The following is a 922,746-nucleotide window of genomic DNA, read 5'->3' on the forward strand; positions in this document are numbered from 1 at the left end:
CCCTCGCGCTGATCGCGGACGCGGCCCACATGGCGACCGACGCGGTGGGCCTGGGCATGTCGCTGTTCGCCATCCACTTCGCCGCCCGCCCGCCGAGCACCCGGCGCACCTTCGGCTACGCCCGCGCCGAGATCCTCGCCGCCCTGGCCAACTGCCTGCTGCTGCTCGGCGTCGGCGGTTACGTGCTCTACGAGGCGATCGAGCGGTTCGTCACGCCCGCGGACACCGCGGGCGGCGCGATGGCCGTGTTCGGCCTGGTCGGCCTGGTCGCGAACACCGTCTCGCTGGCCCTGCTGATGCACGGGCGCAAGGAGAGCCTGAACGTGCGCGGCGCCTTCCTGGAGGTGGCCGCGGACGCGCTGGGCTCGGTGGCGGTGCTGGTCTCCGCGGCCGTGATCCTGGCCACGGGCTGGCGGGCCGCCGACCCGGTCGCCTCGCTGGTCATCGGGGTGATGATCGTGCCGAGGACGCTGAAGCTGCTGCGGGAGACGCTGGACGTGCTGCTGGAGGCGGCCCCGGAGGGCGTCGACATGGCGGAGGTGCGGGCGCACGTCCTCGCGCTGGAGGGCGTGGAGGACGTCCACGACCTGCACGCGTGGACCATCACCTCCGGTATGCCGGTGCTGTCCGCGCACGTCGTGGTCAGCTCGGAGGTACTGAACGCCATCGGCCACGAGAAGATGCTGCACGAGCTGCAGGGCTGCCTCGGCGACCACTTCGACGTGGAGCACTGCACCTTCCAGCTGGAGCCCGGCGGGCACGCGGAGCACGAGGCGCGGCTGTGCCACTGACCCCGCGCACCGCTGTTCGGCACCCCCGCGCGGTTCCCCGCCGCGGGCCCGGGGCACGATGATCCCCCGGGCCCCGCCTCCGGTGCCGCGCCCCGGGCGGGACGTGCTCACGTGCCGGGAGGTGCCGGGAGCGCCGGATCCGTACGGCAGACTTGGGGCGCGAGCACCGAGGCGAAGGATGGGTATGCCGATCACACCTGACACCGCGACGCACAGTTCGTCGAACGGCACCGCAGAAGCGATCTTGCTGGAACTGGTCGACGAGAAGGGTGCGACGGTCGGCACCGCGGAGAAGCTGGCGGCCCACCAGGCGCCGGGACAGCTGCACCGGGCGTTCTCCGTGTTCCTCTTCGACGAACGGGGCCGGCTGCTGCTCCAGCGGCGCGCGCTCGGCAAGTACCACTCCCCCGGTGTGTGGTCCAACACCTGCTGCGGCCACCCCTACCCCGGCGAGGCGCCCTTCGCGGCGGCGGCCCGGCGGACGCACGAGGAGCTGGGCGTCTCGCCCTCGCTGCTGGGCGAGGCGGGCACGGTCCGCTACAACCACCCGGACCCGGCCTCGGGCCTGGTCGAGCAGGAGTACAACCACCTGTTCGTCGGCCTGGTCCAGGCGGCGCTCGCGCCGGACCCGGAGGAGGTCGCCTCGACCGCGTTCGTGACGGCGGCCGAGCTGGCGGAGCGGCACGCCCGGGACCCGTTCTCGGCGTGGTTCATGACCGTGCTGGACGCGGCGCGTCCGGCGATCAGGGAGCTGACGGGCCCGTCCGCGGGCTGGTAGCCGCGGCGGCCCCGGCCCTTGCGGCCCCGGCCCCGCGGACCTACGAAACGGCCGCGGGTTCGAGCGGCAGGGCGGCCCAGATCACCTTGCCACCGCTCGCCGTGTGCTCCACGTCGATCACTCCGCCGGCCTCCCGGGCCACCTCCCGCACCAGGAGCAGCCCCCGGCCGCCGGTCCGGCCGTGGTCGGCCTCCAGGGCGGTCGGGCGGTAGGGGTGGTCGTCCTCCACCGACACCCGTACCCACTCGGCGCCGACGGCCACCTCCACCGCGAGCACCGGCGACAGCAGCGCGGCGTGCCTGACCACGTTCGTGACCAGCTCGGACACGATCAGCAGCAGTCCGTGCACCAGGTCGTCGCAGAGCGGTGCGCCCTGGCGCAGCAGCAGGTCCCGTACGGCGTGCCGCGCCTGCGGGACCGACGCGTCCACGGCGGCCGCGGTGAACCGCCAGACGCCCTCGTACGGCAGTGGATCGGGCGGGCGTCCGGCGCCCCGCGACGGGCGCGCACCGTCCCCGCACCCGTGGTCGTCCCTCGTCCGGTCGCCGTCCTCGCGCTCGATTGTCACCACGCGTCAAGTGTTGGTAACGACCCGCTGCGCTTCGGATGACTGAACAGAAGTCGGCTGTTATCGAACGCTTCTGACCGCCGGCGTGTGACACGGGCGATGGGGGGACCGTTCCTGTCCCCCGCGCGCCGGTTCCCGAACCCTTCGCGCGGTCACGGTGCGGTGCGCGGGCGCTTCCGCGATCATGCCGACGGCCCGGTGCCCCGGCGGCTTCCGCGACGAACCCGGCGGGCGCGGACACAGCCCCCTGCCCCGGCGCCGGGAGCCGACGGCACCGCCGTCCCGCCCCGAAGGGCCCGCCGGTACCATCCGGCGCATGGAACCCCAGGTGTCGCACCAGGTCGCCGACTCCGTCGCCACCGTGCTCATCTCCCACCCGGCCAAGCGCAACGCGATGACCGCCGCGATGTGGCGCGCCCTGCCGCCGCTGCTGGACGGACTGGCCGCCGATCCCCGGGTGCGCGCGCTCGTGCTGACCGGCGAGGGCGGCACCTTCTGCGCGGGCGCGGACATCTCCACGCTGCGGGGGTCGCCCGCCGAGGCGCAGGAGCTGGCGGTGGCGGCCGAGGAGGCCCTCGCCGCGTTCCCCAAGCCGGCCCTCGCGGTCGTGCGCGGCCACTGCGTGGGCGGCGGTGCCCAGCTCGCGGCGGCCTGCGACCTGCGGCTGGCGCAGGAGGGCGCGCTGTTCGGGGTGACGCCCGCGAAGCTCGGCATCGTGTATCCCGCGTCCTCGACCCGCCGGCTGGTGGCGCTGGTGGGGCCGGCGACCGCCAAGCACCTGCTGTTCTCGGGCGAGTTCATCGACGCGGAGCGCGCCCTGCGCACCGGGCTCGTGGACGAGGTGCTGCCGGAGGGGGAACTGGGCGAACGGGTCGCGGAGCTGACCCGGACCCTGGTGTCCCGCTCGCAGCTCACCCAGGCCGCGGCGAAGGAGTTCGCGGACGGCCGCACCGACCGGGACGCCCACTGGGCGCGGCAGGCGCGCGGCAGCGACGACGCCGCGGAGGGCGTCGCCGCGTTCCTGGAGCGCAGGCCGCCCCGCTTCGCCTGGAGCGTGCCCGCGCCGGACTGAACCGCCGGCGGCGGCGAACGGGACGGGCGGCGCCCGCCCTCCCCGCCCCGGCGGCCCGCCGGGGCGGCCGCCCTGATCCCCGGTCGTCGGTGTCACCTGCCACAATTGCCGCGCAACCTCAGTGAGAAGGCGGTACGGGATCGTGACGACACCCCTCGTAGGGTCCATCGAAGGCAGGATCGCCGGGGAGCTCGGCGTACGGGAGCGGCAGGTGAAGGCCGCGGTGGAGCTGCTCGACGGCGGTTCGACGGTGCCCTTCATCGCCCGCTACCGCAAGGAAGCCACCGAGATGCTCGACGACGCGCAGCTGCGCACGATCGAGGAGCGGCTGCGCTACCTGCGGGAGCTGGAGGAGCGGCGCACGGCGGTCCTGGAGTCGGTGCGCGAGCAGGGCAGGCTCACCGAGGAGCTGGAGGCCCGCATCCGCGGCGCCGAGACCAAGGCGCGGCTGGAGGACGTCTACCTGCCGTTCAAGCCCAAGCGGCGCACCAAGGCGCAGATCGCGCGCGAGGCGGGCCTGGAGCCGCTCGCCGAGGGCCTGCTCGCCGACCCGGCGACCGAGCCGCTGGCGGCCGCCGCCGCGTTCGTGGACGCCGGCAAGGGCGTCACCGACCCGCAGGCCGCGCTGGAGGGCGCCCGGGCGATCCTGGCCGAGCGGTTCGCCGAGGACGCCGACCTGATCGGCGAGCTGCGCGAACGCATGTGGGTGCGCGGCCGGCTGGTGGCGAAGGTCCGCGAGGGCAAGGAGGAGGCGGGCGCGAAGTTCGCCGACTACTTCGACTTCACCGAGCCGTTCACCGAACTGCCCTCGCACCGCGTCCTGGCGATGCTGCGCGGTGAGAAAGAGGAGGTCCTCGACCTCGTCCTGGAGCCGGAGGAGCCCACCCAGGGCCCCTCCTCGTACGAGGGGATCGTCGCTTCGAGGTTCGCCGTCGCCGACCGGGGGCGGCCCGCCGACAAGTGGCTGGCGGACACGGTCCGCTGGGCCTGGCGCACCCGGATCCTGGTCCGCCTCGGCATCGACCTCAGGCTGCGGCTGCGCACGGCCGCCGAGGACGCGGCCGTGCAGGTGTTCGCCGCCAACCTGCGGGACCTGCTGCTGGCCGCGCCGGCCGGCACCCGCGCGACGCTCGGTCTGGACCCCGGCTTCCGCACGGGCGTGAAGGTCGCCGTCGTCGACGCGACGGGCAAGGCCGTCGCCACCGACGTGATCCACCCGCACGTCCCGGCCAACCGGTGGGACGAGGCGATCGCCAGGCTGGCCCGGCTGGCCGAGGAGCACGCGGTCGAGCTGGTCGCCATCGGCAACGGCACCGCGTCCCGGGAGACCGACAAGCTCGCCGGTGAACTCCTCGCCAGGCACCCCGAGCTGAAGCTCACCAAGGTCATGGTGTCCGAGGCCGGCGCCTCGGTGTACTCGGCGTCGCAGTACGCCTCGCAGGAACTGCCCGGCATGGACGTGTCGCTGCGCGGCGCGGTCTCCATCGCCCGCCGGCTGCAGGACCCGCTGGCCGAACTGGTGAAGATCGACCCGAAGTCGATCGGCGTCGGCCAGTACCAGCACGACCTGTCGGAGGTGAAGCTCTCCCGCTCGCTGGACGCGGTGGTGGAGGACTGCGTCAACGGCGTCGGCGTGGACGTCAACACCGCCTCCGTGCCGCTGCTCTCGCGGGTGTCCGGCATTTCCGCCTCGCTCGCCGAGAACATCGTCGCGCACCGGGACGCCAACGGGCCGTTCACGTCCCGCTCCGAGCTGAAGAAGGTGCCGCGGCTCGGCCCGAAGGCGTACGAGCAGTGCGCGGGCTTCCTGCGCATCCGGGGCGGATCCGACCCGCTGGACGCCTCCAGCGTGCACCCCGAGGCGTACCCGGTGGTGCGGCGCATGGTGAAGACGACGGGGCAGCAGGTCGCCTCCCTCATCGGCAACACCGGCGTGCTGCGCTCGCTGCGGCCGGCGGACTTCGTGGACGACACGTTCGGTCTGCCGACCGTCACCGACATCCTGAAGGAGCTGGAGAAGCCGGGGCGCGACCCGCGGCCCGCGTTCCGGACGGCCACCTTCAAGGAGGGGGTGGAGAAGCTCTCCGACCTGTCCGCCGGGATGGTGCTGGAGGGCGTGGTGACGAACGTGGCCGCCTTCGGCGCGTTCGTGGACGTCGGTGTCCACCAGGACGGCCTGGTGCACGTCTCCGCGATGTCGAAGACGTTCGTGAAGGACCCGCGGGACGTGGTGAAGCCCGGCGACATCGTCAAGGTGAAGGTCCTCGACGTGGACGTCCCGCGCAAGCGGATCGCGCTGACGCTGCGGCTGGACGACGAGGCCGCCGCGCGGGGGGCGGACGGGGGCCGGCCGCAGCGGGGCGGCGGGGCCCGGCCGCCCCAGCAGCGGCAGGGGCAGCGGCAGGGCCGTACCGACCGGGGCGGTGACCGGGGCGGGCGGCAGGCTCCGCCGCCGGCCGGCGGTGCGATGGCCGACGCGCTGCGGCGGGCGGGGCTGCTCGATCCGAAGAACGGGCGGCGGGCCTGAGCACCGGGGCTCCGCCCCCTGCGCCCGCCCGGCGCGCCTCACGGGGCCGTCTCCCGCGCCCCGTGAGACGCGCCGGAGGGTGCGGGGCCCAGGGCCTGTGGTCCCGATCCCGCCGGGCTCGCGGGCCCCGGTGCCCGATCGGGCCCGATCCGGCCCGATCCGGACGGAAGGCCCTAGCGTTCGGCCACCGTGCCCGCCGCCACCTCCAGGCGGCGGGTCACCCGGACCGCGTCGAGCATGCGGCGGTCGTGGGTGACCAGCAGGAGGGTGCCCTCGTAGGAGTCGAGGGCCGACTCCAGCTGCTCGATGGCGGGCAGGTCGAGGTGGTTGGTCGGTTCGTCGAGGACCAGGAGGTTGACGCCCCTGCCCTGGAGCAGGGCGAGGGCCGCGCGGGTGCGTTCGCCCGGGGAGAGGCCCCCGGCCGGGCGCAGCACGTGGCCGGACTTCAGGCCGAACTTGGCGAGCAGGGTGCGCACCTCGGCCGGCTCGGTGCCGGGGACGGCCGCGGCGAAGGCGTCGAGCAGCGACTCGGTCCCGTGGAAGAGCCGGCGGGCCTGGTCGACCTCGCCGACCAGCACGCCCGAGCCGAGCGCGGCGTGGCCCGAGTCCAGCGGCACGCGGCCTAGCAGGGCGCCGAGCAGGGTGGACTTGCCGGCTCCGTTGGCTCCGGTGACCGCGATCCGGTCCGCCCAGTCGACCTGCAGGGACACCGGGCCGAAGGTGAAGCCGCCGCGCCGGACCTCGGCGTCCCTGAGGGTCGCCACGACCGCGCCCGAACGCGGCGCGGCGGCGATCTCCATGCGCAGTTCCCACTCCTTGCGGGGCTCCTCGACCACGTCCAGGCGCTCGATCATGCGCTGGGTCTGCCGGGCCTTGGCGGCCTGCTTCTCGCTGGCCTCGCTGCGGAACTTGCGGCCGATCTTGTCGTTGTCGTCGCCCGCCCTGCGCCGGGCGTTCTTCACGCCCTTGTCCATCCAGGCCCGCTGCGTCCGGGCGCGGTCCTGGAGGGCGGCCCGTTTGTCGGCGTACTCGTCGTAGTCCTCGCGGGCGTGCCGGCGGGCGACCTCTCGCTCCTCCAGGTAGGCCGCGTAGCCGCCGCCGTAGAGGTTGATCCGCTGCTGGGCGAGGTCGAGTTCGAGGACCTTGGTGACCGTGCGGGTGAGGAACTCGCGGTCGTGGCTGACGACGACGGTGCCCGCGCGCAGACCGGTGACGAAGCGCTCCAGGCGTTCCAGGCCGTCGAGGTCGAGGTCGTTGGTGGGCTCGTCGAGCAGGAAGACGTCGTAGCGGGACAGCAGGAGGGAGGCGAGGCCGGCGCGGGCCGCCTGGCCGCCGGACAGGGAGGTCATCGGCTGGTCGAGGCCGACGGCCAGGCCGAGGGAGTCGGCGACCTCCTCGGCGCGCTCCTCCAGGTCGGCGCCGCCCAGGTGCAACCAGCGCTCCAGGCTGCCGGCGTAGGCGTCGTCGGCGCCGGGCGCGCCGTCGACCAGCGCCTGCGTGGCCTCGTCCATGGCCCGCTGGGCCCCGGCGACGCCGGTGCGGCGGGCCAGGAACTCCCGGACGCTCTCCCCGGGCCTGCGCTCGGGCTCCTGCGGGAGGTGGCCGACGGCCGCGGTCGGCGGGGAGAGCCTGAGGTCGCCCTGCTCGGGCGGGGCCAGTCCGGCGAGCAGGCGCAGCAGGGTGGACTTGCCCGCGCCGTTGGCACCGACCAGCCCGATCACGTCGCCGGGCGCGACGACGAGGTCGAGTCCGGAGAAGAGGGAGCGGTCGCCGTGCCCGGCGGCGAGGTTCTTGGCGACGAGGGTGGCAGTCATCAGGGGCCGATCCTAATGCGCCGTGCGGCCACCGCTCAGCGGGGTTTCCCGGCCCGGGCCGCCGCGACGGGGCCGCCGCGGTGCCGGGCCCGCGGGCCGTGCGAACGGCGGACACGGCGGTGGGGCAGGCCTTATCGTCCCTGGCGTGGAGCGCGGGTCGAGTGACGAAGTGGTCGTGGTCGGGAGCGGGATCGCCGGGCTGACGACGGCGGTGCTGCTGGCCGAGTCCGGGCGGCGGACGCGGGTGTGGGCGCGGGAGCCCGCCGGGCGCACGGCCTCGGCGGTCGCCGGCGCCCTGTGGTGGCCGTACCGGATCGGCCCCGAGCCCCTGGTCGGTGCGTGGGCGCTGGACACCCTCGGGGTGTACGAGGAACTGGCGGACCGCCCCGGGGAGACGGGGGTGCGTCTGGTCGACGGCGTGCACCGCGGGGCGCGGCTGGACGAGCTGGGCGCGTGGGCGGGCCGGGTGCCGGGGCTGCGGGCGGTGGCCGACGGCCTGGCGGCGCGGCTGCCGCTGATCGACATGCCGGTGCACCTGGCCTGGCTGCGGGAGCGCTTCGCGCGGGCGGGCGGCACGGTCGAGGAGCGGGAGGTGACGGACCTGGCGGCGGTGCCCGCCGCCGTCGTGGTCAACTGCACCGGTCTGGGGGCGCGTTCGCTGGTGCCGGATCCGGCCGTGCGCCCCGTGCGGGGGCAGCTGGTCGTGGTGGAGAATCCGGGGATCACGACCTGGTACACCTCCGTCGACCATGTCCCGGACGCCTCCACGTACTTCTTCCCGCAGCCGGGCGGACTGCTCCTCGGCGGCACGGCGGAGGAGGACGCCTGGTCCCGGGAGCCGGACCCGGCCACGGCCGCGGAGATCGTCGCCCGCTGCGCGGCCGTCCGCCCGGAGATCGCCGGTGCCCGGGTGCTGGCCCACCGGGTGGGGCTGCGGCCCGTCCGGGACGCGGTGCGGCTGGAACGCCGGTCCCTGCCGGACGGGCGGACCCTGGTGCACAACTACGGCCACGGCGGCGCCGGGGTCACGGTGGCCTGGGGCTGCGCCCGGGAGGCGGCCCTGCTGGCGAGCGCGGCGGCGTGAGCCGGCGGGCCGTGTTCCCGGGTGGCCGGGCGGCCGGCTCGCGGGTCGCGGCCGGGCCGTGTGCGGGGGACCTCCCGGCGTGCGGGCCGGCGTGCGCGGACGGTGCTCCCGCCGGCGTGCCCGCCGACCGCCGCGCAGGAGGGGGCCGCCGACGCACCGCCGGCACCCGTGACGGCCGGATGGCGGTCGTGTGACAGCGGGGGCCGTGGACGGCCCGCGGGTCGCGGGGGCTCAATAGGCTTCGCACGTGTTTCCCGAACGGACGCACCCTCCCCACGACTTGGAGCTGACGTGCACCGCAGAATCCTCGCACCGGGCGCACTCGCGGCGGCCTCCCTCCTGCTGGCGGTTCCGGCATCGGCCGCGAGCCGCTCCCCCGGCGCGCCGGGCATCGGCGACCCCTACTACCCGTACTACGGCAACGGCGGCTACGACGTCTCCCACTACGACCTGAGGCTGCAGTACCAGCCGCGGACCGACGCGCTGGAGGGCACGGCGACCATCTCGGCGCGGACCACGCAGGACCTGTCCGGCTTCGACCTGGACTTCCTGCTGGACGTGAGCGAGGTGCGGGTCAACGGCGCCCGGGCGGCCTTCACGGCGTCCGGCGAGCACGAGCTGGTGGTCACCCCCAAGGCGCCGCTGGCCGCGGGCACGCCGATCACCGTCGTCGTCCGCTACAGCGGGGTGCCGTCGACGAAGAGCGCGTACGGGTTCACCACCTGGCACCGCACGCCCGACGGCGCGGTGGCCGCCGACGAGCCCGAGGCCGCCTGGTGGTGGTTCCCGAGCAACGACCACCCCAGCGACAAGGCCACCTACGACGTGTCGGTGGCCGTGCCCGACGGCACCCGGGCCATCTCCAACGGCACCCTGCAGTCGACCAGTTCGAAACTGGGGTGGACGCGCTACACCTGGCGGCAGAACAAGCCGCAGGCCACCTACCTGGCCACCCTGGCGCTCGGCAGGTTCGACCTCACCACGAGCACCTCCGAGGGCGGGGTGCCGGTCGTCAACGCCTACAGCGAGGACCTCGGCGACGACGAGGGGGCCGCGCGGGCGAGCCTGGAGCGCACCGGGGAGATCGTGGACTGGCTGAGCGGCTACTTCGGGCCGTACCCGTTCGCCTCGGCCGGCGGGTACGTGCCGAACACCACCACCGGGTACGCGCTGGAGACGCAGACCCGCGTCTTCTACAGCCCGAAGCAGTTCGCCAACGGCTCCAACACCTCGGTGGTCGTGCACGAGCTGGCCCACCAGTGGTACGGCGACGACGTGTCGCTGAAGGGCTGGAAGGACATCTGGCTCAACGAGGGCTTCGCGCGGTACGCGCAGTGGCTGTGGTCCGAGCACGAGGGCGAGGGCACGGCGCAGGAACTCGCCGACTACGTGTACGCCTCGCACCCGGCCGACGACCCCTTCTGGACGGTCGCGCCCGGTGACCCGGGCCCGGACCACCAGTTCGACACCCCCGTCTACGACCGGGGGGCGCTCGCCGTCCAGGCGCTGCGCAACGAGATCGGCGACGACGCGTTCTTCGCACTGCTGAAGGGCTGGCCGAAGGAGCACGCGTACGGCAACGCCTCGGTGGCCGACTTCCAGCGGTACGCCGAGCAGGTCTCCGGCACGCCGCTGGCCGCGCTGTTCGACACCTGGCTGTTCCGGCCGTCGAAGCCGGCCGCGCCCGCGGCGCGCGCGGCGTCCGTCGCGCAGCCGGCCGCGCCCGGGACCGCCGTCGCGCAACCGCGGTCGTGGAAGGGGATCGAGGCGACGAACGGCGTGCACGGGCGCTGATGCCCCGGGGCGGCCGTCACCGGCCGGGCCCGGCCGGCCGCCCGAGGAGGTCGTGCCGGCCCACCGCGTCCGCGCGGGTGGCCGGGACGGTGCAGGCGCGGGCCCGGCGACGGCGCCGCGGCGGGCGCACCGCCCGGCGGGGCGGTCGTGAGGGCCGGGGAAGCGCTCTGCGGCACCGCAGCCCGGTGCCACTGCCCGTGGCACCGGGCTGCGGTGCCGCTCCGCCCTACCGCGGCAGCCCCGTCGGCTCCTGGCCGGCGGCCCGGGACACCCGGCGGCGCACGCCGAACCAGCCGGCGAGCAGGAGGACGGCGATCACCGGGATGAGCAGCAGGGTCTTGCGGCCGACCTCGGCGTCGTTGCCCATCATGCCGAGGCAGACCAGCAGGAAGGCGATCGTGGCGATCTCCGCGACCGGGCTGAACCGCAGCCGGAAGGGGGGCCGGGTGACCAGGCCGGCGCGGGCGCGGCGGACGAAGACCAGGTGGCAGATCATGATGATCACCCAGGTGCTGATGATGCCGAGGGAGGCGACGTTCAGCACGATCTCGAAGGCCTGGCTGGGCACCAGGTAGTTCAGGCCGACGCCGAGCACGCAGACCGCGCAGGTCAGCAGGATGCCGCCGTAGGGGACCTGGCTGCGGTTCATGCGGGCGGTGAACCTGGGCGCGGAGCCCGCCGTGGCCATGGAGCGCAGGATGCGGCCGGTGGAGTACAGGCCGGAGTTCAGCGAGGACATGGCGGCGGTCAGCACGACCAGGTTCATCACGTCACCGGCCGCCGGGACGCCGATCTTCGACAGGACCGTCACGAAGGGGCTCTCGTCGGCGGAGTACACCGAGCCGGGCAGCAGCAGGGCGAGCAGCACGACGGAGCCGACGTAGAACAGGCCCACCCGCCACATGATCGAGTTCACCGCGCGCGGGACGACCTTCTCCGGTTCGGCGGTCTCGCCCGCGGCCACCCCGACCAGTTCCAGGGCGGCGTAGGCGAAGATCACGCCCTGCATTACGAGGACCACCGGCATCACGCCGTGCGGGAGGAGGCCGCCGTGGTCGGTGATGACGCCCGGGCCCGGCTTCCGGCCGTCCACGTCGTGCTGGGTGGCGAGCAGGAAGACGCCGATGAGCATGAAGCCGACGAGGGTGACGACCTTGATGATCGCGAACCAGAACTCCATCTCGCCGAAGATCTTCACCGAGATCAGGTTCACGGCGAGGACCACCGCGAGGGCGACCAGCGCGAGCACCCACTGCGGGATGGAGGTGAACGTGCTCCAGTAGTGCGCGTAGAGCGCGATCGCGGTGATGTCGGCGATGCCGGTGGTCGACCAGTTCAGGAAGTACATCCAGCCGGCGACGTAGGCGCCCTTCTCGCCGAGGAACTCGCGCGCGTAGGACACGAAGGAGCCGGAGGACGGGCGGTACAGCACCAGCTCGCCGAGGGCGCGGACCACGAAGAAGGCGAAGACTCCGCAGACCAGGTAGGCCAGGGCGAGTGCCGGGCCCGCGCTGTGCAGGCGGCCGCCGGCGCCCAGGAACAGGCCGGTGCCGATGGCGCCGCCGATGGCGATCATGTTGACGTGGCGGGCCTTGAGGTCCTTGCTGTAGCCGGCGTCGCCCGCGTCCGCGGGCGTCCGGGCCGCCTGGTCGGGGGCGGCGGCCTGTGCCGATTCCACGGCGTCCTTGCTCACGGGCGGTCCACTTCCTGGTGCGCCCGGACCGGGTGGGCCCGGGGTTCGTGCAGGTGACGGCCCGCACCGGCCCTGGTGAGCCGCGGTACAGACCAAAGCAGCAGTTTCCCAGAGCGGACGACCGGCATGCGGTGGCCTAGGTCACAGAGCGGTACTTCTCACATCTCCTCCCCGGGTTTCACACCTTTGGTGAGACAGCGATACTGCTGCGCATGACGACCGAGGCCGAGGAGCCGACCCTCACCATCGACGAGCTGGCCGCGCGGTCCGGCGTCTCCGTGCGCACGGTCCGCTTCTACAGCACCCGCGGCCTGCTCCCGCCGCCGCGGATCGGCCCGCGCCGGGTGGGGCGCTACGGCCGTGCGCACCTGGCGCGGCTGGAGCTGATCGAGGAGCTGCAGCTCCAGGGCATGACGCTGGCCGCGATCGAGCGGTACCTGCGCCGGCTGCCGCCGGACCTGAGCGCGCAGGACCTCGCCGTGCACCGGGCCGTCGTGTCCTCGTGGGCCCCGGAGGCGGTGGAGACGGTGCCGCGGGAGGAGCTGGGGCGGCGGGCCGGTCGGGCGCTGTCCGACGAGGACGTGCGCCGGCTGGTGGCGATGGACGTGGTCGCCCCCGCCGCGGACGCGCAGGACGCCTACCGCGTCGACTCCGGGCTGCTGCGGCTCGGCGTGGAACTGCTCGACGTCCCGCTGTCCCAGGAGGTGGTCCTGGCGGCCCGCGCCTCGCTCATCGAGCACTCGCGCGCCGCGGCGCGGGAGCTGTCGCGGCTGCTGCGGGACGCGGTCGCCGAACGGGACGCGCAGGACGTGCGCTCCCTGTCCGCGCACGTGCAGCCCCTGGTGGTGCAGGCCCTGCTGACGACCTTCCAGCGGTCGCTGAAGCGGGAGGTGCGGGAGTGGCTGGCGGAGGCGGAGCAGGAGCACACCCGGGAAGAACGGCCTCCCCGGGGTGCGCCCCGCGCGTGAGGCGGTGTCTCAGCGCCCGTCGGTGAAGGTCTCCCCCTTGGCGGCCTTCTCCACGAGCAGCGCGGGCGGGGTGAACCGCTCGCCGTAGCGCTCGGCGAGCTCGCGCGCGCGTGCCACGAAGCCGGGCAGGCCTCCCTCGTAGCCGTTGACGTACTGCAGCACACCGCCGGTCCAGCCGGGGAAGCCGATGCCGAGGACGGAGCCGATGTTGGCGTCGGCCACGGAGGTCAGGACGCCCTCCTCGAGGAGGCGCACGGTGTCCAGCGCCTCGGAGAAGAGCATCCGCTCCTGCATGTCCCGGAACGGGATCTCGTGGCCGGGCCGGGTGAAGTGCTCGCGCAGCCCCGGCCACAGCCCGGCCCGCCGGCCGTCCTCCGTGTAGTCGTAGAAGCCGGCCCCGCCGCTGCGGCCGGTGCGGCCGAACTCGTCGACCAGGCGGTCGACGACCGCCTCGGCCGGGTGCGCGGTCCAGGTGCCGCCCGCCTCCTCCACGGCCCGCTTCGCCTCGCTGCGGATCCTGCGCGGCAGGGTGAGGGTCAGCTCGTCCATGAGGGAGAGCACCTTGGCCGGGTAGCCGGCCTGGGCGGCGGCCTGCTCCACGGAGGCGGGCTCGATGCCCTCGCCGACCATGGCGACGCCCTCGTTGATGAAGTGGCCGATCACCCGGGAGGTGAAGAACCCGCGCGAGTCGTTGACGACGATCGGCGTCTTGTTGATCTGGCGGACCAGGTCGAAGGCGCGCGCGAGGGCCTCGTCGCCGGTCCGGCCGCCCTTGACGATCTCGACCAGGGGCATCTTGTCGACGGGCGAGAAGAAGTGCAGCCCGATGAAGTCGTCCTGGCGCTCCACGCCCTCGGCGAGCGCGGTGATGGGCAGGGTGGAGGTGTTGGAGCACAGCAGCGCGTCGGGGGCGACGACGTGCTGGACCTCCTGGAACACCTTGTGCTTGAGCGCGATGTCCTCGAAGACGGCCTCGATGACCGCGTCGCAGCCCGCGAGGTCGCCCGCCTCGGCCGTCGGGGTGATCCGGGCGAGCAGCGCGTCGGCCTTCTCCCGGGTGGTGCGGCCCTTGGCGACGGCCTTGGCGCACAGCTGCTCGGAGTAGCCCTTGCCCCTGGCGGCCGCCTCCAAGGAGACGTCCTTCAGGACGACGTCGATGCCCGCGCGGGCGCACGCGTAGGCGATGCCGGCGCCCATCATGCCCGCGCCGAGGACGGCGGCCCGGCGGACCCGGCGGGGCTCGACGCCCGCGGGCCGGCCGGCGCCGGAGTTGACGGCCTGGAGGTCGAAGAAGAACGCCTGGATCATGTTCTTCGCGGTCTGCCCGGCGGCCAGTTCCACGAAGTAGCGGGCCTCGATGACCTGGGCGGTCTCGAAGTCCACCTGGGCGCCCTCGACGGCGGCGGCGAGGATGTTGCGCGGCGCCGGGTAGGGGGCGCCGCCGGTCTGCTTGCGCAGGTTGGCCGGGAACGCGGGCAGGTTGGCGGCGAACTTCGGGGTCGACGGCGTACCGCCGGGGATCCGGTAGCCGGGCCGGTCCCAGGGCTGCTGCGACTCGGGGTGGGCGTCGATGAAGGCGCGGGCCTTGGCGACCAGTTCCTGCGGGGTGTCGGCGACCTCGTCCACCAGGCCGTTGTCCAGGGCGCGCCGGGGGCTGTACTGGGTGCCCTGCAGGAGCACCTTCAGCAGCGCGTCGGTGATGCCGAGCAGGCGGACGGTGCGCACGACCCCGCCGCCGCCGGGGAGCAGGCCGAGGGTGACCTCGGGGCAGCCGATCCTGGAGCCCGGCGCATCGAGGGCGATCCGGTGGTGGCAGGCGAGGGCCAGTTCGTACCCGCCGCCGAGGGCCGCGCCGTTGAGGGCGGCGACGACCGGCTTGCCGAGGGTCTCGATGCGGCGCAGGTGGCGCTTGAGGACGAGGCCGCCCTCGAACAGCTCCTGCGCGGTCTCGGGGGTGACCCGGATCAGGTCGCGCAGGTCCCCGCCGGCGAAGAAGGTCTTCTTCGCCGAGGTGAGGATGACGCCGCGGATCGCGTCCCGCTCGGCCTCCAGGCGGTCGGTGACCACGGCGAGGGAGTCGCGGAACGCCTGGTTCATGGTGTTCGCGGACTGGTCCGGGTCGTCCAGGACGAGGGTGACGACACCGGTGTCGTCCTGCTCCCAGCGGATGGCGGTGCTTTCGGTCATGACGGTCGTCTCCGTTGAGGTGTCGTGATTCCGCGGGGAGGTCAGATGCGCTCGACGACGGTGGCGATGCCCATGCCGCCGCCGACGCACAGGGTGGCCAGTCCGTACCGCTTGTCCTGGCGTTCCAGTTCGTCCACCAGGGTGCCGAGGATCATCGCCCCGGTGGCGCCCAGCGGGTGGCCGAGGGCGATGGCGCCGCCGTTGACGTTGACCTTGTCCAGGCTGAGGCCCATGTCCTTGACGAAGCGCAGCACGACCGCGGCGAACGCCTCGTTGATCTCGACGAGGTCGATGTCGCCGATGTCCAGCCCGGCCCTGGCCAGGGCCTTGCGGGTGGCGGGGGCGGGGCCGGTGAGCATGATGGTCGGCTCGGAGCCGGAGACGGCGGCGGAGACGATCCGGGCGCGCGGGGTGAGGCCGTAGCGCTCGCCGACCTCCGCGGAGCCGATCGCGACCAGGGAGGCGCCGTCCACGATGCCGGAGGAGTTGCCCGCGTGGTGGACGTGGTCGATCCTCTCCACCCAGTGGTACTTCTGGAGCGCGACCGCGTCGAAGCCGCCCAGTTCGCCGATGTCCGCGAACGACGGCTTGAGCGAGGCGAGGGAGTCGGCGGTGGTGCCGGGGCGCGGGTGTTCGTCGTGGTCGAGGACCACGAGGCCGTTGCGGTCCCTGACGGGGACGACCGAGCGGTCGAAGCGGCCCTCCTTCCAGGCGGTGGCGGCGCGCTCCTGGGACAGGGCTGCGTACTCGTCCACGTCGCGGCGGGAGAAGCCCTCGAGGGTGGCGATGAGGTCGGCGCCGATGCCCTGCGGCACGAAGTTCACCGCGAGGTTCGTCATCGGGTCGTTGAACCAGGCGCCGCCGTCGGAGGCCATCGGGACGCGGGACATGGACTCCACGCCGCCGGCGAGGACGAGGTCCTCGAAGCCGGAGCGGACCTTGGCGGCGGCCATGTTCACGGCCTCCAGGCCGGAGGCACAGAAGCGGTTCTCCTGGACGCCCGCGACCGTGTCCGGCAGCCCGGCCGCGATCGCGGCGATCCGGGCGATGTCGGAGCCCTGGTCGCCGACCGGGCCGACGACGCCCAGCACGATGTCGTCGATCGCGGCCGGGTCGAGGTCCGGGAAGCGGCTCCGGATCTCGTGGATGAGGCCGACGACCAGGTCGATGGGTTTCGTGCCGTGCAGGGCGCCGTTCGCCTTGCCACGGCCGCGCGGGGTGCGGATCGCGTCGTACACGTACGCTTCGGTGCTCACTGGCGTGCCTTTCGGGAGGGTGGGCCGGGCGGCGGGCGGGGTCAGACGCCGTCCGTGCCGGGGGCGTCGTTCGCGAGTTCGGGCAGGCCCCACTCCCGTGCCACCGCCCCGGCGCCGGCGCCCGGCAGGGCGGGGCCGGTGCGGACGGCGGTGGGGGTGGCGGAGAAGCGGGGGGCGGGGGCCGGTTGGGTGATGCCGGCGTGGTCGGTGAAGGTGCCGCGGGCGGCCAGGTGCGGGTGGTGCGGGGCCTCCCCGAGGGACAGCACGGGGGCCACGCAGGCGTCGGAGCCGTCGAAGACGGCCGTCCAGTGCGCGCGGGTGCGGGACCTGAAGCGGGCGGCGACCCGCTCGCGCAGCTCGCCCCAGCGGGCGGGGTCGGTGCGGGCGGCCCCGGCCGGGTCGTCCAGGCCTAGCAGGCGCAGGAACTCCTCGTAGAAGCGCTCCTCCAGGGCGCCGACCGCCATGTACCGGCCGTCGGCGGTCCCGTAGGTGCCGTAGTACGGGCAGCCGCCGTCCAGGAGGTTGGCGCCGCGCCGGTCCTGCCAGCCGCCGGCGGCCAGCATGCCGTGGATCATCGCGGACAGGTGCGCCGTGCCGTCGACGACGGCGGCGTCCACGACCTGGCCGGTGCCGGTGGCGCGGGCGTGGTGCAGGGCGGCGAGGACGCCGACGACCAGGTAGAGGGAGCCGCCCGCGTAGTCGCCGAGCAGGTTGGCGGGGACGGCCGGGGGCCCGTCCGGGGGGCCGATCATGCCGAGGGTGCCGGTGAGGGCGATGTAGGCCACGTCGTGGCCGGCGCGGCCGGCCAGGGGGCCGTCCTGTCCCCAGCCGGTCATCCGGCCGTAGACCAGGCGGGGGTTGCGGGCGTGGCAGGCCTCGGGGCCGATGCCGAGGCGCTCGGCGACGCCGGGGCGGTAGCCCTCGATCAGGACGTCGGCGCGCGCGGCGAGGGCCAGCACGCGCGCGGGGCCGTCCGGGGCCTTGAGGTCGACGACGACCGAGCGCTTGTTGCGGTTCGTCACGTCGTACGCCGGATCGATCGCCAGGCCGGGGCCGCCCGGGCGGTCCACCCGGACCACGTCGGCGCCCAGGTCGGCCAGGAGCATGGCGGCGAACGGGCCCGGCCCGATGCCGGCCAGCTCCACCACGCGCACGCCGCGGAGCGGCCCCTGCCCCGGCGTCGCTGCCGTCGTCATGCCGTGCTCCCCACGCGTGTGACACAACTGATGTAACACCGGTGATGCTAGGAAGGTGGCCCACCGGACACAAGACCTGGACGAGCAAGCGCTCAGCCAAATGCCCGCCGACGCCACGCTCCCGGCCCGGCCGTCCGGCTCCACGCTCCTCACGCTAGCCTCGGCCACCGACAGCGGCGCGGGCTGCACGACCAAGGGGTGTCATGAGCAGGCTGAAGAGGACCGACCGTCCGTACGACCTCGTGCTCTTCGGGGCCACCGGCTTCGTCGGCACGCTGACGGCGCGGTACCTCGCCGCGCACGCGCCCGAGGGCCTGCGCTGGGCGGTCGCCGGACGCGACGGGGAGGCGCTGGAGCGGCTGCGCGGGCGTCTGCCCGGCGGCTCGGACCCCGGCGTGCTGCGGGCCGACGCGGGCGACCCGGCCACCCTGCGCGCCCTCGCGGAGCGGGCGCGCGTGGTGGCCACGACCGTGGGCCCGTACCTGGCCCACGGCGAGGGACTCGTCGCCGCGTGCGCGGACACGGGGACCGACTACCTCGACCTCACCGGTGAGCCGGAGTTCGTGGACCTGATGTACGTCCGGCACGACGCCCGCGCGCGGGAGACCGGCGCCCGCCTGGTGCACGCGTGCGGATTCGACTCCGTCCCGCACGACCTGGGCGTGTACTTCACGGTCCGGCAGCTTCCGGAGGGCGTGCCGCTGACCGTGGACGGGTTCGTGACCGCCGACGCGGCCTTCTCCGGCGGCACGCTGGCCTCGGCGCTCAACCAGTTCGCGCGCGGGCGGCGGATGCTGGCCGCGGCCCGCGAGCGCGGCCGGCACGAGCCGCGGCTGCCGGGCCGCCGGGTGGCCGCGCCGACGGGCGCGCCCCGGTTCGCCGGGGAGGTCGGCGCGTGGGCGTTGCCGCTGCCGACCATCGATCCGCAGGTCGTGCGCCGCTCGGCGCGCTCCCTCCAGCGGTACGGTCCCGACTTCCGCTACCGGCACTACGCGGCGGTCCGGCACCTCCCGGTCGCCCTGGGCGGCGTCGCCGCCGCCGGCGGCATCGCGGCCGCCGCCCAGTTCCCGCCCGTCCGGCGCTGGCTGTCGGACCGGCTGCGGCCCGGGGACGGGCCGAGCGCGCAGCGGCGGGCGAAGAGCTGGTTCAGGGTGCGCTTCGTGGGCGAGGGCGGCGGGCGGCGCGTCCTCACGGAGGTCGCGGGCGGCGACCCGGGCTACGACGAGACGGCGAAGATGCTCGCCGAGGCGGCCCTGTGCCTGGCCCTCGACGACACGCCGCCGACGGCCGGCCAGGTCACCACGGCCACGGCGATGGGCGACGCGCTGACCGAGCGCCTGCGCGCGGCGGGCATCACCTTCCGGGTCGCGGCCCGCGGATAGCCGCGGCCGTCCCGCCGGGACGCCGGGACCAGCGGTTCCGGCCGCGGCGCTACAGCCGCCATCCCCACAGGGTGTAGAGCATCCCGCCGGTCCAGGCGAGCCCCGCCGCGACGGCGAGGACCAGCGCGGCCGTCACGGCGCGCTCGGCGGGCTGGTCGGGACGGGTCACGGGCTTGGCGGCACGGTGCGTCGTCATACGGGCCGCCTTCCCGGTGGGGCGGCGAACGCACCTGTCCGTGTGCACGCGGGCGCCGCGCCCGGCCGGAGCCCGCCCTCACCCCGCCGCGGCCACCGCCTCCCGCAGGGCCCGCCGGCACAGGGCGTCCGCCCTGCGGGTGGTCTCCGGCAGCCGGTGGGCGGGGGTGAGCGCCAGCGTGTGCGCCACCGCGTTGCCCAGGCTCACGCGGTGGCCCACGGAGACGAACACCGGCTTGACGGCGTCCCGGGTGCGCAGGGCACGCCCGACCTCCTCGGCGCCCGCGAGGAGCGGCGCCGCGCTGCCCCGGGCGGGGGCGGGCTCGTCGTACCCGAAGGTGAAGGGGTTCTTGGCGACGCCGATGGTGGGCAGGCCGGTGAGCACTCCCAGGTGGCTGGCGAGGCCGAAGCGGCGCGGGTGGGCGAGGCCGTAGCCGTCGCAGACGACCAGGCCCGGCGGGCACGGCAGGGCGTCGAGGGCGGCGCGGACGGCCGGGACCTCGCGGAACGCGAGCAGGCCTGGCACGTAGGGGAACGGGATGCGGCCCACGGCCGTCGTCTCGGCGACGACCTCCAGGGTCGCCGCGTCCAGGACGACGGCCGCCGCGGCCACGAGGTCGCGCTCGTCGTCGTAGGCGACGTCCACGCCGGTGACGCGGCCCGTGCCGGGCGGCGGCCCGGGCTCGTCGCGGACCACCCGCCCGCGCAGTTCGTCCTGGGCCGCGCGGGCCTCTTCCTCGGTCGCGGGCCAGCCCGCGGGCACCTCTGCGGTCGTCATGGTGGCCACGACTGTACGGCCCCGGCGGGGTCCCGGCGATCGCGGCGCGTCCCCTCACCGGCGGGCCGGGGCCCGGCGCGCCGGCCGCGCGGGTCAGCCCTTCCCGGAGTCCAGCGCGCGCTGCAGCTGTTCCTTGTTCATGTGCGAACGGCCGTCGATGCCGCGCTGCCTGGCCTCGTTGTACAGCTGGTCGTAGGTGGGCCCCTTGGAGCCGGTGCGGTCGCCCGACCGGTGGCCGCCGCGCCTGCCGGACGACATGTCCTGGGTGGAGCTGCGGCTCGCGGTCCTCGACTCGCCGGAGCGGGCGCGCTCCTTGTTCACCGTCCGCGCCGCGATCTCCTTGGCGCGTCCGGCGCTCTCGCCCCGCTGCTCCGCGCTCTCCTTGATGTGCTCGTACTGGCGTTCGCGCTTGGAGCTGGAACCGGCCGGCATGATCGCTCCCTTCCCTGGTCCTCGGGCAGGGGACGGGTACCCGGCTTCCGGATTCCTACGTCAGCGGCCCCGCCGGGGCGCCCGGCGCGGTCCGGGCGCATGAAGACGGTGACCGAGGTCACTAGTTCCCGGTGTGCACGGATCGGCCGATCGCTTCGTCTCTTCCAGTGCCAGGGCGCACGCCCGGAAGTCCGTCCAGCCGTCACGAGGGAGCAAGGCGTTGTCCACCGTCATCGAGCAGCCCGTGGAGGCGCGCCTCGTCGCCGCCGCACCGCGCATGCCGAGCATTCCCGCCACGCTGCGCTACGAGCGGAGCGATCCCTTCGCCGTCCGCATGACCTTCCCCGCCCCGGCCACCCTGGAGGGCGTCGAGGTGTGCTGGACGTTCTCCCGCGAGCTGCTCGCCGCCGGGATGGAGGGGCCCGAGGGGCACGGGGACGTCCGCGTGCGGCCGTACGGCTACGACCGCACGGTGCTGGAGTTCCACGCCCCCGAGGGCACGGCGGTCGTGCACGTGCGCTCGGGGGAGGTACGGCGGTTCCTGGAGGCGACGGGCGAACTGGTGCCCGTCGGCCTGGAGCACCTGCAGCTGGACCTCGACCACCACCTGGCCGAACTGATGCGGGACGCCTGCTGATACTCCTGCGCGCCGGACGGAAACCGCTTTGACAGCCCCCCGGCCCGCTCCTACGGTGGACAGCGGTCCTGTTGCCGCCGATGGGAGAAGGACGTTGCTCGTCTGAGGTCCCCGAGACACCGCGTTCACACCGCACAGGTGTGCGTGGCGTACGACCTCGGCGTCCGAGCCGTCCTCCCGGCACAGCCCTTCTTCCGTGCCCCCGGCCCCTCACGGCCCGGACCCTCGGTGTTCCGCCTCGCGGTGTCTCCCCGTGCCCGCCCGACCGCACGCACCCACCGCGAGGCCCGAATGCCTTCCTCCGTCACCTGCACGTCCCTGTCCTTCGCCTGGCCCGACGGCACGTCCGTCCTCGACGGCCTGGACACCGCCTTCCCGCCCGGCCGGACCGGGCTCGTGGGCGTCAACGGCTCCGGGAAGTCCACCCTGCTGAAACTGCTCGCCGGCGACCTCACCCCGTCCGGCGGCACCGTCAAGGTGACCGGCGAGGTCGGCCACCTGCCGCAGAACGTCACGCTCGACACCGCGCTCCGGGTCGACCAGGCCCTCGGCATCGCCGAGCGGCGGGCCGCCCTGCACGCCATCGAGGCGGGCGACGTCGCCGAGGAGCACTTCGAGGCGGTCGGCGACGACTGGGACGTCGAGGAGCGCGCCCTGGTCACCCTCGGCGAACTCGGCCTCGGCCGCATCGGCCTGGACCGCACCGTCGGTGAGGTGTCCGGCGGCGAGTCGGTGCTGCTGCGCCTGGCCGCACTGCTGCTGCGCCGCCCGGACGTCCTGCTGCTGGACGAACCCACCAACAACCTCGACCTGTACGCGCGCCGCCGGCTGTACGCGGCCGTCACCGCCTGGCCGGGCGTGCTCGTCGTGGTCAGCCACGACCGTGAACTGCTGGACCTGGTCGACCAGGTCGCGGAGCTGCGCTCCGGTGAGGTCACCTGGTACGGCGGCAACTTCTCCGCCTACGAGGAGGCGCTCGCCGTGGAACGGGAGGCGGCCGGGCGGACGGTGCGCGCGGCGGAGGCCGACGTGCGCAAGCAGAAGCGCGAACTGGCCGACGCCCAGGTGAAACTGGCCCGCCGCAAGCGGTACGGGCAGAAGATGTACGACTCCAAGCGCGAACCGAAGATCGTCATGGGGGCGCGCAAGCGCGCCGCGCAGGAGTCCGCCGGCAAGCACCGCATCCTGCACGAGGAGCGGCTCGCCGAGGCCAGGGAGCGCCTGGACGAGGCGGCCGAGGCCGTGCGGGACGACGACGAGATCCGCGTCGAGCTGCCCGGCACCGCCGTGCCGCCCGGCCGCCGGGTCCTCACCCTGGAGGACCTGGAGACGGCGTACGGGGCGCGCGTCGAGGGCGTCCTCGACCTGCGCGGCCCGGAGCGGGTCGCGCTCGTCGGCCGCAACGGTGCCGGCAAGACGACGCTGCTGCGGACCCTCGCCGGGGAACTGGAGCCGGTGGCCGGGGAAGCGGACGTGCACGTCCCGCTGCGGTTCCTGCCCCAGCGGCTGGACGTCCTCGACGACGCCCTGACGGTGGCCGAGAACGTGGCCCGGTTCGCGCCGGACGCCACCCACAACCGCGTCCGGGCGCGGCTGGCCCGCTTCCTGTTCCGGGGCGCGCGGGCCGACCAGCGCGCGGGCACGCTGTCCGGCGGTGAGCGCTTCCGGGCCTGCCTGGCCGCGCTGATGCTCGCCGAACCCGCCCCCCAGCTGCTCCTGCTGGACGAGCCGACCAACAACCTCGACATGGCCAGCGTCCGGCAGCTGACCACGGCCCTGGGGTCCTACGGGGGCGCGCTGTTCGTCGCCGGTCACGACCTGCCGTTCCTGGAGTCCGTCGGCATCACGCGCTGGCTGCTGATCGAGGACGGGCGGCTGCGGGAGACCTCGGCGGAGGAGGTGGGCGCGGCCGGATGAATCCCGGCGGGGGCCACCGGCCGGACCGCGGGGCCCGGCGGGGTTCCGTCCCCGCCGGGGCGTCCTGCATGATGGCGGCTGCGGCGCCGCGCGACCGGCGCGCAGCCGCACCGCCGGCCCCCGTCCCCCGGTGGCCCCGGGCCCCGTCCCGGACCACGGCCCGTGCTCCCCGATCAGCGGCCCTTTACGACACCCTTAACCTACGGTTACGTAACCTACGGGTACGTAGCCTACGATTACGTAGGTTCCCGGCACCGCCCGCCGGGCCGTCCCCCTGCACATCCCTGTTCGCCGTCCCCCTGGAGTTCACGTGACGATCACCTCCCCCCACCCCGGCAGCACGTCCGTCTGGACCGACGCCCGTCTGTTGTACGCACTGGAGGAAGTGGTCGAGAACGAACTGAACCGGCACCTGAAGGTCGCCAAGGACTGGATGCCGCACGAGTACGTGCCCTGGAGCGACGGCCGCAACTTCCCCGGCCAGTTCGAGGACGGCGAGGCCTGGGACAAGGAGCAGTCCCCGGTGACGGACATCGGCCGCACCGCCCTGGTGGTCAACCTGCTGACGGAGGACAACCTCCCCAGCTACCACCACGAGATCGCCTCGCTCTTCGGCCGCGACGGCGCCTGGGGCACCTGGGTGCACCGCTGGACGGCCGAGGAGGGCCGGCACGGCATCGTGCTGCGCGACTACCTGCTCACCTCGCGCGCGGTCGACCCGGACAAGCTGGAGCAGTTCCGCATGGCGCACATGAGCGAGGGCTTCGAGTCCGACAACCGGCACTCGATGCTGCACTCCGTCGCCTACGTCGCCTTCCAGGAACTGGCGACCCGGATCTCGCACCGCAACACCGGCCACCAGTCCGGCGACCCGGTCTGCGACCGCATGCTGACGCGCATCGCGACCGACGAGAACCTGCACATGGTCTTCTACCGCAACCTGCTGAAGGCCGCCTTCGACCTCGCCCCCGACCCGACCATGCGGGCGGTCCGGGACGTCGTGGTCGACTTCCGCATGCCCGGCCACGGCATCCCCGGCTTCGAGCGGGCCGCCGCGCAGATGGCGATCGGCGAGGTCTACAACCTGCGCATCCACCACGACGACGTCCTCCAGCCGGTGCTGCGCTTCCTGAAGGTCATGGAGATCGACGGCCTCGGCCCCGAGGGGCGCCGGGCGCAGGAGGAACTCGGCCTGTTCATGGGCGGTCTGGACGCGGAGGCCGCCAAGTTCGACGAGCGCCTCGCGGCCCGCAAGGCGCGGATGGCGGCGCGGGCCGCGGGCTGAGGCCCGCCCGGGCGGCCGGCCGGGTCTCAGCGGGCGGTGCGGCGCAGCGCGAGGCGTTCCTTCTCGGACAGGCCGCCCCAGACGCCGAAGCGTTCGTCGTGGGCGAGCGCGTACTCCAGACAGGCGGGGCGCATCTCGCACATGCCGCAGATGCGCTTCGCCTCGCGCACCGAACTGCCGGGCTCGGGAAAGAAGAATTCGGCCCCGGTCTGCGCGCACAGGGCCTGCTGCTGCCAGGTGGGATCGGCCGGGGTCATCGTGTCCAAGTGCATGGGCAGGATCGTGCCGCCCGGTGGAAAACGTTCGATCAACGCCGGATCAACGGCCCCGTGACACACCTCCGGCCGCCCCGATGATGCGCCGCCGGGACGCGTCCGCGCACGGCGGCGCGCGGGGCCGGGCCAAAGGTGTCCCCGCGTCCGTCCGGGCGGCGCCGGGACGGACGCGGTGTTCGGCGGGACGGTGCCGCCGGCCGGCGTGGACGACTCCCCGCCGCAGGACGGCCTGGACGCGGGGCGATCCGTAGATCCCGCCCGATCACCCGCGGACCTGACGCCGGTCGGCTCGACGTCCTGGCGGCGCCGCTCGCACGGCTCCTTCTCTGCCCGGCGGCATCGGTAGCAGGTGGAGGAGGGGATGTGCAGTTCCCGGAGCGCGGGTTCGACCTCCAGGTGCGGGTGCTCGGCGAAGGGCGTCGTCACCTGGGCCGGGTTGGATCGAGCCGTGCGGCGAAAAGGACCGAGGTCGTCCGCAGGATTTCGTTCGGCGGTTTGAGCTGGGCGTTTTCCTTGCGCAGCACGGTCAGCTCGGCACGTTCGCCGCTGGTGAGCAGGTCGTCGCGCTCGCCGGCGTCGGCCGCGGCCTCGGCCTCGGCCTGGCGGATCCAGCCGCGCAGGGCCTCGTGCGGACACCGAGTTCCTCGGCCATGCGGCGGATCACAGGCTCCGGCTCCGCGGCGCGGTGCATCCGCACCGCGCGCTCACGCGACTCCAGCGGGTACCTGCCGGGGCGGGAACCGTCAGGGCTCCACTCGTGAGTCCCATCCGGCCCGCTGTCATCATTCCCCGCATCTCGGGGGACCTCGTAAACCATTTCGGATCGACGGAAGACCGCGATGCACCCGGCAACCCGCTCCCAAGCTTCGATCATCCCGGCTGTGACCTGCTTGCCGCACGCCACGGCCACGTCTGGAGGCGGCCCCCGGCCGACGCCGGAGCGGGCCGCGGGTCACCTCCGTCATGCTGTGACGTCCACACGGCTTCGTCGTGCGGGATACTGGGAACTCAAGCAACAGGAAACCCAGGGGTGAGGGCGTGGGCGGTTCAAGGGAGGCAGAGGCACTGAGGGCATCGCCAACCCCGTCCACGGACGCTCTGCTCGTACGCCCGCTGGCGAACCGGCCAGGCTGGCAAGCGTGCGGCGAGATCAATTTGATCACGCGCCAGGCCTGGGAACAGACGCTGCACCAACTCGCCCTGAGCGACGAAGAGGCGTGCCACTTGGAACTTTCCGCGGTCACCTTCGTGGACGTCGCTGGTGTCTCGGCTCTAGCGGTGGCCGCTCAGGGCCTCCCCGAGGGACGACGCATCGTGCTCGAACAGCCGCCTGCCGCCCTGCGGCGCGTGCTGGACATGTTCTGGCCAGACCTGCCCACCGTCGAGGTGATCGTGTGATGACTGCCCCGACCACTGAACCGTTCGTTCATCCCGCCTTGTTCTACCGGGGCGAGGAGGAGTACCTGCACGGCACGGTGCCCTTCATCCGTGATGGTCTGAGGGGCGGAGAGCCGGTGGCGGTGGCCGTGCCCGGACCGAACCTGGAACTCCTCAAGACGGCCCTGGGCGAGGACGCCGCAGACGTCCGTTTCCTCGACATGACCGAGGCGGGGCGCAACCCCGGACGGATCATCCCCAAAGTGCTGCGCGCTTTCGCCGACGCGCACCGCCGGACGCGCGTGCGGATCATCGGCGAACCGATCTGGGCCGGCCGCAGCAGCGTGGAATACCCGGCGTGCGTCCAGCACGAAGCGCTGATCAACCCGGCATTCCAGGGCAGGGACGTCACCATCCTCTGCCCGTACGACGCCGACCGCCTCAGCGAACAGGTGCTCACCGACGCGTACGCGACCCATCCCGTCGTCATCTCCGGCGGCCGGGAGCGGCCCAGCCCTGTCTACGCCCCCGAGCATGTGATCGCCCGCTACAACCAACCCCTGGTACACGCGACCGAGGCCGAAGAACTCGGCTTCGATGCCGACGCCCTGCCGGGCGCCCGGCACTACGCGGTCGAGCAGGCCGCGCGGTTGGGTCTGTCCGGTATCCGCCTGGAGGACTTGGCCCTGATCGTGGCCGAGCTCACCACCAACAGCATCGTGCACGGCGGCGGGTCGGGCACCGTGCGGATATGGGCCGACGACGGCCACGTGGTGTGCGAGGTCCTCGACCGTGGACACCTGAGCGATTCGCTCGCCGGCCGTCGCCCGCCCGCACCGGGCCAGCTGGGCGGCCGGGGTCTGTTGCTGGTGCACTACCTCGCTGACCTCGTACACATCCACACCGGCCCCGACGGTACGGCCATCCGCTGTTACATCGGCCGCTGCTGATCCTGCTCAGCGGCTCGTGGCCGCCCCGTGCAGGCCGGCCACGAGCCGCTCCGGGACGCCGGCGGCCCGGCCACGCCGGGACAGCGTGGTGACCTGCACGGATACGATGCCGGCCCGTCGGGTCAGGCCACAGTCGGCGCGCTTTCCGTGGTGACGCGCCCCGGTGCGGGTCCGGTGGCGGGACGGATCGCGCACTTGCCGGGTCCCGTGGCCGTCATCGCCCGTCCGGCGGTGCGGCGGCCCAGCGGATCGTGGTGCGCCGGGCCGCCGCACCGCCGGGATCAGCGGTTGTCTTCGCTGGCAGCTATGGACCGGTGAGAGGCGTGCTCAGGCTGGGAGCGTGATGCCGCGGAAATCGGTGGTGTTCCGGTTCGGTGGCAGGGACAGATGTGCGGTGATCCGCTTTCCCGTTTCGCGGAGTGCGACGACGACTCTGTCGCTGACCGTGTACACCAGGTGCAGTCCGTGACCGCCGATGCGGCGCGGATCGGCATTCTTGGCCGCCGGCTTTTCGGTGGAGCTGTCCCACACGGTGATCGTCAACTCGTCGTCGGACAGCTGCAGGGTCATGCCGCAGGGGCCCGGAGCGTGCCGGATGGCGTTGGTGACCAGCTCACTGGTGGCGAGTTCGGCGTCGACGGCCAAGGCGGTCGGCACTGCCGTGCGGCCGGTTCGCGGGGTGTGGCCGAGGAAGGCGCGCAAGGCCTGGCGGGCGTCTGCGGCGCGCGCTGCGCCATCCCCCCAGATAGCGCCGTAGCGCAGCGGGGTGCCCTCATCCGTACCCTGTGCATCGGCCGTCTGCTTCTTCAGCGGGATGACCATACGGTGCTCTTTCGTCGCGTTCACTGCTCTTCGGTGTTTTTGCCCCTCCGTTCTGTCGCCTACCCGGTTGCCCACTACACACACCGTGGACGCTTGCGGTATCGCCATCTGACGGCACGCTCCGTGGATCAGGGCCGGGTAGCGGTGTCGTTGTCGGGGCGGTGGGAGAGGACCTGGTCGGAACCGACGATGCGCGGGACGGGCAGGACATGAGCGGGGACCGCGACGAGGACGGTGTCGGCCTGGGCTGCGTGGCCGAGATCACGGGCGGCGATCAGGGCACTGATGCCGCTGGAGTCGCGGAATTCCGTGTCGGCCAGGTCCGGGACGAGGCGTTGTCCTGGCGGGAGTGGGACCGTGGCGAGCAGGCCCGGCAGTTCGATGGCGCTGGAGTGGTCGAGTGCGCCGATGATCTCCGGAACGGGACCGGCCATGGTGTCCCGGGCGGCGATCTTCAGCGGACTCATCCGGTGTTTTGAGTCCTCAGGCCGGGGCGGGGGCGCCGAGGACGAGCAGGGCGGTGTCGTCGTCGAGGCCGTCGCCGAAGTCGTCCAGCAGGCCGGTCAGGGCCTGGACGAGGGCATGCGGGGACTTGCCGGCGTGGGCGGTGGTGAAGGCGCGCAGGGCCTCGTCCCCGTACAAGGTGGTGCGGTCCTTGCCGGTGCGGGCTTCGGTGAGGCCGTCGGTGTAGAGCAGGAGGGTGTCGCCGGGGGCGAGGACGGTGGTGGCGGTGGCGAAACGCGCGGCGGGCAGAATGCCGACGAGGAAGCCACCAGGGGTGGGCAGGAAGTCGGCTGTGCCGTCGGCCCGCAGTATGAGCGCCGGGGGGTGGCCGCCCGCAGCGAGCCGGACGGTGACCTGACCGGTGACCGGGTCGGGGTCGAGGGTGCCGAAGATGACGGTGCAGTAGCGCGGATCGCCGCTGCCGGTGTAACGCTCGTGGAGCACCGTGTTGAGGGTGGACAGGGCTGCGACGGGGTCGGGGTCGTGCAGAGCTGCGGCGCGCAGGGTGTAGCGGGTCAGGGAGGTGACGGCGGCGGCTTGGGGGCCCTTGCCGCACACGTCGCCGAGAAAGAAGGCGAAGCGCTTGCCGTCGAGGGGGAAGAGGTCGTAGAAGTCGCCACCGAGCTGGTCGGGGGAGGCGGTGCGGTAGTGGGCGGCTGCTTCCACTCCGGGCACGTGGGGCAGGATGGCGGGCAGTAGTGACTGCTGGAGCACGGCCAGAGTGTCCTGCAGCCGGGCGCGGTCGGCCTCCGCCTGCTTGCGCGCTTCCTCGGCGCCTTTCCGGGCTCGCAAAAGCTCCTGCTCGTAGGCGCGACGGTCCCGGGCGTCGAAGACGGTGGTGCGGATCAGCAGCGGCTCGCCGGCACCACTGCGTTTCACGACGGAGGAAACCAGCACCGGCATCCGTGCACCGCCGGCCTGTTTGATCTCCAGGGCGATGCCGCCGATCTTGCCCTGCATCTGCAGCAGCGGCGCGAAGTGCGTCTCGTAATAGAGCTTGCCCCCGATGGTCAGCAGGTCGGCGAACCGCATCCGGCCCACCACCGCCTCCCGCTCCAGCCGGAGCCAGTCCAGGAGTGTGGTGTTGATCTTCGCGATGGTGCCGTCCATGAGTGTGGACAGGTATCCGCACGGCGCGCTCTCGTACAGTTCTTCGGCGCTGTCCTCCAACAGGGCGGCGAATGCCGCGTTCGCTGTTTTCCCGTCGCTCGTGCCGTGCGGGTCGGGCTGCTGCCCGGTTCGGCACATCAGCGCAGGTCCTCCAGGAAGTCGGTGATCGCTTCGTTGGTAGCTTCGGGCGCGGACAGATGCGGGCAGTGCCCGGTGGCATCGAGGGTGACCAGCCTCGAGCCGGGGATCGCCTGGTGGACGAAGGCCCCGACCTCACGGGGGGCGATGACGTCCTGGGTGCACTCCAGCACCAGTGTCGGCACCCTCACGGATTTCAAGTCGTCCCTCGAGTCCGACAGGAACGTGGTCCGGGCGAAGACACGCGCCATGTCCGGGTCGGTGGCACAGAAGCTGTTCGTCAGCTCCTCACCGAGTTCGGGCCTCTCCATGTTGCCCATGATCACCGGTGCCATCGCCGCCGACCAGCCCAGGTAGTTCGACTCCAGCGACGCCAGCAGCTCGTCGATGTCCTCCGCACTGAACCCGCCTCGGTAACCGTCGTCGTCGATGTACCGCGGGGACGGAGCGACCATCACCAACGCCCCGATGCGCTTCGGGGCCATATCGGCGGCCAGCACCCCGATCATCGCACTGACCGAGTGCCCCACGAACACCGCGTCGCGCAGATCGAGCGCCTCGCACACCTCCACCACGTCCCGGGCATAACCGTCCAGGGAGGCGTAACGCTCCTCCGAGAAAGCGGACGGCTCAGCGCGGCCCGAGCCCACGTAGTCGAACAGCACCACCCGGTAGTCCTCGACCAGAGCCGGCACCGTCAGCCGCCACATGTTCTGATCACAGCCGAACCCGTGAGCCAGCACCACCGTCCGCCCCTGCGGGTTCCCGGTGACGGTGACGTTGTTCCTGCGATCGATATCCATGCCCACCACTCTCCCAGGCTCCGCCCGCCGGTCCAACACGGCCCCTCAAGCACCCCCGTCCTGCGCAGCTTCTCCACATCCAGGCCGGGACGCCGCAAACGGAGGCCTGTCAACCGAGTGACACAAGCCCGACCCCGTCGGGGATCTCAGGGTTTCGCAGTGCGCCGGCGCGATCGGTGGGCATGCTCGGAGCTGTTTCACAGGCCGATGTGATCGCCGAGGGGCCCTCACCCGTGATCTTGGACACTCGGGGTAGTGGGTCTTGAGGATGTGGGAGACGGACGTGTGGTGGTCATGAAGCACTGCTCCGCCGGGTTCAAGGCGGAGGCGGTCGCACTGTACGAGCCGCGGCCGGAAGCGACGGTCGAGCAGGTCGCCGCGGGCCTGGGAATCGACGTGGAGACGCTGTGGAACTGGATCCGGGCGGCCGGCTCCGGCCGCTCGCGGGGCCGCCGTCCGACCACCCCGTCTTCAGCCCCGGTAGTGCCGTCGGCGCTGGAAGCCGAGGTCACCGCCCGCGCCAGGAGAGCGCCGAGCTGAATGTGGGCAAGCACGGAAGTGCGTACCTGGTGGCCGCAGTACGACGTGCAGGCCCGGCACGGCGGACGGAAACGGCTGCGGCGCCCGGGACGCGGGGCTGTCGATTTCGTTTGTACCGTGTTCCACCTGGCCGAACAGCCGGAGCAGGCGCTGGTGATCTCTTCAGACGACCGGCAACCGGCCATGTGAGCTCTGTCAACTACTCGTGCTGCGTGGCTTCGCGCCTCCCTTGTGGTGAGCCGGTCGAGTGTGTGCCGCACCGGTGGCCGGGGCGCGGCCCGCCCCGTGTCGTGGTGCCGGGCGGGTTTCCTCGGCCCGGTGGCCGACCGGGGCCGGGCTTGGACGGTTTCGGCGCACCGGCCGGGGCCTTGGCCCAAGTCCCCTCAGCCACTACAAACGCCAGGCCAGACCCCATGCCTGGGATTGCAGTACTAGGCGGACGCGCGGCGTACCAGGGTCGTGGGCAGGACGACGCTGGCGGCGGGCGCCGTCGTGGCCGCGTTGCGGGCCCGGCCGGCCAGGTCGCGCAGCAGGAGACGGGCCATCAGCCGGCCCATCTCCTCTATGCCCTGGCGGACCGTGGTCAGGGGCGGGTCGGCCTGCTCGGTGACCGGCACCATGTCGTCGAAGCCGATCACGGCCACGTCCTCGGGCACGCGCCGTCCGTGCGCGCGCAGCGCGCGCAGCGCGCCGAGCGCGGTGAGGTCGTTGGCGGCGAAGACCGCGTCCACGTCCGGGCAGCGGCCGAGCAGGGCGTGCATGGCGTGTTCGCCGCCGTCCGGCGTGAAGTCGCTCTCCACGACGAGCCGGGGGTCGGTGTCGCCCATCACGTCCCGGTAGCCGTCGAGCCGGTCCGCCGCCGAGGTCTGGTCCAGCGGGCCGGTGATGTGCGCGATCCGGGTCCGGCCGAGGCCCACCAGGTGGCGTACGGCCTCCCGCGCCCCGCCCCGGTTGTCGCTGTCGACGTACAGGGGGGTGCGGGTGCCGTCGCCCCAGTCGGGCCGGCCGCCGAACACGGTGGGCACGCCCGCCTCCTGGATGAGCCCGGGCAGCGGGTCGTCGAGGTGCAGGGAGAAGACGAGCGCGCCGTCGACGTGGCCCCCGGCCAGATAGCGGGCCACGCGGGCGTGGTCGTCGCGGCCCTCGGTCAGCAGCAGCACGAGCTGGTTGTCGTGGGCGGTCAGCTCCTTGCTGATGCCGCGCAGCTGGAGCGCGAAGAAGGGGTCGGCGAAGACCCGGGTCTCGGGTTCGGCGATGACGACCGCGATCGCGTCGTGGCGCCGGGTGACGAGGCTGCGCGCGGCCTGGTTGGGGACGTACCCCAGTTCCTCCACCGCCTGTCTGACCCGGGCGACGAGGGTCTCCCTGACTCCGTCCCCGCCGTTGACGACCCGGGACGCGGTGGCCCGGGACACCCCGGCCCGCGCGGCCACGGCCTCCAGCGTGGGACGCGACACTGCCTCGGTCACTTCGGGACTCCTCCTGGGGGGCTGCGGCCAGGATAACCGTGGCGGCCCGCGCGCCTCAGGAAGTCCGCGGGTCCGCGGGCACGGCCCGGCTGCGCCGCCGGCGCCCCGACCGCACCCCGAGGAGCCGCACCCCCGCCGGGCCGGCGGAGCCGGTGCGCCACGGCCCCGCGGAGGACCGCGGCGAGGAGGACCGCGACCGCCGACCCGGCCGGGCGCCGGCCGGTCTCACGGCTCCAGCAGGACCTTGATCGCGCCGTCCTGCTTGCGCTGGAACATCTCGTACGCGCGCGGCGCCTCGGCGAGCGGCAGCCGGTGCGTGGCGAAGTCCTCGACGCCGAGCGGGTCCTCCTCGGTGAGGTAGGGCATGATCTCGTCGCTCCACCGGCGGACGTTGGCCTGCCCCATCCGCAGCTGGATCTGCTTGTCGAACAGGGTGAGCATCGGCATCGGGTCGGCCATGCCGCCGTAGACGCCGCTGAGGGAGATCGTGCCGCCGCGCCGGACCAGCTCGATGGCCGTGTACAGGGCGGCGAGCCGGTCGATGCTGAAGCGTTCGGCGAACGGCGCGCTGAGCTGGCGGGGCATGATCGAGGTGGCCTGCTGGGCGAGCTTGGCGACGGCGCTGCCGTGCGCCTCGGTGCCCACGGCGTCGATCACGGAGTCCGGGCCCCGGCCGCCGGTCGCGTCACGGATCGCGTTGACGAGCGCCTTGTCGTCGTCGAAGGCCCTCAGGTCGTAGGTGCGCACACCGCGCCGGTTCGCCCGGGCCAGCCGCTCGGGCACCAGGTCGATGCCGAAGACCTGCTCGACGCCGCGGGCCAGGGCGACCCGGCAGGCCATCTCGCCGATCGGCCCGAGACCGAGCACGGCGAGGCTGCCGCCGGGCGGGACGGCGGCGTACTCCACGGCCTGCCAGGCGGTGGGCAGGACGTCGGACAGGTAGACGAAGCGGTCGTCCGGCGGCCCCTCGGGGACCTTGATCGGACCGAACTGCGCCTGCGGCACCCGCAGGTACTGCGCCTGGGCGCCGGGCACCGCGCCGTACAGGCGGGTGTAGCCGAACAGGGCGGCGCCCATGTGCTCACCGGTGACCTGGGTGGTCTCGCACTGGGTGGGCAGACCGGCGGAGCACATGAAGCAGTGCCCGCAGGCGATCTGGAACGGCACCACGACCCGGTCGCCCGGCCGCAGGTTCGTCACCTCGGAGCCGACCTCCTCGACGATGCCCATCGGCTCGTGGCCGAGGATGTCACCCGGCGTCATGAACGGCGTGAGCACCTCGTACAGGTGGAGGTCCGAGCCGCACAGGCCGGTGGACGTGATGCGGATGACGGCGTCGGTGGGCTCCTCGATCCGCGGGTCGGGGACGTCCTCCACCCGCACGTCGCGCTTGCCCTGCCAGGTGACTGCCTTCATGAATCGCGCTCCCTTGGTCGCGTGCGCGCCGTTCGCCCCTGGCGCGTCCGGTTTGCGGTGGCGCCCGGGTACCCGCCCGCGCCCGCGCCGAACCGGCCGGCGCCCACGACGGGCCCGCGCCGCGCCGCGGGCGCCCGCGCGGCCCTCCGGCCGGGTGGCGGGGGCCGGGCCGGACCCCCGCCCCGGTGGGCCGTTCGGCCCCGTCCGGAGACGATCACCGTGCACGGGTACGTCCTCGACGGCGCGGGCGAGCCGCCGCCCGCCGCACGCGTGGAGCTGTGGGGTCCGGCCCCGGACGGCACGGTCCCGCGAGTGGACGGCTCCCTCCGGCGCACCCGGCCACGGGCGGCCGTCTGGGCCGCAACGGCGTGGAGTCCACCGGCTGGGGACGCTGCCGGACGGACGCGAACGGGCACTGGTGCGCCCGCACTCCGCGGCCCGGGGCGCGCGGCCGCAGTGCCCCCTGCCTGAGCGCGTGCGTGTTCGCGCGCGGTCTGCTCACGCACCTGTTCACCCGTGTCCGCCTGCCGGGCGACGCGGCGGCGCTCGCCGTCGGCCCGTTGCTCGTCCGGGCGGGCGAGCGGCGCGGCACACTGCGCCGGGAGGACCCCGCGACCCCGCCCGCGCACCCGCGGGAGATCGCGGACGCGGTGCCCGGCGCCACGCTCGTGGAGCTGCCCGGCGCCTCCCACCCGGCGCCCGCCGGGCGCCCGCGGGCGCGGCCGTCCGGAAAACCGGAGCGGAATGTCCGGTCGGCGGCGTTCGCGCCGGATCTTCTCATCCGCCTTTCACCGATGCCTCATACGGTGGGGGCATGACGCAGGTGACTCCTCCCGGGTGGTACCCCGACCCCGGGCAGACGAATGACGGTCCGCCCGCCGAGCGCTGGTGGGACGGCACGGCCTGGACGGACCGGACCCGCCCCGCCGGCTCGGCCGCCGCGTGGGGTCCCCCGGCACAGCCGGCGCCCCCGCCGTACGCGGCACCCCCGGCGTACGCGGCACAGCCGGCGCCCCCGCCGTACGCGGCGTTCCCGGGCCATCCGGGGTATCCCGCGCAGCCGCCGGCCGCGCCCCGGCGCGGTCTGCGCACGGGCATAGCCGTCGCGGCGGCGGCCGCGGTCCTGGCGTGCATCGTGGTCGGCGCGTACGCGCTGTCGAAGGACGACGGCGGCAGCGGCGACCGCGCCGGTTCGCAGCAGGGCCCGGGCTGGCGGAGCGGCGGCCAGGAGGGATCCGGCGGCCTGCCCGGCGGGCCGGGGGGCTCCGGCGGTTCCGGTGCACCGGACGGGTCCGGCGGTCCGGACGGGTCGCCGGCGCCGGGGCGGTCCGCGGCGCCGAAGGTCGAGGGCGGCGGGAGGGTGCCGGACCCGGTCAACGGGATCAGCCTGCCCGTGCCGGACGGCTGGACGGGACAGTCACTCGGCGTCGGCGCGCAGGTGACCGCCGACGACAGCTACAAGTGCCCCGGCGACACCTCGCAGACCTGCACCCCGGGCGGCGCGTACTCGGCGCCGGCCGCGGCGCTGGGCACCAAGGGCGGCACGGCCGAGGCGGTCGCGAAGGCGGACATCGCGGCCAACGCCAAGGAGTCCTACGGCGGCGCCACCTACGGCGGCATCACCTCGCACCGGGTGCTGGCCGCCGAGACGGTGACGGTGGCCGGGCAGAAGGGCTACCTGGTGCGCTGGAAGGCGGTCACCGGCAAGGGCGCCGACGGCTACGTCGAGTCGGTCGCGTTCCCCGCGCCGAACGACGCCGGGCAGATGGTCGTGGTGCGCTTCGGCGTGGACGTCGGGCAGGAGGTGTCCGTCATCGACCGGATCCTCAAGGGCATCAAGGTCTCGTCCGGCGGCGGCAGCGGCCAGGACGTCTGACGCGGACCGGCCGGGCGGGGCGCCCCTCCGCTCAAGGGGAGCCCCGCCCGGCCGGGGTGCGCGCCGCCCCCGTCCCCACGGTGCGGCGCGGACAGGCCACCGTTCAGTCATCCCGTGAACGGCGGCCTGGGTCTCATGCCAGGCCCAGTGCGGGCAGCACCGCGGCCTCCACGAAGCGCTCCAGGTAGCCGGAGTCGGCGTACCGGCCGCACAGCACCGGCCGGAAGCGCAGGACGCCGAACAGCATCGCCGGGATGTACTCGAGCGCGGGATGGCCGGCCGGCACCTCCCCCCGCGCGACGCCCCGCTCCAGCATCTCCTGGAGCGCGGCGATCTCGGGCAGCACGAGTGCCTCGCGCAGCGCCTGCGCCAGTTCGTGGTCGTCCGTGACCGCGTGCCCGAGCGCCTGCAGCAGCCGGGTGTCCTTGCCGGACCAGTCACCCGCGGCCCGCGCGGCCTGGCGCAGGTCCTCGGCGAGGGAGCCGGTGTCGATGCCCGCGAAGCGCACCCGGCGGTTGGCGCGCAGTGCCGCCGCGACGAACTGGGGCTTGGTCTTCCACTGCCGGTAGAGCGTGGACTTGCTGCACCGGGTGCTGGCGGCGACGCCCTCCATGGTCACGGAGTCGTAGCCGCACTCACGGATCTGTTCCAGCACGGCGTCGAAGAACTCCCGCTCACGCTCGGGCGTGATCTTGGAGCGGCGCGAGGCGGCGACCGTCTCCGGTCCGTCCGCGGCCTGCGACGTCATGCGTGGTTCTCCTCACTCGTGCGTACGGCCCGCCCCGGCACGCTCCCCGGCGGGGCGCCGCGGGACCGGCTGCCCGGCGTGTCCGTCGATCGATACGCCAGTGTACCGGTACCCAACCGTATCGGTACACTGGCGTATCGATACGCAGAAGTATCGCTGAGTTCCGGACCCCGGTCCGGGTCCCGGCACGTACCACCCACGCACCACTGCCAGCGAAGGGGCCGGGGGATGAATGCCCGAACCGAGCCTGTAGAAACCGAGCCGGACGCGATGACGGCGCGCCCGCCCCTCCTGCGCGAGTTCCTGCTCGTCGCGGGGCTCTTCCTCGTCTACAAGCTCGGGCGGCAGCTGGCCGGCGGACGCAACCCCGGAGCCTTCCGCAACGCGCGGCGCGTGTGGCACTTCGAACGGGCCGCGCACCTGCCCCGCGAGACGGCCGTGCAGTCCGCGCTGCTGCACGGCGACGCCCTCGCACACCTGGCGAACACCTATTACGCGGTGGTCCACTTCCCGGCCACGGTCGCCTTCCTGGTCTGGCTGTACGTGCGGCGGCCCGCCCACTACGTGTGGGCCCGCCGGGTGCTGGCCGCGGTGACCGGCGCGGCCCTGGTGCTGCCGTTCACGTTCCCGCTGGCCCCGCCGCGGATGCTGGCCGGCACCGGTCTGGTGGACACCGCCCGCCTCTACGGCCCCTCCGTGTACGGCCCGCCCGCCGGCGACCACCTGTCCAACCAGTTCGCGGCGATGCCGTCGCTGCACTTCGGCTGGGCGCTGATGGTGGCGACCGGCCTCGTCGCGGCCACCCGGTCGCGGTGGCGGTGGCTGTGGCTGCTGCACCCGCTGCTCACCCTGCTGGTGATCGTGGGCACGGCCAACCACTACTGGCTCGACGCGCTGGTGGCGACGGCCATGCTCGGCGTCGCGCTCGCGGTCGTCCACCCGCCGCGCCGCGCCGCCACCACGGCGGCACGCGGCACCCGGCGGCCGGCCCCGCGCGAGGGCGTCCTGGTCGGAGCGGGCCGGTGAACGCCGCCGAGCTGGTCGCCGTCGGCCTGTCGCTGGTCTCGGCCGTCGCCTACGCCGCGGCCGCCGTCGCCCAGGAACGCCTCGCCTCCCGCACCTCCGGCGCGGGCCTGGTGCGGCTGCTCGGCACCGGTGCCTGGTGGTCGGCGGTCGGGCTGAACGCGGCCGCCGCCCTGCTGCACGTCGTGGCCCTGAAGTACGGCCCGCTGACCGTCGTGCAGCCGCTGGGCGCGCTCACCCTCGTCGCGGCCGTGCCGCTCGGGGCGCGGGCGGCCGGGCGGCGGGTCAGCGCGGCGGAGTGGCACGGGACGGCCCTGACGCTGCTCGGCCTCGGGGCGCTGCTGGCCGCCGCGTCGGGTCCGGCGCCCGAGCGGGTGCTGAGCCTGACCGGAGCGCTGGCGGTGGCCGGCGCGACCGCCGCCGTGATCGGCCTGCTGGCCCGGCCCGGCGCCCGGCCGGGCCTGCGGCACGCGACGGCCTCCGGGTTCGCCTCGGGCGTCGCCTCCGCCCTCACCCAGACGGTGACGGTGGCGGTCACGGGCCGCACGGGGCCGGTGCCGGGCGTCGAGGTGGTCGTGGTCGCCGTGCTCGTCGCCGCGTTCGCCGCCGGCGGGCTGCTGCTGGCGCAGACGGCCTACCGCGGCGGTCTCGGCGCCCCGCTGGCCGTGGTCACCCTGGCCAATCCGGTGGCCGCCGCGGCCATCGGCCTCACCCTGCTCGGACAGGGCCTGCGGGGCGGGGCCGGCGGGGTGCTGCTGGCGCTGGGCGGGGCGGGCCTCGCCGCCCGGGGCGTGGTCCTGCTGACCCGCGCCGCCGCCCCGGCCGCGCCCGGGGACGAGGAGCACCCGGTGGCCGCGGTGCTGGCACTGGAGCCGGACACGGCCACGGCGGAACCGGTCCTGGTGCCGCGCCGGCCGGAGCAGCCGGGACACCTCAGCGCGCTCTAGCGGGGGCCCGGCGCGGCGGCGGCCGGCGCGCGCGGGACGTGCCGCGTGCGCCGGCCGCCGTGGCCGTGCCCGTGGGCCGGGTGGGCTCAGCCCAGGCCCCGCGAGTCCTGCTTGAGGGCGGTGTCGACGGTCAGGGCCGTCGCCACGACGAGGCTCAGCAGCGGCTCGGGCAGCTGGTAGTGGATCTGCAGGACGTAGTTGTCCGCGGTCGTGAAGAGCGTCTTGGCGAGGCCCTCCCAGGTCTTGGTGATCCGGGCGACCTCGTTGTCCGCGTGGTCGGTGATCGAGAAGTTCCACGCCCGCCAGTTCTCCGCCCTGATCGCGCCGACCTTCTGGCCGTTCACGTTCATCGCGAAGTTGATCTTCCCGATCATGTTCTGCTGGACGATCTCACCGACCGGGGAGCCGTCCGGGCGGGTCACGACCACCCGGGACTTGAATATCTTCGCGGGCCGGGTCAGCACCAGCTGCGGCTGCCCGTGGGCGTCGCGGATCTCCAGCCTGTGGGTCATGAACTGGTCGATGCTGGAGACGAGGCGCAGGATCTTCTTCAGCGCGTTCTGCCCGACCTCGGTGACCGAGCCGATCTCACGCCCGTTCTGATCCATGACCTTGTACTCGTTGGTCAGTTCGATCAGCTTGGCCTTCTGGTTCACGACCAGGACCGGCTCGGTGAAGAGGGTGCCCCCGCCCGGGCCGCCGGCCGCGACGCCGGCCTGCTGCCGCACCTGGCGCTGCACCTTGGCGTCGGCGCCCTGCTGCTGGGGGATCTGCACGGCGGCCGGCGGCGGCGGAGCCTGTACGGCGGCCTGCTGGGCCGGGTTGGTGTGGTCGGTCCACTGCGCGCCGTCCCAGTAGCGGAGCGTCTGGGCCGCCCCGTGCGGATCGGGGTACCAGCCTGCAGGAGTGTTCGATTGCGTGGTCACCGGGGCACACTATCCTGCCATGGCCGGTACCTGACCAGTCCGCACGGAGCGGTTCTCACCGCGCGTTCACCGCGTGGCGATGGCCGGGTCGCTCACACCGGGGAGCCCGTTCTCGACGTGGCCGGCGAAGCCGCGCAGGAACGCCGGGTCGGTGTCCGAGGTGACCGTGAGGTCGTACCAGCGCCTGCTGGCCGCGAGGCGGACGGTGTGCCGCACGGTGGCCCCGGGCCGTACGGTGACGGTGACCGGGCCGCCGCCGTAGCCGTCGGCCAGCTTCAGCCGCGCCGTCGCCGGGCCCCCGTTGGTGAGGACGAGTTCGACGTCGTCGCCGGTGTACCGGGCGGTGACCTCCGGACCGGCGGTCCCGCCGCGGCCCTTGAACAGGCGCAGGAAGCCGTTCGGGCCGTGCACGGCGAGGTCGTGGGAGCCGTTCGAGTGGCGGGCGTCCCAGGTGTCGGAGAGCGTCCTGCCGGCCTGCGTGGTGTAGGTCCAGGGACCGTCGGCACGGTTGCCGGAGGTGACGAGGAAGGCCGCGCCCGCCCGTGCGCCGGAGGCGAAGGTGAGCGTGAGCGTCCCGGCCGCGGCGTCCGCCGAACCGTCCACCACCGGCGCGTACTTCAGGGGGCGGGTGGGCCGGCTGCCGCGCTCCTGCACGGGCAGGGCCGGGTGCGCGGGCGGGGTGGGCACGTAGTCGGGGTGACGGTCGCGGTCCGGCGGCCGGTAGCCGGCCGTGGACGGCAGCGCGACCGGCGCGGTGTCCTTGCGGGAGAAGTCGAAGGCGCCGGTCAGGTCGCCGCAGACCGCCCGGCGCCAGGGCGAGATGTTGGGTTCCACGACGCCGAAGCGGCGCTCGATGAAGCGGATGACCGAGGTGTGGTCGAAGGTCTCGGAGCAGACGTACCCGCCCCTGCTCCACGGGGAGACGACGAGCATGGGGACCCGCTGTCCGAGCCCGTAGGGGCCGGCGACGTGGCCGCCGTCGCCCGTGAAGAGGTCGGGCCCGGGGTCCGCCGTCGACCTGCCCTGTGCGGCGGAGGCCGGCGGGAAGGGCGGGATCACGTGGTCGAAGAAGCCGTCGTTCTCGTCGTAGGTGAGGAAGAGGGCGGTCCGGCCCCACACCGCGGGGTTGGAGGTGAGCGCGTCCAGGACCTGGGAGATGTACCAGGCGCCGTAGTTGGCGGGCCAGTTGGGGTGCTCGGTGAAGGCCTCGGGGGCGACGATCCAGGAGACCTGCGGCAGCGCGCCCGCCTCGACGTCGGCCCTGAGCCGGTCGAAGAGTCCCTCGCCGGCGCGGGCGTCGGTGCCGGTGCGGGCCTTGTCGTACAGCGGGTCACCGGGCCGGGCGGTGCGGTACTGGTCGAAGTAGAGCAGCGAGTTGTCGCCGTAGTTGCCGCGGTAGGCGTCGTTGATCCAGCCCCAGCCGCCGTCCGCGTCCAGGCCGTCGCCGACGTCCTGGTAGACCTTCCAGGAGACGCCGGCCCGCTCCAGGCGCTCGGGGTAGGTCGTCCAGGAGTAGCCGGCCTCGTCGTTGCCGAGGACCGGACCGCCGCCCTTGCCGTCGTTGCCGGTGTACCCCGTCCACAGGTAGTAGCGGTTGGGGTCGGTGGAGCCGATGAACGAGCAGTGGTAGGCGTCGCAGACGGTGAAGGCGTCGGCGAGCGCGTAGTGGAACGGGATGTCCTCGCGGGTCAGGTACGCCATCGTCGTCGACGACTTGGCGGGCACCCAGGAGTCGTACCGGCCGCCGTTGAAGGCGGCGTGCCCGTCGTTCCAGCCGTGCGGGAGGTCCTGGACGAAGGCGAGGCCCAGGTCGTCGGCGTCCGGCCGGAAGGGCAGGACGTCCCTCGTGCCGTCGGACTGCTTCCAGACGGACCTGCCGTTCTGCGTGACCGCACGCGGGTCGCCGAAGCCGCGGACGCCTCGGAGTGAACCGAAGTAGTGGTCGAACGAACGGTTCTCCTGCATGAGGACGACGATGTGCTCGACGTCCTCGACCGATCCGGTGCGGTGGTGGGCGGGCAGGGCGGCCGCGCGCTGGATGCTGCTGGACAGCGCCGTGAACGCGGTCGTGGCGCCCGCGAGCTGGAGGAAACGCCGCCGGTTGACTTCGGGCATGGGTGAGGGACCTCTCCTGTGACGTGCGCGGCCCTCGTCAGTTGACGGGATCTGCGCGCAGCGAGTGTTCCAAGAGCAGCGAACGTCGGGGAAGGGTGAGGTGGCGCCCGCGTGAAACCCGGCGGTCCGTGAGGTGCCCGCGGCCACCGGCGGGGCCTCCCGGGGCCGCCGGCGGCCCGCGGCCGTTCCCGGCGCACCGGGGCGGGGCGGCCCGGTGCCCGGCGTGTCCGGGGACGGACACGGATGTCCTCGTCGCCCTCCGCGAGGTGGCGGACGCGGAAGGGGCGCGGATCGGGGTTCGGTGTTCGAGGTGCGCCCGGTCGGACCGGCCGGACCGGCCGGGGTGTGGCGGCACGGCCGGCGACCGCCGCCCGGCGGCTCCCGGCCGCCGGCCGTGTCCGGCTCCCGCGGGGCGGGCGCCGCGGTGCGCACCCACAGCGCGCCGAGCGTGCGGGCCCCGTCGTGGACGTCTTCGCCGGGCCCGCGCAGGTCTCGGTCCAGTGCCGGGAGCGCGCCGGGACGGTCACCGCGGAGGGCTGCACCGACGACGTCCGGTCCCGCCCGGCCGACGGCTCGTGGCTGACCGGCGTCTGCTTCCGGGGCCCGGCCCGGCTGCCGGACGTGCCCACCTGCTGAGGACGGGTCGCGGGGGAACGGACGGCCGTGCCGTCCGTTCCCCCGCGACCGTGCGGTGGGCGCCCCCGGGCCGGCCGGCGGGCGCCGCGGTCACGACGTCTGGTAGGCCTCCACCTCGCTGAACTGCGCGGCGGGCCAGGCGGTGTTGGCCGTGACGGTGAGCCGCAGGTAGCGCAGGCTGGTGCCGGCGGGCAGGGTCACGGTGGCCGTGTTGCCGGTGGCCGGGTCGAAGCGGTAGCCCTGCGCGCCGGCCACCGTGGAGTAGGTGGAGCCGTTGGTGCTGCCGAGCACCGCGACGGTCTGGGTGCGGGCCCCCCAGGCCGAGGACGGCGGCAGCTTCAGCACCACCCGCCGCACCCCGTAGGAGGACCCGAGGTCGACCGTCCAGGACTGCGGGAAGGCGTTGTTGGCGGACTCCCAGTAGGTGTTCGCATCGCCGTCGTCCGCCTTGCCGGGCGTGTAGACGTCCTGCGAGCCGGTCGCGGTGGCCGGGCGGCCCTTGGCGAGGTTGCGGTTCGGGTCGGGTTCGGGGTTGCTCTGGCCGGGCTGCGGCCAGCTGGAGCAGTCCGACCAGGTGCTGGACCAGCCGGAGTTGCCGCCGCCGTCGGTCAGGGAGAAGGAGCCGGCCGGGTAGGGGCAGTTGTAGACGCCGGCGGCACCGACGCCGGTGGCGGTGACGTTGCGGAAGGCGGCCGAGCCCTGCGTCTCGGCCTGGACCACCACCGTCCCGGTGTTCTTCACGGTGGCGCCGGTCACGTTGACGTTCCGCACCGGGTTGCCCTGGCCGCCGCCGGAGACGAACTCGAAGGCGCTGTAGGGGCTGTCGGTGATCGTGGTGTTGGTGATGTTGACGGTCGCGTTGATGGCGCTGTCGTAGGAGTCGACGCGCAGGGCGCCCATCGGGTGGTTCCAGTTGGGGTTCACGGCACCGGTGCGCACCAGCGTGTTGCCGTCGACCGTGATGGTGCCGGCCAGCGGGGAGAAGGGATCCATGAACTTCTGGTTGGAGATCGCGATGCCGCTGCCGAGGGCGTTGGTGTCGGAGACCAGGTTGTTCCTCACCGCGATGTCGGTGCCGCCGTAGATGGCGATGCCGTTGGCGAGGTTGGGCTGCGAGATCGTGTTGTTCTCGAAGCTGGAGTCGGTGTCCGGGGCGTACAGCGACCACATGGCGAGGGAGTCGTCGCCCTGGTTGCGCAGGAAGTTGTTGCGGACCCGGACGCCCTTGGCGGTGCCGTTGAGGTTGAGGCCGTCGGCGGTGGTGTCGAGGATGCGGTTGTCCTCCACGACCAGGTTGTCGTTCGTGCCCGTCAGCCAGAGCCCGCACTTGAGGTGCTGGATCCACATGCCGGAGACGGAGGAGTTCGCGCCGAGGGAGCCGTTGACGAAGTTGTCCGGGCTGGAGTCGACGCGTTCGGTGACCTCCCCGATGACCGCGAAGTCCTTGATGTGGACGTTCCCGGAGGAGCTGGACTGGTCGATGAAGCGGGAGGTGTGCACGACCGAGTACCAGCTGCCCGCACCCTGCAGCGTGACGTTCTGGACGCCGCTCAGGGAGGAGGTGAGCCTGTAGTCGCCCGGCGGGATCCAGACCGTCCCGCCCTGCGCGGCGGCGATGGCGTCCCGGAAGGCCTGGGTGGAGTCGCCGTTGCCGCCGGGGTCGGCGCCCTTGGAGACGACGGACACCGAACCGGCGGGCTGGGTGGCCGCCGCCCCGACCTGTTCGAAGTCGGCGACGTCGACGGTGACCTGGGTGCCGGTGGACTCGACGGCGACCTTGTCGCCCGCCTGCACGTTCTGGCCGAGCAGCAGGCGGGCGTTGTCGTAGAAGTGGTGGGTCCTGGCGCCGGCGATCCAGCCGGTGTCGACGTAGCTGTACTTGCTGGTCACCGGGATCGTCCTGGCGATCCTGGTGCCGTTGACGTACACGTTCAGCGAGCCGGACTGGCCGTCCGGGACGCTGTAGGCGATGTTCACCGCGTTGGAGGCGCGCGGCACGGTGAACTCCACCCGCTGCCCGGAGCCGAGCCGGACGGCCTGCCGGCCGGAGGCCTCCGAGGCGAGGGTGCCCTGCGTGTAGTCGGGGCCGATCCTGGTGCCGGTGGTGCTCGCCGACTCCGCCTCCACCGAGGTGAAGGGGAGCGTGGCGCCCGCGGCCGCGTGGGCGGCGGGGGCCACGGCGACGAGCGTGCCGGCGGCGAGGGCGACGATCGCCCCGATCGCCGGCATGCGCCTGGCGTGCCTGACGGTGCTGCTGTGCATGTGCTGATCCCTTCGTGGGGGGGGTGCGGGGGATAGCAGGAGGTGCGGGTGTGCGGCTACGGCTCAGACGCGCAGCCAGGCCGCCGTGTCCTGCGGCAGCCGGCCCCCGGCGTCCAGCGGGCCGCTGCTGAGCAGGAGTCGGGAGTGCGCGGGCAGGTCGGCGGGCGTGGCGCCGAGGTTCACCACGCACAGCGTGCCCGGCGCGCGGGAGAAGGCGAGGACGCCGTCGGGGGCGGGCAGCCAGGCCAGGGGGCCGTCGCCGAAGACCGGGCGGGCGGCGATGGCCTCGCGGTACAGGGAGAGCATGGAGTGCGGGTCGTCCTGCTGGCGGTCGACCGCGTACGACGCCCAGCCGGCCGGCTGCGGCAGCCAGGGCTCCTCGCGCGAGCCGAACCCGGCGTACGGCGCGTCGGCCCGCCACGGCAGCGGCACCCGGCAGCCGTCCCGGCCCGGGTCGGTGCCGCCCGAGCGGAAGTGCATCGGGTCCTGTACGCGGTCGGCCGGGATGTCCGCCTCCGGCAGTCCCAGCTCCTCGCCCTGGTAGAGGTAGACCGAGCCCGGCAGGGCCAGGGACAGCAGGGCGGCGGCGCGGGCCCGGCGGGTGCCCAGGTCCAGGTCGGCCGGGGTGCCGAAGGCCTTGGTGGCGAAGTCGAAGGCGGTGTCCTCGCGGCCGTAGCGGGTGACCGTGCGCGTCACGTCGTGGTTGCACAGCACCCAGGTGGCGGGCGCGCCGACCGGGGCGTGCTCGGCGAGGGTCGTGTCGATCGAGCTCCGCAGCCGCGCGGCGTCCCAGGGGCAGGACAGGAAGGAGAAGTTGAAGGCGGTGTGCAGTTCGTCGGGGCGCAGGTAGCGGGCGAAGCGCTCGGCGTCGGGGAGCCAGACCTCGCCGACGAACACCGCGTCGTAGTCGTCTGCCACGGCCCGCCAGGAGCGGTAGACGTCGTGGAGTTCGTCGCGGTCGACGAAGGGGTGCGGCTGCGGGCGCGCGGCGAGGTCGGGCAGGTCCGGGTCCTTGGCGAGCAGGGCGGCGGAGTCGATGCGGACGCCGGCCACCCCCCGTTCGAACCAGAAGCGCAGGATGTCCTCGTGTTCCTGGCGGACCGCCGGGTGGGCCCAGTTGAGGTCGGGCTGTTCGGGGGTGAACAGGTGCAGGTACCAGTCGCCGTCGGGCAGCCTCGTCCACACCGGCTCGGTGGAGCCGACGAACTGCGAGGGCCAGTCGTTGGGCGGCAGTTCGCCCTTCTCACCGCGTCCGGGACGGAAGTGGAACAGCTCCCGCTCCGGGCTGCCGGGCCCCGCCGCGAGGGCGGCGCGGAACCAGGGGTGCTGGTCGGAGACGTGGTTGGGCACGATGTCGACAATCGTGCGGATGCCCAGCTCGCGCGCCTCGGCGATGAGCTTCTCCGCCTCGGCGAGGGTGCCGAAGGCCGGGTCGATGGCGCGGTAGTCGGCGACGTCGTAGCCGCCGTCCTTCAGGGGCGACAGGTACCAGGGGTTGAACCACAGGGCGTCGACGCCGAGCCCGGCCAGGTACGGCAGCCGGGCGCGGACTCCGGCGAGGTCTCCGGTGCCGTCGCCGTCGCCGTCCGCGAAGCTGCGCACGTACACCTGGTAGATGACGGCGGAGCGCCACCAGTCGGCGTCCGGTGCGGGGATGGGCTGTCCCACGGTGCGTACCTCTCTGTGTCGGGGTGTGCGGGCCGGTCAGCCCTTGGTGCTGCCCGCGCTGATCCCGGCGATGATGTGCCGCTGGAAGACGAGGAACAGCACCACCATCGGGATGCTGGCGATCACCATCGCGGCGATGAGCACGGTGAGCTGGATGTTCTGCGACAGCTGGACCAGGGCGACGCTGATCGGCTGCTTGCCGGTGTCGGAGAAGACCATCAGCGGCCACAGGAAGTCCTGCCAGACGGCGACCAGCGCGAAGATCGACACGACGCCGAGGACCGGCCGGGACATGGGCAGGACGACCGACCACAGGACGCGCAGCTTGCCGGCGCCGTCGATCCCGGCGGCCTCCAGCACGTCGCGCGGCAGCTGGTCGAAGAAGCGCTTGAGCAGGTAGAGGTTGAAGGCGTTGGCGACCGCCGGCAGCCAGATGGCGAGGGGGTCGTTGAGCAGGCTGGTGTGGATCAGGGGCAGGTCGGCGACCGTGAGGTACTTGGGCACGACGAGCGCCTGGGCCGGGACCATGAGGGTGGCCAGGATGCCGCCCAGGACCACCTTGCCGAAGGCGGGCCGCAGCTTGGACAGGGCGTAGGCGGCGGCCGTGCAGAACACCAGCTGGAACGCCCAGGCACCGGCCGCCTGCACCAGGGTGTTCCCCAGGTGCTGCGGCAGCTGCATCAGCTCCCAGGCGTCGGTGTACCCGCTCAGGTGCCAGTGCTCCGGCACGAGGGTGGGCGGGGTCCGGGCGACCTCGTCCGGGGACTTCGCCGCGCCGGTCACCATCCAGTAGACCGGGAAGAGGAAGGCGAGCGCGAAGAGGACGGTGACGGCCGCGAACACGGTCCAGTAGACGGCCCTGCCGCGCGGACGGGCGAGTGCCGCCGGGGAGACCAGGGTGCGGACGGCGCTGCTCATGCGTCCCCCTCGGAGCGGGTGAACCGCAGGTAGAGGGCGGAGAAGGCGCCGAGCAGGACGAGCAGCAGCACGCTGAGCGCGCAGGCTCCGCCGAAGTCGTTGTAGAGGAAGGCGTACTTGTAGATGAGGTAGAGGACGGTGACCGTGGCGTTCTCGGGGCCGCCGCCGGTGATGACGAACGGTTCGGTGAACACCTGCATCGTGGCGATGACCTGGAGGAGCATCAGCATTAGGATCACGAAGCGGGTCTGCGGGACCGTGACGTGCCGGACGCGCTGCAGGATGCCTGCGCCGTCGAGTTCGGCGGCCTCGTACAGCTCGCCGGGGATGGACTGCAGGGCGGCCAGGTAGATGAGGACGGTGCCGCCCATGTTGGCCCAGGTGGCCACGATCACCAGGGAGACCAGCGCGGTGTCGGCGCCGTTGGACCAGTTCGAGGTGGGCAGGTGCAGGAAGCGCAGCGCCTCGTTGGCCAGCCCGGCCCCGGGGTCGTAGAACCACTTCCACAGCAGGGCGCTGACCACCGGTGGGATCATCACCGGCAGGTAGACCACGACCCGGAAGAAGGCCTTGGCGTGCCGCAGCTCGTTGAGGACGAGGGCGAGCAGGAAGGGGACGGCGAAGCCGATGAGCAGGGCCAGCAGGGTGAAGGTGAGGGTGTTGCGCCAGGCCGCCGCGAACTCGGGGTCGTGCAGGACGCGGGTGAAGTTGGCGGTGCCGACCCACTCGGGTTTCGATCCGGGCGTGTACTTCTGGAAGGCGATGACGACCGCGCGGATCGCCGGGTACCAGGAGAACAGGGCGAAGCAGACCAGGCCGCCGAGGAGGAACCCGTAGGCGTGCACCTGGTCGAGCAGGCGGCGCCGCCTGCGGTCCCCCGCCGCGGGCGGCAGCGGGCCCGGGCGGACGGCGGCCCGGGCCGCGGGCCGCCGTTCAGCCGTCTTGGTCATGGCGGTCAGCTCCGGGCCAGGATGCCGTCGATCTTGCCGGACGCGTCCTTGAGGAGCTGGTCGATGTCGGCGTCCTCCTTGGTGAGGACGGCGGAGACGGCGCCGTCCAGGACGGAGTAGATCTGCTGGGCGTTGGGCGGCTCGATCTTCATCGTCAGCTTCTGGTTGCCGTCGAGGAAGGCCTGGTAGTTCTCCACCGGCACGTTGGCGTTGGCCTTCTTGACCTGCTGGTCCCTGGCGTCGGCGGCGCCGGTGAACAGGCGCGGCTCGGGCAGGCCCACGGGCGCGTCGTTCTTCTTGGCGCGGGCGTAGTCACCGAGGAAGCCCTCGCCGGGGGTCAGGAACATGTGGTCGAGCCACTTCAGGCCGGCGCGGATCTGGGCCGGGGTGTCCCGCTTGTTGAACATGTAGCCGTCGCCGCCGATGAGGGTGCCCCTGCCGCCGGGCATGGGGGCGAGCGCGAGGTCCTTGTAGTTGCCGCCCTTCTCCTTGACCAGGATCGGGATGTTGTCGGGGGCGGCGAGGTACATGCCGAGCTTGCCCGAACCCATCATCTGCTGCGCGTCGTTGATGATGAGGAGCTGCTTGCTGCCCATCGAGTCGTCCGCCCAGCGCATGTCGTGCAGGTTCTGCAGGACGGCGCGGCCCTCGGGGGTGTCGACGGTGGCCTTCCTGCCGTCGGCGCTGACGACGTCGCCGCCCTGCGAGTACAGCTCGGCGGTGAAGTGCCAGCCGCCCTGGTTCTGGGCGCTGTAGTCGGCGTACCCGACGGTGCCGCCGCCGAGCGCGGCGATCCTCCTGGCGTCGGCGCGGACCTCCTCCCAGGTGGTGGGGGGCTTGTCGGGGTCGAGGCCGGCCTTCGCGAAGAGCTTGCGGTTGTAGACCAGTCCCATGGAGTATCCGGTGCGCGGTACGCCGTAGACCTTGCCGTCCACGGTGTAGATGTCCCGCAGCTGCTTCTGGATGCTGCCGTAGCTCTTGAGTTCCTTGAGGTACGGGGTGAGGTCGGCCGCCTGGTGGATGTCGACGACGTGCCGGGCGTCGGTGAAGTACGTGTAGAAGACGTCCTCCATCTGGCCGCCGGCGAGTTTGGCGTCGAAGGTCTTGGGGTCCTGGCAGGGGAAGGCGTCGTGCGCGACGACGTCGACGTCCGGGTGCTGCTTCTCGAAGGAGGCGACGTCCTGCTCGAAGAACCGGCGGTCGACCTTGGCGCTCTGGGGCGGCTCGCAGTTGACGGTGATGCGGGTCTTGCCGCCCGCCGCGTCGTCGTCGCCCGATCCGCAGGCGGACGCGGCGAGGGCGAGGGAGGAACAGATGCTGATCGCGACGAAGGTGCGGCGGACGCCGGTGCTACTCATCGGTGGACCCCTCAAGGCAGGAGCTGTGGGCGCCGCACACTCAAGCACCGACGACACCGGCCCGCAAGATGTCACGCAGAATCTGTAATTATTTGACAGTCAGCCGAATCTTTCCGAAGTCAGTCGCGCGGGACTTGCGCGGTGGAGCCGCGCACCACCAGCTCGGGCTCGAACAGGAGTTCCTCGGCGGGTACGGCGGTGCCACCGATCTGCGCGTTCAGCAGTTCCACGGCCGCGCGGCCCATGGCCTCGATGGGCTGGCGGACGGTGGTCAGCGGGGGTTCGGTGCAGTTCATGAAGGCCGAGTCGTCGTAGCCGACCACGGAGATCCGCCCGGGGACGTCGCAGCCCTTGCGGCGGGCGGCCCGCACGGCACCGAGGGCCAGGGGGTCGCTGGCGCAGATGATGCCGGTGACGCCCCGGTCGATGAGGCGGGCGGCGGCCGCGTGACCGCCCTCGATGGAGAAGATGGCGCGGGCGACGAAGTCGTCCGGCAGGTCGCCGGCGATGGCGCGCGCGGCGGCCAGTTTGCGCGCCGAGGGGATGTGGTCGCCGGGACCGAGGAGCAGGCCGATGCGCTGGTGGCCCAGGGAGGCCAGGTGCCGCCAGGCCTGCTCGACGGCGACGGCGTCGTCGCAGGACACGCCCGGGAAGCCGAGGTGTTCTATGGCCGCGTTGACCAGGACGACGGGGATGTTGCGCTCGGCGAGCAGGCGGTAGTGGTCGTGCGGGGCGTCCGCCTGCGCGTACAGGCCGCCGGCGAAGACGACGCCGGAGACCTGCTGCTGGAGCAGCAGTTCGACGTAGTCCGCCTCCGACACCCCGCCCTTGGTCTGCGTGCACAGCACCGGGGTGAGTCCGTGCTGGGCCAGCGCGCCGCCGATGACCTCGGCGAAGGCCGGGAAGATGGGGTTCTGCAGCTCGGGCAGGACCAGGCCGACGAGCCGGGCGCGTTCGCCGCGCAACTGGGTGGGCCGCTCGTAGCCGAGCACGTCGAGGGCCGTCAGCACCGCCTGCCGGGTGGCGTCCGAGACGCCGGGCTTGCCGTTGAGCACCCGGCTGACGGTGGCCTCGCTGACCCCGACCTTCTTCGCCACATCCGCAAGTCGTCGCGTCATGGGCGCAAGGGTAGCGCAAGCCATGCAAGCTTTTTGCGTAATCGTGGCGCGGGACGTCCCGGACCGGAGCGGGAGGACGTCCGGCCCGGCCCCGTCGGCGACCTGAACGCCGGCGGGGCCGGGTCAGTCCTCGGGGAGCGGGACGACCGTCAGGTGGGAGCCCGTGCCGCGGGGCCGGCGCGCCCGGCGGGCGGCGGTGGAGGGGCGGGCGTCGCGCAGGACCATCGTCAGGCGCGTGCAGCCGATCTCCTGGAGGGTCGGCGGCGTCTCGTCGACGATGCGGCACTCGGTGGGGCCCCGGCGCGGGTCGGGGTGGACCAGCAGGCGCACGGCGCCGTCGAGCCGCGTCGCGGCCTCGCCGACGGCGCGGATCCAGTGCGGTAGCCCCTGCCGGTAGGCCGCCTCCATGAGCGGGTCCTGCGCGACGTCCCGGCGGACCGCCTGGAGCTCGCGGTCGTGGCCGTGGCTCTCCACCGCCGCCTTCAGGTGGGCCAGCATCGGCAGGCACCAGCCCGCCTCGTGGTCGCCGAGGACCGTGCCGGCGTCGGGGTGGAACAGGACGAACCGCAGGAAGTTGTCCCCGGGCATGGCCGTCGAATGAGGGCGCACGCCCCGGAAAAGTGTCTCGAACGCGCCGTTGGCCATGACCACGTTCCAGCGGTGGTCGACGACCAGGGACGGGAAGGCGACGGCCTCGACCAGCGCGGCACAGTCCTGGAGGTACGCCTGGACCTCGCAGCTCTCGGGGACGGGCCGCGGCGCCGGCCACGGCCCTCCTGCCTGTCGTGCCATCGGGAGGTCACCCCTCTTGCCTCTGCGCCTTCACGCGGCGATGCGATCCTGCTGCTCCGACGAGAGCCGTGTCAACTATCGTGGCATTCCGTGCCGGTGGGCGGCCGGAACACGCCACAGTTGTGGCGACGCCTGGAAGTGGGTTCGAAGCACCGGTTACGCTCCGGGAGTTCACGGCGACCGTTTGTGGGGGCACGGACGCAACCGGAGCCCCCGAGAGACGTAGGAGTGCTGTCGGTGACGGATGGCTACGAGGATCCGGGCGCCGCGGCGACCGCCCAGCTGCCGGCCGTCGTCGCCCGCGTCACCGCGCTCGCCGACCGGCTCGGCGTGCCGCACGCCGAGGTCTTCGACACCGGACGGCTCTCCGTCGGCTGCGGCGTCCCGGAACCGGTGGTCAAGGCCCTGCTGAGCGGGCGGCCGGCGGGCGAGCCGGACGTGCAGGCCCGTTTCCTGCAACGCCTGGACCTGCTGCGGCGCACCCGGCTGAAGCCGGGCGGCCGCAGGTACACGCAGCAGGAGATAGCCGACGGCGCGGGCATGTCCCGGCAGCAGGCCGGCGCCCTCATCAACGGCGACCGGCGCCCCACCATGGAGCACTGCGACGCCCTGCAGCGGTTCTTCCGCGTGCACGCCGGGTTCCTGACGGCGGAGGACCCCGAGGCACTGGCCGGGGCCCTGCAGCGCACCGAGCAGGAGCTGCTGCAGAAGCTCGCCGACCGGGAGCGGGCGGCGGCCGAGGCGGCCGACGACCCGCTGGAGCGGCTGTTGCAGGACCACGGGGTGCGCGGGATCGCCTGGCGGGCCGCCCAGCTGCCCACCGACCAGCACCGGGACAAGGTCGCCGAATGGCTCGACATGCTCCTGGAGAGCGTCAAGCGGCCCGAGTCGTGAGCCGGGGGAGGACCGTGGGCATCGGCAGGGCCATGCGCCGTCTGTGCGCCGAGCTGGCCGGTGAGCTGACGCTGCCGGCACCGGCCGAGCCGCACGAGCTGTACCACGCGCTGTGCGCGGCGATGAGCCGCCGCCGCGGCCGCCCGGTGCTCTTCCGCACGGCCGTCTTCCCCCCGGTACGGCCAGCGGGATGTGGCTGGACATGGCCGACCGCGACCTGGTCGTCGTGGAGGAGCGCACCGCGCCCGACCACCAGCTGGTGATCCTGGGCCACGAGCTGTGGCACATGCAGGCCGACCACGCGGGCCACCACGTCGACGGGGTCGGGGTCGCCGCACGGCTGCTGGGCGACGACACCGACCGGGCCGTGCTGCAGGACGTGCTGCACCGGGTCGCCACGCGCACCCGCTTCGACCGGGGCGAGGAACGCGAGGCCGAGGCCTTCGGACTGCTCCTCGCCACCAAGTGCCGCGCCTGGCTGTCCGGCTCGGCCGTGCGGACCCAGACCCGCCGCGACGGCGTGGCGGGCCGCATCGAGGCCTCCCTCGGCTATCCGGGTCCGCAGGGCTGAGCCGTCCGCCCCGCGCCGCCCCACCGGACGGCCCGCGGGAGGGCCGGGCACGGTGGGGCGGCCACCCGGCCGCGCCGGCCGGCGACCGCGCACGGGGTGCGGGAGGAGGGGGCGGGAGGAGGGGGCGGGAAGTCCCTCCCGCGGTCCTCCTCCCGCGCGCGGGCAGGCGCCGGGTGGGTCCCGCGCGCGTTCCGCCCCCGGCGTTGTCAGTGGCGGGCGGCAAGCTGGGGGCGTGCGCCGCACGAGCGGGCGGTGCGCGGCGCCGCAGCGCGCGACGAGTGACGCCGAAACCGGGGAGAGCCGACCGATGCCCACCGCCGTACCGACCGACCGTGAACGCACCGCCGTGCAGGCCTACCTGCGGTTGCTGCACACCGTGCGCGCCGCCTTCGACGGGCCGCCGGGCGCCGGCCGGCCGCCCCTCGTGCCGCCCTCCGTGCTCGCCGAGGCCGAACGGGCGCTGGCGCGGGCGGGCTTCACGGGCAACGAGGAGGAGTTCTTCCGGCTGCTGGGCGCGTGGTGCCCGGCCCGGTGAGCGGGGCGCGCGGTGTCCGTCCCGCACGCCCGTTCAGGAGTGCGGGACGGACACCGCGGTCAGCACCAGGGAGTCCGCGACCAGCCAGCGGCCCTCGAACCCGGTCAGGCGCACGCCGCCCACCAGCGGACCGGGGACGAGGAGCCGGGCGTGGAAGCCGCCCCGGGCGGCGGAGCCGGGGGCGGGCCAAAGGTCGATGTCGGCCTCGGAGAAGTCGAGCCAGGCGCGGGTGAGGGGGAACCACGCCTTGTACACGGACTCCTTCGCGCTGAACAGCAGCCGGTCCCAGTGGACTTCGGGCCGGACGGCGCACAGCTCGCGGTGCCGGGCCTGCTCGGCGGGCACCGCGACGCTGTCGAAGACGCCGTCCGGGAGGGGGCCGTGCGGTTCGGCGTCGATCCCGAGGGAGGCCAGGTCGGCGGCGCGGACGAGGGCCGCGGCGCGGTAGCCCTCGCAGTGGGTCATGCTGCCGGCTATGCCGTCCGGCCAGCGCGGCGCACCGCGCTGACCGGGGAGCACGGGCTGCGGAGGCACGCCGAGCTTCTCCATGGCGCGCCGGGCGCAGATCCGTACGGCGGCGAACTCCCGGCGCCGCTTGTCCACCGCGCGCTCGACGAGCCGCTCCTCCTCCGGGTACAGCGCGGTGACCCGGTCCTCCTGGTCACCGAACGCCTCCACGGCTACCACCGACTCCGGGAGCAGTTCCTCGATCACCGGGTCCGACCTCCATCGGCAGGATGCGGCGCAGTTGTCCGGGGGGTCCCGGGCGCTTGCGCCATTCGCGGGGGTATCCCACGGACACCTCTTCGAAGCGGACGCCCTCGTGCCAGGTGGTCCGCGGGATGTGCAGATGACCGTAGACCATGGTCCGCACGCGGAAGCGGCGGTGCCAGTCGGCGGTCAGCCCGGTGCCGCACCACATGGCGAACTCCGGGTGCCACAGCACACTGGTGGGGTGCCGGTCCAGCGGATAGTGGCCGGCGAGGACGGTCGGCAGGTCGGCGGGCAGTTCGGCCAGCCGGCGCTCGGTCTCGGCGACGCGGGCGCGGCACCAGTCCTCGCGGGTGGGGTAGGGGTCCGGGTGGAGCAGGTACTCGTCGTTGCAGACGATGCCGGTGCTCTCCGCGTAGGCGAGGCCCTCCTCCTTGGTGGTGCAGCCGGCCGGCAGGAAGGAGTAGTCGTACAGCAGGAAGAGCGGGGCGACGGCGACCGGCCCGCCGGGGCCGTCCCACACCGGGTACGGGTCCTCGGGCGTGGTCACGCCCAGTTCCCGGCACAGCGCGACGAGGTGCTCGTAGCGGGCGACGCCGCGCAGGGTGACCGGGTCGCTGGGATGGGTCCACAGCTCGTGGTTGCCGGGCGCCCACAGGACCTTGCGGAAGCGGCCCGCGAGGGTGGCCAGGGCCCAGCGGATGTCGGCGACGGTCTCGGCGACGTCCCCGGCCACGATGAGCCAGTCGTCGTCCGAGCGCGGGCGCATCCCCTCGACGAGGGCACGGTTCTCGGCATAGCCGATGTGCAGGTCACTGATGGCCAGCAGCTGTCCGGCCCCGGCCGTCGACTCCACCGCGTACCCCTTTCCGATCATCCGGTCGGCACCAAGAGAACACATACACCGGGCGGGAGCAAGGATTTCTCCGGCCAGGAGGGGGGCTGGACAGCGACTCGAGGAGGGCTGGACAGCGGCTGGACGACTCGGGGGACCGGTAACACGCGCGTTGCACGCGTGACCCTTCGAAAGCCGTATGATCGCCCCGACGCCAACACCCTCACCCCCCTCGCACAGGGCCGTTTGGCCTCCCTTCCTTCCTCCTGCCCGGGCCCGGGCCGCCGCGTCCTGCCCGAAAACCCCGAAAGGCGGCCTGCATGCCCTCTCGCGTACGCGTCTGGCTCAACCGCACGTACGCGGAGAACGTGTTCTTCATGGATCAGCTGCGGAGAAATCCCAGCGACCGCGCGGTGGAGATCCACGCCACCCACGGCGACCCCGACTCCCCCGTGCTGGCGGCGGCCGACACCGCCGACCTGGAGCCGGAGGGCCTGTCCCCGGCCGCGTACGTGGAGTACGCCCTCGACCAGTGCGCCCGGCGCGGCATCGACGTGTTCGTGCCCCGGCTGGGCCAGGCCGCGATCGTGGCGCACCGCGCCGAGTTCGAGGCGGTGGGCACGGCGCTGCTGGCGCCGACCCCGCAGGCGGTGGCCGTCTTCGAGGACAAGGCGATCGCGTACGAGGCGGTCGCCTCGGTCGGCGTGCCGGTGCCGCCGTGGTGGCGGGTGCGCACGGCGGACCAACTCCTCGCTGCTGTCGATGAGTTGGAGACGGCCGGGTACCGGGCGTGCTTCAAGCCGGCCGCCGGCGCGGGCGGGGTCGGCTTCCGCGTGATCACGCGCGCCCCCTTCTCCCTCGCGCACCTCGGCGGTTTTCCGGGGCCCCAGGTCCAGTTGGACCTGGTCGTCGAGGCGCTGCGGCGGGCCGAGGAGCCGGTGGACTGGCTGGTGATGCCGCGCCTGGAGCAGCCGGAGGTGTCCGTGGACTGCCTGACCGGGCCGGACAACCGGATCCGGCTCGCCGTGGGGCGCACGAAGAACGGCCGCCGCCGGGGTTTCACGCTGCACGAGCGGTGGCTGGAGCCGGCCCGGCTGATCGCGGAGGGCTTCGGGCTGCACTACCTGTCCAACGTCCAGTTCCGCATGTTCGGCGACCGGCCCGTGCTGCTGGACGTCAACACGCGGCCCGCCGGGGGGCTGCACCAGCTGTCGCTCTGCGGGGTCAACGCCCCTTGGGCGGCCGTGCAGTTGGCACTCGGCGAGGACCCGGGGACGATCGAGCCGCCGTTCCTCGGGCAGGACTACACGGTGGTGTCGGGACTCCGCCCGCTGCGGCCCGGGACGCCCGTGCGGCAGGGCGTGGAGGAGGCGGCCGACGTCCTGCTGCCGGCCGTGCCCACGCCCGTGGGGTCCGCCGAGCCGGCCGGGACGGTCCAGGCGCTGCCGCTGTAGGCGGTGCGCCGGCCGCGGGCCGTCCGCGACCGCCCGGCGAGGCCGCGCACCGGTGGCCGCCCGCGCCCCTTCCCGGGCGCGGGCGGCCACCGGTATGAACCAATTCCCCCGTTCTCCTTGACAGGCGGATTGGTCCATACCAAATTCGTTGGCGCACCTTCGCTCGTCCCTGCACTCCCCACCGCCCCCGCATCCCCAGGGAGATCGCGTGCGTCACATCCCCGGGCGTCCCAGACGCCGGCTTCTCGCCCTGCTCGGCTCCGCCGCCCTCGCGCTCGGTGGGGCCGTCGCGCTGCCGGGCACCGCCCAGGCGGCCAACATCCTCACCAATCCCGGCTTCGAGTCCGGCGGCCTGTCCCCCTGGACCTGTACGGGCGACCTCGGCTCGGTCGTCTCCTCCCCCGTGCACGGCGGCTCCAAGGCGCTGCAGGGCGCGGTGTCCTCCAGCGACAACGCGCAGTGCACCCAGACGGTCGCGGTCCAGCCGAACACGACGTACCGCCTCAGCGGCTGGGTCCGCGGCTCGTACGTGTACCTCGGCGTGAACGGCGGCAACTCCACCTGGACGACGTCGACTTCGGCGTACAGCCAGCTCAGTGTCTCCTTCACCACCGGCGCCTCGCAGACCAGCGCCGCCCTCTACGTCCACGGCTGGTACGGGCAGGGCACGTACTACGCCGACGACATCAGCCTGGACGGTCCGGGCGGCGGGGACGGCGGGGACACCCAGGCGCCGACCGCGCCCGGCGGGCTCGCCTCGACCGGCAAGTCCTCCTCCAGCGTGTCGCTGAAGTGGAACGCGGCCACGGACAACGTGGGCGTGACGGCGTACGACGTCTACAGCGGTTCCAACCAGGTGCTCAGCGCCTCCGGGACGACCGCGACGGTCAGCGGTCTCGCGCCGAGCACGTCGTACACCTTCAGCGTGAAGGCGCGCGACGCGGCCGGCAACAGCTCCGCCGCCTCCAACTCCGTGACCGTCACGACGGACGCGGGCACCGGCGGCGGCACCGGCTTCCAGCAGGCGGCGCCGTACCTGTACGAGGGCTGGGGCGATCCGCCCAACCCGTCCACGGTGATGAGCGCGACCGGCATCAAGTGGTTCACGATGGCGTTCGTGCTGGACTCCGGCGGCTGCACGCCCGCCTGGGACGGCAGCCGGCCGCTGACCGGCGGCGCCGACCAGAGCGCCATCAACCAGATCCGCTCGGCGGGCGGTGACGTCGTCCCGTCGTTCGGCGGCTGGCAGGGCAGCAAGCTCGGCGCCAACTGCTCCTCCGCGAGCGCGCTGGCCGGCGCCCTGCAGAAGGTGATCGACGCCTACTCGCTCAAGGCGATCGACATGGACATCGAGAACACGGACGAGTTCGAGAACGAGGCCGTGCAGGCGAAGATCCTCACCGCGCTGAAGACGGTCAAGGCCAACAACCCCGGCCTGAGGACCATCGTCACCTTCGGCACCTCCACCACCGGGCCGACCTACTACGGCAACCGGCTCATCGAGCAGGCCCAGTCGCTGAACTCCGGCATCGACGTCTTCACGATCATGCCGTTCGACTTCGGCGGCGGTTCCGACATGTACGGCAGCACCGTCGGCGCGGCCGAGGGGCTGAAGGCGAAGCTGAAGTCCACGTTCGGCTGGGACGACGCGACCGCCTACTCCCACATCGGCATCTCCGGCATGAACGGCCTGTCCGACCAGCAGGAGAACACCACTCCGGCGATCTGGACCCAGATCCGCGACTGGGCCAACTCGCACCACATCGCCCGGCTCGCCTTCTGGGCGGCCAACCGCGACCGGCCGTGCGCCGGCGGCGGCGTGGTGAGCAACTGCTCCGGCATCAGCCAGAACAACTGGCAGTTCACCTCGATCACGGCCGGCTTCACGGGCTGAGTCCCGCCGCGCGCCGCGACCGGCGTGGGGTGCCCCCACCGGGCGCCCCCACGCCCGCGCCGGTTCCCGCGGACCGGCGCGGCCCGCCGGGCACCGCTCCCCGGCACCGCCCTCCTGGCACCGCTTCTCCGGCCCGGCCGCCCGCCGCCCGCCCCATCGGGGCACGGCGGGCGGGCGGGCCGTGCGTTCACCGGAGGTAGGCGAGCCCGGGATGGACCGCGGTGTACGCCTCGACCAGCCGGCGGGCCACGGTCACGGAGTCGACGAGCGGATGCAGCGCGAACGCCTTCACCGCGGTCGCCCGGGAGCCCGACCCGGCCGCCGACAGCACCTCCCGCTCCACCGCCTTCACCGCGCACACCAGACCGGCGGCGTGGCCGGGCAGCGGGTCGGCCGCCACGGGGTGGGCGCCGTTCGCGTCGACCGTGCAGGGCACCTCGACGACCGCCTCGGGGTCCAGCACCGCCAGGGTGGAGCGGTTGCGGACGTTGAGGATCAGCGTGGTGCGCTCGTCGCGGGCGACGGCCCGCATCAGGGCCAGCGCGACCTTCTCGTAGCCGCCGGAGAGGTCGTCGGCCTCCCGCTCGCCGGCGCCCGCCGTCCGGCGGTTCTCCGACATGTACGTGGCCTCGCGTTCGGCGCGGGTGCGGTTCCACAGTGCGAGGGCCGGGGCGCCGGGGCGGCCGGCCCGCTCGTAGAAGCCGGTCTGCTGGTCGAGGAGGAAGGCGCCGCGGGTCTTCCCGGCCTCCCGGTAGGCGCGGACGGTCTCCCGGTTGAAGTAGTAGTAGTGCAGGTACTCGTTGGGGACGGCGCCCAGGGAGCGCAGCCAGTCGGCGCCGAAGAGCCTGCCCTCCTCGAAGGAGCCGAGCAGCGCGGGGTCGGCGAGCAGCCGCGGGAGTTCGTCGCGTCCGGCGACGCGCAGGCCGCGGACCCAGCCGAGGTGGTTGAGGCCGACGTAGTCCACGTGGGCCTCGGCGGGGTCGGCACCGAGCACGCGGGCGATGCGGCGGCCGAGCCCGACCGGTGAGTCGCAGATGCCGATGACGCGGTCGCCCAGGTGCCGGGACATCGCCTCGGTGACCAGGCCGGCCGGGTTGGTGAAGTTGATGACCCAGGCGTTGGGGGCGAGGCGGGCCACCCGCCGGGCGATGTCCACGGCGACGGGGACGGTGCGCAGGCCGTAGGCGATGCCGCCCGCACCGACCGTCTCCTGGCCGAGGACGCCTTCGGCGAGCGCCACCCGCTCGTCGTCGGCGCGCCCCCGCAGCCCGCCGACGCGGATCGCGGAGAAGACGAACGCGGCACCGCGCAGCGCCTCGTCGAGGTCGGTGGTGGCGGTGACCTCGGGCGCGTCCGGGACCCCGGCCGCCTGCTCGGCCAGGACGCGGGTCACCGCGCGCAGGCGCCCGGCGTCCAGGTCGTGCAGCACGACCCGGGTCACGCGGCCCTCGCCGTGGTCCGAGAGCAGTGCCCCGTACACGAGCGGCACCCGGAACCCGCCGCCGCCCAGAATCGTCAGCTTCACGCCCGTCCCCTTCCCGCGGCCACGGCCCGCACGGCCACGACCCGCACACCCGGCGCCACGACCGGGCCCGGCCGGCACCCCGGCCACGGCCCGGCCGGCGCGCCGACCGACCTCGGCCGGTGTCCGGCCGGGCTCGACTATGGCACGCCCCGCGCGATGACCGGGGCACCCCTGCCCGCCGCGCCCACGCCCACGACAGCGACAGCGACAGCGACAGCGACAGCGACAGCGACAGCCGATGCCGGCGACGTGGTGCTCCCGGGGGACCCCGGTGGGCGGACCGCCGCCCCGGTCGGCGGCCTCCCCGGCCGGGACCCGCCGTGGTCCCCCGGGAAGGCCCGGCGCGCCCGGCGCGGGGGCGCCCCCACGGGGCACGGTCCGTCCCATACCCGGCTTCATCGGGTGAACTCCCCCGGTCCGGCGGGACTTTCCCTGTTTCAACTCTTGACGACCGGTGGGCCGGAGAGCACATTGGCCGCACCTTGAGAGCGCTCTCATGGACACCCGTGCAGAACCCGTACCCGAGAGGGACCCCCATGAGTGAAACCTCCGGCATGTCGCCCGTGGGCGGCAGACGGCGGCGGCGTTCCGTCCGCAAGGCCTTCGTCGCCGTCCTCGGCACGCTGGGCCTGGCGGCGGTCGTCGCGACCGCCGGCACCGCACCCGCCAACGCCTCCGCCCCCACGCCCCCGTCCGGCTGGACCCAGGTCTTCCTGGACGACTTCAACGGTGCGGCCGGCTCCGGCGTCAACACCGCCAACTGGCAGTACGACACCGGGACCTCGTACCCCGGCGGGGCGGCCGGCTGGGGCACCGGCGAGGTCGAGACGATGACCTCCAGCACCAGCAACGTCGCGCTCGACGGCAACGGCAACCTGCAGATCACGCCGCGCCGTGACGCGTCGGGCCACTGGACCTCCGGCCGCATCGAGACCACCCGCACCGACTTCCAGCCCCCGGCCGGCGGCAAGCTGCGGGTGCAGGCCCGCATCCAGCTGCCGAACGTCACCGGCGCGGCGGCCAAGGGCTACTGGCCCGCGTTCTGGATGCTGGGCGCGCCGTTCCGCGGCAACTACTGGAACTGGCCGAGCATCGGCGAGCTGGACATCATGGAGAACGTCCAGGGCCTGAACACCGACTGGTCCACCATGCACTGCGGCACCGGCTCCGGCGGCCCCTGCAACGAGACCACCGGCATCGGCAACAACACGCCGTGCACCGGCACCACCTGCCAGGCCGGCTTCCACACCTACTCGATGGAGTGGGACCGCTCCACCAGCCCCGAGGAGATCCGCTTCTACCTCGACGGCGTCAACTTCCACACGGTGCGGGCCAACCAGGTCGACGCGACCACCTGGGCCAACGCCACCAACCACGGCTACTTCCTCATCCTCAACGTGGCCATGGGCGGCGGCTTCCCGGGCGCCTACGGCGGCGGTCCGGACGGCGGCACCGACCCGAACCACCCGATGACCGTGGACTACGTGCAGGTGCTGCAGTCCGGCGGGGGCACCACCACTCCCCCGCCGACCGGCAACCGGGACGCCTACAGCGCGATCCAGGCCGAGTCCAACGACAGCCAGTCCGGCGTGATCACCGAGGCCACCACGGACTCCGGCGGCGGGCAGGACATCGGCTCGATCGCCAACGGCGACTGGGCGCTGTACAAGGGCGTCGACTTCGGTTCCACGCCCGCCAACCAGTTCGTCGCCCGGGTGGCCAGCGGGGCCGCGTCGGGGGTGAGCGGACTGGTCGAGGTGCGCCTGGACAGCCGCGGCAACGCGCCGATCGGCAGCTTCGCGCTGTCGAACACCGGCGGCTGGCAGTCCTGGCGGACGGTGCCGGCGAACATCGGCTCCGTGACCGGCACGCACGACGTCTACCTGACGTTCACGAGCGGTCAGCCGGCCGACTTCGTGAACGTGAACTGGTTCGACTTCGGTCACTGAACCGCGGGACCGGGCCGCTCCTGACGCAGGTCGGCCCGGAACACCACCGGCGTCTGGCCGGTGTGCAGCTGGAAGAACTTGGAGAAGTTGGCCGCGTCGGGGAAGCCCACGGCCGCCCCGACGCGGCCGATCGGCATGTCCGTGTGCGCGAGGAGGCGCTTGGCCTCCAGGACCACGCGCTTGTCGATGAATCCCTTCGGCGTCCCGCCGGTGGCCGCGCGCACCGCGCGCACGAGGGTGCGGCGGGAGTAGCCGAGCGCGTCGGCGTAGGCGCTGACGCTGTGGTTGGTGGCGAAGCCCTTCTCGACGGCGTCCCTGAAGCGGGTGAAGGTGCTGTCCGACTGGCGCCGGGAGACCTCGGCCGAGCTGGCCGCGAGGTGCGCGAGGCGCAGCAGGCAGGCGGTGAGCGTGTGCCGCAGGACGGCCGTGTGCAGGCCCAGCGGGAGGGTGGCGGTGTCCTCGTACTCGCGGTGCAGCTGCGCCAGGGCCGCCTGGAGCGCGGCGAGCCGGTCCGGGCCGGGGTGCAGCAGGGGCGGCAGGTCGTAGCGGTACAGGCCGGTGGCCTCGACGGTGACACGGGGCAGGAAGCCGGGCTGCATGGTCAGGACGGTTCCGCGGTACTCGCTCGTGCGGGAGAACCGGTGGACCTGCCCGGGCCGGATCCACAGCAGGTCGCCGGCCGCGGCCTCGTACTCGGCGAAGTCGATCATGTGTCGCACGGGACCATGCGTGAAGAGCATGACCACGTGGAAGTCGATGCGGTGGACGCGGTGCAGCGGAGCGCCGGAGTGCCAGACGCGGCCGGTCCCCATGGGGCCGATCTGCATGCCGACGCCACCGACGGCCAGCTCGGCCGGGAAGGGGAAGGTCCTGATCTCGTCACCGTCACTTTGGTGCGTTCTGTCCGCCATGTCCTTCTCGTGCCGTTCCTGTCGCGCGATCGCTGTCCCAGATTCACCACAGGCTGACACACCTCGACCTTCCACCGGAAAAGTCAGACTTTTAAGTTTGAACGCGTACCGCCAGCACTCCCGCAGCGAACGAGGACTTCTTGAACATGAGCACGCAGACAGCCGACGGCTTCGAGTGGACCGACCTCGACCGGCGTGCCGTGGACACCGCCCGGATCCTGGCCGCCGACGCGGTGCAGAAGGTCGGCAACGGCCACCCGGGCACCGCGATGGCCCTGGCGCCCGCCGCGTACACGATCTTCCAGAAGGTGATGCGGCACGACCCGGCCGACCCGGAGTGGGCCGGCCGTGACCGTTTCGTGCTGTCCCCCGGCCACACCTCGCTGACCCTCTACACGCAGCTGTACCTCGCCGGGTACGAGCTGGAGCTGGACGACCTCAGGGCGTTCCGCACGCACGGCTCGAAGACCCCCGGCCATCCCGAGTACGGCCACACCGCGGGCGTGGAGACCACCACGGGCCCGCTCGGCCAGGGCGTCGCGAACGCCGTGGGCATGGCGATGGCGGCCCGTTACGAGCGCGGCCTGTTCGACCCCGGGGCGCCCGCGGGCACCTCCCCCTTCGACCACACCGTCTGGGCGATCGTCTCCGACGGCGACCTGCAGGAGGGCGTCTCCGCCGAGGCCTCCTCGCTGGCCGGTCACCAGAGGCTCGGCAACCTGGTCTTCCTCTACGACGACAACCACATCTCCATCGAGGGCGACACCGCGACCGCCTTCTCCGAGGACGTGCTGAAGCGGTACGAGGCCTACGGCTGGCACACCCAGCGCGTCGAGCCCACCGCCGACGGCGACATCGACGCGGCGGCGCTGTACGCGGCGCTGCGGGCGGCGCGGGAGGAGACCGGGCGGCCCTCCATCATCGCGATGCGCACGATCATCGCCTGGCCCGCCCCCAACGCGCGGAACACCGAGGCCGCCCACGGCTCGGCGCTGGGCGAGGAGGAGGTCGCGGCCACCAAGCGCCTCCTCGGCTTCGACCCGGAGAGGACCTTCGAGGTCTCCGAGGAGGTCCTGGCCCACACCCGCCGGGCCCTGGACCGCGGTGCCGAGGCGCACGCCGCCTGGGACAAGCGGATCGCCGAGTGGCGCTCGGCCGACCCGGAGCGGGCCCGCCTCTTCGACCGGATCAGCAAGGGCGAGCTGCCCGAGGGCTGGCAGGACGCCCTGCCGGTCTTCGAGGAGGGCAAGTCCTTCGCCACCCGTGCCGCCTCCGGCAAGGTGCTGCAGGCGCTCGGCGCGGTGATCCCGGAGCTGTGGGGCGGTTCGGCCGACCTCGCCGGCTCCAACAACACGACCATCGACAAGGACAGCTCGTTCCTGCCCGCGGGCAACCCGCTGCCGGAGGCGGACCCGTACGGCCGTACCGTGCACTTCGGCATCCGCGAGTTCTCGATGGCCGCGGAGATGAACGGCATCGCCCTGCACGGCAACACGCGCGTCTACGGCGGCACCTTCCTGGTGTTCTCCGACTACATGCGCAACGCGGTGCGCATGTCGGCGCTGATGCAGCTGCCGGTGACGTACGTGTGGACGCACGACTCCATCGGCCTGGGCGAGGACGGCCCCACCCACCAGCCGGTCGAGCACCTGGCCTCGCTGCGCGCCATCCCCGGCCTGAACGTCGTCCGCCCGGCGGACGCCAACGAGACCGCGACCGCCTGGGCCGAGATCCTGAGGAGGCACGCCACCGACCCGGCCCCGCACGGGCTCGCGCTCACCCGCCAGGGCGTGCCGGTGTACGCGCCGGACGAGAACGCGGCCAAGGGCGGCTACGTCCTGCGCGAGTCCTCGACCGGGACCCCGGAGGTGATCCTCATCGCGACCGGCTCCGAGGTGCAGCTGGCCGTCGCCGCGCGGGAGCGGCTGGAGGCCGGGGGGACCGGCACGCGGGTGGTGTCGATGCCGTGCGTGGAGTGGTTCGAGCAGCAGCCGCGCGCCTACCGCGAGAGCGTGCTGCCGCCGGCCGTGCGGGCCCGGGTCGCCGTCGAGGCCGGCATCGGCCTGACCTGGCACCGGTTCGTGGGCGACGCGGGACGGATCGTCTCCCTCGAACACTTCGGCGCCTCCGCCGACGCGAAGGTCCTGTTCGCCGAATTCGGCTTCACCCCCGACAACGTCGCCGCCGCCGCCCGCGAATCGCTGGCCGCCGCGCGCGCCTGATCCCGCCGTGACGAGAAGGATGAGCACTGTGACCGAAGCAACCGCCACCCCGGGAGCCCTCGAGCGCCTCGCCGACGAGGGGGTCTCGATCTGGCTCGACGACCTGTCGCGCAAGCGGATCGCCTCCGGCGGCCTGGCCGCCGCGGTGTCCGGCGGCGGCGTCGTCGGCGTCACCACCAACCCGTCGATCTTCCAGGCCGCCATCGGCTCCGGTGAGGGCTACGAGGAGCAGCTCGCCGACCTGGCCGTACGGGGCGTCACCGTGGAGGAGGCGGTACGGATGATGACGACCGCCGACGTCCGGGACGCCGCCGACGTCCTGCGCCCGGTCTTCGACGCCACCGGCGGCCGGGACGGCCGCGTCTCCATCGAGGTGGACCCCCGGCTCGCGCACGACGAGAGGGCGACCGTCGCCGAGGCCAGGCAGCTGGCCTGGCTGGTGGACCGCCCCAACGTGATGATCAAGATCCCGGCCACCGAGGCGGGTCTCCCGGCGATCACCGAGGTCATCGGCCTCGGCATCAGCGTCAACGTCACGCTGATCTTCTCCCTGGAGCGCTACCGGGCCGTCATGGACGCCTACCTCTCGGGCCTGGAGAAGGCCGGGGAGCGGGGCCTGGACCTGTCGGAGATCCACTCCGTGGCGTCGTTCTTCGTGTCCCGCGTGGACACCGAGATCGACAAGCGGCTGGACGCCCTGGGCACCGACGGGGCCGGGGCGCTGCGCGGCAGGGCCGCCCTCGCCAACGCGCGCCTGGCCTACCAGGCGTACGAGGAGGTGTTCGGCTCCGCCGACGGCTCGACGCCGTCCTCCGACCGCTGGAGCGCGCTGGAGAACGCGGGCGCCAACAAGCAGCGTCCGCTGTGGGCGTCCACCGGCGTGAAGGACCCGGCCTACCCGGACACGATGTACGTCACCGAACTGGTCGCGCCGAACACGGTCAACACCATGCCGGAGGCCACGCTGGAGGCCACCGCCGACCACGGCGAGATCACCGGCAACACCGTCGCCGGCACCTACGAGCAGGCCCGCGCCGACATCGACGCGCTCGAGGAGCTCGGGATCTCCTACGACGACGTCGTCCGGCGGCTGGAGGACGAGGGCGTCGCCAAGTTCGAGGCGGCCTGGCAGGACCTGCTGGACGCCGTCACCAAGTCCCTGGACAGCAAGGGAGCTGACGCGTAATGACGACCAAGGATGCGCGGCCCGGGAAGCCCGGCGCCGAGGCGGCCACCGCGGAGGACCGCGTCCCGGCCGGCCCGGCCGAGGACTGGCTGAACCCGCTGCGCGACGCCCGCGACCGCCGGCTGCCCCGCATCGCCGGGCCGTCCGGCCTGGTCATCTTCGGGGTGACCGGCGACCTGTCCCGCAAGAAGCTGATGCCGGCCGTGTACGACCTGGCCAACCGCGGTCTGCTGCCGCCGGGCTTCTCCCTGGTGGGCTTCGCCCGCCGCGACTGGGAGGACCAGGACTTCGCGCAGGTCGTGCACGACGCCGTGCGCGAACACTCCCGGACCCCGTTCCGCGAGGAGGTCTGGCAGCAGCTCGCCGAGGGCATGCGGTTCGTCCCCGGCGACTTCGACGACGACACCGCGTTCAAGCAGCTGCGCGGGGCCGTCGAGGAGCTGGACGCCTCCCGGGGCACCGGCGGCAACTTCGCGTTCTACCTGTCGGTGCCGCCGAAGTTCTTCCCGAAGGTCGTGCAGCAGCTGAAGAAGCACGGCCTGGCCAAGGCGCCGCAGGGGGCCTGGCGGCGCGCGGTCATCGAGAAGCCGTTCGGCCACGACCTGGCCAGCGCCCGCGAGCTGAACAGGATCGTGCACGACGTGTTCGAGCCCGATCAGGTCTTCCGCATCGACCACTACCTCGGCAAGGAGACGGTCCAGAACATCCTGGCGCTGCGCTTCGCCAACCAGATGTACGAGCCGATCTGGAACCGGTCCTACGTCGACCACGTGCAGATCACCATGGCCGAGGACATCGGCATCGGCGGCCGGGCCGGCTACTACGACGGCATCGGCGCCGCCCGCGACGTCATCCAGAACCACCTGCTGCAGCTGATGGCGCTCACCGCCATGGAGGAGCCCATCGCGTTCGACGCGGAGGCGCTGCTCACCGAGAAGCTGAAGGTGCTCAAGTCGGTCTGCCTGCCGGACGACTTCGGCAGGCACACCGTGCGCGGGCAGTACGCGGCCGGCTGGCAGGGCGGCGAGAAGGTCGTCGGCTACCTCGAAGAGGACGGCATCGACCCGAAGTCCAAGACCGACACCTACGCGGCCGTCAAGCTGGAGGTCGACAACCGCCGCTGGGCGGGCGTGCCGTTCTACCTGCGCACCGGCAAGCGGCTGGGCCGCCGCGTCACCGAGATCGCGGTGGTCTTCAAGCGGGCGCCGCACTCCCCGTTCGACTCCACCGCCACCGAGGAGCTGGGCTCGAACGCGATCGTCGTCCGCGTCCAGCCCGACGAGGGCATGACCGTCCGCTTCGGCTCCAAGGTGCCGGGCACCTCGATGGAGATCCGGGACGTGTCGATGGACTTCGCCTACGGCGAGTCCTTCACGGAGTCCAGCCCCGAGGCGTACGAACGGCTGATCCTGGACGTGCTGCTCGGCGACGCGAACCTGTTCCCCCGCCACCAGGAAGTGGAGGAGTCCTGGAAGATCCTCGACCCGATCGAGGAGTACTGGGCGGCGCACGGCACGCCGGCGCAGTACGCGTCGGGCAGCTGGGGACCGGCGGAAGCGGACGAGATGCTCGCACGAGACGGACGGAGCTGGCGCAGGCCATGAAGATCGACCTGACGGACACCACGGCAAGCAAGATCAACAAGGCGTTGGTGCAGGGCCGGCGGGCCATCGGCACCCCGGCCGTGGGCATGGTCCTGACGATGGTCATCGTCACGGACGAGGAGAACGCCTACGACTCGATCCGGGCCGCCGAGGAGGCCTCGCACGAGCACCCCTCGCGGACCCTGGTGGTCATCAAGCGGCACGCCCGCACCCTGCGCGACCGCACCGCCTCCCGCCTCGACGCCGAGGTGCGGGTGGGCTCGGAGGCCGGCACCGGCGAGACGGTCGTGCTGCGCACCTACGGCGAGGTGTCCGACCACGCCGACTCGGTGGTGCTGCCGCTGCTGCTGCCGGACGCCCCGGTGGTGGTCTGGTGGCCGGTGGACGCGCCCGAGCATCCCGCGAAGGACCCGCTGGGCGCGCTGGCGCAGCGCCGGATCACCGACCTGTACGCCGTCGAGCGGCCGCTGGAGGTCCTGGAGGCCCGGATGCGCAACTACGCGCCCGGCGACACCGACCTGGCCTGGACCCGGCTGACGCCGTGGCGGTCGATGCTGGCCGCGGCCCTGGACCAGGCCCGGGAGAAGGTGGCGTCGGCGGCCGTGGAGGCCGAGGCCGACAACCCCAGCGCCGAACTCCTCGCGCGCTGGCTCGAGGCCCGGCTGGGCGTCCCGGTGGACCGGGTGGTCAGCCCCGGCCCGGTGGTCACGGCCGTGCGGCTGGGCACCGGCAAGGGCGAGATCGTCATCGACCGCCCCGAGGGCCCGCTCGCCACGCTGTCCCTGCCGGGCCAGCCGCCGCGCACCCTGGCCCTGAAGGTGCGCGCCACCTCCGAACTCATCGCCGAGGAACTGCGCCGCCTCGACGCCGACGAGATGTACGCCATCGCCCTGCAGGGCGAGGCCGCCAAGGAGAACGCCTGACATGTCCGAGTCCCAGACGCACCGGCTCACCCGCAGGCCCGAATGGGCCGCGCTCACCGACCACCGCGCCCAGGGCGAGCCGTCCCTGCGCGAGCTGTTCGCGGCGGACCCCTCGCGCGCCGAGCGGTACGTCGTCGAGGTCGGTGACCTGCGCATCGACTACAGCAAGAACCTGATCACCGACGAGACCCTGGCCCTGCTCCGCGAACTCGCCACCGCCACCGGTGTGTTCGAGCTGCGGGACGCCATGTTCCGCGGTGAGAGGATCAACATCACCGAGCAGCGGGCCGTGCTGCACACCGCGCTGCGCGCCCCGCGCGACGCGGTGGTCGAGGTCGACGGCGAGAACGTCGTCCCCGGCGTGCACGCCGTGCTGGACAAGATGGCCGGCTTCGCCGAGCGGGTCCGCTCCGGCGAGTGGACCGGCCACACCGGCAAGCGGATCCGCAACGTCGTCAACATCGGCATCGGCGGCTCCGACCTGGGCCCGGCGATGGCGTACGAGGCGCTGCGCGCCTACACCGCCCGGGACCTGACGTTCCGGTTCGTGTCCAACGTGGACGGCGCCGACCTGCACGAGGCCACCCGCGACCTGGATCCCGCCGAGACGCTGTTCATCGTGGCGTCCAAGACGTTCACCACGATCGAGACGATCACCAACGCCACCTCGGCCCGCTCCTGGCTGCTGCGCGCGCTGGGCGGTGACGAGAAGGCGGTCGCCCGGCACTTCGTGGCCCTGTCCACGAACGCGGAGAAGGTCACGGAGTTCGGCATCGACCCGGACAACATGTTCGAGTTCTGGGACTGGGTCGGCGGCCGGTACTCGTACGACTCCGCGATCGGCCTGTCCCTGATGATCGCCATCGGCCCGGACCGGTTCCGGGAGATGCTCGACGGCTTCCACCTGGTCGACGAGCACTTCCGCACCGCGCCCGCCGAGGCCAACGCCCCGCTGATCCTCGGTCTGCTGGGCGTCTGGTACGGCAACTTCCACGACGCCCAGTCGCACGCCGTGCTCCCCTACAGCCACTACCTGTCGAAGTTCACCGCCTACCTGCAGCAGCTGGACATGGAGTCCAACGGCAAGTCGGTGGACCGGGACGGCAACGCCGTGGACTGGCAGACCGGACCCGTCGTGTGGGGCACGCCGGGCACCAACGGGCAGCACGCCTACTACCAGCTGATCCACCAGGGCACCAAGCTGATCCCGGCGGACTTCATCGGCTTCGCCCGGCCCGTCGGCGAGCTGAGCGAGGAGCTGAAGGCCCAGCACGACCTGCTGATGGCGAACTTCTTCGCCCAGACCCAGGCCCTCGCCTTCGGCAAGACGGCCGAGGAGGTCCGCGCGGAGGGCGTGCCCGCCGAGCAGGTGCCGCACCGCACCTTCCGGGGCAACCACCCCACCACGACCGTCCTGGCGGGGGAACTCACCCCGTCCGTGCTCGGCCAGCTGGTCGCCCTCTACGAGCACAAGGTGTTCGTCCAGGGTGCGGTCTGGAACATCGACTCCTTCGACCAGTGGGGCGTGGAACTGGGGAAGGTCCTCGCCAAGCGCGTCGAACCGGCCCTGACCCAGGGCGCGGACGTGCCCGGTCTGGACCCGTCCACCACGGCCCTCGTCGCCGCCTACCGCTCGCTCAAGAACGCCCAGGGAGAAGTGAACTGACATGCAGCTCGGCCTCATCGGTCTCGGCAGGATGGGCGGCAACATGCGCGAGCGGATCCGCCGCGCCGGCCACACCGTCATCGGCTACGACCGCAATCCCGAACTCTCCGACGTCAAGGACCTCGCCGAACTGGTCGAGAAGCTCGACGCGCCCCGCCACGTCTGGGTGATGGTGCCGGCCGGCACCGCCACCCAGACCGTCATCGACGAACTGAAGGACCTGCTCTCCCCCGGCGACACCGTCGTCGACGGCGGCAACTCCCGCTGGACGGACGACGAGAAGCACGCCGCGGAACTCGGCGTCAAGGGCATCGGCTTCGTCGACGCGGGCGTCTCCGGCGGGGTGTGGGGCCTGGAGAACGGCTACGCGCTCATGGTCGGCGGCGACGAGGAGCACGTCGAGCGGCTGAAGCCGGTCTTCGACGCGCTCAAGCCCGAGGGCCCCTACGGCTACGTCCACGCGGGCCGGGTCGGCGCCGGGCACTTCTCCAAGATGGTCCACAACGGCATCGAGTACGCCATGATGCAGGCCTACGCCGAGGGCTGGGAGCTGCTGGAGTCGGTGTCCTCGGTGGACAACGTCCGCGAGGTGTTCCGCTCCTGGCAGGAGGGCACGGTCATCCGCTCCTGGCTGCTGGACCTGGCCGTGAACGCCCTGGACGACGACGAGCACCTCGACCGGCTGCGCGGCTACGCCGAGGACTCCGGCGAGGGCCGCTGGACCGTCGAGGCCGCCATCGACAACGCGGTCCCGCTGCCGGCGATCACCGCGTCGCTGTTCGCCCGGTTCGCCTCCCGGCAGGAGGACTCGCCGCAGATGAAGATGATCGCCGCGCTGCGCAACCAGTTCGGCGGCCACGCCGTCGAGTCGGCGAAGAAGGGCTGACGCACCGTGGGGGACCTCCTTCTGGTCCGCCACGGTGAGACGGAGTGGAGCAGGTCGGGCAGGCACACCGGCTTTACCGACCTGCCTCTCACCCCGCACGGCGAGGAACAGGCCAAGTCCCTCGCCCCCCTCCTCACCGGACGGACCTTCTCGCTCGTCCTCGCCAGCCCGCTCTCCCGCGCCGCGCGCACCGCCGCGCTCGCGGGCGTGAGCGGGGTGAGGACCGACCCGGACCTGCACGAGTGGGACTACGGGGCGTACGAGGGCGTCACCACCGACGACATCCACACGGACCGCCCCGGCTGGGACCTGTGGACCGACGGTGTGCCGCCCGGCCGCGAGGGCTTCCCCGGGGAGTCGCCCGAACAGGTGGGCGCCCGCGCCGACCGGGTGCTGTCCCGCGTCGGCCCGGCGCTGGCCGACGGTGACGTGCTGCTGGTGGCGCACTCGCACTTCCTGCGGGTCCTCACCGCGCGCCACCTGGGTCTGCCGCCCGCCGAGGGGCGCCTGTTCCGCATCGACACGGGCACGCTCAACCGCCTGTCGACCGAGCACGGCCGCCCGGTCGTCGCGGAGTGGAACGCCAAGCCGTAGAGCTCGGAAGGCAGTTGGCACCCGCGGCGACGCCGGGTCGGATGTCCCCGATGGGGATCAGCGATCCGACGCCGGCCGAGTCGCGGGTGTGACGGGCCTTCCCGCGCGGTGACCCGGCGGTGTGACCGGGACCGTCAGCCGTCCGTGGGGTCCTTCCGGACGGCCGCGTCCAGCAGGGGGCCGAGTTCGCGTACCGCGGTGCGCAGGGGGCGCACGTCCTGCTCGGCCCGGGACAGCAGGATCGCCCCCTCCAGGGTGCTGATCATCAGCGTGGCGAGCGCGTCGGCCCGGGCCGCGGGGACGCCCATGCCGGTCAGGGCCCCGGCCACCGGGGCCCGCCAGGCCGTGAACGCGGCGGCGGCCGCCTCGCGGGTGGAGGTGCCCGCCGAGGCGCAGTCCACGGTCGCGGCGGCGACCGGGCAGCCCGCGGCGAAGCCGTCCGTCCCGTACTCCTCGGTCCACTGCGCGGCCATCGCCGCGAACAGGCCGCTGGGCGTCGGTTCGGCCGGTCCCGCCAGGAAGCGGGCGACGCGCCTGCCCGCGTACCGGCCCGCCCAGGCGACGGCCTCGTTGACCAGTTGCTCCTTGCCGCCCGGGAAGTAGTGCTGGAGCGAGCCGCGCGGCGCCCCGGCGTGGGCGGCGACGTCCCGCATGCCGGTCGCGGTGACCCCCTCGCGCCGGATGAGCTGGGCCGCGCTGAAGACCATCCGCTCGCGCGGTCCGCGCCGCGACTGCGTCATGTCCGACCTCCGATCACCCGCCCGCCACTCTATGACCGGCGTCATGAGCGGGGCTACTATGACAACCGTCATAGTCGATCCGTCGAGGAAGGGCGGCCCCCGTGCGCGTCGGTTTCATCGGTCTCGGGGTGATGGGCCGGCCCATGGCGCTGCGGCTCGCGGCCGCCGGCACGCCCCTGGTGGTGTGGAACCGGACCCGGGAACGCGCCGGGCCGCTGCGCGCGGCCGGCGCCGAGGTCGCGGCGGACGCCGGCGAGGTGTTCGCACGGGCCGGGACGGTCCTGCTGATGCTCGCCGACGAGAGGGCCCTCGACACGGTCCTCGGCCGCGGCACCCCCGCCTTCGCGGCCCGGGTCGCCGGACGGATCGTCGTCCACATGGGCACCACCTCCCCGGAGCACTCGCAGGACCTGGCCGCCGAGGTCCGCGCGGCGGGCGGCCGGTACGTCGAGGCGCCCGTCTCCGGGTCGCGCGTTCCGGCGGAGCAGGGGCAGCTGGTGGCCATGCTGGCCGGCGAGGAGTCCGCCGTCGCGGCCGTACGGCCGCTGCTGGCGCCGCTGTGCCGGGAGACCTTCGTGTGCGGGGCGGCGCCGAACGCCCTGCTGATGAAGCTGTCCGTGAACCTCTTCCTGATCACGCTGGTGACCGGGCTGACGGAGGCGTTCCACTTCGCCGAGCGGCAGGGCCTGGACCAGCAGCTGTTCCTGGACGTGCTGGACGCGGGCCCCATGGCCAGCGCGGTCTCCCGGATGAAGGCGCCGAAGCTGCGCGAGCGGGACTTCGCGGTGCAGGCCGCCGCCCGTGACGTCCTGAAGAACAACCGGCTCATCGCCGGGGCGGCCCGCGGGGCGCACCTGGCCTCGCCGTTGCTCGACGTCTGCCACGCCCTGTTCGAGGAGACGGTGGCACAGGGGCACGGCGGCGAGGACATGGTGGCGGTGCTGCGGGCGATCGAGGCGCGCACCGCCGGGACGCCGTGAGCCGGTGCCGCGGGGGCTACTTCTTCGGGATGCCGTACGCCCGCTCGACGCGCAGCCGGACCACCAGGCGGCGGTCGCGGACCATGGCGGCCCGGTAGTCGTCCCAGTCCGCGTGCTCGCCGATGACGTCCCGGTACAGCCGGACCAGCTCCTCCACGGTGTCGTCGTGCGGGTCCCGGGCGACCGGCGACAGCTCCGCCGTGCCCTCGGCGACCGTGTACGCCCAGCGGTCGGCGCTGGTGACGTGGTAGGACGCGCGGGGGTCGCGGCGCAGGTTGCGGGTCTTGGCGCGGTCGTCGGTGACCGAGATCCGGATGATCCGCCCGTCGGGGTCGTAGGCGTGGCTGACGTTCGACACCTGGGGGCGGCCGTCGCTCCTGAGGGTGACCAGCACCCCGCCGTGCCCCTCGGAGAGCAGTTCGAGCAGCGCGTCCTGCGCCGGGTCCTGAGTCATACCAGGGTCAACCGGCCGGCCCCGGGGCGCATTCCCGGCGACGGGGGCGGCGGAACCCGTCCGCACCCCGCCGCCCGTCCGCACCCCGCGGCCCGTCCGCACCCCGCACGGGTGTCCGCGGCGGGCCGGCGGACGGCTCCCCCGGCCGCCCCGGCGCGGCGTCGCGTCGATCACACGCACCCCCCGTACGCGGGTCCCCCGGGGTGTTCCTGCGCGACGATGAGGCCGGGGGCCGCCGTGCCGCCCCCGCGTACGACGCGACCGGAGGAGAGCGATGGCACAGCTGCGACAGGAAGTCGACCCGGGCGAGGCCGGACTGGATCCGAAGGCGCTGGACCGCCTCGACCGGCACTTCGCCCACCACGTCGACGAGGGGCGCCTGCCCGGCTACCTGGTGGCGGTGGCCCGCGGCGGCCGCGTCGCCCACCTGAGCACGTACGGCCGGCGCGACGTCGCGGCCGGCCTGCCGGTCGAGGCGGACACCCTGTGGCGGATCTACTCCATGACCAAGCCCGTCACCGCGGTCGCGGTGCTGCTGCTGGTGGAGGAGGGCCGGCTCTCCCTCGACGACCCCCTCGAACGCCACCTGCCCGCGTTCGCCGACCCCCGTGTCTACGAGGGCGGTTCGGGCGCCGGGGTGCGCACCCGGCCGGCCCGCGGCCCGATCCTGATCCGGCACCTGCTCACCCACACGGCCGGCCTGACCTTCGGCTTCTACCACAAGCACCCCGTCGACGCGCTCTACCGCGAGGCCGGCCTGGAGTTCTCGGTGCCGCCGGGCAAGGACCTCGCCGAGACCATCGAGGTGTACGCGCGGCAGCCGCTGCAGTTCGAGCCGGGCACGCAGTGGAACTACTCGGTCGCCGCCAACGTGCTGGGCCGCGTGATCGAGGTGGTCTCCGGGCAGCCGCTGGACGCCTTCTTCGCCGAGCGGATCTTCCGCCCGCTCGGCATGACCGACACCGGCTTCCACGTCGGTGCCGACCAGGCGGAGCGGCTGGCCGAGCTGTACGGCGAGACGGAGGACGGCGGCATCACGCCGGTCCCGGGTCTGCCGGTGCGCGGCCGGCCGCGGTTCCTGTCCGGCAGCGGTGGCCTCGTCTCCTCGGCCCACGACTACCAGCGCTTCATGGACATGCTGCGCCGGGGCGGTGAGCTGGACGGCACCCGTCTGCTGTCGCCCGCCGCGGTCGCGCTGATGACCCGCAACCACCTGCCCGGCGGCGCCGACCTGCGTTCCTTCGGAGCCCCGGCGCACCAGGAGCGCGGCAACGAGGGCCTGGGCTTCGGCTTCAACGTCTCCGTGGTGATCGACCCCGCCCGCACCCCGGCCCCGTCCGCCGCGGGCACCTACGGCTGGACCGGCGTCGCGACCACCGCCTTCTGGGTCGACCCGGGCCACGACCTGACCGTGCAGTTCATGACCCAGGTCCGGCCGAAGACGCTGAAGGTCTTCCCCGAACTGCGGCGCCTGGTCCACGAGGCACGGGTGGCGTGACCGACCGCCGCCGGCCGGGGCACGGGGCGGCCTTCCCCGCACCGGGCCGGTCCCCGGACGCGGGGCGCCGGCCGGCGCCCGGGGGTGGCGGCCGGTCACGAGCCGTGCGCGACGGCGTCCAGGTGGGGCAGGTGGTGGTCCATCCGCTCCCGCTTGGTCCGCAGGTAGGTGATGTTGCTCTCGCACGGCTCGATCAGCAGCGGCACCTGCTCGGCGACCCGGATGCCGTGCTGCGCCAACGCCTCCCGCTTGCGGGGGTTGTTGGACATCAGCCGGACCGAGCGCACCCCGAGGTCGTGCAGGATCCGGGCGGCGGCGCCGTAGTCGCGGGCGTCCACGGGCAGTCCGAGCGCGAGGTTCGCCTCCACGGTGTCCAGTCCCTCCGCCTGCAGGGCCATCGCGCGCAGCTTGGCGAGCAGGCCTATGCCCCGGCCCTCGTGCCCCCTCAAGTAGACGACGACCCCGCTGCCTTCGGCGGCGACCGCACGCAGCGCGGACGCGAGCTGGTCCCCGCACTCGCAGTGCCTCGAGCCGAACGCGTCGCCGGTCAGGCACTCCGAGTGCAGCCGCGTCAGCACGTTCTCGGCGGCCAGGTCGCCGTGGACCAGGGCCACTTGCTCGTCACCGCGGTCGTGGTCCAGGTAGCCGATCGCCCGGAATTGGCCGTACACGGTGGGCAACGGGGTGTTCACGACGCGTTCCACGCCCGGACGCCGCGGGGACGTCCCGCCGAGGACACCGATGTTTTCTGTCATGATCTGATCCCTAAGCAGAGACGGAGGGCCGGGGGAAGATGAATGGTTCGGGTGCGCGTGCGGCGGCCCGCACGGTGATGCCGGCGGACACCACGGAAGACGTACGGACCCGGGCGGCGGACGGTTCAGCACGGATCGCCGTCCTTCCCGTCGGAAGCTTCGAACAGCACGGCCCGTACCTGCCGCTGGCGACCGACACGCTCGTGGCCTCGGCCGTGGCGCGGGAGATCGCCGCCGCCCACCCGGTGCGGCTCCTTCCCCCGGTGACGGTCTCCTGCTCGCACGAGCACGCGGCCTGGCCGGGAACCGTGAGCATCTCCTCCGTGACCCTGCACGCGGTGGTCCGGGACATCGCCGCCTCGCTGCGCCGCTCGGGCGCCGACGCGCTCGTCGTGGTGAACGGGCACGGCGGGAACTACGTCCTCGGCAACGTCGTCCAGGAGGCGTCCGCGCGCGGCGAGCGGATGGCGCTGTTCCCGGCCGCGGAGGACTGGGAGACGGCCAGGGAACGGGCGGGAGTGGTCACCCCGCTGCTCACCGACATGCACGCGGGGGAAATCGAGACATCCATTCTGCTGCACGCCCATCCCGAATTCGTCCGCCCTGGTTACGAGTCCGCCGATTTCACCGCGGACGACCGCCGTCATCTGCTCACCGTGGGAATGTCCGCCTACACCGAATCCGGCGTCATCGGCCGTCCCTCCCTGGGATCGGCGGAAAAGGGCCGGAAATTGCTGGCGAGCCTGGCGGAGTCCTTCGGGACGTACGCGCAACTGCTGGTGCCGGGGGAAGGGCGCGACGGGCGCGGATAGCGCACGTCGGGGTGCTCGCGACCGGGGGCGTCGCGCACGGCGGCGTCGTCGCCGGGACGTTCGTGCACCGGGTGCTCCGCCGCGGCGGCCGCGGCCCGCGGCCCGGTGCCCCGGCGGGCGACCAGGACGACGGCGCCCGGCAGGCTCGCCACCAGGCTCAGCACGCCGTACACGACGGCCACCGCCACCCCGTGGTCCGCGCCGAGCCCCGCCGCGCCGAACGCCCAGGCCGTGACGCCCTCCCGCGGGCCGAAGCCGCCGACGTTCAGCGGCAGGCCCATGGCGGCGAGGGCGAGGACCGCGAGCGGCAGCAGCACCGGCACGGAGGCGGCGGAGCCGGCGACCCGGGCGGCCACGGCGAACATCACGAGGTGGCCGGCCAGCACGACGGCGGAGGACAGCGCGACGCCCGGCCCGCCGCGCCGGGACAGCAGCCCCTCGCGCGCCTCGCCGAGGGCGGCGCGCACGGCGTCGCCGCGCCGGGAGGGGGCCCGGTTCATGCGGACGGCGAAGGCGACGGCGAGCGCGCCCGCCAGCGCCAGGGCCGCCGGCGGGGCGAGGGCGCGGGCGTCGGCGCGGACCGGGGAGGGCAGCGTCAGCAGCACCACCGCGCCGGACACGGCCAGCGCCACCTGTCCGGCGACCCGTTCCAGGACGACCGCTTTCACCCCGCGCCGCAGGTCGCCGGCGCCGCGTCCGTGCCGGACCGCCCGGTGCACGTCGCCCAGCACCCCGCCCGGCAGGGCCGCGTTGAGGAACAGCGCCCGGTAGTAGTCGGCCACCGCGGACCCCAGCGGCAGCCGGATCCGCAGCCCCCGGGCCACCAACTGCCAGCGCCACGCGCTGAACACGGTGGTGACGGCGCCGATGCCCAGTGCCTCCAGCACCGTCACGCCGTCGATCCGCCGCAGCCCGTCGAGGAGGACACCGGTGCCGAGCCGCCACAGGAGCGCGGCGAGGACGGCCGCGCCGACGGCGGTGCCGAAGTGGGTGCGGACCGTGCAGGAGCCGAACCGGGAGAACAGGGTGCGGGGGACGCCGTGGCGGGTGGGCGGAGGCGTGGGCGCGGGTGGGGGCACGGCTTCCGGGGCGGGTGGTCGACGCGCCCGCGGAGCGCCGGTGCCGGCGCCGGCACCGGCACCGGCGCTCCGCGGGCGCGCGCCCGTCGTGCCCGGGGCGGCCGTCGTGCCCGGGGCGGCCGGGCAGGGGTGGGCGCCCGTTCCCGCCGCGCCGGGCACCGGCTCGGCGTCCGCCGTGCGGGGTTCCGCCCCCGCACCCACCGCCCGCCCGCTCATGACGCGCCGCCCGCCGGCCGGGGCAGCGCCAGCAGGTCGCTGTGGTGGACGACGACCTCCAGCGCACCTGCCCCGCAGGCGGCCAGCCGGTCCCGGAGGTAGCGGTCGGCGCGGGCGCGCAGCCCGGACCGCTGCTCGACGGCCGCGCCGACCCAGCCGCGCAGCCACTGGGCGGTCAGTGCGGACTGCCCGGAGCCGAGCCGCCACGGGCTCGGCCCCACCCGTACCGTCGCGCCGTGCGCCGCGAACGCCTCGCGGGCCACCGTGACCGCGTCCGGCCCGAGCAGGCCGTCGCGCCGCTGGTGGGCGTTGAACGCCTCGGTGATCTCGGCGTCCAGCGGGTGGGCGGGGGTGAGGTCCACGCGACCGGCGACGGACAGCGTGAGCAGCGCCGGGCAGGTGGCGCCGGCACAGGCGGCGGCCAGGGACTCGACCTCCCCCCGGGTGAGGACGTCCAGCAGGGCCGAGGCGGTGACCAGGTGGGCACCCGTCAGGGCGTCCGGGGTGAGGAGGCCGACCTCGCCGTGCCGCGTCTCGACCGTGACCCCGCTGCCGTCGGCGGCGCGGCGCGCGGCGGACACGGCGGCGAAGCGCAGCAGACGGGGGTCGCGGTCGTGCAGGACCCAGTGCTGGGCGCCGTCCAGGCGGGGCGCGAGCCAGCGGCCCATGGAGCCGGTGCCGCAGCCCAGGTCGTGCACGACCAGTGCGCCCGCCCGGCGCGGAAGCCGGGCGATCCGCTCGCGCAGCGGGACCAGCAGTTCCCGGGCCCGGGCGGCCGAGTCGGCCCCTTCGCGCAGCCGCAGCCACTCGGGCGCGTACCGCGGCGGCTCGGGCTCGCCGCCGTCCCGCAGCCGCGCGCTCGCCCGTGCGCCGGATCCGGCGACGGGACCGGCACCCGCGATCACCCGCGGCCGGTCGTCCCGCGGCGGACCGGCAGCCGCCGGCGGCCCCTGCTCCCCGCCACCGGGCAACCGCACGGCCGCCCGCGCACCGGCACCGGCATCAGGACCCGCGCCCGGTGGCTCGTCCCCCGGTGGACCGGTCCGCGCCGGAAGTCCCCCGCCCGCCGTCCCGGTGTCCGTCATGCCGCCCTCCTGGGGGGCTGGGGAAGCCGGCCGAGGACCGCGGCCAGGCTGCGGGCGGTCGTCGCCCAGCCGTCGAGGGCCGCGCGGCGGGCGCGGGCGGCGGCCTTGAGGCGGTGGCGCACGTCGGCCTCGCCGAACCAGCCGCGCAGTTCGGCGGCGAGCGCGGCCGGGTCCTCCGGCGGCACGAGGATGCCGGGCACGCCGCCGTCGGGGGCGCGGCCGACCGCCTCGGGCAGGCCGCCGACATCGGTCGCCAGGACGGGGATGCCGCGGGCGAGGGCCTCGGTGACCGCCATGCCGTAGGTCTCGGCGCAGGAGGTGAGGACCATCAGGTCGGCGGCGGCGTAGTCGGCTTCGAGGTCGGCGCCGGAACGGGGGCCGGCCAGACGCAGGCGGTCGGCGAGGCCGTGGCGCGCGATCAGGTCCCGCAGACGGGTGACGTACCCGGGGTCGTGGCCGAGTCCGCCGACCAGGGCGCAGGTCCACGGCAGGTCCCGTACCGCCGCGAGCGCCTCCACCAGCCGGTGCTGGCCCTTGCGCGGGGTGACCGCGGCGACGCACAGCAGGTGGGAGACGCCGTCGGTGCCGGGGGCGAGGGGCGCGATGTCGGCGCCGGGGGCCGCGACGTGCACCCGCCGCGGGGGGAGGCCGTGGTGGGAGACGAGCCGGCGGACCGCCCAGTCGCTGGTGGCGATCACCGCGGGCGCCGCCCGCAGCACCTGCCTCTCCCGGGCGTCCAGTTCGGCGGCCACGGCCACGGCCGCGTCCAGGCCCGTCTCGTCGCCGAGCGGCAGGTGCACCAGGACCGCGAGCCGCAGCCGTCCGGCCTCGGGGACGACGACCTCGGGCACGCCGCAGGCCACCAGCCCGTCGAGGAGGACGACGGTGCCGTCCGGCAGGCCGCGCAGGGTGCGGGCGAGGCCGTCGCGGTCGGTGCGGCCGGGGCGCGGCCAGGCACCGGGCACGGCGTGCCGCACGACCTGCCAGCCGAAGCCGGGCAGGTCCAGGCAGACCCGGCGGTCGTAGGCGTTGCCGCCGCTGGGGGCGGCCGGGTCGTCGACGCCGCCCGGCATGACGAAGTGCACGGTGCGCAGGGACGCGGGGGCCGCTCCTGCGGTCCTGACGGTTCCGGCGGTCTCGACGGCCTCGGTGGCCCCGGCGGATCCGGCTTCCCCGGCGTGCGCGGAGGCGGCGGGCCGCGCGGACGCGTAACCGAGCCGCGCCTCCTCACCGGCCGCCTTCTCCGCGGCCTTGCCGGTCACAGCGCACGCTCGTAGCTCGCCCAGGCGATGTGCGACTCGTGCAGGGTGACGGTGAGGCCGGCCAGCCCCCTGGCGCCCTCGCCCAGCGCCCCCTCGTGGACGCGTTCGGCGAGCCGGTCGGCGATGACCTTGGCCAAGAACTCGGTGGAGGTGTTGGTGCCGGCGAACTCGGGCTCCTCGTCGAGGTTGCGGTAGTTCAACGCGGCGACGACGGCGCCCAGTTCCCGGGTGGCCAGGCCGATGTCGACGACGATGTTGTCCTCGTCCAGCTGCTCGCGGCGGAAGGTGGCGTCCACCAGGAACGTGGCGCCGTGCAGGCGCTGCGCGGGCCCGAACACCTCGCCGCGGAAACTGTGGGCGATCATGATGTGATCGCGGACGGTGATGCTGAACAACGGACGACCCTCCAGGTGCGGCGCCTCTGGTGCCCCCCGCGGTCTCCTGCCGGGGGTTGCCGGGTAGTACGGCTGCCCGCTTCCCCGCGTTCAGCCCTCTCCCGCCTTTTTCTCAGGTCAGGTCCCTGCGCCGTACCGGATGCGGTGGCACAGGGCCGGGAGCCGCCCCGAGGCGAGCTCCGGCATCAGTGCGGGCAGCTCCTCGAAGGCGCTCTCCCCGGTGACCAGGGCGTCCAGCGCGGGGTTGGCGAGCAGGTCGAGGGCGAGGGCCATCCGCTCGGCGTAGCCCCGGCCGGCGCGGGCGGCCGGGGAGACGGTGCCGACCTGGCTGCCGCGCACGGTGAGCCGGCGCGAGTGGAAGGCCTCGCCGAGGGGCAGGGCGACGCGCCGGTCGCCGTACCAGCTCAGTTCGATCACCGTGCCCTCGGCGGCGAGCAGTTCCAGGGAGCGGGTCAGGCCCTCCTCGCTCGCGCTGGCGTGGACGACGAGGTCGCAGTCACCGAGGGCGTCCCCGGGCGTGGCGAAGTCGACGCCGAGGGCCCCGGCGGTCGCCCGGCGGGCCGGGTCGGTGTCGACCAGTTGCAGCCGGACGCCGGGGAAGCGGGCGAGCAGCGCGGCCACCGAGCAGCCGACCATGCCGCCGCCGACCACGGCGATCCGGTCGCCGATGAGGGGCGCCGCGTCCCACAGGGCGTTCACCGCGGTCTCCACGGTCCCGGCGAGCACGGCCCGCTCGGCGGGCACCCGCTCCGGCACGACCGTCACGGCGGCGGCCGGGACGACGTACCGGCTCTGGTGCGGGTACAGGCAGAACACCGTGCGTCCGGCCAGCTCCTCGGGTCCCTCCTCGACGGTGCCGACGTTGAGGTAGCCGTACTTGACCGGCCCCGGGAAGTCGCCCTCCTGGAACGGCGCCCGCATCACGGCGTGCTGGCTCGCGGGCACCCGGCCGCGGAAGACCAGCGTCTCGGTGCCGCGGCTGACCCCGGAGAAGAGGGTGCGGACCAGGACCTCGTCCCCGGTCGGCGCCGGGAGGGTGACGTCGCGGATCTCACCCTCTCCCGGTGAGCGCAGCCAGAACGCGCGGGCCGAGTGGTTCATCGACGTCCTCCTGAACGATCGGGAAGTGGTTCACGTACCGAGGGTGCACAGGCCGCGCACAGTACGCGGCGTTGATCGACTCTGTCACTCGGCCGGAGGATGCGCGGTGGCCCTGAACAACACGTACGACGCGAGGCTGCAGCAGGAGACCGCCGTGGGAGCGGGCGCGCAGGTCCTGCTGCTGGCGCTGCTCGGCCGGGTGACCGGCATGGGGCCGGCCGGCTGGCTGACGGGGCTCGTCTTCGCGTGCGCCACCTGGGCGGTCCTCTCCCGGGCCGTGCACCGCTCCCGGCTGCGCTCCTTCGGCCCCGCGAACCGGGTCACGCTGGGCCGGGCGACCCTGGTCGGCGGGGTGACCGCGCTGGTCGCGGACTCCTTCCTGAACAGCCCCCCGGTCACGCTGCTGGTCGCCCTGACCGCCGTCGCCCTGGTCCTGGACGGCGTGGACGGCAGGGTCGCCCGCCGCACCGGCACCGCCAGCGCGCTCGGCGCCCGCTTCGACATGGAGGTGGACGCGTTCCTGATCCTGGTGCTGAGCGTGTACGTGTCCACGCGGCTCGGCCCGTGGGTGCTGCTGATCGGCGGCATGCGGTACGCGTTCGTCGCCGCGGCCCGCCTCGCCCCCTGGCTGAACGCCCCCCTGCCCCCGTCCTTCGCCCGCAAGACGGTCGCCGCGCTCCAGGGCGTCTGCCTGCTGCTGGCGGGCGCCCGGCTGCTGCCGTCCGCCGTCGACCTCGCAGTGGTCCTGCTGGCCCTGGCCTCGCTGGTGTGGTCCTTCGGCCGGGACGTGTTGTGGCTGCGACGGAACGCACGCACGCACGCGCAGGAGGCACCGGCGGAGCACCACCTGTTGGAACCGGCGGCGGGCTGAGGGGGTTACGGCGAATCCCGTCGTGCGGCGCCTCGTTGAACCTATGGTGACGCCACGACGAGACAGCCTCTCCCCCACCTCGTCCCGACCGGTACCTGCTGGTGCGGCTGCATCAAGAAGGTCGGGGCCGGCTCCTTCTTCGCCCCCGGCCACGACAAGGTGGCGGAGGCCGCGCTGCTCGCCGTCGAACACGGTTCGTCCGTCGCCCAGTTGCTACACGCCCACGGATACGGTCCCGGGCACTCGGTGAGGGCGCGAGCGGTGTCCGGGGGCGTGTGGCGGCGGTGCCCCTCGTGCACCTGCGTCGGCGCACCGACGAGCATCGCGAACCACGCGCGCAAGGAGCATCCCCGCGGCGTCGACGAGCAGGCCCCGGGCGCGGCACGATGACCGGCGCGACCGTTACCCCTTTCGGGTCCGGCCCCGACCGCAGTGGCCGCCGAACGGCCCGGCAGATGTTCTGCCGGAAGGAGGGGCCGGACGGCATCTGACACGCTCGGGGCCCGATGCAGTACGTGCACCGGGCCCCGACGGTCGTCCGTCCACCGGCTCAGTGTCCGGCGGCCATCCGCACGAAGTCGGTCCAGGCGTCGGAACCGAAGGACAACCGGGCCGCTGCGGGCCGCTTGGAATCCCGGACGAGAACCGCCTCGGCTATCGCGGCGACCTCTACGCACTCCCCACCGTTGCCCGTGCTGTAGCTGCTCGTGGTCCAAGCAGGTTCGGGCGCAGTCTCCTTGTCGTGCCGCACGCTCATGCCTCTCCCATCAGTCTCTCGACGAACGCCGCCGATTCGCTCGGTGACAGCGCCTGTGATCGGAGAATGCCATAGCGCGCTTCGAGCGTGCGTACATACGTGGCGTCGGTGTAGAGGCGGCTGTGATCTTGTACTTCCACGTACGCAAGGCGCTGTCCCCTGTCAGTGTCGATGAGTGTGAAGGGGCCGCCCAGGGCGGCGTTGTCCTGATGCGTGATCGGCATGACCTGCACCTCCACGTTCCTGGACTGGCCTACGACCAGGATCCGTTCCAGCGTCTCGCGCATGACTTTCGGCCCGCCGATCGGTCTGCGCAGAACCGCCTCCTCGATCACGAAGCTCATGAGCGGGGCGGGGCGTCGACTGAAAATTTCCTGCCTCGCCATACGAGCTTCGAGGCGCTGGTCAATGACCTCGTCGTCCAGTAGAGGCCGCTGCATGTGGAAGACCGCTCGTGCGTAGTCCTCTGTCTGCAACAGACCCGGCACGGCGTAGACCGCGTACAAGTTCAGCGCTGCCGCCTTGACCTCCAACCGGGCCATGTCCCGGAAGAACGCCGGATACTGGGCCCGGGCCACCTCCTCCTTCAGCGCCGTCAGCAGGCCGCCGGCCCCCAGCACCTCGTCCGCCTTCTCGATGAACCGGGTCTGCGGGATCCGCCTCCCCTGCTCGATGGAGGCCACCGTGTCCGCCGAGTAGCCGAGCCGCTTGCCGAACTCGGCCCGCTCCAGGCCCGCCCGCACCCGCAGCAGCTTCAACTGGCGCCCGAACGCGGTCACCACCCCCGTCCCCGGCTCGTCCTCCGGTCGCTGCTGCCGCTGCGCCCTCTCCTCGTCCCTCACGCCCACCGCCTTACCGCCTCTCCCCCGCGTACCGCCACGTACAGTGCCCGCGACCGCTCCGTACGAAGGGCCGGAGTCAGCGCGTCGTCGCTGGTCACGCTACGCCACGAGGCGCCACCGTGAGTGCATGACCGCAACACAACCACCCCCCACGACCCACCGGTTCGCGATGCGCTTCAGCTCGACCCCGCGCGGCGCCCGCCTGGCCCGGCGGCTGTGCGAGGACCGGCTCGACACCTGGGGCGTCCCCTACGGCAGCGACGCGCACGACACCGTCACCCTCGTCGCGGCCGAGCTGTGCGCCAACGCCGTGCGGCACGGGCACGTCGCGGGCCGGGACTTCCACGTCCTGCTCACCGCGGACCCGGCCACCGCGACCGTCCGCATCGAAGTCAGCGACACCCGCGGTGAACGCCTCCCCCGCATCCCCCTCGCCGCGCCGGAGGACGGCCCCGACGGTTCCGGGGACGGCGGGCGCGGCCTGCTGCTGGTCGAGGCGCTGGCCGACCGCTGGGGCTGCACGGCGCGCGCCGCGGGCGGGCCGGGCAAGACCGTCTGGGCCGAGTGCGGAGTGCCCCGCCTGGCCTGACGGCGCGGGTCCCCGCGTTCCGGCTGGACGCACCGGACCCGTACCGGCGAAGCGGATCCCCCGCCCCAGCGGAGATCGCTCCGGACGCCCGATGGGGGGCGGGGCGGGTCCATCGGCCGTAGCGCGCCGCACCCCCGCGTCACCGGTGCCGGGCGGCCCGGGACGGGCCGCGCGGAGCGCGGTGGTGACGCGGGGGTGCGGACGCGGCTACGACCGCCGCCTGCGGGACGTCGTGCGGCGGCCGGCTACCCCTTCTGCTCCACCTTCACCCAGTCGACCTCCGCCTGCACCGCGCCCGACGCGATCTTGTCCACGCTGGACTGGGGCAGGCCCCAGTAGGGGCTGGTGACCTTGTTCCAGCCGGCCGGGTAGGCGCCGCCCAGGGCGAGGTTGAGGATGACGTACTGGTTGTGGTCGTAGACCCACTTGCCGCGGGTGGATTCCAGGACGTTGCGGGTCGTCTCCTGGACCAGGCGGTCGTCGACGTAGAAGCGCATCGCCGTCGGGGTCCATTCGACCGCGTAGGTGTGCCACTGGTCGGCCGTGCCGCCGTTCGCGTAGGTCTGGCGGGCGCCGATGTTGCCGTCGGCGGAGTAGCCGGGGCCGTGCAGGGCCGAGCTGGTCCAGTCGCCGTAGCCGATGTTCTCCATGATGTCGGTCTCGCCGGAGGCCGGCCAGGACACGGACGGGTCGTCGACGTTGCTGCCGAGCATCCAGAAGGCGGGCCAGAAGCCGTCGCCGACGGGCAGCTTCATGCGGGCGCTGACCTTGCCGTAGGTGAAGTCGAAGTGGGTGTTGGTGTCGATGCGGCCGGAGGTGAAGTCGTAGGTGCCGCCGCCCGCCTTGGTGCAGCCCTTGCAGTACTTCGCCTTCAGGAGCAGGCTGCCGTTCTGGGTGCGGATGTTGTCCGTCGAGTCGACGTAGGCCTGGGACTCGCCGTTGACCGGACCCATCTCGGTGCCGGTGCGCACCACGCGCCACTTGGAGCGGTCGAGGCTCGCGGCGGTGAAGTCGTCGAAGAACGTGGTCCGGTAGGTGCCGGTGGGATCGGCGGGGAGCGCGGGGTAGGCGGCGGATGCGCTGCCGCCGGTGCCCCAGACCTGGAACTCGTAGAGCGAGTAGCCGAACTGGGCGGTGGCGGGGGCCGGGTTGTAGAAGGAGCGGCGCTCCTTGCCGAGCATGCGGACGTAACGGCCGGTGGCCGGCGAGGGCAGTTTGACGGTGTCGTGCAGGCCTGCGGCGTCGCCGGGGGCCTTGACGTCGGCGCGACGGGCGGCGATGTCGGCCGCCGAGGGCTCGTACACCGTGCGCCAGGTGCGGTTGTCGTCCGACACCTGCAACAGGTAGTCGACCGCGTACGCCGACTCCCAGTACAGGTCGACCGTGTCGATGGTGGACTGGGCGCCGAGGTCCACCGACACCCACCGGTCCGTGTTCCAGTCGCTGGACCAGCGGCTGCTGTCGCCCTTGAGGTCGGCGGGCCAGCCCCCGTCCGTGAGGAACGCCGGTGAGTGGCCGGCGTCCTGGTAGTAGTTGGTGTACGCGGGGTGGTTCAGGGCCAGGTTGGTGCGGGCCGTCGAGGCGGGTGCCGGTTCGCCGCCGTAGACCTTGAAGTTCCACAGCGAGTAGCCGTAGGGCGTGGCGCGTTCGAGGCCGCGCAGGCGGACGTAGCGGCCCGTGACCTCCTGCGGGTAGGTGTGCGCGGTGACGGAGCCGCCGGTGCCGGCGGTCTCGGTGTAGAAGGGCGTCCAGTCGGTGCCGTTCTTCGAGACCTCCAGTACGTAGCGCTTGCCGTAGGCGGCCTCCCAGTCCAGGGTGACCCGGTCGATGCGCAGGGTGCTGCCGAGGTCGACGCGGATCCAGGCGTCGTCGGCGAAGTTGCTGGACCAGCGGGTGGAGGCGTTGCCGTCGAAGGCCAGGCCGGGCGCGCTGCCGGCGTTCTCGCTGCCGGAGGCGGTGACGCCGGCCGGGTTCAGGGCGTAGGCGGCGGCCGCGCGGTCGGTGTCCCAGGTGGCGGCCGTGGCGGCGGAGGCGCGGGGGGCGATGAGGGCGGGTCCCGCGGTCAGCAGGGCCGCGGCGGCGACGGCGGACAGGAGGGTGCGGGGGACGCGGGAGGTACGGGAGGTGCGGGAGGTGTGGGGAGTGCGGGATGGCATGCGGCTCTCCTCGTGGGGTGGATGCGTGATGCATACATGACAGCCGATGGTGCGGACAGTGCTGGTGGTGCGGGCAGTGCCGGTGGTGCGGGCAGTGCCGGTGGTGCGGGCAGTGCCGTCGGTGCGGGCAGTGCCGGTGGTGCGGGCAGTGCCGTCGGTGCGGGCCGGCGGGCGTGGGGGTGCCCGTCGGTGGTCCCGGTGGTGCGGGCGGGCGGGGGCCCGCCGGTGGTGCGGGCCGGTGGGCGCGGGTTCCCGTCCCCGCGCCCACCGGCCGTCCGGGCCGGGCTCAGGCGGCCCGGCGCGCCTGGCCGCGGTGGCCGCGGACGATGTCCGCGTACCGGTGTCCGCTGCCCTTGATGGTGCGCACCTGGGTGCGGTAGTCCACGTGGACCAGGCCGAACCGCTTGGCGTAGCCGTACGCCCACTCGAAGTTGTCCAGCAGCGACCAGGCGAAGTAGCCGGCCAGCGGGGCCCCCTTGCGGGCCGCCGAGGCGCAGGCGGCGAGGTGCCGCTCCAGGTAGTCCTGGCGCTCGGGGTCGTCCACGGTGCCGTCGGGGCCGACCTCGTCCGGGAAGGCGGAGCCGTTCTCGGTGACGTAGATCTTCCGGGCGCCGTACTCCTCGGTGAGGCGCAGCAGCAGCGTCTCGATGCCGCTCGCGTCGATCTCCCAGTCCATGCCGGTGCGCGGGACGTCCGGGCGGCGCACGGAACGGGCGTAGGGGGCGGGACCCTCGGGGTCGTCGGCGACGTAGGCGGGGAAGTAGTAGTTCAGGCCGAGCCAGTCCAGCGGGGCCGCGATGGTCTCCAGGTCCCCGGGCTGCTCGGGCAGTTCGACGCCGTAGGTCTCGACCATGTCGGCCGGGAAGCCGCGGCCGTGCACCGGGTCGAGCCACCAGCGGTTGACGTGGCCGTCGTGGCGGCGCGCCGCCTCCTGGTCCTCGGGGCGGTCGGTGGCCGCGTACACGGTGGACAGGTTGTTGACGATGCCGACCTGGGCGTCGGGGACGGCGGCGCGGATCGCCCGGGTGGCCAGGCCGTGGCCGAGGAGCAGGTGGTAGGAGGCCCGCACGGCGGCGGTGAGGTCGGTCCAGCCGGGGGCCATGGTGCCCTCCAGGTGGCCGATCCAGGCCGAGCAGGACGGCTCGTTGAGGGTCGCCCAGAGCTTGACGCGGTCACCGAGGCGGGCGGCGACGGTGGAGGCGTACTCGGCGAAGGCCAGGGCGGTCTCGCGCTGCGGCCAGCCGCCGCGGTCCTGCAGTGCCTGCGGCAGGTCCCAGTGGTACAGCGTGACGGACGGGGTGATGCCGGCCTCCAGCAGGGCGTCGACCACTTCGTCGTAGAAGGCCAGGCCCTTGGGGTTCACCGGGCCGTCGCCGCCGGGGATCACCCGTGGCCAGGCCACGGACATCCGGTAGGCGTTGACGCCGAGCTCGCGCATCAGGCCGATGTCCTCGCGCCAGCGGTGGTAGTGGTCGCAGGCGGTGTCGCCGTTGTCGCCGTTGTCGATCTTCCCCGGGGTGTGCGAGAAGGTGTCCCAGATCGACGGGGCTCTGCCGTCCTCGGCGACGGCCCCCTCGATCTGGTAGGCCGCTGTGGCCGTACCCCACAGGAAGTCGTGCGGGAGGGCGGTGAGGTCGATGCGTTCGGACACGGAAGTCCCTTCGGAAGACGAGGTGTTGGTCACTTGACGGCGCCCGCCGTCAGACCGGCGACGAGGTAGCGCTGCAGCAGCAGGAACCCGGCGACCACGGGCACGCTGACGACCAGTGAGGCGGCCATGATCTGGTTCCAGTAGACGTCGTTGAGGGTGGAGTAGCCCTGGAGGCCGACGGCGAGGGTGCGGGTGGCGTCGTTGGTCATGACGGACGCGAAGAGGACTTCTCCCCAGGCGGTCATGAAGGCGTAGACGGCGACCGCGACGATGCCGGGCACCGCGGCCGGCACGACGATCCTCAGGAGCGCGCCGAGCGGACCGCAGCCGTCCACCATCGCCGCCTCGTCCAGGTCGCGCGGCACCGAGTCGAAGTACCCGATCAGCATCCAGATCGAGAACGGCAGGGAGAAGGTCAGGTACGTCAGGATCAGCCCGCCGCGGGAGCCGAACAGGGCGATGCCGGTGGCGTTGCCGATGTTGACGTACAGGAGGAACAGCGGGAGCAGGAAGAGGATGCCGGGGAACATCTGGGTGGACAGCACGGTCACCGTGAACACGCGCTTGCCGCGGAATTCGTAGCGGCTGACGGCGTAGGCCGCGAACACCGCGATGACGACCGAGCAGACGGTCGCCGCACCGGCCACGATCAGCGAGTTCGCGAAGTACTTGGCGAGCGGGACCGTCGACCAGATGTCGATGTACGGGCGGACGGTCAGCCCGCTGGGCAGCCAGCGGAACTTGCCGGTGACGTCCGCGAGGGGCTTCAGCGAGCTGGAGACCATCACGTACACCGGGAGCACCACGAAGGCGGTGAGCAGGGTCAGGAAGATCCGCCGCGACCAGACGAAGGAACGCGGCGCCGCCATGGGCGAGGTGGGGCTAGACATCGGTGGTCCTCCGTCCGCGCGAGGTGGCCAGGAGGTATCCGCCCGTCACGACGAGCAGGAACAGCAGCAGCAGGACGGACATGGCCGAGCCGGTGCCGAAGTTCCAGGTGACGAAGGAGGCCTGGTAGATGTGCACCGAGATCAGGTCGGCGGCCTCGGGGGCGGACCTGCCGAACAGGACGTACGGCGTGTTGAAGTCGTTGAACGTCCACAGGAACAGCACCAGCACCAGCACCTGGTTGACCGGGCGCAGCGACGGCAGGGTGATGCGGCGGATCTGCTGCCAGACGCCGGCGCCGTCGAGGGCGGCGGCCTCGTACAGCTCGCCCGGGATGTTCTGCAGGCCGGCCGTCACGATGAGGAAGGCGAACGGCCAGCCCTTCCAGACCGACACCGTCAGCAGGGCGTAGAAGCTGTTGTCGCCGATGAGCCAGAAGGACGGCTTGTCGGTGAGGTGCAGCTGGTCGTGCAGGACGTGGTTCACCAGGCCGTTGTCGTGCTGGAACATGAACACCCAGGTGATGACGGCCGCGTAGACGGGCAGCGCGTACGGCACCAGGAACAGGGCGCGCAGCAGGCCGCGGCCCCGGAAGGTGCCCTGCATGAAGACGGCGGCGGCGGTGCCGATCAGCCAGCACAGTCCCACCGACAGCAGGGTGAAGCCGACGGTGACGAAGAACGAGTGCAGCAGGGCCTGGCCGACCGGGGCGTCGAAGTCGACCGACACCTTGTAGTTGCCGAGGCCGGACCAGGGGGCGCTGCCCCAGTCGCGGATGTAGAACTGGGTGAGCTCCTTGAAGCTCATCACGATGCCGATGACCATCGGCACGAGGTGGACGAGGAGTTCGAGGACCAGGGCGGGCAGGAGCAGCAGGTACGGCAGTGAGATGCGGCGGATCCGCCCGGTGCGGCGCGGGCCGCGCGCCGCACCGGGGGAGCTCTCACGCACCGGCTCCGTGAGGGCGGTGGTGGTCGTGGTCATTGCGCTCAGGCCGCCGGCATCTGCTGCTGGGCCTTCTCCAGCTTGGCCTTGACCGAGTCCGTGGTCACGGCGCGACCGGCGGCGGCGTCGGCGAACAGGTCCTTGACGGCCGTGCCGACCGCCGTCTCGAACTGCGACTCGGAGGAGACCTGCGGCAGCGGGGCGGCGCTGGTGGCGAGGGTCTGCTTGAGCACCGCGGTGCTCGGGGCGTTGAACGCCGCGTCGCCCTGGGCGCCCTTGACCGGCGGGATGGAGGTGTAGGCCTTGTTGAGGATCGTCTGCTCGGCGTCGCTGGTCATGAACTTCACGAACTTCGTGGCGCCGTCGAGGTTGTGGCTGTTCTTGAAGACGGCGATGTTGATGCCCGCGACCATCGAGTTGGTCTGCGCGCCGGTGCCCGGGGTGCCGGACTGGACGGGCACGGGGGCGATGCCGTAGGCGTCCTCGCTCAGGCCCTGGGCCTTGAGGTTGGCGGCGGCGGACTGCCACAGCAGCATGGCCTGCTTGCCCTTGGCGAAGTCGCTGACGGACTGGTTCTGCGCGTACTCGGCGTCACCGGTCGGGATGACCTTGTCCTTGGCCATCAGGTCGACGTACTGCTTGACCGCGTCGACGATCTTGGGGTTGGTGAAGTCGGGCTTGCCGTCGGCGGTGAAGAAGTCGGCGCCGTGCTGCTTGGCGAAGACGAAGACGTGGTGGATGTTCTCCGACACGTTCGCGCCCTCGGCGCCGAGCACCGTCTTGCCCTTCGCCTTGATCTTCTTGCCGTCGGCGACCAGCTCGTCCCAGGTGGCCGGGGGCTTGGTGATGCCGGCGTCGGCGAAGATCTGCTTGTTGTAGTACAGGGCGTACGCCATCGAGTACAGCGGGACGGCGGCCGGGTCCTTGTCGGTGACGCCGGTCGAGCCGAGGGCGGATTCGACGAAGCGGTCCCTGCCGCCGATCTTGTCGAAGTTCTTCGCGTCCCAGGGCAGCAGGGCCCCGGTGGCCTGCAGGGAGGCGCTCCAGGTGTTGCCGATGTTCAGCACGTCGGGGCCCTGGCCCGAGGTGGTCGCGGTGAGGATGCGGTTGAGCAGGTCCGACCAGGGCACGACCTCCAGCTTGACCTTGATGCCGGTCTGCTTCTGGAACTTGTCGAGCTCGGGCTGGAGGACCTTCTTGTCCACGGCGATGCTGGCGCCCTGGTTGGAGGCCCAGTAGGTGAGCGTCTTCGGCGAGTCGTTGGACCCTCCGCCGTTCGACGATCCGCCTCCGCAGGCCGTGGCCGCGAGGGCGAGAGACATGGTGACGGCGCCTACGGCCGCGGCTCGGATGCTGCGCATGGCTCCTGGGGTCCCTTTCCGGGAGTGGACAACCCCGAGGGCTGCTCGCGGCCGCCGACACCCCGTGCGGCGCCCCGAGCCCCTCATGGCTTAATTTAGGACGTGAGTTAAACCTCAAGAGAAGCGCTCGTCAAGGGATCGGGCAACGACGGCCGGCCCGCGGGCCCGAAAACTGCGCGAAACAGGGAGGCCAGGTGGCAGGGCTGAGCGGCCGTACGGTGCGTGACCTGCGGCGGGAGAGTCGGAGCGCCGTTCTGCAACGGTTGTATTTCGACGGTCCCATGAGCAGGTACGCGCTGGGTCCGGCGACCGGGTTGAGTTCGGGGTCCATCAGCAACGTCGTGGCCGAGCTGCTGGCCGACGGTCTGCTGGAGGAGGCGGGCGTCGTCGGCTCGGACGCCGGCCGGCCGCGCCGGCTGCTGCGGGTGCGGCCGGGCAGCGGGCGGCTGATCGGGGTCGACGTCGGCGAGACCCGGGTGCGGGTGGAGCTGTTCGACCTGGGCCTGACGGAACTCGCGCGCACGGACAGGCCGCTGGGGCCGCGCGGCTACGACGTCGACGCCGTCGTGGGCCACGTCCACGAGGGCATCGCCGAGGTGCTGCGCGTGGCCGAGGGGGCCCCCGGCGAACTGCTCGGCGTCGGTGTCGGCGTCCCCGGCATCATCGAGGACGCCGGGGAGGAGGGCGCGGTCGTCCACGGGCAGACCATCGGCTGGGACGCGGTCCCGCTGGAGCGCATGCTCCGGCTGGCCGGCCAGCTCCCCGCGGAGGTGCCGTACCTGATCGACAACGGCGCCAAGACGCTGGGGCAGGCCGAGATGTGGTTCGGCGCGGGACGCGGCGCCCGCAACGCCGTGGTGGTCCTCTTCGGTTCCGGCGTCGGCGCCTGCGTGGTCACCGAGGAGGCCGGCCAGGGACGGGCGGTGGAGTGGGGGCACCTGACGGTACGGGTCGGCGGGCGCCGGTGCCGGTGCGGGGCGCGGGGCTGCCTGGAGGCGTACGCGGGCGCGGAGGCGCTGGTGGCGCGCTGGCGGGAGGCGGGCGGACGCTCCTCGGCCGGCGCCGGCGAGGAGAGGGCGCTGACCGACCTGCTGGCGGCGGCCCGCCCGGACACCGGCGCGGAGCCCGATCCGGTGGCGGTGGCGGTGCTCGCCGAGACCGCCGAGTACCTGGGCGCGGGACTGTCCGACCTGATCAACCTCTTCCAGCCCGAACGGGTCCTGATCGGCGGCTGGGCGGGCCTGCAGCTCGGCGGCGCCTTCCTGGACGAGGTGCGCGCCCACGCCTTCGCGCGGGCGCTGCGCTTCCCCGCGGGCCGCAGCCGCATCGAACTGGGCCACCTCGGCCCGGACGCGGTCACCGTGGGCGCGGCGGTCCTGCCCCTGGCCGCGTTCTTCACGCAGGGCGGCCGGCGACCCCGCCCCGCGCCCCGGGTGGTGGCGGCACCGACCTGGCGGGCGGGGCTGGAGGGGCGGCTGGTCTGAGGCGCGCCCGGGAGGGGGCGGCGGGGCCGGCGGCCCGGTGCCCGCCCTCACGCCGAGTCGCGTTCCACCAGTTCCGGGTCGAACACGACGGCCGTGGGCTCGGTGCGGACACCGCGGACGTGCTCGTCCAGCAGGCGTGCCATGTCGGCCGCCATGGCCTCCACCGGCTGCCGGACCGTGGTGAGCGGGGGACGGCAGGTGGCGGCGACGGTGGAGTCGTCGAAGCCGACGACCGCCACGTCCCCGGGGATCCGGCGGTTCCGCTCGCGCAGCACCTGGCAGGCGCCCTGCGCCATGAGGTCGTTGGCGGCGAACACCCCGTCCAGGTCCGGGTGGTCGGCGAGCAGGTCGGTCATCGCGGCGATCCCGCTGTCGAGGGTGAAGCCGCCCTCGGCGACGGGGACGTGGGGGTGTCCGTGCCGGGCGAGGGTGTCCCGGAAGCCGGCCAGCCGCTCCTGGCTGGCGGGGACGGCCAGGGGGCCGCAGATCGTGGCGACCCGGCGGCAGCCCCGGGCGAGGAGGTGTTCGGCCGCGAGCCGGCCGCCGTCCCGGTGGGCCAGGTCCACGTAGCTGAGCGGTACCGGCCGGAAGGGGCGGGCGAAGAGGACCGCGGGCAGTCCCGCTTCGGCGAGCAGCGCGGGCAGCGGGTCGTCCGCGTGGCTGGAGACCACCAGCGCGCCGTCGGCCCGTCCCTGGCGCAGGTAGGCCAGCACTTCCCGGCGGGCTCCGGCCGACTCGGCGAACATCAGCACCGGGTGCACGGAGCGCGGCCGCAGGAAGCCGACCACTCCGGCGACCACCCGCCCGAAGAAGGGGTCCGCGAACACCCGGGCGGCGAAGGCGTCCTGGGCCTCCTGCGAGGAGGCGCCGGCGCCGGAGACCACCAGGGCCACCGTCCCGGTGCGCCGGGTGACGAGCGAGCGGGCGGCCCGGTTCGGCGCGTACCCGGTGCGTTCGATGGCGCGCCGCACCACCTCCTGGATCGCCGGGTCCACGTTGCGCACGCCGTTGACCACCCGGGACACGGTCGCCCGGGAGACACCGGCCTCACGGGCGACGTCCTCCAGCGTCGGGACCTGTCTGCTCATGCCCGCACCCTAACGGCCGCCCGGCCCAGGGCATAGAGCGCTCTCCCGGCACCGCCCCCTCACCACCGGGACGGCCCGGCCGGCGCGGGCCCGCTCGCGCCCCGGCCGCGACGCCGCCTCCCCCGGGGCCCGCACCCCTCGGGCCCCGCCCCCGCCGGTCCACGACCCCTCCCTCCCCGCCGTGGCCGGCGGGCGCCCGTTCACGGCCCGGACCGCCCACCGCCGCCCCGCCCACCGCCGCCCCGCCCGCTCACGACCGCCTCCCTCTCCCCCGCCGTGGCCGGCGCCCCCTCGTCACCCCGCTTCCGCCCCCGCCCCCACCACGACCTCCAGCGCCAGCGGCAGGTCGCCCGCCGATCCGCCGGCCAGCACGCGGCAGGGTCCGGGCTCCGTCCGCCAGGTGCCCGCCGCCGTGTCCCAGTGGCGCAGGCTCCGGGCCGGGACGCACACCCGCGCGGTCACCGCCTCGCCGGGCCGGGCGCGCACCGCCGCGTAGCCGGCGAGCCACCGCACGGGGCGCTCCACGGCCGATCCGGGGCGGGCCAGGTAGACCTGGACGACCTCCCGGCCCGCCCGGGCCCCGGTGTTGCGCACCCGGACGCGGACCGTGAAGTCCTCCCCCGCGGCCGGTTCCGCCGGACCGGTGATCTCCTCGTACGCCCAGGTGGTGTAGCCCAGTCCGTGACCGAACCACCAGGCGGGCGTGCGCCCCTCGCGCAGCCAGGCGCGGTGCCCGACGTGCAGTCCCTCGTCGTAGGCGAGGCGGCCGCCGACCGGATGGGTGCGGGTGACGGGCGCGTCGGCGAGGGCGGCCGGCCAGGTGGCGGGCAGCCGGCCGCCCGGCTCGGTCCGGCCGAGCAGGACGTCGGCCAGTCCGCCGCCCGCCTCCTGCCCGGGGAACCAGGCCAGCAGTACGGCACCGGCCTCGTCCTGCCAGGGCAGTTCGACCGGACCTCCGCTGTTGACGACGGCCACCGTGCGCGGGTTGGCCCGGGCCACGGCCCGCACCAGCTCGTCCTGGCCGGGGCCGAGCGCGAGGTGCGTGCGGTCGTGGCCCTCGGACCCGTACGTCGACGCTCATCCGTTCGGTCTCGGCGTCGTTGGCCACGTAGTGCTTGGCCGCGGCGGCGACGCCGTGCGCCTGGATGCCGCGGACGAGGGCGGCCCCGATGCGGCCGGTCAGCTCGGGGTCCTCGGAGAGGCACTCGAAGTGCCGCCCGGCGAGCGGGCTGCGGTGCAGGTTGAGGTTGGGCGCGAGGACGACGTCCACGCCCTTGCGCCGCGCCTCGAGGGCGAGGAGGCCGCCGAGTTCCTCGACCAGGTCCTCGTCCCAGGTCGCGGCGAGCGCGGAGGCCGAGGGCATCAGGACGGCGGTGTGCCGCTCGTCCCACGACTGTCCGCGCACGCCGGCCGCCCCGTCCGACAGCACCAGCGCCCTGAGTCCCACGGCGGGTTCGGCCTGCGTGCGCCAGGTGGTGGCGCCGGTGAGCAGCCGGACCCGGGCCCGCAGGGTCAGCTTGTCGGTCAACCGGGCGAGTTCGTCCTCGTCGGCCGTCCCGGGCCACTCACCGGCCATGTCCCCCACCTCTCCGTCGTACTGGTGTCGCGTCGGCTGTGGACGCCGAACTCGTGGAGCGGGTAGCCGTAGCCGGTGCCGCGCGGTGCCGCTGACGCGCACGTGGCGTCCGGTGCCGGTGACGGTCCGCGCCGCGCCGCGCGCCTCAGGGGAGCCGGTAGTCGGTGCCGAGGGCCGCTCCGGCCTCCGGGTGGGTCTGGTCGTAGCCGCGGGCGTCGCACTGCAGGCCGCCGACGACGCAGTGGCCGACCAGCGCCTTGAGCGTGGCGTCGTCCCAGGCGTTGAAGAAGTCGTAGTGGAAGGAGTGGCCCGTCCCGCTGGCCAGGTGGACCCGCGACATGTCGCCGTTGACCGGGAAGGCCATCTTGAACTCGATCATGGGCAGGGCGACCGGGTGGCCGGCGGGGCACATGGTGTCGTTGGTGCCGGGCTTGACCACGGGGTAGGCCATGTGGCTCTGGTGGTCCGGTGTGTCGAGGTACTTGCCGTCCCAGCAACTGGGTGCCTGGAAGCGGATGTCGAGCTGGACGTCGGCCCGGCTCGGGCGGCTCGCGGGGAAGTCGGTGTTGAAGTAGCTGTCGCCGCACTCCCAGCCCTCGACGAAGCCCGGGTGGCGGCGGAACCCGTCGGCGCTCTGCATCGGGTCGCCCACGACGAACCGCAGGCCCTTGGGGAAGGGGCGCACGCTGGTGTAGTCGGTGACGCCGGACTTGTGGGAGATGGTCTGCGCGCCCACCGGCAGCACCGGCTCGTCGCCGTTGTACAGGGTGGGCATCCAGTAGGCGGACAGGTCGCCGGGCGCCTTGCAGGTCGTGCCGCCGGCGCCCAGCGAGGCCGTGGTGCTGCCCGCGTTGGTGGTGGTGTTGCCCATGAAGGTGTGGTCGTGGGACTTGCCGGGCTGCTGCGGGAGGACGATCGGGTCGTCCGGCTTCGTGTGGCTGACCGAGCAGTTGGCCTGGAACTCGTGGAAGTAGCGGTGCGGCGGGTTCTGTGTCGACGGGGTGACCCCGGTGACCGGCGGGTTGGCGGGGATGTAGCCGTCGCCGTCGGGGTCCTCGGGCGAGGAGGCGGTCGACACCGCCATGATGTGGCCCGCCATGGCGTGGCCGACCGGGGCCGGGCGGCCGGTGGTGGACGACTGCGCCACGCCCGCCAGGCCGAGCGAGGTCAACAGGAGGGCGCCCGTGACCAGTGCGCCCGACAGGGCCTTCGATCTCCGTGACATGCGTGTCTCCTCAGGACGTGGGGGCGGGAGAACCGGCGGAGCCGAGGAAGCGCGGGGAGGGTCCCGGAAAGCGGGAGAGCGCTCTCCCGTCATGGAGTGTTGGGGCGGCGGGGGAAGGTGTCAAGGGATGCGGCGCGCAGGACCGCCCGTCCCTCCCGCTCACTTCTCGAAGCCACACCGTGTCATTTGTCGGCCTCGTACCGCGAGTTCGACGAATTTCGGTCATCACTCTTGACGTGCCGTTCACAGCGATGAAACATCCATCCGCAAGAGAGCGCTCCCACCCCCCCACACCGTTCACTTCCTGAACCAGGAGAGCTGCGCATGCCCTCTTCCTCCCCTTCCGTCGGCCGCAGGGCCGTCCTCGGCGCCGCGGCCGCCGCCGCCCCGGTGCTGGCGGGTCTGAGCACCCCGGCCCAGGCCGCCACCCGGACCCGCACCCGGGCCGGCAAGCGCCCGAACGCTCTGCCCGGCGGGGGTGACCTGGGGCCGAACGTCATCGTCTTCGACCCCTCCACGCCCGGCATCCAGACCAAGCTGGACGAGGTCTTCCACCGGCAGGAGTCGGCGCAGTTCGGCACCGACCGCTACGCCCTGCTGTTCAAGCCCGGCACCTACAACGGCCTGAACGCACAGCTCGGCTTCTACACCTCCATCGCGGGTCTCGGCCTGTCCCCCGACGACACGACGATCAACGGCGACGTGACGGTCGACGCGGGCTGGTTCAACGGCAACGCCACGCAGAACTTCTGGCGCTCGGCGGAGAACCTGGCCCTGGTTCCGGTGAACGGCACGAACCGGTGGGCGGTGGCCCAGGCGGCCCCCTTCCGCCGCATGCACGTGCGCGGTGGCCTGAACCTGGCGCCGGCCGGCTACGGCTGGGCGAGTGGCGGCTACATCGCGGACAGCCGCATCGACGGCCAGGTCGGACCGTACTCCCAGCAGCAGTGGTACACCCGTGACAGCGTGATCGGCAGCTGGCTCAACGGCGTGTGGAACATGGTGTTCTCCGGCGTCCAGGGCGCCCCGGCGCAGAGCTTCCCCAACCCGCCGTACACGACGCTGGACACCACGCCCATCTCCCGCGAGAAGCCGTTCCTGTACCTCAACGGCAGCGAGTTCCGGGTCTTCCTGCCGGAGAAGCGCACCGGCGCCCGGGGCGTGAGCTGGGGCAGCGGCACGCCGCGGGGCACCTCCCTGCCGCTGTCGCAGTTCTACGTCGCCAAGCCCGGCGTCAGCGCCGCGACCCTGAACCAGGCGCTCGCGCAGGGACTGCACCTCCTGCTGACCCCCGGCATCTACCACGTGGACCAGCCGATCCAGGTGAACCGGGCCGGCACCGTGGTGCTGGGCCTCGGGTTCGCGACGATCATCCCGGACAACGGGGTCACCGCGCTGAGGGTGGCCGACGTGGACGGCGTCCGGCTCGCCGGCTTCCTGCTCGACGCCGGGGCGGTCAACTCGCCGTCCCTGCTGGAGGTCGGCCCCACGGGTGCCTCGGCTGACCACTCCGCCAACCCGACCACCGTGCAGGACGTGTTCGTCCGCGTCGGCGGCGCCGGGGCCGGCAGGACCACCGCCGGCATGATCATCAACAGCAGGAACACCATCATCGACCACACCTGGGTGTGGCGTGCCGACCACGGCACGGGGGTCGGCTGGGAGACGAACCGCGCCGACTACGGCGTGATCGTCAACGGCGACGACGTGCTCGCGACCGGCCTGTTCGTGGAGCACTTCAACAAGTACGACGTGCAGTGGTACGGGCAGCGGGGCCGCACGATCTTCTTCCAGAACGAGAAGGCCTACGACGCCCCCAACCAGGCCGCGATCCAGAACGGCTCGGTCAAGGGCTACGCCGCCTACAAGGTCGGCGACAACGTCACCGCGCACGAGGGCTGGGGCCTGGGCAGCTACTGCAACTACAACGCCGATCCGACCATCGTGCAGCACAACGGCTTCGCCGCGCCGCAGCGGGCGGGCGTGAAGTTCCACAGCCTGCTGGTCATCTCGCTCGGCGGCAAGGGCCAGTACGAGCACGTGATCAACGAGACGGGTGCCGCGACGTCGGGCACCTCGACGACACCGTCGACCGTGGTGTCGTACCCCTGATCCACCCCCCACGGGATCCGCGTCCCGCACCGGGAACGGTGCGGGATGCGGACCGGCCGGCGGCCGTGGTCACCGGGCGGGCGCCGGCACCGGTGCCGGCGCGTAGCCGGCGGGGCGGACCGTGAAGGTGCCGCGGCCCCGGGTGCGGCTGCGCAGCCGGGTCGCGTGACCGAAGAGCCCGGCCAGCGGCACGGTGGCGGTCAGCACCGACTCGCCGGCGCGGCCGGCCGAGCCGGTGACCCGGCCGCGCCGGGCCGCCAGGTCGCCGAGGACGGCGCCGACCGCGTCCTCGGGCACCGTGACCGCGACCTCGGCGACCGGTTCCAGCAGCACCATCGCGCAGGAACGCAGGGCCGCGCGGGGCCCGAGCCGGCCGGCGGTGCGGAACGCCGTGTCGGAGGAGTCCCTCACGTGCGCGGAGCCGTCGCTCAGCGTGACCCGCAGCCCGGTCACCGGGTGACCGCCCGGCGGCCCTTCGGTCAGGGCGTCCCGGCAGCCCGCCTCCACCGCGCGCACGTACTCCTGCGGCACCCGTCCGCCGCCGACGGTGGACCGGAACACGAAGCCGGTGGCGCCCGGTTCGCCCCCGAGCGGTTCCACGTCGAGGACGACGTGGGCGAACTGGCCGGTCCCGCCGTCCTGTTTGACGTGCCGGTGGACGAAACCGCGCACCCCCCGCCCGACGGTCCCCCGCAGCGCGACCACGGGCCGGCCCACGGTGAGGTGAGGTCCGCCCTCCCGGCGGATCCTCTCCACCGCGACCTCCAGGTGCGGTTCGCCCCGCCCGGCCAGCACGGTCTGCCCGGTCTCGGCGTCGGTGCGCACCACCAGCGAGGGGTCCTCCTCCGCCAGCCGCGCCGGCGCCGCCGCCAGCCGTCCGAAGTCCGCGGCGCGGCGTGCCCCGACGGCCACGGACACCACCGGCTCGGCGGCCACGGGCGGTTCCAGCAGCAGCGGGGGCGCAGAGGCCGGAACAGAAAGCGGCGGATGGGAGCGGAAGCACGGAAGGGGGGTGAACGACCGTTAACGCGACAGCCACTTGGCACCACGAGACGCCGGGGCAATTTCCGGACATTCCCGTGACGCAGATCACACCTTCACAGACCCCTTTCGGCGCCTAATGCACGGGAACCGCGAACACACGCCGACCGAACCCGCGCGAGACCGGAAATTGGCTGGAAGGATTCGCTCTTTCCGGCCGCCGGGGAATGCCCCGCGAGGGCGCCCGCCCACGTCCCGCGCCTGCCCGGCCCGGGAGGCAGGGGGTACGGGGACCGCCGGCGGACGCGCGTGGAGGGCGGCCGGTGGCCGGGAAAGCGACGTCGTTCCGGGCCGCTTCCGGGGTGCCGTCCGGACGGGGAGAAATGGTGTGGGGTGGCCGGTGGACATCGCCATACCGGGGCGCCCGACCTAATCTGTTGCGCGAGCAGCGTGAATGGACGCGTTCAAGCGGATGGATTGGACTCGGTTGGACACACGAAACAGGCGCGGGACGGGGTTCGCCGCGCCACGCCGGGACAAGACGCTTCCAGCCGCCGCCCTGATACTGATCGCGGGCACCCTCTTCTCCCGCGTGGGCGACTCACTCGCCTCGCTGGGCCTGGTGCTGGACGCGGCCGACCGGCACGTCGGCTGGGGCGTGACGGAGGTCTTCCTCGCGGAGCTCGTGCCCACGGTCGTCGCCGCGCCCGTCATCGGCACGGTGGTGGACCGGCTCAGTGGGCGGAAGGTGTGCCTGGGGGCCCTGGTGGCGCAGGCGCTGTGCCTCGGCACCGCCACGGCGGTGCCGGGATTCCACCTGAGGGTTGCGCTGATCGCCCTGTCGGGGCTGGCCGGGGTGGCGTCGGTGGCCGCCGGCTTCAAGATGCTGCCCGTCGTGGCCGGCGAGGAGCACACGGGCCGGGCCAACAGCCTGCTCACGGCGGGGCTGTCGGCGGCCGGTCTGGTCGGGCCGCCGCTGGCGGGCTTCCTGCACTCGGCCCGGGGCACCTCGCTGCTGCTCGGCGCCGACGCCGCCTCCTTCCTCGTGCTGGCCTGGTGCACGGCCCGCGCGGTGCCGCGCAGCACGGACGTGGCGATCGGCCGCAAGCCGGCGTCGAGGCTGTCGGACGGCTACCGGGCCCTGCGGCACGCGCCGGTCGTGGGCCCCCTGCTGCCCGCGCTGGCGGCGGCGATGCTGGCGACCAGCATCGAGGGCGTGGCGGGCGTCTTCTACCTGCGCCACGTGGCGAGCGGCAACGACACGGTGTTCGGTCTGTTCCTGGCGACCTGGGCGCTGGGCTCGGTCCCGGGCGCGCTGCTCGCCGGCCGCGCGAGCTGGTCCGGCCGGCACACCGCGCTGATCCTGGGCGGGGTCCTGGGCATCTCGCTCGGTCTGCTGCTGGTCGGCCTGATCCCGGTGGCGGCGGCGGTCTTCCCGCTGTTCCTGCTCGGCGGCTTCGGCAACGGCGCGTGCAACGTGGGGCTGCGCAACGCGGTGCACACCCAGGTGCCCGCCGAGGTGCACGGCAGCGCGTGGGCCTGCTTCCAGGCACTGTCGCGCTCCTGCGTCGGCCTCGGGTACCTGCTCGGCACCCCCAACGACCTGGTCTCCAGCCAGGACCAGGTGATCGTCTCCGGGGCGATCCCGCTGGCGGCCGTGGCCTGGGCCGTGCTGGCCGGCCTGCGCCGCAGGCAGCCGGCGCTGACGGAGGCCTCCGGGTGACCGGCCGCGCGGCGGGCCCGGCCCGCCGCGCACGGGCCCGCGCCCGGTGGCGCACCTTGTGCCCAAACGAAAGAAACCCCTGGTCATCAGGGGTTTCCGTGAGTGTCCGAGGGGGGACTTGAACCCCCACGCCCGATAAAGGGCACTAGCACCTCAAGCTAGCGCGTCTGCCATTCCGCCACCCGGACCGGTGTGCGTCGCCCGGCGGGGTGCTCCCCGCGGCGACAGGGACCACAATACCAAGGTTTCGGAGTGCGTTTCACCTGCTTATCCGCCCGGAGGCCGGGGGCGCCGCGCCCCCGGCGCGTTCAGGGGCAGCGGACGACGTGGCCCGCGTACGACAGGTTGCCGCCGAAGCCGAACAGCAGCACCGGGTCGCCCCCGCCGAGCGCCCCCTGTTCGACCAGCTTGGAGAAGGCGAGGGGGATGCTGGCGGCGGAGGTGTTGCCGGACTCGACGACGTCGCGGGCGACGACGGCGTTGACGGCGCCGAGCTTGTGGGCCAGCGGCTCGATGATGCGCAGGTTGGCCTGGTGCAGGACCACCCCGGCGAGTTCCTCCGGGGTCACCCCGGACTTCTCGCAGGCGCGGCGGGCGATGGCGGGCAGCTGGGTGGTGGCCCAGCGGTAGACGCTCTGCCCCTCCTGGGCGAACCGCGGCGGTGTGCCCTCGATCCGCACGGCGTGCCCCATCTCCGGCACCGACCCCCACAGCACCGGCCCGATCCCGGCCGGCTCGCCCGGCGCGCAGGCCTCGACCACGACGGCCCCGGCCCCGTCGCCCACCAGGACGCACGTGGTGCGGTCGCTCCAGTCGGTGACGTCGGACATCTTGTCCGCGCCGATGACCAGGGCACGGGTGGCCGCGCCGGCCCGGACGGCGTGGTCGGCGGTGGCCAGGGCGTGCGGGAAGCCGGCGCAGACCACGTTGACGTCCATCGCGGCCGGCCGCGGGACGCCGAGCCGGGCCGCGACCCGCGCGGCGGTGTTCGGTGAGCGGTCGATCGCGGTGGACGTCGCGACGAGGACCAGGTCGATGTCGTGCGGGGCGAGCCCGGCCGCGGCGAGGGCCTTGGCGGCGGCGTGCGCGGCCAGTTCGTCCACCGGCTCCCCGGGGCCGGCGATGTGCCGGGTGCGGATGCCGACCCGGCTGCGGATCCACGCGTCACTGGTGTCGACCATGCCCGCCAGGTCGTCGTTGGTGAGCACCCTGGCGGGCTGGTAGTGACCGATGGCGGCGATGCGCGAGCCGTGCATGCGGGGGTCCCCTCGTTGCCGTGGGTAGCGGGATCCACCAGTGTGGCCAGTGACCGGCGGGTACGACGTCAGGTGAAGCCACAGGAATCGGGCAGGGGAGTTGTCGGCTTCCCTCAGGCCGCCGCACGGCCGCCCGCCGGCGCCGGCCGTGCGGGACAATAGTGGTGCCACGGTCACCCCGCCGCACGCCGGCCCGGTGACCCTCGGCGCTCTTTGCACGAAGGGCCGTTTCGGCCACCAGCGCGTACGGAACCGGGGCTGATCAGGACATGGGACGAGTGACGGAACGGCGCAGGGTCCTCCGCATCCGGGACGGGGCGGTCTCCGCCCGGCCGGACACCCTCGTCGCGGAGGAACCCCTGGAGATCCGCCTCAACGGCAAGCCCCTGGCCGTCACGATGCGCACCCCGGGCGACGACTTCGCGCTGGCGGCCGGGTTCCTGGTGAGCGAGGGCGTCCTGGCCACCGCGTCCGACCTGCGGAACATCGTCTACTGCGCCGGGGCGATCGCCGACGGTTCGAACACCTACAACGTGGTCGACGTGACGACCGCCCCCGACGTCAGGCTGCCGGACTTCACGCTGGAGCGGAACGTCTACACGACCTCCTCGTGCGGGCTGTGCGGCAAGGCCAGTCTGGACGCGGTGCGCACGACCGCCCGCTGGCCGATCGCCGACGCTCCCCCGGTCCGGGTGAGCACCTCCCTGCTGGCGGCCCTTCCGGACCGGCTGCGCGCGGCCCAGCGGGTGTTCGACCGGACGGGGGGCCTGCACGCGGCCGCCCTGTTCTCCGAGGACGGGGACCTGCTGGACGTGCGGGAGGACGTGGGCCGGCACAACGCGGTCGACAAGCTGGTGGGCCGCGCCCTGCAGAACGGGGATCTGCCGCTGTCGCGGGCGGTGCTGCTGGTGTCGGGCCGGGCCTCGTTCGAGCTGGCGCAGAAGGCGGTGATGGCGGGCATCCCGCTGCTGGCGGCGGTGTCCGCGCCGTCGTCGCTGGCGGTGGACCTGGCCGCCGAGACCGGGCTGACCCTGGTGGGCTTCCTGCGGGGCGATTCGATGAACGTGTACGCGGGCCAGGACCGGATCGCCCTGCCGGCCGCGGCCGCCCGGGACTGACCGGCCGCCCGGGACCGACCGGCTCCCCGCGGCACGGTGCGGACGGGGGCGGCGCGCAGGCCCACCCGCCGGTCCGGCCCGGCACGGCGGGTCCGCGCCGGAGGACGCCGCGCAGGCCCACCGGGCCGTCCGGACGCGGACCGGCCGCGGCGAAGCCGTGCCGCGCCCCGGGCGGCCGGGCGGCGTTTCTCGTCCCGCACGCTCCTTGTGGGGCACCACGGCCCGCAACTACCTTCTAGGCAGCGCATGTTGGACATGGGATGTCCGGATGTCCGCACGCCCGCCGACGAAGGGCAGGTCGCACCATGCCGTCAGGTCCCCGCGCCCGTCCCGCACGCGCTCCCGCGCTCGCCCTCATGACGGCGGCGCTGCTGCTCGCGCCGCTCACCTCCGCCCACCCGGCACACGCCCGGCCGTCGTCCCCCGCTGCGGTGTTCGAGCAGCAGGTCCTCTTCGAGGCCGCCCGGGACCCCGGCTACGCCTGCTTCCGCATCCCGGCGGTCGTGCGGACGGCGGCCGGCACGCTGCTGGCGTTCGCCGAGGGGCGGGTCCTCAACTGCGGGGACGCGGCCGACATCGACATCGTGCTGAAGCGGTCCACCGACGGCGGCCGCACCTGGGGCCCGCTGCGGGTGGTCACCGAGGGCGCCGGCGACACCCACGGCAACCCGGCACCGGTCGTCGACCGGGACACCGGCCGGATCTGGCTCGCGGAGACGTACAACACGGGCCGCACGGACGGCGCCGGCTGCTCCGTGCCCTGCGACCGCACCCCGCACCTGCAGGTCAGCGACGACGACGGTCTGACCTGGTCCGCGCCGCGCGACCTGAGTCCGGAGATCCTGCCCGCCGACTGGAACTCCTGGTACGCGACCGGCCCGGTGCACGGCCTCCAGCTCACCCGCGGCCGGTACGCCGGACGCCTGGTCCTCGGCGTCAACACCGAGACGTGGAACGGCAGCCGGGTCAGTGCCAACCACGCCGCGCTGGTCGTCAGCGACGACCACGGCGGCCACTGGCGGGTCGGCGCCACCGACACCTGGCCGGTCGCCGCCGACGGCACCTTCCGGCAGAAGCCCTCCGAACTCGCGCTCGCCGAGCGGGCGGACGGCTCGCTCCTGGTCAGCGGCCGGGAGCAGGACGGCACCGACCTCGGCCACCGCACGCAGGCCGTCAGCCGGGACGGCGGCGGCCGCTTCACCGCGCCCTTCCGCGCCCTGCCCGGCCTCTACGCCCCGCAGGTGCAGGGGTCGCTGCTGCGGCTGGGCGGCCGGCTCCTGCTCGCCTGCCCCGCCGACCCCGACCGGCGCCGCACGATGATGATCCGCTCCTCCTACGACGGTGGCCGCACCTGGGACGGCGTGGACCGCGGCACGGTCGTCACCGCGGACTGGTCCGGCTACTCCGACCTGGTGCGGGCGGGCCGCGGCACGGTGGGCCTGCTGTACGAGGGCGGGGCCGTCGACGCCCGCGACGAGATCCGCTTCGCCCGCTTCACCGAGGGCTGGCTCGCCCCGCGCCGCCGTCCCGGCCCGGTCACCGCGGACCGCGCCCCGCACGGCCGCCCGGCCTCGGTCCTCGGCGGCGCGCGGGAGACGGACGGCACCGTGGGCGGGGCCCTGGAGTTCGACGGCGCCGACGACGCCGTACGGCTGCCGTACCGACCGGGCCTGCCGCTCGGGACGAAGGACTTCACCGTGTCGCTGTGGTTCCGGTACACGGCCGCGTCCGGGGAGCAGCCGCTGCTGTGGATGGGGGGCGTCGGCAGCAGCCAGCCGCAGGTGTGGCTGCGGGGCGAGCCGGCGGACCACCGCCTCCGGGCGCTCGTCACCGCGCGGGAGGGGGCGGGCCCCGCGCGCACCGCGAGCGTCCGCTCGGCCGCCGCGTACGACGACGGCCGGTGGCACCGCGCGGTGCTCCGCCGGGACGGCGGCAGCCTGTCGCTGTCCGTCGACGGCACGCGGACCGCCGTCGACGGGGTGCCGGGCTCCGTCAGCCGGAACTCGCCCTTCGGGGTGCACATCGGTCAGCGGGTGGACGGCCGGGCCTCCTTCACCGGCGCGATCGACGAGGTGCGCGTGTGGGACCGGGTCCTGACCGACGGGGAGCTGGCCGACCCGGCGGTGCAGCGGTCACCGCAGGGCTCGGTCCTGTGGCTGCCCCTGGACCGCGTGCGCGGCTGACGTGCCGGCCGTCCCCCGCGGGTCGCGGGCCCGCCGCCTGGCGATGACCGCGCACACCATCAGCTGCATCTGGTGGAACAGCATCAGCGGCAGGACGGCCAGCGAGGCGTGGGCGCCGAACAGGACGCTCGCCATCGGCAGCCCGGAGGCGAGGGACTTCTTCGACCCGGCGAACTGGATCGCGATCCGGTCCTCCCGCCCGAAGCCGAGCGCCCTGCCGCCGTACCAGGTCAGCACGAGCATGACGGCCAGCAGGACGGCCTCGACGGCGAGCAGCGCCGCCAGCCGCGGAGGGCTGACCCGGTGCCAGACGCCCCGGGTCACGCCCTCGCTGAACGCGGTGTAGACGACCAGCAGGATCGAGCCGCGGTCGACGAGGCCGAGGACCTTACTGTGCCGGGTGACGAAGCCGCCGATCCAGCGGCGGGTCACCTGCCCGGCGAGGAACGGCACCAGCAGCTGCAGCACGATCTTCACCAGCGAGTCGGCGGAGAACCCGCCGCCGCCGAGCAGCACCGCCGCCAGCAGCGGGGTGAGGACGATGCCGGTGAGGGAGGAGAAGGAGCCGGCGCAGATCGCGGCGGGCACGTTGCCGCGGGCGATGGAGGTGAACGCGATCGACGACTGGATGGTGGACGGCACCAGGGTCAGGAAGAGCAGGCCCTGGTACAGCGGCTGGGTCAGCAGCACCGGCACCAGACCGCGCGCGGCCAGGCCGAGCAGCGGGAAGACGGCGAAGGTGCAGATCAGCACGGTGAGGTGGAGCCGCCAGTGCCGGAGGCCGTCCAGGGCCTCACGGGTGGACAGCCGGGCGCCGTACAGCAGGAACAGGAAGGCGATCGCGGCCGTGGAGGCGCCCGAGGCCGCGGCCGCGCCGGTGCCCCGGGCCGGCAGCAGCGCCGCGAGCCCGACCGTCCCGAGCAGCAGCAGGACGTACGGGTCGATGGGCAGCCATCTCGGCGGGCGCGGGTGTGTCACGGTGCTCGGTGCTCCTCTTGCCGGTCGTCGCCCTTCGCCGGACGCGTGCGGGCCCGCGGGCCCCTTCCATCCTGCTCCCGCGCCCGCCGATCGGGAATCCGGCACACCACTCTGACTGTGATCGTGTACCGCGATGACCGGCGGCTAGGCTGGCGTGCGTGTACGACCCGTCGCAATTGCGCACGTTCCTGGCGGTGGCGCAGACACTGAGCTTCACACAGGCCGCCCGGCGGCTGGGCCTGCGCCAGTCGACGGTCAGCCAGCACGTGCGCCGGCTGGAGGACGCCACCGGCCGGCAGCTGTTCGCACGGGACACCCACTCCGTGGAGCTGACCGAGGACGGCGAGGTCATGCTGGGCTTCGCCCGCCGGCTGCTGGAGGTGCACGAGCGGGCCGCGGCGTTCTTCGCCGGCACCCGGGTGCGGGGCCGGCTGCGGTTCGGGGCCTCGGAGGACGTCGTCCTCACCCGGCTGCCGGAGATCCTGGAGGGGTTCCGCCACGACCACCCCGAGGTCGATCTGGAACTGACGGTGGAGCTGTCGGGCACCCTGCACGAGCGGCTGGCCGCCGGGAAGCTGGACCTGGTGCTGGCCAAGCGGCGCCCGGAGGACCGGCGCGGCGAGCTGGTGTGGCAGGACGACCTGGTGTGGATCGGCGCCGAACGGCTCCGCCTGGACCCCGACCGGCCGGTGCCGCTGATCGTGTACCCGCCGCCCGGCATCACCCGGGCCCGCGCGCTGGAGGCGCTGGAGGACCAGGGGCGGCAGTGGCGCATCGTGTGCACCAGCGGCAGCCTCAACGGGCTGGTCGCCGCCGCGCGTGCCGGGCTGGGCGTGATGGCCCACTCCCGGCGGCTGATGCCGCCCGGTCTGTTCCGGGTGGGGGACCGGGCGGGCCTGCCGGACCTGGGCAAGATCGACTTCGTCCTCGTGCACGGCCGGCGGCGGGGCACGGCGGAGGACGCCGCGAACGCCCTGGCGGCGGCGGTCCTGGCGGGCGGTGGGCGCCTGCGCCACCGGGGCGCCTGAGGGACCCGGCCCCCGCGGGGCGCGCGGCGCCCCCGCCGTCCCGGCTCAGCGCCGCCCGGGGTACGCGCTGGGGGTGGCGGTCCTCGGCACGGTCCTGACCTCCCGGATGACCGGCACGCTCTCCCGGCCGGCGGCCCACACGCTGGCCGGCGGCGGCGCGACGGCACTGCGCGGCGGCGTCGCCGAGCACACCCCGCGCGTGGCGTTCGCCTCGGGTCTGAACGGCGCGTTGGTGAGCGCGGGCCTCGCGGGGATCGCCGCGGGCGCCCTGGTGCTGGTGCGCACGCCCCGGCCGCCGGCGGGGACGCCGGCCGGGGCGGCGCCGCGGGAGGCGGCGGTGAGCCCGCACGGCTGACGCGCGCACGACGGCGAGGGCGGCCCCGGAGCACCGGTGGGGCCGCCCTCGGCCGTCGCGGAGGCCGAGCCCGTCCGGACGGGGGCGGGCCCGGCCCCCGTCCGGACGGGCTCGGCGTGCGGGGCCCGGTCCGCGCGCCGTGACCGGGAGGTACAGATTCGGTGGAGATTGAGGCCCCGGGGCTTATCGACCCGTCAGTATTGTGTCCGTCCCTTCCCCATGTGCGGGTATTTTCCGGCCGGGGCCGGAGAGGTACGCCGGGTTTGCCCGGCTTCCCTTCTCCTCCCGCCGGGCCAACGGGTGGGGTAGCTTTCACGGCGCTGTGCGGAGCATCACGGCCGTGGACGACGAGCTAGGAGCGGGGATTGCGCGAGTTCACCAACCCTCCGCCGGCGTCGGCGCCGCCGGCCGGCGGTCTGGCCGACGCCGTCTTCGAGCACGCCCGCACGGACCCGGCGCGCGTCGCCCTCGCCCGCAAGGACGAGTCCGGGCAGTGGCGGGACGTGACCTCGGCCGAGTTCCGCGACGAGGTGCTCGCCCTGGCGAAGGGGCTGCTGGCCCGGGGCGTCCGGTTCGGCGACCGGGTCGCGATCATGTCCCGCACCCGCTACGAGTGGACCCTGTTCGACTTCGCGCTGTGGGCGATCGGCGCCCAGGTGGTGCCGGTCTACCCGACGTCCTCGGCCGAACAGTGCTTCTGGATGCTGTACGACGCCGAGGTGTCCGCGGCCGTCGTGGAGCACGAGGACCACGCGATGACGATCGCCACCGTCATCGACCGGCTGCCGCGGCTGCACCAGCTCTGGCAGCTGGACGCGGGCTGCGTGCGGGAGCTGTACGACGCCGGGGCGCACCTGGACGACGAGACGGTGCACCGGCACCGGGTGGCGGTCACCCCGGAGTCGGTGGCGACGGTCATCTACACCTCGGGGACCACCGGCCGCCCGAAGGGCTGTGTGCTCTCGCACGGGAACTTCATGGTCGAGGCGGACACCGTCGTCGAGCACTGGGATCCGGTGTTCCGCTCCAGGAGGGGCGAGGACGCCTCCACGCTGCTGTTCCTGCCGCTGGCGCACGTGTTCGGGCGGATGGTGGAGGTCGCCTCGATCCGCGGCCGGGTCCGCCTCGGGCACCAGCCGCAGCTGAACGCCGCCGCCCTGCTGCCCGACCTGCAGGCGTTCCGGCCGACGTTCATCCTCGCGGTGCCGTACATCTTCGAGAAGGTGTTCAACGCCTCCCGCCGCAAGGCGGAGAAGGAGGGCAGGGCCGGGCCGTTCGAGAAGGCCGTCGAGGTCGCGGTGAAGTACGCGGAGGCGCTGGAGGCCAAGGCCTGGGGCACCGGACCGGGCCCGTCGGCGGGCCTGCGCATGCAGCACCAGGTGTTCGACAAGCTCGTCTACGCCAAGGTACGGGCCGCGATGGGCGGCCGGATCCGCAACGCGATGTCCGGCGGCTCGGGCATGGACCGCAGGCTGGGGCTGTTCTTCGCCGGGGCCGGCGTGCAGGTGTACGAGGGGTACGGCCTGACGGAGTCGACCGCCGCCGCCACCGCCAACCCGCCCGAGCGCACCCGGTACGGCACCGTCGGCCGGCCCATCCCCGGGGTGACCGTGCACATCGCGGACGACGGGGAGATCTGGCTGCGCGGCGGCAACGTCTTCCAGGGCTACCTGAACAACCCGAAGGCCACCGACGAGGCCCTGCACGACGGCTGGCTCGCCACCGGCGACCTCGGTTCCCTCGACGAGGACGGCTACCTGACCATCACCGGCCGCAAGAAGGAGATCCTGGTGACCTCCGGCGGCAAGAGCGTCTCCCCCGGCGTGCTGGAGGAGCGGGTCCGCGACCACCCGCTGGTCAACCAGTGCATCGTCGTCGGCAACGACCGCCCCTACATCGCCGCCCTGGTCACCCTGGACCAGGAGGCCGTGGAGCACTGGCTGCAGATGCGCGACAAGCCCCGGATGAGCCCGGCCCGGCTGGTGCGCAACCCGGACCTGGAGGCGGAGGTGCGGCGGGCGGTCGTGGCCGCCAACACCCTGGTCTCCCAGGCCGAGTCGATCCGCACCTTCCGCATCCTGGCGCAGCCGTTCACCGAGGAGCACGGCCTGCTGACGCCGTCGCTGAAACTGAAGCGGAAAGCGATCGAGAAGGCGTACGGCAAAGAGGTCGAGGCCCTCTACCAGGCCTGACGGGAGAACCGGCCGGTGCGCCGTGCGGAGCGCCGGCCGGTTCTCCCGGCGTGGACCGTACGGTCAGGAATGCATCGCGGCCCGTGATCGTTGACGATGGGAGTACCACCTGTCGACAACCGAAGGATCAAGAAGCTCGTGAGCAGCAAGGTCCCCCCGATCATCCTCAACAACGGCGTCGAGATGCCCCAGCTGGGCTTCGGCGTCTGGCAGGTACCGGACGACGAGGCCGAGCGGGCCGTCGCCACGGCGCTCGAGGCCGGGTACCGCAGCATCGACACAGCGGCGATCTACGGCAACGAAGAGGGCACCGGCAAGGCCATCGCCGCCTCCGGCCTGCCTCGCGAGGACGTCTTCGTCGCCACCAAGCTCTGGAACAGCGACCAGGGGTACGACGCCACGCTGCGCGCGTTCGACACGTCGCTGCGGAAGCTGGGGCTCGACTACGTCGACCTGTACCTGATCCACTGGCCGCTGCCGTCCCGCGACACCTACATCGACACCTACAAGGCGTTCGAGAAGCTGCACGCCGACGGCCGCGTCCGGGCGATCGGCGTGTCCAACTTCCTCCCCGAGCACCTGCGCCGGCTGGCCGCCGAGACGTCGGTCGTCCCGGCGGTCAACCAGATCGAGCTGCACCCGCACCTGCAGCAGGGCGAGTCGCGCGCCTTCCACGCGGAGCGGGGCGTCGCCACCGAGGCCTGGTCGCCGCTCGGCCAGGGCAAGGGCCTGCTGGAGGTGCCGGCGATCGTCGCCATCGCGCAGAAGCACGACCGCACCCCGGCGCAGGTGGTGCTGCGCTGGCACGTCCAGCTCGGCAACGTGGTGATCCCGAAGTCCGTGACGCCCTCGCGGATCAGGGAGAACATCGCGGTGTTCGACTTCAGCCTGGACGACGAGGACCTCGCGGCGATCAACGCGCTGAACGAGGACCGGCGGATCGGACCGGATCCGGCCACTTTCGACGTGGCCTGACCCCCGCGCCCACGGCCGCCCGCCCCGCCGCACCGCGGGGCGGGCGGCCGTGTCCGTGTCCCCGTCTGCCGTCGTGGTCCTCGTGGTGGTCGTGCGCCCTGGTGGTCAGCCTCTCGTCCGGACGCGCACAGCGTGCGGCGGCGCACCGGACGCGGGCCGGCGGTGTTTCCGGTACCGCAGAGAACGGAGGCGGAGGGCGGGGGCGGCAAGTCCGGCGGGGCGGGCGGGCACGGGAGCGGCCGGGCACCGGTGACGGTCGGTGCCCGGACGTTTCCGGTGCCCGGACGCACGCTCCGCCGGGACCGGGCCCGCGGTGCGGCCCCGGTTCCGGCGGACGTTCACCGCGCCGCTGCTACGGCAGCGGCGGGTAGGCGTTCTGCATCAGCTGCTGGAACTGGGCGGAGAACCAGTGCCCGGCCAGCGGGGAGTTCGGCAACGCGCCCGTGGGGTTGTTGCCGTTGCGGGCGTTGCCCCCGTAGGTGGGGTCGCACATGCGGTCGAAGCCCTTGCCCTCGTCGTTGGAGACGGCGGAGCTGGCTCCGTCGGACTCCCCCGGCGGCTTGACCCACACGTAGGCGTCGATCCCGGCGGCCGGTGCGGCGGTCGGCCGTTCACCGAGGCCCGCGCCGCTCTGGTTGCACCAGTTGCCGGCGTGGATGCGCCGGTCGACGCGGCCGCCGTTGACGTAGTTGTCGACCGAGGTCAGCGGGCCCGGGCCGGTGGGCCGGGCGGAGCCGCCCCAGCCGTTGCGGGAGGTGTCGATCAGCATGCCGAGCCCGGAGTTGAAGCCGGCCGCGACCAGCTTGTCGCGCAGCCCCTGGGCGAAGGACTGCTCGTCCACGTACTGGTTCCAGTCCACCCACTTGGACTGGCGCACGGTCTGCCCGTTGACGGAGTCGGTGACCTTGAAGTTCGGCTCCTTGGTGGGGCTGTAGTTGGCGGTGTTGACGACGAAGCCGGTCACGTCGTTCACGCTCGCGCCGTTGCTCGTGGCGGTCCTGTAGAACTCCTGCACCGAGGGGCCGAGGTTGCTGTCCCAGCCGAGCCAGCCGTGGTGGCCGGCGTCGATGTAGTTGTAGACGTTCGGGATGGCGCCCAGCTTGTCCAGGGCGTAGCCGACGCCCTTCTCGTAGTTGCCGTTGGCCTTCATGGTGGTGCAGGCGTCGGTGGTGGTGTTGGTACCGCCGGCGTTGGTGACGAGGTTGGGCAGCGAGTCGGGTTCGATGACGGTGGCGATCCGCAGGCCCGCGTACTTGGCGTCGGCCAGGATCGAGGCGATCGGGTCGATGTACTGGGTCTTGTACTTGTCGATGTCGTTGGGCCCGAGTTCGCCGTTGGAGGCGAGGGCGGCGCAGTCGCGGCCGGGGAGGTCGTAGATGACCAGCTGGACGACCAGGTTGCCGGTGCCCTTCTGCTTCAGGGCCTCGTCCAGGTGGGCGCGCAGCCCCATGCCCCCGTTCACGCCGTTGATGGCGGCGATCCGGTCGAGCCAGACGGCGGTGGGCTGGTTGGCGACGCGGCTGCCGCCCGGCTCGGCGGCGGCCAGGGCCGACCACTCCGGGTTCACGTACACCTTGGACCCGCTGTAGGGGTTGTCGACGCGGGTGCCCGTGCCGCCGCCGGTGTCGCCCCCGGTGCCGCCCGTGCCCCCACCGGTGTCGCCCCCGGTGCCGCCCGTGCCGCCGCCGGTGTCCCCACCCGTGCCGCCGCCCGTGCCGCCGGCGTCGACGTTGCAGGTGACGCCGTCGAGCGTGAACGTGGTGGGGACGGCGTTGGTGCCGGTGTAGGTGCCGTTGAAGCCGAAGCTGACGGTGCCGCCGGTGGCGAGCGAGCCGTTGTAGCTCTCGTTGGCGGCGGTGACGGCGGTGCCGCTCTGGCTGAGTTTCGCGCTCCAGCCGCTGGTGACCTTCTGGCTGCCGGTGTACGACCACTTCAGCGACCAACTGGGCTTTGCAGCAGCGTTGTTGGTGATGGTCACGGCGGCGGTGAAGCCGGTGTCCCACTGGCTCTGGATCTTGTAGTCGACGGTGCAGGGCACGGCGGCGAGGCCGGTGGCGGAGCCGGCCGGCATGGCGGCGAACGCCGTCCCGGTGGCTCCGGCGAGGAGCCCGAGGGCCACCAGCAGCGTTGTCTTGGTACGACTCATGGGTGCGGGTTTCCTTCTTCCGAGGGTGCGGGGATCACGGGTTGAGGGCGCGCAGGTGGTCGCGCAGCCCGACGCCGTACGCGGTGGGTGTGCCGTCGTAGGCGGAGATCAGGGACGGCCCGGAGGAGCAGTCCCAGGTGTTCCAGGTCCAGCCGAGGTACGACAGGTTCCGGTCGTCGAACCACTGCATGACCCGGTCGGTGAACCCGTGCGAGCAGGTGTTCTCGCCGACCTCTCCGGCCACCAGCGGCACCTGGGCCGCGACCGGGGCGAGGGTGGAGTTCCAGCAGCTCTCGCTCGCGCAGGTGTTGAAGTTGTAGACGTGGTACGCGGCGGCGAGATTGCCCGCCGGGTCGGCCGGCCGGTACGCCGGCCACTGGCTCAGGTCGTTGGAGTACGCGAGACCGCCGGCCATGATGACGTTCTTCGCGCCGGCGCCGCGGACGGCGTCGACCAGGTCCTGCATGCCGGCGACCTCGTAGGGGATGCCGGGGCAGGTGCCGCCGTCCCGCCAGCACGTCCAGGCGTCCGTGGCGCTGGAGACCGCCCGGTCCGGATACGGCTCGTTGAACAGGTCGAACACGGCCGCCTGGTCGCCCTTGAAGGTGTCGGCCACCGACGCCCAGAAGGACGGGGCGTACTGCGCGTCGGGCATCGGCTTCTGGCAGGTGGCGTGCACGTCGGAGCAGCCGGCCGAGTTGCCGGTGTACTGGCCGTAGGACCAGTGCATCTCCAGGACCGGTGTCATGCCGTGCGCCTCGACGCGGGCCACCAGTTCCTTGACGGCGTTGACGTAGTTCGCGCCGCCGTACTCGGGTTTGACGTTGGACAGTCCCAGCCAGCACTCCTCGTTGAGCGGGATGCGGACGGCGTTGGCCTTCCAGTCGGCGATCGCCTTCACGGCGGCGTCGTCCACCGGGCCGTCCCAGATGCCGTAGCCCTGGACGCACATGAACTCGCCGCCGGAGCGGTTCACGCCCAGCAGGCGGCGGGTCCTGCCGGCGGCGTCCACGAGCCTGGTGCCCGAGACGTGCAGGGCGGGCGCCGTGCCGCTCGACGGCGGGGGGCCGGTGGGCGGGGGGTCGGTCGGGGGAGGTGTCGTCGGGTCCGGGTCCACGTTGCACGCCGTGCCGTTGAGCCTGAAGGCCGCCGGTGCGGTGTTGGCGCCGGACCAGGAGGCGAGGAAGCCGGCGCTGACGCTCGCGCCGGAGCCGAGCGCGCCGTTCCAGCTCTCGCCGGCGGCGGTCACGGTGGTGCCGGACTGGGACCACTTGGCGTTCCAGCCCCGGGTGACCTTCTGACCGCCCGCGAAGTCGAAGGTGAGTTTCCAACTGCTCAGCGCGGCCTGGTTGTTCGTGATGCGGACGGAGCTCTGGAAGCCGCCGTCCCACTGGCCGGTGACGGAGTAGTCCACCGTGCACGCGGGCGTGGCTCCCTCGGCCGCGACGACCGGGACGACCACGCTCCCGAGGAGCGCGACCGCACCGGCGACGGCCAAGAGCACTGGACGCGGGGGGTGTCGCATGAGCGACTCCTTGCAGCTTGGCGCGTCCGCCACGGACGCGTCGACTGATGGAACCGCTCCCACTGGTGCGTTGGAAGGTAGCGCCAAGTCACGTGATTGCAAAGGGGAGTTGCGAAAATTTCCGCGACCGGGACCGTCGAATCTTTTCGATTCTCCGCGGACCTTGACCGCTCACAGGCCCGCCCTCACCATGGGAGCGCTCCCACTGGTTCAAGCCTTGACCTCCCCCCGAGCCGCAGCCGCAAGGAGGAACCAGCACCATGGATCCCGGACGCAGACGCAGAGCCGCGCGACGGTGGTGGACAGCCGCCCTGGCCGCGCTCGCCCTGCCCCTGACGACGCTCGCCACCGGTACCACCGCCGCGCACGCGGCGGCCGTGCAGTGCAGCGTCGACTACAAGACCAACGACTGGGGATCGGGCTTCACCGCCGACCTCACCCTCACCAACCGCGGCACGAGCGCGATCGACGGCTGGACCCTGACCTACGGCTACACGGGCAGCCAGAAGCTGACCGGCGGCTGGAACGGCAGCTGGTCGCAGTCCGGCCAGAACATCACCGTGCGCAACGCCTCGTACAACGGCACGATCGCCGCCGGAGCCGCGGTCTCCACCGGCGCGCAGTTCACCTACAGCGGCACCAACACGGCCCCCGCCTCCTTCGCGGTCAACGGCACGACCTGCGCCGGCGCGCACCAGCCGCCGGTCACCGTGCTGACCAGCCCCGGTGCGGGCGCGGTCTACACGCAGGGCGACGCGGTGCCGCTCGCGGCGACCGCGGCGGCGGCCGACAGCGCGACGATCGCCAAGGTGGAGTTCTACGACGACACCACGCTGCTCGGCACCGACACGAGCGCGCCGTACGCGCTCTCCGCCACTGGTTTGACCGTGGGCAGTCATTCTCTGGTGGCGAAGGCGTACGACAGTCTGGGCGCCTCCGCCGAATCGGTCCCGGTCGGCATCACGGTGGCCTCGGGGCCGGCGGTGGTGGCCTCGCCGGCCCAGCTCGGCGTCCAGCAGGGCAAGAGCGGGACGTTCGACGTGAAGCTGTCGACGCAGCCGAGCGCGAACGTGACCGTGAGCGTGGCGCGCACGGGCGGGAACACGGGCCTGTCGGTCACCGGCGGCGCGTCGCTCACCTTCACGCCGTCCACCTGGAACACGGCGCAGAAGGTGACCGTCACGGCCGACTCCTCCGGCACCGGCAGCGCCACCTTCACCGCATCGGCGACGGGCTACGGCAAGGCGACGGTCACGGTGACGGAGCTGGCCGGGTCGAAGGCGTACGACGCCCGCTTCCTGGACCTCTACGGCAGGATCACCAACCCGGCGAACGGCTACTTCTCCCCCGAGGGCATCCCGTACCACTCGGTGGAGACGCTGATCGTCGAGGCCCCGGACCACGGCCACGAGACCACGTCGGAGGCGTACAGCTACCTGCTGTGGCTGCAGGCGATGTACGGCAAGGTCACCGGCGACTGGTCCAAGTTCAACGGCGCCTGGGACATCATGGAGAAGTACATGATCCCCACCCACGCCGACCAGCCGACCAACTCCTTCTACAACGCATCCAAGCCGGCGACCTACGCCCCGGAGCTGGACACGCCCAACGAGTACCCGGCGAAGCTCGACTCCTCGGTGCCGGTGGGGACGGACCCGATCGCCGGTGAGCTGAAGAGCGCGTACGGCACGGACGACGTCTACGGCATGCACTGGATCCAGGACGTCGACAACGTCTACGGCTACGGCGACGAGCCCGGCAAGTGCGAGGCGGGCCCGGCGGCCACCGGTCCGTCGTACCTCAACACCTTCCAGCGCGGCGCGCAGGAGTCGGTGTGGGAGACCGTTCCGCAGCCGACCTGCGACGCGTTCAAGTACGGCGGCACCAACGGCTACCTGGATCTGTTCACCGGCGACTCCTCGTACGCCAGGCAGTGGAAGTACACGGACGCCCCGGACGCCGACGCGCGTGCGGTGCAGGCCGCGTACTGGGCGGACGTGTGGGCCAAGGCGCAGGGCAAGAGCGGTGACGTCTCGGCGACGGTCGCCAAGGCGGCCAAGATGGGCGACTACCTGCGCTACGCGATGTACGACAAGTACTTCAAGAAGGTCGGTGCCTGTGTGGGGCCGTCGTCCTGCGCGGCCGGCACCGGCAAGGACGCCTCGCACTACCTGCTGTCCTGGTACTACGCCTGGGGCGGCGCGAACGACACCAGCGCCGGCTGGGCGTGGCGCATCGGCTCCAGCCATGTCCACGGCGGCTACCAGAACCCGCTGGCCGCGTACGCGCTCAGCTCCACCGCCGACCTGAAGCCGAAGTCGGCCACGGGCGCGGCCGACTGGGGCAAGTCGCTGCAGCGGCAGCTGGAGTTCTACCAGTGGCTGCAGTCGTCGGAAGGCGGCATCGCGGGCGGCGCGACCAACAGCTGGCAGGGCCGGTACGCCACCCCGCCGGCCGGCACGGCCACGTTCTACGGCATGTACTACGACCCGCAGCCGGTCTACCACGACCCGCCGTCGAACCAGTGGTTCGGCTTCCAGGCCTGGTCCATGGAGCGGGTCGCCGAGTACTACCAGCAGACCGGGAACGCCCAGGCGAAGGCGGTCCTGGACAAGTGGGTGAAGTGGGCGCTGTCCAAGACCACGGTCAACCCGGACGGCACCTTCCGCATCCCCTCCACCCTCCAGTGGTCGGGCCAGCCCGACACCTGGAACGCGTCGAGCCCCGGCTCCAACAACGGGCTGCACGTGACGGTGGCCGACTACACCGACGACGTCGGTGTGGCGGCCGCCTACGCCAAGACGCTGAGCTACTACGCCGCCAGGTCCGGTGACGCGACGGCGAAGGCGACGGCGAAGGCGCTGCTGGACGGCATGTGGGACAACCACCAGGACAGCCTGGGCATCGCCGTCCCGGAGACCCGCAGCGACTACAGCCGGTTCAACGACAGCCTGTACGTGCCGAGCGGCTGGAGCGGGAAGATGCCCAACGGCGACGCGATCACCTCGACGTCGACGTTCTCCTCGATCCGGTCCTTCTACAAGAACGACCCGGCCTGGTCGAAGATCGAGGCCTACCTCAAGGGCGGCGCCGCGCCCGTGTTCACGTACCACCGGTTCTGGGCCGAGGCGGACATCGCCCTGGCCATGGGCTCGTACGCGGAGCTGCTCGAATAGTCCCCGCTGACGCTCCGCGTACGGGATCCCGTCACAGGACGACGGGGTCACCGGGCCGGGCGGTCCCCACCCGCACGGGGGGACCGCCCGGTCCGCCTGACCTTCAGGCCGTACCGGATCCGCTTCACCCGCCCATGGGCGAGCCCGCCCTCGGATGCCGGCGATGGGATGGCGGCGACGGCCTGCCGCGCTCGGGAAGAGGTTGGACCCGGCACGCGCGATCGGGTCGGGGGCGTCGAACGCGGCAGACGGTTCCGCGGGCCTGCGCGAGGCCTTCACTTCGGAGGTGCCTTGCCGATCGAGCGTGGTGGCGGCGTGGGCCCCCCATCGCGGGTCAGTGGGAACCTCTTCCCGTTCCCCGTCCGCGAACGGCCCGTCACGCGGTGGAGCGGGGCTCGGAGCTGCGGGCCCCTTCATGGTCCGGCTCCGGTGTCGGCTCCTTCTTCCTCCCGGCGGCGGGCAAGGTGATCAGCAGCACGACTGCTGCGACGAGTGCGATGAGCATGATCCAGACCGCGCCGACGTGCATGGCGTGGATGAACGCATGATCGGCAGCCCGCGCAAGAGCGGGCCGGTGGATGGTGGTGGCGACGTGGCGGGCCTGTTCCGCGGAAACCCGGGCGCCGTCCCGCAGCGCCTCCGGGACATCGTTCAGCGAGGGTTCGATCGCGCCTCGATACGCGATCGACATGATCGTGCCGCCCACCGCAATCCCGATCACACTGCCGGCCTGCCGCGCCGTGTTGGTGACGGCCGACCCGGCACCGGACCGTTCCAGCGGCAGGCTGCTGAGCAGTGCTCCGGTCACCGGGGCCATCACCATGCCGACGGAAAGGCCCTGTGCCAACAGCAGGATCTCGATCCGGACGAGTGGGGTGTGCAGATCGAGAAGTCCGACCGCGCCCATGGTGAACGCCGCCACAGTGAGCGCCGGCACGGCGACAGGGCGCAGCGACCACCGGCGAACCAGATGTGCGCCCAGGGGCGCCCCTACGATAGCGCCGACCGCGGTCGGAACATTGGCCAAGCCGGCCTTCATCGGCGAGAAGCCCAGTGCACCCTGCATGTAGAACGCGTTGTAGAAAGTGACGGCGGCCACGGAGAAGAACAGCAACGCCATGGACGCGTTTCCACCACCGAACATCCGCTGGGCAAGCAGCCGGGGATCGAAACTCGGTTCCTTTTTTCTCAATTCGACGAGCACGAAAGCGGCCAGCAGGACAAGCCCGACCGCGATCGGCGCCCAGACGTCCCAACGACTCCAGGCGTCCACCTGCCCCGCGCGAATCAGGCCGTAGGTCAACGCCGCGAGTCCGCTGATCGACAGCAATATCCCAGCCGGATCCAGCGGCCGCACGGTGGGGCTGCGGAAACCGGGGACCACCAGGACGATCCCAGCCAGTGCCAGCACGGTGATCGGGACGTTGACGAGAAAGACCGAACCCCACCAGAAATGGCTGAGCAGGAGTCCCGCCAACACCGGGCCCGCCGCCATTCCGACACCGGTGGACGTCGAGGAGATGGCGATTGCGGTTGCCCGCCCGGGGCCGGTGAAGGTCCACAGCAGGATGGCGAAGTTGGCAGGCATGATCAGTGCGGCGCCGACTCCCATCGCGGCCCGGGCGGCAATCAGCTGGCCTGCATCGCCTGCGTACGCCGCCCAGACCGAGGCCCCGGCGAAGATCACCAAGCCAATTGCGAGCACGTTCCGGTGGCCGAAGCCGTCACCCAGTGCGCCGGCGGTGAACATCAAGGTGGCGAAGACCAGGGTGTATGCACCTGTGGCCCATTGCAGCTCGGCCGGGCCGGCACCCAGTCCACGGACCGGGTCGGCAAGGGTCTCCAGGGTAATGCTGAGGACGGTGTTGTCCAGCCAGATCAACAGCGAACACACCATAAGAACGGCAAGAATCAACTGCTGCCTGAACTTCGACAGCGTCGGAGGCGCGGTCATGAACACCTTCGGATATCGATCGACGAGAACCCGGACGAACATAAGCAAGCTCCACGACACTGTCAAGTTTAGAAATTTTCGCCAAGGCTGTTGCGGCCAATCGAACCATATGCCTCTGCCGGATTTGCGGACTGAATATTTTTGTGCCTCCGGCGGATTTTCGAGTTGAAGAATTTCACCTCCGTCGGGGATTGCAACTGAGCGAATCCTCTGCCTCCGGCGAGCTTCTTCAGCGGTGCCGCTCCGGGGTGAGGATGGCCTTGGCGATTGACGTCATGCGGTTCGGACTGCAGCGGGATCCGCTGCACGTTCACTCCGTGCCGGCGGTGCTTGTGGGAGTGGTCCGCGCGTGAGCCACCGACCCGGTCGACGGTGGTGACGAAGACCCCGCCGGGCCGCGGCACCCGGGCGCACTCGGCGAGGACGGCGCGCACGTCGGCGGGGCCGGGCAGCAGGTGCGGCGGCCGGGTGCCGGTGACCGCGTCGAAGGCGGCGCCGACGAGGGGCAGCCGGCGGCCGTCGGCCCGCAGCACCACGCCGGGCAGCCGGGCCGCGGCCGTCCGCGCCATGGCGGGGTCGGCGCCCGTCACCCGCGGGCCGGGCGGCGGCCAGGCGGCGGGTGACGAGGCCGGTGCCGCAGGCGAGGCCGAGGAGACGGGCCGCGCCGCCGGACAGCAGTCCGAGGACGGCGCCGGCGGCGGCCTCGGCGCGCGGCTCGCCGCCGCGGGAGGCCGTCGCAGGCGCCGGCGCTTCCTCGTCGTGGTCGGGCACGCCCCTCAGTGTGCTCCGTGGCCCGGGGCGATGTCCTCCACCCTGCGGGCGAGCCCGAAGTCCTTGGCGGTGACGGCGCCGCCCGCGCTGTGGGTGTGCACGCCGAGCGAGACGGTGCGGTACCCGAGGGTGAGGTCGGAGTGGTGGTCCAGCTCGTCCTGGATGCGGGCGATGTGCACGACCAGGGCCGTGGCCGCGAAGTGCGAGTCGAGCCGGTAGGAGCGGGTGAGGCGGTTCCCGTCCAGGGACCAGCCGGGCAGCTCGGCGAGCCGGTCCTCGATCTCCTCCTGCGACAGCGGTGCGACGGCCATGGTGGTCTCCTTTCGTGGCGGCCCGGGCGCGGGCCGGGCGGGCGGACCCGGGGAGGATCCACCGGGGCGGGGGTGCGGACGGGCCAAGTGAGGCGTGGTCGGTGTGGTGGGTGCGTGGCCGGCGTCGTGCGTGGCGGATGGGTGGCGGGCGCCCGGCCGGCCTGCCACGGCCGGGCGCCCGGGCGTTAGGCCCGTTCGGACGGCCGTGGCCGGGGAGCCCGGCCGGGCTCCTCGGCTACGGTCGTCCGTATGACCATTGTCGCGACCGGTCCCTCATCCGCCGCCGCCGACAGGGCCGGCAGGGGCATCGGCCCGCTGCTGCGCGCCTGGCGGGAACGGCGCCGGGTCTCCCAGCTGGAGCTGGCACTGCGCGCCGACTCCTCCGCCCGGCACATCAGCTTCATCGAGACCGGTCGGTCCCGGCCCAGCGAGGAGATGGTGCTGCGGTTGGCCGAGCACCTCGACGTGCCGGTGCGCGAACGCAACGCCCTGCTGCTGGCGGCCGGTTACGCGCCGCGGTACCCGGAGACAGCGCTGGACAACCCGGCGCTGGACGCGCTGCGCGACGGCATGGAACGGCTCATCCAGGGCTACGAGCCCTACCCGGCGCTGGTGGTCGACGGCACGTACACCGTGCTCGCGGCCAACCGTGGCATCGGCATGCTGCTGGAGGGCGTACCGGAGTCGCTGCTGACACCCGCGCCGAACGCGATGCGGCTCACTCTGCACCCGCAGGGCCTCGCGCCGCGCATCCGCAACCTGCGCGAGTGGCGCGGGCACCTGCTGGCGCAGATGGAACGGCAGATCGCGCTGCAGCGCTCGGACGGCCTGCGCGCCCTGTACGAGGAGGTGGCGGGCTACCCGGTGCCCGAGGACGCGGCCGGTACCGGACCCGCCGAACCGGCCGGGCGTGTACCGTACTTCGCCCTGCCGCTGCGGATCGAGCACGCGGGCCGGACGCTGTCGTTCGTGTCGTCCATCGCGACCTTCAACACGCCCATGGACATCACGGTCGCCGAACTCGCCATCGAGACGTTCCTGCCCGCGGACCCGGCGACCGTCAAGTACCTGCACACGCTCGTCGGCTGAGCGGGCCCGCCGGAGGGGGGTTTCCCCGGGCGCCTGTGCGCAGCGGCGCGGCGTGGCAGACTGCTCGCGTACTCGGCGCGGGTGGGGAGGGCGTGGCATGAGTGAGCGGCGGGCTGCGCCCACCGTGGGCCAGGTGGTGCTCGGCAAGCGGTTGCAGGAGCTGCGGGAGGCGGCCGGCCTCAGCCGTGAGGAGGCCGCCCGGGTACTGCGGGTGGCCCCGGCGACCGTGCGGCGGATGGAGACGGCCGACGTCGCGCTGAAGATTCCCTACGTGCAGGTGTTGCTGGAGGCCTACGGGGTGGTCGAGGAGGAGGCGGCCGCGTTCGTGCGGCTGGCCGAGGAGGCGAACCGGCCGGGCTGGTGGCAGCGGTACCACGACGTGCTGCCGGACTGGTTCAGCATGTACGTGAGTCTGGAGGGCGCGGCCCGCATCATCCGCTCCTACGAGCCGCACTTCGTGCCCGGCCTGCTGCAGACCGAGGCGTACGCGCGCGCGGTGATGGAGGCCGGGACGATCGGCCACACCGGCCCGGAGGCCGTGGAGCGGCACGTGTCGCTGCGCATGGAGCGGCAGCGGCTGCTGGAGGCGGACGATCCGCCCCACCTGTGGGTGATCATGGACGAGACGGTGCTGCGGCGTCCGGTGAGCGCGCACCCCGGGGTGATGCGCGACCAGTTGGACCGGCTGCTGGAGTACGCCGTGCGGGACCGGGTCACCCTGCAGCTCGCCGAGTTCGCGGCCGGTCCGCACCCGGGGACGTACGCGCCGTTCACGCTGTTCCGGTTCGCCGAACCCGAGCTGCCGGACATGGTGTTCACCGAGTACCTGACCGGCGCGCTGTACCTGGACTCGCGGCGGGAGGTCGCCGCGCACCTGGAGGTGCTGGACCACATGACGGCGCGGGCGGCCTCCGTACAGCGCACCGAGAAGCTCCTGCGGGAGTACCGCGAGAGCCTCTGACGGCAGGGGGCGCCCCCGCCGGCCCGTGCCCGCGCGGGTGCCCGGCGGCGGTGATGCCGCGTCCCGGCGGGGACGCGGCATCCGGAGCGGTGCGGGCCTCAGGCCAGCTCGGCCGTCAGCGTGATGGTCGTACCGGCCAGGGCCTGGCTGACCGGGCAGTTCTTCTTGGCGTCCTCGGCAGCGGCGCGGAAGGCGTCCGCGTCCAGGCCGGGCACCTCACCGCGGACGGTGAGGTGGATGCCGGTGATGCCCTCACCGGGCTGGAAGGTGACGTCGGCCCTGGTCTCCAGGCGGGTGGGCGGGGTGCCGGCGCCGGCCAGGCCGTGCGAGAGGGCCATGGAGAAGCAGCTGGAGTGGGCGGCGGCGATCAGCTCCTCCGGGCTGGTCCTGCCGTTCGCCTGCTCGGCGCGCGACGGCCACGACACCGGCTGCTCGCCGATGCCGGAGGAGTCGAAGGTGACGACGCCGCTGCCGTCGAGCAGGGCGCCTTCCCAGACGGTGTGCGCGGTGCGCGTGGTTGCCACGGCTGTTCCTTTCACATGAGGGTCCGGGTTGCCGGATTCCGTGTCCCATCCGATCACATCCCGCCGTGCTCCACCCCGAAGACCGCGCCGCCCGGGGTGAACGGCGGGTGACCGCCCGGGGCCGGCCGGCGCGGGGCGCCCGGGTTCAGGCGGCCCGCTCCTGCTCGGCCGCCGTGCCGAGCGGCACCTGCGGTCCGTCCGCCTCGCGCAGCCAGCGGCGCAGCACCCGGTGGACGTGCTCGGCGCCGGCGATCTCCTCACCCGGCCCGGCCGGGGCGGACAGGGTCAGCGGGGAGAGCAGGAAGGGGCGGGACTGGGCGCCGCCGAGCCCGCCGTGGGAGCCGATCTGCTCCTCGAAGGCCAGGACTTCGCCGTCGGCGGGCTCGTAGGCGGAGTTCACCATGATGTCGGCGGTGTGCGGGAAGGAGTGGGTGCGGCGGACGGCGTCGGCGGCGCCGGGCCCGAAGCGGGCCAGCGGGCCGGGGTCGTCGTCCAGGTCGGCCAGCGGGATCTCGGTGCCGTAGGGGCCGAGCACCACGCCGCCGTGCTCCTCGCTGCGCACCAGCAGGAAGCCGATGCCGGGGTGGTTGGCGAGGGTGGTCAGCAGCGCGGGGTGGCGGGCGTCGATCTCCTCCTTGGTCATGCGGTGCGGCACGTCCGGGAAGGAGACCAGGCCGAGGTTGCCGGAGGCCAGCACGACGGGTTCGGAGCGGGGGCCGGGGCGGCGCAGCGCGCCTGCCTCCTCGGGCCGGCGCAGCGCCGCCCGGACGGCGGCGCGGGCCTCGGCGCCGCTGCGGGTGCGTTCGGCGCGGCGGGGCACGGGCAGTCCGCAGCCGGCCCGGACGAGGTCGGCGAGGGTGAGGCCGTAGCGGGCGCGGAAGGTCTCGCCGGGGCTCTGGCCGTGGTCCGACAGGACGACGATCCGGTAGGGCCGCGGGGCGTGTTCGGCGGCCTTCTCGATGAGCGCGAGGGCCCGGTCGAGGCGGTGCAGCACCTTCGCGGCGTCCCGGCTGCGCGGCCCGGAGTGGTGGGCGACCTCGTCGTAGGCGACCAGGTCGGCGTAGACGGCGGTGCGGCCGGCGAACATGTCGCCCATCACCGCGGCGACGACGACGTCCCGTTCGACGACGGTGGCGAAGGCGCGGACGAAGGGGTAGAGGCCGCCGCGGCTCACCCGCGGGCGCTGCCGGCAAACGCGGGCGCGGGTGGACTGGCCCATCTCCCGACCGACCTCGGCGGCGAAGGACAGGGCGGTGCGCACCGCGTTGGCGGGATCGGAGAAGTAGGCGAAGTAGCCGGCGCGGGAACGGTTCTCCCGGCCGCGGCGGCGGATCGCTATGGACAGCACGAGGGCCTGTTCGCCGGCGCCGCCGCTGAACAGGTTGCCGCGGCTGGCGCCGTCGGCGGTGAGCAGTCCGCCGTCGCCCGTGCGCGCCGTGGCGCGCCGCTGCAGCTCGGCGGCGCTCGTCGGGCGGTTGCACACCATCACCTCGCCCCGGTCCTTCTCGTACCAGCGGAACGCCGGCACGTCGAAGGTGCTGCCGTGCAGGATGCCGAGCTGGCTGGCGCCGGTCTGGCTGGACCAGTCGGTGCGCCAGGGGGTGAGCCGGTGGGTGGCCCCGGCCGGGTCCCGCGGGCCGTCGCCCGCCGCCAGCCAGCGGGCGGCGGTCGGCATGAGGCCCCTGCGGACGGCGTCGGTGAGGACGTCGTGGCCGACGCCGTCGAGCTGGACGAGGACCAGCCCGGGCGTGTCCCGGCAGGGCCGGCCGGACCGGCGGCGGTCGGCGAGGCGGGACAGGCGGCGCCGGTAGGCGTCGTCGTCGCGCACGGCGAGCGCGGCGCCGGTGGCCGAGGCGACGGCGGACATCGCGGCGGCCACGATGACGGCGGTCTCCGGGGCGACCTCGGGGCTGCCGGAGGGGTTGATGCGCAGGGCGAGCAGCAGCAGGGAGCCGTTGAGGAAGAAGACCAGCAGGCCGAGGACGAGTGCGGGCACGAGCAGCAGCAGCCGGACCAGGAGCGGCCACACCACGGCGGACAGGACGCCGAAGGCGCCGGCGCCGCACGCCGCGGTGACGGCGATCCGGGTGGCGCTGTCGCCGTCGGGCGACTGGAGCTGGAAGTCGGGCAGGATCCCGGCGAGGACGAGCAGGGTGACGGTGCAGACGGCCCACACCGCGACGATCCGCCCGACCTGGCTGACGCCCCTGCGCCATGGCACGCCCCGCACGCCCCGCACACCTCGCGTTCCGGCCCGCTCGACGACCTCGGGGCCAGGCTCCACCTTGTCACACGGGCCGGCCAGCCCCGGCGGGCGGCGTCCGCCCCCCTTAGGGGTCAGCGCCCGTCGTACCCCGCCGTCGGCATCGACAGCCTGCGGTGCACGCGTGCCTTCATCTGTGCGTCGTACGCCGGTTCGGCCCGTCCCACCGTCTCCACGCGCACCCCGCGCCGCGCGCACTCGGCGGTGAACTCCTCCACCGAGGACAGGGCGCGCTCCAGTACGCGCCGGCTGGGGGCGACGAAGACGTCGACGCCGGGCCGGACGCCGTCCCACAGCGCGCAGTGGTCGAAGCGGAGCCCACCGACGAGGAGTTCGCGCGCGACCACGTAACCGCGCTCGGCCGCCCAGCGCGCGCACATCGCGTGCTGGCTGCGGGAGTCGACGAGGAAGGGGTCGGCCTCCAGCTCCTCCAGAGGTGTCAGGCTCGCGATGGCGGTGACCCGTACCGGCGCGCACCCGCCCGAGGCGCCCCGCAATTGTCCCATGGCGTCCCCCTCACCTCCGGGTTTCGCCGCCGACCCTACTCCTGCCCGTAGGCTTCGGGGGAGTCGCACGAAGGAGGGGAAGAGGTGCCGGTGGAGATCACCTGGTGGGGCCATGCCACCTGCACGATCGAGGATTCGAACACACGCGTGCTCACCGATCCCCTGTTCGCCCGCCGGCTCGCCCACCTGCGTCGCCGCCGGGGTCCGGTGCCGCCCGCCGAGGCCCGCCGCGCGGACGTCGTACTGGTCTCCCACCTGCACGCCGACCACCTCCACCTGCCTTCGCTGGCCGCCCTGGCCCCGGGCACGCGCCTGCTCGTGCCCCGGGGCGCACCACGGGCGGTACCGGGGCTGCGCCGGCTTCGGCAACTGCCCCTGACCGAGGTGGCCGCGGGCGACGAGGTGCGGATCGGGGAGCTGCTGGTACGGGTGGTGCCGGCACAGCACGACGGGCGGCGGTTGCCCGTCGGACCGCACCGCTCCCCCGCCCTCGGGTACGTCGTCGAGGGCGGTGCGCGGACCTACTTCGCCGGGGACACGGGGCTGTTCGACGCCATGGCCGAGGAGGTCGGGCCCGTCGACGTGGCACTGCTGCCGGTGGGCGGCTGGGGGCCGTACCTCGGAGAGGGGCACCTGGACGCGGGGCGGGCGGCCCGGGCGCTGGCCCGGCTGGCGCCGCGCATGGCGGTGCCGGTGCACTACGGCACGTACTGGCCGATCGGTATGGACGCCGTGCGTCCGCACGAGTTCCACGCGCCCGGCGACGAGTTCGTGCGGCTGGCGGCCTCGGCCGCGCCGCGGGTGGCGGTGCACAGGCTCGGGCACGGGCAGAGCGCCCGGCTGGAGGTCGCGCGGTGAGGTGGCTGCCGGCCGCGGTCACGCTCGCGGCCGTGTCGACGCGGGACGTGCTGCCGGGCCCCGGCCAGCAGGCCCTCGGCTACCCGTCGCTGTTCCTGCTGGTCCTGGTCGGGGCGCTGGTGCCGGTCGTGCCGACGGGCGCGCTGGTGAGTTCGGCGGCGGTGGTGGCGTTCCACCGGGCGACGCCGTTCTCGCTGGCGCTGGTGTTCGTGACGGCGTCGCTGGCGGCCTTCCTCGGGGACGCGGCGCTGTACTGGCTGGGCCGGCGCGGGATGCGGTCGAGGAACGGCTCGCGCTGGCTGGAGGCGATACGGTCGCGGGCCCCGGAGGAACGGCTCGCGCAGGCGCAGGGGAAGCTGGCCGAGCACGGGGTGGCCGTGCTGGTGCTGTCGCGGCTGGTCCCGGCGGGCCGGATACCGGTGATGCTGGCCTGTCTGATGGCGAAGTGGCCGTTGCGGCGCTTCAGCCGGGGCAACCTGCCGGCCTGCCTGGCGTGGGCGGCGACGTACCAGGTGATCGGCATTCTGGGGGGCTCGCTGTTCAAGGAGCCCTGGGAGGGCGTGGTGGCGGCGGTCGCGCTGACGGTGGTGGTCAGCGGGGCGCCGGGAGTGGTGCGGCGGGTGCGGGAGGCCGCGCGGTAGGGCGCCGCCGGGGCGGTGCGGCGTCCCGGGACGGCGGCGCGGAGCGGTGCGGCGTCCCGGGGTGGGCCGGTCGCCGCGGCGTGCGCCCCGTACGGGCCGGCGGCCGGCCGCGTGCGCGCCGGCGCGTACGCGTCGGGCACCGGCACACCGTGCGCCCCGGGGACGGGGGACACCGCGTCGCGCCGCGTGCCGCCGCCCTGCCCTCCCGCTCACTCCAGTACGCGCGATCCCCCCACCGGCAGGTCCCACAGGTCCTCCCGGTCCAGCCCCGCCCCGTCCCAGGCCGCCCGGACCCGCGTGAGCGGTTCGAGGACCGGCTCCGCCGAGAGGACGAACGTGCCCCAGTGCATGGGGGCCATGCGGCGCGCCCCCAGGTCGACGGCGGCCCGGACGGCCTCCTCCGGGTCGCAGTGGACGTCGCTGAGCCACCACCGGGGGTCGTAGGCGCCGATGGGCATGAGCGTCAGGTCGATGCCGGGGTAACGGCGGCCGATGCGGGAGAACCAGTGGCCGTAGCCGGTGTCGCCGGCGAAGTGGACGCGCTGCTCGTCGGCGTCGGTCAGGACCCAGCCGCCCCACAGGCTGCGGCAGGTGTCGGTGAGGGTGCGCTTGGACCAGTGGTGGGAGGGCACGAAGTCGAAGCGGACGCCGGACAGTTCGGCCGCCTCCCACCAGTCCAGCTCGGTGACGCGGGTGAACCGGCGCCGCCGGAACCAGGGGCCGAGTCCGGCGGGGACGAACACCGGGGTCTCGCGCGGGAGCCGGCGCAGGGTGGGGGCGTCCAGGTGGTCGTAGTGGTTGTGGCTGACGACGACCGCGTCGACGCGCGGCAGTGCCTCCCAGGCGACGCCGACGGGGGTGACGCGGGCCGGGGTGCCCAGGATGCGACGGGACCAGACGGGGTCGGTGAGGACGGTCAGCCCGCCGATCCGCACGACCCAACTGGCGTGTCCCGCCCAGGTGACGGCGACGGTGCGGGCGTCGGTGCGGGGCAGCGGGCCGGGCCGGTACGGCAGCCGCGGGATGTCGGCGAGGCCTTCGGGGCCGGGGCGCACGGCGCCCTCGCGGGCGAAGCGGGCGAGGGCCCTGAGTCCGGGCAGGGGCGCGGTGAGCCGGTCGCGGAAGGTCCGCGGCCACACCCGGTGTTCGCCGAGCGGGCGGGGCCCGGCCAGCGGCGGGTGCGGTGGCGCGGGGGAGGCGTCCGGAGCCGGGTCCGGGGCCGCGGGGAGGCCGGCGGCGCCGTCCGGCGCGGTCGTGGCGCCGGCGGGAGCCGCTGTCGTCGCACCCGTCGGGGCCGTGGCGGCCGCTGTCGTCGCGGTCGTGACTCCGGTGACCGCCGTCGCCGCCGTGGCGCTGCTCGCCGCGGTCGCGCCGGTCGCGCCGGTCGTGCCGGTCGTGCCGGTCGTGCCGGTCGTGGACGCGGGTTCGTCCGTCTGCTGCGTCATCGAGGGAACTCCCATCGCCGAGCGTCGTCGCGGAGATCGCCGAAGACCGACCCCAGGGCGTTCAACGCGCGTTGCACGTGTGGCAGTTCCAACGGTGAGGGCGCGGTGAGGGATTGCGTGCGCTCCTCCTCCGTTTCCCCCAGCAGGGACCCCGTGGCGAGCCGCACGCGCAGCGCCCCGAGGTCGTCGCCGAAGCGGTGTCCGCCGGGCGCGGGCACGCCGAGCCGGGCGGTGAGGAAGTCCTCCAGTTCCTGCGCGTCGCCGACACCGTGCCCGGCGAGCGCTTCGCGCAGCGGGCCGAGGTCGGCGTACAGGTGGCGGCCGGCCTGCGGCGGCCGGGCGAGCGCGCCGGCGGTGAGGACCGCCGTGTGCGCGGCGGCGGCCAGGCACGCGTGCAGGCGCACGGCCGCCGCGCGGCGCTCGGTGACGGGCCGCGGCTCGCCGAGCGCGTACCCGGCCGCGGCGGCGACCGGCGCGGCGAGCCGCGCGTCGAGCGCGGTCAGGACGTCGAGCACGCGCGCGTGCAGCCCCTCGCCCGCCGCGCCGGACGGGAAGCGGGCGACGGCGGCGGGCCAGCCGGCCGGCAGCAGGGCGCCGGCCAGGTCGGTGACGACGGTGACCCGGTCCGGCAGCATCTCGGCGGGGCTGAGCAGGACGGTCGCGTGCGGGTCGTGCAGGGTGTCGCGCCAGGTCTCGTCGCTGATCAGGTGCAGGCCCTCGGCGGCGGCCGCTTCGACGGTCTCGTGCAGCAGTTCGGGCGGGGCGACGGTGGCGGTGGGGTCGTCGGCGACGGACAGCACCAGCAGCCGGGGGTCGCCGCCCTCGGCGCGGACCCGGCGGACGGTCTCCAGCAGGGCGTACGGGTCGGGGACGCCGCCGCTCTCGGCGGGCGTCGGCACGTGGAAGACGGGTCTGCCGAGCAGGCGTGCGTAGGGCGCCCACCAGGCGGCGCAGGGGCGCGGGACGAGGACGTCGCCGCCGTCCCCGGCGAGTGCGGCGGTCAGCGCGACCAGCAGTACGGGGGCGCCGGGGGCGGCGGCCACCCGGTCGGGGGCGCAGGACAGTCCGCGCCGGGACCAGTAGCCGCAGGCCGCCTCCAGCAGGGCGCGGGCGCCGCCGACGGGCGGGGCTTCGGCGCGGTGCGCCGCGGCGGCGAGGCGGGCGGCGAGGGCGGGCAGGACGGGCAGGCCGTCACCGGGCAGGGGCGGTCCGAAGCGGACGGGACCGTGGCCCTCGGGGTCCGTCCGCCGCATGTCCGCCTCCGCGCAGTCCTGGTGCCGTCCGTGGTGCCGTCCGCCGTTCCCGTCCGGGCCGTGCCGGCCTCGCCGGCTGCTCCCGCGGTGCCGGCCGCAGCGCCGGTGGTGCGCGGTGCGCACGGCGCCGGCGCTGCCGCGGTCGTCCGCTGTGCCGCTCCCGCAGGGCTGTGTACCCGCTCGGCCGCCCTCCATGGCCGTGGCCGAAGTCGCCGGGACCACGGGCCGTCCCGGTGCCGGGCGTCAGCCGTCCGCGCAGCGCCCGCGGCCGTGCAGCCGGTACAGGGCGCCCCCGCAGGCGGCCGCGACGAGCGCGCCGCCGGCGGCCAGGGCCGGTACGGAGTCGCCGAGGGCGCCCCCCTGCCCGGCCTCGACGCCGTGCTGCACGCCGGCCGGGGCGCACCCGGCGGGTTCGCGCGGCTCCCGGCAGGCGGCGTGCCCGCCCGCGGGGTCCTCGGTGCAGGCCCGTCCGGCGCCGCACTCCTGCCCGGCACCGTGGCACTGCCCGGGCTCGCGGCACTGCGCGCCGCCACCGGAGCAGGTCGCGCCGTCCCGGCACCCCGCGGTCCCGCCGGGGCACGCCTGCCCCGGCGGGCACCGGCCGTCCCCCTCGCCACTCCCGCACGCCGCGCTCCCCTGCTCGCACTCCCGCCCCGGGGCGTCCCCGTGCCCGGTTCCCGCCCCTGCGCCTGCGCCTGCGCCTGCGCCTGCGCCTGCACCGGCATCCGGCACCGTGTCCTTGCCCGGCACCGTGTCCTCCCCGGGCGCCGTCCGCTCCGCGGGCATCTCGTCGTCGCCCGGCACCGGTCCGTCCCCCGGCACCAGCGCCTCACCCTGCTCCTGCTCCTGCTCCTGCTCCTGCTCCTGCTCCTGCCCACACGGCTGTCCCGGGGCGCACGGTTCCCCGGTTCCACCGCGTGCGGAGGCGTACGTCACGCCCCCCGGCTCCCCCGGCCCACCGGGGGCGGGGACCCGGGCGGCGGCACCCCGGGCGGCGGCCTCCCCCACGGCGGGTTCCAGGGCGGGCCCCCCGGAGACAGAGGTCCCGGTGGGGGCACCCGCCGACGCCGCGGGTGCGGCCAGGGCGAGTGCGGCGCCGGCCAGGGCCGCGACGGACAGGGCGCGGACGGTGCGGTACGGGGGACGGGCACGGGCGGTGCGGCGCATGGGGCGGACTCCTCGGCGAGGCGGCGGCGCCGGGCGGCGGACGCCCGGGCGGGGTGCGGCTACGGGACACGGCGATCGTGCCCCCGGTGCCATCACAGCCCGGTGGGCGCCGTGCCGCGCGCGGCCGGACCCCATTCGCGGGACGCGAACGGCCCAACGGGTGATCTCCGCCCGCACGGGGCGCGGACCCGTGACGGGCACCGGCGGCGGGGCTTCCCCCTCCGTCCGGTGGCCCGGGGCGGTACCGGACGGATCCACCGTTCCCGCCGTCGCCCGCGCGGCTCCCGCGGGTGCGGCACCCGGCTCCGCGCTCGCGAGGGTGAAGGTGCGGGAGTTCCTGCCGGGCCGGGTGCGGCAGGGGGCAGGAGGTGCGGCGGGGGACGGACGGCGGACAGGTCGCGGAACGGGGCTTTTCCGGCGCGGAATCCCGTGTCGGCACCCGGTCCCCGGGTACGCGATGCGGATCGTCAACCATGTGGAGGGAGACATGCAGCGAGGCAGTGACCGGCTGAGCGTCCACCGGGACGACGAGATGAAGCACGAGCTGCAGGGCCTGCTCAGGTCCGGGCGCCCGACGCACGCCGAGGAGTGGAACGACCCGGAACCGGCCGCCGACGACGACCCGGAGGTCTGGAGCGATCCGGTGGCTCCCGGACAGGTGGGCGCGTCACTGGAGACGGTGCGGCTGGCGCTGGCGCGGAACCTGAACCGGCACGCCTTTCCCGCGGACGCGGGTGAGCTGGCCCGGGCGCTGCGCCGGAACAACGCGCCCGGCAGGCTGATCGACGCGGTGGCCGCGCTGCCGCGTTCCGAACGGTACGAGAACCTGCAGCAGGCGGCCGAGGCGCTGGTGGGCAACGGGTGAACGACGGCCGGGCGGCCGGGACCCCGTGCGCGGCGGTCCCGGGTGCGCGTGCGGCCGTGGACGCCGGCCGCAGGGGCCCGGGCCCGTGGGACGGCGCGTCCGCGGCTTCCCCGAGCCGCTGCCGCCCGACGGCCCGGGCCCGTCGGCGCGTCGGCCCGCCGACCGGGTGAGGCCGCTGCCGCGCTGCCCGGCGGCGGCCCGGACACACGAGCGGCGCGTCGGGGTCGGGCAGGTCGCCGGACGTGCCGGGAAGAAGCTGGAAGAGGAACTGCAAGAGGAAGGTGAGGAACCATGCGGATCGCGTTCCTGGTGGCGCCCGAGGGTGTCGAGCAGGTCGAACTGACCGAGCCGTGGAAGGCGGCCTCCGACGCCGGGCACGAACCGGTGCTGGTGTCGACCGGTTCCGGGAAGATCCAGGCGTTCAACCATCTCGACAAGGCGGACACCTTTCCCGTGGACGAGGTCGTGGGTGAGGCGTCGGCCGACGCGTTCGGCGGGCTCGTGCTGCCCGGCGGGGTGGCCAACCCGGACTTCCTGCGGATGGACGAGGGGGCCGTCGGGTTCGTGAAGGGCTTCTTCGACCGGGGCCGGCCGGTCGCCGCGATCTGCCACGCCCCGTGGACGCTGGTGGAGGCGGACGTCGTGCGCGGCCGGGTGCTGACCTCGTGGCCGAGCCTGCGCACGGACATCGAGAACGCGGGCGGCACCTGGGTGGACGAGCAGGTGAAGATCTGCGACCACGGGTCCAACAAGCTGGTCACCAGCCGCAAGCCGGACGACCTGAAGGCGTTCTGCGAGGCGTTCCTGCACGTGTTCGCCGGCGAGGCCGGCTGAGGGCCCCGGCTCGGGGGTGCCCGGCCGGTGGCGCTCCGCCACCGGGGCCGGCCCGCCGTGCGGCGGGCCGGCCCCGGTGCGTCACGGGTGGGGTTGCGGTGTGTCGCGGGGGCCCCGGAGGCCGACTCAGGTGCCGGACGTCTCCGGGGTCGCCGCGTCGCCGCTGCCGCGCTCACGGGCGCCCTCGCGGGTGCGGGCCGCGCTGACCAGGCGGCGCGGGTTGCGGCGCAGGAACTCGCCCTCCAGCTGCGCCATGCGCTCGTTGTGGGCCCGCAGCGCGTCGTTCGAGCCGTACAGCAGGGTGTCGTGGCGTGTGCGGTGGATCGTCTCCAGCTCCTTCATGAGCTGCTGGTCGTCCAGTCGGCTGGGGTCGACTCCGGTCATCGTGGTGCCCCGCTCGTCGTGTTCGTTCATACGGCCCGGGTACCCCGCCGGCCCCCGCTGTCCCCCGCCCCGTCCGCGGGGGCCCCGGGCGGGACCGGGCGGGCCAGGACGGCTAGCGTGCCCGCTCCACCCGGCGTTCGTCCCAGACGGGGGTCGGGGTCTCGCGGACCCGGCCGTCCGCGGCGAAGACCAGGTAGCGGTCGAAGGAGCGGGCGAACCAACGGTCGTGGGTGACCGCGAGGACCGTGCCCTCGTAGGCCTCCAGGCCCTCCTGGAGGGCCTCGGCGGACTCCAGGTCGAGGTTGTCGGTCGGCTCGTCCAGCAGCAGCGCCGTCGACCCCGCCAGTTCCAGCAGCAGGATCTGGAAGCGGGCCTGCTGGCCGCCGGAGAGCCGGTCGAAGGACTGCTCGGCCTGGGCCGTCAGCTCGTAGCGGCGCAGCCGGGACATGGCCGCTCCCCGGTCCTGGGCGTGCTCCTTCCACAGGATGTCCAGCAGGGTGCGGCCCCGCAGCTCGGGGTGGGCGTGGGTCTGCGCGAAGTGACCGGGCACGACCCGCGCGCCCAGCCTGAACCGCCCCGTGTGCGCCACCTCCTGGCCCGCGAGCAGCCGCAGGAAGTGCGACTTGCCGGAGCCGTTGGAGCCGAGGACGGCGACCCGTTCGCCGTAGAAGACCTCCAGGTCGAAGGGTTTCATCAGGCCGGTCAGCTCCAGCTGCTCACAGGTGAGGGCCCGGACTCCGGTCCGGCCGCCCTTCAGGCGCATGGTGATGTCCTGCTCGCGCGGCGGCTCGGGCGGCGGCCCGGCCTCCTCGAACTTGCGCAGCCGGGTCTGCGCCGCCTGGTAGCGGGAGGCCATCTCGTGGCTGACCGCGGCGGCCTGGCGCAGGTTCACCACCAGCTTCTTCAGCTGGGCGTGCTTCTCGTCCCAGCGGCGGCGCAACTCCTCGAAGCGGGCGAAGCGTTCGCGGCGGGCCTCGTGGTAGGTGGCGAAGCCGCCGCCGTGCACCCAGGCGTCGGCGCCGGCCGGGCCGGGCTCCACGGAGACGATCTTCTCGGCGGCGCGGGCGAGGAGTTCGCGGTCGTGGGAGACGAACAGGACCGTCTTGCGGGTCTGCGCCAGCTGCTCCTCCAGCCACCGCTTGCCTGGCACGTCGAGGTAGTTGTCCGGCTCGTCGAGCAGCAGCACCTCGTCGGTGCCGCGCAGCAGCGCCTCCAGCACCAGGCGCTTCTGCTCGCCGCCGGAGAGGGTGCGCACCTGCCGCCACTGGGCGCGCTCGTAGGGGACACCGAGCGCGGCGGTGGTGCACATGTCCCACAGCGTCTCGGCCTCGTAGCCGCGTGCCTCGGCCCAGTCGGCGAGGGCCTGCGCGTACCGCAGCTGGGCGGCCTCGTCGTCCACGGTCATGATCCCGTGCTCGGCCTCGTCCACGGCCTTCGCCGCCTCCCGGATGCGGGGCGGGGCGACGGAGACGAGGAGGTCGCGCACGGTCGTGCCGTCCCGTACGGAGCCGACGAACTGGCGCATCACGCCGAGGCCGCCGCTGACGGTGACCGTGCCGCCGTGCGGCTTCAGCTCGCCGGAGACCAGCCGCAGCAGGGTCGTCTTGCCCGCGCCGTTGGGGCCGACCAGGGCCACGACGGCGCCCTCGCCGACCCGGAAGGACACGTCGCCGAGCAGCGTCCTCCCGTCGGGGAGGTGGTACTCGAGGTGCGCGGCTTCCAGATGTCCCATGGGGAGGCATTGTGCGGGCCGCACCGAAGAAGCCGCAAACGCTTATCCGACGGTTCGCGCGCCGTCGCCCCCTGCCGGGAGGGGCGCCGCCCGGGCGTCCGGCGGGGCACGCGGTCGCCCCGCCGGGTCCGGCGGTTCTCCCGCCGGACCGCCCTTCCCCGTCGGCACGGCCGTGGCGCCGGCCCGGGCCGGTGCCGTGAAGCCGCCGGCCGGGGAGCCTCCGGGACGGCCACGCCGGTGTTCGCCGACGGGCGGGCCGGGCGCGGGCCGGGCGCGGGCCGGGGTGGAGGCGTACACGGGGCGCAAGGAACGGCCGCTTCAGGGTAACCGCACGCCATGAGCCCTGACGTCGACCTGACCGCTGTCCCGAAGAACGGCCGGCACGCCCTGCGGGGGCTGCTCGACCTCGACTCCCGGCTCTTCGAGAGGGCCGCCGAGTGGCACTGGCCCGGCGCCGAACGGGTGCTGCCGAGGCTGAGCCGCGGCGCGAACCACGGCGTGCTGTGGTTCGCGGCGGCGGCGGCGATCGCGGCGAGCCGCACCCCGCGGGCCCGGCGGGCCGCCACCCGGGGCGTCGCCTCGCTGGGCGTGGCCTCCCTGGCCATCAACACGCTCGGCAAGCGGTCGGTGCGCCGGGCCCGGCCGCTGCTGGACCCCGTGCCGCTGGCGCGGCGGCTGAAGCGGCAGCCGATCACCACGTCCTTCCCGTCGGGGCACGCCGCGTCGGCGGCCGCCTTCGCGACCGGGGTGGCCCTGGAGTCGCCGGGGTGGGGCGCGGCGGTGGCGCCGGTGGCGTTCTCCGTGGCGGTGTCCCGCGTCTACACGGGCGTGCACTTCCCGAGCGACGTGCTGGCCGGGGCGGCGCTGGGCGCGGGCGCCGCGTTCGCCGTGCGGGGCCTGGTGCCGACCCGCGCCCAGGTGACGCCGCCGGCCCGGCCCAGGACCGCGGCACCGGCCCTGCCGGAGGGCGAGGGCCTGGTGGTCGTCGCCAACCGGGCCTCCGGCACCTCCGACCGGGTGCGCGTGCTGCAGGAGGCGCTGCCGGGGGCCGAGACGGTCCTGTGCGAGCCGCAGGAGGTGCAGGAGGAACTGGAGAAGGCGGCGGCGCGGGCGCGGGTGCTCGGGGTGTGCGGGGGCGACGGGACGGTGAACGCGGCGGCCGCGGCGGCGTTCCGGCACGGTCTGCCGCTCGCGGTGCTGCCCGGCGGCACGCTCAACCACTTCGCGTACGACCTGAGCGTGGAGAACGAGCGCAAGCTCGCCGACGCCGTCCGGGAGGGCCAGGCGGTGCGGGTGGACATCGGCCGGTTCGTCGCCGGCGACCGCGAGGGCATCTTCCTGAACACGCTGAGCCTGGGCGTCTACCCCGAGCTGGTGCGGGTGCGGGAGCACTGGTCGCCCCGGATCGGGGGCTGGCCGGCCGGGGTGCTCGCGGCGCTGCAGGTGCTGCGCGCCGACCGGCACCCGCTGGAGGTGGAGCTGGGCGGCGAGCGCCGCCCGCTGTGGATGCTGTTCGTCGGCAACGGCGTCTACCACCGGATGGGGCTCGCGCCCGGCCGGCGGACAGACCTGGCGGACGGGCTGCTGGACGTGCGGGTCGTGCACGGCGGCCGCAGGCCCGCGCTGCGGCTGCTGGCCGCCGCGGCGGCGGGTCCGCTCACCCGTTCCCCGGGGCACGCGGCGGTCCAGCTGAACCGGCTGCGGCTCACCGGGGTCGCCCCGGGGACGCCCCTGGCGTACGACGGGGAGGTCACCGAGGTGGGCGGCGACGTGCTGCTGGAGAAGCTGCCCGAGGCCCTGACGGTGTACCGGCCGCTGTCCTGAGGGTCCCGCCCCCGCTCCCGCCCCACCCCCGCTCCGTCCACATGACGGGACGGGGGTCTCATCATGTGGCATGCGCGCGTACCGTGGAACGCACCGCGGGGCGGGGTCGCCGACCCCGCCCCGGGTACGACGAGGAGGGGCACAGCCATGCCGAAGACGCGGGAGACGGCCGTCTACACCCACGGGCACCACGAGTCGGTGCTGCGTTCGCACACCTGGCGGACCGCCGCCAACTCCGCGGCCTACCTGCTCGGTTCGCTCAAGCCGCACATGCGGATCCTGGACATCGGCTGCGGCCCGGGCACCATCACCGCCGACCTGGCGGAACTGGTCCCCGACGGCCACGTCACGGGGGTCGACCACGCGCCGGGGATCCTGGAGCGGGCCCGGGCCACCGCCGCCGGGCGGGGCCTGGCCAACGTGGACTTCGCGGTCGCGGACGTCCACGCCCTGGACTACCCGGACGACACCTTCTGCGTGGTCCACGCCCACCAGGTGCTCCAGCACGTCGGCGACCCGGTGCAGGCGCTGCGCGAGATGCGCCGGGTGACCAGGCCCGGCGGGTTCGTCGCCGTGCGCGACGCGGACTACGCGGCGATGACCTGGTACCCGGAGTCACCCGGCCTGGACGACTGGCTGGACCTGTACGAGCGGGTCGCCCGCGCCAACGGCGGCGAACCCGACGCCGGGCGCCGGCTGAAGGCGTGGGCGCTGGCCGCCGGGCTGCGCGACGTCACGGCCACCTCCAGCACCTGGACCTTCGCCACGCCCGAGGAGCGGGCCTGGTGGAGCGGGCTGTGGGCGGAGCGGACCCTGGCCCCGGCGTACGCCGACCGCGCCACCGGAAGCGCTCACGCGACCGCCGGGCGGCTGGAGGCGGTGTCGCGGGCGTGGCGGGAGTGGGGCGGGCGCGAGGACGGCTGGTTCACGGTCCTGCACGGCGAGATCCTGTGCCGCAAGGAGGCCTGACGGACCGGTTCCGTCCCGCGGGCCGTGGAACCGGGCCCGGGCACCGTCCCGCGGGAGTGCCCGGGCCGGTGCCGCTCAGTCCCGGGGCAGCAGCGGCCCCAGCGGTCCGAGGTCCAGGTTCAGGTCCTCGGGCCGCAGCCCGTAGCGGTCCCGCAGCTCGGCCATCCGGTCCTCCAGGAGCATCAGGGTGAGCCCGATCCGCTCCTCCTGCTCCTCGGTCAGGTCGCCGGTGTCGAAGCGGCGCACCGCCTGCCGTTCCATGAGCTGGCGCAACAGCTCCACCACGGTCAGGACGAGTTTCACCAGGTCCCGCTCCACCGTGTCGGGTTCCAGGTCGAGCCGGTTGCGGGCGGTCATGCGGACTCCTCCACGGGCGGCCGGGCGGCGGGCAGCACCTCGAAGGGCGAGGGAACCTGTTCGTTCACCGAGCTGATCAGGGCGTTCAGGTCGATGCGGACGAGGTCGACGTCCGCGATCCGCAGGGTGATGTCACCGGTGATGACGACCCCGCCGGCCAGCAGCCGGTCGAGCAGGTCGACCAGCGCGACCTCGCGGCGTTCGACGACGGTCACTGCTCCTCCCCGGTGAACGAGTAGGCGGCCCACGGCCCCGTCAGCTCCACGCGGAGCCCGGGCACCTCGTCCTTCGTCCGGTCCACCAGCTCCACGAACTCCTCGGAGTCCGCGCGCCGCACCAGATAGGCGGCGTTGAGCACGTTGCGGCCCGGGGCCCGGGACAGCGCGGAGTTCTGCGGGGGGTGCATCCGGGAGTCCTCGGCGCGCTCCGCGAGCCGCTCGTGCAGGCTCTGCGCGAACGCCTCGGCCCGCTGCCACTTCTCCTCGTTCGCGTGCGTGTCCTGCCGCCTGCGGCGCAGGTAGTCCCGGCCGCTGGCGGGCTTCGCCGGGGGGGCGGGCTCGGCCGGCTCGCTCTCCACGTACACCTTCACCCCCCACTCCACCCGGCCCTCCAGCCGGTCCAGGATGCGGCGGAAGTCGTCCTCGCGCTCCTCGATCATCGCGCGGACCCCGCTGTCGTCCCGGAAGACGGTCGCGAGCCGCAGCGGCAGCGGCGTGGTGACGGTGGTGAGCGCGTCGATGACGCCCTGGTGGGCGCGGGCGGTCGCGGAGAGCCAGTCCAGGTCCTCCAGGTGGGAGCGCAGCGCATCCTCGCAGAAGTCGCCCTCCGGAACCTGGCTGACGACCGCGACCAGCCCGTGGTGGTGCAGCAGTCCCGGCGGGGCACCGCCGACACCGGTCAGCTCGGCCTGCAGGGGCGCGCCGGGCGGACGGCACACGGCGTAGACGTACCGCAGTCCGGTCACGGAGCCTCCCTCGGCACGCGGCCCGATTCCAGTTCCTCCAGGCGCGCCAGGCGTTCGCGCAGTTCGGCGTTCTCCCGGGCCAGTTCGTCCCGGCGTGCCCCGGAGGACAGCGCCGGGTCGGTCTCCCACCAGTCGATCCCCATCTCCTTGGCCTTGTCGACCGAGGCGACGATCAGCCGGAGCTTGATCGTGAGCAGTTCGATGTCGAGCAGGTTGATCCTGATGTCACCCGCGATGACGACACCCTTGTCGAGCACGCGCTCCAGGATGTCGGCGAGGTTGGCCCCTCCGCCCTGTCCGTAGGGCTCGGGGAACCGGCCGGCCGTCGTCATCGACGGCTCCCTCGCTCGGCGTACTCGGGCTCCTCTTCCTCCTCGTACTCCACCTCTTCCTCGTCCTCGTCCTCGTCAGCGGGCGCCTCGGCGTCCGCCGCGTCCTCGTACTCCTCGTCCTCTTCCTCCTCGGGCACCTCGGCGTCCTCGTCGTCCTCGGCGTCCGCCACGTCCTCGGCGTACGGACCCTCCTCGGCGTCCTCTTCCCCGTCCTCGGCGTCCTCGTCCTCGTACGCGGTGTCCTCGTACTCGGCGTCCTCGTCCTCGCCGGCCTCCTCGTCGGCCTCCGCCTCGGGAGCCCCGTCCTCGTCCTCGCCGGCCTCCTCGTCGGTGACGTCCTCGCCGGACGCCTCCTCGTCGGAGGCCCCGGACCGCGAGTCCTCGGCGTCGGAGTCCCGGGCGTCCTGCGCCTGCTGCTCCTCTTCCTCGGCGACCGCGTCCTCGTGGCTGCGCACGACCTCGCCGTCGCGGATCTCACCGCGCCAGCCGTCCTGGGCCTCGCCCTTGAGGCTGATGAAGCGGGCGAAGTTCTTCAGGTCCAGCCTGGCCCGGCGGCCCTGGGCGCGCCAGATGTTGCCGGTCTTCTCGAAGAGGCCGCTCGGGTAGTACTCCATGACCAGCAGGACGCGGGTGAGGTTTTCCCCGAGCGGGTGGAAGGTGATGACGCCCTTGGTGGTGCCCTTGGCGCCCTCCGACGTCCACTGGATGCGGTGGTCGGGCAGCTGCTCGGTGGTGTGGGCCTTCCAGCTGCGGTTGGACCAGAAGACCTTCGCCTGCCAGTCGGAGGTGGTGTCGTCGGCGCGGTTCGCGCTCTTGACGCCCTTGGCGAAGGTGCTGAAGTCCTGGTACTGGGTCCACTGGTCGTAGGCCGTGCGCAGCGGCACGCCGACGTCGATGGACTCCATGATGACGGTGGGCTTGTTGCCCCCTCCGCCCTTTCTCCTGCCCTTCCCACCGCCGCCGAGATTCTTCACCGCGCCCATGACGTTCTCCTTGACGCGCGAGGCCCCGAGTTCCACTGCGGTGCGCAGCGGGCCCTTGCCCTCGGCGAGCTTGCGGCCGCCGTCGAGGGCAAGCTTGGCGAAGCCCGGGCTGTTGCCCTCGGCGATGTCGTTGAGCCTGCTCGTGGTCTGGCCGAGCTTGCGGCCCAGGCCCGCCAGCACGCGCTGGGCCTGGGCTGACAGGTATTCCTGCGCCTCCGACTTCAGGCGGTCGGCGGCCTCACTGTGGGCGAGATCGGTCAACGGGTTGTCCTTGGCCTTGTCCCTGGCCGCCCCGACGGTCTCGGTCATCGGTCATCGCCGCCCTTCGGCAGCTGGGAGCGGGCGCCGCCGGCCGCGGCGGTCTTCTTCGCGGCCGTCTTGCGGCCCGCGTCGGTCCTCTTGGCCGCCGTCTTCTTCGCCGGGGCCTTGGCCTGCGCGGCCTTCTTGGCGGGGGCGTCCTTCGACGGCGCCTTCTTGGCCGCCTTCCTGCGCGGCGGCCCCTCCTGCCGGGCCCCGCCGTCGTCGCCCTCCTGCTCCACCTTGTCACGGTCGCCGGAGTCGCGCTCGGCCGCGTCCCGGCCGTCGGAGCCTGCGCGGGCGTCCTCGTCGTCGCGCTGCTCGTCCCGGTCGTCCTGCTCGTCGGAGCCGGTGCCGGGCACCACCCCGGAGAGCTGGTCGCGCACCTGGGCGGTCCGGCCCTGCAGCCGGTCGGCGAGCGCGGTCATCTGCCGCTCGACCATGGCCCCGGAAGCGGCCTTGCCGACGCCCCGCAGGTCCTGACGGAGCTGGTCCCCGATCTCCTTGAACTGCGGATTGTCACGCAGCTGCTGGCTCACCAGTTCGGCGACTCCCCGGGGGCTCAGGTTGAGCTTCTTGCCGGCCACGAGGGAGCCGACGGCGAGCGCCATCTTCAGTTTCTTCGTACGTCCCAGAAAGTACCCGGCCCCTATGGCGAGGCCCAGTCCCGTGCGGTTCATCGTGTCGTCCCGTCGCCAGTGTTCGTGCCGGAGCGCAGGGCGGTCTCCAGCCGGTCGAGGAGTTCGTCCTCGCGCCGGTCGAACTCCTCCTCGGTGATCTCGCCCGCCTCGAGCTGCTCTTCGAGCCGGGCGAGATCGGCCCGTACGGTGGCGGGGTCGTAGTAGATCCGCTCCGCCTCCTGGAGCACCTGCCTGATCGCCCACGCGCCTCCGCGCACCGGTGCGAAGGGCAGCAGCAGCACCTCGCCGATCAGTCCCATGGTGTTCTCCCTTCCGTCGGGGTCCGTACGGGCCCGGACCGCTATTGCGCGCCGAAGCCCGCGCCGGCCGCGCTGCCCGCGGGCTCGGCGGGGCCGGGCTCCACGAAGCTGTACGGGGGCAGCGGGCCGTTCACCCGCAGCTCCAGGTGGGCGTGGCTCCTGCGGACCTCCTCGACGGCGGCGATGAAGTCCCCGGCCGAGTCGCGGGCCACCAGGAACGACACGTTGAGCAGCCAGCCGGTGGACTGCGGGCCCACGCTGGTCGCGGCGGCGGCCGGCTCCAGCAGGCCCTGCACCTCGGTGGCGTCCTCCCCCTCCTTGGCCTGCACGGCGGCGGCGACCATCTCACCGAGGCGGATCTTGTCCTCGTAACTCCCGCCGCCCGCCTTGCGGTTGGCCTCGGCGAGGGAGCGCAGCTCCGCGTTCTCGGCCATCACGCGGTGCAGGACGGCCTCCTCGACGTGGCTGGCCTTGACGTTGTACTCGACCTTGCCGTCCAGCTCGCGCAGCCGCTCCTGGTAGTGGGCGGAGCGCTCGGTGAGCACCTGGGTGACGGCGTCGTCGTCGGGGGCGACGCTGCCGAACCGCATGGGCAGCACGCAGCCGCCCGTGCCGGCCTCGGCGAGCACATTCTGGTGGGCGAGCAGGTCCCTGCGCTTGGGGCGCAGGTCCTCCGGGGCGTCACTGACCACGGCGGCCAGGTCGCCGGCCGTGAGGACGCGCACCGCCAGCGGCGGCTCGCCCACGCCGGTCGTGCCCTCGGGCAGCGCCGGGTGCGACCGGGCGGTGATCCCGTAGACGTACGTGCTCACTCCTGCTCCTCCTTCCGGCGGGCCGTGGTCTTGCGGGCGCGCGGCCGGGGTTCGGCCTCACCCTCGTCGCGGGCCTGCTTGAAGGCGTCGGATATGGTCTGGGCGGCGCCGGACAGCGCGCCCTTGGACTTGCCGCGGGCACCGGACTCGGTGACCTCGCCGACGATCTCGGGCAGGCCGGGGCTCTTGTTCGGGCCCGACTCCAGGTCGAGGCGGTTGCACGCCTCGGCGAAGCGCAGGTACGTGTCGACGCTGGCGACCACGACCCGGACGTCGATCTTCAGGATCTCGATGCCGACCAGGGAGACGCGCACGAACGCGTCGATCACCAGGCCGCGGTCGAGGACCAGTTCCAAAACGTCGTAGAGGCCGCTGCTGCCGCCTCCGCCGCCGGTCTGCTGTGCCGGTACTACGGTCATGCCGGCCCATCCTCCTCGTAAGTCGTCGATTGCGCGGTGTGCGCGGGAACGCGGTGCGCGGGCGAGCGGCCTAGTGGCCGCCCCGGCGCGCGTCGGCCCGCCCCCGCTCGTAACGGCGGACACGCCGGTAGCCGGTCAGCTCCCCCTCCGGGTCGAGCTCGACCTGGTAGCTCCCCATCAGGCTCATGGTGTCCGGCACCCTCTCCAGTTCGAGGACCTCCACCTCCAGTGACCACCCGTCCTCGGTCTGCTCGAAGGAGGACACCGATTCGGGGGTGAGGCCGGTGAGCTCGGCGAGCTGGGCGCGCGCCTGGCGCAGCACCTCCATGGGGCTCGGCCGGCGGCGGCGCGCCGCGTGCTGCCGTGTGTCGTCCTGCGTCTCCTGCGCTTCCTGCGAATCCTGGGGTTCTTGTGAACTCTGTGACTGAGATGTGTTCTTTGTGTTCGACATGGCCACCTCTCATTGCGGGTGACCGCTAACCCCTTGGCCAAACCTTCACGGGCCCGTGACCGGGCGGGCCCGCATCACCGCAGGTCAGCGCAGGCGCACCAGGCGGCGGCGGGCAGGTGCCAGGGCACGGCCCCGGGTCGGCAGGTCCCGCCAGGGGTCCGCGCGGGCCTGCTCGACGGCGTCGGCGAGGCTCCAGCGGCGGGCGTCGACGCCGGGATCCTCCACCTGCTCCCAGGTCAGGGGCACCGCGACGGGGGCGCCGGGCAGGGCGCGGACGCTGTAGGGGGCGACGGCCGTCTGCGCGTAGCCGTTGCGCTGCACGTCGAGGTACAGGCGGTCGCCGCGTTCGCTCCTGCGGGCCGCGGTGGTGAGCAGGTCCGGCTGCCCGGCCGCGGCGAACCCGGCGACCTCGTGGGCGAATCGCCGCACCTCGTCGAAGTCGTGGCGCCCGTCCAGCGGGACCACGAGGTGCAGTCCGCGCGAGCCGGTGGTCATGGGCGCCGCGGGCAGGCCCAGCTCGTCCAGCAGCTCGTGGAGCAGGCGGGCGGCCCGGCGGACGGCCGCGAAGTCGTCCTCGGCGGGGTCGAGGTCGAAGACCAGCCGGTCGGGGTGGTCGAGCCCGCCGGCCCGGTCGGTGCGGGAGAGCCAGCGGTGCAGGGTCAGGCAGGCCTGGTCGGCGAGGTACAGGAGGGTGGCGGTGTCGTCGCACACCACGTGCGTCACCGTGCCGCCCTCCTTGGTGACCTCGACCCGGTGGACCCAGTCCGGACAGTGCCCGGGGGCGTTCTTCTGCATGAAGCGGGGCCCGTCGATGCCGTCCGGGTGGCGCTCCAGCATCAACGGGCGGCCCCGCAGCTGCGGCAGCAGTTGCGGGGCCACGCTCGCGTAGTAGTCGGCGAGGTCGCCCTTGGTGTACTCCTCCGTCCGCCCGCCGCCCGGGAAGAGCACCTTCCCGGGCCGGTGGACCTCCACGGTGCGGCGGCCCGCCCGCAGGGTCCGCACCCCTTCGCCGTGATCCCGGCTCATCGCACGACCACCTCCTCGACCGGCAGCTTCACCGCCGCCGCGATGCCCGCGGCGTCGGTGCCGGCCGCGTGCAACTGCTCGTCGGGCGCGGCCGAGCCCGGCATCGTGCGCACCGCGAGCCGCACCGGGCGGGGCACGGGCCGGCCGTCAGTGCCGCCGACGGTCAGCACCAGCCGGTCGTAGCCGAGGGCGCCGGCGCCGCCCTCGGGGTCGGTGTAGTGGACGACGCCCCCGTCGAGGTCGACCCGGTCCGCCTCGCCCAGCACCAGCCGCACCCCGCGCAGGGTGCCGGGCGGCGGGACGGTGACCCGGCGGGGCTCCAGCACTCCGGCGGCCACCCGGGGCAGCAGCGGCAGGCACGGGAAGTAGCCGCTCGGGTCGAGCAGCGTCAGGTCGGCACGGCCCCGGACCAGCCGGGCCAGTGCACGGGCAGCCCGGTGACCGGCGAACCCTGCGCCGACGATCACGACGCGAGGTCGACTCACGGTGCGCCTCCGGCGGTGTGGCCCGTCCCAGGCCTTCCGCGTAACCAGGGCCGGGGCGCCCAAACGCCGCGGACGTCACCCGGACGCCCCGGGGGCCCGCGTTTCGGCCGGTCGGCCCGGGGTTACCCGGCCCGGGTCCCAGCAGGAACCAACCGTTCCCGTTCCCGATCCCGACCGAACCGGTCGCGCGGAGGTGCACCCATGCCCGAATTCGGTTACTTCCTGTCGTGCGAGGAATTCGGCCCCGCCGAACTCGTCGAACAGGCCCGCATGGCCGAACAGGCCGGCTTCCAGGCCCTGTGGATCTCCGACCACTACCACCCGTGGAACGACGCGCAGGGCCAGAGCCCGTTCGTCTGGTCGGTGATCGGCGCGCTGTCCGAAGCGGTGTCGCTGCCCATCGAGACGGCGGTGACCTGTCCGACCGTGCGGATGCACCCGGCGGTGGTGGCGCAGGCCGCGGCGACCGCAGCGGTGATGACCGAGGGCCGCTTCCGGCTCGGCGTGGGCACCGGCGAGGCGCTGAACGAGCACATCCTCGGCGACCCGTGGCCGCCGCTGCACGTGCGCCTGGAGATGCTGGAGGAGGCGGTCCAGGTGATGCGCCGGCTGTTCACCGGCGAGGAGGTCAACCACCACGGCACGCACTACACCGTGGAGAACGCCCGTCTCTACACCGTCCCCGACGAGCCCGTCCCGATCGACGTCTCCGGCTTCGGCCCGAAGGCGACCTCGCTCGCCGCGCGGGTGGGCGACGGCTACATCACGATGATGCCGGACGAGGAGATGGTCACCCAGTACCGCAAGGGCGGCGGCGGGGCCAAACCGGTCAGCGGCGGCACGAAGGTCTGCTACGGACCCGACCGCGAGGAGTGCGTCCGCACGGTGCACAGGCTCTGGTACAACGAGCTGCTGCCCGGTGAGATGGGCCAGGTACTTCCCTCGCCGCGCCACTTCGAGCAGTTGTCCGAGCTGGTCACCGAGGACATGGTGCGGGAGAAGACGGTGTGCGGCGACGACGTGGACGAGCACGTAGCGGCACTGAGGGCGTTCGCCGACGCCGGCTTCGACCGGGTGTACGTCAACCAGATCGGGCCCGATCAGCGCGGCTTCTTCGACTTCTACCGGACGAAGGTGCTGCCCCGACTGCGGGAGGGAGGCTGAGGGACGGACCGGCCCCGACCGGCAGGACGCTCCGGCCACGTGATCCGTGGCCGGGGCGTCCTGCCGGTCGGGGGTCAGGCCCGGTGGTGGGGGCCGTCCGGGTCGGCGACGGGGTGGGCCGGGTCGTCATGGGGCATCGGAGGGTAGGGCAGGCCGAGGCCGCTGGGCGGGCCGGCCGGCATCGTGCCGCCGACGACGTGGCCGGTGGAGTGCTCCGGGCGAGTGTGGCGGGTGTGGTGGGTGCCGTGCTTCGGGCGGGCGGCGCCGCGCAGCACGTAGGCGAGGACGCCCAGGACGGCGGCGGTGACCAGCGCGGCCGCCCAGTCGGGCAACCCGGCCGCCAGGCCCAGGCCCAGGGCGAGGGCGAGGGCGGCACCCGCGTACAGGGCGACGGCGCCCGAGGAGGCGTAGAGCATGGCCGTGCGGCGCTGTTTGCGGGTCTGCTCGCGCAGCTCCTCGCGCACCGTCTCACGTGCCACCTGTGCCAGCTCTTCGACAAGGTGCTTGTCCAGGTGTTCCAGGTGATCCAAACGGTCCATGGACCCCGGGTACCCGGGGTGCACGAGGCGTAACGGCGCCGGCCCCGGGACCGGGGTCTGGGCCGGTCCGGCCGTCCCAACTAGGCTCGTGCACATGGAGATTCTGGGCGCCTCACTGCGCATCTGTGTCGACGACCTCGAAGCCGCGGTCCCCTTCTACGAGCGTCTGGCGGGCGTCGGGGCGCTCCGCTTCGCCCGCGGCGGCGTCCAGGTCGCCGCGGTCGGCTCCTTCCTGCTGATGAGCGGCCCCGAGTCCGAACTGGAGGTGCTGCGCCGGGTGTCGGCGACGATCGCGGTGAAGGACGTGGAGGAGGCCCACCGGCTGCTGGCCGACCTGGGCGCCCGGATCGTGGCGGGGCCGGTGCCGACCCCGGCGGGCCGCAGCCTGCTCGCGATGCACCCGGACGGCTCGGTCTTCGAGTACGTCGACCAGACGGGCTGAGCCGGGCGGCGCTCGACGCGGTCAGCCGGTCGTCCGGGGCGGCCGGCCGGCCGGGCGCATCTCGGCGGTCAGCGCCCACCGTTCGTGGTCCCGCCAGGCCCCGTCGACGTGGAGCATCGCGGGCGAGAAGCCCTCCAGGCGGAAGCCGGCGCCGCGGGCCAGCGCGATGGAGGCGGCGTTGCCGGGCTGCACGTTGATCTCCAGCCGGTGCAGTCCCAGCGGTCCGAAGGCGTGGTTGATCACCAGGTCCAGGCCCTCGCGCATCAGCCCCCGCCCGGCCGCGTGGGCGAAGGCGCCGTAGCCGAGCGCGCCGCACTGGAAGCCGCCCCGGACGATGTTGTTGATGTTGATGAACCCGGCGATGGCTCCGTCGTGCTTCTCGCACACCAGGAACCCGGCCCTGGCCGGGTCCTCGATCAGCGGGCGGGCGTAGGCGGCGTAGCCCTCCTCGGTGTCGGGCGGGAACAGCCACGGCCGGTGCAGGTCCCTGCTCTGTCTGGCCCGGGCGGTGAACTCGGCGGCGTCGTCCGGGGTGAAGGAGCGGATGCCCACCCGGGGGCCCTCGGCGAGGTAGCGGGGTGCGGTGTGCGGCATCCGGCCAGACTACGCGGCACGGCCCGGCGCCCCGGCACGCACCCCGGCGCGGTGGCGCCGGTCAGCGCAGCGCGGGTTCGTCCAGCGTCAGCGTGCCGGCGCCGGCGTCCAGTTCCGCCGCGACCCCGAAGGGAACGGTCGGCGCGCCCGCCCCGTGCCCGAAGCCGAACGCCTCGACGACGGGGACCCCGAGGCCGCCGAGCCGGTCGACGAAGACCGCCCGCAGCGCCTCGTACGGGCCGCACCCGCTCCAGGAGCCGAGCCCGATCCCGGCGACGCCGTCGAGCCAGCCGGAACGCAGCAGCTGGGTCAGCATCCGGTCGATCCGGTACGGCTGCTCGCCCACGTCCTCGACGAGCAGCAGCCCGCCGCGGGCACCGGGACGGGCGGAGGGGGTGCCGAGGTCACTGGCGAGCAGGCTCAGGCAGCCACCGAGGGTGATCCCGCGGGCCCGCCCGGGTGCCAGGGCCGGGCCCGCCGCGGTCAGGGTGCGGACGGTCTCCGGCGCGAAGAGGGTGGCCCTCAGGTGCTCCTGGGCCCGGGCGTTCTTGAGGAGGTCGACGCCGGCGGCGGCCGGTCCGTGCAGCGTGACCAGGCCGAGGCGGGTGGCGAACGCCTGGTGCAGGGCGGTGATGTCGCTGAAGCCGACGAACACCTTCGGTCCGGCCTCGCGCATCGCGTCCCAGTCGAGCAGGTCGGCCATGCGCTGGGCGCCGTAGCCGCCGCGGGCGCACAGCACCGCGTCCACGGACGGGTCGCACCAGGCCCGCTGCAGGTCGGCGGCACGGTCGGCGTCGCGGCCCGCGAGGTAGCCCAACTCGCCGTGCCGGTCCAGTACGTGCGGCGCGGGCACCGGGTCGAGGTCCCAGCCGCGCAGCACGTCGAGCCCCGCCTGCAGCCGCTCCTCGGGCACCGGCCCGCTGGGGGCGACGACGGCGACCCGGGCGCCGGGGGCCAGCCGGCGGGGCCGGAGGAGTTCCTTCATGCGGTGTCCTTCGTGCGGTGTCCTTCGTGTGGTGTCCCGTCGCGGCCTGCCGCGCGCGGTCTTCCTCGCGGTGCCGTCCTCGTGGTGCTCCTCTCCCCGGGCCGCCTTCACGGGGTCAGCTTCACCTCCGGCACCCCGGGCGTCGGGTCCAGTCCGAACACCTGGGCGTACAGGGACAGTTCCGCCTCCAGGGCGCGCACCAGGGTCTCGGCCCGCCGGAAACCGTGCCCCTCCCCCGCGAAGACCAGGTAGGCGTGGGGCACGCCCCGGCCCTCGATCCGGGCGAGGAAGCGCTCGCACTGGGCGGGCGGGCAGATGACGTCGTCCAGGCCCTGGAGCAGCAGGAACGGCACGGTGAGCCCGTCGGCGTGCGCGGTGGGCGAGCGCTCGGTGTACCGGTCCGGCACCTCGGCGAGCGGACCGACCAGCGACTCCAGGTAGCGGGACTCGAAGTCGTGGGTCTCCCCCGGCCCCCAGGTGGCGAGGTCGAGGACGGGGTAGACGATCGTGCCGCAGGCGTAGGCGTCGGTCGTGGTCAGGGAGGCGGCGGCGGTCCAGCCGCCCGCGCTGCCGCCCCGGATCGCCAGCCGGTCCCGGTCGGCGGTGCCCTCGTCGGCGAGGGCGAGCGCGACGGCCGCGCAGTCCTCGACGTCGACCACGCCCCACTGCTCGCGCAGCCGCTCCCGGTAGGCCCGCCCGTACCCGGTGGAGCCGCCGTAGTTGACCTGGGCGACGCCGATGCCGCGCGAGGTGAAGTAGGCGATGGCGAGGTCCAGCACGAGCGGCGCCCTGCTGGTGGGTCCGCCGTGCGCCCAGATGACGTACGGCGGCAGCTCCCCTTCCGGGGCGGCGCGGCCGGGGTGGTGCGGCGGGTAGACGTGGGCGTGCACCTCGCGGCCGGCGGGGCCGGTGAAGGTGCGGACCTGCGGCTCGGGGTAGTGGGCGGGGTCGACGGGGTCCCGGTGCCGGGCGCCGATCACCCGGGCCCGTCCGCTCCTGACGTCGAGCTCGACGATCTCGTGGGCGCTGCGCGGGCCGGCGCCGACCGCGACGACCCGTTCGCCGAGGGCGGCGAGGGCGGGCGCGAACTCGGTCCACGGCCCGGCCGTGTCGACCACCTCGCCGGACTCCGGGTCCATCACCCCGAGCACGGCCGGACCGCTGCCGTGCACGACCGCGATCAGCCCGTTGTCCAGCGGCGCGAACCAGCGCAGGCCGAGCTTCCACAGCGGTCCCGCGAACTCCTCCTCGCGCGGGCACAGCGCGGTGCCGTCCCGGTACAGGTTCCACCAGCCGTCGCGGTCGCTCGCGTACAGCAGACGGCCGTCCGGTGACCAGTCGGCCTGTGCCACGGCCTCGTCCGTCCCGCCGGCGACCGTGCGGACCGCGTGCAGGGTGCCGTCGCCGCCGATCTCGGCGACCAGCAGTTCGGTGCCCTCCCACGGCATGCGCGGATGGTCCCAGGCGAGCCAGGCGGCGCGCCGGCCGTCGGGCGAGACGCGGGCTCCGGTGACGAACCGGTGCCGGTCGTCGGTGAGTTCGCGCACGGCGGCGCGGTCCTCGGCGGCCGAACCGTCCAGCGGTACGGCGGCCAGGACGCGCCGGACGTCACCGGGGCCGTCGCCGGTGAACTCCTCCAGGACGCACCACACCTCGCCGCGCTCGAGGTCCACCCGTGGTTCCGCCCAGCGCAGCCCGCCGCCCACCGCGGACAGCGGGGTCAGCGGGCGCGGTTCGCCGCCGGGCTCGTAGCGGTACAGCCGCTGGTCGGCGAAGTGCGCGAAGACCACCAGCGGCCGGCCCCCGCGCACCACCCCGGTCCAGGGCCGGCCACCGTACTCGATGACCCGGCTGCGCACGTTCCACGGCGCCGGCAGCACCGGCTCCTCCCGGCCGTCGGCGTGGCGGCGCACCAGCGCGCGCCGGCCGCCCTCGGCGGGCCGGGGCTCGGTCCACCAAACCTCGTCCCCGACGAACTCCACCCATTCCGGCTGCCCCTCGTGCGCGGCGGCGAGCGCCGCGTCGATGGGCGAGGGCCAGGAACCGTACGCCGACCTCTGCACCTCGTCCTCCTCCATCGCCTAGGCCGTCCGCAGGAAGCGGTCGAGGACACGGACCCCGAAGTGCAGCGCGTCGACGGGGACGCGCTCGTCGACGCCGTGGAACAGCGCCTGGTAGTCGTAGCCCTCGGGGAGCCTGAGCGGGGCGAAGCCGTAGCCGGTGATGCCCAGCCGGGAGAACTGCTTGGCGTCCGTGCCGCCGGACATGCAGTACGGCACCACGTGTCCCTCGGGCGCGAACGCCTCGACGGCGGCCCGCATCCGGGCGTACGTCGGCGTGTCCAGGGGCGCCTGGAGGGCGACCTCGCGGTGCAGGTACTCCCAGTCGACGTCCGGACCGGTGAGTTCGTCGAGGGTGGCGCGGAACTCGTCCTCGGTGCCCGACAGATGGCGTCCGTCCACGAAGGCGACGGCCTCTCCCGGCACGACGTTCACCTTGTAACCGGCTTCCAGCACGGTCGGGTTGGCGCTGTTGCGGACGGTCGCCGCGACCAGGTCGGCGGCCGGGCCCAGCTTGTCCAGCAGCCGGTTGACGTCCGTGAGGTCGGCCTCGATGCCGTAGAGGGCGGCGAGTTCGGTGAGGGCGGCCCGCACGGTGGGGGTGAGCCGGAGCGGCCAGGCGTGTTCGCCGATGCGGGTGACGGCGGCGGCCAGGCGGGTCACCGCGTTCTCCCGGTTCACCTTGGAGCCGTGACCGGCCCGGCCGCGCGCGGTGAGCTTCAGCCAGCCGGTGCCGCGCTCCCCGGCGGCGATGGGGTAGATCCGCCGGCCGGCGCCGTCGTGGAAGGTGAAGGCGCCGGACTCGCCGATGGCCTCGGTGCAGCCCTCGAACAGGTGGGGGTGCCGGTCGGCGAGGAAGCCGGAGCCGTCCTCGGCGCTGGCCTCCTCGTCGGCGGTGAAGGCGATGACGAGGTCGCGGCGGGGCCGCACCCCCTGCCGGGCCCAGGCCCGGACGACGGCGAGGATCATCGCGTCCATGTTCTTCATGTCGACGGCGCCGCGCCCCCACACGACGCCGTCGCGGACCTCGCCCGAGAGGGGGTGCACGCTCCAGTCGGCGGCCTCGGCCGGCACGACGTCGAGGTGGCCGTGGACGAGCAGCGCGTCGGCGGCCGGGTCGGTGCCCTCGATCCGGGCGACGACGTTGGCCCGCCCGGGTGTCCGCTCCAGCAGCCGGGGCTGCAGGCCCGCTCCGGCCAGCCGTTCGGCCGCGTACTCGGCGGCCGGGCGCTCCCGGCAGTCCCCGCCGCCCCGGTTGGTGGTGTCGATCCGGATCAGGTCCGAGGTGAACGCGACGACCTCGTCCAGGGCCTGCTCGTCAGCCATACTGCTCCTCCACCGCGGCCGAGGCGATCGTGGTGACCGCCTTGAAGGTACGGATGCCCTCGTACATGGTGCCGCTGGTGTACGCCACCTTGCGCTCTCCGGTGCGGGCGACGCCCGGCACGACGGTGGCGGCCAGCGCCAGGTGCTCGGCGTCGAACTCCACCGCGACCGTGAACGGGCCGTCCGCCGCGGGTTCGTGGCGGACCGCCAGTCCGGTGGCCTCCTTGGCGGCGGCGCGGATGTCGGCGGCGGTGCGGGCCGGGGTGCGGCACACCGCCGCGTAGCGCGACACGTGGTCCTTGACGGCGACCTTCAGCGCCCCGGGCGCGTATCCGAGCGCGTCCTCGCAGGCCACGTCGTCCCCGGTGACGAGGACCACGGGGACGCCGTACTCGGCCACCACGTGCGCGTTCAGCAGCCCCTCGCTGGCGCGGACGTCGTTCAGCCACACCCCGGTGATCTGGTTGGCGAGGTAGGTGTGGGCGAGGACGCCCTCCGTGCCGGCGCCCGCGTGGTAGCCGACGAACGCGATGCCGTCCACGTCGCCGTGCTGCACGCCCTCCACCATGGACAGCGCCTTGTGCCGGCCGGTGAGCATCTCGATCCGCTCGTCCAGGTGCTCCAGCAGGAGGTTGCGCATGGTCCAGTGGGCCTCGTTGACGAGCACCTGGTCGGCTCCGCCGTCGAAGAAGCCCAGGGCGGCGGCGTTCACGTCCGAGGTGAACAGGGCCCGGCACCGCTCCCACTGCGGCGTCCCCGGCAGTACGTCGGCCGGCCAGGTGACGCCGGTGGCTCCCTCCATGTCCGCGCTGATGAGGATCTTCATGCCGGGCACGTTACGCGGTGCGCGCGGCGGCGGCTACGGCACGGACACGCGCCGCCGCACCGGCGCCCCGCCCGCTCCGGCCGCGCTACCCGGCCGCGAGGACGAACCAGCGGGCCGGGAGGTCGATGCGGGTGCCGTCCGTGAGGTGCTCGGTCTGTGGCAGGGTGGTGTCGCCGCTGGCCAGGGTCTTCAGGCCGGCCCCGGCCAGCAGCTTCGGTATCTCCTCGTCGTCGGCGTCGGCGGGCTTGAGACCGTGCTCGAACACACGGCGCAGCTTGGGCCCCGGGCCGTTCGGGCCGGAGGCGGCGCGCCGCAGCACCTCGCGGGAGCCGGAGGTGAGTTCCACGACGAACGCGCGTCCCCCGGTGCCCGTGATCGCGGCGATCGCGGCGGCCACCGCGGGGCGTGCGGCCGGTTCGCTCTGGTGGATGACGGCGCGCATGTACACGTTGCTGTCGCCGAGCCGGGTGTGCAGCGCGCGTACCGCGCCGGTGTCGGTGAGGTCGAGCTGCTGGAACTCGACGGGGTCACCGGCCGCGGCGCGGCGGGCGTGCTCTATGGCGGCCTGTGAGAGGTCGACGCCGACGGCGCGCGCGAACCGGGTGGCGAGGTAGCGGGTCTGGGTGCCGTTGCCGCAGCCGAGGTCGACGATGGTGCGCGCGGTGTCCACGTACGGCAGGAACAGTTCACTGTGCGGTGCGGCGGTCAGCGAGGGATCGGCGTCCCAGATCGCCTCGCCCCGGGTGTCGGGGGTCTCCCGCCAGTAACTCTCCCACGCGCTGCGGTAGGTGTCCGAGACGTTCATGCGATCTCCCCACGGGTCGGTTGCGTGATCGGGATATCGCGACCGCCGGGAGTTCGGCAAGGGGCGGGCGCCCGCCCTCACCGGTGCGCGGCCGTCCGGCCGGGCGGGGGCGCACCTGGGACCGCGGGCGTCCGCGGGGTCAGCGGACGGCGCGGGCCGGGGAGAGGGACTGCTCGAACCACACGGTCTTGTGGTGCCCGGTGGTGGTGGCGCCCCACTCGCGGGCCAGGCGGGTGACCACGCGCAGGCCGCGGCCCGCCTCGTCGTACGGGCCGGTGCCGAGCAGGGCGGGCAGGGCGGGCTCGTCGTCCGTGACCTCGAACAGCAGGGCGTCGGCGCGGATCAGGCGCAGGCCGATGTGGTGCCCGCCGCCGTGCCGGACGGCGTTGGTGACGACCTCGCTGACGAGGAGCCGCGCGTTCTCCACCGCCTCGGGCAGGCCCCACCGCTCCAGCTGCTCGCGGACGGACCGGCGGGCCCGGGCCACCTCGCGCGGGTCGGCGTCGAACCGCCACTCGGCGACGTGATCGCCGGGGATGCCGTTGAGCCGGGCCATGAGCAGGGCGACGTCGTCCTTGCGGCCGCCGCGGGTGTTGAGGGCGCGGATGATGGTGTCGCAGGCGTCGTCCATCGAGGCGGCCGGGTGCGCGGCGGACTCGCAGAGCGCGGCGAGGCCCTCGCCGATGTCGGAGCCGCGCACCTCCACCAGACCGTCGGTGCACAGCACGAGCCGGTCGCCGGGCGAGACGGGGATGACGGTGGACTCGAACGGGACGCCGCCGACGCCGACGGGTGCGCCGGTCGGCAGGTCGACCAGTTCGCTGCGGCCGTCCTCGGCCCGGACCAGGACGGGCGGGATGTGCCCGGCGTGGCGAGGCGGAGTTCGCCGCGGATCGGGTCGTAGACGGCGTACAGGCAGGTGGCGAGGTAGTTCTCGCCCAGCCGCCGGGCCAGGTCGTCCAGGTTGCGCAGGAGCTGGGCGGGCGGGGTCTCCATGGCGGCCATGGTCTGCACGGCGGTGCGCAACTGGCCCATCATGGCGGCCGAGTTCAGGCCGTGGCCCATGACGTCGCCGACGACGAGGGCGGTGCGGGAACCGGGCAGCTTGATGGTGTCGAACCAGTCGCCGCCGATCCGGCCGAGCCGGGTGCCGGGCAGGTAGCGGGTCGCCACGTCGCACCCGGCCATGCGCGGGACGACCTGCGGGAGCATGCTGTCCTGGAGGGTGTCGGCGACGTTCTCCTGGTAGGTGTACATGCGGGCGTTGTCGAGCACGAGGCCCGCGCGGGCGGCGAGTTCGGCGCCGGTGGTGCGGTCCATGTCGTCGAACTGCGGCCGGTCGGGGCGGCGCATGAGCACCATGAAGCCGAGGACGACGTTGCGGGCCTTGAGCGGCACGATCAGCAGGGACCGGCCGTTGATGAGGGGCCGCAGGTCGCGCTTCTCGAACTCGCCGGAGATGTCGTTGCCCATCTCCTCGGTGACCCTCGGGATGAGGACCGGCTCGCCCGTGACCATGCACCGGTAGAACGGGGTGTGCTCGGGGAAGGCGAAGGCCTCGCCGACGGGCACGGTGTCGTCCCAGCGGCCGGGTTCGTCGTTGTGCTCGACCCAGACGCGGTGCATGACGGTGCTGGCGTCCGGCGGACCGTCGGGGAACCCCTCGCCGGCCAGGACGGCGGCGCGCAGGTGGGTGCCGGCGAAGTCCGCGAAGCGGGGCACGGCGGCGCTGGTGACCTCGCGGATGGTCTCGCCGAGGTCGAGGGAGGTGCCGATGCCGGAGCTGACCTCGTTGAGGAACTCCAGCCGCTCGCGCGCGGCGGCGTACTCCAGGTCCTGTTCGGCACCCGCGGGCACCACGGCCGCCGTCCGCTGCCGGGGCAGGAAGGACTCGGGCAGCGGGCGTCCGGCGCGGCGCGGCACGCCCCAGTACGGGGTGACGGGCACCTGGGCGAACTGGCTGAACTCCAGCACCGGATAGCCCAGTTCCAGGATCTGGGAGACGATGCGGCCGCTGAGTCCGGGGCCCATGTTGGGCAGGATCTCGGGCAGCCGCCGTTCGAGTTCCTCGGAGGCGGGCAGTTCGGTGTGGCGGGCGAAGCCGGGCGAGATGCGCTCGGCGGTCTCGTCGTCACAGCCGCGCTCCTGCCGGAGGCTGGTGGCGTCGGCGGCGAGCACGAGCATCCGGGAGGGGCCGGGCCCGACCAGCGGGTAGGCCCACCACAGCACGTCCAGGCGCGGGGCGCCGGCCTCCGGCGCGGGCCGGGCGTTCCCGGGGACGGTCACGCGGGCGCGGCCCGCGGTCGGGTAGGCGGTCCGGCCGCCCAGGGATGCCTCCAGGTCGGGGCCGAGCCCGTCGTGGGCGTCATAGGCGGCGTAGGCGTCCGGCGCGACCTCGCCGGCGAGGTCGTCGGGGAGTGCGCCGGAGACCGGGAGCAGGTCCACGGCGGGGTGCCCGACGGCCTCCTCCTTGCCGATGCCGAACAAGCGGCGTGCGCCGCTGCTCCAGTGGGACACCAGGCCGTCGCGGTCGACGACCACCACGGCCAGCGGAATCCGGCCCGCCGCGGCGTCGCAGGCGCCGCGGCCGGGAGGTGCGTCCCGCTCGCTGCCACGGTCCATGGCCCAGGCCCTCTCTCCCCACGGCTGTTCGCAAACGATCTGTGCCGCCGTCACTACGGTACGGCGGCGGCCGGTCGCGATGTGTGGCAATCCTGGAAATGGCTCCACCGGATCGCACCGGCGCGCAACCCAGCGCGCCGGTGCGCCCCCGGTCAGTCCTCGTGGCCGAGCTGCAGGTCGCGCTCGGTGCGTCCGCCGCCCGCGACCTGCAGAACGGTGGCGACCGGCGGGTAGCCCGCGGCGATGACGGTGTACTCGCCGGAGGAGAGGTCCACGAAGCGGAACGCCCCGTCCGCTGCGGTGGTGAGGGTGTCCACGACGTTGCCGGCGGCGTCGAGCAGGGTGACGCGGGCGTCCTCCACGGGACGGCCCCCGCTCGCCCGGACGGTGCCCTTCAGCACGGCGCCGCCGGCCAGTTCGACGTCCTGCCGGGTCTCGCGGGAGGCCTGGACGGTGACGGGGAGCGCGGCGGGGCGGAAGGCGGGGGCGCTGGCGGCGAGGGTGTACTCGCCGGCGACCAGTTCGGTGATGACGTAGCCGCCCTCGCGCCCGCTGCGGGTGGAGGCGACGACCTCGCCGTGCACGTTGGTGAGGGTGACGGCGGCGTCCCGGACGGGGGTGCCGTCGGCGGTCAGCACGCTGCCCGCGAGGCGTCCGGCGCCGCCGAGGACGACGTCGAGTTCGACGGGGCGCTCGCCGACGGTGACGGAGACGGCCTGCGGCTGGTGGCCGGCGGCGGCGGCGATGAGGACGTAGGAGCCGGAGCCGGGGGTCGCGAGCGCGTAGCGCCCGTCGTCGCCGCTGGCGCCGCGTCCGATCTGCTGTCCGGCGACGTCGATGAGGGTGAGCGCCGCGCGGGGCACCACGGTGCCGTCGGGGTGCTGGACCGTGCCGCACACGGCGATGCCGGCGGCGTGTGCCGTGCGCGCCCGCGGGATGGCGGCGCTCGGCGGCGCGCTCTCCCGTCCGGCAGCGGGGGCGTTGTGGGGCGCTGCGCTGTTCAACAGGGGGGTCTCCTTGAGGAAGAGGGCGATGAGCAGGCCGAGGACGAGGACCGGGACGAGGTAGAGGAAGATGCGGGGCATGGCGTCGGCGTAGGCGCGGATGTAGGCGTCGCGCAGGGCCGGTGGCAGCGCGTGCACGACCTGTGGGGTGAGCGACTCGGGGTCGGGCAGCCGGACGCCCGTGTGCGGCGGGACCCGCGCGCGCAGGGCGTCGTTGAGGCGGCCGGCGAAGAGGGTGCCGAAGACGGCGGCGCCGACGCTGCCGCCGATCTGCCGGAAGTAGTTGTTGGCGCTGGTGGCGGTGCCGAGGTCGGCGGGGCGCACGGAGTTCTGCACGGCGAGGATCAGGACGGGCATGACCAGGCCGATGCCGGCGCCGAGGACGGCCATCCAGACGCTGTAGTGCAGCCGGGGCGTGTCGGTCCGCAGCCGGGACAGCAGCCACATGCCGGTGGCGGCGAGGGCGCCGCCGAGCACGGGGTAGGCCTTGTAGCGGCCGGTGCGGCTGATGAGCTGGCCGCTGGCGATCGAGGCGACGACGATGCCGGCCATCATGGGCAGCATCAGCAGCCCGGACTCGGTGGCGCTGGCCCCGTCGACCATCTGCAGGAAGGTCGGCAGGTAGCTGGCGGCGCCGAACAGGGCGACGCCGATCACCAGGCCGACCAGGCCGGAGACGGTGAAGACGGAGTCGCGGAACAGCCGCAGCGGGATGACGGGTTCGGCGGCGAAGCGCTCGGCGACCAGGAAGAGCGCGGTGGCGGTGACGGTTCCCGCGCCGAGGCCGAGGATCTGCCGCGAGTCCCAGGCGTACTCGGTGCCGCCCCAGCTGGTCAGCAGCACCAGGCAGGTGGAGGCGGCGGCGAGCAGCACCGCCCCGGGGACGTCGAGGCGGGCGCGGGACGCGGGCCTGGGCAGTTTCAGCACCGCGGTGACGACGGCGAGGGTGACCAGGCCGAAGGGGACGTTGATGTAGAAGCACCAGCGCCAGGAGAGGTGGTCGGTGAAGTAGCCGCCGAGGAGGGGGCCGGCGACGGAGGCCAGGCCGAAGGCGGCACCGATCAGACCCATGTAACGGCCGCGCCGCCGGGGAGGCACGATGTCGGCGATGATCGCCTGGACGCCGATGACGAGGCCGCCGGCGCCGGCGCCCTGGACCGCGCGGAAGGCGATCAGCTGGTCCATGCTCTGCGCGCGTCCGGCCAGTCCGGAGCCGGCGACGAAGACCACGATGGCGAACTGGAAGACGCCCTTGCGGCCGAAGAGGTCGCCGAGCTTGCCGTACAGCGGCAGGCCGACGGTGGAGGTGAGCAGGTAGGCGGTGATCGCCCAGGACATCTTGTCCAGGCCGTGCAGTTCGCCGACGATCTTCGGCAGCGCGGTGGCGACGATCATCTGCTCCAGCGCGGCCAGGAGCAGGGCGAGCATGAGTCCGACGAAGACCAGCCGGACGCGGCGCGCGTCCGGCTCGGCCGGGCCGGCCGAGCCGGCCGGTGGCGCGGGCTTCCCGGGTGGTGCCGTGACCGGCTCGTCCCGCACCAGAGTCGTCCCGCCCACGTGCCGCTCCCCTCGTCGCACCCGTCACACAAGTCCCGCGCAAGGCGTCAACTGTGAACAGGTACGGCGAGTTACGGCACGATCCCGGTCCGAACCGGAATCCACCCGAACCGGTGAAGGGGCACGACGTGCGCGCAACACCCCTTCACCAGCCGGGAGTTGGGCTGTGGAACGGGTTCCTCCCGGGGACCGTCGCGGCTACTCCTCGACGCGTGCGGCGAGGTTGGCGAGGACCGCGTCGTAGATCCGGCCAAGGCCCTTGGGGGCGAAGGTCTTCTCGAAGAAGCCGCCGATGCCGCCGGCGCCCTTCCAGGTGGTGGTGACCACGACGCGGGACTTCCCCTCGCCGGCCGGGGTGACGCGCCAGGTGGTGACCATGGAGGAGTTGCGGTCCTTCTCGACCAGCTCGCCCTCGGTGGGCTCGCTCACCTCCAGGAGGCAGTCGCGCACCCGCTTGCTGGTGGCCTGGAGCTTCCAGTGGACGAGGGTGCCCCCGCCGTCGCCGCCCTCGCGCACCTCGTACTCGCTGAAGTGCTCGGGCAGCAGCTCGCGCCGCGTGCCGCGGTAGTCGGCGAGGGCGTCGAACACCTTCTCCGCGTCCGCCGCGACGACCCGCTCCGTAGTGGCCTCGACCTGCGCCATTGCGTTCCTCCAGGACCTCGTTGCTCGGGCTTGGGACAAGCCAACCACCCCGGCCTCCACCCGCCCAAATCGGGGTCCGCACGATCATGGGAACACATGTTCTATTGTGTGGGAAGTGCTACTGAGGAGGCGTCATGCGCTGGGAGAACCTCACCGCCGGGTCCGGAGCGTCCGGGGAGCCCGAGGGCCACGGCCGGGCCCCCGACGCCGCGCTGTTCGGCGCGGACGCCGTCACCACCCGCACCTTCGACACGCCGGAGTTCCGCGGGACCACCTTCCACGAGGTGCGGGCCCGTTCGGTCCTGAACCGGGTGCCGGGCGCCTCGCGCCTGCCGTTCGAGTGGACGGTGAACCCCTACCGGGGCTGCTCGCACGCGTGCGTGTACTGCTTCGCGCGCAGGACGCACAGCTACCTGGACCTCGACACGGGGCTCGACTTCGACACCCAGATCGTGGTCAAGGTGAACGCGCCCGAGCTGCTGCGCCGCCAGCTGGCCTCCGCACGCTGGCAGGGCGAGCACGTGGCGGTGGGCACCAACGTCGACTGCTACCAGCGCGCCGAGGACCGCTACCGGCTGATGCCGGGCATCGTCTCGGCCCTCACCGAGCGCGCGAACCCGTTCTCGATCCTCACCAAGGGCACCCTGATCCTGCGCGACCTGGACCTGCTGACCCGGGCGGCGCGGGCGACGGAGGTGGGCATCTCGGTCTCCGTCGGCTTCACGGACCCCGCGCTGTGGCGCACGGTGGAGCCCGGCGCGCCGGCGCCCGAGCACCGCCTGGACGTCGTGCGCACCCTCGTCCGGCACGGCATCGGCTGCGGGGTGCTGATGGCGCCGGTCATCCCGTTCCTGAGCGACGACCCGGCCCAGCTGCGGGCCACGGTGCGGGCGATCGCCGCGGCCGGGGCCACCTCGGTGACACCGCTGGCACTGCACCTGCGGCCGGGCGCCCGGGAGTGGTTCACGGCCTGGCTGGGCCGGCACCACCCGCACCTGGTGCGCCGCTACGAGCGGCTGTACGCGGAGGGCGCCTACGCGCCCAGGTGGTACCAGCGCCGGATCACCCGTCAGGTGCACGAGCTGGCACGGGAATACGGCATCGGGCCCACGCGCGCGGGCCCGGCCCGCCGGATCCGGCCGGTGACGCCGGATCCCCCGGCCCGGCCCGGGCCGCCCCGGCTCACCCCCGTCTGAGCGCGTTCGGGGGCATCCCCCGGCCCGATCGGGTCACGTACGACCGGAACGGGTTCCGCGGGCCCCCGTTGCCGGGACGATGCGGCGAGAACCGCGGCCCTCGCGGTTCTCGCCGCATCGTCCCGGGAGGACAGATGAGAACACGCGCAGCCGTGCTGTGCGCGGCCGCCGCCGTGGTGGCGGGATCGCTCGCGGCCGTCCCCGCGCGGGCCGCCGGCCCCGCCCCCGTGCCGCGGCTCGCCTGGAAGGAGTGCGGCACCGACGACCACCCGGCGCTGCAGTGCGCGTCCCTCAAGGTGCCGCTGGACCACACCCGCCCGTCCGGGCGGCACATCACGCTCGCCCTGTCCCGCGTCCCGCACACCGCGAAGACCTCCCAGGGGCCGTTGCTGGTCAACCCCGGCGGCCCGGGCGGCAGCGGGCTGGCGCTGGCCGGGTTCGTGGCCGCCGCGCTGCCCCGGAGCGTGGCGGCCCAGTACGACGTGATCGGGTTCGACCCGCGCGGGGTCGGCAGGAGCACGCCCGCGCTGGACTGCGCGCCGGGGCACTTCCGGCCGGTGCGTCCGGACACCGTGCCGGCCACGCCCGCGCTGGAACGGGCGGACCTGGAGCGCGCGCGGGCGTTCGCCGCGGCCTGCGGGCGCGCGTACGCGGACGTCCTGCCGCACGTCGACACGGTGGACGCGGCCCGGGACATGGACGCGATCCGGCAGGCCCTCGGCGCCCGGCGGATCAACTACCTCGGCTACTCCTACGGCACCTACCTCGGCGCGGTGTACGCGAAGCTGTTCCCCGAGCGGGTGCGCCGCCTGGTGCTGGACTCGGTCGTGAACCCGGAGGGCGTCTGGTACGACGACAACCTCGGCCAGGACCTGGCCTTCGGCGACCGGCACCGCGCGCTGATGGCGTGGATCGCGTCCCACGACTCCGCGTACGGGCTCGGCCGGGACCCCCAGCGGGTCGAGGCGCAGTGGTACGCGATGCGGGCGGCCCTGGCGAAGCGGCCGGCCGCGGGCAGGGTGGGCGCCGCCGAGCTGGAGGACACCTTCATGCCCGGCGGCTACTACAACGGCTACTGGCCCCACCTCGCCGAGGCGTTCGCGGCCTACGTCCGCGACCGGGACCCCGGGCCGCTGGTGAAGGCGTACGAGCGCTTCGGGGCCGTGGACGCCTCGGGCGACAACGGCTACAGCGTCTACACGGCGGTGCAGTGCCGCGACGCCGCCTGGCCGCGCGCCTGGTCGCGCTGGCGGCGGGACACCTGGGTGGTGCACGCGAAGGCGCCCTTCGCGTCCTGGAACAACGCCTGGTACAACGCGCCGTGCGCCTTCTGGCCCACCGGCGCCCTGCCACCGGTGGACATCGCCAACGACGCACTGCCGCCGGCGCTGCTCTTCCAGGCGACCGAGGACGCGGCGACCCCGTACGCCGGCGGCGTGACGGTCCACCGCCTGCTGGCCGGCTCCGGCCTGGTGGTCGAGGAGGGCGGGGGCAACCACGGCGTCACCCTGAGCGGCAACGCCTGCCTGGACCGGTACCTGACGGCCTACCTCACCACCGGCGAGGTGCCGCGCGGACACGGCACGGCCGACGCGGTGTGCCCGAAGTCCCCCGACCCCGGGCCGCTGACCGCCAAGTCCGCCGGGACGTCGCGGTCCGGCGCCGCCCTCCACGACCTGCTGGGCTTCCGCGGCTGACCCGGCGCCCCGGCCGGCAAACGGGGGGCGGCCCCGGCCCCCGGCCGGCAATCGGGGGGCGGCCCCGGCCCCCGGCCGGCAAACGGGGGGCGGCCCCGGCCCCCGGCCGCCTACAGTGCCGTCATGGAGCACCCGCCGCCCCGCATCCGTCCGATGGCCCTCGCCGACTGCGACCGTGTCTCCGGGATCCGGGTCCGGGGCTGGCAGCACGCGTACCGCGGCCTCATGCCGCAGGCGTACCTCGACGGGCTCAGCGCCGCGGCGGACGCCGGGCGGCGGCGGGCGCGGTTCGGGCAGGGGGACGGCCCGGCGGGGGACCTGGTCGCCGAGCGGGGCGGCGAGGTCGTCGGCTGGGCGGCGTACGGGCCGTACCGGGACGGTGCCGCGCGCACCGGGGACGCCGAGCTGTACGCGCTCTACGTCGATCCCGCGCGCCTCGGCGAGGGGATCGGCCGGGCCCTGCTGGCGGCGGCGGACGCCCGGTGCGCGTGGTCCCCCCGCATGCGGCTGTGGGTGGTGGGGGACAACGTCCGCGCCCGGCGGTTCTACGAGAGCGCCGGGTTCCGGGCGGACGGCGCCGAGGAGGCCTTCGAGGTGGACGGCGTGCCCGTGACCGAGGTGCGGTACGCCAGGGACACGGGCCGCTGACGGGTCGTCAGCCGGACTGCTGCTGGGGGATCCGCGCCAGCGCGCGCACGGCCGCCTGCGCCAGGGCCGGATGGGCGAGGGCCTCGTTCAGCACGCGCCGGGCCCGGGGGTCGCCGAGCGCACCCAGGCCCTCCACGCAGGCCAGGGCGACCCGGCGGTAGGGGTCGTGCGGGCGCAGCCGCCGCTCCAGGGTGGTGATCAGGGCGGGCACGGCCTCGGGGGCGCGCAGGGCGACCAGGAGGCGTACCGGGTGCAGGGCGTAGGCGACGCGCAGTTCGTTGGTGGCGAGGGCGGCCGCGGCGCGGGCCGTGCGCGGGTCGCCGAGGCGGGCGAGGGCGTGGGCGGCGGCGGCGCAGCGGGGCGGGTCGCGGTGGTTGAGCAGCAGGACCAGGGACTCGAAGGCGCGCCGGTCGCCGGCGACGCCCAGCCGGAACGCGGCCAGTTCCCGGGCCCACAGGGGCTGTCCGGGCGCGACGAGCACCTCGGCCAGTTCGTCGTGGTCCTCCGTCGCCACCAGCCGTTCGTAGCCCGCGCCGCCCTGCGACTCCTGCCGCAGGCGCTCGGTGAGCGACCGCCACTCCTCGTTCACGGGGACCAGCGTAGGCGGGCGGGGACGGCCGGGGGAGCTACATCACAAAGTCCGGGGGCTGGCGCGCTCGTTACCCGCCGGTTAAGCTCAGACGAGCGGGTTACCCACTCGCGTGTCCGCTGACGACGGTTTGGTGACGCAGCCGTCGTGGGCGCTGGTCGGTTCGGTACATCGGTACCGCAGTACGGCCCGGCCCCGGGACAGGGCCGGCCGGAATCCGCCGTTCGCGGGCGTGTGCGCGCCCGTACCCACGGCACCGGGCGTGTGCGCTCGCAGCCCGGCAACACCCGCACCCCTTCCCGCTCCGGCGCGCGCCTTCGGGCGCACCCGGCGCGTTCCTCGTCGTCACCCTCATTCCTGGAGTCCCGCGATGGCCGCTCCCCTGTCCGACACCCCTCCGTCCCCCCTCAAGACGATCGCCGTCGTCGGCCTGGGCACCATGGGCACCGGCATCGCCGAGGTCCTCGCCAAGGCCGGCCGCGAGGTGATCGGCATCGACACCAGCGCGGCCCAGGCCGCGAAGGCCGTCGCCGCCCTGGAGTCCGCCACCGCCCGTGCCGTGGAGCGCGGCCGGCTGACCGGGCGGGAGCGCGCCGGCGCCCTGGCCCGCTTCCGCACGGCCACCGACCTGGCGGCGGCCGCCGACGCCGACCTCGTCATCGAGGTGGTCCCGGAGTCGTACGAGCTCAAGCAGCGGGTCTTCCGCGAACTGGACGGCGTCGTCCGCCCCGGGACCGTCCTCGCCACCGGCACCAACGCCCTGTCGGTGACCCGGCTGGCCGCCGGTTCCGCCCACCCCGAACGCGTGCTGGGCCTGCACTTCTTCAACCCGGCGCCGGCCATGAAGCTGGTCGAGGTGGTCTCGTCCGTACTGACCGCGCCCCAGGCCGTCGCCGCGGTCACGGACCTCGCCCTCGAACTGGGCAAGGAGCCGGTCGCGGTCGGCGACCGGCCCGGATTCGTCGCCGACGGGCTGCTGTTCGGCTACCTCAACCAGGCCGCCGCGATGTACGAGGCCAAGTACGCCTCCCGGGAGGACATCGACGCGGCGATGCGCCTCGGCTGTGGCCTGCCGATGGGCCCGCTCGCGCTGCTGGACCTGATCGGCGTCGACACCGCGCGCACCGTCCTGGAGGCCCTGTACGCCGAGTCCCGCGACCGCCTGCACGCGCCCGCCCCGATCCTGCGGCAGCTGAGCGAGGCGGGCCTGACCGGCCGCAAGTCCGGGCGCGGCTTCTACACCTACGAGGCACCGGGCAGCGCCGCGGTCGTGGCCGACGCCCTGACCCCCGCCTCCACCGGCCCCGGGGGCCCCGGCCGTCCCGTGCGCTCCGTGGGCGTCGCCGGCTCGGGCACCATGGCCTCGGGCATCGCCGAGGTGTTCGCCAAGGCCGGGTACGAGGTGGTCCTCGCCGCCCGCAGCGAGGACAAGGCCCGGGCCGCCAGGGCCCGCGTCGGCGCGTCGCTCGCGCGCTCGGTCGACAGGGGCCGGCTGACCGCCGAGGCCGCCGCGGGGACCCTGGACCGGATCACCCCGGCCGGCTCCTACGACGCGTTCGCCGGCGTCGACCTGGCCGTCGAGGCGGTCGCCGAGGACCTGGAGGTCAAGCGGCAGCTGTTCGCGACGCTGGACGAGGTCTGCAAGCCGGGCGCGGTCCTGGCCACCACGACCTCCTCGCTGCCGGTCGTCGCCTGCGCCCGGGCCACCTCGCGCCCGCAGGACGTGATCGGCATGCACTTCTTCAACCCGGCCCCGGCGATGAAGCTGGTCGAGGTCGTGCGCACGGTGCTGACCGGCGACGACGTCCACGCCACCGCCCGCGGGGTCTGCCGCACCATCGGCAAGCACGCGGTCGACTGCGGCGACCGGGCCGGGTTCATCGTGAACGCGCTGCTGTTCCCGTACCTCAACAACGCCGTCAAGATGGTCCAGGAGCACTACGCCTCCCCGGACGACATCGACGCGGCGATGAAGCTGGGCGGCGGCTATCCGATGGGCCCCTTCGAACTACTGGACGTGGTCGGCCTGGACGTCTCACTGGCCATCGAGAAGGTGCTGCACCGCGAGTTCCGGGACCCGGGGCTCGCCCCGGCCCCGCTGCTGGAGCACCTGGTGGCCGCGGGCTGCCTCGGCCGCAAGACGGGCCGCGGCTTCCGCGAGCACGCCCGCCGCTGAGGGCGCCGGCGACCGGTCCCACGCGGCGCCGGACCGGGGCGGACTGCTGGACCCGGGCGGGCGCCCCCCGCCCGGCCCGGCGCCGCCCCGCCCCCGGGGGGCGGCGGATGCTCCGGACCTGCGCACCGAGCTGCGCACATGCAGTACGTTCGGGGCATGCCCCAGTCCGCCAAGTCCTCCCGTACCCCAGCCACGCCCGACGCGCCGGAGAGCGCCGCAGGCGGCCGCGCCGCCGCCCAGCGGCTGAAAATGCGCCGGGAGCTGGCCGCCGCCGCGATGGAACTCTTCGCGACGAAGGGGTACGAGGCGACCACCGTCGACGAGATCGCGGCCGCCGCCGGGGTCGCCCGCCGGACCTTCTTCCGCCACTTCCGCTCCAAGGAGGAGGCGATCTTCCCGGACCACGACGACACGCTGATCCGTGCCGAGGCGGTCCTCAACGCCGCCCCCGCGCACGAGCACCCGCTCGACACCGTGTGCCGCGGCATCAAGGAAGTCATGAGGATGTACGCCGCCCGGCCGGAGATCTCGGTCGCCCGCTACAAGCTCACGCGCGAGGTCCCCACCCTGCGCGAGGCCGAGATCGCGTCCGTGGCCCGCTACGAGCGCCTGTTCACCCGTTACCTCCTCGGCCACTTCGACGAGCGCGCGCACGCCGACGACGCCAACGACGACCCGCTGCTGGCCGAGGTCGCCGCCTCCGCCGTCGTCACCGCCCACAACCACGTGCTGCGGCGCTGGCTGCGGGCCGACGGCCAGGGCGACGTGGAGGCACAGCTCGACCACGCCTTCGCCATCGTCCGCCGGACCTTCGGCACCGGCATCGGCGCCGGGCGCGGCCCGGCCGCGCAGCCGGCCGCCGGCGCCCCGGCGGCGGTGTCCGCGCACGGGGAGGTGCTGGTGACCGTGGCGCGCACGGACGCCCCGCTGCACGAGGTCATGCGGACCATCGAGAAGGCCCTGAAGGAGCGCTGAGCGCCCGCCCGACCTGTGACGACGGCCACCCGCCCGGGTGGCCGTTCTGGCATGTCAGGGGCTGTTTGCTGGGGGATTTCCGCGGCCGCTCGATCGATCATCGCTCATTTGTTGCGTAAAGATTTCATCTGAGATGAACTTCTGGCACTCAGTGCCTTGTCACCTGACACGCGGTGTCATACGTTGAAGGTGTCCGGGCGGCCGGAGCGCGGCGACCTCTCGCGCGACGGCTGTCCCCGCGGGCCCCGGCCCGTGCGCCCGGACGCCTGCGTCACAGGCAACCTCCCGCGCCGACCCGGCGCTGCCGAAGCACCACCCCGCCGAACCGACGGCACCCCGCACCCACCCCAGCAGCACCGACGCATACCCCCAGCGCCCCTCCCTCAGGGCGCACACCGCCGGAGGCACCACCGTGACCATGAAGGACATCCTGGCCGCGATCCAGTCGCCCGACTCCACGCCGGCCGACTTCGCCGCCCTGCCGCTGCCCGAGTCCTACCGCGCGATCACCGTGCACAAGGACGAGACGGAGATGTTCGCGGGCCTGCACACCCGCGACAAGGACCCCCGCAAGTCGATCCACCTGGACGAGGTCCCGGTGCCCGAACTGGGCCCGGGCGAGGCGCTGGTGGCCGTCATGGCCTCCTCGGTCAACTACAACACGGTGTGGACCTCGATCTTCGAGCCGCTGTCCACGTTCGGGTTCCTGGAGCGCTACGGCAAGGTCTCGGAGCTGACCAGGCGCCACGACCTGCCGTACCACGTCATCGGTTCCGACCTCGCGGGCGTCGTCCTGCGCACCGGGCCGGGCGTCAACGCCTGGAAGCCCGGTGACGAGGTGGTCGCGCACTGCCTGTCCGTCGAACTGGAGTCCTCCGACGGCCACAACGACACCATGCTCGACCCCGAACAGCGCATCTGGGGCTTCGAGACCAACTTCGGCGGCCTCGCCGAAGTCGCGCTCGTGAAGTCCAACCAGCTCATGCCCAAGCCGGACCACCTGAGCTGGGAGGAGGCCGCCGCCCCGGGCCTGGTCAACTCCACCGCCTACCGCCAGCTCGTCTCCCGCAACGGCGCCCAGATGAAGCAGGGCGACAACGTGCTGATCTGGGGCGCGAGCGGCGGGCTGGGCAGCTACGCCACCCAGTTCGCGCTCGCCGGCGGCGCCACACCCATCTGCGTGGTCTCCAGCGAGCAGAAGGCCGAGATCTGCCGGAGGATGGGCGCCGAGCTGATCATCGACCGCACCGCCGAGGACTACAAGTTCTGGAAGGACGGCAGCACCCAGGACCCCCGCGAGTGGAAGCGCTTCGGCAAGCGCATCCGCGAGCTCACCGGCGGCGAGGACGTCGACATCGTCTTCGAGCACCCCGGCCGCGAGACCTTCGGCGCCTCCGTCTACGTCACCCGCAAGGGCGGCACCATCGTCACCTGCGCGTCCACCTCGGGCTACCACCACGAGTACGACAACCGCTACCTGTGGATGTCCCTCAAGCGCATCATCGGCTCGCACTTCGCCAACTACCGCGAGGCCTGGGAGGCCAACCGCCTCATCGCCAAGGGGCGGATCCACCCGACCCTGTCGAAGGTCTACTCCCTGGAGGAGACCGGCCAGGCCGCCCACGACGTGCACCGCAACCTGCACCAGGGCAAGGTCGGCGTCCTGTGCCTCGCCCCCGAGGAGGGCCTGGGCGTGCGCGACCAGGAGATGCGCGCCCGGCACGTCGACGCCATCAACCGCTTCCGGAACACCTGAGGGCCTCAGATGACAGAGCGCCAGAAGGACCGGCCGTGGCTCATGCGCACCTACGCCGGCCACTCCACGGCGGAGGCGTCCAACGAGCTGTACCGCCGCAACCTCGCCAAGGGCCAGACCGGCCTGTCGGTCGCGTTCGACCTTCCGACGCAGACCGGCTACGACCCCGACCACGTCCTCGCCCGCGGCGAGGTCGGCCGGGTCGGCGTCCCCGTCTCGCACCTCGGTGACATGCGCCGGCTGTTCCAGGACATCCCCCTGGAACGGATGAACACCTCGATGACGATCAACGCCACCGCCATGTGGCTGCTGGCGCTCTACCAGGTCGTCGCGGAGGAGCAGGGCGCGGACGTCACCCGGCTCCAGGGCACGACCCAGAACGACATCGTCAAGGAGTACCTGTCCCGGGGCACCCACGTGTTCCCGCCGGGGCCCTCGCTCCGGCTGACGACGGACATGATCGCGTACACGGTCTCCCACCTCCCGAAGTGGAACCCGATCAACATCTGCAGCTACCACCTGCAGGAGGCCGGGGCCACGCCGGTGCAGGAGATCGCGTACGCGATGTCCACCGCCATCGCCGTCCTCGACGCCGTCCGCGACGGCGGCCAGGTGCCCGAGGAGCGCATGGGCGACGTGGTGGCCCGCATCTCCTTCTTCGTGAACGCCGGCGTCCGCTTCGTCGAGGAGATGTGCAAGATGCGCGCCTTCGGCCGCATCTGGGACCGGATCACCCGGGAGCGGTACGGCATCGAGGACCCCGGGCAGCGCCGCTTCCGCTACGGCGTCCAGGTCAACTCGCTCGGCCTGACCGAGGCCCAGCCGGAGAACAACGTCCAGCGGATCGTGCTGGAGATGCTGGCCGTGACCCTCTCCAAGGACGCGCGCGCACGTGCCGTGCAGCTGCCGGCCTGGAACGAGGCGCTGGGCCTGCCCCGCCCCTGGGACCAGCAGTGGTCGCTGCGCATCCAGCAGGTGCTCGCCTACGAGAGCGACCTGCTGGAGTACGAGGACATCTTCGAGGGCTCGAAGGTGATCGAGGCGAAGGTGGACCAGCTGGTCGCGGACTGCTCCGCGGAGATCGACCGCATCCAGGAGATGGGCGGGGCGATGGCCGCGGTCGAGTCCGGCTACCTCAAGGCGCGGCTGGTCGCCTCGCACGCCGAACGGCGGGCGCGGATCGAGTCCGGCCAGGAGAGGATCGTCGGCGTGAACATCTTCGAGGGGACCGAGCCGAACCCCCTCACGGCCGACCTGGACACCGCGATCCAGACCGTGGACCCGGCGGTCGAGGCCCAGGTCGTCGAGGCGCTGCGGCACTGGCGGGAGACCCGCTACCAGCCGCCCTTCAACCACCCGCGCCCGTGCAAGGCGCTGGAGCGGCTGAAGGAGGCCGCCAGGGGCACCGACAACCTGATGGAGGTCACGCTGGAGTGCGCCCGGGCGGGGGTCACGACCGGCGAGTGGGCGGGCGCCCTGCGCGAGGTGTTCGGCGAGTACCGGGCGCCCACCGGGGTCTCCTCCGCGCCGGTGGCCGTCACCGCCGGGGCCGGCTCGGCGCTGGCCGGGGTCCGGGCCGCGGTGGACGCCACCGCACGCGAGCTGGGCGTGGGCAAGCTGCGCTTCCTGGTCGGCAAGCCGGGCCTGGACGGGCACTCCAACGGTGCCGAGCAGATCGCCGTCCGCGCCCGCGACGCCGGCTTCGAGGTGGTCTACCCGGGCATCCGGCTCACCCCGGAGCAGATCGTGGACGCGGCCCTGGCCGAGGACGTGCACGCGGTCGGCCTGTCCGTCCTCTCCGGCTCGCACGCCCGGCTGGTGCCGGACGTGCTGGAGCGGCTGCGTGTGGCGGGCGCCACAGACATTCCGGTGATCGCCGGTGGCATCATCCCAGGCGGTGACGCCGAGGAGCTGCGGGCCGCCGGAGTGGCCGCGGTCTTCACCCCGAAGGACTTCGACATCACCGGCATCATCGGCCGCATCGTGGACGAGATCCGGAAAGCGAACAAGCTCGACCCCCTGGAGGTCCCCGCATGACCGCCCACCCGCCCGCCGCCACCGCCGGGAGCGGCTCCGCCGCACGCCCCGCCGACCGCCTCCGTCCGCGCCGCTCCTGCCTGGCGGTCCCGGGAAGCAACCCGCGCTTCCTGGAGAAGGCCCAGGGTCTGCCCGCCGACCAGGTCTTCCTCGACCTGGAGGACGCCTGCGCGCCGCTCGCCAAGCCCGAGGCGCGGCACACCATCGTCAAGTTCCTCAACGAGGGCGACTGGACGGGCAAGACGCGCGTGGTCCGGGTCAACGACTGGACGACCGAGTGGACGTACCGCGACGTCGTCACGGTGGTCGAGGGCGCCGGCCCCCGCCTCGACTGCATCATGCTGCCCAAGGTGCAGGACGCCCAGCAGGTGGTCGCCCTGGACCTGCTGCTGACGCAGATCGAGAAGACCATGGGCTTCGAGGTCGGCCGCATCGGCATCGAGGCGCAGATCGAGAACGCGCGGGGACTGAACAACGTCAACGCCATCGCGCAGGCCTCGCCGCGCCTGGAGACGATCGTCTTCGGCCCGGCCGACTTCATGGCGTCGATCAACATGAAGTCGCTCGTCGTGGGCGAGCAGCCGCCCGGCTACCCGGCGGACGCCTACCACTACATCCTGATGAAGATCCTGATGGCCGCCCGCGCCAACGACCTCCAGGCGATCGACGGCCCCTACCTGCAGATCCGCAACGTCGACGGCTTCCGCGAGGTCGCCGGCCGGGCCGCCGCGCTCGGCTTCGACGGCAAGTGGGTGCTGCACCCGGGTCAGGTCGACGCCGCGAACGAGGTCTTCTCGCCCTCCCAGGAGGACTACGACCACGCCGAGCTGATCCTGGACGCGTACGAGTACTACACGTCCGAGGCGGGCGGCAGGAAGGGCTCCGCGATGCTCGGCGACGAGATGATCGACGAGGCCAGCCGCAAGATGGCCCTGGTCATCGCGGGCAAGGGGCGCGCCGCCGGCATGCGGCGCACCAGCACGTTCGAGATTCCGGAGGCGTGAGATGCGGTTCGGGCGCACCTACGAGGAGTTCGAGGTCGGGGCGGTCTACAAGCACTGGCCCGGCAAGACGGTCACCGAGTACGACGACCACCTGTTCTGCCTGCTGACCATGAACCACCACCCGCTCCACATGGACGCCAACTACGCGGAGAGGACGACGGACTTCGGCAGGAACGTCGTCGTGGGCAACTACGTCTACTCCCTGCTGCTCGGCATGTCCGTGCCGGACGTGTCCGGCAAGGCGATCGCCAACCTGGAGGTCGAGTCGCTCAGGCACGTGGCGCCGACCTTCCACGGCGACACGATCTACGGCGAGACGACCGTGCTGGACAAGCGGCCGTCGAAGTCGAGGGACGACCGCGGCATCGTCCACGTCGAGACCAGGGGCCACAAGCAGGACGGCACCCTGGTGTGCGTCTTCCGCCGCAAGGTGATGGTGCCCACCGGGACGTACGTCAAGGAGCGCGGCGGCGAACAGCCCGGCCGCCCGGAGCCGAAGCAGGAGAAGTGAGATGGCCCGCCTGGCCCAGACCGCCGGTCTGACCGACGTCCAGCAGGAGATCCTCTCCACCGTCCGCGACTTCGTGGACAAGGAGATCATCCCGGTCGCCACCGGGCTGGAGCACCGCGACGAGTACCCGCAGCAGATCGTGGACGGCCTGAGGGAACTCGGCCTGTTCGGTCTGACGATCCCCGAGGAGTACGGGGGCCTGGGCGAGTCGCTGCTGACCTACGCCCTGTGCGTGGAGGAGATCGCCCGCGGCTGGATGTCGGTGTCCGGCATCATCAACACCCACTTCATCGTCGCGTACATGCTCAAGCAGCACGGCACGCAGGAGCAGAAGGACCACTTCCTGCCGCGCATGGCGGCCGGCGACGTCCGGGGCGCCTTCTCGATGTCGGAGCCCGGTCTGGGCTCCGACGTGTCGGCGATCACGTCCAAGGCGGTCCGGGACGGCGACGAGTACGTCCTGAACGGCCAGAAGATGTGGCTGACGAACGGCGGCACGTCCTCGCTCGTGGCCGTCCTGGTGCGCAGTGACGAAGGACACCCCGAGGGCACGGCGCCCCACAGGTCGATGACGACCTTCCTGGTGGAGAAGGAACCCGGCTTCGGCGAGGTGCGCCCCGGCCTCACCGTCCCCGGAAAGATCGACAAGATGGGCTACAAGGGCGTCGACACCACCGAGCTGATCATGGACGGTCTGCGGGTGCCGGCCGACCGGGTGCTCGGCGGCGTCACCGGCCGGGGTTTCTACCAGATGATGGACGGCGTGGAGGTCGGCCGGGTCAACGTGGCCGCACGCGGCTGCGGCGTCGCCCAGCGCGCCTTCGAGCTGGGCGTCCGGTACGCCCAGCAGCGCCACACCTTCGGCAGGCCGATCGCGCAGCACCAGGCCATCCAGTTCAAACTGGCCGAAATGGCCACCAAGGTGGAGGCCGCGCATGCCATGATGGTGAACGCGGCTCGCAAAAAGGATTCCGGCGAACGAAACGACCTCGAGGCCGGCATGGCCAAGTACCTCGCCTCCGAGTACTGCAAGGAGGTCGTGGAGGACGCCTTCCGGATCCACGGCGGCTACGGCTTCTCCAAGGAGTACGAGATCGAGCGCCTCTACCGGGAGGCCCCGATGCTGCTCATCGGTGAAGGCACCGCCGAGATCCAGAAAATGATCATCGGACGCAGGTTGCTCGAAGAGTATCGATTCCAGGGCTGATCATCCGGGTAAGGGGTGTTTTCTTCGAGTCGAAAATCACACCCCGTCGATCCTCTTCAGCCGCCGACTCGGCTTCCTCGCTTGCCCAGTTGCGGCCCGCGACCGGTACGATTCCGGGAAAGCCGCCGTCCCCCGTCATTGCGCGGCATCATCCGCTACGAAGGTCATCCATGCCCCACAGCCAAACCTCTGCACCTCGCGACCGCCAGGTCGGCGTACGCCTCGCGCGCGGAGCATCGCCGTGGCTCCTCCCGACCGTCGCCACCGCAGCCCTCAGCCTGGTCCGCGCCCGCCGCTCGGGTGCCGCCAGGGCCGTCGCCGTGCCAGCCACCGCGCTCGCGGCGGGCATGCTGTGGTTCTTCCGCGACCCCGAGCGCGAGATCGCCCCGGGCCGGGTCATCTCGCCGGCCGACGGTGTGGTGCAGAGCATCATGCCCTGGAAAGACGGGCGTACACGTGTCGCCATCTTCATGAGCCCGCTCAACGTCCACGTCAACCGCGCCCCGCTGGCGGGCACCGTGACGTCCGTGGAGCACATCCCCGGTGGCTTCGTTCCCGCCTTCAACAAGGAGAGCGAGAACAACGAGCGCGTAGTCTGGCATTTCGACACCGAACTCGGCGACATCGAGATGATCCAGATCGCCGGCGCGGTGGCCCGCCGCATCGTGCCCTACCTCCCCGAGGGCACGAAGGTCGAGCAGGGCGACCGAATCGGTCTGATCCGCTTCGGCTCGCGTGTCGACCTCTACCTGCCCGAGGGCGTGGAGGTCGCGGTCGAGGTCGGACAGAAGACCGTGGCTGGGGTGACTCGCATTGACCGTGATTGATCCGGAGACACAGACGGGCTGGGTGCCCGAGGCGGACGAGGTGGACGAGGAGGAGGAGATGCCCCTCTCCCTCCGCCTGTCGATAGCCGACACCCTCACGCTCGGCAACGCCACGTGCGGCTTCATGGCGGTGTACTTCACCACCACCGGCATCCTGATCCCGCACCTGACGGGCAACGACGAGTCCGCGGGCATGGCCCGCCACAGCGCGGCCACCGCGGTCATCCTGATGCTGTGCGCGGCCGTCTTCGACCTGTTCGACGGACTGGTGGCCCGCAAGCTGCGCTCGTCGCCGATGGGCGCGGAGCTGGACAACCTCTCCGACCTGATCAGCTTCGGGCTGGCACCGGCGTACTTCGTGCTCGTCTACGGCATGGTCGCGGACGACGCGCACCAGCGGGTGGCCGCGCTCGGGGCGATCGTGGTGCTCCTGGCCGTCGTGCTGCGCCTGGCGCGCTTCTCGTGCGTGACGATGAAGGACGGCGTGTTCCAGGGCATGCCGTCGCCGTTCGGCGCGCTGACGGTGGTCTCGATCGTCCTGCTGGAGCTGCCGTTCGTGGCGACCCTGCTGGCGATCCTCGGCACGGCCTGGCTGATGGTGAGCCGGGTGGAGTACCCCAAGCCGCGGGGCCGCCTGGCGGGTGCGATGCTCTCCTGGATCGTGCTGTCGATGGGCCTGCTGGCCGCCTGGGCCTTCGAGGCCCCGAGCGGACAGCTGCTCCTGCAGACGGGCTGCGCGCTGCAGCTGGTCATGGGCGCGGTCATTCCGCTGTTCGCCACCGCGCGCAGGGTGAACAACTTCCGTGACAACCGGCGGGAGGCGCGCGCGGCGCAGCTGCCGTAGCGGTGGCCGTCGAGTGTGGTGAAGGGCCCCGGACCGGTTCGGTCCGGGGCCCTTCACCGTGTGCGCGGGACGTCCTCGGCCGCACCGGAGGCTCAGCCGAGGACGTCCCGCGCGACGCGGGCGGCGACCCGTTCGAGGAGCGGCCCGGCATCCGCGATGCACCGGGCGACGTCCGGCTCGACGGACGTCAGCGGGTACGCCCGGGAGATCCCCGCCCGCAGCAGCGCCTCCGCCGGCAGCGCGAGCCGCCCGCACACCGCGACGGTCTCCTTCCCGGCCGCCCGGGCCGCGGCGGCCACTCCCGCCGGGGCCTTTCCGTGCAGCGTCTGCTCGTCCAGCGACCCCTCCCCGGTGATCACCAGGGTGGCCCGCCCCAGCGCCGGCGCGAAGCCGAGGACGTCCAGCACGACCTCGATGCCGGCCCGGAAGCGGGCGCCGAGCAGCAGCGCGCCGTAGCCGGCACCGCCGGCCGCGCCCGCGCCCGGCGCCGCCGCGCGGCCGGCGGCCCGCGGCACCCCCCCGGCCTCCAGCACCCGCACGAAGCGGCCGAGCGCCGCGTCCAGGAACCGCACGTCGTCCGGCGAGGCCCCCTTCTGCGGGCCGTACACCGCGGGCGCGCCCCTCGGCCCGGTCAGCGGGTTGTCGACGTCACTGGCGAGCACCAGCTCCACCGAGGACAGGCGCGGGTCCAGCCCGGACAGGTCCGCGCGGGCCAGGGCGGCGAGCCCGCCGCCGCCCGGCGCCACCGGCTGCCCGTCCCGGTCCAGGAACCGCGCGCCCAGCGCCGAGAGCATCCCGGCGCCGCCGTCCGTCGTGGCACTGCCGCCCACGCCGAACACGACCGTCCGCGCGCCGGCGTCCAGCGCGGCCCGCAGCAGCTCCCCGGAACCGTACGTCGATGCGGTCAGCGGCGCGAGGACGCCGGCCGGCAGCCGCCGCAGGCCGCTCGCCTCGGCCATCTCCACCACCGCGGTGCCGCCGCGCAGCGCGAACGCGGCCGTGACCTGCCGGCCCAGCGGCCCGGCGACCCGGACCTCGCGCCGCTCGAAACCGGCGGCGACCGCCGCGTCCACGGTCCCGTCGCCGCCGTCGGCCACGGGCAGTGCCTCGACCGGCAGGTCCGGCACGACCCGGCGCAGTCCCGCCGTCACCCGCTCGGCGACCTGCACGGCCGTCAGCGAGCCCTTGAACTTGTCCGCGGCGATGAGCACCCGACGGGGCTCGCCCGCTGCTGCGTCCGCCATCTCGCCTCCCCCTCGCTCTCCGGCTCCGCGCGCCGGGGTCGGTCGCGCCGCCGTGATCCTGGCCGCGGGCCGCCCCCGCCGCCGCGCACCGGCCGCACGCGCACCGCGCCCGGCGTGGCGGCCGGCACGCGTCATGACCCGGCCATGCCTGGATACCCTTCCGGGATGACCACGACGCCAGACTTCGCCACGTACATCGCGAGCCTCCCCCGCGTCCTCTCCGCCGCCGCCACGCTCTTCCGGGACGCCGAGGGGCGGGTGCTGCTCGTCGAGCCGAACTACCGCGAGGGGTGGGCCCTGCCGGGCGGCACGATCGAGTCGGACGACGGCGAGACGCCGCGCCAGGGGGCACGCCGCGAGACCCTGGAGGAGACCGGCCTGGACCGGGAGCCGGGCCGGCTGCTGGCGGTGGACTGGGCACACGGCACGGGGCGGCCGCCGCTGGTGGCGTACCTGTACGACGGCGGTGTCCTCACGGAGGCCGAGCTCGGCTCCATCCGCCTGCAGGAGGAGGAGCTGCTGTCCTGGCGGCTGGTGCCCCGCGAGGAGGTCACCGCCCACCTGCCCGGCGCCCTCGGCCGACGGGTGCTGGCCGCCCTGGACGTGCTGGCGGACGGCTCGGGCACGGTGGAGCTGGAGAACGGCCACCGGGCGGCCGTGCCGGAGCGGTAGCGGCGGACACCGCCGCGGACGGGCGCCGGTCCGGCCGACGGCCGGGGCCTTGCGTTCGGATCGGGCCGGACCCCGCGAGCCCGGCGGGATCCGAACGCAAGGTCCCGGAACGGGAGGCCCTAGAACAGGGCGGTGCCCCGCTCGAAGTCCAGCAGGCGCTGCTTGCGCTCCAGGCCGCCGCCGTAACCGGTGAGGCTGCCGTCGGAGCCGATCACCCGGTGGCAGGGGACGACGATGCCGATGGGGTTGCGGCCGTTGGCGAGGCCGACCGCGCGGGAGGCCCCGGGGCGGCCGAGGGCCGCGGCGAGCGCGCCGTAGCTGCGGGTCTCCCCGTACGGGATCTTCGTCAGCTGCTCCCAGACGGCGCGCTGGAACGGCGTTCCGTGCAGGCCGAGCGGGAGGGTGAACTCCTTCAGCTCGCCGGCGAAGTAGGCCGTGAGCTGCTCCTGCGCCTCGGCGAAGACGCGGAGCGCGGCGATGCGTGACCCGAAGGTCTCCTCGCCGGGGCGGTGCCGCTGTGCGGCCATGTACAGGCCGCACAGCGCGCCGTCGCCGTCGGCGACGAGGGTGAGTGGCCCGTAGGGGCTGTCGACCACGGTGTGCTGTTTCACGGACATGTGCGGGATTTCCTTACGCGGGAAGGACGTTGATCGGGTGGTTGTCGGTCGCCCACAGATACTGCACGGCGTACGCCCGCCAGGGCCGCCAGGCCTCGGCGCGGGCGGTGAGCGCGGCCGGGGTGGCGGGCAGGCCCAGGGCCCGGGCGGCGCGCCGGACGCCGAGGTCGGTGGGCAGGAAGGCGTCGGGGTCGCCGAGGGCGCGCTGCGCGATGACGTCGGCCGTCCAGGGGCCGAAGCCGGGCAGGGCGAGCAGCCGGGCGCGGGTCTCGGCCCAGTCGGCCTCGACGCCCAGGCGCAGGGTGCCGTCGGCGAGGTGCCGGACCAGGGTGGTCAGGGTGGTGCGCCGGGCGCGGGGCATCGCCAGGGTGCCGGGGTCGACCGCGGCCAGCGCCCCGGGCGTCGGGAACAGGTGGGTCAGGCCGCCCTCGGGGTCGTCCAGGGGCTTGCCGTGGGCGGCGACCAGGCGGGCCGCGTGGGTGCGGGCGGCGGCGGTGGAGACCTGCTGTCCGAGCACGGCGCGGACGGCGAACTCGGCCTCGTCGACCGTGCGCGGCACCCGGCGGCCCGGGGCGCGGTCCACCAGGGGTGCCAGCAGCGGGTCCGCGCGCAGCCGGTCGTCGACGGCGACCGGGTCGGCGTCCAGGTCCAGCAGACGCCGGCACCGGTTGATCGCCACGGTGAGGTCCCGCAGGTCCCCGAGGGTCAGGCGGCAGTCGATGTGGCCGGGCCGCGGGGCGAGCGCGACGATCCCGTGTCCGTACGGCAGCCGCAGCGTGCGCCGGTAGGCGCCGTCGCGCCACTCCTCCACGCCGGGCACGGCCGTGGCGGCCAGGTGGCCGAAGAGGTTGCCGGGGTTCAGCGGGGCGCGGAAGGGCAGCCGCAGCGCGAGGGTTCCCGGGGTGCCCGCCGGGCCGCCGTGCGGGACCCGGGCGCGCAGCTCGCCCGGGGTGAGGGCGTAGACCTCGCGGACGGTGTCGTTGAAGGTGCGCACGGAGGAGAACCCGGCCGCGAAGGCGACCTCCGCCATCGGCAGCGGGGTGGTCTCGATGAGCAGGCGCGCGGTCTGCGCGCGCTGGGCGCGGGCCAGCGCGAGGGGACCCGCGCCCAATTCGGCGAGGAGCTGGCGTTCGACCTGCCGGGCGCTGTAGCCGAGCCGGGCGGCGAGTCCGGGCACGCCCTCGCGGTCCACGACGCCGTCGGCGATCAGCCGCATGGCGCGGGCCACCAGGTCGGCGCGCCGGTTCCACTCCGGGGAGCCGGGACCGGTGTCGGGACGGCAGCGCTTGCAGGCCCGGAAGCCGGCCGCCTGGCAGGCGGCGGCACTGGGGTGGAACGTCATGTTCTCCGCCTTGGGCGGCACGGCCGGGCAGCTGGGCCGGCAATAGACACCGGTGGTGAGGACGGCGGTGAAGAACCACCCGTCGAACCGCGCGTCCCTGGACCGCACGGCCCGCACGCAGTGCTCCCGGTCGAGGTGCGTCGCTGTCTGCATGCGTCCAGGATCGGTCACCGCCGGTACCCGGCGCTGGCGAATATCCGACATGTACCTGAAGGCGGGCCGGGTCCCGCCCCCGGGCGGGACGACCCGCGCGCCGCGGGAGCCGCTTGCACCTTGTCTCTTCGGGTGCAGCGGGGGAATGTGGGGTGTCCCGCCCGTACCAGTACCCCGAGGTTCTTGAGAGTGATGTGCCCGTGACCCCTCCCGGCGGCCCCGGCGACGACCGCGCGATGGGATCGGGCGACGGTCCGGAGGCCGTCGCGCTGGAGATCGCCGACGCCGTGGAGAGCCTGTCGAACCTGTGGTCGCTGGCCGCTCAGGGGGCGGCCCTGCGGCTGTCCCCGCACCAGCTGCGGGCCCTGCGGACGCTGGAGGCGGCGCCCGGGACGAACCTGACGGCACTGGCCGAGCGGCTCGACATCGGGCTGCCCACCGCCAGCCGCCTGTGCGACCGGCTGGAGGCGGCCGGCCTGCTGGAGCGCGCGCTGCACCCGCAGCGGCGGCGCGAGGTGCGGCTGAGCCTCACCGTCCACGGGCGCCGGGTGCTGGACGACGTGGCGGCGCGGCGCGCGCAGGCCCTGGCGGTCGTCCTGGCCGCCATGGACCCGGTGGAGCGGTCGGCGCTGAGCCGTGGCATGAAGTCCTTCCTCGCCGTCCGGGACGGGGCGCCGGCACCGCCGGGCGGGCCGGGGACGTCCTAGCGGCCACGCCCGCCGCCGCGGTCAGCGGCCGTGCCAGTCCAGGCACATCACCAGGGCGTCGTCGTCCGGCGCGGGTTCGCCGCGGTGGCCGGACAGCTCCCGCAGGACGGCGCGCGGGACCTCGGCGGCCGGCAGCAGGCGCGTGGACTGGATGGCCCGGGCCAGGGCGTCGTCGCCGTAGGCCTCCCCCTTCGGCGAGGCGACCGCGTGCACCCCGTCGCTGACGAGGACGAGCCGGTCGCCCGGTTCGACCTGGAACTCCTGGGCCACGTAGTCGGTCTCCTCGAACATGCCCAGCGGCAGCTGCGCCTCGAAGGTGACGTGCTCGACCGCGCCGTCGCGCAGCCGCAGCAGCTGCGGGGAGCCGGCGTCCACGACCTTGGCCCGCCCCGTGGCCAGCTCGAAGTCGAACATCAGCACCGACAGGTAGCAGCGTCCCCGGTAGTGGGCGTACACCGCCTGGTCCGCCAGGGCGGCCTGGTCCTCGATGGGGATGCCGGCCCGCCGCGCGTTGCGCAGCGCGTTGATGGCCAGGTTCGTCAGCAAGGAGGCCTCTATGCCCTCGCCCATGCCGTTGGTGACGTACAGCAGGAGGCGGTCGGCGGTGGCCGACCAGTCGAAGTTGTCGCCGAAGATCGCGTACGCCGGCTCCAGCTGCGCGCCCAGCTCGTACTCGGGCCGGGCGCAGGAGCGGCCCGGCAGCAGCTGCCACTGCATCTCGGCCGCCAGGGTGAGCCGGTCCTTGCGGCGGGCCTGCAGGTAGACGTCGGTGTCGCGCTCGGCGACGATCACCTCGTGGCCCAGCACCTGCGCGATCTCACCGAGTTCGTCGAGGAGACCCGGCGCGCCATCCTCCTCGCGCAGGGTCACCGACAGCACGCCGAGCCGGTCCCCGCGCACGCTGACCGGCAGGTGCGCGCGGACGCAGCCGTCCCGGACGGCCTCGACGAACGGCTGCTGGGCGCCGAAGGCGCGGCCCTCGGGGCTGTTGTGCACCGACACCGGCTCCGCCGTGTGCGGCAGCTCCGACACCGGCTGCAGCACCGCCAGGCTGTAGTCGGCCAGGAACAGCTCCACGGCCCGTGCCGCGTACTGCTCGGTCAGTACGCGGCGGACGGCGTCCAGCAGCTCGTGCGGTGCCGCCGTACGCAGGGCGCGTTCAGCGGCCACAAATCTGTTCATGATGATGGATACACCAATCCTTCGGGGGATGTCGTCGAGTCTCGCTCATATGACGAGGTGTGCCTGGTCCGGCCGCGCGCCGGCCGTCGAAGTCATCCATGGCCGCTGCAGGTGGCTAGTACGCTGGCGGGTGTTCCAGTACCTGCGAGAGTATGACGGTGACTGTCTTCCGCCCCCGCCCAGAGCCCGCCGAGGTCGCCCGCGTGACGTCGACGGCCGCGGAGCTGCTGGAAGTGCTGTGGGGCCGGGCCTCGACCGCGCCCGCCTCCGCCTCCCAGTTGCGCGTGCTGCTGGTCCTCGAGCACCAGGGCGGTATCAACCTGCGCACCCTCGCCGACGCCCTCGCCTCCACGCCCCCCTCCACCAGCCGGCTGTGCGACCGGCTGGTGGCCGCGGGCTTCGTCGAGCGCGTGGTCAGCCCGGCCGACCGGCGCGAGGTGCGGCTGCACCTCAGCGGCCGGGGCAGGGCCTTCCTGGCCGACCTGCGCGTACGCCGCGAGGAGGAGCTACAGGCGGTGCTGGCCCTGATGCCGGTGGCCAAGCGGGCCGCGCTGCTGGAGGGACTCGAGGCGTTCTGCGCCGCGGCACTGAGGATGGACGGCGACGCCCGGCCTCCCGGCGACCGGACCGCCTGACCACCGGCCCACGCCGTCCGGCTTCCCGGCGCTGCGGGGCGTGGGTGGCCGGCGCACGCAGCGGCCCCCGCCCACCGGAACATTCCAGACCCTCCCGCAGTTCGACATGGCCACCCTGTTGCCTCGCGATCATAGTTGTCAAACAACAACTATTCCCCCGGTCCCACGGGTGCCCGCTTACCCCGGGCCCGCCCCGACGGGCGGCGGGCGGGCCCCGGCTTCACGGGTCACGCCCCGGACGGGGGCCCGGTGGACGGCGCGGCGCCGGGCGCGGGTGCCGGGCGGGGAGGTGCCGGGGCCGGCCGCGGCGGCGGTACGGACGCGGCCGCCGTCAGCCGGCGTGGCGGGCGTCAGCCGGCGTGGCGGGCGTCAGCCGGCGTGGCGGGCGTCAGCCGGCGTGGCGGGCGTCAGCCGGCGTGGCGGGCGTCAGCCGGCGTGGCGGGCGTCAGCCGGCGTGGCGGGCGTCAGCCGGCGTGGCGGGCGAACGCCTCGTACGCCCGGTCGTCGAAGAGGACGAACCGCACCTCCTCGACGGCCGCCGGTGTGCCGCGCACGGTCTCGACCGCGATGCGCGCCGCGTCGTCCAGCGGCCACCGGTACACGCCGGTGGAGATCGCCGGGAACGCGACCGTCCGGGCCCCCAGCTCGTCGGCCAGGCGCAGCGACTCCCGGTAGCAGGAGGCGAGCAGCGCCTCGCCTCCGCCGCCGGCCCGCCAGACCGGGCCGACCGTGTGGATGACCCAGCGCGCGTCCAGCTCGCCCGCGGTGGTGGCGACCGCCCGGCCGGTGGGCAGGCCCCCGCCGTACCGGGAGGCACGCAGCCTGCGGCACTCCTCCAGGATGGCCGGGCCGCCGCGGCGGTGGATCGCGCCGTCCACGCCCGAGCCGCCCAGGAGCGAGGAGTTGGCCGCGTTGACGATCGCGTCGGCGCTCTGCCGGGTGATGTCGCCCCGTACGAGGGTGAGCGTGGTCATGTCCGGCGCAGCCTCCTCCACACGGCCTTGGCCGCGTTGTGCCCCGACATGCCGTGCACGCCGGGGCCCGGCGGGGTGGCCGAGGAGCAGAGGAAGACGGCCGGGTGCGGGGTGTGGTACGGGAACAGGGACGGCTTGGGACGCAGCAGGAGCTGGAGTCCGGAGGCCGCGCCGCAGGCGATGTCGCCGCCGACGTAGTTGGCGTTGCCCGCGGCCAGTTCCGCCGGGCCGGTGACGGCGCGGGCCAGGACGCGGTCGCGGAAGCCGGGGGCGTACCGCTCCAGCTGGCGCTCCATGGCGTCGGTGAGGTCGCCGTCCCAGTTGGCCGGTACGTGCCCGTACGCCCAGAAGACGTGCTTGCCCTCGGGGGCGCGGCCGGGGTCGGCCACGCTGGGCTGCACGGTGATCAGGAACGGCCTGTCGGGCGCGCGGCCCTCGCGGGACGCGGCGCGCAGGGCGGTGCCGATCTCGGCGCGGCTCGCGCCGATCTGGACGGTGCCGGCGGCCCGGGCCTCGGGGGCGGTCCACGGGACCGGGCCGTCCAGGGCGTAATCGATCTTGAAGACGCTGGGGCCGTAGCGGTAGTCCGCGTAGTGGCGGCCGAGGCCGGCGATGCGGGCGAGGGCGGTGGGCGAGGTGTCGAAGACGTACGCGCGCGCGGGCGGCAGGTCGTCCAGCCGCTTGACCTCGTAGTCGGTGTGGACGGCGCCGCCGAGGTCCGCCAGGTAGGCGGCGAGGGCGTCGGAGATCGCCTGGGAGCCGCCCCGGGCCACCGGCCAGCCGCGGGCGTGCGCGGCCAGCGCGAAGACCAGGCCGACGGCACCGGTGGCCAGGCCGCCCAGCGGGGCCATCACGTGGGCGACCAGCCCGGCGAAGAGCGTCTTGAAGCGCTCGTCGTGGAAGCGGCGCATCAGCACGGTGGACGGCGGCAGCCCGGCCAGCCCGAACCGGGCGAGGGTGACCGGGTCGCGGGGCAGAGCGGTCAGCGGCAGGGACATGAAGTCCCGCACGAGGGTGTCCCACCGGCGCAGGAACGGCTCGACCAGCCTGCGGTAGGCGCCCGCGTCGCGCGGCCCGAAGGACGCGGCCGTCTCGGCGACGGACCGGGCCAGCACGGCCGCGGTGCCGTCCGGGAACGGGTGGGCCATGGGCAGTTCGGCGTGCAGCCATTCGAGGCCGTAGCGGTCGAGCGGGAGCGCCCGGAACGCGGGTGAGTTGATGCCGAGGGGGTGGGCGGCCGAGCACGGGTCGTGCCGGAAGCCGGGGAGGGTCAGCTCCGCGGTGCGGGCGCCGCCGCCGACGGTGGCCCGCGCCTCGAACACGGCGACGGAGAAACCCCGGCGGGCCAGCTCCACGGCGGCGGTCAGTCCGTTCGGCCCCGCACCCACCACGACAGCATCGAGCATCGACGGCACCTTCGGACCCCTTCGTCAGCCGATGGCCACTGGGAAAGCAGGATATGACGGGCGACCGGCCCTGTCCGGGCCGGGTGGCTCAGGCTCCCGTGCGCAGCAGCTCCACCGTCCGGCGGGCGGTGGCGGCGTCCCGCGCGGCGGTGAACGGCAACGCGTTGTCCCCGCTCACGCGGAACGGCTCGCCGGTGAGCGTGAGGTGGGCGCCGCCCGCCTCCTCCACCAGGAGCAGGCCCGCCGCGTGGTCCCAGGCCGCCTCCCAGGTGAACGCGACGGCGTCCAGCTCGCCCCGGGCCACGGCCAGGTACTCCAGGCCCGCCGAGCCGCAGGGCCGCGGGGCGACGCCGTCGGTCCACAGGGCGCGCAGGGCGCGCTTCTGCCCGTCCGTGGTGAAGTCGGGGTGGGAGGTGGCGACGGTGAGGTCCCGGCCGGGTGCGGGCGGGCCGGCGAACAGCCGCTCGCCGTCGAGGAGGGCGCCCCGGCCGCGGACGGCCGTGGCGAACCGGTCGCGCGCGGGTGCGTAGGTCCAGGAGGCCAGCACGGTGCCCCGGTGGGCGAGCGCGACTAGGGTGCAGAAGCCGTCGTCGCCGTGCACGAACTGCCGGGTGCCGTCCACCGGGTCGACGATCCAGACCGGCGCGTCGCCCCGGATCGCCCCGTACGTCGCCGGGCTGGCGTGCACCGCCTCCTCGCCGACCACGGCCGAGCCGGGCAGCAGGGCGCCCAGGGCGTCGGTGAGCTGGCGCTCGGCCAGCCGGTCGGCGTCCGTCACCAGGTCGTGCGGTCCGCTCTTGCGGTCCACCTCGTGCGCGGCCAGGCGGCGGAAGCGGGGCAGGATCTCGGTCGCGGCCGCCTTGCGGACCGCCTCCTCCACGTCGGCCGAGTGCCGGGTGAGAAACTCCTCGATGGTTTCCGTGTCGTCGATCATGCCTCCATGAGACCACGCGCCGCCGACAATCCCCGCCCGGCCGGTGCACGCCGGGTGGAATCGGGACGAAGAGGGGGCGCCCGGCCCGCGGTGTCAGCGCCCGACCGCGTACCCCTGCATCCCGCGCGGGTTCGCGGCGGCCGACAGGACGCCGGTGCGCGGATCCCGGGCGACCGCGCACAGGCGGCCCTCCGACCAGGCGGGGCCCACGGTGACGTCGTGGCCGCGACGGCGCAGCTCCGCGACGGCGCCGGGGTCGGTGCGGGACTCCACGGTCACGGCGCCGGGGCGGCGGCCGCGCGGGTGGAAGGAGCTGGGGAAGCTGTCGTTGTGCCAGTTCGGGGCGTCGATGGCGCCCTGGAGGTCGAGGCCGCCGCGGACCGGCGGGCGCAGGGCGGCGGCGAGGAAGAAGTGCAGTTGCCACTGGTCCTGCTGGTCGCCGCCGGGGGTGCCGAACGCCAGGACCGGCACCCCCTCGCGCAGGGCCAGGGACGGGGTGAGGGTGGTGCGGGGGCGGCGGCCGGGCGTGAGCGTGTTCGGCAGGCCCTCCTCCAGCCAGGCCATCTGCAGCCGGGTGCCGAGCGGGAAGCCCAGCTCCGGTACGACCGGGTTGGACTGCAGCCAGCCGCCGCTGGGCGTGGCCGCGACCATGTTGCCCCAGCGGTCGACGACGTCGAGGTGGCAGGTGTCGCCGCGGGTCGTGCCGTCGGCGCCCACCCGGGGTTCGGCGGGGCCCGGCCCGTCGGCGGGGAACCGGGCCGCGGTCGGCTCGCCCGCGCCCATCGGGTCGAAGCCGCCGCCGTGGCCGGCCGGCGTGCGCGCGTGCGCCCGCGCGGGCAGGCGCGGGGGGCGGCCGCCGGGGCTGCCGGGGCGCAGCTCGTAGGAGGCCTCCGCGCCCACGAGGGTCCGCCGCTCGGCGTTGTAGGCGTCCGACAGCAGTTCGGCGAGCGGCACCTCGGCGGCGTCCCCGTACCAGGCCTCGCGGTCGGCCATGGCGAGCTTGCAGCCCTCGATCAGCAGGTGGAGGTGGTCGGCGGTGCCGGGGGCGGGCAGTTCGGGCGGGAGCAGGGCGAGCTGCTGGAGGAGGGCCGGGCCCTGGCTCCAGGGTCCGGCCTTGCACACGGTCCAGCCGTTCCAGTCGTACGTCACCGGTGCCTCGTAGGACGCCGACCAGCCGGCCAGGTCGGCCTCGGTGAGCGTGCCGGTGTGCCGTTCGCCGCTGGTGTCGAGCGTGGGGCGCCGGGACTGCCGTACCAGGGCCTCGGCGATGAAGCCGCGGCGCCACACCTCGCGGGCGGCGTCGATCCGCGTCTCCCGGTCACCGCCCCGGGCGGTCCCGGCCAGCACCCGCTTCCAGGTGGCCGCGAGCGCGGGGTTGCGCAGCAGTTCGCCGGGCCGGGGCGGCCTGCCGCCCGGCAGGTACACCTCCGCCGAGGAGGTCCACTCGGTCGTGAACAGCTTCCGCACGCTCCGCACGGCCGCGCCCACGTCCTCCACGGGCGCGTGTCCGTGCTCGGCGTAGCCGATGGCGTACTTCAGGACGTCGTCCAGGGGTTTGGTGCCGTGGTCGCGCAGGAGCAGCAGCCAGGCGTCGAAGGCGCCCGGCACGGCGGCGGCCAGCGGCCCCGTGCCGGGGACGAGGTCCAGGCCGAGCCCGCGGTAGTGGGCGGCGGTGGCACCGGCCGGGGCGACGCCCTGCCCGCACAGCACCCGCACCCCGCCGCCGGACGGGGCGAACAGCACCGGGACCTCGCCGGCGGGGCCGTTCAGGTGCGGCTCGACCACGTGCAGCACGAACGCGCCGGCGACGGCGGCGTCGAAGGCGTTGCCGCCGTCCTCCAGGACCGCCATCGCGGACTGGGAGGCGAGCCAGTGGGTGGAGGACACCATGCCGAAGGTGCCCTGCAGGGTGGGGCGGGTGGTGAACATACGGCCTGTCACCTCGCTGTCTACGTGCGCCGGCCCGGACGGCGGGCGCTCAGGACGGGTCCCGGGGAGGATCCGGGGAGTTCGCGCCAGGGATCCCCTCGTCCCGCTCCCCCGGAAGGCTATCGACCGCCCTGCGCCCCGTTGCCGGCCGAATTCGGCCAGGCCGTCCGCGCCCTCGCCGCGGGGGCCGGCCCGCGGCTGCCGGGCCCGCCTCCGGGCGGCCTCACCGTGACCACCGGTGTGGGCGCACGGCCGGTGCGCACGGCCGGTGCCCCGCTGCCCGGTGCGGTCGGTCTCCCCGCGGTTCTCCCGTCTCCCGCGGGCGGGTCACCCCCGCGGGCACGCGGCGGTGACCCGCCGGTACGGACCCGCGCCGGCGACGCGCCGCTCCCACCGGTCGCCGCCGCCGCGCTCCCGGACCGCCGCCGGTGGCCGCATCCGCGAACGCCGGCGGCGGTCCGCGCGCCGCGCCGTCGCGGGGCCCCGCCCCGGCAAGCGGGGACGGGGCACCCAGGAGTGCTGCGCGGTGTTCCGGCTCCTCGGCGTCCGGCTGCGGACGCCGCGCAGTAATCCGTTTGGCGGGCCACCGCGGCCACTGCTACGTTTCCGCAGACCGTGCGAGAGAACGAGGAGGTGGTACCCGTGGACGCAGTACCGACACGGGTGCTCCCCTCCGGGGTCACGGTCGGGCGATAGGTCGTCCGGGAGCGCCGCCCGAGCGCACTCCCGAAAGGCACGATCATGCGCTTCACTTCCGCACGGCGCCTCGACGACGGTGTCCTCGAACACGAATTCACCCTCGGTGGGATCCCCGGCATCCTGTGGACGCCCGCGTCCACGTCCGGACCGGTGCCGCTGGTCCTGCTCGGCCACCCCGGCGGACTGGACAAGATGTACCCCCGGCTGGCGGGGCGGGCCCGGCACTGCGCGGCGGAGGGCTTCGCCGCCGCCACCATCGAGCTCCCCGGGAGCGGTGAACGGCCCCGCCGGGCCGCCGCCGAACAGGCCCGTGCCGACCTGCGCCGGTCGCTGGCGGCCGGCGAGCCGGTCGACGACGAAATCATCGACGCCCTCATCCTGCCGCTCGTGGAAAAGGCGGTCCCGGAGTGGCGGACCGCCCTGGACGCCCTCCTTTCGCTGCCCGGGATCGGCGGCCCGGTCGGGTACTCGGGGGGAGTGATCTCCATCGGGATCCGGCTGGCGGTGGTCGAGCCGCGCATCTCGGCCGCCGTCCTGTTCGCCGGGAGTTTCGTACCCCGCGCCCTATTCGAGGAGGCCCGCCGGGTCACCATTCCGCTGCACGTCCTGCTGCAGTGGGACGACGAGGGAAACGACCGGCAGGCAGCCCTGGACCTGTTCGACGCCTTCGGCACCGAGGAGAAGAGCCTGCACGCCAACCTCGGCGGGCACACCGGCGTCCCGCGGTTCGCGGGGGACGCCGCGGCCCGGTTCCTCACCCGGCACTTGAAATGAAGCCGGGCCGCCGGGCCGCCGGTGAGCCGCGCTGACCAGGATGCCGCTCGTCGGGGAAGGCCCCGGCGCTCCTTCGCCGCTCGGCACGGGGACCGTCGAGTCGTCGGTCGCGGAGGGCGGGTACCGGCTCGGCGGCCCCGGAGGCACCGTCACGCTCAACGCCACTCGGCGAGGTCCACCGAACGGGAGCAGTGGGGGGCGGTGCCGTCCCGGCCGACGCGCTCTTCCTCGCCGGTCAGGGACGGAAGGGCGCACCGGACCGGTCGCCCCTCCCCCGGGCCGGTCCTCCGGCACTCCCGGGCCGCGTCCCCGCCCGTGACGCGACCGGCCGTCCCGGCCCCCGCCCGGGTGCCGGGCCGGCGTCACGGGCGGATCCGGTGGTCCCCGACGGGTCGCGGACGCGCGGGCACGGGGTGGTCTAAGCGGTGGGCCCCGCAGTGCTCGGACCCGGACTCGGGCCTGGGCCCTGACCCGGACCCGGCCCCGGACCCGGGTCAGGCGCGGGTGCTCGTCCCGGCCGGCCGGGCGGCCCGGTCGCCGGGCGCGGGTCCGCGCGCCTCGTGCCGGTCGAGGAGCGCGACGACGAGGTGGTGGGGAAGGGTCAGCGCCGCGAGGACGGCCACCCCGGCGGCGGCCAGGGCGTGACGGTGCGGCTCGCCCAGGCGGGCCGCGGCGACGGAGGCGGCCAGGACCACGGCGGTGGGGAGGGCCGCCCGGCGGTGGAAGCGGCGCAGGGGCGGACCCAGGTGCCCGGCGCACAGGGCGGGGCGGTTGGCCGGGTCGGCCAGGAGCAGGCGTGCGATGTGCCGCACGGAGTGCCAGGCGGCGAAATAGGCGGCGAACGCCACCAAGGGGTGGACCGTCCAGAACAGGACGGCCAGCAGGAGCAGTTCGGCGGCGTCGTGGTGGCGGCGGTGGCGCAGCAGCAGGGCACACGCGGTCACCGCGGCGGCGGCCGTCAAGGCGGTCGCCGCCGCGGTGACCGGGGCGGCCAGCAGCCAGGGGGCCCCGGGGGTCAGGGCGGCGACGAGGCCCCGCACGGCGTGCGGGTGCCGTGCCAGCGGCAGCACCGTGACGACCGCGCCGTAGGCGAGCGCGCACAGTGCCGGGCCCGGTGGGCGGGTGCCTCCCGCGCGCAGGGCGTTCGCGTGCGTCTCCCCGCGGCCGAAGTGCAGCGCCGACAGGGCCAGGAACGCGCACAGCGCGGGGGCCGGGGCCCACAGGGCGCAGGCGAAGGCGGCTGCGGCGGCACCGGCGTAGGCCAGCAGGAGGAGGGCCTGCCGGCCGCGGTCCGCCGCGTGCGCCCGGCACCAGGCGGGGACCAGGTGGTCGACGGCACCGTGGGGCACCCCGGCCGCGAGGCCGGCGGCGAAGACCGTGGACGCGTGGTCGTCCCACAGGGCCGGGCGGACGCACTGCACGGCGAGGACGCACAGGACCGCCGCGACGGAGACGCGCCCCGCCCAGCGGAGGGGGCGCCCGGCCGCCCGGCCGCCCTGCGGGAGGGGACGCATGGGCGTGTCAGGACCTCGGGTGCCCGTTGCCGTCGGACACCCGCACGGGTGCCGGGTGGGCGCCGTGCCCGGTCAGGGCCGCGGCCACCGGCGGCCACGCGTCGGCCTGCTTGACCGAGGAGATCCACACCTCCTCGGGGTGGGTCTCGGTTCCGGAGCGCACGTCTTCGGCGGTACGCATCTTCGCCACCTTGTGGATCATGGCACCGAAAGCGACCTTGGCGGTGACGTCGGCGGCGCAGAGGCCGAGCTGGGTGACGAGCGCCCAGGCGACCAGGTGGGAACCGGCCCCCACGGACTGCTGGATCAGGTAGATCAGCGGATAGGCGCCGAAGACGGAGAACTGCATGATCGTCGCCCGCCTGAGGGTGGCGAAGGTGCCGGGGGGCAGCTCCCCGGCGCTGTCCAGGACGGCCTTGCCCAGCGCGGCGTAGAGGACGAGGAAGAACACCGTGCTGACGGCGGCCCACACGACCAGCCACAGCACACGGTTGCCCGCGTCGAGGACCTCCGCGCCGAGGAAGCCGGTCACGATCATCAAGAAGGCCGAGGCGACGGCCACGGCGCGGAGGGCGAACAGCTTCTTGCCGGCGACCGCGCACACGGCCAGCAGCTCCACCGCGAGCAGGGGGACGGTCACGCTCCAGTCGGCGTACCGCAGTCCGCCGGCGAAGGCGGAGGTGCCGGTGGGCACGTACCGGCCACCGCGCAGGGTGAAGGAGGTCTGCCAGCTGACGAACAGCGCGACGTAGGCCAGGAAGGCGACGGCCTGGAGAAGGGCGCTGGCGATGCCGGCGCCCCGGTAGCGGGGGGAGACGTCGTTGCGGGTGGAGAGCGCGTAGACGAACCCCGAGAGGAGGGCGAAGGCAGCCGCCGCCAGGGCGTACTGGATCATGTTGTACTCGCCGACCGTGTAGGTCAGGGTCCCGGTGAACTCCCCCCTCCCCGGGGGAGCGGCCAGTGCGTTGGTGGGCAGCACGGAAGCCTCCTGGCGCCATGGCGCGTCCGGCCCCACCGGCGGGAGGGGGCCACTGCTCCGACGTTAAGCGGCGGCCCGTGACCGCGGCGACTTCACGGAACCGTTCGGGGGACACGGCGCGGGCCGCCCGCACCGGACCGCGGGACTCCCCGGCCCCACGCCGCCGCGCGGTGGAGGCCGGGGGGTGTCTGCGCGGGACCGGCGACCCGGTTCGCACCGCGGCGGACGGCTGCGGTTCCCGCCCCCGGGGCGGGAGCACCGCGGCCACCTGCGCTGTCGTCCCGGTCGGCGGGGAACGGGGAGCGCGCGGAAGCGGGTGGACCCGCTGTGCCGGCAGACCGGCCTGTCCCGCGAGACCCTCGTCGAGCGGACGGCCGACCCGTTCCGGGGCCGGTACGGCCTCACGGACGGCGCGGTGACCGGGCAGGAGCCGGCGCGCGCAGGAGCTGGCCCGCGCCAGGTTCGGCTCCCCCGCCCGGACGGCCCGGGTGCCCTGACGGCCGTGCGCACCGCACGCCCCGACCGGGCACGGGGGGACGTGCGGCACGGTGCCGGTGGGCCCGGGTCACCGGCCGGGGACGCAGCGGGCTGCCCCTTCCCCCGCACAGGGAGTCGTGTGACACTGTCGTCCCCGCCCTCCCCCGCGGACCCCTTCCGTACCCCCCTCTCCCCCGAGAAGTGCGCCGTGCGTTCCCTTCCTCTGCCGCTCGCCCTCACCGCGCGTCTGACCCCGGTCGCCGTGCTGGCCTGCGCCGGCTGGATGCTGTCGTCGGGCCCGGCCGCGCCGTCGTCCGCCGCCGGCCACCCGCCCGGGTCGAGCACGCCCGCCCGCCCGGACTCCGCGCCCTCCTCCCCCGCCGCGGAGCCCAAGACCTACACCACCGCGCCCGCGCCCTGCGCGAGCGTGCCCGCGGCGGCGGTCAAGTCCTTGGTACCGGGGGCGAGGACGGCGGGCAAGGAGATCCCCTCGACGGACACCGAGCTGCGCCGCACCTGCTCCTGGAACGCGCTCAAGGGCTACGACTACCGCTGGCTCGACGTCTCCTTCGAGGTCACCGCCTCCGACCGGCAGGCGGCGAAGGAGTACGAGCAGACGGTCACCGGCAAGAGCGGCGGAGGGACCGTCCCGGGGCTCGGGGACAGCGCCTACTCGGTCGTGAACCTCACCACCGAGGACGGGCAGCAGACCCGCGAGGGCACGGTCGTGGCCCGCGTCTCCAACGCCCTGGTGGTCGTCACCTACAACGGCAGCGACTTCGAGACGAAGAGGGCGCCGGGCACGGACGAGGTCAACAAGGGCGCCATCCGGGCCGCCAGGGCCGCGGTGGCCGCGCTGCGGGACGGCCGGTCCGGCTGACCGCCCGGCCGGGCCGCGGGCCGCACCGCGGCGGTCCGCCGGCTCCCGGCCGGGAGCGTCGGCGCCGGGCAGGGCGCCGGCGGGGTGCCGGGGCCCACCGCCCGGCCGTGGCCGTGGAGAGGGCGACGGGGCGGCCGGACGGGCCTGGGTCAGACGTCGACGGCCGGGATGACCTCGGCGCCGTAGGCGTCGATGGTGGCTTCCTGGGCGTCGTGCATGTCGTACACCGCGAACTGGTCGACGCCCAGTTCGCGCAGGGCGGTCAGCTTCTCGATGTGCCGTTCGGCCGGTCCGACGACGCAGAACCGGTCGACGATCTCGTCGGGCACGAACCGGGTGTCGGGGTTGCCGCTGCGTCCGTGGTGGGCGTAGTCGTAGCCCTGGCGGGCCTTGACGTAGGCGGTGAGTTCGCCGGGGATCCGCGCGGAGTGCTCGCCGTACCGGGCGACCAGGTCGGCGACGTGGTTGCCGACCATGCCGCCGAACCAGCGGCACTGCTCGCGGGCGTGGGCGAGCGCCCCGGGCGAGTCGTCCTCGGTGACGTAGGCGGGGGCGGCCACGCAGACGGTGACCTCGGACGGGTCCCGGCCGGCGGCGACGGCCGCGTCCTTGACGGCCTTCACCATGTACTCGGTCAGGTACGGGTCGGCCAGCTGGAGGATGAACCCGTCGGCCTCCTCACCGGCCGTCTTCAGCGCCTTCGGCCCGTACGCGGCCATCCAGACGGGCAGTTCGGCGCCCGGGGCGATCCACGGGAACCTGATCACCGTGCCGCCGAGGTCGGCCTCCTCGCCCCGGCCGAGGGCGCGGATGACCTTCATCGCCTCGCTGATCCGCGCGAGGGTGTGGGGTCTGCGGCCCGCGACGCGCATCGCGGAGTCGCCGCGGCCGATGCCGCACACCGTGCGGTTTCCGAACATGTCGTTCAGGGTGGCGAAGGCGGAGGCGGTGACCTCCCAGGTGCGGGTGCCCGGGTTGGTGACCATCGAGCCGACCTTGAGCCTGGTGGTGTGGGCGAGGATCTGGCTGTAGATCACGAACGGCTCCTGCCACAGCACGGCGGAGTCGAAGGTCCAGCCGTACGTGAAGCCGTTGCGCTCGGCGCGCTTCATCAGGCTGACGACACGGGAGGCCGGCGGGTCGGTCTGCAGGACGAGTCCGAAGTCCATGGGCGCCCCTCCTAGGCGAGGTACTGGCAGGTGGAGCGCGGGGTGAAGACGCCGTGCCCGGCGCGTCCGGTGTACCGCCGCCGGTCGACGACGGTCTCGCCGCGCGAGAGGACCGTCTCGACCCGGCCGGTGACCCGCTTGCCCTCGTACGCCGAGTAGTCGACGTTCATGTGGTGGGTCCCGGCGGACATGACCTGCTCGGCGTGCGGGTCGTAGATCACGACGTCGGCGTCGGCGCCGGGGGCGATGGTGCCCTTCTTCGGGTACAGGCCGAACATGCGGGCCGGGGCGGCACAGGCGATCTCGATCCAGCGGCGGCGGGAGATGTGTCCGTCGACGACGGCCTGGTGCAGCAGGTCCATGCGGTTCTCGACGCCCGGCACGCCGTTGGGGATCCTGGAGAAGTCGCCGCGGCCCAGTTCCTTCTGGCCCGCGAAGCAGAAGGGGCAGTGGTCGGTGGAGACCACCTGGAGGTCGTCGGTGCGCAGGCCCCTCCACAGGGCCGCCTGGTGCTCGCGCGGCCTGAGCGGGGTGCTGCACACGTACTTCGCGCCCTCGAAACCGGGTTCGGCGAGGTTGTCGGCGGACAGGAACAGGTACTGCGGGCAGGTCTCGCCGAAGACGTGCAGCCCCTCGTCGCGGGCCCGCGTCAGCTCGGCCACCGCCTCCGCGGCCGAGACGTGCACGACGTACAGCGGGGCCCCGGCGACCTGGGCGAGCCGGATGGCGCGGTGGGTGGCCTCGGCCTCCAGCAGGGCCTTGCGGACCTCGCCGTGGTGGCGGGGGGCGCTCTCGCCGCGGGCGAGTGCCTGCTCGACCAGGACGTCGATGGCGATGCCGTTCTCGGCGTGCATCATGATCAGCCCGCCGTTGCCGGCGGCGCGCTGCATGGCCCGCAGGATCTGCCCGTCGTCGGAGTAGAAGACCCCCGGGTAGGCCATGAACTGCTTGAACGAGGTCACGCCCTCCTCGACCAGCAGGTCCATCTCCTTGAGCGTCTCCGCGTTGACGTCGGAGACGATCATGTGGAAGGCGTAGTCGATCGCGCAGTTGCCCTCGGCCTTGGCGTGCCAGGCGTCCAGGCCCTCGCGCAGGGTGCGGCCGGCGCTCTGGACGGCGAAGTCCACGATCGTGGTGGTGCCGCCCCAGGCGGCGGCCCGGGTGCCGGTCTCGAAGGTGTCGGCGGCGCGGGTGCCGCCGAACGGCATCTCCATGTGCGTGTGGGCGTCGACGCCGCCCGGGATGACGTACTTCCCGGTGGCGTCGACGACCCGGTCGGCGGTGAACGCCCCGGCGGCGGGTGTGCCGGAGGCGGCGAGGGCGGCGATGCGGCCGTCCTCGACCAGGACGTCGGCGTGGATCTCGTCGGACGCGGTGACGACGAGGCCGCCGCGGATGACGGTACGGCTGCTCATGGTCCCTCTCTCCCAGGATGAACGGTCCGGCCGGGGTGCCGTCAGCGGCCTGTACGCCCCCGGGGCCCGGTCGCGGTGGAACCGCCGGCGGCCTGGGACCGGCCGCGGTCGCCGGTGGGGCCGGCCGTGCGGGAGGAACGGCCGTGGTGGCCGTTGCGCGCGGCCCGCACGGTGTTGCTGCGCCGGTGGGCGGTGGCGAGCAGCAGGGCGGTGCCTCCGGCCCCGGTGCCGGAGGCCGTGAAGAACGCCCGGGCGCCCGGAACGCCGCTCGACTGGTCGATGGGCCGGGTGGGTTCGGTGGGTTCGACCACCGGCCGGTTGAGGTGGGGGGCCGGGGAGCGGATGATCCGGCCGGCCTGCCCGGTGACCGCCCCGGTCGCCCCGGGCAGCGCGTGCGCGGTCGTGGCGGCGGGGAGACCGCCGAGGGAGCCGGGGTGCGTGCGGCGCCGCGCGCCCCGGACGTACCGGCCCTCGCCGTGGGCGGCCTCCGGCGGGTCGCCGTGGTGGAGGGCGGGCCGGCCGGGCGGGACGCGGCGGTGGCGGGCGCGGAGGCCGTTCACGGCCGCACCAGCCCTTCGTAGGCGTCGGGGCGGCGGTCGCGGTAGAAGGCCCACTGCTGCCGCACGTCCTCGATGAGGCCGAAGTCGAGCTCGCGGACGAGGAGTTCCTCCGCCCTGTCGCTCGCGACGTCCCCGACGAACCGTCCGCGCGGGTCGACGAAGTAGCTCGTGCCGTAGAAGTCGTTGTCCCCGTACTCCTCCCGTCCCACCCGGTTGATGGCGGCGACGAAGTACTCGTTGGCGACGGCCGCGGCGGGCTGTTCCAGCTGCCACAGGTGGGCGGACAGGCCGCGGTGGGTGGCGGAGGGGTTGTAGACCAGCTGGGCGCCGTTGAGGCCCAGTTGGCGCCAGCCCTCCGGGAAGTGGCGGTCGTAGCAGATGTAGACGCCGACCTTGCCCACGGCGGTGTCGAAGACGGGCCAGCCCAGGTTGCCGGGTTTGAAGTAGTACTTCTCCCAGAAGCCCCTGACCTGCGGGATGTGGTGCTTGCGGTACTTGCCGAGGTAGGTGCCGTCGGCGTCGATCACGGCGGCGGTGTTGTAGTAGAAGCCGGACTGCTCGACCTCGAAGACCGGTACGACGACGACCATGCCGGTCTCGCGGGCGAGGTCCCGCATCCTGCGCACGGTCGGCCCGTCCGGCACCGGTTCGGCCCAGCGGTAGTGCTCCGGCTCCTGCACCTGGCAGAAGTAGGGGGCGTTGAAGACCTCCTGGAACCCGATGACCTGCGCACCCCGCCGGGCCGCCTCACGGGCGTGCTCCTCGTGCTTCGCCACCATGGACCCGCTGTCGCCGGTCCAGGTGGCCTGGACCAGTGCGGCACGTACGACGTTGGCCATGAGCTGCTCCTTCGACGCGACGTCCGAGCGCTACGTCCGCGCAAACGGCCCGTAGAGGGACGAAAGTAGGCCCCGTGGGGGCCCTTGCCAAGACCATCGCCGGCAACCCGCGGAGCCGATCGCGTTTCGCACCCCTTAGGAGGAGCGGCGGACCGGACCCGGGAGGGGCCGGTCAGGGCGTGAGGCCGGCGACGCGCAGGGCGTGCACCAGGTCCCGGTGGCGCTCCCCGGAGACGTTGCGGGCGGCCCCTCCAGCAGGAGCGGGACGATCCGGTGCGGGTCGGCCGCGGCGCTGCGCGCGGCCTCCTGCGGGGTGCCGCCGCGGACGCAGGCGTCCAGCAGGGCCCGCAGCCCGCGCGCCCGGCCCCGCGCGTCCAGCTCCAGCACGGCGGCGCCGATCTCCTGGGGCGCGGCCGGGCCACCCCCTGCCACAGCACCTGCCGCCCGTCCCCGGTCCTCCCGGCGGCCGTCAGCACGTCGGCCGTCGTGCCGCGGGCGGCCGCTCCCGCGAACCGGGCGCTCCCCCGGGGTGCGGTGCCCGGCGGGCGCGCCGCCCTGGTCCAGGCGCGCCAGGAGGCCGTCCGGGTGGTTCGCGAACTCCCCGGCACGGCCGGGGAGTTCGCGAACCACGATCACCGCCGACTCCCGCCCGACCGCCAGCACTCCGGTCCGTGGCGACACCAGCCGTGTCACGGGCCTGCCGCGTACGGTTTTCGGCAGGGTCCGGAGGACGCACCACACGCTCCCGGCTCCCGCACACGCCGGTGACCGCCCGCAGGCGCGTCAGACGGGCACCGGCGCGCACCGCGTCACCAGTTCGTCCATGGACAGCCCGAGCGCCCCGGCGAGCGCGGCCACCGTGAAGAAGGCGGGCGTCGGCGCACGGCCGGTCTCGATCTTGCGGAGGGTCTCGGCCGAAACGCCCGCCGCGGCCGCGATCTCGGTCATGCTCCGGCCGCCGCGCGCCTCGCGCAGCAGCCGCCCGAGCCGTTCACCGCGTTCGTGCTCTTCGGGGGTGAGGGGGGTGCGCACCATGCTACCCATTCTAATACCGGTATAGTAATTGGCGCGATGCGACTGGGGACGGCCCCGCCGATCGACGCGGTGCACGCGGCGCCGAACCGGACGACCGGGCCGCCGACCCGGCGACCGGCTTCACCGTGGGCCGCCCGCGCCCGCGGACCTGCGCCTGCCCGGCACCGCCCGGCGGGCCCCCGCGGACGGGACCGGGGCGGCGGCCGCCGGCAACCGTATCGGTCCCGTCCGCCGCCCCGGGGCGCACACGCCCCCGTAATGGATCGCGCCGTCGTTGCATGGGGGACCCGCTCCCGGGATACCCGGCCGCTCCGCACGTCGTCTGCGAAGGAAACGAAACGATGACCAGCGGTTACATAGGCCCGGAGGATCCCTTCGGGGAGTTTTTCGCCCGCTTCTTCGGCGGAGCCCGGGGCGGCGCGGCCGGCGGAGCCCCCCGGCACATCGACATCGGCCGCCTGCTCAGCCAGCCGGCCCGGGAGCTGGTCAGGGGAGCCGCCCAGTACGCCGCCGAGCACGGCAGCCGGGACCTGGACACCCAGCACCTGCTGCGCGCGGCCCTGTCCGCCGAACCCACCCGGAGCCTGCTCAGCCGGGCGGGCGCGGACCCGGACTCCCTCGCGACGGAGATCGACGGCCGCGCGGGCCCCGTCCAGCAGCCGCCGGGCCAGGTGCCGGCGCCCACCTCGCTGTCGCTCACCCCGGCCGTCAAGCGCGCCCTGCTGGACGCGCACGAGCTGGCACGGGCGAGCGGCACCGGGTACATCGGTCCGGAGCACGTGCTGAGCGCGCTGGCGTCGAACCCGGACTCGGCGGCCGGCCACATCCTGAACGCGGCCCGGTTCCGGGCGGACGGCCTGCCGTCCGAGGCCCCGGAGACCGCCCAGACGCGCACGGAGCGGCAGCGGCCGACCTCCACGCCGACCCTGGACAAGTACGGCCGTGACCTGACCGAGCTCGCCCGGCAGGGCCGGGTGGACCCGGTGATCGGCCGTGAGGAGGAGATCGAGCAGACCATCGAGGTGCTGTCGCGGCGCGGGAAGAACAACCCGGTGCTGATCGGTGACGCGGGCGTCGGCAAGACGGCGGTCGTCGAGGGACTCGCGCAGCGGATCGCCGACGGGGACGTGCCGGACGTGCTGGCCGGGCGCAGGGTCGTCGCCCTGGACCTGACCGGGGTCGTGGCGGGCACCCGGTACCGGGGTGACTTCGAGGAGCGGCTGAACACCATCGTGGAGGAAGTCCGCGCGCACTCGGACCGGCTGGTCGTCTTCATCGACGAGCTGCACACCGTCGTGGGTGCCGGCGGGGGCGGCGAGGGCGGCACGATGGACGCGGGCAACATCCTCAAGCCCGCGCTGGCCCGGGGCGAGCTGCACATCGTGGGCGCGACCACCCTGGAGGAGTACCGGCGCGTCGAGAAGGACGCGGCGCTGGCCCGCCGGTTCCAGCCGGTCCTGGTGCCCGAGCCGACCGCCGGGGACACGATCGAGATCCTGCGTGGGCTGCGCGACCGGTACGAGGCCCACCACCAGGTCCGCTACACCGACGAGGCGCTGGTGGCCGCCGTGGAGCTGTCCGACCGCTACCTCACCGACCGGCGGCTGCCGGACAAGGCGATCGACCTGATCGACCAGGCGGGCGCGCGGGTGCGGCTGGGCGCCGGGACGAAGGGCACCGACGTCCGCGCGATGGAGCGCGAGGTGGAGCAGCTGGTCCGGGACAAGGACCAGGCGGTCGCCGACGAGAGTTACGAGCAGGCCACCCGGCTGCGCGACCGGATCGGCGAACTGAAGCGGCGCATCGCGGAGGCGAGCGGGGACGGCCGGGCCGACGAGGGGCAGAACCTGGAGGTCACGGCGGAGGCCGTCGCCGGGGTGGTGTCCCGGCTGACCGGCATCCCGGTCAGCCGGCTCACCCAGGAGGAGAGGGAGCGGCTGCTCGGTCTGGAGGAGCACCTGCACCGGCGGGTGGTCGGGCAGGAGGAAGCGGTCGCCGTGGTCGCCGAGGCGGTCCTGCGCTCGCGGGCCGGGCTCGCCAGTCCCGACCGGCCCATCGGCAGCTTCCTGTTCCTGGGGCCGACCGGCGTCGGCAAGACCGAGCTGGCCCGGGCGCTCGCCGAGGCCCTGTTCGGCAGCGAGGACCGCATGGTCCGCCTCGACATGAGCGAGTACCAGGAACGGCACACCGTCTCCCGGCTGGTCGGCGCGCCGCCCGGGTACGTCGGTCACGAGGAGGCCGGTCAGCTCACCGAGGTGGTGCGCAGGCACCCGTACTCGCTGCTCCTGCTGGACGAGGTGGAGAAGGCGCACCCGGACGTGTTCAACGTCCTCCTGCAGGTGCTGGACGACGGCCGGCTCACCGACTCCCAGGGCCGTACGGTCGACTTCGCCAACACGGTCATCGTGATGACCAGCAACCTCGGCTCGGAGGCCATCACCCGGCGCGGGGCCGGGATCGGGTTCGGGCCGGGCGGCGCCCGGGCCGACGAGGAGGCGCGGCGCGAGCAGGTCCTCAGGCCGCTGCGGGAGCACTTCCGGCCGGAGTTCCTGAACCGGATCGACGAGATCGTCGTGTTCCGGCAGTTGACGGGTGAACAACTGCGGCGGATCACCAACCTGTTGCTGGAGCGCACCCGGCGGCTGCTGGACGGGCAGGGCGCCGCGGTGGAGTTCACCGACGCGGCCGTGGACTGGCTCGCCGAGCGCGGCCACCAGCCGGAGTACGGCGCCCGTCCGCTGCGCCGCACCATCCAGCGGGAGGTGGACAACCGGCTGTCGCGGCTGCTGCTGGACGGCCGGATCACCGAGGGCGGCCGGGTGACGGTGGACGTGCGGGACGGGCGGCTGGACTTCCGCACGCGGGGCGCGCAGGCCGCGGAGGGTCCGGCCGGCCCGCAGGAACTGCGGGAAGCCCGGCCGCCCGGCCCGGAGTTGTAGGGAGCACGCCGCTACGGCGCCGGGTCCACCACCATCGCCGAGCCGCCGCCGCGCCGCACCTTCTCCGCGGCGGCCAGCCACCTGCCGCCGGGCAGCCGCTGGACGCCGGTGGCCGCGCCGATCTCGGGATTCGGCGTGAAGCTGTGCCCGATGGCCTCCAGCCGGCCCCGCAGGGGGCTGTCGTACAGGCCCGGTTCGAGTTCCGTCGCGGCCGCGTTGCGCTGGCTGGCCCGGGGTGCGGCGATCGCGTCGACCAGCGGCAGGTGCCGGTCCAGGAAGCCGGTCAGCGTCTGCAGCACGGTGGTCACGATGGTCGCGCCGCCGGGTGAACCGAGCGCCACCACCGGCTTGCCGTGCCGGTCGAGGACGATCGTCGGGGAGATGGACGAGCGCGGGCGCTTGCCGGGCCCGGGCAGGTTGGGGTCGTGCACGGCCGGGTTGGCCGGGGCGAAGGAGAAGTCGGTCAGCTCGTTGTTGAGCAGGAAGCCCCGGCCGGGGACGGTGATGCCGCTGCCGCCGGTCTGCTCGATGGTGAGCGTGTAGGCGACGACGTTGCCCCACTTGTCGGCCACCGTCAGGTGGGTGGTGTTCTCCCCCTCGTACGTCGTCGGGGCCGCCGTGCCACCGGTGCCGCAGGAGGCCGCCGGGTGCCGCGGGTCGCCGGGCGCGAGGGGGCTGGTGAGGACCGCGTCGTCCTTGATCAGGCAGGCGCGCGAGTCGGCGTATCCCTGTGAGAGCAGCTGCCGGGTCGGCACGTCCTCGAAGGCGGGGTCGCCCACCCAGCGCCCGCGGTCGGCGAAGGCGATGCGGCTCGCCTCGATGTAGTGGTGCAGGTACTGCACCTCGCTCGCCCTGGAGAGGTCGGTGTCCTCCAGGATGTTGAGGGCCTCGCCGACCGTGGTGCCGCCCGAGGAGGAGGGCGCGATGGAGTACACGCCCAGGCCGCGGTACGAGGTCTTCGTGGGCCTCTGGAGCTTGGCACGGTAGACGGCCAGGTCCTTGGCGGACAGTTCGCCGGGCCGGGCGTTCCACCCCGAGTCCCGGTCCACCGGGGGCTTGTCGACCGTGGCGACGATGTCCCGGCCGAGGTCGCCGCGGTAGACCGCGCCGACGCCCTTCCTGGCCAGCTCCTCGTAGGTGCGGGCCAGGTCGGGGTTCTTGAAGGTGGAGCCGACCACGGGGAGCCTGCCGTCCGGCAGGAACAGCTTCGCGGTGTCGGGGAAGTAGCGGAACCGGGCCTCGTTGGACGCGGTCTGCGCGCGGAAGGTGTCGTCCACGGTGAAACCGTCGCGGGCGATCCGTTCGGCCGGCTTCAGGAGCGTGCCGAGCCTCCTGCTGCCCCACTCGTCGAGCGCCGTCTGCCAGGTGGCGGGGGTGCCCGGGGTGCCGACGCCCAGTCCGCTGCTGACCGCGTCCGCGAAGGCGAGCGGCTTGCCGTCCTCCACGAACAGGTTGGAGTGCGCGGTGAGCGGGGCGGTCTCGCGGCCGTCGATGGTGTGCACCGTACGGGTCCCGGCGTCGTAGTAGACGAAGTAGCCGCCTCCGCCGATGCCGGAGGAGTAGGGCTCGGTGACGCCGAGCGCGGCGGCGGTGGCGACGGCCGCGTCGACCGCGTTGCCGCCCTTCCTGAGCACCTCGATGCCGGCGGCCGAGGCGTCCGCGTCGACGCTGGCCACGGCACCGCCGTAGCCGACGGCCACCGGGGCCTTCGCGACCGCCGGACCCGCGGGGCCCGAGGGACCGGTGGCGGCCGGTGGCGCCGCCGCCCCCACCGACACCACGGCGGCCGAGACCGCCAGAGCGGCCAGTTTCCGCGTCCCGGGGCGCCCCATCCGTACCTCCCGTCGAAACCGTCCGCGCAGCGTAGCCGGATTGCCCGGTTCCCGGCAGTACGCCTCGGGCACCCGCCACAGGAACGTCACACACCGAACATCGGTACGTACGGTTCCCCCTCGGCCCGCTAGCATGCGCGGCCATGAACGACGACGTGCGCAACATCGTCCTGGGCGTCATGGCGACCGGCGTCAGCGCGAGCCTGGGCTGGCTGGCCCGCACCTGCCTGTGGCGCCGGAGGCTGCGGCGCAAGCAGGCGTTCTTCGGGCTGCCGGACCACTCCGAGTCGCTGCTGGTGGTCAACCGCAACGTGGGCGGGCCGGAACTGGCGGTGATGCGGCACGACGTGTTCGCCCTGCTGGAGCTGTCCGCCCTCATCAAGGACTGCCACGCGCACGTCCAGGTCGTGGCGCACGACGCCGCCCGGCAGGGATTCGGCGAGCGCACGGAGTTCTGCCTCGGCGGACCGGCCTCGAACCGCCGGATGGCGGCCCATCTGTCCTCCCTGCTGCCGGGCGTCCGGGTGAACGTCGACGCGGAGGGCGGCCCGGACATAGGCGCCCTCCGCGTCGGCGGGCGGGACTACCGCATGGAGGGCGGCCGCAGCGAGTACGTGCTGCTGGCGCGGCTCACCGCGGGTGAGCCGCGCCAGGCCCGCCCGGTGTTCCTGTTCTGCGGGCAGCGCGCGATCACCAACCAGGCCGCGACCCGCTACCTGGCCCGCGAGCACGAGCGGCTGGCCCGGAAGTACCGCGGCGGCTCCTTCGTGCTGCTGCTGCGGGTGGTCAACTCGCAGGCGTACGGCCCGGACGTGGTGGAGCTGGTCGCGGACGTGACGGGACCGGCACGGACACCGGCACCGGAGGCGACCTCCGCCGGTGCCCCGTGAGGGCCCGTGCGGCGAGCACAACCCGTCCGGCGCGCAGCTGACCTCCTCCCCGCCGTCGGACGACCCGTGGTGCGTGTCGGTCCCGCTGCGCGAGCAGTGATCTCCGGCTGCCGCCGGACGAGCCTGGCCCGTGTGAACTGCCGCTCCCCCAAGGGCTTCGGGGCCATGGGAGGGGTCCCCACCCGGCAGCAGCGCCCCGGGCCCGGCCGCGGCGGACGCCACGGCCCCGGCCCCGGGACTGCGCTGCTCACGGCGGGACACCCGGCCGGCGCACCACGAGAGCAGCGTGCACATCCCGATGCGGATCGGCGCGATCACCATCACCACGGGGATGAACGGCACAGCGTAGTCGAGGTTCGACACGATGAGCTCCCCCGTATGGAGGGACCCCGCGCGGGCGGGGAGGAACGCGGGCGAGGACGGCCGACGGGGCCCGGACGTCAGTCCCCGGCGACCTGCGCGTACAGCTGTGACAGCTCGGGGGCGCCGCTCACGGCCCACTCCCGGCCGGACACGACGACCTCCACCTCGCGGCCGGACGCGAGGCGTACGACGGGTTCGCCGTCGGAGCGGATCCGCCAGGCGGCGCCGGCGACGGTGCGCACGACGACCGTGCCCAGGTAGAGCCCGGCGTCGTTGCCCAGCCGGGGCAGCGTCTCCGCGTCGTCGCGCCAGCGCGGGACCAGCTGGTCCAGGGCCTCCAGGGAGGCCGGTGTGTCGTCCAGGCGGACGCCCGACCGGGCCGCCTGGGAGCGCAGCAGTTCGCACTCCGACAGCAGCGCGGCGATCCCCTCCGGGTCCGCGGGGAGCGCCGCGGCACCGCTCTTCTTCCGCCGGTGGCCCGGGAACGGGATGTTCATGGGACCAGCCTGGCATCACACGTCGAGGTCGACCACCACCGGCGCGTGATCGGAGGCTCCCTTGCCCTTGCGCTCCTCGCGGTCGACGTAGGCGTCCCCGACCGCCTCGGCGAAGGACGCGTTGCCGTACACCAGGTCGATGCGCATCCCGCGGTTCTTCGGGAAACCGAGCTGCCGGTAGTCCCAGTAGGTGAAGGGGTGGTCGTACTTCAGGGGCCGCGGGACGACGTCGGACAGGCCCGTCCCGCGCAGGGCGGCGAGGGCGGCGCGCTCGGCGGGGGTGACGTGGGTGGAGCCCTCGAAGGCGGCCGCGTCGAAGACGTCGTCGTCCGTCGGCGCCACGTTGTAGTCGCCCAGCACGGCGAACGGGCGGCTGCCGGCCGCGTCGGCCGCGACGGCGGCCCGGAGCGCCTCGAACCACTGGAGCTTGTAGGCGTAGTGCGGGTGGCCGACCTCGCGGCCGTTGGGGACGTACACCGACCAGACGCGGACCGGGCCGCAGGTCGCCGCCACGGCGCGCGGCTCGGTCACGCCCTCGTAGCCCGGGTCGCCGGGCAGGCCCCTGGCCACGTCCTCGATGCCGACGCGGGAGAGCACCGCCACGCCGTTCCACCGGCCGGTCGCGTGGGCCGCCGCCTCGTAGCCCGCTGCGCGCAGCTGGTCGAACGGGAACTGCTCCTCGGCGACCTTCGCCTCCTGGAGGCAGAGCACGTCCGTGCCGCTGCTCTCCAGCCAGGCGAGCAGCCTCGGAAGGCGGGCGGTGATCGAGTTCACGTTCCAGGTCGCGATGCGCATGTCCCTCAACCTACCCGGCGGGTCCGACAGCCCGCCCCGCTCACAGGTCCGCGGAGGCACCCGGGGCGAGCCGCAGGTGCTCGGCTCCGCCCAGGGCGCCGATCTGCCGGTCGTAGACCGGGCGGGCGAGGTCGGTGAGCAGGGCGTCGTGGACGTCGTAGGCGCGCTGCGGCCGCACTTCGCGGACGTAGTCGATGACCTCGGAGATCTTGTTCCAGGGGGCCATCACCGGGAGCATCAGGGTCTCCACCGGGCGTTCGGGGACCGTGAGGGCGTCGCCGGGGTGGAAGAGCTTGCCGCCGTCGACGAGGTAGCCGACGTTGGTGACGCGCGGGATGTCCGGGTGGATCACCGCGTGGAGTTCGCCGTGGACCTCGACGTCGAAGCCGGCGGCGGTGAAGGTGTCGCCGTGGCCGACGGTGTGCACGCGGCCCGGGAAGGCCGCCGCCAGTTGCTCGGCGACCGACCCCAGCGTCCAGACCGCGGCGGCCGGGTCCGCCTCCAGGGCGGCGCGCAGCCGGCCCTCGTCGAAGTGGTCCGGGTGCTCGTGCGTGACCAGGATCGCCTCCGCGCCGAGCGCGGCGTCCCGCTCGCTGAAGCCTCCCGGGTCGATGACCAGGGTCCGGCCGTCCTTCTCCAGACGGACGCAGGCGTGGGACTTCTTCGTGAGCTTCATGTCTCCCCATCCTGCCCGGCGGGTGTGCCGGGCACGGCAGGCCCGGGTGTCATTCGGCGGGTGTGGTCTCCTCGCGGATGACCCGCTGGGCCACCCCGAAGGCGCTGTTCGCGGCCGGCACGCCGCAGTGGACGGCGGTCTGCAGCAGTACCTCCCTGATCTCGTCCGGGGTCAGGCCGTTGCGCAGGGCCGCGCGCGTGTGGGAGGCCAGCTCCTCCAGGTGGCCGCCGGCGACCAGCGCGGTGAGCGCGACGCAGCTGCGGGTGCGCCGGTCCAGGCCGGGCCGGGCCCAGATCTCGCCCCAGGCGTACCGGGTGAGGAAGTCCTGGAAGTCGCCGGAGAAGTCGTCGGCCTGTGCCAGCGTCCGGTCCACGTGCGCGTCGCCCAGCACCTCCCGGCGGATCTTCAGCCCGGTCTCGTACCGGTCGGCCGGGGCGGCCGGCTGCGGGGGCGCGGCCACGGGGGCGATCTCGGCGATCGGCACGACCTGCGGCGGCACGACGGCGGCCGGACCGACCGGCGCGGCCGGCAGGGCGGTCTGGCCGGTGTCGTAGGGCTGCTGCCAGGCGGTGGAGAAGTGGCGCACCAGCAGGTCGGTGACGGCGGCGGGCTGTTCGACCGGCACCAGGTGGGAGGCGCCGGGGACGACCGCGAGGCGGGCGTCCGGGATGCCCGCGACCAGGGTGCGGGCCTCGGCCGGGCCGGTGACCTGGTCGTCGGAGCCGACCAGCACGAGGGTGGGCACGCCGACCCGGCCCAGTTCGGGCCGCACGTCGAATCCGGCCAGGGCCTCGCAGGCGGCGATGTAGCAGCCCGGGTCGGTGGTGCGGACCATCTGCACGGCCCACTCGGTGATCGCGGGCTGTGCGGCGGCGAAACCGCCGGTGAACCAGCGGTCCGGCGCGGTCCGGGCGATGGGGTCGAGCCCGTTCGTCCGGACGACCACCCCGCGCTGGCGGAACTCGTCGGCGGTGCCGAACCGGGGCGAGGCGGCGACCAGCGCGAGGGAGGCGACCCGGTCGGGGTGGCGCAGGGCCAGTTCGATGCCGACCGCGCCGCCCAGCGCGCACCCGGCGTAGCCGAAGCGGTGCACGCCGAGCGCGTTGAGGGTGGCCAGCAGCCGGGCGGCCAGGTCGCCGACCGAACCGGCCGGGTGGGCGGGGGCGCCGCCGTGGCCGGGCAGGTCGAACCGGAAGACCCGCCACTGCTTGGTGAGCTCCGGGACCTGCCGGTCCCACATGTGCCAGGTGGTACCGAGGGAGGGACCCAGGATCAGAACCGGGGCCTCCTCCGGCCCGTCAAAGCGGTATTGCAGGGTGTTCGGTGGTGTCTCGCTCACCCGTCCGACCCTCTCATGTCTCACGGAATCCCACATGGCCGGGTCGAACCTAGCGGCTCCCGCTCCTCCCGCCGCACCGGGCCGTGACCGGGCGGGCAGCGCCCCCCGCCCCGGCCGCCGGGGAGTGTCCCCCTTCCGTCCTGCGTCACGGTCGCGGCGCCGCGCGTGGCGGGGCCCCGTGAGCCGGTCCGCGCGGCGGTGAAGCCGCTCGACCGCGCGGGCTCCCCCGCCCCCGTACCGAATTCTCCGGCGGCGCGGGCGGCGGGTCCCGCCGGCGCAACCACACGCCACTCCTGCCGGCTCACTTCGATTTCCGGATATCCCCGGGGGATTTATTTATACTGTCCGCTCGAAGCGGGGCCGCGGTACGGGCAGCGCGTGGTGCGGCGCCCGTGCGCGAACCCGTGCGCGCCTCGTTCCGGTCTGCGGCAGAACCCCTTTTCCGCAATGACGGGATCCGGTGTACCGGCGGTCCGGGCACCGGCACGACCCCCGTGACCCGACAGCAGCGCCGCAATCGCCGGGGCAATTCAGCGGTAACCGGCCGGGAATGAGGGCACTGCGCCGCCCTGCTCGCGATTCCCCGGCGATTCCCCCGCCGCCCCTAGTGTGTCCCGCGTGCCGAGTCGGATTCTTCCCGCCGCGGTACCGGGCGCATCCCGGCTGCTGCGCTCCTGCTGATGACGGTGGGCCGGGGCGCGCACCCGCGCACGCCGTGTCCCGCGCGTGCCGGACGCCCTCGCCGGCCCACACCACGACTGCCACGACCGTGAAGGAAGGAACGCCTTGACCGAGACAATGAACGGCCTGCCCACCGAACAGGTCATCGACGTCCTGACCGAGGAACTGCACAACCTCGCCCCGGCCGAACGGGAGGCCAAGGCGGTGCAGCTGCTGTCGGTCCTGGGCCGGTCCAAGGCCGCCGCGGCCTCCGCGGCCCGGCCCCCCGCCGAGCCCGGCGACACCCGCAGGGCCCCCCTGCTCATCTGCGACTGGGCCACCGACCTCGGCCTGGACGGCACCACCCAGCAGCTCGGCATCGACGTCGCCCCCGGCCCCACCCGGGTGTCGAAGACCGCCGACGCCACCGGCCACTCCCTGCTCTCCAGCGGCCACGTCGGCGCCGACATCCTGCACGTGCCCGCCGGCAGCGGCTTCGCCCCGCACACCCACCCCGGCGACCACCTGCTGTTCGTCCTGGCCGGCACCGGCACCATCGCCGTCGCCGGCGAGATCGTGGAAACCCGCCCCGGACAGGTCTACATGGTGGAAGGCGCCATCACCCACGCGGTGGGCGCGGTGACCGACCACATGATCCTCTCCGTGGGCGCACCCCACCGCCACCTGGACAGCCCCGAACGCCAGGAACTCACCGCCTACACCGCCCTGCTGGGCGACCTGGGCCACATCACCTGCCGCCTCTGCGACATCCAGGCCTCCAGCGGCGAGGAACTGGCCGCCAAGGGCTGTCCCCACTCCCCGCACCGGTTCGGGTGAACCACGACGACGCGGCCCCCCACCGGCACGGGTCCCACCCGCGCGGCCGGCGGGACGGCCGCGTCGTGCTCGAACCGTCCGCCCGGCGCGGGCGCGGCCCTCGCCCCGGGCGGTGACGCCGCCCCCGTCCCGGCGGTGTCGCGCACCGGCTGCTCCCCGCCGATGCGGAACCCGCGGTACCCGGCCGGCAGCGGCAGCCGCCCCCGCCGGTACCGGCCGGGTGCCGCGGGCCACCACTTCGGGCCTCCCCGCCCGGCACCTCCCCCGGCGCCCGCCCACCGGCCCGCGCCACCGGCGCCGGGAGGCGGCGACCGGCGCCGACGGGGTGCGCGCGTTGCCGGCCGCGAGTGCCGGGCCGTCCGCTCCCGGCCTCGGCCGGCACCGCCCGCACCCCGTCCGCCACTGCCGACTCGCCGAACGGCTGACCCCTGGGGAGACCACGTCATGCAGTTCTTCCTCCTCGGCCCCCTGGAAGCCACCTCCAACGGGCGGCAGCTGCCGCTGGGGGGCACCAAGCAGCGCCTCGCCCTCGCACTGCTCCTGCTGCGCCACAACTCGCTGGTCCCGGTCGGGCAGCTGACGGACGCGTTGTGGCCGGGTGACGTGCCCGTGTCGGCGCGCAAGATGCTGCACAACGCGGTGTCCGGACTGCGCAAGTCCCTCTCCGGGGACGCGGACGAGGACCCCCCGCTGCTGCTCACCCGCTCGCCCGGCTACCTGTTGCGCGTTGCGCCCGGGGCCATCGACCTCGTCCGCTTCCAGGACCTGGCGGCGCAGGGCCAGGCGGCGCTGGCCGCGGGCCGCTGGGACCAGGCGGCGCGGTCCCTGCGCGGGGCCCTGGACATCTGGCGCGGACCGCTCCTGTCCGACCTGGCCGAGCAGACGGCCGACTGGCCGGAGGTCAGCGCCGCGCGCAGCGCCTGGCTGACCGCCCTGGAGGGCCGCCTCGAGGCGGACATCCACCTCGGGCGCCAGGGCGAGGTGCTCAGCGAGCTGGAGGTGCTCGTCGAACAGGAACCGCTGCGGGAACGCCTGTGCGGGCAGCTCATGCGCGTGCTCTACCAGCGGGGCCGGCAGGCCGATGCGCTCGGTGTCTACAGCCGCACCCGCAACGCCCTGGTCGAGCAGCTGGGCCTGGACCCCAGCCCCGAACTGCAGGAGCTGGAGCGGGCGATCCTCAACCACGACGTCTCCCTCGCCGGGGCTCCCCCGCTCGCCGCGCACACGCGGGGCACGCCCGCGGGGCCGCCGGCCGTGGCCGGCCGCCGGACGGGGCGGGGCGGCACGGGACCGGGATCCGGCGAAGGCGGTGTGCTGGAGGAACTGCGGCAGGTGAGCACCGTGCTGGTGGCTGCGGGCCCCGCCCCGTACCTGACCGCGGGGCCGGAGGACCTGCACGCCGTGCGCGACCACGTCGGCGGGATCGTCCGCGAGGAGGCGCAGTTCCACCAGGCGCGGGTGGCCGAGGCGGAGGGGGCCGCGGACGAGGCGGTCGGGGCGTTGCTCGCACGGGCGAGGGAGTCCTGGCGGAACACGACCGGGTGCGCGGGGTCACCGGTCTGGATGGCCGCCGCGGATCCGGCGGCGGGCGAATCGGGGCCGTGGCGCGCGCTTCGGCTGGCGCACGCCATCAGCGGCAGGCTGACCGCCGAGCCCGGCTGCCGCGCGGCCGACGGCCGGTGGCTGCCGTTCGAGGTGCGCGTCGTCGTCGTCACCGGCGCGGCCATCACCCGCCAGGGTGATGCGGCGTCCTCCTGGGCCCGCCCGTCCGAAGACCTGGTCCGGCTCTGCCTGCGGTTGCTGGAGGACCGCGGGGCGGGTCCCCTGCGGGTCTGCCCGACCACCGCCGAGGCCGTGCGGTTGCTGGACCGTCCGGACCACCTGCCGTTCGTCGGCCGCGATCACGAACTCTGCGCCCTCGACTTCGCGCTGGAGAGCACGCTGGTGCACCGCCAGCCGCACCTGCTGACCGTCTTCGGCGACGCGGGAACCGGACGTACCCGGCTGCTCGACGAGTGGATGCGCCGGTGCCGGGAGTCCCGGACGGCCGGCCCGCCGGTCACCTTCCTGGTGGGGCGCACGTCTTCGGCGATCGGCGGCGGCCGTTCGGCGGCGCTGGCCGAACTGGTGCGTGCCGCGGCGGACATCGATGTCACCGATCCGCCGCCCCTGGCGACCGCCCGGCTGGCCGGCATGGTGGACGGGGTCGTGGACGAGCGCCGGGCACCGTGGATGCTCGCCCACCTCAGCGCCCTGCTGGACACGGACACCGCCGACGCGTCCGTCCCGGCGGACGCCTTCGACGCGTGGGCCCAGTTCTTCGAGTCGCTGGCCGCGCAGGACCCGCTGGTACTGGTCCTGGAGAACCTCCAGTGGAGCGACGACACCGTCCTCGACTTCCTCAACCACCTCCTGGAGCGTTCCAGCGGTGTACCGCTGCTCGTGGTCGCCAGCGCCAGGCCGGACCTGCTGGACCGGCGCGCCGCCTGGGGCGGCGGCAAGCTCCGCAGCACGTCGCTGTGCCTGCGCCCGCTGGAGGACGCCGATGCGGCACGGGTCATGTGGGACGCCTACAGGTCCGCGCGGGTCTCCGACGGCCGCTTCCTGCCCGAACACTGCCCGGACGCCCTCGTGCCGGTCGCCGGTGCGCTCGGCGGCAACCCGCTGTTCGCGATCGAGTACGGCAGGCTGCTCAGCGAATCGGGATGGCCGGAATCGGGGCTCCTGCCGGACGCGATGCCGTACTCGATGCGCTCCCGGCTGGAGACCATGCTCGACCTGCTGCCGCCACAGGCGCGTGCCGTGCTGTACGACGCGGCGCTGTGCGGGGAGTGGATCACCGAGAGCAGGCTCGCCGTGCTGGCCGGCGGTGACCGGCACCGCGCGGTCGGCCGGTGGCTGCGCCTGCTGGTCCAACGCGGGATCATGTGCTCCTCCCGGCACCCCGGCGAAGGGCAGGACGCCCCGTACGCCTTCGCCCACCACCGGTTGCGCGAGGTCGCGCTGTCCCGCGTGCCCGAGGCGGTGCGCAAGCGCAAGGCGGAACTGATCCGCGCCACCTGCGCTCCCCGTCCCCGGTCCGGCGTCGAGCCGGGCGGCAGGGTCCGTGACACCCCGCCTCCCCACGGCCTCCCCGCCGCGGGCTTCCCGCCGGCGCCGCCGGCCGAGTGCGGCAGGGGGCCCCGTCTGACGGTGGTGCCGGCCGGGGCCGCTCGGCTGACCGCCCGGCCCGCGGCCGCTTCCCCCGGTGGGTCCGGCTCCACCAGCGCCCACGCCGGCCCGGAGGACGGACGCGGCCCCGGCACGGCCGGGCCCGCCGGGCCGCCCGGCGCCCCGGCGGCGCCCCGCTCCCCCGCGGCGGTCCGTCCCCTCCCCGCGGGGCGGACGGAAAGAGCCTGGATGGAGAAATGCACCCCCGCCTCATTGCCTGGTAATCGGCCGGCGCCGACCAGCGGAAACGGGCCCGGGAACGGTGCGCGAACCGCGGAAATCACCGTGCCGGGCGTGGCACACAATTACCCTCTTCGCACCCGAGTTACCCGGCAATTGCAGCCGGAATACTTCTGCCTGTTGTTCCCTGCTGCAGCGAATCGCTAACGTCGTTCGATGTCGCTCGCCCGGAGCAGACATCAGCGGACCACGTCCACCCGCCAACTCCCTTACTCCGGTCCCAGCAACGCCTGCGGATCCGCGGAGCCGATTCAAGCCCGGCACAGAAACGGAAATGGGTAAATGCCGCTCTTCGATTCCCCTTCCCCGCCCCGGCGCATCACCGTGCCCGACGACGCGCGCGCCGCAGCCGCACTGTCCCGGCTCGTCGAGGAGGACCGTGACGTCTTCACCCCCGACGTCGACGACCGGCTGCTCGACGTCATCGCCCGCGCCAACGACCCCCGCGACGCCTTCGAGTTGCGCGACCTGTGGCTCGGACGGGTCGAGTACGAGCTCGGCGACGACGCGCTGCGCCCGGAGCTGGCCGAGCTCTGGCGGCGTTCGCGGCCCCGGCGCCGGGTCACCCCCGAGGAGGCGCTCACCTCCCGCTCCACGGTCCGGTTCGTGAAGGAACTGTTCAACTGGTTCTTCCGCGACGACCTCTACGGCGAGCTGGCCGGCGATCGCCAACTGGTGCTGTCCAGCGGCTCCGTCGACGAGGAGCACTGGGGACTGCCCGCGGTCCTGAAGGACTGCGTGCGCTTCGCGCTCGACCGGGACTGGTACGGCTACTCCGACTCACGCGGCCGGATTCCCGCCCGCCAGGCCGTCGCCGCCTACGAGAACGCGCTGATGGAACGCGACGTCTACGACGAGCGGAACGTCGCGATCACGCTGGGCGGCACCTTCACGGTCAGCACCCTCGCCGACTTCCTGCTCACCGGCAGGTCCGCCTCGGCCGAGCCGGTGCTCTGCGGCATCCCCAACTACCCGCCGCTGGTGGAGGCCGTGGCCCGTCGCAACGAGGTCCGGATGGTCCCGATGCCCAGCGCCGCCGGGAAGGTCTCGCTCGAACCGCTGATCCGCGCCCTCACCCCCAACACCCCGATGGTGCTGATCCAGACCGCGATCAATCCCACGGGCGCCCTGGTCGACGAGGACGAACTGGCCCGGCTGATCCACGCCGCGGGCCCGAACACCACCGTCATGCTCGACGAGTGCCACGAGTGGCTCGGTCCGCACCGCCCCCGCTCGGCCGCCCGGGCCGCCCGCAACGTCGTCCGGGTGTCGAGCCTCTCGAAGAACTGGTCCGCGCCGGGCATGAAGGTCGGCTGGCTGCTCGCCGACCGTGAGTTCATCGACGAGTACTACGAGCACGCGTCGACGATGTTCGGCGGTCCGCCGTCGTTCCTCTACACCGTCATAGAGGTGCTCGCGCGGATGGAACGCTGGCTGGTCGCCGGTCTGGACCGGCCCGGCGCGGCGGAGGTCGCGGAGTTCGAGCCGTCCTACGGGATCGGGGCCGACCGGCTGCGCGCCGCCTACGCGAGCTACGTGCAGGAGCGCCTGCAGCGGCAGGACGCGCTGGCCACGCTGCGCGCCGCCGCCTGTCACCGGTTGTCCCACGTGGCGGAGGTGACCGTGCCCGCCTACTCGATCAACGCCGCGGTGCGCTTCCCCGGGTGGGACGACAGCTACCGCTGTTTCCGCGACCTGCTGCGCGAGACCGGCGTGTCGACCTACCCGGGAATCCTGAACTTCTGCTTCTCCGGGGGCGTGGTGCGGATGACCACGGCCCGGCCCTGGGACGACCTCGTGGAAGCCGGCGACCGCCTGACCAACGCCCTGCTCGGGGCGAAGGCGGGCCGGGCCTGAGCCACCCTGGCCCACGTCGGGCGCGCACCTGCCCGGCACGTCACCGGCACGGCGTCCGCGTCCGGCCCCGGTGCGGGCCGGGCGCCCGCCCACGGACCAACGCCGCGGGAGCACAGCCGTACGGCCGCGGGTCCGCGCGGTCGGAGCGGTGCCGGCGGGAAAGGGACCGGGGAGGGCGGGTTCAACCCGGTGCAGGCCGACGCCCGCTCCTCGGGTCCGCCCGCCGGCGTCCGCGCGTACGCCGGCCCGGACGGCGCCGCCCAACCGCCTTCCCCCTGCCGGGGACCCGCGGCAGTGCTCCGCCGCGGTGGCCCGCGCACTCGCACCGGACGGCGAGCGCGCGCCCGGCCCCTGCTCCGGTCTCCGGTTCGGCCCCTGCTCGGACCTCTACGAGCAGTCGCACTTCCCGCACTGGAACCGCACCACGCGCAGGAGGGCCGGCGTCCGTCGCCGGCCCTCCTCCGCGTGCCCCCGGCGGCTCGCCCCCGTACGGTGACGCGCCCCCGGCTCCGAGCGGGCCGGGGGCGCGTCACCGTGCCGGGCGGGGGGCCGGGCCGACCCCCGGCCGCCTCAGGACAGCAGCAGCCGGGGGCGGTGGACGTCGAGCCACACCGCGAGGTTCAGGCTGCGCTCCAGCCCGCTCCGCACGGCCGGGCCCGTCCCCTGGCCCACGGCCTCCTCCAGCCAGGGCCTGCTGACCAGGTCGAACACCGGGTGGTCCGGCTCGGTGAGCAGCTCCTTGGCCTGGTGCCGCAGCACGGCCAGGTACCCGGGGTCCTGGATGGACGGGTACGCGCTCTTGACCCGGTCGGCGACGGACGCGGGCAGCACGTCCCGGACCGCCGCGCGCAGCAGGCTCTTCTCCCGGCCGTCGAAGCTCTTCATGGCCCACGGCGTGTTGTGGACGTACTCCACCAGCCGGTGGTCGCAGAACGGTACGCGCACCTCCAGTCCGACGGCCATGCTCAGCCGGTCCTTGCGGTCCAGCAGCATGCGCGTGAACCTGGTGATGCCGAGGTGCGAGGTGATCCGCCGGGTGCGGGCCTCCGCGTCGTCCCCGGGCAGGTGCTCCACCTCGGCCACCGCGTCGGCGTAGCGGTCCGCGACGTAGCCGGGCAGGTCCAGTGCGTCGAGCAGCTCGGGGCGCAGGACGGAGCCGTCCCGGCCCTGACTGCCCGCGGGCACCCCGTTCGCCGGCGACATCCACGGGAAGGTGCCCGCCCGCTGCGCCTCCAGGGAGTGGTACCAGTGGTAGCCGCCGAACACCTCGTCGGCGCTCTCGCCGGACAGCGCCACCGTCGAGTGCCTGCGGACCGCCTGGAACAGCCGGTAGAGCGAGACGTCCGTGTCCCCGGTGCCGGCCGGGACGTCCCGCGCGGCGATCACCGCGCGGCGGACGGCCGGATCGACGAGCGAACCCGCGTCGAGCACGACGTCCGAGTGCACGGTGCCCAGGTGCTCGACCATTTCCCGCACGTAGGGCGCATCCGGTGTGGGGCGCGCCGGATCCGGCACGAAGTTCTCGTTCTGCCCGGCGAAGTCGACGGCGAAGCTGTGCGCCTTCTTGCCTTCGGCGGCCAGGTGCCGCGCGGACAGCGCGGTGACCGCGCTGGAGTCCAGTCCGCCGGAGAGCATCAGGCACAGCGGCACATCGGCGACCAGTTGCCGGGACACGATGTCCTCCAGCATCTCGCGCACGCGGGCGACGGTGGTCTTCAGGTCGTCGGTGTGCTCCTTCGAGGCCAGCGCCCAGTAGACGTGCTCGCGCACGCCGTCGGCGTCGACCGTGGCCACGGTGCCGGGCCTGACCTCGCGCATGCCCGCCCACACCGCGTGCCCGGGCGTCTTGACGAAGCCGAAGAGCTCGCGCAGCCCGTCCAGGTCGACGGTCCGGGTGGCCAGCGGGTTCGCCAGCAGCGCCTTGGGCTCCGAGCCGAACAGCACTCCGTCCGCCGTGGGCTGGTAGTACAGCGGCTTGACGCCCATCCGGTCGCGGATCATCACCAGCTTCGCCGAGCGGGCGTCCCAGACCGCGAAGGCGTACATGCCGTTGAGCCGGTCGGCGACGGCCTCGCCCCATTCCAGGTAGCCGCGCAGCACCACCTCGGTGTCACCGGCGGAGCGGAAGACGTGCCCCCGGCGGCGCAGTTCCTCCCGCAGCTCGCGGTAGTTGTAGACCTCGCCGCTGTAGACCAGGGCCAGGCTGCCGGAGGGGGTGTCCAGCGTCATCGGCTGGACGCCGCCGTCGAGGTCGATGACCGCCAGCCGGCGGTGGCCGAGCGCGGCGCGCCCGCGCGGGTCGGTCCACGTGCCGGCCGAGTCCGGGCCGCGGCAGCACATGGTCTCGGTCATCGAGTCCAGGACGTGGTTCTCCCGGTGCAGGTCGCGGTCGAAGGCGACCCATCCAGCGATGCCACACATTCGGTTGTCTCCTCGGGGATGCGGAACGGAGCCCGGACGGTCCGGGACGGGTCACCGGCCGGACGGTGACGCGGCGCTCAGCGCGTGGCGGATGCGGCGCAGGCTGCTCGGGCGGCCCAGCAACGCCAGCGTCTCGTACAGCGGGGGCGCGACCGGGTGGCCGGTGAGGGCGACCCGCAGCACGGCGAGGGCCGGACGGGCGTTCGCACCCAGCCCGTCCCTGAGGCGGAGGCGTATCGACTCCCTCGTCCAGTCCTCCAGGTCCGCCAGGAGGTCCGCGGCGACGCGCAGCGCGCCGTGGTCCGGCGCCGCCGCCGAACCGTCCGGGCCCGCGCGGACACGGAACCGTCGGGGAGGAACGGGAACGCGAGGGTCCCGGCGGCCTCGGCCAGTGTTTTCGCGGCGTCCTGCACCAGGGGAACGGCCCGGGCCGGCAGATCCCGCTGCGCCGCGGTCGGTTCCGGCGGCAGCGCTCCGGTGCGGATCACGTGCGGCACCAGCCGCGCGACGTACTCGGCGGTGCTCGGCCGGCGCAGGCGCGCGGCGTTGACCGCGGTGATGCGGGCCGTGTCCAACCGGACCGGGCGCGCCCGGCTCCGGCTGACGTCTGGCAGTACTGGGCCATGCCCCTGGCCGCGTCCGTGTCCTCGAGGCGGAGCACGAACTGGCCCCCGCGGTGCCGGGCCAGCGCCCAGTCGACCACGGCGGCACGGACCAGCCCGATGCTCGGCGGCCCGATCGGTGAGGGGGTGGAAGTGGTGCGTACGGTCGCGGTGGTCTCCGCGGGCGTGGTCTGGGGGAGGGGCATCACGGTTTCGGTGTCCTGTTCTTCACGTGCCTGCGTCCCGCGCATGCAACCGCCCCGCCCTGCGAAACCGGATTCCTCTTTGTTCCGCGGTTGCACCGCACGTCCGCTTCTCTGCGACAAGGTAGCAGCGCGGCGTACGGCGGGTACCGCGCCGCGGTAACGGGCACGCCATTGACGGGTAATGCGGGCCGTGACCGCCGCGTTGGGAAAACCGCACCGGGACGGGTGTTTTCCCGCAGGGGAGGAGCGGTCCGGTTCCGTTTTCCCTTTGCACGGGTCCTCCTCGCCCGGAAGGCGGGGACCGGCCGTCTTCCGGGCGACTCCGGATTACCGGGCGATTCCCACGGATTACCCGAGCCATTCCGGCCCGTGGCCGGCACGTGGCGCGGAATGACCCGTCGAGGGAGCGGCGGTCCGCGCCCGCCGTGGACCGCGCGGTGCTCCCGGGTTCCCGCCGCCGCGGCACGGTGCCCGGTGGTGCCCGCGGGGCCGCGACGGGGCCGCCGCCGGTGTCCGGCGCGTACGGCTCCGCCCCGGCGGCGGGCCGTCCGGCACGGGCCGGTGCGGGGCAGCCGGCGGTGCGCCCGGTACGAGGGCGCCGTGCCACGGGGGTTCCTCCGGGCACCGGCGGTGCGGTGCCGGTCCCGGGCGACCGGTGGACGGGGACCGCCCGAGGTGGCGGGGTCCGCCGGTGCGGGCCGCTCCGGCGGCCCCGCCGCGGGGGCGGGCCGGCGACCGGCGGCCCGGGGCGGGACGACGCGGTGCCGTCCCGGCGGGAGCGGTCGGCGGCCACGGCCTCCCCGCCGGTAATTGCGGGGTAATTGCGCGGTCAGGCGGAACAGTTGCCACGGGAATGGCCCCGCAGTTACCGCACCGGCTGCCCGGCCGCGTTAAGTTCGTAGCGCAGTGGCGATCCTTCCCCGGAAGGACGTGGGCGACGACCGATCCCGTGAGGCGAGCGGGAATGCGGCCCCGCACCGGTGGCGCATCTACACAAGACGGGTGAGACATGGAAAACGGCCTTGCGCTGACCGAGAGCGCGGTACTCGACCACCTGCACACGCTCCTGTGCAACTTGCTGTTGATGGACTCCGTTCCGGCCGACTACGACCTCATGGCCAGCGGCGTCCTCAACTCCTCCATGTTTCTCGAACTCTTCGTCGAGTTGGAGAGGCAGTTCGACATCCGCATCACCGGTGCCGACGTGAACCAGGAGAACTTCCGCACCCTGGAGTCGATCGCCCGGTTCGTCCGCGCGAAGCGAGCGGAAGCCTGACATGCGTGCGGAATTCACCCTCACCGGCTGCACGCCGGCCGATCACGCCGAGATCTGCGCCCTCGAGGAGAACCTGTGGGCCGGCGGACCGGAGGGCAACCAGGCGTACCTGGAGTGGAAGTACCACGCCAATCCCCACCTCGACGACCGCTACACGGTGATCGCCCGCACCCCGCCGGCCGAAGGCGGTGAACTGATCGGCGTGGTGGGGGTGTTCGGCTCTCCCTGGGAAAGGGACGGGCAGCGGTTCACGCTGCCCTGCCTGACCGACACGATCGTCACGGCCGAGTACCGCAACAGCCCGCTCTTCCACGAAATGGTCGACGAGGTGCTGTCCCGGCTGCGTCGCGACGGCGTCCCGTGGCTGCTCGACTTCGGGGACCAGGGCACCGTGCCGGCGATGCTGATCCGCGGCTGGCGGCAGGTCGGCGTCTGGGGGCAGTCCGTGGTGACGCGGCCCCCGGGCACCGGGCACCGGGGTCCGTGGGACGAACTGCCCGTCACGCGCGGCCCGCGCTCCGGCCTGCCGGTCACCGCGGCCTGCCGCCCGGACCTTTGGGCCATGACGGAAGTCGTGCGCGAGGTGCCCGCCGACGGCCGTGTCCGCGTCGCGCGCGACAGCACCTACTTCGGCTGGCGCGCCTCGAACCCGCTGGCGAAGTACTACTACCTCGTCGCGCGTTCGCAGGAGGGGGGCGCGGAGGGCTACCTCGTCGCCCACCGCTCCGGAGTGGACAGCGACGAGGGACCGACGCCCACCACGGTCGTCGAGTGCGAGGCCCGCACCGAGGAGGTCTACGCCGACCTCGTCCAGATCGCCCACGAGTCCCTGCCCGGCACCCGCGTGCTCATGTGGACGCGGGACCTGGCGGAAGCGGGAGCCAAGGTCCTCGCCGACCTGGGCGCCGAGTTCGTCGAGCCGACCGGGCGGCCCACCCGTGACCGGCCGCTGCCCAGCCTCCTGATCCGTGGGACCGGTGCGGAGCCGGTCGCGGCCGGCCTCTCGGACCTGGACAGGCTCGACGTCTGGGACTTCCGCGGCGTCTCCGGCCGGGGCTGGCGCTAGGCACCGCCGTTCACCACGCCACCACGCGGTCCGGGTGGGACCGGGTACCGCTCCGCAGGACGAAGAGAAGGGATTGTCGTGACCGGCCACCGAGCAGGTGAGTTTCCAGGCGCCACCCTCGTGGGGGAACGCCGTGAGTTGGAGGCGTCCTCCGTGGTGGAGCTGATCCGCCGATGGGCCGAGACCACGCCGGACGCGGTGGCGCTCGAATGCGGGGACACCACGACCACCTTCCGGCAGCTGTGGCGGCGCAGCATGTCCCTCGCCGCCGCGCTGCGCGAGATGGACGTGCAGCCGGGCGAGGTCATCGGCGTCGTCGCCCGCCGCAACGCGGAGACGGTCGCGGCGATGATCGCGGTCATGGCCGTCCGCGCGGCCTACGCACCGATCGACCCGACCAATCCCATCGGGCGCGTGCGGCTCATCCTCGACCAGGTCCGGCCCCGCTTCATGCTGTGGGACGGCACGGGCGGCGTCGAGTGCGCCTCCGGCTTCCCCACGGTGGACACCTCCGGCGTGCCGGACCTGCCCGCGGACTCCCCCGCCCCGGTCACGGGCGACCCGCTCCACGACGACCTGGCCTACGTGGTGTTCACCTCGGGCTCCACGGGGATGCCCAAGGGCGTGCTGGTGGAGCACCGTTCCCTGGTCAACCACATCGGCTGGGCGGCGACCCACATCCTGCCGGACGCCGGCGGCGCCGCCTGCCCGCTGTTCGCCAGCATGAGTTTCGACCTCGCGCTCACCACGCTGTGGGTGCCCCTGGCGCACGGCCGCACGATCGTCATGTTCGAGAACTCGTGGGACTACGCGAGCCTGTACGCCCCCCGGACCCGGCCCTACGACTTCGTGAAGGCCACGCCCAGCCACTTCCGGCTGTTCGAGCGCATGCTCGAACCGGACTACCGGTCCACGGCCAGGCGGCTGATGATCGGCGGCGAGCCGCTGGAGCCCATCATGCTCAAGCGGATGGGCGACCGGCTGGACGGCGTGCAGATCGTCAACCACTACGGGCCGACCGAGACGACGATCGGCTGCTGCGCCTACCGCTTCGCGGTGCGGGACATGCCCGACCTGCCCACGGTCCCCATCGGCAGCCCGGCCTGGAACACCGCGGCCTACGTGGTGGACGACAACGGCGGGCCGGTGGGCGTGGGCGGACAGGGTGAGCTGGTCATCAGCGGATTCGGCATCGCCCGCGGCTACCTCGACGGCGACGGGGGCCGCTTCCTCGACGACCCCGCGTTCGGCGGACGCGCCTACCGCACCGGCGACATCGTCGAGGTGCTGCCCGGTGGCGTGCTGCTGCACCTCAGGCGCGAGGACAGCCAGATGAAGGTGAACGGCCACCGGTTCGAAATGGCCGAACTGAACCGCCACGCCCTGTCGTTGCCGCGCGTCGCCGACGTCGCGTTCGATATCGTCCGCGGCGGCACCCTGGACGTGGTGGAGGCCTTCGTGGTCTTCGACGACCGGTCCGCGGAGGCGCCGCCCTCGGAACGGGAGATCCGCTCCCGGCTGTCCGCGCTGCTGCCCAGGGAGCTGGTGCCCAAGCGGGTCCACGTCGTACCCGAGATCAAGGTCGACGCCAACGGCAAGCGTGACATCCGCTCGACCCGGACGCTGGTCGAGGCGACGGCGGGCCGCGCCGGCGGCTGACGGTCCGGTGAGGACGAGAAGCGGCGGGAGCGACCGCCGCGGAAGGAGAACACGATGAGGAGCGCTTCCTCGCGCATCGACCCGCCGGACCGCGCCCGCGACGTGATCGTGCTGGGCGTGACGGCCAGCGACGCGCACTCGGTGGCCAACCAGCTGATCGCGCACCACCTGCGCAGCGAGGGGTACACCGTGGTCAACCTCGGTGCCTGCACGCCGGTCGAGGAGTTCGCCCGGGCCGTGCGCGAGCACCCCGGCACACTCGCGGTGGTCATCGGCAGTCTCAACGGGCACGCCTACGACGACCTGCGTGACCTGCCCGCCGCCCGCGCCACCGGGGAGCTCGCCTGCCCGGTGATCCTCGGCGGCAACCTGTCGGTGGGGAGCCGGAAGGACCCGCGTGCCCTGGAGCGGCTGCACCGGCTCGGCGTGGACCACATCCTGTCCGAGATGGGCGAGCTGGTCCCGCTGCTGCGCGACCTGGCCCGGCAGGCCGCGCAGTCCCGGCTGCCCCGCGCCGTGTAGGCCCGGACATGAACGGTTCCGTCCAGACCCGCCCCGGCTTGGAGCCGGACCTGCCCTCCCCGGCCGACGTCGTGCGCTTCGTCCGCGCACGCGGCACGCCGACCGTCCGCGACGTGCTCGCCCGTTCGGTCAGGAACGCGGTGGTGGCCATCCAGCCCCGCTGCGGAGTCGGCGGGCACGCGGAGATGCTGCAACTGCTGCGTGACCTCGAAACCGGTGCGGGGCCGGACGTCCTGTCCATCACCATCGATTCGCACACCCGGCTCAACCGCTTCGACCACGCCCTGCGCATGGTCAACACCGACCCGGGCGGGCTCAACGGCTATCCGCTGGTCTCGCACGGGTGGCGACGCGGCCGCGAGCTGGTCGAGTCGGTCTCCGTGCCGGTGGAGATCCGGCACGGCTCCCCGGACGCGCGCACGCTGTTCAAGGTCGCGGTCGCCGCCGGCGCGACCTCCTTCGAGGGCGGCGGGATCTCCTACAACATCCCCTACTGCAAGGACGTGCCCCTGGCGCACTCGCTGGCCTGCTGGCGCGAGGTCGACGCGATGACCGGCGACCTGCACCGCGCCGGGCTGACCCTGGACCGCGAACTGTTCGGCACGCTCACCGCGGTACTGGTGCCCCCGTCGATCAGTCTGGCCGTCGGCGTCATCGAGGCCGTCCTCGCCACCGCCGAGGGCGTGCGCTGCGTGTCCCTGTCCTACCCCCAGGGCGGGCACCTCGCGCAGGACGTCGCCGCACTGCGCGCGATCCCCGTGCTGGCGCGGCGCTACCTCCCCGCCGACGTCGAGGTCTACCCGGTACTGCACGAGTTCATGGGCGTGTTCCCCACCCGCCGGCAGAACGCCGAGCAACTGATCTTCTACGGCGCGCTCACCGCCAGGCTGGGCGGCGCGGCGAAGCTCATCACCAAGACGCACCAGGAGGCGCTGGGCATCCCCGACGCCGGGGCCAACATCGCCGGCATGCGCCTGGCCGCCGTGGCCAACTCGCCCCTGCTGGACTTCATCACCGTCGACACCGAGCACGTCGAGAGGGAACTGGAATGGCTGCTCGAGGAGGTCGACGACATCGTCGCCCCGATACTCGGCTCCGCCGACCCGGCCCGTGCCGTCGTCGCGGCCTTCGCCGACGGCACGCTCGACATCCCCTTCAGCGCCAGCAGGTACGCCCGTGGTGACGTGCTGCCCTGCCGCGACGCCTCCGGCGCCATCCGCTACGCCGTGCCCGGCGCGCTGCCGCTGTCCCGCGCCGCGGTGGACCGGCACCGCAGGTGCCTCGACCTCGCCTCGGGCCCCCAGAGCATGCAGACCCTCGTCGATCGCGTCACGCGCGACATCAACCACTTCCTCCACCTCTTCGGCGAGATCGGGTCCTGAGCCCGGCGTGCAGGGGCGTTCCCCGGCGTGCGCCCGCACCGTGCCGTGCCGCCCGCGGGGCGGGGGCGGCCGGTGTGGCCGGCGAGGGGCCGTCCGGCGCGGCGGCCGCCCCACGTCCTCCCCGGCCGCACCCGGGCGAGGGGGAGCGGTCGGCCGCCGTGCGCCGGGCAGTACCGGGTATACGGTCCCCCGCCGGTCCGGACGGACCGGCACCTGACGGTCACGGAGGGGACGGATGTTGCAGCGGTCCGGGACGACGGATGCGCAGGTCGGTTTCGACTCGAGCGGGGGCGGACGGGACCGCGCGGCCGACCGCAAGCAGCGGCTGCGAAGGCGGCTGGAACGGCTCATCGGCATCGCGGCGACCGAGGGCAACCGGCTCGTGCCGCTGCGCAACGGTGACGCGATCTTCCCGGCCATGCTGGACGCCATCCGTTCGGCCCGGCACACCGTCGACATGATGACCTTCGTCTACTGGCGGGGGGATGTCGCGCACGAGTTCGCCGCGGCCCTCGCCGAGCGGGCCAGGGCCGGGCTGCGGGTCCGGCTGCTCCTCGACGGGTTCGGCGCCATGGAGATCGAGCAGAGCCTCCTCGACGCCATGGACGAAGCGGGGGTGCAGGTCGCCTGGTTCCGCAAGCCCACCCGCCTGTCCCCGCTGAAGCAGAACCACCGCTGCCACCGCAAGGCCCTCGTCGTCGACGAGAGCGTCGCCTTCACGGGCGGAGTGGGCATCGCGCGGGAGTGGTGCGGCGACGCCCGCGGGCCGGACGAGTGGCGCGACACGCACGTGCGGATCGAGGGACCCGCCGTGGACGGCATAGCGGCGGCCTTCGCACAGAACTGGGCCGAGTGCCACGACACCCTCTACGACGACCGGGACCGCTTCGCGGAGCACCGGCAACCGGGCCGCGCCACGGTGCAGGTCGTCCGCGGCTCGGCCAGTTTCGGCTGGCAGGACATGCAGACCCTCATCAGGGTGGTGCTGACCTCCGTGGAGGAGCGGCTCCGGCTCTCCACGGCCTACTTCGCCCCGGACGACTACTTCGTCGACCTGCTCGCGGCCACCGCCCGGCGCGGTGTCCAGGTGCAGATCCTGCTGCCCGGCCCGTACACCGACCAGCGCGCGTGCCTGCTGGCCGGACGCCGGGTGTACCAGAGGCTGCTGGACGCGGGCGTGGAGATCCACGAGTACCAGCCCACCATGCTGCACACGAAGATCATGACCATCGACGGAGTGGCCTCCCTGATCGGGTCCACGAACTTCAACAGACGGTCGATGGAACACGACGAGGAGGTGATGCTGGCCGTGCTGGACGAGGAGTTCACCGCCGGCCTGGACCGGGACTTCGAGGCGGACCTGAAGCGCAGCGAGCCGATCGACGCCCGGCGCTGGCGGCACCGGTCCCTGGTCCAGCGCGCCTGCGAGCTGTCGGTCGTCCCCATCCGCAGGTTCCTGTAGGCACCCGGACACCGCCACCGCCACCGCTCACCCGGCGTACCCGGTGCCGGGGCCGACCCGGGCCGGGAAGCTCCGTGCGGCTCCCTCCAGTTCCTCCGCCCCAGGGCATCGGCCCCGTGCACGCGGGCGGTGAAGCCGTACCCCGGCTGGCGCCCCGTCAGCCCGGTGGAGCCGTAGGTCCCCGGTTCGCCGGGGCGCTCGCGGACTCCGAACCCCTCCTCGTCGACCGTCGGCGCCCGCCGGCGCGTTCCCCGCTCCACGCCCGCCAGTCCGCCGGCCGCCGCCCGGCGGCGCGGTCGGCCCGCGCGGGCTGGCCGAAGCGGGCTGCGGCCGCGGGACCGGAGGGCACCCGGGGACGCAGGGCACCGGTCACCCGCCGTCCAGGGCGCCGAGACCGGTCAGCGCGCCCACCGGATCCGGGCCCGGGGTGCCCCGGGGCCACCAGTCGTCCCGGCCCGGCTCCGACTCGTAGGCGTACCACAGGCCGTCGCGGCCCAGGCGGAGCTGGACGTGGCCGTCCGGGTGGGTGAGGCGGTTGCGCCGGGGGCGGAACGCCGGGAAGCCGGCGGCGAGCAGCAGCGGGCGCGCCCGGTCGAAGCGGCCGGCCGGCGGGTCCCACGGTTCCTCCAGGACATCCAGTCCCCCTATGCCCCCCTGCCGCCAGGCGGCGACCGCGCGGGCCAGCTCGGCCGGGGTGCGGCCGGCGGCCGCGGCGAGCGCGGCGTACAGCGCGCGCGTGGCGGCGGTCAGCCCAGAGCCGGGGCGGGCCGCGGCGAGGCGTACCGCGTCCTGCCACAGGGTCAGTCCGCCGACCGGGTCGCGGCCGGTGGTGAGCAGCGCGTGCGCGCGGGCGGCGGCGTCGGTCGCGAGCTGGTCCAGCGCGAAGGGGTCCGGTCCGCCGGGTGCCGCCGGGTACACCGGGGGCTGTCCGGGGTGCGGCGGCGCGGGCAGCGGCGGGGGCGGGGGCGGGAGCCGGCGCGGGGCGAGGGCTTCGGCTGCGCGTACGCCCGGCAGGGACTGCGGTTGCCGCTCCCGGGCGGCGCGGGCCGCGCGGGCGGCGCTGCGGCGGGAGAGCGCGTCGAGGAGGTCCCTCTCACCACGGCCGCGCAGCAAAAGCAGCACGAAGGGGTCGGCGTCGAGCAGACGGGCCGTCTGGTAGCAGAGGGCGGCGGCGTGTTTGCAGGGGTGGCCGGAGTCGGGGCAGTTGCAGCGGGGGGCGAGGTCGCCGGGGCCGGGCAGCAGCGGCACGCCGCAGTCGGCGAGGGACTGCGGCAGTTCCTTGTCGAGCAGCGCTGCGATGTGCCCCGTCCGGCCGGCCGCCGCGTCCAGGAACCGCTCCCAGTCCGCGTCCTCCAGCGTGCGCAGGCGCACCTGCACCCGGTACGGGCGCGGGCGGCTCCCGCGCACGTACGCCAGCACCAGTCCCGGGGTCACCGTGATCGCGTCCACGTGTCCCTGGTCCGCGTAACCACGCCCCCGGGCCAGCCGCCCGGCGTCCAGCGCCCCCCGCTCCAACGCGTCCACCCAGGCGTTGCCCCACCAGCTCCCGGCGAACGCCGCCCCCTCCTGAGCCCCGTCCCGCGCCGCGAACGCCGGGAAGGTGCGGCGCAGTTCGCCGTCGCGGTGGGGGGTGGCCATGGTGGCGGGGACCTGCGGGGGCGCGGGGGCCGGTTCGGGTGTCTCGGGGTGCGGCCTCGCGGGGTCGGCGGCGCCGGCCGGGGGCTCCGGTGCGCGGGCCGGATCGTGCGGCTCACTGCGGTCGGCGGCCCGCGGGCGTGCCGGAGGGCCGGGCGCGCGGTCCGGGTCCGGGACGGTGCGCCCGGCGGTGCCGCCCAGGGTGCCGGTGCCGTCCGGCTCCTCGGGGTCGTCCGCCCGGGAGGGCATGCGGAAGGCGCTCGTCAGGAAGCTCCGCACCTCCCGGGCCGTCCTCGCGCGGACGGTCCGGGGTTCCGCGTCCGGGTGGGGGGAGGCGGCGGACCGCCCCGGTGCGCGCGTTCCGTCCCGGCGGCCTGCTTCCGCCGCCTCGGCCCGCAGCGCCTCCCGGCGGGCGGCCCGGAGCGCTTCCCTGGCCACGTCGGCCGGGCGCCCCGCAGGCCGTGCGGCGGACGCGGCGGGCGGCTCCCCGCGGTCACCCGGTTCACCGTTCCCGTCCGCGGCACCGGCACCGGCACCGGCACCGGCACCGGCACCGGCACCGGCACCGGCACCGATGGTGGTGGCGCGTTCACCGGAGCCGCCGGTCCCGCCGTCCCCGGCCCCGTCGTCCTCGGCCCGGCGGCCGGGGGCGGCCGACCGGAGGGCCGCCCGGACGGCGTCCGCAGGCCTGCGCGTCCCCACGGCGGCGGTCGTCCCCGCGGCACGGTCGGAGGCCGGCTCCCCCGCGGCCCCCGCGCCCTTCGCGCTCTCCGCGGCCCCGTCCCGCTCGACGGCGCACGCCGGCTCTGTCCCGTTCCAGCCGGTCCCCTGCCGTCCGTTTCCTTGCCGTCCGTTTCCTTGCCGTCCGTTTCCTTGCCGTCCGGTCCCCTGCCGTCCGGCCGCCTCCCGCCCGGTCTCCTCCTTCCGCTCCGCCTCCGCCCGCTCGCGAGCCTCGCGCAGGGCGCGGCGGGCGGCGTCGCCGGGGCGGGGGACGGGGGACGGGACGGGGGACGTCACGGGGTCCTCCGCAGGGAGACGAGGTCGGACAGTTCGCGGTGCGTCAGTTCGGTGAGGGCCGCCTCGCCGGAGCCGAGGACGGCGTCGGCCAGGGCTCGCTTGGCGGTGAGCATCCCGGCGATGCGGTCCTCGACCGTGCCCTCGGTGAGCAGGCGGTGGACCTGGACGGGCTGGGTCTGGCCGATGCGGTAGGCGCGGTCGGTGGCCTGTTCCTCCACGGCCGGGTTCCACCAGCGGTCGAAGTGGACGACGTGGCCGGCGCGGGTCAGGTTCAGGCCCGTGCCGGCCGCCTTCAGGGACAGCACGAGGACGGGCGTCCGCCCGGCCTGGAAGCGGTCGACCATGTGCTCGCGCTCCGCCACCGGCGTGCCGCCGTGCAGCAGGTCCACGGGGACCGCGCGGGCGGACAGGTGGGCGGTGATGAGGCGGGCCATGCCGACGTACTGCGTGAAGACCAGCGCCGAGCCGTCCTCGGCGAGCACGGTGTCCAGCAGCTCGTCGAGCAGGGCGAGTTTTCCCGAGCGGGCGGCGAGGCGGTCGTCGGCCACCGTCTCCTTCAGGTACAGCGCCGGGTGGTCGCAGATCTGCTTCAGGGCGCCGAGCAGCTTCAGCACGAGGCCGCGGCGGCCGATGCCCTCGGCGCTCCCGATGGCGAGCAGCGACTCGCGCACCACCGCCTCGTACAGCGCGGCCTGTTCCCGGGTGAGCGGGACGGGGTGGTCCGTCTCGGTCTTGGGGGGCAGTTCGGGGACGATGCCGGGGTCCGACTTCCTGCGGCGCAGCAGGAAGGGCCGGACGAGACGGGCGAGGCGCTCCGCGGCCTCCCGGTCCTCGCCGCCCTCCACCGCGCGCGCGTGCCGGGCGCGGAACGACTTCAGGGGGCCGAGGAGTCCGGGGGTGGTCCAGTCGAGCAGGGCCCACAGCTCGGAGAGGTTGTTCTCCACCGGGGTGCCGGTGAGGGCCACGCGCGCGGGGGCCGGGACGGTGCGCAGCGCCCTGGCGGTCGCGGAGTACGGGTTCTTCAGGTGCTGGGCCTCGTCGGCGACGACCATCCCCCAGGGCCGCTCGGCCAGGTGCGCGGCGGCGGAGCGCATCGTGCCGTACGTGGTGAGGACGAAACCGGCGTCGAGGCCGTCCAGGTCGCGCTCGGGGCCGTGGAAGCGGCGCACGGGGACGCCGGGCGCGAACCGGGTGATCTCCCGCTGCCAGTTGCCCAGCAGGGACGCGGGGCAGACCACGAGGGTGGGTTCGGTGCGGGCCCGCTTCAGGTGCAGGGCGATCAGGGTGACGGTCTTGCCGAGGCCCATGTCGTCGGCGAGGCAGCCGCCGAGGCCGAGGGAGGTCATGAGGTCGAGCCAGGCCAGGCCCCGCAACTGGTAGTCGCGCAGGGTGGCGTGCAGGGCGGGGGGCGGCTCGGCCGGGCGCGGACCGGCGGCGAGCCGGTCGCGCAGGGCGGCCAGCGCGCCGGCGGGCACCGCCTCGACGGTCTCGCCGTCGACCTCGGCGGTGCCGGTGAGGGCGACGGACAGCGCGTCGACGGGGTCGAGCAGGCCCAGGTCGCGCTTGCGGGCCTTGCGCACGAGGGCCGGGTCGACCAGGACCCAGCGGTCGCGGAGCCGGACGACCGGCCGGTGGGCCTCGGCGAGCGCGTCCATCTCCGCTTCACCGAGCGGGTCCCCGCCGAGCGCCAGCTGCCAGTGGAACCGGAGCAGTTCCCCGCTCTCGAAGAAGCCGGTGCCGTCGGTGGCCGAGCCGGGCGCGGGCCGCACCACGGCGGTGGCGGTGAGGTCGCGGGCGAGGTCGCGGGGCCAGTGCACGGCGACCCCGGCGGCGGCGAGCCGGCCGGCCGCCGCGCCGAGCAGCTCGCCCACCTCCTCCTCGGACAGGGCGAGGACGTCGGGCACCTCCTGCTCGGCGAGCCGGTCCAGCGGCGGCCACACCCGCGCCGCGCGCCGCACCGCGAGGGCGGCGTCCACGCGCGCACGGGGCCCGAAGGCCACGTCGGCCTCCCCCGCCCACAGGGCCGCCGCGTCGGCGATCAGGGTGGGGTCGGCGAGGCTGTGCACCTGCACGACCGCCGCCCCCGCGGCACGCGCGCCGTCGGCGGCGCCCGCGTCGAAGACGTCGTACGCGGACAGGTCCAGGCGCAGGGAGATCCGTACGCCCGCGTCCATGCTGGCGGCGACCTCGGCCGCCCAGTCGTGGGCGCCGGGCAGGGCCTGGGGTTCGCGGGCGGCGAAGGGCCGGCCCGAGGTGTGGGGTGCGGCGGGGGTGCGGGGCAGGGTGTCGGCGACGGCGTCCAGGAAGGAGCGGACCAGGGCCTCGGGCTCGGGCAGGCGGACGGGGCCGGGGCCCGGGAGCGGGACCGCGTGGCCCTCCGGGGGCAGCGCCGCGGCGACCGCGCGCAGGTGGGCGATGTCGTCGGGTTCCAGCGGGCCGGCGCGCCAGGCGTCGTGGCCGCCCGGGGTCAGGCCGGGCAGCAGGCGACCGCGGGCGACCAGCCGCAGCGCGTGCAGGGCGGCGGCGCCCCAGCAGGCCGTGGCCGGATGGGCGGCCGGGTCGCGGCGGGCGCGGACCAGCAGCGGCAGGGCCTCGGCGAGCGGCAGGGTGCGGGCGGGCACCTGCCGGCGGCGCACGCCCGCACCCCGGCGCCGCACGACGGTCAGCTCCCCGGTGTCGCCGTGGGCGGGCAGGGGGCCGCCGTCGGGGTCCCAGAAGGCGATGCGGCCCTCGCGCGGGAGGGGCGCGGGGAGGTAGACGGACGCGAGGCGCACCGGGACCGGGTCCCCGGTGCGCGGGGAACCTCCCGTGCGCGCGGTCTCCGCGACCGTGCCGCCGTGCATGCGTCCTGCCACCTCCCGCCCGTGTGCCGGATCGGACGCCTCCGACTCTACGGGCGGGGTCCGACAACCGGCTCCGGCGACCGCCGGGGCGGGTGCGGGCGGCCGGGCCGGGAGGCGGTCACGGGACCGTGCGGGAGACGACGTACACCATCGGGTACCGCGGGTCGGACGTGTTCACGACGACGTCCTGGGTGGGCGCCGGGTTCTTCTGCCGGCGGGTGAGGCCCGACCAGGGGCCGGGGCCGGTGAAGCGCCAGCCGGAGACCTCGCGGTCGCGGGCGCCGATGGTGATGCGGTCCTCGCCGAGCGCGTCCCGGCGCAGGCCCATGGTGCCGAGGAAGGCGTCCAGGCCCGCGTTGTTGGTGCGGAACTGCACGTACAGGCGGCTGGTCTTCCAGTTGTTGGTCTCCGTAGTAGGCCAGGGAGTCGGCGGGGTGCGGGACCGCCACCTGGTAGAGGCGGCGCTGCACCTTCGACGGCCAGCCCGCCGTCAGGCCGGTCGCCGAGTACTTCTCCTCCCTGTCCTTGCCGCTGCTGCGGCTCTGGTCGGCGGAGATCACCAGGTAGCCGGCGGGCACGCCGATGAGCAGCACGATGATCAGCAGGGTGAGCGCCCGGCGCCGGGCCCTGTGGCGCGGGTCCTCGCGCGTCCGGGGCGGTTCGTCCGGGGGCGCGGCCTGGCGGGGCAGCGGCGCGGTCATGCGGTGTCCCGGTCGCGGCGGGCCTGGGTGTACCGCTCGTAGCGCTCGTGGCGCTCCACCCGGCGGCGCTTGGCCCGCCGGAACCGCCGGGCGACCAGCCGGGCCAGGTCGGCCGCGCCCACCATGCCGGCCTCGGGGCCGAGCTGGGCGCGGGTGATGCGGGCCTCGGGGCGGTAGCCGCGGCCGGTGAGGTGGCGTTTGAAGGCGTCCCGGGCGGGGCCGATGAGCAGGTCGTCCGCGGCCGAGACGCCGCCGCCGACGACGAAGCAGGACGGGTCGAGGGCGGCGGCGAGGTTGGCGATGCCGACGCCGAGCCACTGGCCGATGTCCTGGAGCAGTTCGATGCACATGGCGTCGCCCTCGCGCGCCAGCTCGGTGATCATCGGGCCGCTGATGTCGGCGATGTTGCCCTTGACGTGCTCGATGATCCCGTAGGCCACCGGTGAATCGGCCGCGGCCAGCTCCCTGGCCTCGCGGACGAGTGCGTTGCCGGAGCTGTACTGCTCCCAGCAGCCGCGGTTGCCGCACGGGCAGCGGTGGCCGCCGGGGACGACCTGCATGTGGCCGAACTCGCCCGCGACGCCGTACTTGCCCCGCTTGACCTGGCCGTCCTCCAGGATGGCGCCGCCGATGCCGGTGCCGAGCGTGATCATGACGAGGTGGTCCTCGCCGCGGCCGGCGCCGAAGCGCCACTCCGCCCAGGCGGCGGTGTTGGCGTCGTTGTCCACCAGGACGGGCACCGCGAGGCGGCCGGCGATGCGGTCGCGCAGCGGTTCGTTGCGCCAGGACAGGTGGGGCGCGAACAGGACGCGGTTGCGGTCGGCGTCCACCCAGCCGGCCGCGCCGATGCCGACCGCGTGCACGTCGTGCCGGTCGGACAGGTCCAGGACCAGCTCGACGATGGTGTCCTCGACGACCTTGGGGCTCTTGGACTTGTCCGGGGTCTCCGTGCGGAGCTTCTCCAGGATGTTGCCGTCGGCGTCCACGACGCCCGCCATGACCTTGGTGCCGCCGATGTCGATCCCCACCGTGGGCACGCGGGGTGCGGTCAGGTGGGAGCGGCGCTCGCGCGTGCCGACAGTGCGCAGGACCGGGGCTCGGCGGGAGCCGATGGGGGCGGTGAGGTCGCGGTAGGTGCTCATCGTTGGTCGATTCTGCCGCACGCCCGCACCCGGTGCTGCGCGGGGGAGCGCGGGGGGTGCGCGCCCGGCGCCGGGCGCGGGACCGTCCGCACGGGCCGCGCCCGCGCCGGTCCGGTGCGCACCGGACCGGCGCGGGCGCACCGGTCGGGGCCGCCGCGGCGGGCGCCCGTTCACTTCCGCTGGAGTTCGTGGACCAGCGCGTCCAGGTCGGCGCCGCCCGCCATCTGCTTGGTCAGCTCGTCCAGGGTGATGTCGTCGCGTGTGTAGCTGCCCACCATGGTGCCGCGGCGGAGCAGGACGAAGCGATCGCCCACCAAGTAGGCGTGATGCGGGTTGTGGGTGATCAGCACTACGCCCAGGCCCTTGTCCCGTGCCGCTGCCACATATTTGAGGACGACACCGGACTGCTTGACCCCCAGTGCGGCCGTCGGCTCGTCCAGGACGAGGACCTTGGCGCCGAAGTGGACCGCCCGCGCGATGGCGACGCACTGGCGCTCGCCGCCCGAGAGGGTGCCGATGGGCTGGTCGACGTCGCGCAGGTCGATGCCCATGCGGAGCAGTTCCTCACGGGTGGTGCGGCGCATGAGGTCGACGTCCATGCGCTTGAAGGGGCCGGTGCCCTTGCGGGGCTCGGAGCCGAGGAAGAAGTTGCGCCAGACCGGCATGAGCGGGACGACCGCCAGGTCCTGGTAGACCGTGGCGATGCCGCGGTCCAGGGCCTCGCGCGGGGAGGCCAGGCGGGTTTCCTCGCCCTCGACGCGCAGGGTGCCGCCGTCGTGCTGGTGCAGGCCGGCGATCGTCTTGATCAGCGTGGACTTGCCGGCGCCGTTGTCGCCCAGCACGCAGGTGATCTCCCCGGCGTGCACCTCCAGGGAGACGCCCTCCAGGGCGCGGACGTTGCCGTAGCGCTTGCTGACGCCGGTCAGTTCGACCAGCGCCGTGCGTTCTGCCGTCCCGGTCACTTCGTGGCCTCCGCACGCTTGCGGACCCAGGCGTTGAGCAGGGTCGCGAGGAGCAGCATCGCTCCGAGGAAGAACTTGAACCAGTCGGGGTTCCACTCGGCGAAGACGATGCCCTTGCTGGTCATGCCGAACAGCAGCGCGCCGACGGCCGAGCCGATCGCGCTGCCGTGGCCGCCGGTGATCAGGCAGCCGCCGATGACGGCCGCGATGATGTAGATCAGCTCGTTGCCGACGCCCTCGCCGGACTGGACGGCGTCGAAGGAGAAGAGCAGGTGCTGGCCGGAGATCCAGGCGCCGAGGGCGACGCCCATGTAGAGGCCGATCTTGGTCCGGGCGACCGGGACGCCGACCGCGCGGGCGGCGTCCTGGTTGCCGCCGACCGCGAAGATCCAGTTGCCGACGCGGGTGCGCAGCAGGATCCAGGAGGCGACGGCGACCAGCGCCAGCCACCACAGGACGGTGATCTTGAGGTCGACGCCGCCGGCGGTGAGGGTCGAGGCGAAGACGGCGTGGGCGCTCGGGAAGCCCTCCATGTCGCCGATGGTCTTGGTGGAGACCGTGCCGTCGATGAGCTTGGTGAAGCCGAGGTTCATGCCGGTCAGCATCAGGAAGGTGCCCAGCGTGATGATGAAGCTGGGCAGCCCGGTGCGGGTGAGCATGAAGCCGTTGAACGCGCCGACGGCCAGGGTGACCAGGAGGGACACGCCGACGCCGACCCAGGTGTTGGCGGTCAGCTGGTAGCTGAACATCGAGGAGATCAGCGCCGAGGAGGTCACCATGACGCCGGCCGACAGGTCGAACTCGCCGCCGATCATCAGCAGGGCGACGGGCACGGCCATGATGCCGATGGTCGAGGAGGCGTACAGGACCGTGCTGAGGCTGGCGGGGCGCAGGAAGCCGTCGGCGACGACGGCGAAGAAGACGAAGACGGCGAGCGCGCCGACGACGGAGCCGAGCTCCGGGCGGGACAGCAGGGTGCGCAGCGCAGAGGTCCGCAGCAGTCTGTCGTCGGTGGCCGCGCTCATCGGGTGCCCCGCTCGGTGTACTCGGCCAGCGCGGCGGCCTGGTCCTTGGTGATGATCTGCGGGCCGGTGAGCACGGGCCGGCCGCCGCCGAGCACGTCGCCGTTGTACTTGTACAGCCACAGCAGGTCGACGGCCTGGTAGCCCTGGAGGTACGGCTGCTGGTCGACGGCGAAGCCGAGGGTGCCGTCCTCCAGTTCGGCGGCGACCTTGGCGTTGAGGTCGAAGGTGTCGATCTCGGCCTTGCTGCCGGCGTCGGTCTTCGCCTTGACGGCGGTGTCGGCGTAGGGGGCGCCGAGGGTGACGACGGCGTCGACGCCCTTGTCGGCCTGGAGCTTGGCCTCCACGGCGGACTGCACGTCGGGCATGTTGGTGCCGTTGACGTAGAGCTTGCGCACCGTGCCGTGGAAGGTCTTGGCGACGCCGTCGCAGCGCTGCTCGTGGCCGACGTTGCCCTGCTCGTGCAGGACGCACAGGACCTTCTTCCGGCCCCGCTCGTTCAGCTCGTCGCCGACGGCCTCGCCGGCGACGGTCTCGTCCTGGCCGATGTGGGTGAGGGCGCCGAAGGCCTTGGACTCCTCGGAGCCGGAGTTCACGGTGACCACCGGGATGCCGGCCTTCTCGGCGCGGGCGACGGCGGCCTTGAGGGCGTCGGGCTTGGCGAGGGTGACGATGATCCCGTCGACCTTCTTGTCGACCGCGGCGTCCACCAGCTGGGCCTGCTGCTGGGCCTCGTCGTCGTGCGAGTACAGGAAGTTGATGTTGTCCTTCACGGCGGCCTGCTTGGCGCCGCTCTGCACGATGTCCCAGAAGGTGTCGCCGTCTCCCGAGTGGGTGATCATCGCGAAGGTCCAGCGGGGCGTGTTCACCGCCGCCCTGCCCTGGGCGGCGGCGGCCTTGCGGGCGTCCTCCGCCCGCTTGCCGCCGGTGCTGCTGCATCCGGCCAATGACAGGGACGTCACGGAGAGTGCCCCCGCCACCGCTATGCCTACCCAGGTCCGAAACCGTGCCACGAGGCCGTGCCCTTCTTGCCGTGTCCTGATTCCTGCGTGCGCGAGGGGCCGGTGATCGGCTCAGCGGCCCCAAACGCTCCAGTATCGAACACCGGGGCAGCCGTGACCAGGCCGGGGAACCTTCGGAAGCGGCCTTGTCCGGACATTGCGACGAACCGGGGTGCTCTTCAGGGCCGCACGAGGAGCTGGAACTCGAAGGAGTAGCGGGCCGGGCGGTAGGTGTGGTCGCCGAACTCGACCGCGCGCCCGGTGTCGTCGTAGGTGGTGCGCCGCATGGTGAGCAGCGGTGCGCCCTCGGCCTCGGTGAGCCGTTCGGCCTCGGCGGCCGTGGCGCCGCGCGCGCCGATGGTCTGGCGGGCGCTGTGCAGAGTGATCCCGGCCGAACGCATCAGCCGGTACAGGCCGGTGACCTCCAGCCGGCCGGTCCCCAGGTCGAGCAGGCCGTGCGGCAGGTGGTTGACCAGGTACGCCATCGGTTCGCCGTGCGCGAGGCGCAGGCGTTCGACGCGGTGGACGTCGCTGCCCTCGGGGACGCCGAGCGCGGCGGCGACCTCACCGGGGGCGGGGACGACGGTGTTGACCAGGACCTTGCTCGCCGGGCGCTGGCCGGCCGCCTCCAGGTCGTCGTAGAGGCTGCTCAGCTCCAGCGGGCGCTTGACCTGGCTGTGCACGACCTGGGTGCCGACGCCCCGGCGGCGGACCAGGAGGCCCTTGTCGACGAGGGACTGGATGGCCTGGCGGACGGTGGGCCGGGACAGCCCCAGGCGGGCGGCCAGCTCGATCTCGTTGCCCAGCAGGCTGCCGGGGGTGAGGCCGCCGTGCTCGATGGCGGCCTCCAACTGCTGGGAGAGCTGGAAGTAGAGCGGAACCGGTGAGCTGCGGTCCACACGGAGGTCGAGTGACACGGTCGGGTCCACGTCTGGTTTCGGCACGGGCCCGAGCGTAACCCCGCCCCTGGTCGGCGGGAAGTCGTGTAGTCCGATTGTCAGGACATATGCATTGACAGGGTGGGCGGTCGGCCCCCACTTTGTTCCCATGCGCATCGGGGTCATCGGTACGGGCCGCATCGGCACCATTCATGCGAACACGCTGAGCCGCCACCGGGAGGTCGGATCGCTGATCCTCACGGACACGGAACCGGCGCGGGCGCAGGCGCTGGCGCACCGGCTGGGCGAGACGGCCGCGCCGGGGGTGGACGAGATCTTCACGTGGGGCGTGGACGCGGTGGTGATCACCACCGCCACGGCCGCGCACGCCGAGCTGATCGGCCGGGCGGCCCGCTCGGGCCTGCCCGTCTTCTGCGAGAAGCCGATCGCCCTGGACCTGCCGGGCACGCTGGCCGCGCTCGCCGAGGTGGAGGCGGCGGGCACGGTGCTGCAGATGGGCTTCCAGCGGCGCTTCGACGCGGGCTACGCGGGCGCGCGGGAGGCGGTGCACTCGGGGCGGCTCGGCCGGCTGCACACCGTGCGGGCGACCACCTCCGACCGGTCCCCTCCCCCGCCGGAGTGGCTGCCGCTGTCCGGCGGGCTGTTCCGGGACACGCTGATCCACGACGTCGACGCGGTGCGCTGGGTGACGGGGCGCGAGGTGACGGACGTCTACGCGGCCGGGTCGGACGCGGGGCCGGCGATGTTCCGGGAGGCCGGGGACGTGGACACCGGCGCGGCCCTGCTCACGCTGGACGACGGCACGCTGGCCACGGCGACGGCGACCCGGCTCAACGGGGCGGGTTACGACGTGCGGATGGAGCTGGCCGGGGAGCGGGACACGGTCGTGGTGGGCCTGGACGACCGCACGCCCGTCGCGTCCACGGAGCCGACCGGGCCGCCGCCCGCCGACAAGCCGTGGACCGGGTTCCTGGAGCGGTTCGGGCCCGCCTACGAGGCCGAGCTGTGCGCGTTCGTCGAGGTGGTGCTCGGGCGGCGGGCCAACCCGTGCGACGGCCACGAGGCCCTGCAGGCGCTGCGGATCGCCGAGGCCTGCGAGGTCTCCCGGCGGGAGCGCCGGCCGGTGCGACCGGCGGAGATCCCGGACCGGGCACGGCCGTCGCACGGCTGACGGCCCGCGGCGGGACGCGGATCGCCCCGCGGCCCGGTGTGGGGGCGGGCCGCGGGGCGGGGGCGCGCGAAGGCGCTTCTCGCGCCGGCTGCCGGCCGCGCACCGGCCGGCCGCCGGCTACCGGCTCAGCAGCCGAAGTCGACCAGGCCGAACGTCACGTAGTGGTCGCCGGTGTAGTAGTCCTCCCGGTACTCCTCGCCGGTGACGATGCGCCGGGCACCGCGCGTGGAGGAACCGGGGGTGATCACCGTGTACTCGTGGTAGTAGCCGCTCGACCGCGAGGGCAGGACGCCCTCCCGGTTCTGGAAGACCACCCCGTCCTGCGAGTACGGGAAGGGGCCGCCCTTGTCGATCAGCCTCAGGGTGTCGTGGGCCTGTGAGGGCAGGTCGCCGTAGCAGACGCTGCCGACGGACGCGGCTGCGGCGTCCGCCGTCGACGCGGAGACGGTGCCGCCCACGAGGACGGCGGACAGGAGGGCGGCTGCGGCGCCGACCCGAGTGGCGCGTGGGGGGAATCTCATGACCCCATGATGATGCGCGTAGACGATGGCATGTCAATGACAAGGCCGTGGATTTTCCCGCCGGTTCCGGTGGGTTTCCGGGAAGTTGGCCTGCCGCCCGGCGCCTCCACACGGCCCTCACACCGCCCGGGCGTTCCGGGGAGTTCGCAGGACCCGTACTCGGGGCCGCCCAGCAGGCCGTAGGACGGGAGGGAGACGCCCGTGCCGGTGACGCGGCCGGCGGTGCGGCGGAAACGGGTGGGGGCACGCCGTCGGCGGACGGCCGGCGCCGATGACGACGGGGAAGGCCGGCAGGTGCAGGGTGTCCAGGAGCCGGTGGTCGATCAGCGAACGGACCGGGGCGCCGCTGCCGTGGATCGGCAGTTCCCCTCCGTGCGCTCCTTCAGGGCCGTGACCCCCTCGGCGAGGTCACCGCTCAGCACCTGGCGCCGGACCAGGACGGGTTGCGCAGGGCGGCGGGGGCGAGGTGCTTCGGCAGGCCGTTGGGCCGGGAGGCGGCCGGGTCGGCCGGATCGGTCACCTCCGGCCAGTGGGCGGCGAAGATGTCGTACGTACGGCGGCCGGGCAGGAACCCGCCCGCGCCCGGGACTCATCGGTTCAGCCGGCGTGCGTCGAGAAGAGCCCGCCGGCCGGGCCCTGCTTGTCGCCGCCCTGCGCCTTCTTCAGGGCGTTGGCGAGGCCCTCGATGGTGAGGGACTGCAGGATGACCCGTCCGTTGCCCTCCAGGGTGGCCAGGGACAGGCCCTCACCACCGAAGACGGCGTTCATGACGCCCTGGCGGTTGAGGCCGCCGACGCGCTGGACGCCGTACTGGATGCCCTCCTCGAAGGCGACCACGCAGCCGGTGTCGACCTCGATGCGGCCGCCGAAGTCCGCCGGGTTCAGGTCGATGAAGTTGCCGGCCCCGGCGATGATCACCGTGCCCCGCCCGGTGAACTTCTCCAGGACGAACCCCTCGCCGCCGCTCATGCCGGCACGGCCGCCCTGGAAGGCGATGCCGAAGTCGACGGTGGACTCGGCGGCCACGAAGGCGTCCTTCTCGGCGAACCACGCGCGCGCGCCGTCCAGTTCCAGGGCGCGCATCTCACCGGGGAGCACGCCCGCGAAACCGACCGTGCCCTCGCCGCCCTGGGAGGTGAAGTACTGGAAGGCCAGCGACTCACCGGCCAGCATGCGCTGGCCGACCTGCATGGCGGTGCCCATGGCCTGGCGGAGCATGCCGCCCATGCCGCCGCCCTGGCCGCCCTGTCGGCGGTCGCCGTCCGACGGGCCGGACAGACGGGTCTCCATGGTCACGTTCGCCGTCTTGAACAGGAACTTCCCCGCTTCGCAGTACACGGTCTGGCCGGGGTTCAGGTTGACGACCGCCATCTGCATGGCGTTGCCGACGATCTCTTGCTGAAGGGTCACGCCGGGAGAACGCGGGAAGGGGAGCGGAGAGTTCCCCGGGGCGGGACGGGGCGGGACGCGGTGCGGGGCCCGGCGGGGACTTCCGGGTCAGGGGCTCAGCCGCCCAGGTCCCGGTGGCGGGCGGCCAGGCGGGCCGCGCCCTCCTGGGTCAGGCCGCCGAACAGGCGCAGGCGGGAGATGCCCCCGTCGGGGTAGACGTCCACGCGCGCGTGGGTACCGACGGCCGGGGCCGGGAGCACGAAGCGGTGGTTGGTGTCGGGCTGGAGACGGGTGCGGGCCAGGGCCTCCCGCCAGTCGCCGTCCTCCCCGTCGCGCACGGACACCGACGCCCAGCCGGCACTGTTGCCCTTCAGGTACGCCGTGTCGATCTCGATCGCGCGGATCCGGGCCCGGCCGGCCAGCCGGTAGCGGATCCAGTCGTTGCCCCGGTCGCGGCGGCGGCGCGTCTCCCAGCCGTCGTCCATCCTGTGGGAGCGGCCCGGCCGGATGGTGTTGGCGGCCGGCGAGTAGAAGAGGTCGGAGGCGTCCTCGACCCGGCCTCCGTTCTCCAGGGCGACCACGTCGAACGTGCCCAGGGCCGCCAGCCAGGCCGGGTCGGGCACGACCTCGCCGTGCACGCGCAGGCGGGCGATGCCGCCGTCGGGGTACTGGTTGACGCGCAGGTGCGTGAAGCGCCGCTCGACGCGGACGGTGAAGCCGTTCGCCGCGTGGCCGCCGACCGGCGTGCGGGGCACCAGGGTCGTCCACCTCACGCCGTCGCCCTGCAACTCCTCCGGGGAGGGGGAGCCCGGCACCGACGCGGCCTCGACGGAGACCGCCTGCGGGTGGTTGCCGCGGAAGTGGGCCGTGTCGACGACGACGCCGCGGACCACGCCCGGCGCGCCGAGGCGGACCAGGGCCCAGTCGTGGTCGTCGGCCGCCGGCCAGGGGTGCTCGGCGCCGGTGCCGCGCCGGCGGCGGGTCTCCCAGCCGTCCATGACCTTGCCCTTGTGCCCGAAGTGCCCGGGGTCGAACTCGGCGCGCCCGGGCAGCAGCAGGTTCTCCCGCTGGGCGAAGAACTCGTCGTTGGCGGCGATCACACCGGCGCCGAGCCGCCGGTCGGCGAGGTCGGCGTAGTGGGTGAAGGGGAAGTCGGCGGTGCGGTGGTCGGCGTACGGGTCACCGCCTTCGTAGGGGTTCGCGCCGCCGGTGAACGTCGGTGTCGCCGTCACGGTGACCAGGGGTTCCTTCCGGGAGTCGGCCGGTGCGGGTGCGGGGCGGCTCACCGCGGGCGGGTGAGCAGCGTGCCCTTCGGTTCGGTGAACCCGCCGTCCCCGGCGATGCGCTCGCCGCGCAGCCAGGTGGACTTGACGACGCCGTACAGGGTCCGGCCGGCGTACGCGGTGACGCGGTTGCGGTGCTGGAGGCCGGCCGGGTCGACGGTGAAGGTCTCGTCGGGGGCGAGGACGGCGAAGTCGGCGTCGCGGCCGGCCTCGATGGCGCCCTTGCGGCCGAGGCCGGCCAGGGCGGCCGTGCGCGCCGACATCCAGCGGACCACGTCCTCCAGGCCGTGACCGCGCCTGCGGGCCTCGGTCCACACGGCGGACAGGCTCAGCTGGAGGCCGGAGATGCCGCCCCAGGCGGTGGCGAAGTCGCCGGTCTTCAGGTCGGCCGTGGAGGGCGAGTGGTCGGTGACCACGCAGTCGATGGTGCCGTCGGCCAGGGCCCGCCACAGCAGGTCCTGGTTGGCGGCCTCGCGGATGGGCGGGCAGCACTTGAACTCGCTGGCGCCGTCCGGCACTTCCTCGGCGGTCAGGGTGAGGTAGTGCGGGCAGGTCTCCACGGTGACGCGGACGCCCTCGGCGCGGGCGGCCGCGATCAGCGGGAGCGCGTCGCTGGAGGACAGGTGCAGGATGTGCACGCGCGCGCCGAGGCGCCCGGCCTCCGCGACGAGGGCGGCGACGGCCGTGTCCTCGGCGCTGCGGGGGCGGGAGGCGAGGAAGTCGGCGTACCGGGGGCCGCCCCGCTGCGGGGCGGCGGCCAGGTAGTGCGGGTCCTCGGCGTGCACGATCAGCAGGCCGCCGAAGCCGGTGGTCCCGGACAGGGTCCGGGCGAGCTGCGCCCGGTCCAGGTGCGGGAACTCCTCCACGCCCGACGGCGACAGGAACGCCTTGAAGCCGAAGACCCCGGCGTCGTGCAGCGGGCGCAGGTGCTCGGTGTTGTCGGGCAGGGCTCCGCCCCAGAAGCCGACGTCGACGTGGACCCTGCCCGCGGCGGCCTCCCGCTTGGTCCGCAGGTTGCCGACCGTGGTGGTCGGGGGCAGCGAGTTGAGCGGCATGTCGATCAGGGTGGTGATGCCGCCGGCCGCCGCCGCGCGCGTGGCGGTCCAGAACCCCTCCCACTCGGTGCGGCCGGGATCGTTGACGTGCACGTGGGTGTCGACCAGGCCGGGCAGCAGCACGTGGTCGCCGACGTCCTCCAGCCGGGCCGTGGCGGGGACCGCCGCGTCGTACGGCAGGACGGCCGTGATCGTCCCGGCGGAGACGGCGACCGTGGCGGCCCGCGTCCCTCGGGGGGTGACGACGCGCGTCGAGCGCAGCACCAGTTCGGCGTCGGACACCCGGGCCCCTCTCCACCGCCGTTCACGCCCGTGAAAGGGTGTTTACACCCCCGTAACGGACTTCAACGTTCTGTTGAAGGAGTCTTCACTCCCGCCCCCCTGCCGTCAAGGGGCACACTTCCGGACGGCACCTCCGGCAGCCCCTCTAGGGGTTTCCATAAGGCGGGACAAGGGTTCCGGCAGGCAGAATGCACTTTCGCACCCACAGGGAGCCGACCGGCCGCCGGGTAGGCTTCTGACCTTCCCGCCAGCCCCGAAAGGAACGCGCCGTGCCGACGTCCAGCGCCAGCACCACCGACTCCGCCAGGTCCTCCGCCGGCGGGGTCCAGTCCCTGGAGCGCGCCTTCGACCTGCTGGAGCGGATGGCGGACGCGGGCGGCGAGGTCGGCCTGAGCGAGTTGTCCGCGAGCAGCGGACTGCCGCTGCCGACCATCCACCGGCTGATGCGCACGCTGGTGGCCTGCGGCTACGTACGCCAGCAGGCGAACCGCCGGTACGCGCTCGGCCCCCGGCTGATCCGGCTCGGCGAGTCCGCGTCCCGGCTGCTCGGCACCTGGGCCCGCCCCCACCTCGCCCGGCTGGTCGAGGAGACCGGCGAGACGGCGAACATGGCGCTGCTGGACGGCGACGAGGTCGTGTACGTGGCCCAGGTGCCGTCCAAGCACTCGATGCGCATGTTCACCGAGGTCGGCCGGCGGGTGCTGCCGCACTCCACCGGGGTGGGCAAGGCACTGCTGGCGGGCGTGCCCGACGACGAGGTGCGTGCGCTGCTCTCCCGGACCGGGATGCCGGCCGCGACGGAGAAGACGATCACCACGCCGGACGGGTTCCTGGCCGCGCTGGAGGAAGTGCGCCGGCTGGGGTACGCGCTGGACGACAGCGAGCAGGAGATCGGCGTGCGCTGCCTCGCGGTCGGCGTCCCCGGCTCGCCCAGCGCCGCCGCGATCTCCATCTCGGGCCCGGCGGGCCGGGTCACCGAGGCGGCCACGGAGCAGATCGTGCCGGTGCTCCAGCAGGTGGCCCTGGACCTGTCCCGGACGCTGGCGAGTTCGGGGGCCTGAGGACGGCGGGCACCGCACCTGCCGGCACCTCCGGGGTGCGTCCGGGCGTACCCGCCGGGGTCCCCGGGGGCGCGCCCTCACTCCCCCGCCCCCGGCACTCCCCCGCCCCCGCCCGCCGTCCGCCGTCCGCGCCGTGCACTCCCCCGGCGCGCCGGAGCGGTGGCCGGGTGCCGGACCGCCGGACCGCCGGACCGCCGGACCGCCGGACCGCCGGACCGCCGGTCGGTGAACGCCGCCGCGTGCGGGGCGCCACGGGGCGGCCGAAAACCGGCCCGGGAAACCCCGCCGCCGGCCTCCCGGTCGGGTATGCAGGAGCCATGACGGACAACCAGGACGATCGGGGCCGCGCAGCGGGTGTCGCCGGGCTGCTGCTCGCCGCGGGCGGCGGACGGCGGCTCGGCGGGCGGCCCAAGGCACTGCTGGAGCACCGGGGCCGGCCGCTCGTGGAGCACGCGGCCGGGGTGCTGCGCGCGGCGGGCTGCGACCGGATCCACGTGGTCCTCGGCGCCCGCGCGGCCGACGTGCGGGCGCGGGCCGAACTGACCGGCTGCGCGCTCGTGGACAACCCGGACTGGGCCCGGGGCATGGGTTCCTCGCTGCGCGCGGGACTCGGCTCGCTGGCCGGTACGGGTGCGCGGGCCGCACTGGTCTCGCTGGTCGACCAGCCGGGGATCGGGGCCGGGGCGGTGGCCCGGGTGCTCGGCGCGTTCGAGGACGAGGAGACGCTGGCGTCGGCCGCGTACGACGGTGTGCGCGGGCATCCCGTCCTTCTCGGCGCGGCCCACTGGCCGGGCGTCGCGGCGGCCGCCACCGGCGACCGGGGCGCCCGGTCCTACCTGGCGGAGCACGCGGCGGCGGTCCGCCTCGTGGAGTGCGCGGACGTGGCCGAGCCGTACGACATCGACACCGAGGCCGACCTGGGCCGCCTCGAGGGAACGGGGCCGCGCTGAGCACCGCCCCGCCCCTCCCGGCGAACCGCGGCACCGGCACCGGCACCGGCACCGGCACCGGCACCGGCACGTCATTGAAGCTCCACGATGAGGAAACTACTATCCACCAACCAGAAGCACCGGTCCGCGCACCCGGCGCGGCCCGTCCTGCCCGTGCCCCGGGCATCCGGTGCCACCGCTGAAGGAAGTGACAGCTCATGGCCGCACCAGCGCCGTCCCCGCTGGCCGTCGTCGACGCCGAGCCCCTGCCCCGGCAGGAGGAGGTCCTCACCGGCGCGGCGCTCGCCTTCGTCGCCGAGCTGCACCGGCGGTTCACCCCGCGCCGTGACGAACTCCTCGCCCGCCGGGCCGGGCGCCGCGCCGAGATCGCCCGCACCTGCACGCTCGACTTCCTCCCGGAGACGGCCGCCGTCCGCGCGGACGACTCCTGGCGGGTCGCCCCGGCCCCGGCCGCGCTGAACGACCGGCGGGTCGAGATCACCGGCCCCACCGACCGCAGGATGACCGTCAACGCGCTCAACTCGGGCGCGCGGGTCTGGCTCGCCGACTTCGAGGACGCCTCCGCGCCCACCTGGAGGAACGTGGTCCTCGGCCAGCTCAACCTGATCGACGCCCACACGCGTTCCATCGACTTCACGGACGAGCGCACCGGCAAGTCGTACGCACTGCGCCCGGACGAGGAGCTGGCGACCGTCGTCGTGCGCCCGCGCGGCTGGCACCTGAACGAGCGTCACCTGGCCGACGCCGACGGCACCCCGGTGCCGGGCGCGCTGGTGGACTTCGGCCTGTACTTCTTCCACAACGCCCGGCGTCTGCTGAAGCTCGGCAAGGGCCCGTACTTCTACCTGCCCAAGACCGAGTCGTACCTCGAAGCCCGCCTGTGGAACGACGTGTTCGTCTTCGCGCAGGACCACGCCGACATCCCGCGGGGCACCGTCCGCGCCACCGTGCTGATCGAGACGATCACCGCGGCCTACGAGATGGAGGAGATCCTCTACGAACTGCGCGACCACGCCTCGGGGCTGAACGCGGGACGCTGGGACTACCTGTTCTCCATCGTGAAGAACTTCCGTGACGGCGGGCCGAGGTTCGTCCTGCCGGACCGCAACGCGGTGACGATGACCGCCCCGTTCATGCGGGCGTACACCGAGCTCCTCGTGCGCACCTGCCACAAGCGCGGGGCGCACGCGATCGGCGGCATGGCGGCGTTCATCCCGTCCCGCGGCGACGCCGAGGTCAACGAGGCGGCCTTCGAGAAGGTCCGCGCCGACAAGGACCGCGAGGCGGACGACGGTTTCGACGGCTCCTGGGTCGCCCATCCCGACCTGGTGCCGATCGCCATGGAGTCCTTCGACCGGGTCCTCGGCGACAAGCCGCACCAGAAGGACCGGCTCCGCGAGGACGTGCACGTCACGGCGGCCGACCTGATCGCCGTCGACTCCCTCGACGCCAGGCCGACGTACGACGGGCTCGTCAACGCCGTCCGGGTCGGCATCCGCTACATCGAGGCCTGGCTGCGCGGGCAGGGCGCGGTCGCCATCTTCAACCTGATGGAGGACGCGGCCACCGCGGAGATCTCCCGTTCGCAGATCTGGCAGTGGATCAACGCGGGCGTGGAGTTCGACAACGGAGAGAAGGCCACGCCCGGGCTGGCCCGCGCGATCGCCGCCGAGGAGCTCGCCGCCGTCCGCGGGGAGATCGGCGAGGAGGCCTTCGCCGCGGGCCACTGGCAGGAGGCGCACGACCTGCTGCTCCAGGTGGCCCTGGACGAGGACTACACCGACTTCCTCACCCTGCCGGCGTACGAGCGGCTGGCCGGCTGAGGCCCGGCCGGTCCGCGTGGTCCGGGGCCACGCCCGGGGCCACGCGGTCGCGTACGGCGCGCTCGACCGCCGCGGGCCCGGGGAGGCCCTGCTCGCGGCGGTGCCGCACCACCTCGTCGTCCGCGCGCACCGCGCGGACGACGCCGGTGCCGGGCTTGGGGGACGGCTCCGCCGGGGCCGCCCCGAAGGCGGCGGGCGGTTCCCGCGCCGGCCGGGCGGCGCGCGGCAGCCGGCGGTACCGCGTGCGGTACCCGGTCCGCACGCGCCGCGCGGGGGTGCCCCCGGACGTCATCCCGGGTGCACCGGCCGCTCCCGTGCGGCGGCCGGCTCGCCGTGCAGGTCCGGGACCCGCTTGAGCCAGTTCGGCCGGCCCTGCTGGGTCCTCGCCGCCCGCCGGGCCTCCTCGGCGGCGAGCTCGTCCCCGGTGGGGAAGTCCGTGGGCAGCCAGGCCGCGGAGGCCCGCACGCGCGCGTGGAGGTAGGCGACGTAGGCCGCGCGGAGGTCGTCGGGCGCGGCGAAGCCCGGTTCGCCGGTCAGCCAGGCGTCGGGCACCTCGGCGACGATCTCCCGCAGCAGGTCCGCCGTCACCCGGGGCGCCAGTTCGGCGTCCGCCGCCCGCACGTCGGGCGCGTACCGGCCGAGCGCGTGGTGCCGGAAGTCGTACGCCTTCCCGGGCGCGGAGGTGTCCCAGCGGTGGTGGAAGACCAGCGCCGCGCCGTGGTCGATCAGCCACAGATGGGCGGGGACGGTCCCGGACGTCGGCCAGATCATCAGGTTGGAGCTGTGCACGGTGCGGTCGACGTTGGCCGTGAGCGCGTCCAGCCAGACGATCCGGCCGGCCTCCAGCGGGTCGACGCGGAACGTCTCGGCGGCCTCGGGCGTGAAGTCCCGCGCGCCCGGCAGGAGGTCCATGCCGAGGTTGCGGCCCGCGCTGGCGCCGTGCAGCTCGCGCACCTCCTGGTGCGGCTCGTCCGCGGCGACGGCCGGGTCGAAGTGGACGAGGACCAGCTCGGGGAAGCGCAGGCCGAGCGCACGGGCGAGTTCGCCGACGATCACCTCGGCGACCAGCGCCTTGGTGCCCTGCGCGGAGCCGGTGAACTTCACGACGTAGGTGCCGAGGTCGTCGGCCTCGACCACCGCGGGCACGGAGCCGCCGGAGTGCAGGGGTGCGACGTAGCGGGTCGCGGTGACCTCTCTCAGCATTTCTGAAGGCCACCTTCCGTCGTCACCTTGCAAGCGATGGCCCATCCCGGAGACATACGACAGTGGAACCGGGCGTCATCGGCCCCGGGGAGAATCCGGGGGGTCCCGGCCGGCATGCGGATCCTCCCGTCTCCCCAGCAGTCCGTCGACGGCCGTCCGCCCCTTGCTCCCGGCCTCCGGCACGAAGTGAACATAGTAACCGAGGGTGACCGCCGGGAGGAGGCCCCGAGCCACCGCGCCGACGTCACCGCGCCCCCGGACTCCGGCATCACCGATGCACGGGCAGGCCCGCAGCACGTGGAACCGCCCCGGGGCAGGGGTGTGCCGCCGCGTCGCGTCCGGGCAGCGGTACCGGGACCGGTACCCCTCCAAGGCACGAACAGCGGCAACCGGGACGCGGCGGCGTCGCCGGAACATGGTCCGGTGCGTCCGCAGCCCCGACTCACGCATTCGGTGTGGAGTCGGCCCGGGATGTGCTCGCTGCCGCGATCATCGCGTGCAGCGCGCCCCGGCTCCAGCCCGGCCCGGCCACGGGCTCTCCCGGGGGCGTCCACGACGAGTTCGGCGCGGTGGTGGTCGGCCGTGGCACGGCGGGACCGGGCGGGCCGCCTCCCCGGTGGCTCAGCCGACCGCGTACACGTCCTCCACGTACCGCCCGTCCGCCACGAGGGCGTCGAGCCACTGCTCGGCCGCCGCGTCGTCGGCGCCGGGAGTGCGTTCCCGGTACAGGGTACGGAAGGCGTCGCGTACGCCGGGCGCCATCCGGGCACCGTCCCCGCAGACGTACACCCGGGCGCCCCCGGTCAGCAGTGCCCAGACCTCGTCGGCCTCGGCGGCGATGCGATGCTGCACGAAGACGGCCCCGTTCTCCGGCGCGGCGCTGAAGGCGGGGCGCAGCGAGACGGCGCCGGCGGCCTCGGCGGCGCGCAGTTCCCCGGCGTGCAGGAAATCGGCGTCGGGGGCGTCGCAGCCGAAGTAAAGCAGCGCCGGAGGGAGTTGGGCGCCGACGCGGCGGGCTGCCACGCGGTCGGCGACGGCGCCGCGGAACGGGGCGAGTCCCGTGCCCGCGGCGACCAGCACGGCCGGCGCCGAGCCGTCGACCCGGAACGCCTCACGGCAGGGCTGGACGCGGGCGTACACGGTGTCGCCGGGGCGCAGGGAGGCGAGATGGCCGGAGCCCGTGCCGCGGTAACGACCCCTGCCCGAACGTGCGGGGGCGTCGAGCACCGAGACCATGAGGTCCGCGTGGCGTGCGTCGCCCGCCGGTGCGGAGGAGATCGAGTAGTGGCGGAGGCGCAACGGGGTCAGCAGGTCGAGCAGGAGCGGCCAGTCGAGGGCGCCGCACAGGGCGGGGTGATCCTCGGCGAGCTCCAGCAGGGTGCGCGGGTCGTCGCCGGGCAGGGCGGCGCGCTCGGGCGGGCAGGGGTTGGCGGCGGCGAGGAGGGCCCGCTGCGCGGCCGTCGGCCGCTGCTGCAACTCGACGTGGTGGGTCAGGAACTGCCGTACCGTGAGCGGGCGGTCCGGGGCGAGGCCGTCGCGGCGTGGGCGGATGGCCCGGATGTCCAGGACGGTGCCGGCGTCGAGGCCGAACGCGGCGACGGCGCGGTCCACCAGGTCCGGGGCGTTGGCGGGGAGCACGGTCAGATGGTCGGCGGTGCGGTAGGTGACGCCCTCGGGCAGGGCGATGCGCAGGAACCGCTTGGTGCGGGGATGGCCGGGTGCGGTGAGGTCGTGGGCCTCGGTGACCGTCATCGGGACCAGGCCGTGCCGCTCGGCGAGGGCGTCGAGCGGGCCGCCGGTCAGGATGCGGACCTCGTAGGCGGGGGCGGGTTCCTCCGGTGTGCCGGGTCCGGCGTCCGGGTCGCCGTACTCACGGAGCAGCGCGGTGCGCAGTCGGTCCGTGAACTCCCGTACGGTGCCGATGAGATCGCCGGAGGCGTCGGCGGCAGCGCGGTCGGTCAGCCGGGTGGCGCCCAGTTCGGCGAGGCGGGCGTCGACGCGGGTGGGCACCTGCTGGTAGGTGGCGGCCCAGGTGCGGTCGCCGACGCCGAGGACAGCGTAGGTCACGCCGGTCAGGTCGGGGGCGCCGTCGAGCCACGCGGTGAAGGCACCGGCGTCGTCGGTGGGGCGGCCGTTGTACGAGGCGGCGGTGATGACGACGGGCCGGTCCGTGGGCAGTCCGGCGGCGTACGCGTCCAGGGCGGCGACCTCGGTGGCGCAGCCGACGGCGACGGCCTCGTCGGCGAGCTGGGCGGCGAAGTCCCGGCAGGTGCCGTAGTTGCTGCCGTGCAGGAAGAGGGCGCGGGTGCCGGGGCGGACCCGGGCCGGGAGGCTCCGTGGAGCGGGGCGGTCGGCGGCGGGTGCGGTGCCGCTGCCGGGCAGCGGGGCGTGCACGCGGTCGGCGGGGGTGCGCGGGGTGAGCGTGAGGGTGAAGCCCTCGGGCTTGAGGGTGAGGGTCTCCTTCACGGTGAGCCGGTAACCGGCGTGGTCGTGCAGCCGGTAGCGGTGGACCAGCATCGCGAGCAGCATGGTCGCCTCGTGCAGCGCGAACTGCCGTCCGATGCACGCGCGTTCACCGGTACCGAACGGCTTGAAGGCGTGCACCGGGCGGGCCGCCTCGGCCTCGGGGGCGAACCGCTCGGGGTCGAACAGCTCCGGGTTGTCCCCCCAGACGGGCTGGCGGTGCAGCATCGGGGTGAGCACGGTGACGGCCTGTCCTGCGCGCAGCGGGATCCGGCCGCCCAGCAGGGTGTCCTCGCGGGCGTGCCGGCTGAAGGCGGCGGCCGTCGGCCACAGCCGGAGCGTCTCGTTGAGCACCTGGCGGGTGTGGGAGAGCCGGCCGACGTCGTCGTACGTCGGTTCCGGGTCCGGCGTGTCCCCCCACAGGGCGTCGGTCTCGCGCTGCACGAGCCGCAGGACGGCCGGGTGCTTGGCGAGGTGGTACAGGGCGAAGGACATGGCGCCGGAGGTGGTCTCGTGACCGGCGATGAGGAACGTGATGACCTGGTTGCGGATGTTGGCCGCGTCCAGGGGGGTGCCGTCGACGGGGTGCGGGGCGCTGAGCATCAGCCCCAGCAGGTCCTCGGCGCCGCCCTGGTCGGTGCCGACGCGGGCGGCGACCACGTCGTCGACGACGCCCGCCAGGTGGTCGGCGTCCCGCCGGAAGGCCGCGTCGGCCGCCGCGTGGTCCTCGCCGGGCGTGCGGGCGAGCCGGGTCATGCTCCACTCCAGGCAACGGGTCATCGACTGCACGAAGGGGTGGGGTTCGAGCCGTTCGAAGGAACCGAAGTCGTAGTCGAACCCGGCGAGCCCGATGGTGTCGAGGGTCATCCGGGTCATGTCCTCGGGGACGTCGACGGGCTGTCCGGTGTGTGCCGCCCGGTCCCAGGAGTCGATGAGCCGGCGGGCCACCTTCAGCATCACGGGATGGTAGGTGCGCATCGAACCGAGCGCGAAGGCGGGCATCAGGATGTCGTGCGCCTTGGTCCAGTTGGGTTCGTCGTCGTACGCCGTGAACAGGCCGTCGGCGGCGAACTCCCGCACGTTCTCCAACGCGGGCCCGATGTGCTTGGCGAACCGCTCCTCGTCGGCCAGGTCGGCGACCAGGTCCGCGTCGGCGACGAACATCGTGTCCCGGCCGTGCAGCCGGCGCACCAGCACCGGCCCGTGGGCCCGCATCAGCTCCATCACCTGCTGGATGGGGGCGCGGCCGGGACCGGTGGCGGTGATGTCGACGACGGGGACGCCGGACGGGGCACCGGCCGGCTCGGGGTGCGGTGCGGTGGGGGGCATGGTGCGGCAACTTCCTCTCGCGGAAGCGGACGTGACGCTTCCAGGGTGGTCGACCCGCGAGCTGCGCCGGCGCCGCGGCACTACACGATCGTGCAGTGGAAAGCGGGCGGCGGGGCTTGCGCAGGGCGGTGACCGGATCCGGGCCGCCGCCGGCGCACAACCGTGCAGGGCACCGGCGCCCGCTCCGCCGAGTTGCCATTGACCTGCTCCGTCCTCTTGGATGGCGACCGGCCGGCGGACCGGGGGCGGGATGGAAGCGGAACGGACGGACGCGGTGGTGTGGCGCAACCGCGCGTTGACCCTGTTCGACCGGGTGTCGGTACCGGTGGCGGTGTGCGACGTGTACGGGCGCGTGGTGCTGGCCAACCCGGCGATGGCCGCGGAGTGCGGTACGACGCCGGGCCGGCTGCGCGGCCGGGAGATGCTGGAGCTGTTCCGGCCGCAGGAGGCCGATCAGGTGGAGCGGATCGCCGAGGCGCTGCGGCTGCGGCACCGCTCCCGCTACCAGGTGTCGGTGTGCTGGCGGGCGCCCGGCGGGGCCGAGCGGTACGGGGAACTGACCGCGGACCCGGTGAGCGACAGCGTGGAGGAGACACCGGCGCTGCTGGTGATGCTGCGCGTGCGGGGCGAGTGTCCCGCACCGCGGCCGGAGGCCGGACCGGTGCGGGTCAGCGCGGTGGAGGGGCGGGTGCTGGCCCTGCTGGCCGGGGGTGCCACCACCGCCCGTGCCGCCCGGGAACTCGGCCTCAGCCGGGACGGCGTGACCTACCACCTGCGCCGGCTGTCGGCGCGGTGGGGCGCGGCCGGCCGCACGGAACTGGTCGCCCGCGCCTACGCGTGCGGGGTACTCGTCCCCGGGGTGTGGCCGCCGGAGGCGCGAGCGGCGGAGGCGGAGTAGCCGACGGGTACGGCGGTTCCCACCGGAGGTCCACCGGTCCGCCCTTCCTCCGGCTTCCCGGGACGCACGATCAGCCGGCCGTTCGTACCGGGGGCAGCGCCGGACGGCTCCGCCGGCGACCGAAGGCGCGTCGTCGAACCGGTGCGGGACCACCTCGTGCGGGCGGCCCCGGGCGCCGCCCCGGACCCGTCACGAACCGGCGGTGGACAGTCGGCTCCGGTGTCCCGGGGCGCGGCGGCAGCACCCGCCGGGCGCGGCCGCCGACCAGCACGCAGGTGATCGCGGCGAACAGCGCCTCACCAGGCGTGCCCTCGGACACTGCCACCTTGCCGGGTCGTGGTGTTCGACGGCGGGGCGGGGTGGGATGGCGTTCGGTTCCGGACCGGGCTCGGGCCGCGGCGGTGCGGCCGGCGACCGCGGTGATCCGCCCCCGGGTGGCGGAGCGGCCGTCTCCGCTCGGCAGTCGTGTGCGGGGCGTCGTCAACTTGGGTGACACGGCGAACACGGTCCGGGGGAAGGACCGGCACGAGGAGTGCGGGACGCCGGTGCCGGAGGTGGGCGGGGAGCCTTCCCTCGCGGTGTCTCAGCCCGTTGCCAGCAGTATGCCGACGCCGTGGGCGAGAGTGGCCCCGGCGGTCTTCGCGTCACCCAGGTACCCGGCGACCATGGCGCCGTCCCGCAGGGCCACGAGCGTGTCTGCGGCCTTTGCCGGGTCGGCCACCGCGAGCTCCCGGCAGGCGTCCTGCAGCACGTCGCGGAACCAGGCCCTGTGGCGCAGTACGGCTTGGTGCACACCGCTGTGCGGGTCCGGGTACTCGGCCGCGGCGTTGATGAAGGGGCAACCCCGGAAGCCGGCGGAGCACAGCTCCTGCCCGATGCCTGCGGCGACCGTGCGCAGGAAGTCCGCAGGAGAGCCGATTTCGGCGCGCACCGCTTCGACCCGGTCGCGGATCTGCTGGTCGGTCGCGGTCAGGTACGCCTGAACCAGGTCGTCCTTGCCCTGGAAGTGCCGGTAGAAGGTGCCCCGCGCGATCTCCGCCTCGTCCATGACCCGGTCCACGCCCACCGCCCGGATCCCTTCGGTGTAGAACAGCCGGGAGGCCGTGTTCAGCAGCCGCGTCCGAGCCGCGGACGGGCGTCTCACCGGGCGGGTCCGGGTCGTTGTCATGAAAACAGTATAGAACCTTCTGTTTACCTGCCGCTGGTGCGCGGACCACCCGCATTCCGGCGCACCCGTCGGCACCGACACAGGAGGGTGCACACACCGGCCGGTGCGACGGTGTTTCCGTCGCCCTCCGTTTCCGACGGGCCTGCACGACAACAGCGTCCGCACGCCATCCGTGGGCGCCTCCACGGGGCCGGAGGGCTTCCTTGCCCCACGGGCCACCGGTGGCCGCCAGAGCCAGTGCCTGGACGTCGATGGCGCGCTCCTGCTCGGGGTCCGGCAGGGAGGACCGTGGTGATCGGAGGGGGCGCCTCGACGCCCGACGGCCTTCGACGCCTGCCCGGCTCGATCACGGTACGGTCGACGGCGGCTGTGCGCACGAGGGCTCGGGCTACTGGGTCCCGGCGGCGCCTCGGTTTGCCCCGGCGGTCCGTCCGACGGGGCGGACGACCGCCCGAGGGCCGTTGGGATGCGCGGTGCGGGGGGAGCCGCCCGCCCCTGTGGTGCCGACACGCGCGTGGGCGGGCCGTGAAGTGCGGGGAGGGGGTCAGGGGCGTCCGCCGGACTGGTGCGCGACCCAGGCGAGGACGTAGTCGGCCACCTCCTCCCAGCCCTCCTGGCCGACGGTGAAGTGCGAACGTCCCGGGAACTCCCGGTAGTCGGTGATCGCGGGTGACGTGCGGTAAAGGCGCCAGTTGGCCTTGTTGACCCTCGTCGGCACGACGTGGTCCGCTCCGCCCGCGACGAGCAGGAGAGGTGCGCGTCGCGGGTTGCGGAAGTCGACCCTGGTGGCCGCCCGCGGGGAGAAGTTGGCGAATGCCCCCTGGAAGAGCACGCGGGCCGACCCCGGCACCTGGTAGCGCTCGTACACCGCTGCGGATTCGCTCTCGCCGAGCGTGTTGGTGAAGGCGTAATGGAACTGGCGGGGGGTCAGGGCGACGGCCTTGCTCCGGTTCGCGGGATTGTCGAGCACCGGCCAGGACGACCTGAGTGTGGACCACGGGAGGGGCAGCACACCCTTGACCGGAGCCGAGTCGATGGCTACGCCGGCGCTGCCGAGGCCCCGGTCCAGCAGCACCTGGGTGATCGCGCCGCCGAACGAGTGCCCGATGATCACGGGAGCCGCGTCGAGGTTGCGGACGATCTCTTCGAAGTGACCGATCACTTCTTCCAGGCCCACTCCCGCCACCCGGGAGGGATCGCGCCGGATGTCGGCCACCGTGCCTTCCAGACCGGGCCATGCGGGAGCGAGTACCCCGTACCCCCGTTCCTGGAAGTACCGGGTCCACCCCTCCCAGCTGAGGGGAGTCATCCACAGACCGTGGATGAAGACGACGGTGCCGGCGGGGCGTTCGGATGCTGCGGGCATGAGGAGCCTCTGATTTCTGGATAGAACGTTCTTTCTATCGGAAAACTAGCACCCCGCGCACGGAGGCACAACGCCAAGCGCGGAGGGGCGGCCCGCGGCGGCCGTTCGCGAGCTGCGGCGCGGCGGCGTTCGGCGAACGTCGGCACCTCCGGCACACCACCCACCCGCAGCACCCGGCATCGGAGGTTTCCCCGGCCGGCCCGGACGGGGCCCACCCCCGCGCCGCCGGCAAACGCACCCCCGCGGCCGGACATGGACCAGTGCCCGTCCGGCCGCCGACGAAAGGCCCCCCGGCGGACCGGTTGCCCCACCGACCGGCCTCTGCTACGGTCATCAGTAGATGGAACGTTCTATCCAGTTAGGTTGTGCCGATGACGCTGACAGCGACAGGGCCGGTGCGGTCGTGCTGATCCACGGATCCCGGGCGATCCCGCACGGCCGGGGCTCACCGGCCGGATCGAAGAACAGGGGCAGCGCCACCGCGCAAGGACCGGCTCAATTGCCCACGGTTCCATCAGCACCCTCGCCGGCGACCCTTCGGCTGCTTCCTGCCGGAACCACCGATCCCGGGCCGGGCGCGCGTGCTCGTCCAAGAGTTTTCTGCTCAGTTCGACCCCCGCGCGACCGCGGAAATCGATTTCTGCGACCGGCGCGGGACTCCCCCGTTATCCGGTGCCGGCGAGGCCGGTCCCATCTCCGCCGTCCCCGGCGGGCAAGTCCGGTCAGCGCCTGCTCCGCAGGTTTCGTGCCGGGTCGGGGGCCCCAAGTCACCGGGCGGACGGCATCCCCTGCCGAATCAGCCGCTCCCGTGCCGCAGACATCCTGCGGCATCCACCACTCTCCAGGAGAACCACGGTGTTCAAACGACGCTCCGCATACGTCACCGCTTTCGGCACAGCCGGCATCGCTCTTGCAGCCTGCCTGGCCACCAGTGCTTCAGCCGCGCCCGACCACGGGATACGGAACACCCCCAAGCCGACCGTCGTCCTCGTCCACGGCGCCTGGTCCGACTCCGCAAGCTGGAGCCGTGTCGTCAAGCGCCTGCAGGCGGACGGTTACCCCGTCACCGCACCGGCCACTCCGCTGCGCGGCCTGAAGGAGGACGCGACCTACCTGGCCGACTACCTGAAGACCGTTCGCGGCCCGATCATCCTCGTCGGGCATTCCTACGGCGGCGCCGTCATCACTGACGCCGCAACCGACGACCCGCAGGTGAAGGGACTCGTGTACATTGCCGCTTTCGCCCCCGACAAGGGTGAAAGCGCCGCCGGCCTGGAAGCCCGCTTCCCGGGCAGCCACCTCAGCGACAACCCCGAGGCCCCGGTTCCTACCGCCCTCAACGCCGTTCCCTTCACCAGGGCCGACGGAAGCACCGGGACCGATCTGTACATCAAGCCCGACAAGTACCGCGACGTGTTCCTCAGCGACCGGCTCAGTGGTCGCACGGCTGCCGAGCTCGCTGCCACCCAGCGCCCCGTCACCGCGCAAGCGCTCGGCGAGCCGTCCGGGACGCCCGCTTGGAAGACCATTCCCTCCTGGTACCTGGTCGCTCGCAACGATCACGCCATCCCGGCCACAGCCGAGCGGTTCATGGCGGCGCGCGCTCACGCCCGCACCACCGAGGTCGACGCCCCGCACGCCGCCCAGCTGACCGACCCCCAGGCCGTCACGCACCTCATCGAGGAGGCGGCGACCGCCAAGTAACGGATGTCCGACCGCAGGCCTCCGCCGTCACCGTCGTGAGCGGAGACCTGCGTCCGTCCTGCAGGGCTCCGGCGTGTCCACGTGGTTGAGCTGACCCCGGTTCCGGGGGTCCCTGAAGCCGGGCCCGTGATCCTGGCCGGAGGAGAACCACGAGCAGTGCCAGCGCCGCGCAAGCACCCGGGCGAGCTCCGTGAGCGGGCCGTTGCGCGAGGTCCGCGCCACCGGTCGTCCGGTCGCGCATGTCGCGAAGGACCTGGGCGTCCACGGAGAGGCCCCGCCCGGCTGGGTCCGCCAGGCCGGGGCGGACGCCGGCGAACGTGACGACCGGCTGACCACCGCCCACCTGGCCGCGGCAGTGCCCCGCCGGTTGTGTACGAGGATGTCGAGCACCGTCCCGTTCTGGCCGCGGCCCGCCACAGGTACTCCTGCTCACCGTCGATCTTGGTGAAGACCTCGTTCGGATGCCACTCGTTCCCGGGCCGGGGCCGGCGTCCACCGCAGCCTTGCGGACCCACGTCCGCACCGCCCCGGCAGCACCGGTGCCCGGCTTCACGGCGACCGCTTTCATCGCCGCCCACTCGGTTGGGTGAGTGGACCCAGCCGCGCGACCATGCGTGCTGAGCGGTCGCGAGGCTCGGCAGGGCAGGAGGACGGACGAGCCGCGACCCGGTCCTCTCAGGGAATCGATCCCCATCGGGCCCGGAGCAGTTCAGCCCGCGTGCACGGCGTGATCCAGGCATGCCTGACCGGACGACTCCCCGCCCCTGCCGACCTGGCCACAGCGCCACCGCCCCCACTTCGCCTTGACTCGCCCCGGCCCCATTGCTCCGTCGGTTGACGATGCCGCCCGATCTGGCGCTCACCACCTATTGCGGCGGAGCGGTCCACGGGGCGCTGGCGTGGAGTAGCCGGGTGCCGAACACCGTCACGGCCGTCAACAAGGCACCGGCCATGAGGACAGAAGCCGCAGGATCCACGGACAGGGCGGCCACAGCGCCGGTCGCAGCCCCGAGGAACATGGCAAGAGTGGAGGCGACCCGGCGTCCCGCCCGGCTGTCGGATCCCCCGGCGAGCCGGCCGTCGGCGGACAGACCGGTGATGGTCAGGGTGAGTACGGTGGTCGTCAGGTCGGGCACGGCAAGTCGCCGGGCGGCCGCGTTCTGGGTGCCCATGGCAACGCCGAGCAGAATGATGAGCACATAACGGCTGATGCCCCCCAGGGGACGGTCCGCGGCCTGCAACCACCCGTAGGCACCGAGGACGAGAAGCGCCTCGATCAAAGTCGCACGCCACAACAGGCGTCCGCGGTGGTGTGGTTGCAGATGACCCAGGCGGCCGCCGACCAGGGCGCCCACGGCAAAGGAGATCAGCGCCAGGATGGAGGGCGCAAGGGAGAAGCCGGGGGCTCCAGCGGCAGCGAAAGCGATGAACACGACGTTACCTGTCATGTTGGCCACAAAAACGTGGCCGAGGAAGAGGTAGCTGAACGCGTCGATGACACCGGTGACCACCGTCAGGACGAGCAGCGCAGGCGGCAACGGACCATGACGGCCCGACCCGGCCGGCTTTGTCAGGGCCCAGGCTTCCCGCAGGTGGCGCATGGCGTTTCCTTACACGTGTCAAGGAGATGATCCGCTCCTCCCAGTGTGTGGCACCCTGCAAGCCCCGTCCAAGATATGGATCCGGCTCCAGCAATCTGTTTCACCGATTGATCAAATGGTGTTGGACTGTGTCGAGGAAGGTGTTCACCGCGGGTGAGGTCCCGCGGATGTCGTACGCCAGGGTGACGGGCTGCACAGCCAGTGGGTCCGTCAGACGCAGCACACGCGCACCGTTCGGAACCTCCGCGGTCGCGGAGAGCGGTACCACCGCGACTCCCACGTCTCGGGCGGCGAGACGAACCATGTCTTGAACTTGGGCGACCTCGATGCTTCCGTCGAGACGGGCTCCGGCGCGGCTGAAGGCCGCCTCGACGTGTTGCCGCAGACCACTGCCACGGCGGAACTGAATCAGGTGGTCGTCGCCGGGCAGTTCGTCGAGGCTCACCTCCGCGTTGCCGGCCAGGAGGTGGTCAGCCGAGACGACGACTACCAGCGGGTCCTGTCCGAGCAGGCGGTGTCCCAGCGTGGGTGGCAGTTCTTCGGGCTGCCACCCCACCACGGCGACGTCGAGGGAGCCGGTGGCCACCTGCTCGACGAGCTGTGAACTGCTGTCGTTGACCACTTGCAGCTCGATGTCGGGGTAGGCCCGATGGAAGTCGTCCAAGACGGCGACCATGTCGATCACGGCCGCCATGGTTTGGATGACGCCCAGGCGAAGACGTCCCCGACGCAGGCCGACAAGGGCGCGGACCTGCGCGACCGCCTCATCGGCGTCTGCCAGAACACGCTCGGCCAGGGGAACCATCAGTCGGCCGGCCTCCGTCAGGCGCACTGTCCGGCTCGTGCGGGCGAAAAGAGCGGTTCCCAACTCCGCTTCGAGCCGGGCGATCTGCTGGCTCAACGCCGACTGCGCGACGAAGCAGCGCCGAGCCGCGCGGGTAAAGCTGTGGGTGTCCGCCACCGCCAGGAAGTACCTCAGATGCCGTAGCTCCATCGTTCCCATCACCCTGATCCGCCAACTGCCTCGGCCACGTCGAGCGTAGGCCGAAGCGGGTGAGGAACGCTGACGGTGGTGCCGCGCGGGCCGGACAGCAGGCCGGCGTCGTTCGGAGGATCCGTTCGATCCGCCGGTCTAGGTGGCGGACGCGGCTGCGGAGTTCGCGGGGCCGGGACGGGAGCGGGCGCGGCCACGAAACCTTCTCGCACGTACGGCCCGAGGTGCTGGGATCGAACAAGGAGGCGGTAGCCCACGCCACGCTCCCCGAAGCCGCGGACGCCGCGGAGACGGTCGCCTCCGTCGTCACCCGGCCGCCCCGCGCGGCCGTCGGCGAGGTCGTCCCGTGGCCGGACGGCAGCGTGGAGTAGCGACAACGGGCCCTGCGGTGCCCCTCCGCACGACGGCCGAGGCATCCGCCGAGATCCGGCACCACCACATCCTGGCACGCCCTCGGCCACCCGCCCCCAACGACGTGACGGTGCCGTGCGCACCCGCCGGGACGGGCCGTCGGCCGGAGGGCGGCCCGGGGTTGGTTCCAGGCCGTTGAGACGGTCCTCCCGCACAGGCGGACCGCACCGCAGGAGCCACACGAGCACACCCGAGGACCGGGGACCGGGACCGCCTCCGCCCCGCCGGGCACCGAACCGGGCGACCCCGTTCGGGCATCCACCCACATGCCGGCCGCACGGGGCAGGTGTGTTCTTGGCGTTCCGGTTTCAGCGGAACAGGGATAAGCAAAGAAAACAAGGGAACCCCATCGCCCCGCCTCAGATCCAGAGATAGGTGAGAAAGAGGTAAGCGCAATGGTGCGCACAAGAGCGCGGGCGGTCTGTTACTGGCGAATTCATTGCACACGCGTTGCGTGCTGTTTGGTGTGACACCTCGTCAGGGTCTGAAATAATTCCCTTCGACAGGCATCGTTTTGCACGTGTGACGAAGTGTTGACGAATGATGGGCAAGGGGGCCAGAACTGCATGTACTTGCAGTGCGGGTCCCATCGACTCACACGTGCAGGCGTGACGGATGCAACGATGCAGCGAGTCGGATCCGGTGAGCGCCGGGGAACTGGAGAGGGGTGCGGACGCTCGACGGATCACCCGAAATCTGTCCGCATCTCAAAGGTGGCGCATTTTACGCTGTCGCGAGCGCGGATCGGCGGCACGCAGGGGCGTCGGCGCGGAGGGAAGTGCCCGTGCGGACAAGGCTGCGCGGCGTTGCGCATCCCACGGGGAGGACGTCATTACGGGTGCGTGTCCGGAAACCGACGAGTGCCGCCGTGACGGGACACCGTTCACGGACGAGGCGGCCGGGCCCCGTCCGGCCTCCGGCTGTTGAGTACACGAAGGAGCAGGTATGGTGCTTTTCGGTCGTGGCGAGGAGTTAGGCGACATGTCCGCTCTGGCGGAAGCCGCGCTGCGGGGGAGGGGGCAGGCCGTGTTCCTCGGCGGCCCATCGGGAGTCAGCGGAACCGCCTTCCTCGATGCGCTCGACGAGGCGCACGCCTCGTCGTTCCGGGTGCTGCGGGTCACCGGTCATCCTGACGAGGCCGTCCTGTCCTTCGCGGCCGCCGAGCGGTTGGTCGCTCCGGTTTACGACAGGGTCGAGGAACTACCCGCGCCGCAACGCACGGCACTGCGGGTCGTCTTCGGTCTCGAAGAGGGCTCCGTGGACCCCCTCCTCCTGTACATGGGGGTGACGAGGGCCCTGCAAGCGGCGGCGGGACACACCCCGCTCATGATCCTCGTCGACGACTTCCACCTGCTCGACCAGGAATCGGCACGGGTCATCTCCTTCTTGTCCCGGCGGATCGACACAGCGGCGATTCTCCTGGTGTGCGCCGGCGCCGACGGACACGAGCGGCACGCGGGCCGGATCGAAGGGGAGCGGCCGACCCTGCCGCCACTCGGTGGGACCGCCCGCCTCGAGCTCCGGGAAGAGCGGAAACCCGCGTGCGCGACCAAGATGAAGAAACGTTTCGTCGGGACGTCCAGAGGAATCCCCGCGCTGCTGCGCCGTGCTGCGAGCGGGTCGACGCCCGGCCAGCTCGCCGGACGGGCTCCCCTGCCCGGGGGCCCCGCCTTTCCGGACGTGCCGACCGGCACCGCAGCGCTCGGCAAGGACGGCGCCGAACCGCCCCGGACCTCCGGGGCGCCCGACCGGAGTGCCGGACACGGCCCGGTGCCGGCTTCCGGTCACGTGTCCTCCACCGGCCCGCATCCTGCTTCCCGGGCCGCGCTGCCCGCCTTCGACGGGTTCTCCGCCGCGATGGCCGACGGGGACTTCCGAAGGTCCGAAGCCGCCGTCGAAACGATCGAAACGGCGGAACGGTCCCTCGCCCTGGGCGACACCGACCGCTGCGCGGACCTCCTTCGAAGGGCCGAACCGCTCCCATCGGCCGAACAGCGGGAGCGGTACCTCAGGCTCCAGGCCGTCCACACACTGCTGACCCGTTCCCCCTCCGGCGCGGTCGGGCAGTTGCTGGCGGCGGCACGCACGGCGAAGGACGCGGCGTTCGCGCGCGACACGCTCAACATCGCGATCGCCGCGGCCTGGCTGGCGGGGAACCCGTCCCGGCTCGCGGAGGTGAGGGACGCCGGGGCGCAGCCGCGCGGCCTTCCGTACCTGCAGCCGGACGCCGACTCCACCGAGGGGTTGGTGCTGCTGCGGATCCTGGCCGGACCGTGGGATCCCGCCGACCGGGTCGGCGCAGGAGCGACCGGGGCGGACCGGGCAACCGGCCAGGAGGCCGCGCGCGTTCCGCTGCCCGGGTTCCCCATGCTGCCGGACTCCGGACTGACGGACGATCCCGAGCGACACCTGGCGTACTACACCGGTCTGCTGCGGCGTGCCGTGGACGGCGGCGAGTGGGGGTCCGTGCCGGTGGCCGCGTACTGGACGGCCTGTCTGGAAGCATGGCTGGGACGGTGGACCGAAGCGATGGAGCACGCCCGTCTGGGACTGTCGAGCGCGGAACGTACCCGGCAGGACGTCCTCACCGGTCATCTGCGGAGCCTGCTCGCCCGGTTGCACGGCATCCTGGGCGACGTGGCGGCCTGTACCGCCGAGGCCGAGGCGTGCCTGAGGGAGTCGGCCACCTGCGTCCAGGACTCCGTCCGGCTGATGGCACGGGGCGCCCTGGTCTTCGCGGCCCTGAGCGAGGGACGGCTGGAGGACGCGCCCGGGCTGCTGCCGCTGTCCGCCACCGATGTCGGCGAATCGGTGTCGGGCGGCCGCGGCTCGCTCGTCGTGTCGGACCTGATCGAAGCGGCCTGCCGCACGTTCGAGGTGCTCCGGGCCGCGGAGTTGCTGGCCGTGTGGAAACGGTGCGGTCCCGAGGCCCGCGCCCGTGGGACCGAGTTCCTCGTGTTGCGTTGCGAGGCGCTGCTGGAGGAGGACCCCGACGGCATGGAACGGAGGTTCCGCGAGGCGCTGGCGCTTCCGTACCCCAACGAGTTCGAGCGGGGCCGGACGCGGCTGCTGTTCGGCGAACGGCTCAGGAGAGCCCGGCGGCCGCGGTCGGCGCGCGAGGAACTGGTGGCCGCCGTGGACGCCTTCCGGTCGGTCGGCGCACCGCTGTGGGTCGACCGCGCCCAGCGTGAACTGGACGCCTGCGCCGTACGCCCGTCCCCGGCGGAGGAGGGGTGGCAGGCGCTCACCGTGCAGGAGCGGCAGGTGCTGCAGCTCGCCGGGCTGGGGATGACGAACCGTCAGATAGCCCAGAAGCTGTTCATCAGCCCGCGTACGGTCGGCTACCACCTCTACAAGGCGTTCCCGAAACTGCACATCCGGTCACGCCGGCAGATCGGCGCGGTGGTACCGGCGAGCTCCGGCCCCTGAGGAGGGCGGCCGGAGCCCGTCCGCTCCGGCCGGCCGCGGAACTCGGGACCGCGGACCGGTGCGGCGGCGGAGCGATGCCCGCCGCCGGGGCGTCCGACGGGGGGCGGGAGCCGCGCCGCCCCTCGGTCCCACGTCACTTCACGCCGACCACCATGTACTCGGGTCCGTCGAGGTGGGACACCGATGCCTCCCGGAAGCCCGCGTCCGTCATCCACGAGGTGCACTCCGCACCGGTGTAGCCCAGTCCGCCGACCGACACCAGCGACACGTTCAGGCTCATGATCAAGCCCGTGGTGTTCACGCGGCGCTCGTCGTCGATGAGGGACTCGTACACCAGCAGCCGGCCCCCTTCGGGCAGCGCGTCGTACGCCTTGGAGATCAGCATCCGCTTGGTGTCGAGGTCCCAGTCGTGGAGCACGTGGCCCATGACGACGACGTCACCCGCGGGCAGCGGGTCCGTGAAGAAGTCGCCGGTGACCAGGTGGGCCCGGTCCGCGATGCCGGCGGCCCCCACGTGACCCGCGAACCGGTCGCCGACCTGGGGCCGGTCGAAGCCGGTGCCCCGCAGGTGCGGGTGGGCGCGGAGCACGTGGGCGAGGAAGGCACCCTCCGAGCAGCCCACGTCGACCACCTCGCGCACCCCGGACCAGTCGAAGGCGTCGGTGAGGGCCAGGTGGGCGCCCATGCTGTAGCCGGTCATCGACCGCACGAAGCCGGTGACCTGGTCGGGCGTGGCGAAGGCTTCGCCGAACGTGTCGTCATCGGCGCCGACCGGCAGCATGCGCGCGCCCGGAGCGGTGCCGGCGGCTCGGCCGGTCGCCGCCTGGGCGAGCGCCTGGTCGTAGTTGAGGCGTTCGCCGGTCCGCAGGCAGTCGCTGAGCAGAGTGCGGGACGGATAGACGGAGTTCAGGTAGAGCAGGTATCCGGAGATGTCCGAGACCGGGTCGTCCGGGTTCAGGTACGCGGCGGACAGGGCGGACGTCCGGTAGACGCCCTCCTCCCGTTCGAGCAGACCCACGGACACCAGCACGTCGAAGAAGTCGCGTGCGCCGCGGCCCTTGAGCGACAGGGCGGCGGACAGCTCCTCGGCCGTGGCGGGACGGCGCACGAGCTCCGTGAACACGCCCAGTTCCACGGCGCTGAGCACGACCTTCGACGTCCAGAACGCCGTGGCGATCTTGATGATCTCGTGCGGTGACTGCTGGACGGGGCTGGCTTCGTTCATGTTTCCTCTCTTCGCACACACGATGGGCGGGGAATCCTCGTCATGCCTCGTCGGCCGGCAGCCTCACGATGTCCACGTGTTTGCGCTCCCCGCTGCCGGCGAACTCCCCGGCCCGCACCTCGCGCACGCGGACGGGCAGTTCGCCGGCGACGAGGAGGGTGAGCTCCTCGGCCAGGCGCTCCGTGTCGAGTTCGGCGTACCCGGCGGGCAGGACGCGCAGTTCCAGTAGTTCGTCTCCGTACAGGGCGAGTTGGAATCGTGCGACGGGACGCGTACGCACGACGCGGGAGAACTCGCCGCCTGAGACGGTCCGCCCGCTCGGCAGGGTCACGCCGGAGGTCTCGCGGCCTTCGATCAGGCGAAGCACCGGAAACGGGGACCCGCATCCGCAGGGCTCGGGGTCGAGGGCGCCGACGTCCCCGGTGCGGTAGCGCAACAACGGCATCGCCCTGTTGACCAGGTTGCTGACGACCAGTTCGCCCCTCTCGCCGAGCGGTCGCGGAACTCCCTCCGCGTCGACGACCTCGACCCAGAGCCGCTCCGCCTCGATGTGGTAGGCATCCTGGGCGCACTGCGCGGCGATGGTGCCGAATTCACGCATGCCATAGCTGTCCGTGACGGGTGCGCCGTAAGCCTGCGCCAGGGTCTCGCGGGCTCCGGGCAGCAGCCGCTCGCCGAACGTCATGACCGCACGAGGGGTGATGGAACGCCCCGTGGCGGCCAGCGCCGTTGCGAGGCGCAGGCAGGACGAGGGGTGGCCGAAGACGATGTCGGGTGCGTAGGCGGAGGCCCTGACCGCGAGGTCACCGTCCTCGGGGCCCGGAGGCGCGGTCGTACCGAACTCCGCCATGCGGGCGAGTCCGAATCCGGGCGCCACGTATTCGAACCAACCGCCTTGCAACCATCCTTGGTAGGGCATCAAGAGCTTGTAGTGGAGGCGGTCGGTGAAGCGCACGGCCATGCGCACGCGGGCCGCGTAGGTGTGAACGAGGTGGTCCTCGTCCACGACGAAGCGCAGCGGTATGCCGGAGGTGCCGGACGTCGAGGCGACCCTGCACCTGTCCGGCTGCAGGGTGCCGCTGAGCAGGCCGTCCGGGTCCTTGCGGACCGTCTCCTTGTCGAGCAGGGGCAGGGCGCGCAGCGTGCCCAGCGGATCCGCGACCCGGTTCCGGGCGATGAGGGCACGGTAGTGCGGCACGTGCTCGCCCGCGTGGCGCAGGGCCTCCTCGAGCCGTGCACGGCGGAACGCTTCCAAGCCGGCCGGGGTGTACTCCGCCGCGCAGGAGCGCTTGTACTCCTCGTGGATGCGCGGGAAGAGAATGCCCTGGTACGTGTTCTCCTCAAGGACCGTCTCGTACCTCTCACGCAACTGCTTCGGGGTGAACTGCTGAATGGGCCCCACGGGTTGGTCCTTCCTGCACCGACGGAGTCCGGGGGCGGTGCCGACGTGCGGCACCGCCCCCGGACCGCTGCGATCAGATGTCGCCCAGCGTGTTGATCTCCTTGATCTCCGACATTCCCGTCACCTCCCTTCCGGTGGGACCGCCGGCCCGACGATGCGGCCGGTACGGGGCGTGCCGCGGCCGTCCTCCCCGGCGAACGGGTGGGCACGGCCGGAAGCACGCGGCGTGCAGGACGGTGGGTGTTCACGCCGGCCCCTGGGGTCCGGCCCGTCCTGGCGACCCACTCACCATGCGAGATGCCGGGAGCGACGCGCATCCGTCGGCCGATCAGTCTTTCCGGACGGGACGGGCGGTCCCCCTTCAGTCGCCGCCCGTCGCAGGAACGACCGATCCCGCAACGGATGCGCGTCGCTCCCGGCCTCTCGCAGACTGGCGCCCTTGTCGCACGGTCCGGCTGGGGATTCCGCGGCGCCCGTCCGGCGCACGGCGGGAGGCGGAGGACCGGCACCGAGAAGGGAGCGCTCAAGTGGCTGGAGAGTTCGTCGCCGAAGTCGAGCAGACCCGGGAACAGGGCACGGACGCCGCCGACGTCCCGCTGCTCTTCGGGACGGTACGGGGCACCGGGACCGTCGCGGAGGCGCTCGTCCACGCCGAGCGCACCGCGCGCCGACTGCCGGACGTCGCCGTCACGGCCTTGGCGCCGCACGCCGGGGCCACCGTGCTGACCATCCGCGACGGTCTCGGCGGGGTGCCCGTCCGGGTCGAGGTCCGCCCCCTCGCGGACGAGCCCGCCCGCACCCTGGAACCGCTCGTTCCCGCCGCCCCGGGGTGGCAGGCGTCCGTACTGGCCCCGCCCGGCGAGTCCCACCGGGCGCGCGCACTGCTCGACGCCCTGCACCACCACGCCGACGTGTACAGCGAGGCCGAAGCCGACGCGCTGTGGCGGTCCATGCCCCTGCTGCGGCGGTTCGCCGACGATGACGGGACAGCGCCGTTCTCGGACTGGGCCCTGATCTTCCGCGACCACTACGTGGAGAACAGCGTGGGCTTCCTGCTGGCCGCCGAACGCGCCGGCGTCCAGAGCCGGTGGATCTACGCGCTGGCCAAGGGCGACCGCACCGCCAACCGCCACCGCGTGCACGCCTGGTTCGTGCACCGCGGTTACCGCAGTGCGGTGCTGGACAACTCGGTGGTCGACGGAACGTGCTCGCCCGCCGAGGCGGCCGCCGCCCACCGCACCGCCACGGACGTGGACGACTTCATCCGCCGCGCGCACCGCGACGGCCGGCGCGTCCTGGTCGTCGACGACGGTGGTTTGCTGGCGCAGGGAACGAGCGGGCGCCGCATGGTGAGCGAGCCGGTGGACGCCGCCCTGGAGCTGACCGTCAGCGGGCTGAAACGCATCTCGGCGGCACCGGCGGTCGACCTTCCGGTGTTCAACCTGGCCAGGTCCGAGGTCAAGAGCGTCATCGCGTACAACGAAATAGCCGACTCCTGCCTGCGCCGGGTCCGCGCGATCGTCCCGAACCAGAAGTTCGTCGGCCGGCGCGTACTGGTCACCGGTTACGGCACCCTCGGCGCCCGGCTCGCCCAGCAGCTCCGGGCCACCGGCTGCCGGGTGACGGTCGTGGACAGCGATCCGCTCATGCTCGTGCAGGCGGCCGAGCACGGCTTCGACACCCGCCGCACGGTGGCCCGAGCGCTCCGGGACACCAGGCCCTTCCTCATCGTCTCCAGCGCCGGCGAACCCGTGCTGCACGAGGACGATCTCGGTCTGCTCCCCGACGGGCTCCTCCTGGCCGGCTTCGCCACCAAGGACTTCAGCCTGCTGCACACCGGCCGGGCGGGCGCCCCGGCACAGCCCGTCCCAGGACTCGGGGTGCGTTACGGCCTCCCGAACGGACGCCACGTCCTGATGCTCGGTGACGGACGCTCCCTGAACCTCTTCGAGTACGAGGGCATACCCAACCGCGGCTACGACGCCTACCGGGCCGCGACCCTGATCGCCGCCCGCGAACTGTGCGGCAACCACGCGGCGTACGCCCCCGGGGTGCACGTCGAACCCGTCAACGAGGCCGTGCGCCGCGCCGGCCTGCTGGACGCCTACTACGACCTCTACCTACAGGACGACTCCAGTACCGACCCGGCGCCGGCCGGCGGGACGGCGGCACAGCGGGACGGCGGCGCGGCGTGAACGGTGAGGCCGCCGCACACGTGTGCGTCGTGGGGTACGGCACGGTCGGAACCCTGCACACCCGGCTGCTCACCGGCCTCGGCCACCGGGTCGACGTGGTGGAACGCGACCCGGCCGTCACACCGCCGGCCGGGGTGCGACGGTGGCGGACGGTCGAGGACGTGCCCGCGGACGGCGTCGACGTGTGGCTGGTGTGCACTCCCACCGAGGACCACCTGCGCACCCTGGCGCGCGTGCTCGCCGTCGATCCCGCGGCCCGTGTCGTGCTGGAGAAGCCGGCCTGCCGCACGAGCGAGATCGACCGGATGACGGCCCTCCTGGCGGCCCACCCGGGGCTGCGGATCGCGGTGATGGACCAGTACCGCCACTCGGCCGTCATCAAGCGGCTGACAGCCCTCCTGCGAGTCCTGGCCCCCGGTGAGCCCGTCCGCCGCATCCGGGTGGCGTTCAGCAAGGACCGGCGCCTGGACGTGCGCCGAGGCCGGTTCGTCGACCGCGACCACGGGGTCTTCGGGTACGAGTGGCACCACATGCTGGCCGTCCTCGGCAGCCTGCTGCCGCCCGCCCACTACGACGCCTACATGATCCGGCCGCCCGCTCCCGGCGAGCTGCGCTGCGTTTTCGACGACCAGTTCGTCATCTCGGCCGCCGTGGAGGAGAGCTGGGCCGGCCCGGTCCGGGTGGAGATGTTCTCCACCGTGGTGGGCGACCCCGCCGCCGACGGGGCGGACCTGCGGGCACCCGCGTGGACGGCGGGCCACCCGCTGGCCCACGGGGGCCGCCAGCGGCTCGTGCGGGTGGAAACGGACAGCGCCCATGTCACCGTCGAACTCGAACCCGTCGGGCGGGGGGCCGACGGCCCCCTGCCCCGCAACGTCCACCGCATCACCGCACGGACCGCGGCCGGCCGGGTCGAGCGCAGCCACGTCACCGAGTTCCTGATGAGCGACGCACTCCGGCGTCTCGTGGAGCAGTTGTGCAGTGGCCGGGCGGACGCCCCCGACCTGCGTTCCCTGCACCGCATCGCCCTGCTCAGCTCGTGCGCCCTGCGGGGCGGACAGCTGTCGGAGGTCGTCGGCCCGCCGACCGCCTGACCCCTTCCCGCCGACCGCGCGCCGGAGCGGAGCCACCGCCCCGCACGGTCAGCCAACCACCGGAGACCCCATGACCACCGTGTGCTTCGTCGTCCCCCAGGACGAGTTCCAGCGACTCTTCCTCCAGCAGCCCGTCGACGTCCTCAACGCCGCCGCAGTCCTGGAGGCGGAGGGTTTCGACGTCCGCCTCTGGGACCGCCGGTTGGCGTCCCTGCCCCCGGCGGGGGTGGTCCCCGACCTGGCCGTGCTGGTCACGGCCGTCGCCGACCGCGCCCAGTGCTACCCCCTGGACCTCGCGCCCAGCCGCGACGCCGTACGGGAGATGCGCGCCCAGTGGCCGGGGACCCCGGTCGTCGCCTGCGGTCCGCACGGCACGCACCTTCCCGAGGTCACCCTTCGCGACCTGGGCGTCGACCACGTGGCGCGCGGCGAGAACGACTCCGCGGCGGTGCAGGCGGTGCGCGACATCGTCTCGGGCCGCGCCCTCACCCCCGTGCTGCCGATGGCGGGCACCTACCCCGACCTGGACACCGACGCCTGGCCGCTGCCCGCCTACCACCTCGTCGACAGCGGCGACTACACCGCCGAGGTGGTCGTCGAGGGACGTGCCCGCCGCGGACCGGCCGGACTCGTCCTCGGGGTGCGCGGCTGCAGTTACGGATGCACCTTCTGCCACCTTCCGTTCGGCACCCGCATGCGTCCCCGCGCCGTCTCCCGCACGATGCGGGAGATCACCGCGCTGCGCGACCGCGGGATGGACTCCCTCTTCTTCCTCGACTACGTCTTCGGCCTGCATCCCACCTACTACGACGACCTGTGCCGTGAGATGACCGGCACCGGCGTCCGCTGGACCGGCCAGACCCGCGCCGAGGTGGTCCTGCGCAGCGACGTCACGCGCTGGGCGCAGGCGGGCTGCACCGGCATGTGGCTCGGTGCCGAGTCGCCCGGTGTCGCGGACGCCGGGGTCGGCAAGCGCGTGTCGGTGGAGAAGGTCACCGCCGCGGTGCGAAAGCTCGGCGACGCCGGCATCACCCCGCTCGCCTTCGTGCTCCTCGGTCTCCCCGACGACCCCGCGTGCCAGGCGGACCGCCTGGTCGACTGGGCGGCCGGCCTCCCCGCGCTGTTCGGGCTCAACCAGCTCGTCCTGCGCCCCGGCACACGCCTGTACGACGACCTCGCCGCCCGCTACACGGGCGGGGCCGCACCGGCCCACTGGACCCAGGTGGAGGACGTCACACGGCGCTACCGCAGCGCCTACCCGGCCGACCTCGACGACCAGTGGGAGCGGCTGATGCGCCTGCCCAACTACCTGGGCAACGCCATGGCGACCGCCTGACGCGATGGACCCCACCCGCCCGGCGGGGCGCCGCGCGGCCCCGCGGAGGACCGGCGTGACGACCCGCACCGCCCGGCGCCTGCGCGAGGTCCTGCGGCAGGAGTTCCACGGACTGCCCGGAGCCTACTGGTGGTTGTGGACCAGTACCCTGATCAACCGCCTGGGATCCTTCGTCGCCACCTTCCTCGCGCTCCACATCACCGTGGACCTGGGACGTTCTGCGTCCTTCGCGGGGTTGGTCGGCGCCCTGTACGGTCTCGGCGGCACGGCCGCGTCCGTGGTCGCCGGGGTGGCGACCGACCGCCTGGGGCGCCGTCCGACCATCCTGGTGGCCCAATCGGCCACGGCGGCGGCGGTGGTGTGGCTGGCACTCGCCCGGGACGCTGCCGCCGTCGCCGTCTGCGCCTGTCTGTGCGGCTTCTTCGTGAACGCCTCGCGCCCGGCCCTCCAGGCGATGATGATCGACATCGTGCCGCCGCGGGACCGGGTCAGGGCCTACACCCTCAACTACTGGGCCACCAACGTCGGACTCGGTCTGTCGGCAAGTGCCGCCGGCGCCGTCGCCCACCACGGCTACGCCTTCCTCTTCTACGGCCAGGCCGCCGCCATGGTGCTGTGCGCGGCCGTGGTCTTCGCCAAGCTGCCCGAGTCCCGCCCCGAGGAGGACGGGGGAAACGCACCGCGGCGTCCGTCCCCGCCCGGGCCGCGCGCCCTACCGGGGTCTCCCTCGGCACGGTTCTGGGGGACCGCCCGTTCATGGTGCTGGCCGTCCTCAACCTGCTGCTGGCCACCGTCTTCCAACTGGCTTACGTCGGATTGCCCCTCACGTTGGAGCGGCACGGCGGAAGCAGCGCCTACGGTCTCGCCATCGGCCTCAACAGCCTGCTCGTCGTGGTGCTGCAACTGCCGCTGACCCGTCTCACCGCCGGTTGGGGCCCCGTGCTGCCGGGCGCCGCACTGCTGGCGGGAGTCGGCTTCGGTCTCTACTCGGTCGCTCACTCGCCCGTGCCGCTGCTGCTGGCCACCTGTGTCTGGACACTCGGCGAGATCGTCGGTTCGCCCGCCCAGGTGGACCTGGTGATCCGCCTGTCGCCCACCCACGGCCGTGGCCGTTACCAGGGGATCAACAACCTGTCCTTCACGCTCGCGGCACTGGCGTCCCCCCTCGTGAGCGGCTGGTTCCTGGACGCCTTCGGCCCCACGGCCCTGTGGACGTCCGCTGCGGCCTGCGGCGCGTGCGTCGCCCTCGGCTACCGCCTCCTGCAGCGCCGCACGGGGAACGCGGCGGCGCGGGGGAACTGAGGGGGCCGGGAGGGCGGCGGCCTTCCGCGCCGGCACGAGCCGGCGCCGGGGACCACCGGTGCGGACGGACGGCCGGAGGCGTCACAGGCCGGATGGATCCTGACGGCCTCGGGACACTTCGCGTCGGCCGGACGGCGGGACGGTCCCCTGGTCGACGGGGCCGGGAGGGGGCGTTCGCAGGGAGCGCGTCGTTCCGGCCGACGTGACAGCGCCCCTGCGTCGCGCACCGGCGATCGGATCCTCGGTCCGGGGCCAGGTCGCCGGCGCTGCCGGTCGGCCCGCCACAGCCCGATCACAGGGTCGCGGCCCCGTTCTCACACCGGGGGGAAGCGGCCGGCGTCCGCGGTCGCGTCCGTCCTGCGAGCGAGCTTCTGCGCCTCCTCCAGGGTGTGGGCCGCCCGAAGGGGGGAGAACGTCAGCCAGAACGAGACGACGAGGTAGGAGAGCCCCACGACCCACAGGGCGGTACCGGGGGACAGGGCGTCGGCCAGGGCGCCTCCGACGACCGCGCCCAGGGGCAGTGTGCCCAGGGCCACCAGCCGGTAGCTCGCGGTCACCGCTCCGATCCGGTGCTCCGGCGGAATGGTCTGCCGCAGGCTCACGGCGAAGACGTTGAACAGTGCCACGCCGAAGCCGTTCACCATCATGGCGACGGACGCGAGCACGGCGACGTACACGCCGCCGTGGCTGACGACCGGTACGAGCAGCAGGCCGAGCGCGGCCAGTACCGCCCCCAGGGCCAGCACACCGCCGACGGCCCACCGCCTGGTGAGCCCGTTGGCGCAGAGGGAGCCGATCAGGGCACCCACGCTGCCGATACCGGTGATCACGCCCACGGTGGTGCCGCTCATGCCGAGTCCGCGGACGGCGAACACCAGGAAGACGGTGAGGAACGCCTTCTCGTGCAGGTTCGACAGCCCGGCCTGGACGCACAGGTCACGGACGGGGCGCAGCGACCAGGTGTAGCGGAGCCCGGAGCCGATCGCCTTCAGTGCCGGTTCACGAGGTTCCTCGGGGGCCTTGACACCCCGCAGCAGCAGACCGCCGACCGCCGCTCCGGCCGAGCACGCGGCGGCCACCGTCAGGGCGGGCGACAGCCCCAGACGGCCCACGAGGAAGCCTGCCGCGGCCGGACCGGCGAGGGTGCTGATCGAGTACGTCGCCTGATGCAGACCGTTGGCCGCGGCGATGGAGCCCACCGGCAGGATCCTGGGCAGGGTGGACTGGTAGGCGACCTCGTAGAAGACGGTGGCGACACCGATGACGGCGGCAACGACGACGAGTTGGCCGAAAGCCAGTCCGTCGGCCGCCTGGAAGGCACCCAGTCCCGCCAGTGCCGCGCCCTGGACGAGGCTGGCGGTGACGAGGGTGCGGCGCGGCGGATACCTGTCGACCAGGAAACCGGCGATCAGCGAGAGCGCCACCACGGGGACGAACTGCACCGCCGAGACGAGTCCCACTCCGGTGCCGTCGGCGTGGACGTACGTGACCGCGATCAGCGGTAGGAGAAAACTGGTCAGCTGTCCACCGAAATGCGCCGAGGTTTCCCCCAGCCAGATGTTGCGGAAATCCTTGCTCTCCGCAAGCAGCATTCGGGCACTCGTATTGGATATGGCCACTCAAACCCCTAATCGAACCGTATGTGAAGAAAATCCGGAAACACTAGCACGGAGTGACCGGTTCCATTGTCTTAAGGCGCGATGTCGCCGGTTCCCTCTATTTTCAACAACAGGGCCCGAGGAACGTACAACCATTCCGGATTGGTCGGCGAGGGGATCGACGCACCCTCCCCCGGAGGAAATGTACAGGCTCACCCGGGAGCGGTACGCTTCAGACGGTGTGGGCCTGCAAACCATGTGCCGCGGGTGAGAAGCCCAACATCGCCCCTGGCTCTTCGGCGGGTTTTCCCGCCCACCTGCCCCTCGGCCGGGCGCCGACCGTCTTCATCCGTTCCGCGCCTGCACGAGGAGTCGGGCACGATCACCACGGTGGACGGAAGTCATCGCCGGCGACACCGCACGGCCGGTCGGCGACCCGCGCCACGTGGGACGCGAGCGGCTCCTGAACGGTGACGCGGAGCGGAACGGCGCCGGGGCGGAGAAGGTCCGGCGCACGCCCTCAAGGAGTACGCGGTCTTCCGCCGGCGTCTCCTCCACCACGGCGGCGACGCCCACCGCGGTCCCGCCCCCGTCAGGCCGTCTCGTCCCGCTCGCGGGGCCGGACACGCCTACCCGGCCACGCCCTGTCCGACGGCCGGCAGGAGCCCTGCAGACGTGACCTCCCGGTCCGCAGACCCGCCGCCGGCCGACCGGACCGCTCCGAACCGGGGTTCCGTCCGGTGCTGTGACCGGTCCGCCCGACCGACGGTCCGGCTCCCGTCACAGAGGAGTGACGCGGCTCAGGTCCCACTCCTCGTCGCCCATGCCGCCCCCCGCCTCCGCCCGCACCTCGTCGGCGAGGGATTGGTCCGCCACCGCGTCGCGCCGCAGCCCGGCGGTCGTCGTGGCCGGCAGTGGGACGACGGCCGCCCACAGCGGGTGCAGCGAAGCCCCCCGGTGCACCTTCGCCTTCAGGGCGGAGGGCCCGAGGTGGAGTGCCGTCATGCCGTTGCGTTCCATGTGGTGCAGCGGTTCGTAGTACACGGCGTTGAAGTATTCGAAGGCGTTCCGCACCCGCGCGTAGTCGAAGCCGGCCACCCGGGCGTAGAACGTGTCCCGCCAGGCGAAGCACAGGCTGGCGCCGACCAGTTCCCCCTTCTCGTCGAGACAGCGGAACACCGTGCCCAGGTCGTCCAGACAGCGCGCCTGGACCGTCAGGAACGTGTGGATCTCCGCCGGGACGAGGGAAGCGTTGTAGCGGTCCATGGTCTGGCCGACCAATGGCGCGAATTCGTCGACGCACGCGGAGAGCGAGGCCGTCTCCACGCGCAGCCCGGAGTCCACGAAGCGCCGGATCTCGTATTCGCGCTTGCGTACGTGGCGGCCGAGCAGGCGGCGGTAGGACTCGAAGGTACCGCCGTCGTTGTGCACCACGGCCTCGGCGGCCCGCAACTGTGCCCGCACATCGAACCGGCCCGCGAGCAGCCGCAGGCTGTCGGTGGTGAGGAAGTCGAAGAGCAGCGCGTCGCAGCCCAGCAGAGCGGCCCTCTCGGCGGCACCGGCGACCAGCGCGTCGAGCCCCTCCCCCGCCCTTCCGGGATCCTTCGGCAACAGGAACTCGTTGTGGTATCCGGTACGGGTACCGAATCTGAGCACGGTGCTGCCCTCGGCCACGTCCGGCAGGGGCGGGGCGTTCTCGGACGGGAAGTCGTAGAACGGCGTCCCGGCGAGGAGTTCGCCCTCGTCCTCGACCGCGAGGTATCCGGCGGTGGCGAACTCGGGCCGCTCCTGGCCACGCAGCCAGGCGTGGCTCTGGTAGAAACAACTGCTCGGCACCAACGCGTCCCAGGCGTCCCGGTCGATGTCGTCGATCGATTCGAAGTGCTTCACATCAGGCATGTGCGCTTCTTCCCCTTGCTCACAGCAGCCGGTCGTCGGTGCTGTCGGTGTTCAGCCCGCTCACCACGAACCGGCCGTACTCGGCCCCGAACGCCTCCGTCCGGCCCGGTTGCGTTCGCGGACCGCCTCCCCGCCCGCCGCCAGCGGCCGGTCCCCCCTTCGAAGACGCTGTGCGGAGTGAGGCCGGGCACCGCGCGCCAGCCCGGCCCGGAAGGTGCCGGGACCGAGGCGGATCGTTCGGACGATCCGGCTGACGCCCGGTTCGACGGGTGGTGGAGGGCCAGGTTGAAATAGTCGGCCACGGTGGGCACCGGGTAGCCGGAACCAGCCATCTGCGCGGGCGCTGTCCGTTCGGCCGGGCACGAGGTGTACTGGGACGGGTCGGGCCGTCCTCAGGCCGTGGCCGACGGGCCGGTGACTTCGTTCCGAGGGAAGCGGGCGGTCGTCTGAGCGCGGTGGCGGCAGGGCCGGAAGTACGCCGAGAGTGCGCCGAGGACCGGCGGCAAGCGCCGGGCTGGGCCCGCGGAGCGGAACCCCTTCATGGCGCGTTCGCTTTGCCGCGCCGGTTGGTGCGAGTCCCCCGCCCGGCCGGTCGTCCGGGTACTCCGACCGCCGGTGCTCCACCGGCCGCGTCGATTCGCGGTGGGCGACGCCACGGCTGTGGGGCCTGTCGGTGACCAGCTTCCGCGGCACTCGGCACCGCTCCCCCACCGGCTCGGCCAGGAACCGCCTGGCGGCCCGGACGTCTCGCTGCCCGCTTCGGACGAGGGGTGCGGGGCATCGCCGCCCCGGCCGGCCGCCCGCCCGCAGGTGCCGCCGCCCACCGCTGACCGTGTCGGGGGGAGGCGGTGGCGGAGCCGCGCCCGGTGAGCGACGATCCCGGCCGGAGCCGGGACCCCCGTACGACCGCGAACGGCGCCCCTCCCGGCGGCCGAGGACTCGACAGCCATCCCAGGTACTCCACACGTCAACCAAATTGGCAACGCCTGCGGGCAGCCTTCCACCGGGGTACGGCCTGATGGCGGGCCGCACCGCAGGACCAACTCCCCAACGTGTCGGCCGTTTCCCGCACCTCGAATTGGTTGATGTGTCACATAAATGCTTCCTAGAGTGTGCGGAGCGAGGGCTTGGCACGCATCGCCGGCGTCGTCGCAGCCGCTTCACGATTCCCTACGGAGAAAGAGGCTCCATGTCCGACAACGAGAAGTTCATCAGGGACGCCTACCAGGTGGCCGAGGCTCAGGACATCCCCGGGTGGATCGCCCGTTTCACCGAGAACGGCACCTTCACGGACGAGTCGGTCGGCGTCACCTACCGCGGCCAGGACATCGGCCGACCGGTGGAGGACTACGCCAGGGCCTTCCCCGACATGCACCGGGAACTGTACGACGTCTACGTGCGGGGCGACGTCGTCGTCGTGGAGCTGTCCCTCAACGGAACGCACAACGGGCCCCTGACGACACCCATGGGCGTCATCGCCCCCACCGGCAGGACCGTCAAGGTGCCCTGCTGTGACGTGTTCCGGATGCGCGACGGCAGGATCGAGTCGTTCAACTGCTACCCCTCCGGCACGGTCCTCTTCGGACAACTGGGCGTGCTGAACAACCTGGAGGCCGCGGTCACCCCGTGATCGCCCTGTGGTGTGATCGCCTCGCGCGCGTGCACGGCAACGCGGCCGGCCGGTCCGGGCGACGGCACCGGCGCCCCGGTCGACACGGTGGTCGAGAGGTCTCTGCGCCCGGGCACCCGGGAGAGCTGACGCAGGTCGTGCCACCGGAGCCGGTGGACGCCGTCCCGGAGGGAACGGGCACGCGGGGACGGTGGAGGCGTCACCCCCTCATAAGGTGGCCCCATGGATGAAGCACCCCGCTGGCTGACCCCGGTCGAGGAAAGAGCATGGCGCGGCATGCTGCGGATGCACGATCTGCTGGTCAACCGGACCGGCCGGAGCCTGCAGAGCGAGTTCGGACTGTCCGCGGCCGACTACTCCGTGCTGGCCGAGCTGACCCGCGCGCCCGACGACCGGCTGCGCATCCTGGAGCTCGCCAAGGTGCTCGGGTGGGAGAAGAGCAGGGTGTCGCACCACCTCGCGCGCATGGTGAAGCGCGGTGTCATCGCCCGTGAGGAGTGCGCCGACGACGGACGCGGGGCGTACGTGACGGTCACCCCGGCCGGCCGTGCGGCCCTGGAGGCCGCGGCGCCGCAGCACGTCGAGGACATCCGGCACCTCTTCCTGGACCACCTCTCCCCCGGCCAGATCGCACTGCTGGCGGAAATCACCGATTCGGTCATCGAAAAGATCACCACCAGCCGGTGAAGCACCGGCCGCCGTTCCTTCCGGGGCGAATCGGCCGTGACCGCGGAAACGGCCGGATCCCGGCGCACTCGTCGGACAACGGGTCGTCGACCCGGGCGATGGAACGTGCGCACTCGTCCGTCCGCAAAGGAGAGGATTCTCCGGCGAGTTGCCCTCGGCCACGTCCTGGGGCAGCCTCGTCACATGATTGAGGTGCACATACTGACAGCGGACGACTGGTTCCGGTGGCGCGAGATGCGACTGGCATCCCTCGCCGAAGCCCCCTACGCCTTCAAGTCCAAGCTCGCGGACTGGCAGGGCGACCGCGACCAGGAGGACCGGTGGCGTGCGCGGTTAGGCGGGCCCGGCTCATGCAGCCTCCTCGCCGAGCTCGACGGGGAATCAGCCGGCATAGCCGCCGGTATTCCCGGGCCACGCAGCGGCGTGGTGGAGCTGGTCTCCATGTGGGTACGCAGAGAAGCACGAGGTCACGGCGTGGGCGACCGGCTGGTCCGGGCCCTGGAACAGTGGGCCGTGCAACAACAGGCTCATACCCTGCAACTCTCGGTCGTGCCAGGCAACGTGCATGCCCTTGCACTGTACCGGCGGCACGACTTCGAGGACACTGGACAGCCCGGCGGCCCACTGCCCGACGGCGGGACGGAAGTCGTCCTGGCGAAGCAGCTCCCCACGCTCTGAGCCGACCGCTCGGCCACCGCCCTAAGAGGTTGTCTCCTTTGGTAAGTCTGCGGTAGCAGATGAGGCTGCAGGCGATGGCGGTGAAGGCCATGAAGTGCTCGGCCTTGCGTTCGTAGCGGCGGTGCAAACGGCGGCAGCCGCCCAGCCAGGACATCGTGCGCTCGATCGTCCAGCGATGCCGGCCCAGGCGTGTGGAGGACTCGATGCCCTTGCGGGCGATGCGGCGCCGGATGCCGCGCTTGCGGAGCCATCGGCGCAGGTGGTCGTAGTCGTAGCCCTTGTCGGCGTGCAGCTTGGCGGGACGTCGTCCGCGCGGGCCGCGGCCGGAGCGGGTCGGCGGAATGCCGCGCACGAGCGGCTCAAGTGCCTGGCCGTTGTGCAGGTTGGCGCCGGAGATCCCGATCGAGAGGGGTAAACCGGTCCGCTCGGTGATCAAGTGGATCCGCGAGCCTTCCTTGCCCCGGTCCACAGGATTCGGACCTGTCAGCTCCCCCTTTCAGGCCCGCATGTTCACCGGGTCGATCGCACACCGCGACCAGTCCAGGACTCCGCGCGCACCCAGTTCGTCAAGGATGAGGCGGTGCAGCTTTGCCCGGACCCGGGCGGCACTCCACTCCGTGAAGCGCCGGTGTGCGGTGGGCCCCGACGGGCCGAAAACCGGTCGGCGTACAGCCGCCGGGGCTTGTGGCGGGGGCGTCCCCGCAGACCCCGGATCGATGGGACGGCGTCCAGCAGTGGCAGGAGCTGGGTGGCGTCGTGTCGGTTGCCGCCGGTGAGCGTGACGGCGAGCGGGGTTTCCGTGGCGGTCGACGATCAGGTGGTGCTTGGAGCCGGGGCGGGCGCGGTCGACGGGTGAGGGGCCGACGTGATCCCCCCTTTGAGGGCCCGGATGTGCGAGCCGTCCACGGCGCAGTCGTCCAGGTCCAGCAGGTCGGCGCGGCGCAGTTCATCGAGCAGGGTGGCGTGCAGGCGGGGCCAGACTTCCGGCCCCGGTCCACTCCCGCAGCCGCCGCCAGGCCATCACCCCGGAGCAGCCGACCGTCTCCGCGGGGACGTCACGCCAGGCGACGCCCGTGCGCAGCACGTACAGGACGCCGGCGAGTGCCGTCCGGTCGGGAACACGCAACCGTCCCCGACAGCGGCGGCGCCGCTCGGGAGCGGGCGGCAGCAGCGGAGCCACCCGCTCCCACAGATCGTCAGGAACAAGATCAACACGCACCCGGGACAGCCTGCCGACCAAGATCGTCGAGCACGAGACCCGCAGCTCAACTCATTCTGAAACGATCAGTAAGGCGTGCAGGGGCGGCAACGCACCCGGCGAACCGTCCCCGCACGGTCCGTTTTGCCGCACACGACAGGGCGGAGGATGACGCGGTCGGCAGCGCGGACAAGCATGTCGGTTCGGACACGGTTTTCGCCCGGACCACCGTTGGCCCCCGCACGCTCCTCGGTGAGATAGAGAACTTTTTCCAACCTCATGTTCGCGCTGGTCAGCGGACTGTCGACGGTTGAATACACCGGTCGACAGCGAGGCCTTGACCAGCGGGTCCGTAGTCGGTCACGGCGCTTCGTGTGCTCCGCCGGGCGTGGTCGGTAGTGCTGCTGGCCAGGTTGGAAGAGGCTCAGGGATCAGGTAGCCAGCTTTCCAAGCTTGTCCAACAGGGATTCACGCAGCAATTTTATCTCGTTACCGAAGGCGATCAAATCAAAGCCTTCGGCAGCATACTGAGCTGCGAGGTCCATGTCATAGGCGAATATACCCGCTTGTTTGCCGTGAGAGCGGGCCGCTTTAAGGGTCCGAGCGCGGGCCTCGTCCATGGCCGCACCGGTCATGCGGCCGGGTTGTCCGAGGGCACTAGCGAGGTCTCCCATGCCGATGAACAGGGCATCGATCCCTTCAACGGCCGCGATTTCGTCGACCCGCGCCACGGCTTCAGCTGATTCGATCTGGACAATGCAGACGGTGCGCCGATTAGCATCACGCAGGTAGCCGTCCACATCGGTGAAGTAACCGGACGCCCGCACGGGATTGACTCCGCGGCTGCCTTCTGGCGGGAAACGGGACGCGGCGGCGGCAGCCGCAGCAGCAGCCGCGTCATCGACCTTGGGAATCATCACGCCGGCGGCGCCCATGTCCAAAGCGTGTTCGATCAAGTGGTGATCGAGGTACGGCACCCGGACCAGGGGGCTGCATCCTGAGCCGGAAAGCGCTTGGAGCATGTGCAGGGCATCGGTCTTGGTCATGGGTGATGCCTCCATGTCCAGGACAACCCAGTCCAGCGGCACGATGCCGCACAATTCCGCAATCATGCTGTTGCCAGTGAGGAGAAAGATGCCCAGTCGGGGACCGGAGCGCTCGGGCTCCGGATCCGTCAAACGGCGAACTGGGTGTATCAGGGGATGAGCGGCGGGGGTTGTCAAACCATCGCTCCTTCGGTGGTGGAACGGAGGGGTGCGGGCGGAGGGGATGCGGAAGAGAGCGCGAGCAACTGGTTCCACAGGTTTGTCGGGATGGACAGGTCGACGGGTTCAGGGCGCGGGTTCGCCCGGCCGGGGAGTCGCGGAGGTGGTTCGCCCGGAACGGTGCCGAGGTCGCGCAAATGCTCTTCCAAGCGATGCACCGCTGCTCCAAGCGTTGCGGTGGAGTTGCCCAGGGCGTCGGCTGGGAAGGCGATGAACAATCCGCCGTTGCCTGGGAGTCGCGGGTCGGCGGCGTGTCCGGCGCCCGCCACGACACCCGCCAGGACCTCTGTGAAGGCGGCCCAGGCGTGCCCCTTGTGCCCCGCGGCCGGGAGCAGGGCGGCACGGGCCGGTGTGGTGTAGAGCAGCCGCGGATCGGTCGCCGCGCGCCCCTGGCGGTCGATGAGCACTCCCGGAGGTACGGCCTGCCCCGAGAGCAGGGCGGCTCTGACGGTTCCTTCCGACACCGCGCTGGTACTCATGTCGACAATCACGGGCGGACCGGGTGGTGCGGGGCAGCCGAAGACCACGGGGTTGGTCCCCCACACCCCGGCAGTCCCACCGGTCGGGGCCACCTTGCGACCGGCACCCGAATAATTGACGAAGCCGATGAGGACCAGGTTCGCCGCGGCGACACCGCGGGCGAGGCCCGACAGTCGCCCCAGATGTCCTGCGTCGCGAAGTCCCACCACGGCGGGTCTGTCCGCGCCCGCACTGGTCAGCAGGGCCTCCAGCCGCCGCCGTACGACGGCTCCCGGAGCCCGTCGACCGTCCAGGAGGTGACTACCGGGACCAGTGCTCCGGGTCATGGGAACGGCCGTGGGCACAAGGTGGCCGGCCTCGACAGCAGCGACGTACTCGGGAATGCGCAGCAGGCCGTGCGAAGGGGCCCCGGCGATCTCCGCCTCCATCAAGTCTCCGACGGTGTCCGAGGCGGCGCGCCGAGGGAAGCCAACCCTTTTGAGGGCCGCGCCGGCGACGGCTGCCGCCTCCTTCAGGGTCACCCGCACCATGTCCCGATCGACGGAAACGCGCGCGCGAACCACCCTCGGGGAAGTGGCGACCGCACCTGGCGGAAGGTCGGACGCCTCGTACTCGGTAATGCGATCGACGACCTCCTCCAACGTCAGGGGATTCGTGTCCACCAGACGGATCGCGGGGACGGACGCAAGCTCCTCGTCCAGATGTGCCCAGGTCAGTCGCTCGTCGGCCTCCTGCACCTTGGTATCGGCGCGGATGCGTACCGCGAGCTGGGCGGGAGCGGCGCGCAACCCGTAGAAGACCCACTCGGTGGTGGGATCGGCGAGCAGGTCCGCGAACCGCTCGAGGTTGCGCCCCGGAAGCATGACTCCGCTGATGACGACCACCCGGGCGCCCCAGGCGCGGTAGGAGTCCAAGCAGGTTCGCAGGTTGCGGTCGAGCACCTCGTACAAGCGCTCACCGGCCTGCCAGGGATGGATGTCAGCCACGGCGTCGGTGTCGATCAGTGCCGCCGGTACTCGGTAACGCCGCACCAGACGGCGCCCAGTCTCCGTCTTGCCCGCGCCAGGGGCTCCGGTCAGGACGACGATGCGGGTTCGTCGTGGTGCAGGTGTGCTGTTCATCGGCATCACACCCTGGGTGACACGTAGGCGACCGTATCAGTGGGCCGGCCACTGTGGATGCACGGTGCGGTCGCGGTGACACGGCGCAGACCGAGCACCTCTCCCTGACCCCAGGAAGCGACCTCGTCAACTGCCTCTTCAGTGGGCTCCAGCGGTACGACGGCCGCCGAACGAGTGGCCAGCACGTCACGGACCGTCGCACGGTCGGCGATCCTGACCCGACGGGCGGCGAGAGCGAGCGAGCGGCGTAGGTACCCGATGCCGACCTCGCCCAGTGCGGCGGGCAGTACGGAGGCCAGGTCCGGCAGCAACCGCGGCCGGAACACCGCCTCCTCTCGGGTGTCGGCGCGGACCACCACGACTCGGATCGCATCGTCCGCATCGCGGCGCGGCTGCAGGTACACCCGCAGGGGTACGCCCTGACGGCGCCAGCGTCGGTGGAGCCGTCCCGTTTCCCGGCGGTCGCCGACGTGCAACTCACACCGAATGTTGCGCTGTCCCAGCGCGGTCACGAGGGCTTCGGCATCCGCACGGTCCTGGCCTGTACCGCCGGCGAGTGTGAGGGCGACTTGGACGGGCGCGAGGTCCGGGTGGATCAGGAGTTCGCCGTGGGCGTCCATGCCGAGCACCAGATGCGTGAGCACAAGGCGGCGGGTGAGGGCCCCCGTCACATGGTGGGTGAAGTGGCGGCCGCGGCTGTCGCGGTGAGCGATCCCGTAAGGCCGGGAAAACCGTGTCCCCTGGTCGTAGACGCATCCCACCTGCACTGTTGAGCCGTGTGGCAGCGGGGTGTCGGCGCCGACGGTGACGTTTGCGACGCTGGTGTTGTTGGTCCACGGCGGCCGTGTCGACCACAGCGCGGGTACGTGCATGGCGGAGCACAGCCGACGGGCCATGGTCACGGCGTTTGTGAACCCGCGGGCAGCGGTGCCGCTGTCGGGAAAGCAGGACTGGAACTCGTACACGTCGCCGGACTCCGCCGACCGGAAGACGCTGCCACCGGCTCGCGCCGGACGGAAGTAGCGCGCTCGGCGGTAGACGTGCAGGGGGAGGTCGCTGCGCTGGCGTACGGTCTGGGCCCAGTGGGTGTAGACCGCGGCCTCGCCGGTGGGACTGAGCACCGCCTTCCGGTGCCCCGCCGCCCAGTCGGCGTCGTCGCCTGCGTACAGCAGGGGCGCCCCCGGCAGCACCTGCCGGGTGGGGTCCAGGATGGGGGCGGGAAGCAGGTGGGGATAGTCGTACTCGCGGTACCCCTCCGCCTCGTAGATGTCACGCGCCAGGACGTCCAGGCGCCGGATCAGCCCCATGCCAAAGGGCAGCATGATCATGGCGCCGGGGGCCGCGATCGCCCCCGCGTCCAGTACCTCCGCCTCCTTGAGTCGACGGCCGAACAGTCCCAGATCGAAGTGCGCACCGGCATCCAGGGCCTCGGCCAGGGGTGTGACTGCGGCCCCGTCGCGCGAGGGCCTCCAGGGCAAGTGGTGAGGCGCGGGCGCGGGCGGCCGCGGAAGGGGTTCTTCCTCGCGCGGCAGCACCGACCAAGGATCAACGTCGTTCATGAGTGCTCCCGGCCGTAGCCGCGGCTCCGAGCTCGGAGACGCACAGTCGGAACTTTCCGGTCGGCGACTCCGGCATGCGCTGCAGCGTCTCGAACTCCACCGTGAAGGGGTATCCGGTGTGGTGGTGAATGCGTTCGACAAGTTCGGCGGTCGTCCGCGTGCGCAGTCCGCGGGGCGTGTACACCTTGACCTGCAGTCGCTCAGGTTCCCGTTGCACTACCTGGAACCAGTGAATTTCCGGGAAACGCATGAATAGGTAGGAGAACAGGTAGGCGTCGATGTGGCTGCCGGTGGGTGTCACAATCAAATCCTGCAGGCGGCCTGCGACCGAGGTCATCGCAGGATACGGCAGCCGCGTCCCGGCCGTCCGCGGCAATGGGGCCGCCAGATCACTGGTCTCATAGCGCAGCAGCGGCATGGACCGGTTGTTGAGGGTGGTCACCACGACGCGCCCGGTTTCGCCGTCGCGGCAGGGCCGGCCCTCATCATCGAGGAATTCCACGAACACGTTCTCGGACTGAATGAGCATCGGGCCGCCCCCGGGCTGCTCATGAGCGACGATGTTGGTCTCCCGCATGCCGTACTTGTCGTACACCTCGCACCCCAGGGCCCGACCAATGGTTTCGCGCAGGGCGGGCGGCAGCGGTTCCGAGGTTCCCTGGACCGCACGCAGGCCTGGGATGTGCAACGAGCGCCGCTCCGCCTCCTTGGCGATCAGATGCATGGCGTTCGAGTAAGTGCTGATCAGAACGGGCCGGAAGCGCACGAGCCGGTCGAGCACCGCGGTGATCAGCTCCGGCGACAGGTGGAAGGTGTTGAATTCCCGGCGGTTGGTCAAAAGGTTCTCGACCCTGTCCAGGAGCTGTTTGAACGACCAGTAAATTTCCGATCCCCACAGCAGGGCGAAGGGGTCTCCAAGCTGCCAGTCACTGCACCATTCGTAGGTCCGTAGCTGGTGCGCGCGCATCCACATGCGAAAATCGGCGTCCTGCTGGAACTGGGCACGACGACCGGTGGAGCCGGATGAGTAGTTCGTCTGCAGCGTCGCGCGGTCGGCTTCGGAGGACAACAGGTTGTCCTGTTCCCGGATGAGGACGTCACGACTGAGCAGGGGCAGGCGGCGCAGGTCTTCGAAGGAATCCAGATCTCGTATGCCGTGCTGGTCCATGACGCGCCGGTAGTAGGGCACTGTGCGGTAGGCGTGGCGGACGGTCGCTCGAAGCTTGTCGAACTGCAGTTCTTCGATCTCCTGCGGGGACCTTTCCTGGTTGGCGCGCAGCCACTCCAGACGCTCACGGACCGAGGAACGGCCACGCAGCCGCTGTTCTTGCCAGTACAGCGAACCGGCGGCGCGGCGAGGTATGGGCATGGCTCGGTGACCTTTCAGTGGTGGTGATACCGCCGGTATCGGTCGAGGGGGAGCGCAGAGGTCTCCTCCTGCTCGCCGGTCGGCAGGACACGCCTGATCCAGGCGGCACGACGATCAACGAAGTCTTTCTCGAGCCGCCCGGCGAACCAGGCCGCCAGTACCGCGGAGTGACTGAACGACGAGGCAGGATCCTCGATGTCGAGGTTGTCGTCCCAGTCGTAGAAAACTACGGTGCGCCCGTCGTGAACGGCGGTGCTGATCTCGTGCAGCACCTGGTCGGGCACCAAGTGCTCAAGGACGTAGAGGTAGGAAGGCAGGTAGATGAGGTACCGGGCCGTCACCAGGTCGACTGCGCGTCCGCCGTAGGACAGTGTGGAGGCGCTGTAGACGAAGCCGGGACCACGATGAGTTTCGGGCGGGCGCTTGTGCGCCGGCCGCCGCAGCATCGGGATGTCCGTGGCTCCGTCGACGATTTTCAGCGCCTGCCAGCAGCTTTCCACGGATGATGCGGTGACGTCCGGCAACCCCGGTACCGGAATGTGCCAGCTGGGATCGTGGTGGAACGGATTGAGGGTGACGAACCGTCGCATGGTGGCCGGCGCGGCGAGGGCGGTGTCCACCCGTAGCGCATCGCGAGCCTGCGTACCTTCTCCCTCAGCCCGGCTTGTGGCGATCAGCCTGCCGCGTGGGCGGCGGGGGCCGGCGGCGAGGTCGGGCATGCTGCTCACCAGTGGGCGGCGTCGGCCCAGCCGGCCACCCGCGCGGCGATTTCCTCAGCGGGCATTCCGCTCCCGTGGGCGTTGAGTTCCACCCAGTTCACCGAGGCGTCCTGTCCCACCTGAAGCGGCACAGCGCCCAGCGGGGTCGATGACCGGCAGTACTGTTCCAACGTCCCCAGCAGGTGTCCGCCCGATGCGCCGCCCACAGCCACGGCGCGTACCGTCTCGTGCCGCCGATAGACGTCCAGACCCCAGGCGCGATAGGTGAGACGCCATTGCGGTCGCTCCTGCCGGTAGGCATTGCGACGTTCCCAGTCCACCAGTCGAATCCCGCTGTCATGAGCGGCCTTGCGAAGAGCGGAGGGCAAGTTGGCGAACGGTACGACCACGACCGCTGCGCCCATACCGGCATAGACGGGCAGTTCGTCGGCGCGTGGCAGGTCGGTGAGGTAGACCACCAGACCGTCCGCGGTGGGGGCGGTGAGTGCGGCGGCCAAGCGGTCGGCCACACCCCATCGGCCTTCTTCCCGGACCTGGGCAAGCGGACCGGCGGCGACCGCGCCCCCGGGGGCCACGGCGCAGGCGGCAGTACGGTCCGGATGACCCTCGACGCTGCGTTGCAACGGCTCCAGCCAGTCGGCGTGGGTTTCGAAGGACCACCGGTATCCCAGATCCTCCTTCTCCAGCATCAGGGTGCTCATGTTGTGGATGTCCAAGGGGGCTTCGAGCGCCTCGTTCTCCACGGTGAAACCGTGGGCGCGCAGGAACGCTTCACGGCGAGGGTTGTTGCTCAGCAGCCGGACGGAGGACACGCCCAAGTGTCGCAGGATCGCCGCGACAGGCTCATAGGAGCGGGCATCCACCGGTGCGTCCAGGCGCGCATAGACCGCCTGCGTGTCGAGGTTCTCCTGCTGCCGCATGGCGTAGATGGCGAAGTGGGAGGCGATGCCGAGGCCGCGAGCGTCCTGGTCAACGCCGTAGAGGAGCAATCCCCGGCCGTGGCGGGCGAAACTCTTCATCGCCTCTTCCAGCTGATAGCCGCAGTCGCACTGAGCGGAACGCAGCACATGGCCGAAGACACAGGCGGACTCGATCCGCAAAGGCATTGGTTCGGTGCCGTGCAGGTCACCGGTATAGGCGGCGATCCAACGATCGCCCGCGAAGTCGAAGTGCCACAGGACGAAGGGCGTCTCACCGTTCTCCCACCGCAGGGGCAGGTAAGCCGGGCCGTCCGGGGCGGGTACGCGCAGTTCTGCTTCCGTTGTCGTCATCGGACCAGTGCACCTTCCGCGGCGGACTGGCCCGGCAGGAACGTAATGTCCTCGTCGTTCCGGACCAACGTCATGCGGGTGTGGGAGTCGATGGGGTGGTGGGGCACACCGAACGCGAGGAACTCCAGCGGGTTGTCATCCAGGGGGCCCTGGACACCGTGCGGGTAGGCTGCCGGGACATAGACGGAGTCCCCCGTCCTGAGAGCGTAGTCGACACCGTCGATGTGCAGCCCGCCATTGCCGTTGAGCACGTACAGCAGGTGGGCCCCTTCATGGATGTGGAGCGGGAACTTGCTGCCGGGATTCATGATGATCCGGTCGACGCCGATCGAGAGACCCGACAGGATGGAAGCCCCGGCGCCGGCCACGCCGGTGATGTCCTTCAGTCGCACGCCGGCGTCGTCGTACATGGCGCGTTCCACCGACTCCAGCACATTCTTTATGTGTTCTTCCTGCTGGAAGACCTTGCTCATGATCAGCTCCTTGGGGATTGACGGGGAGGGTCCGGTAAAGGGGTGTCTCAGGGGCGTCCGGCGAGGACGCGCAGGTAGACGAAGCGTCCGGAGCGGTAGAGGTTCGCGGAATCTCCTCCGACCCGCTGGCGGTAGAAGCGGCGGTACATCCGCCTCACCGGCCCTTCGGGCAGGGCGGACAGCAGCGCGTCGACATGCCGGGGCAGCTGGTCGAGGGAGCGGAGGACGCCGTCGGTGATGTCCTGCCGCTCCAGCACCCGCAGTCCGGCCGCCTCCACTTGTGCGTCGAGTTCCTCGACCCGGTCCGCCGGCCATTCATCGGCGAGGACCACTAGTCCGCCCGGACGCAGCACGCGACGGGCTTCGTCCCAGAACGACTGGGGACGGGTGAGGCAGTGCGTCGTCTCGACCGTGAGCACACGGTCGAAGCGCCTGTCCGGAAAGGGCAGTCGGCAGGCGTCCGCGCAGACGAAGGACACCGGTGCCCTCCGGTGCACGTGGGTGCAGAACTCCACGCTGCGCAGCGAGAAGTCCACCGCAGTGACGGACCGGACCGGGTAACCGTCGGCGACCAGGGCGGCTCCGCCGCCGCGGCCGCATCCCACCTCCAGTACTTCAGCGCCCGTCATGGGTACTTCGCCGATCGCCCGACGGTACAGTCCTGCGGCGAGGGATCGGATACGGCGCTCCGGTGCCTGATCGTCGCTCATGGGACTCCGCGTTCCGGCGTAACCCATGTTCATGAAGGCGAGCCAGTCGTCCGGGTGCAGCACGGTCAACAGGTCGTACTTTGCCCGGTAGAGCCGGCCGGGACGGAAGGCACTGGCGGTGGCATGACATGCCTGTGCGGACGGCGCGGGCAAGTGGTCGACCCGGCGGCCAATGTACTCGGCGGCTTCGCACCAGCGATCCTGCGCGGGGGTTTCAAACCACGTCAGGTAGTCGAGGAGATGCAGGACCTGCTCCGGCGCCAGAGCTCCACTCATTACTCCTCCTAAAGGCTGTCCCGTGACTCTGGAGACGGCTTGCCAGTGTCCGGTTCAACCCGCTTGGCCGGAATCCCGTCGAGATCGCGAGTCGGGGTGAAACCGGACAAGTCGATCCGGCCGTGGTGACCTGCCAGCCGTGCCCCGAGTTACGGGACAACGCTTAGCGTCGGTGGGCACGGTCGGCGGAGTCGACGACCCCCTCCAAACCCGACAACCGATAGTGACTCACGTAATTGACTAGAGAGTCAAGGCTTGCGGTCACTAGAAGTTGTTCCGTGACTCATCGAACACCGCAGCGAATCATCTCCACCAGTCCAATTTGTCCAATTACATCCCTATTCACGACTTCGATGCATTCCCCCGAACGGGACGAAGCATGCCTTGACGGACAGCAGTGGGGGTTGCGGACGACCTTCAGCCACCTTCTTTTATTTTTCCAATACAAGGAGCCAATCGGACTTTCCTTTCATTCAACCCGCGGCGCCGCAGGTTCAAAGGAAGGGCTCGTGCAGTGTATAGTCAACTCAACTTGACTCACTTGTCACAACGCTGCGATGGTGCAACCGCCCGCTACTGAGAATGTGACTGCGAACAGAGGGGATGGCGGTATGAGCACCTCGCACGGCATGGCGCCGACGTTGGGCGGCCCAACCACTGCCGTCGTGGTACCCCGCCCGGTCACGGGAACCCGTATCGCCGTGGTCTCGCCCGCGGACCAGTCGATGATCACCACTCCGCGACGTTTCCGCAGTGGTCTGAGCTGGCTGCGCAGTCAGGGATTCAGGCCTGAGGTCATGCCGGCCGCCGCGGTGAGCGACCGCCGACCGGGACCAGCGGAGCGAGCGGCCGACCTGATGGCCGCAATCGAGGACCCGGACATCCCGCTGGCCCTGGCAACCATGGGGGGCAACGCGGCGGTGAGCCTCCTGCCGCACCTGGATGCCCGGTCGCTGGCGGACCGGCCCACCGTCCTGCAGGGGGGCTCGGACATCACAACCTTGTTGTGGTGGGCACACCATGCGACTGAAGTCCCCATGTATTACGGCCCGATGTTGTGCATGGGACTGGCCGAGGAACCGATGCCGTTCGCGGAAGCACGCGACGGGCTCCTCGCCGCCTGGTCCGGCAGTCCGCTGCACTGTGCGCCGGCGAGTCGGTGGACGGAGGAACTGCTGCCGATCGACGCCCCTTGGGACTCCCCCGCTCAGGATCAGCACCGGCCGTCCACCGGACCGGTGCGCTGGCGCACCCTGCGCCCGGGAATCGCCCGGGGGACCCTCCTTGCCGGTTGTCTTGAGGTCCTGGTCTGGTACGTCAGGTCCCTGCCTGCGTGGTCACTGCTGCACCGCGGTGACGTGGTGCTCGCCCTGGACATCGCACTGCCCGGCGCACGGTGGAGCGAGTCCCAGCTCGGTGGGCCCGCGGGCGTCGACACTCTGTTGCACGCCTTCGGGCAGAGCGGGGGATGGGACAGGGTGACCGGACTCCTCGTCGGACGCCCCCGGGGCTACCTGGCACACGAACGTGCCGAGCTGTATCGCGTTCTGCTGACCCACGTGCCCCCCGGGGTACCAGTCATCGCCGACGCGGATCTGGGTCACACCGAACCGACCTTGACCCTGCCCCTCGGCGCACGGGCCGAACTCGATACTTCGGTGCCGCACCTGGAAATCCGGCCCTGAACACCCACCCCCACACGCCTTGTCGCACCTCAACCCAGCGAGGATCAGGTTCACCATGGATGAAAAGCTCAAGCGGATCCGGCACAGCGCGGCACACATCATGGCGCAGGCCGTACGAGAGAGATTCGCGCCGGAAGGTCCGGTCCACCTGGCCATTGGACCTGCCACGGGGACCGGATTCCACTACGACTTCGAGCTTCCCCGGTCAGCCACCACCGAGGATCTGGGGTGGATCGAGGAGCGGATGCGCCAGATCATCGCTGAAGGGCTGCCGTTCGTCCGGCGTGAGCTGTCCGAACAAGAAGCGCGCCAACTCTTCGCGGACGAACCCTACAAAATCGAAATCATCGACGGCATCGTAAAGGGCACACTCGACGAGCACGGTCTGCCGGCGCAGGACAACACTGCCCCGACCCTGACCACCTACCGCCACGGCGACTTCGAGGACCTGTGTGCCGGCCCGCACGTCGACCGTACGAGCGACATCGACCCGCACGCGATCAAGGTGACGTCCGTCGCCGGTGCCTACTGGCGGGGGGACGAGACTCGCCCCATGTTGCAGCGCATCTCCGGCACCGCCTGGGAGACTGCGGAGGAGCTCGATGTCCACATGTGGCGACTGTCCGAGGCCGAAAAACGCGATCACCGCAAGCTCGGGCGGGAATTGGACCTGTTCATGATGCATCGGACCGCACCCGGCATGCCGTACTGGCTGCCGGACGGTCTGCGGGTCTACAACCGGCTGCTGGGCTTCTGGCGCGAGGAACACGACCGGCGCGACTACCAGGAGATCAGCAGCCCGCTGGTCAATGAGAAGAGCCTGTGGGAGACCTCGGGGCACTGGCAGCACTACGTCGACAACATGTTTGTGATACCCACCGACGAGCATTCCACGTACGGCGTGAAGCCGATGAACTGTCCGAATGCCATGGTGGTGTTCAACCGGCGCACGACGTCCTACCGTGACTTGCCCATCAGGTTGTCGGACTGCGATGTGCTGCATCGTAACGAGCGCTCCGGCACATTGCAGGGCCTGCTCCGCGTCCAGGCCTTCCGGCAGGACGATGCGCACATCTTCCTGCCGGAAGAGGAAATCGGTCAGGAGTACGCGCGCATCTTCGAGATCGCGGATCTCTTTTACAACACCTTCGGCCTGACCTACCGGCTCCGGCTGGGCACGCGGCCCGACGGCTACGTCGGGGACCTGGCGACCTGGAACCGCGCCGAATCCGTACTGCGCGAGGTCCTCGACCACCACGCCGGTCCCGCAGGGTACGAAGTCGCCGAGAAGGACGGCGCCTTTTACGGACCGAAGATCGACATCCTGATGGAGGACGCCCTCGGCCGTGAGTGGCAGATGGGCACCATCCAGCTCGACTTCCAGCTTCCCCGACGCTTCGGCTGCACCTATGTGGACAGGGACGGGCAGGACCGTACCCCCGTGGTCATCCACCGGGTGATCTACGGCTCCATGGAGCGGTTCATCGGCATCCTGCTGGAGCACACCGGCGGCGCTCTGCCGCCGTGGCTTGCACCGCGCCAGGCGGCGATCATCCCTGTCGGTGAGGACTTCGAGAGCCACGCTGCGGAACTGCGCGAACAGCTGGGGGAGCTGGGCCTGCGTGCGGAGATCCTGCACGCGGGACGCGGCAGCATCGCGGCGCGGGCTCACACGGCGCGCACGGCGAAGATTCCCTACGTCTTCGTTCTGGGCCGCAGGGAAGCCGAATCCGGCTCGCTCGGCGTGCGGCTGCGAGAAGGCGGACAAATCCCCGCCCAGCCCCGTGTCGAACTCTTCGAGCGGTTGAGCACCGCCCTGCGGCGGCGTGACATCTCCACCGAACTCGCTTTCGCGGATCTCTTGCCCGCCGGCTCCTGAGAGCCGCCGGCCGATGCGGGACGGACGCGACCGAGACATATCCCCACTCAAGGACGGCACTGATGCCCACGCTTCGGGATCGACATACCCTTGGCATATCCGTACGCCACCTTGTGATCACCCCCGACGGTCGGCTGAACACGCGCGACTCGGAAGCGAAGTCCGGCCCCGCACCGGCCGCACTGCCCCGGCACCTCGGCTGGATCGAACACGGGTCCGGCGACGGTCCCCAGTTCGTATGGACCAGCGCCGGATCCACTGCCCTCAACCTCGCCGAGCAGTGGATCCGGCGAGCCAGCACGGACCGCTTGTGGGGGGACGAGGTGGTAACCCCGTCTCTCTACCCTTGGCAGGACGGCTCACCGCTGCAAACGCTGGCCGGCACCTTCGCTGATCGTTTGTATTTCACCGACGGCGCACGACGCCAGGTCCTACGGTGGAACGCGGACCCGGGGCTGTTCTCCGTACTGTCCGGCCGCCATGTGCCCGCCTCCAGGCTCCCGCTTAGGCTCTGGGAAACCTGCCGCTGCTTCCGCCTGAATCAAAGCGGGGAGCGCAAGGGCGTGCGCCGCATGGACGAGTTCACCCTTCATGACCACCACGCCATTTGCAGCGACGAACAGTCGGCGCTGCTGGAGTACGAGCGTTTGGTGATGGCCCAACTCGACTTGATCGGTGACTGGACGGATCAGGCAGAACTGGTTTTCACCCTCACCGAGGATGCCCTCGACGCCCGCACGGACTTCCTGGCCCGCCTGAGCGAGAGGACCGGACGGCCGCTGAATGTGGAGGTGCTCTCCAGGCGACGGCACTACTGGGACATGAAACACAAAATAGTCACTCGTTCCGGTTACTCAACCTTCAACACGCAGTTCGACACGGACAACGCTCGGCGCTTCGGCCTGACCACGGGCAGCGCGCACGGTCCGCGTACCTATCCAGTCGTCCTGCACACGTCGCTGTCCTCGCCCGAGCGGCTGCTGCTGGTCGCCGCGGCACAAGCCTCCGGCAGCACCCCGGCCAGGTTCCCGCTGTGGTTCGCTCCCGTGCAATTGCGGCTCATGCCCGTCAACCACGATTCGGTCGCCGAGGCAGTCGCCCTGGCACGTCGGCTCAGCGCGGCCGGGGTCAGGACTGACGTCGACGACCGCAACCACACCATCAGTTGGAAGGTGCGCAAGGCGGCCGAAGAGTGGACCCACTTCGTCGCCGTCATCGGCCCCCGCGAGGCGGCCGGGGGACCTCTTGCCGTGCGTGACCGGGACGGCACAACGCAGACGTGGCACGAGCGGGAACTGCTGGAGCAGATCACGAAGGAGCACGGTGCGTCCCCTGTGCGCATGGGTGAAGTGCGGTTGTCCCGACGTGCCACTTCCTGATCACCCCTGCCGAGACGCCTCGACTTCCCGATCTTCCGATAACGACCGAGTCTGGTGAGGAATAGACGTGAGCACGCCTGGAAACGGCCTTCCCGCCTTGGCTTACCTGGGGTTGAGCTCGGGCAGCGGCAAAAGTGTCCTGTCTTACGCGACCCTGCGCGCGCTGCACGACCGAGGCGTACGCGCCGCCCCTTTCAAAGCGGTTTCCGTACTGGAGCGGCATGAGGACGAGACGGCGGTGCATCAACACTGCCGGGCCGCCCGGGTCCGGTACCACAGCGACATGAACCCACTCGTTCTCCATCTGACCGACGAGCACACCGGGCTTCTTCGCCTGCACGGCGACCCGCTCGGCACGGTGCGGCGCCTGGGCAGCGACACCGTCTGGCTGCCGGACCTCTCGACGGAGTCCCGCCAGGTGGCCACCACGGAGATCCAGGACGCGGCCCGCCGGGTCGCCCGGTCGTGCGACTTCACCGTCGTCGAGGGATCCGGCGGAGTAGCCGACGTCCCCGAGGATGTGGCCAACACGACGGCGGTGGAGGTCCTCGAAGCCGGAGTGGTGGTCGCCGCGAACGCGCAGCGTACCGGACACGCGGCAGGACTGGCCGGCATCGCCAACGTGCTGGGCCCGCGGATCCGGCTTCTGGGATGCGTACTGACGAACATTCCCGATGCATTCGCCGGCCCGGAGATCCTGCACCCGGTGACCGGCCCGGGCTTCCCGCGCGGCCTGGGCTTCCTGCCACACGTGCGTGCCTGGCAAACGGAGCCGGGATCGGAGGACGCCCTGCGCATCCTAGCGGCACAGGCTGCGGGCGCCGTCGATGCCGTGCTGGCCTCCTGTGCGGACAGCGCCCCGACGATGGATGGAGTCGGTCCGCGATGAGACGCGTCATCGCCTTCGACGGACACGACGCGTGCGGCAAGACGACTCTCGGCCGCGCGGTGGCCGAGGCATTGGGAGCAGCTTTCACCAGCCCCTACCCGCCCGGGAGCGGCGCACGGTTGGTGCGACTGTGGCGGCAGGGCCGGCACTCGGAACTGGCGGAACTGGCCGTCGACCTGCTCCGGGGCTTTGAGGAGGCTCACGCTGAGAATGCGGTGGTGGTCTGTGACCGTCACACTGTGTCCGCCATGGCGTTGCTGCCCGACGCCTATCACGATCGTCTGAAGTTGCCCGATGTGACGGTGGTGTGCTCCGCGGATCTGCCTGATGTCATTGCCCGGGAGGCCGCACGTGGTCAGGCACTGCGTCCGGAGGAACTGCCCGAGCAACGTTTGTTGTTGGAACGCTACCGTCATCTGGCGGAGCGGCACCGCTTGTACACGGCGGACTCGTCGACATGGTCGGTGAGCGAACTGACCGAGCAGGTGCTGCTCCTCCTCGATGCCACATCGGGACGCGCCGCTGCAGGCCGTCAGATCCCATGAGCGGGCGGGGCCGGCCGCTCCACCTTGAGCAGCCGGCCTCGGCCGCGGCTAGACCAAAGCCTTCTTTCCGCTGACCAGCCCCACGATGTCACGCACTGTGGCGAAATGGTCGAAGGACAGCTCCTCGTCCTCGAAGGTGACGTCGAAAACCTCCTCCAGCCGGAGAGTGAGCTCCACGCCGCTGAGCGAGTCGAGGCCGTGGTCGGCGAGCAGGTCACCGTCGTCGAAATCTGCGGGCACTCCGATGAGCTCCTCCACCTGGGCGCGCACGATCGTGCTTATCTCTCGGTTGTCCATGAATTTTCTCCGTTCGAGGATGAGGCGGTACCAAACCCTCCTGGGTGCCGGATGCACTTTCGACCGCCTCGAGTGAAACCGGCCGACTACGCTTCCGGGCGAAGCACCACCTTGATAATGACAGATCCTATTGACTGATTGTGAATCTCGAGTCAAACTTAGTCAACTGAGTAGTCGTTGCACCCTGTCTCACAGAAGGTTCCGACATTGGACACCTCACGGAACGGTCCACTTGACTATGATGTGGACTGGCGATGGAAGATGAACATCGCAGATCACTTCGACTTTCGCGCGGCACAGCAGTGCGTACGCCAGGTCATCGCCCGCCACCCGGAGCCGGTGCGCACGCTCGCCGACATCGGGTGCGGAGACGGCACACGCACTCTCGACCTGCTGCGCGGGCTGGGGCAACAACCCCGACGTGTTCTGTGGGTGGACCCCTCGCGCGTCGCACTGGATTCACTGCGCGCCAACACCACCGACCTGAGTGGGGAGCAGGTCTACTCCCCCAGCCGGATGCAGGAGCTCACTTCGGCGACCGTCGGCCAGTTCGACTGCGTACTCAGTCTTCACAGTCTGTACGGCACGCCGCACGAACTGCACCGGTGCAACGAGCACCTGCTTGACCTGCTGTCACCTGTCGGCATCCTGGTCATCGAACTGTCCAGCAGCGAGTCGCTGCTGCACCGGCTCCAACGCGAGGTTTGGCGTGCCACCCACGGCACCGAACTGCCGACCGGGCGCAGCGGGGAGGTCGCCGACTCGTTGCGCCGCCACGGCGCAGTTTTCAGCGAGACCCGGGTGGTGGAGCGACTGCGAGTACCCCTGTCGGCCCGCGCGAACCACTACGACGAGCTCACCGACCCAGAGCGGGCTTTCCTGGAGTGGTTCAACAAGGGCAAGCCGCTCGACTCCAGCACGGGCGATGCTTTGCTGCACGCGGTACTCAACTCCGCCACCATGGACGAGGACGGCCTCGGCCTGGACTCGGACGTAACCATTCTGGCCTGCCGCAAGCCGTAGCCGCTCCTCCCCTGCCGCCGGCCCTGCTCCTACCTGCTCCATTTGCCTGCCCCAGGAGTTTTTTCTCGCTTTCCATGACTTGTTGAACAGATGAAATCACGTACCCCCTCTCAAGGTGGTGCGCAATTTCGCATATCCGAATCAATAAATTTCGAAGCGGAAAAAAAATCCATCCGGACTTGCGTAGCGGATTACTCCGCTGATAAATTTGGTTTCGCAAGAGGGAAACCCCTCCCCAGTAAAATCAAAGGAGTGATTACCTATGGAGAACAACATGTTCGAGGTCGTCGACATCGAGGCGATCTCCGACGAGGCGCTGGACGACGTTCTGGGTGGCTTCGCGCCCATCGTTCCGGCTCTCAACTGCGGCTGATCCGACGGATCAGGTGTAACTGCAGTACCCGTACGGGCCGCTCTTGCGGCCCGTACGGGCAATGCACCGGGCCACGTTCCCCCCGCCCACCCCTCCTCCGTGCCCCTTTTTGCGGAAGTTGTGAAAGTCGTGAAACCCGCGCGAACGGATACCGACGCATCCACCGACCAGATTCCCGCCCGGTTCTCACTGTCCTTCGCTCAGGAGCAGGAACTGCGGTACCTGCGATCCGGCCGACGGGCGGTGGCCAGTTTGCAGGCATCCTTCCGTATCGACGGCCCGCTGGACGTGATGCACCTGCGTGACGCGCTGCACGCCGTGGTGATCCGTCATGATGCGCTGCGCCTCCGGGTGAGCGAGGCGGAAAAGGAGCCCGAACAGTGGCTGGCACCACCCCCGCCCCCTGAGGGGATACTGACCTGCACCCTGGTCAAAGCACGCTCCGAGGAGCAGTTCGCCGTCTACGCGAGTCGGCTTCGGGCACGTTCCCTCTCGACTCCGTGGCATCTGTCCCGGGAACTTCCCTTCCGGTTCCAGTTGCTCCGCTACACTCCGCAACTTCACGCCCTCCTCGTCGACTTCCCACGGCTGACCAGTGACGGCCAGAGTCGTAAGGTCTTCACACAGGATCTCTGGCGAGCCTACGCAGCCCACAGCGGCGAGCGGCCGGGTGCCGCGCCAGAACCAGTCGGCGATCTGTCACGAACGATCTCTGATCAGCGCACTCGTTCCATCACACGCTCACGCACGGTCAATCGGACCTATTGGGAACGCAAGTTGGCGGTGATCCGGGAACACGAGGGTCACCGGGGTCGGGAGGAATCCTCGAAGTCCGGCGTTTCGGGCGGGCCTGCCGAGCCGCAAACGGTTGCGCTTACGAATAAAATTCAGTTGATGGGCGACCACCTCGCGGATGTGCGGCAACACTGCCGTCAGCACCGGTGTTCACCATTCCAATGGATCGTTTCACGGTTCGCGCATGAAATATTCCGGAGCGAGCGCCGCCGGTACCTGGAAATTTCTGTCCCCATCGACACCCGTGCCCCCCGGGACAGCATTCTCATGGGCAAGTTCGCCATGGCCCTGCCTCTGCTCCTGGAGCGGGCGGACGACCCCGACACGATCCTCCAGCATCTGAAGGCCGAAATCATGCAGACGATGCGTCACCGTCACGTCTCGGACGCCGACATGCGCGCAGCGCGCGCAGGGCTCCCCGCCGACGGCACAGAACGCCGCCGCGGGACCGTGGCTGTACGGTCCGCCCAGTACGACGACGAGGAAGCCTTCCCTGTGACAGGGACCTTGCACGTCACCCGTGCGGCTTTCACGCCGGCGGTCACGTACTTCAGCGATGGCATCGACCTGGCTATCGAGGAATCGCCCGACCGGCTTTCCCTGGTTCTGCACTTCGACTCCCGCCAGTACTCAAAGCGCGACGCCGACACCTTCGCCGCGAACCTCGCCCTCGGCACCCGGTCCTGCCGCGACCACCCCGGCGGGGGGCAACTGTGACATCGACCGACACCGGGCCTGCCGGGGAACCGGCTCCCCGTTCACGTTTTCGCCGCCAGGCTTTGGCAGCCAGAGGAGCCTCCCGCGAGCTGGGCCCGGTCCTGCAGACCGGTCGGCTCCTGCACCGTCCTGCTGGCCCGGCCCCCGGGGAGTCCGTGCCCAGGAGTCGATCCCTCCGTCCCAACTTCACACGCCCAGCGCGCGTTCCCGTGCGCCTGCAGGCCCAGGTCAGTGATTGCGGCGCCGCGTGCCTCGCCATGGTGTTCGCCTTGCACGGGAAGAATGTGCCGCTCGCGGATCTGCGGGCGGCGACTGCCACCGGTCGCGACGGCGTCTCCGCACGCCGTCTGCTGCAGGTGGCACGGACGTACGGTTTCCACGGCCGAGGGCTGCGCGTCCCGCTGCAGCGCATCGCGGATCTGTCGGCCGGCACGATCCTTTTCTGGAACTTCGATCACTTCGTGGTGCTGGAAAGCGTGCGCGGACGCTGGGTGCACCTGGTCGACCCCCAGCACGGGCGCCGCCGTGTGTCACTGGAGACCTTCGGCGAGTCCTTCACCGGCGTCGCTCTGCAGATCGTGCCGCCGCTGCCCGACGTGGCGGGGCGTGCGGCCCGGACACGACGCTCCTCCGTCTCCGACACCCCCTGGCGATACCTGCGCTTGTTCCTGCCCCGTACTCGACGCTGGACGTCGTTCGCACTGTGCTCGCTGCTGCTGCTCGGCTTCAATCTGGCAACCCCGCTGGCCACCAAATACGTGGTGGAGCGGGTTTCACCGGGACGGTCGCTCCAGGGCGCGGGGTACATCGGCTTCGGTCTGCTGATGTTGACCGGGCTGTTCTTCGTCCTGTACACCATACGTTTCCTGTCTTTCCTGTTGATCCAGACCAAGGTGGACGAACGGGTCACTCTCGGCATTCTCGACCGCTTGTTCACGCTGCCGTATGAATTTTTCGCCAGTCGTAGTCCCGGAGATCTGCAGCAACGAATCCGTACCAGTTCCGCAGTTCGGCAGGTTTTGTCGGTGTCCGCGTTCACCAGCGTCTTTGACGGTGTGCTGATCCTGTCGTACATGACCTTGCTCTTGCTGGCCGACCGGTTGCTCGCCTTGCTGGTCATCTCGGTGGCTCTCGCGCAGGTGGCGATTTTGGTGCTGTCCTGGAGGCGGCAGGCCCACGCAAGCGTCGATGCGCTCGAGGCCCAGTCGCGTGCCGAAGCAGAACTCGCGGAACTGCTCGAAGGCATGCCGACGCTGAAGTCGGCCGGTGTCGAGGAGGTGGCGGGACAGCGCTGGAGCCACCTGCTGACCCAGGAGCTCAACACACGACTGCACAGCCGGCGGCAGTTGGCCCTTTCCTCGGGACTCAGCGCCGCGCTGCAAGTGGCCGCCCCCCTGCTCGTCTTGACGGTGGGATCAGTACGCATCTCCCACGGGGAGATGTCCCAAGGCGAGGTACTGGCATTCGGTGTACTCGCGATGGGCCTGCTGGTCCCGCTGTCCAATCTGGTGCAGGTGTGCTTGCAGGTTTCCGGCCTGGGCGCATCGCTCGCCCGCCTCGGCGACATCATGGAAGCGCAGCAGGAACGCACGGGGAACAGGCCTCTGCCGTCCGTCTCGGGCGAACTCGCTGTCGACCAGGTGTCCTTCGCCTACCAGGGGGGGCACCCGGTGCTGCACGAGGTGTCCTTCACAGTGCCGCGCGGGGGATTCACCGTGCTGCTGGGCGCTTCTGGTTCCGGCAAGAGCTCCTGCGCCCTGCTCCTGGCCGGTCTGCACACACCGACTTCGGGACGGGTGCTGGTAGACGGGCACGATCTCGCCACGGTCGACACCATGGCCTACCGCCGTTCCATCTCCTTCGTCACGCAGGACGCCCGGCTTTTCACCGGAACGATCCGGGAGAACATCGCCTGGGGCGCACCCGACGTCACTGAGGAGGCGGTGGTGGAAGCAGCCAAAACCGCTGGCATCCACGCCGACGTGACCGCGATGCCCATGGGGTACGACACTCTTCTCACATCAGGCGGCAGAGGTTTGTCCGGCGGCCAGCGGCAGCGTGTGATTCTCGCTCGTGCTCTCGTGCGCCAGCCTCGTCTGCTCATTCTCGACGAAGCGACCAGCGCCCTTGACCCGATGGCCGAGCAAGCCGTCTTCCAGCGGTTGACAGCCCTGGACTGCACGCTGGTGGTCGTCGCCCACCGCCTGACCGCGGTCCAGGACGCCGACCAGGTGATCGTTCTGGAGCGGGGCCGGGTGGTGCAACAGGGCCGGCACGACGAACTGCTCACCGTGGAAGGTCCCTATCGTGCCCTGGTGAACCAATGATCACGAGGGTGATGGCCATCGCTGCGGTCCGGCCGCAAAGGCCCGCCAGCAGGAGTCTAGGAACTCGAGAGAGGCAATGACCGCATCCACTACGTCCGGCCAGTTCGTCGGCCCTCCCGGTGACCTGGTGTCCCTGCTCGACGCCGCTGCCGCACGACACGGCGGCCGACCGGCTCTGCGCGCCACGGACGCCTCCTTCACCTGGGCAGAGCTGTCCCGCGCCACTCAAGGAACGGCGGACGCGCTCACCGCACTCGGCGCGGCCCCCGGTGTTCGGATCCTGCTGGCTCTTCCGGCCGGCGCGGCCTTCGTCCGCACTCTGTTCGGCGCCCTGCGCACCGGCGCAACAGTCATTCCGACGCACGGTGCGATCAGCGTGTACGAGGCACAGTGGTTGCTCACAGATGCCCGTCCCGCCCTGGTGGTCACCGACCGGGTTGACATCGGGGCGGCAGCCACGGTTGCCGGTATCACCTCGGTGACGTCCGACGAGGTGGCCGGAGCCTGCCCAGTGGGCGCCGCACCCAGGTCCCCCCGCCCGCCCGTCACCCCGGACAGCATCGCGCTGCTGCTCTACACCTCCGGCTCGACCGGGCGCCCCAAAGGCATCGTCTGCCCGCATCGAGCCATGGCCTTCGCCGTGCATGCGATCGTGGGCCGACTGGGTTACGGCTCCCGGGACGTGGTGTGGAACCGCCTGCCGCTGTCCTTCGACTACGGCCTCTACCAAGTATTTCTGTGCGCCGCGGCCGGAGCGGAACTCGTCCTGCCGGCCGCGGAGGCCTCTGCGCGTGAACTCGCGCTGGTGCGTGAGGCCGGGGCAACGGTCGTACCTGTCGTTCCCACTCTGGCCGGACTGCTGAGCAGACTGGCGGCACGGGACCCGCGCCCGACCTCTGTACGCCTGGTCACCAATACCGGTGCTGCACTGGTCGGTGCAGACGCACACCGGCTCCGTACCGCGTTCCCGGGTACCGCGTTGGTGTGCATGTACGGCATGAGCGAATGCAAGCGCATCACTGTCGCCGAACCCGACGAGGACCTGCAGCACCCCGGCACGGTGGGCAGAGCACTGCCGGGCACGCGGCTGTTTGTCGTCGATGATCGAGGGGTCCGGCTCCCCCCAGGCAGGACGGGCGAGATCGTCTCGGCCGGGCCGCACGTCATGGCCGGGTACTGGGAAGCGCCACAAGAAACGGCACGCCGTTTCCGGACGGCGCCGGACGGCTGCGGGAACGCTGTCTTCACCGGGGACCGCGGTTATCTCGACGAGGCTGGGCGCCTGTACTTCGTCGGCCGCGCCGACGACCTCTTCAAGCGCCGGGGATGGCGCGTGAGCACCCAGGAGCTGGAGGCCGCGATGCTGGACGTCCCAGGGGTGAGGGCCTCGGCTGCCGTGCCGCCGGCCGAGGACGGTGTTCTCACCGTCTGGGCAGTTACGAAACGCCCGGCTCGTGAGGTACTACAGGCCCTGGCCGATCGGCTCGGCCCTGCTCGGACCCCTGACCGCTGCCTGGTGGTGGAGTCGCTGCCCCAGACCTCCAACGGCAAGGTGGACAAAGCCGCTCTCCGTGCCTCGCTCAAGGATGTGCCATGAACGTCCCGGCCCCACACCGTTCCCCCGTCCGAACGGGGCCGACGACCGTCGATGACGCGCTGCTGACAGACCTGGCACACCGCTTCGGCACTCCTGCGTACGTCTACGACCTGGCCGCTGTGCGCCATGCCGCGACGGCGCTGGTGGCCGATCTTCCCGTGGGATCGGACCTGCTGTACTCGGTCAAGGCCAACCCCCATCCGCGAGTGGTCGCCGAGCTCGTCTCGCTCGGTCTGGCGTGCGAGATCAGTTCCACCGGCGAACTCCGCGCCGCCCTGGACGCGGGCTGTGCACCGGATCGTCTGCTCTACACGGGGCCGGGCAAGACCCCGGGGGAACTGCGGACCGCAGTGGAATCGGGAGTGACGTTTTTCTCCGTCGAGTCCCCAGGGGACCGTGACCGGCTCGCCGAAGCCTGCGCGGCGACCGGCAGGAACGCCGACTACCTGGTGCGCCTGCACGGGCCGCGTGGCAGCCGGCGCGGTGGGCTGCGCATGACCGGCCGTCCGAGTGCCTTCGGCACGGATGTGACGGCTGTGGACGAATTGTCACAGATGTTCCGGCCCACCGGCCGGATCCGGCCCGTTGGGACCCATACCTTTTCGGCGACCAACCTCGTGACGCCGGACGCCTTGCTGGAGGAACTGCAACAAGCGATCACCGTCACGGCACACGCGGCGAACCGTGCCGGATTCACCCCTCAGACAGTGGACCTGGGCGGCGGCTTCCCCGCCCCGTTCGCCTCCCCGGGCCCGTTGCCCCGCCACCCACTGCTGGCATCGGGTCTCACAGTCACCCTGGACCAGCATGTTCCCGGCTGGCGGGAAGGGCGGCCCCGCCTCCTCTTCGAATCGGGTCGCTATCTGACAGCCACCGCAGGCACTCTGCTGACCACCGTCATCGACGTCAAACGGTCGGGAGGCCGAACCTTCGTGGTCGTGGACGCGGGCGTCAACGCACTGGGCGGCATGTCGGGACTGGGCCGGCTCAGGGCTCCGGCCGCCCAGTTGCGGCCACTGGGTCCGGCCGGCACCACGCCCGCCCCTGTCGAGCCGGCCACCGACGAGGCGGTGACCGTGGTGGGCCCCCTGTGCACGCCCCTCGACGTGCTCAGCACTTCAGCCGCGCTGAACGGCGTTCAATCGGGGCAGCTACTGGCCGTACCCAACACCGGCGCCTACGGCCTCACCGCCAGCCTCCTCGGCTTTCTCAGCCACCCCGCCCCCACCGAAATCGTGCTGGACGACGGTCACCTGGTGTCGGCCCGCCGCCTGGAAATGTGCCCCAGAGAGACGAGTTTCGATGTCTGACAGCCACCCCCCCGACAGCGCCACCCGACTGGCCCAGGTGGTGGACGCGCTCGCCCAGCACGCGGCCGAAGTGGACCGTGAGGCGGCCTTCCCCGTGAAGAGCCTGGAAGTGCTGCGCCGCACCGGTTATCTCGGTTACCTGGTGCCGGAAGCCTATGGTGGCATGGGGGGTGACCTGGCCGGACTGGTGACGACTGCCCAAGCGATGGCGGGCGGCTGCCTGTCGACGGCGATGATCTGGGCAATGCACTGCCAGCAGGTCGATGCCCTGGTACGGCACGGCACCCCACGGCTGCGGGCCGAGGTCCTGCCCCGCGTCGCTGCAGGCGACGTCTATCTGGCGTCCGTCACCACGCAGGCCGCTACCGGTGGTGACCTGCTTACCGCGGACGAAGCGCTGCTGGACAGCGACTCCGCGGGTGAAACGGTTCTACTGGACCGCACCGCCCCCGTGGTCACCGGCGGGGCCCACGCCGAGGGTTTCCTCATCACGATGAGAGCCTCCGAGGACGCCGCCGAGCATGCCGTGTCCCTGGTCTACGCCGACCGGGCGGATCTGGAGGTCGTCTCCACCGGCCGGTGGAACCCACTGGGAATGCGGGGTACTCACAGCGGGCCACTGCACCTGCGCGGGCCGGTACGCCGTGATGACGTTCTCGGGACACCGGGTCGCTTCCGTGCCATAGCAGCCGACAGCACGGTACCCGTGGGACACATCGCCTGGAGTGCCTGCTGGCTCGGTGCGGCACGCACGGTCTTCTCCGGTCTCCTGCGCCACATCAGCAGGGATCCACGTCAAGACACCTCCTCCCCCCTACTGCGCGAACGCCTGGCGCGGGTACGACTGGACCTGGAGCTCGTCAGTGCCTGCCTCGGCACGGTCCGGCAGGAGATCGAAACCATCCGCGCGTCCGGTGGTTCTCCGGACTCGCCGGCCGTGCGCATCCACCTCAACACCCTCAAACTCGCCGCATCCGAGCTCTCGTTCACCGCCGTGGACCGAATGATGCAACTGGCCGGCCTGTCCCTGGGCTACAGCGCCGATTCCCCGCTCCCGCTGGAACGGGCCTTCCGGGACCTACGCTCGGCCGCGCTGAACTACTCCAATGACCGTCTGTGGACCGCAAACGGCGCGTTGACCCTCTTGGACCGTTCGGTCCGCCTGTTGTGACGTCCCGAACCACCAGCCGATATCCGCATGACCAGGGAGAGAACATGACCACACCCTCTGTGGTGCGCCCGGACTCCTCATCGCAGCCACTGGAGCAGCCGATGCCTCCCGGCGCGGACCCCGATGTCTGGAACGTGCTGGTGATGGTGGCACAACTTCAGGGTTGCGACCACAAACCCGACGAACGGGCCGATCTGCTCACCCGTCCCGGCTTCGACCACGGACGCCTTGTGGAGCAGGCCATGCGACACAAGCTCATCGCGGCTCTGGCCGACTTCGTCACCCGGCACGGACTGCAGGAGGCCGTTCCCGCCCGGTTGCGCTATCCGCTGCTGACCTTCCTGCACGCCAATCAGCACCGGTCCACAGTGCTCACGAAGGAAGCCCTACGGGTATCCAGTGCCCTGGAACAGGCCGGGATCCGGGCGGCGTGGACCAAAGGCGTAGTGGCCCGTTGGTCCTTGTACGGTGGTAGTGACGCCCGCGTCTTCAATGACATCGACCTCATGATCGCGCCCGAGGACCGCTCCGCGCTGCAAACGGCACTGATTGAGATCGGATACGTGCCCGACAGCCGCTGGGACCATGCCACCGGGAGCCTGGTTCCCCGTTCCCGCGGCGAACTGCGCGTGTACCAGCTCTCACCCGACCACCTGCCTCACTTCCATTTGCCGGGACCCGACGCCCTGGTGCCCTTCATAGCCCTCGATGTGGCCAACAGCCTCACCTGGCACAGCAGTGACTGGCAGGTACCGATGGATGAGGTGCTGGATGCCAGACGTGTGCTGCCCATCGACGACGACCGTCACCTTCCCGCACTGTCCGCGGAACACGCCTTCCTCTTCACCTGCCTGCATCTCTTCCGCGAGGGGTGGCTGGACCGGTTCACCCGCGACAGTGGCCTTGCCCTGTCCCAGTTCGCCGAGGTCCTCAGGGAGTGGAGCCGTATGCCGGTTCCGGACCGGGAAGCGGTCAGAGCGACCATCACCGCACACGGCCTGGCCAAGCCGATCGCCTGGGTGACAGGGCACACCGACGCGCTGTTCACCAGCCGCATCACCGAGGGCCTCGGCCTCGTCGACCACGCCGACGAGGCATGGCTGTCCTCCGCGATGCGCGCCGACGGCCGCCCCTTGCGCTGGTCGGGCGACATGTGTGCCTATCTGCGGAGCTCGGTGACCGCGCGGGACACTGGCGGGGCCGGTCGCTCGCGTCCTTCCTCGCGGGAAGGATGACGACCGGCACCTCACGGCATGGGCGTCGGACGGTGTCCCGTAACTGCTGGTCATGGGTGACAGCGACGCCCCCCGTCACCCGCTCGACCACCACGCCGACCCGTCCCGGGGTCCACAGGTCGGCCCCAAAACCATGGGCCCGGGCCTCCCGCTCCAACACGGTCCGGACCGTCTCGACCTGGGCGTCACCCAACGGGGGCGGACCACGGGTGGCCGCACGACGACGCAGAGCCCAAGCACCACCCTTCTCCCGCACTCGCCGCCACCACCGCACGCTCTCGGCACAGACCCCCACCGCCCGCGCGATCTCCGCATTCGAGGCGCCCCCCTCAAACAACTCGACCGCCCGCACACGACGCGCCTCCGCCAACTGCGGCCGCGGCAAAGGAGGAAAAAGGAGGAATAGGGGAACCAGCCACAGAGGACGAAGATCGATAAGCCCCCCGACGCTCTCCCTCCCACCAGGCCACCACGCCTACCGAACTTACGAAAAGATCAATAGGGCCAGCTCAGGATACGGAATCTGACCGGAACGCTATGGGTGGCCACCGGCAGCCCCATGCGCACCCCCCAGGGCTCCGGCAAAGTCGCTGGCAGCCCTGTGACGTGGGGTTTTTCGGGTGAGTGAGGTGCGCGGGCGCGTTCGGGTCCGGTTGGATGGAGGTTCCCACGCCTCCTGTCCGACCAGGGAACAACGCCCGCGCCATGCCATCGTCCCGCATCTGTGCACCTGTTCGCACGTCCGTCCCGGATCACGAGCTCCTTGTTGATCTGCTCGGCCGGATGCCCGATCCGCGTCGGCGGCGCGGGGTCCGTCATCCGGTGGGCGCTCTGATCGCGGTCGCGGTGTGCGCGGTCATGGCCGGGGCACGCGGTTTCACGGCTGTCGGGGAGTGGGCCCGGGACGCGGGGGCGGTGGCCATGGCGCGGCTGGGTCTGGAGCGGGGTTCGGTGGACGAGTCGACGCTGCGTCGCCTGTTCGCGCGACTGGACGCGGACCGTCTCGATGCCGTCCTGGGGGCCTGGGCCGCGACGCGGACCGCGCTGGTCGCGGGCCGGCGGGTGATCGCGATCGACGGCAAGACCGTGAGGGGCGCACGCAGTGGTGGTGTCTGGGCCCCGCACCTGGTCGCCGCGCTCGCGCACGGGTCGGGGCGGTACTCGGCCAGGTGGCCGTGAGCGAGAAGAGCAACGAGATCCCTGCGGCCCGGGAGCTGCTGGAGATCCTCGATCTGGGCGGAGCGGTGGTCACGATGGACGCGCTGCACACCCAGCACGACACCGCGACGCTGGTGATCGGGGCCCGCGCCGATTACGTCTTGACGGTGAAGACCAACCAGAAGTCGTTGTACGCGCAGCTCAAGGCGCTGCCCTGGGCCCGGGTACCCGCCGCCACCAGGACGGGGCGCGGGCACGGGCGCCGCGCCACCCGCACGATCGAGGTCGCCGATGTTCCCGCCCGGATCACCTTCACCGGGGCCGCGCAAGTCGCGCAGCTGCGGCGCACCGTCACCAGGAAGGGCAGGCGGACGGTCGAGATCGTCTACCTGATCACCAGCGCGGACGCCCGCACCGCACCCCCGGAAGTCCTGGCCACACGGGTGCAGTCACACTGGGAGATCGAGGACCGCCTGCACTGGGTCCGCGACGTCACCTTCGACGAGGACCGCTCCCAGGTCCGCACCGGCAACGCACCCCGCGTCATGGCCGGCCTCCGCAACACCGCGATCACTGAGGTTTTTCAGAGTGGCCAGTGGATGGGTAACGGGGCCGGTGCCCGCAGCACACAAGACTCCCGTGCCGTTGAGGGAGGTGTTCGACGTCTCAACTCATCAGCGTGGGAGCCTCGTTGGTTCCCTATCCTGCCGCACTCGACCTGCCTCACGCTCTGGTCGAGTGGGTGACCATGCTCATCGTCACCCGTGAGGGTGGCCGCCGCTGCAAACTCGCGCCGCACCGGCGTGCTCTCGTCGCTCTGGCCTACCTCCGGCGGCACGACACGCTCGCGCAGATCGCCGCGGGCTTCGGCATATCCGTCGGCACCACCCACGCCCACGTCACCAGCGTCGTGCGGCACCTGGCGGACAAGGCGCCAGGACTGCGGAAGGTGCTGCGGGAGACGGATCCCGACCACGTCCTCGTAGACGGCACCCCGGCCGAGTGCGACCGGGTCGGCGACGGACGGGCCGACCACTCGTCCAAGCACAAGCGGCACGGTGTGAACGTGCAGGTCGTCACCGATCCCGCCGGCGAGGTCCTGCGGTTCTCACCGACATTGCCGGGCCGGACCCACGACCTGACGGCCGCCCGCACCCACAAGATCATCCGGATCTGCGAACGCCAGGGCGTCCCAGTCCTCGCCGACATGGCCTACACCGGTGCCGGAGACCGGGCCACCACCGCGAAGCGCCGCCCGCCCAACGGCGAACCCACCCCCACCGGGCGAACGGTCAACCGGGCCCCGTCCGCCGCCCGGGCACCCGTCGAACGCGGAGTCGCCCGCCTGAAGTCCTGGCGGATCTTCCGCAGAGCCCGCCGCAGCCCCCACCGCCTGACCGTCATCGCCAAAGCCGTCCTCACCCTGGAGAGACAACGCTGAAAACGCTCGCCGATTCGGTCATCGAAAAGATCACCACCAGCCGGTGAAGCCCCGGCCGCCGTTGCCCGCGGAACGAATCGGCCGTGACCGCGGAAACGGCCGGACCCCGGCATAGCGGGGTCGGATGCACTTCACCCCGGTCAAGCCACTCGTCGGCGGTCCCTGCCGACACGCCCTTCACCTCGCGGCCGTCTCCGCGCGTCCGAACGGGGTCACGGCCGCCGCGCCGGAACGGGGCGTGCGGCGCCTCCGGCGTTCCGGCCGTGCAGGAGCGCCCATGTCGCAGGCGGTCGCTGCACCGCGGGCGCGACCGTCGACGCCGCCCCGAAAGCCGGCCGCACCGCCCGGCTCCCACGGACCGGGGCCGCCGCGCACCGCTGGAAACCCGACAGCGGCACGAGCAAGGACACGTCCTCGCGGCGCGAGCACCGAGTGTCCGACGCCCCGGGGGAACTCCACGGATCGACCGGCCCCCGCACCGTACGCCCCGGACCCCGGGGCGCCGTTGAGGGACCGGCTCGCCCCGGTGATCCTGCGCTTCGGCTGGGGAAGGTGCCCAGCCGGCGTCTCCGTCAACGATGAAGCGGGCCACCGTGCGACGGCTTCGCGCAGCTCGGCTTCCCGGACGGAGGAACGGCCGATCCGCGTCCTCTGTTCCCGGACGGGACCCCGTGGGAAACCCTACGGGTGTCGCGCGGTCCAGGTCGGTGGAACCGGAACGGACGGACCGCCCGGTGCCGTCATTCGGGAAGGACCGCCGTGGGATAGCGGTCGAGCGCGGCCTGCACCGAGGCGGCCGGCACGGAGAGCGAGTCGACCATCAGGTAACCGCCGACCGGGCACCGTACGACGGTGACGTTCGGGTCCTCTTCCACCACGGTGTGTTCGCTGCGCAGGGCGGCGCCGAGGGGGAAGCCGTAGAAGACGCGCGCCAGGTCGCCGTCCCCGGCGTCCGCGCCCCTCCGGCGGGACAGTTCCCGTTCGGCGTCGGCGGTGAGGTCCTCCGCCAGGCGCACGGACGCCGGTGAGGCGAGGGCGGGCACGGCGTTCACCCGCCGGGCCGTATCCCGCACCTCCGGGGCCAGCAGCCACCGCACGGCCGCGTGCCGCAGTTCCGGCACGTCCTCCTCCGTCAACGCGGCGAGGAGGACCGCCGCGTCCACCACGTCCCGGCCGCGCAGCGGCTGCTGGAAGAGTTCCTCGGCGATGAGCAGAACATGCGCTGCAACCGGATTGTCCGGTACGCCGGCCCGTAGAGGAACGGTTGCCGAGTCGCCGACGAAGGCGGCCGTCAGAAACTCCACCGCGTACACGTGGTCGAGGTCCGATTCCGGGGACGGCCAGTTCAGGGCGACCCCCCAGTGCCGCCGACCACCGCTCACGATCATGCTCACCCGGGCCTCGTCCACGGGCCGGGCCGCAGCGATGGCGGCCACGGCCGACCACAGTTCGTCCTCGTCCGGCATCAGCAGATCGACGTCCCTGCTGCTGCGCAGCACGTCCGTCGGGTAGTGGGCCTGCACGGCGGCGCCCTTGAGGACTTCGGCCCGGCCGGCCCCCCGCGCCAGGGCGGTGATCCGGTCGTGCTCCCGCTGCCGTGCCCGCTCGATGCCGAGCATCGCCTCGCCGAGCTCGCCCAGCCGGTGCCCCTCGGCCGCGGCGAGCGAGCACACGGTGCCGGCCAGCCGGTGCTCGCGCCGGGCGGCCTTCTCCAGCACGAGACCCAACCGGACGTCCGCGGCCACGCCGATGACCTCGCGGACGGTCCGCAGCGACAACTCCATGTACACCTCACCAAAGAGACGGGGCGAAAGGGCACGCACCCGGTGAACTCCGTTCCGCGCTGCCCCGGGCCGACGAATTCCGGGCATCGTAGCCCGGCGGCGCGAGCGTTCCGGAGCGGTATGCGGATTACGGAAAACCCGGGGTTCGGGGCCCGGGGATTTCGAGGAGGGGGTGCGGACCGGGGTGCGGATTACGGAAAGACCCGTTGCTCCTCCCGAAAGAGCGACCTACAGTCCTGATCGTCCCTCACCTCCAATCGAAGGAGAAACCACGATGAATCACTCCTCCCTCCTGCGTCCGCGCCTCGACAAGGTGAAGCCGCAGAGCCGTTGATGACGGCCTGACCCGGAATGCCGCCGCCTGTGCGCGGCGGCATTCCCTTGTCTGGACTTATTGGAAAGGCGTGTTTCGTGTACGAGTTCAAGACGATTGACGGGCCGGTGCCGGTCCTCGCGCTCATCGACGAAAGGCTGAGCACGACGACCGTCTGCCTGGCCTCCAAGTACGGCTCGCGCGACGATCCCCCGGGGGAATGCGGCCTCGCCCACGTACTGGAACACGTCCTGATGTCGGCTCCCGTGGGAGCCGTCCCCTCGTTCAGTGAACACGTGGAGCGGCTCGGGGGCCACGCCAATGCGGAGACCGGTCTGGACCGGATGCTGTTCTACGCACAGGTGCACGCCGACGACGCCGGGGAAATCACCGGCCTGCTGCACCACGCGGTTCTCCGGCCCCGCTGGGACCAGGAGACCCTGTCGAGGGAGAAGCCGGCCGTCCTCCAGGAGCTGTCGGCGGCCGCCGCCGATCCCAGTGACGTCGTCCAGGACGCCTTCCTGGCGCACGTCTTCCCGGACCATCCCCTCGGGCGGCCGGTGGGCGGCCTCCGTGAGGACGTCGAGCGGTTCGACGTGGGATCGCTGGCCGAGGGGCACGCGCGACGGTTGCTGACCGCCCCCTTGTCGCTCATCGTGGTCGGTCCCTCCGTGCCGGCCTCCGCCGATCCCGTGACCGCCGGCATCGACCCGCGGACGCTGACGCGCCTGGGCACCGCCACCCGCGATCCGCACGCGCTGCCCGCGCTGCCCGCGCCGGAAGGGGCGCGCTGGCCGGACACGTTCGCCTGGGTCTGCGTCGGTGCCCGGTCGGTGGGCAACCACGACCCGCGCCGGCCGCACTTCAACGTCCTGGCGCAGTTGCTCGGTTCCAGCCCGTCGTCCGTGCTCTACCGCCGTCTGCGCGGCGAAGCCGGTCTCGCCTACGCCTTCCAGTCGTGGAACCGCGGATACGGGGAGACGGGGGCCTGGCGCGTGCTGGCCGGCGTGGAACCCGGCAACGGGGAAGCGGCCATCGACGTGATCCGCACGGCGCTCGAGGAGATCGCCGCGGAGGGGCCCGGGCCGGACGACCTGGCCGCGGCGCGGCGGCAGGCGCAGATGCGCATCCTCACCTCCGTCGACACCCCACTGGAGTGCGCCCGTTTCCTCGCGATGCGCAGCGGCGGTCCGGCCGGCTGGTCGCCGGCGGCGGAGGTCGACGCGCTCGCCGGGGTGAACGCCGGTGATCTGCGTGAAGCCGCCCGGCACGTGCTGCGCGGCCTGCGTGCCGTGGTCCGGCCGGAGGCACGGTGAGCGCCGTACAGGAGTACCTCCGGCAGGCGGCGGACGCCGGCCTCGTCGGCGAGGCCACGGGGCTGTGCTTCGTCGCCGACCGGTACGACGACCCGTTCACGGGGCGCAAGCAGGTGCTGGTCGAGTACTGCGACCCGCGGCTTCCCGCGTCCGCCGACGCCCTGGAGGCACTGGTGCGTGCGCTGCACGGCCGCGGCCCCGCGGCGGACGCGGTGCTGCTGCGGGTCGTGGGCGATCGGCGACTGCCACCGCCGTGGCGACCGCGGCTGACCTACGTGCGTCATCGGCGCCGGTCCCGGCCCGCGCCGGCTGCCGGGGGCGGTCCGGCCGTACGACCGGCGACCTCGGCCGACGACGCCCGGGTGCACGACTGGCTGGTCCAGGCGTTCCGCAACGCCTACCCCGGCCAGGACGTCGACCCGCACCACGCCGGCGTCGCGGACATCATGGCCAGCCCTGGCCGGCGCTCGTTCATCGCCGAGGTCGACGGCGTGCCGGTGGGACACGGCACGGTCCTGGTGGACGAGCGGGACGCGGTCACCGGTGAGGAGTTCGCGGAACTCGTGGACACCCTCGTGGACGACCCGCGGCACCGGCGGGCGGCGACCGCAGCGCTCGTCGCCGCCATCGCGGAGGCCACCGGGGGGCGCGCCCTGTGCGGGCACGTGGTGCACCCCTACGAACCCCAAGGCGCGCGGCACGCCGAAGGAGTGCTGCGCGCTCTGACATCGGGTGACTGGTCCGTCGACCACTGCTTCTGGGAGAGGCCGTGGTGAGGCGGGCGCAACACGATCCGATCCCCCGGCGTGCCCGCGGGCGCGCACCTGGCAGGAGGCCATGATGGACGCCATCGTGATCGAGGACGTCAGCCGGACGTACACCGACCGGCGCGGTCGCGGGAACCGGGAGGTGACGGCCCTCACCGGGGTCAGCCTGCGCGTCCCGGCCGGCGAGGTGCACGGACTGCTCGGTCCCAACGGGGCGGGCAAGACGACCCTGTGCCGCATCCTCACCACCACCCTGGAGCCCACCACGGGGCAGGCGTGGGTGCTGGGGCGGCACGTGACGCACGACTCGCGGGCCGTCCGGCGCAGCATCGGACTGGTCTTCGGTGGCGAGCGCGGGCTGTACGGGCGACTCAGCGCGCGGGAGAACCTGTGGTTCTGGGGCGCCATGTACGGCCTGCGGCGCGCCCGGCTGCGGGCCCGTGCCGAGGAAATGCTGTCCCGGGTGGGTCTGGCGGACCGCGCGGACGCCCGGGTCGACACGCTGTCCCGCGGCATGAAACAGCGGTTGCACCTGGCCCGGGGCCTCGTCGGCGACCCCCGGGTGCTGATCCTGGACGAACCCACCGTGGGCATGGACCCGGTGGCGGCCCTCGATTTCCGCACGCTCCTCGGCGAGTTGAAGGAGGAGGGCCGCACCGTCCTGCTGACCACGCACGACATGGCCGAGGCCGAGGCGGTGTGCGACCGGGTCTCCCTCATCGACCGCGGACGGCTGATGATGACCGAGGACACCGACGCCGTCGGCCGGCTGCTGTCCCGTTACGAACGCGTCGTGGCCGACGACGTGCCGGGGGAACTCATTCCGCGCATCAGGGCACTTGAGGGCGTCGTCGCCGTACAGCACGACGAGGGGCACCTCAGGGTGGAGACGGAACGGCCCTCGGCCACCTCGTGCGTGCTGGGGGTGCTGGCGGAGGGCGGAGTCCACCGGGTGAGCACGGCGCGACCGGGGCTGGAGGAGGTCTACCTCCACCTGGTGGGCCGGCGGGGGATGGCGGTGACCTGATGCGCCTCTTCCTGGCCGCGCTGCGCCTCCAGCTGCGGTTGGCGCCGGGTTCACCGGGCACGCTGCAGGTGTGGGTCACGGCCCCCTTGTTCACCGCGGTCTTCCTGTCCACGGCCGAGTACGCGGGTCGCCACGATCTGAGTGCCTACGCCGTCGTCGCGCCGACCCTGATGGGACAGTGGTCGCTGGCTCTGGGCGTCGCCGGAGAAGTGATCACCGAGGAACGCAGTCAGGGGACCCTGGAGGCGGTGATCGCCACACCGGGCCGGCTGTCGGTGGTGGTGCTGGCCCGGATCTTCGCCGTCAGTCTGCTCGGCGTCACGGCCATGGCCGAGGCGTGGCTGGTCGCGGGTCTCGGTTTCGGCCGCTGGATCGCCGTCCCCCATCCCGTCGTGCTCGTCCTCGCACTGCTGGCGAACGCCCTGGCCATGGCCGGCACCGCCAGCATCCTGTCGTCCCTGTTCGTCCTGATGCCCTCCGCGCGCATCGTGCAGAACACGCTCACCTACCCCCTGTACCTGCTCAGCGGCGTCCTGGTGCCGCTGTCGACCCTGCCCTTGTGGGTCCGGCCCGTGGGGCACGCGGTGTTCCTGAGCTGGAGCGCCGGCCTGCTGCGGTCCGCGCTGAGCGCCGGGGCCGTGGCGCACCCGTCCGCGCGTGTCGCCGTCGTCGCTGCCCTCGGAGTGTCCGGCCACGCGGTCGGGGCCCTGCTGTTGTCCCGGGTTCTGCGCCGCGTGCGCAGGCTCGGCACCGTCAACCACACCTGAGAGTCGACGTGAATCCGTCTCCGGTCCATCTCGTGCGGTACGGCTTCCTCAACGCCGTAGCCGACTTCAAGGCCACGTACACCTGGAAGAGCTGGCTGTTCGGCTGGCTGGGCCGCATGCTGGCCCAGGTGGTCTTCTTCACCGGTCTGGGCGGGGTGCTCGGCCAGCCCGGTGGCGTCCGCTTCCTGGCGCTCGGCAACGCGCTGATGACCTGCGTGGTCGACACCATGGCCGTGGTGGCGACGACCAGTGGTGAACGCCGTGCCGGCACGCTGTCGCTCCTGGTGGCCAGCCCGGCCGACCCGTTCTGGGTGTTCGCCGGGCGCAGTCTGCACTGGCCGGTCAGCGGGACCGCCACCGCGCTGGTGGCCCTGTTGGGCCTGGGACCCCTCTTCGGCGTCACCTGGCACCCGTCACAGATCCCGCCGGTCGTGCTGCTGACCGCCCTGACGGCGCTGGGCACGTACTGCGTGGGCCTGTTCCTCGCCGCCGTGGTGGTCAGCGTGCCGCGCCTGCGCAACGTCGTCTCCAATTGCGCGTACCTCGCGATGATGGCCTTCTGCGGCGTCCAGGTACCGGTCGGTTTCTGGCCGTCGGGACTGGAGGCCCTGGCTCGGGCGGTGCCGCTGACCCACACGCTGCACGCCCTGAGGGCGGTCGCCGACGGCCGCCCGGCCGCCGACGTGCTGCATCCCGCACTGCTCGCGCTGCTGGCCGGCGCGAGCTGGCTGGGGGCCGCAGCGCTCGCCCTGCACTGGCTGGTCGCGGTGCCCGCCCGCCGGGCGGGCACCCTCGACCTCAGCCGGTGACGCCGTGTCACCCGCCTCGTTCAGCGCGGGCGCCGGACAGGGGTGCAGCCGCACGGCCCGTCCGCCGCGGGGCGCTGCTCCCGCAGACACGCGGCGAGCACGGTGGTCGCCTCGTCGACGAGGGTGAAGTACCGCGCGGACATGCCGGGCGCCGGTTCCAGGCCGAGGTCGAGCACCGGGTGGGCGCGCCCGGTACGCCCGCAGGTCAGGTCGCAGGTGCTCAGGGTCACCCGGAGGTGCGGGGATATGTTCCCGACCGCTGCGAGCACCGCCCGGCACAGGGCGGCACGGACGGCCGCGTACTCCCGCGGGCCGCGCGGCAGGACACCGACGCGGCGCCAGGCCGGCGCCAGGTCCCGGCCGGAGTAGTCGTGGCCCTGACAGCTGTCGTAGGTGACGATCCGCCAGTCACCGCCGGTGAGCGTGTCGACCAGCGGCCACACGCCCTCCTCGATGGCGGCGCGCCACTGGGGGTGCCCGGGATCCACGTCGTCGGCCTCGTGGATGCCCGGCCGACCGGCCGTGTTGATGTTCCCCTCCGCGCTGCTGAGCAGCCGTGCCGTGCGGCGCGGCGCGCCGGGCCTGTTCCACCGGGCCAGGAATTCCCCGACGTCGGGCATGACGTTCGGGGAACGAGGCGTGCGGCGCAGCGTGCGGCACGGGTGGGGCGGCAGGCCGCCCCACCCGGTGATCTCTTCCCGGGCAGTCGACAAAGGAGCCTCCGGACACTGGATCGGTGATGATCGGGGGAACCCCATCAGAAATACCGTGAATACGGCCCGTCTTCCACACCGCACTGCCCTGTTGTACGCATTCACGCAGCGCTCCGGACCGGCTCTGAAATCCCTCCGTTCGGATATCCGCAATTTTTTGGCCCCGGGACACGGGCCTGCGCCATGCTGCAAGCACCCGCCGTGTCCGCGGCGGATTGCCGGATCCTCGTCCTCCGTGCCGGAAGGAGCCCTGGCCGTGGCCGGACAGTACGACCTTGCAGTTGTGGGACTCGGTTACGCCGGACTGCCGCTGGTGGTCGCGGCCGCCCGCAGCGGCATGCGGGTCGCCGGTTTCGACCTCGACACCGCACGCGTGGCCGCACTGGCCCGCGGCAGCAGTTACGTGGACGACGTCCCGGACGAGGAGATCACGAAGGCGCTGGCCGCCGGGTTCACTCCCACGACCGACCCACGGGTCCTGGCCGAAGCACGGGCGATCACCATCTGCGTGCCGACACCGCTGCGCGACGGCCTCCCCGACCTGCGTGCCGTCGTGGACTCCACCGAACTGATCGCGCCCCGACTGCGCCCGGGAGCCCTGGTGGTACTGGAGTCCACCACCTACCCGGGCACCACGACCGACCTGCTGCTGCCGATCCTCGCCCGGGCGGGCGGGAAGGTCGGCGAGGACTTCCTGCTGGCCTTCTCCCCGGAGCGGGTCGATCCGGGCAACCCCGCGTTCGGGCTGCACAACACGCCGAAGGTGGTGGGCGGCGTCACCGACCGCTGCACCGCCGCCGCCACCGCCCTGTACCAGCGCCTGGTGCAGAAGGTGGTGCCGGTGAGCACCCCGGCGGCGGCCGAACTCACGAAGCTGCTGGAGAACACCTACCGGCAGGTCAACATCGCCCTCGCCAACGAATTCGCGGTGCACTGCCATCGCCTGGGGGTGGACGTCTGGGAGGTCGTGGCCGCCGCCGGCACCAAGCCGTTCGGCTTCCAGTCCTTTCGTCCCGGTCCCGGAGTGGGCGGCCACTGCATCCCCGTGGACCCCGGCTACCTGGCGTTCAGCGGCCGGGCGACCGGGCTGCCGCTGCGCCTGACGGAAGTGGCGCAGGAGATCAACGACCGGATGCCGACGTACGTCGTCGACCGGGTGACCCGCCTGCTCAACGACCGGGCACGCAGCGTGCGCGGCACACGGATCCTGCTGCTGGGGGCGACCTACAAGCCCGACATCGCCGACGGTCGCGGCTCGCCGGCCGTACCCGTGGCCGAACTGCTGCTCGCACTCGGCGCGGACGTGCGCTTCCACGACCCGTACGTGCGGACCCTGCGGCTGGGCGCACGGCGGCTGACGGCCGCCCCCTCACTACGGGAAGCGGTCCGCGACGCCGAACTCACGGTGCTGCTGCAGCCCCACGCCCACTACGACCTGCCCGCCCTGGCGGACAGCGCACGCCTGCTGTTCGACACCAGCGGCCGCGCCGTCGGGGAACGGGTGGTCCACCTCTGATCCGTTCCGGCGCCACCGCGCATTCCCCGGTCGGCCCGCGCCCGCAAGGAACGACGCGGTCGGCCCTTCGGCCTGTCCGGAACAAGCGGTGCGGAATTCGGAAATCATCGCCACGGAATTCCATTGATTCCCGCACGGCCGCGCTGATAATTTTTTCGACAGGGAAACGAATGATTCCCGCCGACAAAAGAAAGAGGTACACCATGCCCGAGAAGAACGAGATTTCCTTCGATGCCTTCGTCGACGCCGTCAAGTCCTACGACTTGGAGTCGGTGAGCGCCAAGGACACGGCCCACTCGTCGGCGGTGTCCGTGAAGCCGTGGGAACACGTCGCCGAGCAGACCGGCGAAGCCGTCTGACGCGTTCCACCGCACCGGCGGGCGGCCCGGCTCCGGCCGGCCGCCCGTCGGCCCCGGGCGCGTCGGGACCGCCCCGGTCCGACCCGATCCCGGCGGAACCCCCTCGTCCACGGCCGCCGAACAGGCAGGTGGCTCCGCATCCGACCGTCCGGCACTGTGAGGTGGCCCGTCATGCTCAACGCATCCTCCTGGACGCTCCGTCCGGATCACGAAGTGCGAACCGACGTGCTGATCCTCGGCGGCGGCCTCGCCGGACTGGCCGCGGGTTCCGTGCTGGGTGACGACGCCGTCGTGATCGAGGCGCAGGACCGCCCCGGTGGACTGGTCCGCACCGAGCGCATCGGCGACTACTGGTTCGACCACGTCATCCACCTGCTCTACTTCAGTCATCCGGACGTCGAAGCCCGCGTCACGGACCTGCTCGGCGACGTGCTCCGCCCCTGCCCGCCGGTCGCCTGGGTGGAGACCGCCGAGGGGGCCGCCCGGTTCCCCCTCCAGCTGAACCTGTCGGGTCTGCCCGCCGACGTGCGCGCCGCGTGCATCGACGACATGCGCGCCGCGCACGCGGAGCCACGGCGCGCGGAAACCTACGAGGACGTGCTGCTCGGGGCGTTCGGCCGCACCCTGTGCGAGTTGTTCTTCTTCCCGTACAACCGCAAGCAGTGGCGGCGTCCGCTCAGCAGCCTGTCGGCCGACGGTTTCCACTGGAACCTCACCCGGCCCAGCATCGCGGATGTGGAAGCCGGGGCGAACTCGGCGCGGACGGTGTCGGGTTACAACGCCCGCGGCTGGTACCCGAGGCCCGCCGGCCACGGCACGCGCGGCATGGAGGTGCTGTCCCGGGCGCTGGCCGGGCAGGTGGCGGACCTGCGGCTGGGGCACACGGTCATCGCCGTCGACCCCGGGGCGCGGACCGTGCGGACCCGCTCCCGCGAGGGCATCACCGACTTCCGCTACACCCGCGACTGCGTCTCGACGCTGCCCCTGCCCACCACGGTCGGCCTGTGCCGGCAGGCACCGGCCGACCTCGTGGAACGGTGCCGGGCCCTGCCGCGCAACCGCGTCCGCTCGGTCGCCCTCGCGGTCCACGGCCCCCGCCCGGAGCACACCGGCCACTGGCGGTACTACACGCGCGAAGACGTGCCCTTCACCCGTCTCGTCTTCATGACGGAGTTCGACCCCGCCATGGCCCCGCCCGACGGCTGGGGCCTGCTGGCCGAGGTGGTCGAGCCCTCCGAGGACCCGCCGGGCAGCGACAGCGAGCTGATCGAGCAGGTGGTGCGGGGCGTCGGCGCGGTGGGCCTGCTGACCCCGGACAGCCGGGTCGTGGCCTCGCGCGTGCTCACCTGCGACCCCGCCTACGTCGTCTTCACCGACGCCGGCCGCGCGACCGCCGCCGAAGCCGCGCGGTTCCTCACCTCCCGCGGGCTGACCCTCCTGGGCCGGTACGGCACCTGGGAGTACTCCTCCATGTCCCAGGTCATGCAGGAAGCGTTCGCCTGGGCGGCGGACCGGTCGGCCCTGCGGGCGACATGAACCGAACAGCAGACAGGGAGACCCCCGTGCCCAGCCCCACCGACCACTGCTTCCTCGCCCTGGAAGGCGTCGACGGATCCGGCAAGACGACCACCGCCCGGCTCATCGCCGAATACGTGCGGTCCCAGGGACACCCGCTGTCCCGCATCGGCCAGCACTCCTGGCTCGACCCGCAGGCCGCCCGCCTCATCATCGACGTCCGTGAGAACCGGCCGCACCGGCACACCCGTCAGGACATCACCGACGCGTACTTCCGCGACAAGCGACTGCAGGCCGAGTCGGTCGGCGACCTGCTGCGCCACCGCAGCGTCCTGTCGGACCGGTACGTCTTCAGCGACGCGGCCTACCTGGAGGTGCTCTACGGCATCCCGGCCCGCGAGACCCTCGACCGGCACCACGCCCACGGCACGCTCCTGCCCGACCTGATCATCTATCTGGACGTACCGGTCGACACCGCGGCCGACCGTGTCGTCGCACGCGGCAAGAGCATGCGGCACTACGAGAACAGCTACACCCTCGACAAGGTGAGCCGGGTCTACCGCTCCCTGCTGCTGGATGACCCGCCGCCCTACCTGCCGCCCGTCCACGTCTTCCACAACACCGCCGGCGCCCACGAGGACAGCCGCCTCCTCGACCTCTTCGGCGCGGTCGGCCGGCGGTTCGCACCCCGCCGCAAGCTGGCGGAGGCCTCGTGAACCGCCTCGACGTCGTCATCCCCTGCCACAACAGCGCGCACTGCGTGGGCCGTCAGCTGGCGGCCCTCGGCCGCCAGCGCACGGCGGTCGACTGGGGCCTCGTCATCGTCGACGACGGATCCGACGACGACCTCGCCGCGGTGGTGAGCGCCCACGCATCACGGTTGCCGGACGTACGCATCATCAACCGGCCCCGACGCGGCGGGACGGGCGCCGCCCGCAACACCGGCGCCCGGGCCGCCACCGCGGAGGGACTGCTGTTCCTGGACGCCGACGACGAGATCGCCGACGGCTACCTCGACGCGATGGCCGCGGCACTCGCGGAAGCGGACCTGGTCACCGCCCGGATCGACTACCAGCGCCTCAATCCGCCCACGGTGCTGCGCCGCACCCCCGCGGACCAGCTGTGCGACGTACTGACCGTCAGCCTGTTCAAGGCCCACGTCCTCGGCGGCCTCATGGGCATGTCCCGCGAACTCTTCGACCGGCTCGGCGGCTTCGACGAGAGCCTGCCCGCACTCGCCGACGTCGACATCTCCTGGCGCGCGCAGCTCGCCGGGCACACGATCGGCGTCGCCGACACGGTCGTGTCGGTCAGCGTGCGCGGCACCCACCGCGGCCGGCTGCGCCGCGGCCGGTTCCAGGGCCGCGACGCGGTGGCCCTGCGGGCGAAGCACGCCCCCTACGGGGCCCGGCCCCTGGGCTGGGCGGCTCACCTGGCGGACTGGCTGGCCCTGCCCGCGCAGGTGGCACGCGCCGGACGCCCGGCGGCCCTGTCCGCCCTGGTGTGGGAGCTCGGCTGGCAGACCGGCGTACTGGGCGCCCTCCTCGCCGGCGCCTCCCGCGTACCCGTGCCGTCCGTACCGGAGACGTCATGATCCAGCTGTCCCGGGGACTCAACCCGCACGAGACCGCCGTGGCCGAACCCGTCGGGTCCGGCGAGGCCCCCTTCTCGCTCCTGCACGGCAGCCCGTCCTACATCAACGTCCTGGACGCGCTGGGCGCCTGGGAGGCGGTCGGTGCGCTGCGGCGGCACACCGGCACCGCGGCCTGCGCCTCGTTCAAGCACACCTCCCCGGCGGGCATCGCGCTCGGGCTCCCCTTCGCACCGGGCGACGCCGGTTTCCACGACGCCGGGCCCCTGCCGACGGACTCCCTCGGCCGGGCGGTGGTCCGGGCCCGGCACACCGCGCCGAAGTGTTCCTACGGCGATTTCGTCGCGGTGTCGGAGCCGGTCACGGCGCAGACGCACCTGTTCGGCAACGCCATCGGCGTCATCGCCCCGGACTTCTCCCCCGAGGCGCTGGCGGAGCTGTCCCGCTTCAACGGCGGCCGGTTCATCGTGCTGCGCGGCACCCCGGCCGGAACGCGGCCGACCGGGAACGGGCCCGCCCGGGAGGTGCTGGAGACGGCGGGACTCCGGCTGACGCGCTCGGTGGCGCCGCTGCCCGGATTCGCGGGAGGCCTGCGGACCGAATGCGGCCCGCCCGGCCGGCCGGACGACCTCGCCGTGGCGGTGACGGCGGTCAGGCACGCGCAGTCCAACGCCATGGCCTTCGTGGTGGACGGCACCACGATCGGCCTGGGCATGGGCCAGCAGAACCGCTTGGACTGCACCCGCCTCGCCGCCGCCCGGGCCCGCACCTGGCAGCGCCGCCACCATCCGGACGTGCTCGGCCTGCGGTTCCGGGAGGACGTGGGGGCGGCGGAACGCGCGGTGTGGCGCGCGCGCCTCGCCGAGGGCGACCTGACGGCCTCGGTCCGTACGCGGTTCGCCGAAGTCCTGCTCGACGCCGCGGACGCCGACCTGGCACCCGACTGGAGCCGGACCCCACCGCTCACCGGGGTGACCCTGGCCGCCGACAACCACTTCCCGTTCGTCGAGGTCGTCGAACTCGCGGCCCGCCTGGGCGTCACCCAGCTGGTCACGCCCAGCGGGTCGACCGACGCGGTCGCCCTGCGCGACGCCTGCGAGCGGCACGGGATGAGCTGGGTCGTGACCGGTGAACGCTTCTTCCGGCACTGAGGACGGGGCCGCACGGCCGTGGCGCCTGCCGGGCTGGCGGGCCCGGACGGCCGCGGTCGTCGATGCGCACCTGGCCGCGGGGGGCCTGCGGCGCACCGGACCCGTCGAGGACGTCAAACGATGGACGCTGTCGGCGGTGGTGCGCTGCACGACCACGGGCGGCGTCGTGTTCCACAAGCAGTCCCTGCCGTCCCTGGCGCACGAGGGCCGGGTGCTGTCCGCGCTGGCACGGCAGCGGCCCGGGCTCGTGCCCGAGGTCGTCGCTCCCGCGCCGTCCCACCAGGGCTGGTGCACCCGTGAGGTGCGCCTGCGGCCGGGAACGGACCTTCCGCACGCCGCACGCGGCCTGGCCCTGGCCGAACTCGGCGTGGTGCAGCGCGACTGGCTGGGCCGGACGGCCGAACTCGCCTCCCTGGGCTGCTGGTCGCGTACCCCGGACGCCCTGGCCCAGTGGGTGCCGCTCGCGCTGCGCGACGACCTGTTCGGCCCCGGCTCCGGTCTGCCGGACGCGCTGTCCGCACAGGAGCAGCGGCGGCTGGCCGACGCGTGCGCCCGGCTGCCCGCACTGTGCGCCGCGCTTGCCGGGGCCCCGCCCGGCGGCACCCTCGTGCACGGTGACCTCCATCCGGGCAACTGGGGCGTGGCGCGCGCGACCGGCCGGACGGTGCTGCTGGACTGGGCGGAGGCCAGCATCGGCCATCCGTTCCTGGACGTGGCGCCGGCCTTGAGGAGCTGCCCCGATCCCGCCGCCGGATCCCGCGCGCTCGACCGGTACTTCGCGAGCTGGTCGCCGTTGCTCTCCCGTGCGGAGTGCCATGAGGTGTGGCGGATCGCCGAGCCGGTCGCCGTGTTCAACCAGATCGTCACCTACGCGCGCCTCTTCGACGAGACGGAGCCGGAGGAGCGGGCGGGCTGGGCACCGCGGCTGCTGTGGTGGGCGAGAAGGCTCCCGCGGACCGTCGGAACCGACGCACCCCCTTGACACTCCCCCGCCCGCAACACCGTCCTCGACGGTCATTTCCCCCGTCCCACCACGAAGGAGACGCTGACATGTGGTCCCCCACTGCGACGGCCGCGCCCGTCCTCGTCACCGGCGGCGCCGGCTTCATCGGCAGCCGCCTCGTGCGATCGCTCGCCGCCGCGGGTCACCGCGTCCGGGTCCTGGACGACCTGACGACAGGACGGCCGGAGTCGGTCGAGAAGGTCCGCGGGGTCACCCTCGTGCGGGGCAGCGTGCTGGACGCGGACACGGTGGCCGAGGCCGCCCGCGGCACCGGGCTCGTCCTGCACCTCGCCGGCGTCGTCGGCATGCGGCTCGCCGCGGCACAGGCCGGACACGCCCATGCCGTGGGGCGGCAGGGGACCGCGAACGTCCTGGCCCGCTCCGGTGACGCCCCCGTCGTCCTGGTGTCCAGCTCCGCCGTCTACGGGCTCAGCGACAGCTCCGCCGACCTGCGCGAGGACGTGCCCGTGGACCGGTCCGTCCCGGTCGCGTACGACGGCGGGGCCCCGGGGTACGCGACCGGCAAGTGGGAAATGGAGCGACTGGGGCTGCAGGCCGCCCACCGGCGGCCCGTGCTGGTGGTGCGGCCCTTCAACGTCGTCGGGCCGGGGCAGCTCGGCCGCTACGGCATGGTCCTGCCGACCTTCTTCCGGCAGGCCACGGCCGGGGTGCCGCTGACCGTCCACGGAGACGGCACGCAGCGCCGCTGCTTCACCGACGTCGACCAGTTCACCCGCCGGCTGCTCGACCTCGTCGCCCGCGACGCCGCGTGGCGTCCCGCCGGGAACGTCTTCAACATCGGCTCCACCACCGAGACGTCCATCGGGGACCTGGCCCGCCTGGTCCTCGACGCCACCGGCAGCACGGCCGGGGTCGTCCACGTGCCCTACGAGTCGGTCTTCCCGGGCCGCACCGACGTGACCGGACGTGTGCCCCGGCTGGACCGGCTGACGGAAGCGGTCGGGCCGACCGACTGGCTCCCGGCCGCCTCACTGGTCCGCAAGACGGCGGAGGCGTGGGGGGTCGGCCCGCTGACCGCCGCGCGGTGACGTGCGGGTTCACGCAAGAAGAACCGTAATTCGTTGACGCGTGTTCGCGATCACGAGAATCTTCCACAGACATGCAACACGGAGGAGCTGCACCATGGAACTGCAGTTGCCGGCTCCCGGGGAAACCATATTGGCCATGCTCAAACTCCCCGGAGAAATGTGCAATATCAACTGCCATTACTGCTACGAGCGGCGCAAGCCCTATCCCAACGCCCTGATGCTGACGCCCGAGGTGCTGCGGAAATTCCTCGCCCTGTGCGGCGGAAGGCCGCTGGCGATCGAACTGCACGGTGGCGAGCCCCTCCTGGTCGGCCGTCGCAGAATGGGCCACCTCTTCGCCGAACTGCGGCGGTACGAAGGTCCGGTGACCGTCTCGATGCAGACCAACGGCATCCTCCTCGACAACGCCTGGCTCGACTTCTTCGACAGGGAATGGCCGGACATCGAGATCGGGATCAGCCTGGACGGCGACGAGCGGGGCAACGCGCACCGCGTCGACTTCAGGGACCGTCCCACCTATCCCAAGGTCGTCAGGGCACTCGACCTGATGGCGGCCCGGGGACGCGATGTCGGCGTGATCGCCGTGGTCACCCGCCACATCCTCGGCCGCGCCGCGGACGTGCTGGACTCGCTCAGCGCGTTCGAGGCCGTGAAGGTGATCAAACTCTCCGGCTGCCTCGACTTCAACGTGAAGACCAAGGACTACCGGACCGCCAACCACAAGTCGCTGCAGATCCTCAATCCCGACGGCGTCGGCATGCCCGGCTGGGCGACGACCCCCGACGAGTACGCCGACTTCCTGATCGAGGCGTTCGAGCACTGGTCGACGACCCGCTCCTACGGTGCCTACGTGCTGGAACCGTTCTTCAGCATCATCCGGTCCCTGTCCGGACTGCCCACCAGCTACACGAGCTTCAGCGACCGCAAGGAACCCTTCGTGGTGACGCTCTACCCCGATGGACGCATCGGCAGCTCCGACGAGCTGAGCATGCCCGGCGCCCTGCTCGGCTCCGTGGACACCGCGACCGGGATGGACGAGTTGCTCACCCTGGACAGCAATCCGGGGCTGCGTACCGACCTGTCCGCCCTGCTTGCCAAGTGCGCGGGCTGCTCGCACGTGGCGTCCTGCCGCGGCGGCGCCCTCCCCGACCGGCTCCGCTTCGAGGGGACCGGCTTCGAGGAGGAGTACTGCGACCACCGACGCAAGGTCATCGACCACGTTGCCGCGGCGCTGCCGGCCGCGGCCTGAGAGGGGAAGACCGATGTTCCTCCTCCCCGTCATCGACGAGGACGAAACCGAGAACCGCTTCTGGAACGCCTCCCTCGACGGCCGTGCCATCCACTCCTTCCTGCTGTGGGTCGAACCGCACAGCAACGCCTGGGCCCGCCGCGCGGACACCCCGGGCGGTGGGGCGGCGGGCGTTCCCGACGGGGGCACGCCCGACGCCCTCGGCCGCGCCCTCGTCGGGATGGCCGGCGACCCGGCCGTCGGACTCGCCCCCGAATCGGCGTCCGCCGCACTGCTGCCGTTGGACGACGGTCCCCGGGTCGCCGTCCTCGACTGCGCGGCCGAGGACGGCGTCCTGCGGCTCCGGCCGTCCGGACCCGACGGCCGCGAGGCGGTCACCGACGCCGCACGGGTGCTGCGCGGCGTCGGCCTCCGCTACGTCATCGACCTCGCCGTCGGGGCGATCGTGCTCGGTGACGTGTCCGGGACGGCAGCACTCGCCGGCGTGTGCGACGTGGCCCGGCTGAGCGTGCCGGAGCCGGATGCGGACCCGGTGGCGCTCGCCGAGGAGCTGCTGCGCGAGGGCGCCCGGTCCTGGATGGCCCAGTGGCTGCGCACCGAGGAGACCGTGGGCGTCCGCTCCGCCCCGCTGCCCGGGACCGACCGGGACTGGCTCTCCGGCATCCTGGCCGACTGCTTCGCCTTCCAGCTCCACGACCGGCTCGCGGCCCGGCGGCCGCAGGGCACGGCCGCGCACTCCGCCCGGCGCGGCCAGGAGATCTACGACCGGCTCCGCGCCGTACGGGACGAACTGCCCGGCCGCGTCGGCGCGACGGTCGGCATGGGCATCGTCGCCGAACTCGTCGCGACCTCCTACCCCTGCTGGAACCGGCGGCAGTTCGCCGTGAAGTCCCCCTTCGACTACATCCGTGAGATCAGGCCGTTGACGGACGCCGAGAAGACGGAGCACCTGACGCGGTGGGCCACCCCCCTCGCCGTACGCTGACCGCCCCGCTTCGGAAAGACTGGGAAACCATCATGATCGATACCGACACGCCCACCGGAGTGCTGCAGGCCGACATCACCGCGCGGCTGGTGGCGCACCGCTCCGGACGCGCGCGCACGCTCCTCACCACGCTGCGGAGCCTCGCGCCGGCCGCGGACCTCGGCGGCGTGGACGGCACCGTGGACGCCTTCGACAACGCCGTCCTGCACCACGCCTTCCAGCAGGCGCGGATCGCCGCGCGCACCCGTGACGCGGGCCGGGCCCGGCTGGCGGTGCAGCTGTGGCAGAACCGGGCGGCTCTGCGCGCCCGGGCCGTACCCACCGCGGTCGGGCCGGTCATGGTGGTGCGGGCCGCGGACTGCGACGCCGTGGACGACGACCGTCTGGGCAGCCAGATGTACCTGCTGGGCACGCCGGCCGATGAGGACGCGGCGCGAAGGGAGCGGATCGCACGGACCCTGAACGAGGCCGTGGACGCCGCGCTCGCGGTCGGCAGCGAGGTGCTGCGCTCCTCCACCGCCGTCGTGATCTGGACCGAGGCCGTACCGCTCGGCGCGACCTGCCGCAGCTACACGTTCGACTTCCTGCCCGGCACCGTCGTCCTGAACTGGACCGAGGAGCCGTTGCGCCTGGGCGAGACCCTCGTGCACGAGGCGACGCACTCCTGGCTGAACGAGTCCCTGCAGTCGGAGGGCGTCGTCTTCGAGGAGGGCGGCCCCCGCTTCCACTCACCGTGGAAGAACGAGGACCGTCCGGTGTTCGGCATCGTGCACGCGGCTCTCGCCTTCGCGAACGTCATCCACTACCTCGCGCGCATCCAGCCGGCACCCGACGACACCTCCCACCTCGCCGCCGTCCTGCGCCGGCGTCTGGAGGTGGAGCTCGAGTCCCTGGAGACCGGCCGCGCCTCGGCCCTGGAGTGCTTCGGCCACGTGCGCAGCGACCGTCTCCGCGCCTACCTGCGGGCCGCCGTCGCCGACGCGCGGCGCGCCGTCTGAGCGGCGGCCGCGGTGCCTGGCCCGCCCTACCGTCACTCGGGTGCCGTTCCCGATCTCAGCGCCGGCGAACTGCGCGAGCCCGTGCGGGCGCTGCTCGCCGATCCCGCGGCCGTCGTGCGGGACTTCCGTTGCGAACCGATCCGCTACGACAGCTGGAGCAGGGCGAGCGAGGGGCTGTACGTGGTGCGCGGCACCGCCTCGTCCGGAGGCCGCGCGGCCGTGTGGGAACTCGTGCTCAAGCAGGTCGGGTACCACCCCTGGACGCCCGGCCGGGAGGATCTGGCACGTCAGATCGATGACGGGGGAGACGGCCCGGCGGACTGGTCCTACTGGCGTCGCGAGGCCCTGGCCCTGGCCTCGCCGCTGCTGGGTGCCGCCGGCGGCCGTTTCGCCGCCGTGCGGTGCCTGGGGACCGTCCCCCTGCCTGGGGACCGGCTCCGCCTGTGGCTGGAGCGCGTCGGAGGAACGCCCGGTGAGGCGTGGACGGCCGGCGACCTGCTCGACACGGCCGAGTGCCTCGGCGGGTTCCACGCCCGCTCACTGCGGTCACGACCCGCGCACCGGCCGTGGTGGTGCCGGCCGTTCGTGGAACAGGCCGCTCTGCAGGGGCGGTTCGCCCTGATCGAGCGGGTCGCGGAGGCATCCAGGAGCGTCGATCCCGCGGTGCGCCGGCTCTTCCCGCCGACGACCGTCGCGGCGCTGCGGGAGCTGTCACGCCGTCACGACGGGGCCGTACGGACCCTGCGGTCGCTGCCGGCGGGCCTGGTGCACCGGGACCTGACGCCCCGGAACCTGTTCCGGAGCGGGATGCGCACGACGGCGATCGACTGGGGGCAGGTGGGCCTGGGACCGGCCGGTGAAGACCTGGCCACCCTCGTGCTGTCGTCGGCGGTCGCCGCGGACCTGGGGCCCGAGGACACGTCCGCCCTGGCTGCCGCGGCCACCGCCCGCCACCGCGCGGGGATGGCGGCGGAGGGCGCGCCGTGCGATCCGCAGGCCGTCACCCTCGCCTTCCGTCTCGTGGCGGCCTACCACTTCGGGCTCCCCCTGGTCCGGGTCGCCGATCGGCTGCTCGCCCGGGACCGGACGTCCCGGAACGAGGCGGCCGACGCCCCGGACACTCGGCGGCGCGTGGCCGTCATGACGGCCCTGCTGGAGGACGCCCAGCCGGATCTGCGGGCCGCGAAAGGGAGGTGAAGGTGCCGCAGGATCAGGCGGTGTGCGTCGGACGCATCCCCGTCATGGACAGGCCGCCGCGCTCCACCCGTAGCCGGTACCAGCCGCCGCGTCCCACGACCTCGGGCAGCTCGCAGCCGTGGGCCGCCGCCATGTGCACCAGGACGGCGGGGATGGCGTCACCGTGGGAGCAGGCGACCACGTGACCGCCCCGGTGGCGGGCCGCGATCTCCACCAGGGCACCGGTGACGCGGCCGGCCGCCCAGGCGCCGCCGAGCGACGGGCCGATCGGTTCGAAGACCCCCCGGGTCCATGCGGCGGGCTCGGCGAACCCCCGGGCCTCGCGCAGGCGCTGCTCCTCCAGCACCGGTGTCCCGTTGACCGCCGCCAGCGGGGCGACGGACTGGCGGCAGCGCAGTGCGGGGCTGCTGTACACGGCGTCGACTCCGGCGCCGAACACCTCGCCCAGGACCGCGGCCTGGCGCGTCCCCCTCTCGCTGAGCGGACGCAGATCGTCGTCACCGCTCCACGTCTCGCGGGGTGAGGAGGCGCAATGGGGAACCAGGTCCAGCACGATGGTGCACGAATCAGTGAACATGGCGCGCATCATGCCCAAGCCGGTCGGGACTTTCCAGCAATCAGCGGTTATCCGCAAAACCGTTGACCACGGCGATCCGGTGCACCCAGCCTGAACGCAGGAAAGAGCGCGGGGCGGAAACGTTCCGCAAGCTACGGAGTCGGTATGGAATTGGTCGACGCAACCTCTCGGGGAATCGCCCGGGAATTCCTCGTGCACGGTGCCCCGTACCTGTGGCCGGGCCTGCCCGAGATCGCCGGTATGGCACCGGAGCGCATCGCGGCGCTGCCTGCCCTGCCCTACGGCGACCCGGTGTTCAGCGCCCGCCTGCTACGGGAGCAGACCGACACCACGACGACGGACTCCTCTCGTCCTCCCCTCGTCATCGAGCGTCAACTCGCTTGGCTGAAGGCGGCACTGCCGGACTGGCGGGCCGGCCGCGTACACCACCCGCTGTGCGGGCCGGGGCACTACACGGCCGCCCTGCGCCGCCACGGCATGACCTCCTACGTCGGCGTCGACATGAGCCCCGCCGTCGTGGCACACGCCCGGCGCAGTTTCGCCGGGCAGGACGACGTCGACTTCCTGCGGGGAGACGCGTCGGACACGGCCCTGCTGCCGGCGGGCCGCACCTGCGACACCCTGCTGCTCACCTATGACGCGGCCAATTTCTTCCCGCCGCGGGCACGGCAGTCCCTCCTCGGCCCACTCGTGCGGCAGCTGCGTCCGGGCGGCACCGCGGTCCTGGACCTGCGCCTCGCCGAGGACGGCACCGCCGGGTTCGACGAGGGGCGCCGAGTGCACCACCGGCCTCGCGGATCGGTCTTCCGGGACGGTCCCCACCTGCTGCTCAGCGAGGCGTTCGCGGCCGGCGGCGGCGCGCTGCTGGGGCACCGGATCATCGCGGTGGGCGACGGGCCCGACCCCGGACCGCCCGAGGTCTTCCACTCCGTGCTGCACGTGCCGACCGCCGAACAGCTCACCGCCCAGCTCGCCGCCGTGGGGCTCGACGTGTGCGTGCGGGGCAGGCCGTTCGCCGATTCGGCCGACCCGAACCTCGCCCGGCACCTCGTCGTGGCACGCAAACGGCGCACCACCCCCCGCTCCCCCGAACGGAGACAGCCATGAAGATCACGTTCCTGGGGCACGCCGGTGCGCTGGTGGAGGCCGACGGCGTGAAACTGGTCTGCGATCCGTGGTTCTCCACCGGCGGAGCCTTCCTGTCGGGCTGGCACCAGCTCCCCGACAACAGTCCGTACGCGCCGCTCACGCGCGGCGCGACCCACGTGTACGTCTCGCACGACCACCAGGACCACTTCGACGCCGAGGTGCTGAACGCGCTCGACCCGTCCGTCACCCTCTTGATGCCCGCCTACCCGCTGCCGAGCTGGAAGCGGCTCATCGGCGCGTTGCGCGGTCCGGCCCCGGTCCTGCTGGGAGACCGGGAGGTCTTCCGGGCCGGCCCCCTGCGATTGCGCCTGCTCCACTCCCCCACCCCCCGGCACCAGGACTCGGCCCTGGTCATCGAGGACACCTCGACCGGCGAGGTCGTGGTCAACCTCAACGACTGCCAGGTCGACCGCGACCAGCTGCTCGCCATCCGCCGGCTCCACCCGCGCATCGACGTCGTCATGGCCCAGTTCTCGGGCGCGACGTGGTTCCCCTTCGCCTATTCCTTCCCCGAGCGGGACCGGGTGGAGGCCGCGAAGCGCAAGAAGGTCAATTCCATGCGCCGCTGGACCCGCTACATGCGGGCCCTCGATCCGCGCCGCGCCGTCGCGTTCGCCGGCCCGCCCGCCCTGCTCGACCCGGAACTCGCCGGGCACTTCTTCGCCGAGTCCTCCGTGTTCACCACCCCGCCGGAACTGCTGGCCTGGCTGCGGCACGAGCACCCGGACCTCGCCGAGCGCACGGTGGCTCCGCTGCCGGGCGACGAACTCGATGTCTTCACGGGTGTCTCCCGGCCGAATCCGAAGATCCGGGAGGAGTTCGACTGGGCGGACCTGCCGGCCTACACGGCGGACTACGCCCGCAGGCGGGCTCCCGCCATCGCCGAGGTGCTCGCGGCCCGTCCGGAGCCGCGAAGCAGCCTCTACGACGATTTCGCCGCCCACTTCGCCGCGCTGTTCGCGGCGGGCGGGAGCCTGTGCCGCGCCGTCGACGCCGTCGTCGCCTTCGACGTGCGCGGCCGCGGCGGAGGGTTCTGGCTCGTCGACTTTCGTTCCCTGCGGGTCCGGGAGGGGAGCGGGCCGGAGACGGACCCGCACGACTACCGGTTCACCCTGTCGTCCCGGTTCCTGCCGGACATCCTCAACGGTGACACGAGCTGGGAGGAGTTCTTCTTCTCCTTCCGCTTCCAGGCCTGGCGGCCCGGCATCGCGGCCTACAACGAGGAACTCATGTCGGTGCTGCGCTGCAGTTCGCCCGGGGACCTGGCCGCGTACCTCGACCAGTCGGCACCCGACCGCGCCCGCGAACCCGGCACCTTCCGGCTGGGGACCGCCACGGGGACCTACCTGGTCCCCGATGCCTGCCCCCACCTGGGCGCGCGGCTCGGACCACAGGACTACGACCCGGAACTGCAATCGATCGTCTGCCCGCAGCACGGCTGGCGCTTCGCCCTCCCCGGCGGCGCCTGTTCCAACGGCCGGGCGCGGCTCGACGTCACGCCGGTGGACACGGCCCCGGACACCGTGCAAGGGGCTCCCCGGCACCCCTCAGAGAGGCAGGAACAGAAGTGATCGACTTCGCGGCCATGGAACGGCAGCTGCACGCGGCGCACGAGCCCTGTTTGCGCGCCGACCCGTTCCCGCACTACGTCTGGGACGGGCTCCTCCCGCCGGCGGCGCTGCGCGCCGCCGCGGACGCCTTCCCGGACACCTCCGCGATGACGGCCAAGCCGGGCATTGCCCGGTGGCACTCCCAGGACCGCACCCTGGCGGGTCCCGCCCTGCGGGACCTGTGCGCGGCACTGCTCGGTGACGACCTCGCGGCGTTCCTGGCCAGGGTGACGGGAGTCGCCGGCCTGCGCACGGAGCCGGACGGGGACTGGGGCAGCTACCGGCTCGCGGGCCACGGCGCCGTCCACCATGCCCACGTCGGCTCCAACCGCCATCCGGACACCGGCCGCCTGCGCCGGTACTCGCTGTTCACCTACCTCACCGAAGGCTGGGGCCCCGGGGACGGCGGGTGGCTGGAACTGGGCGAGCCGGTGGCCAGACGGCCGGCGACGAGGATCCTGCCCGCGTTCAACCGCAGTGTCCTCATCGAAACGACGGCCCGTTCCCTGCACGGTGTCTCCGCCGTGCTGGCGCCGGCTCCCGTCACCCGCAAGACCGTCACCGTGCACTTCTGGACCGATCCCGCTCAGGACGCGGCCGCGTGAGGGGAGGCGCACGGTGAAGCACCGCCGCCTGGGCCGCAGCGGTCTGCACGTCAGCGAGCTGGCCTACGGGAACTGGATCACCCACGGCGGGCAGATCGATGCCGACGAGGCCGTCGCCTGCATCCGCACCGCGCTGGAATGCGGCATCACCAGTTTCGACACGGCGGACGGTTACGCGTTCGGCGCGGGTGAGGAGATCCTCGGCCGTGCTCTCGCGGGCGAGCGCCGTTCCAGCGTCGAGATCTTCACCAAGGTGTACTGGCCGGTCGGTCCCGGACCGAACGACCGGGGGCTGTCGCGCAAGCACATCCTGGAGACGATCGAGGTTTCGCTGCGCCGGCTGGGCACGGACTACGTCGACCTGTACCAAGCCCACCGTTTCGACCACGGCACCCCGTTGGAAGAGACGATGACCGCCTTCGCCGACGTCGTCCGCTCGGGCAAGGCCCTCTACATCGGCGTCTCGGAGTGGCGGGCGGAGGAGATCCGCGCCGCGCAGGCCCTCGCCCGTGAGCTGCGGGTGCCGCTGGTGTCCAACCAGTGCCGCTACTCGGCCCTGCACCGCGTGGTGGAGGCCGAGGTGATTCCGGCCTGCCGCGACCTGGGACTGAGCCAGCTCGCGTTCTCCCCCTGGCCCAGGGGGTCCTCACGGGCAAGTACGTGCCGGGCCGGCCACCGCCGCCCGGGTCGCGCGCCACGGACACCAAGGGGTTCGGGGGGCACTTCATGGAGAAGGTGCTGCGCCAGGACGTCCTCGGCCGGGTACGGGACCTGCTGCCCCTGGCCGACCAGGCCGGTGTCCCCCTGCCCGTCCTGGCCCTGTCCTGGGTCCTGCGCGAACCGAACGTGGCGAGCGCGGTGATCGGGGCCAGCAGACCCGAACAGATCACCGCCAACGCCGTCGCCTGCGACGTCACCCTGGACGACGATCTGAAGTCTGCCATCGACGCCGTCCTCGCCCCCGTGGTGCTCAAGGACCCGGCCCTCACCAGCAGCCCGAAGGAGCGCTGAGCCGAGCGCCCGTCCTTTCCGTCCCACGGCCGGGGGCCCTCCGCAGCAGGAGCGGCCCCCTCGGCCGTGGGACGGACGCGTCGTCGGCCGCCGCCCCGCCCCGCGGGCGCCGGGGGGGGCGAGGGAGGGATCCGATCCCGCCTCGCCGCACCAGTGCGGCGGCAAGCCGAGCGGAACGCCCTGCTCCGGCAGGAACCCCAGCAACTGCCGCGCGCCCTCCCACGGCCGCCGCGAGAGGGCAACGGGCCCGCACCGTCTGGGTGTCCCCCTATCCCGCCATGCGGGATAGGGGGTCCCGTTCCTCGGTCAGGTGCGCCCGGGACCGTGCTGGGGAGGGGGAAGCCGAAGGGACCGGGCGGACGGGTCCGGCGGTGGCGACGACCGAGGTCATCAGCGCCGGCGGGAGACCGTGCGCGGCCGCCCCCGCCGACTGTCCGGGCCGGGCCGGGCAGTCGGCGGGTACGGACGCGGTACGGGTGCCCGGCTTGCCCGCGCCCGTTCCCGGGACGCAGACCCCCGCACCCTTCATCCCCACTGCAACCCAACACCTTGTTGTATTCCCTAGTCATGAAACGGTTTCAGCCGTCCTCAACACATCTCTCGATGGTTGATTTTGTACCTTTACTTGCCCACCTGCCCCTTTTGGGGAAAGTTCGTTATCAAGGCATAGCACCCCATGGATGCTATTTCATCCCCCGGCATGCTGACGTTGACCAGCTCAGTCAAGTCATGTCAGCATCTTGTTGAAACGCTGTTGAGTCATAAATTGAATTTCATTCGAAAGCTGTACCCGTCGACCTCAGATGGGGGACACTCTCGAAGAGGGAAGCAAAACGATGTACCCCATCAGCCTTTCGGTCGCAGACGCAGGATCCGCACGTCAGCTCCACGTAATATTTTTACACCCATCCCCCAAGCCGAACATGACGAAAATCAAAGTTGGTCAAGTTCGAACCAAAAATCCACACGAAGGGATGTGGCACACCCCTTCGTTGGCGAGCAGACCCGCCACCCGCACCGCGACTGGTTGTCCGGTTGTGATTTCGGCCGTTCTGACGGTGTACGACCGGGCTTTTGACCGAAGTCGCCCTTCACGGTCAAGGACCGCGGGCGCTTCCCGGGGCGTCGACGCCGCCCGTCGCGCAACATGGCCGATCACACCAAATAGGGGAATTTCATGCACACTCCAATGAATCCCGCATCCCTGGGCCGTGAGGGCGTTCGGACGGCTGGGAGTGAGCAGGGCCGCGTACCACGCAGGACGAGCCTCGAGGACCGGCTCGCCGCCGCGATGCCGCTGGACGAACGCCAGCGGAGGCTCGTCGCGCTGCTTCTGGCCGGACACACGGACGCCAGTGCTGCCGGCCGGCTCGGCGTCAGCCCCCGTACGGTGACGAACATCCTGCGCTCGCTCATGGACCGGCTCGGCGTGGACAACCGCTTCCAGTTAGGGGTGGCCCTCGGCAGCCGCATGCGCATCCCCGACCGGGCGGACCGGCGGGGTGCGGGGGGCAGGCGTCCCGGCCACGGGCTGGTGCGTGACAGCGGATAGGGCTGCGCTTCCCGGTACGGGCAGCCGGCCGTCCCCGACCCTGATCCCGGGCACGGGCCGTGCACCTTGGGCCAGGCGTAGTCGATGGCCTCGGGCGTGCTCGCCCGCGGGCGACCGGGCTGCGCCGCCCGAGGAGGGAGTGGCGCCGGACGGTGTGGGGGCGGTGCAACCGGCGGAAGGGGTCCGTGCGGACCCGCGCTCGGTGCCCCAGGGCCCCAGGGCCCGTCGGGCCCTGGGGCCCTTCGTCTGCAGGTCGCGTCGAACGGCCCGGCGGGCACTGTCGCGTGGCTGACCGGTGGGCTGGTTTTCCGGTGGATCAGGCTGGGAGGGGTCGTTCGCGAGGGGGCGCCGCCGCCGTACAGCGGGTGCGGGGGCACTGCCGGTGCCGCCGAGGCACCCGTGGCCAAGGCCCGGCGGTCGTCCAGCCGGTACAGCGAATTCCGGCGTGGAACGCTGTGGTACGTCATGTGGCGCGGTCCGGGACAGCGGCGCGCGTGCGGTGCATCAGGGCGCGAACACCGCCGACCGCGCGTTCGGCACGACTTCGCTCCTTGCGGACAGTCAGCCCGGAAGTGAACGCGGCGCAGCACCGGGTGCGGAACCCGGGAGGAGCGCCGCGCCGCTGGCCGGAGCGGCTTCGCGCGCCGACGTCGTCCTCCGGCCCGGTGGAAAGGGCTGCGGGCGGAAGGGGACCGGGCGTGACTCGGCAGGGGCGCTCTGGCGTCCGTTCAACGGGTGCGCGGACCTCACTGCGGGTCCGGCCGGCCCGGCCTAGGTCCACGCTGGCCCCGCCGTTCCCTGCGGGACGGGGCCTCGGATTCCTGTTGGTCCTGCGCCGGCCGCCGTCCTGCGGCGAGGACGTCCGGCTCCCGGACCCGTGCCGGGCCGACGCGGTGGGCGGGGCCCATCGAGAACGTGTCCGTTCGTTCCGCGGGCGCGACGCCGGGTCCGCGGTCAGCGCTCGGTGCCCTTTCACACGACCTGAACGAGTCGCTCGACACTCGCCCGGACCCAGGCTCGCCGGTCCTCGCGGTTTGAGGGACGTGCGCCCAGCATGGCCAGCGCCACCACCATGTCCAGCAGGTCGGCGGCGGGGACGAGCGGGTTCACGCGGCGCCGGGCCTGCTCCGCCACCACCGCGTCGCACTTGCGCCGTTGGGAGTCCACGACCGCGGCGGGTGGTGCCGCGTCCCCCCGCTCCAGTTCGAACCACGAGGTCAGGCGCACAACCGCCGGGTTCCGGCTGACATAGTCGTACAGAGCCTCCGCGTACCCCGGAAGGTCGTCCGCGGAGAAGGGCACCGCGTCCACGGCCCGGGTCACCAGCTCATCGTGCACGGTGTCGAAAAGCTGCTCCTTACTGCCGAAATAGGTGTACAAAAGGCCTTTGCCGCATCCAGCCCGCGCCACGATCCGGTCGACCCGGGCACCGGAGATACCGTGTTCGGAAAACTCCGCCGCAGCAGCTGCGATGATGCATCTCTTGGTTTCTTCGACGCTACGGGCCACGAGGCCAGATTAGCGAACGACGGCGCGATCCCCTCTACCAGGACAGGTCGGCCCCCGCCACACCGTCCTCGGCGTCGGTGGACAGGCTCAACGAGCGCCAGCGCGCGTCGTTCTCGTCACGGGCCCTGGCCGCGGCACTCGCATAGGCGACCGCGTCGCTTCCCAGGAGGAGCCGCAGAGGCGGCTCCTCCAGTCCCGCGACGCTGACGATGGCCCGCGCGGCCTTGGCCGGGTCACCGGGTTCCCGTCCGCTGTTGGCGCCCAGCGCATCGGCGACGGCGCCCACGGTCGCCTGGTACTCGGGCCGAATCCGGCCGACCACGCGCGAGGAACCGTTGTAGTCGGTGCGGAGTCCGCCGGGTTCCACGATGGTGACCCTGATCCCGAATGGCGCCACTTCATTGGCCAGGGCTTCGGACATCCCCTCCACGGCCCATTTCATCGCCTGGTGGACGCCGAATCCCGGCGCGCCGACCCGCCCCCCGACGGAACCGATCTGGATGATGTGCCCGGAGCCCTGCCCGCGCAGCAGCGGGACCGCCGCGCGGGACACGCTGAGCGTGCCGTACAGGATGGTGTCGACCTGGCTGCGGAAGTCCTCGTCGGTCACGTCCTCGATGGGCGCGATGCTCCCGTACCCGGCGTTGTTCACGACCACATCGACCCGGCCGAAGTGCTCGACCGCAGTGCGCAGGGCACTCGCGGCAGCACCCGGCTCCGTGACGTCGAGCCGGACGGGGAGCACACGGTCGCCGCCGACGGCGACCAGGTCCTCGACCTGCTCGGGTCGCCGGGCGGTGGCGACCACGGAGTCACCGACGGCGAGGGCGGCCTCGACGAGACGGCGCCCGAGCCCCCGGGAGGTGCCGGTGATGAACCAAGTACGTGCCAACGTGACCACTCTTCCCTCTATGACTGACTGGTCAGTCAGCGTACCAGGCGATATGATGATTAAGTTTGTGACCTTTTTTGCACTCCTCGGACCTGTCCGCGCCTGGAGAGAAGGACGTGAACTCGACCTGGGCTCGCCGCAGCAGCGAGCGCTGCTGGCACTGCTCCTCCTGAGGGAAGGGAGGCCGGCGGGGACCGACGCGATACTTCACGCCCTGTGGGGTGAAGAGGCGCCACGAGGCGCTCGCGGAACCGTCCGCACCTACGTCTACCGGCTGCGCGCGGTTCTCGGAGACACGGCCTCCATCGAGTCGGCCGGCGGCGGCTACCGGCTGGACGTGCACGGAGGAGCCGTCGATCTCGGCGAGTTCCAACGCCTCCTCCGCCAAGCTCGTCAAGCCCAGCGTGACGGTGACCACCACACTGCGGCAGTCTGTCTGCGCGAGGCGCTCAACCACTGGCGGGATCAGCCACTGTCGGACGTGCGGGGCTTCTTCGTCGACGACGAACGCCGACGGCTGGAGGAGCTGCGCATGGTCGCGCTGGAGGAGTTGTTCGCCGCCGAACTAGACCGCGGAGGGCGGGCGGAACTCGCGGTGGAGCTGGCTGCGGCGATTTCCGAGCAGCCGCTGCGCGAAGGCCTGCGAGAGCAGCTGATGCTGGCGCTGTACCGGGCGGGGCGCCAGGCCGAGGCGCTCGCGGTGTACCAGGAGGCCCGCCTGATCCTGCGTGAACAACTCGGTGTCGATCCGGGTCCCGGGCTGCGTCACCTGCACGAACGCATCCTCAGCGCGGATCCGACGCTTACCGCCTCCTACGACTTCCGTCCGGTGGCGGTCCCGGCGCAGCTTCCGCCGGACCCACCCGTTTTCACCGGTCGGCAGATGGAGATCGCCGAGCTGACAGCCGCGTTGAGCGATCGTTCGCGCTCTTCTGCGGCCGGAATCACCGGCCTGGGCGGGACGGGGAAAACAGCGCTCGCCGTCCATGTCGCCCACGTGGTGGGTGGCGGTTTTCCCGACGGCCAGTTCTTCGCGGATCTCGGTGGCCATGACGATCCCGTCGCGCCGGTGGAGGTGCTCGGCCGGTTCCTGCGCGCGCTCGGCGTGGTCGATCCCCCGCCGTCCCTCGACGAGAGGGCCGCGATGTGGCGGACCCTGAGCGCGGGCCGACGCATGCTGGTCGTACTCGATGACGCCGTCGATGCCGCGCAGGTAAGGCCCCTGATGCCGGCCACCACCGGGTGCGCCGTACTGGTGACCAGCTGGCGCCGCATCGTCGACCTGCCGGTCCACTGGCACCGGCTGGACGTGCTGCGGCCAGAGGACGCCCTGCACCTGCTCGCGGCCATCGCCGGCCCCGAGCGCGTCCTCAACGAGCGGGAAGCGTCCGTTCAGCTGGTCGCCGCCTGCTCGCACCAGCCGCTGTCGGTGCACGTCGCAGCTGCCCGGCTCGCAGCCCGTCCCCTGTGGACGATCGGGCAGATCCTCGCGCAACTGGAAGACGACCTGCGCCAGCCGGTGGTGATGCACGAGGACTGCAAGATCGTCGACAAGCCGTTCCGCGATGCCCAGGCCCGGATGGACGACCTGCACCGGACCGCGTTCCACCTCGCCGCCGTGCCCGATTGCGCCCGTCTCTCACCCGCTGCGGCAGCCGCACTCCTGGACCTGCCGGTGGAGCGCGCGAAAGCGGTCATGGAAACGCTGGTCGACGCACACGTCGTGGAATCCGGCCCCGACGGTTACCACTACCACGGGCTGGTGAAGGCGTTCGCCCGACGGCAGGCACTGCACGCTCCTGGGGCCGAGCGGTGCCAGCAGGCGCTGCACCGGTTGCTGCGCCACTACCTCAGCCGCGACCCGGCCGTGTCCGGCCAGGACATCCGCGCAGTCCTGAACCAGATAGCGGAGGCGCCCGTCGTAAGCGCCGGTCTGCCGTCGGCGCCGTTGCCGCAGAAGCCGGCCCCATGACGTCGACATGACGTCGACACGGCGTCGACCTCGGTTCGATGCACTGGGTGCATGCACAGTTCGCCGATACAGGATCTTTTGGCAGCCGGGCTGACCGGACCGGTCTTCCGGCCGGGGGATGACGGGTACGCCCGGGAGTGCGCTCCCTACAACCTGGCCGTCGCCCACCGTCCAGCCGTCGTGGTAGGAGCCGCGACCGCGGCTGACGTCCAAGCGGCGGTTCGCTTCGCAGCGGCGCGGTCGCTGCCCGTGGCGGTCATGTCCACCGGGCACCAGGCGATCGTCCCGGCCGACGGGGCAGTACTCGTCACCACACACAGGATGTCCGAGGTCACCGTCGATGCCCACGCACGCGTCGCCCGCGTGGAGGCAGGCGTCCGCTGGCAGCAGGTCGTCGATGCGGCAGCCCCCTACGGTCTGGCCCCCCTCAACGGTTCATCACCGCTGGTGGGTGTGGTCGGCCACACCCTCGGCGGCGGTTTGAGCCCGACCATGGGCCGCATGCACGGGTGGGCGGCCGATCACGTCACCGCCATCGACGTCGTCACCGCCGACGGTGAACTGCGCCGTGCCGACGCCACCGTCGAAACCGATCTGTTCTGGGCCCTGCGAGGTGGTAAGAGCAACTTCGGCGTGGTCACGGCGATGGAGTTCCGTCTGTTCCCCGCGCAGACGCTATGGGCGGGCGGGCTGTTCTTCGCCGGAGAGCACGCGGCCGAGGTTCTGCACGCGTACAGCCGTTTCACCGCAACCGTGCCCGACGCCCTGACGTCGTCCGTGGCCCTGCTGCGCCTGCCGCCCCTGCCGGGTGTCCCGGATTTCCTCGCCGACCGCTTCGCCGTGCACATCCGCATCTCCCACCTCGGCACGGCAGAGGAGGGCGCCGAGCTCGTTGCGCCACTGCGCGCGGCCGCCCCCGTGCTGCTCGACACCCTCGGCGACATGCCCTACGACTCCTTCGCCCAGATCCACGCCGATCCCGTCGATCCGGCGCCTTTCCTGGAGCGCACTGCGATGCTGCGGTCGCTCGCCCCGGACACCGTGGAGGAGATCCTCGCCGTGGCAGGCCCGGCTGCCGACTGCCCGGTGCAGTTCGTGGAGCTGCGCCACCTCGGGGGGGCGCTGGGCCATCCCGCTGACAACGCAGTCGGCAACCGCGACGCCCTGTTTGCCCTGTGGGTGGTGGCTGTCGGCATGCCGGCCGACCTTGGCCGGCAGAACGCCTTCGCCGACGCGTTCCTGGGCAGCATGCGGCCGTGGGCGACCGGAGGCCGCTACCTCAACTTCATGGCCACCCACGACACCGCCGACGACGATGTCCGCACCGCCTACGCCGAGAAGGACTACCGGCGGCTGCGCTCCATCAAGAGGCAGTACGACCCGACGAACCTGTTCCGCCTCAATCACAACATCCGACCCGAAGAGGAACCCGTGACCGACGACAAGCTGCAGAACCTGCTCGACCAGGCCGCGATCACCGACGCCCTCCACCGCTACACCGCGGGACTCGACCACGGCGACGCCGACCTCCTCTCCTCGTCCCTCACCGAGGGCGCCGTGGTGGACCTCACTCCCGCCACCGCCAAGATCGGCCTGGAATTCCCCGTGCTGACGCCGCGCGACATGGTCGTGGGGGCCTTGATCCCCGCGGTCGGCCCCCTGGACACCAGTCACACCATCAGCAACGTACGCACCACTGTCAACGGTGACGCCGCGACCCTGAAGTGCTACGCGATGGCACAACACTTCCTGCCCGGGGAAGGCCCCAAGCCCGACAGGACCCGGCAGGCGCTGATGATGAACCGGTACGACGCCGACCTGGTCCGGGACGGCGAGCAGTGGCGGATCAGCCGGCTCACCATCGACAGTGCCTGGTTCTCCGGAGATCCCAGCGTGCTGGTGCCCGCCGAGTGACCGCCGCAGGCGGGAGCTCCTTCGCCAGCGGAACTGTCACGTTGGCCGGCCGAATGGGATGATCGTCGGGTTGGTCGGGCTGGGAGGGGCCGTCCGCGGGGGGGCGCATCACCGTCGTGCAAGGGGCACCGGCACCCGGCCGAAGCAGTGGAACGAGGCCCTTCATCAAGACCGGCGGACAGCTGAAGCAGCCGTGGCGGGCCGCCGGCCAGGCATTTCCCCGCAGGCCGAGAAGAAGACGCGTCCGGTGCCCCGGGTCGTCGTCAAGGACAAGCTCCGCAAGGACAAGCTCCGCTCCCACGGCGCCGTCCACCGTGAGGTCCGAGTTCGCGGATGGGGTCGGCGACCTTCTGCGAACCGCGCCCGCCGGACGGCACCATCCGGAACGGACCGGATCGCACCCCCGGTGTCGTCGGCCGGGCCAGCGCCTCAAGCGGTGCCCGCAGCAGTACGACTCCAAGCCGACGGTGCAGATCACGCAGTGCCTTCGGCGCCGGACCGGCCCGCCGCCACGGTGACCGTACGGGTGATGACCACCACCGGGGCCGACAGGACATGATGAAACGGCGGCGGAGCCCCTTGTGAACAAGCCGTCCTGGACGACCGCCGGTACCGACGAGCCCCGTTGCTCCACGCCGGGGCCCCTCGGCGACCTTGCGTGACCCGCGAAAACGCTGACTGCCCGGCCTCGGGTAAAGGCCCCCTCACCCTCGCCCTCACCGACGTGGCAGTGCCGCTCACACCCGTCGACCATGCCGAACCGGCCGTGGCGTCCGGGTCCGGTCTTCGGCCGGCCGGGCCACGGAGCCGGAGCGCGAGGGGTTCGGGGCCCGGGCGGCCCATGGGGGTCGGACTGAACCGTCCAGCGGCACGAAACCGTGTACAGCACGGAGCTCCTACCCGGAGCGGATGTTTCATGACCTGGGGAAGTGCAATGAGGAAGAATCCGCGAAACGCCCTGTTCGTGGCCGGTACCGCGCTACTGGTACTCACGTCCGTCACGGCCTGCGGCGGTCCGACGGAGGCGAAGGGGACCGCGGCCACCCAGCAGTCGTCGGCGACCGCGGCGTCAGGCGGTCCGTCGGCGCCGACGGTGACGACATCGGCGGGCTCGGTGTCGGTGCGCACCGACACCACGCTCGGCGCGGTCGTCGTTGACGGCAGGGGCATGACCGCTTATGTGTTCGCCAAGGACACCACGCCTGGCACGTCGAGCTGCGAGGGCGCCTGCGCGGCCCAGTGGCCGCCGGTTCCTGCGACCGGCGCCCGAGCCGCGAAGGGCCTCGACCCGGAGTTGCTCGGCTCCCTCACCCGGGCCGACGGTTCCAAGCAACTCACGCTTGCCGGCAAGCCGTTGTATTACTACGCCAAGGACACCAAGCCCGGTGACACCAACGGCCAGGGCGTCAAGGGGACCTGGTACGCCTCCGCGCCGGACGGTTGGAAGGCCGGTGTAAAGCGCCCGGCCCTCGGGGTGCTCAATGACCCGAAGCTGGGGAAGGTCCTGCAGGACAAGGACGGCCGGACGCTGTACCTGTTCACCAAGGATCGGCCGTGGCCGATGAAAACCGCTTGCGACGCGGCCTGCTTGCAGAAGTGGACTCCCACCGCGCCGGTCACCGCCGCGGATGCGAAGGCGGCCGGCCTCGACCCCGAATCGCTGTTCACCTTCACCACACCGAACGGCACGCGGCAGGAAGCGTTCAACTGCTGGCCCGCCTACACCTTCAAGGGCGACAGTCAGCCCGGCGACACCAACGGCCAGAACGTGGGCGGTGTCTGGTTCGCCGTCAAGCAGGACATCACGATCGACCGCGGAAGGACCGTACCTGCTGCGAAAGAATGATTTCTTTCGGTTTCCCGATCGCTGGCAAGCCGTAAGGGTGCGGTTCGTGGCCGGCCTCGGTCCGTTGTTCGGCCGGGCCCGTTTCCGGCCCCACGACGCTATGCTCCCCGGGAACATGCCGGGGAAGCACGGGCCGGCCGTCGTGGCCCCTCGTTCGACGGATCGCCACCGGTTCCGACCGCCCGTGCGAGTGGCGCCAGCGGCGCCTCCTCCCCGTCGGATCCACCGGGATTCGTGGAGCCACCGGACAGCGGACGCCGCACTCCCACCGCGTCCGTCACGGCATCGCACGCCGTGGACCGCTGACTGACATCGCCCGGAGCGAGGAGGACCGCCGACGGAGGGCGCCGGCTTCCGCGGACCGGACGGCCGTGGCGTCAGCCCGCCGCGGAAACGACCGAGCGCTGGTCGGCCGCCGCCGGTGGGTACCACGTCCACCGGCCCCTCTCCCCGGCGCCCCGCTCACGGACCCCTACGGCGCGCTGGTGGCACGGTCGATGGCGGAGCCCACCGGCACCACTCGTTCCACCGCACCCACCACCTCGCCGCGGACCCGTGCCCACCGCGACAGCGACGCCGTCCGCCGCCATGCGGCATCCGCCGTCCCCGGGCCCCCGTGCGGTCGGTCACCGGTCACGGACCAGGCGGCCTCACGTCACAGCCGGGGCAGTCGTGTCCGACGAGTCCGTTCACGGTCGTTTCCGGCGAGAAGGGAATCGGCCGCACCTTCCACGGGCCGGCCGCTCGGTCCGCAGTCGACTTCGACGCGCCGGCCTCCTGATCCCAAGACCGCCACCCGTCCGGCAGGACCGCCGAGCCCTCCGGTCGGCAGTGTCCAGGGGTCGAACGCGCTGCCGTGAGGGCAGCAGCCGTGCCGGAATGAATCCGTCTCCGAGCGGCCCGCATGCTCACAGAACTGTCCGAAAACCGACCCACTGCCCCCGACCTGCCACCCTGCGCTTCATAAGCATTCGGCCAAGGAACCCGCAAGGGGTGAACTACCCGCCCCTCCGACCCCGTGCTTCACACGGAGACAATCCTTCGCTACGCGGCACCGCACGCCCGGCTTCATGCCACTTTCGGGCTCGAACCGCGCCACAGGCCCGCTCGGGTTCCAAGTCGGCACGGGAGGCAGTCAAGTACAGAGGGAAGAACAGGTGCGAACCGACGAGGACGTCATCGTCAAGACGCCGGTGTCCTCTTCGGTGATCAACCGGAAAGCGGTGTCGCATCTCAACCACAGGAGCAAGAGCCGTTTTCATCGAGGACAGAACAGCGGGTGGCCGATGAGCATTGCACAGCGTTTCCTCCTGGACATTCCGGATCCGTGGCAGCGGATCGACCCGTGCAGTGCTGAACTGGCCGGGCTCCGTGCGCGGATCCTGGCCTCGACGGAGGATGCACGTGAGAAGGAGCGGATCGACAACATGTTCCGCCAGGGGCGCGAGGTGATACGAGGTGCACGCCGCCACGAGGCACTGCTGACGGCGGGCACGGCAACGCTGCACACCGGGGGCCTCTTCATGGCGTACGGCATGGTCATTCCCCTCACCACGCCCGGGGGCCAGGGCTGCGCGCCGCCCGTGCCGTCCGTGCCGCTGAGCGTCCCCCCGGCCGCCGGCGCGCCCCCGGAGGACCGGGTCGTCACCACGGCGAACGTGCCCCGCGTGGGGGAGGTGACACGAGTCATCGGCACTGAGGTGACGCGGCTGACCGGGGACACCGACGTCGCGCTGCTGACCATGCACACCATGATGCCGGTGCCCGGTACCACCGGGGACTTCCTCGTGGTCAGCCTCGCCAGCCCCAACCTGCCGCTGAAGAAAGAGGTCCACGACCTCTTCGACGCCATCACCAGCACATTCCGCTTCGTGACGGATGCCGGTGCTCACATCACCGCAAGCGGCGCCGCCCTGGTCGCCGCGGCGGCGGACACCGCAGGGACGGCACCCCCGGACCAGTGCGGGCGGTCAACTGCGGTCGCGGTTCGCTGAGCAGGACGGTGTCGACTGCGACCAGCGCGTGGCAGCCGGGAGGCAGGTGGGCGTTGTCCGCGGATCCCGGTGGCGGGCGGGACACCGGCGAGGCCGGCCGTTCGCGCCCTTCCGCGCGGGAAGGACGACGACCGGCCCCGTGCGGCACGGGCGCGCAGCCGGTCATGGAGGTCCCTTTCGGGCCCTGCGGGCGCAACGAAGGAGACACCCGCCACCCGGTCGGCCGCCGCCGCACCGGATGGCACCATTGTCAAAGCAAGTGACCAAATGATTACTCGTCCTTCTACGACCACAAGCTTGATGTAGTCTTTACAAGTCACAGGGAACCTTCCCGGGGTCACAACTGGCCGTACGGTCGAGACAGGGACAGATATGACGAAGCCGGAAAAATTGGGTTCTCGTATCCGCCGGTTGCGGCTTTCAGCTGGGTTGCCGCAAAGCGCCTTGGCCGGGGACAACTTGTCGACAAGTTACATTTCCCTGCTGGAAGCGGGCAAGCGCACACCGTCGGATGAAGTTCTGCGACAGCTGGCGGAAAGACTCGGCTGCCGTTTGGAGGAGCTGCTCGGCGAGCCGCAGAAGACCGACACCACGCTTCTGGAGATCGAGCTCCGGTATGCGGAGATGACCCTGCACAACGGCGATCACGAATCGTCTCTCGCCGCCTTCACACAGGTGCAGAACCAGATTTCCGTCACGGAGAACCGCATGCTCTGGTTCGCGGCCGAGCTGGGCATCGCCCGCTCCCTGGAGCACGCGGGACGACTGGAGGAGGCCGTAGCCCGCTTCGAGTTCCTGCGCTCCCAGGCGTCGCAGGACAACCGGGACGCGGTACCTCAACTGTCGGTCGTCATGGCACTGTGCCGCTGCTACCGCGAACTCGGTGACCTCTCGCGCGCCATTGAGGTCGCCGAGGCGACGATCGAAAGCCTCGACGCCCTCAAGCTGCCGCCCACGGTGGCCAGTCTGGAGTTGCTGTCCACGCTGGTCGGCGTCTACACCGAACGCGGTGACCTGCACCGCGCCCACTTCCTGGCCTCCCAGGCCATTTCGCAGGCGGGAGTGATCAGCGACCGCAAAGCCCTGGGGGCCGCCTACTGGAACGCCAGCGTGGTCCTGCTCCGCAAAGGACAGTCCGCCGAGGCCCTCTCCATGATCACCAAGGCCGTGGCCATCTACTCCGAGGGGGAGGACGAACGGGCCCTGGCGCGCGTACGCAACGCTTACGCCGGCGTTCTGCTGCATTCCGACACTCCGGATCCGGACGCCGCCATCAAACTCCTGGAACAGAGTGCCGCGTCCCTCTCCGCCATCGGCACCGACATCGACCTCGCCTACACTCAGACGGCCCTGGCGCGCGCCGAGCTGTTCCTGGGCCACGCGCAGCGTGCGGTGGAGCACGCCCAGCGGGCCTTGGACCTGCTCGGGTCCGGGCACCGGCTGGAGAGTGCCCGTGCGTACATCGTGATGGCGGCCGCCCACCTCAAGCAGAACGACAGGGCCGCGGCGCGACACGCCTACGAACGCGGTGCCTTGATGCTGGAGGCCTCCGAGGCCCGGCGGCAGGCGGCCTTCGCCTGGTCCGAACTGGCCGAAGTCTTCGAGCAGGACGGCGAGAGCGACCGGGCCGTGTGGGCCTATCGCGAAGGCATGCGCTGCATGGGGCACCGCAAGGGACTGTTCAGCGAAACCGAAAGAGAACGGTCCTCCTCCCAACGGACCGTCCAGTAGGGCCAGTAGGGCTTGGTCAGGCTGGGTCGCCGTGGGCGTGTCGCGCTGGCGAACGGGACAGGTGCGCCCGTCGCACCGGTCGCCGTCCCCGCGCGGCCGGCACATCGGCCTGGACCGGTGGCCGGGTTCGCAGCGGGTCAGCGCGGCAGCGGACATCCACCTGCGGGAAGACCGCGCACCGCACCATCGCAGTGCGGCCGCCCCGGGAGGTCCTGGCCTGCGGCGGCGCCACGGAACCCCGGACTCATCGTCGAGGGCGAGCCAGCCTCCACGGAGCTTGCCCGGAAGGCCACGCTCCCCCGCAAGGAGGGCGCCCCCCACCTTGGTCCGCTCAGCGACCGCGTCGTTCCGCTCCGTGGCGCGCCGGACCGGCGGCCGACGGAGCCGGCCGCCGCGTACCGGCGGTTTCCACACACTCCGGATCGTGTGGACCGGACCACGGCGGACGGCCGGCCATCGACTCCGAGGACGCCGCGAGTTCAACCCCAGCGGGTGTGTCGAACCCTTCCTCGCGTACCCGTCATGGACGACGTGCCGGCGGCCCCGGCCCTTCGGGGCTGCGGAGCTCCTCAGCAGCACAAAGGGATCTCCTTCCCGCTACTGCCATCGCCAGAGCTCCTTCCTGCCAGCACCAGGACGCGGGCGTGCGGCACCAGTTGATGCGCCGGAATCGCTCCGACAACCCCCAGGAACGAGAACAGAAGAAGGAATGCCACGACAGAACGGGGCAGGGGAGCGAAGCGGTTCACTTTTTCTCCTACAAACATGTGGTCACTGCTGTCGCCGTCACCGTTGCTTCCACCGGGATCGATACACGGGTGAATGGCACCTGTTGGTGCACCGGAGGCGCTCCGACAACTCCGAGGAAGAGAACGGAACGAGGGGGACCACACAAGGGGGCGGACAGCTGATGCGCTTCAAGCCTCTCCCTTGAAGCTTTGGTTCACGCATCAACTAAATCGAACGCATAATGCCAATTCCTGGCCGGGTTTGTCAACGACCGATGAACCGACACATTGCCTGTTATGTCCCTATTTTCAACACAAGGACAGGTGATTCGCCCGGCTCCTCATCAAACATCCGGAGTGGTCGGCGTCAAAATTTTTCCGAGTGTATTGAACGGCCCGGTCTTCACCCAGGAGTGACATCGGCAGGGGGGACCGGACCACCGACCGCTCGGGGCACGGGAACAAACCGCGGCGATGCCCGACACGCGCCGGCGCCGACTGCCGCACGCGCTCCCTCCCGCTCCCGGCAGCATGTTCCCGCTTCTCCCACATGCCGCTGCCGCACGGCCGGAACAGCCGCTCGATGCGGTCCCGCACGGAAGCGGGGGTGCCTACTCCTCGCAGTGATCCGTGCGCACCGACCTGCTGGAAGCGCCACCAGCCTCCGTGCCCCCGTCGCCCGGCGGGTGCCCGGTGCGACGTGACCGGGCGAGCGGTCACCGACCGCAGCGATCGCGGGGGTCATCGACGTACCGGCGGGCGGGGCGCCGAAGGCCAGTGGCCTACGGACAGTCCGAGGCACCGGCCTTGGTCCGCAGACTGCTGAGGGCGTAGTGCTGGCGGGACTTGACGGTGCCGGCGGGCACACCGAGGAGCTGTGCCGTCTCCTGCACCGTCCTGCCGCACAGATAGGTGTGCAGGAGCACCTCCCGGTGCTGGTGGGAGAGCTGCCGCAGCAGTTTGGTCACCTCGAGCGAGGCGAGCACGGCTCCGGAGTGATCGGGCAGGGACACATCACGTTCGTCGGCGCCGACGGTCTCGTGACGGGACGCGGCGCTGCGCAGGCGGTCGACGACGAGGTTGCGGGTCACCGTGAGGAGCCAGCCCCGCACCGAGCCCTCGGTGCCGTAGAGCCGCTCCGAGTGCGACCATGCGCGGATGAGCGCTTCCTGCACGATGTCCTCCGCCATGTGGCGGTCGTTCAGCAGCTTTCCGGCGTAGGCGAGCAGTGCCTTGGCGTGGTCGGACACCAGCGTGTGCAGCAACTGGTTCCGGCGTGCGGTTGACGGGGCGTCCGCGGCAGCGGTTGTGTTCATGTTCCACTTCCTGAAGGGGAAGCCGTCGCGTCTCCGCCCTCTCCGGACCCCGATCGGTCCCGACGGCTCGACATGCCGACACGGCTTGGTGCGCAGGAGGTGGAAACGCGGCTCCTGGTGGAGCGGCGCGCGGCGAGCGTAGGCAGCGCCCGCGTCCGGAACGCTGACGTTTCACTGACGCCCGGACGAACCGGCGGGCCCGCACCGTTCGCGGCCCGTCGTCGGAATGCTGCGTCAGCCCTCGAAGGACTGCCCGCCGATGGCGGATGCGGCGATCCCCTGCAGCTTGTGCCGGACGTCCACGGCGTACGGATGGCCGATCTCCTCCAGGATGCCGAGCGCCTCGAGCCAGGCCAGCGCCGCCCGCACGTCATCGGGGGTCGCGCGGTGGGTGTCGCCGATGTGCACCAGGGTGTCGGCTTCCAGGTAGCGGTCGCGGATCGTCCGGTACAGCTCGAGCGCACGCTGGTAGCACGTGAGTGCTCGACCGTGGTTGCCCAGGTGGTGATGGGCGTAGCCGAGGCTGTCCCACACGGCGGCCTCACCGTTGCGGTCACCGATCTCCTGGTGGACGAGGAGCGCTTGACCGCACTGTTCCAAAGCGGAGTCGTACTCGCCCATCAGGATGTACGTCCAGCCGAGCTCATTGGCCGTGCTCGCCTCGCCGCTGCGCCGTGCCGCCGCGCGGTAGAGGGCACTCGCGTGCGCGTAGTGGTCGAGGGCCACGTCGTAAAGCCGACGCTGGTTGGCGAGAAAAGCGAGGTAGCGGTGGGTTTTGCCCTGACTGGCCTGGTCGCCGATCTCGCCGAACAGCTCCAGCGCGCGCGACAGGTGCGCTTCCGCCTCGTCCCACCGCTCGAGGCGACCGCTGACGAAGCCGAGCGCCCGGTGCGAATGCGCCTGTCCGCGTATGTCGCCCAGGCGCTGGGCCGCGCCCATGGCCGTCGCCTGCGCGCCCTCCTGCTCCTGCCAACGGCCGTTGCGGTCGAGGTGCGACTCCAGTATCGAGGCCAGCTGCCAGCTGTGCTCGCCGCTGCCGTGCCGGGCGTCCTGCTCGATCGCGGCGAGCAGGACGGATCCGTTGGTTTCCAGCCAGTCGGCCGCACTCGCCTGGTCGGTGAATCGCTGCGCGGTCACGCCGGCCGCGGGGGACGGCAGTTCGATGCGCTCCCGGCTGGGCGCGAGGGTGCTGTCCGCCGCGTGCGCGCTGTGCAGGTAGTGGTCGAGCAATCGACGCCGGGCCGTGCCCAGGTCCTGCGTCGTGTCCTGTGCCCGACTCAGTTCGGTGCCGTAGGTACGCAGCAGTTCGTGACAGCTGAAGCGGCTCGGGACGGTTTCGGAGATCAAGTTGGCATGCATCAGCTCGGCGAGCAGCGGCCGCACCTGACCGGCGCGCTGCCCGGCGAGGCTGGCGACGGCCGCGAGTGAGCAGTCGGGCCCCGGATGCAGTGCCAGAAGGCGGAACACGCGGGCGGCTTCGGGGCTGAGGAGCTGGTAGGACCAGGAGAATGCGCTCCGTGCGTCCGCGGCCGGGGCTTCCACGGCGAAAGCGTCGAGGCTGTCCCCGCTCTCACCCAGTTCGGACGCGATGGAGGCGAGCGGGAACGTCGGGTTCATCACCACTCGCGCGCTGACGAGGGCCAGCGCCAGGGGAAGGCGTCCGCAGGAGGCGACGATCTGCGCGGCCGCACCGGGTTCGTTGGCGACCCGTTCGGGGCCGAGCCGACGGGACAGGAACTGCAACGCCTCCCCCTCGCTGAGCAGGTCCAGCGTCACCGGGTGCGCGCCCTCTCCGGCCACCAGTCCGTAGAGCTGGCTGCGGCTGGTGACGATGACCAGGCAGCCGGACGCACCGGGCAACAGGGGGCGGACCTGCTCGGTGTCGCGCGCGTTGTCCAGCACGATCAGCACGCGCCGCTCGGCCAGCAGGCTGCGGTACAGCGCTGCCTGCGCGTCCAGCCCCGCCGGAATGCCGTGCGCAGGCACGCCGAAGGCGTCGAGGAAGGTCCGTATCGCTTCGACCGGGCTCATGACCGAGCCGGTGGGGTGGAAGCCGCGCAGGTTCACGTAGAGCTGTCCGTCGGGGAACCGGTCAGCGACGCCATGCGCCCAGTGCACCGCCAGGGTGGTCTTGCCGACGCCGGCCATGCCACCGATCACGCCGATCGTGGCTGTCGATCCACGTGCGCCGGCGGCGGGCAGCAGCTCCCGCAGACGTGCCAGTTCGCTGTGACGGCCGGTGAAGGCGGGCAGGTCCACGGGGAGCTGGGCGGGGCGCACCGTGGCGGCGGTGTCGGAGCGCGGCTCCGCAGGCCCCGTCGGCCCTGCCTCGCCGTCGTCCGGGACGGGCGGTTCCGCGCCTCCGAGGCGCGTCGAGGCGTGGGAAGCGTGGGCGTGGGCCAGTACACGCTGCTGGGCAGCCTGCAGTTCGGGACCCGGTTGCACTCCGAGCTCGTCCGCCAGACGCGTGCGCACGGCCCGGTGGACGTCCAGGGCCTCGGCCTGGTGCCCGGTTGCCGCCAGCACCAGGATCAGTCTGGCCTGCAGCGCCTCGTCCAACGGATGCTGCGCGGCAGCCTGCCGGAGGGTCACCAGCACCCGTGCGCCGAGGCACGGACCCGCCTTCAGCGCCAGCTCGGCCGCTTCCTTGACGACGACCAGGTGCTCGAGGTCCAGGGCGGTGAAGACCGGATGGGCCCTCACCTCGGCCGCGATCCCTATGGCCGCGGGACCCCGCCAGAGGGCCAGTGCCTCTATCAACAACTCCGTGGCCGCCGTCGGCCGGCCGGCTTCGGCCGCCTGCTGCGCCTGTTGCCGCAGGTTGCGGAAGCGCAGCAGGTCGAGGCAGTCGGGGTCCGTTTCGAGGCGGTAGCCACCCGAACCACGGATGAGGTACTGCGACTCGCCTCCTGCCAGGAGACCGGGTTCGAGCAGGCGACGCAGTGCTCCGATGTGCCGCTGGACGACGTTGACGGCGGTGTCCGGCGGGTTCTGCCCCCACAGGGCGTCGACTATTTCGTGGACGGCGACCGGGTGCCCGGCCTGGGTCAGGAGCAAAGCGAGCAGACCCCGTCGCATGGGGGGCCCCAGTGTCAGCTCCGTGTCACCGCGCCAGGCCCTGACCGGCCCGAGCACGGCAAAACGTGTACTCATGGGTACCTCCTGGCTGGTTTCGGAGGCAGGGTGCGCGACGCGGCACCCTCCCGCGGGAAGGGACGGACGGCCGCGCCCGTGACCGTCGGCTCACCGGAGACGTCGGGGACGGGCCGTCCCGCCGCAAGGGGTCGGGCTGCCGGGGACGCCGATCGTCGCGCACCTCGGGGTGGTGCGCCGGCACGGAGGGCGCCTCGCCCGTCGGGCGGGCCGGGACGGCCGTGGGGGTTGCTGCGGCCGTCCAAGCGGATGCGGCCGGAGAAGAGCATCCGTCCGGACGCCCCCGGACCACGACCCTCTGTCACCGGCATGCCCTGCACCCCTCCTTCGGCCCGTCGGCTCAGGTGGGCCCACGGATATTTACTGCTCTGCGACTCGAATGTGACACGCCCCCGCTTCGCGATTCGGGAGCAGCAGAACCATGCTTTCGGATAATGATATGGGAAATCGTCCAGCACCCAGTACGGGACGAGGAAGCGGCGGAACCGTCCCGCACCCGCGGACCGGGGCACTGCGTGACGGTGACCCCGGTCCAGTGGATCCGAGGCCGTGGCCGCCACGCCTTCCCCACCAGGGGCCGCGGACCGGACGATCGTCCTTCCCCGGCCGTGCGCTCGGGAGTGCGGCTTCCCGCTCGCGGACCGTGCACCGGGGTCGGTCCACCGGCGTGGACCGCTGCTCCCGGAAGCACCGCCACAGGGCCGTACCGCACGGCGAGCGGGATCGGTGACAGAGCGTGTTCGGCCGCGTTCGCGCACCGCCGCCGTTCCGCCCGCGACTGCGGGACCCGCCCGTACCACCGCGACGGCCCGCGCGTTGCGACGGCCCTTCAGCGCAGCGGGGAAAGGCCGCCGGTGAGGCCGTTGGCCGCCTTGCGGGTCCCGTGCACCGCCACGGCGGCGGCTTCCAGCCTGGCGGTGGGGGTCCCGGCCACCGGCGAGGTGAGCTCTTCGTGGCTGTTGGTCGTCTGCGCCACGGCGGGGAACCCGCACCGGCCGAGGCCGCGTTCGACCGCGCGGGCACCGATCCGGCTCAGTTCCTCCCGGTCCGCGCGCAGGACGGGGAGGCCCGTCGTACAGGTCCCCGTGTGCCGCAGGCCGTCGGCTGGTGCGGGTCTGGCGAGGGCCGGGCCGACGGGGGCCGGCGCGAGCATCGTGGATGCGCTGGAGGTGATGCCGACCGGGAGCGCGGGCAGCGTGGCCACGTTCGAACGGGACTGACCCACCGCGACCGTGGGAGCGCAGGCCGGTCGGCTCTCCGTCCTGCTGGAGCCGTGCCGGACGGCGGCCCGGGAACACCCGGACCTCGCCGGGACGGTCCACGCCTTCGCGGAGCGCGGATCCTCGCTCACCGGCACCGGCTCCCTGCACGTCCACCCCGACACGGTGAGGTACCGGCCGGATCGCTGGCAGGAGCTGACGGGCCGGGACGTGCGGACCCGGGCCGGGCCGAGCACCAGCGTGGTCGCGCCGGCTCTGCCCCTCCCCCGCCCCTGGGGTCGTCCGTTCCGCGCCGGGCCGGACACCGCGCCGGTGAAGTACGTGGAGCCGATCCGCGGTGGCCGCCTCCTCCGGGCTCCGCCCGGTGCCCGGCGGACAGGCTGTCGATCACCCGTGTGCATCGTCGGTCACGGGCCGTGTCCCCGCACAACCGCCCGGCGCACCGCGGCCCCACTCACCGGCGCCCCCTCCCGCGTCGTCCCCGTCCGCCCGGCCGCCGGCGACCGTCGCGGAGAACCGGCTGCCGGCACACGACGCGGGCCGGGTGCGCCCGGGCCGTACGTCACACCGACCGGCACACGGTGGGGAGAACCGGCCGGAGCACGCACGGCGTGGCGGTGTGACGCTCTCCCGCGTCGTCCGCGAGCCTCCAGCCGCACGGCGGTGTCCGCCACCGCTCCCGGTGGCCCCGTACCGACTTCACGCAGTGGCGACCAGGATCCGGTCCAGCCAGGGCAACTCCACGGTGCCGTCGCGGTGCACTTCGCACCGCCAGTGGGCGCCCGGCACATCGCCGACGACCAACGCCAGCCACGAGCTGCCGCGCGCACTGCACAACCGGGCCACCTCGACCCGTTCCGACTGCGGCGCCGACGCCGGTACGGCGACCACACCGCTGAGCCGGTGCCGTTGCGCCGCGGCGAGGACCGGCGCGTCGAACACCGGCCGCTGCGGACCGATCACCTGCGCCAGCTCGCTGCTGTGCCGGAATTGCTCGACCCGGTCCGGCACCCCGGCCGGCCGCGCCCCGAGCACCGCCGTCCGCAGGTCGGGGTGGTAGGTGGTGATCTCGGTGAGCAGCGCGGCGAGCACCTCGTCCGCCATGGGGCGATCACCACCGAGCGCCACCACGCTGTCGCAGTAGCTGAGGTCGACGAAGGTCTGCCGGTCCGCGGAGCCGCCGATACGTACCGGCCGGCAGTCCGCATCGGCCGGATCGGGCGGGTGACCGGTCCACCGGGGACGCGACCAGCCGTGCTCACCGTCCACCTGCCACGGTGACGGCGGTGGCAGGTCCGGCACGGGCAGCACGCGCACGCTGTCCGAGGTCAGGTCTGCCGCAACGGGACCGGCCGCCGTGGCCGGCATCGCTCTGACGGCCTCGGTCAGCGCGGCACGCACCGCGCCCGGACCCGTGGTGTCGCCGTGCCACTGCCGCGCCAGCCGCCGCCGCGTCCCGCGCGCACGACGGCGACGGCCCGGCGCGGTGACGCGGTGACCCAGCGCATTGAACGCACGGCCGAAACGCCTGGTCAGCCGTCCCGCCTGACGCCTCAGCAGGATCAGCAACGTCAGCACGAGCAGCAGCACACCGCCGATGACCGCGAGCACGATCGGAATCCTGACGCCACCGGTGGGCGTGCCCGGGGACGTGCCGTTGTCCCGGGCCGATGCCACGAACGGGCCGGACGCACCGTCCGGCAGGCGCATGATCCATCCCGGATCGAGCGTCTGGTCCGGGCTGGTGAGCACACCGCCGTCGGACTGCGCACGCCCCTTGTTGAGCGTGAAGATCTCCTGCGAGCGCGCCGGGTCACCCAGGGTGCGCTGTGCGATCTCGGGCAGCGTGTCGGCGACACCGCCGTTCTGCGCGGGTGACCGCACCACGTACACCTTGATCAGGCCGCTGTCATCGGCGTGCGCCGTGCTCACGGCCGGGCCGGTCGTCAGCGCGAACACGGCGAGCAGAGCCACCAGGAGTCCGCCGAGGACTCTGGGTGGGCCGGCAGTCCGGCCGGCGGACGGCAACGTCATCGGGATCGCCTCCAAGGTCTTCCGGCTCCCGACGGAAGCCGCACCGCACACACGTAACAAGTCGCCGGATGGTTCAGTCGGCCGCGGTGAACCATTTGTCGCGTCACCCCGTGTCCATGGCAGCGCGCATCGCGGCGCCACCCTCGCCCTGCCCCAGGGCGCGGCACCCAGCACATGTCTCAGTGAGGACGCACATGCCCGACTTCGCCGTCAACAGCGACACCACCGCCCAGACCTCCAGCGCCCTGCTCAACGACTTCTCGCAGTTGCAGGACAAGCTCACCGAGGTTCGCGGCAAGATCCAGAACCTGCTCAGCGACGGCTACCGCACGCCCGCCGCGCAGCAGCGCTTTCAGCCCTTCTTCGACGAGTTCGCCAAGGGATTCGACCAGGTCAACCAGTCACTGCAGGGAATCGGCCAGTACGTCAAGAGCGTCGGTGACGCCTTCGACAACACCGACAGCCAGCTGGGCTCCTCCCTGCCGTCGGCCTGACCGCCCCGTCATTCGCATGCGGACGCACGGCGCGTATCGGCGCCGTGCGTCCCGGCCGTTCGGAGAAAACCGTGCGTTTCACCATCAACCTGCTCGATCCGGGCTCACCGGGTGCGACGCCGGTGACCGTCGAGACCGAGCCCACCCTGCCGGTCGCCGCGCTCGCGGACGAACTCGCGCGGGTCCGCGGCCTGCCGTCGGACACCCCGCTGTTCCACGGCACGACCCGGCTCGACCCTTCCCTGACCCTCACCGCCGCCGGCCTGCGCGAGGGCATCTCGATCAGCATCGGCGCGCCCGGCCCGGACGGCGCCGAACCGGCCGGCGTGGTGGAGGTCCGCATCGTCGGCGGCGCCGGTGCGGGAACCATCCACCGGCTGCTGGTCGGCGAGTACGACCTCGGATCGTGGTCGGGCTGCCGGCTGCGGCTCCCCGGCCCCGGCCCGGAGGTGGCCGCCCGGGTGCGCGTCACCGCCCGCGGGGCGGTGCTGGTGACCGCCTGCTCGCCCGGCGTGAAGCTCGGCGACGAGGAACTCGACCCGGCGGCCGACGCGCCCACGCCGTGGCTGCTGGGCAGCCAGCTGTCGGTGGGCGCGGCACTGGTGGAGATCGCCCCGGTGACCCGGCCACGCGCGTCGATCACCCTCAGCGAGGACGGCTTCGGCCGGGAGTTCAACCGCCCGCCCCGCTTCGTGCCGCCCACCGCCCAGTCCCGGTTCCGACTGCCGTCCCGGCCCGGCGACGCACCCCAAGCCCCGGTGTCGCTGATCACGGTGCTGCTGGTGCCGGTGGTCGCCGCCATCGTCACGGTGCTGGTCAGCGGCAACTGGAAACTGATCTTCCTCGGCCTGCTGTCCCCGCTGGGCGCGCTGCTGACCCGATCGGGCAGCCGCCGCCGCTCCCTGCGGGAGCACGAGCGCCGCGTGCAGGCCTACGAGGAGGCGATGACGCGCATCGGCACCGACGTCGACGCGGCGTTGCGCACCGAACAGCACGCACGCCGGCTGGCCCACCCCGACCCGGCCGCGTTGCAGGCCACCGCGACCACGCCGTCGGACCGGCTGTGGGAACGGCGCTGGCGCGACCAGGACTTCCTGGAACTGCGCATCGGTACCGGTGCGATCCCGTCCATGGTGCAGGTGGAAGATCCCGACCAGGACGAGAACCGCCGCACCACCGTGCCGCTGCTGTCCGAGGTGCCGGCCACGGTGCCGGTCCGCGCCGCGGGCGTAGTCGGTCTCGTCGGCGACATCGGGCACGCGAAGTGGCTGGTGGCCGAAGCCGCCGTCCTGCACAGTCCGGTGGACCTGTGCGTCTTCGTGCTCAGCAGCGCACCGGCGCCACAGAGCGAGGCGGCCTGGGGCTGGACCCGCTGGCTGCCGCACACCCAGCCGCAGGGCGGGGACACGTACGCCCTGATCGGCAACTCCACCCAGTCCACGGCCCGGCGCGTGGCCGAGCTGAGCGCACTGGTCGCCGCCCGCACCGCCGCCAAGGCGGCCTCCGGTGAGGAGAGCGCCGGGGCACCGGACGTGCTGGTGGTGCTGGACGGCGCCCGCAAGCTGCGCGCCCTGCCCGGCGTGGTCGGCCTGCTGCGCGAAGGCCCCGCCGTGGGCGTGTACGTCATCTGCGTCGACACCGACCCCCGGCTGCTGCCGGAGGAGTGCCGCGCGCTGATCACCGCCGAGGGGCCGACGCTGCGACTGCGCGTGCAGAACCGGCCCGACGTCGCCGGCCTGCGGCCCGACCTGCCTTCGCCCTCCTGGTACGACCACGTGGCACGGGGGTTGGCCGCGTTGCGGGCCGGCGGGGACGACGAGGACTCCGTGCTGCCCAGCTCCGCGCGGCTGCTGGACCTGATGGCGCTGGAGCCGCCGGACCCGGACGCGGTGCGCAGCCGCTGGATCGCCCAGCCCCGCAGCACCCGCGCGCTGCTCGGCGTCGGACTGGACGGCGACTTCGCGGTGGACATCGTGCGCGACGGGCCGCACGCGCTGATCGCCGGCACCACCGGTTCGGGCAAGTCCGAACTGCTGCAGACCCTGGTGGCCTCGCTGGCCGTGGTGAACCGACCGGACGAGATGACCTTCGTGCTCGTCGACTACAAGGGCGGCAGCGCCTTCGCCGAGTGCGCCGACCTGCCGCACACCGTGGGCCTGGTCACCGACCTGGACACGCACCTGGTGACACGCGCGCTGGTCTCGCTCGGCGCCGAACTGCGCCGCCGCGAGCACCAACTGGCCGCCGCCGGAGCCAAGGACATCGAGGACTACACCGACCGCCGCCGGCGCGACCCGTCCCTGGCCCCGCTGCCGCGGCTGATGATCGTGGTCGACGAGTTCGCGTCCATGATCCGCGAACTGCCGGACTTCGTGCCCGGCCTGGTCAACATCGCACAGCGGGGCCGGTCCCTGGGCATCCACATGGTGCTGGCGACCCAGCGGCCGTCCGGTGCGGTGACCGCGGACATCCGCGCCAACACCAACCTGCGGATCGCACTGCGCACGACCGACACCGGCGAAAGCCGCGACATCATCGACGCGCCGGACGCCGGCGAGCTGTCACCGCGCACACCCGGCCGTGCCTACGCCCGGCTCAGCGCGTCCGCCCTGCTGCCGTTCCAGTCCGGCCGGATCGGTGGCCGCAGGCCCGGCGCGAACACCCCGGCCCGCCCGTCCGCGGTGCGGCTGACCGAGGTCGACTGGACCGAAATCGGCGAGCCGGTCGCCCGCACCGTGCCGGTCGCCGGCGGCAACGACGGCACGGACACGGTCACGGACATCGCCGTGCTGGTCGGCGCGGTCTCGGAGGCGGCACGGGCAGCGGGCATCCCGCGCCAGCCCAGCCCGTCCCTGCCGCCGCTGCCGGAGATCCTGACGCTGCGCGAGGTACCGGCCCCACCGGCCAAGGACGCCGGTCTGCCCGCGGTGTCCTGGGGCATCATCGACCTGCCGACGCAGCAGGCGCAGGTGCCGCTGGTGCTGGACCTGGACCGCGCCGGGCACCTGCACATCGCCGGCGCCAGCCGCAGCGGCCGCTCGCAGGCGCTGCGCACGCTCGCCGTCGCGCTGGCGTCCGCGCACAGCTCGGCGGACCTGCACCTGTACGCCGTCGACTGCGGCAACGGCGCGCTGCGCGTGCTGTCCGGCCTGCCGCACTGCGGGGCCGTGGTGGACCACCGCAGCCCGGAACGGCTGGGCCGGCTGTTGGACCGGCTCGGCGAGGAACTGCGCGTGCGGCAGGGCCTGCTGGGCAGCAGCGGCGTCGCCGACCTCGCCGAGCTGCGGGAGCGCAGCGCACCCGGCGACCGCCCGGCGCACATCGTGGTGCTGGTGGACCGGTTCGAGGTCTACGACCGCGATTTCGCCAGCTTCGACAACGGCAGCTACCTGGACCGCTTCCTCGCGCTGCTGCGCGACGGTGCGAGCGTGGGCATCCACATCGTGCTCACCGGTGACCGCGTGCTGGGTTCCAGCCGGTACGCCTCCACCACCGAGGACAAGATCGTGCTGCGGCTCAACGACGCCGCCGACTGGTCCATGCTCGGCATCCGCGTCAAGGACGTGCCCGACGGCATGCCCCCCGGCCGCGCCCTGCGCGCCGCCGACGGCGTGGAGGTGCAGGTCGCGGTCGTGCCCACCGGGGCGACCCCGCCGGACACCTCCGGTTCGGGCCAGGCCGCGGCCATTTCCGGGATCGCCGCGCAGCTGATCGCCCGCAACGCCGGTGTGGATCCGCACCGGCGGCCGTACCGGCTGCTGGCACTGCCCGACGAGATCGGCTACGCCGCCGCCGTGGCGGCCGCGGGTCCGCGCCCGCACCCGATGTGGGCGCTGGTCGGCGTCGGCGGCGACGAAGTCGTCGGCATCGGCACCGACCTCGGCCAGACCTCCACGTTCATGATCGCCGGGGCGCCGCGCAGCGGTCGCAGCACCGCGCTGCTGACCATGGCGCGGTCGCTGCTGGAGGGTGGTTCGGGCGTCCTCGTGCTGGCCCCGCGCCGCTCACCGCTGCGGGACCTGGCGGGCGTGCCGGGTGTGGCCGCCGTGCTCACCGACCCCGACGTGCCGACGGCGGAGTTCCGCGAGGCGTTGCGCGCGGTGGTGCAGCCCACCGGCGTGGTGCTGATCGACGACGCGGAACTGCTGCTCCAGGCCGAGATCACCGCCGACTTGGCGGCCCTGGCACGTGGCGCTGCGGGTGAGGGCTGGGCTGTGGTGGCCGCCGGCAATGCCGATGCGCTGTCCACCGCGATCGGTGGCTGGGCCGCGCAGATCCGGCGCAACCGCACCGGCCTGATCATCGCGCCGCAGGCGGTCACCGAGGGCGAGGCCATCGGTGTCCGGCTGCCCCGCGGCGTGCTGGGCCAGCAGCCCGCGCCCGGCCGGGCCTACCTGCACCTGGGCGACAACCGGTTGGTCGCCGTGCAGGTCCCCCACACCACCACCGACAACTGACCGGGAGGCTCTCGTGGCACGGCGCCATACCAGCGGCTTCGACATCCTCGGATTCGATTTCGACCCGACACCCGGGGATCCCGATCTCATCCTCAACCAGATCGTCCCCACCTACACCTCGCTCGGCGACGACGCCCAGAGCGCGTTCGACGCCCTGCGCGGCAACGCGATGCAGGGCGGCACCGGCAAGACCATGGACGCGCTGCGCGAAGTGATCGGCGGCAAGTACCCGCCGAAGCTCCAGCAGACCGCGGACTCCTTCCACGCCGCCGCACAGGCGTACCGCACGTACGCCCGGTCGCTGTCGGACGCGCAGAGTCAGCTGGACCGCGCCATGGACCAGGCGCTGCCGGTGGCGGGCACGGCCGTGCAGACGGTGCCGCCCCCACCGGCGAACGCCACGTCGGAGCAGTTGAGCGCAGCCAGGTCGCAGCAGCAGGACGTCGACCAGGCGAACGCCGAACTGACGGCGGCCAAGCGGCTGGCGCAGGACGCCAAGGACATGCGGGACCAGGCCGGGACGTCCTTCGGCAAGAACCTCGCGGACGTCTCCACGGTGCCGCCGCGCAGCTCCTTCCAGAAGTTCCTCGACTTCTTCGAGCACAACCCCCTGATCCAGATCATCATCGACGTGGCCATCGCCGTCGTGACGGTGTTCTTCCCCATCGTGGGGCTGGTCCTGGGCGCGGTCGCGTTCCTGGGCTCAACAGTGCTCGGCACCCTGGCCACCGGTCACTTCGACGTCGGGACGTTCCTGGTCGGCCTGGCCGGACTGGCCACCGGCGGTCTGGGCGCGGCGGCGAAGTTCCTGCCGGCCGTCGCCAAGGCCGCCGAGGCCGGCAACGCCGCCGCCCGGGGTCTGCCGCTGGTCGGCAGTTTCTTCCGCAACGACCCCAAACCGATCGTGCAGGGACTCGGTGCGCTGACCAAGAAGGGGCTGAAGGACTTCGGCAAGTCCTTCGGCCTGGAGTTCGGCAAGGGGGTCGCGGGCGGCTTCGCCAGCACCGGCATCAACGACGTGGCCGAGCACAAGCAGTTCACCGGCATCCAGGCGGCGCAGATCTTCTCCGGCGCTGCGGCCGGTGGTGTGATCGCCGGCGGGGTCAAAGTCGCCGACAAGCAGATATTCAAGGGGCCGCACATCCTTCCGGGTGAGAAGGAACCGCCGGCCGTGGGCGTCACCCCGCCCGATGACGGCGGCCCGGTCATCCACCCGGCGCCCACGGGCGGTGGCGAACCGGGCAGGCTGAGCCCCGGATCGCCCGACACCCGCCCGGACGGCGCGGCGGACCCGGCGGCCGTGGCCGCCGGCAACGGCCACCCCGTCATCACGGTCACCCCGCCGGAGGGGTCGACGCTGAGGCCACCGACCGGGGGCGGCGAACCGGGCAGGCTCCAGCCGGGGTCCGCGGACACCCGGCCCGACGGAGAGGCCGACGCCGGGGCCTTCGGAGCGCAACAGAAGCACACGCCTCCGCCCCCCACGGACACCTCCTCCACGGCCTCGGTCGGCGGGGACGTTCCCCACCGCGGGCCCAAACTCGTCGTGCCCGACCACGAGGGGACGGCCGGGCGGCAGGGCCTCGACGCGGCGGGAGCCGTGATCAAGGGCCTCGGTGGCGACGCGGCCGACGTCGGCATCGCGGTCGGCCTGGGCAACGACGAGAAGGACCACGACGGCGATGTGCCGGCGGCCATAGCCGACGGTGCCACCGACTCGCTGCCCGGCATCGCCGGCGCCGCCTCGTCCGGACCGCTGCACCGGACTGTGACCAGAGGCCCGGTCGGCGGCAGGTAGCCGTCACGCGCCGATGGCCGGTTCATCCCCGCCGTGTTTTTCGCGGTCCGGCAAGGGGGCCGTCGGCCTCCGGGCCCGGCATGACTGCCTCCCCCGCCCGGGGCATGACCCGGAGGTGGTGTCACCGGGCCCGAGAGGTGCGGTCGAAGGCGCTGATCGGGGACCCGGCCACCGCCTGGCCGGGGGCGGCGCCCCACCGCACCCGGGCGGCAGGTCCGCACGACGTGAACGCGCGTGACCGGCCCCGGGGCCGGTGTCGTGTCGGGACACGCGGGGGCACGGTGATCGGCATCGACGGGGTGGGCGTCCTCCTCGGCCCGGACCTCGGCAGGAGCACGCGTCCCGGCCGCGTGCCGACCCGGCCGGGAGAAGGTCTCCGGCGGTCCTCCGCCCGACAGCGGACCGAAGTCGCGCGCGGTGCTCGACGAGTTCCGCGGTCCGCCTCGCTCCGCCCCGGCGACCGCTCGCGCGTGAGGCGCTCGCGCATCCCGTGGACGGCACGACGGGCCGGCCGGTGGGCCGGGCCGTCGGTCACCGGGTCGTTCGGGCCGCCGTCCGCGCGCTCGCCGTCCCCGTGCGCCGGGCCGCCGTGCCCTCGGGCCGTTGTCCGCGGCCATCCCGCGGAGGCCACGTTGCCGGGACGGCCCTCAACAACGGGTACGCCGTCGCCACCCGCCTCCTCGGCCTGGACGAGCACGGGCCCGGCCGGCCTCGCCGGGAACGCCGTCGAGGCGTCGTTCCCGGACACGGCGGTCAGGGCACGGATCACGGCCGAGACCGACTCCTACGCCCACGCCCGGCTCGCACCCTGACTCCTGCCGCGCGTAGCCGAACCCGCAACCTCGTGCCGGAGCGGTCACTCCGCGGGCTGCGCGGGGCGGTCACCCTCGCCCGGCCCGGGGGCCCGGCTCTGGAGTGACCACTGGTGCCCGGCGTGACGGGCCCTGGGGAAAGGCCGGCCTGGGACCCACGGGAAGCCCGCGGCCCCGCAGAGCGCTCCCCGTCCAGGGCCCGGGACCCTCGCGGCGTCGTGTGGCGGCCGGGGACGGCCGACCGGTTCGCCGGCGACGGCCCGCGCACCCCGGGTCCACCACTCACGGGTGCGGCCGCACCACGCGATCGACACCGCGGGAACGCGGCTCGCGTCCGGCGACGCCCCGGCCCGTCCGGGCGGTGCGGTACGGCAGCGGGGCACCGGTGACGGCCGCGTGGAGTCGTACCTCGGCGGCCCGGCTCCGCGCCTGGCCGGGCGCATCGTGCCGCGTCGTTGCGTCAGGCCGCCGCCCTGACCGTCCGGGGCGGACGCCGTGCCGCCACGTCGGCGTCGTCACGGTGCCTCCGCCGTGTCCGAAGGGCCGAAGGCGACCGGCGGTGGCGCCGTGCCCGGGCCTCCACGCCATGCGGACCCGCCGCCCGCGAGCGGCCGGCCGCTGGCACCGCGCCGGGCCGGGCCGGGCGGTGGTCGTACCTCTCACCGGCGTCTCCGGCAGCGTCCCCCGGGCCCGAAGGCCGGCGGCCTCCTCGCAGGACCGTGGGGAACACCACGGGGAGGAACCGGCCTCCGGCATGCCCCGGCCAGGATCCTGCCAGGGGTCAGGAGAAACGGAAGGTGTCCGAAACGGCGTCGAACAGCTCGTAGACCTGCTCGGCGAGCGCGACGTTGGGGCTGCAGCAGGTGATGAGGAACTGGTCCGTGCTGCCGCCGGGAACCTTCACCAGCGTGTGCATGCTGAGCATCTCCACCGTCGCGTCCGCGGAGACGCTGGCGCGCTCGATGCCCATGATCCGCACGGCCTCGCCGACGTGCGAAAGCGTCACCGGCTTCACCTCGCGGGGCTGGGAAGCCGACTCCGCGGTGCCGGGGCCGACGCCGTCGCGGGACAGTTGCTTGGTCAGCGTGGGCAGGCTCATGTCGACGTCGTCACCGGGGTCGATGCCGAACACCATGACGTGGCCGAGGAACAGCGCGTCCGAGTAGGCGGTGGCCGTGCCCGCACCCCACAGCGCGCCGCGGCGGCGGGCCGCTCTGTTGATGGCACGGGCCTGCCGGAACAGATCGTCGACCTGGATGCGGTCCACGGGCGTGCGGGCGGTTTTGAGCGCCTGCTGGCGTGCCTTCGCGAACGGCGCGTCGGACAGGTCGAACCGTGCCCAGTGCTCGGGCACGGTGATGCTGAACCCGGTGGGCCGCGCCGTGGTCGGTTCGGTGGTGGTCATCGTCTTCACATCCCTGCTGCCGGCTCAGCTGCCCGCGGTGAGCTGGCCGCCGACCTGGTTGTCGGTGTCGGTGAACGTGTCGAGGACCTTGGTCAGGGCGTCGATGATGGCCTTGCCCTCGTTCTTCAGCTGGGTGCGGCCGTCGCTCCAGCGCTTGTCGAAGTCGTGCGCCGCGCCGAGGACGAGCTTGTCACCGCCCAGCGCGGCCGACAGGCTGGCCGCCGAGGTGGCCGAGCTGTCGAACAGGTCCATGACCTGCCGCATGTTGTCCCTGGCCGACTCGATGTCGTCGCCGGGGATCTTGATGTCCGTCACGGACCTGGCCCTTTCCGGTGCGGCTGCGGTCAGCCCTGGTGCTGGCCGTCCAGCGAGATGGTGAACCAGCCCTGCGCCCCGCTGCCCGCGGTGTCGCCCGGCTTGGTGTCCTTGTTGTTGGTGTAGAGCGGAAAACCGACCAGTGTCATCTGCACGGTGCCGTCGGGGCGCTTGACGCTGCCCACCTCGGACGGCGTCACCCCCTTGATGGCGATGCCGCCGGTGCCGGCCCGCACCGGCCTGAAGCCGTCGCTGCACGAGCCGGTGCACCTGACCGTGCTCGGGTCGGACCGGTCGGTGTTGTTCACGTAGACGGTGCGGCCGTCCTCCCCCGCGACCACCAGGCCCTGGGCGGACCGCTGCGTGGTGAGGATCGTCTCCGACCCGTTGCCGGAGGCCCCCGTGCCGGCGGTGGCGGTGGACGCCTTCCTGCCGTCCGGCGCGACCGCGAACCACGTGCCGTTCACGCCCTGGCCCTTGGTGTCGCCCGCGGAGTGGTCGCCGGAGAAGCGGTAGAGCGGCCAGCCGTCGATGGTCAGCTGCATGGTGCCGTCCGGGCGCGCCACGGTACCCACGGCCGAGGTCTGCACGCCGTCGGCGTAGACCTTCCCGCCGGGCTGGACGATCACCGGCGGCCACGTGGTCTGGCAGCCTCCGGTGCAGGTGGTGGTGGGCGGTTTGGGCGAGTCCTCGTCGAAGCGGTAGAGGGTGCGGCCGCCGGCGTCGGTGACGAGGGTGCCCAGCGTCGAGGTTCTGGCGCTCAGCTGCACGCTCCGGGGCGCGGACAGACTGCCCAGCGGGATGGACGCGGGCGCGGCGGCCGTCGTCACCGGGGCGGCACCGTCGATCAGCTGGATACCGGCGTTCGACGTGGATGCGCTGCTCGCCGGCCGGCCGCCGATGGTCAGTGTCGGACCACATCCCGCCACGGTGCACACCGCCGCGGCACCGATCGCCACGTGGACGAGCATCTTCCTCACCCTTGACTCCTCGCTTCTCACAGGATGGTCGCTGCACGAGGTACACGAACAGGACGCGCGTACGGTTCACGCGGTCGGCGCGCCGCCGACGGCGACCGTGGTCCCGGCGGCCACGCACAGGGCGATCACCTCACGGTCCCGCCGCCGCAACCGGCGCAGGGCCTCGTGGACCAGTGCGAGGCGGCGGGCGTCGCCGATCCGGCCGGCCGTCTGGTCCGCGAAGTCCTCCACCGGCCGGGGCTCCGCGCTGCGCGCCAGGAAGGCGAGCCGCCGGCGCAGACCGCGGTCGGCGTTGTGCGCCTTGTGCGTGGCGATGCCGAGCAGCCACGGCTTGAGCGAGCCGCCCCCCGGCTCCACCGTCTCCCGGGTGCGCCAGGCGGCGAGGAAGGTCTCGGACACGACCTCCTCGGCCTCCGACCGGTTGCCGGTCAGCCGCAGGGCGTGGCCGTAGACCGCGCGGGCGTTGTGGTCGTACAGGCCGGCGAACGCCGCGCGGTCCCCCGCCCGTATGCGCGCACGCAACGACCCAGTGGGTTCTGTACGCCTCACGCCCTGTACTCCCCGCGGCCCCGGCCGCGTTCCCGTGTCCTGCGCCACACCGCGCCGGGGAGGCGGACGGGCCGGCCGGGGCCCTCCGGGAGGTCCCGGCCCGGCGGGCGCGGCGAGCCGCCCGCGGGCTGCGGAGCCGCCGGCTCCGCGACGCACTGGGCCGGGACCCCCGGCGGCCCGGGGCGGGGGGACGGCGTCCACCGGAGTGCGCGGCGCCCGGTGCGTCCCGTCCGGCCGGGCGGGGTGCCCCGCCGCGGCTGCCGGCGGTACGTTCGCCCCGGGCCGGGGAACGCCGGTCCACCGCCTTCCGGCGACTGCCGGAACACCCGCCGACGGGGGCCGTCCGGGGCCGGACGCCACGGTTCAGGGACCGGACAGCGGGTTCGGGCCGGGCAGGTAGCGGGTGGCGGCGCCGTCCGCGCCCGTCCAGCGCAGCAACAGGTTGGTCTTGACGGGCAGGGCGGGGGCGCTGAGCAGGGCGGGGATCTCGGGCAGCCGGTGGCGGGCGAGTTCGCGGCGGGCCGCGGGCCAGGGGTCCAGGCCGGGGTGGTGCTCGGCGAGGGCGGCGGCGACCTCGGTGAGGTGGTTGACGACGAGGCAGTACACCAGCCGTTCCCAGCCGGCCGCCCGGGAGACGTCCGCCAGCAGCTTGGCGCCCTCCGCGTCGCGGAACAGCGCCTGGACGGGCGTGCCGGCGGCGTCCACGGCGACCAGCGTGTTCTGCAGGTGCGCCTCCAGGACGACCCCGTGCGCGTCGAACGCCGTGAGGGCGGGCGGCACGACCTGCCGCAGGTAGGCCTCCCACCAGGCGTCCGGGTCGGCCGCGGCGGCCAGCGGGCTGCCCTCGAAGCCCTCCACCAGGCCGGCCGCGAGCAGCGGGGTGGCCCCGGGCAGGAGGTGGCCGCGCAGACCGTCGCGGACGAGGACGGCCAGTTCCTCGAAGGCGAAGGCGGCGGTGCGGTAGCCGCGGTCGCTCAGCCACGCGGCGGGCGCGTCCAGGGCGTCGAAGGCCCGGACGGCGGCCGTGTCGGTGCGGCGCAGCCTCAGCAGGTCGTGCCGCCACAGCCGGCGGACGTCGTTGGTGATGCGGACGTCCAGGCTGAACTTCAGGAACAGGTCGCGGCGGGGTTCGTACACGGTGCGCACGGCGGCCGTCGGCCAGGCCTCGAAGGCGGTGGTGCCGAGCCGGAGCAGGCGTCCGTCGGCGAAGGCGGGGGCGAGGTCGCGGGTGAGCAGGCCGAGCTGCCAGGGGTGCGCGGGCAGCAGCCGGTAGCCTGGCGGGGCGGTGCCGAGGGCGTCCAGGGCGGCGGTGTCGCCCTCCTCGGCCACCTGGTCCCCGCGCACGCCGAGCAGGACCAGCGGGAAGCGCGCGTGGGCCTCGGGCGCATAGGGCAGCCAGGCCGCCGGGGGGCCGCCACCGCGCGCCTTCGGCGCCGGGTGGTGGGGGTGGCCGGTGAGCAGGGACTGCTCGGAGCGCAGGTACGGGTCGGCGGGCGGTGTCGTCCGGGCGCGCGCGTCGAGCAGGGCGGCGACCGCGTCCCGGCTGTCGACCATCTCGGCGGGCAGGTCGCCGCCCGGCTGCCCGGTGCGGCGGCGCAGTTCCTCGGCGACCAGCTCGACCAGTTCGGTGTGGCCGACGCGGTGCCAGGCCCCGGCGGTGTGCACCTCGGGGTCGGCGGGCCGGCGGCCGGGGCGCACGCGCAGCAGCCGGCCGCTGGCGGGCAGCCGGTAGGCGGGGCGCTCCCCGTCGCCGGGGAGCGCCTGGGCGACCTCGCGCAGCAGGCAGTTGAGCAACGGGGCGGCCGCGTAGGCGTCGGCGCGCCGCCCGACGGTGCCGGTGAGGGGTGTGGGGTCCACGCGATCCATTCGTTCTTCGTCCGGGGGCCGATCGCGATCAGTATGTCTGTCGTGCCCGGCCGTCCTGTCCCGGGCCGACCGCGACCGAGGGAGCCGACCGTGCATGACCCTTCCCCCGCCGAGGCCGGGCCGGCCGCCGAGCTGGCCGCCGTCCGGCCCGGGCTGCTGCCCCGGTACCGGGCCGAGCTGCCCGGCGCCCGCGCGGCCGTGCTGACCCGCCTGTGGCGGGCGCTGGCCCATGAACCGCTGCCATGGGTCACCGGCCGGGTCCGGGACGGGCACGGCCTCGCCCTGCGGCTGGCCGACGGCCGGACGCTGCACGGCCCGCACGCCGATCCGTACGCGACCGGCGCGTACGTCACCGCGGTGCGCCTGGACCGGGAGCACCATACGGACCCGGCGCGGCTGGTGTCCGCGCTGGGGGTGCCGCACGCGGCGTCCTTCGCCGGCGAACTGGGCGACAGCGTGGCCTCGTTGGCGTTGTCCCGGGCCGGCGCGGACCACCCGCGGGAGTGGCCCGTGCGGGACTGGGAGTGGGAGCAGCGGGTGGTGGACGGCCATCCGTTCCACCCCGGCTGCCGGGCCCGGCCCGGTTTCTCGGTGGCCGACCAACTGGCGTACGGGCCGGAGCACGGGCCGGTGGTGGGGCTGGGGACGGTCGCGGTGCCGGCCGCCCGTTGCCTGGTGTCCGGCCAGTGGCCGGCGGAACTGCGCGACGGCGACCGGTTGCTGGTGCCGGTGCACCCGTGGCAGGCGGACCGCGTGCTGAAGCGGGCGTACGCCCCCTGGCGGCCGGCGCACCCGCTGATGTCCCTGCGCACCCTGGCGCTGCCCGGCGGGCCGCACGTGAAGACCGCGCTGAGCGCCCGGCTGACCTCCTCGGTGCGGGACATCTCGCCGTACTCGGTGGAGGCGTCGGCGGCCCTGACCGCCCTGGCCACGGAGCTGGCCGCGCGCACGGACGGGCTGCTGCACGTCACCCGGACGCTGGGCGCGGTCACCGCCCGCACGGCCGAACTGGCCGCGCTGCTGCGGGAGTCGCCGCAGGTGTACGCGGGTCCGGGCGAGCGGGTGCTGCCGGTGGCCGCGCTCGCCACCACGTGTCTGCCGGACTCCCCTGCCTGGCTGGCCGCCTTCACCCGTCTGGCGCTCACGGCCGGCCTGCGGCTGCTGGACCTCGGGGTGGCGCTGGAGGCCCACGGCCAGAACCTGCTGGTCGTCCTGTCGGCCGACGGCACCCCCCGCCGCCTGGTCTACCGGGACCTGGCCGACATCCGGATCAGCCCGGCCCGGCTGGCCCGGCACGGCATCGCGCCGCCCGCCCTGGCGGGCCGGCTGGTCACGGACGACGAAACCGTCCTGCGCCGCAAGCTGTTCGGCTCGCTGGTCGCGGGCGCCCTGGCGGGTACGGCGGGGTCGGGCCCGGCGCTGGGCGCGGCGCTGCGGGCCGCGCTGCCGGACCTGCCGCGCACCGCCGATCTGGCGGCCCTGCGCGAGGGGCCGCTGCCCGCGAAGGCCCTGACCCTGATGCGGCTGTCCCCGGACACCCCCGGCGACCAGTGGGCCGCGCTGCCCAACCCGTTCGTTTTGGAACCCGGCGCGTCTGGTCAATAGGATCCGCCGATGATCAGAAGACAACGGCTGGCGGCGGGCGTCTGCGCTCTGCTCGCCGCCCTGACGGCCGGGCTCGCCCTCCCCGGCACGGCCGTCGCCGACGAGACGGAACAGGCCGCTCCGAAGGTCGAACTCGTGCTGGACGTCAGCGGATCCATGCGCGCCCGGGACATCGACGGCGGCAGCCGGATGGCCGCCGCCAAGCAGGCGTTCAACGAGGTGCTCGACGCGACGCCCGAGGAGGTCCGGCTCGGCATCCGCACGCTGGGCGCCAACTACCCGGGCAACGACCGGAAGACGGGCTGCAAGGACACCGCGCTGCTCTACCCGGTCGGTCCGCTGGACCGGACCGGGGCGAAGGCCGCGGTGGCCACGCTGGCGCCGACCGGCTGGACGCCGATCGGCCCCGCGCTGCTGAAGGCCGCCGCCGACCTCGACGTCACCGGCGGTGACGGCGGCGACGGCACCCGCCGCATCGTCCTGATCAGCGACGGCGAGGACACCTGCCAGCCGCTCGATCCGTGCGAGGTGGCCCGTGAGATAGCCGCCAAGGGCATCGGGCTGACCATCGACACCCTCGGCCTGGTACCGGACGCCAGGACCCGCGACCAGCTCAGCTGCATCGCCGACGCGACCGGCGGCACCTACACCTCCGTGCAGCACAAGAAGGAACTGACCGACCGCGTCGGGCAGTTGGTGGACCGTGCGGCGGACCCGGTGGTGACGCCGGTGGCCACCGCGGGGGCGACCGAGTGCGCGAAGGCACCGACGCTCACCTCCGGGCTGTACACCGACCGCGCGGAGTTCGGCCGGCAGCGCTGGTACCGGGTGGACCTCGACGCCGGCCGGGAACTGCGGGCCTCGGTGAGCGTGGCGGACGACCGGGCCGTGCGCCCCGACTACGGGGTGCTGCTGCGGGCGGTGACCGTGCACGGCCGGGAGATCGTGCGCGGCGAGGCGGCGGGCACCGGCCGCACGGACGTCATCTCCACGGGCCTGCGCTACCCGAGGCCCGCGAGCGACGACGAGGACGCCGCGGCGGAGACGGTGTGCCTGCAGGTGACCAATTCCTTCGCGGCCGCCGCGGGCGTCAAGACGTCCCCGGGCCTGCCGCTGGAGCTGACCGTCGACATCGTGGACGGGCCCGACCGGGCGGCCGACGTGGCCTCCTTCGGTCTCGGGCGCGGCTGGTGGCTGCTGGGCGCGCTGGTGCTGACCGGTTTCGTCGCCGGTCTGCTGTGGGGCTGGCTGTCGCGCTGGCGGGTCGCCGTCTGGAGGGCGAACTGATGCGCATCACACGTACGCTGGGCGCCGCCCTGCTGGTGCTCGGGCTGGCCGCGGTACCGGCGGCGGCCGACTCCTCCCCCTCGCCGGGCACCCCGTCCGGCGGCGCGCCGAGCCGGGCGGGCACGTCCTTCCGGGACGCGACGGAGATCGGGCAGGGGCAGCGGGCCACCGCGTCCGCCGCCACCGGCGACTACCTGTACTGGTCGTTCCCGGCGGACTCCGGGCAGCGCCCGACCGTCCGCGCGACGGTGCGGCTGCCGGACGCGCACGCCGCCCAGACCTGGCAGATCGACGTCTACGACGGCCTGCGCCGCCGCCAGTCCTGCCAGTACGGCGCGGCCACGCGCACCGCCGCCCGAGGGGCCTCCGCGGTCGAACTGGCCTGTGTGCTGCGCACGGTGCGCGCGTGGTCGGAGCCGTGGGCCAACGACCCGCTGCCGGGCACCTACTACGTCCGGCTGACGGCGGTGGACTTCGGCTCCGCCGACCTCGGCCTGCCGGTGGGCGCCGAGGTCCGCGTGGGCTCCGAGGACGTCGGCGGCGCGGCGGCCGTGGACGGCTCGCTGGCGAAGCCGCTGGTCCCCGGGATCGCGGCGAGGTCCCGGGAGCAGGACGGGGCGAAGTCGGCGGTGCTGTCCGCCATCGAGCCGGACGACGGCTGGTCCTCCGGCCGGTGGACCGACCGCTGGGTGTGGACCGCGGTGGGCGGGGTGCTCGCCGCGCTCGCGGGCATCGGCGGATACGCGCTCACCCGCGGTTCGGGACGCCCGTCCCGGGTGCCGCCGGGCGCCTGAGTCATCCGGAGGCCCGCCCCCCGGGGCGGGCCTCCGGCCTCGCTCACCCCTCCCGCAGCGCCTTGGCGAGCGGGCCGTCGCCGCTCACGGTGACCCGGCCGGACCGGACGGCGTCCGCCAGCGCCAGCTCCCCGCGGCCGACCGCCGCGCACGTCGCGGAGTCCATCACGAGCCTCGCGTCCGCCTCGCCGGGAGCGGGCCCGTCGCCGTACGCCGGTCCCTCCTCGGCACCGGCGCGCACGTGGAACTCCCCTTCCTCCAGCCGGACTTCCACCACCCCCCGCCCGTCCAGGGCGCGCAGCAGCGGCAGCGCGAACCAGTGCGCCCGTACGGCGTCGGTGGGCCGCCGCTCCCCCAGTTCGCCCTCGCCCCACCGCCCCAGCGCCTGCAGTACCGGCAGCAACGCGGCCCCACGCGCGGTGAGTTCGTAGACGGAGGCCACGCCCGGCGGAGGCAGCCGCCGCCGGGTGGCCAGCCCGTCGCGCTCCATGTCCTTCAGCCGGGAGGCGAGTACGTCCGTGCTGACACCGGGCAGGTCCGCGTGCAGGTCCGTGTAGCGGCGGGGGCCCGCCAGCAGCTCCCGGACGATCAGCAGGGTCCAGCGGTCGCCGACGAGGTCGAGCGCGCGGGCTGCGGAGCAGTACTGGTCGTAGCTTCGACGAGGTGGCATGCGACGCAGTCTAGACAAGTTGTTGGACTTTCCAAGCTCCCACTTGGTAAAACCAAGTAACACGAGTTCCCGGAGGGGCGCATGGAGTTCCGGCAGTCGAACAAGCTCAGCGAGGTCTGTTACGAGATCCGCGGCCCGGTGATCGAGCACGCCAACGCCCTGGAGGAGGCGGGCCACAGCGTGCTGCGCCTGAACACCGGCAACCCCGCGCTCTTCGGCTTCGAGGCGCCCGAGGAGATCCTCCAGGACATGATCCGGATGCTGCCCCGGGCGCACGGCTACACGGACTCCCGCGGCGTCCTCTCCGCCCGCCGCGCGGTCGCCCAGCGCTACCAGACGCTCGGCCTGGAGGTGGACGTCGACGCCGTGTTCCTCGGCAACGGCGTCTCCGAGCTGGTCTCCATGGCGGTCCAGGCGCTGGTCGAGGACGGTGACGAGATCCTCGTCCCGGCACCGGACTTCCCCCTGTGGACCGCGGTGACCACGCTGGCCGGCGGCAAGGCGGTGCACTACCTGTGCGACGAGCGGGCCGACTGGAACCCGGACCTGGCCGACATGGCGTCGAAGATCACCGACCGCACGAAGGCCGTGGTCGTCATCAACCCCAACAACCCCACCGGCGCGGTGTACCCGAAGGAGGTCGTGGAGGGCGTCCTCGACCTGGCCCGCCGGCACGGCCTGATGGTGTTCGCCGACGAGATCTACGACCAGATCCTGTACGACGGCGCCGTCCACCACTCGGCCGCGGCCCTCGCCCCCGACCTGGTCGTCCTCACCTTCTGCGGCCTGTCGAAGACCTACCGGGTGGCGGGCTTCCGCTCCGGGTGGCTGGTCGTCACCGGGCCCCGGCAGCACGCGAAGAACTACCTGGAGGGCCTGACCATGCTGGCCTCCATGCGGCTGTGCGCCAACGCGCCCGCGCAGTACGCCATCCAGGCCGCGCTCGGCGGCCAGCAGTCCATCCGCGAACTCACCGCGCCGGGCGGCCGGCTGTACGAGCAGCGGAACGTGGCCTGGGAGAAGCTCAACGAGATCCCCGGGGTGTCCTGCGTGAAGCCCAGGGGCGCGCTGTACGCCTTCCCGCGCATCGACCCCAAGGTCCACCCGATCCACGACGACGAGAGGTTCGTCCTGGACCTGCTGCTGCGGGAGAAGATCCAGGTGGTCCAGGGCACCGGCTTCAACTGGCCGGCCCCCGACCACTTCCGCATCCTCACCCTGCCCCACGCGGACGACCTGGAGGCGGCGATCGGGCGGATCGGACGGTTCCTCGGCGGGTACCGGCAGTAGGCGCCGCCGCCCCGGCCCGGGTGCCCCGGCCCGGGTGCCGCGGCCGCCGCCGGCACGGGGGCCCGTCCGCGGCGGCGGGCCGGCCGCCGTTGTCGCGGGCCGGCCGCCGTTGTCGGACCCCGGCCGTACGCTGCGGAGCAGGCCGCCGCCCGGCGGTCCCGTGCCGGACGACGCAGCAGGGAGCAGACCGTGACACGACCGCCGACCGCCGCGCAGCGGCGGGTGATCGAGGCCGCCGACCCGGTGACCGGGCGGCTGCGCGGAACGGAGGCGCAGCTCGCGGCACTGGTGGGGCGGGGTCTGGCCTTCCGGCACCCCCGGCCGCCGCACGACCACTTCCTGACCCCGGCGGGCCACCGGATGCGGCAGGCCGCGCCCGGAGAACCGGCGGGGCCGCCCGCCGCGGCGGATCCCGCACCGGCCGACGGGGTGTTCGCGGCGCGCGTCGGCGGTGCGGAGGAGGTCCCGCGGTCCGGTCCGGCCCGGCTGCGGGAGGTGCGCAGCGCCTGGCAGGGGCTGCTGGAGCTGCGCCGGATGACCAACGCCGACGGTGCCGCCGACCGGCCCTGCGGGTGGGAGCGCGCGCATCTGGTGCGGGCCGCCGCACTCGCCCTGGAGGCGGCCGGGCACCGTCCGGCGGGAGCGGACGCCGACGGCTACCGGGTGCGGGCGACCCCGCAGCCGGAGGCGGTCGCCGTGTACGGCCCCGACGAGGAGACGCTGCGGGCGTGCGCGGCCACGCTGGAGCGGGCGGGCTGGCAGGCGGGCGCGTACACGGAGCCGCGCACGCGGGTGCGGTACCTGCTGGCCTCCCCGCGCCGGGTGTGACGGACGTGCCAGGATCGGGGGGCCGGAGCGCCGTACAAGAGAAGGGGATGTCGTGAGCGAACCGTTTTCCGTACGCGTGACCGTCCGCGGGTACGAGACCGACACCCAGGGTCACCTGAACCAGGCGGTGTACCTCAACTACGCGGAGCACGCCCGCTGGTCGCTGCTGAGTGCGGCCGGGGCGGACCAGGCGCGGCTGGTGGCCCGGGGGGTGGGCCCGGTGGTGCTGGAGACCACCGTCCGCTACCGGCGGGAGTTGCTCGCCGGTGAGGAGGTGGACATCACCTGCGCGTTCGAGTGGGGCGGCGGCAAGACGTTCCGCATCCTTCAGGAGGTGCGCAGGGCCGACGGCACCGTGGCGGCCGAGATCACCGCGGTGGGCGGGCTGCTGGACCTGGAGAAGCGGAAGCTGGTCGCCGATCCGCGCAGGGTGTTCGAGGAACTGGCCTCCGACCTCGACGTCCTCGGCCTGTAGCCGCGGCCGGACCCGTGCGCCGGCGGCCGCGGGCGGCACCCCGGCGCCGCCCGGACCCGGGTGCCGCCCGGACCCGGGGTGCCGTGGGGCGGTGCGTGTCCGGGGCCGGTGCTCCCCCGTCGGCCGGGAGCCGTCCCTCTCCCGGCCGGGGCCGCGGCGGCGGCTCAGCCCCCGGCCGCGATCCGCGCGAGGCGCCGGGCCTCGTCCCGCGTGGCGCGGGCGACGGCGTCCTCGTCGACGGTCAGCAGGTGTCCGTCCTCGACGATCTGGCGTCCGTTCACGAAGGAGGCGGTCACCGGGGGCGCGGCGCCGAGGACCAGCGCGGCCACCGGGTCGGCGATGGAGGCGTGGGCGAGCGTGTCCAGCTTCCACAGGACCAGGTCGGCGAGCTTGCCGGCCTCCAGGGAGCCGGTCTCGGCCGCGCGGCCGAGCACCCGGGCTCCGCCGTGGGTGCCCAGGCGCAGCGCCTGCCGGGCGCTCAGGGCGGCCGCCCGGTGCGCGCCGAGGCGGTTGATCAGCAGGGCGTTGCGCAGTTCGGTGTGGAGTTCGCCGGACTCGTTGGAGGCGGTGCCGTCGACGCCGAGGCCGACCGGGACGCCGGCGGCCAGCATGTCCGGCACCCGGGCGATGCCGGCCGCGAGGCGGGCGTTGGAGGACGGGCAGTGGGCGACGCCGGTGCCCGTCCGGGCGAAGGCGGCGATGTCGGAGTCGTTCATGTGGACGCAGTGCGCCATCCACACGTCCTCGCCCAGCCAGCCGGTGGACTCGAGGTAGTCGGTGGGGCCCATGCCGAACAGCTCCTGGCAGAACGCCTCCTCCTCCACGGTCTCCGAACCGTGGGTGTGCAACCGTACGCCGAGACGGCGGGCCAGCTCGGCGCCCTCGCGCAGCAGTTCGGTGGAGACGGAGAACGGGGAGCAGGGGGCGACGGCTATCCGGGTCATCGCGTCGAAGGAGGAGTCGTGGTGCTCCTTCACGGTGGCCTCGGTGCCGGCGAGCGCGCCCTCCAGGGTCTCGACGGCGAAGTCCGGGGGCAGGCCGCCGTCCTTCTCGCCGCGGTCCATCGAGCCGCGGGCCAGGGTGAAGCGTATGCCCGCCTCGCGGGCGGCGCGGATGACCGCGCCGGACAGGTCGCCGGAGCCGCGCGGGTGGATGTAGTGGTGGTCCATGGCGGTGGTGACGCCGCCGCGGGCCATCATGGCGAGCGATCCCCGGGCCGCCTCGTACACCATCCGCTCGTCGATGCGCGCCCAGGTCGGGTAGAGCGCGACCAGCCAGTCGAAGAGGTTGTGGTCCGTGGCCAGGCCCCGGGTGATCCACTGGTAGAAGTGGTGGTGGGTGTTGACCAGACCGGGGGTCACCAGGTGCCCGGTGGCGTCGATGCGCCGGACGACGTTCTCCAGGCCCTCGGGGGCCCTGCCCGCGCCGACCGACTCGATGCGGTGGCCGGCCAGGACGACGTGTCCGGTGGCGTACTCGGTGTCGTCGGCGTCGACCGTCGCGATCGCACCGTTGTCGATGACGATGCGCTGGACTGCTGCCATGGCGCGTCCCTTTCGCTCAGTGGACTCGAACGGCAGGGCACGGCAGGACCCCGGGTGGTGAGCGCCGTGGCCGGGGAGGCGGTTCCCCGGCCACGGATGCCGAAGGGAGGGTGTCCGCAGGCTCTCAGAGGCCGGTGAGGTCCGCCGGGATCCCCGGCTCGCAGCCGTCGCGGAGGATGGTCGCCTCGATCAGGCCGTAGGGCCGGTCGGCGGCGAGGTAGACCTCGTTGTCGTTCCTCAGCCCGAAGGGCTCCAGGTCGACCAGGAAGTGGTGCTTGTTCGGCAGCGAGAGGCGGACCTCGTCGATCTCGTCGCGGTGGTCGATGACGCGCGCGCCCATGTGGTACAGGGTCTGCTGCAGCGACAGGGAGTAGGTTTCGGCGAAGGCCTGGAGCGTGTGCTTCCTCACCTGCTCGTAGGACTCCTCCCAGGGGGGCATCCGCTGCTCGTCGCCGGTCCAGTTGAACCGCCAGCGACCGCAGACGGAGGTGGCCAGGACGCGGTCGTGGGTCTCCTGGAGCGTGGTGTACCCGTCCCTGGCGTAACCCCGGAACTCGGAGTCGGTCGAGTTCATCACCGTCAGGTCCTTCAGGCCGGAGACGACCTCCCACTTCCCGCCGTCGTAGGTGACCTGGGCGAGGCGGGTCTCCTGGCCCCTGCGGACGAAGGAGTGCCCGGTCCCGCCGGCGCCGGCGGACCGCGAGGTGGCGCCGGAGGTCCCGATCCGCTCCCAGGCGTACTCCTCGATGCGGATCCGCGCGGTCCTGATCGCCCCCTGCGAGGTCACGAAGTGACGGGCCAGGTGGATGCCGAACTGCTCGGCGGACTCGATGCCGTGCTCCTTGGCGAACGCGAACACCGTGTTCTTCATGGTGTCGGTCGGCAGGACGTTGGCGTTGGAACCGCGGTGGTGGACCTCGTCCATGTCGCCGCTGAGCGCCACGGAGACGTTCAGGTCCTTGATGTGGTGGGTGGCGCCGTCCCGCGTGATCCTGACGACCCGGTTCTCGGCCTTGCCGTACTGGTTCTGTCCCAGGAAGGTGGGCATCTAGCTAGCTCCCTCGGTAAACGGAGTAGCCGAACGGGTTGAGCAGCAGCGGTACGTGGTGGTGCTCCCCGGGGGCCACGGCGAAGGCGACCACCACCTCGGGGAAGAACACGGCACCGCCGTCCCGGCCCGCGGGGGCCTCCCGCTGCGCATCGGCTCGCTTCTTCGCGGTCTTCTCGAAGTACGGCTCCACCGCGAAGTCGAGCCGTACGTGGGTGGTGCCCTCCGGCAGCGCCGGCAGGTCCTCGCAGCGGCCGTCGGCGCCGGTCGTGGAACCGCCGAGCGCCCGCCAGTCCGCGTCGTGCCCGCCGCGGGCGCACAGGCGGACGGCGACGCCCTCGGCGGGGCGGCCGACGGAGGTGTCCAGGATGTGCGTGGACACGGAGGCGGTGGTGCCGGTGCTCATGGTGTCAGGCGTCCTCTTCGACGAGTCGGGCCAGCCGGATGCGGTTGATCCTGCCCAGCTCGGTGCGGATGATCTCCCGCTCCCGCTCCGGGGGGTTGCCGATCCGCTCCCTGAGCGCGTCGCGCATCTGCTCGCCGGTCCTGCCGGTGGCGCAGACGAGGAAGACGTGGCCGAACCGGTCCTGGTAGGCCAGGTTGAGTCCGAGCATCTCCGCCTTGAGGTCCGCGGAGGCGCCGGCCATGCCGCCCTGTTCCCGGGCGGAGGCCGGATCACCGGGCCGGGGACGGCCGATCGGGGGGTGGCCGGCCAGCGCCTCCGCCAGGTCGGCGGCGCTCAGACCGGCCGTCGCCGCGTCGCTGGCGGCGTAGAGGTCCGCCGGTGTGGCGTAGGGGCGGGCCGTGAGCAGGTGCTTCGCCCAGGCGGTGGAGGCGCAGGCCGCGTGCAGCGCGGCGAGGGCCGCGGACTCCCCGAGGCCGTTGAACCGGGCCAGTCCCGGGGGCGTGGAAGTGGACGTCACGGGAGCCTCCGCGGCCGCGAACGGCCCTCGTGCTGAACGGGCTGCGGCCAGCTAACGCCTTCCCGCGACAGGTCGTCAACGCTTTGTTGAAAATTCCGGGTAACGGGATCCGGGGCCCCCGCGGGGTCGTGACCGCCCCCGTCTCAGCCCTCCTTCTCGCGGTTGAGGTAGTTGTAGACGGTGAAGCGGCTCACCCCCAGGGCGCTCGCCACGGTCTCCACGCCGTGCCGCACGAAGAAGGCACCGCGTGCCTCCAGGACCCGCACGACCTCCTGCTTGGCCTTGCGGTCCAGGTCGGCGAGCGGCCGGCCCCGCTCGCGCTCCATGGCGGCCAGGATGTGGTCGAGGGAGTCGGCGAGCTGCGGCAGCCGTACGGCGAGGACGCCGGCGCCCTCCCAGGCGAGGACGACGTCGTCCGGGCCGGCCTCCTCCGGCGGGAGCATCTCCCCGCCCACGGCGTCGACCAGCGGCTTCACGGCGGCGATGAAGGACTCCTGCCCCGTGCCGGTCACGCGTCCTCCCCGAGGACGTTGACCTGCAGCGAGATGCGGGTGGCGCCGGCCGCCAGGGACTCGCGGAGCAGGGCGTCGACCACGCCCAGCACGGCGTCGGCGGTGCCCTCGGCGGTGTTGCCGAACGGCCCGACGTCCACGGCGTCCAGGTCGGCGGCCGCCACGACCTCGCGGGCGACCAGCGCGTGCGCGGGCGCCTCGTCGAGGTCGAAGGGCTCGGTCGTGAACTCAACTCTCAGTCGCATCGCGCCCCATGCCTCTCCGACCTGCGCGTCTGACGGCCCGCGGCGGGAGGGCGGGCCGGGGCGCGGCAGGCCCGACGGCCGGCGGCACACCCCGGCCCCGACCTTAACGGACCCCGGAGCCGGTCGGGGGAGGCCTCCGCGCTGCCGCGGGCCCGCTCCGGCGTGCGCCGGCGTCCCGTCCGCCGCACGCTGGAGGCATGGACGGTCCCGCACGGCACCCGCGCATCGTGGTCCACTCCCCGGCCCTGGACGGCTCCCGGCGGGTCACCGAGGGCGAGGTGACCCTCGGGATCGCCACGCACCTGGACGACGTGGTCGAGATCCTGCGCTCCGCGGACCTGGACCGGGCCGAGGTCGAGGAGGGCGACCTCATCGCTTGGCAGGGCGGCGGGCCCGAGGACTGGCCGGGGCTGTCGGAGCACGAGCGGTAGCGGGAGCCGGCCGGCGCGCCGCCGGGGCCGCGGTGTGCGCGGACCGCGGCGGCGCGCGGGTACCCCGCCCGTACGGCGGGGACGACGGGAACGACGGGAACGATGCGGGCCGGCACGGCCGGCCGCTTGTGGAGGTGGGTACGGTGCGCACAGGACTCCTGCGGGCCCTCGGCGCGGCGACCGCGGTCATCGGCACCGGGTTCGTGTACCGGCCCGGCCTGATGGCGCGGCCGGCGGGTCTGGCGGCCCCCGACGGGCACGTCGATCCGCGCACCGCGCTCGCGGTCCGCGCGCTGGGGTGGCGGGACGCCGCCACCGGCCTGGCCATGCTCGTCGCGCCGGACGGGCGCCCGCTGGCCACGGCGGCCGCCGTGCGCATCGCGCTCGACCTCGGGGACGGTGCCGTGTTCGGCACCGCCGTGCCGGGCCGGGTCCGCCGGGCCGGGACGCTCGCCGCCGCCGGCGGGTGGGCCGCCCTGACGCTCGCGGGGCTGCTCGGCGGCCGCCGCACCGGGGCCGTTCGCGCGGTCTGAGCACGGCCTGACGCACCGGGGGGCGGGGCGCACCGGGGGGGCGGTCCTTCCTCCGGGGAGGGACCGCCCCTCGAACGGGCCGGACGGGCCGGACGGCCCGCCCGGCGGCCCCGGGCCGGCCCTGGAGCCGAGTGCGCCGCCGGCCGCGCGCCCGCCGCGGGGCCCGCCCTCGGGCCTCCTCCGCGTGCTCGTCGCCCGGGGCTTCACGCCCCGTACGTCTCGCGCAGCTCCACCTTGCGCACCTTGCCGGAGACCGTCATCGGGAAGGAGTCGAGGATCTGCAGCCGGCTGGGGATCTTGTAGTGCGCGAGCCGCCCCCGGCAGAAGGCGCGCAGCTCCTCCAGGGTCGGCGGGTCGGCCGCGTCCCGCGGGATGACGCAGGCCAGCACCTCCTCGCCGTACGTCTCGTGCGGCACCCCGACGACCTGGACGTCCCGGATCCGGGGGTGGGCGTAGAGGAACTCCTCGATCTCGCGCGGGTAGATGTTCTCCCCGCCCCGGATGATCATGTCCTTGATCCGGCCGACGATCTCCACGTAGCCGTCCTCGCGCATCACCGCCAGGTCCCCGGTGTGCATCCAGCGGCCCGCGTCGACGGCCTCGGCGGTCTTCTCCGGTTCGTTCCAGTAGCCGAGCATCACGCTGTAGCCGCGGGTGCACAGCTCGCCCGCCGCACCGCGCGGCCGGGTGACGCCGGTGGCCGGGTCGACGACCTTGACCTCCAGGTGCGGGAGGACGCGGCCGACGGTGCCGGTGCGGTGCTCCAGGTCGTCCTCGATGCGGGTCTGCAGGGAGACCGGGGAGGTCTCCGTCATGCCGTAGCAGATGGAGACCTCCTCCATGTGCATCTCGGCGACCACCCGCTTCATGACCTCGACCGGGCAGGGCGAGCCCGCCATGATGCCGGTGCGCAGGGTGGAGAGGTCGTAGGAGGCGAAGTCGGGGAGGTTCAGCTCCGCGATGAACATGGTGGGCACGCCGTACAGCGAGGTGCAGCGCTCCCGCTGGACGGCCTCCAGGGTGGCCCTCGGATCGAAGGACGGGGCCGGGACGACCATGCAGGCGCCGTGCGAGGTGGCCGCGAGGTTGCCCATCACCATGCCGAAGCAGTGGTAGAAGGGCACCGGTATGCAGATCCGGTCCCGCTCGCTGTAGGCGATCGACTCCCCCACGAAGTAACCGTTGTTGAGGATGTTGTGGTGGGAGAGGGTGGCCCCCTTCGGGAACCCGGTCGTCCCGGAGGTGTACTGGATGTTGATCGGGTCGTCGCAGGACAGCTCGGCCTGCCGGGCCAGCAGTTCGTCACGGCGGTCGGCGCGGCCCAGGGCCGTGAACGCCTCCCAGCCCGGGTCGCCGATGTAGACGGTCCCGGCCAGCAGCGGGCACCTGCCGCGCACTTCCTCGACCATCGCGCGGTAGTCGCTGCCCTTGTGGCTGACGGAGGCGAACAGCAGCGAGATGCCGGCCTGCTTCAGGACGTACTCCACCTCGTGGGTGCGGTAGGCCGGGTTGATGTTGACCATGACGGCGCCGACGCGGGCGGTGGCGTACTGGACGAGCACCCACTCGGCGCAGTTGACCGCCCAGATGCCCACCCGGTCGCCCTTGGCCACCCCGCTCGCCAGCAGCGCGTACGCCAGCCGGTCGACGTCGGCGGAGAACTCGGCGTACGTCCAGCGCCGCCCGGAGGGCACGTCGACCAGGGCCTCACGGTCCGGCCAGGCGGCCACGGCCCGGTCGAGGCTGGCGCCGATGGTGTCCCCGAGCAGCGGGGTGGGCCCCGTGCCGTGCGCGTACGACGGTGCGGGGCTCACCGGAAGTCCTCCTCGCGGTACTCGTCGTCGGAGCCCGCGGCCGTGGCCTCGCGCAGCTCGATGCGGCGGATCTTGCCGGAGACGGTCTTGGGCAGCGCCCCGAACTCCAGCCGGCGGATGCGCTTGTAGGGCGCCAGCACCTCGCGGGAGTGCTCGAAGAGCACCTTCGCTGTGTCCGGTCCGGGCCGCCAGCCCTCGGCGAGGACGACGTACGCCTTGGGCACCGCCAGGCGCACCTCGTCCGGCGCGGGCACCACGGCGGCCTCGGCGACCGCCTCGTGCTCCAGGAGCGCGCTCTCCAGCTCGAAGGGGCTGATCTTGTAGTCGGAGGCCTTGAAGACGTCGTCGCTGCGCCCGATGTAGGTCAGGTATCCGTCGGCGTCGCGGGCGGCGACGTCCCCGGTGCGGTAGTAGCCGCCGGCCATGGCCCGCGCGGTGCGGTCGGGGTCGCCGTGGTAGCCGGTCATCAGGCCCACCGGGCGGTCGGACAGGTCGAGGGCGATCTCGCCCTCGGTGGCGCCGGGTGCTCCGGAGACCGGGTCGAGCAGTTCCACCCGGTAGCCGGGGCTGGGGCGGCCCATGGAGCCGGTCTTCAGCGTCTGGCCGGGGCTGTTGGAGACCTGTACGGCGGTCTCGGTCTGCCCGAAGCCGTCCCGGATGGTGACCCCCCAGGCCCGCCGGACCTGGTTGATCACCTCGGGGTTGAGCGGTTCGCCCGCGGCGAGCGCCTCGCGCGGCGGGGTGGCGAGCTGGGTGAGGTCGGCCTGGATGAGCATGCGCCACACGGTCGGCGGGGCGCAGAAGGTGGTGACCGCGTTGCGGTCCATCTCGGCCATCAGGCGGGCGGCGTCGAAGCGCGTGTAGTTGTGGATGAACACGGTCGCCTCCGCGTTCCACGGCGCGAACAGGTTGGACCAGGCGTGCTTGGCCCAGCCCGGCGAGGAGATGTTCAGGTGCACGTCCCCGGGCCTGAGGCCGATCCAGTACATGGTGGCCAGGTGGCCGATCGGGTACGAGGTGTGGGTGTGCTCCACCAGCTTGGGGCGGGCGGTCGTGCCGGAGGTGAAGTACAGCATCAGCGGGTCGTCGGCCAGGGTGGGCCCGTCCGGCAGGAACCCGGCCGGAGCGGCGTAGGCGTCCTCGTACGGCTCCCAGCCCTCCTCCGGCAGCCCGCCGACCGCGATCCGGGTGTAGGCGCCGGGCACGTCCGCGAACTTCGCCGTGTCCTCGGCGCGCACGAGCACGTGCTTGACCCGGCCCCGCTCCACCCGGTCGCGCAGGTCGGCCGGGCCCAGCAGCGGGGTCGCCGGGACGACGACCGCGCGGAGCTTCATCGCCGCCAGCGCGGTCTCCCACAGCTCCGCCTGGTTGCCGAGCATGACGAGGATGCGGTCCTCGGCGGCGACGCCCCGCGCGCGCAGGTGGTTGGCGACCCGCGCCGAGCGGTCGGCCAGCTCCGCGAAGGACAGCCGGGTCTCGGTGCCGTCCTCCTCCACGATGTGCAGGGCGGTCCGGTCGTTGCCCTCGGCGATCACGTCGAACCAGTCCAGCGCCCAGTTGAAGTGCTCCGGCCGCGGCCAGGTGAAGCCCGCGTAGGCGGTGGCGTAGTCCTCGCGGTGTTCCAGCAGGAAGTCCCGCGCGCGCCTGAAGACGTCGGTCGCCGTCGTCATCGTGTCCTCCTCATGTTCCGGACCATTGCCGGGCGGCTCTCTGGCATCGTCTAATCCGTGATGCGGGTCTCACTACCCCCGGACGGGGGTGTGGGCGGCCCGGAAGCGTGTCGAAGGGGCAAACAGGTGGCAGCAGAAGCCGTGGCGGCGGTGGAGATACACAGCGCGCTGGCCCGGCTGCGGCGCACGACGGGCCTCCCGGTCGCCTTCGGCGGCCTGGTCGAGGCGGGCCGGCCGCAGATCCGCATCAGCGAGCTGAGCGGCACGAACACCGTCGCGCTGCGCTCGCTGGCGGTGACCTCCGGCAACGGCCTGGGCGGCAAGGCGGTCGCGCTGGCCCGGCCCTGCGCGGTGGCGGACTACTCCCGCTCCCGGCAGATCAGCCACGAGTACGACGTCCCGGTGGCCGTCGAGGGCATCTGCTCGGTCCTCGCCGTGCCGGTCGTCGTGCACCGCCGGGTGCGCGGAGTGCTCTACGGCGCGCTGCGCAGCGCCCAGCCGCTCGGCGACCGCACGCTCGGCGCGGCGGTGGCGGCGGCGCGGGACGTGGAGCAGGCGCTGGTCGTGCGGGACCAGGCACGGGGGCTGCTGGCGGCGGCGCGGCCGGAGGGCGCGGACGCGGCGGCCGGCACGGGTGCGGCCTGGGAGCAGGTGCGCGAGGCGCACGCGGCCCTGCGTGCCCTCGCGCCCCGGATCACGGACCCCGGGCTGCGCGCGGAACTGCTCGCCGCGTGCGGGCTGCTGACCGCGCCGCCACGAGCGGGGGGCGCGAGCCTGGCGCCCCGCGAACTGGACGTGCTGTCCTGGGTGGCGGCGGGGGCCACCAACGCGGCGGTGGCCGAGCGGCTGGCCCTGCGTCCGGAGACGGTGAAGGGATACCTGCGCTCGGCGATGCGGAAGCTGGGCGCGCACACCCGGGGAGAGGCGGTGACCGCGGCCCGCCGGGCGGGCCTGCTGCCGTAGGCCGGCCGCGGCGGCCGCGGCGGCCGGGAAACACGCCGTTCACACGGCGCCGATTTGAATGTTTCTCCGCCGGGCCGTTGTTATTTCCCTCACCACGGCTTCCGTCCGAATTTCGGGGATCGTTGCCTAGAATTTGGCCTGGACACGACATGGGAGGGGAACGGTGACCGTGCGAAGGGACTTGCAGGAGCCTGCCCGATGCCGCCCCGACCTGCTGATCGGCCGCGAGGAACTGTTCACGGCGGCCCGGGACCACCTCGCCTCGGGTGGCAGTGTGCTGCTCCACGGCCCCGCCGGAATAGGAAAATCGACGGTCCTGCGGGCATTGGCCGAGAAATACGGCGCCGGGATGCGGACCGTGTTGCGCTGCTCCGCCACGGAGTCCGAATCCCACCTTCCCTTCCTGGCCCTCGCCGACCTCCTCGGACTGGCCCTCGAAGAGGTCTCCCCGCGGCTGCCCGCCGCCCAGCGCACCGCGCTGGAGTCGGCGATCACCGGCCGCGGCGAGTCCAGCCTCCAGCGCGACGGCCTCGCCCTGCGCCTCGCGGTGCTCTCCACCCTGCGTGCGCTCGCCGTCCGGGGCCCGGTCCTGGTGGTCGCCGACGACCTGCAGTGGCTGGACCCGGCCAGCGCCGAGCTGCTCGGCTTCGCCGCCCGCCGCCTCGGCGGCACCCCGGTGCAGCTGCTGTGCGCGGTGCGCACGGAAGGGCAGGAGGGCCAGGAGTACGACCGCCACCTGCGCGCCTGCCCGCCGGACACCCTCCCCGTCCGGCTCGGCCCGCTCACCCGCGCCCAGGTGGCCCGGCTCCTCGACCACCGCGGCCACGGCGGCCTGTCCCGCTCCACCGTCCGCGAGATCCACCGCACCAGCGGCGGCAATCCACTGTTCGCCCAGGAGCTGGGCCGGGCCCTGGCCGACAGCCCCACCCCGCCCCGGCCGGGCGAGCCGCTGCCGGTGCCGACCTCGCTGCGCGCCCTGGTGCTCAGCCGGCTGGACATGCTGTCGGCCGGGGCCCGCCACACCCTGCTGGTGGCCAGCGCCGGAGCACGCCCCACCCCGGCGCTGCTGCACGCGGCCGGCCGGACGGACGCCGAGGCCGAGTGCGCCCAGGCCGCCGAACTCGGGTTGCTGGCCACCGGGCCGGAGGCACCGGCCGTGCGGTTCGCGCACCCGCTGATCTCCGCCGCGCTGTACGCGGAGGCGCCCGCGCAGGAACGGCGGGCCGCGCACGCGGCGCTGTCCACCGCCGCCTCCGACCCGATCGAGCGGGCCCGGCACCTGGCCCTGGCCGCCACCGGCACCGATCCGGAGGTGGCCGCCCGGCTCGCCGATGCCGCCGCCCTGGCCCGGGACCGCGGTGCCCCCTCGGTCGCGGCGCAGCTCGGCCTGCTCGCCGCCCGGCACACCCCGGCCGGCAGCGCGCCCGGACCGGACGAACGGCGGCTGCAGGCCGCCGAGGACGCCATCACCGCGGGCGAGGTCGACCTGGCCCGGGACATCGCCCGCGAGGTGCTGACCCGTACGACCGTGCCCGCCGAGCGGGTGCGGGCCTGGATCGTCGTCATCGACACCGCCGGCCACACCATGGCCGAGGTCGACGCCGTCTTCCCGCAGGCGCTCGCCGACGCCGGCGACGACCCGCGGCTGCTGGCCCTCGTCCACTACCAGCTGGCCTGGCGTGCGCTCATCGTGGAGGGCGACTTCACCGAGGCCCGCGAGGCCGCCGCGCACGCCGCCGACCTGGCCGCGCGCGGCGCCGACCGGCGCACCGAACTGCTCGCCCTGGCCTTCCAGGCGCAGACCGAGACCCTGATGGGCCATCCGGAGGCGCCCCGCACCATCAAGCGCGCCCTGCGGGAGCCCCAGGACCCGCGGGTCGCGTGCCACCACAACGGCGCCGGCAGCGCCCGGTTCCGCTGGCTGGTGATGGGCGACCAACTGGCCGAGGCCCGGGCGACGGTCACCGGGCTGCTGCGCGAGGTGCGCCGGCGCGGCTCGGTGGAGAGCGAGGTGCACTTCCTGCGCGGGCTCGCCGAGACCGAACTGCGCTCCGGGCACTGCGGACGTGCACTCGAACTGGCGCGCGAAGGTCTCCGGCTCGCCCGGGACTCCGGGATCGGGGAGACCGCCTCGGCGATGCTCACCTCGCTCGCGGAGGCCTCCGGCGGCGACGTGGACCGGGCGCTGGTCCTCGCCCGGGAGGCGGTGGCCCACGCCGAGGAGGACGGCGACCAGATGTACCTGTCCCGGGCCCTCGGCGCGCTCGGTTACGCCCAGTTGGTGGCGGGCGACCCGGCGGGCGCGGTCCGCTCGCTGCGCCGGGTGCGCCGGCTGGAGCTGGACCTCGGCATCACCGACCCGGCGCGCGGCCGCTGGCACGGCGACCTGGCCGAGGCGCTGGTCCGCACCGGTGAGACGGCAGAGGCGCGGGACGTCATCGACACCAGCCGCGAACACGCGCTGCGACTGGGCCGGGAGAGCGTGCTGGCCGTCCTCGACCGGGCGGAGGCCCTGGTGCGCGCCGCCCTCGGCGACCAGGAGGCCGCCCTCGCCCGGCTGACGTCCGCTCAGGACCGGCTGGGCAAGCTCGGCTACGGCCTGGAGGAGGCCCGGGCCGCGTTCGCACTGGCCCAGCTGCGCGCCCGGCGGGCGGACGGCGGCCCGCGGCGCACGGCGGCGTACGACGAGGCCACCCGGCTGTTCCGGCGCTGCCGTGCGCTGCCCTGGCTGCGCCAGGTGGACGAAGTCCTCACCGCGCCGGAGCCCGGACCGGCGGAACCGGCCGTGCCGGACGCCCTGGCGGGCCTGGCCGCGATGGAACGCCAGGTGGCCGCGCTCGTCATGGAGGGCGCCACCAACCGGGAGATCGCCGCCCGGCTGTTCGTGAGCGTGAAGACGGTCGAGGCGACCTTGACCCGGGTCTACCGCAAACTCGGGATCCGATCGCGCGTGGACATCGTCCGATTGGCGGCGGCTCGCCGCGCGAAGTGAGATCGCGGCCGGTTAACTGATCCGGACCGAGGGTTTTCCCTCACCCCACCCCCTAGGGGGTTCCCTCATTGGGAGCCGAGGGTCCCGGGTCCTAGCGTAATGGGCGTGCCGCTCGCCCGGGCACACGGGGTCGGTCCCTCCCCCAGGCTCTCGGTCCCGCCCGAGCAGGGGGGTGGCCCCGTCCCGTGCCCACCCCGCACCCGCGCGACCCCCACCGGCAACCCCCACTGAGGAGACTCATGTTCGGGATCAGACGTGCCAGCAAGACCGCCGCGGCCCTGCTGGCCACCGCCGCAGCGGCGGCGACCACGCTGCTCGCCTCCCCCACGGCGAGCGCCGCGCCCCAGCCGATCGTCGGCGGTACGACGACCACGACGACCTCGTACCCCTTCATGATGCAGATCACGGACGCGTCCGGCTTCCAGTTCTGCGGCGGCACCCTCGTGTCCGCGACCAAGGTCGTGACGGCCGCGCACTGCATGGTCGGCGAGACCACCAGCGGCGTCCGCGTGGTCGGTGGCCGCACCTACCTCAACGGCACCAACGGCACGGTGAGCCGGGTCAGCAGGATCTGGGTCAACCCGGGCTACACCGACGCCACCAACGGCGACGACGTGGCCGTGCTGACCCTGTCGACGTCGATGCCGTACACCCCGGCGCCGTACGTCTCCGCCTCCCAGACCAGCGTGTACGCGGCCGGCACCACGGCCCGCATCCTCGGCTGGGGCACCACCTCGGAGAGCGGCGGCTCCTCCAACCAGCTGCGGACCGCGACCGTCCCGATCGTGTCCGACTCCAGCTGCAGCAACTCCTACGGTTCGGACTTCGTCAGGACCGACATGGTGTGCGCCGGATACACGTCCGGCGGCGTGGACACCTGCCAGGGCGACAGCGGCGGTCCCCTGCTCATCGGGGGCGTCCTGGCAGGGATCACTTCCTGGGGCGAGGGGTGCGCGGAGGCGGGTTACCCGGGTGTGTACACCCGGCTGACCACCTTCTCGAACCTGGTGACCGCACAGGTCAACTCGTAGCCCGGAAGACTTCCCGAGCACCCCTCGGGTACCCGGCAGGGGGGCGTTGCGGGCCACCACGAGCGGCCCGCAACGCCCTCCCTCTCCACATCCGCCCCCACCCGGGTGCCGCACCGCCGGCCCCGGCGCCGGGGCGTTCCGGTGCCGGGGACACCGGCCGTGCGCCGTCGTTCCCCGGGGACGACGCCCTGGACCCGGCCACCCGCCGCCCGGCCGCCGAGGCGGGCCGGGCGCAGGGACGGGGACCGCGGGTGGCGTGGAGCCGGAACCGGCCGGTCGCCCGGGAGGACGTCCCCGGCACCTGCGGCTGACCCGCGCCCGCGACCGGGCGCCCGCGGTCGCCCGGTCCGGCCGGTTCAGGTGCCGTGGTCGCAGACCGACCGCAGCCAGACCAGGCCCTTGGCCCCGCGCAGCGTGTCGAGGTTCTGCAGCAGGGCGTCCAGGTGGGACGGGCCGGGGTCGGCGAGGAAGTCGACGGCGGACTGCGCGAAGGCGTCGCGGACCGGGGGCGGCATGGCGTCGGAGGCGTCGAAGCAGTGGACCGCCCCGGTGTCGAGGAGGGTGGCGGCCAGGGAGCGGTGCCAGCCGGCGTCGGGGCCGGTGGACTGCGCCCCGGCGTGGACGGAGAAGCCCGACTCCTTGGCGTTCCAGGTCCGCTGGGCCCCGGCGGAGGCGAGGTGGCGGATCAGCTCGCGCGCCTGCGGGGTGTCGTGCAGCAGGGCGACCAGGTCGCCGGAGACCTCCCAGGCGTCGCGCACGGCGGCCCCGGGGATGAGGTGGGCGGAGGGCTCGTAGCGGCCGTCCACCTCCTCCCAGGCCCGCCGGGCGCGGATGAAGGACGCCTGGTGCTCCAGCGTGCACTGCCGCGGATGCGCGGTGACCAGCCCGGACGCGTCGCGGTACTCGGTCAGCAGCGCCCGCCGGACGAGGTCCGGCGACGTCCCGGCGCCCACCATCCGCCCCCAGGTCGTCCAGGCCCGCCGCACCTGCGCGGAGCGCCAGGGCAGCCGGCCGCCCGCCCAGGCCTGGTAGGTCCGCGGGCCGTACTGCTGCAGGAGGATGTCCTCGATCCAGTCGGTGCCGGGCCAGCCGCTGGTGGCGCCGGACCCCATGCCCAGGCACCACTGGTCCGGCCGGCGCGCAGCCTGCCGGCGCTGCCGCTCGCCGGTGCCCGCCGGGTACCAGACGATGCTCTTCAGGTCGGCCTTGAGCGGGAACCAGTACACGTGCCCCTGCACGGGGGTGGCCCAGGACTCGCTGAAGGCGTCCCGCGGGACGAGGCCGTCGAGGGGTTTGAGCTGCTGCTGCCCCGCGTAGTCGGCGAGTTCGCCGGGTCCGGTGAGCACGACCACGTCCGGCGGGGTGCCGGCCTCGACGTCGGCGCTGAGCACCTGGCTCTCGGCGGAGCTGCCCTGGTAGTCGACGCGGACGTGGTGCTTCCGCTCGAAGGGGACGATGACCGCCTCCCGGAAGGCGCGCGCGTCCCCGCCGGTCCAGTTGGCCAGCAGCGTGACGGCCGGCTCCTGCCGCAGGACGCGCGCGCCGGCCACGGCGGCCGCCGCCAGCACGGCCAGGCAGCCCACCACCGCGGTGACGGTGCGCACGAGGCGCCGGGAGGGGCGGCGCCGGGCCCCGGGTGCGGCCGGTGCCGGGCCGCCGGCGGGGGCGCTCACCGGGGGGTGAACCGGTAGTCGTCGACGTGCTGCCGCAGTCCGGTCTCGGCCAGTGCCATGAGCAGGGCGCCTCCTATCACGATCCACACCGACGCCGCCGCGCGGAAGCCGGTGCCGGCCAGGTACGCGGCGGTGTGCCGCCTCGCCTCGGTGATGGCCGCCCGCCCGGTCGGTGACCGGTCGAGCAGTCCGTAGGTGTCGGTCATGCCCTGGCGGGTCCGCACCGTGAACACCACCAGGGTGACGAAGCCGACGGCCAGGACGGCGAGCGCGCCGATCAGCCGGCGGTTGTAGCGGCGCCGGAAGCGGCGGCGCAGGAAGAGCTGGGTCTCCACCAGGGCCGCGCCCAGGGCGAGGACGAGCAGCGCGGCCACGCTCCAGCCGAGCCGCAGCGGCCACCCGAAGGAGGTCTGCCGCGCCATCGCGGCCCGCTGTTGCCCGCGCAGCACCCGCAGCCGGGCCTCGATGCCGGACCCGTCGGCCTCCAGCATGCTGGAGGCGTACTTCAGGTAGGCGTCCCGCAGCACGCTGCCGACGGGCTGCAGTTGCGCCCTGGAGACCCAGGCGCTGTACCCGGTGATCAGTCCGGCGACCGTCTGCAGCGCCTGCCGGCCCGCCCGGCCGCCCACCTCGTCGGTGGCGGCGAGGGCGACGCTCTGCGCGGCGACCGAGACCTGCTTCTGGAACTCGCTGGCGGACGGGGTCGGTCCGGTCGCGTCGGCGTGTGCCCGGCCGAGCGCGTACAGGGCGGTGTCCAGCGCGACGACGGCGGGGGTGGTGGAGGAGCGCAGCGGGCCGGCGTCGCCGTGCACGCCCTCGTAGGACAGGAAGAGGGTCACGGTCAGCAGGGCGGACAGGGCCAGCAGCAGACGGCGGCGCACGGCGAGGTCGTGCGCGGTCGTGCTGCCGCCGTCGGCCGGGGGCCGGCCGGCGCCGAGGAGCCGGCCGAGGACGCGGGACAGCCGGACGGCCGGGTCGCGGGGGCCGGCGGCGGTGTGCGCGGGTGCCCGCCCGGTGCGGCCGGGTGCGTCTGCGCCGGTGCTCATGCCGTCCCTCCCAGCGGCCGCCCGCAGTCGCCGCCGCAGTACACGGAGTCCGCGGGGCCGATCCACCCGCAGTCCGGGCAGGTGATGAGGCCCGAGGGGCCGGAGGGGCCGGGATCGCCGGGGCCGGGCGCGCCGGCCGGGCCGGGGGGTGCCCCGGTGACGGGCGGGCCGGCGGCGGGGGGACCGGCGGCCTGCGGGCCGGGGGATGTCCGCTGCGGTGGGGTGGTCATCGCGCTGGAGAGGATCAGGTGCTGCCAGTCGACGTCCTTCAGGCCGCCGCGGATCCGGCCCGTGCCGGGTCCGCCCTCGATCCGGCCGAGCGCGCCCCGGAGCTGGTCGTCGCCCAGGTCCTCGGCCAGCGTCAGCGCCCGGGCCAGCTCGCGGTCGGCCTCGGCCCGGCCGTCGGCACCCCGCAGCCAGGCCCGGTAGGCCCGGGCCACGGCGGCGCCGGCCTGCTGGTACAGCTCGTGGCGGCGGACGCCGGGGTGCTGCCGGGAGGCGTCGAGCGGGTTGTCGGTCCAGCGCACCAGGACGGGCCGCGGTGCGGGCAGCCGCACCGCGCGCCCGAAGTCGGGCACCACCACCTCGACGGCGGCGAGCTGGAGTTCCTCGCCGATCTCGCGGCCGGTCGGGTCGGCGGCCAGGACGACCTGGAAGTGCCGGGTCTCCTCGCCCCAGGCGCGGGTGACGTACTCGGTGCCGCGTTCGCCGAACCCGGGTCCTTCGGCGGGGAGTTCCCGCTCGCCGGGCACGACCTGCTTGACCCGGCGGACCACGGTGCCGGGGGTGGGGGTGATTCTCAGGCGCAGCTCTGGGACGGCGGTTCCGAGCAGGCCGTTCACCAGTTCCTCGTAGACGGCGGTCAGTTCGGACTCGCGGCGGACCGCGCCGGCCCGGCCGTGCAGGCGCCGGGTGATGTGCAGCAGCAGGTCGGCGTCCCAGTCGTCGCCGATGCCCCAGGCGTCGCAGACGAACCGGCCCTCGCAGGCGTCCAGGGCGGTGTCCAGCCGCATGGCGGCGCGGTGGTCGTGCTCGTTGCGCCCGTCGGTGAGCAGCAGGACGTGTTTGACCGGCGCGGCCTGCTCCTTCAGCAACCGCCGGGCGAGGTCGAGCCAGTGGCCGATGGCGGTGCCGCCGTCGGCGTCCAGGATGCGGACCGCGCGCTCGGCGGCGGCGCACTCGGCGGGTCCGGCGACGGCCATCGCCTCGCGGCCGGGCCCCGGGTGGACGACGGTGGCGTCGAACCGGCCGGAGAGCACGGCGAAGGAGGTGCCCTCCGGCAGCAGCCGCAGCGCCGCGGCCGTGGCGTCCTTGGCGGCGTGCAGTTTGGCGGCCGGGTGGAGCATCGACCGGGAGGTGTCGACGATCAGCACCTCGGCGAGGGCGGGCCCGAACCCGTGGGCGGGGGCGGCGCGGCGCGGGCCGCCGCTGACGCCGATCTCCACGATGGCGTGCATCTCCTGGTCGCGGGCCCGGCCGGCGGCGGCCGGACCGGCGGGCAGTTCCTCGTTCTGCCCGACCTCGAGCGTCACCGTGATGTCCTCGGTGTTCCGGGCCACGCCCATCGCTGCGTCCCTCGCTTCCGTGCGGCTTCGTGGTGTGCGGCGTCCGTGTGCGGGGGGTCAGAAGGTGGTCATCGGCCGCACGGCGTGGGCCAGGTCGAGCAGCCGGCCGTGTTCGCCGGCGGTGCGGGCCTGCGCGGCCAGCTGCCGGAAGGACTGCTCCAGCAGTGTGCGCAGCGGTTCCTCGGCGCCGGATCCGAACAGGTCCCCGGCCGGGAAGTCCGGCCCCCAGCCCCGCCCGGGCCGGCCGTGCAGGGCGTTCTCCCGGACCTCCGCGACCAGCCGGGCCCGCGACCCGCCGTCGGCGGCACCGCCGTCCAGGCGCAGCCCGGGCAGCCGCCGCCACGCGTCCCGCAGGTCGGCGACCGTCGGGGAGCGGCCGTGCAGGAGGCCGGCGCGGACGCGGACGGCCGCGATCCGGGCGTCGTCGTAGTGGCGGGAGGTGGAGGGGACGTCGTCGAGGACGCGTACGGCGGCGTCGCGGTCGCCGGCGGCCAGGTGGCCGCGGGCCAGGCCGAAGGCGGCGGCGGTGTGGGCGAAGTCCCTGGCCCACACGGCCTCGTAGAACCTCATGGCGCGGACGGTCCCGCCGGCGCCGGCGTGTTCGGCGCAGTGGCCGAGGGCCAGTTTGGGCACGTACTCGCCGGGCAGGGCCCGGTAGACGGCCTCGAAGCAGGTGCCGGCCCGCGGGACGTCGGCCCTGCTGAGGTGGAGCACGCCGCGGTGCCAGGCGATCCGCCAGTCGTGGGCGGCGGTGCGTTCGCCGAGCTGGGTCTCGGCCTCGGCGAGCCAGCTCTCGGCCTGGTCCCGCTCGCCCCGTCTGAGGTAGGCGCGGCACAGCCACAGCGCGGTCTCCGGAGTGCCGAGGCGGGATTCGCGGGACCACTGGCGGGCGATCCGGTCGGGGGCGTCGGGCGGGAAGGCGTCCAGGAGCAGGGCGGCTCCGTCAGCGGGGTCGGGCACGGGCTCGGGCAGGGCGCCGGCGACCTCCGCGGCCGGGGGCGGGGAGACGTCCAGTCCGACGGGGCGGTCGCCGGCGCGGGCGGTCCAGTGCTCCAGGGCGGGGATGGCGCCGAGTCCGGCGTCGAGGCTGGCCTCGGTGGCGCGGAACCGGGTGGAGCTCTCCGGCAGTTGTTCGCCGAACTGCAGCGCGCGGAACTCGCGCAGCACTTCCCACAGCTGGCGGGACATCTCGGCCGCCGACCGGAACCGGGCGCGGGGCTCGGCGTGGGTGGCGCGGTCGACGAGCCGGCGGAAGGAGTCGGGGGCCAGGCCGCGGGCCGGCTCGGTGTTCCGGGCCAGGGCCTGCAGGGTGGTGCCGACGGTGTAGAGGTCGCTGTCGACGTGCCAGCCGCGGCCGTCGATCTCCTCCTTGGGCGGGGCGAAGCCGGCGGTGTAGACGTAGGCGGAGTCGCGGTCGCCGGCGGCGCGGACCGCGCCGAGGTCGATGACCTTGACGGCGCGGGCGAAGTGGATGACGTTGGCGGGCTTCATGTCGCAGTAGAGCAGGCCGCGTTCGTGCAGGTACTGCAGGACCCCGAGGATCTTGCAGCCGTAGGTGAGGACGTGGTCGAGGCGGGGGCGGCCCTGGAAGACGCGCTCGGCGTCGTCGGCGTCGAAGAGCTGCTGCAGGGAGCGCCCGCCGATGTAGTCCATGACGAGGTAGCCGGTGGGCGGGCGGCCGGGGGCCTGGTGCTCGGCGTAGGTGATGATGCGGACGATGTCGGGGTGGTGCAGGTCGGTCAGCGAGCGGCGTTCCTCGACGGCGTTGCGGCGGGCGAGTGCGTCGTGGACGTTGATCAGTCCCTTGAGGACGACGCGGTGGCCGTCGGCGCGGGTGTCCTCGGCGAGGTACACCCAGCCGAGGCCGCCGCGGGCCAGGCAGCCGAGGATGCGGTAGTGGCCGGCGACGACGTCGCCGGTGTGCAGCTGGGGCAGGAAGGAGTAGGGGGTGCCGCAGCGGGGGCAGCGGCCGGTGGCACGGGCGGGCTGGCCGCCGTAGCCGATGCCGACGGTCATGGTGCAGCCGTCCGCGCCGCACCGCCGGCCGCCGGTGGGCGGCCGGGGGTCCTCGACCAGGCCGCCCTCGGGGACGGGGACGTGGGGCAGCCGGACCAGTGCGTGCTCGTCGAGTTCGCCGACGCCGGCGACGGCGTGGGTGGGCTGCGGGGCGGGCGGGTCCCCGGCGCGGGGTGCGGGTGCCGGGGGCGCCTGCGCGGGCGGGGGCCGGTGGTGTCTGTGCCCGCAGGTGTCGCAGTAGCCGGTGGCCATGATGCGGCCCGCACAGCCGGGCCGGATGCACGAGGTCATGGCGCGCCCTCCCTTCCGGGTGCCGTGCCGGAGCAGAATCCGGTGAACCTCCGGGCGGCGGCCTCCGCCCGCTCGACGTCGCAGGGGGCCTGCCGCAGCAGCGCCAGGGCGTCCTCGTAGAGCCGGTAGGCCTCCACGACCCGGTCGCCGTGTGCCGCGGCCCGCTCCCTGCACAGGGGCCATTCGGCGCTGACGCGGCCGAGGAGTTCGTCGCGGCGGTGCGAGCGCGCGTCGAGGACGGCGATGGCCCGCTCCAGCCGCTGCCGGCGGCGGTCGACGGCGTCCTCGAAGGTGAACAGCAGGTCCGCGCCGCGGGGTTGCCGTTCCCGTTCGGGGGTGTGGGCGATCCAGGCGCGCAGCATCCGGGTGCGGCGCACGCCGGCCTCGGCCTGGTCGAGCAGGCCCCGGTCGGCGGGGTCGGGCAGCACGCGGTCGCGGCGCCGGTCGAGCGCGGGCCCCAGGGTGTCGACGATGTGGTCGAGCTGGTGGTGCAGCCGCGTCCAGCGGTCGCGCAGCGGGCGGTGGACGAAGGTCTCGGCGGCCTGGTCGGCACGGCCGCCCCGGCGGCGGAAGACCAGCAGCAGGCGGGCCCCCTGCCGGGCGAGCCGGTCCAGCGTGCCCAGCAGGGCGTCGGGTTCGGCGGCCCGGTCGACGCCGGCGAGGACGGCGGTGAGCGGGACGCGCAGGGCACCGGGCCGTTCCAGGCGGGGATCGCCGCGCAGGCCGAGCCGTTCGGCGATCCGGTCCGTGACCTGGGTGACCGTCAGGTCCCGCACGTCAAGCGCGAGGTCGTGGCCGCCGGCCGGGGGCACGGTCTCGGGCGGGTCGTGGCTGAAGGCGCTGGTGTTGCGTTCGGTGCGCAGCTCCCGGTCGGCCAGGGTGATCGCGCGCTGGAGGGTCCAGGCGCGGGTGCTGCGGGCGGGGACGACGGTGACGAGCACCGGCCAGCCCTCGCCCCGGAACCAGGACGCGAGTTCGGTGGCGAACGGCACGTCGAGGGTGCCCGCGCCGCCGGCCGCGGCGGCGCGCAGGGCGGGGTCGACGGCTTCGGCGCCGTCGGTCCAGGCGGCGGCCTGCGGCAGGTGGCTGAGGATGGTCTCGGTGGGGCTCATGTAGCTGAAGGCGGAGGCCCGGTCCTGATCGACGCTGAGGACGATGCCGATGACCCGGTCGGTGGCGTGGTCGACGACCCCGCCGCCGCTGAAGCCGGGGGCGGCCAGCTCGCCGGGGGTCTGCGGGCGCAGCTGCACCTGGTTGTCCCGGCCGCGGGCGGCGACCAGGGTGGCGCCGTGCCAGCGTCCGCCGTCGTCGCCGTCCGGGAAGCCGTACATGCTCACCGGGCCGTGCGGCGAGGCGAGCCGGTACAGGCGGGTGGGGTGCCCGGCGGGCCGCGGCTCGGCCAGCCGCAGCAGGGCCAGGTCGCCGCTGCGGTCGCCGAAGGCGTCCTCGCGCTCGGGCACGTGCTCGTCCTCGCCGACGGTGGCGGCCGTACCGGGGACGCCGGGGACGCCGACGAAGTGGACGACGTAGGGGCGGCCGGGGCGGACCACGTGGGCCGCGGTGAGGACCCGGTCGGGGGCGAGCAGCACTCCGGCGCCCAGGACCCGTCCGCCCGGCTCTTCGATCCGGGCGATCCATGAGGGCGTGCGTAACGGCGATGTGACGGCTCGCTCCCCCGTGCGCGTCATGTCGACCGACGTTACTCGCCGTGGCGTGCCGTCACCACTGGTGTGCGCGGGTTTTCGGGACCGTTCGGCGCACACCGGCCCACAACCGGTCGAAGAAGCGCATCCCCTGAGCCATGCACGGCGTGCGGGGTCGGCGCGTGCCCCTTCGCCCCGCACCGGGCGGACCCCGCTCCCGCCGCGCAGCGCGCGCCCGGCGGGGCGCCCCGAGCGGGCCGCGGCCCGCGGCCGGACGGCGCAGGACCGGTGACGGGTCCTTGGGCCGACCAGGTGAGCCGGGGACGAACGCGCCGGCGGCCCCGGCCGGCTGTCTACGATCGTTCCGTGCCCCTCTTCACCCTCGAACGCACGGCCCCGCTCCCCGCCGGCGAGGCGTGGCGCCGGCTCACGGACTGGCCGCGGCACGCCGGCGTGGCCCCGCTGACCCGGATCACCGTGCTCACCCCGGGGCCGACCCGGGTGGGGACCCGGTTCGCCGCCCGCTCGGCCGTGGGTCCGCTGGGCTTCGACGACGTCATGGAGGTCACGGTGTGGCGCCCCCCGGCCGACGGCGGACCGGGGCTGTGCCGGTTGGACAAGCGCGGCCGGGTGATCCTGGGCTGGGCCGAGATCGAGGTCCGGCCGGGGCCCGGCGGCCGGACCCGCGTGGTGTGGCGGGAGGAGCTGCGGGTCCGCTTCCTGCCGGGCCTGTTCGACGGCGCCGTGGACCGGGCGTCCCGCGCGGTGTTCGGACGGGCGGTGACCCGGCTGCTCCGGCAGCCGTGAGGCACCGGGCCGGCACCGGCCCCCTGGCCGCTGGCCCCCGGCGGGACGGCCGGCGGTGCCTCAGTCGTTGCGGCCCGTCGCGGCGACCGTCACGCCCGGGCCGATCATCGCCAGTCCGCCCGCCCCGCCCACCGCGGACAGCCGCCGGGGCGAGCGGGCGAACCAGTCCCGGGCCGCGGAGGCCACCAGCCCCCAGGCGCTGTCGGAGACGACCGCGATGACGTTGAAGACCAGGCCGAGCAGCAGCGTCTGGAGGGGCACGCGCCCGCGGCCCGGGTCGGCGAACTGGGGCAGTACGGCGGCGAGGAACACGACCGTCTTGGGATTGGCGACCCCGACCGCGAACCCCTCCCCCAGGGTGCGCGGACCGCCGTGCGCCGGGCCGGCGGAGTCCGCGAGCGCGGCCCGCAGGGACCCGCGCCGCCGCCATGCCCCGGCGCCGAGGTGCACGAGGTGGGCGGCGCCCGCGAGCTTCAGGGCCGTGAAGAGGACGACCGAGCGCTCCACGGCCGGCCCGACGCCGAGGGACACGGCCACGACGAGCACGTAGGCGCCGAGGGCGTTGCCCACGACGGTGGTCAGCGCGGTCCGGCGGCCGTGCGCGAGCGCGCGCCCGATCACGAAGAGCACGCCGGGGCCGGGGACCACGATCAGGAGCGAGGACGGGGCCGCGAAGGCCGGCAGCCGGCCGGTGGACACCCTGGCCTCATGCGAGCACGCCACCGGGGGCGCGCGGGAACCCTTTTTCCCCGGGTCGTGCGTCCCCGGCGCCTCCGGCCACCGGGCCGGCCCGCCCCGCGGGCCGTGCGCCGGCGTCGTGGTGGATCGGGGTGTGCCCACCGGTCAGCGGGGCGCCGCTGCCGCCGCGCCGGTGGGCGACGATCTCCGCGGCGATGGACAGGGCCGTCTCCTGCGGTGTCCGGGCACCGAGGTCGAGGCCGATCGGGGAGCGCAGGCGCGCCAGCTCCGGTTCGGTGACACCGGCCTCGCGCAGGCGTGCGGCGCGGTCGAGGTGGGTGCGGCGGGATCCCATCGCGCCGACGTAGGCGACCGGCAGGCGCAGGGCGAGCCGCAGCAGCGGCACGTCGAACTTGGCGTCGTGGGTCAGGACGCACAGGACCGTGCGGCCGTCGACCCCGGTGCGCTCCAGGTACCGGTGGGGCCACTCGACGACGATCTCGTCGGCCTCCGGGAAGCGGGCCGGGGTGGCGAAGACGGGCCGGGCGTCGCACACCGTGACGTGGTGGCCGAGGAACTTGCCGACGCGGACGAGGGCCGACGCGAAGTCGACCGCCCCGAAGACGATCATCCGGGGCGGGGGCACGGAGGACTCGACCAGGACCGTGAGCGGGGAGCCGCAGCGCGAGCCCCGCTCACCGATCTCCAGGGTGCCGGTGCGGCCCGCGTCCAGGAAGGCACCGGCCTCGGCGGCGACCGTGCGGTCCAGTTCGGGACGGGCGCCGAAGCCGCCCTCGCCCGACCCGCCGGGCCGCACCAGCAGGGCCCGGCCCCGCAGGGCGGCCGGTCCCGCCACGATCCGGGCGAGCGCCGCCGCCTCCCCGCGTGCGGCGGCGGCCAACGCCGCCACGGCCACCGGCCGGGCCGGATCGTCCGCCCGGAACGGCGCGACGAGGACGTCGATGACACCGCCGCAGGTCAGGCCGGCGGCGAACGCGTCCCCGTCGTCGTACCCGAAGCGCTCCAGGACGGTTTCCCCGTCCTGGAGCGCCTGCCGGCACAGCTCGTAGACGGCCGCCTCCACGCAGCCGCCGGAGACCGAGCCGACGGCCGTGCCGTCGGTGTCCACCGCGAGGGCGGCGCCGGGCCGGCGCGGAGCGCTGCCGCCGACGGCCACCACGGTGGCGACGGCGAAGTCGCGGCCCTGCTCGGCCCACCGGTTCAGCTCGTCGGCGATGTCCAGCATCTCTCGGTCTCCTCACGGGGCGCACGGACGGTCCGGCGGATCACGTACCCGTGAGGTGCTCGGGACGCACCGGTGTCCGGTTCAGCTCCAGCCCGGTCGCGTTCCGGATCGCCGCGAGGACGGCCGGCGTGGACGACAGGGTCGGGGCCTCGCCGGCGCCGCGCAGCCCGTACGGGGCGTGGTGGTCGGCGAGTTCGAGCACGTCGACCGGGATGGTCGGCGTGTCGAGGATCGTGGGGATCAGGTAGTCCGTGAAGGAGGGGTTCTTGACCTTGGCGGTCCCGGGGTCCACGACGATCTCCTCCATCACCGCGACGCCCAGGCCCTGGACGGTGCCGCCCTGGATCTGGCCGATGACGGAGAGCGGGTTGAGCGCCTTGCCGACGTCCTGGGCGCAGGCCAGTTCGATGACCTTGACCAGGCCGAGTTCGGTGTCGACCTCCACGACCGCGCGGTGCGCGGCGAAGGAGTACTGGACGTGCCCGTTGCCCTGGCCGGTGCGCAGGTCGAAGGGCTCGGTGGGCCGGTGCCGCCACTCCTGCTCGACCTCCACGGCCTCGTCGCCGAGGACGTCCACCAGATCGGCGAGCGCCTCGCCGCCGTCGGTGACGACCTTGCCGTCCTCCAGCAGCAGCTCCGCCGTCGCCCAGGCCGGGTGGTGGGAGCCGAACCTGCGGCGCCCGATCTCCAGCACCTTCTCGCGGACGAGCCCGCAGGCGTTCCGCACGGCGCCGCCGGTGACGTACGTCTGCCGGGAGGCCGAGGTCGAACCGGCGCTGCCCACCCGGGTGTCGGCGGGGTGGATGGTCACCTGGGCGACCCCGAGCTCGGTGCGGGCGATCTGCGCGTGGACGGTGACACCGCCCTGGCCGACCTCCGCCATCGCGGTGTGCACGGTGGCGACGGGCTCGCCGGCGACGACCTCCATGCGGACCCTGGCGGTGGAGTAGTCGTCGAAGCCCTCGGAGAAGCCGACGTTCTTGATGCCGACCGCGTAGCCCACGCCCCGTACGACGCCCTCCCCGTGCGTGGTGTTGGACAGCCCCCCGGGCAGCTGCCGTACGTCGGCGCCCTCGCTGGACTCCCACTGGCGCTCCGGCGGCATGGGCATCGCCTCGACGCGGCGCAGGAGTTCGGCGACGGGGGCGGGCGAGTCGACGGGCTGGCCCGTCGGCATGACGGTGCCCTGTTCCATGGCGTTGCGCCGGCGGAACTCCACCGGGTCCAGGCCCAGCCTCCCGGCCAGCTTGTCCATCTGCGCCTCGTAGGCGAAGCACGCCTGCACCGCGCCGAAGCCGCGCATGGCACCGCAGGGCGGGTTGTTGGTGTAGAGGGCGATGGCCTCGAGGTCGACGTCGTCCACGGCGTAGGGGCCGACCGACAGGGAGGCGGCGTTGCCGACGACCGCCGGGGAGGCGGAGGCGTAGGCGCCGCCGTCCAGGACGATCCGGCACCTGACGTGCGTGAGCCTGCCGTCGCTGGTGGCACCGTGCTCGTAGTGCAGGCGGGCCGGGTGGCGGTGGACGTGGCCGAAGAAGGACTCGAACCGGTTGTAGACGATCTTCACCGGCCTGCCGGTGCGCAGCGCCAGCAGGCAGGCGTGGATCTGCATCGACAGGTCCTCGCGACCGCCGAACGCCCCGCCGACGCCGGCCAGGGTCATGCGCACCTTCTCCTCGGGCAGGCCGAGGACGGGCGCGATCTGGCGCAGGTCGGAGTGGAGCCACTGGGTGGCGATGTAGAGGTGGACGCCGCCGTCCTCCTCCGGCACGGCGAGGCCGGACTCGGGACCGAGGAAGGCCTGGTCCTGCATGCCGAAGTGGTACTCGCCCGTCACGATCACGTCGGCCCGCTCGCGGGCCCGCGCCGCGTCGCCGCGGACGACGGGCTGGCGGTGGACGACGTTCGGGTGCGGGACGTGGCCGATGTGGTGGTCGGTGCGGTTCTCGTGGACGAGGACCGCGTCCGGCGCGGTCGCGGAGGCCTCGTCCGTGATGACGGGCAGTTCCCGGTACTCGACCCTGATCCTGGCGGCGGCGCGGCGGGCCGTCTCCGGGTGGTCGGCGGCGACGATCGCGACCGGCTCGCCGTGGTGGCGCACCTTGCCGTGGGCGAGGACCGGGGTGTCCTGGATCTCCAGGCCGTAGTTCCTCACGTCGGTCGGCAGGTCGTCGTACGTCAGCACGGCGTGGACGCCGGGCGTGGCGAGGGCCTCGCCGGTGTCGATCGAGACGATCTCGGCGTGGGCGACGGTGGAGCGCAGGATCTGGCCCCACAGCATGTCCTCGTGCCACAGGTCGGAGGAGTAGGCGAACTCGCCGGTGACCTTCAGGATGCCGTCCGGCCGGAGCGTGGACTCCCCGATGCCGCCCCTGGTCCGTGAATCCTGGGTGATCCCGGTGGGGGTGCCGCTGGGGGAAAACGGAGAAGAGGGAGAAGAGGGGGAGGAAGGGGAAGAGGAGGAGGCCCGGGCGGACGGGGAGGGCGTCGTCATGCCGTCCCTCCCTGCCGGGCGGCCGCCAGGCGGACCGCGTCCATGATCTTCTCGTAGCCGGTGCAGCGGCACAGGTTGCCCGACAGCGCCTCGCGGATGTCCGCGTCGGTCGGGTTCGGGTTGTTCTCCAGCATCTCGTCGGCGGCGACCAGCAGCCCCGGTGTGCAGAAGCCGCACTGCACGGCGCCTGCGTCGATGAAGGCCTGCTGGACGGGGGAGAGCCCGGTGCCCCCGCCGGTCCGCGCGTCGGTGCCCCCGGCGGCCTGCCACCGCCGTGCCTCGTCCAGCGGGGTGCCGTGCGCGCCGCTCGCGCGGGAGCGCTGCCTGGCGTGGTCCGCCAGGCCCTCGACGGTCACGACCTCGCGGCCCTCCACCTGGCCGGCCGCGACCAGGCAGGAGCACACCGGCACGCCGTCCAGGCGCACGGTGCAGGAGCCGCACTCGCCCTGCTCGCAGGCGTTCTTGGAGCCGGGCAGGCCGAGGCGCTCGCGCAGGACGTACAGCAGGGACTCGCCCTCCCAGACGTCGTCGGCCTCCTGCGGGCGCCCGTTGACGGTGAAGTGGACGCGCATCAGGCAGCTCCCTCGGTGGTGCGGCGGGTGCCGCGGTAGGACTCCCAGGCCCAGGTGAGCGTCCGGCGGGCCATCACACCGACCGCGTGGCGGCGGTAGCCCGCGGTGCCCCGGACGTCGTCGATCGGGTTGCAGGCGGCGGCGCACAGGTCCGCGAACCGCTGGGCGACCGAGGGGGTGATGGCCTTCCCGTTGTCCCAGAAGCCGCCCTCCTCCAGGGCCGCGGCCAGGAACTCCTCGGCGGTCCCGGCCCGCACCGGGGTCGGGGCGGCCGAGCCGATGCCGGTGCGGACCGTGCGGGTGGCGGGGTGCAGGGCGAGCCCGAAGGCGCACACGGCGATGACCATGGCGTTGCGGGTGCCGACCTTGGAGTACTGCTGCGGGCCGTCGGCCTTCTCGACGTGGACGGCGCGGATCAGCTCGTCGGGGCGCAGGGCGTTGCGCTTGACCCCGGTGTAGAACGCGTCGATCGGGATGAGCCGGGTGCCGCGGGCCGCCGACTCGACCTCGACCTCGGCGCCGGCGGCGAGCAGGGCGGGGTGGGCGTCACCGGCGGGCGAGGCCGTGCCGAGGTTGCCGCCCACGCCGCCGCGGTTGCGGATCTGCGGGGAGGCGACCGTGTGGGAGGCGAGGGCCAGGCCCGGCAGCTCGGCGCGCAGGTGCCGCATGATGCCGGCGTACGGGACGCAGGCACCCAGCCGCACGCTGTCCTCGCCGACCTCCCACTCGTGGAGGTCGGCGACGCGGTTGAGGTCGAGGAGGTGCTCGGGCCGGCGGTGGTCGAAGTTGATCTCGACCATCACGTCGGTGCCACCCGCGATCGGCACGGCGGCGGGGTGCTCGGCCTTCGCGGCGAGCGCCTCCTCCCAGCTGGCGGGGCGCAGGAAGTCCATGACCGGCTCTCTCCTTCGTCTCGTGGATCGAACGGATCGGGCCGGTCCGCGTGCGACGGGTCCGGCTCGTTCATGTCCTGTTCACGCGGAGTGGACCCAGTACACCGCTCCGTACTCCAGCGGGGTCAGTCACCGAAACCATGAAGGAGTTGGCTGGCCATGGCGGGTATCTTGTAGATTCGTATGAACGGAGGTCATCGGTAATCCCGCTGTTTCCCCGGAGAAACGCGAGGCACGCGCGAAGCGGCCCGGCGCCTCTCCGGGAAGGCCGTCCGAGCGCCCCGCACCGGGATCCCTCCCCCCGATTCCCCCACGATCCACCGTAGGTTTCGAGACACAGAACGGCGGCGACGACATGCGGCTGCGCGCACTGCTGGACACCGATGCGCTGGGCCTGCGGCTGCTCGGCGGCGGGAGCGAGCTGGACCGCCCGGTACGCGGGGTCATGACCACCGACCTGCGCGACCCGAGCCGTTACCTCTCCGGTGGCGAGCTGGTCCTGACCGGACTGGCCTGGCGCCGGGGCGCCGCCGACTCCGAGCCGTTCGTGCGGATCCTCGTGCAGGCCGGGGTGGCGGCCCTGGCCGCCGGGGAGGCCGAGCTGGGCGACGTGCCGGACGACCTGGTGCTGGCCTGCGCCCGGCACCGGCTGCCGCTGTTCGCGGTGCACGAGTCGGTGGCGTTCGCGACGATCACCGAGCACGTCGTGCGGCAGGTCTCCGGGGAGCGGGCCGGGGACCTGGCGGCGGTGGTGGACCGGCACCGCCGGATGATGACCTCGGGCCCGGCGGGCGGCGGCCCGGACGTCGTCCTGGACCTGCTCGGCTCCGACCTGGACCTGCGCGCCTGGGTGCTCTCCCCGACCGGCCGGCTGGTCGCGGGCCCCGGCGCGGCGGGCCCGGCGCTGTCCGCGCGGACCTGTGCGCGGCTCGCCGCCGAGCACCTGGCGGCGGCCCGCACGGGCCGGCGCGGACCGCACCGCACCGAGCTGGACGGCGTGGCGTACTCCCTGTTCCCCGTCCGGTCCTCCGGCCGCGCGCCGCGGGCCGCGCGCGACGCCCGCGAGACGGCCCTGTCCGACTGGCTGCTGGCGGTCGAGGCGGACGCCGGGGACTGGCCGGCCGAACGGCTCGACCTGCTGCAGGGCGTCACCCAGCTGATCGCCGTCGAACGGGACCGCCGGGAGGCGGCGCGCACGGTACGGCGCCGGCTCGCCCAGGAGGTGCTGGAACTGGTGCAGACGGGTGCGGCGCCCGCGGAGGTCGCCGCCCGTCTGCGGGTGGCCGCGCCGGTGCTGCTGCCCGGCCTCGGGGCGGCCCCGCACTGGCAGGTGGTCGTGGCCCGCGTCGAGTGGGACGACGGCGGGACGGCGGGCGGCCCGGTCGCGCAGTCCCTGCTGGAGGAGGTCCTCGCCGACCCCCTGGCCGCCGGTCCCGAGCCCGCCGACCGGATCGCCGTCGCGCACGCCGGCGACGAGGCCGTCGCGCTCGTCCCGCTGCCCGCGGTCGCCTCCGGACACGACGGCTCCGAACCGGGCCTGCTCGCCGACGTGCTGCTGCAGGCGGTCCGCGAGCCGCTGTCGGCGGGCCTGGACGGCGACGGGCGGCTCACCCTCGGCGTCAGCGCGGCCGTGCACTCGGCGGAGGGGCTGCGCGGCGCGCTGGAGGAGGCCCGGCACGCCCGCCGGGTCGCCGCGGCCCGTCCCGGCCGGGTCTGCGCGGCCGGCCACCAGGAGCTGGCCTCGCACGTGCTGCTGCTGCCCTTCGTCCCGGACGACGTCCGCCGCGCCTTCACCGCCCGCCTCCTGGACCCGCTGCGCGACTACGACCGCCGCCACCGGGCCGAGCTGATCCCCACCCTGGAGGCGTTCCTGGACTGCGACGGCTCCTGGACCCGCTGCGCCACCCGGCTCCACCTGCACGTCAACACGCTGCGCTACCGGGTGGGCCGCATCGAGCAGCTGACGGGACGGGACCTTTCGCGCCTGGAGGACAAACTGGACTTCTTCCTGGCCCTGCGCATGAGCTGAGGCCGCCCGCCCCACGACTTTGTGAAATCTTTCACCCACCCCCTTGGCCGGTCCCGGGATTGGTGCTGGAATGCCGCCACCACTCAACAGCTCGATGGCGCGCTCGGGGAGGGCAACGTGGCGCATTCCGCCATGTCTGGCAACGGGACGACCGCCGGTGACGATCCGCTCCAGACCGCGGTATGGCGGTTGCGCTCGCGGGCCTGCTGGGCCGACGCGGCGGCCCTGCTGCCGTCGGACACCCCGGCCGCGGCGCTCCAGCGGGCGGTGCTGCTGGTCGAGCGGTGCCTGTACACCGAGCGGGGCTGGCAGGAGGCCGAGGACGCCCTGCGCACCGCGGAGGCGCTCGCGCACACCGACGAGGAGCGGGGGGCCGCGGCCTGCGAGCGCGGCCAGCTCGCCTACGCCGCCACGCTGCACGGTGTGCGGGACCGGGCGGACGAGGCGCGGGCCGCGCTGGGCCGGGCGGCGGCGCTGATCCCTCCCGGGGGTGCGGGCAGGGCGCTGCTGGACTTCCGACGGGGCCTGCTCGCCGAGAACCTGGCCCGCTCACCGCAGGCCGCCCGCGCCGCGTACCGGCGCGCGCACACGGCCGCCGCCGCGCGCGCCGACCAGCTGCTGCTGTCCTCCACCTGGCGCCACCTGGCCGGACTGGCCCTGCGGGACGGCGAGCTGGCCGAGGCCCGGCACGGTTTCACCGAATCACTGCGGATCCGGGAGGAGCTGGGCTACCTGGTGGGCACGGCTCCCGCACTGGCCTCCCTGGCGGACACGGAGAGCGAACCGGAGGCCTCCCGCCTGCGGGAGGAGGCCGGGCGGCTGTTCCGGCTGCTCGGCGGCGTACCGACCTGGCTGGCCCGGTACTTGAGCCCGCCGGCGGCGGGGGCGGCGACGGCGTAGCGAGCGGTCGGGGAGGCGCGCCTCCCCGGAGCGCCGCGTCGGCGGCCGGGCGCGGAAAGGGGCGCGGAGGACCGCGCGACGGGCCACCCGCGCCCGGCGCACGTGCCGCGGCCCCGCCGCGCACGCCTCAGCCCGCGCCCCCGAAGTGCCGGCGCACCAGCTCCCGCGCCCGCTCCAGCTCCCCCGCGGCCAACGCGTCCAGCAGCGCCGTGTGCTCCGCCGCGTCGGCCGCGAGGTCCGCCCGTCCGGGCCGGGCCGGGGAGCCGACCAGCGGCCACTGCGAGCGCCGGTGCAGGTCCTCGGCGCAGCGCACCAGCTGCTCGTTGCCGGACAGGGACAGCATCGCCCGGTGCAGGGCGCGGTCGGCCTCCGCGTACTCCGCCGGGCAGCCGGAGGACGCCGCGCGGACCGTCTCCCGCGCGAGCGGCCGCAGCCCGGCCCACCGATCGGCCGGCACCGTGTGCGCGAGCCGCAGCAGTACCGGCACCTCGATCAGTGCCCGCACCTCGGCCAGCTCGGCCAGCTCCCGCAGCCCCCGCTCGACGACCCGGAAGCCGCGGTTGGGCACGACCTCGACGGCACCCTCCAGCGCGAGCTGCTGCATGGCCTCGCGCACGGGCGTGGCCGACACCCCGAAGCGTTCGCCGAGGCCCGGGCCCGAGTAGACCTCCCCGGGCCTCAGCTCGCCGGTGACCAGTGCCGTGCGCAGCGCGTCGAGGACCTGCCCGCGCACCGAGGAGCGCTGCACGACGGGCCGCCCCCGCGCCCCGGGCCCCTCGTCGTGGAGGTGCTCACCGCGCACGCCCGGCACCGCGGCGTCCCGGGTCCGGGCCGTCCCGGCCCGGACCTCCGCCGGGTGCGCCTGCGCGGGCACCCGGACGGTGCGCGGCGTTCCGGTGGAGCCCTGCACGCCCTGCTTCACGGGGTCCCCCTCCGGCTTGTCGGTGTTGGGGCCATTAACGGCGGGTTGTCACTCATACGTCAAGCACCTTAGGGGCACACGCCGGCAGTTCAAACTCCCCGAAGAACGGGTAAGGTGAGCCTTACCTTTACAGTTCGTCCCGCGACCAAGGACCGGTGGTTCCGCCATGCCCGCTGCGGCCTCACCCCTCACCGCCGCGTACGCCCGTCTCGCCGAGGCCTTCCCGGGGCTGTCGGTGACCGTCCTGGACCCGTCCGGGCGGCTGCCCCGGGGCGGCGGCTGGACCGACGGCGCCGGGCTCGCGGCGGGGGGCGCCGAACTCGACGCCTACCTCGCCCGGGACGAGGCGCAGGTCCTGCGGGACTACGGCCGGCGGGCCCGTCCGGACGTCGTCGCGAGCTTCGGCCTGCACCGCTACGCCTGGCCGGCCTGCCTGCTGTTCACCGTCCCGTGGTTCCTGCTCCGCAGGGTGCCCCGGCTGCCCGCGACCGAGGTCGCCCACCACCGCGCGGCCGGCCGGATGGCCGTGCGCCCCGTCTCCTTCGCCTGCTTGCCGGAGGACCCGGCGGCCGCGCTCCCCGGCGCGGTCGTCGTGGCGGACGAGGAGGCGCTGCGGGCCGAGGTGCGGGCGGCCGTCGCCGAGCACCTGGAGCCGGTGCTCGCCGCCTTCGGGCCGCGGATGCGGCGGCGCGGGCGCGCGCTGTGGGGCATGGCGACGGACGAGGTCGTCGAAGGACTGTGGTACGTCGCCCACCTGCTCGGCCGGCCCGAGGAGGCGCGGGCCGTGCGGGAGCTGGAGCTGCTGCTGCCGGGGGCGACCCGGCCGTACGTCGGCTCGGCCGCGTTCCGGGTGCTGACCGGTCCGGACGGCGAGCCGCTGCCCACCCGGTCCCGGGCGAGCTGCTGCATGTTCTACACCGTGCGGCCGCAGGACACGTGCGCCACCTGTCCGCGCACCTGCGACAGCGACCGCGTCGCCAAACTCGCGGCGGGCGCCGCCGCCTGAGGGGACCTCAGGTCCGCAGCACCGCCGGGCGTCCACTAAGATCAACGCGATGGGACCGCCCACCCGCGGACAGGTGATTCACAACTTCCTCACCTATCACGGGAACTTTCCCGTGAACCATCCGTGCGGGTAGTCTTATTCGAACTCAACTCCCGCCCCTCACGCGGTAGTTCGAGCAGAACGCCGCCCTGGGCATCCCCTTGCGTCTCCCTGGCGGCCTCTTGCCCCGAAATCCCCTGAGGGCCGTCGGGAGTGGGCCACCATGGCGGGCGTTACGCCCTATCCCAATGCAAGGGACCCCTGATGAGATTGACCGACATATCGCTGGACTGGCTGCTTCCGGGCGCCGTGCTGCTCCTGGGCGTGCTGGCGGCGGTGGCGGTGCTCGCGCGCGGCAAGCGCTCCTCCGGGGAGAACGCGAGCGCGGACGACTCGTGGGAGCGCAGCGAGGAGCGCCGCAGGCGCAAGGAGGCCATCTACGGCACGGCCTCCTACGTGCTTCTGTTCTGCTGTGCGGCGGTGGCGGCCGCCCTGTCCTTCCACGGCCTCGTCGGTTTCGGCGAGCAGAACCTCGGGCTGACCGACGGCTGGCAGTACCTGGTGCCCTTCGGCCTGGACGGCGCGGCGATGTTCTGCTCCGTGCTCGCGGTGCGGGAGGCCAGCCACGGCGACGCGGCCCTCGGCTCCCGCATACTCGTGTGGATGTTCGCCGCGGCGGCGGCCTGGTTCAACTGGGTGCACGCGCCGCGGGGCGCGGGACACGACGGCGCGCCGCAGTTCTTCTCCGGCATGTCCCTGTCGGCGGCCGTCCTGTTCGACCGGGCGCTGAAGCAGACCCGCCGGGCCGCGCTGCGCGAGCAGGGCCTGGTGCCGCGTCCGCTGCCGCAGATCCGCATAGTGCGCTGGCTGCGGGCCCCCCGCGAGACCTACCGGGCCTGGTCGCTGATGCTCCTGGAGGGCGTGCGCAGCCTGGACGAGGCGGTCGAGGAGGTCCGCGAGGACAAGCGGCAGAAGGAGGAGACGCGGCAGCGGCGGCGTGACCAGCAGCGGGTGGAGCGCGCCCAGCTGAAGGCGATCAGCCGGGGCCACCGCGGCTTCGTCGGCCGGTCCGGCGGCCGGCAGGTCGAGGTGCAGGCCGTGGAGCGCGGATCGGCGCCGGCGACCGCGGAGCCTGCCCTAGCGTCGCCGGAACTGCCCGCACGCTCCAGGCCCTCCCTCCAGCCGGTCCGCAAGGGCGCTGAGCAGGTCACCGTCGACCTCACCGCGGAGGACGACACGATGGCCCTGCCGCGCCTGGACTCCCTGGAGCGCAAGCTGAAGGACCTGGAACAGCAGTTCGGCTGACGACACCACGGCCGGACCCACGGGACGGGGCGCGACCCGCACGGGTCGCGCCCCGTCCCGTCGCCGTCGTCCGTACGGTCCCCGCCGCGCGTCAGGCGGCCTGGGCGCCGAGCTCGAACCACACCGACTTGCCCACGCCGTGCGGCCGTACGCCCCAGGAGTCGGCGAGGGACTGCACCAGGACCAGTCCGCGGCCGTGCGTGTCGTCGTCCGGGTCCGGGACCCGTGGGCGCGGCCGGTGGGCCAGGAAGTCCCTGACCTCCACGCGCACCCCGTCCGGTGAGACGACGGCCGTCAGCACGGCGTCGTCGTCGGTGTGGACCAGCGCGTTGGTGACGAGTTCGCTGGTGAGCAGTTCGGCGATCTCCGAGCGGCCCGGTCTGCCCCAGTGCCGCAGCAGCGCGCGCACTTCCCGGCGCGCCTCGGGCACCGCCCTGAGGTCCGCCCGGCCCAGCGTGCGCCTGAAGCGGTGTGTGTGCCCCCGTTCCGTGATCGTGCCGGTCTCTTCCCGCGTTTTCGCCGAGGAGACCCCTATGGCCACGGGGCCGCCCCCTCCCGCCTGCCTCGTCATGACCCCCCGCCCGCGCGCCGCCGGCTCCGCCCCTCCTGGTCGAACACGTTCACGGAAACCATGCCCAGTGCGGTCGCGGGCAGTCATGGCCGCTGCCCGACGGCCGCCTGTTCGGCCACACCGGTACGGCCCCCCGGCCCGTCCCGGACGCGCGGCGCACCCGTACCACACCCGTCAGGACGGCCCCACGGTGCCACAGGCGTCCCGGGGCGGTGGGCCGAGGACGTCCGGCCCCCGGCTCCGGTCCGCCGGTCACACGGCGTGAAACTGGCCGGAAACCGACCTTCCGTGCTGTTCCGTCGGGGCCGGTACCCGTTGCGGGGGGGCTGGAGCGGGCCGCCCGGAGCACGCGGCCGACGCCGCCTCCCCCAGCACGGTCCCGGAGGCGGACGGCGCGGACCCGGTGGTGGGCCCTTGGGTCCGCGCGGATCCCTCCGGCCCCCACGGAGGCACGGCGGCCGCGCTCACGCCTCCCAGACGGCGGCCGCCGTGCGGTCGCCGTCGTAGCCCTCCACCCGCACCTGGACGTCCGTGAGGAAGGCGGCCAGGCCGGGCGGGGTGGCGCAGGACCAGCGCCGGGCCAGGTGGGTACAGAGGGCGGGCTCGCCGCGCAGCGGGTCGGCCAGGCCGGGGGTGCACATCACCAGCGCGTCCCCCGGGCGGGCCACCGAGGCGCGGAACCGGAAGGGCGCGCGGGGCGGCTTCGGGGCCGGTTCGTACGGGCTCGGCGGGGTCGGGATGCCGAGGTCCGTGGTCAGCCGGTCGCCCCCGGCGGTCCCCCCGGGCGGCGACCCGAAGCCGACGGCGGGGTCACCGGGGCCGGCGGCGGGCGGCACCGGCTCGATGTCCTGCCACGCGCCGTCCCGCAGCCGGAACAGGCCTCCGTCGCCGACCCCGAAGAACACCCGGGTACGGCAGTCGGGGTCGGCGGGCAGCAGCAGGCAGCGCAGGCCGGCGGTGTACTCCTCCGGGTCGGCGCCCTGCTCGGCGGCGCCGGCGCGCAGCTTGCCGAGGGTGCGGTCGGTGAGCCGCTGGAGTCCCGACTTCAGCTCGCCGCGCCGGGCCGCCCGGATGTCCTCCGCGAGCCGCCGGTGGCTGCGACCCACGGCCTGGCCGATCCACCGGCACGCCTCGGCCGCCGCCCGGTGCGCCTGCGGCGTGGCGCGCGCGCCGGCGGCCATCGCGACGAGCACCAGCGCCCGCTCCCCCGCCCCGAACCGCGCGATCAGCAGCGCGTCCCGCCGCGGTTCGCCCCGGTACCGCGCCGCGTCCCCCCGCAGCGACACGGCCCGCACCGTGCACGCCCCGTACCGGGCCCCGTCCAGCACGGTGTCGGCGACGAGTTCCCCCAGCGCGTCCGGATCGGCGGGGGGCAGCGCGGTGGGCTCGGAATCGTGGGCGGCCGCCCCGGAACCGACGTGGTCGCGCGGGGCGGGGCGTGGGGCGGCGGGGGCTGCGGGGGCTGCGGGGGGAGGGGCGGAAGGAAGAGGGGAGGGAGGGGAGGGAGGGGAGGGAGGGGAGGAGGGACCGGCCGGGGAGTGGGGGGCGGCCGGCCGGGGGGTGGACTGCGGGGGAGGCACAGGAGGCACAGCAGGCACAGCAGGCATGGGCGGCAGGGGAGGCTCGGGCCTCTCGCGCGCCGGCTCCCCGGGCGGCGCCGGGCGGAGCGCGGCGGGGCTTCCGGAGCCCCACCAGGGGGATCCGGCGGGCGGGGCGGCCCCGGGGTGCCCGGGCGGCCCGGGCGACCCGGGCACCCCGGGCGGAGAGGCGGGTCCGGCCGGCGCCGGACGGCCGGACCCAGCGGGTGGCGGCGGTGTCGGGCCGCCGGCCGGCGGTACCGGCCCGTCGGCCGGGGCCGCGGGGCCGTCCGACGGCGGCGTCGCTGCCGTTCCCGCGACCGGCTCCGCCGGTGGTTCCCCGGTCGGCGGGGCGATCGGCGGCCGGGGAACCCCGGCGGGAGGGTTCTTCCCCGCCGGGGACGGGGAGGCGTCGCGCCGGGGCGGGAGGGCCGGCCCGCCGGACGGCTGTTCGGGGCCGGAGGGCTCGGTCGCGGGGTCGTTCTCCACCGCCGGTCGGCCCGTCACCGTGTTCCTCGCCGAGGCGAAGCGGTCGTCCAGGGAGTCGGGCGCGGCCGTGGGGCCCGTGTCCCCGGTGGAGTCGTCGTACAACTGCCCCCACCAGTCGTCCTCGTGACGAGCGGGCGTACCCCCCTGCTGGTTCATGTCCCCATTGTCACCGCCCGGGCCGCGGGGAAACGGGGCATCGGGAAAATCGCGCGCGTCCGGTGACCCGGCACCTCACCCAGGGGAGCGAGTACGAACTTCCGTACGAGCGGTGGACGTTGGCCGCCGGACGGTCCCGTCCCCACCGGCCGGGGGGCCGCCGTGCGGCACCGGAGCGACCCGGCCCCGTGTCCCTTCGGCGCGACGGGACCGCCCGCCCGCCGGTCGCGGGGCGGGGCCGGGGCGGTCAGCGGGGCCGGGTGCCTCCGATGGCGGTGACGACCGGCCGGTGGGCCAGGGCGCGGGCGACGGCGCCGGCCACGGCGCGCATGCCCGCGTCGTTGAGGTGCAGGTGGTCGCCGGGGTCGTAGCCGGGCCGGATGCGCCCTGGGTCGGCGGGGTCGCGTACGGCGGCGTCGGCGTCGGCGACCGCGTCGAAGGCACCGCCGGTGCGGATGAACGCGTTGACCCGCTGCCGCACGGCCTCCCGGGCCGGGGTGTGGGCCGGATGGCCGCCGTACGGGGTGAGGGTGACGCCGACGGCCCGGATGCCGCGGGCGTGGGCACGGGCGACGAGCGTGCGGTAGGCGCGGGCGAGGTCTGCGGGATCGGCCGCCCCGGAGGTGCCCTTGATGTCGTTGATGCCCTCCAGCACGACCAGGACGCGGACGCCGGCCCGGTCCAGGGCGTCGGCGTCCAGGCGGGCGAGGGCGCTGGGCCCGGTGCCGTCGCGCAGCAGCCGGTTGCCGGCGATCCCGGCGTTCAGGACGCCGAGCCGGTGGGCGCGCAGCCGTGCGGCGAGCAGGTCGGGCCAGCGGTGGTTGGTGCCGGGGGTGGAGCCGGTGCCGTCGGTGAGGGAGTCGCCGAGCGCGACGAGCGTGCCGGCGGCGGCGGAGCGGACGTCGACGCCGGTGACGTAGTACCAGTGGTGCGTGGTCCCGGTGTACGCCGAGCCGCTCTCGTCGGCGGCCCCGGCGGCGCCGTCGGGGGCGAGGTAGCTGGTCTGCAGGGCGGTGCCGTGGTAGGTGGCCGGGCCGCCGCCGGTGGGGGTGAGGACGGTGACGAGGAGGTCGGCGGCGCCCCGCACGACGAGCGGCACCGGGTCGCTGAGCAGGTCCCGGCCGGGCGGGACGGTGGCGGTGCGGGCGCCGCGGAAGGTGGCGGCGCGCAGGGTGCCGGGTACGGCGGCGGCACCGCTGCGGCGCACCGCGACGGTGACCGCGCCGAGGACGAGGGGGGCGGTGCCGAACCGGTTGCTGAGCCGGACGCGCACGGCGGTGCCGCCGACGCTGAGGTGGACCACGTTGCGGACGGCGGTGCCGGGCAGCGCGCGGGCGGTGCCGGAGGGGGCCGTCTCCCAGGTGCCGGTCCAGGGCAGCGGCGCCGGTTCGGCGACGGCCGGTGCCACCGTGGCCGGCACCGTCCCGAGCAGCAGTGCCCCGAGGAACCGCCCCGCCTTGCCCATGCGTGCGCCCGCCCGTCCTCGCCGGTGACCCGTTCGCAGGTGACCGTGCCACAGGGCCCGGCCGACCGCCGGGACCACCGCCCCACGTCCACCCGGTCGGACCAGTGGGCACGGACGACGGCCGTGCGGAGCGGGTGGCGGTGTGCGGGACCGGTGGCGGGGCAGGCCGCCGCCGCGGCAAAACCGCGTGTCCGCCTCCGTGCCCGTCCCGTCCCGGCCGGGGCGGGGCGGGCACGGAGGCGTGTGGGCGGCTCCCTCAGTGGCCCGGTTCCCCCGCGACCCGCAGGTGCTGGACGGCGTACGACCGCCAGGGCCGCCAGCTGTCGGGCGCCCGCACCCCGGGGGGCGCCACGTCCGGGTCGCCGAGGGCGCGGGCGCGGACGACGGCGACGACGGCCGGGCCCAGGCCGGGCAGGGTGCGCAGCACCTCCTCGGCGTCGTCCCGGTCGGCACCGGGATCCAGCCCCAGGGTGCCGTCGGCGAGCGCGGCGGCGAACGCGCCCAGCGGCCCGCCGGGCTCGGCCTCGGCGAGGACGGCCGCCTCCGGGAACACGTGGGTGAGGCTGCCGCAGGGCGCGTCGAGCGCCTTGCCGTACCGCCGCACCAGCCTGCCCCAGGCCTCGTTCCGCCCGGGTGCGCGGGCTCCCGCGGCGCCCCCCGTCCCCACCAGGGCGCGTACCGCGGGTTCCAGCGGGTCCACGGCGCCGGGCGAGCGCAGTCCGGGGCGGGCGGCGACCAGTGGGGCGAGCCGGGGGTCGGTGCCGAGGCGCTCGTCGACGGCGTAGGGGTCGGCGTCGAGGTCGAACAGCCGCCGCAGCCGCTGCGCGGCGGTCGTCAGGTCCCGCGGGTCGGTCAGCCGCAGCCGTGCGTCGAGCCAGCCGCCCGGCCGCGTGCCGCCGCCCGCACGCGGCCCCCGGGTGCGCTCCCGCACGGCGGCGATCGCCGTGCCGTACGGCAGGCGCAGGGTGCGCCGGTAGGTGCGGTTGCCCGGCGGGCCGGTCACCTCCTCGACGCCGGGTACGGCTTCGCGGGCCAGTTGGTCGAAGACGGCGGCGGCCTGGTAGGGGCCGCGGTGGGCGAGGCGCAGCGGGATGCCGGTGTCCGGCGTGGCCCGGCACGCTTCCCGGCCCCCGGGCGCGGCGGCCCGCAGCGCGGTCGGCGTGGCGGCGTACACCTCCCGGACGGTGTCGTTGAACTGGCGCACGCTGGCGAACCCGGACGCGAACGCGATCTCGGTGACGGGCAGGTCGGTGGTCTGCAGCAGTGTCCGCGCGGTGTGCGCCCGCTGGGCCCGGGCCAGGGCCACGGGTCCGGCGCCGAGTTCGGCGGTGAGCTGGCGCTGCACGTGCCGGGCGCTGTAGCCGAGGCGGGCGGCGAGCCCGGCGACGCCCTCGCGGTCCACGACCCCGTCGGCGATCAGGCGCACGGCCCGGCCGACGACGTCCGCGCGGACGTTCCACTCGGCGGACCCCGGCGCGGCGTCCGGCCGGCACCGCCGGCAGGCCCGGAACCCGGAGCCCTGCGCGGCGGCGGCCGTCGGGAAGAACCGCACGTTGTGCCGCTTCGGCGTCACCGCGGGGCAACTGGGCCGGCAGTAGATCCCGGTGGTGCACACCCCGAAGAAGAATGCCCCGTCGAACCGCCCGTCCCGGCTCCGCACGGCCTCGTACCTGCTGTCCTCGTCCCTCACGCGTCCCAGTGTGGGCCGCGGGACGCCCCCGGACCAGCGGAAATCGGACGTGCAGCACGGGCCCGCGCGGCCCGCCGGCCCGGTGCGCACGACCGGCCCGTCCGGCGTCCGGGAGCAACCCGTTTCGGGGCCGGGGCGGGGTCCGGGGGCGGCGGCCCCGGACCCCGCCCCGGCCGGGGCCGCCCTACTTCCACCGCCCCCGCTTCGCCTCCATCGCCGCCCGGCCCTCCGCCCCCCTCCGCTTCCAGTCCTTGCGCAGCTCCGCGCGGACCCGCGCGTCGGTCTTGGCGACGATCCACTGGTTCTCCCGGATCAGCTTCCGGTAGCTCTCCAGCCGCCGCGCCGCGAGCTCCCCGCTCCCCACGGCGGAGCGCACCGCGCAGCCGGGTTCGCTCTCGTGCGCGCAGTCGTGGAACCGGCACCGCCGGGCCAGTTCCTCGATCTCGGAGAACACCTGCCCGACCCCGTCCTCGGCGTCGAAGAGGCCGACGCCCCGCAGCCCGGGGGTGTCGATGAGCACGCCGCCGCCGGGCAGGGCGAGCAGGTTGCGGGTGGTGGTCGTGTGCCGGCCCTTGCCGTCGGTGTCGCGGGCGGCCCGCACGTCCATGACGTCCGTGCCGACGAGGGCGTTGGCGAGGGTGGACTTGCCCGCGCCGGACTGCCCGAGCAGTACGGACGTACCGGAGCCGGTGAGGGCGAGCAGCACGTCCAGGCCGTCGCCGTGCAGGGCGCTGACGGTGAGCACGGGCACGCCGGGCGCGGCCGTCTCGACGTCCTGGACGAGGTGGGCCAGGGTCACCGGGTCCGGCACCAGGTCGGCCTTGGTGAGCGCGACCACGGGCCGGGCCCCGGACTCCCAGGCCAGCGCCAGGAACCGTTCGACGCGGCCGAGGTCGAGCTCGGCGGCGAGGGACACGGCGACGACGGCGTGGTCGACGTTGGCGGCGAGGATCTGCCCCTCGGACCGCTTGGAGGAGGTGGAGCGCACGAAGGCGGTCCGGCGCGGCAGGTACGCGCGGACGTAGCGGGGGGTGCCGCCGGGTTCGACGGCGACCCAGTCGCCGGTGCACACGACCCGCAGCGGATCGTGCGGGGTGACGAAGGCGGTGTCGGCGCGGACGGTCCCGTCCGCGGTGACCACGTCGCACTGGCCGCGGTCGACGCGGACGACCCGGCCGGGCAGCAGGCCCTGGGACGCGTACGCGGTGAACGCGTCGGCCCAGGCGTCGTCCCAGCCGTAGGGAGCGAGCGCGGAGGAGACAGGGGTGCCGGAAGGCAGGTGGGAGGACAAGGGAGAGGGAGACCCTTCACAAGGGGCGGCCCGGCGGGCGCACGTCGGCGCGGATCGGTCAGCCGGCGGCCGCGGAGGTGGACTTGAGGACTTCCTGGATGAGGGCAGCGCCCGGCACAGTGACAGCCATCGGTCGACACCTCCTCGTCCTCACTCGTCGGTACGCACGCCACCTCGACGCGCAGGCCAACTGTAGTCCGCCGCCCGCGCGTCACGTCAACGTGTTTTCCCCACGGCGCCCGCGGTCCGGGCCCGGCGCCCGGCGCCGCTCCCGCGGGACCGGTCGCCCGGCGGCCGGCCCGCCCCGCGGCGCTCAGACCTCCGCCGGCTCCTGCGCGGGCAGGCTGTCCATGAAGGAGCTGACGGAGAAGACCGCGCGCCCGGGTCCGGGCGGGCCGTACCCGGGCGGGGAGGACAGGCCGAAGTCGTCCATCGTGGCCCGGTACGCCTGCAGCAGGCGGATGTGGTACTCCAGCGGGGCGCCCTGCGGGTTTGCCTTGCCGAGCGGGGTGGTGGGCTCGGGGCACCAGGTGGTGAAGCGGGGCGTGATGCCGTGCGACATGAAGAAGCGCAGCCCCTCGGTGGTGGAGGCGATGGCCTCGTCGACGGTGGTGAAGCCGAACGGCTCCGCCATCTCCACGCCCGCCACGAAGTTCGGGATCACGTTGCGCGCGCCGAACACCTCGGCGGAGTCGAGGATGCGGCGGTGCCACTCGTCGCGGCCGACGTAGCGCTCCTTGCCGGGGCAGTACAGCTCGAACAGCCGGCGGTCCCACACCTCGAAGTTGGGGTGGTAGATCTGCACGCCGTGGTCCTTGAACCGCTGCACGTCCGCCTTGGGCAGCGCCTGGGCGACGACCTTGCCGATCCAGCGGCCCGGGAAGCGCTCCTCGATGGCCTTGGCGTAGTGGCCGTAGAAGTCGGCCTCGTCCCGGCCGGCGACCGTCCTGGTGATGGCGCCACCGGTGAGGGTGTAGGCGGTGGAGGCCTTCTGGGTGTCGTACCGGTCGATGATCTCCAGCGCCTCCAGGACCTCCTCCACGTCCTTGACGCCCGTGTACGGCCGCCCGGCCGCCTTGTGCTGGCGCCAGTTGTGGTTGATGTCGCAGTACTGGCACTCCTCCTTGGCGCCGAAGTACTGGCAGACCCGGAAGACGGTCAGGTAGATCAGGTAGCCCCACTGGATGGTCGGGGCCACCTCCATGACGGACTTCCCGTTGGAGAGGGTGTGCCGGTAGTACTCGGGCATGGGGGGCACGCCGACGTCGGCGATCCGCCCGCCGTCGAGGTAGAGCCCGAGCAGCCCCTCGTCGTCGGCGGCGACCCGGTACGGCGAGGAGGGGTTCACCCGCACGGAGACCACGGTCCGCCGCAGGTCGTAGGGGCCGCCGGTGAGGATGATCTCCTCCGGGGGCCGTCGCAGCGCGGCCTCGCCCAGTTCGGGCAGGGTGCCGTGGTCGAAGGAGAAGATGAAGTACGACTTCGGCTTGACCTCGCCGCCCTCGTTGTCACTGAGCGCGGACGGGTCGAAGGCGACGCCGCCGCGGAGCAGGTCCTCCTTGAGGACGGCCTCCCGCGGCACCTGCGGGAACCGCTCCATCAGATCCTCGACCAGCGCGGTACGGCTGCCCATCCCGTGTCTCCTCCCGGCTCGGACGTACGACTCCTCACGGTATGCCCCCGCCCCCGCGGGGACGGGAGCGGGGTCCCCCGGTGCGGCGGGGCTGGCCGGGGCGGCGCCGCGCGGCCCCTCACGCCGTCCGGTCGAGCGTCGCGGGGTCGACCGCGTGCAGCAGGTCCTCCCCCGCCGACAGCCGTGCGGCCTCCTCCGCCACCGTGCGGCCGAACCGGGCCACCTCGGCGGACGGGGCGGACGGGGCGGACGGGAGCGGAGCGGGCGGACAGCGGGGAAGCGCTCCGCACGGGGCCCTCCACGGCGGGCCGCGGCGGATGAGAGGGTCGACGCACACGCACTCACCGGGAGGGACGACAGGGATGGCACAGCCGGCGCAGACGGTCACCAACTGGGCGCGCAACATCACCTACACGGCCAAGGAGTTCCACCGCCCGCGGACCCTCGACACGCTGCGGACCCTGGTGGCCGGCAGCGCGCGGATACGCGTGCTGGGCAGCGGTCACTCCTTCAACCGGATCGCCGATCCCGGCGACGAGGGCGTGCTCGTCTCGCTCGCCGCCCTGCCGCCGGTGACCGACGTGGACACCGCGGCCCGCACGGTCCGCGTCTCGGGCGGCGTCCGGTACGCGGAACTCGCCCGCACCGTGCACGCGCACGGGCTCGCGCTGCCCAACATGGCCTCGCTGCCGCACATCTCGGTGGCCGGCTCGGTGGCGACCGGCACCCACGGCTCGGGCGTGGGCAACGGGCCGCTCGCGTCGGTGGTGCGGGAGGTGGAACTGCTCACGGCGGACGGTTCGACGGTGACGGTGGCCCGCGGCGACGCCGGGTTCGACGGGTCCGTGACCTCGCTCGGCGCGCTCGGCGTGGTCACCGCGCTCACCTTGGACCTGGAGCCGTCGTACGGCGTGGAACAGCACGTGTTCACCGAACTTCCCCTGGAGGGGCTGGACTTCCCGGCCGTGGCGGCATCGGCGTACAGCGTGAGCCTGTTCACCGACTGGCGCGCGCCGGGCTTCCGGCAGGTGTGGCTCAAGCGGCGCACCGACCAGCCGGCCGTGGACTTCCCCTGGGCCGCGCCCGCGACCGAGGCCCTGCACCCGGTGCCGGGCATGCCCGCGGTCAACTGCACCCGGCAGTTCGGGGTGCCGGGGCCGTGGCACGAGCGGCTGCCGCACTTCCGGGCGGAGTTCACGCCGAGCAGCGGGACGGAACTGCAGTCGGAGTACCTGCTGCCGCGGCCGTCGGCCGTCGACGCCCTGCACGCGCTGGACGGCATACGGTCCACCGTGGCCGGTGTGCTGCAGACCTGCGAGGTGCGGACCGTCGCCGCCGACCCGCAGTGGCTCAGCCCGGCCCACGGCCGTGACTCGGTGGCCCTGCACTTCACCTGGGTCGAGGACACGGCGGCCGTGCTGCCGGTGGTCCGCCGGGTCGAGGAGGCGCTGGACGCCTTCGATCCGCGTCCGCACTGGGGCAAGGTGTTCACCGTGCCGGCGACGGTGCTCGGTGGGCGGTACCCGCGCCTGGCCGACTTCCGGGCCCTGGCCGCGTCCCTCGATCCGGCCGGCAAGTTCAGCAACGCGTTCGTGCGGGAGGTCCTCGGCACGTGAGCGGGTGGCCCGAGGAGAAGGCCGCCCCGGAGCGCGCGCCGCGCGGCGTGTGCACCGCGAACCGCTCCGGGGCGCTGCGCCGGGCCGTCGCCGTGTCCCCCGCGGCCCGGCGGGAGCGGGTTTCGCGCCCGGGCGGGCCCGGCGGCCGCCGGGAACCCGCCGTCCCGGCCCTGCGGGGTTTCAGCCGCTCCCGGTTCCGGCAGTACTTCCTCGGGTTCCTCCGGCCTTCCTCGGGTTCCTCCGGCGCCGCCGGTGCGGGGGAGCTCGCGGACCGGTGCCGAGGGCCGGGGGCCGAGCTAGGAGACCTATGTCTTTCCGCACGACCGACTACGTCGAGGACGTCTCACCGGGCAGCGGGATCCTGCCGCCGCGCGCCTGGTACGCGTCCTCGGACGCCCCGTCCCTCTCCCTGAACGGCAGTTGGCGGTTCCGGCTGTCGGACACGGCCGACGCGGAGGACGACTCCTTCGCGGCGCGGGGATACGACGCCGGCGCCTGGGCGCGGGTGCGGGTGCCCGGCCACTGGGTCCTGCAGGGTCACGGCGCCCCGGTATACACCAACCACCTCTACCCGTTCCCGGTCGACCCGCCCCGCGTGCCGACGCAGAACCCGACCGGCGACCACCTGCGCGCCTTCGACCTGCCGGCCGGCTGGCCGGCCGGCGGCGGGGCGGTCCTGCGCTTCGACGGGGTGGAGTCCTGCGCCCGGGTCTGGCTCAACGGCACGGAACTCGGCGTGTTCAAGGGCTCCCGGCTGCCGCACGAGTTCGCGGTCGGCCACCTGCTGGAACCCGCCGGCAACGTCCTCGCGGTGCGGGTCCACCAGTGGTCGGCGGGCTCGTACCTGGAGGACCAGGACCAGTGGTGGCTGCCCGGCGTCTTCCGTGACGTCACCCTGCTGCACCGCCCGGCCGACGGCGTCCCGGACTTCTTCGTGCACGCCTCCTACGACCACGTCACCGGCACCGGCACCCTGCGTGTCGACTGCGGCGCGGACGCCCGGGTGACCGTGCCGGACCTCGGCGTCGACGCCGCCGCCGGAGAGGCGGTGACGGTGCCGGTCGAGCCGTGGTCGGCGGAGAGGCCGAGGCTGTACGACGGGGTGCTGGCCACCGGGGGCGAGCGGGTGCCGCTGCGCGTGGGCTTCCGCACGGTGGAGCTGTCGGACGGGCTGATCCGGGTCAACGGCCGGGCGGTGCTGTTCAAGGGCGTCAACCGGCACGAGTGGCACCCGGTGCGGGGCCGCGCGCTGGACCCGGCGACGATGCGCGAGGACGTGCTGCTGATGAAGCGGCACAACATCAACGCCGTCCGCACCTCCCACTACCCGCCGCACCCCGCCTTCCTGGACCTGTGCGACGAACTGGGCCTGTGGGTCGTCGACGAGTGCGACCTGGAGACCCACGGCTTCACCGAGCAGGCCTGGCGGGACAACCCGGCCGACGACGACCGCTGGACCCCGGCCCTGCTCGACCGGGCCGCCCGCATGGTCGAGCGCGACAAGAACCACCCCAGCGTGGTGGTCTGGTCCCTGGGCAACGAGGCCGGCACCGGCCGCGGCCTGACCGCGATGGCCCGGTGGATCCACGGTCGCGACCCCTCCCGCCCCGTGCACTACGAGGGCGACCCCCACTGCCGGGACACGGACGTGTACTCGCGGATGTACGCCGACCACGCCGAGGTCGAGCGGATCGGCCGGGGCCTGGACGGCGGTCCGCGCGAACGCCGCCGGCTCCCCTTCGTCCTGTGCGAGTACGGGCACGCCATGGGCAACGGCCCCGGCGGCCTCGCCGACTACCAGCGCCTCTTCGAGGCGCACGACCGGCTCCAGGGCGGCTTCGTCTGGGAGTGGATCGACCACGGCATCGAGGACGAGCGGTACGGCTACGCCTACGGCGGTGACTTCGGCGAGGAACTGCACGACGGCAACTTCGTCTGCGACGGGCTGCTGTTCCCCGACCGGCGGCCCTCGCCCGGCCTGGCCGAGTACAAGAAGGTGATCGAGCCCGTCGCGATCCGCGCGGCCGCGGCGGACGGCACCGTGCGCGTCACCAACGCGTACGACTTCGCCGACCTGTCGGCGCTGGCGTTCACCTGGTCGTACGAAGTGGAGGGCGAGCCGGTCGCCTCCGGTGCCCTCGCGGTGCCGGCGCTCGCGCCCGGCGGGTCCGCCGACGTCCGGCTGCCCGCGCCGCCGGCCGCGGTCCTAGTCGGCGAGGCGTGCTGGACGGTGCGGGCGCTGCTCGCGGCGGACGCCGCGTGGGCGCCCGGGGGCCACGTCGTCGCCTGGGGGCAGGTGCCGGCGTCCGCCCGCCGGGTGCCGTCGGTGGCCGCGACCGCCGCGCCGGTGGCGGGCGCCGGGACCATCGCCCTCGGCCCGGCCGTGTTCGACGCCCGCACCGGCGCGCCGAGGACGGTCGGCGGCGTGGCCGTCACCGGCCTGTGCCTGGACGTGTGGCGGGCCACCACCGACAACGACGACGGCGCCGCCTGGCAGGGCGGCGTCCGCCACGGTCCGCTGTGGCGCGAGCTGGGCCTGCACCGCATGCGGCACCGGCTGGACGCGGTGGAGGCGGCCGGCGACGCGCTGACGGTCCGCACGCGGGTCGCCGCGGCGGGCCGGGAGACGGGGCTGTCGACGGTGTACCGCTGGACGTCGGACGGGGACCGGCTGCGGCTGACGGTGTCCGTCACGCCCGAGGGCGACTGGACGGTGCCGCTGCCCCGGCTCGGCATCCGCTTCGGGCTGTCCGGCGACCGCACCGACGGGGTGACCTGGTTCGGCGGCGGTCCCGGCGAGGCGTACCCGGACACCGGGACGGCGTCCGTGGTCGGCCGCTGGCGGTCGACCGTCGACGCCCTGCAGACGCCGTACGTCCGTCCGCAGGAGAACGGCGCCCGCGCCGGCGTCCGCTGGGCGGAACTGGGCGGTCTGCGCGTCGAGGGCGACCCGGAGTTCTTCCTCACCGCCCGCCGCTGGACCACCGGGCAACTGGACGCGGCGGCGCACCGCACCGACCTCGTCCCCGGCGACACGGTGTGGGTCAACCTCGACCACGCCCAGCACGGCATCGGCTCCCAGTCCTGCGGCCCCGGCCCGCTGCCCCGGTACCACCTGCGGGCGGAGCCGGCGCGGTTCTCGTTCGTCCTCTCCGCACCGGCCGCACCGGCCGCACCGGACCGGCGGCCGGGGGCGCCGGGGGCGCCGGCCGGCTGAGTGGGGTGCGCGGGTGACACCGCAGCCGTGGACCGCCGCGTCCGGCTCGCCGTCGAGGTGCGCGGCGAGCCGGACGGACGGGAGCCGGCGACCGGGGCGTTCACCGCGCAGGGCGGGCGGCGCGCCCTCCGCCCCGGACGCGCACGACATCCGCGGGTCGGTCGGGCCGGGCCGCAGGGGGCGGGCCGATCCGCGCCGCCGGTCCCCACGGTCGCGCCGGCCGCCCTGCTGGTCCCGGCCGCCCGCGCCCCCGCCCGGGTGCCCTAGGGTACGGCCAGGCATCCAAGGAGGTGGCTCCCATGGCCCGTGCGGGGCTGACCGCCGAGCGGCTGGTCGCGGCGGCCGCCGACCTCGCGGACGAGGTGGGCTTCGCGAACGTCAGCCTGTCGGCACTGGCCCGGCGCTTCGGGGTGAGGGACGCCAGCCTGTACTCGCACGTCCGCAACCTGCACGACCTGCGCACCCGGCTCGCACTGCACGCGGGCGGCGAACTCGTCGACCGGATCGAGGCGGCGGTGGCCGGCCGGGCCGGGAAGGAGGCGCTGACCGCGTTCGCCGGCGCCTACCGGTCCTACGCCCTGGAGCACCCCGGCCGGTACGCGGCCACGCAGATCCGCATCGACCAGTCCCTGCTGGCCGGCTCCCCCGCCCTGCGCCGCACGGCCGAGGTCACCTACGGGATGCTGCGCGCCTACGGCCTGGACGAACCCGACCTGACCGATGCCGTGCGCCTGCTGCGCAGCACCTTCCACGGTTACTGCGTCCTGGAGTCCACCGGCGGTTTCGGCGCGGCCCGGGACGTGCGGGCCTCCTGGGACAAGGCGGTGGAGGCCCTGCACCTCGCCCTCGCGCACTGGCCCCGGGAGCGGGACGGCGACGGCTGAGCCGCGCCCCCGCCCCGAGCCGCCGGGGGACGCCTCACTCCCCGGCGCCGACCTCCACCCCGGAGGCGTCCAGGCGCGCCCGCACCACGGCGCGCCCGAGGCCGGCCTGCGGGTCCGGCCCGGCGTGAGCGGCGTGCGGCCGGTGAGCGCGCCGAGCCAGGGCGGGGCGGCGGGGGTGCGGGGTGCGGGGCGGGTCGTGACCGCGGCCCGTGCGGACTGCTTCCCGGCCCGGGACACGGGGGCACGCGGGGCACGCCGTTCGGCTAGCGTCGGGGCATGACCGCCGCCTCCTCCCCCCGCTTCGCCGACGCCCTCGCCGCCGGGACGCTCGTGCTCGACGGCGGCCTGTCCAACCAGCTGGAGGCGGCCGGGCACGACCTGGGGGACGAGCTGTGGTCGGCACGGTTGCTCGCCGAACGGCCCGAGGCGGTCACCGAGGCGCACCTGGCCTACTTCGCGGCGGGCGCGGACGTGGCGATCACCGCCAGCTACCAGGCCACCTTCGAGGGCTTCGCGAGGCGGGGCACGGGCCGGCGGGAGGCCGCGCGGCTGCTGGCGCTCAGCGTGGAGCTGGCCCGCGGGGCGGCCCGGCGGGCCCGGGCGGCCGGGACCGCGCGGCCCCTGTGGGTGGCGGCGTCGGCCGGTCCGTACGGGGCGATGCTCGCGGACGGTTCCGAGTACCGGGGGCGCTACGGACGGAGCGTGGACGAGCTGGAACGGTTCCACCGGCCCCGGCTCGAGGTGCTGGCCGCGGCCGGTCCCGACGTGCTGGCGCTGGAGACGGTGCCGGACGCGGAGGAGGCCGCCGCGCTGCTGCGGGCCGCGCGGGGGCTGGGGGTGCCCGCCTGGCTGTCGTACACCGTCGAGGGCCGGCGCACGCGGGCCGGGCAGCCGCTGGAGGAGGCGTTCGCGGTCGCCGCCGGGGCGGACGAGGTCATCGCGGTCGGGGTCAACTGCTGCGCGCCGCGGGACGCGCGGTACGCGGTCGAGACCGCGGCCCGAGTGACGGGCAAGCCGGTCGTGGCCTACCCCAACAGCGGCGAGGTGTGGGACACCCGGGCGCGTGCCTGGAAGGGGCCGAGCACCTTCACCGCCGAGCAGGTCAGGAGCTGGCGGGAGGCGGGGGCCCGGCTGGTCGGCGGGTGCTGCCGGGTGGGACCGCGGACGATCGCCTCCGTGGCGGACGCGCTGCGCCCGGCCTGAGCGCGGGCCCGCCGGCCGCCGCTCCACGGGAGCCGGGCGCACCGGGGGCCGTCGGCGGGAACGCTTGCGCCCGCGGTCCGGGCCGGCGGGAGCGGGCCGCCGGGGACGGGACGGTCACTGCGCGGCGTGGACCGTGCGCCGCTGGACGTCGGCCGTCAGCTTCTCCAGCAGCGCCATGAGCCCGGTCCGTTCGTCCTGCGACAGACCGCTGACGAGGCGGGCCTCCCGCCCCAGCACGATGTCGACGGACCGCTCGACGAGCGCGTGCCCCTCGGCCGTCAGGTGCACCACGACGGTCCGGCGACCGGTGGTGCCCGGCGTCCGCCGGACGAAGCCGTCGCGTTCGGCCCGGGCCACGCGCTGCGAGATCGCGCCGGCCGTCACCAGGGTGCGCCGGGTGATCTCGCGCGTGCTGAGGGCGTAGGGCGGGCCGGAGCGGCGGATGACGGACAGCAGGTCGAGGGTGGCCGCGTCGATCCCGGCCTCCCGCAGGGCCCGGGCGCGGTCGTCGGCGAAGAGCTTGGCCAGCCACCAGATCGGAGTGACGATCTCGATCGACCCGGTCGGGGTGCCGGGGCGCTCCCGCCGCCAGGCCGCGGCGATCTCGGCGGGGGTGTGGGCGGGCACGGGCCCCTCCGGTGCGAAGACGGCCTCGGCCACGGCGGGATCCCCTCACACATGGGTTACGTTTAGGCCTAAACGTAACACTGGGCAGGAGGAATCGTGACTCGCACCGTTCTCATCACCGGGGGCACCAGCGGCATCGGCCGGGCCATCGCCGCGAGGTTCGCCGCCGACCGGGCGGAGGTCTTCGTCACCGGCCGCACCCCCGACACCGTCGAACGGACCGCCAAGGAGCTCCAGGTGCACGGCGTGGTGTGCGACGCGACCAACTCCGCGCAGGTGGAGGCGCTCGCCGACCGGCTCGGCGCACTGGACGTCCTGGTCAACGCCGCCGGCGGGCTCGCCCCGGCCACGACCGCGCCGTCCCTCGACGCGCTGCTCTCCCGGTGGCGGGCCGACCTGGCGCAGAACCTCCTCAGCGCGGTGCTGACCACGGCCGCCGTCCAGGACAAGCTCACCGGCGACGGTTCCGTCATCAGCATCGGCTCCATCGGCGCCGAGCGCCGGGGCGGCTCCTACGGGGCGGCCAAGGCCGCGCTGGCCGCGTGGAACGCCTCGCTGTCCGCCGAGCTGGCTCCCCGGGGCGTGACCTGCAACGTCATCTCCGCGGGCTATGTCACCGGCACCAACTTCTTCCGCGGCGGGATGACCGACGACCGCCACCGCGCGCTGGTGGAGGAGACGCACAACAAGCGGCCGGGCACGGTCGACGACATCGCCGGAACCGCCCACTTCCTCGCGTCCCCGGGGGCCCGGCACCTCACCGGCCAGACCATCCACGTCAACGGCGGTGCCCACACCACGCGTTAGCGCAGCCGGCGCTCGTCCCGGGCCCGCCCCGAGCAGGCCGGCCCGCGCGGTCCCGCCCCCGGCAGGACCCCCGGCGGATCGCGGGGCACGAGGTCTCCGCCGACCACGACGCCGCGGGCGGGGCCGCCCGGGACCGGGCCCGGGGACCCGCACGTCCCCGGCGGGGGCAGCCGCCGGGGCGCCCCGGACGGGCGGCAGCGGCCGGGCGGCCGGGCACCTGCCGCCCGCCGTCCTGTGCCGACCGCGGCCAGAGTCGTTCAGCCGTCGTCGTCCTGGGCGGCCGCACCGGTCAGCGCCTCCACCACGTCCACGGCGCTGCCGTCGTGGTCGCTGCCGGCGGTGCCGCTGCCGGTCTGGAGGTTGGCCGTCCGGTCGACCTCCAGGATCGAGTCGGCCCGCGAGTTGTCGATCACGGTGATCAGGTCCCCGGCCGCGGCGGGCGCGGCGACCGCCCCGAGGAGCGCCGCCGCGAACCCCGCGGCCGCCCCGAGCCGGGGCAGGACCGCTGCGGGCCGGCGCACGGTGCCCGTCACGCGCCCGCGCCCGCGGAGGTGAGCCGCTCGCGGGCGATGTTGCGCTCCAGCAGGCTGGTCGAGACCTGCACCCCGACCCCGCGCACCGGGTCGACCTGCGGCAACCGGCCGTCCGCCGCCTTCAGGTCGGCGAGCGCGGAGTCCACCGCCTCGTGTGCGGCGAACAGGCAGGGGGTGCTGTAGATCGCCACGTCCACACCGAGGTCGGACAGCTCGCCGAGCGACAGGCGGGGCGACTTGCCGCCGGCGATCTGGTTGAACAGCAGCGGCTTGCCGTCGACGACCTCGCGGATCCGTTCGATCCACTCGACGCTGCGCACGCCGTCGACCAGCACCACGTCGGCGTCGGTGGCGGCCAGCCGCTCGGCCCGGTGCAGGATGTCGCGCTCGTCGGTGGCGTCCGTGCGGGCCACCACGACCAGGTCCCCGCGGGTCTCCAGGACCCTGTGCAGCTTCTCCAGGTACTCCTCCAGCGGCAGCACCTGCTTGCCGTCGGCGTGTCCGCAGCGGCGGGGCCGCTTCTGGTCCTCCAGGATCACCCCGGAGGCGCCGATCCGCTCCAGCCCCTCGACGACGTGACAGGCGACCTCGGGGTCGACGTAACCGTCGTCGATGTCGACCAGCAGGTGGTGGTGCGGGAACGCGCCCCGCAGCCGCTGGACGAAGGCCACCATGTCCGGCCAGGCGATGAAGCCGATGTCCGGCAGTCCGTAGTACGAGGCCGCGAAACCGAAGCCCGACACGAACATCCCGTCGTAGTGCTGTGCCGCGATCGAGGCGGAGTACATGTCGTACACGCCGATCAGCGGTGTGGTTCCGGGCCCGGCGATGCGCTCGCGCAGCTTCTTCCCGTAAGTCAAGGTCCGGCTCCTTCTGTGGGTGGGTGACGCGGAGGGGTCGGGCCCCGGCGTCTCGACGCCCTTTACCGGGACAAGAGAATCACCACACCCACGCATGACCTTTGCCCTACGCGCGCTTTACTCACCCCAACGGGGGAACCGGTTCACCGCAGAAACGTCACTCGGAGAGCCGGGACACCCAGGCCAGACCGCCGTTCAGGTGCGCCAGGAAGTCCGGGTCGCGGTAGGCCTCGGAGGCGTGCCCGAGGGCCGTGTAGAACACCCGTCCACCGCCCTGTTCGCGGCACCAGGCCAGCGGGTGGTCGGCGCCCATGCCGCCGCCGTCGTACGACGTCTCGTCCGCGCGCAGCAGCACCCGGACGCGGTCGCGGGGGTTGGTCTCGAAGTCGTACCACTCGTCGGTGAGGTCCCAGGCCGCGGGCAGCGGGCGGGTCGCGGGGTGGCCGGCGTCCTCGACGAGCACCCGGCCCGGCTGGTACGCGGGGTGCCGTGCGAAGCGGGCGCCGAGGAGTTCGCCGTAGTGCGGCCACCCGTACTCCGTGCAGGCCGCCGCGTGCACCCCGGCGAAACCGCCGCCCGACGCGACGTACCGCGCGAGCCGCCGGCGCCCGGCCGGGGTCAGGACGTCACCGCTGGTGGAGAGGAAGACGACGGCCGCGCATCCGTCGAGCGGACGCTCGAAGCGCGCGGGGTCCTCGGTGTGCTCGACGGCGAACCCCGCCAGTCCGCTCACCGCGGTGACCGCGTCGGGGATGGAGTCGTGGCGGTAGTCGGTGGTGCGGGTGTAGACGAGCAGCCGGGTGACCATGCGGCGAGTCTAGGCGGGCGCCCCGCCCCCGTGGCCGGCCGGTCCGGCCCACGCCCTCGCCGTGGCTGTGGCCGTCGCCGTCGCCGTCGCCGTCGCCGTCGCCGGGTGGACCGTCGTCGGGGGGGAGCGGGACGCGCGCGGGCCGGATCAGGCGGTCGCCCCGCCGCACCGGCGTTCCGCAGCGGGCGCCGTCGGCCCGCTTTCCCGGTCCGTCAGGTTGCCGGTCCGTCCGGCAGGCGCCGGGAACCGGTCCGCCGTGCCCCGCCGGTGCCTCACCCGTCCGGCTGCGCCGTCTCCCCGCCCTCCCCGCGCCCCCCGCCGCCCTTGGGTGCGTGGGTGTTCCTGGCGTGGGTGCGCAGGCGGGCCGTGACGTCCTCCGGCGGGAGGAAGCGGGACCAGCGTTCGGGGAACTCCGACGGCATGTCGGGGTCGTCGGGGTCGGCCTCGCGGGCCGCGGCGGCGCGGGCGACGTACTCGGCGACCTGCGCCTGGCGCAGCCGTTCGTTGGCCGCGCGGGCGGCGGCCGTGGCGGCGGCCGGCCAGACCCGGTCGATGGCGGCGTTCACGGCCGCGCCCACGAGGACGGCGAAGGCGGACACGCCGATCCACAGCAGGACGGCGACCGCGGCGGCGAGCGAACCGTAGATCGTGGCGCCCTCGATGGTGGTCGTGAGGTAGAAGCGCAGCAGGAAGCTGCCGAAGACCCACATCGCCAGCGCGACCAGGGCGCCGGGCACGTCCTCGACCCACGGGGAGCGGACCGGCACGGACACGTGGTAAAGGGTCGTCAGGAAGACGATGGACAGGACGATGACCACCGGCCAGTACAGGACCTGGACGACCGTCTCCGACCAGGGCACGATCCGGACCACCGCGTCCGGTCCGGCCACCATCAGCGGCAGCGCCACCGAACCGATCAGCAGGGCCACGACGAACAGCAGGAAGGCCATGATCCGGGTCTTCACGATGCCCCGGACGCCGTCGAGGCCGTACATGACGGTGATCGTGTCGATGAAGACGTTCACCGCGCGGGAGCCCGACCACAGGGCGAACAGGAAGCCTATGGAGATGACGTCCGGCCGGCCGCCCTTCATCACGTCGTGCAGGATGGGCTCCGCGATGTCCTTGACGCCCTTGTCCGACAGGACCGTGCGGGAGGCGTCGAGGAGGTTGGTCTCCAGGCTCTTGATCGTGTCGGCCCCGGTCCACGCGTCGACGTAGCCGAGCAGCCCGATGAGGCTCAGCAGCAGCGGCGGCACGGACAGCAGGGTGAAGAACGCCGCCTCGGCCGCCAGGCCCAGGATGCGGTACTCCATGCAGGAGTTGACGGTGTCCTTCAGCAACAGCCAGGCGGTCCTGCGCTTGGAGACGTTCCGGTACAGGGCCCTGGCCCGGTGGAGCCGGCCGGCGGGCCGCTCGGAGGTATCACTTGCTGGCTGCACGGCCTAACGGTATCCGCACCGCCGCACCGCCCTCACCTTCCGGGCCCGGTCACCGGATCCGGTGGGCCCGCCCCGGGCGCCGTGCCGCCGCGCGGCCATCATCTCACCCGTCGCGGGTAGGTTCGCAGTCATGGCAGGCACCTCCACCCACAGCGTGACGAACCAGCCGCCCCCGCTGACCGGCTACGACCTGTTCACCGCCGACCGGGCCCTCGTGGAGGCGGTCGAGCGCCACACCGATCCCGCCGTGCTGGACGAGGTGCGCGCGGAACTGTCCGCGCTGGGCCGGACCTCGGGCTCGGCACAGGTGCAGGAGTGGGGGGTGCAGGCGAACGAGCACCCGCCGCGGCTGCGCACCCACGACCGCTACGGCCACCGGATCGACGAGGTCGACTTCCACCCGGCCTGGCACCGGCTGCTCGGCAAGGGCGTCTCGGCGGGGCTGACCGGTGCCTGGGCCCGGCCGGCCGGGCACGTGCGCCGGGCGGCCGGGTTCGTGCTGTGGACCCAGGTCGAGGCGGGCAACTGCTGCCCGCTGTCGATGACCCACGCGGCCGTGCCCGCCCTGCGGGCCGATCCGGAGCTGGCCGCCGAGTGGGAGCCGCGGCTGACGTCCACGATCTACGACCGGGAACTGCGGCCCGCGGCGGAGAAGTCCGGCGCCGTCTTCGGCATGGGCATGACGGAGAAGCAGGGCGGCAGCGACGTGCGGGCGAACACCACCGCGGCCAGGCCGCTGGCGGAGGCCGGCACCTACGCGCTGACCGGGCACAAGTGGTTCTGCTCGGCGCCGATGTCGGACGGCTTCCTGGTGCTCGCGCAGGCCCCGGACGGGCTCACCTGCTTCCTGGTCCCGCGCGTCCTGGCCGACGGCAGCCGCAACGTCTTCCGCATCCAGCGGCTCAAGGACAAGCTGGGCAACCGGTCCAACGCCTCCGCCGAGGTCGAGTTCGACGGCACCTGGGCGCGCCGGGTCGGCGAGGAGGGGCGCGGGGTGCGCACCATCATCGAGATGGTCGCCGCGACCCGGCTGGACTGCGCGCTGGGCTCGGCGGGCCTGATGCGGCAGGCGGTCGCGCAGGCGGTGCACCACTGCGCGCACCGCGAGGCCTTCGGCGGCAGGCTGACCGACAAGCCGCTGATGCGCAACGTGCTGGCCGACCTGGCACTGGAGTCCGAGGCCGCGACCGCGCTGGCCCTGCGGCTCGCGGCCGCCTACGACGACGGCGGCGAGCAGGAGCGGGCCTTCCTGCGGCTGGCGGTGCCCACCGCGAAGTACTGGATCACCAAGCGCTGCGCCCCGGTCGCGGTGGAGGCCGCCGAGTGCCTGGGCGGCAACGGGTACGTCGAGGAGTCGGGTCTGCCCCGGCTGGTGCGCGAGTCGCCGCTGAACTCCGTCTGGGAGGGCGCCGGGAACGTCCAGGCGCTGGACGTGCTGCGGGCGCTGCGGCGCGAGCCGGGCGCGCTGGACGCCTGCCTGACCGAGATAGGGCGGGCGCACGGTGCCGACCACCGGCTGGACCGGGCGGTGAAGGACCTGTTCACCGAACTCGCGGACCTGGACGGCGTCGAGGGCCGGGCCCGGCGGCTGGCGGAGCGGCTCGCCCTGGCGCTCCAGGGCTCCCTGCTGGTGCGGCACGCGCCCCCGGAGGTGGCCGACGCCTTCTGCGCCTCCCGCCTGGGCGGCGACCACGGCGCGGCCTTCGGCACCCTGCCGGCCGGCCTGGACCTGGCGGCGGTGGTGGAGCGGGCCCGTCCGGTGTCCTGAGGCGGGAACGGACGGCACAGAAGACACAGAAGACACAGAAGACACGGCCGATACGAACAGCGCCGACAGCACCGACAGCACCGACCGGCCCGGCCGGCGCCCGGAGGGGGTGGTGCCGCGCCGACACGGCACCACCCCCGCCTCGTGCGCCCGTCGCGGGCCCACGGGCGCCGCCCGGGGGCGGCGCCATGGTCAAGTCTCGACCGGTCCGACGGTCTTCACCAGGGTTGCAGGGGGTTGCAACGTGCCGGTGGCCGCGCGCGCACGGCGTGCGTCCGTCCACCGCCGAACGGCAGTATGTGGAGGACGGCCGACCGGAAACCGCCGCCCGGACGGCTCGACGTGTGTGTTCCGTGCCTTGCCCCGGGAGGACCGCAGTGGTGAACCCGCCGATGAGCGTGGCGCGCCTGGCCGCCGTGGACGCGGCGCAGGCGGCGCGGGTGCTGAGCGAGGTGCGCGAGGCCACGCTGGCCGGTCGGCGCGTGCGGATCGCGCCCCGGCCGGTGATCGAGCAGTCGTGGGAGCGCGCGCTGCGCAGCGGGGTCGACCCCGAACACGGCCGCACACCGCAGGTGCTGTCCGCCGACGAGGTGCGGCGCAGGCGGGAGGAGTCGCCGCTCAGGCACGTCCTGCCGGTGCTGCGCGAGGGGCTGCTCTCGGTCGCGGACGTCGCCCGGCACATCATGGTGGTCGCGGACGCCGAGGGACGCGTGCTGTGGCGGGAGGGTTCGCCGCCGGTGCTGCGCAAGGCCGACGGCGTCGGGTTCGAGCCGGGCGCGGACTGGCGGGAGGACGTGGTCGGCACCAACGGCGTCGGCACCCCGGCCGTCGTGCGCCGGCCCGTCCAGGTCTTCGCCGCCGAGCACTTCGTGCGCTCGCACACCTCCTGGACCTGTACCGGCGCCCCGATCAGCGATCCCAGGGACGGCCGGCTCATCGGGGTGGTGAACATCAGCGGTCCGCTGGAGACCATGCACCCGGCGACCCTCGCCTGGGTGTCCTCGGTGGCCGGACTCGCCGAGGCCCGGCTGCGCGAGCTGCACCTGACCTCGCTGGAGCGGCTGCGCACGGTGGCGGCCCCCGTGCTGGCCCGGCTGGACGGGCGGGCGCTGGTGGTGGACCACGACGGCTGGTCGGCGGCGGTGAGCGGGATGCCGTACGTGCGGCGCGTCTCGCTGCCCAAGTCCCTGGCCGCGGGCCGTCACTGGCTGCCCGCGCTCGGTTCGTGCGCGGTGGAGCCGCTGGCCGGGGGCTGGCTGCTGCGGGCGGCCGACGAGCCGCCGCCGGCCACCGCCACCCGGATCCTGCTCGACCTGGCCCGGCCGGGCGGCGGTGCGGTGACCGTCTCCGGGACGGCGGGTTCCTGGTCGCGCGAACTCAGCCCCCGACACGCCGAGTTGCTCTACCTGCTCGCCGCACACCGCTGCGGGCGCAGTGCCGCCGCCCTCGCCGCGGACGTGTTCGGCGATCCCTCCCGGACGGTGACCGTACGTGCCGAGATGTCGCGGATCCGCCGGTACCTGGGAACACTCCTGCAACATCGGCCGTATCGTTTCTGCAAAGAGGCGGAGGTCGAGGTCGTGCTGCCCGACGACCCCGGTGACCTGCTGCCCCGCTCGACCGCGCCGGCGGTCGAACGACAGCGCGGGGCGCTCACCTGAGGGGACCCCGCACACACTTGCGCCATCCTGGCCCCGCGGCGCCCGCCGCTGCCGTAGCATCCCTCCCGGGCCTCCCCGTCTGCTCCTCGGTCAACGCACGGACCACCAGGAACAGTTGGCCCGCCTCGGGAGGAAGACATGAAGCAGCGCGGCAGACACCGACGACGCAGGCGGAGCGCGGTCCTGCGCGCGGTCCTCTCCGGGACCGCGCTGGCGCTCACCGCCGCCGCCACCCTGATCAGCGCCTCACAGGCCACCGTCCCGGGGGACCCGGGCGCCCTCAGGCCGCTGACGTCCCGGGCCGACACCGCGCCGCTGCGGCTCCAGGAACGCCTGGTGCCCGCCGGCACGCTGGACCGGCTCTCCGCGGCGATGGGCCGCCCGGTCGGTGTGGACGCCGTGCTGAAGGGTGCCGACCGCACCCTGCGCCAGGGCTCCGGCTGCACCGCCGGGGACCGCGCCACCCTGCCCGTCGCGCCCGCCGCGGCCCGCGCCTACTGCTGGGACCGGTCCGACCCCGCCACCACCGCCTGGCGGCCCGTCTCGGTGACCACCTCCGGGGACGCCGACGACGACGGCGCCTGGGGCGCCCACCGGGTCGTCCTCACCGGCTGGACCCACCGCTCCGCCGCCGGGCGCAGCCTGGCCAAGGTCGCCTTCGTCGACGCCGACGACCCCGGCCGGCTCGCCTACCGCTGGGTGCTGCTGGCGGTGCCCGTCGACGGCGGACGCGACTACCGCGGCCTGTCCTCCCGGATCTCCGGCATGGTCTGGTACCAGGACAAGCTGCTGGTCACCACCACGGCCGGCCGTGCCGACGCGCTCTACGTCTACGACCTGCACCGCATCCAGCGGGCCACGGCGAGGACGCCCGCGATCGGCCGGGTGTCGGGCGGCTGGTCCGCCGGCGGCTCCCCGTACGTGATGCCCGCCGTCGGCTCCTACCGCTTCACCGCCGGCCCCTGCGCGCCCTCGGGGCCGCCCTGTCCCGGCGCGCTCTCCCTGGACCGGACCACGGCGCCCGACAGCCTGGTCGCCGCCGAGCGGGGCGCCCCGGGGGGGACCGCGGGACCCGGCTGTGGCGGTACGCGTTCGGCAAGGACCCCGCGCGCAGCGGGCTGCTCGCCACCGACGCCGCCGGACGGGTGGAGCCGGTCGAGGCCTACCGGACGCGGGCGTCCGGGCTCGGGGGCGTGCTGTCCCACCGGCGGGCCGGCGCGGCGCGCTCCTCCTGGTACGTCACGCGCCGGGCCGGCCCGCCGGACGGCCACGGCAGCCTGTGGCGGCAGGACACCGGCGGCGCGCGGGCGGCGCGCTGCGCCCCGGACGCCTCCCGCCTGTGCTGGGCCGGCCGCACGGGCTCCCTGTCCTACTGGCAGGAGACGGGCGAGGTGTGGTCGCTGTCGGACCGGATGCTGTTCTCGGTCCCGCTGACGGGGATCGACCACTCGGTGGCGTGAGCGGCGCGGCACCGCGGGAGCCCGGCCGATCGACAGGCGGGTGGGCCGGATGATTCCCTGGGCCGCATGAGCAGCCTCCTCGTCACCACCTGGTCGCTGGAGCAGACCTCGCCGGCCGACCTCCTGCCGGCCGCCGACCCCGGGGACGGCGTCCGGATCGTGCGCGCCGAGGTCCCCTCCCCCGAGTTCAGCCGCTTCCTGTACACCTCGGTCGGCGGCGACATCCACTGGACCGACCGTCTCGGCTGGAGCCACGCCCGGTGGCGGGAGTACCTGGAGCGGCCCGGCGTGGAGACGTGGGTGGCCCACGACCGGGGCACCCCGGCCGGGTACGTCGAGCTGGAGCCGCAGGACGAGGGCGCGGTGGAGATCGTCTACTTCGGCCTGCTCCCCGCCTTCCGCGGCCGCCGCATCGGCGGCCACCTGCTGGCGTACGGCACGGCCCGGGCCTGGGACCTCGCCGAGCGGTGGCCCGGCCGGACGCCGACGAAACGGGTGTGGCTGCACACGTGCAGCAAGGACGGCCCGCACGCCATGGACAACTACCTGCGGCGCGGTTTCACACTGTTCGACACCGAGGTGGAGGAGGAACCGGAGGTGGCGGCCCCGGGGCCGTGGCCCGGTGCCCACCCCGCCTGACGCCGCCGGACGAGCCGTCCCGCGCACCGTGTGACCGATACCACGTTTGTCTCGTCATGCGAGACCACACCGTCCACATGACGGACAAAGCTGGACTGTGTCCAGATCTCCGTGACACGCTTCCGTCATGTTCGGAACTGGAATCGCCTTGGTGAGTCGGCGGCACGTCGATCTCGGCCGCATGTCCAGCGCCATCTGTCCGGCGGGCTGACCGCACCGGCACGCCGCTCCCCTCCGCACCCCCTTCTGCCGCGCAACGACGCGCGCGCACGCCCGCATGCGCACGCGCGCGCAGATCAGAGTCGCTTCCGCCTGTCCCGAAGGACGTATCAACCATGGCCGCCACCCCGGAGAACCCCGCCTCAGCGTCCCGCCGCAAGGTGAGCCGTCACCGCGGCGAGGGTCAGTGGGCCGCGGGTCACTTCACCCCGCTCAACGGCAACGAACAGTTCAAGAAGGACGACGACGGTCTCAACGTGCGGACGCGCATTGAGACCGTCTACTCCCGGCGCGGCTTCGACTCGATCGACCCGAACGACCTGCGCGGCCGCATGCGCTGGTGGGGGCTGTACACCCAGCGCCGCCCGGGGATCGACGGCGGCAAGACGGCCGTGCTGGAGCCGGAGGAGCTGGACGACGAGTACTTCATGCTGCGGGTGCGGATCGACGGCGGTGCGCTCACCACGCAGCAGCTGCGGGTCATCGGCGAGGTCTCGCAGGAGTACGCGCGCGGTACGGCCGACATCACCGACCGGCAGAACGTGCAGTACCACTGGATCCGCATCGAGGACGTGCCCGCGATCTGGGAGCGGCTCGAAGGCGTGGGCCTGTCGACCGTCACCGCGTGCGGCGACACCCCGCGCGTGATGATCGGCTCGCCGGTCGCGGGCATCGCCGAGGACGAGATCATCGACGCCACCCCGGCGCTGGAGGAGATGAAGCGCCGCGTCCTGAACAACAAGGCGTACTCCAACCTGCCCCGCAAGTTCAAGACGGCCATCTCGGGGTCGCCGCTGCTGGACGTGGTGCACGAGATCAACGACGTGGCGTTCGTGGGCGTGCACCACCCCGAGCACGGGCCGGGCTTCGACCTGTGGGTGGGCGGCGGCCTGTCCACCAACCCCAAGCTGGGCGTGCGGCTCGGCGCGTGGGTGCCGATCGACGAGGTCCCCGACGTCCACGAGGGCGTCGTCTCGATCTTCCGCGACTACGGCTACCGCCGGCTGCGCAACCGCGCCCGTCTGAAGTTCCTCGTCGCCGACTGGGGCGCGGAGAAGTTCCGGAAGGTGCTGGAGGACGAGTACCTGAAGCGCGCACTGGTCGACGGGCCCGCCCCGGAGCAGCCGGTGCAGCAGTGGCGCGACCACATCGGCGTGCACCGGCAGAAGGACGGCCGGTTCTACGTGGGCTTCGCCCCGCGCGTCGGCCGGGTCGACGGCGCCACCCTGACGAAGATCGCCGACCTGGCCGAGGCGCACGGCTCCGGCCGGGTCCGCACCACCGTCGAACAGAAGATGATCGTCCTCGACGTCGAGGGGGAGAAGGTCGACTCGCTGGTCGAGGCCCTGGAGGCGCTGGACCTCACCGCCCGGCCGTCCTCCTTCCGGCGCGGCACCATGGCGTGCACCGGCATCGAGTTCTGCAAGCTCGCCATCGTGGAGACCAAGCAGCGCGGCTCCCAGCTGATCGACGAGCTGGAGCGCCGCCTGCCGGACTTCGACCAGCCCATCACCATCAACCTCAACGGCTGCCCGAACGCCTGCGCCCGCATCCAGGTCGCCGACATCGGCCTCAAGGGCCAGCTGGTCCTCGACGACCGGGGCGAGCAGGTCGAGGGCTACCAGGTGCACCTGGGCGGCGCACTGGGCCTGGAGCCGGGCTTCGGCCGCAAGGTGCGCGGTCTGAAGGTCACCTCCGACGAGCTGCCCGACTACATCGAGCGGGTCCTGACGCGGTACCAGGCCGAACGCGAGGAGGGCGAGCGCTTCGCCACCTGGGCCGCGCGCGCCTCCGAGGAGGCCCTGTCGTGAGCGAGCGGGCCGCGCCCTTCTACTGCCCCTACTGCGGCGACGAGGACCTGCGTCCGCACGAACAGGGCCACGGCGCCTGGGAGTGCGCGGCGTGCAACCGCGCCTTCCAGCTGAAGTTCCTCGGGCTGCTGGCGAGGGGCTTCGGTGCTCCGCGGGCGGATGCGCCACTGGAAGGCGGCCCGCGACGGGCCGGTGACGGAGGGGATGGGCGGACATGACGACGGCTCAGGACGAGCGGGCGGAAGACGGACTGAGGGCGCTCGCCGAGCGGGCGGGCCGGGACCTGGAGGACGCCTCCGCCCTGGAGATCCTGCAGTGGGCGGCGGACACCTTCGGCAAGGAGTTCTGCGTCACCTCCTCCATGGAGGACGCCGTGGTCGCCCACCTCGCCTCGCGCGTGCTCAAGGGCGTGGACGTCGTCTTCCTCGACACCGGCTACCACTTCCCGGAGACCATCGGCACCCGGGACGCCGTCGAGGCCGTGATGGACGTGAACGTCATCACGCTCACGCCGCGGCAGACGGTCGCCGAGCAGGACGCGCAGTACGGCCCCCGGCTGTACGAGCGCGACCCCGACCTGTGCTGCAGGCTGCGCAAGGTACGGCCCCTGGACGAGGGGCTGGAGGGCTACCGGGCCTGGGCGACGGGGCTGCGCCGCGACGAGTCCCCGACCCGGGCCGGCACCCCGGTCGTCGCCTGGGACGACAAGCGGCGGAAGGTGAAGGTCTCCCCCATAGCCCGGTGGTCACAGGAAGATGTGGCAGCGTACGTCGCCGAGCACGGGGTGCTCACCAATCCCCTGCTGACGGACGGCTACGCCTCCATCGGCTGCGCCCCGTGCACCCGCCGCGTCCTCGAGGGCGAGGACGCGCGCGCCGGCCGCTGGGCCGGGCTCTCCAAGACCGAGTGCGGACTGCACGGATGACGAACGATGAGACTCAGGAGAACCACGTGACGACCGGAGCCACCGTATGGCTCACGGGTCTGCCGAGCGCCGGCAAGACCACCATCGCGTACGAGCTGGCCGGCCGGCTGCGCGCGGAGGGCCACCGCGTCGAGGTGCTCGACGGCGACGAGATCCGCGAGTTCATCTCGGCCGGTCTCGGTTTCAGCCGTACGGACCGGCACACGAACGTGCAGCGCATCGGCTTCGTCGCCGAGCTGCTGGCCCGCAACGGCGTCAAGGCACTGGTTCCGGTGATCGCGCCCTACGCCGACAGCCGCGAGGCCGTCCGCAAGCGGCACGGGGAGAACGGGACGCCGTACCTGGAGATCCACGTGGCCACCCCGGTCGAGGTGTGCTCGGTGCGCGACGTGAAGGGCCTGTACGCCAGGCAGGCCGCGGGCGAGCTGACCGGGCTCACCGGTGTCGACGACCCCTACGAGCAGCCGCAGGCGCCCGACCTGCGGATCGAATCGCAGGACCAGACCGTGCAGGAGTCCGCGGCGTCCGTGTACGCCCTGCTCAGCGAGAAGGGACTGGTATGACGACCGTTGCCGAGGCCACGCCGGGCGAGGAGGGCACGCACAGCCCGTACGCCCTGTCGCACCTGGACGCGCTGGAGTCCGAGGCGGTGCACATCTTCCGCGAGGTGGCGGGCGAGTTCGAGAACCCGGTGATCCTGTTCTCCGGCGGCAAGGACTCCATCGTCATGCTGCACCTCGCGCTGAAGGCGTTCGCGCCGGCCGCGGTGCCCTTCTCGCTGCTCCATGTGGACACCGGACACAACTTCCCCGAAGTACTGGAGTACCGCGACCGCGTGGTGGCCGCCCATGGGCTGCGCCTCCATGTGGCCTCCGTACAGGACTACATCGACCGGGGTGTACTCAAGGAACGTCCCGACGGCACCCGCAACCCGCTGCAGACGCTTCCGCTGACGGAGAAGATCCAGAGCGAGGGGTTCGACGCCGTGTTCGGCGGTGGACGCCGCGACGAGGAGAAGGCCCGCGCCAAGGAGCGCGTGTTCTCCCTGCGCGACGAGTTCTCCCAGTGGGACCCGCGCCGGCAGCGGCCCGAGCTGTGGAACCTCTACAACGGCCGGCACGCCCCCGGCGAGCACGTGCGGGTGTTCCCGCTGTCCAACTGGACCGAGCTGGACGTGTGGCAGTACATCGCCCGCGAGGGCATCGAGCTGCCGCGGATCTACTTCGCGCACGAGCGCGAGGTGTTCCGGCGGGGCGGGATGTGGCTGACCGCCGGCGAGTGGGGCGGCCCCAAGGACGGCGAGGACGTGGAGAAGCGGCTGGTGCGCTACCGGACCGTCGGCGACATGTCCTGCACGGGCGCCGTCGACTCCGACGCGACCACGCTGGACGCCGTCATCGCCGAGATCGCCGCCTCCCGGCTGACCGAGCGCGGCGCGACCCGCGCCGACGACAAGCTCTCCGAGGCCGCGATGGAAGACCGCAAGCGCGAGGGGTACTTCTAAGCATGAGCACGATCACGACCGAGGAGCTCCCGGCCACCACCCTGCTGCGGTTCGCCACCGCCGGCTCCGTCGACGACGGCAAGTCCACGCTCGTCGGCCGGCTGCTGCACGACTCCAAGTCGGTCCTCGCCGACCAACTGGAGGCCGTGGAGCGCGTGTCGGCGAGCCGGGGCCAGGAGGGCCCGGACCTGGCGCTGCTGACCGACGGCCTGCGGGCCGAGCGCGAGCAGGGCATCACCATCGACGTGGCCTACCGCTACTTCGCCACGCCCCGCCGCCGCTTCATCCTGGCCGACACGCCGGGCCACGTGCAGTACACCCGCAACATGGTCACCGGCGCCTCCACCGCCGAGCTGACGGTGATCCTGGTCGACGCCCGCAACGGCGTGGTCGAGCAGACCCGCCGGCACGCGGCGATCGCCGCCCTGCTCCGGGTCCCCCACGTGGTCCTCGCGGTCAACAAGATGGACCTGGTGGACTACCGGGAGAGCGCCTTCGCGGCCATCGCCGAGGAGTTCACGGCGTACGCGATCGAGCTGGGCGTCCCCGAGGTCACCGCGATACCGATCTCGGCGCTCGCCGGCGACAACGTGGTGGAGCCGTCCGCGCACATGGACTGGTACGGCGGCCCGACCGTCCTGGAGCACCTGGAGACCGTCCCGGTCAGCCACGACCTGGCGCAGTGCCACGCCCGGCTGCCCGTGCAGTACGTGATCCGGCCGCAGACCGCCGAGCACCCGGACTACCGGGGCTACGCCGGCCAGATCGCCGCCGGCTCCTTCCGGGTCGGGGAGGCGGTCACCGTGCTGCCGTCCGGACGCACCTCCACGATCGCCGGGATCGACCTGCTGGGCGAGCCGGTCGACGTCGCCTGGACCACGCAGTCGGTGACCGTGCTGCTGGCGGACGACATCGACGTCTCGCGCGGCGACCTGATCGTGCCGGCCAAGGACGCGCCGCCCACCACGCAGGACGTGGAGGCGACCGTCTGCCACGTCGCCGACGAGCCGCTGACCGTCGGGCACCGGGTGCTGCTCAAGCACGGCACCCGCACGGTCAAGGCGATCGTGAAGGACATCCCGTCCCGCCTCACGCTCGACGACCTGTCCCTGCACCCGCACCCGGGACGGCTCGTCGCCAACGACATCGGCCGGGTGAAGATCCGCACCGCCGAGCCGCTGCCGGTGGACTCCTACGCCGACTCGCGCCGCACCGGCTCCTTCATCCTGATCGACCCGGCCGACGGCACCACGCTCACCGCGGGCATGGTCGGCGAGTCGTTCGCCTCCCCCGAGCCGGTCCAGGACCCGGCCGACGAGGACGGCTGGGACTTCTGACCATGAACCGGCCGGACTTCTACTCGACGTTCGCCAAGGAGGGCGGCCGCGTCGGCAGCGGCGCCCTCGGCAGCGGACAGGGCGGAGTGGCGCGATGTGCGCGCTGACGTACGCGCACCGCTCGCGCGCCCTCACCCCCCACCACCACAGACGAAGACCTGCCGATCTCCCGGCCACGACCTGAGAGCCCGTGACCGCCGGGCCAACGAGAGGAACACCTCCCGTGCCTGCCAACCGCTCCGTACTCCTGCGCCGCGGCCTGTCCGCGCTCGCCGCCCTGCCCCTGCTCGCCCTGGCCGCCTGCGGTTACGGCTCCGAGTCCGAGAGCCACACCACCACCGAGGTCGCCGCCGGCGCCGGGAAGACCGACGGACTCGACTCCGTGAAGATCGGCTACTTCGGCAACCTGACGCACGCGACCGCGCTGGTCGGCAACCAGAAGGGCTTCTTCCAGAAGGAGCTGGGCGCCACCCGGGCCAAGTACCAGGTCTTCAACGCGGGCCCGTCCGAGATCGAGGCGCTGAACTCCGGTTCCATCGACATCGGCTGGATCGGCCCCTCCCCGGCGATCAACGGCTACACCAAGTCCGGCGGCAAGAGCCTGCGCATCATAGGTGGTTCGGCGTCCGGCGGGGTCAAGCTGGTCGTCAACCCGAAGAAGATCACGTCCCTGAAGGACGTCCGGGGCAAGAGGATCGCCACGCCGCAGCTGGGCAACACGCAGGACGTGGCGTTCCTCAACTGGGCGGCCGAGCAGGGCTGGAGGATCGACGCCGAGAGCGGCAAGGGCGACGTGTCGGTCGTCCGCACCGACAACAAGGTGACCCCGGACGCCTTCAAATCCGGTGCGATAGACGGCGCCTGGGTGCCCGAGCCGACCGCGTCCAAGCTGGTCGCCGAGGGCGGCAGGGTACTGCTGGACGAGTCCTCGCTGTGGCCCGGCAAGAAGTTCGTGATCACGAACATCATCGTGCGGCAGAGCTTCCTCCAGGACCACCCCAAGGCCGTCGAGGCGGTCCTGAAGGCGTCGGTCGAGACGAACAAGTGGATCAACGCCCACCCCGGCGAGGCGAAGGCGGCGGCGAACAAGCAGCTGGAGGCCGACTCCGGCAAGGCGCTTCCCGCCGACGTCCTGGACCCGGCGTGGACGTCCATCGAGTTCACCGACGACCCGCTGGCCTCCACCCTGAACACCGAGGCGCAGCACGCGGTCAAGGCCGGCCTGCTGGAGAAGCCCAGGCTGGACGGCATCTACGACCTCACCCTCCTGAACAAGGTCCTGCGGGCCGAGGGCGAGAACACCGTCGGCGACGCCGGTCTCGGCGCCCGGTAAGCCCCGTAGCCGAACAGTTCCCAGGAGGTGACGACCATGGCCACGACCTTCGCCCAGGCCGCCGAGTCCGTCGAGCACGCGGCACGCATCGAGCACGTCTCGAAGTCCTTCGCCGCACCCGGCGGACAGCAGCTCGTACTGGACGACATCAGCATCGATGTCGCACCGGGTGAGTTCGTCACCCTCCTGGGGGCCTCGGGCTGCGGCAAGTCGACCCTGCTCAACCTGGTGGCGGGCCTGGACCGGCCCTCCTCCGGCAGCATCACGACCCACGGGCGGCCGGCCCTGATGTTCCAGGAGCACGCCCTGTTCCCGTGGCTGACCGCGGGCAAGAACATCGAACTCGCCCTGCGGCTGAGGGGGGTCGCGAAGGGCGAGCGGCGCGAGCGGGCCGAGCGGCTGCTGGAACTCGTGCGGCTCAAGGGCGCCTACGGCAAGCGGGTGCACGAGCTGTCCGGGGGCATGCGCCAGCGCGTGGCCATGGCCCGGGCGCTCGCCCAGGACAGCCAGCTGCTGCTGATGGACGAGCCGTTCGCGGCGCTGGACGCGATCACCCGCGATCTGCTGCACGACGAGCTGACCCGGATCTGGGCGGAGACGGGCCTGTCCGTCCTCTTCGTCACGCACAACGTGCGCGAGGCGGTGCGGCTCGCGCAGCGGGTCGTGCTGCTGTCCTCGCGCCCGGGCCGGATCGCCCGCGAGTGGCGGGTGGACATCCCCCAGCCGCGGCGCATCGAGGACGCTCCGGTCGCCGAACTGTCCCTGGAGATCACCGAAGTACTGCGTGGGGAGATCCGCCGTCATGGCCAGCACTGAGACCACGAGGACGGCCGGGCGGGAGCCGGCCGACGACGCGGTGAGCGTCGAGGCGGGCCTGGACGCGCTGGAGAGCACCGTCACCGGCCGGGTGCCGCTGCGGCAGACCTTCGTCGCCAAGATCCTGCCGCCGCTCGTCGCCACCGCGGTGGTGCTACTGGTGTGGCAGGCGCTGATCTCCTTCGGGTTCGTCGACGACCCGTCGAAGCTGCCCTCCCCGGCCGACGTCGGCGGCGAGTTCAAGGACGCCTGGCTGGAAGGGAAGCTGCTCGGCTACATCTGGACCAGCGTCTCGCGCGGTCTGCTGGGCTTCCTGCTCGCGCTGGCCATCGGCACCCCGCTGGGCCTGCTGGTGGCCCGGGTGAGGTTCGTGCGCGCCGCCATCGGCCCGGTGCTGTCCGGCCTGCAGTCGCTGCCGTCGGTGGCGTGGGTGCCGCCCGCGGTGATCTGGCTGGGCCTGGACAACAAGATGATGTACGCCGTGATCCTGCTCGGCGCGGTCCCCTCCATCGCCAACGGCCTGGTGTCCGGCATCGACCAGGTGCCGCCGCTGTTCCTGCGGGCCGGCCGCACCATGGGCGCCTCGGGTCTCAGGGGCGCCTGGCACATCGTGCTGCCGGCCGCGCTGCCGGGTTACCTGGCGGGCCTGAAGCAGGGCTGGGCGTTCTCCTGGCGCTCGCTGATGGCCGCGGAGATCATCGCGTCCTCCCCCGACCTGGGCATCGGCCTGGGCGCGCTGCTGGAGAACGGCCGCAACGCCAGTTCCATGGCCATGGTGTTCGAGGCGATCTTCCTGATCCTGTTCGTCGGCATCGCCATCGACCTGCTGATCTTCAGCCCGCTGGAGCGGTGGGTGCTGCGCAGCCGCGGCCTGCTGGTGAAGGGCTGACGGTCGTGCACGGCGAGCCGGTCCTCCTCGTCATCGCCCACGGCAGCCGCGATCCGCGGCACGCCGCGACCGTGCACGCCCTGGTGGAGCGGGTGCGCCCGCTGCGGCCGGGGCTGCGCGTGGAGACCGGCTTCCTGGACTTCAACGTCCCGTCCGTGCGGGGGGTGCTGGAGTCGCTGGCGGCGCAGGGCGTGCGCGACGTCGTGGCGCTGCCGCTGCTGCTGACGCGCGCCTTCCACGCCAAGGCCGACATCCCCGCCGTCCTGCGGGACGCGCCGCCGCGGCTGCGCGTCCGGCAGGCGGACGTGCTCGGTCCGTCCCGGCTGCTGCTGTCGGCGCTGGAGCGGCGCCTGTACGAGGCGGGCCTGTCGCCCGCCGACAAGTCCTCGACCGGGGTCGTGCTGGCCTCGGCGGGGTCCACCGACCCGGAGGCGATCGCGGTGATCGCCGACATCGCGCGGGAGTGGTGGCGCACCGGTTGGTGCGCCGTGCGGCCCGCGTTCGCCTCCGCGGCCCTGCCGCGCACCGAGGACGCGGTGCGGCAGTTGCGCGCCCTCGGCTGCGAACGGGTCGCCGTCGCACCCTACGTGCTCGCCCCCGGTTTCCTGCCGGACCGCATCGCGCGGGGCGCGGCCGGGGCGGACGTCCTGGCGGACGTGCTGGGTGCGGCGCCGGAGGTGGCCCGGGTCCTGCTGGACCGCTACGACGCGGCCCGCGCGCCGCTCCGGGCGCTGCGCCGCGCCTGAGCGCCGGCTGCGCGCGGACGCCGCCGGCCCGCCGGCCGGTGCCGCCCGGGTCCCGGGTCGGCGCCCCGGGGCGCGGACGCGTTCCGGCCTGCCCGAGTTGACCGAAAACCCTTCCTGGCCAGGGCCGGATCTGCTGGGATGGTCCCTCGAAGCACTGTCGGCACGGCCCTGCCGCGGGTGCCCGGGGCCGACGCGGCACGGCGCCGTCGCACAGCAGCCGCCGGTCTCCCGCGGAGGAGCGCGCCGCCCCGGTGCGACTCGAAGAACCCTCTCCCGCGTGCCTGGCGGAGGCGGCCGGGGCACCGGCCGGACGGGACCGGACGGGACCGGACGGGACCGGACGGGAGGGGAGGAGAGGGGACCGGACCGGACGGGAGGGGTCGAAGCCGGACGGGGGCCGTCGAAGCCGACCGGGGCGCGCGGACCTAAGCGGACCGGAGCGGTGGCGGTCCGGCGCTCCCCTGTGCCGTCGCACCGCCACCGGCTCACCGTTCTGCGTCGTGTCCGCGCCGGATGTCACCCGGGGACCGCCGACGGCGTCACGGAGGGGAGGTATTCGGCCACCGCGCGTGGCCCGTCGTCCGGCCGCCGCTGCCGGACGTCAGCCCCCGGCGGTCAGCTCCACGAGCTTGGCCACCGTGTTCCAGTTCCGGCTGGTGGCGATCAGGCCCTTGGTGTTCCGGGGCCGGGACAGTGCCTCGGCGAGCTTGGAGCGGCCGAGGCCGTCGGGGACGTACAGGTACAGGCAGCGGTCCCCGAGGCGGAACTCCTCGGGGAGGTGGGCGGCGGGGTCGATCTCCGCGAACCGCTCCGGGCCGGCCGGCGCGGAGAAGTAGGTGACGTGCAGTTGCCGGGCCTCCAGGCCGGCGGCCGGGAACGGGCACGCCTCGGCCACCGCCCGCAGATAGGCGTGGTCGCGCACGATCACGTCGACGCGGAAGCCGAAGTGCGCCTCGACGGCCCGGGCCAACCCGGCCGCCAGGGACTCCTCGTCGCCGTCACCGGTGGTGAAGAAGGCCTGGCCGCTCTGCAGGTGGGTCCGTACGCCGTCGTACCCGAGGCCGGTCAGGAGCGCCCGCAGGTCGGCCATCGGGAGCTTCCTGCTGCCGCCGACGTTGATCCCGCGCAGCAGTGCCGCGTAGTTCGTCATCCCGACACCTTAAAGCGGCCCCCGCGGCGTGGCGGGGCCGCCGCCCCCGCCGCCCGGCCGGGCCGTCGGTCCGCGGCGGCGGGCCCTCAGCGCTGGTAGCGGGCCAGGACCAGGTTGCCGTCCTTCTCCAGGCGGGTGCGCAGGGCGTCCAGGCCGATCGATCCGCTGTAGTACTCCTGGAGGGCGGGGGCGGCGACCTTGTCCCGCCACTCCGGGTAGCCGCGGACGGACCGGGCGGGTGCCGGGCGCAGGTGGGCCGCGAGGGCGGTGCCGGTGGCCCAGCCGTTCTCCGCGGTGTGCAGGGCGGGGTCCCGCAGGGCGCGGGTGCCGGTGGGCAGCATCCAGTCGCCGAGGGCGAGGCGGACCATGTTCCCCGGCCGCAGCAGGAAGGAGATGAACGCGGCGGCCTCCTTCCGGTGCGGGCAGTCCGCGGCGACGGACAGGGTCTGCGGGCTGACGCCCTGGGTGAGCCCGTCGGCGCCCGCGGGAGCGGGCAGCACCGTCCAGTCGAAGCCCTTCGGCGCCTGCTGGACGATCTGCTGGCGGTAGGAGAAGCCGAGCGGGACCATCGCGTACCGGCCGCCGAAGAGGCCGGGCAGCGTGTCCGAGCCGCCGCTGCCGAGGGTGGCGGCGGGGGCGCTGCGGTCGGTGACGACCTGGTCGCGGATGGTGCGGGGGACGACGGCGTCGCCGGGTCCGAAGCGGACGGTCACCCTGCCGGCGGCGTCCCGGTGGAAGAGCCCGCCGCCCGCGGAGAGGCCGAGGTCGAGCGTGGCGGAGACGGGTTCCTTCAGCGGCCAGGCCACGCCGTACGTGCCGTGGCCGCTCAGTTTCTCGGCGACCGTGCGGAACTCCGCCCAGGTCCAGGGGTCCTCGGGGGTCGGGATGCGCACCCCGGCCCTGCGCAGCCGGGTGGCGTCGGCGATCAGCACCCTCGGCTCCTGGAGGAACGGCACGCCGTAGACGCCGTCCCCGAAGGTCGTCGTCCGCCAGGCGGCCTCGGGGATGTCGGAGGTGAGGCGGGCGGGCAGCAGGCCGTCGAGCCGGGCCAGGTAGCCGCCGTGGGCGAAGTCGGCGAGGTCGTCGGAGGCGTCGTGGATGACGTCCGGGGCCTCGCCGCCCTCGAAGGAGGTGAGCAGCTGGTCGTGGACGCTGTCCCAGCTGCCCTGCACGTACTCGACCCGCACCTCCGGGTGGGCCGCGTTCCACTCCCGCACGAGTTCCCTGGTGGCCGCGACGGACTCCCGCTGCCAGGCCAGGGACTGGAAGCGCAGGGTGACCGGCCCGCCCCGGCCGCGGCCCGCCGGGGTGCCGCCCGCGCAGCCCGCCAGGAGCAGCAGGAGGACGGCGAGTGCCGCGGCGGCCCGGGTGCGCATCAGCTCTTCACCGCCCCGGCGAGCAGGCCGCCGGTGATCCGCCGCTGGATGACGGCGAAGACGGCGAGCGGGGGCAGCGTGGCGAGGGAGGCGGCCGCCGCCAGCGGGCCGAGGTCCGCGGCGCCCTCCGCGCCGATGAAGTGGGTGAGGACGACCGGCAGGGTCTGTTTCCCGGGGCTCTTGAGCAGCACGAGGGCGAAGAAGAACTCGTTCCACGCGGTGACGAACGCGAACAGGGCCGTCGCCGCGATCCCCGGGGCGAGCAGCGGCGCCGTCACCGACACCAGTGTCCTGAGCCGCCCGGCCCCGTCGACGGCCGCCGCCTCCTCCAGTTCGGCGGGCACCGCGCGGACGTGGCCGACGAGCATCCACAGGGCGAACGGCAGCGCCCACACCACGTACACCAGCGTCAGCCCGGCCAGGGAGTCGATCAGCCGCAGCCGCTTCAGCACCAGGAACAGCGGGATGATCACCAGCACGAACGGGAACGCCTGGCTGAACACCACCCACCCGGTCGCCGCCCGGGACAGCACGGAGCGGTGCCGGGCCATGACGTAGGCCGTCGGGGTCGCGAGCAGGACGGCGACGACGGCCGCGGTGAGCGCCACCAGCAGGGAGTTGAGGGCCGCGTGCAGCAGCGGCTGCTCGTCGAGGGCCTGCCGGAAGTTGGCCGGGGTGGGGTGGCGCGGGATCCAGGCGGGGTGCAGGCTGCCCAGTTCACGCGGTGACTTGAACGCGGTGGACAGCAGCCACAGCAGCGGGAGGGCCAGGAAGAGGAGGTAGGCGAGCAGGGCCGCGTACTGTCCGGCGCGTGCCGCGGGTCGGGTCCTCATGTCTCCCGCCCTGCCCCGAGCCGGCCGGCCAGGAACACCGCGAGCAGGACCGAGACCACCGCGACCAGCACGCATCCCATCGCCGCCGCGTAGCCGAACTGGCCGTAGCGAAAGGCCTCCTCGTAGGCGAACAGCATGGGCAGCCGGGTCCTGCCGCCCGGTCCGCCGTTGGTGAGCACGTACACCAGGGCGAAGGAGTTCAGGTTCCAGATCAGGTTGAGCGCGGTGACGGCCAGGGCCACCGGTCCCAGGGCGGGCCAGGTCACCGCACGGAACCGGCGCCAAGCGCCCGCGCCGTCCACCGCGGCCGCCTCGTGCAGTTCGCGCGGGGTGTTCTGCAGTCCGGCGAGCAGGGCGACCGTGGTCTGCGGCAGGCCCGCCCAGACGCCGACGACGATGACGGCGGGCAGCGCGGTGGACAGCGCGCTCAGCCAGTCCCGGCCGCTGCCGAGGCCCAGCCGGTGCAGGGTCTCGTTGAGGACGCCCGCGTCCGGGTGGTAGACGAGCCGCCAGATGATGCCGACGACGACCTCGGGCATGGCCCACGGGACGATCGCGAGGACGCGGGCGAGCCGGCGCAGGCGCAGGTCCTGGTCGAGCAGCAGGGCCAGGCCGAGCGCCAGCAGGAACTGGGGCACGGTGACGCCGGCGGCCCACACCAGCCCGATCCGGAACGACTCCCAAAAGAGCGTGTCGTGCAGCAGGTCCCGGAAGTTGAGGGCGCCGGTCCACGCGGTGGGGGCGGTACGGCCGGACTGGGCGTCGGTGAACGCCAGCAGGACTCCGTACAGCAGCGGGCCCACGCTCAGTCCGAGGATCGGGATGAGGGCGGGCAGGACGAGGAACCAGGCGCCGTGGCGGCGGCCGGCCGCGCGGACGGCCGGCCGCCGCGCCTCGGCCACCGACGTCATGCGATCAGCCCCTTCGCCCGGCCCGGTTGGCGTGCTCATGTTCGTGAAGGCGCGGTACCGCGTCAAGGGACCACGCCCGCGGTCCACCTGTGCGGGTGCGAGACTGGCCGCGGCGGGCCCCACGGCCACGGCCCGCCGGGCACGGGAAGAGGGCCGGGAAGAGGGCACGGAGGCGGACGATGGACGAGGCACGGGCGCGGGACGTACTGGCCGCGGCGGGGGTGCTGCCGGACCCGGCACGGGACGCGCGGCTGCTCTCCCTGGGCGAGAACGCGGTGTTCGCCGCCGGTGACCTGGTGGTCAAGGTGGGCCGCGACGCCGGACTGCTGGAGCGGGCCCGCCGCGAACTGGCCGTCGCCGACTGGCTGGCCGGGACGGAGGTGCCGGCGGTGCGGGCGGCCGCGCCCGAGCCGCTGCTGGTCGAGGGCCACCCGGTGACGGTGTGGCACCGGCTGCCCGAGCCGGTGCGGCCGGCCGAACCCCGCGACCTGGCGCGGCTGCTGCGGGCCGTGCACGCGCTCCCCGCGCCCGGCTTCGCCCTTCCGCCCCGTGAGCTGCTGGGCGGTGTGGAGCGCTGGCTGCGGCTCGCGGGGGACGCGATCGACCCCGGGGACGCGGCGTACCTGCGCGAGCGCCGGGACGGGTTCGCGGCGGCCGCCGCCGCGCTGACGCCCCGTCTGGCGCCGGGGCCCGTCCACGGTGACGCGCTGCCCCGCAACGTGCACGTCGGGCCCGACGGGCCGGTCCTGGTCGACCTGGAGACCTTCTCGGCGGACCTGCGCGAGCACGACCTGGTGGTCATGGCCCTCTCCCGCGACCGGTACGGGCTGGACGCGCGGGCATACGACGCGTTCACCGAGGCCTACGGGTGGGACGTGCGGGAGTGGGAGGGCTGCCCGGTGCTGCGCGGCGCCCGGGAGACGGCCAGCTGCGCGTGGGTGGCCCAGCACGCGCCGGGCAACCCGAAGGCGCTGGCGGAGTTCCGCCGCAGGGTGCGGTCGCTGCGGGAGGGGGACGAGAGCGTGCGCTGGTATCCGTTCTGAGGGCGCCCCGGCGTTCCCGGCTGCCGCGCCGGTGCCGGGCGGAACGCCGCACGGCCCGGCGGCTACGCCGGCCGGCCGTCCACCAGTTCCCGCAGCGGCCACGTCCCGTCCACCACCGCCCCGGCGTCCCCCTTGCGACGCAGGAACGCCTGGAAGTCCGCCGCCCACTGCGCGTACCACTCGATCTGGCGGCGGTGCAGTTCCGCCGGGTCCAGGGAGGCGATCTCGGGGTGGCGCTCGGCTATCGCGGTGGCGAGGCGGGCCGCGGCGAGGGCGTCCGCCGAGGCGTCGTGGGCCGCGCCGAGGACGATGCCGTACTCGGCGCAGACCGCCTCCAGGTTCCGTTTGCCGCGGCGGTAGCGGTCGACCCGGCGGTCGATGGTGTACGGGTCGACGACCGGGGCCGGGGCCGGGCCGCCGAGGCGGTCGGCGAGCGACGGCAGTCCGTGGCGGCGCAGTTCGGCGGAGAGCAGGGTGAGGTCGAAGGCCGCGTTGTAGGCGACGACCGGGACGCCCGCCCGCCAGTGGGACACCAGGACGTCCGCGATGGCGTCGGCCACCCGGTCGGCCGGGCGGCCCTCGGCCGCCGCGCGTTCGGAGCTGATGCCGTGCACGGCGACCGCGTCGGCCGGGATCTCCACGCCCGGGTCCGCCAGCCATTCCCGGCGCCCCACGGGCTCGCCGGCCCTGACCTCGATCACCGCGCCGGTGACGATGCGCGCCTCGTGCGGATCGGTCCCGGTCGTCTCCAGGTCGAAGCCGATCAGCAGTTCCCGGTGCCAGCCCATGGCGGCCCCCCTTCTCGGTGGTGCTTTCCCCCGTGGTCTCCACCCTCGCACGCGGCACTGACAACCCGGGGCGCGCGCCCCGCCCGGCGGACGGGGCGTTCAGGACACCGGCCGCGAGTCGGCCCAGGTCTGTTCGAACTCCTCGCGGTACGTCGGGAAGAGGCCGGCTTCGCCCACGTCGTCCGACCTGACCAGCCGGCTGCCGTTGCGCAGCACGAGCACCGGGGACTCCATCCCGCGCGCCCCGCGCAGGTAGGACTGCACGAGGGCGATGCCGTCGGCCCCGTCGCCGTCCACCAGGTAGGCGCTGAAGCGGGGCGTCTCGTCGTAGACCTGGATCTCGAAGGCGCCCGGGTCGCGCAGCCGGGAGCGCACCCGGCGCATGTGCAGGATGTTCATCTCCACGGAGCGGCTCAGTTCGCCCCGTTTCATACCGAGTTCGCGCTCGCGGCGCTTGACGGTGCTGGAGGCCGGGTTCAGGAAGAGCAGGCGCACCCGGCAGCCGGACTCGGCGAGGCGGATCAGGCGGCGTCCGGAGAAGTTCTGCACCAGCAGGTTGAGCCCGATGCCGATGGCGTCCAGGCGGCGGGCGCCGTCGAAGATGTCCTCGGCCGGGAACCGCCGCAGCAGCCGCACCCGGTCGGGGTGCACGGCCACGACGTCCGCGTACCGGTCGCCGACCAGGTCCTCGACCGCGTCCACGGGCAGCCGGCGCGCGGAGGGGACGTCACCGCCCGCGCCGAGCATCTCCAGCAGCCGGGCCGAGGCCCGCTCGGCCTGGTTCAGCACCGCCTGCGACAGGGCCCGGTTGCGGGAGACGACGTTGCGGCTCACCTCCAGCTCGTCCAGGGCCAGTTCGAGGTCCCGGCGCTCGTCGAAGTACGGTTCGAAGCACGGCCAGTGCTGCACCACCAGCTCGCGCAGCTGGGGCAGCGTCAGGAAGCTGAGCACGTTGTCGTCGGCCGGGTCGAGCAGATAGCCCTTGCGGCGGCTGACCTCGCGGACGGCGACCGCGCGCTGCACCCACTCCTGCCCGGCGGGCCCGGCGGCGGCCACCACCCAGTCGCCGCCGTGCACGGGTTCGTAGACGGGCCGCAGCACGGCGGCCACGACCGCCCGCATCCGCTGTTCGACGAGGTTCAGCCAGATGTAGGCCCGGCCGGCCCGCTGGGCGCGGGTGCGCACCTCGAGCCAGGCGTCGGCGTCCCAGTCCAGTTCCGGCCCGATGGACCCGGCGTCCACCGGACGGGCCAGGGACACCGCGCCGGGCGGGACCTCCGCGGAGTTCCCCTCGTGACCCTCGTCACCAGGGGGCAGCTCCAGCCCTCCCGAGCCCACCCGTGCACCGCCTTCCGTCCCCGGACCTTCCCCGTCCCAACGATCAAGGAAGGGTACTCCGGGAGCGGTGGGCGGTGCAGCCGGATGGACAGGTCGGTTCTCCGGCCGGTGTACCCAACTCCTCGACCGCCGGTGGACGTTCCGCCCCGACGGCGCGTGGGGAGCGAGCGGGTCCGCGGCGGTCGCGCCCCCGGGCGCGACCGGCGGTCCGCCGGTCCCCGCCGCGGGCGGCGCGGCGGGGCGCCGCGTCGGTCCGGACCACCGGGTGAGCGGTGGCCCGGCCGCCGGCCTCCTCGCCGGGCGAAGCGGCCGCCCCGGTGCCCGGCGGGGCGGCCGGCGGACCTCTGTTCGATCCGGCGGGCGGCACCCGGCCGGGCCCGGTCCGGCCCCGGGACCCCGCCCGGACCCCGTCCCGACTGCCCGGCGCCCCGGCCGGCCGCTCCCCCGGGCCCCGCCGATGCATCCGCCCCCGCCGGACCGGGCAGGGTGACCACGACCGGCCGGCCCGGCGGTCCCGGCCGCCGCCGGGGCCGTCCCGGCCACCCCCTTCCCGAGATGGCGGTGCACTGTTCCGCGCAGGTCCTCCCCCCGGTTTCCCCCACGTTCCCGGCGTGGATGTCGGCCCCACTGGTTCGGCACACGGCGGGTACTAGAGACGCCGTATGCACTGGTCGGTCGGTGGGAGGGACCTGCCTCACGGGAGGTTCCCCCACTTTCGGGGAGACTCGAAGTCCACGCGCCCCCCTCGGGGGCTGAACACCTGGAAGAGTCGTGTCCATGCAGGTCTGGCCTGGAGAGGCGTATCCGCTCGGTGCCACCTATGACGGCGCCGGAACCAACTTCGCGGTCTTCACGGAGGCCGCGAACCGAGTAGAGCTGTGTCTGCTGCACGACGACGGCTCGGAGACGGCGGTGGAACTCCGCGAGAGCGACGCGTTCGTCCGGCACGCGTACGTGCCGGGCATCATGCCGGGACAACGGTACGGGTTCCGGGTGCACGGCCCGTACGACCCCGGCCGCGGTCTGCGGTGCAATTCGGCGAAGCTGCTGCTCGACCCGTACGCGAAGGCGATCAGCGGGTCCGTGCGGTGGGGCGAGGAGGTGTACGGCTACCGCTTCGGCGCGCCGGACGAGCGCAACGACATGGACTCGGCGCCGCACACCATGACGTCGGTGGTGATCAACCCCTACTTCGACTGGGGCGACGACCGGCCGCCGCGCACCGAGTACCACCACACGGTGATCTACGAGGCCCACGTCAAGGGCCTGACCATGCGCCACCCCGGGCTCCCGGAGGAGCTGCGCGGCACCTACGCGGCGCTGGCACACCCGGCGATCATCGAACACCTGACCGAGCTCGGGGTGACGGCGCTGGAGCTGATGCCCGTCCACCAGTTCGTGAACGACCACCGGCTGGTCGACATGGGGCTGAACAACTACTGGGGCTACAACACCATCGGCTTCTTCGCCCCGCACAACGCGTACGCCTCCTGGGGCGACCGCGGCCAGCAGGTCCTGGAGTTCAAGTCGGCGGTCCGGGCGCTGCACGAGGCCGGGATCGAGGTCATCCTGGACGTCGTCTACAACCACACCGCCGAGGGCAACCACCTGGGGCCGACGCTGTCCTTCAAGGGCATCGACAACCCGTCCTACTACCGGCTCACCGACGACCCGCGCTACTACATGGACACCACGGGCACCGGGAACTCGCTGCTCATGCGGTCCCCGCACGTGCTCCAGCTGATCATGGACTCGCTGCGGTACTGGGTCACCGACATGCACGTCGACGGCTTCCGCTTCGACCTGGCCGCGACCCTCGCCCGGCAGTTCCACGAGGTGGACCGGCTGTCGTCGTTCTTCGACCTGGTGCAGCAGGACCCGGTGGTGTCCCAGGTGAAGCTGATCGCCGAGCCGTGGGACGTCGGCGAGGGCGGCTACCAGGTGGGGAACTTCCCGCCGCTGTGGACCGAGTGGAACGGCAAGTACCGCGACACGGTCCGCGACCTGTGGCGGGGCGAGCCGAGCACGCTGGCGGAGTTCGCCGGCCGGCTCACCGGCTCCTCGGACCTGTACCAGGACGACGGGCGCCGTCCGCTCGCCTCGATCAACTTCGTGACCTGCCACGACGGGTTCACCCTGCACGACCTGGTCAGCTACAACGACAAGCACAACGAGGCCAACGGCGAGGACAACCGGGACGGCGAGAGCCACAACCGGTCCTGGAACTGCGGGACGGAGGGCGACACCGACGACTCCGACGTCCTGGGGCTGCGCGCCCGCCAGATGCGCAACTTCATCGCCACGCTGATGCTGTCCCAGGGCGTGCCGATGATCAGTCACGGCGACGAGTTCGCGCGCACCCAGCGCGGCAACAACAACGCCTACTGCCAGGACAACGAGCTGTCCTGGGTGCAGTGGCCGCAGGACGGCAGCGACCTGCTGGAGTTCACCCGTTCGATGGTGTGGCTGCGCCGGGACCACCCGGTCCTGCGGCGCCGGCGCTTCTTCCACGGGCGGCCGGTGGAGGGCACCCACGGCGAGCTGTCCGACATCGCCTGGTTCACGCCGGAGGGCAGCGAGATGACCCAGCAGGACTGGGACTCGGCGCCCGCCTCCGCGCTGGCGGTGTTCCTGAACGGCAACGCGATCTCCGAGCCCGGGCCGCGCGGGGAGCGGATCACCGACGACTCCTTCCTGCTGATGTTCAACGCCTCGCCCGAGCCGCTGGACTTCCAGGTGCCGGTTGACCACGGCCGGCAGTGGCAGGTGGTCGTCGACACGGCCCGCCCGGAGGGGGTCCCGCCGGGGACGGGCCCGAAGGTCGAGGCCGGCGAGCGCGTCACCCTGCCGGACCGCAGCCTGATGGTGCTGCAGCGGCCCGCGTGACCGGGCCGGGAGCGGGGGCCGGCCGACGGCCCCCGCTCCTCCTCCGGTGCGAGGGCGGGCGCGCGTGCGGGGGTCCGTCGCAGGAACGGTGACACGAAAACCGGCGGGCTGGGTACGTAGCTCTCCATGACTTCTGCGCCCCCCGGCCCCCCGGTGCCCACGGCCACCTACCGGTTGCAGCTCCAGCCCGCGTTCCCGTTCGCCGCCGCCGCGGCGGCCGTACCGTACCTGGCGTCGCTCGGCGTCTCGCACCTGCACCTGTCCCCCGTGCTGGAGGCCGTCCCGGGTTCCACGCACGGCTACGACGTGGTGGACCCCACCCGCGTGCGCGAGGAGCTCGGCGGCGAGGAGGGGCTGCGCGCGCTGTCCGGCACCGCGCGGGAGCACGGGCTGGGCCTGGTGGTGGACATCGTGCCGAACCACATGGCCATGGCGCCCGGCCACAACCGGGCCCTGTGGGAGGTGCTGCGCGAGGGCCCCGCATCGCCCTACGCGCGCTGGTTCGACATCGACTGGGACGCCCAGGACGGCCGGGTGCTGCTGCCCGTGCTCGGCGGACCGCTCGGGGGCGAGCTGGACCGGCTGGTGGTCGACGGCGGCGTCCTGCGCTACCACGACCACGTCTTCCCGCTCCGCGCGGGCACCGAGCACCTGCCGCTGCCCCGGCTGCTGGCCGCGCAGTGGTACCGCCCGGTGTGGTGGCGGCTGGCCCGCACCGAGCTGAACTACCGCCGCTTCTTCAGCATCTCCGAGCTGATCGGGGTGCGGGTGGAGGACCCGGAGGTGTTCGCGGCCACCCACGCCAAGATCCTCCAGCTGCTGGCGGAGGGCGTGGTCGACGGGCTGCGGATCGACCACCCCGACGGGCTCGCCGACCCCGGCGGCTACCTGGCGCGGCTGCACGGGGCGAGCGGCGGGCGCTGGACGGTGGTGGAGAAGATCCTCGCCGACGGCGAGCGCCTGCCGGCCTCCTGGCCCGTCGCGGGCACCACCGGCTACGACGCCCTGCGCCACGTCGACGGCCTGTTCACGGACCGCGCCGGGGCCGCAGACCTGCTGGAGCGCTACCGTACCTTCGCGGCCCCGCAGGCGGACCGCGGCGGCGACTGGGACGCCACGGTCCGGCGGGCCGCCTACAAGGTCCTCACGCACGAACTGGCCACCGAGACCGACCGGCTGACCCGGGTGGCCGCCCGGCTGTGCGCGGCCTCGCCGGACCTCACCCTGCGCGACCGGGCGCCCTGGGCCCTGCGGACCGCCCTGGAGGAGCTGCTGGTGCGGCTGCGGGTCTACCGGCCGTACGACGACGAGGACGCCTCCGCCGTCATCACCCCGGAGGCCGCCGAGGAGGCCCGGCTGGCGTTCGTGGTGCCCGAGGAGGCCGAGGCCGTCGACATCGTGCGCCGGCTCCTGGTCGAGCCGCCCGGGGACCCGGCGGCCCCGGACCACGCCGACCGGGTGGAGTTCCGCACCCGGTTCGCGCAGACCTCCTCGGCCCTGCGCGCCAAGTCGGTGGAGGACACGGCGTTCTACCGCTACGTGCCGCTGCTGTCGGCGACCGAGGTGGGCGGCGATCCGGGCCGGCCGGGCGTGTCCGTGGAGGACTTCCACGCGTACTGCGCCCGCCTGCAGCGGGACTGGCCGCTCACCGGCACCGTCGTCTCCACGCACGACACCAAGCGCAGCGCCGACGTGCGCGCCGCGCTGGCCGTGCTCACGCAGTGCCCGGGGCGCTGGGCGCAGGTGCTGGCCGAGGTGACCCGGGCCGAGGGGGGCGCGCCGGACGGACAGCTGGCCTGGGCGGCCTGGCAGACGGTGTTCGGGCTGGGTCCGGCGGCGCAGGAGCGGGTCCAGGAGGCGCTGCTGAAGCACGTCCGCGAGGCCGGCATGTACACGAGCTGGACGGAGCAGGAGCCGCCGTACGAGGAGGCGGTGGCGGCCTTCGTCGCGGCGGGGCCGTGCGGGCCGCCCGGCGAGCGCGTGGCCGCCTTCCGCGAGTCGCTGGAGCCGCACGTGCGGGCCAACGTCCTCGGCACCGCGCTGGTGCACCTGACGATGCCGGGGGTGCCGGACGTCTACCAGGGCACGGAGGGCGAGTACCGGGCGCTGGTGGACCCGGACAACCGGCGCCCGGCGGCGTTCCCCACCGAGGTGCCCGGCGAGAAGGACGCGCTGACGGCGGCGGCGCTGCGGCTCCGTGCCCGGCGGCCCGGCGCCTTCGGCGCGGCGGCGGCGTACGAGCCGCTCACCGCGGACGGTCCGGCTGCCGGGCACTGCGTGGCGTTCGCGCGCTCCGGCGAGGTGGTCACGGCGGTGACCCGGCTGTCGCTGGGGCTGGCCGAGGCGGGCGGCTGGCACGGGACGCGGCTGGAGCTGCCGCCCGGGCGGTGGACGGACGTGCTGACGCCCGGCCGGGAGTTCACCGGGCACGTGCACCTCGCGGACCTCTTCGAACCGCTGCCGGTGGCGCTGCTGGAGCGTGCCGACGGGAGCTGAGCGGCCGGCGCGTGCCCGGCGGGCCGCGGCGCCGGCCGGGCCGCGGCGCCCCTCCGCCGGGACGGGTGGGGCGGCCGTCCGGGGGACGGGCCGGACGGTGCCGCGGACGGCGATCCCGGCGCGTGGCGGGGGCGCGCGTGGCGGGGGCGCGCGTGGCGGGGGCGCGCGTGGCGGGGCCGGACGCCCCGGCGGCGACCGGCGGGAGCGGACAGGCCCGCCCGGCCCGCGGACACGGCCCGGCCCGGCCCGGCCCGGCCGACGCTGCGGGAGACGGCCGGCGGGGCGCTCCGGACACGGGCGGGGCGCGGCCCGCGCGGCACCGACCGCGCCGGGCGCCCCGCGAACCCTTACCCGCCCGTGCTTGACAGTTCATCCAGGCCGTGCGGCACTGGGAGGGCGAAGCCGGGCGGAAGCAATCGGGGGTGAGTCTCCGTGCCGGAGGTGCGCTACCCCAGCGTTCCCGAACTGGTCGCGTCCGCGCGGGTGCTGGCCGCTCGGGAGCCCGGGCTCTGCGCGCTGCGGCAGATCGGCGTCTCGCGGGCCGGCCGGCCCCTGCACCTGCTGTCGGTGGGGCACGACCGCCAGGCGGTGCTGGTGGTGGCGGGCGCCCACGCCAACGAACCGGCCGGCGGCTCCACCGTGCGGTTGCTGGCCGGCCGGGTGCTGGCGGAGCGGGAGCTGCGGGCGGACACCTCCTGGCACTTCCTGCTGTGCGCGGATCCGGACGGGGCGAGCCTGCACGTCACCCCGGCGCCGCGCAGCCTGCTCGACTACCACCTGGGCTTCTACCGGCCGACGGGCGCGGAGCAGCCTGAGTGGTCACCGGCGGTGCTGCCCCCGGACCGCCTGCCGCCCGAGACGCGGGCGCTGACCGGGGTGATCGACGAGCTGCGACCGTACCTGCAGGTGACGCTGCACGGCACGGATCTGGGGGGCAGCTGGGTGCAGTTGACCGAGGACCTGCCGGGGCTGGCGGAGCCGTTCGCCAAGTCCGCGGCGCAGCTGCACATCCCGGTGGAGACGGGCGCCTCGGACGCCGCGGGCTGGCCGGCCTCGGGGCCGGGGGTGCACGTGATGCCGGGGCCGGAGCGGGGTGCGGCCTACCCGAGCATGCCGGACGACGCGCGGCACAGCACCTGGTACCACGCCCACCGGTACGGCGGGCTGACGGCCGTGGTGGAGGTGCCGATGTGGGCCAGCGACCTGGTGGACGACCCGGCACCGCACCCGGCGCCGGCGGCGGCGATACGGCGGCTGGCGGGGCGGCTGCTGCGGGACGCGTGGGAGGTGGAGCGGGTCCTGGCCGAGGCGCTGCCCCGGCTGGACGGGCCGGACGGGCCGCTGCTGCGGGCCGCGCGGTGGGCGCTGGAGCTGGTGCCGGGCCTGGCGCGGGACTGGACGCACACACCGCCGGCCGCGACGACGATGGCGTACGTGGGCAGTGTGGACGCCTTCGGACGGCGGCTGCCGCTGCGGGCGGCGGCGATGCTGCTGCGGGTGCTGCGGGAGGCGGACGACCGGGCGGCCCCGCGGCTGGAGCAGCTCGTCGCCGCCTGGTCGGAGGCGTTCGCGGAGCGGTTCCGGGCCCGCTGGGTGCCGTTGGAGCACCAGGTGGAGCACCAGTCCCGGACGGTGCTGGTGGCGGCGCGGCAGGCTCGCGGGCGAGTGGCGTGAGGCAGGGGCGGCGCCGTGGCGCCGCCCCGTCCGGTTCCGGCGCGGGCTCAGCCGTCGAGGGCGAAGACCGATCCGGTCCGGGCGTGCATCACGCACTCGCTGGAGTAGGTCTCCTCCTGGTCGACGTCCCGTCCGTTCCAGCGCCCGCGCGCGCGGGCGGTCACCGGGGCGTAGATCATCGGGCAGTGGACCGTCCTGGCCGGGACGCGGCCGATGTCGCCGTCCGCGGCCGTGAGGTCGGCGCAGGCCTGCGCGGCGTGCGCGTGTCCTCGCGGCGGGTCGCACAGCAGCAGCGTGCTGCGCGCTTCACTGGCGCGGGCGTCGCTGCGGGTGACGGTGAGGTAGAGCCAGTTGCCGGGAAGCGCGTCGCGGGCCGCCGCCTGGGCCGGCCCCGCCGCGAGGAGGCCGGCGACGGCGAGCAGGGCGCCGAGGGCCGCGGTCGCTCGGGTGGTGTGCGTCATGTCCGGTGCATCGGCACACCGTGCCGCGTTCCCCACCCCGCTCACCCGAACGGGACACCGCGCGCGACGCGGTGGCACTCGTGTTCGGGTCCGTGGAACGCCGCCCGGGCCCGCCGCCGGGCCGGTGCGTGCGGGGCGGGGTGCCGGCCGGACCGCGGCCCGCGCACGGGGCGGGGACCGGATCCGGAACGCGGGCCCGGCTCAGCGCCCGGCGAGCCGGAAGGCGGCCCGGCCGAAGGCGACCTGGTCGCCCTCGCGGACGACGACGGCGCCGATCACGCGGCGGCCGTTGACGGTGGTGCCGTTGGTGGAACCGAGGTCCCGGAGCACCCACACGCCGCCCTGGCGGCGCAGCTCGGCGTGCACGCGGGAGACCGTGTCGTGGTTCAGGCGCAGCCCGTTCGCCGGGTCGCGCCCGATGCGCAGCGGATGGCCGCCCGCCGGGTGCGGCAGCAGCAGCTTCGGCAGCCGCTCGGCCTGCCAGGCCCGGCGCAGCCGCACGGTGAAGCCGGAGACGGCCTCGACGGTGCCGAGCACCGCGCGGGAGAGGCGGTTCTCGCGGGGCAGGTCGGCGGTGAGGACGGCGAGTTCGTCGGCGCGGCGCGCGGCGAGCGCCAGCTCCATGCGGCGCACGAACGTGTCGTGCGACAGCCGGCCCACGGCGACGCCGTCTCGCAGCACCTGCAGCGCCTTGTCGCGCTCCGCGTCGGACAGCCGCGCGGGGTACGTGGGGAACTCGAAGGACGACGTCACGTTCGTGATTGTCGGACAGCGGACGGCCGGTGTCCAGGAAAGGGGGAATCGGCGCCCGCGCGCGGGCGCGTTCCACGACACCCGCCGGAAAAGGACGGACCGGAAAGCGGATTGATCGATTTCGGGGCACGATGAACGGGACGGGCTACATCACGGTGAACAGACGAAGGGGGCCGTCCGTGCAGTTCGAGGTGTGGGCACCGCAGGCGGACCGGGTGACGCTCCAGTGCGACGGCGTCACGCGCGCGATGGAACGCGATCCGGAGCGCGACGGCTGGTGGCGGGGAGAGGCGGAGGCGTCCGACGGCACGCGGTACGGGTTCGCGCTGGACGGCGGCCCGGTGCTGCCCGACCCGCGCTCGCGCCGCCAGCCGGACGGCCCGGACGGCCTGAGCGCGGTCGTCGACCACGGGCGGTACGCGTGGCGTGCCGCGTGGGCCGGGCGCCCGCTGCCGGGCGCGGTCCTCTACGAGCTGCACGTGGGCACGTACACCGCCGGGGGCACCCTGGACGCGGCGGCGGACCGTCTGCAGCACCTGGTGGAACTGGGCGTCACCCACGTGGAGTTGATGCCGTTGTGCCCCTTCCCGGGGCAGCACGGCTGGGGGTACGAGGGAGTCTCGCTGTGGGCGGTGCACGAGCCCTACGGCGGCCCCGAGGCGCTGAAACGGTTCGTGGACCGGGCGCACGAACTGGGCCTGGCCGTCGTCCTGGACGTCGTGCACAACCACCTGGGACCGTCGGGCAACTACCTGCCCCTGTTCGGGCCGTACTTCACGGACACGCACCACACGCCGTGGGGTTCGGCGGTCAACCTGGACGCGCCCGGCTCGGACGAGGTGCGCGCCTACCTCCTGGACAGCGCGCTGGCCTGGCTGCGGGACTACCGGCTCGACGGGCTGCGCCTGGACGCGGTGCACGCGCTGTACGACACCCGCGCGCGCCACTTCCTGGAGGAGCTGTCGGCGGCCGTCGACGCCCTCTCCGAGGAGGTGTCGCGCCCGCTGTACCTGATCGCCGAGTCCGACCTGAACAACCCGAGGTTCATCACCCCGCGCGCGGAGAACGGCCTGGGGCTGCACGCCCAGTGGAACGACGACTTCCACCACGCCGTGCACACCGCGCTGACCGGCGAGTCCCAGGGGTACTACGCCGACTTCGCGCGCGCTCCGTTCGCCGCCCTCGCCAAGACGCTCACCGGCGGGTACTTCCACGACGGCACGTACTCGAGCTTCCGCGGCCGCGGACACGGCCGGCCGCTGGACCGGGCCCGCGTGGCCGGGCACCGGCTGCTGGGCTACAGCCAGACCCACGACCAGGTGGGCAACCGCGCCCAGGGCGACCGCCTGTCGGCCCGGCTGTCCCCCGGCCTGCTGGCCTGCGCGGCCGCGCTCGTGCTGACCGCGCCGTTCACGCCGATGCTGTTCATGGGCGAGGAGTGGGCGGCGGGCACGCCCTGGCAGTTCTTCACCGACCACACGGACCCCGAGCTGGCCGACGCGGTGCGCCGTGGCAGGCGGCGGGAGTTCGCGGCGCACGGCTGGGCCGAGGAGGACGTGCCGGACCCGCAGGACCCGGCGACCCGGGAGCGGTCCTGCCTGGACTGGTCGGAGCCGGAACGCGAGCCGCACGCGCGCGTGCTGGACTGGTACCGGCGGCTGATCGCGCTGCGCCACGCGCAGCCGGACCTCACCGACCCGGACCTCGCCGACACGAAGGTGGCCTACGACGAGGAGGCCCGCTGGCTGGCGTTCCGGCGCGGGGACCTGCGGGTGGTGGTGAACCTGGGCAAGGAGCCGGCGGCGGTCCCGCTGGGCACCGGCCGGGTGGAGGTCCTCGCCGCCTGGGATCCGGTCGGGGCGCCGGGCCCGGACGGGTTGCTGCGGGTGTCCGGCGAGTCGTGCGTGGTGCTGCGGCAGCCCTGAGCCGGCCGCCGGCTACGGTGCCGTCCCGGCGTCGTCCCCGGACCCGGTCACCCGCTCCAGCAGGATCGGCTCCTAGGCACGCCGCAGTTGCTTCCGCAGCGGCGGCAGCGGACCGGCGGCCCGGCCTTCGAGGCGGGCGGCCACGGCGCGGCCCGGCGCTGCGGCTCGGCCGGCCGGTTCGCGCCGGCCAGCGTGGTGCCGACCGCGCCCGGTCCGATCCCGCAGACCAGCAGCGCGGTGCCGGCGCACAGCCCGGATAGCAGGATCCGGGCGCGCCGGCCGGGCCGGCGCGCGGCACGCGGGTACCGGGCCGGGCCGGTGGTGGCGCACTCCCGCCGCTCCTGGCCGGGCAGCGGCTCGGGACGCGGCACGGTGTGTTCCCTCCGTTCGTCTCCGGCCGGCCTTCCGCCCGCGGTGCGGTGGGCGAGGGCGTCAGCCGGCCAGGTGGACGGGGCCCGGGACCCGGTCGGGCAGGAAGGTGTGCGCCCGGCGGCCGAGCCACTCGGCCTTGTAGCGGTCGACCTCGCGGTGCCAGTTGAGGATGCCGGCCATCCAGTTCTGCAGGTCGAGGACGTAGCCGCCCATGGCCGCGCGGGCCTCCCGGGAGAGGCCGAAGTCGTCGTACAGGACCGGGAGTTCGTGCGCGAGGACGTGCTCGAACTGCTGCATGCGCTGGTTCATCAGGTCGGCGACGACGGCGAGCGCGGACGGGTAGTCCACGCCGAAGAAGTTCTGCACGACGAGGACGGCGTTGTGCATCTCGCCCTCGTACTCGATCTCCTTCTGGTACGAGAAGATGTCGTTGAGCAGGCAGGCGTAGTCGATCGCGGCGTTCTCCAGGGAGCGCACCGGCCCGCTGCGGTACACCTCCGGCGGGATCGCCGGGCCCCGGCCCATCCGGCACATGCTCAGCGTGAGGTCGGAGCCGAAGGTGGCGCGCCGCATCTCCAGGTAGTCGACCGGATCGGGAACGCGGTTCTGCAACTGGTTGGACAGCTCCCAGACCCAGCTCTCGGTCATCTTGTCCACGGCGGACTTCAGGGTGCGTCGCTGCCCGGGCGTCATCCGCGCCGTCGTGCGCGCCCACAGGTCGGTGAGCGCGCGCTCCATCGCGTCGGCGGGCACCGGGGCCGGCTCGCCGTCGACGGGCATGCACCGCGACAGCCGGGCCGTGGTCAGGCGGGCGGCGGCCAGGTCGCGGCGGTGGCCGTAGACGAGCGGGTAGTAGTCGTCGCCGTACGTGCCCCAGGCCAGCCACTGCGCGCTGAGGTCCAGCGCCTCGGGGGTGGCGTCGGGGTCCAGGCCGGCGGAACAGAGCGCGAGGTCGTACGCGCGCAGCTTGTCCTCGTCCCAGACGCCCTCGCGGAGCATGCCGGTGCACCGCGTCCAGGTGACGAGGTTGCGGCGGGCGCGGTCGAGGTGGGGGCTCAACCGCAGCGGGTACGGCATGCGGAAGTCGGGCAGCAGGGAGGGGCCGACCTTCTGGTGGGGCAGGTGGGAGTGGCCGCGCAGGCGTTCGGCGGCGGCCGAGGCGAGCAGGGCGCCGATGTCGGCGGCGGAGGTGCCGGGGCCGCTCGGGAACTGCCAGGGCGAGCGGGCGCGGGCGCCCTGGTTCATGTAGCGGCTGGACCGCAGGTGCCATTCGTGGCCACCGGACTGCCAGTCCTGGAGCCCCTTGGTGTAGGCGGCCACCGCGGCGGCCCGGTCGGGGGTGAGTCCCTTCTCCAGGGCGAGTGCCGGGACCTCGGTGAGGGCGGTGTGCTCGAACTGGTGCAGGCGGGAGGTGAGGATGTCGTTGACGGTGTCGGCGGCCTCCTGGGTGGTGCACCCGAAGAAGGTCTCCAGCACGAGCACGCCGTTGCTGTTCTCCCCCTCGTCCTCGACCTCGCGCTGGTAGGAGAACAGGTCGTTGCGCAGGTGGACGGCGTCGGAGAACGTCTCCATGAGCACCCTGAGCGGCCGGGTCCCGGCGACCGGAGAGGGCACTTCCGCGGTCGCGTACTCCACGAGGCCCGCCGACCAGGGGGCGCCGCCGACCTTGCGGCGCATCTCGATGTACTCGACCGGGTTGGCGATCCGGCCCTCGTTGATGTTGGACAGTTCCCACAGCGACTCGTTGAGCAGGTGCTCGGTGGCGACGGAGAAGCGCCGGCGCCAGTCGACGGACATCGACGGCACCGTGCGCGCCCACAGGTCGGCGAGGCCCGCCTCGACCGGGTTCTCCGGCTCGGGCACGGGGGCGGCGGGGTCCAGCGGCATGAACAGGGGCAGGCGGTCCAGGTGGGCCTTTCCGGCGGCGCGGTCCTGGGTGCGCTTGAACATGTCCAGGAAGTGGTTGTCGAAGAAGAACACCCACACGTACCAGTCGGTGATCAGGGAGAGGGCGGGGCCGTCGCAGTCGGGGTGGGTGTAGGCGCACAGCAGCCCGTAGTCGTGCGCCTCCAGGTCGGCCCGTTCCCAGACCCCGGAGCCCTCCAGCATGCCCATCTCGCGCGCCCAGGCGGTCGAGTGGGCACGCGCCTCGTCGACGTGGGGGTTGAGCCGCGCGGGATACGGCATGTAGAAGTGCGGGAGTTCGAACGGCTGCGTCATGGCCGGGCCCTACCCGCGGCTCCGGAGCGCCATCCGCCCCGCGAGGCAGGGTCACACCATCGCGTGAACCATCGGCGAAACGCCGGACCCGGGCCGCCGGATGTGACGTCGGGCGGACCGCCCCGCACCGACGGCGCGCCCGCGGCACCGCCCCGTCCGGCGTCCGTCCGGCGGCGCCGCCTCACTGCCGCCGGGGCCGGCCCGACGGGTTCACCTGGATCAGCGCGTGCCTGCCGGAGGTGCGCCAGCGCCGGCCCTCCGCCGCGACCAGGGCCGCCTCGGCGGGCGCGGACAGGCCCGTGATCACGTCGGACTTCAAGGTGCGCAGGGCGGCGACCGGGCCGGGGAACCAGGCGGTGACGTCCTGGAAGGGCGTGGCCGGCGGCCACCACCGGTCCCCGACCAGCCGGCGGTAGTTGAGGTCGCCCTTGAAGACGGTCAGGGCGGCCGCCGCGAACTCGGCGCGCAGGTCGTCCGGCATGTCGGCGTACGGCAGCGGGGCGCAGGAGAAGGGGTGGGCCCGTACGGCGAGCCGGCCGTCGGCCATGGCCGACCAGAGCACGTGCCCGTACGCGGCGGCGGCGCCCCCGGCCGCCCGCAGCCGGTCCAGGGCGTCGACCACGTCGGTGGTGGTGGCGTCGGAGACGTAGTACGGGTACGGCTTGACGTGCAGGACCGCCCGGCCGATCCGCCCCTCGGTGAGCAGGTGGGCGATCAGCAGCAGGTCGGGGAGGAGTTCCCGGCCGGCGTTGTCCGCGACCAGGCAGAGCGTGCCGGTGCCGGCGGGCGGGAGCAGCGACCACAGGGCCGCGCTGTCGTCGGCGACCAGGGCGGGCGCCGGTTCCCGGGTCCGGGCGCCTGCGGCGGAGAGCCGGAAGCCGAGGTCGGCGCGGTTGCCCCACAGGGAGCCGTGCAGCAGGGCGTGGGCCCGTTCCTCCGCCGGGCGGTCCCCGAGCGCGTCGAGCGCGGCCAGTTCCCCGTCGGTGACGGGGGCGTCGAGTTCGGCGCGCTTGGACGGGCGGAAGGGGTCGACGCCCCGCCAGGGCCCCGGGCCGAAGTAGCCCACCGCGTCCAGCAGCCGGCGGTAGAAGTGGCTCTCGGACCACAGCCACGGCACCTCGAACCAGGACCGTCCGGCGTGGGTGTCCAGGCCCCACGCCCGCCACCGCTCCCGGTCGGCGGGATCGGCGCCGGCGGGCAGCGGCTCGATCACCCCTTCGGCGCAGCTCCTCAGCAGCCGGTCCAGCGCGCGGCGCTGGACGGGTCCGTACGGAAGGGCGTCCCGTACCTGCCGGACGATCGCGGGGTGCCGCTCGGCCAGCACGCCGTGCGGGAACGAGCCTGGTTCGTCGCCGAGGATCACGGGCGCGGAAGGGGTGTCGGGCATGCCCGTCACCGTAGCGCGGGGTTCAGCAGGTCCTGATCTCCCGCTCCAGTTGCGTGGTGAGGGTCAGGTAGCGGGGGCGGCGGTGCACCGGGACCAGGCCCCGCACCATGAGGTGCCACATCTCGGCCACCCTGCGGGGAAGCCGTGCGGGCGGTTCGAGGGAGCGGCCGGCGACGCGGGTGCCGACGAAGAAGCAGACGAGCGAGTGGGCGACCACGCCGACGTCGGTGTCGGTGTGCACGTCGGCCTCCTTGACGGCACCGGTGAACTTGCGCGTCGCGAACTCCTGCCACTCGGTGAACGGATGCCGCAGCGGCGGTCGTACGGCGACGTCCGCGGTGGCGAGCCGGAGTCCCGCGCGCGGCACCGGGTCCTCCACGGCGAGCCGGGCGATGGCGAACGTGGTGCGCATCAGGGACTCCAGTGAGGAGAGGCCGCGGCCCTCGATGTCGGCCACCACCTGCTGCGCCGCCCTCGCCTGGAGTTCCAGGATGGCGTGGGCCAGGTCCTCCTTGGCGGCGAAGTGGAAGTACAACGCCCCCTTGGTGACCTGCGCGTGGCCGACGATGTCACTCAGGCTGGTGCATTCGTAGCCCTGCCGGTCGAACAGATCGGCGGCTGCCGTGATGATCGTCGCCCGGGTCTGCTCGGCGCGTAATTGCCTCGGCATCGACTGACCCCTCCTCGCGGCTTCAACGAACGGGACACGCGGTTTGTTTTAACCCCGTGCATACGATAACTCACCCAGCGGCAAGGAGAGTCGGGTCTGTGAAAGTCCGGATCCGGCGCATGCCCGCGGCGTGTCCCGGGCACCGGTCGGCGGTGCCGTCGGCGGGCGGGCGGATCCGCGGGACGGCACCGCCCGGATCCGCGGGCTTTTCCAGTGACGCGCGGCGGTGAGCACCCCGTGTCCGGCCGTGCGCGGTTGGCCGACAACGGGCCATTTCCCGTGACTGCGGACGGTCCGCGGAAACAGCCGGGACGGTCGGTCCGCGCACCGCCGGGCCCGCACCGCGCCGGGGTGCTGGACACGGTGCGCCCGCGGCCCGTACCGGAGGCGGCGAACCCCGTTCCCGTGCCCGCCGAGGAGATGTCCCGCAGGACCCGGGCGACCGGCCGCCCGAGCGCCACGGCCGCCGCGGTGACGGCCCCGGTCCTGCTGCTGCCGTGAGCGGCCGGGCCCGCCCACGCCCACGGTGCGCCCACGGCCCCGGTCGGCCGGGTGTACGCCTGCTCCCCCGCGGGCGGCGACGCGCGGCGCTCGGCCGCCCGCCGGGCGGCGGTCGCGGCGAACGGCGCCCCCTTCACCGCGTGGGACGCCCTGCGCGTGGCAGGGGTGAACGGCCGTGACCGGCAGGTGATTCCGGACGGCCGGCTGTGCAGCGGGAACCTGCCCGCGCGCCGGGGCCTCGACCTGGCCCGCACGGACTGGCCCGCACGGACTGGCCGGCCACGCGGCCGTCCCCGGGCGGCCGGCTGACGCTGACGCACGCCTCGACGATCGCGCACACGGACACGTTCAGGCTGTACCTGACCGGGCCCGGCTACGATCCGGCGAAGCCGCTGAAGTGGTCCGACCTGCCCGCGCACCCCTTCGCCCGGGTCACCGACCCGCCGCCGACGAACGGCGCGTACCGCATCGGGGCGACCTTGCCGGCGGACCGCAGGGGCCGTCAGGTGCTGTACGCCGTCCGGCAGAACAGCAGCACGCCGGACACCTGCCACTCGTGTTCCGGCGTGGTGTTCCCGGAGGCGGAGGCGGCGGGGAACACCGGCCCGGAGGCCGTGCGCGGGACACCGGGGGAACCCCGGAAGACCCCGGGGAAGTCCGCCGCGGGCGTCGGCACGCCGGTGGCCGGGGGCACCCGCGCGGACGCGGGCCCCCCGGCCGGGCCGGTGGCGGCCGGAGCCGCCGCGGTGCTGGCGCTCAGCGGGGGCGCCGCCCTCGTTCTGCGCCTGCGCCGACGCCGAACCGGCCGTCCGGGTCGGTCGGTCCCGGTCAGTTGACGTAGACCCGGGCGCCCCCGTCGGTGACGGGGGCGTACTTGGCGGTGAAGTAGCCGTTGGAGAAGCACAGCGACGAGCCCGAGAACTTCGTGAACTGCTGGTTGGTGAAGGTGATGCTGCTGTCGGTGTTGGAGGCGGTCCCGGTCAGGCTCGGCGCCCGGTAGACGCAGCTGACGGTGCCGAGCAGGGTGCGCAGGGTGACCGTGGCCTGGATGGTGGAGCCGCTGGGCGGGGTGACGGTGAGGGTGCCCGCGGAGGTGATCGTCGCGTTGTAGGGCAGGTTGTCGATCACGATGCCGTTGACCCCGAGCACACCGGTGACGTTGCTGGTGCAGCTGCTGCTGCCGAAGGTGTGCGCGGTGACCGACTCGGTGGCCGTGCCGGGGGCGGCCGGGTTGCTGGTCGCGGTGGCGGTGAACTGGGACGACGTGCAGGACACTCCGCTGGTGCCGGTCGCGCTGGAGTAGAACGTGGCGGAGGTGCCGGTGGCCAGCGGGGCGGTCAGGGTGTCGCCGGCCGCGACGGCGGTGCCGCCGGCGCTGCCCTTGGTCAGGACGGCGCCGGCGTCGGCGGAGGCGGTGGCGGGGACGGCCGCGGCCATGGTGAGCGCGGTGACGGTTCCGGCCAGGGCGAGAAGGGCTCGGGTGCGCATGCGGGTGCCTCTCTTCTGAAGTGGGGTACAGAGCGAGGTGGAACGCAGGTGACGTGGTGCCGGTGGCGCGGTGGGGGTTCCAGGTGGTGCGGTGCGTGCCGCCGGCGCCGGTCCGCGGCGCCTTCTCCTTGCGCGACGGACCGGCGACGGTGGTCCGGCCGGACGACGGCACGGGATCCCGGAGGAGGACCTCCCGGGAGCAGCGCCGGCCGGACCGGACGAGGTGCGGCCGAACACGGACCGCGGGGGAAGCGGCCGTGCCGGTGCCACGCGGAGCTGAGCGGGTGCCGGTGAAGGGGCCGGGGACGCGGCCGATGCCGCTCGATGGATCCGGCGCCACGGATCCGGGGAGACCAGGGAGAGTTGTAGACCCGCCCGACCGCCAACGTCAAGGCACCGAGCGGGAGTCGCCGTATACGTCGACCGCGCGCGACCGGCCCGCCGGACGCCTCCGCCGACGTCGGCGCACGCTCAACACCCTTTTTTCACAACTCCCTTGACCCTTCAAAGTAACCGGCGGTAACTTCCTCGAAGGCTACTGCCGCGTAACGAGGAAGTCCTTGCACCCGCCGGGAGTGCGAGGAGGCGTGCACGGCAGCCGCGTCCGCGCCAGGACATCGCGCCACCTGAAACCCAACCCGCATTGATCTATGCCCATGGGAGCAGACATGGCCTCGTCCCCGGATTTCTCGTCCGCCGACAGCACGCCCGGGAACCCGGGAAGCGGTTCCCCCTCACCGCCCGCCGCCCCGTCCGGGACGGCGGGCGGTGAGGGACGGGGCCGGGTACGGCCGCGCCGGGCCGCCGTGATGGCGGTGCCCGCCACCCTGGTCGCCGCCGGCCTCGCGGTCCTCACCGCGCAGGGAGCGCTGGGCGTGCAGTTCGCCATCTCCGGCATGCCGTTCACGGTCACGGCGACCGAACTCAACGGCACCGGCTTCGAGCAGTTCGGCGGACTCGACAACATGGCGGACGGCAGCCCGAACGCCGGCGACACCGGCGGGCAGGTGCTCGTCGTCACCTCCGCGATCAAGAAGGCCACGCTCACCAAGCTGTGCCAGAGCGTCGACCTGGGCGGCACCAACCTGCTGATCACCGCGGGCGGCGGAGCCGAGAAGGTGACCGCCAGCGACCTCACCACCGACTCCACCGAGTTGTCCGGCAACGCGTCCTTCGACAACATCGAGATCGGCAACGACGCCAGCACCCTGGACAAGGCCAACGCCAAGGGTCCGATCGGCGTCTTCAGCCAGCAGGCGGACACCGTCCACATCGGCAACCTGCGGCAGACCAACTACGCCACCACGGCCGCCGTGTTCAAGCTGCCCGGGCTCAAGCTCCGCTTCAGCGGCTCGGGTTGCTGATCGCGATGCCGGAGCGACCGCGCCGGGGGGCGAGGACCGCCTTCCGGGAGTGGCGCGCCCACCGGCCGTTCTGGGGCGGGCTGCTGCTCACCCTGGGCGGCGGGGAGATCCTGCTCACCGAGAAGGCCTCGCTGGAGGTCGTGATGCACATCGGCATGCAGGGCCTGGCCGGCTACCTGCTGCCCGGCCTGATGGTGCTGCTCGGACTGCTGGTCCTCTTCAACCCCGCCCAGCGGCTGTTCTACTCCCTCACCGGCGTCCTGGTGTCCCTGGGCACCTGGCTCACCTCGAACCTGGGCGGCTTCTTCATCGGGCTGCTCCTGGGCGTCACCGGCAGCTGCCTCGCCTTCGGCTGGGTACCCGACCAGGAACCCCGCACCGGCCGGCGCAGGCGACGCGGGCGGACCGCCGCCGCGCGGGACCTCGGCGACGGGGCGGGCGAGCCGGCCTGAGGAGCGGCGGCCCCGTCCCCGCCCCACCGGTCCGGCCCCGCCCGGTCCGCCCGCCTTGCCCCTCTTACGTTCTTCCTGACGGCCGGGGGCTTCTGCGCCCGGGGTCCGCTCAGCGAGGATTGCTACATTGCGCACCTGGACCACCCAGGGTGAGACGTAAGAGGGCGCCGATGAGCATCACCAGCAACCGGGGTACCGATCCGACGCGCCGCCGCGGCAACCGCGGTGGCCGCCCGGACCGGCCCGCCCCGGGCGGCGGGGGCGACGGCCCCCGCTCCGCGGGCCGCGACCGCCGGCACCGGCACCGGATGCGCACGGCACTCATCGTCTGCGTGTCCTTCGTGGTGCTCGTCACCGCGGGCGCCGGCTGGCTCTACCTGAAGCTGAACGGCAACATACGGACCTTCGACTCCGGCGGCCTGTCCGACAACCGGCCCGACGCGGGCTCGTCCGAGGGCGAGAACGTCCTGGTCATCGGCTCGGACTCGCGCACCGACGGCAACGCGGCGCTCGGTGGCGGCGACAAGGACGCCGTCGGCCGCTCCGACACGACGTTCCTGCTCCACATATACGCCGACCACCGGCACGCCCTCGCGGTCTCCATACCCCGCGACACCCTGGTGACCATACCGCCCTGCAAGCTCCCGAACGGCGACTGGACCAGGACGCAGCCCGACGCCATGTTCAACGCGGCCTTCTCCGTCGGCGAGACCGACAAGGGCAACCCGGCCTGCACCCAGAACACGGTGGAGAAGCTCACCGGACTGCGCGTGGACCACACGGTCGTCGTGGACTTCAAGGGCTTCGCGGCGCTGACCGAGGTGGTGGGCGGCGTCAAGGTGTGCCTGCCCAACGACGTCTACGAGAACGACCTCGACCCCAACCGCACCACCCGTGGCAAGCTGCTGTTCGCGAAGGGCGTGCAGACCGTCTCGGGGGAGAAGGCGCTGGACTACGTCCGCATCCGGCACGGCATCGGCGACGGCTCGGACATCGGCCGGATCAAGCGCCAGCAGGCGTTCGTCTCCAGCCTGCTGAAAAAGGTCGAGGGCAACGGGCTCACCCCGGCCAAGCTGCTGCCGCTGGCCAACGCGGCGACCAGGTCGATGACCGTGGACACCGGGCTGGGCACGGCCGACAGGCTCATCTCCTTCGCGATGTCGCTGAAGGGCATCGACCTGCACAACACCAAGTTCGTGACCGTCCCCTGGAAGTTCCAGGGCTCCCGGGTGTCGGTCGTGGAACCGGACGCCGACGAACTGTGGGCCGCGCTGAAGGCCGACCGGACGATCGACGGCGCGGACGCCAGCGGCAGGGGGGGCCGGAAGAGCGCGAGCCCGGCGGCCCCGGCCTCGCCCACCGCCCCGGCGGTCTCCGGTGCGGGGATAGCCGTCGCCGTCTACAACGGCACCACCGTCAGCGGGCTCGCCGCCCAGGGCGCCGCCGCGCTCACCGCGGACGGCTTCACGGTCACCGGTACGGCGACCGCCACCTCCCAGGACCACGCGACGACGGTCGTCCAGTACGGTCCCGGCCTGGCCGCGCGGGCCCGGACGGTGGCCAGGGTCTTCCCGGGCGCGGAACTGGAGCCGATCGGCGCGGCCCGGATCAACGTCGTCCTCGGCCGGTCGTACGCCGGCGCCGCGTCCGCCTCCGCCGCGCCGACCGCGACCGCCGTACCGGGCGACGTGGCCGGCGGCGCGCGGTCCGCGGACGACGACCCCTGCGCGAACCTGACCTACGGCTGACGTCCGCCGCGGGCCGCGCGGGCCGCGAGCGGTCCGGGGCCGGTGCCCGGCCGGGCACCGCCCGGCGTGCGCGCGGTGGCCGGAGCGGGTGCCCGGGTCCCGGCCCGGCCGGACGGCAGGCCGGCGCGTCGGCCGCCTCCCGCGGGGCCGCACGGGCGCCGGCTCACAGTTCGGCCAGGCGCGGCAGCAGTTCCGCCGCCGTGGCGATGTCCCCGCTCAGCGGGCGGTCCTCGGTGCCGGACGGGAGCGCGGCCGCCGCGAGGACGAAGGCGGGGATCGACGGGGGTACCGGGCGCAGGCGCAGCGCGCGCACGGCGGCCACCAGCTCGCAGGCCAGGACGGTGGCGTAGGCGTCGGTGGCGCGTTCCGTCTGGCGGGCCGCCTGGCCGGCGAAGGTGGCGGCCTCCTCCAGTCCGTGGGAGAGGACGGCGTGGCCGGCCGAGGCGGGGGCGGCGCAGGCCCGCACCTCCGCGAGGGCCGAGTGGGCGGTGTACTCCAGGATCATCGTGCCGGAGCTGCCGGCGGGCCCGGGGGCCAGGAAGGCGGGCAGGCCGGTGAGGTCGGCGCGGCCGAGCGCGGCCAGACGGGCCGTGGAGAGCTGCGCGGTCTGCAGCAGGGCCAGGTTCAGCCCGTCCAGCGCCAGGGCGAGCGGGGCGGCGAAGAAACCGCCGTGGTGGTGGAGGCGGCCGTCGGGGGTGAGGACGGGGTTCTCGCTGGGACAGTTGATCTCGACCTCGACAACCCGGCGCAGCGCCTCGCAGGCGTCCAGGGCGACGCCGTGCCCCTGCGGAAAGACCCGGAAGCCGAACGGGTCCTGGACGCGCCGCCCGCCGGTGGGCGGGACGTCCGGCGCGGGTGCGGCCGGGTGGGCGGGTGACGGGTGGCCGGCCGGGCGGGCGGAGGACGCGTCCTGGGCCGGGACACCGGGGACCGTCCCCCCGGCCCGGCCACCCGAAGACGCCCGCTGGACCGGGAAGGCGGGAGGCCCTCCCCCGGCCGGGGTGCCGGTGGGCGCGCGGTCGGCCGGGGTTTCGGGGGACGGGCCCGCGGCCGGGGCGCGGGGTGGATCGAGCAGGCGCCGCACCTCGGCGGCCGCTCGTGCCGGGCCGGGATAGGGCCGCAGGGCGTGCACCGGGGCGGCGTAGGCCTCCGGTGAGCCGGAGACGGCGGCCAGGGACAGGGCCGCGACCGCGTGGGTGGCCCGCAGCAGGACGTCCAGTTCGTGCCCGGCGAGCGCGGCCTGCGCGAGCGCCAGCGCGTTGCTGCTGAGCAGGGCGAGGGCGTCGCCCGGCCGGAGGGCGAGCGGTGCGGGCAGCTCACCGCCGAGGGGCGGTGCGGCACCCGCGTCCGGGCCGGGGGGCCGGCCGGGCAGGCCCCACGGGTCCCCCGTCGCGTCCGGGCCGGGGGCCGGGCCGCCTGGGCGGCGGGCGGGGTCGGGCGCCCCGGTCCCGCCGCGCGGCGGGACCGGCTCCCCCGCCGTCAGCCACGGCCGTTCCCCGATGAGGGTCAGGCCGGTCTGGGCCAGGGCCGTCAGGTCGCCGGTGCCCACGCCGCCGTAGGCGTTGACGGCGGGGTGGACGCGCAGGCGCAGGGCCTCGGTGAGACCGGTGACGAAGGACGGGTGGATGCCGGAACCGCCGGCCAGGAGCTGGTTGGCGCGGACGGCGAGCATCGCGCGGACCTGGCGGACCGGCAGGAGGGGGCCCGCGCCCCCGGCGTGACTGCGCAGCAGCCGCAGGCCGTGCGCGGCCTCGTCGTCGGGGCCGACCAGGACCGAGCGGTGGGCGCCGACGCCGGTGCCCCGGCCGTACCAGCGGCCGGTGGCGGCGAGCCGGCCGGCCCTGTCGTGGGCGCGGCCCAGCCGGTCCAGGGCCCCGGGGTCGACGGCGGGGTCGGCCGTGGCGTCGGCGAGCCGGACCAGTGCCGGCAGGGCGAGGCCGGTGCCGTCGAGCACGACGCGGGTGTCCCCGGTCTCCGGGTGCACCCGCGTCGTCGCGTCCACGGTCAGGGTCCGGCCGGGTGCGTCAGCCGAGACCGGCGGACTTCAGCCAGGCCTTGGCGACGTCCAGCGGGTCCTTGTTCTGCGACTGCACCTGGGTGTCCAGGTCCAGCAGGGTCGCGGTGTCCAGCTTGGCCGAGACGGCGTTGAGCGCGTCGACGCCCTTGGGGGAGAGCGCGCTCCTGTGCACGAGCGGCTGGACGTTCTCGAACCCGAAGAGGTTCTTCGGGTCCTGCAGGACGACGAACTTCTCCTTGGCGATGGTCGGGTCCGTGGTGAAGATGTCCGCCGCCTGCACGGCGTTCCTCTTCAGCGCCGCCTGGGTGAGCGGGCCGCCCGCGTCCAGCGCCTTGAAGGACTTGAACTGCAGGCCGTACACGTCCTTCAGGCCCGCCAGGCCCTGCTGACGGGTCTGGAACTCCGGCGAGGCGCCGATGACCAGGTCCTTCGCGGCGTCCTTCAGGTCGGCGACGGAGGACTTCCCGTCCAGGCCGTACTTCTTCGCGGTGGCCGCGTTGACCGTGATCGAGTCCTTGTCCTGCGCCGGCGCGGGGTTCAGCAGGGTGAGCTTGGAGTCGAGCTTGGCCTTGATCGCGTCCGTGGTCTCCCCGAGCGTCTTGGGGGCCGCCTTGGCGTCGAGGTAGGCCAGCAGCGCGCCGTTGTACTCGGGCAGGACGGAGACGGAGCCGTTCTTGAGCAGACCGTAGGTGGTCTCCCGGCTGCCGATGTTCAGCTTGTACGTGACCTTGACGCCCTTGGCCCTGAGGGCCTCGCCGTAGATGTCCGCGAGCAGGATGCTCTCGGCGAAGTTGTTGGATCCGACGACGACGCCGTCACCGCTCGCCCCGGTGTCCGAAAGGGGATTGTCGGTCTTGCCGTCGCCGGAGGAGCCGCAGCCCGTCAGCAGGGCCGCCGCCGCGAGGGCGGCCGCCGCCACGCCTCGGTTCCTCCGGATGGACCTGCTGGTGCGGTTGGTGTAAGTCACCCGTCGATCCAAGCCAGCGGCTTCCGCGTCAGTCAAGTGTCCCCAGGTCACCGATTGGCGTCGATGCCGGACCGGTGGGCGCGTTTTCGTGACGCATTCTTGATACGGGACGAGCTGATCGACGCTTCAAGCGCGTTGTACCCTCACGGACATTGATATTCGGTCACGTTGATATCCGGTCGCAGCGGTGCGCAGGGCCCGCTTCGTGTCGTGACGTAGGCGGTTCGGGGGTGGCGACGCCCCCGGGCAAGACACCCACGAGGGAGGCCCGGTGTCCACGACCCAGGTGGACGCGCCCGCTCCGCACGCCCCGGCACCGGGCGCCCGACGGGACTTCGCCGACCGCTGGCCCTTCCGGCGCAAGCTGAACCTGCTCGTCGGCATCCCCCTCGCGGTCATCACCGTCCTGCTGTCGTACCTGATCAGCGACTTGGTGGAGCAGTCGAACAGTGCCCAGGCGGCGGCCCGGCTGGTGCGGGACAGCGCGCAGGTGGCGCGGCTGGTGGACCGTGTCGAGGCCGAGCACCAGCAGGCGATCCTGCTGTCCGCGCACTACGAGTCCGGTTCCGACAGGCCTTCCACGGCCGCCTACCGCGCGGCCCGGGAGGCGGTCGACTCCCAGGTGAGGGCGGTCCGCCGGACGTTCGGCGGGCGTCTCCCGGACCGCGAGGCACAGGCCCTGCGCCAGATCGAGGGCCTGTCGAGCCTGCGCACCTCGGTGGCGGAGGCGTACCTGCCGGCCGACAACATCGACCCGGCGTACGCCGACGCCGCCACCGGCCTGATCGACGGGCTCGGCCTGGACCGCAACCCCGACCTCGCCACCACCTTCACCGGCAACCTGCTGGACTCGCTGCTGCGCGCGGACGCCGCCCACGGCGCCTTCGAGACCAACGTGTTCGCGGCGACCACCGGGGACACCAACGCGCTGATCGAGTTCACCAACGCGGTCGGCGCCCACGACCTCTACACCCACCAGGCCGACCGCTTCACCCGCTTCGCCACCGAGGCGCAGGCCGAGCGGCTCGCCGGGATCGAGCACGCCCCGGCCCAGCGCAACATCGCCGCGTCGTACGCCGAGCTGCAGGTCGACCCCGGCAGGCTGGTGGCGGACGGCCCGCAGGCGATCCGGCGGACGGTCCAGGACGCGCTGGGCGACTACCCCGACTATCCCGCCCAGGCCGCCGCCCGACTGAAGATCACCACCGCGCTGATCGGGCAGATCGCCGACCGCGCCGACGACGCCTCCGACGCCGCCCGCCGGCACGCGGCGCTCCTGCTGGGCGGCGCGTTCCTGGGCTTCGCCCTGTGGATCGCGCTCGCGGTCCTGGTCCGCCGCTCGGTGATCCGGCCGGTGCAGGCCCTGACCGGAGCCGCGCGGGAGGTCGCCGAGGCGGCCGGCCGTGAGCTGGCGCGGGTGGCCGACGACGACACCGAGGACGACGGACCGCCCCGGCTGCGGGACGTGCCGGTCACGGCGCGCGACGAGATCGGCGCCCTGGCCGAGGCGTTCAACCGGGTGCAGGCCAGTGCCGCCGCGCTGCTGGAGCGGCAGGTGCTCAGCCGGCGCAACACCGCCGAGATGTTCGGCAACGTCGGCCGCCGCGTCAGCAACCTGACGACGCGCCAGCTCGCGCTGATCGACGCGGTGGAGCGCGGCGAGACCGACCCGGCGCTGCTGGAACGGCTGTACTCCATCGACCACATCGCCGTACGCCTGCGCCGCAACGCCGACAGCCTCATGCTGCTGGCCGGCATCCGGGAGGCGGTGCTGGACGGCGGGCCCGTGGCCCTGTCCAACGTCGTGCGGGCCGCGCTCGGGCAGATCGAGGGCTTCCGGCGGGTGCGGCTGTACGCCGCCTCGGACGCCGTGATCGAGCCGGACGCCGTCGGCGACCTCACCCTGATGATCGCCGAACTGCTGGAGAACGCCGTGTCGTTCTCCCCGGAGGGCAGTCCCGTCGAGGTGACCGTCGGCTCCGGTGCCGGGGGCGCGCACGTGGTGGTCACCGACCACGGCCTGGGCATGAGCGCCGAGCGCCTCGCCGAGGAGAACGCCCGGCTGATCCGCCGCGAGCGCCTCGACCTGGTGCCGACGAAGGTGCTGGGCCTGTTCGTGGTGGGCGCGCTGGCGCGGCGCTGGGAGATCGGGGTCGAGCTGACCCGTACCCCGGGCGGCGGTGTGACGGCGGAGGTGACCCTCCCGTCCGCCCTGCTGCTGACGACGGGCCCGGCGGCGGACACGCCCGCGGTCCGGCCGGCGGACGCCGGGACGGCGCGCAGGGACCCGGCGGACCCGGCCGCGGGGACCGGGCCGGCGGGCTCCGGCCCCTCCGGTCCGCTCCCGCGCCGGGAGCCGCACCGCCGGGAACCGGTACCGGCCGACGGGCGGGACGCCGGCGCGTCGGCCGCAGGGCCCGGCTCGGGCGCCGCGCCCGCGCCCACCGCGGCCGGCGCACGCGCCGCGCTCCCGGCTCCGGCCGGCGCGCGGGGCGCCGACCCGGTGGCCGGCCCGTCCGGGCAGGACCGGGACCGTGCCGGGCAGGCCCCGTCCGTCCCGGCCTCCCGCGGCGGGACGGGTGCGGCCCCGGAAGGCTCCGGCACCGGCCGCCCCCTGCGCCGCCGGGTCCGGGGGGCCACACTGCGCACGGCCGCCGGCGCCGCCCGGGCCGTCCCGCAGGCGGTGCGCCCGCGGGACGCCGAGGCGGAGCGCGACGAGCTGGAGGAGTTCGAGGCGGCGGTGGAACGCGCCCGGCGCGACAGCGGCGCCGCCGCGCCACGGCCCCTCGAAGCCCCGCCGGCCCCCACGCCCCCCGGTCCCGCACCCACATCCGCACCCGCACCCGCACCCGCACCCACATCCGCACCCCGAGGGACGACGCCCCCCTCGCACGAGCAGAAGCACCTTCCGGAAGGAGTCGAGCAGTGAGTACCCCGACCGGCGGCACCCCGCCGACCGACCTGCAGGCAGCCGCGGCCGACTTCACCTGGCTGCTGAACCGTTTCGCGACCGGGACCGCCGGTGTCGTCGACGCGATCGCCGTCTCCTCCGACGGCCTGCTGATCGCCGTGTCGGAGCTGCGCGAGCGCGCCCACTCCGAGCGGCTCGCGGCGATCGTCTCGGGCATCACCAGCCTGGCCGCCGGCGCCTCCGGCAACTACGGTCTGGGCGGCCTGAACAAGGTCATCATCGACCTGGAGGGCGGTCACGTGATCGTCTCCGCGATCGGCAGCGGCGCCGTCCTCGGCGTGGTCGCCGACAAGGACGCCAAACTCGGCAACATCGCCTACGAGATGACGCTGTTCGCCAACCGGGCCGGTGCCGCGCTCAGTCCGCAGCTCGTCCTCGAACTGAAGAACAGCGTCGGCGCCACGCGCTGACCGGTGCGGCCGGCCACGGAGAGGAGGAGCAGGCAGTCATGGCGGACGGCACCCCGCCCCCGGGCAGCGACCCGGTCGGCCCCGCCCCCGCCGTACGGCCGTTCCTGGTCACCGCGGGCCGGGTGGCGGACGCCTCCTCCGGCCGGGCGATGCCGGTGGAGACGCAGGTGGTGGCCACCGTCGCCGGCCTGGAGGCGCTCGGCGCACTCTCGTTCGAAAGCCGCGACATCGTTGCCGCCTGCCGGCTGCCGCAGTCGCTCGCGGAGGTCGCGGCCCGGCTGCGCCTGCACCTCAACGTGGTCCGCGTGCTCGCCGAGGACCTGCGTGACGCGGGGCGGCTGGCGGTGTACGTGCCCGACGCCGCCTCCACCCACGACGCCTCCGTCCTGCGCAGGGTTATCGATGGCCTGCGGGCCGTCCCCGACTCCCGAGGGGTACTGAGTGACACCGACTGAACCGCTCCTTCGGAGCACGGCCGCGCACACCGCCGTCCGGCCGCCGCTGCCGGTGAAGATGGTGATCGCGGGCGGCTTCGGCGTGGGCAAGACCACCGCCGTCGGCGCGATCTCGGAGATCGAGCCGCTGACCACGGAGGCGTCGATCACCGAGGTCGCGGCGGGGGTGGACGACCTCACGCACACGCCGCGCAAGACCACCACCACGGTGGCCATGGACTTCGGCTGCGTCACCATCGACCCGACGCTGAAGCTGTACCTGTTCGGCACTCCCGGGCAGGAGCGGTTCGGGTTCATGTGGGACGACATCGTGGAGGGCGCGGTCGGCGGGCTGGTCGTCGTCGACACCCGCCGCCTGGACGACTGCTACGCGGCCGTGGACTACTTCGAGCACAAGGGTGTCCCGTTCGCGGTGGCGGTCAACGCCTTCGACGGGGAGGTGGAGCACTCGCTGGACGAGGTCCGCTGGGCGCTGGACGTCTCCGACGGCGTCCCGGTCGTGGTGTTCGACGCCCGAGAGCGCGGCTCGGTGCGGGACGCGCTGCTCGTCGTGCTGGAGCTGGCGCTGGCCCGCACCGGGACGTAGCCGGCGGGTCAGTTGCTCCTGCGCACCCCCGGCGACACCGCGAGCCGGCCGATCAGCCAGAACAGCGCGAGGGTCGTGAGCGCCATCCCGGCGACCAGGGTGGCGCCGCCGACGACCTTCTCGTAGTCCTTCTGGTAGAGGCCGTCGATGATGTACCGGCCGAGGCCGCCGAGGCTGATGTAGGCGGCGATGGTGGCGGTGGAGACGATCTGGATGGTGGCCGTGAGCAGGCCGGTGAGGATCAGCGGGAGCGCGACCGGGAGTTCCACCTGGAACAGCACCCGGGATTCGGACATGCCCATGCCCCGCGCGGCGTCGACCGGGGAGGGGTCGACCGAGCGGACCGCCTCGTAGGTGGTGACCAGGATCGGCGGGACGGCCAGCGCCACCAGCGGGATCATCACCGGCAGCAGGCCGAACCCGATCCAGATGAACAGCAGCACCAGCAGGCCGAAGCTGGGCAGCGCCCGGCCCGTGGTGGCGACCAGCGCGAGGACGTTGCCGCCGCGCCCGGTGTGGCCGGTGACCAGGCCGACGGGCAGTGCGATCACGGCGGCGATCGCCAGGGCCTGCAGGGTGTACCGGACGTGCTCGGCGACCCGGGTGGGGATGCCGTCGTAGCCGTGCCAGTGGGCGCCGTCGCTCAGGAAGGCGTGGACGAAGTGCAGTACGTTCACCGGGCGGCGCCCTTCCTCGGCATCCAGGGGGTCAGCAGCAGCCGGACGAGGATCAGCACGGCGTCGGCGAGGACGGCCAGCGCCGCGATGGTCAGCACCGAGGTCACGGCGAGTTCGGGGCGGTGGTAGATGCTGGCGTCGTTGAGCAGGTTGCCCAGGGCGCCCTGGTTGCCGATGAGCATGCCGACGCTGACGAGGGAGATGCTCGACACGGTGGCCACCCGCAGTCCCGCGATGATCGCCGGTACGGCGATGGGGAGCTGGACCTGGAAGTAACGCCGCACGGGCCCCAGGCCCATGGCGGTGGCGGCGGCCAGGGTCTCCGGCGGCACCGAGCGGACGCCGTCCACGATCGCCGGCACCAGCACCACCAGGCTGTAGAGGGCGAGCGGGATCATCACCGTGGTCTCGGTCTGGCCGGTGTAGTCGATGAGCACCACGAAGAAGGCCAGCGACGGGATGGCGTACAGCACGGTGGTGACGCCGAGGACGGGCGGGTACAGCCAGCGGAAGCGCACGCACAGCTGGGCCAGGGGCAGCGAGACGAGCAGCCCGGCCAGCACCGGCAGCAGGGCCTCGCGCAGGTGCAGGCCGATCAGTCCGGCGTAACTGTGCTGGAGGTCGCTGGGGATGTCGAAGAAGCCGCTCACCGCACGGCCTTCGCGTCGGCACGGTCCGCCACCCGGCCGTGGGCGGCGCGGATCGCCTCCCCGATGGTCTGCTGGGAGACGACGCCGAGGGCGCGTCCCCCGCCGTCCACCGCGACCGCCCACCCGGTCGGCGAGAGCACGGCCCCGTCGAGCGCGGCGCGCAGCGAGTCGGTGCCGGGCACGAACGGCCGCCCGTAAGGCAGCAGCCGCCCGGGGTCGATCGCGCCGGCGGTGAGGTCGTCCGGCGCGCCCCAGCCGAGCGGCCTGCCGTCGGGACCGGTCACGAGGAGGTAGGGGGCGGCCGCGGCCGCGGACCGCTCGGCGAGCTGCGCCGCGCCCGCGTCGATCGCGACGACGGGCGCGCTGAGCAGCCGCAGTTCCCCGGACGGGAAGAAGGACAGCCGGCGGATGCCCCGGTCGGCGCCGAGGAAGTCCTCCACGAAGGCGTCGGCGGGCGCGCTGAGCAGTTCGGCGGGCGGGGCGAACTGGGCCAGCCGGCCGCCGGTGCGCAGCACGGCGACCATCGTGCCGATCTTGATCGCCTCGTCGATGTCGTGGGTGACGAAGACGATGGTCTTGCCCAGTTCGTCCTGCAGGCGCAGGAGTTCGTCCTGCAGGCCCTTGCGCACGACGGGGTCGACGGCGGAGAAGGGCTCGTCCATCAGCAGCACCGGCGGATCGGCGGCGAGCGCCCGGGCCACGCCGACGCGCTGCTGCTGGCCCCCGGAGAGCTGGTACGGGTACCGCGTGGCCAGCGCGGTGTCCAGCCCGACCCGTTCCATCAGTTCCGCGGCGCGCGCCCGCGCCTTCTGCCTGCTCCAGCCCAGCAGGCGGGGCACGGTGGCGATGTTGTCGACGATGGTGCGGTGCTGGAAGAGCCCGGCGTTCTGGATGACGTACCCCATCGACCGACGCAGGGTGTTGACCGGCTGCTGCCGGACGTCCTTGCCGTCGAGGAGGATGCTGCCCTCGGTGGGCTCCACCATCCGGTTGATCATCCGCAGTGTGGTCGTCTTGCCGCAGCCCGAGGGGCCGACGAGGACGGTGATCGAGCGGTCCGGTACCTCCAAGGACAGCCGGTCGACCGCGACCGTGCCGTCCGGGTACCGCTTCGTGACTGAATCTATCCGTATCAAAACGCCGAATACCCTCCGGGTCTGGCAGATTTCTGCCCTCTTTCGGCCACGGTCTTCGATGCGCAGGCCGCTGCGGGGAGAGTCTAGACCGCGAGTGTCCCGGCGCTCCGGCGGCCACGGCGGGCGCCGTGTCCGCACGGGGCACCGGTGACCGGCGCGCCGCCCCCGTACGGGGCCGGGAGGGCGGCCGGACGAGCCCGCCGGGTGCGCGGCGGCCGGGCCCCGCACCGGCCGGGCCCGGCCGCGCGCCGTGCTCGCTCAGCCCCCGTCGGTGGCCAGCCGCAGCGAGACGGAGTTGATGCAGTACCGCTGGTCGGTCGGGGTCGGATAGCCCTCGCCCGCGAAGACGTGGCCCAGGTGGGAACCGCAGCGGGCGCAGCGGACCTCGGTGCGGACCATGCCGTGGGAGCGGTCCTCGACCAGTTCCACCGCGTCGGTGTCCTTCGGGTCGTAGAAACTCGGCCAGCCGCAGTGCGACTCGAACTTGGTGCCGGAGGTGAACAGCTCGGCACCGCAGGCCCGGCAGGAGTAGACGCCCTCGGCCCTGGTGTCCGTGTACTCGCCGGTGAAGGCCGGCTCGGTGGCCCCCTGGCGCAGTACGGCGTACTCCGTCGGGGTCAGCTCCGCCCGCCACTGCTCGTCCGGCTTCTCCACGTCGTACGACATCGAGCCTCAGCCCCTTCCGTGCTGCCTACCGCCGTGCGAGGCGGTCCAGGATCCGCGGGCCCAGGTCGGTCACGTCACCTGCGCCCATGGTGAGAACGAGATCACCGGGCTTCGCCATTCCCGCGACCAGCTCGGGGATCTCCGTCCCGTCGGGCACGGCGGTGACGTCGGCGCCCGCCGCGCGCGCGGCCTCGACGATCAGCTCGCTGGTCACGCCGGGGATCGGGTCCTCGCGGGCCGGGTAGACGTCCAGGACGGCGGAGGCGTCCGCGAGGGCCAGCGCCCGGCCCATCTCCTCGCCCAGCTCCTGGGTGCGGGAGAACAGGTGCGGCTGGAAGACGACGAGGATGCGCGCGTCACCGGCGGCCCCCCGCATGGCCTCCAGGTCGGCGGTCATCTCCGTGGGGTGGTGGGCGTAGGAGTCGATCACCTGGACGCCGGCCGCCTCGCCCTTGAGCTGCAGGCGCCGCTTGACCCCGGTGTACGCGGCGAGCGCGGGCGCCAGCTCGCCGGCCGGGATGCCGAGGGCGGCGCCGGCGGTGAGCGCGGCGACGGCGTTGAGGGCGTAGTGCCGGCCGGGTACGGAGACCGTGAAGGTCAGCTCCTGTCCGTCCAGCCGGGCGGTGACCCGGCTGCGCAGCCCCTGCGGCACGATCGACAGGACCCGGACGTCGGCGTCCTCGGCCTCGCCGTACGTCACCGTCCGCACCGATCCGGCCAGCCGCCGGGTCAGCTCGCGGGCGCCCTCGTGGTCGGCGGAGACCACCAGCGTGCCGCCGGGCACGATCCGGCCGGCGAAGGTCTCGAAGGACGCGTGGATCTCGTCCATCGAGGCGTAGTTGGCGTGGTGGTCCAGCTCGACGTTGAGGACGATGGCGACCTCGGGCGCGTACTTGTGGAAGCTGCGGTCCGACTCGTCCGCCTCGGCGACGAAGAGGTCGCCCTCGCCGTGCAGCGCGTTCGAGCCGGGCGCGTCCAGGTCGCCGCCGATGGCGTACGACGGCCGCAGCCCCAGCTCGGTGAGGGAGACCGCCAGCATGGAGGTGGTGGTGGTCTTGCCGTGGGTGCCGGCCACCGCGACGGGCCGCGCCCCCTCCATCAGCGCGGCCAGCGCGTCGGCCCGGTGCACCACGGGGATGCCCAGCCCGGCGGCGCGGACCAGCTCCGGGTTGTCCTCGCGGATCGCCGACGACACGACGACGCAGCTGGCGTCGTCGGCGAGGTGCGCGGCGGCGTGCCCGACGTGCACGGTGACGCCCAGCGCCCGCAGCGCCCCGACGGTCGCCGACTCCTTGGCGTCGCTGCCGGTGACCTGGGCCCCGCGCTGCGCGAGGATCTTCGCGATCCCCGACATCCCGGCGCCGCCGATGCCGATGAAGTGCGGTCGGTCCATGGCGGCAGGAAGTCCGGGTGCCATGCGCTTTTCTCCCCAAGATCCGGTACGAGGCTGAGCAGCCCTAGCCTATGCGCTGGAGCGCCGGGTGCCGCGCGGGGGACGCACCGCTCCCCGGTCCGGTCCGGACGAGGGACCTGCCCTGCCCGGTCCGGACGAGGGACCCTAGGCCTTGCTGTGGGAGAACAGCTTCAGCACCGGTACGCCCACCCGGTGCCGCGCCCGCGAGGCCCAGTCACGGTGGAAGAACTCCTCCACGTAGTGCGGGTCGGTCAGCACGATCACCTCGTCCGCGCGCACCTCGGCGACCAGCCCCTTCAGCGCGTCCAGCGGGTGCTCCTCGACCAGCCGCCCCTCCGCCCCGCTGCCCGCCGCACGCAGGGCCTGCAAGGACACCTCCAGGGCCCGCTGCCCGACGCTCTTGGCCTCTTCGCCCTCGGGGGTCTCCCCCTCGCGGACGGCTTCGTCCAGTTCGCCGAGCGCGACGTCGTCGATGGCCCGCAGCAGGCGGTCCGCCTGGTCCCCGCGGGGCTGGAGCAGCACGTGGAAGACGACCGGCTCGTCCCCGTGCAAGGTGGTGACGAACTCCACGTCGGCGGACGTCAGGGCCTTCTCGATCATCAGAACGCTTGTGAACACCCGGCGCCTCTTTCTCCTTCGGGGCCCGTCGGCCCTGCGTCCTCCGCGGGCCCGGCAGGGCCCTGCGGAAACCATCCTGCCCCGTGAGCGGACGAGTAGTACCGGACGGGGGGCCGCCCGCCGGAAGTGAAACGGAACGGTCGATTCCACCGATGTCAGACACGCTGGTAGCGGCTGAACAGGAATCCGTCCTCCTCCAGCAGGGACACGAGTGCGAAGCGGTGCGGGACGGCGACGGACGGGCCCCGGGCGATGCGCTGCGCGTCGCCCGCGGTCAGCATCGGCGAGACGGTCAGGCACAGCTCGTCGAGCACACGGGCGGCGACCAGCTGGCCCAGCAGCCGGGGCCCGCCCTCGGTGAGCAGCCGGGTGTGGCCGAGGGCGGCGAGGGCGTCCACCGCGCGGGCGGGGTCGACGGTCCCGCCCGCGCCGGCGACGACCACGCGGGCGCCGGCCCGCTCGGCGGCGGCCACGCGGTCCGGGTCCGCGGCGGCGCCGGTGAGCACGAGCGTGGGCACCAGGGGCGAGGTGAACAGCGGCAGGGAGAAGTCCAGCTCCAGTCCCGCGCTGACGATCGCGACGGCCGGAACCGGGGCCTGTCCGGCGGCCGCTCGGGCGGCCGCGAACTCCGCACGCGCGCGGGCCGGGCGGTACCCCTCCTGCCGTACCGTTTCCGCACCGACCAGGACGACGTCCGCCAGCGCCCGCAGCGTGCCGAAGATCCGCATGTCGGCGGCGCTGGAGATCGGCTGCGAGCGCCCCTCGTGCTGGGCCGCGCCGTCCAGGGACGAGACCATGTTGGCCCTCAGCCACGGCCGGGGGTCGCCGGCGGGGGGTTCCGGGTAGGCGTAGGCGGCGGCCAGCTCGGCGAGGCCCCACTCGTGCCCCCCGCCCCCGGCCGCACCGTCCCCCGGCGTCCCGCCCCGGGCGGGAGCTGCTGTTTCGTCGGTCACAGGGAACAGGCGTCGCATGCCGTGCAGTGTGACACGGCGCTTAGCATGGGTGACCGTGTCCTCCTCCTCCACCGCCCCCGGAACCGGCCCCCTGACCGGCGCGGAACCGCTGTCCCTGTGCTCGCGCGAGCCCCGCGTCCCCGCGGACCGGCTGGTCGCCGAGATGGTGCCGCCGCCCCGCTTCGACTCGGTCCGCTTCTCGACGTACGTCCCGGACGCCGGCCGGCCGAGCCAGACCGAGGCCGTACGGGTGCTGGAGGGTTTCGCGGCCGGGCTCGGCGGCGCGCAGCCCCCGGGCACCGGCCGGCGCGGCCTGTTCGGGTTCGGCAGGTCCAGGGCGTCCAGGACCCCGGCCGGCCCCCGCGGCGTCTACCTCGACGGCGGCTACGGCGTCGGCAAGACCCACCTGCTCGCCTCCCTCTGGCACGCCGCCCCCGCCGAGCCCGCCCGCAAGGCGTTCGGCACCTTCGTGGAGCTGACCAACCTGGTCGGCGCCCTCGGCTTCCAGGAGACGGTGCGGACCCTGTCCGGTCACAGCCTGCTATGCATCGACGAGTTCGAGCTGGACGACCCCGGCGACACGGTCCTGGTGTCGACGCTGCTCGGCAGGCTGGTCGAGGCGGGCGTGGCGCTCGCCGCCACCTCCAACACGCTGCCCGGCAGGCTCGGCGAGGGCCGGTTCGCGGCGGCCGACTTCCTGCGCGAGATCCAGGGCCTGTCGGCCCACTTCCGCACCCTGCGCATCGACGGCGAGGACTACCGGCACCGCGGCCTGCCTAAGGCGCCGGCGCCGTTCACCGACGAGGAGGTCGCGAAGGCGGCCCGCGCCACCGCGGGCGCCTCCCTGGACGGCTTCCCGCAGCTGCTGGAGCACCTGGCCAGGGTGCACCCGAGCCGGTACGGCGCGCTGACCGACGGGGTGACGGCGGTGTGCCTCACCGGCGTGCGGCCGGTACCGGACCAGTCGACGGCGCTGCGGCTGGTGGTGCTGGCCGACCGGCTCTACGACCGGGAGGTCCCGGTGCTGGCCTCGGGCCTGCCGTTCGACCGGCTGTTCAGCGAGGAGATGCTGAACGGCGGCTACCGCAAGAAGTACTTCCGCGCGATGTCCCGGCTCACCGCGCTGGCCCGGGAGGCCGAGGGGCTCGTCACCCCGTAGCGACCGTGCGCACCACCGTCCACTAAACGGCCACCCCTTCGCGGGTCAAGGGCCGTTTCTCGCCATGCGACCCGCACTTTTCACGCTCTTTCACGCGCGCAACCCGCCGTTGACCCCGCAAAGGACTGCGGACGGCTAACGTACTTCTTGACCAACCGTTGACCAAGACTTGGTCAGCGCAAAAGACGTGGACGTCGGGGAGGTGGGCCCATGTTCCGAGGCACGGGGGCCCGGACCGCACTCGCCCTCCTCGCCGCCGCCCTGCTCGCCCTGCAGTTCCTCGCACCCACGGGAACCTTCGCTTCCGCGCACACACTCGGTCATGCGAAGGCCAAGGCCGGGCCTGGAATCACCCCCTCCACGCAGCCGGCGCGCGCCGGAGCGGACACCCTCCGCGAGCCGCGCCACCCGCATCGGCCCGTGACCACCGTGCCGTGCCTGCGCGACCGGCAGCGCGGCCCCGCCTCCGCCGGGGCACCCGAGCGCGCGCCGATATCCCGGCAGGCCGCCGCACCGCACCCGCCCGGCGCGTGCGGTGCCCCGCACGAGCACGCCACGAGACCCCCCGGGGCCCGCACTCCGGCGGCCCTCCAGGTCCTGCGCTGCTGAGAGCGGGCCCCCGCTCTCCCTCCCCTCCCCCACGGCCGGCGTCCCGCTCCCGGGACCGCCGCGCCCACCCCATGACCGTCGTCCGAGTCCGACGCGCCGCCACGGCGCGCCAGGAGGAGTCCGCCCATCATGCAGCCCCTCATCGACAACGCCCGTACGTTCGGACAGCGCCCTGAGGAGTTCGCCGAACTCGCCGGGGGCCAGTCCCCGCAGGCGCTGTTCATCACCTGCTCCGACTCCCGGGTCGTCCCGGCCCTGATCACGGGCGCCCGCCCCGGCGAGCTGTTCGAGCTGCGCACCGCGGGCAACATCGTCCCGCCGTACGACTCGCCGCATCCCACCGGCGAGGCCGCCACCATCGAGTACGCCGTGGAGGTGCTCGGCGTCCGCGACATCGTCGTCTGCGGCCACTCGCACTGCGGCGCCGTCGGCGCGCTCGTGCGCGGCGACGACCTGACCGCCGTGCCCGCCGTGCGCGACTGGCTGGCACACGCCACTCCGCGCCCGGTCGGGGCGGCCGAGGACCCGGAGGTCGCCGAGGGCGTCCAGAGCCACGTCCTGACCCAGCTGCTGCGGCTGCGTTCGTACCCGTGCGTGGAGCGGAAGCTGGCACGGGGCGGGCTCGGCCTGCACGGCTGGTACTACGAGGTGCACACCGGCACCGTCCGCACGCACCGTCCGCAGACCGACACCTTCGAAGCCCTGTGAGCGCGCCGATGAGCAGCAACACCACCGCACGCACGTCCCGTTTACCCTTCCTGCGGCAGGACTTCGCCGCCTCCCTCGTCGTCTTCCTGGTCGCGCTGCCGCTGTGCGTGGGCGTGGCCGTCGCCTCCGGGGTGCCGGCGGAACTGGGCCTGGTCACCGGCATCGTGGGCGGCCTCGTCACCGGCCTGATGCGCGGCAGCAGCCTGCAGGTGTCGGGGCCGGCCGCCGGACTGACCGTGCTCGTCTTCGAGGCGGTCGAGGAGTTCGGGCTGCCGATGCTCGGCCTCCTCGTGCTCACCACCGGTCTGCTCCAGGTCCTCATGGGGGCACTGCGGCTGGGCCGGTACTTCCGGGCCATCTCGGTGTCGGTCGTCGAGGGCATGCTGGCCGGAATCGGCCTGGTGCTGATAGCCGGTCAGCTCTACCCGGCCATGGCGACGAAGGCCCCCGACTCGGGCCTGGGCAAGATGGCCGGCCTGCCGGGGGCGTTCGCGGACGCCCTCGGCAACGGGGACGCGCTCGTCCCGCTCGCCCTGTGCGCGGGCACGGTGGCGGTCCTGGTCCTGTGGAAGCACCTGCCGGCGAAGGTGCGGACGGTGCCCGGTCCGCTCGCCGCGGTGGGGCTCGCCACGCTGGCCGTGCTCGCGCTGGACCTGCCGGTGGCGACCGTGGAGGTGAAGGGGCTGCTGGACGCGGTCCAGCCGCCGCCGCTCGGCTCCGTCACCGAACTGGCGGGCCTCGGGGTGCTCGGCACGGTCGTGGCGTTCACGCTGATCGCGTCCGCCGAGTCGCTGTTCAGCGCGGCGGCCGTGGACCGGCTGCACGACGGCCCGCGCACCCGCTACGACCAGGAGCTGATGGCCCAGGGCGCGGGCAACACCGTGTGCGGGCTGCTCGGCGCGCTGCCCATGACCGCGGTGATCGTGCGCAGCGCGGCCAACGTCCAGGCGGGCGCCCGGACGAAGGCCTCGCGCGTCCTGCACGGCGTGTGGCTGCTGCTGTTCGCCGCGCTGCTGCCGGGCGTGCTCGCCTACTTCCCCGTCCCGGCCCTGGCCGGCGTGCTGATCCACGCGGGCGCCAAGCTGGTGCCGGTCCGGACGCTGGCGGTGCTGTGGCGTGAACACCGGGGCGAGGCGCTGATCCTCATGGTCACGGCCGTGTCGATCGTCGCCGTCAGCATGTTCGAGGGCGTGCTCGTCGGGTTGGCGCTGTCGGTCGTCAAGACGGCGTGGGAGGCCTCGCACATCAAGCTGGAGGTGGTCGACGGGGGCACCGGCCCGGTCCGGGCGTCCCTGTCGGGCAACGCCACCTTCCTGCGGCTGCCGAGGATCCTCGACACCCTGGAGTCGCTGCCCCAGGACCGCCCGGTGCGGCTGGACCTCAGCGGCCTGCACCACCTGGACCACGCCTGCCGCACGGCCCTGGAGAACTGGGCCCAGCGGCACAGCGCGGCGGGCACGGAACCGGTGCGGGTCACCGCGCTGCGGCTCGGGGCCGCGCCCCGGCCCGTCGAGGCGGCGGGAGGCACGGGGGCCTGAGACACCGCGGCCCGGGCGCCGCCCATGGCTTCCGCCCCGAACCGGGCATATCGTGGCACCAGCGGACACAACAGGCCTCTTCGAGGAGGTCCCCATGCTCCAGATCCTGCTGAGTGCCCTCGTGGCGGTCGCCTGCGCCGGCCTCGTGTACCTGGCGATGGCGGCGCGGGTGGTCAAGCAGTACGAACGGGGGGTGCTGTTCCGGCTGGGGCGGGTCACGGGAGAGGTGCGGTCGCCCGGGCTGACGCTGGTCATTCCCTTCGTGGACCGGCTGCACAAGGTCAACATGCAGATCGTCACGCTGCCGGTCCCCGCCCAGGAGGGCATCACCCGCGACAACGTGACCGTGCGCGTGGACGCGGTCGTCTACTTCCGGGTGGTCGACGCGGCCAGCGCGCTGGTGAAGGTTGAGGACTACCGGTTCGCGGTCTCGCAGATGGCCCAGACCTCGCTCAGGTCGATCATCGGCAAGAGCGACCTGGACGACCTGCTGTCCAACCGGGAGCAGCTCAACCAGGGCCTGGAGCTGATGATCGACAGTCCGGCCGTCGGCTGGGGCATCCAGGTCGACCGGGTGGAGATCAAGGACGTGTCCCTGCCGGACACGATGAAGCGGTCCATGGCCCGCCAGGCCGAGGCGGACCGCGAGCGCCGGGCCCGGATCATCAACGCCGACGCCGAGTTGCAGGCCTCCCGGAAGCTGGCCGAGGCCGCCGAGCAGATGTCCGAGACCCCGGCCGCCCTCCAACTGCGGCTGCTGCAGACGATCGTGGCGGTCGCGGCGGAGAAGAACTCCACCCTCGTCCTGCCGTTCCCGGTGGAGCTGCTGCGCTTCCTGGAGCGGGCGCAGCTGCCCGTGCCGGACGGGCAGGCGGGAACGCGCTCCGGCTAGGCCCCGCTCCGGCGGAGCGCGCCAGTGTCCGTGCCGGGGCCCCGGCACGGACACTGGCGCGCTCCGCCGGAGCGGCGCACCATCGAGGTCCGGCCGCCGATCGGGCCGCCGGGGCAGCCGGTCCGGAAGGGGCACCGCATGACGAAGAAGGGGGCCGGGGAGCAGGAGCTGCGGACGCGGCTGCGCCTGCCGCCCGGCGAGCCGGTCGACCTGTCCGCGCACGACACCCGGGCGACCCCGGGCGACCCCGGTGGCAAGGACGCCGCGCTCGCGCAGACCGGGCGCATGGGCAGGCGCCTGGCCGCCCTGCAGGACCGGCTGTGGGCGGCGTCCACCGCGGGCGACCGCCGCCGGGTGCTGCTGGTGCTGCAGGGCATGGACACCAGCGGCAAGGGCGGCACGGTCAAGCACGTGGCCGGCCTGCTGAACCCGGCCGGCTGCCGGGTCCGGGCCTTCAGGGCGCCCACCGCCGAGGAGCGCGCGCACGACTTCCTGTGGCGGGTGCGGCGCGCGCTGCCGCGGCCCGGGGAGATCGGCATCTTCGACCGCTCGCACTACGAGGACGTCCTGGTCGCCCGGGTGCGGCACCTCGCCGTGCCCGCCGAGATCGGCAGCCGCTACGGCCGGATCAACGACTTCGAGCGGTCCCTCGCCGACGACGGCGTGACCGTCGTCAAGTGCTTCCTGCACCTCTCCGCGCAGGAGCAGCGGCGGCGCCTGCTGCGCCGCCTGGACCGGCCCGACAAGCGCTGGAAGTTCGACCCCGGTGACATCGAGGACCGCGCGCTGTGGCCCGCCTACCAGGAGGCGTACGCGACCGTGCTGGAGCGCTGCGCCGGACCGCACGCGCCCTGGTACCTGGTGCCGGCGGACCGCAAGTGGTACCGCAACTGGGCGGTCTGCCGGCTGCTGCTGGAGCACCTGCGGGACCTCGACCCCCGGTACCCGGAGGCGGACTTCGACGTGGCCGCCTGCCGGGAGCGGCTGACGCGGCACACGTGAGGCGGGCCGGGCGGGTACCCGGCGCCCATGCGCGAGATGCGGCGGATCACCGAGTCGTACTGGCTCAGGACCGCCCCCGGACCGTCCCGTCCCGCCCTGGCCGGCGACCTCGACGTCGACGTGGCCGTCGTCACCGGCGAGCACTTCACCCCGGCACCGGCGACCCGGCCGCCGGCTTCGACCGCCTCGCCGCCTGGGCGGTGCCCGTGGCGCGGGGCCGCCGTGCGGGTGACGGCGGCCCGCGCCACGGACGTATCGGAACACACAACCGGATATCGAGTCCTATTTTCATACGGTGATCGCACCAGTACGCCGCGTCGCCGCCCTCTGCGCCCTGGGCGCGGCCCTCGCCGCCTGCGGCACCGCGGGCGCCCCGGCCGCCGACCGCCCGGCCCCCGCCCGGGCCTCCGGTCCCGCCCCCGCCACCCCGTCCGCCGCGCGGCCCCCGGTGCTCGCCCCCGGCCCGGGCGGCCTGACACCCGTCTTCGCCCACGGCCCGCGCACCCTGGGCAGGACCGTCGCGCTGACCTTCGACGCCGACATGACCGCCGACCAGGGGCCCCGCGCCGCCTCCGGCGAGCACTTCGACAACCCCGGGCTGATCGGTGCCCTGCGCGCGCTGGAGGTGCCGGCGACGGTCTTCATGACCGGCCGCTGGGCCGACCAGTACCCGGACCAGGCCCGCTCCCTGGGCCACGACCCGCAGTTCGAGATCGCCAACCACTCCTACAGCCACTACGCGTTCACCGCCGACTGCTACGGCCTGCCGACCGTCTCCGGCGACCGGATGCGGGCGGACGTCGAGCGGGCGTACACCTCCCTGCGCAACGCCGGGGTGCCCCACCCGCTGCCGTACTTCCGCTTCCCCGGCGGCTGCTACGACGACGAGGCGCTGCGCGCGCTCAGCGCGTCCGGGGTGACCGCGGTGCAGTGGGACGTGGTGGGCGGGGACGCGTTCGCCACGGACGCCGACGCGGTCGTTTGGCAGGTGCTGGACGGGGTGCGGCCCGGATCGGTCGTCGTCCTGCACTGCACCCGCAGCGCCGCCCCGACCACCGAGCGGGTCGTGCGCGCGGTCGTACCGGAGCTGCGCGGGCGGGGCTACCGGTTCGTGAAGGTCTCCGAGCTGATCGGCGAGAGCGGCGGCCACCGGTGAGCGTCCTACCCTCGGGGACATGAGCGAGGAGGACGGCACCGCGTACTGCACGACCGCCGGACCGGCCGGACCCGCCGGACCGGCCCCGGCCGACGGCCCGCCGTACGCGGAGTGCGTGCTGTGCCGGGAGCCGACGGAGTACCCGGAGTCGTACCGGGGCATCACCCTGTGCCCCGTCTGCGAGTGGCAGGAGGCGCAGCGCACGGCCTGTTCGGGGTGAGCGCGGGGCGGCGGGCGGGGCCCCTTAGGGTGGGCTCCCGTGAACCACGTTCCCACGCCCCCGGGCGACAGTCCCTTCCGGCCCGGGCGCACGCCCCGCGACGAGGCGCCGCAGTACGTGCTGCCCCTGGTGGTGCGGATCGAGCGCGGCGCTCCCCCCGCCCGGACGGACGCGCTGGAGACCGCCGCGCGCGCGGTGGTGCTCCTGCTCGGCGACGAGCGGGCGACCGGGGACGGGGAGTGGGCCCGGGCGGTGCGGGACTGGGAGGACGCCCGGATACGGAAGGTCGTCCGGCGCGCCCGGGGCGCCGAGTGGCGGCGGGCCGGGGCACTGCCCGGCATCACGGTGACCGGCAGGTCCGCGGAGGTGCGGGTCTTCGTGCCCGTCCCGCTGGACGGCTGGCCCAAGGACCTGGCGAAGCTCCAGGTCTCCGGCACGGAGCTGGACGATCCCGAGCCGCCCGCCGGGGCCGACCCCGCCCAGCCGGTGCTGTGGCTGAACCCGGACCTGGAGATGTCGGCCGGCAAGGCGATGGCCCAGGCGGGCCACGGGGCCCAGCTGGCCTGGTGGGCGCTGCCGGACGAGGCGCGCGCGGCCTGGCGGGACGCGGGCTTCCCGCTGGCGGTACGGACCGCCGGGCCCGCCCACTGGCGCCGGCTGACCGGCGCCGGGCTGCCGCTGGTGCGGGACGCGGGCTTCACGGAGATCGCACCGGGCTCCTGCACGGTGGTCGCCGACCACCCCGCGCTGCGGTAGGCCCTGGACGGGCACCGGGCGGCCGGGCCGGTGCACCGGCGCAGCCCGGCACGGGCGGGGGCGGGCGTGCCCGTTCCCTTCTCCCCTCCCCCGCTCCCCCGCTCCCCCGCTCCCCGGGAACCTCAAATGTTGCTCTGAAGGCGGGGCACCGGGGGTTCCGGGGCGGTCGGCGGGGTCATACCCCCTGCACGCGCAGGAGGGGGACGGGTCATGCGGGGACTGGGTACGGGGATCGGCTGGCGGCCGGAGATCGCGGACGCCGTGGAGCGCATGCCGGGCATCGACTGGGTGGAGGTCGTGGCGGAGAACGTCTGTCCCGGCCACCTGCCCGAGTCGCTGCTCCGGCTGCGCGAGCGCGGGGTGACCGTGGTCCCGCACGGCGTCTCCCTCGGCCTCGGCGGCGCCGGCCGGCCCGACGAGGAGCGGCTGGCGGCGCTCGCCGAGCGGGCGGAGGCACTGGGCGCGCCGCTGGTCACCGAGCACATCGCGTTCGTCCGGGCGGGCGGCCCGCTCACCGCCTCCCCGCCCCTGGAGGCGGGCCACCTGCTGCCCGTGCCGCGCACCCGGGACGCCCTCGACGTGCTGTGCGAGAACGTGCGGATCGCGCAGGAGGCGCTGCCGGTGCCGCTGGCCCTGGAGAACATCGCCGCGCTGTTCTCCTGGCCGGGCGAGGAGATGAGCGAGGGGCGCTTCCTCGCCGAGCTGGTCGAGCGGACCGGCGTACGGCTGCTCATCGACGTGGCCAACCTGCACACCAACCGCGTGAACCGGGGCGAGGACCCGGTGCGGACACTGGACGCGCTGCCCCTGGAGGCCCTGGCCTACGTGCACGTCGCGGGCGGTTTCGAGCGCGACGGGGTCTGGCACGACAGCCACGCCCACCCCGTGCCGCGCCCGGTGCTCGACATCCTGGCCGACCTCGCCGCGCGGACCGTGCCGCCCGGCGTGCTGCTGGAACGGGACGAAGACTTCCCCGGGCCGGCGGAGCTGGAGGAAGAACTGGAGGCGATCCGGCACGCCGTGCGGGCGGGGCGCGGGCGCTCCGGGACGGACGCGGGGCGGCCGGCGCCCGCGGGGCGGGCGGACGCCGCCGGACCGGCGGGTGACAACGCCGGTCCGGCGGGGGGTGTCGCCGTCCCGGTACCGCCGCGGGCCCGGGAGCGGCTCGGCGTCGCGCAGACCGCGGTGCTGTCCTCGCTGGTGGCGGGAACGCCGGTGCCGGAGGGGTTCGACCGGGTGCGGATGCGGGTGCAGGCGCGGGCACTCGCGGCGAAGCGGGCGGACGTGGTCGCGAAGGTGGCGCCCGAGCTGCCGGTGATCCTCGGGGAGGGGTACCGGGAGGCGTTCCTGGAATACGCGTGCCGGCGGCCGATGAGCGGGGGGTACCGGCGGGACGCGCTGGACTTCGCGGGGCTGCTGCTGAAGACCGGGCGGCCGGCGGACGCCGGGGCCCGGCGCGCGCTGCGGGCCTGGTGGCTGGACCGGGCCGGCCCGGCGCCCGGGTCCCGCGGCCGGCTGGCGGCACGGGCCCGGAAGGCGCTCCTGCGCGGGAGCTGAGCGGACCGGGCCGCTCCCCGGCGCCGGCGGGGAGCGGCGGCCGGCGGGGGCGCCGTCGCGCGGAGTGCGGGCCGTCGGCCCGCGGCCTCCCGCACGGACCCGGCCCGCGCCCGGGGACGGCCCGCGGGCCGGGGCGGCCGTCCGCGTAATATGCCAATCCCGCACCCGGCGTCCCCCGGTGTGCGGTGCAGGAGGCACCATGCGACCGCGTCCCCCCGTCGAGGGCCGGGGCCCGCTCAGCGGCACCGGACTCGTCATCACCGCTCTGGCGGCGACAGCCGTCGCGCTGCTCTACCCCCTCTGGTCGTACGCCGACCGCCCGGCGGCGGCCGGTGCGGGCGTGCTGAGCGCGCGGACCGTGACGACCCCGTACGGCCCGCTGTCCGCGCAGGACCGGGACTTCGTCACCAAGGTCCGCCTCGCCGGCCTGTGGGAGCTGCCCGCCGGACAGCTCGCGGAGCGCAAGGGGACCACCCGGGCCGTGCGCGAGGCGGGCCATCACCTCGTGAACGGGCACACCGCGCTGGACGCCCACGCCCGGACCGTCGCCTCCCGGCTCGGTGTCCGCCTGCCCAACGAGCCCAACGCGCAGCAGGAGCAGTGGCTCGCCACCCTGACCGAGGCCCGGGGCCAGGAGTTCGACCGGCGGTTCGCGGACATCCTGCGGCTCGCGCACGGCCGGGTGTTCTCCCTGGTCGCGCAGGTCCGGGCCGGCACCCGGAACGCACTGGTGCGGGACCTCGCCGACGACGCCAACGCGACCGTCCTGGACCACATCAGGATCCTGGAGGCGACGGGTTACGTCGACTTCTCGGCGCTCGCCCGGGACCTGGCCCGATCCCCGTCGCCCGTGCCCCCGCCCCCGGCGGTCGACCCCGCCTCCGCGGTTCCGGTCACGCCCTCCCCGTCCGCGCCGGACGCGCTGCCGCCCGCCACCGCCGCCCCGCCGCCGTCCGGCACCCCCTGACCCGCGGGCGGAACGGAACGTGACCCGCCGACGCCCGGTCCGGATGCTGAACAGGGCATGGCGGTTCCCGGTCCGTCGGCACAGGAACACGTCATGTTCTGGCTTCTCCTGCTGCTCCTGGCCCGGGCCCTGGCCGGGCTCGCGTGCGTCCGCCTGTGCCTGGCGGCCGTCCGCGCCGCGGAGGGGGACCGGGCCGCACACCGGCGCCGGACCGCGGGCACGGCCTGCCGCTGTACGGGGCGGCGTTCCTCTCCGGCGGCCCCGCGCGGGTCGTCGACCCGACCATGGCCGCCATGGCCCGCGGGCGGCGGCTGCTGCTCGCGCACACCGGCTGGGTCACCGTGGTGGTCCGGCGGTCCGACGTCGGGCGGTCCTTCCTCGTCTCCGTCGCCGTGCGGGGCGTCCGCGCGGTCGGTGGACCGGAACCGCGCGCGGCCTTCGCCCACCGCGAGTAGTCCGGCGGGAACGGGGCGGGCTCCCGGGGCGCACGGGGAGCACGGGCGACGACACCGGCCGGCCGGTGCTTGCCTTCAGCGGCGGCCGGCCGAAACATCCCTTGTGCTGACGCCGGGCCGTGGCAGCCGTGCCATCGCCGCCGTGCTCCGAAGGGATACGCGATGAGAACCGCCGCCTTGTACACGGCCGCCGGTGCCTTGCTCCTGACCACCCTGGCCGCGGCCCCGGCGGGCGGCGCCACCCCGGGCGCGGGCCCGTCGGGCACGGCCGAGACGCGCGGGGTCGCGGTGGCCGCGGCCCGCGCCCGGGCGGCCGGCGTCGACTTCGGCAGGTGCTCCGCCGGGCAGGACGCGCCCGGCGGCATGCAGTGCGGCACGGTGCGCGTGCCGCTCGACTACGCCCGTCCGGACGGCGAGCGGATCGAACTGACCGTCAGCCGGGTGCGGGCCACGCACAGGGACCCGCACAACGGCAGGCGGAGGGTGCCCCGGCAGGGTGCCCTGGTCCACAACCCCGGCGGCCCCGGCGCCTCCAGCACGTACTTCCCCCTGATCGGCGTGTTCCCCGAGTGGAGGCGGATCGCCGCCGCCTACGACCTCGTCGGCTACGCCCCGCGCGGAGTGGCGCCTTCGGCGCCGCTGTCCTGCGTGGACCCCGGGCACTTCTTCGAGGGGCCCACCCAGGCGCCGGCGCACCCCTCGGAGGCGTACAAGCGGCAGCGCGTCGCGCAGGCCAAGGCGTACGCGCGCGGCTGCGCCCGGCGCTCCGGCGCCGGGCTGCGCTTCTACACCTCCCTCAACAACGCCCGCGACCTGGACGTGCTGCGGGCGGCGCTGGGCGAGGACCGGCTGACCTTCATGGGAGTCTCGTACGGCACCTACATCGGCGCGCTGTACGCGACCCTGTTCCCCTCGCACGTGCGGCGGATGGTGCTGGACGCGGCGGTGGACCCGGACCCGGCGCGCGTGTGGTACCGCGACAACCTCGACCAGTCGGCCGCGTTCGAGGGTCGCTGGGCGGACTTCCGCGCCTGGGTCGCCCGGCACCACGACGTGTACCGGCTGGGCCGCACGGCGGCGCGGGTGCAGCGCTCCTACGACACCGCGGGCGAGCGGCTGGCGGCGCGGGCGGCGGGCGGCCGGGTCGGCCCCGGGCAACTGCACAACGCGTTCCTCACGACCGGCTACTACGACGACTACTGGCCGAGCCGGGCCGCCGCCCTGTCGGCCTACCTGCGGGGCGACGCCGGACCGCTGGTCCGGCTGGCCGCGCCGGACCCGGGGACGGCCACCGGGGCGGAGAACGGCAGCGCCGTCTACACGGCCGTCGAGTGCAACGACGCGCCCTGGCCGGCCCAGTGGCGGGTGTGGGACCGCGACAACACGCGGCTCGCGCGCGTGGCGCCCTTCGAGACCTGGGACAACGTCTGGACGAACCTGCCGTGCGCCTACTGGCCGGCGCCCCGGCAGCAGCCGCTGGACGTGCGCACCGGGCCCGGCCGGACGCCGCCGGTGCTGATCCTGGCCGCCGAGCGGGACGCCGCCACGCCGTACGCGGGGGCGCTGGAGATGAACCGGCGGCTGGCCGGCTCGGCCCTGGTGACCGAGCGGGGCGCGGGCTCGCACGGCATCGGCGGCGGCCCGAACCCGTGCGTCAACGCGCACCTGGAGGCCTACCTGCTGGCAGGCCGCGTGCCGGGGCGGCGCGCCACCTGCGCACCGCACCCGGAACCGGAGCCGCAGGCCCCGTCCGGCCGCGCGGCCGGGGGCACCCCGCCCGTCCCCCGGACGGGCGGGGGCGCCTAGGCGAGCCCGGCGACCAGCTCGGCGATGTCCTTGCGGCGCCCGGTGAAGAAGGGCACCTCCTCGCGGACGTGCCTGCGGGCCTCGGAGCCGCGCAGGTGGCGCATGAGGTCGACGATGCGGTATAGCTCGTCGGCCTCGAAGGCGAGGATCCACTCGTAGTCGCCGAGGGAGAACGAGGCGACCGTGTTGGCTCGCACGTCCGGGTAGCCGCGGGCCATCTTGCCGTGGTCGGCGAGCATGCGGCGGCGGTCCTCGTCGGGCAGCAGGTACCAGTCGTAGGAGCGCACGAACGGGTAGACGCTCACGTAGTTGCGGGGCGTCTCGTCGGCGAGGAACGCCGGGATGTGCGAGCGGTTGAACTCGGCGGGGCGGTGCAGCGCCATGTTCGACCAGACCGGCTCCAGGGCGCGGCCCAGCTTCGTGCGGCGGAAGAGGTTGTACGCCTCCTGGAGCTGGTCGCTGGTCTCGGCGTGCCACCAGATCATGAGGTCGGCGTCGGCGCGCAGGCCGGAGACGTCGTAGGTGCCGCGGACCGTCACGTCCTTGGCGGCGAGCTGGTCGAACAGCTCCTGGACCTCGTCGGCGTGACCCGCGCGGTCCGCCGGCAGCACGTCCTTCAGCCTGAAGACCGACCACAGGGTGTAGCGGATGACCTCGTTGAGGTCCTTGGCCAGCTTGCCCTTGTTCGGGACCCTGCCGGACTCGGTGGTGGGGGCGTCGTCACTCATGGGCCCTATTCTCCCGCCCCGCCGTGCGGGCCCTGCACCGGGTTCGCCGTCGGCTCCGCGACCGCGCGGAGGTCGCCCGCGAGCTGGTCCACGGCGGCGTACGCGCTCGCGACGCACGCCGGGATGCCCACCCCGTCGTACTGCGCGCCGCACACCGCGAGGCCCGGCAGCGCGGCGACGTGCCCGCGGACGCGGGCCACGCGCGCGTGGTGGCCCACCGGGTACTGGGGCAGCCCGTCGGTCCAGCGGGTGACGCGGGTCTCCAGCGGGACGGCGTCCAGGCCGGTGGCCTCGCGCAGGTCGTGCCGCGAGACCTCGGCCAGCTCGGCGTCCTCGCGCTGGAGCACCTCCGTCTCGCCGTGGCGCCCCACGGAGGTGCGCACCACGACCACCCCGGGGTCCTCGTCGGCGATCCAGCCCCACTTCTGCGAGGCGAAGGTCGAGGCCTTGATGGTGTGCCCGTCGACGGGCGGCACGAGGAAGCCGCTGCCCTCCGGCAGGGCCAGGTCGGCGCGGCGGTAGGCGAGGGTGACCAGGGCCATGGAGGCGTACTCGACGGCGGCCAGCTCGGCGGCGGCCCCCGGGGACTCGGCGCGCAGCAGGGCGGCGGCGGCCGGGGCGGGTACGGCGAGGACGACCGCGTCGGCGTGCAGCGTCCGCTCCCCCGCGGTGACCCGCCAGCCGCCAAAGGCCTCCCGCCGCAGCCCGGTGACCGGCGTGCCGGTCAGGATCTCGCCGCCGCGGGCCCGCACCGACGCGGCGACCGCGAGCGGCAGCCGGCCCACGCCGCCCTCGATGCCCATGAAGACCGGGCCGGTCCGCCGGCCGGCCGCGGCCCCGGCCTGGACGTCGCGGACGGCCGCCGTCAGGGAGTCGTGGTCGCGGACCGCCCGGAAGAGCTGCGGGACGGCCGAGCGCATCGAGATGCGGTAGGCGTCGCCCGCGTACACCCCGCCCAGCAGCGGCTCCACCAGGCGGTCGACGACCTCGCGGCCGAGCCGCGCCGCCACGTACTCGCCCACGGCCACGTCGTCGCCGACCTCCGTGCGCGGCAGCTCGGCGTCGCGCTCGATGCGGGCCAGCCCCTCGTCGGACAGGACGCCGGCCAGGGCGGCGGCGGTGCCGGGGACGCCCATGACGTGGCCCTTGGGCATGGGGCGCAGGGCACCGCGGGTCCAGATCGAGGCGGTCGCGGTGGCCGGCGGCCGGAGCAGGCCGGCCAGACCCACCTCGCGTGCGAGGTCGACGGCCTCGGGACGGCGGGCGAGCATCGACTCGGCGCCCAGGTCGACCCGGACGCCCGCGATCTCGCCGGGCAGCAGCTTGCCGCCGACCCGGCCGGAGGCCTCCAGGACGGTCACGCGCGCGCCGCGCCCCAGCAGCCGGTGGGCGGCGGCCAGTCCGGCGACACCGGCTCCGGCGACGACGACGTGTCCCGTGCTCCTACCCGTTGCGCTCATGGCCCCACTCTCTCAAACGCCCCGGACGCCCCCGCGCCGGCCCGGGGCGGGCGCGCCCCGCGCCGCGCTCCCGCCGGCAGCCGGCCGCACGGGGCGCGCCCGCCCCGTAGCGTGTTCGCATGAGCATGAGCGGTGGGCGGGGCGGGACGGAACGGCTGGTCGTGATCGGCGGTGACGCCGCAGGCATGTCGGCGGCGTCGCGGGCGCGCCGGACGCGGAAGCCGGACGAGCTGGAGATCGTGGCGTTCGAACGCGGGGGCTTCACCTCCTACTCGGCGTGCGGCATCCCGTACTGGGTGGGCGGCGCCGTCGCCGAGCGGGACCGGCTGATCGCCCGCACCCCCGAGGAGCACCGCGCACGCGGGATCGACCTGCGGCTGCGCACCGAGGTCACCGGGATCGACGTGGCCGGGCAGCGGGTGCGCGCGCGTGACCTCGACTCCGGCGCGGAGTCCTGGACCTCCTACGACAAGCTCGTCATCGCCACCGGCGCCCGTCCGATCCGCCCCGACATGCCGGGCGCGGACGCCCCCGGTGTGCACGGCGTGCAGACGCTGGGCGACGGGCAGGCCCTCCTGGACACCCTCACGCGCACCCGCGGCCGGCGGGCCGTGGTGGTGGGGGCGGGTTACATCGGCGTCGAGATGGCCGAGGCGCTCATCGACCGCGGTTTCGAGGTGACGGTCGTCAACCGTGGCGAGGAGCCCATGGCGACCCTCGACCCGGACATGGGCCGCCTGGTGCACCGGGCCATGGAGGGCCTGGGGATCACCATGGTCAACGGCTCGGAGGTCACCGGGCTGCTCACGGGCGCCGACGGCCGGGTCCGCGCGGTGGCCACGCGCGACGCCGAGCACCCCGCGGACGTCGTGGTGATGGGCATCGGCGTCCGTCCCGAGACCGCCCTCGCCCGGTCGGCGGGCCTCCCCCTGGGCGCCCACGGCGGGCTGCTCACCGACCTCGCGATGCGCGTGCGCGGCCACGCGAACATCTGGGCGGGCGGCGACTGCGTCGAGGTGCTGAACCTGGTCTCCGGCCAGCACCAGTACGTTCCGCTGGGCACGCACGCCAACAAGCACGGGCAGGTCATCGGCACCAACGCGGGCGGCGGTTACGCCACCTTCCCGGGCGTCGTCGGCACGGCGGTCAGCAAGGTCTGCGACCTGGAGATCGCCCGCACCGGCCTGCGCGAGAAGGACGCCCGCCGCGCCGGCCTCCAGTACGAGAGCGTCACCGTCGAGTCGACCAGCCGCGCCGGCTACTACCCCGGTGCCTCGCCCATGACGGTCAAGATGCTCGCCGAACGCCGCACGGGCCGCCTGCTCGGCGTCCAGATCGTCGGCAGGGAGGGCGCGGGCAAGCGCGTGGACGTCGCGGCGGTGGCCCTGACCGCGCGGATGACGGTGGAACAGATGACGTCCCTGGACCTGGGGTACGCCCCGCCCTTCTCGCCGGTCTGGGACCCGGTCCTGGCCGCGGCGAGGAAGGCGACGGCGAAGGTCCGCACGGGCGCCTAGAGGGCCCGTCGTCCGGGCCGGGCCGGACCCCGCGGGCCCCGCCCGGTCCGGACGAGGGGCCTCAGGCCGATCCGCTGATCCGCGGCAGGGAGGCCACGGAGGCGCCGGAGGGGACGGCGGCGGGCTGCTCCGCGGCGGCCGCCCGGCGTGCGCCGCGCCGGGGCGCACCGACCGCGGCCGGTGGCCCCCGGCCTCGTCCAGCGTCACCGGCCGTCCCGCCTGCGCCGCCGGCCGCCCCGCCTCCTGGCCGAGCCGCGCGGCGTCCTCCCAGGGCGGCCGCACCACCAGGGAGATCTCCGCCTCGCCGTCGGGCAGGGCCTGCACCGCAGGGGGCACCCGTTCGCTCATCGTCCGGTCCTCACGTCGGCTGCGGGGACATACGCGCGCCTCCCCGGCCGCGTTCACCGATTCGCACGTCCGATCGGGGGCACTACTCCCATGTGGTCATCCCCGTCCATGACGTGAATCCGGTGCGGCGCACCCCCGTGGTGACGTACGCCCTCATCGCCGCCTGCGTCCTCGTCTTCCTCGTCACGCCCGGCACCGCCGGTTCCGCGGCCGGGGGCGGCGGCCTGGCCCAGCTGTGCCACCTCCAGGCCTTCGTGGACCACTACGCGGCGGTCCCGCGGGAGCTGATCCACCATCGGATGCCGGGAGTCGTCCCGACCGGGGAGGTGGGCGTGGGCCCCCAGGGCCCGGGCTGCGTGGTGGGTCCGCCGTCCTACGACAAGTCCCCGGTCCTGTCGGTGCTCACGGCGATGTTCCTGCACGGCGGCTGGCTCCACCTGCTGGGCAACATGCTCTTCCTGCTGGTCTTCGGCAACAACGTCGAGGACCGGATGGGCCACGTCCGCTTCCTGCTCTTCTACGTCGTCTGCGGCTACGCGGCCGGCTACGGCTTCGCCCTGTTCAACGCCGACTCGGGCGAGCCGCTGATCGGCGCGTCCGGGGCGATCGCCGGGGTGCTCGGCGCCTACCTGGTGCTGTATCCGCGGGCCAGGGTCTGGGTGCTGGTCCCGTTCCTGGTCTTCCTGCCGCTCAGGCTGCCGGCCTGGCTGGTGCTGGGCCTCTGGTTCGTGCTCCAGGCGGTCTACTCCTCCGGGCACGGCGTCTCGGGCGGCGCGACGGTGGCGTACGCCGCCCACGTGGTCGGCTTCGTGGCGGGCATGCTGCTCGCCTGGCCGCTCAAGCCGGGCACCCCGCCCCCGCCGGAGCCGCAGGGCCTGCTGTTCGGCAGGCGCGCCCGGCCCCGGCAGGTGTGGTGAGCGGGTCCGCTCAGCGGGCGGTGCGCGTGTGCACGTACTCCACGAGCCGGGTCAGCGCGTCCGGGTCGGTGTTCGGCGGGACGCCGTGGCCGAGGTTGAAGACGTGGCCCTCCAGGCCCGCGGCCGCGTCCAGCACCTCGCCGGCCCGGGCCTCGACGGTCTCCCTGCCGGTGAACAGGACCGTCGGGTCGAGGTTGCCCTGGAGCGCCTTGCCGGGCCCGACGCGGCGCTGGGCCTCGTCCAGCGGGACGCGCCAGTCGACGCCGACGACGTCCGCGCCGGCCTCGCCCATGAGCGGCAGCAGTTCGCCGGTGCCGACCCCGAAGTGGATGCGCGGGACGCCGTAGTCCGCGACGGCCCGGAAGACCTTCGACGAGGCGGGCATGACCGAGCGGCGGTAGTCGGCCGGGGACAGCGCGCCGGCCCAGGAGTCGAAGAGCTGGACGGCCGAGGCGCCCGCCTCGATCTGCACCTTCAGGAAGGCGGCCGTGATGTCGGCGAGGCGGTCCAGCAGGTCGGCCCACAGGGCGGGGTCGCCGTACATCATCGCCTTGGCGTTCTCGTACGTGCGGGAGGGGCCGCCCTCGACCAGGTAGCTCGCCAGGGTGAAGGGCGCGCCCGCGAAGCCGATCAGCGGGGTGCCGCCCAGCTCGCGGATGAGCAGGCCGATCGCCTCGGTGACGTAGGAGACGTCCTCGGGGGTGAGGTCGCGCAGCCGGGCGAGGTCGGCGCGGGTGCGGACGGGCTGCTCGACCACGGGGCCGACGCCGGGTTTGATGTCGAGGTCCAGGCCGATGGCCTTGAGCGGGACGACGATGTCGCTGAAGTAGATCGCCGCGTCCACGCCGTGCCGGCGCACCGGCTGCAGCGTGATCTCGGTGACCAGTTCGGGCCGCATGCAGGACTCGAGCATCGGGACGCCCTCGCGCACCTTGCGGTACTCGGGCAGGGAACGGCCGGCCTGGCGCATGAACCACACGGGGGTGTGCGGCACGGGCTCGCGCCTGCACGCCTTGAGGAAGGCGCTGTCGTACGTCGCTGTCTGCTGCTGGCCCGTGGGGGTCGCGTTGGCACTCACGGGGGCAAGTCTCGCACGGTGCGCGGTGCCCGCCTTCCGCCCCGGCCGGGCCCAACCGCCGGGCGCGGGGTGTCTAGACCGGCACCGGGCGCCGCTTCCCCTTACCCTTCCCGCATGGCTGCGGCTCACGGACGAATGTCGGACAGCGCTGACGGAGCGGGCGACGCGAAGGACGGCGGGGAGGCGGACGCGCACGCGGGCAGTGCGCCGCCGGCCTTCCGGGCCGCGGTGGAAGCCCTGTGCGGCGCCCGGCTGCGGCCGCAGGTCGAGGTGGAGCCGACGCCCGCCCCGCAGCGCCTCGCCCCGTTCGCGTACGCGCTGGAGGCCGTGGTGGCCGACGGCGGGCAGGACCTCGCCGACGGGCGGCTGGTGCTGCTGCACAACCCGGCCGGGCACGACGCCTGGCGGGGCACGTTCCGGCTGGTGACACTGGTGCGCGCGGAGCTGGAGCCGGAGATGGCGGCCGATCCGCTGCTGCCGGAGGTGTGCTGGTCGTGGCTGACCGGGGCGCTGCAGTCGCGCGGGCTGACGTACGGCGAACCGAGCGGCACGGTCACGCGCGCCGGCTCGCACTACTTCGGCGGGCTGTCCGAGCGCCCTCCGGCCTCGCAGATCGAGATCCGCGCCTCCTGGACGCCGCGCGAGGGGCTGGGCGGCGTGCCGGACACCGCCGCTCACCTCGCCTCCTGGTGCGATCTGCTGGCCCAGGTCGGCGGACTGCCGCCGGCCGGTCCGGGTGACGCCTCGGTGGTGACCCTGCCGCAGCGCAGGGACCCGCAGTCCCGCTGAGCCCCCGCCCCGCCGCACCCCGGACCGGGCCGCCGGGCCGGTCCGGCGGGCCCGCGCGGCCCCCGTGGCGCCCGGGCCCGCCGCGGCCCGCGCACCCCCGTGATCCCGTGACCGTCACCGGTCGTCCCCGTCCACCTCCCACGGGTGGCGTATTGACCATCTCTTTGTCGATACGGCCACTTTCCGCACTCAAGTCGCACCGGCCCGAACCGACTTGATCTTCGGATGATCGATCGCGTGTCCGAATTGTACGGATTGTTTCTCACCAGATCGTGATCGTTCTCTAAAGGCGGACGGGTTTGCTGCCGAAGACGACTGTGACCTTGAAAGCACGGTTCGTCCCGGCTTCATCCCCAAAGCCGGCCCCGTCCCCCACCCAGGAGGCCTGGTGTCCGTTCTCCTCGAGCAGCCCGCAAGCCTGGTCGCCTACCGCCCGAACAAGCCGACCGCCATGGTGGTCGTGGCCGACCCGCGCGTCCGCTCCACCGTCACCCGCCACCTGTGGGCGCTCGGTGTGCGCGACGTCATCGAGGCCTCGTCCGTCGCGGAGGCTCGTCCCCGCATCGGCAACCCCCGCGACATCTGCGTCGCCGACGTCCACCTGCCCGACGGCTCCGGCCTGACCCTGTTGTCCGAAACCCGCGCCGCCGGCTGGCCCAACGGGCTGGCCCTGTCCGCCGCCGACGACATCGGCGCCGTCCGCAACGCCCTCGCCGGAGGCGTCAAGGGCTACGTCGTCACCGGCACCCGCACGAACCTCGGGCTCCCCGCCCGGCCGGGCGCCGGCCCCCTCGGTGCCGCCGCCCGCATGCACCGCCGCCCCCCGGGTGCCCCGAGCCACCCGGGCGGCTACCGCGAACTGTCCGGACGCGAGGTCGAGGTGTTGCGGCTGGTCGCGGAAGGACAGTCGAACAAGGCGATCGGCGTCTCGATGGGCCTGTCCGCGCTGACCGTGAAGAGCCACCTGGCCCGCATCGCCCGCAAACTCGGCACGGGCGACCGGGCCGGCATGGTGGCGGTGGCCCTGCGCACGGGGATCATCCACTGATCCACCCGGACGCACCGGCGATTCACTCTTGCGAACCGGACATTTCACTTACCTGACTGGTTTACGACCCCCTGGCGCCCGTCGGCGGAACGTTCCGTCGACGGGCGCCGTCGCCGCACGGATACCCTTGACAGGTGACCGACGCCCAAGAGACCGCAGCAGACAGTCCCGTGCGCACCGCCGGAGGCACGCCTCCCGACGACGCCGGAGCCGCTGCGGCGAAGGCGCCGACCCCGCTGCTCGAACCCCGCGAGGGCATCCCGCCGGTGATCGCCGACGCCGCCGCCCTCGCCGGGGTGACCGCCGCCTTCGCCGCCGGCTCCGGCCCCGTGGCCGTCGACGCCGAGCGGGCCTCCGGCTACCGCTACGGCCAGCGCGCCTACCTGGTCCAGCTGCGCCGCGAGGGCGCCGGCACCGCACTGATCGACCCGGTGGCCTGCCCGGACCTGTCCGGCCTCGGCGAGGCCCTGTCCGGCGCCGAGTGGGTGCTGCACGCCGCCACCCAGGACCTGCCCTGCCTGCGGGAGATAGGCATGGTGCCCACGCGGCTCTTCGACACCGAGCTGGCCGGCCGGCTCGCCGGGTTCCCCCGGGTCGGCCTCGGCGCCATGGTCGAGGGCGTCCTCGGCTTCGTCCTGGAGAAGGGCCACAGCGCCGTCGACTGGTCCACCCGCCCGCTGCCCGAGCCGTGGCTGCGCTACGCGGCGCTGGACGTGGAACTCCTCGTCGACCTGCGGGACGCCCTGGAGAAGGAGTTGGAGCGGCAGGGCAAGCTGGAGTGGGCCCGGCAGGAGTTCGACGCGATCGCCGCCGCACCGCCCGCCGAGCCGAGGAAGGACCCCTGGCGCCGCACGTCCGGGATGCACAAGGTGCGGCGGCGCAGGCAGCTCGCCGTCGTGCGGGAGCTGTGGCAGACCCGGGACCGGATCGCCCAGCGCAGGGACGTCTCGCCGGGCAAGGTGCTGTCCGACGCGGCGATCGTGGAGGCCGCGCTCGCCCTGCCCCCCGACGTGCACGCGCTGGCCGCGCTCAACGGGTTCGGGCACCGGGTGGGCCGGCGGCAGCTGGAGCAGTGGCAGGCGGCGGTGGACCGGGCCAGGGCCCTGCCCGAGACGGCCCTGCCGCAGCCCGGGCAGCAGGTGGCCGGACCGCCGCCGCCCCGGGCCTGGGCCGACAAGGACCCCGCCGCGGCGGCCCGGCTGTCCGCGGCCCGGGCCGGGGTCTCGGCGCTGGCCGAGCGGCTCGCCATGCCCCAGGAGAACCTGGTGTCCCCGGACACCGTGCGGCGCATCTGCTGGGAGCCGCCCCAGGCCGTCGGCGCCGAGTCCGTCGGGGCCGCGCTCACCGGGTACGGCGCCCGGCCGTGGCAGGTGGAGCTGGTCACGCCCGTGCTGGTCGCGGCGCTGTCCGGCACGGCCGCGTAACCGCCGTCACGACCGGCCACCGGCGCCGGTCGCGGGACGGTGCGCGTGGTCCGCGGGCCCGCGGCGGACGGACCGGGGCGTCGAGATCACGCCAAGATCCGGGCGGGGCGGGCGGAGTCCCCGCGCTCCCCGTGCCGCCGGGCGGCCGGCGGACCCGCCGGTGTGACCTTCGCCGCTCGGACCGTCAGGACTGGGCAGCTACGTTACTCATAAGTAGCATGGTTCCTGAGCGCGCGCTCAGCGCAACGCAGCAGTGCCACCCCGCACCCTGGAGGAGAGCCATCGTGCCTCGTACCGTCAGGGACGTCGTCTTCGTAGACGGCGTCCGCACCCCGTTCGGCAAGGCGGGCCCGAAGGGCATCTACCACGAGACCCGTGCCGACGACCTCGTCGTGAAGGCGATCCGGGAGCTGCTGCGCCGCAACCCCGGTCTGGACCCGAAGCGGATCGACGAGGTCGCCATCGCCGCGACCACCCAGATCGGCGACCAGGGCCTGACCCTCGGCCGCACCGCCGGCATCCTCGCGGGCCTGCCGCAGTCCGTCCCCGGCTACTCGATCGACCGCATGTGCGCCGGCGCGCTGACCGCCGTGACGACCACCGCCGGTTCGATCGCCTTCGGCGCCTACGACGCCGTCATCGCCGGCGGCGTGGAGCACATGGGCCGCCACCCCATGGGCGAGGGCGTGGACCCCAACCCGCGCTTCGTCTCCGAGAAGCTGGTCGACGAGTCCGCCCTGTTCATGGGCATGACGGCGGAGAACCTGCACGATCGCTACCCGTCGATCACCAAGCTGCGCGCCGACGAGTACGCGGTCCGCTCGCAGGAGAAGGCCGCCAAGGCGTACGCCAACGGCAGGATCCAGGCCGACCTGGTGCCGATCTCGGTGCGCCGGACCAGCCCCGAGGGCGGCGAGACCGGCTGGGGTCTGGTCACCGCCGACGAGCCGATGCGCCCGGGCACGACCCTGGAGAACCTGGCGGGCCTCAAGACGCCGTTCCGCGTCCACGGCCGGGTCACCGCCGGCAACGCGGCCGGCCTGAACGACGGCGCCACCGCGTCGGTCATCGCGAGCGAGGACTTCGCCCGCGAGAACGGCCTGCCGGTCAAGATGCGCCTCGTCTCCTACGCCTTCGCGGGCGTCGAGCCCGAGGTCATGGGCTACGGCCCGATCCCGGCGACCGAGAAGGCCCTCGCCAAGGCGGGCCTGTCGATCTCCGACATCGGCCTGTTCGAGATCAACGAGGCCTTCGCCGTCCAGGTCCTGGCCTTCCTGGAGCACTACGGCATCGCGGACGACGACGAGCGCGTCAACCAGTACGGCGGCGCGATCGCCTTCGGCCACCCGCTGGCCTCCTCCGGCGTGCGTCTGATGACGCAGCTGGCCCGCCAGTTCGAGGAGCAGCCGCACGTCCGCTACGGCGTGACCACCATGTGCGTCGGCTTCGGCATGGGCGCGACGGTCATCTGGGAGAACCCGCACTTCGACGGAGGCGACAAGTGAGCACCACCGCTGAACTCCTGAAGGGCGCGGCCGAGCTGTTCCCGGACGAGGTCGTCACGCAGGCGCACGTACGCCACTTCGACCTGCCGCTCGGCGCCGGGCGGTTCGCGCTCATCACGCTGGACAACGGCCTGGACCACACCAAGCCGACCACCTTCGGCCCGGCCTCGCTGGCGAACCTGGACGCGGCGGTCGACCAGGTCGAGAAGGAGGCCGCGGACGGCGCGATCGCCGGCGTCGGCATCACCGGCAAGCCGTTCATCTTCGCGGTCGGCGCCGACCTCAAGGGCGTCGAGCTGCTGAAGGACCGCGACGACGCGCTGGCCATCGGCAGGGGCGGCCACGAGGTCTTCAAGCGGCTGTCGAAGCTGGCCGTGCCGACCTTCGCCTACTACAACGGCGCGGCGATGGGCGGCGGCGTCGAGGTCGGCCTGCACTGCTCGTACCGGACCGTCTCCAAGGCGATCCCGGCGTTCTCCCTGCCCGAGGTCTTCCTGGGCCTGGTCCCGGGCTGGGGCGGCTGCACGCTGCTGCCGAACCTGATCGGCGCCGACAAGGCCGTCCAGGTGGTCATCGAGAACGCCCTGAACCAGAACCGGCAGCTGAAGGGGCAGCAGGTCTTCGACCTGGGCATCGCCGACGCCCTGTTCGAGGGCGCCGACTTCCTGGAGCAGTCGCTGATCTGGACCGCCCAGGTACTCAAGGGCGACATCGAGGTCGAGCGTCCGGTGATCGACCGCGGCGAGGCCTGGGACCAGGCCGTCGCCAAGGGCCGCTTCGTCGCGGACTCCAAGGTGCACGGCGCGGCCCCGGCCGCCTACCGCGCCCTCGACATCATCGCCGCCGCCAGGAACGGCGACCTGCAGCAGGGCTACGACGCCGAGGACCAGGCGCTCGCCGACCTCATCATGGGCGGTGAACTGCGCGCCGGCATCTACGCGTTCAACCTGGTGCAGAAGCGCGGCAAGCGTCCCGCGGGCGCCCCGGACAAGAACCTGGCGCGTCCGGTGACCAAGGTCGGCGTGGTGGGCGCGGGCCTGATGGCCTCGCAGCTCGCGCTGCTGTTCCTGCGCCGCCTGGAGGTGCCCGTCGTACTGACGGACATCGACCAGGAGCGCGTCGACAAGGGCGTGGGCTACGTCCACGCCGAGATCGACAAGCTGCTCGGCAAGGGCCGGATCAACCAGGACAAGGCCAACCGCCTCAAGGCGCTGGTCACCGGCGTCCTGGACAAGGCCGAGGGCTTCTCCGACGCCGACTTCGTCATCGAAGCGGTCTTCGAGGAGATCGGTGTCAAGCAGCAGGTGTTCGCGGAGGTCGAGGCGGTCGCCCCGGCGCACGCGATCCTCGCCACGAACACCTCGTCCCTGTCGGTGACCGAGATGGCCTCCGGGCTGCGGCACCCCGAGCGGGTCGTCGGCTTCCACTTCTTCAACCCGGTCGCCGTGCTGCCCCTGCTGGAGATCGTCCGCGGTGAGCGGACGGACGACGCCTCGCTCGCGACCGCGTTCGCGGTGGCCAAGAAGCTGAAGAAGACCGCGGTCCTGGTCAAGGACGCCCCGGCGTTCGTCGTGAACCGCATCCTGACCCGCTTCATGGGCGAGATCCAGAACGTCATCGACGAGGGCACCCCGGTCAAGGTCGCGGAGACGGCGGTGGAGCCGCTGGGCCTGCCGATGTCCCCGCTGGTGCTGCTGGAGCTGGTCGGCCCGGCCATCGGCCTGCACGTCTCGGAGACCCTCCACCGGGCCTTCCCGGACCGCTTCGCCGTCTCCCCGAACCTGAAGGCGGTCGTCGAGGCCGGCAAGCGCGGCTTCTACGTGTACGACAGCGGCAGGCCCGAACTGGACCCGGAGGTCGCCGCGCTGCTCAAGCAGGGCGACACGGTCCTGACGGAGGAGCAGGTGCGCGCCCGCGTCCTGGACGCGGTGGCGCAGGAGATCGGCCTGATGCTCGACGAGGGCGTCGTCGCCGAGGCGCAGGACATCGACCTGTGCCTCATCACCGGTGCCGGCTGGCCCTTCCACCTGGGCGGCATCACGCCGTACCTGGACCGCGAGGGCGTCTCGGAGCGGGTGAACGGCAAGCCGTTCCTGGCCCCGGGCGTGGCGAGCGTCCCGGCGTGACCCGGTAGCGCGTGCCGGGAGGGCCCCCGCTCCGGCGGGGGCCCTCCGCGCGTTCAGACCTCCCGCCACGCCTCCAGCGCGAGCCCCGGCTCGTCCTTGCGCCGGGTCAGCAGGAGCCGCCCGGCCGACGGGGACGACGTCGCCGCCACCACCCGGCCGTCCTCGTCGGTCGCGAGCGACACCAGCGCGTCCGGCGGCAGCCGGGGACCCGACTCCGTCCACCACGCGCCCGCGGACTCCCGCTCCGTGGGGTACGCGGCGAAGGCCACCCGGCCGCTCGCCGCACGCTGGGCCAGCAGGGTGCAGTCGTGGCCGTCGAGGTCGCAGCGGACCGCCGAGACCGGTCCGGGGCCCGCCGCGGGCAGCAGGCCGACCGGCTCGGCGCCGGGGCGCCATGCGCACAGGGCACCCGCGTCGTCGGTGTAGAAGAGGGTCGTGCGCTCCGGGGAGGTGGCCAGGGCGTACAGGCTGCCGGGGCGGACCGGGGTCTCCACCGCCTCCTGCAGGACCGGCCGGCCGCCCGGCTCCTCCTGGCACCAGTGCAGGAGGGCACCGGGGACGGCCGCGTACAGCTCGACCCGGCCGGACTCCCCCGTCAGCGCCGCCAGCCCGTCGTGGACCCCGCCGCCCTTGAGGTCCTGCCAGGCCTGCCAGCCGCCCTTCTCCTTCTGGGCCAGCAGGCTCACGCCGCCGCCCGCGTTGCGCACGAAGACGTGGGCGCGGCCCTGCGCGTCGACGGCGACGGCGGGGGTGCCGGTGCGCCCGCCCTTCTTGTCCGGGTGCCCGACCGGGGTCCAGTCCAGGGCGGCGAGGTGCGCGCGGAAGTGGGTGGAGTGCACCAGGCCCGACTCGCCCTTGACCGTGGGCCGCCAGGAGACGAGGTGGGCGTAGCCGTCGGCGCCCTGGCCGACGGCGAGCACGGGGTGCAGCCTCTGGTCGCCGCCCACCCTGCGCGGGGCGGACCAGGGGCCGCCGGGACCGCGCTCCGCACGGCACAGGACGGCGTCGCCCGAGAGCTGGTGGACACTGAGCCGGCCGTCGCGGCCGCGAAGGAGCCAGTCGCCGTTCACCGGTTTACTGTAAGCCGCCCCGGGAGGCGTCCGGGGGTCCGCCCCGCCCGGGCGCCGTGGGACCCTTGGCCCATGGAGGACTCGCTCGGAACCCGCGGCCCGGACGGCCCGCTGCTCGTGATCGTGGACGGCGCGAACGTCGTCGGTTCCCGGCCCGACGGCTGGTGGCGGGACCGCCGGGGCGCCGCCGAGCGGCTGCGGGACCGGCTGGCCCGCCAGGGGCTGCCCGGCCGTCCGGCTGCGGTGGAGATCGTGCTGGTCGTCGAGGGCGCGGCCCGCGGGGTGGAGTCCGTGCCGGGGGTACGGGTGGAGGCGGCGCCCGGCAGCGGGGACGACCGGATCGTGGAACTGGCCGCCGAACAGCCGGGCCGACCCCGGCTGGTGGTCACGGCCGATCGGGAACTGCGGCGCAGGGTGGGTGAGTTGGGCGCGGGGGTGACCGGGCCGCGCGCGGTCCTCGGCTGAGCCGGCCTCCCGGCCGCCGGCAACGCGCGGGGGCCGGCGGGGGGCTACGGCGTCCTTCCGGACGGGGACTTCGGGGCCCCGCCCGCCGCGGGGTCCGGGCGCCGGGCCAGGCGGCTGTGCGTGCGGCCGTAGGCGAAGTACACCACGAAGCCGAGCAGCATCCAGCCGGCGAACCGCAGCCAGGTCTCGGCGGGCAGGTTGAGCATCAGCCACAGCGAGGCGCACACCGACACGATCGGCAGGACGGGGACCAGCGGGGTGCGGAAGGCGCGGGGCAGGTCGGGGCGCGCCCGGCGCAGGAGGATCACGCTGACGGCGACGACGACGAACGCGAACAGCGTGCCGATGTTGACCAGTTCGGCCAGCTCGCTCAGGCTGGTGAAGCCCGCGACGACCGCGATGACCACACCCAGCAGGATGGTCGGCCGGTGCGGGGTCCCGAAGCGCGGGTGGACCCGGGAGAAGAAGCGCGGCAGCAGCCCGTCGCGGCTCATCGCGAAGAACACCCGGGTCTGGCCGAGCAGCAGGATCATGCACACGGTGGTCAGGCCGACGGCGGCGCCGAAGCTGATCACGCCCGCGAACCAGGGGTGCCCGATGGACTTGAACGCGTCGGCGAGCGGGGCCTGCACCGACAGCTTGCTGTACTTCTGCATCCCGGTGACGACGGTGGAGACCGCGACGTACAGCACGGTGCAGATCAGCAGCGAGCCGAGGATGCCGCGCGGCATGTCCCGCTGCGGGTTGCGGGTCTCCTCGGCGGCGGTGGCGACGATGTCGAAGCCGATGAACGCGAAGAACACCACCGAGGCGGCGGTGAAGACGCCCATCACGCCGAAGTTGGACGGCGCCCAGCCGAACATCAGCTGGATCAGCGGCGCCTTGAGGTTGCCGGCCGCCTCGACCGACTGGGCCCCGGGGACGAACGGCCGGTAGTTGTCGCCCTTGACGAAGAAGGCGCCGGCGATGATCACGATGAGGACGACGGCCACCTTGACGGCGACGACGAGCGAGGTGATCCGGGCGGACAGCTTCATGCCGACGACGAGGACGGCGGTGAGCACCAGGATCAGGGCGGCGGCGAGGACGTCGAAGCCGAAGCCGTGGGCGCCGTCGCGGCCGGCCAGGTAGCCCGGCAGGTGCCAGCCGGCGTTGTCCAGCAGGGAGCGGATGTAGCCGGACCAGCCGACCGCCACCACCGCCGTGCCCAGCGCGAACTCCAGGACCAGGTCCCAGCCGATGATCCAGGCGGGCAGTTCGCCCAGGGAGGCGTAGGAGAAGGTGTAGGCGGAGCCCGCCACGGGGACCGTGGAGGCGAACTCGGCGTAGCAGAGGGCGGCCAGCGCGCAGACCACGCCGGCCACCACGAACGCCAGGGACACCGCCGGGCCGGCGTTGTTCTTGGCCACCTGTCCGGTGAGGACGAAGATGCCGGTGCCGATGATGACACCGACGCCGAAGACGGTCAGGTCCAGTGCGGACAGGGACTTCCTGAGCGAGTGCTCGGGCTCCTCGGTGTCCCGGATGGACTGCTCGACGTTCTTCGTCCTGAAGAGCGTGCTCACGTGCCTACCTCCCACGCTTGCCGGCCTCGACATGATCGAGAGGACCGGGACCGCGTATGCCCCGGCACAGGCAGGTTCACGCAAACGGGCCGGTTCCGCCACCGCTGGGCGGGGCGGGACCGGCCCGGGAGGGCGCTTCGGTCAGTCGCGCGCGGGCTCCACGGAGTCCACCGCGGTGCCCGTTCGGTCGAACCGGCCGTCGAGCTTGGAGACCAGCCCCGTGACCTGGCGGGCGATGTCCGGGGCGGTCAGCCCGATCTCGGCCATGACCTCGGCGCGGGAGGCGTGGTCGAGGAAGCGCGGCGGGATGCCGAAGTCGCGCAGCGGCACGTCGACGCCGGCGTCGCGCAGGGCCTGGGCGATCGTGGAGCCGACACCGCCGACGCGGCTGTTGTCCTCGACGGTGACGACGACCCGGTGCCGCTCGGCCAGCGGGGCCATGGCCTCGTCGACGGGCTTGACCCAGCGGGGGTCGACCACGGTGGTGGAGATGCCCTGCCGGTCGAGGAGGGCGGCGACCTCCAGGCACATCGGCGCGAGGGCGCCCACGGAGACGAGCAGGACGTCCGGCCGGTCGGTGCCCGGCTCGCGCAGCACGTCCATGCCGCCGACGCGGCCCACGGCCGGCACGGCGGGCCCGACGGCGCCCTTGGAGAAGCGCACCACGGTGGGCGCGTCCTCGACGGCGACGGCCTCGCGCAACTGGGCGCGGACCTGGTCGGCGTCGCGCGGGGCGGCCAGCCTCAGGCCGGGGACGACCTGCAGGATCGACATGTCCCACATGCCGTTGTGGGAGGCGCCGTCGGTGCCGGTGATGCCGGCCCGGTCCAGGACGAAGGTCACCCCGCACTTGTGCAGGGCCACGTCCATGAGGACCTGGTCGAAGGCGCGGTTGAGGAAGGTGGCGTACACGGCGAAGACCGGGTGGACGCCGGCGTGCGCCAGGCCGGCGGCCGACACGGCGCCGTGCTGTTCGGCGATGCCGACGTCGTACACCCGCTCGGGGAACCGCTTGGCGAACTTGTCGAGGCCCACCGGCTGCAGCATGGCCGCGGTGATGGCGACGACGTCCTCGCGCTCCTCGCCGAGCCTGACCATCTCCTCGCCGAACACGGAGGTCCAGTCGGCGCCCGAGGAGGCGATCGGCAGGCCGGTGTCCGGGTGGATCCTGCCGACGGCGTGGAAGCGGTCGGCCTCGTCCTGGAGGGCGGGCTGGTAGCCGCGGCCCTTCTCGGTCAGGCAGTGCACGATCACCGGCCCGCCGAACCGCTTGGCCCGCGCCAGCGCGGACTCCAGGGCCTCGATGTCGTGGCCGTCGATCGGGCCGACGTACTTCAGGCCGAGGTCCTCGAACATGCCCTGCGGGGCGATGAAGTCCTTCAGGCCCTTCTTGGCGCCGTGGAGGGTGTCGTACAGCGGCCTGCCGACGACCGGGGTGCGCTCCAGCACCTCCCTGGTCCGGGCCAGGAAGCGCTCGTAGCCGTCGGTGGTGCGCAGGGTCGCCAGGTGGTTGGCGAGGCCGCCGATGGTCGGCGCGTACGACCGCTCGTTGTCGTTGACGACGATGACCAGGGGGCGGTCCTTGGCGTCCGCGATGTTGTTCAGCGCCTCCCAGGCCATGCCGCCGGTCAGCGCGCCGTCACCGATGACGGCGACGACGCGGCTGTCCCGCTTCATGAGCTGGTTGGCCTTGGCGATGCCGTCGGCCCAGCCCAGCACGGTGGAGGCGTGGCTGTTCTCGATGACGTCGTGCTCGGACTCGGCCTGCGAGGGGTAGCCGGACAGGCCGCCCTTCATCTTCAGCCGGGAGAAGTCCTGCCGGCCGGTGAGGAGTTTGTGCACGTAGGACTGGTGGCCGGTGTCCCACAGCACCTTGTCCCTGGGTGACTGGAAGACGCGGTGCAGGGCGATGGTCAGTTCCACCACACCGAGGTTGGGGCCGAGGTGGCCGCCGGTCTTGGCGACGGCGTCGACGAGGAAGGTCCGGATCTCCCCTGCCAGCTGGTCCAGCTGCTCCAGGCTGAGCCGGTCCAGATCGCGCGGTCCCCTGATGCGGGTCAGCAGCGGCACCCGTGCCTCCTTGCAGTAGAACTGTTCGAGCTGTTGCCGGGCCCGTCGAGTCTAATGTTCCGCCACGACGGGACACGACAGCGCCCGGCACCTTTAGCGGTGCCGGGCGCTGTGCGTCGTCCGGGGTGACGGGTCGCTACGCGCGTCCCGCCGTCTTCTGGGTCTTGCGGGTCACCGCGTCGATGACGACGGTCGCCAGCAGGACGCCACCGGTGATCATGTACTGGACCGGTGAGGCGATGCCCTCCAGGGCGAGGCCGTACTGGATCGAGACGATCACGAGCACGCCGAGCAGCGCGTTCCAGGTGCGGCCGCGGCCGCCGAAGAGGGACGTGCCGCCGATCACGGCCGCCGCGATGGCGTTCATCAGCAGGTCACCGCCGCCCGCGCCCTGGTTGGCGGAGGCGATCTTGGAGGCGATGAACAGGCCGCCGACGGCCGCGAACGTGCCGGAGATCGCGAAGACCGAGATCCGGACCATCTCCACGTTGATGCCGGCGCGGCGGGAGGCCTCGACGCTGCCGCCGAGCGCGAACACCTTGCGGCCGTAGGCGGTGCGGCGCAGCACGAAGTCGGTCACGAACAGGACCGCGACGAAGATCACCACGGCCAGCGGCAGGCCCTTGTACTGGTTGAAGACGATCGCCGCGGCGAACGAGACGACGGCCAGCAGCACGGTGCGCAGGATGGTGTCGCTCAGCGGCTTCGACGGCACACCGGCGGTCTCGCGGCGCTTGTTGTCGTAGAAGGAGCTGAGGAAGTACAGCACGGTCACCACCGCGGCCAGACCGTAGGCGGCGGCCACGTCGGAGAAGTAGTAGCTGGTCAGCTTGGCGACCAGGCCGTCGCTGTCCAGGTTGATCGTGCCGTTGTCGCCCAGGATCTTGAGCATGAGGCCGTTCCAGAACAGCAGGCCGGCCAGGGTGACGGCGAACGCCGGCACACCGATCTTCGCGAAGAAGAAGCCGTGGATGGCCCCGGCCACCGCGCCGGTGAGGATGGCCAGCACGAAGGCCAGCACCTCGTTCATGCCGTGGGTGACGTTCAGCACCGCGAAGGTGGCGCCCGCGACTCCGGAGACCGAGCCGACCGACAGGTCGATCTCGCCCAGCAGCAGCACGAAGACGATGCCGACGGCGATCATGCCCGTGCCGACCATGGCGACGGAGATGTCGGAGAGGTTGCCCGCGGTGAGGAAGTTGGAGTTCAGGCTCTGGAAGATGACCCAGATGACCACCAGACCGACGACGACCGGGAGGGAGCCCAGGTCACCGGCCTTCATCTTGCGCTTGAACTCGGTGACGTAGCCCGCGAAGCCCTGTTCGCGCACCAGCAGCCGGGGGTCGACGACGGTGGCCGCGCCGGCCGCCGCCTCGGGGTTCTCCACGACGTGGTCCCCGGGGGGCGTGGAGGTCTTGTCGATGCTCACTTCTTGATCTCCCCATTGGTGCGCGCCGCACGACGGGTCACGGCGTTGTCCGTGGCGCCGGTGATGGCGGAGATGATCTCTTCCTGCGAGGTCGACTTGACCTCGAAGACGCCGTTGTTGCGACCCAGGCGAAGGACGGCCACCTTGTCGGCGACGGCCTTGACGTCGGCCATGTTGTGGCTGATGAGGATCACGGCGTGACCGCGCTCCCGCAGCCGCTCGACCAGGTCGAGCACCTGGGCGGTCTGCTCGACGCCGAGGGCCGCGGTGGGCTCGTCGAGGATCACCAGCCTGGGCTCGCCCAGCATGGACCGGGCGATGGCCACGACCTGGCGCTGACCGCCAGAGAGCGAGGCGATCGGGATGCGGACGCTCGGAATGCGGATCGAGAGCTGGTCCAGGAGTTCGCGCGAGCGCCGCTCCATCTCCACCTCGTCCAGCACGCCGCGCCGGCGGATCTCACGGCCCAGGTACAGGTTGCCGACGACGTCGATGTTGTCGCACAGCGCGAGGTCCTGGTAGACCGTCGCGATGCCCAGGTTCTGGGCGTCGTGCGGCTTGCTGACCTGGACGGCCTTGCCTTCCCACTCGATGACGCCCTCATCGATGGGGTGCACGCCGGCGATCGTCTTGACCAGCGTGGACTTTCCGGCGCCGTTGTCGCCCACCAGGGCGACCACCTCACCGGCGTGGACCTCAAGCTCTACGTCGGTGAGCGCCTGGACGGCACCGAACCGCTTGGAGACCCCGCGCAACGCCAGCACGGGCGTAGCGGACACGTGAACCATCTCCTTCGCCGCCTGACCCGGCGGGAGGTTGTGCAGAAAGGGGGATGTTCCGTCCGGCGCCCCGCAACGAGCTTGCGGGGCTGTCTGATGCGCGGGACGCCGGCGGAGCTTTGGTGCGCCCGGTCCGGCCGGGGGATTCAGTGGCGAATCCGCCCCGGCGGGCGGGCGCGGTCGTCGCCTACTTGAGGCCGATCTTGGCGCAGGCGGCCTTGTACTGCGCGGTGCAGATGTCGGCGACAGTGTAGACGCCGTCCTTGATGACCGTGTCCTTGATGTTGTCCTTGGTCAGCGAGGTGACGGGGACCAGGACGGACGGGACGCCCTTGGTGGTGGGGCTGTCGACCTTGTCCTTGGCGACGGAGTCGAGCGCCTTGCCCTGGGCCAGGTCGACGGCCATCTCGGCGGCCGCGGCGGCCTCGGGGGCGTACGGCTTGTAGACGCTCATGAACTGCTGACCGGCGACGATGCGCTGCACGCCCGCGAGTTCCGCGTCCTGGCCGGTGACCGGCACGGAGATGCCGGCGGCCTTCAGGGCGGTGATGATACCGCCGGCCATGCCGTCGTTGGCGGAGTAGACGCCGACGATGTTCTTCTTGCCGAGCGCGGAGATGGCACCCTCCATGTTGGAGTTGGCGTTCTCCGGCTTCCACTCCTTGGTGTCGTACTCCTTGCCGATGTTCACCTTGCCGTCGAGCACCTCGTGGGCGCCCTGCTTGAACTGCGCGGCGTTGGGGTCGGTGGAGGAGCCGTTCATCATGACGATCTTGCCGGACTTGGCCTTGGAGCCGAGCGCCTTCAGCAGCGCCTCGCCCTGGGTCTTGCCGACGGTCACGTTGTCGAACGAGGTGTAGGCGTCGATCGGGCCCTGCGCCAGGCGGTCGTAGGCGACGACCGGGATGCCGGCGTCCTTCGCCTTCTGGACCGAGCTCCTGATGGCGGCCGCGTCCACGGCGTCGACGATCAGCACGTCCACCTTGTTGGTGATCATGGTCTCGACCTGCTGGTTCTGCAGGCTGGCGTCCTGCTTGGCGTTGGCGTAGACGACCTTGCCCTTGTTGTTCGTCAGCTCCGCGACCTTCTTCTCGATCAGCGGGCGGTCGAACTTCTCGTAACGGGCGGTCTGGTTCTCCGGCAGGAGCAGACCCACCTTGATGTCGTCACCCTTCTTCGCACTGCCGGACTCCTTGGCGGAGCCCCCACTGGACTCCTTGGCGGAGCCGCAGGCGGCGAGCGAGACGGCCATGGCACCAGCAGCAACGGCGAAAGCCGCACGACGCATACGCGTGTTCACTTCAGAAACCTCCCTGACGAGGCCGCGTCGTTGCGGCCGAGGTGGCTGGAAGTCAACTCGGCCACACGTGCGACGTCAAGAAGTAAATCCTTAACGAGATGGCAACGGTGCCATCCGTTTTCTAAGTGAAGGCAGGGGTAGTGACGGGCAGGGCGCCTACCGCAGAGCCGTCCAGAAGGGTCGAATCACCCATCTCGCTCAGGGCCAGCGCCAGTGCGCCGAGGACCTCCGCGCGTCCCCCAAGTGCCCCTGGGAGAACGGACAGTTGACGCGCCGCGCTGGGGATGGCGTAGCGGCCGACGGACTCCCTGATGGGTGCGAGCACCAGCTCCCCGGCCTCGGCGAGGTCGCCGCCCAGGACCACCCGGCTCGGGTTCAGCAGGTTGCACAAATTGGCCACTCCGCTGCCGATGTGGCGGCCGACGTCGGCGACCACGCGGCGGCAGCCCGGGTCCCCGTCCCTGGCCAGCCGCACGACGCCCTCCAGCGTCAGACCGGTGCCGTGGCTGGGCTGGAGCAGCGGGAGCACGTACCGCGCGGCCGTGAACGTCTCCAGGCAGCCGCGGTTGCCGCAGCGGCAGACCGGGCCGGCCTCGTCGAGCGTGATGTGACCGATCTCGCCGGCGGTGCCGCCCGGGCCGCGGTAGATCCTCCCGTTGATCACCAGGCCGGCGCCGACCCCGCTGGCGACCTTGATGTAGGCGAGGTCGCGGACGCCCCTGCCGCTGCCCCAGACGAGTTCGCCGAGGGCGCCGAGGTTGGCGTCGTTGTCCACGTGCACGGGCACGCCGAGCCGCTCGTGCAGTTCCTCGGCGGGCCTGGTGCCGCCCCAGCCGGGCAGGATCGCGGTGGACCCGAGGGTGCCCGACTCCACGTCGATCGGGCCGGGCACGCCGAGCCCCACGCCCGCGACCTTGGACCGGTCCACCCCGGTGGCCTCGATCAGGCGGTTGACCAGCTCCTCCGCCCGGTCGAAGCCCTGCGTGGAGGAGGCGTCCACGTCCAGCGGCTCGGATTCCTCGGCCAGCACCTGGTGCGCGAGGTTCCCGATCGCGACGCGCAGGTGCGTGTGTCCGAAGTCGACGCCGATCACGATGCCGGCGTCCCCGCTCAGCGACACGCTGCGGGCCCGCCGGCCGCCGGCCGACGTGGGCGTGACCTCGACGGTGCCGCCGTCCTTCAGCTCCCGCACGATGTTGGAGACCGTCGCGGCGGACAGGCCGGTCGTGCGCGCGATCTCCGCCTGCGTGAGCGACCCGGCCAGCCGCACCGCCCGTACGACTCGTTCCAGGTTGGCTCGGTGCAGCGACGACTGCGACCCCGGAGTCTCCATCGACCCATCCACTCCCGCCTCGGCCGGGCGGCCCCTGTGCCACCCGTGGCCCAGGTCACATCCGCGGAACCGGGCCACTTACAAGTTATGAACTCCAAGCTGTGCCGAACGGGTTACCGCAGTCAAGTCCTTGACGGAAATCGCTCTCGCTTCCCCCGTCCCGCGCCGGACACCTCCCGGACACGTCCGCGCCACTCCCGAGCAGGGCGGGTGTGCCTCCGCGGGCGCGTCCGGCAGGGGGGTTGGGGCGGCGGGCGGAACCGTGCGCGATGGTCCCCGGCTCGTTCGGAAGCGGAATCCAGGAGGCGGACCGTGACCGGGTTGTGACCGGGGCCGGACGGCCCCGGAGGGAATCGCAGCTGTGAAGCGCGGGCCCGCCGACGGCCGGCCCGGCCGGGTTCCGGAGGTCCGGCGGGCGGGCCCGGCCGGACCCGTGGTGGCCACCGGGGCGGCCGGCCGGACCCGCGGCCGCGCACCTAGGCCGGCTCCGCCGCCGGGTCCGGGAGGCGGAAGGGGGCCGTACGGGTGAACCGCCGGTGGATGCCCGGCGGGGCCGGCGGGGCGCAGGGACCGGCCGCGGTGCGGCCGGGGCCGAGGACGCGCCTGCCGGGGTCGGTGCCCGGGACCGCAGGGAGCACGGACCGGTTCGACTGCCCCGGGAGGCCGAGGACCCCCGCGCCGACCGGCCCCGGCCCGGCCGTCGGGAGCACGAGCCGGAAGAGGGGGCGCGGGACGCGCCGTCCGCGGAGGCCGCCCCCGCCGCCGAGGCGGGCGGGGTGCGCGGGAACGCCGCCGGGGAGGAGGCGGTGAACGGCGGCGGGCGGCGCGGGCCGGGACCGGGCCGTGGGCCGCGTCCAGCAGACCCGTGTCGTTCACGACGCGGAACAGCGGGACCGGTGCGGGCGTGACCGGGAAGCCCGTGCCGTCGGCGGACAGGTGGTGGAGGAGGCGGTTGCCGGGGCAGGCGGAGCGCTGCCCGCCGCGCCCTTCCTCCCGGCCTTCCCGCGGACCGCGGACGTCCCGTCCCAGGCCTGCGGGCACCCCCCGTCCAGCGCGCCCGGCAGCGCGGCGGGGTCCGCCGGCTGGTCCCTGCCGGAACCGCCGCCGCCGAAGAGGGCGGGTTCCACGCCGGCGGCGTCGTCGGCGCCGAGTGGGTCCCCGGCGGACCGCTCGGTCCGGCCACGTCGGCCGACGCCCGTGGAGCCGGGTGGTGCGGAAGTGGACCCGTGCCCATGTCCTCGCCCCGCCGCGGGACTCGGGCGGTGGACCGGGCCCTCCCCGGCACCGCGGGCGGACGGTGCGGGGCGCGCGGGGAGGCGCCGACGGGCGCGGTCCGGTTCCGGCCGGCGGGGCGGGGCCGAACGCGGGACCGGTCCCGGGTCCTCTCCGAGCCCTCGCGGGAACATGAGAGGCCGATGAGTGTCACGTGGGGGAAATTCCCGACATAGGCCCCTGAATGCCACACCCAACACCCTTGACACCATGGGCCAATTGACGCCCTACTAGTTCCTGCGCACCGACGTTGACAACGTTGTCCAGAGCGGTCGCAGTGAGGGGAATCCGTAAATGCAGCGAAGAACGCGGCACAGATGGGGCCCGGCGGTCGTCCTCACGGCCGCCTTCGCCATGGCCGTCGGCACCCAGGGCGCAGCGGTCGCCCTGCCGGCCAAGGCGCGGGCCGCGGACCGGGAGTTCGCATCCTCGTTCGAGGCGGACGATCCGGCACCGGACTGGCTGAACACCGTGGACACGGGGCCGGACGGGAGCAAGCGCGCCTCGGGCGTGGACGGTGGTTACAGTACCGGCATTCCGGGCAACGTGACGGACCACGTCACCGACGTGCGGGCCAGCGGCGAGAACGCGCCGGCGGGCGAGGTGAAGGAGAACCTCGTCGACGGCGAACCCGGCACCAAGTGGCTGGCCTTCGCGTCCACCGGCTGGGCCGAGTTCGACCTGGACCGGCCCGTCAAACTGGTGACGTACGCGCTGACGTCGGCCAACGACTACGCCGAGCGCGACCCGCGGGACTGGACGCTCCAGGGCTCGGCGGACGGCAAGGACTGGAAGACGCTCGACAGCCGCTCCGGCGAGTCCTTCCCGGAGCGGTTCCAGACGAAGTCCTACGACCTCGCCGAGCCGGCCGAGTACCAGCACTTCCGGCTGAACGTGACGAAGAACAACGGCGCGTCGGGCGTGCTGCAACTCGCCGACGTGCAGTTCTCGACCGGCGGTACGGGCGGCCCGGTGCCGCAGGACATGCTGTCCCTGGTCGACAAGGGCCCGAGCGGTTCGCCGACGGCCAAGTCGGGGGCCGGTTTCACCGGGAAGCGGGCCCTGCGCTACGCCGGACGGCACACCGCCGGCGGCCGAGCCTACTCGTACAACAAGGTCTTCGACGTGAACGTGAAGGTCGGCCGCGACACCGGACTGTCGTACCGCGTCTTCCCGTCGATGGCCGACGGCGACCGCGACTACGACGCCACCAACGTCTCCGTCGACCTCGCCTTCACCGACGGCACCTACCTCAGCGACCTGGGCGCGCTCGACCAGCACGGTTTCCCGCTGACACCGCGCGGGCAGGGCGACGCGAAGGTGCTGTACGTCAACCAGTGGAACAACGTGTCCTCGCGGATCGGCTCAGTGGCGGCCGGCAAGACCGTCGACCGGATCCTGCTGGCGTACGACTCGCCGGACGGCCCGGCCAAGTTCCGCGGCTGGATCGACGACGTGGTGCTCGGGGCCCTGGCACCGCAGAAGCCCAAGGCGCACCTGTCGGACTACGCGCTGACCACCCGGGGCACCAACTCCAGCGGCAGTTTCTCCCGGGGCAACAACTTCCCGGCGACCGCGCTCCCGCACGGGTTCAACTTCTGGACGCCGGTGACCAACGCGTCGTCGCTGAGCTGGCTGTACGAGTACGCACGTGCGAACAACGAGGACAACCTGCCCACCGTCCAGGCGTTCAGCGCGAGCCACGAGCCGAGCCCCTGGATGGGCGACCGGCAGACCTTCCAGCTGATGCCCTCGGCCGCGTCCGGCACCCCGGACACCGGCCGCGAGGCACGGGAGCTGGCCTTCCGGCACGAGAACGAGACCGCGCGGCCGTACTACTACGGGGTCCGCTTCGAGAACGGCCTGAAGGCGGAGATAGCCCCGACGGACCACGCCGCCGCGCTGCGCTTCACCTACCCGGGTGACGACGCGAGCGTCGTGTTCGACAACGTCACCGAGCAGGCGGGCCTGACCCTGGACAAGGAGCACGGGACCGTCACCGGCTACTCCGACGTGAAGTCCGGGCTGTCCACCGGCGCCACGCGGCTGTTCGTGTACGGCGAGTTCGACAAGCCGGTGACGGACGGCACCTCCAGCGGGGTCAAGGGGTACCTGCGCTTCGACGCGGGCGCCGACCGCACCGTCACGCTGCGGCTGGCGACCTCCCTGATCAGCGTGGACCAGGCGAAGGACAACCTGCGCCAGGAGATCCCCGGCGGCACGTCCTTCGGCACCGTCGAGGCGCGCGCCCAGCGGGCCTGGGACCGGCTGCTCGGCAAGGTCGAGGTGCAGGGCGCGACCCCGGACCAGCTGACCACGCTGTACTCCAGCATGTACCGGCTGTACCTGTACCCGAACTCGGGCTTCGAGAAGGTCGACGGCAAGGACCGGTACGCCTCGCCGTTCTCCGCCATGCCGGGCCCGGACACGCCGACGCACACCGGTGCGAAGATCGTCGACGGCAAGGTGTACGTCAACAACGGCTTTTGGGACACCTACCGGACCACCTGGCCCGCCTACTCGCTGCTGACGCCCTCCCAGGCCGGTGAGATGGTCGACGGGTTCGTGCAGCAGTACAAGGACGGCGGCTGGACCTCGCGCTGGTCCTCCCCCGGTTACGCCGACCTGATGACCGGCACCTCCTCGGACGTGGCCTTCGCCGACGCCTACGTCAAGGGCGTGAAGTTCGACGCGAAGGCGGCGTACGACGCGGCGGTCAAGAACGCGACGGTCGTCCCGCCGTCCTCCGGGGTGGGCCGCAAGGGCATGAGCACCTCGCCCTTCCTCGGCTACACCAGCACCGACACGGGCGAGGGCCTGTCGTGGGCGATGGAGGGGTACGTCAACGACTACGGCATCGCCAAGATGGGCGAGGCGCTGTACCGGAAGACCGGTGAGAAGCGCTACAAGGAGGAGTCCGCGTACTTCCTCAACCGCGCCCGGGACTACGTGAACCTGTTCGACTCCAAGGCGGGCTTCTTCCAGGGCCGCGACGCCAAGGGCGACTGGCGGGTCGACTCCGCCAAGTACGACCCCCGCGTGTGGGGCTACGACTACACGGAGACCAACGGCTGGGGCTACGCCTTCACCGCCCCGCAGGACAGCCGGGGCCTGGCCAACCTGTACGGCGGCCGGTCCGGCCTCGCGGAGAAGCTCGACGAGTACTTCGCCACGCCGGAGACGGCCTCGCCGGACTTCGTCGGCTCCTACGGCGGTGTCATCCACGAGATGACCGAGGCGCGCGACGTCCGGATGGGCATGTACGGCCACTCCAACCAGGTCGCCCACCACGTGATCTACATGTACGACGCGGCCGGCGAGCCCTGGAAGGCGCAGGCGAACGTCCGCGAGGCGCTGTCCCGCCTCTACACCGGCAGCGAGATCGGGCAGGGCTACCACGGCGACGAGGACAACGGCGAGCAGTCGGCCTGGTACCTGTTCTCCTCGCTCGGCTTCTACCCGCTGGTCATGGGCGGCGGCGAGTACGCCATCGGCTCCCCGCTGTTCAAGAAGGCGACCGTGCACCTGGAGAACGGCCGGGACCTGGTCGTCAAGGCACCCCGCAACAGCACGAAGAACATCTACGTGCAGGGCGTGAAGGTCAACGGCCGGGCCTGGACCTCGACGGCGCTGCCGCACTCGCTGCTGGCCAGGGGCGGGGTGCTGGAGTTCGCCATGGGCCCCGAGCCCTCCAGGTGGGGCACGGGCAAGAACGCCGCCCCGGCCTCCGTCACGCAGGACGACGGGGTGCCCACGCCGCGCGCGGACGTGCTCAAGGGTGACGGCGCCCTGTTCGACAACACGTCGGCGACGAGCGCGGCGGTCACCTCGGTGGACCTGCCGACGCAGGGCACGGCCGAGCCCGTCCAGTACACGCTGACCTCGGCGGCCGACCACACGAAGGCGCCGACCGGCTGGACCCTGCAGGGCTCGGCGGACGGCACGACCTGGAAGACGCTGGACCACCGCTCCGGCGAGTCGTTCCGGTGGGACCGGCAGACCAGGGCGTTCACCATCGCCGAGCCGGGCGCGTACGCCGAGTACCGCCTGGTGCTCGACGGCGAGTCGACGCTCGCGGAGGTGGAACTGCTGGCCTGACGCGGCACGGGCACGGGGAAGGGGCGGGTCCCGTTCGGGACCCGCCCCTTCGTGCCGTGCGCTCCGCTCAGCTCATGGCCGAGCGCTCAGCTCGTGGCCAGGGCGAACACGTGCAGGTCCGTGTCGCGCGGGAGCCGGACGCTCCTGACGGCCTTGCCGTCCGGCGCGGTGAACGGCTCGGTGGCGAAGACGTAGGTCGCCACCGGGTCCTTGTCGGCGCCGGCGACATTGCGGTACGAGGTCTTCGCGACGACCTCGTTACCGTACTGGACGGTGCCGCCCCCGCCGCCGACGGTCCAGTCGGTGAAGGAGAGGTCGGCCGTGCCGGTGGTGCCGTCGGTGTAGGTGACGGTGGCCTTGGTCTGCTGGTTGCCGTTGACGGCGCTGCCGATGAACGACAACGCGCTCGCCGGTTCGGCCAGTTCGATGGTCTGGCCGGACGCGGAGGCGTTGTCCGGGCGGCCGGCGGGCGAGCCGGGCCAGGTGAAGGCGAGGCCGTCGGCCGTGTGCCGCTCGCCCGGGGCGAGGCCGGCCGCCGCGAGGGCCTGGCGGGAGTAGCTCCAGCCACCGCCGTCGTAGTCGGCCTCGTCGTGGTCGCCCTCGTCGTCCGAGACACCGGTGTTGTCGTAGGCGGCGAGCAGGGTGCCCGGTGCGGCCACGGTGAGCGCGACCGGCTGCTCGTAGGAGGTGCCGTCCGAGGTCACCGTGACCTTGACGTCGTAGAAGCCCTGGGCGGCGTCCTCGGCCGCGCCGAGCGTGATCTGCTGCGAGCCGTCGGTGACGGTCCCCTCGGCGGGCGAGGCGGTGACCCCCGCGGGGGTCTCCACCCGGAAGCGGACCTCGGGCCCGGTGCCGCCGCCCAGCGCCAGCGCGCGGATGTCGATCTTCGTGCTGTCACCGGGGGCGACCGTGGCGGCGGTGGGTCCGACGCCGATCTGGTAGGGCTGCTCGCCCTGCCGGAAGGAGGGCGGCGGGGAACCGGCGCCCCAGGCGCGGTCGGCGGTGCCGGACAGGGTGTAGTCCAGGCGGCCGCCGTCCCGGACGAAGGAGGCCGGCAGCCAGGGCCGGTCGCTGGTGCGGCCGTCGACCTTCAGGGACCGGACGTAGGGCGCGCCGGCCGCCGCTCCGCCCGCGTGGATGGAGATGTCGTTGCCGCGCGGGCGGTGGATCTCCACCCGCTCGAACAGCGGGGAGGCGAGGACGAGTTCGGCGCGGGAGGGGACCTGCGGGTACATGCCGAGCGCGGAGAAGACGTACCAGGCCGACATCGCGCCGAGGTCGTCGTTGCCCGGGATGCCCTCGGGCCGGGTCGACCACAGCTGCCGCATCGCCGCCCGGACGGTCTCCTGCGTCTTGTAGGGGGCACCCGCGTAGTCGTACAGGTAGGGCACGTTGATGGACGGCTCGTTGTCCATCTCGGACTTGGTGCCGCCGGTGCCGGTGAAGGCCCAGCCGCCGTCGGAGGTGTGGAAGAAGGAGTCGAGCCGGGCGAGGGCCTTGTCGGTGCCGCCCATCGCCGCGAAGAGCCCGGCGGGGTCGTGCTGGACCATCCAGGTGTACTGGGCGGCCGTGCCCTCCACGAAGCCGTTGCCGGTGTCCGGGGTGAAGCCGGTGACCCAGCTGCCGTCGGCCTTGCGGTTGGCGATGTAGCCGCCGCTCGGGTCGGCGGCGATGTTGAAGTTGTTCTGCCACCACTGGGCGCGGCGGGCGAAGGCGTCCGCCGTGTCCTTGCGCCCCGCCGCCGCGGCGAGCTGGGAGAGGGAGAAGTCGGCCGTGGACATCTCCAGCGTCTCGGCGGCCCCGCCCCAGGCGTTGGAGACGCTGGGCATGTAGTGCAGCTTGAGGTACTTGTCCAGGGAGGGGCGCTGGCCCGCCGACAGCACCGGCTTGCCGGCCGCCGACAGGTCCTGCTCCGTCGGTACGGTCGCCGCCTTCACCAGGGAGTCCAGGGCGCCGCGCAGGTCGAAGTCCGTGCCGCCGAAGGCCCGGATGCCGGCCAGCGCGGTGGGCGACGGGTCGCCGTTCATGACGTGGGTGCCGCTCGCGCCGTGCAGCCAGCGGTCCCAGGTCCCGCCGTTCTGCCGGGCCAGTTCGTACAGGGACTGGGCGATGTCGGAGCCGGTGCGCGGGTCGAGGAGGGTCAGCAGTTGCACCTGGTCGCGGTAGACGTCCCAGCCGGAGAAGGTGCCGTACTGGGCGCGGTGGCCGCGGCCCACGCGGTGCACCTTGCCGTCGCTGCCCCGGTAGCGGCCGTCGGCGTCGCTGATGACGTTGGGGTGCAGCAGGGAGTGGTAGAGGGCGGTGTAGAAGGTGGTGCGGTCGGTGTCCGAGCCGCCGCCGACCCGGACGGCGGCCAGGCGGTCGCGCCAGGCGCGGCGGGCCGCGTCCTCGACGGCGCCGAAGGACTTCCGCGCCGGGTTCTCCGCCCGCAGGTTGGCCTCGGCGGCCGCCCGGCTGACGTAGGAGATGCCGACCTTGGCGTTCACCGGTCCGGAGCCCGGCGCGAACCGGACGTAGCCGCCGGCGCCCTTGCCCGCGACGGGCAGGCCGCCCCGGGAGAAGCCGCCGGTGCCTCCGGACGCCTTCCGGGAGCCCGGGCTGAGCCGGTCGTCCTGCCAGGTGCCGGTGGCCGTGAAGGCGCGGTCGAAGCGGGCGGTGAAGTACAGCGTGTAGTAGGAGCGCTGGCCTTCGGGGTCGAGGTAGCCGCAGAAGTTGCCGGAGGTGACCGAGCCGGAGATCGTGCGGGTCCGCGGGTCGATGGTGACCGAGGAATCCTCGGAGCCCACCTCGGAGTTGGCGGTGCGGACCAGCAACGAGGCCGGTTTGCCGGCCGGGTAGGTGAAGCGGGCCGAGCCCGTGCGGGCGGTCGCGGTGAGGTCGGCGGTGATGCCGGAGGCCAGGCCCACCTTGTAGTGGCCGGGCTCGGCGGTCTCGTCGGAGTGGCTGAAGTCGGAGGCGTAGACGGCGTCCTTGGTGTCGCTCGCCGGGGACGAGGTCACCTCGCCCGCGTACGGGAAGAACGGGATGTCGCCGCTGCCGCCCGCGCAGCCGGTGCCGGACATGTGGGTCAGGCTGAAGCCGCGGATGCGGGTGGCGTCGTACTGGTAGCCGCCGGGCGCGGCCGTTCTCGTCGCGTCGCCGCGCGTGTTCTCCGGACTCCACGAGAGCATGCCGAAGGGCACGACGGCGCCCGGGAAGACGTTGCCGCCGTTCTTGGTGCCGATCAGCGGATCGACGTACGCCGTCGGGTCCTTGACGAGGTCGGGGGGTGCGGCGGTCGCCGCCAGGGCGGGGGTGGCGCCGCCGGTCGCGAGCACCGCGGCCAGCAGCAGGGACGTCGGTCGGAATCGCATGACGCGGCCCTTCCTCCTCACGGACGGGTCGCGCACCACGGGTCACACAAGCCGCAGGGACAGTAACCCGTGCCACCCGCGCCGCGGAAGACCGCGTGCGCCTGCGCGGGCGCACGGCCGGGCCGCCGGGCCGGGCCGTCCCGAATGGCTTGACATCGTTGTCCGTTGAGACGGTAGAGTCATGTACAGAACACAAGACAACGTTGTCGCGCGCCTTGTGTCCCACAAGCCAGCACCATCCGGCCGGGCGTCCGGACCTCCCTCGCCCGCCCGGTTCGCCGATCCGGTGCGTACCGCTCCCGGATCCGCCCCGAGCCGCTCCCGCCCCCGGGCGGGGGCGGCTGCGTCGTTCGTTTCCGGCCAGGCGCGCCCCCACCGCAGGACGCGTGACGGGGCTGCTCCGTGCGGCGGGCCGCGGTGCACCGTGCCGGGGAGCGCTCCCGTCACCGCGTGCCCGTGGAGGCGGCGCGCGGTGACGGGGCCGTGAGCGCATCGCGCCGCCCCCGGGACACCGGCCGGGCGCCGTGGCGGTGGGTGACCGGCGCCGTCCGGCCCGCACCCCGGACAGGGCGGAGGGCCGCACCCCGCCGGGGGTGCGGCCCTCCGCCGCCGTACCGCTCGCCCGCGCGCTTACTTGCGGATCAGGCTGCGCAGCACGTACTGCATGATGCCGCCGTTGCGGTAGTAGTCGGCCTCACCGGGGGTGTCGATGCGGACGACCGCGTCGAACTCGACACCGGTGTCGGTGGTGACCTTGACGGTGCGCGGCGTGGTGCCGTCGTTCAGCTCGGTCACGCCGGAGACGGAGAAGGTCTCCTCGCCGGTCAGGCCGAGCGACTCGGCGGAGTCGCCCTCCGGGAACTGCAGCGGCAGGACGCCCATGCCGATGAGGTTCGAGCGGTGGATGCGCTCGTAGGACTCGGCGATGACGGCCTTGACGCCGAGCAGCGCGGTGCCCTTGGCCGCCCAGTCGCGGGACGAGCCCGAGCCGTACTCCTTGCCGGCCAGGACGACCAGCGGGACGCCCTGCTCGATGTAGTTGCGGGAGGCGTCGTAGATGAAGGAGACCGGACCGCCGTCCTGCGTGAAGTCGCGGGTGTAGCCGCCCTCGGTGCCCGGCGCGATCTGGTTGCGCAGGCGGATGTTGGCGAACGTGCCGCGGATCATGACCTCGTGGTTGCCCCGGCGCGAGCCGTAGGAGTTGAAGTCACGGCGCTCCACACCGTGCTCGGTGAGGTACTTGCCCGCCGGGGTGTCGGCCTTGATGGCGCCGGCCGGGGAGATGTGGTCGGTGGTGACCGAGTCGCCCAGCTTGGCCAGGACCCGGGCGCCGGAGATGTCCTCGACCGGGGCCGGCTGCGTGCCCATGCCCTCGAAGTACGGGGGCTTGCGGACGTAGGTGGACTCCGGGTCCCACTCAAAGGTGTCGCCGGTCGGGACCGGGAGCGCCTGCCACTGGGCGTCGCCCGCGAAGACGTCGGCGTAGGACTTGGTGAACATGTCCTCGCCGATGGCGCTCGCCACGACCTCGTTGACCTCGGCCTCGGAGGGCCAGATGTCCTTCAGGTGGACCGGGTTGCCGTCCTGGTCGGTGCCCAGGGCGTCACGGGTGATGTCCACCTTCATGGAGCCCGCGAGGGCGTACGCGACGACCAGCGGCGGGGACGCCAGGTAGTTCATCTTGACGTCGGGGTTGATGCGGCCCTCGAAGTTCCGGTTGCCGGAGAGGACCGAGACGACGGCGAGGTCGTTGTCGTTGACGGCCTGGGAGACCTCCTCCGGCAGCGGGCCGGAGTTGCCGATGCAGGTGGTGCAGCCGTAGCCGACGAGGTTGAAGCCGACCTTGTCGAGGTACGGCGTCAGGCCCGCCTTCTCGAAGTAGTCGGTGACGACCTTGGAACCCGGGGCGAGCGTGGTCTTGACCCACGGCTTGCGGGTCAGGCCCTTCTCGACCGCCTTCTTGGCCACCAGGGCGGCGGCGACCATGACGTACGGGTTGGAGGTGTTGGTGCAGGAGGTGATGGCGGCGACCGTCACCGCACCGTGGTCCAGCTCGTAGCTCGTGCCGTCGGGGGCGGTGACGGAGACCGGGTTGGACGGGCCGGGGCCGGGCACGACGGCGGAGTGCCGCGGGGCGCCGGCGCCGTTCTCCTGGTGGCCGTAGGCGGGGGCGTCGCTGGCCGGGAAGGACTCGGCGCTCGCCTCGTCGACCGGGGACTCGACGCCGTGCGGCTTCTCCTGCGCCGGGACGCCCGGCTCGCGGTCGTCGCCGCCGGTGATGCCGGCCTGCACGTAGTTGAGCACGTCGCTGTTGAACTGCTCGGCGGCGGCGGAGAGTTCGATGCGGTCCTGCGGGCGCTTCGGGCCGGCGATGGACGGGACGACCGTGGACAGGTCCAGTTCGAGCTTCTCGGAGAAGTCCGGCTCGGCCTGCGGGTCCAGCCAGAGGCCCTGCTGCTTGGCGTAGGCCTCGACGAGCGCGACCTGCTGCTCCGAACGGCCGGTCAGGCGCAGGTAGTTCAGGGTCTCGTCGTCGATCGGGAAGATCGCGGCGGTGGAGCCGAACTCCGGGGACATGTTGCCGATGGTGGCGCGGTTGGCCAGGGAGGTGGCCGCCACGCCCTCGCCGTAGAACTCCACGAACTTGCCGACCACACCGTGCTTGCGGAGCATCTCGGTGATGGTGAGCACGAGGTCGGTGGCGGTGGTGCCGGGCTGCAGCTCACCGGTGAGCTTGAAGCCGACGACGCGCGGGATGAGCATGGAGACCGGCTGGCCGAGCATGGCGGCCTCGGCCTCGATGCCGCCGACGCCCCAGCCGAGGACGCCGAGGCCGTTGACCATGGTGGTGTGCGAGTCGGTGCCGACCAGGGTGTCCGGGTAGGCCTTGCCGTCGCGGACCATCACGACACGGGCCAGGTGCTCGATGTTCACCTGGTGGACGATGCCGGTGCCCGGCGGGACGACCTTGAACTCGTCGAAGGCGGTCTGGCCCCAGCGCAGGAACTGGTAGCGCTCCTTGTTGCGGCCGTACTCCAGGTCGACGTTCTGCTTGAAGGCGTCGTTGGTGCCGAACTTGTCGGCGATGACGGAGTGGTCGATGACCAGCTCGGCCGGCGCCAGCGGGTTGATCTTCGCCGGGTCGCCGCCCAGCTCCTTGACGGCCTCGCGCATGGTCGCGAGGTCCACGACGCAGGGGACGCCGGTGAAGTCCTGCATGATCACGCGGGCCGGCGTGAACTGGATCTCCTGGGACGGCTGGGCCTGGGAGTCCCAGGTGCCGAGGGCGCGGATGTGGTCGGCGGTGATGTTCGCGCCGTCCTCCGTGCGGAGCAGGTTCTCCAGCAGGACCTTGAGGCTGTACGGCAGGCGGGCCGAACCCTCCACCTTGTCCAGCCGGAAGATCTCGTACGACTCGTCGCCCACCTGCAGCGTGCTGCGGGCGTCGAAGCTGTTCGCCGACACGACAGTCTCCTTCATTGATGTGCGCGTACCACCGTCAATCGTGCCGCCACGCCGGCTTGGCCGATCCGGTGAGGCCAGGCTAAGTTAGGCAACCCTTACCGGAGTGGCGGCTACGGTGCGCCTCGGCAGATATCTCGATGTCGAGATAACTCTAGTACATGGGGCGCGAATGGTCATGCCCGGCTTCCCCGGGGCGCGCCACGGAGGGCTCCCGCACGGCCGGCACCGGTCCCGCACGGGCCGGCCGGCCGCCGGGCCGGCAAGGCCGGACGGGCGGGCCGGCCGGCCGGACAGGCGAACGGCCAGTCGATCGGTCGGCCAGTCGGCCAGTCGGCCGGAGCGCAGCGCCCGGCGGCCGGCGGCCGGCGGCCGGTGGCCGGCGACCGGTGGCCGGCGACCGGTGGCCGGTGGCCGGTGGCCGGTGGCCGGTGGCCGGTGGCCGGTGGCCGGTGGCCGGTGGCCGGTGGCCGGTGGCCGGTGGAGGAAACCCACGGGACGGCTTCCGTGCCGCTTCGCCGCGGCGGGCGCGACGGCGGCGGCGTCCGCCGTGCCATTCCACCGGCGAGCGGGGGTATCCGTCGGACACCGGGGTTCTCCCGGTGTCCGACGGAAGGAGACATCCGCGCCGCTCACGTTCCGCAAGAGCTTCCGCATCCTGCCCGGGGTGCGCCTGAACATCAACCGGCACTCCTGGTCCCTCACCACCGGCGGGGACCACGGCCCGCGACACACCCACAGCAGCACCGGGCGTCGTACGACATCGATGGATTTGCCCGGACCTTTCGGATGGCGTCGTACCCGTACCCCCAGGAGTCGTTGACAGGCCGTCACCCGAATGGCCCCCCTGAGAGGTGCGATCTCATATCTGAGATAACCTCACCCTCATGGCAGACGACTACCTCGTACGCATCGGCCGGCTCATCCGTGACGCCCGGCAACACCGGGGCTGGACACAGGCGCAGCTCGCGGAAGCGCTGGGCACCAGCCAGAGCGCGGTCAACCGCATCGAGCGCGGGAACCAGAACATCAGCCTTGAGATGATCGCCCGCATCGGTGAGGCCCTGGACAGCGAGATCGTGTCGCTGGGCTACGCGGGCCCGATGCACCTGCGCGTCGTCGGGGGCCGCCGCCTCTCCGGCGCCATCGACGTGAAGACCAGCAAGAACGCCTGTGTCGCCCTGCTGTGCGCCTCGCTGCTGAACAAGGGACGCACGGTGCTGCGCCGGGTGGCGCGCATCGAGGAGGTGTACCGCCTGCTGGAGGTGCTCAACTCCATCGGCGTGCGCTCCCGTTGGATCAACGACGGGGTCGACCTGGAACTGGTGCCGCCGGCCGAGCTGGAGATGGCCGCGATCGACGCGGAGGCGGCCGTCCGCACCCGCTCGATCATCATGTTCCTCGGTCCACTGCTGCACCGCATGGACCGCTTCAAGCTGCCGTACGCCGGCGGCTGCGACCTGGGCACGCGGACCATCGAGCCGCACATGATCGCGCTGCGCCGGTTCGGCCTGGACGTCGCGGCCACCGAGGGGCAGTACCACGCGCAGGTGGACCGCACGGTCCGGCCCGACCGGCCGATCGTGCTGACCGAGCGCGGCGACACCGTGACGGAGAACGCGCTGCTCGCGGCCGCCCGGCACGACGGCGTCACGGTCATCCGCAACGCCTCCTCCAACTACATGGTCCAGGACCTGTGCTTCTTCCTGGAGGCCCTGGGCGTCCGGGTCGACGGCATCGGCACCACCACGCTGACCGTGCACGGCGTGCCGACCATCGACGTCGACGTCGACTACTCCCCCTCCGAGGACCCGGTCGAGGCGATGAGCCTGCTGGCCGCCGCCGTCGTCACCGAGTCGGAGCTGACGGTGCGCCGGGTGCCGATCGAGTTCCTGGAGATCGAGCTGGCGGTCCTGGAGGAGATGGGCCTCGACCACGACCGGTCACCGGAGTACTTCGCGGACAACGGCCGCACCCGCCTCGTGGACCTCACGGTCCGGCCCTCCAAGCTGGAGGCGCCGATCGACAAGATCCACCCGATGCCCTTCCCGGGCCTGAACATCGACAACGTCCCGTTCTTCGCGGCCATCGCGGCGGTCGCGCAGGGCCAGACCCTCATCCACGACTGGGTCTACGACAACCGCGCCATCTACCTGACGGACCTCAACCGCCTCGGTGGCCGCCTGCAGTTGCTGGACCCGCACCGCGTCCTGGTCGAGGGCCCGACCCGCTGGCGCGCCGCCGAGATGATGTGCCCGCCGGCCCTGCGCCCCGCCGTGGTCGTCCTGCTGGCGATGATGGCGGCCGAGGGCACGTCGGTCCTGCGCAACGTGTACGTCATCAACCGGGGTTACGAGGACCTCGCGGAACGCCTGAACTCGATCGGGGCGCAGATCGAGATCTTCCGGGACATCTGAGTTGCAGATACCGCCACACCCCTTCTGACCCCTATGAATGCCGGTCTAAGGGCCTGTCGGAGAACACCATGTGGGCGAGTAGAGCGCCGACCTGTGGAACCAGGTTCAAAACCACCAGGTTAATCCTCTGCGAGCCCCAGGAGCCGCCCCGCAATCGGCCTTTGGCTTCGATCGACTGCAGGGCCGCGGACTATCGGGCCAGCGCGCCTCCATCGCGGAGGCGGCAGTTCCCAGGAGCTCCGGCACTGTGTGTGAGCGACTGCGTGCTCGACGGGGCCGCGGCCCTGCCCGTGCGGGAGGTACCAGGTGGTTACGCAGAACGGTGGGCGCCTGGTGCCTCAGGCGCCGTGGGCCCCCGGCGCGCCGTATCGGGCGAGCATGGTCAGCACCGCTTCGTCGACCGCGTTGGTGATGGCGGAGTCGTCGGGCTCCCATCGCGCGAGCAGCATCCGTGGCCAGAACACGTAGTTGGAGATCATCCCGAGGAACTGCGTCGCCGCCGTCTCCGCATCGTCAAGCCGGGCTGCACCAGCGGCGTTCTCCGCCGCCAGATAGCGGCGGACCGATTCGAAGTAGGGCATCTTGCCGAGCTTGAATTGAGTCTCGCCAAGCTCCGGGAAGCGCGGCACCTCGGCGATGACGATGCGGAAGAGGGCGGCCATGCCGGGCTGGGTGAGGAGCGCCACGTATCGGCGTCCGATGGTCTCAAGCCCTGCGCGCAGGTTCCCTGGCTCGGGGAGGGGCGCCTCCTCGTCGTCGACCTTCCAGTATTCGGTGACGATCGCCTCGAACAGGGCCGCCTTGGTGGTGAACTGCTTGAACAGAGTCGCCCTCGACACTCCGGCCGCCTCGGCGATGCGGGCCAGCGAGGTGCCGTCGTAGCCGGAGTCGAGGAACAGCTTCGTCGCCGCCTCGATGATGGACGTCCGCTTCTGCGCTGCTACGCGCCGGTGGTATTCCGAAGGCTGTGCCGTCATGCCCTCCAGTATGCCTCCCACTGCGAGATGAGTCACTTGACTCACCCACGGTCCCGCTCCTACCTTGAGAGGAGAGGTGAGTCACTCGGCTCACCGTTAGCGTAAGCCTGGAAGGAAGCATCATGGGACGCTTTGAGGGCCAGACCGTCATCGTCACGGGCGGCAGCGGGGGCATGGGCGGCAGTCATGTGCAGGGCTACCACGCCGAGGGGGCGAACGTCGTCATCGCCGGCCGCGACGACGACGCCGGCCGCGATCTCGCTGCTCGGCTCGGTCATCGGGCTCTGTCCGTTCACCTGGATGTCGCCAGCGAGGACGACTGGGCGGCGGTGGTGCGAGAAGTCGAGGGCCGCTTCGGGCCGATCGCCATCCTGGTGAACAACGCGGGCGTCCAGAACCCGGCGGCCCCTATCGAGCACACCGAACTCCGCACCTGGGAGCACACCTTCAGCGTCAACGTCACCGGCCAGTTCCTCGGCATCAGGGCCGTGGCTCCGTCGATGCGCAGGGGCGGTGGCGGAACCATCGTCAACATCGCCTCGACCATGGCCCACGGCGGCACGGCCTTCTACGCCCCCTACACCGCCAGCAAGTGGGCCGTGCGCGGGCTGACCAAGACGGCCGCGCTGGAGCTGGGGCGGGACAACATCCGGGTCAACTCCATCCACCCCGGCGTCGTCTCCACACCGCTGATCAACGAACCCACCGTCGCAGGCCAGCCGCCCATCGCGGACTCCTACTCGCCCGATCCCTTCGCCATCCCCCGCCTCGCCGAACCCTCTGAGATCACCCGCCTGTTGCTCTTCATCACCTCCCAGGACGCATCTTTCGCCACGGGCTCGGAATTCGTCCTGGACGGAGGCCTGCTGCTCGGTCCTGCACTCCGGCCCGAAGCCGACATCGCAGCTTGAGCCGGCACTGCAGTACGGAGCGTGCAGTCGCGGGCACCCGTCTTGTTCAAGGCGAAGCGATCTTGCCTTGCGACGACGACGGGCTGGGGCAGTTGTGATCACGGCGTCCGAGCCGTCCTGGACAGCTCCATTCACTGGGGCGAGGCCGCGCTGCTTCGGCAGGTTGGTGGCCGCGTTGCGACGGGAGGGCGCGGATGCGATGCGGCGGGGCCGTCCGTGGAGCCTGCCGCTGGAGGGCCGCGTGCTGCTCGTGACAACGTACCGGCGCACAAACTTGACGATATGCCGGCTTGTCCCGCTCTTCGGCAACTCGAAGTCCGCGGCCGACCGCATCATCGACCACCTCGGCCCCCGGCTCGCGCTTCAGCCTCGTCGGTGGTTCCAGGGACACCGTGCTCCTCGTGGACGGCACCCCGGTGCCGACTCGCCACCGTTCGACCGCCGAACGGTTCAAAAACTACCGCTGCTCGACTGCCCATCAGGTCATGATCGACGCCGTCACCCGCTTGGTCGTCGTGGTCGGCCGACCGCTGCCCGGCAATCGCCATGACTCCGCGACCGGGAGGGATCCGGCGCCAAGGCCGTCGTGGACACCACCACGACGATTGCCGATGGCGGCCTCCAGGGCACCGGACTGGTGATCCCGCACCGGCGAGCGGCCGGGCAAGCCGAACTCCCGGCCTGGAAAGAGGAACACAACCGGTCCCCTAAACAGGTTCGCACCCGCATGGAACACACCTTCGCCCGCATGAAGACCTGGAAGATCCTGCACGACTGTCGCCTCAGAGGCGACGACATCCACCACGCCATGCTCGGCATCGCCCGCCCATACAACCCGGCCCTTGCCAACGCCCTCCCCCGCCCTCCCCACCGACGTAGGCGTGTAGGAACGCGAGCAACTTTCAACGCTCCGCAAGAAGTACGCGGCTCGCACCGCCCCGGCTGCCAAGAACGCCCAGCCAGCGAAGTCGAAACCGGCAGGGCGTACGGACGGCAGGAAACCCGCCTCGAAGAAGCCCGCGGCGAAGAGCGCGACGCAGAAGCCGAAGTCCGCACCGGTGCGTGACCTCGGTGACCGCCTCGTCAACCGCACGGCCCTCGGCTACGGCCCCCCGGTTCGCGTCGGAGGGCGACCGGGACACCGCGCGCCTGGTCCGGCTGGTGGACGCCGCCGCCGAGCGCCTGCGCCCGGGCGTCGACGTGTCGTACGGCTACTACCCCGACCGCCCCTCGTACCTCTCCCCTGGCCGTGGCGACGTGCTCCCCGAACCGCGTGATGCCCGAACTGGGCTGCCCGTGCGCGTAGTCGAGAACCGGGACCACCGCCCCGCGCCGCACCGCGAAGACTCCGCACGGCGACCTGAGCCCGTCATCCGACGTGACGGACGGTCCGGCGCACCGAGCACTTCCCGCGTCCGTACGCTGATCCTGCGCACGGCGGTTCCGGTCCACCCCGCGCCACTGATGGAGCGAATGCGACCTCGTCGACGTCTACGCGGCCAGCGCCGGGAACACCACCACCGACCCGTCCTTGTCGCGGGCCATCTCGATCGCCACGTCCGTCGCGCGGCTGTCGGCCACGGCGCCGTCGCCCAGCCGGTGAAGGCGGTGCGCGGCGCGCAGCAGGCGATCGACCTCGCTGGTGGTGAAGACGGGGCGCCGACCGCTCGGGCGGGCCAGTTCGAGTGACGCCAGGCGTACCAGGACACCGGCGATGCCGGACTCCAGTGCGTCGAGGCTCTGCTGTTCGCGTCGGAGTGCGCGGGTGAAGTTCTCGAACGGGTTGCCGGGTTCGCCCTGGGCGTGCTCGACCGCCTGGAGGACGGCGACCCGCCGCTTCAGGGCGATGGCCAGGGACGCGAGTTCGAGGTGGGCGCGGAACGTGCCTCCGTGGTCGTCGATGCCGGGGAACGACTCCGTCAGGACTGCGAGTTCGATGGGCTCGCCCTCGGGCAGTGCGTCGAGCGCGCTCCGCCACCCGGCAAGACGGCCCTCGGCCTTGCTCAGCGCCGTGTCGAGGGTGTGCACCGCCGAGTCGAGTCCCAGCGAGAGGCCGAGTCTGCCCTGGTCGAGCAGAACGGCCGTGGCCTTGTCGACGGCGGCGCGGCAGCCGTTGAGTGCGCTGTGCTCGTCGTCGAGCTTGTCCTGCTGGAGTTGCTCCAGCAGTTCCGTGATGTGCTCGATGGCCTGCTGACGCTTGTGGTCGGCGTGCGCGCTCACCCCCACCGCCACGGCCATGAGCACCAGCGGAGCGGCCACGGTGAGCGCCGTACCGCCGACGGCCGCGGCACCCGCGGTTGCACCGGCCCCGCCGGCCGTGCCCGCTGCCGCCGCTCCTCCGACCGGTACGAAACTCGCTTTGGCGGCAATCCTGCCGTTCGTCGAGTTCACGAGGGCACCGAAGACGCCACCGGTCGATCCCTTCGGCACCATCGGGCGCACGAGGCCCTGACCGAACTGGGCGGCGACCTTCGCCGGGACCACCATGCGGTACAGGTTCTCGCCGGAGGCAGTCGCTTTGGCCGTCGTGAGGGAACTTCGCGACGCCTGGGTGAGGAACTGCGACAGGTGCTGCGCCAAGGGACTCACGGCGTCGAGCGGGATGCCACGCCCACGGTCGATCTTGTCGGGCAGGGGATGTATTTCGAGTGTGACGACCGGCTCGTCGGCCAGGACGGCCAGCACGCCGCGCAGTTCGGCCAGGCGCTCGGCCGTCATCGACTCGCCCGCGGTCAACGCCGGCACCCGGACGTCACCGGTCGCCAGCGTCCACACCGGCACGGCCGTCTTGCGGTCGTCAGTCATTGTCTCCCCCTTGCTTCCCCGGACAGTTTAGGGCTGGCGTCCGACAGGAACCGGCGCCCGTCAGTCCAGCAACCGCTCGGCGCGATCCGGGACGCCGCGGAGGTGCCGGCCGCCGGCCACCATGGCGTGGAGGAGGCGATGCCCTTCGGTGCGGCTGCGTGCGGCAAAAGCCGCTCCGCGGTTCCGCGTCTTCCTGATCACCGGGCGGGCCGAGGGGTGGCGCCCGTGACGTGCGGTCCGGCGGCCGGGCCGTGGCGGTCCTCCCGTACCGGCCGGTCCGCCGCCGCGGGCCCCGTCGGAGGGGGCCCGCGGCGGCGGACGTCACGGCGGTCGCCGGGGCGTGGCTCAGCGGGGTGCCGGCTCCAGGACCTCGACCACGTTGACCAGCTTGGCGAGCTGCTGGGAGAGCTGGCCGATCGCCCGTTCCTCGACGTGGGCGACGATCGTCATCCGGGACCGGCCCGGCCGGCCGGTCGGGGCGACGGCGAGCGATTCGATGTTGTAGCCCCGCCGGGAGAACAGGGTGGCGGCGCGGACGAGCACGCCCGGCTTGTCCTGGACCACGGCGGTGAAGGTGTGCTGCGGCATGGTTGCCCCTCTCCGGGTGCCGGGGTGGTCAGTCGGTCTCGTCGCCGAAGTCGGGACGGAGGTCCCGGGCCGCCATGATCTCGTCGTTGCTGGTGCCGGCGGCGACCATCGGCCAGACCATGGCGTCCTCGTGCACGATCAGATCCACCACGACGGGACGGTCGTTGACCGCGTTGGCCTTCTCGATGACCGCGTCGAGCTCGGCCGGGTCCTCACAGCGCAGGCCGACGCAGCCCATCGCCTCGGCCAGCATGACGAAGTCCGGGATGCGGGTGCCCGGGGCCACCGGCCGTGTGCCGCCGGCCGAGGTGGAGGCGCGGTCCGCGGTGGGGGCGGAGCCGGGTGCGGACGGGCCGGAGTGCAGCGCGGTGTTGGAGTAGCGCTGGTCGTAGAAGAGGGTCTGCCACTGCCGGACCATGCCCAGTACACCGTTGTTGATGACCGCGACCTTGATGGGGATGCCGTTGAGCGCGCAGGTGACCAGTTCCTGGTTGGTCATCTGGAAGCAGCCGTCTCCGTCGATCGCCCACACGGTGGCCTCCGGCCGGCCGGCCTTGGCGCCCATCGCGGCGGGGACGGCATAGCCCATCGTCCCCGCGCCGCCGGAGTTCAGCCAGCGGCCGGGTTGCTCGAAGTCGATGAACTGCGAGGCCCACATCTGGTGCTGGCCGACGCCTGCGGTGAAGATCGTGCCCTCCGGGGCGAGCCGGCCGATGCGCTCGATGGCCTGCTGCGGTGACAGGCGGCCCTCGGGTGCCGGGTCGTAGCCGAGCGGGTAGCGGGTCCGCCAGTTCTCCAGCCTCTGCCACCAGGCCGCGTAGTCGCCCCGGTGGCCCGCCTCGTGCCGGGCCCGGACGCCCAGGACGAGGTCGGCCAGCACGTCGCGGGCGTCACCGACGATCGGCAGGTCCGCCTGTCGGTTCTTGCCGATCTCGGCCGGGTCGATGTCCGCGTGCACGACCTTGGCGTGGGGGGCGAAGCTGTCCGGCCGGCCGGTCACCCGGTCGTCGAAGCGGGTGCCGACCGCGAGGATCAGGTCGGACTTCTGCAGGGCGGTCACCGCGGCGACCGTGCCGTGCATGCCGGGCATGCCCAGGTGCTGCGGATGGCTGTCCGGGAGGGCACCCAGCGCCATCAGCGTGGTGACGACCGGCACCCCGGTCAGCTCCACCAGGGTCCTCAGCTCCTCGCAGGCGCCGGCCTTGACCACGCCCCCACCGACGTACAGCACCGGGCGTTCGGCCGCCAGGAGCAGTTGGGCGGCCTCGCGGATCTGCTTGGCGTGCGGCTTGCCGACCGGGCGGTAGCCGGCCAGGTCGGTCCGCGGCGGCCAGCGGAAGGTCGTCGTCCCCTGGAGGGCGTCCTTGGTGATGTCGACCAGAACCGGTCCGGGACGGCCGGTGGCAGCGATGTGGAAGGCCTCGCTGATCACCCGGGGGATGTCGTCCGGATCGGTGACCAGGTAGTTGTGCTTGGTGATCGGCAGGGTGATGCCGCAGATGTCCGCTTCCTGGAAGGAGTCGGTGCCGATCATCGTGGAGGGCACCTGGCCGGTGATGGCGACGACCGGCACCGAGTCCATGTAGGCGTCGGCGATCGCGGTGACCAGGTTGGTGGCCCCCGGACCGGAGGTGGCCATGCAGACGCCCACGGCGCCGGTGGCCTGGGCGTAGCCGGTGGCCGCGTGGCCGGCGCCCTGTTCGTGGCGGACCAGGACGTGACGGACCCGGGTGGAGTCCATCAGCGGATCGTAGGCGGGGAGGACGGCCCCGCCCGGAATGCCGAAGACGGTGTTCACCCCGGCCTCTTCGAGGGAACGGATGAGTGCCTGGGCGCCCGTCACCCCGGCCTCCGTGATGCCGGCCGAGGGCGGGACGTCGGCGGTGGTGACGGCGTCCGGTCGGTACGCGGGATCCGGTGTGTAGGTGCTCATCTGGCCAACCTCTCGGTTTCGTCGACGAATGGGTCCCGCCGGGCAGGGCGGGGTTTTACCGGGGCCTGGCCTGCGCTGGTGTGCGCCGGCTCGGGCCGCCGGGCCGTTGTCGTGAGAACCGGGGCAGCAGGGTCTGTCTCCGCGCCGGTTGCCGGTGCCGCGTGCTGAGGGGTGGTCCAGCGGGCGGTGCGGCACCGCACCGTCAAGCAGCGGTCGGATCTCCGGTCGTCCGAGCCGCGGGGCCGCGAAGCGGCCGTGTCTCAGTCTCCGTGCGCCGCGGCGCGCGCCGTGATCCGCAGGAAGAGCAGGGCGGCGACCGCCAGGATCGCTCCGAGGCCGTACACGGTCGTCGTTCCGACCGGGAGTGCGACGCCTCCGAGTACGGTGCCCAGGCCGATGCCCAGGTAGATCCCCGAGGAGTTCAGGGAGACCACCAGAGGGGCTTCCTGCGGGGCGACCTCGATCAGCCGGTGCTGCTGCGGCGGCGTCTGGCACCAACTGCTCGCGCCCCAGAGCATGACCAGCAGGCCGACCACGGGCAGCAGCGAACCGTGGGTGGCGGCGATCCAGGCCAGCAGTCCGAGGGCGAGTGCCATGCTGACGTATCCGGCGGTCAGGACCCGGACGGAGCCCCAGCGGTCGGTGGCGTAGCCGGCCGCCATGTTGCCGAGCACGGCGCCCAGGCCGTACAGGAAGAGCATCCACAAGGTCGCGCTCTCGGGGACCCGCACGGCCTTCAGCACCGGGACGCTGTAGGCGTAGGCGGTGTAGCTGGCTCCCATGCCGAGCACCGTGAGCGGCAGTACGGCCAGCACGGTCGGCCGGCGCAGCACGGCGAGCCGGGTGCGCAGCGGCACCCGCGGGTTGCCGGGCAGCTCCGGCATGATCAGCCGCACGCCGACGGCGACGAGCAGGCACAGCCCGGCCACCACGCCGAGGGCGCTCCGCCAGCCCAGCCAGTGGCTTATCAGGTTGCCGAGGGGGACCCCCAGCGCGGTCGCGACGGTCAGGCCGCCGATGACCACGGCCAGGGCTCGGGCCCGTAGCTCCGGGCGCACCAGGGCGGCGCTCACCGCGCCGGCGTTGGGGGTGTAGGCGGCCGCGCCGGCGGCCGCGATGATCCGGCTGGCGATCAGCACGGCGAGGTTCGGTGCCAGCGCCGAGAGGAGATTGGCCACGCCGAGCGTGAGCAGTGCGGCGATCAGCAGGACCCGCCGCGGCAGCCGCGCGGTCAAGGTGGCGAGCACCGGCGACAGGACGGCGTAGGCGGCGGCGAACACGGTGATCGACTGTCCGGCCGCCGCCACCGACACGTGCAGCGAGTCGGCCATGGACGGCAGGAACCCGGCGACGACGAAGGCGTCCGTGCCGACGGCGAAGGTGCCTAGGGCCAGCACCATGGTCGACGACAGTCCGCCCGGTTGAGGCGGGTTCTCGCCGTCAGCCGTCGGACGACCGGACGGAATCGAGACACTCGACATCCAGATTCTCCTTGTAGGCGTGCCCCGCCGGTGGCGCGGGGCACTGGTGATTCAGCGGGCCGTGTGCTCGTAATGGCGCCGAGTACGGTCCGCGGCTCTGGGCGGCGCGGTGGCCATGATGTCCGCCAGCGTCTGCGCGGCGAGTTCGCGGCGCCATGCCAGCTCGGCCCTGCGCATGGCGGTGGCGATGCCGCAGGCCCGCTGGAACTCCCGGGCGGGTGCGCCCGCTCCTTCTCCCCGCTGGCGGATCTCGGTGCAGCGGAAGACGTCGTCGGGACCTTCGATGGCGGTGACGACGTCCATGAGAGTGATCCGCTCGGGGGGGCGGGCCATCCGGAAACCGCCCCTGGCCCCCGGCGTCGAACTGAGGATGCCGGCCCTGACCAACGCCTGCAGCTGCTTGTTCAGATAGGCGGGCGGCAGGTCGAACCAGACCGCCAGTTTCGCCGCCGGCACCGGTTCCTCGTCCCCGACCCACGCCAGTGTCAGGCAGCAGTGCAGCCCCCACTCGACTCCCTCGCTCATCCGCATAACCGGGACACTACACCTCCAGATTCCCACTCCACACGTCCACCGGGAAAACGTCATGCCGCGCGCGCTCGGCGGCGGTCGCCGGAGGGGCCGGTGCGGTCAGGCGTCCAGGTGCGGGAGGAGGAGCACTCGCCTGCCGTGCAGCTCGCCCCGCTCCATCCGGCGGTGGACCTCGGCGGCGGCGCTCAGCGGGAGCGCCTCGGTGCACCGGGGGCGGAGGCGGCCCGCGGCGAGGAGCCGGTTGATGGCGACGGCCGCCTCGGCGAGCTCGGCACCGGTCGCGTGGGAGATGACGAAGCCGACGATGGAGCAGTCCTTCATGTAGAGCGGCCCCACCGGGAGGACCGGTCGCGAGCGGGCGCCGGCCAGCAGCACGATCCGGCCGCGGGCGGCGAGCACGTCGACGGCGGTGGTCAGGTCGTTGGTGCCGGAGGTGTCGAGGTAGACGTCGACGCCATGGGGGCTGACCTCGTCGATCCGCTTGGCGAGGTCGGGATCGCGGTAGTCCAGGACCTCCGCCGCGCCCAGGTCGCGGCAGTGCGTGGCGTCACGCGCGGAGGCCGTGGCTATCACCCGGGCGCCGGCCTCGACGGCCAGCACGATCAGCGCGCTGCCGACGTTCCCCGCCGCGCCGGCCACCAGGACGGTCTCACCGGCCCGGACCCGGCCGTGGGTGAACAGGCCCAGGTAGGCGGTGGCGGCCGGATGCACCGTGGCGACCGCGTCGGCCGGGTCCACGCCCTCGGGGAGGTGATAGAGGCGGTCGACCGGGACCACGGCCCGCTCGGCGGCGGCGCCCTGCCGGCCGCCGTGGCCGAGGCTGTTGGACCAGACCAGGTCGCCGACGGCGAACCCGGGGGCCCCCGGCCCGGCCTGGACGACCGTGCCGACCAGGTCACGGCTGATCACGAGCGGGAACCCGGCCGGGGTCCGGAAGATGCCGGAGCGGACCAGGGTGTCCACCGGGTTGACGGTGGCGGCCAGGACGTCGACCAGGACGTCGGTCGGTCCCGCCGTGGGGGTGGGCATCTCACCGTAGTGGATGTTCTCCGGCGGTCCGAGGGTCTCGATGAAGGCTGCACGCATGGTCACCGAGTCTTCCACCGCTCGGCGGGACGGGACCTCGGGCAGCGGAATATCCGTCAACTGGGCCTGCCGCCCCGCACCCCGGTGGTCCGCCACCACCGTCGGCGGGGCGGACATTCGGACATGCGAAGCCGCTCCACCCCCCGACCGGTGGTCCGACCACCAACAGCCGCAGAAGGTGGGTGTTCTGTGCACCTGGGCCGGATCGGAAGCGCTGCCTACCGTCTAGGCGTCTGAACAGGTGTTTGATTGTCCGAGGCGAGGGGATCTCGAATGCGCGGCAGCACCCTGCACACGGAGGACACGCGAAGGCACGAGAACGCGGCGGTGCGCGCCCACGACCGGGGCGTCGTGCTCACCGAGCTGTGCTCGTTCCTGTTCGCGTCGCTCCCCCGGGCCGATCAGCGGCGCAAGGGTGTCGAGTACCTGCGGGGGCTCCTGGAGGCCGAGGGCCGCAAGTCGATCCGCAACATCGCACGGCTGATCGGCGGCCGGGCCACCGAGCAGAACCTGCACCACTTCATCAGCAGCTCGACCTGGGACTGGGGCCCGGTCCGCGAGACGCTGGCGAACCATCTGGTACGGGTGGCGCCGCCGCAGGCCTGGGTGGTGCGGCCCACCGTGATCCCGAAGACGGGGGAACACTCGGTCGGCGTGGACCGCAGGTTCATCCCCTCGCTGGGCCAGGTGCTCAACGCGCAGCAGGCGATCGGTGTCTGGTCCACGTCGGACGAGGTGAGCATGCCGGTGAACTGGCGGCTCCACCTCTCGCAGGCGTGGCTCGACGACGTACCGCGGCGCAAGCAGGTGTCGATCCCGGAGAGCGTGAACGCCCAGACGCTGGGGGCGTGCGCGGTCGAGACGCTCCTGGAGCCGCTGTCGGCATGGCGGTTACCGGTGCGGCCCGTGGTGATGGACGCGCGGGAGATGGACGCCATGCGGATCGTGCGACGGTTGCGGGCCGCCGGTCTGCCGTTCGTGGTCCGGGTCGACAGCACCGTGCCGCTGTGCCCCGCCGAGTCGGCGCCGGCCGGCCACAGCGCGGACGCGCTGCCGGCCCAGCAGATCCTCGATGTCTCCCGGAACCTGCGGCGGCCGGTGATGTGGACGGACCACGGTGGACAGCCGGGGCTGCGGACCAGCCTGGTCGCCGGTGTCCGGGTCCGGGTGCCGTCTCCCGGCCGGCGGCTGACGCTGCCGGGCCGCCGCGCGGCCGGGGGCGAGGAGGACCTGCTGCTGCTGGGGGCGGGCACCCAGGGCCGTCGCTGGCCGCGCGAGTTCTGGCTCACCGATCGCACGGCGGTACCGCCGGCGCTGCCGTTCCGGCTGAGCCGGCTGACCCGCCGGGTCGACCAGGACTTCACCGAGATCGCCGACAAGGTGGGGATCAGGGACTTCGCCGGGCGTTCGTTCGACGGCTGGCACCGCCACGTGACGCTGGCCTCGGCCGCCCACGCGGTCGTCGCACTGGCCCGGACCGGTGACCGGCAACTGCGCTGCGCCTCCTGAGCCGCCGGACCGCAGGCCGGGGCGGAGCCGGCCGGAGCAGGCCGGGACGTGCCGGCCGGCCGGGTTCGGGTGTTACGCCCGGTCCGCCGTCCCCGGCGCGGCGGTGGGGGCCCGCTGTTCCATCAGTACTTGGCGGATGCGGGACAGCCTGAGCGCGAGCTGCACTTCGAGCGCGCGTTCGGGCTGTTGCCAGTCCCGTCCCAGCAGATCGCTGACCCGCTCCAGCCGGCGGGCGACCGTGTTCGGGTGGACGTGCAGTCTCTGGGCCGCGCGGGTCGGGCTGTTGCCCGTCTCGAAGTAGGCGCCGAGGGTCCGGGCGAGTTCGGTGAAGCGCTGCCGGTCGTAGGCGAGGAGGGGACCGATCACCGAGTCGACGAAACCCGCGACGTCGCGGTCGTCGGCGAGCAGCACGCCGAGGAAACCCAGGTCGCGTGCGGAGGCCGAGCGTCCGACACTGCCGAGAGCCGTCATCGCGTCGAGGCAGCGCAGCGCCTCGCGGTGGCAGCCGGAGACCGAGGCCGCGTCGGAGACCGGCCCGGCGCCCGCAACCGTCACCGGTTCGTCGAACAGGGGTGACAGCTCGTCGCAGACCGCCGAGGCGGCGGCGCCCGGATCGGTGCCCGGCAGGAACAGCACGACGCTGTCGCTGTGGACGCTCTTGAGCCCGTTCATCCGGTGGGCGTACGAGGAAGCCCAGGTGTAGGTTTTGCCGTGGGCCTCGCCCTCGGAACGGGCGATCACCACGACGTGGGGCGAGTTCAGGTCGATGCCGAGTCGGCGGGCGCGTTCCTCCAGCTGCTGCGGGGGACGTTGCGGAACGGCGAGCAGGTCTTCGAGGAGTTCGTCGTGGGCACGGCCCTGGGCAATGGCGGTCCGGCTGGTCTCCAGCAGCAACTGGACCGCGGCGGCCCGGGCGACCAGCCCGAGCAGCCGGTGGTTCCGTTCGGGGGGCGGGTGTTCGGGCTTCAGCAGCAGCGTGCCGAGGTATTCGCGGCCCGCGCTGATCGGCACGGCCCACATGCCGCCGTCGACTTCCACCGGCTCGTCGGCGGTGCGGGCGTCCATGGTGGCCACCGCGGTGGCGGCGGCCTCGCTCTCGGGCATCTGGCCGACCGTGGTGAGGGGGGTGCCGTTGGCCGCGTAGATCCGCAGGCTGCCGTGGAGGTGCCGGCTCGCCGCCCGGGCCAGGGTGTGCAGTTCCGCCCCGCTCAGCGCCTGGTCGACCAGCTCGCGGTGGATCCGCCCCAGCTCGCGGGCGAGTTGCAGGGCCTGGGTGGTCCGGGCGTTCTCCCGGGCCAGCTTCCGCAGGGTGGATCTGGTCTCGTCCAGCACCTGGGCACGTTCGATGGCCAGGCCGGCCAGGTGGCCCAGGGAGCTGATCAGGGAGACCTCGTCCCGGGTGAAGTAGCGCACGTTGCGGTCGGCCACGTAGAGGACGCCGCAGGGGCGGGTGCCGTGGCTCAGCGGGACGGCCATGATCGCGCGCAGCCCCTCGGCCCTGACCACCTCGTCGAGGCCCGCGCTGTGCTCTATCCCGCTGTCGTCGAGGTAGTCCGGGGTCCAGACCGGCCCGAGGTTGGCCATCGCGGCGTTTCCCAGGCCGGCCTCATCGGGCAGCCGAAGACCGATGTTGAGGGTGGAGATGTGCCCGTCGGAGGCGCGTACGTAGGAGACCCCGTCCTCCGGACGCGGTAAGCTGATGTACGACATGTCGACGCCGAACAGGACGCGTGACCGCCTGGTGACGACCCCGAGCACGGTGTCGAGGTCGTTGGGGGCGACCAGGTCGCGGGTGGTGTCGAGCAGCGCGGACAGTCCCGCCTCACGCTGCTGACGGCGCTCCCGCTGGGAGTGGATGCTCAGGCCCAGCCGGGTGGCGCGCTCCAGGCTCCTCAGCTCGGCTTCGGGGGCGTTCTCGCGGCGCGCCTGGGCCATGAGCGACTCCAGACGGGCCAGCGGTGCCTCCCCCGCCAGTAGCTCCAGTACGGCCAACGCGCCGCGATCTTCCCGCGCACCCTGGTGTGTCACGGCTCCCCCTCCCCCTGCACCGAAGCCGCACGACTGCTGCCACAGTGATCAAAAAGTTACTGAGCAGGGCGTCGGGCGTCAACGAATCGTTGGACATGTCCAGTGGCTGGACGGTAGTGGGGGCGCCGCGGCCGGTGGTTCGACGTGTTGCCGGGGCGCCTTCCGCAGGAGTCGCGGTACGGGCAGAATTCGGTCGGGGACCGGCGCGACCGCGGCGCCGGAGGAACGGTTCGGCCGCAGGGGGAACGGAATGAACGTCATTCAGGACTACCGTCGGTCCTTGGAGCGGAGCCGGCAGGCGCTGGCCCGCGAGGACTGGCCGGCCACCTTCACCCTGTGCGGCCGGGAGTGGGATCTCCTTCGGGGGGTGTTCGCACCGGTGTACTCCCCGACCACGGAGTTCTCCATGCGGCTGATGGGCCTCGCGGACCCGGCGGCGAGACCGCGGACCGGCTCGTTCCTCGAGATCGGCTGCGGAAGCGGGGTGATCGCCGTGGCGAGCGCCCTGAGCGGCTGCGACCGCGTGGTGGCCGTGGACATCAACGAGGCCGCGGTCCGCAACACGGCGATCAACGCCGAGCGGCACGGCGTCCGGGAACGGGTCAGGAGTGTGCGCAGCGACCTGTTCGCCGGCCTGGCGGCGGACGAGCGCTTCGAGACGGTCTTCTGGCACTCCAACTACGTCCTGGCACCTGCGGAGTACGAGTACCGGACCGTGCTGGAACGCGGCTACGTGGACCCGGGATACGCGACGCACCGCCGGTTCCTGGCCGAGGCGCCGCGCTGGCTGGCCCCGGGTGGATCCGTACTGCTGCATTTCAGCGGGCGGGGCGATCTGGCCGGCCTGCTCCGGATCGCCGACGAGTGCGGCCGCGCGCTCGAGGTGCTGCGCAGTGCCGTGTTCCGTGAGGGGGAGCACGAGGTGGAGCACATGCTGATGGAGGTGAGGACGGTGACCTGAGCGGGCGTCAGGGGGGTCGGACGACCCGGGCGCCGGCACGCGGCCGGAGGGTGCGGTGCGCACCGCCTGTCCGGGGTCAACGGCCGGGAGCCCGAAGCGGTGGCCGACGACGCCCCCGGTGGCGGCCGAGACACCTGTCGGGGCCCGACGACGTGGTGCTCTCCCCCGGGCCGGGTGATCCGGCCCGGGCCGCCGGCCCCGGCACCTGCCACGAGGTGCTGGAGCACGGAGGACCGCCGGTGCCGGGGTGCGCCCGGGCCGTCAGGGGTCGGCCGCGCTGCGCGGTGCCCGGGACGGCCGTGCACCGGAGCCGTACCGCGGGGGCCGTCACGACTTCCTGATCCGCCGAAGCGCGCAGCACCACCCACGGGCCGCCCCGCCGGGTTCTGGGCGGGGGCGGCACCCTCCCGCGGCCGGCCGTCGGTCCGGCCCGTCCTCCGGCCCGTCCCCTCCCGCTCGCCGCCAGCCGTGCCACCCGGGCCCGTGCCCGCCGCGCCGGACCTGATGGAGTACCCGCCACCTGACGAAGTGCGGTGGGAGCCGTTGGCGGCACCGACCGCCGTGTCCCACGATCAGGACGAACCACAGCCGTCCGGCAACCCGCAGATCGTCGCCGGTCCCAGGCCCTTTCCCGCCAGTCGAGGGAGCATTCCGGCCATGACCGATGCCGTCGCCGCCCGCCCGGGCCCCACCGGCAACGCACGGCACCACGCACGGGGGCCACAGGTGGCCTGAGCACCACGGTCCGGCCCGCTCCCGCCATCGGCCGGGCAGCAGCCGCACCCTTCGCACCGCACCGCAGCCGCCTTCACATCCGTGCCGGGCGCAGCTTTCGCCGGGCACCTTCTCGCGAGGCACCGCGGGGGTCACCGCGCCCACCGCACTTTCGCTCTGGGAGACGCTCATGGTCACCGCACTGACCGCTGTCCGGTCCAAACCGGCTCTGCAGCAGCCCGACTGGGCCGACGACGAACGCATGCTCGACGTCAGGAAGGAGTTGACCGAAAGACCGCCCCTGGTGAACGCCGTGGACGTGCGCCGATTGCGCTCCCTGCTCGCCGAGGTGGCGGCCGGCACGTCACAGGTGGTGCAGACGGGCGACTGCGCGGAGGACCCGGTGGAGTGCTCGGCCGGCTACGTCGCCCGCAAGAGCGGCCTGCTCGACGTCCTGGCGGGCATCGTGAAGATGGCCACCCACCAGCCGGTGGTCCGGGTCGGCCGGATGGCGGGCCAGTTCGCCAAGCCCCGCTCCTGCCCGACCGAGCGGGTCGGCGGCATCGAACTCCCCGTCTACCGCGGGCACATGGTCAACAGCCCGGAGCCCGACCCGAAGCTGCGGCGGCCCGACCCGCGGCGGCTGCTCTCCTGCTACGAGGCCGCGAGCAAGGCCATGACCCACCTGGGCTGGCTGAACCCGGGCGGACGCTCGACCATCTGCCCGCCGGTGTGGAGCAGCCACGAGGCGCTGCTGCTGGACTACGAACTGCCGATGATCCGTCAGGGCGACGACGGACGGCTGCTGCTCACCTCGACCCACTGGCCGTGGATCGGCGAACGGACCCGCGGGGTGGACGGCGCCCACGTCGCGATGCTCGCCGGTGTCGTCAACCCGGTGGCGTGCAAGGTGGGCCCCGGCACGCTGGTGGAGGAACTGCTGGCGCTGTGCGCGCTGCTCGACCCCGAGCGCGACCCGGGCCGGCTCACGCTCATCGCCCGGATGGGCGCCGGCTCGGTCGCCGACCGGTTGCCCCCTCTGGTCAGGGCCGTCAGGGCCGCCGGACATCCGGTCATCTGGCTCACCGACCCGATGCACGGCAACACCGTCACCACGCCCGGTGGCCTCAAGACGCGCTTCGTGGACACCGTCGTGCGTGAGGTCCAGGACTTCCAGTCGGCGGTTCGGTCCGCCGGCGGCGTGGCCGGCGGGCTGCACCTGGAGACCACCCCCGACGACGTCACCGAGTGCGTCCTCAACGGGTCCGAGGAGGGCAGCGTCGGCGACAAGTACACCAGTTTCTGCGATCCGCGGCTCAACCCCGGCCAGGCCGTGTCCGTGGTCTCCGCCTGGCGGGGCTGACGGCGGGCCCGTGAACGAACCCAACCGACAACGGCCGGCCCGGCACCGGGCCGGCCGGCAGGGAGGTCCGAGACATGTTGAACAATGTCGCCCTGGTCACCGGAGCGGCGGGGGGCATCGGCGCGGCCGTCGTCCGGGCCCTGGCCGAACGCGGCGCGGTCGTGGCCGCCGTCGACCGGAACGCCGATGCGCTGCGGGAGACCGTCGCCAAGCTGGTGGCGGAGGACGACCTGCGGGTCGAGGCATTCGCGGTGGACGTCACCGACAGCGCCGCGGTCGATGCGCTGGTCGACACGGTGGAGCGGGACCTGGGCCCGGTGGACCACCTGGTCAACGCCGCGGGCGTGCTGCGCCTGGGCGAGGTCAGGGACCTCACGGACGAGGACTGGCGGGCCACCTTCGCGGTCAACGTGAACGGCGTGTTCCACGTGTCCCGCGCGGTGGTCGCACGGATGCTCCCGCGCCGCCGCGGCGCCCTCGTCACCGTCGCCTCCAACGCCGCGAGCACGCCGCGCGCCGAGATGGCCGCGTACGCCGCCTCCAAGGCGGCCGCGACGATGTTCACCAAGAGCCTGGGACTGGAGGTCGCCAAGTACGGCATCCGCTGCAACCTGGTGGCACCGGGCTCGACCGACACCCCGATGCTCAGCTCGATGTGGCACGACGAGTCGGGCCCGAAGGGCACCATCGAGGGCCGGCCGGAGGCGTACCGGGTGGGCATTCCGCTGGGCAAGCTGGCGCGGCCCTCGGACATCGCCGCCGCGGTGGTCTTCCTCCTCTCCGACCAGGCCGGCCACATCACCCTGCACGACCTCACCGTCGACGGCGGTGCCGGACTCGGTGCCTGAACGACCCGCCCGGCGGCCCCCACCGGCTCCCGGTGGGGGCCGCCCCCGGCCACCCGCGCCCCCGTACGTGTACAGAAGAGGAGACAGACGCCATGGCAGGGTTACCGACCATCGAGCCCTATGCGATGCCGACAGCGGGCGACCTGCCCGGCAACACCGCGAAGTGGACCGTGGACCCGGACCGTGCGGTGCTGCTCGTCCACGACATGCAGCGCTACTTCCTGAAGCCCTTCCCCCCTCGCAGTCCCCGGGCGGTGAACTGGTGCACAACGCCGCCATGCTGCGCGAGCGGGCCGCGGCGCTGGGCGTACCGGTCGCCTACACGGCCCAGCCGGGTGGGATGACCACGGAGCAGCGCGGTCTGCTGATGGACTTCTGGGGCCCGGGCATGCGGGTGGACCCGGTCGACCGCGAGGTCGTCGAGCCGCTCGCACCGACGCCGGAGGACTGGACGTTCACCAAGTGGCGCTACAGCGCCTTCTTCAACTCCGGCCTGCTGGACCGGATGCGTGCCGCCGGTCGCGACCAGCTCGTCATCTGCGGCGTGTACGCGCACGTCGGGGTGCTGATGACCGCCGTCGAGGCGTTCACCCACGACATCCAGCCGTTCCTGGTCGCCGACGCGGTGGCCGACTTCTCCGCCGGCGACCACCGGCTCGCCCTGGAGTACGCCGCCAGGCGCTGCGCGATGGTGGTCACCGCCAAGGGGGTCCTCGCATGAGACCGGACACCGTACGGCCGGACATCCTGCAGCGGGTGCTCGCGCCGCAGCCGCCGCCCGCCTTCGCCCTGCTGTACCGGCCCGAGACGACCGGCCGGGGAACGCTGGAGGTACTGCTCGGCGAGGTCACGACACCGGCCACGCTGGATCGGATTCCGCTGACCGGGCCGGGTGGGCCGACCGGATCGACGCAGGACGGCGCCCGCCACGAGGTGCTGGCGGTCGTCCCCTACCGGCAGATCGCCGAGCGTGGCTTCGAGTCCACCGACGACGGCTCCCCGCTGATCGCCATCACCGTGACCGAGCAGGCCACCGTGGAACTCGCCGAGGCACTGGCGCGGATCCCGGACACGCCCATCGTGCTGGCCGGCGGTCACTTCGACATCGACGACGACGAGTACGCCGACATCGTCCGCCGGGTGATCGCCGACGAGATCGGCCGGGGCGAGGGGGCGAACTTCGTCATCAAGCGGTCCTTCGTCGCCGACATCACCGGCTACACGCCGGCCGCCGCGCTGACCTTCTTCCGCCGTCTGGTGGAGCGCGAGACGGGCGCCTACTGGACGTTCGTGGTGCACACCGGCGAGCGGACCTTCGTCGGCGCCACTCCGGAGCGGCACATCAGCCTCAGCGACGGCGTCGCGGTGATGAACCCGATCAGCGGCACCTACCGCTACCCGGCCTCCGGGCCGACACTGCCCGAGGTGATGGACTTCCTCGCCGACCGCAAGGAGACCGACGAGCTCTACATGGTGGTCGACGAAGAGCTCAAGATGATGGCCCGGATCTGCGACTCCGGTGGCCGGGTGGTCGGACCGTACCTCAAGGAGATGGCCCGGCTGGCGCACACCGAGTACTTCATCGAGGGCCGCAGCGACCGCGACCCGCGCGAGATCCTGCGCGAGACGATGTTCGCGCCCACCGTCACCGGCAGTCCGCTGGAGAGCGCCGCCCGGGTCATCGGCCGGTACGAGCCCGCCGGCCGCGGCTACTACAGCGGCGTGGTCGCTCTGATCGGGCGGGACGGGCGGGGTGCTCGCACCCTGGACTCCTCGATCCTGATCCGCACCGCGGACATCGACCGCTCCGGCCGGCTCTCCATCGGTGTCGGCGCCACGCTGGTCCGTCACTCCGACCCGGCCTGCGAGGTCGCCGAGACCCGGGCCAAGGCGGCCGGCCTGCTGGCGGCACTGGAGGCCGACGGGCCGCGGAGCTTCGCCGACCACCCGAGCGTGCGTGCCGCCCTGGAGCGGCGCAACCGGTCCATCGCGGACTTCTGGCTCGCCGAGGGCGGGTCCGGGAGCCCGCACCCGGAGCAACTCGCCGGGCGCCGGGTGCTGGTGATCGACGCCGAGGACACCTTCACCTCGATGATCGAACACCAACTGCGGTCGCTCGGACTGGAGGTGGCGGTGCGCCGGTTCGACGAGCACTACTCCTTCGACGGGTACGACCTGGTGATCGCGGGTCCCGGACCGGGTGACCCGCGGGCGACCGACCACCCCAAGATCGCCCATCTGCGGTCCGCGGTGCTGGAGCTGCTCGACCAACGGCGGCCGTTCCTCGCGGTCTGCCTGAGCCACCAGGTGCTGAGCAGTCTGCTCGGCTTCGAACTCGTCCGCCGCGACGTCCCGAACCAGGGCGTCCAGCGGGAGATCGACCTGTTCGGCTCCCGCGAGCGGGTCGGCTTCTACAACACCTTCGCCGCCCACAGCGCGCGGGAGGAGGCCGAGGCCGGGCGGGTGGGGGTGATCGAGGTGAGCCGCGACCCGGAGAGCGGTGAGGTGCACGCGCTGCGTGGCCCGCACTTCGCCTCGATGCAGTTCCACGCCGAGTCGGTGCTGACCCAGGACGGTCCCCGGATCGTCGCCGGTCTGATCACCGAGGTACTGCACGCGACCGCGGTGTCGGCCGGGTGAGGGACCTCGTCCCCGGGCACCGGGCGGGCTTCGGCCCGGCCGGTGCCGCCCTCTCCCGCCCGCCGGGCGGTGACGCCGGCCGGCCGGTGGCCGTGGGCTCCGGAGGAGCCCGGGGGCCTCACCCGGCCCGTGCACAAGGACCCCCGGGGGTCCCCGTCCAAGAAGGACGCGGCTGCCCCCGCGGGGAGGACCCCGCGGGGGGCAGCCGCGTCCGGCTCACCTCACCGCGCCGGCGGGTCGTCCTGCGGGCCCGCCAGCTGCCGGGACAGCTCCAGCCTCTTGACCTTGGTGGTGGCGGTGTGCGGCAGTTCGTCCAGCCGGCGCTGCACCGGTTCCGCCAGCGCCGGCAGACCGGCGACCGCCGCACGCCACCGGGCTGGGTCCAGCGGCCGGTCCTCGCGCAGGCACACCACGGGTATCGGGGCACCGCTCCCACCGGGGACGATGATGACCTCGAGCAGCTCCGGGAGCCTGGTGAAGAGCTTGTCCTCGATCTCCAGGGTGCTGCTGATGCCCGGGATCTCGTCGACCTCCCGATCCAGCAGGTGCAGGCAGCCCCACTTGGTGCGGTAGCCGAGGTCGCCCATCCGCCACCAGCCGTCCGGGGAGAACTGGTCGTCGAACCGCTCCTGCTCGCCGAAGTACGTGACGATCTGCCCGCCGCTGCGCACCTCGATGTGGCCCGGCGAGCTCTTGGTCGGCGGCAGTCCGTCCCGGCTCACCACCCGTACCTCGGTCATCCCGGGGAAGGTCCGGCCCACGCACCTGCCGTCGGCGCCGGCCCGGTGGCGCCGGGTGTAGGTACGGGCGGCGATGGCACCGGTCTCGCTCTGCCCGTACGTCTGCGCGAAGAACGGCATGGTCCGCCTCGACGCCCCCAGCAGGGTGTCCACGGTACGGGGGTGGATGGCGTCGAAGGTGTTGCTGAAGCACCTGACCTTCGCGAGCGGCTCGGCCGGATGGTCCGCCAGCGTCTCCCAGTGCAGCAGCGTGTTGGGGTGGGACTCGATCACGCCCGGGGGAACCCGGGCGAACAGCTCGGCCGCACGAGCCGCGTCGTCGTCCCGCATCACGATGAGCGGATGGCCGCGCAGGGCGAACAGCGCCGTTCCACTGATCATCCGGGAGTGTGCGAACGAGACGTGGACGGCGACGGGTTCACGCCGTCCCACCGGGGCCAGGAGCACCGACTGCGGGCGGCAACGGGCCTGGATCGTGATCCCGGTCTGGACCGCGAGCTTCGGCAGGCCGGTGGTTCCCGACGTGTGGGTGATGAGCGCGGGCAGGTCCTGCGGCATGGTCACCGGAGGCACGCGTTCGGCCCCCGCCAGGGACGCGAGGGACGTCCCGCCCGGGAAACCGCCGACCGCCACCAGCACCCGTTCGGTCGACCCGAACACCTCGGGGGGGAGTTCCTGCTCCAGTTTCACCTGGTCGGTGACGAGCGTGGGGCGTCCCAGCCGCTGGAGCAGCCGGGTGACGGTGGCGCCGTCCAGCTTCGGCGAGAGCAGCACCGGCACCCCGCCGACGCGCGCGACGCTGTAGGCGAGCAGGGAGATGTCGAAGCTGTCCGACTTGTGGATGACCACGCGTTCGCCGGGCCGCACCTGTGCCGCCCAGAGCCGGGAGGCGAAGTCGTCGACCAGTTCGGCGATCTCCGTCAGGGTCACCCGGCGGCCCAGCTCGGGCGCGATGTCGAGATCGTGGTCCAGGTAGACGGGGCTCGCCGGGTGGCGTGCGGCCGCCCGGTCGAAGACCGTACCCAGCTGGATGCCCTTGTTGCCGAGCCGTTGCAAGAACATGCGTCTCTTCCCGTTCGGTAGGTCTCGGAACGCCGTGTGCCCGGTCCTCGGCCGCCCGGGGATCCCTCCGGCCGGTCGGATGCCGGGCGCATCGCGGCCCACGAGGTCGGGCCCGAGGAGCAGCGGTCGGCGACCTGGCGCTCGGGCGTCCGGCGCAAACCGGCGCACCACCGCATGCCGAGCAGTCGCACGGGTCACCCGACTCCGCGCGGCAGGTCCCCGGTCGGTGGTCGAAGGAATTTCGCCGTCCCATCCTCCGGCGGCGGTTCGATGACGCCAACGGAGAACACCGCACTGTGTCAACTCGGTCCCGGCAACCCGTTCACCGGCCCCGTCCGGCCGCCGGACACCGTCGTGCCCGGTGCCGTCCAGGCCCCGGTGCGGTCACTTGACAAGGTCGGGCGGGACGTATTGCCCGGCCCCTCCCGCCCGCGGGAGGCTTGGCCGCGCCGAGGCCGCGTTCCCCGCGGCGTTCCCGACGCCTTTTCCTTCGACGTTCCTTCGACGTTCCTTCGACGTTCCGTCCGGTGGCCCCGCGGCATGTCCCTTCGACTTCGCCCCGGACGCGGCGGGTGGTACCGAGGCCTTGAGGAGGCAGGCCCCGGCCGCGGGCAGCCCACCCCGTCCGCAAGGGGCGCGGCTCCTCCACGGGCCCTTCCGGACGGCCCGCCGCGGGCGCATGTCCGCCGGCGGGTGCCGAAGCACCCCGAACGCGGGCACGCCCGCAGCGCATCGCCCCGCGCTCCCAGCTCCGATCGGCGCCGTCTTCCACAGGGGCGCGCATCGCACAGGAGAGGACACATGACCGCCAGCACCTACCGTCCGGCCCGTCCGGCCGACGGCCGATGGATCGACGATTGGCGCCCTGACGACCCGCGGTTCTGGAACGGTCCGGGCCGCCGCATCGCCCGCCGGAACCTGATCTGGTCGATCCTCTCCGAGCACCTGGGTTTCACCGTCTGGACGCTGTGGAGCGTGGTCGCGGTCGAACTCGGCGACCACGCCTTCTCCACCGACCAGTTGTTCTGGCTGGTCGCCCTGCCCAATCTGGTCGGCGCCCTGCTGCGGGTGCCGTACACCTTCGCGCCGGCCCGGTTCGGCGGCCGCAACTGGACCGTGGCCAGCACCCTGCTGCTGATCATCCCGGCCGGCCTGCTCGGCATCACCGTCCACGACCCCGACACGCCGTACTGGGTGTTCCTGCTGGCCGCCGCGACCGCCGGGGTCGGCGGAGGCAACTTCGCCTCCAGCATGGCCAACATCACCCACTTCTACCCGAGGTCGAGACAGGGCGCCGCACTCGGCCTCAACGCGGCCGGCGGGAACATCGGCGTCAGCTCGGTCCAGGTGGTCGTGCCCTGGGTCATCACCGGCTTCGGCCTCGCCGCGGCCGGCCTGGTGTGGCTGCCGCTGATCCTGCTCGCGGCGTACGGGGCGTTCCGGGGCATGGACAACCTGCGCGGTGCCAGCTCCACCGCGGCGGACCAGCTGCGGGTCGCGGGCAGCACCGACACCTGGATCCTGTCGGTGCTCTACGTGGGCACCTTCGGTTCCTTCATCGGCTACGCGACCGCGCTGCCGCTGCTGATCGAGGTGGAGTTCCCGGAGGCGGGCCTCGCCAGGGTCGTCCTCCTCGGCGCCCTGATCGGATCCTGTGCCCGGCCGGTCGGCGGCCGGCTGGCCGACCGCTGGGGCGGCGCCCGGGTGACGCTGTGGAACTTCGCCGTGATGGCAGTGGGCGCGCTCGGTGTCGTGGTCTCGCTGCGGGTCCACGGCTACCCGCTCTTCCTCGGCTCGTTCCTGCTGCTGTTCGTCACCGCGGGCATCGGAAACGGGTCCATCTACCGAATGATCCCGGCTGTCTTCGCCGCCCGCTCGGCCCGGCTCCGGCAGCCACCGGACCCTGCCGGCGAACAGGCCGCGGCCGCCCGGGGCCGGCGCGACAGCGCCGCGGCACTGGGCATCACCTCGGCGATCGGCGCTCTTGGTGGTTTCGTGGTCAACCGGGCCTTCGGCACATCGGTCGCGGCCACCGGGACCACCGGGGGCGCGCTGCTCGTCTTCGCCGGCTTCTACCTGGGCTGCCTGGGTCTGACCTGGCTCCGCTACCTGCGGCGCGGCGCAGCCACCCGCTCGGTGCCGGCCCGGGTGGACCTCCGTGTCTGAGCCCGGACCGGGGGCGTTCGGACCCGGGCCGGCACCGCAGACGCCGCCCACCGCGACGCACTGCCCGTACTGCGCGCTGCAGTGCGGCATGTGGCTGGAACCCGGACCGGACGGCAGGACCACCGTCCGGCCCCGGGCGCTGGCCATCCGCCCGGGCGGCCCACCGGGCCGGGCCGCACTCTGCCAGAAGGGCTGGACCTCGGTGGAACTGCTCGACTCGCCCGAACGGCTGCGCACCCCGCTCGTCCGCCGTGCCGGCGAGCTCCTCCCCGCCTCCTGGGACGCGGCCATGGACCTGATCGTCCGGCGGATCCGGGAGATCCAGCGGCAGGCCGGCCCGGACGCCGTCGCGGTCTTCGGCGGCGGCGGTCTGACCAACGAGAAGGCCTACGCCCTGGGCAAGTTCGCCCGGGTCGCGCTGGGCTCCGCCAACATCGACTACAACGGCCGGTTCTGCATGTCATCGGCCGCCGCCGCGGCCAACCGGGCCTTCGGCCTGGACCGGGGCATGCCCTTCCCCCTGGCCGACGTCGCCGAGGCCGACGCAATCCTGCTGGTCGGCTCCAACCCGGCCGAGACCATGCCCCCCTTCACCCAGCACCTGGTGGCGGGCGGTGCGCTCGTCGTCGTCGACCCGCGCCGTACCCCCACCGCCGAACAGGCCGCCCTGCACCTCCAGCCGACCCCCGGCACCGACCTGGCCCTCGCGTGCGGACTGCTGCACATCGCCATCGCGCTCGGGCACCTCGACGAGAAGTACATCGCCCGCCGCACCACCGGCTTCGACGAGGTCCGCCGGGTGGTCGCCAACTACTGGCCGGAGCGGGTGGAGCGGATCACCGGCGTACCGCTGCCCGACCAGCGGCGGGCCGTCCAGATCCTGGCCGGCGCCGAGCGGGCGATGGTGCTCACCGCACGGGGCGCGGAGCAGCACAGCAAGGGCACCGACACCGTGTCGGCCTTCGTCAACCTGGCCCTGGCCCTCGGCCTGCCCGGCACCCCCGGCTCCGGCTACGCCTCCCTGACCGGTCAGGGCAACGGCCAGGGCGGCCGCGAGCACGGCCAGAAGGCCGACCAGCTGCCCGGCTACCGCCGGATCGACGACCCCGCGGCCCGGCGGCACATCGCCGAGGTCTGGGACGTGCCGGAGGCATCCCTGCCCGGCCCCGGGCGCAGCGCGTACGAGCTGCTGGACTCGCTGGGCACCCCGGCCGGACCGCGCGGGCTGCTGGTCTTCGGCAGCAACCCCGCCGTCTCCGCCCCCAACGCCCGGCACATCGGGGAGCGGCTGCGCTCGTTGGAGCTGCTGGTCGTCTCCGACCTGGTCCGCAGTGAGACCGCCGAACTCGCCGACGTCGTCCTGCCGACCACGCAGTGGGCCGAGGAGGACGGCACGATGACCAACCTGGAGGGCCGGGTGCTGCGCCGCCGCAGGATGCGGCCTCCGCCGCCCGGCGTCCGCACCGATCTGGAGGTGATCGCGGACCTGGCCGCCCGGCTGGGCCACGCCGCGCGCTTCCCCGCCGAGCCCGAAGCCGTCTTCGAGGAGCTGCGCCGGGCCAGCCGCGGCGGGATCGCGGACTACTCGGGCGTCAGCTACCGCCGGATCGAAGAGGAGGACGGCGTTTACTGGCCGAGCCCGCAGCCCGCGGAGGGCACGGCCCCGGGCGGCGCCGGCAGTGCCGCCGGAGGCACACCGCGGATGTTCCTGGACGCCTTCGCCCACCCGGACGGCCGTGCCCGGTTCGTCCCGGTCGAGTACCGTCCCGCGGCGGAGGAGCCCGACGAGGAGTACCCGCTGTACCTGTCCACCGGCCGGATCATGCAGCACTACCAGAGCGGTGCCCAGACCCGTCGGGTGCCGACCCTCCTGGCGGGCGCGCCCAGGCCGTTCGTCGAGCTGCATCCCGACCTCGCGGCCGGCCTCGGCATCGAGGAGGGGCAGCCGGTACGGGTGGTGAGCCGGCGCGGGACCGCCCGGGCCGAGGCCCGGCTGAGCACGGCCATCCGGCGCGACACCGTCTTCATGCCGTTCCACTGGAGCGGCCCCGGCCGGGCCAACACCCTGGTCGGCTCCGCCCTCGATCCACAGTCCCGGATGCCCGAGTTCAAGGTGTCCGCCGTCCGATTGGAGCCGGTCACGTGCGACAAGTAGTGATCGTGGGCAACGGCATGGCCGGCCACCGGGTCGCCGCCGAGCTGCTCAGCAGCAGCCCCGGGGTACGGATCACGGTGTTCGGCGCGGAGCCGCACGCCCCCTACAACCGGGTGCTGCTGACCAACCTGCTGGCCGGAAAGGCCGACGAGCGGAGCATCCGGCTGCCGGAACTGGCGCCCGGGGCCACCGTGCGGGCCGGTGTCGAGGTCACCGGCATCGACCGCGAGGCGTGCACGGTGACGGCCGCCGACTCCAGTGTCACCGGCTACGACGCGCTGGTGCTGGCCACCGGCGGCTCGGCGCTGCTGCCACCGGTCGGGGGACTGCGCCGCGACGACGGACGGCTGCTGCCCGGGATCACCGGCCTGCGCACCCTCGACGACTGCCGGGAGGTGTTCCGGCTGGTCGCCGAGGTGGCCCGGCGCACCGGCGGGGGCCCGGCACGGGTGCTGGTCCTCGGCGGCGGCCTGCTCGGTCTGGAGGCCGCCCGCGGCCTGGTGCAGCGGGGCATCGAGGCGGAGATCCTGCAGGCCGACCCCTGGCTGATGAGCCGCCAGCTGGACGCCGCCGGCGGCCGGGCCCTGCTGCGCGGCCTGACCGGGCTGGGGGTGGCCGTCCGGGTCGGGGTACGGGTCGCCTCGGTGGTCGGGGACGGCCGGTTCGAGGGGGTGCGGTGCTCGGACGGGCAGCTGATCCCCGGGGACGTGCTGATCGTCGCCTGCGGTATGCGCCCGGCCACCACGCTGGCGGCGGACGCCGGACTGCCGGTCGAGCGGGGGATCGTGGTCGACGACCTGATGCGCACCGCCGATCCCCGGATCTTCGCGGTCGGGGACTGCGCCGAGCACCGCGGGACGCTCTACGGCCTGGTCCAGCCCGCCTGGGAGCAGGCCCGGGTGGCGGCCCGGACGATCGCCGCCCTCCCCGGCGTCAGGCCGTTCCGGGGCAGCAGGGTCGTGACCCGGCTCAAGACCACCGGCATCGACCTGGCCACCATGGGCGAGGTCGGCGCGGACGGCTCCGGGGAGGGCGAGGAGGTGCTCAGTTACTGCGACTCCGGCCGGAACGTCTACCAGAAGGTGGTCGTCCGGGACGGCCGGGTGGCGGGTGCGATCCTGGTCGGCGGCAGTGCCGCCCTCGGCACCATCACCCAGCTCTTCGACCGGCGGGCCGCCGTGCCGCAGGACCGGCGGCTGCTGCTCTTCCCGGAACTGGCCGGGACGGCCGGGACCGGCGCCTCGACCGGCCTGGCCGCCGACGCGCTGGTCTGCCAGTGCAACGGCGTGCCCAGGGAGGAGGTCCTCCGGCACGGCGCGGCCGGCTCACGGACGGTCGAGTCCATCGCCACCGCGACCCGGGCCACGACCGGCTGCGGCGGCTGCCGACCACTGATCGAGGAGCTTCTCGCGGGGCTCGCCCACCCCGGCGGCACCGGCTGACCCGCCCGCCCACGGGTGGTTCCGGCAGGGGCCGGACGTGCTGGGCGGATGCCGACGGCGGTGGGGTCACCGGGATTCACCGGTGACCCCACCGCCGTCAGCGCCCCTTGCGCCACCGCACCAGGTCACCCGCCCTGGCCCCGGGCAGCCAGCAACCTGACCAGCTCCAGCCGCTTGATCTTGGTCGTGGCGGTCTGCGGCAGGTCCCCCAGCCTCCACTGCACCGGGTCCGCCATCGGCGGCAGGGGGGCCGCCGCGCGCTTCCAGGCCGCCAGGTCCAGCGGCTTGTCGCCCTTGGTGCACACCACCGGCACGGCCCGGCCGTCCGCACCGGGGACGATGATGACCTCGGCCAGTTCCTCCAGCGTGCCGAACAGCGTGTCCTCGGCGGCGAGCGTGCTGCCGAAGCCGTCGATCAGGTCGACCTCGCGGTCCAGCAGGTGCACGCAGCCCCACTTGGTGCGGTAGCCGACATCGCCCATCCGCCACCAGCCGTCCCGGGACACCTGGGCGTCATAGCGCTCCTGCTCGCCCAGGTAGGTGACGATCCGTCCGTCACTGCGGACCTCTATGTATCCCGGGTTCCGCTCGGACGGCGGGTTCCCGTCACGGCTGACGACGCGGACGTCGGTCATGCCGGGGAAGGGCATGCCGACACAGCGGCCGTCGTCCTCCAGCGTACGGCGCCTGGTGAAGGCGCGTACCACCGCCGGACCCACCTCGCTCTGCCCGTAGAGCTGGCCGAACAGCGGCGAGGTGCGCCGGCTGGCCCGCAGCAGCCGGTGCACGGTGCGCGGGTGGATCGCGTCGAAGGTGCTGCTGAAGAGCTTGACGTTGGACATCGGGCCGCGTGGATCGTCCGCCAGCCCCTCCCACTCCATGAAGGAGTTGGGGTGCGCCTCCAGGATGCCCGGCTTCAACCGGGCGAACAGGTCGCCGATGTGCTCCGGGTCCGACTCGCGGAGCACCACCAGCGGGAACCCGCGGTGGAGCGCGATGGCGAGCGCGGTGATGAGCCGGGAGTGCACGAAGGAAACGTGTATCGCGACGGTCTCCCGGCCCCGGATCAACGGCCGCAGGACGGACGCCTGCGGGCGGTAACGCGACTGGAGGCTGAAGCCGGTGTGCACGGCCAGCTTCGGCAGGCCGGTCGTGCCCGAGGTATGGGTGATCAGGGTGGGCCGGGAGGCGGGCGCGATGACCGGGGCGACGCGCCCGGCCCCGGCCAGCGACCCCAGTTCGACGGCGTTGCGGTGGCTGCCGGAGGTCAGTACCACCTGCTCGGCGAGGTCGAAGACGGCCGCCGGCAGCTCGTTCTCCACCTTGGCCAGGTCGGTGACGAGGAACGGTCTGACCGTCCGGCGCACCAGCTCGGCTACGGTCTCCCCGTCGAGCTTCGGCGAGAGCAGCACCGGGACGCCGCCGATACGGGCCACCGCGCAGGCCAGCAGGGTGATGTCGAAGCCGTCGGACTTGAAGACGACCACGCGCCGGCCGGGGCGGACCTTCGCGGCCCACAGCCGTGCGGCGATGTCGTCCACCAGATCGGCCACTTCCGCGATGGTCGCCCGGCGGCCCAGCTGCGGGGCGATGTCCAGGTCGTGGTCCAGGATCAGTACGTTCGACCCGTGCCGGGCGGCGGCCCGCTCGAAGAGCCTCCCGAGTTGAATGCCCTGGTTTCCGATGCGTTGAAGAAGCACCTGCCCGCCCTCTCAGCCGCGCTACGCGATGCCGTTCCTGGAACAGTGGAAGGTCGTACGGGAACCCGTGGTGAGCCGTTTCGGAAAGGACGTGTCACTGCTTCTCGATGACGGCCTTGACACGTTCCAAAGTGGCCGCGAGATCACCGGCGACCTTGTCGCCCCACTCCTTGAAGAACTGCTGCTTCCGCGTCTCGTCCATTTCCGCGGTGATGCCGAGGATGCCTTCGGTGGCGGTGTCCATCCGGAAGTGATGGGTCAGCACGCTGCCCCCGGCCGCGGCCTCGATGTCGAAGGCCCAGACACTGCTCTGCTTCCGCCCTGCGGAGTCGTGCATCGCCCAGCGGAAGGTGCGCCCCGGCTCGGCGGCCACGACTTCGGCGTAGGTGGTCCATGTCCCGCGGACCACCGGCGCCCAGCTCACGACATCCGGGCTTCGCAGGTTCTCGCCCCGGAACACCGCGCCCACGGTGGCCGGCTCGCCGACGACCCAGGTGCCGCCCTGGCATTCCGGACTCCACTCCCCGCTGCGCGGGAGGCAGCTGATCAGCTCATAGATTTCCTGTGGCGTGGCCGAAATGCGGATCTCGGCGCTGGACCGGAAAAGCGGCTCGGTTGCCCTGCTGGTTTCACCCATGCCGGGAATGGTGGCAGAGCCGTCCCGGCACAGGTCAAAGCCCCGATCGCTGGTACGTCAAGTTGCGCGGTCCGGCTGCGCGCCGCCACCGCCGGCCGGTACGAGGTCCCGGACGAAGTGCAACGCCGCGATCGACATGCGTCGAGCGTGGTAGAAACGGTGCGCACCGTGGTTGGACACCCCGGAGTCGAGCTCGATCCGGACGCACCCGGCGTCCCGCGCCCGCGCCTCCAACTCGGCCATCAGTCGCGCACCGACGCCACCGGAACGCGCCTCGGGACGGGTCACCAGGTCGTCGACGAAGAGCAACCGGCCACGGCTGGTCGCCAGCACCCGGTGCGCGGCAACCGCGAGGCAGCGCCCGCCACCGTCATAGGCAGCGGTGAACACCAGTCCCTGCAGGTGCGCTTCGGCGGCGAACTCCCGGAACCCGAGCGCCGTCAGACCCGGCCGCAGACCACGGATCAGCGGGGCTACGTCGGACATCATGGCGGGCTGGTCCGGCGTCAGGTCGACCACGGTCAGTTCCACACCGATCACTCTACGGCCGACCGACTCGGAACTCCCGCCGGCCCGTTCGTCCCAGCCGCTCGGCCCGTTCGAAGCCGGGGGTTCCCGACCGGCGCTCGGAACCCGGTCGCACGGCAGGCCGACCGGGCCCCTGCGGCGCGTCACCACGCGGACCGGGGCGATCACCGATGGACGCAGGCCAGCCGGCACCGCACCCGCACGCCCGGCATGGGACCTGCGTGGACCTGCGTGGACCTGCGTGGAGGGGAAGAAGCGGCCGGGGCGGTGCGGGTTCCCTGCCACGCGGCGAGGTCCCCTCGCGTGAACCCCGTCAGCGACGCGTCAGTGCGGGGTCAGCGGGACCTGTCACGGTGGTGACCGTGAACGGCACGGGAGACCGGGGGCCGGACACGGGGAGAGGTGCCCGGAGTGGTTGATCGGGGACCGACGAGCACGTCTCGAGGTCGGGCCGCCCCGGCGGCCCACGCAGGTTCGAATCCTGCCCTCTCCGCCGACGCCGCGCGCCCTGCCGGCTTCCACGCCGCGGACGACGGGCCTGCGGCCCGGTCCGTGCGGTCGCTGCCGGGCGGCACCGGTTCCTTCGCGGCCGGCGGTCCACGGGCGCGCCCTCCCGGCGCCGGGAGACCGCCGTGCAGGACGGTGCCCCGCGCGGGGCCCGGACGTGCCGGGCGCGGCCGGCCCCGGCCACCCGCGGTCCGGACGACCGGTAGGACCGGTAGGACCGGTAAGGCCAGCGCCGGTTCCGGCGTCCAGTACAACCACCCCCCTCCCCGCCCCCGCCCCCGCCGACGTCGGGGTCGGGGTCGCGGGTGACGCCTGGGGCGCCCCCTGCGTCCGGATCGCCTCGCACCACGCCGTGCCCCGGCCCCCGGGGGGCCGGTGGCCCGGTCCGGGGGACCGACGGGACGACCCGAGGGGGCCGGCGGGACGGCGCACCCGGGCCCGTTCGCGGAGCCGGAGAAAAATCCGGGCGGCGATGTCGAGAATCCGCGGCCTGCTTCGTCCCCGCAGTGAACGCGACCACAATGGGCCGCACCAACACCCAGGAGAAGCACGATGGCCAAGTACTTGCTGCTCAAGCACTACCGCGGCGCCCCGGCCGCGGTCAACGACGTGCCCATGGACCGGTGGACGCCGGAGGAGGTCTCGGCGCACATGCAGTACATGAGCGACTTCGCGGTCCGGCTCGAGGGGACCGGCGAGTTCGTCGACGGCCAGGCGCTCGCCCCCGAGGGGGCGTGGGTCCGGTACGACGGCGAGGGGCGTCCGCCGGTGACCGACGGCCCGTTCGCCGAGACCAAGGACCTCATCGCCGGCTGGATGGTGATCGACGTCGACAGCTACGAGCGCGCCGTCGAACTGGCCGGGGAGCTGTCGGCCGCCCCCGGGGCGGGCGGGAAGCCGATCCACGAGTGGCTGGAGGTGCGTCCGTTCCTGACCGCGCCGCCCACCATCACGGAGTGACCCCCGAGGTGGACGAGTCCCTGCTCCGCAGCCTCACGCCGGGCGTGCTCGCCGTCCTCGTGCGCCGCGGAGCCGATTTCGCGGCGGCCGAGGACGCGGTGCAGGACGCGCTGGTCGAGGCGGTCCGCGTCTGGCCGGCCGACCCCCCGCGGGATGCGAAGGGCTGGCTGGTCACCGTGGCCTGGCGCCGGTTCCTCGACGCGACCCGGGCGGACGCCGCCCGCCGCCGGCGCGAGGACCTCGTCGACGAGGAGCCGGCGTCCGGGCCCGCGCCCGCGGTGGACGACACGCTCCAGCTCTACTTCCTGTGCGCCCACCCGTCGCTGACGCCGGCGTCCGCGGTCGCGCTCACGCTGCGCGCCGTCGGCGGGCTGACCACCCGCCAGATCGCCCGGGCCTACCTGGTGCCCGAGGCGACCATGGCGCAGCGCATCAGCCGGGCCAAGCGCACCGTCTCCGGCGTGCGGTTCGACCGGCCCGGCGACGTCGCCACCGTGCTGCGCGTCCTCTACCTGGTCTTCAACGAGGGCTACTCCGGTGACGTCGACCTCGCCACCGAGGCCATCCGGCTCACCCGGCAGCTCGCGGCCCGGGTCGACCACCCCGAGGTGGCGGGGCTGCTCGCCCTCATGCTGCTCCACCACGCCCGGCGCGCCGCCCGGACCGCGCCCGACGGCAGCCTGGTGCCGCTCGCCGAGCAGGACCGCGGCCGGTGGGACACCCGGGCGATCGCCGAGGGCGTCGGGATCCTCCAGGCGGCCCTCGCCCGCGACCGGCTGGGCGAGTTCCAGGCCCAGGCCGCCGTCGCGGCGCTGCACGCCGACGCGCCCACCGCCGAGGAGACCGACTGGGTGCAGATCGTCGAGTGGTACGACGAGCTCGCGCGCCTGACCGACAGCCCGGTCGTCCGGCTCAACCGCGCGGTGGCCGTCGGCGAGGCCGACGGGCCGCGCGCCGGTCTGGCCGCGCTCGCGGCACTGGACGACTCGCTGCCCCGCCACGCCGCGGTGGCGGCGTACCTCCACGAACGCGACGGCGACCTGGTGACGGCGGCGCGGCTGTACGCCGAGGCGGCGCGGAAGGCGTCCAGCCTCGCCGAGCGCGACCACCTGACGCGCCGGGCCGCCCGGCTCAACGCCCGCGGCTGCCGCTGACGGGCCGGTGCCCGGATGCGTCCGCGCGGGCGGGGCCCCGCACCGCTCGGTCCGGACGGTGCGGGGCCCCGGGCTGCCGCCCCGCAGCCGGGCCGCCGGCGGCCGGCGCACCGGCCGGAGCGGGACGCGGCGGCCGGCGTCCGGTCCGCGGGCCGTCGCGTCGGGCGGGCCGCGGGACGTGTCCCGCGGGGACGCGGGCATACGGCCGCGGGGGGCCCGGCCCTCTCCGTCCCGGTCCGCCACCGAAGCGCGAGCGTCCACGCCGCGCCCCGCGCGGCGGTCCCTCCCCACCCGTACGGCAGGGCGCGGCCGTCGCCTCCGGCCGGGAAGTAATCGTTCGCACGCGCGCGAGGCCCGCACCTACCATGCCGGTCATGGCAAAGGCTCCCGTTCTCACGCCCCGGGCGGACGACTTCCCGCGCTGGTACCAGGACCTGATCGGCAAGGCCGAGCTGGCCGACAACGGCCCGGTGCGCGGCACCATGGTGATCCGACCGTACGGCTACGGGCTGTGGGAGCGGATGCAGGCCGAGATGGACGCCCGGATCAAGGCGGCGGGCGCCCGGAACGCCTACTTCCCGCTGCTGATCCCGCAGTCCCACCTCTCCAGGGAGGCCGACCACGTCGAGGGCTTCGCACCCGAGCTGGCGGTGGTCACGCACGGGGGTGGCAAGGAGCTGGAGGAGCCGGCGGTGGTCCGGCCCACCTCCGAGACGATCGTCAACGACTACTTCTCCAAGTGGGTGCAGAGCTACCGCGACCTGCCCCTGCTGATCAACCAGTGGGCCAACGTGGTCCGCTGGGAGCTGCGGCCCCGCCTGTTCCTGCGCACGACCGAGTTCCTGTGGCAGGAGGGGCACACCGCGCACGCCACGTACGAGGAGGCGCGCGACTTCGCCGCGCACATCCAGCGGGACGTCTACGGCGACTTCCTGGCGAACGTCCTCGCCATGGACTTCGTCGCCGGCCGCAAGACGGCCCGGGAGCGCTTCGCCGGTGCCGTCAACACGCTCACGCTGGAGAGCATGATGGGCGACGGCAAGGCCCTGCAGATGGCGACCAGCCACGAGCTGGGCCAGAACTTCGCGAAGGCGTCCCACACCCGCTACCTGTCCAGGGACGGCTCCCAGGAGTACGTCTGGCAGACCTCCTGGGGTTCGACCACCCGGATGATCGGCGCCCTCGTCATGGCGCACGGCGACGACGACGGCCTCCGCGTCCCGCCGCGGCTGGCCCAGGTGCAGGCGGTCGTCCTGGCGGTCAAGGACGACGGGGCGGTCCTGGCCGAGGTCCGGCGGATCAGTGACCGGCTGGCGGCGGCGGGGGTCCGCGTGCAGGTCGACGACCGCACCGACACGCCGTTCGGCCGCCGCGCGGTCGACTGGGAGCTCAAGGGGGTGCCCGTACGGATCGAGGTCGGGCCGCGTGATCTGCGGGACGGCACCGCGGTGCTGGTCCGCCGCATCACGGGGAGCAGGGGACCGGTGGCCGTCGATGCGCTGCCCGGGATCGTGCCCGGGGTGCTGGCGGACGACCAGGCGCTGCTGCTGGCGCAGTCCCGCCGGCGCCGCGAGGACCGTACCGTCGAGGTGACGACGGTCGGCGAGGCCGTGGAGGCCGCGGGCTCCGGCTGGGCGCGCATCCCCTGGGCCGCGCTGGGTCCGGCGGGCGAGGCGGAGCTGGCCGAGCGGGGCGTGTCCGTGCGGTGCCTGCTGGCCGCGGACGGCTCGGTCCCCACGAGCGACGACCAGCCGGGCAACGTCGCCGTGGTGGCACGCGCCTACTGACGTCCCGGACCGGCGTGCGCAGGGGCCCGGCGCCCGTGGTCCGCGTGGATCACGGGCGCCGGGCCCCTGCGCCCGTCCGGCGGGGCCGCCGTGGCGTCCGGCCGCCGCAGGCGGCCCCCCTCGTCGGCCGGGGCCCCGCGCCGCTACTCGAAGAACTTCAGGCTCCAGCCGGTGTCGGTGTGGGAGCCGGGGACGTTGGCGCGGCTGTAGGTGGTGTTGCCCCACCAGCAGAACGAACCGGTGTACCAGTAGCGGTTGTCCCAGCTGTACGGCGTGCCCTTCGGCACCGCGTGGAACATCAGGGGGAAGGTCGGCCCGGCCGGCGGGCTGGTGCCGATGTCGCCGTTGAGCAGGACGAAGCTGTGGTGCCCGGGACCGTTGACGTGGAGGGTCGGGTCCCAGCCGCGCATCATGGTCGCGGAGTTGGAGCCGAACAGGCAGCCGTTCGACTTGTACCAGTCCCACACGTACGTCGGGTCGCCGCCGGCCCGCAGCCGCAGGTCGGCCAGGCAGTACTGCTCGCTCCAGCTGCCGTTGGCCGAGTAGACGATGTGCAGCTGCCCGTTGGGGTCCTTGATCGCCTCGGGCGCCTCGTTGATGAACGGGTTGCCGACCACCCGCTCCCAGCTCTCGCGCGGCTGCGAGATGACGTACCGCGCTCCGGTCGGCGTGGTGGGGCTGCTCATCCGGGCGATGTAGAGGTTCTGCTCGACGTTGGTGTCGCCGGCCCAGCCCGACCAGACAAACCAGCGCTGCCCGTTGAAGGTGAACATGGTCCCGTCGATGGCCCACTTGTCGTCCGGCAGGGCCAGCTTCGTCTCGGTTCCGTAGCCGGTGTCCGGGCTGGCGGAGCTGATCACGTACATCCGGTGGGCCGATCCGCCGCCGGCCGAGAAGTAGATGTAGTAGCGGCCGCCGTCCATGACGAGTTCCGGAGCCCAGACCTCACCGCGGCCCCGGGTGTCCGACCAGACCTGCCGGGCCGGCGCCGAGGCGAGGGCGTCCGTCGACGCGGCCTGCCGCACGACGATGCCACCGCCGGTCGACTGGACCGAGATGTAGGTGGTGCCGACCCGGATGACGCTCGGGTCGGCGGCCCGCAGAGCGGTCTGTCCCGCCTGGGCGGGGCCGGCGGACGTCAGCGACATCGCGATGGCGAGGACGCCGGACAGCACGAAGGCCGCCGCACCGGAAAGACAGCGAGAGAGTCTCATGGTTCCGTTCCCTGGTCGGCCCGCGCGGCACCGCCGGGCCGACCGGGACACGGCACGAGGACGGCGACCGGCCGGCGCCGCGCCGGAGGGGTCTGCGGAGGTGGGCCCGGCTGCCGAGGTCCCGCACCGCCGTGCCGGGGCACATCTCCTGAGAGCGCTCTCACAGCATCCGAGATTGCAGAGGACATGTCAATAGGTCCGCTGCGGCGGGGACGCACGTCCCCGCGCGGCTGCCCGGCGGGTGGGTGCCCGTGGGACGGCACGGCCGGCACCGGGACGACCGGTGCCGGCCTGGGCCCGCCCGCCGGGGTTCAGCCCGCGACGACGGCCTCCGCGGCCGCCACGCCGCAGACCCGGGCGGCGCCGTGGGTGGCGACGTGCAGGGCGCCGCGCGGCGGGGCCTGCGGCACCCCCATCTCGACCACCACGGTGTCCGGGCGGGCGGCGAGCAGCGCGTCGAGCGCGGCGCCCATCCAGCCGTGCCGGTGCTCGTCGCGCACCACGGCCACGATCCGGCGGCCCTCCGCGGCGGCCAGCGCGGCGGGTCCCGCGCCGTCGCCGCAGAAGGTGCCGGCCGTGCTGCCGGGCAGCAGCCGCTCCAGCTCGGCGGCCACGCCCCAGGGGGTCTCGGCGCCGACGGCGATGTTGGGGGCCGGGTTGAAGCGGGCGACGTACACCGGCTGCGTGACCGGCCCGGCGGCGCCGGCGCGGGTCACCGCCAGGGCGCGGCGGGCCGCGACCAGACCGATCTCCGGTTCGGGCACGGCGGTGTCCGCGCCGCTTCGCGCCCCGGCCGTCCAGCGTGCCAGCTCGCGCACCCGGGCGGCGGCGTCGTGCAGGCGCTCCTCGGGCAGTTCGCCGGAGCGCACGGCGGCCACGAGCGCGTCCCGCAGCCCGAGCACGGTGCCCTCGTCGCACAGGCCGCCGCCGACGCAGATCGCGTCCGCGCCCGCCGCGATGGCGAGGACCACGCCGTGCTCCAGGCCGTAGGTGCCGGAGATGGCCCGCATCTCCATGCCGTCGGTGACGATCAGGCCCCGGTAGCCGAGTTCACCGCGCAGCAGGTCGGTCAGGACGCGCCGGGACAGGGTGCCGGGGCGGTCCGGGTCGAGGGCGGGCACCAGGATGTGCGCGCTCATCACGGCCCGGGTGCCGGCCTCGATGGCCGCGCGGAAGGGGGCCAGTTCCCGGGCGCGCAGGGTGTCGGCGTCGACGTCGATGCGCGGGAGGGCGTGGTGGGAGTCGACGTTGGTGTCGCCGTGCCCGGGGAAGTGCTTGGTGCAGGCGGCGACGCCGGTCGACTGCAGGCCCTGGACCCAGGCGGCGGTGTGCCGGGCCACCAGGCCGGGGCCGGCGCCGAAGGAGCGGACGCCGATGACGGGGTTGTCGGGGTTGGCGTTGACGTCGGCGGAGGGCGCCCAGTCGAAGTTGACCCCGCAGGCGGCCAGGCGCCGGCCCAGTTCGCGGGCCACGCCCCGGGTGAGGTCCGGGTCGTCGACGGCGCCGAGGGCGTGGCTGCCGGGGAAGGAGGAGCCGGTGCGCACCTCCAGGCGGGTGACGTCGCCGCTCTCCTCGTCGATGGCGACCAGCAGGTCCTCGCGCTCGGCGCGCAGCGCGGCGGTCAGCGCGGTGACCTGCTCCTCGGTGACGACGTTGCGGCCGAACAGGGCGACGGAGGCCAGTCCCTCGCCGAGGCGGCGGCGCACCCAGTCCGGCGCGGTGGTGCCGTCGAAGCCCGGCTGCAGCACCGCGAGCGCGTCCCGCGTCAGGGTGTCGGGGCCGGTTGCGAGTGTGGTCATCGGCGGTGTCATCCCTTCACGGCGCCGTCGGTGAGACCGCCGACAGCCTTGCGTTGCAGGAAGATGAAGAGGATCAGGATGGGCAGCGCGAACAGGGACGAGGCGGCCATGGTGGCTCCCCAGTCGTCGCCGAAGGCGGTCTGGAACTGCGACAGCCACAGCGGCAGGGTCTGCTTCTCGATGTCCTTGTTGAGGATCAGGACGAGCGGGAACTCGTTCCAGGCGGTGATGAAGCCGAACAGCGAGGTGGCCATCAGGCCGGGCGCCAGCAGCGGGAGGATCACCCGGACGAAGGCCTGGGTGCGGGTGCACCCGTCGACCATCGCGGACTCCTCCAGCTCCTTGGGCACGGCGGCGACGTAGCCGCGCAGCGTCAGGATGGTCAGCGGCAGCACCATGACCGCGTAGAAGACGGTGAGCGGGACCAGGCTGTCGAGCATGTCGTTGTCGCGGACCAGCATGTAGATGGCGATGACCATGACCTCCCAGGGGGCCATCTGCGCCAGCATGAAGGTCACGACGAAGCCGCGCCGGCCCTTGAACCGCATCCGCGCGAGGGCGAAGGCCGCGAACAGGGCGATGACCAGCGACAGGAGCACCGAACACACCGTGACGGTGATCGAGTTGGCGACCAGGGTCCAGAAGTGGTCGGCGTCCACGGCCCTGCCGAAGTGGCCGAGGGTGATGTCGGTCGGGAACCAGACCGGGTCCTCGGAGATGATGTCGCCGGTCGGCTTGAGGGACGTGGCGAACATCCAGTAGACGGGGAACGCGAAGCCGGCGAAGAGGATGACGGCGGTCGCGTTGGGCCAGATACGGCCGAAGACGGAGCGCTTCACAGCTCGTCCTCCTCTTGCTTGAGCACCATGCGCAGGTAGTACGAGGTGATGGCCAGCAGGACCAGGATGGTCAGGAAGGAGATCGCCGCGCCGACGCCGAAGTGCTGGTTGCCGACGCCCTGGACGAACGCGTAGATGGGCAGGGTCTCGGTGAGGTGGTCGGGGCCGCCCTCGTTCATCGCGAAGATCTGCGGGAACGCCTTGAACACCCAGATGACCTCCAGGAAGGTCGTGGCGTACAGGAACGGCCGGAGGAAGGGGAAGGTCACCGAGGTGAAGCTCTTCCAGGCACCGGCACCGTCCAGGGAGGCGGCCTCGTACAGCTCCCGGGGGACGGTGGTGGTGGCGGCGTAGAGGTTGATGGCCACGAACGGGATCGACTGCCAGACGATGAGCAGCGTGACCACGGAGAAGGTGGAGAACTGCGAGCCGAACCAGTTGTAGTCGGCCATGGAGTGCCAGCCCAGCTTGTCCAGCACCCAGTTGACGACGCCGAAGCGCTGGGCGAACAGCCACTGGTAGACGGTGGTGGCGGCGATGACGGGCATGGCCCAGGCCAGGACGAGCCCGAGCATGAGCAGCAGTCGCATGCCGCGCCCGAGGCGGGCGAGCAGCAGCCCGGTCAGGGTGCCGAGCAGCATGATCAGTACGACGTTGGCCGCGGTGAAGGCGACCGAGCGCTCCACGACGTGCCAGAAGTCCGAACCGCTCAGGACCTCCTGGTAGTTGTCGAAGCCGTTCCACTCGGTGAGGTGCTGGATGAGCTGGCGCGGGTTGAGGTTCTGGAACGACAGCATGCCGTTCTTGACCAGGGGCCAGCCGAGCAGGATCAGTGTGGCCAGCAGCGCGGGCAGCAGGAGCAGGTAGGGGGTGGCGGTGCGGCGGCCGGACGAGGGCCGCGGGGCGTGGTCCTCACCCCTTGACGCCGGTGCCGGGGCTTTGCGGACAGCGGGCTCCCCGGCCGTGTCCGTGCCTTCGGTCTGCACTGACATGAGTTGCCATCTCTTCCGTGGCCGTACCGGCGGTACGAACGACGTCTGTGCCGGGGGCTCCGCCCTGGGGCGCGCCCCCGGCGCGGGTCATCAGTTCTGCTGGGCCAGACGCTTGTTGATCTCGCCCTCGACCTGCTTGGCGGCGGCCGCCGGGGACTTACCGCCCAGCACCGCGGTCATGTAGGACTTGATCGGGTTGGGGCTGTTCTCCACCGCGGCCCACTCGGGGATCAGCGGGGTGGTGCCGCCGGCCGCGGCGCCCGGCGCGGCGGCCTCGGCGACGGCGTTGCCCTTGAGGCCGGCTTCCAGGGACTGCTTGTTGGGGATGACTCCGTTGAGCTTGGCCAGCTCGCCCTCGTAGGTGTCGGACAGGGCGACCTTCAGGAACTCCTTGGCGAGCGCCTGCTTCTTGCTGCCCTGGGCGACGGCGAGGTTGGAGCCGCCGAGGAAGACGCCCTCGGGCTTGTCCGCGCTCTCACCGGGGATGGTGAAGTAGCCGAGGTCCTTCTCGATGGACTTGTTGGCCTGGACGGCGGTGCCGGCCTCCCAGCCCATGCCGATGAAGGCGCCGGTCTTGCCCTTGGCGAAGACCTGGGCCTGCTGCGGGGTGGCCTCGTCCTTGTCCTTGGGGGCCTTGGAGTAGGAGGCGTACTTCTTGTAGATCTCCATGGCCGCGGCGACCTTCGGGTCGCCCAGGTTGGAGACGTACTTGTCGCCGTCCTTCTTCACCAGGTCCGCGCCCTGCCCGATGGTGAGGCCGTCGAAGAAGTACCAGTTCTGGCCGGGCATGTAGAGCGGCTCTGCGTCGGTCTTCTTGCCGATGGCGTCCAGGTCCTCGAAGAACTCGGCCCGGGTCTTGGGGGTGTCCTTGAGGCCGGCCTCGGCCCAGATCTTCTTGTTGTAGATGACGACGCGGTTGGCGAAGTACCACGGGGCGGCGTACTGCTTGCCGTCGTAGACGGAGGACTGGGAGACCGACGGCGTCCAGTCGGTGCCGATCTGCTGCTTCAGGTCGCCCAGCTCGGCGAGGCCGCCGGTGGCGGCGTAGGCCGGGGTCTGGGTGTTGCCGACCTCCAGGACGTCCGGCGGGCTGGACTCGGAGAGGGCGGTGGTGATCTTCTGCTGGATCCCGTCCCACTTCTGGATCTCGAACTTCAGCTTGGCGCCGGTCTTCTTCTCGAAGGCGGCCGTGACGTCCTTGGTCCACTTGTCGGGCGCGGACCCGTCCATCGTCCAGACGGTCAGCGTCTGACCCTTGAAGCTGTCCGGTCCCGCGTTCTTGCCACTGTCGTCGCCGTCATCCCCACCACACGCCGAGACGGAGACCATCATGCCCGCGATCACGATCGCGGCCGCAAGCTTGCGCTTCACGCCACCCTCCTCAGGGATGCCACTAACCCCCCACGCCCTCGGCGGTGACCTGCGAAACGACGCTGTTGCGCGTAGGGCTCGGGACCTGGCCACTAATGGTGTAGACCAGTACGGTGGAGCTTGGCCTAGACCTTTTGAGGTGTCAAGGGTGGTTCGGACAGCCGATCACGGCCGTTACGAGAAAGACACCGGAGCGCACGCCTCCCCTTGTGCGGACCTGGACCAATGGACTGGACCACTCACTCTGGTTGGACTAGACCATGGGGCGGTGATCGCTATAACGGGAGACCGTCCACACAGCCGGGAAGGCAGGCATGACCCCTGACGCCAGCAGCGCCCAGCATTCCAGGGGGGCGCCCGGCCGCACCGCGCGCGTGCCGAAGTACTACCGGATCAAACAGCAGGTGCTGGAGATGACCCGGGCGCTCCAGCCCGGTTCGGCCATGCCCGCCGAGCGCCTGCTCGCCGTCCGGTTCGGCACCTCGCGCACCACCATCCGGCAGGCCCTGCAGGAACTCGTCGGGGAGGGCCGCCTCGACCGCATCCAGGGCAAGGGCACCTTCGTCGCGCAGCCCAAGCTGTACCGCACCCTCCAGCTCACCTCCCACACCGAGGACATGCGGGCCCAGGGCCTCGAACCGGCCTCGCAGGTGCTGGACATCGGGGAGGTGCCGGCGGACGGGAAGCTGTCGGAGCTGCTCGGCACCGGTCCGGGCGAACCGGTCCTGCGCGTCGAGCGGCTGCGGCTGGCCGGCGGCGCCCCGATGGCGATCGAGACGACCCACCTGTCGGTGCGGCGCTTCCCCGGACTGCGCCGGTCCCTGGCCACCTGCCCGTCGCTGTACACGGTGCTCGCCGAGGTGTACGGCGTCCATCTGGCGGAGGCCGACGAGACCATCGAGACCTCCCTGTCGACACCGCGCGAGGCCCAGCTCCTCGGCACCGACGTGGGCCTGCCGATGCTGCTGCTGTCCCGGCACTCCCGGGACGCCGGGGGCACGCCGGTGGAGTGGGCACGCTCGGTGTACCGGGGCTCGCGCTACAAGTTCGTCGCGGCCCTGCGCCGGCCGCCCCACCCGCGCCCCGGCGCCCGGTGACCGGCCGGGAAGGTGACGGGCGGTGACCGTCCTGCCGCACGCCGCGGCCTGCCCGGGCAGCCTGGCCGCCGCACCGGTGAGCGCCCGCGCCCGGCCGCACCGGTGAGGACCCGCGAGGCGGTCCGCCCGACCCAGGGCGGGCCGGCCGGGCGCTCGGGGCCGAGCGTGCGGCCTGCCGCCGGCGCTGCACATCGCCGGGCCGTGGCCCACCGCGCGCCCGCACCGGGCACCGCGCGGCCCCGCGGACCGGCTCGCCGACGAGCGGGACGGGCCGCGCGCGGACGCCCCGTCCCCGCGCACGGGCGTCACCGCCCACCACCGGCTGCCGCCGCCCCGGTGCGGGCAGCGCCGCACCGGCCCGGACCCTGCCCGGCGGCTTCGGCGTCGACGGCCCGCCGGAGCGGGGGGGTGCCTCTATGTCTTTCGTCAAGCGAGGCGTGGGGTTCTGGGTTCGTAGAAGGTGCCGTCGCGGAGCATGGCGAACAGCACGCTGGTGCGGTGGCGGGCCAGTCGGAGAAGCGCCTGGGTGTGGGTCTTTCCGCGGGCCCGGCATCGGTCGTAGTAGGTGCGGGAGGCGGGATCGTGCAGGGCGGCGAACGCGGACAGGAACATCGCGCGTTTGAGTTGCCGGTTGCCGCCTCTGGGTGCGTGTTCGCCGTGGATCGAGGTCCCGGACGACTTGGTCGTCGGGGCGAGGCCGGCGTAGGAAGCCAGGTGAGCGGCGGTGGGGAAGCTGGACCCGTCGCCGACGGTGACCAGCAGCGTGGCGGCGGTCCTGACCGCGACCCCGGGAATCGAGGTCAGGACCGGGGAAAGAGGGTGAGCCTCCAGCAGCTGTCCGATCTGCGCTTCCAGGGCTCGTCGCTGTTCGTGGACGGCCGCGAGGGAACGGGCCAGGGACGGGATCACGATGTCGAGGGTGCCGGTGCCCGGGACCACGACGGTCTGCTCGTCGAGCGCGTCGAAGACCTCGTCGATCAGCCGGGCGGCCATGCGCGGGGCCTTGGGCCGGATCACCTCAACGAGCCTGTGGCGACCGGCCTTTCGCAGCGCGGTGGGGGATCCATAGCGTTCCAGCAGCCAGGTCACGGCCTGGTGGTCCAGGCGTGGGCCAAGGACGCGTTCCAGGCTGGGGTGGAACTGGGTGAGCAGGCCGCGTATCCGGTTGGAGGTGCGGGTTGCCTCGGCGGCGAGGTCCTGGTCGAAGCCGACCAGCACGGTCAGCTCGGCGGTGATCTCGTCGGTCAACTGGAGCGAGCGCAGGGTGTGCGGCATGGTCCGTGCGGCGTCCGCGATCACCGCGGCGTCCTTCGCGTCGGTCTTCGCCTCGCCCGGGTAGAGATCGGCGATCCGCCGCATCGAGAGTCCGGGCAGGTAGGCGACCTTGCAGCCGGCGTCCCGGGCGACGGTCAAGGGCAGGGCTCCGATGGAAGCGGGCTGGTCCACGATGACCAGCACGGTGCCGAACTTCGCGGCCAGCTTGTCGAAGACAGCCCGCAGCTTCGGCTCGCTGTTGGGCAGCTGCTTGTCGAAGACTTTCTTGCCGGCCGGGGTGAGACCGTGCCCGTGATGGGCGCTCTTGCCGACGTCCAAGCCAAGGAAGACGCCCACGTCGTCGATGTCGTCCAACCCATCCTCCGGAACGGGGTTCGTGCGGTGCTGGCCAGGGCGTTGGCGTCGTATGCGCGCATCCACGTTATGCAGACCTGCCGCCTGCAAGCGGCCGGGCATTGCGCCAGGCCAGGCGGTAGTCGGACCTCTCATCAGCGTCTCCAACGGCGCCTCTCGGGCCCGGTGACACCACCCCCCAGGTCATCCGTTCGACAGGGGGAACAGTCATGCCGGGCCCGGAAGCCAGCGGCCCTCTTGCAGGACCGCGAAGAACATAACGGGGGGCGCACCCGCGGGCCCGCCGTGGACCTGCTGGAGGAGCTGCTGCACCGGCGGGTGAGCGGGGAGGGCGCGCCGGACCGGGACGGGCGGGCCCGCTTCCGCCCGCACGACGCGGTCCGGCGGTACGGGACCCACGGCGCCGGGGCGGCGCACCCGCCGCCCGCCCGGCGGGGAGCGGCGCCGCGGCGCGCTCAGTCCAGGAACGCCGTCTCGATCCAGCGGCGCACCGCCCGCGGGCGCATCCGGTGCAGACGGTCGACGGTGTCGGCGACCTGCGGGGAGCCGCCGACCGACAGGAACTTCTCGCGCACCAGGTCCGCGTGGCCCGTCCGGGTCTCCGGACCGGCGGCGCCCACCGGGATCAGCCGGGTGCGCGAGACGGTGCGGCCGTCCGTCAGCCGCACGGTGACCCGGGCGCCGGTCGCCTTGGTGGCGCGGGAGAAGTCCCGGTCGTCGGCCTGCAGCGCGCCGACGAGGTCCACGAGTTCGTCGCCGCCGAAGCCGCGCAGCCAGGGCACGGCCAGGTCCCCGGCCTCGCGCACCGCCTCGCCGAACGGCGCGTCGGACAGGAACAGCTCCCGGGTCATCTCCGTGTCGTGCTCCAGCCGTATCCGCTTGGCCAGTGCCCACCGGTCGGGGTCGTCCAGGCGCGGCGCGGAGAAGTCGTCCACCGTGAACCCGCCGGTGAGCAGGGTGGTGGCGACCGGGTAGGGCACGTCGAGGACCAGCGCGCCCAGCGGGGAGCCGGGGCCGGTGACGTACTGGGCGGCCCGCTCCCCCGCGAACAGCGTGTACAGGGATGCCTCCACGACGACCTCGGCGACGTCCTGCGGCCGCACCGCGCCGAGCTCCTTGTGGATCTCGGCGGCGCAGTCCACCGCGGCGTCGATGCCGGGCCCGCCGGGGTGCATCTTGAACGACAGGGTGTCCGTGTGCCAGCGCCGGCCCAGTCCCTTGGCCACCGCCTGCGGCAGCGGCACGGTCGCGAACCGGGCCAGGAAGCCGTCCCGGTGCTCCATGATGTCCGGGGCTCCGCGCAGGCCCGCGTGGGCCGCGTCGCAGGCGTCCATCGCGGTGCGCACCGGGGTGAAGGTGTTGAACAGGCGGGCGTCACTGGCCAGGAAGGCGCGCATGAGCGGCCAGTTGGGCATGGCGAAGGCCAGCCCGAAGGCGTTCTCGAAGAGGGCGGCCGGGGCCCGGTCGCAGTGCAGGCGCCCGGCGACCGCGCCGGCCAGGTGGGTGTGCACGGCGCTCTGGCCGCGCAGCGGGCCCAGGGTCGCGGAGGCGGTGATGCGGGCCGCGCACTCGTTGGCCGCCACGACCGCGGTGAGCAGCGAGAGTCCGTCCAGCCGGCGGGCGTAGGCGAAGGCGAGCGGGACGGCGACCGTGGAGTTGGACAGGTGGCCGGCGTACGCGGTGTCGTCCAGGTTGAGCCAGGAGCCGAGCGCCGCGAACACTCCGGCGGCCTGCCGCGGGTCGCGCTGCATGGGGTGCCCGAAGGCGGCCACCAGCTTCCTGCCGAGCGGGTGCTGCAGGCCCGCCCGGATCGAGGCGACCTGGGACAGCACCTGGCTCGCGGCGAGCTTCAGCACCCGGCACGGGATGTGCTGCGGGCGCAGTGTGGCCGCCCAGTGGGAGAGCTCGCGCAGCGGGGTGTCGGCCGGCGGGCGGCCGCGGCCGGACCGGGGCAGGGCGTGCGCCTGGTCGGCCCAGTCGGCGCACAGCGCCCGGGCGACGCTCTCCGCGAGGACAGCGGTCATGGCGGGTACCTTCCTGGTGCCTGCTGGGGGCCGGGGGTGAACATGACTGCGGGAGCACCGGCACGCCGGTGCTCCCGCGGTACGTGCCGGAGGTCAGGCGGCCGGGACCTTGTCCAGGAAGCCGTAGACCGCCTTGATCTTGCCCTCGCCGTCGGTGACCAGGACGTCGAAGCCGATCGCGATCGGCTCGGCGCCCGGCTCGGTCACCAGGCCCCACTGGAAGCGGGCCTGGTCGTGGTGGGCGTCGACGGTGCCGTGCAGTTCGAAGGTCAGGCCCTTGAACTGGTCGCGGGCGCCGGCCACCACGGCCCCGAAGCCCTCGTGACCCTCGACCGCGGCGAGCGGGTCGATGTACGGGGCGTCGGCGGTGAACAGCTCGGCGATGGCCGCCGCGCGCTTGTCGGCGTCCGCCTCGTTCCAGATGTCGAGGTAACGGGAGACGGTGGTGGTCAGGTCGCTCATGCGGGCGTTCTCCTCTGTGACTTGCTTGACTTGTTCTTCCGACAGGTGGCTTCGTGAGGGCTTCAGGGGGTGGCCGGCGCCCAGACGGGGAGGGCTCCGGGGAGCACCTCGAAGGTGGCCGAGGCACCGATGCCGTGCTGGTACTCGCCGTCGTGCTCCAGCGGGAGCCGGCGGCCGTCGGTGCGCTCGACGGTGATGCGGCGGCCCCGCGCGTACACGGTGGCCGGGTGGTCCAGGTGGGCGGCGTTCAGGGTCAGGTCGGGCACGTCCGCGGCGGCGACGGCGCCACCGATCACGCAGACGTCGAGCAGGCCGTCGTCGAGCAGCGAGCCGGGCATCACGTGGAACCGGCCGCCGCGGTAGGGACCGCCGCCGACGTTGGCGAGGATGGTGGGCCCCTCGTGCACCACGCGGCCGTCGACGGTGACCCGGCCGGGGTACGGCTCGTAGCCGGCCGCCGTGTCGGCGAAGGCGCGCACGTAGCGCTCCCGGCCGCTCAGCGGCAGCTCGCGGGCGGTGATCAGCGCGTCGGCGATCACGCCCGAGCAGGCGCCCAGGTAGACGTAGTTGCGGGTTTCGGCGAGGCGGGCCAGGTCCAGCCGGCGCAGGCGGGCGCTGCCGCCGACGCCGGAGTCGGTCAGGATCGCCTTCAGCGCCTCGCTCCAGGGCCGCTCGCCCCAGAGCATCTTGTAACCGGAGTTGCCGGTGCCGCCGGGCACCACCGCGAGGGTGGCGTCGCCGGTGACGGGGACGAGTCCCTGGACGGCCTCGCGGACGGTGCCGTCGCCGCCGATGGCGACGACCAGGTCGGGCGCCCCGTCGGGCCGCTGCAGGGCCCGGCGTACGGCGACGGTGGCGTCGCCGGGGCCGGTGGTGAGGTGGACCTCGGTGTGCTCCAGGCAGGAGGCGCACAGCTCGCGCACCTCTTCGACCAGCTCGGGCGAGTGGCTGCCGGATGCGGGGTTGCCCAGGACGAGGGCCCGGGTGGGAGCCGGGGCTGCGGTGTCTGCCATGCGGGCGTACTCCTTCGTCGGACAGGGGGCACCGGAGAGGACCGGGCGGGATGCGCCCCGGCGTCGCGGCGTTCCCCACTGTGCCGGGAGGCACTGTCACGGCGCTGACGCGCCACTGACACGGGGCGCGGCCCGAACACGCGAACGTCCGGCCCCCCAGGGCGGGGGCCGGACGCGGTGCGGACACGGCGGGTGTCACTCCTTGACGAACGCCAGCAGGTCGGCGTTCAGGCGCTCGGCGTGGGTGGCGAACAACCCGTGCGCGGCGCCCTCGTAGGTGAGCAGCCTGCTGTCCGGTATCAGCTCCGCGGTCCGCGGACCGCACAGTGCGTAGGGCGCGCCCAGGTCGGCGGTCCCGTGGATCACCAGGGTGGGCACCGTGACCGCCGCCGTCTCCGCGCGCTGGTCGGTGGTGAACAGCGTGCGGTAGACCTCGGTCCCGGCTCTCGGCGAGGTGTCCAGGCACAGGTTGATCAGCCAGCCGGCCAGTTGCCCGGAGATCGGCAGGCCCTGCGGGTCCGGGTCCGGGCGGCCGGTGAAGAACGGCCAGGTGAGGGCGTCCAGCCAGGCGGCCCGGTCGGTGCGGATGGCCTGCTCCACCTGGTCGAGGAGCGCCGGGTCGAGCCCGTCGGGGTTGTCCGGGGCGTTCAGCAGGAACGGGGTCGTGGACGCGACCAGGGCCAGCTTCGAGACCCGGTCGGTGCCGTGGCGGGACAGGTAGCGCACGCACTCCCCGCCGCCGACCGCGTAGCCGACCAGCACGGCGTCCCTCAGGTCGAGGTGGTCGAGCAGGTCGGCGAGGTCGTCGGCCAGGGTGTCGTAGTCGTACCCGTCCCACGGGACGTCCGAGCGGCCGCTGCCGCGCCGGTCGTAGGTGATGCAGCGCAACCCGTTCCCGGCGAGGAACGGCGCCTGGAACTCCCACATGCGGGAGTCGGCCATGGCCACGCCGAGCAGGACGACGGGCCGGCCGGCGCCCCAGTCGCTGTAGTGCAGCCGGGTCCCGTCCCGGGCGGTGAGGTGCGGCATGTTCCCTGCCTCCTTCTGTGGTGGCGGCCGGGCGTTCAGTCCCTGGCGGCGCGGCCGGGGGCGGCCAGCACCAGCAGGGAGGCGAGGACGCCCAGGCAGATCAGCGGGATGAGAGTGGTGGTGAACGCGTGCGGGTAGGCGCCGGCCTTGCCGCCCGCGTCCGCGAGCGCGGGGAAGAACACCGCGCCGGCGATCGCCACGCCGACGGCGGCCCCGCCCTCCTGGGCCGTGTTGAGCAGGCCCGAGGCGGCGGCCGCGTGCTCGGGCACCGCTCCGCCGAGGACCAGGTTGGTCAGCGGGCCGGTGGTCAGGCCCATGCCGAGCCCGGCGACCAGCAGCATGGGCAGCAGCAACAGCACCGAGCCGCTCAGGTCCAGCTCCCGCACCGTCAGGGCGATCGCGCTGTAGCCGACGGCCAGGGTCAGCGGGCCGGCGGCCACCCGGCGGGCGGTCACCGAGGCGGCGAAGCGGGCCGAGACGAGCGAGGCCCCGAAGTAGCCCGCGCCCAGCGCCAGGAACAGCAGTCCGGACTCCAGCGGGCTCAGGCCCCGGCCCAGCTGCAGGTAGAGGGCGAGGGTGAAGAAGAACGAGCCCATGGCGAGGAAGTACACGACCGTCGCGAGCAGGCCCACCGAGAACAGCCGGGAGCGGAACATGCCCGGCTCGACCAGCGGGCCGCGACCGGCGGCGGCCCGGCGGCGCAGGTGCCAGACGGTCACCGCGAGCAGGACGGCCGCCCCGGCCAGCGACTCCCACACCCACACCGGCCAGTCGCGCTCCTGGCCCTCGAGCAGCGCGAACACCACCAGTGCGAGGGTCGCCGTGACCAGCAGCGCGCCGGTCAGGTCGAGCCTGGTGCCGCCCTGGCCGCGCGACTCGGGGATCGTGCGGCGGGTGAAGGCGAGGGAGGCCAGGCACAACGGGACGTTGATCAGGAAGATCGTGCGCCAGCTCAGGCCGGCCATGTCGACCGTGATCAGGGCTCCGCCGATGAACTGGCCGAAGACGCCGGCGAGTCCGATGACCAGGCCGTAGACGTTGAAGGCGCGGTCGCGGGCCTCGCCCGTGTACACGGTGCCGATGATGCCGAGCACCTGCGGGACCATCAGTGCCGCGGAGGCGCCCTGGGCGATGCGGGCCACGGCGAGGACGGTCACCGTGGGCGCCAGGCTGCACGCGGCCGAGGCCACCATGAACAGGACCATGCCGAGGGCGAACATCCGCCGGCGGCCGTAGAGGTCCCCGAGCCGGCCGCCGGTGATCAGGCCCGAGGTGAACGCCACGCCGTAGCCGACGACGATCAGCTGGGCCTGGGCGGCGGTGGCGTCCAGGTCGGCCTTGATGGCGGGGACGGCCACGTTGGCGATGAAGAAGTCCAGCACCGTGATGAACGTGCCGACGAGCACCACCAGCAGGGCACCGGCCGAGGGGGCGGCGGCCGGCGCGCCGACGGGTTCCGTCCGCTCGTGCTCCTGCGCCGCGACTTCCGGGCTCAGTTCAGAAGTCATGACGACTCCGTTTCCTTGATTTTTCAGTGTGGGTTGTGCGGTGCACCGGGGTTCCTCCGGTCACCAGGTCACGGGCAGGTGGGTCACCCCGTGGAAGACGGTGCCGCGGCGGAACAGCGTGCGCGGGTCGGCCGCGAGGCGCAGGCCCGGGAATCGGCGCAGCAGGGAGCGCAGCGCCAGCTCCATCTCCAGGCGGGCCAGCGGGGCGCCCTGGCAATAGTGCGGGCCGAAGCCCCACTGCAGGTGCCCGCTGGTGTCGCGGCGCGGGTCGATGCGGTGCGGACAGGCGAAGACGGACTCGTCGTGGTTGCCGGCGGGCACCGAGATGACGACGGCGTCGCCCTTCTCGACCGTCACGCCGCCGAGTTCCAGGTCCTCGGTCGCGAGGCGGACCATGGCGTCCTGGGAGATGGACCAGTAGCGCATGGACTCCTCGATGAAGTTGGGGATCAGCGCGCCGTCGTCGGCGGTGACCTGGGCGCGCAGTTCGTCGTCGCGCAGCAGCGCGAGGACGTTCAGGCCGATCTGGTTGGTGGTGGTCTCGTGGCCCGCGACGAGCACCAGGCGGGCGATGCCCACGAGTTCGTCGAGGGTGAGGGCGCCGGTCGCGTGGTGGTTGACGACGAGGCGGCTGATCAGGTCGTCCCCGGGGTCGGTGAGCTTGCGCAGGGCCAGCTTGGCGAGGTACTCGGACATCTCCGTGAACGCGGCCAGGGAGACGGCCGGGTCCTCCTGGGAGATGGTGACGCGGGTCTTCTCGACGAAGAACGGGGAGTCCTCCTCCGGCACGCCGAGCAGGCGCGCGATGACCAGCGTGGGCAGGGCCCGGGAGAAGACGGCGTGCAGGTCGGCGGGTTGCGGCTGGGTGGCCAGCTCGTCCAGGAGCTCGTCCACCAGCCGCTGCACCGGTTCGCGCAGCCGCTTGACGCGGCGGGCGGTGAACTCGGTCTGGATCATGCCGCGCAGCCGTGCGTGCTCGGGGTCGTCCAGGCGCAGGAAGGAACTGGGGTTGCCACCGGGCGGGACCTGGATGCGCACGGGAGCGCCCGGTAAGGTCTCGTCGGCGCTCAGGCGCGGGTCGGCCAGGGCCTGGCGCACGTCGGCGTAGCGGGTCACCAGCCAGGCGAGCCGGGACTCCGCCGCACCGGCCGGGAGACGCACCACGCAGGGCGGAGCGGTGCGCAGTTCGGCCAGGACGGGCGGCGGATCGCCGTCCTCGGTCCGGGCGAAGGGCCAGTCGAGGATGTCGGTGTGGTCCGCGAGTGACATGTTGGTCCTCCAGGATGGGGGGGCACAGGTGTTCCTCGGCACCGACTGTCTTTCTGCACTGGACGCGGACGCGGTTCGACGGGTGCGAACGGGCACGGGCGGGCACGAGCGGGCCGCCCGGGGAGACGCCTGTCTCCGGGCCGTACGCGGACGTCGTGCGCCACCTTCGCGCACGGCGCTGACACGGCGCTGACACGGGTCCCGGCAGGAACCCGTGCGAGTCGGTGGGAGGAGCGGTTAGCGCGCGGCGGTGACCGCGCTCCGGGGGGTCCGGGCGTCCGTGGCCCGCGGGGGCGAGGACCGGGAACGGCGTCCGGACTGGGCTCCGCTGCGAGGGCAACGACCCCGCAGGCCCTCGGGCCGGCGGCCGAGGCGGCCTGGAGCGTTGCGCGGAGCGGGGGTGCGGGCCATGTCGGACGCTCTCCTCACGTGGGACGTACCGGCGGCGGACCGGAGTGCCGGCGGGCGCGTGCGGTGCTCATGACTCTGTCAAGAAGCCCTGACCTGGAACTGATCCGTGGCTGACGGGGGCCGGTGGCCGGGCCGCCCGCGCCGCGCTGTCCGCCGGTTCCGCTCCGGTGGGCGTCGACGGCCCCGCTGGGCCGTCCCGTACCGGTGCGGTGCGGGCCGGGAACGCCACAACGCGTGGCGGGGCGCGGGACGGCCCCCGGACGGCAGTCGTCCTTCGGGTCACTGTCCCGCGCCCCGCTGACACGGTGCGAGGTGCCTCGGCGGGCTCCGCCGGGCTCAGCGTGCCTTCTGGGCGACGAGCCGCTGCAGGCGGTGCGCGAAGTGCGCGGTGACGGCCTGGGCGTGCGTGTCGATGTAGAAGTGGCCGCCCTCGTACTCGTTGTGGCCGAGGTACGCCGGCGTGCGGCCGGCCCAGTGGGACATGGCGTCCGGGGCCTCCTGGAGCGGGTCGCTGCGGCCGCCGTACGAGGCGAGCGGGCAGGTGACGCCGGCGCCGTCGTCCTCGTACTGGGCGGCGACCCGCAGGTCGGCGCGCAGCGCCGGGACGACCAGGGCGAGCATCTCCGGGTTGTCGTAGATCTCCGCCGGGAACGAGCCCAACTTCTTGATCCACTCGACCAGTTCGGTCTCCGGCATGCGGCTCTGCTCCTCCGTCGGCTGGAAGAAGCCCTCGGGCGACCAGCCGGACATGCCGACCATCACCGGAGCCGGACCGCCCTCCTCCTCCATGCGGATCGCCAGCCGGAACGCCAGCTGGGCGCCCAGGCAGTGGCCGAAGAAGGCGAAGGGCCGCTCGTCCAGGTCGTCGAGCACCGCCTCGTGCAGGGCGTCGAGCAGCGGCCAGAACTCCTCGTACGTCGGCTCGTCACGGCGGTTGTGACGGCCGGGCAGGGTCACCGCCTGCGGGGAGATGTCCGGCGGCAGCAGGCTCTCCCAGTCGCGGTAGATGATGGCGCCGCTGCCCGCGTGGGGCAGCAGGAACAGCCGGATCGAGGCGTCGGGCGAGGGCTCCACGGGGTGGAACCACTGCCCCGCGCGGGACATCTGGCTGCCGATGGTGCCGATGGCGGTGCTCACGTCTGCGTACTCCCAACGGTGGTGGACGGGCCGAGGGCGCGTACCGCGGGCAGCAGCACCTCGGCGATCTCCTTCAGCTGCGGCTCGGGGTCGAGGGATCCGATCCGTACGACCAGGTGCCGGGCACCGGCGCGGACGTACCCGCCGAGCCACTCGGCGCACTTCTCGGCGCTGCCCCAGGCGTAGGCCTGGATGGTCCGCATCTGGTCCAGGGAGCGGCCGTAGTAGTGGCTGATGTAGTGCTCCAGTTCGGCCTTGGCGGCGGCCTCGTCGCTGTTGACGGTGACCGTCGCGTACAGCGCCGGGGTGACCGTGCGGCCGGCCTCCGCCGCGAGTTCGGCGATGCGGCGGCGGGCGCGGCCGTAGGCCTCGACGTCGGGCAGGAAGGGCAGCCAGCCGTCGTAGCGGGTCGCCGCCCGGGCGAGCACCTTGGGGGTGTCGCTGCCGGCCAGCCACAGGGGCGGACCGCCGGGGACCGCGGGGGACGGCAGGCGGTCGAGGTTCTCCGTCTGCCAGAACCGGCCCTGGAACTCGGCGGGCTCGCCCTCCTCGCCGGAGCGCCAGGCCGTGCGCCACAGCGCGGTGATCTCGTCGAGGCGGCCGACGCGGCCCTGGAAGGAGGCGCCGACGGAGGCGAACTCCTCCTCGGTCTCGGCCATGGGGAAGCCCGAGCCGAGACCGAGGACCAGCCGGCCGGCGGCGACGTGGCTGAGGCTCGCGATCATGTTCGCGCCGATGAGGGGGTGGCGCAGGGCCGGGGTGAGGGCCGCGGTGCCGACCGTGATGCGCTGCGTGGCCGCCGCCGCGGCCGACAGGACGACCAGGGGGTCGAGGCGGGGGCGGGCGGTGAGGGAGTCCCCGGCCCACAGCGAGTCAAAGCCGAGCGCCTCCGCCTGCCGGGCGAAGTCGAGCAGGGGGGCCGCGGCGTAGGTGCCGTTGATGGCCTGCTCCCGGGTGGGCAGCAGGATGCCGATCTGCAGGGGGGCGTTCGGGTCGCCCGCGGGCTGCGGGCCGGTGGAGGTCGGCCGCGCGGTTTCCCGCGCCCCCGTGGGGCTGTCGGCGGAGTTGGAGGACATCTGCTTCCTTTCGTGCAGTCGACGGGTCGTCAGACGACCGTTTCCGACAACGCGTCCCTGGCCGGTGCGGCCAGTTGCTCACGCACCGCGCGGCGCAGGATCTTGCCCGACGGGTTGCGGGGCAGGGACTCGGCGAAGTGATAGGTGCCGGGGATCTTGTAGTCGGCTATGCGCCCGCGCAGGGACAGCAGCAGTTCGCGCGGGGTGGCCCTGGCCCCGGGGCGCAGGACGACCACCGCGTGGACGCTCTCGCCCCAGCGGTCGTCGGGCAGCCCGACCACGGCCGCGTCGGCCACCGCCGGGTGCGCGGCGAGCGCCTTCTCGACCTCGGCCGGGTAGATGTTCTGGCCGGCGACGATGATCGTGTCGTTGATGCGGTCGCACAGGTGGACGTAGCCGTCCTCGTCCAGGTAGCCGGCGTCCCCCATGTGCAGCCACTCCCCCACCAGGGTGCGGGCGGTGGCCTCGGGCAGGTTCCAGTAGCCGAGCATCCGGGAGGGGGCGCGGACGCAGATCTGGCCGATGGCGCCGGGCGGGAGCGTCTCGCCGCCGGGGCCGACCACCTTGACCTCGTTGCCGGGGCACGGCTTGCCGACCGAGGTGAGGACGGTGCTGCCGGTGTGGTGGTCCCCGGGCGGCAGGCACACGGCCACGCTGCCGGTCTCGGTGCTGGCGTAGATCTGCGCGAACTCGCACCGGTAGGTCTCCAGGCACTGCTTGAGCAGCGTCTCGGACATGGGCGCGGCACCGTAGGCGATCTTGCGGAGCGAGACGAACGCCTCCGGGCCCGCGCCGCGTTCGGCCGCCATCGCCTGGAGCATCGCCGGTGCGGCGAAGGTCGTCGTGACCCGGTGGGTGCGGATGAGGCGCACGGCCTCCTGCGGGTCGAACTGCGGCATGATCACATTGGTGCCGCCGGCGTTGAACGTGTGCAGGAACCAGCCGATGCCGGCCACGCCGAAGCCCGGCAGGGAGATCAGGGCGACGTCGTCGGGCCGCCAGTCGATCCAGTCCGCGCCCTGTTCGCGGCTCGCGTGCGGCAGCGTGAAGAAGCTGCGGTGGGCGAGGACCGCGCCCTTGGGCAGGCCGGTGGTGCCGCTGGTGTAGATCTGGACGACCGCGTCGTCCGGGCCGGTGCCGGGCGTGAGGTCGGTGTCGGGCTGGTCGGTGCCGGGCGTGAGGTCGGTGTCGGGCTGGTCGGCGGACCAGGCGGGCAGGCCCGCGCCGCGGGCGGGCTCGCCGTCGGCGTCGGTGCCGTCGACCCGGATCACCCTGCGCAGGCCGCGCAGCTGGTGGCGGACGGTGGCGACGGTGTCCCAGAACTCGTCGTCGACGAAGATGAGGGCGGCGCCGGAGTCGCGCAGGATGTGGTCGACCTCGCTCGGCGTCAGCCGCCAGTTGACCGGTACCAGGACCGCGCCGGCCTTGGCGCAGGCGATCATCACCAGGTAGTAGTTCGCCGACTCGCGGCCCAGGTAGGCGACCCGGTCGCCGCGCCGGACCCCGCTGGTGTGCAGGGCGTGCGCGGCGCGGTTGCTCTCCCGGTGCAGCTTCTCGTAGGTGGTGACGCGGCCCTCGCAGATGATCGCCGGGTGGTCCGGGCGGCTTCCGGCGTGGGCCCGGGATGAGTGGTGGAGCGTCCAGCGCTCCCTCGGTGTGTCGGTCATCGTGGTTTCCCGTCCCTTGCGTGACGTCACGCCGCCGGCACCGGGCCGAGCTGCCCGTCGACGAACTGGGCCAGCGCGCGGACCGTGGGGTGGTCGTGGGTGAGGGAGGCCGGCAGGGGCAGTCGGAAGGTCTGCTCCAGCCCGGCCTTGACCTGCTGGGCCATCAGCGAGTCCAGGCCCAGCGAGACGAACTCGGTGGACACCTCCAGCTCGTCGCCCTCCTCCAGGTGCAGGACGGCGGCGACCTTCTCGCGGACCACTCCGGTGACGGCGGCCAGGCGTTCGGCCGGGGGCAGCGCGGCGAGCGCGCCGAGGTCGAGGCCGGTGCCGTCGTCCTCGGAGGTCTGCCGGGCGAGCCGGTCGTAGAACAGGTCGCCGGTGACGCTGCCCGAGACGTAGCGGTCCCAGTCGAACTCGCCGACGATCCGCTGGGTGCGCGGCCGTCCCCACAGCCGGGCCAGGGTGTCCAGGGCCCGGGTCGGGGAGAAGAAGCGGACGCCGCTGCGTTCGATCTCCTGGCTGAGGTGCTCCTCCAGCCGGGCCGACATGCCGACCCGGGCCCAGGCGCCCCAGTTCACCGACAGTCCCGGCACCCCGCGCCGGCTGCGCCACTCGGCGAGCGCGTCGAGCGCGGCGCTGGCGGCGGCGTAGTGGCCCTGGGTGGCGCCGCCGAGGACGGAGGCGATGGAGGAGTAGGTGACGAAGAACTCCAGCTCGGGGAAGGACTCCTCGGCCGCCTCGTGCAGCAGCCAGCCGCCGTAGGCCTTCGCCGCCAGCTGGGCGTCGATGGACTCCCAGGTCAGCTCGGAGACCAGCTTCTTGTCGTAGGAGCCGGCCGCGTGCACGATCCCGCCGAGCGGGTAGGGGCCGGCCCCGATCCGCCGCACCAGGCGCTGGACGTCCTCCGGGCGGCCGACGTCGGCGCGCACGACGTCGAGTTCGGCGTCGGCGGCGAGGTCGGCGAGGACCGGCGAGGCCTCCTCGGTGGCCCGGCCGCTGCGGCTGACCAGGGTCAGGTGGCGGGCGCCCAGCGCGACCAGCTTGCGGGCGGTGACCAGGCCCAGGCCGCCGAGACCGCCGGTGACCAGGTAGGTGCGGTCGGCGCGCAGGCTCGCGGGGCCCTCCTGCACGGGGTCGGCGTGCTCCTCGGCCGGGTCCGCCGGCAGCGTCACCCAGGCACGTCCGGCGGGGTCCGCGAGGGCGGTGCGCAGGGCCTCGCCCGTCTCGTCCAGCCGGAAGCGGGGCGCGGTGTCGTCGGAGCCGGTGACGTGGACGGCGGCGACCGCGGGGACGGTGAGCGTGGAGCGGAAGGTGCCGGTGTGCCGGACGAGGACCTCGTCACCGGGGGCGAAGCCGGTGCCCCCGGCGGCGGTGAGCACCGTGCCGCGGGCCGACCGGCCGAGCAGCGGCGGGGGTTCCTCCCCGGTGCCCTCCTCCTGGGCGCGCTCGGCGCGGCCGGTGTCCAGGGCGGCGCGGGCGTCCTCGACGGTCAGGCCGACGGCGCGCACCCGGACCTGGACCTCGTCGGGACCCGGTGCCCGGTCGGTGGCCGGGGCCAGGACCAGGTCGGACAGGTCGCCGGAGTCGGGGGCGCGCAGTTCGAACCCGCCGCTCCAGGTGAGGGTGGAGTCACCGGCGAGCAGCCGGCGCACGTAGCGGCGGCCCGGGCGGTGGGCGACCTGGTACTCGCCGGCCGGCTCGGTGCGCCACTCCTCGGCGAGCGGGGCGAGGCCGCTGCCCGGGGCGAGGTCGACCAGGGTGGCCCGGTACTGCGGGTACTCGGTCAGCAGCACCCGGCCGAAGCCCCACAGAGTGGCGGCGCCGAGGTGGCCGCCGTCGCCGGCCGGGTCGCCGGGCAGCCACTGGGCCCCCTCGGTGACCAGCCACAGCCGGGGCGGCCGGGACATGCCGGACGCGTCCAGCGCGCCGATCAGCGTGAGCAGTTCGCGGTAGTTGTCCTCGCACTCGGCGCGCAGCCGGCCGGCCGACATCGGCGCCGGGAGCTGCCGCCAGATCCGGCAGACGTCGGTGACGGTGGGGTCCTCCAGGGCGGCCTTGAGGTCGGTGGGGTCCGGCAGCCAGGTGACCTTCAGACCGGGCTCGGCGGCGAGCTCGGCGGCGCGCACGGCGGACGGGTCCAGCAGGACGACGTGCCGGGCCGGCGCGTCCTCCCTCGCCGGCAGGGCGCGGCGCACCCAGTCGGGGCGGTGCAGGAACCGGCGGCGGCCGGTGCGGTCCTCGGGCCGGGCCATGCGGACGCCGAGCAGTTCGGCGACCGGGTCGCCGTTCTCCAGCAGCAGCACGTCGGCCAGCCGCCCGTCCAGCTCGCCGCGGACGCGGGCGAGGACGCGCAGGTCCTCGCCGCGCGGCTTGCGGAAGTGCCGTACGGAGGCGATCTCGCGGGGCTCGAACACCGGGCCCTCGGGGTCGAGGACGACCAGCGCCTGGACGGCGGCCTCCAGCAGCTCCGCCGGGACGTGCTCGACGGCGGTGGCGTCGCGGCCGGTCAGCTCGCCGGTGACCAGGCCGTCGTCGTGCCGGGCGGCGCGCAGCAGCAGCCGCATGCGGGGGCCCTGCGGGCGGCCGACGGAGGCGAGGTCGGTGTAGATGTCCTCGTCGTCGATCCGCTGGCCGGCGGGGGCCAGCGAGGCGTCCAGCTCGGCCAGCTCGGAGACCGGCACGAGGGGTTCGGGTCCGGCGGCGACGACGGCGGTGGCGTGCAGGTTCTCCTCGCCGCCGGCGACCGTGAACACCTCGATCCCGGCGCCGCCGCCGGGGCGGGGCCGCCAGCGGGTGGTCAGCGTGGTCGGGGTCTCGGCGGGCAGCTCCAGCGGGGCGAGCAGCCTGAGGTCGCGGACGGCGGAGCGGGCGTGGCCCTGGACGGCGTCCTGGACGGCCAGCAGCAGGTCGACGTAGGCGCCGGCGGGCAGGACGGTACGGCCGCCGTCGGCGCGGTCGGCGAGCGCGCCGAGTTCCTCGGTGGTGAACTCCGCGGTGAACTCCCGCACTCCGCTGGCGAAGCGCTCCTCGGTGCCGAGCAGCAGGTGCCGCGCGGTGCCGCTCGCGGCGGAGCGGCGCGGGGTGACGGAGGGCAGCCAGTACCGCTTGCGCTGGAAGGCGTACGTCGGCAGGTCCACGCGGCCGGGCGCGGGGTGGCCGGCGTGGTAGTCCGCCCAGGAGACGCCGAGGCCGGCCGCGTAGTAGTCGGCGAGCGCGGTCAGGGTGGTGGCGGTGGTGGTGTCGCGGCGGCGCAGGCTGGCCAGCCACAGGTGGTCCTCGACGGTGACGCTCCGCCGGGCGAGCGCGGTGAGCCCGGCCTGCGGGCCGACCTCGATCAGGGCGTGCCGGCCCCGCTTGGCGACGGCCCGGATGCCGTCGAGGAAGCGGACGGGCTCGCCGATGTGCCGCACCCAGTACTCGGGGTTGCCGATCTCGCGGAACCGGGCCAGGCGTCCGGTGACGTTGGAGATCAGGCTGATCTTCGGCTCGTGGAAGGCGATGCCGTCGAGGGCGGCGCGGAAGTCGTCGTAGACCTCGGCCATCAGCGGGGAGTGGAAGGCGTGCGAGACCTTGAGGCGCTCGACGCGGATCCCGCGCCCGGCGAGGAGGGCGGTGACCTCCTCCAGGGCGGCGGTGGCACCGGAGATCACCGTCTGGTCGGGGGCGTTGATCCCGGCCAGGGCGAGGTCGTCGCGGCCCTCCAGCAGGGGGGCGACCTCCTCGGCGGGCGCGGCGACGGCGGCCATGCCGCCCTCGGCGCGCACCGCCTGCATCAACCGGGCGCGGGCCGCGACGAGCCGGACGGCGTCGGGCAGGTCGAACAGACCGGCCACGGCGGCGGCGACGACCTCGCCGATGCTGTGCCCGAGGAGCACGTTCGGACGCACGCCCCAGGCCATCCACTGCTGGGCGAGGGCGTACTCCAGGGTGAACAGGGCGGGCTGGGTGTACTCGGTGCGGTCGACGGCCGCCGGGTCGGCGGCGGTGCCGAGGAGCAGCTCGCGCACGGAGCGGCCGAGGTGCTCGGCGAACAGCCGGTCGCAGGTGTCGACGTGGTCGCGGAAGACGGGGAGGGCCGCGTAGAGTGCGGCGCCCATGCCGGCGTACTGGGAGCCCTGGCCGGTGAACATGAACGCGGTCTTGCGGATGCCGGAGGGGCCCTCGTGCTCGGCCCCGGCGGCGCGGTCGAGGAGCTTGGCCAGCGCGGCGCGGTCGGCGACGGGGGCTGCGACGCGGTAGGGGTGGTGGGCGCGGGTGGTGTTGGCGCTGTGGCACAGCGCCGACAGCGGCACGTCCGGCCGCTCGTCCAGCAGCCTGCGGTAGTGCGCGGCCAGCTCGCGCAGGGCGGCGGCGTTCTTCGCGGACAGGGTGAACAGCGGGGCGGCACCCCCCTCGGCGGGCCGCTCGGCCGGTTCGGGCGCCTGCTCCAGGACCACGGCGCCGATGGTGCCGGCGAATCCGAAGCTGTTGACGACCGCGCGGCGGACCTCGGCCCGCCACGGCTCGCACGCGGTGGGCACCCGCACCGGGTAGAGGTCCCAGGGGATGCGCCCGGACGGCGTGTTCAGGTTGACGTGCGGGTAGATGGTGCCCGAGCGCAGCTGCAGCACGGTCTTGATGACGCCGACGATGCCGGAGGCGGGCTCCATGTGCCCCAGGTTGGTCTTCACCGAACCGACCAGCACCGGACGGTCCTTGGTGTGGGAGTCGACGAACACGTCGCCGATGGCGCCGAACTCGATGGGGTCGCCGAGCGGGGTGCCGGTGCCGTGCGCCTCGACGTACTGGATGTCCTCGGGCGCGAGGCGGGCGGCGGCCAGCGCGCTGCGGATGACCTTCTCCTGCGCGGGGCCGTTGGGCACGGTCAGGCCGGCGCTGTCGCCGTCCTGGCCGACGGCGGTGCCGCGGACCACGGCGAGCACCCGGTCGCCGTCGCGCTGGGCGGCGGACAGCAGCTTGAGGACGACGATCCCGCAGCCCTCGGCGCGGGCGTAGCCGTCGGCGGCCTCGTCGAAGGTCTTGCACTGGCCGTCCGGGGACAGCATCTGCGCGTTGGAGAACATCACCGGGATGCGCGGGTGGTGCAGGGCGTTGACGCCGCCGCACAGCGCGATGTCGGTCTCGCCGGCGCGCAGTGCCTGCACGGCGAGGTGCAGCGCGACCAGTGAGGAGGAGCAGGCGGTGTCCACGCTCATGCTCGGACCGCGCCAGCCGAGGAAGTACGACAGCCGGCCGGACAGCGGGAACATGGTGATGCCGGAGGCCAGGTGGCCGTCCAGCTCCTCGTACGGCAGCGAGTCCAGTTCGAGCGCGTAGTCGATGGAGCTGGCGCCGATGTACACGCCGCCGTTGCCGCGGCGCAGCGGCGCCGGGTCGATGCCGGCGTGCTCCAGGGCCTGCCAGGCCGTCTCCAGCAGCAGCCGCTGCTGGGGGTCCATGTAGCGGGCTTCCTTCGGGGAGATGTTGAAGAAGCCGGCGTCGAACAGGTCGATGCGGTCGAGGAAACCGCCGCCCGAGGCGCGGATCTTGCCCTTGTCGTCGGGGCCCTGGGGGGTGAACGCCTCGACGTCCCAGCGGTCCCGGGGGATCGGGCCGATTCCGCTGCGGCCCTCCCTGAGGAAGGCGTCGAACTCGTCGGGCGAGCCGCTGCCGCCGGGGAACCGCAGACCGATTCCGACGATCGCTACCGGCTCGGGCGCCTGCTCTGATTCCGTACGCGGCATGGAGCGACTCCTCAGCTTTCCTGGATGGCCTGGGTCAGGTGGTCCACGAGATGGGCGATCGTCGGCTCGTTGAAGAGCACGTTGACGTTGATCGACAGGTCCAGGATCTGCTCCAGGCTCTGCCGTATCTCGGTCAGCCGCAGCGAGGTGAGGCCGAGATCGAAATAACTGATGTCGAGCGGGAGGTCCTCGGACTCCTCCATGAGGAGGACGGTCCTGAATTTCTCGATGACGAGTGACTCGATTTCTTCGGCGAGTTCACTGCGCGGCAGATCGCGCAGCTGCTGGATCGTGCTGTCGACGGGTGGCATGCGCCTCATGCAAGCAGCGCCGACTGACGCACCGCTGACGGGCGGGGCCGGCCCGTTGGCCGGATCGGTGCGGTCAGTGAGGTGTCAGCGCGGGGTCAGATTCCGCTGTCAGGCTCGCATTGCTTCAAGAAATCCACACGCCATATCCGAAAGGCTGAAGATGCTTCGCGAAGCCGCGCAGGAGGAGAGTGCTGAGGCACCTTCCGGATTGAAGAGCTATGACCTCTACATCGCGGGCAAGGACGTCGCCGGAGACGGATGGGTCTACACCGTCAGCGGACGATCCCTGCTGGAGGACGTTTTCACGAGCGTCAGCCTGAAGCGCTCCCTGGAACAGGATCCCGAGTCCGAAGCGGCCCGGCACCCCTACGTCGTCGGGCGCTGCGCGATCGCGGACGACTCCGCCATCGACCTGGCCACGCAGGCGGCCGCCGCGGCCGCGCCCGACTGGGCGGCCGTACCGCTGGAGCGGCGGATGCGGCTGGGTACCCGGTTCCGGGAGGAACTCATCAAGCACGAGGACGAGTTCCTGCGGATGCTCGTCGCCGAGTCGCACCCGGTGAAGCTGGCCCGCTGGGAGCTGAGCTGTCTGCTGCAGATCTACGCGCCCGGTTCCCTGCGCTGGTACATGAAGCAGATGCGGGTCGAGAAGGAGTACAACGGCCGCAGGCTGATCCTGCACCGCCAGCCGGACGGCGTGGTCGCCTTCAACCCGCCGCAGAACGCCCCGCTGCCGAGCGCCGCGCTGTGCGTGCTGGCGCTGATGGCCGGCAACGCCGTGGTGGTGCGGGCGCCCCGCAGCATCGCGCTGTCCACCATGTGGCTGCTGCGGGACATCGTCGCCCCGCTGCTGGAGGAGATCGACGCGCCGGCCGGTGTGCTCAACGCGGTGTGCTCCAACCCGAAGCAGACCATGGACCGCTGGGTCGCCGACCCCCTGATCAACGACATCTTCTACATCGGCGGCAGCCAGGAGGGCCTGCGCTTCGAGCAGCAGTGCGTGGCGCACGGCAAGAAGCCGATCCTGGAGCTGGCCGGCAACGACGGCATCGTGGTCTGGAAGGACGCCGACGTGAAGTGGGCGGCCGAGGCGATCACGGAGGCCTTCTACGGCTCCGGGCAGATCTGCATGGTCCCCAACTACGTGCTGGTCCACCCGGACATCGCCGAGGACCTGATCGACGAGATCAAGGAACAGGTCAAGGGCATCAGGCCGGGCCTGCCCGAGGAGGAGGACGTGCTGCTGTCGCCGGTCAGGCGCAGCGAGCGGTTCTTCCGGCTGCTGCGGCAGGCGCTGGACAACGGCGCCGAGCTGGTCACCGGCGGCCACCGCACCGAGGTCGACGGCACCGTCTCCGAGACGGGCGTGTTCCTGCAGCCGACGGTGGTGCGGGTGGAGGGCCTGGACCGGGCACGGACCTACGACGTGGTCCGCGAGGAGACGTTCTTCCCGCTGATCCCGGTCGTGGTCCCCGAACGCGACCACGACGACGCGCTGCTGGAGTCCTTCCTGCAGTTCGTCAACAGCAACGACTACGGGCTGCGCAACTCCCTGTGGTCGCGCTCGGACCACATCATCGAAACCTTCGTGCGCCGGGTGGTCAACGGCGGCCTGCTGAAGGTCAACGACTCCCACATCGGCTTCCTGCCCTACCTGCCGAGCCACGGCGGCACCGGCCGCACCGGCGGCGCCTTCGGCGAGGCCAACTACCCGATGCTCAAGACCTCCCATGTCCAGGGAGTCAGCATCGCCCGCGACGTGAGTCCGTACGACGCGGTCTTCGGCGCCTGACCGCCCCCCACCCAGACCTGCGGAGGTTTCCCGTGCGTTCCCTCGATGCCGCCCGGACCGCCTGCGAGCGGTTCCACCCCGGACTGCTCAAGGAGCTGGAGCAGATTCCGTACGCCGAGCGGGAGCGGCCCGGCAGCCCGGTGATCGACCTGTTCCGCATCCACGGCGGGGTGGGCCTGCTCATCCCCGAGTCCTACGGCGGTCACGGCGCCGCCCCGCTGGAGGCGCTGCGCGTGCAGCTCGCCCTCGGCGCGGTGTCCCCGTCGCTGGCCGCGGCCGTGTCCATGCACCACTTCACCGCCGCCATGCTGTACTCGCTGGCGGTCAAGTCCGGCCGGCTCACCACCGCGCAGACCGAACTGCTGTACCGGATCGTGCCCGAGCAGCAGGTGATGGCCTCCGGCTGGGCCGAGGGCCGTACCGCGCAGAACATCCTCAAGCCGGCCGTGACCGCGCGTCCGGTGGAGGGCGGGTTCCTGCTGTCCGGGTCGAAGAAGCCGTGCAGCCTGTCCCGTTCGATGAGCCTGCTCACGGCGTCCATCGCGATCCACGGCGAGGACGGCGGCGAGCCGGAGCTGGCGCTCGCGCTGGTCCCGGCCGACGCGCCCGGCATGTCGGTGCACGACTTCTGGGGCAACGACCTGCTGGCGGGCGCGGAGAGCGACGAGGTGCGTCTGGAGGACGTGTTCGTCCCGGCCGAGATGGTCGTCCGGGCCGGCGCCGACGACCCGACCCGCCTCGACGACCTGCAGTCGGCCGGGTTCGTCTGGTTCGAGATGCTCATCTCGGCCGGGTACGCCGGCTCCGCCGCCGCCCTGGTGGAGCAGGTGCTGGAGCGCAAGCGGGGCAGCGCCGAGGAGCGGGCCGCGCTCGCCGTCGACATGGAGGCCGCGCTGGCGCTGCTGGAGGGCGTGGCCCGCGGCACCGGCCAGGAGCCCGGCGACGAGGAGTCGGTGGCCCGGGTGCTGGTGGCCCGGTACGCCGTGCAGAACGCGCTGCCGGACATCGTGGCCCGCGCCCTGGAACTGCTCGGCGGTCTGGACTTCATCAACAACACCGCCAGCGCCCAGGCGGCCGCCGCGACCCGCGCCCTGGCCTTCCACCCGCCCTCCCGCATCGCCGCCGCGGAGCCGCTGCTGCGGTACTTCGACGGGGGCCCACTGGTCCTGGCCTGATCCCCCACCCCCACTCCTTGGAGCGACAGTGACCGTCATTCAGGATTCCCCGGCGGCGACGGCCGCCGACAACGAGGCGGAGATCCTCGGCCTGTACCGGGCCCACCTCAGCAAGGGCCGGGCCACGCTCGCCGAGCTGTTCGGCAGCCACATGGAGACGGCGTCCGAGGGCGCCTGGCTCACCACCAGCGACGGTGAGCGCTTCCTGAACGCCGGCGGCTACGGCGTGTTCATCATGGGCGCCCGGCACCCGATCGTCATGGAGGAGGTGGAGCGCCAGCTGCGCACCCACCCCACCGCGACCCGCATCCTGCTGGAGCCGACGGTGGCCCGCGCCGCCGAGGCCCTGGTCTCCGTGCTGCCGCCCGGCCTGGACCGCGTGCACTTCGCGCTGTCCGGCGCGGAGGCGGTCGAGACCGGCCTGAAGCTGGCCCGCGCGGGCGGTTTCAAGCGGACCGTCTCGATGCGCGGCGGCTACCACGGCAAGACCCTCGGCGCGCTGTCGGCGACCGCGAAGGACGTCTACCAGGCACCGTTCCGCCCGCTCGTGCCCGACTTCCTGCACCTGCCCTTCGGGGACGCCGACGCCCTGGAGGCCGAGCTCGCCGCCCACCCGGGCCAGGTGTGCGTGATCCTGGAGCCGGTGCAGGGCGAGGGCGGGGTCATCATCCCGCCGAAGGGCTACCTCAAGCGGGTCGAGGAACTGGTCCGCGAGTACGAGGGCTTCCTCATCCTCGACGAGGTGCAGTCCGGCTTCGGCCGGCTCGGCGAGTGGTGGGGCGCCGACATCGAGGGCGTCGTCCCGGACGTCCTGCTCACCGGCAAGGCGCTCGGCGGCGGGGTGATGCCGGTGTCGGCGGCCGTCGCCACCCGCAAGGCGTTCCGCCCCTTCGACAAGGACCCCTACGTCCACACCGCCACCTTCTCCGGGCAGCCGGTGCTGATGGCCGCGGTGCAGGGCGCGATCCGGGCCGTCAAGGAGGAGCGCCTGGTCACCCGGGCCATGGACCTCGGTGCCCGGCTGCTGCCGCGGATCGCGGAGGTCGCCCACCGCAACATCCCCGAACTGGTCGTGGACGTGCGCGGCAAGGGTCTGCTCATCGGTGTGGAGCTCGTGGAGGCCGGCCTGGCCGGCGAGCTGCTGATCGAGCTGTTCAACCACGGCGTGGTCGCCAACCACTCCATGAACGGCAGCTCGGTGGTGCGGTTCACCCCGCCCGCCGTGCTGGACGACACCGACGTGGACTTCCTCGTCAACTCCTTCGACCTGGCCACCCGCGACCTCATCCGGGGCGCGGCCAAGATGCCGGAAGGCGGTAACTGATCGTGCGACACGTCGAACTCGATGCCCTGATACCCGCGGAGCAGGCCGAAGAGGTCCTGCACGCCGTACGTCGCTGGGAGAAGTACCCGGACCTGGCGCCCCACGTCAACGCGACCACCGTGCACGCCTCCTACCCCGACCCGAAGGCCTCCTCCAGCTGGGAGCTGCACTTCCGCAGCGGCCTGCTGCGCTGGACCGAGGACGACGTGGTGCTGCCGGAGAGCGGCGAGATCCGCTTCGAGCAGTCCGACGGCGACTTCGACTCGTTCTCCGGGACCTGGACGGTCCGGCAGGACGGCGCGGACGTGACCGTCCGCTTCGACGCCGACTTCGACTTCGGCATCCCGAGCCTGGAGGGCATCCTCGACCCGATCGCCGAGCGGGTCATCAAGGAGACCGTCGCCTGGGCGCTGACCGGACTGTACCCGGCGGTCCGCATCCAGGGCGGCGTCGAACTCACCGAGCCCGCCGCGGTCGGCGCCTAGGACCGCACGAGGAGCTGACCATGGACCAGGCGAACCCCTTCGAGACACCGCGCACGTACTCGCTGCACCGCGCCGAGTACCTGGTGGGTCTCGCCGTCACCACCGGCCTGATCGTCTACCACTTCGGCGACATCCGCTGGCTGCCGGCGCTCGGACTGTTCCTCTACATCGACCTGATCGGCTACATCCCGGGTGCCGTCGCGTTCCGCAGGAGCGGTGGCCGGCCGATCCACAAGGCGTACTACGTCCTGTACAACGTCATGCACAGCCTCATCACGCAGGGCGCGGTGGCCGCGCTGTGGTGCTGGCTGGTCAAGCCCGAGTGGGCGCTGCTCGTGCTGCCGTTCCACCTGTTCGGCGACCGCGGCCTGTTCGGCAACTTCATGAAGTCCTTCGCACTGCCCTTCGAACCGGTGCGCCAGGAGGGCTACCTGCGGCTGCTGGACGACCTGGGCCTGCCCCACCCCAAGCCGGTCGGGCACGCCATGGACCCGGTGCCCGTCGGGCACGTCCCGGCGCGGCCGGTCGTCCGGGAGACGGAGGCCGTGCGATGACGACGGCCACCGACGTACGGCGTCCCGTCCGGCAGGACCCGGCGGAGCGCCGGCGGGCCCTGTACCACCTGGCGTCCCCGGTGTCGGTGCTGACCACCGGCCCCGAGGAGCGGATGCACGGCACCACCGCGAGCACGGTCACCCTCGTCTCGCGCGAGCCCCTGCTCGTCGGGGTCGCGCTGCGGGCGGGCTCGTCCTTCGCGCGGCTGGCCGCCGCCGAGGGCCGGTTCGCGATCAACGTGCTCGCCGGCGACCAGGCCGACGTGGCCCGGCGGTTCGCCGACAGCGGCCGGCCCGACGGCGAGGCGGCCTTCGCGGGCCTGGCCTGGACGGCGGACCCGTACGCGCACGCCCCGCTGGTCGCGGGCGCGCTCGCCCACTACGTGTGCCGCTTCCACTCCGCGCACGCGGCCGGCGACAGCGAGCTGCTGCTCGGCTACGTCGTCCGCGCCACCGCGGACGAGGGACTGCCGCTGTTCAGTTACGCCGGCGCGCTGTACGCCGGCTCCCTGCGCCCGGCGAAGGAGACCGCCGCATCATGACCGCACCCATTGCCCCCGAGGCCGACTGGGAGAAGGCACCCGGTCTGCTCGACGGCGCGAAGGAACTCACCCTCGGCCCCGAGGAGTGCGACCTCGCCTACTGGATCACCTCGGTGGCCCAGGGCACGCTGCGCGACCGCGGGGCGACCGGCCACCACGAGAACGCGATCACCCCGGACTTCCTGAAGGCACCCGGCCCGCTGCGCGAGGCACTGGTGCTGGAGTTCGGCTTCCGGGCGCTGGCGGAGGAGCTGGCCACCCGGCTGCTCGGCCACTACGTGTCGATCGCGCCCGGCATCCCGGAGATGGAGTTCTACGCCACCCAGCTGCTGGACGAGGCCCGGCACGCCCGGGTCTTCCGCCAGCACCTGGTGGAGCTGGGCGTGCCGGCCGGGACCCTGCTGAAGGACATCGACGAGATGGCCCGGGACTACCGCAAGCGGGTCCTCGACCCGGTGGTGGACTTCACCCTGGACATCGTCCGCGACCAGGCCGACTTCCCCGGCGGGGTGGCCGTGTTCGCCATCATCATCGAAGGGGTGCTCGCCCCGGCCGCCGAGCTGAGCGAGCGCAAGTGGACCCCGCTGTCCCCGGCGACCGGGGAGATCTCGCGCGGCACCGCCATCGACGAGATCCGCCACCTGACCGTGGCCAGCACCATCCTGCGCGACCACGTGATCGCGCACCCGGAGTACCGGCCGCGGCTGCTGGAGATCCTGCGCGCCGGCGTGAAGCTGTGGGACGAGATCCCGGACCGGGAGTTCGTCATCCACCGCGAGGAACTGTTCCAGGAGGGCATGTTCCAGCACGCCGACAAGATCGGGGACTACGAGATCTGGCCGGGCGTGCGGCTGCTCGACACCACCGCCGAGCAGCGCTACGACATGGCCGAGCAGTGGACCGACGAGATGGCCGAGGTCCGCATGAAGTACATGGGCCTGCCCGTCGAGGTCCTCTCCTCGGAGGCCGGCGCATGAGTACCGGGCGGGCCGCGGTGATCACCGGCATCGGGTCGTACGTCCCGCCCAACGTGGTGACCAACGACGACCTGGCCGCCCGGCTGGACACCTCCGACGCGTGGATCCGGTCGCGCACCGGGATCGCCGAGCGGTGCGTGGTGACGCCCGGCACCTCCACGGGCAACCTCGCGGTGGAGGCGGGCCTGCGGGCGCTGAAGTCGGCGGGCGACGAGCGGGTGGAGGCGGTGGTGCTGGCCACCACCACCCCGGACCAGCCGTGCCCGGCGACCGCTCCGCAGGTGGCCGCCCGGCTGGGGCTCGGACAGGTGCCCGCCTTCGACGTGGCGGCCGTCTGCTCCGGCTTCCTGTACGGACTGGCCTCGGCCGCGGGGCTGATCGCGGCCGGGATCGCGGACCGGGTGCTGCTGATCGCGGCGGACGCCTTCACCACGATCATCAACCCGGAGGACCGCACCACCGCGGTCATCTTCGCGGACGGCGCGGGCGCGGTGGTGCTGCGCGCCGGCTCGGCCGGGGAGCCGGGGGCGATCGGCCCGCTGGTGCTCGGCAGCGACGGCGAGCTGAGCCATCTGATCGAGGTGCCGGCGGGCGGCTCCCGGCAGCGTTCCTCGGGCCGGCCGGGCGATCCCGAGGACTACTTCTTCCGGATGCTCGGCCGGGACACCTACCGGCACGCGGTGGAACGCATGACCGCCGCGTCCACCGAGGCGGCCGGGCGCACCGGCTGGCGGCTGGCGGACGTCGACCGGTTCGTGGCGCACCAGGCCAACGCCCGCATCCTGGAGGCCGTCTCGGACCGGCTCGGCATCCCCGCCGAGCGCCGGCTGAGCAACATCGCGCGGGTCGGCAACACCGGCGCGGCCTCGATCCCGCTGCTGCTGGCCGAGGCGACCGCCGAGGGGTCGCTCGCCGCGGGCCACCGGGTGCTGCTCACCGCGTTCGGCGGAGGCCTGTCGTGGGGCGCGGCCACCGTCACCTGGCCGGAGCTGCAGACCACCTGACCGGCCGTCAGTCATCCGTCAGTCATTCACACCGATTCAGCGGTACGCGCGGTGCGTACGCCGTCGAAAGGAACCGACATGCTGGAGCAGCTCAAGGAAATCCTGTCCAACAAGCTCAAGGTGTCGCCCGAGTCGATCACTCCGGAGGCCACCCGGGAGGACATCGAACTGGACTCGCTGGCCGTGGTGGAGCTGTCGCTGCTGCTGAAGTCCGAGCTGGACCTGGACATCAGCGACGACGACCTGCTGGAGGCCGAGACCGTGGCCGACATGGTCCGGCTCATGGAGGATCGGAGCGCGAAGGTCTGATGGCCGGCATGGACATCGCCGTCACCGGACTCGGTCTGGTCACCCCGGGTGGCATCGGGGTCGGGCCGAGCTGGGCGGCGGTCTGCGACGGCAGGCCGGCCGCCGCCTTCGACCCGGTGCTGGCGGACAACCCCGTGAAGATCTCCTGCCGGGTGCCCGGTTTCGACCCCGAGGCACTGCTGAGCGCGCGCCGCGCCCACCGCCTGGACAGGTTCGTGCAGTTCGCCCTGGTCGCCGCGCACGAGGCGGTGGCCGACGCGGGCCTGGACCCGCAGACCTGGGACGGTGCCCGGGTGGGCGTGGTGCTGGGCTGCGCCGACGGCGGTCCGGGCACCGTCGAGGAGCAGCACGACGTGCTGCGCGAGCAGGGCGCCGACCGGGTGTCGCCGCTGCTGCTGCCCATGCAGCTGCCGAACATGCTGGCCGGTCAGACGGCCATCGAGTTCGGGGCGACCGGGCCCAACCTGGTGGTGGCCACCGCCTGCGCCTCGGGCGCGACCGCCATCGGGACGGCCCGGGACCTGCTGGCGCTCGGCCGGTGCGACATCGTGCTGGCCGGCGGCAGCGAGGCCATGATCACCCCTCTGGTCATGGCCGGGTTCGCCCAGATGGGCGCGCTGTCCGGGCGGCACGACGATCCGGCGTCCGCGTCCCGTCCGTTCGACGCGGACCGGGACGGCTTCGTCGCCGGGGAGGGCTCCGGGATCCTCGTGATGGAGCGCGTCGCGGACGCCCGGGCCCGGGGCGCGCACATCCACGGCCGCATCATCGGGTACGGCGCCACCGCCGACGCCCACCACATGACGTCGCCGCACCCGGACGGCGCCGGCATCGAGGCGGCCGTGCGCGCGGCCCTCGCCGACGCGGGCGCCGACCCGGACGACGTGCAGCACGTCAACGCCCACGGGACCTCGACCCCGCTGAACGACCTGTCCGAGGCCCGCATGATCCGGCGGACCCTGCGCGGGGACCCGCTGGTCACGTCCACGAAGGGAGTCACCGGTCACCTGCTCGGCGCGGCCGGCGCGGTCGAGGCCGCGTTCACCGTGCTGAGCGTGGAGCACGAAGTGGTTCCGCCGATCGCCAACCTGGTCATGCCCGATCCCCGGATCGAGGTCAAGCTGGCGCAGACCCTCACCGAGATGCCCATCGACCTGGCACTGAGCAACTCGCTCGGGTTCGGCGGGCAGAACACCGCTCTCGCCATCGCACCGGCCTGAGCGTCCGCCCGGGCCGGCGGCCGGCCGGGGCGCGCCGTCCCGGCCGGCCGCGTGCCCACGCGGCCGGGCCACCCACGGGTGCGGCCCGGCGCCCCGGGCCCGGCTGCGCCGCCCGCACCGACAGCCGTCCGCTGGTTCATCCGCGGGCGGCTGTCCCCGTTCCGCCCTCCTCTCCCCAGCTCTGGAGTCCCCATGTCCACCAACGGTTCCCCGCCACCGTCGGGCCGGCTCGGTACCGGACACATCCTGTTCCTCATCGTCGCCGCCGCGGCACCGCTGTCCGCCATGGTCGGCACCGTCCCGCTCGCCTTCGCCCTCGGCGACGGAGCGGGCGTGCCCGCGGCCTTCCTGTTCGCCGGGATCACCCTGCTGTGCTTCTCGGCCGGGTACGCGGTCAGTGCCCGGCGCACCGGCGGCTCGGGCGGTTTCTACGCCTCCGTCGCCGACGGACTGGGCCGGCCGCCCGCGGTCGCGGCCGGGTACGTCGCCCTGCTCTCCTACAACTGCGCGACCATCGGCCTGGCGGGCGCGCTCGGCTACTTCACCCAGTTGGTGCTCGCCGCGCACGGGCTGACCGTGTCCTGGCAGTGGTGCGCGGCCGTCGGCCTGCTGCTGACCGCCGTGCTCGGCTACCGGGAGATCGCGCTCAGCGCCCGGGTGCTGGCCCTGCTGATGCTCGGCGAGATCGGGGTGCTGGCCGCCCTGGACGTGGCGATCCTCGCCCGGCACGGCGTGCACGCCCTGCCCACCGCCTCCTTCGCCCCGCACACCGCGGCCGGGCACGGCGTGGGGGTCTCGTTGATGTTCGCCTTCGTGTCGTTCATCGGCTTCGAGTCGGCCGCCCTGTACGGCAAGGAGGCGAAGGACCCGCGGCGCAGCGTGCCGCGCGCCACCTACGCGGCGGTCGTCCTGATCGCCGGTTTCTACGCCCTGACCAGCTGGCTGGCGGTGGGCGCGATCGGCAGCGACCGGGTGCGGGAGGTCGCCGGCGAGCAGATGGGCGACCTGTTCTTCGTGCTCGGTGACGACTTCCTCGGCACGGCGGGCAGCACGGGCCTGCAGATCCTGCTGTGCACCAGCCTGTTCGCGGCGACGCTGGCCCTGCACAGCGCCGCCAACCGCTACGCCCAGGTCCTCGCCGAGGACGGCCTGCTGCCCGGCTCCCTGGCCGTCGAGCACCCCCGGCACCGCTCCCCGCACCGGGCGAGCCTCGCGCAGAGCGCGCTGACCGCGCTGGTCGTGGCCGGGTTCGCGCTGGCCGGCCTGGACCCGTACGCCGACCTGACCACCAGCATGCTCGGTCTGGGCACGCTCGGCATCGTCGCCCTGCAGGCGCTGGCCGCGCTGTCGGTGCTCGGGCTGCGCCGGCGCACGGGCGGCGGGCACTGGTGGCGGGAGACGGCGGCCCCGCTGCTGGGCTTCGCGGGCCTGGCCGCCTCGGTGTGGCTGGTGGTCGGCAACTTCGACATGCTCACCGGCTCGCCGTCGAAGGTGATCGCCGTCCTGCCCTGGCTGCTGCCGCTGGTCGCCCTCGGCGGCCTGGTCCACGCCGCCCGGCTGCGCTCGGCCCACCCGCTGCGCTACCGCCTGCTCGGCACCCGCCACACCGGGTCCGCCGCCCCCGACCCCTCCCCCGCCTCCCCCGCCCTGTCAGGAGACCGCCATGCATGACCCGCACGAGCTGATCGAGGCCGGCCCGGACGCCGTACGGCGCCTGGCCCGCCGCCGCCACGACCTCGACCTGGACGCCCTGGCCACCGCGCTGAGCGCCCGCTCGGCCGCGCAGGGCGAGGTCACCCGGTTGCGCACCGAGCTGAACCGCTCGGCCAAGGCCCGCCGCTCCGGGCCGCCCACCGAGGCGGAGAAGGAGGCGGCCCGTGCGCTGCGCGCCGAGGTGCAGCGGGCGGAGGCCACCGCCCGCACCGCCGCCGGGGAGCTGACCGAGCTGCTGCTCGGCATCCCCAACCTGCCGCTGGACACGGTCCCGGACGGCGACTCGGAGAAGGAGGCCGTGGAGGTGCGGCGCGGGGGTCCGGACCCGCGTCCGGCCGAGGGCGCCCGGCACCACGCCGAGATCGGCGAGGCGCTCGGCATCCTCGACCCCCCCGCCGCGGCGAAGCTCTCCGGTGCCCGGTTCAGCGTCGCGCACGGTGCCGGGGCCCGGCTGGAGCGGGCCCTGGGGGACTTCTTCCTCGACCTGCACACCCGCGAGCACGGCTACACCGAGCAGTCGGTGCCGTTCCTGGTCAGCCGGGACACCATGACCGGGACCGGGCAGCTGCCGAAGTTCGAGGAGGACCTGTTCCGCACCCAGGTCGGCGACCGGGAGCTGTTCCTGATCCCGACCGCCGAGGTGCCGCTGACCAACCTGGTGGCCGGACAGCTCCTGGACGCGCGGTCCCTGCCGTACGCGTTCACCGCCCGCACCCCCTGCTTCCGGGCGGAGGCGGGGGCCTACGGCCGCGACACCCGGGGCGTGCTGCGGCTGCACCAGTTCGAGAAGGTGGAGCTGGTGCGGATCTGCGCGCCGGAGGAGGCGCAGGAGCAGCTGGAGTTGATGGCCGGGCACGCCGAGGAGTGCCTGCGCCGGCTGGAGCTGTCCTTCCGCACCGTGCTGCTGCCCGCGGGCGACATGGGCTTCTCGGCCCGGATGACGTACGACATCGAGGTGTGGCTGCCGGGCGGCGGCGCCTACCGGGAGATCTCCTCGGTGTCCGACTGCGGCACCTTCCAGGCCCGCCGCGCGGACATCCGGGTCAAGCGGGCCGACGGGCGCAAGACGCCGGCCGTCACGCTGAACGGTTCGGCGCTGCCGGTCGGCCGCACGGTGGCCGCCCTGCTGGAGCAGGGCGTGCAGGACGACGGTTCGGTGGTCCTGCCGCAGGCGCTGGTGCCGTACACCGGGTTCCGGCGGATCCTGCCGGGCGGGGAGACCGAGTAACCGCAGCGCGAAGGGGCGGGAGCCGAGGCGCGTCCTCGGCTCCCGCCCCTTCGCGCTGCGGTTCACGCGCCCGTCATGTGCACCCCGCCGTCGACGTGCACGACCTCTCCGGTGGTGCGCGGGAAGAAGTCCGACAGCAGGGCGACCACCCCGCGGGCGGCCGGCTCCGGGTCGGTGAGGTCCCAGCCGGCCGGGGCACGGCCGGTCGTCCACACGTCGGCGAGTTCGGCGAAGCCCGGGATGGACTTGGCGGCCATGGAGCGCAGCGGCCCCGCCGCGACGAGGTTGCAGCGGATGCCCCGGCCGCCGAGGTCGCGGGCGAGGTAGCGGCTGGTGGACTCCAGGGCGGCCTTGGCGACGCCCATCCAGTCGTAGTGCGGCCAGGCGACGGTCGCGTCGAAGGTGAGCCCGACGACCGAGCCGCCGCGCCGCTCCAGCAGCGGCAGGCAGGCCGTGGTCAGCGACTTCAGGGAGTACGCCGACACGTGCACGGCCGTCGACACGTCGTCCCAGGTGCCGTCCAGGAAGGAGAAGGCGCCCTGGGGGCCGTAGGCGATGGAGTGCACGACGCCGTCGAGGGAGTCGGCGTGCTCGCCGATGCGGCCGGCGAGGCCGTCCAGGTGGCCCTGGTCGGTGACGTCCAGCTCGATCACCGGGGCGGGCCGGGGCAGCTTGCCCGCGAACCGTTCGATCAGGGAGAGCCGGCCGAAGCCGGTCAGCAGCACCTCGGCGCCCTCCTCCTGGGCGATGCGGGCCACGTGGAAGGCGATGGAGGCGTCGGTGACCACTCCGGTCACCAGGATCCGCTTGCCGGCGAGGATGCCGCTCATCCGACCGACACCCCCTCGGGCAGCGCGCTGACCAGCGGCGAGTCGTGGTCCAGGGCGCCGACGGCGCTGCCGCCGCCGGGTGAGCCGAGCTGTGCGAAGAAGGCGGCGTTGGAGGCCGCGTGGTCCTCGCCCCACTCCCCGGGCAGGTCGTCCTGGAAGTAGATGGCGTCGACCGGGCACACCGGCTCGCAGGCGCCGCAGTCGACGCATTCGTCCGGATGGATGTACAGGGCGCGGCGGCCCTCGTAGATGCAGTCCACGGGGCATTCCTCGACGCAGGAACGGTCCTTGACGTCGACGCAGGGCAGCCCGATGACGTAGGCCATGCTCAACTCCTCGGGTGGGCCGTGGTGGGCGGGAAAGGGGTTCACTTCACCGCGGTGCCGGTGGTGCGCTCACCGAGGGTCAGCACGGTGAGCGCGAGGACGGCCATGGCGGCGGCGATCACGCCGAACAGCGCGCCGGGGCCGTGCGCGTCCAGGACCGGCAGCAGCACGAACGGCAGCGCGCCGGCGCTGAGCTTGGACAGCGAGTAGGCGGCGCCGGAGGCGGTGGCGCGGATCGCGGTGGGGTACTGCTCGGACAGGTAGACGTGCGAGACGCTGGAGAAGACGTTGCTGAACAGCGTGTAGGCGAAGCCGCACGTGACGATCAGCGCGGCCGACCCGGCGTAGGCGAAGCCGAGTCCGGCGACGACCATGGCGGTCGCCGACAGGGCGACCAGGGTGCGGCGTTCGACGCGGTCCACGACGGGCAGGACGAGGGCGGAGCCCACCGGGTAGCCGATGAAGGACAGCGCGGTGAAGCCCAGGCCGGCGACGATGCCGTAGCCCTTGGCCGCGACGATCTGCGGGGCGAGCGTGCCGAAGCCGTAGTAGCCGACGACCGACAGCACGCAGAACACCCACAGCACGAGGGTGCGGCGGAGCATGCCGGGGCCGAGGACGTCCCGCAGCCGGGACTCCCCGGCGACCGGGTCGGCCTCCGCGTGCGCGGGCGTCTCGAGCGGCAGCCCGCGCCCGGCCGCCTCCGCCTCCATCAGGGACACCAGGTGCTCGGCCTCCGCGGTCCGGCCGGTGGCGGCCAGCCAGCGCGGGGACTCGATCAGCTGCCGGCGCAGCACCCACACCACGGCCGAGCCGAGCGCGCCGAGCACGAACAGCCAGCGCCAGCCGGCCACGCCCAGCGGGGTCAGCGGCACCAGCCACAGCGCGGCGAAGCCCACCGCGGGCACCCCGCAGAAGGCCAGGGTGTAGGCCCAGGCGATGAACCGGCCCCGCTTCCTCGCGGGCAGCACGTCGGCCAGGTAGCAGTCGGACAGGGCCTGTTCGGCGCCGATGCCGACGCCGGCCAGGAAACGGGTGACGATCAGCCACGTGGCGTTCGGGGAGAAGGCGCCGAGCAGGGAGAAGACGGAGTAGATCGCGAGGTTGAGGAGGAAGGCGCGGCGCCGGCCGTAGCGGTCGGCGACCCGGCCGAGGGTCAGGGACCCGATGAACTGGCCGACGAACACGGAGGCCAGCACGAGTTTGAGCGAGGTCGCGCCGAAGGCGAAGTCGCTCTGCAGCACCTTTCCTATGGTGCCCGACAGGTTGTTCTCGAAGGTGTCGAAGAACAGGCCGATGCCGATGACCGCGGTGAGTCTGCGGTGCAGGGGAGTGATCGGCATGCGGTCCAGGCGGACCCCGATCGGGGCGGGGGCGGTGACGCCGCCCGCCGCCTCGGTGGTCTGGGACATGGGGCTGGCTCCTTACAGAACTCCTGGGAACGGTGGGCGGACCGCTCCCGGGAAGGAACCGCCCGGGCCACCGGCGGGCCCGGGCGTGCGCCCCGGGGGCGGGGCCGGGGTGTGGGGGGGAGGTGGGTTGCCGGATGAGGGGATGGGGGGGTGGGGGGGGTGGGAGGTGTCAGGCGGCTTCCACGGCGCGGCGCCGCAGTTGCTCCTCGACGTCACCGCGCCGGACGGGCGCGCTGACCTCGTGCAGGTAGGAGGCGACCTCGCGGTAGGAGGCCCAGAACCCGACCTCGTGGTACGGCACCCCGCGTTCGGCGCAGTACGCGCGGGTCAGCTCCCGGGCGCGCCCCAGGTTCTTCTGCGGCATGGCCGGGAACAGGTGGTGTTCCACCTGGTAGTTGAGGCCGCCGTAGAGGAAGTCGATCAGCCAGCTGGGCCGGATGTTGCGGGAGGTGAGGACCTGGCGCTCCAGCCAGTCCAGGGTCTCCTCCTCGCCGTCGCGGACCTCCATGCCCTTGTGGTTCGGGGCGAAGATCATCCCGAAGTACACGCCCAGGGCGGCGTGCTGGACCAGGACGAAGGCGACCGCGAGCACCGGGGACAGGACGGTGAAGACCAGGGTGAGGTAGACGGCGGTGCGCAGCAGGATCAGGAACGACTCCAGCACGGGCCGCTTGGTCTTGCCCTGGGCGATCGACAGGATGGCCGTCTTCAGCATCTTGAAGCCCTCCAGCACGAGGAGCACGAAGAACAGCACGCTCTGGTAGCGCACGACGAACTTCTGGGTGCCCTTGCGGCTGGGGTACTGCTTGATGTCGAAGATGGCGGTGCGCCGGCCGATGTCCGGGTCCATGTCCAGGTGGTTGGGGTTGCTGTGGTGGCGGTTGTGGTGGTTGACCCACCAGCCGTAGCTGACCCCGTTGACCAGGTTGGCGTGGACGTAGCCGACGGCGGAGGCGGCCTTCTTGCTGCGGAACATGGCCTTGTGGCCGGCGTCGTGCCACATGAACGCCGACTGGCCGCCGCACAGGCCCATCCACAGGGCCGTGAGGAGCTGCCACCAGGAGTCGCCCAGCTCGAAGAACGCGGCGAACCCGATCGCCAGCAGGGCGGTGTTCAGGGCCAGACGGCCGACGTAGTACCGCGGGTCGAGGTCGAGGAGGCCTTCGGACTTGACCCGTTTGAGCAGTTCGGCGAAGGTCGCCGAGGCGCCGGTGCGCTGTCCGGCGCCGGCTGCGGCACCGGCACCGGCACCGCCGGCCAGTGCCTCGCCTTCTCGTATGTGCGGACGCTGCATGCGTTGCTCTCCTTGGGAGAAGTGCCCGGATCGGGCGGCGGCGCCGCTGCCCCGCGGACCTGCGGGCGCCGCGAGTCGACTTCAGCTCCCGCGCGGTCACCGTCGCGGGCTTCGGCCCGCCCGGCGGACCCGGCGACGGGAGCACAGTGCGGTACTCCCGGGCCCGGACCACCGGGCGAACGTGTGTCCAGCGTTCCGTGGAGCGCTGATGTGACACTGATACCGGTCTGATCGGACCCGGCGGCGGTGCCGGGCCTCAGGCGGCCGCCCCGGTGCGCAGCCGCTCGTCGAGGGCGCGGACGACCGCGTCGGCGGCCTCGGCGACCGCCTCGTCGTCCGGCGCCCCGATGACGGCCATGAGCTGCTCGACCATGGCGTGCTGGAGTTCTTCGGTGGACTGGCTCATGTCGACGACTCCTTGTCGGTGAGGGGGCGTGCGGGGTGCGTCAGAAGGCGTTGCAGGCGCGGAAGACGTGCGCGAAGCCCGGCAGCGAGGCCTGCGGCCCGTCGAAGGCGACGTACTCGGGGATGACCACGTCCGGGGCCCACTTCTGCTTGTACGACAGCTGCGTCTGGGCCGGGTACAGGGCCGCGCCCTCGGCCCACAGGGCGTGCATCAGCCACTGGAACGCCGGGCTGTGACCGTCGAGTTCGTAGCCGGCGTCCAGGCCGGTGAACGGCGTGAACCCGAAGTGCAGCCACTGCACGCCCTCGGCCCGGAACACCTCGATGGCGTGTGCGTTGATGGCCTCCATCAGGCCGGGCGAGCCCTCCGGGATGCGGCGGCTGAGGTCGTGCATCCAGCCCGCCCGGCTGCCGTAGACGGGCGAGTACGAGATGTAGGCGACCGGGGCGCCGTCGATGGTGCCGACGAACAGCCGGCGGTGCGCCTGGGCCTCGCCGCCGATCTGGCCGACGAGGAACTCCAGTTGCTGGGCGCCGCCCTTGGAGCCCAGCCACGCCTTGTCGATGACGGCGATGGCGTCCTGCACCTCGTCCGCGTGGGCCTCCCGGATCTGCAGACCGTTGCGGTGGGCGCGGGAGATCTTGTTGCGCAGCTGCATGAACTTGGTGCCGCGCAGCGTGAACTCGGGCAGGCTCACCGCCCAGGAGGCGCCGACCTGGTTGACGGTGAAGCCGAGGCCGGCGTAGCGCTCGGCGTCGGCGCGCTGCAGCTGGACCCCGACCAGGGTCAGGCCCTCGTCGCGGACGTACTGGCGGAAGGCGTCGAGGAGGGTGCCGTAGTCCTGCTCGGCGGCGAACGGCCCGCCGAACTGCACCGCGTAGCGGCCGGTGCGGCGGTAGACGACGACACCGTCCGCGCCCGGGACGGTGAACGTACTGTTTCCGCTGTTGAGCGTCAGGAACGAACTGGGGTTCTCGGCGGCGGTGTGGGTGCGTATGGCGTCGAGAACCGGGTTGTCCGTGAGGGTTTCGGTGGTGGTCGCGGTCATTCCCGTACTCCTTTCGGGAGTGTTTTCCAACGGAGTGAGTACAGCACTGTCAAGGCATCCGAGAAAAGAGCCGCAAGGAATTCATTGCCCGTGTCAGAAGCGTGTCAGCATTCCGTCAGCGCCCAGTGCGACTGTTGTTCCCGTGAACGGCACGGGAAACCGGGCCGGACGCGAGGAGAGGTGCCCGGAGCGGCTGATCGGGGACCCGGAGCAAGCCTCCGAGTCGGGTCGGAAACGACCCGCGCAGGTTCGAATCCTGCCCTCTCCGCCACCGTCGGACGGAAATCCGTGCACGGGTGAAAGCCAATTCACTGATACGGGGCGCACCCTGAACGCCGCCCCACCCGGTGCCGCGCCGAGGCGCGTTGCACCGGATTCCCAGGACCGCCGGCCACCCCCCGTCCCGGCGGAGCAACCGCCCCGGCGGGCCCGTGCAGGAGCCGAGGCCCGCCGGGGCGCGGGTGTTCCATGTTCACCCGTTTTCTTCACCGCAGCGCGACCCCAGAAAGAAAGACCTTCGCCGAGGAATTGTCATCAAGGGGGGAAGACATGCTGAGGTTCTCCGTACTCGGGGCACTGCAGATACTCACCGCGACCGGACCGGCGGACATCTCCGGTGACCTGCAGCGCACGCTGGTGCAGACCCTGCTGGTCAGTGAGGGGCAGCCGGTGTCCGGGGAGGGTCTGGCCGAGGAGATGTGGGGCGACGCCGTCCCCGACAACCAGGCCAACGCCCTGCAGGCGCACATCAGCCGGCTGCGCCGGCGGCTGCGTGACCTCGAACCGGGGCGGTCGTCCTCCCGGGTGACCATCCACCCCTCCGGCTACCGGCTGACCGTGGCCGAGGGCGAACTGGACGCGGCCGAGTTCATCCGCGCGGTGCGGCTGGCCGAGTCCGCCGGTCCGGACGACGCGGCCCACACGGCGCGGATGCTCGGTGACGCGCTCGCGATGTGGCGCGGTCCCGTCTTCGGCGGCTTCTCGGGCGGCACGCTGTGCCAGCTCGCCGGCGCCCGCTACGAGGAGTACCGGATGCGCGCGATGGAACTGCGCTTCGACGCCGAGCTGCGGCTCGGCCGGCACGCCGCCGTCCTCGCCGAACTGACCGAGGCCCACACCAACCACCCGCTGCGCGAGCGCTTCTGCGAGCAGCTGATGATCGCCCTGTACTGCTCGGGACGGCAGGCCGACGCCCTGGACGTCTTCCGCCGGATGCGCCGCCACCTGGACGACGAACTCGGCATCCAGCCCTCCCCGTCCCTGCGCCGGGTGGAGAACGCCATCCTCTGCCACGACCCCGCCCTGACCGGCGGTGGCGCCCGCACGCCCATCCGTCTCCAGCCCGCCTGAGGGCGCCGGCGGCCGGCCCGTGTAAGCGGCCCGTCAGCACCCGGTCAGGCCGCGTTGTCACGATCGACGCGCAAGCGCAAGTGGAATCAGACCCCCTGTCTTGGAGGCCCCATGACCACGAGCCAGACCCCGGCCCGCACGGCGGCGCACGCGCCGGCCCGTGCCGCCGCGGCCCGCCCGTTGCGGACCTTTCTCGCGCTGGACGCGGCGGTCACCGCCGTGAACGGCCTGATCTATCTGCTCGCCGCCGGCCCGGTCGGCGACCTGCTCGGCCTCGGCACCGGATTCCTGCGGGGCATCGGTGCGTTCCTCACCGTCTACGGCGTCCTGGTGGCGCTGCTGGCGAGCCGGCCGGTGCCCCGCACGGCCGCCACCAAGGCGGTCATCGAGGCCAACGCGCTGTGGGCGGTGGCCTCCGTCGCCACCGCCGTCTTCGGCTGGTTCGGTCCGAACACCGTCGGCACGGTGTGGACCGTGCTGCAGGCGGCCGTCGTCGGCGCGTTCGCCGTGCTCCAGGCGAGCGGCCTGCGCCGGCTCGGCAACTGACGTCCCGTCATTTCGCCCAGTTAGGGGAAGACATGAGGTCCCACGTCGCGGAACTCGCCGGTCTGCGCGAACGCGTGCTCGCCGGCCCGAGTGAGAAGGCGACCGCCGCGCAGAAGGCCAAGGGCAAGCTCACCGTGCGCGAACGGATCGGGCTGCTCCTCGACGAGGGCTCCTTCCACGAGGTCGAGCCGCTGCGGCGGCACCGGGCGACCGGGTTCGGCCTGGAGGCGAAGAAGCCGTACACCGACGGTGTGGTCACCGGCTGGGGCACCGTCGAGGGCCGCACCGTCTTCGTCTACGCCCATGACTTCCGGATCTTCGGCGGCGCCCTCGGCGAGGCCCACGCCGCCAAGATCCACAAGATCATGGACATGGCCCTGGCGGCGGGCGCGCCCCTGGTCTCCCTCAACGACGGCGCGGGCGCCCGCATCCAGGAGGGCGTCACCGCGCTCGCGGGCTACGGCGGCATCTTCCGGCGCAACACGGCCGCGTCCGGGGTCATCCCGCAGATCAGCGTGATGCTCGGGCCGTGCGCCGGAGGCGCCGCCTACAGCCCCGCGCTCACCGACTTCGTCTTCATGGTCCGCGGGACGTCCCAGATGTTCATCACCGGGCCGGACGTCGTCCGGGCGGTGACGGGCGAGGAGATCAGCCAGGACGGGCTGGGCGGGGCCGACGTCCACGCGGAGACCTCCGGCGTGTGCCACTTCGCCTACGACGACGAGGAGACCTGCCTGGAGGAGGTGCGCTACCTGCTCTCCCTGCTCCCCCGCAACAACCGCGAGACCCCGCCCGTGGTGGCCTGCGACGACCCCGCCGACCGCCGCTGCGAGTCGCTGGCCGACCTGGTGCCGGCCGACGGCAACCGGCCGTACGACATGACCCGGGTGATCGAGGAGATCGTCGACGACGGCGAGTACCTGGAGGTGCACCAGCGCTGGGCCCGCAACGTCATCTGCGCGCTGGCCCGCCTCGACGGACAGGTGGTCGGGATCATCGCCAACCAGCCGCAGACGCTGGCCGGGGTCCTGGACATCGAGGCGTCGGAGAAGGCGGCCCGCTTCGTGCAGATGTGCGACGCGTTCAGCATCCCGCTGGTCACCCTGCTCGACGTGCCCGGCTTCCTGCCGGGCGTCGGCCAGGAGCACGGCGGCATCATCCGCCACGGCGCGAAGCTGCTGTACGCCTACTGCGACGCGACCGTGCCGCGGATCTCCCTCATCCTGCGCAAGGCCTACGGCGGCGCCTACATCGTCATGGACTCGCAGTCCATCGGCGCCGACCTCACCTACGCCTGGCCCACCAACGAGATCGCGGTGATGGGCGCCGAGGGCGCGGCCAACGTGATCTTCCGCCGCCAGATCGCCGAGGCCGAGGACCCCGAGGCCCGGCGCGCCGAGCTGGTCAAGGAGTACAGGGCCGAGCTGATGCACCCGTACTACGCGGCCGAGCGCGGCCTGGTGGACGACGTGATCGACCCGGCCGAGACGCGTTCCGTCCTCATCGCCGCGCTGGCGATGCTGCGCACCAAGCACGCCGAGCGTCCCACCCGCAAGCACGGCAACCCCCCTCAGTGACGGAGGTCCCCATGTCCCCCACCACGTCCGTGTCCCCGACTCCCCCCATCCGCGTCGAGAAGGGCGAGGCCACCGAGGAGGAGCTGGCCGCCCTCGCGGTGCTGCTGCTCAGCCGCAGCGCCCTGGCCGGGGCCGGAGCCGAGCCGGTCTCTCCGGGCACCACGTGCTGGCGCCCGCACTCCTTCCACGCCCCGCACAGCTGGCAGCGCTCCTGACGGGAGCCACCCCGGCCGAGCGGCCCGGCACCCGGGACGTGCCGGGCCGCTCGGCGTGCGCGCCCCTCACTCCCGGATCAGCGTGACGTCCTGCTCCCGCACCACGTGGAACACCGGCCACACCGCGATGCCCGAGGGGCGCAGTTCCATGACGGCGGCCTCGACGTGGGCCGGGCCGGCCGTCAGGAAGTCGGAGGAGACCCTGCCGGAGTTCTCCCAGCGGTGCTCGGCGCCGTCGCACAGGGCGGTGCTGCCGCCGATGCCGTACTCGGCGCGCGGACTGCCCCGGCCGATCGTGGAACTGACGAACAGGGGGCCGGTGCCGGGGCTGCAGCGGTAGCTCCCGGAGAGCGTGACGGTGCCGTCCGCGGCGATCCGGCCGGTGGCGTCGACGGTCACCGTCTCGGACGCGGCGGCGGCCGGCGCGGCGGCGGCCGGCGCGCCGACGCACAGCAGGGCGGCGGCGAGGGCCGCGGCGGGGGCGGGGCGTACGGGCACGGGGTGCCTCCTGGTTCTCCTGGGGACGAGGGCCTCCACTGGTACCGGCCGCCCGGGCCGCGCGGCGCGACGGTCACCCTCCAGCGGCGCGTCGCTGGGCCCTACGGCAGCATCCGCGCCCACCTCCACCGCGGGTGACCGGCCACGATGCCGACGAACTAAAATGATCAACGTGACCGAGCACCACACCCCCAGGTCCCTCATCGTCACGCTCTACGGCGCGTACGGCCGCTTCGTGCCCGGCCCGGTCCCCGTCGCCGAGCTGATCCGGCTGCTGGCCGCCGTGGGGGTGGACGCGCCGTCCGTGCGCTCGTCGGTGTCCCGGCTCAAACGGCGCGGCCTGCTGCTGCCGGCCCGCACCCGGCAGGGCTCGGCCGGCTACGAGCCGTCCCCCGAGGCGCGGCGGCTGATGGAGGACGCCGAGCACCGCCTGCGCGCCGCCGCGGCGCCCGGGGACGGCGGCTGGGTGCTCGCGGTCTTCTCCGTCCCCGAGTCCCAGCGGCAGAAGCGGCACGTCCTGCGCTCCCGGCTGGCCGGCCTGGGCTTCGGCACGGCGGCCCCCGGGGTGTGGGTCGCCCCGGCCCGCCTGTACGAGGAGACCCGGCACACCCTGTGCCGGCTGCGCCTGGACCCGTACGTCGACTTCTTCCGCGGCGAGCACCTGGGCTTCGCCCCGACTCCGGAGGCGGTCGCCCGCTGGTGGGACCTGGCCGCCCTCGCCAAGGAGCACGAACGCTTCCTGGACGCCCACGCCCCCGTGCTGCACGCCTGGGAGCAGCGCGCGGACACCCCGCCGGAGGAGGCCTACCGCGACTACCTCCTGGCCCTCGACTCCTGGCGGCACCTGCCCTACACCGACCCGGGCCTGCCGCCCCGCCTGCTGCCCGCGGACTGGCCGGGCGTCCGCTCGGCGGAGGTGTTCCGGCGGCTGCACGCGCGGCTGCGGGACGCCGGGGCCGGGTTCGTCGGCGGGTGACGGGCCGCCCCGGCTGGCTGGGCCCGGTCCGCACGGCCGGGGCGGCACCGCGGCCGGACCCCGTCACCGGCGTCACCGGTCCGCGACGGCCGGGGCGGAGCACGCGGCCGACAGTGACACCGCGGAGTCGCTGGCGGCGGAGCCGGCGGCCGACGCGGTGCAGCACACCGCCGGCAGCGGGCCGATCGGGCTGGTGGTGGAGGTGCGGCCGGGCGGCTGCCGGGTCGAGGTGCACGACCCGGACCCGGCGCCGCCCGGCCACCCCGCGCGTCCGGTGGCCGAGGAGCCGGGCCTCTGGCAGGAGGGCGGGCGCGGTCCGCTGCCGATCCGCACGCTCAGCCCGTCCTGCGGTCACCGCCCGACCCCGCGGGGCGAGGCGGTGTGGTTCAGACCGGCTGCCGTTCCCGCCGGGCCGCACCCGGCGTGACGCCCGGGCCGGTGCGGGCCAGCGTGGAGTGCCGGTGTCCGTAGGCGAGGTAGACCAGCAGGCCCGCCGCCAGGAACACCGCGAACTGCAGCCAGGTCCGCCAGCCCGTCTCGTACATCAGGTACAGGCAGAAGGCGATGCCGAGCAGCGGCACGACCGGGTGGAGCGGCACGCGGAAGCTGCGGTCCAGGCCGGGTTCGCGGCGGCGCAGGGCGAGCACCGCGAGGTTGACGACGGCCATGACGGCGAGCGTGCCGATGGTGCACAGGTTCATCACGGCGTCCAGCGAGGCGAAGGCCGCCGGGACCGCGAAGACGGCCGCCACGACCAGGGTGCCGGCGACGGGGGTGGCCGTGTGCGGCGAGACCTTCTCGAAGACGCGCGGCACGAGGCCGTCGCGGGACATGGACATCAGGATGCGGGTCTGGCCGTACATCACGGCGAGGACGACGGAGGCGATGGCGACGACCGCGCCGAAGGCGATGACCCCGCCGCCGACGGCGGAGCCGGTGACCTCGTTGACGACGTACGACAGCGCGGCGGGCCGGCCGGCGACCCGGTCGCCGCCGACGGCGCCGATCGCGGCCAGGGCGACCGCGCAGTACAGCAGGGTGACCAGGCCCATGCAGACGAGGATCGCGACCGGGACGTCCCGGCGCGGGTTCCTGGCCTCCTCACCGGCCGTGGTGATCGCGTCGAAGCCGATGTAGGAGAAGAACGCGGCCGTGGTGCCCGCGCCGATGCCGCCCGGACCGGCCGGGGAGAACGGGGTGAGGTTGCCGTCCTTGAAGGCGCTGTAGCCGACGGCGCAGAAGGCGAGCAGGACGACGAGCTTCACGGCGGCCATGACGGCGGTGGCCCGGGCGCTCTCGCGCACCCCGCGCACCAGCAGCACGCAGGCCATGGCGATGACGAGCACGGCGGGGAGGTTGACCATCCCGCCCTCACCGGGTCCGGCGGACAGGACGGCCGGGAGCTGCCGGCCGGTGAGGCTCTGCAGGAGCTCGTTGACGTACTGGCTCCAGCCGACCGCGACGGCCGAGACGGAGATGCCGTACTCCAGCAGCAGGCACCAGCCGACCAGGAAGGCGGTGGACTCGCCGAGGCCGGCGTAGGCGAAGGAGTACGACGACCCGGAGACCGGGATCGCGCCGCCCAGCTCGGCGAAGGAGAAGGCGGTGAACACGCAGGTGACCGCGGCCAGCACGAAGGAGACGACCACGGCGGGACCGGCCTGGGCGACGGAGCCGGAGAGGCCGACGAAGATGCCGGTGCCGACGATGGCGCCGACGCCGAAGCAGACGAGCTGGAAGAGTCCCATCGTGCGCTTCAGGCCGTGGCCCTCACGGTCGGCGCCGGATTCGGCGATGAGCGCGCCGGGGGACTTGATGCGGGGAGCGGGCATGCTGGTGGTGCTCGTTTCTCGGTGGTGCGGGCGTCCGTCGTGCGGGCGCGGCGGCGGCGCGGAAGGAGTGGTTCCGGCCGCCGGTCAGGACAGGGGGCTCAGGCGAGTGTGGCCACCAGGAGCGCCTTGATCGTGTGCAGGCGGTTCTCGGCCTCGTCGAAGACGACGGAGTGGGCGGACTCGAAGACCTCGTCGGTCACTTCGAGCGAGTCCAGGCCGTGGGCCGCGTGGATCTCCCGGCCGACCCCGGTGCCGAGGTCGTGGAAGGCCGGCAGGCAGTGCAGGAACTTCACGTCCGGGTTGCCGGTGGCGCGCAGGACGTCCATGGTCACGGCGTACGGCGCGAGGGCGGAGATGCGCTCGTCCCAGACCTCCTTGGGCTCGCCCATGGAGACCCAGACGTCGGTGGCGACGAAGTCGGCCCCGCGGACGCCGTCGGCGACGTCCTCGGTGAGCGTGATCCGGGCCCCGCTGGACCGGGCCAGCCCGCGGGCGCGGTCGACGACCTCCCGGGCGGGCCAGTACGGCTTCGGCGCGACGATCCGCACGTCCATGCCGAGCAGCGCGCCGGTGACCAGGTAGGAGTTGCCCATGTTGAAGCGGGCGTCGCCGAGGTAGGCGAAGGCGGTGTCCGTCAGCGGTCCGGCGCAGTGCTCGGTCATGGTGAGCACGTCGGCCAGCATCTGGGTGGGGTGCCAGTCGTCGGTGAGCCCGTTGTAGACGGGGACGCCGGCGTGGGCGGCCAGTTCCTCGACGCTCGCCTGGCTGTCGCCCCGGTACTCGATGGCGTCGAACATCCGGCCGAGGACGCGGGCGGTGTCCTTCACGGACTCCTTGTGCCCGATCTGCGAGCCGGACGGGTCCAGGTACGTCGTGGAGGCACCCTGGTCGGCGGCGGCGACCTCGAACGCGCAGCGGGTGCGCGTCGAGGTCTTCTCGAAGATCAGGGCGATGTTCCGGCCGTGCAGGTACCGCGTCTCGGTCCCGGCCCGCTTCGCGGCCTTCAGCTCGGCGGCCAGCTCGACCAGGCCGCGGAACTCCTCCCCGGTGAAGTCCAGTTCCTTGAGGAAGTGGCGGCCGGCGAGGGCGGTCGGGACTGTCGCCATGGGGGCGCTCCAGGGGTACGGGTACACGAACTCTGGAATTCTATACGATGTTAAGCATTTCTATGCGATGCGTTCGCTCACACCGCGTCCCGCTCCACGGGGCAGCTCATGCAGCGCGGGCCGCCCCGCCCCCGCCCCAGTTCGCCGCCCGGGATCTCGATCACCTCGATGCCCTGCTTGCGCAGGTGGGTGTTGGTCGTGACGTTCCGCTCGTAGGCGACGACGACGCCGGGCTCGACGGCGAGCACGTTGCAGCCGTCGTCCCACTGCTCGCGCTCGGCCGCGTGCACGTCCTGGGTGGCGGTCAGCACCCGGACCTCGCCCAGACCGAGGGCGGCGGCGATCGCCCGGTGCATGTGCTCCGGCGGGTGGTCGGTGACCTTCAGCTCCCGGTCGCCGACCCCGGGCTCGATGGTGTACGAGCGCAGCATGCCGAGTCCGGCGTACTGGGTGAAGGTGTCGCCGTCGACCATCGTCATCACGGTGTCCAGGTGCATGAAGGCGCGCCGCTTGGGCATGTCGAGCGCGACGATCGTGCGCGCGGACCCGGCCGCGAACAGCTTGTACGCCAGCATCTCCACGGCCTGCGGGGTGGTGCGCTCGCTCATCCCGATCAGCACGGCACCGCTGCCGATCACCAGCACGTCGCCGCCCTCGATGGTGGAGGGGTAGTCGGCCTGCCCCCGGGACCAGACGTGGAACGCCCCGTCCCGGAACAGCGGGTGGTGCCGGTAGATCGCCTCGAAGTGCACGGTCTCCCGCTGCCGGGCGGGCCAGCGCATGGCGTTGATGGAGACGCCGTCGTATATCCACGCCGAGGTGTCCCGGGTGAAGAGGTGGTTGGGCAGCGGCGGGAGCAGGAAGTCGTCCAGCTCCATGACGTGGAAGCGGACGGACGCCGGCTCCGCGTGCCCGTCCAGGAACTCCCGCTTGGTCATGCCGCCGACCAGGGCCTCGGCCAGCTCGCCCGGGGCCATCGCGTCGAAGGCGGCGCGCAGGTGGTCGGTGGCGAGGGGGCCGTACTCCTTCTCGTCGAAGACCCGGTCGAGGACCAGGTGCCGTGCCTCGGGGAGCTCCAGGGTCTCGGTGAGCAGGTCCCCGAAGAGGTGGACCGCGACCCCCCGGTCGCGCAGGGCGTCCGCGAACCCGTCGTGCTCGGCGCGCGCCCGGCGCACCCACAGCACGTCATCGAAGAGCAGGGCGTCCTTGTTGCTGGGGGTGAGCCTCTTCAGCTCCAGGTCCGGCCGGTGCAGGATCACGCGGCGCAGCCGCCCGGCCTCGGAGGCGACGTGGTAGGTCATGCCTTCATCCTGGCCGCCGATGCCCGCCTTCACGCCCTCCCCGCCACCCCCTGTTTTCGTCTCCTTGACGAGAACCGGGGGTCCCGATTATCGTCCCATTGACGAAAAGCAAGGGGTTTCCATGGCCGACATCACCCGGCGCCTGGGCTGGCGCCATCTGCGGGGTGCGCCCACCGCGCACGTCCGGCACCACCGTTCCGGCACGCTGGTCCACGACGGGCCCGGGCTCAGCTTCTGGTTCCGGCCGCTGGCCGCCGCCCTGTCCGAGGTGCCGGTGGACGACCGGGAGCTGACGATGACCTTCCACGCCCGGACGTCCGACTTCCAGGACGTGGCGGTGCAGGCGACGGTCACCTACCGGGTCGCCGACCCGGCGGTCGCCGCCGCCCGCCTCGACTTCTCCGTCGACCCGGACACCGGGGCGTGGCGGGGCGCCCCGCTGGAGCAGCTGGGCACGCTGCTCACCGAGACCGCCCAGCAGCACGCGCTGGACGTACTGGCCCGCACGCCGCTGTCGGCGGCCCTGGCCGACGGCGTGGCGGCGGTGCGCGAGCGGGTCGCGGCCGGGCTGGGCGGCGACCCGCGGCTGCCGGCCACGGGCATCGAGGTGGTGGCCGTACGGGTGATGGCGCTGCGGCCCGAGCCGGAGGTGGAGCGGGCGCTGCGCACGCCGGCCCGGGAGCGGATCCAGCAGGAGGCCGACCGGGCCACCTACGAGCGGCGCGCGGTGGCGGTCGAGCGGGAGCGGGCCATCGCCGAGAACGAACTGGCCAGCCGGATCGAGCTGGCCCGCCGCGAGGAGCGGCTGGTCGAGCAGCGCGGTACCAACGCGCGCCGCGAGGCCGAGGAGCAGGCGGCGGCCGACGCGGTGCGCGCGCAGGCGGAGGCGGCCCGGTCGGTCAGGCTGGCCGGGGCCGAGGCGGCCCGGTCGGTCAAGCTGGCCGAGGCGCAGGCCGAGTCGACGGCACGGCTGACCGAGGCGGAGGCGGCCCGGACCGTGCGGCTGGCCCGCGCGGAGGCCGAGGGGGCGCGCGAGGCCGGCGAGTCGCGGGCCCGGGCCCGGGCGGCCTGGCTGCGGGTGCACGCGGAGGCCGGCGTCGACGGGACGGAGACGCTGCGGGCGCTCACCGCCGCCCTGCTGGCGGAGAACCTGCCGCGCATCGACAGCGTGACCGTCTCGCCGGACGTGCTGAGCGGGCTGCTCACCCGGCTGGGCGGCGCGCCGGGGACGCCGGGGACGCCGGAGTGAGCCTCGCGCCGCGGGCCGTCCTGGTGCACCGCACCACGGAGTACGAGGAGCTGGTGGCCCGGCACGGCACGCACGGCCAGGCCGCCTTCTTCCTCTCCTCCCGCGGCCGGGGCATCGAGGAGGTCGCCGAGCGCCACCACCGCACCCGCCGGGCCCTGGCCGAGGTGACCGCGGCGGTGCCCCTGGACTGGCGCCGGGCGCGGGTGGAGCGGGCCGACCTGGACCGGTTCCCGTTCGCCCCGGAGGACGTGGTCGTGGTGGTCGGCCAGGACGGACTGGTGGCCAACGTGGCCAAGTACCTCCACGGGCAGCCGGTGGTCGGCGTCGACGCCGATCCCGGCCGCAACCCCGGTGTGCTGGTGCGGCACCGCCCGCGGGACGCGGCGCGGCTGCTCGCGGCGCTGCCGGGGACCGGGGCGGACGAGCTCACCATGGTCGAGGCCGTCGCCGACGACACCCAGCGGCTGGTGGCGCTCAACGAGATCTACCTCGGCGCCCCGGGCCACCAGACCGCCCGCTACCGCCTGGGCCTCGACGGGCACGGGGGTGCCGTCGAGGCCCAGGCCTCCTCCGGAGTGCTGGTGGGGACCGGTACGGGGGCGACCGGGTGGCTGCGCTCGGTGTGGCAGGAGCGCGGCGGCCGGCCGGCCCTGCCCTCCCCCGCCGAGGACCGGCTGGTGTGGTTCGTCCGGGAGGCCTGGCCGTCCCCGGTCACCGGCACGGCGCTGGTGGCCGGGGAACTCGCGGCGTCCGCCGCGCTGACGCTCACCGTGGAGTCCGACCGGTTCATCGCCTTCGGCGACGGCGTCGAGGGCGACGCGCTCCAGCTCACCTGGGGGCAGACCGTCCGGGTGGGCGTGTGCGCGCGACGGCTCCGGCTCGCCGGGTAGGCGGCGGACCGCGGGGCGGGACGGACCGCGGGGCGGGGCGGACCACCGGCGGCGGACCGCGGCCGGATCACCGCGCGTCCGCCGCCGGCCGGGCCCGGCCGTCCCGCCGCCGGGCGGCGGGCGGCGGGCGGCAGGCGGCGGGCCGGGACCGGTCCGGTGGTCACAGGCGCGGGTCCACCGGCTCCGACTCCAGGGCCAGCACCCCGGACACCGCCTCGTGCACCCGCCACAGCGGCTCACCGCCCGCGAGCCGGTCCAGGGCCTCCAGGCCGAGGGCGTACTCGCGGACGGCCAGGGACCGCTTGTGGTCCAGGGACCGGTGCCGCAGCCGGGCGAGGTGGTCGGGCCGGGTGTACTCGGGACCGTAGACGATCCGCAGGTACTCGCGGCCCCGGACCTTGACGCCGGGCTGCACCAGCCGCCCCTGCGCGGAGCGGACCAGCGCGCCGGCCGGCTTGACGACCGTGCCCTCGCCGCCCCGGCCGGTCGCCTCCAGCCACCAGCCGACGCCGGCGCGGACGGAGCCGGGGTCGCCCGTGTCCACGTACAGCCGACGCGTGGTCTGCAGCAGCCCGGTGCCGTCGTGCTCCACCAGGCGGTTGATCAGCGCCAGTTGCTCGTCGCGCGGCAGCGCGGCGAGGCTGCGGCCCTGGGCCGCCAGGATCTGGAGGGGGGCCAGGCGGACCCCGTCCGGACCGTCGGTGGGCCAGCAGTAGCGGCGGTACGCCCTGGTGAACGCGGATGCCGCGGCGGCGCGTTCCCGCTGGCGCGCCAGCAGGCCGCCCACGTCGGTGCCGCGGGACGCCGCCGCCTCCAGGGCGGCGAGCGCGCCGGGGAACACCGCACCGGAGGCGGCGCCCACGGCCGCGTACTGGCTGCGCAGCAGACCGGCCGCCCTCAGCGACCACGGCATCAGCTCCGCGTCCAGCAGCATCCGGTCCGTGGCGAGTTCGTCCCACAGCCCCGCCCGCCCGACCGCCGAGCGCAGCCGGCCGAGGAGTTCCTCGGTCGTCCCCGCGTCGTCGAAGAAGGGCCGCCCGGTACGGGTGTAGAGGGACCCCGTGGGCCCGTCCACGCACTTCTCCGGCAGGCCGGCGTGGCAGACGACCAGCCGGCCGCCGTCGAGGACGTAGCGGCTGACCAGTCCGTCCAGGAACCGGCGCACCTCCTGCCTGAACTCCTCGCTCTCGCCCTCCATCTGGGCGATGGTCTCGGCGAGGCCGTGGGTGGGCCGGACGGTGCGGCCCCCGAGGTGACGGCCGTACCTGTTCTCGTGGTTGCCCGGCACGCACAGCGCGTTGCCCGCCGCCACCATAGGCGTTTCCGCAGGTGATTCCTCGTGCCGGATAGGCAGGACGCGCGGGTCCACGCGGCCCTCAATCTTGAACGGCGGCAGCACGGGCATCCCCGCCGGAAGCGTCCCCTCGTTGGGAATCGCCCTCATGATCTCGTCCCAGACGCCAGCACGAAGCCAGCGGTTGAACCGAGTGTGCACGGTCTTCCAGAGGACATCGCCCGAGACCTCGATGCCGTACCACCCGCACCCGGTGCGCGCCTTGAACAAGATGCCGTCGACCACAGCGCGGCCGTCGATCAGGCGATGGTTCGGCGGCTCCCACGCCTTGACGACAGGTTCCACCAGGGCCCGCACCTCGTCGGTCAGCGGCGGTGGTACCAGCCGCCCCGAGTCGGCGAACGGCGTTCTCGATCTCCTCCGCACCGCGCAGGACGTGCACCTTGCGGAAGCCCTCGCGTTCCAGGTGCCGCAGGGAGCGGCGCAGTTCGCGGACGTGCCGCTGGACGACCCGCCGGGGCGTGCCGGCGCGGTCGGGGCGGGCCGCGTTGCGCTGCGCGCAGACCTCCTCGGGCACGTCGAGCACGACGGCGATGGGCGGCACGTCGTGCTCCCGGGCCAGTTCGACGAGCCGGCGCCGGCGGTCCTGCTGGACGCCGGTGGCGTCGATGACGGTGCGGCGGCCGGCGGCCAGCCGCTTGCCGGCGATGTAGTGCAGGACGTCGAAGGCGTCCCCGGTGGCGCTCCGGTCGTTCTCGTCGTCGGCGACGAGGCCGCGGCAGAAGTCGGAGGAGATCACCTCGGTCGGCGTGAAGTGCCGGCGGGCGAAGGTGGACTTGCCGGAGCCGGAGGCGCCGACGAGGACCACCAGGGAGAGGTCCGTGACGGGCAGGGTCCGTCCCGTGCGGGTCCCGGTCATGCCGCCTCCGCCTCCTTCCGCGTCCTTCGGTCGCCGACGCGGAACACGGCCATCTGGGTGGGCGGCGGTGCCGTGCGTGGAGATCGTCAGGAACACGTGTCCGAGTCTTGCGGGCCGCCCCCGGGCGACCACCGGTTTTCCGGCGGCGCCCGGCGGGCCAGGTGGCCGCTCGGCCGCCTCCGTGCACGGAGCGCGGCCCGCCGTGCCGGACGCGGGCGGTGTGGCCGTACGGGCCGCGCGAGGGGGCGTCCGTGGGTCAGGACAGCTGCGACTGCACCTGGGCGGAGATCAGTTCCAGGTGGTCGAGGTCGGCCAGGTCCAGGATCTGGAGGTAGACGCGCTGCGAGCCGGCCTCGGCGTAACGGCCGATCCTGTCGACCACCTCGGCCGGGGAGCCGGCCAGGCCGTTGGCCTTCAGCTCGTCCACCTCGCGGCCGATCGCGGCGGCACGGCGGGCGACCTCCTGGTCGTCCTTGCCGACGCAGGCGACGAGGGCGTTGGAGTAGATCAGGTCGTCGCCCCCGCGGCCCGCCTCCTCCGCGGCGGCGCGCACCCGGCCGAACTGGCGCTCGCTGTCCTCGACCGAGGCGAAGGGCATGTTGAACTCGTCGGCGTAGCGCGCCGTGAGGCGCGGGGTGCGGCTCGCGCCGCGTCCGCCGATGAGCACCGGGATCCTCGCCTGGGCGGGCTTGGGCAGCGCGGGCGAGCCGGTGAGGTCGTAGAACGTGCCGTGGAAGTCGAACGTCTCGCCCACCTCGGTCGCCCAGAGCCCGGTGACGATCTCCAGCTGCTCCTCCAGGCGCCCGAACTTCTCCTTCGGGAAGGGGATGCCGTACGCCTTGTGTTCCTCCTCGTACCAGCCGGCGCCCAGACCCAGCTCCACGCGGCCGCCGGACATCTGGTCGACCTGGGCCACCTGGATGGCGAGCACGCCCGGCAGCCGGAAGGTGCCGGCCGTCATCAGGGTTCCCAGCCGGATGCGCTTGGTCTCCCGGGCCAGCCCGGCCAGGGTGATCCAGGCGTCCGTGGGACCGGGGAGGCCGTCCACGTCACCCATCTTCAGGTAGTGGTCGGAACGGAAGAAGGCGTCGAAGCCCAGGTCCTCGGTGGCCTTCGCCACGGTGAGCAAGGTGTCGTAGGTGGCCCCCTGCTGGGGCTCGGTGAAGATTCGAAGGTCCATGCGTCCATCCTGCACGGCGACGGCCCCGCCGACCGCACCGGCACCGCCCGGCACGCGGAGCGGGCCCCGCCCTCAGACGCCGGAGGGGCTGTCCTCGGTGTCCCCGGACAGGATCTCCTCGCGCGCCGCCAGCTTGCGCAGCATCCCCAGGACCCGGTCCCGGGACTCGTCCGCCGCGTCGATGGCCTCCATGCACTGCCAGTACGTCGTCTCGTCGGCCGCGGCACTGGCCATCACGACCAGGGCCATGCCGACCTCGCCGAGCAGGCCGCCGAGACCGAGCAGGGTCCGGCGGGCGTCGTCCAGCTCGGTGAGCTGGGCGGCGCGCAGGTCACCGGGGTCCAGTTCGGGAGGGTCCAGGACGCCGCAGCCCCGGCCCGCCAGCTCGGTCAGGCCCAGCGCCTCGCCCCGCAGCTCCGGCGGGCCGGACACCGCGAGGCGGCTGCCGATCGCCTGGGCCAGGGCCTGGGCCTGCCACACCTCCGCCATGATCCCGGGCGTGTCACCGCCTCCCGCCAGGGCCCGCCTGCTCGTCCCTATGAGCCGCACCGCATCCATGGGCTGCCCCCGTCCGCTCCGCCGTGCCCACTCGCACGTCCTCTTCAACTCTCTTCTTCACTACCCAGAGTGAGGGGCATTGAGACGAAAAACCAGAGGTAGACCGAATTTTGCGGACAACAATTCGGATTCAGCGAGAGTTTTGACTACACTGAGTGATATCGGAATGAGGCGGTCCGGCCGCGGGGGGACGCCCCCGCGAGGCGGCCGGCGTGGTCCGCGCGGGCTCCGCGGCGTCCGGGTCCGGGGGCGGGAAGCGCCGTTCGTTGCGGTCGATCTTGGCGGCCAGGGCCGCCAGCGGGTCGACGCCGAGGACCTCGCACAGCTGCAGGAGGTAGGCGAGGACGTCCGCCACCTCGTCCCTGACCCGGTGGGCGGTGCCGGGGTCGTCCATCACCCGGGCCGATTCCTCCGGGGTCAGCCACTGGAAGATCTCCACCAGTTCGGAGGCCTCCACGCTCAGGGCGGTGACGAGGTTCTTGGGGGTGTGGTAGGGCTGCCAGTGGCGCACGGCGGCGAACTCGGCGAGTCTGCGCTGGAGTCCGGCCAGGTCGGGGTGTTCCGTCACGGGGTCAGGTGTACCACCGTGACGCCCCGGATCCCGGTGGCCCAGGAGGCGTCGCTCACCGCGGCCACGCAGCGGATGTGGCCGCGCTCGCCCATCCGGGCCGCCGTCCTCAGCAGTTCGCCGCGCTGGCCGGGGTCGAGGCCGCGGTCGAAGCCGTCGGCGAGCACGGTGAGGGTGCGCAGCGCGTCGGGCACCTCGCCCGGCGCGTCCACGTCCAGGACCCCGGGTCCAGTGAGCAGCACCAGCGCCAGCGCGAGATAGCGCAGCTCGCCGTCGCCGAGCAGCGCGAGCTCGGTGCGGAAGCCGTCGCCGCGGTCGAGCAGCGCCCGGACCGTACCGTCGGACCGGGGTTCGGCGACCAGGTCGGCGACCGGGCCGGCGCAGCCCGCGCGCAGGACCTCGACGAGCTGGGCGTGCCGGCGTCCGCACTCGGCGCGGGTGCGCCACACGACGTCGGCGAGGTTGCCGCAGCCGGGCAGGAGCCGTCCGGAAGCCGCGGGGACGGGGCCGCGCATGTGCGCGGGCCGGGGGTCGCAGGCGAAGACCGAACGCAGGGCGACGACCATCTGCTCGGCGGCGGCGAGCACCCGCCGCTGGCCGTCCGTCCTGCCGGCCACGCGCAGCGGCAGCAGGGCGGTGCCGAGCCGGTCGTCGGGCAGCGGGGCGCGGGTCACCGGGGAGGAGCCCGCGGTGTGCCAGGCGGCCTGGACCGTCCGGCGGCCGGGGTCGCGCAGGGCGGTCTGCAGCAGGACGACCCCGTCGGCGGTCAGCCGCTCCCCCACGATGCGCAGTTCGGGCTCGGCCTGGACGGCGACGTCGAGCCGCACCGGCCCCTCGGCGCCGTCGGCCGTGCACCCGATGCGGAAACCCCGCCTCCCCCCGGCGTCGGGCAGCGCCCGCTCGGGCACGCAGGCGACGGGGTCCGCGAACACCTCCGCGAGCGCGGCCCCGCCGCCGAGCCGGGCGAGCGCCTCGTAGGCGGTCAGCGCGGTGGACTTCCCGGTCCCGCTGGGCCCGGCGAGCACGGTGACGGGTCCCAGCGGGAAGACGGCCCGCCGGTGCCCGGCGAAGGCGGACAGCCGCACCTCGGTGACGCGGGCGCGGACGTCGAGGGGGCGCGGGCCCGACGGCGGCCCGTCCCCGCCGCCGCGGGCGGACCGCGCCGGCAGGACCGCTCCGACGGACTCCGGGGGCTCGGGCCAAACGGCTCGGCCGGGCGGGACGGCACCGGCCGGGCCGGTCGGTTCGGCCGGACTGATCGGTTCGGTCGACCCGGTCGTGGGTGGGGGCGCGGTGGGCGCGGAGGGCACGGGCATATGCGGACGGTAGGGCCCGGCCGACGCGGTGAACCGTTTCACCCGACGCGCCTTCCCACGATCGGGCGACCGCGGGACCCGCGCCGGCTCAGCCGCCGGAGAGCCCGGCCGCCCCCTCCATCAGCCCGCTGACCTCCGTACCGGGCGGGGTGAGCAGGAAGACGTTGCGGTCGACGCGGTGCATCCCGCTGCCCAGGCCGAAGACGACGCCGGTGCTGAAGTCCAGGACGCGCTTGGCCACCTCGCCCTCCGCACCGGACAGGTCGAGCAGGACCGGCGCGCCGGCCATCACGGTCTCGGCGACCTCGCGGGCGTCCGCGAACACGTTGACCCGCAGGACGACGAACCGGCGCCGCGTCTCGGTCTCCGCGTCCGGCAGCGAGCGGTGGTCCACGGCGGAGGGCCAGGCGTCCCGGCCCCGCAGCGGCACCACCTGGGCGAGCCCTTCCCACTGCTCATCGGTGACGTCGTAACGGCTCACCGGCTCCCCCTGACCTGACTCGCGTTCGATGCCTGCACCAGCCAATTCTTACGCCAAGTCACCCGTTCAGCCGAACTACGACACGCAACGCCACCGTGCGGTCATCCCCTCCCCGATCCCCTCGTGGGCCACATGTGCGAATACGCCCCGTTCTTGCCACCCTCACACGCGGCTCTTCACCCGCCGTCGCGCGCCGCTCACCGGCCGCCACTAGCGTGCGGTGCCGTGCACTTGGCAGACACACAGCAGGTGGCACCCGGTCGGCGGACGCAGTCGGTGGTGTCCGCCGACCCGGGGGCCCCGGCCGGCGCCCCGGACGGCTCCGTGCCGTGGCACCGGGTGCTGACGCTGCTCGCCGACGTGAGCCTCTTCATCGGCACGCGCGCGGTGTGGACGCAGGCGGCCACGCACCGCCCGGCCCTCGTGGCGGTCGTCTCGGTCTGCTACGTCTGCGTCCTGGGGTGCGGCGTCCTCGCCCTGACGGTCCGCCGGACCCGCTCGCTGGCCCGGCTGGACCTGGCGGTGCTGCTCACCGCGGTCTTCCTCGCCCTGTGCGCCTGGGCCCTGGACCACGCGGGCGGCGACGAGGCGGCGCTGACCGCCCAGGCCGCGCGCGAACTGATCGCCGGGCACCCGGTGTACGGGCAGCCCTGGCCCTGGCTGTTCCACGGCGGGGGCGTCGCCCCGACGCCGACCAGCGACGGCGGGTACGACTTCACCTACGGCTATCCCCCGCTCGCGCCGCTGCTCACCGCGCCGTTGCTGTGGCTGGGCCGCGGCGGTGCCCCGGCGACGGCGGCGGCGACCCTCGCGCTGCTCGCCGGCGCGGTGGCGCTGTGGCGGACGCTGCCCGTGCCGTGCCGTGCCGTTCGGCGGCGACGATGGTCTGCCTGGGCTTCGGCCTCCTGCCGGCCTACGCCCGGCAGGGCTATCCGGCGGTCATCGCGCTGGCCCTGCTGGTCCCGGTGGTGGTGCGCTGGCCGGGGCTGGGCGGCGGCGGACGGCTCGGCTCGGCCGGGACCGCGCGGGCCGCGCACACCGCGGCGGCCGTCACCCTGCGGGCGCCCGGCGGGCGGTTCGCCCTGCCCGCCCGCCGGGGCGCCCACCTGCGCCTGCGGGCCTTCACGGCGGGCCCGCAGACGCTCTCCACCCTGGACGTGCGGCCGGCGGAGCTGCGCGGCCGGCGACACGCGGACGCCACGCCGGCCGGCGCGCGGGTCCCGCGGGAGGCGCAGGTCACAGCCGCGGAGAGGGAAACGTCACAGCTCTCGCTTCGGTCCCACTCGAGCGTACTGCCCTAGCATCCGAGCCATGACGGTCCTGCCTGACGACGGGCTCCCGCTGGCCGCCGAGTTCCCTGACGCGACACACGAGCAGTGGCAACGCCTCGTCGAGGGCGTGCTGCGCAAGTCCGGCAAGGAAGTCTCGGGCGAGGCAGCCGAGGAAGCCCTGTCCACCACGCTCGAGGACGGGCTGCGCACCCGGCCCCTGTACACCGCGCGCGACGGCGCGCCCGACCCCGGCCTGCCGGGCTTCGCCCCGTTCGTGCGCGGCGCCCGGCCCGAGGGGGGCACGGCGGGCGGCTGGGACGTGCGGCAACGGCACGCGGCGCTCGCCGAGGGCGCGGTGCTGACGGACCTGGAGAACGGCGTCACCTCGCTGTGGCTGGTGCTCGGCGAGGGCGGTATCCCGGTCGCGGACCTGGGCCGCGCCCTCGACGGCGTGCACCTCGACCTGGCGCCGGTCGTCCTGGACGCCGGCCGCGACACCGCGGCCGCCGCCGAGGCGCTGCTGCGGCTGTACGAGGCCGGGGGCGCCGGCCCGCAGGCCGTCCGCGGCAACCTGGGCGCGGACCCGCTCGGATACGAGGCCCGTACCGGCACCGCGCTGGACTTCGCGCCGTTCGCCGAGCTGGCCGCGCGCTGCGCCGAGCGGTACCCGGGACTGCGCGCGCTGACCGTGGACGCGCTGCCGTACCACGAGGCGGGCGGTTCGGCCGCGCAGGAGCTGGGCGCCTCGCTCGCCACCGGGGTGGCGTACCTGCGCGGGCTGACCGGGGCCGGTCTCGGCGTCGAGGCGGCCTGCGCGCAGCTGGAGTTCCGTTACGCGGCCACCGCCGACCAGTTCCTGACCATCGCCAAGCTGCGCGCCGCGCGCCGGCTGTGGGCGCGGGTGGCCGAGGTGTGCGGGGCGCCGGCCGCGGGCGCGCAGGTCCAGCACGCCGTGACGTCGCCGGTGATGATGACCCGCCGCGACCCGTGGGTGAACATGCTGCGCACCACGGTCGCCACGCTCGCGGCCGGGGTCGGCGGCGCCGGCTCGGTGACCGTGCTGCCGTTCGACCACTCGCTCGGCCTGCCCGACGCCTTCGCCCGCCGCATCGCCCGCAACACCTCCACGATCCTGATCGAGGAGTCCCACCTGGCCCGGGTGATCGATCCGGCGGGCGGCTCCTGGTACGTCGAGCGGCTGACCGACGAACTCGCGGGCGTCGCCTGGGAGTTCTTCCGGTCCGTCGAGCGGGACGGCGGGCAGGCGGCCGTGCTGCGCTCCGGCCGGATCCGCACGGACCTGGCCACGACGTGGGCGCAGCGGTCCAAGCAGCTCGCCAAGCGGCGCGAACCCGTCACCGGGGTCAGCGAGTTCCCGGACCTCGCCGAGAAGCCGGTCGTGCGCGAACCCGCGCCCGAGCCGCCGTCCGGGGGCCTGCCCCGGGTGCGCCGGGACGAGGCGTTCGAGGCGCTGCGCGCCCGCTCCGACGCCCACCTGGCCGCGACGGGCGCGCGCCCCAGGGTCTTCCTCGCCACGCTGGGCTCGGCCGCCGAGCACACCGCCCGCTCGACGTTCGCCGCCAACCTGTTCCAGGCGGGCGGCATCGAGCCGGTCACCGGGGGCCGCTTCGAGGACAGCGGCGCCACCGAGGCCGTGCTGTGCTCCAGCGACGCGCTCTACGCCGAAGGGGCGGAGCAGGCCGCCCGGTCACTGCGCGCGGCCGGCGCCCGGCACGTGTTCCTCGCGGGCCGCCCGGCCGGCCACCCGGGCGTCGACTCGTACGTCTTCGCGGGCTGTGACGCCGTCGACGTCCTGTCCGCGACCCTCGACCGCATGGGAGTGTCCTGATGGGAATCCCCGACTTCTCCGGCATCGAGCTGGGGACGCCGGCCGTCGCCGGCGGTGCCGAGCAGTGGCGCACGGCCGCCGGTCGGGCGGCCGGCACCGCGGAGCCGTTGTGGGAGACGCCGGAGGGCATCGGGGTCAAGCCGCTGTACACCGGCCGTGACCTGGAGGGCCTGGACTTCCTCGGCACCTACCCGGGCATCGCGCCGTACCTGCGCGGCCCGTACCCGACGATGTACGTCAACCAGCCCTGGACGATCCGCCAGTACGCGGGCTTCTCCACCGCCGAGGAGTCCAACGCCTTCTACCGGCGCAACCTCGCGGCCGGGCAGAAGGGCCTGTCGGTCGCCTTCGACCTGCCCACGCACCGCGGCTACGACAGCGACCACCCGCGGGTGACCGGCGACGTCGGCATGGCGGGCGTGGCGATCGACTCGATCCTCGACATGCGGCAGCTGTTCGACGGGATCCCGCTGGACCGGATGACGGTGTCGATGACGATGAACGGCGCGGTGCTACCGGTGCTGGCGCTGTACATCGTGGCCGCCGAGGAGCAGGGCGTGCCGCCCGAGAAGCTGGCGGGGACCATCCAGAACGACATCCTCAAGGAGTTCATGGTCCGCAACACCTACATCTACCCGCCGAAGCCGTCGATGCGGATCATCTCCGACATCTTCGCGTACACCTCGCGGCGGATGCCCCGCTACAACTCCATCTCCATCTCCGGCTACCACATCCAGGAGGCGGGCGCGACGGCCGACCTGGAGCTGGCGTACACCCTCGCCGACGGGGTGGAGTACATCCGGGCGGGCCGGGAGGCGGGCCTGGACGTCGACGCGTTCGCACCCCGGCTGTCGTTCTTCTGGGCGATCGGCATGAACTTCTTCATGGAGGTCGCCAAGTTGCGGGCGGCCCGGCTGCTGTGGGCCAAGCTGGTCAGGCAGTTCGACCCGCAGAACGCCAAGTCGCTGTCCCTGCGCACCCATGCGCAGACCTCGGGCTGGTCGCTGACCGCGCAGGACGTGTTCAACAACGTCACCCGCACGTGCGTGGAGGCGATGGCCGCGACCCAGGGGCACACCCAGTCGCTGCACACCAACGCCCTCGACGAGGCCCTCGCGCTGCCCACCGACTTCTCGGCGCGCATCGCCCGCAACACCCAGTTGCTCATCCAGCAGGAGTCGGGCACCACCCGGGTCATCGACCCGTGGGGCGGCAGCGCCTACGTCGAGAAGCTGACCTACGACCTGGCCCGCAAGGCCTGGCAGCACATCGAGGAGGTGGAACGGGCGGGCGGCATGGCGCAGGCCATCGACGCCGGCATCCCCAAGCTGCGCGTGGAGGAGGCCGCCGCGCGGACGCAGGCCCGCATCGACTCCGGACGGCAGCCCGTCATCGGCGTCAACAAGTACCGGGTGGACAGCGACGAGCAGATCGAGGTCCTCAAGGTCGACAACTCCTCGGTGCGCACCCAGCAGATCGCCAAGCTGCGCCGGCTGCGCGCCGAACGGGACGAGCAGGCCTGCAAGGACGCGCTGGACGCGCTGACCCGGGCGGCCGACGGCGAGGAGAACCTGCTGGAGCTGGCCGTGCGCGCGGCCCGCGCCAAGGCGACGGTCGGCGAGATCTCCGACGCCCTGGAGAAGGTCTACGGCCGGCACGCGAGCCAGATCCGTACCATCTCCGGCGTGTACCGCAACGAAGCAGGCCGCTCCCCGTCCGTGGACCGCACGCGCGCCCTGGTGGACCGGTTCGAGCGGGCCGAGGGACGCCGGCCGCGCATCCTGGTCGCCAAGATGGGCCAGGACGGCCACGACCGCGGCCAGAAGGTGATCGCGACCGCCTTCGCCGACCTCGGCTTCGACGTCGACGTCGGCCCGCTGTTCCAGACGCCGGAGGAGGTCGCCCGGCAGGCGGTCGAGGCGGACGTGCACGTGGTCGGCGTGTCCTCGCTGGCCGCCGGCCACCTCACCCTCGTACCGGCGCTGCGCGAGAAGCTCGCCGAGGAGGGCCGGGAGGACATCACGGTCGTGGTCGGCGGGGTGATCCCGCCGCAGGACGTGCCGGTCCTGCTGGAGAGGGGCGCCGCGGCCGTGTTCCTGCCCGGGACGGTGATCCCGGACGCGGCGTACGACCTGGTGGAGCGACTGTCGGCCGACCTCGGCCTCGACCTGTAGCCGCCCGATGGCAGCGATCGATCTCGGCACGTACGTGAAGGGCGTGCTCGACGGCAGGCGGGCCCTGGTGGCCCGCGCCATCACGCTCGTGGAGTCCACCCGGCCTCAGCACCGGGCGCTGGCGCAGGAGTTGCTCACCGAGCTGCTCCCGCACAGCGGCCGGGCGCGGCGGATCGGCGTGAGCGGGGTGCCGGGCGTGGGCAAGTCGACGTTCATCGACGCGTTCGGCACGCTGCTGACGTCGCGGGGCCACCGGGTGGCGGTGCTCGCCGTGGACCCGTCCTCGACCCGTACCGGCGGCTCGATCCTCGGCGACAAGACGCGCATGGAACGCCTCGCGGTGGACCCGAACGCCTTCGTCAGGCCCTCCCCCAGCGCGGGCACGCTGGGCGGGGTCGCCAAGGCCACCCGCGAGTCCATGGTCGTCATGGAGGCGGCGGGCTACGACGTGGTCCTCGTGGAGACCGTCGGCGTCGGCCAGTCGGAGACGGCGGTCGCCGACATGGTGGACTCCTTCCTGCTGCTGACCCTGGCCCGCACCGGCGACCAGCTGCAGGGCATCAAGAAGGGCGTCCTGGAACTGGCGGACGTGATCGCCGTCAACAAGGCGGACGGCCCGCACGAGCGCGACGCGCGGGCGGCGGCCCGGGAACTGGCCGGCGCGCTGCGGCTGATGCACGGCAAGGACGCGTTCTGGACCCCGCCGGTGCTGCACTGCAGCGCGCGCGAGTCGACGGGTCTGGAGACGGTCTGGGAGCGGCTGGAGCAGCACCGCGCGCTGCTCGACTCCACCGGCCGGCTCGCCGCCAAACGACGCGACCAGCAGGTCGACTGGACCTGGTCGATGGTCCGCGACGAGCTCCTGGGCCGCCTGCGCGCCCACCCCGCCGTCCGCGCGAGCGCCCCCGCCCTCGAACAGCAGGTGCGGGACGGCTCCCTGACGGCGACCCGGGCGGCGGAACACATCCTGCGGGCGTTCGAGGGGGAACCGGGTCCGGATCCGGGACCGCGGGCGTGAGCCGGCGGGTGCTTCCCCGCCGGTCCGGCGTCCGCACGGCGGACGCCGGACCGGCACGCGGGAGGGCCGCGCCGGCCGGTGGGCACAGCCCCGCACCGGCCGGCGCGGCCGGTCACCGCAGCCGCCACCGCAGCAGTACGCGAGGGGCGTGCCGGACCAGCCGGGCGGCGGCCAGGCCGATCGCGGCTCCGGCGACGACGTCGCTGGGGTAGTGGGCGCCGCTCTGCACGCGTTCGACGGCCACCGTGACGGCCGGCACCGCGCACAGGGCGCCCGCGAGCGGCCAGACGGGGGCGACCGCCGCGGTGAACGCCACCGCCGCCGCCGTGTGCCCGGACGGGAAGGACGACGAGTCGGGGCGGTCGTGGACCTCGTCGTGCGGTATCCACTCCTCGGGCGGCCGGGGCCGGTCGGCCAGCTGCTTGCAGACCCCGTTGGAGACCAGCTGCGCCACCGACAGCGCCACCAGGCCCGCCCCGGCGGCCCGCCGGCCGCGCCACCCTCCGCACCAGGCCATCGCCACGGCCGCACCGCACCACAGCTTGCTGCCCTCCGCGCACTCCTCCACCGCCGACAGCGTCCGGTGCACCCCCGGCGCGTCCCAGGCGGCCACCCGCCGGGTCAGACTCCGGTCCATTTCACGCAGCACCCTTGGGAACCTCATGACCTGCGGATATCCCGAAGATCTGGACCGCATGCCCGACGCGTGCGGGAATGCGGGCACCCCGGCGGATCCCCGCGCGGGCCCGCCGGGGGCGCAAAGGCGCGTACGGAGCGCGTCCGTGGGTATAAGCGCGACCTGCGCGCGGATTTCTGAAGGCGGTTCGGAATGGAGCCTGTTCCCCTGGACGAGGACTGTTCTCTTGCCGGGCCCGGGCCCGGGCCGCCGCACCTCGCCGCCGCGCTGGACGGCGAGGGCACACCCATCGCCGAAGCCCGTCACCTCGCGGCCGGATTCCTCGCGCGGGTGCGGACCGAGCACGCGCTCCCCGTCTCCGCGCGGGCCATGGACTTCACCCAGCTCGTGGTGAGCGAGCTGGTCACCAACGCCCGCAAGTACGCGCCCGGGCCCGTCCTGCTGGAGCTGCGGGTCACCGGTGACGTGGTCGAGGTGGCGGTGTGGGACTCCGACCCGGTGCTGCCGGTGGCCCGGGCCGCCGATCCCGGCCGGGTGGGCCAGCACGGGCTGGAGATCGTCATGGCCGTCTCCCAGTACTTCGAGGCCCGGCGGGAGCGGGTCGGCAAACGCGTCACCGCCCGCATCGCGCTCCGGGACGATCCCGGCGCCACCGGCCACCGCCCCGCCTGACGGCCCCCGCCCGGCGCCCTGCCCGGCGCTCCCGCCCGTCGTTCACGGGCGGACCGGCCCCGCCGGCGGGATCCCCCTCCCCGTCTCCCCGTACTATCGGTGATCTCATGGGGGGGAGGTGGTCATGGGCAGACAGCGTCCCGGCACGCCGACGCTGGAGGAGGTGGCCGCCCGCGCCGGAGTGGGGCGCGGCACCGTCTCGCGCGTCATCAACAACGCGGCGGGCGTGCGGGAGTCCACGCGCCGTGCCGTGCAGCGGGCCATCGCGGAACTGGGGTACGTGCCCAACCTCGCGGCCCGTTCCCTGGCCGGGCGGCGGGCCGACGCCGTCGCGCTGGTCATGACGGAACCGGACTGGCGGATGGTCGGGGAGCCCTTCTTCGCCGAGATCACCCGCTCGCTCTCCGACGCGCTGGCCGACACCGGGATGCAGCTGCTCCTGACCCTGGTCCGCTCGGACACCGAACGGCGGCGCTTCCTCGGGTACGCGCGCGGCGGCCGGGTCGACGGCGTGCTGATGACGTCCGTGCACGCCGCCGACCCGCTGCCCGACATGCTCGCCGAGGCCCGGCTGCCGACCGTCCTGCTGGGACGCCGCTCGGGCGACGAGCACGTCAGCTACGTCGACGCGGACAACGTCGGCGGTGCCCGCAGCGCCGTCTCCCACCTGCTGGCCGGAGGGCGGACGTCGATCGCCACCATCACCGGGCCGCTGGACGTGTTCGCCGCCCGGTGCCGGCTGCGCGGCTACCGCGAGGCGCTGGAACTGGCCGGCCTGCCCGCCGAGGACTCCCGCGTCGTCGAGGGCGACTTCACGGAGGAGAGCGGGCGCCGCGCCATGGCCGAGCTGCTGGAGCGGCATCCCGGGATCGACGGTGTGCTCGCCGCCTCGGACACCACGGCCGCCGGTGCGCTGGCGGCGCTGCGCGCCGCGGGACGGCGGGTACCCGACGACGTCGCCGTCATCGGCTTCGACGACTACCCGCTGGCCCAGCGCACCGAGCCGCGGCTGACCACGGTCCGCCAGCCGATGGAGGAGATCGGCCGGGCCATGGTGCGCCTGCTGCTGGAGGAGATGGAGGACCCCGCGGTCGCCTGGCGGCACGTCATCCTCCGCACCCGGCTGGTGGTGCGCGAGTCGGCCTGAGCGGGCCCCGGGGCACCCGCGCGGCGACCGGTCCGCATTCGATCTCGGGAGCGCTCCCACCCCTGACCGATTCCGGCATATGCCCCGCACTCCCCTGACCTGGTATTTCGAAATCGCTTCGACGTGACCCCGTCCAACGTCTTGTCAGGGACATGAGCTGCTCCCTACAGTCCCACCGAAACCGGTGGGATGGGAGCGCTCCCATTCGTGGGGAAGTGGGAGCGCTCCCGCACCTCCCTCCGCTCTTCCAGGAAGGACCCGCATGCGACCGTTACAGCACCATGCACGCAGCACGCGCGGCCTGTTCGGCGCGCTGCTCACCGTTCTCGCCGCGCTCGCGGCGCTCCTGGCCACGGGCTCGGGGGCGCAGGCGGACACCGCGATCTGCGAGCCGTTCGGGTCGACGACGATCCAGGGCCGTTACGTCGTCCAGAACAACCGTTGGGGCACCAGCGAGGCCCAGTGCATCGCCGCCACGGACTCGGGCTTCCGGATCACCCAGGCCGACGGCTCGGTGCCCACCAACGGCGCCCCGAAGTCCTACCCGTCCGTCTACAACGGCTGCCACTACACCAACTGCTCGCCGGGCACCAGGCTCCCGGCACAGCTGAGCACCATCTCCAGCGCCCCGACCAGCATCAGCTACACCTACGTCAGCGGCGCGGTCTACGACGCCGCCTACGACATCTGGCTGGACCCGACGCCCCGCACCGACGGGGTGAACCGCACCGAGATCATGGTCTGGTTCAACCACGTGGGGTCCATCCAGCCGGTGGGCTCGCAGGTCGGCACCGCCACCGTGGCCGGGCGCCAGTGGCAGCTGTGGTCCGGCAACAACGGCTCCAACGACGTGCTGTCCTTCGTCGCCCCCTCGGCGATCACCAGCTGGAACTTCGACGTCATGGACTTCGTCCGGCAGACCGTCTCGCGGGGACTGGCGCAGAACAACTGGTACCTGACGAGCGTCCAGGCCGGTTTCGAGCCCTGGCAGAACGGCGCGGGGCTCGCGGTGACCTCGTTCTCCTCGACGGTCAACACCGGCGGCAGCACCCCGGGCGACCCCGGCGGCTCCGCGGCGTGCAGGGTGACGTACGCGACGAACGTCTGGCAGGGGGGCTTCACCGCCGACGTCACCGTCGCCAACACCGGCTCCGCCGCCGTCAGCGGCTGGAAGCTCGGGTTCACCCTGCCCGCCGGGCAGCAGATCACCAGCGCCTGGAACGCCGCCGTCTCCCCGTCCTCGGGAGCGGTCACGGTGAGCGGCCAGACGCACAACGCGCAGATCGCGGCCGGCGGCCAGGTGACCTTCGGGTTCCAGGGCACCTACAGCGGCACCTTCGCCAAGCCCGCCGGCTTCAACCTCAACGGCACCGCCTGCACGACCGCGTAGGGCACCCGGTGCGGCGGCGGGCGGCCGGCGGTCCGGCCACCCGCCGCCGCCCGCGCGCCGCACCCTCCCGTTCCGGGGCCCGCCCGTCCTCCTGCCACGCCGGCCGGACGGGCCCCGGCTCCCCGTACGGCGCCGCACCCAGCCTGGGACCACCCCCGGAAAGGCCCACCCGCATGAGCCTCCTGCCCGCCCGCCGCCCGGCGCTCGCCGCGGCCCTGTGCGCCGCGGCCCTGACCCCCACCGGGCCGGCCGCCGCCGCGCCGGAGCCCGCGGTCGCCCCACCGGCCGCGGTCCCGCCCTACCAGGACGCCTCCCTCACCGCCGGCGTCGGTTCGGCCGCGCACCGGTCCCTGGCCCGGGAGGCGGTGCGCGCCTCGCGGGTGCTGCTGGACAACGACGGCGGGATCCTGCCGCTCGCCAAGTCGGCCCGGCTGTTCGTCGCCGGCAGGTCCGCCGACGACATCGGCAACCGGAGCGGGGGCTGGACCGTGGGCCGGCAGGGCCGCGGACCGGGCTCGCCGGTCCACCCGTGCCGGGCACACCCGCGCACGGCCCGTACGTCCCCGCCCGCCCGGGTGGCGCCCTCCCCGGCGGGCGGGGTCCCCAAGTCCTGAAAGTCACCGGAAAGGGAAGGAGAGCAACACATGGCTCGACGCAGTGCCTACGTGTCAGCGGCAACGGCTTTGGCCACGCTGCTGGCCGCGCTCGGCCTGGTCCTCGCGGGCCAGGGCAGCGCGCAGGCCCACGGGGTGGCGATGCTGCCCGGATCCCGCACCTACCTGTGTTACCTGGACGCCCGCACGGCCACCGGCGGGCTCGACCCCACCAACCCCGCATGCCGGGACGCGCTGGCCAAGAGCGGTGCGAGCGCGCTCTACAACTGGTTCGCCGTCCTCGACTCCAACGCGGGCGGACGGGGGGCCGGCTACGTCCCGGACGGCACCCTGTGCAGTGCCGGGGACCGGTCGCCGTACGACTTCAAGGGCTACAACGCGGCCCGTGCGGACTGGCCGCGCACCCATCTGACCAGCGGGGCGACGATCCAGGCCCAGTACAGCAACTGGGCGGCGCACCCGGGTGACTTCCGGGTCTACCTCACCAAGCCCGGCTGGTCGCCCTCCTCCGCGCTGGGCTGGGGCGACCTCGACCTGATCCAGACGGTCACCAACCCGCCGCAGCAGGGTTCGCCCGGCACCGACGGGGGCCACTACTACTGGGACCTGAAGCTCCCCTCCGGCCGCTCCGGCAACGCCCTGGTCTTCATCCAGTGGGTCCGTTCCGACAGCCAGGAGAACTTCTTCTCCTGCTCCGACGTCGTCTTCGACGGCGGTCACGGCGAGGTGACCGGCATCCGCGACTCCGGCGGCACCCCGACCCCGACGCCCACGCCGACGGATCCGCAGACCGGTTCCTGCATGGCCACGTACACCGTGCAGAGCTCCTGGAACGGGGGCTTCCAGGCCTCCGTCGAGGTCATGAACCACGGTACCGCGCCGCTCAACGGCTGGTCCGTGGCCTGGAAGCCCGGGGCGGGCACCAAGGTCAGCAGTGTGTGGAACGGTTCGCTGTCCACCGCCGCCGACGGCACGGTCAGCGTCCGCAGCCTGGACTACAACCGCGCCGTACCCGCCGACGGCAGCGTCACCTTCGGCTTCACCGCCACCTCGACCGGCAACGACCTCCCCGCCGGCTCGATCGGCTGCGCCTCGCCGTAGCCCCACCCGCCGCGGTCGCGCACCGGCCCGCCCCCGGCGCACCGCCGGGGGCGGGCCCGGGACGGCTGCCGCGGGGGGCGGGCGCCGCCGCGGGGTCCGCCGGCCGGTGCGCGCGCCCCGACCGGGGTTCCCGGCTAGGGTGCCGCTCCGCGGCGCCGGAGAGGCATGATGGCAGGAGCAGGGCCGTCGTCCTGCCTCTCCCGAGCGGGCCGGCCGGTCCCGCCGGAGACGTCCCACCGGACCGATCCCGGTGGCCCCCAACGGCACACAGCACGCCGAGACGCGGGCCCGGCGCCCGGAAGGACGCAGTGACCATGACCCACCGATCCCCCGCCCTGCCCGACGTGACCTCGCTGCTGCTGAGCACCGAGTCCGTCGAGCAGTTCCTGCAGGGCCTCGCGGAGAGCGCCCTGGTGCTGGCCCCCGCCGCCGTGGGCGCGGGCATCACCCTGGAACGGGAGCACCGGCCGCTGACCGTGGTCAGCACCGGTCCGCTCGCCTCCGACCTGGACGAGGCGCAGTACGGGCAGGACGACGGGCCCTGTCTCCAGGCGCTGCGCACGGGCGAGGAGATCCTCGTGGCGGACATGCTGGACGAGCGGCGGTGGGGTCCCTACCCGGCGTACGCGATGGCCTGCGGCACCCGCTCCTCCCTCTCCCTGCCGATCGCCGCCCACACCCACACCGCCGGCGCGCTCAACCTGTACGCGCCCAAGGCGTCCGACTTCTCCGACGCCGACCTCAGCGCCCTGCGGGCGCTGGCCGCGCAGGCCACGGGGGTGATCGCGATCGCGCAGCGCATCGCCGACGCCCAGCAGTTCGCCAAGGACCTGCAGGCCGCCATGGAGTCCCGCACCCTCATCGACCAGGCGATCGGCGTGATCATGGGCCGTCGGCGGTGCACCGCCGACGAGGCGTTCGGCCTGCTGCGCACCGCGTCCCAGCACCGCAACGTCAAACTGCGGGACCTGTGCCGGGAGCTGGTCACCAGTGTCGGCGGAGGTCCGCCGTCGGACGGGGGCGCCCTGCGGCCCCGGCCCTGACGGCCTCGTTTCCGGTCCGGGCCGGCGGGCACCCGGAGCACCGTGAACCCCGGCAGCCCCCCGCTCACCGACAGTTCCCTCGCGGTCCTCGCCCAGGGGTACGCCTGGCTGCCCGGGCGCTGGCGCCGCACCGCGGGCCCGCTGGTGCGCACCCGGGTCATGGGGCGGCACGCGGTCGCCCTGCGCGGGCCGGACGCGGTGCGGTTCTTCTACGACGAACGGCACGTGCAGCGCCGGACGGCGGTCCCCGGGCCGGTGCGGAGCACCCTGTTCGGGCACGGCGCCGTGCACACCCTGGACGGGCCCGGCCACCGCGTGCGCAAGGAGATGTTCCTGAACCTGCTCACCGGCCCGGCGGCGGTGGGCGCGCTGGTGGACCACGTCACCGCCGTGTGGGACGAGGCCGCCAGGACGTGGGCCGGCCGTGCGTCGGTCGTGCTGTTCGACGAGGCGAGCCGGGTACTCACCCGGGGTGTGTGCCGGTGGGCCGGCATCCCCCTCGACGACGCCGGGTCCAGGGCCCGTGACCTGGTCGCCATGGTCGACGGCTTCGCGACGCCGGGGCCGCGCCACTGGCGCGCCCGCCGCGCGCGGACCCGCAGCGAGGCGTGGCTGGGACGGCTGGTCGAGGACGTGCGGGAGGGAACGGCCGCCGCGCCGGCCGGGTCGGCGCTGGACGTGGTGGCCCGGCACCGGGACGCCGACGGCCGACTGCTCGATCCGCACACCGCCGCGGTCGAACTGCTCAACGTCGTGAGGCCCACCGTCGCGGTGTGCTGGCTGGTCGCCCACTGCGGCCACGCGCTGCGCTTCAGGCCCGGCGTCCGGGAGCGGCTGCGCGAGGACGACCCCGCGTACGCCGTGGCGTTCGCGCACGAGGTGCGCCGGTTCTACCCCTTCGCCCCGTTCATCGGCGGCCGGGCCGTCACCGATCTCCAGTGGCGGGGGGAGCCGATTCCGGCCGGCACGCTGGTCCTGCTCGACCTGTACGGGCAGAACCACGACCCCGGTCTCTGGGACGACCCGTACGCCTTCGAACCGGGACGCTTCCTGGCCCGGCCGCCGCAACGCGACGACCTCGTCCCGCAGGGCGGCGGCGACCGGACCGCCAACCACCGCTGCCCCGGCGAGGACGTCACCGTCGCCCTGCTGACCGCCCTCGGGCCACGGCTGGCCCGGCTGGAGTACGGCGTGCCCGGACAGGACCTGAGGATCCCGCTGAACCGTGTACCGGCCCGCGCGCGCAGCGGCTTCGTCATGGAGGCCGTCCGCGTGCCCGCACCGCTGGAGGAGCGTGTCCGATGATCACCGGTGACCACGTACGGGAACTGCTCGGCCATGACGCGGAGGACGCCGTGCTGGTGCTGCTCGGCGGGCAGGTGGAGGTGGTCCGCTCCGCCGAGCTGGACTCGGGGCGCTGCCGGGGCGCGATGACGGTCGTCTCCCGCCGCGACCTGCTGGCACGCCTGGACGCCGACCGGTCGGAGCCCGACCCCGAGGCACTGGCGGCGGCCCTCGACGCGACGGTGAGGTACCAGGGGGGCTGAACAGCCGCGCGTTTCCGCCGCCCGTGCGGGGGCACCCACCGCCCGTGGCGGCGTACGAGGCGAAGCGCCCGGCGCGCTCCGGCGCGCCGGGCGGGAACGTGCGGACGAGCCGGTTCCCCGGCCGCGGCCCGCGGCGCGCGCGGCTGCGTTTCGACGGCTGGATCGCCGGCCTGGGCACCACCTCGGGGACGCGCGTCGTGGTGGGCCACTGGCCCCGGTCGCCGTTCGGTCCGTTCAGCGACGTGATGGTCGAACGCACCGGCGGCGAACGGCTGCTGCTGGCACCGACCCGGCAGACGGCGGACTTCGTCAGCAGCACCTACGCGTTCGACACGGTGCGCGTCGTCCCGGTCGAGGTGGACGTCACCGGCGCCACCTGGACCGTCACCGCCGGTCCCCTCGCCCTGCGCTTCACCACCGGCCGGCGGCGGTCGTGGGGGTTCCTGCTGCGCGCGGTCCCCGGCGCGCTCGCCCGCCGCCCGGCGTGGAGCGCGCTGACGGACCGGCCCGCCCGCCTGCTGATGCCCGGTGTGCGGACCCGGGGCAGCGCCGGTGCGGGCCGCCGCGAATGGTACGGCGCCCGGGACCTTTGGACGATCCGCACGGTGTCGGCGGTCCTCGAGGGCAGCGACCTCGGTCCCCTGGCGCCCGTGGAACCGCCGGTGCGCTTCGGGTTCGCCTCGGCCCCGCGCCGTCCCGGCCTCACCCGGATCACCACGACGGTGGAGCTGGGCGCGGAGTGAGCGGGTCCGGCCCGGGTACCCGGCCGCTGCCGTACCGCAGACGGCACGACGTTCGCACCGTGGAGAGCGCTGATGAGCGAGCAGACCCCGTCCCGGGCCGAGGGGGAGGACCGGGACACCACCGCCGCCGGCGACGAGCCGGACACCTCCGGTCACCGCGACGTGTCCCCGCCGACCCCTTCGCAGGGGGAGGGCGAGGGCCCGCGGGACGACGACCGGAACGAGGAGTGGGAGGCCGGGTGGTCCGGGCCGTGAGCGCCGCCGTACCGGCACCGGACGAGGCCGCGGCCGCCGGCGGCGGGCGCACGCGTCCGGCCGCCTCCTGGCCGCTCACCGCGGTCGAGGCCGGTTTCCGGCTGCTGGCCCGGCTGCGCGGGGCCCCGGCGCTGCACCCCACCGGGCTGACGTGTTCGGCCGACCTGGAGGTCGTGGACGACGGGGCCGGGCCGTGGGGGGTTCCGTGGCTGGACGCGCCCGGGCGCCACGCCGCCACGGTCCGGCTCTCGCGGGCGGCCGGGCTGCCCCGGCGGCTGCCCGACGGGCTGGGCCTGGCCGTGCGGGTGCCGGACGCCGACGGCCCCGGCCGCACCCTGGACCTGCTGCTGACCAGCAGCGGCCGGGGCCGGATCACCCGCCGGGTACCGCTCCCGCGCGCCGACGTGCTGCGCGGCCCCTACTCCAGCCTGCTGTCCTACCGGATCGGCGGCCGCCCGCGCGTGCTGGCCGCCTTCCCCCGCCCGGCCCGGCGGGCGCCGGTGCACGGTGACCCGGCCGGTCTGGTCGCCGCCCTGGCCACCGGACCGCTGGTCTACGACCTGCGCGCGGAGGCCGCCGACCGGTCCTGGCGCACGTTCGCCGTGCTCACGGTGCGAAGCGTCCTGCCCGTGGGGAGCGAGCGGAGCCTGGACTTCGACGTCTACCGGCACGGCGTCCGGGGCTTCGCCCCGGGCAGCGCCCTGGCCGCGACCCGCCGCGCCGCCTACCGGGGGTCACGGCGGGGCCGCCGGGAGCGGCCCCGCCGCAACGGCTGATCCCGGCGGCTCACCGGCCGTGGGCGCTCGCGCGCGGCAGGGGGCCGACGCCGGCCCGGCGTCCGGCGCGCAGGGCGGCGTGGCGCTGCCCGGGGCCGGGGCCGCCGCGAGCCGCGAGGGCGTCGCAGACGGCGCCGGCGACGAAGGCGTAGACGGCCTTGTGCAGTACGTCCACGACGAGTTCCCGGCGCGGCCAGGTGGAGGGCGGGGCGCCGACGCCGGTGGCGTTCTCCAGGATCTGGTCGCTGGTGATGCGGACAACGGTGAACTGGGCGGAGGCGAGCGGCCCGCGCAGCCCGGCCTGGGCCATGACCGAACGCAGCACGCCGAGGAGGGCGGCCTGCCCGTAGTGCATGGCCCGGTTGACCGGCGGCGGCTGTGTGCCGGGGCGCTCGGGCAGGCCGGTCAGGCGCTGCAGGACGCGGGCGGGCACGTACGAGTCCGGCCGGCCGGTGAGGGCCTGCTCGGCCTTCTCCGCGAGGGTCATCGCGACGCCTCCGGCGGCACCGGCGAGGAGTCCCTGCCGCAGTGCGCGTGTGATCATGTCCGGGCGGCCTCCGCTCCCGTCCCGTCCCTGCGGACCTCGCCGTCCCGCAGGCGCAGGCGCACCTCGACGTGGCCGCCGTCCACGATCCGGGTGTCGAAGGCGGGCTGGGGCGCGGTGGCGGGGCCGCGGACGTTCCAGCCGTCCGAGAGCCGGAAGACGCTGCCGTGCCAGGGACACTGGACGCACCCGTCGGCGACGGTGCCCTCGGCCAGCGGTCCGGCGAGGTGGCTGCACCGCTCGGCCAGGGCGTGGATCGTGCCGCCGCTCTCGCGCACCACCAGGACCGGCACGTCGTCCACGCTGCGGCGCACGGGACGGCCGGCGGGGAACTCGTCCACGGTGCCGATCCGGTGCCAGCCCTGGGTGACGACGTGCGGGACCTCTTCGGCGTGGTTGGCGCCGGAGGCCTGCCGGTAGGCCATGTGGCCGCCCAGGAAGCCGCCCAGTCCGACCGCGGTGAGTCCCAGGAAGCCGTAGGTGCGGCCGGCCGCGGTACGGCCCTTGATCCGGCAGGCGAGCGAGGCCGAGTACAGGCCGACGGCCGCCGTGTTGGCGAGGGCGTGCACGAGGCCGACGCGCATCTGCTGCCGGTGCAGTTCCGCCCAGTCGACGGCGCCCGTCAGCGCGGCCGGCACGGCGGCCGCCAGTCCGACGCCCACCAGCAGGCCGGCCTCGCGGGAACGGCCGGGGCGCAGGTCCAGCACCGCGGCCGACAGCCAGCTGCCGATCGGCAGCTGCACCATCAGCGGGTGCACCGGATGCCCGATCCACCTGCCGTGCAGCAGGTCCCGGCCGCGCCCCAGCGGCAGGGCCCGCACCCCGCTGCGCAGCGCCTCGATCACCTTGTCGGCCCGGGGCTCCCGCTCCAAGCGGTCCAGCAGCCGCAGGGCCCTGCTCTGCCGCATCCGGCGGCGTGGCGTAGTGGTCATGGTCGGCGGGTTTCCCTCCGCGCGGTCAGCAAACAAGGCGGCGTTAGGATGGATTTCGGTTCAATTGCCGCTTATGGGTACTCGACAGTTCCAGGATCGTCACCATCCCGAAGGTGAGGACAATGGCAACTTCTCCCAGGCCGTCCATGGAAACGCATCCGGATATCGTCGACATGCGGCACCGCCACGAGATGGCCGAGCACGCCACGAGCACCCCCAGGGGCCAGGCCGTCGAGACCCTGGCCCTGCTCACCGGTCTGTACCTCGCGGCATCCCCCTGGATCGCGGGGTTCAACAACCTGTCGACCCTGACGGTCACCAACCTGCTCACCGGCCTCGCCTACGCGCTGCTGATGAGCGGCGGCTTCGGCCGGGCCTACGAACGGACCCACGGCATGGCGTGGGCGGCCTGCGCCCTGGGCCTGTGGACCATCGTGGCCCCCTGGGTGATCGCGGGTGACGTCAGTACGACCAGGACGATCGTGAACAACGTGATCACCGGGGCGCTGGCCCTCCTGCTGGCCCTGGCCGCCAGCGCGGCCGCGCGGGCGGAGTCGTCCTCCGGGCGGCGGGACATGTCGGCGTCCTACGGAGCGGGGCGCAGCTGAGCGCACGGCCTCCGGGTCCCTCGCCCCAGTGGGCCCCGCCGACCGGGGTCCACCGGGTCCGGGCACCGCCGTGCCGGCGCTCAGGGCATGCCGCCGGTCTCGACGAGCAGGGCGATGACGGCGGCGAGGCCGCCCTCGGCCAGCGCCTGGCGCTGCCGGTCGGCGCCCGTGCCCTGCTGCAGCAGGCGGTGGACGAGCGAGGTCACCTCACGGGTGTCGCCGGCCGCGTCGAGCGCGGGGCCGACGTGCTCCAGCAGCCCGTACACCGCGTCCCCGGCCCGGCGGCGTTCCCCTCCCGGCAGAATCAGCTCACCGCTCAGTCCGTAGCGGGCGGCCTGCCACATCGCCACGTCGATCAGCTCCGCAGGGATGTCGGGAGCCTTGCGGCCGGCCGCCGCCTCGCCGACGGCGGTGTCCACCAGGGCGCGCACCAGTCCGGCGAACATCACCGCCTCGTCGGTCCGCAGCTGGACGTCCAGGCAGCGGACCTCGACCGTGGGGTAGGTCTCGGACAGGCGCGCCTGCCAGTACAGCTGGCCGGTGTCGCTGATCACCTTGGTCGACAGCAGCCGCCGTACCCGGACGTCGTAGTCCGCCTCGTCGGCGAAGCACGGCGGGACGCCGCTGACCGGCCAGCGGCCGAACACCACGGTGCGCCAGCTGGCGAAGCCCGTGTCGTGGCCCTCCCAGAACGGGGAGTTCGCCCCCATGGCGGTCAGCACGGGCAGCCAGACCCGGATCCGGTTGAGCACCTGCACCGCCGCCCTGCGGCCGGGCACGGCGACGTGGACGTGCATGCCGTCGACCATCTGCTCGGCCACCAGCTGCGGTGCCTGCTGCTGCATGACCCGGTAGCGGGCCTGGTCGGTGACGGGCACCGGCAGGGCCTGGCGCAGCGGGGGCGTGCCGCTGGCGATGATGCGGCAGCCGTGCGTCTCCGCCGCCCCGGCCACGGCGTGCCGCAGCCGCAGCAGGTGACCGCCGACCTCCTCCAGCGAGCCGCACACCGGGGTGGCCACCTCCACCTGTGCCTGCAGCAGCTCCGACTGGATCTCCCGGGCGGTGACGAACGGCTCCAGGCCGGCCGCGGCCCGGACCTTCTCCGCGCGCGCCACGAGCCGGCCCGTGACCGGCTCCACCAGCATGTACTCCTCTTCGACACCGACGGTCGTCATCGCAGACCTCCCGCTTTCGGCGGCGCACCGCCTCGGAAGGAGCGGGCGCGCCCCGGGCCGGCCGCCCACTGCCCGGCGTCGCCCCCGTCGTCCCGAGTGCCGCTCCAGATGCCACCATCGTGCCTGCTCGCGCAGGACGCCAGCGCAGAAACACGCCGTGCGGCGTACGCCGCACGGCGTGTGTCCGGAACCCGCCGGCCGGCGGGGCGGTGTCCGCGGGCTCAGTCGCGGCCCATGGCCTTGCGGACGACGTCCTTGGTGCGGTCCATGAGCGCGGCGACGGGGCCGAGGGCCATGTTGGCCGCGGCGGACTCGACACCGGGGTGGGGCCGGGTCGGTGCCATGGCCTCCGCGGCCTTCACCGCCTTGGCCATGGTGGCGAGGTTGGTGACGTCGGTGCTGCGGCGGATGTGCGTGAACTCGTAGCGCTCCTCCGCCCGGGCGTGCTCCTGCACGTCCGCGCGCAGCACGCGCAACTCGGTCAGGAACTCCGGGTCGTCGGGGTCCATGTCGTCCAGGGCCGCGAGGGTCTCCTTGGCGGCCCGCTCCTCGGCGAGCCGGTCCTCGACGACCTGGCCGCCGCCGGACAGCGCCCGGCGGGCGAAGGGGTGGACGACCTCCTCCTCGGCGGTCTCGTGTACGGCCAGCAGCCGCACCAGGCGGTGGAAGGCATCGCGCCGTTCCCCGCCCTTGCTCTCCTCGACCTCGTCGAACAGGTTGCGGATGTCGCCGTGCTGGCGCATCAGGAGGGCGACGACGTCGATGTCGGGCACCCGGTCGTCACCGGCCTGCGGGGTGTGCAGCTCGGACATGTGCGGCCGCCTCACTTCTCGCGCATCGCGGGGTCGGGGTGCTCGCCCTCGGACTGCAACCGGTACTCGCGCCCGAACATCGCGTCGTGCTCGGCCATGACCCGCTCGCTGGGCGGCTCCTCCCCGCCGTGGATCTGCTCCTGCATCTTCTCGAACCGCTCGTGGGCCTCGCGCACGTAGCCCGCCCCCAGGGTGGTCAGGTCCATCTGCGTGCCCAGCAGCTCGCGCAGGTACTGCTTGTTCGGCTCGAAGGTGAGCACGTTCGGCAGCTCCGGCGCCAGGACCTCCTGCGGCTCGCGGCCGTCGTGACGGCGCATCAGGTCGCAGGCGACGTGCAGGTGCTCCAGCTCCATGTTCAGGTGCAGCTCCCAGATCGCCTTCACCCTGGGGTCGCTCTCCTGCTCCATGAAGGAGTAGTACAGGTAGCACTCGTTGTACTCGTGGTTGACGAGCTGCTCCCACCACGTCTCACCGGGGTCGACCAGCGACTCGTAGTGCGTGACGTGCTCCTCCTCGATCAGCCCGATCTCCTGGTAGAGCTGACGGGCGATCGGCTCCATGTAGGTGGGGCCGGTGTTCATGTAGAAGTTCATCGTCTGCTGCTCCGCCGACATGATCGTCAGGGCGTGCAGCTTCGACAGCGGGTCCGTCGCGCTCTTGTCGTACGGGTCGCGGACGTTGTCGACCGGATTGCGGTGGTGGTACTTCGTGGGCCGGCCCGGCATCACCTCGGTGAGGTTGCCGACGATCGACTCCGCCTTGCGGTGCTCGATCATCTCGTACAGGTTCGCGTACCGGTACAGGTGGTCGAAGTCCTCCAGCACACCGAACTGGTAGGCCTGCTTCAGGTACGGGTCCGGCTCCATCCGGGCCACCCACGCCGTCAGGTCCACCGCGACCTGCTCGTAGGCGATGGTCGTCTCCAGCACCGACGACACGCCGGGCAGCAGCCAGTTCACGACCTTCTGCTGCTGTGCCTCGATGTACCGGGTCCGGGCCAGCTGGCGCTTGATCTCGGGGTCGACCGTGTTGCGGGCGAGCTGGTGGCTGAAGAGGATCGCCTCCACCTCGATGCCGTTCATCGTGATGATCCGGCACCGCGTGTACGGGTCGCAGTGGTCGGGGTCGATCGGCTGCACGTTCAGCTCGCGCCAGCTGCGCAGTTGCCGGTCCAGCGGAATACCCCGCTGTTCGAGGGGATTGAAAGTCATGGGGGGTTGCCTCCAGATGCAGGGCAGCTCGTGCGCCGGCGGGTACCCCGCCACGGTCGAAGTGCACAGGCCCGTCACCGAGTCTGGCCGCCACCGACGGAATTCGGCCGCCCACGACACCCTTGGACCAGGGAGTTCGCCCTGTCAGCCCAGCAAATGTGACAAACACGGCGACCATGACTTGGCCGAACCCATGCGCGCGGGAGGGAGTTGTGGCCGCGCGCCCACGGGCGCGCGGCCACAACGACGCACCCCCCGACGGCCACCGGGCCGGTCGGGGGGTGCGGGGAACACTGACGCCGGGCGTCGCCGGCGCGGACGTCACTGGGTGCTGAGCATGCCTTCGCGCAGGCGGCCCAGCAGGCGGGAGATCAGACGGGAGACGTGCATCTGGGAGACGCCCAGGCGCTCGCCGATCTCCTTCTGGGTCAGCTCCTCGACGAACCGCCAGTGGATGATCTGCCGGTCGCGCTCGTCGAGCGCGGCGATCATCGGAGCCAGGGCGTGGAAGTCCTCGACCAGGCCGAGCGCGGCGTCGTCGTTGCCGATGAAGTCCGCCAGCGCGGCCTCGCCGTCCTCGCTGCCGCTGATCGCCGCGTCCAGGGAGGCCGAGGTGTAGCCGTTCGAGGCCAAGCGCGCCTCGATGACCTCGTCCTCGGGCAGGCTCATCAGCTCGGACAGTTCCTTGGTCGTCGGCGTCCGGCCCAGCCGGCTGCGCAGCTCCTCGGTGGCACGGGCCAGCTGCACGCGGGCCTCCTGCAGCCGCCGGGGCACGTGCACGGCCCAGGAGGTGTCCCGGAAGAACCGCTTGATCTCGCCCACGATGTAGGGGATGGCGAACGAGGTGAACTCCACCTCGCGGGACAGCTCGAACCGGTCGATGGCCTTGATCAGGCCGATCATCCCGACCTGGACGATGTCCTCCATCTCCTCCGGGCCGCGGCTGCGGAACCGGCCGGCCGCGAAGCGCACCAGGGACATGTTCATCTCGATCAGCGTGTTGCGCGCGTACTGGTACTCGGGCGTCCCCTCCTCCAGCACCTCGAGCTGGTCGAAGAAGAGCCGAGACAACTCCCGCGCGTCCTTGGGCGCAACCTTGGACGGATCCACGATTTCCGGAATGTCCACGGTCTGCTCCGTGACCTGCACGGTCGTCGTCACCATGATGCGCCCTCCCACTCGATCGGCCGTCGCTCCGGCCATCTCTCCCCGGCCGGGCAAGACGCGCATACCCCGGCATGCACGGAGCATGCCTCATTCATTCGGGACTACTTCGGAACCACTCGGACGCCGGGTTCCCGGCCCCGCCCGGCCCCGCGCCACCCGCGCCGTCCCGGGGGCCACCACCGGTGCGGCCACGCGCCGGGACGGTCCCCGGCGCCCCCGCACGACCTGGGCGACCGGCACGGGGGAACCGCGGGCGGCACGCGTACGGCGACCCGCGCCGTCCGGGTCCGGCGGACTCGACGGGGGCTCCCGCGGCGGCCGTGCCGGGAGCCGGTGACGGGGCGATCGCCGTCGCGGCGGTCCGCGGCCCGCGGACGGCCCGGGCGAGGGGGGAATCGGGTCCGGCGGCGGGAACCCACCCCCTCGGCTCGCGCGGCCGGTTCCGGAGCGCGGGGGTCGGCGGCGACCGCCTTGAGCGGCAGCGGCAAGGGACGCCCCGGGCGGAGAACCGCTCGGGGTCGCCCCGAAGCCGCCGTTTCCTCGCGCGGGCGACCGGCGGGTGCGGTGCCCCCGCCCGGTGCCCCGGGCCGGCCGGTGCCGGGACGTGCGCGCCGTCGTGACCGGCCGGGCGCAAGGCGCGCCCCACCACTCGCGACGGGCGGACTTCCGTGCTGGAGGCCGTCCTGGGCCGCCCGGCGGTCCGCCGGATCGCGGCCCGCCGCCGGCCGGCCGGACGGTCGGCCGGTCGGCCGGTCGGCCGGCGGCGGACCGGTCGGCGTGGTTGTCGTCGGGCCAGTGGGCCGGGGCGACGGCCTCGGCCCACTGGCCCGTCAGGACCGGGGGGGCGCCCCCGCCCGACGCCGACGCGTCAGGAAGGCGCCCGAAACCCGGGTCCCACGGTCGGGGAGGCTCGGCCGGGTCCAGCGGGGCGGGTCGGGAACTGGTGGTCCGCCGGCCGCGTTCCCGATCGGGAAGGCGGCTGCGCCACGGATCCCCCCGGCGCCCGGCCCGCGCGCGGGTCCCCCGTCCGGCTTGAAGCACTGCCCGCGCGGGCTGCGGCAGCCACCGGACGCGGCGTGCGCTGGCCCACGGGCAGAGCCGGAGGTCAGACCGGGGTGATGTTCTCGGCCTGCGGACCCTTCTGCCCCTGCGTGACGTCGAACGTCACGGCCTGCCCCTCCTGGAGCTCACGAAAGCCCGAGGAATTGATCGCGGAGTAGTGCGCGAAGACGTCCGGGCCGCCGCCGTCCTGGGCGATGAAACCGAAACCCTTCTCCGCGTTGAACCACTTCACGGTTCCCGTGGCCATGATCATCCCTTCCGGTCGGTGAACGCCTCCCGCTCGTGCGGGAGGCGGAGGTGATCGCCCTGGTTCCCGCAGCACCGCACGGCAAAACACCCCCACCGGAGCGTGGGCGAAGGAGGAATCCGCACCCCGACAGCCGACGCAGGCACAGGCGCCGGGCGTCGGACGCCGCGTCACCGCGGGAACGACCGCACGCCGCGCACCGAGCGCCGGCCCCGGAACCCGGGACCCGGGACCGGCGCTCGGAGTGTCCCCGCGGCCGGCCGTCCTGCCCGGTGGCCCCACCGCTCAGTCGGCCGGGCGGCCGGTGAATACAATTCGTCTCGTGTCGAAGCCTGACGAACTGCTGGTTGACGTCGCCGCCCTGGTGGAGTCCGGGCGGAGCAATCAGATGTCCCTGACCGTGGTCACCGGTGGTGCCGTCATCACCGGTCGGCTGGCCCCCGAAGCAGTGTGGAGGCAGAGGGTGTCGGAGGTACTGACGGACTCGGACCGTCTGGACGAGTTCTCCGGCGTCTTCGCCACCCCCGCGACGAGCGGGCCACCTACGCATCTGCACTTCCACGTCGCCCGGATCCTGCAGGGTACGGTGGGGATCCCGGAGACGGGCGGGATGTACCGCGTGGCGATCGAGGACGTCAGCGCCTGGACCGTGGGCGACTTCAGCTATTCCGACCGCTGAGCGATCGCTGCGCCGGAACCCGGTGCGCGCGGTGCGCGCCGGTCGGGCCCGCACCGCCGTTCAGGTACCGGCTCGTGCCCGTCCCCCGGCCGGACGGACACGGCGGCCGGGGGCGCCGGGCGTCGTGGAGGTTCGCCGGAGCGGGCCGGGGGACGCGTACGGGGCGGCCCCGGGCAGGAGGACGCGCTCGCTCACCGCGCTCGCCCCCGTGCGTGTTCCGGGTTCGAGTCGGGCTGGAGTGGCCGGGGGGTGTGGATGCCGACGCGATCCGCTGCCTGGGCGGTGGATTCGGCGGGGCCGAGCCATTCGCACAGCAGGATGGTGGCGTCGTCGTGGAGGCGTCCGTCGTGGTGGTCCAGGACGGCGCGGGTCAGGCGTCGCAGGGTCTCGGGGACGGACAGACCGTCCGCGTGGTGGCGCAGGATGAAGTCGGTGAAGCGCTCCAGGCCGAACTCGGCGCCGCCTGCCGTGCGGGCCTCGGTGATGCCGTCGGTGTACAGCACGATCCGGTCCCCCGGCTCCAACTGCTCACGGCACACAGCGGCCTTCAGGCCCAGACCGGTGCCCATGGGATGGGCGGGACGGCAGGAGAGAACGGTGTGCCCGCGGTTGCCGCGGATCAGGATCGGCGGGTGGTGGCCGCGGTTGACCCAGGACAGCACACCGGTGGAGGTGTCCAGGTCGGCCTGGATGCCGGTGACGTAGCGCTGCTGCCCGTACTGCTCGATGAGCGCTTCCTCGATCCGTTCGGTGATCTCCACCAGGCCGGCCCCCTGACGGCGGGTGTTGCGGCAGGTGGCCATGGCCAGGTTGGCGCTCAGTCCGGCCGCCGTGTCATGGCCCATGGCGTCGAAGATCGCCAGGTGCACCACGTCACCGGCGGTGGAGTAGTCGAAGGCGTCCCCGCTGGTCTGGTAAGCCGGTTCCATCGAAGCGGAGATCACGACTCGGCCGTCCGCGTACGAGTGCGGCTGCATCAGGTGCCACTGCATCTCGGCGGCGATGTTCATCGGTCCGCTGCGCGTCAGGCGGGCGAAGGAGTCGCTGCTGCTGTGCTTGCTGTGCACGATCAGCGCCACCAGCGAGGCCAGACGGCTCATGTCCTCCCTGGACCGTTCGTCATCCGTCTCAGTGGTGATCCGCAGCACGCCCAGGCGCTCGGCACCGTTCAGCAGCGGCACCCACCACCGCCCGGCCACCGTCCGCCCCGGCCCCGCCGGATCGTCCGGCACGACATGCCCCAGCTGGTAGGCCCGTCCCGCCGGAGTTCCCTCCATCTTCAGCTCGGCGTCCTCGCCGCCCGTCTCCTGCCCGGCGTCAGGGCCCTTGCCGGTCAGCAGCCGGAGCACCCTGCACTGCAGGTCGCCCAGGTAGATCAGTACCTGGGAGAAACCCGCCGCCTGCGCGTGCTCGGCCGTCCTCGCCGGCAGCAGCTCCAGTGGCATCAGGTGGCTGGCGGCCAGCAGCCCGGCCAGCATCCGCCGCCCACCGGCATCCCGATCCGCGTCACTCACCACAGCACCCCTTTCCGCCTCGGTCCCCGCTCGCGCGCCGGCGCGCACAGACTTCGTCTGCCCGGCTGTCCATCCCCCGCACCCGTACGGGCCGCGTCCTCCCCCGCGGCTGCCCGGTGCACCGCGCATCGCCCACAGGCGGTGGCGGCTTCGGACGTGACAGCGGGCGGGCCACGGGGGCGGGGACGGGGACGGGCCCCTGTGGGTTTCGCCAACCCGCCGGGGCGGACCGGGGTTCGTGGAAGGCGCCGTCGCGGAGCGTTCGGGCCCGCACCCCGCGTGGTGCGGAACTCACCGCCCCGTTTGCCGAGGGGCGGCCCCGGTCACCCGTACGGGAGTCAGCATCGGCAACCTGCACGAAACCATCACCCTGGTCTCTGGGCCCTGCCGGACATCGCCCCGGGCCACGGGGGTCCGGAACCCGGCTCACCGGTTCTTATGAGGAGCAATTGGCATGACGAGCGAGCAGTCGAGCATCCTGCGGAACAGGTCGGTGCCCATGCCGGTGGCGGAACGGGCCGGCTGGGACGCGGTGGACGTGCGGGCGGTCGACACCGCGCGGCTGCTGGCGGCCGACGCGGTGCAGAAGGTGGGCAACGGCCACCCCGGGACGGCGATGAGCCTGGCCCCGCTCGCGTACCTGCTGTTCCAGAACGTCATGCGGCACGACCCGGACGACGACCAGTGGCTGGGGCGCGACCGGTTCGTGCTCTCCTGCGGACACTCGAGCCTGACCCTGTACATTCAGCTCTACCTCTCCGGGTACGGGCTGGAACTCTCCGACCTGGAGGCGTACCGGACCTGGGGCTCGGCCACCCCCGGCCACCCGGAGTACCGGCACACCCGCGGTGTGGAGATCACCACCGGTCCGCTGGGCCAGGGTCTGGCCAGCGCGGTGGGCATGGCGATGGCCGCACGCCGCGAGCGCGGCCTGCTGGACCCCGACGCCGCGCCGGGCGCCAGCCCGTTCGACCACCACGTCTACGTGGTCGCCTCGGACGGCGACATGATGGAAGGCGTCACCTCCGAGGCCGCCTCACTGGCCGGCCACCAGGAGCTGGGCAACCTGATCACGTTCTACGACTCCAACCACATCTCCATCGAGGACGACACCGACGTCTCCTTCAGCGAGGACGTTCCCGCCCGGTACGCCGCCTACGGCTGGCACGTACAGACCGTGGACTGGACCCGCACCGGCTCCTACGTCGAGGACGTCGACGCGCTGCTGGCCGCGATCGAGGAGGCCAAGCGGGAGACCGCCCGCCCGTCACTGATCATGCTGCGCACCCTGATCGGCTGGCCCGCGCCGAACAAGCAGAACACCGGGAAGGCGCACGGCTCGGCGCTGGGCGACGACGAGGTCGCCGCCACCAAGCAGGTCCTCGGCTTCGACCCGGAGCGCAGCTTCCTCGTCGAGGAGGACGTACTGGGCCGGGCACGCGCCGTGGCCGACCGGGGCCGCGAGGCGCACACCCGGTGGGAGCGCCGCTTCGCGGCGTGGCGCGAGGCGAACCCGGACCGTGCCGCGCTGCTCGACCGGCTCCAGGCGCAGGAACTGCCCGACGGCTGGGCCGACGCGCTGCCGACGTTCCCGGCCGACGCGAAGGGCATGGCCACCCGCAAGGCGTCCGGCCAGGTGCTGACCGCGCTGGCGCCGGTACTGCCGGAACTGTGGGGCGGTTCGGCGGACCTGGCCGAGAGCAACAACACCACCATGAGCGGCGAGCCCTCCTTCGTCCCCGCCGACCGGCAAACCAAGGAGTGGAAGGGCGGTCCGTACGGCCGCACCCTGCACTTCGGCATCCGCGAGCACGCGATGGGCGCCATCCTCAACGGCATCGCCCTGCAGAGCCTGACCCGTCCCTACGGCGGCACCTTCCTGACGTTCTCCGACTACATGCGCCCCGCGGTACGCCTGGCCGCGCTGATGAAGCTGCCCGCCACCTACGTCTGGACCCACGACTCCATCGGCCTGGGCGAGGACGGCCCCACCCACCAGCCCGTGGAACACCTGGCGGCCCTGCGCGCCATCCCCGGCCTGGACGTGGTGCGCCCCGCCGACGCCAACGAGACGGCCGCCTGCTGGCGCGCCGTTCTGGAGCACAGGGACCGGCCCGCCGGACTGGTCCTCACCCGGCAGAACCTGCCCGTCCTGGATCGCGACAGCGGGGAGTACGCCCCCGCACGGGACGCGGCCCGGGGCGGGTACGTCCTCGCCGACGCGGCGGAGGGCGCCGCACCGGACGTCATCCTGATCGCGACGGGCTCCGAGGTCCAGATCGCCCTGGACGCCCGCGAACTGCTGGCGGCCGACGGCCTCGCGGTGCGCGTCGTGTCGATGCCGTGCCGGGAGTGGTTCGCCGCCCAGTCCCCGGCCTACCAGGAGCAGGTCCTGCCGCCGTCCGTGCGCGCGCGGGTCAGCGTCGAGGCCGGGGTCGGACAGGGGTGGCGCGAACTGGTCGGCGACGCCGGACGGATCGTGAGCCTGGAGCACTACGGCGCCTCCGCCGACTACCAGCGGCTGTACTCCGAGTTCGGCATCACCCCGCAGGCGGTCGCCGAAGCCGCCCACGACAGCATCCGCGACACCCACGGGACCCCACGTCCCGGCGGCCGCCAGCGCACCTCCGCCCCCACCGACGGCGGCACCGGCGACCACCCGTGACGGCCCGTCCCGGGAGCGGTTTCGGCCCGCTCCGCGGGCGGGCCCGCCCCGAGCCCGACGACCGCCTCCTCTCCCGCCCCCGGCGACGTCCTGCAACTGGAATCCATGCTCCTGGCCGCAGGGGACGGAGCAGCCTGCGGCCAGGAGCAGCCTGCCGGCGCGCCCCGCGCGCTCCGGCGGGAGGCGACGAGCGGCTCCGCGCCGGGCACCCCGGTTCCTTCCCGGAACGCGCTGACCGCCGGATCGCGCTCCTCGAGGGGTGCGCCCCGCCGCGGCCCGCCGTACTTTCCGTGCCGCGCGACACCGCACACGACCCCTTGGCGGGGCGGGAACCGGATGCGACCCGGAGGACCGCCTCGGGAGCGGGCACCCGTGGCCGGCATGCGACACGTCATCGAGGGGAACTCCGCCGGGGATCCACCGGATGAGGCGGTTCGAGGACCGAGGGGGTGAGAGCATCCGTGTCATGAAGGGTACGGACGGCCACGCGGCTCGATGGTGGGGAGCGCTGCGCCGGACGCCGGTGGCCGTCTGGAACGACGACGTCACGGACTGGGCCGCTGCGCTGACCTATTACGCGGTCCTGGCCCTGTTCCCCCTGCTGCTGGTGATCCTCTCGATCCTGGGCCTGACCATGCCCACGGCCAAGCCGGAGGTCATCGACCGCATGGCGCAGGCCGCTCCGGTCGCCTCCCGCGCCCTGCTGCGCAGCACCCTGCGGCAGATGGCCGGGCAGTCGTCCGCGGCATGGACGCTGGTCTTCTTCGCGGGCGCGGGCGCCCTGTGGTCTGGATGCAGCTATCTGAGCGTCTTCCGCCGAGCGTTGCACGCGATGCACCGGGTCAGCCCGCACCGGCCGGTCTGGCGCACCGCTCCGCGCATCATCGCCACGGCCCTCGTCCTCATCACCCTGCTTCTCACCTCGACCCTCGCGTTGTTCCTGACCGGGAGCCTGGCCCGGCGTCTGGGCCGGGCGCTGGACCTGGGCAGCGGGCCGCAGGACGCCTGGGACACCCTGCGGTGGACGGTCGTGGCCGCGGTCGCCGTCGCCCTGGTGCTCGTCCTGTACCGTTCGGGCCCGGCGCCTTCCCGCCCCGTCGGGAAGATGGCGCCCGGCGGCACACTGGCGGTGGTGCTCCTGCTGGCCGTCTCACTCGGCTTCGCCCTCTACACCTCCCATGTCAGCACCTACCACCGCCTGTACGGTTCACTGGCGGGCGTCGTGGTCTTCCTGGTCTGGCTGTGGCTGTCCAACCTGGCCCTCCTGATCGGCGCCCAGTTCAACGCGGAGCTGACGAAGCCCGTGCGGGGGGAACCCGTGCGAGGAGAGGGCGGCGGCCTTCCGGTACCTGCGGCGGACCGCCCGTAGTCTCCGGCCGGTTCGCGCGGTACGGCGGCACGCATCCGCCGTGCGCGGACCGCCGCGTCCGTCCGGTCCGTGCACGGCGGGGCCTCGTGGAGGGGGCACCACGCCCGGCACCTGTGCGGTCGGCCCCGCCGGCGGGCCCGGCCCAGCCGGCCCTGCACCTGCCCGCCCCGGCCCCCGGGGCCGTCGGCAACAGCGTCACCCAGCGGCACCGGCCGCGCCGGGGCCCCGGGGGCACGGGGCCCCGATCGCCGCCGTGCCCGTCGTCAGTGTGCGGTGCCGGTCTGCCACACGACCTCACCGCCCTGCCGGATGACGACGTTTCCGTCGTTCAGCAGACTGAGGACGGCACCCGGGTGCCCCGATGTCCTGCTGGCCCACACCGGCTTGGCATCACCGTCGTAGACCACGAGGTTGCCGTCCTCCTGGAAGACGGCCTGCAGGCCCGTGCCGGAGGTCCTGCTGGCCCAGCGCGCCTTGCCGTCCTCGTCGTAGACCACCAGGTTGCCGTCCGACTGCATGATCAGCTTGGCGCGCCGGGTCTGGAGGAACTCCCCCGCGGCCAGTGAGCGCCGCGCCCCGACGGTGAGCGTGTCCGGCAGGGGCGCCCCGTCCCCGGCCCCGGCCGACGTCCCCGGGGGCGTGCTGGACGCGGTACCCGCCGGAGTCTTCGACGAGCCGGTGCGGGCCGCGGCGGAGCCGGGGCGGGCCGCGGCGGCCGACGGCTTCCCGGGCGTGGACGAGTGGCTCCCGCTCCCGTCCCCCCGCAGCGCGAACACCGTGGTGGCCACGACGACCACCGCCACCACGGCGGAGCCTGCCAGGACGAGCGGCAGGCTCCGTCCGCGCCTCGTGGCCACGACGGGAGCGGGCTGCGGGGGAAGGACGCCCGACGCCGCCCCGAAGCCCGTCATGGGGGTCTGCTGCGTGTCCGCGTCGCTGTCCGGTGCGGGGTCGACCCGTGTCGCCACGACCGTCGCGGGATGCGCGGGGTGTTCGTTCCGCGTGGCCGCGCCGTCGGCCGCCGTGGTTCCCGGTGCCGCGGCTCCGGCCGCGCCCGAGGCGAGGGCGCGCTGGTAGACGGGATGGTGTACGAGATCGGTCTGGGACGCGCACATCTCGACGATCCTCTGCGGATCGGGGCGCCGGGCGGGATCGCGGTGCGTGCAGGCCGAGATCAGACGGGCGAGGTCCGGGTCCACGCCGCTCAGATCGACGTCTTCGTGGACCGACCGGTAGGAGACGGCGGCAGCGGGGCCGTCACCGTAGGGCGGACGGCCGGTGGCGGCGAAGGCGAGTGTGGCGCCGAGGGCGAAGACGTCGGCGGCGGCCTCGCTCTCACCGTGCGTGAGGGTTTCCGGCGCCATGTAGCCGGGGCTGCCCACCGAAGTACCGACCTGCGTGAGGTTCGGCGAGTCAAGGCTCCGCGCGATACCGAAGTCGATCAGTTGGGGACCGGTGGCGGAGAGAATGACGTTGTGCGGCTTGATGTCGCGGTGCCACACGCCGTGGACGTGGATGTCGACCAGTCCCTCGGCGAGGGCCGCCAGCAGCACCCTGCACAGATCTGCCGGAAAGGGACCTGTCGCCGTCACCGCCGTGTGCAGCGTCGGCCCCGGTACGTACTCGGTGGCCAGCCAGTACGGAGACGTGGTCACCTCGGCGTCGATGAGCGTGGCGGTGTACGCGCTGCGTACCGTGCCCAGCGTCTCCACCTCGCGCCGGAACCTGCTCAGCACCCGCTCGTCGTTCTGCAGGTGGTCATTGATCACCTTTACGGCGGCCGGACGCCCTCCCGGCGAGCGGGCGAGATACACCCGCCCCATGCCGCCCTGCCCGAGCCTGCCCACCAGACGGTACCGACCTATCTGTACCGGATCAGTTCCATCGAGCGGATGCACCGGGCCCGCCTTTCCTAGACGTACGATCCAAGTCGGCGCCGAAGCCGCGGTGTCGTCCTGGCCGAGCGGCACCGCGGCTCTTCGGCGACGGAGTTGCGGCCGTCAGTCTCCCTCGGGGGAAGTTCGCAGGCGCGCGGGCCCGGCACTGATGGATGCAACGTCACGATAGATCAAATCGCGTCGACGGGGCGACCGCCGTCACCGGGTGGTCACGCAACACGTTACCGGCCGTAACGGTGTGACGGGTACGGCGTGTTGACCGGACCGGGCCCGCTGTGGTCGGGCGGACCCCGTCCGGCTTGCGCAGCGTGTCCCGGAACAGGGTGGCGTACGGCGCGCGGCGGCCGGCGGCGGGGTGGCCGGCGCAGGCGTTGACGCGCACGCCGGAAGCACCCCCCGTTCACGGGGTGGCGCCCGGTTCGGGGCCGGGTGTCAGCCGGTGGCCGGGGCGGCGGTGTACTCCTCGTCGGTGGCGGGGGCCAGCCGGTGGACGACGTCGTGGTCGGCGTCCGCCTCGTTCGCCGTCCACGGCGCAGACGTGGCGGATCCGGTCCCCGGCCGGCCGCGGACTGGCTCAGCGGGTGGGCCTCCACACGAGCGGATCACAGCCGTGCGGATGAGCGCGGCGAGGGCGAGGGAGCGGCTGTGCGCGGGCCAGGCGATGTGGGTGCGACAGGGGGTGCGTCGGCGAGGGGGACGGCGGTGTGCTCGGCCCACAGCCAGGCGCGGGTGGAGCCGGGGAAGATCGCCGTGGTGCGTCCCAGGCCGATCGGCTGGGCCAGTTGCGTCCGGTCGTGGACCTCCCGAAGACCTGCGCCGGTTCATCCACGAGAACCTGGAGGGCCTCGGCCTCGAAACGCTGGACGCGGTCAACCTCCGACTCGGCGACGCACGGGCCCCCGGCCCGGATCGCTCGCCGGGGCGTTCGGGACACTCGCCGGACTCCAACGGCAGGGCCTGATCCGGCACCTCGGCGTCAGCAACGCGACAGCGGACCAGGTCGCCGAGGCACGCGCGATCGCGCCGATCGTGTGCGTGCAGAACATGTACAACCTCGCCCACCGCCACGATGACGAGCTGATCGACGAACTCGCCGACGGGGGCACCGCCTACGTGCCGTTCTGCCGGACTCACCGGCACGGGCCGTGCGGCCACCGCGGTGGAGGTAGTCCTTGCGGTCGGTCGGCGGGTCGACGTTGACGACGAGGTCGAGGTTGTCCACGTGGATGCCGCGCGCCGCGACGTTCGTCGCGACCCGCCGGGGAGTTCGGCAGCGTCGCGCCCTGGATCGGGAACGGCGCCGTCACGCCCTGCTTGCCGGGTTCGGCCAGTAGCTGCCCGGGCATGTCGAGATCGGCGAAGTCCTGGGCGGCGGGCAGCGCGGGAGTGATCGTCCGGGGAAGCGCGAACTCCCCCTGCACTGCGGGGGTGGCGCGGGCGGGACCGGCTGCCTCGTCACCCGGGGCGGGGTGTCGTGGGCGGGGGGAGGATCACCGCCGTCTGTGAGGCGCAGGCCGGCGCGCCGGCCTGCGCCCCGGATGATGCCGTACGCCCGCGGGGCCGGGTCAGGGTGGTCGACGCATACGACGCGGCCGGTGTGCACCAGCGGGCGCAGTGGTTCGTACAGGCCGGCCCGGCGGGCCGGTGAAGGGGCTGGACATGGGGAACCTGTCGCCGAGTTCCACCTCGTACGCATGGGGGTCCGGCCCCGGACACCGGGCTGTGACTCAGGCGTCGATGATGACGGGGATGATGAGGGGCTTGCGGCGGTGGGTGCGGAACGCCCAGTTCGCCACGGCGCGGGCGATGAGCTGTTCGAGTTGGCGCGCGTCCCCGACGCCTTCCTCGGCCGCGGTGGCCAGGGTCTTCTCGATGACGGGGATGACCGGCTCGAAGGTGGTGTCGTCGTGGACGAAGCCGCGGGCCAGGAAGTCGGGGGCCTCGGCGAGGGCGCCGGTGTCCGCGTCGACGATCGCCACCACCGTGACCACGCCTTCCTCCGCGAGGGTGAGGCGGTCCTTGAGGGAGGCTTCGGTGGCGCCGCCGACTTCCATGCCGTCCACGTAGACGTTGCCGGCGGGGACCTTGCCGGTGATGGACACGCGCCCGTCGACGAGGTCGACGACGACGCCGTCCTCGGCGATGACGACCCGGTCGGGGTCGACGCCGGTGCGGATGGCGAGGTCGCCGTTGGCCCGCAGGTGGCGCCATTCGCCGTGCACGGGCATGACGTTGCGGGGTTTGACGATGTTGTAGCAGTAGACGAGTTCGCCGGCGCTGGCGTGCCCGGAGACGTGCACCTTGGCGTTGCCCTTGTGGACCACGTGGGCGCCCCACCGGGTGAGTCCGTTGATCACCCGGTAGATGGCGTTCTCGTTGCCGGGGATGAGGGAGCTGGCGAGCAGGACGGTGTCGCCCTTGCCGATGCGGATCATGTGGTCGCGGTTGGCCATTCGTGACAGCGCGGCCATCGGTTCGCCCTGGGAGCCGGTGCACACCAGAGTGATCTTGTGGTCCGGGAGCTTCTCCAGCTCTTTCGTGCTCACGATCAGGCCGGAGGGGACCTTCAGATAGCCCAGGTCACGGGCGATGCCCATGTTGCGGACCATCGACCGGCCGACGAAGGCGACCTTGCGGCCGTGCTGGTGGGCGGCGTCCAGGACCTGCTGGATGCGGTGCACGTGGCTGGCGAAGCTGGAGACGATGACCCGGCGCGGCGCGGTGCGCATCACCTGCTCGATCGCCGGGTTCAGCTCACGCTCGGAAGTGGTGAAGCCGGGTACTTCGGCGTTGGTGGAGTCGGTGAGGAACAGGTCCACGCCCTCCTCGCCGAGGCGGGCGAAGGCGCGCAGATCGGTGATGCGGTCGTCGAGGGGGAACTGGTCCATCTTGAAGTCGCCCGTGTGCAGCACCATCCCGGCGCCGGTGCGGATCGCGACCGCGAGGCTGTCCGGGATGGAGTGGTTGACCGCCACGAACTCGCAGTCGAAGGGCCCGAAGCCGCGCCGGTCGCCCTCCCGGACCCGCACCGTGCGCGGCCGGATGCCGTGTTCCTTGAGCTTGGCCTCGAGGAAGGCGAGGGTGAGTTTCGAGCCGACGACCGGGATGTCCCTGCGTTCGCGCAGCAGATAGGGCACGCCGCCGATGTGGTCCTCGTGGCCGTGGGTGAGTACTACGGCCACGATGTCGTCCAGCCGGTCCCTGATCGAGGTGAAGTCCGGGAGGATCACGTCCACGCCGGGCTGGGTCTCCTCGGGGAACAGCACGCCACAGTCGACGATGAGCAGTTTGCCGGAGTGCTCGAAGACGGTCATGTTGCGGCCGATCTCACCCAGGCCGCCCAGGGCGATGACCCGCAGCCCTCCTTCGGGAAGGGGCGGGGCGGCTTTCAGTTCGGGGTGTGGATGACTCATGCCTTGACGTTACCCGGAGAGCGGGACGGGATGATCCATCGCCCGCGCGATCCCTTCTTCCCGACGGAGCGCGGTACCCACACCTGCTGCGCCGGGACGATCGGATGACACCGGCGGCCGGAACAGGGAGTGGTGATCGGCGGTGGGAGGAGCGGCGGTGTCCGCCCTCGGGGCGCAGTGGTGTGATCGGTCGCGCTTCGCCGACGGCGCGGAGGAAGCCGGGAGTGGTGCCGAGCAGCTCGGCGGCCCGGCCCACCGTGTAGGCGGGGTGGTCGTCGTCGAGGGGGCCCAGCGACTCGTCTGCTGCCGTCCCACCTCCCTGTGGAACATGTGGAGGGGCCTTGGTGCCGTACGGCACCAAGGCCCCGAAGGAACTGCAACACCATCTGCCGGCCCTAGTGCTGCGCCGGCCTACTGTTTCCGCCCAGCCGCCGGGTATTCCGACGGGGGTGCGGGGATCGCGGATGCGTGACCGGAGACCACCTGCCTATCGATGTCCTGCGGTACCCGGGCTCGCGTCTTCCGCCCGGGCGATCCTGATGGTGCTCGACTCCTCCGTTCTTCCCTCGGAATCAATCACTTGCAAACAGGGAGTGCGTACTGCTCGTACTGCTGACACCGCGAACTGCTGGTGGCTTTGTACAGCGCCACCTTCCGGCAGCCGGTCCCGTCGCCCATCCTGCGTCTGCTCCGGCTCGGAACCCCACCGCCGAACTCCCCGGCGCGCGCGTCCGCAGCCCGACGCCTTCACCGGGGGCACCTCGATACAGCACTGCTGGCACTGCAACCGCGTCAACTGCGGCCCTGCTCACGGCGGCCCCTCATCACTTCGGGCCACCCGGTCCGGTCGTCAGCCCCGTCGCCGTCGTACGACAACCTGGCTTCGAAACTCCACCACCGCACCGTCATACGGGGACTGCTGCCCGGCAGTTCGTGTCTGCCGGGCCCCGCCGGATTTCGACTACGAGAGAAACCCTAACCATGAGAACCTCGAATGTCTACTCTCATGACTACAGGTTTACTGCTTCTGGACGGTGAGGTCTCCCGCTGGGTCGGTCTGCGCACGCTGGGGCCGTCCGCGGCGCAGCTCCACCGCACGGAGACCCTCGAACCGGTACACCGTGCCGGTGTGGACACCCTCGTCACCGCGCGGACCGTCGGCGGTGGTCTCCGTCGACACGATGCCGCTCCTCGCCGGGGACGCGGCCGGTGCCGCCGGTGGCCTGGTTGATGCCGTACGAGAGACGGCCGGGGTTCTCGTACACGTGCTTGCGGTGCTTGACGGCGACCAGCAGCCACTCGGACTCGCTCAGGTGCAGCAGGAGCGCCCGGTAGCCGGCGTTGACGCGCGCGGAGTACAGGCGGTCGTGGCCTTCGAGTTGCTCCGGCCGCAGGCTGGGGTGCCGGGGGTTGGCACGGAAGTCGTGCTGGAACCCGTGGACGGCGCCGACGATCGCGCGGTCCAGCTCGACGGTCTCCCGGTCGGTCTTCTCCAGCAGGCGCAGGGTGACCTTGGTCGGTGCGGCGGAGGGGATCGTGGTCCTCGTTCGTCTGCTCCCGTGCGGTCCGTGCCGGTGACACGTCGTGCGGGACCGGTGGGATCCCGATGGGCGGCGGGTCCGGGAGGCGGGGCTCGAGCGGGGGGAGCGGATGGCGGTGCCGGAGGCTCCGCCGAAGCCGTCACCAGCAACGGCAACGGCAACGGCAACGGCAACGGCAACCAAGTCCAGGGGGCCGGAAGGACAGGGCGCCGCTAGACCTCCGGCCGGATCTTGCTGCCGATGTGGGCGAGGCGGATCGTGCGTTCCTCCGGGACCAGGCGGAAGTGGATGCGGCCGGCGCCCGGCGTGAACCGGGCGTGCAGGTCGAAGGTGCGTGTTTCCCCGTCCAGGTCGGCGAAACGGCACACGCGCTTGCGGGTCTCGCCCTCCGGGCTGACCTTGCTCCGCCACTCGGGCTCGGCCGTGGCCGCCGGGTCCCACGCGGCGACGGCTTCCTCCAGCCGTTCCAGGGCTCGCCGTACGGGCACCACCCAGTGCGGGTTCAGGCCGCCGAGCTGGCCCTCGACGCGCGGCAGGAAGGTGAGGTGCGGGTAGAGGTCGGTCCGGCCGTCCCAGATCCGCAGGCCGGTGGTGACGCTTTCCCGGCGCGCCTTCCGGATCCACTCCAGGTGTCCGTCGAGATGCGGGTCGGCGGACAGGTGCCGGACGTCGACGGTGTCACGCCGCATCTCCAGCGTGCCCTCGTCGTCCTCGACGAGTTCGGCGCGCTCCAGTGTGACGTGGTCGGTCTGCCACGGGTGGGCCACCGGAAGCTGGAACGGCTGCTCGGCCAGGTGCGCGCGGACCGATCCCTCCGCCAGCGGCATGACGTCCCGGTCGGGGTGGCGGATGTCGTACGCGGCGGCCCAGGTCCGCTGCTCGCCGTCCTCCTCGATGACGAAGCCGACGAGCGGCTCGCGGACGGAGGGGAGTTCCTCCACCGGTCCGAAGTCCTCGTGCAGGACGTCCTGTGCGGTGCCCAGGGTCACGAGATCACCGTTGAGCAGCAGTCCGCCCCCGGCACGTCTGGCCCGGATGAGCATCTGCGTCTCGTACGACTGCCGCAGCAGCCCCAGCGCCTGCAGGACGCTGCTCTTGCCGGAGGAGTTGAGGCCGGTCAGGAGCGTCAGCGGGCCGAGGGGGAGTTCCAGACGCCGGAACGCCTTGAAGTTGATCAGCGTGATGCGGTTGATCACTGCCCGGCCCCGCTCCGCCCCTGGCCGAGCGCCGTCTCCAGAAGTTCCTTGACCGCGTCGAACCGCTTGCGCACCTTCCTGGCGTCACCGGTGCCCACGGAGATGGCACGTTCGAACTCCACGTCCTCCATCAGCTCCGCGAACGCGTCGAGGACGTCGGTCTGCCGCAGCGCCTCGCGGTCGTCGTCACCGAGACTCGCGAGATTGACGGCGACCGCCTCGAAGAGCGCCTTGTTGATGGGCGACTTGCGTTGCTGGTTCCGGCGGTACTTCCGGAAGGCGTGGTGGCCGAAGATCTCCTCGGCCGCGAGCATCGCCGTGAGGAACTCGGTGCGCAGGCGGTTCTCCTCCGCGCTGTCGAGACGGTTCACCTGGTGCATCGCCTCGGCGAGGAACGCGTCGAAGTCACCGGGCTTGTACGCGTGCGGGGAGGTCATCCGGAAGGCCAGGAAGCGAAGGACCATCTCCCGGTCGGCCATCCGGTCACCGACGACGCTGTGACCGGTGGCCCGCCGGAACTCCTCGGTCTCCGCGAGCTCCGCGAGGAGCGTGCGCGCCCGGCCCGAGATGAGCGCGTGCCGGATCTCCTGCCGGGTGAGGGGCTCACCTCCGGTGTTGATGCGCGCGAAGACGTTGAACATCACCGGCTCGGGGGTACCGCGCCGGATGACGTGGACGACGACCTCGGTCTCACGCAGCCGGATCTGGAGTTTCCCGGACAGGTTCGCGAAGCCCGTGCCCTCGAAGTTGCGCAGGTACTCCAGGCCCGTCAGTTTCAGCGGGTCGGCGCCGACCGCCTCGGGCTCCACGAAACGGGCGATGGACGTGAGGCGCTGGATGCCGTCGACGATGGCCCAGCTGCCGTCCTTCTTCTCGGCGGCGTAGAAGGACGGGATGGGGATGCGCAGCAGCAGGGACTCGATGAGCCGGGACTGCTTGCCGTCGGTCCAGATGCCCGCCTTGCGCTGGAAGTCCGGGGCGAGGTCGATCATCTCGTTGCGCAGCCGGGACAACAGCAGGTCGACGGTCGTCGTCCGGGTGTCGATGTCGATGTGCTCGGGGTCGAAGGGAGAGGTGATCTGCTCGATCACCACATCCTCGGCCTCCTCGCGCTCGATGTCGGTCGGCCGGCCGTCGGTGGTGACCTCCACGGAGAACAAGGGGGATTCAAGCTCCCCGGCATCGGTCGCGGCGTCCTGGTACCGCTCGAACACCGACCGTTGGTCCCGTGTACGCCCCTGGCTCTCCTCCAACGCCGCCATGTCCCCTGGTCGCCCTGCCCCTCATGTCCTACGGGATCACCGTGTCCGCCGCGATCGTCCTTCACCCTACCGTCCGTGATCCCACGGTGACGCCCGACCGATCAGGGCAGTGGGGACAGGGCGTCGGGGGGACGGCGCCGGGTGATTCGGCTCCTCGTCCCCGGCCCCGGGTTCCCCGGCGGTGGACGAACCGCCGACGAGGAGCTCCCCGCCCCGGTGCAGGAGGTCCCGCACGGGCGGGCAGATCACGGCCAGGCCGGCCACGCCCGCTGCCGCGAGCAGATCCGGGACCGCTCCCCCGCCCGGGAGGAGGAACGCCCCGGCGAGGGGCCCCACGGCCACCGCGAACCTACCCGCGCCGGCCGGCAGGCGGCCGCTGAGCGGCTCCGGCCCGGCACCGGTCGCGTCGGGCTCCGGCACGTCCGCGAGGAGCCGGGCGTCGAAGACCACCGGGCCGTCCCGCCCGGACCGCGCACGGCGGCTGTGCCGCAGGGCTCCGGTGGCGGGGCGACGGGCGAGGCGGGCGCCCCTGGGGCCGGGAGACGGATGGTGAAGCGGCGGGTGGCGGTACTGCGTTGGGCGCGCTCGGGGCGCGGTGCCCGGGAGTGGGCAATATCGGCGTTCATGTCACGCAGCGTGGTCAGCCCTTTTTACCCTGACCAGTAACGGCGACGCTACACGGAGTGACCATCCGGTCGCTGTCCGGTTCTGTCCGGACGGTGCCGCGTGACGCGGTGCGCCGGTGAGGAGTTGAGCACGAGCGACATGTGGAGGCGTCAGGGACATGGGTGTGACGGAGCAGGGATCTCGGGGCGGTGACGGGATGGAGCCGTACGGCGCGGATGACGAGGAGTCGGCGGCGGTACTGCGGATGGTCGGCAGGATCATCAAGACGTGCCGCGAGCGGAAAGGGTTCACTCAGGCGGAGTTGGGGACGGCCATCGGATACAGCGAGGAGCAGGTGTCCTCGGTGGAGCGGGGGCGGCGGGCGCCGAGTCCGACGTTTCTGGAGGCGGCGGACGAGGTGCTGGACGCCGGTGGGCTGATCGTCGGGCTGAGGAAGGACGTGGAGCAGGCCCGGTACCCGAAGAAGGTGCGGGATCTGGCGAAGTTGGAGGCGGAGGCGGTTGAGATCTGCGCCTACGACAATTCCGTTGTCAACGGGCTCTTGCAGACGGAGGAGTACCTGAGGGCCGTATTCGGGTCAAGGCGGCCGGCGTTCTCGGAGGAGGAGGTGGAGCGGCTTGTCGCTGCGCGGTCGGCGCGGCAGTCGGTCGTTGCCGGAAAGCACATGATCCCGTCTTTCAGCTTCGTGCATGATGAGGCGACACTACGGAGGCGAGTCGGGGGCAGAATGGTGCTACGCCGACAGCTCGAACGGCTGTTGGAAATCGGGCAGATGCGGAACGTGGAGATCCAGGTGCTTCCCATGGATCGTGAGGACAACGCCGGTCTCGGCGGCCCCTTCCACCTACTGCGGCTCAATGAGGGCACCACGGTGGGGCACAACGAGGTTCAACGGACCAGCCGACTGATCTCCGAGCCCAAGGAGATCCAGATCCTTGAGCTCCGCTACGGGGTCCTCCGTGCTCAAGCCCTTCCGCCGCAGGAGTCGCTGGCCTTCATCGAGAACGTCCTTGGAGAGACATGAGCATGAAGCCCCCGGCCGGTCACAGCTTCGAGTTGGCATGGATCAAAAGCAGCTACAGCACCGACGACGGGCCAGCCTGCGTCGAAATCGCTGCCACTCCCGCCACCATCCACGTCCGGGACTCGAAGCACAAGCAGGGACCCCAGCTCGCCTTCGGGCCCCAGCAGTGGGCCGCCTTCGTCTCGTATGCCGCCGATCACTGACGTACGCCCTGCTGACGCCCCGCGTCCGATCCTGCACCGGGCGCGGGGCGTCGGCGTATCCCGGTCGGGTGGACGGCGGAGCGCATGGAGCCAGCACCGCCTACGGGACCTCGTTGCTCTCGTCGGCGCAACAGGTCCTCCGCCCACTACGGAACCGCGACCGGCACGCCCGCGATCACCACGGCCATGTCCGGTCACGATTCACGTGCGGCTCTGTCACCCGTTGAGCGCCACGCACTCCCGGAGCACCGGTTCCAGGCGCAGCTGGGTGTCCTCGCGGTCGAAGACCTGGAGGGCGTCGAGGCAGTTGACGATCCACCGTGCCTCGTCCTCGTCATCGATCTTGAGCGCGACGGCGGTCACCGCGCCTTCCAGGTCGAAGAGGCCGTCCTTGAACTCGTCGTTGAGGGCTCGGTATCCGGCGGCCAGCAGCGGATCCGCGTACACGCCGGTCGCCTCGGCGAATGCGCGGGCCTCAGCCCGGTCCGCGCGGAGGTCGGCCAGACGGCGCAACACCTCGTCGGGGTCGCCCAATTCCTCGTGCAGGCGGTGGGCTCGGTCCACCAGGAGCGGCCAGCCGCCGGTCAGTTCGTGGAGACGGTCCAGGCGGTCCTCCGTGTGGAACACGTTGACGCGCTGGGCCCAGCCGCGCAGGCTGCGGTGGTCATGCCTACGCAGCACCACCGGGGCGGCCGAGGTGGATTCGGTTCCCGTCAGCAGGGAGCGCCACAGGGCGAGCTGGGCGGGGTCGGTCACGAGGACGACCGCGCGGGTGACCCCCGGAGTGGCGGGCAGCAGCGTCTCGGCCAGGTCGACGGCTTCGCGGCAGGTTTCGGGCCGGACCGGCTCCCGGTAGTTGACGAAGTCGCTGATGACGACCCGTCGCTCTCGGGGGCGTCCGCCGGTGAGTTCCTGTTTGTAGACGCTGGGCTTGCCCACGGGTGGCAATGTCCAGCCGTCGATCGGTCCGGCGATCGTACGCAAGGTCCGGGCGACGTCGGTGACTCCGGTGGCGGTGCTGCCGAGGACGACTCGGGTCCGGTTGGACCGCTCGCCCAGGAGGTCGTCGAGCTGGGTGTTGGTCAGCGGAGCCGACCGCCCGTCGGGGAGCTCGGGGCGGCCCTCCTGCACGATGCTCTCCTGCAGTTCACAGTCCTGTTCGGCCCTAAGCAGACGTGCCTCCACCTCGTGGGAGGTACCGATCATGCGCAGGGCGTTGGGACCGCGCAGATGCCAGCCCAGTCCGTCGTGGTTGGGCGCGAGGATACCGAGACCCACCATCTCGGAGAGGTAGGCGCGGAAACCCTCGGTGTCGAGCTGTTCGAACCCCTTGCGCCAGTACGTCTCGCACTCCTCGCGCAACTCGGTGTCGCTCAGCCGCACCTCCAGGCCGTGATGGCGGGCGTGGTACGCCAGCACATTGGCGATCACGTCGTAGCGGTGGTCGAGGCTCAGCGTGTCCTTGAAGGCCGCCGAGATGCCGTCCCGGAGCGCGGCGTCCGACTCCACGATCTCGATGTCGGTCACCTCCACCTCGTAAGGGGGTTCCCCGGCGCCGCGCCGCGTCCGCTTGCGGTGCATCAGCTCGACCAGCCGGTGCCCGAACATCTGCAGCAGGAACGGCTGGTACGAGCAGTAGCCGAGCACACGGTTGACGAGATCCAGGTCCTTGAACTCGAACCCGAGCGCCCGCATCGGCTCGACCAGCAGTTCCGCAGCCGACTGGGGAGCCAGCGGGCCGATCACCTTCGGGGTCTGGGCGAGGTGGCCGAACGGCCCGTTGCTCGCGAGCTTCGAGAAGCGCTGCACAGAGTGAAGTCCTGCGAAGACGACCTTCGCCGCGTCCTTGGTGTCGGACCCGAGGCCCTTGAGCTTCTTGGTCTGGTCGAACCGCGGGGCGTCGGCCTCGAAGAACTGGTCGCACTCGTCGAGCAGGATCAGCAGTCTGCGACGGGAGTCCCCGTCCAGCCAGGTCCGGATGCCAGCGCGCACCCGCTCGGAGGTCTCCTGTCGTTTTCCGCGCCTCTGCGGCCGGTCATCGAGTACCTGTGCCACGGTCAGCTCCCTCAGTAAGACGCTCCACAGCGCCTCCGGCCCGCGCGAGCTGCCCTTGCCGATGTTCTCCTGGTCGAGGTTGACGTACACCGTCTGGTGGTAGCCGGGGCGCTGCTCCGTGAACAGTTCCCCGGCGTCGGCGAGCAGCGCCGACTTGCCCAGGCCCCGGCCGCCGTAGATGACCTGAGTGCCGCGCGGGTCGAGGATGCTCTTGCGTTCGGCGTCGCGGCCGTAGAACATCTCGCCGCCGATCCGGCCGCGCTTCTCCCTGATGTACGGGTTGACGCCGGAGAAGGGCAGCAGGGTCTGCGTGGCGGCGCTGACCTGGCGGTTGCCACGGGCCGCGAGATAGGCGAGGGCCGCGTCGTCCACCACGAGCAGCGGCTGCAACCGGTCCGAACCGGCGGCGAGTTCGACTCGGGCCTCACGGCTCAGCGTGCCGAAGTAGACGACGAGAAGGCTCGCTCCGCTGGTGTCCCGCTCCGCCCAGCTCATGACGACCTTGGCGGGCGGCCTGCCCCAGACCATCATCACCCGCAGGTTGCCGCCCTGCTCCTTGATCTGCGAGCCGAACGCGGGCGCCTTCGCCCTGCCGTTGATCTCCACGCCGGTCGCTTCGAAGAGACGGTACTCCCGCCGGTGCTGGGATCGGTCGTCGAGCGGCCTGGCGCTCTTGGCGTCGTAGCCGAGGAGCTTGAGGAGAGGCGGCACCTGCCGCGTCGGAGCCACCTGGAGCCGGTCCTTCCGTTCGGTGGCGGCAAGCGCGCGCCACTCGTCGAGCGCGTCGGCCGCCAGCGCCGCCTCGTCGGTGGAGAGGCCGCCGTAGTCCAGGACGGGGACCATCGGATGCTTGCCGCCGGACCGGACCAGCTCGACGAGCTCATGGTCGATCCCTCCGGGCAGGCCGTCGGGCACGGCCGGGAAGAACTCGGTCAGATGGGACTCGCCGCCCTCGATCTCCGGGACCGGTTCGCCGATCTCCAGGAAGTAGACGAGGTCGGCAGCGGTGGCCAGGTCGTTCGTCTCCAGGCGCCGCAGGACCTGGGCCCGCTCCTCCACGGAGGGGTCCAGGGCGTCGAGCCGAGCCCGGATCCGGTCCGCCGCCTGCTCCCGGAAGGCCGGCAGGCCACTCCGTACCGTGTCGAGCGCCCGCCGCACGTGCAGTAGGTCGTGTCGGTCGGCGCTTTCGAGGCGGTTGTGGGCGTCGGCGAGCAACTCCTGAAGACCGAGGTCCTGATCCTCGGTCACGGCGCCATCGGCCTGCGCACGGTGCAGCTCGGCGACGAGTGCGTCGTGTGCCTTCCGCAGCTGCGCACGCCGGGCGTTCTCCCTGTCGTCGATCTCGGCTTCCGCGGGCGGGACGAACTCCCCCGCCCCGGCGGCAGGCAGCAGCCCTCGTCCGGCCAGCTCGACGATGTCACGGGCCGCGGTGAACGCGTCGCGGGAGAGCCGCTCGTCCAGAGCCTCCTGCCAGCTCCGGTGGACCGCGGTCAGCAGTTCGTCGGGCGACGGCCACTCGTCACGGGTGTCACACACCTTCAGCAGCTCCGCGTCCAGCACGAGCGCTGGGTCGACGGGACCGCCGGAACGCGTGGTCACGGTGTCGCCGGCCAGCAGGGCGAACAGCTCCTCCATCGAGGCGTGGGCCGCCCAGGCCATCGCGCCCGAGAGGGCGTCCGGGCGCCGCGCCAACCGCTCCAGTTCGCCCAGCGCCGCTTCCCTGCCGTCCAGCAGGGACTGTCGCAGGGAGGAGATCTCCTTGACCGCCCGGTTGCCGTCGGAACGGTCGCCGCGACGGGTGCCGTCGACCGCCAGGCACCACTCCTTGACCAGGCTGACGGCCCGCTCCACGAGATGCACCAGGTCCTGCCGTCCGGAGCCCTGAAGCGGCTTGCCGCTGGACGAGCGGTACTTGCGGTCCATGCGGTCGATCTCGCTGTTGACCTCGGCCAGTTTCGACAGCCGATCGGCCTGCTCCCGCACCTGCTGCAGCGCGTGGCGGTCGTCACCGACGACGGTCGTGAGCAGCGATCCGAGCATCCCGTCGTCGGGGGCGAGCCAGCGCTTGGCGATCTCCGTCGCCCGTGCGAACCGCAGCCGCTGCGGCGCGAGCAGGACACGGCTCTGCTCGCGCAGCTCCCGCAGCCGGACCTCCGTCTCGGAGGCGTCGGCGACCAGTGGCGAGGCGATCAACAAGGCGCCGCTGAGGGCACGGTCGGCAACGGCGGCCGCCGCCTCCCCCAGCCGGTCCGGGAGCCGCGGCACCAGTGCCTTGAGCTGAGCACCCGCAGCGTGGTCGCCGGTGATCAGCGCGGTACGCAGCAGGGCGGGGAGCAGGAGGAGTTCGCTGCCCTCGCTGTCCTGGCCCGCGTATCCGCCGTACTCCTGAAGCAGGTCCGCCGTCAGCCGGGCACTCTGGCTGTCCCCGGAGGTGAGCAGCGCGGCGGCACCGGCCAGGCGGATCGCCGCCACCTGGGGCTCGGGGTGGCCGGCGGCCCTCGCCACATGGTGGGCGAGTCCGAAGCGCCGCTCCACGACCAGCTGCGCCAGGACCCCCTCGACCGCGGCCTCATCGGTGGCGTCGTCCGCCGCCGGGGCCGCTTCCCGGACGGGTGTGTCCTGCACGGGAGAAAGCGTGGGTGCGGCGGGTGTCTGGGCAGGCGCGTCAGCGGACGTGGGGGGCGCCGAGTCGCTGTCGGCGGCCGGCGCGGCGTCTGCGTCGGGGGCGTGGACCGGCTCGGCGGTCGTCGTGGCTTCCGGCCCGGCGGCGGGCTGGGGCGTGATCGCCTCGGTCGGTGCGGCCGACTGCACGGTTCCGTGTTCTGCGGTCGTCTCGGCGTCGGCGGGCTCGACGGTGCCGTGCGCCCCGTCGGTCCCGGCAGGGTGCGGGTCACCGTCCACCGGCTGGTCCAGCGTCAGCTCGGGAGCGATGAGCACCGCCATGGCGCACGTGGGCAGGACCCGTACGACCTGCACCTGCAGGGCCAGGATCTCCGTCGCGGCATCCGCCTGTCGTCCCAACCTGATGAGCCGGGCCAGGGCGGCGAGCGCGGCGCTCTCCTCCCGTTGCGGCTCCTCCCACACCGGCACGTCCAGCAGGCGGCGGGCCGTGCCGCGCACGGCCTCAGCGGCAGCGGCGGCAGCGGCGGAACTGTCCGGGCGACAGGCGACATCCAGCAGTTCCCGCAGCGGCTCGCGGGCCTGGAGGTCACGCTCCCGCGCTGTCCGGTGTGCGCGTGCGGCGCGCGTCATGTCCTCCAGGCGACGAGGCACCCCCTCGATCCCGGCGGCCCGGAACACCGCGTTCACGTCGTTGAAAGCAGTGCTCAGCGCAGCGAGCGGAGCCAGGTCCGCGTCCCGCGGAGGGCGGCCGTCCATGACCGCGTCGGTGACCTTCTCCGCGGCCTGGCGGGCCCCCGCCAGGGCGGACTCCAGCTGCCGACAGGCCTCCTCGGGAGCTGTCCCCGCCTTGGTCCCGGTGTCGTCGGACGCGGGAGCGGTCTCCTCATGCGAAGTACCGGGGTCCGCTACCGCGGTCTCCGGTGCGGGGGCGCTGGTGCCCGGCCGGTCGGCGATGGCAGCGCCCCCTGGTCCACTGTCCTCCGCGAGCACCAGCCCGTCGTCTTCCGCCGCTCCCAGGGCGAAATCGGGGTACGCCTCCACGAGGGGCCGCGCCGCGGCAGCGACGGCGGCGAGCCGGGCCGCCTCCTCGTCGTCGGCCGTCGCGCCGAACCAGTCCTGGTCCGCCGCCCAGGAAAGGATGTGGGCGTCAGTAACGGAGGCGTTGCACCACGCGAACACGGTGACCCGGACCAGCGTGGCGCCCCACCGGGCAACAGGGTCGGAAACCGGCTCCCCGTCGTGCGCCAGGACGAAGTCGCGCACCTGGTTCATCACGGTGACCGTGAGTCCCTTGATCCCGCATGTGCAGGTGTGCTGCCGCGACTCGCGTCGCAGCCTGGTGAGGACGTCTCGGCACAGGGCACTGCTCACCCGTCGAGGAGCCGACATGCGGATGCCCAGACTGGTGAGCAACTCCTGACGGTGCTTGGGTCGCAGGGAGTTGAAGGCGAGTTCCACCATGTCCGCCGTCAGGTCGTTCAGGGCGGCGGCGGCCGGGGACCCCAAGGCGTTGAGCGCGGCGGCCAGGCCTTCCAGGTCCTCGGCCGAGACGCTCGGCGGGGACCACGGTGGCCCTGTGACGACGCGGTAGCGATCCTGCATGTACACGCACTCCGTTTCTGTGGGTGACGGGAAGAAGCCTGTGGGTGACGGGAAGGAGAGAGGGGTCCGGAACCATGGACACGCGAAAGCCGTAAAAGGTCAGCGGCCGCGCGTGTGCTCGGTCACGAACGTGTAGCCGTACGGCAGTTCCCAGCCGTCCGCCTTGCCGAGCCTGCGGCAGTGCTCCCGGAAGGCCGCGCGCTGAACGTCACTGGGCAGACACCCCGGCCGCAGGCGGCGCAGATGACCTGCGACGAACTGAGCGTCGCGCAGTCCCTCGCCGCCCGGTTCGCCACCGTCCCACGGACGTATCACCCGCGGCCTGGCGGGGCGGTAACCGATGAGGGGAATGGTCCGCTGTCCGTCACGCGGCGGGAAGTGCGGCTGCCCCCAGGCGTCCCGGCTGCCGAGGGCCGGCTCCAAAAGACGTTCCGCGAGCAGTCCCGCGACGGCCGAGTCCAGGGCGGCGGCCTGCGACCGGGCGGGTCGGCGCCCATAGACCGCGCTCGGCAGGACCGACCGGTCCATCAGGGCATGACCGTCCAGGGTGAGCAGACCGCAACGGCGCACGGTGCGCATCACCAGTTGCCGGGGACCCAGCCCGACCGCGCTGTCACCGTGGCGGCTGCTGCCCGGCACGTCCTCCCTGGTGAGCACGCGCGGGTCGTAACAGTGCCCCGTCTCACGGTCACCGGCTTGCACGCGTTCCTTCAGCCGCGTCGTAGCGAGGCGAATCACTGTGTCGCCCCGGAGTCGGCGCAGCTCCAGCATCAGGCCGGGGAAGAAGTCACCGGGCCAGACGACTCCCGTCAACCGACCGGACTCTTCGCCGAGTTCGGCCGCGACGTTCTGCACCGCCTCCTTCTCGTCCAACGTCTCACCAGCATGGTCGAGTTCGAGGCGAAGCGTGGGGTGCGCACCGTGGGGCCGGCAAAGCTCCTCCGCGACGAACGGGTGCAGGGGAAACCAGCCGCCGATGAGATGGGCCAGCCGCAGGGGAGCCCGCCAGACGATCTCCTGCGCGTCGCTTCGCAGGAGTTCTCCGGTGCCGAGGGCGTCGTCGGCGAGGGGCGCGTCTACCGGTTCCAGCTCCACTTCCGTTTCCGGCTCCGGCAGTGCGTGCAGTGTGGAGTTCCAGCCGCGCCCGGCCGGGACCAGGGGGTCTCCGGGTGCCTCTGCGTCACCGGGATGGTGGGACCGCCACACCCCTCCCCCCTCGAAGGCATCGTCAAGCGTGATCCGGGAGCCGTTACCGAATAGGCCATGATCGCTGTCCCCTTGGACCACGTCGGCGAGCGCCACGTTCGCCCGGCACACCGCAGCGGCATACCCCGCTCCCCTGAGCCGCTCCGCCGCCCCGGGAAAACCGCGAAGTCGTGGTCCGACCGCTGTGTACACAGTGCTCGGAGCGATGAGGCCGCGTCGCCGCCTCGCCGGGGTGGCCGCGCGCTCGACCGCGGCCACAAAAGACCTGAGGTCGTCGCCGCCCAGCGGTCCGGTGTCCCGCCAGCAGTCCGCGAGGGAGGTACGGGTCATGGCGTAGTGGCCCCAGGTGCGCAACACGGCACTGGAGTCGAGGACACCCCGCACCGTGTCGAGGAGGCCGAGCAGTCCCGCCCGCAGATCGTCGTCGTGCGTGCCGCCCACCAGGGAAGCAAGGGAAACAGGGACGAAGGGGCTGAGAAGCTGCTCCCGAGCCGTCGTCAGGAGATGGTCTGCGTAGGCCGTCAGATCGTCGCGCCGGGCTGCTTGCGGGGACGGATAGCACACGTCGACGACGACATGCCCGTCCTCATTGATCCATCGCCCGCGTGTGCGTAAGCGATGAAGCTGGGCCGGTGACAGGCTCAGTGCCGGACCGAAGGCGTGGAGGTCCGGGACCAGCAGCTCCCTGCGCCGTGGTTCGGCGTCTGCACCCGGCCTGCCCGGGCCCTCGGCGCCCGCGGGCGCCCCCGACACCCAAGCCGGTACGTCACCGAGCGCGCCCACCTCCGGGTGCGCGCCCTCCCGGTAGACGATTTCGGCGTAGAGCGGGTCCGACCCGGTGGCGACACACACCATGGCACCGACCGGGAGCACGGGAGCGCACTCACCGAAGGTGATGACGGGAAAGTCGTCGAGGCACAGCGGGCTTCCGCCGTAGCCGTCGCCGCCGAGCTCGTACCCGAAGTACACGGCGTTGAAGGCGACCGTGGTGTGCACCGGCGCCGGACGGGCCGCGACAACCGCTTCGAGATAGCTCCGCAGTCGACTGCGTTCCCGGCCGGGGACGGCGTCGTAGCCCTCCGTCATGGCAGAGGTCAGGAGAGCCTGGTCACCGTACGGATCCGGCACCCCCGTCCGGCCGCGTTCTCCGATCCCTTTTGCTGACACATACGGGTCCCCACCCATGACACCTCCGCCGCACTACAGGTCGCCCCGGCCCACCTGCGGTGATTCCCGCAGAGTATGCCCATCCTTGGGTTTCCTGTGGCGCTTTCATCACTTTGCGATGGCCCACGACGATCGAATCCGCCCGCCGCGTTCGCGCATCCCGTAGAACCGGAGCGTTAACCTCGGTCTTGCATGAGGGTCCGTCAGCTTGCTGACGGACCCTTTCGGCTCCTTCGGGGCCGAGATTCCTGCGCGTGGGCAGGCTGGTGGCCCGGCTGTCGCGTCGGGTGGGTGCCGGGTCCACGGCTCCGGCGGGTGGTGCTGCTCGTAGGGACGGGAAGCTGCTGGTCAGCCTGGGTTCGGCAGAGTTGCGAGTCGTTGCGGGGCTTGGGTGATCACCTCGGTCCAGGGCCAGTGGGCCGCGAGGCGGAGGACGCGGCGCCGTCCGGTGGTGACGAGCTGTGCGGCGGCGGAGAACAGCCGGAGCCGCAGCCGCCGCGGTTTCCACCGACGGACGTCACCGCTCAGGGCGAGCATCGGCATCCACGCGAGCAGGTCAAGGGAGATCTGGACGATCTCCAGCCAGATCTGATTCTGTGCGGCGTCGTGGAGGGGAAGGTTGCGCAGGCCGGTGGCCCGTGCGGCCCGAATGCGGTCCTCGGCCCCCGCGCGCTGGCGGTGCCGCAGCTCGAGTGCGGCGATCGGGACGCTCTTGGTGTTGGTGGCAAAGGCGGTCAGCCGCATCCCGTCGGCATCGATGATCCGCAACTGGGCTCCGGGGTGCGGCCGTACCTCCGGGGCGATCACCATCGAGATCAGCGCCCGATCGGACTCACCGCCCTGCGGGCCAACTCGGCACGGGACCGCACAGCGGCCGTCACGCCGAGGGCATCAACGACCCGGTGGCACGGTGTCGGACTGGCTCATCGAGGCGGTGCCAACGCTTGCCAGCGTTTCGGCTAGCACCAATGGATTGAGGTAGTCGCGATACGAAACGACCAAACCGTCCCTGATCCGTAGAACGGCGATGATGGTTTGGTGCAAGGGTGCGCCTGTAGGGATGACGGTTCCGTGGGCGTCGTACTCGACGATCACCACCTCTGGGTCGGTGGTCTCATGGATCACTGTGTTGCGGTACTCGTCGAACCTGACCAGAGCCTTGGATTGGGCGTTCAGGAACTCGCGGATCTGCTCGCGGCCCTCCAGTCGACCTGGGAGTCCTTGCGGTTGAAACGGCCACTCGACGTAGCCGTCCGGAGCGATCAGGCTCACGAACGTCTCGGTGTCCATCTCGCGGCCCGCGCGCAAGACCTGCTCAACGACTTCGCACGAGGTGGCAGTCATGTCGGGTCCTTTCATTGAACGATTGTTCATTGAACGACTGTAGAGTGAAGTGGGCTTTCTGTCAACGAACGTAGAATGAAAACGTGACTGAACCGAGTGCCCGCCCCACCAGGGCTCAGCAGCGCCGTCAAAGCGAGCAGCGCATTCTCGCCGCAGCCCGCCAGATCTTCGCCGAGCGCGGCTACGACCGGACCACGATCCGCGCTGTAGCCTCTGCCGCAGGTGTCGACGCCGGTCTGGTTATGCACTACTTCGGCACCAAAGACCTCCTTTTCGCCCGCGCCGTCGAGGGTCCCGTCGATGAGTTGCCCGGTGACGTCTCGGACGAAGTGATCGAGGCACTGTTGACATCCCTGAGCAGGCGCCTGACCGATGAGCCGGTGGCCTCCCTGGCCGTCCTACGCTCGATGCTCACGAACGCTGATGCCGCCGACCGTTACCGCGCCGCTGGGGAGGTTCAGCTCAGCCGTCTCACCGAGGCGCTACCGGCACCCGACGCCAGCCTGCGCGCGAGCCTGCTCAGCGCGATCGTGCATGGGGTGATCGCCGAGCGATATCTTCTGCGTCTCACGCACCTCGCGGATGCCTCACCCGAGCAGATCATCAACTTGCTGCGCCCGTGCTTCCACAGTCTGGCCACCCCCTCGACGGACCCGTGAGCAGGCGCAGGGCAACCGCTCCCTTGCATGGCCAGCCTCGCCCTTGCAGGAAGAGTTGCTCGCCCTGCCGATAACACACACCGCAACCGGCAAGCCCCGGACGCCGGACCTGCGGGTCGTCAACGTGATCCGATGTGTTCACTCCCGCTCTTGCAGTAGACCGAGGCCCGGGTCGACGCGGCCGACGACAACGACTGGCCCGTCCGCATCGATTGCCGCTGCCGTCCGGTCGACTCGGCACTCCAGTCGAGGTCGCCCGTTCGGTGTCAACGGCTCGATGCGGGCCCACTGGGCGTCAGTCAACGACACACATCAACCACAGCAGGTACCTGAGGAACTGCCCCACGGGCCGCTGACCAGCAACGATGAGACGGCCGAGCTCGCCTCCCTGTTGGGACCGGCCATTAGGAACCGGCCAAAATCCTCACCAGGCCACCGCACCGTACCGGTCACGGAAGGTTCCGGTAGGACCGTCCACTCCGACGGTGGCGAGTTCGACAATTGCGTCGGTCCCCTCGGTCACCGTCTGCGGGCCGCTGTGAGCATTGAAGTCAGTCGCTGTGTAGCCGGGGCCGGCCGCGTTCACCTTCATGTCCGGCCACGACTTCGCATACTGCGCGGTCAGCATGGTCACGGCTGCCTTCGACGCCGTGTGGAGCGGTGCGATGGCCCGGCTCTCGGCGCACTCGGCGTCGTGGGCGGCCGCGAAGGAGCCCATGGCGCTCGACACGTTGACGATGACCGGGTTCTCGGACTTCCGCAGGAGAGGCGGGAACGCATGCGTGACGCGGACGATCCCCACGACATTGACGTCGAACACCGCAGTGGCGTCAGCGGCCGTGACCTGGTCAGCGGTGCTGTGGGTGCCGGGAACTCCTGCGTTGTTGATCAGGACATCGATGTTCCCCTCGTGGGCTTCGACGTCGGTGACGGCCGCAGTCACGGACGCATCGTCGGTCACGTCGATCTGCACGAAGCGGGCACCGAGTGCCCCGGCGGCAGCCCGGCCGCGCTGCGGATCACGCGCACCGACGATGACCGTATGGCCCGCCTCAATCAGCCGGTATCCGAGGGACTCGTGGGCACCTGTGACGAATGTGGTCGTCACGTATTCACCTCCCATCGATGACGGGAGAAGAACCAGTGCCCTCTGCGACGGCAGGACTGCCGGTACCAGGCACAACGGTCATCCAGCGGTGGCGCGACCGGCTACCTCCCATAGATGTCGGGCGGACTGCGCGGTGGACGGCATGCCGGCTGCCCGTCGACTACGTGACACGTCTGGAACAGGAGATTGCCGCGACCCCTTCGGTGAAGGTTGTCGCGAACACCAGTCACGGCCGGCGACGTACCCAACCCGATCGGGCCCTTGGCGGACGAGACGTGATGCGTCCGATGCGATCCGGGCCTGGCACCGTCGCCTTGTCGCCGTTTACGAGCGTGCCGACCAGGTCACCATTCGGTTCAAGTAGTCCCGTACTGTCGCCACCGATGCGAAAAGCCGGCCACCCGCTACCGCGGTAGATTGCATCTCGACTTACACGTGCACTCCACCGGCACGCTGCGGCGGCAGTCGGCCAACCGGCGAACAGTCACCGAAACCCTGGGCCGCACGGTGCGCTACCAGCAGATGCCGCTCACGGACTTCCAGCTGGTAGGTCGCGACGGCGGCTTTGCTTCCCCTACGCCCCCGGCATGCGGTCGACGGCGCGCAGGGCGTCCCACTGGGCGAGGCCCCCTCCGGATCTCGTACAATTCGGCATCCATCGTGCGGTGGTTTCACTACTGTGCACCCTTAATCGCCAGCATGAGCGACCTGGCGCCCCTCGGTCGGCTCGGCGCCTTGAACGTCCCCACGCTCGTGGTGTGGGGCGAGAGCGACGAGATCGTCGCCGGGCGTACGGGCGGGCCGTCGCACGTGCTGTGGCAGGCGCACAGTTCGCCGCGCTCCCGAAGGCCGGCCACCTCCCGCACCTCGAAGCCCTCGACGCGACCTGGGCGGCCATCGGCCCGTTCGCGGCAAAGTCGTAGCGCACTCCACACGGGGGGCCCTTCTCCGCATGCATACGGACGGGTCAGCCCAGGTGACTGCCCGCCCAGGCAACAGATCCCGGTGCCGGGCGGGCAGCACTGTGCCGTCGTGCGCGACCGCCAGGACACCTCCACAACCTGTGCCGCGTCGAAGAACCGTTTGGCCGGGGCCAAGCTCGCCATCGCCCAGCTCACCGGCGTCCGCCCCCGTCCCGCCCGCCCCGCCCGGCTCGCCTGGTTGCCGCTTGCTTACTTCGCTGCGCCGCCAAGCCGCCACAGATCACCCAGCTCCGGGCCGCGTGTCGGGCGACGCAAGCCTGGTCCTGCGGAGGCAACTTGCGCGACTAAGCAACCTGATATAAGGTTCCTTATATACAGATCCTCGCGAGAAGAGAGAAGCCATGAGTAAACCGGTAGCCGCTGGCAGCCTGCGGCCCACCCGCACCGAAACCGCCACGCTCGACGTCAGCTCCATGGGCCCGGTCGACGTGACCCTGCAGGATCGCGACCGCACCCGTCCGTTCCTGCTGCTGCACGGCGGTGGCGGTCCGGCGACCATGACGGGTTTCGCCGACCTGCTGGCCGAGCGGACCCACTCCCGCGTACTGCTGCCGACGCACCCCGGCTTCTGCGGCACCCCGAGGAACTCCGCGCTCACCAGCGTTTCCGACCTTGCGAAGGTCTATGTGGCGATGCTGGAGACGCTCGACTTGAGTGACGTCACCGTGATCGGCAATTCATTCGGCGGTTGGTTGGCCGCCGAGATCGCCCTCCAGGGCAGCCCGCGCGTCAGCGGAGGAGTGATCATCAATGGAATCGGCATTGAGGTCGACGCCGCTGCGGCCACTGACGTCAGCGGCCTGACGCCCGCCGAAGTCCTGGCCCACTCCTTCCACGACCCCCGCAAGGCCCCCATGCCGTCGAGCACCGGTGGCACGAGGCCGGGCCCGGACATTCCCGCGCTCATCGGCTACACGGGTCCCACGATGTCCGACCCGACGCTCGCCAAGCGGCTCAGCGACACACACGTGCCGTTCCATGTGCTGTGGGGAGAAAGCGACCGCATCGTCACTCCGGACTACGGCAGGGCCTACGCGGCCGCGATCCCGATGTCGACGTTCACGCTGCTGCCCCGCACGGGCCACATGCCACAGGTTGAGACACCCGAGGAACTGCTGGGCACCCTGCTCGACCTCGGCAACAAGTGACCACCCTCACGCACCCCTCAGCCAAGGAGAACCCCTCATGAGTGCACCCCTGAAGGTGACCCGGATCGACCATGCCTGCCAGCTGATCGAGTTCGGTGAGATCCGTGTACTGACTGACCCCTGGTTCACCCAGACCGCGAACTACTATCCGGGCGAACCGACGCATCTGACCGTCGCGGAACTCGGCCGCGTCGACGCCGTCGTCGTCAGTCATGAGCATTACGACCACTGTGACCTCGACTCCCTCGTCGCCGGCGGCTTGGACCTGGACACCCCCCTGATCGGGCCCGGTACTGTCGCGCCCATCGCGCGGAGCAAGGGTTTCCGCAACGTCCGGGCCGTCGAAGCGTGGGAGGCCACCAGCGTCGGGGACCTTACCGTGACGGCAACACCGGGCCAGCACGGCGTCCACGAGGTCACCTTCGTCATTCAGGCCCATGGACGCACGGTCTTCTTCGGAGGCGACTCGCTCCGGGTTCCCGAACTCGACCTCGTTCCGGAGCGGTTCGGCCACATCGACCTGGCCATCCTGCCGATCAACGGCCTGTGCGTCAGGCCGCTGAACCTTGAGCAGTCCGTCATGAACGCCGAGCAGGCCGCAGGTCTGACGGCTGTTCTCAAGCCCACCCTCGCCGTGCCGCACCACTACGCCTTCCACAGCGGTCGGCTCGGTGACCAGGTCATCACCAAGACCGACCGGGATCCCCGCCACTACGCCGACGCGGTCGCCCGCATCGCGCCGGAGATCGACGTCCGGATCGTCCTGCCCGGGATCGAGGTGACGGTGCCGTGAAAGGAGCGGCCGCACCGACATCCGGAGATCGGTGACGAGCTCCGGCCGGGGGAGAGGTGTGAGGCGCCGTCCTTGAGGACGGTGAGCGCAGCTCAGGAGGCTCGGCAGCTGCCTCACCTCCTAGGATGAGGAGATGTAGCCGAGGATACCGAGAGTTAAGGGCGACCATGGGTGCCGTGACGTTGCAGGACGTAGGGCTGGCGGTCAAGCGGCTGCAGTGGTATCACCATCGCACGGTGAACACCCAGTTGGGTGAGCTCGGCCTGTCTTTGTCACAGTGGGATGTGCTGAGGCACCTGCACGCGCAACCAGCTGCTTCCTTGCATGCGCTCGCGGTGCTGACGTTCCAGACGGACCAGTCGATGGGCACGCTGGCGGGCCGGATGATCAATCGAGGGCTCATCGAACGTGTCGACGGACCGGGCCGCGCCGTACGACACCGCCTCACTGCAGAGGGAGAACGGCTCCGGGTCGAAGGAGCCGCTGTCGTCGACCGCGTCATGAAAGACACGCTCGGCGTACTGACGCCAGAAGAACTTTCAACGCTGCACGAGCTGCTGCTCAAGGCAAACCAGGGGGACACCATCTGAACGGTGCCGCCTCCCCGTTCTCGCCGCGGTCGGCCGAATTTGGTCCCGTAAGGTCCCCAGCGGCAGCGCATGGGGAACGCAGCGGAAGCGCGCACCACCGCACCCTCACCACACGGTCGCGCAGCCGAACACCGATCCGCCGCGAGCACCTGGTCGTCGACTGCCGAAAGCCTGCCCCTGTCGATGACCTCGCCGCCGTCGCCCCACCCCCACGTGCCACCACACATTCACCCGCCGAAACAGCCGCCCAGAAGACTTGAACCAAGGCCCCAGAGGGTGCACAGGCCGCCATCGACCCCAGGTGAGCCGGGGTCATGGAGATCCTTTTTGAACCGGTCGGGCACTTCCGCCGTCGTATCTGCGACCGGACTTCGCCGGCAGCTGTCCGAGAGCCCGGCTTCGAAGACCTGACGGCCTCGGGGCCACCTGGCTCACCGCGTCTGACGATCACACCTGGCCGGTCACATCGCCAGGCTTCGCGGACGGTGTCGTGCTCGGTGTGCAGGGCTCGGCTCGAGGAACTGTCCGGACCGCGTGTCCTGCTGGGGCAGCCCAGAGACTCCCGTCGCCGCGACCCACTAATACGCGAGCTCCCCGATGCCGCCGTCCACGCGCAGTACTGTGCCGGCGGTGTAGGCGGACTCGTCTGAGGCGAGATAGACAGCCGCCTTCGCCATCTGGGTTGCGGTCCCCAGGCGGTGGAGGGGAACGGTTCGCCGGATTTCCTCGTAGAGGGCGGCTTGACGCTCGGGACCGAGTGGCCCGAACGCATTGGTGACGGTAGGCCCCGGACTCAGTCCGTTGACGCGGACACCCCGATCCTTCAACTCATGGGTCAGCCCGCGAGCGTAGGAGAGCAGGCCTGCCTTGGCCGCACCGTAGACCGTCGCGTTCTCGTGTCCGACGAAAGCGGAGACCGAACCGACGAGAATGATCGAGGATTGTTGCGAGAAGAGCGGCAGCAGTGCTCTGACCAGGAAAAACGGTGCTTTGAGATTGGTCGCGAGGAGTCTGTCGAATGCCTCCTCTGTCCACTCCTCGATGGGGAGGTGGGTGACGTCGGCGGCGTTGCTCATCAGGATGTCGAGCTTGGGCCACTCTGCCTGCAGCCGTGATGCCAGTGCTGTTTGGCCTCGTACGTCGCCGGCGTCGCTGACGATCGTCAGCAGCGGTCCCTCCAGTTGCCGAGCGGCCTCCTCCAGTCTTTCCCGGGAGCGGCCGGTGATGGCGACGGATGCCCCCTCGGCGAGGAACTCGCGGGCCGTCTCAAGGCCGATGCCGCTCGTCCCCCCTGTGATCAGTGCGTGCTTTCCCTCAAGACGTCCCATGAACTCATTTCCTTCGACTCGGCGCCGAGGCGCGTGGCGCGTGGTGCAACAACGTTGGCGGGCTGTTCAGATCGCGGTTCGGCCACCGTCGGCGGCAACGATCGCCCCGGTCACGTAACTGGCCCGGTCGCTGGCGAGAAAGGCGATCACCTGTGCCACTTCGGCCGGGTCGGAGGTGCGCTTGAGCGCGGTGGTCAGGCCCATGCCGCCCAAATCCGGGCCCATCGCCGCGACCACCTTCGAGGTGCGCATCGGGCCTGGGGCGACCGCGTTGACCCGTACGTCCAACGGGGCGAACTCCGCCGCCCAGGTGCGGGTCAGCGATTCGAGCGCCGCCTTGGTGGCGCCATAGACAGCCATTCCCGGCATGCCGAGACCGGCCGCGGTGGAGCTGACGTTGACGATGCTGCCGCCGCCGTTGACGGCCATTCTCGGCGCGAGCAGCGCGGTGAGCAGAAACGGTGCGCGCACATTGACCGCGAAGGCGGCGTCATGGCTCGCGAGGTCCTGTTCGATGGTCGGGCCGAACGTCATGACGCTCGCGTTGTTGATCAATATGTCCACGGCTCCGGCGTCCTCGCCCAGCTGCTGCACGGCCGCCGGATCCGCCAGATCGGCTGCGACAAAACGCACCCTCCCGACGGATCCGGCGCCGACCGCGCGAAGGTCGTCCACGACCTGGGTACCGCGCTCCGGATCGGTACCGGTGATGACCAGGTCGGCTCCCGCCGCGGCCAGCACCTTGGCCGTCGCGTGCCCGAGTCCGCCGACCGTGCCGGATCCAGTGATGAGCGCCGTCTTTCCCGCCAACTCCATTGTTTCGCCCTTCGTGCCCGACAGGTGCCCGGCCGACTTTTGTGCAACCATTCCAGAAGTAACACGGCTGAAGCTACTACTTCTTGAACGCTCCGTCAATAAGTTGTAGTGTCGGACGCGTGGCACGAACCGGACGGCCCCGCGAGTTCGACAAGGACAAGACGCTGGCGCGCGCACTCGAACTCTTCTGGTCCCGGGGATACGGGGCGACGTCGATCCAGGACCTAGTCGACGCGCTGGCCGTCGAACGCGGCAGCCTCTACGGAACGTTCGGGGACAAGCGCCGCTTCTACCTCGAAGCCGTCAGGCTCTACTGGGACGTGTACGAGCGGCACCTGATCGCCGCACTCGACACCGACCCGCTCCTGCCGGCGCTCCGCGAGATCCTGACCCATCCGGCACGCCTGGACGAACTGATCTCCGACCTGGGCGTACCGCATGGCTGTCTGGTCGGCAACACGACCGCCGAACTCGTACCCCACGACAGCGAAGCCACCAAGATCGTCACCCGCTCGTACGCCCGGTTCACCGGCATCGTCAGCGACGCACTCCGCCGCGGGCAGGCGGCCGGAGAAGTCACCGAGGCCGCAGACCCCCAGATTCAAGCCCAGCTGCTGCTTTACATCGTCCAGGGCCTCTCACTCGTGTCGAGGGCGGGTCTTGACAGGACCGCGGCCCTGGCCGCGATCGACACTGCGATCGACGCACTGCGCGCATGACCGACCCCGGCGCCGCCCGGGGAGGGGATCGACCGGTCACCGGAATCGCGCCGGGTCCGCCGCGGATGTCCATGATCCGACCCGTTCCCGTGCCATGACGCTCCCGCGGAGGGACGGTTTATCAGGTCGGTCCTTCGTCCGTCGGAAGGAAGTTCACAGACGCCGCCGTACTCGACCGCTGCCGAGGCCGGTCCGCGGATCGACGCGTGGGGCGGCCGAGCCATGGGCACTTCGCAGACGTCGGGCGGTGAGGCACCAGCTGCTCGACCAGGCCGCGCAGGCACCGGCTGCGAGCGCTGGACCAGACGCCTGTCGATCGGTGAGATCTGCCGGTGCCCCACCCGCACAGCGGGTGGGGCACCGGCCAGCCACAGCCTCCCTACGGACGGCCATTGTGGATGGTGTGAGGACGCGATGTGAGGGGAGTCGATAAACTCGTCATCACAATCGGTTGCGTCTTCCGATTGTCGAACCGGTCGGCCCTCCCCCAGCCTTCGGCCGGGGTGCCCCCCACCGCGGGGGCGGGTTCACCACGGCTGCGGGATCCGCCACGAGGACGGAGCCCGCAGCCGGTTGTCCGCCGGACGGGGGTCAGCCGCTGACCGTGATGTCCGAGCTTCCGCTGCTCTGGTAACCCTCGGTGGCCATGATCATGTAGTACTTGAACTGGCCCAGGTTCATGCCCGCGCGCGCCCAGGCGTCGAAGTGGTTGCCGGTGGTGATGGTGCCGGAGCCGCTGGTCACCTTCGACTGCCGGACGCTCCAGTACTGGTCGAAGGTGCGGGTGCCCTCGACGGAGGGGGCGTTGTACCGCGTCGTCTTGTAGATATCGTACGTGCCGCCGTCGCTGTAGACGGTGCCCCTGTGCTCGCCGGTGGGCCGGTAGCTGCCCCAGTTGTCGACGATGTAGTACTCCACCAGCGGGTTCGACGTCCAGCCGTAGAGGCAGCCGTAGCCGTTGCCCGACGGGTTGAAGTAGCCGGTGTAGCGGACCGTCCTGCGCCCGCCGGTGTTCCAGCCCTTGCCGGCGACGAAGTTGCCGCAGTTGGTCCACCGGGTGCTGTAGCTGCCGCCGCCGTTGAGCGTCATGGAGACGGAGCCGCCGCCGTCGGTCCAGAACGAGTAGTACATGCCGTCGTAGCCGGTCTGGTTGGTGGTGATGGTGGTGGCGGCGTGGGCGGTGCCGGGCAGCAGCAGTCCGGACGCGGTGGCGAGCGCGACGGTGCCGGCGCCGCCGAGGAAGCCTCGTCGGCTCAAGCCGCTGGAGGGAACGGGGTTCTGCTGGAACTGGTCCTGCTGCATGCGTCCTCCCGATGAAGGCTGGTGGGGGGCGGGCGGCTGCTGCCGCCCGTGGCCTTGCGTGGAACACGGCGGGGGCCGCCCGTCGTCGTGCCGCAACGACCGACCGCCATACCCGGTCCCACGACGCGAGGGGAACGACGGCCTCCTGCCGTTCGGTGGCCACAGTTTTCTTAGACCGCCATGGCCCTGTCAACGCTTTCGACAGCCTTTCGGAAACACTTCCCTCACCAGAAGAGGTCTTGGCGAGTGCGCCTTCGCTGGTCAAGCCACCCCTCACGCGAACCGCTGCGAGGAACGGAATGAGCTGAGGAAGGGACGTAGCGCAATCACTCGCACAACCTTCGAAACATTCGAACTGGTGTGGACGCGACTGCGGCGGCCCCGCAGGGAACGACTGCGCGCGAACGGCCTGGCCCGGGTCACCGCGTACGACGCGGCGAAATCCGCGACCGTCACCTACGTCGAGGTACGGTGCCGCCCGGACCCCCGAATCCGTCAACCTCGCCCTGACGGGCCCTCGCCCCCCCTCGACCGCGGGGCGGCGACCGGGGATGAGCGAGTACACCGCCCGTCGCCGGCTTCAGCGGACGGCCCGGGACGGTGCCCCCACCGTCCGGTGCGATCTGGCCCCCTCGCGGGGCTCTCGACATGTGTGCCACCGCGCGGCGCTCCCCCGCACCCCTCTCGCGGCACGGGCAACGCGCCGGCCAGGCGTGCGGGAAGGGCCTCACCGACCTGCAGGCCGTGTACCGCGCGTTCGTCGACGTCCAGTCTCCGCTCGGCTGGACGCCCGCCCACGAGGTCCGGCTCGACATCGGATCCCAGGCCGCGTACGAGGAATCAGGGCGCGCTCTACCCGGACCGCCGCGCCAGGCCAGAGGCGCTCGCGTACGTCCCCGTCGGTGACGAGGGCGTCGACGGGAAGCAGGCCACGGCCCCCGTCCTCGTCGAGACCGGGAGCCGGCCGGGTCGGCAGGGCGGGGCGAGTGCCGGTCACCTGACTCCCGGGGCGTCACTTCCACGCCGAGTGGACCCGCTGCCCCGTCTCGCGAAGGCATGCGAATCAACCCGCTGAACGAACAATGCCCACCGAACAGGATCAGTCCACCCGGCGGACCGCCTGGAGCAAGCACCGCTTGCTCAACCTCCCCCTGTCCCCCACCGCACGACGTCGAACGTCAGGAAATGGGGAACCAGGTCGAGAGGCGCTTGGCGATGACCGGCACGTCAATGTGGTCCTGCGCGACGTCCTCGACGAACGGGCCGGCGACGGGGACGGGTGGCGGGGCGGTACCGGCGCTCACGCCGTTGAACCGCAGGAAGACACGCATGGCGAGCCAGGCGGTGCGCTTGTTGCCGTCGATCAGCGCGTGATTGCGGGCGACGGAGTGCAGCAGTGCCGCGGCCTTCTCGTGCAGCGTGGGATACAACTCGGCTCCGAACACGTTCGTCCGGGGCCGCTCGATCGCCGACACCAGAAGACCCATGTCACGCACGCTGTGCTCGGTACCGTTGACCGTGCGGGCGATGGTCAGGATCTCGTCGACCTGGATGTAGCGCACGTCGGTCACTTCAAGTAGTCCAGGATCCCCGCATCGCTGTCCATCAGCTCGGCCAGGACGTCATCGACGTTCAGCTCGGCCCGGTTCTGGGCGTCACGGATGGCCTCGATGGCAAGTTCCTGCTTGCTGCGGCCCTCCCGACGCGCCCGCTCGGTGAGCTTCGCGTCAAGGTCGTCGGGGAGCCGGAGTGTCATCGCCACACAAAGATGATACCTGACTGGTATCAAAGTGGCGCGGTTGAGCCGCGTTCCCTGGCAACGCGGGGTCGAAGATGGTCGCTCGCAGCACCAGCGGAGGTGCAGCAGAGACTTCCGCCTCGAGCGTCGTCCGGGCGTCAAGAATCCCCGAACACCCCTCTGAAGGCGTCGCACATGCAGGCACCTCGCTCACGAACCCGCAGGTCAGCAAGTTGCAAAGACCGATCCGCCCGCTCGAACCGCTGCCCGGGGGAAACAGGTCGAGCAACCCACCCGGACAACGAAAGCGCAGGTCAGGACCCCTTGCCCGCAGGTTCGAGGATCGCGACGCACTCCACGTGCGACGTCATAGGGAACAGGTCGAACGCGCGAAGCGTCCGCACCCGGTACCCGCCCTCGCGGAAGTAGCCGAGGTCCCGGGCCAGCGCGGCGGGATCGCAGGCGACGTAGGCGATGCGGCGGGCGCCGAGGGAGGCGAGGTGGGTGACCGTCCTGCGGCCGGCGCCGGCGCGCGGGGGGTCGAGGACGACGAGGTCGACCTCCGTGATGCCCGTGCGCGGCAGGACCGACTCGACCTTGCCCTGTTCGATGCGGACCCGGGAGAAGCCGGCCAGGTTGTGCCGCGCGTCCTCCACCGCCCGCTTGCCGGACTCGATGCCGAGCACCGCGCCCTTCTCGCCGAGGCGGTCGGCGAGGGCGCCGGCGAACAGGCCCGCGCCGCAGTACAGGTCGAGGGCCGTCTCGCCCTTGCGCGGCAGCAGGCCCTGCATGACCGCGGTGACCAGGGTGTCCGCCGCCTTCGGGTGGACCTGCCAGAAGCCGCCGTTGCCGACGCGGTAGGTGCGGTCGTCGGCGCGTTCGCGGACGAAGGGGCGGCCGTGGACGCGGTGCACGCCGCCGTCCTTCTCGCCGATCCGCAGGACGGACACCGGCCGGTCCAGCTCGACGAGGGGCAGCCGGGCGCCCGGGCGCGGGGTGAGGATCACCTGGCGGTCCTGCGAGCCCGTCGCCGCGATCGCCTCCACCGACTCCATGCCGGTCCAGTCCCGCTTCTCGATGCCCAGCTCGCTGACGCCCTCGGAGGCGATCAGGCAGCGGTCGATGCGCTCGACCTCGTGCGAGCGGTGCCGGCGCAGGCCCGCGTGGCCCTCGGCGTCGACGGCGTACTGCACGCGGGTGCGCCACTGCGGCACCTGGCCGGCGGGCACCTTGTCGCCCTCGGCCGGCATCACGGTGCCGTCCCAGCCGGCCTCCTCGGGCGTGAGGCCGGCCAGGTGCCGGAGCTGCTCGGCGATCACCTCGCCCTTGAGCCGGCGCTGGGCGCCGGGCTTGGCGTGCTGCCAGTCGCAGCCGCCGCAGCGGCCGGGGCCGGCGAAGGGGCAGGGGGCCTCGACGCGGTCCTTGGACGCCTCCAGGACCTCCACCGCGTCCGCGCGCAGGAAGCGGGCCCCCTCCTCGCCCTCGGTGACCCGCGCCACGACCCGCTCACCGGGCAGCGCGTGCCGGACGAAGAGCACCTGGCCCTCGGACGTGCGGGCGATGCAGTGGCCGCCGTGGGCGACGGGGCCGATCTCGACCTCGTACCGCTGTCCCACGAGCGACCCCGCCTGCGGGTTGTTCGGTTCTGCCTGCATGGCGGGGTGACTCCAGACCGGGAGGGGGCGGCCACGGGTGGGCCGGACAACAGCCCACCAGTCTACGTGCTCGCCGCCCCCTCTCAGTCCTTGGCCGACGGGTCCTTGGACCGCTCCACCGCCGGGCCGCGCCTGACCGCACCCGGCGCGTTCCAGTCCTGCCGCCTGCGGGCACGGTTGCGGGCCACCTCGGAGGAGGCCAGCTGGTAGGGCACGGAGGTGACCATCACGCCGGGGGTGAACAGCAGGCGGCCCTTGAGGCGCAGGGCGCTCTGGTTGTGCAGCAGGTGCTCGTACCAGTGGCCGACCACGTACTCGGGGATGATGACCGAGATCGCGTCGCGCGGGGACTCCTTGCGGAGGTTCTTGACGTACTCGATGATCGGCCGGGTGATCTCCCGGTAGGGCGAGTCCAGGACCTTCAGCGGTACGCCGATCCCGCGCCGCTCCCACTCCTCGCGCAGCGCCTTCGTCTCCGCCGGGTCGACGTTGACGGTGAGCGCCTCCAGGGTGTCCGAGCGCATCAGCTTGGCGTAGGCCAGGGCGCGCAGGGTGGGGCGGTGGATCTTGGAGATCAGGACGACCGAGTGCACGCGGGACGGACGGACGCTGTCGTCGCTGGGGCCCTCGGGGGCGGCGATCTCCTCGGCGACGCGGTCGTAGTGCTTGCGGATCGCGGTCATGGTCGCGTAGAAGATGCACATGCCCAGCAGGGCGACCCAGGCGCCGTGGGTGAACTTGGTGACCAGGACGACGACCAGCACCAGGCCGGTGAAGAAGGCGCCGAAGGCGTTGATCGCGCGGGAGCGGACCATGCGGCTGCGCGCGGCCGGGTCCTTCTCGGTCACCAGGTGGCGGTTCCAGTGCCGCACCATGCCGGTCTGGCTGAGCGTGAAGGACACGAAGACGCCGACGATGTACAGCTGGATCAGCCGCGTGGAGTCGGCGCCGTAGATGACCACCAGCAGCATCGCGGCGCCCGCGAGCAGCACGATGCCGTTGGAGAAGGCGAGGCGGTCGCCGCGGGTGTGCAGCTGGCGCGGGAGGTAGCGGTCCTGGGCGAGGATCGAGCCGAGCAGCGGGAAGCCGTTGTAGGCGGTGTTCGCCGCGAGGAACAGGACCAGCGCGGTGGCGGCGGCCAGGATGACGAACAGGAAGCTGCCCTTGCCGAACACCGCCTCGGCGACCTGCGAGATGACCGGGTTCTGCACGTAGTCGGAGCCGAGCGGGCTGCCGTTGTGGATCAGGTCGGCCGCCGGGTTCTCGGCCATGTGGACCTTGGTCGTCATGGCGAGCACGATGATGCCGCAGAACATGGTGACGGCGAGCAGGCCCATCATCGCCAGCGTGGTGGCCGCGTTCTTCGACTTGGGCTTGCGGAAGGCCGGGACGCCGTTGGAGATGGCCTCCACGCCGGTCAGCGCGGCACAGCCGGAGGAGAAGGCGCGCAGCAGCAGGAAGACCAGGGCGAAGCCCGCGAGGCCCTGGTGCTCGGCCCTGATGTGGTAGCCGGCCGTGGGGGCGCGCATGGTGTCGTCGAGGACGAGGCCGCGGAAGGCGCCCCACAGGATCATGACGAAGACGCCGCCGACGAAGACGTACGTCGGGATCGCGAAGAGCTTGCCCGACTCCTTCACACCGCGCAGGTTCATCAGCGTCAGCAGCACGATCACGGCGACCGCGCACAGCACCTTGTGCTGGACCACGAAGGGGATCGCCGAGCCCAGGTTCTCGATCCCGGAGGCGATGGAGACGGCGACGGTCAGGACGTAGTCGACGAGCAGGGCGCTGGCGACGGTCAGGCCGGCCTGGGGCCCGAGGTTGGTGGTCGCCACCTCGTAGTCGCCGCCGCCGCTCGGGTAGGCGTGGACGTTCTGCCGGTAGGAGGCGACCACCGTGAACATCAGCACCACGACCGCGACGGCGATCCAGGGGCTGAAGTGGTACGCCGACACGCCCGCGATGGACAGGACCAGCAGAACCTCCCCCGGCGCGTAGGCGACGGAGGACAGCGGGTCGGAGGCGAAGACGGGAAGGGCGATGCGCTTCGGCAGGAGCGTCTCACCCAACCGGTCACTGCGCAGTGCGCGCCCGATCAGGATCCGTTTGGGCACGTCGGTCAGTTTGGACACGACAGAGGATCGTAAGGCTTCGAACTGGCAACCGCCCACTCGGCGTCCCATATCCGCTCCCGGGTGGACCCGGAGGTGGCGGGAGCTGCGGATTTCGCGGCCGGCGCGTGCGCCGTGCCCGGAGGGCACAGCCCTTCCGCCGTCGCGCTCCCGGGGTCCCGTGCCCGCGGCCGCGGAGCCGGTCGGGGCCGTGATCGCCCTGGCCGGCCCCGGAATCCGGACCCCCGTGCAGCGTGTGCGGCATCGCGCGCCGCGGGACCCCGTCACGTGCCGTCGGCACCGGCCGGCGGCGGTGACCGGGGAAACCCCGGCACGGGGGTGCCCACCCCGGAGCACGCGTGTGTAGCTTTGGTCGTCGGTCTGAGACCCTGATGTTGAGCAGCAACTTTCGGACAGTGGAAGGACGGTCGTGCACATCGTCATCATGGGCTGCGGGAGAGTGGGTTCCGCGCTCGCCCAGGCCCTGGAGCAACAGGGGCACACGGTCGCCGTGATCGACCGGGACCCGACCGCCTTCCGCCGGCTGGGCCCGGGGTTCGGGGGCCGCCGGGTCACCGGCATCGGCTTCGACCAGGACACCCTGCGCGAGGCGGGCATCGAGGAGGCCGGCGCCTTCGCCGCCGTCTCCAGCGGCGACAACTCCAACATCATCGCCGCGCGCGTGGCCCGCGAGATGTTCGGTGTGGAGAACGTGGCCGCCCGTATCTACGACCCGCGCCGCGCCGAGGTCTACCAGCGCCTGGGCATCCCGACCGTGGCCACGGTCCGCTGGACCGCCGACCAGATGCTGCGCCGGCTGCTGCCCTCGGGCGCCGAGCCGCTGTGGCGCGACCCCACCGGCGGGGTACAGCTCGCCGAGGTGCACGCCTCCCCGAAGTGGGTCGGCCACAAGATCAGCAGGCTGCAGGAGGAGACGGGCGTGCGGGTGGCGTTCCTGACCCGCCTGGGCGAGGCGATGCTGGCCACCTCGCAGACGGTGCTGCAGGAGGGCGACCTGGTGCACGTGATGATGCGGACGGACGACATCGAGAAGGTCGAGGCGGCGTTCGCCGGGGGCCCGGAAGAGGAGGGCGGCAACTGATGAGGGTCGCCATTGCCGGAGCCGGCGCCGTCGGCCGTTCGATCGCGGGCGAGCTGCTGGAGAACGGCCACGAGGTCCTGCTGGTGGACAAGGCTCCGACCGCCATCTCGGTGGAGCGGGTGCCGCGGGCGGAGTGGCTGCTGGCCGACGCCTGTGAGATCACCTCGCTGGACGAGGCGGCGCTGCAGCGCTGCAACGTCGTGATCGCCGCGACCGGCGACGACAAGGTCAACCTGGTGGTCTCGCTGCTCGCCAAGACCGAGTACGGGGTGCCGCGCGTCGTCGCCCGGGTGAACAACCCGAAGAACGAGTGGCTGTTCAACGAGGCCTGGGGGGTGGACGTGGCCGTCTCCACGCCGCGCCTGATGTCGGCCCTGGTCGAGGAGGCGGTGAGCGTCGGCGACCTGGTCCGGCTGCTCCGCTTCAGCCACGGCGACGCCAACCTGGTCGAGCTGACCCTGCCCGAGGAGTCGGCGCTGGCCGGCACCCAGGTCGGCGACGTGCAGTGGCCGGAGGACACCTCGCTGGTCACGATCATCCGCGGCACCCGCGTGCTGACCCCCTCCGGGGAGGACTCCCTGGAGCCGGGCGACGAACTGCTCTTCGTGGCCGCGCAGGCCCGGGAGGAGCAGCTGGAGGAGCTGCTGTCGGTGCGGCGGGACGAGGTCTGAGCCGTACCCGCACGAGGAAGGGCGCCCTCGCTGCCGAGGGCGCCCTTCCTCGTGCGGCGGCCGCTTCGGGCCCCGCTCAGGCCCCGCGCCGGTGCCGTCCACCCGTCGGCTCGCCGTCCTGCGCGGCCCGGGCGGCCTCCCTCTCCTCCTCGGCCTTCTCCTGCGCCTCCATCTCCGCGAACACGTCGATGGGGGCGGGCGCCTTCGCCAGGAACACCCAGGTCAGCCAGACCGCCAGCAGGAACGGAGGGATCTTCAGGGCGACCAGGACCCAGCCGAGCTGGGTGGTGTCGGCCCACCAGTACAGCGGGAAGAGGATCGCGCACTTGGCGAGCAGGATCAGGCCCCAGGCCCAGCTGGCCTTGGCATAGGCCTTCTTGCGGCCGGGGTTGCGGGTGCGCCAGGAGAGGTTCTCCTTGAACACCGGGCCGAGGACCAGGCCGATCAGCGGGACTCCGGCGAGCGTCGTGACGATGTACGCCACCGCCAGGCCCAGCGTGTAGAGCATGCCGGGGAGGTAGAAGTCCTTGGCGTTGCCCGTGAACATCGCGAACACGACACCGAAGACCACGCCGAAGACGCCGCTGAAGGCGTGCTTGACGGTGTCCTTGCGGACCAGCCGGACCACCACCAGCACGACGGACACGGCGAGCGCGGCGACGGCGGAGACGTGCAGGTTCTTGTTGAAGGTGAAGATCGCGACGAAGAGGAGGCCGGGCACGACCGTCTCGACCATGCCGCGGATGCCGCCGAACGCCTGGAACAGTGCGGCCTCGGTCACCGCGCGGGCGTCGCGGTCGTCGTCCGGCGGGGTCTGTGGGGTGTCTTCGGTCGGCTTGTCGAAGGACGTCACCGGCTACTCCCGTCCGAGGGGTCGCAGTTCGTATTTCGGGTTGAACAGCACCCGGCGGCCCCGGCTCATCGAGATCCGGCCCGATGCGATCAGCTTGCGCCCCGGCTCTATGCCGACGATGGAGCGCCTGCCGAGCCACACCACGTCCAGCGCGGCCGAGCCGTCGAACAGCTCGGCCTGCAGGGCCGGGACTCCGGCGCGCGGTCGCAGGGTGACCGTGCGCAACGTACCAGTTACCGTGACGATCTGCCGGTCGCGGCAGTCGTCGATCCTGGTGCACCCGGCCGTCTCGGCGTCCTCGCGCAGTTCCTCGGACTCCAGGTCCTCCTGCGACGAGGAGAGCCGGTCCAGCATGCGCCGGAACCGGCCGGCCGGCTTTTCGGGACGGGGAACAGCGCTCATGTCTGAAGCGTACCGGGGCGCACCGGCGGGGCCTCACCCCAGCTCACCGCTCGAACCGGCAGCCCTTCCCCGGCTCCGTGACGAAGTGTCCGGGGCGGGAGGGGCCGGCCTCCAGTCCCTCCTCGGCCGGGTCACGCGCACGCGCAGGCGGCCGGTCCCCGCCCCGTACGACGGCCCCCACGCCTCCGGCGGCGTCGGCCGCTTCCGACCGGCCGGCCGGCGGTGCGGACCGCCGCCTCCGGCGGGTGCCACCCGGTGGGGTGGGCCGGACGTCCCGGGCGGCCCGGGCGGCCTTCTTCGCGGCCGGGCCGCCGTTGAAGTCCGCCGTCTCCACCGTCTCCTCGGTCTCCGCCCTCTCCACGGTCGTCATGCCGTCCTCGCCCGGCCCGGCCGGCGCGGCACGCGGCGGTCCGCAGCCGGTCCGGCGGTCCGGTGGTCCGTTCACGCGAAGGGCTCGGCGACGCGGCCGCCGGCGCCCGCTTCCATCGCCCGGGCCCCCGCGCCGCAGGAGTGGCGGGCGGCACCGGAACCGGCACCCGGGTCGGCGCCGCGCGGGCCCCGGACCGCCTCGATGCATGCCCTCCAGCGGTGCGGCCCGGTCCCCCTCGGCCCCCTCGGACCGGGCCGCGCCCTCGGCGTCCTCGGCGTCCTCGGCGTGCAGCGAGGGGGCTGCGGCCCGGACCCCGGCGGGGGGGCGCCGGCGTGGCTGACGGCGGCCGGCGGAGCGGTGCGGGCGCCTTCGGCGAGCGCGCGGGCCCGGCCGGCCTCCTGTCCGAGGCGGCGGTCCGGGACGGCGGCCTGCGCGGCGGCGCTCCGCGCGGCGCGGGGACGAGCACCGTCCGCCGCCCGCGTGGGGAGGGGCACGCGGAAGGGGCCGTGCCCCGCAGGACACGGCCCCTTCGCTCGTCCGCGGTGTCAGCGGACCTCGGTGATCTCCGGTCCGCGCTGCAGCTGGCCCATGCCGCCGGAGAAGCGCGAGGACTCCTCCTGCTGGACGCCCTCGGGCACCATCTGGGCGTCGTTCGGCAGCTTGAGGACGATCGGGTCGCGGGGCGCCATCGGGCCGTCGCCGCGGACCACGACCGTGTCGCGGAAGATCTGCTCCAGCAGGCCGGCGGCCTGCGGCTGCACGGCGCCCTGGCCGGAGATCACGCCGCGCAGGAACCAGCGCGGGCCGTCGACGCCGACGAACCGCACGACCTGGAAGCCGCCGGTGCCGTCCGGCAGCTGGACCGGTACCTGCGCGCGCAGCTCCCAGCCCAGCGGACCCTCGACCTCGTCGACGATGCCGCCCTGCTGGGTGATGCCGCCCGCGATCTCCTCGCGGACCTCGCCCCAGATGCCCTCGCGCTTGGGCGCGGCGAAGGCCTGGAGCTGGATGGCGCTGTCGCGCAGCACGACGGTCGCCGCGACGATCGCGTCACCGGCGACCTCGACCCGCAGCTCCATGCCGTCGACGCCCGGTACGAACAGCCCCCCGAGGTCCACGCGGCCCTCACCCGGCTCGCGCACCTCGCTGCTGTCCCAGGGCCCGTCGGGCCGGGGCCCGGGCTCCAGCCGGACGCGCTCGCGCTCGGCCCCGTCCTCCTCCGCCTCGGTGTCGACGCTGTCGACGACCTGCTCGGCCTCGCCGGCCGCGTCCTCGGCGGCACCCTTCTTCTTGCGACGTCCGAACACGTCACTGTCCTTCCCGGTCGGATACGACCGAAGCGTATCGATTCCCACCCGCCCGACCGCCCAGGGCGGCCTGACCACTTGTGCCTTTCGCGCCGCCCACCGCGGCATGGCCACCGGTGGACCCGAAGCCCGCCTCGGCCCGTGCCGAGCCGGGAAGTTCCGCGACCTCCCGGAAGCGGACCCTCTCGACCTGCTGGACGACCAGTTGGGCAATCCGGTCGAAGCGCTCGAACCGCACGGACTCGCGCGGGTCGAGATTCACCACGATCACCTTGATCTCCCCACGGTACCCGGCATCAACCGTCCCCGGGGCATTCACGAGGGCGACACCGCAGCGGGCGGCGAGGCCGGAACGAGGGTGCACGAAGGCCGCGTACCCCTCCGGGAGGGCGATCGACACCCCCGTGGGCAGCACGGCCCGCTCACCGGGCTCCAGCTCGCAGGGCTCGGTGGTGCGCAGATCGGCTCCGGCGTCCCCGGGACGCTCGTACCCCGGAAGCGGTACGTCCGGGTCGACCCGGCGGAGCAGCACGTCCAGGGGACCCCGGCCGGGGGGATCCGGGGTGCCGGCGGGATCCGGGGTGCCGGCGGGGCTCACGGGTTCACCTCGAAGGCGCGGGCCCGGCGGACCTGGTCGGGGTCGTTCATGGCGGCCCGGATCTCCTCCTGGCGGCCGTGGTCGACGAAGTGGCCGACCCCGACCTCGACGAAGAGGGCGTCGGCGCGGGCGGCGAGGGGGCCGTCGGGGGCGTCGACGCGTCCGGTGGCGGTGCAGTAGATCTTCCGGCCGGCCACGGCGGTGACCTCGGCCGCCAGGTGCAGGGTGCTGCCCACCGGGACCGGCCGCACGAAGTCGGTCTCCAGCCGGCCGGTGACGGCGATGGTCCGCAGCAGCCAGTTCAGCGAGCCGAGGGTCTCGTCGAGCGCGGCGGCCAGCACGCCGCCGTGGGCGAGTCCGGGGGCGCCCTGGTGGGCGGGCCGGACGGTGAACTCGGCGGTCAGGCGGACGCCCGCGCCGGCCCGGACCTCCAGGTGCAGGCCGTGCGGCTGCGCGGGACCGCAGCCGAAGCAGTGTTCGTAGTGGGCGCCGAGGAGCTCGCCGGGCGCGGGGGCGTCGGGGTGCCGTACCGGTTTCACCGCGTCGGCGGGGGGCTGAAGGGCTGCGGAACTACCACTCACGTCCGCAGACCTTACCCGCGCGCCGGGGCCGTGCGGATCCCGTGCCAAGCTTGGCTCCATGCAGCTTTCCGCCACCCCCTACGAAGAACGCCTCACCGCCCCCCGCTCGTGGTGGCTGATCAGCTTCCTCGTGGGCGTCTCGTTCGCCCTGATCCTGCTTCCGTTCGGCACGCTGCCGATGCTCGGCGGCCTGGTCGGCGGCACGGCGGCCGCCGCGGTGATGGCCAGTGCCTACGGCTCCCCGCGCATCCGTGTCGTGGGGGACTCGCTGATCGCGGGCGAGGCGAAGATCCCGGTGTCGGCGCTGGGCGAGACGGAGGTGCTGGACCCGGAGGAGGCCCGCGCCTGGCGCACGTACAAGGCCGACACCCGTGCCTTCCTGCTGCTGCGCGCCTACATCCCGGGGGCCCTGCGCGTGGAGGTCACCGACCCGGCGGACCCGACGCCGTACCTGTACCTGTCGACGCGCGAGCCGGAGAAGCTGGCGGAAGCGATCGAGGCGGCCCGGAAGTAGGTCCTTCCCGTGCGCGCCCGGGGGACTTCAGTCCCCCGGTTCCCCGGGGAGCCCGTCCATCCTCAGCGGATCGGCCGGCTTCTCCAGCGGGGGCAGTGCGGGCAGTTCCCGCCACGGCACCTGGATCTTGCGCAGGTCGGCCCTGATCCGGGCGGCGAGCCTTCTGGTGTCGCGGCGGTTCATCACCGCGCCGACGGCGGCTCCGACCATGAACGGCATGAGGTTGGGCAGGTCCCGGACCATCCGCTTCATGATCTGCTGACGCAGCTCGCGCTTCATGCGGCCGCCGAGGGCCGAGTCGACGGTCGACGGTTTCGTCACGTCGATGCCGCGCTCCCCCGACCAGGAGGACAGGTACACGGCGGTGCGGGCCCTGAGGTTGCCCGGCGGCCGCACTCCGTAGACCTCGTGCAGTTCGGCGATCAGCTTCAGCTCGATCGCGGCGACTCCGGTGATCTCCGCGGCCAGCTCGGTCGGCATGGCCGGCGGTACGGGCAGCATGGCCGCCGCTCCGATCCCCGCGCCGACGGCCGAGGTCCCGGCCGCAGCGCCCGTCACGAGCCTGTCGGCGAGCTGCTCGGGCCCGAGGCCCGGGAACTGCCTGCGCAGGGTCGCGAGGTCGCGTACGGGGACGCGCGGGGCGATGTCGAGAATCCGGTCCGTGAGGTACGACAGTCCCGCGCGAGCGCGGCCACTGCCCCTGCGGGCGCCTTTCCGGGCCAGTTGCCGGGCCCTGCCCCGGATCACCGCGGCCCGCCCGGCGACGGGCGCGGGATCCGGTCCCGGCACCGGGGTGTCGCCGGTCGCCGGCTCGAGCGAGGCTCCCGCACCGGATGAGCCCCGCTCGTCGTCACGTGCACCGTGCGGGCCGTCGTACGGCCCCTTGTCCGCTCCCGGGAGGTGGAAGCGGCGCTTCCGCGGAGGGGTCGAGCCAGTCACGGCCGACCCGTCCTCAGTCGCAGTCGCGGCAGATCGGCTGGCCGTTCTTCTCGCGGGCCAGCTGGCTGCGGTGGTGGACCAGGAAGCAGCTCATGCAGGTGAACTCGTCCTGCTGCTTCGGCAGGACCCGGACGGCCAGCTCCTCGTTCGAGAGGTCGGCGCCGGGCAGTTCCAGGCCTTCGGCGGCCTCGAACTCGTCGACGTCCACCGACGAGGTGGACTTGTCGTTCCGCCGGGCCTTCAGCTCTTCAAGGCTGTCCGAGTCGACGTCGTCGTCGGTCTTGCGTGGAGTGTCGTAATCGGTTGCCATGTCGCTCTCCCCCTCTGGGTGTCTGCGGTGTCTCCAGCGCACGTAACGCGTGAGAGGCCGGACTTGTGCCCGACCTGAGGCGGAGATTTTGCCTCACATCAAGGTCTGTTACTCAATCGACACCCGACCCGACCCTGCGCGAGCGATCGGCTTGGATGGCGGTGTGGACCGTACACGGTTTGCATGCCGCACCCCAAAGGGGCCTCCCCGTGTACTTCCCGTGATCGAGAGCCCTGAAAACCAGGACTTTCCCGGCTTTCCGGTCGATGCCGCGATCACGCACGGTGCATGACTGAAAAGCCGCTCATGTGATCGATCACACAGGCTGAAGCTCATTCGGTGGACGAAAAATTCCGCGTGGAGCGAACGACTTCAGTTGCGTCGCCCCTGATCACCCGGGCAGTGTGACACGCATCACCAGACCACCGCCCTCACGTGGCTGCGCCATGATGTGGCCGCCGTGCGCGCGGGCCACGGACCGGACGATGGACAGGCCGAGACCGACACCCTTGTCGCTGCCCGTGCGCTCCGTGCGGAGCCGCCGGAAGGGCTCGAAGAGGTTGTCGACCTCGTACGCCGGCACGACCGGCCCGGTGTTGACGACGGTCAGCACCGCCTGCCCGTGCTGCGCCTCGGTGGTGACCTCGACGAAGCCGCCCTCCTCACCGGGCACGTTGTAGCGCACCGCATTCTGCACCAGGTTCAGCGCGATCCGCTCCAGCAGCACACCGTTGCCCTGCACCACGGCGGGCCTGCGCTCGCCGCGGACGGTGACGCCCTTGGCCTCCGCCTCGGCGTGCACCTGGTCGATGGCCTGGCCGGCCACCTCGGCCAGGTCGACCGGTTTGCGCTCGACGATCTGGTTGTCGCTGCGGGCGAGCAGCAGCAGCCCCTCGACCAGTTGTTCACTGCGCTCGTTGGTGGCCAGCAGCGTCTTGCCGAGCTGCTGCAGCTCCACCGGCGCGTTCGGGTCCGACAGGTGGACCTCCAGCAGCGTGCGGTTGATCGCCAGGGGCGTGCGCAGCTCGTGGGAGGCGTTGCCGACGAAGCGCTGCTGGGCGGTGAAGGCCCGCTGCAGCCGCTCCAGCATGTCGTCGAAGGTGTCCGCCAGCTCCTTCAGCTCGTCGTCCGGGCCGTCGAGCTCGATCCGGCGGGAGAGGTCGGAGCCGGCCACCTGGCGGGCGGTGCGGGTGATCCGGCCGAGCGGGGAGAGCACTCGGCCCGCCATGGCGTAGCCGAACGCGAAGGCGATCACGGCCAGGCCCAGCAGGGCCAGCAGCGAGCGGCTGAGCAGGTTGTCCAGGGCCGCCTGCCGCTGGTGGTCGACGCACCGGCTGATGGCGTCGTTGAAGTCCGGCAGCGGCAGGCTGGTCGTGTTGATCGCGGGGCAGTTGTCGCTGGAGACCTTGAGCCCCTCGAAACTGACGATCTTGAACAGCGGCTGGTTGCCGGTGTTGATCGCCTGCGCGGCCAGCAGGTAGATGATCGACAGCAGCAGGATGCCGGCGATCAGGAACATGCCGCCGTACAGCAGCGTGAGCCGTATGCGGATGGTCGGGCGCAGCCAGGGCAGGGGGGCGTGCGGCCTGCGGGGATCCCAGGTGGGCTTCGGGGGCGCCTGCGGCGGCGCGGGGGTGGCGGCCACCGGGGATCAGATCCGGTAGCCGGAGCCGGGCACGGTGACGATCACCGGTGGCTCGCCCAGCTTGCGGCGCAGGGTCATGACGGTCACGCGCACCACGTTGGTGAACGGGTCGGTGTTCTCGTCCCAGGCCTTCTCCAGCAGCTGCTCGGCGGAGACCACCGCACCCTCGCTGCGCATCAGCACCTCCAGCACCGCGAACTCCTTCGGCGCGAGCTGGATCTCCCTGCCGTCGCGGAAGACCTCGCGGCGGTTGGGGTCGAGCTTGATGCCGGCCCGCTCCAGGACCGGCGGCAGGGGGACGCTCGTGCGCCGGCCGAGGGCGCGCACGCGGGCGATCAGCTCGCTGAAGGCGAAGGGCTTGGGCAGGTAGTCGTCGGCGCCGATCTCCAGTCCCTCGACGCGGTCGCTGACGTCACCGGAGGCGGTGAGCATGAGCACCCGCGTGGGCATGCCCAGCTCCACGATCCGGCGGCAGACGTCGTCGCCGTGCACGAGCGGGAGGTCGCGGTCGAGGACGACCACGTCGTAGTCGTTGACGCCGATGCGTTCCAGGGCGGCCGCACCGTCGTACACGACGTCGACGGCCATGGCCTCCCGGCGCAGTCCGGTGGCCACCGCATCGGCGAGCAGCTGCTCGTCCTCGACGACGAGTACGCGCACGTCGCTTGTCCTTCCTGTGTCCGCCCGCGCAGTGCGCCGTGGGCGCGCGCGGACGGCGGTGTTCCGTGTGGTGTGACCTCCATCCTGCCCTTTTCCGCCGTAAGTCGGCGGTAAGGCGGGGGGCCGGGGCCGCGAGGGACCGGTGCCGCGGAACGGGAATGCCAGATTTTTTCCGGCGGTTGAGGTTTCCGTGGAGGGGAGCGGGGGGAGGACGGGTTTACACCCCGCGATCACGCTCTGCACGTGCCGCAGCACCATGCGGTACTCCGCGATCCGCTTCCGCAGAGTGGACGCGGGTGCCCGGCACCGCCGCCGCCCGGCAGGGCAGCGCCGGGCACCTGTGAGAGCCGTGATCGCCCCTTCCCGACCCGGCACACCCCCGTGCCACCGACCCACGACCCTGGACGAGGGGGCGCAGCATGGACGCATTCACCGCAGGACTTCTGCAGCGCATAAGGGCGACCGAGTCCGATCTGACCCGGGCCCGCGACGAAGGCGACGACTTCCTGGTCGAGGTGGAGCAGGCAGAGCTGGACGACCTGCGCCGCCTCGCCGCCGAACACGGCGTGGAGGTCGGCGCGTCACGCGTCTGATCCGATCGGCCCGCACTACAGGACGGGACCCCGGCGAATCCAGCGCCGGGGTCCCGTCGTCCACCTTCCCCCGTTGCCGCCCGTCAGTCGTGCCAGGCCCCGAAATCCTCCAGGAGCCGCTGGAGGGGCTCGAAGACGCCGGGGACGGCGGCGACCGTCAGGCCGCGCGAGGGGCGCTCCCCGGGGCGCCCACCGGTCAGCGCGCCCGCTTCCCGCGCGATCAGGTCCCCCGCGGCCACGTCCCACGCGTGGAGCCCGCGCTCGAAGTAGCCGTCCAGCCGGCCGCAGGCCACGTCGCACAGGTCGACCGCCGCCGAGCCGCCGCGCCGGATGTCGCGCAGCAGCGGGATGAGGCGGGCCGCCACCTCGGCCTGGTGGGAGCGGACCTCGGCGACGTAGTTGAAGCCGGTGGAGACCAGTGCCTGGTCCAGCGGGGGTGCGGGCCGGCAGGACAGCGCGCGTTCGCCCTCCCAGGCACCGGTGGCCCGGGCCCCGCCGCCGCGCACCGCGTGGTAGGTCTCGCCGCGCATCGGCGCCGCGACGACCCCGACGACGGTCTCGCCGTCCTGCTCGGCCGCCACGGACACGGCCCAGGTCGGCAGTCCGTAGAGGTAGTTGACGGTGCCGTCGAGCGGGTCGATCACCCAGCGGACGCCGCTGGTGCCCGCGTTGTCGGCGCCCTCCTCGCCGAGGAAGCCGTCGCCGGGGCGGCGGGCGGAGATCAGGTCGGTGATCAGTTTCTCCGCCGCGATGTCCATCTCGGTGACGACGTCGATGGGGCTCGACTTGGTCCTCGCCACGGCGAGATCGGCCGGGCGGCCGTCCCGCAGCAGCTCGCCGGCGCGGCGGGCGGCCTCCAGGGCCAGTTCGAGCAGTTCCCTGTGCAGGGCGTCGGTCACGGTTCTCCTCACGCGTAGGGGCTGTCGGCGCCCGCGGCGGCCGGGCGGGGGGCACGGGCCGGGCAGCAGCCGGCCGGGCAGAGGTGGTGACTGGCGCCGAGCGTGCCGAGGGCGCACGGCGTGACCGCCTGCCCGCGCTCCACGGCCGCCCGTTCCAGGACCAGGTCGCGGACGGCCGCGGCGAACCGCGGGTCGGCGCCCACGGTCGCCGAGCGGCGCACCGGCAGGCCCAGCTCCGCGGCCTTGGCCGTGGCCTCGGTGTCGAGGTCGTAGAGGACCTCCATGTGGTCGGAGACGAAGCCGATGGGCGCCATGACGACGGCCGGGACGCCCGCCGCGTGCTGCTCCTCCAGGTGGTCGCAGATGTCCGGCTCCAGCCAGGGGATGTGCGGGGCGCCGGAGCGGGACTGGTAGACCAGCCGCCACGGGTGGTCGACGCCGGTGCGTTCGCGGACGGCGCCGGCGATCAGCCGGGCCACGTCCAGGTGCTGCTCGACGTAGGCGCCGCCCCCGCCGTGCGCCTCGACCGGGCCGGAGGTGTCGGCGGCGGCGGTGGGGATGGAGTGGGTGGTGAAGGCGATGTGGGCGCCGTCGCGGACGTCCTCGGGGAGGTCGGCCAGGGAGCGGAGCACACCGTCGATCATGGGCTCGACGAAGCCGGGGTGGTTGAAGTAGTGCCGCAGCTTGTCGGTCCTCGGCGGCTGCAGGCCCTCGGCCCGCAGGGCGGCCAGCGCGTCGGCGAGGTTCTCGCGGTACTGGCGGCAGCCCGAATAGGAGGCGTAGGCGCTGGTGGCCAGCACCAGGACGCGGCGGCGGCCGTCGGCGGCCATCTCGCGCAGGGTGTCCGTCAGGTACGGCGCCCAGTTGCGGTTGCCCCAGTAGACCGGCAGGTCCAGGCCGTGCCCGGCGAAGTCCTCGCGGAGGGCGGCCAGCAGGGCGCGGTTCTGGTCGTTGATCGGGCTGACCCCGCCGAACAGGAAGTAGTGCTGCCCGACCTCCTTGAGGCGTTCGGTGGGGATGCCACGCCCGCGCGTGACGTTCTCCAGGAACGGGACCACGTCGTCGGGGCCCTCGGGACCGCCGAAGGAGAGCAGGAGCAGGGCGTCGTAGGGGGTGGCATCGAGCGCGTCTGGCATGCCTCGATCCTGCCACCCGGCACCGGTGGCGGGACGACGCCGGGGCGGGGAGTCCGGTTCCACCCGCTCCGGCCCGGTTTTCCCGACGCCCTTCCGGATGAGCTGAGGGTGCCCTAACTTGTAATCTGTACGGGCTGAATTCGCGCCTTACCGAGCCGCTCCGGAGACCACGTGCCCAGCCCCTACCGCGCCCTGTTCGCCGAGCCCGGCACCACGGCCTTCTCGGCCGCGGGCCTCCTCGGCCGGATGCCGCTGTCGATGATGGGCATCGGCGTGGTCACGATGATCTCACAGCTCACCGGCCGCTACGGCCTCGCGGGCGCGCTGTCCGCCACGATCGCGCTGTCCGCCGCCGCGATCGGACCGCAGATCTCCCGGCTGGTGGACCGGCACGGGCAGGCCCGGGTGCTGCGCCCGGCGACCCTGGTGGCGCTCGCCGCGTCGGCCGGACTGCTGCTCACCGCGCATCTGCGGTGGCCGGACTGGGCGCTGTTCGTGTGCGCGGCCGGCATCGGCTCGGTGCCGAGCCTGGGTGCGATGATCCGGGCCCGCTGGGCCGCCCTGTACCGGGGCACGCCGCACCTGCACACCGCCTACTCGTTCGAGTCGGTGGTCGACGAGGTCTGCTTCATCTTCGGTCCGATCATCTCCATCGGCCTGTCCACGGTCTGGTTCCCGGAGGCCGGTCCCCTGCTGGCCGCCTGCTTCCTGGCCGTCGGCGTGTTCTGGCTGACCGCCCAGCGCGCCACCGAACCGCAGCCGCACCCCGGCGGGCGGCACGGCGGCGGCAGCGCGCTGCGCTCGGCCGGGCTCCAGGTACTGGTGGCGACCTTCGTGGCCACGGGGACGATCTTCGGCGCGGTCGACGTGGTCACCGTCGCCTTCGCCGACGAACGCGGCCACAAGGGCGCCGCGAGCGTGGTGCTGGCCCTGTACGCGGCCGGTTCCTGCACGGCCGGCGTGGTCTTCGGGCTGCTGCGGTTCGCCGGGGCGCCGGAGCGCCGCTGGCTGCTGGGCGTGGCGGGCATGGCCGTGAGTATGATCCCCCTCCTACTGGTCGGAAACCTGCCGCTTCTGGCCGTGGCGCTGTTCGTTGCGGGCCTGTCCATCGCGCCGACGATGATCACCACGATGTCCCTCATCGAAGAGCACGTACCTCGCGCGCAGCTCACCGAGGGCATGACCTGGGTGAGCACCGGTCTCGCGGTCGGCGTCGCGCTCGGCTCCTCCGTGGCCGGCTGGGTGATCGACGCAGCCGGCGCGCGCGCCGGGTACGGGGTTCCGGGCGTGTCCGGAGCCGTCGCGGTCCTGGTCGGTTTCCTCGGGTACCGCCGGCTGCGCAGGCCGGTCACGGGTCGGGGAGGCACCGTTGGGCAGCACGGCGAGCGGGAAGAACGGCACGTGGCGTAACTGGGGCGGAAACGTCGCCGCCCGGCCCGCCCGGCAGGTCGCGCCGGCCTCGGTGGAGGAGCTGGCCGCCGAGGTGCGCCGGGCCGCCGAGGACGGCCTGCGGGTCAAGGCGGTCGGCACCGGACACTCCTTCACGTCGATAGCGGCCACCGACGGCGTGCTGATCCGCCCTCACCTGTTGACCGGCATCCGCGCTCTCGACCGGGACACCATGACCGTCACGGTCGAGGCGGGCACCCCGCTCAAGAGGCTCAACGTGGCCCTGGCCCGCGAGGGCCTGTCGCTGGCCAACATGGGCGACATCATGGAGCAGACCGTCTCCGGTGCCACCAGCACCGGCACCCACGGCACCGGCCGGGAGTCGGGGTCGATCGCCGCCCAGATCAGGGGCCTGGAGCTGGTCACGGCCGACGGTTCGGTGCTCACCTGCTCGAAGACGGAGAACCCGGACGTCTTCGCCGCCGCCCGGATCGGCCTCGGCGCCCTCGGTGTCGTCACCGCGATCACCTTCGCCGTGGAGCCGCTCTTCCTGCTCACCGCCCGCGAGGAGCCGATGCCCCTGGACCGGGTGCTGGCGGAGTTCGACCAGTTGTGGGCCGAGAACGAGCACTTCGAGTTCTACTGGTTCCCGCACACCGGCAGCACCATCACCAAGCGCAACAACCGCAGCGCGGGTCCCGAGCGGCCACTGGGACGGCTCGCCGGCTGGTTCGAGGACGAGTTCCTCTCCAACGGCGTCTTCCAGGTGGCCCAGTGGGCCGGGCGCGCGGCACCGGCCGGCGTCCCCGCGATCGCCCGGATCTCCAGCAGGGCCCTGTCCGCGCGCACGTACACGGACATCCCCTACAAGGTCTTCACCTCACCGCGCCGGGTGCGCTTCGTGGAGATGGAGTACGCCGTCCCGCGCGCGGCCCTGACCGGGGTCCTGCGGGAGCTGAAGGCCGTGGTCGACCGCTCCGGACTGCGCGTCAGCTTCCCGGTCGAGGTGCGCACCGCCCCGGCCGACGACATCACCCTGTCCACCGCCTCCGGCCGGGACAGCGCGTACGTCGCCGTGCACATGTTCCGCGGCACGCCCCACCGGGCGTACTTCAGCGCCGCCGAGCGCGTCTTCACCGCGCACGGGGGCCGGCCGCACTGGGGCAAGGTGCACGCGCGGGACGCGGAGTACCTCTCCCGGGTGTATCCGCGGTTCGCCGAGTTCACGGCGGTGCGGGACCGTCTCGACCCGGAACGGCTGTTCCGGAACGACTACTTGCGGAGGGTCCTGGGAGCCTAGGGGCGCCGGCGCCGTACGCTCCTTTTCCGGGGGGTCGCGTGAGGTTCGCCACTGCATGATCGCGGGAACTGGTCCGGGGCGGCCGGGTCGCCCTCCTTGCCGGAAGTTGGGCGGCGTGCCAACCCACGTACATGGTCCGAATGGAGTAGTGTGGCGAGCCCTGGGCCCGGTCTCCCACCAGGATGTCCGAGGCCCGCAGGACCGCCGGGAGGGGGCTGGTTGCTCAGGGTGACGGAGTTGGTCACTCAGCGTTGCTAACAGGTGACCGTGCCATAACGGCGGACCTGGGCCCGTGCCCGACACGCCGGGCAACTCGGCAAGGTTGTGGCAGGCTGCACCCGGGCAGGCCACACTCGACTAGCGGAAGCAGCGACGCACGTGACGTCGGCAGGCACCACCCGGGAGGTCCCCATGCCCGAACTGCGTGTCGTGGCCGTCTCGAATGACGGCACACGGCTGGTGCTGAAAGCTGCCGACTCCACGGAGTACACACTCCCGATCGACGAACGGCTCCGCGCCGCCGTGCGCGGCGACCGGCCCCGCCTCGGCCAGATCGAGATCGAGGTGGAGAGCCATCTCCGCCCCCGCGACATCCAGGCGCGCATACGTGCCGGTGCCACCGCGGAAGAGGTCGCCCAGATGGCCGGCATCCCGGTCGACCGGGTACGGCGCTTCGAGGGGCCGGTGCTGGCCGAGCGGGCCTTCATGGCCGAGCGGGCCCGCAAGACCCCGGTCCGCCGCCCCGGCGAGAACTCCGGCCCGCTGCTCGGCGAGGCCGTCCAGGAGCGGCTGCTGCTGCGCGGCGCCGAGAAGGACACCGTGCAGTGGGACTCCTGGCGCCGCGACGACGGCACCTGGGAGGTCTCGCTCATCTACCGGGTCGCGGGCGAACCGCACTCGGCGGGCTGGACGTACGACCCGCCGCGGCGGCTCGTGCAGGCCGTGGACGACGAGGCGCGCTCGCTGATCGGCGAGTCCGACGACCTCGCCGTACCGGAGCCGAGCTTCCCGTTCGTCCCGCGCATCGCCCGGCTGCCGCGCGAGCGTTCGATGGACCGTGCCCTGGAACGGCTCGACCGGGACCGGCCGGGCCTGCCCGCGCAGCCGTCCGAGCCCGTCGAGGAGACCGCGGCCGAACGCGACTCGCTGGCCAGCCTCCTGGAGGCGGTGCCGAGCTTCCGGGGCGACCTGGTGGTCCCGGAGCGGCCGTCGGAGGCTCCGGAGGAGCCGGCCGACGAGCCCGACGTGGAGGAGCCCCCCGCGCCCGCCGCCTCGGCGGGCGCCGCCTACGCGGACGTCCTGATGCCCCGCTCCGTGGGCAGCCACCGTGACCGGCTCGTCGGCGCCACCGACCGCCAGGCCGAGGCCGACGGGGTCCGCCCCGGCCGCCGCGCCGCCGTGCCGAGCTGGGACGAGATCGTCTTCGGCACGCGGCGCAAGAAACAGGAGTAATCGGGTCGTGTGACCGTATGCCGTAGGACGGCGGGGAAAGCGGAGCCGTACGCGGGGGGCGCACGCATGCCCCCCGCCGGCCGCCGCTACCGCGGGTCCGCCCCCACCGCCACCGGACGCGAGGAGTCCGAGGACCACTGCGACCAGGAACCGACGTACAGGGCGGCCGGAATGCCCGCCACCGCCAGCGCCAGCACCTCGTGGGCGGCCGAGACGCCGGAGCCGCAGTACACGCCCACCTCCGCGTCGCCGGACACCCCGAGCGCCCTGAACCGGTCCCGCAGCTCCGCCGCGGGCAGGAAACGGCCGTCCGGCCCCACGTTCTCCGTCGTCGGCGCCGACACCGCGCCCGGGATGTGCCCGCCGACCCGGTCGATCGGCTCCACCTCACCGCGGTACCGCTCCCCCGCGCGCGCGTCCAGCAGCACGCCCGTGCGGGCCAGGGCGGCGGCCCCGTCGGCGTCGAGCAGCCCGGCCTCGCCGGGCGCCGGCCGGAAGTCCCCTTCGGCCGGGGCGGGCACGTCCGTCGACAACGGGCCCTGCCAGGACGGCAACCCGCCGTCGAGTACCCGCACGTCCGGGTGACCCGTCCAGCGCAGCAGCCACCACGCGCGCGCGGCGGCCCAGCCCTGCCCGCCGTCGTAGACGACGACCGGCCGGTCCCGCGACACGCCCGAGCGACGCATGGCCGCACCGAACTCCGCGAGGTCCGGCATCGGATGCCGGCCGCCCTCGCCGGGGGCGGAGGCCAGCTCCCGGTCCAGGTCGACGAAGACCGCGCCGGGGATGTGCCCGGCCGCGTACTCGGCCCGCCCGTCGAAGGCCGGCGCGCCCGCCGCCTTCGCCACACTCAGCTGCCAGCGGACGTCGAGCAGTACGGGCGGGTGGTTCCCGGCCAGGTCGTCGGCCAGTTCGGTTGCGGTGATGATGGCTGTCATGGCGTCCATCCTTACGCGAGGAGTGGCCGCGGCGTCCAGGTCCGGCTACTCTGCTCCGCCGGACGGGTCCGGTCACGACGCGTACGGGTTCGACCACGTGGTGTACAACGGACGACACCCGCCGGACGACCCCGGGAAGCGGCGGGGAACGGCACACCGGACGGGCACCCGGAGCCGGCGCCGTACCCGGCGCGCGCGGGACGCGACGCCGGCGCGGGCGGGACGCGGCGCCGGCGCGGGCGGGACGCGGCGCCGGCGCGGGCGTGCGCGTCGGCGGCACACCCCGTCCGGGCAGCGGAAGCGACACGGCCACCGCGAGGGGCCGGGGAGAGAGTGATCGATGACCGAGGCACGGGAGCCGGCCGGCCCGCACGCGCGACGCCCGCTCGGCACACCCTGCTGGGTGAGCCTCATGGCGCACGGACTGGGCGCGACCGAGGAGTTCTACGAGGCCCTGTTCGGCTGGGAGTTCGAGCCCGGCCCGCAGCAGCTCGGCCCGTACGTGCGGGTGCTGCTGGACGGGCGTGAGGTGGCCGGCATGGGCCAGCTGCCCCCCGACCACCGGCTGCCGATCGCCTGGACACCCTACTTCGCCTCGGCCGACGTGGACCGGACGGCCGACCGGATCCGGCTGTGCGGCGGCACGGTGGCCGTCGGGCCGCTGGACTCGGCCGACGCCGGGCGGCTGGCCATCGCCTCCGATCCCGGCGGAGCGGTGTTCGGGATCTGGCAGAAGGCGCCCCACCGCGGCAGCGCGCTCACCGGCGTCCCCGGCACCCCGGCCTGGAACGAACTGCTCACGTTCGACACCGGGAGCGTCGCCAAGTTCTACGAGACGGTGTTCGGTTACGAGGAGGAGCGGGTGGAGTCCGCCGACCTCGACTACGTGACCCTGCGCCTCGACGGCCGCCCGGTGGCCGGCATCCACGGGGTGGGGCACGCGCCGCCCCGGGACCGGGGGCCGTTCTGGCTGACGTACTTCGAGGCCGGCGACGTCGACGCGACGCTGCGCGAGGTCACCCGGCTGGGCGGGCGGGTGCTCGAAGGGGCCCACGACGGCCCCCACGGCCGTGCGGCGACGGTGGCCGACCCGGAGGGCGCGGTCTTCTCGGTGCTCCGGAGTCCGCGCTGAGCCGGCCGGGGTCGGCGGCTCAGGCGGGGGAGACCGGCAGCACGTCCGGGGACAGGGCCGCCGCGCGGGCCGACGCGGCGGTCATCCGGCGCCGGTGGTGGCGGCGGCACAGCACCTCGTAGCCGACCTCGCCCGCGGACTGGTTGACGTCGCCGACGACCACCTGGGCGCCCTCGACCACCATCTCGCCGCCGACCGTGCGGGCGTTGTGCGTGGCGCGGGCACCGCACCAGCACAGCGCCTCGACCTGCAGCACCTCGATGCGGTCGGCCAGCTCCACCAGGCGCTGCGAGCCGGGGAAGAGCTTGGAGCGGAAGTCGGTGGTGATCCCGAAGGCGTAGACGTCCAGACCGAGGTTGTCCACCACGTGCGCGAGCTGGTCGATCTGCTCGGGCGCGAGGAACTGCGCCTCGTCGGCGATCACGTAGTCGGCCCGGCCGCCCTGGGAGAGGTGGTCCACGAGGAAGGCGTACAGGTCCTGGCCGTCCCCGACCTCCACCGCGTCGGTGACGAGACCGAGCCGGGAGGACAGCTTGCCCTCACCGGCGCGGTCGTCCCGGGTGAAGATCATGCCGACGAGGCCCCGGGCCGAGCGGTTGTGCTCTATCTGCAGAGCCAGCGTGGACTTCCCGCAGTCCATCGTTCCGGAGAAGAACACCAGCTCGGGCATGAGGGGCTGAGCACCTTTCGGCGGAGGTCGGGCAGGGGCGTCTCAGGAGCGTACTTCGAGCAGCGGGACGAACTGCTCGGCAGGGGTCATCGAGCCGTGGTTGCCGGCCAGCGCCGACTCCTTGGGCTCCTGCTCGGAAGCGGTGATCAGGACGTCGTCGTGCGCCGCCGCGATCACGTCCCCGAGGCGGGCGTACACCCGCTCGTCGACGCGCGGTCCGAACCAGCCCGCCTCGATCGCCTCGTCGCGCGAGGCCACCCAGAACTGCTCGCCGAGCACCTCGCGCCAGCAGGTCAGGACGTCGTTGCGGGCACCGGGCACCGCGTACACGTGCCGGGCCCGCCCCTCGCCGCCCAGCAGGGCGACACCGGCGCGCAGCTCCCAGTCCTCGTCGAAGTCGATGCGGTGCTGCTCGTCGAACGGGATGTCGACCATGCCGTGGTCGGCGGTGACGTACAGCGCGCTGCGCGGCGGCAGTTGCTCGGCGAGGCGCTGGGCGAGCCGGTCGACGCGCATGAGCTGGCCGCGCCAGGTGTCGGAGGCGACGCCGTAGCGGTGCCCGGCGCCGTCCAGCTCGGCGTAGTACGTGTACACCAGCGCCCGGTCCCCGGCGGCCAGTTGCTGCGCCGCGAGGTCCATGCGCTCCTCGCCGGCCAGCCGCCCGTGGAAGCTGCCGCCGCTGAGCGCGATCCTGGTCAGCGGGGTGTGCTCGAAGGTGGGCGAGGACACCTGCGCGGCGTGCACGCCGGCCTCGTGGGCCAGCTGGAAGACGGTGGGGTACGGCTGCCAGGGGCCCGGGTCGGTCCACGGCTGCCAGCGGAGCTGGTTCATCAGCTCGCCGGTGGCCGGGTTGCGGACCGCGTAGCCGGGCAGGCCGTGGGCGCCCGGCGGCAGGCCGGTGCCGACCGAGGCGAGGGAGGTCGCGGTGGTCGCCGGGTAGCCCGCGGTGAGCGGGCGTCCGGTGCCGCCGCGTGAGCTTCCGAGCAGCGAGGTGAGGAACGGGGCCTCGTCGGGGTGGGCGCGCAGCTGCTCCCAGCCGAGCCCGTCGACCAGGAACACGCAGACCCGGTCGGCCGCGGTCAGTTCCGTGATCGTGGCGGTCATGCCCGGGACGCCGAGACCGGCGGCCAGTGTGGGTAGCAGGTCGGCGAGCGAGCCGGTGCCGTACTCGGGCAGCGGTGCCGTGTGCGGGGCGAGCGGCTCCGGGTCGTCCCAGGGGGTGGGCTGCGCCATCAGCGGGTGGGGTCCGCGGTCGCCTCGGAGATGGCCTGGGCGAAGACGAGCGCCTGCCGCACCGTCTCCGGTCCGTCCCCGGCCTCGCTGACCCGCAGGCTCAGGTCGTCCGCCGTGGAGCTTCCCGTGTAGCCGTGGTCGGCCTCGCAGTTGGGGTCGCCGCAGGCGGCGGGCTCCAGGTCGATGCGGTTGACCGCGCCCCAGCCGATGGTCAGGACGACCTCGCGGGGCGGCGTGCCCGGGGTGTACTGCTCCGGGTTGGCCACGACCCGGCTGACCACGACGGACGAGATCCGGTCGAGCTTGACGGACTCCGTGGACGTCGTGGCGTAGGGGGTCGGGGAGGTGGTGTCGGCGGCCTGCTCGTCGGTGTGGCTGACGATGAAGCGGTTTCCGGTGAGGACCAGCACGGTCACGTGCCGGCGGACCTCGTTCTGGTCGAAGGTGGTCTCCTGGTGGACCAGGTACGACCGGATGGGCTCGCCGCCCACGGCGGCCTCCACCGCCTCGGCCACGAGGGCCGGGTAGTAGCCGCTGCGCTCGATCGCCGCGCGCAGCCCCTGGGTCGTCGTACTGGTCTTGGCCATGGCGTCCATCCTAATCCGTGGGCAAGGGGGGTCCGGGCCAGTCGCGGGCGGCCGGCGGCGGCCCGCGCGGGCACCCCGGGACCGGGCGGCCGTTCCCGGCGCTCAGTAGGCCGGCAGTGTGCGGGGGCCGAGGTCGTCGCGGGCGGGCGGCGGTGCGAGCCGCGCGGTGGCGCCGAGGACGCTCACGCCGTGCGGGGCGACGACGACCGGTTCCAGGGTGACGGCGACGACCTCGGGGTGGTCGTCCACGAGCCGGGACACGCGCAGCAGCAGTTCCTCCAGCGCGGGGGTGTCCACGGGGGTGGAGCCGCGCCAGCCGAACAGCAGGGGGGCCGTGCGGATGGAGCGCACCAGCGAGGTCGCGTCCCGGTCGGTGACCGGCACCAGCCGGTGCGCCATGTCCCCGAGGAGCTGGGAGGCGGCCCCCGCGAGGCCGAAGGACAGCACCGCGCCGGCGGCCGGGTCGACCACCGCCCGCACGACGGTGTCCACGCCGCGGGGCGCCATGCCCTGCACCACCGGCCGCAGCTCCTCGGGCCTGCCGAACAGCTCGCACAACTCGGCGTACGCGCGGCGCAGTTGCTCCTCGTCCGCTAGGTCCAGGCGTACGCCGCCCAGGTCGGCCCGGTGTCTGAGGTGGGGGGCGGTGGCCTTGAGGGCCACGGGGTAGCCGAGGGTGCGGGCGGCCCCGGCGGCGGCGTCCGGGGTGGGGACGGGCAGCGCCCGGCGGACGGGGATGCCGTACGTCCCGAGCAGCGCGCAGGTCTCCTCCTGCCCGATTGCGGGGCCCTCCCCGCGATCGAGCAGTCCGCGGACCAGCTCGGCGGCCCCCTTCTCGTCGATGTCGTCGTACTCCGGCACCCTTCCCGGCTCGGCCGCCTCCCGCCGCCACTGGGCGTACTTCACGGCTTCGGCGAGGGCGCGCACGGCGCGTTCGGCGGCGGGGTAGGCGGGGATGGGGCGGGAGGGAGCACCGCCCGCAGCGGGGCTGTGCGGCGGGGGCGGCGCGGCGGACGCGTCCGGGGCGGGACCTTCCGGCGGGGGCGCCGCGGCGGGGGCGCGTTCCGCGGGGCGGACCGGGCGGGTGCCGCCCCCGGGGCCGGACGCCCGTCCGGCGGCCCGGGGCGCGGTGCTCGCCGCGGCCGACAGCGCCTCGGCGAGCCCTCCGAGTTCCACGTGCACCACCAGGACGGGCTTCGCGGGGGCCGACGCGGCGGCGGACCGCAGCGCCTCCGCCAGCTCCGCGTCCCTGGGCGGCCCCTCCCCGATGGCCGGGATGGCCGTCACGACCACCGCGTCGCTGGTGTCGTCCGCCAGCGCCCGGGCCAGCTCCCGGTGGAAGTCCGCCGCGCTCGCCGCGGTCGTCAGGTCCAGCGGGCGCGACGGCCGCAGGCCCTCCGCGAGGCACCGGTCGTAGGTCAGCATCCCCAGCGACTCGGAGTTCCCGAGGATCGCCACCCGGGGGCCGGCGGGCAGCGGCTGCCGGGCGAGCAGCAGGCCCGCGTCGACCAGTTCGGTGATCGTGTCCACCCGGATCACGCCGGCCTGCCCGAGCAGCGCGGACACCGTCGCGCGCGGCAGCTGCGTCGCCCGCACGGCGTGCCCCTGCGGCGTGCTCCCGGCCCCCTGCACCACGACCAGGGGCTTGGCCGCCGCCGTCCGGCGGGCGAGGCGGGTGAACTTGCGGGGGTTGCCGATGGACTCCAGGTACATGAGGACGACGTCGGTCTCGGGATCGTCGTACCAGTACTGGAGGACGTCGTTGCCGGAGACGTCCGCGCGGTTGCCGCAGGAGACGAAGGCCGACACGCCGGTGACGCCGGTGACGCCGCCCCCGCGCCGGTGCACCCGGGACAGCAGCGCGATGCCGATGGCGCCGGACTGGGCGAACAGGCCGATGCGGCCGGGGCGGGGCATCTGCGTGGCGAGGGAGGCGTTCAGCCGGACGTCGGCGGCGGTGTTGATGACGCCGAAGGCGTTGGGGCCGATGATCCGCATGCCGTGGGCGCGCGCGAGCCGCACCAGGGCCCGCTGCCGTTCGCGTCCTTCGGGGCCGCTCTCGGCGTATCCGGCGGAGAGCACCACCAGCCCCCGCACGCCGTGTTCGCCGCACTCGGCGACCACCGCGGGCACGTGCTCGGCCGGTACGGCGATCACCGCCAGGTCCACCGGGCCCCCGATGTCCCGCACCGAGCGGTGCGCGGCCACCCCGTCGATGTCCTCGAGGTCTGCGGGGAAGGCCTTGTTCACGGCGTGCAGGCTCCCGGTGTAGCCGGCGTCCCGGAGGTTGCCGAGGACGCTGCGGCCGACCCCTCCGGGCGCGCGGCCGACGCCCACGACCGCCACGGAGCCGGGGGCGAGCAGCCGCCGTACCGAGCGGGCCTCGGCGCGCTGCTCCCGCGCGCGCTGCACGGCGAGGGAGCGGTCGGTGGGTTCGAGGCCGAACTCCAGGCGGACGACGCCGTCCTCGAAGCTGCGCTTCTGGGTGTATCCGGCGTCCGTGAACACCTTGATCATCTTGGTGTTGGCGGGCAGGACCTCGGCGGTGAAGCGGCGGATGCCGCGCTCGCGGGCGACGGCCGCGATGTGCTCGAGCAGGGCGGAGGCGACCCCGCGGCCCTGGTGGGCGTCCTGCACCAGGAAGGCGACCTCGGCCTCGTCGGCGGGTGCGGAGGCGGGCAGGCCGCCGGTGCCGATGCGGTCGTAGCGTACGGTGGCGATGAACTCGCCGCCGATGGTGGCGGCGAGTCCGACCCGGTCCACGAAGTCGTGGTGCGTGAAGCGGTGGACGTCCTTGGCGGACAGGCGCGGGTACGGCGCGAAGAAACGGTAGTACTTCGACTCGTCCGAGACCTGCTCGTAGAAGCTGACCAGGCGGTCGGCGTCATCGACGGTGATGGGCCGGACGCGCGCGGTGCCCCCGTCGCGCAGCACCACGTCCGCCTCCCAGTGGGCGGGGTACTCGTGCCGGTCCTGCCGGTCCGCCGGGGTCTGCATGGGCCCCAGGGTACGGCTCGCGCACGGCAACGGCGCGAGGCAGTCCGTGGGGGACGCGAAGCCGGACCGGGGCCGCGGTCCGGCTTCCGCCGGGGCGGGGCACCGGACCGCTCCGGGCACGCGCCATGATATGGAAAACTGGTCTAGACAACCTGAGAACCTGAAGGGCAGCATCACATGGCTGAGCGCCGCGTCAACGTCGGCTGGGCCGAGGGCCTCCACGCCCGCCCCGCCTCCATCTTCGTCCGAGCCGCCACGGCCACCGGCGTCCCGGTCACCATCGCCAAGGCCGGCGGCACGCCGGTCAACGCGGCCTCCATGCTGGCCGTCCTGGGACTGGGCGCCCAGGGGGGCGAGGAGATCGTGCTGGCCTCCGGCGCCGAGGGCGCGGACGCCGCCCTCGACCGCCTGGCCAAGCTGGTCGCCGAGGGTCTGGAGGAACTGCCCGAGACCGTCTGAGATCACGACGGGAAGCCGCGTCGTCCGGGCAGGACGGCGCGGCTTCCCGCATTTCCACGCCCGCCGGGCGGAAATCCGCCGTGAGCGCGCGAATAAATGCGACCGCACAGGGGCGGCACGCGCGGAAAAAGGCAGCGGAAACACCGGTCCACCGAATATCCGCTCTTTGTATACGGCGCCCGTGTTAATGTCGCGGGCCCGGCATGTTTACGACGTGTTGCGAGTTCCTCACGCGCTCCGGGCGGTCCCCGGCCGGGGTGAGGCGCAGCCGGTGCGCGGCCGTCGCGCGCTCGGTGTGCAGCGCCGTGACGGCTCGCGCGCGCTCGCCGTCGCCGCGCGCCACCGCGTCCACGATGGCGCCGTGCTCCGCCCAGCAGTCCGCCGGGCTGGCCGGTGCCTGCACCGCGTACATCCAGGTGATCTTGTGCCGCAGCTGGGTCAGCGCCGAGGTCAGGGAGTGGCTGCCGCAGGCCTGGGCGAGCGTCTCGTGGAACCAGCCGCCCAGCGAGCGCAGGTCCTCGCTGTTGCCCCTCCTGGCCCGCTCCTGGCCCAGCCGGACCAGGCCGCGCAGCACCTTCAGATGGGCGTCGGTGCGCCGCCGGGCGGCCCGGGAGGCGCCGAGCGGCTCCAGCAGCACGCGCATCTCCAGCAGGTCGGCGGCCTCCTGCTCGGTCGGTTCGGCCACGCACGCGCCCGCGTGCCGCCGGGTCACCACGAACCCCTCCGCCTCCAGGGTGCGCAGCGCCTCGCGGACGGGGACGCGCGAGACGCCGTAGCGGCGGGCCAGGACTTCCTCGGTGAGGCGGCTGCCGCGTTCGTGGACACCGGCCACGATGTCGTCCCGGATCGCCGTGCACACCGAGTGCGCCGGAATACGCATGACCGACCTCCGTCTTAATCCCCGTGAAACGCCGACGATGGACGCGTGTTCCGTGACTCTATTCCAAGGGGCCGGAATTTCCGACGGCGGACCGGAATCCGTGGATATTTTTTGGACAGCGGGCACCGGGACCGCACGGGAACGGCGAAGGCCCCGGCTCGGGGAGCCGGGGCCGCGCCGGGGCGTGCGGTCGTTCGTCAGACGTTCACGCCGTGCTTGCGGAGGTAGGCGACGGGGTCGACGTCCGAGCCGTACTCCGGGGTCGTGCGGACCTCGAAGTGCAGGTGCGGCCCGGTGACGTTGCCGGTGGCGCCGGACAGGCCGATCCGCAGGCCCGCGGTGACCTTCTGGCCCACGGTGACGCCGATGGACGACAGGTGGCCGTACTGGGTGTACATGCCGTCGGCCATCCGGATCACGACCTGGTTGCCGTAGGCGCCGCCCCAGCCGGTGGAGACGACGGTGCCGGAGCCCACCGCGTGGACCGGGGTGCCGCTCGCGGCGTGGAAGTCGACGCCGGTGTGCGAGCCGGAGGACCACAGGGAACCACCGGTCTTGTAGCCGGTGGAGACGTAGGAGCCGGCGATCGGGGCGACGAAGGCGTTCAGGCGCTTGCGCTCGGCCTCCCGGGCGGCGCGTGCCTGGGCCTCGCGGTCCTTCTCGGCGGCCGCCGCGGCCTCCTCGGCCGCCTTCTGCGCGGCGGCCTCCTGCTGGGCGGCGGCCTGCGCGTCGATCTGCTCGGCGAGCGTGTCGCTCACCGTGATGACCGGGGTGAGGCCGGTCTGCTCGGGGGGGTTCTCCGCGGCGAACGCCGGGGCGGCCGCGAGGGTGCCGATGACACCGGTGGTGGTGAGGGCCGCGACACCGGCCGCCTGAGCGGTGGTGCGCTTGACCCGGCCGGGCTTGCGGTGCTTCCCGGTGGCGCACATGAACGCCATGAAGTGGGTGGTCCTTTCCTTCCCTCTCGCCTACCGGGTTAGCTGACGGGTTCGGAGCAGGAAGGTCTCCTACGGGCCCCCTCGCTGGCGCGCGGGCGTCCGATTCACCCCAGGGACTGCGTGGGGTCCCCGGCTCCCCTGGCTCGCGCCGTACGGGGACTCGGCGATGGCTGTCCGGTGCCGCGGATGCGGCGCACTGCCTGACGAACAGCCCGGACGAAGCTACGGTGTGCCGCTTCCCGCCATCAAACAAAAGCGGGCTTTTGTAGCGCATCCCACAGCCCGGAAGGGCAACCACTGCGGCAATCCGGACATGTGGGCAACCGCCCGTGCGCGCGTGGGGCCCTGACGACCCGCCGGTCGCCGGAGCCCCACGCGCGGGTGCCTACTCGGCCCGCACGACCGTGACGGGACCGATGCCGAGGGCCTCCACGGGCGCCGCGATCTGCGAGGCGTCACCGACGAGGACGGTCACCAGGCGGTCCACCGGGAAGGCGTTGACGACCGCCGCGGTGGCCTCCACGGTGCCGGTGGCGGCGAGTCGCCGGTAGAGCCCGGCCTGGAAGTCGTCGGACAGGTGCTGCTCGACCTGGTCGGCCAGGGCGCTCGCGACGGCCGCCGCGGTCTCGTACTTCAGCGGCGCCACCCCCACCAGGTTCTGCACGGCGACGTCCCGCTCGGCGTCGGTCAGCCCCTCCGCCGCGAGCCTGCGCAGCACCTTCCACAGGTCGTCCAGCGCGGGACCGGTGTTGGGGGTGTCCACGGAGCCGCTGATGGCGAGCATCGCGGCGCCCGTGCCGTCCGGGGCGGAGCGCAGGACCTGCGCGAAGGCGCGGACGCCGTAGGTGTAGCCCTTCTCCTCGCGCAGGACGCGGTCCAGGCGCGAGGTGAGGGTGCCGCCCAGGCAGTAGGTGCCGAGCACCTGGGCGGGCCACACGCGGTCGTGCCGGTCGCAGCCGACCCGGCCGATGAGCAGCTGCGTCTGGACGGCGCCGGGCCGGTCGACGACGACCACGCGTCCGGTGTCGTCGGCGGTCACCGGCGGGACCTGCCGCGGCTCGCCCGGGGTGCCGGTCCAGGCGCCCAGGGTGTCGGCGAGCAGCGCGTCCAGGTCCGTGCCGGTGAGGTCGCCGACGACGACCGCGGTGGCCGTCGCGGGGCGCACGTGCCGGTCGTAGAAGGCGCGTACGGCCGCCGCGTCGATCTTGGCGACCGTGTCCTCGGTGCCCTGGCGCGGGCGCGACATGCGCGAGGCCGCCGGGAACAGCTGCCTGGAGAGTTCCTTGGCGGCCCGGCGGGAGGGGTTGGCCAGCTCGTGCGGGATCTCGTCCAGGCGGTTGCGGACCAGCCGCTCGACCTCGTTCTCGGCGAACGCGGGGGCGCGCAGCGCGTCGGCGAGCAGGCCGAGGCCCCTGCCCAGGCGGGAGGCCGGGACCTCCAGGCTGATCCGGACGCCGGGGTGGTCCGCGTGCGAGTCGAACGTGGCGCCGGCCCGCTCCAGTTCGGCGGCGAACTCCTCCGCCGAGTGCTGGTCGGTGCCCTCGGAGAAGGCCCGGGCCATGATGCTGGCGACGCCGTCCAGGCCGGCCGGTTCGGCGTCCAGCGGCGCGTCCAGCAGCACCTCGACGGCGACGACCTGCTGGCCGGGCCGGTGGCAGCGCAGCACGGTCAGGCCGTTGCCGAGGGTGCCGCGCTCGGGGGCCGGGAACGCCCACGGCCTGGCCTCGCCGGGCTGCGGCTGGGGGTGGAACTCCATGGTGGCGAGCTCGCTCACTTGGCCGTCTCCTCGTCGTCGCTGTGCTCGGCGCCTGCCTCCACCGTCGCCTCCGCCCGGGGGTCCTCGGGGACGTCGGTGTCCTCCAGGACCTCGGGGGACTTCGGCTCGTAGACGAGGACCGCGCGGTTGTCGGGGCGCAGGCGGGCCTTGGCCACCTCCCGGACCTCCTCGGGGGTCACCTCCAGAACGCGCCGGACGGCCGTGAGGGCGAGCTGCGGGTCGCCGAACAGGACGGCGTACCGGCACAGTTCGTCGGCGCGGCCGGCGACGGTGCCGAGCCGGTCCAGCCACTCGCGCTCCAGCTGGGCCTGGGCGCGCTCCATCTCCTCGGGGGTGGGGCCCTCCTCGGCGAAGCGGGCCAGCTCCTCGTCGATGGCGGCCTCGATGACCGGCACCTCGACGTCACCGGAGGTCTTCACGTCCAACCAGCCCAGCGAGGGCGCGCCGGCCAGGCGCAGCAGGCCGAACCCGGCGGTGACGGCCGTGCGGTCGCGGCGCACCAGCCGGTTGAACAGGCGGGAGGACTCGCCGCCGCCGAGGACGGTCAGGGCGAGGTCGGCCGCGTCCGCCTCGCGCGTGCCGTCGTGCGGGAGCCGGTAGGCGGCCATCAGGGCGCGTGCCGGGACCTCCTCCACGACGACCTCGCGCAGCTGCTCGCCGAGGACGTCCGGGAGCGTGCCGTCGCGGGGCTCGGGCTTGCCGTCGTGGGCGGCGATGGACCCGAAGTACTTCTCGATCCAGGCCAGGGTTTGCTCGGGGTCGATGTCGCCGACCACGGAGAGCACCGCGTTGTTGGGCGCGTAGTAGGTGCGGAAGAACTGGCGGGCGTCCTCCAGGGTGGCCGCGTCCAGGTCCGCCATCGAGCCGATCGGGGTGTGGTGGTAGGGGTGGCCCTCCGGGTAGACGAGGGCGGTCAGCTTCTCGAAGGCGGTGCCGTAGGGGACGTTGTCGTAGCGCTGGCGGCGCTCGTTCTTGACGACGTCCCGCTGGTTCTCCATGGACTCGTCGTCCAGGGCGGTCAGCAGCGACCCCATGCGGTCCGCCTCCAGCCAGAGGGCGAGCTCCAGCTGGTGGGCGGGCATGGTCTCGAAGTAGTTGGTGCGCTCGAAGCTGGTGGTGCCGTTGAGCGAGCCGCCGGCACCCTGGACCAGTTCGAAGTGGCCGTTGCCCTCCACCTGGCCCGACCCTTGGAACATCAGGTGCTCGAAGAGGTGAGCCAGGCCGGTACGCCCCTTGACTTCGTGGCGGGAGCCGACGTCGTACCAGAGGCAGACCGCCGCCACCGGGGTCAGGTGGTCCTCGGAGAGCACCACGCGCAGACCGTTGGCCAGGCGGTGCTCGGTCGCTGTCAGGCCCCCGGAGCCTGCCTCGGCTGTGGTCGTGTGACCCATGGGCATGTACGTCCCTTCGCGAGCGGAGGCGGTCGTCGAAACCGCGGTTTTCCTGCGTTCCTGCCACTGTATGCACAGCGCGCGGGGCCCCGGCGAAGTTCCCGCGGCACGTACGCCCACAGCGGATCGCGTAGCCTGCGTCAGCGTGCCCGCCGAGCGGCCGCGGAGCGCGGCCCGGCGCCGGGCCGGACCGCGGGGACCGGGTCGCGGCCCGGGTTGTCGGTGCCGCGGTCCACAATGGTCCGCGTCAGATCCCGTCACACGCTTCAGCAAGAGTGAGCCGAAGGGGGCGCGCCCCGTAGGCGAGCGAACAGATCAGGAGGAGCCGGCAGCGATGGCCCGCCGCAGCACGAAGACCCCGCCGCCCGACGATCCGTACGAGGAGAAGATCCTCGACATCGACGTCGTGGACGAGATGCGTGGCTCCTACCTCGAGTACGCGTACTCGGTCATCTACTCGCGCGCCCTGCCGGACGCCCGCGACGGCCTCAAGCCGGTGCACCGCCGGATCGTCTACCAGATGAACGAGATGGGCCTGCGCCCCGACCGCGGCTACGTGAAGTGCGCGCGCGTGGTCGGCGAGGTGATGGGCAAGCTGCACCCGCACGGGGACTCGTCGATCTACGACGCGCTGGTGCGCATGGCCCAGCCCTTCTCGATGCGCGTCCCGCTGGTCGACGGCCACGGCAACTTCGGTTCGCTGGGCAACGACGACCCGCCGGCCGCCATGCGGTACACCGAGTGCCGGATGGCCGAGGCGACGAGCCTGATGACCGAGTCGATCGACGAGGACACGGTCGACTTCGCGCCGAACTACGACGGCCAGGAGCAGGAGCCGGTGGCGCTGCCCGCCGCCTTCCCGAACCTGCTGGTGAACGGCTCCTCGGGCATCGCGGTGGGCATGGCGACGAACATGCCGCCGCACAACCTGCGGGAGGTCATCGCCGCCGCCCGCCACCTGATCAGGCACCCGAACGCCGACCTGGACGCGCTCATGCGGCACGTCCCCGGCCCCGACCTGCCCACCGGCGGCCGCATCGTGGGCCTGAACGGCGTCCGCGACGCGTACGCCACGGGCCGCGGCACCTTCAAGATGCGCGCGACGGTCACGGTCGAGACCGTGACCGCCCGCCGCAAGGGCCTGGTCGTCACCGAACTGCCGTTCACGGTCGGTCCGGAGAAGGTGATCGCGAAGATCAAGGACCTCGTCAACGCGAAGAAGGTCCAGGGCATCGCCGACGTCAAGGACCTCACCGACCGTGAGCACGGGCTGCGCCTGGTCATCGAGGTCAAGAACGGCTTCGTGCCGGAGGCGATCCTGGAGCAGCTCTACAAGCTGACCCCCATGGAGGAGACCTTCGGCATCAACAACGTGGCCCTGGTGGACGGCCAGCCGCTCACCCTGGGCCTGAAGGAGCTGCTGGAGGTCTACCTCGACCACCGCTTCGAGGTCGTCCGGCGGCGCAGCGAGTACCGCCGCGGCAAGCGCCGCGACCGCCTGCACCTGGTCGAGGGCCTGCTCACCGCGCTGGTCGACATCGACGAGGTCATCCGGCTCATCCGGTCCAGCGAGAACTCCGCGCAGGCCAAGGAGCGCCTGATCGAGCGCTTCTCGCTCAGCGACGTGCAGACGCAGTACATCCTCGACACGCCGCTGCGCCGCCTCACCAGGTACGACCGCATCGAGCTGGAGGCGGAGCAGGACAGGCTCACCGCGGAGATCGGGGAGCTGACCCGGATCCTGGAGTCCGACGCGGAGCTGCGCAAGCTGGTCTCGGCCGAACTGGCGGCGGTCGCCAAGAAGTTCGGCACCGACCGGCGCACGGTCCTGCTGGAGTCCGCGGGCGCCACCGCGGCCACCGTGCCGCTCCAGGTCGCCGACGACCCGTGCCGGGTGCTGCTGTCCTCCACCGGTCTGCTGGCCCGTACGTCGACCGCCGAGCCGCTCCCCGAGGACGCCGGCGGCAGGCGGGTCAAGCACGACGTGATCGTCTCGGCGGTCCCGGCGACCGCACGCGGCGAGATCGGCGCGGTGACCTCGGCGGGCCGCCTGCTGCGGATCAACGTGGTCGACCTGCCGCAGCTGCCCGACACGGCGACGGCCCCGAACCTCTCGGGAGGGGCGCCGCTGGCGGAGTTCGTCTCCCTGGAGGACACCGAGACGGTGGTCTGCCTGACCACGCTGGACGAGTCGTCCCCGGGACTGGCGCTGGGCACCGAGCAGGGCATCGTCAAGCGGGTGGTGGCCGACTACCCGTCCAACAAGGACGAGCTGGAGGTCATCACCCTCAAGGAGGGCGACCGGATCGTCGGCGCGGTGGAACTGCGCACCGGCGAGGAGGACCTGGTGTTCATCACCGACGACGCCCAGCTGCTGCGCTTCCAGGCGTCCATCGTCCGTCCGCAGGGCCGTCCGGCGGGCGGCATGGCGGGCATCAAGCTCACCGAGGGCGCGAAGGTGATCTCCTTCACGGCCGTGGACCCGGCGGCCGACGCGGTGGTCTTCACCGTGGCCGGCTCGCGCGGCACGCTGGACGACTCCGTGCAGACGACGGCCAAGATGACGCCGTTCGACCAGTACCCGCGCAAGGGCCGGGCCACCGGCGGCGTGCGCTGCCAGCGGTTCCTGAAGGGCGAGGACTGCCTGTCGCTGGCCTGGGCGGGTCCGGTGCCGGCGCGGGCGGCGCAGAAGAACGGCACCCCGGCCGAGCTGCCGGAGCTGGACCCGCGCCGGGACGGCTCGGGCACCTCACTGCCGAAGACGGTGTCGGTGGTCGCGGGGCCGGTGGCCTAGACGAGCGGGTCCGAAGTGCTGGTCGGTGGTCGTAGGCGATCAATGACCGGGTCGGTGGCGTTGTGTTGCTCCGGTTGTGCCCGATGGCCGCGGTCAGGGCCAGGACGCGTGGGCCGATGCGGGCCAGGACCCCGGCCGGGGTCCTGGCTCCGTGGCGTTCGAGGTCAAGCTGGCCCTTGAGGGTGTCGTTGACCGACTCGACGGGCTGCCGGATCGGCTTGAGCAGGTGCTCGCCTGGCCGGGCCCTGCGGTTGCGGCAGTTCGGCCGCAGCAGGACCAGGCCGTGTTCGCTCGTGAACGTGTCCAGGTGCTCGGAGACGTACCCCTCGTCGCCGACGATCGTCTGCCCGGGGTGCGTGGTCAACAGGTCCTGGTCGTCTGTGGGCACGTCGGCCAGGACCTCGCGTTCACCGGCCCCGGGGTGGGCCAGTGCCCAGGCGATCGGCAGACCGCCGGGTGTGCGGAGCAGGTGCGGGCGCAGGCCCCGGAAGAAGCGGGAGGGCGAGGGGCGGTGGCCGTATCCGGCCCCGCCGGCCAGGGCGGGGCGTTTGACGGTGGGCCGGGAGCGGGCGCACTCCACCGGGGTGGAGTGCACGGTCCGTACGTCGTCGTGCCACAGGTCGGTGTCCCGGGCCAGGGTGCGGATGAACCGGCTGATCAGCGGGTTCGCGGCCCGCGGGCGCTTGTTGTGGCCGGGCTGCCCGGGCGGGTAGGGGGACTCAGCGGCCGGGCGGCGGTGGGCGAACCGTGGCCAGCGGGTCTCGGAGGCGGAGCCGAGGACGGCCCGCACGACCGCGAGCGTCAACGGCTCGGCATCCGTCGGCCTTGGTGGACGGCCCCATCGCCGCGTTCCTGCCAGAGAGTCATCGGTCCTCACGCACAGTGCTGCCGCGAGGGTCTCGAGGTCTGCCGCCACGAACGGATCAACGCGACCCTCGCTTCATGCGCCCGTGGACTTCGGACTTACTCGCCCAGGCCGTGCGCCTCGGTGCCGGGCTCCTCCTCGGAGCCCGGCACATAGCGCAGGACGCCCCACATGCCGTGCTCGTCGGCGTGCGGGGCGTCGTCCGTGCACGCCTGCAGTTCCCTGCCGAGGGCGTCCGTGTCGGTGCCGGAGCCGATCAGCACGAGCTGGGTGCGGCGGACCTCGGCGGGCGTCCAGGGCTCCGGGTAGAAGCGCAGGAACCGGCCGACGGCGTGCACGGCGTAGCGGTTGAGGGGATCGTGCGGTCCGAAGTCCACGTACCCCTTGATCCGGTACAGCCCCTCGGGGCGGCTGTCCAGGAAGCGCATCAGCCGACGGGGTTCCACCGGCACGTCGGAGGTGAAGGAGAGGCTGTCGTAGCCGGTGTGCAGGTGGGGGTGGGCGCCGTGGCTCGCGCCGCCGTGGTCGCCGTCGCCGCCGGTGCGGTCGTGCAGGTCGTCGAAGGACAGCTGGCCGACGCGCTCCTCACTCGGCCGGCAGTCGAAGAGGAACTCCGGGTCGATGCGGCCGTAGGTGGCCGGGACCACGGCGGCACGGTCGGTGAGCGAGCGGACGAGGCCGAGGACGCGGTCGGCGTCCGGGGCCCGGTCGAGCTTGTTGACCACGACCAGGTCGGCCAGGGCGAGGTGCCGGTCGATCTCGGGGTGCCTGGCGCGGGTGCCGTCGAACTCGGCGGCGTCGACGACCTCGACGAGGCCGCCGTAGACGACGCCGGGGTGCTCGCTGGCGAGCACCATGCGGACCAGTTCCTGCGGCTCGGCGAGCCCGCTGGCCTCGATGACGATGACGTCGACGCCGGCGGCGGGCGCGGCCAGCCGGTCCAGGTAGACGTCGAGTTCGCTCCCGTCGACGGCACAGCACAGGCAGCCGTTGCCGAGCGAGACGGTCGAGTCGCCGAGGGCTCCGGCGACGGCCATCGCGTCGATCTCGATGGCCCCGAAATCGTTGACGATCGCTCCGATGCGGCTGCCTCCGCTGCGGTGCAGGAGGTGGTTGAGGAGCGTGGTCTTCCCCGAGCCCAGGAATCCGGCGAGCACGACGACCGGGATCTGCTGCGGGGCGCGGCTGTTCCGCAAGGGGCGACCTCTCTCCTGGGGACCGACTGCGGGACCAGGATAGGAGGGAGGTCCGACGGGGCGGGACGAGGCGGTACGCGAACCGGGCAGGACGCGGAACGAGCCCGGGCGCCGCAGGCCGCCGTGGACCGCCGTGGACCGCGTGGACCGCCGTGGACCGCGTGGACCGCGTGGCGACAGCCTCCGCCTCGCCGCCGGGCGGGGCGGTCCCGGCCCGTCCACGCCTCCTGCGCCGGTACCCGTCCCCGCCGGCGTCAGTCGCCGGCCGGCACTGCGGCCGGGGCGGGCGGGCCCACGTACCGCGCCACCGGGCGGATGATCTTAGAGTCCGCCGCCTGCTCCAGGAGGTTGGCGCTCCAGCCCACCACGCGCGCCGCGGCGAAGGTGGGCGTGAACATCTCGCGGGGCAGGCCGCACAGTTCCATGACCACGCCGGCGTAGAACTCGACGTTGGTGTGCAGTTCGCGGCCGGGCTTCAGCTCGGCGAGGATCGCCTCGACCTGCCGTTCGACCTCGACGGCGAACTCGACGCGCGGACCGCCGAAACCGAGGGCGATCTCGCGCAGCATCCGCGAGCGCGGGTCCTGCGTGCGGTAGACGGCGTGCCCGAAGCCCATGACCCGGTCGCCCGCGCGCACGCGTTCCCGGATCCAGGGGCCGATCCGGTCCGGCGTTCCGATCGCGTCCAGGGTGTCCAGGGCACGGCTGGGTGCCCCTCCGTGCAACGGCCCGGACAGCGCGCCCACGGCACCGGCCAGACAGGCGGCCACGTCGGCGCCCGTGGACGCGATGACCCGCGCGGTGAAGGTTGACGCGTTGAATCCGTGGTCGATGGCGGAGATCAGGTACTGCTCGACGGCACGGGTCCGCCGCGGTTCCGGTTCCTCACCGGTGAGCATGTACAGGTAGTTGGCCGTGTAGGGGAGGTCTTCGCGGGGTTCCACCGGGTCGAGCCCGCGGCCGAGGCGGTGGAGGGCGGTGAGCAGCGTGGGTACGGCGGCGCAGGCGATCAGGGTGTCGGCGCGGCGACGGTCGGCGTCGAGGTCGTGGACCGGCCGGAAGCCCCGCGCGGCGCCCAGCAGGGACAACGCGGTGCGCAGCCCGGCCAGCGGACCGGAGGCGCGGCTCGCCGCGGCGACGGCCGGCAGGGCGGCGCCGACCTCCGCGGGCAGCCGGCGCAGTGCGGCGGTCTCGGCGGCGAAGGCGGCACGGCGCCGCGCGCCGGGGAGCGCACCGTGCACCAGGAGGTGCCAGACGTCCTCGAAGCCGCGGGTGCGCGCCAGCTCGACGGCCGAGTACTGGCGGTAGTGGTAGAAGCCTTCGCGCCCGCGGACGTCACCGATCTCGGTGTCGGCGACGACGACGCCCGCGAGACCGCGGGGTGCGTCGATGAGCGGGGTGACAGCCGTGTGGACGGTCATGGTGATCCTCCCTGGACTTGATTCGACTGTTCATCCTTGACGCACCTTCTGTCAATGTTGATTGAATCAATCTCCATGTTCAACGTGTCCAGGGACCACTACGGTGGCCCCATGCGCGATCACGAATCCCCCGCCGGCCTCCCCGGGCGCAGGCTGACCACCAAGGAGACCGCCGAGGTCCTCGGCGTGAAGCCGGAGACCGTGTACGCCTACGTGAGCCGGGGCCTGCTCAGCAGCAGACGCGAACCCGGGGGGCGCGCCAGCACCTTCGAGGCGGAGGAGGTCGAGGCCCTCGCCCGGCGCAACCGGCGCGACGCCGCGGGGACCGCGGGCTTTGGCGGGGACCTCTCCGTCCGGACCCGCATCACGCTGATCGAGGAGGACCGGTACTACTTCCGCGGCGTCGACGCCGCGGAGCTGGCCGCCCGCCACTCCTACGAGGAGGTCGCGGAGTGGCTGTGGACCGGCCGTCCGGCCCCGGGCGCGGCCTTCACGGCGCCCGGGGCCACCGTCGCGGTCGCGCGGCACGCCGCGAGTGCACTGTCCGGGCACGCCTCCCCGACCGACCGGCTGCGGGTGGCGGCGATCGCCGCGGCGGCCGAGGACCCGCTGCGCTTCGACCTGTCCGAGGCGGCCGTCCTGAGCACGGGCCGCATCCTGATCCCCACACTGGTCGCCGCGCTGCCGCCCGCGCTCCACGGCCACGGGGACGACGGCCCGCTGGCCCGGCGCCTGTGGACCCGGCTCACCGGCCGCCCCGCGGACGACGCCTCCCTGCGCGTCCTGGACGCCGCCCTCGCCCTGCTCGCCGACCACGACCTGGCCGCCTCCACGCTCGCCGTCCGGGTGGCCGCCTCCGCCCGCGCACACGTCTACGCGGCCGTCTCGGCCGGGCTCGGCGTTCTGGAGGGCCCGCTGCACGGCGCCGCCAGCGGCCTGGCCCACCGGATGCTGCTCGACGTGCTCGACCGGGGCACCGCGGTCCCGGTGATCGCGGACGAACTGCGCGCGGGCCGGCGCGTCCCGGGCCTCGGTCACCGGCTCTACACCGGCGAGGACCCGCGCGCACGCGTGCTGTTCGGCCTGCTGGAAGAGGTGCCGCGGGCGGAACCGGCCCTGCTCGCGGCCCGTGACGTCATCACCACGGCCGCCCGCCACACCCCGCTGCACGCCAACGTCGACCTGGCCCTCGCCGTCTTCACGGCCTCCTGCGGCATGCCCGCCACGGCCGGCGAGACGATCTTCGCCGTCGCCCGGACGGCGGGCTGGATCGCCCACGCCCTGGAGGAGTACGGCGAACGCCCGCTGCGCATGCGCCCGAGCGGTCACTACGTCGGCGCACGGCCGCCGCGGCCCCTCCCGGGGCAGGGCGGGCACCCGGCCGGGAACCATTTCGAGTAGAGATAGGTTAGGCTTACCTGTGTGAGTAGGTGTGCGACCGTCTCCCGGAGCTTCGACGAGCCCGTTCCCGGCACGGCGGCCACGGCGACGACGTGGCTGCTGCTGGAGCAGCCCGGCCCGTGGGGTGCCAGGGCACTCACTTCGAGTCACCTCGATCCCGTACTGGGGCGCGCCCTGGAGGCCGCCGCCGGGGGAACCGGCGTCCGCGTCGCCCTCATCCGGCGTCCGGGCCGCCACGCCGACCCGGGCCCGCCCCCGGTCCGGCACGTGTACGCGGCCCACACGGTGCCCGGGAACGTGTGGCTGCACAGCGCCACCCTCCGCGATCCGCGCCGGCTGCTCGACCTCGACCTGGCCGCGCTCGGCGCGGGCGACCACCGGTCCTTCGGCGCCGCGCTCGGCGGCCGGCCGCACGGGGGCGACCCGCTCGCCCTCGTGTGCACCAACGGCAAGCGCGACCGCTGCTGCGCGCTCCTGGGCCGTCCCCTCGCCGCCGAGCTGGCCGCGTCCGGGGTCCAGGGCGTCTGGGAGGTCACCCATCTGGGTGGTCACCGCTTCTCTCCGACGGTGCTCGTGCTGCCGTACGGATACGCGTACGGACGCGCCGAGGCGCACACCGTCAGGGAGGCCCTGCAGGGCGCCCGGGAGGGCCGCGTCGTGGTCGAGGGGTGCCGCGGGTGCTCGGCCTGGGAACGGCCCGGCCAGGCGGCCGAACTGGCCGTGCGCTCGGCGTCGGGCGAGTACGCGGCAGGCGCGCTGGCTGTCGTACGGACCGAGGGCGGCGCGCCCCGTTGGGAGGTCACCGTCGCCCACGCCGACGGCCGTCGCTGGCGCGTCACCGTGGCCCGGGGCGCGGCGCTGCCGCCGCGCCCCGAGACCTGCGGAGCGGCGGTGCTCGGAGCACCGGCGCGGATGGACGTGGTGGCGGTCCGCGAGCTGAGGACCACGGCGCTGGCGGGCTGAGGGCCCGGGCGCTCCGTCGACCGCCCCGCGGACGTGACCGCCCCAGGAACAAGAAGGGGTCGAAGGATCCGCACCGCCCCTACGACCCGTGCCGCCCGTCCCCGTACCGTCGTGCCCATGAGCCCCACTCCCCCCGCACGCCGTCTGCGCCTCGGTCTGCCCCGGCGGGTGTTCTCACAGGTGCTGCTCATGCAGGTGACGATCGCCGCGGGAGTCGCCGTGCTCGCGACCGGGCTGTTCCTGGCGCCGCTGAGCGAGCAGCTGGACCAGGAGGCGATGCGGCGCGCGCTGGCCATCGCGCAGACCACGGCACAGGACCCGCGGATCGCCGAGGGCGTCCAGCACACCCGGCCGACCCGCGACGGTCCGGTGCAGCGGGAGGCGGAGCGCATCCGGCACGCCACCCACGCCGAGTACGTCGTGGTGCTGGGCCGGAACTGGGTGCGCTGGTCGCACCCCGCACCCGGCCGGATCGGCCGCCCGGTCTCCACCGACCCGACCGACGCCCTCGGCGGCCGGGAGGTCATGGGGATCGACAAGGGCACCCTGGGCCGCTCGGCGCGCGGAAAGGTGCCGCTGTACGACGCCGATCACCGGATCGTCGGGGCGGTCTCCGTCGGCATCGCCTACGACAGCGTGCGCGCACGGCTGATCGGCGCGATCCCGGGACTGTCCGCCTACGCGGGCGGCGCTCTCGCAGCGGGCGCGCTGGCCGCCTGGCTGGTCTCCCGCCGGGTACAGCGGCAGACCCGGGACCTGGCCTTCTCCGACATCTCGGCGCTGCTCGCCGAACGCGAGGCGATGCTGCACGGCATCCGGGAGGGTGTGGTCGCCCTCGACCGCGGCGGCCGCATCCGCCTGCTCAACGACGAGGCGCGGCGGCTGCTGGGCATCGGCGACGAGGCCGTCGGGCGGCCCCCGGACGAGGCGCTGGGCGAGGGGCGCACGACGGACGTCCTGACCGGGCGGGTGACCGGCACCGACCTGCTCACCGTCCGCGGCCGGCGCGTCCTGGTCGCCAACCGCATGCCCACCGACGACGGCGGTGCCGTGGCCACCCTGCGCGACCGCACCGAACTGGAGCAGCTGGGCCGTGAACTGGACTCCACGCACGGTCTGATCGACGCGCTGCGCGCCCAGGACCACGAGCACGCCAACCGCATGCACACCCTGCTCGGCCTGCTGGAACTGGAGAGGTACGACGACGCCGTCGAGTTCGTCGGCGAAGTCGTCGGCGGCCACCGGGCCACCGCCGAACAGGTCACCGAGAAGATCCAGGACCCGCTGCTCGCCGCCCTGCTGGTCGGCAAGGCGACCGTGGCGGCCGAGCGCGGTGTGGCGCTGTGGGTGTCGGAACGCACACGGCTGCCGGACCGGCTGGTCGACCCGCGGGGCCTGGTGACGGTCGTGGGCAACCTCGTGGACAACGCGCTCGACGCGGTCGCGGGCACCCCCCACGCGCGCGTGGAGGTCGAACTGCGCGCCGAGGGGCGTTCGGTGGTCCTGCGGGTGCGCGACACGGGGCCCGGCGTCCCGGCGGACCAGCGGGAACTGATCTTCACGGAGGGCTGGTCTACCAAGGCACCGCCCCGGCACGGCAAGCGCGGCCTCGGGCTCTCGCTGGTGCGCCGGTTCGCCGAACGGCAGGGCGGTGGCGCGACGGTGGGCGCGGCGGACGGCGGGGGGCGGAGTTCACCGTCGTCCTGCCCGAGGCGCTGACCGGAGAGGTACGGGAGCCGGTGGCGGCCGACGTGTACTTCCGGACCGGCGCCGTCACCGGCGCCCCCACCGGGGAGGAAGCGCGGTGATCGGGATCCTGGTCGTGGACGACGGCGCCCGGTCCGCCCGGGACCGCCCGGGACCGCCCGAGGGGCACTCCCCCACCACCGCCGGGCCGGTGCGTGGGCGGACCGCGCCTGAACGCGCTTCAGACAGAGCTCACTTGCCGGCCTTCTCGACGAACTCGGTCGTGTACGTCCGGCCGAGGTCGACCGTGGCGTTCTTGATGTTGGGGTTGAACGCCTTGAGGACCTTCTCGACGGTCTCGGGGCCGCCCTCGGGCATCACCCCGTCGTCGGTGAACATGGGCAGCGTGCTCCTGACGGCCTCGGCGTAGAGCGTCTTGTCGCCCTGCGAGTAGTCGGCGGGCATTTTCGCGGCGATCTCGGACGCGCTGTGCGTGGACATCCACTGGAGCGTCTTGACGAATGCATCGACCAGTTTCTGGACGGTCTCCTTGTGCCCGTTCACCCAGTCCGTCTGCATGTACAGGCTGGACGACGGGTAGGGCCCGCCCAGCGCCCGCTGCGAGCCCTCGGGGGTGCGCATGTCCAGGAGGATCTTGCCGGCCTTCTCGTCCAGGACCGTGGCGACCGTCGGGTCGGTCGTCATGCCCCCGTCGATCGCGCCCTTCCGGAGTGCCGCGATGAAGGTGGGTCCGGCGCCCACAGCGACCGGCGTGAACTCGCTGACCTTCACGCCGTTCTTGACCGCGAGGTACTTGGTGAGGAAGTCCGTCGAGGAACCGAGGCCGGTCACGCCCAGCTTCCTGCCCTTGAAGTCCTCGGGCGAGGTGATGTCACCGGACGCCTTGTCCGAGACCATCTCCACCTCACCGGGTGCCTGCGAGAACTGCACGACGGACTCCACCGACTTGCCCTTCACCTGCAGGTCGAGGGTGTGGTCGTAGAAGCCGACCGCTCCCTGCACCTGGCCGGAGACGAGCGCGGTCTCGGCCTGGACCCCTGCGGGCTCGCTGAGCAGCTGGACGTTCAGGCCCTCGGCCCGGAAGTTGCCGAGGCGCTGGGTGAGCATCGCGGGCAGGTAGATGAGCTTGTCCAGGCCGCCCACCATGATCTTGACGGACTCGCCCTTGCCGCCGCCCCCGCCGCTGTCGGCAGTCGTGCCGGCCGCGTCGTTGGCACAGGCGGTGAGCGAGGACAGGGCGAGCAGGCCGGCGACGGCCAGGCAAGCGTATCCGGCGGGTGTGCGCATGGCGGTTCACGTCCTTTGTGGGAGGGCGGTGCGGGAGGGGGGCAGAGGGTGCGGGAAGGGACCGTTCAGTGGTCGGAGTCCGCTGGCTTCCAGCGGAAGATGCGGCGCTCGGCGAAGGTCAGCAGTCCCTCGGCGACGAGGGCGACGAGGGCGAGGATGACCATCGCTGCGTACACGCCGGCCGCGTTGAAGGTGTTCTGCGACTGCGCGACGAGCAGTCCGATGCCCTTGGTCGCGCCGATGTACTCCCCGACGATGGCGCCGATGAGGGCGAACCCGAAGCTGACGTGCAGGCTGGTGAAGATCCACGAGGTGGCCGACGGGACGACCACCTGCAGCGTCACCCTGCGGTCGCTCGCGCCCAGGATCCGGGCATTGGCCACGAGGTGGCGGTCGACCTCGCGGGCGCCCTGGAAGGCGTTGAAGAACACCGGGAAGAACACGAGCACGACGGCGGACGCGACCTTGGAGGAGGGGCCGAGCCCGAACCAGATCAGGAAGATGGGCGCCAGGACGATCCTGGGGATCGAGTTGAGCACCTTGACGTACGGACCGAGAACCTCGGCGAGCAACCTGATCCGCCCGAGGGCGATGCCGAGGAGGACTCCGGCCACCACGCCGATGAGCCAGCCGAGCAGGGCCTCGTACAGCGTGTACCAGATCTGTTCGCCCAGGGATCCGAGCGCGGTGCCGTGGGTGACCCAGGTGTGGATCTGCTCCCAGATCTTCGAGGGCATGGAGAAGTTGAACGGGTCGATGACCTTCGCCCGGGACAACCCCTCCCACAGTCCGAGGACGGCCACCAGGAGCAGTACCCGCACCGCGGTGACGACCGCCCCGCGGCGACGGGCGGCCTGGGCACGGGTCCGCGCGCGGTCCGGGGTCCTGGCCGTTTCGACGACCGGGGTGTCGAGGGCCTCAGGCGACATGGGCGGCACCCCTCTCGCGGGTGATGCGGACCTCTTCGCCGAGGGACTCCCAGATCTCGCGGTAGATCTCGACGAACCGCGGCTCCAGGCGCACCGACTCCACCTTGCGCGGCCGGGGCAGGTCGATCTCGAAGACGTGCTTCACCGTCGCCGGGCCGGCGGTCATCACGACGACCCTGTCGGCCAGCGCGATGGACTCCTCCAGGTCGTGGGTGACGAAGACGACGGAGGCGCCGGTCCCCTCCCACAGCTCCAGCAGCTCGTCCGACATCAGCGCGCGGGTCTGCACGTCGAGCGCCGAGAACGGCTCGTCCATGAGGAGGATCTCGGGATCGTTGACGAAGGTGGCCGCGAGGGCGACGCGCTTGCGCTGGCCGCCGGAGAGCTGGTGCGGGTACCGGTCCTCGAAGGCGGCGAGGCCGACGCGGGCCAGCCATTCGCGGGCCCTCCTCCTGGCCTCCGCCTTGGGAACGCCCCGGAAGCGCGGGCCGGCCATGACGTTGGACAGGGCCGTCCGCCAGGGGAAGGTGGCGTCCTGCTGGAAGACGAAACCGACCTTGCCGCCGACGCCGTCGACCGGCTCCCCGGCCACCAGCACCTCGCCCTCGCTGGGCTCCTCCAATCCGCTGACCAGCGTCAGCGTGGTGGACTTGCCGCAGCCGGTCGGCCCGACGACGGCCACGAACTCACCGCGTCCGACGGTGAGGTCCAAACCGCGCACCGCCGTGTGCAGGCCCCCCGAGGGGGTCCTGAAGGTTTTGCTCGCGCCCCGTAGCTCGATGGCGGGGCTGGTGTCTGCGCTCATGGCCCGGGACGGTAGGTGTGGTTCCGGCCACAGCAGCAGTCTTGTGAGCGCAAGCCGTTCTTTTGCTCGCAGTAACCTGTTGTGCTCGTTTTGCTCGCGTTACAACTACGGAGCCGAAACACGGGCTTGACCGCTCGCCGGCCTTGAAGGAGAGGCCTGATGATTGACGTCCTGGTCGTGGACGACGACTTCCGCGTCGCGGAGATAAACGCCGCGTACGTGGGAAAGGTTCCCGGCTTCCGGGTCACCGCCCGCGCGCACAGCGCCGCACAGGCCCTGGCTGCCGTCGAACGCGGCACCGTCGACCTGGTGCTGCTCGACCACTACCTGCCGGACCGTACCGGCCTCGAACTCGTCCACGACATGCGGGAACAGGGCCACGGCACCGACGTCATCATGATCACCGCGGCCAGCGACGTCACGACCGTCCAGAAGGCCATGCGGCTGGGCGCCCTGCACTACCTGGTCAAGCCCTTCACCTTCGCCGCCCTGCGCACCCGTCTGGACTCGTACGCCGCCCTGCGCCGCACCGTCGACCGGGTGGGCGGCCGGGGGCTGACAGGGCAGGAACAGGTCGACCGGATCTTCGGCGCCCTGCGCACGGTCCCCGCCCCTTCCCCGCCCGGTCCGCCCAGTGGCCATTCCGAGCCGACCACTGAGCTCATCTGCGGTGTCCTGCACCGCGCGGACCATCCGCTGTCGGCTCACGAGGTCGCCGCCAGGACCGGTCTGAGCCGTTCCACCGCCCAGCGCTACCTCCGCCACCTGGAACAGGCGGGCCGTCTGCACCTCTCCCTGAGGTACGGCGACACCGGCCGCCCGGAGCACCGGTACGCCTGGGTGGCGCCGTGACCTCCGGGCGGCACTCGACCGCGTCGCCGGCGTGCGGACGCGCCCGCAGCGCCGGGTGCACCGGTGCTACACCGCTCCGGCTCCGGTCAGCGAACGCACCTCGGTCTCGGCGTACTGGGCCTCGTCGGCGACCTCGTCCGAGGTGACCGTGCCGAGCCAGCCGGCCAGGAAGCCGAGCGGAATGGACACGATGCCCGGGTTCTCCAGCGGGAAGTACTGGAAGTCGACACCCGGGAACAGCGAGCCCGGGCTGCCGGACACCACCGGTGACACCAGCACGAGGACGGCTGCGGGGATCAGTCCGCCGTACACGGCCCACACCGCACCACGCGTGGTGAAGCCGCGCCAGAAGAGCGAGTAGAGCAGGACCGGCAGGTTCGCCGACGCCGCCACGGCGAAGGCGAGGCCGACCAGGAAGGCGACGTTGAGGTCCCGGGCCAGCAGACCGAGTGCGATCGCGACGACGCCGATGCCGGCCGCCGCCCACCGGGCCACCGCCACCTCGCTGCGGACCCTGGCGTGCGACCGGCGCAGCGACACGTACAGGTCGTGGGCCACCGACGCCGAGGAGGCCAGTGTGATCCCGGCGACCACCGCGAGGATCGTGGCGAAGGCCACGGCGGCGACGACAGCGAACAGGATCGTGCCGCCCGTGGATCCGGCGCCGCCGCCCAGGTCGAGGGCGAGCAGCGGAATCGCGGTGTTCCCGGCCGCGTTGGAACCACGCACGGCTTCCGGGCCCACGACCGCGGCCGCCCCGAACCCGAGGACGATCGTCATCAGGTAGAAGCCGCCGATCAGCCCGATCGACCACACCACCGAGCGGCGGGCGGCCCGCGCGGTCGGCACGGTGTAGAAGCGGGACAGGATGTGGGGCAGCCCGGCCGTGCCCAGCACCAGTGCGAGCCCCAGACTGATGAAGTCGATGCGGGCGGTCCAGGTGCCGCCGTACTTCAGGCCCGGCGCCAGGAACGCCTCCCCGTGGCCGCTGCGGTCCGCGGCCGTGACCAGCAGCTGGCCGATGTCTCCGTGGAACCGGACCAGCACCAGGACGGTCAGCGCGACCGTCCCGCAGAGCATCAGGACCGCCTTCACGATCTGGATCCAGGTGGTGGCGCGCATCCCTCCCAACGACACGTAGACCACCATGAGGGCGCCGACCCCGATGACCGTCCAGGCCTGGGCCGCCCCGCTGGTCCGCCCCAGCAGCAGTGCGACCAGGCTGCCCGCTCCCACCATCTGCGCCACCAGGTACAGGACGGACACCGTGACCGAGGAGGCCCCCGCGGCGATCCGCACCGGCCGTTCGCTCATCCGCGCGGCCACCACGTCGGCCAGGGTGAACCGCCCGCAGTTGCGCACCAGTTCCGCCACCAGGAACAGCACGACCAGCCATGCCACCTGGAAGCCCACGACGTACAGCAACCCGTCGTAGCCGTACAGCGCGATGAGCCCCGCGACGCCGAGGAAGGAAGCGGCCGACAGGTAGTCACCGGCGACGGCGAAGCCGTTCTGCATCGGGGAGAACAACCGTCCGCCGGCGTAGAACTCCTCGGCCGAACCCTGCCGTTTGCGGCTCACCCAGGTCGTGATCCCCAGTGTGACCGCCACGAAGCCGCTGAAGAGCAGCAGCGCGAGCGTCTCGTGCTGACCGGTCATGAGGCTCCTCCCCCGGTTCCACGGGTCAGTTCCTGGGTGTCCCAGCGCAGTTCCAGCGCGACCCGGTCCCGGCGCAGCCGCGCGTGCCGGGCGTAGGCCCAGGTGAGCAGGAATGTGGTGAGGAACTGCCCGAGTCCGGCGAGCATCCCCACGTTCACCGCCCCGGCCACGGGGCGGGCCATCAGTCCGGGCGCGGTCGTGGCGGTGACGACGTAGGCGATGTACCAGAACAGGAACCCGGCCACGCCCGGCACCACGAACCTCCGGTACCGGCGGCGCATTTGCTGGAAGGCCTCACTGCGCTGCACCTCGACGTACACGTCGCGGGCCCGGACGGCCGCTCCGTCCCGCTCCCGGCGCGCGGACGGCACGACCGGTGCCGGCACACCGGCCCCGTCCAAGTCGCCCCAGCCGGAGGTCAGTGCGTCGTACCAGGGATCCGCGTACCTCACCTCGTGAGGCACCGCGCCCTGGTCTTCCCGGTATTCAACCGAACTCTCGGGACCGTCCCCGGCTCCGCAGGTACGGCCGTTGCTTGACTGCATGCCCAAGGATGGACAGACCGGGAGCATCCCAGACTCTTCTTCCCGGGTGCTTCACCCCATTAGGTGACCTACTGCGTGGGAGGCCGCGCCAGCCCCTTGCCATAGGCGTAACGCACCGCCTGCGCCCGGTCCTTGAGGCCCGTCTTGGCGAAGAGGTTGTTGATGTGGGTCTTCACGGTGGCGGTGGAGACGTGCAGTCTGCGGGCGATCTCCTGGTTGGTGAGCCCCTCGGCATCGGCACCAGGACCTCGGTCTCCCGCGCGGTCAGCCCGTCGGGCGGCTCGGGGGGAGCCGGCGCGGGCTCCGGCTCCGACAGCCTCTCCAGCAGCCGCCGTTGCACGCTCGGCGACAGGCCCGCCTCGCCCGACAGGACGCTGTGCACCGCGCGCGCGATCTCGTCACCGCCCGCGTCCTTGGTGAGGTACCCCCCGGGCTCCCGCGCGCAGTGCGGGGAACAGGGAATCGTCGTCCGCGAAGGTGGTGAGCACCACGACCTGGGTCCTCGGGTACCGGGCACGGATCCGCCGCGTGGCCTCCACCCCGTCGCAGCGGGGCGTGGGCAGGTCCGTCAGCACCACGTCCGGAGCCAGCTCCCCGGCCAGCCGTACCGCTTCCTCGCCGTCCCCGGCGGAACCCACGACCTCCACGCCCGGCAGCAGCCCGAGCAGCATCACGATGCCCTCCCTGACCACGGTCTGGTCATCGGCGACCACCACCCGGGCGGATTCCCTCTCCCCCTCCGTCTCCGTCATACGGGCACCTTCAGCGTCACCACGAACCCCTCCTCGTCCGGCCCCGCGTCCAGCGAGCCGCCCAGCAGCTCGGCGCGCTCCCGCATGCCCAGCAGACCGTACCCGCCACCGGCGCCCGTGAGGTCGCCCGGCCGGCCGCCCGAGTCCCTCACGTCCGGCGTCACTTCGTGCGGGCCGTAGTCGAGCCGCAGGCCGACCTCGGCACCGTGGGCGTGTTTGCGGACGTTCGTCAGCGCCTCCCGCGCCACCCGGCGCACGGCCTGGGAGACCTCGGCCGGCAGGGGCCTGCGTTCACCCGTGACGGTGATCCCCGCGCCGTCGGCCGCGCTGACGAGTTCGGTCAGGAACTCCTCCAGCGGGGCCGGCTCGCCGCGCAGCGCGGACAGGGCCTGCCGGGTCTCGGCGAGTCCGTCGCGGGCCATGCCCCGGGCGGCCGCCACCCGCTCCAGGATCTGTTCCCGGCCCGCTCCCCGCTCGATCAGCAGCCGGGCCGCCTCCAGGTGCACCAACTGCGCGGAGAGGCTGTGGGCGAGCACGTGGTGGATCTCCCGGGCTATCCCCGCCCGCTCGGCCAGCGCCGCCGACTCCGCCTCGGCGGCCCGCGTGGCCCGCTCCTGGACGAGCAGCCGCTGCGTGTTGCCCCGGCCCTCCGCGTCCAGTCGCACCACGTATCCGGCGAGGACCATGCCCACCACCGTGGCGGCCGTGGTCAGCCACACGTCGTTGTCGAACGTGGCGTACGAGGCGAGCGCCACCGCCGTCACGGACAGGGCGGCGCCGAGAGGCAGCCGTTCCGGTGCCGCGATGCCGCAGCCGCACCAGATCACCAGGGCGGGGCCGGTGAACCCGGTGGTCTGCGCCGCGGCCGCGGTGCCCAGGAGCACCACCATGAGAGCCACGGACGGCAGCAGCCGGTGTTCGCAGGTGGTCTGGAAGAAGGCCCAGGAGACGACGGTGGCCAGGAGCACGCCGGCCGCCGCCGCGACGGCGCCCCGGGCGTCGACGTGGTTCTGGCTGAAGGCGCCCCACAGCAGCAGCCCGAGCACCGGCAGCCGGACGGCCCGGGCGAGGAGCCGGCGCGGCCGGGTGGTCCCCGCGCGGCCGAGCGCTTCGCGCGAGGGCCAGCGCGTCCAGACGTCGTCGCTCACACGCGCTCCTTCCACGCCGGGGCCGGCCGCGCGGCGTCACCGTATGCCGCCGGGACGGGGCGGCTTCCGGTGCCGGGGGACTGCGCCCGCCGGGCGAGGATCCCGGCACGGACCAGCAGGGTGCCGGCGAGGCCGAGCGTCAGGGCGGAGCCGTCCTGACGCACGCCGGTGACCGAGCCCAGGGCGAAGACCGCGGCGCGCAGCGCTATCCCGACGGCCCATACGATGCCGCTCGCCCTGCTGCTCCTGGTCCACACGACACCGTCCGGCTCCGTCCAGACGAGGCTCGTCCAGGCCCAGCCGGCGCCCGTGACCAGCCCGATGAGGATCTCCACGGCGAGCAGCGCGGCCGACTCGGTGCGGTGGTGGGCGTCGAGCACGCCGGGCTCGCGCAGCGCCGTCACCGCAAGGACGGCGGGCAGCAGCCACCAGCGCCGGTCGGTACCGACCGGGCGGGCGCGGAACCGGTGCACGATCACCACGGCAGCGACCGCCGCGATCACCAGTGCGTTGACGAGCCCGGACACCGGAGCCTCCGTGAACGGAAGGAAGCCGGAAGCGGGCGCCGCCGACCCTTTCGAAGCTACGGAAGTCCGCAGGTCAGAGGATCGGATTGCGGGTGGATCACGGGTGGAAACCCGTACCCGTGGCCCTCCACCCGCGGGTGGGGAAACGCCTTCTCGACTCCGTCGGCCACCGCATGGGCCCCCTCAGCGCACGGCATGCCACGGCAGGGCGCGGGGCGGGAAACGGCGCGAGGCTCCGCCACGGCGCCGGACTGCACGGGCGCGCGAAGCTCTGCGGGGGTGCGGGGGCCCGGCAGCCGCCGCACTGCTGCCGGGCGTCCGGGCGAGCGTCCGCGCACCGGCCGGGCCGTTCCCCGGCGCGCGGGCGGACCCGGCCGCCGGAGGCCGGGCCGCTCCTCGGGTCGAGGACCGGCCCGGCGTCCGGCGTAGCACTACGCGTCGATCCGGGAGCGGTCCAGCGTCGCCGCCGAGCTGGAGATGAACTCCTTGCGGGGAGCCACGTCGTTACCCATCAGCAGGTCGAAGACCTGTTCGGCGGCGTCCAGGTCGGAGAGGTTGATCCGGCGCAGGGTGCGGTGGCGCGGGTCCATCGTGGTCTCGGCCAGCTGGTCGGCGTCCATCTCGCCCAGGCCCTTGTACCGCTGGATGGAGTCCTTGTACCGGATGCCCTTGCTCTGGAACCCCATGAGCTTGTCGCGCAGCTCACGGTCCGAGTACGTGTAGACGTACTTGTCCTGGCCCTTCCTCGGCTGGATCAGCTCGATGCGGTGCAGCGGCGGGACCGCGGCGAAGACCCGGCCGGCCTCGACCATGGGCCGCATGTAGCGCTGGAACAGCGTGAGCAGCAGACAACGGATGTGGGATCCGTCCACGTCGGCGTCGGTCATCATGATGATCTTGCCGTAGCGGGCCTGGTCGATGTCGAAGGTGCGGCCCGAGCCGGCTCCTATGACCTGGATGATCGCGCCGCACTCGGCGTTCTTGAGCATGTCGGTCACGGACGACCGCTGCACGTTGAGGATCTTGCCCCGGATCGGCAGCAGTGCCTGGAACTCCGAGTTCCGCGCCAGCTTCGCCGTACCGAGCGCGCTGTCGCCCTCGACGATGAACAGTTCACTGCGGTCGACGTCGTCGCTGCGGCAGTCGGCGAGCTTGGCGGGCAGGGACGAGGACTCCAGGGCGGTCTTCCGCCGCTGGGCGTCCTTGTGCTGGCGGGCCGCCACGCGGGTGCGGGCGGCGGCGACCACCTTCTCCATCACGACACGGGCCTGGGCGGCGGCGTCCCGCTTGGTGCTGGTCAGGAACGCCTTGAGTTCCTTCGTGATCACGTTGAACACGATGCGGCGGGCCGCCGAGGTGCCCAGCACCTCCTTGGTCTGGCCCTCGAACTGCGGCTCGGCCAGCCGTACGGTGACGACCGCGGTCAGGCCTTCCAGGGCATCGTCCTTGACGATGTCGTCCTCGGCCACGCGCAGCAGCTTCTTGGCGCGCAGCATCTCGTTCATCGTCTTGGCGACGGCCTGTTCGAAACCGGCCACGTGGGTGCCGCCCTTGGGGGTGGCGATGATGTTGACGAACGAGCGCAGGGTGGTGTCGTAGCCCGTGCCCCAGCGCAGCGCCACGTCCACGCCCAGTTCGCGGGTGACCTCGGTGGGGGTCATCTGGCCGTGGTCGTCCAGGACCGGGACGGTCTCCTTGAAGGTGCCCTGCCCCGAGAAGCGGAGGACGTCACAGACCGGCTTGTCGTTCGCCAGGTACTCGCAGAACTCGCTGATGCCGCCGTCGAAGCGGAAGGACTCCTCGCCCTTGCTGCCGCCCTCGCCGAGCCCGAACTCGTCGCGGACGACGATGGTCAGGCCGGGGACCAGGAAAGCCGTCTGACGGGCGCGCTGGTGGAGGTTCTCCAGGGCGAGCTTGGCGTCCTTGAGGAAGATCTGCCGGTCGGCCCAGTACCGCACCCGCGTGCCGGTGCGGTTCTTGGGGATCTTCCTGGCCTTGGCCAGACCGCTCCCGGCCTCGAACCTGGCGTCCGGCCCGTTCCCGCGGAAGGCGCCCGGCACGCCGCGCCGGAAGCTGATGGCGTGGGTGTGGCCCCCGCGGTCCACCTCGACGTCGAGCCGGGCGGAGAGGGCGTTGACCACGGAGGCGCCGACACCGTGCAGGCCGCCGGACGCGGCGTACGAACCCCCGCCGAATTTGCCGCCCGCGTGGAGCTTGGTCATGACGACCTCGACACCGGACAGGCCGGTCTTCGGCTCCACGTCCACGGGGATGCCGCGGCCGTTGTCCCGCACCTCCACGGAGCCGTCGTCGTGGAGGATCACCTCGATGTGGTCGCAGTAGCCCCCGAGTGCCTCGTCGACGGAGTTGTCGATGATCTCCCAGAGGCAGTGCATCAGGCCGCGGCTGTCGGTCGAGCCGATGTACATGCCCGGGCGTTTGCGCACGGCTTCGAGGCCCTCGAGGACGAGCAGGTGCCGCGCGGTGTAGTTGGAACCGTCCCGGTCTGCTCCTGTCAGCAGCGCTGTGGACGGCACGGACGTATCGGCGGTCACGCGGTTCGCTCCTCGCTGAATTTCAGATGGCTCCCCTTTGGGTAAGGGGGCGGCTTCGGTCACCGCACAGAGGGTACCGACGCCTGGTAGAGGCGGTGTAACGCCACCCTCGTGGGGAACTCAGACTAGACCAGCCTCGTATGCCTGTTCGATCCCTCGTGAGAGTGAAGCACATATCACGTTCCATTGGAGGCATGAACCATTTAGGCTCCGGGCACGTCCTCATGAACAACCGGCAACCCGGCCGGGAGGACCGACACCGAAGACAGCGCGAACCCGTAAGCACACCAGACACGCAAACGGCACATTCGCCGCCAAACCGGCAGCAGACAGCCGACCTGGAAAGATTTTTTCGAGGAAAAGCCACGAGCGGGAACGTTTTCGGGCTGGTTGGATGTTGACCCTGGTACGACAGCTCGTCGAGCTAGAGAAGAGGCGACGTGACTACTGTTCTGACCCCCGCGAGCCCGCTGACGGCCGCCGATCGCTGCGACCGCTGCGGCGCCCAGGCATACCTGCGCGTCGTCCTGCTGAGCGGCGGAGAACTGCTCTTCTGCGCCCACCACGGTCGCAAGTTCGAGCCGGAACTCAAGAAGATCGCCGCTGAGATACAGGACGAGTCGGAGCGGCTGACCTCCACTTCGAACGCCGCTGTGGAAGAAGAGCGCTGAATCTCGCACACCACGACGAGCCAGCCCCGGCACAGGCCGGTGAACGGGCGGTCGTTCCACTCCAGGAACGGCCGCCCGCGCTCATGCCGACGGCGTCGAAGGGCCTCAGGGCCGCCTGCCGGCCTACGGGAGCAGCAGCGGCCGGCTCCCAGCGCCCGGACGTCCCGGCACGCGCGCACAGACGCCAGGGCCGCCTGCGCGCCCACAGCCGCCCCGGCCGCCGGTGGGTCGCCCCCGCCACCGCGGCGGGTGCGCGGTCCCCGCGCGCGCCCTCTGCGGCGCGGGGCCGGCCCGGCAGGTGCCGCCCCGCCCGGGCGGAGCGGGTGCGCAGGGCGTCGACCGGTACGCCACGCACACGTGGGCCACGTGCGGCCGATGCGCACAGGCGCCCCCGCCGGTCGTGTCGTGCCATCCGGACACCACGCGGACCGTGACCCGGTGCGCACGCCGGATCGTCGGCAGGTGCCCGGGGCACGGTGGAGCCCGCCGGCAGCGACTCGGCGAGCGTGAGCGCGACGGGCCACCGGAGGCGCTCCGCGGCCGGGGCCGACCCGTGACTCCCGGACGGCGATCCGCTGGCCCTCGGCCGTCGGCGGGGCCCGTACGGCCTGCGGTGGCCCGCGAACCCCGCACGCGGTTCGGCGTGACACACAGCCCGAAGGCCCGGCCCCCACGAGGGGAGCCGGGCCTTCGCCGTCGTACGACCGGGACCTAGTCGAGGTAGTCGCGCAGCACCTGGGAACGCGAAGGGTGACGCAGCTTCGACATCGTCTTGGACTCGATCTGTCGGATGCGCTCACGCGTCACGCCGTACACCTTGCCGATCTCGTCGAGGGTCTTCGGCTGACCGTCGGTGAGACCGAAGCGCATGGAGACGACGCCGGCCTCGCGCTCGGACAGGGTGTCGAGCACGGAGTGCAGCTGCTCCTGCAGGAGCGTGAAGCTGACGGCGTCGGCGGGGACGACGGCCTCGGAGTCCTCGATCAGGTCACCGAACTCGCTGTCGCCGTCCTCACCCAGCGGGGTGTGCAGCGAGATGGGCTCACGGCCGTACTTCTGGACCTCGATGACCTTTTCCGGGGTCATGTCGAGTTCCTTGGCCAGCTCCTCCGGAGTGGGCTCACGGCCCAGGTCCTGGAGCATCTGGCGCTGCACGCGGGCGAGCTTGTTGATGACCTCGACCATGTGCACCGGGATGCGGATGGTGCGGGCCTGGTCGGCCATGGCGCGGGTGATCGCCTGACGGATCCACCAGGTGGCGTAGGTGGAGAACTTGTAGCCCTTGGTGTAGTCGAACTTCTCCACCGCGCGGATCAGACCCAGGTTGCCCTCCTGGATGAGGTCCAGGAAGAGCATGCCGCGGCCGGTGTAGCGCTTGGCCAGGGAGACCACCAGACGGAGGTTGGCCTCCAGGAGGTGGTTCTTGGCGCGGCGGCCGTCCTCGGCGATGATCTCCAGCTCGCGCTTCAGCTTGGGAGCGAGCTTGTCGGAGTTGGCCAGCTTGTCCTCGGCGAACAGGCCCGCCTCGATGCGCTTGGCCAGCTCGACCTCCTGCTCCGCGTTGAGGAGGGGGACCTTGCCGATCTGCTTGAGGTAGTCCTTGACCGGGTCGGCGGTGGCGCCGGCCGCCGCGACCTGCTGGGCCGGCGCGTCGTCCTCGTCCTCGTCGGACAGGACGAAGCCCGCACTCTCGGTGCCCTCGGGCTCGTCGGCGACCTTCGCGTCCTCGAGGACCTCTTCCTCGAGGAGCTCGACGTCGTCCTTGCCGGCCGTCGTCTTCTTGGCCGCCGTCTTCTTGGCGACGGCCTTCTTCGCGACCGCCTTCTTGGCCGTCACCTTCTTGGCCGCGGCCTTCTTGGCGGGGGCGGCCTCTTCGGCGGGGCCGTCCGCGGCCGGAACGGCGGATGCCGCCGGGGCGGCCGTGGTGGCGGTGGCCTTCCTGGTGGTCACCGCCTTCGCCGCGACCGTCTTGGTGGTGGTGCGCTTCGCTGGGCTCTTCGCAGCGACGCTCTTTCGGGTGCGCTTGGGCTCTGCTGCACTGACCATCAGCGTCACACCCTCTTCCTCGAGGATCTGGTTGAGGCTGCGCAGTACGTTCTTCCACTGAGTGGCCGGAATCTGGTCAGCTTCGAAGGCCCGACGCACATCGTCGCCGGCGATCTGCCCCTCAGCCTTTCCCCGCTCAATGAGCGCCATGACAGAGACGGACTCGGCGATCTCCGGCGGGAGCGTACGGGATGTGCTGGCCGACACGAACAACCTCTCGGAACGTTGGAAAACGGCTTCCGGCCCCGTCCGCGTGGACGGGAACCGACCACCGGCCTGGGGACGGGCCGACGGCGCGGGCGGTGCCGGGGAAGATGCACAGCGCCTGCTATGGCGTCCGTATTCCCTCCGCGGCTGTCACCTCTTAGGTCATCGCGCTGCCCCCGCGAGCGTTACGCCCAATCTGCGTGGCCCGAGTCACACCCTGTAAGCGCTCAAAAACGGTCGAACATGAATAAAAGTGATCGCCGCCGTGTCGGCCGGGCGACCGCTGAGCGCGACGGTCCGCCGTACCGTCGGACCCCGTCGGAGCTCACCCTCCGACGGTGGCGGCGCCGCCGGCTCCCGGGCCCCGCGCCGCCACCGCGGGAGCCCCGGCACCAGGGCACACCGGCGACCGCACCGCCCCGGACGCGGTCAGTGCTCCCGCGGGGCGGGGACCACGCGCTCCGCCTCGGGGTGGACGGTGAGCAGCTGCCGCATGGCCGCCTCCGCCGCCGTGCCGTCGCCGGTGCCCAGCGCGTCGACGATCCGCGCGTGCTGCGCGAGGGATGCCTCGCTCGGCCGGTCACAGCCCGTGACCGGACCGCCGGAGACCTGGAGTGCGGAGGAGACGATCCCGAACAGGTGCTCCAGCATCCGGTTGCCCGCGAGCTGGATGAGCAGTGAGTGGAACTCGCTGTCGGCGCGCGCGAAGGTCAGCGCGTCGCCCTGGGCGACGGAGTGGCTCATGATCTCGACCATGTCGGAGATGCGCTGCTGCACCTCCTCGCGCCCGTGTCCGGCGGCGAGGCGGGCGGCGAGCGGCTCGATCGTCCAGCGCAGCTCGCTCAGCTCCCGGCGCTGGTCGTCGCGTTGCGGGCCGAAGGCCCGCCACTCGATGATGTCCGGGTCCAGGAGGTTCCAGTCACTGACGGGACGCACGCGCGTGCCGACATTGGGACGGGCGCTGACGAGCCCCTTGGCCTCCAGGACCCGGAGGGACTCCCGGACGACGGTGCGGGAGACCTCGAAGCGCTGGCCGATCTCCTCCGGCACGAGGGGGCGGTCCGCCCCCAGGTCGCCCGATACGATCATCTGACCGAGCTGCTGGACGAGTTGGCCGTGCAGTCCGCGTCCGCGGCTGCCTCCGGCACGTCGGCCCACGCGGCCCAGCTCGGGCTCCGCCCCCTCCCAGGCGGGCGTTCCGGCACGGTCGGTCGCCGGGCCGTCGGCGTAGGGGTGGCGGTCGAGTCCGCCCGGGCCGGCCAGACCGGAGTCTGCGGAGCGGGCGGCGGTCATCATGGTGTGCGCAAGGGTACTCACGGATCCTTTGTCGGCGTTGCTTCCAACTCCCTTGAGGTCTTTGGTGAAAAGCACACGAAAGGGTGATCGCTCACCTCGTCGCAATTGACGCCTTATCGGAAAGAAATGGGCGTTTCCTGGGGAGTTGTGCACACAGGGGGACCACAAGCGTGCGGGCGGTCGTCATCGAGCCCTGGTGCGCAGTGCCGTGAACACATACGCGCACAGCAGTGCGGTCAACGACAACGCCATTGCCACGCCGAGGGGTTGGGCGACGATCCGGATCAGGGCGATCAGGTAGCGCTCTCCCCCGAAGGACCACTGCAGCAGCAACAGCTGCCGCATGCGCAGCGGGAGGCCGGCCGCCATGGGCACGGCCGGGCCGCGCAACGCCTCGTGCACGAGCGGGACGATCACGACGGGCACGGCGAGGACGGTGGCGAGCCCCGCCGTGGTGGACCGGAACACCCCGGCCGCCAGGACGCCGACCCAGGCGCAGGCGACCACCAGTCCGAACCAGCTCGCGGTCAGGGCGAGCCAGTCCCCGGGAACCTGCGTCAGCTCCCGCCCGTAAACGAGGTAGAGCACTTCGGCGTCGCAGCCCACGGTGAGGAAGGCCAGCGTCACGGCAGTGACTGCGGCGACGAGGAGTTTGGCGGTGAGCAACCCCAGCCGGCGGGGCACGGTGCCGCCGTCCGCCGCCAGCGCGGGATGGCGGAACTCGTCCCCGAAGGCGAGCGCGCCGAGCAGCCCGGCCGCGAGCGCCGCGGGCGGCAGGGGCACCTGGCGCGGCCAGGCGGCGAACAGCCGCGCCTGCGGAGTGTGACCGAGCCGGGCCAGGAGGACGGCGGTGAGGGCGGACACCATCAGCGCGGCCCCGCAGGTGAGGAAACCGGTGGCGATTCCGGTGGCGCGCCTGAGTTCGTAGCGCAGGGGGCGGAGGGGACGGGGGGCGGGGCGGACGGAGATGGGGGGCGGGAGGGGGGACAGGAGGTCGAGGACGGGCACTTCGCCGGTGCGCGGCGGGTCGCCGGCCCGCGACCGGCCGGCGTCGGCAGCGCGCACGCCCGGGCTGCGGGCTCCGGGGACGGACGTTCCGGATGCCGGCGCGTCGACGGCGGTGCCCGTGGCGGGAGGCGGGGGGACGGCGGTCCCGGCCGTCGTGGCGGACGCGTCGGACGTCGTGCCGGCCACCGTCGCCCCGGCGCCGGGAGCGATGGCACCGCAGACGTCCTCCGACCCGGCCGCGGAGGCGGGGCCGGGTGCCGCTGTCCCGCCGGTCGGGACATCGGCGGTGGTCTCGGGCCGACCCTGCACGGCAGGGGAGCGCGGTGCTTCCCGGGGCCTTTCCCCCTGCGCAGTCGGCTCGGCACCGGGGCCGCGCCGCTCCGTCCGGCCCGACTCCCTCCCCTGCCCCTGCTCAACAGGTGTCCAGCCGAGCACGGTCTCCGTCCGGCACGCCGAGCGCACGGCTGCCGCCTGCTCGCGCCCAGTACCCTGTTCCGACGTCGCGGAGCCCGCCCCGGCCCGCACCCGCCAGTCCGGAGCGGGGACGGAGGTGACGTGCACCCACCTGTCCGGCACGGAGTCGGGCACGGCCCGCTCCCCGGCCGGCACGGCCCGCTCCCGACCGATCGCCGGCGCCCGGCCGGCCGGACCGGCTCCGCCCCCGGGTGCCGCCCCCGCGCCCGGCCCAGTGTCCCCCACCTCGTCGGCGAGTTGGTGGACGAGGATGCCGTGCCGGAAGGCGACCTCGCCGATCTCGGCGGTCGTGCTCCCGTACACCGACAGGCGGTTGCCGCCCTCCGGTACGACCTCCACGGAGCGCCGGGCGGTGCGGGCCTCCTTGGTGAGCAGGGCCGCGAGACGGGCGGCGTGGGGGCTGCGGACGGCCACACGCGGACGCAGCCGCGTGCGGGCGAACTCCCCGGCCTCCTGGTCGGCGACGAGCCGGCCGCCGTCGAGGGTGACGACCCGATCGGCCGCGCGGGCGGCCTCCTTGGGGTCGGCCGTGGTGTAGAGCACCGTGCCGCCCTGGGAGGCGTGTGCCCGCAGCATGCCGTGCAGCCAGCGCTCCTCCCGGACGGAGAGACCGTCGGTCGGTTCGTCCAGGACGAGCGTGTGCGGGTCGGGCAGCAGTGCGCAGGCCAGTCCCAGCCGGCGGTCCATGCCGCGTGACAGCGTGTCCAGGCGTTCCTCGCGCAGGCTGACGAGGCCGGTCACTTCGAGGACCTCGTCCGCGCGCCGGACGGGGACTCCCGCCGCCGCGCACAGCATGCGCAGGTGGCCGCGGACCGAGCGGGCCGGGTGCCCGGGTACGTCACCGAGGAGGGTTCCGACCTCCCGTGACGGATGGGCGATCCGGTGCAGGGGGCGGCCTCTGAAGTAGGTGATGCCGCGCCCCGGCCGGAGTTCGAGCATCAGCCCGAGCACCGTCGTCTTGCCCGCGCCCGTCACTCCGAGGAGCGCGGTGACATGGCCGGTCCGCGCCGCGAAGGAGACGTCGTCGACGGCGGGCGGGCGCGCCTTGCGGGTGTTGCTGGTCAGTCCGAAGGCCTCGATCACCTGCAGCAAGATAGCGCGCGATGTCGCCTTTCTTCGGGTATAAGCCGTTTCGCCTCTCCGGTGGTGCACCGGTCCGGCCGCTCCCCGTCCTCCATTCGACGCAGGGGGACCGGCGGACCGGGCCTCGGCACGGGCCCGCACCAGGACCTCGCAGCCCGGATCGCGCGTCAGACCTCGGGCCGGAGCATCGGGGGGTTGAGCAGAGTGGCGCCGCCGGCCCGGAAGAGCTGGGCGGGCCTGCCCCCCTGACGGGTGGTGGTACCGCCCGCCGGGACGAGGAACCCGGGCGTGCCGGTCACCTTGCGGTGGAAGTTGCGCGGGTCGAGGGCCACACCCCACACCGCCTCGTAGACCCGGCGCAACTCCCCGACGGTGAACTCGGGCGGGCAGAACGCGGTGGCCAGGGACGAGTACTCGATCTTGGAACGGGCTCGTTCGACGCCGTCGGCGAGGATCCGGGAGTGGTCGAAGGCGAGGGGCGCCACAGGTTCACCGTCACGGCCGCAACCGCCCTGTTGGAGCAGTTCCTCGACAGGTGCCCAGCGTGCGTTGCTCGCGTCGCCGCCCGCCCGGGGGGCGGGCAGGTCGGGGGCGAGCGCGAGGTGCGCGACACTGACGACCCGCATCCGCGGGTCCCGCTCCGGGTCGCCGTAGGTGGCGAGCTGTTCCAGGTGCGCGCCGTTGCCCTGGGCCGGGGCGGACGGGTCGTGCGCGCACAGTCCGGTCTCCTCGGCCAGCTCTCGAGCCGCCGCCTGGGAGAGGTCCTCGTCGGCCCGCACGAAGCCGCCGGGCAGCGCCCAGCGTCCCTGGAACGGCGGCTCGCCCCTGCGGACCGCCAGCGCGCACAGGGAGTGACGGCGCACGGTCAGCACGACCAGGTCCACGGTGACGGCGAAAGGCGGAAAGGCTGACGGGTCGTAGGGCATGGGGCGATCATAGTCGTCTCCTTGACGATAAACACTTCCTTCTCCGGTCACACCAGTGGCGGTTCTGCTTCGCCCGGTATGGGGGTGCGGGGCCGCTCGCCCGGCTCGCGCCGTGAGCGGTCATACGAGGTCAGGCAGGGGGTACGGCTTCCGCGCCCCGCGGTCGCCGCCCCTCGCCCCACCCCACCCCACCACCGTTCGACCGTCCTCTTCCACCCTCGTTCATCCGTTCCACCCGGTCTCGCGGCGTCCACCGTCCGCCGTCGTGCTACCGCTCGCAGCGCCGCCCGTACGAGCACGGGTGCCGGTGGGCCCGGCGCTGCCGGGACGTGAAGATCCAGCGGCCGGCGGCAGAGGGTGCGGACCGGCCGGCCGGCGCCGCCCGCCTTCGCCCCGGGACGGACGCGCGCCACCGCCGCCGTCCACCGGCCGCGTCCGGCGGCGGGGGTTCGCGCCCGGGGCCGGCGCGGTACCGCAGCCGTCCGTCCGGCCTCCTGCCGCCGCAGCGGCTACGGCCGAGGGTCCGGGCGCGGTGGTTTCCGAGGCCCCTTCCGAAACGGCTTCGGCTGCCGTTTCCGCTCCGTCAGCACCGTCCGGCCGCGCCCGCCCATCGCGTTCGGCGCGCAGGCACCTGCGGATCGACTCGGGGTCGAGTCCCTCGTTGCAGGCCTGGTGCAGCAGCCGGGCGAAGAGGTAGTCGGGGTCGGCGCCGAGCGCCATCGCCAGGGCTTCCCGGGCCTCCAGTTCGTCGCCGGTCGACCAGGCGACCCAGCCCGCCAGCGTCAGCGGGGCGGCGGCGTGTTCTCCGTACGGTCCGACGCAGCGGCGGGCCAGCGCGCGCCACAGCCGCAGGGCCGGACCCGCTTCGTCGCCCTCCATCCACGCGGCTGCCCGGTCGCGCGTCGTGCGGTCCTGGAGTCCGAGGACGAGCGCCGCCGCCTCGTCGTGCGTGAGCAGGCCGTCGTCGCGGACGTCCGCCGGGTGCGCGCCGGACACCGGTGGGGCGGCGGCGAACCGGTGCATGATCCGCTCGGCGAGGTCGAGGGTCTCCTCCGCCACCGCCGCGCGGGCCGTGTCGTCCAGGAGGCGGGGCACCAGGGACGCGCCTGCCGCGTCCAGCGCGATCTCCTGCTCCAGGGCGGCGGTCGTCTCCCGGGGCAGCAGCCTGGCCCGCAGCTCACGCAGTGTGCCGCGCACCTGGATGCCCGCGTAGGTGGCCGCGGCGGCCAGGACCGAGGTGCCGGGCAGGCCCATCGGCGATCCGTCCTCGGGGCAGCACCCCTCGGTCGGACAGCAGTACGACCAGAACCGGCCGTCCGAGATGCACAACGCCTCGACCACCGGCACGTCCAGGGTGCCGCACTGGGTGCGCAACAGGTGGACGAGCGGCTGGAGCCGGTGCCTGACGTCCCGGCCCGTCTCGCCGGGGCCCGGTTCCTGGCAGACGTAGGCGACCATCTGCTCGGGCCGGGTGCCGCGCCGCTCACTGCCGGCCACCAGGCCGTGGGTCAGCTGCCGCGCGGCCGCCTCCCAGTCGTCCTCGCTGGCGGGGATGGCCAGCCGGGCGCGGCCGCCGAACCGGCCGCGGCCCTCCCGGTCGTGGAGGGCGACCAGCACGACGCTGTCCTCGGGGCGGTAGCCGAGCAGGTAGGGCAGGGCGTCGGCCAGTTCGGCCGGGGTGCGCAGGGTCACCTGCGCCTCGTAGGCGGACCCGTGCGGTGATTCACGCCCCGCGGTGTCGCCGTTTTCGATGGGTCCGGTCGTTTCGCCGTGATTCGTCATGTGCAGACGATCTCGCGGATCGCGAGGTTCCGCTTGAGCCTGTGGACAACTCGAATCAGGGACACGACAAGATCGACACCGGCGTCCACGGGGAGCCCCTGTGATCACCGGCCGGCGGCGCCGGACTCGCCCGGTTGTCAGTCCCGTCCTGTTGTATGGGCACATGGAACACACGAGCAACGCGGACCTCCGGGCAGAGGCCGACACCGTCCTCGCCCGGCTCGTCGGGGACGCCACCGGCGCGGCCCGGCTGCGCGAGGACCAGTGGAGGGCGATCGAGGCACTGGTCGCGGACCGGCGCCGGGCCCTGGTCGTGCAGCGCACGGGGTGGGGCAAGTCCGCGGTGTACTTCGTGGCGACCTCACTGCTGCGGGCCGGGGGCAGCGGACCGACCGTGATCGTCTCGCCGCTGCTCGCGCTCATGCGGAACCAGGTCGAGGCCGCGGCCCGTGCCGGTATCCGCGCCCGCACCATCAACTCCTCCAACACCGAGGAGTGGGAGGCCGTCCAGGGCGAGATCGCGGCCGGCGAGGTCGACGTGCTGCTGGTCAGCCCGGAGCGCTTGAACAACCCCGACTTCCGCGACCACGTCCTGCCTCGGCTCTCCTCGGCGACCGGACTGCTCGTCGTGGACGAGGCCCACTGCATCTCGGACTGGGGCCACGACTTCCGCCCGGACTACCGCCGTCTGCGCACCATGCTCGGCGACCTGCCGTCCGGCGTTCCCGTGCTGGCCACCACCGCCACGGCCAACGCCCGCGTCACCGCCGACGTCGCCGAACAACTCGGCACCGGTGGCGCCTCGGACGCCCTCGTGCTGCGCGGCCCGCTGGACCGGGAGAGCCTGAGCCTCGGTGTGCTGCGGCTGCCGGACGCCGCGCACCGGATGGCCTGGCTCGCCGATCACCTCGACGACCTGCCGGGCTCGGGCATCGTCTACACCCTCACCGTGGCGGCCGCCGAGGAGGTCACGGCCTTCCTGCGGCAGCGCGGCCACACCGTCGCCGCCTACACGGGCAAGACGGAGAACGCCGACCGGCAGCAGGCCGAGGACGACCTGCTCGCCAACCGGGTCAAGGCGCTGGTCGCCACCTCGGCGCTCGGCATGGGCTTCGACAAGCCGGACCTCGGCTTCGTGGTGCACCTCGGTTCGCCCTCCTCCCCCATCGCCTACTACCAGCAGGTCGGCCGCGCCGGCCGCGGCGTCGAGCACGCCGAGGTGCTCCTGCTGCCGGGCAGGGAGGACGAGGCGATCTGGGAGTACTTCGCGTCGCTCGCCTTCCCCTCCGAGGAGCTCGTGCGCCGCACCCTGGACGTCCTCGCCCGGGCGGACGGGCCCCTGTCGCTGCCCGCGCTGGAGCCCCTGGTGGAGCTGCGCCGTTCCCGGCTGGAAACCATGCTGAAGGTCCTCGACGTGGACGGCGCGGTGAAGCGGGTCAAGGGAGGCTGGCTCGCGACCGGGCAGCCGTGGTCGTACGACAGCGAGCGGTACGACTGGGTGGCCCGGCAGCGCAGGGCCGAGCAGCAGGCCATGCGCGAGTACGTGTCCACCACCGAGTGCCGGATGGAGTTCCTCCAGCACCGCCTCGACGACGAGGGTGCGAAGCCCTGCGGGCGCTGTGACAACTGCGCGGGGCCCCGCTTCACCGCCGACACGTCCACGGCGGCCCTGGACGCCGCACGGGTCGACCTGGGCCGGGCCGGCGTGGAGGTGGAGCCCCGCCGCATGTGGCCGACCGGTCTCCCGGCCATCGGCATCGAACTCAAGGGACGCATTCCGGCGGGCGAACAAGCCTCGTCCGGCCGGGCTCTGGGCCGCCTGTCGGACATCGGCTGGGGCAACCGGCTGCGACCCCTGTTCGCGCCCCAGGCACCGGACGCGCCCGTGCCGGACGACGTGGCGCGAGCCGTGGTGGACGTGCTGGCCGACTGGGCGAAGGGCCCCGGCGGCTGGGCCTCGGGTGCGCCCGATGCCCCGTCCCGGCCGGTGGGCGTGGTCACCGTCGCCTCGCGCACCAGGCCGGTGCTGATCCGCTCCCTGGGCGCGCGGATCGCCGAGATCGGCCGGCTTCCCCTGCTGGGTTCGGTGGAGTACTCCGCCGACGCGCCCCGGATGCCGCGCAGCAACAGCGCGCAGCGCCTCAAGGCGCTGGACGGAGCCCTGACCGTGCCGCCCGCGCTCGCCGCCGCGCTGGCCGGAACGCCGGGTCCGGTACTGCTCGTGGACGACTTCACGGAGACCGGCTGGACCCTCGCCGTGGCGGCACGTCTGCTCAGGAGGGCCGGGGCCCGCGGGGCGCTGCCCCTGGTCCTGGCCGTACAGGGCTGACCACCCGCCGCGCCCGGCGCACCAACACCGGCCGCGGGGCACCAACGCACCGCGGCCGTTCCGCGGAATCACGGGTGGCTCCTGTGGGTAGGGATATAAGCCACGGACCGCCACACAACAGTCGGCGGTTCCAATTGCTCGTTGCCGCATCCAAGTTCGGCAGGAAGAATTGAGGTCCGCTCCCCGCACGGCTTGCCCATGATCCGGTAGGACTCCGCTGCGGTGCGCGCTCCCCGAATCCGACCTCGCCCGCAGTGTGGGCGCGTAGCCGAAGGGAGGAACGTGACCTTCGGATTCGCCTCGTCCTCGGCGTCGTTGTCGTCCTCCGCGTCCGCCGCTTCCGCCAGTCGCCTGCTCGAGCCCGCGGAGTGGGCCGCCGCCGGCATCCCCCTGCTGCGCAATCCGCGCGAGGTCGTCAGTGGGCTGCACACCCGCCATCGTCCGGGGCCGTCCACCGCAATCGTGGCGGTCCTCGATCCGGACGAGCGGCTGCGCGCGAGTGCCTCGTTCGTCCGCCGTCCCGCGTCGGCCGACGGCTGGATGTTCCGCAACGCGCTGCTCGCGCAGTTGCGCCGGGTCATCCCGCACGACCTGCGCCGTCGCACGCCGGTGCGTACCGCCGTGCTGCTCTACTGCCGTGAGGGCGATGCCCGCTGGACCGAGGAGGACGGCGCCTGGATGTGGGGGCTGCGCGATGCCTGCACCCTGCACGGGCTGCGCTGCGGGGCGTACATCACGCTGACCCGTGACGGCTGGCAGGTGCTCGGCGAGGGACGCGGCGGACGCCGCCCGAACGCCCACTCGGAGCCGGAACCCTTCGCCCTGTCCGAGACCCCGGCCCTGCCCCCGCGCACCGGCGGCCCGGTCTCCGAGGTGCTGCGCCGCGCCGCTGCCCGCTGAAGCGAGGCCCGCACCGGCCTCCGTCGCGAAACGCGCACGGGGCGACGCCGGCCGTCCGCGCGGCAGCCCCGTGCGGAGTCCTGCGCCGCCCCGCGACCCGGCCACGACGGCACCGCGGTGACGCGGGCGCCTCCGCTGCGGCGGCGGACGGTGCCTCCCGCCCCGGGACCCGTCCCGCGCGCCCGTACGACGCGCTGCACGGGTCCCGGGGCGGACCCGGCCCGCGGTCGGTCCGCCCCGATGCCCGCGATGCGGACCGACCGCGGGCGGGACGGCCGCCACCGGTCGTCCGGCCGTGGTGAAGGCCGCACCGCGCCGATGCCCAGGCGGGGCGCTCCCCGCGTCGCCCCGTGCGCGCAGGCGACGCGGGTGGTTTCAGACGCCCGTGCCCAGCACCGCGTTGGTCTGCTGCGGGTCGCCGCAGACGATCAGCAGGGCACCGGCCCGGGCGCGGGCCAGCGGCAGGGCGGTGGCGGCAGCGGAGGCGGGGCCCCCGTTGACGGCCACGACGACCACCGGACGGGTCGCGGCACGGGAGAGGGCGGCGGCGTCCGCGTAGAAGACGTCGTCACCGGTGTCGTGCTGCGCCCAGTAGGAGGCTTCGCCGAAGGACAGCTCGTGTTCGGCCCACGGGTGCTGGGCACCGGTGGTGACCACCAGCACGTCCCCGGGGGCGCGGCCCGAGTCCAGGAGCAGGTCCACGGCCTCCTCGGCGGCGTCGAGCGCACCCTCGGCCGAAGCCGGGACCAGCTGGATCTGGGGGGCCGCCACAGGGACGGCGGGAGCGGCCGGGCCCGCGGGGCCCGGCTTGGCCGGAACCACGTCACGCGGCGTGCGCTGCACCGGCGGCGCGGGCCGCGGGGGGCCGGGTCGACCGGGGCGGGCCGGAGCCGCGGGGCGGGGGCCGGGTACGGGGCGAGGGGTCGGCGCGGTACGGCCACTGGCCGGGGTGGCGCGGGGACCCTGGGCACTCTCGTGAATCTGAGGCTCCTCGGGAATGAGAGGCATGGGTTGATATCTATCAAACATTGGTGCGGTATGGATGGCCGGGCGGCACATCAGTGCGAGCGGAACCGTCAGAAATCGAAGCCGAGCTGGCCCTCGATCCCCGGAACGCCTCCGTCCGCCCAACTGCGGGCCTTCTTGAGGTGCCGCCACTGGGGCAGCGCATCAAGATACGCCCACGACAAGCGGTGGTACGGGGTGGGTCCCCGCTCCTCCAGTGCGGCCTTGTGCACGGGTGACGGATACCCGGCGTTGTCCGCGAATCCGAAGTCTGCATGGTGGTCGCCCAGTTCGGCCATCATTTTGTCGCGCTGAACCTTGGCGATCACCGACGCCGCCGCGACGGCCACGCACGACTGGTCGCCCTTGATCACCGTGCGCACCTTCCACGGGGCACCGAGGTAGTCGTGCTTCCCGTCGAGGATGACGGCTTCGGGGCGGACCGGCAGGGCGTCCAGGGCACGGACCGCGGCGAGCCGCAGCGCGGCCGTCATCCCCAGGGCGTCGATCTCCTCCGGGGAGGCATGGCCCAGGGCGTAGGCCGTCACCCACGACTGCAGGATCACGGCGAGTTCCGTGCGTCGCTTGACGGTCAGCAGTTTGGAGTCGGTCAGGCCCTCGGGCGGCCGGCGCAGTCCGGTGATCGCCGCGCAGACGGTGACGGGACCGGCCCAGGCACCCCGCCCCACCTCATCGACACCGGCTATGACCTTCGCTCCGGTCGTGGCACGCAGAGAGCGCTCGACGGTGTGAGTAGGCGGTTGGTACGGCATGGCGCCCATAGACTACGCCGCCGGACTCCTCCCGCGACACCCCGGTCCCCGGTCCCCGGTCCCGCGGCTGGACCGGGGCGGGGTCGGGGCGATCGGGTTCGGACCGCGCGGGGCCGAAGGCGGGGGACCGAAGGCGGGGGGGCTTCCAGGACGCCGTCCGGGACGTGCGGGAAGGCCAGGGCCCGTCATCGTGGCAGGGGTCGGGTGACCGCTTCCGCCCTCAGGGCGCGCCGGGTACCCAGTCGGGCAGCGCCTCGGTCCGTTCGGCCCATTCGGCGGGCGGGGCGCCCGTCCCGCCGGATGCGAGGACACCGCCCGTGATGGCGCAGGTCGTGTCCACATCGCCACCCGCCTGCGCCGTCGTCCAGAACGCCGTCTCGAAGTCGGTGAGGGACCGGGCCGCGGACCAGAGCGCGAAGGGGACGGTGTCATGGGCGGACGCGCGGCGCCCACAGCCCAGGACCGCGGCGACGGTGGCCGCGTCGCCGTAGTCGAGCATGTCCCGGGCGCGGCGCAGTCCCGCGCCGACGGCGCTCCTGGGTACGAGAGCGATGACACCGTCGAGGAGGGCCTCGGGCCCGGGCGGCCCGTCCGGTGAGGCGGCGAGGGCGGCGGCCGCGGCCACGGCCATGGCCCCCACCACGCCCTCCCGGTGCTGGTGCGTGGGGTAGGCCGAGATCTCGGCCTGATGGGTCGCCTGCTCCGGATCGTCCGCGTACCAGGCGCCCAGCGGTGCGATGCGCATGGCGGCGCCGTTGCCCCAGGATCCCTGGCCCCGGAAGAGCGCGGCGGCCAGTTCACGCCAGTCCCCGCCCTCCCGGACGAGGCACAGCAGCCGGCCCACCGCCGGGCCGTAGCCCCGGCCGAAGTCGTGGTGCTCGGCGAAGGAACGGGCCAGCGCGTCCTGGTCCACGCGGTGGTGGGCGGCCAGGACGGCCACCACGGAGCAGGCCATCTCCGTGTCGTCCGTCCACGGCCAGGGGCCCGCGGGCAGTTCGCGCCGCTTGAGCAGGGGGTGGTGGGCCGGGACGAAGAACTGCGAGCCCAGGGCGTCGCCCACGGCCAGTCCGCGCAGGCTGGCCAGGGCACGGCCCAGGCGGTCGGCGGAAGTCGGGTCGGCGGTCATCGCCCTGCCACTCTATCCGCCGACCCAGTACGGCACCGGGTCCCGCCAGCGGTCGAAGGGCCGGTCGAGCGCGTACTTGCCGTCCTCCCCGAGGACGAGCATCCGCATCTCGGCGTTCCCGGGGTTCGAGAGCGACTCGAACTCCGCCACCGTCCAGTGGAACCAGCGCATGCAGAACAGCCGCATCGCGAGTCCGTGCGTCACCAGGAGCACGTTCGGCGGGTGGTCGGGGGCCTCGAAGCTGCGGAACAGGCTCTCCAGGAAGCCGCCGACCCGGTCGTACACGTCGGCACCGGACTCGCCCTGCGGGAACCGGAAGAAGAAGTGACCGTAGGCGTCCCGGTACGCCTTCTGCACGCGCACGTCGTCGCGGTCCTGCCAGTTGCCCCAGTCCTGCTCCCGCAGCCTGGGCTCCTCCCGCACCCGTATCAGGCCGGGGTCGAGGTGGAAGGCGCGCAGTGTCTCGTGCGTGCGGCGGTACGGGGAGACGTACACGCTCACCTGTTCCCGGCCGAACAGCTCCCGCAGCGTCCTGCCGGTCTCCTCGGCCTGCCGCCGGCCGCGTTCGGTCAGCGCGAGGGCGTGGTCGGGCTCCCGCTCGTACACGGAGTCGTCGACATTGCCCGTTGACTCGCCGTGCCGGACAAGGACGATGCGCCGTGGTCGTGCCATGCCGAAACCCTAGATCGGGTCGGCGGCGGAAGAGCACCCGTGCGGGCTCCATACGGCATATGTCACACCATCACCGCCCTCAGACCGTCCAGGACGGCTCCATGTCCACGATGTCACCCGACAGGGCCGCGATGTCCGCCTCCGTCTGGGCGCGCAGGGCGAGCCGTTCCACGCGCTCGGTGCGGTACTTGCCGTGCTCGGCGGCCGACCGCCACATCGACAGGACCAGGAACTCCTGCTCGGGCGCCTGCCCGAACATGCCCCGGATCATGCCGGGCGAGCCGGCCATCGCGGGATTCCAGACCTTCTCCTGCATGAGGGTGAAGTGTTCGGCGCGTTCCTCGTGCACCCGGCACAGGGCCACGCGGATCAGGTCGGCGTCGGTGAACCGGGGCTCGAAGCCGGTCTTCACGTCGAAGCGGTACTCGAACAGCTTGGCCCGGTGGTCCTTGAAGGTGCCGGACTGGGAGGCGGCCAGACGGTCGTGGGAACGGGCCATGAAGGAGTCGTAGAAGGCGCGGCTCTCCCAGAAGGCGAAGATGTGCGCCACCCCGGGCCGCTGCCGGCTCCAGCCTCCGCCCTGTCCCCGAAACCCCGGCTCCCCCAGAAGCCCCGCCCATTTCCGCTGCCCGCGCTCGAAGCCGCGGCGGTCCACCACGGTGCAGCGAATCCACTTGACCAGCACCGCGCCATCGTAAGGCCACGGGGCGTGGCGCCGGTCACGCTCGGGCGGAGATGGTCCGCGCACGCTCTGCTCACACATGGCACGATGGACAAGCAAACCCGACTGCAAGGGAGTTGGGGAAGAGGGAGCTGCAGGGGGAAGGGTCAGCCTGTGAACGACGTCAGCAAGGGAATCCGCAAGGTCGAGATCGGGCTCCAGTGGGACCCCAGCCCGGCGGGGACGCCGCCGGCCGACCTCGATCTCGTCGCCGCGCCGTACGTGTCGGACGACGCGTACGGAGCTCCCGCCTACCTGGTGCACTTCGACAGCCGTTCCCCGGACGGCACGATCTTCCTGAACCGGGACAGCACGGACGGCCGGGGGTTCGGCTGGGACGAGGTCATGACGCTCGAACTGGAGCGTCTCGCCGACCGGTACGCGCGCGTGGTGGTCGGTGCCGTCATCCAGCAGCGCTCCGGGCACAGGACGTTCGCCCAGGTGCTGAATCCGGCCATGCGCGTTCGTGAGGGTTACACCGTCCTGGCCGAGGACGACTTCGGTTCGGTCCCCGGGGCGACGGCGGCCGCGATCGCCGAGTTCGTGCGGGACGAGTCGGGCAGCTGGACCTTCCATCCCGGTGTGCACGGCTTCGACGAGGACCCCGCGACCTTCACCCGGGTCATGGGCAGGGCGCACCGGTCCTGAGAGAGCGGTGGGGGGCGTCGGCCGCGGCCGACGCCCCCCACCGTTTCACCACCCGCGCGGCATCAGCTGCAGCCGCTGGTCGAACCGCAGCCCTCGCAGATGTAGCAGGAGCCGGCCCGCTGCATCTTCGTGCCGCAGGAGAAGCACAGCGGGGCGTCGGCCTGGATGCCCAGCTGCATCTCCACCAGTTCGGCGCTGGTGTGGGCCTGCTTCGGGGCGGGCTTCGCCGCCTCGGACTCGGCCTTCGGGGTCGCGACGGCCTTCAGGTCCGTCTGCCGCGGCGCCGACTGGGCCAGGCCCTCGACGTCGACCTCGTCGTCCTCGATGGACTGCTCGTAGGAGCCGGTCTCCAGGTGACGCTGACGCTCCTCGGCGGAGTGGATGCCGAGCGCGGAGCGGGTCTCGAAGGGCAGGAAGTCCAGCGCCAGGCGGCGGAAGATGTAGTCGACGATCGACTGCGCCATCCGCACGTCCGGGTCGTCCGTCATGCCGGCCGGCTCAAAGCGCATGTTGGTGAACTTGGAGACGTACGTCTCCAGGGGCACGCCGTACTGGAGGCCGACGGAGACGGCGATGGAGAAGGCGTCCATCATGCCGGCGAGGGTCGATCCCTGCTTGGACATCTTCAGGAAGACCTCGCCGAGACCGTCGTCCGGGTAGGAGTTGGCGGTCATGTAGCCCTCGGCGCCACCGACCGTGAAGGACGTGGTGATCCCGGGCCGGCCCTTGGGGAGGCGCTTGCGGACCGGGCGGTACTCGACGACCTTCTCGACCTTGGGCTCGACGGCGGCGGGCCTGTCGGCCTTCTCCTCCGTCGTCTCCTTCTTCTTGGCCGACAGCGGCTGGCCGACCTTGCAGTTGTCGCGGTAGATCGCGAGCGCCTTGACGCCCAGCTTCCAGGCCTCGAAGTAGATCTCCTCGACCTCTTCGACGGTCGCCGTCTCCGGCATGTTGACCGTCTTGGAGATGGCACCGGAGATCCACGGCTGGATCGCGGCCATCATGCGGACGTGGCCCATCGGGGAGATGGCGCGCTCGCCCATGGCGCAGTCGAACACCTCGTAGTGCTCGTGCTTGAGGCCGGGGGCGTCGATCACGTTGCCGTGCTCGGCGATGTGGGCGACGATCGCCTCGATCTGCTCCTCCTGGTAGCCCAGGCGGCGCAGGGCCTGCGGGACGGTGCCGTTGACGATCTGCATGGAGCCGCCGCCGACCAGCTTCTTGAACTTGACCAGGGCGAGGTCGGGCTCCACACCGGTGGTGTCGCAGGACATCGCCAGACCGATGGTGCCGGTCGGGGCGAGGACGGACGCCTGGGAGTTGCGGAAGCCGTTCTTCTCGCCGAGGCCCAGGACGTCCTGCCAGGCCTCCGTGGCGGCGGTCCACACCGGGGTGTCCAGGTCGTCCATGCGGACGGCGCCCGCGTTGGCGTCCGCGTGCTGCTTCATGACCCGCAGGTGCGGCTGGGCGTTGCGGGCGTAGCCGTCGTACGGGCCGACGACCGCGGCGAGTTCGGCGGAGCGCTTGTAGGCGGTGCCGGTCATCAGGGAGGTGATGGCGCCGGCGAGTGAGCGGCCGCCGTCGGAGTCGTAGGCGTGGCCGGTGGCCATCAGCAGGGCGCCGAGGTTGGCGTAGCCGATGCCGAGCTGGCGGAAGGCGCGGGTGTTCTCGCCGATCTTCTGGGTGGGGAAGTCGGCGAAGCAGATGGAGATGTCCATCGCGGTGATGACCAGCTCGACGACCTTCTGGAAGCGCTCGGTCTCGAAGGACTGGTGGCCCTTGCCGTCGTCCTGGAGGAACTTCATCAGGTTCAGCGAGGCGAGGTTGCAGGACGTGTTGTCCAGGTGCATGTACTCGCTGCAGGGGTTCGAACCGTTGATGCGGCCCGACTCCGGGCAAGTGTGCCAGTGGTTGATCGTGTCGTCGTACTGGATGCCCGGGTCGGCGCAGGCCCAGGCGGCCTCGGCCATCTTGCGGAAGAGGGACTTGGCCTCGATCTCCTCGATGACCTCGCCGGTCATGCGGGCCCGCAGGCCGAACTTGCCGCCCTGCTCGACCGCCTTCATGAACTCGTCGTTCACGCGGACCGAGTTGTTGGCGTTCTGGTACTGGACGGACGTGATGTCGTCGCCACCCAGGTCCATGTCGAAGCCCGCGTCGCGCAGGGCGCGGATCTTCTCCTCCTCCTTCACCTTGGTCTCGATGAAGTCCTCCACGTCGGGGTGGTCGACGTCGAGGATGACCATCTTGGCGGCGCGGCGGGTGGCGCCACCGGACTTGATGGTGCCGGCGGAGGCGTCGGCGCCGCGCATGAAGGAGACGGGGCCGGAGGCGTTGCCGCCGGAGGAGAGCAGCTCCTTGGAGGAGCGGATGCGGGAGAGGTTCAGGCCGGCGCCGGAGCCGCCCTTGAAGATCATGCCCTCTTCCTTGTACCAGTCGAGGATCGACTCCATGGAGTCGTCGACGGACAGGATGAAGCAGGCGGAGACCTGCTGGGGCTGCGGCGTGCCCACGTTGAACCAGACGGGGCTGTTGAAGCTGAAGATCTGGTGCAGGAGGGCGTACGCCAGCTCGTGCTCGAAGATCTCCGCGTCGGCGGGCGAGGCGAAGTACTTGTAGTCCTCACCGGCCTTGCGGTACGTCTTCACGATGCGGTCGATCAGCTGCTTCAGGCTGGTCTCGCGCTGGGGGGTGCCGACGGCACCGCGGAAGTACTTGCTGGTGACGATGTTGACCGCGTTCACCGACCAGAAGTCGGGGAACTCGACGCCACGCTGCTCGAAGTTGACCGAGCCGTCGCGCCAGTTGGTCATGACGACGTCACGGCGCTCCCACGTGACCTCCTCGTACGGGTGCACGCCGGGGGTGGTGTGGATGCGCTCGATCCGCAGCCCCTTGGTGACCTTGGCGCCCTTGGTTCGGGAACCTCGTGCCGGACCGCTCGCCGTCTCTGTCATGCCGCCTCCCTGTACGGGCGAAAACGCCCTGAAGTGCCCCGATGTTCCGTGGCACGGTGTTTCTGTCATATGTTGCGGGCACCCTCAGCCGCCGCCCGCAACAGGTCTTCGGTCGCCGCCTCCCGGCCGGGCCCCGGGTCCCGGCCCGGCCCTTCCGGCCCGCCGGTCAGTCGGCGGCGTGGGCGGGCGCGGGGATCTGGGTGGCCCCTGTGGGCCCGCGTTCGTCTTCCCGGCTCCCCGGTTCCGCGCCTTCGCCGTCCGCGGCGGGGTCCTGCGTCGCCTCCCTCAGTTCCGCGATGGCGGCCTCGAAGTCCTCGAGCGAGTCGAACGCCCGGTAGACGGAGGCGAACCGCAGAAAGGCGACGAGGTCGAGCTCCTGCAACGGGCCGAGTATGGCCAGGCCCACGTCGTGGGTGGTCAGCTCGGCACTTCCGGTGGCCCGCACCGCCTCCTCGACCCGCTGGCCGAGCTGGGCGAGGGCGTCCTCGGTGACGGGCCGTCCCTGGCACGCCTTGCGCACGCCGTTGATGATCTTGGTGCGGCTGAAGGGCTCGGTGACTCCGGACCGCTTGACCACCATGAGCGAGCACGTCTCCACGGTCGTGAAACGACGGGAGCAGTCAGGGCACTGGCGGCGCCTGCGGATCGACGTGCCGTCGTCGGTCGTACGGCTGTCGACCACACGGCTGTCGGGGTGCCTGCAGAAGGGGCAGTGCATGATCTCCAACCCTCCTCACAGCGGTCCCAATAGCCCCGCCGGGCCTCATGGGCCCCGCGAAGCAGCCCTAAGCATAGGCGATCGTAGAGGCTCTGGAGACCCGGGTCGATCACGGAAAACACAACTTCTGGGCTGCTGTAGCCATCCAACCACTACATGTAGGGATCGGCTCACTCAGGGGAAAGACGCGCGTGTCGCCGCGCGGGCAGGCCCCGGCCACGGATACCCGGTTGCGACGCGACCGAACACGCGGACGCGGGAGCGTGCCGCCGTGGCACGTGCGGAGATAGCGTGGGCGCCGCACGGAGGGCGCGTGGGACTCCCGGGCGGAAGGGGCCCGGACCCCGGACGAGGGGACTCCGGATGGCACACTGAGGCAACGGTCCACGAGGCCGTCGGCCCCGGCGGAGAAGAGTACAACAATGGATGCTTATGTCCGCCGGAGACCGTGTTAGCTATACACCCGGACACATGGTCACGTCGAGGGAATCGCACTTTTTCACTCGAACGTGTGTTTGGCGCAACCTTTCGAAAGCAACTACCGTTGTCCAGCAGGGAGACCATCGAGAGGGGCCGACGTGACCACCACCGCCGACAGTGCCAGCATCACCGCCCAGGACCGCTCCATGGGCCGGGTCGAGCCGGTACACGCGATGAACGAAGCCGCGAGTCCCGAGGGACACAAGCGCTCCCTGCCGGGCCGACCTCCAGGCATCCGGGCGGACAGCTCCGGACTCACCGACCGGCAGCGCCGGGTCATCGAGGTCATCAGGGACTCCGTGCAGCGGCGCGGCTACCCGCCGTCCATGCGGGAGATCGGCCAGGCCGTCGGCCTCTCCAGCACCTCGTCGGTGGCGCACCAGCTGATGGCACTGGAGCGCAAGGGCTTTCTGCGCCGTGACCCGCACCGCCCGCGCGCATACGAGGTGCGCGGTTCCGACCAGACCGTGACGGTGCAGCCCACGGACACCGCGGGCAAACCGGCCGCGTCGTACGTCCCGCTGGTCGGCCGCATCGCCGCCGGTGGCCCGATCCTCGCGGAGGAGTCGGTCGAGGACGTCTTCCCGCTCCCCCGGCAGCTGGTCGGCGACGGCGAGCTGTTCGTCCTCAAGGTCGTCGGCGACTCCATGATCGAGGCGGCGATCTGTGACGGCGACTGGGTGACCGTCCGCCGTCAGCCCGTCGCCGAGAACGGCGACATCGTGGCGGCCATGCTCGACGGAGAGGCCACGGTCAAGCGTTTCAAGCGCGAGGACGGCCACGTCTGGCTCCTGCCCCACAACTCGGCCTACGAGCCGATCCCCGGCGACGACGCGACGATCCTCGGCAAGGTCGTCGCCGTGCTGCGCCGCGTGTGACGGCCACGGCGAGCCGGACGGCCGCTCGCCCCCCAGACCGGGCCCCGGGACCCCTGCGCCGGTTCCGGGGTCCCGTGCTGTCCGGGGCACTCACATACGGAACCGACCGGGGCGGCCACGGACGCCCCCGCCCCGCGGGGGTGGCCTGCCCGGAGGCCGGGCAGGCCACCCCCGGTCACTTCGCCTCTTCCTGCCCGGCCTCGGCCTGCCTGGCCACCGCATCGATCGCCGCGAGCGACTTGCGGACCTGGTTGCGGTCCGTCGTGTACCAGAAGTCCGGCAGGGAGGCCTTCAGGTAGGAGCCGTACCGCGCGGTGGCGAGCCGCTGGTCCAGTACGGCGACCACGCCGCGGTCCCCGGAGGCCCTCACGAGACGGCCGGCGCCCTGGGCCATGAGCAGGGCCGCGTGGGTGGCGGCCACCGCCATGAAGCCGTTGCCACCCGCGTCCTCCACGGCCTTCTGACGCGCGCTCATCAGCGGGTCGTCGGGGCGCGGGAACGGGATCTTGTCCATGACGACCAGCTGGCAGCTGGGGCCCGGGACGTCGACGCCCTGCCACAGCGACAGGGTGCCGAAGAGGCAGGTCCTCGGGTCGGCCGCGAAATTCTTGATCAGCTCGCCGAGCGTTTCCTCGCCCTGGAGCAGGATCGGGAACTCGGGGATGCGGGAACGCAGTTCCTCCGCGGCGAGCTGGGCGGCACGCATGGACGAGAACAGCCCGAGGGTGCGTCCCCCGGCTGCCTGGATCAGCTCGGTCAGCTCGTCGAACATGTCGGTCCGCTCGCCGTCCCGCGCCGGACGCGCCAGGTGCTTGGCGACGTACAGGATGCCTTGCTTGCGGTAGTCGAAGGGCGAGCCGACGTCGATGCCCTTCCACTTGGGGACGTCGTCGCCCTCGGTGCCCTCGGGGGCGAGTCCGAGGGAGGCCCCGACGCCGTTGAAGTCGCCCCCCAGCTTCAGGGTCGCCGAGGCGAGGACGACACTGCGGTCCGTGAAGAGCTTCTCCCTGAGCAGCCCGGAGACCGACATGGGGGCGACCCGCAGGGAGGCGCCGAAGCGGTCGTGGCGCTCGTACCAGACCACGTCCCACTCGGAACCGTTCACGATCCGTTCCGCCACGTCGTGCACCGTCTCCACCGAGGCCAGCGCCTGTTTGCGGACCGCATCCTCGTCCTGGACCGACTTGTCACGGGTCGCGCCGATCGCGGAGATCACCGTGCGGGCGGCGTCCCGCAGCGCCATCAAGGCATAGCCGAGGTCTTCCGGGATCTCCTCGAGCCGGCCCGGGAGGGCCAGTTCCATCAGCCGCTCGAAGCCCTCGGCGGCCGTCTGGAGCTGGTCGGCGGCCTTCTCGTTCACGAGCTTCGCGGCCCGGCGCACCGCCCGGTTGACCTGGCCGGGGGTGAGTTCGCCGGTGGCGACGCCCGTGACGCGGGAGACGAGTTCGTGGGCCTCGTCCACGATCAGCACCTCGTGCTGGGGCAGCACCGGGGCACCCTCGATGGCGTCGATCGCCAGCAGCGCGTGGTTCGTGACGACGACTTCGGCGAGCTTGGCGCGCTCGCGGGCCATCTCCGCGAAGCATTCGGCGCCGTACGCGCACTTCGACGCGCCCAGGCACTCCCGGGACGACACCGACACCTGCGCCCACGCACGATCGGAGACGCCCGGGGTGAGGTCGTCCCGGTCGCCCGTCTCGGTCTCGTCCGACCAGTCGCGCAGGCGCAGCAGGTCCTGACCGAGCTTGCTGGTGGGCGCGGCGGCCTCGAACTGGTCGAAGAGACCGTCCTCCTCGTCCTGCGGCATGCCCTCGTGCAGCCGGTGCAGGCACAGGTAGTTCGACCTGCCCTTGAGCATGGCGAACTCGGGGCGGCGACGCAGCAGCGGGTGCAGGGCGTCGACCGTGCGCGGCAGGTCGCGCTCCACGAGCTGGCGCTGCAGCGCGAGCGTGGCCGTGGCGACGACCACGGGCTCCCCGTGCGCGAGCGCGGGCACGAGATAGCCGAGCGACTTTCCGGTACCGGTGCCGGCCTGGACCAGCAGATGGGATCCGTCGTCGATCGCCTCGGCGACCGCTTCGGCCATGGCCACCTGACCGGGGCGCTCCGTGCCGCCGACGGCTGCGACGGCGGCGTGGAGGAGTTCGGGGAGTGAGGGCTTCGTCATAGCCCGACCACCCTACGGCCCGGCACCGACAAACGGGTGGTCAGCTCGGAGACGGGGGACGGGCTCACTGGCGGGACTCCTGGGGACGGGAGGTGGAAGGCGACGGTCCGGCGGGGTGGGGCAGAGGACGGCCGCCCCGGTGAGGGCCGGGGGCGGGCGCCGGCGGCCGGGCGGGACCGGGGTGGAGGCGGCGGGTTACGGGTTGTCTCAAGATCCTTGCCGTGACGGAACCGTTGCCGTTCCATCGGAAGTCCCCCACAGCGAGCGCATAGTGTGTGGTCCCGATCCCAGACGGCCGTGAGACCGGCGTGCGCTCCTGTGAGCCGGGCGCCGTCGTCAGGGCCGCAGCGCCGAGTTCCTTCACAGCAGGGGGAGTCACCACCATGCGATCCATACGGCCGTCGTCCACCGTTCGCCGCGGGAGGGGCGCGTCACGCAGGGGTTCCCCCGTGCCGGCGGCGGTCGCCCTCGTCTCGGTGCTGGCGCTGACCGCCACCGCCTGCGGCAGCGGCGGTGACGACAACGCCGGCGGCACGCCGACCGCCGGTGCGACCGGGGGCGGCACCGGCGACGGGAAGATCAGGATCCCGGACGACATCCGCGACAAGCTCAAAGAGCACGGCATCGACATCGACAAGTGGAAGAACGGCGCCTGGAAGAAATGGGACAGGGACGACTGGCTGCGCGAGGCCAACGACTTCATCAACCCGATCATCAAGGGCCTGTGGAACCCGGACCGGATGCGGGACGCCGACAACCCGGACAAGCGGGTCGACGGCGACGACCTCTCCGGTGACCGGGGGGTGACGGACCCCGCGCCCGCTCCCGTGCGGGCGCAGACGGTCCGGCCGCCCTACCACAGCAGCGCGGCCACGGCGGGAAAGCTGTTCTTCGACTCCCCCGAGGGCACCATGGTCTGCTCGGCGACGGTGGTGGAGGATCCGGCGCACCCGGGCAGGTCCAACCTCGTCTGGACGGCGGGCCACTGTGCGCACGCCGGCAGGAACGGCGGCTGGTACCGCAACATCGCCTTCGTGCCGTCGTACAACAACGCGGGCCAGTCGGCCGGCGAGCTGCAGGACGCCACCAGGGCCGAGGTCGCCCCGTACGGCGTCTGGTGGGCCGACGCGGCGAAGACCTCGCAGCAGTGGATCGACCAGGGCGGCGAGACCGGCGGCGACGGAGCCTCGTACGACTTCGCCGTCCTCCACGTGACACCGGAGCAGGGCAGCGGCGGCAAGTCGCTCCAGGAGACGGTGGGCGGCGCGCTTCCGGTGGACTTCGACGCCCCGGCGGTGCCGGAGGCGCAGAGCATCACGGCGACCGGTTACCCGGCGGCCAGGCCGTACGACGGGCAGCTGCTGTACCAGTGCCAGGACCGGCCGGGCCGGCTGTCGATCGCCGACGCGGATCCGACGATGTACCGCATCGGCTGCACGATGACCGGTGGGTCCTCCGGCGGCGGCTGGGTGGAGACGGGTGCGGACGGCAAGCCGGCCCTGGTGTCCAACACCTCCATCGGTCCGGTGTCCGCGGGCTGGCTGGCGGGTCCGCGCCTGGGCGAGGTGGCGAAGGGCGTGTACGAGTCGGTCAGCGAGGAGTTCGCCGGGCGGTGAGCCGGGGCGGGCACGACAAGGGCCCGCCACCCGGTACCGGGTGGCGGGCCCTTGTGCGAGCGGGGCGTCAGGCCGCGGGCGCCGGCGTGTACGGTGCCAGCTCCGCCGCCAGTTCCTCGTGCACCCGGGCCTTGAGCAGGGTGCCCTCCGCGGTGTGCTCCTCGGAGATCACCTCGCCCTCGGTGTGGGCGCGGGCGACCAGCTTGCCGTGCGTGTACGGGACGAGTGCCTCGATCTCGACCGAGGGACGGGGCAGCTCCTCGTCGATCAGCGCGAGCAGTTCCTCGATGCCCTGGCCGGTGCGGGCCGAGACGGCGAGGGAGCGCTTCTCCACCCGCAGCAGGCGCTGCAGGACCAGGGGGTCGGCCGCGTCCGCCTTGTTGATCACGACGATCTCGGGCACGCCGGTGGCGCCGACGTCCCGGATCACCTCGCGCACGGCGGCGAGCTGCTCCTCCGGGGCGGGGTGCGAGCCGTCCACCACGTGCAGGATCAGGTCGGAGTCGCCGACCTCCTCCATGGTGGAGCGGAACGCCTCGACCAGGTGGTGCGGCAGGTGCCGTACGAAACCGACGGTGTCGGCGAGCGTGTACAGCCGGCCGCTCGGGGTCTCCGCCCGGCGGACGGTCGGATCCAGGGTCGCGAACAGCGCGTTCTCGACCAGGACGCCCGCGCCGGTAAGGCGGTTGAGCAGGGAGGACTTGCCGGCGTTGGTGTAGCCGGCGATGGCGACGGACGGCACCTTGTGGCGCCGCCGCTCCTGGCGCTTGACCTCGCGGCCGGTCTTCATGTCCGCGATCTCCCGGCGCATCTTCGCCATCTTCTCGCGGATCCGCCGCCGGTCCGTCTCGATCTTGGTCTCACCGGGGCCGCGGGTGGCCAGGCCGCCGCGGCCACCGCCCATCTGGCGGGACAGTGACTGGCCCCAGCCGCGCAGCCTCGGCAGCATGTACTGCATCTGGGCGAGGGCGACCTGCGCCTTGCCCTCGCGGGACTTGGCGTGCTGGGCGAAGATGTCGAGGATCAGGGCCGTGCGGTCGATGACCTTGACCTTGACGACGTCTTCGAGCTGGATCAGCTGGCCGGGACTCAGCTCACCGTCGCAGATGACCGTGTCCGCGCTCGTTTCGAGGACGATGTCGCGCAGCTCGGCTGCCTTGCCGGAGCCGATGTAGGTGGCGGCGTCGGGCTTGTCGCGGCGCTGGATCACGCCGTCGAGCACGAGGGCACCGGCGGTCTCGGCGAGGGCGGCCAGCTCCGCGAGGGAGTTGTCGGCGTCCTGCGCGGTCCCGGTGGTCCACACCCCGACGAGCACGACCCGCTCCAGGCGGAGCTGCCGGTACTCGACCTCGGTGACGTCCTCCAGCTCGGTGGACAGCCCCACGACACGGCGCAGGGCCGCGCGCTCGGAGCGGTCGAACTGGTCACCGTCCCGCTCGCCGTCGATCTCGTGGCTCCAGGCGACGTCCTCTTCCATCAGGGCATCGGCCCGAAGACCGTCGGGGTAGGTGTGCGCGAGGCGCTTGGTGTCCTGGGAAGGGGAAGAAGAGGAGGTCATTGGATCCTTACGTCGGTGGGAGGGCCGATCCGGCGTCGGCGGGACCGGCTGTCACAAGGCACAACGCTCTGGTACCCCGGGAGATTCCCGGGTCCCGCGCCGGCCCGAAGATGGTCGCACGGCGCGGACCGTGTCGTCACCGAGTTATCCGCCGCTGTCCGTCCGGTCCGTCCGGTCCGTCCGGTCACCGCCGTCCGGCGGGCTTGGCCGGGGCCGCGGTGGGCTTCCAGTCCGGGTGGCCCGGCATCGGCGGGGTCTTCTCGCCGTAGAGCCAGGCCCGGAAGAAGCCGCTCAGGTCGCGGCCGGTGAGGTCGGAGGCGAGGCGGACGAAGTCGGCGGTGGCGGCGTTGGAGTCGCGGTGCTCCTGGACCCAGATCCGCTCCAGCCGCTCGAAGGCCGGCCGGCCGATCTCCTGGCGCAGGGCGTACAGGACGAGCGCGGCGCCGTCGTAGACGCTGGGCCGGAAGATGTCGATCTTCTGACCGGGGACCGGCGGCTTGGGCAGGGCGGGCGGTCCGCCGGAGGCGCGCCAGCGGTCGGAGGCGCCGTAGGCGGCCTTCATGCGGTTCTCCATGGGCCGGCCGGCCCTCTCCTCCGAGTACAGGGCCTCGTACCAGGTGGCGTGTCCCTCGTTCAGCCAGACGTCGGACCAGGTGCGGGGGCTGACGCTGTCGCCGAACCACTGGTGGGACAGTTCGTGCACCATGACCGATTCGAGGTACCACTTCGGATACGTGGCCTGGGTGAACAGGTCCTTCTCGAAGAGCGAGAGGGTCTGTGTCTCCAGTTCGAATCCGGTGGAGGCCTGGGCCATGAGCACGCCGTACGTCTCGAACGGGAACCGGCCGACCTTGCCCTCCATCCAGGTGATCTGGTCGGGCGTCCTCGCCAGCCAGGGTTCGAGGGCCTCGCGGTCGGCGCTGGGCACGACGTCGCGGACCGGCAGTCCGTGCGGGCCCTGGCGGTGCACCACGGCGGAACGGCCGATGGAGACCTGCGCGAGCTCGGTGGCCAGCGGGTGCCGGGAGCGGTAGGTCCAGGTGGTGGAGGGGCCGGACCGTTCCACGCCGGCCGGCAGACCGTTCGCGACGGCGGTGTAGGCGTTCGGGGCGGTGATGCGGAAGGTGAACACCGCCTTGTCGGACGGGTGGTCGTTGCACGGGAAGACCAGGTGGGCGGCGTCGGCCTGGTTGGCCATGACGAGGCCGTCGGAGGTGCGCACCCAGCCGCCGTCCCGGCCCTTGACGGCGCCGGGGTCGCTGGTGTGCCGCACGGTGATGCGCGTCCGGGCGGCCCGGGCCAGCGGGCGGTCCGGCGTGACGACCAGGTCCTCGCCCGCGCCGGTGAAGCGGGCCGGGCGGCCGTCGACGTCGACGGACTCGACCGTGCCGTGCGCGAAGTCGAGGTTGACGCGGTCCAGGGGGGCGGTCGTCCGGGCGTCGATCGTGGTGACCGCCCGCAGCGGCTTGTCGTTGCTGCCCGGATAGGTGAGGTCGAGGTCGTACGACACCACGTCGTAGCCGGGGTTGCCCAGGTGCGGGTAGAGCCGGTCGCCGATGCCCAGGGGCTCGGCCGGGGCGCCGGCGGCGAGAAGGCAGAAGGAGACGACGGAGGCCAGCAGGGCCGCGTTGCGGCGCAGGGAGGGCCGGGGGCGGGGGCGGGGGTTGTGCGGCATGCACCACCGCTACCAGCGCGCGCGTACGCCGTGGTCACGGCGCGCGCCCGGTCCACCCGAACGGATTGCGCCGGGCCGCCTTTTCCAGGAAGCGGGGGCGGGACGGGCCCCGGACGTGTTCTCAGCCGGCCGGACCGCGGTCCGGCCGTCCGGGCCGGGCGGCGCGCGCCTGCGGGATTCCCGCGCCGGCGGCCGGGCCCGTGCTCAGGGGGCCGGTGCCTGGTGCTGGGCGCGGTTGACGTCGTAGACGCCGGGCACGTCGCGCATCGCGCGCATCAGGGCCGGGAGGTGGGCCGCGTCGGGGAGCTGGAGGGTGTAGGTGTGGCGGACCCGCTGCTGGCTGGGCGGTTCGACGGTCGCGGAGACGATCTCGGCGTCCTGCAGGGCGATCGCCTCGGTGAGGTCCGCGAGCAGGTGGGGGCGGCCGAACGATTCGGCGACCAGCGTGACCCGACACCCGGTGGTGTCCCCCCAGCGCACGCCCACCTCCGCGCGCTCCCGGCTCTTCATGTGCGCCACCGTGGGGCAGCGCACGCGGTGCACGGTCACCACCCCCCCGCGTACGGCGAAGCCGGTGATCTCGTCGGGCGGCACGGGCGTGCAGCACCTGGCGAGGCGTACGGCGGCCCCGGGCCGGTCCGCCAGGACCTCGGCGCCCCGGGGCCGGGCGGCGCGGGTGCCGCTCGCGGGGCGCGGGGTGGGGGTGCCGTCCGAGGGGTGCGCGCCCCTGCCGGGGGCCGGGCCGTCCGGCGGGGGCGCGTCGGAGGAGGCGTGGCCCGGGTGCGTGGCCAGCCATCGCTGGATGGCGATCCGGGCGGCCGGGGTGTGGGCGTGCTCCAACCAGGCGCGGGAGGGCTCGGAGGCCGGGTCCTGGCCCATGAGGAGCTGGACGGTGTCGCCGTCCCTCAGCACGGTGCTGAGCGTGGCCAGGCGGCCGTTGACGCGGGCTCCGATGCAGGCGTGGGCGTCCTCGCCGTACTGCGCGTAGGCGGCGTCCACACAGGTGGCGCCGTCGGGCAGGCCCAGGGTGCCGCCGTCGGGGCGGAAGACGGTAATCTCGCGGTCCTGGGCGAGGTCCTCGCGCAGGGTGGACCAGAAGGTGTCCGGGTCGGGGGCGGCGCGCTGCCAGTCGAGCAGGCGGGAGAGCCAGCCGGGACGGGTGGGGTCGGCGCGCTCGCCGTCGGCCGCGGACTGCTCCTCGGCGGGAGCGGCGTAGGGGTTGCCGAGCGCGATGACGCCGGCCTCGGCGACCTTGTGCATCTGGTGGGTGCGGATGAGGACTTCCACCACCTGCGCGGCCCTGGGTGCCGCGCCGGACGAGTCGGTCCGGGGACCCCGCGGGAGGGCGACGGCGGTGTGCAGCGACTGGTACAGGTTGAACTTCGGTACGGCGATGAAGTCCTTGAACTCCGAGACGACCGGAGTCATGCACGTGTGCAGTTCCCCGAGGACGCCGTAGCAGTCGGCGTCCTCGTTGACGAGCACCAGCAGGCGGCCGAAGTCGGCGCTGCGCAGCGGTCCGCGTTTGCGGGCCACGCGGTGGACGGAGACGAAGTGCCGGGGACGGACGAGGACTTCCGCCTGGAGGCCGGCCTCGCGCAGTACCCCGCGGACCTCCTCGGCGACCTCCGCGAGGGTGTCGTCGGGGCGGGCGGCGTTCTCGGCGATCAGTTCCCGGGTGTGCTCGTACTCCCCGGGGCGGAGGATGGCGAAAACCAGGTCCTCCAGCTCGGTCTTCAGCGCCTGCACGCCGAGGCGTTCGGCGAGCGGGATGAGGACGTCGCGGGTGACCTTGGCGATCCGCGCCTGTTTCTCGGGGCGCATCACACCGAGGGTGCGCATGTTGTGCAGGCGGTCGGCGAGTTTGATCGACATCACGCGCACGTCGTTGCCCGTGGCGACGAGCATCTTGCGGAAGGTCTCCGGTTCGGCGGCGGCCCCGTAGTCGACCTTCTCCAGTTTCGTGACGCCGTCGACCAGGTAGGACACCTCCTCGCCGAACTGCTCCCGGACCTGGTCCAGCGTCACCTCGGTGTCCTCGACGGTGTCGTGGAGCAGTGAGGCGGTCAAGGTGGTGGTCTCGGCGCCGAGTTCGGCGAGGATCAGGGTCACGGCGAGCGGGTGCGTGATGTACGGCTCGCCGCTCTTGCGCATCTGGCCGCGGTGCGAGGACTCGGCCAGGACATAGGCGCGGCGCAGGGGTTCGAGGTTCGCGTCGGGGTGGTGGGTGCGGTGTGCCTCCACGACGTGGCCGATGGCGTCGGGCACTTTGCCGCGGGCGGTGGGGCCGAGCAGGGCGGCCCTGCCGAGGCGGCGCAGGTCGATCCGCGGCCGGGACTTCCGGCGGACCACCGCGGGCGCCGCGGGCGCTACCGGGCCAGCGGTCGCAGGGTTCGTGGCCTCTGCACTCATGGGCACCTCCGGCTCGTGGACCGGCGGACGGGGCCCCGAGGGCGTACGCGGCTCAGGGATGGCGGCGTTCCCCCGTCCGTGCCGGTGCTTGATGCTATCGAGCCCACCACGTGCGACCGACCGCCTCTCGCCGAGCGTGAAACGGATCACCTATTCGAGCGACGGCGAAGAGGTTTGGGATTTACGCCATCAGCTCCGCACTCGGCCGCGGTTTCGAACGGCCCCGGCCGCCGGGAAGCGTCGATCCGGCCGCGCAGAGCCGTCGCGACCACGGTTTCACCGGTCAACGGAGGGCGTTTTCCAGCCACTCACCGTCGATCTCGCCCTCGGCGACGATCACGGCGGGCCCGGTCATCTCGATCCCGCCGTCCGGCCGCTCGGTGATGACCAGGCGCCCGCCGGGCACGTCGACGGTGTACGTCGCCGGGACGCCGGTGACGGCCGGGTCGGCGCCGTCGCGCCGGGCGGCGGCCACGGCCACGGCGCACGCGCCCGTGCCGCACGAGCGGGTCTCGCCCGAACCGCGCTCGTGCACGCGCAGCGCGACGTGACGGGGGCCGCGGTCGACGACGAACTCGACGTTCACGCCGTCCGGGTAGGCGGCCGCCGGGCTGACGGGCGGTGCGGTGAGCAGGTCGCCGGCGTGCGCGAGGTCGTCGACGAAGGCCACCACGTGCGGGTTGCCCATGTTGACGTTGCGCGCGGGCCAGTTGCGCCCGCCGACGCTCACCGTGACGTCCCCCCGGGCAGGCGGGCGCTGCCCATGCCGACGGTGACGTCGCCGTCCTTGGCGATGTGAACGCTCCTCACGCCCGCGCGCGTGGCGATCGCGAGGTCCCCCTCGGCCGCGTGCCCGGCGTGCTGGAGGTAGCGCGCGAACACGCGCACCCCGTTGCCGCACATCTCGGCGACCGAGCCGTCGCCGTTGCGGTAGTCCATGAACCACTCCGCCTCGGCGGCCATCCGCACGGCCTCCGGGTGGGCGGCGGACCGCACCACGTGCAGCACCCCGTCGCCGCCGATGCCCGCGCGGCGGTCGCACAGGGCGGCGACGGCGGCCGGGGTCAGGTCGAGGGCGTTGTCGGGGTCCGGGACGATCACGAAGTCGTTCTCGGTGCCGTGCCCCTTGAGGAAGGCGATTCGCGTGCTCATTCCTCGATCGTACGGGCTGGGTACGGCACCCCGTGCGCGAGCGGGTCGCCGCAGGTCACGGACGAGCCGGTCGCGGCGGCGCGCACCCGGACCACCGCCTGCGCCGGCGCGGGCCGGCGGCCGGCTCAGCGCAGGCGGGCCACCCGCCACACGGCGAGGACGGCGACGACGGCCACCAGCAGCACGTAGGCGAGCACGACCCGCCAGTCGGGGCGGCGGCCGGAGCCGCGCGCGGGCAGGCCCGGCCAGGTATGGCCCACCCGGCGGGCGGCCGTCATGCCCCAGCCCGCGGCGCAGGAGCAGATCAGCAGCCCCAGCATGGCGATCACCGCGCCGCTGTCGCCGAAGTCGAAGGCGAGCGGGAAGGCGAACATCAGGGAGCCGCCCGCGGCCAGGGCGACGATGGGCGCGATCTGCCAGATGCGCAGCCGCCGCTGCGGGCGCAGCTCGACCTCGACCTCCGGACCGCCCGCGTACATCTCCTCGGGCTCCGGTCCGTCGGCCGTCACGCCACCGGGGGGCTCCTCGGGACCGTCGTCGGTCAGACGGTCCTCGCCCTGTTCCGGTTCGCCGCCGCCGGTGGTGGTGTGCTCGGCACTTTGTGCGGTGTCACGAGGGCCGGCCTCCATCGCCACGCGCCCTCCCCACTAGGACTCCACTTGGTCGATCGAAGCACGATGATGGCACGCTGTCACAGGCCGCGTTGACCGGCGGCGCATCCCGATGCCATGACGTGATCAGGCTGTAACCGGTCGTTCGACCAACGCGAGAGCCAGCGCCGGAAGGTCCCCGCGGTCCGCGGCCGCCCCGCTGAGCCACTGCACCCGCGGATCGCGCCTGAACCACGAATCCTGACGGCGCGCGAAGCGTTTGGTGGCACGGACGGTCTCGGCCTTCGCCTCCGCGTCGCTGCACTCCCCGGCGAGCGCCGCGAGCACCTGCTGGTAGCCCAGCGCACGCGACGCCGTGCGGCCCTCGCGCAGCCCGTGCGCCTCCAGGGCGCGCACCTCGTCCACCAGGCCCGCCTCCCACATCCGGTCGACCCGGAGGGCGATGCGCTCGTCGAGTTCCGGACGGGCGACGTCGACGCCGATCTGGAGGGTGTCGTAGACGGAGTCGTGGCCGGGGAGGTTGGCGGTGAAGGGCTGCCCGGTGATCTCGATCACCTCCAGGGCCCGGACGATGCGGCGGCCGTTGCCGGGCAGGATCGCGCGGGCCGCCTCGGGGTCGGCGGCGGCCAGGCGCGCGTGCAGCGCTCCGGGGCCGCGCAGCGTCAACTCCTCCTCCAGGCGGGCCCTGACCTCGGGGTCCGTGCCGGGGAACTCCAGGTTGTCGACGGCCCCGCGGACGTACAGGCCGGAGCCGCCGACCAGGATCGGCCAGCGCCCCTCGGCGAGCAGCGCGTCGATCCGGGCGCGGGCCAGTTTCTGGTACTCGGCGACGGAGGCGGCGACCGTCACGTCCCAGATGTCCAGCAGGTGGTGCGGGACGCCGCCGCGCTCCTCGGGGGTCAGCTTGGCGGTGCCGATGTCCATTCCCCGGTAGAGCTGCATGGAGTCGGCGTTGACGACCTCCCCACCGAGCCGCTGGGCCAGGAAGACGCCCAGATCGGACTTTCCGGCCGCGGTGGGGCCGACGACGGCGATGACGCGGGGGGTGGAGGGTGCGCTGCTCACCGCACCAGTCTCGCAAACCTCCCGAGGGCGCCTCGAACGGGTTACGTGACGGCGCGGGTCCCGGGTCGTTTCCCTCGGGGGGAGGTGCCGTCCGCCGGTCGCGGAAGACGGTGGCCCCGGGCGGTGCGAACGGACGCACCGTTCGGCGCGGGATTTCCCCGCACGAGTACCGTATGGAGTGGACATGGGCGTTATTGCACGGCTTTTCGGCAGGTCGAAGTCGGAGGCGTCGGAGGCGTCGGAAGTGTCGGAGGCGCAGCAGGCGCCGGACGGCGCCGGGGCGGGGGACGCCGGGACGGCGGAGGATCCGCAGCAGGCGCAGCAGGCGGAGGACGCGGCCGAGGACGGGCGCGTGGAGGAGGGGCGCGCGGGGGACGGGCGCGCGGACGGGGCGGCGGAGCCGGAGGGCGCCGCGTCCGGTGCGCCGGAGGGCGCCGAGATCCCCAAGCAGCAGTCCGCGGACGAGGCCGCCGACAGCGAGACCGGTGAGGGCGCCCGTACGTAGGTGCCGTGGGTGTCCCGCGGGAGGGGGGATCATGGGTCTCCCGGACGACACGGGGACCGGGCCCGCCCCGGACGGGGGTGAGGTGCCGGACCTCGCGCGCCGGCACGGCGACAGTGCCCGCACGGCCCCGACAAGGCGGCCGGGGCCCGTCGACGAGCGGACCTGGGGCGGAGTACACCGACACGATCCGCACGGGTACGGGCAAGGCCGGGGAGGCGATGGACCGCCTCGCGCACGAGGACGGTCCGAAGGCCGGCGGCCGCACGGCCCCGGCCCGGGGGCCCGCCGCCCCCGGCTCCCCGAACGGTGCGCGGACCGGCGGACGGCCGCGGAGCGCGGCGCTCCGCGGCCGTCTGCCGGTCCGCGTGCCGGGGTGCACGCGGGCGGGGCCGGTGCGTCCGGGCGCGGGCCGGGGACGTCGCGGCGCGGGCGGCGCCTCCGGGCGGCGGGGGCTAGGACCAGGTGGCCACCAGGTAGCCGACGCCGTAGGGGGCGTCCTCGTAGAGCAGCGCGCCGTCAAGCCCGGCACCCTCGGCCGCTCCGGCGAGGACCTGCCAGGGCGCGCGGCCGGAGGCCTTCAGCTCGTACGCCAGCTCGGCGTCCAGCGCCTCGACGGCGGCCACGTCCGCGGCGCCCAGCGCCCGGGCCACCGCCGCGTCGAAGGGCGCCGCGCGGTCGTCCAGGTATCCCGGTGCCTTGAGCGAGCGGCGGGCGCTGGCGTCGCCCATCACCAGCAGCGCCACGCGGTCGGCCCGGGCCGCGACGTCGCGGCCCACCCCGATGCACCGCGCGGGTTCCAGCGGTTCCCCGACGCCGAGTCCCTCGACCGGGGCGCCCGCCCAGCCGACCCGCTCCAGCAACCAGGCGGCCACGGCGAGCGACGGCGGCAGCTCGCGCTCGGCAGCGGTGTCCGTCGCCGTGCCGAGCCGTACGCCGAGGTCGACACCGAAGCCGCGGAAGGAGCCCGAAGCGCCCTGGGGGTGCCATCCGCGCCCGCTGCGTCCGGCGGGTCCGACGACCACGAGCCGGTCCGGGCGGGCGGCGGCGAGCACGCCCAGGGCGTCGGCGCAGGCCGCGCGCGCGGCGTCCAGTTCGGGTCCGGCGCCCGCGGCGACCTCGGGCACGAGCAGCGGCGGGCAGGGGCAGACGGCGGCGGCGACAAGCATGACCGGCAGCGTAACCCCGTACGGCGGCACCGTGGCATCCGTGCGGACGGACCGGCCCGCACCCCGGCCTCCGCCCGTGCTCCGGCCGCCGCCTTCACGACGGGGGCCGGGACGGCCGGCGCCGGGGGCGGGGCTCAGTCGCAGCCGCAGGCGGTCGCCGCGGCCGGCAGCGGCTCGGGGACGCCGATCCTCGGGAGTCCGAGCAGGACGCCGGCCGGCCTGGCGGCCTTTGCCGTGCTGCGCTCCTCCCACGCGTCCCCGGCGCGCGTGCGGCGCACGGCGAGGACCGGCCCCTCGGCGAGCAGGTGGTGCGGGGCGGCGTACGTCACCTCGACGGTGACCACGTCGCCGGGGCGCACCTCCTGCTCCGGCTTGGTGAAGTGGACGAGCCGGTTGTCCGGGGCGCGGCCGGACAGCCGGCGGGTGGCGCCGTCCTTGCGTCCCTCGCCCTCGGCGACCATCAGCTCCAGGGTGCGGCCGACCTGCTTCTTGTTCTCCTCCCAGGAGATCTCCTCCTGGAGGGCGACGAGCCGCTCGTAGCGCGCCTGGACGACCTCCTTGGGGATCTGGTTGTCCATGGTCGCGGCCGGGGTGCCGGGCCGCTTGGAGTACTGGAAGGTGAACGCCTGGGCGAACCGAGCCTCGCGCACCACGTGCAGCGTCTGCTCGAAGTCCTCCTCGGTCTCGCCGGGGAAGCCCACGATGATGTCGGTGGTGATCGCCGCGTGCGGGATGGCGGCCCGTACCTTCCCGATGATCCCGAGGTAGCGCTCCTGCCGGTAGGAGCGGCGCATCGCCTTGAGCACCGTGTCCGACCCGGACTGCAGCGGCATGTGCAGCTGCGGCATGACGTTGGGCGTCTGCGCCATCGCCTCGATCACGTCGTCGGTGAAGTCACGGGGGTGCGGGGAGGTGAAGCGGACGCGCTCCAGTCCCTCGACGGTGCCACAGGCCCGCAGCAGCTTGCTGAAGGCCTCGCGGTCGCCGATGTCGGAGCCGTAGGCGTTGACGTTCTGCCCGAGTAGCGTGATCTCGCTGACTCCCTCCGCGACCAGCGCCTCGACCTCGGCGAGGATGTCGCCGGGGCGGCGGTCCTTCTCCTTGCCGCGCAGGGCCGGGACGATGCAGAAGGTGCAGGTGTTGTTGCAGCCGACGGAGATCGACACCCAGGCGGCGTACGCGCTCTCGCGCCGGGTGGGCAGCGTGGAGGGGAAGGCCTCCAGCGACTCGGCGATCTCGACCTGGGCCTCCTCCTGGACGCGCGCGCGTTCCAGCAGCACCGGCAGCTTGCCGATGTTGTGCGTGCCGAAGACGACGTCCACCCAGGGCGCCTTCTTGACGATGCCGTCCCGGTCCTTCTGCGCGAGGCAGCCGCCGACCGCGATCTGCATCCCGGGCCGCCGGGCCTTCTTCGGTGCGAGGCGGCCGAGATTGCCGTACAGCCGGTTGTCGGCGTTCTCCCGTACGGCGCAGGTGTTGAAGACGACGACGTCCGCGTCCCCGTCCGCCCCCTCGGGCGCCCGCACGTACCCCGCCTCTTCGAGCAGCCCGGACAATCGTTCGGAGTCGTGGACGTTCATCTGGCACCCGTAGGTGCGGATCTCGTAGCTCTTGGGGGTGTGAACGTCCACTGCCGGACTCCGGTCGCTGCTGCTGGTCATGGCTCAAGAGTAGGCGAGCGCCACCCGCCCCCCGGCCCGGAGGCCCGCCCGGCCCCGGGCGGACGACGGCCGGGGCCGGTGGCCGGCGGCCCGTGTTCCCGCAGGCAGTCACGCTCGTCCGCACATCCACCGGTACGTTGGGATTGCTCACCACAGGCACCGGATCGGAGATTCGCCGCGATCACGCCGGTATTCAGTCGACGCATCCCCGTGAAGACCGCCGTCGCCGTCGTGTTCGTCGCCGCGAACTTCATGGCGATCATGGACACGACGATCGTCAACGTGGCCCTGCCCACCGTGGGCCGCGACTTCGGTGTGGACGCCTCCGGGCTGAGCGCCGTGAACGTCGGCTACCTGGTGGCGCTCGCGGTCTTCATCCCGGCCTCGGGCTGGCTGGGCAACCGCTTCGGCACCCGGCGCACCGTGCTGGCCGCGCTGCTGCTGTTCACCGTGGCCTCCGGGCTGTGCGCCACCGCCGGCTCGCTCGGCACGCTCACCGGGTACCGCATCCTGCAGGGCGTGGCCGGCGGTCTGCTCACCCCGGTCGGCATGACGATGATGCTGCGGGCGTTCCCGCTCGCCGAGCGGCTGCGGGCGCAGAAGTACATCATGCTGCCCACGGCCGTCGCCCCCGCGCTCGGGCCGGTACTGGGCGGCTGGCTGGTGGACTCCGTCTCGTGGCACTGGGTGTTCCTGGTCAACCTGCCGATCGGAGCGCTCGCCCTGCTCTTCGGAGTGCTGTTCCTGCCCGACTTCCCGGGCCGCGGCGCGCCCCGCTTCGACGGGCCCGGGTTCGTCCTGGCCGGCGGCGGACTGGCGGCCGTCCTCTACTCCCTGACCGAGGCCCCGGACCGGGGCTGGGGCAGCCCGGGCATCCTGGTCCCCCTGGCGGGCGGCCTGGTGCTGCTCGCCGCGATGGTGCGGTGGGAACTGCGCGCCGAGCACCCCATGATCGACCTGCGGATCACCCAGGACCAGTTGTTCCGCACCACCCAGCTCGCCCTGCTGCCCATCAACGCCGCGTTCATGGGCGTCCTGTACCTGTACCCGCTCTTCCTGCAGACCGCCCTCGGCTACGACGTCCTCCGGTCGGGCCTGGCCACCTTCCCGGAGGCGCTGGGCATGATGACGGCCTCGCAGATCGTCCCCCTCCTGTAGGGCAGGATCGGCCCGCGCCGGCTGATGGCCGCGGGCGGCACCGGGGCCGCACTGCTGATGGCCCTCATGGCCACCTTCACCGCGGACACCAGTCCCGTGGTCCTCCACGCGCTGCTGTACCTGCTCGGCGTCTGCGTCGGCCACCTCGTCATGAGCGCCCAGAACACCGCCTTCGCCACCATCCCGCCCGCCCGGACGGGCGATGCCACCACCGTGCTGAACGTGCAGCGCCAGGGCGCCGCCGCCTTCGGCACCGCCCTGGTCGGCACGCTGCTCGGCGCGCTCGGCACCACCACACGGGCGGGAGCGGTCGGCACCGCCGCGTACCACGCCGGCTTCCTCACGCTGGCCGCCCTCACCCTCTGCGCCGCCGCCCTCGCCCTGCGGATCAGCGACCGCCGCGTCCGGGCCGCCCTCAACGCCGCCGACGCGCACGCCGCCCGGGGGGAGGGCGCGCCCTCCGGGCCGGCCAAGCGGGGCTGACCCCGCCGGCGCGGCGGCTGCGGGAGCCTCCCGGCGGGGTCCGGCACGGGGCAGGCGCCCCGTGCCGCGCCCTCGGCGCGCGGGCGACGGCCGGGGCCGCGCCCCGGGGCGCGCGGGACGTCCGCGTCCGGGCCGCAAGGGCTCCTCGACGAGTACCGCGCCCGCGGTGGTGCGGGGCGGACCCGGGGTGACGACGCGGGCGTCGTCCACCGCCACGGCGGTGTCCGCGTGGCGACCGCCGGCCGTCGGGCCGTCGGGCCGTGCGGGACCACCGCGACGGCGCGGCCCGGGACGAGGGCGCCGGTGGGTTCGCGGAGCGGGACGACGGCGGTTTCCCGGGCGGGGCGAGCCGGCAGCGCCGGCGGCGGCCACCGGGGAACCGGCCGGGGCGTCCGGCGGCCGGGCCGGGCGCGCCGGCGGCGGCCGGGGCCCGGCGGTCCCGCCCTCGCGGGAGCACCGGCGCAGCAGCAGGACCCGACCGGGCGTCGGCGGCGAGGGGCGGACCCGGGGACCGGGAGGCGTGTCCTCAGACGGACGCCTGGTCGCTGTCCTTCAGGGCGCCCCAGCCGTGCCAGCGCTCCACCTCGATCCAGGCGCTGACCCGGGCGCGGACCCGGTCCGGGTAGGGCTCCCCGGTGTAGTGGCGGGCGATGCGGTCGATGTCGGCCAGGCCCTCGTCCCCGTGGGTCTCCACCACCCGGCCGATGAGGGTGACGTGGGTGTACCAGTCGTCCTCGGCCAGGACGGTGAGGGTCAGGCGCGGGTCGCGGCGCAGGTGTTTCAGGCGGACGCGGCCCTCGTCCAGGCTGATCAGCACCCGGCCGTCGTCCCACACGTACCAGGTGGGCGTGGAGACGGGGGCACCGTCCGAACGCACGGTGGCCATCACGCAGGGGTTGGGCCGGCTCAGCAGTTCCACGGCCTCGGGCGGCAGCGGCGGCTTGGACATGGCGGTCTCCTCGGTTCTCGGGCCGCCGGGTCGCGGCGGCGTGCGCGGCGGACGGTGGCCGGCACCTCGTCGGTGTGCCCCGGCCGACGGGGTGCACACGGGGAGGCTGCGGTCGGGACCGGGCCGTCCGGCGGTGCCCGGTGGCCGTCGGGCACCGGGTCCGGGCTCCGCCGGGCCGGCTCCGCGGGCGGCCGGCCCGGGCGGGACGTCAGGCGCCGCCCGGTGTCCAGCCCTGGCGGCGCAGGACGGCCGAGACGTCCGGCGGGCGGTAGTGCTCGCCCTTCATGACCTTGCCGTCGGCCCGGCGGACGGCCCGGCCGTCGGGGCCCAGCTTGCTCATGTTGGCGCGGTGGACCTCGGCGATCACCTCGTCGAGGTCGATGCCGTGCACCAGGGCCGTGCCGTACGCCACGTACACTACGTCCGCCAGCTCGTGCGCGAGCCGGTCCAGCGGGCCCCCGACGGCCACCTCGGCGGCCTCCGCGGCCTCCTCGGCGAGCAGCTCCCCGCGGTGCGCGGCCAGTTCCGGGGACACCTCGGCCGGTGTGCTGCGGGCGTCGAGGCCGAAGGAGCGGTGGAACTCGCGGACGAGACGGGCGGGCGAAGAGCTCATACGGCGACTGTAACGGCCGTCGCCGACAGCGCCCGCCGCGGCCGCACCCGCCGCCGTCCGCGCCCCGGGGTCCCCGGCTCCTGGTCAGTTCCCCGTGCCGGCTGGCAGGATCGCCCGCATGTCCCAGGTGATCCCCTCCCCCGGCAGGCGCCGGGCGCTCCAGGGCGCGGCCGCCGGTGCCGTGGTCCTCGGACTGCTGCTGTGGTGGCTGCTGCCCCTGGGCGAGAAACCGCCGACCGGGTCGATCGTCTTCAGCACGGGCACCCCCCGCGGGGTCTACCAGGAGTACGCCGAGCGGCTGCGCAACGAACTGGGCAGGGACATGCCCGGACTGCGCGTGAAGCTGCTGCAGAGCGCCGGTTCGCAGGAGAACGTGCAGCGGGTGGCGACCGGGCGGGCCGACTTCACCATCGCGGCGGCCGACGCCGTGGAGACGTACGCGCTGGCGCACCGGCCCGGCGCGGGCGGGCTGCGCGGGGTGGCCCGGCTCTACGACGACTACGTGCAGCTCGTCGTGGCGCGCGGCTCGACGATCGACAGCGTGGCCGACCTGCGGCACAAGCGGGTGGCGACCGGGCTGCCCGACTCCGGGGTGCGGCTGATCGCCCACCGGGTGCTCAGGGCCGCGGGCATCGACCCGGACCGGGACATCACCCCGGTGGCGGACGGCATCGACACCGGGCCCGCCCGGCTCGCACAGGGCAGGATCGACGCCTTCTTCTGGTCGGGCGGACTGCCCACGAAGGGGCTGGCGGGGCTCGCGCGGAAGTCCGCCTTCAGGTTCGTGCCGATCGGCGACGACCTCGTCGCCCGGCTGCACACGGGCGGGCGGGGCGCCCGCTACTACCGGGCCACCAACATGCCCGAGTCGGCGTACCCGGCCGTGCAGCACGGCTCGGCGGTGCCGACGATCGCGGTGTCCAACCTGCTGGTGACCCGCGAGGACGTCGACCCCCGGCTGACCGAGTGGGTGACCCACACCGTGATCAGGAGCCGTGACGGCATCGGCGCCCACGTCCACTCGGCGCAACTGGTCGACCTGCGCACCGCCATCTACACCGACCCCCTCGCGCTGCACGAGGGCGCCCGCCGGTACTACCGGTCGGTGAAGCCGTGAGCCCGCCCCGCCCCGCGTGCCGGTGCGGCCGCGGGCGCCGCCGTGCCGCGGCCGGCGGCGCCGTCGGCGGGCTCAGTCCGGTGCCGGACCCCGGCCCGTCTCCGCGTGCCGCGGCACCGTCACCGTCACCCGCAGCCCCTGCGGTTCGTGGTGGGCGTAGCAGATCGAGCCACCGCCCGCCGCGAGCAGCGCGCGGGTGATGGACAGGCCCAGCCCCGAGCCCTTCACGTTCTGGTGGCGGTTGCTGCGCCAGAACCGGTCGCCCACGCGCGCGAGTTCCTCCTCCGTCAGTCCCGGGCCGGTGTCGGTGACCACGACCGTGCAGCTGTCGCCGTCGGAGGCGACGGCGACCTCGACCGTGCCGCCCTCGGGGGTGAACTTCACGGCGTTGTCGATCACCGCGTCCAGCGCGCTCGACAGGGTGATGGGGTCGGCCCAGGCGGTGGTGGGCGGGCAGTCGCCGGCCAGCGTGACGCCCTGCGCGGCGGCGGCCGGTGACCAGGCGGCCACCCGCTCCCCGGTGAGCGCGCCGACGTCGGTGAGCCTCAGGTCGGCCTCGGCGTGCTCGGCCAGCGCCAGGTCGAGCAGGTCGTCCAGCACCTGCGCGAGGCGCTTGCCCTCGGTGCGCACCGAGGCGATCTCCTCACTGTCCTCGGGCAGTTCGAGGGCAAGCAGCTCGATGCGCAGCAGCAGCGCCGAGAGCGGGTTGCGCAACTGGTGCGAGGCGTCGGCGACGAAGGCGCGCTGCTGCTCCAGCACGTCCTCCACGTTGTCCGCCATCTCGTTGAACGACCGGGCCAGCCGCCTGAGTTCCGGCGGTCCGCCGGCCGCGGCGACCCGGGACTTCAGCCGGCCGGTCGCTATGTCGTGGGTGGTGGCGTCCAGGACGCGTACCGGCTTCAGGACCCAGCCGGTCAGCCGCAGCGCGGCGCCGACGGCGAGCAGCATCGCCGCCGCCTCGCCGGCCCCGATGAGCAGCCAGCCGCGCAGCGTGCGCGACCGCATCTGCCCGGTGGGCGACTCGGTGACCACGACCGCCACGACGTCACCGTCCCGGATCACCGGCGAGGCGACGACCAGCCGGCTGCGCCGCCAGGGCCACACCTGCTCCGGGTCGTGGCTGCGGCGGCTCAGCAGCGACTCGTCGAACGCCTCGCGCACCTCCCCGGTGCGCGGTACGAACCAGTCGACCGGCGCGTTGGCCATCGCCGATCCGTTGCGGTAGAAGACGCCCGCGCGAATGCCGTAGACGCCGTAGTAGCTGTCCAGTTCGCGGCGCAGGGTCTGCCTGCGCTCGTCCGTGGCGGCGGGCCGGGACCCGCCGGGCGCGTCGGTGACGAACTGCGCGAGCGCCGCGAAGCGCGCCGTGTCGTCGATCCGGTCGACGACGACCCTCTGCTGCTGGGCGGCCGCCACACTGACGGCCAGCGGCAGGCCCAGCGCCAGCAGGACGGCCGCCAGCAGGACGATCAGGAGCGGGAGGAGCCGTGTGCGCACCCGGCCCCGCTAACCGGCCGGGGCGACGAGCCGGTAGCCGACGCCGCGTACGGTCTCGATCAGCGCGGGCATGCGCAGCTTGGCGCGCAGGGAGGCGACGTGCACCTCCAGGGTGCGCCCGGTCCCCTCCCAGCTGGTGCGCCACACCTCGCTGATGATCTGTTCCCGCCGGAAGACGACCCCGGGCCGCTGGGCGAGCAGGGCGAGCAGGTCGAACTCCTTGCGGGTCAGCTGGACGGCCGCACCGTCCACGCTGACCTGCCGGGTGGGCAGCTCGATCCGCACCGGGCCGAGGTTCAGGGCGCTCCCGCCGCCGCTCGCGGCGTCCTCGTGCGCGGTGCGCCGGCTGACCGCGTGGATCCGGGCGAGCAGTTCCCCGGTGTCGTACGGCTTGACCACGTAGTCGTCGGCGCCCAGGTTGAGCCCGTGGATGCGGGAGCGGACGTCGGAGCGGGCGGTGACCATGATCACCGGGGTGCTGGTGCGCTTGCGGATCTTGCCGCACACCTCGTAGCCGTCCTGGTCGGGCAGGCCCAGGTCGAGCAGGACCACATCGAATCCGGCGCCCTCGGGGACGAGCGCCCGGAGGGCTTCCTCGCCGCTGCGGGCGTGGGTGACGTCGAAGCCGTGGCGCGCGAGGACGGCGGACAGGGCCGCGGCGACGTGGTTGTCGTCCTCGACGAGCAACAGCCTCATCCCGGCCCCCTTCGGTTCAGCGGTCGTACGGTCGTCGTTCCCGTCCTGCTGGCAGCAGTCACGCCGATGGGTCAGGACGGCGTCAAGGGGGTTCCGGTTGCCCGGCGCTTCCGTTACCCGGCCGATACGCGCGCCGGGAGCACGCGCTACGACCCGTGTCCGGCCGCTACCGGATCGTGATGCTCAGATTCACCTCAGATGTGATGACGCTGGTCACCGGGCCTCACTACTGTCCACCCAAACCGAGGAGGACGGAGCGCGAGAGCGATGACCGAAGTATCGGTGGCCAAGGAAGACGTGGCCGCATCCGGCGATCTGGTCGTCCTGAGGAGCGTCAACAAGCACTTCGGCGCGTTGCACGTGCTCCAGGACATCGACCTGACGATCACCCGCGGCGAGGTCGTGGTCGTCATCGGGCCCTCCGGGTCCGGGAAGTCGACCCTGTGCCGCACCATCAACCGCCTGGAGACCATCGACTCCGGCGCCATCACGATCGACGGCAGGCCCCTGCCCCAGGAGGGCAAGGAGCTGGCCCGGCTGCGCGCCGACGTCGGGATGGTCTTCCAGTCCTTCAACCTCTTCGCGCACAAGACCGTGCTCGAGAACGTCGTGCTGGGCCAGGTCAAGGTCCGCAGGACCGACAGGAAGCAGGCCGAGGAGAAGGCCCGCGCCCTGCTGGACCGCGTCGGCGTGGGCACCCAGGCCGACAAGTACCCCGCGCAGCTCTCCGGTGGCCAGCAGCAGCGCGTCGCGATCGCCCGGGCGCTGGCGATGGGCCCGAAGGTCATGCTCTTCGACGAGCCGACCTCCGCCCTCGACCCCGAGATGATCAACGAGGTCCTCGAGGTCATGCAGCAGCTCGCGCGCGAGGGCATGACGATGATCGTCGTCACCCACGAGATGGGCTTCGCACGATCGGCCGCCAACCGGGTGGTCTTCATGGCGGACGGCCGCATCGTCGAAGAGGCCGCGCCCGACCAGTTCTTCAGCAATCCGCGCAGCGACCGGGCCAAGGACTTCCTCTCGAAGATCCTTCACCACTGACGGCACGGCGCCCGCCGCCCCGCACGACCGGGGACCGCCCGTCCCGTCGCGCACGGACCGCTGCTCCCCACCACGAAAAGGATGTTCACCATGAAGCTCCGCAAGGTCACCGCCGCCTCGGCCGCCGTCCTCGCCCTCGCCGCGACCGCCACCGCCTGCGGCGGCGACAAGGACGGCGGCGGCTCCGCCGGTGGGGGCGAGAAGATCTCCATCGGCATCAAGTTCGACCAGCCCGGCATCGGCCAGAAGACCCCGCAGGGCTACTCGGGCTTCGACGTCGACGTGGCCACCTACGTCGCCAAGAAGCTCGGTTACGGCGCCGACCGGATCGAGTGGAAGGAGTCGAAGAGCGCCGACCGCGAGACCATGCTGCAGCGCGGCGACGTCGACTTCATCACCGCCTCCTACTCGATCACGCCGGAACGCGAGGACAAGGTCGACTTCGCCGGCCCGTACCTGCTGGCCCACCAGGACGTGCTGATCCGCGCCGACGACACGAGCATCAAGTCGCCGTCGGACCTGAACAAGAAGAAGCTGTGCTCGGTCACCAGCTCGACCTCGGCGCAGAACGTGCACGACAAGCTGGCCCCCAAGGCGCAGCTCCAGGAGTACCCCACGTACTCGGCGTGCCTGACCGGCGTGCAGAACAAGGCGATCGACGCGCTGACCACCGACGACTCGATCCTCGCCGGTTACGCCTCCCAGGCCCAGTTCAAGGGCAAGTTCAAGCTCGGCGGCCTGAAGATGACCAACGAGAACTACGGCATCGGCGTCAAGAAGGGCAGCGACCTCAAGGCGAAGATCAACAAGGCCCTGGAGGCGATGGTCTCCGACGGTTCCTGGCAGAAGGCCGTGGACAAGAACTTCGGCCCGGCCGGCTACAGGAACGAGCCCGCTCCGAAGATCGGCGACGTCAAGAGCTGAAGCAGCGCCCTTCGGGTGCGCCGCTGGTGAGGACGGCGCACCCGGGCATCCCTACACGCGGAAGCGCGGGAGATCGTGTTCGACTTTCTTGAGGGTTACGACGTACTGGGCGCCTTCTGGACGACGGTTCAGCTCGCGCTGCTGTCCGCCGTGGGCTCCCTGGTCTGGGGGACCGCGCTGGCCGCCATGCGGGTGGGCCCGGTGCCGCTGATGCGCGGTTTCGGCACCGCCTACGTGAACATCGTGCGGAACATCCCGCTGACGGTGATCATCCTGTTCACCTCGCTCGGCCTGAACCAGACCCTGGGCATCGGTCTCGGTTCGGACGACTTCAAGACGGTCAACTTCCGGCTGGCCGTGCTCGGCCTGACCGTCTACACCTCGGCCTTCGTGTGCGAGGCGATCCGTTCCGGCATCAACACGGTGCCGGTCGGCCAGGCGGAGGCGGCCCGGGCCATCGGCCTGAGCTTCACGCAGGTGCTGAACCTGGTCGTGCTGCCGCAGGCCTTCCGCGCCGCCGTCGGGCCCTTGACCAACGTGCTGATCGCGTTGACGAAGAACACGACGGTGGCGGCGGCGATCGGCGTGGCGGAGGCGGCGTACGTGATGAAGGAGATGGTGGAGAACGAGGCGCAGCTGCTGCTGATCTCCGCGGTCGTCGCCTTCGGGTTCTGCTGCCTGACGCTGCCGACCGGTCTGATCCTCGGCTGGGTGGGCAAGAAGGTGGCGGTGAAGCGATGAGTGCGGTCCTGTACGACGCCCAGGGGCCCCGGGCCAAGCGGCGCAACGTCCTGTACACGGTGGTCTTCCTGGTCGCTCTCGCGGCCCTGGTCTGGTGGGTGTACCAGGCCCTCGACGACAAGGACCAGCTCGCCTGGGAGAAGTGGAAGCCCTTCTTCAGCGGTACCGAGGCGTACTCGACGTACATCTGGCCCGGCCTGCGGAACACACTGGAGGCCGCCGCGGCGGCCATGGTCATCGCGCTGCCGCTGGGCGCGGTCCTCGGCATCGCCCGCCTTTCCGACCACGCGTGGGTACGCGTGCCGGCCTCGGTCCTGGTGGAGTTCTTCCGCGCCATCCCGGTGCTGGTCCTGATGATCTTCGGGCTCGCCCTGTACGCCGAGTACACCGGCGTGGGCTCCGACGACCGCCCGCTGTACGCGGTCGTCACCGGCCTGGTGCTGTACAACGCCTCGGTGCTCGCCGAGATCGCCCGCGCGGGCATCCTCTCCCTGCCGAAGGGCCAGTCCGAGGCGGCCATGGCGATCGGCCTGCGCAAGGGGCAGGTGATGCGGCTCATCCTGCTGCCGCAGGCGGTGACCGCGATGCTTCCGGCGATCGTCAGCCAGCTCGTCGTGATCGTGAAGGACACCGCGCTCGGCGGCGCGGTCCTCACCTTCTCCGAACTGCTCGCCTCGGCCAACACGATGAGCGGCTACTACGGCGCCAACACCATCGCCTCCTTCACGGTCGTGGCCGCGATCTACGTCGCCATCAACTTCTCGCTGACATCGTTCGCGAGCTGGCTGGAGAGGCGGCTGCGGCGGCGCAGGAAGTCGACCGGCGCGGTCGTCCCGCCCTCGGCGGTGACGGACATCGCGGGTACGGCGGCGACCGGGGCGGGCAGCGGAGTCTGACCCCCGTTCATGTCGTATGAGTGATCCTGGGGCGGTGGCATGATCGCCACCGCCCCAGGTCACTTGACGCATACTCTGCCAATGGGTTGCATACGTTGTGTGATCGTGCACCCCGCTTCACCTTGCTGTTCGCCCACGGCCGTCGGGACACCGCCGCGAGCAGGGGGCGCCGCGCCATGGACCCGGTGATCGTCGTGGGAGCGGGGCCCGTCGGGCTCACGCTCGCCCTGGCGCTGGCCCGCCAGGAGGTGCCGACCGTCCTCCTCGACGAGGGCTCCGGCCAGGACGAACCGCGCCCGGCGCGCACCGTCGTCCTGCGCGAGGACACCGCCGCCCTGATGGAGCGGCTGACCGGGGTGGCACTCGGTGACCACGGTCTGCGATGGGCCGGATGGCGGTCCGTGCGGCGCAGGCAGGTGATGGACGAGGTCGTCTTCGACGGCAGCGGTCCCGCGCCGCTGCACATCGCCCAGCACGTCCTGGCGGCCGCCCTGCGCGCGGCCGTCGCCGGCCACCCGCTCGTCGAGGTCGCCCGGGACGGCCGGCTCGACTCGGTCGAGCAGGACCGGTCCGGCGTCTCCGCGCACACCCGCGGGCCGAAGGGCATCTGGTGGCGGGGCAGTTATCTGGTCGGCTGCGACGGCCCCCGCTCCACCGTCCGCAAGCTGCAGGACATCCGCTTCCCGGGGCGCACGACGGTGGAGCGGCACGCGGTCGCCACACTGCGCGTGGAACTCCCCTGGGAGGGACGGGCGTTGCTCCACCGGATGCCGCCGTGGCGGCAGTCCGGACCCTCGGCCCGGGAGGTGACCGCCCGCCCCCTCCCGGACGGTGCCTGGCGCCTGGACTGGCTGCTGCCGCCGGGCAACGACCTGATCACGCCCGAGATCCTGGTGACCCGGATCCGCGAGACCCTCGCGGGCTGGACGGACGGCTCCACACCGGCGTACGACCTCCTCGACACCGGTGTCCACACCGTGCACCACCGGCTCGCCCGCCGCTGGCGGGCCGGCCGGGTCTTCCTCGCCGGGGACGCGGCCCACCTGCTCGGCGCGCTCGGCACCCACGGACTCGACGAGGGCCTGCGGGACGCCGACAACCTGGCCTGGAAGCTGGGCGCGGCCTGGCACCACGGCCCGCACGAGGCGCTGCTGGACAGCTACCAGACCGAGCGGCGCACGGTGATCGCCGCCCGGCTGCGCGCCGCCGACCAGGCGCTGCCGGTGCTGCGCGGCGGAGGCGGACTGCGCCAGATCGTCCCGGGCACGACCCGCGGTCACGACGCGCTCCTGGCCGACGGTCACCTGGGGCGCGGACCGCTGGGCGCGCCGGGCACGTACGCCGGCTCGCCGCTCTCGCCCGGGCCCCTGGAGGGGGAGATCCCGGTCGACACCCCGATCGGCGCCCCGGTCACCGACATACGGGTCACGGCGGAGGACGGTTCCTTCGTCCGGCTGCGCGACCGGCTCGGCCGGGGTGCGCTGCTGGTCGTCCTCATCGCGCCGGGCACGGGAGTGTGGGAGCGCAAGCACTGGATGTCCGCCGGGGTCATGCCCCGGCTCGCCGCCGCCGTCACCGCGCTGCCGCACCCGGCCGAGCTGCTGGTGGCGGAGGAGTATCCGGGCGCGCCGGCGCACAGCGTGCTGCTGGTGCGTCCCGACGGGCACCTGGTCACCGCGTTCGGCGGGGTGCGCCCGGCCGACCTGTACGCGGCGGCGGAGGCGACGCTGGGCGGTGCCGGCGCCGTGCGGGCGGAGGAGGCGGAGGCCGGTTCCGGAGCGCGCCGACCGTGAGCCCGTTCACCGTCCGTCCACATGATGACGACGGGTTGACCGGGATTCGCCGCCGTGCTGTACTCCCGATCATGACCGACACCTGCGTGCGCCTGTGGCGGAGGGTCCATATGGACCTCGTCCGCTACGCGGGCTGCGTGTGTCGTCCGTCCTGCTGACTTCGCGTCCCTCTTCTTCCCGGGCGCCCCCGCGCCCGTTCGGCGAACGTTCCTCAGGACGGTGCACGTGTCTGTCTCCCCCTCTGTCTCCCCCGCCGCCTTCGGTGGTGCCGCCGACGCGGCCCCCACCCAGGCGGACCTCCTCGACTTCGTGCGGCGCACGGCCGCCGACACCGAGCTGATCGCCTCCCTCCCGCTCGACCCGGAGGGCCGCACCTGGGTGCGGCTCGAAGGCCCCGGCGGCAGTGAGGCCTGGCTGATCGGCTGGCCGCCCGGCACCGGAACCGGCTGGCACGACCACGCCGACTCGGTCGGCGCCTTCCTCACCGCCGCGGGCGAGCTGAAGGAGAACGCGCTGGCCGTCCGGCTGCCCGGCGACGGCTGGAGGACCCTCGAACTCGCCGAGGGCGTCGACCGCGAGCGCCGGCTGCCCTCCGGACGGGGCCGGGCCTTCGGCCACCACCACGTGCACGAGGTGCTCAACGAGTCGCCCGACCGACACGCGATCTCCGTCCACGCCTACTACCCGCCGCTGCCGCTGATGCGTCGCTACAGTCGCACCGGCCAGGTGCTGCGCCTGGAGCAGGTCGAGCGCCCGGAGGACTGGCAGTGAGCGGCACGGTGGAGCGGCCCGTCGGCATCGACACGCTGCTGGAACGAGTACGCGAGGGCTACCGGCGCATCGGGGCGCGCGAGGCCCACGAGGCCGCGCGGGCGGGTGAGGCCCTGCTGGTCGACATCCGGTACGCGGCCCTGCGCGAGCGGGACGGGCTGATCCCCGGCGCCCTGGTCATCGAGCGCAACGAACTGGAGTGGCGCCTGGACCCGCAGGGCAGCCACCGGATCCCCGAGGCCACCGGCCACGACCTGCGCATCGTGGTCGTCTGCAACGAGGGCTACGCCTCCAGCCTGGCGGTGGCGTCCCTCCACCAACTGGGCCTGTACCGCGCCACCGACCTGACCGGCGGCTTTCAGGCGTGGCGCTCGGAGGGCCTGCCGGTGGAGCGGACCGGGGGCTGAGCGGACCGGGGGCGGGTGCGGCCGGCGTCCGCCTGCCCGGCCGTCCGGCCGGGCGGTACGCCGGAGCCGGTTGGAGGCCGCCTCTGTGCCGGGGCGGATCCGTGCCCCGGCGATCCCGGCGAGGCTGTGCCGGGCGGCGGTCGTCACGGACCGCTGCGGGCAAGGTGCACAACGCGGCGGAGCCGCTGTCGGCGGAGCGCTTCTCAGCGCCCGCTACCGGTGCCGGCGGTGTTCGGCCGGGCGACGGCCCCCAGGCACGGTCCGGTGGCGGGGAGGGCGGCGGCCCGGGCTCTTCGGGTTACGCGAGTACTGCGACGTGAAGGGTTTCCGTCCCGGGGCCCGGGAACCGGCCGACACCGCAGCCGGGAGAAACCTCACGGACCCTTCCGGGCGCGCACCAGGAGGGCGCCCCGACGGCCCGGCCCCTCGTCAGAAGCCCCCGTCCTCCAGGAACTCCGTGTCCTCGCCCTCTTCCTCCAGGGCCCGGCGGACCACGCGGAGGGCCATGCCCTCGGGGTAGCCCTTGCGGGCGAGCATGCCGGCGAGGCGGCGCAGCCGTTTGTCGCGGTCGAGGCCACGGGTGGTCCGCAGCTTGCGGTCGACCAGTTCCCGCGCGGTCGCCTCCTCCTGCTCGGAGTCGAGCCGGGCGACGGCCTCGTCGATCAGCGCCGCGTCGACGCCCTTGGTGCGCAGCTCCCGGGCGAGTGCGCGGCGGGCGAGTCCCCGGCCGTGGTGCCGGGACTCCACCCAGGCGTCCGCGAAGGCACCGTCGTCGATCAGCCCGACCTCCTCGAACCGCGACAGCACCTCCTCGGCCGCGTCCTCGGGGATCTCCCGCTCGCGCAGGGCGTCCGCGAGCTGTTTGCGGGTGCGCGGGGTCCCGGTGAGCAGGCGCAGGCAGATGGCCCTCGCCCGCTCAGCCGGGTCCCCTGAAGACTCCCCCCGCTCGGCCCTCGACGAGGAAGGGGTGCCTTCGTCCTCACCGGACGGTTCTCCGAAGCCGCCCCGACGGCGGCCACGGCCGCGCGCCCGGCCGCCGCGCGGTCCGCCGGCACTCCGGGAGCCTCGACCGGAAGCGCCTCCCCCGTGGGGCTCGCCACCCGGGTGCGCGCCGCCGCCCTCGTGTCCGGCACGCCCGCTGGGCTCGCCGTGTCCGTCGTAGCCCTCTTCCCCGGACCCGTCGCCACCGGCCGTGACGGAGCCGCCGTCGTCCCCGGTGCCCCTCCCCCCTGGAGCACCGTGGGTGGCGTACTCGTGTCCGACCCAGTCGGTTCGTCGTGTCACGGTCAGCTCTTGGCTGCGGCGGCCTTGGGCTTGGTGACCTTGGCGGCGACCGGGGCGGACGCCGCCTTGGCGGCGTCGTCGGCGGCCGAAGCGGTCACCGCCGCGTCCGCGCCCGGCTCGGCGACGGGCTCCTCCGGCCGGACGCCCACGCCCAGCTTCTCCTTGATCTTCCTCTCGATCTCGTTGGCCAGGTCGGGGTTGTCCTTGAGGAAGTTGCGCGCGTTCTCCTTGCCCTGGCCGAGCTGGTCGCCCTCGTACGTGTACCAGGCGCCGGCCTTGCGGACGAAGCCGTGCTCCACGCCCATGTCGATCAGACCGCCCTCGCGGCTGATGCCCTGGCCGTAGAGGATGTCGAACTCCGCCTGCTTGAAGGGCGGGGCGACCTTGTTCTTGACGACCTTGCAGCGGGTGCGGTTGCCGACCGCCTCCGTGCCGTCCTTCAGGGTCTCGATGCGGCGGATGTCGATGCGCACCGAAGCGTAGAACTTCAGCGCGCGGCCACCGGTCGTGGTCTCCGGGGAGCCGAACATCACGCCGATCTTCTCGCGGAGCTGGTTGATGAAGATGGCGGTGGTCTTCGACTGGTTGAGCGCGCTGGTGATCTTCCGCAGGGCCTGGCTCATCAGACGGGCCTGCAGACCGACGTGGCTGTCGCCCATCTCGCCCTCGATCTCCGCACGCGGGACGAGCGCGGCGACGGAGTCGATGACGATGAGGTCGAGGGCGCCGGAGCGGACCAGCATGTCCACGATCTCCAGGGCCTGCTCGCCGTTGTCGGGCTGGGAGAGGATCAGGTTGTCGATGTCGACGCCGAGCTTGCGCGCGTACTCGGGGTCGAGGGCGTGCTCCGCGTCCACGAAGGCGACCTGGCCGCCGGCCTTCTGGGCGTTGGCCACGGCGTGCAGGGTCAGGGTCGTCTTGCCGGACGATTCCGGGCCGTAGATCTCCACGACACGGCCGCGCGGCAGGCCGCCGACGCCGAGGGCGACGTCGAGGGCGGTCGATCCGGTCGGGATGACCTCGATGGGCTCCCTCGACCGCTCGCCCATGCGCATGACCGCGCCCTTGCCGAATTGCCGTTCAATCTGTGCGAGCGCGGCGTCGAGCGCCTTCTCGCGGTCGGTTCCTGCCATGGGTTCCACCCGGTTTGCTTGAGTCGATCGCTTCACGTCAAAGACGCTAACGCCTGCCACTGACAATGCGCCCCGACGTCGGCCCGGCCTGTGGACAACTGGGGACACGTCCTATCGAACCGTGCCCAAACACCCGTCCGGAGCCTCGCCCGAACCCTCATAAGAATAGATGTTCGATTTTAATGTCAAGCGCGCCACGCGGTCACCGGACACCCTCCCGCGCCAGGGATGCCCGTGTGCGCCGGCGGCGCCACCCGCCCGCCGGCGCCGTCGAACGAGTACGCAAAAATTCGCACACTCGAGTGGCCCATTCACCCGATCGTGAGTTCCCGTCCTCCCGCACCCGCCGCACCGCGATGCTCGGGGCACGGCTGGTGACCACCGCCGTCCGGACGTGCCGGAGGGAGAGGCGATGACACGGGGAGCGGAACACCGCGGAGGCACGGAGGAGCAGGTGGTGCTCCTCCTGGCGGGGACGGCCGATCTGGCCGTGGGCGTGCTGGGCTCGGCCGTGGCGGCGGTTCGGGGGCTGCTGCGCCGCTCGGACACCGTGGAGCTGGCGGCCCAGGCCCAGCAGGACCTGGTGGCGCGCGGCCGGCTGGCGCTGGACCGGTACGCGGCCGTCCCCCCGGCCCACCTGGAGGTCCTCGCCCGGCACACCCTGGCGCGGCGGACCGCCGATGACGCGTGAGCGGTGGGAGCCGGCCGCCTTCAGGACCCGGGTCGACCGGGTCCTGCACCGGTTCGTCACCGAGGAGGCCGAGCGGTTCGCCGCGGTCGACCCGGTGCTGGGACCGGTGGCCGCGGAACTGGAGGCGGCGGTCGCGGACGGCAAGCGCCTGCGGGCGGCGTTCTGCTACTGGGGCTGGCGGGCGGCCGGCCAGCCCGACAGCGAGGCGCTGCTGCGGGCGGCGGCCTCCATGGAGCTGGTGCACGCCGCCGCCGTCGTCCACGACGACCTCATCGACGACAGTCCCCTGCGGCACGGCCGGCCCACCGCCCACCGGGCCCTGCGCGGCGCCGTGCCCGGGCACCCGCGGACCGGTGCCGCCGCGAGATCGCTGGCGATGCTGGTCGGGGACCTGCTGATGGCACTGGCCGGAGAGCTGTTCGCCACCAGCGGGCTGCCCGCCGCCTACCTCGCCCGGGCCCGTCCGCTGTGGTCGGTGCTGGCCCGGGAGCTGATCGCGGGCGAATGCCTGGAGATCCTGCACACCGGAGCCGCCCCCGACACCGTGGCGTCGCTGAAGGTGATCCGGTACAAGACCGCCAAGTACACCGTCGAGCAGCCTCTGCTGATCGGCGGCACCCTGGCCGGAGCCGGCCGGCGGCTGCGCGAGGGGTACTCCGCCTACGGGCTGCCGCTGGGTGAGGCCTTCCAGTTGCGGGACGACCTGCTCGGCGTGTTCGGGGACCCGGAGCGCACCGGCAAGTCCGACGGCGACGACATACGCGGTCACCGGCCCACCGCCCTGCTGGCGGAGGCCTGGCGCATCTCGGACGAGGCCGGGCGGGAGCGGCTGGGCGCCCTGCTGGGCCGCGGCGACCTGGACCGGGACGGCCTGGACGACGTGCGCCGGGTGATGTCCCGGCTCGGGGCGCCCGGCCGCGTCGAGAACATGATCACCGCACGGGTCGAGGAGTCGCTCGACGCCCTCCACGAACTGGCCCTGCCCGTGGCCGCCGCCGACGCCCTGACCGCGCTGGCCCGTGCGGCGGCGGTCCGCCCGTCCTGACCTCACGGGGCGTACGCGCGCGTGCGCCCCGGCCATCCGCCCCGACCCGACGGCCGCGCACGGCCCGTGCCGGACAAGGAGCCCCGCCATGACCCGCAGTGAGGCATCGATGGACGCCCTGCGACAGGCCGGCGACGAACTCGCCGACGCCACCGTCGCCACCCTGTTCGAACGCGGGGAGGTCGGCACGTTCAACAGCCTGATGCGCTACGTCTCCACCGCCGGCGCCCCCCTGCCGGACGGGCTGCCCGAGGTCGCCCGCGAGTACCTGGAGGCGACGGGCGTCCCGCCGGCCTGGGTCGACTGGGAGGAGATGGAGAAGGCGCGCCTGTTCTTCATCGACAACAACGTGCACATCTCCACCGCGCTCTCCTTCGCCGCCATGCCCGCCTGCTACGTCGTCCCGCACGTGGCGAAGCTGCTGTCGGCCACCCACTCGCTGCAGTACCCGTCCAAGCGGATGGCGGAGACCGGCCAGTTCACCGTCTACCTGATGCAGCCCGACGCCTTCGAGGCCGGCGGCCGGTTCGTCCCCGCCGCCCAGAAGGTCCGCCTGCTGCACGCCTCCATCCGCCACCACCTCGCGCGCGAGAACCTCTGGGACACCGCGGCGCTCGGGACGCCGATCTGCCAGGAGGACATGATCGGCGGGCAGATGTTCTTCTCCTTGCTCGTGCTCGACAGCCTGCACCGCCTCGGCGTCCACATGTCCACGGAGGGGGCGCAGGCCTATTACTACGCCTGGCGCGTGGTCGGTGCCCTGCTCGGCGTCGACCAGGACGCCGTCCCGGCGACGCTCGACGAGGCCCGCCGGTTCCTGGACCTGTACATGATCCGGCACATGGGCCCGTCCGAAGAGGGCGCGCACCTGACACGGCAGCTCATCGAGCTCTACGAGGAGGTCGTGCCCGGTACCTTCTTCGACCCGGTCGTCTCCGCCCTCGTCCGCCACCTCGTCGGCGACACCTGCGCGGACTGGCTCGGGGTGCCCCGCACCCGGTGGGACACCGTCGTCAGGGCCGTCCCGCACCTCCTCGGCCTCCTGGAGTCCGTCGAGGACCGCTCCCCGCTCGGCGCCTGGGCCCTGGACCGCCTCGGCCACCTCACGACCGTCCTCGAGCTGTCGTCCCTCACCCGCGGCCGGGTCATGCACTACGCCATCCCCGAGCAGCTCAGGAAGGACTACGGCGTCGACGGCGCGGTGCCCCCACCCGCCGCTGGACCCCGCCCGCCCCCACGGTCTCCCCCTGAGGGGCGCCACCGGAGGCCGCCCGCGGCCGGCGCCCGGCGCGGCGCCCGGACCCGGATCCCCCCTCCTAGAAGGTCTCCCCGGTGCCGGGCCGCCGGTGCCACAGCCGTCGTACCCGGACGAGCGCCCCGGGGCCGCCCGGCCCGCGGGAGCGGTGGCCGTGCACCCGGGGGTCGTCCGTGACGGCGTACCGCTTCACGTACGCGCCCAGGAACGCCTGCAGGGTGGCGACCGCCGGAATGGCGATGAGCGCGCCGACCGCGCCCAGCAGCGCGGTGCCCGCGATCACCGAGCCGAAGGCGACGGCAGGGTGGATGTCGACGCTCCTGGACGTCAGCTTGGGCTGCAGCACGTAGTTCTCGAACTGCTGGTAGACCACGACGAACGCCAGGACCCACACCGCGTACCAGGGGTTGGTGGTGAAGGCGAGCAGCATCGGCAGTGCACCCGCGAGATAGGTGCCGATGGTGGGGATGAACTGCGAGACGAGGCCCACCCAGACGCCGAGCACGGACGCGTACGGCACGTCCAGCACCTGCAGCAGGACGTAGTGGGCCAGCCCGGAGATCAGCGCCATGAGACCGCGCGAGTAGAGGTAGCCGCCCGTCTTGTCGACGGCGATCTCCCAGGCGCGCAGCACCTCGGCCTGGCGCGCGGGCGGCAGGACGGAGCACAGGGCGCGGCGCAGCCGGGGGCCGTCGGCGGCGAAGTAGAACGAGAACAGCGCGACCGTCAGCAGTTGGAACAGCCCGCCGAGCACCTGGGCGGACACGTCGAGGACTCCGGCCGCGCTGTTCTGCGCGTACTTGCGCAGCCAGTCGGAGTGCAGCAGGCCCTCCTGGATGTCCACCCGTCTGAGGTGCGAGTGGAAGGTGTGGTTGACCCAGCGGATGACCGAGTCCAGGTAGTCCGGGAACCCCTCGACCATCTTGATGACCTGCCCGGCGAGCATGGAGCTGAGCAGGGTGACGAAGCCCGCCGCGAGGACGGTGAGGCCGAGGAAGACGAGGAAGGTGGCGAGTCCGCGGCGCAGGCCGTGGGCGGCCATCCAGCTGACCGCGGGCTCGACGGCGAGGGCCAGGAAGAACGCGATCAGCACGTTGATCAGCAGTCCGGTCAGCTGGTGGAAGGCCCAACTGCCCAGCTGGAAGGTGGCGAAGAGCGCGAGCGCCAGCACCATGGCGCGCGGCAGCCAGCGCGGCATGCGGCCGTTGGGGACGGCGGCGCCGTCGGCCGGGGGCCGGACGGGCGGCGTCGTGTCCAACGGGAGCGCTGCGGGCCGGTCGGCCGTCGGGTTGTCGTCAGTGGCTGCCACGGGCCAAGTGTCGCCCACGCCGGTGACGGCCCGTCGCCCGCCCCGGACCTCGTGGCCGCTCAGCGCTTCTCCCCCGGCACGTTCATGACCGAGCAGACCACGCGCCACACGTCCTTGGCCTCCCAGCCGGCGTCCAGTGCCTCGTTCACCGTCCGTTCGCCCAGCTCCGACATGACGTGGTCGCGCGCGAAGGTGTCGGCGTACCCCGGACCGAAGTGTTCCGCCATCCGCTGCCAGAAGACCGTCAACCGCATGGCCCCAGTATCCCGCCCCCGGAGGTGCGGCCCGCCCGGGGCCGTCCGCCGGGGCCGCTCCGCGTCCTACGGACTGTCGCATGTCCGACACAGGAGCTTCCCCGCACCCCTCTTCCACCCCTTCAGGCCCTTCGCACCCCTCGCCACTTTCACCCCCTCCGGACCTTCCGCACCCTTCACACCCTTCGTCCCCGCCTTCCGCGTGCTCCCCGCTCGCGCGCGCCGGGCAGTTCGTCTGGCTCGCCGCGCGCGTGCTGGAGCAGCACCTCTTCGCGTACCACTTCCTGAACGGCTCCCCCGCTCCGGTGGAGACCGCGCTGGACGCCTACCGCAGCGAGGACGGCGGTTACGGGTACGCCCTGGAGCCGGACCTGCGGGGTCCCCTGAGCCAGCCCCTGCACACCGGGTACGCACTGCGGGTGCTGGACGCGATCGGGCGCTGCGGCGCCCAGCGCGCCGAGCAGTGTGGTCAGGTTCCACAGCAGGTAGAGACTCGGACCGGTGACGGTGAAACCGATCCGCGCGGCGCGCCGGGCGGGCTGGGCCAGTGTCACGGCCGTGGTCTCGTCGATCACCCATCACCCACTGGGCCGCGAACGGCCGCACCGCGCGCGCAAGGGCCGGCAACTGCGACAGACGCAGCCCGTAGAAGGCGTTGCGCACCCCGAGGAAGAAGGCGCCGGCCGCGGCCGTGAACGGGCCGCCCCCGGCGGCGAGCGCGCCGACCAGGGCGAGCTGGGAGGCCCCGGTGAACACCAGGAGGCTGAGCGCACAGGTCTGGAGCAGTCCGAGCCCGCTGCCGGCCGAGGTTACTCCGAAGGCGAACCCGGACAGGCCCACGGCGATCCCGACCCCCTGGGCGTCCCGCACCACGGCGTCGGGCCTGGCCGCGTCCCCGGTGGCCCGATCGGTACGTGTTGTCCGCTGTCTCGCGCCCCGCACGGTACGGACGGCCGCCGGCCGGGGTCTTGGACGTTCTTGCGCTCCCGCCGGTAGGCGCCCGGTGGGACACCGACGATCCGGGTGAAGTGCCGGTTGAGGTGGGACTGGCCGGTGAACCCGACGGTGACGGCGGCCTGCGCGGGTGCGGTACCCGCGTCCAGCAGGAGCCGCGCGCGGCGCACCCCGGCGTCGGTCAGCCAGGTGTGCGGGGGCACGCCGTAGGTGTCGCGGAAGGCCCGCAGCAGCGCGAAGGGGCCGGTGCCGAGGTCGGTGGCCAGGCGCTGCAGGGTCGGCGGCCCGGCCATCCGCCCCTCCAGGACGGCACGCGCGCGTGCGGCGGTCCGGGCTCCGGCCGTCCGCGGCCGGCGCTGGGGCAGCGGGCCGACGCCGGGCAGGGCAGTTCCTCGTACCGCCAGTGCCGCGCCCGCTCGCCTGAACCCGTCATGCCCCCATTGTCCGCCGGTCCCGCCGGTCCCGCCGGTCCCGCCGGTCCCGCCGGCACCCACCGTCGGCACCCACCGCCGCGGGCCGCCCGGCAACGGGCTCCGCGTCCGGCCGGCCGCCCGGGTCGGGCCGATTGTCAGTGGCCGGGTGCAGGATGGACGCATGGTCAGCTCCGCACACCGGGCCCTCGACGGCTTCTCACCCGCGACCCGCGGCTGGTTCACGGGGGCGTTCTCCGCGCCCACCGCGGCCCAGGCCGGCGCGTGGCGGGCCATCGGGGAGGGCTCGGACGTGCTGGTGGTCGCCCCGACCGGCTCGGGCAAGACCCTGGCGGCGTTCCTCGCCGCCCTGGACCAGCTGGCCTCCACGCTCCCTCCGGCCGACCTGAAGAAGCGCTGCCGGGTGCTGTACGTGTCCCCGCTCAAGGCCCTGGCGGTCGACGTCGAGCGGAATCTGCGCAGCCCCCTGACCGGCATCCGCCAGGAGTCCGTGCGCCGGGGCCTGCCCGAGCCCGAGGTCAGGGTGGGCATCCGCTCCGGTGACACCCCGGCCGCCGAGCGGCGCGCGCTGTCCACGCGCCCGCCGGACATCCTGATCACCACGCCCGAGTCGCTGTTCCTCATGCTGACCTCGGCCACGCGCGAGGCGCTGACCGGGGTGGAGACGGTGATCCTGGACGAGGTGCACGCGGTGGCGGGCACCAAGCGCGGCGCGCACCTCGCGCTGTCCCTGGAACGGCTGGACGAGCTGCTGCCCCGGCCGGCCCGCCGGATCGGCCTGTCGGCGACGGTGCGGCCGGTGGACGAAGTGGCCCGGTACCTCTCGCCGCGCCGCAAGGTGGAGATCGTCCAGCCCGACTCGGGCAAGGAGTTCGACCTGTCGGTGGTCGTCCCGGTCGAGGACATGGGCGAGCTGGGCGGCTCCCCGGCGGCCGACGGCGACGAGGGGGCGGAACGGCCGTCGATCTGGCCGCACGTCGAGGAGCGCATCGCCGACCTGGTGCAGGCCCACCGGTCCACGATCGTGTTCGCCAACTCGCGGCGCCTGGCCGAGCGGCTGTGCAACCGGCTCAACGAGATCGCCCACGAGCGGGCCACGGGCGAGCCCCTGCAGGAGCATCACGCCCCGGCCGAGCTGATGGGCGGATCGGGCGCGGCCCAGGGCGCGCCCCAGGTGATCGCCCGCGCGCACCACGGCTCGGTCTCCAAGGAGCAGCGCGCCCTGGTCGAGGAGGACCTGAAGGCGGGCCGCCTGCCCGCCGTGGTGGCCACGTCCAGCCTGGAGCTGGGCATCGACATGGGCGCCGTCGACCTCGTCGTGCAGGTCGAGTCCCCGCCGTCGGTGGCCTCCGGCCTGCAGCGCGTCGGCCGCGCGGGACACCAGGTGGGTGCCGTCTCCACCGGCGTGGTCTTCCCCAAGTACCGGGGCGACCTGGTGCAGGCGGCCGTGGTCACCGAGCGGATGCGCTCGGGCGCCATCGAGTCCCTCAGGGTGCCCTCGAACCCCCTGGACGTGCTCGCCCAGCAGCTCGTCGCCATGACGGCGCTGGACACCTGGCAGTTCGACGACCTGCTCGCCGTCGTCCGGCGGGCCGCGCCCTTCGCCTCGCTGCCCGAGTCGGCGTTCACGGCCACCCTCGACATGCTCGCGGGCCGCTACCCCTCGGACGCGTTCGCGGAGCTGCGCCCGCGCGTGGTCTGGGACCGCGTGGCCGGCACGATCACCGGCCGCCCCGGGGCCCAGCGCCTCGCCGTCACCTCCGGCGGCACGATCCCCGACCGGGGCCTGTTCGGCGTGTTCCTGGCCGGCTCCGACCCCAAGAAGGGCGGCGGCCGGGTCGGTGAGCTGGACGAGGAGATGGTGTACGAGTCCCGGGTGGGCGACGTCTTCACCCTGGGGACGAGTTCCTGGCGCATCGAGGACATCACGCGCGACCGCGTCCTGGTCTCCCCCGCGCCGGGTGTGCCGGGCAGGCTGCCGTTCTGGAAGGGCGACCAGCTGGGCCGCCCCCTGGAACTGGGGCGCGCGGTGGGCGCATTCCTGCGCGAGGTGGGCTCGCTGCCCAAGGAGGACGCCCGGCTGCGGCTGCTCGCCGCGGGCCTGGACGCCTGGGCGGTGGACAACGTGCTGTCCTACCTGGACGAGCAGCGGGAGGCCTGCGGGCACGTCCCGGACGACCGCACGATCGTGGTCGAGCGCTTCCGCGACGAGCTGGGTGACTGGCGGGTCGTCGTCCACTCCCCGTTCGGCGCCCAGGTCCACGCTCCCTGGGCGCTCGCCCTGGGCGCCCGCCTCTCCGAGCGGTACGGCATGGACGCGCAGGTCATGCACGCCGACGACGGCATCGTGCTGCGCCTGCCCGACGCCGACGTGATGGGCCTGGACCTGCTCGACCAGGAGCCCGTGGGGGCCGGCGCCGAGTACGACGGCGAGCGGGAACCGGTGGGCGCGGCGGACGTCGCCTTCGACAAGGGCGAGGTCGACCGGATCGTCACCGACCAGGTCGGCGGCTCCGCGCTGTTCGCCTCCCGGTTCCGCGAATGCGCCGCGCGCGCACTGCTGTTGCCGCGCCGCAGGCCCGGCACCCGCACCCCGTTGTGGCAGCAGCGCCAGCGGGCGGCCCAACTGCTCCAGGTGGCGAGCGAGTTCGGTTCGTTCCCGATCGTCCTGGAAGCGGTCCGCGAATGCCTGCAGGACGTCTTCGACGTCCCCGGGCTGGTCGAGCTGATGGGTGACATCGAGTCCCGCAGGGTCCGCCTGGTCGAGGTCACCACCCCCGGGCCGTCCCCCTTCGCCCGCTCCCTGCTGTTCGGGTACGTCGCCCAGTTCCTGTACGAGGGCGACTCCCCGCTCGCCGAGCGCCGTGCCGCCGCGCTCTCCCTGGACTCCCGGCTGCTGGCCGAGCTGCTGGGCCAGGCGGAGCTGCGCGAACTGCTCGACGCGGAGGCGCTCACCGAGCTGGAGCGCGAACTGCAGTGGCTGACCGAGGACCGCCGGATCAAGGACGTCGAGGGCGTGGCCGACGTACTGCGTCTGCTCGGCCCGCTGACGGACGCCGAACTGGCCGAGCGGGGCGCCGAGCCGCAGTGGGGCCAGGAGCTGGCAGCCGCCCGCCGGGCCATCCGGGTCCGGATCGGCGGTACCGACCACTGGGCGGCCGTCGAGGACGCGGGCCGCCTGCGCGACGCGCTCGGCACGGCGCTGCCGGTCGGAGTGCCCGAGGCCTTCACCGAACCCGTCAAGGATCCCCTCGGTGACCTCCTCGCGCGCCACGCCCGCACCCACGGCCCGTTCACGTCGGCCACCGCGGCGGCCCGGTTCGGCCTGGGCGTGGCGGTCACCGAGGGCGCCCTGCACCGGCTCGCCGCGAACGGCCGTGTCGTGCAGGGCGAGTTCCATCCGGCGGGCATCGGCCAGGAGTGGTGCGACACCGCCGTACTGCGCCGGTTGCGCCGCCGTTCCCTGGCGGCCCTGCGCCAGGAACTGGAGCCCGTGGCGCCGGCCGCCCTCGCCCAGTTCCTGCCGCAGTGGCAGCACATCGGCAGGGGCCACGGCCTGCGCGGCGTCGACGGACTGGTGCGCGCCGTCGAGCAGGTGCAGGGCGCGTCCGTGCCCGCCTCCGCGCTGGAGAGGCTGGTGCTGCCCTCGCGGGTGGCCGGCTACACGCCCGCGATGCTCGACGAACTCACCGCCGCGGGCGAGGTGGTGTGGGCCGGCGCGGGTGCCCTGCCCGGCAAGGACGGCTGGGTCTCCCTCTACCTGGCGGACGCCGCCCCACTGCTGCTGCCGCCGCCGCACCCGCTGGAGCTGACCGCGCTCCACCAGTCCGTGCTGGACGCCCTCTCCGGCGGCTACGGCCTGTTCTTCCGGCAGATCGCCGACCGGGTCCGTGCCGGCGCGCACCCGGAGGTCACCGAGTCCCGGCTCGCGGACGCCCTGTGGGACCTGGCCTGGTCGGGACGGCTCACCAACGACACGCTGACGCCGATGCGTTCCCTCCTGGGATCGGGCCGTACCGCCGGCTCGACGGCCCACCGCGCCAAGCGCACGGTGCCGCGCGGGCGCTACGGCTCCCCGACGGCCGCGTCCCGCACCGGTCCGCCGACCGTGGCCGGCCGCTGGTCGCTGCTGCCCGCGCCGGAACCGGACGCCACCGTGCGGGTCCACGCCCTGGCCAGCACCCTCCTGGACCGGCACGGCGTGGTCACCCGGGGGGCGGTCGCCGCGGAGGGCGTCGAGGGCGGCTTCTCGGCGGTGTACCGCGTCCTGTCCGTCTTCGAGGAGAGCGGCCGGGCGCGCCGCGGTTACGTGGTCGAGGGGCTGGGCGCCGCCCAGTTCGCGATGGACGGCGCGGTCGACCGCCTCCGCGCGGTGTCCAACGCCCGCGAGCGCGGCGAGGGCCTGCCCGCCCCTGGCCCGCGGAACGGCTTCGCGCTCCCCCGCGCCCCCGGTGACGAAAGCACCCCGCCCCCCACGGACGGCGGCCACGCCACGCCCGGCGCCTTCGACCGGACCGACGGCGCACTCGCCCACCCGGACCCCGACGGCGGCTTCACCCGGCCGCCGGAGAACTCCGCCGTCCCGCAGGACCACCTCTCCCCGCGCGCCCCCACCCCCACCGGCCCCTTCGCCGCCCCCGGTCACGGCGGCCCGCGGGGCGGCGGCTCCGCCTCCCCGTACGGCCCGGGGGCCGGCCGGGGCTTCGGCGACCGCCGCACCCCCTCCCCGGCCCCCGACCCGCGCGCGGTGGTGCTCGCCGCGGCGGACCCGGCCAACGCCTACGGCGCCGCCCTGCCCTGGCCCGAACCGCCGGCGGGTGCCGGGCACAAACCGGGCCGCAAGGCGGGCTCACTGGTCGTCCTGGTGGAGGGCGAGCTGACGCTCTACGTGGAGCGCGGCGGCAGGACGCTGCTGGCCTGGCCCGCGGACCCGGACGCCGCCCCGGCCGACGACCCACGCCTGCGCTTGGCCGCCGAGGCCCTCGCGACAGCCGCCCGAGCGGGCTCCCTCGGCACGCTCATGGTCGAGCGGATCAACGGCGCCCAGGCCCTGACCTCCCCGGCCGGCGCCCTCCTGGAAGGAGCGGGCTTCGTCGCCACCCCGCGCGGCCTGCGCCTGAGAGCCTGAGCGCGGGCCGCCGGCCGGGGCAGGGACCGCCGTGCGCCGGCCCGCGTGGCACCCTTGAGCCATGCCCGAAGGTGACACGGTCTGGCAGGCCGCCCGGCGGCTCCACGAGGCCCTCGCGGGCGAGGTGCTGACCCGCAGCGACTTCCGGGTCCCCAGGTACGCCACGGTCGACCTCACCGGCCGTACGGTCGTGGACACGATCTCCCGGGGCAAACACCTGCTCACCCGTGTCGAGGGCGGTCTGACGCTGCACACCCACCTGCGCATGGAGGGCGCCTGGAAGGTGTTCGGGACGGACGAGCGCTGGCGGGGCGGCCCGGGCCACCAGATCCGCGCGGTCCTCGGCACCGCCGACCGCACGGCCGTCGGCTACCGCCTGCCGGTGGTGGAGTTGCTGCGCACCGGCGAGGAGGAGCGGGCCGTCGGCCACCTCGGTCCCGACCTGCTCGGCCCAGACTGGGACCCGGAGCGCGCCCTGGCCAACCTCCTCGCGGATCCCGCCCGTCCCCTCGGCGAGGCCCTGCTCGACCAGCGCGTCTTCGCCGGGATCGGCAACGTCTACAAGAGCGAGCTGTGCTTCCTGCTCGGTGTGACCCCCTGGCTGCCGGTCGGGGCGCTGCCCGCGGACCGCGCCGCGAACCTGCTCGCCCTGGCCAAGAAGCTGCTGGAGGCGAACCGCGAACGCCCGGTCCGGCAGACCACCACCGGCCTGCACCGGCAGAACCTGTTCGTCTACGGCTGCGCGTCCCGGCCCTGTCTGCGCTGCGGCACGCCCGTCCGCGTCACCGACCAGGGTGACGGCACACGGGAACGCCCCACCTACTGGTGTCCCACCTGCCAGCCGGGCCCCGCACCCGCGCCCGGAACGGCACAGAACCGGCGCCACCGCCATCCCCGCCCGGGCAGGTGACGCCCGGCACCGGGCACCGGCCCGCCCCGCCGCACGGCGCCGGGGAGTCGCAGGACGCCGGGCGAACCGGCGCTCACAGCCTGGCGGACTCCTCGCCCGCACGGGGCTCCGCCGCCGCACGGGCGGCCTGCCCCGCCCGCCAGGCGGCCGGCCACCGCCCCACCCCGAGGGCGCCCACGGCCCGCCGCTCGGGCACGCAGTGCACCGGCAGCACGCTCAGCCCCCACCCCCCGGCCGCGACGGCCCCTTCGAGAACGCCCGCTCCCTCCCCGAGGACGATCCGCAGCACGGCCCACCACCACGCGGCTCCCAGCGCCAGCACGACTCCCCAGCACATCGCCCGCCTCACCATGGCGCCACCTCCGGCCGGACGCTAGAACCGCTGCCTGCACGCAGGGGAGGGCGCACCGGCGGGTCACCGGTGCAGCGCCGGTGCCACGGGACAGGGCCCGTCCGGAATCCGGGGCCCGGGCCGGGGGCCGACGGCGCGGCCCCGGGAGCGGCGGGCCGCAGGACGGCCCCCGCGGGGGAGGGCGGCCCGGCACCGGGCGGGCGCCCGGGGTCCACGCGCTACGCGTTCTCCGCCTGGAACATCCAATGGTGCTTCTCGAGGTCCGCGGTGATGCCGATGAAGATGTCCTGGGAGACGGGGTCCGCCTCCGCGGTGCCCTCGACCCGGCCGCGCATCCGGGTGATCACCGCGCCGAGGGCGGCCACCATGGTCCCGACGGCGTCCGTGTCCTTGATCCAGCCGGCCGGGGTGGTCCCCAGGCCGCTGCCGGAAGCCACGGTGGCCGCACGGCCGTCCGGCGGGACGCCGAGCGTGGAGGCCCGCTCGGCCACCGTGTCGGAGTGGGTGCGGGCGGAGGTGACGACATCGTCCAGCTGGAGGTGTATGGACCGGAAGCGCGGTCCGACGATGTTCCAGTGGATCTGCTTGGCGACCAGCGAGAGGTCCACCAGATCCAGCAGGGCGCCCTGCAGCGCCTCGGCCACGGTCTTCAGGTCGTCGTCGGGCAGGGAGCTCTTCACGACGTACATCCGTTTCCTCCGATGCTGGGCGCCGGCACGTCCTTCCACCATGACCCGCCCACGGGACACCGGCAAACGGGCACCGAAGGGACATGGCACGGTGGAGGAGGCCGAAGAGAGCCCCGGCCGGGATCCCAGGTCTCCGCCTGGGCAGCCCGGCCGGGGCTTCACACGTATCGGGGGGTGTCGAGTCGCTAGGCCGCGCTCGCGCACGTCACGCGGCGACCACGTCCACCGCTTCGGCGGGCGCCTTGATGGTCACCCGTTCCGGTGGCACACCGGTCACCGAGACGGAGCCCAGCATCGGACGGACCGGCGCGGGCACGGGCTGGGTGGCCGCGGCGGACTGGGCCAGTTCGGCGAGCGCCAGTTCGTCGCTCACCTCTCGCATGAGTTCCGACATCCGTACGTCCAGCGCGTCGCAGATGGCGGAGAGCAGCTCGGAGGAAGCCTCCTTCTGCCCCCGCTCCACCTCGGAGAGATAGCCGAGTGAGACTCGGGCGGACGAGGAGACTTCGCGCAGAGTACGGCCCTGGCGTTGGCGCTGCCGACGCAGCACGTCACCCAGCAGGCGACGGAGCAGGATCATCGGTGGCTCCCTCCTCGGACCGCGTAGCCGCATCCTTCTCGCCCCACCGTACCGCCTCGCGCCGCGGCCGTGCGGGGAGCGATGTCGTGTTCACTCAGGGCTGCAAACATCAAAACCCCCCGTTCCGTTCCGTATCCTGTGCCCGCTCATTCCCAGTCTGTTCGCCCACGAGCTCCTTCAGGAGCACTGCGAGTACGCTCCGTACACTCTCCATACGAATTTCCGCACGGTCGCCGTTCAACCGCAGGGCCTCGACTTTTCCGCCACCGGCGGAACCGGAGCCGGCGGCGGGCGGCCCGTCGACGGCGACGAACACCGTCCCGACGGGCTTGCCGTCCTGCGGGTCGGGCCCGGCGACCCCGGTCGTCGCGATGCCCCAGTCGGCCCCCAGGACCGTGCGCACACCGGCCGCCATCTGACCCGCGACCTGCGGGTCCACCGCCCCGTGCCGTGCCAGGAGGGCGGCGTCGACGCCCAGCAGTGCGTGCTTCAGCCCGGTGGCGTAGGCGGTGACCGAGCCCCGGAAGACCTTGGACGCCCCCGGGACGGCCGTGATCTCCGCCGCCACCAGCCCACCGGTGAGCGACTCGGCGACGGCAAGGGTCTCGCCCCTCACGGTCAGTAGTCGCACCAGTTCAGTGGCCGGGGAATTCACGCTTCCGTCTCCTCCAACGCCGCCGCGCGCTCGGCGATTCCCCGCCGGCGCAGCACAATGGCCTGTCTCACGTAGTCCAGACCCGTGGCGACCGTGAGAACGACCGCCAGCGCCATCACCCAGAACCTCAGACTGGCCAGCCACCCCGTCAGCGCCAGGACGTACATGCCCACGGCCACGCCCTGGGTGAGCGTCTTGAGCTTGCCGCCCCGGCTCGCCGGGATCACGCCGTAGCGGATGACCAGGAAACGCAGCAGCGTGATGCCCAGCTCCCGGCCGAGGATGACCGCGGTCACCCACCACGGCAGGTCGCCCAGGGCGGACAGGCAGACGAGCGCCGCCCCCATGATCGCCTTGTCGGCGATGGGGTCGGCGATCTTGCCGAAGTCGGTGACCAGGTTGTAGGTGCGCGCCAGGTGCCCGTCGAACAGGTCGGTGATCATGGCGATCGCGAAGGCCGCCCAGGCGAGCGAGCGCCAGGCCGGGTCGTAGCCGCCGCCCGCCAGCATCAGCGCCACGAAGCCGGGGACGAGCAGCAGCCGCACCATCGTCAGCAGGTTGGCGACGTTCCACACGCTGGCCTGGTTGACGGCCGCCGCCGCCAGCTTCCCGCCGCGCGCGGTCCGTACGCCGTCCTCCGGCCCGGGAGCGGGACCGGCGGGACCGGGAGTGCCCCCGGATGCCCCGGACGCGGTGCCGTCGGCAGCGGTGGCCGGCCCACGGGCGCCCGGTGCGCCGGAGGAGCCGCCCGCGGCGGATGCCGGGACTCCGGTCATCTGCCCGCCTCCTCGCTGCACGCCTGCGAGCCGGTCACCGGCTCGGCCACCAGGTCGACACCTTCCGTACCGACCACCTTCGCCTCGACCATACGTCCGACGCCCAGTCCCCCGCCGCTCGTGAGCAGCACCTGGCCGTCCGTCTCGGGCGCCTGGTGCGCGGCCCGGCCGTGGACGCCGTCCTCCCCGTCCAGGGACTCCACGAGGACGTGCACGCTCTCTCCGACGCGCTCCTCCGCGCGCTGCGAGACGAGTTCCTCGGCGAGCCGGGAGATGTGGGCGAGCCGCTCGGCGACGACGTCCTCGTCCAGCTTGTCGCCGTACGTCGCCGCTTCCGTGCCCTCCTCGTCGGAGTAGCCGAAGACGCCGATGGCGTCCAGACGGGCGCCGTTGAGGAAGCGCTCCAGCTCGGCCAGGTCGGACTCGCTCTCCCCGGGGAACCCGACGATGAAGTTGGAGCGCACACCGGCCTCGGGGGCCTTGGTCCGGATGGTGTCCAGCAGTTCCAGGAAGCGGTCCGTGTCGCCGAAGCGGCGCATGGCGCGCAGCACGCCGGGCGCGGAGTGCTGGAAGGACAGGTCGAAGTAGGGGGCGACCTTCGGGGTGGAGGTCAGCACGTCGATCAGGCCGGGCCGCATCTCGGCCGGCTGGAGGTAGCTGACGCGCACCCGTTCGATGCCGTCGACCCCGGCCAGTTCGGGCAGCAGGGACTCCAGCAGGCGGATGTCGCCCAGGTCCTTGCCGTAGGAGGTGTTGTTCTCGGAGACCAGCATGATCTCCTTCACGCCCTGCCCGGCCAGCCAGCGGGTCTCGTTCAGCACGTCGGCGGGGCGGCGGGAGACGAAGGAGCCGCGGAAGGACGGGATGGCGCAGAAGGAGCAGCGCCGGTCGCAGCCGGAGGCGAGCTTGACGGAGGCCACCGGGGAACCGTCCAGGCGGCGGCGCAGGGGCGCGCGGGGGCCGGAGGCGGGCGCGACGCCCTCCGGCAGGTCGGCGGGGCCGTGGCCGGGCAGCGCGACCGAGGCGGCCGACTCCTGGCGCTCGGCGGGACTGATCGGCAGCAGCTTGCGGCGGTCGCGCGGGGTGTGGGCGGCGTGGATGCCGCCGGACAGGATGGTCCGCAGCCGGTCGGAGATGTCGGCGTAGTCGTCGAAGCCGAGCACGCCGTCGGCCTCGGGCAGCGCCTCGGCCAGCTCCTTGCCGTAGCGCTCGGCCATGCAGCCCACCGCCACGACGGCCTGGGTTCTGCCGTGGTCCTTCAGGTCGTTGGCCTCCAGCAGGGCGTCGACGGAGTCCTTCTTGGCGGCTTCGACGAAGCCGCAGGTGTTGACCACGGCGACGTCGGCGTCCGCGGCGTCCTCGACGAGCTGCCAGCCGTCCGCCTCCAAACGGCCTGCGAGCTCCTCCGAGTCCACCTCGTTACGGGCGCAGCCAAGAGTGACGAGTGCGACGGTGCGGCGTTCAGGCATGCGCTCAAGACTACTTCGTCCGGCCGACGGCCCACGTCGACGGGGTTGGCCGATCCGGGCCGACCCCGTCACGCCCCGCCCGCGGGCCCCTAGCCGACCTCGGGGTCGCCCTTGGTGTACGTGAGGCGCTCGACGGCGCCCGCCCGGAAGTCGTCCTCGATCTTCTTGCCGTTGACGTAGAGCTGGATGGCGCCGGCGTCGCCGAGGATCAGGTTGATCCTGGAGCTGTCCTGGAAGGTCTTGGAGGCGCCCTTCTGGAGCAGTCCGTCGAAGAGCATGCGGCCGTTGTGGTCCTTGGCGGAGATCCAGCTGCGCCCGTTCGCCGCGCTGACCCGGACGGTCACCTTGTCCTGCGGCGCGGCCGCGATGGCGCTGTCGGAGGGTTCGGGCTTCGGCGGGGCGGGCTCGTGCTTCTGGGGGGTGGGCGAGGCGGCCGTGCTGGCGGCCTGCTCGGCACCGTCGGCGAGCTGCGACTTGGCGTCGCTGCCGCCGTCGCCGCCCTTGACCGCGGTGAACCCGACGAAGCCGATGACGACGACGATGGCGGCGACCATGGCGGCGGTCCAGTTCGGTCCGCGCCGTTCGGGCCTGATGCGCTCCGCTTCGAACAGGGGCGCGGCGGGGGTGGGCGCGGGCCGCCCGCCGTGCTCGGCGTCGTACTGCGCGATCAGCGGTTCGGGATCGAGGTGTACGGCCCTGGCCAGGGTGCGGATGTGCCCGCGGGCGTAGACGTCGCCGCCGCAGGGGGTGAAGTCGTCCGCCTCGATGGCGTGCACGATGGCGGTCCGGACACGCGTGGCGCTGCTGACGCCGTCGACGGTGAGCCCGGCCGCGATGCGCGCCTGGTTCAGGGCGCGTCCCACGGAGGGACGGGCTTCCTCGGACACGTCGGGGAAGGGACGCTCGTCTTCAGGAAAGTTGCCGATGGACACGGGGGCGCCTTTCAGCGTGTGAGCCACCTGTGCTGGGGGTTCAGTCTAGGGCGGGTTCGAAGAAGTGGGGCAACCGGACGGTACGACTTTGTACGCCATCGGAGGGCCGGTCATTCCGACGGCGGGACGGGCCCGGGATCCGGGGACGGTTTCCCGGCCTGTCCGTTCGCTCAACTTGACGTGCGGTGGGGGGAAACGGTTGCCCGCCGCCCGCTAACGGGTGGATCACGGCGGCGCCGCCACCCGGAGTAGACCCGACACGCCGGGTGGCCCGTTGCCCTACCCCTCAGACTCCCCGCGAATCACCGCCAGCACGCCGTCCAGCTCGTCAGGCTTCACAAGAACGTCACGGGCCTTGGATCCCTCGCTGGGTCCGACGATGTTCCGGGACTCCATGAGGTCCATCAGCCGACCCGCCTTGGCGAAGCCGACGCGCAGCTTGCGCTGGAGCATCGACGTCGACCCGAACTGGGTGGAGACCACCAGCTCGGCCGCCTGGCACAGCAGGTCGAGGTCGTCGCCGATGTCCTCGTCGATCTCCTTCTTCTGCTTGGTGCCCACGGTGACGTCGTCACGGAAGACCGGCGCCATCTGATCCTTGCAGTGCTGGACGACGAGCGCGACCTCGGCCTCGGTCACGAACGCGCCCTGCATGCGGGTCGGTTTGTTCGCCCCCATCGGCAGGAACAGGCCGTCGCCCTTGCCGATCAGCTTCTCGGCACCGGGCTGGTCGAGGATGACCCGGGAGTCGGCGAGCGAGGAGGTGGCGAAGGCGAGCCGGGAGGGCACGTTCGCCTTGATCAGACCGGTGACGACGTCGACCGACGGACGCTGGGTGGCGAGCACCAGGTGGATGCCGGCCGCGCGCGCGAGCTGCGTGATGCGCACGATGGCGTCCTCGACGTCGCGCGGGGCGACCATCATCAGGTCGGCCAGCTCGTCCACGATCACCAGCAGGTAGGGGTACGGCTGCAGCTCGCGCTCACTGCCCTCCGGCGGCTTGACCCGGCCCTCGCGGACGGCCCGGTTGAAGTCGTCGATGTGCCGGTAGCCGTACGCCGCGAGGTCGTCGTAGCGCAGGTCCATCTCGCGCACCACCCACTGCAGGGCCTCGGCGGCCCGCTTGGGGTTGGTGATGATCGGCGTGATCAGGTGCGGGATGCCCTCGTAGGCGGTCAGCTCCACGCGCTTGGGGTCGACCAGGATCATCCGGACGTCCTCCGGGGTCGCCCGCATCATGACCGAGGTGATCAGGCAGTTGATGCAGGACGACTTGCCGGAGCCGGTGGCGCCGGCGACCAGCATGTGCGGCATCTTCGCCAGCGAGTGCATCACGTATCCGCCCTCGACGTCCTTGCCGAAGGCGACCAGCATCGGGTCGTCGTCCTCGGCGGACTCCGCGAGGCGCAGCACGTCACCGAGGTTGACCATCTCCCGGTCGGTGTTCGGGATCTCGATGCCGACCGCGGACTTGCCGGGGATGGGGCTGATGATGCGCACGTCGGGGCTGGCGACGGCGTACGCGATGTTCTTGGTCAGCGCGGTGATCCGCTCCACCTTCACGGCGGGGCCGAGCTCGACCTCGTAGCGGGTGACCGTCGGGCCGCGGGTGAAGCCGGTGACGGCCGCGTCGACCTTGAACTCGGAGAAGACCTGGGTGAGCGAGGCGACGACCGCGTCGTTGGCCGCGCTGCGCGCCTTGCCGGGGCCGCCGCGCGTGAGCAGGTCCAGCGAGGGCAGCGCGTAGGTGATGTCCCCGGACAACTGGAGCTGTTCCGCGCGCGCGGGCAGCTCGCGGGGCACCTCGGGGGCCTTCTTGGTGAGGTCGGGAACGCTCCCGCCGCGCGGTTGCCCCGGTTTCGGGCGGGCGGCCGGGACCGGCGCCGCCGGGGGCGTGGGGACGGCCGCGGACGCGGGCACCGGGGCGGTGTCCTCGCGGTCGCCCGCGCCCACTCCCTGGGTGAGGCCGGCGACGACCGGGGACGGCGGCATCCCGTGCAGGACGGCACCGTCGAGCGCGGCCGCGGCGGCCGCCGCGACGTCCACGGCGTCCATCCGCCGCTGCGGATCGGGCTGCGGCACCGCGGAGCGCCGGGGGCGGCCGCGGCGCTGCGAGAGTGCCTCCGCCTCGGCTCCCTCGGGGTCGTGACCCCGGGGGCGCTCCGGCGCTTGCCCGGGCGGGCGGGCAGTGCCTCGCGCCACTGCTCGTCGTAGCGCTCGTCGTCCTCGCCGAAGTAGTCCTCCTCGCGGTCGGGCACTACGCCCAGGTGCACACCGAGCGTCCGCAGGCGCTGGGGGACGGCGTTCACCGGGGTGGCGGTGACCACGAGCAGACCGAAGACCGTCACCAGCACCAGCATCGGTACGGCGAGCACCTCGGTCATCGTGTACGTCAGCGGGGTCGCCGCCGCCCAGCCGATGAGACCGCCGGCGTCCCTTATGGCCTGCATGCCGCCGCTGCGGGCGGGCGAGCCGCAGGCGATGTGGACCTGGCCGAGCACGCCGATGACGAGCGCGGACAGGCCGATCACGATCCGGCCGTTGGCCTCCGGCTGCTCCGGGTGCCGGATGAACCGCACGGCGATCACCGCGAGCAGTATCGGCACGAGCAGGTCCAGTCGGCCGAAGGCGCCGGTGACGAGGATCTCCACCAGGTCACCGACGGGGCCGCGCAGGTCGGCCCAGGTGCCGGCGGCGACGATCAGCGCGATCCCGAACAGCAGCAGCGCGACGCCGTCCTTGCGGTGGGCCGGGTCGAGGTTCTTCGCGCCCTGTCCGATGCCCCGGAAGACGGCGCCGACGGCGTGCGCGAGGCCCAGCCACAGGGCGCGCACCACCCGGTACACGCCCCCCGTGGGGCTCGCCGCCGGCCTGGGGGCGGCCCTGCGCACCGGAGCCTTCCCGACGGGCGCCCGCTTGGCCGGAACCCTCTTCGCGGCGGCCTTCCTCGCCGGAGCCTTCGCGGGAGCGGCCGGCCTCTTCGCGGGCGGCTTCTTGGCTGCGGAGGGACGTGAGGCCATGGTGTGAGGTTACCGGGGGAGGCGCCGAGGGACACGTGTGCCCACTGCTTCACCCGTTCGTGTCGCCCCTGGTACGGCGCGGAACTGACGCGTTCCCACGGCCGACCCGGCTCCCGGCGCGCGTCAGTTCTGGGCCGGCAGCGGCGCCCCGCCGCCGCCCGTGCCCGGCTCCAGGGCGTCCAGCGCGCGGCGCAGACCGGTGAGTTTGCGCTCCAGGTGCGCGGCGGTGGCCACCGCGGCGGCGTCCGCGGACTCGTCGTCCAACTGCTTGGACAGCGCCTCGGCCTGCTCCTCGACGGCCGCGAGCCGCGCGGAGAGTTCGGCGAGCAGCCCCGCGGACTCCGTGCCGCCGACCGCGCCCCTGCCGCCGCCCTCCAGCTGGAGCCGCAACAGCGCCGCCTGCTCCCGGAGCTGGCAGTTCTTCATGTACAGCTCGACGAAGACGGACACCTTCGCGCGCAACACCCACGGGTCGAACGGCTTGGAGATGTAGTCCACCGCGCCCGCCGCGTAGCCCCGGAAGGTGTGGTGCGGGCCGTGGTTGATCGCGGTGAGGAAGATGATCGGGATGTCCCGGGTCCGCTCCCGCCGCTTGATGTGCGCGGCCGTCTCGAAACCGTCCATGCCGGGCATCTGGACGTCCAGCAGGATGACCGCGAAATCGTCCGTGAGCAGCGCTTTGAGCGCTTCCTCCCCGGACGATGCCCGCACCAGCGTCTGATCGAGCGCGGAGAGGATGGCCTCCAGCGCCAGCAGATTCTCCGGCCGGTCATCGACCAGGAGGATCTTGGCCTTCTGCACCATGGCCCGCCCTCCTCGCCCCGGCCCTACGCCGGGCGCCGCCCCAGGGGACGACTCCCTTTCGCCGCCCGTCCTTGTGCCGGTCATCGTAGCCGCACCCCGCTCGTCGCCACACCCTGTCACCGTGATGTCACCGTGCACGCAAGGGAAACGCCACAGGCCACCCGAGAGTTCCCGGGATCCGGGGTCCCCACACGTCACGGAGCCGTCCCGTCGGGGAACTCCGCGCACGCCCGCGAAGTTCCCGTGCCGCCCGGCCGCCCGCCGGCCGTGCCGTCACCCGCCGCTCATCCACTCCCGCATGACCGTCAGCAGGTGGTCGGGATCGACCGGTTTGGTCACGTAGTCGGACGCCCCCGACTCGATCGCCTTCTCCCGGTCGCCCTTCATCGCCTTCGCGGTCAGCGCGATGATCGGCAGGCCCGCGAACTGCGGCATCCTGCGGATCGCCGTGGTCGTCGCGTACCCGTCCATCTCCGGCATCATGATGTCCATCAGCACGACCGCCACGTCGTCGTGCTGTTCCAGCACCTCGACGCCCTCGCGGCCGTTCTCGGCGTACAGCACCGACAGCCCGTGCTGCTCCAGGACGCTGGTGAGCGCGAACACGTTGCGGATGTCGTCGTCCACGATCAGCACCTTCTCACCGCCGAACCGCACCGCGCGCAGCGGCTGCTGCGCGCCGTCCTGTTCGGCGGCCGCCGACCGCTGTTCGAGCAGCTGCTCGATGCGCTGATCCATCCGGTGCTCGGCCTGCGGCAGGCCGCGCCGGCGCCGCCGGAAGAGCGCGGCGACGCCGTTCTGCGTCTCCCGGTAGGACTCCACCTCGGCCGGCGTCTCGACCTCCGCGGCGGACAGCTCCGAGGACAGGTGGGCCTCGGAGGCGACCAGGTCGCCGGCCTCCAGCGGGATCACGGACTGCTGGTAGCCCTGGGGCGGCAGCTCGCTCGGGTGCAGCGGCAGGTACAGCGTGAACGTCGAACCGCGGCCCGGTTCGCTCTGGGCGTGGATCTCACCGCCGAGCAGCTGCGCGATCTCCCGCGAGATCGACAGGCCGAGCCCGGTGCCGCCGTACTTGCGGCTGGTCGTGCCGTCGGCCTGCTTGAACGCCTCGAAGATCACCCGCATCTTGCTGGCGGCGATGCCGATGCCGGTGTCGGTCACCGAGAACGCGATCAGCGGGGCGTCCGCATCGGCGAGCGAGCCGGCCTCCAGCAGCTGCTCGCGGATGCCGGCCGGCACGTCCGCGCCGGCCGGGCGGATCACCAGCTCCACCGAGCCGGAGTCGGTGAACTTCACCGCGTTGGACAGCAGGTTGCGCAGCACCTGCAGCAGCCGCTGCTCGTCGGTGTGCAGGGTCGCGGGCAGCTCCGGGGAGACCCGGACGGACAGGTCCAGGCCCTTCTCCGCGGTCAGCGGCCGGAAGGTGGCCTCCACGTAGTCCACGAGCTGGACGAGGGCGATGCGCGTCGGGGAGACGTCCATCTTGCCCGCCTCGACCTTCGACAGGTCGAGGATGTCGTTGATCAGCTGGAGCAGGTCGGAACCCGCGCCGTGGATGGTCTCGGCGAACTCCACCTGCTTCGGGGAGAGGTTGCCCTCCGCGTTGTCGGCGAGCAGCTTGGCCAGGATCAGCAGCGAGTTCAGCGGTGTGCGCAGCTCGTGCGACATGTTGGCGAGGAACTCGCTCTTGTAGCGCATCGACACCGCGAGCTGCTCGGCGCGTTCCTCCAGGACCTGGCGCGCCTCCTCGATCTCGGTGTTCTTCACCTCGATGTCGCGGTTCTGCCGGGCCAGCAACTCGGCCTTCTCCTCCAGTTCGGCGTTGGAGGCCTGCAGCGCCTTCTGCCGGTTCTCCAGCTCCGCCGAGCGCTCCCGCAGCTGCTCGGTCAGCTCCTGGGACTGCTTCAGCAACTGCTCGGTCTTGGTGTTGACCGAGATGGTGTTGACGCTGGTCGCGATCATCTCGGCGATCTGGTTGAGGAAGTCCTTCTGGATCTGCGTGAACGGCGTGAAGGAGGCCAGCTCGATCACCCCGAGCACATTGCCCTCGAACAGCACCGGCAGCACGATCACCTGCGCGGGCGGGGCCTCACCGAGCCCGGAGGAGATCTTCAGGTAGCCGCTCGGCGCGCTCTCCACCAGGATCGTGCGCTTCTCCTGGGCGGCCGTCCCGATCAGCGCCTCACCGGGCCGGAACGAGGTCGGCATGGAACCCATCGAGTAGCCGTACGAGCCGAGCATCCGCAGCTCGTAAGGGTCCTCGCCGTCGGCACCGGGGCCCTGCCCCTCCACCAGCGGCATCGTCACGAAGAACGCCCCGTGCTGCGCGGAGACCACCGGCGTCAGCTCGCTCATGATCAACGAGGCCACGTCCTCCAGGTCCCGGCGGCCCTGCATCAGCCCGGAGATGCGGGCCAGGTTGCCCTTGAGCCAGTCCTGCTCCTTGTTGGCGATCGTGGTGTCGCGCAGGTTGGCGATCATCTTGTTGATGTAGTCCTGCAGCTCCTGGATCTCGCCGGAGGCGTCGACGTCGATCTTCAGGTTCAAGTCGCCGCGGGTCACCGCGGTCGCCACCCGCGCGATGGCGCGCACCTGCCGGGTCAGGTTCCCGGCCATCTCGTTCACCGACTCGGTCAGGTCCCGCCAGGTGCCGTCGACGTCGCGCACGCGCGCCTGTCCGCCGAGCTGCCCCTCGGTGCCCACCTCGCGGGCCACCCGGGTGACCTCCTCGGCGAAGCTGGACAGCTGGTCGACCATCGTGTTGATCGTCGTCTTCAGCTCCAGGATCTCCCCGCGGGCATCAATGTCGATCTTCTTGGTCAAGTCGCCCTTGGCGATCGCCGTGGTGACCATGGCGATGTTGCGCACCTGACCGGTCAGGTTGGACGCCATCTGGTTCACCGACTCGGTGAGGTCCTTCCAGGTGCCGGCCACACCGGGTACGTGCGCCTGGCCGCCCAGGATGCCGTCCGTGCCCACCTCACGGGCCACCTTGGTGACCTGGTCGGCGAACGAACTCAGTGTCTTCACCATCGTGTTGATGGTGTCGGCGAGCTGCGCCACCTCGCCGCGCGCCTCGATGGTCACCTGCCGGGTCAGATCGCCGTTGGCGACCGCCGCCGCCACCTGGGAGATGTTGCGCACCTGCATGGTCAGGTTGTTGGCCATCAGGTTGACGTTGTTGCTGAGGTCCTTCCAGATGCCCGTGACGCCCGGCACGTGCGCCTGGCCGCCCAGGATGCCCTCGGTGCCCACCTCACGGGCCACCCGGGTCACCTGCTCGGCGAAGCTGGACAGCTGGTCGACCATCGTGTTGACCGTGGTGACGAGCTCGAGGATCTCGCCCCTGGCGTCGACGGTGATCTTCTTGGACAGGTCGCCCTTGGCGACCGCCGTCGTGACCTCGGCGATGTTGCGCACCTGGATCGTCAGGTTGTTCGCCATGAAGTTCACCGACTGCGTGAGGTCCTTCCAGGTGCCGGAGACGCCCTGCACCTCGGCCTGGCCGCCGAGGATGCCCTCCGTGCCCACCTCACGGGCCACCCGCGTGACCTCCTGGGCGAACGACGACAGCTGGTCCACCATCGTGTTCAGCGTGTTCTTCAGCTCCAGGATCTCCCCGCGCGCGTCCACGGTGATCTTCTGGGAGAGGTCACCGCGCGCCACGGCGGTGGCGACCTGGGCGATGTTGCGGACCTGCGCGGTGAGGTTGCCGGCCATGCCGTTCACGGAGTCCGTGAGGTCCCGCCACACTCCGGCGACGCCCGGCACCTGCGCCTGACCGCCGAGCCGGCCCTCGGTGCCCACGTCCCGGGCCACCCGGGTCACCTGGTCGGCGAACGCGGAGAGCTGGTCGACCATCGTGTTGATGGTGTTCTTCAGCTCCAGGATCTCCCCGCGCGCGTCCACGTCGATCTTCTGCGACAGGTCACCGCGCGCCACGGCCGTCGTCACCTGGGCGATCTGCCGCACCTGGTCGGTCAGGTTGCCCGCCATGAAGTTGACGGAGTCCGTCAGCTCCTTCCAGGTGCCCGAGACGCCGTCCACCCGCGCCTGGCCGCCCAGCCGGCCCTCCGTGCCCACGTCCCGGGCCATCCGCGTCACCTGGTCGGCGAACGACGACAGCTGGTCCACCATCGTGTTCACGGTGTTCTTCAGCTGCAGCATCTCGCCGGAGACGTCGACCGTGACCTTCTGCGAGAGGTCGCCGTTGGCCACCGCCGTGGTGACCTGGGCGATGTTGCGCACCTGCCCGGTCAGGTTGCGGAACGCGGTGTTGACGGAGTCCGTCAGGTCCTTCCACGTGCCCGCCGCCCCCGGCACCTGCGCCTGGCCGCCCAGCTCACCCTCGACACCGATCTCCCGGGCCACCCGGGTCACCTCGGCACCGAACGCCGACAGCTGGTCGACCATGCCGTTGACGGTGTTCTTCAGCTCCAGCATCTCGCCGGCCACGTCCACCGTGACCTTCTGCGACAGGTCGCCGCTGGCCACGGCGGTCGTCACGGCGGCGATGTCGCGCACCTGCGTGGTCAGGTTCCGGAACACCGTGTTGACGGAGTCGGTGAGGTCCTTCCAGGTACCGGCGACCCCGGGCACCGTCGCCTGACCGCCCAGCCGGCCCTCGGCACCGACCTCGTTGGCCACGCGCGTGACCTCGTCCGCGAAGATCCGCAGCGTCTCGGTCATCTGGTTGATCGTTTCGGCCAGCTGCGCGACCTCGCCGCGCGCCGGGACGGTCACCTTCTGCGACAGGTCGCCGTTGGCCACCGCGGTCGTCACCTGGGCGATGCCCCGCACCTGGGCCGTCAGGTTGCCGGCCATCAGGTTCACCGAGTCGGTGAGTTCCTTCCAGGTGCCGTCGACACCCGGGACGTGCGCCTGGCCGCCCAGGATGCCGTCGGTGCCGACCTCGCGCGCGACCCGCGTCACCTCCGAGGAGAAGGCCGAGAGCTGGTCCACCATCGTGTTGACGGTGTTCTTCAGCTCCAGCATCTCGCCGGCCACGTGGACGGTGACCTTCCGGGACAGGTCGCCCTTGGCGACCGCGGTGGTCACCAGCGCGATGTCGCGCACCTGCGCCGTGAGCCGGGACGCCATCGTGTTGACGGAGTCCGTGAGGTCCTTCCACGAGCCGGAGAGCCCGCGCACCCGGGCCTGCCCGCCGAGCTTGCCCTCCGTGCCGACCTCGCTGGCCACGCGCGTGACCTCGTCGGTGAACGTGGACAGCTGGTCGACCAGGTTGTTGACCGTACGGCCGACCTTCAGGAACTCCCCCCGCAGCGGATGTCCCGTGCCGTCCGGCGCCTGCGTGCGCAGGTCCATGCGCGGCGAGAGGTCGCCCTCCGCCACGGCCGACAGCACCCGACCGACCTCCGAGACGGGCCACGCGAGGTCGTCGACCAGCGCGTTGGAGGCGTCGATGGCGGCCGCCCAGGAGCCCTCGCAGGTCCCCGTCTCCAGCCGCTCCGTGAGTTTGCCCTCGCGCCCCACCATGCGCCGCACGCGCGACAGCTCGCCCGTCAGGTGCATGTTCCGGTCGGCGACCTCGTTGAAGACCGCCGCGATCTCGGACATCACGCCGTCGCCGGAGACCGTGAGCCGCTTGCGGAAGTTCCCGTCGCGCATCGACTGCAGAGCCGCCAGCAGCCGGTTCAGGGCAGCCGTGTCCACGGCGGTGGTGCCGCCGCTCCTGCCCAGGGACGGCCCGCCCTTCGCGCGCGCCTTCGCGCCCCGCGTCGCTGCGCCAGACTCCACTGTGTCCCTCCCGGAGGGGTAGACCATCACTGCCGTGCCCGGCCGCCTCGGCCCGGCGGGCCGGTTCCGGCCCACCCGGACGCCTCCGCGCACCGGTTGCTGCTGCGTGTTCCCGCCGGAGGCGATACGGCCGCACCAAGGGCTGCTGCCCGTCCCACCCGGGACGCAGTCGGCCTGACCGGATCTCCGTCAGAAGCCTGCCCAGTGTTTCACCCCGGCTGAACCAGGCCATAACAGTTCGGCAGCTTCGCACGTCGTCCGCACCTTGGCGGTGTAAACACCGGCGACCGGCATCCGCTCGGACGGCGAAGGTAAGTAACCTTGCATGCGGCTGTCCAGCCGCACCGGTCCCACCGGTCTGGGCGGTGGCACGAGAACGAGCGGGCACGGGAGGGGCGGCCGCGGACCATGACCACCGGACTGATCCCCGGGGGACCTCCCCCGGAACGAGGGCCGACGGGCGAGCGGGTGCCGCAGCGGCGGCGCGAGCCGGCCGGCCCCGCAGCCCTCCACGTAGACAACCGGTCAAGGAGTTCTGTGATCACCGCGCGCGCGGCCGCCAGCTTCGAGCCCGTCGGACGATCGGTCGCGACCGCCCGTTCCTTCGTCCGCGACACCCTGCAGGGCTGGGGCTGCGCCGACATCGTCGACGACGCCGTGGTCCTGACCAGCGAGCTGGTGACCAACGCGGTGGTGCACGCGGGCACCCAGGCGGACGTGCTGTGCCTGCGCGCCGAGGACGGCGTGCGCGTCGAGGTGTCGGACCGCTACCCGGAGCGCGAGGTGCCCCTCCAGGGCTCGCTCGCCACCATGGGCAGCCTCGACCGCGAGGGCGGCCGCGGGCTCCAGCTGTGCGCCGCCCTGGCCGCCCGCTGGGGCGTGGACTACACGCCCACGCACAAGAACGTCTGGTTCCAGCTCGACCTGCCCGAACGCCCGGTCGGCACCCGCACCGCCGGCCCCGTCCTGCCGATCGACCTGCTCCCGCTGGCCGACGGCCGGGTCCGCGTCGCGGTCCTGCAGATCGACCGCAAGGGCACCATCAGCGCCTGGAACGAGGACGCCGAGGAACTCTTCGGCTACAGCGCGGCCGAGGCCACCGGCAGGCCCCTGACGGACTTCGCGGCCTGGCCGCACACCCCGGGCACCGGCACCGGTATCGCCGAGGCGCTCCGGCTCTCCCGCTGGGAGGGCACCTACGGCATCCGCGGCGCCGACGGCCGGGTGGCGTCGGTGTACGCCTCCCACCTGCGCGTGCGTGACACGGGCGGTGAGCCCTCCACCGTCTGCCTGCTGGTACGGGACCACGAGCGCGCCGTCCTGCAGACCCCCTCGCGCGTCCCCTCCGGCGACCAGGCCACCGCCTCCGACGGCAAGAACGCCGACCCCTTCGAGGTGTTCATCGGCTCCCCGGCCCCGGACGACCTCGACGGCCTGCTGCAGCGCACGGTGGAGCGCGCCCGCGACATGCTCGACGCGGACTCGGCGTTCCTGCTCCTGGCCACCGACGACGAGACGGAGCTGGAGGTGCGGGCCTCCACCGGCCTGCCCTCCGCCCGCCAGCGCTTCGCCCGCGTCCCCGTCGAGGCGGGCCCCGGCCGCTACGGCTCGGCGCGCATGCCGGCCGTCCACGACGACCTCAGCGCGGTCCCCGGGGCCGTTCCGCTGCTGGCCGGCACCGGCATGCGCTCGGTGGTCACGGTCCCGCTGAAGGTCGAGGGCCGCCTCACCGGCTCCCTGGGCGTCGCCGCCGAGGCCCCCGGCAGGTACTCCAACGAGGAGGCGCTGCGCCTGCAGTTCGCCGCCGACCGGATCGCCCTGGCCGTCGAATCGGCCCGCCTGGGCGAGCTGGAGCGGTTGCGCCGCGGCTCGCTGAGCTTCCTCGTCGAGGCCTCCGACCTGCTGGCCGGCACCCTGGACCGCGACCAGACCCTGGCCCTGATGGCCCAGATGACGGTTCCCACCCTCGCGACCTGGTGCGCCGTCTACACCATCGCCGACCAGGCCTCCGAGCCGTACCTGTCCTACGTCCTGCACGAGGACGAGGAGCTGATCGACGGCATCAAGTCGCTGCTGTCGAAGATCTCGCCCCCCGACCCGGTGCCGACGCCCGGAGCCCGCGTCTGGAGCACTCCCGGCGAGGTCGCCCACCAGGCCGCCCTGCGCAGCTCGATGCGCAGCCTCGGCCTGTCCGGCGGCCCCTCCCACCGGATCGCCCCGGGCATCGGCCCGACCCTCGCGACGGCCTCCGCGGTCGGTGGCGAAACGGTCGTCCTGCCGCTCGTCGCCCGCAACCGCGTCATCGGCATGCTGACCCTGGGCAAGCCCACCGACGAGCACTTCCGGCAGGAGATCCTGGAGCTGGCCGAGGACCTGTCCCGCCGCGCCGCCCTGGCCCTGGACAACGCCCGCCTGTACTCCGAGCGCACGGCCATCAGCCAGGCCCTGCAGCGCAGCCTCCTGCCCCCGGGCCTGCCCCAGATCGACGGCGTCGAGGTGGAGGTCATCTACCGCGCGGCCGGCGAGGGCAACGAGGTCGGCGGCGACTTCTACGACCTCTTCCCCATCGGCGACGGCGCCTACGGCTTCGCCATCGGCGACGTCTGCGGCACGGGCCCGAACGCGGCGGCGGTGACGGGCCTGGCCCGGCACGCGCTGCGCCTGCTGGCCCGCGAGGGCCTGAGCGGCCCGGCGGTGCTGGAGCGCCTGAACTCGGCGATCCTCGACGAGGGCGACCGAAGCCGCTTCCTGACGCTGCTGTACGGCGAGCTGCGCCCGCAGCAGGACGGCAGCGCCGAGCTGAAGGTGGTCTGCGCCGGGCACCCGCTCCCCCTGCGTCTGCGCCAGGACGGCACGGTGCTGCCTGCGGCCGAGCCCCAGCCGCTGCTCGGCGTCATGGAGGACTTGGAGCTGTACGAGGAGAGGGTGACACTCGACCCGGGCGACGTGCTGCTGTGCGTCACGGACGGCGTCACCGAACGCCGCGAGGGCACCCGCATGCTGGGCGACGACGGTCTCGCCGACGTCCTCACCACCTGCACCGGCCTCACGGCGGGCGCGGTCGCGGCCCGCATCATGCGCGCGGTGGAACGCTTCGCTTCGGATGCCCCGTCCGACGACATGGCGATCCTGGCGATGCGGGTTCCGGGACTTCAGAAGGACTGAGGTCCCGGGCCCGTCCGCGGGCATGCGAAAGGCCCCGCCCTGATGGGCGAGGCCTTTTCTTCCGAGCCCCCAAACGGAATCGAACCGTTGACCTTCTCCTTACCATGGAGACGCTCTACCGACTGAGCTATAGGGGCCTGTCGCTTTTCGGGGTTTCCCTCGCGGCGACAGGAAGATCATACCCCGTGCGGGGCCGACTTCCCAAATGCGTTCGGGAATGCTCAGAAGGCGGGCTGGAGCAGTCCGCCCAAGGCGTTGCAGGCCGACACGATCCGCTGCATCTCCCGTTTGGTGAGCGAGGCGTCGACGGGCAGCGCAAGCGTTTCGTCGGCCGCCAGCTCGGTCTCCGGCAGCACTGCGCAACGACGGAACCCCGGCAGCCGGTGCACGGGCGTCTTCACCGGCACCCGGCAGTCGACGCCCTTGGCACGCAGCACCCGGGCGAAGGCGTCCCGGTCCGGCCGGCCGTTGCCCGGCACCCGCACCACGTACTGCTGGTAGGTGTGCCCGTCACCGCCGTCGGGCGTGCGCACCCCCTTGAGCTTGGCATCGAGGTACGCGGCCCGCTCCCTGCGCTGCGCCACCTCGTCGTACGGCGCCCCGGACTCGCCCTGTTCCAGCACCAGCAGCCCGTGCCGCCGGCCGACCTCGTGCAACCGCCCGATGTCGGCCCGTCGTCCGAAGCGGTGCACGGCGACGACCGCGGCCGTGCGCGCGGTCACGGCCGCTTCCACGGTGGAGGCGTCCAGGCAGTAGGTGACCGGGTCTATGTCGGCGAACACCGGGAGCGCGCCGGCCCGGATCACGGCCTCGGCGACCTCGGCGTTCCCGAAGGCCGGTACGACGACCTCGTCGCCGGGCCCGACGCCGGCGGCCCTGAGCATTGCAGCAGTACCCATGTGCTGGATGCTGGGGGCGCAACGTGAACGACACGTTACGGACAACGGAAAAGGGCGGACCCTGAACCGAAGTTCAGGGTCCGCCCTCTCAATGATTGTTCGGCGGTGTCCTACTCTCCCACAGGGTCCCCCCTGCAGTACCATCGGCGCTGTGAGGCTTAGCTTCCGGGTTCGGAATGTAACCGGGCGTTTCCCTCACGCTATGACCACCGAAACACTATGAAACTGAACGCCGCACCATGTGCGAGCACACGGGGCTGTTCGTGGTTTCAGAACCAACACAGTGGACGCGAGCAACTGAGGACAAGCCCTCGGCCTATTAGTACCGGTCACCTCCACACGTTACCGTGCTTCCAGATCCGGCCTATCAACCCAGTCGTCTACTGGGAGCCTTACCCCATCAAGTGGGTGGGAGTCCTCATCTCGAAGCAGGCTTCCCGCTTAGATGCTTTCAGCGGTTATCCCTCCCGAACGTAGCCAACCAGCCATGCCCTTGGCAGGACAACTGGCACACCAGAGGTTCGTCCGTCCCGGTCCTCTCGTACTAGGGACAGCCCTTCTCAAGACTCCTACGCGCACAGCGGATAGGGACCGAACTGTCTCACGACGTTCTAAACCCAGCTCGCGTACCGCTTTAATGGGCGAACAGCCCAACCCTTGGGACCGACTCCAGCCCCAGGATGCGACGAGCCGACATCGAGGTGCCAAACCATCCCGTCGATATGGACTCTTGGGGAAGATCAGCCTGTTATCCCCGGGGTACCTTTTATCCGTTGAGCGACGGCGCTTCCACAAGCCACCGCCGGATCACTAGTCCCGACTTTCGTCCCTGCTCGACCCGTCGGTCTCACAGTCAAGCTCCCTTGTGCACTTACACTCAACACCTGATTGCCAACCAGGCTGAGGGAACCTTTGGGCGCCTCCGTTACTCTTTAGGAGGCAACCGCCCCAGTTAAACTACCCATCAGACACTGTCCCTGATCCGGATCACGGACCCAGGTTAGACATCCAGCACGACCAGACTGGTATTTCAACGACGACTCCACACACACTGGCGTGCCTGCTTCACAGTCTCCCAGCTATCCTACACAAGCCGAACCGAACACCAATATCAAACTGTAGTAAAGGTCCCGGGGTCTTTCCGTCCTGCTGCGCGAAACGAGCATCTTTACTCGTAGTGCAATTTCACCGGGCCTATGGTTGAGACAGTCGAGAAGTCGTTACGCCATTCGTGCAGGTCGGAACTTACCCGACAAGGAATTTCGCTACCTTAGGATGGTTATAGTTACCACCGCCGTTTACTGGCGCTTAAGTTCTCAGCTTCGCCCCACCGAAATGGAGCTAACCGGTCCCCTTAACGTTCCAGCACCGGGCAGGCGTCAGTCCGTATACATCGCCTTACGGCTTCGCACGGACCTGTGTTTTTAGTAAACAGTCGCTTCTCGCTGGTCTCTGCGGCCACCCCCAGCTCAAGCAGCACATGCTCTCACCAGACGTGGCCCCCCTTCTCCCGAAGTTACGGGGGCATTTTGCCGAGTTCCTTAACCATAGTTCACCCGAACGCCTCGGTATTCTCTACCTGACCACCTGAGTCGGTTTAGGGTACGGGCCGCCATGAAACTCGCTAGAGGCTTTTCTCGACAGCATAGGATCATCCACTTCACCACAATCGGCTCGGCATCAGGTCTCACCCTGCATGAGCGGCGGATTTACCTACCACTCGGGCTACACCCTTACCCCGGGACAACCACCGCCCGGGATGGACTACCTTCCTGCGTCACCCCATCACTCACCTACTAACCGCTTGGTCCGGCGGCTCCACCACTTTCCATTCCCCGAAGGGTCCGGAACGGCTTCACGGCCTTAGCATCACGATGCTCGATGTTTGACGCTTCACAGCGGGTACCGGAATATCAACCGGTTATCCATCGACTACGCCTGTCGGCCTCGCCTTAGGTCCCGACTTACCCTGGGCAGATCAGCTTGACCCAGGAACCCTTAGTCAATCGGCGCAAACGTTTCTCACGTTTGTATCGCTACTCATGCCTGCATTCTCACTCGTCAACCGTCCACAACTACCTTCCGGTGCTGCTTCACCCGGCAGACGACGCTCCCCTACCCATCAACACACCCGTTGGGGCTATATATGTCAATGACACGACTTCGGCGGTACGCTTGAGCCCCGCTACATTGTCGGCGCGGAATCACTAGACCAGTGAGCTATTACGCACTCTTTCAAGGGTGGCTGCTTCTAAGCCAACCTCCTGGTTGTCTGTGCGACTCCACATCCTTTCCCACTTAGCGTACGCTTAGGGGCCTTAGTCGATGCTCTGGGCTGTTTCCCTCTCGACCATGGAGCTTATCCCCCACAGTCTCACTGCCGCGCTCTCACTTACCGGCATTCGGAGTTTGGCTAAGGTCAGTAACCCGGTAGGGCCCATCGCCTATCCAGTGCTCTACCTCCGGCAAGAAACACACGACGCTGCACCTAAATGCATTTCGGGGAGAACCAGCTATCACGGAGTTTGATTGGCCTTTCACCCCTAACCACAGGTCATCCCCCAGGTTTTCAACCCTGGTGGGTTCGGTCCTCCACGAAGTCTTACCTCCGCTTCAACCTGCCCATGGCTAGATCACTCCGCTTCGGGTCTTGAGCGTGCTACTAAAACGCCCTCTTCGGACTCGCTTTCGCTACGGCTTCCCCACCCGGGTTAACCTCGCAACACACCGCAAACTCGCAGGCTCATTCTTCAAAAGGCACGCAGTCACGAGAATGAAGAAAACTCCACTCCGACGCTCCCACGGCTTGTAGGCACACGGTTTCAGGTACTATTTCACTCCCCTCCCGGGGTACTTTTCACCATTCCCTCACGGTACTATCCGCTATCGGTCACCAGGGAATATTTAGGCTTAGCGGGTGGTCCCGCCAGATTCACACGGGATTTCTCGGGCCCCGTGCTACTTGGGTGTCTCTCCAACGAGCCGCTGACGTTTCGACTACGGGGGTCTTACCCTCTACGCCGGACCTTTCGCATGTCCTTCGCCTACATCAACGGTTTCTGACTCGTCCCACGGCCGGCAGACCGTGAAAGAGAGATCCCACAACCCCGCACACGCAACCCCTGCCGGGTCTCACACGTATACGGTTTAGCCTCATCCGGTTTCGCTCGCCACTACTCCCGGAATCACGGTTGTTTTCTCTTCCTGCGGGTACTGAGATGTTTCACTTCCCCGCGTTCCCTCCACACTGCCTATGTGTTCAGCAGCGGGTGACAGCCCATGACGACTGCCGGGTTTCCCCATTCGGAAACCCCCGGATCAAAGCCTGGTTGACGACTCCCCGGGGACTATCGTGGCCTCCCACGTCCTTCATCGGTTCCTGGTGCCAAGGCATCCACCGTGCGCCCTTAAAAACTTGGCCACAGATGCTCGCGTCCACTGTGCAGTTCTCAAACAACGACCAGCCACCCATCACCCCGGACCACCGTCCGAGTACACTGGGGCCGGCACCTGAGGAAAAAAACCCATTCCCTCAGACACCCAACAGCGTGCCCGACACGACCAGCCGACCAGATCAGCGTTCCACACCCCCAAGGGCAGTACTAGCGCCTGATCCATCCTGGACCCTGCCGAATAGTCAACGTTCCACCCATGAGCAACCGGCATCGGACACTCGCCGATGCACCGGCCTCTGACCGGGCCAGGCCCGGTAAGAAGTGCTCCTTAGAAAGGAGGTGATCCAGCCGCACCTTCCGGTACGGCTACCTTGTTACGACTTCGTCCCAATCGCCAGTCCCACCTTCGACAGCTCCCTCCCACAAGGGGTTGGGCCACCGGCTTCGGGTGTTACCGACTTTCGTGACGTGACGGGCGGTGTGTACAAGGCCCGGGAACGTATTCACCGCAGCAATGCTGATCTGCGATTACTAGCGACTCCGACTTCATGGGGTCGAGTTGCAGACCCCAATCCGAACTGAGACCGGCTTTTTGAGATTCGCTCCACCTCACGGTATCGCAGCTCTTTGTACCGGCCATTGTAGCACGTGTGCAGCCCAAGACATAAGGGGCATGATGACTTGACGTCGTCCCCACCTTCCTCCGAGTTGACCCCGGCGGTCTCCCGTGAGTCCCCAGCACCACAAGGGCCTGCTGGCAACACGGGACAAGGGTTGCGCTCGTTGCGGGACTTAACCCAACATCTCACGACACGAGCTGACGACAGCCATGCACCACCTGTACACCGACCACAAGGGGGACCCTGTCTCCAGGGTTTTCCGGCGTATGTCAAGCCTTGGTAAGGTTCTTCGCGTTGCGTCGAATTAAGCCACATGCTCCGCCGCTTGTGCGGGCCCCCGTCAATTCCTTTGAGTTTTAGCCTTGCGGCCGTACTCCCCAGGCGGGGCACTTAATGCGTTAGCTGCGGCACGGACAACGTGGAATGTTGCCCACACCTAGTGCCCACCGTTTACGGCGTGGACTACCAGGGTATCTAATCCTGTTCGCTCCCCACGCTTTCGCTCCTCAGCGTCAGTATCGGCCCAGAGATCCGCCTTCGCCACCGGTGTTCCTCCTGATATCTGCGCATTTCACCGCTACACCAGGAATTCCGATCTCCCCTACCGAACTCTAGCCTGCCCGTATCGACTGCAGACCCGGGGTTAAGCCCCGGGCTTTCACAACCGACGCGACAAGCCGCCTACGAGCTCTTTACGCCCAATAATTCCGGACAACGCTCGCGCCCTACGTATTACCGCGGCTGCTGGCACGTAGTTAGCCGGCGCTTCTTCTGCAGGTACCGTCACTTTCGCTTCTTCCCTGCTGAAAGAGGTTTACAACCCGAAGGCCGTCATCCCTCACGCGGCGTCGCTGCATCAGGCTTTCGCCCATTGTGCAATATTCCCCACTGCTGCCTCCCGTAGGAGTCTGGGCCGTGTCTCAGTCCCAGTGTGGCCGGTCGCCCTCTCAGGCCGGCTACCCGTCGTCGCCTTGGTGAGCCATTACCTCACCAACAAGCTGATAGGCCGCGGGCCCATCCTGCACCGCCGGAGCTTTCCAGAACCACAGATGCCCATGATCCTCATATCCGGTATTAGACCCCGTTTCCAGGGCTTGTCCCAGAGTGCAGGGCAGATTGCCCACGTGTTACTCACCCGTTCGCCACTAATCCCCTCCCGAAAGAGGTTCATCGTTCGACTTGCATGTGTTAAGCACGCCGCCAGCGTTCGTCCTGAGCCAGGATCAAACTCTCCGTGAATGCTCACCCCGGACCATGCAACCAGCACATCCGGTGCACACATCACGAGAGCGGAACAGCCGGGCGGAATAAGCCCAGCCGTTCACAGCGTCCTCGCTGTGTCTACTTCAAAGGAACCTCGACCATCGGAAAACAACCTCCGACGGACGGGGTATCAACATATCTGGCGTTGACTTTTGGCACGCTGTTGAGTTCTCAAGGAACGGACGCTTCCTTCGTACTCACCCTCACGGGCTTTCCTCCGGGCGCTTCCCTTCGGTCCTGCGTCTCCGACTCTACCAGATCCTTTTCCGATCCGATTTCCTCGGTGCTTTCCAGGTTCCCGCTCCCGCGTTTCCCTTTCCGGCGGTTCCGACTTTATCAGAACTTCTGAGTCGGATTTTCCACCCGGCCCGGAGAACCTGCGTCCAGTCCATGGAGCACTGGGGTTCCCCGCCGGAGGAGTGGCAAACGTACTGGAGCGGGGCGGCCCGATGCAAATCGAGGTGCCCCGCTCCCTGTTGGCGCGGAGGAGGGGTCAGACCTCCACCACGACCGGCAGGATCATCGGTCTGCGGCGATAGGTGTCCGAGACCCACTTACCGAGGGTGCGGCGGATGAGCTGCTGGAGCTGGTGGAGCTCCACGACGCCGTCCTGGGCGGACCGCTCCAGGACCTCCGTGATCTTCGGAAGGACGCCGGCGAAGGCCGAGTCCTCGATGCCCGAGCCACGGGCCTGGACGTGCGGACCGCCCGTGATCTTTCCGGTGGAGGCGTCCAGGACGACGAAGACCGAGATGATGCCCTCGTCGCCGAGGATCTTGCGGTCCTTCAGGGCCGGCTCACCGACGTCCCCGACGGAGAGCCCGTCGACGTAGACGTACCCCGCCTGGACCTTGCCGGAGATCCTGGCCTTCCCTCCGACCAGGTCGACCACCACGCCGTCCTCGGCGATGACGACCCGGTCGTGCGGGACACCCGTCAGTGCGCCCAGCTCGGCGTTGGCGCGCAGGTGGCGCCACTCGCCGTGGACCGGCATCAGGTTCCGCGGGCGGCAGATGTTGTAGAAGTACAGCAGCTCGCCGGCGGAGGCGTGGCCGGAGACGTGCACCTTGGCGTTGCCCTTGTGGACGACGTTGGCGCCCCAGCGGGTCAGGCCGTTGATCACGCGGTAGACCGCGTTCTCGTTGCCGGGGATGAGCGACGAGGCCAGGATGACCGTGTCGCCCTCCACGATCCGGATCTGGTGGTCGCGGTTGGCCATGCGGGACAGGGCCGCCATGGGCTCGCCCTGGGAGCCCGTGCACACCAGGACCACCTTGTGGTCCGGGAGGTCGTCCAGCGTCTTCACGTCCACGACCAGGCCCGGCGGGACCTTCAGGTACCCGAGGTCCCGGGCGATGCCCATGTTGCGGACCATGGAGCGGCCGACGAAGGCGACCCGGCGGCCGTGCTCGTGCGCCGCGTCCAGGATCTGCTGGATGCGGTGGACGTGGCTGGCGAAGCTCGCCACGATGATCCGCTTGCCGGCGCCGGCGAAGACCTGGCGCAGGACGTTGGAGATGTCGCGCTCGGGCGGGACGAAACCCGGGACCTCGGCGTTCGTCGAGTCGGCGAGGAGGAGGTCGATGCCTTCCTCGCTCAGCCGCGCGAACGCGTGCAGGTCGGTCAGGCGGTTGTCCAGCGGGAGCTGGTCCATCTTGAAGTCGCCGGTGTGGACCACCATGCCGGCGGGCGTGCGGATGGCGACGGCCAGGGCGTCGGGGATGGAGTGGTTGACGGCGACGAACTCGCAGTCGAAGGGGCCGATGCGCTCGCGGTTGCCCTCCGCCACCTCGAGGGTGTAGGGGCGGATGCGGTGCTCCTGGAGCTTGGCCTCGATGAGGGCGAGGGTCAGCTTGGAGCCGATCAGCGGGATGTCCGGCTTCTCGCGGAGCAGGAAGGGCACACCGCCGATGTGGTCCTCGTGGCCGTGCGTGAGGACGATGCCCTCGATGTCGTCGAGGCGGTCCCTGATGGACGTGAAGTCCGGCAGGATCAGGTCGATCCCGGGCTGCTCCTCCTCGGGGAAGAGCACTCCGCAGTCGACGATCAGCAGGCGGCCGCCGTATTCGAAGACCGTCATGTTCCGGCCGATCTCACCGAGGCCGCCGAGCGGGGTGACGCGCAGGCCGTCCTTCGGCAGCGGCGGGGGCGGGCCGAGTTCAGGATGCGGATGACTCAAAAGACTCTCCTCACCACGCGCGCCACGTACCGGTCGGGCACGTGGCGCGCATGACGTTCGTGCAGAAGCAGTTGTGTTGTGGAATGCGGGCACCGGTGGCCCGCCTGTGCTGTTGTGTGTTCAGTTGTGAAGCTCGGGTGGTGCCAAGTCTGTTGTCAGAGCTGTACCCCGCCGGCGGCCAGATCGAGCTTGAGCCGGGCCACCTCTTCGGGCGAGCACTCGACCATGGGGGCGCGCAGGGGGCCTGCGGGCAGCCCCAGGAGGGTGAGCGCGGCCTTGGTGGTCATGACGCCCTGGGTACGGAACATACCGGTGTAGACCGGCAGCAGCTTCTGGTGGATCTCGGTGGCCTTGACGACGTCGCCCGAGGTGTACGCGTCGACGAGGGCGCGCAGGTCGGGGGTGACGACGTGGCCGGCGACCGACACGAAGCCGACCGCGCCCACGGAGAGCAGGGGCAGGTTCAGCATGTCGTCGCCGGAGTACCAGGCGAGGCCGGACCGGGCGATGGCCCAGCCGGCGCGGCCGAGGTCGCCCTTGGCGTCCTTGTTGGCGACGATCCGGGGGTGCTCGGCGAGGCGGACCAGCGTCTCGGTGCCGATCGGGACGCCGCTGCGGCCGGGGATGTCGTAGAGCATCACCGGCAGGCCGGTGGCGTCGGCGACGGCCGTGAAGTGCCGGTACAGGCCCTCCTGCGGGGGCTTGTTGTAGTACGGCGTGACGACCAGGAGGCCGTGGGCGCCGGCCTGCTCCGCCGCGCGGGCCAGTTCGATGCTGTGGCGGGTGTCGTTGGTGCCGACACCGGCCACGACGTGGGCGCGGTCGCCGACCGCCTCCCGCACGGCTCGCACGAGGTCCGCTTTCTCCGCGTCGCTGGTGGTGGGGGACTCGCCGGTGGTGCCGCTGACGACCAACCCGTCGTTGCCTGCGTCCACCAGGTGGGCGGCGAGCCGCTGCGCGCCGTCGAGGTCGAGTGCGCCGTCCGCCGTGAAGGGCGTGACCATGGCGGTGAGGACCCGCCCGAAGGGGGTCTGCGGAGTCGAGGTCGGAGCCATGGGTGACACGCTACTCGGTGCGCATTGTGTGGTCTGCCTGCGGGGGCCGGGAAAGTAAGGACAAATGCGGAGCCCGGCACTGCCTGCTCGGGGGTTCAAGCAGTGCCGGGCCCGTCCGATCAGGCTAGATGAACTTCCACAAATGCCGCAATACGGACACCTCACCGGGCTGACCCGTACATCCGTTCCGCGCGGGAGGGCGGGGTCCCGTCACGGCGCCACCCGCCCGTTGGCGTTGAAGGCGGCGTGCGTGAGGGGCATCAGCCGTGCCCACTCGGCCTCCAGCTTCTCGCCGACCATCTCGATCTCCCGCTGCGGGAAGGACGGCACCCTGGCCAGTTCGTGCTGGGTGCGCAGGCCGAGGAAGTGCATCAGCGAGCGGGCGTTGCAGGTGGCGTACATCGAGGAGTAGAGGCCGACGGGCAGGACCGAACGGGCGACCTCGCGGGCGACGCCCTCGGCGAGCAGCTTCTGGTAGGCCGTGTACGCCTGCTCGTAGGACTCCCGCAGGACGCCGCGCACCGCCTCGTGCTGGGCCGGGGTGCCCTCGACGAAGACGTACTTGCCCGGGCGGCCCTGCTGGACGAGCTTGCGGGAGGCGCCGGGGACGTAGAAGACCGGCTGGAGCTCGCGGTAGCGGCCGGACTCCTCGTTGTACGACCAGCCGACGCGGTGCCGCATGAACTCGCGGAAGACGAAGATCGGGGCGCTGATGAGGAACGTCATCGAGTTGTGCTCGAACGGGCTGCCGTGCCGGTCGCGCATCAGGTAGTTGATCAGGCCCTTGGAGCGCTCGGGGTCCTTCTTCAGTTCGTCCAGGGACTGCTCGCCGGCCGTGGAGACGCGGGCGGCGAAGAGGACGTCGGCGTCCGACGCGCTGGACTTCACCAGTTCGACGGTGACGTCGCTGCGGAACGTGAGCGACTCGGGGGTGGTCACGGGGCTCGGGGTCCTTCCCATCACTGCTGAGGTTCGCGCCCACCTTACGGGGCACCCGCCTGGGCGGAGGCAGTGCCTCGGCCCGAATGCCGCGCCGTCGGCCCCCCGGACACGGGCACCTTTCGCACCGCTGGATCGTCTGTCCGGATGAGGCCTGTCCGTCCGTCCCCCGAAAGGAGACACCACCGCGATGTTCCGTCGGCACGAGCCCGTCCCCTTCACCCCCCCGGCCGAGGCCGACACGTTCCGCAGCAACGTCACCCCGCCGCCCCGCCCCCGCCCGTCGGCCGGCCAGTTGGCCGGGCGCTGGCTGCTGGGCCTCACCATCGTCGCCGGGATCGTCGGCTCCCTCATCATCGCAACGCCCGCCCTGTCCACGCCGTCCAGCAGTACGCCGGTCCAGCAGTCCCAGGCGTCGCAGGGGCACGCACCGGGGCGCTGACCCTTCCGGACGTCCATGGGTGGTGAGCGGGAACACGGCCGGATAGCCTCACCGGGCACAGCCCACGCGAGGACCGAGTGAGGACCAGCCGTGCCCCTGCCCTTCCTGACGGCCGACCGCACCTTCGAGACGGCGTCCGAGAGCGCGCTGCCGTACGAGGACCGCGACCGCTGGCGGCGCCCCTACCGGCCCGGGCCGTGGCGGGTGGGCACAGCCGCCGTGGGGCTGCTGCTCTCCTCGTTCGTGCTGTTCGGGGCGGTTCTCGTCGCCCTCGCCGGCTCGGCGGCCCCCGCCGCGGCGATCCTGGCCGCGGCCCTGGCGGTCATCGGCGGCGCGCTGCGGCTGCTGCGCATGGGCGTGTGGGTGAGCGGGCGCGGCCTGCGTCAGGTGCGCTTCCTGGCGACGCGTACGGTGCCGTGGCGGCGCGTCGTCTCGGTGCGGACGGCGCAGCAGCCGGTGCGCTGGCTGGGGCTGCCGCGCACGGTGCAGGGGCAGGCGCTCACCCTCGTGCGCGCGGACCGGCCGGCCGAGGACGCGGCTCCGCTGCTGACCACGCACGGCCTGGACTTCCGGGGGCGGCCCGCGGCCTTCGACCGGGCCGCCGACGCGGTGGAGGCCTGGGCCGCGGAGCACCGCAGGGACTGACCGGGCACGGGGAAGGGCCGGTCCGCACCATCGGCGGACCGGCCCTTCCCCGTGCCCGGGGCGTTGCTGCGGTTCAGGCCCGGGTGTGCGCGCCGTCGTGGAGGGCTATGGCGCGTTGCATCGCCTTGCGGGCGCGCGGGGTGTCGCGGGCGTCGTGGTAGGCGACGGCGAGCCGGAACCAGTTGCGCCAGTCGTCGGGGGCCGCCTCGGTCTCGGCCTTGCGCCGGGTGAACACCTCGTCGGCCGAATCGCGGTCGATGCGACCGCTGGGGGTGCGCCTCAGCTCGTCGACGGGCAGACCGCCCTCGGCGTCGAGTTCGGCGGCGAGCTGGTTGGCCCTGCGGACGAACCGGGTGTTCTTCCACAGGAACCACAGGCCGATGACCGGCAGGATCAGCACCGCCACGCCGAAGGTGACGGTCAGCAGGGTGCCGGACTGGATGAGCATGACGCCGCGGCTGCCGACCAGGACGAAGTAGAAGACGAGGACGGCGGCCGTGACGGCGTAGGAGATCTTCGCGCGCATGTGGGGTCTCGGATCAGCCCAGGTCCAGGAAGTGTTCCAGGCCGAAGGTCAGGCCCGGGGTGCTCACCACGCGGCGCGCGCCGAGCAGGATGCCCGGCATGAAGCTGCTGTGGTGCAGGGAGTCGTGGCGGACGGTGAGGGTCTCGCCGTCGGCGCCGAGCAGCACCTCCTGGTGGGCCAGCAGACCGCGCAGCCGTACGGAGTGCACGGGGACCCCGTCGACGCTCGCGCCGCGGGCGCCGTCCAGGGCGGTGACCGTGGCGTCCGGCGCCGGGGCGGTGCCGGACCGGCGCCGGGCCCCGGCGATGAGCTGGGCGGTGCGCGTGGCGGTGCCGGAGGGGGCGTCCGCCTTGCCCGGGTGGTGCAGCTCGACCACCTCGACCGACTCGAAGTAGGGCGCGGCGATCTGCGCGAATCTCATCGTCAGGACGGCGCCGATGGAGAAGTTCGGCGCGATGAGCACGCCCGTCCGCGGGGACTGGGCGAGCCAGCCCGTCAGCTGCGCCAGGCGCTCGTCGGTCCAGCCGGTCGTGCCGACGACCGCGTGGATGCCGTGGCGCACGCAGAAGTCGAGGTTGCCCATGACCGAGGCGGGGGTGGTCAGCTCGACGGCGACCTGGGCGCCGGCCTCCGCCAGGGTCTCCAGCCTGTCGCCCCGGCCGAGGGCGGCGACCAGCTCCATGTCCTCGGCGGCCTCGACCGCCCGGACCGCCTCGGACCCGATACGGCCCCCGGCCCCGAGAACCGCCACGCGCAGTTTGCTCATCTTGCTTCCTTACGGGAGGTGATCAGGCGACGGCGTCGTGCAGCCGCGCGGCCTGCTTGTCCTTCAGCGGACCGATGACCGACAGCGACGGGCGCTGCCCCAGGATGTCGTGGGCGACCGACCGGACCTCGTCCGGGGTGACCTCGGCTATCCGGGCCAGCATGTCGTCGACGGACATCTGCTCGCCCCAGCACAGCTCGCTCTTGCCGATACGGTTCATCAGCGCGCCGGTGTCCTCCAGGCCGAGGACCGTGGAGCCCTTGAGCTGGCCGACGGCGCGGCTGATCTCGTCGTCGCTCAGGCCGTTCTCGGCGACGTGGTCGAGTTCTTCGCGGCAGATCCGCAGCACCTCGTGCACCTGGCTCGGGCGGCAGCCGGCGTACACGCCGAACAGCCCGCAGTCGGCGAAGCCGGAGGTGTACGAGTACACGCTGTAGGCCAGTCCGCGCTTCTCCCGGACCTCCTGGAACAGCCTGGACGACATGCCGCCGCCGAGGGCCGTGTTGAGGACGCCCATCGCCCAGCGGCGGTCGTCGGTGCGGGCCAGGCCCGGCATGCCGAGGACGACGTGCGCCTGCTCGGTCCTGCGGCCGATCAGTTCGACGCGGCCGGCCGTGCGGATGGCGCGGCGGCCGGAGCGCGGGGCGATCGGCTGCGCGTCGGGGTCCTTCAGGACGCCGTCCCTCTCGAAGGCGGCGCGGACCTGCCGCACGACCTTGTGGTGGTCGACGTTGCCGGCGCAGGCGACGACCAGGTGGGTGGGGTCGTAGTGCTTCTTGTAGAAGCGGCGGATGCGGTCGGCGGTGAGGGCGTTGACCGTGTCGACCGTGCCGAGGACCGGGCGGCCGAGGGGGTTGTCGCCGAACATGGTGTGCGCGAACAGGTCGTGCACGCAGTCGCCCGGGTCGTCCTCGGTCATCGCGATCTCCTCGAGGATCGCGCCGCGCTCGACGTCGACGTCCTCCTCGGCGATGAGCGAGCCGGTGAGCATGTCGCAGACGACGTCGATGGCCAGGGGCAGGTCGGTGTCGAGCACGCGCGCGTAGTAGCACGTGTACTCCTTGGCCGTGAACGCGTTCATCTCGCCGCCGACGGCGTCGACGGCGGAGGAGATGTCCAGGGCGGACCTGCGGCCGGTGCCCTTGAAGAGCAGGTGCTCCAGGTAGTGCGTGGCGCCGTTCAGGGACGGGGACTCGTCGCGGGAGCCGACGTGCGCCCAGATGCCGAAGGTCGCCGAGCGTACGGAGGGCAGGGTCTCGGTGACGATGCGCAGGCCGCCGGGGAGGGTGGTCCTGCGGACGGTGCCGATGCCGTTGGAGCCCTTGATGAGGGTTTGGGTACGGGCGACGGCCCGCGCCTCCGGGGAGGTGCGGGCCGTCGCCTTGGAGCTACGGGACGTCACTGGTCGGCGTCGTCCTTCTTGTCGTCGCTGGAGTCTTCCTCGCCCTCGATCACGGGGATCAGGGAGAGCTTGCCGCGGGAGTCGATCTCGGCGATCTCGACCTGGACCTTGTGGCCCACGCCGAGGACGTCCTCGACGTTCTCCACGCGCTTGCCGCCGGCGAGCTTGCGGATCTGCGAGATGTGCAGCAGACCGTCCTTGCCGGGCAGCAGGGAGACGAACGCGCCGAAGGTGGTCGTCTTCACGACCGTGCCCAGGTAGCGCTCGCCGACCTCGGGCATCGTCGGGTTGGCGATGCCGTTGATCGTGGCGCGGGCGGCCTCGGCCGAGGGACCGTCGGCGGCACCGATGTAGATCGTGCCGTCGTCCTCGATGGTGATCTCGGCGCCCGTGTCCTCCTGGATCTGGTTGATCATCTTGCCCTTGGGGCCGATGACCTCACCGATCTTGTCGACCGGGATCTTGACGGTGATGATCCGCGGGGCGTTCGGGCTCATCTCGTCGGGCCGGTCGATGGCCTCCATCATCACGTCGAGGATGTGGAGGCGGGCGTCGCGGGCCTGCTTGAGGGCCGCGGCCAGGACGGAGGCGGGGATGCCGTCCAGCTTGGTGTCGAGCTGGAGGGCGGTCACGAACTCCTTGGTGCCGGCGACCTTGAAGTCCATGTCGCCGAAGGCGTCCTCCGCACCGAGGATGTCGGTAAGGGTGACGTAGTGCGTCTCGCCCTCGATCTCCTGGGAGATCAGGCCCATGGCGATACCGGCGACGGGGGCCTTCAGCGGCACACCGGCGTTCAGCAGCGACATGGTGGAGGCGCAGACCGAGCCCATGGACGTCGAGCCGTTGGAGCCGAGGGCCTCGGACACCTGGCGGATCGCGTAGGGGAAGTCCTCGCGCGCGGGCAGCACCGGGACGAGCGCGCGCTCGGCGAGGGCGCCGTGGCCGATCTCGCGGCGCTTGGGGGAGCCGACGCGGCCGGTCTCGCCGGTGGAGTACGGCGGGAAGTTGTAGTTGTGCATGTAGCGCTTGCGGGTCACCGGCGAGAGGGTGTCCAGCTGCTGCTCCATGCGGAGCATGTTGAGGGTGGTGACGCCCAGGATCTGGGTCTCGCCCCGCTCGAACAGCGCGGAACCGTGCACCCGCGGGATGGCCTCGACCTCGGCGGCCAGCGTGCGGATGTCGGTGACACCGCGGCCGTCGATGCGCTTCTTCTCCTTGATCACGCGCTCGCGGACCAGCTGCTTGGTGAGCGAGCGGTACGCGGCGGAGATCTCCTTCTCGCGGCCCTCGAACTCCGGCAGGAGCTTCTCGGCGGCGAGCTGCTTGACGCGGTCCAGCTCGGCCTCGCGGTCCTGCTTGCCGGCGATGGTGAGCGCCTGGGCCAGCTCGGGGCGGACGGCGGCCGTCAGCGCCTCGAACACGTCGTCCTGGTAGTCCAGGAAGATCGGGAACTCGGCGGTCGGCTTGGCGGCCTTCGAGGCGAGGTCGGCCTGGGCCCGGCACAGGACCTTGATGAACGGCTTGGCGGCGTCCAGACCGGCGGCGACGACCTCCTCGGTCGGCGCCTCGGCACCGCCCTCGACCAGCTTGATGGTCTTCTCGGTGGCCTCGGCCTCGACCATCATGATCGCGACGTCGCCGTCCTCCAGGACGCGGCCCGCGACGACCATGTCGAAGACGGCGTCCTCGAGCTCGGTGTGCGTCGGGAAGGCGACCCACTGGCCGCGGATCAGCGCGACGCGGACGCCGCCGATCGGGCCGGAGAAGGGCAGGCCGGCCAGCTGCGTGGAGGCGGACGCGGCGTTGATCGCCACGACGTCGTACAGGTGGTCGGGGTTGAGCGCCATGATCGTGGCGACGACCTGGATCTCGTTGCGCAGGCCCTTCTTGAAGGACGGGCGCAGCGGGCGGTCGATGAGGCGGCAGGTGAGGATCGCGTCCTCGCTCGGCCGGCCCTCGCGGCGGAAGAAGCTGCCGGGGATCTTGCCGGCGGCGTACATCCGCTCCTCGACGTCCACCGTGAGCGGGAAGAAGTCGAGCTGGTCCTTGGGGTTCTTGGAGGCGGTGGTGGCCGACAGCACCATGGTGTCGTCGTCCAGGTACGCCACGGCGGAGCCGGCGGCCTGCTTGGCCAGGCGGCCCGTCTCGAAGCGGATGGTGCGGGTGCCGAAGGCGCCGTTGTCGATGACGGCCTCGGCGTAGTGGGTCTCGTTCTCCACTAGCGATTTCTCCGTTACTTGTCGTCTTTCGTCCCTCCTCACCCGTGTGGCGGGGGGACGGTGGCGGAGAAGCGCTCCTGCGGTGCGGGCCGGTCTTCGATCGAAGCACCCGGGATTCGCTTCCCCCGGGGGCCACTACCGAGGACCGGCGGCGGCGTGGTGCGCTTCCCCTCGTTCTGTGTCGTACGTGATGCGTTGTGCTACCACACTACAAAGCGTCGGTGACACCGCGCACGTCCGCACCTACGGCAAAGGGAGCGGTTCCCGGATCCTTCCGGGAACCGCTCCCTTCACGGCGTCCTACTTGGCGCCCGCCGCACCGCGGCGGATGCCCAGGCGGTCGACCAGCGCACGGAAGCGCTGGATGTCCTTCTTCGCCAGGTACTGCAGCAGGCGACGGCGCTGACCGACCAGGATCAGCAGACCACGGCGGGAGTGGTGGTCGTGCTTGTGGGTCTTGAGGTGCTCCGTCAGGTCGGAGATCCGACGGGACAGCAGGGCGACCTGGACCTCGGGGGAGCCGGTGTCACCTTCCTTGGTACCGAACTCGCCGATGATCTGCTTCTTCGTTGCGGCGTCGAGCGACACGCGTACTCCTCTTGGTCTGTGAGTGCCACCGAGTGCCCCCGGTCTTCATCGCGGGGGAGCTTCCTCTACTCGGAGGGCGGGGATCCGCTGGGCGCGGCCTCCAGGGCGCAGGTTGCCTGCGGGCTCCGGGGGTGCGTACACATACGGCCGTCACCCAGGGTACCAGTGCCCCGGGGCGGCTCCGGCCGGCCGCCTAGCCGGTCATCGAGCGCACCTGCGTCAGGACGCCCAGGACGGCGAGGCAGAGCGGGACCAGGACGAGCAGGACGGCGCCCTCGGCGAGGTCGAGGGCGCGTTCGCCGTCGAGGGTGCGGGCGCCGTCGAGGACGCGGCCGTCGCGGCGCACGAGGTGGTACCCGGTGGGGGCGCCGACGGGCTGCGACTGACCGGTCAGGCGGAGGATCTCGGGGTAGATGTCGGCCAGCGCGATGTCCACCGGGAGCGCCACGTCGACCCGGCTGTCGGGGGCCACGACGGTGACCCTGCAGAATCCCGTCGCCGCGGTCGTACTCACTTTCACTGCCCCCTGTTCGCGGACGCACACGCTGCGGGCGTCACCCTACCGGGACCCGCCGTCAGCGGCGGCACGTAGGATCGCCGGCGAGCGGAGGACAGCCGTCGCCACGGGGGTGCCGGTCATCAACGGATCGTCCGTGCGGGGGATTGGTGCTCCGGTGAGCCAGATCGTCATCAAGCGTCCGCCACGCGCGCTGCCGCCCGAAGTGCCCTCGCACGAACTGCGGTCGGAGGCTCCGCCCGAGCTGCCGCGCGGGCAGCAGGAGGGCATGCTGATGCAGGTCCTGCCGACGCTCGGCATGGGCTCGTCGGTGGTGTTCTACTTCGCGTCCCCCAACGCCCATCCGTTCATGCGGATCATGGGTGTGGTGATGCTCGTGTCGACGGCCGCGATGGTGGTCTCGCAGGTCGTCCGCCACCGGCGCGGTACGCAAGGGCAAATGGCCGACGTTCGCCGGGACTACCTCCGTTACCTCGCGCAGACCCGGCGCACGGTCCGCGGGACGGCGCTGCGCCAGCGGGACGCGCAGCTGTACCTGCACCCCGCTCCGGAGCAGCTGTGGTCGGTGGTCGCCGAGGGCAGCCGGGTGTGGGAGCGGCGCGTGGGGGACGAGGACTTCGGCCAGGTGCGGATCGGCCTGGGCCCGCAGCAGCTGGCCACCCCCCCTGGTGACACCGCAGACCGCGCCCGTGGACGAGCTGGAACCGCTGTGCGCCGGTGCCATGCAGCGGTTCCTGGCCGTGCACGGCCAATTGGACGGCCTGCCGGTGGCGCTGTCCCTGCGGGCCTTCTACCACCTGACGGTCTCCGGTGACCCGGAGTGCACCCAGTCGGCGGCGCGCGCGCTGGTGGCCCAGGCCGCCACCCTGCACTCCCCCGACGACCTGGTCGTGGCCGTGGTGGCCTCGCCGGGCGCCGTCGCCCGCTGGGACTGGACGAAGTGGCTGCCGCACTGCCAGTTGCCGGGGCGGTTCGACGGAGCGGGCACGCGCCGTCTGTTCGGCGACGACCTCGGCGAGCTGGAGCAGTTGCTCGCGGCCCGCCTGGAGGGCCGGCCCCGGTTCGCCCGGGACGACCGGCCGCTGCTGGACCAGCCGCACGTCCTGGTGGTGCTGGACGGCGGCATGGTGCCTCCCACCTCGGTGTTCGCGACCGCGGAGGGCCTGCAGGGGGGCGACCGCCGTGGAGGTCGTCCCCGGGGAGCTCGACCAGCCGCGCGGCGGCCTGTCGGTCGTCGTGCGCCCGGAGCGGCTGTGGCTGGACTCCGGTGGCGGGGTCGCGTTCGAGGGCGTGCCCGACGGCCTGTCGCTGCCGGCCGCGGAGGCGCTGGCCCGGCAGCTGGCGCCGTTGCGCACGGGCGGCGGGGACGACGACGAGCCGCTGCTGGCCAACTTGGACTTCACCGACCTGCTGGGTCTCGGTGACGCGGCGTCCGTGGACGTCACGCGCACCTGGCGGCCGCGTTCCGTGCCGGAGCGGCTGCGCGTGTCGATCGGTGTCGGGGTGGACGGCCGGCCCGTGATGCTGGACCTCAAGGAGGCCGCGCAGGACGGCATGGGCCCGCACGGCCTGTGCGTGGGCGCGACCGGTTCCGGCAAGTCGGAGCTGCTGCGCACCCTGGTGCTGGGGCTCGCGGTCACCCACTCCTCGGAGACGCTGAACTTCGTGCTCTCCGACTTCAAGGGCGGCGCGACCTTCGCCGGCATGTCGCACCTGTCGCACGTGGCCGCCGTGATCACCAACCTCGCCGACGACCTCACGCTGGTCGACCGCATGGGCGACGCGATCCGGGGCGAGCTGCAGCGGCGCCGGGAGCTGCTGCGCGCGGCCGGCAACTACGCCAACGTGCACGACTACGAGAGGGCGCGCGCGGCCGGCGCTCCCCTGGAGCCGCTCGCCTCGCTGGTCCTCGTGATCGACGAGTTCAGCGAACTGCTCACGGCCAAGCCGGACTTCATCGACATGTTCATCCAGATCGGCCGCATCGGCCGCTCCCTGGGCGTGCACCTGCTGCTCGCCTCGCAGCGCCTGGAGGAGGGCCGCCTGCGCGGTCTGGACACCTACCTGTCGTACCGGAGGCAAGCGCACACGGTGGCTCCTGTCATCGGCCTCGGCGGTAATCGGCCTGCTCCTCGTGGGCGTCGCCGCCACTCCCGCCCACGCGGAATCGGTCCGGGCACGTCAGTGGCACCTCGATGCCATGCACGCCGATGAGATGTGGAAGACCAGTACCGGGCGAGGCGTCACAGTGGCCGTGATCGACTCGGGGGTCGACGACTCCCTGGCCGACCTGAAAGGTCGGGTGCTGGACGGCAAGGACTACTCGGACCAGCGGGGCGACGCGCACACCGACATCGCCGCCCACGGTACCGACATGGCAGTACTCATCGCGGCCACGGGTGCGCGGGGGGCGGTGAACGGCTCGTACGGACTCGCCCCTGGAGCGAAGATCCTGCCCATCCGCATGCGTTACGCCGCTGAGGAGGACGGACAGGCCGACAACAAGGCCGAGTTCTCCCACACCCTGAGCCGGGCGATTCGCTACGCCGCGGACAGCCCGGCGCGCATCATCAACATGTCGCTGGGCAGTTCCAACTCACCCGGCAGGCGCAACGTCGGCACTCCCGAACTCGCGTCAGCGGTGACGTACGCCCTCGTCAAGGGCGAACTGCTGTTCGCCGCGGCGGGGAACAGCGGGGACAAGTCCAATCTGCCTGAGTATCCGGCCTGAAGCTCATGGTGTGTGTCTCCTCGTGGGTGCGGCCGGGCTCAGGCGAGGTCCGTGATGCGGCTCTTGACCTCGTAGGAGTTGTCCACCTTGCGGATGTCGGAGATGCGTTCCTGCTCCTGGTCGGTGAAGCCGCCGACGCTCGCCCGCATCGCCTCCTCGAGGTCGACGAGGTCGTCCTGGAGCTTCTTCAGGTTGTGGTTGACACCCTACTGAACGGTGTCGAACTCCTTGCCCGCCGCGCCCTGCCAGCCGGCCTGGACCATGTCCACGACCCGGTTGAGGGAAGTCACCCGCTCGCTCACCTGGTGGTGGAAGTCGCGGATGTCGTTCGCGAGCTTCGTCAGTTCGTGCGCACTGTGCGCCTGCCCCTGCGCCATACCTTCCTGCCCTCCTGCGGAAGTGGCGGTGGCCTTCACCACCGCGACGGGTCCGCCCGGACGCTGTCCCGGCTCTCCCGGCGGGCAAGACCTGCTGCGCCCCCGCGCGACGCGTGGTCGCAGCGTCGCACCGCCCCCGTGCGGTACCACACGCGTGGCACCGGCTGCCACTCTGGTCACTGGACCTGGTCCTTCCAACTGCAAAGACGGGACAGGGGAGTTCCGCCGGCCAGTACCGTGACCGGTAGCTGTGACGAGCACACAGCGTCCGTACGTCGGAAGGGATCGCTGCGGTATGACGGAAACGGCTGAGGAGATCAGGGCGCGCAAGGAACGCGAGCGGGACGAGCTGTACGCCCTCGACATCTCCGGCGTGGAGTGGCACTGCGCCCCCGGCACGGAGGAGCACGAGGAGCGGGTCGAGATCGCCCACCTCCCCGAGGGCGCCGTGGCCATGCGCTCGTCCCTCGACCCGGACACCGTGCTGCGGTACACGGCGGCCGAGTGGCGGGCGTTCGTCCTGGGCGCGCGGGACGGCGAGTTCGACCTGAAGCCCACGGAGCGCAACGGAGACCTGGCGGCGGCCGGGGGAACCGGGGACGGGGCACCGGCCGGACAGTGAGGGCCGGGCGGGGGCGGAGTGCGTGCCGCCGTCCCCCCGGCGGGGGCGGCGCCTACCCGGAGCGGTCCTCGTGGCGGCGGCGCAGGTCGCGGGTGACGACGGCCGTGCCGGCGATGGCCGCCACCAGGACGACGGTGATGCCGAGGGCGTAGACGGCGTACCGCCGGTCGCGTTCGCGCGGCGTCTCCGCCAGGGAGAACGGTGCCACGTCGGGGGCGGCCGCCCCGGCCGGACCGGGGTCGGGACTCGGGGAGGCGGGCGGGTCGGCGATGTCCGACTCCTGTACGGCGCGCACCGGGTCGACGACGCCCCAGCCGACGAAGTCGTCATGGCCGTTCACCACACGCTCGGCCGTCTGTTCGATCTGGGTGACGATCTGGGCGGTGCTCCAGTCGGGGTGCTTCTCCTTCAGGAGGGCCGCGACCCCGGCGACGAACGGGGCGGAGAAGCTGGTGCCGTCGTCCGTGCACTGGCCGCCGCCGGGAACGGTGGAGGCGATCTCCACACCGGGTGCCGCCACCCCGACGAAGGGGCCCGCCTGGGAGAAGGGGGCCCGTTCGTTGTCGCGGTCGGAGGAGGCCACGGCCAGGACGCCCCGGAAGGCGGCCGGGTAGGTGTCCTTCACCTTGCCGTCCAGGCCGTCGTTGCCCGCGGAGGCGACCACGACGACGTGGCGGGCGATCGCCCCGCGCACGGCCTCGGCGAGGGCGGAGGTGCCCGACAGGGGCCTGGTCGTGTCCTGGGAGATGTTGATGACGTCGGTACCCCGGGAGACGGCGTAGGTGATCGCCCGGGCCATGGTGTCCGAGTCGCCGCTGTTGTCGGCGTCGTTCTGCCGGATCGGGATGATGGTGGCGTTCGGGGCGAGGCCCACGAAACCGGTTCCCGCGCGGGGGCGGGCCGCGATGATGCCCGCGACCTTGGTGCCGTGCCCCACCTGGTCGTTCGTCGGGTCACCGCCCCTGCCGTCCGACAGGTAGTCGCGGCCGGCCGCCTCGTCGACGACCGGGGCGAGCTGCGGGTTCCCGTCGTCCACGCCCGTGTCGATGACCGCGACCCGTACGCCCCTGCCCTTGCCGGTGCCCTGCCACAGCTCGTCCAGCAGGACGCGCTGCAGGGACCAGGGCGTCCCCTTGATCTGCGGGGCGGGAAAGGTGCAGGCGCCGCTGCCGTCCAGCCGGAGGGCGGGCGCGGGCGGGGCGGCGCCGAGGGCGGCGAGCAGGACGGCGGCGGTCAGCGGGGCCGCCTTGGTCGGCAGCACTCGGGGGCACTCCTCTTCGTCATGTCCGTGGGCGGGTCACGAGCCCTGCGGCCGGCGGGCGCTGTTGGTGTCGAGCCGGGGTCCCTTGGCGAGGAGCTCCGACCAGGCCGCGGGGACCCTGGCGGGGCGGACGTTCTGGTAGCCAAGCTTGACCTGGGCCTCGCTGGACTCGGGACTGCCGTCGGACGTCTTGCTGCCGTCGGCGCCGATGTCCGAGGGCGGGAGGCGCCCGAAGTGGACGGCATCCGGCTGGAGTCGGCGCAGGTCGTCCTGCACACGCAGCCGGCGCCCGCACTGCACCTGCCCCGGGAGTCCGTGGCCGTCGCCAACTACCTCCCGCTGCAGCAGCAGACCGGCGCCCCGGCCGTGCGGATCACCTGGATCGCGCTGAAGCTCGACCCGGAACTGTGCGCGGAGGCCGTGGCCGCGCGCGGGGGCGGGCTGCTCGGCGCGCAGAAGTGCGTCGTGCGGGCGGCGGACCAGCTGGCCAGCCGGCTGACCGGGGCGGGGTTCTCGGCCACGGTCCTCGACGAGGAGGAGCTGATCACCGCGCTGGCCACCTCTGCCTGCGCCAACCCGCTGGTCACCGCCGAGGCGGGGCGCAGCGAGGCGCGGGAGCGGCGCACCCGGGAGTCCGCACGGAGCTGGCGGTGCGACAACCGCAGGCACACGACGTACTGGGTCCGGCGCTGGCCCGCGCTGGACGCGGGCCGGGGCGCGTCGCTGCCGCGGTTCGCCGCCGCGCTCACCGCGGTACCGGCACTCGCCACCACCTTCAGTCTCACCCTGGCACGGGGTGAGCGGCAGGAGGTGTCGTTGTGCGGCCACCTGCGGGTGACCGGGCGCAGCGACGACGAACTGGTCGCGGCCAGACGCGCGCTGGAGGATGCCGCGCGGCGGGCCGGGGCCGGACTCGCCCGGCTGGACCGTGAACAGCTGCCGGGAATGCTGGCCACGCTGCCGCTCGGAGGTGCCCGGTGACGACGGTCCCGACGACGGCTTCCGCGTCCCCGGGGCCGCCCGGCGCCCCGGCGGACGGGGCGCGGCGGTGGGCCGGCCGACTGCGGTACGGACTCGGGCTGATCGGCCCCCGGCACGGACGGCACGCCCTGCCCGTGCCGCAGCTGGACGCGCTCGCCCTGCCCATCGGCGACGACGGGGTGGTCGCCGGGGTCGGCCCCGGGGGACAGCCGGCCGTGCTGGGCATCAACCGGCCGACGCCGTACGACGTCGTGCTGATCGGCGGACTGTGGACGGAGCAGGTACTGGCGCTGCGCACCGCGGCCACGGGTGCCCGGGTCGCCGTCGAGACCGGCCGGCCGCAGGCCTGGGTCCGGATGGTGCACGCCATGGGCGGCGGGCAGAACGGACTCGCCGTGTACGACGTGGGGCGGGTGCCGCCGCAGGGCGCCTCGGCCGGGACGCCCGTCCTGGTCGTGCGGGACTGCGGCATGCGGCCGCCGCGCGGGCGGGTGGTGTCCGGTCCGTGGCAGTCCGTGCTGACGCTGCTGCCGTACCTCAGTCCGGTCGCGCCCCGGCTGCTGCGGCAGGCGCGGCTCGCCGGCATCCAGCGGGTCTCGCCGGACGAGGCCGCGGAACCGGGGCGCACCATGGGCCTGTCCCGGGCCGAGGTCGAGTCGCTGCCCGCGCTGCCCGACGGCGTGACGCTGTGGTGCACCGAGCGCGACCGGCAGTACGTGCTGACCCAACCCACCGACGCCGAGACCGGATTGCTGGGCACACCGCGGCGGATGGACTGAACCGGCCCCGTCGCCCCGATTGTTCGATGCGTATCCGTTGCTTGTCCGCGGGTTTGTCCGTGGTTCGCACGGGCGAGCGTGGCTGAGAGGCGGCCGGGCCTGCCGAGGGGCGGCTCGTGGTGATTAGGCTGGGAGCGGGCGCGATGCCGGACCCCGTGGAGCAGGCGTCGCCGCCCGGGGGAGAGCCGGTGGATCGGACTGCCTCGAACGACTACGGACGACTCGAACGACACGACATGGTCGCCCCGGCACGGCATGAGGGTGCTCGACCACACCAGGAGGAACTGTGAGCAGCGATCGGGACGGGATCCGCGGGGGCTGGGCCACACCCGGCGATGACCAGCCCGACGCGGAGTCGGCCGTCGAGACCACCGGCGAGTTCACCATCGACTACGCGCCGCCCGCCTGGTACACGCAGAACGCGTCCGGGGCGTCGCAGGGCTCCGGTGGCGGCGCGGGCGGTCCGGGGCCCGCCGCCCCGGGGCCGGGGGACGCGGACGGCTCCGCCGGTCCGGGCGCGGACGGCGCCGGGGGCGACGGTGGCCCGCGGTCTTCCGGCACGCCGGGTGCGCCGGGCGGTCCCGGCGCGGCCGGGATCCCCTCGCTTCCGCCGTTCGCCGCGGGAGCGCCCCTTCCGGGGCTGACCCCGCCGCCGCACGCGACCCGGTCGGCCGGCACCGCGGCCCCCGGTGCCCCGTTCACTCCCCCGGCTCCGCCGGCTCCCGCACCGGGCGCCCCCTTCACGCCGCCCGCTCCTCCCGCTCCCGCACCGGGCGCCCCCTTCACGCCGCCCGCTCCTCCCGCTCCCGGGGCGCCGTTCACCCCACCGGCCCCGGCCGCCGGGCCGGGGGCACCGTTCACCCCGCCCGCGCCGCCGGTCGGGAGTCCGCCCGTGCCGCCGGCAGGGGATCCGGTCGCGGTGCCGAAGCTGCCGGTCGGGTTCGAGCCGCAGCAGCCGGCGGGCTCCGAGGACTCCCCGCAGCCGGCGGACGCTCCGTCCGCCGCCGCCTCGTCGGAGCCGGAGCCGGACAACGGGGACCTGGAGAGCGGGGCGACCCTGCGGTTCTCCGCCGTCGCCCTGAGGCGTGAGATCGCCGAGATCGCCGAGCGCGTCGCTGCCGGCGAGAAGGCCGCCGAGGCGGCACGCCGGAGCGCCGCGCAGGGTTCCGGACCCGCTGAACGCGCCGGCTCGTCCGACGAGGACACGGGCGACGAGGGGAACGAGGCGGACGAGGACGGCAGGGACGGCAGGGACGGCGGAAACGTCACCGGGGCCGGGAGCGCGGCGGCCGGAGGGACGGAGGCCGGAGGGACGGAGGCCGGGCGGGAGGCGCCGGTGCGGGACGAGTCCGCCCGGGACGGCTCCGCTGCCGTTGACTCCCCCGACGGTGACTCCACCGCGGTCGGCTCCCGGGTGAGTGCCGGGGCGGACAGCCCCGGCGAGGAGATCCCGGACGGGGCTGCCGCGACTGAGGCGGCGGCCGAGGACGCCGGCGGGACCGCCCGGGACGAACCCGCCGTTCGCCCGGAAACTGTCCGGGCCGGAACCGATCAGAGCGGGGGCGGGGACGAGGGCGGGGCCCTTGCCGACGCCCCGGGCCGGGCCGCGGAGGAGAACGGCACCGCCTCCGACGCCGAGCCCGCCGCACCGGACGCACCGGACGCACCGGACGCACCGGATGCGACGGGCACGACGGATGCGGCGGACACGACGGACGGCGCGCCGCAGGGCGACCGGTTCGAGGAGACGGAGCCCGGAGGCAACTCGTCCCAGGACAGCGCCGCCGAAAGCCGCACCCCGGAGGAGGGCGCGTCCGACCACGGTGCGTCCCCGGCGGACGCCCCGCACGGCACGGTTCCGGCCGCCCCCGCCGAGCCGCGGGACGCCGCGCCGGTCGCTCCCCCGGCCCCGCGGGACGCACCGCCCCCCGCTGCGCCCGCTCCTCAGGACGCACCGCCCGCCTGGACTCCGCCGCCCGCACCGCAGAGCGGAGTGCCGCCGCTGCCGCCGGCGTATCAGCCCGCCGCACCCGTCACGGCGGCCCAGTGGCCCGTGCAGCAGCCCGGTCCGGCACCGGACGGGCCGCAGCCCGCGGTCGCGCCGGGTCCCGCGGGCGTGCCCGGGCAGCAGCCGCCGTTCCAGCCGCAGGCGCCGCAGCCCGCGCCCGCCGCGTGGGCACAGCCCGGCACGCGGACGCCCCCCGCCCCCGTGCAGCCCGCACCGCCGCCGGGCCGGCCCCACGCGCCCGGGGGCCCCGGCCCGGCGCCCGGGCAACCCCCCGGCCCCGGACAGGCACAGCCGCACATCCCCGCACAGCAACAGCGGCCCGCTCCCGCCGGCCCCGTCCCGCCGAACGGTCACGGCTTCGCGCAGCCTCCGGCGCCCCAGCCGGCCCCGGCCGGTCCGGACCCGCAGGCCGGCTACGGCTTCCCGCAGCCGCCGACTCCGAACGGCCCCGGCTCCCAGCCGGGTTACGGCTTCCCCCAGCCCGGCGCCCCGACCCCCCCGGCACCACCGGCCGGTTACGGCTTCCCCCAGCCCGGACAGCAGCCCGCGGCCGACACCCCCGGCCCGCAGCCGGGGCAACAGCCGACCCCCAACGGTCCCGGCCCCGCCCCCCAACCGGGTTACGGCTTCCCCCAGCCCGGCGCCCCGACCCCCCCGGCACCACCGGCCGGTTACGGCTTCCCCCAGCCCGGACAGCAGCCTCCGTACCCGCAGGGCCCGGACGCCGGACAGGGACCCCAGGGCCACCAGGCCGGCCAGGTTCCGCAGGGTGTGCAGGGTGATCCGGCCGCACGGGTTCCGCAGGGTCCCGTCGACCCGCGGGCCGGGGCCGCCTGGCCGCAGCCCATGCGGCACGACCAGCGGCAGCCGACCGACCCCGGTGCGGCACCGCTGGGTTACACCGCGGCCGTGGAGCTGTCCTCGGACCGGTTGCTCAACAACAAGCGGCAGAAGGCCAAGAGTGGTCGGCCGGGCGCGGCGGCCTCCCGGTTCAGGCTGGGCGGGAAGAAGGAGGAGGCCGAACGGCAGCGGAAGCTGGAGCTGATCCGCACGCCGGTGCTGTCCTGCTACCGGATCGCGGTCATCAGCCTCAAGGGCGGCGTCGGCAAGACGACCACGACCACCGCCCTCGGCTCCACCCTCGCCTCCGAGCGGCAGGACAAGATCCTCGCCATCGACGCGAACCCGGACGCCGGCACGCTCGGCCGGCGCGTGCGCCGGGAGACCGGGGCGACCATCCGCGACCTGGTCCAGGCGATCCCGTACCTCAACTCGTACATGGACATCCGGCGGTTCACGTCCCAGGCACCCTCCGGACTGGAGATCATCGCCAACGACGTCGACCCGGCCGTGTCCACCACGTTCAACGACGAGGACTACCGGCGCGCGATCGACGTGCTCGGCAAGCAGTACCCGGTCATCCTGACCGACTCGGGCACCGGTCTGCTGTACAGCGCCATGCGGGGGGTGCTCGACCTCGCCGACCAGCTCATCATCATCTCCACCCCGTCGGTGGACGGCGCGAGCAGCGCCAGCACGACGCTGGACTGGCTGTCCGCGCACGGGTACGCCGACCTCGTCTCGCGGTCGATCACCGTCATCTCCGGAGTCCGCGAGACCGGGAAGATGATCAAGGTCGAGGACATCGTGGCGCACTTCGAGACCCGCTGCCGGGGTGTGGTCGTGGTGCCGTTCGACGAGCACCTGGCCGCCGGTGCCGAGGTCGACCTCGACATGATGCGGCCGAAGGTGCGGGAGGCGTACTTCAACCTCGCGGCCATGGTCGCCGAGGACTTCGTACGGCACCAGCAGTCGCACGGGCTGTGGACCAGCGACGGCAACCCGCCGCCGGTGGCCGCACCACCGCTCCCGGGCCAGCCGCTGCCCGGCCAGGCCTTCCCCGGTCAGCCGTACCCTCCGGGTGCGCCGTACGCCCCGGATCAGCCGTACGGTCCGGGTCAGCCGTACGGTCCGGGTCAGCCGTACGCCCCCGCCCAGCAGCCGTACCCGCCGCAGCAGCCCCAGCCCGGGCCGGTGCAGCCGGGACAGCCGTACCCGCAGGCGGCGCCGGGGCAGGCGTACCCGCCGCAGGGCGCGCCCGCCCGGCCCAGTCCGCCCCACCCCGGGTACCCGCAGCCCGGCCGGGCCCAGCCGGAGCCTCCGCAGGGTCCGCCGCCGCAGCAGTAGGCGCGCGGCAGCCGTGCGCGAGGCACGGCACGCGGGGGCGGCCGGTGCTCACCGCACCGGCCGCCCCCGCGTGCCGCGTTCGCGCGCGGTTACGCGTCCGCCGCCACGATCTCCCGGCAGCGCTGCACGTCCCCGGCCATCTGCTCCAGCAGGGCGTCGAGCGACTCGAACCTGGCCTGGCCGCGGACGTACGCCAGGAAGTCGACGGCGACGTGCAGCCCGTACAGGTCGAGGCCCACGCGGTCGATGGCGTACGCCTCCACCGTGCGTTCGGTGCCGTCGAACTGCGGGTTCGTGCCCACGGAGATGGCGGCCGGCATGGCCTCGCCCTGCGTGTGCAGGTAGCCGGCGTAGACGCCGTCGGCGGGGACGGCCGTGTGGGGCAGCGTCTCCACGTTCGCCGTGGGGAAGCCCAGTTCGCGTCCGCGCTGGGCGCCGCGGACGACCACGCCCTCCACCCGGTGCGGCCGGCCCAGGATCTCGCGGGCCCCGGCCACGTCGCCCTCGGCGACCAGGCGCCGGGTCAGGGTGGAGGAGAACGGCAGGCCGCCGCCCGCCTCACCGGAGAGGTACAGGTCCACGACCTCGACCTCGAAGTCGTAGACCTTGCCCTGCTCGGTGAGGAACTCCACGTTGCCGGCGGCCTTGTGGCCGAAACGGAAGTTCGGGCCCTCGACGACCGCCTTGGCGTGCAGCTTGTCGACCAGGACCTTGACCACGAAGTCGGCCGGGGACAGCTTCGAGAACTCGGTGGTGAACGGCAGGACCAGCACCGCGTCCACGCCCAGCCCGCCCATCAGCTCCGCCCGGCGGTGGTGCGCGGCGAGCAGGGGCGGGTGGCTGCCGGGGCGGACGACCTCGCTGGGGTGCGGGTCGAAGGTGACGACGACGGCCGGTACGCCCAGCTGGCGGGCGCGGTCGACGGCGTGCCGGATGATCAGCTGGTGGCCGCGGTGGACGCCGTCGTAGGAACCGATGGTGACGACGCTGCGCCCCCAGTCCTGGGGGATGTCCTCCAAGCCACGCCAGCGTTGCACTGTGACCGCTCCTCGAACCCGTGTCCGTGTCTACCGTTGACTTCTGTGCAGGTCTAAGGGTGCCATGCCGGGCGCTCCCGGCCCGCACCGGCATGGGCGCTGTGATCGGGCGCACGTTCATGGCAGCAGGTCAGACCGGTACGCGCGCGCCTGCCAGGCTCTCGACCACGCGGCGGGTGCCCGGCCCACCGCCCGCGTCCCCGTGCGCCCGCCGGGGCCGCACGCCCGCCCCCCGGCTCCCCCGGGCCCCGGTGACTTTCGCGCCGCTCGCCTCACCGGGTGCCGCGTCCGCCAGGACCAGCCGGTGCAGGAGGGCGAAGCGCTCGAGGGCCGGGAGGGGGAGCGCGGTCCAGGACGCGGGGCCGAACTCCTCGGGAACTGGCCGGTGTTCGCGGTACCAGGCGACGACGCGGTCGGCGAGGAGGCGCGGGGTCCCGGTGTGGGGCGAGGCGTCCGGCACCTGGAGCAGGGTGTGGGCGAGCAGGCGGGCCGCCCACCGGGAAGTGGGGTCGAGGCCGAGGGCGTCCGCCGGTTCCCGCAGGCGGAAGGGGAGCAGGCGCGGGCCCCGCTGGCGGGCGAGGAGCAGCAGGGACTGCACGACCGGGCCGACGCGGTGGTGCGGTACCGGCGGGGGTGGGCGCCGTCGGGTGCGCGGGGCGGGAGAGGGCCCGTGCCGCCCGCCGGCAGGTGCGGCAGGTCCGCCGGGAACCCGGCGCCGGCCTGCTCCCCGTGCTCCTCCCGGCAGGCCACGACCAGTCGCGCTCCGGCCCGGCGCGGCCACTCGGCCGCCCCCCCGGTCCACTCGGCCAGCCGGTGGGCGAGGAGGGGCGGCATCTCCTCGGGGCCGTCCAGGATGAGCAGCAGGGACGGCCGGCCCGGGCGGCGACGCGGGACACGCGTTCGGGGTGAGGTCACCGAGGTCGGCGGGGCACGGCGCGGGAGGCGGCGACGGCAGGACCCGGTCGCCGCTCCGCGGGCGGCCGCCCGCGGGGCGGCGGGTGGCAGGACCCCGTGCGACCGGCTCAGCCGAACACGGCCAGGCTCTTCGCCTTGCCCTTGTGCGCCTCGACGAGCGCCAGGAAGCGCCCCTCGGGGTCGAACACGGCGACGGGGCCGGCGCCCGCGTACTCGTCGGGCATCTCCAGCCGGACGCCGTTGGCGAGCAGCCGGGAGCGCCTGGCGTCGACGTCCCAGCGCGGGAACGCGGCCGTCGCGGCCTCGGCGACCGGCATCACGGCCAGCTCCTCCTGGAGCTGCTCCAGCGTCCTGGCGGAGTCGAGCTTGTACGGCCCGACGCGCGTGCGGCGCAGCGCGGTGAGGTGGCCGCCGACGCCCAGACCGGCGCCCAGGTCCCGGGCGAGGGCGCGGATGTAGGTGCCGGAGGAGCAGACCACCGAGACGATCAGGTCGAGCACCGGGGTGCCGTCGGCGGCGACGGCGTCCCGGACGTCGTAGACCGTGAAGGAGGAGACGGTCACCGGCCGGGCGGGAATCTCGAAGTCCTCGCCCTCGCGGGCCCGCTTGTACGACCGCACGCCGTCGATCTTGATGGCGCTGACCTTGGACGGCACCTGCATGATGTCGCCGGTCAGCTTGGCGATGCCGGTGTCGATGGCGTCCCGGGTCACCCCGGACGCGTCGGCGCGGGAGGTGGTCTCCCCCTCGGCGTCGTCGGTGAGGGTGTTCTGGCCGAGCCGGATGGTGCCCAGGTACTCCTTCTCGGTCAGGGCGAGGTGCCCGAGGAGCTTGGTGGCGCGCTCCACGCCGAGGACCAGGACACCGGTCGCCATCGGGTCGAGGGTGCCGGCGTGGCCGACGCGGCGCGTCCTGGCGATGCCGCGCATCTTGGCGACCACGTCGTGCGAAGTGAAGCCCGACGGCTTGTCGACGATGACGAGGCCGTCGGGCGGGGTGGGCTTGCTGGTCATTCGGCGGTGTCGTCCGTCTCGTCGTCGTCCGCGTCCGGCTTGCGGTACGGGTCGGCGTCGCCTGCGTAGACGGCGCCCGCGGAGGCCTCGCGGACCTTCTCGTCGGACTGCCGCGCCTTGTCGAGGAGGTCCTCGATGGTCCGGGCGGTGTCCGGCAGGGCGTCCGCGACGAAGGTGAGGGTGGGCGTGAACTTCACGCCGGCCGCGCGGCCGACCTCGGAGCGCAGGACGCCCTTGGCGCTCTCCAGTCCCGCCGCCGCGGCCTTGCGCTGCTCGTCGTCGCCGTAGACCGTGTAGAAGACGGTCGCCTCCCGCAGGTCGCCCGTGACCCGGGTGTCCGTGATGGTGACGTGCGAGCCGAGCCGCGGGTCCTTGATCCCGCGCTGCAGCTTCTGGGCCACCACCTCCCGGATGAGGTCCGCCAGCCTTTTCGCCCGCGCGTTGTCGGCCACTGGTCCGTCTCCCGTTCTTTCTTCTTCTTGCGTTCTGTGGTCAGTCGTCGTCGCCGTGGAAGCGCCGCCGTACCGACAGCAGTTCCACCTCGGGGCGGGCGGCGACCAGGCGTTCGCACCGGTCCAGCACGTCGGTGAGGTGCGCCGCGTCGCCGGAGACCACGGCCAGGCCGATGATCGCTCGCCGGTGGAGGTCCACGTGGTCCACCTCGGCGGCGCTCACGGCGTACTTCCGCTGGAGTTCGGCGACGATCGGGCGGACGACGGAGCGCTTCTCCTTCAGCGAGTGGACGTCGCCGAGGAGGAGGTCGAAGGACAGAGTCCCCACGTACATGTGTGCAACCGGTTCACCCGCCGGTACGGGATCGACGGCCCCGGGTCCGTGTGGCCGGGGACATCAAGAACGGTACCCCGTACCCGCCGCCGGCTCGACAGGGTTTCCCGGTCCCCCTCGCCCTCGGCGGGGGGTCGGCCGGCACGGCGGGGAAAGGCGCGCTGGCCGACGGAACCCGTGTTCCGTCGGCCAGCGCCGGTCACCGTCGGCCGTCAGGCCCGCGGCTTCTCCCGCATCTCGTACGTCGCGATGACGTCGTCCACCTTGATGTCGTTGAAGTTTCCGAGGTTGATACCGCCCTCGTAGCCTTCGCGGATCTCGGTGACGTCGTCCTTGAAGCGACGCAGACCCTCGATGTTGAGGTTCTCCGCGATGACCTTGCCGTCGCGGATGAGGCGCGCCTTGGTGTTGCGGCGGACCTCGCCGGAGCGGATGAGGACACCCGCGATGTTGCCGAGCTTGGACGAGCGGAAGACCTCGCGGATCTCCGCGGTGCCGAGCTCGACCTCCTCGTACTCCGGCTTGAGCATGCCCTTCAGGGCCGCCTCGATCTCCTCGATCGCCTGGTAGATGACCGAGTAGTACCGGACGTCCACACCCTCGCGCTCGGCCATCTGCGCCGCGCGGCCGGCCGCGCGGACGTTGAAGCCGATCACGATGGCGTCGGAGCCCATCGCCAGGTCGATGTCGGACTCCGTGACCGCACCGACGCCGCGGTGCAGGACGCGGATGTCGACCTCTTCGCCGACGTCCAGCTGGAGCAGGGAGGACTCCAGCGCCTCGACCGATCCGGACGCGTCGCCCTTGATGATCAGGTTCAGCTGCTGGATCTCGCCGGCCTTCAGCACCTTGTCCAGGTCCTCCAGCGACACGCGGCGCGTGCGCTTGGCGAAGGCCGCGTTGCGCTCGCGGGCGGCGCGCTTCTCCGCGATCTGACGGGCCGTACGGTCCTCGTCGACCACCAGGAAGTTGTCGCCCGCACCCGGGACGTTGGTCAGGCCCAGGACCTGGACCGGCGTCGACGGGCCGGCCTCGGCGACGTTGTTGCCGTTGTCGTCGAGCATGGCGCGGACCCGGCCGTAGGCGTCGCCCACGACCATCGTGTCGCCGACCCGCAGGGTGCCCCGCTGGACGAGGACCGTCGCCACGGCACCACGGCCGCGGTCGAGGCGGGACTCGATCGAGATGCCCTGCGCGTCCTGGCTCGGGTTGGCCCGCAGGTCGAGCGAGGCGTCGGCCGTGAGGATCACGGCCTCCAGCAGCGAGTCGATGTGCAGACCCTGCTTGGCGGAGATGTCGACGAACATGGTGTCGCCGCCGTACTCCTCGGCCACCAGGCCGTACTCGGTCAGCTGACCGCGCACCTTGGTCGGGTCGGCGCCCTCGACGTCGATCTTGTTGACCGCGACGACGATCGGCACGTCGGCCGCCTTGGCGTGGTTGAGCGCCTCGACCGTCTGCGGCATGACGCCGTCGTTGGCCGCGACGACCAGGATCGCGATGTCGGTCGACTTCGCACCGCGGGCACGCATGGCGGTGAACGCCTCGTGACCGGGGGTGTCGATGAAGGTGATCTTGCGCTCTTCGTCGTTGACCTCGGTCGCGACCTGGTAGGCACCGATGTGCTGGGTGATGCCGCCGGCCTCGCCCGCGATGACGTTCGTCTTGCGGATCGCGTCGAGCAGCCGGGTCTTGCCGTGGTCGACGTGACCCATGACGGTGACGACCGGCGGGCGGACCACCAGGTCCTCCTCGTCGCCCTCGTCCTCGCCGAACTCGATGTCGAAGGACTCGAGCAGCTCGCGGTCCTCCTCCTCGGGGCTGACGATCTGAACCGTGTAGTTCATCTCGTCGGCGAGGAGCTGCAGGGTCTCGTCGGAGACGGACTGCGTGGCCGTGACCATCTCGCCGAGGTTCATCATGACCGCGACGAGGGAGGCCGGGTTGGCGTTGATCTTCTCCGCGAAGTCCGTGAGCGACGCGCCGCGGGAGAGACGGATGGTCTCGCCGTTGCCGCGCGGCAGCATCACGCCGCCGACGCTCGGGGCCTGCATGGCCTCGTACTCCTGGCGCCTCTGCCGCTTCGACTTGCGGCCGCGACGCGCGGGACCGCCGGGACGGCCGAAGGCGCCCTGCGTGCCACCGCGGCCACCGGGACCACCGGGACGGCCACCGAAGCCGGGACGGCCGCCGCCGCCACCACCGGGACCGCCCGGACGGCCGGCGAAACCGCCGCCACCGCCACCGGGAGCACCGGGACGACCGGCGAAGCCACCGCCGCCGCCACCACCACCGGGACGACCGGCGAAGCCGCCGCCGCCCGGACGACCGCCGCCGCCACCGGGACGACCGCCGCCACCGGGACCGCGGCCACCGGGGCCACCGCCGGGACGGGGGCCGGCAGCCGGACGCTGCGGCATCATGCCGGGGTTCGGACGCGGACCGGCCGGGCCGGGACGCGGACCGCCCTGCGGGCGGGGCATGCCCGCCGGCGACGGACGGGGACCGCCCGGAGCCTGCGGACGCGGGCCGCCGCCCTGGGCGCCGGGCGCCTGCGGGCGGGGACCGGCGCCGGGGGCACCGGGACCGCCCGGACGCGGGCCGCCCTGCGGGCGCGGGGCCTGCGGACGGGTCATGCCGGTGGAGCCACCGGAGGTGAAGGGGTTGTTGCCCGGGCGCGGACCGGCCGGACGGGCGCCCGAACGCGGGGCCTGGCCGCCGGAACGCTGTCCGCCCTGGCCCGGGCGGGACGCCTGGCCCTGACCGGGGGCCGGACGGCCGCCGGGCTTCGGGGCGCCCGGACGGGCGCCACCGGGACGCGGACCCTGGGCGGCCGGAGCCTGCGGGGTCTGCGGGGTCTGCGCGGCCGGAGCGGCCGGCGGAGCGGTGAACTCCGGGGCGGCCGGGGCCGGGCGCGGCGCGGGCTTCGGGCCCGGACGCGGGCCGGGTGCGGGGGCCGAAGAAGCCGCCGGGGCGGGCTGCTGGGCAGCGGGCGCCGCCGGGGGCCTGGGAGCCGCCGGCCGCGGCGCGGCCGGACGGGCCGCCTGCGCCGGAGAGGGCGCGGGGGCGGGCTTGGGGGCAGCCTTGCGCGGGGCGGGCTTGCCGGCGGACCTGCCGTTGCCACCGCCCTGGAAGGCGTCGGTCAGCTTGCGTACCACCGGCGCTTCGATCGTCGAAGACGCCGAACGGACGAATTCACCGAGTTCCTGGAGCTTGGCCATGACGACCTTGCTCTCGACACCGAACTCCTTGGCGAGTTCGTAGACCCGGACCTTAGCCACTTCGCTCCTTTGAGGTCCGGGTGAAGCCGGACCGTCGCTAGTTCATGGGCGTACTCATCGCGTACTCATCGAGTGCTCATCGCAATCTCGACCTGCTTTCGACTCGCGAGGTACCAGGGCCGCGCGGATGGCTCCGCACGGCACTTCTTACGGTGTTGCCTGCTCAGCAACTGTCTGTCTGCTCGACGTACCGGCGCAACGCCTTTGTGTCGAGCGGTCCCGGGACGCGCAGCGCCCGTGGGAACGCCCGGCGGCGCACCGCCTGGTCGAGACAGACGGGGTCGGGGTGGACGTACGCACCCCGGCCGGGCAGCGTACCGCGAGGATCGGGAACGCACTGTTCCCCATCCGCCACGGCCCGCAGCAGATCGTCCTTGGCCGTTCGCCGCCTGCACCCCACACAGGTGCGTTCAGGGCATGCACGGTCACGCGTCCGGCCAGACACTTCTAAGTCTACCTCCCCGCGCCGGCCTCATCCCTCCCGGGGAGAAGTCGGAGCAGTCATTCGCAGCAGGCTGTCGTGATCTCAGCGCCCTGAGGCCGAGATCTATTCCCCGGCGCGCTCCCCGGCCTGCTCGGTGTCCGGCCGGATGTCGATGCGCCAGCCGGTGAGCCGGGCCGCGAGCCGGGCGTTCTGCCCTTCCTTGCCGATCGCCAGCGACAGCTGGTAGTCCGGCACGGTCACGCGGGCGGAGCGCGCGGCCATGTCCACGACCTCGACCCTGGACACCCGGGCGGGTGACAGCGCGTTCGCCACCATCTCGGCCGGGTCGTCCGACCAGTCGACGATGTCGATCTTCTCACCGTTGAGCTCGCCCATCACGTTGCGGACCCGGCCGCCCATGGGGCCGATGCAGGCGCCCTTGGCGTTCAGGCCCGAACGGGTGGACCGTACGGCGATCTTGGTGCGGTGGCCGGCCTCGCGGGCGATCGCGGCGATCTCGACGGAGCCGTCGGCGATCTCCGGCACCTCCAGGGCGAAGAGCTTCTTCACCAGGCTGGGGTGCGTGCGCGAAAGGGTGACCGACGGGCCGCGGACGCCCTTCGCCACCCGGACGACGTACGACCGCAGCCGCGTGCCGTGCCGGTACGTCTCGCCGGGCACCTGCTCCTGCACCGGCAGGATGGCCTCCAGCTTGCCGATGTCGACGAGCACGTTCTTCGGGTCGCGGCCCTGCTGGACCACTCCGGTGACGATGTCGCCCTCGCGGCCGACGTACTCGCCGAGCGTCGCGTCGTCCTCGGCGTCGCGCAGCCGCTGCAGGATGACCTGCTTGGCGGTGGTGGCGGCGATGCGGCCGAAGCCGGACGGGGTGTCGTCGAACTCGCGGGACTCCTGGCCCTCTTCGAGGTCCTCGGGGTCCTCCTTCGCCCACACGGTCACGTGCCCGGTCTCCCGGTTGAGCTCCACGCGCGCGCGCCGGCGGCTTCCCTCGGTGCGGTGGTAGGCGATGAGGAGGGCCGACTCGATCGCCTCGACCAGCAGGTCGAAGGAGATCTCCTTCTCCCGGACCAGACCCCGCAGGGCGCTCATGTCGATGTCCACGGCTACGCCTCCTCCTCTTCCTTCATGTCCTTCTTGTCCTTGCGGTTGAACTCGACCTGCACGCGAGCCCTGGCGATCTCCGGGAAGCCGAGTCTGCGGGTGGTCGCCCTGCGGCCCTTCACCCCGGGGACCTCGACGTCCAGACCCGCGTCGTCGACCGCCAGGATCCGTGCGACCAGTTCCCCGCCCTCGGCCAGTTGGAACTTCACGAGCCGGTCGGTGGCGCGCACGAAGTGCCGGTGCTCGGTGAGGAGGCGCTCCGCGCCGGGGGTTCCGACCTCCAGGTCGTACGCGTCGTCACCCATCGCGTTGGTCTCGTCGAGCTTCGCCGAGAGCGCGCGGCTCACATCGGCGATCCGGTCCAGGTCCGCTCCGGTGTCGGAGTCGACGACGACGCGCAGCACCCGCTTGCGTCCGACGGAGTCCACGGCGATCTCCTCGAGGTCCAGCCCCTGGGAGGTGACGAGCGGTTCGAGCAGCTCTCGCAGCCTCTCGCTCTGGGTGGTGCTCATCCGGGTGACTCCTCGGCCGCGTGTGCTGTTGTGGGATGGGTCGCGTGTCTGGTCAAAGGGTATCCGGTCGCAAGGGGTGTTGCCGTCCACCCGTGTACGCACGGTGGCGGCGACGGTGCCGGTGAGCGGTGCCGGTCGGGTGCGCGGGTACGGTGATCACGGCGTACCGCCCGTCGCCGGTCTTTCTTTCGTACGAGTGCCCCGAGGACGTCTGCAGTGCCGTACCCCCCGCCGCCGCGCGCCCCCTTGGGGCCGCGCAGAAGATCCCTGCTGGCCTCGGCCGCCGGGGCCGCCCTGCTCGTGGGCTGCTCGGCGGACCCCGACGACGGGGGCAGCGGCGGCGGTCCGTCGGCGTCCGCCCGGGCCCGCGCGCGAGCGGCCCGGGACAGCGCGGAGTTGCTGGCGCGCTACGACGCCGTGCTCGCCGCGCACCCGGTCCTGGCGGAGCGGCTGCGTCCGCTGCGGGCGCAGGTGGCGGCGCACGCGGCGGCGTTCGGCGGCGCCACGGCCGCGCCCTCCCCCACCTCCCCCACCGCGGCCACGGCCGCCGCGCCGTCCGCGCCGTCCGCGGCACCCGTGCCCACCGACGGGAACGACGCCCTCGCCGCGCTGGCCGCCGCCGAGCGGTCCCTCGCCGACCGGCGGGCGAAGGCCCTGCTGGACGCGGAGGGCGAGCTGGCCCGGCTGCTGGCCTCGGTGGCGGCGTCCGGGGCGGCTCACGCGTACCTGCTGGCCGAGGGGGCGAAGTGAGCGACGGGACGGACAACGGGGAGCTGACGGCCCTGCAGGCGGCGCTGGCGGCGGAGCACGCCGCGGTGTACGGCTACGGCGTGGTCGGCGGGCGGATCGGCGGGCCCCGCCGGTCCGAGGCGCGGGCGGCGTACGACGCCCACCGGGCCCGCCGGGACGCGCTGGTGCGCGAGGTGCGCGACCTGGGCGGACGGCCGGTCGCCGCGAGCGCCGCGTACGCGCTGCCGTACCCGGTGCCGGATGCGGCGGCCGCGACGCGGCTGGCCGCGGAACTGGAGGAGCGGGTGGCCGGGGTCTACTCGGACCTGGTGCGGGCGACGACCGGGGCGCGGCGCGGCTTCGCCGCCTCGGCGCTGCGCGAGGCGGCGGTGCGGGCGGTGCGCTGGAGCGGGGAGAGCGTAGCCTTCCCTGGGCTCGCCGAGCGGGCCGGTGAGGCCGCCGGCCGGGCCGGCACGTCCGGGACGACCGCCCCCTCGGGCATCGCGTCCCCGGCGGGCTGACACCGGCGGGGAACGGCACGGCGGCGCCCGTGCGGCGGGCCCGGAAGAGCCGGCGGGACCGGACGGACCAGGAGGAAGGGAGCGGCTCGCGCATGGCTTTCGAACCGCCGAGGCGCCTGTTGCGGGCGCTCGGTGAGACGGCACCGGCCGGGGGCGACTGGCTGGCCGGGCTGCCCGGGACGGCCGAACGGGCGCTCGCCCGGCGCGCGTTGACCGTGGAGCGGGTCCAGGTGCCGGGCGGGCGCAGCAGCCTGGTGGTGCTGGTGCGGCGGGCGGACGGCGCTCCGGCGGTGCTGAAGCTGGCGCCGGCCCGGGCGCGGCCGGAGGCCGAGCGGGCGGCGCTGGCGCACTGGGGCGGCCTGGGCGCCGTCCAGTTGCTGGAGGCGGACGGCCCGGACGCCGCCGAGGGGGTGCTGCTGCTGGAGCGGCTGCACCCGGACGTGTCGGTGCGGTCGCTGCCGGAGGCGAAGGCGCTGCTGGAGGCGGCGGGGACGCTGCGCCGGCTGTGGGTGGAGCCGCCGGGCGACCGGGAGTTCGAGACGGTGGCGGAGCGGACCGGTCGGCAGGCGGCGGCGATGCGGGCGGATGCCGAGGCCTTCGCGGAGGCGGCGGCGCTGGTGGACGCGGCCCTCGCGGCCCGCGCGGAGCTGCTGGCCGCGCCGCCCGAACACCTTCTGCTGCACGGCACGTTCCGGCAGAGCAAGGTGCTGGCCGGGGATCGGATGCCGTGGCTCGCGGTGGGCCCGGACCCGGTGGTCGGCGAGTGCGCGTTCGATCTGGCGCGGCTGGTGCGGGACCGGGTGGAGGACCTGATCGCCACGGCGTCCGGAGCGGCGACCACGCGGCGCCGGATCAAGCGGCTCGCGGAGTCGCTGGAGGTGGACCAGGAGCGGCTGCGGGGCTGGACGTTGTTCCGGGCGGTGGAGTCCGGCGTGCGGGCGCTGCGCGTGGGGCGGCCGGGGGACGCGGAGTTGCTGCTGGAGTTCGCCGGGTGGCTCTAGGCCGGGCCAGGGGCCGGGTTCGGGGGGAGGCAGCAGGGCGTGGTTCGCCGCGGGTGAGCGTGCGGGCCCGGCGCACCGTCCTGCCGCGCCCCTGCGGGCGCGTCCTGCCGGTCCGGGCACGGGAGCCGCACCACCGGGACGGGCCGCACGGCGGCGGCGACGCGGCCACCGGGCCGATGTCGCCCCCCGGCGGCCGCCGGGGGGCGTGGCGGGGCGAGGCCCGGGCCGCGCCCCCCGGTGAGCCTTCCTCAGGCGGTGAGACGGGCGACGGCCTCCTCGACGGTCAGCTCCTCGCGCTCGCCGGTCCTGCGGTCCTTCAGCTCCAGCACGCCCTCGCCCGAGCGGCGGCCGGCCACCAGGATCTGCGGGACGCCGATCAGCTCGGCATCGGTGAACTTCACCCCCGGGGAGACGCCGGACCGGTCGTCCACCAGGACGCGGACGCCCGCGGCGGCCAGCTTCCCGGCCACGTCGAGCGCCACCTCGGTCTGCAGGGCCTTGCCGGCGGCGACCACGTGCACGTCGGCCGGGGCGATTTCCCTGGGCCAGCACAGACCCTGCTCGTCGGCGGTCTGCTCGGCGAGGGCGGCGACGGCGCGGGAGACGCCGACGCCGTAGGAGCCCATGGTGACGCGGACGGGCTTGCCGTTGTGGCCGAGGACGTCGAGCTTGAGCGCGTCGGCGTACTTGCGGCCCAGCTGGAAGATGTGGCCGATCTCGATGGCGCGGTCCAGCCGCAGGGCGGCGCCGCACTTCGGGCAGGGGTCGCCCTCCTGCACGACGACCACGTCCACGTAGGCGTCGACCTCGAAGTCGCGGCCGGCGACGACGTTCCTGGCGTGCGTGTGCTCCTTGTTGGCGCCCGTGATCCAGGAGGTGCCGGGGGCCACGCGCGGGTCGGCGATGTAGGTGACCTTCTCGCCCAGGCCCTGCGGGCCGACGTAGCCGCGGACCAGGTCGGCGCGGCCGGCGAAGTCCTCGGCGGTGACCAGTTCCACGACGGCCGGGGCGAAGTGGGCCTCGACCTTGTCCATGTCGACCTCGCGGTCGCCGGGCACCCCGACGGCCACGATTTCGCCGTCGACCTTGACCAGCAGGTTCTTCAGCGTGGCGGCGGCCGGGACGCCGAGGGCGGCGGCCAGGGTCTCGATGGTCGGGGTGTCGGGGGTGGGGATCTCCTCGAGCGCGGGGACGGCCGAGCCGTCGACGGGCTGCGGCTCGTAGGTGACCGCCTCGGTGTTGGCGGCGAAGTCGCAGTTCGGGCAGTCCGCGAAGACGTCCTCGCCCGCCTCGGCCGGGGCCAGGAACTCCTCGGACCTGGAGCCGCCCATCGCGCCGGCGGTGGCCGCGCAGATGCGGTAGTCCAGACCCAGGCGCTGGAAGATGCGCTGGTAGGCCTCGCGGTGCAGGGCGTAGGACCGGTCGAGGCCCTCGTCGGCCAGGTCGAAGGAGTACGAGTCCTTCATGAGGAACTCGCGGCCGCGCAGGATGCCGGCCCGGGGGCGGGCCTCGTCCCGGTACTTGTTCTGGATCTGGTAGAGGATCACCGGCAGGTCCTTGTAGGAGGACGCCTGGTCCTTGACCAGCAGGGTGAAGATCTCCTCGTGGGTCGGGCCGAGGAGGTAGTCGCCGCCCTTGCGGTCCTTCAGGCGGAACAGCTCGCCGCCGTACTCGTCCCAGCGGCCGGTCGCGTCGTAGGGCTCGCGCGGCAGCAGGGCGGGGAGCAGCACCTCCTGGGCGCCGATGGCGTCCATCTCCTCGCGGACGACGCGCTCGACGTTGGCGAGGACCTTCCTGCCCAGGGGCAGCCAGGACCAGAGGCCGGCGGCGGTGCGGCGGACGTAACCGGCGCGGACGAGGAGCTTGTGGCTGAGGACCTCGGCGTCCGCCGGGTCGTCACGCAGTGTCTTCACCAGCAACTGGGACATGCGCTGGACCGGTGCGTTCGCCATGGTTTCCTACTCCTGCCGGACAAGGGTGATGTCACCGGAGGTTAACCGGGCGGGCTGTTGCGGAGGAAATCGGCCGGGGCCCGGCGCAGCGGCAGGGGGGCGCCCATCACGGCGTACGGCCTGGGGGCGCTCGGGAAGTGCACCTGGCGGGCCAGGTCGACGTAGCCGAGGGAGTGGTAGAGGCCGCGGGCCGGGCTGTCGGTGTCGATCGCGGAGAGGATCGAGCGGGGTTCGCTCGCGTCGTCCGTGATGGTGGTGATCAGGCGCCGGCCGATGCCCCGGTTCTGGTGGTCGGGGTGGACGTGCAACTCGGTGATGACGAAGGAGTCGTCCAGCCAGGAGTCGTTGTCCCGGGCGCGGAGGTAGGGCTCCACGACCGTGGACCACCAGTGGGTGCGGGAGTTGGGCATGCCGTAGACGAACCCGGCCAGGCGCCCCCGGACGGTGGCGCCGAGGGCTCTCGCGCCGGGGTACTGCATGTGGCGCTGGACGATCTGTCGGCGCACGGCGACTTCGTCGGGGCCCAGCCCGAAGGCCACCGCTTGTACCGCCAAGGCCTCGTCCACGTGGGCTGAGAGGTCCAGGGGGCCGATCACGAGGTCCATGCTGGGGAGCGTACAGGGCCGTTGCGGGCGACGGCGGGGGCGGGACGGTCATGGCCGCCCCGCGCCCGCGCGGGGCGGCGGCACAGCTAACCGTTCGCGCGCGCCTTCGGGCCGGCCGTCCGCGCGGTGGTCCCCGCGGTGGTCAGAAGAGGACGCTCATGAAGGCCCCGACCTCCTGGAAGCCCACGCGCCGGTAGGTGCGCCGCGCCGCCGTGTTGAAGTCGTTGACGTACAGGCTCACCACCGGGGCCACGTCCGCGAGCGCGTAGCGGATCACCGCCGCCATGCCCGGCGCCGCCAGGCCCCTGCCCCGGTACTCGGGCGCGACCCACACGCCCTGGATCTGGCAGGCGTGGGCCGTGGCCGCGCCGATCTCCGCCTTGAAGGCGACCTTGCCGCGTTCGTCGATGCGGGCGAAGGAGCGGCCGGAGCCGATGAGTTCGGCGACGCGGGCCTGGTACAGCAGGCCGCCGTCGCCGGCCAGCGGGGAGACGCCGACCTCCTCGGTGAACATCGCCACGCAGGCCGGCATGATCGTCTCCATCTCGTCCTTGCGGACGCGGCGGACGTAGGGGTCCGGGGCGATGTCGGCGGGCACGCGGTCGGTGACCATCAGGGGCTGGCGGGCGCGGACCTCGCGGGCCGGTCCCCAGTGCGGTTCGAGCAGGCGCCACAGCTCGGCGGTGGCCTCGGCGGGGCCGACGATGGAGGAGCAGCGGCGGCCGGCCCGGCGGGCCCGGTCGGCGAAGGCGCGGACGGCGCGCGCAGTGGCGCAGATGGGCACGAGGTTGGCGCCCGCGTAGCACAGGGAGGTGAGCATGCCGTCCTCGTACCAGCCCCACATCTCGCCGCCCAGACGCCAGGGGTCGAGGCCGGCCACCAGGATCCGGGAGGCCACGAAGGCGTTGACGACCGGCTCGCGGTCGAGGACGGCGAGCGCGGCGCCGAGGTCGCTCGGTTCGAGCACCCGGGAGGTTGTCTGGGTCAACACGTGCGGGGCCTCACCCTGGGGTTCTGCTGATCCCCGCACTGTACCCGGCGAACGTGTGCGGCGCCGCCCCCGTGGGGGCGGCGGCGCGGAAGGGACCGGACTCAGCCGGCGACGGAGACGGACGGCTCGCCGGAGGTGACGCCGTCGGCCTCCATCTGCTCGGCGAGCTTCATGGCCTCCTCGATCAGGGTCTCGACGATCTTCGACTCGGGGACGGTCTTGATGACCTCGCCCTTGACGAAGATCTGGCCCTTGCCGTTGCCGGAGGCGACGCCGAGGTCGGCCTCGCGGGCCTCGCCGGGGCCGTTGACGACGCAGCCCATGACGGCCACGCGCAGCGGGACCTCCATGCCGGTCAGGCCCGCGGTGACCTCTTCGGCGAGCTTGTAGACGTCGACCTGGGCCCGGCCGCAGGAGGGGCAGGAGACGATCTCCAGGCCGCGCTGGCGCAGGCCCAGCGACTGCAGGATCTGCAGGCCGACCTTGACCTCCTCGGCGGGCGGGGCCGACAGGGAGACGCGGATGGTGTCGCCGATGCCCTGGGAGAGCAGGGCGCCGAAGGCGACGGCCGACTTGATCGTGCCCTGGAAGGCGGGGCCGGCCTCGGTGACGCCCAGGTGCAGCGGGTAGTCGCACTGCTCGGCGAGCTGCCGGTAGGCCTCGATCATCACGACCGGGTCGTTGTGCTTGACGGAGATCTTGATGTCCCGGAAGCCGTGCTCCTCGAACAGGGACGCCTCCCACAGGGCCGACTCGACCAGCGCCTCCGGGGTGGCCCTGCCGTACTTCTGCAGCAGGCGCTTGTCCAGCGAACCGGCGTTGACACCGATGCGGATCGGGGTGCCGTGGTCCTTGGCGGCCTGGGCGATCTCCTTGACCTTGTCGTCGAACTGCTTGATGTTGCCCGGGTTGACGCGCACGGCCGCGCAGCCGGCCTCGATGGCGGCGAAGACGTACTTCGGCTGGAAGTGGATGTCCGCGATGACCGGGATCTGCGACTTGCGGGCGATGGTCGCGAGGGCGTCGGCGTCGTCCTGGGTGGGGCAGGCGACGCGGACGATCTGGCAGCCGGAGGCGGTCAGCTCGGCGATCTGCTGGAGGGTCGCACCGATGTCGGACGTGCGGGTCGTGGTCATCGACTGGACCGAGACCGGGGCGTCGCCGCCGACCGCCACGGACCCGACCTGGATCTGCCGGCTCTTGCGGCGCTCGGCGAGTTTGGTCGGAACGGACGGCATGCCGAGAGAAATCGCAGTCATCTGCTGTGCAACCCCAAGTCGTGGATCAAGGTCCGGTCCCGTGGACGCCGGGCTCCAGGCTTCGAGATTACGGCACCGGCCGGTGCCCGGGCACTTCCCACCCGGCGGACCCACCCGATGGGAGGCGGCCCGGAACGCACGGGTTCCGGGCCGCCTCGGACACCGGGCGGCTAGGAGATCTTCACCGGGTTGACGACGTCCGCGACGAGCACCAGGAGCGTGAAGCAGACGAAGATCCCGGCCACCACGTAGGCCACCGGCATCAGCTTGGCCACGTCGAACGGACCGGGGTCCGGTCGGCGCAGCACCCGGGCCACACCGCGCCGCAGCGACTCCCACAGGGCGCCCGCGATGTGCCCGCCGTCCAGCGGGAGCAGCGGGAGCATGTTGAACAGGAACAGGGAGAGGTTGAAGCCGGCGAGCAGCATCACGAACATCGCCACCTGCTGGGAGGCGGGGATGTCCAGGGTGGCGATCTCGCCGGTGACGCGGGCCGCGCCGACGATGCCCATCGGGGAGTCCGGCTCGCGCGGGCCGTCGCCGAAGGCCGCGTCCCACAGGGCGGGGATCTTGCCGGGCAGGGCGGCGAGGGAGTCGACGGCGTCGCCGACCCGCTCGGTCATCCAGGTCACCGAGTCGCCGAGGTCCAGCCTGGTGACGCCGGTGGCGGCGCTGAAGCCGAGGAAGCCGGCCTTGACGTAGCCCTTGACGTAGTTGCCGCTGGAGTCCTTCCTGGTGACCAGGTTGGTGGCGATCGTCGCGTGCAGGGTGAGCCGCCGTCCGTCCCGGTCGACGACGATCGGGACGGTCTTGCCGGCGCTGTCGCGGATGAGGTCGGACAGCGTGTTCCAGTCCCCGGTCGGCCGGCCGTCGAAGGAGACGATCCTGTCGCGCCTGCGGATGCCGGCGTCCGCGGCGGGGGACGCGGGGTCGGACTTCCTGCAGGTGTCCCGGTTCTGGCTCTGCGCGATGACACAGGGCGAGACGGAGGCGACGGTGGTGGTCTGCTGCTGGATGCCGAAGCCCATGAGCACGGTGAGGAACAGGGCGACCGCGAGGACCAGGTTCATGAAGGGGCCCGCGAACATGACGATGACGCGCTTCCAGGGCTTGCGCGTGTAGAACATGCGCGTCTCGTCACCCGGTTTCAGCTCCTCGTAGGCGGCCGTGCGGGCGTCCTCGATCATGCCGCGCCACGGGGAGGTGGAGCGGGCGGTGACCCGGCCCGAGCCGTCGGGCGGGAACATGCCGATCATGCGGATGTAGCCGCCGAGCGGGACGGCCTTGACGCCGTACTCGGTGTCGCCCTTGGTGCGCGACCAGACGGTCGGGCCGAAGCCGACCATGTACTGCGGGACACGGATGCCGAAGAGCTTGGCCGTGGACAGGTGTCCCAGCTCGTGCCACGCGATGGAGACGAGCAGGCCGACCGCGAAGACCACTATGCCGAGGATGAACATCAGGGTCGTCATGCACGCGCCTCCGCGGTCGCCGTCGTGGCTGTCAGTTCGCGGGCCCGGGCCCGGGCCCAGGTCTCCGCTTCGAGGACGTCCGACACGGTCAGCGAAGTTCCCGTGACCGGGGTGCCGTGCTCCTCCACGACCCGGGTGACGGTCTCCATGATGCCGTTGAAGGGCAGCGCACCGCTGCGGAAGGCCTCGACGCACTCCTCGTTGGCGGCATTGAACACCGCCGGGGCCGTGCCCGCGAGCCGCCCCACGTGCCGGGCGAGGTTCACCGAGGGGAAGGCCTCGTTGTCCAGGGGGAGGAACTCCCAGGTCGAGGCCTTGCTCCAGTCGAAGGCGGGCGCCGCGTCCGGAACCCGTTCGGGCCAGCCCAGACCGATGGCGATCGGCCCGCGCATGTCGGGGGGCGTCGCCTGGGCGATCGTGGACCCGTCGGTGAACTCGACCATCGAGTGCACGTACGACTGGGGGTGGACGACGACCTCGATGCGTTCGAAGGGAAGGTCGTAGAGCAGGTGGGCCTCGATGACCTCCAGCCCCTTGTTGACCAGGGTCGCCGAGTTGATCGTGATCACCGGGCCCATCGCCCAGGTGGGGTGGGCCAGGGCGTCCTCGACGGTGACGTCCGCCAGCTCCTGCCGGGTGCGCCCGCGGAAGGGGCCGCCGGAGGCGGTGACGACCAGCTTGCGCACGTCGGCGCGGGCGCCGGCGGCGAGTGCCTGGAAGAGCGCGGCGTGCTCGGAGTCGACCGGGATGATCTGCCCGGGCTTGGCGAGCGCCTTGACCAGGGGGCCGCCGACGATCAGCGACTCCTTGTTGGCGAGCGCGAGGGTGCGGCCCGCCTCCAGCGCGGCGAGGGTGGGGGCGAGGCCGATGGAACCGGTGATGCCGTTGAGCACCGTGTGGCAGTCGGAGGCGGCGACCTGGCGGGCCGCGTCCGGCCCGGCGAGTATGTCGGGCAGCGGCTCCCCGGCGCCGTACCGCTCGGCCAGGGCCTCGCGCAGCGCCGGCACGGCGTCCTCGCGGGCGACCGCGACGGTCCGCACCCGCAACCGGTGGGCCTGCTCGGCGAGGAGGGCCGTGCGACCGCCGTTCGCGGAGAGGGCGGTGACCCGGAAACGGCCGGGGTTGCGCAGCACCAGGTCGATGGCCTGGGTGCCGATGGACCCGGTGGAGCCGAGGATCACCACGTCCTTCGGGCCGTCGCCCGTGAGGGGGTCGTACACGAGGTGCGGGTCGGCGAGAGGTGCGGGGCTGACGGGACTGTCGGTCATCCCCCCATTGTGGCGGCACGCGGCGGCCACCAGAACAGCGCGTCCCCCGGGCGGGTGCCCCGGCGGCCGCGCGCTGCCGGGGCACCCGCCCGGACACGCACGCGCGGACGACGTCCCGGGGGGATTTCCCCGTGCGGGATCCGCACGACCCGTACCGCTAAGTGCCGTAGGGGCGGCGGGCGTTCTCGTGCGCGGAGGGCCCGGGGGTCGCGTCCGCGATCCACGGACCCTCCCCCGAGGGGTCGACGATGCCCTCCTCCAGCCAGGTGTAGGCCCCGCCGAGGACGTCCCGGACCACCGTGCGGTCGAGGTCGTCGGTGTTGGTCCACAGGCGGCCGAAGAGCTCCTCGACGCGGATGCGGGCCTGGCGGCAGAAGGCGTCGGCGAGTTGGTAGGCCTCGCGGCCGTGCTCGCCCTCGCTCCGCAGCCGTTCGGCCCGGACGCAGGCCGCGCTCATCGCGAACAGCTCCGCGCCGATGTCCACGATCCGTCCGAGGAAGCCCTGCCTGGTCTCCATCCGACCCTGCCAGCGGGACATGCCGTAGAAGGTGCAGCGGGCCAGTCTGCGGGCGCTCCGCTCGACGTGGCGCAGGTGCCGGGACAGGTCCCTGCCGTGCCGGAACCCGGAGTACGAGGAGGGCAGCTGGCCCGGTCCGGCGACCAGCCGGGGCAGCCATCCGGCGTAGAAGACACCCGCGTGCGCACCCGCCCTCGCCTTCTCCCGCAGGGAGGTGCGGGGGTCGATGAGGTCGCCGGCGACCGCGAGGTGGGTGTCGACCGCCTCGCGGGCGATGAGGAGGTGCATGATCTCCGTGGAGCCCTCGAAGATGCGGTTGATGCGCAGGTCCCGCAGCAGCTGCTCGGCCGGGACCGCCCGTTCGCCGCGCGCCCGCAGGGACTCGGCGGTCTCGTAGCCGCGTCCGCCGCGGATCTGGACCAGTTCGTCGGCCATGCGCCAGGCCGCCTCCGAGCCGTAGAGCTTGGCGAGGGCGGCCTCGATGCGGATGTCGTTGCGGTCCTCGTCGGCCAGCTGCGAGGATAGGTCGAGCACGGCCTCCAGCGCGAACGTCGTCGCGGCGATGAAGCTGATCTTGGAGCCGACCGCCTCGTGCAGCGCGATCGGCTTGCCCCACTGCTCACGCTCGGCCGCCCATTCGCGGGCGATCCTCAGGCACCACTTGCCGGCGCCGGCGCACATGGCGGGCAGGGACAGCCGGCCGGTGTTGAGGGTGGTGAGCGCGATCTTCAGGCCCGCGCCCTCGGGGCCGATGCGGTGGGCGGCCGGGACCCGCACCCGGTGGAGGCGGGTGACGCCGTTCTCCAGGCCCCGCAGTCCCATGAAGGCGTTGCGGTGCTCCACGGTGACGCCCTCGGAGCCGGCCTCCACCACGAACGCGGTGATGCCGCCCCGGTGCCCCTCGGACCGCGGCACGCGCGCCATGACGACGAGCAGGTCGGCGACCACGCCGTTGGTGGTCCACAGTTTCACCCCGTCGAGGACGTAGTCGTCGCCGTCGGGCACGGCCGTGGTGGCCAGGCGGGCCGGGTCGGAGCCGACGTCCGGCTCGGTGAGGAGGAAGGCTGAGATGTCGGTGCGGGCGCAGCGCGGCAGGAAGGCGGCCTTCTGCTCCCGGGTGCCGAAGAGCTTCAGCGGCTGCGGCACGCCGATCGACTGGTGGGCGGAGAGCAGCGCGCCGACGGCGGGGCTGACGGAGCCGACCAGCGCGAGGGCCTTGTTGTAGTAGAGCTGGCTCAGGCCGAGGCCGCCGTACTCCGGGTCGATCTTCATGCCGAGGGCGCCGAGTTCCTTCAGGCCCGCGACCACCTCGTCGGGGATGCGGGCCTCGCGCTCGATGCGGGCGGGGTCGACGGCCGTCTCGCAGAAGGCCCGCAGCCGGGCGAGGAACTCCTCGCCGCGGCGCACGGACTCGGGGTCCGGGAGCGGATGGGGGTGGATGAGGTCGAGCCGGAAGCGCCCGAGGAACAGTTCCCTGGCGAAGCTGGGCTTGCGCCAGTTCCGTTCCCGGGCGGCCTCCGCCACCTCGCGCGCCTCGCGCTCGGTGACGGTGGTGCGTGGGGTGGTGGGGGCGGACATGGGGGCTCACCTCGCCGCGGGGAGGGACGAACGAGGACCGTTCCGTACCGACCGGTGCTCTGGTTCGTTGGTACCCGGGACGGGCCGGCCCCGCCACCGCGGGCGCCCGATCGGCCGAGGGCCCGCCGCCGCGGGCCGCGGGTGTGTGCTGCCGCTCGGCGGGGGTGCGGGTGGACGGGAGGAGTGTCGAAGCGCTTCGACGGACTATGGACACCCACTGCGGCTGAAGCTACTGTCAGTACCCCCCCCCACTCGCCGTTGTCGGTCATGCGCCTGGTCGAAGCGCTTCACGAACCTGGAGGGCCGGATGGTCACCCTCGCCGAGGTCGCCCAGCACGCCGGAGTCTCGGCGAGCACGGTGAGCTACGTCCTCAGCGGCAAGCGGTCCATCTCCACCACCACCCGGCAGCGGGTCGAGCGGAGCATCCGGGAACTGGGCTACCACCCGAACGCGGGCGCCCGCGCCCTGGCCAGCAGCCGGTCGAACATCATCGCGCTGATGATCCCCCTGCGCACCGACCTCTACGTGCCGGTGATGATGGAGATCGCCATCGCGGTGGCCACCACGGCCCGCGCGCACGGGTACGACGTGCTGCTGCTCACCGGCGAGGAGGGCCCCGACGCGGTCCGCCGGGTCACCGGCAGCGGTCTCGCCGACGGGATGATCGTGATGGACGTCGGCCTGGAGGACGAGCGGCTGCCGCTGCTGCGCGGCACGGACCGGCCCTCCGTCCTGATCGGTCTGCCCGCCGAGACCGGCGCCCTCACCTGCGTCGACCTGGACTGGACGGCGACGGGCGCGCTGTGCGTGGAGCACCTGGCGGGGCTCGGCCACCGTGACATCGCTGTCATCGGGGAGGCCCCGGCCGTCTACGAGCGGCACACCGGCTTCGCCGAGCGCACCCTGGACGGGCTGCGCTCCCGGGCCCGGGAAGCGGGCGTCCGGGTGCTGCACCGGCCGTGCGAGGGCGGGTACGACGCGCTGGCGGTGACCCTGGCCCGGATCGCGGACGAGCGCCCGGGCACGACCGGGCTCGTCGTGCAGAACGAGTCGGCGGTGGAACCGCTGCTCGCGCTGCTGCGCCAGCAGGGCCGGGCGGTGCCCGAGGACGTGTCCGTGGTGGCGGTCTGCCCGGACCAGGTCGCCGTGCAGGCCTCCGTGCGACTGACCTCGGTCGCCATCCCCGCCCAGGAGATGGGCCGGCACGCCGTGGAGCACCTGGTGGCCAAGCTGGACGGGCGCGACGGCGACGAGATCGTGCTGATCGCGCCCGAGCTGACGGTGCGGGCGAGTTCGGGGCCGGCGCCCGCGGCGTCCTGACACCCGCTCCCCCTGCCCGCCCGCGCCGCGCGCCCACGGGGCACTCCTCCGCCTGCTCTCCCCGTCCGCACTCCCCCCGACAGGAGCACGCCGTGAACCAGCCCGAGGAAGTCCAGCCCGCCGTCGCGCCGCCCGGGGTCTCCCTCGCGCACTCCTCCCCCACCGTCGGCGTCTTCCGGGAGCGGGAGGGGGCGCTGGAGTGGAGCGGCCGCCAGGAGACGGTACGGATCGAGCCGTGGGGTCCGGACGCGGTCCGGGTGCGGGCCCGGCTCGGCGGCCCGGTGCTCGAAGGGCTGCCGGGCGCCCTGCTCGACGGGCGGCCGCCGGCCGCCGGCACCGTCGAGAGGGGTGCGGACCGGGCCCGCGTGACGGTCGGCGCGCTGACCGCCGAGGTCAGCGCCGAGGGCCTGGTCCGGTTCCTGCGCACCGCCGACGGCTCGGAGCTGCTCGCCGAGGAGCGCGCCCACTTCTGGTGGCCCGGTCCGCGCCTGTACACGGCCGTCGGCGGCGGCCACCACCGCCTGGAGCAGCGTTTCGCCGCCTACGACGGCGAGAGGTTGTACGGACTGGGCCAGCACCAGCACGGACGGCTGGACCAGAAGGGCCTGGTGCTGGACCTGGTGCAGCGCAACGCCGAGGTGAGCGTGCCGGTGCTGGTGTCCAGCCGGGGCTACACCCTGCTGTGGAACAACCCGGCGATCGGCCGGGTGGAGCTGGCGGCCAACGGCACCCGGTGGGTGGCCGACTCGGCCCGGCAGCTCGACTACTGGATCACCGCGGGCGGTCCGGCCGACGGGCAGCGCGCCTACAGCGCGGTGACCGGGCGTGCGCCGATGCTCCCCGAGTGGGCGGCGGGTTTCTGGCAGTGCAAGCTGCGCTACCGCACGCAGGACGAACTCCTGCGGGTGGCCCGGGAGTACCGGCGCCGGGGGCTGCCCCTGTCCGCGATCGTCTGCGACTTCTTCCACTGGACGCACCTCGGTGAGTGGAAGTTCGACCCCGCGCAGTGGCCGGACCCGGCGGCGATGGTCCGGGAGCTGGAGGAGATGGGCGTCAGACTGGTGGTGTCGGTGTGGCCGTCGGTGTCGCCGCTGTCCGAGAACCACGCGCTCATGGAGCAGCGCGGCTACTTCATCGGCACCCAGTACGGCCCCACGGCGCACGCCGACTGGCCGGACAAGGGGGTCGCCTCGGCCGTCCAGGTGGCCTTCTACGACGCCACCAACCCCGGGGCCCGGGAGTTCGTGTGGTCCCGGGTCCGGGACCACTACCTGGCCCCGTACGGCATCACGGCCTTCTGGCTGGACGCGTGCGAACCGGAGCTGAAGCCGGGCTTCCCGGAGAACCTGCGCTACTGGGCGGGCCCCGGCCCGGAGGTCGGCAACCTCTACCCGCGCGAGAACGCCCGCACCTTCCACGAGGGCCTGCTGGCCGCCGGGGAGCCGGAGGTGATCACCCTCAACCGCTCGGCGTGGGCGGGCAGTCAGCGCTACGGCGCCGCCCTGTGGTCCGGTGACGTCGGCACCGACTTCGCCACCCTGCGCCGGCAGATCGCGGCCGGTCTGAACACCGCGCTGTCGGGCATCCCGTGGTGGAACACGGACATCGGCGGCTTCCACGGCGGCGACCCGGACGACCCGGCGTACCGGGAGGTGATGGTCCGCTGGTTCCAGTTCGGCGCGCTGTCCCCGCTGATGCGGCTGCACGGTTTCCGCGATCCGGGCATGCCGCTGGGCCCGGAGATGACCGGCGGTCCGAACGAGGTGTGGTCCTACGGCCCGGAGGCCGGCGCGATCCTGGAGAAGTACCTGCGGCTGCGCGAGCGGCTGAAGCCGTACGTCCTGCGCGTCATGCGGGAGGCGCACGAGGAGGGGCTGCCGGTGCTGCGCCCGCTGTTCCTGGAGTTCCCGGACGACCAGGCGGCCTGGTCGGTCGACGACGCCTACCTCTTCGGCCGCGACCTGCTGGTGGCCCCGGTGCTGACGGCCGGGGCCACGGCCCGCACGACGTACCTGCCGGCGGGGGCGCGGTGGACGGACGCCTGGACGGGGGGGACGTACGAGGGCGGTGCGGCGGTGACGGTGGACGCCCCGCTGGACCGTATCCCGCTGTTCCTGCGGGACGGCGCGGAGCTGCCGGTGGCCGGGTAGCGCGGGAGGGGCCGGTCCCGGACGGGGCCGGCCCCCGGCGCGGCTCAGCCGCCGCTGACGCCGTAGCTGTTGGTGGTGAAGTCCAGTCCGCCGGACGCCGAGGTGATCTCGAAGCCGAACTGGAGGTCGCCGACGGTCACGTTGCCGAACCAGCCCTTGGTGTCCTTGATCCACTTCAGGATCGGCAGGACGTTGACCGTGCCGGAGCTGGAGTTGGAGCTGCGGATGAAGGAGAAGACGTCGTTGGCGCCGTTGTTGCCCTTGTAGACGGTCCAGGTGGACCCGCCGAGGGTGACCGTGCCCTGCGAGGTGCCGAGCGGGCCGACGGCCCCGGTCTTGTTGACCCAGAGCATGATCTCGTACCGGTAGCCGGTGTCCCAGATGTCGTACGAGGTGTTGTACGCGCCGGACGACGGGACGGTGACGTTGTAGCTGCTGGTGAGCGAGGAGAGGGAGGCGATCGACTTGTTGATCACCTTCTTGGCGTTGGGGTACGACTTGATGCCGCCGGTGTTCGGGTGGTTGGCGTTGACGCCCCAGTTGGTGCCGGAGTTGGCCCAGACGCACTGGCTCCCGGCCCCGGAGCCCCAGATGTTGTTGTAGAGGGTGTAGCCGTCCAGGGTGGTGTTGCCCCACTGGTCGCAGGAGCTCCAGACGGCGGCGGAGGCGGGCGCCGAGGCCAGGGCGACGGTGGCGGTGAGGGCGAGGGCGGGTGCCAGCAGGGCCGTCGCGACCCGGCCCGTGATGGTGTGTGCCATGGTGTCCCTTTCCATGGGTGGGGGGAGTTTCCCGGGTTGCCGCGCCCCCGGGGTGAGGACGCGGTGCTCTCCGGCGACCAGGTCGGGCGGTGCGGTACCGGAGCGGGTCCGCGGTTCGACGCGCGTGGTGCGGCTCGGCTTCAGGACGGCCCGGGCACCGTCCTGACGCCGGGTGAGGCCGATCCCGGCGCCGAACCGGGTGCGCCCGCCCCGCAGCCGCTCCCGGCGGAGGGCGTCCGGGACGGCGGGCGGCCCGTCCGGCTCACCGCCCGGGTAGGGCACGGTCCCGGCGGGCTCCGGTTCGATCTCCTGCGACCACGGGGTGCCGCGGAAGCCGTCGCACCGCACGGTCCCCCCCTCCCCGCCTCCGGCGGCCACCGCGCGTGCAGCGTGCGGATGCCGAACAGCTCGGGTGGAGGCGGAGGAGTCCCTCCGGCCGGGACCGGAGGGGGCGGGGGCGACGTTCGGCGTCATTGCGTCAACCCTTCGTGGCGCACCAGGACACCCGGCGGTGGCCGTCGGCTGCGGTGTCTTGAGTGGATCCGGCTGAGCGGGCCTGGCTGAGCGGGGTGCGGCCGGGACGTCGCCGGGCGGAGGTGCCCCGGGAGTCCGGCGGCAGGGCGAGTCGCGTCGAAGCGCTTCGATACTGCTGCGAGGTTAGGTGAACGCCTGGAGGCGCACAAGGGCCACCTCCAAGGTTCCTCGACCGCAACCCGCTCCCTTCGCCCCTGCCGCCTCTTGCCGATCAGTCACGGAATCGGCCTCCGTGCGGTCGGCGCCTTGGCGCCCCGCCCTGTCTCGACCGAGCATCGAAGCGCTTCGAAAGAGCCGTGCCACTCGCTGCCGGGGGAAACCGCCCGTGACCGCTCACCCGCCCTCGGCCCCGCCCTTCCGCGATCCCCGCCCGCCGTTCGCGAAGCGCGTCGAGATCCTCGGCGCGGGCGGGAAGACCGACGGCCGGAGCCCCCGCACAGCGGGCTCCGGCCGTTGCCGTCCGACCTGTCCGTGGCAGGTCAGAGCGCGAGGCCCGTGAGGACCAGGACGCGCTCGTAGGTGTAGTCCTCCATCGCGAACCGGACGCCCTCGCGGCCCACGCCGGACTTCTTGACGCCGCCGTACGGCATCTGGTCGGCGCGGTAGGACGGGACGTCGCCGATGACCACGCCGCCGACCTCCAGGGCGCGGTGGGCGCGGAAGGCGGCCTGCAGGTCGTGGGTGAACACACCCGCCTGGAGGCCGTACTTGGAGTCGTTGACGGCGGCGAAGGCCGCGTCCTCGCCGTCGGCCCGCTGCACGGTGAGGACGGGGCCGAAGACCTCCTCGCAGGAGATCGTGGTGTCCGCCGGTACGTCGGCGAGGACCGTCGGCGCGTAGGAGGCGCCCTCGCGCTTGCCACCGGTGAGGAGCCGGGCGCCCGCCGCGACCGCCTCGTCCACCCACGACTCGACGCGCCGGGCGGCCTCCTCGCTGACCAGCGGGCCGACGTCGGTCCCCTCGTCGCTCGGGTCGCCGGTGACCTGGGCCTCCACGGCGGCGACGATGCGCGGGAGCAGACGGTCGTACACGGACGCGTCCGCGATGACCCGCTGCACCGAGATGCAGGACTGGCCGCCCTGGTAGTTGGAGAACGTCGCGATGCGGGTGGCCGCCCAGTCCAGGTCGGCGTCGCTCGCGTAGTCGCCGAGGACCACGGCCGCGCCGTTGCCGCCCAGCTCCAGCGTGCAGTGCTTGCGCGGCACCGAATCCATGATCGCGTAGCCGACCTTCTCCGAACCGGTGAAGGAGATCACGGGCAGGCGCTCGTCCTGGACGAGGGCGGGCATGCGGTCGTTGGAGACCGGCAGGATCGACCAGGAGCCGGCGGGCAGGTCGGTCTCGGCGAGCAGGTCACCGATGATCAGGCCGGACAGGGGGGTGGCGGGCGCCGGCTTCAGGATGATGGGGGCACCGGCGGCGACGGCCGGGGCGACCTTGTGGGCGCACAGGTTCAGCGGGAAGTTGAACGGCGCGATGCCGAGGACGGCGCCCTTCGGGAAGCGGCGGGTCAGCGCCAGGCGGCCCTGGCCACCGGCGTCCGTGTCGAGGCGCTGGGCCTCGCCGCCGTTGAAGCGGCGGGCCTCCTCGGCGGCGAGCCGGAACACGGAGACGGCCCGGCCGACCTCGCCGCGGGCCCACTTGACCGGCTTGCCGTTCTCGGCGGAGATCAGCCGGGCGATCTCCTCGGTGCGCTCGGCCAGGCGCCGGCTGACGTGGTCGAGGGCGGCGGCGCGCACGTGCGCCGGGGTGGCGGCGAACTCGTCGCGGACGGCGTGCGCGGCGGCCACGGCCTCCTCCACCTGGGCGTCGGTGGGCACGCTGACCCTGCCGACGAGCCGGCCGTCCCATGGCGAGGTGACGTCGAAGGCGTCCTCGCCGGTGACCTGGCGGCCGGCGAGCCAGAAGGCGTGGGTGGAAGTCATGTTCGGGATCCCGGCCCTTCCGCGTTGAGGTGTGCTGTCGGTTGCGTGGTCCACGGTAGGCCGCGCGGCGGTGGGATGCGCTTGTCCGAGTCGTAGTGGTGGGCGGCGGGGATGTGCCGGATTGGCGTGGTGGGGGCGGGGCCGTCCCCGGGCCGGTCACTCCTGCGACGTCGCCTTCAGGGCCAGCCACAGTTCCATCCGGACGTCCGGGTCGTCCAGGGAGCGCCCCAGGATCTCCTCGACCCGGCGCATCCGGTAGCGCAGCGTGTGCCGGTGGACGCCCAGGTCGGCCGCGGCGGCGTCCCACTGGCCGTGCCGGGACAGCCACGCCCGCAGCGAGGCGACCAGGTCGCCGCGGCCCGTCGCGTCGTGCTCGCGCAGCGCGCACAGCAGACCGTCGGCGAAGGCCCTCACCGCGTCGTCGGCGAGCAGCGGCAGCACGGACCCCGCGGCCAGCCGCTCGTGCTCCACGAGCACCCGACCGCGCCGCCGCGCCACCGACAGCGCCTGCTCGGCCTGCTTGTAGGCCGCCGCCGCGGCGATCGGGCCGGAGGGCGCCGAGAGGCCGACGACCAGCCCGTCCTGGTGCTCCGCGCCCTGCTCGGGCATGGACCGGGCCTGTTCCAGCACCGCCGCGTGCGCGGTGCAGGCGGCCACCACCGCGCCCCTGTCGGCGGCCAGCACCACCAGCCGCTCCCCCTCCGGCACGGCCAGCACCGCCTCGCCGGAGCGGGCCGCGGCGGCCTCGGCCTCCTCCGCGAGGCCGCCCAGGGGATTGGCGCCGGACACCGACTCGGCCACGATCACCCGGAACGGCGCGTCGAGCAGCCCGCCGTACAGGTCCCCGGCGACGGTCCGGGCGTGGTCCGGTTCCCCGGCGAGCAGCATGCGCAGCACGGCCGCGCCGATCCGCTGCTCGGCCGCGTGCAGGGAACGGGAGCGCTCGGTGGTGAGGGTCAGCAGGGCGATGGCGGAGTGGACGGCGTACCGCTCGGCGGTGCCGGGGGCGGACGCGGTGCCGACGGCGAGTGCCGCGCGGGGGCGCCGGCCCGCCCCCAGGGAGTGCAGTTCGATCCGGTCGTCGTCGTCCGGTCCGCCGACCACGGAGGAGGCGGGCGCCGGGCGTTCGCGCAGCCGTTGGACCTCGGGGGTGAGCCGGGCGGCCCGGCGGTGGGCCCACTCCGGCGCGGCGGCGACGACGGCGCCCGAGGCGTCGTACAGCGCCGCCCACCCGTCGACCTGGGCGGCGAGCGCGGCCAGCAGCCCTTCGGGGCCGGCGGTCAGGGTCTGCCGGGTCAGCTCGCGCTGGGCGGCGAAGCCCGCCGTCACGGCCCGGTACTGGTCGGCGGCGATCGCCGCGGAGACGGCCTTGCTGATGGCGAGGAAGGGAGTGCGGCGGGGCACCTCCAGCAGCGGCAGCCCCTCCTGTTCGGCGGCCTCGACGAGGGCCCGGGGGATCTGCTCGTAGTTGACGCCGACCGCGAAGCCCAGCCCGACCACCCCGGCGCCGACCAGCCGCTTCACGTAGCGGCGCATCGCCTGGGGGTCCTCCGCGTCCAGCTTGAGGGCGGTGATCAGCAGCAGCTCGCCGCCCTCCATGTAGGGGACGGGGTCGGCCAGCTCGCTCACGTGCGCCCAGCGGACGGGCACGTCGAGGCGGTCCTCGCCCGCGCGCACGGTCAGCCTGAGCGCGGAGTGGTGGACGAGCGAGGCGAGGGTCGGGGGCATGGGACCTTCAGGGCTGGGTGGACCGGGAGGCTTCGGCGATCATCGTGATCATTTCGCCGTCGCGTACGAACGGCCTGTGCCGATTCTGCCTCACCGTACGATCGGGCGGACCCGACGGCCGTGCCTCAGCCCCGCAGGTCCACCAGCAGCGGCGGTGCGTGCTCGCCCTGCACGCTCGTCAGCGACAGCACCGCGTGCCCCGGCGGGACGGCGTGCGCCAGTTCGGAGGCCGACCAGCGCTCGCGTTCCACCTGGCGGACGGTGACGGCCCGGGCGGTGGGCGCCTGGCCGGTGATGACCCGGCGCAGCATGTGCACGGCCTTGCCGGCCGGGGTCTCGGCGATGATCTGCCGGTCGGTGACGTCCCGGGTCTCGGTCCACTCCTTGCCCCACACCTCGGCGAAGTCCTGCCCGTCCCAGGGGGTGAGCCCGGACAGCGCCATCCGGCAGCCGGTGGCGCCGAGCAGCGGGCCGCGCAGCGGCCGGGCCACGTCGTCCAGGGTGCGCAGGGTCAGCACGGCACCGGCGCCCGCGGAGCGCAGCCGCTGGATGCCGCGCACGGCCTCGGGGGTGACGACGCCGGCGGCGTCGTCCAGCAGCAGGCAGGCGAACAGCGAACGGTCCTCCCGCACGGTCACACCGGCCGTGAACTGGGCGAGCACCAGCCGGGCCAGGATCCGGGAGGCGTCGGCGTGCCCGCGCGGGGGCAGGTCGATGCGGACGCGGACCGGGTGGTCCAGGGCCCTGAGGGAGAACGGCCGGGTCCGGCCGGAGGTGTCGAAGAAGGCGGCGAAGGCGGGCCGGTCGAGCAGCGCGATCCGGTCGGCGAGGACCGTGCCGACGTCGCCGGGGTGGGCCATCTGCCGTTCGCGGGCGTCGAGCTCCCTGAGCAGCGGTTCCTGCCCGGTGTCCGTCAGCGCCCTGCGCAGCGCGGCCAGCGGGCCGGGCGCGCCGTCGAGGAGACCGCGCAGCTCGGGGACGGACGGGAAGCGGCCGTGGACGGCGTGGAAGGGACCGAGCAGCTGGGCGAGGACGGTGGTGGAGCGGCGACTGTCGCTGCCGGGGTGCGGGTCGACGAGGTCGCCGACGAGGGCCTCGGCGAGTATGGCGGCGGCCTCGTCCGGGTCGGTGGTGCCGCCGTACAGGTCGAGGTCGTGGACGGACTCGGGGTGCCCGACGCGGACGACGACGTCGTACGACTCGGCCGGCCCCAGGCCCGCGCCCGCCGCGCCGACGACGACCACGGCGGCGCGTCCGGCGAGGGCGTGCAGGCAGAGCGACTCGGCCAGCGGCCGGATCACCGTGCCGGTCTTGCCGGAGCCGGCCGGGCCGACGGCGAGCAGCGAGGTGCCGAGCAGCTCGGGGTCGAGGGCGAGCCCGGCGCCCCGGTACTGGTAGGGGTTGCGCGGGTCGTCGGCGGTGGTGCCGAGGCGGACCTGTCCGGTGAGCAGGTCGTGCCGGGCGTTGCGGACGGGCAGGTCGCGTGCCCCGGAGGGGTGCGGGCAGGCGGCGGAGCCGTCCCTCAGCACGGCGGCGGTGAAGGCGGCGATGCTGTGCCGTCCGGAGCGCACCGCCTGCCAGGCCCGGCCGATGCGCGCGTGGTCGACGTCGCGCATGAGGCCGGCCCGCGCCTCGGCGGCCAGCCGTTCGGCGGCCTCGTGCGCGCCGGCCTGCCGCAGCTGGGGCCACTCGGCGGCGTCCTCCTCGGGCGCGGGCGGCCGTTCGGCCACCGGTGCGGCCGGGCGCCAGGCGGGCGGGCCGTAGCGGCGCCACACCTCGCCCCAGCGGCCGATGCGGCCGACGGCGAGCGCGATGGCGGCGGCGATGAGGGTGTAGTACGAGTACCACAGGACGGCGTTGCCGACGCGGTCGTTGCCCTCCCGCCAGGAGTCGGGGGTGAACAGCTCCAGGGGCAGCACCCACCAGCCGCCGAGGTAGCCGTTCCACAGCAGGGACCACACCAGCCAGCCCACGAGGAAGGCGATCAGGGCACCGCTCAGCAGCTGCCGGGCCGGGATCAGCTCGGGCTCCTGCTCGGGCCGGGGCCGGTGGCCGAAGCGCCACACACCGGGTGCCGCCTGCGGCCGGGGGGCCCGCAGCCAGGCCAGGAAGGCGGAGCCGTCCGGCCGGGGCGGCGCCCCGGGCGGCACCGGGGGCATGGGCGGCAAGGCGGAACCCTCCCGGGGCGCCGCTGGGCGCGGCACCGGATCCGCCTGCGTGCCGCGCGCGTCGCGCGTCCCGTCTCCGTCCATCGCCCTTGCCCCCTGACCAGCCGTTCCGTCCACCGTCAGCGAGCCAATCTAACGCCCCAGCAAGGGGAGTTCACCGCTTACGCGGCCGAGAGGGGTCCCACGGACCCGTTCGTGCCCCGTGCGGGCCGCCACCACGCTATGTCCACCGCGGACAACCGTGGCTGCCGACAACGCCCACATGGAGCATGCCCACTCCCCGGCGGCCGTCCTAGCCTGCGGGAAGAGGAACAGAAGGAACCCGGCAACACCCCAGGAGCCCCGCATGACCGCACTTCCGCAGGAGCGCCGCGTCGTCACCGCCATCCCCGGCCCGAAGTCGCAGGAGCTGCAGGCCCGCCGCACCGCGGCGGTCGCGCAGGGCGTGGGCTCCACGCTGCCCGTGTTCGTCACGCGCGCGGGCGGCGGCGTGATCGAGGACGTCGACGGCAACAGCCTCATCGACTTCGGCTCCGGCATCGCCGTGACCTCCGTCGGCGCCTCCGCCGAGGCCGTGGTGCGCCGGGCGAGCGCGCAGCTGGCCGACTTCACCCACACCTGTTTCATGGTCACCCCCTACGAGGGCTACGTGGCCGTCGCCGAGGCGCTGGCCGAGCTGACCCCGGGCGACCACGCCAAGAAGTCCGCGCTGTTCAACTCCGGCGCCGAGGCCGTCGAGAACGCCGTCAAGATCGCCCGCGCGTACACCGGGCGGCAGGCGGTCGTCGTGTTCGACCACGGCTACCACGGCCGCACGAACCTCACCATGGCGCTGACCGCGAAGAACATGCCGTACAAGCACGGCTTCGGACCGTTCGCGCCCGAGGTCTACCGCGTCCCGGTCGCCTACGGCTACCGCTGGCCGACCGGCCCGCAGAACGCCGGCCCCGAGGCCGCCGCGCAGGCCATCGACCAGATCACCAAGCAGGTCGGCCCGGACAACGTGGCCGCGATCATCATCGAGCCGGTGCTCGGCGAGGGCGGCTTCATCGAGCCGGCCAAGGGCTTCCTGCCCGCGATCCGCCGCTTCGCCGCCGACAACGGCATCGTCTTCGTCGCCGACGAGATCCAGTCCGGCTTCTGCCGCACCGGCCAGTGGTTCGCCTGCGAGGACGAGGGCATCGTCCCGGACCTGATCACCACCGCCAAGGGCATCGCCGGTGGTCTGCCGCTGGCAGCCGTCACCGGCCGCGCCGAGATCATGGACGCCGCGCACGCGGGCGGCCTCGGCGGCACCTACGGCGGCAACCCGGTGGCCTGCGCCGGTGCGCTCGGCGCCATCGAGACGATGAAGGAGCTGGACCTCAACGCCAGGGCGAGGAGCATCGAGGCGGTGATGAAGCCCCGCCTCGCCGCCATGGCCGAGAAGTTCGACGTGATCGGTGACGTCCGCGGCCGCGGCGCCATGATCGCCATCGAGCTGGTCAAGGACCGCGCGACCAAGGAGCCGAACCCGGAGGCGACCGCCGCGCTGGCCAAAGCCTGCCACCAGGAGGGCCTGCTGGTCCTCACCTGCGGCACCTACGGCAACGTGGTGCGCTTCCTGCCGCCGCTGGTCATCGGCGAGGACCTGCTGAACGAGGGCCTGGACATCGTCGAGCAGGCTCTTTCGCGCATCTGAGCAGGGGGTCCGCACCCCTGGAGGCTCGCTGCGGCAGGCCGTGTGAAGAAGGTGTGCGGGGTGGATGACGGGTCGCGGTTCCGTCTGCCCAAGCGCCGCGGGCTGCCGTAGGTTCTTCCCGGATGAGAGATACACCCCGCCCACAGGGGACTGTGGGCGGCTTCAGGCCGGGGCCTCCCCAGCTTCGACCTGGCCGTGCCCTCGCGCACACGACCGGGGCCTGACGGCTCCGGGATCTCCTCACCGATCGGACGGTCGCCGCCCCAAACCCCCCGGGGCGCGCGGCGTCCCGGTCCGGGCGGCCGCCCCGGAATCACCCCCCCTGTTCCGGGGCGGCCGGCCTCCTTCCCGCACCCTCGCGGCCGGACCTGCGAAGCTGGGCCCCGTGTCGACCTCAGCCCGCCGTCTCCCGCTCTTCGGTGTCCCGGCCGTCCTCTTCGCGCTGATCACCTGGCAGGTCCTCGTCCACGGCCCGCTCCTGCGCCTGGACGCCCGCCTCAGCCGGGCCCTCGTCCGTCCGGACGGGTTCTCCGCACTGCTCTCCGACCTCGGTGACGTCCGGGTCGCGCTCCCCGTGACGGCCGCGGCCGCCTGGTACGCCGCCCGGCGGGGCCGTGCCGACGGTGCGGACCGGTGGTGGCTGCCGCCCGCCGCGGCGGCCGTGCTGATGGCCCTGGTCCCGGCGGTCGTCGTGCCGCTGAAGGAGTGGACCGCGCGGCCGGGGACCCCCGTGGTGCCCCCGGCGGTCGGCTACTTCCCCTCCGGCCACACGGCGACGGCGGCCGTGGCCTACGGCTCGGCGGCCCTGCTCCTGCTGCCGTGGCTGCGCTCCCCTGCGGCCCGCGGGTCGCTGGCCGGGGGCTGCGCCGCCCTCGTGCTCGGGGTGTCCTACGGCCTGGTCCGCCACGGCTACCACTGGCCGCTGGACGTGGTGGCCAGCTGGTGCCTGGGCACGGTGCTGCTGGCCACCCTGTCGCTCGTGGCGGACCTCAGCCGAAGTAGCCGCCGAACGTCTTCCGGAACTCCCAGTTCGCGAAGCGGTCCCAGTTCACCGACCACGTCATCAGGCCCCGCAGACCGGGCCAGGTCCCGTGGGTCGCGTACGAACCGCAGTTCGTCCTCTTCGTCAGGCAGTCCAGCGTCTTCGTGACCTCCGAGGGGGGCACGTAGCCGTTGCCCGCGTTGGTGGACGCCGGCATGCCGATGGCGACCCGGTCGGGGGGCAGCGGCGGGAAGACGCTGCCCGGGTCGCCGGCCACCGGGAAGCCGGTGAGCAGCATGCCGGTCATGGCGATGTGGAAGTCGGCGCCGCCCATGGAGTGGTACTGGTTGTCCAGGCCCATGACCGGGCCGGAGTTGTGGTCCTGGACGTGCGGCAGGGTGAGGTCGTCGCGCAGGGCGTGGATCACCGGGAGGTACGCCCCGCAGCGGGGGTCCTGGCCGCCCCACTTGCCGGTGCCGTAATACTGGTAGCCGTTCCGCACGAAGAAGGTCTCCGGGGCCGTCGACAGCACGAACTTCGCCCGCACCGGCCCCGAGCCCGCCCGGGGCGGCGGGCGGCTGTCCGGCGCCCGTGCCGCCGGGGCCGACGAGCGAGAGGTCGTCGGCGTAGTAGGCGCCCGTGCCGTACCAGCCGTGGGTGTAGATCGTGACCTCGGTGGTGGCGGCGCCCGTGGTGAAGGTGGTGCTCAGCTTCTGCCAGTCGGGGGCGGGCTGGGTCCAGGCGGAGGCGTCGGTGGTGCCGGTGCCGCTCGCGCCGAGGTAGACGTAGGAGCCGCGGACGTAGCCGGACAGCGTGTACCGGGCGTTCGGCTGGACGGTCACCGTCTGCGCGCACCGGGCGTTGTCGCTGCCGGCCGGGGTCGCCTGCAGCGCGGGGCTGCCGCCGTGCACGGGTGAGCCGACCGCGGTGCCGGCGGAACAGGTCCAGCCGGACAGGCCGGACTCGAAGCCGCCGTTCCGCGCGAGGTCCGCGTCGCCGCGCGGGCGGCCGACGCGAGCGCGGTCATCCCGGGCACGGTCAGCAGCGCGGCCGTGAGCAGGGCGAGGACGGATCCGGGGCGCCGGCTGCGCCGGCTGCGCCGGACGCGTGGGGCGCGTGGGGCGCGTTCCACAAGGGCCTCCGGGGAGGGGGAGTCGGGGGAGGAAGCGCACTCCATTTGGTCCAGACCAATTCCCTTGTCAAGGTGTCCGGGGCGCTACCCGGCCGCGCCCGCCTCGTGGGCGGGCCCCGCCGCCTCGTGCATCGCCAGTTCCAGCAGGACCGGGTCGGTCAGCGTGCCCGCCCCGTCCGGCGGCACCAGCCAGCGCGCCGGCCGGGTCGCCCGGTCCGGGTGCGGCACCACGATCCAGGTGCCGCGACCGGCGCCGCGGATGCCGGTGCCCAGCCAGCGGGCCGCGGTGCCGGGCGGCACGAAGAACCCCACCCGGCCGTCGCCGAAGCCGGCCAGCACCGGGCCGGGCCGGTCGAGGAGCCGGCTGAGCACGTCCAGGGTGAGGTGGCCGAGGTCGCCCGGCAGGATCAGTACGTCCCAGGCCTTGCCGGCGGGCAGCAGGGCGACCCCGGAGGGGCTGCGCTCCCACTCCCGGCGGCAGGCCCCGGGGTCCGGTGCGACGGCCGCCAGCCATGCGGCGGCCGTCCTGGCCCCAGTCGTCACGGGACCTCCTTCCGTCGTGGACGCGTCCGCGTCACGGGGAGGAGGCAGGTCCCGGGCGGGCGTTACGCGGGTTCCGGCTCCCCGGTCGCGTGAGCCCGGTCACACCCGTCGGCCGCCCGGGCGCCGCCCGTCCGGTCCCGCCCGTGGGCGGGGGCCGGTTCAGCTGTCGAAACCCAGTCCCAGCCGGTCCATCGTCCGCAGCCACAGGTTGCGCCGACCGGCGTGGGCGTCCGCGCGGGCCAGGGACCACTTGGTCAGGGCGATGCCCGTCCAGGCGAACGGCTCCGGCGGGAACGGCAGCGGCTTCCTGCGGACCATCTCCAGCTCGGTGCGCTCGGTCCGCTCCCCGTCCAGCAGGTCCAGCATCACGTCGGCGCCGAAGCGGGTCGCGCCGACGCCGAGCCCGGTGAAGCCGGCCGCGTACGCGACCCGCCCCCGGTGGGCGGTGCCGAAGAACGCCGAGAAGCGGGAGCAGGTGTCGATCGCGCCGCCCCAGGCGTGGGTGAAGCGGACGCCCTCCAGCTGCGGGAAGCAGGTGAAGAAGTGCCCGGCGAGCTTGGCGTAGGTCTGCGGCCGGTCGTCGTACTCGGCACGCACCCGGCCGCCGTACGGGTAGATCGCGTCGTAGCCGCCCCACAGGATGCGGTTGTCGGCGGACAGCCGGAAGTAGTGGAACTGGTTCGCCGAGTCACCGAGGCCCTGCCTGTTCCTCCAGCCGATCGCGGCCAGCCGGTCGGCGCTCAGCGGCTCGGTCATCAGCGCGTAGTCGTAGACCGGCACGGTGTACGACCGCACGCGCCGCAGCAGGCTGGGGAAGACGTTGGTGCCGAGCGCGACCCTGCGGGCGCGGACGGAGCCGTACGGGGTGCCGACGGCCATGCCGGCGCCGTACTGCTTCAGCGTGAGCGCGGGCGTGTGCTCGTGGACGCGGACGCCGAGCCGGACGCACGCCTGCTTCAGGCCCCAGGCCAGCTTCGCCGGGTGCAGCATGGCCACGCCCCGGCGGTCGAACAGGCCGGCTTGGAAGGTGGGCGAGTCGACCTGCTCGCGCACGGCGTCCGCGTCCAGGAAGTCGATGCCGTCGGCGAGGCCCTCGTCCTGCAGCGCGCGGTGCCAGTCGCGCAGCTCCCGGGCCTGGTAGGTCTCGGTGGCGACGTCGATCCCGCCGGTGCGCTCGAAGTCGCAGTCGATGCCGTGCCGGGCGATCGCGGCCTCGATCCCGTCGAGGTTGCGCCTGCCCAGTTCCTCCAGCCGGTGGATCTCGTCCGGCCAGCGGGCGAGGCCGTTGGGCAGGCCGTGGGTGAGGGAGGCGGCGCAGAAGCCGCCGTTGCGGCCCGAGGCGGCCCAGCCCACCTCGCGGGCCTCCAGCAGCACCACGTCGCGCCGCGGGTCGCGCTCCTTGGCGTTCAGCGCGGTCCACAGTCCGCTGTAGCCGCCGCCGACGACGAGCAGGTCGCAGGTGTCGGTGCCGGTGAGGGCGGGCTCGGGGTGGGGCTTGCCGGGGTCTTCCAGCCAGTACGGGACCGGCCGTGCTTCGGAGAGAGAGGCGGTCCAGTTGTCCTTGCCACGGCTCATGGCGCTCGGGGCCATGATTTCAACTCCCTACGGGGTGTTACGCCTTGTGTTTGGTCCGGCGGTTGGTGATCAGCATGGAGACCAGGACGAGCAGCACGGCGACGAGGAACATCGCCGTGCCGATGACGTTGATCTGCACGGGCGTCCCGCGCTGTGCCGACCCCCACACGAACATGGGGAAGGTCACGGTCGAGCCCGCGTTGAAGTTGGTGATGACGAAATCGTCGAAGGAGAGCGCGAACGACAGCAGCGCGCCCGCCGCGATCCCGGGTGCCGCGATCGGCAGGGTGACCCGCAGGAAGGTCTGCGCCGGCCCGGCGTACAGGTCCCGGGCGGCCTCCTCCAGGCGCGGGTCCATCGACATCACGCGCGCCTTGACGGCGGTGACGACGAAGCTGAGGCAGAACATGACGTGCGCGATCAGGATGGTCCAGAAGCCGAGCCGGGCACCCATGTTGAGGAACAGGGTGAGCAGCGAGGCCGCCATGACGACCTCGGGCATCGCCATCGGCAGGAAGATCAGCGAGTTGACGGCACCGCGGGCGCGGAAGCGGTAGCGGACCAGTGCGAAGGCGATCATCGTGCCCAGGACGGTGGCGCCGATGGTCGCCCACACGGCGATCCGGAGGCTGACGGACAGCGCGCCGCACATGCCGGAGACGCCGCACGGGTCCTGCCAGGCGTCCGTGGAGAACCGCTGCCACGCGTAGTTGAAGCGGCCCTGCGGCTTGTTGAAGGAGAACACCGTCACGACGACGTTCGGCAGCAGCAGGTAGGCGAGCGTCAGGAGTCCCGCGATGACGACGAGACGGCGCTTGAGCCAGGTGGCGAAGGGCATTTAGACCAGGTCCTCCGTCCCGGAGCGGCGGATGTAGACCGTGACCGCGAGCAGGATCCCGGCCATGAGGATGAAGGAGAGGGCGGCCGCCGTCGGGTAGTCCAGGATGGTCAGGAACTGCGTCTGGATGACGTTGCCGATCATGCGGGTGTCGGTGGAGCCGAGGAGCTGGGCGTTGACGTAGTCGCCGGCCGCCGGGATGAAGGTCAGCAGCGTGCCGGAGACCACGCCCGGCATCGACAGCGGGAAGGTGACCTTGCGGAAGGTGGTCGACGGCCTGGCGTACAGGTCGCCGGCCGCCTCGTGCAGCCGCCCGTCGATCCGCTCCAGCGAGGTGTACAGCGGCAGGATCATGAACGGCAGGAAGTTGTACGTCAGTCCGCACACCACGGCGAGCGGGGTGGCCAGCACCCGGTCGCCGGCCGTCCAGCCGAGCCAGGCGGTGAGGTCGAGCAGGTGCAGCGAGTTCAGGGTGTGCACGACGACACCGTTGTCGGCGAGGATCGTCTTCCAGGCCAGGGTGCGGATCAGGAAGCTGGTGAAGAACGGTGCGATCACCAGGATCATGATCAGGTTCCGCCAGCGGCCGGCACGGAAGGCGATCAGGTAGGCCAGCGGGTAGCCGAGCAGCAGGCACAGGACGGTGGCGGCCGCCGCGTAGAGGACGGAGCGCAGGAACTGCGGCCAGTACGCGGTCAGGGCGTTCCAGTAGGTCGCGAAGTGCCAGGTGACCTTGTAGCCCTGTTCCAGGGAGCCCGTCTGCACGGAGGTGGAGGCCTGGTAGATCATCGGCAGCGCGAAGAAGACGACCAGCCACAGCAGGCCGGGCAGCAGCAGCCAGTACGGCGTGAGCCGGCCGCGCCCGCGCGGGGTCCTCGGCCCGGGTGCGGCGGGGGCGGGGGCGGGGGGCGGGGGTGCCCCGGTGGGTATCGACATGTCTACGCGGCCTCTTCCTCGACGCTTCGCACGCCGGCGTCGATCGCCTGGGCCGCGTCCAGCCCGAAGGTGTGGGCCGGGCTCCAGTGCAGGACCACGTCGGCGCCGGGGACGAGCCGGCCGTCGCGTTCGACGTTCTGGACGTACACCGCGAGCGCGTCGCAGGCCGGGCTGTCGACGACGTACTGCGTGGAGACGCCGATGAAGCTGGCGTCGGCGATCCTGCCGGCGAGGCGGTTGCGGCCCGCCGGGATCTCCCCCGCGTCGTCGGCGTGGGTCAGCGCGATCTTCTCCGGGCGGACGCCGGCCAGCACCCTGCCGCCGGCCGTCGCCGGCGCCGCACAGCGCGCCCGGGGCAGGAGCAGCGTGCCGCCGCCGGTCCGGAGCACGATGTCGCCGCCGCTCACGGAGTCGACCTCGGCCTCGACCAGGTTGGAGGTGCCGAGGAAGTTCGCGACGAAGGTGGTGCCCGGGTTCTCGTAGAGGTCGGTGGGCGGGCCGAGCTGCTCCACGCGGCCCGCGTTCATCACGGCCACCGTGTCGGCCATGGTCATGGCCTCCTCCTGGTCGTGCGTGACGTGGATGAAGGTGATGCCGACCTCGGTCTGGATGCGCTTGAGCTCCAGCTGCATCCGGCGGCGCAGCTTCAGGTCGAGGGCGCCGAGCGGCTCGTCGAGCAGGAGCACCTTGGGGTGGTTGATCAGCGCGCGGGCCACGGCGACGCGCTGCTGCTGGCCGCCGGAGAGCTGGTGCGGCTTCTTGCGCGCCTGCTCGCCGAGCTGGACCAGCTCCAGCATCTCCCCGACCTGCTTCTTCACGCTCTTGATGCCGCGCCGGCGCAGGCCGAAGGCGACGTTCTCGAAGATGTCCAGGTGCGGGAAGAGGGCGTAGGACTGGAACACCGTGTTGACGGGCCGCTTGTACGGCGGCAGGCGGGTGACGTCCTGGTCGCCGAGGTGCACGGTGCCGCTGGTGGGCTCCTCCAGGCCGGCGATCATGCGCAGGGTGGTGGTCTTGCCGCAGCCGGAGGCGCCGAGCAGGGCGAAGAAGGAGCCCTGCGGCACGGTCAGGTCCAGCGGGTGGACGGCGGTGAAGGAGCCGTACGTCTTGCCGATGCCGGTGAGGCGGACGTCGCCGCCCGGGTCCGTCGTCGTCTTCATCGTCCTCACGCCCCTGTCAGCTTCGCGAACTTCTCTTCGTAGGCCGTCTCTTCCTTCTGGCTCAGGGAGCGGAAGGCGTGGGAGCGGGCCTGCATGGCCTTGTCGGGGACGATCAGCGGGTTGTCCGCCGCGTCCTTGTCGATCTTCGCGAGGTGGGGCTTCACGCCGTCGACCGGGGACACGTAGTTGATGTAGGCGGCGAGCGCGGCGGCCTGTGCGGGCTCGTAGTAGAAGTCGATCAGCCGTTCGGCGTTCGTCTTGTGACGCGCCCTGTTGGGGACCAGCAGGTTGTCGGTCGACGTCATGTAGCCGCTGTCGGGGATGACGAAGTCGACGTCCGGGCTGTCCGCCTTGAGCTGGACCACGTCACCGGCCCAGGCGATGCAGGCCGCGAAGTCGCCCTTGGTGAGGTCCGAGGTGTAGTCGTTGCCGGTGAAGCGGCGGATCTGTCCCCTGTCGACGGCCTTCTGCAGGCGGGCGATCACCGCGTCGAAGTCGTCGTCGGTGAACTTCTCCGGGTCCTTGCCCATGTCCAGCAGGGTCATCCCGATGCTGTCGCGCATCTCCGACAGGAAGCCGACGCGCCCCTTCAGCCTGGGGTTGTCGAGCAGGTCGGAGACCGACTTGACCTCGATGCCGTCGAGCGCCTTCCTGTTGTAGGCGATGACCGTCGAGATGCCCTGCCAGGGGTAGGAGTAGGCGCGGCCGGGGTCCCAGTCGGGGTTGCGGAACTGGGACGACAGGTTGGTGTAGGCGTGCGGCAGGTTGGCGGGGTCGAGTTTTTGGACCCATCCGAGGCGGATCAGCCGGGCGGCCAGCCAGTCGGTGAGGACGATGACGTCGCGGCCCGTGTCCTGGCCGGCGGCGAGCTGCGGTTTGATCTTGCCAAAGAACTCGTTGTTGTCGTTGATGTCCTCCGTGTACCTGACCGCGATGCCGGTCCGCCGGCGGAAGGCGTCGAGCGTCGGGTGGTGCTTGCCGCTGTCGTCGGTGTCGATGTACTCGGTCCAGTTGGAGAAGTTCACCTCCTTCTCCGTGGCCGAGTGGTCCTCGGCGGAGGTGCCGCCCCGGGCCTTGCCCGCCGCGGGGATCCCGCAGCCGCTCAGCGCCCCGAGCCCGCCCGTCGCGAGCGCGCCGCCCGCGGAGGCGCGCAGCAGCGACCGGCGTGTCAGGGCCGCCCGGCCGTTGCGCAGGCTGCGCCGCATGGCGGCCGCTCGGGCCGGGGTCGGGCGGTCGGGCTGGTACTGCTCCATGCGCGTGGTGCCCTTTCGGGAGGAGTCGGCCTGGTCGGCGGCCGGATCGTCTCTAGCGGTCCCCGAAGATCGTGCGGTGCCAGTCCTTCCGGGCCACCGCCGTGTTGTCGAACATTACGTGCTTGACCTGGGTGTACTCATCGAATGAGTACATCGACATGTCCTTGCCGAAGCCGGAGGCCTTGGAGCCGCCGTGCGGCATCTCGCTGACGATCGGGATGTGGTCGTTGATCCACACGCAGCCCGCCCCGATCTCGCGGGTGGCGCGGTTGGCGCGGTAGACGTCACGGGTCCACGCGGAGGCGGCCAGGCCGTAGGGGGTGTCGTTGGCCAGCCGGATGCCCTCGTCATCGCTGTCGAACGGCAGGACGACCAGTACCGGACCGAAGATCTCGGACTGGACGATCTCGCTGTCCTGGGCCGCGCCGGTGATCAGGGTGGGCCGGTAGTAGGCGCCGTCCTCGAGGTCCCCCCGGGGGGCCTCGCCGCCGGTGACCACGCGCGCGTGGCCGCGGGCCCGCTCCACGAAGGCCGCGACGCGGTCGCGCTGGGCGTGCGAGACGAGGGGCCCGAGGTCGGTGCCGGGAGCGAACGGGTCGCCCAGCCGGACGGTCTCCATCAGCGCCGCGGTCCGCTCCACGAACGCGTCGTACAGCGGCCGCTGCACGTACGCGCGCGTGGCGGCCGTGCAGTCCTGCCCGGTGTTGATGAGGGCGCCCGCGACCGCGCCGTGGACCGCCGCCTCCGGGTCGGCGTCGTCGAAGACGACGAAGGGGGCCTTGCCGCCCAGTTCCAGGTGCAGGCGCTTGACGGTGGCGGTGGCCACCTCGGCGACCCGTTTGCCGACGGCGGTGGAGCCGGTGAAGGAGGTCATGGCCACGCCGGGGTGTCCCACGAGGTGTTCGCCGGCCTGCGCACCGGTCCCGGTGACGACGTTGACGACACCGTCCGGGATGCCGGCGTCCGAGGCGGCCTGCGCGAACAGCAGCGAGGTCAGCGGGGTCGGTTCGGCGGGCTTGAGCACGACGGTGTTGCCCGCGGCGACGGCCGGGAGGATCTTCCAGGCGGCCATCTGGAGCGGGTAGTTCCAGGGGGCGACCGACCCGACCACCCCGATGGGCTCGCGCCGGACGTACGAGGTGTGGTCGCCGGAGTACTCGGCGGCGGACTGGCCCTGCAGGTGCCGGGCCGCGCCCGCGAAGAAGGCCGTGTTGTCGACGGTGCCCGGCACGTCGAACCCGCGGGTCAGCTTCAGCGGCTTGCCGCACTGCAGGGACTCGGCGCGGGCGAAGTCCTCGGCGCGGTCGGCGAGCAGGGCGGCGAGCCGGTGCAGGGCGTCGGACCGCTCGCCCGGCGTGGCGCGGGCCCAGTCCGGGAAGGCCTCGCGCGCGGCGGCGACGGCCGCGTCGACGTCGTGCGTGCCGGCCCGCTCGTAGGTGTACACCTCCTCGCCGGTGGCCGGGTCGACCACGGCGTGCGTGTGTCCCGAGGTGCCCCTGGTCAACCGGCCGGCGATGAACTGCGCGCCGTCCGCGAAGCGGTCCCGCGCGGGAAATCGGTCCGGGGCGGCGGTGCCCGGGTTGTGCATGTCGCTCTCCTCGCCGTTCACCCCGCCCGAAGGGGCGGGTGGCGTAGCTCCAGCTCGATTTGAGTGCCGATCCTGACAGAGCAATAGGACTCCAACAAGTGATTCCGTTGTTGCCTTTTGGTTAAGCGACGGAATCTGTCGACCAGATGTCGAGTCGGCGGGGAAAAGGACGGACGGAGTGTCCGTGGTGCGTGCCACACTCGCGTGCATGGGGAGGATCGACGGGGTGGAAGCCCTGATCAGGGAGGTCCGGGCCGGAACCCGGATCAGGTACCTGTACTTCTGGGGGCACCGGGCGCGGCCCGACGGCGGGATCGGCGCGAGCTGTCTGAGCCAGTGGTGGCCGTCGCCGTTCGTGGTGGACGGGGTGGGGTACCGGACGGCCGAGCACTGGATGATGGCGTCGAAGGCACGGCTCTTCGGCGACGCGGAGGCCGAACAGGAGGCGCTGCGGGCGCCCGGCCCGGCACTGGCCAAGAGGGCCGGACGGCTGGTCCGGGGCTTCGACGAGGCGACGTGGGAGCGGGAGCGGTTCCGGATCGTCGTCGAGGGCAGCGTGCACAAGTTCGCGGCGGACGACGCCCTGCGGCGGTACCTGCTCGGCACGGGCGACCGGGTGCTGGTGGAGGCGAGTCCCCTGGACCGCGTGTGGGGCATCGGTCTCGCCGCGGGCGACGGGGCCGCGTCGGATCCCGGGCGCTGGCGGGGACTCAACCTGCTGGGCTTCGCGCTGATGGAGGCGCGGGAGGCACTGGCGGGGACCGGAGCCTGATCCCGGGACCCAGGGGCGGTCCGGGGCGTGTCCGCCCGTACCGGGCCCCGGCTCAGCCCCCGGCCGGGAAGGGCGCGGAGACGCCGGGGGCGGAGTCGTAGGAGGGCTCGTAGCCCGAGTCGTCCTCCTGGTCGTGGACGGCGGCGACGATGAGGACGATCATCAGGACCAGCGTGGCGACGCCGATGACCGTCCCGACGATGCCCGTGACGAAACCGGCCTGGGCCTGCCCCCGGTTGGTGGCCTCGCCCCGGTCGGCCCGCTTCTTCCCCTTGACCCCGAGGACCACGGCGACGACGCCGAGCACGATGGAGACCACGCCGTAGAGGCAGAACAGGCAGCAGGACAGGATGCCCAGCACCATCGCCGCGGTGCCCATGCCGTTCTGCGGGACCGCCGGCACACCGGGCCAGCCGTAGCCCTGGGGGTGGGCGGGGTGGGCGGGGTACCCGTAGCCGCCGGGCACCGCCGGGCCCTGCGCGCCGGGACCGTAGGGCGCGACCGGCGGGGGCGGGAGGGTGGATCCGCTCCAGGACTGGGCCGGGGGCACACCGGCCGGGCCGTGACCGGGCGCGCCGGCGGCACCGGCCGGCAGGGAGGTCACGGTGGCCTGGTCGTGCACGCCCGGGGGCGGCACCGGAGGCTGCCGGGGGACGGGGGGCGGGTCCTGCGGCCCGTACGCGGGGGGCTGCTGCTCGGGCGCCGGCGGCCGGTACTGCGGCGGAAGCGGGTGTCCGGGTGCGGGCGGGCGCGGCCCCTTCTCCAGGGACGGTCCGCTTCCGGGCGGTGCCCAGGGGTCGAAGCCCGCTCCCCCGCCCCCGCCGGGCTGCGTCTGGTCCGTCACGTCCCCGCCCCCCTCGCTTGATCGTCATGTCATCGTAAAGCCTCGTTCGCGCCGCTCCGCGGCCCGGGTGCCGCCGCCGGGGCCGCACCGGCGCCACGCGCGGCGCCGGGTCCGGCCTACGATGCTCCCCAGTCACCGATCAGCCGATCACCGCGCCCGGGCACGGACCCTGTCCCGCGGGCGCCGTTCCCGGGGAGGAACCTTGACCGACCGCAGCACCGCGTCCAGTGCCGAAGCCGGCGCCGAAGCCGGCGCCGAAGCCGCCGACCGCGATCTGCGCGGCTTCATCGCCGGCCTGCCCAAGGCCGAACTGCACGTCCACCACGTCGGCTCCGCCTCCCCCCGCATCGTCGCGGAACTGGCCGCCCGCCACCCCGACTCCAAGGTCCCCACGGACCCCGAGGCCCTGGCCGACTACTTCACGTTCACGGACTTCGCGCACTTCATCGAGGTGTACCTGTCGGTGGTCGAGCTGATCCGCACGCCGGAGGACGTGCGGCTGCTGACCTTCGAGGTGGCCCGCGAACTGGCCAGGCAGCAGGTGCGCTACGCCGAGCTGACCATCACCCCGTTCTCCTCGACCCGGCGCGGCATCGAGGAGAGGGCCTTCATGGACGCGATCGAGGACGCCCGCAAGGCGGCCGAGTCCGAGTTGGGCACCGTCCTGCGCTGGTGCTTCGACATCCCGGGCGAGGCCGGGCCGGAGGCCGCCGAGGAGACGCTGCGGCTGGCCACCGAGGACCGGATCCGCCCGGAGGGACTGGTGTCCTTCGGGCTCGGAGGACCCGAAATAGGCGTCCCCCGGCCGCAGTTCAAGCCGTACTTCGACCGGGCGATCGCTGCCGGACTGCACTCGGTGCCGCACGCCGGCGAGACCACCGGCCCGCAGACGGTGTGGGACGCGCTGACCGAGCTGCGCGCCGAGCGCATCGGGCACGGCACCAGTTCCGCGCAGGACCCCAAGCTGCTGGCCCACCTCGCCGAGCACCGCATCCCGCTGGAGGTGTGCCCGACCTCCAACACCGCCACCCGCGCGGTCCGCACCCTGGACGAGCACCCGGTCGGGGAGTTCGTCCGGGCCGGCGTGCTGGTCACGATCAACTCCGACGACCCGCCGATGTTCGGCACCGACCTCAACAACGAGTACGCGGTCGCCGCCCGCCTCCTCGGCCTGGACGAGCGCGGCCTGGCCGACCTCGCCAGGAACGCCGTCGAGGCGTCGTTCCTGGACGCGGCGGGCAAGGCGCGGATCGCGGCGGAGATCGATTCCTACACCGACGCCTGGCTCAGCCGCTGACCTGCGCCACGGCGGTCACAATGGGAGCCATGCAGACCGTGACCGCCGTGGCCCACCGCGGCGACCCCTACCGTTTCCGCGAGAACACCGTCGACTCCCTGCGCTCCGCGCTCGACCGGGGCGCGGACGCGGTCGAGATCGACGTACGGCTCACCCGCGACGGTGTCCCCGTGCTGCTGCACGACGAGACGCTGAAGCGGCTGTGGGGGATCGACCGTCCGCTGCGGGCACTGTCGGCGCAGGAGGTGCGCGGGCTCACGGCGGGGGGCGTGCCCACGCTGGAGCAGGCGCTGGCGGCGACGGAGGGCAGCCGGGTCATGCTGGACCTCTGCGGACGGGTCGACCGCCGGACCGTCCAGCGGGTGATGGACGCCGTCCGCCGGGCGGGGGCCCGGGACCGCGTCCACTACTGCGCGGGCGCCGAGTCGATGCTGGCGGTCCGCGCCGCCGACACGTCCGCCGAGATCGCCCTGACCTGGACGTCCCTCGCCCCGCCCCGGCCGGTGCTGCTGGCGGCGATCCGCCCCCGCTGGCTCAACTACCGCTTCTCCCTGGTCGACCGCGACCTCGCGGCCCGCGTCCACCGCGCCGGCCACCTGCTCTCCGTGTGGACCCCCGACACCCGCCGGTCCCAGCGCCGCCTCCTGGACCTGGGCGTCGACTCGATCACCACCAACCGCGTCGACCTCCTCCACGCGCTGCGCAGCGGCGCCCGGTAGCGCCTCCCCCGGGCACCGCTGCGGAACCTCAGCCGCCGCCCGTGTCGCCGCCGCGGACGCCGAGGACGGTGTCCGCGCCGGTGGTCGCCAGCAGCCGCCGCATCTGGGCGGGGACGGCGGTCAGCGTCAGGGTGGTGTCGTTGATCTGCGCCTGCCGGAGCAGGAGCAGCAGGGTGTTGAGGCCGGAGGAGTCGCAGAAGGTGACCTGGGACATGTCCAGCACCATGTGACGGCGGGCGGTCATCAGGGCGGCCGTCTGCTGGTGGAAGCCGGCGGTCGTGCGGTGGTCCAGGGAACCGGTCACCGCGACCACGACCTGGTGGACGCGGGTTTCACGAACGGTGACCTGCAGGTCGGTGCTCACGGGGAAATCCTCCTGCGTTCACGACGCGGTCCGGTGGGGGCGGGGGACGGCAGACCGGCCAGCGCGGCCGCCCGGTCCGTGCGGGTCGCGACGGGTCCGAGCCATTCGCAGAACAGCACGGTGGCGTCGTCCTGCAGCCGGCCGTCGTGGTACTCGAGTACCGCGTGCACGAGGCGGCGCAGGGTCTCGGGCACGGGCAGGCCGTCCGCGTGGTGGCGGATGAGGAAGTCGGTGAAGCGGTCGAGGCCGAACTCCTCGTCGCCGGCGCCGCGGGCTTCGGTGATGCCGTCGGTGTACAGCACGAGCCGGTCCCCGGGCTCCAGTTGGTCGTGGCACAGCGCGACGGGCAGGTCCAGGCCGGTGCCCATGGGGTGGGCGGGACGGCAGCTCAGGTGGGTGCTCCACCGGCCGCCGCGGATGACCACCGGCGGCTGCTGGCCCCGGTTGACCCAGGTCAGCGCCCCGGTGCGGGTGTCCAGGTCGGCGAGGATGCCGGTGGCGTAGCGCTGCTGGCCGAACTGCTCGATCAGCGCCCCCTCGATCCGTTCGGTGATCTCGACGAGGCCGGCGCCCCGGCGGCGGGAATTGCGGCAGGTCCCCAGGGCCAGGTGGGCGGTCAGGCCGGCGGCGGTGTCGTGGCCCATCGCGTCGAACAGCGACAGGTGCACCACGTGATCGGCGGTGGCGTAGTCGTAGGCGTCGCCGCTGATGGCGTAGGCGGGCTCCATCGCGGCGGAGATCACCACCCGGCCGTCGGCGTAGGTGCGCGGCGGCATCAGGTGCCACTGCATCTCGGCCGCGATGTTCAGCGGCTGGGTCCGGGTCAGCCGGGCGTGGGAGTCGCTGCTGCGCCGTCTGCTGTCGATGATCAGGGCGAGCACGGAGGCCAGCAGGATCATGTCCTCCCGTGCCCGCGCGTCGTCGTCGGCGGTGGTGATCCGCAGCATCCCGAGGCGTTCGGTGCCGTCCAGCAGCGGAACCCACCAGTGGTTTCCCTGCGGGCCCGCCGATCCGCCGAGGAGGATCTCCCCGTGCTGGTAGGCGCGCCCCGCCACGGTGCCCTCGATCTTCAGCTCGCTCTCCTCGCCGACGGCTCCCCGGCCGGCGTCCAGGCCCTCGCCGGTCAGCAGCCGCAGCACCTCCCGCCGGAGGTCCCCCAGGTAGATGAGCACGTGGGAGAAACCCACCGCCGCCGCGTGCTCGGCCGTCCTGGCCGGCAGGAGTTCCAGCGGCATCAGGTGACTGGCGGTCAGCAGACCCGCCAGCATCCGCCGGCCGTTCGCGTCCCGGTGCTGATCGTTCACTGGCAGCGTCCCGTCGTCGCCGAGCCAGCACACTGCTGACGCACAGAGTGCCCTCGGGTCCAGTGTCCTCCTGCCCGGGCCCCGGCGGTATCAGAGCGCCGGGACCCGGGCGCGGGACGGACGGAAGCGGCCGGACGGACGGAAGCGGCCGGACGGACGGAAGCGGCCGGACGGACGGAAGCGGCCGGACGGACGGAAGCGGCCCCTGGCCGGGACACCGTCCCGGCCAGGGGCCGCTTCCGTCACGCCGGCGGAGCGCCTACGCGTCCAGGGACGTCATCACGTGCTTGATGCGGGTGTAGTCCTCGAAGCCGTACGCCGACAGGTCCTTGCCGTAACCGGACTTCTTGAAGCCGCCGTGCGGCATCTCCGCGACCAGCGGGATGTGGGTGTTGATCCACACGCAGCCGAAGTCGAGCTTCTTGGACATGCGCATCGCGCGGCCGTGGTCCCTGGTCCACACCGAGGAGGCGAGGGCGTACTCGACGCCGTTGGCCCACTCGACGGCCTGCTCCTCGTCCGCGAAGGACTGGACGGTGATGACGGGGCCGAAGACCTCGTTCTGGACGATCTCGTCGTCCTGCTTCAGCCCCGACACCACGGTCGGCGCGTAGAAGTAGCCCCGGTCGCCGACCTGCTGGCCGCCCGCCTCGACCTTGGCGTGGGCGGGCAGCCGCTCGATGAAGCCGGCGACCTGCTTGAGCTGGTGGGGGTTGTTCAGGGGGCCGTACAGCACGTCCTCGTCGTCCGGCAGGCCGGTCTTCGTCTCCGACGCGGCCTTGGCGAGCGCCGAGACGAACTCGTCGTGGATGGACTCGTGGACCAGGACGCGGGTGGCGGCGGTGCAGTCCTGGCCGGCGTTGAAGAAGCCCGCGACCGAGATGTCCTCGACGGCCTTGGCGATGTCGGTGTCCTCGAAGACGACGACCGGCGCCTTGCCCCCCAGCTCCAGGTGGACCCGCTTGACGTCCTTGGCGGCCGATCCGGCGACCGAGACGCCCGCGCGGACGGAACCGGTGATGGAGGCCATCGCCGGGACCGGGTGCTCGACCATCAGCCGGCCGGTGTCGCGGTCGCCGCAGATGACGTTGAAGACGCCCTTGGGCAGGATCGAGCCGAGGATGTCCGCGATCAGGACGGTGGAGGCCGGGGTGGTGTCCGAGGGCTTCAGGACGACCGTGTTGCCCGCGGCGATGGCCGGGGCGAACTTCCACACCGCCATCATCATCGGGTAGTTCCAGGGGGCGACCTGCGCGCAGACGCCCACCGGCTCACGGCGGACGATCGACGTCAGGCCCTCCATGTACTCGCCGGCCGAGCGGCCCTCCAGCATCCGCGCCGCGCCCGCGAAGAAGCGGATCTGGTCGACCATGGGCGGGATCTCCTCGGAGCGGGTCAGCCCGACCGGCTTGCCCGTGTTCTCCACCTCGGCCGCGATCAGTTCCTCGGCACGCTCCTCGAAGGCGTCGGCGATCTTCAGGAGCGCCTTCTGCCGCTCGGCGGGCGTGGTGTCGCGCCACACCGGGAAGGCCGCGGCGGCGGCGGCCATGGCGGCGTCCACGTCCGCCTGCCCGGACAGCGGCGCGGTCGCGTACGCCTCACCGGTCGCGGGGTTGACCACCTCGGTGGTCCGTCCGTCGGCGGCGTCCCGGAACTCACCGTCGATGTAGTTGCGCAGACGACGCAGCTCGGTGCTCACTGCCGGCCTCCTGATCTGGTTCGAGGGTTCAAGCCGTCCAGCCCGCCCGGCCCCGCTGGGGTGTCCGGTGGCTGAGACACCCCACCCTAATCGGCACGCCCACGTTTTCAACACCCCTACCGCCATCGGTTCTGCGAAATCCGCACGTCCCGGACTCGTAAACAACGAATTTCATCGCTGGAAGCTTGCGAAACTGTCGATACGTCGTGCACAGTGAGTTCGTGGCCAGTCGAAGCGCAGACCAGAGGGACTCCTCCCGCGAGTCCAGGAACGGCACCCCCCAGCTGGATGCCGTCTCACTCGCCATCATCCAGCAGCTGCAGGAGGACGGCCGCAGGCCGTACGCGGCGATCGGCAAGGCCGTCGGCCTGTCCGAGGCGGCCGTGCGCCAGCGTGTGCAGAAGCTGCTGGACCAGGGCGTGATGCAGATCGTCGCCGTCACGGACCCGCTCACCGTGGGCTTCCGCCGGCAGGCGATGGTCGGGATCCACGTCGAGGGCGACGTCGAGTCGATCGCGGACGCGCTGACCGGCATGTCGGAAGTCGAGTACGTGGTGATGACCGCGGGCTCGTTCGACATCCTCGCCGAGATCGTCTGCGAGGACGACGACCACCTGCTGGACGTCATCAACCGACGCATCCGGGCCCTGCCCGGCGTGCGCTCCACCGAGAGCTTCGTCTACCTCAGGCTCAAGAAGCAGACCTACATGTGGGGAACCCGATAACCGTGACCCAGAAGGACCTCAGCCGCACCGCGTACGACCACCTGTGGATGCACTTCACCCGCATGTCCTCGTACGAGAACTCCCCCGTCCCGACCATCGTCCGGGGTGAGGGCACCTACATCTACGACGACAAGGGCAAGCGCTACCTGGACGGTCTCGCGGGTCTGTTCGTGGTCCAGGCCGGTCACGGCCGCACGGAACTCGCCGAGACCGCGTTCAAGCAGGCCCGGGAACTGGCCTTCTTCCCGGTGTGGTCCTACGCCCACCCCACGGCCGTGGAGCTGGCCGAGCGCCTGGCCGGCCACGCGCCGGGCGACCTGAACAAGGTCTTCTTCACCACCGGCGGCGGCGAGGCCGTCGAGACCGCCTGGAAGCTCGCCAAGCAGTACTTCAAGCTGACCGGCAAGCCCACCAAGTACAAGGTCATCTCCCGCGCGGTCGCCTATCACGGCACCCCGCAGGGCGCCCTGTCCATCACCGGCCTGCCGGCCCTCAAGGCCCCCTTCGAGCCGCTGGTGCCGGGCGCGCACAAGGTGCCGAACACCAACATCTACCGCGCCCCGATCCACGGCGACGACCCGGAGGCCTTCGGCCGCTGGGCCGCCGACCAGATCGAGCAGCAGATCCTCTTCGAGGGCCCGGACACCGTCGCCGCGGTCTTCCTGGAGCCGGTGCAGAACGCCGGCGGCTGCTTCCCGCCGCCCCCCGGCTACTTCCGGCGGGTGCGCGAGATCTGCGACCAGTACGACGTGCTGCTCGTCTCCGACGAGGTCATCTGCGCCTTCGGCCGCCTCGGCACGATGTTCGCGTGCGACAAGTTCGACTACGTCCCGGACATGATCACCTGCGCCAAGGGGATGACCTCGGGCTACTCCCCGATAGGCGCCTGCATCATCTCCGACCGGCTGGCCGAGCCGTTCTACCGGGGCGACAACACCTTCCTGCACGGCTACACCTTCGGCGGCCACCCGGTGTCGGCCGCGGTGGGCCTGGCCAACCTCGACCTGTTCGAGCGCGAGAACCTCAACCAGCACGTGCTGGACAACGAGGGCGCCTTCCTGTCGACCCTGCAGAAGCTGCACGACCTGCCGATCGTCGGCGACGTCCGCGGCAACGGCTTCTTCTACGGCATCGAACTGGTGAAGGACAAGAACACCAAGGAGTCCTTCGACGAGGAGGAGACCGAGCGCGTCCTGTACGGCTTCCTCTCCAAGGCGCTGTTCGACAACGGCCTGTACTGCCGGGCCGACGACCGCGGCGACCCGGTCGTCCAGCTCGCCCCGCCGCTGATCTCCCACCAGGGGACCTTCGACGAGATCGAGCAGATCCTGCGCGCCACCCTCACGGAGGCGTGGACGAAGCTCTGAGCCCTCGACGGGCGACCCGATCATCCGACTGGATGATCGGATCTGGCCCCGGCGCCCTCCGTTCGAGTGAGAACGGCGGCCCGGGGCCGTGTGCTGTCCGGCCTCCCCCCGGCGGCTGCCTAGCGTTCCAGTGACCGATAGGCCCGGCCTTCGTTCCCCCGGACGGGGGACCAGGCACGGGAAGACGGATCAGAACCGAGGTGTACGCCCATGGAGGCTCCGCCGGACAACGACGTGCTCTGGGCACGCTCCCTGCATTTCAGACACCCCGACGGCTCACCGGGCCTGGCCGGAGTCACGCTCGCCGTCCGGGAGGGCGAGATCCTCGCCGTCGGCGGCCCGCGCGGCAGCGGCAAGACCACCCTGCTGCGGTGCCTGTCCGGGCTGGTCAGGGCGGAGAGCGGCGAGATCTGGTTCAACAGCGCCCCCGTGCACACCCTGGGGCCGGTGGCCCGCGAGCGACTGCGCCGCAAGCGGTTCGGCTGGATCGACCCCGCCCCCGCCCTGGTGCCGGAGCTGAACGTCTGGGAGAACGCCGCCCTGCCCCTGATGCTGCGCGGCACCGGCCGCCGCCGGGCCAAGGCGACCGCCCTGGAATGGCTGGAGCGGCTGGACGTCGGCGACCGGGCCCGCCGGCGCCCGCACGAGCTGCGGCAGGCCGAACGCCAGCGCGTCTGCATCGCCCGCGCGCTCGCCCCCGGGCCCACGGTCCTGTTCGCGGACGAACCGACGGCACCGCTGCACCGCGCCGAGCGCGCGCACGTCCTGCGCACGCTCACCACGGCGGCCCGCTCGCACGGCATCACGGTGGTCCTCGCCACCCACGACGCCGGGACCGCCGCCCTCGCCGACCGCACGGTCGCGCTGCTGGACGGGCGGCGCGTGAAGACCGTGCACCTGCCGGAGACCGCGGAGACGGAAGGCCGGGCGGCGTGCTCGCTCTCCGTCTGACCCGTGCGGCCCGCCCCGCCGTCCAACTGCGCCGGCTGCTGGTGGCCGCGGCCTCGGCGGGCACCGGCTTCCTGCTGCTCGGCGCCCTCGGCTACGCGCTGGGCCACCCCGGGACGCCGGGCGCGGCCGTGCTCCGCCTGGCCTGGTGCGCGGTTCCGCTCACCGCCACGGTGCACCTCGCGCTCGCCGTGGCCCGCACGGACCCCGGCACCCGGCCCCGTCCCGGCCTGTCGGCCGTGGGTCTGGGCCCCGCCCGGCTCATGGCGGTCTCCGCCCTGACCACGGCCCTGTCGTGCACCCTCGGCTCACTGCTGGCCCTGCTGTCCTTCCTGCACCTGCGCGGCGACCTGACGGGCCTGCCCCTCGACGGCGCGGGGGCACAGTTCCTGGCGGTGCGCCGGCCCCTGCCAGTGCCGGCCACCCTGACCCTGCTGGCCGTCGTCCCGGCGACCGCCTCGGCGGTGGTGGCGGCCGCCCTGCGCCCCGGGGACCCCCGGCCGCTCACCGAACGGGCGGGCGGGCGCGGCCGGTTCGGGGCGTACGGCCGCACGGCGGCCCGCGAGGCGTCCGGGGTGCGCGGCGGGTCCGGGACGCGGTCGGGCACGCCGGCGCGGCGGAGGGGGGCCGCTGCGCGGTCCGCGAGCGGGTCCGGGGCCGGGCGCAGCTCGGGGTGTGCCGCCGCGCCGTCCGTCGGCCTGGGGTTCGCGGCCCGGTCCGGCGGTCCCGGGTCCGCCGCCCGGGACACCGGGGGAACCGGCACCCGCCCCGACACCCCCGACATCCCCGATATCCCCGGCACCTCCGGCACGCGTGACACCCGCGACGTCCCGGCCGGCACCCCGGCGCCCCGCGAGGCCCCGGCCGGTCTGCCCTGGGGCGTCGCCACCCTGGCCGCCGCCCTGGCCGTGCAGGCCTACGGGGGCCGCTCCTCCGCCGCCCCGTCGCTCGCCTCACTGCCCGGCGGGGACTCCGCGGTGCTGGCCGGCTGGATCCTCACCGCCCTCGGGCTGGTCCTGGCCTCCCCCGGCCTCACCCACCTGTGCGGCCGGCTGCTGCAGTCCGCGCGGCCCGGTGCGCTCCGGCTGCTGGCCGGCCGGGGCCTCATGGCGGAGGCCACCCGGATCGGCCGTCCGCTCGGCGTGGTGTGCGCGGTGGTGTCGGCCGCGTACACGATGACCGCCCTGTACGACCGCCCCGCGCCCTCCTTCGGCCCGTTGAGCACGCTGGGCGCGCTCGTGGTGGCCGGCTGCGCGCTGGCGGCGCTGCTCACCACGGCCGTCGAGGCCCGCCAGTGCCGCGCCGACACCACCGCCGCCCTGCTCCGTCTCGGCGCACCCGCCACGACGCTGCGCGGTGCCGCGGCCCTGCGCGCGGCGGTCCTGCTGGCCGTCTTCGGCCCGCTCATCCTGGTGATCGCCCACCTGGCGGCGCTTTTCCTGAACCGCTGAGGCCCCGTCCCCGCAGCCGTGCGCAGGGGCGTGCCGGAGGCCCGGCGGAGAACGGCGGAAAAACCTTCCGGCCACCGATGACTTTCACGGCGGCCCGGCGTCCATCCCCCTGAGGCGGCACACGCACCGATCCGAGGGAGAGACCCCATGTACCAGCAGATGATCTTCGTGAACCTGGTCACCCAGGACGTCCCGGCCACGAAGAAGTTCTTCACGGAGCTGGGCTACCGCATCAACCCGCAGTTCAGCAACGACGACTGCGCCTGCGTCGAGATCAGCGACACCATCATCGCGATGCTGATGACGAGGCAGCACTACTCCCGGTTCACCCACAAGGAGATCGTCGACTCCGCCGAGGCCAGCGAGGTGCTGCTGTGCCTGAGCGCCGAGAGTCGCGAGAAGGTGGACGAACTGGTGGAGAAGGCGATCGCGGCCGGCGGCAGCGCCCACGGCGAGCCCCAGGACCACGGGTTCATGTACGGCCGCGCCTTCGACGACCTCGACGGCCACACCTGGGAGATCGCGTGGATGGACCCGGCCGCGGTCCGGGGCTGACCCCCGCGGGCCGAACGTCCGTGCCTAGCATGGGCGGGTGCATCCGACACCCGCCCGGCCCCACCGGGCCGCCCACGACCGTGAGATCGAGTCCCTCGCCGAGTTCGACGAGGTCGCCCGGCAGGGCTCACTGGCCCAGTACCGCGTGCAGGCCGTCGATCTGACGGCCCGTACGCAGGAGTTGCTCGCCCTCGACACGACGGGTGCCGTGTTCCTCGGCTGCCCGATGGACCCCGAGGCCGCCGCGCACGTCCGGTCGGCCGGGGCCCTGGTGTTCCCGCCGGTCCCGGGTCTGCCCTTCGACCCGTACCGGGGTTTCGTCTACACGCCCGGCGAACTGTTCGAGTCGCTCGACGAGGACTACGGGGCGACGCCGGACGCGCGGGCCTACGCCTGGTTCCGGCGGACCAGGGCCGACGGCGACGTGTTCGCCTCGATGCTGCGCGCGATCCACGACGACGCCGTCTCCGACGCCCTGGACGAACTCCTCGCCAACGCCCGGGTGGTGGGCGTCATGGGCGGCCACGCGATGGCCCGCGGCACGGCCGAGTACGCCGGCGCCGCCCGGCTGGGCCGCGACCTGACGCGCGCCGGGTTCACGGTCGCCACCGGCGGCGGGCCGGGCGCGATGGAGGCGGCGAACCTCGGCGCGTACGCCGCCCCCTTCGAGGACGGCATGCTGGACGACGCGCTGCGGCTGCTCGCCAAGGCGCCCTCGTTCCGGCCCTCCGTCACCGACTGGGCGCGCGCCGCCTTCGAGGTGCGCGAACGCTGGCCCGGCGGCGGGGAGTCGGTGGGCATCCCCACCTGGTTCTACGGCCACGAACCGCCGAACGCCTTCGCCGCGCACCTCGCCAAGTACTTCGCCAACGCCACCCGCGAGGACGGCCTGCTGGCCCGCTCCACCGCCGGGGTGATATTCCTGCCGGGCGCCGCCGGCACCGTGCAGGAGATCTTCGACAACGCCACGCCGAACTACTACGAGTCGCGGGGCGAGCCCACGCCCATGGTGCTCGTGGACGAGGAGCACTGGACGCGGCGGCTGCCCGCCTGGCCCCTGCTGGGGGCGCTGGCGCGGGAACGGTCGATGGAGTCCCGTATCGCCCTGGTCGACCGGATCGAGCAGGCCCCGGACGCGATCAAACGTCTCGGCGGTTCATGCGGAAGCAAAGCCAACAACCGTTGACGGCATACGCGTTGACACTTCCGCCGGGGCGCTTATAGACCTTTGAGTCCTCGGGGGCGCCGGGGCCCGTCCCGGACCCTGCTCCGGACACCGTCCCGGCTCCCCGTTCCACCCCCCTCAGTCATGCATCCGCAAAGGACAAACGTGTCCATGAATCGCCGTGACGTACGTCGTTCCGTGCGTCTTCTGGGTGTTGCCTCCGCTTCGGCCGCGCTGGCGCTCGGCGCCGCCGGGACCGCGCTCGCGTGCAACATCGACGAGTTCTCCGCCGCAGCCGCTTGCCACGGCGGCGACGGCGTCATCGTCGTCACCGACAAGGACGCCTCCGGCACCCCGGCCACCATCACCGTGTTCCGGAAGAACGACGGTGGCGTCGAGAAGCAGGTGGGCGAGCCGCAGGGCATCAAGGGTTCCGAGGAGGGCACCACGGTGACCTTCCCGGAGGACTGGAAGCCCGACGCCACCTACCGCATCCACGTCAAGGCCGGCGACATCGTCGACGCGGACATCGAGCAGGACCTGGTGACCCCGGCCACGGCCTGCGCGAAGGAGGAGTCCCCGGCCCCGACGCCCTCCCCGTCCGCCCCGTCCGCCGGGGCCTCGGCCCCGGCCCCGGCGGCCTCCGGGAGCAGCTCCGCCCCGGCGGGCACCTCGGACAACGCGCCCTCCCCGGCGGCCGGTGACTCGAACCTCGCCGAGACCGGCGCGAACTCCGACATCGGCCTGATCGCCGGCATCGCCGGCGTGCTGGTCGTCGTCGGCGGCGGCGCGGTCTTCCTCGGCATGCGCCGCCGCGGGACCGGCAGCGGTCGCTGACGCCTCGCTGCGCCCCCCCGCCCGACGTCCGCCGCGGCCCGCCCCTCGTCCCGGTGCCCCCGGGGGCGGGCCGCGGTGGTGTGCCGTACGCGGGCGGGGGCGGGGGCCGCCCGGGAGGCCGCGCCGGTCAGTCCAGCACGACGACGTCGCCCACGTCGAACGCGACGTCCACGCCGGCCCCGGTCTCCGGCGCGTCCCCGAGCGTGCAGGCCGCCTCCAGGTGCGGGCCGCCGTCATGGGGCCGGAGGCGGACGGCCACGTGGGTGCCCCTGAAGGTACGGGCCGTCACCGTGCAGGGCAGGCCCTGGCCGGCCGGCACCAGCCGTACTCCGGCGGGCCGGACCAGCAGCGGACGGCTGCCCTGCGGGGAACCGCCGGGCACCGGCAGCTTGCCCCACGGGGTGTCCGCGGCCGTGCCGGCGACGTTCGCCGCGACCACGTTGTCGAAGCCGAGGAAACGGGCCACGAACTCGTCCGCCGGGCGCTGCCACACCTCCAGGGGCGTGCCGGACTGGGCGATCCGCCCCTCCCGCATCACCACCACCCGGTCGGCCAGGGCGAACGCCTCGCCCTGGTCGTGCGTGACGGCGAGCACGGTGGTGCCCAGCCGGCCGAACAGCTCGCGGAGTTCGACCACCAGCCGCTCCCGCAGCGAGCGGTCGAGCTGGCCCAGCGGCTCGTCCAGCATCAGCAGCCGCGGCCGGGGCGCGAGCGCCCGGGCGAGGGCCACCCGCTGCTGCTCGCCGCCGGACAGCGCGGCCACGGCGCGCCGGGCGGCGCCGGGCAGCCCGACCAGCTCCAGCAGCCGGCCGGTCTCCGCGTCCCGTTCGTCCCTCGGCACCCCGCGCATCCGCAGCCCGAACGCCACGTTGCCCCCCACGTCCCGCTGCGGGAAGAGCTGGTGGTCCTGGAACATCAGCCCCACCTCCCGCCGGTGCGCGGGCACGCCCGCCTGGTCCCGGCCGTCCAGCAGCACCCGCCCGCGCTCCAGCGGCTGGAGTCCGGCCACCACCCTGAGCAGGGTCGACTTGCCACTGCCGCTGGGCCCGAGCACGCACACCACCTCGTGCTCGGCCACGTCGAGGCCGACCGCGTCGAGCGCGGGCCGTCCGCCGAACCGCACGGTCGCCGCCTCCAGGCTCAGCAGCATCAGAACTCCCCCGCCCGGTCGGTGCGCAGCCGCTCCAGGACGAGCAGGGCGAGCGCGCACACCACCATGAGGATCGTGGACAGGGCCATCGCCTGCCCGTAGTTGAGGTCCCCGGGCCGGCTCAGCAGCCGGG

The 922,746-nt window shown here is 73.1% G+C and carries 725 protein-coding genes, 3 tRNA genes, 3 rRNA genes, 54 pseudogenes and 1 riboswitch (2 of these 786 cut by a window edge); of the genes and pseudogenes, 354 read left to right on the plus strand and 431 right to left on the minus strand.

Going from position 1 to position 922,746, the window contains the following annotated elements; translation table 11 throughout:
• Both QQY24_RS04875 and idi read left to right on the plus strand, forming a co-directional pair.
• Positions 1-791: the 3' portion of a cation diffusion facilitator family transporter gene (locus QQY24_RS04875; RefSeq protein WP_301971417.1), read on the plus strand. Its footprint begins 151 nt before the window's first position; 791 of the gene's 942 nt are visible here — the last part of the coding sequence; its start codon lies off the left edge, out of view; it ends in the stop codon at positions 789-791.
• A gap of 184 nt (positions 792-975) precedes the next feature.
• Entirely contained in the window at positions 976-1,569 is a 594-nt protein-coding gene (idi, locus tag QQY24_RS04880) for an isopentenyl-diphosphate Delta-isomerase (RefSeq protein WP_301971418.1), read from the plus strand.
• Between the two features lie 40 nt (positions 1,570-1,609).
• On the opposite strand, the gene QQY24_RS04885 is transcribed toward idi, so the two are convergent.
• Positions 1,610-2,140 carry an ATP-binding protein gene (locus QQY24_RS04885; RefSeq protein WP_301971419.1) on the minus strand — a complete coding sequence of 177 codons (531 nt, stop codon included), beginning with the start codon at positions 2,138-2,140 and terminating at the stop codon, positions 1,610-1,612.
• 313 nt (positions 2,141-2,453) lie between these two features.
• Between QQY24_RS04885 and QQY24_RS04890 the strand changes: the two genes are divergently transcribed.
• Both QQY24_RS04890 and QQY24_RS04895 read left to right on the plus strand, forming a co-directional pair.
• On the plus strand, positions 2,454-3,209 hold the full coding sequence (locus QQY24_RS04890; RefSeq protein WP_301971420.1) for an enoyl-CoA hydratase/isomerase family protein: 756 nt from the start codon (positions 2,454-2,456) through the stop codon (positions 3,207-3,209).
• A 142-nt stretch (positions 3,210-3,351) separates the two neighbouring features.
• Entirely contained in the window at positions 3,352-5,736 is a 2,385-nt protein-coding gene (locus QQY24_RS04895) for a Tex family protein (protein WP_301971421.1), read from the plus strand.
• Positions 5,737-5,909: 173 nt separating this feature from the next.
• On the opposite strand, the gene QQY24_RS04900 is transcribed toward QQY24_RS04895, so the two are convergent.
• Positions 5,910-7,550 (minus strand): ABC-F family ATP-binding cassette domain-containing protein, encoded by a 1,641-nt coding sequence (locus QQY24_RS04900; protein ID WP_301971422.1) that lies wholly within the window; start codon positions 7,548-7,550, stop codon positions 5,910-5,912.
• Positions 7,551-7,695: 145 nt separating this feature from the next.
• Here QQY24_RS04900 and QQY24_RS04905 point away from each other — a divergent pair, with 145 nt between their 5' ends.
• Both QQY24_RS04905 and QQY24_RS04910 read left to right on the plus strand, forming a co-directional pair.
• Entirely contained in the window at positions 7,696-8,634 is a 939-nt protein-coding gene (locus QQY24_RS04905; RefSeq protein ID WP_301971423.1) for an FAD-dependent oxidoreductase, read from the plus strand.
• Positions 8,635-8,925: 291 nt separating this feature from the next.
• Positions 8,926-10,428: a M1 family metallopeptidase gene (locus QQY24_RS04910; protein ID WP_301971424.1), complete on the plus strand. Its 1,503-nt coding sequence runs from the start codon at positions 8,926-8,928 to the stop codon at positions 10,426-10,428.
• 226 nt (positions 10,429-10,654) lie between these two features.
• Here QQY24_RS04910 and QQY24_RS04915 read toward each other — a convergent pair whose 3' ends face one another.
• The gene (locus QQY24_RS04915; RefSeq protein ID WP_301971425.1) at positions 10,655-12,121 is read right to left on the minus strand and encodes an amino acid permease; all 1,467 of its coding nucleotides are present in this window, start codon (positions 12,119-12,121) and stop codon (positions 10,655-10,657) included.
• Positions 12,122-12,333: 212 nt separating this feature from the next.
• On the opposite strand from QQY24_RS04915, the gene QQY24_RS04920 reads away from it, so the two are divergent.
• Positions 12,334-13,089 carry a MerR family transcriptional regulator gene (locus QQY24_RS04920; RefSeq protein ID WP_301971426.1) on the plus strand — a complete coding sequence of 252 codons (756 nt, stop codon included), beginning with the start codon at positions 12,334-12,336 and terminating at the stop codon, positions 13,087-13,089.
• A gap of 9 nt (positions 13,090-13,098) precedes the next feature.
• Here the strand turns inward: QQY24_RS04920 and QQY24_RS04925 are convergent, their stop codons facing one another.
• From QQY24_RS04925 to QQY24_RS04935, 3 genes are read right to left on the minus strand one after another with little or no spacing between them, the layout of a single operon-like run.
• The gene (locus QQY24_RS04925; RefSeq protein ID WP_301971427.1) at positions 13,099-15,276 is read right to left on the minus strand and encodes a 3-hydroxyacyl-CoA dehydrogenase NAD-binding domain-containing protein; all 2,178 of its coding nucleotides are present in this window, start codon (positions 15,274-15,276) and stop codon (positions 13,099-13,101) included.
• A 41-nt stretch (positions 15,277-15,317) separates the two neighbouring features.
• Positions 15,318-16,532 carry an acetyl-CoA C-acetyltransferase gene (locus QQY24_RS04930; RefSeq protein WP_301971428.1) on the minus strand — a complete coding sequence of 405 codons (1,215 nt, stop codon included), beginning with the start codon at positions 16,530-16,532 and terminating at the stop codon, positions 15,318-15,320.
• A 41-nt stretch (positions 16,533-16,573) separates the two neighbouring features.
• The gene (locus QQY24_RS04935) at positions 16,574-17,728 is read right to left on the minus strand and encodes a CaiB/BaiF CoA-transferase family protein (RefSeq protein ID WP_301971429.1); all 1,155 of its coding nucleotides are present in this window, start codon (positions 17,726-17,728) and stop codon (positions 16,574-16,576) included.
• Between the two features lie 203 nt (positions 17,729-17,931).
• On the opposite strand from QQY24_RS04935, the gene QQY24_RS04940 reads away from it, so the two are divergent.
• Positions 17,932-19,110 (plus strand): trans-acting enoyl reductase family protein, encoded by a 1,179-nt coding sequence (locus tag QQY24_RS04940; protein ID WP_301971430.1) that lies wholly within the window; start codon positions 17,932-17,934, stop codon positions 19,108-19,110.
• A 49-nt stretch (positions 19,111-19,159) separates the two neighbouring features.
• Here the strand turns inward: QQY24_RS04940 and mmpA are convergent, their stop codons facing one another.
• The 3 genes from mmpA to QQY24_RS04955 form a co-directional block, all read right to left on the minus strand.
• Positions 19,160-19,306, minus strand: coding sequence for a morphogenic membrane protein MmpA (gene mmpA, locus QQY24_RS04945; RefSeq protein WP_301971431.1), 147 nt, complete (start codon positions 19,304-19,306; stop codon positions 19,160-19,162).
• Between the two features lie 78 nt (positions 19,307-19,384).
• On the minus strand, positions 19,385-20,083 hold the full coding sequence (locus QQY24_RS04950) for an endonuclease V (protein WP_301971432.1): 699 nt from the start codon (positions 20,081-20,083) through the stop codon (positions 19,385-19,387).
• A 93-nt stretch (positions 20,084-20,176) separates the two neighbouring features.
• Complete coding sequence (locus tag QQY24_RS04955) at positions 20,177-20,515, minus strand: plasmid stabilization protein (protein WP_301971433.1); 339 nt, start codon at positions 20,513-20,515, stop codon at positions 20,177-20,179.
• A 220-nt stretch (positions 20,516-20,735) separates the two neighbouring features.
• On the opposite strand from QQY24_RS04955, the gene QQY24_RS04960 reads away from it, so the two are divergent.
• The 3 genes from QQY24_RS04960 to QQY24_RS04970 all read left to right on the plus strand — a co-directional run bounded on the left by QQY24_RS04960 (position 20,736) and on the right by QQY24_RS04970 (position 24,354).
• Complete coding sequence (locus QQY24_RS04960) at positions 20,736-21,152, plus strand: SsgA family sporulation/cell division regulator (RefSeq protein WP_301971434.1); 417 nt, start codon at positions 20,736-20,738, stop codon at positions 21,150-21,152.
• A gap of 291 nt (positions 21,153-21,443) precedes the next feature.
• Positions 21,444-23,069: an ABC-F family ATP-binding cassette domain-containing protein gene (locus tag QQY24_RS04965; RefSeq protein WP_301971435.1), complete on the plus strand. Its 1,626-nt coding sequence runs from the start codon at positions 21,444-21,446 to the stop codon at positions 23,067-23,069.
• 310 nt (positions 23,070-23,379) lie between these two features.
• A complete protein-coding gene (locus QQY24_RS04970; RefSeq protein ID WP_301971436.1) occupies positions 23,380-24,354 on the plus strand; it encodes an acyl-ACP desaturase in 975 nt (324 codons plus the stop codon).
• A 26-nt stretch (positions 24,355-24,380) separates the two neighbouring features.
• Here the strand turns inward: QQY24_RS04970 and QQY24_RS04975 are convergent, their stop codons facing one another.
• Positions 24,381-24,626 (minus strand): WhiB family transcriptional regulator, encoded by a 246-nt coding sequence (locus tag QQY24_RS04975; protein ID WP_301971437.1) that lies wholly within the window; start codon positions 24,624-24,626, stop codon positions 24,381-24,383.
• Positions 24,627-25,667: 1,041 nt separating this feature from the next.
• Here QQY24_RS04975 and QQY24_RS04980 point away from each other — a divergent pair.
• Positions 25,668-26,027: an STAS domain-containing protein gene (locus QQY24_RS04980; RefSeq protein ID WP_367657979.1), complete on the plus strand. Its 360-nt coding sequence runs from the start codon at positions 25,668-25,670 to the stop codon at positions 26,025-26,027.
• Entirely contained in the window at positions 26,027-26,956 is a 930-nt protein-coding gene (locus QQY24_RS04985) for a sensor histidine kinase (protein WP_301971438.1), read from the plus strand. Before QQY24_RS04980 ends, QQY24_RS04985 begins: the two co-directional genes overlap by 1 nt.
• 327 nt (positions 26,957-27,283) lie before the next feature.
• Here the strand turns inward: QQY24_RS04985 and QQY24_RS04990 are convergent, their stop codons facing one another.
• From QQY24_RS04990 to QQY24_RS05005, 4 genes are all read right to left on the minus strand, one after another.
• Positions 27,284-27,778, minus strand: a complete 495-nt coding sequence (locus QQY24_RS04990; RefSeq protein ID WP_301971439.1) for an ATP-binding protein — start codon at positions 27,776-27,778, stop codon at positions 27,284-27,286.
• Positions 27,779-27,906: 128 nt separating this feature from the next.
• The gene (locus QQY24_RS04995; protein ID WP_301971440.1) at positions 27,907-28,245 is read right to left on the minus strand and encodes an STAS domain-containing protein; all 339 of its coding nucleotides are present in this window, start codon (positions 28,243-28,245) and stop codon (positions 27,907-27,909) included.
• Positions 28,246-28,261: 16 nt separating this feature from the next.
• Positions 28,262-29,530 carry a PP2C family protein-serine/threonine phosphatase gene (locus QQY24_RS05000; protein WP_301971441.1) on the minus strand — a complete coding sequence of 423 codons (1,269 nt, stop codon included), beginning with the start codon at positions 29,528-29,530 and terminating at the stop codon, positions 28,262-28,264.
• Positions 29,530-30,333 (minus strand): alpha/beta fold hydrolase, encoded by an 804-nt coding sequence (locus QQY24_RS05005; RefSeq protein WP_301971442.1) that lies wholly within the window; start codon positions 30,331-30,333, stop codon positions 29,530-29,532. Before QQY24_RS05005 ends, QQY24_RS05000 begins: the two co-directional genes overlap by 1 nt.
• Before the next feature lie 294 nt (positions 30,334-30,627).
• On the opposite strand from QQY24_RS05005, the gene QQY24_RS05010 reads away from it, so the two are divergent.
• Together QQY24_RS05010 and QQY24_RS05015 are read left to right on the plus strand one after the other, a co-directional pair.
• Complete coding sequence (locus tag QQY24_RS05010; protein WP_301971443.1) at positions 30,628-30,873, plus strand: transposase; 246 nt, start codon at positions 30,628-30,630, stop codon at positions 30,871-30,873.
• A gap of 9 nt (positions 30,874-30,882) precedes the next feature.
• Positions 30,883-31,062: pseudogene (locus QQY24_RS05015) on the plus strand (transcriptional regulator); the annotation flags it as partial.
• Between the two features lie 242 nt (positions 31,063-31,304).
• Here the strand turns inward: QQY24_RS05015 and QQY24_RS05020 are convergent.
• Both QQY24_RS05020 and QQY24_RS05025 read right to left on the minus strand, forming a co-directional pair.
• Positions 31,305-32,342: a LacI family DNA-binding transcriptional regulator gene (locus QQY24_RS05020; protein WP_301971444.1), complete on the minus strand. Its 1,038-nt coding sequence runs from the start codon at positions 32,340-32,342 to the stop codon at positions 31,305-31,307.
• Positions 32,343-32,567: 225 nt separating this feature from the next.
• The gene (locus QQY24_RS05025) at positions 32,568-33,758 is read right to left on the minus strand and encodes a zinc-dependent alcohol dehydrogenase (protein WP_301971445.1); all 1,191 of its coding nucleotides are present in this window, start codon (positions 33,756-33,758) and stop codon (positions 32,568-32,570) included.
• A gap of 204 nt (positions 33,759-33,962) precedes the next feature.
• Between QQY24_RS05025 and QQY24_RS05030 the strand changes: the two are divergent.
• The 3 genes and pseudogenes from QQY24_RS05030 to QQY24_RS05040 form a co-directional block, all read left to right on the plus strand.
• Positions 33,963-34,354: pseudogene (locus QQY24_RS05030) on the plus strand (protocatechuate 3,4-dioxygenase subunit alpha); the annotation flags it as partial.
• 3 nt (positions 34,355-34,357) lie between these two features.
• Positions 34,358-34,471: pseudogene (locus tag QQY24_RS05035) on the plus strand (4-carboxymuconolactone decarboxylase); the annotation flags it as partial.
• Between the two features lie 101 nt (positions 34,472-34,572).
• A complete protein-coding gene (locus tag QQY24_RS05040; protein WP_301971446.1) occupies positions 34,573-35,634 on the plus strand; it encodes a DUF2510 domain-containing protein in 1,062 nt (353 codons plus the stop codon).
• 133 nt (positions 35,635-35,767) lie between these two features.
• Here the strand turns inward: QQY24_RS05040 and QQY24_RS05045 are convergent, their stop codons facing one another.
• On the minus strand, positions 35,768-36,382 hold the full coding sequence (locus QQY24_RS05045) for a TetR/AcrR family transcriptional regulator (protein WP_301971447.1): 615 nt from the start codon (positions 36,380-36,382) through the stop codon (positions 35,768-35,770).
• A 228-nt stretch (positions 36,383-36,610) separates the two neighbouring features.
• Between QQY24_RS05045 and QQY24_RS05050 the strand changes: the two genes are divergently transcribed.
• Positions 36,611-37,408: a phosphatase PAP2 family protein gene (locus tag QQY24_RS05050; protein WP_301971448.1), complete on the plus strand. Its 798-nt coding sequence runs from the start codon at positions 36,611-36,613 to the stop codon at positions 37,406-37,408.
• A complete protein-coding gene (locus QQY24_RS05055) occupies positions 37,405-38,352 on the plus strand; it encodes a hypothetical protein (RefSeq protein WP_301971449.1) in 948 nt (315 codons plus the stop codon). The genes QQY24_RS05050 and QQY24_RS05055 overlap by 4 nt, the downstream gene beginning before the upstream one ends.
• Positions 38,353-38,438: 86 nt before the next feature.
• Here the strand turns inward: QQY24_RS05055 and QQY24_RS05060 are convergent, their stop codons facing one another.
• Together QQY24_RS05060 and QQY24_RS05065 are read right to left on the minus strand one after the other, a co-directional pair.
• Positions 38,439-39,278, minus strand: a complete 840-nt coding sequence (locus QQY24_RS05060; RefSeq protein ID WP_301971450.1) for a phospholipid scramblase-related protein — start codon at positions 39,276-39,278, stop codon at positions 38,439-38,441.
• Positions 39,279-39,344: 66 nt separating this feature from the next.
• Positions 39,345-41,393, minus strand: a complete 2,049-nt coding sequence (locus tag QQY24_RS05065) for a phosphocholine-specific phospholipase C (protein ID WP_301971451.1) — start codon at positions 41,391-41,393, stop codon at positions 39,345-39,347.
• A gap of 462 nt (positions 41,394-41,855) precedes the next feature.
• Between QQY24_RS05065 and QQY24_RS05070 the strand changes: the two genes are divergently transcribed.
• Entirely contained in the window at positions 41,856-42,029 is a 174-nt protein-coding gene (locus QQY24_RS05070) for a hypothetical protein (protein ID WP_301971452.1), read from the plus strand.
• Positions 42,030-42,119: 90 nt separating this feature from the next.
• On the opposite strand, the gene QQY24_RS05075 is transcribed toward QQY24_RS05070, so the two are convergent.
• From QQY24_RS05075 to QQY24_RS05105, 7 genes are all read right to left on the minus strand, one after another.
• Positions 42,120-44,291: a discoidin domain-containing protein gene (locus QQY24_RS05075; RefSeq protein WP_301971453.1), complete on the minus strand. Its 2,172-nt coding sequence runs from the start codon at positions 44,289-44,291 to the stop codon at positions 42,120-42,122.
• Positions 44,292-44,354: 63 nt separating this feature from the next.
• Entirely contained in the window at positions 44,355-45,959 is a 1,605-nt protein-coding gene (locus tag QQY24_RS05080) for a glycoside hydrolase family 13 protein (RefSeq protein ID WP_301971454.1), read from the minus strand.
• Positions 45,960-45,995: 36 nt separating this feature from the next.
• Positions 45,996-46,877, minus strand: coding sequence for a carbohydrate ABC transporter permease (locus QQY24_RS05085; protein ID WP_301971455.1), 882 nt, complete (start codon positions 46,875-46,877; stop codon positions 45,996-45,998).
• Positions 46,874-47,827, minus strand: coding sequence for a carbohydrate ABC transporter permease (locus QQY24_RS05090; protein WP_301971456.1), 954 nt, complete (start codon positions 47,825-47,827; stop codon positions 46,874-46,876). Before QQY24_RS05090 ends, QQY24_RS05085 begins: the two co-directional genes overlap by 4 nt.
• 5 nt (positions 47,828-47,832) lie before the next feature.
• Positions 47,833-49,185, minus strand: coding sequence for an ABC transporter substrate-binding protein (locus tag QQY24_RS05095; RefSeq protein ID WP_301971457.1), 1,353 nt, complete (start codon positions 49,183-49,185; stop codon positions 47,833-47,835).
• Positions 49,186-49,304: 119 nt separating this feature from the next.
• Positions 49,305-50,303: a LacI family DNA-binding transcriptional regulator gene (locus QQY24_RS05100; RefSeq protein ID WP_301971458.1), complete on the minus strand. Its 999-nt coding sequence runs from the start codon at positions 50,301-50,303 to the stop codon at positions 49,305-49,307.
• A gap of 123 nt (positions 50,304-50,426) precedes the next feature.
• A complete protein-coding gene (locus tag QQY24_RS05105; protein ID WP_301971459.1) occupies positions 50,427-51,095 on the minus strand; it encodes a hypothetical protein in 669 nt (222 codons plus the stop codon).
• A 237-nt stretch (positions 51,096-51,332) separates the two neighbouring features.
• On the opposite strand from QQY24_RS05105, the gene QQY24_RS05110 reads away from it, so the two are divergent.
• From QQY24_RS05110 to QQY24_RS05120, 3 genes and pseudogenes are all read left to right on the plus strand, one after another.
• Entirely contained in the window at positions 51,333-51,989 is a 657-nt protein-coding gene (locus tag QQY24_RS05110) for a helix-turn-helix transcriptional regulator (protein ID WP_301971460.1), read from the plus strand.
• Between the two features lie 32 nt (positions 51,990-52,021).
• Positions 52,022-52,560, plus strand: a pseudogene (locus QQY24_RS05115) (toxin-antitoxin system, toxin component).
• Positions 52,561-52,867: 307 nt separating this feature from the next.
• Positions 52,868-53,095: a hypothetical protein gene (locus tag QQY24_RS05120; protein WP_301971461.1), complete on the plus strand. Its 228-nt coding sequence runs from the start codon at positions 52,868-52,870 to the stop codon at positions 53,093-53,095.
• A 33-nt stretch (positions 53,096-53,128) separates the two neighbouring features.
• Here QQY24_RS05120 and QQY24_RS05125 read toward each other — a convergent pair whose 3' ends face one another.
• Both QQY24_RS05125 and QQY24_RS05130 read right to left on the minus strand, forming a co-directional pair.
• A complete protein-coding gene (locus QQY24_RS05125) occupies positions 53,129-53,809 on the minus strand; it encodes a 4'-phosphopantetheinyl transferase (RefSeq protein ID WP_301971462.1) in 681 nt (226 codons plus the stop codon).
• On the minus strand, positions 53,757-54,662 hold the full coding sequence (locus tag QQY24_RS05130) for a metallophosphoesterase (protein WP_301976152.1): 906 nt from the start codon (positions 54,660-54,662) through the stop codon (positions 53,757-53,759). The genes QQY24_RS05125 and QQY24_RS05130 overlap by 53 nt, the downstream gene beginning before the upstream one ends.
• A gap of 299 nt (positions 54,663-54,961) precedes the next feature.
• On the opposite strand from QQY24_RS05130, the gene QQY24_RS05135 reads away from it, so the two are divergent.
• Together QQY24_RS05135 and QQY24_RS05140 are read left to right on the plus strand one after the other, a co-directional pair.
• A complete protein-coding gene (locus QQY24_RS05135) occupies positions 54,962-56,095 on the plus strand; it encodes an ATP-grasp domain-containing protein (RefSeq protein WP_301971463.1) in 1,134 nt (377 codons plus the stop codon).
• A gap of 208 nt (positions 56,096-56,303) precedes the next feature.
• A complete protein-coding gene (locus QQY24_RS05140) occupies positions 56,304-57,989 on the plus strand; it encodes a carbohydrate binding domain-containing protein (protein WP_301971464.1) in 1,686 nt (561 codons plus the stop codon).
• 187 nt (positions 57,990-58,176) lie between these two features.
• On the opposite strand, the gene QQY24_RS05145 is transcribed toward QQY24_RS05140, so the two are convergent.
• Positions 58,177-59,514: a 6-phospho-beta-glucosidase gene (locus tag QQY24_RS05145; RefSeq protein WP_301971465.1), complete on the minus strand. Its 1,338-nt coding sequence runs from the start codon at positions 59,512-59,514 to the stop codon at positions 58,177-58,179.
• Between the two features lie 536 nt (positions 59,515-60,050).
• Here QQY24_RS05145 and QQY24_RS05150 point away from each other — a divergent pair.
• Positions 60,051-61,463 (plus strand): glycoside hydrolase family 16 protein, encoded by a 1,413-nt coding sequence (locus QQY24_RS05150; protein ID WP_301971466.1) that lies wholly within the window; start codon positions 60,051-60,053, stop codon positions 61,461-61,463.
• On the opposite strand, the gene QQY24_RS05155 is transcribed toward QQY24_RS05150, so the two are convergent.
• Positions 61,457-62,374: an AraC family transcriptional regulator gene (locus QQY24_RS05155; protein ID WP_301971467.1), complete on the minus strand. Its 918-nt coding sequence runs from the start codon at positions 62,372-62,374 to the stop codon at positions 61,457-61,459. The two genes, QQY24_RS05150 and QQY24_RS05155, sit on opposite strands and share 7 nt — an antisense overlap.
• Before the next feature lie 146 nt (positions 62,375-62,520).
• On the opposite strand from QQY24_RS05155, the gene tkt (QQY24_RS05160) reads away from it, so the two are divergent.
• From tkt (QQY24_RS05160) to QQY24_RS05190, 7 genes are read left to right on the plus strand one after another with little or no spacing between them, the layout of a single operon-like run.
• Positions 62,521-64,596: a transketolase gene (tkt, locus tag QQY24_RS05160; protein WP_301971468.1), complete on the plus strand. Its 2,076-nt coding sequence runs from the start codon at positions 62,521-62,523 to the stop codon at positions 64,594-64,596.
• A gap of 19 nt (positions 64,597-64,615) precedes the next feature.
• Positions 64,616-65,782: a transaldolase gene (tal, locus tag QQY24_RS05165; RefSeq protein ID WP_301971469.1), complete on the plus strand. Its 1,167-nt coding sequence runs from the start codon at positions 64,616-64,618 to the stop codon at positions 65,780-65,782.
• Positions 65,782-67,386 (plus strand): glucose-6-phosphate dehydrogenase, encoded by a 1,605-nt coding sequence (gene zwf / locus QQY24_RS05170; RefSeq protein ID WP_301971470.1) that lies wholly within the window; start codon positions 65,782-65,784, stop codon positions 67,384-67,386. Before tal ends, zwf begins: the two co-directional genes overlap by 1 nt.
• Entirely contained in the window at positions 67,383-68,309 is a 927-nt protein-coding gene (gene opcA / locus QQY24_RS05175; protein ID WP_301971471.1) for a glucose-6-phosphate dehydrogenase assembly protein OpcA, read from the plus strand. Before zwf ends, opcA begins: the two co-directional genes overlap by 4 nt.
• A gap of 1 nt (position 68,310) precedes the next feature.
• Positions 68,311-69,975: a glucose-6-phosphate isomerase gene (gene pgi, locus QQY24_RS05180; RefSeq protein WP_301971472.1), complete on the plus strand. Its 1,665-nt coding sequence runs from the start codon at positions 68,311-68,313 to the stop codon at positions 69,973-69,975.
• 1 nt (position 69,976) lies between these two features.
• Positions 69,977-70,861: a phosphogluconate dehydrogenase (NAD(+)-dependent, decarboxylating) gene (gene gnd / locus QQY24_RS05185; protein WP_301971473.1), complete on the plus strand. Its 885-nt coding sequence runs from the start codon at positions 69,977-69,979 to the stop codon at positions 70,859-70,861.
• A 6-nt stretch (positions 70,862-70,867) separates the two neighbouring features.
• Positions 70,868-71,455 (plus strand): histidine phosphatase family protein, encoded by a 588-nt coding sequence (locus tag QQY24_RS05190; protein WP_301971474.1) that lies wholly within the window; start codon positions 70,868-70,870, stop codon positions 71,453-71,455.
• 134 nt (positions 71,456-71,589) lie between these two features.
• Here QQY24_RS05190 and QQY24_RS05195 read toward each other — a convergent pair whose 3' ends face one another.
• On the minus strand, positions 71,590-72,195 hold the full coding sequence (locus QQY24_RS05195; protein WP_301971475.1) for a TetR/AcrR family transcriptional regulator: 606 nt from the start codon (positions 72,193-72,195) through the stop codon (positions 71,590-71,592).
• A 101-nt stretch (positions 72,196-72,296) separates the two neighbouring features.
• Here QQY24_RS05195 and QQY24_RS05200 point away from each other — a divergent pair, with 101 nt between their 5' ends.
• Complete coding sequence (locus QQY24_RS05200; RefSeq protein ID WP_301971476.1) at positions 72,297-73,175, plus strand: NAD(P)-dependent oxidoreductase; 879 nt, start codon at positions 72,297-72,299, stop codon at positions 73,173-73,175.
• A gap of 16 nt (positions 73,176-73,191) precedes the next feature.
• Here the strand turns inward: QQY24_RS05200 and QQY24_RS05205 are convergent, their stop codons facing one another.
• Positions 73,192-73,629 (minus strand): PPOX class F420-dependent oxidoreductase, encoded by a 438-nt coding sequence (locus QQY24_RS05205; protein WP_301971477.1) that lies wholly within the window; start codon positions 73,627-73,629, stop codon positions 73,192-73,194.
• A 274-nt stretch (positions 73,630-73,903) separates the two neighbouring features.
• On the opposite strand from QQY24_RS05205, the gene QQY24_RS05210 reads away from it, so the two are divergent.
• Entirely contained in the window at positions 73,904-75,127 is a 1,224-nt protein-coding gene (locus QQY24_RS05210; protein ID WP_301971478.1) for a serine hydrolase, read from the plus strand.
• A gap of 95 nt (positions 75,128-75,222) precedes the next feature.
• Here the strand turns inward: QQY24_RS05210 and ribA are convergent, their stop codons facing one another.
• Positions 75,223-75,882 carry a GTP cyclohydrolase II gene (gene ribA / locus QQY24_RS05215; protein WP_301971479.1) on the minus strand — a complete coding sequence of 220 codons (660 nt, stop codon included), beginning with the start codon at positions 75,880-75,882 and terminating at the stop codon, positions 75,223-75,225.
• A 38-nt stretch (positions 75,883-75,920) separates the two neighbouring features.
• Between ribA and QQY24_RS05220 the strand changes: the two genes are divergently transcribed.
• The gene (locus QQY24_RS05220; protein ID WP_367657980.1) at positions 75,921-76,694 is read left to right on the plus strand and encodes a creatininase family protein; all 774 of its coding nucleotides are present in this window, start codon (positions 75,921-75,923) and stop codon (positions 76,692-76,694) included.
• Positions 76,695-76,840: 146 nt separating this feature from the next.
• On the opposite strand, the pseudogene QQY24_RS05225 reads toward QQY24_RS05220, so the two are convergent.
• The 5 genes and pseudogenes from QQY24_RS05225 to QQY24_RS05245 form a co-directional block, all read right to left on the minus strand.
• A pseudogene (locus QQY24_RS05225) lies at positions 76,841-77,989 on the minus strand (YbhN family protein); the annotation flags it as partial.
• Positions 77,986-79,074: a trans-aconitate methyltransferase gene (locus QQY24_RS05230; protein WP_301971480.1), complete on the minus strand. Its 1,089-nt coding sequence runs from the start codon at positions 79,072-79,074 to the stop codon at positions 77,986-77,988. The gene QQY24_RS05230 and the pseudogene QQY24_RS05225, both read right to left, overlap by 4 nt.
• A complete protein-coding gene (locus QQY24_RS05235) occupies positions 79,071-80,336 on the minus strand; it encodes a glycosyltransferase family 4 protein (protein WP_301971481.1) in 1,266 nt (421 codons plus the stop codon). The genes QQY24_RS05230 and QQY24_RS05235 overlap by 4 nt, the downstream gene beginning before the upstream one ends.
• Positions 80,333-80,731 carry a 6-carboxytetrahydropterin synthase gene (locus QQY24_RS05240; protein ID WP_301971482.1) on the minus strand — a complete coding sequence of 133 codons (399 nt, stop codon included), beginning with the start codon at positions 80,729-80,731 and terminating at the stop codon, positions 80,333-80,335. The genes QQY24_RS05235 and QQY24_RS05240 overlap by 4 nt, the downstream gene beginning before the upstream one ends.
• Before the next feature lie 117 nt (positions 80,732-80,848).
• Complete coding sequence (locus tag QQY24_RS05245) at positions 80,849-81,832, minus strand: zinc-binding alcohol dehydrogenase (protein WP_301971483.1); 984 nt, start codon at positions 81,830-81,832, stop codon at positions 80,849-80,851.
• A 106-nt stretch (positions 81,833-81,938) separates the two neighbouring features.
• Here QQY24_RS05245 and QQY24_RS05250 point away from each other — a divergent pair, with 106 nt between their 5' ends.
• A complete protein-coding gene (locus QQY24_RS05250) occupies positions 81,939-82,703 on the plus strand; it encodes a CDP-alcohol phosphatidyltransferase family protein (protein WP_301971484.1) in 765 nt (254 codons plus the stop codon).
• 550 nt (positions 82,704-83,253) lie between these two features.
• Here the strand turns inward: QQY24_RS05250 and QQY24_RS05255 are convergent.
• Both QQY24_RS05255 and QQY24_RS05260 read right to left on the minus strand, forming a co-directional pair.
• Positions 83,254-83,460, minus strand: coding sequence for a DUF397 domain-containing protein (locus QQY24_RS05255; RefSeq protein WP_301971485.1), 207 nt, complete (start codon positions 83,458-83,460; stop codon positions 83,254-83,256).
• Positions 83,457-84,302 (minus strand): helix-turn-helix transcriptional regulator, encoded by an 846-nt coding sequence (locus tag QQY24_RS05260; protein ID WP_301971486.1) that lies wholly within the window; start codon positions 84,300-84,302, stop codon positions 83,457-83,459. Before QQY24_RS05260 ends, QQY24_RS05255 begins: the two co-directional genes overlap by 4 nt.
• Positions 84,303-84,429: 127 nt before the next feature.
• On the opposite strand from QQY24_RS05260, the gene QQY24_RS05265 reads away from it, so the two are divergent.
• On the plus strand, positions 84,430-84,891 hold the full coding sequence (locus QQY24_RS05265) for an ATP-binding protein (protein WP_301971487.1): 462 nt from the start codon (positions 84,430-84,432) through the stop codon (positions 84,889-84,891).
• Positions 84,892-85,136: 245 nt separating this feature from the next.
• Here QQY24_RS05265 and QQY24_RS05270 read toward each other — a convergent pair whose 3' ends face one another.
• The 5 genes from QQY24_RS05270 to QQY24_RS05290 form a co-directional block, all read right to left on the minus strand.
• Positions 85,137-87,047, minus strand: a complete 1,911-nt coding sequence (locus QQY24_RS05270; RefSeq protein ID WP_301971488.1) for a discoidin domain-containing protein — start codon at positions 87,045-87,047, stop codon at positions 85,137-85,139.
• 286 nt (positions 87,048-87,333) lie between these two features.
• Positions 87,334-88,698 carry a GH1 family beta-glucosidase gene (locus tag QQY24_RS05275; protein WP_301971489.1) on the minus strand — a complete coding sequence of 455 codons (1,365 nt, stop codon included), beginning with the start codon at positions 88,696-88,698 and terminating at the stop codon, positions 87,334-87,336.
• A 29-nt stretch (positions 88,699-88,727) separates the two neighbouring features.
• A complete protein-coding gene (locus tag QQY24_RS05280; RefSeq protein ID WP_301971490.1) occupies positions 88,728-89,588 on the minus strand; it encodes a carbohydrate ABC transporter permease in 861 nt (286 codons plus the stop codon).
• Positions 89,581-90,570: a carbohydrate ABC transporter permease gene (locus QQY24_RS05285; RefSeq protein ID WP_301971491.1), complete on the minus strand. Its 990-nt coding sequence runs from the start codon at positions 90,568-90,570 to the stop codon at positions 89,581-89,583. Before QQY24_RS05285 ends, QQY24_RS05280 begins: the two co-directional genes overlap by 8 nt.
• Before the next feature lie 5 nt (positions 90,571-90,575).
• Positions 90,576-91,892 carry a sugar ABC transporter substrate-binding protein gene (locus QQY24_RS05290; protein ID WP_301971492.1) on the minus strand — a complete coding sequence of 439 codons (1,317 nt, stop codon included), beginning with the start codon at positions 91,890-91,892 and terminating at the stop codon, positions 90,576-90,578.
• Positions 91,893-92,086: 194 nt separating this feature from the next.
• Between QQY24_RS05290 and QQY24_RS05295 the strand changes: the two genes are divergently transcribed.
• Positions 92,087-93,376 (plus strand): ROK family protein, encoded by a 1,290-nt coding sequence (locus tag QQY24_RS05295; RefSeq protein ID WP_301971493.1) that lies wholly within the window; start codon positions 92,087-92,089, stop codon positions 93,374-93,376.
• 47 nt (positions 93,377-93,423) lie between these two features.
• Here QQY24_RS05295 and QQY24_RS05300 read toward each other — a convergent pair whose 3' ends face one another.
• The 3 genes and pseudogenes from QQY24_RS05300 to QQY24_RS05310 form a co-directional block, all read right to left on the minus strand.
• Positions 93,424-94,464, minus strand: a complete 1,041-nt coding sequence (locus tag QQY24_RS05300) for a LacI family DNA-binding transcriptional regulator (RefSeq protein ID WP_301971494.1) — start codon at positions 94,462-94,464, stop codon at positions 93,424-93,426.
• A 294-nt stretch (positions 94,465-94,758) separates the two neighbouring features.
• Positions 94,759-96,040, minus strand: a pseudogene (locus QQY24_RS05305) (glycoside hydrolase family 3 C-terminal domain-containing protein).
• A gap of 145 nt (positions 96,041-96,185) precedes the next feature.
• Positions 96,186-97,265: a DUF1996 domain-containing protein gene (locus tag QQY24_RS05310; protein ID WP_301971495.1), complete on the minus strand. Its 1,080-nt coding sequence runs from the start codon at positions 97,263-97,265 to the stop codon at positions 96,186-96,188.
• A 324-nt stretch (positions 97,266-97,589) separates the two neighbouring features.
• Here QQY24_RS05310 and QQY24_RS05315 point away from each other — a divergent pair, with 324 nt between their 5' ends.
• Positions 97,590-99,377: a coagulation factor 5/8 type domain-containing protein gene (locus QQY24_RS05315; protein WP_301971496.1), complete on the plus strand. Its 1,788-nt coding sequence runs from the start codon at positions 97,590-97,592 to the stop codon at positions 99,375-99,377.
• A gap of 69 nt (positions 99,378-99,446) precedes the next feature.
• Here QQY24_RS05315 and fusA read toward each other — a convergent pair.
• Positions 99,447-100,334 (minus strand): annotated as a pseudogene (gene fusA / locus QQY24_RS05320) (elongation factor G); the annotation flags it as partial.
• Between the two features lie 511 nt (positions 100,335-100,845).
• Between fusA and QQY24_RS05325 the strand changes: the two are divergent.
• A complete protein-coding gene (locus QQY24_RS05325; RefSeq protein WP_301971497.1) occupies positions 100,846-102,081 on the plus strand; it encodes an MFS transporter in 1,236 nt (411 codons plus the stop codon).
• Between the two features lie 103 nt (positions 102,082-102,184).
• Here the strand turns inward: QQY24_RS05325 and QQY24_RS05330 are convergent.
• Positions 102,185-102,269: transfer RNA gene (locus QQY24_RS05330), tRNA-Leu, on the minus strand.
• Between the two features lie 120 nt (positions 102,270-102,389).
• A complete protein-coding gene (locus QQY24_RS05335; RefSeq protein ID WP_301971498.1) occupies positions 102,390-103,337 on the minus strand; it encodes a beta-ketoacyl-ACP synthase III in 948 nt (315 codons plus the stop codon).
• Between the two features lie 148 nt (positions 103,338-103,485).
• Here QQY24_RS05335 and QQY24_RS05340 point away from each other — a divergent pair.
• The 3 genes and pseudogenes from QQY24_RS05340 to QQY24_RS05350 form a co-directional block, all read left to right on the plus strand.
• A pseudogene (locus QQY24_RS05340) lies at positions 103,486-103,599 on the plus strand (Fe-S-binding domain-containing protein); the annotation flags it as partial.
• Between the two features lie 7 nt (positions 103,600-103,606).
• The gene (fdhD, locus tag QQY24_RS05345; RefSeq protein WP_301971499.1) at positions 103,607-104,455 is read left to right on the plus strand and encodes a formate dehydrogenase accessory sulfurtransferase FdhD; all 849 of its coding nucleotides are present in this window, start codon (positions 103,607-103,609) and stop codon (positions 104,453-104,455) included.
• A gap of 305 nt (positions 104,456-104,760) precedes the next feature.
• Positions 104,761-106,638 (plus strand): sialidase family protein, encoded by a 1,878-nt coding sequence (locus tag QQY24_RS05350; protein WP_301971500.1) that lies wholly within the window; start codon positions 104,761-104,763, stop codon positions 106,636-106,638.
• On the opposite strand, the gene QQY24_RS05355 is transcribed toward QQY24_RS05350, so the two are convergent.
• Positions 106,588-107,616 carry a bile acid:sodium symporter family protein gene (locus QQY24_RS05355; RefSeq protein WP_301971501.1) on the minus strand — a complete coding sequence of 343 codons (1,029 nt, stop codon included), beginning with the start codon at positions 107,614-107,616 and terminating at the stop codon, positions 106,588-106,590. The two genes, QQY24_RS05350 and QQY24_RS05355, sit on opposite strands and share 51 nt — an antisense overlap.
• A gap of 158 nt (positions 107,617-107,774) precedes the next feature.
• On the opposite strand from QQY24_RS05355, the gene QQY24_RS05360 reads away from it, so the two are divergent.
• The 4 genes and pseudogenes from QQY24_RS05360 to QQY24_RS05375 all read left to right on the plus strand — a co-directional run bounded on the left by QQY24_RS05360 (position 107,775) and on the right by QQY24_RS05375 (position 112,166).
• Complete coding sequence (locus QQY24_RS05360) at positions 107,775-108,644, plus strand: LysR substrate-binding domain-containing protein (RefSeq protein ID WP_301971502.1); 870 nt, start codon at positions 107,775-107,777, stop codon at positions 108,642-108,644.
• A gap of 49 nt (positions 108,645-108,693) precedes the next feature.
• Positions 108,694-108,999 (plus strand): annotated as a pseudogene (locus QQY24_RS05365) (MFS transporter); the annotation flags it as partial.
• A gap of 365 nt (positions 109,000-109,364) precedes the next feature.
• Complete coding sequence (locus QQY24_RS05370; RefSeq protein WP_301971503.1) at positions 109,365-111,191, plus strand: long-chain fatty acid--CoA ligase; 1,827 nt, start codon at positions 109,365-109,367, stop codon at positions 111,189-111,191.
• Positions 111,192-111,329: 138 nt separating this feature from the next.
• The gene (locus QQY24_RS05375; RefSeq protein ID WP_301971504.1) at positions 111,330-112,166 is read left to right on the plus strand and encodes an aldo/keto reductase; all 837 of its coding nucleotides are present in this window, start codon (positions 111,330-111,332) and stop codon (positions 112,164-112,166) included.
• Positions 112,167-112,518: 352 nt separating this feature from the next.
• Here QQY24_RS05375 and QQY24_RS05380 read toward each other — a convergent pair whose 3' ends face one another.
• Positions 112,519-114,312 carry a glycoside hydrolase family 6 protein gene (locus tag QQY24_RS05380; RefSeq protein WP_301971505.1) on the minus strand — a complete coding sequence of 598 codons (1,794 nt, stop codon included), beginning with the start codon at positions 114,310-114,312 and terminating at the stop codon, positions 112,519-112,521.
• Between the two features lie 34 nt (positions 114,313-114,346).
• A complete protein-coding gene (locus QQY24_RS05385) occupies positions 114,347-115,837 on the minus strand; it encodes a cellulose binding domain-containing protein (RefSeq protein WP_301971506.1) in 1,491 nt (496 codons plus the stop codon).
• 260 nt (positions 115,838-116,097) lie between these two features.
• On the opposite strand from QQY24_RS05385, the gene QQY24_RS05390 reads away from it, so the two are divergent.
• On the plus strand, positions 116,098-119,013 hold the full coding sequence (locus QQY24_RS05390; protein WP_301971507.1) for a glycoside hydrolase family 48 protein: 2,916 nt from the start codon (positions 116,098-116,100) through the stop codon (positions 119,011-119,013).
• 376 nt (positions 119,014-119,389) lie between these two features.
• Here QQY24_RS05390 and QQY24_RS05395 read toward each other — a convergent pair whose 3' ends face one another.
• From QQY24_RS05395 to QQY24_RS05405, 3 genes and pseudogenes are all read right to left on the minus strand, one after another.
• The gene (locus tag QQY24_RS05395; RefSeq protein WP_301971508.1) at positions 119,390-121,009 is read right to left on the minus strand and encodes an MFS transporter; all 1,620 of its coding nucleotides are present in this window, start codon (positions 121,007-121,009) and stop codon (positions 119,390-119,392) included.
• Positions 121,010-121,329: 320 nt separating this feature from the next.
• Positions 121,330-121,738, minus strand: a pseudogene (locus QQY24_RS05400) (class I SAM-dependent methyltransferase); the annotation flags it as partial.
• 5 nt (positions 121,739-121,743) lie between these two features.
• Positions 121,744-122,049, minus strand: coding sequence for a 4a-hydroxytetrahydrobiopterin dehydratase (locus QQY24_RS05405; protein ID WP_301971509.1), 306 nt, complete (start codon positions 122,047-122,049; stop codon positions 121,744-121,746).
• Between the two features lie 249 nt (positions 122,050-122,298).
• Here QQY24_RS05405 and QQY24_RS05410 point away from each other — a divergent pair, with 249 nt between their 5' ends.
• Complete coding sequence (locus tag QQY24_RS05410) at positions 122,299-123,138, plus strand: helix-turn-helix domain-containing protein (protein WP_301971510.1); 840 nt, start codon at positions 122,299-122,301, stop codon at positions 123,136-123,138.
• A gap of 97 nt (positions 123,139-123,235) precedes the next feature.
• On the plus strand, positions 123,236-124,099 hold the full coding sequence (locus QQY24_RS05415) for a helix-turn-helix transcriptional regulator (protein ID WP_301971511.1): 864 nt from the start codon (positions 123,236-123,238) through the stop codon (positions 124,097-124,099).
• Positions 124,100-124,197: 98 nt separating this feature from the next.
• Here QQY24_RS05415 and QQY24_RS05420 read toward each other — a convergent pair whose 3' ends face one another.
• The 3 genes from QQY24_RS05420 to QQY24_RS05430 all read right to left on the minus strand — a co-directional run bounded on the left by QQY24_RS05420 (position 124,198) and on the right by QQY24_RS05430 (position 127,392).
• Positions 124,198-124,623 carry an OsmC family protein gene (locus tag QQY24_RS05420; RefSeq protein WP_301971512.1) on the minus strand — a complete coding sequence of 142 codons (426 nt, stop codon included), beginning with the start codon at positions 124,621-124,623 and terminating at the stop codon, positions 124,198-124,200.
• A gap of 145 nt (positions 124,624-124,768) precedes the next feature.
• Positions 124,769-126,853, minus strand: coding sequence for a phage holin family protein (locus QQY24_RS05425; protein WP_301971513.1), 2,085 nt, complete (start codon positions 126,851-126,853; stop codon positions 124,769-124,771).
• Between the two features lie 107 nt (positions 126,854-126,960).
• A complete protein-coding gene (locus QQY24_RS05430; RefSeq protein WP_301971514.1) occupies positions 126,961-127,392 on the minus strand; it encodes a hypothetical protein in 432 nt (143 codons plus the stop codon).
• An 84-nt stretch (positions 127,393-127,476) separates the two neighbouring features.
• Between QQY24_RS05430 and QQY24_RS05435 the strand changes: the two genes are divergently transcribed.
• A complete protein-coding gene (locus tag QQY24_RS05435) occupies positions 127,477-128,250 on the plus strand; it encodes an MBL fold metallo-hydrolase (protein ID WP_301971515.1) in 774 nt (257 codons plus the stop codon).
• Between the two features lie 32 nt (positions 128,251-128,282).
• Positions 128,283-128,891: a DedA family protein gene (locus tag QQY24_RS05440; protein ID WP_301976154.1), complete on the plus strand. Its 609-nt coding sequence runs from the start codon at positions 128,283-128,285 to the stop codon at positions 128,889-128,891.
• A 209-nt stretch (positions 128,892-129,100) separates the two neighbouring features.
• On the opposite strand, the gene QQY24_RS05445 is transcribed toward QQY24_RS05440, so the two are convergent.
• The 3 genes from QQY24_RS05445 to QQY24_RS05455 all read right to left on the minus strand — a co-directional run bounded on the left by QQY24_RS05445 (position 129,101) and on the right by QQY24_RS05455 (position 132,756).
• Positions 129,101-130,336, minus strand: coding sequence for an MBL fold metallo-hydrolase (locus QQY24_RS05445; protein WP_301971516.1), 1,236 nt, complete (start codon positions 130,334-130,336; stop codon positions 129,101-129,103).
• Entirely contained in the window at positions 130,333-131,589 is a 1,257-nt protein-coding gene (locus QQY24_RS05450) for an aminotransferase class I/II-fold pyridoxal phosphate-dependent enzyme (protein WP_301971517.1), read from the minus strand. Before QQY24_RS05450 ends, QQY24_RS05445 begins: the two co-directional genes overlap by 4 nt.
• Positions 131,590-131,832: 243 nt before the next feature.
• A complete protein-coding gene (locus QQY24_RS05455; protein ID WP_301971518.1) occupies positions 131,833-132,756 on the minus strand; it encodes a hypothetical protein in 924 nt (307 codons plus the stop codon).
• A gap of 487 nt (positions 132,757-133,243) precedes the next feature.
• On the opposite strand from QQY24_RS05455, the gene QQY24_RS05460 reads away from it, so the two are divergent.
• Together QQY24_RS05460 and QQY24_RS05465 are read left to right on the plus strand one after the other, a co-directional pair.
• Positions 133,244-133,621 carry a DUF2795 domain-containing protein gene (locus QQY24_RS05460; protein ID WP_301971519.1) on the plus strand — a complete coding sequence of 126 codons (378 nt, stop codon included), beginning with the start codon at positions 133,244-133,246 and terminating at the stop codon, positions 133,619-133,621.
• Positions 133,622-133,912: 291 nt separating this feature from the next.
• Positions 133,913-134,455, plus strand: a complete 543-nt coding sequence (locus QQY24_RS05465; RefSeq protein WP_301971520.1) for a type 1 glutamine amidotransferase domain-containing protein — start codon at positions 133,913-133,915, stop codon at positions 134,453-134,455.
• A gap of 126 nt (positions 134,456-134,581) precedes the next feature.
• On the opposite strand, the gene QQY24_RS05470 is transcribed toward QQY24_RS05465, so the two are convergent.
• Positions 134,582-134,869, minus strand: a complete 288-nt coding sequence (locus QQY24_RS05470; protein WP_301971521.1) for a DUF6158 family protein — start codon at positions 134,867-134,869, stop codon at positions 134,582-134,584.
• 82 nt (positions 134,870-134,951) lie between these two features.
• Positions 134,952-136,571 (minus strand): ABC-F family ATP-binding cassette domain-containing protein, encoded by a 1,620-nt coding sequence (locus QQY24_RS05475; RefSeq protein ID WP_301971522.1) that lies wholly within the window; start codon positions 136,569-136,571, stop codon positions 134,952-134,954.
• Positions 136,572-136,907: 336 nt separating this feature from the next.
• On the opposite strand from QQY24_RS05475, the gene QQY24_RS05480 reads away from it, so the two are divergent.
• Both QQY24_RS05480 and QQY24_RS05485 read left to right on the plus strand, forming a co-directional pair.
• Positions 136,908-138,395 carry a bifunctional phosphatase PAP2/diacylglycerol kinase family protein gene (locus tag QQY24_RS05480; RefSeq protein WP_301971523.1) on the plus strand — a complete coding sequence of 496 codons (1,488 nt, stop codon included), beginning with the start codon at positions 136,908-136,910 and terminating at the stop codon, positions 138,393-138,395.
• A 147-nt stretch (positions 138,396-138,542) separates the two neighbouring features.
• A complete protein-coding gene (locus tag QQY24_RS05485; RefSeq protein ID WP_301971524.1) occupies positions 138,543-139,364 on the plus strand; it encodes a class I SAM-dependent methyltransferase in 822 nt (273 codons plus the stop codon).
• Positions 139,365-139,439: 75 nt separating this feature from the next.
• On the opposite strand, the gene QQY24_RS05490 is transcribed toward QQY24_RS05485, so the two are convergent.
• The 12 genes from QQY24_RS05490 to QQY24_RS05545 form a co-directional block, all read right to left on the minus strand.
• Positions 139,440-139,721 carry a gas vesicle protein K gene (locus QQY24_RS05490; protein ID WP_301971525.1) on the minus strand — a complete coding sequence of 94 codons (282 nt, stop codon included), beginning with the start codon at positions 139,719-139,721 and terminating at the stop codon, positions 139,440-139,442.
• Positions 139,718-139,936 carry a gas vesicle protein gene (locus QQY24_RS05495; RefSeq protein WP_301971526.1) on the minus strand — a complete coding sequence of 73 codons (219 nt, stop codon included), beginning with the start codon at positions 139,934-139,936 and terminating at the stop codon, positions 139,718-139,720. The genes QQY24_RS05490 and QQY24_RS05495 overlap by 4 nt, the downstream gene beginning before the upstream one ends.
• Positions 139,933-140,685 carry a GvpL/GvpF family gas vesicle protein gene (locus QQY24_RS05500; RefSeq protein WP_301971527.1) on the minus strand — a complete coding sequence of 251 codons (753 nt, stop codon included), beginning with the start codon at positions 140,683-140,685 and terminating at the stop codon, positions 139,933-139,935. The genes QQY24_RS05495 and QQY24_RS05500 overlap by 4 nt, the downstream gene beginning before the upstream one ends.
• Positions 140,682-141,017, minus strand: a complete 336-nt coding sequence (locus QQY24_RS05505) for a gas vesicle protein (RefSeq protein WP_301971528.1) — start codon at positions 141,015-141,017, stop codon at positions 140,682-140,684. Before QQY24_RS05505 ends, QQY24_RS05500 begins: the two co-directional genes overlap by 4 nt.
• Positions 141,014-142,309 (minus strand): SRPBCC family protein, encoded by a 1,296-nt coding sequence (locus QQY24_RS05510; RefSeq protein ID WP_301971529.1) that lies wholly within the window; start codon positions 142,307-142,309, stop codon positions 141,014-141,016. Before QQY24_RS05510 ends, QQY24_RS05505 begins: the two co-directional genes overlap by 4 nt.
• Positions 142,306-142,977, minus strand: a complete 672-nt coding sequence (locus QQY24_RS05515; protein ID WP_301971530.1) for a DNA primase — start codon at positions 142,975-142,977, stop codon at positions 142,306-142,308. The genes QQY24_RS05510 and QQY24_RS05515 overlap by 4 nt, the downstream gene beginning before the upstream one ends.
• The gene (locus QQY24_RS05520; protein WP_301971531.1) at positions 142,974-143,237 is read right to left on the minus strand and encodes a gas vesicle protein GvpG; all 264 of its coding nucleotides are present in this window, start codon (positions 143,235-143,237) and stop codon (positions 142,974-142,976) included. The genes QQY24_RS05515 and QQY24_RS05520 overlap by 4 nt, the downstream gene beginning before the upstream one ends.
• A gap of 41 nt (positions 143,238-143,278) precedes the next feature.
• Entirely contained in the window at positions 143,279-144,049 is a 771-nt protein-coding gene (locus QQY24_RS05525) for a GvpL/GvpF family gas vesicle protein (RefSeq protein ID WP_301971532.1), read from the minus strand.
• A complete protein-coding gene (locus tag QQY24_RS05530; protein ID WP_301971533.1) occupies positions 144,046-144,468 on the minus strand; it encodes a gas vesicle structural protein GvpA in 423 nt (140 codons plus the stop codon). The genes QQY24_RS05525 and QQY24_RS05530 overlap by 4 nt, the downstream gene beginning before the upstream one ends.
• 70 nt (positions 144,469-144,538) lie before the next feature.
• Positions 144,539-144,919, minus strand: coding sequence for a gas vesicle protein (locus QQY24_RS05535; protein WP_301971534.1), 381 nt, complete (start codon positions 144,917-144,919; stop codon positions 144,539-144,541).
• 84 nt (positions 144,920-145,003) lie between these two features.
• A complete protein-coding gene (ligD, locus tag QQY24_RS05540; RefSeq protein WP_301971535.1) occupies positions 145,004-145,945 on the minus strand; it encodes a non-homologous end-joining DNA ligase in 942 nt (313 codons plus the stop codon).
• On the minus strand, positions 145,942-146,430 hold the full coding sequence (locus QQY24_RS05545; protein WP_301971536.1) for an FAD-dependent oxidoreductase: 489 nt from the start codon (positions 146,428-146,430) through the stop codon (positions 145,942-145,944). The genes ligD and QQY24_RS05545 overlap by 4 nt, the downstream gene beginning before the upstream one ends.
• Before the next feature lie 201 nt (positions 146,431-146,631).
• Between QQY24_RS05545 and QQY24_RS05550 the strand changes: the two genes are divergently transcribed.
• Positions 146,632-147,594, plus strand: a complete 963-nt coding sequence (locus QQY24_RS05550; protein ID WP_301971537.1) for an LLM class F420-dependent oxidoreductase — start codon at positions 146,632-146,634, stop codon at positions 147,592-147,594.
• A gap of 74 nt (positions 147,595-147,668) precedes the next feature.
• On the opposite strand, the gene QQY24_RS05555 is transcribed toward QQY24_RS05550, so the two are convergent.
• Positions 147,669-148,133, minus strand: a complete 465-nt coding sequence (locus QQY24_RS05555) for a phage holin family protein (protein ID WP_301971538.1) — start codon at positions 148,131-148,133, stop codon at positions 147,669-147,671.
• Between the two features lie 94 nt (positions 148,134-148,227).
• Between QQY24_RS05555 and QQY24_RS05560 the strand changes: the two genes are divergently transcribed.
• The gene (locus tag QQY24_RS05560) at positions 148,228-148,575 is read left to right on the plus strand and encodes a VOC family protein (RefSeq protein WP_301971539.1); all 348 of its coding nucleotides are present in this window, start codon (positions 148,228-148,230) and stop codon (positions 148,573-148,575) included.
• Positions 148,576-148,596: 21 nt separating this feature from the next.
• Here the strand turns inward: QQY24_RS05560 and QQY24_RS05565 are convergent, their stop codons facing one another.
• From QQY24_RS05565 to QQY24_RS05605, 10 genes and pseudogenes are all read right to left on the minus strand, one after another.
• Positions 148,597-149,169, minus strand: a complete 573-nt coding sequence (locus tag QQY24_RS05565) for a GNAT family N-acetyltransferase (protein WP_301971540.1) — start codon at positions 149,167-149,169, stop codon at positions 148,597-148,599.
• A 61-nt stretch (positions 149,170-149,230) separates the two neighbouring features.
• Positions 149,231-150,154, minus strand: a complete 924-nt coding sequence (locus tag QQY24_RS05570; RefSeq protein WP_301971541.1) for an LD-carboxypeptidase — start codon at positions 150,152-150,154, stop codon at positions 149,231-149,233.
• A 107-nt stretch (positions 150,155-150,261) separates the two neighbouring features.
• Positions 150,262-152,232: an LpqB family beta-propeller domain-containing protein gene (locus tag QQY24_RS05575; RefSeq protein ID WP_301971542.1), complete on the minus strand. Its 1,971-nt coding sequence runs from the start codon at positions 152,230-152,232 to the stop codon at positions 150,262-150,264.
• A 3-nt stretch (positions 152,233-152,235) separates the two neighbouring features.
• On the minus strand, positions 152,236-153,540 hold the full coding sequence (locus QQY24_RS05580; protein ID WP_301971543.1) for a M20/M25/M40 family metallo-hydrolase: 1,305 nt from the start codon (positions 153,538-153,540) through the stop codon (positions 152,236-152,238).
• Positions 153,533-154,366, minus strand: coding sequence for a M55 family metallopeptidase (locus tag QQY24_RS05585; RefSeq protein WP_301971544.1), 834 nt, complete (start codon positions 154,364-154,366; stop codon positions 153,533-153,535). Before QQY24_RS05585 ends, QQY24_RS05580 begins: the two co-directional genes overlap by 8 nt.
• Positions 154,367-154,451: 85 nt before the next feature.
• Positions 154,452-155,171: a bifunctional 2-polyprenyl-6-hydroxyphenol methylase/3-demethylubiquinol 3-O-methyltransferase UbiG gene (locus tag QQY24_RS05590; protein WP_301971545.1), complete on the minus strand. Its 720-nt coding sequence runs from the start codon at positions 155,169-155,171 to the stop codon at positions 154,452-154,454.
• A 139-nt stretch (positions 155,172-155,310) separates the two neighbouring features.
• The gene (locus QQY24_RS34700) at positions 155,311-155,802 is read right to left on the minus strand and encodes an ATP-binding protein (protein ID WP_367658041.1); all 492 of its coding nucleotides are present in this window, start codon (positions 155,800-155,802) and stop codon (positions 155,311-155,313) included.
• A pseudogene (locus QQY24_RS05595) lies at positions 155,776-157,793 on the minus strand (SpoIIE family protein phosphatase); the annotation flags it as partial. The gene QQY24_RS34700 and the pseudogene QQY24_RS05595, both read right to left, overlap by 27 nt.
• Before the next feature lie 152 nt (positions 157,794-157,945).
• Complete coding sequence (locus QQY24_RS05600) at positions 157,946-160,354, minus strand: MFS transporter (protein WP_301971546.1); 2,409 nt, start codon at positions 160,352-160,354, stop codon at positions 157,946-157,948.
• Positions 160,355-160,552: 198 nt separating this feature from the next.
• On the minus strand, positions 160,553-160,996 hold the full coding sequence (locus tag QQY24_RS05605) for an SRPBCC family protein (RefSeq protein WP_301971547.1): 444 nt from the start codon (positions 160,994-160,996) through the stop codon (positions 160,553-160,555).
• Between the two features lie 134 nt (positions 160,997-161,130).
• On the opposite strand from QQY24_RS05605, the gene QQY24_RS05610 reads away from it, so the two are divergent.
• The 3 genes from QQY24_RS05610 (at position 161,131) to QQY24_RS05620 (ending at position 164,537) form a co-directional block, all read left to right on the plus strand.
• Entirely contained in the window at positions 161,131-162,192 is a 1,062-nt protein-coding gene (locus QQY24_RS05610; protein WP_301971548.1) for an Rv2578c family radical SAM protein, read from the plus strand.
• Positions 162,193-162,326: 134 nt separating this feature from the next.
• Complete coding sequence (locus QQY24_RS05615; RefSeq protein WP_301971549.1) at positions 162,327-163,889, plus strand: alpha/beta hydrolase; 1,563 nt, start codon at positions 162,327-162,329, stop codon at positions 163,887-163,889.
• A 123-nt stretch (positions 163,890-164,012) separates the two neighbouring features.
• Entirely contained in the window at positions 164,013-164,537 is a 525-nt protein-coding gene (locus QQY24_RS05620; RefSeq protein WP_301971550.1) for a GNAT family N-acetyltransferase, read from the plus strand.
• 7 nt (positions 164,538-164,544) lie between these two features.
• On the opposite strand, the gene QQY24_RS05625 is transcribed toward QQY24_RS05620, so the two are convergent.
• Positions 164,545-165,126, minus strand: coding sequence for an adenylosuccinate lyase (locus QQY24_RS05625; RefSeq protein ID WP_301971551.1), 582 nt, complete (start codon positions 165,124-165,126; stop codon positions 164,545-164,547).
• A gap of 370 nt (positions 165,127-165,496) precedes the next feature.
• Here QQY24_RS05625 and QQY24_RS05630 point away from each other — a divergent pair, with 370 nt between their 5' ends.
• The 9 genes from QQY24_RS05630 to pssA all read left to right on the plus strand — a co-directional run bounded on the left by QQY24_RS05630 (position 165,497) and on the right by pssA (position 176,463).
• Positions 165,497-167,302, plus strand: coding sequence for a 3-hydroxyacyl-CoA dehydrogenase family protein (locus tag QQY24_RS05630; protein ID WP_301971552.1), 1,806 nt, complete (start codon positions 165,497-165,499; stop codon positions 167,300-167,302).
• Between the two features lie 156 nt (positions 167,303-167,458).
• Positions 167,459-168,277, plus strand: coding sequence for a TetR family transcriptional regulator (locus QQY24_RS05635; RefSeq protein WP_301971553.1), 819 nt, complete (start codon positions 167,459-167,461; stop codon positions 168,275-168,277).
• A gap of 418 nt (positions 168,278-168,695) precedes the next feature.
• Positions 168,696-170,033: a crotonyl-CoA carboxylase/reductase gene (gene ccrA / locus QQY24_RS05640; RefSeq protein ID WP_301976155.1), complete on the plus strand. Its 1,338-nt coding sequence runs from the start codon at positions 168,696-168,698 to the stop codon at positions 170,031-170,033.
• 9 nt (positions 170,034-170,042) lie between these two features.
• Positions 170,043-172,070 carry a protein meaA gene (locus tag QQY24_RS05645; RefSeq protein ID WP_301971554.1) on the plus strand — a complete coding sequence of 676 codons (2,028 nt, stop codon included), beginning with the start codon at positions 170,043-170,045 and terminating at the stop codon, positions 172,068-172,070.
• A complete protein-coding gene (locus QQY24_RS05650; protein ID WP_301971555.1) occupies positions 172,067-173,074 on the plus strand; it encodes a CoA ester lyase in 1,008 nt (335 codons plus the stop codon). Before QQY24_RS05645 ends, QQY24_RS05650 begins: the two co-directional genes overlap by 4 nt.
• 1 nt (position 173,075) lies before the next feature.
• Complete coding sequence (locus QQY24_RS05655; protein WP_301971556.1) at positions 173,076-173,585, plus strand: MaoC family dehydratase; 510 nt, start codon at positions 173,076-173,078, stop codon at positions 173,583-173,585.
• 1 nt (position 173,586) lies between these two features.
• Positions 173,587-174,792, plus strand: a complete 1,206-nt coding sequence (locus QQY24_RS05660) for an acyl-CoA dehydrogenase family protein (protein ID WP_301971557.1) — start codon at positions 173,587-173,589, stop codon at positions 174,790-174,792.
• 170 nt (positions 174,793-174,962) lie between these two features.
• Positions 174,963-175,619, plus strand: a complete 657-nt coding sequence (locus QQY24_RS05665) for a phosphatidylserine decarboxylase (RefSeq protein WP_301971558.1) — start codon at positions 174,963-174,965, stop codon at positions 175,617-175,619.
• 22 nt (positions 175,620-175,641) lie between these two features.
• Complete coding sequence (gene pssA, locus QQY24_RS05670) at positions 175,642-176,463, plus strand: CDP-diacylglycerol--serine O-phosphatidyltransferase (protein WP_301976156.1); 822 nt, start codon at positions 175,642-175,644, stop codon at positions 176,461-176,463.
• 92 nt (positions 176,464-176,555) lie between these two features.
• On the opposite strand, the gene QQY24_RS05675 is transcribed toward pssA, so the two are convergent.
• Positions 176,556-177,707, minus strand: coding sequence for a glycerate kinase (locus QQY24_RS05675; RefSeq protein WP_301971559.1), 1,152 nt, complete (start codon positions 177,705-177,707; stop codon positions 176,556-176,558).
• A gap of 165 nt (positions 177,708-177,872) precedes the next feature.
• Between QQY24_RS05675 and QQY24_RS05680 the strand changes: the two genes are divergently transcribed.
• Entirely contained in the window at positions 177,873-178,379 is a 507-nt protein-coding gene (locus QQY24_RS05680) for an NUDIX hydrolase (protein WP_301971560.1), read from the plus strand.
• A 119-nt stretch (positions 178,380-178,498) separates the two neighbouring features.
• Here the strand turns inward: QQY24_RS05680 and QQY24_RS05685 are convergent, their stop codons facing one another.
• On the minus strand, positions 178,499-178,990 hold the full coding sequence (locus tag QQY24_RS05685) for a methylated-DNA--[protein]-cysteine S-methyltransferase (RefSeq protein WP_301976157.1): 492 nt from the start codon (positions 178,988-178,990) through the stop codon (positions 178,499-178,501).
• 19 nt (positions 178,991-179,009) lie between these two features.
• Positions 179,010-180,491 (minus strand): AlkA N-terminal domain-containing protein, encoded by a 1,482-nt coding sequence (locus tag QQY24_RS05690; protein ID WP_301971561.1) that lies wholly within the window; start codon positions 180,489-180,491, stop codon positions 179,010-179,012.
• 200 nt (positions 180,492-180,691) lie between these two features.
• Here QQY24_RS05690 and QQY24_RS05695 point away from each other — a divergent pair, with 200 nt between their 5' ends.
• Entirely contained in the window at positions 180,692-181,198 is a 507-nt protein-coding gene (locus tag QQY24_RS05695) for a MarR family winged helix-turn-helix transcriptional regulator (protein ID WP_301971562.1), read from the plus strand.
• A gap of 21 nt (positions 181,199-181,219) precedes the next feature.
• On the opposite strand, the gene QQY24_RS05700 is transcribed toward QQY24_RS05695, so the two are convergent.
• Complete coding sequence (locus QQY24_RS05700; RefSeq protein ID WP_301971563.1) at positions 181,220-182,380, minus strand: PP2C family protein-serine/threonine phosphatase; 1,161 nt, start codon at positions 182,378-182,380, stop codon at positions 181,220-181,222.
• A gap of 152 nt (positions 182,381-182,532) precedes the next feature.
• Between QQY24_RS05700 and QQY24_RS05705 the strand changes: the two genes are divergently transcribed.
• The gene (locus QQY24_RS05705; RefSeq protein ID WP_301971564.1) at positions 182,533-183,015 is read left to right on the plus strand and encodes a MarR family transcriptional regulator; all 483 of its coding nucleotides are present in this window, start codon (positions 182,533-182,535) and stop codon (positions 183,013-183,015) included.
• A 464-nt stretch (positions 183,016-183,479) separates the two neighbouring features.
• Here QQY24_RS05705 and QQY24_RS05710 read toward each other — a convergent pair whose 3' ends face one another.
• From QQY24_RS05710 to QQY24_RS05725, 4 genes are all read right to left on the minus strand, one after another.
• The gene (locus tag QQY24_RS05710; RefSeq protein WP_301971565.1) at positions 183,480-183,989 is read right to left on the minus strand and encodes an O-acetyl-ADP-ribose deacetylase; all 510 of its coding nucleotides are present in this window, start codon (positions 183,987-183,989) and stop codon (positions 183,480-183,482) included.
• Entirely contained in the window at positions 183,986-185,404 is a 1,419-nt protein-coding gene (locus QQY24_RS05715) for an NAD(P)/FAD-dependent oxidoreductase (protein WP_301971566.1), read from the minus strand. The genes QQY24_RS05710 and QQY24_RS05715 overlap by 4 nt, the downstream gene beginning before the upstream one ends.
• Before the next feature lie 79 nt (positions 185,405-185,483).
• Positions 185,484-186,329, minus strand: a complete 846-nt coding sequence (locus QQY24_RS05720; RefSeq protein WP_301971567.1) for an inositol monophosphatase family protein — start codon at positions 186,327-186,329, stop codon at positions 185,484-185,486.
• A 93-nt stretch (positions 186,330-186,422) separates the two neighbouring features.
• Positions 186,423-188,258 (minus strand): gamma-glutamyltransferase family protein, encoded by a 1,836-nt coding sequence (locus QQY24_RS05725; protein WP_301971568.1) that lies wholly within the window; start codon positions 188,256-188,258, stop codon positions 186,423-186,425.
• Positions 188,259-188,999: 741 nt separating this feature from the next.
• Between QQY24_RS05725 and QQY24_RS05730 the strand changes: the two genes are divergently transcribed.
• Positions 189,000-189,731, plus strand: coding sequence for a dienelactone hydrolase family protein (locus QQY24_RS05730; protein ID WP_301971569.1), 732 nt, complete (start codon positions 189,000-189,002; stop codon positions 189,729-189,731).
• 494 nt (positions 189,732-190,225) lie between these two features.
• Here the strand turns inward: QQY24_RS05730 and QQY24_RS05735 are convergent, their stop codons facing one another.
• Complete coding sequence (locus QQY24_RS05735; RefSeq protein ID WP_301971570.1) at positions 190,226-191,245, minus strand: Brp/Blh family beta-carotene 15,15'-dioxygenase; 1,020 nt, start codon at positions 191,243-191,245, stop codon at positions 190,226-190,228.
• 7 nt (positions 191,246-191,252) lie between these two features.
• Entirely contained in the window at positions 191,253-192,224 is a 972-nt protein-coding gene (locus tag QQY24_RS05740; RefSeq protein WP_301971571.1) for a bacteriorhodopsin, read from the minus strand.
• Between the two features lie 685 nt (positions 192,225-192,909).
• Here QQY24_RS05740 and QQY24_RS05745 point away from each other — a divergent pair.
• On the plus strand, positions 192,910-193,581 hold the full coding sequence (locus tag QQY24_RS05745; protein WP_301971572.1) for a hypothetical protein: 672 nt from the start codon (positions 192,910-192,912) through the stop codon (positions 193,579-193,581).
• Between the two features lie 149 nt (positions 193,582-193,730).
• On the opposite strand, the gene QQY24_RS05750 is transcribed toward QQY24_RS05745, so the two are convergent.
• From QQY24_RS05750 to QQY24_RS05775, 6 genes and pseudogenes are all read right to left on the minus strand, one after another.
• Entirely contained in the window at positions 193,731-194,750 is a 1,020-nt protein-coding gene (locus tag QQY24_RS05750) for a TIGR03842 family LLM class F420-dependent oxidoreductase (protein ID WP_301971573.1), read from the minus strand.
• 11 nt (positions 194,751-194,761) lie between these two features.
• Positions 194,762-196,165, minus strand: a complete 1,404-nt coding sequence (gene hydA, locus QQY24_RS05755) for a dihydropyrimidinase (protein ID WP_301971574.1) — start codon at positions 196,163-196,165, stop codon at positions 194,762-194,764.
• Between the two features lie 41 nt (positions 196,166-196,206).
• Entirely contained in the window at positions 196,207-196,725 is a 519-nt protein-coding gene (locus QQY24_RS05760; RefSeq protein WP_301971575.1) for a hypothetical protein, read from the minus strand.
• Positions 196,722-197,564: a nitrilase-related carbon-nitrogen hydrolase gene (locus QQY24_RS05765; RefSeq protein WP_301971576.1), complete on the minus strand. Its 843-nt coding sequence runs from the start codon at positions 197,562-197,564 to the stop codon at positions 196,722-196,724. Before QQY24_RS05765 ends, QQY24_RS05760 begins: the two co-directional genes overlap by 4 nt.
• Positions 197,565-197,736: 172 nt before the next feature.
• Positions 197,737-198,046 (minus strand): annotated as a pseudogene (locus QQY24_RS05770) (hypothetical protein); the annotation flags it as partial.
• Positions 198,047-198,347: 301 nt separating this feature from the next.
• On the minus strand, positions 198,348-198,599 hold the full coding sequence (locus QQY24_RS05775; RefSeq protein WP_301971577.1) for a helix-turn-helix domain-containing protein: 252 nt from the start codon (positions 198,597-198,599) through the stop codon (positions 198,348-198,350).
• A gap of 341 nt (positions 198,600-198,940) precedes the next feature.
• On the opposite strand from QQY24_RS05775, the gene QQY24_RS05780 reads away from it, so the two are divergent.
• Entirely contained in the window at positions 198,941-201,538 is a 2,598-nt protein-coding gene (locus tag QQY24_RS05780; RefSeq protein WP_301971578.1) for an ATP-dependent Clp protease ATP-binding subunit, read from the plus strand.
• A gap of 11 nt (positions 201,539-201,549) precedes the next feature.
• Here QQY24_RS05780 and ggt read toward each other — a convergent pair whose 3' ends face one another.
• Complete coding sequence (gene ggt / locus QQY24_RS05785; RefSeq protein WP_301971579.1) at positions 201,550-203,370, minus strand: gamma-glutamyltransferase; 1,821 nt, start codon at positions 203,368-203,370, stop codon at positions 201,550-201,552.
• A gap of 143 nt (positions 203,371-203,513) precedes the next feature.
• On the opposite strand from ggt, the gene QQY24_RS05790 reads away from it, so the two are divergent.
• A complete protein-coding gene (locus tag QQY24_RS05790) occupies positions 203,514-204,260 on the plus strand; it encodes a hypothetical protein (protein ID WP_301971580.1) in 747 nt (248 codons plus the stop codon).
• Between the two features lie 177 nt (positions 204,261-204,437).
• On the opposite strand, the pseudogene QQY24_RS05795 reads toward QQY24_RS05790, so the two are convergent.
• The 5 genes and pseudogenes from QQY24_RS05795 to pcaC form a co-directional block, all read right to left on the minus strand.
• A pseudogene (locus tag QQY24_RS05795) lies at positions 204,438-204,644 on the minus strand (amino acid ABC transporter permease); the annotation flags it as partial.
• 56 nt (positions 204,645-204,700) lie between these two features.
• Positions 204,701-205,120, minus strand: a complete 420-nt coding sequence (locus tag QQY24_RS05800) for a DUF6278 family protein (RefSeq protein ID WP_301971581.1) — start codon at positions 205,118-205,120, stop codon at positions 204,701-204,703.
• Between the two features lie 15 nt (positions 205,121-205,135).
• Positions 205,136-205,915, minus strand: a complete 780-nt coding sequence (locus QQY24_RS05805) for an exodeoxyribonuclease III (protein WP_301971582.1) — start codon at positions 205,913-205,915, stop codon at positions 205,136-205,138.
• 40 nt (positions 205,916-205,955) lie between these two features.
• Complete coding sequence (locus QQY24_RS05810; protein ID WP_301971583.1) at positions 205,956-206,591, minus strand: MBL fold metallo-hydrolase; 636 nt, start codon at positions 206,589-206,591, stop codon at positions 205,956-205,958.
• Positions 206,592-206,640: 49 nt separating this feature from the next.
• Positions 206,641-207,930 (minus strand): 4-carboxymuconolactone decarboxylase, encoded by a 1,290-nt coding sequence (gene pcaC / locus QQY24_RS05815; protein WP_301971584.1) that lies wholly within the window; start codon positions 207,928-207,930, stop codon positions 206,641-206,643.
• 786 nt (positions 207,931-208,716) lie between these two features.
• Here pcaC and QQY24_RS05820 point away from each other — a divergent pair.
• From QQY24_RS05820 to QQY24_RS05830, 3 genes are all read left to right on the plus strand, one after another.
• Positions 208,717-209,427, plus strand: a complete 711-nt coding sequence (locus QQY24_RS05820; protein WP_301971585.1) for a cupin domain-containing protein — start codon at positions 208,717-208,719, stop codon at positions 209,425-209,427.
• A 444-nt stretch (positions 209,428-209,871) separates the two neighbouring features.
• Entirely contained in the window at positions 209,872-213,024 is a 3,153-nt protein-coding gene (locus QQY24_RS05825) for a BTAD domain-containing putative transcriptional regulator (protein ID WP_301971586.1), read from the plus strand.
• A 135-nt stretch (positions 213,025-213,159) separates the two neighbouring features.
• Complete coding sequence (locus tag QQY24_RS05830; protein WP_301971587.1) at positions 213,160-214,734, plus strand: pyridoxal phosphate-dependent aminotransferase; 1,575 nt, start codon at positions 213,160-213,162, stop codon at positions 214,732-214,734.
• A 570-nt stretch (positions 214,735-215,304) separates the two neighbouring features.
• Here the strand turns inward: QQY24_RS05830 and asnB are convergent.
• The 3 genes from asnB to QQY24_RS05845 form a co-directional block, all read right to left on the minus strand.
• Entirely contained in the window at positions 215,305-217,155 is a 1,851-nt protein-coding gene (asnB, locus tag QQY24_RS05835) for an asparagine synthase (glutamine-hydrolyzing) (protein WP_301971588.1), read from the minus strand.
• 51 nt (positions 217,156-217,206) lie between these two features.
• Positions 217,207-217,446 (minus strand): hypothetical protein, encoded by a 240-nt coding sequence (locus tag QQY24_RS05840; RefSeq protein ID WP_301976158.1) that lies wholly within the window; start codon positions 217,444-217,446, stop codon positions 217,207-217,209.
• Positions 217,447-217,639: 193 nt separating this feature from the next.
• Positions 217,640-217,963, minus strand: a complete 324-nt coding sequence (locus QQY24_RS05845; RefSeq protein ID WP_301976159.1) for a glutamate--tRNA ligase family protein — start codon at positions 217,961-217,963, stop codon at positions 217,640-217,642.
• A gap of 1,009 nt (positions 217,964-218,972) precedes the next feature.
• On the opposite strand from QQY24_RS05845, the gene QQY24_RS05850 reads away from it, so the two are divergent.
• The 6 genes from QQY24_RS05850 to QQY24_RS05875 all read left to right on the plus strand — a co-directional run bounded on the left by QQY24_RS05850 (position 218,973) and on the right by QQY24_RS05875 (position 225,330).
• Entirely contained in the window at positions 218,973-219,239 is a 267-nt protein-coding gene (locus QQY24_RS05850; RefSeq protein WP_301971589.1) for an acyl carrier protein, read from the plus strand.
• Between the two features lies 1 nt (position 219,240).
• On the plus strand, positions 219,241-220,305 hold the full coding sequence (locus QQY24_RS05855) for a GNAT family N-acetyltransferase (protein ID WP_301971590.1): 1,065 nt from the start codon (positions 219,241-219,243) through the stop codon (positions 220,303-220,305).
• Positions 220,306-220,383: 78 nt separating this feature from the next.
• Positions 220,384-221,964, plus strand: coding sequence for an amino acid adenylation domain-containing protein (locus tag QQY24_RS05860; protein ID WP_301971591.1), 1,581 nt, complete (start codon positions 220,384-220,386; stop codon positions 221,962-221,964).
• Positions 221,965-222,018: 54 nt separating this feature from the next.
• On the plus strand, positions 222,019-222,486 hold the full coding sequence (locus QQY24_RS05865; RefSeq protein WP_301971592.1) for a cobalamin-dependent protein: 468 nt from the start codon (positions 222,019-222,021) through the stop codon (positions 222,484-222,486).
• An 8-nt stretch (positions 222,487-222,494) separates the two neighbouring features.
• Positions 222,495-223,868: a methylaspartate mutase gene (locus QQY24_RS05870; protein ID WP_301971593.1), complete on the plus strand. Its 1,374-nt coding sequence runs from the start codon at positions 222,495-222,497 to the stop codon at positions 223,866-223,868.
• 235 nt (positions 223,869-224,103) lie between these two features.
• A complete protein-coding gene (locus QQY24_RS05875) occupies positions 224,104-225,330 on the plus strand; it encodes a phosphatidylserine/phosphatidylglycerophosphate/cardiolipin synthase family protein (RefSeq protein ID WP_301971594.1) in 1,227 nt (408 codons plus the stop codon).
• Positions 225,331-225,699: 369 nt separating this feature from the next.
• Here the strand turns inward: QQY24_RS05875 and QQY24_RS05880 are convergent, their stop codons facing one another.
• From QQY24_RS05880 to QQY24_RS05915, 8 genes and pseudogenes are all read right to left on the minus strand, one after another.
• Positions 225,700-227,982 carry an SWIM zinc finger family protein gene (locus QQY24_RS05880; protein ID WP_301971595.1) on the minus strand — a complete coding sequence of 761 codons (2,283 nt, stop codon included), beginning with the start codon at positions 227,980-227,982 and terminating at the stop codon, positions 225,700-225,702.
• Complete coding sequence (locus QQY24_RS05885) at positions 227,979-230,825, minus strand: DEAD/DEAH box helicase (protein WP_301971596.1); 2,847 nt, start codon at positions 230,823-230,825, stop codon at positions 227,979-227,981. The genes QQY24_RS05880 and QQY24_RS05885 overlap by 4 nt, the downstream gene beginning before the upstream one ends.
• Before the next feature lie 118 nt (positions 230,826-230,943).
• Positions 230,944-231,526 (minus strand): annotated as a pseudogene (locus tag QQY24_RS05890) (sugar kinase).
• A complete protein-coding gene (locus tag QQY24_RS05895; RefSeq protein WP_301971597.1) occupies positions 231,523-232,668 on the minus strand; it encodes an ROK family glucokinase in 1,146 nt (381 codons plus the stop codon). Before QQY24_RS05895 ends, QQY24_RS05890 begins: the two are co-directional and overlap by 4 nt.
• 170 nt (positions 232,669-232,838) lie before the next feature.
• Positions 232,839-233,630 carry an ATP-binding cassette domain-containing protein gene (locus QQY24_RS05900; protein ID WP_301971598.1) on the minus strand — a complete coding sequence of 264 codons (792 nt, stop codon included), beginning with the start codon at positions 233,628-233,630 and terminating at the stop codon, positions 232,839-232,841.
• On the minus strand, positions 233,627-234,655 hold the full coding sequence (locus QQY24_RS05905) for an ABC transporter permease (protein WP_301971599.1): 1,029 nt from the start codon (positions 234,653-234,655) through the stop codon (positions 233,627-233,629). Before QQY24_RS05905 ends, QQY24_RS05900 begins: the two co-directional genes overlap by 4 nt.
• On the minus strand, positions 234,652-235,665 hold the full coding sequence (locus QQY24_RS05910) for a sugar ABC transporter substrate-binding protein (protein ID WP_301971600.1): 1,014 nt from the start codon (positions 235,663-235,665) through the stop codon (positions 234,652-234,654). The genes QQY24_RS05905 and QQY24_RS05910 overlap by 4 nt, the downstream gene beginning before the upstream one ends.
• Positions 235,666-235,832: 167 nt before the next feature.
• Entirely contained in the window at positions 235,833-236,570 is a 738-nt protein-coding gene (locus tag QQY24_RS05915) for a GntR family transcriptional regulator (RefSeq protein WP_301976160.1), read from the minus strand.
• Between the two features lie 130 nt (positions 236,571-236,700).
• Between QQY24_RS05915 and QQY24_RS05920 the strand changes: the two genes are divergently transcribed.
• Positions 236,701-237,723, plus strand: a complete 1,023-nt coding sequence (locus QQY24_RS05920) for a Gfo/Idh/MocA family oxidoreductase (RefSeq protein WP_301971601.1) — start codon at positions 236,701-236,703, stop codon at positions 237,721-237,723.
• Positions 237,724-237,848: 125 nt separating this feature from the next.
• Here QQY24_RS05920 and QQY24_RS05925 read toward each other — a convergent pair whose 3' ends face one another.
• The 4 genes from QQY24_RS05925 to allB all read right to left on the minus strand — a co-directional run bounded on the left by QQY24_RS05925 (position 237,849) and on the right by allB (position 242,253).
• Positions 237,849-238,244, minus strand: coding sequence for a ribonuclease domain-containing protein (locus QQY24_RS05925; protein ID WP_301971603.1), 396 nt, complete (start codon positions 238,242-238,244; stop codon positions 237,849-237,851).
• Positions 238,245-238,841: 597 nt separating this feature from the next.
• Positions 238,842-239,654 (minus strand): AIM24 family protein, encoded by an 813-nt coding sequence (locus QQY24_RS05935; protein ID WP_301971604.1) that lies wholly within the window; start codon positions 239,652-239,654, stop codon positions 238,842-238,844.
• Positions 239,655-239,749: 95 nt separating this feature from the next.
• Entirely contained in the window at positions 239,750-240,865 is a 1,116-nt protein-coding gene (gene alc / locus QQY24_RS05940) for an allantoicase (RefSeq protein ID WP_301971605.1), read from the minus strand.
• 50 nt (positions 240,866-240,915) lie between these two features.
• Positions 240,916-242,253 (minus strand): allantoinase AllB, encoded by a 1,338-nt coding sequence (gene allB, locus QQY24_RS05945; RefSeq protein WP_301971606.1) that lies wholly within the window; start codon positions 242,251-242,253, stop codon positions 240,916-240,918.
• A gap of 269 nt (positions 242,254-242,522) precedes the next feature.
• On the opposite strand from allB, the gene QQY24_RS05950 reads away from it, so the two are divergent.
• The 3 genes from QQY24_RS05950 to aceB all read left to right on the plus strand — a co-directional run bounded on the left by QQY24_RS05950 (position 242,523) and on the right by aceB (position 246,087).
• Positions 242,523-243,314, plus strand: a complete 792-nt coding sequence (locus tag QQY24_RS05950; RefSeq protein WP_301971607.1) for an IclR family transcriptional regulator — start codon at positions 242,523-242,525, stop codon at positions 243,312-243,314.
• Between the two features lie 317 nt (positions 243,315-243,631).
• Positions 243,632-244,264 (plus strand): nucleotidyltransferase family protein, encoded by a 633-nt coding sequence (locus QQY24_RS05955; protein ID WP_301971608.1) that lies wholly within the window; start codon positions 243,632-243,634, stop codon positions 244,262-244,264.
• Between the two features lie 197 nt (positions 244,265-244,461).
• Positions 244,462-246,087, plus strand: coding sequence for a malate synthase A (gene aceB / locus QQY24_RS05960; protein WP_301971610.1), 1,626 nt, complete (start codon positions 244,462-244,464; stop codon positions 246,085-246,087).
• On the opposite strand, the gene QQY24_RS05965 is transcribed toward aceB, so the two are convergent.
• The 3 genes from QQY24_RS05965 to QQY24_RS05975 form a co-directional block, all read right to left on the minus strand.
• Positions 246,053-246,379, minus strand: a complete 327-nt coding sequence (locus QQY24_RS05965; RefSeq protein ID WP_301971611.1) for a SelT/selW/selH domain protein — start codon at positions 246,377-246,379, stop codon at positions 246,053-246,055. The two genes, aceB and QQY24_RS05965, sit on opposite strands and share 35 nt — an antisense overlap.
• Positions 246,376-247,290, minus strand: coding sequence for a HipA family kinase (locus QQY24_RS05970; protein WP_301971612.1), 915 nt, complete (start codon positions 247,288-247,290; stop codon positions 246,376-246,378). The genes QQY24_RS05965 and QQY24_RS05970 overlap by 4 nt, the downstream gene beginning before the upstream one ends.
• A gap of 621 nt (positions 247,291-247,911) precedes the next feature.
• On the minus strand, positions 247,912-251,082 hold the full coding sequence (locus QQY24_RS05975; protein ID WP_301971613.1) for a cytochrome P450: 3,171 nt from the start codon (positions 251,080-251,082) through the stop codon (positions 247,912-247,914).
• A 250-nt stretch (positions 251,083-251,332) separates the two neighbouring features.
• Here QQY24_RS05975 and QQY24_RS05980 point away from each other — a divergent pair, with 250 nt between their 5' ends.
• Complete coding sequence (locus QQY24_RS05980; RefSeq protein WP_301971614.1) at positions 251,333-251,980, plus strand: PAS domain-containing protein; 648 nt, start codon at positions 251,333-251,335, stop codon at positions 251,978-251,980.
• A gap of 583 nt (positions 251,981-252,563) precedes the next feature.
• Here the strand turns inward: QQY24_RS05980 and QQY24_RS05985 are convergent.
• Together QQY24_RS05985 and QQY24_RS05990 are read right to left on the minus strand one after the other, a co-directional pair.
• Complete coding sequence (locus tag QQY24_RS05985) at positions 252,564-253,148, minus strand: TetR/AcrR family transcriptional regulator (protein ID WP_301971615.1); 585 nt, start codon at positions 253,146-253,148, stop codon at positions 252,564-252,566.
• A 544-nt stretch (positions 253,149-253,692) separates the two neighbouring features.
• Positions 253,693-254,514 (minus strand): alpha/beta hydrolase, encoded by an 822-nt coding sequence (locus QQY24_RS05990; RefSeq protein ID WP_301971616.1) that lies wholly within the window; start codon positions 254,512-254,514, stop codon positions 253,693-253,695.
• An 855-nt stretch (positions 254,515-255,369) separates the two neighbouring features.
• Here QQY24_RS05990 and QQY24_RS05995 point away from each other — a divergent pair.
• The gene (locus QQY24_RS05995; protein ID WP_301971617.1) at positions 255,370-256,218 is read left to right on the plus strand and encodes an alpha/beta fold hydrolase; all 849 of its coding nucleotides are present in this window, start codon (positions 255,370-255,372) and stop codon (positions 256,216-256,218) included.
• Positions 256,219-257,084: 866 nt separating this feature from the next.
• On the opposite strand, the gene QQY24_RS06005 is transcribed toward QQY24_RS05995, so the two are convergent.
• The gene (locus tag QQY24_RS06005) at positions 257,085-257,819 is read right to left on the minus strand and encodes a YoaK family protein (protein WP_301971618.1); all 735 of its coding nucleotides are present in this window, start codon (positions 257,817-257,819) and stop codon (positions 257,085-257,087) included.
• Positions 257,820-257,919: 100 nt separating this feature from the next.
• Positions 257,920-258,822, minus strand: a complete 903-nt coding sequence (locus QQY24_RS06010; RefSeq protein WP_367657981.1) for a LysR family transcriptional regulator — start codon at positions 258,820-258,822, stop codon at positions 257,920-257,922.
• 215 nt (positions 258,823-259,037) lie between these two features.
• On the opposite strand from QQY24_RS06010, the gene QQY24_RS06015 reads away from it, so the two are divergent.
• Positions 259,038-259,184, plus strand: a complete 147-nt coding sequence (locus tag QQY24_RS06015) for a hypothetical protein (protein WP_301971619.1) — start codon at positions 259,038-259,040, stop codon at positions 259,182-259,184.
• 985 nt (positions 259,185-260,169) lie between these two features.
• On the plus strand, positions 260,170-262,653 hold the full coding sequence (locus QQY24_RS06020; protein WP_301971620.1) for a LuxR family transcriptional regulator: 2,484 nt from the start codon (positions 260,170-260,172) through the stop codon (positions 262,651-262,653).
• 133 nt (positions 262,654-262,786) lie between these two features.
• Here QQY24_RS06020 and QQY24_RS06025 read toward each other — a convergent pair whose 3' ends face one another.
• Together QQY24_RS06025 and QQY24_RS06030 are read right to left on the minus strand one after the other, a co-directional pair.
• Positions 262,787-263,878, minus strand: a complete 1,092-nt coding sequence (locus tag QQY24_RS06025; protein WP_301971621.1) for a methyltransferase — start codon at positions 263,876-263,878, stop codon at positions 262,787-262,789.
• 40 nt (positions 263,879-263,918) lie between these two features.
• Positions 263,919-265,280 (minus strand): phenylacetate--CoA ligase family protein, encoded by a 1,362-nt coding sequence (locus QQY24_RS06030; protein WP_301971622.1) that lies wholly within the window; start codon positions 265,278-265,280, stop codon positions 263,919-263,921.
• A gap of 527 nt (positions 265,281-265,807) precedes the next feature.
• Here QQY24_RS06030 and QQY24_RS06035 point away from each other — a divergent pair.
• From QQY24_RS06035 to QQY24_RS06055, 5 genes are all read left to right on the plus strand, one after another.
• A complete protein-coding gene (locus tag QQY24_RS06035) occupies positions 265,808-267,475 on the plus strand; it encodes an NAD-binding protein (protein WP_301971623.1) in 1,668 nt (555 codons plus the stop codon).
• The gene (locus tag QQY24_RS06040) at positions 267,472-268,569 is read left to right on the plus strand and encodes a hypothetical protein (RefSeq protein WP_301971624.1); all 1,098 of its coding nucleotides are present in this window, start codon (positions 267,472-267,474) and stop codon (positions 268,567-268,569) included. Before QQY24_RS06035 ends, QQY24_RS06040 begins: the two co-directional genes overlap by 4 nt.
• Positions 268,570-268,639: 70 nt before the next feature.
• Positions 268,640-269,905: a radical SAM protein gene (locus QQY24_RS06045; RefSeq protein WP_301971625.1), complete on the plus strand. Its 1,266-nt coding sequence runs from the start codon at positions 268,640-268,642 to the stop codon at positions 269,903-269,905.
• A 55-nt stretch (positions 269,906-269,960) separates the two neighbouring features.
• Positions 269,961-270,818 (plus strand): MFS transporter, encoded by an 858-nt coding sequence (locus QQY24_RS06050; RefSeq protein ID WP_301971626.1) that lies wholly within the window; start codon positions 269,961-269,963, stop codon positions 270,816-270,818.
• The gene (locus QQY24_RS06055; RefSeq protein ID WP_301971627.1) at positions 270,722-271,207 is read left to right on the plus strand and encodes an MFS transporter; all 486 of its coding nucleotides are present in this window, start codon (positions 270,722-270,724) and stop codon (positions 271,205-271,207) included. The genes QQY24_RS06050 and QQY24_RS06055 overlap by 97 nt, the downstream gene beginning before the upstream one ends.
• Positions 271,208-271,521: 314 nt before the next feature.
• On the opposite strand, the gene QQY24_RS06060 is transcribed toward QQY24_RS06055, so the two are convergent.
• Together QQY24_RS06060 and QQY24_RS06065 are read right to left on the minus strand one after the other, a co-directional pair.
• The gene (locus QQY24_RS06060) at positions 271,522-272,799 is read right to left on the minus strand and encodes an MFS transporter (RefSeq protein ID WP_301971628.1); all 1,278 of its coding nucleotides are present in this window, start codon (positions 272,797-272,799) and stop codon (positions 271,522-271,524) included.
• A 786-nt stretch (positions 272,800-273,585) separates the two neighbouring features.
• The gene (locus QQY24_RS06065; RefSeq protein WP_301971629.1) at positions 273,586-274,704 is read right to left on the minus strand and encodes a GNAT family N-acetyltransferase; all 1,119 of its coding nucleotides are present in this window, start codon (positions 274,702-274,704) and stop codon (positions 273,586-273,588) included.
• A gap of 1,189 nt (positions 274,705-275,893) precedes the next feature.
• On the opposite strand from QQY24_RS06065, the gene QQY24_RS06070 reads away from it, so the two are divergent.
• The 3 genes from QQY24_RS06070 to QQY24_RS06080 all read left to right on the plus strand — a co-directional run bounded on the left by QQY24_RS06070 (position 275,894) and on the right by QQY24_RS06080 (position 277,699).
• Positions 275,894-276,334, plus strand: a complete 441-nt coding sequence (locus tag QQY24_RS06070; protein ID WP_301971630.1) for a nuclear transport factor 2 family protein — start codon at positions 275,894-275,896, stop codon at positions 276,332-276,334.
• A gap of 222 nt (positions 276,335-276,556) precedes the next feature.
• Entirely contained in the window at positions 276,557-277,021 is a 465-nt protein-coding gene (locus QQY24_RS06075; protein ID WP_301971631.1) for a MarR family winged helix-turn-helix transcriptional regulator, read from the plus strand.
• A gap of 183 nt (positions 277,022-277,204) precedes the next feature.
• The gene (locus QQY24_RS06080) at positions 277,205-277,699 is read left to right on the plus strand and encodes a GNAT family N-acetyltransferase (RefSeq protein WP_301971632.1); all 495 of its coding nucleotides are present in this window, start codon (positions 277,205-277,207) and stop codon (positions 277,697-277,699) included.
• A 40-nt stretch (positions 277,700-277,739) separates the two neighbouring features.
• Here QQY24_RS06080 and QQY24_RS06085 read toward each other — a convergent pair.
• From QQY24_RS06085 to QQY24_RS06130, 10 genes and pseudogenes are all read right to left on the minus strand, one after another.
• Positions 277,740-278,360 (minus strand): annotated as a pseudogene (locus QQY24_RS06085) (IS5 family transposase); the annotation flags it as partial.
• A 113-nt stretch (positions 278,361-278,473) separates the two neighbouring features.
• Positions 278,474-278,918, minus strand: a pseudogene (locus QQY24_RS06090) (IS5 family transposase); the annotation flags it as partial.
• Positions 278,919-279,328: 410 nt separating this feature from the next.
• Positions 279,329-280,198, minus strand: a complete 870-nt coding sequence (locus QQY24_RS06095; RefSeq protein WP_301971633.1) for an HpcH/HpaI aldolase/citrate lyase family protein — start codon at positions 280,196-280,198, stop codon at positions 279,329-279,331.
• Positions 280,117-281,763, minus strand: coding sequence for an Ldh family oxidoreductase (locus QQY24_RS06100; RefSeq protein ID WP_301971634.1), 1,647 nt, complete (start codon positions 281,761-281,763; stop codon positions 280,117-280,119). The genes QQY24_RS06095 and QQY24_RS06100 overlap by 82 nt, the downstream gene beginning before the upstream one ends.
• Before the next feature lie 5 nt (positions 281,764-281,768).
• Positions 281,769-283,322, minus strand: coding sequence for a hypothetical protein (locus QQY24_RS06105; protein WP_301971635.1), 1,554 nt, complete (start codon positions 283,320-283,322; stop codon positions 281,769-281,771).
• Positions 283,309-284,691: a phenylacetate--CoA ligase family protein gene (locus QQY24_RS06110; RefSeq protein ID WP_301971636.1), complete on the minus strand. Its 1,383-nt coding sequence runs from the start codon at positions 284,689-284,691 to the stop codon at positions 283,309-283,311. Before QQY24_RS06110 ends, QQY24_RS06105 begins: the two co-directional genes overlap by 14 nt.
• A gap of 14 nt (positions 284,692-284,705) precedes the next feature.
• Positions 284,706-285,410, minus strand: a complete 705-nt coding sequence (locus QQY24_RS06115) for a hypothetical protein (protein WP_301971637.1) — start codon at positions 285,408-285,410, stop codon at positions 284,706-284,708.
• 5 nt (positions 285,411-285,415) lie between these two features.
• Positions 285,416-286,681: a hypothetical protein gene (locus QQY24_RS06120; RefSeq protein WP_301971639.1), complete on the minus strand. Its 1,266-nt coding sequence runs from the start codon at positions 286,679-286,681 to the stop codon at positions 285,416-285,418.
• Entirely contained in the window at positions 286,678-287,154 is a 477-nt protein-coding gene (locus QQY24_RS06125) for a cupin domain-containing protein (RefSeq protein WP_301971640.1), read from the minus strand. Before QQY24_RS06125 ends, QQY24_RS06120 begins: the two co-directional genes overlap by 4 nt.
• Before the next feature lie 47 nt (positions 287,155-287,201).
• The gene (locus QQY24_RS06130) at positions 287,202-288,140 is read right to left on the minus strand and encodes a class I SAM-dependent methyltransferase (protein WP_301971641.1); all 939 of its coding nucleotides are present in this window, start codon (positions 288,138-288,140) and stop codon (positions 287,202-287,204) included.
• 629 nt (positions 288,141-288,769) lie between these two features.
• On the opposite strand from QQY24_RS06130, the gene QQY24_RS06135 reads away from it, so the two are divergent.
• The 5 genes from QQY24_RS06135 to QQY24_RS06155 all read left to right on the plus strand — a co-directional run bounded on the left by QQY24_RS06135 (position 288,770) and on the right by QQY24_RS06155 (position 294,517).
• Entirely contained in the window at positions 288,770-289,825 is a 1,056-nt protein-coding gene (locus QQY24_RS06135; RefSeq protein WP_301976162.1) for an LD-carboxypeptidase, read from the plus strand.
• A 55-nt stretch (positions 289,826-289,880) separates the two neighbouring features.
• On the plus strand, positions 289,881-291,704 hold the full coding sequence (thrS, locus tag QQY24_RS06140) for a threonine--tRNA ligase (protein ID WP_301971642.1): 1,824 nt from the start codon (positions 289,881-289,883) through the stop codon (positions 291,702-291,704).
• Between the two features lie 62 nt (positions 291,705-291,766).
• Entirely contained in the window at positions 291,767-293,083 is a 1,317-nt protein-coding gene (locus tag QQY24_RS06145; protein ID WP_301971643.1) for a His/Gly/Thr/Pro-type tRNA ligase C-terminal domain-containing protein, read from the plus strand.
• A 67-nt stretch (positions 293,084-293,150) separates the two neighbouring features.
• On the plus strand, positions 293,151-293,972 hold the full coding sequence (locus QQY24_RS06150) for a hypothetical protein (protein WP_301971644.1): 822 nt from the start codon (positions 293,151-293,153) through the stop codon (positions 293,970-293,972).
• On the plus strand, positions 293,969-294,517 hold the full coding sequence (locus tag QQY24_RS06155; protein ID WP_301971645.1) for a hypothetical protein: 549 nt from the start codon (positions 293,969-293,971) through the stop codon (positions 294,515-294,517). Before QQY24_RS06150 ends, QQY24_RS06155 begins: the two co-directional genes overlap by 4 nt.
• 48 nt (positions 294,518-294,565) lie before the next feature.
• Here the strand turns inward: QQY24_RS06155 and QQY24_RS06160 are convergent, their stop codons facing one another.
• Positions 294,566-294,814, minus strand: coding sequence for an acyl carrier protein (locus QQY24_RS06160; RefSeq protein ID WP_301971646.1), 249 nt, complete (start codon positions 294,812-294,814; stop codon positions 294,566-294,568).
• Between the two features lie 261 nt (positions 294,815-295,075).
• On the opposite strand from QQY24_RS06160, the gene QQY24_RS06165 reads away from it, so the two are divergent.
• The 10 genes from QQY24_RS06165 to QQY24_RS06210 all read left to right on the plus strand — a co-directional run bounded on the left by QQY24_RS06165 (position 295,076) and on the right by QQY24_RS06210 (position 307,961).
• Positions 295,076-295,837 carry a bifunctional 2-polyprenyl-6-hydroxyphenol methylase/3-demethylubiquinol 3-O-methyltransferase UbiG gene (locus QQY24_RS06165; protein ID WP_301971647.1) on the plus strand — a complete coding sequence of 254 codons (762 nt, stop codon included), beginning with the start codon at positions 295,076-295,078 and terminating at the stop codon, positions 295,835-295,837.
• A gap of 472 nt (positions 295,838-296,309) precedes the next feature.
• A complete protein-coding gene (locus QQY24_RS06170) occupies positions 296,310-297,722 on the plus strand; it encodes a condensation domain-containing protein (RefSeq protein ID WP_301971648.1) in 1,413 nt (470 codons plus the stop codon).
• Between the two features lie 209 nt (positions 297,723-297,931).
• Entirely contained in the window at positions 297,932-300,049 is a 2,118-nt protein-coding gene (locus QQY24_RS06175) for a peptidase domain-containing ABC transporter (RefSeq protein WP_301971649.1), read from the plus strand.
• A 76-nt stretch (positions 300,050-300,125) separates the two neighbouring features.
• Positions 300,126-301,646 carry a class I adenylate-forming enzyme family protein gene (locus QQY24_RS06180; RefSeq protein ID WP_301971650.1) on the plus strand — a complete coding sequence of 507 codons (1,521 nt, stop codon included), beginning with the start codon at positions 300,126-300,128 and terminating at the stop codon, positions 301,644-301,646.
• Positions 301,643-302,956, plus strand: coding sequence for a type III PLP-dependent enzyme (locus QQY24_RS06185; RefSeq protein WP_301971651.1), 1,314 nt, complete (start codon positions 301,643-301,645; stop codon positions 302,954-302,956). The genes QQY24_RS06180 and QQY24_RS06185 overlap by 4 nt, the downstream gene beginning before the upstream one ends.
• A 37-nt stretch (positions 302,957-302,993) precedes the next feature.
• Positions 302,994-304,127: an acyl-CoA dehydrogenase family protein gene (locus QQY24_RS06190; protein ID WP_301971652.1), complete on the plus strand. Its 1,134-nt coding sequence runs from the start codon at positions 302,994-302,996 to the stop codon at positions 304,125-304,127.
• Between the two features lie 44 nt (positions 304,128-304,171).
• Complete coding sequence (locus tag QQY24_RS06195) at positions 304,172-305,362, plus strand: nucleotidyltransferase family protein (protein WP_301971653.1); 1,191 nt, start codon at positions 304,172-304,174, stop codon at positions 305,360-305,362.
• An 822-nt stretch (positions 305,363-306,184) separates the two neighbouring features.
• Positions 306,185-306,541 carry a transposase family protein gene (locus QQY24_RS06200; protein ID WP_301971654.1) on the plus strand — a complete coding sequence of 119 codons (357 nt, stop codon included), beginning with the start codon at positions 306,185-306,187 and terminating at the stop codon, positions 306,539-306,541.
• Complete coding sequence (locus QQY24_RS06205) at positions 306,538-307,266, plus strand: ISAs1 family transposase (protein WP_301971655.1); 729 nt, start codon at positions 306,538-306,540, stop codon at positions 307,264-307,266. Before QQY24_RS06200 ends, QQY24_RS06205 begins: the two co-directional genes overlap by 4 nt.
• Complete coding sequence (locus tag QQY24_RS06210) at positions 307,212-307,961, plus strand: transposase family protein (RefSeq protein ID WP_301971656.1); 750 nt, start codon at positions 307,212-307,214, stop codon at positions 307,959-307,961. The genes QQY24_RS06205 and QQY24_RS06210 overlap by 55 nt, the downstream gene beginning before the upstream one ends.
• Before the next feature lie 740 nt (positions 307,962-308,701).
• Here QQY24_RS06210 and QQY24_RS06215 read toward each other — a convergent pair.
• On the minus strand, positions 308,702-309,745 hold the full coding sequence (locus tag QQY24_RS06215; RefSeq protein ID WP_301971657.1) for a hypothetical protein: 1,044 nt from the start codon (positions 309,743-309,745) through the stop codon (positions 308,702-308,704).
• A 411-nt stretch (positions 309,746-310,156) separates the two neighbouring features.
• Between QQY24_RS06215 and QQY24_RS06220 the strand changes: the two genes are divergently transcribed.
• From QQY24_RS06220 to QQY24_RS06240, 5 genes are all read left to right on the plus strand, one after another.
• A complete protein-coding gene (locus tag QQY24_RS06220) occupies positions 310,157-311,374 on the plus strand; it encodes a pitrilysin family protein (RefSeq protein WP_301971658.1) in 1,218 nt (405 codons plus the stop codon).
• A complete protein-coding gene (locus QQY24_RS06225) occupies positions 311,371-312,150 on the plus strand; it encodes a hypothetical protein (RefSeq protein ID WP_301971659.1) in 780 nt (259 codons plus the stop codon). The genes QQY24_RS06220 and QQY24_RS06225 overlap by 4 nt, the downstream gene beginning before the upstream one ends.
• A gap of 61 nt (positions 312,151-312,211) precedes the next feature.
• A complete protein-coding gene (locus QQY24_RS06230) occupies positions 312,212-313,168 on the plus strand; it encodes an ABC transporter ATP-binding protein (protein WP_301971660.1) in 957 nt (318 codons plus the stop codon).
• Positions 313,168-313,935 carry an ABC transporter permease gene (locus tag QQY24_RS06235; protein ID WP_301971661.1) on the plus strand — a complete coding sequence of 256 codons (768 nt, stop codon included), beginning with the start codon at positions 313,168-313,170 and terminating at the stop codon, positions 313,933-313,935. Before QQY24_RS06230 ends, QQY24_RS06235 begins: the two co-directional genes overlap by 1 nt.
• A 32-nt stretch (positions 313,936-313,967) precedes the next feature.
• Positions 313,968-314,744, plus strand: a complete 777-nt coding sequence (locus QQY24_RS06240; protein WP_301971662.1) for an ABC transporter permease — start codon at positions 313,968-313,970, stop codon at positions 314,742-314,744.
• Positions 314,745-314,764: 20 nt separating this feature from the next.
• Here the strand turns inward: QQY24_RS06240 and QQY24_RS06245 are convergent, their stop codons facing one another.
• Positions 314,765-315,364 carry a hypothetical protein gene (locus QQY24_RS06245; RefSeq protein ID WP_301971663.1) on the minus strand — a complete coding sequence of 200 codons (600 nt, stop codon included), beginning with the start codon at positions 315,362-315,364 and terminating at the stop codon, positions 314,765-314,767.
• 349 nt (positions 315,365-315,713) lie between these two features.
• Between QQY24_RS06245 and QQY24_RS06250 the strand changes: the two genes are divergently transcribed.
• The 12 genes from QQY24_RS06250 to QQY24_RS06305 all read left to right on the plus strand — a co-directional run bounded on the left by QQY24_RS06250 (position 315,714) and on the right by QQY24_RS06305 (position 328,070).
• Entirely contained in the window at positions 315,714-316,973 is a 1,260-nt protein-coding gene (locus QQY24_RS06250) for a nucleotide sugar dehydrogenase (RefSeq protein WP_301971664.1), read from the plus strand.
• A gap of 203 nt (positions 316,974-317,176) precedes the next feature.
• Positions 317,177-317,332, plus strand: a complete 156-nt coding sequence (locus tag QQY24_RS06255; protein ID WP_301971665.1) for a hypothetical protein — start codon at positions 317,177-317,179, stop codon at positions 317,330-317,332.
• 171 nt (positions 317,333-317,503) lie between these two features.
• Positions 317,504-318,868, plus strand: coding sequence for an NAD(P)/FAD-dependent oxidoreductase (locus QQY24_RS06260; protein ID WP_301971666.1), 1,365 nt, complete (start codon positions 317,504-317,506; stop codon positions 318,866-318,868).
• A 26-nt stretch (positions 318,869-318,894) separates the two neighbouring features.
• Positions 318,895-319,563 carry a dTMP kinase gene (locus QQY24_RS06265; protein ID WP_301971667.1) on the plus strand — a complete coding sequence of 223 codons (669 nt, stop codon included), beginning with the start codon at positions 318,895-318,897 and terminating at the stop codon, positions 319,561-319,563.
• Complete coding sequence (locus tag QQY24_RS06270) at positions 319,560-320,441, plus strand: glycosyltransferase family 2 protein (protein WP_301971668.1); 882 nt, start codon at positions 319,560-319,562, stop codon at positions 320,439-320,441. The genes QQY24_RS06265 and QQY24_RS06270 overlap by 4 nt, the downstream gene beginning before the upstream one ends.
• Positions 320,438-321,589 (plus strand): hypothetical protein, encoded by a 1,152-nt coding sequence (locus QQY24_RS06275; protein WP_301971669.1) that lies wholly within the window; start codon positions 320,438-320,440, stop codon positions 321,587-321,589. The genes QQY24_RS06270 and QQY24_RS06275 overlap by 4 nt, the downstream gene beginning before the upstream one ends.
• On the plus strand, positions 321,567-322,571 hold the full coding sequence (locus tag QQY24_RS06280; protein ID WP_301971670.1) for a phosphotransferase family protein: 1,005 nt from the start codon (positions 321,567-321,569) through the stop codon (positions 322,569-322,571). The genes QQY24_RS06275 and QQY24_RS06280 overlap by 23 nt, the downstream gene beginning before the upstream one ends.
• Positions 322,572-322,639: 68 nt before the next feature.
• Positions 322,640-323,641, plus strand: coding sequence for an NAD(P)-dependent oxidoreductase (locus QQY24_RS06285; RefSeq protein WP_301971671.1), 1,002 nt, complete (start codon positions 322,640-322,642; stop codon positions 323,639-323,641).
• 94 nt (positions 323,642-323,735) lie between these two features.
• Complete coding sequence (locus QQY24_RS06290; protein WP_301971672.1) at positions 323,736-324,890, plus strand: radical SAM protein; 1,155 nt, start codon at positions 323,736-323,738, stop codon at positions 324,888-324,890.
• 13 nt (positions 324,891-324,903) lie between these two features.
• Entirely contained in the window at positions 324,904-325,875 is a 972-nt protein-coding gene (locus QQY24_RS06295; protein WP_301971673.1) for a hypothetical protein, read from the plus strand.
• Positions 325,876-325,907: 32 nt separating this feature from the next.
• Positions 325,908-326,873, plus strand: a complete 966-nt coding sequence (locus QQY24_RS06300) for an HEXXH motif-containing putative peptide modification protein (RefSeq protein WP_301971674.1) — start codon at positions 325,908-325,910, stop codon at positions 326,871-326,873.
• 12 nt (positions 326,874-326,885) lie between these two features.
• Positions 326,886-328,070 (plus strand): phosphotransferase, encoded by a 1,185-nt coding sequence (locus tag QQY24_RS06305; RefSeq protein ID WP_301971675.1) that lies wholly within the window; start codon positions 326,886-326,888, stop codon positions 328,068-328,070.
• A 13-nt stretch (positions 328,071-328,083) separates the two neighbouring features.
• On the opposite strand, the gene QQY24_RS06310 is transcribed toward QQY24_RS06305, so the two are convergent.
• Positions 328,084-328,647, minus strand: coding sequence for a histidine phosphatase family protein (locus QQY24_RS06310; protein ID WP_301971676.1), 564 nt, complete (start codon positions 328,645-328,647; stop codon positions 328,084-328,086).
• Between the two features lie 144 nt (positions 328,648-328,791).
• Here QQY24_RS06310 and QQY24_RS06315 point away from each other — a divergent pair, with 144 nt between their 5' ends.
• From QQY24_RS06315 to QQY24_RS06335, 5 genes and pseudogenes are all read left to right on the plus strand, one after another.
• A complete protein-coding gene (locus QQY24_RS06315) occupies positions 328,792-329,754 on the plus strand; it encodes a class I SAM-dependent methyltransferase (protein ID WP_301971677.1) in 963 nt (320 codons plus the stop codon).
• Positions 329,751-331,367 (plus strand): MBL fold metallo-hydrolase, encoded by a 1,617-nt coding sequence (locus tag QQY24_RS06320; protein WP_301971678.1) that lies wholly within the window; start codon positions 329,751-329,753, stop codon positions 331,365-331,367. The genes QQY24_RS06315 and QQY24_RS06320 overlap by 4 nt, the downstream gene beginning before the upstream one ends.
• Positions 331,364-332,011, plus strand: a complete 648-nt coding sequence (locus QQY24_RS06325) for a 2OG-Fe(II) oxygenase (RefSeq protein WP_301971679.1) — start codon at positions 331,364-331,366, stop codon at positions 332,009-332,011. The genes QQY24_RS06320 and QQY24_RS06325 overlap by 4 nt, the downstream gene beginning before the upstream one ends.
• Positions 332,012-332,024: 13 nt before the next feature.
• Positions 332,025-333,022: pseudogene (locus QQY24_RS06330) on the plus strand (aldo/keto reductase family protein).
• 1,189 nt (positions 333,023-334,211) lie between these two features.
• The gene (locus tag QQY24_RS06335) at positions 334,212-334,574 is read left to right on the plus strand and encodes a helix-turn-helix transcriptional regulator (protein ID WP_301971680.1); all 363 of its coding nucleotides are present in this window, start codon (positions 334,212-334,214) and stop codon (positions 334,572-334,574) included.
• Between the two features lie 972 nt (positions 334,575-335,546).
• Here QQY24_RS06335 and QQY24_RS06340 read toward each other — a convergent pair.
• Together QQY24_RS06340 and QQY24_RS06345 are read right to left on the minus strand one after the other, a co-directional pair.
• Positions 335,547-336,083, minus strand: coding sequence for a TetR family transcriptional regulator (locus QQY24_RS06340; RefSeq protein WP_301971681.1), 537 nt, complete (start codon positions 336,081-336,083; stop codon positions 335,547-335,549).
• 34 nt (positions 336,084-336,117) lie between these two features.
• A complete protein-coding gene (locus QQY24_RS06345) occupies positions 336,118-336,975 on the minus strand; it encodes an SDR family NAD(P)-dependent oxidoreductase (RefSeq protein WP_301971682.1) in 858 nt (285 codons plus the stop codon).
• A gap of 19 nt (positions 336,976-336,994) precedes the next feature.
• Here QQY24_RS06345 and QQY24_RS06350 point away from each other — a divergent pair, with 19 nt between their 5' ends.
• The 5 genes from QQY24_RS06350 (at position 336,995) to QQY24_RS06370 (ending at position 346,432) form a co-directional block, all read left to right on the plus strand.
• Positions 336,995-338,947, plus strand: coding sequence for an AfsR/SARP family transcriptional regulator (locus QQY24_RS06350; RefSeq protein ID WP_301971683.1), 1,953 nt, complete (start codon positions 336,995-336,997; stop codon positions 338,945-338,947).
• 51 nt (positions 338,948-338,998) lie between these two features.
• The gene (locus QQY24_RS06355) at positions 338,999-340,861 is read left to right on the plus strand and encodes an FAD-binding protein (RefSeq protein ID WP_301971684.1); all 1,863 of its coding nucleotides are present in this window, start codon (positions 338,999-339,001) and stop codon (positions 340,859-340,861) included.
• Positions 340,862-341,825: 964 nt separating this feature from the next.
• Positions 341,826-342,707, plus strand: coding sequence for an SCO0930 family lipoprotein (locus QQY24_RS06360; RefSeq protein WP_301971685.1), 882 nt, complete (start codon positions 341,826-341,828; stop codon positions 342,705-342,707).
• 1,157 nt (positions 342,708-343,864) lie between these two features.
• The gene (locus tag QQY24_RS06365; protein ID WP_301971686.1) at positions 343,865-344,701 is read left to right on the plus strand and encodes a hypothetical protein; all 837 of its coding nucleotides are present in this window, start codon (positions 343,865-343,867) and stop codon (positions 344,699-344,701) included.
• 372 nt (positions 344,702-345,073) lie between these two features.
• Positions 345,074-346,432, plus strand: a complete 1,359-nt coding sequence (locus tag QQY24_RS06370) for a helix-turn-helix domain-containing protein (protein ID WP_301971687.1) — start codon at positions 345,074-345,076, stop codon at positions 346,430-346,432.
• Positions 346,433-347,942: 1,510 nt separating this feature from the next.
• On the opposite strand, the gene QQY24_RS06375 is transcribed toward QQY24_RS06370, so the two are convergent.
• From QQY24_RS06375 to QQY24_RS06385, 3 genes are all read right to left on the minus strand, one after another.
• A complete protein-coding gene (locus QQY24_RS06375) occupies positions 347,943-348,476 on the minus strand; it encodes a sigma-70 family RNA polymerase sigma factor (protein ID WP_301971688.1) in 534 nt (177 codons plus the stop codon).
• Between the two features lie 234 nt (positions 348,477-348,710).
• Positions 348,711-351,629, minus strand: a complete 2,919-nt coding sequence (locus QQY24_RS06380; protein WP_301971689.1) for a BTAD domain-containing putative transcriptional regulator — start codon at positions 351,627-351,629, stop codon at positions 348,711-348,713.
• 829 nt (positions 351,630-352,458) lie between these two features.
• Complete coding sequence (locus QQY24_RS06385; protein WP_301971690.1) at positions 352,459-352,833, minus strand: DUF2000 family protein; 375 nt, start codon at positions 352,831-352,833, stop codon at positions 352,459-352,461.
• Positions 352,834-352,861: 28 nt separating this feature from the next.
• Here QQY24_RS06385 and QQY24_RS34705 point away from each other — a divergent pair.
• A pseudogene (locus tag QQY24_RS34705) lies at positions 352,862-353,008 on the plus strand (hypothetical protein); the annotation flags it as partial.
• 540 nt (positions 353,009-353,548) lie between these two features.
• Here QQY24_RS34705 and QQY24_RS06390 read toward each other — a convergent pair.
• Entirely contained in the window at positions 353,549-355,024 is a 1,476-nt protein-coding gene (locus QQY24_RS06390) for a hypothetical protein (protein WP_301971691.1), read from the minus strand.
• 53 nt (positions 355,025-355,077) lie between these two features.
• Between QQY24_RS06390 and QQY24_RS06395 the strand changes: the two genes are divergently transcribed.
• From QQY24_RS06395 to QQY24_RS06405, 3 genes are all read left to right on the plus strand, one after another.
• Complete coding sequence (locus QQY24_RS06395; protein WP_301971692.1) at positions 355,078-355,377, plus strand: WXG100 family type VII secretion target; 300 nt, start codon at positions 355,078-355,080, stop codon at positions 355,375-355,377.
• Positions 355,378-355,448: 71 nt separating this feature from the next.
• Entirely contained in the window at positions 355,449-359,834 is a 4,386-nt protein-coding gene (locus QQY24_RS06400) for an FtsK/SpoIIIE domain-containing protein (protein WP_301971693.1), read from the plus strand.
• A 13-nt stretch (positions 359,835-359,847) separates the two neighbouring features.
• Positions 359,848-361,632, plus strand: a complete 1,785-nt coding sequence (locus QQY24_RS06405) for a hypothetical protein (RefSeq protein ID WP_301971694.1) — start codon at positions 359,848-359,850, stop codon at positions 361,630-361,632.
• A gap of 1,593 nt (positions 361,633-363,225) precedes the next feature.
• Here QQY24_RS06405 and QQY24_RS06410 read toward each other — a convergent pair.
• From QQY24_RS06410 to QQY24_RS06430, 5 genes and pseudogenes are all read right to left on the minus strand, one after another.
• Complete coding sequence (locus QQY24_RS06410; protein WP_301971695.1) at positions 363,226-363,849, minus strand: hypothetical protein; 624 nt, start codon at positions 363,847-363,849, stop codon at positions 363,226-363,228.
• 24 nt (positions 363,850-363,873) lie between these two features.
• Positions 363,874-364,164, minus strand: coding sequence for a hypothetical protein (locus tag QQY24_RS06415; protein WP_301971696.1), 291 nt, complete (start codon positions 364,162-364,164; stop codon positions 363,874-363,876).
• Positions 364,165-364,193: 29 nt separating this feature from the next.
• Complete coding sequence (locus QQY24_RS06420; protein ID WP_301976163.1) at positions 364,194-365,135, minus strand: hypothetical protein; 942 nt, start codon at positions 365,133-365,135, stop codon at positions 364,194-364,196.
• 111 nt (positions 365,136-365,246) lie between these two features.
• Positions 365,247-365,693: pseudogene (locus QQY24_RS06425) on the minus strand (RNA polymerase sigma factor); the annotation flags it as partial.
• A gap of 363 nt (positions 365,694-366,056) precedes the next feature.
• The gene (locus QQY24_RS06430; RefSeq protein WP_301971697.1) at positions 366,057-367,559 is read right to left on the minus strand and encodes an IucA/IucC family protein; all 1,503 of its coding nucleotides are present in this window, start codon (positions 367,557-367,559) and stop codon (positions 366,057-366,059) included.
• Between the two features lie 90 nt (positions 367,560-367,649).
• Between QQY24_RS06430 and QQY24_RS06435 the strand changes: the two genes are divergently transcribed.
• The 3 genes from QQY24_RS06435 to QQY24_RS06445 are packed head-to-tail and all read left to right on the plus strand — an operon-like array spanning position 367,650 to position 371,245.
• Positions 367,650-369,164, plus strand: coding sequence for an IucA/IucC family siderophore biosynthesis protein (locus QQY24_RS06435; protein WP_301971698.1), 1,515 nt, complete (start codon positions 367,650-367,652; stop codon positions 369,162-369,164).
• 9 nt (positions 369,165-369,173) lie between these two features.
• Positions 369,174-370,451 (plus strand): VWA domain-containing protein, encoded by a 1,278-nt coding sequence (locus QQY24_RS06440; RefSeq protein ID WP_301971699.1) that lies wholly within the window; start codon positions 369,174-369,176, stop codon positions 370,449-370,451.
• Positions 370,451-371,245, plus strand: coding sequence for a hypothetical protein (locus QQY24_RS06445; RefSeq protein WP_301971700.1), 795 nt, complete (start codon positions 370,451-370,453; stop codon positions 371,243-371,245). The genes QQY24_RS06440 and QQY24_RS06445 overlap by 1 nt, the downstream gene beginning before the upstream one ends.
• Before the next feature lie 43 nt (positions 371,246-371,288).
• Here the strand turns inward: QQY24_RS06445 and QQY24_RS06450 are convergent, their stop codons facing one another.
• Complete coding sequence (locus QQY24_RS06450; RefSeq protein ID WP_301971701.1) at positions 371,289-371,915, minus strand: winged helix-turn-helix transcriptional regulator; 627 nt, start codon at positions 371,913-371,915, stop codon at positions 371,289-371,291.
• Positions 371,916-371,996: 81 nt separating this feature from the next.
• Between QQY24_RS06450 and QQY24_RS06455 the strand changes: the two genes are divergently transcribed.
• The 3 genes from QQY24_RS06455 (at position 371,997) to QQY24_RS06465 (ending at position 374,508) form a co-directional block, all read left to right on the plus strand.
• Complete coding sequence (locus tag QQY24_RS06455) at positions 371,997-373,205, plus strand: pyridoxal phosphate-dependent aminotransferase (protein ID WP_301971702.1); 1,209 nt, start codon at positions 371,997-371,999, stop codon at positions 373,203-373,205.
• A gap of 189 nt (positions 373,206-373,394) precedes the next feature.
• The gene (locus QQY24_RS06460) at positions 373,395-374,033 is read left to right on the plus strand and encodes a hypothetical protein (protein WP_301971703.1); all 639 of its coding nucleotides are present in this window, start codon (positions 373,395-373,397) and stop codon (positions 374,031-374,033) included.
• Between the two features lie 52 nt (positions 374,034-374,085).
• Positions 374,086-374,508: a thioesterase family protein gene (locus tag QQY24_RS06465; RefSeq protein ID WP_301971704.1), complete on the plus strand. Its 423-nt coding sequence runs from the start codon at positions 374,086-374,088 to the stop codon at positions 374,506-374,508.
• Between the two features lie 164 nt (positions 374,509-374,672).
• Here QQY24_RS06465 and QQY24_RS06470 read toward each other — a convergent pair whose 3' ends face one another.
• From QQY24_RS06470 to QQY24_RS06495, 6 genes are all read right to left on the minus strand, one after another.
• Entirely contained in the window at positions 374,673-376,052 is a 1,380-nt protein-coding gene (locus tag QQY24_RS06470) for an 8-oxoguanine deaminase (RefSeq protein WP_301971705.1), read from the minus strand.
• A gap of 124 nt (positions 376,053-376,176) precedes the next feature.
• Entirely contained in the window at positions 376,177-377,100 is a 924-nt protein-coding gene (gene pucL, locus QQY24_RS06475) for a factor-independent urate hydroxylase (RefSeq protein ID WP_301971706.1), read from the minus strand.
• 4 nt (positions 377,101-377,104) lie between these two features.
• On the minus strand, positions 377,105-377,506 hold the full coding sequence (gene uraH, locus QQY24_RS06480) for a hydroxyisourate hydrolase (protein WP_301971707.1): 402 nt from the start codon (positions 377,504-377,506) through the stop codon (positions 377,105-377,107).
• 4 nt (positions 377,507-377,510) lie between these two features.
• Entirely contained in the window at positions 377,511-378,023 is a 513-nt protein-coding gene (uraD, locus tag QQY24_RS06485; RefSeq protein WP_301971708.1) for a 2-oxo-4-hydroxy-4-carboxy-5-ureidoimidazoline decarboxylase, read from the minus strand.
• Between the two features lie 143 nt (positions 378,024-378,166).
• Complete coding sequence (locus QQY24_RS06490) at positions 378,167-378,535, minus strand: helix-turn-helix domain-containing protein (protein ID WP_301971709.1); 369 nt, start codon at positions 378,533-378,535, stop codon at positions 378,167-378,169.
• Positions 378,532-378,780, minus strand: a complete 249-nt coding sequence (locus QQY24_RS06495) for a hypothetical protein (protein WP_301971710.1) — start codon at positions 378,778-378,780, stop codon at positions 378,532-378,534. Before QQY24_RS06495 ends, QQY24_RS06490 begins: the two co-directional genes overlap by 4 nt.
• A gap of 197 nt (positions 378,781-378,977) precedes the next feature.
• On the opposite strand from QQY24_RS06495, the gene QQY24_RS06500 reads away from it, so the two are divergent.
• Together QQY24_RS06500 and QQY24_RS06505 are read left to right on the plus strand one after the other, a co-directional pair.
• A complete protein-coding gene (locus tag QQY24_RS06500; protein ID WP_301971711.1) occupies positions 378,978-379,211 on the plus strand; it encodes a hypothetical protein in 234 nt (77 codons plus the stop codon).
• Positions 379,212-379,354: 143 nt separating this feature from the next.
• A complete protein-coding gene (locus QQY24_RS06505; protein ID WP_301971712.1) occupies positions 379,355-379,744 on the plus strand; it encodes a hypothetical protein in 390 nt (129 codons plus the stop codon).
• A gap of 203 nt (positions 379,745-379,947) precedes the next feature.
• On the opposite strand, the gene QQY24_RS06510 is transcribed toward QQY24_RS06505, so the two are convergent.
• Both QQY24_RS06510 and QQY24_RS06515 read right to left on the minus strand, forming a co-directional pair.
• Positions 379,948-381,558, minus strand: a complete 1,611-nt coding sequence (locus tag QQY24_RS06510) for an AMP-binding protein (RefSeq protein ID WP_301971713.1) — start codon at positions 381,556-381,558, stop codon at positions 379,948-379,950.
• The gene (locus QQY24_RS06515) at positions 381,555-383,228 is read right to left on the minus strand and encodes an AMP-binding protein (RefSeq protein WP_301971714.1); all 1,674 of its coding nucleotides are present in this window, start codon (positions 383,226-383,228) and stop codon (positions 381,555-381,557) included. The genes QQY24_RS06510 and QQY24_RS06515 overlap by 4 nt, the downstream gene beginning before the upstream one ends.
• 126 nt (positions 383,229-383,354) lie before the next feature.
• Between QQY24_RS06515 and QQY24_RS06520 the strand changes: the two genes are divergently transcribed.
• The 3 genes from QQY24_RS06520 (at position 383,355) to QQY24_RS06530 (ending at position 388,214) form a co-directional block, all read left to right on the plus strand.
• Positions 383,355-384,191: a helix-turn-helix transcriptional regulator gene (locus tag QQY24_RS06520; protein ID WP_301971715.1), complete on the plus strand. Its 837-nt coding sequence runs from the start codon at positions 383,355-383,357 to the stop codon at positions 384,189-384,191.
• Positions 384,192-384,354: 163 nt separating this feature from the next.
• Positions 384,355-387,183, plus strand: coding sequence for an AAA family ATPase (locus QQY24_RS06525; protein WP_301971716.1), 2,829 nt, complete (start codon positions 384,355-384,357; stop codon positions 387,181-387,183).
• A gap of 239 nt (positions 387,184-387,422) precedes the next feature.
• Entirely contained in the window at positions 387,423-388,214 is a 792-nt protein-coding gene (locus QQY24_RS06530) for a trypsin-like serine protease (protein WP_301971717.1), read from the plus strand.
• Positions 388,215-388,570: 356 nt separating this feature from the next.
• Here QQY24_RS06530 and QQY24_RS06535 read toward each other — a convergent pair whose 3' ends face one another.
• From QQY24_RS06535 to QQY24_RS06555, 5 genes are read right to left on the minus strand one after another with little or no spacing between them, the layout of a single operon-like run.
• Entirely contained in the window at positions 388,571-389,887 is a 1,317-nt protein-coding gene (locus QQY24_RS06535) for an extracellular solute-binding protein (protein ID WP_301971718.1), read from the minus strand.
• Positions 389,884-390,933, minus strand: a complete 1,050-nt coding sequence (locus QQY24_RS06540) for a hypothetical protein (protein WP_301971719.1) — start codon at positions 390,931-390,933, stop codon at positions 389,884-389,886. Before QQY24_RS06540 ends, QQY24_RS06535 begins: the two co-directional genes overlap by 4 nt.
• Complete coding sequence (locus tag QQY24_RS06545) at positions 390,930-392,498, minus strand: VWA domain-containing protein (protein ID WP_301971720.1); 1,569 nt, start codon at positions 392,496-392,498, stop codon at positions 390,930-390,932. The genes QQY24_RS06540 and QQY24_RS06545 overlap by 4 nt, the downstream gene beginning before the upstream one ends.
• Positions 392,499-392,555: 57 nt before the next feature.
• On the minus strand, positions 392,556-394,805 hold the full coding sequence (locus tag QQY24_RS06550) for a serine/threonine-protein kinase (RefSeq protein ID WP_301971721.1): 2,250 nt from the start codon (positions 394,803-394,805) through the stop codon (positions 392,556-392,558).
• Positions 394,802-396,493 (minus strand): serine protease, encoded by a 1,692-nt coding sequence (locus QQY24_RS06555; protein ID WP_301971722.1) that lies wholly within the window; start codon positions 396,491-396,493, stop codon positions 394,802-394,804. The genes QQY24_RS06550 and QQY24_RS06555 overlap by 4 nt, the downstream gene beginning before the upstream one ends.
• Positions 396,494-396,814: 321 nt before the next feature.
• Here QQY24_RS06555 and QQY24_RS06560 point away from each other — a divergent pair, with 321 nt between their 5' ends.
• On the plus strand, positions 396,815-397,255 hold the full coding sequence (locus QQY24_RS06560) for an SRPBCC family protein (RefSeq protein ID WP_301971723.1): 441 nt from the start codon (positions 396,815-396,817) through the stop codon (positions 397,253-397,255).
• A 60-nt stretch (positions 397,256-397,315) separates the two neighbouring features.
• Here the strand turns inward: QQY24_RS06560 and QQY24_RS06565 are convergent, their stop codons facing one another.
• From QQY24_RS06565 to QQY24_RS06585, 5 genes are read right to left on the minus strand one after another with little or no spacing between them, the layout of a single operon-like run.
• Positions 397,316-397,954, minus strand: coding sequence for a LysE family translocator (locus QQY24_RS06565; protein WP_301971724.1), 639 nt, complete (start codon positions 397,952-397,954; stop codon positions 397,316-397,318).
• A gap of 7 nt (positions 397,955-397,961) precedes the next feature.
• Complete coding sequence (locus tag QQY24_RS06570) at positions 397,962-399,179, minus strand: XdhC family protein (RefSeq protein ID WP_301971725.1); 1,218 nt, start codon at positions 399,177-399,179, stop codon at positions 397,962-397,964.
• A 40-nt stretch (positions 399,180-399,219) separates the two neighbouring features.
• The gene (locus QQY24_RS06575; protein WP_301971726.1) at positions 399,220-401,673 is read right to left on the minus strand and encodes a xanthine dehydrogenase family protein molybdopterin-binding subunit; all 2,454 of its coding nucleotides are present in this window, start codon (positions 401,671-401,673) and stop codon (positions 399,220-399,222) included.
• Positions 401,670-402,245, minus strand: a complete 576-nt coding sequence (locus QQY24_RS06580) for a (2Fe-2S)-binding protein (RefSeq protein ID WP_301971727.1) — start codon at positions 402,243-402,245, stop codon at positions 401,670-401,672. The genes QQY24_RS06575 and QQY24_RS06580 overlap by 4 nt, the downstream gene beginning before the upstream one ends.
• Entirely contained in the window at positions 402,245-403,138 is an 894-nt protein-coding gene (locus QQY24_RS06585) for a xanthine dehydrogenase family protein subunit M (protein ID WP_301971728.1), read from the minus strand. Before QQY24_RS06585 ends, QQY24_RS06580 begins: the two co-directional genes overlap by 1 nt.
• A gap of 355 nt (positions 403,139-403,493) precedes the next feature.
• Between QQY24_RS06585 and QQY24_RS06590 the strand changes: the two genes are divergently transcribed.
• Both QQY24_RS06590 and QQY24_RS06595 read left to right on the plus strand, forming a co-directional pair.
• On the plus strand, positions 403,494-405,167 hold the full coding sequence (locus QQY24_RS06590) for a PucR family transcriptional regulator (protein ID WP_301971729.1): 1,674 nt from the start codon (positions 403,494-403,496) through the stop codon (positions 405,165-405,167).
• 132 nt (positions 405,168-405,299) lie between these two features.
• Entirely contained in the window at positions 405,300-406,067 is a 768-nt protein-coding gene (locus tag QQY24_RS06595; RefSeq protein ID WP_301971730.1) for a hypothetical protein, read from the plus strand.
• Between the two features lie 127 nt (positions 406,068-406,194).
• Here the strand turns inward: QQY24_RS06595 and QQY24_RS06600 are convergent, their stop codons facing one another.
• Complete coding sequence (locus QQY24_RS06600) at positions 406,195-406,989, minus strand: GntR family transcriptional regulator (RefSeq protein ID WP_301971731.1); 795 nt, start codon at positions 406,987-406,989, stop codon at positions 406,195-406,197.
• Positions 406,990-407,155: 166 nt separating this feature from the next.
• Between QQY24_RS06600 and QQY24_RS06605 the strand changes: the two genes are divergently transcribed.
• Together QQY24_RS06605 and QQY24_RS06610 are read left to right on the plus strand one after the other, a co-directional pair.
• On the plus strand, positions 407,156-407,995 hold the full coding sequence (locus tag QQY24_RS06605) for a (2Fe-2S)-binding protein (protein WP_301971732.1): 840 nt from the start codon (positions 407,156-407,158) through the stop codon (positions 407,993-407,995).
• A gap of 303 nt (positions 407,996-408,298) precedes the next feature.
• Positions 408,299-409,339, plus strand: a complete 1,041-nt coding sequence (locus tag QQY24_RS06610) for a DUF2637 domain-containing protein (RefSeq protein WP_301971733.1) — start codon at positions 408,299-408,301, stop codon at positions 409,337-409,339.
• A 91-nt stretch (positions 409,340-409,430) separates the two neighbouring features.
• Here the strand turns inward: QQY24_RS06610 and QQY24_RS06615 are convergent, their stop codons facing one another.
• The 6 genes from QQY24_RS06615 to QQY24_RS06640 form a co-directional block, all read right to left on the minus strand.
• Positions 409,431-409,880 (minus strand): ATP-binding protein, encoded by a 450-nt coding sequence (locus QQY24_RS06615; protein WP_301971734.1) that lies wholly within the window; start codon positions 409,878-409,880, stop codon positions 409,431-409,433.
• A gap of 494 nt (positions 409,881-410,374) precedes the next feature.
• Positions 410,375-412,132: a protein phosphatase 2C domain-containing protein gene (locus tag QQY24_RS06620; RefSeq protein WP_301971735.1), complete on the minus strand. Its 1,758-nt coding sequence runs from the start codon at positions 412,130-412,132 to the stop codon at positions 410,375-410,377.
• A 247-nt stretch (positions 412,133-412,379) separates the two neighbouring features.
• Positions 412,380-413,597 (minus strand): GDSL-type esterase/lipase family protein, encoded by a 1,218-nt coding sequence (locus QQY24_RS06625; protein WP_301971736.1) that lies wholly within the window; start codon positions 413,595-413,597, stop codon positions 412,380-412,382.
• 256 nt (positions 413,598-413,853) lie between these two features.
• Entirely contained in the window at positions 413,854-415,287 is a 1,434-nt protein-coding gene (locus QQY24_RS06630) for a DNA-3-methyladenine glycosylase 2 family protein (protein WP_301971737.1), read from the minus strand.
• Positions 415,288-415,471: 184 nt separating this feature from the next.
• Entirely contained in the window at positions 415,472-416,578 is a 1,107-nt protein-coding gene (rsgA, locus tag QQY24_RS06635; RefSeq protein ID WP_301971738.1) for a ribosome small subunit-dependent GTPase A, read from the minus strand.
• A gap of 313 nt (positions 416,579-416,891) precedes the next feature.
• Positions 416,892-418,211, minus strand: coding sequence for a radical SAM protein (locus tag QQY24_RS06640; RefSeq protein ID WP_301971739.1), 1,320 nt, complete (start codon positions 418,209-418,211; stop codon positions 416,892-416,894).
• A gap of 362 nt (positions 418,212-418,573) precedes the next feature.
• Here QQY24_RS06640 and QQY24_RS06645 point away from each other — a divergent pair, with 362 nt between their 5' ends.
• From QQY24_RS06645 to mmuM, 5 genes are all read left to right on the plus strand, one after another.
• The gene (locus QQY24_RS06645; protein WP_301971740.1) at positions 418,574-419,827 is read left to right on the plus strand and encodes an FAD-binding protein; all 1,254 of its coding nucleotides are present in this window, start codon (positions 418,574-418,576) and stop codon (positions 419,825-419,827) included.
• Positions 419,828-420,134: 307 nt separating this feature from the next.
• Positions 420,135-423,044 carry a glycoside hydrolase family 2 TIM barrel-domain containing protein gene (locus QQY24_RS06650; protein ID WP_301971741.1) on the plus strand — a complete coding sequence of 970 codons (2,910 nt, stop codon included), beginning with the start codon at positions 420,135-420,137 and terminating at the stop codon, positions 423,042-423,044.
• A gap of 27 nt (positions 423,045-423,071) precedes the next feature.
• Positions 423,072-423,311, plus strand: a complete 240-nt coding sequence (locus QQY24_RS06655; protein WP_301971742.1) for a hypothetical protein — start codon at positions 423,072-423,074, stop codon at positions 423,309-423,311.
• A 32-nt stretch (positions 423,312-423,343) separates the two neighbouring features.
• A complete protein-coding gene (locus QQY24_RS06660; RefSeq protein ID WP_301971743.1) occupies positions 423,344-423,928 on the plus strand; it encodes a TetR-like C-terminal domain-containing protein in 585 nt (194 codons plus the stop codon).
• Between the two features lie 276 nt (positions 423,929-424,204).
• Positions 424,205-425,131, plus strand: coding sequence for a homocysteine S-methyltransferase (mmuM, locus tag QQY24_RS06665; protein WP_301971744.1), 927 nt, complete (start codon positions 424,205-424,207; stop codon positions 425,129-425,131).
• A gap of 114 nt (positions 425,132-425,245) precedes the next feature.
• Here the strand turns inward: mmuM and QQY24_RS06670 are convergent, their stop codons facing one another.
• Positions 425,246-425,791 carry a MarR family winged helix-turn-helix transcriptional regulator gene (locus QQY24_RS06670; RefSeq protein WP_301971745.1) on the minus strand — a complete coding sequence of 182 codons (546 nt, stop codon included), beginning with the start codon at positions 425,789-425,791 and terminating at the stop codon, positions 425,246-425,248.
• 63 nt (positions 425,792-425,854) lie between these two features.
• On the opposite strand from QQY24_RS06670, the gene QQY24_RS06675 reads away from it, so the two are divergent.
• A complete protein-coding gene (locus tag QQY24_RS06675; protein ID WP_301971746.1) occupies positions 425,855-426,565 on the plus strand; it encodes an SDR family NAD(P)-dependent oxidoreductase in 711 nt (236 codons plus the stop codon).
• A gap of 257 nt (positions 426,566-426,822) precedes the next feature.
• On the opposite strand, the gene QQY24_RS06680 is transcribed toward QQY24_RS06675, so the two are convergent.
• The 4 genes from QQY24_RS06680 to QQY24_RS06695 all read right to left on the minus strand — a co-directional run bounded on the left by QQY24_RS06680 (position 426,823) and on the right by QQY24_RS06695 (position 430,208).
• Complete coding sequence (locus tag QQY24_RS06680; protein WP_301971747.1) at positions 426,823-427,098, minus strand: hypothetical protein; 276 nt, start codon at positions 427,096-427,098, stop codon at positions 426,823-426,825.
• Positions 427,095-427,958, minus strand: a complete 864-nt coding sequence (locus QQY24_RS06685; protein ID WP_301971748.1) for an oxaloacetate decarboxylase — start codon at positions 427,956-427,958, stop codon at positions 427,095-427,097. The genes QQY24_RS06680 and QQY24_RS06685 overlap by 4 nt, the downstream gene beginning before the upstream one ends.
• Before the next feature lie 157 nt (positions 427,959-428,115).
• On the minus strand, positions 428,116-428,766 hold the full coding sequence (locus QQY24_RS06690) for a ThuA domain-containing protein (RefSeq protein ID WP_301971749.1): 651 nt from the start codon (positions 428,764-428,766) through the stop codon (positions 428,116-428,118).
• A 272-nt stretch (positions 428,767-429,038) separates the two neighbouring features.
• Positions 429,039-430,208 (minus strand): YihY/virulence factor BrkB family protein, encoded by a 1,170-nt coding sequence (locus tag QQY24_RS06695; protein ID WP_301971750.1) that lies wholly within the window; start codon positions 430,206-430,208, stop codon positions 429,039-429,041.
• Between the two features lie 130 nt (positions 430,209-430,338).
• On the opposite strand from QQY24_RS06695, the gene QQY24_RS06700 reads away from it, so the two are divergent.
• The 15 genes and pseudogenes from QQY24_RS06700 to QQY24_RS06765 all read left to right on the plus strand — a co-directional run bounded on the left by QQY24_RS06700 (position 430,339) and on the right by QQY24_RS06765 (position 445,316).
• Positions 430,339-431,976: an acyl-CoA dehydrogenase family protein gene (locus QQY24_RS06700; protein WP_301971751.1), complete on the plus strand. Its 1,638-nt coding sequence runs from the start codon at positions 430,339-430,341 to the stop codon at positions 431,974-431,976.
• A 392-nt stretch (positions 431,977-432,368) separates the two neighbouring features.
• Positions 432,369-433,637 carry a helix-turn-helix domain-containing protein gene (locus QQY24_RS06705; RefSeq protein ID WP_301971752.1) on the plus strand — a complete coding sequence of 423 codons (1,269 nt, stop codon included), beginning with the start codon at positions 432,369-432,371 and terminating at the stop codon, positions 433,635-433,637.
• Positions 433,638-433,775: 138 nt separating this feature from the next.
• Positions 433,776-435,097 (plus strand): annotated as a pseudogene (locus tag QQY24_RS06710) (hypothetical protein).
• A gap of 66 nt (positions 435,098-435,163) precedes the next feature.
• Positions 435,164-435,736, plus strand: a complete 573-nt coding sequence (locus QQY24_RS06715) for a GNAT family N-acetyltransferase (RefSeq protein WP_301971753.1) — start codon at positions 435,164-435,166, stop codon at positions 435,734-435,736.
• A gap of 127 nt (positions 435,737-435,863) precedes the next feature.
• Positions 435,864-435,947, plus strand: a complete 84-nt coding sequence (locus QQY24_RS34710) for a putative leader peptide (protein WP_367658042.1) — start codon at positions 435,864-435,866, stop codon at positions 435,945-435,947.
• A 124-nt stretch (positions 435,948-436,071) separates the two neighbouring features.
• The gene (locus QQY24_RS06720; protein WP_301971754.1) at positions 436,072-437,766 is read left to right on the plus strand and encodes a nitrite/sulfite reductase; all 1,695 of its coding nucleotides are present in this window, start codon (positions 436,072-436,074) and stop codon (positions 437,764-437,766) included.
• The gene (locus tag QQY24_RS06725; protein ID WP_301971755.1) at positions 437,763-437,984 is read left to right on the plus strand and encodes a hypothetical protein; all 222 of its coding nucleotides are present in this window, start codon (positions 437,763-437,765) and stop codon (positions 437,982-437,984) included. Before QQY24_RS06720 ends, QQY24_RS06725 begins: the two co-directional genes overlap by 4 nt.
• Positions 437,981-438,691 (plus strand): phosphoadenylyl-sulfate reductase, encoded by a 711-nt coding sequence (locus QQY24_RS06730; protein ID WP_301971756.1) that lies wholly within the window; start codon positions 437,981-437,983, stop codon positions 438,689-438,691. The genes QQY24_RS06725 and QQY24_RS06730 overlap by 4 nt, the downstream gene beginning before the upstream one ends.
• A 26-nt stretch (positions 438,692-438,717) precedes the next feature.
• Positions 438,718-439,254, plus strand: a complete 537-nt coding sequence (gene cysC, locus QQY24_RS06735) for an adenylyl-sulfate kinase (RefSeq protein ID WP_301971757.1) — start codon at positions 438,718-438,720, stop codon at positions 439,252-439,254.
• Entirely contained in the window at positions 439,251-440,195 is a 945-nt protein-coding gene (cysD, locus tag QQY24_RS06740) for a sulfate adenylyltransferase subunit CysD (protein WP_301971759.1), read from the plus strand. The genes cysC and cysD overlap by 4 nt, the downstream gene beginning before the upstream one ends.
• Before the next feature lie 2 nt (positions 440,196-440,197).
• Positions 440,198-441,532 (plus strand): sulfate adenylyltransferase subunit 1, encoded by a 1,335-nt coding sequence (locus tag QQY24_RS06745; protein ID WP_301971760.1) that lies wholly within the window; start codon positions 440,198-440,200, stop codon positions 441,530-441,532.
• 223 nt (positions 441,533-441,755) lie between these two features.
• A complete protein-coding gene (locus QQY24_RS06750) occupies positions 441,756-442,865 on the plus strand; it encodes an aliphatic sulfonate ABC transporter substrate-binding protein (RefSeq protein ID WP_301971761.1) in 1,110 nt (369 codons plus the stop codon).
• A gap of 36 nt (positions 442,866-442,901) precedes the next feature.
• Positions 442,902-443,681: an ABC transporter ATP-binding protein gene (locus tag QQY24_RS06755; protein ID WP_301971762.1), complete on the plus strand. Its 780-nt coding sequence runs from the start codon at positions 442,902-442,904 to the stop codon at positions 443,679-443,681.
• The gene (locus QQY24_RS06760) at positions 443,668-444,570 is read left to right on the plus strand and encodes an ABC transporter permease (RefSeq protein WP_301971763.1); all 903 of its coding nucleotides are present in this window, start codon (positions 443,668-443,670) and stop codon (positions 444,568-444,570) included. The genes QQY24_RS06755 and QQY24_RS06760 overlap by 14 nt, the downstream gene beginning before the upstream one ends.
• Positions 444,571-444,575: 5 nt before the next feature.
• Positions 444,576-445,316 carry a sirohydrochlorin chelatase gene (locus QQY24_RS06765; RefSeq protein ID WP_301971764.1) on the plus strand — a complete coding sequence of 247 codons (741 nt, stop codon included), beginning with the start codon at positions 444,576-444,578 and terminating at the stop codon, positions 445,314-445,316.
• 601 nt (positions 445,317-445,917) lie between these two features.
• On the opposite strand, the gene QQY24_RS06770 is transcribed toward QQY24_RS06765, so the two are convergent.
• From QQY24_RS06770 to QQY24_RS06785, 4 genes are all read right to left on the minus strand, one after another.
• Entirely contained in the window at positions 445,918-446,466 is a 549-nt protein-coding gene (locus QQY24_RS06770; RefSeq protein ID WP_301971765.1) for a DUF1697 domain-containing protein, read from the minus strand.
• A gap of 86 nt (positions 446,467-446,552) precedes the next feature.
• Positions 446,553-447,842 (minus strand): ABC transporter substrate-binding protein, encoded by a 1,290-nt coding sequence (locus tag QQY24_RS06775; RefSeq protein WP_301971766.1) that lies wholly within the window; start codon positions 447,840-447,842, stop codon positions 446,553-446,555.
• Positions 447,842-448,675 carry a carbohydrate ABC transporter permease gene (locus tag QQY24_RS06780; protein ID WP_301971767.1) on the minus strand — a complete coding sequence of 278 codons (834 nt, stop codon included), beginning with the start codon at positions 448,673-448,675 and terminating at the stop codon, positions 447,842-447,844. The genes QQY24_RS06775 and QQY24_RS06780 overlap by 1 nt, the downstream gene beginning before the upstream one ends.
• Positions 448,672-449,586: a carbohydrate ABC transporter permease gene (locus QQY24_RS06785; RefSeq protein WP_301971768.1), complete on the minus strand. Its 915-nt coding sequence runs from the start codon at positions 449,584-449,586 to the stop codon at positions 448,672-448,674. Before QQY24_RS06785 ends, QQY24_RS06780 begins: the two co-directional genes overlap by 4 nt.
• 179 nt (positions 449,587-449,765) lie before the next feature.
• Here QQY24_RS06785 and QQY24_RS06790 point away from each other — a divergent pair, with 179 nt between their 5' ends.
• On the plus strand, positions 449,766-450,629 hold the full coding sequence (locus tag QQY24_RS06790; RefSeq protein ID WP_301971769.1) for a phosphotransferase enzyme family protein: 864 nt from the start codon (positions 449,766-449,768) through the stop codon (positions 450,627-450,629).
• 62 nt (positions 450,630-450,691) lie between these two features.
• Here the strand turns inward: QQY24_RS06790 and QQY24_RS06795 are convergent, their stop codons facing one another.
• Together QQY24_RS06795 and QQY24_RS06800 are read right to left on the minus strand one after the other, a co-directional pair.
• Positions 450,692-451,417, minus strand: a complete 726-nt coding sequence (locus tag QQY24_RS06795) for a 3'-5' exonuclease (protein WP_301971770.1) — start codon at positions 451,415-451,417, stop codon at positions 450,692-450,694.
• A 99-nt stretch (positions 451,418-451,516) separates the two neighbouring features.
• On the minus strand, positions 451,517-452,755 hold the full coding sequence (locus QQY24_RS06800; RefSeq protein WP_301971771.1) for an SAV2148 family HEPN domain-containing protein: 1,239 nt from the start codon (positions 452,753-452,755) through the stop codon (positions 451,517-451,519).
• Positions 452,756-453,532: 777 nt separating this feature from the next.
• Here QQY24_RS06800 and glgX point away from each other — a divergent pair.
• The 3 genes from glgX to QQY24_RS06815 all read left to right on the plus strand — a co-directional run bounded on the left by glgX (position 453,533) and on the right by QQY24_RS06815 (position 459,811).
• Positions 453,533-455,641 (plus strand): glycogen debranching protein GlgX, encoded by a 2,109-nt coding sequence (gene glgX / locus QQY24_RS06805; protein WP_301971772.1) that lies wholly within the window; start codon positions 453,533-453,535, stop codon positions 455,639-455,641.
• Between the two features lie 126 nt (positions 455,642-455,767).
• Positions 455,768-458,137: a malto-oligosyltrehalose synthase gene (treY, locus tag QQY24_RS06810; RefSeq protein ID WP_301971773.1), complete on the plus strand. Its 2,370-nt coding sequence runs from the start codon at positions 455,768-455,770 to the stop codon at positions 458,135-458,137.
• Positions 458,138-458,569: 432 nt separating this feature from the next.
• Positions 458,570-459,811, plus strand: a complete 1,242-nt coding sequence (locus QQY24_RS06815) for a M14 family zinc carboxypeptidase (RefSeq protein WP_301971774.1) — start codon at positions 458,570-458,572, stop codon at positions 459,809-459,811.
• Positions 459,812-459,858: 47 nt separating this feature from the next.
• Here QQY24_RS06815 and QQY24_RS06820 read toward each other — a convergent pair whose 3' ends face one another.
• Positions 459,859-460,272, minus strand: coding sequence for an SSI family serine proteinase inhibitor (locus tag QQY24_RS06820; protein ID WP_301971775.1), 414 nt, complete (start codon positions 460,270-460,272; stop codon positions 459,859-459,861).
• A 201-nt stretch (positions 460,273-460,473) separates the two neighbouring features.
• On the minus strand, positions 460,474-461,025 hold the full coding sequence (locus tag QQY24_RS06825; protein WP_301971776.1) for a DUF1707 and FHA domain-containing protein: 552 nt from the start codon (positions 461,023-461,025) through the stop codon (positions 460,474-460,476).
• Positions 461,026-461,204: 179 nt separating this feature from the next.
• On the opposite strand from QQY24_RS06825, the gene treZ reads away from it, so the two are divergent.
• The gene (gene treZ / locus QQY24_RS06830; RefSeq protein WP_301971777.1) at positions 461,205-462,950 is read left to right on the plus strand and encodes a malto-oligosyltrehalose trehalohydrolase; all 1,746 of its coding nucleotides are present in this window, start codon (positions 461,205-461,207) and stop codon (positions 462,948-462,950) included.
• Positions 462,951-462,997: 47 nt separating this feature from the next.
• Here the strand turns inward: treZ and QQY24_RS06835 are convergent, their stop codons facing one another.
• The 4 genes from QQY24_RS06835 to QQY24_RS06850 form a co-directional block, all read right to left on the minus strand.
• On the minus strand, positions 462,998-463,321 hold the full coding sequence (locus QQY24_RS06835) for a hypothetical protein (protein ID WP_301971778.1): 324 nt from the start codon (positions 463,319-463,321) through the stop codon (positions 462,998-463,000).
• A gap of 61 nt (positions 463,322-463,382) precedes the next feature.
• Positions 463,383-465,542 (minus strand): germacradienol/geosmin synthase Cyc2, encoded by a 2,160-nt coding sequence (gene cyc2, locus QQY24_RS06840; protein WP_301971779.1) that lies wholly within the window; start codon positions 465,540-465,542, stop codon positions 463,383-463,385.
• A 181-nt stretch (positions 465,543-465,723) separates the two neighbouring features.
• Positions 465,724-466,929, minus strand: coding sequence for a damage-control phosphatase ARMT1 family protein (locus QQY24_RS06845; RefSeq protein ID WP_301971780.1), 1,206 nt, complete (start codon positions 466,927-466,929; stop codon positions 465,724-465,726).
• A gap of 22 nt (positions 466,930-466,951) precedes the next feature.
• A complete protein-coding gene (locus tag QQY24_RS06850) occupies positions 466,952-467,599 on the minus strand; it encodes a ScbR family autoregulator-binding transcription factor (protein ID WP_301971781.1) in 648 nt (215 codons plus the stop codon).
• A gap of 420 nt (positions 467,600-468,019) precedes the next feature.
• Between QQY24_RS06850 and QQY24_RS06855 the strand changes: the two are divergent.
• A pseudogene (locus QQY24_RS06855) lies at positions 468,020-468,936 on the plus strand (lytic polysaccharide monooxygenase).
• Here QQY24_RS06855 and QQY24_RS06860 read toward each other — a convergent pair.
• A complete protein-coding gene (locus tag QQY24_RS06860) occupies positions 468,929-469,588 on the minus strand; it encodes a Tat pathway signal sequence domain protein (RefSeq protein ID WP_301971782.1) in 660 nt (219 codons plus the stop codon). The pseudogene QQY24_RS06855 and the gene QQY24_RS06860 overlap by 8 nt on opposite strands.
• 668 nt (positions 469,589-470,256) lie before the next feature.
• Between QQY24_RS06860 and QQY24_RS06865 the strand changes: the two genes are divergently transcribed.
• The 3 genes from QQY24_RS06865 to QQY24_RS06875 all read left to right on the plus strand — a co-directional run bounded on the left by QQY24_RS06865 (position 470,257) and on the right by QQY24_RS06875 (position 473,152).
• A complete protein-coding gene (locus QQY24_RS06865) occupies positions 470,257-470,952 on the plus strand; it encodes a DUF6230 family protein (RefSeq protein WP_301976164.1) in 696 nt (231 codons plus the stop codon).
• A gap of 5 nt (positions 470,953-470,957) precedes the next feature.
• A complete protein-coding gene (locus QQY24_RS06870) occupies positions 470,958-471,404 on the plus strand; it encodes a DUF6114 domain-containing protein (protein ID WP_301971783.1) in 447 nt (148 codons plus the stop codon).
• A 308-nt stretch (positions 471,405-471,712) separates the two neighbouring features.
• Positions 471,713-473,152, plus strand: coding sequence for an LCP family protein (locus QQY24_RS06875; protein WP_301976165.1), 1,440 nt, complete (start codon positions 471,713-471,715; stop codon positions 473,150-473,152).
• Positions 473,153-473,315: 163 nt separating this feature from the next.
• Here QQY24_RS06875 and QQY24_RS06880 read toward each other — a convergent pair whose 3' ends face one another.
• The gene (locus tag QQY24_RS06880) at positions 473,316-475,154 is read right to left on the minus strand and encodes an aromatic amino acid lyase (RefSeq protein ID WP_301971784.1); all 1,839 of its coding nucleotides are present in this window, start codon (positions 475,152-475,154) and stop codon (positions 473,316-473,318) included.
• Positions 475,155-475,176: 22 nt separating this feature from the next.
• Positions 475,177-476,136, minus strand: a complete 960-nt coding sequence (locus QQY24_RS06885; protein WP_301971785.1) for an ABC transporter substrate-binding protein — start codon at positions 476,134-476,136, stop codon at positions 475,177-475,179.
• Positions 476,137-476,407: 271 nt separating this feature from the next.
• On the opposite strand from QQY24_RS06885, the gene QQY24_RS06890 reads away from it, so the two are divergent.
• Genes QQY24_RS06890 through QQY24_RS06905 form a run of 4 tightly spaced genes read left to right on the plus strand, consistent with a single transcriptional unit; the run spans position 476,408 to position 480,558 of the window.
• On the plus strand, positions 476,408-479,065 hold the full coding sequence (locus QQY24_RS06890; protein WP_301971786.1) for an ATP-binding protein: 2,658 nt from the start codon (positions 476,408-476,410) through the stop codon (positions 479,063-479,065).
• A complete protein-coding gene (locus tag QQY24_RS06895) occupies positions 479,062-479,517 on the plus strand; it encodes a roadblock/LC7 domain-containing protein (protein WP_301971787.1) in 456 nt (151 codons plus the stop codon). The genes QQY24_RS06890 and QQY24_RS06895 overlap by 4 nt, the downstream gene beginning before the upstream one ends.
• Positions 479,518-479,555: 38 nt before the next feature.
• A complete protein-coding gene (locus tag QQY24_RS06900) occupies positions 479,556-479,972 on the plus strand; it encodes a DUF742 domain-containing protein (protein ID WP_301971788.1) in 417 nt (138 codons plus the stop codon).
• A complete protein-coding gene (locus QQY24_RS06905) occupies positions 479,959-480,558 on the plus strand; it encodes an ATP/GTP-binding protein (protein ID WP_301971789.1) in 600 nt (199 codons plus the stop codon). Before QQY24_RS06900 ends, QQY24_RS06905 begins: the two co-directional genes overlap by 14 nt.
• Positions 480,559-480,566: 8 nt before the next feature.
• On the opposite strand, the gene QQY24_RS06910 is transcribed toward QQY24_RS06905, so the two are convergent.
• From QQY24_RS06910 to QQY24_RS06940, 7 genes are all read right to left on the minus strand, one after another.
• On the minus strand, positions 480,567-481,235 hold the full coding sequence (locus QQY24_RS06910) for an ABC transporter permease (RefSeq protein ID WP_301971790.1): 669 nt from the start codon (positions 481,233-481,235) through the stop codon (positions 480,567-480,569).
• Positions 481,232-481,885 carry an ABC transporter permease gene (locus tag QQY24_RS06915; protein ID WP_301971791.1) on the minus strand — a complete coding sequence of 218 codons (654 nt, stop codon included), beginning with the start codon at positions 481,883-481,885 and terminating at the stop codon, positions 481,232-481,234. The genes QQY24_RS06910 and QQY24_RS06915 overlap by 4 nt, the downstream gene beginning before the upstream one ends.
• A complete protein-coding gene (locus tag QQY24_RS06920; protein WP_301971792.1) occupies positions 481,882-483,021 on the minus strand; it encodes an ABC transporter ATP-binding protein in 1,140 nt (379 codons plus the stop codon). Before QQY24_RS06920 ends, QQY24_RS06915 begins: the two co-directional genes overlap by 4 nt.
• Positions 483,022-483,279: 258 nt before the next feature.
• Positions 483,280-483,687, minus strand: coding sequence for a peptide-methionine (R)-S-oxide reductase MsrB (gene msrB, locus QQY24_RS06925; RefSeq protein WP_301971793.1), 408 nt, complete (start codon positions 483,685-483,687; stop codon positions 483,280-483,282).
• 25 nt (positions 483,688-483,712) lie between these two features.
• Positions 483,713-485,104, minus strand: a complete 1,392-nt coding sequence (murC, locus tag QQY24_RS06930; protein WP_301971794.1) for a UDP-N-acetylmuramate--L-alanine ligase — start codon at positions 485,102-485,104, stop codon at positions 483,713-483,715.
• 141 nt (positions 485,105-485,245) lie between these two features.
• Entirely contained in the window at positions 485,246-485,719 is a 474-nt protein-coding gene (locus tag QQY24_RS06935; RefSeq protein ID WP_301971795.1) for an indole-3-glycerol phosphate synthase, read from the minus strand.
• A gap of 155 nt (positions 485,720-485,874) precedes the next feature.
• Entirely contained in the window at positions 485,875-486,690 is an 816-nt protein-coding gene (locus QQY24_RS06940) for a pyrimidine reductase family protein (protein WP_301971796.1), read from the minus strand.
• 37 nt (positions 486,691-486,727) lie between these two features.
• Between QQY24_RS06940 and zapE the strand changes: the two genes are divergently transcribed.
• The 13 genes and pseudogenes from zapE (at position 486,728) to QQY24_RS07005 (ending at position 499,497) form a co-directional block, all read left to right on the plus strand.
• The gene (gene zapE, locus QQY24_RS06945; RefSeq protein WP_301971797.1) at positions 486,728-487,831 is read left to right on the plus strand and encodes a cell division protein ZapE; all 1,104 of its coding nucleotides are present in this window, start codon (positions 486,728-486,730) and stop codon (positions 487,829-487,831) included.
• Between the two features lie 210 nt (positions 487,832-488,041).
• The gene (locus QQY24_RS06950) at positions 488,042-488,440 is read left to right on the plus strand and encodes a hypothetical protein (protein ID WP_301971798.1); all 399 of its coding nucleotides are present in this window, start codon (positions 488,042-488,044) and stop codon (positions 488,438-488,440) included.
• A gap of 129 nt (positions 488,441-488,569) precedes the next feature.
• On the plus strand, positions 488,570-489,148 hold the full coding sequence (locus tag QQY24_RS06955) for a carbonic anhydrase (RefSeq protein ID WP_301971799.1): 579 nt from the start codon (positions 488,570-488,572) through the stop codon (positions 489,146-489,148).
• A gap of 8 nt (positions 489,149-489,156) precedes the next feature.
• Complete coding sequence (locus tag QQY24_RS06960) at positions 489,157-490,686, plus strand: SulP family inorganic anion transporter (RefSeq protein WP_301971800.1); 1,530 nt, start codon at positions 489,157-489,159, stop codon at positions 490,684-490,686.
• 94 nt (positions 490,687-490,780) lie between these two features.
• Complete coding sequence (locus tag QQY24_RS06965) at positions 490,781-491,578, plus strand: slipin family protein (RefSeq protein WP_301971801.1); 798 nt, start codon at positions 490,781-490,783, stop codon at positions 491,576-491,578.
• A gap of 138 nt (positions 491,579-491,716) precedes the next feature.
• Entirely contained in the window at positions 491,717-492,580 is an 864-nt protein-coding gene (locus QQY24_RS06970) for a PPK2 family polyphosphate kinase (RefSeq protein WP_301971802.1), read from the plus strand.
• Between the two features lie 295 nt (positions 492,581-492,875).
• Positions 492,876-493,736, plus strand: a complete 861-nt coding sequence (locus QQY24_RS06975; RefSeq protein WP_301971803.1) for a polysaccharide deacetylase family protein — start codon at positions 492,876-492,878, stop codon at positions 493,734-493,736.
• Positions 493,737-493,755: 19 nt separating this feature from the next.
• The gene (locus tag QQY24_RS06980; RefSeq protein ID WP_301971804.1) at positions 493,756-493,956 is read left to right on the plus strand and encodes a hypothetical protein; all 201 of its coding nucleotides are present in this window, start codon (positions 493,756-493,758) and stop codon (positions 493,954-493,956) included.
• Between the two features lie 39 nt (positions 493,957-493,995).
• The gene (locus QQY24_RS06985) at positions 493,996-494,712 is read left to right on the plus strand and encodes an aminoacyl-tRNA hydrolase (protein WP_301971805.1); all 717 of its coding nucleotides are present in this window, start codon (positions 493,996-493,998) and stop codon (positions 494,710-494,712) included.
• 210 nt (positions 494,713-494,922) lie between these two features.
• Positions 494,923-496,269, plus strand: coding sequence for a DUF692 domain-containing protein (locus tag QQY24_RS06990; RefSeq protein WP_301971806.1), 1,347 nt, complete (start codon positions 494,923-494,925; stop codon positions 496,267-496,269).
• 199 nt (positions 496,270-496,468) lie between these two features.
• The gene (locus QQY24_RS06995) at positions 496,469-497,236 is read left to right on the plus strand and encodes a DUF4142 domain-containing protein (protein WP_301971807.1); all 768 of its coding nucleotides are present in this window, start codon (positions 496,469-496,471) and stop codon (positions 497,234-497,236) included.
• 93 nt (positions 497,237-497,329) lie between these two features.
• Positions 497,330-497,625: pseudogene (locus QQY24_RS07000) on the plus strand (TIGR04222 domain-containing membrane protein); the annotation flags it as partial.
• A 228-nt stretch (positions 497,626-497,853) separates the two neighbouring features.
• Positions 497,854-499,497, plus strand: coding sequence for an alpha/beta hydrolase (locus QQY24_RS07005; protein WP_301971808.1), 1,644 nt, complete (start codon positions 497,854-497,856; stop codon positions 499,495-499,497).
• On the opposite strand, the gene hemQ is transcribed toward QQY24_RS07005, so the two are convergent.
• Together hemQ and hemG are read right to left on the minus strand one after the other, a co-directional pair.
• A complete protein-coding gene (hemQ, locus tag QQY24_RS07010) occupies positions 499,494-500,225 on the minus strand; it encodes a hydrogen peroxide-dependent heme synthase (protein ID WP_301971809.1) in 732 nt (243 codons plus the stop codon). The genes QQY24_RS07005 and hemQ overlap by 4 nt on opposite strands.
• Positions 500,226-500,230: 5 nt before the next feature.
• Entirely contained in the window at positions 500,231-501,685 is a 1,455-nt protein-coding gene (gene hemG / locus QQY24_RS07015) for a protoporphyrinogen oxidase (RefSeq protein WP_301971810.1), read from the minus strand.
• A gap of 119 nt (positions 501,686-501,804) precedes the next feature.
• On the opposite strand from hemG, the gene QQY24_RS07020 reads away from it, so the two are divergent.
• Entirely contained in the window at positions 501,805-503,202 is a 1,398-nt protein-coding gene (locus tag QQY24_RS07020; protein WP_301971811.1) for an FAD-dependent oxidoreductase, read from the plus strand.
• A 135-nt stretch (positions 503,203-503,337) separates the two neighbouring features.
• Here the strand turns inward: QQY24_RS07020 and QQY24_RS07025 are convergent.
• Positions 503,338-503,550 (minus strand): annotated as a pseudogene (locus QQY24_RS07025) (hypothetical protein); the annotation flags it as partial.
• Positions 503,551-503,642: 92 nt separating this feature from the next.
• Here QQY24_RS07025 and QQY24_RS07030 point away from each other — a divergent pair.
• Positions 503,643-504,467 carry a rhomboid family intramembrane serine protease gene (locus tag QQY24_RS07030; RefSeq protein WP_301971812.1) on the plus strand — a complete coding sequence of 275 codons (825 nt, stop codon included), beginning with the start codon at positions 503,643-503,645 and terminating at the stop codon, positions 504,465-504,467.
• A gap of 10 nt (positions 504,468-504,477) precedes the next feature.
• Here the strand turns inward: QQY24_RS07030 and hemE are convergent, their stop codons facing one another.
• A complete protein-coding gene (gene hemE, locus QQY24_RS07035; protein WP_301971813.1) occupies positions 504,478-505,545 on the minus strand; it encodes a uroporphyrinogen decarboxylase in 1,068 nt (355 codons plus the stop codon).
• Positions 505,546-505,659: 114 nt separating this feature from the next.
• On the opposite strand from hemE, the gene QQY24_RS07040 reads away from it, so the two are divergent.
• The 5 genes from QQY24_RS07040 (at position 505,660) to QQY24_RS07060 (ending at position 512,437) form a co-directional block, all read left to right on the plus strand.
• Positions 505,660-506,334, plus strand: coding sequence for a DUF3000 domain-containing protein (locus QQY24_RS07040; RefSeq protein WP_301971814.1), 675 nt, complete (start codon positions 505,660-505,662; stop codon positions 506,332-506,334).
• A 388-nt stretch (positions 506,335-506,722) separates the two neighbouring features.
• On the plus strand, positions 506,723-507,382 hold the full coding sequence (locus tag QQY24_RS07045; RefSeq protein WP_301971815.1) for a response regulator transcription factor: 660 nt from the start codon (positions 506,723-506,725) through the stop codon (positions 507,380-507,382).
• Positions 507,383-507,516: 134 nt separating this feature from the next.
• Positions 507,517-508,806: a ribonuclease D gene (locus tag QQY24_RS07050; RefSeq protein ID WP_301971816.1), complete on the plus strand. Its 1,290-nt coding sequence runs from the start codon at positions 507,517-507,519 to the stop codon at positions 508,804-508,806.
• Positions 508,807-509,090: 284 nt separating this feature from the next.
• Positions 509,091-510,311, plus strand: a complete 1,221-nt coding sequence (locus tag QQY24_RS07055; RefSeq protein ID WP_301971817.1) for an acetyl-CoA C-acyltransferase — start codon at positions 509,091-509,093, stop codon at positions 510,309-510,311.
• A complete protein-coding gene (locus QQY24_RS07060; protein ID WP_301971818.1) occupies positions 510,308-512,437 on the plus strand; it encodes a 3-hydroxyacyl-CoA dehydrogenase NAD-binding domain-containing protein in 2,130 nt (709 codons plus the stop codon). The genes QQY24_RS07055 and QQY24_RS07060 overlap by 4 nt, the downstream gene beginning before the upstream one ends.
• 53 nt (positions 512,438-512,490) lie before the next feature.
• On the opposite strand, the gene QQY24_RS07065 is transcribed toward QQY24_RS07060, so the two are convergent.
• On the minus strand, positions 512,491-513,507 hold the full coding sequence (locus QQY24_RS07065; RefSeq protein WP_301971819.1) for a hypothetical protein: 1,017 nt from the start codon (positions 513,505-513,507) through the stop codon (positions 512,491-512,493).
• A 72-nt stretch (positions 513,508-513,579) separates the two neighbouring features.
• Here QQY24_RS07065 and QQY24_RS07070 point away from each other — a divergent pair, with 72 nt between their 5' ends.
• Positions 513,580-513,972 (plus strand): NTP pyrophosphohydrolase, encoded by a 393-nt coding sequence (locus tag QQY24_RS07070; RefSeq protein WP_301971820.1) that lies wholly within the window; start codon positions 513,580-513,582, stop codon positions 513,970-513,972.
• Positions 513,973-514,016: 44 nt separating this feature from the next.
• On the opposite strand, the gene QQY24_RS07075 is transcribed toward QQY24_RS07070, so the two are convergent.
• The 6 genes from QQY24_RS07075 to QQY24_RS07100 form a co-directional block, all read right to left on the minus strand.
• Positions 514,017-515,537, minus strand: coding sequence for an amino acid permease (locus QQY24_RS07075; RefSeq protein WP_301971821.1), 1,521 nt, complete (start codon positions 515,535-515,537; stop codon positions 514,017-514,019).
• Positions 515,538-515,678: 141 nt separating this feature from the next.
• Complete coding sequence (dxs, locus tag QQY24_RS07080) at positions 515,679-517,607, minus strand: 1-deoxy-D-xylulose-5-phosphate synthase (RefSeq protein WP_301971822.1); 1,929 nt, start codon at positions 517,605-517,607, stop codon at positions 515,679-515,681.
• Positions 517,608-517,743: 136 nt separating this feature from the next.
• Positions 517,744-519,036: a sugar ABC transporter permease gene (locus QQY24_RS07085; RefSeq protein WP_301971823.1), complete on the minus strand. Its 1,293-nt coding sequence runs from the start codon at positions 519,034-519,036 to the stop codon at positions 517,744-517,746.
• Complete coding sequence (locus QQY24_RS07090) at positions 519,033-519,824, minus strand: ATP-binding cassette domain-containing protein (RefSeq protein ID WP_301971824.1); 792 nt, start codon at positions 519,822-519,824, stop codon at positions 519,033-519,035. Before QQY24_RS07090 ends, QQY24_RS07085 begins: the two co-directional genes overlap by 4 nt.
• Before the next feature lie 178 nt (positions 519,825-520,002).
• Entirely contained in the window at positions 520,003-521,103 is a 1,101-nt protein-coding gene (locus tag QQY24_RS07095) for a substrate-binding domain-containing protein (protein WP_301971825.1), read from the minus strand.
• A 133-nt stretch (positions 521,104-521,236) separates the two neighbouring features.
• On the minus strand, positions 521,237-522,448 hold the full coding sequence (locus QQY24_RS07100) for an ROK family transcriptional regulator (RefSeq protein WP_301971826.1): 1,212 nt from the start codon (positions 522,446-522,448) through the stop codon (positions 521,237-521,239).
• Positions 522,449-524,014: 1,566 nt separating this feature from the next.
• On the opposite strand from QQY24_RS07100, the gene QQY24_RS07105 reads away from it, so the two are divergent.
• On the plus strand, positions 524,015-527,818 hold the full coding sequence (locus tag QQY24_RS07105; protein ID WP_301971827.1) for a GH92 family glycosyl hydrolase: 3,804 nt from the start codon (positions 524,015-524,017) through the stop codon (positions 527,816-527,818).
• An 86-nt stretch (positions 527,819-527,904) separates the two neighbouring features.
• Here the strand turns inward: QQY24_RS07105 and QQY24_RS07110 are convergent, their stop codons facing one another.
• On the minus strand, positions 527,905-531,171 hold the full coding sequence (locus tag QQY24_RS07110) for a GH92 family glycosyl hydrolase (RefSeq protein WP_301971828.1): 3,267 nt from the start codon (positions 531,169-531,171) through the stop codon (positions 527,905-527,907).
• A 630-nt stretch (positions 531,172-531,801) separates the two neighbouring features.
• Positions 531,802-534,636, minus strand: a complete 2,835-nt coding sequence (locus QQY24_RS07115) for an aconitate hydratase (protein WP_301971829.1) — start codon at positions 534,634-534,636, stop codon at positions 531,802-531,804.
• Between the two features lie 625 nt (positions 534,637-535,261).
• Here QQY24_RS07115 and QQY24_RS07120 point away from each other — a divergent pair.
• Positions 535,262-535,456 (plus strand): annotated as a pseudogene (locus QQY24_RS07120) (DUF4236 domain-containing protein); the annotation flags it as partial.
• A 64-nt stretch (positions 535,457-535,520) separates the two neighbouring features.
• The gene (locus tag QQY24_RS07125) at positions 535,521-537,050 is read left to right on the plus strand and encodes a UDP-N-acetylglucosamine 1-carboxyvinyltransferase (RefSeq protein WP_301971830.1); all 1,530 of its coding nucleotides are present in this window, start codon (positions 535,521-535,523) and stop codon (positions 537,048-537,050) included.
• A gap of 338 nt (positions 537,051-537,388) precedes the next feature.
• Here QQY24_RS07125 and QQY24_RS07130 read toward each other — a convergent pair whose 3' ends face one another.
• Positions 537,389-538,027: a TetR/AcrR family transcriptional regulator gene (locus QQY24_RS07130; RefSeq protein WP_301971831.1), complete on the minus strand. Its 639-nt coding sequence runs from the start codon at positions 538,025-538,027 to the stop codon at positions 537,389-537,391.
• Between the two features lie 122 nt (positions 538,028-538,149).
• Between QQY24_RS07130 and QQY24_RS07135 the strand changes: the two genes are divergently transcribed.
• The 3 genes and pseudogenes from QQY24_RS07135 to QQY24_RS07145 form a co-directional block, all read left to right on the plus strand.
• Complete coding sequence (locus QQY24_RS07135; RefSeq protein WP_301971832.1) at positions 538,150-538,938, plus strand: SDR family oxidoreductase; 789 nt, start codon at positions 538,150-538,152, stop codon at positions 538,936-538,938.
• Between the two features lie 67 nt (positions 538,939-539,005).
• Positions 539,006-539,785: pseudogene (locus QQY24_RS07140) on the plus strand (transposase); the annotation flags it as partial.
• Positions 539,786-540,045: 260 nt separating this feature from the next.
• Positions 540,046-540,244: pseudogene (locus QQY24_RS07145) on the plus strand (hypothetical protein); the annotation flags it as partial.
• A gap of 185 nt (positions 540,245-540,429) precedes the next feature.
• Here QQY24_RS07145 and QQY24_RS07150 read toward each other — a convergent pair.
• From QQY24_RS07150 to QQY24_RS07175, 6 genes are all read right to left on the minus strand, one after another.
• Positions 540,430-541,743, minus strand: coding sequence for a hypothetical protein (locus QQY24_RS07150; RefSeq protein WP_301971833.1), 1,314 nt, complete (start codon positions 541,741-541,743; stop codon positions 540,430-540,432).
• Between the two features lie 345 nt (positions 541,744-542,088).
• Entirely contained in the window at positions 542,089-542,331 is a 243-nt protein-coding gene (gene ilvN, locus QQY24_RS07155; RefSeq protein ID WP_301971834.1) for an acetolactate synthase small subunit, read from the minus strand.
• A gap of 28 nt (positions 542,332-542,359) precedes the next feature.
• Positions 542,360-544,264: an acetolactate synthase large subunit gene (locus tag QQY24_RS07160; protein ID WP_301971835.1), complete on the minus strand. Its 1,905-nt coding sequence runs from the start codon at positions 544,262-544,264 to the stop codon at positions 542,360-542,362.
• A 260-nt stretch (positions 544,265-544,524) separates the two neighbouring features.
• Entirely contained in the window at positions 544,525-545,745 is a 1,221-nt protein-coding gene (locus QQY24_RS07165; RefSeq protein ID WP_301971836.1) for an MFS transporter, read from the minus strand.
• A 51-nt stretch (positions 545,746-545,796) separates the two neighbouring features.
• On the minus strand, positions 545,797-546,276 hold the full coding sequence (locus QQY24_RS07170) for an Rrf2 family transcriptional regulator (RefSeq protein ID WP_301971837.1): 480 nt from the start codon (positions 546,274-546,276) through the stop codon (positions 545,797-545,799).
• Between the two features lie 99 nt (positions 546,277-546,375).
• Positions 546,376-547,362 carry an NADPH:quinone reductase gene (locus QQY24_RS07175; protein WP_301976166.1) on the minus strand — a complete coding sequence of 329 codons (987 nt, stop codon included), beginning with the start codon at positions 547,360-547,362 and terminating at the stop codon, positions 546,376-546,378.
• 273 nt (positions 547,363-547,635) lie between these two features.
• On the opposite strand from QQY24_RS07175, the gene QQY24_RS07180 reads away from it, so the two are divergent.
• Positions 547,636-548,871: a transposase gene (locus QQY24_RS07180; RefSeq protein WP_301971838.1), complete on the plus strand. Its 1,236-nt coding sequence runs from the start codon at positions 547,636-547,638 to the stop codon at positions 548,869-548,871.
• Positions 548,872-548,943: 72 nt separating this feature from the next.
• Here the strand turns inward: QQY24_RS07180 and QQY24_RS07185 are convergent, their stop codons facing one another.
• The gene (locus QQY24_RS07185) at positions 548,944-550,899 is read right to left on the minus strand and encodes a helix-turn-helix domain-containing protein (RefSeq protein ID WP_301971839.1); all 1,956 of its coding nucleotides are present in this window, start codon (positions 550,897-550,899) and stop codon (positions 548,944-548,946) included.
• 250 nt (positions 550,900-551,149) lie between these two features.
• Between QQY24_RS07185 and QQY24_RS07190 the strand changes: the two genes are divergently transcribed.
• From QQY24_RS07190 to QQY24_RS07210, 5 genes and pseudogenes are all read left to right on the plus strand, one after another.
• Positions 551,150-551,860 carry a 50S ribosomal protein L11 methyltransferase gene (locus QQY24_RS07190; protein ID WP_301971840.1) on the plus strand — a complete coding sequence of 237 codons (711 nt, stop codon included), beginning with the start codon at positions 551,150-551,152 and terminating at the stop codon, positions 551,858-551,860.
• 904 nt (positions 551,861-552,764) lie between these two features.
• Entirely contained in the window at positions 552,765-553,937 is a 1,173-nt protein-coding gene (locus tag QQY24_RS07195; RefSeq protein WP_301971841.1) for a 3-deoxy-7-phosphoheptulonate synthase, read from the plus strand.
• Between the two features lie 74 nt (positions 553,938-554,011).
• On the plus strand, positions 554,012-554,785 hold the full coding sequence (locus tag QQY24_RS07200) for a 2,3-dihydro-2,3-dihydroxybenzoate dehydrogenase (protein WP_301971842.1): 774 nt from the start codon (positions 554,012-554,014) through the stop codon (positions 554,783-554,785).
• Between the two features lie 92 nt (positions 554,786-554,877).
• Positions 554,878-555,506: pseudogene (locus QQY24_RS07205) on the plus strand (isochorismatase family protein).
• Positions 555,503-557,425: an anthranilate synthase family protein gene (locus tag QQY24_RS07210; RefSeq protein ID WP_301971843.1), complete on the plus strand. Its 1,923-nt coding sequence runs from the start codon at positions 555,503-555,505 to the stop codon at positions 557,423-557,425. Before QQY24_RS07205 ends, QQY24_RS07210 begins: the two are co-directional and overlap by 4 nt.
• Positions 557,426-557,646: 221 nt before the next feature.
• Here the strand turns inward: QQY24_RS07210 and QQY24_RS07215 are convergent, their stop codons facing one another.
• Positions 557,647-559,227 (minus strand): class I adenylate-forming enzyme family protein, encoded by a 1,581-nt coding sequence (locus QQY24_RS07215; RefSeq protein ID WP_301971844.1) that lies wholly within the window; start codon positions 559,225-559,227, stop codon positions 557,647-557,649.
• Positions 559,228-560,028: 801 nt separating this feature from the next.
• Here QQY24_RS07215 and QQY24_RS07220 point away from each other — a divergent pair.
• From QQY24_RS07220 to QQY24_RS07230, 3 genes are all read left to right on the plus strand, one after another.
• Entirely contained in the window at positions 560,029-561,393 is a 1,365-nt protein-coding gene (locus tag QQY24_RS07220; RefSeq protein WP_301971845.1) for an MFS transporter, read from the plus strand.
• 88 nt (positions 561,394-561,481) lie between these two features.
• Complete coding sequence (locus QQY24_RS07225) at positions 561,482-563,548, plus strand: molybdopterin oxidoreductase family protein (RefSeq protein ID WP_367658043.1); 2,067 nt, start codon at positions 561,482-561,484, stop codon at positions 563,546-563,548.
• Positions 563,536-564,990: an FAD-dependent oxidoreductase gene (locus tag QQY24_RS07230; protein WP_301971847.1), complete on the plus strand. Its 1,455-nt coding sequence runs from the start codon at positions 563,536-563,538 to the stop codon at positions 564,988-564,990. Before QQY24_RS07225 ends, QQY24_RS07230 begins: the two co-directional genes overlap by 13 nt.
• Positions 564,991-565,115: 125 nt before the next feature.
• Here the strand turns inward: QQY24_RS07230 and QQY24_RS07235 are convergent, their stop codons facing one another.
• The 3 genes from QQY24_RS07235 to QQY24_RS07245 form a co-directional block, all read right to left on the minus strand.
• Positions 565,116-566,690, minus strand: a complete 1,575-nt coding sequence (locus QQY24_RS07235) for a class I adenylate-forming enzyme family protein (RefSeq protein ID WP_301971848.1) — start codon at positions 566,688-566,690, stop codon at positions 565,116-565,118.
• Between the two features lie 94 nt (positions 566,691-566,784).
• Positions 566,785-567,327, minus strand: a complete 543-nt coding sequence (locus QQY24_RS07240) for an SRPBCC family protein (protein ID WP_301971850.1) — start codon at positions 567,325-567,327, stop codon at positions 566,785-566,787.
• Positions 567,328-567,384: 57 nt separating this feature from the next.
• Positions 567,385-567,858 (minus strand): GNAT family N-acetyltransferase, encoded by a 474-nt coding sequence (locus tag QQY24_RS07245; protein ID WP_301971851.1) that lies wholly within the window; start codon positions 567,856-567,858, stop codon positions 567,385-567,387.
• Between the two features lie 393 nt (positions 567,859-568,251).
• Here QQY24_RS07245 and QQY24_RS07250 point away from each other — a divergent pair.
• The 4 genes and pseudogenes from QQY24_RS07250 (at position 568,252) to proS (ending at position 572,263) form a co-directional block, all read left to right on the plus strand.
• A pseudogene (locus tag QQY24_RS07250) lies at positions 568,252-568,348 on the plus strand.
• 566 nt (positions 568,349-568,914) lie between these two features.
• The gene (locus QQY24_RS07255) at positions 568,915-569,322 is read left to right on the plus strand and encodes a YciI family protein (protein WP_301971852.1); all 408 of its coding nucleotides are present in this window, start codon (positions 568,915-568,917) and stop codon (positions 569,320-569,322) included.
• An 8-nt stretch (positions 569,323-569,330) separates the two neighbouring features.
• The gene (locus tag QQY24_RS07260) at positions 569,331-570,476 is read left to right on the plus strand and encodes an RNA polymerase sigma factor (protein ID WP_301976167.1); all 1,146 of its coding nucleotides are present in this window, start codon (positions 569,331-569,333) and stop codon (positions 570,474-570,476) included.
• 374 nt (positions 570,477-570,850) lie between these two features.
• Positions 570,851-572,263 carry a proline--tRNA ligase gene (gene proS / locus QQY24_RS07265; RefSeq protein WP_301971853.1) on the plus strand — a complete coding sequence of 471 codons (1,413 nt, stop codon included), beginning with the start codon at positions 570,851-570,853 and terminating at the stop codon, positions 572,261-572,263.
• 143 nt (positions 572,264-572,406) lie between these two features.
• Here the strand turns inward: proS and QQY24_RS07270 are convergent, their stop codons facing one another.
• From QQY24_RS07270 to QQY24_RS07290, 5 genes are all read right to left on the minus strand, one after another.
• The gene (locus QQY24_RS07270) at positions 572,407-573,477 is read right to left on the minus strand and encodes a glycoside hydrolase family 43 protein (RefSeq protein WP_301971854.1); all 1,071 of its coding nucleotides are present in this window, start codon (positions 573,475-573,477) and stop codon (positions 572,407-572,409) included.
• A 311-nt stretch (positions 573,478-573,788) separates the two neighbouring features.
• Positions 573,789-575,276: a glycoside hydrolase family 3 protein gene (locus QQY24_RS07275; protein ID WP_301971855.1), complete on the minus strand. Its 1,488-nt coding sequence runs from the start codon at positions 575,274-575,276 to the stop codon at positions 573,789-573,791.
• A gap of 8 nt (positions 575,277-575,284) precedes the next feature.
• Positions 575,285-576,115, minus strand: a complete 831-nt coding sequence (locus QQY24_RS07280) for a carbohydrate ABC transporter permease (protein WP_301971856.1) — start codon at positions 576,113-576,115, stop codon at positions 575,285-575,287.
• Positions 576,112-577,107 (minus strand): carbohydrate ABC transporter permease, encoded by a 996-nt coding sequence (locus QQY24_RS07285; RefSeq protein WP_301971857.1) that lies wholly within the window; start codon positions 577,105-577,107, stop codon positions 576,112-576,114. Before QQY24_RS07285 ends, QQY24_RS07280 begins: the two co-directional genes overlap by 4 nt.
• Before the next feature lie 90 nt (positions 577,108-577,197).
• On the minus strand, positions 577,198-578,478 hold the full coding sequence (locus QQY24_RS07290; protein WP_301971858.1) for an extracellular solute-binding protein: 1,281 nt from the start codon (positions 578,476-578,478) through the stop codon (positions 577,198-577,200).
• Positions 578,479-578,792: 314 nt separating this feature from the next.
• Here QQY24_RS07290 and QQY24_RS07295 point away from each other — a divergent pair, with 314 nt between their 5' ends.
• Positions 578,793-579,575: a GntR family transcriptional regulator gene (locus QQY24_RS07295; protein WP_301971859.1), complete on the plus strand. Its 783-nt coding sequence runs from the start codon at positions 578,793-578,795 to the stop codon at positions 579,573-579,575.
• A 426-nt stretch (positions 579,576-580,001) separates the two neighbouring features.
• Here the strand turns inward: QQY24_RS07295 and QQY24_RS07300 are convergent, their stop codons facing one another.
• The 12 genes from QQY24_RS07300 to QQY24_RS07355 form a co-directional block, all read right to left on the minus strand.
• Positions 580,002-581,204, minus strand: coding sequence for an IS110 family transposase (locus QQY24_RS07300; RefSeq protein WP_301970849.1), 1,203 nt, complete (start codon positions 581,202-581,204; stop codon positions 580,002-580,004).
• A 455-nt stretch (positions 581,205-581,659) separates the two neighbouring features.
• Complete coding sequence (locus QQY24_RS07305) at positions 581,660-583,228, minus strand: MmgE/PrpD family protein (RefSeq protein WP_301971860.1); 1,569 nt, start codon at positions 583,226-583,228, stop codon at positions 581,660-581,662.
• 93 nt (positions 583,229-583,321) lie between these two features.
• Positions 583,322-583,690 carry a nuclear transport factor 2 family protein gene (locus QQY24_RS07310; protein ID WP_301971861.1) on the minus strand — a complete coding sequence of 123 codons (369 nt, stop codon included), beginning with the start codon at positions 583,688-583,690 and terminating at the stop codon, positions 583,322-583,324.
• A gap of 62 nt (positions 583,691-583,752) precedes the next feature.
• Positions 583,753-584,703 (minus strand): diacylglycerol kinase family protein, encoded by a 951-nt coding sequence (locus QQY24_RS07315; RefSeq protein ID WP_301971862.1) that lies wholly within the window; start codon positions 584,701-584,703, stop codon positions 583,753-583,755.
• A 195-nt stretch (positions 584,704-584,898) separates the two neighbouring features.
• A complete protein-coding gene (locus QQY24_RS07320) occupies positions 584,899-585,732 on the minus strand; it encodes an alpha/beta fold hydrolase (protein ID WP_301971863.1) in 834 nt (277 codons plus the stop codon).
• Positions 585,733-585,767: 35 nt separating this feature from the next.
• On the minus strand, positions 585,768-587,240 hold the full coding sequence (locus tag QQY24_RS07325; protein WP_301971864.1) for an MFS transporter: 1,473 nt from the start codon (positions 587,238-587,240) through the stop codon (positions 585,768-585,770).
• Positions 587,241-587,300: 60 nt separating this feature from the next.
• Positions 587,301-588,509, minus strand: coding sequence for a cytochrome P450 (locus tag QQY24_RS07330; RefSeq protein ID WP_301971865.1), 1,209 nt, complete (start codon positions 588,507-588,509; stop codon positions 587,301-587,303).
• A gap of 747 nt (positions 588,510-589,256) precedes the next feature.
• Positions 589,257-590,024, minus strand: a complete 768-nt coding sequence (locus QQY24_RS07335; RefSeq protein ID WP_301976168.1) for a thioesterase II family protein — start codon at positions 590,022-590,024, stop codon at positions 589,257-589,259.
• A gap of 29 nt (positions 590,025-590,053) precedes the next feature.
• Complete coding sequence (locus QQY24_RS07340; protein ID WP_301971866.1) at positions 590,054-591,133, minus strand: LLM class flavin-dependent oxidoreductase; 1,080 nt, start codon at positions 591,131-591,133, stop codon at positions 590,054-590,056.
• 29 nt (positions 591,134-591,162) lie between these two features.
• Positions 591,163-592,800, minus strand: a complete 1,638-nt coding sequence (locus QQY24_RS07345; RefSeq protein WP_301971867.1) for a fatty acid--CoA ligase — start codon at positions 592,798-592,800, stop codon at positions 591,163-591,165.
• 26 nt (positions 592,801-592,826) lie between these two features.
• Positions 592,827-598,523 (minus strand): type I polyketide synthase, encoded by a 5,697-nt coding sequence (locus tag QQY24_RS07350; protein WP_301971868.1) that lies wholly within the window; start codon positions 598,521-598,523, stop codon positions 592,827-592,829.
• 11 nt (positions 598,524-598,534) lie between these two features.
• A complete protein-coding gene (locus QQY24_RS07355; protein ID WP_301971869.1) occupies positions 598,535-598,834 on the minus strand; it encodes an acyl carrier protein in 300 nt (99 codons plus the stop codon).
• Between the two features lie 160 nt (positions 598,835-598,994).
• On the opposite strand from QQY24_RS07355, the gene QQY24_RS07360 reads away from it, so the two are divergent.
• From QQY24_RS07360 to serS, 12 genes are all read left to right on the plus strand, one after another.
• Entirely contained in the window at positions 598,995-600,626 is a 1,632-nt protein-coding gene (locus tag QQY24_RS07360) for an aldehyde dehydrogenase (RefSeq protein ID WP_301971870.1), read from the plus strand.
• Between the two features lie 32 nt (positions 600,627-600,658).
• The gene (locus tag QQY24_RS07365; RefSeq protein WP_301971871.1) at positions 600,659-601,801 is read left to right on the plus strand and encodes an acyl-CoA dehydrogenase family protein; all 1,143 of its coding nucleotides are present in this window, start codon (positions 600,659-600,661) and stop codon (positions 601,799-601,801) included.
• Positions 601,802-601,829: 28 nt separating this feature from the next.
• A complete protein-coding gene (locus tag QQY24_RS07370; protein ID WP_301971872.1) occupies positions 601,830-603,125 on the plus strand; it encodes an aspartate aminotransferase family protein in 1,296 nt (431 codons plus the stop codon).
• A gap of 2 nt (positions 603,126-603,127) precedes the next feature.
• On the plus strand, positions 603,128-603,610 hold the full coding sequence (locus QQY24_RS07375) for a type II toxin-antitoxin system RatA family toxin (RefSeq protein WP_301971874.1): 483 nt from the start codon (positions 603,128-603,130) through the stop codon (positions 603,608-603,610).
• A gap of 20 nt (positions 603,611-603,630) precedes the next feature.
• Positions 603,631-604,164, plus strand: a complete 534-nt coding sequence (locus QQY24_RS07380) for a hypothetical protein (RefSeq protein ID WP_301971875.1) — start codon at positions 603,631-603,633, stop codon at positions 604,162-604,164.
• Positions 604,161-604,706 carry a flavin reductase family protein gene (locus tag QQY24_RS07385; RefSeq protein ID WP_301971876.1) on the plus strand — a complete coding sequence of 182 codons (546 nt, stop codon included), beginning with the start codon at positions 604,161-604,163 and terminating at the stop codon, positions 604,704-604,706. Before QQY24_RS07380 ends, QQY24_RS07385 begins: the two co-directional genes overlap by 4 nt.
• Positions 604,703-605,683 carry a VlmB-like protein gene (locus QQY24_RS07390; protein ID WP_301971877.1) on the plus strand — a complete coding sequence of 327 codons (981 nt, stop codon included), beginning with the start codon at positions 604,703-604,705 and terminating at the stop codon, positions 605,681-605,683. The genes QQY24_RS07385 and QQY24_RS07390 overlap by 4 nt, the downstream gene beginning before the upstream one ends.
• Complete coding sequence (locus QQY24_RS07395) at positions 605,680-606,687, plus strand: beta-ketoacyl-ACP synthase III (RefSeq protein WP_301971878.1); 1,008 nt, start codon at positions 605,680-605,682, stop codon at positions 606,685-606,687. Before QQY24_RS07390 ends, QQY24_RS07395 begins: the two co-directional genes overlap by 4 nt.
• Positions 606,688-606,765: 78 nt before the next feature.
• Entirely contained in the window at positions 606,766-606,996 is a 231-nt protein-coding gene (locus tag QQY24_RS07400) for a phosphopantetheine-binding protein (RefSeq protein ID WP_301971879.1), read from the plus strand.
• A complete protein-coding gene (locus QQY24_RS07405) occupies positions 606,996-608,216 on the plus strand; it encodes a beta-ketoacyl synthase (protein ID WP_301971880.1) in 1,221 nt (406 codons plus the stop codon). Before QQY24_RS07400 ends, QQY24_RS07405 begins: the two co-directional genes overlap by 1 nt.
• Before the next feature lie 192 nt (positions 608,217-608,408).
• Entirely contained in the window at positions 608,409-609,887 is a 1,479-nt protein-coding gene (locus QQY24_RS07410; RefSeq protein ID WP_301971881.1) for an APC family permease, read from the plus strand.
• A complete protein-coding gene (serS, locus tag QQY24_RS07415) occupies positions 609,880-611,157 on the plus strand; it encodes a serine--tRNA ligase (protein WP_301971882.1) in 1,278 nt (425 codons plus the stop codon). Before QQY24_RS07410 ends, serS begins: the two co-directional genes overlap by 8 nt.
• A gap of 62 nt (positions 611,158-611,219) precedes the next feature.
• Here serS and fabI read toward each other — a convergent pair whose 3' ends face one another.
• From fabI to QQY24_RS07445, 6 genes are all read right to left on the minus strand, one after another.
• Positions 611,220-611,987 carry an enoyl-ACP reductase FabI gene (gene fabI / locus QQY24_RS07420; protein WP_301971883.1) on the minus strand — a complete coding sequence of 256 codons (768 nt, stop codon included), beginning with the start codon at positions 611,985-611,987 and terminating at the stop codon, positions 611,220-611,222.
• Positions 611,984-612,313 (minus strand): ferredoxin, encoded by a 330-nt coding sequence (gene fdxA / locus QQY24_RS07425; protein WP_301971884.1) that lies wholly within the window; start codon positions 612,311-612,313, stop codon positions 611,984-611,986. The genes fabI and fdxA overlap by 4 nt, the downstream gene beginning before the upstream one ends.
• A 41-nt stretch (positions 612,314-612,354) precedes the next feature.
• A complete protein-coding gene (locus QQY24_RS07430) occupies positions 612,355-613,725 on the minus strand; it encodes an MFS transporter (RefSeq protein ID WP_301971885.1) in 1,371 nt (456 codons plus the stop codon).
• 169 nt (positions 613,726-613,894) lie between these two features.
• A complete protein-coding gene (locus tag QQY24_RS07435; protein ID WP_301971886.1) occupies positions 613,895-615,019 on the minus strand; it encodes an acyl-CoA desaturase in 1,125 nt (374 codons plus the stop codon).
• 256 nt (positions 615,020-615,275) lie between these two features.
• The gene (locus tag QQY24_RS07440; protein WP_301971887.1) at positions 615,276-615,425 is read right to left on the minus strand and encodes a hypothetical protein; all 150 of its coding nucleotides are present in this window, start codon (positions 615,423-615,425) and stop codon (positions 615,276-615,278) included.
• A 40-nt stretch (positions 615,426-615,465) separates the two neighbouring features.
• A complete protein-coding gene (locus QQY24_RS07445) occupies positions 615,466-616,473 on the minus strand; it encodes a DUF2156 domain-containing protein (protein ID WP_301971888.1) in 1,008 nt (335 codons plus the stop codon).
• Positions 616,474-616,647: 174 nt separating this feature from the next.
• On the opposite strand from QQY24_RS07445, the gene QQY24_RS07450 reads away from it, so the two are divergent.
• From QQY24_RS07450 to QQY24_RS07470, 5 genes are all read left to right on the plus strand, one after another.
• A tRNA-Cys gene (locus tag QQY24_RS07450) sits at positions 616,648-616,744 on the plus strand.
• A gap of 278 nt (positions 616,745-617,022) precedes the next feature.
• Complete coding sequence (locus QQY24_RS07455) at positions 617,023-617,823, plus strand: AfsR/SARP family transcriptional regulator (RefSeq protein ID WP_301971889.1); 801 nt, start codon at positions 617,023-617,025, stop codon at positions 617,821-617,823.
• A gap of 111 nt (positions 617,824-617,934) precedes the next feature.
• Entirely contained in the window at positions 617,935-618,369 is a 435-nt protein-coding gene (locus tag QQY24_RS07460) for a hypothetical protein (RefSeq protein WP_301971890.1), read from the plus strand.
• 32 nt (positions 618,370-618,401) lie between these two features.
• Entirely contained in the window at positions 618,402-619,946 is a 1,545-nt protein-coding gene (locus tag QQY24_RS07465) for an acyl-CoA carboxylase subunit beta (protein WP_301971891.1), read from the plus strand.
• Between the two features lie 11 nt (positions 619,947-619,957).
• Entirely contained in the window at positions 619,958-620,161 is a 204-nt protein-coding gene (locus QQY24_RS07470; protein ID WP_301971892.1) for an acyl-CoA carboxylase epsilon subunit, read from the plus strand.
• A gap of 66 nt (positions 620,162-620,227) precedes the next feature.
• Here the strand turns inward: QQY24_RS07470 and QQY24_RS07475 are convergent, their stop codons facing one another.
• Positions 620,228-620,659 (minus strand): DUF6299 family protein, encoded by a 432-nt coding sequence (locus QQY24_RS07475; protein ID WP_301971893.1) that lies wholly within the window; start codon positions 620,657-620,659, stop codon positions 620,228-620,230.
• Positions 620,660-620,822: 163 nt separating this feature from the next.
• Between QQY24_RS07475 and QQY24_RS07480 the strand changes: the two genes are divergently transcribed.
• Both QQY24_RS07480 and QQY24_RS07485 read left to right on the plus strand, forming a co-directional pair.
• Complete coding sequence (locus QQY24_RS07480; RefSeq protein WP_301971894.1) at positions 620,823-621,635, plus strand: PaaX family transcriptional regulator C-terminal domain-containing protein; 813 nt, start codon at positions 620,823-620,825, stop codon at positions 621,633-621,635.
• Positions 621,636-621,732: 97 nt separating this feature from the next.
• Positions 621,733-622,062 (plus strand): annotated as a pseudogene (locus QQY24_RS07485) (ATP-binding protein); the annotation flags it as partial.
• Here QQY24_RS07485 and QQY24_RS07490 read toward each other — a convergent pair.
• The 3 genes from QQY24_RS07490 to QQY24_RS07500 form a co-directional block, all read right to left on the minus strand.
• Positions 622,022-623,467, minus strand: coding sequence for an amino acid permease (locus QQY24_RS07490; protein ID WP_301971895.1), 1,446 nt, complete (start codon positions 623,465-623,467; stop codon positions 622,022-622,024). The pseudogene QQY24_RS07485 and the gene QQY24_RS07490 sit on opposite strands and share 41 nt — an antisense overlap.
• A gap of 98 nt (positions 623,468-623,565) precedes the next feature.
• Positions 623,566-624,573, minus strand: a complete 1,008-nt coding sequence (gene argF, locus QQY24_RS07495) for an ornithine carbamoyltransferase (protein WP_301971896.1) — start codon at positions 624,571-624,573, stop codon at positions 623,566-623,568.
• A gap of 77 nt (positions 624,574-624,650) precedes the next feature.
• Positions 624,651-625,874, minus strand: coding sequence for an arginine deiminase (locus QQY24_RS07500; RefSeq protein ID WP_301971897.1), 1,224 nt, complete (start codon positions 625,872-625,874; stop codon positions 624,651-624,653).
• Positions 625,875-625,995: 121 nt separating this feature from the next.
• On the opposite strand from QQY24_RS07500, the gene QQY24_RS07505 reads away from it, so the two are divergent.
• Together QQY24_RS07505 and QQY24_RS07510 are read left to right on the plus strand one after the other, a co-directional pair.
• Positions 625,996-627,123: an SPFH domain-containing protein gene (locus QQY24_RS07505; protein ID WP_301971898.1), complete on the plus strand. Its 1,128-nt coding sequence runs from the start codon at positions 625,996-625,998 to the stop codon at positions 627,121-627,123.
• Positions 627,120-628,013 carry a hypothetical protein gene (locus QQY24_RS07510; protein ID WP_301971899.1) on the plus strand — a complete coding sequence of 298 codons (894 nt, stop codon included), beginning with the start codon at positions 627,120-627,122 and terminating at the stop codon, positions 628,011-628,013. Before QQY24_RS07505 ends, QQY24_RS07510 begins: the two co-directional genes overlap by 4 nt.
• Before the next feature lie 160 nt (positions 628,014-628,173).
• Here QQY24_RS07510 and QQY24_RS07515 read toward each other — a convergent pair.
• The 8 genes and pseudogenes from QQY24_RS07515 to QQY24_RS07545 all read right to left on the minus strand — a co-directional run.
• Positions 628,174-629,328, minus strand: a pseudogene (locus QQY24_RS07515) (hypothetical protein); the annotation flags it as partial.
• 186 nt (positions 629,329-629,514) lie between these two features.
• Positions 629,515-629,733, minus strand: a pseudogene (locus tag QQY24_RS34715) (hypothetical protein); the annotation flags it as partial.
• A pseudogene (locus tag QQY24_RS07520) lies at positions 629,711-630,226 on the minus strand (AAA family ATPase); the annotation flags it as partial. The pseudogenes QQY24_RS07520 and QQY24_RS34715, both read right to left, overlap by 23 nt.
• 256 nt (positions 630,227-630,482) lie before the next feature.
• Positions 630,483-631,406 (minus strand): LLM class F420-dependent oxidoreductase, encoded by a 924-nt coding sequence (locus tag QQY24_RS07525; protein ID WP_301971900.1) that lies wholly within the window; start codon positions 631,404-631,406, stop codon positions 630,483-630,485.
• A 72-nt stretch (positions 631,407-631,478) separates the two neighbouring features.
• Positions 631,479-631,964, minus strand: a complete 486-nt coding sequence (locus QQY24_RS07530) for a DUF6099 family protein (protein ID WP_301971901.1) — start codon at positions 631,962-631,964, stop codon at positions 631,479-631,481.
• Between the two features lie 130 nt (positions 631,965-632,094).
• Entirely contained in the window at positions 632,095-632,532 is a 438-nt protein-coding gene (locus QQY24_RS07535) for a nucleotide pyrophosphohydrolase (protein ID WP_301971902.1), read from the minus strand.
• Entirely contained in the window at positions 632,529-633,848 is a 1,320-nt protein-coding gene (locus tag QQY24_RS07540) for an AAA family ATPase (RefSeq protein WP_301971903.1), read from the minus strand. Before QQY24_RS07540 ends, QQY24_RS07535 begins: the two co-directional genes overlap by 4 nt.
• 88 nt (positions 633,849-633,936) lie before the next feature.
• Positions 633,937-634,329, minus strand: coding sequence for a cell division protein SepF (locus QQY24_RS07545; protein ID WP_301971904.1), 393 nt, complete (start codon positions 634,327-634,329; stop codon positions 633,937-633,939).
• 276 nt (positions 634,330-634,605) lie between these two features.
• Here QQY24_RS07545 and QQY24_RS07550 point away from each other — a divergent pair.
• The 4 genes and pseudogenes from QQY24_RS07550 to meaB all read left to right on the plus strand — a co-directional run.
• Positions 634,606-635,363 (plus strand): annotated as a pseudogene (locus tag QQY24_RS07550) (hypothetical protein); the annotation flags it as partial.
• A gap of 277 nt (positions 635,364-635,640) precedes the next feature.
• Complete coding sequence (locus tag QQY24_RS07555; RefSeq protein WP_301971905.1) at positions 635,641-637,449, plus strand: methylmalonyl-CoA mutase family protein; 1,809 nt, start codon at positions 635,641-635,643, stop codon at positions 637,447-637,449.
• Positions 637,449-639,623 carry a methylmalonyl-CoA mutase gene (gene scpA, locus QQY24_RS07560; RefSeq protein WP_301971906.1) on the plus strand — a complete coding sequence of 725 codons (2,175 nt, stop codon included), beginning with the start codon at positions 637,449-637,451 and terminating at the stop codon, positions 639,621-639,623. The genes QQY24_RS07555 and scpA overlap by 1 nt, the downstream gene beginning before the upstream one ends.
• Before the next feature lie 7 nt (positions 639,624-639,630).
• A complete protein-coding gene (meaB, locus tag QQY24_RS07565; RefSeq protein ID WP_301971907.1) occupies positions 639,631-640,641 on the plus strand; it encodes a methylmalonyl Co-A mutase-associated GTPase MeaB in 1,011 nt (336 codons plus the stop codon).
• Positions 640,642-640,753: 112 nt separating this feature from the next.
• Here meaB and QQY24_RS07570 read toward each other — a convergent pair whose 3' ends face one another.
• Positions 640,754-641,278: a phosphatase PAP2 family protein gene (locus tag QQY24_RS07570; protein ID WP_301971908.1), complete on the minus strand. Its 525-nt coding sequence runs from the start codon at positions 641,276-641,278 to the stop codon at positions 640,754-640,756.
• Between the two features lie 192 nt (positions 641,279-641,470).
• Here QQY24_RS07570 and QQY24_RS07575 point away from each other — a divergent pair, with 192 nt between their 5' ends.
• From QQY24_RS07575 to QQY24_RS07625, 11 genes are all read left to right on the plus strand, one after another.
• Positions 641,471-641,950 carry an ATP-binding protein gene (locus QQY24_RS07575; protein ID WP_301971909.1) on the plus strand — a complete coding sequence of 160 codons (480 nt, stop codon included), beginning with the start codon at positions 641,471-641,473 and terminating at the stop codon, positions 641,948-641,950.
• A 124-nt stretch (positions 641,951-642,074) separates the two neighbouring features.
• Positions 642,075-643,097, plus strand: coding sequence for a LacI family DNA-binding transcriptional regulator (locus QQY24_RS07580; RefSeq protein ID WP_301971910.1), 1,023 nt, complete (start codon positions 642,075-642,077; stop codon positions 643,095-643,097).
• Positions 643,098-643,359: 262 nt separating this feature from the next.
• Entirely contained in the window at positions 643,360-644,487 is a 1,128-nt protein-coding gene (locus tag QQY24_RS07585; protein ID WP_301971911.1) for a cellulose binding domain-containing protein, read from the plus strand.
• Positions 644,488-644,660: 173 nt separating this feature from the next.
• Positions 644,661-645,101 carry a hypothetical protein gene (locus QQY24_RS07590; protein ID WP_301976421.1) on the plus strand — a complete coding sequence of 147 codons (441 nt, stop codon included), beginning with the start codon at positions 644,661-644,663 and terminating at the stop codon, positions 645,099-645,101.
• A gap of 30 nt (positions 645,102-645,131) precedes the next feature.
• The gene (locus QQY24_RS07595) at positions 645,132-646,202 is read left to right on the plus strand and encodes a lytic polysaccharide monooxygenase (RefSeq protein ID WP_301971912.1); all 1,071 of its coding nucleotides are present in this window, start codon (positions 645,132-645,134) and stop codon (positions 646,200-646,202) included.
• A 314-nt stretch (positions 646,203-646,516) separates the two neighbouring features.
• A complete protein-coding gene (locus QQY24_RS07600) occupies positions 646,517-647,245 on the plus strand; it encodes a GAF and ANTAR domain-containing protein (protein ID WP_301971913.1) in 729 nt (242 codons plus the stop codon).
• 42 nt (positions 647,246-647,287) lie between these two features.
• A complete protein-coding gene (locus QQY24_RS07605) occupies positions 647,288-648,550 on the plus strand; it encodes a cytochrome P450 (RefSeq protein ID WP_301971914.1) in 1,263 nt (420 codons plus the stop codon).
• A complete protein-coding gene (locus QQY24_RS07610; RefSeq protein WP_301971915.1) occupies positions 648,547-648,792 on the plus strand; it encodes a hypothetical protein in 246 nt (81 codons plus the stop codon). The genes QQY24_RS07605 and QQY24_RS07610 overlap by 4 nt, the downstream gene beginning before the upstream one ends.
• A gap of 98 nt (positions 648,793-648,890) precedes the next feature.
• The gene (locus QQY24_RS07615) at positions 648,891-649,535 is read left to right on the plus strand and encodes a hypothetical protein (RefSeq protein ID WP_301976169.1); all 645 of its coding nucleotides are present in this window, start codon (positions 648,891-648,893) and stop codon (positions 649,533-649,535) included.
• Positions 649,536-649,607: 72 nt separating this feature from the next.
• Positions 649,608-649,790 carry a hypothetical protein gene (locus QQY24_RS07620; RefSeq protein ID WP_301971916.1) on the plus strand — a complete coding sequence of 61 codons (183 nt, stop codon included), beginning with the start codon at positions 649,608-649,610 and terminating at the stop codon, positions 649,788-649,790.
• On the plus strand, positions 649,787-650,566 hold the full coding sequence (locus QQY24_RS07625; RefSeq protein ID WP_301971917.1) for a phosphodiesterase: 780 nt from the start codon (positions 649,787-649,789) through the stop codon (positions 650,564-650,566). The genes QQY24_RS07620 and QQY24_RS07625 overlap by 4 nt, the downstream gene beginning before the upstream one ends.
• A gap of 10 nt (positions 650,567-650,576) precedes the next feature.
• On the opposite strand, the gene QQY24_RS07630 is transcribed toward QQY24_RS07625, so the two are convergent.
• A complete protein-coding gene (locus QQY24_RS07630) occupies positions 650,577-651,110 on the minus strand; it encodes a hypothetical protein (RefSeq protein ID WP_301971918.1) in 534 nt (177 codons plus the stop codon).
• The gene (locus QQY24_RS07635; protein WP_301976170.1) at positions 651,107-652,018 is read right to left on the minus strand and encodes a Rieske 2Fe-2S domain-containing protein; all 912 of its coding nucleotides are present in this window, start codon (positions 652,016-652,018) and stop codon (positions 651,107-651,109) included. Before QQY24_RS07635 ends, QQY24_RS07630 begins: the two co-directional genes overlap by 4 nt.
• Positions 652,019-652,188: 170 nt before the next feature.
• On the opposite strand from QQY24_RS07635, the gene QQY24_RS07640 reads away from it, so the two are divergent.
• Positions 652,189-652,650: an SPW repeat protein gene (locus tag QQY24_RS07640; protein WP_301976171.1), complete on the plus strand. Its 462-nt coding sequence runs from the start codon at positions 652,189-652,191 to the stop codon at positions 652,648-652,650.
• Between the two features lie 80 nt (positions 652,651-652,730).
• Here QQY24_RS07640 and QQY24_RS07645 read toward each other — a convergent pair whose 3' ends face one another.
• The 5 genes from QQY24_RS07645 to QQY24_RS07665 all read right to left on the minus strand — a co-directional run bounded on the left by QQY24_RS07645 (position 652,731) and on the right by QQY24_RS07665 (position 658,324).
• Positions 652,731-653,825, minus strand: a complete 1,095-nt coding sequence (locus QQY24_RS07645; RefSeq protein WP_301971919.1) for a glutamate--cysteine ligase — start codon at positions 653,823-653,825, stop codon at positions 652,731-652,733.
• A gap of 221 nt (positions 653,826-654,046) precedes the next feature.
• Positions 654,047-654,637 carry a hemerythrin domain-containing protein gene (locus QQY24_RS07650; RefSeq protein ID WP_301971920.1) on the minus strand — a complete coding sequence of 197 codons (591 nt, stop codon included), beginning with the start codon at positions 654,635-654,637 and terminating at the stop codon, positions 654,047-654,049.
• An 11-nt stretch (positions 654,638-654,648) separates the two neighbouring features.
• Positions 654,649-655,848: a hypothetical protein gene (locus QQY24_RS07655; protein ID WP_301971921.1), complete on the minus strand. Its 1,200-nt coding sequence runs from the start codon at positions 655,846-655,848 to the stop codon at positions 654,649-654,651.
• A 321-nt stretch (positions 655,849-656,169) separates the two neighbouring features.
• A complete protein-coding gene (locus QQY24_RS07660; protein ID WP_301971922.1) occupies positions 656,170-657,012 on the minus strand; it encodes an RNA polymerase sigma factor SigF in 843 nt (280 codons plus the stop codon).
• Between the two features lie 1,108 nt (positions 657,013-658,120).
• A complete protein-coding gene (locus QQY24_RS07665; RefSeq protein ID WP_301971923.1) occupies positions 658,121-658,324 on the minus strand; it encodes a cold-shock protein in 204 nt (67 codons plus the stop codon).
• Positions 658,325-658,646: 322 nt separating this feature from the next.
• On the opposite strand from QQY24_RS07665, the gene QQY24_RS07670 reads away from it, so the two are divergent.
• A complete protein-coding gene (locus QQY24_RS07670; protein WP_301971924.1) occupies positions 658,647-659,003 on the plus strand; it encodes a hypothetical protein in 357 nt (118 codons plus the stop codon).
• Between the two features lie 191 nt (positions 659,004-659,194).
• Here the strand turns inward: QQY24_RS07670 and QQY24_RS07675 are convergent, their stop codons facing one another.
• Positions 659,195-660,520: a PP2C family protein-serine/threonine phosphatase gene (locus QQY24_RS07675; RefSeq protein ID WP_301971925.1), complete on the minus strand. Its 1,326-nt coding sequence runs from the start codon at positions 660,518-660,520 to the stop codon at positions 659,195-659,197.
• A gap of 451 nt (positions 660,521-660,971) precedes the next feature.
• On the opposite strand from QQY24_RS07675, the gene tkt (QQY24_RS07680) reads away from it, so the two are divergent.
• Both tkt (QQY24_RS07680) and QQY24_RS07685 read left to right on the plus strand, forming a co-directional pair.
• A complete protein-coding gene (gene tkt, locus QQY24_RS07680) occupies positions 660,972-663,182 on the plus strand; it encodes a transketolase (RefSeq protein WP_301971926.1) in 2,211 nt (736 codons plus the stop codon).
• Positions 663,183-663,648: 466 nt separating this feature from the next.
• Positions 663,649-664,551 carry a YihY/virulence factor BrkB family protein gene (locus QQY24_RS07685; RefSeq protein ID WP_301971927.1) on the plus strand — a complete coding sequence of 301 codons (903 nt, stop codon included), beginning with the start codon at positions 663,649-663,651 and terminating at the stop codon, positions 664,549-664,551.
• Positions 664,552-664,814: 263 nt separating this feature from the next.
• Here QQY24_RS07685 and QQY24_RS07690 read toward each other — a convergent pair whose 3' ends face one another.
• Complete coding sequence (locus tag QQY24_RS07690; protein ID WP_301971928.1) at positions 664,815-666,398, minus strand: protein kinase; 1,584 nt, start codon at positions 666,396-666,398, stop codon at positions 664,815-664,817.
• Positions 666,399-667,055: 657 nt separating this feature from the next.
• Positions 667,056-667,252 (minus strand): annotated as a pseudogene (locus QQY24_RS07695) (LysR family transcriptional regulator); the annotation flags it as partial.
• On the opposite strand from QQY24_RS07695, the pseudogene QQY24_RS07700 reads away from it, so the two are divergent.
• Positions 667,252-667,571: pseudogene (locus tag QQY24_RS07700) on the plus strand (aldo/keto reductase); the annotation flags it as partial. The pseudogenes QQY24_RS07695 and QQY24_RS07700 overlap by 1 nt on opposite strands.
• A gap of 1 nt (position 667,572) precedes the next feature.
• Here the strand turns inward: QQY24_RS07700 and QQY24_RS07705 are convergent.
• The 8 genes and pseudogenes from QQY24_RS07705 to QQY24_RS07740 all read right to left on the minus strand — a co-directional run.
• Positions 667,573-667,704, minus strand: a pseudogene (locus tag QQY24_RS07705) (helicase-related protein); the annotation flags it as partial.
• Positions 667,697-667,873, minus strand: a pseudogene (locus QQY24_RS07710) (ATP-dependent helicase); the annotation flags it as partial. The pseudogenes QQY24_RS07710 and QQY24_RS07705, both read right to left, overlap by 8 nt.
• A gap of 303 nt (positions 667,874-668,176) precedes the next feature.
• Complete coding sequence (locus QQY24_RS07715) at positions 668,177-669,862, minus strand: ribonuclease J (RefSeq protein WP_301971929.1); 1,686 nt, start codon at positions 669,860-669,862, stop codon at positions 668,177-668,179.
• A 145-nt stretch (positions 669,863-670,007) separates the two neighbouring features.
• Positions 670,008-670,154 (minus strand): annotated as a pseudogene (locus QQY24_RS07720) (MerR family transcriptional regulator); the annotation flags it as partial.
• Between the two features lie 726 nt (positions 670,155-670,880).
• Positions 670,881-671,042 carry a hypothetical protein gene (locus QQY24_RS07725; RefSeq protein ID WP_301971930.1) on the minus strand — a complete coding sequence of 54 codons (162 nt, stop codon included), beginning with the start codon at positions 671,040-671,042 and terminating at the stop codon, positions 670,881-670,883.
• The gene (locus tag QQY24_RS07730; protein ID WP_301971931.1) at positions 671,005-671,586 is read right to left on the minus strand and encodes a type II toxin-antitoxin system RelE/ParE family toxin; all 582 of its coding nucleotides are present in this window, start codon (positions 671,584-671,586) and stop codon (positions 671,005-671,007) included. Before QQY24_RS07730 ends, QQY24_RS07725 begins: the two co-directional genes overlap by 38 nt.
• Before the next feature lie 29 nt (positions 671,587-671,615).
• Positions 671,616-672,599, minus strand: coding sequence for an AAA family ATPase (locus QQY24_RS07735; RefSeq protein WP_301971932.1), 984 nt, complete (start codon positions 672,597-672,599; stop codon positions 671,616-671,618).
• Complete coding sequence (locus tag QQY24_RS07740; protein ID WP_301971933.1) at positions 672,596-673,813, minus strand: DUF262 domain-containing protein; 1,218 nt, start codon at positions 673,811-673,813, stop codon at positions 672,596-672,598. Before QQY24_RS07740 ends, QQY24_RS07735 begins: the two co-directional genes overlap by 4 nt.
• A gap of 832 nt (positions 673,814-674,645) precedes the next feature.
• On the opposite strand from QQY24_RS07740, the gene QQY24_RS07745 reads away from it, so the two are divergent.
• Both QQY24_RS07745 and QQY24_RS07750 read left to right on the plus strand, forming a co-directional pair.
• Positions 674,646-675,512 carry a helix-turn-helix transcriptional regulator gene (locus tag QQY24_RS07745; RefSeq protein ID WP_301971934.1) on the plus strand — a complete coding sequence of 289 codons (867 nt, stop codon included), beginning with the start codon at positions 674,646-674,648 and terminating at the stop codon, positions 675,510-675,512.
• Positions 675,509-675,715, plus strand: a complete 207-nt coding sequence (locus QQY24_RS07750) for a DUF397 domain-containing protein (RefSeq protein WP_301971935.1) — start codon at positions 675,509-675,511, stop codon at positions 675,713-675,715. Before QQY24_RS07745 ends, QQY24_RS07750 begins: the two co-directional genes overlap by 4 nt.
• Positions 675,716-675,931: 216 nt before the next feature.
• Here the strand turns inward: QQY24_RS07750 and QQY24_RS07755 are convergent, their stop codons facing one another.
• The 4 genes and pseudogenes from QQY24_RS07755 to QQY24_RS07770 form a co-directional block, all read right to left on the minus strand.
• The gene (locus tag QQY24_RS07755; protein ID WP_301971936.1) at positions 675,932-681,994 is read right to left on the minus strand and encodes a hypothetical protein; all 6,063 of its coding nucleotides are present in this window, start codon (positions 681,992-681,994) and stop codon (positions 675,932-675,934) included.
• A gap of 99 nt (positions 681,995-682,093) precedes the next feature.
• Positions 682,094-684,286: a hypothetical protein gene (locus QQY24_RS07760; protein WP_301971937.1), complete on the minus strand. Its 2,193-nt coding sequence runs from the start codon at positions 684,284-684,286 to the stop codon at positions 682,094-682,096.
• A 429-nt stretch (positions 684,287-684,715) separates the two neighbouring features.
• Positions 684,716-685,183, minus strand: a pseudogene (locus QQY24_RS07765) (transposase); the annotation flags it as partial.
• Positions 685,184-685,258: 75 nt separating this feature from the next.
• Complete coding sequence (locus QQY24_RS07770) at positions 685,259-685,711, minus strand: nuclear transport factor 2 family protein (RefSeq protein WP_301971938.1); 453 nt, start codon at positions 685,709-685,711, stop codon at positions 685,259-685,261.
• Between the two features lie 83 nt (positions 685,712-685,794).
• Here QQY24_RS07770 and QQY24_RS07775 point away from each other — a divergent pair, with 83 nt between their 5' ends.
• Positions 685,795-686,370, plus strand: a complete 576-nt coding sequence (locus QQY24_RS07775; RefSeq protein ID WP_301971939.1) for a TetR/AcrR family transcriptional regulator — start codon at positions 685,795-685,797, stop codon at positions 686,368-686,370.
• A gap of 424 nt (positions 686,371-686,794) precedes the next feature.
• Here the strand turns inward: QQY24_RS07775 and QQY24_RS07780 are convergent, their stop codons facing one another.
• Entirely contained in the window at positions 686,795-687,478 is a 684-nt protein-coding gene (locus tag QQY24_RS07780; RefSeq protein ID WP_301971940.1) for an SDR family NAD(P)-dependent oxidoreductase, read from the minus strand.
• 1,324 nt (positions 687,479-688,802) lie between these two features.
• Between QQY24_RS07780 and QQY24_RS07785 the strand changes: the two genes are divergently transcribed.
• The 3 genes from QQY24_RS07785 (at position 688,803) to QQY24_RS07795 (ending at position 690,992) form a co-directional block, all read left to right on the plus strand.
• Positions 688,803-689,609 (plus strand): alpha/beta fold hydrolase, encoded by an 807-nt coding sequence (locus tag QQY24_RS07785; protein WP_301971941.1) that lies wholly within the window; start codon positions 688,803-688,805, stop codon positions 689,607-689,609.
• Between the two features lie 37 nt (positions 689,610-689,646).
• Positions 689,647-690,402, plus strand: coding sequence for an MBL fold metallo-hydrolase (locus QQY24_RS07790; RefSeq protein ID WP_301971942.1), 756 nt, complete (start codon positions 689,647-689,649; stop codon positions 690,400-690,402).
• Positions 690,403-690,569: 167 nt separating this feature from the next.
• Positions 690,570-690,992 (plus strand): MarR family winged helix-turn-helix transcriptional regulator, encoded by a 423-nt coding sequence (locus QQY24_RS07795; RefSeq protein WP_301971943.1) that lies wholly within the window; start codon positions 690,570-690,572, stop codon positions 690,990-690,992.
• Between the two features lie 578 nt (positions 690,993-691,570).
• On the opposite strand, the gene QQY24_RS07800 is transcribed toward QQY24_RS07795, so the two are convergent.
• Positions 691,571-692,320 carry an SDR family oxidoreductase gene (locus QQY24_RS07800; RefSeq protein ID WP_301971944.1) on the minus strand — a complete coding sequence of 250 codons (750 nt, stop codon included), beginning with the start codon at positions 692,318-692,320 and terminating at the stop codon, positions 691,571-691,573.
• Between the two features lie 66 nt (positions 692,321-692,386).
• On the minus strand, positions 692,387-693,136 hold the full coding sequence (locus tag QQY24_RS07805) for an SDR family NAD(P)-dependent oxidoreductase (protein ID WP_301976172.1): 750 nt from the start codon (positions 693,134-693,136) through the stop codon (positions 692,387-692,389).
• A gap of 119 nt (positions 693,137-693,255) precedes the next feature.
• Here QQY24_RS07805 and QQY24_RS07810 point away from each other — a divergent pair, with 119 nt between their 5' ends.
• Complete coding sequence (locus tag QQY24_RS07810; RefSeq protein ID WP_301971945.1) at positions 693,256-693,855, plus strand: TetR/AcrR family transcriptional regulator; 600 nt, start codon at positions 693,256-693,258, stop codon at positions 693,853-693,855.
• Between the two features lie 591 nt (positions 693,856-694,446).
• On the opposite strand, the gene QQY24_RS07815 is transcribed toward QQY24_RS07810, so the two are convergent.
• The 5 genes from QQY24_RS07815 to QQY24_RS07835 all read right to left on the minus strand — a co-directional run bounded on the left by QQY24_RS07815 (position 694,447) and on the right by QQY24_RS07835 (position 700,682).
• Positions 694,447-695,157, minus strand: a complete 711-nt coding sequence (locus tag QQY24_RS07815; RefSeq protein WP_301971946.1) for a glycoside hydrolase family 11 protein — start codon at positions 695,155-695,157, stop codon at positions 694,447-694,449.
• Positions 695,158-696,335: 1,178 nt separating this feature from the next.
• Entirely contained in the window at positions 696,336-696,728 is a 393-nt protein-coding gene (locus tag QQY24_RS07820; protein WP_301971947.1) for a type II toxin-antitoxin system death-on-curing family toxin, read from the minus strand.
• Entirely contained in the window at positions 696,725-696,919 is a 195-nt protein-coding gene (locus QQY24_RS07825) for a ribbon-helix-helix protein, CopG family (protein WP_367657982.1), read from the minus strand. Before QQY24_RS07825 ends, QQY24_RS07820 begins: the two co-directional genes overlap by 4 nt.
• A 290-nt stretch (positions 696,920-697,209) precedes the next feature.
• Complete coding sequence (locus tag QQY24_RS07830; protein ID WP_301971948.1) at positions 697,210-698,550, minus strand: class I SAM-dependent RNA methyltransferase; 1,341 nt, start codon at positions 698,548-698,550, stop codon at positions 697,210-697,212.
• An 83-nt stretch (positions 698,551-698,633) separates the two neighbouring features.
• Positions 698,634-700,682, minus strand: coding sequence for an APC family permease (locus QQY24_RS07835; protein WP_301971949.1), 2,049 nt, complete (start codon positions 700,680-700,682; stop codon positions 698,634-698,636).
• 409 nt (positions 700,683-701,091) lie between these two features.
• On the opposite strand from QQY24_RS07835, the gene QQY24_RS07840 reads away from it, so the two are divergent.
• Positions 701,092-701,763, plus strand: a complete 672-nt coding sequence (locus QQY24_RS07840; protein WP_301971950.1) for a TrkA family potassium uptake protein — start codon at positions 701,092-701,094, stop codon at positions 701,761-701,763.
• The gene (locus tag QQY24_RS07845) at positions 701,763-702,434 is read left to right on the plus strand and encodes a TrkA family potassium uptake protein (RefSeq protein ID WP_301971951.1); all 672 of its coding nucleotides are present in this window, start codon (positions 701,763-701,765) and stop codon (positions 702,432-702,434) included. Before QQY24_RS07840 ends, QQY24_RS07845 begins: the two co-directional genes overlap by 1 nt.
• A gap of 76 nt (positions 702,435-702,510) precedes the next feature.
• Here QQY24_RS07845 and QQY24_RS07850 read toward each other — a convergent pair whose 3' ends face one another.
• From QQY24_RS07850 to QQY24_RS07875, 6 genes are all read right to left on the minus strand, one after another.
• Positions 702,511-703,287, minus strand: a complete 777-nt coding sequence (locus QQY24_RS07850; protein ID WP_301971952.1) for a DUF3159 domain-containing protein — start codon at positions 703,285-703,287, stop codon at positions 702,511-702,513.
• Positions 703,288-703,290: 3 nt separating this feature from the next.
• On the minus strand, positions 703,291-703,689 hold the full coding sequence (locus QQY24_RS07855; protein WP_301971953.1) for an OB-fold nucleic acid binding domain-containing protein: 399 nt from the start codon (positions 703,687-703,689) through the stop codon (positions 703,291-703,293).
• A gap of 43 nt (positions 703,690-703,732) precedes the next feature.
• The gene (locus QQY24_RS07860; RefSeq protein ID WP_301971954.1) at positions 703,733-704,059 is read right to left on the minus strand and encodes a hypothetical protein; all 327 of its coding nucleotides are present in this window, start codon (positions 704,057-704,059) and stop codon (positions 703,733-703,735) included.
• A gap of 545 nt (positions 704,060-704,604) precedes the next feature.
• On the minus strand, positions 704,605-705,366 hold the full coding sequence (locus QQY24_RS07865; protein WP_301971955.1) for a DUF3710 domain-containing protein: 762 nt from the start codon (positions 705,364-705,366) through the stop codon (positions 704,605-704,607).
• 1 nt (position 705,367) lies between these two features.
• A complete protein-coding gene (gene dut / locus QQY24_RS07870) occupies positions 705,368-705,964 on the minus strand; it encodes a dUTP diphosphatase (RefSeq protein ID WP_301971956.1) in 597 nt (198 codons plus the stop codon).
• A complete protein-coding gene (locus QQY24_RS07875; protein ID WP_301971957.1) occupies positions 705,961-706,545 on the minus strand; it encodes a PaaI family thioesterase in 585 nt (194 codons plus the stop codon). The genes dut and QQY24_RS07875 overlap by 4 nt, the downstream gene beginning before the upstream one ends.
• A gap of 58 nt (positions 706,546-706,603) precedes the next feature.
• Here QQY24_RS07875 and QQY24_RS07880 point away from each other — a divergent pair, with 58 nt between their 5' ends.
• Positions 706,604-707,059, plus strand: coding sequence for a DUF3093 domain-containing protein (locus QQY24_RS07880; protein WP_301971958.1), 456 nt, complete (start codon positions 706,604-706,606; stop codon positions 707,057-707,059).
• Between the two features lie 27 nt (positions 707,060-707,086).
• Here the strand turns inward: QQY24_RS07880 and QQY24_RS07885 are convergent, their stop codons facing one another.
• From QQY24_RS07885 to QQY24_RS07900, 4 genes are all read right to left on the minus strand, one after another.
• Positions 707,087-707,998 (minus strand): hypothetical protein, encoded by a 912-nt coding sequence (locus tag QQY24_RS07885; protein WP_301971959.1) that lies wholly within the window; start codon positions 707,996-707,998, stop codon positions 707,087-707,089.
• A 13-nt stretch (positions 707,999-708,011) separates the two neighbouring features.
• Positions 708,012-708,308: a DUF4193 domain-containing protein gene (locus tag QQY24_RS07890; RefSeq protein WP_003997302.1), complete on the minus strand. Its 297-nt coding sequence runs from the start codon at positions 708,306-708,308 to the stop codon at positions 708,012-708,014.
• Between the two features lie 391 nt (positions 708,309-708,699).
• Positions 708,700-709,953, minus strand: a complete 1,254-nt coding sequence (locus QQY24_RS07895) for a HAMP domain-containing sensor histidine kinase (RefSeq protein ID WP_301971960.1) — start codon at positions 709,951-709,953, stop codon at positions 708,700-708,702.
• Positions 709,954-709,959: 6 nt separating this feature from the next.
• Positions 709,960-710,613 carry a response regulator transcription factor gene (locus QQY24_RS07900; RefSeq protein ID WP_301971961.1) on the minus strand — a complete coding sequence of 218 codons (654 nt, stop codon included), beginning with the start codon at positions 710,611-710,613 and terminating at the stop codon, positions 709,960-709,962.
• 419 nt (positions 710,614-711,032) lie between these two features.
• Here QQY24_RS07900 and QQY24_RS07905 point away from each other — a divergent pair, with 419 nt between their 5' ends.
• Positions 711,033-711,206, plus strand: coding sequence for a hypothetical protein (locus QQY24_RS07905; protein ID WP_167359198.1), 174 nt, complete (start codon positions 711,033-711,035; stop codon positions 711,204-711,206).
• 83 nt (positions 711,207-711,289) lie between these two features.
• Here the strand turns inward: QQY24_RS07905 and QQY24_RS07910 are convergent, their stop codons facing one another.
• Positions 711,290-712,105, minus strand: coding sequence for an inositol monophosphatase family protein (locus QQY24_RS07910; protein WP_301971962.1), 816 nt, complete (start codon positions 712,103-712,105; stop codon positions 711,290-711,292).
• Between the two features lie 8 nt (positions 712,106-712,113).
• Positions 712,114-713,241, minus strand: coding sequence for a ferrochelatase (locus QQY24_RS07915; RefSeq protein ID WP_301971963.1), 1,128 nt, complete (start codon positions 713,239-713,241; stop codon positions 712,114-712,116).
• Positions 713,242-713,412: 171 nt separating this feature from the next.
• On the opposite strand from QQY24_RS07915, the gene QQY24_RS07920 reads away from it, so the two are divergent.
• The 3 genes from QQY24_RS07920 (at position 713,413) to sepH (ending at position 717,382) form a co-directional block, all read left to right on the plus strand.
• Positions 713,413-714,651: an MFS transporter gene (locus tag QQY24_RS07920; protein WP_301971964.1), complete on the plus strand. Its 1,239-nt coding sequence runs from the start codon at positions 713,413-713,415 to the stop codon at positions 714,649-714,651.
• Positions 714,611-715,930, plus strand: coding sequence for a D-arabinono-1,4-lactone oxidase (locus QQY24_RS07925; RefSeq protein WP_301971965.1), 1,320 nt, complete (start codon positions 714,611-714,613; stop codon positions 715,928-715,930). Before QQY24_RS07920 ends, QQY24_RS07925 begins: the two co-directional genes overlap by 41 nt.
• A 411-nt stretch (positions 715,931-716,341) precedes the next feature.
• Positions 716,342-717,382: a septation protein SepH gene (sepH, locus tag QQY24_RS07930; protein ID WP_301971966.1), complete on the plus strand. Its 1,041-nt coding sequence runs from the start codon at positions 716,342-716,344 to the stop codon at positions 717,380-717,382.
• A gap of 86 nt (positions 717,383-717,468) precedes the next feature.
• Here the strand turns inward: sepH and QQY24_RS07935 are convergent, their stop codons facing one another.
• Positions 717,469-718,320 (minus strand): sulfurtransferase, encoded by an 852-nt coding sequence (locus QQY24_RS07935; RefSeq protein WP_301971967.1) that lies wholly within the window; start codon positions 718,318-718,320, stop codon positions 717,469-717,471.
• Positions 718,321-718,660: 340 nt separating this feature from the next.
• On the opposite strand from QQY24_RS07935, the gene QQY24_RS07940 reads away from it, so the two are divergent.
• Entirely contained in the window at positions 718,661-719,452 is a 792-nt protein-coding gene (locus QQY24_RS07940) for a VOC family protein (protein ID WP_301971968.1), read from the plus strand.
• 19 nt (positions 719,453-719,471) lie between these two features.
• Here the strand turns inward: QQY24_RS07940 and QQY24_RS07945 are convergent, their stop codons facing one another.
• From QQY24_RS07945 to QQY24_RS07960, 4 genes are all read right to left on the minus strand, one after another.
• Entirely contained in the window at positions 719,472-720,122 is a 651-nt protein-coding gene (locus QQY24_RS07945; protein WP_301971969.1) for a thymidine kinase, read from the minus strand.
• Between the two features lie 42 nt (positions 720,123-720,164).
• Entirely contained in the window at positions 720,165-721,355 is a 1,191-nt protein-coding gene (locus QQY24_RS07950; RefSeq protein WP_301971970.1) for an alkaline phosphatase family protein, read from the minus strand.
• Positions 721,355-721,951, minus strand: coding sequence for a DUF5998 family protein (locus QQY24_RS07955; protein WP_301971971.1), 597 nt, complete (start codon positions 721,949-721,951; stop codon positions 721,355-721,357). Before QQY24_RS07955 ends, QQY24_RS07950 begins: the two co-directional genes overlap by 1 nt.
• Positions 721,952-722,044: 93 nt before the next feature.
• Positions 722,045-724,939, minus strand: coding sequence for a GNAT family N-acetyltransferase (locus QQY24_RS07960; protein ID WP_301971972.1), 2,895 nt, complete (start codon positions 724,937-724,939; stop codon positions 722,045-722,047).
• A gap of 177 nt (positions 724,940-725,116) precedes the next feature.
• On the opposite strand from QQY24_RS07960, the gene QQY24_RS07965 reads away from it, so the two are divergent.
• Complete coding sequence (locus QQY24_RS07965; protein ID WP_301971973.1) at positions 725,117-725,398, plus strand: HPr family phosphocarrier protein; 282 nt, start codon at positions 725,117-725,119, stop codon at positions 725,396-725,398.
• Positions 725,399-725,582: 184 nt separating this feature from the next.
• Here QQY24_RS07965 and QQY24_RS07970 read toward each other — a convergent pair whose 3' ends face one another.
• The 4 genes from QQY24_RS07970 to QQY24_RS07985 all read right to left on the minus strand — a co-directional run bounded on the left by QQY24_RS07970 (position 725,583) and on the right by QQY24_RS07985 (position 730,390).
• Positions 725,583-726,278 carry a GntR family transcriptional regulator gene (locus QQY24_RS07970; protein WP_301971974.1) on the minus strand — a complete coding sequence of 232 codons (696 nt, stop codon included), beginning with the start codon at positions 726,276-726,278 and terminating at the stop codon, positions 725,583-725,585.
• A 197-nt stretch (positions 726,279-726,475) separates the two neighbouring features.
• Positions 726,476-727,216, minus strand: coding sequence for a M23 family metallopeptidase (locus QQY24_RS07975; RefSeq protein WP_301971976.1), 741 nt, complete (start codon positions 727,214-727,216; stop codon positions 726,476-726,478).
• Positions 727,217-727,228: 12 nt separating this feature from the next.
• Positions 727,229-727,392, minus strand: a riboswitch (cyclic di-AMP (ydaO/yuaA leader).
• 209 nt (positions 727,393-727,601) lie between these two features.
• Positions 727,602-728,990, minus strand: coding sequence for a pitrilysin family protein (locus QQY24_RS07980; RefSeq protein WP_301971977.1), 1,389 nt, complete (start codon positions 728,988-728,990; stop codon positions 727,602-727,604).
• Positions 728,987-730,390: a pitrilysin family protein gene (locus QQY24_RS07985; protein ID WP_301971978.1), complete on the minus strand. Its 1,404-nt coding sequence runs from the start codon at positions 730,388-730,390 to the stop codon at positions 728,987-728,989. Before QQY24_RS07985 ends, QQY24_RS07980 begins: the two co-directional genes overlap by 4 nt.
• Positions 730,391-730,718: 328 nt before the next feature.
• Between QQY24_RS07985 and QQY24_RS07990 the strand changes: the two genes are divergently transcribed.
• Positions 730,719-733,178: a DNA topoisomerase (ATP-hydrolyzing) subunit A gene (locus QQY24_RS07990; protein WP_301971979.1), complete on the plus strand. Its 2,460-nt coding sequence runs from the start codon at positions 730,719-730,721 to the stop codon at positions 733,176-733,178.
• A 25-nt stretch (positions 733,179-733,203) separates the two neighbouring features.
• On the opposite strand, the pseudogene QQY24_RS07995 reads toward QQY24_RS07990, so the two are convergent.
• The 3 genes and pseudogenes from QQY24_RS07995 to QQY24_RS08005 form a co-directional block, all read right to left on the minus strand.
• Positions 733,204-734,094: pseudogene (locus QQY24_RS07995) on the minus strand (IS982 family transposase); the annotation flags it as partial.
• A 47-nt stretch (positions 734,095-734,141) separates the two neighbouring features.
• Positions 734,142-735,239 carry a GTP-binding protein gene (locus QQY24_RS08000; RefSeq protein WP_301971980.1) on the minus strand — a complete coding sequence of 366 codons (1,098 nt, stop codon included), beginning with the start codon at positions 735,237-735,239 and terminating at the stop codon, positions 734,142-734,144.
• 254 nt (positions 735,240-735,493) lie between these two features.
• Positions 735,494-736,660: a citrate synthase gene (locus tag QQY24_RS08005; protein ID WP_301971981.1), complete on the minus strand. Its 1,167-nt coding sequence runs from the start codon at positions 736,658-736,660 to the stop codon at positions 735,494-735,496.
• A gap of 111 nt (positions 736,661-736,771) precedes the next feature.
• Here QQY24_RS08005 and QQY24_RS08010 point away from each other — a divergent pair, with 111 nt between their 5' ends.
• The 3 genes and pseudogenes from QQY24_RS08010 (at position 736,772) to QQY24_RS08020 (ending at position 740,832) form a co-directional block, all read left to right on the plus strand.
• Positions 736,772-738,061 (plus strand): citrate synthase, encoded by a 1,290-nt coding sequence (locus QQY24_RS08010; RefSeq protein ID WP_301971982.1) that lies wholly within the window; start codon positions 736,772-736,774, stop codon positions 738,059-738,061.
• Between the two features lie 21 nt (positions 738,062-738,082).
• A complete protein-coding gene (locus tag QQY24_RS08015; protein WP_301971983.1) occupies positions 738,083-739,024 on the plus strand; it encodes a sucrase ferredoxin in 942 nt (313 codons plus the stop codon).
• 117 nt (positions 739,025-739,141) lie between these two features.
• Positions 739,142-740,832, plus strand: a pseudogene (locus tag QQY24_RS08020) (ATP-binding protein).
• A 130-nt stretch (positions 740,833-740,962) separates the two neighbouring features.
• Here QQY24_RS08020 and QQY24_RS08025 read toward each other — a convergent pair.
• The 3 genes from QQY24_RS08025 to QQY24_RS08035 form a co-directional block, all read right to left on the minus strand.
• Positions 740,963-742,018, minus strand: a complete 1,056-nt coding sequence (locus QQY24_RS08025) for an ABC transporter substrate-binding protein (protein WP_301971984.1) — start codon at positions 742,016-742,018, stop codon at positions 740,963-740,965.
• A gap of 65 nt (positions 742,019-742,083) precedes the next feature.
• Positions 742,084-742,947 (minus strand): ABC transporter permease, encoded by an 864-nt coding sequence (locus QQY24_RS08030; RefSeq protein WP_301971985.1) that lies wholly within the window; start codon positions 742,945-742,947, stop codon positions 742,084-742,086.
• Positions 742,937-743,752, minus strand: coding sequence for an ABC transporter ATP-binding protein (locus QQY24_RS08035; RefSeq protein ID WP_301971986.1), 816 nt, complete (start codon positions 743,750-743,752; stop codon positions 742,937-742,939). The genes QQY24_RS08030 and QQY24_RS08035 overlap by 11 nt, the downstream gene beginning before the upstream one ends.
• A gap of 159 nt (positions 743,753-743,911) precedes the next feature.
• Here QQY24_RS08035 and QQY24_RS08040 point away from each other — a divergent pair, with 159 nt between their 5' ends.
• Positions 743,912-744,604: a response regulator gene (locus QQY24_RS08040; protein ID WP_301971987.1), complete on the plus strand. Its 693-nt coding sequence runs from the start codon at positions 743,912-743,914 to the stop codon at positions 744,602-744,604.
• 66 nt (positions 744,605-744,670) lie between these two features.
• On the opposite strand, the gene QQY24_RS08045 is transcribed toward QQY24_RS08040, so the two are convergent.
• The 6 genes and pseudogenes from QQY24_RS08045 to QQY24_RS08070 all read right to left on the minus strand — a co-directional run bounded on the left by QQY24_RS08045 (position 744,671) and on the right by QQY24_RS08070 (position 751,790).
• Positions 744,671-746,263 carry a cation acetate symporter gene (locus QQY24_RS08045; protein WP_301971988.1) on the minus strand — a complete coding sequence of 531 codons (1,593 nt, stop codon included), beginning with the start codon at positions 746,261-746,263 and terminating at the stop codon, positions 744,671-744,673.
• Positions 746,260-746,808 carry a DUF485 domain-containing protein gene (locus tag QQY24_RS08050; RefSeq protein ID WP_301971989.1) on the minus strand — a complete coding sequence of 183 codons (549 nt, stop codon included), beginning with the start codon at positions 746,806-746,808 and terminating at the stop codon, positions 746,260-746,262. Before QQY24_RS08050 ends, QQY24_RS08045 begins: the two co-directional genes overlap by 4 nt.
• A gap of 68 nt (positions 746,809-746,876) precedes the next feature.
• Positions 746,877-747,560 (minus strand): annotated as a pseudogene (locus QQY24_RS08055) (response regulator).
• On the minus strand, positions 747,557-748,708 hold the full coding sequence (locus tag QQY24_RS08060) for a sensor histidine kinase (protein ID WP_301971990.1): 1,152 nt from the start codon (positions 748,706-748,708) through the stop codon (positions 747,557-747,559). The pseudogene QQY24_RS08055 and the gene QQY24_RS08060 overlap by 4 nt, the downstream one beginning before the upstream one ends.
• Positions 748,705-749,235 carry a DUF1453 domain-containing protein gene (locus QQY24_RS08065; RefSeq protein ID WP_301971991.1) on the minus strand — a complete coding sequence of 177 codons (531 nt, stop codon included), beginning with the start codon at positions 749,233-749,235 and terminating at the stop codon, positions 748,705-748,707. The genes QQY24_RS08060 and QQY24_RS08065 overlap by 4 nt, the downstream gene beginning before the upstream one ends.
• A gap of 431 nt (positions 749,236-749,666) precedes the next feature.
• Entirely contained in the window at positions 749,667-751,790 is a 2,124-nt protein-coding gene (locus QQY24_RS08070) for a type IIA DNA topoisomerase subunit B (protein WP_301971992.1), read from the minus strand.
• A 440-nt stretch (positions 751,791-752,230) separates the two neighbouring features.
• Here QQY24_RS08070 and QQY24_RS08075 point away from each other — a divergent pair, with 440 nt between their 5' ends.
• Positions 752,231-752,461 (plus strand): hypothetical protein, encoded by a 231-nt coding sequence (locus tag QQY24_RS08075; RefSeq protein WP_301971993.1) that lies wholly within the window; start codon positions 752,231-752,233, stop codon positions 752,459-752,461.
• 711 nt (positions 752,462-753,172) lie between these two features.
• Here QQY24_RS08075 and QQY24_RS08080 read toward each other — a convergent pair.
• The 5 genes from QQY24_RS08080 to QQY24_RS08100 all read right to left on the minus strand — a co-directional run bounded on the left by QQY24_RS08080 (position 753,173) and on the right by QQY24_RS08100 (position 761,283).
• Entirely contained in the window at positions 753,173-754,714 is a 1,542-nt protein-coding gene (locus QQY24_RS08080; RefSeq protein ID WP_301971994.1) for an RNA polymerase sigma factor, read from the minus strand.
• A 429-nt stretch (positions 754,715-755,143) separates the two neighbouring features.
• Positions 755,144-756,031 (minus strand): FadR/GntR family transcriptional regulator, encoded by an 888-nt coding sequence (locus QQY24_RS08085; RefSeq protein WP_301971995.1) that lies wholly within the window; start codon positions 756,029-756,031, stop codon positions 755,144-755,146.
• A gap of 162 nt (positions 756,032-756,193) precedes the next feature.
• A complete protein-coding gene (locus QQY24_RS08090) occupies positions 756,194-758,575 on the minus strand; it encodes an ATP-binding cassette domain-containing protein (RefSeq protein ID WP_301971996.1) in 2,382 nt (793 codons plus the stop codon).
• A gap of 167 nt (positions 758,576-758,742) precedes the next feature.
• Positions 758,743-759,501 (minus strand): NUDIX domain-containing protein, encoded by a 759-nt coding sequence (locus QQY24_RS08095; protein ID WP_301971997.1) that lies wholly within the window; start codon positions 759,499-759,501, stop codon positions 758,743-758,745.
• Positions 759,502-759,723: 222 nt separating this feature from the next.
• Complete coding sequence (locus QQY24_RS08100) at positions 759,724-761,283, minus strand: DUF4192 domain-containing protein (protein ID WP_301971998.1); 1,560 nt, start codon at positions 761,281-761,283, stop codon at positions 759,724-759,726.
• 163 nt (positions 761,284-761,446) lie between these two features.
• On the opposite strand from QQY24_RS08100, the gene QQY24_RS08105 reads away from it, so the two are divergent.
• Both QQY24_RS08105 and QQY24_RS08110 read left to right on the plus strand, forming a co-directional pair.
• Complete coding sequence (locus tag QQY24_RS08105) at positions 761,447-763,612, plus strand: RecQ family ATP-dependent DNA helicase (RefSeq protein WP_301971999.1); 2,166 nt, start codon at positions 761,447-761,449, stop codon at positions 763,610-763,612.
• A 282-nt stretch (positions 763,613-763,894) separates the two neighbouring features.
• The gene (locus QQY24_RS08110; protein WP_301972000.1) at positions 763,895-764,512 is read left to right on the plus strand and encodes a hypothetical protein; all 618 of its coding nucleotides are present in this window, start codon (positions 763,895-763,897) and stop codon (positions 764,510-764,512) included.
• A 375-nt stretch (positions 764,513-764,887) separates the two neighbouring features.
• Here QQY24_RS08110 and QQY24_RS08115 read toward each other — a convergent pair whose 3' ends face one another.
• The 5 genes from QQY24_RS08115 to QQY24_RS08135 all read right to left on the minus strand — a co-directional run bounded on the left by QQY24_RS08115 (position 764,888) and on the right by QQY24_RS08135 (position 768,773).
• Positions 764,888-765,520, minus strand: coding sequence for a hypothetical protein (locus QQY24_RS08115; RefSeq protein ID WP_301972001.1), 633 nt, complete (start codon positions 765,518-765,520; stop codon positions 764,888-764,890).
• A 68-nt stretch (positions 765,521-765,588) separates the two neighbouring features.
• On the minus strand, positions 765,589-766,290 hold the full coding sequence (locus tag QQY24_RS08120) for a ribonuclease HII (protein WP_301972002.1): 702 nt from the start codon (positions 766,288-766,290) through the stop codon (positions 765,589-765,591).
• A gap of 220 nt (positions 766,291-766,510) precedes the next feature.
• Positions 766,511-767,416 carry an ADP-ribosylglycohydrolase family protein gene (locus QQY24_RS08125; protein WP_301972003.1) on the minus strand — a complete coding sequence of 302 codons (906 nt, stop codon included), beginning with the start codon at positions 767,414-767,416 and terminating at the stop codon, positions 766,511-766,513.
• Positions 767,417-767,428: 12 nt separating this feature from the next.
• Positions 767,429-768,088: a histidine phosphatase family protein gene (locus QQY24_RS08130; protein ID WP_301972004.1), complete on the minus strand. Its 660-nt coding sequence runs from the start codon at positions 768,086-768,088 to the stop codon at positions 767,429-767,431.
• A gap of 79 nt (positions 768,089-768,167) precedes the next feature.
• The gene (locus QQY24_RS08135; RefSeq protein ID WP_301972005.1) at positions 768,168-768,773 is read right to left on the minus strand and encodes a YdbC family protein; all 606 of its coding nucleotides are present in this window, start codon (positions 768,771-768,773) and stop codon (positions 768,168-768,170) included.
• Between the two features lie 150 nt (positions 768,774-768,923).
• Between QQY24_RS08135 and QQY24_RS08140 the strand changes: the two genes are divergently transcribed.
• A complete protein-coding gene (locus QQY24_RS08140; protein ID WP_301972006.1) occupies positions 768,924-769,457 on the plus strand; it encodes a TerD family protein in 534 nt (177 codons plus the stop codon).
• Positions 769,458-769,519: 62 nt separating this feature from the next.
• Here the strand turns inward: QQY24_RS08140 and QQY24_RS08145 are convergent, their stop codons facing one another.
• Positions 769,520-772,414, minus strand: coding sequence for a vitamin B12-dependent ribonucleotide reductase (locus QQY24_RS08145; protein ID WP_301972007.1), 2,895 nt, complete (start codon positions 772,412-772,414; stop codon positions 769,520-769,522).
• Positions 772,415-772,580: 166 nt separating this feature from the next.
• Positions 772,581-773,132 carry a transcriptional regulator NrdR gene (nrdR, locus tag QQY24_RS08150; RefSeq protein ID WP_301972008.1) on the minus strand — a complete coding sequence of 184 codons (552 nt, stop codon included), beginning with the start codon at positions 773,130-773,132 and terminating at the stop codon, positions 772,581-772,583.
• Positions 773,133-773,710: 578 nt separating this feature from the next.
• Between nrdR and lexA the strand changes: the two genes are divergently transcribed.
• Positions 773,711-774,490 (plus strand): transcriptional repressor LexA, encoded by a 780-nt coding sequence (gene lexA, locus QQY24_RS08155; protein ID WP_301972009.1) that lies wholly within the window; start codon positions 773,711-773,713, stop codon positions 774,488-774,490.
• Between the two features lie 175 nt (positions 774,491-774,665).
• On the opposite strand, the gene QQY24_RS08160 is transcribed toward lexA, so the two are convergent.
• Entirely contained in the window at positions 774,666-776,657 is a 1,992-nt protein-coding gene (locus tag QQY24_RS08160; RefSeq protein ID WP_301972010.1) for an ATP-dependent DNA helicase, read from the minus strand.
• A gap of 383 nt (positions 776,658-777,040) precedes the next feature.
• On the opposite strand from QQY24_RS08160, the gene QQY24_RS08165 reads away from it, so the two are divergent.
• A complete protein-coding gene (locus QQY24_RS08165; RefSeq protein ID WP_301972011.1) occupies positions 777,041-778,273 on the plus strand; it encodes a serine protease in 1,233 nt (410 codons plus the stop codon).
• 67 nt (positions 778,274-778,340) lie between these two features.
• On the opposite strand, the gene hflX is transcribed toward QQY24_RS08165, so the two are convergent.
• From hflX to miaA, 6 genes and pseudogenes are all read right to left on the minus strand, one after another.
• Positions 778,341-779,831 (minus strand): GTPase HflX, encoded by a 1,491-nt coding sequence (gene hflX / locus QQY24_RS08170; protein WP_301972012.1) that lies wholly within the window; start codon positions 779,829-779,831, stop codon positions 778,341-778,343.
• A 184-nt stretch (positions 779,832-780,015) separates the two neighbouring features.
• The gene (locus QQY24_RS08175) at positions 780,016-781,506 is read right to left on the minus strand and encodes a M1 family metallopeptidase (RefSeq protein ID WP_301972013.1); all 1,491 of its coding nucleotides are present in this window, start codon (positions 781,504-781,506) and stop codon (positions 780,016-780,018) included.
• 204 nt (positions 781,507-781,710) lie between these two features.
• Positions 781,711-783,918: a bifunctional (p)ppGpp synthetase/guanosine-3',5'-bis(diphosphate) 3'-pyrophosphohydrolase gene (locus QQY24_RS08180; RefSeq protein WP_301972014.1), complete on the minus strand. Its 2,208-nt coding sequence runs from the start codon at positions 783,916-783,918 to the stop codon at positions 781,711-781,713.
• Between the two features lie 283 nt (positions 783,919-784,201).
• Positions 784,202-785,070: pseudogene (dapF, locus tag QQY24_RS08185) on the minus strand (diaminopimelate epimerase).
• A 125-nt stretch (positions 785,071-785,195) separates the two neighbouring features.
• Positions 785,196-785,699: a hypothetical protein gene (locus QQY24_RS08190; protein WP_301976174.1), complete on the minus strand. Its 504-nt coding sequence runs from the start codon at positions 785,697-785,699 to the stop codon at positions 785,196-785,198.
• 108 nt (positions 785,700-785,807) lie between these two features.
• On the minus strand, positions 785,808-786,746 hold the full coding sequence (gene miaA / locus QQY24_RS08195) for a tRNA (adenosine(37)-N6)-dimethylallyltransferase MiaA (RefSeq protein WP_301972015.1): 939 nt from the start codon (positions 786,744-786,746) through the stop codon (positions 785,808-785,810).
• Positions 786,747-786,930: 184 nt separating this feature from the next.
• On the opposite strand from miaA, the gene QQY24_RS08200 reads away from it, so the two are divergent.
• Entirely contained in the window at positions 786,931-787,251 is a 321-nt protein-coding gene (locus tag QQY24_RS08200) for a hypothetical protein (protein ID WP_301972016.1), read from the plus strand.
• Between the two features lie 452 nt (positions 787,252-787,703).
• Here the strand turns inward: QQY24_RS08200 and QQY24_RS08205 are convergent, their stop codons facing one another.
• Positions 787,704-788,417, minus strand: a complete 714-nt coding sequence (locus tag QQY24_RS08205; protein WP_301972017.1) for a class III extradiol dioxygenase subunit B-like domain-containing protein — start codon at positions 788,415-788,417, stop codon at positions 787,704-787,706.
• Positions 788,418-788,551: 134 nt separating this feature from the next.
• The gene (miaB, locus tag QQY24_RS08210) at positions 788,552-790,078 is read right to left on the minus strand and encodes a tRNA (N6-isopentenyl adenosine(37)-C2)-methylthiotransferase MiaB (protein WP_301972018.1); all 1,527 of its coding nucleotides are present in this window, start codon (positions 790,076-790,078) and stop codon (positions 788,552-788,554) included.
• A gap of 210 nt (positions 790,079-790,288) precedes the next feature.
• Here miaB and QQY24_RS08215 point away from each other — a divergent pair, with 210 nt between their 5' ends.
• Entirely contained in the window at positions 790,289-791,236 is a 948-nt protein-coding gene (locus QQY24_RS08215) for a DHA2 family efflux MFS transporter permease subunit (RefSeq protein WP_301972019.1), read from the plus strand.
• Positions 791,237-791,242: 6 nt separating this feature from the next.
• Positions 791,243-791,719, plus strand: coding sequence for a hypothetical protein (locus QQY24_RS08220; protein ID WP_367658044.1), 477 nt, complete (start codon positions 791,243-791,245; stop codon positions 791,717-791,719).
• Between the two features lie 526 nt (positions 791,720-792,245).
• Here the strand turns inward: QQY24_RS08220 and QQY24_RS08225 are convergent.
• Positions 792,246-792,668 (minus strand): PPOX class F420-dependent oxidoreductase, encoded by a 423-nt coding sequence (locus QQY24_RS08225; protein ID WP_301972021.1) that lies wholly within the window; start codon positions 792,666-792,668, stop codon positions 792,246-792,248.
• A gap of 208 nt (positions 792,669-792,876) precedes the next feature.
• On the minus strand, positions 792,877-793,281 hold the full coding sequence (locus QQY24_RS08230; RefSeq protein ID WP_301972022.1) for a MazG nucleotide pyrophosphohydrolase domain-containing protein: 405 nt from the start codon (positions 793,279-793,281) through the stop codon (positions 792,877-792,879).
• Between the two features lie 118 nt (positions 793,282-793,399).
• Here QQY24_RS08230 and QQY24_RS08235 point away from each other — a divergent pair, with 118 nt between their 5' ends.
• A complete protein-coding gene (locus QQY24_RS08235) occupies positions 793,400-794,398 on the plus strand; it encodes a TAXI family TRAP transporter solute-binding subunit (protein ID WP_301972023.1) in 999 nt (332 codons plus the stop codon).
• A 72-nt stretch (positions 794,399-794,470) separates the two neighbouring features.
• On the opposite strand, the gene QQY24_RS08240 is transcribed toward QQY24_RS08235, so the two are convergent.
• Complete coding sequence (locus QQY24_RS08240) at positions 794,471-795,895, minus strand: HAMP domain-containing sensor histidine kinase (protein WP_301972024.1); 1,425 nt, start codon at positions 795,893-795,895, stop codon at positions 794,471-794,473.
• Positions 795,896-795,904: 9 nt separating this feature from the next.
• Entirely contained in the window at positions 795,905-796,591 is a 687-nt protein-coding gene (locus QQY24_RS08245) for a response regulator transcription factor (protein WP_301972025.1), read from the minus strand.
• Between the two features lie 267 nt (positions 796,592-796,858).
• Here QQY24_RS08245 and QQY24_RS08250 point away from each other — a divergent pair, with 267 nt between their 5' ends.
• From QQY24_RS08250 to QQY24_RS08280, 8 genes are all read left to right on the plus strand, one after another.
• Complete coding sequence (locus QQY24_RS08250; RefSeq protein ID WP_301972026.1) at positions 796,859-797,635, plus strand: amino acid ABC transporter ATP-binding protein; 777 nt, start codon at positions 796,859-796,861, stop codon at positions 797,633-797,635.
• Positions 797,636-797,725: 90 nt separating this feature from the next.
• A complete protein-coding gene (locus tag QQY24_RS08255) occupies positions 797,726-798,559 on the plus strand; it encodes a glutamate ABC transporter substrate-binding protein (protein ID WP_301972027.1) in 834 nt (277 codons plus the stop codon).
• A 75-nt stretch (positions 798,560-798,634) separates the two neighbouring features.
• The gene (locus tag QQY24_RS08260) at positions 798,635-799,300 is read left to right on the plus strand and encodes an amino acid ABC transporter permease (protein ID WP_301972028.1); all 666 of its coding nucleotides are present in this window, start codon (positions 798,635-798,637) and stop codon (positions 799,298-799,300) included.
• Positions 799,297-800,196 (plus strand): amino acid ABC transporter permease, encoded by a 900-nt coding sequence (locus QQY24_RS08265; RefSeq protein WP_301972029.1) that lies wholly within the window; start codon positions 799,297-799,299, stop codon positions 800,194-800,196. The genes QQY24_RS08260 and QQY24_RS08265 overlap by 4 nt, the downstream gene beginning before the upstream one ends.
• A gap of 176 nt (positions 800,197-800,372) precedes the next feature.
• A complete protein-coding gene (locus QQY24_RS08270) occupies positions 800,373-801,989 on the plus strand; it encodes an FAD-dependent monooxygenase (RefSeq protein ID WP_301976175.1) in 1,617 nt (538 codons plus the stop codon).
• A 71-nt stretch (positions 801,990-802,060) separates the two neighbouring features.
• Positions 802,061-802,147 carry a putative leader peptide gene (locus QQY24_RS34720; protein WP_313960178.1) on the plus strand — a complete coding sequence of 29 codons (87 nt, stop codon included), beginning with the start codon at positions 802,061-802,063 and terminating at the stop codon, positions 802,145-802,147.
• A gap of 67 nt (positions 802,148-802,214) precedes the next feature.
• Positions 802,215-802,760 carry a cysteine dioxygenase gene (locus QQY24_RS08275; RefSeq protein WP_301972030.1) on the plus strand — a complete coding sequence of 182 codons (546 nt, stop codon included), beginning with the start codon at positions 802,215-802,217 and terminating at the stop codon, positions 802,758-802,760.
• Positions 802,757-803,167: a rhodanese-like domain-containing protein gene (locus QQY24_RS08280; RefSeq protein WP_301972031.1), complete on the plus strand. Its 411-nt coding sequence runs from the start codon at positions 802,757-802,759 to the stop codon at positions 803,165-803,167. Before QQY24_RS08275 ends, QQY24_RS08280 begins: the two co-directional genes overlap by 4 nt.
• 429 nt (positions 803,168-803,596) lie before the next feature.
• On the opposite strand, the gene recX is transcribed toward QQY24_RS08280, so the two are convergent.
• Positions 803,597-804,451, minus strand: a complete 855-nt coding sequence (recX, locus tag QQY24_RS08285; protein WP_301972032.1) for a recombination regulator RecX — start codon at positions 804,449-804,451, stop codon at positions 803,597-803,599.
• Positions 804,452-804,453: 2 nt separating this feature from the next.
• Complete coding sequence (gene recA / locus QQY24_RS08290; RefSeq protein WP_301972033.1) at positions 804,454-805,584, minus strand: recombinase RecA; 1,131 nt, start codon at positions 805,582-805,584, stop codon at positions 804,454-804,456.
• Between the two features lie 412 nt (positions 805,585-805,996).
• On the opposite strand from recA, the gene QQY24_RS08295 reads away from it, so the two are divergent.
• The 3 genes and pseudogenes from QQY24_RS08295 to QQY24_RS08305 all read left to right on the plus strand — a co-directional run bounded on the left by QQY24_RS08295 (position 805,997) and on the right by QQY24_RS08305 (position 808,571).
• Positions 805,997-806,275: a polyprenyl synthetase gene (locus QQY24_RS08295; protein ID WP_301972034.1), complete on the plus strand. Its 279-nt coding sequence runs from the start codon at positions 805,997-805,999 to the stop codon at positions 806,273-806,275.
• The gene (locus QQY24_RS08300) at positions 806,265-807,320 is read left to right on the plus strand and encodes a polyprenyl synthetase family protein (RefSeq protein WP_301972035.1); all 1,056 of its coding nucleotides are present in this window, start codon (positions 806,265-806,267) and stop codon (positions 807,318-807,320) included. The genes QQY24_RS08295 and QQY24_RS08300 overlap by 11 nt, the downstream gene beginning before the upstream one ends.
• A gap of 88 nt (positions 807,321-807,408) precedes the next feature.
• A pseudogene (locus QQY24_RS08305) lies at positions 807,409-808,571 on the plus strand (oxygenase MpaB family protein).
• 65 nt (positions 808,572-808,636) lie between these two features.
• On the opposite strand, the gene QQY24_RS08310 reads toward QQY24_RS08305, so the two are convergent.
• On the minus strand, positions 808,637-809,884 hold the full coding sequence (locus tag QQY24_RS08310) for an AI-2E family transporter (protein WP_301972036.1): 1,248 nt from the start codon (positions 809,882-809,884) through the stop codon (positions 808,637-808,639).
• A 59-nt stretch (positions 809,885-809,943) separates the two neighbouring features.
• The gene (locus QQY24_RS08315; RefSeq protein ID WP_301972037.1) at positions 809,944-810,138 is read right to left on the minus strand and encodes a DUF3046 domain-containing protein; all 195 of its coding nucleotides are present in this window, start codon (positions 810,136-810,138) and stop codon (positions 809,944-809,946) included.
• Between the two features lie 80 nt (positions 810,139-810,218).
• Between QQY24_RS08315 and QQY24_RS08320 the strand changes: the two are divergent.
• Positions 810,219-810,602, plus strand: a pseudogene (locus QQY24_RS08320) (hypothetical protein); the annotation flags it as partial.
• Here the strand turns inward: QQY24_RS08320 and QQY24_RS08325 are convergent.
• Together QQY24_RS08325 and QQY24_RS08330 are read right to left on the minus strand one after the other, a co-directional pair.
• A pseudogene (locus QQY24_RS08325) lies at positions 810,576-811,011 on the minus strand (AzlC family ABC transporter permease); the annotation flags it as partial. The pseudogenes QQY24_RS08320 and QQY24_RS08325 sit on opposite strands and share 27 nt — an antisense overlap.
• A pseudogene (locus QQY24_RS08330) lies at positions 810,948-811,463 on the minus strand (helix-turn-helix domain-containing protein); the annotation flags it as partial. The pseudogenes QQY24_RS08325 and QQY24_RS08330, both read right to left, overlap by 64 nt.
• A 223-nt stretch (positions 811,464-811,686) precedes the next feature.
• Between QQY24_RS08330 and QQY24_RS08335 the strand changes: the two are divergent.
• A complete protein-coding gene (locus QQY24_RS08335) occupies positions 811,687-816,651 on the plus strand; it encodes an ATP-dependent helicase (RefSeq protein WP_301972038.1) in 4,965 nt (1,654 codons plus the stop codon).
• A gap of 61 nt (positions 816,652-816,712) precedes the next feature.
• The gene (locus QQY24_RS08340; protein WP_301972039.1) at positions 816,713-817,561 is read left to right on the plus strand and encodes a DNA-formamidopyrimidine glycosylase family protein; all 849 of its coding nucleotides are present in this window, start codon (positions 816,713-816,715) and stop codon (positions 817,559-817,561) included.
• A 73-nt stretch (positions 817,562-817,634) separates the two neighbouring features.
• Here the strand turns inward: QQY24_RS08340 and QQY24_RS08345 are convergent, their stop codons facing one another.
• From QQY24_RS08345 to QQY24_RS08390, 10 genes and pseudogenes are all read right to left on the minus strand, one after another.
• A complete protein-coding gene (locus QQY24_RS08345; RefSeq protein WP_301972040.1) occupies positions 817,635-817,913 on the minus strand; it encodes a hypothetical protein in 279 nt (92 codons plus the stop codon).
• A gap of 218 nt (positions 817,914-818,131) precedes the next feature.
• Entirely contained in the window at positions 818,132-818,602 is a 471-nt protein-coding gene (locus QQY24_RS08350) for a Dps family protein (RefSeq protein ID WP_301972041.1), read from the minus strand.
• Positions 818,603-818,807: 205 nt separating this feature from the next.
• Positions 818,808-819,182: a helix-turn-helix domain-containing protein gene (locus QQY24_RS08355; protein ID WP_301972042.1), complete on the minus strand. Its 375-nt coding sequence runs from the start codon at positions 819,180-819,182 to the stop codon at positions 818,808-818,810.
• A 109-nt stretch (positions 819,183-819,291) separates the two neighbouring features.
• Positions 819,292-819,837, minus strand: coding sequence for a CinA family protein (locus QQY24_RS08360; protein ID WP_301972043.1), 546 nt, complete (start codon positions 819,835-819,837; stop codon positions 819,292-819,294).
• Positions 819,834-820,613, minus strand: coding sequence for a CDP-diacylglycerol--glycerol-3-phosphate 3-phosphatidyltransferase (gene pgsA, locus QQY24_RS08365; RefSeq protein WP_301972044.1), 780 nt, complete (start codon positions 820,611-820,613; stop codon positions 819,834-819,836). Before pgsA ends, QQY24_RS08360 begins: the two co-directional genes overlap by 4 nt.
• Positions 820,610-822,082 (minus strand): 30S ribosomal protein S12 methylthiotransferase RimO, encoded by a 1,473-nt coding sequence (gene rimO / locus QQY24_RS08370; protein ID WP_301972045.1) that lies wholly within the window; start codon positions 822,080-822,082, stop codon positions 820,610-820,612. The genes pgsA and rimO overlap by 4 nt, the downstream gene beginning before the upstream one ends.
• An 89-nt stretch (positions 822,083-822,171) precedes the next feature.
• Complete coding sequence (locus QQY24_RS08375; protein ID WP_301972046.1) at positions 822,172-823,014, minus strand: helix-turn-helix domain-containing protein; 843 nt, start codon at positions 823,012-823,014, stop codon at positions 822,172-822,174.
• 279 nt (positions 823,015-823,293) lie between these two features.
• Positions 823,294-826,034 (minus strand): annotated as a pseudogene (locus QQY24_RS08380) (DNA translocase FtsK).
• Between the two features lie 123 nt (positions 826,035-826,157).
• Complete coding sequence (locus QQY24_RS08385) at positions 826,158-826,838, minus strand: two-component system response regulator (RefSeq protein ID WP_301972047.1); 681 nt, start codon at positions 826,836-826,838, stop codon at positions 826,158-826,160.
• Between the two features lie 273 nt (positions 826,839-827,111).
• Positions 827,112-832,595 (minus strand): HAMP domain-containing protein, encoded by a 5,484-nt coding sequence (locus QQY24_RS08390; protein WP_301972048.1) that lies wholly within the window; start codon positions 832,593-832,595, stop codon positions 827,112-827,114.
• Between the two features lie 408 nt (positions 832,596-833,003).
• On the opposite strand from QQY24_RS08390, the gene QQY24_RS08395 reads away from it, so the two are divergent.
• Positions 833,004-835,760 (plus strand): SpoIIE family protein phosphatase, encoded by a 2,757-nt coding sequence (locus QQY24_RS08395; protein WP_301972050.1) that lies wholly within the window; start codon positions 833,004-833,006, stop codon positions 835,758-835,760.
• Positions 835,761-835,824: 64 nt separating this feature from the next.
• Here QQY24_RS08395 and QQY24_RS08400 read toward each other — a convergent pair.
• From QQY24_RS08400 to thyX, 8 genes are all read right to left on the minus strand, one after another.
• Positions 835,825-835,897 (minus strand) — tRNA-Thr (locus QQY24_RS08400).
• Positions 835,898-835,981: 84 nt separating this feature from the next.
• On the minus strand, positions 835,982-836,644 hold the full coding sequence (locus QQY24_RS08405) for a DegT/DnrJ/EryC1/StrS family aminotransferase (RefSeq protein ID WP_301976176.1): 663 nt from the start codon (positions 836,642-836,644) through the stop codon (positions 835,982-835,984).
• Between the two features lie 112 nt (positions 836,645-836,756).
• Positions 836,757-836,873 (minus strand): 5S ribosomal RNA (gene rrf, locus QQY24_RS08410).
• Positions 836,874-836,958: 85 nt separating this feature from the next.
• Positions 836,959-840,080 (minus strand): 23S ribosomal RNA (locus QQY24_RS08415).
• Between the two features lie 306 nt (positions 840,081-840,386).
• A 16S ribosomal RNA gene (locus tag QQY24_RS08420) occupies positions 840,387-841,913 on the minus strand.
• The 16S, 23S and 5S rRNA genes sit together here, the layout of an rRNA operon.
• A gap of 517 nt (positions 841,914-842,430) precedes the next feature.
• Positions 842,431-844,116, minus strand: coding sequence for a ribonuclease J (locus tag QQY24_RS08425; protein ID WP_301972051.1), 1,686 nt, complete (start codon positions 844,114-844,116; stop codon positions 842,431-842,433).
• Positions 844,117-844,271: 155 nt separating this feature from the next.
• Positions 844,272-845,171 carry a 4-hydroxy-tetrahydrodipicolinate synthase gene (dapA, locus tag QQY24_RS08430; RefSeq protein ID WP_301972052.1) on the minus strand — a complete coding sequence of 300 codons (900 nt, stop codon included), beginning with the start codon at positions 845,169-845,171 and terminating at the stop codon, positions 844,272-844,274.
• A gap of 210 nt (positions 845,172-845,381) precedes the next feature.
• A complete protein-coding gene (gene thyX, locus QQY24_RS08435; RefSeq protein WP_301972053.1) occupies positions 845,382-846,131 on the minus strand; it encodes an FAD-dependent thymidylate synthase in 750 nt (249 codons plus the stop codon).
• A 169-nt stretch (positions 846,132-846,300) separates the two neighbouring features.
• On the opposite strand from thyX, the gene QQY24_RS08440 reads away from it, so the two are divergent.
• The gene (locus QQY24_RS08440; protein WP_301972054.1) at positions 846,301-846,552 is read left to right on the plus strand and encodes a hypothetical protein; all 252 of its coding nucleotides are present in this window, start codon (positions 846,301-846,303) and stop codon (positions 846,550-846,552) included.
• Positions 846,553-846,642: 90 nt separating this feature from the next.
• Positions 846,643-847,197 (plus strand): hypothetical protein, encoded by a 555-nt coding sequence (locus QQY24_RS08445; protein ID WP_301972055.1) that lies wholly within the window; start codon positions 846,643-846,645, stop codon positions 847,195-847,197.
• 73 nt (positions 847,198-847,270) lie between these two features.
• Here the strand turns inward: QQY24_RS08445 and QQY24_RS08450 are convergent, their stop codons facing one another.
• The 6 genes and pseudogenes from QQY24_RS08450 to QQY24_RS08475 form a co-directional block, all read right to left on the minus strand.
• Entirely contained in the window at positions 847,271-847,723 is a 453-nt protein-coding gene (locus QQY24_RS08450) for a hypothetical protein (protein WP_301972056.1), read from the minus strand.
• A 13-nt stretch (positions 847,724-847,736) separates the two neighbouring features.
• On the minus strand, positions 847,737-848,489 hold the full coding sequence (dapB, locus tag QQY24_RS08455; protein WP_301972057.1) for a 4-hydroxy-tetrahydrodipicolinate reductase: 753 nt from the start codon (positions 848,487-848,489) through the stop codon (positions 847,737-847,739).
• A gap of 22 nt (positions 848,490-848,511) precedes the next feature.
• Entirely contained in the window at positions 848,512-849,891 is a 1,380-nt protein-coding gene (locus QQY24_RS08460) for a pitrilysin family protein (RefSeq protein WP_301972058.1), read from the minus strand.
• A complete protein-coding gene (locus QQY24_RS08465) occupies positions 849,888-852,110 on the minus strand; it encodes a polyribonucleotide nucleotidyltransferase (RefSeq protein WP_301972059.1) in 2,223 nt (740 codons plus the stop codon). Before QQY24_RS08465 ends, QQY24_RS08460 begins: the two co-directional genes overlap by 4 nt.
• Before the next feature lie 300 nt (positions 852,111-852,410).
• Positions 852,411-852,698 (minus strand): 30S ribosomal protein S15, encoded by a 288-nt coding sequence (gene rpsO / locus QQY24_RS08470; protein ID WP_030177470.1) that lies wholly within the window; start codon positions 852,696-852,698, stop codon positions 852,411-852,413.
• 196 nt (positions 852,699-852,894) lie between these two features.
• Positions 852,895-853,212 (minus strand): annotated as a pseudogene (locus tag QQY24_RS08475) (EsaB/YukD family protein); the annotation flags it as partial.
• 160 nt (positions 853,213-853,372) lie between these two features.
• On the opposite strand from QQY24_RS08475, the pseudogene eccCa reads away from it, so the two are divergent.
• Both eccCa and QQY24_RS08485 read left to right on the plus strand, forming a co-directional pair.
• Positions 853,373-855,291, plus strand: a pseudogene (gene eccCa / locus QQY24_RS08480) (type VII secretion protein EccCa); the annotation flags it as partial.
• 124 nt (positions 855,292-855,415) lie between these two features.
• The gene (locus QQY24_RS08485) at positions 855,416-855,946 is read left to right on the plus strand and encodes a S8 family serine peptidase (RefSeq protein WP_367657983.1); all 531 of its coding nucleotides are present in this window, start codon (positions 855,416-855,418) and stop codon (positions 855,944-855,946) included.
• Positions 855,947-856,152: 206 nt separating this feature from the next.
• Here QQY24_RS08485 and QQY24_RS08490 read toward each other — a convergent pair whose 3' ends face one another.
• Complete coding sequence (locus QQY24_RS08490; RefSeq protein ID WP_301972060.1) at positions 856,153-856,323, minus strand: WXG100 family type VII secretion target; 171 nt, start codon at positions 856,321-856,323, stop codon at positions 856,153-856,155.
• Between the two features lie 295 nt (positions 856,324-856,618).
• Here QQY24_RS08490 and QQY24_RS08495 point away from each other — a divergent pair, with 295 nt between their 5' ends.
• A complete protein-coding gene (locus tag QQY24_RS08495; protein ID WP_301972061.1) occupies positions 856,619-856,945 on the plus strand; it encodes a DUF397 domain-containing protein in 327 nt (108 codons plus the stop codon).
• A 52-nt stretch (positions 856,946-856,997) separates the two neighbouring features.
• Here QQY24_RS08495 and mycP read toward each other — a convergent pair whose 3' ends face one another.
• Together mycP and QQY24_RS08505 are read right to left on the minus strand one after the other, a co-directional pair.
• A complete protein-coding gene (gene mycP, locus QQY24_RS08500; protein ID WP_301972062.1) occupies positions 856,998-858,206 on the minus strand; it encodes a type VII secretion-associated serine protease mycosin in 1,209 nt (402 codons plus the stop codon).
• 36 nt (positions 858,207-858,242) lie between these two features.
• A pseudogene (locus QQY24_RS08505) lies at positions 858,243-858,422 on the minus strand (type VII secretion protein EccB); the annotation flags it as partial.
• A 3-nt stretch (positions 858,423-858,425) separates the two neighbouring features.
• Between QQY24_RS08505 and eccE the strand changes: the two are divergent.
• The 4 genes and pseudogenes from eccE to QQY24_RS08525 form a co-directional block, all read left to right on the plus strand.
• Positions 858,426-859,187 (plus strand): annotated as a pseudogene (gene eccE / locus QQY24_RS08510) (type VII secretion protein EccE); the annotation flags it as partial.
• Positions 859,188-859,267: 80 nt separating this feature from the next.
• Positions 859,268-859,966 (plus strand): hypothetical protein, encoded by a 699-nt coding sequence (locus QQY24_RS08515; protein ID WP_301976177.1) that lies wholly within the window; start codon positions 859,268-859,270, stop codon positions 859,964-859,966.
• Positions 859,967-860,252: 286 nt separating this feature from the next.
• Positions 860,253-860,381, plus strand: a pseudogene (locus tag QQY24_RS08520) (SCO5717 family growth-regulating ATPase); the annotation flags it as partial.
• A gap of 504 nt (positions 860,382-860,885) precedes the next feature.
• Positions 860,886-864,161 carry an AAA family ATPase gene (locus tag QQY24_RS08525; RefSeq protein WP_301976178.1) on the plus strand — a complete coding sequence of 1,092 codons (3,276 nt, stop codon included), beginning with the start codon at positions 860,886-860,888 and terminating at the stop codon, positions 864,159-864,161.
• Between the two features lie 89 nt (positions 864,162-864,250).
• Here QQY24_RS08525 and QQY24_RS08530 read toward each other — a convergent pair whose 3' ends face one another.
• The 9 genes from QQY24_RS08530 to rimP all read right to left on the minus strand — a co-directional run bounded on the left by QQY24_RS08530 (position 864,251) and on the right by rimP (position 873,251).
• Complete coding sequence (locus QQY24_RS08530; RefSeq protein ID WP_301972063.1) at positions 864,251-865,198, minus strand: bifunctional riboflavin kinase/FAD synthetase; 948 nt, start codon at positions 865,196-865,198, stop codon at positions 864,251-864,253.
• Between the two features lie 130 nt (positions 865,199-865,328).
• Positions 865,329-865,796, minus strand: coding sequence for a hypothetical protein (locus QQY24_RS34725; RefSeq protein WP_367657984.1), 468 nt, complete (start codon positions 865,794-865,796; stop codon positions 865,329-865,331).
• Positions 865,797-866,220: 424 nt separating this feature from the next.
• Positions 866,221-867,126: a tRNA pseudouridine(55) synthase TruB gene (truB, locus tag QQY24_RS08540; RefSeq protein ID WP_301972064.1), complete on the minus strand. Its 906-nt coding sequence runs from the start codon at positions 867,124-867,126 to the stop codon at positions 866,221-866,223.
• Entirely contained in the window at positions 867,123-867,578 is a 456-nt protein-coding gene (gene rbfA / locus QQY24_RS08545) for a 30S ribosome-binding factor RbfA (protein WP_301972065.1), read from the minus strand. Before rbfA ends, truB begins: the two co-directional genes overlap by 4 nt.
• A gap of 40 nt (positions 867,579-867,618) precedes the next feature.
• Positions 867,619-867,912, minus strand: coding sequence for a DUF503 domain-containing protein (locus QQY24_RS08550; RefSeq protein WP_301972066.1), 294 nt, complete (start codon positions 867,910-867,912; stop codon positions 867,619-867,621).
• 212 nt (positions 867,913-868,124) lie between these two features.
• On the minus strand, positions 868,125-871,193 hold the full coding sequence (infB, locus tag QQY24_RS08555) for a translation initiation factor IF-2 (RefSeq protein ID WP_301972067.1): 3,069 nt from the start codon (positions 871,191-871,193) through the stop codon (positions 868,125-868,127).
• A gap of 163 nt (positions 871,194-871,356) precedes the next feature.
• Positions 871,357-871,638 (minus strand): YlxR family protein, encoded by a 282-nt coding sequence (locus QQY24_RS08560; protein ID WP_301972068.1) that lies wholly within the window; start codon positions 871,636-871,638, stop codon positions 871,357-871,359.
• A gap of 102 nt (positions 871,639-871,740) precedes the next feature.
• Positions 871,741-872,739, minus strand: a complete 999-nt coding sequence (gene nusA / locus QQY24_RS08565; protein WP_301972069.1) for a transcription termination factor NusA — start codon at positions 872,737-872,739, stop codon at positions 871,741-871,743.
• 2 nt (positions 872,740-872,741) lie between these two features.
• Positions 872,742-873,251 carry a ribosome maturation factor RimP gene (gene rimP / locus QQY24_RS08570; RefSeq protein WP_301972070.1) on the minus strand — a complete coding sequence of 170 codons (510 nt, stop codon included), beginning with the start codon at positions 873,249-873,251 and terminating at the stop codon, positions 872,742-872,744.
• Positions 873,252-873,467: 216 nt separating this feature from the next.
• Between rimP and QQY24_RS08575 the strand changes: the two genes are divergently transcribed.
• The 3 genes from QQY24_RS08575 to QQY24_RS08585 all read left to right on the plus strand — a co-directional run bounded on the left by QQY24_RS08575 (position 873,468) and on the right by QQY24_RS08585 (position 875,502).
• Entirely contained in the window at positions 873,468-874,001 is a 534-nt protein-coding gene (locus QQY24_RS08575) for a hypothetical protein (protein WP_301972071.1), read from the plus strand.
• Entirely contained in the window at positions 873,998-874,501 is a 504-nt protein-coding gene (locus QQY24_RS08580) for a ferritin-like domain-containing protein (protein WP_301972072.1), read from the plus strand. The genes QQY24_RS08575 and QQY24_RS08580 overlap by 4 nt, the downstream gene beginning before the upstream one ends.
• A gap of 92 nt (positions 874,502-874,593) precedes the next feature.
• Positions 874,594-875,502 (plus strand): aminoglycoside phosphotransferase family protein, encoded by a 909-nt coding sequence (locus QQY24_RS08585; RefSeq protein ID WP_301972073.1) that lies wholly within the window; start codon positions 874,594-874,596, stop codon positions 875,500-875,502.
• A 248-nt stretch (positions 875,503-875,750) separates the two neighbouring features.
• Here the strand turns inward: QQY24_RS08585 and QQY24_RS08590 are convergent, their stop codons facing one another.
• From QQY24_RS08590 to QQY24_RS08620, 7 genes are all read right to left on the minus strand, one after another.
• Complete coding sequence (locus QQY24_RS08590; RefSeq protein WP_301972075.1) at positions 875,751-877,454, minus strand: proline--tRNA ligase; 1,704 nt, start codon at positions 877,452-877,454, stop codon at positions 875,751-875,753.
• 41 nt (positions 877,455-877,495) lie between these two features.
• Positions 877,496-878,059 carry a GNAT family N-acetyltransferase gene (locus QQY24_RS08595; protein WP_301972077.1) on the minus strand — a complete coding sequence of 188 codons (564 nt, stop codon included), beginning with the start codon at positions 878,057-878,059 and terminating at the stop codon, positions 877,496-877,498.
• 142 nt (positions 878,060-878,201) lie between these two features.
• A complete protein-coding gene (locus tag QQY24_RS08600) occupies positions 878,202-879,050 on the minus strand; it encodes a GNAT family N-acetyltransferase (protein WP_301972079.1) in 849 nt (282 codons plus the stop codon).
• A 101-nt stretch (positions 879,051-879,151) separates the two neighbouring features.
• Complete coding sequence (ispG, locus tag QQY24_RS08605) at positions 879,152-880,309, minus strand: flavodoxin-dependent (E)-4-hydroxy-3-methylbut-2-enyl-diphosphate synthase (protein ID WP_301972080.1); 1,158 nt, start codon at positions 880,307-880,309, stop codon at positions 879,152-879,154.
• 170 nt (positions 880,310-880,479) lie between these two features.
• Complete coding sequence (locus tag QQY24_RS08610) at positions 880,480-881,781, minus strand: RIP metalloprotease (protein ID WP_301972081.1); 1,302 nt, start codon at positions 881,779-881,781, stop codon at positions 880,480-880,482.
• A complete protein-coding gene (gene dxr / locus QQY24_RS08615) occupies positions 881,778-883,049 on the minus strand; it encodes a 1-deoxy-D-xylulose-5-phosphate reductoisomerase (protein WP_301972082.1) in 1,272 nt (423 codons plus the stop codon). The genes QQY24_RS08610 and dxr overlap by 4 nt, the downstream gene beginning before the upstream one ends.
• Before the next feature lie 157 nt (positions 883,050-883,206).
• Positions 883,207-885,144 (minus strand): acyl-CoA dehydrogenase family protein, encoded by a 1,938-nt coding sequence (locus QQY24_RS08620; protein ID WP_301972083.1) that lies wholly within the window; start codon positions 885,142-885,144, stop codon positions 883,207-883,209.
• A gap of 307 nt (positions 885,145-885,451) precedes the next feature.
• Here QQY24_RS08620 and QQY24_RS08625 point away from each other — a divergent pair, with 307 nt between their 5' ends.
• Entirely contained in the window at positions 885,452-886,465 is a 1,014-nt protein-coding gene (locus QQY24_RS08625; protein WP_301972084.1) for a LacI family DNA-binding transcriptional regulator, read from the plus strand.
• 92 nt (positions 886,466-886,557) lie between these two features.
• Positions 886,558-888,615: a TIM-barrel domain-containing protein gene (locus QQY24_RS08630; protein ID WP_301972085.1), complete on the plus strand. Its 2,058-nt coding sequence runs from the start codon at positions 886,558-886,560 to the stop codon at positions 888,613-888,615.
• A 44-nt stretch (positions 888,616-888,659) separates the two neighbouring features.
• On the opposite strand, the gene QQY24_RS08635 is transcribed toward QQY24_RS08630, so the two are convergent.
• The 4 genes from QQY24_RS08635 to QQY24_RS08650 all read right to left on the minus strand — a co-directional run bounded on the left by QQY24_RS08635 (position 888,660) and on the right by QQY24_RS08650 (position 895,812).
• A complete protein-coding gene (locus tag QQY24_RS08635; protein ID WP_301976179.1) occupies positions 888,660-889,388 on the minus strand; it encodes a hypothetical protein in 729 nt (242 codons plus the stop codon).
• A 998-nt stretch (positions 889,389-890,386) separates the two neighbouring features.
• The gene (locus QQY24_RS08640) at positions 890,387-891,832 is read right to left on the minus strand and encodes an aldehyde dehydrogenase family protein (RefSeq protein WP_301972086.1); all 1,446 of its coding nucleotides are present in this window, start codon (positions 891,830-891,832) and stop codon (positions 890,387-890,389) included.
• Between the two features lie 156 nt (positions 891,833-891,988).
• Positions 891,989-893,560 (minus strand): PucR family transcriptional regulator, encoded by a 1,572-nt coding sequence (locus QQY24_RS08645; protein WP_301972087.1) that lies wholly within the window; start codon positions 893,558-893,560, stop codon positions 891,989-891,991.
• A gap of 125 nt (positions 893,561-893,685) precedes the next feature.
• Positions 893,686-895,812, minus strand: coding sequence for an ATP-binding protein (locus QQY24_RS08650; protein WP_301972088.1), 2,127 nt, complete (start codon positions 895,810-895,812; stop codon positions 893,686-893,688).
• 262 nt (positions 895,813-896,074) lie between these two features.
• On the opposite strand from QQY24_RS08650, the gene gabT reads away from it, so the two are divergent.
• Both gabT and QQY24_RS08660 read left to right on the plus strand, forming a co-directional pair.
• Positions 896,075-897,409: a 4-aminobutyrate--2-oxoglutarate transaminase gene (gabT, locus tag QQY24_RS08655; RefSeq protein WP_301972089.1), complete on the plus strand. Its 1,335-nt coding sequence runs from the start codon at positions 896,075-896,077 to the stop codon at positions 897,407-897,409.
• Positions 897,410-897,794: 385 nt separating this feature from the next.
• The gene (locus tag QQY24_RS08660) at positions 897,795-898,559 is read left to right on the plus strand and encodes a phosphatase PAP2 family protein (protein ID WP_301972091.1); all 765 of its coding nucleotides are present in this window, start codon (positions 897,795-897,797) and stop codon (positions 898,557-898,559) included.
• Between the two features lie 539 nt (positions 898,560-899,098).
• On the opposite strand, the pseudogene QQY24_RS08665 reads toward QQY24_RS08660, so the two are convergent.
• The 8 genes and pseudogenes from QQY24_RS08665 to QQY24_RS08700 all read right to left on the minus strand — a co-directional run.
• Positions 899,099-899,563, minus strand: a pseudogene (locus QQY24_RS08665) (carbohydrate binding domain-containing protein); the annotation flags it as partial.
• A 44-nt stretch (positions 899,564-899,607) separates the two neighbouring features.
• Complete coding sequence (locus QQY24_RS08670; RefSeq protein WP_301972092.1) at positions 899,608-900,066, minus strand: hypothetical protein; 459 nt, start codon at positions 900,064-900,066, stop codon at positions 899,608-899,610.
• Positions 900,067-900,225: 159 nt separating this feature from the next.
• Entirely contained in the window at positions 900,226-901,656 is a 1,431-nt protein-coding gene (locus tag QQY24_RS08675; RefSeq protein ID WP_301972093.1) for an FAD-binding oxidoreductase, read from the minus strand.
• 22 nt (positions 901,657-901,678) lie between these two features.
• On the minus strand, positions 901,679-902,479 hold the full coding sequence (locus QQY24_RS08680; RefSeq protein WP_301972094.1) for an ABC transporter permease: 801 nt from the start codon (positions 902,477-902,479) through the stop codon (positions 901,679-901,681).
• On the minus strand, positions 902,480-903,415 hold the full coding sequence (locus QQY24_RS08685; RefSeq protein ID WP_301972095.1) for an ABC transporter permease: 936 nt from the start codon (positions 903,413-903,415) through the stop codon (positions 902,480-902,482).
• Between the two features lie 2 nt (positions 903,416-903,417).
• Complete coding sequence (locus QQY24_RS08690) at positions 903,418-904,584, minus strand: ABC transporter ATP-binding protein (protein WP_301972096.1); 1,167 nt, start codon at positions 904,582-904,584, stop codon at positions 903,418-903,420.
• Positions 904,581-905,828 (minus strand): spermidine/putrescine ABC transporter substrate-binding protein, encoded by a 1,248-nt coding sequence (locus QQY24_RS08695; RefSeq protein WP_301972097.1) that lies wholly within the window; start codon positions 905,826-905,828, stop codon positions 904,581-904,583. Before QQY24_RS08695 ends, QQY24_RS08690 begins: the two co-directional genes overlap by 4 nt.
• 52 nt (positions 905,829-905,880) lie before the next feature.
• Complete coding sequence (locus tag QQY24_RS08700; RefSeq protein WP_301972098.1) at positions 905,881-907,416, minus strand: gamma-aminobutyraldehyde dehydrogenase; 1,536 nt, start codon at positions 907,414-907,416, stop codon at positions 905,881-905,883.
• Positions 907,417-907,624: 208 nt separating this feature from the next.
• Between QQY24_RS08700 and QQY24_RS08705 the strand changes: the two genes are divergently transcribed.
• Complete coding sequence (locus QQY24_RS08705) at positions 907,625-908,188, plus strand: NADAR family protein (protein ID WP_301972099.1); 564 nt, start codon at positions 907,625-907,627, stop codon at positions 908,186-908,188.
• 52 nt (positions 908,189-908,240) lie between these two features.
• Here QQY24_RS08705 and QQY24_RS08710 read toward each other — a convergent pair whose 3' ends face one another.
• Positions 908,241-909,032: a DUF4190 domain-containing protein gene (locus tag QQY24_RS08710; protein WP_301972100.1), complete on the minus strand. Its 792-nt coding sequence runs from the start codon at positions 909,030-909,032 to the stop codon at positions 908,241-908,243.
• A 274-nt stretch (positions 909,033-909,306) separates the two neighbouring features.
• Here QQY24_RS08710 and QQY24_RS08715 point away from each other — a divergent pair, with 274 nt between their 5' ends.
• On the plus strand, positions 909,307-910,329 hold the full coding sequence (locus tag QQY24_RS08715) for an adenosine deaminase (protein WP_301976180.1): 1,023 nt from the start codon (positions 909,307-909,309) through the stop codon (positions 910,327-910,329).
• A 29-nt stretch (positions 910,330-910,358) separates the two neighbouring features.
• Positions 910,359-911,048 (plus strand): glycerophosphodiester phosphodiesterase, encoded by a 690-nt coding sequence (locus QQY24_RS08720; RefSeq protein ID WP_301972101.1) that lies wholly within the window; start codon positions 910,359-910,361, stop codon positions 911,046-911,048.
• Positions 911,049-911,076: 28 nt separating this feature from the next.
• Here the strand turns inward: QQY24_RS08720 and QQY24_RS08725 are convergent, their stop codons facing one another.
• The 3 genes from QQY24_RS08725 to QQY24_RS08735 all read right to left on the minus strand — a co-directional run bounded on the left by QQY24_RS08725 (position 911,077) and on the right by QQY24_RS08735 (position 914,415).
• Positions 911,077-911,412 carry an STAS domain-containing protein gene (locus tag QQY24_RS08725; RefSeq protein WP_301972102.1) on the minus strand — a complete coding sequence of 112 codons (336 nt, stop codon included), beginning with the start codon at positions 911,410-911,412 and terminating at the stop codon, positions 911,077-911,079.
• Positions 911,409-912,680: a PP2C family protein-serine/threonine phosphatase gene (locus tag QQY24_RS08730; protein WP_301976181.1), complete on the minus strand. Its 1,272-nt coding sequence runs from the start codon at positions 912,678-912,680 to the stop codon at positions 911,409-911,411. The genes QQY24_RS08725 and QQY24_RS08730 overlap by 4 nt, the downstream gene beginning before the upstream one ends.
• Positions 912,681-912,975: 295 nt before the next feature.
• The gene (locus QQY24_RS08735; RefSeq protein WP_301972104.1) at positions 912,976-914,415 is read right to left on the minus strand and encodes a gamma-aminobutyraldehyde dehydrogenase; all 1,440 of its coding nucleotides are present in this window, start codon (positions 914,413-914,415) and stop codon (positions 912,976-912,978) included.
• Positions 914,416-914,621: 206 nt separating this feature from the next.
• Between QQY24_RS08735 and QQY24_RS08740 the strand changes: the two genes are divergently transcribed.
• The 7 genes from QQY24_RS08740 to QQY24_RS08770 all read left to right on the plus strand — a co-directional run bounded on the left by QQY24_RS08740 (position 914,622) and on the right by QQY24_RS08770 (position 921,463).
• Positions 914,622-915,140: an Lrp/AsnC family transcriptional regulator gene (locus tag QQY24_RS08740; RefSeq protein ID WP_301976182.1), complete on the plus strand. Its 519-nt coding sequence runs from the start codon at positions 914,622-914,624 to the stop codon at positions 915,138-915,140.
• Between the two features lie 2 nt (positions 915,141-915,142).
• On the plus strand, positions 915,143-916,507 hold the full coding sequence (locus tag QQY24_RS08745; RefSeq protein WP_301972105.1) for an aspartate aminotransferase family protein: 1,365 nt from the start codon (positions 915,143-915,145) through the stop codon (positions 916,505-916,507).
• Positions 916,508-916,717: 210 nt separating this feature from the next.
• Entirely contained in the window at positions 916,718-917,458 is a 741-nt protein-coding gene (locus tag QQY24_RS08750; RefSeq protein WP_301972106.1) for an ABC transporter ATP-binding protein, read from the plus strand.
• The gene (locus QQY24_RS08755) at positions 917,440-918,906 is read left to right on the plus strand and encodes a hypothetical protein (RefSeq protein ID WP_301972107.1); all 1,467 of its coding nucleotides are present in this window, start codon (positions 917,440-917,442) and stop codon (positions 918,904-918,906) included. Before QQY24_RS08750 ends, QQY24_RS08755 begins: the two co-directional genes overlap by 19 nt.
• 147 nt (positions 918,907-919,053) lie before the next feature.
• The gene (locus tag QQY24_RS08760) at positions 919,054-919,461 is read left to right on the plus strand and encodes a VOC family protein (protein WP_301972108.1); all 408 of its coding nucleotides are present in this window, start codon (positions 919,054-919,056) and stop codon (positions 919,459-919,461) included.
• 37 nt (positions 919,462-919,498) lie between these two features.
• On the plus strand, positions 919,499-920,647 hold the full coding sequence (locus QQY24_RS08765; protein ID WP_301972109.1) for an LOG family protein: 1,149 nt from the start codon (positions 919,499-919,501) through the stop codon (positions 920,645-920,647).
• Between the two features lie 150 nt (positions 920,648-920,797).
• Entirely contained in the window at positions 920,798-921,463 is a 666-nt protein-coding gene (locus QQY24_RS08770) for an LAETG motif-containing sortase-dependent surface protein (RefSeq protein WP_301972110.1), read from the plus strand.
• A gap of 127 nt (positions 921,464-921,590) precedes the next feature.
• Here the strand turns inward: QQY24_RS08770 and QQY24_RS08775 are convergent, their stop codons facing one another.
• Together QQY24_RS08775 and QQY24_RS08780 are read right to left on the minus strand one after the other, a co-directional pair.
• Positions 921,591-922,613, minus strand: a complete 1,023-nt coding sequence (locus QQY24_RS08775) for an ABC transporter ATP-binding protein (protein WP_301972111.1) — start codon at positions 922,611-922,613, stop codon at positions 921,591-921,593.
• On the minus strand, positions 922,613-922,746 hold the final stretch of the coding sequence (locus QQY24_RS08780) for an iron ABC transporter permease (RefSeq protein WP_301972112.1). 1,468 nt of this gene lie beyond the right edge of the window; the window shows 134 of its 1,602 coding nt (coding positions 1,469-1,602); its start codon lies off the right edge, out of view — the gene reads right to left on this strand; its stop codon occupies positions 922,613-922,615. Before QQY24_RS08780 ends, QQY24_RS08775 begins: the two co-directional genes overlap by 1 nt.

This window comes from Streptomyces sp. TG1A-8, assembly GCF_030499535.1.
In the GTDB taxonomy this organism is placed as follows: Bacteria; Actinomycetota; Actinomycetes; order Streptomycetales; family Streptomycetaceae; genus Streptomyces.

What these genes read in the sequence shown, in the direction of transcription:
- idi (WP_301971418.1), top strand. Translation starts at nt 976, where the DNA reads ATGCCGATCACACCTGACACCGCGACGCACAGTTCGTCGAACGGCACC.
- QQY24_RS04890 (WP_301971420.1), top strand. Translation starts at nt 2,454, where the DNA reads ATGGAACCCCAGGTGTCGCACCAGGTCGCCGACTCCGTCGCCACCGTG.
- QQY24_RS04900 (WP_301971422.1), bottom strand. Translation starts at nt 7,550, where the DNA reads ATGACTGCCACCCTCGTCGCCAAGAACCTCGCCGCCGGGCACGGCGAC.
- QQY24_RS04920 (WP_301971426.1), top strand. Translation starts at nt 12,334, where the DNA reads ATGACGACCGAGGCCGAGGAGCCGACCCTCACCATCGACGAGCTGGCC.
- QQY24_RS04925 (WP_301971427.1), bottom strand. Translation starts at nt 15,276, where the DNA reads ATGACCGAAAGCACCGCCATCCGCTGGGAGCAGGACGACACCGGTGTC.
- QQY24_RS04935 (WP_301971429.1), bottom strand. Translation starts at nt 17,728, where the DNA reads ATGACGACGGCAGCGACGCCGGGGCAGGGGCCGCTCCGCGGCGTGCGC.
- QQY24_RS04940 (WP_301971430.1), top strand. Translation starts at nt 17,932, where the DNA reads ATGAGCAGGCTGAAGAGGACCGACCGTCCGTACGACCTCGTGCTCTTC.
- mmpA (WP_301971431.1), bottom strand. Translation starts at nt 19,306, where the DNA reads ATGACGACGCACCGTGCCGCCAAGCCCGTGACCCGTCCCGACCAGCCC.
- QQY24_RS04950 (WP_301971432.1), bottom strand. Translation starts at nt 20,083, where the DNA reads ATGACGACCGCAGAGGTGCCCGCGGGCTGGCCCGCGACCGAGGAAGAG.
- QQY24_RS04955 (WP_301971433.1), bottom strand. Translation starts at nt 20,515, where the DNA reads ATGCCGGCCGGTTCCAGCTCCAAGCGCGAACGCCAGTACGAGCACATC.
- QQY24_RS04965 (WP_301971435.1), top strand. Translation starts at nt 21,444, where the DNA reads ATGCCTTCCTCCGTCACCTGCACGTCCCTGTCCTTCGCCTGGCCCGAC.
- QQY24_RS04975 (WP_301971437.1), bottom strand. Translation starts at nt 24,626, where the DNA reads ATGCACTTGGACACGATGACCCCGGCCGATCCCACCTGGCAGCAGCAG.
- QQY24_RS04985 (WP_301971438.1), top strand. Translation starts at nt 26,027, where the DNA reads ATGACTGCCCCGACCACTGAACCGTTCGTTCATCCCGCCTTGTTCTAC.
- QQY24_RS04990 (WP_301971439.1), bottom strand. Translation starts at nt 27,778, where the DNA reads ATGGTCATCCCGCTGAAGAAGCAGACGGCCGATGCACAGGGTACGGAT.
- QQY24_RS04995 (WP_301971440.1), bottom strand. Translation starts at nt 28,245, where the DNA reads ATGAGTCCGCTGAAGATCGCCGCCCGGGACACCATGGCCGGTCCCGTT.
- QQY24_RS05000 (WP_301971441.1), bottom strand. Translation starts at nt 29,530, where the DNA reads ATGTGCCGAACCGGGCAGCAGCCCGACCCGCACGGCACGAGCGACGGG.
- QQY24_RS05005 (WP_301971442.1), bottom strand. Translation starts at nt 30,333, where the DNA reads ATGGATATCGATCGCAGGAACAACGTCACCGTCACCGGGAACCCGCAG.
- QQY24_RS05010 (WP_301971443.1), top strand. Translation starts at nt 30,628, where the DNA reads ATGAAGCACTGCTCCGCCGGGTTCAAGGCGGAGGCGGTCGCACTGTAC.
- QQY24_RS05025 (WP_301971445.1), bottom strand. Translation starts at nt 33,758, where the DNA reads ATGAAGGCAGTCACCTGGCAGGGCAAGCGCGACGTGCGGGTGGAGGAC.
- QQY24_RS05040 (WP_301971446.1), top strand. Translation starts at nt 34,573, where the DNA reads ATGACGCAGGTGACTCCTCCCGGGTGGTACCCCGACCCCGGGCAGACG.
- QQY24_RS05045 (WP_301971447.1), bottom strand. Translation starts at nt 36,382, where the DNA reads ATGACGTCGCAGGCCGCGGACGGACCGGAGACGGTCGCCGCCTCGCGC.
- QQY24_RS05050 (WP_301971448.1), top strand. Translation starts at nt 36,611, where the DNA reads ATGAATGCCCGAACCGAGCCTGTAGAAACCGAGCCGGACGCGATGACG.
- QQY24_RS05065 (WP_301971451.1), bottom strand. Translation starts at nt 41,393, where the DNA reads ATGCCCGAAGTCAACCGGCGGCGTTTCCTCCAGCTCGCGGGCGCCACG.
- QQY24_RS05075 (WP_301971453.1), bottom strand. Translation starts at nt 44,291, where the DNA reads ATGCACAGCAGCACCGTCAGGCACGCCAGGCGCATGCCGGCGATCGGG.
- QQY24_RS05085 (WP_301971455.1), bottom strand. Translation starts at nt 46,877, where the DNA reads ATGAGCAGCGCCGTCCGCACCCTGGTCTCCCCGGCGGCACTCGCCCGT.
- QQY24_RS05090 (WP_301971456.1), bottom strand. Translation starts at nt 47,827, where the DNA reads ATGACCAAGACGGCTGAACGGCGGCCCGCGGCCCGGGCCGCCGTCCGC.
- QQY24_RS05095 (WP_301971457.1), bottom strand. Translation starts at nt 49,185, where the DNA reads ATGAGTAGCACCGGCGTCCGCCGCACCTTCGTCGCGATCAGCATCTGT.
- QQY24_RS05100 (WP_301971458.1), bottom strand. Translation starts at nt 50,303, where the DNA reads ATGACGCGACGACTTGCGGATGTGGCGAAGAAGGTCGGGGTCAGCGAG.
- QQY24_RS05105 (WP_301971459.1), bottom strand. Translation starts at nt 51,095, where the DNA reads ATGGCACGACAGGCAGGAGGGCCGTGGCCGGCGCCGCGGCCCGTCCCC.
- QQY24_RS05120 (WP_301971461.1), top strand. Translation starts at nt 52,868, where the DNA reads ATGCCCACCGCCGTACCGACCGACCGTGAACGCACCGCCGTGCAGGCC.
- QQY24_RS05135 (WP_301971463.1), top strand. Translation starts at nt 54,962, where the DNA reads ATGCCCTCTCGCGTACGCGTCTGGCTCAACCGCACGTACGCGGAGAAC.
- QQY24_RS05150 (WP_301971466.1), top strand. Translation starts at nt 60,051, where the DNA reads ATGAGTGAAACCTCCGGCATGTCGCCCGTGGGCGGCAGACGGCGGCGG.
- QQY24_RS05155 (WP_301971467.1), bottom strand. Translation starts at nt 62,374, where the DNA reads ATGGCGGACAGAACGCACCAAAGTGACGGTGACGAGATCAGGACCTTC.
- tkt (WP_301971468.1), top strand. Translation starts at nt 62,521, where the DNA reads ATGAGCACGCAGACAGCCGACGGCTTCGAGTGGACCGACCTCGACCGG.
- tal (WP_301971469.1), top strand. Translation starts at nt 64,616, where the DNA reads ATGAGCACTGTGACCGAAGCAACCGCCACCCCGGGAGCCCTCGAGCGC.
- zwf (WP_301971470.1), top strand. Translation starts at nt 65,782, where the DNA reads ATGACGACCAAGGATGCGCGGCCCGGGAAGCCCGGCGCCGAGGCGGCC.
- opcA (WP_301971471.1), top strand. Translation starts at nt 67,383, where the DNA reads ATGAAGATCGACCTGACGGACACCACGGCAAGCAAGATCAACAAGGCG.
- pgi (WP_301971472.1), top strand. Translation starts at nt 68,311, where the DNA reads ATGTCCGAGTCCCAGACGCACCGGCTCACCCGCAGGCCCGAATGGGCC.
- gnd (WP_301971473.1), top strand. Translation starts at nt 69,977, where the DNA reads ATGCAGCTCGGCCTCATCGGTCTCGGCAGGATGGGCGGCAACATGCGC.
- QQY24_RS05195 (WP_301971475.1), bottom strand. Translation starts at nt 72,195, where the DNA reads ATGACGCAGTCGCGGCGCGGACCGCGCGAGCGGATGGTCTTCAGCGCG.
- QQY24_RS05205 (WP_301971477.1), bottom strand. Translation starts at nt 73,629, where the DNA reads ATGACTCAGGACCCGGCGCAGGACGCGCTGCTCGAACTGCTCTCCGAG.
- QQY24_RS05210 (WP_301971478.1), top strand. Translation starts at nt 73,904, where the DNA reads ATGGCACAGCTGCGACAGGAAGTCGACCCGGGCGAGGCCGGACTGGAT.
- ribA (WP_301971479.1), bottom strand. Translation starts at nt 75,882, where the DNA reads ATGACAGAAAACATCGGTGTCCTCGGCGGGACGTCCCCGCGGCGTCCG.
- QQY24_RS05220 (WP_367657980.1), top strand. Translation starts at nt 75,921, where the DNA reads ATGAATGGTTCGGGTGCGCGTGCGGCGGCCCGCACGGTGATGCCGGCG.
- QQY24_RS05230 (WP_301971480.1), bottom strand. Translation starts at nt 79,074, where the DNA reads ATGACGGACACCGGGACGGCGGGCGGGGGACTTCCGGCGCGGACCGGT.
- QQY24_RS05245 (WP_301971483.1), bottom strand. Translation starts at nt 81,832, where the DNA reads ATGAACCACTCGGCCCGCGCGTTCTGGCTGCGCTCACCGGGAGAGGGT.
- QQY24_RS05255 (WP_301971485.1), bottom strand. Translation starts at nt 83,460, where the DNA reads ATGAGCGTGCGGCACGACAAGGAGACTGCGCCCGAACCTGCTTGGACC.
- QQY24_RS05265 (WP_301971487.1), top strand. Translation starts at nt 84,430, where the DNA reads ATGACCGCAACACAACCACCCCCCACGACCCACCGGTTCGCGATGCGC.
- QQY24_RS05270 (WP_301971488.1), bottom strand. Translation starts at nt 87,047, where the DNA reads ATGCCATCCCGCACTCCCCACACCTCCCGCACCTCCCGTACCTCCCGC.
- QQY24_RS05280 (WP_301971490.1), bottom strand. Translation starts at nt 89,588, where the DNA reads ATGTCTAGCCCCACCTCGCCCATGGCGGCGCCGCGTTCCTTCGTCTGG.
- QQY24_RS05285 (WP_301971491.1), bottom strand. Translation starts at nt 90,570, where the DNA reads ATGACCACGACCACCACCGCCCTCACGGAGCCGGTGCGTGAGAGCTCC.
- QQY24_RS05290 (WP_301971492.1), bottom strand. Translation starts at nt 91,892, where the DNA reads ATGCGCAGCATCCGAGCCGCGGCCGTAGGCGCCGTCACCATGTCTCTC.
- QQY24_RS05300 (WP_301971494.1), bottom strand. Translation starts at nt 94,464, where the DNA reads ATGAGCAGACAGGTCCCGACGCTGGAGGACGTCGCCCGTGAGGCCGGT.
- QQY24_RS05310 (WP_301971495.1), bottom strand. Translation starts at nt 97,265, where the DNA reads ATGTCACGGAGATCGAAGGCCCTGTCGGGCGCACTGGTCACGGGCGCC.
- QQY24_RS05315 (WP_301971496.1), top strand. Translation starts at nt 97,590, where the DNA reads ATGCCCTCTTCCTCCCCTTCCGTCGGCCGCAGGGCCGTCCTCGGCGCC.
- QQY24_RS05335 (WP_301971498.1), bottom strand. Translation starts at nt 103,337, where the DNA reads ATGCACGGCTCGCGCATCGCCGCCATCGGTCACTACCAGCCCGCCAGG.
- fdhD (WP_301971499.1), top strand. Translation starts at nt 103,607, where the DNA reads ATGGGACGAGTGACGGAACGGCGCAGGGTCCTCCGCATCCGGGACGGG.
- QQY24_RS05350 (WP_301971500.1), top strand. Translation starts at nt 104,761, where the DNA reads ATGCCGTCAGGTCCCCGCGCCCGTCCCGCACGCGCTCCCGCGCTCGCC.
- QQY24_RS05380 (WP_301971505.1), bottom strand. Translation starts at nt 114,312, where the DNA reads ATGAGTCGTACCAAGACAACGCTGCTGGTGGCCCTCGGGCTCCTCGCC.
- QQY24_RS05385 (WP_301971506.1), bottom strand. Translation starts at nt 115,837, where the DNA reads ATGCGACACCCCCCGCGTCCAGTGCTCTTGGCCGTCGCCGGTGCGGTC.
- QQY24_RS05390 (WP_301971507.1), top strand. Translation starts at nt 116,098, where the DNA reads ATGGATCCCGGACGCAGACGCAGAGCCGCGCGACGGTGGTGGACAGCC.
- QQY24_RS05395 (WP_301971508.1), bottom strand. Translation starts at nt 121,009, where the DNA reads ATGTTCGTCCGGGTTCTCGTCGATCGATATCCGAAGGTGTTCATGACC.
- QQY24_RS05405 (WP_301971509.1), bottom strand. Translation starts at nt 122,049, where the DNA reads ATGGCCGTCGCACCGCTGTCGCAGGAGGAGATCGAGGACCGGCTCGCC.
- QQY24_RS05410 (WP_301971510.1), top strand. Translation starts at nt 122,299, where the DNA reads ATGACCATTGTCGCGACCGGTCCCTCATCCGCCGCCGCCGACAGGGCC.
- QQY24_RS05415 (WP_301971511.1), top strand. Translation starts at nt 123,236, where the DNA reads ATGAGTGAGCGGCGGGCTGCGCCCACCGTGGGCCAGGTGGTGCTCGGC.
- QQY24_RS05430 (WP_301971514.1), bottom strand. Translation starts at nt 127,392, where the DNA reads ATGGGACAATTGCGGGGCGCCTCGGGCGGGTGCGCGCCGGTACGGGTC.
- QQY24_RS05445 (WP_301971516.1), bottom strand. Translation starts at nt 130,336, where the DNA reads ATGACGCAGCAGACGGACGAACCCGCGTCCACGACCGGCACGACCGGC.
- QQY24_RS05450 (WP_301971517.1), bottom strand. Translation starts at nt 131,589, where the DNA reads ATGCGGCGGACGGACCCCGAGGGCCACGGTCCCGTCCGCTTCGGACCG.
- QQY24_RS05455 (WP_301971518.1), bottom strand. Translation starts at nt 132,756, where the DNA reads ATGCGCCGCACCGCCCGTGCCCGTCCCCCGTACCGCACCGTCCGCGCC.
- QQY24_RS05460 (WP_301971519.1), top strand. Translation starts at nt 133,244, where the DNA reads ATGCAGCGAGGCAGTGACCGGCTGAGCGTCCACCGGGACGACGAGATG.
- QQY24_RS05465 (WP_301971520.1), top strand. Translation starts at nt 133,913, where the DNA reads ATGCGGATCGCGTTCCTGGTGGCGCCCGAGGGTGTCGAGCAGGTCGAA.
- QQY24_RS05470 (WP_301971521.1), bottom strand. Translation starts at nt 134,869, where the DNA reads ATGAACGAACACGACGAGCGGGGCACCACGATGACCGGAGTCGACCCC.
- QQY24_RS05475 (WP_301971522.1), bottom strand. Translation starts at nt 136,571, where the DNA reads ATGGGACATCTGGAAGCCGCGCACCTCGAGTACCACCTCCCCGACGGG.
- QQY24_RS05480 (WP_301971523.1), top strand. Translation starts at nt 136,908, where the DNA reads ATGAGCCCTGACGTCGACCTGACCGCTGTCCCGAAGAACGGCCGGCAC.
- QQY24_RS05485 (WP_301971524.1), top strand. Translation starts at nt 138,543, where the DNA reads ATGCCGAAGACGCGGGAGACGGCCGTCTACACCCACGGGCACCACGAG.
- QQY24_RS05490 (WP_301971525.1), bottom strand. Translation starts at nt 139,721, where the DNA reads ATGACCGCCCGCAACCGGCTCGACCTGGAACCCGACACGGTGGAGCGG.
- QQY24_RS05505 (WP_301971528.1), bottom strand. Translation starts at nt 141,017, where the DNA reads ATGACGACGGCCGGCCGGTTCCCCGAGCCCTACGGACAGGGCGGAGGG.
- QQY24_RS05510 (WP_301971529.1), bottom strand. Translation starts at nt 142,309, where the DNA reads ATGACCGAGACCGTCGGGGCGGCCAGGGACAAGGCCAAGGACAACCCG.
- QQY24_RS05515 (WP_301971530.1), bottom strand. Translation starts at nt 142,977, where the DNA reads ATGAACCGCACGGGACTGGGCCTCGCCATAGGGGCCGGGTACTTTCTG.
- QQY24_RS05520 (WP_301971531.1), bottom strand. Translation starts at nt 143,237, where the DNA reads ATGGGACTGATCGGCGAGGTGCTGCTGCTGCCCTTCGCACCGGTGCGC.
- QQY24_RS05530 (WP_301971533.1), bottom strand. Translation starts at nt 144,468, where the DNA reads ATGACCGTAGTACCGGCACAGCAGACCGGCGGCGGAGGCGGCAGCAGC.
- QQY24_RS05535 (WP_301971534.1), bottom strand. Translation starts at nt 144,919, where the DNA reads ATGTCGAACACAAAGAACACATCTCAGTCACAGAGTTCACAAGAACCC.
- ligD (WP_301971535.1), bottom strand. Translation starts at nt 145,945, where the DNA reads ATGAGCCGGGATCACGGCGAAGGGGTGCGGACCCTGCGGGCGGGCCGC.
- QQY24_RS05550 (WP_301971537.1), top strand. Translation starts at nt 146,632, where the DNA reads ATGCCCGAATTCGGTTACTTCCTGTCGTGCGAGGAATTCGGCCCCGCC.
- QQY24_RS05555 (WP_301971538.1), bottom strand. Translation starts at nt 148,133, where the DNA reads ATGGACCGTTTGGATCACCTGGAACACCTGGACAAGCACCTTGTCGAA.
- QQY24_RS05560 (WP_301971539.1), top strand. Translation starts at nt 148,228, where the DNA reads ATGGAGATTCTGGGCGCCTCACTGCGCATCTGTGTCGACGACCTCGAA.
- QQY24_RS05565 (WP_301971540.1), bottom strand. Translation starts at nt 149,169, where the DNA reads ATGCCGCACACCGCACCCCGCTACCTCGCCGAGGGCCCCCGGGTGGGC.
- QQY24_RS05570 (WP_301971541.1), bottom strand. Translation starts at nt 150,154, where the DNA reads ATGAAGGAACTCCTCCGGCCCCGCCGGCTGGCCCCCGGCGCCCGGGTC.
- QQY24_RS05575 (WP_301971542.1), bottom strand. Translation starts at nt 152,232, where the DNA reads ATGGAGGAGGACGAGGTGCAGAGGTCGGCGTACGGTTCCTGGCCCTCG.
- QQY24_RS05580 (WP_301971543.1), bottom strand. Translation starts at nt 153,540, where the DNA reads ATGGCTGACGAGCAGGCCCTGGACGAGGTCGTCGCGTTCACCTCGGAC.
- QQY24_RS05585 (WP_301971544.1), bottom strand. Translation starts at nt 154,366, where the DNA reads ATGAAGATCCTCATCAGCGCGGACATGGAGGGAGCCACCGGCGTCACC.
- QQY24_RS05590 (WP_301971545.1), bottom strand. Translation starts at nt 155,171, where the DNA reads ATGAACGTCTCGGACACCTACCGCAGCGCGTGGGAGAGTTACTGGCGG.
- QQY24_RS34700 (WP_367658041.1), bottom strand. Translation starts at nt 155,802, where the DNA reads ATGGACGACGCCTGCGACACCATCATCCGCGCCCTCAACACCCGCGGC.
- QQY24_RS05605 (WP_301971547.1), bottom strand. Translation starts at nt 160,996, where the DNA reads ATGGCGCAGGTCGAGGCCACTACGGAGCGGGTCGTCGCGGCGGACGCG.
- QQY24_RS05610 (WP_301971548.1), top strand. Translation starts at nt 161,131, where the DNA reads ATGCGCTGGGAGAACCTCACCGCCGGGTCCGGAGCGTCCGGGGAGCCC.
- QQY24_RS05615 (WP_301971549.1), top strand. Translation starts at nt 162,327, where the DNA reads ATGAGAACACGCGCAGCCGTGCTGTGCGCGGCCGCCGCCGTGGTGGCG.
- QQY24_RS05620 (WP_301971550.1), top strand. Translation starts at nt 164,013, where the DNA reads ATGGAGCACCCGCCGCCCCGCATCCGTCCGATGGCCCTCGCCGACTGC.
- QQY24_RS05630 (WP_301971552.1), top strand. Translation starts at nt 165,497, where the DNA reads ATGGCCGCTCCCCTGTCCGACACCCCTCCGTCCCCCCTCAAGACGATC.
- QQY24_RS05635 (WP_301971553.1), top strand. Translation starts at nt 167,459, where the DNA reads ATGCCCCAGTCCGCCAAGTCCTCCCGTACCCCAGCCACGCCCGACGCG.
- ccrA (WP_301976155.1), top strand. Translation starts at nt 168,696, where the DNA reads ATGAAGGACATCCTGGCCGCGATCCAGTCGCCCGACTCCACGCCGGCC.
- QQY24_RS05645 (WP_301971554.1), top strand. Translation starts at nt 170,043, where the DNA reads ATGACAGAGCGCCAGAAGGACCGGCCGTGGCTCATGCGCACCTACGCC.
- QQY24_RS05650 (WP_301971555.1), top strand. Translation starts at nt 172,067, where the DNA reads ATGACCGCCCACCCGCCCGCCGCCACCGCCGGGAGCGGCTCCGCCGCA.
- QQY24_RS05655 (WP_301971556.1), top strand. Translation starts at nt 173,076, where the DNA reads ATGCGGTTCGGGCGCACCTACGAGGAGTTCGAGGTCGGGGCGGTCTAC.
- QQY24_RS05660 (WP_301971557.1), top strand. Translation starts at nt 173,587, where the DNA reads ATGGCCCGCCTGGCCCAGACCGCCGGTCTGACCGACGTCCAGCAGGAG.
- QQY24_RS05665 (WP_301971558.1), top strand. Translation starts at nt 174,963, where the DNA reads ATGCCCCACAGCCAAACCTCTGCACCTCGCGACCGCCAGGTCGGCGTA.
- QQY24_RS05675 (WP_301971559.1), bottom strand. Translation starts at nt 177,707, where the DNA reads ATGGCGGACGCAGCAGCGGGCGAGCCCCGTCGGGTGCTCATCGCCGCG.
- QQY24_RS05680 (WP_301971560.1), top strand. Translation starts at nt 177,873, where the DNA reads ATGACCACGACGCCAGACTTCGCCACGTACATCGCGAGCCTCCCCCGC.
- QQY24_RS05690 (WP_301971561.1), bottom strand. Translation starts at nt 180,491, where the DNA reads ATGCAGACAGCGACGCACCTCGACCGGGAGCACTGCGTGCGGGCCGTG.
- QQY24_RS05700 (WP_301971563.1), bottom strand. Translation starts at nt 182,380, where the DNA reads ATGAACAGATTTGTGGCCGCTGAACGCGCCCTGCGTACGGCGGCACCG.
- QQY24_RS05705 (WP_301971564.1), top strand. Translation starts at nt 182,533, where the DNA reads ATGACGGTGACTGTCTTCCGCCCCCGCCCAGAGCCCGCCGAGGTCGCC.
- QQY24_RS05710 (WP_301971565.1), bottom strand. Translation starts at nt 183,989, where the DNA reads ATGACCACGCTCACCCTCGTACGGGGCGACATCACCCGGCAGAGCGCC.
- QQY24_RS05720 (WP_301971567.1), bottom strand. Translation starts at nt 186,329, where the DNA reads ATGATCGACGACACGGAAACCATCGAGGAGTTTCTCACCCGGCACTCG.
- QQY24_RS05725 (WP_301971568.1), bottom strand. Translation starts at nt 188,258, where the DNA reads ATGTTCACCACCCGCCCCACCCTGCAGGGCACCTTCGGCATGGTGTCC.
- QQY24_RS05730 (WP_301971569.1), top strand. Translation starts at nt 189,000, where the DNA reads ATGCGCTTCACTTCCGCACGGCGCCTCGACGACGGTGTCCTCGAACAC.
- QQY24_RS05735 (WP_301971570.1), bottom strand. Translation starts at nt 191,245, where the DNA reads ATGCGTCCCCTCCCGCAGGGCGGCCGGGCGGCCGGGCGCCCCCTCCGC.
- QQY24_RS05750 (WP_301971573.1), bottom strand. Translation starts at nt 194,750, where the DNA reads ATGGACTTCGGACTCGTCCTGCAGACCGACCCGCCGGCCTCCCGTGTC.
- hydA (WP_301971574.1), bottom strand. Translation starts at nt 196,165, where the DNA reads ATGAGCAGCCGTACCGTCATCCGCGGCGGCCTCGTCGTCACCGCGTCC.
- QQY24_RS05765 (WP_301971576.1), bottom strand. Translation starts at nt 197,564, where the DNA reads ATGGCCAACGTCGTACGTGCCGCACTGGTCCAGGCCACCTGGACCGGC.
- QQY24_RS05775 (WP_301971577.1), bottom strand. Translation starts at nt 198,599, where the DNA reads ATGGTGCGCACCCCCCTCACCCCCGAAGAGCACGAACGCGGTGAACGG.
- QQY24_RS05780 (WP_301971578.1), top strand. Translation starts at nt 198,941, where the DNA reads ATGACCAGCGGTTACATAGGCCCGGAGGATCCCTTCGGGGAGTTTTTC.
- ggt (WP_301971579.1), bottom strand. Translation starts at nt 203,370, where the DNA reads ATGGGGCGCCCCGGGACGCGGAAACTGGCCGCTCTGGCGGTCTCGGCC.
- QQY24_RS05790 (WP_301971580.1), top strand. Translation starts at nt 203,514, where the DNA reads ATGAACGACGACGTGCGCAACATCGTCCTGGGCGTCATGGCGACCGGC.
- QQY24_RS05800 (WP_301971581.1), bottom strand. Translation starts at nt 205,120, where the DNA reads ATGAACATCCCGTTCCCGGGCCACCGGCGGAAGAAGAGCGGTGCCGCG.
- QQY24_RS05805 (WP_301971582.1), bottom strand. Translation starts at nt 205,915, where the DNA reads ATGCGCATCGCGACCTGGAACGTGAACTCGATCACCGCCCGCCTTCCG.
- QQY24_RS05810 (WP_301971583.1), bottom strand. Translation starts at nt 206,591, where the DNA reads ATGAAGCTCACGAAGAAGTCCCACGCCTGCGTCCGTCTGGAGAAGGAC.
- QQY24_RS05825 (WP_301971586.1), top strand. Translation starts at nt 209,872, where the DNA reads ATGCAGTTCTTCCTCCTCGGCCCCCTGGAAGCCACCTCCAACGGGCGG.
- QQY24_RS05830 (WP_301971587.1), top strand. Translation starts at nt 213,160, where the DNA reads ATGCCGCTCTTCGATTCCCCTTCCCCGCCCCGGCGCATCACCGTGCCC.
- asnB (WP_301971588.1), bottom strand. Translation starts at nt 217,155, where the DNA reads ATGTGTGGCATCGCTGGATGGGTCGCCTTCGACCGCGACCTGCACCGG.
- QQY24_RS05845 (WP_301976159.1), bottom strand. Translation starts at nt 217,963, where the DNA reads ATGCCCCTCCCCCAGACCACGCCCGCGGAGACCACCGCGACCGTACGC.
- QQY24_RS05850 (WP_301971589.1), top strand. Translation starts at nt 218,973, where the DNA reads ATGGAAAACGGCCTTGCGCTGACCGAGAGCGCGGTACTCGACCACCTG.
- QQY24_RS05855 (WP_301971590.1), top strand. Translation starts at nt 219,241, where the DNA reads ATGCGTGCGGAATTCACCCTCACCGGCTGCACGCCGGCCGATCACGCC.
- QQY24_RS05865 (WP_301971592.1), top strand. Translation starts at nt 222,019, where the DNA reads ATGAGGAGCGCTTCCTCGCGCATCGACCCGCCGGACCGCGCCCGCGAC.
- QQY24_RS05870 (WP_301971593.1), top strand. Translation starts at nt 222,495, where the DNA reads ATGAACGGTTCCGTCCAGACCCGCCCCGGCTTGGAGCCGGACCTGCCC.
- QQY24_RS05875 (WP_301971594.1), top strand. Translation starts at nt 224,104, where the DNA reads ATGTTGCAGCGGTCCGGGACGACGGATGCGCAGGTCGGTTTCGACTCG.
- QQY24_RS05885 (WP_301971596.1), bottom strand. Translation starts at nt 230,825, where the DNA reads ATGCACGGCGGCACGGTCGCGGAGACCGCGCGCACGGGAGGTTCCCCG.
- QQY24_RS05895 (WP_301971597.1), bottom strand. Translation starts at nt 232,668, where the DNA reads ATGAGCACCTACCGCGACCTCACCGCCCCCATCGGCTCCCGCCGAGCC.
- QQY24_RS05905 (WP_301971599.1), bottom strand. Translation starts at nt 234,655, where the DNA reads ATGAGCGCGGCCACCGACGACAGACTGCTGCGGACCTCTGCGCTGCGC.
- QQY24_RS05920 (WP_301971601.1), top strand. Translation starts at nt 236,701, where the DNA reads ATGCGCATCGGGGTCATCGGTACGGGCCGCATCGGCACCATTCATGCG.
- QQY24_RS05925 (WP_301971603.1), bottom strand. Translation starts at nt 238,244, where the DNA reads ATGAGATTCCCCCCACGCGCCACTCGGGTCGGCGCCGCAGCCGCCCTC.
- QQY24_RS05955 (WP_301971608.1), top strand. Translation starts at nt 243,632, where the DNA reads ATGACGGACAACCAGGACGATCGGGGCCGCGCAGCGGGTGTCGCCGGG.
- aceB (WP_301971610.1), top strand. Translation starts at nt 244,462, where the DNA reads ATGGCCGCACCAGCGCCGTCCCCGCTGGCCGTCGTCGACGCCGAGCCC.
- QQY24_RS05965 (WP_301971611.1), bottom strand. Translation starts at nt 246,379, where the DNA reads ATGACGTCCGGGGGCACCCCCGCGCGGCGCGTGCGGACCGGGTACCGC.
- QQY24_RS05970 (WP_301971612.1), bottom strand. Translation starts at nt 247,290, where the DNA reads ATGCTGAGAGAGGTCACCGCGACCCGCTACGTCGCACCCCTGCACTCC.
- QQY24_RS05975 (WP_301971613.1), bottom strand. Translation starts at nt 251,082, where the DNA reads ATGCCCCCCACCGCACCGCACCCCGAGCCGGCCGGTGCCCCGTCCGGC.
- QQY24_RS05980 (WP_301971614.1), top strand. Translation starts at nt 251,333, where the DNA reads ATGGAAGCGGAACGGACGGACGCGGTGGTGTGGCGCAACCGCGCGTTG.
- QQY24_RS05985 (WP_301971615.1), bottom strand. Translation starts at nt 253,148, where the DNA reads ATGACAACGACCCGGACCCGCCCGGTGAGACGCCCGTCCGCGGCTCGG.
- QQY24_RS05990 (WP_301971616.1), bottom strand. Translation starts at nt 254,514, where the DNA reads ATGCCCGCAGCATCCGAACGCCCCGCCGGCACCGTCGTCTTCATCCAC.
- QQY24_RS06005 (WP_301971618.1), bottom strand. Translation starts at nt 257,819, where the DNA reads ATGCGCCACCTGCGGGAAGCCTGGGCCCTGACAAAGCCGGCCGGGTCG.
- QQY24_RS06010 (WP_367657981.1), bottom strand. Translation starts at nt 258,822, where the DNA reads ATGGGAACGATGGAGCTACGGCATCTGAGGTACTTCCTGGCGGTGGCG.
- QQY24_RS06020 (WP_301971620.1), top strand. Translation starts at nt 260,170, where the DNA reads ATGGTGCTTTTCGGTCGTGGCGAGGAGTTAGGCGACATGTCCGCTCTG.
- QQY24_RS06025 (WP_301971621.1), bottom strand. Translation starts at nt 263,878, where the DNA reads ATGAACGAAGCCAGCCCCGTCCAGCAGTCACCGCACGAGATCATCAAG.
- QQY24_RS06045 (WP_301971625.1), top strand. Translation starts at nt 268,640, where the DNA reads ATGACCACCGTGTGCTTCGTCGTCCCCCAGGACGAGTTCCAGCGACTC.
- QQY24_RS06060 (WP_301971628.1), bottom strand. Translation starts at nt 272,799, where the DNA reads ATGCTGCTTGCGGAGAGCAAGGATTTCCGCAACATCTGGCTGGGGGAA.
- QQY24_RS06065 (WP_301971629.1), bottom strand. Translation starts at nt 274,704, where the DNA reads ATGCCTGATGTGAAGCACTTCGAATCGATCGACGACATCGACCGGGAC.
- QQY24_RS06070 (WP_301971630.1), top strand. Translation starts at nt 275,894, where the DNA reads ATGTCCGACAACGAGAAGTTCATCAGGGACGCCTACCAGGTGGCCGAG.
- QQY24_RS06075 (WP_301971631.1), top strand. Translation starts at nt 276,557, where the DNA reads ATGGATGAAGCACCCCGCTGGCTGACCCCGGTCGAGGAAAGAGCATGG.
- QQY24_RS06080 (WP_301971632.1), top strand. Translation starts at nt 277,205, where the DNA reads ATGATTGAGGTGCACATACTGACAGCGGACGACTGGTTCCGGTGGCGC.
- QQY24_RS06100 (WP_301971634.1), bottom strand. Translation starts at nt 281,763, where the DNA reads ATGAACAGCACACCTGCACCACGACGAACCCGCATCGTCGTCCTGACC.
- QQY24_RS06105 (WP_301971635.1), bottom strand. Translation starts at nt 283,322, where the DNA reads ATGAACGACGTTGATCCTTGGTCGGTGCTGCCGCGCGAGGAAGAACCC.
- QQY24_RS06110 (WP_301971636.1), bottom strand. Translation starts at nt 284,691, where the DNA reads ATGCCCATACCTCGCCGCGCCGCCGGTTCGCTGTACTGGCAAGAACAG.
- QQY24_RS06115 (WP_301971637.1), bottom strand. Translation starts at nt 285,410, where the DNA reads ATGCCCGACCTCGCCGCCGGCCCCCGCCGCCCACGCGGCAGGCTGATC.
- QQY24_RS06120 (WP_301971639.1), bottom strand. Translation starts at nt 286,681, where the DNA reads ATGACGACAACGGAAGCAGAACTGCGCGTACCCGCCCCGGACGGCCCG.
- QQY24_RS06125 (WP_301971640.1), bottom strand. Translation starts at nt 287,154, where the DNA reads ATGAGCAAGGTCTTCCAGCAGGAAGAACACATAAAGAATGTGCTGGAG.
- QQY24_RS06130 (WP_301971641.1), bottom strand. Translation starts at nt 288,140, where the DNA reads ATGAGTGGAGCTCTGGCGCCGGAGCAGGTCCTGCATCTCCTCGACTAC.
- QQY24_RS06135 (WP_301976162.1), top strand. Translation starts at nt 288,770, where the DNA reads ATGGCGCCGACGTTGGGCGGCCCAACCACTGCCGTCGTGGTACCCCGC.
- thrS (WP_301971642.1), top strand. Translation starts at nt 289,881, where the DNA reads ATGGATGAAAAGCTCAAGCGGATCCGGCACAGCGCGGCACACATCATG.
- QQY24_RS06145 (WP_301971643.1), top strand. Translation starts at nt 291,767, where the DNA reads ATGCCCACGCTTCGGGATCGACATACCCTTGGCATATCCGTACGCCAC.
- QQY24_RS06155 (WP_301971645.1), top strand. Translation starts at nt 293,969, where the DNA reads ATGAGACGCGTCATCGCCTTCGACGGACACGACGCGTGCGGCAAGACG.
- QQY24_RS06160 (WP_301971646.1), bottom strand. Translation starts at nt 294,814, where the DNA reads ATGGACAACCGAGAGATAAGCACGATCGTGCGCGCCCAGGTGGAGGAG.
- QQY24_RS06165 (WP_301971647.1), top strand. Translation starts at nt 295,076, where the DNA reads ATGAACATCGCAGATCACTTCGACTTTCGCGCGGCACAGCAGTGCGTA.
- QQY24_RS06180 (WP_301971650.1), top strand. Translation starts at nt 300,126, where the DNA reads ATGACCGCATCCACTACGTCCGGCCAGTTCGTCGGCCCTCCCGGTGAC.
- QQY24_RS06185 (WP_301971651.1), top strand. Translation starts at nt 301,643, where the DNA reads ATGAACGTCCCGGCCCCACACCGTTCCCCCGTCCGAACGGGGCCGACG.
- QQY24_RS06195 (WP_301971653.1), top strand. Translation starts at nt 304,172, where the DNA reads ATGACCACACCCTCTGTGGTGCGCCCGGACTCCTCATCGCAGCCACTG.
- QQY24_RS06215 (WP_301971657.1), bottom strand. Translation starts at nt 309,745, where the DNA reads ATGGAGTTGTCGCTGCGGACCGTCCGCGAGGTCATCGGCGTGGCCGCG.
- QQY24_RS06230 (WP_301971660.1), top strand. Translation starts at nt 312,212, where the DNA reads ATGATGGACGCCATCGTGATCGAGGACGTCAGCCGGACGTACACCGAC.
- QQY24_RS06235 (WP_301971661.1), top strand. Translation starts at nt 313,168, where the DNA reads ATGCGCCTCTTCCTGGCCGCGCTGCGCCTCCAGCTGCGGTTGGCGCCG.
- QQY24_RS06245 (WP_301971663.1), bottom strand. Translation starts at nt 315,364, where the DNA reads ATGCCCGACGTCGGGGAATTCCTGGCCCGGTGGAACAGGCCCGGCGCG.
- QQY24_RS06255 (WP_301971665.1), top strand. Translation starts at nt 317,177, where the DNA reads ATGCCCGAGAAGAACGAGATTTCCTTCGATGCCTTCGTCGACGCCGTC.
- QQY24_RS06260 (WP_301971666.1), top strand. Translation starts at nt 317,504, where the DNA reads ATGCTCAACGCATCCTCCTGGACGCTCCGTCCGGATCACGAAGTGCGA.
- QQY24_RS06275 (WP_301971669.1), top strand. Translation starts at nt 320,438, where the DNA reads ATGATCCAGCTGTCCCGGGGACTCAACCCGCACGAGACCGCCGTGGCC.
- QQY24_RS06285 (WP_301971671.1), top strand. Translation starts at nt 322,640, where the DNA reads ATGTGGTCCCCCACTGCGACGGCCGCGCCCGTCCTCGTCACCGGCGGC.
- QQY24_RS06290 (WP_301971672.1), top strand. Translation starts at nt 323,736, where the DNA reads ATGGAACTGCAGTTGCCGGCTCCCGGGGAAACCATATTGGCCATGCTC.
- QQY24_RS06295 (WP_301971673.1), top strand. Translation starts at nt 324,904, where the DNA reads ATGTTCCTCCTCCCCGTCATCGACGAGGACGAAACCGAGAACCGCTTC.
- QQY24_RS06300 (WP_301971674.1), top strand. Translation starts at nt 325,908, where the DNA reads ATGATCGATACCGACACGCCCACCGGAGTGCTGCAGGCCGACATCACC.
- QQY24_RS06310 (WP_301971676.1), bottom strand. Translation starts at nt 328,647, where the DNA reads ATGTTCACTGATTCGTGCACCATCGTGCTGGACCTGGTTCCCCATTGC.
- QQY24_RS06315 (WP_301971677.1), top strand. Translation starts at nt 328,792, where the DNA reads ATGGAATTGGTCGACGCAACCTCTCGGGGAATCGCCCGGGAATTCCTC.
- QQY24_RS06320 (WP_301971678.1), top strand. Translation starts at nt 329,751, where the DNA reads ATGAAGATCACGTTCCTGGGGCACGCCGGTGCGCTGGTGGAGGCCGAC.
- QQY24_RS06335 (WP_301971680.1), top strand. Translation starts at nt 334,212, where the DNA reads ATGAATCCCGCATCCCTGGGCCGTGAGGGCGTTCGGACGGCTGGGAGT.
- QQY24_RS06350 (WP_301971683.1), top strand. Translation starts at nt 336,995, where the DNA reads ATGACTGACTGGTCAGTCAGCGTACCAGGCGATATGATGATTAAGTTT.
- QQY24_RS06355 (WP_301971684.1), top strand. Translation starts at nt 338,999, where the DNA reads ATGCACAGTTCGCCGATACAGGATCTTTTGGCAGCCGGGCTGACCGGA.
- QQY24_RS06370 (WP_301971687.1), top strand. Translation starts at nt 345,074, where the DNA reads ATGACGAAGCCGGAAAAATTGGGTTCTCGTATCCGCCGGTTGCGGCTT.
- QQY24_RS06375 (WP_301971688.1), bottom strand. Translation starts at nt 348,476, where the DNA reads ATGAACACAACCGCTGCCGCGGACGCCCCGTCAACCGCACGCCGGAAC.
- QQY24_RS06380 (WP_301971689.1), bottom strand. Translation starts at nt 351,629, where the DNA reads ATGAGTACACGTTTTGCCGTGCTCGGGCCGGTCAGGGCCTGGCGCGGT.
- QQY24_RS06395 (WP_301971692.1), top strand. Translation starts at nt 355,078, where the DNA reads ATGCCCGACTTCGCCGTCAACAGCGACACCACCGCCCAGACCTCCAGC.
- QQY24_RS06410 (WP_301971695.1), bottom strand. Translation starts at nt 363,849, where the DNA reads ATGACCACCACCGAACCGACCACGGCGCGGCCCACCGGGTTCAGCATC.
- QQY24_RS06420 (WP_301976163.1), bottom strand. Translation starts at nt 365,135, where the DNA reads ATGCTCGTCCACGTGGCGATCGGTGCCGCGGCGGTGTGCACCGTGGCG.
- QQY24_RS06430 (WP_301971697.1), bottom strand. Translation starts at nt 367,559, where the DNA reads ATGGATCGCGTGGACCCCACACCCCTCACCGGCACCGTCGGGCGGCGC.
- QQY24_RS06440 (WP_301971699.1), top strand. Translation starts at nt 369,174, where the DNA reads ATGATCAGAAGACAACGGCTGGCGGCGGGCGTCTGCGCTCTGCTCGCC.
- QQY24_RS06445 (WP_301971700.1), top strand. Translation starts at nt 370,451, where the DNA reads ATGCGCATCACACGTACGCTGGGCGCCGCCCTGCTGGTGCTCGGGCTG.
- QQY24_RS06450 (WP_301971701.1), bottom strand. Translation starts at nt 371,915, where the DNA reads ATGCCACCTCGTCGAAGCTACGACCAGTACTGCTCCGCAGCCCGCGCG.
- QQY24_RS06455 (WP_301971702.1), top strand. Translation starts at nt 371,997, where the DNA reads ATGGAGTTCCGGCAGTCGAACAAGCTCAGCGAGGTCTGTTACGAGATC.
- QQY24_RS06470 (WP_301971705.1), bottom strand. Translation starts at nt 376,052, where the DNA reads ATGGCAGCAGTCCAGCGCATCGTCATCGACAACGGTGCGATCGCGACG.
- pucL (WP_301971706.1), bottom strand. Translation starts at nt 377,100, where the DNA reads ATGCCCACCTTCCTGGGACAGAACCAGTACGGCAAGGCCGAGAACCGG.
- uraH (WP_301971707.1), bottom strand. Translation starts at nt 377,506, where the DNA reads ATGAGCACCGGCACCACCGCCTCCGTGTCCACGCACATCCTGGACACC.
- QQY24_RS06495 (WP_301971710.1), bottom strand. Translation starts at nt 378,780, where the DNA reads ATGCGACTGAGAGTTGAGTTCACGACCGAGCCCTTCGACCTCGACGAG.
- QQY24_RS06500 (WP_301971711.1), top strand. Translation starts at nt 378,978, where the DNA reads ATGGACGGTCCCGCACGGCACCCGCGCATCGTGGTCCACTCCCCGGCC.
- QQY24_RS06515 (WP_301971714.1), bottom strand. Translation starts at nt 383,228, where the DNA reads ATGACGACGGCGACCGACGTCTTCAGGCGCGCGCGGGACTTCCTGCTG.
- QQY24_RS06530 (WP_301971717.1), top strand. Translation starts at nt 387,423, where the DNA reads ATGTTCGGGATCAGACGTGCCAGCAAGACCGCCGCGGCCCTGCTGGCC.
- QQY24_RS06540 (WP_301971719.1), bottom strand. Translation starts at nt 390,933, where the DNA reads ATGAGCACCGGCGCAGACGCACCCGGCCGCACCGGGCGGGCACCCGCG.
- QQY24_RS06545 (WP_301971720.1), bottom strand. Translation starts at nt 392,498, where the DNA reads ATGGGCGTGGCCCGGAACACCGAGGACATCACGGTGACGCTCGAGGTC.
- QQY24_RS06550 (WP_301971721.1), bottom strand. Translation starts at nt 394,805, where the DNA reads ATGACCTCGTGCATCCGGCCCGGCTGTGCGGGCCGCATCATGGCCACC.
- QQY24_RS06555 (WP_301971722.1), bottom strand. Translation starts at nt 396,493, where the DNA reads ATGACGCGCACGGGGGAGCGAGCCGTCACATCGCCGTTACGCACGCCC.
- QQY24_RS06570 (WP_301971725.1), bottom strand. Translation starts at nt 399,179, where the DNA reads ATGCTGGACATCGCCGACGAGCTGAACCGGTGGGCCGAGCAGGGCCGC.
- QQY24_RS06575 (WP_301971726.1), bottom strand. Translation starts at nt 401,673, where the DNA reads ATGACGACGCCCTCCCCGTCCGCCCGGGCCTCCTCCTCTTCCCCTTCC.
- QQY24_RS06580 (WP_301971727.1), bottom strand. Translation starts at nt 402,245, where the DNA reads ATGCGCGTCCACTTCACCGTCAACGGGCGCCCGCAGGAGGCCGACGAC.
- QQY24_RS06585 (WP_301971728.1), bottom strand. Translation starts at nt 403,138, where the DNA reads ATGGACTTCCTGCGCCCCGCCAGCTGGGAGGAGGCGCTCGCCGCGAAG.
- QQY24_RS06590 (WP_301971729.1), top strand. Translation starts at nt 403,494, where the DNA reads ATGCGGCTGCGCGCACTGCTGGACACCGATGCGCTGGGCCTGCGGCTG.
- QQY24_RS06595 (WP_301971730.1), top strand. Translation starts at nt 405,300, where the DNA reads ATGTCTGGCAACGGGACGACCGCCGGTGACGATCCGCTCCAGACCGCG.
- QQY24_RS06605 (WP_301971732.1), top strand. Translation starts at nt 407,156, where the DNA reads ATGCCCGCTGCGGCCTCACCCCTCACCGCCGCGTACGCCCGTCTCGCC.
- QQY24_RS06610 (WP_301971733.1), top strand. Translation starts at nt 408,299, where the DNA reads ATGAGATTGACCGACATATCGCTGGACTGGCTGCTTCCGGGCGCCGTG.
- QQY24_RS06620 (WP_301971735.1), bottom strand. Translation starts at nt 412,132, where the DNA reads ATGAACCAGCAGGGGGGTACGCCCGCTCGTCACGAGGACGACTGGTGG.
- QQY24_RS06625 (WP_301971736.1), bottom strand. Translation starts at nt 413,597, where the DNA reads ATGGGCAAGGCGGGGCGGTTCCTCGGGGCACTGCTGCTCGGGACGGTG.
- QQY24_RS06640 (WP_301971739.1), bottom strand. Translation starts at nt 418,211, where the DNA reads ATGGGCAGCCGTACCGCGCTGGTCGAGGATCTGATGGAGCGGTTCCCG.
- QQY24_RS06645 (WP_301971740.1), top strand. Translation starts at nt 418,574, where the DNA reads ATGGCACAGCCGGCGCAGACGGTCACCAACTGGGCGCGCAACATCACC.
- QQY24_RS06650 (WP_301971741.1), top strand. Translation starts at nt 420,135, where the DNA reads ATGTCTTTCCGCACGACCGACTACGTCGAGGACGTCTCACCGGGCAGC.
- QQY24_RS06660 (WP_301971743.1), top strand. Translation starts at nt 423,344, where the DNA reads ATGGCCCGTGCGGGGCTGACCGCCGAGCGGCTGGTCGCGGCGGCCGCC.
- mmuM (WP_301971744.1), top strand. Translation starts at nt 424,205, where the DNA reads ATGACCGCCGCCTCCTCCCCCCGCTTCGCCGACGCCCTCGCCGCCGGG.
- QQY24_RS06690 (WP_301971749.1), bottom strand. Translation starts at nt 428,766, where the DNA reads ATGGTCACCCGGCTGCTCGTCTACACCCGCACCACCGACTACCGCCAC.
- QQY24_RS06700 (WP_301971751.1), top strand. Translation starts at nt 430,339, where the DNA reads ATGGCAGGCACCTCCACCCACAGCGTGACGAACCAGCCGCCCCCGCTG.
- QQY24_RS06705 (WP_301971752.1), top strand. Translation starts at nt 432,369, where the DNA reads ATGAGCGTGGCGCGCCTGGCCGCCGTGGACGCGGCGCAGGCGGCGCGG.
- QQY24_RS06715 (WP_301971753.1), top strand. Translation starts at nt 435,164, where the DNA reads ATGAGCAGCCTCCTCGTCACCACCTGGTCGCTGGAGCAGACCTCGCCG.
- QQY24_RS34710 (WP_367658042.1), top strand. Translation starts at nt 435,864, where the DNA reads ATGTTCGGAACTGGAATCGCCTTGGTGAGTCGGCGGCACGTCGATCTC.
- QQY24_RS06720 (WP_301971754.1), top strand. Translation starts at nt 436,072, where the DNA reads ATGGCCGCCACCCCGGAGAACCCCGCCTCAGCGTCCCGCCGCAAGGTG.
- QQY24_RS06730 (WP_301971756.1), top strand. Translation starts at nt 437,981, where the DNA reads ATGACGACGGCTCAGGACGAGCGGGCGGAAGACGGACTGAGGGCGCTC.
- cysD (WP_301971759.1), top strand. Translation starts at nt 439,251, where the DNA reads ATGACGACCGTTGCCGAGGCCACGCCGGGCGAGGAGGGCACGCACAGC.
- QQY24_RS06745 (WP_301971760.1), top strand. Translation starts at nt 440,198, where the DNA reads ATGAGCACGATCACGACCGAGGAGCTCCCGGCCACCACCCTGCTGCGG.
- QQY24_RS06755 (WP_301971762.1), top strand. Translation starts at nt 442,902, where the DNA reads ATGGCCACGACCTTCGCCCAGGCCGCCGAGTCCGTCGAGCACGCGGCA.
- QQY24_RS06760 (WP_301971763.1), top strand. Translation starts at nt 443,668, where the DNA reads ATGGCCAGCACTGAGACCACGAGGACGGCCGGGCGGGAGCCGGCCGAC.
- QQY24_RS06770 (WP_301971765.1), bottom strand. Translation starts at nt 446,466, where the DNA reads ATGACGAACTACGCGGCACTGCTGCGCGGGATCAACGTCGGCGGCAGC.
- QQY24_RS06775 (WP_301971766.1), bottom strand. Translation starts at nt 447,842, where the DNA reads ATGCGCACCCGGGCCGCCGCGGCACTCGCCGTCCTCCTGCTGCTCCTG.
- QQY24_RS06780 (WP_301971767.1), bottom strand. Translation starts at nt 448,675, where the DNA reads ATGAGGACCCGACCCGCGGCACGCGCCGGACAGTACGCGGCCCTGCTC.
- QQY24_RS06785 (WP_301971768.1), bottom strand. Translation starts at nt 449,586, where the DNA reads ATGACGTCGGTGGCCGAGGCGCGGCGGCCGGCCGTCCGCGCGGCCGGC.
- QQY24_RS06790 (WP_301971769.1), top strand. Translation starts at nt 449,766, where the DNA reads ATGGACGAGGCACGGGCGCGGGACGTACTGGCCGCGGCGGGGGTGCTG.
- QQY24_RS06795 (WP_301971770.1), bottom strand. Translation starts at nt 451,417, where the DNA reads ATGGGCTGGCACCGGGAACTGCTGATCGGCTTCGACCTGGAGACGACC.
- glgX (WP_301971772.1), top strand. Translation starts at nt 453,533, where the DNA reads ATGCAGGTCTGGCCTGGAGAGGCGTATCCGCTCGGTGCCACCTATGAC.
- treY (WP_301971773.1), top strand. Translation starts at nt 455,768, where the DNA reads ATGACTTCTGCGCCCCCCGGCCCCCCGGTGCCCACGGCCACCTACCGG.
- QQY24_RS06820 (WP_301971775.1), bottom strand. Translation starts at nt 460,272, where the DNA reads ATGACGCACACCACCCGAGCGACCGCGGCCCTCGGCGCCCTGCTCGCC.
- cyc2 (WP_301971779.1), bottom strand. Translation starts at nt 465,542, where the DNA reads ATGACGCAGCCGTTCGAACTCCCGCACTTCTACATGCCGTATCCCGCG.
- QQY24_RS06845 (WP_301971780.1), bottom strand. Translation starts at nt 466,929, where the DNA reads ATGCCCGACACCCCTTCCGCGCCCGTGATCCTCGGCGACGAACCAGGC.
- QQY24_RS06850 (WP_301971781.1), bottom strand. Translation starts at nt 467,599, where the DNA reads ATGCCGAGGCAATTACGCGCCGAGCAGACCCGGGCGACGATCATCACG.
- QQY24_RS06860 (WP_301971782.1), bottom strand. Translation starts at nt 469,588, where the DNA reads ATGCGCACCCGAGCCCTTCTCGCCCTGGCCGGAACCGTCACCGCGCTC.
- QQY24_RS06865 (WP_301976164.1), top strand. Translation starts at nt 470,257, where the DNA reads ATGGCCTCGTCCCCGGATTTCTCGTCCGCCGACAGCACGCCCGGGAAC.
- QQY24_RS06870 (WP_301971783.1), top strand. Translation starts at nt 470,958, where the DNA reads ATGCCGGAGCGACCGCGCCGGGGGGCGAGGACCGCCTTCCGGGAGTGG.
- QQY24_RS06875 (WP_301976165.1), top strand. Translation starts at nt 471,713, where the DNA reads ATGCGCACGGCACTCATCGTCTGCGTGTCCTTCGTGGTGCTCGTCACC.
- QQY24_RS06900 (WP_301971788.1), top strand. Translation starts at nt 479,556, where the DNA reads ATGGCGGACGGCACCCCGCCCCCGGGCAGCGACCCGGTCGGCCCCGCC.
- msrB (WP_301971793.1), bottom strand. Translation starts at nt 483,687, where the DNA reads ATGTCGTACGACGTGGAGAAGCCGGACGAGCAGTGGCGGGCGGAGCTG.
- murC (WP_301971794.1), bottom strand. Translation starts at nt 485,104, where the DNA reads ATGGCACCCGGACTTCCTGCCGCCATGGACCGACCGCACTTCATCGGC.
- QQY24_RS06940 (WP_301971796.1), bottom strand. Translation starts at nt 486,690, where the DNA reads ATGCGACGCCTGTTCCCTGTGACCGACGAAACAGCAGCTCCCGCCCGG.
- QQY24_RS06950 (WP_301971798.1), top strand. Translation starts at nt 488,042, where the DNA reads ATGTTCCGAGGCACGGGGGCCCGGACCGCACTCGCCCTCCTCGCCGCC.
- QQY24_RS06955 (WP_301971799.1), top strand. Translation starts at nt 488,570, where the DNA reads ATGCAGCCCCTCATCGACAACGCCCGTACGTTCGGACAGCGCCCTGAG.
- QQY24_RS06960 (WP_301971800.1), top strand. Translation starts at nt 489,157, where the DNA reads ATGAGCAGCAACACCACCGCACGCACGTCCCGTTTACCCTTCCTGCGG.
- QQY24_RS06965 (WP_301971801.1), top strand. Translation starts at nt 490,781, where the DNA reads ATGCTCCAGATCCTGCTGAGTGCCCTCGTGGCGGTCGCCTGCGCCGGC.
- QQY24_RS06970 (WP_301971802.1), top strand. Translation starts at nt 491,717, where the DNA reads ATGACGAAGAAGGGGGCCGGGGAGCAGGAGCTGCGGACGCGGCTGCGC.
- QQY24_RS06980 (WP_301971804.1), top strand. Translation starts at nt 493,756, where the DNA reads ATGAGCGAGGAGGACGGCACCGCGTACTGCACGACCGCCGGACCGGCC.
- QQY24_RS06990 (WP_301971806.1), top strand. Translation starts at nt 494,923, where the DNA reads ATGCGGGGACTGGGTACGGGGATCGGCTGGCGGCCGGAGATCGCGGAC.
- QQY24_RS06995 (WP_301971807.1), top strand. Translation starts at nt 496,469, where the DNA reads ATGCGACCGCGTCCCCCCGTCGAGGGCCGGGGCCCGCTCAGCGGCACC.
- QQY24_RS07005 (WP_301971808.1), top strand. Translation starts at nt 497,854, where the DNA reads ATGAGAACCGCCGCCTTGTACACGGCCGCCGGTGCCTTGCTCCTGACC.
- hemQ (WP_301971809.1), bottom strand. Translation starts at nt 500,225, where the DNA reads ATGAGTGACGACGCCCCCACCACCGAGTCCGGCAGGGTCCCGAACAAG.
- hemG (WP_301971810.1), bottom strand. Translation starts at nt 501,685, where the DNA reads ATGAGCGCAACGGGTAGGAGCACGGGACACGTCGTCGTCGCCGGAGCC.
- QQY24_RS07020 (WP_301971811.1), top strand. Translation starts at nt 501,805, where the DNA reads ATGAGCATGAGCGGTGGGCGGGGCGGGACGGAACGGCTGGTCGTGATC.
- QQY24_RS07040 (WP_301971814.1), top strand. Translation starts at nt 505,660, where the DNA reads ATGGCTGCGGCTCACGGACGAATGTCGGACAGCGCTGACGGAGCGGGC.
- QQY24_RS07070 (WP_301971820.1), top strand. Translation starts at nt 513,580, where the DNA reads ATGGAGGACTCGCTCGGAACCCGCGGCCCGGACGGCCCGCTGCTCGTG.
- QQY24_RS07090 (WP_301971824.1), bottom strand. Translation starts at nt 519,824, where the DNA reads ATGGTTCACGTGTCCGCTACGCCCGTGCTGGCGTTGCGCGGGGTCTCC.
- QQY24_RS07095 (WP_301971825.1), bottom strand. Translation starts at nt 521,103, where the DNA reads ATGCGTCGTGCGGCTTTCGCCGTTGCTGCTGGTGCCATGGCCGTCTCG.
- QQY24_RS07100 (WP_301971826.1), bottom strand. Translation starts at nt 522,448, where the DNA reads ATGGAGACTCCGGGGTCGCAGTCGTCGCTGCACCGAGCCAACCTGGAA.
- QQY24_RS07105 (WP_301971827.1), top strand. Translation starts at nt 524,015, where the DNA reads ATGCAGCGAAGAACGCGGCACAGATGGGGCCCGGCGGTCGTCCTCACG.
- QQY24_RS07110 (WP_301971828.1), bottom strand. Translation starts at nt 531,171, where the DNA reads ATGCGATTCCGACCGACGTCCCTGCTGCTGGCCGCGGTGCTCGCGACC.
- QQY24_RS07125 (WP_301971830.1), top strand. Translation starts at nt 535,521, where the DNA reads ATGGCAGACGACTACCTCGTACGCATCGGCCGGCTCATCCGTGACGCC.
- QQY24_RS07130 (WP_301971831.1), bottom strand. Translation starts at nt 538,027, where the DNA reads ATGACGGCACAGCCTTCGGAATACCACCGGCGCGTAGCAGCGCAGAAG.
- QQY24_RS07135 (WP_301971832.1), top strand. Translation starts at nt 538,150, where the DNA reads ATGGGACGCTTTGAGGGCCAGACCGTCATCGTCACGGGCGGCAGCGGG.
- QQY24_RS07150 (WP_301971833.1), bottom strand. Translation starts at nt 541,743, where the DNA reads ATGACTGACGACCGCAAGACGGCCGTGCCGGTGTGGACGCTGGCGACC.
- ilvN (WP_301971834.1), bottom strand. Translation starts at nt 542,331, where the DNA reads ATGCCGCAGCACACCTTCACCGCCGTGGTCCAGGACAAGCCGGGCGTG.
- QQY24_RS07160 (WP_301971835.1), bottom strand. Translation starts at nt 544,264, where the DNA reads ATGAGCACCTACACACCGGATCCCGCGTACCGACCGGACGCCGTCACC.
- QQY24_RS07165 (WP_301971836.1), bottom strand. Translation starts at nt 545,745, where the DNA reads ATGTCGAGTGTCTCGATTCCGTCCGGTCGTCCGACGGCTGACGGCGAG.
- QQY24_RS07170 (WP_301971837.1), bottom strand. Translation starts at nt 546,276, where the DNA reads ATGCGGATGAGCGAGGGAGTCGAGTGGGGGCTGCACTGCTGCCTGACA.
- QQY24_RS07175 (WP_301976166.1), bottom strand. Translation starts at nt 547,362, where the DNA reads ATGCGTGCAGCCTTCATCGAGACCCTCGGACCGCCGGAGAACATCCAC.
- QQY24_RS07180 (WP_301971838.1), top strand. Translation starts at nt 547,636, where the DNA reads ATGCGCGGCAGCACCCTGCACACGGAGGACACGCGAAGGCACGAGAAC.
- QQY24_RS07190 (WP_301971840.1), top strand. Translation starts at nt 551,150, where the DNA reads ATGAACGTCATTCAGGACTACCGTCGGTCCTTGGAGCGGAGCCGGCAG.
- QQY24_RS07195 (WP_301971841.1), top strand. Translation starts at nt 552,765, where the DNA reads ATGGTCACCGCACTGACCGCTGTCCGGTCCAAACCGGCTCTGCAGCAG.
- QQY24_RS07200 (WP_301971842.1), top strand. Translation starts at nt 554,012, where the DNA reads ATGTTGAACAATGTCGCCCTGGTCACCGGAGCGGCGGGGGGCATCGGC.
- QQY24_RS07210 (WP_301971843.1), top strand. Translation starts at nt 555,503, where the DNA reads ATGAGACCGGACACCGTACGGCCGGACATCCTGCAGCGGGTGCTCGCG.
- QQY24_RS07215 (WP_301971844.1), bottom strand. Translation starts at nt 559,227, where the DNA reads ATGTTCTTGCAACGGCTCGGCAACAAGGGCATCCAGCTGGGTACGGTC.
- QQY24_RS07220 (WP_301971845.1), top strand. Translation starts at nt 560,029, where the DNA reads ATGACCGCCAGCACCTACCGTCCGGCCCGTCCGGCCGACGGCCGATGG.
- QQY24_RS07225 (WP_367658043.1), top strand. Translation starts at nt 561,482, where the DNA reads ATGTGGCTGGAACCCGGACCGGACGGCAGGACCACCGTCCGGCCCCGG.
- QQY24_RS07240 (WP_301971850.1), bottom strand. Translation starts at nt 567,327, where the DNA reads ATGGGTGAAACCAGCAGGGCAACCGAGCCGCTTTTCCGGTCCAGCGCC.
- QQY24_RS07255 (WP_301971852.1), top strand. Translation starts at nt 568,915, where the DNA reads ATGGCCAAGTACTTGCTGCTCAAGCACTACCGCGGCGCCCCGGCCGCG.
- proS (WP_301971853.1), top strand. Translation starts at nt 570,851, where the DNA reads ATGGCAAAGGCTCCCGTTCTCACGCCCCGGGCGGACGACTTCCCGCGC.
- QQY24_RS07270 (WP_301971854.1), bottom strand. Translation starts at nt 573,477, where the DNA reads ATGAGACTCTCTCGCTGTCTTTCCGGTGCGGCGGCCTTCGTGCTGTCC.
- QQY24_RS07275 (WP_301971855.1), bottom strand. Translation starts at nt 575,276, where the DNA reads ATGACCACACTCGCAACCGGCCCCGACACCCTGACGCGGGACGCGCTC.
- QQY24_RS07285 (WP_301971857.1), bottom strand. Translation starts at nt 577,107, where the DNA reads ATGTCAGTGCAGACCGAAGGCACGGACACGGCCGGGGAGCCCGCTGTC.
- QQY24_RS07295 (WP_301971859.1), top strand. Translation starts at nt 578,793, where the DNA reads ATGACCCCTGACGCCAGCAGCGCCCAGCATTCCAGGGGGGCGCCCGGC.
- QQY24_RS07305 (WP_301971860.1), bottom strand. Translation starts at nt 583,228, where the DNA reads ATGACCGCTGTCCTCGCGGAGAGCGTCGCCCGGGCGCTGTGCGCCGAC.
- QQY24_RS07310 (WP_301971861.1), bottom strand. Translation starts at nt 583,690, where the DNA reads ATGAGCGACCTGACCACCACCGTCTCCCGTTACCTCGACATCTGGAAC.
- QQY24_RS07315 (WP_301971862.1), bottom strand. Translation starts at nt 584,703, where the DNA reads ATGGCAGACACCGCAGCCCCGGCTCCCACCCGGGCCCTCGTCCTGGGC.
- QQY24_RS07320 (WP_301971863.1), bottom strand. Translation starts at nt 585,732, where the DNA reads ATGCCGCACCTCACCGCCCGGGACGGGACCCGGCTGCACTACAGCGAC.
- QQY24_RS07325 (WP_301971864.1), bottom strand. Translation starts at nt 587,240, where the DNA reads ATGACTTCTGAACTGAGCCCGGAAGTCGCGGCGCAGGAGCACGAGCGG.
- QQY24_RS07330 (WP_301971865.1), bottom strand. Translation starts at nt 588,509, where the DNA reads ATGTCACTCGCGGACCACACCGACATCCTCGACTGGCCCTTCGCCCGG.
- QQY24_RS07335 (WP_301976168.1), bottom strand. Translation starts at nt 590,024, where the DNA reads ATGTCCCGCGCGGGGCAGTGGTTCCACCCCGTGGAGCCCTCGCCCGAC.
- QQY24_RS07340 (WP_301971866.1), bottom strand. Translation starts at nt 591,133, where the DNA reads ATGTCCTCCAACTCCGCCGACAGCCCCACGGGGGCGCGGGAAACCGCG.
- QQY24_RS07345 (WP_301971867.1), bottom strand. Translation starts at nt 592,800, where the DNA reads ATGACCGACACACCGAGGGAGCGCTGGACGCTCCACCACTCATCCCGG.
- QQY24_RS07350 (WP_301971868.1), bottom strand. Translation starts at nt 598,523, where the DNA reads ATGCCGCGTACGGAATCAGAGCAGGCGCCCGAGCCGGTAGCGATCGTC.
- QQY24_RS07355 (WP_301971869.1), bottom strand. Translation starts at nt 598,834, where the DNA reads ATGCCACCCGTCGACAGCACGATCCAGCAGCTGCGCGATCTGCCGCGC.
- QQY24_RS07360 (WP_301971870.1), top strand. Translation starts at nt 598,995, where the DNA reads ATGCTTCGCGAAGCCGCGCAGGAGGAGAGTGCTGAGGCACCTTCCGGA.
- QQY24_RS07380 (WP_301971875.1), top strand. Translation starts at nt 603,631, where the DNA reads ATGGACCAGGCGAACCCCTTCGAGACACCGCGCACGTACTCGCTGCAC.
- QQY24_RS07385 (WP_301971876.1), top strand. Translation starts at nt 604,161, where the DNA reads ATGACGACGGCCACCGACGTACGGCGTCCCGTCCGGCAGGACCCGGCG.
- QQY24_RS07390 (WP_301971877.1), top strand. Translation starts at nt 604,703, where the DNA reads ATGACCGCACCCATTGCCCCCGAGGCCGACTGGGAGAAGGCACCCGGT.
- QQY24_RS07395 (WP_301971878.1), top strand. Translation starts at nt 605,680, where the DNA reads ATGAGTACCGGGCGGGCCGCGGTGATCACCGGCATCGGGTCGTACGTC.
- QQY24_RS07400 (WP_301971879.1), top strand. Translation starts at nt 606,766, where the DNA reads ATGCTGGAGCAGCTCAAGGAAATCCTGTCCAACAAGCTCAAGGTGTCG.
- QQY24_RS07405 (WP_301971880.1), top strand. Translation starts at nt 606,996, where the DNA reads ATGGCCGGCATGGACATCGCCGTCACCGGACTCGGTCTGGTCACCCCG.
- QQY24_RS07410 (WP_301971881.1), top strand. Translation starts at nt 608,409, where the DNA reads ATGTCCACCAACGGTTCCCCGCCACCGTCGGGCCGGCTCGGTACCGGA.
- serS (WP_301971882.1), top strand. Translation starts at nt 609,880, where the DNA reads ATGCATGACCCGCACGAGCTGATCGAGGCCGGCCCGGACGCCGTACGG.
- fabI (WP_301971883.1), bottom strand. Translation starts at nt 611,987, where the DNA reads ATGAGCGGCATCCTCGCCGGCAAGCGGATCCTGGTGACCGGAGTGGTC.
- fdxA (WP_301971884.1), bottom strand. Translation starts at nt 612,313, where the DNA reads ATGGCCTACGTCATCGGGCTGCCCTGCGTCGACGTCAAGGACCGTTCC.
- QQY24_RS07430 (WP_301971885.1), bottom strand. Translation starts at nt 613,725, where the DNA reads ATGTCCCAGACCACCGAGGCGGCGGGCGGCGTCACCGCCCCCGCCCCG.
- QQY24_RS07435 (WP_301971886.1), bottom strand. Translation starts at nt 615,019, where the DNA reads ATGCAGCGTCCGCACATACGAGAAGGCGAGGCACTGGCCGGCGGTGCC.
- QQY24_RS07440 (WP_301971887.1), bottom strand. Translation starts at nt 615,425, where the DNA reads ATGAGCCAGTCCACCGAAGAACTCCAGCACGCCATGGTCGAGCAGCTC.
- QQY24_RS07445 (WP_301971888.1), bottom strand. Translation starts at nt 616,473, where the DNA reads ATGACCGCGACCACCACCGAAACCCTCACGGACAACCCGGTTCTCGAC.
- QQY24_RS07455 (WP_301971889.1), top strand. Translation starts at nt 617,023, where the DNA reads ATGCTGAGGTTCTCCGTACTCGGGGCACTGCAGATACTCACCGCGACC.
- QQY24_RS07460 (WP_301971890.1), top strand. Translation starts at nt 617,935, where the DNA reads ATGACCACGAGCCAGACCCCGGCCCGCACGGCGGCGCACGCGCCGGCC.
- QQY24_RS07465 (WP_301971891.1), top strand. Translation starts at nt 618,402, where the DNA reads ATGAGGTCCCACGTCGCGGAACTCGCCGGTCTGCGCGAACGCGTGCTC.
- QQY24_RS07470 (WP_301971892.1), top strand. Translation starts at nt 619,958, where the DNA reads ATGTCCCCCACCACGTCCGTGTCCCCGACTCCCCCCATCCGCGTCGAG.
- QQY24_RS07480 (WP_301971894.1), top strand. Translation starts at nt 620,823, where the DNA reads ATGATCAACGTGACCGAGCACCACACCCCCAGGTCCCTCATCGTCACG.
- QQY24_RS07490 (WP_301971895.1), bottom strand. Translation starts at nt 623,467, where the DNA reads ATGCCCGCTCCCCGCATCAAGTCCCCCGGCGCGCTCATCGCCGAATCC.
- argF (WP_301971896.1), bottom strand. Translation starts at nt 624,573, where the DNA reads ATGGCGACAGTCCCGACCGCCCTCGCCGGCCGCCACTTCCTCAAGGAA.
- QQY24_RS07500 (WP_301971897.1), bottom strand. Translation starts at nt 625,874, where the DNA reads ATGACCTACCACGTCGCCTCCGAGGCCGGGCGGCTGCGCCGCGTGATC.
- QQY24_RS07505 (WP_301971898.1), top strand. Translation starts at nt 625,996, where the DNA reads ATGGCCGACATCACCCGGCGCCTGGGCTGGCGCCATCTGCGGGGTGCG.
- QQY24_RS07525 (WP_301971900.1), bottom strand. Translation starts at nt 631,406, where the DNA reads ATGGACCTTCGAATCTTCACCGAGCCCCAGCAGGGGGCCACCTACGAC.
- QQY24_RS07530 (WP_301971901.1), bottom strand. Translation starts at nt 631,964, where the DNA reads ATGGATGCGGTGCGGCTCATAGGGACGAGCAGGCGGGCCCTGGCGGGA.
- QQY24_RS07540 (WP_301971903.1), bottom strand. Translation starts at nt 633,848, where the DNA reads ATGCCCGTGCCCTCCGCGCCCACCGCGCCCCCACCCACGACCGGGTCG.
- QQY24_RS07555 (WP_301971905.1), top strand. Translation starts at nt 635,641, where the DNA reads ATGACGGTCCTGCCTGACGACGGGCTCCCGCTGGCCGCCGAGTTCCCT.
- scpA (WP_301971906.1), top strand. Translation starts at nt 637,449, where the DNA reads ATGGGAATCCCCGACTTCTCCGGCATCGAGCTGGGGACGCCGGCCGTC.
- meaB (WP_301971907.1), top strand. Translation starts at nt 639,631, where the DNA reads ATGGCAGCGATCGATCTCGGCACGTACGTGAAGGGCGTGCTCGACGGC.
- QQY24_RS07570 (WP_301971908.1), bottom strand. Translation starts at nt 641,278, where the DNA reads ATGGACCGGAGTCTGACCCGGCGGGTGGCCGCCTGGGACGCGCCGGGG.
- QQY24_RS07575 (WP_301971909.1), top strand. Translation starts at nt 641,471, where the DNA reads ATGGAGCCTGTTCCCCTGGACGAGGACTGTTCTCTTGCCGGGCCCGGG.
- QQY24_RS07580 (WP_301971910.1), top strand. Translation starts at nt 642,075, where the DNA reads ATGGGCAGACAGCGTCCCGGCACGCCGACGCTGGAGGAGGTGGCCGCC.
- QQY24_RS07585 (WP_301971911.1), top strand. Translation starts at nt 643,360, where the DNA reads ATGCGACCGTTACAGCACCATGCACGCAGCACGCGCGGCCTGTTCGGC.
- QQY24_RS07590 (WP_301976421.1), top strand. Translation starts at nt 644,661, where the DNA reads ATGAGCCTCCTGCCCGCCCGCCGCCCGGCGCTCGCCGCGGCCCTGTGC.
- QQY24_RS07595 (WP_301971912.1), top strand. Translation starts at nt 645,132, where the DNA reads ATGGCTCGACGCAGTGCCTACGTGTCAGCGGCAACGGCTTTGGCCACG.
- QQY24_RS07600 (WP_301971913.1), top strand. Translation starts at nt 646,517, where the DNA reads ATGACCCACCGATCCCCCGCCCTGCCCGACGTGACCTCGCTGCTGCTG.
- QQY24_RS07610 (WP_301971915.1), top strand. Translation starts at nt 648,547, where the DNA reads ATGATCACCGGTGACCACGTACGGGAACTGCTCGGCCATGACGCGGAG.
- QQY24_RS07620 (WP_301971916.1), top strand. Translation starts at nt 649,608, where the DNA reads ATGAGCGAGCAGACCCCGTCCCGGGCCGAGGGGGAGGACCGGGACACC.
- QQY24_RS07630 (WP_301971918.1), bottom strand. Translation starts at nt 651,110, where the DNA reads ATGATCACACGCGCACTGCGGCAGGGACTCCTCGCCGGTGCCGCCGGA.
- QQY24_RS07635 (WP_301976170.1), bottom strand. Translation starts at nt 652,018, where the DNA reads ATGCGGCAGAGCAGGGCCCTGCGGCTGCTGGACCGCTTGGAGCGGGAG.
- QQY24_RS07640 (WP_301976171.1), top strand. Translation starts at nt 652,189, where the DNA reads ATGGAAACGCATCCGGATATCGTCGACATGCGGCACCGCCACGAGATG.
- QQY24_RS07645 (WP_301971919.1), bottom strand. Translation starts at nt 653,825, where the DNA reads ATGACGACCGTCGGTGTCGAAGAGGAGTACATGCTGGTGGAGCCGGTC.
- QQY24_RS07650 (WP_301971920.1), bottom strand. Translation starts at nt 654,637, where the DNA reads ATGTCCGAGCTGCACACCCCGCAGGCCGGTGACGACCGGGTGCCCGAC.
- QQY24_RS07655 (WP_301971921.1), bottom strand. Translation starts at nt 655,848, where the DNA reads ATGACTTTCAATCCCCTCGAACAGCGGGGTATTCCGCTGGACCGGCAA.
- QQY24_RS07660 (WP_301971922.1), bottom strand. Translation starts at nt 657,012, where the DNA reads ATGGTGACGACGACCGTGCAGGTCACGGAGCAGACCGTGGACATTCCG.
- QQY24_RS07665 (WP_301971923.1), bottom strand. Translation starts at nt 658,324, where the DNA reads ATGGCCACGGGAACCGTGAAGTGGTTCAACGCGGAGAAGGGTTTCGGT.
- tkt (WP_301971926.1), top strand. Translation starts at nt 660,972, where the DNA reads ATGACGAGCGAGCAGTCGAGCATCCTGCGGAACAGGTCGGTGCCCATG.
- QQY24_RS07685 (WP_301971927.1), top strand. Translation starts at nt 663,649, where the DNA reads ATGAAGGGTACGGACGGCCACGCGGCTCGATGGTGGGGAGCGCTGCGC.
- QQY24_RS07715 (WP_301971929.1), bottom strand. Translation starts at nt 669,862, where the DNA reads ATGAGTCATCCACACCCCGAACTGAAAGCCGCCCCGCCCCTTCCCGAA.
- QQY24_RS07745 (WP_301971934.1), top strand. Translation starts at nt 674,646, where the DNA reads ATGGGTGTGACGGAGCAGGGATCTCGGGGCGGTGACGGGATGGAGCCG.
- QQY24_RS07750 (WP_301971935.1), top strand. Translation starts at nt 675,509, where the DNA reads ATGAGCATGAAGCCCCCGGCCGGTCACAGCTTCGAGTTGGCATGGATC.
- QQY24_RS07755 (WP_301971936.1), bottom strand. Translation starts at nt 681,994, where the DNA reads ATGCAGGATCGCTACCGCGTCGTCACAGGGCCACCGTGGTCCCCGCCG.
- QQY24_RS07760 (WP_301971937.1), bottom strand. Translation starts at nt 684,286, where the DNA reads ATGACGGAGGGCTACGACGCCGTCCCCGGCCGGGAACGCAGTCGACTG.
- QQY24_RS07770 (WP_301971938.1), bottom strand. Translation starts at nt 685,711, where the DNA reads ATGACTGCCACCTCGTGCGAAGTCGTTGAGCAGGTCTTGCGCGCGGGC.
- QQY24_RS07785 (WP_301971941.1), top strand. Translation starts at nt 688,803, where the DNA reads ATGAGTAAACCGGTAGCCGCTGGCAGCCTGCGGCCCACCCGCACCGAA.
- QQY24_RS07790 (WP_301971942.1), top strand. Translation starts at nt 689,647, where the DNA reads ATGAGTGCACCCCTGAAGGTGACCCGGATCGACCATGCCTGCCAGCTG.
- QQY24_RS07795 (WP_301971943.1), top strand. Translation starts at nt 690,570, where the DNA reads ATGGGTGCCGTGACGTTGCAGGACGTAGGGCTGGCGGTCAAGCGGCTG.
- QQY24_RS07800 (WP_301971944.1), bottom strand. Translation starts at nt 692,320, where the DNA reads ATGGGACGTCTTGAGGGAAAGCACGCACTGATCACAGGGGGGACGAGC.
- QQY24_RS07805 (WP_301976172.1), bottom strand. Translation starts at nt 693,136, where the DNA reads ATGGAGTTGGCGGGAAAGACGGCGCTCATCACTGGATCCGGCACGGTC.
- QQY24_RS07815 (WP_301971946.1), bottom strand. Translation starts at nt 695,157, where the DNA reads ATGCAGCAGGACCAGTTCCAGCAGAACCCCGTTCCCTCCAGCGGCTTG.
- QQY24_RS07830 (WP_301971948.1), bottom strand. Translation starts at nt 698,550, where the DNA reads ATGCAGGCAGAACCGAACAACCCGCAGGCGGGGTCGCTCGTGGGACAG.
- QQY24_RS07845 (WP_301971951.1), top strand. Translation starts at nt 701,763, where the DNA reads ATGAGGGTCGCCATTGCCGGAGCCGGCGCCGTCGGCCGTTCGATCGCG.
- QQY24_RS07855 (WP_301971953.1), bottom strand. Translation starts at nt 703,689, where the DNA reads ATGAGCGCTGTTCCCCGTCCCGAAAAGCCGGCCGGCCGGTTCCGGCGC.
- QQY24_RS07860 (WP_301971954.1), bottom strand. Translation starts at nt 704,059, where the DNA reads ATGACGACCGTGGAGAGGGCGGAGACCGAGGAGACGGTGGAGACGGCG.
- QQY24_RS07880 (WP_301971958.1), top strand. Translation starts at nt 706,604, where the DNA reads ATGCAGCTTTCCGCCACCCCCTACGAAGAACGCCTCACCGCCCCCCGC.
- QQY24_RS07890 (WP_003997302.1), bottom strand. Translation starts at nt 708,308, where the DNA reads ATGGCAACCGATTACGACACTCCACGCAAGACCGACGACGACGTCGAC.
- QQY24_RS07905 (WP_167359198.1), top strand. Translation starts at nt 711,033, where the DNA reads ATGGACGCATTCACCGCAGGACTTCTGCAGCGCATAAGGGCGACCGAG.
- QQY24_RS07915 (WP_301971963.1), bottom strand. Translation starts at nt 713,241, where the DNA reads ATGCCAGACGCGCTCGATGCCACCCCCTACGACGCCCTGCTCCTGCTC.
- sepH (WP_301971966.1), top strand. Translation starts at nt 716,342, where the DNA reads ATGCCCGAACTGCGTGTCGTGGCCGTCTCGAATGACGGCACACGGCTG.
- QQY24_RS07935 (WP_301971967.1), bottom strand. Translation starts at nt 718,320, where the DNA reads ATGACAGCCATCATCACCGCAACCGAACTGGCCGACGACCTGGCCGGG.
- QQY24_RS07940 (WP_301971968.1), top strand. Translation starts at nt 718,661, where the DNA reads ATGACCGAGGCACGGGAGCCGGCCGGCCCGCACGCGCGACGCCCGCTC.
- QQY24_RS07945 (WP_301971969.1), bottom strand. Translation starts at nt 720,122, where the DNA reads ATGCCCGAGCTGGTGTTCTTCTCCGGAACGATGGACTGCGGGAAGTCC.
- QQY24_RS07950 (WP_301971970.1), bottom strand. Translation starts at nt 721,355, where the DNA reads ATGGCGCAGCCCACCCCCTGGGACGACCCGGAGCCGCTCGCCCCGCAC.
- QQY24_RS07955 (WP_301971971.1), bottom strand. Translation starts at nt 721,951, where the DNA reads ATGGACGCCATGGCCAAGACCAGTACGACGACCCAGGGGCTGCGCGCG.
- QQY24_RS07960 (WP_301971972.1), bottom strand. Translation starts at nt 724,939, where the DNA reads ATGCAGACCCCGGCGGACCGGCAGGACCGGCACGAGTACCCCGCCCAC.
- QQY24_RS07965 (WP_301971973.1), top strand. Translation starts at nt 725,117, where the DNA reads ATGGCTGAGCGCCGCGTCAACGTCGGCTGGGCCGAGGGCCTCCACGCC.
- QQY24_RS07970 (WP_301971974.1), bottom strand. Translation starts at nt 726,278, where the DNA reads ATGCGTATTCCGGCGCACTCGGTGTGCACGGCGATCCGGGACGACATC.
- QQY24_RS07975 (WP_301971976.1), bottom strand. Translation starts at nt 727,216, where the DNA reads ATGGCGTTCATGTGCGCCACCGGGAAGCACCGCAAGCCCGGCCGGGTC.
- QQY24_RS07985 (WP_301971978.1), bottom strand. Translation starts at nt 730,390, where the DNA reads ATGCCCATGGGTCACACGACCACAGCCGAGGCAGGCTCCGGGGGCCTG.
- QQY24_RS07990 (WP_301971979.1), top strand. Translation starts at nt 730,719, where the DNA reads ATGGCCCGCCGCAGCACGAAGACCCCGCCGCCCGACGATCCGTACGAG.
- QQY24_RS08005 (WP_301971981.1), bottom strand. Translation starts at nt 736,660, where the DNA reads ATGACCGTCCACACGGCTGTCACCCCGCTCATCGACGCACCCCGCGGT.
- QQY24_RS08010 (WP_301971982.1), top strand. Translation starts at nt 736,772, where the DNA reads ATGCGCGATCACGAATCCCCCGCCGGCCTCCCCGGGCGCAGGCTGACC.
- QQY24_RS08025 (WP_301971984.1), bottom strand. Translation starts at nt 742,018, where the DNA reads ATGCGCACACCCGCCGGATACGCTTGCCTGGCCGTCGCCGGCCTGCTC.
- QQY24_RS08030 (WP_301971985.1), bottom strand. Translation starts at nt 742,947, where the DNA reads ATGTCGCCTGAGGCCCTCGACACCCCGGTCGTCGAAACGGCCAGGACC.
- QQY24_RS08035 (WP_301971986.1), bottom strand. Translation starts at nt 743,752, where the DNA reads ATGAGCGCAGACACCAGCCCCGCCATCGAGCTACGGGGCGCGAGCAAA.
- QQY24_RS08040 (WP_301971987.1), top strand. Translation starts at nt 743,912, where the DNA reads ATGATTGACGTCCTGGTCGTGGACGACGACTTCCGCGTCGCGGAGATA.
- QQY24_RS08045 (WP_301971988.1), bottom strand. Translation starts at nt 746,263, where the DNA reads ATGACCGGTCAGCACGAGACGCTCGCGCTGCTGCTCTTCAGCGGCTTC.
- QQY24_RS08050 (WP_301971989.1), bottom strand. Translation starts at nt 746,808, where the DNA reads ATGCAGTCAAGCAACGGCCGTACCTGCGGAGCCGGGGACGGTCCCGAG.
- QQY24_RS08095 (WP_301971997.1), bottom strand. Translation starts at nt 759,501, where the DNA reads ATGCCCTACGACCCGTCAGCCTTTCCGCCTTTCGCCGTCACCGTGGAC.
- QQY24_RS08100 (WP_301971998.1), bottom strand. Translation starts at nt 761,283, where the DNA reads ATGACGAATCACGGCGAAACGACCGGACCCATCGAAAACGGCGACACC.
- QQY24_RS08105 (WP_301971999.1), top strand. Translation starts at nt 761,447, where the DNA reads ATGGAACACACGAGCAACGCGGACCTCCGGGCAGAGGCCGACACCGTC.
- QQY24_RS08115 (WP_301972001.1), bottom strand. Translation starts at nt 765,520, where the DNA reads ATGCCTCTCATTCCCGAGGAGCCTCAGATTCACGAGAGTGCCCAGGGT.
- QQY24_RS08120 (WP_301972002.1), bottom strand. Translation starts at nt 766,290, where the DNA reads ATGCCGTACCAACCGCCTACTCACACCGTCGAGCGCTCTCTGCGTGCC.
- QQY24_RS08125 (WP_301972003.1), bottom strand. Translation starts at nt 767,416, where the DNA reads ATGACCGCCGACCCGACTTCCGCCGACCGCCTGGGCCGTGCCCTGGCC.
- QQY24_RS08130 (WP_301972004.1), bottom strand. Translation starts at nt 768,088, where the DNA reads ATGGCACGACCACGGCGCATCGTCCTTGTCCGGCACGGCGAGTCAACG.
- QQY24_RS08145 (WP_301972007.1), bottom strand. Translation starts at nt 772,414, where the DNA reads ATGACAGAGACGGCGAGCGGTCCGGCACGAGGTTCCCGAACCAAGGGC.
- nrdR (WP_301972008.1), bottom strand. Translation starts at nt 773,132, where the DNA reads ATGCACTGCCCCTTCTGCAGGCACCCCGACAGCCGTGTGGTCGACAGC.
- QQY24_RS08160 (WP_301972010.1), bottom strand. Translation starts at nt 776,657, where the DNA reads ATGACGAAGCCCTCACTCCCCGAACTCCTCCACGCCGCCGTCGCAGCC.
- QQY24_RS08165 (WP_301972011.1), top strand. Translation starts at nt 777,041, where the DNA reads ATGCGATCCATACGGCCGTCGTCCACCGTTCGCCGCGGGAGGGGCGCG.
- hflX (WP_301972012.1), bottom strand. Translation starts at nt 779,831, where the DNA reads ATGACCTCCTCTTCTTCCCCTTCCCAGGACACCAAGCGCCTCGCGCAC.
- QQY24_RS08175 (WP_301972013.1), bottom strand. Translation starts at nt 781,506, where the DNA reads ATGCCGCACAACCCCCGCCCCCGCCCCCGGCCCTCCCTGCGCCGCAAC.
- QQY24_RS08180 (WP_301972014.1), bottom strand. Translation starts at nt 783,918, where the DNA reads ATGAGTGCAGAGGCCACGAACCCTGCGACCGCTGGCCCGGTAGCGCCC.
- QQY24_RS08190 (WP_301976174.1), bottom strand. Translation starts at nt 785,699, where the DNA reads ATGGAGGCCGGCCCTCGTGACACCGCACAAAGTGCCGAGCACACCACC.
- QQY24_RS08200 (WP_301972016.1), top strand. Translation starts at nt 786,931, where the DNA reads ATGGGCGTTATTGCACGGCTTTTCGGCAGGTCGAAGTCGGAGGCGTCG.
- QQY24_RS08205 (WP_301972017.1), bottom strand. Translation starts at nt 788,417, where the DNA reads ATGCTTGTCGCCGCCGCCGTCTGCCCCTGCCCGCCGCTGCTCGTGCCC.
- miaB (WP_301972018.1), bottom strand. Translation starts at nt 790,078, where the DNA reads ATGACCAGCAGCAGCGACCGGAGTCCGGCAGTGGACGTTCACACCCCC.
- QQY24_RS08225 (WP_301972021.1), bottom strand. Translation starts at nt 792,668, where the DNA reads ATGTCCAAGCCGCCGCTGCCGCCCGAGGCCGTGGAACTGCTGAGCCGG.
- QQY24_RS08230 (WP_301972022.1), bottom strand. Translation starts at nt 793,281, where the DNA reads ATGAGCTCTTCGCCCGCCCGTCTCGTCCGCGAGTTCCACCGCTCCTTC.
- QQY24_RS08235 (WP_301972023.1), top strand. Translation starts at nt 793,400, where the DNA reads ATGTCCCAGGTGATCCCCTCCCCCGGCAGGCGCCGGGCGCTCCAGGGC.
- QQY24_RS08245 (WP_301972025.1), bottom strand. Translation starts at nt 796,591, where the DNA reads ATGAGGCTGTTGCTCGTCGAGGACGACAACCACGTCGCCGCGGCCCTG.
- QQY24_RS08250 (WP_301972026.1), top strand. Translation starts at nt 796,859, where the DNA reads ATGACCGAAGTATCGGTGGCCAAGGAAGACGTGGCCGCATCCGGCGAT.
- QQY24_RS08255 (WP_301972027.1), top strand. Translation starts at nt 797,726, where the DNA reads ATGAAGCTCCGCAAGGTCACCGCCGCCTCGGCCGCCGTCCTCGCCCTC.
- QQY24_RS08265 (WP_301972029.1), top strand. Translation starts at nt 799,297, where the DNA reads ATGAGTGCGGTCCTGTACGACGCCCAGGGGCCCCGGGCCAAGCGGCGC.
- QQY24_RS08270 (WP_301976175.1), top strand. Translation starts at nt 800,373, where the DNA reads ATGGACCCGGTGATCGTCGTGGGAGCGGGGCCCGTCGGGCTCACGCTC.
- QQY24_RS34720 (WP_313960178.1), top strand. Translation starts at nt 802,061, where the DNA reads ATGACCGACACCTGCGTGCGCCTGTGGCGGAGGGTCCATATGGACCTC.
- recA (WP_301972033.1), bottom strand. Translation starts at nt 805,584, where the DNA reads ATGGCAGGAACCGACCGCGAGAAGGCGCTCGACGCCGCGCTCGCACAG.
- QQY24_RS08295 (WP_301972034.1), top strand. Translation starts at nt 805,997, where the DNA reads ATGACACGGGGAGCGGAACACCGCGGAGGCACGGAGGAGCAGGTGGTG.
- QQY24_RS08300 (WP_301972035.1), top strand. Translation starts at nt 806,265, where the DNA reads ATGACGCGTGAGCGGTGGGAGCCGGCCGCCTTCAGGACCCGGGTCGAC.
- QQY24_RS08315 (WP_301972037.1), bottom strand. Translation starts at nt 810,138, where the DNA reads ATGCGGTTGACGGTCTTCTGGCAGCGGATGGCGGAACACTTCGGTCCG.
- QQY24_RS08335 (WP_301972038.1), top strand. Translation starts at nt 811,687, where the DNA reads ATGGTCAGCTCCGCACACCGGGCCCTCGACGGCTTCTCACCCGCGACC.
- QQY24_RS08340 (WP_301972039.1), top strand. Translation starts at nt 816,713, where the DNA reads ATGCCCGAAGGTGACACGGTCTGGCAGGCCGCCCGGCGGCTCCACGAG.
- QQY24_RS08345 (WP_301972040.1), bottom strand. Translation starts at nt 817,913, where the DNA reads ATGGTGAGGCGGGCGATGTGCTGGGGAGTCGTGCTGGCGCTGGGAGCC.
- QQY24_RS08350 (WP_301972041.1), bottom strand. Translation starts at nt 818,602, where the DNA reads ATGTACGTCGTGAAGAGCTCCCTGCCCGACGACGACCTGAAGACCGTG.
- QQY24_RS08355 (WP_301972042.1), bottom strand. Translation starts at nt 819,182, where the DNA reads ATGATCCTGCTCCGTCGCCTGCTGGGTGACGTGCTGCGTCGGCAGCGC.
- pgsA (WP_301972044.1), bottom strand. Translation starts at nt 820,613, where the DNA reads ATGACCGGAGTCCCGGCATCCGCCGCGGGCGGCTCCTCCGGCGCACCG.
- rimO (WP_301972045.1), bottom strand. Translation starts at nt 822,082, where the DNA reads ATGCCTGAACGCCGCACCGTCGCACTCGTCACTCTTGGCTGCGCCCGT.
- QQY24_RS08385 (WP_301972047.1), bottom strand. Translation starts at nt 826,838, where the DNA reads ATGGTGCAGAAGGCCAAGATCCTCCTGGTCGATGACCGGCCGGAGAAT.
- QQY24_RS08395 (WP_301972050.1), top strand. Translation starts at nt 833,004, where the DNA reads ATGACCACCGGACTGATCCCCGGGGGACCTCCCCCGGAACGAGGGCCG.
- QQY24_RS08405 (WP_301976176.1), bottom strand. Translation starts at nt 836,644, where the DNA reads ATGCTCAGGGCCGCCGGCGTCGGGCCCGGCGACGAGGTCGTCGTACCG.
- dapA (WP_301972052.1), bottom strand. Translation starts at nt 845,171, where the DNA reads ATGGCTCCGACCTCGACTCCGCAGACCCCCTTCGGGCGGGTCCTCACC.
- thyX (WP_301972053.1), bottom strand. Translation starts at nt 846,131, where the DNA reads ATGGGAAGGACCCCGAGCCCCGTGACCACCCCCGAGTCGCTCACGTTC.
- QQY24_RS08440 (WP_301972054.1), top strand. Translation starts at nt 846,301, where the DNA reads ATGTTCCGTCGGCACGAGCCCGTCCCCTTCACCCCCCCGGCCGAGGCC.
- QQY24_RS08450 (WP_301972056.1), bottom strand. Translation starts at nt 847,723, where the DNA reads ATGCGCGCGAAGATCTCCTACGCCGTCACGGCCGCCGTCCTCGTCTTC.
- dapB (WP_301972057.1), bottom strand. Translation starts at nt 848,489, where the DNA reads ATGAGCAAACTGCGCGTGGCGGTTCTCGGGGCCGGGGGCCGTATCGGG.
- QQY24_RS08485 (WP_367657983.1), top strand. Translation starts at nt 855,416, where the DNA reads ATGCACGCCGATGAGATGTGGAAGACCAGTACCGGGCGAGGCGTCACA.
- QQY24_RS08490 (WP_301972060.1), bottom strand. Translation starts at nt 856,323, where the DNA reads ATGGCGCAGGGGCAGGCGCACAGTGCGCACGAACTGACGAAGCTCGCG.
- QQY24_RS08495 (WP_301972061.1), top strand. Translation starts at nt 856,619, where the DNA reads ATGACGGAAACGGCTGAGGAGATCAGGGCGCGCAAGGAACGCGAGCGG.
- truB (WP_301972064.1), bottom strand. Translation starts at nt 867,126, where the DNA reads ATGACCAGCAAGCCCACCCCGCCCGACGGCCTCGTCATCGTCGACAAG.
- QQY24_RS08550 (WP_301972066.1), bottom strand. Translation starts at nt 867,912, where the DNA reads ATGTACGTGGGGACTCTGTCCTTCGACCTCCTCCTCGGCGACGTCCAC.
- rimP (WP_301972070.1), bottom strand. Translation starts at nt 873,251, where the DNA reads ATGAGCACCACCCAGAGCGAGAGGCTGCGAGAGCTGCTCGAACCGCTC.
- QQY24_RS08585 (WP_301972073.1), top strand. Translation starts at nt 874,594, where the DNA reads ATGGCTTTCGAACCGCCGAGGCGCCTGTTGCGGGCGCTCGGTGAGACG.
- QQY24_RS08590 (WP_301972075.1), bottom strand. Translation starts at nt 877,454, where the DNA reads ATGGCGAACGCACCGGTCCAGCGCATGTCCCAGTTGCTGGTGAAGACA.
- QQY24_RS08595 (WP_301972077.1), bottom strand. Translation starts at nt 878,059, where the DNA reads ATGGACCTCGTGATCGGCCCCCTGGACCTCTCAGCCCACGTGGACGAG.
- ispG (WP_301972080.1), bottom strand. Translation starts at nt 880,309, where the DNA reads ATGACTGCGATTTCTCTCGGCATGCCGTCCGTTCCGACCAAACTCGCC.
- QQY24_RS08610 (WP_301972081.1), bottom strand. Translation starts at nt 881,781, where the DNA reads ATGACGACCCTGATGTTCATCCTCGGCATAGTGGTCTTCGCGGTCGGC.
- dxr (WP_301972082.1), bottom strand. Translation starts at nt 883,049, where the DNA reads ATGACCGACAGTCCCGTCAGCCCCGCACCTCTCGCCGACCCGCACCTC.
- QQY24_RS08620 (WP_301972083.1), bottom strand. Translation starts at nt 885,144, where the DNA reads ATGTCCGCCCCCACCACCCCACGCACCACCGTCACCGAGCGCGAGGCG.
- QQY24_RS08625 (WP_301972084.1), top strand. Translation starts at nt 885,452, where the DNA reads ATGGTCACCCTCGCCGAGGTCGCCCAGCACGCCGGAGTCTCGGCGAGC.
- QQY24_RS08635 (WP_301976179.1), bottom strand. Translation starts at nt 889,388, where the DNA reads ATGGAAAGGGACACCATGGCACACACCATCACGGGCCGGGTCGCGACG.
- QQY24_RS08640 (WP_301972086.1), bottom strand. Translation starts at nt 891,832, where the DNA reads ATGACTTCCACCCACGCCTTCTGGCTCGCCGGCCGCCAGGTCACCGGC.
- QQY24_RS08645 (WP_301972087.1), bottom strand. Translation starts at nt 893,560, where the DNA reads ATGCCCCCGACCCTCGCCTCGCTCGTCCACCACTCCGCGCTCAGGCTG.
- QQY24_RS08650 (WP_301972088.1), bottom strand. Translation starts at nt 895,812, where the DNA reads ATGGACGGAGACGGGACGCGCGACGCGCGCGGCACGCAGGCGGATCCG.
- gabT (WP_301972089.1), top strand. Translation starts at nt 896,075, where the DNA reads ATGACCGCACTTCCGCAGGAGCGCCGCGTCGTCACCGCCATCCCCGGC.
- QQY24_RS08675 (WP_301972093.1), bottom strand. Translation starts at nt 901,656, where the DNA reads ATGGCCCCGAGCGCCATGAGCCGTGGCAAGGACAACTGGACCGCCTCT.
- QQY24_RS08680 (WP_301972094.1), bottom strand. Translation starts at nt 902,479, where the DNA reads ATGCCCTTCGCCACCTGGCTCAAGCGCCGTCTCGTCGTCATCGCGGGA.
- QQY24_RS08685 (WP_301972095.1), bottom strand. Translation starts at nt 903,415, where the DNA reads ATGTCGATACCCACCGGGGCACCCCCGCCCCCCGCCCCCGCCCCCGCC.
- QQY24_RS08695 (WP_301972097.1), bottom strand. Translation starts at nt 905,828, where the DNA reads ATGGAGCAGTACCAGCCCGACCGCCCGACCCCGGCCCGAGCGGCCGCC.
- QQY24_RS08700 (WP_301972098.1), bottom strand. Translation starts at nt 907,416, where the DNA reads ATGCACAACCCGGGCACCGCCGCCCCGGACCGATTTCCCGCGCGGGAC.
- QQY24_RS08705 (WP_301972099.1), top strand. Translation starts at nt 907,625, where the DNA reads ATGGGGAGGATCGACGGGGTGGAAGCCCTGATCAGGGAGGTCCGGGCC.
- QQY24_RS08720 (WP_301972101.1), top strand. Translation starts at nt 910,359, where the DNA reads ATGCAGACCGTGACCGCCGTGGCCCACCGCGGCGACCCCTACCGTTTC.
- QQY24_RS08730 (WP_301976181.1), bottom strand. Translation starts at nt 912,680, where the DNA reads ATGCTGGCGGGTCTGCTGACCGCCAGTCACCTGATGCCGCTGGAACTC.
- QQY24_RS08750 (WP_301972106.1), top strand. Translation starts at nt 916,718, where the DNA reads ATGGAGGCTCCGCCGGACAACGACGTGCTCTGGGCACGCTCCCTGCAT.
- QQY24_RS08760 (WP_301972108.1), top strand. Translation starts at nt 919,054, where the DNA reads ATGTACCAGCAGATGATCTTCGTGAACCTGGTCACCCAGGACGTCCCG.
- QQY24_RS08770 (WP_301972110.1), top strand. Translation starts at nt 920,798, where the DNA reads ATGAATCGCCGTGACGTACGTCGTTCCGTGCGTCTTCTGGGTGTTGCC.
- QQY24_RS08775 (WP_301972111.1), bottom strand. Translation starts at nt 922,613, where the DNA reads ATGCTGCTGAGCCTGGAGGCGGCGACCGTGCGGTTCGGCGGACGGCCC.